855 protein-coding genes, 12 tRNA genes, 1 other RNA gene, 14 pseudogenes and 1 CRISPR repeat array (1 of these 883 running past the window's edge) are annotated in these 920,308 nt (G+C 45.9%); of the genes and pseudogenes, 428 read left to right on the top strand and 454 right to left on the bottom strand.

The window, feature by feature from the left end; translation table 11 throughout:
- From lpxA to purC, 5 genes are all read right to left on the bottom strand, one after another.
- Positions 1-251 carry the start of an acyl-ACP--UDP-N-acetylglucosamine O-acyltransferase gene (lpxA, locus tag AC3FZD_RS04705; protein ID WP_488739018.1) on the bottom strand. 553 nt of this gene lie to the left of the window's left edge, so the window shows 251 of its 804 coding nt (coding positions 1-251); it begins with the start codon at positions 249-251; its stop codon lies beyond the left edge, outside the window.
- Positions 252-297: 46 nt separating this feature from the next.
- Positions 298-792 carry a 3-hydroxyacyl-ACP dehydratase FabZ gene (gene fabZ, locus AC3FZD_RS04700; RefSeq protein ID WP_488739017.1) on the bottom strand — a complete coding sequence of 165 codons (495 nt, stop codon included), beginning with the start codon at positions 790-792 and terminating at the stop codon, positions 298-300.
- Positions 793-817: 25 nt separating this feature from the next.
- Positions 818-1,645 carry a UDP-3-O-acyl-N-acetylglucosamine deacetylase gene (gene lpxC / locus AC3FZD_RS04695; RefSeq protein ID WP_488739016.1) on the bottom strand — a complete coding sequence of 276 codons (828 nt, stop codon included), beginning with the start codon at positions 1,643-1,645 and terminating at the stop codon, positions 818-820.
- Between the two features lie 2 nt (positions 1,646-1,647).
- Positions 1,648-3,882 carry a BamA/TamA family outer membrane protein gene (locus tag AC3FZD_RS04690; protein ID WP_488740266.1) on the bottom strand — a complete coding sequence of 745 codons (2,235 nt, stop codon included), beginning with the start codon at positions 3,880-3,882 and terminating at the stop codon, positions 1,648-1,650.
- Positions 3,883-4,027: 145 nt separating this feature from the next.
- Positions 4,028-4,756 (bottom strand): phosphoribosylaminoimidazolesuccinocarboxamide synthase, encoded by a 729-nt coding sequence (gene purC, locus AC3FZD_RS04685; protein WP_488740265.1) that lies wholly within the window; start codon positions 4,754-4,756, stop codon positions 4,028-4,030.
- Between the two features lie 149 nt (positions 4,757-4,905).
- Between purC and AC3FZD_RS04680 the strand changes: the two genes are divergently transcribed.
- Positions 4,906-5,100, top strand: a complete 195-nt coding sequence (locus AC3FZD_RS04680) for a ssl0294 family protein (protein ID WP_488739015.1) — start codon at positions 4,906-4,908, stop codon at positions 5,098-5,100.
- 44 nt (positions 5,101-5,144) lie between these two features.
- Here the strand turns inward: AC3FZD_RS04680 and argC are convergent, their stop codons facing one another.
- Together argC and pcrA are read right to left on the bottom strand one after the other, a co-directional pair.
- Positions 5,145-6,206 (bottom strand): N-acetyl-gamma-glutamyl-phosphate reductase, encoded by a 1,062-nt coding sequence (gene argC, locus AC3FZD_RS04675; RefSeq protein WP_488739014.1) that lies wholly within the window; start codon positions 6,204-6,206, stop codon positions 5,145-5,147.
- A gap of 224 nt (positions 6,207-6,430) precedes the next feature.
- On the bottom strand, positions 6,431-8,821 hold the full coding sequence (pcrA, locus tag AC3FZD_RS04670) for a DNA helicase PcrA (RefSeq protein ID WP_488739013.1): 2,391 nt from the start codon (positions 8,819-8,821) through the stop codon (positions 6,431-6,433).
- A gap of 330 nt (positions 8,822-9,151) precedes the next feature.
- On the opposite strand from pcrA, the gene AC3FZD_RS04665 reads away from it, so the two are divergent.
- From AC3FZD_RS04665 to AC3FZD_RS04615, 11 genes are all read left to right on the top strand, one after another.
- Positions 9,152-9,976 (top strand): ATP-grasp domain-containing protein, encoded by an 825-nt coding sequence (locus AC3FZD_RS04665; RefSeq protein ID WP_488739012.1) that lies wholly within the window; start codon positions 9,152-9,154, stop codon positions 9,974-9,976.
- An 84-nt stretch (positions 9,977-10,060) separates the two neighbouring features.
- A complete protein-coding gene (locus AC3FZD_RS04660) occupies positions 10,061-11,245 on the top strand; it encodes a tetratricopeptide repeat protein (protein WP_488739011.1) in 1,185 nt (394 codons plus the stop codon).
- Between the two features lie 28 nt (positions 11,246-11,273).
- Positions 11,274-11,495 (top strand): type II toxin-antitoxin system VapB family antitoxin, encoded by a 222-nt coding sequence (gene vapB / locus AC3FZD_RS04655; RefSeq protein ID WP_488739010.1) that lies wholly within the window; start codon positions 11,274-11,276, stop codon positions 11,493-11,495.
- A gap of 344 nt (positions 11,496-11,839) precedes the next feature.
- Entirely contained in the window at positions 11,840-13,096 is a 1,257-nt protein-coding gene (locus tag AC3FZD_RS04650) for a serpin family protein (protein WP_488739009.1), read from the top strand.
- Positions 13,097-13,175: 79 nt separating this feature from the next.
- Positions 13,176-15,407, top strand: coding sequence for a DUF8459 domain-containing protein (locus tag AC3FZD_RS04645; RefSeq protein WP_488739008.1), 2,232 nt, complete (start codon positions 13,176-13,178; stop codon positions 15,405-15,407).
- Between the two features lie 116 nt (positions 15,408-15,523).
- Complete coding sequence (locus tag AC3FZD_RS04640) at positions 15,524-17,287, top strand: sodium:solute symporter family protein (RefSeq protein WP_488739007.1); 1,764 nt, start codon at positions 15,524-15,526, stop codon at positions 17,285-17,287.
- A gap of 93 nt (positions 17,288-17,380) precedes the next feature.
- Positions 17,381-17,845, top strand: coding sequence for a hydrogenase maturation protease (locus AC3FZD_RS04635; RefSeq protein WP_488739006.1), 465 nt, complete (start codon positions 17,381-17,383; stop codon positions 17,843-17,845).
- 85 nt (positions 17,846-17,930) lie between these two features.
- On the top strand, positions 17,931-18,272 hold the full coding sequence (gene hypA, locus AC3FZD_RS04630) for a hydrogenase maturation nickel metallochaperone HypA (RefSeq protein ID WP_488739005.1): 342 nt from the start codon (positions 17,931-17,933) through the stop codon (positions 18,270-18,272).
- 4 nt (positions 18,273-18,276) lie between these two features.
- The gene (gene hypB, locus AC3FZD_RS04625; RefSeq protein WP_488739004.1) at positions 18,277-19,068 is read left to right on the top strand and encodes a hydrogenase nickel incorporation protein HypB; all 792 of its coding nucleotides are present in this window, start codon (positions 18,277-18,279) and stop codon (positions 19,066-19,068) included.
- 50 nt (positions 19,069-19,118) lie between these two features.
- On the top strand, positions 19,119-19,733 hold the full coding sequence (locus AC3FZD_RS04620; protein WP_488739003.1) for a CP12 domain-containing protein: 615 nt from the start codon (positions 19,119-19,121) through the stop codon (positions 19,731-19,733).
- Positions 19,734-20,216: 483 nt separating this feature from the next.
- Positions 20,217-20,849 (top strand): ribonuclease HII, encoded by a 633-nt coding sequence (locus AC3FZD_RS04615; RefSeq protein ID WP_488739002.1) that lies wholly within the window; start codon positions 20,217-20,219, stop codon positions 20,847-20,849.
- Here the strand turns inward: AC3FZD_RS04615 and AC3FZD_RS04610 are convergent.
- Complete coding sequence (locus AC3FZD_RS04610) at positions 20,826-21,416, bottom strand: DUF1997 domain-containing protein (protein ID WP_488739001.1); 591 nt, start codon at positions 21,414-21,416, stop codon at positions 20,826-20,828. The genes AC3FZD_RS04615 and AC3FZD_RS04610 overlap by 24 nt on opposite strands.
- Positions 21,417-21,696: 280 nt before the next feature.
- Between AC3FZD_RS04610 and AC3FZD_RS04605 the strand changes: the two genes are divergently transcribed.
- The 4 genes from AC3FZD_RS04605 to AC3FZD_RS04590 all read left to right on the top strand — a co-directional run bounded on the left by AC3FZD_RS04605 (position 21,697) and on the right by AC3FZD_RS04590 (position 23,412).
- Complete coding sequence (locus AC3FZD_RS04605) at positions 21,697-22,458, top strand: MBL fold metallo-hydrolase (RefSeq protein WP_488739000.1); 762 nt, start codon at positions 21,697-21,699, stop codon at positions 22,456-22,458.
- Between the two features lie 156 nt (positions 22,459-22,614).
- Positions 22,615-22,704, top strand: coding sequence for a cytochrome b6-f complex subunit PetN (gene petN, locus AC3FZD_RS04600; RefSeq protein ID WP_271941349.1), 90 nt, complete (start codon positions 22,615-22,617; stop codon positions 22,702-22,704).
- A 21-nt stretch (positions 22,705-22,725) separates the two neighbouring features.
- Complete coding sequence (locus AC3FZD_RS04595) at positions 22,726-22,869, top strand: hypothetical protein (RefSeq protein WP_283753425.1); 144 nt, start codon at positions 22,726-22,728, stop codon at positions 22,867-22,869.
- A 99-nt stretch (positions 22,870-22,968) separates the two neighbouring features.
- Positions 22,969-23,412: a hypothetical protein gene (locus AC3FZD_RS04590; protein ID WP_488738999.1), complete on the top strand. Its 444-nt coding sequence runs from the start codon at positions 22,969-22,971 to the stop codon at positions 23,410-23,412.
- Positions 23,413-23,496: 84 nt separating this feature from the next.
- On the opposite strand, the gene cbiM is transcribed toward AC3FZD_RS04590, so the two are convergent.
- The 3 genes from cbiM to AC3FZD_RS04575 all read right to left on the bottom strand — a co-directional run bounded on the left by cbiM (position 23,497) and on the right by AC3FZD_RS04575 (position 25,587).
- Positions 23,497-24,141 carry a cobalt transporter CbiM gene (gene cbiM, locus AC3FZD_RS04585; protein ID WP_488738998.1) on the bottom strand — a complete coding sequence of 215 codons (645 nt, stop codon included), beginning with the start codon at positions 24,139-24,141 and terminating at the stop codon, positions 23,497-23,499.
- Positions 24,128-24,640: a carboxypeptidase-like regulatory domain-containing protein gene (locus tag AC3FZD_RS04580; protein WP_488738997.1), complete on the bottom strand. Its 513-nt coding sequence runs from the start codon at positions 24,638-24,640 to the stop codon at positions 24,128-24,130. The genes cbiM and AC3FZD_RS04580 overlap by 14 nt, the downstream gene beginning before the upstream one ends.
- A gap of 104 nt (positions 24,641-24,744) precedes the next feature.
- The gene (locus AC3FZD_RS04575) at positions 24,745-25,587 is read right to left on the bottom strand and encodes a DUF4382 domain-containing protein (RefSeq protein ID WP_488738996.1); all 843 of its coding nucleotides are present in this window, start codon (positions 25,585-25,587) and stop codon (positions 24,745-24,747) included.
- A gap of 227 nt (positions 25,588-25,814) precedes the next feature.
- On the opposite strand from AC3FZD_RS04575, the gene AC3FZD_RS04570 reads away from it, so the two are divergent.
- Positions 25,815-26,738, top strand: coding sequence for an FTR1 family iron permease (locus AC3FZD_RS04570; protein WP_488738995.1), 924 nt, complete (start codon positions 25,815-25,817; stop codon positions 26,736-26,738).
- Here AC3FZD_RS04570 and ureE read toward each other — a convergent pair.
- From ureE to AC3FZD_RS04545, 5 genes are all read right to left on the bottom strand, one after another.
- Positions 26,735-27,169: an urease accessory protein UreE gene (gene ureE, locus AC3FZD_RS04565; RefSeq protein WP_488738994.1), complete on the bottom strand. Its 435-nt coding sequence runs from the start codon at positions 27,167-27,169 to the stop codon at positions 26,735-26,737. The two genes, AC3FZD_RS04570 and ureE, sit on opposite strands and share 4 nt — an antisense overlap.
- A gap of 160 nt (positions 27,170-27,329) precedes the next feature.
- Entirely contained in the window at positions 27,330-28,712 is a 1,383-nt protein-coding gene (locus AC3FZD_RS04560; protein WP_488738993.1) for a sensor domain-containing diguanylate cyclase, read from the bottom strand.
- 48 nt (positions 28,713-28,760) lie between these two features.
- Positions 28,761-29,150: a response regulator transcription factor gene (locus AC3FZD_RS04555; protein ID WP_488738992.1), complete on the bottom strand. Its 390-nt coding sequence runs from the start codon at positions 29,148-29,150 to the stop codon at positions 28,761-28,763.
- Positions 29,143-32,139, bottom strand: coding sequence for a GAF domain-containing protein (locus tag AC3FZD_RS04550; protein ID WP_488738991.1), 2,997 nt, complete (start codon positions 32,137-32,139; stop codon positions 29,143-29,145). The genes AC3FZD_RS04555 and AC3FZD_RS04550 overlap by 8 nt, the downstream gene beginning before the upstream one ends.
- A gap of 214 nt (positions 32,140-32,353) precedes the next feature.
- Positions 32,354-34,213 (bottom strand): caspase family protein, encoded by a 1,860-nt coding sequence (locus AC3FZD_RS04545; protein ID WP_488738990.1) that lies wholly within the window; start codon positions 34,211-34,213, stop codon positions 32,354-32,356.
- Between the two features lie 219 nt (positions 34,214-34,432).
- Here AC3FZD_RS04545 and rpmF point away from each other — a divergent pair, with 219 nt between their 5' ends.
- Positions 34,433-34,603: a 50S ribosomal protein L32 gene (gene rpmF / locus AC3FZD_RS04540; protein WP_283754359.1), complete on the top strand. Its 171-nt coding sequence runs from the start codon at positions 34,433-34,435 to the stop codon at positions 34,601-34,603.
- 97 nt (positions 34,604-34,700) lie between these two features.
- Positions 34,701-35,297 carry a sulfite oxidase-like oxidoreductase gene (locus AC3FZD_RS04535; RefSeq protein WP_488738989.1) on the top strand — a complete coding sequence of 199 codons (597 nt, stop codon included), beginning with the start codon at positions 34,701-34,703 and terminating at the stop codon, positions 35,295-35,297.
- Positions 35,298-35,313: 16 nt separating this feature from the next.
- On the opposite strand, the gene AC3FZD_RS04530 is transcribed toward AC3FZD_RS04535, so the two are convergent.
- Positions 35,314-36,777: a PAS domain-containing sensor histidine kinase gene (locus AC3FZD_RS04530; protein WP_488738988.1), complete on the bottom strand. Its 1,464-nt coding sequence runs from the start codon at positions 36,775-36,777 to the stop codon at positions 35,314-35,316.
- Between the two features lie 117 nt (positions 36,778-36,894).
- Between AC3FZD_RS04530 and AC3FZD_RS04525 the strand changes: the two genes are divergently transcribed.
- Together AC3FZD_RS04525 and hflX are read left to right on the top strand one after the other, a co-directional pair.
- Complete coding sequence (locus AC3FZD_RS04525) at positions 36,895-38,001, top strand: AMIN domain-containing protein (protein WP_488738987.1); 1,107 nt, start codon at positions 36,895-36,897, stop codon at positions 37,999-38,001.
- A gap of 176 nt (positions 38,002-38,177) precedes the next feature.
- A complete protein-coding gene (gene hflX, locus AC3FZD_RS04520) occupies positions 38,178-39,866 on the top strand; it encodes a GTPase HflX (protein WP_488740264.1) in 1,689 nt (562 codons plus the stop codon).
- Positions 39,867-39,939: 73 nt separating this feature from the next.
- On the opposite strand, the gene AC3FZD_RS04515 is transcribed toward hflX, so the two are convergent.
- Entirely contained in the window at positions 39,940-40,362 is a 423-nt protein-coding gene (locus AC3FZD_RS04515) for a GPW/gp25 family protein (protein WP_488738986.1), read from the bottom strand.
- Between the two features lie 157 nt (positions 40,363-40,519).
- Here AC3FZD_RS04515 and AC3FZD_RS04510 point away from each other — a divergent pair, with 157 nt between their 5' ends.
- The 3 genes from AC3FZD_RS04510 (at position 40,520) to rsmI (ending at position 42,818) form a co-directional block, all read left to right on the top strand.
- Complete coding sequence (locus tag AC3FZD_RS04510; RefSeq protein ID WP_488738985.1) at positions 40,520-41,047, top strand: DUF1269 domain-containing protein; 528 nt, start codon at positions 40,520-40,522, stop codon at positions 41,045-41,047.
- Between the two features lie 154 nt (positions 41,048-41,201).
- Positions 41,202-41,879 (top strand): response regulator, encoded by a 678-nt coding sequence (locus AC3FZD_RS04505; protein ID WP_488738984.1) that lies wholly within the window; start codon positions 41,202-41,204, stop codon positions 41,877-41,879.
- Positions 41,880-41,972: 93 nt separating this feature from the next.
- Positions 41,973-42,818, top strand: a complete 846-nt coding sequence (rsmI, locus tag AC3FZD_RS04500) for a 16S rRNA (cytidine(1402)-2'-O)-methyltransferase (protein WP_488738983.1) — start codon at positions 41,973-41,975, stop codon at positions 42,816-42,818.
- A gap of 116 nt (positions 42,819-42,934) precedes the next feature.
- Here rsmI and AC3FZD_RS04495 read toward each other — a convergent pair whose 3' ends face one another.
- Together AC3FZD_RS04495 and AC3FZD_RS04490 are read right to left on the bottom strand one after the other, a co-directional pair.
- Positions 42,935-43,654 carry an LEVG family PEP-CTERM protein gene (locus AC3FZD_RS04495; RefSeq protein WP_488738982.1) on the bottom strand — a complete coding sequence of 240 codons (720 nt, stop codon included), beginning with the start codon at positions 43,652-43,654 and terminating at the stop codon, positions 42,935-42,937.
- Positions 43,655-44,000: 346 nt separating this feature from the next.
- A complete protein-coding gene (locus AC3FZD_RS04490; RefSeq protein ID WP_488738981.1) occupies positions 44,001-44,603 on the bottom strand; it encodes a DUF4126 domain-containing protein in 603 nt (200 codons plus the stop codon).
- Positions 44,604-44,807: 204 nt separating this feature from the next.
- Between AC3FZD_RS04490 and AC3FZD_RS04485 the strand changes: the two genes are divergently transcribed.
- From AC3FZD_RS04485 to ureG, 3 genes are read left to right on the top strand one after another with little or no spacing between them, the layout of a single operon-like run.
- Entirely contained in the window at positions 44,808-46,163 is a 1,356-nt protein-coding gene (locus AC3FZD_RS04485; RefSeq protein ID WP_488738980.1) for a hybrid sensor histidine kinase/response regulator, read from the top strand.
- Entirely contained in the window at positions 46,163-46,840 is a 678-nt protein-coding gene (locus AC3FZD_RS04480; protein ID WP_488738979.1) for an urease accessory protein UreF, read from the top strand. Before AC3FZD_RS04485 ends, AC3FZD_RS04480 begins: the two co-directional genes overlap by 1 nt.
- A 21-nt stretch (positions 46,841-46,861) precedes the next feature.
- Positions 46,862-47,455, top strand: a complete 594-nt coding sequence (gene ureG, locus AC3FZD_RS04475; RefSeq protein ID WP_488738978.1) for an urease accessory protein UreG — start codon at positions 46,862-46,864, stop codon at positions 47,453-47,455.
- Here ureG and AC3FZD_RS04470 read toward each other — a convergent pair.
- From AC3FZD_RS04470 to thrC, 3 genes are all read right to left on the bottom strand, one after another.
- On the bottom strand, positions 47,436-48,416 hold the full coding sequence (locus AC3FZD_RS04470; RefSeq protein WP_488738977.1) for a phosphodiester glycosidase family protein: 981 nt from the start codon (positions 48,414-48,416) through the stop codon (positions 47,436-47,438). The two genes, ureG and AC3FZD_RS04470, sit on opposite strands and share 20 nt — an antisense overlap.
- Before the next feature lie 15 nt (positions 48,417-48,431).
- Positions 48,432-48,707 carry a MoaD/ThiS family protein gene (locus AC3FZD_RS04465; protein WP_488740263.1) on the bottom strand — a complete coding sequence of 92 codons (276 nt, stop codon included), beginning with the start codon at positions 48,705-48,707 and terminating at the stop codon, positions 48,432-48,434.
- Between the two features lie 78 nt (positions 48,708-48,785).
- Positions 48,786-50,090, bottom strand: a complete 1,305-nt coding sequence (gene thrC / locus AC3FZD_RS04460; protein ID WP_488738976.1) for a threonine synthase — start codon at positions 50,088-50,090, stop codon at positions 48,786-48,788.
- A gap of 196 nt (positions 50,091-50,286) precedes the next feature.
- Between thrC and AC3FZD_RS04455 the strand changes: the two genes are divergently transcribed.
- The gene (locus tag AC3FZD_RS04455; protein WP_488738975.1) at positions 50,287-51,114 is read left to right on the top strand and encodes a SirB1 family protein; all 828 of its coding nucleotides are present in this window, start codon (positions 50,287-50,289) and stop codon (positions 51,112-51,114) included.
- A 55-nt stretch (positions 51,115-51,169) separates the two neighbouring features.
- On the opposite strand, the gene AC3FZD_RS04450 is transcribed toward AC3FZD_RS04455, so the two are convergent.
- On the bottom strand, positions 51,170-51,886 hold the full coding sequence (locus AC3FZD_RS04450) for an MORN repeat-containing protein (protein WP_488738974.1): 717 nt from the start codon (positions 51,884-51,886) through the stop codon (positions 51,170-51,172).
- Positions 51,887-52,171: 285 nt separating this feature from the next.
- On the opposite strand from AC3FZD_RS04450, the gene AC3FZD_RS04445 reads away from it, so the two are divergent.
- Complete coding sequence (locus tag AC3FZD_RS04445; protein WP_488738973.1) at positions 52,172-53,683, top strand: DUF3370 domain-containing protein; 1,512 nt, start codon at positions 52,172-52,174, stop codon at positions 53,681-53,683.
- A 41-nt stretch (positions 53,684-53,724) separates the two neighbouring features.
- Here the strand turns inward: AC3FZD_RS04445 and AC3FZD_RS04440 are convergent, their stop codons facing one another.
- The 3 genes from AC3FZD_RS04440 to sat form a co-directional block, all read right to left on the bottom strand.
- Entirely contained in the window at positions 53,725-55,431 is a 1,707-nt protein-coding gene (locus tag AC3FZD_RS04440; protein ID WP_488738972.1) for a tetratricopeptide repeat protein, read from the bottom strand.
- Positions 55,432-55,517: 86 nt separating this feature from the next.
- Entirely contained in the window at positions 55,518-57,830 is a 2,313-nt protein-coding gene (locus AC3FZD_RS04435; protein ID WP_488738971.1) for a caspase family protein, read from the bottom strand.
- Positions 57,831-58,020: 190 nt separating this feature from the next.
- A complete protein-coding gene (sat, locus tag AC3FZD_RS04430; protein ID WP_488738970.1) occupies positions 58,021-59,193 on the bottom strand; it encodes a sulfate adenylyltransferase in 1,173 nt (390 codons plus the stop codon).
- A 249-nt stretch (positions 59,194-59,442) separates the two neighbouring features.
- On the opposite strand from sat, the gene AC3FZD_RS04425 reads away from it, so the two are divergent.
- The gene (locus tag AC3FZD_RS04425; RefSeq protein ID WP_488738969.1) at positions 59,443-61,263 is read left to right on the top strand and encodes an aspartate kinase; all 1,821 of its coding nucleotides are present in this window, start codon (positions 59,443-59,445) and stop codon (positions 61,261-61,263) included.
- Between the two features lie 495 nt (positions 61,264-61,758).
- Here the strand turns inward: AC3FZD_RS04425 and gatB are convergent, their stop codons facing one another.
- The 3 genes from gatB to hemC form a co-directional block, all read right to left on the bottom strand.
- Complete coding sequence (gatB, locus tag AC3FZD_RS04420; RefSeq protein ID WP_488738968.1) at positions 61,759-63,243, bottom strand: Asp-tRNA(Asn)/Glu-tRNA(Gln) amidotransferase subunit GatB; 1,485 nt, start codon at positions 63,241-63,243, stop codon at positions 61,759-61,761.
- A 124-nt stretch (positions 63,244-63,367) separates the two neighbouring features.
- A complete protein-coding gene (locus AC3FZD_RS04415; RefSeq protein WP_488738967.1) occupies positions 63,368-63,949 on the bottom strand; it encodes a thioredoxin family protein in 582 nt (193 codons plus the stop codon).
- A 61-nt stretch (positions 63,950-64,010) separates the two neighbouring features.
- The gene (gene hemC, locus AC3FZD_RS04410) at positions 64,011-64,979 is read right to left on the bottom strand and encodes a hydroxymethylbilane synthase (protein ID WP_488738966.1); all 969 of its coding nucleotides are present in this window, start codon (positions 64,977-64,979) and stop codon (positions 64,011-64,013) included.
- 144 nt (positions 64,980-65,123) lie between these two features.
- On the opposite strand from hemC, the gene ndk reads away from it, so the two are divergent.
- Positions 65,124-65,573 (top strand): nucleoside-diphosphate kinase, encoded by a 450-nt coding sequence (ndk, locus tag AC3FZD_RS04405; protein ID WP_488738965.1) that lies wholly within the window; start codon positions 65,124-65,126, stop codon positions 65,571-65,573.
- A 224-nt stretch (positions 65,574-65,797) separates the two neighbouring features.
- On the opposite strand, the gene AC3FZD_RS04400 is transcribed toward ndk, so the two are convergent.
- From AC3FZD_RS04400 to AC3FZD_RS04385, 4 genes are all read right to left on the bottom strand, one after another.
- Positions 65,798-67,015 (bottom strand): cation:proton antiporter domain-containing protein, encoded by a 1,218-nt coding sequence (locus AC3FZD_RS04400; RefSeq protein ID WP_488738964.1) that lies wholly within the window; start codon positions 67,013-67,015, stop codon positions 65,798-65,800.
- Positions 67,016-67,040: 25 nt separating this feature from the next.
- A complete protein-coding gene (locus AC3FZD_RS04395) occupies positions 67,041-70,277 on the bottom strand; it encodes an ATP-binding protein (RefSeq protein ID WP_488738963.1) in 3,237 nt (1,078 codons plus the stop codon).
- Positions 70,278-70,408: 131 nt separating this feature from the next.
- The gene (gene thyD / locus AC3FZD_RS04390; protein ID WP_488738962.1) at positions 70,409-71,317 is read right to left on the bottom strand and encodes a thylakoid membrane protein ThyD; all 909 of its coding nucleotides are present in this window, start codon (positions 71,315-71,317) and stop codon (positions 70,409-70,411) included.
- Between the two features lie 542 nt (positions 71,318-71,859).
- Positions 71,860-74,067 (bottom strand): S-layer homology domain-containing protein, encoded by a 2,208-nt coding sequence (locus tag AC3FZD_RS04385; RefSeq protein WP_488738961.1) that lies wholly within the window; start codon positions 74,065-74,067, stop codon positions 71,860-71,862.
- A 163-nt stretch (positions 74,068-74,230) separates the two neighbouring features.
- On the opposite strand from AC3FZD_RS04385, the gene AC3FZD_RS04380 reads away from it, so the two are divergent.
- The 3 genes from AC3FZD_RS04380 (at position 74,231) to AC3FZD_RS04370 (ending at position 75,640) form a co-directional block, all read left to right on the top strand.
- Positions 74,231-74,545: a hypothetical protein gene (locus tag AC3FZD_RS04380; RefSeq protein ID WP_488738960.1), complete on the top strand. Its 315-nt coding sequence runs from the start codon at positions 74,231-74,233 to the stop codon at positions 74,543-74,545.
- 103 nt (positions 74,546-74,648) lie between these two features.
- Entirely contained in the window at positions 74,649-75,041 is a 393-nt protein-coding gene (locus AC3FZD_RS04375) for a YtxH domain-containing protein (protein WP_488738959.1), read from the top strand.
- A 98-nt stretch (positions 75,042-75,139) separates the two neighbouring features.
- Entirely contained in the window at positions 75,140-75,640 is a 501-nt protein-coding gene (locus tag AC3FZD_RS04370) for a hypothetical protein (RefSeq protein ID WP_488738958.1), read from the top strand.
- A 13-nt stretch (positions 75,641-75,653) separates the two neighbouring features.
- On the opposite strand, the gene AC3FZD_RS04365 is transcribed toward AC3FZD_RS04370, so the two are convergent.
- The 6 genes from AC3FZD_RS04365 to AC3FZD_RS04340 form a co-directional block, all read right to left on the bottom strand.
- Positions 75,654-76,277: a chorismate lyase gene (locus tag AC3FZD_RS04365; protein ID WP_488740262.1), complete on the bottom strand. Its 624-nt coding sequence runs from the start codon at positions 76,275-76,277 to the stop codon at positions 75,654-75,656.
- 79 nt (positions 76,278-76,356) lie between these two features.
- Positions 76,357-77,631 (bottom strand): hypothetical protein, encoded by a 1,275-nt coding sequence (locus AC3FZD_RS04360; protein WP_488738957.1) that lies wholly within the window; start codon positions 77,629-77,631, stop codon positions 76,357-76,359.
- 254 nt (positions 77,632-77,885) lie between these two features.
- The gene (locus AC3FZD_RS04355; RefSeq protein ID WP_488738956.1) at positions 77,886-78,248 is read right to left on the bottom strand and encodes a DUF5615 family PIN-like protein; all 363 of its coding nucleotides are present in this window, start codon (positions 78,246-78,248) and stop codon (positions 77,886-77,888) included.
- Positions 78,245-78,529 carry a DUF433 domain-containing protein gene (locus AC3FZD_RS04350; protein WP_488738955.1) on the bottom strand — a complete coding sequence of 95 codons (285 nt, stop codon included), beginning with the start codon at positions 78,527-78,529 and terminating at the stop codon, positions 78,245-78,247. Before AC3FZD_RS04350 ends, AC3FZD_RS04355 begins: the two co-directional genes overlap by 4 nt.
- A 57-nt stretch (positions 78,530-78,586) precedes the next feature.
- The gene (locus AC3FZD_RS04345; RefSeq protein WP_488738954.1) at positions 78,587-78,790 is read right to left on the bottom strand and encodes a DUF433 domain-containing protein; all 204 of its coding nucleotides are present in this window, start codon (positions 78,788-78,790) and stop codon (positions 78,587-78,589) included.
- A 75-nt stretch (positions 78,791-78,865) separates the two neighbouring features.
- Positions 78,866-79,876 (bottom strand): hypothetical protein, encoded by a 1,011-nt coding sequence (locus AC3FZD_RS04340; protein WP_488738953.1) that lies wholly within the window; start codon positions 79,874-79,876, stop codon positions 78,866-78,868.
- Positions 79,877-80,226: 350 nt separating this feature from the next.
- Here AC3FZD_RS04340 and AC3FZD_RS04335 point away from each other — a divergent pair, with 350 nt between their 5' ends.
- Both AC3FZD_RS04335 and ybiA read left to right on the top strand, forming a co-directional pair.
- Positions 80,227-80,793 (top strand): cysteine hydrolase family protein, encoded by a 567-nt coding sequence (locus tag AC3FZD_RS04335; RefSeq protein WP_488738952.1) that lies wholly within the window; start codon positions 80,227-80,229, stop codon positions 80,791-80,793.
- 60 nt (positions 80,794-80,853) lie between these two features.
- Positions 80,854-81,495, top strand: coding sequence for a riboflavin biosynthesis intermediates N-glycosidase (gene ybiA, locus AC3FZD_RS04330; protein ID WP_488738951.1), 642 nt, complete (start codon positions 80,854-80,856; stop codon positions 81,493-81,495).
- 113 nt (positions 81,496-81,608) lie between these two features.
- Here the strand turns inward: ybiA and AC3FZD_RS04325 are convergent, their stop codons facing one another.
- From AC3FZD_RS04325 to AC3FZD_RS04290, 8 genes are all read right to left on the bottom strand, one after another.
- A complete protein-coding gene (locus AC3FZD_RS04325; protein ID WP_488738950.1) occupies positions 81,609-82,079 on the bottom strand; it encodes a PIN domain-containing protein in 471 nt (156 codons plus the stop codon).
- Between the two features lie 5 nt (positions 82,080-82,084).
- A complete protein-coding gene (locus tag AC3FZD_RS04320) occupies positions 82,085-82,396 on the bottom strand; it encodes a hypothetical protein (protein ID WP_488738949.1) in 312 nt (103 codons plus the stop codon).
- Positions 82,397-82,602: 206 nt separating this feature from the next.
- Positions 82,603-82,779 carry a hypothetical protein gene (locus AC3FZD_RS04315; RefSeq protein WP_488738948.1) on the bottom strand — a complete coding sequence of 59 codons (177 nt, stop codon included), beginning with the start codon at positions 82,777-82,779 and terminating at the stop codon, positions 82,603-82,605.
- A 526-nt stretch (positions 82,780-83,305) separates the two neighbouring features.
- Positions 83,306-84,745: a vWA domain-containing protein gene (locus AC3FZD_RS04310; protein ID WP_488738947.1), complete on the bottom strand. Its 1,440-nt coding sequence runs from the start codon at positions 84,743-84,745 to the stop codon at positions 83,306-83,308.
- A 389-nt stretch (positions 84,746-85,134) separates the two neighbouring features.
- Positions 85,135-85,206 (bottom strand) — tRNA-Leu (locus tag AC3FZD_RS04305).
- A gap of 140 nt (positions 85,207-85,346) precedes the next feature.
- A tRNA-Glu gene (locus AC3FZD_RS04300) sits at positions 85,347-85,421 on the bottom strand.
- 213 nt (positions 85,422-85,634) lie between these two features.
- Positions 85,635-85,871, bottom strand: a complete 237-nt coding sequence (locus tag AC3FZD_RS04295; RefSeq protein WP_488738946.1) for a hypothetical protein — start codon at positions 85,869-85,871, stop codon at positions 85,635-85,637.
- Between the two features lie 147 nt (positions 85,872-86,018).
- On the bottom strand, positions 86,019-86,219 hold the full coding sequence (locus AC3FZD_RS04290) for a hypothetical protein (protein ID WP_488738945.1): 201 nt from the start codon (positions 86,217-86,219) through the stop codon (positions 86,019-86,021).
- 675 nt (positions 86,220-86,894) lie between these two features.
- On the opposite strand from AC3FZD_RS04290, the gene gatA reads away from it, so the two are divergent.
- Together gatA and AC3FZD_RS04280 are read left to right on the top strand one after the other, a co-directional pair.
- Positions 86,895-88,352, top strand: a complete 1,458-nt coding sequence (gatA, locus tag AC3FZD_RS04285) for an Asp-tRNA(Asn)/Glu-tRNA(Gln) amidotransferase subunit GatA (protein WP_488738944.1) — start codon at positions 86,895-86,897, stop codon at positions 88,350-88,352.
- Positions 88,353-88,448: 96 nt separating this feature from the next.
- Positions 88,449-89,342 carry an alpha/beta hydrolase gene (locus AC3FZD_RS04280; RefSeq protein WP_488738943.1) on the top strand — a complete coding sequence of 298 codons (894 nt, stop codon included), beginning with the start codon at positions 88,449-88,451 and terminating at the stop codon, positions 89,340-89,342.
- A gap of 204 nt (positions 89,343-89,546) precedes the next feature.
- Here AC3FZD_RS04280 and AC3FZD_RS04275 read toward each other — a convergent pair whose 3' ends face one another.
- From AC3FZD_RS04275 to AC3FZD_RS04260, 4 genes are all read right to left on the bottom strand, one after another.
- Positions 89,547-90,893, bottom strand: coding sequence for a flippase (locus AC3FZD_RS04275; protein WP_488738942.1), 1,347 nt, complete (start codon positions 90,891-90,893; stop codon positions 89,547-89,549).
- A 158-nt stretch (positions 90,894-91,051) separates the two neighbouring features.
- Positions 91,052-94,726 carry an amino acid adenylation domain-containing protein gene (locus AC3FZD_RS04270; RefSeq protein ID WP_488738941.1) on the bottom strand — a complete coding sequence of 1,225 codons (3,675 nt, stop codon included), beginning with the start codon at positions 94,724-94,726 and terminating at the stop codon, positions 91,052-91,054.
- Between the two features lie 127 nt (positions 94,727-94,853).
- Positions 94,854-95,288: a type II toxin-antitoxin system VapC family toxin gene (locus AC3FZD_RS04265; RefSeq protein WP_488738940.1), complete on the bottom strand. Its 435-nt coding sequence runs from the start codon at positions 95,286-95,288 to the stop codon at positions 94,854-94,856.
- Entirely contained in the window at positions 95,285-95,548 is a 264-nt protein-coding gene (locus AC3FZD_RS04260) for a hypothetical protein (RefSeq protein ID WP_488738939.1), read from the bottom strand. Before AC3FZD_RS04260 ends, AC3FZD_RS04265 begins: the two co-directional genes overlap by 4 nt.
- Positions 95,549-95,679: 131 nt before the next feature.
- Between AC3FZD_RS04260 and AC3FZD_RS04255 the strand changes: the two genes are divergently transcribed.
- Positions 95,680-99,393 carry a DNA polymerase III subunit alpha gene (locus AC3FZD_RS04255; RefSeq protein ID WP_488738938.1) on the top strand — a complete coding sequence of 1,238 codons (3,714 nt, stop codon included), beginning with the start codon at positions 95,680-95,682 and terminating at the stop codon, positions 99,391-99,393.
- Positions 99,394-99,493: 100 nt separating this feature from the next.
- Here the strand turns inward: AC3FZD_RS04255 and AC3FZD_RS04250 are convergent, their stop codons facing one another.
- From AC3FZD_RS04250 to AC3FZD_RS04230, 5 genes are all read right to left on the bottom strand, one after another.
- Complete coding sequence (locus AC3FZD_RS04250) at positions 99,494-99,793, bottom strand: DUF3593 domain-containing protein (RefSeq protein ID WP_488738937.1); 300 nt, start codon at positions 99,791-99,793, stop codon at positions 99,494-99,496.
- A 40-nt stretch (positions 99,794-99,833) separates the two neighbouring features.
- The gene (locus tag AC3FZD_RS04245; protein WP_488738936.1) at positions 99,834-100,136 is read right to left on the bottom strand and encodes a DUF2499 domain-containing protein; all 303 of its coding nucleotides are present in this window, start codon (positions 100,134-100,136) and stop codon (positions 99,834-99,836) included.
- 127 nt (positions 100,137-100,263) lie between these two features.
- On the bottom strand, positions 100,264-101,439 hold the full coding sequence (locus AC3FZD_RS04240) for a GTPase family protein (protein WP_488738935.1): 1,176 nt from the start codon (positions 101,437-101,439) through the stop codon (positions 100,264-100,266).
- 2 nt (positions 101,440-101,441) lie between these two features.
- A complete protein-coding gene (locus AC3FZD_RS04235) occupies positions 101,442-102,518 on the bottom strand; it encodes an anthranilate phosphoribosyltransferase family protein (protein ID WP_488738934.1) in 1,077 nt (358 codons plus the stop codon).
- A 14-nt stretch (positions 102,519-102,532) separates the two neighbouring features.
- Positions 102,533-103,480: a LysR family transcriptional regulator gene (locus AC3FZD_RS04230; RefSeq protein ID WP_488738933.1), complete on the bottom strand. Its 948-nt coding sequence runs from the start codon at positions 103,478-103,480 to the stop codon at positions 102,533-102,535.
- 191 nt (positions 103,481-103,671) lie between these two features.
- Between AC3FZD_RS04230 and AC3FZD_RS04225 the strand changes: the two genes are divergently transcribed.
- Complete coding sequence (locus AC3FZD_RS04225) at positions 103,672-104,595, top strand: histone deacetylase family protein (RefSeq protein ID WP_488738932.1); 924 nt, start codon at positions 103,672-103,674, stop codon at positions 104,593-104,595.
- Positions 104,596-104,605: 10 nt separating this feature from the next.
- Here AC3FZD_RS04225 and AC3FZD_RS04220 read toward each other — a convergent pair whose 3' ends face one another.
- Complete coding sequence (locus AC3FZD_RS04220) at positions 104,606-104,863, bottom strand: hypothetical protein (RefSeq protein WP_488738931.1); 258 nt, start codon at positions 104,861-104,863, stop codon at positions 104,606-104,608.
- A gap of 124 nt (positions 104,864-104,987) precedes the next feature.
- Here AC3FZD_RS04220 and AC3FZD_RS04215 point away from each other — a divergent pair, with 124 nt between their 5' ends.
- On the top strand, positions 104,988-105,557 hold the full coding sequence (locus AC3FZD_RS04215; protein ID WP_488738930.1) for a DUF2854 domain-containing protein: 570 nt from the start codon (positions 104,988-104,990) through the stop codon (positions 105,555-105,557).
- A gap of 7 nt (positions 105,558-105,564) precedes the next feature.
- Here AC3FZD_RS04215 and AC3FZD_RS04210 read toward each other — a convergent pair whose 3' ends face one another.
- Positions 105,565-105,825: a CRR7 family NDH-1 assembly protein gene (locus AC3FZD_RS04210; protein WP_488738929.1), complete on the bottom strand. Its 261-nt coding sequence runs from the start codon at positions 105,823-105,825 to the stop codon at positions 105,565-105,567.
- A gap of 283 nt (positions 105,826-106,108) precedes the next feature.
- On the opposite strand from AC3FZD_RS04210, the gene sir reads away from it, so the two are divergent.
- On the top strand, positions 106,109-108,049 hold the full coding sequence (sir, locus tag AC3FZD_RS04205; RefSeq protein ID WP_488738928.1) for a sulfite reductase, ferredoxin dependent: 1,941 nt from the start codon (positions 106,109-106,111) through the stop codon (positions 108,047-108,049).
- A 93-nt stretch (positions 108,050-108,142) separates the two neighbouring features.
- On the opposite strand, the gene AC3FZD_RS04200 is transcribed toward sir, so the two are convergent.
- The 5 genes from AC3FZD_RS04200 to AC3FZD_RS04180 are packed head-to-tail and all read right to left on the bottom strand — an operon-like array spanning position 108,143 to position 112,704.
- Entirely contained in the window at positions 108,143-108,946 is an 804-nt protein-coding gene (locus tag AC3FZD_RS04200) for a hypothetical protein (RefSeq protein WP_488738927.1), read from the bottom strand.
- A gap of 50 nt (positions 108,947-108,996) precedes the next feature.
- A complete protein-coding gene (locus AC3FZD_RS04195) occupies positions 108,997-109,899 on the bottom strand; it encodes a serine hydrolase (RefSeq protein WP_488738926.1) in 903 nt (300 codons plus the stop codon).
- Between the two features lie 57 nt (positions 109,900-109,956).
- Positions 109,957-110,586 carry a Uma2 family endonuclease gene (locus tag AC3FZD_RS04190; RefSeq protein WP_488738925.1) on the bottom strand — a complete coding sequence of 210 codons (630 nt, stop codon included), beginning with the start codon at positions 110,584-110,586 and terminating at the stop codon, positions 109,957-109,959.
- Between the two features lie 34 nt (positions 110,587-110,620).
- Positions 110,621-111,865 carry an O-antigen ligase family protein gene (locus AC3FZD_RS04185; RefSeq protein WP_488738924.1) on the bottom strand — a complete coding sequence of 415 codons (1,245 nt, stop codon included), beginning with the start codon at positions 111,863-111,865 and terminating at the stop codon, positions 110,621-110,623.
- Positions 111,862-112,704: a YaaW family protein gene (locus AC3FZD_RS04180; protein WP_488740261.1), complete on the bottom strand. Its 843-nt coding sequence runs from the start codon at positions 112,702-112,704 to the stop codon at positions 111,862-111,864. Before AC3FZD_RS04180 ends, AC3FZD_RS04185 begins: the two co-directional genes overlap by 4 nt.
- A gap of 37 nt (positions 112,705-112,741) precedes the next feature.
- Between AC3FZD_RS04180 and AC3FZD_RS04175 the strand changes: the two genes are divergently transcribed.
- The gene (locus tag AC3FZD_RS04175) at positions 112,742-112,882 is read left to right on the top strand and encodes a hypothetical protein (RefSeq protein ID WP_488738923.1); all 141 of its coding nucleotides are present in this window, start codon (positions 112,742-112,744) and stop codon (positions 112,880-112,882) included.
- A 155-nt stretch (positions 112,883-113,037) separates the two neighbouring features.
- On the opposite strand, the gene AC3FZD_RS04170 is transcribed toward AC3FZD_RS04175, so the two are convergent.
- On the bottom strand, positions 113,038-114,840 hold the full coding sequence (locus AC3FZD_RS04170) for a M3 family oligoendopeptidase (protein WP_488738922.1): 1,803 nt from the start codon (positions 114,838-114,840) through the stop codon (positions 113,038-113,040).
- A 108-nt stretch (positions 114,841-114,948) separates the two neighbouring features.
- On the opposite strand from AC3FZD_RS04170, the gene AC3FZD_RS04165 reads away from it, so the two are divergent.
- On the top strand, positions 114,949-115,344 hold the full coding sequence (locus AC3FZD_RS04165; protein ID WP_488738921.1) for a pre-16S rRNA-processing nuclease YqgF: 396 nt from the start codon (positions 114,949-114,951) through the stop codon (positions 115,342-115,344).
- Positions 115,345-115,461: 117 nt separating this feature from the next.
- Here AC3FZD_RS04165 and AC3FZD_RS04160 read toward each other — a convergent pair whose 3' ends face one another.
- From AC3FZD_RS04160 to AC3FZD_RS04130, 7 genes are all read right to left on the bottom strand, one after another.
- Positions 115,462-115,653: a hypothetical protein gene (locus AC3FZD_RS04160; RefSeq protein ID WP_488738920.1), complete on the bottom strand. Its 192-nt coding sequence runs from the start codon at positions 115,651-115,653 to the stop codon at positions 115,462-115,464.
- Positions 115,654-116,160: 507 nt separating this feature from the next.
- On the bottom strand, positions 116,161-116,991 hold the full coding sequence (locus tag AC3FZD_RS04155; RefSeq protein ID WP_488738919.1) for a pentapeptide repeat-containing protein: 831 nt from the start codon (positions 116,989-116,991) through the stop codon (positions 116,161-116,163).
- Positions 116,992-117,094: 103 nt separating this feature from the next.
- Entirely contained in the window at positions 117,095-118,927 is a 1,833-nt protein-coding gene (ilvB, locus tag AC3FZD_RS04150) for a biosynthetic-type acetolactate synthase large subunit (RefSeq protein WP_488738918.1), read from the bottom strand.
- Positions 118,928-119,210: 283 nt separating this feature from the next.
- On the bottom strand, positions 119,211-119,630 hold the full coding sequence (locus AC3FZD_RS04145; RefSeq protein WP_488738917.1) for a DUF2996 domain-containing protein: 420 nt from the start codon (positions 119,628-119,630) through the stop codon (positions 119,211-119,213).
- Between the two features lie 95 nt (positions 119,631-119,725).
- Entirely contained in the window at positions 119,726-120,283 is a 558-nt protein-coding gene (locus AC3FZD_RS04140; RefSeq protein WP_488738916.1) for an HD domain-containing protein, read from the bottom strand.
- 119 nt (positions 120,284-120,402) lie between these two features.
- Entirely contained in the window at positions 120,403-121,539 is a 1,137-nt protein-coding gene (locus tag AC3FZD_RS04135) for a DUF58 domain-containing protein (protein WP_488738915.1), read from the bottom strand.
- Positions 121,540-121,625: 86 nt separating this feature from the next.
- Positions 121,626-122,621 (bottom strand): S1C family serine protease, encoded by a 996-nt coding sequence (locus AC3FZD_RS04130; RefSeq protein WP_488738914.1) that lies wholly within the window; start codon positions 122,619-122,621, stop codon positions 121,626-121,628.
- A gap of 227 nt (positions 122,622-122,848) precedes the next feature.
- On the opposite strand from AC3FZD_RS04130, the gene AC3FZD_RS04125 reads away from it, so the two are divergent.
- Positions 122,849-123,802, top strand: a complete 954-nt coding sequence (locus tag AC3FZD_RS04125; RefSeq protein ID WP_488738913.1) for an ABC transporter permease — start codon at positions 122,849-122,851, stop codon at positions 123,800-123,802.
- A gap of 6 nt (positions 123,803-123,808) precedes the next feature.
- Here the strand turns inward: AC3FZD_RS04125 and AC3FZD_RS04120 are convergent, their stop codons facing one another.
- The gene (locus AC3FZD_RS04120) at positions 123,809-125,296 is read right to left on the bottom strand and encodes a hypothetical protein (RefSeq protein WP_488738912.1); all 1,488 of its coding nucleotides are present in this window, start codon (positions 125,294-125,296) and stop codon (positions 123,809-123,811) included.
- 131 nt (positions 125,297-125,427) lie between these two features.
- A complete protein-coding gene (era, locus tag AC3FZD_RS04115; RefSeq protein ID WP_488738911.1) occupies positions 125,428-126,405 on the bottom strand; it encodes a GTPase Era in 978 nt (325 codons plus the stop codon).
- 146 nt (positions 126,406-126,551) lie between these two features.
- Here era and AC3FZD_RS04110 point away from each other — a divergent pair, with 146 nt between their 5' ends.
- Complete coding sequence (locus AC3FZD_RS04110; RefSeq protein ID WP_488738910.1) at positions 126,552-127,628, top strand: ATP-dependent 6-phosphofructokinase; 1,077 nt, start codon at positions 126,552-126,554, stop codon at positions 127,626-127,628.
- A gap of 55 nt (positions 127,629-127,683) precedes the next feature.
- On the opposite strand, the gene fabG is transcribed toward AC3FZD_RS04110, so the two are convergent.
- A complete protein-coding gene (gene fabG / locus AC3FZD_RS04105; RefSeq protein WP_488738909.1) occupies positions 127,684-128,430 on the bottom strand; it encodes a 3-oxoacyl-[acyl-carrier-protein] reductase in 747 nt (248 codons plus the stop codon).
- A gap of 124 nt (positions 128,431-128,554) precedes the next feature.
- Between fabG and trxA (AC3FZD_RS04100) the strand changes: the two genes are divergently transcribed.
- The 5 genes from trxA (AC3FZD_RS04100) to AC3FZD_RS04080 all read left to right on the top strand — a co-directional run bounded on the left by trxA (AC3FZD_RS04100) (position 128,555) and on the right by AC3FZD_RS04080 (position 132,867).
- Positions 128,555-128,872 carry a thioredoxin gene (gene trxA / locus AC3FZD_RS04100; RefSeq protein WP_488738908.1) on the top strand — a complete coding sequence of 106 codons (318 nt, stop codon included), beginning with the start codon at positions 128,555-128,557 and terminating at the stop codon, positions 128,870-128,872.
- A gap of 104 nt (positions 128,873-128,976) precedes the next feature.
- Positions 128,977-129,047 (top strand) — tRNA-Gly (locus tag AC3FZD_RS04095).
- A gap of 347 nt (positions 129,048-129,394) precedes the next feature.
- Positions 129,395-130,897 (top strand): efflux RND transporter periplasmic adaptor subunit, encoded by a 1,503-nt coding sequence (locus AC3FZD_RS04090; protein ID WP_488738907.1) that lies wholly within the window; start codon positions 129,395-129,397, stop codon positions 130,895-130,897.
- 5 nt (positions 130,898-130,902) lie between these two features.
- A complete protein-coding gene (locus AC3FZD_RS04085) occupies positions 130,903-132,120 on the top strand; it encodes an ABC transporter permease (protein ID WP_488738906.1) in 1,218 nt (405 codons plus the stop codon).
- Positions 132,121-132,138: 18 nt separating this feature from the next.
- The gene (locus tag AC3FZD_RS04080; protein WP_488738905.1) at positions 132,139-132,867 is read left to right on the top strand and encodes an ABC transporter ATP-binding protein; all 729 of its coding nucleotides are present in this window, start codon (positions 132,139-132,141) and stop codon (positions 132,865-132,867) included.
- Between the two features lie 30 nt (positions 132,868-132,897).
- On the opposite strand, the gene lepA is transcribed toward AC3FZD_RS04080, so the two are convergent.
- Positions 132,898-134,709, bottom strand: coding sequence for a translation elongation factor 4 (gene lepA / locus AC3FZD_RS04075; protein WP_488738904.1), 1,812 nt, complete (start codon positions 134,707-134,709; stop codon positions 132,898-132,900).
- A 412-nt stretch (positions 134,710-135,121) separates the two neighbouring features.
- Between lepA and AC3FZD_RS04070 the strand changes: the two genes are divergently transcribed.
- On the top strand, positions 135,122-135,352 hold the full coding sequence (locus AC3FZD_RS04070; protein WP_488738903.1) for a hypothetical protein: 231 nt from the start codon (positions 135,122-135,124) through the stop codon (positions 135,350-135,352).
- 284 nt (positions 135,353-135,636) lie between these two features.
- Entirely contained in the window at positions 135,637-137,379 is a 1,743-nt protein-coding gene (locus AC3FZD_RS04065; RefSeq protein WP_488738902.1) for a sensor histidine kinase, read from the top strand.
- Here AC3FZD_RS04065 and AC3FZD_RS04060 read toward each other — a convergent pair.
- Positions 137,369-138,172 carry an alpha/beta fold hydrolase gene (locus AC3FZD_RS04060; protein WP_488738901.1) on the bottom strand — a complete coding sequence of 268 codons (804 nt, stop codon included), beginning with the start codon at positions 138,170-138,172 and terminating at the stop codon, positions 137,369-137,371. The genes AC3FZD_RS04065 and AC3FZD_RS04060 overlap by 11 nt on opposite strands.
- 357 nt (positions 138,173-138,529) lie before the next feature.
- Between AC3FZD_RS04060 and metG the strand changes: the two genes are divergently transcribed.
- The 3 genes from metG to lptC all read left to right on the top strand — a co-directional run bounded on the left by metG (position 138,530) and on the right by lptC (position 142,056).
- Positions 138,530-140,128 (top strand): methionine--tRNA ligase, encoded by a 1,599-nt coding sequence (gene metG, locus AC3FZD_RS04055; RefSeq protein WP_488738900.1) that lies wholly within the window; start codon positions 138,530-138,532, stop codon positions 140,126-140,128.
- A gap of 83 nt (positions 140,129-140,211) precedes the next feature.
- Positions 140,212-140,826: a LabA-like NYN domain-containing protein gene (locus AC3FZD_RS04050; protein WP_488740260.1), complete on the top strand. Its 615-nt coding sequence runs from the start codon at positions 140,212-140,214 to the stop codon at positions 140,824-140,826.
- A gap of 15 nt (positions 140,827-140,841) precedes the next feature.
- On the top strand, positions 140,842-142,056 hold the full coding sequence (lptC, locus tag AC3FZD_RS04045) for an LPS export ABC transporter periplasmic protein LptC (RefSeq protein ID WP_488738899.1): 1,215 nt from the start codon (positions 140,842-140,844) through the stop codon (positions 142,054-142,056).
- A gap of 179 nt (positions 142,057-142,235) precedes the next feature.
- On the opposite strand, the gene AC3FZD_RS04040 is transcribed toward lptC, so the two are convergent.
- Positions 142,236-143,033, bottom strand: coding sequence for a class I SAM-dependent methyltransferase (locus AC3FZD_RS04040; protein ID WP_488738898.1), 798 nt, complete (start codon positions 143,031-143,033; stop codon positions 142,236-142,238).
- 20 nt (positions 143,034-143,053) lie between these two features.
- Between AC3FZD_RS04040 and AC3FZD_RS04035 the strand changes: the two genes are divergently transcribed.
- The gene (locus AC3FZD_RS04035; RefSeq protein ID WP_488738897.1) at positions 143,054-144,298 is read left to right on the top strand and encodes a glycosyltransferase family 4 protein; all 1,245 of its coding nucleotides are present in this window, start codon (positions 143,054-143,056) and stop codon (positions 144,296-144,298) included.
- A 36-nt stretch (positions 144,299-144,334) separates the two neighbouring features.
- Here the strand turns inward: AC3FZD_RS04035 and AC3FZD_RS04030 are convergent, their stop codons facing one another.
- A complete protein-coding gene (locus AC3FZD_RS04030) occupies positions 144,335-144,568 on the bottom strand; it encodes a hypothetical protein (RefSeq protein ID WP_488738896.1) in 234 nt (77 codons plus the stop codon).
- 228 nt (positions 144,569-144,796) lie between these two features.
- Between AC3FZD_RS04030 and AC3FZD_RS04025 the strand changes: the two genes are divergently transcribed.
- From AC3FZD_RS04025 to AC3FZD_RS04000, 6 genes are all read left to right on the top strand, one after another.
- Positions 144,797-145,465, top strand: coding sequence for a DUF1449 domain-containing protein (locus AC3FZD_RS04025; protein WP_488738895.1), 669 nt, complete (start codon positions 144,797-144,799; stop codon positions 145,463-145,465).
- A 93-nt stretch (positions 145,466-145,558) separates the two neighbouring features.
- Positions 145,559-147,427 carry a flotillin family protein gene (locus AC3FZD_RS04020; protein WP_488738894.1) on the top strand — a complete coding sequence of 623 codons (1,869 nt, stop codon included), beginning with the start codon at positions 145,559-145,561 and terminating at the stop codon, positions 147,425-147,427.
- A 111-nt stretch (positions 147,428-147,538) separates the two neighbouring features.
- On the top strand, positions 147,539-148,702 hold the full coding sequence (locus AC3FZD_RS04015; RefSeq protein ID WP_488738893.1) for a GuaB3 family IMP dehydrogenase-related protein: 1,164 nt from the start codon (positions 147,539-147,541) through the stop codon (positions 148,700-148,702).
- Between the two features lie 236 nt (positions 148,703-148,938).
- Positions 148,939-149,295 (top strand): thioredoxin, encoded by a 357-nt coding sequence (gene trxA, locus AC3FZD_RS04010; protein WP_488738892.1) that lies wholly within the window; start codon positions 148,939-148,941, stop codon positions 149,293-149,295.
- Positions 149,296-149,542: 247 nt separating this feature from the next.
- Entirely contained in the window at positions 149,543-150,604 is a 1,062-nt protein-coding gene (locus AC3FZD_RS04005) for an LOG family protein (RefSeq protein ID WP_488738891.1), read from the top strand.
- A gap of 133 nt (positions 150,605-150,737) precedes the next feature.
- Positions 150,738-153,422 (top strand): DEAD/DEAH box helicase, encoded by a 2,685-nt coding sequence (locus AC3FZD_RS04000; RefSeq protein WP_488738890.1) that lies wholly within the window; start codon positions 150,738-150,740, stop codon positions 153,420-153,422.
- Between the two features lie 24 nt (positions 153,423-153,446).
- On the opposite strand, the gene AC3FZD_RS03995 is transcribed toward AC3FZD_RS04000, so the two are convergent.
- The 4 genes from AC3FZD_RS03995 to AC3FZD_RS03980 all read right to left on the bottom strand — a co-directional run bounded on the left by AC3FZD_RS03995 (position 153,447) and on the right by AC3FZD_RS03980 (position 157,523).
- Complete coding sequence (locus AC3FZD_RS03995; protein WP_488738889.1) at positions 153,447-154,535, bottom strand: SDR family NAD(P)-dependent oxidoreductase; 1,089 nt, start codon at positions 154,533-154,535, stop codon at positions 153,447-153,449.
- Between the two features lie 49 nt (positions 154,536-154,584).
- Entirely contained in the window at positions 154,585-156,192 is a 1,608-nt protein-coding gene (guaA, locus tag AC3FZD_RS03990; RefSeq protein ID WP_488738888.1) for a glutamine-hydrolyzing GMP synthase, read from the bottom strand.
- A gap of 133 nt (positions 156,193-156,325) precedes the next feature.
- Entirely contained in the window at positions 156,326-157,420 is a 1,095-nt protein-coding gene (cbiD, locus tag AC3FZD_RS03985; RefSeq protein ID WP_488738887.1) for a cobalt-precorrin-5B (C(1))-methyltransferase CbiD, read from the bottom strand.
- A gap of 30 nt (positions 157,421-157,450) precedes the next feature.
- A tRNA-Arg gene (locus AC3FZD_RS03980) sits at positions 157,451-157,523 on the bottom strand.
- A gap of 143 nt (positions 157,524-157,666) precedes the next feature.
- Here AC3FZD_RS03980 and purH point away from each other — a divergent pair.
- From purH to AC3FZD_RS03965, 3 genes are all read left to right on the top strand, one after another.
- On the top strand, positions 157,667-159,205 hold the full coding sequence (gene purH, locus AC3FZD_RS03975; RefSeq protein ID WP_488738886.1) for a bifunctional phosphoribosylaminoimidazolecarboxamide formyltransferase/IMP cyclohydrolase: 1,539 nt from the start codon (positions 157,667-157,669) through the stop codon (positions 159,203-159,205).
- A 99-nt stretch (positions 159,206-159,304) separates the two neighbouring features.
- The gene (locus AC3FZD_RS03970) at positions 159,305-160,048 is read left to right on the top strand and encodes a Uma2 family endonuclease (RefSeq protein ID WP_488738885.1); all 744 of its coding nucleotides are present in this window, start codon (positions 159,305-159,307) and stop codon (positions 160,046-160,048) included.
- Between the two features lie 58 nt (positions 160,049-160,106).
- A complete protein-coding gene (locus AC3FZD_RS03965; RefSeq protein WP_488738884.1) occupies positions 160,107-160,784 on the top strand; it encodes a Uma2 family endonuclease in 678 nt (225 codons plus the stop codon).
- A gap of 43 nt (positions 160,785-160,827) precedes the next feature.
- Here the strand turns inward: AC3FZD_RS03965 and AC3FZD_RS03960 are convergent, their stop codons facing one another.
- The gene (locus AC3FZD_RS03960) at positions 160,828-161,307 is read right to left on the bottom strand and encodes a helix-turn-helix domain-containing protein (RefSeq protein WP_488738883.1); all 480 of its coding nucleotides are present in this window, start codon (positions 161,305-161,307) and stop codon (positions 160,828-160,830) included.
- A 188-nt stretch (positions 161,308-161,495) separates the two neighbouring features.
- On the opposite strand from AC3FZD_RS03960, the gene AC3FZD_RS03955 reads away from it, so the two are divergent.
- From AC3FZD_RS03955 to AC3FZD_RS03945, 3 genes are read left to right on the top strand one after another with little or no spacing between them, the layout of a single operon-like run.
- Complete coding sequence (locus AC3FZD_RS03955) at positions 161,496-162,155, top strand: vWA domain-containing protein (protein WP_488738882.1); 660 nt, start codon at positions 161,496-161,498, stop codon at positions 162,153-162,155.
- 21 nt (positions 162,156-162,176) lie between these two features.
- On the top strand, positions 162,177-163,553 hold the full coding sequence (locus tag AC3FZD_RS03950) for a PP2C family serine/threonine-protein phosphatase (RefSeq protein WP_488738881.1): 1,377 nt from the start codon (positions 162,177-162,179) through the stop codon (positions 163,551-163,553).
- 4 nt (positions 163,554-163,557) lie between these two features.
- The gene (locus AC3FZD_RS03945) at positions 163,558-165,303 is read left to right on the top strand and encodes a protein kinase domain-containing protein (RefSeq protein ID WP_488738880.1); all 1,746 of its coding nucleotides are present in this window, start codon (positions 163,558-163,560) and stop codon (positions 165,301-165,303) included.
- Between the two features lie 53 nt (positions 165,304-165,356).
- Here the strand turns inward: AC3FZD_RS03945 and AC3FZD_RS03940 are convergent, their stop codons facing one another.
- Both AC3FZD_RS03940 and AC3FZD_RS03935 read right to left on the bottom strand, forming a co-directional pair.
- Positions 165,357-165,611 carry a hypothetical protein gene (locus AC3FZD_RS03940; RefSeq protein WP_488738879.1) on the bottom strand — a complete coding sequence of 85 codons (255 nt, stop codon included), beginning with the start codon at positions 165,609-165,611 and terminating at the stop codon, positions 165,357-165,359.
- Positions 165,612-165,614: 3 nt separating this feature from the next.
- Entirely contained in the window at positions 165,615-165,809 is a 195-nt protein-coding gene (locus AC3FZD_RS03935; RefSeq protein WP_488738878.1) for a hypothetical protein, read from the bottom strand.
- Between the two features lie 185 nt (positions 165,810-165,994).
- Here AC3FZD_RS03935 and uvrA point away from each other — a divergent pair, with 185 nt between their 5' ends.
- On the top strand, positions 165,995-168,835 hold the full coding sequence (uvrA, locus tag AC3FZD_RS03930; protein ID WP_488738877.1) for an excinuclease ABC subunit UvrA: 2,841 nt from the start codon (positions 165,995-165,997) through the stop codon (positions 168,833-168,835).
- Between the two features lie 16 nt (positions 168,836-168,851).
- On the opposite strand, the gene AC3FZD_RS03925 is transcribed toward uvrA, so the two are convergent.
- From AC3FZD_RS03925 to AC3FZD_RS03915, 3 genes are all read right to left on the bottom strand, one after another.
- The gene (locus AC3FZD_RS03925; protein WP_488738876.1) at positions 168,852-168,962 is read right to left on the bottom strand and encodes a DUF2283 domain-containing protein; all 111 of its coding nucleotides are present in this window, start codon (positions 168,960-168,962) and stop codon (positions 168,852-168,854) included.
- 155 nt (positions 168,963-169,117) lie between these two features.
- Positions 169,118-169,453, bottom strand: coding sequence for a rhodanese-like domain-containing protein (locus AC3FZD_RS03920; protein WP_488738875.1), 336 nt, complete (start codon positions 169,451-169,453; stop codon positions 169,118-169,120).
- 26 nt (positions 169,454-169,479) lie between these two features.
- Complete coding sequence (locus AC3FZD_RS03915) at positions 169,480-169,986, bottom strand: hypothetical protein (RefSeq protein ID WP_488738874.1); 507 nt, start codon at positions 169,984-169,986, stop codon at positions 169,480-169,482.
- Positions 169,987-170,026: 40 nt separating this feature from the next.
- On the opposite strand from AC3FZD_RS03915, the gene AC3FZD_RS03910 reads away from it, so the two are divergent.
- The 4 genes from AC3FZD_RS03910 (at position 170,027) to AC3FZD_RS03895 (ending at position 176,741) form a co-directional block, all read left to right on the top strand.
- Complete coding sequence (locus AC3FZD_RS03910) at positions 170,027-170,737, top strand: DUF8619 family protein (protein WP_488738873.1); 711 nt, start codon at positions 170,027-170,029, stop codon at positions 170,735-170,737.
- 223 nt (positions 170,738-170,960) lie between these two features.
- A complete protein-coding gene (gene chlP, locus AC3FZD_RS03905) occupies positions 170,961-172,181 on the top strand; it encodes a geranylgeranyl reductase (RefSeq protein WP_488738872.1) in 1,221 nt (406 codons plus the stop codon).
- 320 nt (positions 172,182-172,501) lie between these two features.
- Positions 172,502-173,581, top strand: a complete 1,080-nt coding sequence (locus tag AC3FZD_RS03900) for a 2OG-Fe(II) oxygenase (protein WP_488738871.1) — start codon at positions 172,502-172,504, stop codon at positions 173,579-173,581.
- 268 nt (positions 173,582-173,849) lie between these two features.
- Entirely contained in the window at positions 173,850-176,741 is a 2,892-nt protein-coding gene (locus tag AC3FZD_RS03895; protein ID WP_488738870.1) for a CHAT domain-containing protein, read from the top strand.
- 8 nt (positions 176,742-176,749) lie between these two features.
- Here the strand turns inward: AC3FZD_RS03895 and kaiC are convergent, their stop codons facing one another.
- The 3 genes from kaiC to AC3FZD_RS03880 all read right to left on the bottom strand — a co-directional run bounded on the left by kaiC (position 176,750) and on the right by AC3FZD_RS03880 (position 179,687).
- Positions 176,750-178,324: a circadian clock protein KaiC gene (gene kaiC, locus AC3FZD_RS03890; RefSeq protein ID WP_488738869.1), complete on the bottom strand. Its 1,575-nt coding sequence runs from the start codon at positions 178,322-178,324 to the stop codon at positions 176,750-176,752.
- A gap of 72 nt (positions 178,325-178,396) precedes the next feature.
- A complete protein-coding gene (kaiB, locus tag AC3FZD_RS03885) occupies positions 178,397-178,711 on the bottom strand; it encodes a circadian clock protein KaiB (RefSeq protein ID WP_488738868.1) in 315 nt (104 codons plus the stop codon).
- 61 nt (positions 178,712-178,772) lie between these two features.
- A complete protein-coding gene (locus tag AC3FZD_RS03880; protein WP_488738867.1) occupies positions 178,773-179,687 on the bottom strand; it encodes a circadian clock protein KaiA in 915 nt (304 codons plus the stop codon).
- Positions 179,688-179,969: 282 nt separating this feature from the next.
- Here AC3FZD_RS03880 and AC3FZD_RS03875 point away from each other — a divergent pair, with 282 nt between their 5' ends.
- Positions 179,970-181,724, top strand: a complete 1,755-nt coding sequence (locus AC3FZD_RS03875) for a sensor histidine kinase (protein WP_488738866.1) — start codon at positions 179,970-179,972, stop codon at positions 181,722-181,724.
- A 69-nt stretch (positions 181,725-181,793) separates the two neighbouring features.
- Here AC3FZD_RS03875 and AC3FZD_RS03870 read toward each other — a convergent pair whose 3' ends face one another.
- The 3 genes from AC3FZD_RS03870 to AC3FZD_RS03860 all read right to left on the bottom strand — a co-directional run bounded on the left by AC3FZD_RS03870 (position 181,794) and on the right by AC3FZD_RS03860 (position 183,676).
- Entirely contained in the window at positions 181,794-182,474 is a 681-nt protein-coding gene (locus AC3FZD_RS03870) for a Uma2 family endonuclease (RefSeq protein ID WP_488738865.1), read from the bottom strand.
- A gap of 80 nt (positions 182,475-182,554) precedes the next feature.
- Entirely contained in the window at positions 182,555-183,277 is a 723-nt protein-coding gene (locus tag AC3FZD_RS03865; RefSeq protein ID WP_488738864.1) for a Uma2 family endonuclease, read from the bottom strand.
- A 99-nt stretch (positions 183,278-183,376) separates the two neighbouring features.
- Positions 183,377-183,676: a hypothetical protein gene (locus AC3FZD_RS03860; protein WP_488738863.1), complete on the bottom strand. Its 300-nt coding sequence runs from the start codon at positions 183,674-183,676 to the stop codon at positions 183,377-183,379.
- A gap of 125 nt (positions 183,677-183,801) precedes the next feature.
- Here AC3FZD_RS03860 and AC3FZD_RS03855 point away from each other — a divergent pair, with 125 nt between their 5' ends.
- The 3 genes from AC3FZD_RS03855 to gltX are packed head-to-tail and all read left to right on the top strand — an operon-like array spanning position 183,802 to position 187,258.
- Entirely contained in the window at positions 183,802-185,301 is a 1,500-nt protein-coding gene (locus AC3FZD_RS03855; protein ID WP_488738862.1) for an AAA family ATPase, read from the top strand.
- A gap of 28 nt (positions 185,302-185,329) precedes the next feature.
- The gene (locus AC3FZD_RS03850; RefSeq protein WP_488738861.1) at positions 185,330-185,764 is read left to right on the top strand and encodes an SH3 domain-containing protein; all 435 of its coding nucleotides are present in this window, start codon (positions 185,330-185,332) and stop codon (positions 185,762-185,764) included.
- A gap of 54 nt (positions 185,765-185,818) precedes the next feature.
- Positions 185,819-187,258, top strand: a complete 1,440-nt coding sequence (gltX, locus tag AC3FZD_RS03845) for a glutamate--tRNA ligase (protein ID WP_488738860.1) — start codon at positions 185,819-185,821, stop codon at positions 187,256-187,258.
- 1 nt (position 187,259) lies between these two features.
- Here the strand turns inward: gltX and AC3FZD_RS03840 are convergent, their stop codons facing one another.
- Positions 187,260-188,522: a GGDEF domain-containing protein gene (locus AC3FZD_RS03840; protein ID WP_488738859.1), complete on the bottom strand. Its 1,263-nt coding sequence runs from the start codon at positions 188,520-188,522 to the stop codon at positions 187,260-187,262.
- Between the two features lie 293 nt (positions 188,523-188,815).
- Between AC3FZD_RS03840 and AC3FZD_RS03835 the strand changes: the two genes are divergently transcribed.
- From AC3FZD_RS03835 to AC3FZD_RS03790, 10 genes and pseudogenes are all read left to right on the top strand, one after another.
- A complete protein-coding gene (locus AC3FZD_RS03835; protein WP_488738858.1) occupies positions 188,816-190,261 on the top strand; it encodes an FkbM family methyltransferase in 1,446 nt (481 codons plus the stop codon).
- 135 nt (positions 190,262-190,396) lie between these two features.
- Positions 190,397-191,011 carry a Uma2 family endonuclease gene (locus AC3FZD_RS03830; RefSeq protein ID WP_488738857.1) on the top strand — a complete coding sequence of 205 codons (615 nt, stop codon included), beginning with the start codon at positions 190,397-190,399 and terminating at the stop codon, positions 191,009-191,011.
- 127 nt (positions 191,012-191,138) lie between these two features.
- Positions 191,139-191,867: a cytochrome c biogenesis protein CcdA gene (locus AC3FZD_RS03825; protein ID WP_488738856.1), complete on the top strand. Its 729-nt coding sequence runs from the start codon at positions 191,139-191,141 to the stop codon at positions 191,865-191,867.
- Positions 191,868-191,986: 119 nt separating this feature from the next.
- Positions 191,987-192,310, top strand: coding sequence for a DUF433 domain-containing protein (locus tag AC3FZD_RS03820; protein ID WP_488738855.1), 324 nt, complete (start codon positions 191,987-191,989; stop codon positions 192,308-192,310).
- Positions 192,303-192,638 carry a DUF5615 family PIN-like protein gene (locus AC3FZD_RS03815; protein ID WP_488738854.1) on the top strand — a complete coding sequence of 112 codons (336 nt, stop codon included), beginning with the start codon at positions 192,303-192,305 and terminating at the stop codon, positions 192,636-192,638. The genes AC3FZD_RS03820 and AC3FZD_RS03815 overlap by 8 nt, the downstream gene beginning before the upstream one ends.
- Before the next feature lies 1 nt (position 192,639).
- A pseudogene (locus AC3FZD_RS03810) lies at positions 192,640-192,855 on the top strand (cytochrome c biogenesis protein CcdA); the annotation flags it as partial.
- Positions 192,856-192,862: 7 nt separating this feature from the next.
- Positions 192,863-194,233: a cytochrome c biogenesis protein gene (locus AC3FZD_RS03805; RefSeq protein WP_488738853.1), complete on the top strand. Its 1,371-nt coding sequence runs from the start codon at positions 192,863-192,865 to the stop codon at positions 194,231-194,233.
- Positions 194,234-194,481: 248 nt separating this feature from the next.
- Complete coding sequence (locus tag AC3FZD_RS03800; protein ID WP_488738852.1) at positions 194,482-195,621, top strand: hypothetical protein; 1,140 nt, start codon at positions 194,482-194,484, stop codon at positions 195,619-195,621.
- Positions 195,622-195,733: 112 nt separating this feature from the next.
- The gene (locus tag AC3FZD_RS03795; protein ID WP_488738851.1) at positions 195,734-196,306 is read left to right on the top strand and encodes a TIGR04376 family protein; all 573 of its coding nucleotides are present in this window, start codon (positions 195,734-195,736) and stop codon (positions 196,304-196,306) included.
- Positions 196,307-196,351: 45 nt separating this feature from the next.
- Positions 196,352-197,080, top strand: coding sequence for a Uma2 family endonuclease (locus AC3FZD_RS03790; protein WP_488738850.1), 729 nt, complete (start codon positions 196,352-196,354; stop codon positions 197,078-197,080).
- 165 nt (positions 197,081-197,245) lie between these two features.
- On the opposite strand, the gene AC3FZD_RS03785 is transcribed toward AC3FZD_RS03790, so the two are convergent.
- From AC3FZD_RS03785 to AC3FZD_RS03765, 5 genes are all read right to left on the bottom strand, one after another.
- A complete protein-coding gene (locus AC3FZD_RS03785) occupies positions 197,246-199,570 on the bottom strand; it encodes a phosphodiester glycosidase family protein (protein WP_488738849.1) in 2,325 nt (774 codons plus the stop codon).
- Between the two features lie 130 nt (positions 199,571-199,700).
- Positions 199,701-201,257, bottom strand: a complete 1,557-nt coding sequence (locus AC3FZD_RS03780; RefSeq protein ID WP_488738848.1) for an NAD(P)H-hydrate dehydratase — start codon at positions 201,255-201,257, stop codon at positions 199,701-199,703.
- 96 nt (positions 201,258-201,353) lie between these two features.
- Positions 201,354-202,322, bottom strand: a complete 969-nt coding sequence (locus AC3FZD_RS03775) for a glutathione S-transferase family protein (protein ID WP_488738847.1) — start codon at positions 202,320-202,322, stop codon at positions 201,354-201,356.
- A 49-nt stretch (positions 202,323-202,371) separates the two neighbouring features.
- Entirely contained in the window at positions 202,372-202,581 is a 210-nt protein-coding gene (locus tag AC3FZD_RS03770) for a hypothetical protein (RefSeq protein WP_488738846.1), read from the bottom strand.
- 20 nt (positions 202,582-202,601) lie between these two features.
- Positions 202,602-203,264 carry an SPOR domain-containing protein gene (locus tag AC3FZD_RS03765; RefSeq protein ID WP_488738845.1) on the bottom strand — a complete coding sequence of 221 codons (663 nt, stop codon included), beginning with the start codon at positions 203,262-203,264 and terminating at the stop codon, positions 202,602-202,604.
- Positions 203,265-203,441: 177 nt separating this feature from the next.
- Between AC3FZD_RS03765 and mnmA the strand changes: the two genes are divergently transcribed.
- The gene (gene mnmA / locus AC3FZD_RS03760) at positions 203,442-204,503 is read left to right on the top strand and encodes a tRNA 2-thiouridine(34) synthase MnmA (RefSeq protein ID WP_488738844.1); all 1,062 of its coding nucleotides are present in this window, start codon (positions 203,442-203,444) and stop codon (positions 204,501-204,503) included.
- 12 nt (positions 204,504-204,515) lie between these two features.
- A complete protein-coding gene (locus tag AC3FZD_RS03755; RefSeq protein WP_488738843.1) occupies positions 204,516-204,872 on the top strand; it encodes a phage holin family protein in 357 nt (118 codons plus the stop codon).
- Positions 204,873-204,976: 104 nt separating this feature from the next.
- Here AC3FZD_RS03755 and AC3FZD_RS03750 read toward each other — a convergent pair whose 3' ends face one another.
- Positions 204,977-205,231, bottom strand: a complete 255-nt coding sequence (locus tag AC3FZD_RS03750) for a 2TM domain-containing protein (RefSeq protein WP_283761612.1) — start codon at positions 205,229-205,231, stop codon at positions 204,977-204,979.
- 110 nt (positions 205,232-205,341) lie between these two features.
- Between AC3FZD_RS03750 and remA the strand changes: the two genes are divergently transcribed.
- Together remA and gmk are read left to right on the top strand one after the other, a co-directional pair.
- Positions 205,342-205,599, top strand: coding sequence for an extracellular matrix/biofilm regulator RemA (gene remA / locus AC3FZD_RS03745; RefSeq protein WP_488738842.1), 258 nt, complete (start codon positions 205,342-205,344; stop codon positions 205,597-205,599).
- Positions 205,600-205,634: 35 nt separating this feature from the next.
- A complete protein-coding gene (gmk, locus tag AC3FZD_RS03740; protein WP_488738841.1) occupies positions 205,635-206,225 on the top strand; it encodes a guanylate kinase in 591 nt (196 codons plus the stop codon).
- Between the two features lie 24 nt (positions 206,226-206,249).
- Here the strand turns inward: gmk and moaC are convergent, their stop codons facing one another.
- The gene (gene moaC, locus AC3FZD_RS03735; RefSeq protein ID WP_488738840.1) at positions 206,250-206,759 is read right to left on the bottom strand and encodes a cyclic pyranopterin monophosphate synthase MoaC; all 510 of its coding nucleotides are present in this window, start codon (positions 206,757-206,759) and stop codon (positions 206,250-206,252) included.
- 39 nt (positions 206,760-206,798) lie between these two features.
- Here moaC and AC3FZD_RS03730 point away from each other — a divergent pair.
- Positions 206,799-206,872 (top strand) — tRNA-Arg (locus tag AC3FZD_RS03730).
- 22 nt (positions 206,873-206,894) lie between these two features.
- On the opposite strand, the gene AC3FZD_RS03725 is transcribed toward AC3FZD_RS03730, so the two are convergent.
- The 11 genes from AC3FZD_RS03725 to AC3FZD_RS03675 all read right to left on the bottom strand — a co-directional run bounded on the left by AC3FZD_RS03725 (position 206,895) and on the right by AC3FZD_RS03675 (position 220,484).
- Complete coding sequence (locus tag AC3FZD_RS03725; protein WP_488738839.1) at positions 206,895-207,698, bottom strand: SAM hydrolase/SAM-dependent halogenase family protein; 804 nt, start codon at positions 207,696-207,698, stop codon at positions 206,895-206,897.
- A complete protein-coding gene (truB, locus tag AC3FZD_RS03720) occupies positions 207,699-208,592 on the bottom strand; it encodes a tRNA pseudouridine(55) synthase TruB (RefSeq protein ID WP_488738838.1) in 894 nt (297 codons plus the stop codon). It lies immediately after the preceding gene.
- Positions 208,593-208,827: 235 nt separating this feature from the next.
- Positions 208,828-209,811 (bottom strand): helix-turn-helix domain-containing protein, encoded by a 984-nt coding sequence (locus tag AC3FZD_RS03715; RefSeq protein ID WP_488738837.1) that lies wholly within the window; start codon positions 209,809-209,811, stop codon positions 208,828-208,830.
- 211 nt (positions 209,812-210,022) lie between these two features.
- Positions 210,023-210,199: a hypothetical protein gene (locus AC3FZD_RS03710; RefSeq protein ID WP_488738836.1), complete on the bottom strand. Its 177-nt coding sequence runs from the start codon at positions 210,197-210,199 to the stop codon at positions 210,023-210,025.
- A 174-nt stretch (positions 210,200-210,373) separates the two neighbouring features.
- The gene (locus tag AC3FZD_RS03705; RefSeq protein ID WP_488738835.1) at positions 210,374-211,504 is read right to left on the bottom strand and encodes a vWA domain-containing protein; all 1,131 of its coding nucleotides are present in this window, start codon (positions 211,502-211,504) and stop codon (positions 210,374-210,376) included.
- 12 nt (positions 211,505-211,516) lie between these two features.
- Positions 211,517-212,518: an ATP-binding protein gene (locus tag AC3FZD_RS03700; protein WP_488738834.1), complete on the bottom strand. Its 1,002-nt coding sequence runs from the start codon at positions 212,516-212,518 to the stop codon at positions 211,517-211,519.
- A 24-nt stretch (positions 212,519-212,542) separates the two neighbouring features.
- Complete coding sequence (locus tag AC3FZD_RS03695; RefSeq protein ID WP_488738833.1) at positions 212,543-213,859, bottom strand: HEAT repeat domain-containing protein; 1,317 nt, start codon at positions 213,857-213,859, stop codon at positions 212,543-212,545.
- Between the two features lie 27 nt (positions 213,860-213,886).
- On the bottom strand, positions 213,887-214,804 hold the full coding sequence (locus tag AC3FZD_RS03690) for a variant leucine-rich repeat-containing protein (protein WP_488738832.1): 918 nt from the start codon (positions 214,802-214,804) through the stop codon (positions 213,887-213,889).
- 27 nt (positions 214,805-214,831) lie between these two features.
- Positions 214,832-216,190 (bottom strand): hypothetical protein, encoded by a 1,359-nt coding sequence (locus tag AC3FZD_RS03685; protein WP_488738831.1) that lies wholly within the window; start codon positions 216,188-216,190, stop codon positions 214,832-214,834.
- Entirely contained in the window at positions 216,147-218,621 is a 2,475-nt protein-coding gene (locus AC3FZD_RS03680) for an AAA-like domain-containing protein (protein WP_488738830.1), read from the bottom strand. The genes AC3FZD_RS03685 and AC3FZD_RS03680 overlap by 44 nt, the downstream gene beginning before the upstream one ends.
- A 33-nt stretch (positions 218,622-218,654) precedes the next feature.
- On the bottom strand, positions 218,655-220,484 hold the full coding sequence (locus tag AC3FZD_RS03675) for an AAA-like domain-containing protein (RefSeq protein ID WP_488738829.1): 1,830 nt from the start codon (positions 220,482-220,484) through the stop codon (positions 218,655-218,657).
- A 469-nt stretch (positions 220,485-220,953) separates the two neighbouring features.
- Here AC3FZD_RS03675 and AC3FZD_RS03670 point away from each other — a divergent pair, with 469 nt between their 5' ends.
- Positions 220,954-221,448, top strand: a complete 495-nt coding sequence (locus AC3FZD_RS03670; protein WP_488738828.1) for a rhodanese-like domain-containing protein — start codon at positions 220,954-220,956, stop codon at positions 221,446-221,448.
- Positions 221,449-221,566: 118 nt separating this feature from the next.
- Here AC3FZD_RS03670 and AC3FZD_RS03665 read toward each other — a convergent pair whose 3' ends face one another.
- Both AC3FZD_RS03665 and AC3FZD_RS03660 read right to left on the bottom strand, forming a co-directional pair.
- Entirely contained in the window at positions 221,567-222,265 is a 699-nt protein-coding gene (locus AC3FZD_RS03665; protein ID WP_488738827.1) for a PEP-CTERM sorting domain-containing protein, read from the bottom strand.
- A 515-nt stretch (positions 222,266-222,780) separates the two neighbouring features.
- Positions 222,781-223,296, bottom strand: a complete 516-nt coding sequence (locus tag AC3FZD_RS03660; protein ID WP_488738826.1) for a hypothetical protein — start codon at positions 223,294-223,296, stop codon at positions 222,781-222,783.
- Positions 223,297-223,669: 373 nt separating this feature from the next.
- Between AC3FZD_RS03660 and uvrB the strand changes: the two genes are divergently transcribed.
- From uvrB to AC3FZD_RS03645, 3 genes are all read left to right on the top strand, one after another.
- Positions 223,670-225,649 (top strand): excinuclease ABC subunit UvrB, encoded by a 1,980-nt coding sequence (gene uvrB / locus AC3FZD_RS03655; protein WP_488738825.1) that lies wholly within the window; start codon positions 223,670-223,672, stop codon positions 225,647-225,649.
- A 124-nt stretch (positions 225,650-225,773) separates the two neighbouring features.
- A complete protein-coding gene (locus AC3FZD_RS03650) occupies positions 225,774-226,028 on the top strand; it encodes a 2-oxoisovalerate dehydrogenase (protein ID WP_488738824.1) in 255 nt (84 codons plus the stop codon).
- A gap of 338 nt (positions 226,029-226,366) precedes the next feature.
- The gene (locus AC3FZD_RS03645) at positions 226,367-228,628 is read left to right on the top strand and encodes a S8 family serine peptidase (RefSeq protein ID WP_488738823.1); all 2,262 of its coding nucleotides are present in this window, start codon (positions 226,367-226,369) and stop codon (positions 228,626-228,628) included.
- 37 nt (positions 228,629-228,665) lie between these two features.
- Here the strand turns inward: AC3FZD_RS03645 and AC3FZD_RS03640 are convergent, their stop codons facing one another.
- The 6 genes from AC3FZD_RS03640 to AC3FZD_RS03615 all read right to left on the bottom strand — a co-directional run bounded on the left by AC3FZD_RS03640 (position 228,666) and on the right by AC3FZD_RS03615 (position 236,125).
- Complete coding sequence (locus tag AC3FZD_RS03640) at positions 228,666-231,767, bottom strand: nSTAND1 domain-containing NTPase (RefSeq protein WP_488738822.1); 3,102 nt, start codon at positions 231,765-231,767, stop codon at positions 228,666-228,668.
- Between the two features lie 52 nt (positions 231,768-231,819).
- Entirely contained in the window at positions 231,820-232,731 is a 912-nt protein-coding gene (locus AC3FZD_RS03635) for a hypothetical protein (RefSeq protein WP_488738821.1), read from the bottom strand.
- A gap of 155 nt (positions 232,732-232,886) precedes the next feature.
- Complete coding sequence (locus AC3FZD_RS03630; protein ID WP_488738820.1) at positions 232,887-234,458, bottom strand: glycoside hydrolase family 3 N-terminal domain-containing protein; 1,572 nt, start codon at positions 234,456-234,458, stop codon at positions 232,887-232,889.
- A gap of 17 nt (positions 234,459-234,475) precedes the next feature.
- Positions 234,476-234,880, bottom strand: coding sequence for a 30S ribosome-binding factor RbfA (gene rbfA, locus AC3FZD_RS03625; protein ID WP_488738819.1), 405 nt, complete (start codon positions 234,878-234,880; stop codon positions 234,476-234,478).
- A 47-nt stretch (positions 234,881-234,927) separates the two neighbouring features.
- Positions 234,928-235,131 carry a DUF751 family protein gene (locus AC3FZD_RS03620; RefSeq protein ID WP_488738818.1) on the bottom strand — a complete coding sequence of 68 codons (204 nt, stop codon included), beginning with the start codon at positions 235,129-235,131 and terminating at the stop codon, positions 234,928-234,930.
- 79 nt (positions 235,132-235,210) lie between these two features.
- Positions 235,211-236,125, bottom strand: coding sequence for a metallophosphoesterase family protein (locus AC3FZD_RS03615; RefSeq protein ID WP_488738817.1), 915 nt, complete (start codon positions 236,123-236,125; stop codon positions 235,211-235,213).
- Positions 236,126-236,268: 143 nt separating this feature from the next.
- Here AC3FZD_RS03615 and leuB point away from each other — a divergent pair, with 143 nt between their 5' ends.
- From leuB to AC3FZD_RS03600, 3 genes are all read left to right on the top strand, one after another.
- On the top strand, positions 236,269-237,363 hold the full coding sequence (leuB, locus tag AC3FZD_RS03610) for a 3-isopropylmalate dehydrogenase (protein WP_488738816.1): 1,095 nt from the start codon (positions 236,269-236,271) through the stop codon (positions 237,361-237,363).
- A 161-nt stretch (positions 237,364-237,524) separates the two neighbouring features.
- Complete coding sequence (locus AC3FZD_RS03605) at positions 237,525-238,250, top strand: Uma2 family endonuclease (protein ID WP_488738815.1); 726 nt, start codon at positions 237,525-237,527, stop codon at positions 238,248-238,250.
- Between the two features lie 134 nt (positions 238,251-238,384).
- The gene (locus AC3FZD_RS03600; RefSeq protein WP_488738814.1) at positions 238,385-240,154 is read left to right on the top strand and encodes an N-acetylmuramoyl-L-alanine amidase; all 1,770 of its coding nucleotides are present in this window, start codon (positions 238,385-238,387) and stop codon (positions 240,152-240,154) included.
- Between the two features lie 194 nt (positions 240,155-240,348).
- Here the strand turns inward: AC3FZD_RS03600 and AC3FZD_RS03595 are convergent, their stop codons facing one another.
- On the bottom strand, positions 240,349-241,140 hold the full coding sequence (locus AC3FZD_RS03595) for a DUF4058 family protein (RefSeq protein WP_488738813.1): 792 nt from the start codon (positions 241,138-241,140) through the stop codon (positions 240,349-240,351).
- A 305-nt stretch (positions 241,141-241,445) separates the two neighbouring features.
- On the opposite strand from AC3FZD_RS03595, the gene AC3FZD_RS03590 reads away from it, so the two are divergent.
- Positions 241,446-241,697, top strand: coding sequence for a hypothetical protein (locus AC3FZD_RS03590; RefSeq protein WP_283763205.1), 252 nt, complete (start codon positions 241,446-241,448; stop codon positions 241,695-241,697).
- Positions 241,672-242,031 carry a type II toxin-antitoxin system PemK/MazF family toxin gene (locus AC3FZD_RS03585; RefSeq protein ID WP_488738812.1) on the top strand — a complete coding sequence of 120 codons (360 nt, stop codon included), beginning with the start codon at positions 241,672-241,674 and terminating at the stop codon, positions 242,029-242,031. The genes AC3FZD_RS03590 and AC3FZD_RS03585 overlap by 26 nt, the downstream gene beginning before the upstream one ends.
- 198 nt (positions 242,032-242,229) lie before the next feature.
- Here the strand turns inward: AC3FZD_RS03585 and AC3FZD_RS03580 are convergent, their stop codons facing one another.
- A complete protein-coding gene (locus AC3FZD_RS03580) occupies positions 242,230-244,113 on the bottom strand; it encodes an AAA-like domain-containing protein (protein ID WP_488738811.1) in 1,884 nt (627 codons plus the stop codon).
- Positions 244,114-244,117: 4 nt separating this feature from the next.
- Positions 244,118-245,386 (bottom strand): AAA-like domain-containing protein, encoded by a 1,269-nt coding sequence (locus AC3FZD_RS03575; protein WP_488738810.1) that lies wholly within the window; start codon positions 245,384-245,386, stop codon positions 244,118-244,120.
- A gap of 471 nt (positions 245,387-245,857) precedes the next feature.
- On the opposite strand from AC3FZD_RS03575, the gene AC3FZD_RS03570 reads away from it, so the two are divergent.
- Positions 245,858-246,007, top strand: a complete 150-nt coding sequence (locus tag AC3FZD_RS03570; RefSeq protein ID WP_488738809.1) for a hypothetical protein — start codon at positions 245,858-245,860, stop codon at positions 246,005-246,007.
- Positions 246,008-246,091: 84 nt separating this feature from the next.
- Entirely contained in the window at positions 246,092-246,445 is a 354-nt protein-coding gene (locus AC3FZD_RS03565) for a hypothetical protein (protein ID WP_488738808.1), read from the top strand.
- A gap of 116 nt (positions 246,446-246,561) precedes the next feature.
- Here AC3FZD_RS03565 and AC3FZD_RS03560 read toward each other — a convergent pair.
- From AC3FZD_RS03560 to AC3FZD_RS03550, 3 genes and pseudogenes are all read right to left on the bottom strand, one after another.
- Positions 246,562-246,822 (bottom strand): annotated as a pseudogene (locus tag AC3FZD_RS03560) (PIN domain-containing protein); the annotation flags it as partial.
- Positions 246,819-247,067 carry a UPF0175 family protein gene (locus AC3FZD_RS03555; RefSeq protein ID WP_283763211.1) on the bottom strand — a complete coding sequence of 83 codons (249 nt, stop codon included), beginning with the start codon at positions 247,065-247,067 and terminating at the stop codon, positions 246,819-246,821. The gene AC3FZD_RS03555 and the pseudogene AC3FZD_RS03560, both read right to left, overlap by 4 nt.
- A complete protein-coding gene (locus AC3FZD_RS03550; protein ID WP_488738807.1) occupies positions 247,064-247,363 on the bottom strand; it encodes a DUF2281 domain-containing protein in 300 nt (99 codons plus the stop codon). Before AC3FZD_RS03550 ends, AC3FZD_RS03555 begins: the two co-directional genes overlap by 4 nt.
- 51 nt (positions 247,364-247,414) lie before the next feature.
- Here AC3FZD_RS03550 and AC3FZD_RS03545 point away from each other — a divergent pair, with 51 nt between their 5' ends.
- The 3 genes from AC3FZD_RS03545 to AC3FZD_RS03535 all read left to right on the top strand — a co-directional run bounded on the left by AC3FZD_RS03545 (position 247,415) and on the right by AC3FZD_RS03535 (position 250,146).
- The gene (locus AC3FZD_RS03545) at positions 247,415-247,621 is read left to right on the top strand and encodes a hypothetical protein (RefSeq protein WP_488738806.1); all 207 of its coding nucleotides are present in this window, start codon (positions 247,415-247,417) and stop codon (positions 247,619-247,621) included.
- Positions 247,622-247,666: 45 nt separating this feature from the next.
- On the top strand, positions 247,667-248,821 hold the full coding sequence (locus tag AC3FZD_RS03540; RefSeq protein ID WP_488738805.1) for a UDP-sulfoquinovose synthase: 1,155 nt from the start codon (positions 247,667-247,669) through the stop codon (positions 248,819-248,821).
- Positions 248,822-249,015: 194 nt separating this feature from the next.
- Complete coding sequence (locus tag AC3FZD_RS03535) at positions 249,016-250,146, top strand: glycosyltransferase (protein ID WP_488738804.1); 1,131 nt, start codon at positions 249,016-249,018, stop codon at positions 250,144-250,146.
- 324 nt (positions 250,147-250,470) lie between these two features.
- On the opposite strand, the gene AC3FZD_RS03530 is transcribed toward AC3FZD_RS03535, so the two are convergent.
- The 5 genes from AC3FZD_RS03530 to lysA form a co-directional block, all read right to left on the bottom strand.
- Entirely contained in the window at positions 250,471-251,952 is a 1,482-nt protein-coding gene (locus AC3FZD_RS03530; protein ID WP_488738803.1) for a M16 family metallopeptidase, read from the bottom strand.
- Positions 251,953-252,126: 174 nt separating this feature from the next.
- Positions 252,127-253,704, bottom strand: a complete 1,578-nt coding sequence (locus AC3FZD_RS03525; protein WP_488738802.1) for a M16 family metallopeptidase — start codon at positions 253,702-253,704, stop codon at positions 252,127-252,129.
- Between the two features lie 59 nt (positions 253,705-253,763).
- Positions 253,764-254,528, bottom strand: a complete 765-nt coding sequence (gene uppS / locus AC3FZD_RS03520) for an undecaprenyl pyrophosphate synthase (RefSeq protein ID WP_488738801.1) — start codon at positions 254,526-254,528, stop codon at positions 253,764-253,766.
- A complete protein-coding gene (gene cdaA / locus AC3FZD_RS03515) occupies positions 254,525-255,448 on the bottom strand; it encodes a diadenylate cyclase CdaA (RefSeq protein ID WP_488738800.1) in 924 nt (307 codons plus the stop codon). Before cdaA ends, uppS begins: the two co-directional genes overlap by 4 nt.
- Positions 255,449-255,731: 283 nt before the next feature.
- On the bottom strand, positions 255,732-257,138 hold the full coding sequence (gene lysA, locus AC3FZD_RS03510) for a diaminopimelate decarboxylase (RefSeq protein ID WP_488738799.1): 1,407 nt from the start codon (positions 257,136-257,138) through the stop codon (positions 255,732-255,734).
- A 155-nt stretch (positions 257,139-257,293) separates the two neighbouring features.
- On the opposite strand from lysA, the gene rimI reads away from it, so the two are divergent.
- Positions 257,294-257,824, top strand: a complete 531-nt coding sequence (gene rimI, locus AC3FZD_RS03505) for a ribosomal protein S18-alanine N-acetyltransferase (protein ID WP_488738798.1) — start codon at positions 257,294-257,296, stop codon at positions 257,822-257,824.
- 99 nt (positions 257,825-257,923) lie between these two features.
- Here rimI and ftsH3 read toward each other — a convergent pair whose 3' ends face one another.
- Positions 257,924-259,762, bottom strand: a complete 1,839-nt coding sequence (gene ftsH3, locus AC3FZD_RS03500; protein ID WP_488738797.1) for an ATP-dependent zinc metalloprotease FtsH3 — start codon at positions 259,760-259,762, stop codon at positions 257,924-257,926.
- A gap of 273 nt (positions 259,763-260,035) precedes the next feature.
- Here ftsH3 and AC3FZD_RS03495 point away from each other — a divergent pair, with 273 nt between their 5' ends.
- The 3 genes from AC3FZD_RS03495 to cbiE all read left to right on the top strand — a co-directional run bounded on the left by AC3FZD_RS03495 (position 260,036) and on the right by cbiE (position 267,354).
- Positions 260,036-265,318 carry a SpoIIE family protein phosphatase gene (locus AC3FZD_RS03495; protein WP_488738796.1) on the top strand — a complete coding sequence of 1,761 codons (5,283 nt, stop codon included), beginning with the start codon at positions 260,036-260,038 and terminating at the stop codon, positions 265,316-265,318.
- The gene (locus AC3FZD_RS03490; protein ID WP_488738795.1) at positions 265,315-265,920 is read left to right on the top strand and encodes a cobalt-precorrin-8X methylmutase; all 606 of its coding nucleotides are present in this window, start codon (positions 265,315-265,317) and stop codon (positions 265,918-265,920) included. The genes AC3FZD_RS03495 and AC3FZD_RS03490 overlap by 4 nt, the downstream gene beginning before the upstream one ends.
- 174 nt (positions 265,921-266,094) lie before the next feature.
- Positions 266,095-267,354: a precorrin-6y C5,15-methyltransferase (decarboxylating) subunit CbiE gene (cbiE, locus tag AC3FZD_RS03485; protein ID WP_488738794.1), complete on the top strand. Its 1,260-nt coding sequence runs from the start codon at positions 266,095-266,097 to the stop codon at positions 267,352-267,354.
- On the opposite strand, the gene AC3FZD_RS03480 is transcribed toward cbiE, so the two are convergent.
- A complete protein-coding gene (locus AC3FZD_RS03480; protein ID WP_488738793.1) occupies positions 267,331-268,215 on the bottom strand; it encodes a CPBP family intramembrane glutamic endopeptidase in 885 nt (294 codons plus the stop codon). The genes cbiE and AC3FZD_RS03480 overlap by 24 nt on opposite strands.
- A gap of 31 nt (positions 268,216-268,246) precedes the next feature.
- Positions 268,247-268,660, bottom strand: coding sequence for an AbrB family transcriptional regulator (locus AC3FZD_RS03475; RefSeq protein ID WP_488738792.1), 414 nt, complete (start codon positions 268,658-268,660; stop codon positions 268,247-268,249).
- A gap of 466 nt (positions 268,661-269,126) precedes the next feature.
- Here AC3FZD_RS03475 and AC3FZD_RS03470 point away from each other — a divergent pair, with 466 nt between their 5' ends.
- Positions 269,127-270,107, top strand: coding sequence for a succinate dehydrogenase/fumarate reductase iron-sulfur subunit (locus AC3FZD_RS03470; protein WP_488738791.1), 981 nt, complete (start codon positions 269,127-269,129; stop codon positions 270,105-270,107).
- A gap of 19 nt (positions 270,108-270,126) precedes the next feature.
- Complete coding sequence (locus AC3FZD_RS03465; RefSeq protein WP_488738790.1) at positions 270,127-270,387, top strand: chlorophyll a/b-binding protein; 261 nt, start codon at positions 270,127-270,129, stop codon at positions 270,385-270,387.
- A gap of 114 nt (positions 270,388-270,501) precedes the next feature.
- Here the strand turns inward: AC3FZD_RS03465 and AC3FZD_RS03460 are convergent, their stop codons facing one another.
- The 5 genes from AC3FZD_RS03460 to AC3FZD_RS03440 all read right to left on the bottom strand — a co-directional run bounded on the left by AC3FZD_RS03460 (position 270,502) and on the right by AC3FZD_RS03440 (position 274,483).
- Entirely contained in the window at positions 270,502-271,020 is a 519-nt protein-coding gene (locus AC3FZD_RS03460; protein ID WP_488738789.1) for a TolB family protein, read from the bottom strand.
- Positions 271,021-271,167: 147 nt separating this feature from the next.
- Positions 271,168-271,701: a TolB family protein gene (locus tag AC3FZD_RS03455; protein WP_488738788.1), complete on the bottom strand. Its 534-nt coding sequence runs from the start codon at positions 271,699-271,701 to the stop codon at positions 271,168-271,170.
- Positions 271,702-271,715: 14 nt separating this feature from the next.
- Positions 271,716-272,564 carry a Ycf66 family protein gene (locus AC3FZD_RS03450; RefSeq protein WP_488738787.1) on the bottom strand — a complete coding sequence of 283 codons (849 nt, stop codon included), beginning with the start codon at positions 272,562-272,564 and terminating at the stop codon, positions 271,716-271,718.
- 448 nt (positions 272,565-273,012) lie between these two features.
- Complete coding sequence (psbX, locus tag AC3FZD_RS03445; protein ID WP_488738786.1) at positions 273,013-273,132, bottom strand: photosystem II reaction center protein PsbX; 120 nt, start codon at positions 273,130-273,132, stop codon at positions 273,013-273,015.
- 88 nt (positions 273,133-273,220) lie between these two features.
- Positions 273,221-274,483: a PQQ-dependent sugar dehydrogenase gene (locus AC3FZD_RS03440; protein ID WP_488738785.1), complete on the bottom strand. Its 1,263-nt coding sequence runs from the start codon at positions 274,481-274,483 to the stop codon at positions 273,221-273,223.
- Positions 274,484-274,602: 119 nt separating this feature from the next.
- Here AC3FZD_RS03440 and AC3FZD_RS03435 point away from each other — a divergent pair, with 119 nt between their 5' ends.
- From AC3FZD_RS03435 to AC3FZD_RS03360, 16 genes are all read left to right on the top strand, one after another.
- Positions 274,603-274,887, top strand: coding sequence for a YggT family protein (locus AC3FZD_RS03435; RefSeq protein ID WP_488738784.1), 285 nt, complete (start codon positions 274,603-274,605; stop codon positions 274,885-274,887).
- 44 nt (positions 274,888-274,931) lie between these two features.
- Positions 274,932-275,786, top strand: coding sequence for an alpha/beta hydrolase (locus tag AC3FZD_RS03430; protein ID WP_488738783.1), 855 nt, complete (start codon positions 274,932-274,934; stop codon positions 275,784-275,786).
- Positions 275,787-275,840: 54 nt separating this feature from the next.
- Positions 275,841-277,160, top strand: coding sequence for an adenylosuccinate synthase (locus tag AC3FZD_RS03425; protein ID WP_488738782.1), 1,320 nt, complete (start codon positions 275,841-275,843; stop codon positions 277,158-277,160).
- 100 nt (positions 277,161-277,260) lie between these two features.
- Positions 277,261-277,854, top strand: coding sequence for a 50S ribosomal protein L25/general stress protein Ctc (locus AC3FZD_RS03420; protein ID WP_488738781.1), 594 nt, complete (start codon positions 277,261-277,263; stop codon positions 277,852-277,854).
- 98 nt (positions 277,855-277,952) lie between these two features.
- Positions 277,953-278,957, top strand: coding sequence for an adenosine kinase (locus AC3FZD_RS03415; protein WP_488738780.1), 1,005 nt, complete (start codon positions 277,953-277,955; stop codon positions 278,955-278,957).
- Positions 278,958-279,131: 174 nt separating this feature from the next.
- A complete protein-coding gene (locus AC3FZD_RS03410) occupies positions 279,132-280,544 on the top strand; it encodes a cytochrome ubiquinol oxidase subunit I (protein ID WP_488738779.1) in 1,413 nt (470 codons plus the stop codon).
- 168 nt (positions 280,545-280,712) lie between these two features.
- Positions 280,713-281,705, top strand: coding sequence for a hormogonium polysaccharide biosynthesis glycosyltransferase HpsE (gene hpsE, locus AC3FZD_RS03405; RefSeq protein ID WP_488738778.1), 993 nt, complete (start codon positions 280,713-280,715; stop codon positions 281,703-281,705).
- A 2-nt stretch (positions 281,706-281,707) separates the two neighbouring features.
- Positions 281,708-282,649: a glycosyltransferase family 2 protein gene (locus AC3FZD_RS03400; protein ID WP_488738777.1), complete on the top strand. Its 942-nt coding sequence runs from the start codon at positions 281,708-281,710 to the stop codon at positions 282,647-282,649.
- Positions 282,650-282,660: 11 nt separating this feature from the next.
- Positions 282,661-283,623 (top strand): phytanoyl-CoA dioxygenase family protein, encoded by a 963-nt coding sequence (locus AC3FZD_RS03395; protein ID WP_488738776.1) that lies wholly within the window; start codon positions 282,661-282,663, stop codon positions 283,621-283,623.
- 28 nt (positions 283,624-283,651) lie between these two features.
- The gene (locus AC3FZD_RS03390; RefSeq protein ID WP_488738775.1) at positions 283,652-284,149 is read left to right on the top strand and encodes a hypothetical protein; all 498 of its coding nucleotides are present in this window, start codon (positions 283,652-283,654) and stop codon (positions 284,147-284,149) included.
- Positions 284,150-284,253: 104 nt separating this feature from the next.
- Positions 284,254-285,357, top strand: coding sequence for a Kelch repeat-containing protein (locus AC3FZD_RS03385; protein WP_488738774.1), 1,104 nt, complete (start codon positions 284,254-284,256; stop codon positions 285,355-285,357).
- Between the two features lie 103 nt (positions 285,358-285,460).
- Positions 285,461-286,564, top strand: coding sequence for a glycosyltransferase (locus AC3FZD_RS03380; protein ID WP_488738773.1), 1,104 nt, complete (start codon positions 285,461-285,463; stop codon positions 286,562-286,564).
- Between the two features lie 74 nt (positions 286,565-286,638).
- Positions 286,639-287,652: a cytochrome d ubiquinol oxidase subunit II gene (gene cydB, locus AC3FZD_RS03375; RefSeq protein ID WP_488738772.1), complete on the top strand. Its 1,014-nt coding sequence runs from the start codon at positions 286,639-286,641 to the stop codon at positions 287,650-287,652.
- Between the two features lie 217 nt (positions 287,653-287,869).
- Complete coding sequence (gene rpsB, locus AC3FZD_RS03370; protein WP_488738771.1) at positions 287,870-288,652, top strand: 30S ribosomal protein S2; 783 nt, start codon at positions 287,870-287,872, stop codon at positions 288,650-288,652.
- Positions 288,653-288,731: 79 nt separating this feature from the next.
- A complete protein-coding gene (gene tsf, locus AC3FZD_RS03365) occupies positions 288,732-289,391 on the top strand; it encodes a translation elongation factor Ts (protein ID WP_488738770.1) in 660 nt (219 codons plus the stop codon).
- A 136-nt stretch (positions 289,392-289,527) separates the two neighbouring features.
- On the top strand, positions 289,528-290,559 hold the full coding sequence (locus AC3FZD_RS03360) for a hypothetical protein (RefSeq protein WP_488738769.1): 1,032 nt from the start codon (positions 289,528-289,530) through the stop codon (positions 290,557-290,559).
- A 49-nt stretch (positions 290,560-290,608) separates the two neighbouring features.
- On the opposite strand, the gene bchI is transcribed toward AC3FZD_RS03360, so the two are convergent.
- The gene (bchI, locus tag AC3FZD_RS03355; protein WP_488738768.1) at positions 290,609-291,718 is read right to left on the bottom strand and encodes a magnesium chelatase ATPase subunit I; all 1,110 of its coding nucleotides are present in this window, start codon (positions 291,716-291,718) and stop codon (positions 290,609-290,611) included.
- A gap of 184 nt (positions 291,719-291,902) precedes the next feature.
- Between bchI and AC3FZD_RS03350 the strand changes: the two genes are divergently transcribed.
- From AC3FZD_RS03350 to AC3FZD_RS03340, 3 genes are read left to right on the top strand one after another with little or no spacing between them, the layout of a single operon-like run.
- Positions 291,903-292,145, top strand: coding sequence for a hypothetical protein (locus tag AC3FZD_RS03350; protein ID WP_488738767.1), 243 nt, complete (start codon positions 291,903-291,905; stop codon positions 292,143-292,145).
- Complete coding sequence (locus tag AC3FZD_RS03345; protein ID WP_488738766.1) at positions 292,133-292,573, top strand: type II toxin-antitoxin system VapC family toxin; 441 nt, start codon at positions 292,133-292,135, stop codon at positions 292,571-292,573. The genes AC3FZD_RS03350 and AC3FZD_RS03345 overlap by 13 nt, the downstream gene beginning before the upstream one ends.
- Before the next feature lie 38 nt (positions 292,574-292,611).
- Entirely contained in the window at positions 292,612-294,411 is a 1,800-nt protein-coding gene (locus AC3FZD_RS03340) for a DNA polymerase III subunit gamma/tau (RefSeq protein WP_488738765.1), read from the top strand.
- Between the two features lie 11 nt (positions 294,412-294,422).
- On the opposite strand, the gene AC3FZD_RS03335 is transcribed toward AC3FZD_RS03340, so the two are convergent.
- On the bottom strand, positions 294,423-294,971 hold the full coding sequence (locus AC3FZD_RS03335) for an NUDIX hydrolase (protein ID WP_488738764.1): 549 nt from the start codon (positions 294,969-294,971) through the stop codon (positions 294,423-294,425).
- A gap of 89 nt (positions 294,972-295,060) precedes the next feature.
- On the opposite strand from AC3FZD_RS03335, the gene AC3FZD_RS03330 reads away from it, so the two are divergent.
- Both AC3FZD_RS03330 and AC3FZD_RS03325 read left to right on the top strand, forming a co-directional pair.
- On the top strand, positions 295,061-295,408 hold the full coding sequence (locus AC3FZD_RS03330; RefSeq protein WP_488738763.1) for a DUF6464 family protein: 348 nt from the start codon (positions 295,061-295,063) through the stop codon (positions 295,406-295,408).
- Entirely contained in the window at positions 295,405-296,640 is a 1,236-nt protein-coding gene (locus AC3FZD_RS03325) for an MFS transporter (protein ID WP_488738762.1), read from the top strand. Before AC3FZD_RS03330 ends, AC3FZD_RS03325 begins: the two co-directional genes overlap by 4 nt.
- A 30-nt stretch (positions 296,641-296,670) precedes the next feature.
- Here the strand turns inward: AC3FZD_RS03325 and AC3FZD_RS03320 are convergent, their stop codons facing one another.
- A complete protein-coding gene (locus AC3FZD_RS03320; protein WP_488738761.1) occupies positions 296,671-297,282 on the bottom strand; it encodes a TetR/AcrR family transcriptional regulator in 612 nt (203 codons plus the stop codon).
- Positions 297,283-297,408: 126 nt separating this feature from the next.
- The gene (locus AC3FZD_RS03315; RefSeq protein ID WP_488738760.1) at positions 297,409-297,726 is read right to left on the bottom strand and encodes a DUF3067 family protein; all 318 of its coding nucleotides are present in this window, start codon (positions 297,724-297,726) and stop codon (positions 297,409-297,411) included.
- A 177-nt stretch (positions 297,727-297,903) separates the two neighbouring features.
- Between AC3FZD_RS03315 and petC the strand changes: the two genes are divergently transcribed.
- On the top strand, positions 297,904-298,443 hold the full coding sequence (gene petC / locus AC3FZD_RS03310) for a cytochrome b6-f complex iron-sulfur subunit (RefSeq protein WP_488738759.1): 540 nt from the start codon (positions 297,904-297,906) through the stop codon (positions 298,441-298,443).
- Positions 298,444-298,502: 59 nt separating this feature from the next.
- Positions 298,503-299,471 carry a cytochrome f gene (gene petA, locus AC3FZD_RS03305; RefSeq protein ID WP_488738758.1) on the top strand — a complete coding sequence of 323 codons (969 nt, stop codon included), beginning with the start codon at positions 298,503-298,505 and terminating at the stop codon, positions 299,469-299,471.
- A 65-nt stretch (positions 299,472-299,536) separates the two neighbouring features.
- On the opposite strand, the gene AC3FZD_RS03300 is transcribed toward petA, so the two are convergent.
- Positions 299,537-299,755, bottom strand: coding sequence for a hypothetical protein (locus AC3FZD_RS03300; RefSeq protein WP_488738757.1), 219 nt, complete (start codon positions 299,753-299,755; stop codon positions 299,537-299,539).
- Between the two features lie 64 nt (positions 299,756-299,819).
- Here AC3FZD_RS03300 and AC3FZD_RS03295 point away from each other — a divergent pair, with 64 nt between their 5' ends.
- The 5 genes from AC3FZD_RS03295 (at position 299,820) to AC3FZD_RS03275 (ending at position 304,301) form a co-directional block, all read left to right on the top strand.
- Positions 299,820-300,854: a FecCD family ABC transporter permease gene (locus AC3FZD_RS03295; RefSeq protein ID WP_488740259.1), complete on the top strand. Its 1,035-nt coding sequence runs from the start codon at positions 299,820-299,822 to the stop codon at positions 300,852-300,854.
- A gap of 1 nt (position 300,855) precedes the next feature.
- A complete protein-coding gene (locus tag AC3FZD_RS03290; RefSeq protein ID WP_488738756.1) occupies positions 300,856-301,653 on the top strand; it encodes an ABC transporter ATP-binding protein in 798 nt (265 codons plus the stop codon).
- 18 nt (positions 301,654-301,671) lie between these two features.
- Positions 301,672-302,547 carry an ABC transporter substrate-binding protein gene (locus tag AC3FZD_RS03285; protein WP_488738755.1) on the top strand — a complete coding sequence of 292 codons (876 nt, stop codon included), beginning with the start codon at positions 301,672-301,674 and terminating at the stop codon, positions 302,545-302,547.
- A 161-nt stretch (positions 302,548-302,708) separates the two neighbouring features.
- Positions 302,709-303,332, top strand: coding sequence for a hypothetical protein (locus tag AC3FZD_RS03280; RefSeq protein WP_488738754.1), 624 nt, complete (start codon positions 302,709-302,711; stop codon positions 303,330-303,332).
- A gap of 24 nt (positions 303,333-303,356) precedes the next feature.
- Complete coding sequence (locus AC3FZD_RS03275; RefSeq protein WP_488738753.1) at positions 303,357-304,301, top strand: nucleotidyl transferase AbiEii/AbiGii toxin family protein; 945 nt, start codon at positions 303,357-303,359, stop codon at positions 304,299-304,301.
- A 35-nt stretch (positions 304,302-304,336) separates the two neighbouring features.
- Here AC3FZD_RS03275 and AC3FZD_RS03270 read toward each other — a convergent pair whose 3' ends face one another.
- The 6 genes from AC3FZD_RS03270 to AC3FZD_RS03245 all read right to left on the bottom strand — a co-directional run bounded on the left by AC3FZD_RS03270 (position 304,337) and on the right by AC3FZD_RS03245 (position 314,038).
- The gene (locus tag AC3FZD_RS03270; RefSeq protein WP_488738752.1) at positions 304,337-304,672 is read right to left on the bottom strand and encodes a HepT-like ribonuclease domain-containing protein; all 336 of its coding nucleotides are present in this window, start codon (positions 304,670-304,672) and stop codon (positions 304,337-304,339) included.
- Positions 304,635-304,988, bottom strand: coding sequence for a nucleotidyltransferase family protein (locus AC3FZD_RS03265; protein ID WP_488738751.1), 354 nt, complete (start codon positions 304,986-304,988; stop codon positions 304,635-304,637). Before AC3FZD_RS03265 ends, AC3FZD_RS03270 begins: the two co-directional genes overlap by 38 nt.
- 278 nt (positions 304,989-305,266) lie before the next feature.
- Entirely contained in the window at positions 305,267-310,390 is a 5,124-nt protein-coding gene (locus AC3FZD_RS03260; protein ID WP_488738750.1) for an nSTAND1 domain-containing NTPase, read from the bottom strand.
- Entirely contained in the window at positions 310,348-311,751 is a 1,404-nt protein-coding gene (locus AC3FZD_RS03255) for a P-loop NTPase fold protein (RefSeq protein WP_488738749.1), read from the bottom strand. The genes AC3FZD_RS03260 and AC3FZD_RS03255 overlap by 43 nt, the downstream gene beginning before the upstream one ends.
- A 115-nt stretch (positions 311,752-311,866) precedes the next feature.
- The gene (locus tag AC3FZD_RS03250) at positions 311,867-312,076 is read right to left on the bottom strand and encodes a hypothetical protein (protein WP_488738748.1); all 210 of its coding nucleotides are present in this window, start codon (positions 312,074-312,076) and stop codon (positions 311,867-311,869) included.
- 261 nt (positions 312,077-312,337) lie between these two features.
- The gene (locus AC3FZD_RS03245; RefSeq protein WP_488738747.1) at positions 312,338-314,038 is read right to left on the bottom strand and encodes an ATP-binding protein; all 1,701 of its coding nucleotides are present in this window, start codon (positions 314,036-314,038) and stop codon (positions 312,338-312,340) included.
- A 295-nt stretch (positions 314,039-314,333) separates the two neighbouring features.
- On the opposite strand from AC3FZD_RS03245, the gene AC3FZD_RS03240 reads away from it, so the two are divergent.
- Positions 314,334-315,389 (top strand): sensor histidine kinase, encoded by a 1,056-nt coding sequence (locus AC3FZD_RS03240; protein WP_488738746.1) that lies wholly within the window; start codon positions 314,334-314,336, stop codon positions 315,387-315,389.
- 48 nt (positions 315,390-315,437) lie between these two features.
- Positions 315,438-317,111 (top strand): ABC1 kinase family protein, encoded by a 1,674-nt coding sequence (locus AC3FZD_RS03235; protein ID WP_488738745.1) that lies wholly within the window; start codon positions 315,438-315,440, stop codon positions 317,109-317,111.
- Positions 317,112-317,170: 59 nt separating this feature from the next.
- On the opposite strand, the gene AC3FZD_RS03230 is transcribed toward AC3FZD_RS03235, so the two are convergent.
- The 8 genes from AC3FZD_RS03230 to AC3FZD_RS03195 form a co-directional block, all read right to left on the bottom strand.
- Positions 317,171-317,243: transfer RNA gene (locus tag AC3FZD_RS03230), tRNA-Glu, on the bottom strand.
- 109 nt (positions 317,244-317,352) lie between these two features.
- A complete protein-coding gene (locus tag AC3FZD_RS03225; RefSeq protein WP_488738744.1) occupies positions 317,353-318,399 on the bottom strand; it encodes a glucokinase in 1,047 nt (348 codons plus the stop codon).
- Position 318,400: 1 nt separating this feature from the next.
- Complete coding sequence (locus tag AC3FZD_RS03220; RefSeq protein WP_488738743.1) at positions 318,401-319,048, bottom strand: histidine phosphatase family protein; 648 nt, start codon at positions 319,046-319,048, stop codon at positions 318,401-318,403.
- A gap of 106 nt (positions 319,049-319,154) precedes the next feature.
- Positions 319,155-320,357 carry a RuBisCO small subunit-like domain-containing protein gene (locus tag AC3FZD_RS03215; protein ID WP_488738742.1) on the bottom strand — a complete coding sequence of 401 codons (1,203 nt, stop codon included), beginning with the start codon at positions 320,355-320,357 and terminating at the stop codon, positions 319,155-319,157.
- 120 nt (positions 320,358-320,477) lie between these two features.
- A complete protein-coding gene (locus AC3FZD_RS03210) occupies positions 320,478-321,320 on the bottom strand; it encodes a hypothetical protein (protein WP_488738741.1) in 843 nt (280 codons plus the stop codon).
- A 231-nt stretch (positions 321,321-321,551) separates the two neighbouring features.
- On the bottom strand, positions 321,552-321,893 hold the full coding sequence (locus AC3FZD_RS03205) for a ribulose bisphosphate carboxylase small subunit (protein WP_488738740.1): 342 nt from the start codon (positions 321,891-321,893) through the stop codon (positions 321,552-321,554).
- Between the two features lie 54 nt (positions 321,894-321,947).
- Complete coding sequence (gene rcbX, locus AC3FZD_RS03200; protein ID WP_488738739.1) at positions 321,948-322,334, bottom strand: RuBisCO chaperone RbcX; 387 nt, start codon at positions 322,332-322,334, stop codon at positions 321,948-321,950.
- Positions 322,335-322,459: 125 nt separating this feature from the next.
- Positions 322,460-323,890: a form I ribulose bisphosphate carboxylase large subunit gene (locus tag AC3FZD_RS03195; RefSeq protein WP_488738738.1), complete on the bottom strand. Its 1,431-nt coding sequence runs from the start codon at positions 323,888-323,890 to the stop codon at positions 322,460-322,462.
- 482 nt (positions 323,891-324,372) lie between these two features.
- Here AC3FZD_RS03195 and gcvT point away from each other — a divergent pair, with 482 nt between their 5' ends.
- Positions 324,373-325,470, top strand: a complete 1,098-nt coding sequence (gene gcvT / locus AC3FZD_RS03190) for a glycine cleavage system aminomethyltransferase GcvT (RefSeq protein WP_488738737.1) — start codon at positions 324,373-324,375, stop codon at positions 325,468-325,470.
- Positions 325,471-325,555: 85 nt separating this feature from the next.
- Here gcvT and AC3FZD_RS03185 read toward each other — a convergent pair whose 3' ends face one another.
- On the bottom strand, positions 325,556-326,728 hold the full coding sequence (locus tag AC3FZD_RS03185) for an RNA-guided endonuclease InsQ/TnpB family protein (RefSeq protein ID WP_488738736.1): 1,173 nt from the start codon (positions 326,726-326,728) through the stop codon (positions 325,556-325,558).
- A 108-nt stretch (positions 326,729-326,836) separates the two neighbouring features.
- Here AC3FZD_RS03185 and AC3FZD_RS03180 point away from each other — a divergent pair, with 108 nt between their 5' ends.
- Positions 326,837-328,261 (top strand): GTP-binding protein, encoded by a 1,425-nt coding sequence (locus AC3FZD_RS03180; RefSeq protein WP_488738735.1) that lies wholly within the window; start codon positions 326,837-326,839, stop codon positions 328,259-328,261.
- A 102-nt stretch (positions 328,262-328,363) separates the two neighbouring features.
- Here the strand turns inward: AC3FZD_RS03180 and AC3FZD_RS03175 are convergent, their stop codons facing one another.
- From AC3FZD_RS03175 to AC3FZD_RS03140, 8 genes are all read right to left on the bottom strand, one after another.
- A complete protein-coding gene (locus AC3FZD_RS03175; protein WP_488738734.1) occupies positions 328,364-328,858 on the bottom strand; it encodes a DUF4079 domain-containing protein in 495 nt (164 codons plus the stop codon).
- A gap of 57 nt (positions 328,859-328,915) precedes the next feature.
- Positions 328,916-329,389, bottom strand: a complete 474-nt coding sequence (locus AC3FZD_RS03170; RefSeq protein WP_488738733.1) for a hypothetical protein — start codon at positions 329,387-329,389, stop codon at positions 328,916-328,918.
- A gap of 55 nt (positions 329,390-329,444) precedes the next feature.
- Positions 329,445-330,425: a protein-methionine-sulfoxide reductase catalytic subunit MsrP gene (gene msrP, locus AC3FZD_RS03165; protein ID WP_488738732.1), complete on the bottom strand. Its 981-nt coding sequence runs from the start codon at positions 330,423-330,425 to the stop codon at positions 329,445-329,447.
- A 99-nt stretch (positions 330,426-330,524) separates the two neighbouring features.
- The gene (sbcD, locus tag AC3FZD_RS03160; RefSeq protein WP_488738731.1) at positions 330,525-331,754 is read right to left on the bottom strand and encodes an exonuclease subunit SbcD; all 1,230 of its coding nucleotides are present in this window, start codon (positions 331,752-331,754) and stop codon (positions 330,525-330,527) included.
- A gap of 124 nt (positions 331,755-331,878) precedes the next feature.
- A complete protein-coding gene (locus AC3FZD_RS03155) occupies positions 331,879-332,136 on the bottom strand; it encodes a hypothetical protein (protein ID WP_488738730.1) in 258 nt (85 codons plus the stop codon).
- A 69-nt stretch (positions 332,137-332,205) separates the two neighbouring features.
- Complete coding sequence (locus AC3FZD_RS03150) at positions 332,206-334,020, bottom strand: FAD-dependent oxidoreductase (protein WP_488738729.1); 1,815 nt, start codon at positions 334,018-334,020, stop codon at positions 332,206-332,208.
- 360 nt (positions 334,021-334,380) lie between these two features.
- Positions 334,381-335,352 (bottom strand): Rpn family recombination-promoting nuclease/putative transposase, encoded by a 972-nt coding sequence (locus tag AC3FZD_RS03145; RefSeq protein WP_488738728.1) that lies wholly within the window; start codon positions 335,350-335,352, stop codon positions 334,381-334,383.
- A 25-nt stretch (positions 335,353-335,377) separates the two neighbouring features.
- A complete protein-coding gene (locus AC3FZD_RS03140) occupies positions 335,378-335,761 on the bottom strand; it encodes a hypothetical protein (protein WP_488738727.1) in 384 nt (127 codons plus the stop codon).
- A gap of 196 nt (positions 335,762-335,957) precedes the next feature.
- On the opposite strand from AC3FZD_RS03140, the gene AC3FZD_RS03135 reads away from it, so the two are divergent.
- From AC3FZD_RS03135 to AC3FZD_RS03090, 10 genes are all read left to right on the top strand, one after another.
- Positions 335,958-336,305, top strand: coding sequence for a slr0373 family blue light stress response protein (locus AC3FZD_RS03135; protein ID WP_488738726.1), 348 nt, complete (start codon positions 335,958-335,960; stop codon positions 336,303-336,305).
- A 144-nt stretch (positions 336,306-336,449) separates the two neighbouring features.
- Complete coding sequence (gene ycf46, locus AC3FZD_RS03130; protein WP_488740258.1) at positions 336,450-337,955, top strand: stress-responsive protein Ycf46; 1,506 nt, start codon at positions 336,450-336,452, stop codon at positions 337,953-337,955.
- A 155-nt stretch (positions 337,956-338,110) separates the two neighbouring features.
- The gene (locus tag AC3FZD_RS03125) at positions 338,111-338,464 is read left to right on the top strand and encodes a DUF1257 domain-containing protein (RefSeq protein ID WP_271944967.1); all 354 of its coding nucleotides are present in this window, start codon (positions 338,111-338,113) and stop codon (positions 338,462-338,464) included.
- Between the two features lie 65 nt (positions 338,465-338,529).
- Complete coding sequence (locus tag AC3FZD_RS03120) at positions 338,530-339,015, top strand: Uma2 family endonuclease (protein ID WP_488738725.1); 486 nt, start codon at positions 338,530-338,532, stop codon at positions 339,013-339,015.
- A 243-nt stretch (positions 339,016-339,258) separates the two neighbouring features.
- Positions 339,259-343,104, top strand: coding sequence for a S8 family serine peptidase (locus tag AC3FZD_RS03115; RefSeq protein WP_488738724.1), 3,846 nt, complete (start codon positions 339,259-339,261; stop codon positions 343,102-343,104).
- 186 nt (positions 343,105-343,290) lie between these two features.
- Positions 343,291-343,584: a hypothetical protein gene (locus AC3FZD_RS03110; RefSeq protein WP_488738723.1), complete on the top strand. Its 294-nt coding sequence runs from the start codon at positions 343,291-343,293 to the stop codon at positions 343,582-343,584.
- Between the two features lie 183 nt (positions 343,585-343,767).
- Complete coding sequence (locus tag AC3FZD_RS03105; RefSeq protein WP_488738722.1) at positions 343,768-344,742, top strand: vWA domain-containing protein; 975 nt, start codon at positions 343,768-343,770, stop codon at positions 344,740-344,742.
- A gap of 392 nt (positions 344,743-345,134) precedes the next feature.
- Positions 345,135-345,989, top strand: a complete 855-nt coding sequence (locus AC3FZD_RS03100) for a 3'(2'),5'-bisphosphate nucleotidase CysQ family protein (RefSeq protein ID WP_488738721.1) — start codon at positions 345,135-345,137, stop codon at positions 345,987-345,989.
- Between the two features lie 78 nt (positions 345,990-346,067).
- Positions 346,068-347,558 (top strand): glycolate oxidase subunit GlcD, encoded by a 1,491-nt coding sequence (gene glcD, locus AC3FZD_RS03095; RefSeq protein ID WP_488740257.1) that lies wholly within the window; start codon positions 346,068-346,070, stop codon positions 347,556-347,558.
- Positions 347,559-347,616: 58 nt separating this feature from the next.
- Positions 347,617-349,497, top strand: coding sequence for a sensor histidine kinase (locus tag AC3FZD_RS03090; protein WP_488738720.1), 1,881 nt, complete (start codon positions 347,617-347,619; stop codon positions 349,495-349,497).
- 187 nt (positions 349,498-349,684) lie between these two features.
- Here the strand turns inward: AC3FZD_RS03090 and AC3FZD_RS03085 are convergent, their stop codons facing one another.
- From AC3FZD_RS03085 to lpdA, 12 genes are all read right to left on the bottom strand, one after another.
- The gene (locus tag AC3FZD_RS03085; RefSeq protein WP_488738719.1) at positions 349,685-349,915 is read right to left on the bottom strand and encodes a DUF7219 family protein; all 231 of its coding nucleotides are present in this window, start codon (positions 349,913-349,915) and stop codon (positions 349,685-349,687) included.
- A 32-nt stretch (positions 349,916-349,947) separates the two neighbouring features.
- Positions 349,948-350,145 (bottom strand): hypothetical protein, encoded by a 198-nt coding sequence (locus AC3FZD_RS03080; RefSeq protein ID WP_488738718.1) that lies wholly within the window; start codon positions 350,143-350,145, stop codon positions 349,948-349,950.
- A 134-nt stretch (positions 350,146-350,279) separates the two neighbouring features.
- Positions 350,280-350,519 carry a DUF5340 domain-containing protein gene (locus AC3FZD_RS03075; protein ID WP_488738717.1) on the bottom strand — a complete coding sequence of 80 codons (240 nt, stop codon included), beginning with the start codon at positions 350,517-350,519 and terminating at the stop codon, positions 350,280-350,282.
- Positions 350,520-350,664: 145 nt separating this feature from the next.
- Entirely contained in the window at positions 350,665-354,156 is a 3,492-nt protein-coding gene (locus AC3FZD_RS03070) for a DEAD/DEAH box helicase family protein (protein ID WP_488738716.1), read from the bottom strand.
- 3 nt (positions 354,157-354,159) lie between these two features.
- Complete coding sequence (locus AC3FZD_RS03065; RefSeq protein ID WP_488738715.1) at positions 354,160-354,492, bottom strand: XisI protein; 333 nt, start codon at positions 354,490-354,492, stop codon at positions 354,160-354,162.
- On the bottom strand, positions 354,480-354,896 hold the full coding sequence (locus AC3FZD_RS03060; RefSeq protein WP_488738714.1) for an element excision factor XisH family protein: 417 nt from the start codon (positions 354,894-354,896) through the stop codon (positions 354,480-354,482). The genes AC3FZD_RS03065 and AC3FZD_RS03060 overlap by 13 nt, the downstream gene beginning before the upstream one ends.
- A gap of 216 nt (positions 354,897-355,112) precedes the next feature.
- On the bottom strand, positions 355,113-355,310 hold the full coding sequence (locus AC3FZD_RS03055; protein WP_488738713.1) for a hypothetical protein: 198 nt from the start codon (positions 355,308-355,310) through the stop codon (positions 355,113-355,115).
- A gap of 122 nt (positions 355,311-355,432) precedes the next feature.
- On the bottom strand, positions 355,433-356,014 hold the full coding sequence (locus AC3FZD_RS03050; protein ID WP_488738712.1) for an RICIN domain-containing protein: 582 nt from the start codon (positions 356,012-356,014) through the stop codon (positions 355,433-355,435).
- A 115-nt stretch (positions 356,015-356,129) separates the two neighbouring features.
- Positions 356,130-356,699 (bottom strand): hypothetical protein, encoded by a 570-nt coding sequence (locus AC3FZD_RS03045; RefSeq protein ID WP_488738711.1) that lies wholly within the window; start codon positions 356,697-356,699, stop codon positions 356,130-356,132.
- A 131-nt stretch (positions 356,700-356,830) separates the two neighbouring features.
- Positions 356,831-357,730, bottom strand: a complete 900-nt coding sequence (trpC, locus tag AC3FZD_RS03040; protein ID WP_488738710.1) for an indole-3-glycerol phosphate synthase TrpC — start codon at positions 357,728-357,730, stop codon at positions 356,831-356,833.
- Positions 357,731-357,800: 70 nt separating this feature from the next.
- Positions 357,801-360,875 (bottom strand): ATP-binding protein, encoded by a 3,075-nt coding sequence (locus tag AC3FZD_RS03035; RefSeq protein WP_488738709.1) that lies wholly within the window; start codon positions 360,873-360,875, stop codon positions 357,801-357,803.
- 188 nt (positions 360,876-361,063) lie between these two features.
- Entirely contained in the window at positions 361,064-362,488 is a 1,425-nt protein-coding gene (gene lpdA / locus AC3FZD_RS03030; protein ID WP_488738708.1) for a dihydrolipoyl dehydrogenase, read from the bottom strand.
- 146 nt (positions 362,489-362,634) lie between these two features.
- On the opposite strand from lpdA, the gene AC3FZD_RS03025 reads away from it, so the two are divergent.
- Complete coding sequence (locus tag AC3FZD_RS03025; protein ID WP_488738707.1) at positions 362,635-362,874, top strand: hypothetical protein; 240 nt, start codon at positions 362,635-362,637, stop codon at positions 362,872-362,874.
- Between the two features lie 97 nt (positions 362,875-362,971).
- On the opposite strand, the gene AC3FZD_RS03020 is transcribed toward AC3FZD_RS03025, so the two are convergent.
- Positions 362,972-364,117 (bottom strand): RNA-guided endonuclease InsQ/TnpB family protein, encoded by a 1,146-nt coding sequence (locus tag AC3FZD_RS03020; protein ID WP_488738706.1) that lies wholly within the window; start codon positions 364,115-364,117, stop codon positions 362,972-362,974.
- 212 nt (positions 364,118-364,329) lie between these two features.
- Between AC3FZD_RS03020 and AC3FZD_RS03015 the strand changes: the two genes are divergently transcribed.
- The gene (locus tag AC3FZD_RS03015; protein ID WP_488738705.1) at positions 364,330-365,097 is read left to right on the top strand and encodes a Uma2 family endonuclease; all 768 of its coding nucleotides are present in this window, start codon (positions 364,330-364,332) and stop codon (positions 365,095-365,097) included.
- A 129-nt stretch (positions 365,098-365,226) separates the two neighbouring features.
- On the top strand, positions 365,227-366,354 hold the full coding sequence (gene queC / locus AC3FZD_RS03010) for a 7-cyano-7-deazaguanine synthase QueC (protein ID WP_488738704.1): 1,128 nt from the start codon (positions 365,227-365,229) through the stop codon (positions 366,352-366,354).
- An 18-nt stretch (positions 366,355-366,372) separates the two neighbouring features.
- On the opposite strand, the gene AC3FZD_RS03005 is transcribed toward queC, so the two are convergent.
- The gene (locus AC3FZD_RS03005) at positions 366,373-367,809 is read right to left on the bottom strand and encodes an aminotransferase-like domain-containing protein (protein WP_488738703.1); all 1,437 of its coding nucleotides are present in this window, start codon (positions 367,807-367,809) and stop codon (positions 366,373-366,375) included.
- 164 nt (positions 367,810-367,973) lie between these two features.
- Here AC3FZD_RS03005 and AC3FZD_RS03000 point away from each other — a divergent pair, with 164 nt between their 5' ends.
- Positions 367,974-368,267 (top strand): hypothetical protein, encoded by a 294-nt coding sequence (locus AC3FZD_RS03000; protein ID WP_488738702.1) that lies wholly within the window; start codon positions 367,974-367,976, stop codon positions 368,265-368,267.
- Positions 368,268-368,294: 27 nt separating this feature from the next.
- Here the strand turns inward: AC3FZD_RS03000 and proB are convergent, their stop codons facing one another.
- The 7 genes from proB to AC3FZD_RS02965 form a co-directional block, all read right to left on the bottom strand.
- Entirely contained in the window at positions 368,295-369,401 is a 1,107-nt protein-coding gene (proB, locus tag AC3FZD_RS02995; protein ID WP_488738701.1) for a glutamate 5-kinase, read from the bottom strand.
- Positions 369,402-369,625: 224 nt separating this feature from the next.
- A complete protein-coding gene (locus AC3FZD_RS02990) occupies positions 369,626-370,174 on the bottom strand; it encodes a YqeG family HAD IIIA-type phosphatase (RefSeq protein WP_488738700.1) in 549 nt (182 codons plus the stop codon).
- Between the two features lie 26 nt (positions 370,175-370,200).
- Positions 370,201-371,277 carry an endolytic transglycosylase MltG gene (mltG, locus tag AC3FZD_RS02985; protein ID WP_488738699.1) on the bottom strand — a complete coding sequence of 359 codons (1,077 nt, stop codon included), beginning with the start codon at positions 371,275-371,277 and terminating at the stop codon, positions 370,201-370,203.
- Between the two features lie 88 nt (positions 371,278-371,365).
- Positions 371,366-371,917, bottom strand: a complete 552-nt coding sequence (locus tag AC3FZD_RS02980; protein WP_488738698.1) for a DUF3727 domain-containing protein — start codon at positions 371,915-371,917, stop codon at positions 371,366-371,368.
- Positions 371,918-372,025: 108 nt separating this feature from the next.
- Positions 372,026-372,439 (bottom strand): Holliday junction resolvase RuvX, encoded by a 414-nt coding sequence (ruvX, locus tag AC3FZD_RS02975; RefSeq protein ID WP_488738697.1) that lies wholly within the window; start codon positions 372,437-372,439, stop codon positions 372,026-372,028.
- Entirely contained in the window at positions 372,436-373,677 is a 1,242-nt protein-coding gene (locus AC3FZD_RS02970; protein WP_488738696.1) for a GNAT family N-acetyltransferase, read from the bottom strand. Before AC3FZD_RS02970 ends, ruvX begins: the two co-directional genes overlap by 4 nt.
- A 48-nt stretch (positions 373,678-373,725) precedes the next feature.
- A complete protein-coding gene (locus tag AC3FZD_RS02965; RefSeq protein WP_488738695.1) occupies positions 373,726-374,919 on the bottom strand; it encodes a F420-0:Gamma-glutamyl ligase in 1,194 nt (397 codons plus the stop codon).
- A 137-nt stretch (positions 374,920-375,056) separates the two neighbouring features.
- On the opposite strand from AC3FZD_RS02965, the gene cruF reads away from it, so the two are divergent.
- The 12 genes from cruF (at position 375,057) to shc (ending at position 390,064) form a co-directional block, all read left to right on the top strand.
- Entirely contained in the window at positions 375,057-375,977 is a 921-nt protein-coding gene (cruF, locus tag AC3FZD_RS02960) for a gamma-carotene 1'-hydroxylase CruF (protein WP_488738694.1), read from the top strand.
- A 23-nt stretch (positions 375,978-376,000) separates the two neighbouring features.
- Positions 376,001-377,173 carry a 2'-O-glycosyltransferase CruG gene (cruG, locus tag AC3FZD_RS02955; protein ID WP_488738693.1) on the top strand — a complete coding sequence of 391 codons (1,173 nt, stop codon included), beginning with the start codon at positions 376,001-376,003 and terminating at the stop codon, positions 377,171-377,173.
- A gap of 128 nt (positions 377,174-377,301) precedes the next feature.
- Positions 377,302-379,722, top strand: a complete 2,421-nt coding sequence (locus tag AC3FZD_RS02950) for an endonuclease MutS2 (RefSeq protein ID WP_488738692.1) — start codon at positions 377,302-377,304, stop codon at positions 379,720-379,722.
- Positions 379,723-379,955: 233 nt separating this feature from the next.
- Positions 379,956-380,186: a hypothetical protein gene (locus tag AC3FZD_RS02945; protein ID WP_488738691.1), complete on the top strand. Its 231-nt coding sequence runs from the start codon at positions 379,956-379,958 to the stop codon at positions 380,184-380,186.
- Positions 380,186-380,587 (top strand): type II toxin-antitoxin system VapC family toxin, encoded by a 402-nt coding sequence (locus AC3FZD_RS02940; protein WP_488738690.1) that lies wholly within the window; start codon positions 380,186-380,188, stop codon positions 380,585-380,587. Before AC3FZD_RS02945 ends, AC3FZD_RS02940 begins: the two co-directional genes overlap by 1 nt.
- A 447-nt stretch (positions 380,588-381,034) precedes the next feature.
- A complete protein-coding gene (locus tag AC3FZD_RS02935) occupies positions 381,035-383,317 on the top strand; it encodes a ribonucleoside-diphosphate reductase subunit alpha (RefSeq protein WP_488738689.1) in 2,283 nt (760 codons plus the stop codon).
- Positions 383,318-383,464: 147 nt separating this feature from the next.
- A complete protein-coding gene (locus AC3FZD_RS02930) occupies positions 383,465-384,499 on the top strand; it encodes a ribonucleotide-diphosphate reductase subunit beta (protein ID WP_488740256.1) in 1,035 nt (344 codons plus the stop codon).
- Between the two features lie 363 nt (positions 384,500-384,862).
- Positions 384,863-385,312: an REP-associated tyrosine transposase gene (locus tag AC3FZD_RS02925; RefSeq protein ID WP_488740255.1), complete on the top strand. Its 450-nt coding sequence runs from the start codon at positions 384,863-384,865 to the stop codon at positions 385,310-385,312.
- A gap of 179 nt (positions 385,313-385,491) precedes the next feature.
- Positions 385,492-387,252 (top strand): pyruvate kinase, encoded by a 1,761-nt coding sequence (gene pyk, locus AC3FZD_RS02920; RefSeq protein ID WP_488740254.1) that lies wholly within the window; start codon positions 385,492-385,494, stop codon positions 387,250-387,252.
- 69 nt (positions 387,253-387,321) lie between these two features.
- On the top strand, positions 387,322-387,735 hold the full coding sequence (locus tag AC3FZD_RS02915) for an element excision factor XisH family protein (RefSeq protein ID WP_488738688.1): 414 nt from the start codon (positions 387,322-387,324) through the stop codon (positions 387,733-387,735).
- Complete coding sequence (locus AC3FZD_RS02910) at positions 387,723-388,073, top strand: XisI protein (RefSeq protein ID WP_488738687.1); 351 nt, start codon at positions 387,723-387,725, stop codon at positions 388,071-388,073. The genes AC3FZD_RS02915 and AC3FZD_RS02910 overlap by 13 nt, the downstream gene beginning before the upstream one ends.
- Positions 388,074-388,099: 26 nt before the next feature.
- A complete protein-coding gene (gene shc, locus AC3FZD_RS02905; protein ID WP_488738686.1) occupies positions 388,100-390,064 on the top strand; it encodes a squalene--hopene cyclase in 1,965 nt (654 codons plus the stop codon).
- Positions 390,065-390,078: 14 nt separating this feature from the next.
- On the opposite strand, the gene AC3FZD_RS02900 is transcribed toward shc, so the two are convergent.
- Positions 390,079-390,504, bottom strand: a complete 426-nt coding sequence (locus AC3FZD_RS02900; protein ID WP_488740253.1) for a DUF29 domain-containing protein — start codon at positions 390,502-390,504, stop codon at positions 390,079-390,081.
- Positions 390,505-390,680: 176 nt separating this feature from the next.
- Here AC3FZD_RS02900 and AC3FZD_RS02895 point away from each other — a divergent pair, with 176 nt between their 5' ends.
- Entirely contained in the window at positions 390,681-391,343 is a 663-nt protein-coding gene (locus tag AC3FZD_RS02895; RefSeq protein WP_488738685.1) for a DUF47 domain-containing protein, read from the top strand.
- A gap of 34 nt (positions 391,344-391,377) precedes the next feature.
- Complete coding sequence (locus tag AC3FZD_RS02890; protein ID WP_488738684.1) at positions 391,378-392,865, top strand: inorganic phosphate transporter; 1,488 nt, start codon at positions 391,378-391,380, stop codon at positions 392,863-392,865.
- A 232-nt stretch (positions 392,866-393,097) separates the two neighbouring features.
- Here AC3FZD_RS02890 and AC3FZD_RS02885 read toward each other — a convergent pair whose 3' ends face one another.
- The 3 genes from AC3FZD_RS02885 to ctpB form a co-directional block, all read right to left on the bottom strand.
- Positions 393,098-393,466, bottom strand: a complete 369-nt coding sequence (locus AC3FZD_RS02885) for a clan AA aspartic protease (RefSeq protein WP_488738683.1) — start codon at positions 393,464-393,466, stop codon at positions 393,098-393,100.
- Positions 393,463-393,738, bottom strand: a complete 276-nt coding sequence (locus AC3FZD_RS02880) for a hypothetical protein (RefSeq protein ID WP_488738682.1) — start codon at positions 393,736-393,738, stop codon at positions 393,463-393,465. The genes AC3FZD_RS02885 and AC3FZD_RS02880 overlap by 4 nt, the downstream gene beginning before the upstream one ends.
- A 161-nt stretch (positions 393,739-393,899) precedes the next feature.
- Positions 393,900-395,204 carry a carboxyl-terminal processing protease CtpB gene (gene ctpB, locus AC3FZD_RS02875; RefSeq protein ID WP_488738681.1) on the bottom strand — a complete coding sequence of 435 codons (1,305 nt, stop codon included), beginning with the start codon at positions 395,202-395,204 and terminating at the stop codon, positions 393,900-393,902.
- 290 nt (positions 395,205-395,494) lie between these two features.
- Here ctpB and AC3FZD_RS02870 point away from each other — a divergent pair, with 290 nt between their 5' ends.
- The 7 genes from AC3FZD_RS02870 (at position 395,495) to AC3FZD_RS02840 (ending at position 401,370) form a co-directional block, all read left to right on the top strand.
- The gene (locus tag AC3FZD_RS02870) at positions 395,495-396,199 is read left to right on the top strand and encodes a YdcF family protein (protein ID WP_488738680.1); all 705 of its coding nucleotides are present in this window, start codon (positions 395,495-395,497) and stop codon (positions 396,197-396,199) included.
- Between the two features lie 50 nt (positions 396,200-396,249).
- Positions 396,250-396,870, top strand: coding sequence for a restriction endonuclease subunit R (locus AC3FZD_RS02865; RefSeq protein ID WP_488740252.1), 621 nt, complete (start codon positions 396,250-396,252; stop codon positions 396,868-396,870).
- A gap of 152 nt (positions 396,871-397,022) precedes the next feature.
- Positions 397,023-397,349 carry a DUF6825 family protein gene (locus tag AC3FZD_RS02860; RefSeq protein WP_488738679.1) on the top strand — a complete coding sequence of 109 codons (327 nt, stop codon included), beginning with the start codon at positions 397,023-397,025 and terminating at the stop codon, positions 397,347-397,349.
- Positions 397,350-397,443: 94 nt separating this feature from the next.
- Complete coding sequence (locus AC3FZD_RS02855) at positions 397,444-399,129, top strand: AarF/UbiB family protein (protein WP_488740251.1); 1,686 nt, start codon at positions 397,444-397,446, stop codon at positions 399,127-399,129.
- An 86-nt stretch (positions 399,130-399,215) separates the two neighbouring features.
- A complete protein-coding gene (locus AC3FZD_RS02850) occupies positions 399,216-399,968 on the top strand; it encodes a PP2C family protein-serine/threonine phosphatase (RefSeq protein ID WP_488738678.1) in 753 nt (250 codons plus the stop codon).
- Positions 399,969-400,190: 222 nt separating this feature from the next.
- Positions 400,191-400,370 (top strand): NblA/ycf18 family protein, encoded by a 180-nt coding sequence (locus tag AC3FZD_RS02845; RefSeq protein WP_283768097.1) that lies wholly within the window; start codon positions 400,191-400,193, stop codon positions 400,368-400,370.
- Between the two features lie 121 nt (positions 400,371-400,491).
- Positions 400,492-401,370, top strand: coding sequence for a universal stress protein (locus tag AC3FZD_RS02840; RefSeq protein ID WP_488738677.1), 879 nt, complete (start codon positions 400,492-400,494; stop codon positions 401,368-401,370).
- A 10-nt stretch (positions 401,371-401,380) separates the two neighbouring features.
- On the opposite strand, the gene AC3FZD_RS02835 is transcribed toward AC3FZD_RS02840, so the two are convergent.
- The 6 genes from AC3FZD_RS02835 to AC3FZD_RS02810 form a co-directional block, all read right to left on the bottom strand.
- A complete protein-coding gene (locus tag AC3FZD_RS02835) occupies positions 401,381-403,021 on the bottom strand; it encodes a serine/threonine protein kinase (protein ID WP_488738676.1) in 1,641 nt (546 codons plus the stop codon).
- A gap of 228 nt (positions 403,022-403,249) precedes the next feature.
- Positions 403,250-403,699, bottom strand: a complete 450-nt coding sequence (locus AC3FZD_RS02830) for a hypothetical protein (RefSeq protein WP_488738675.1) — start codon at positions 403,697-403,699, stop codon at positions 403,250-403,252.
- Between the two features lie 73 nt (positions 403,700-403,772).
- Positions 403,773-404,927, bottom strand: coding sequence for an anhydro-N-acetylmuramic acid kinase (locus AC3FZD_RS02825; protein WP_488738674.1), 1,155 nt, complete (start codon positions 404,925-404,927; stop codon positions 403,773-403,775).
- 25 nt (positions 404,928-404,952) lie between these two features.
- A complete protein-coding gene (locus AC3FZD_RS02820; RefSeq protein ID WP_488738673.1) occupies positions 404,953-405,651 on the bottom strand; it encodes a potassium channel family protein in 699 nt (232 codons plus the stop codon).
- Between the two features lie 203 nt (positions 405,652-405,854).
- A complete protein-coding gene (locus tag AC3FZD_RS02815; protein ID WP_488738672.1) occupies positions 405,855-406,571 on the bottom strand; it encodes a circadian clock KaiB family protein in 717 nt (238 codons plus the stop codon).
- A 15-nt stretch (positions 406,572-406,586) separates the two neighbouring features.
- A complete protein-coding gene (locus AC3FZD_RS02810) occupies positions 406,587-407,867 on the bottom strand; it encodes a type IV pilus twitching motility protein PilT (RefSeq protein WP_488738671.1) in 1,281 nt (426 codons plus the stop codon).
- A 235-nt stretch (positions 407,868-408,102) separates the two neighbouring features.
- Here AC3FZD_RS02810 and wecB point away from each other — a divergent pair, with 235 nt between their 5' ends.
- A complete protein-coding gene (gene wecB, locus AC3FZD_RS02805; RefSeq protein WP_488738670.1) occupies positions 408,103-409,215 on the top strand; it encodes a non-hydrolyzing UDP-N-acetylglucosamine 2-epimerase in 1,113 nt (370 codons plus the stop codon).
- On the opposite strand, the gene AC3FZD_RS02800 is transcribed toward wecB, so the two are convergent.
- The 8 genes from AC3FZD_RS02800 to AC3FZD_RS02765 all read right to left on the bottom strand — a co-directional run bounded on the left by AC3FZD_RS02800 (position 409,212) and on the right by AC3FZD_RS02765 (position 416,168).
- A complete protein-coding gene (locus AC3FZD_RS02800) occupies positions 409,212-412,142 on the bottom strand; it encodes an EAL domain-containing protein (RefSeq protein ID WP_488738669.1) in 2,931 nt (976 codons plus the stop codon). The genes wecB and AC3FZD_RS02800 overlap by 4 nt on opposite strands.
- A 44-nt stretch (positions 412,143-412,186) precedes the next feature.
- Positions 412,187-412,774 (bottom strand): CPBP family intramembrane glutamic endopeptidase, encoded by a 588-nt coding sequence (locus AC3FZD_RS02795; RefSeq protein ID WP_488738668.1) that lies wholly within the window; start codon positions 412,772-412,774, stop codon positions 412,187-412,189.
- Between the two features lie 37 nt (positions 412,775-412,811).
- A complete protein-coding gene (locus tag AC3FZD_RS02790; RefSeq protein WP_488738667.1) occupies positions 412,812-413,873 on the bottom strand; it encodes a DUF3326 domain-containing protein in 1,062 nt (353 codons plus the stop codon).
- Positions 413,870-414,046, bottom strand: coding sequence for a DUF8621 family protein (locus tag AC3FZD_RS02785; RefSeq protein ID WP_488738666.1), 177 nt, complete (start codon positions 414,044-414,046; stop codon positions 413,870-413,872). The genes AC3FZD_RS02790 and AC3FZD_RS02785 overlap by 4 nt, the downstream gene beginning before the upstream one ends.
- Before the next feature lie 50 nt (positions 414,047-414,096).
- Positions 414,097-414,423, bottom strand: coding sequence for a 2Fe-2S iron-sulfur cluster-binding protein (locus tag AC3FZD_RS02780; RefSeq protein ID WP_488738665.1), 327 nt, complete (start codon positions 414,421-414,423; stop codon positions 414,097-414,099).
- A gap of 113 nt (positions 414,424-414,536) precedes the next feature.
- Positions 414,537-414,720: non-coding RNA, 6S RNA (ssrS, locus tag AC3FZD_RS02775), on the bottom strand.
- Between the two features lie 55 nt (positions 414,721-414,775).
- Complete coding sequence (locus tag AC3FZD_RS02770) at positions 414,776-415,909, bottom strand: 5-(carboxyamino)imidazole ribonucleotide synthase (RefSeq protein ID WP_488738664.1); 1,134 nt, start codon at positions 415,907-415,909, stop codon at positions 414,776-414,778.
- Positions 415,910-416,036: 127 nt separating this feature from the next.
- Positions 416,037-416,168 carry a hypothetical protein gene (locus AC3FZD_RS02765; protein ID WP_488738663.1) on the bottom strand — a complete coding sequence of 44 codons (132 nt, stop codon included), beginning with the start codon at positions 416,166-416,168 and terminating at the stop codon, positions 416,037-416,039.
- A 206-nt stretch (positions 416,169-416,374) separates the two neighbouring features.
- On the opposite strand from AC3FZD_RS02765, the gene AC3FZD_RS02760 reads away from it, so the two are divergent.
- Positions 416,375-417,946 (top strand): DUF1565 domain-containing protein, encoded by a 1,572-nt coding sequence (locus AC3FZD_RS02760; protein WP_488738662.1) that lies wholly within the window; start codon positions 416,375-416,377, stop codon positions 417,944-417,946.
- 57 nt (positions 417,947-418,003) lie between these two features.
- Positions 418,004-418,951 carry a CDF family Co(II)/Ni(II) efflux transporter DmeF gene (gene dmeF, locus AC3FZD_RS02755; protein ID WP_488738661.1) on the top strand — a complete coding sequence of 316 codons (948 nt, stop codon included), beginning with the start codon at positions 418,004-418,006 and terminating at the stop codon, positions 418,949-418,951.
- Positions 418,952-418,968: 17 nt separating this feature from the next.
- On the opposite strand, the gene AC3FZD_RS02750 is transcribed toward dmeF, so the two are convergent.
- The 6 genes from AC3FZD_RS02750 to AC3FZD_RS02725 form a co-directional block, all read right to left on the bottom strand.
- Positions 418,969-419,193, bottom strand: a complete 225-nt coding sequence (locus AC3FZD_RS02750; protein ID WP_488738660.1) for a 2-oxoglutarate and iron-dependent oxygenase domain-containing protein — start codon at positions 419,191-419,193, stop codon at positions 418,969-418,971.
- Positions 419,175-419,411: a hypothetical protein gene (locus tag AC3FZD_RS02745; protein WP_488738659.1), complete on the bottom strand. Its 237-nt coding sequence runs from the start codon at positions 419,409-419,411 to the stop codon at positions 419,175-419,177. Before AC3FZD_RS02745 ends, AC3FZD_RS02750 begins: the two co-directional genes overlap by 19 nt.
- Before the next feature lie 125 nt (positions 419,412-419,536).
- Complete coding sequence (locus AC3FZD_RS02740) at positions 419,537-419,887, bottom strand: carboxymuconolactone decarboxylase family protein (protein WP_488738658.1); 351 nt, start codon at positions 419,885-419,887, stop codon at positions 419,537-419,539.
- 141 nt (positions 419,888-420,028) lie between these two features.
- Positions 420,029-420,205, bottom strand: coding sequence for a hypothetical protein (locus tag AC3FZD_RS02735; RefSeq protein WP_488738657.1), 177 nt, complete (start codon positions 420,203-420,205; stop codon positions 420,029-420,031).
- Between the two features lie 41 nt (positions 420,206-420,246).
- The gene (locus AC3FZD_RS02730; RefSeq protein ID WP_488738656.1) at positions 420,247-421,542 is read right to left on the bottom strand and encodes a D-alanyl-D-alanine carboxypeptidase; all 1,296 of its coding nucleotides are present in this window, start codon (positions 421,540-421,542) and stop codon (positions 420,247-420,249) included.
- A gap of 342 nt (positions 421,543-421,884) precedes the next feature.
- Positions 421,885-422,103 carry a hypothetical protein gene (locus AC3FZD_RS02725; RefSeq protein ID WP_488738655.1) on the bottom strand — a complete coding sequence of 73 codons (219 nt, stop codon included), beginning with the start codon at positions 422,101-422,103 and terminating at the stop codon, positions 421,885-421,887.
- A gap of 72 nt (positions 422,104-422,175) precedes the next feature.
- Between AC3FZD_RS02725 and AC3FZD_RS02720 the strand changes: the two genes are divergently transcribed.
- The 3 genes from AC3FZD_RS02720 (at position 422,176) to AC3FZD_RS02710 (ending at position 424,441) form a co-directional block, all read left to right on the top strand.
- Positions 422,176-422,697: a Ycf51 family protein gene (locus AC3FZD_RS02720; protein WP_488738654.1), complete on the top strand. Its 522-nt coding sequence runs from the start codon at positions 422,176-422,178 to the stop codon at positions 422,695-422,697.
- Positions 422,698-422,712: 15 nt separating this feature from the next.
- The gene (locus AC3FZD_RS02715) at positions 422,713-423,846 is read left to right on the top strand and encodes an iron-containing alcohol dehydrogenase family protein (protein ID WP_488738653.1); all 1,134 of its coding nucleotides are present in this window, start codon (positions 422,713-422,715) and stop codon (positions 423,844-423,846) included.
- A gap of 106 nt (positions 423,847-423,952) precedes the next feature.
- On the top strand, positions 423,953-424,441 hold the full coding sequence (locus tag AC3FZD_RS02710; RefSeq protein ID WP_488738652.1) for a tellurite resistance TerB family protein: 489 nt from the start codon (positions 423,953-423,955) through the stop codon (positions 424,439-424,441).
- 84 nt (positions 424,442-424,525) lie between these two features.
- Here AC3FZD_RS02710 and AC3FZD_RS02705 read toward each other — a convergent pair whose 3' ends face one another.
- The 8 genes from AC3FZD_RS02705 to AC3FZD_RS02670 form a co-directional block, all read right to left on the bottom strand.
- The gene (locus AC3FZD_RS02705; protein ID WP_488736318.1) at positions 424,526-425,395 is read right to left on the bottom strand and encodes an IS630 family transposase; all 870 of its coding nucleotides are present in this window, start codon (positions 425,393-425,395) and stop codon (positions 424,526-424,528) included.
- Between the two features lie 176 nt (positions 425,396-425,571).
- Positions 425,572-428,064, bottom strand: coding sequence for a glycogen/starch/alpha-glucan phosphorylase (locus tag AC3FZD_RS02700; protein ID WP_488738651.1), 2,493 nt, complete (start codon positions 428,062-428,064; stop codon positions 425,572-425,574).
- A gap of 142 nt (positions 428,065-428,206) precedes the next feature.
- Complete coding sequence (locus tag AC3FZD_RS02695; RefSeq protein ID WP_488738650.1) at positions 428,207-428,671, bottom strand: pentapeptide repeat-containing protein; 465 nt, start codon at positions 428,669-428,671, stop codon at positions 428,207-428,209.
- Positions 428,672-428,926: 255 nt separating this feature from the next.
- Complete coding sequence (locus AC3FZD_RS02690; protein ID WP_488738649.1) at positions 428,927-429,295, bottom strand: DUF5615 family PIN-like protein; 369 nt, start codon at positions 429,293-429,295, stop codon at positions 428,927-428,929.
- Positions 429,292-429,585 carry a DUF433 domain-containing protein gene (locus tag AC3FZD_RS02685; protein WP_488738648.1) on the bottom strand — a complete coding sequence of 98 codons (294 nt, stop codon included), beginning with the start codon at positions 429,583-429,585 and terminating at the stop codon, positions 429,292-429,294. The genes AC3FZD_RS02690 and AC3FZD_RS02685 overlap by 4 nt, the downstream gene beginning before the upstream one ends.
- Before the next feature lie 79 nt (positions 429,586-429,664).
- Positions 429,665-430,372, bottom strand: a complete 708-nt coding sequence (gene rnc, locus AC3FZD_RS02680) for a ribonuclease III (RefSeq protein ID WP_488738647.1) — start codon at positions 430,370-430,372, stop codon at positions 429,665-429,667.
- 198 nt (positions 430,373-430,570) lie between these two features.
- The gene (locus tag AC3FZD_RS02675; protein WP_488738646.1) at positions 430,571-430,855 is read right to left on the bottom strand and encodes a hypothetical protein; all 285 of its coding nucleotides are present in this window, start codon (positions 430,853-430,855) and stop codon (positions 430,571-430,573) included.
- Positions 430,856-430,953: 98 nt separating this feature from the next.
- On the bottom strand, positions 430,954-432,156 hold the full coding sequence (locus tag AC3FZD_RS02670) for an HhoA/HhoB/HtrA family serine endopeptidase (RefSeq protein ID WP_488738645.1): 1,203 nt from the start codon (positions 432,154-432,156) through the stop codon (positions 430,954-430,956).
- A 209-nt stretch (positions 432,157-432,365) separates the two neighbouring features.
- On the opposite strand from AC3FZD_RS02670, the gene gpmI reads away from it, so the two are divergent.
- From gpmI to AC3FZD_RS02655, 3 genes are read left to right on the top strand one after another with little or no spacing between them, the layout of a single operon-like run.
- Positions 432,366-433,964, top strand: coding sequence for a 2,3-bisphosphoglycerate-independent phosphoglycerate mutase (gpmI, locus tag AC3FZD_RS02665; protein WP_488738644.1), 1,599 nt, complete (start codon positions 432,366-432,368; stop codon positions 433,962-433,964).
- Between the two features lie 47 nt (positions 433,965-434,011).
- Positions 434,012-434,251: a preprotein translocase subunit SecG gene (gene secG, locus AC3FZD_RS02660; protein WP_283752900.1), complete on the top strand. Its 240-nt coding sequence runs from the start codon at positions 434,012-434,014 to the stop codon at positions 434,249-434,251.
- 4 nt (positions 434,252-434,255) lie between these two features.
- A complete protein-coding gene (locus AC3FZD_RS02655; protein WP_488738643.1) occupies positions 434,256-435,164 on the top strand; it encodes a peptidase in 909 nt (302 codons plus the stop codon).
- Between the two features lies 1 nt (position 435,165).
- Here the strand turns inward: AC3FZD_RS02655 and AC3FZD_RS02650 are convergent, their stop codons facing one another.
- Positions 435,166-435,600 carry an NINE protein gene (locus AC3FZD_RS02650; protein WP_488738642.1) on the bottom strand — a complete coding sequence of 145 codons (435 nt, stop codon included), beginning with the start codon at positions 435,598-435,600 and terminating at the stop codon, positions 435,166-435,168.
- Positions 435,601-435,793: 193 nt separating this feature from the next.
- On the opposite strand from AC3FZD_RS02650, the gene AC3FZD_RS02645 reads away from it, so the two are divergent.
- Entirely contained in the window at positions 435,794-436,117 is a 324-nt protein-coding gene (locus tag AC3FZD_RS02645; RefSeq protein WP_488738641.1) for a DUF1825 family protein, read from the top strand.
- Between the two features lie 15 nt (positions 436,118-436,132).
- On the opposite strand, the gene AC3FZD_RS02640 is transcribed toward AC3FZD_RS02645, so the two are convergent.
- On the bottom strand, positions 436,133-438,061 hold the full coding sequence (locus tag AC3FZD_RS02640; protein WP_488738640.1) for a transglycosylase domain-containing protein: 1,929 nt from the start codon (positions 438,059-438,061) through the stop codon (positions 436,133-436,135).
- Between the two features lie 172 nt (positions 438,062-438,233).
- On the opposite strand from AC3FZD_RS02640, the gene tyrS reads away from it, so the two are divergent.
- The 3 genes from tyrS to AC3FZD_RS02625 are packed head-to-tail and all read left to right on the top strand — an operon-like array spanning position 438,234 to position 440,668.
- Positions 438,234-439,436, top strand: coding sequence for a tyrosine--tRNA ligase (gene tyrS / locus AC3FZD_RS02635; protein WP_488738639.1), 1,203 nt, complete (start codon positions 438,234-438,236; stop codon positions 439,434-439,436).
- Positions 439,437-439,448: 12 nt separating this feature from the next.
- Positions 439,449-440,162 carry an orotidine-5'-phosphate decarboxylase gene (gene pyrF / locus AC3FZD_RS02630; RefSeq protein ID WP_488738638.1) on the top strand — a complete coding sequence of 238 codons (714 nt, stop codon included), beginning with the start codon at positions 439,449-439,451 and terminating at the stop codon, positions 440,160-440,162.
- Between the two features lie 5 nt (positions 440,163-440,167).
- Positions 440,168-440,668: a hypothetical protein gene (locus AC3FZD_RS02625; RefSeq protein WP_488738637.1), complete on the top strand. Its 501-nt coding sequence runs from the start codon at positions 440,168-440,170 to the stop codon at positions 440,666-440,668.
- A gap of 58 nt (positions 440,669-440,726) precedes the next feature.
- On the opposite strand, the gene AC3FZD_RS02620 is transcribed toward AC3FZD_RS02625, so the two are convergent.
- From AC3FZD_RS02620 to AC3FZD_RS02560, 13 genes are all read right to left on the bottom strand, one after another.
- Positions 440,727-442,154 carry a sensor histidine kinase gene (locus AC3FZD_RS02620; protein ID WP_488738636.1) on the bottom strand — a complete coding sequence of 476 codons (1,428 nt, stop codon included), beginning with the start codon at positions 442,152-442,154 and terminating at the stop codon, positions 440,727-440,729.
- Between the two features lie 82 nt (positions 442,155-442,236).
- A CRISPR array of direct repeats spans positions 442,237-443,313; the repeat unit is 37 nt; unit sequence GTTTCAATCCCTAATAGGGATTTAGGTTGATTTAAAC.
- 228 nt (positions 443,314-443,541) lie between these two features.
- Positions 443,542-443,814 (bottom strand): CRISPR-associated endonuclease Cas2, encoded by a 273-nt coding sequence (gene cas2, locus AC3FZD_RS02615; RefSeq protein WP_488738635.1) that lies wholly within the window; start codon positions 443,812-443,814, stop codon positions 443,542-443,544.
- Positions 443,815-443,947: 133 nt separating this feature from the next.
- Positions 443,948-445,000: a type I-D CRISPR-associated endonuclease Cas1d gene (gene cas1d / locus AC3FZD_RS02610; RefSeq protein WP_488738634.1), complete on the bottom strand. Its 1,053-nt coding sequence runs from the start codon at positions 444,998-445,000 to the stop codon at positions 443,948-443,950.
- Between the two features lie 277 nt (positions 445,001-445,277).
- Positions 445,278-445,865 (bottom strand): CRISPR-associated protein Cas4, encoded by a 588-nt coding sequence (gene cas4, locus AC3FZD_RS02605; RefSeq protein WP_488738633.1) that lies wholly within the window; start codon positions 445,863-445,865, stop codon positions 445,278-445,280.
- A gap of 29 nt (positions 445,866-445,894) precedes the next feature.
- Entirely contained in the window at positions 445,895-446,704 is an 810-nt protein-coding gene (gene cas6 / locus AC3FZD_RS02600) for a CRISPR-associated endoribonuclease Cas6 (protein WP_488738632.1), read from the bottom strand.
- A 34-nt stretch (positions 446,705-446,738) separates the two neighbouring features.
- Positions 446,739-446,867 (bottom strand): hypothetical protein, encoded by a 129-nt coding sequence (locus AC3FZD_RS02595; protein WP_488738631.1) that lies wholly within the window; start codon positions 446,865-446,867, stop codon positions 446,739-446,741.
- 192 nt (positions 446,868-447,059) lie between these two features.
- Positions 447,060-447,770, bottom strand: a complete 711-nt coding sequence (gene cas5d / locus AC3FZD_RS02590) for a type I-D CRISPR-associated protein Cas5/Csc1 (protein ID WP_488738630.1) — start codon at positions 447,768-447,770, stop codon at positions 447,060-447,062.
- A gap of 5 nt (positions 447,771-447,775) precedes the next feature.
- Complete coding sequence (gene cas7d / locus AC3FZD_RS02585) at positions 447,776-448,786, bottom strand: type I-D CRISPR-associated protein Cas7/Csc2 (RefSeq protein ID WP_488738629.1); 1,011 nt, start codon at positions 448,784-448,786, stop codon at positions 447,776-447,778.
- Between the two features lie 104 nt (positions 448,787-448,890).
- The gene (cas10d, locus tag AC3FZD_RS02580) at positions 448,891-452,286 is read right to left on the bottom strand and encodes a type I-D CRISPR-associated protein Cas10d/Csc3 (RefSeq protein WP_488738628.1); all 3,396 of its coding nucleotides are present in this window, start codon (positions 452,284-452,286) and stop codon (positions 448,891-448,893) included.
- Positions 452,279-452,722: a type VII toxin-antitoxin system HepT family RNase toxin gene (hepT, locus tag AC3FZD_RS02575; protein WP_488738627.1), complete on the bottom strand. Its 444-nt coding sequence runs from the start codon at positions 452,720-452,722 to the stop codon at positions 452,279-452,281. Before hepT ends, cas10d begins: the two co-directional genes overlap by 8 nt.
- Before the next feature lie 136 nt (positions 452,723-452,858).
- The gene (locus AC3FZD_RS02570; protein WP_488738626.1) at positions 452,859-453,254 is read right to left on the bottom strand and encodes a hypothetical protein; all 396 of its coding nucleotides are present in this window, start codon (positions 453,252-453,254) and stop codon (positions 452,859-452,861) included.
- The gene (gene cas3, locus AC3FZD_RS02565; RefSeq protein WP_488738625.1) at positions 453,242-455,419 is read right to left on the bottom strand and encodes a type I-D CRISPR-associated helicase Cas3'; all 2,178 of its coding nucleotides are present in this window, start codon (positions 455,417-455,419) and stop codon (positions 453,242-453,244) included. The genes AC3FZD_RS02570 and cas3 overlap by 13 nt, the downstream gene beginning before the upstream one ends.
- 90 nt (positions 455,420-455,509) lie before the next feature.
- Complete coding sequence (locus AC3FZD_RS02560) at positions 455,510-455,704, bottom strand: hypothetical protein (protein WP_488738624.1); 195 nt, start codon at positions 455,702-455,704, stop codon at positions 455,510-455,512.
- A 91-nt stretch (positions 455,705-455,795) separates the two neighbouring features.
- Here AC3FZD_RS02560 and AC3FZD_RS02555 point away from each other — a divergent pair, with 91 nt between their 5' ends.
- Positions 455,796-456,677: a WYL domain-containing protein gene (locus AC3FZD_RS02555; RefSeq protein WP_488738623.1), complete on the top strand. Its 882-nt coding sequence runs from the start codon at positions 455,796-455,798 to the stop codon at positions 456,675-456,677.
- A 143-nt stretch (positions 456,678-456,820) separates the two neighbouring features.
- Here the strand turns inward: AC3FZD_RS02555 and AC3FZD_RS02550 are convergent, their stop codons facing one another.
- The 4 genes from AC3FZD_RS02550 to AC3FZD_RS02535 all read right to left on the bottom strand — a co-directional run bounded on the left by AC3FZD_RS02550 (position 456,821) and on the right by AC3FZD_RS02535 (position 461,082).
- Positions 456,821-459,028: a calcium-binding protein gene (locus AC3FZD_RS02550; protein ID WP_488738622.1), complete on the bottom strand. Its 2,208-nt coding sequence runs from the start codon at positions 459,026-459,028 to the stop codon at positions 456,821-456,823.
- Between the two features lie 161 nt (positions 459,029-459,189).
- Positions 459,190-460,206: a type III secretion system chaperone family protein gene (locus AC3FZD_RS02545; protein WP_488738621.1), complete on the bottom strand. Its 1,017-nt coding sequence runs from the start codon at positions 460,204-460,206 to the stop codon at positions 459,190-459,192.
- 38 nt (positions 460,207-460,244) lie between these two features.
- Entirely contained in the window at positions 460,245-460,577 is a 333-nt protein-coding gene (locus tag AC3FZD_RS02540) for a (2Fe-2S) ferredoxin domain-containing protein (RefSeq protein WP_488738620.1), read from the bottom strand.
- Positions 460,578-460,602: 25 nt separating this feature from the next.
- Positions 460,603-461,082, bottom strand: a complete 480-nt coding sequence (locus AC3FZD_RS02535) for a hypothetical protein (protein WP_488738619.1) — start codon at positions 461,080-461,082, stop codon at positions 460,603-460,605.
- A 132-nt stretch (positions 461,083-461,214) separates the two neighbouring features.
- Here AC3FZD_RS02535 and aroA point away from each other — a divergent pair, with 132 nt between their 5' ends.
- Positions 461,215-462,564 carry a 3-phosphoshikimate 1-carboxyvinyltransferase gene (gene aroA / locus AC3FZD_RS02530; protein WP_488738618.1) on the top strand — a complete coding sequence of 450 codons (1,350 nt, stop codon included), beginning with the start codon at positions 461,215-461,217 and terminating at the stop codon, positions 462,562-462,564.
- 200 nt (positions 462,565-462,764) lie between these two features.
- On the top strand, positions 462,765-466,223 hold the full coding sequence (locus tag AC3FZD_RS02525) for a PAS domain S-box protein (protein WP_488738617.1): 3,459 nt from the start codon (positions 462,765-462,767) through the stop codon (positions 466,221-466,223).
- Positions 466,224-466,289: 66 nt separating this feature from the next.
- Here the strand turns inward: AC3FZD_RS02525 and AC3FZD_RS02520 are convergent, their stop codons facing one another.
- The 3 genes from AC3FZD_RS02520 to AC3FZD_RS02510 all read right to left on the bottom strand — a co-directional run bounded on the left by AC3FZD_RS02520 (position 466,290) and on the right by AC3FZD_RS02510 (position 468,020).
- Positions 466,290-466,670, bottom strand: a complete 381-nt coding sequence (locus AC3FZD_RS02520) for a histidine kinase (protein ID WP_488738616.1) — start codon at positions 466,668-466,670, stop codon at positions 466,290-466,292.
- Positions 466,671-466,723: 53 nt separating this feature from the next.
- Positions 466,724-467,149: a thiol-disulfide oxidoreductase DCC family protein gene (locus AC3FZD_RS02515; RefSeq protein ID WP_488738615.1), complete on the bottom strand. Its 426-nt coding sequence runs from the start codon at positions 467,147-467,149 to the stop codon at positions 466,724-466,726.
- Positions 467,150-467,303: 154 nt separating this feature from the next.
- Entirely contained in the window at positions 467,304-468,020 is a 717-nt protein-coding gene (locus AC3FZD_RS02510) for a Crp/Fnr family transcriptional regulator (RefSeq protein WP_283752128.1), read from the bottom strand.
- Positions 468,021-468,216: 196 nt separating this feature from the next.
- On the opposite strand from AC3FZD_RS02510, the gene AC3FZD_RS02505 reads away from it, so the two are divergent.
- Both AC3FZD_RS02505 and AC3FZD_RS02500 read left to right on the top strand, forming a co-directional pair.
- On the top strand, positions 468,217-468,927 hold the full coding sequence (locus tag AC3FZD_RS02505; protein ID WP_488738614.1) for an NnrU family protein: 711 nt from the start codon (positions 468,217-468,219) through the stop codon (positions 468,925-468,927).
- 118 nt (positions 468,928-469,045) lie between these two features.
- Complete coding sequence (locus AC3FZD_RS02500) at positions 469,046-469,417, top strand: thioredoxin family protein (protein ID WP_488738613.1); 372 nt, start codon at positions 469,046-469,048, stop codon at positions 469,415-469,417.
- A 99-nt stretch (positions 469,418-469,516) separates the two neighbouring features.
- Here the strand turns inward: AC3FZD_RS02500 and AC3FZD_RS02495 are convergent.
- A pseudogene (locus AC3FZD_RS02495) lies at positions 469,517-469,684 on the bottom strand (type II toxin-antitoxin system HicB family antitoxin); the annotation flags it as partial.
- 45 nt (positions 469,685-469,729) lie between these two features.
- Positions 469,730-470,365: a hypothetical protein gene (locus tag AC3FZD_RS02490; RefSeq protein ID WP_488738612.1), complete on the bottom strand. Its 636-nt coding sequence runs from the start codon at positions 470,363-470,365 to the stop codon at positions 469,730-469,732.
- Between the two features lie 147 nt (positions 470,366-470,512).
- On the opposite strand from AC3FZD_RS02490, the gene purL reads away from it, so the two are divergent.
- Entirely contained in the window at positions 470,513-472,831 is a 2,319-nt protein-coding gene (gene purL, locus AC3FZD_RS02485; RefSeq protein ID WP_488738611.1) for a phosphoribosylformylglycinamidine synthase subunit PurL, read from the top strand.
- A 177-nt stretch (positions 472,832-473,008) separates the two neighbouring features.
- Positions 473,009-474,460: an amidophosphoribosyltransferase gene (gene purF, locus AC3FZD_RS02480; protein WP_488738610.1), complete on the top strand. Its 1,452-nt coding sequence runs from the start codon at positions 473,009-473,011 to the stop codon at positions 474,458-474,460.
- A 49-nt stretch (positions 474,461-474,509) separates the two neighbouring features.
- On the opposite strand, the gene AC3FZD_RS02475 is transcribed toward purF, so the two are convergent.
- From AC3FZD_RS02475 to AC3FZD_RS02460, 4 genes and pseudogenes are all read right to left on the bottom strand, one after another.
- Positions 474,510-475,316 (bottom strand): SWIM zinc finger family protein, encoded by an 807-nt coding sequence (locus AC3FZD_RS02475; protein ID WP_488738609.1) that lies wholly within the window; start codon positions 475,314-475,316, stop codon positions 474,510-474,512.
- Positions 475,317-475,328: 12 nt separating this feature from the next.
- Positions 475,329-475,511, bottom strand: a pseudogene (locus tag AC3FZD_RS02470) (HNH endonuclease); the annotation flags it as partial.
- Positions 475,508-475,891 carry a hypothetical protein gene (locus tag AC3FZD_RS02465; protein ID WP_283761958.1) on the bottom strand — a complete coding sequence of 128 codons (384 nt, stop codon included), beginning with the start codon at positions 475,889-475,891 and terminating at the stop codon, positions 475,508-475,510. The pseudogene AC3FZD_RS02470 and the gene AC3FZD_RS02465, both read right to left, overlap by 4 nt.
- Before the next feature lie 60 nt (positions 475,892-475,951).
- The gene (locus tag AC3FZD_RS02460; protein ID WP_488738608.1) at positions 475,952-477,364 is read right to left on the bottom strand and encodes a helix-turn-helix domain-containing protein; all 1,413 of its coding nucleotides are present in this window, start codon (positions 477,362-477,364) and stop codon (positions 475,952-475,954) included.
- A gap of 197 nt (positions 477,365-477,561) precedes the next feature.
- On the opposite strand from AC3FZD_RS02460, the gene AC3FZD_RS02455 reads away from it, so the two are divergent.
- Together AC3FZD_RS02455 and AC3FZD_RS02450 are read left to right on the top strand one after the other, a co-directional pair.
- Complete coding sequence (locus AC3FZD_RS02455) at positions 477,562-479,481, top strand: dynamin family protein (RefSeq protein WP_488738607.1); 1,920 nt, start codon at positions 477,562-477,564, stop codon at positions 479,479-479,481.
- A gap of 77 nt (positions 479,482-479,558) precedes the next feature.
- Entirely contained in the window at positions 479,559-481,502 is a 1,944-nt protein-coding gene (locus tag AC3FZD_RS02450) for a dynamin family protein (protein ID WP_488738606.1), read from the top strand.
- Here the strand turns inward: AC3FZD_RS02450 and AC3FZD_RS02445 are convergent.
- Positions 481,432-482,301 carry an IS630 family transposase gene (locus tag AC3FZD_RS02445; RefSeq protein ID WP_488736318.1) on the bottom strand — a complete coding sequence of 290 codons (870 nt, stop codon included), beginning with the start codon at positions 482,299-482,301 and terminating at the stop codon, positions 481,432-481,434. The genes AC3FZD_RS02450 and AC3FZD_RS02445 overlap by 71 nt on opposite strands.
- Before the next feature lie 80 nt (positions 482,302-482,381).
- Between AC3FZD_RS02445 and AC3FZD_RS02440 the strand changes: the two genes are divergently transcribed.
- On the top strand, positions 482,382-482,510 hold the full coding sequence (locus tag AC3FZD_RS02440) for a hypothetical protein (RefSeq protein ID WP_488738605.1): 129 nt from the start codon (positions 482,382-482,384) through the stop codon (positions 482,508-482,510).
- A 136-nt stretch (positions 482,511-482,646) separates the two neighbouring features.
- Here AC3FZD_RS02440 and AC3FZD_RS02435 read toward each other — a convergent pair whose 3' ends face one another.
- From AC3FZD_RS02435 to AC3FZD_RS02405, 7 genes and pseudogenes are all read right to left on the bottom strand, one after another.
- Complete coding sequence (locus tag AC3FZD_RS02435; protein WP_488738604.1) at positions 482,647-483,042, bottom strand: ACP S-malonyltransferase; 396 nt, start codon at positions 483,040-483,042, stop codon at positions 482,647-482,649.
- Positions 483,039-483,413, bottom strand: a complete 375-nt coding sequence (locus AC3FZD_RS02430) for a DUF433 domain-containing protein (protein ID WP_488738603.1) — start codon at positions 483,411-483,413, stop codon at positions 483,039-483,041. Before AC3FZD_RS02430 ends, AC3FZD_RS02435 begins: the two co-directional genes overlap by 4 nt.
- 55 nt (positions 483,414-483,468) lie before the next feature.
- A pseudogene (locus tag AC3FZD_RS02425) lies at positions 483,469-483,654 on the bottom strand (element excision factor XisI family protein); the annotation flags it as partial.
- Positions 483,655-483,671: 17 nt separating this feature from the next.
- The gene (locus tag AC3FZD_RS02420) at positions 483,672-483,962 is read right to left on the bottom strand and encodes an element excision factor XisI family protein (protein ID WP_488738602.1); all 291 of its coding nucleotides are present in this window, start codon (positions 483,960-483,962) and stop codon (positions 483,672-483,674) included.
- Between the two features lie 65 nt (positions 483,963-484,027).
- Complete coding sequence (locus AC3FZD_RS02415; RefSeq protein WP_283752404.1) at positions 484,028-484,360, bottom strand: XisI protein; 333 nt, start codon at positions 484,358-484,360, stop codon at positions 484,028-484,030.
- Positions 484,348-484,764 carry an element excision factor XisH family protein gene (locus AC3FZD_RS02410; RefSeq protein WP_488738601.1) on the bottom strand — a complete coding sequence of 139 codons (417 nt, stop codon included), beginning with the start codon at positions 484,762-484,764 and terminating at the stop codon, positions 484,348-484,350. Before AC3FZD_RS02410 ends, AC3FZD_RS02415 begins: the two co-directional genes overlap by 13 nt.
- 26 nt (positions 484,765-484,790) lie before the next feature.
- A complete protein-coding gene (locus AC3FZD_RS02405; RefSeq protein ID WP_488738600.1) occupies positions 484,791-488,030 on the bottom strand; it encodes a DEAD/DEAH box helicase in 3,240 nt (1,079 codons plus the stop codon).
- Between the two features lie 201 nt (positions 488,031-488,231).
- Here AC3FZD_RS02405 and AC3FZD_RS02400 point away from each other — a divergent pair, with 201 nt between their 5' ends.
- Positions 488,232-489,476: an EAL domain-containing protein gene (locus AC3FZD_RS02400; protein WP_488738599.1), complete on the top strand. Its 1,245-nt coding sequence runs from the start codon at positions 488,232-488,234 to the stop codon at positions 489,474-489,476.
- Between the two features lie 228 nt (positions 489,477-489,704).
- Entirely contained in the window at positions 489,705-491,198 is a 1,494-nt protein-coding gene (locus AC3FZD_RS02395; RefSeq protein ID WP_488740427.1) for an ammonium transporter, read from the top strand.
- A 37-nt stretch (positions 491,199-491,235) separates the two neighbouring features.
- On the opposite strand, the gene AC3FZD_RS02390 is transcribed toward AC3FZD_RS02395, so the two are convergent.
- Together AC3FZD_RS02390 and sufR are read right to left on the bottom strand one after the other, a co-directional pair.
- Positions 491,236-491,616, bottom strand: coding sequence for a hypothetical protein (locus AC3FZD_RS02390; protein WP_488738598.1), 381 nt, complete (start codon positions 491,614-491,616; stop codon positions 491,236-491,238).
- Between the two features lie 60 nt (positions 491,617-491,676).
- Positions 491,677-492,372: an iron-sulfur cluster biosynthesis transcriptional regulator SufR gene (gene sufR / locus AC3FZD_RS02385; protein WP_488738597.1), complete on the bottom strand. Its 696-nt coding sequence runs from the start codon at positions 492,370-492,372 to the stop codon at positions 491,677-491,679.
- 166 nt (positions 492,373-492,538) lie between these two features.
- Here sufR and AC3FZD_RS02380 point away from each other — a divergent pair, with 166 nt between their 5' ends.
- The 8 genes from AC3FZD_RS02380 to AC3FZD_RS02345 all read left to right on the top strand — a co-directional run bounded on the left by AC3FZD_RS02380 (position 492,539) and on the right by AC3FZD_RS02345 (position 502,442).
- Positions 492,539-492,910, top strand: coding sequence for a ferredoxin-thioredoxin reductase catalytic domain-containing protein (locus AC3FZD_RS02380; protein WP_488738596.1), 372 nt, complete (start codon positions 492,539-492,541; stop codon positions 492,908-492,910).
- Between the two features lie 56 nt (positions 492,911-492,966).
- Positions 492,967-494,403: a Fe-S cluster assembly protein SufB gene (gene sufB / locus AC3FZD_RS02375; protein ID WP_488738595.1), complete on the top strand. Its 1,437-nt coding sequence runs from the start codon at positions 492,967-492,969 to the stop codon at positions 494,401-494,403.
- Positions 494,404-494,405: 2 nt separating this feature from the next.
- Positions 494,406-495,173, top strand: a complete 768-nt coding sequence (gene sufC, locus AC3FZD_RS02370) for a Fe-S cluster assembly ATPase SufC (protein ID WP_488738594.1) — start codon at positions 494,406-494,408, stop codon at positions 495,171-495,173.
- Position 495,174: 1 nt separating this feature from the next.
- Entirely contained in the window at positions 495,175-496,533 is a 1,359-nt protein-coding gene (gene sufD, locus AC3FZD_RS02365; protein WP_488738593.1) for a Fe-S cluster assembly protein SufD, read from the top strand.
- A gap of 212 nt (positions 496,534-496,745) precedes the next feature.
- The gene (locus AC3FZD_RS02360; RefSeq protein ID WP_488740426.1) at positions 496,746-498,002 is read left to right on the top strand and encodes a SufS family cysteine desulfurase; all 1,257 of its coding nucleotides are present in this window, start codon (positions 496,746-496,748) and stop codon (positions 498,000-498,002) included.
- 336 nt (positions 498,003-498,338) lie between these two features.
- Positions 498,339-498,845 carry a methylmalonic aciduria and homocystinuria type D protein gene (locus tag AC3FZD_RS02355; RefSeq protein WP_488738592.1) on the top strand — a complete coding sequence of 169 codons (507 nt, stop codon included), beginning with the start codon at positions 498,339-498,341 and terminating at the stop codon, positions 498,843-498,845.
- Positions 498,846-498,916: 71 nt separating this feature from the next.
- Positions 498,917-502,153, top strand: coding sequence for an ATP-binding protein (locus tag AC3FZD_RS02350; RefSeq protein WP_488738591.1), 3,237 nt, complete (start codon positions 498,917-498,919; stop codon positions 502,151-502,153).
- Positions 502,154-502,163: 10 nt separating this feature from the next.
- Positions 502,164-502,442, top strand: a complete 279-nt coding sequence (locus tag AC3FZD_RS02345) for a TIGR02450 family Trp-rich protein (RefSeq protein ID WP_488738590.1) — start codon at positions 502,164-502,166, stop codon at positions 502,440-502,442.
- Here AC3FZD_RS02345 and AC3FZD_RS02340 read toward each other — a convergent pair.
- Positions 502,426-503,082 (bottom strand): TIGR04282 family arsenosugar biosynthesis glycosyltransferase, encoded by a 657-nt coding sequence (locus tag AC3FZD_RS02340; protein WP_488738589.1) that lies wholly within the window; start codon positions 503,080-503,082, stop codon positions 502,426-502,428. The genes AC3FZD_RS02345 and AC3FZD_RS02340 overlap by 17 nt on opposite strands.
- A gap of 25 nt (positions 503,083-503,107) precedes the next feature.
- Here AC3FZD_RS02340 and pgl point away from each other — a divergent pair, with 25 nt between their 5' ends.
- The 4 genes from pgl to AC3FZD_RS02320 all read left to right on the top strand — a co-directional run bounded on the left by pgl (position 503,108) and on the right by AC3FZD_RS02320 (position 505,724).
- Positions 503,108-503,881, top strand: coding sequence for a 6-phosphogluconolactonase (pgl, locus tag AC3FZD_RS02335; protein ID WP_488738588.1), 774 nt, complete (start codon positions 503,108-503,110; stop codon positions 503,879-503,881).
- A gap of 42 nt (positions 503,882-503,923) precedes the next feature.
- Positions 503,924-504,607: a double zinc ribbon and FHA domain-containing protein gene (locus AC3FZD_RS02330; protein ID WP_488738587.1), complete on the top strand. Its 684-nt coding sequence runs from the start codon at positions 503,924-503,926 to the stop codon at positions 504,605-504,607.
- Positions 504,608-504,683: 76 nt separating this feature from the next.
- Complete coding sequence (locus AC3FZD_RS02325; protein ID WP_488738586.1) at positions 504,684-505,091, top strand: FHA domain-containing protein; 408 nt, start codon at positions 504,684-504,686, stop codon at positions 505,089-505,091.
- 204 nt (positions 505,092-505,295) lie between these two features.
- Entirely contained in the window at positions 505,296-505,724 is a 429-nt protein-coding gene (locus AC3FZD_RS02320) for an FHA domain-containing protein (protein ID WP_488738585.1), read from the top strand.
- An 89-nt stretch (positions 505,725-505,813) separates the two neighbouring features.
- Here the strand turns inward: AC3FZD_RS02320 and pgeF are convergent, their stop codons facing one another.
- Complete coding sequence (gene pgeF / locus AC3FZD_RS02315; RefSeq protein ID WP_488738584.1) at positions 505,814-506,587, bottom strand: peptidoglycan editing factor PgeF; 774 nt, start codon at positions 506,585-506,587, stop codon at positions 505,814-505,816.
- A 37-nt stretch (positions 506,588-506,624) separates the two neighbouring features.
- On the opposite strand from pgeF, the gene AC3FZD_RS02310 reads away from it, so the two are divergent.
- Together AC3FZD_RS02310 and AC3FZD_RS02305 are read left to right on the top strand one after the other, a co-directional pair.
- Entirely contained in the window at positions 506,625-507,416 is a 792-nt protein-coding gene (locus AC3FZD_RS02310) for a biotin--[acetyl-CoA-carboxylase] ligase (protein WP_488738583.1), read from the top strand.
- 108 nt (positions 507,417-507,524) lie between these two features.
- Positions 507,525-508,817, top strand: a complete 1,293-nt coding sequence (locus AC3FZD_RS02305) for a M23 family metallopeptidase (RefSeq protein WP_488738582.1) — start codon at positions 507,525-507,527, stop codon at positions 508,815-508,817.
- A gap of 82 nt (positions 508,818-508,899) precedes the next feature.
- Here AC3FZD_RS02305 and AC3FZD_RS02300 read toward each other — a convergent pair whose 3' ends face one another.
- Positions 508,900-509,580, bottom strand: coding sequence for a riboflavin synthase (locus tag AC3FZD_RS02300; protein WP_488738581.1), 681 nt, complete (start codon positions 509,578-509,580; stop codon positions 508,900-508,902).
- 230 nt (positions 509,581-509,810) lie between these two features.
- On the opposite strand from AC3FZD_RS02300, the gene AC3FZD_RS02295 reads away from it, so the two are divergent.
- Positions 509,811-510,317, top strand: coding sequence for a bifunctional nuclease family protein (locus AC3FZD_RS02295; RefSeq protein ID WP_488738580.1), 507 nt, complete (start codon positions 509,811-509,813; stop codon positions 510,315-510,317).
- Positions 510,318-510,325: 8 nt separating this feature from the next.
- Positions 510,326-511,444 (top strand): aldo/keto reductase, encoded by a 1,119-nt coding sequence (locus tag AC3FZD_RS02290; RefSeq protein WP_488738579.1) that lies wholly within the window; start codon positions 510,326-510,328, stop codon positions 511,442-511,444.
- A 96-nt stretch (positions 511,445-511,540) separates the two neighbouring features.
- Here AC3FZD_RS02290 and AC3FZD_RS02285 read toward each other — a convergent pair whose 3' ends face one another.
- The 3 genes from AC3FZD_RS02285 to AC3FZD_RS02275 form a co-directional block, all read right to left on the bottom strand.
- Positions 511,541-513,595, bottom strand: coding sequence for a cation:proton antiporter domain-containing protein (locus tag AC3FZD_RS02285; RefSeq protein WP_488738578.1), 2,055 nt, complete (start codon positions 513,593-513,595; stop codon positions 511,541-511,543).
- A gap of 153 nt (positions 513,596-513,748) precedes the next feature.
- Positions 513,749-514,828, bottom strand: coding sequence for a class II fructose-bisphosphate aldolase (gene fba / locus AC3FZD_RS02280; RefSeq protein WP_488738577.1), 1,080 nt, complete (start codon positions 514,826-514,828; stop codon positions 513,749-513,751).
- A gap of 133 nt (positions 514,829-514,961) precedes the next feature.
- Positions 514,962-515,402: a hypothetical protein gene (locus AC3FZD_RS02275; RefSeq protein ID WP_488738576.1), complete on the bottom strand. Its 441-nt coding sequence runs from the start codon at positions 515,400-515,402 to the stop codon at positions 514,962-514,964.
- A gap of 308 nt (positions 515,403-515,710) precedes the next feature.
- Between AC3FZD_RS02275 and AC3FZD_RS02270 the strand changes: the two genes are divergently transcribed.
- The 11 genes and pseudogenes from AC3FZD_RS02270 to AC3FZD_RS02220 all read left to right on the top strand — a co-directional run bounded on the left by AC3FZD_RS02270 (position 515,711) and on the right by AC3FZD_RS02220 (position 522,336).
- Complete coding sequence (locus AC3FZD_RS02270) at positions 515,711-516,334, top strand: hypothetical protein (protein ID WP_488738575.1); 624 nt, start codon at positions 515,711-515,713, stop codon at positions 516,332-516,334.
- A gap of 69 nt (positions 516,335-516,403) precedes the next feature.
- On the top strand, positions 516,404-517,129 hold the full coding sequence (locus tag AC3FZD_RS02265; RefSeq protein ID WP_488738574.1) for a hypothetical protein: 726 nt from the start codon (positions 516,404-516,406) through the stop codon (positions 517,127-517,129).
- A gap of 15 nt (positions 517,130-517,144) precedes the next feature.
- Positions 517,145-518,230, top strand: coding sequence for an AAA family ATPase (locus AC3FZD_RS02260; RefSeq protein ID WP_488738573.1), 1,086 nt, complete (start codon positions 517,145-517,147; stop codon positions 518,228-518,230).
- A 49-nt stretch (positions 518,231-518,279) separates the two neighbouring features.
- Entirely contained in the window at positions 518,280-518,900 is a 621-nt protein-coding gene (locus AC3FZD_RS02255; RefSeq protein ID WP_488738572.1) for a Uma2 family endonuclease, read from the top strand.
- A 21-nt stretch (positions 518,901-518,921) separates the two neighbouring features.
- A complete protein-coding gene (locus AC3FZD_RS02250) occupies positions 518,922-520,199 on the top strand; it encodes a DUF2201 family putative metallopeptidase (RefSeq protein WP_488738571.1) in 1,278 nt (425 codons plus the stop codon).
- Positions 520,200-520,283: 84 nt separating this feature from the next.
- Positions 520,284-520,545 (top strand): annotated as a pseudogene (locus AC3FZD_RS02245) (BrnT family toxin).
- 2 nt (positions 520,546-520,547) lie between these two features.
- Complete coding sequence (locus AC3FZD_RS02240) at positions 520,548-520,790, top strand: BrnA antitoxin family protein (protein ID WP_488738570.1); 243 nt, start codon at positions 520,548-520,550, stop codon at positions 520,788-520,790.
- A 240-nt stretch (positions 520,791-521,030) separates the two neighbouring features.
- On the top strand, positions 521,031-521,282 hold the full coding sequence (locus AC3FZD_RS02235; RefSeq protein WP_488738569.1) for a ribbon-helix-helix domain-containing protein: 252 nt from the start codon (positions 521,031-521,033) through the stop codon (positions 521,280-521,282).
- The gene (locus AC3FZD_RS02230; RefSeq protein WP_488738568.1) at positions 521,282-521,575 is read left to right on the top strand and encodes a type II toxin-antitoxin system RelE/ParE family toxin; all 294 of its coding nucleotides are present in this window, start codon (positions 521,282-521,284) and stop codon (positions 521,573-521,575) included. Before AC3FZD_RS02235 ends, AC3FZD_RS02230 begins: the two co-directional genes overlap by 1 nt.
- A 16-nt stretch (positions 521,576-521,591) precedes the next feature.
- Positions 521,592-521,717, top strand: coding sequence for a hypothetical protein (locus AC3FZD_RS02225; protein ID WP_488738567.1), 126 nt, complete (start codon positions 521,592-521,594; stop codon positions 521,715-521,717).
- A 22-nt stretch (positions 521,718-521,739) separates the two neighbouring features.
- Positions 521,740-522,336 carry a Uma2 family endonuclease gene (locus AC3FZD_RS02220; protein WP_488738566.1) on the top strand — a complete coding sequence of 199 codons (597 nt, stop codon included), beginning with the start codon at positions 521,740-521,742 and terminating at the stop codon, positions 522,334-522,336.
- 119 nt (positions 522,337-522,455) lie between these two features.
- Here AC3FZD_RS02220 and hemJ read toward each other — a convergent pair whose 3' ends face one another.
- Positions 522,456-523,046 (bottom strand): protoporphyrinogen oxidase HemJ, encoded by a 591-nt coding sequence (gene hemJ / locus AC3FZD_RS02215; protein ID WP_488738565.1) that lies wholly within the window; start codon positions 523,044-523,046, stop codon positions 522,456-522,458.
- Positions 523,047-523,262: 216 nt separating this feature from the next.
- On the opposite strand from hemJ, the gene AC3FZD_RS02210 reads away from it, so the two are divergent.
- A complete protein-coding gene (locus AC3FZD_RS02210; RefSeq protein ID WP_488738564.1) occupies positions 523,263-523,829 on the top strand; it encodes a nucleoside monophosphate kinase in 567 nt (188 codons plus the stop codon).
- Positions 523,830-523,837: 8 nt separating this feature from the next.
- Entirely contained in the window at positions 523,838-524,554 is a 717-nt protein-coding gene (gene rph / locus AC3FZD_RS02205; RefSeq protein WP_488738563.1) for a ribonuclease PH, read from the top strand.
- A gap of 26 nt (positions 524,555-524,580) precedes the next feature.
- On the opposite strand, the gene pyk (AC3FZD_RS02200) is transcribed toward rph, so the two are convergent.
- Positions 524,581-526,005, bottom strand: coding sequence for a pyruvate kinase (pyk, locus tag AC3FZD_RS02200; RefSeq protein WP_488738562.1), 1,425 nt, complete (start codon positions 526,003-526,005; stop codon positions 524,581-524,583).
- 195 nt (positions 526,006-526,200) lie between these two features.
- Here pyk (AC3FZD_RS02200) and rdgB point away from each other — a divergent pair, with 195 nt between their 5' ends.
- Positions 526,201-526,776: an RdgB/HAM1 family non-canonical purine NTP pyrophosphatase gene (rdgB, locus tag AC3FZD_RS02195; RefSeq protein WP_488738561.1), complete on the top strand. Its 576-nt coding sequence runs from the start codon at positions 526,201-526,203 to the stop codon at positions 526,774-526,776.
- A gap of 341 nt (positions 526,777-527,117) precedes the next feature.
- On the opposite strand, the gene AC3FZD_RS02190 is transcribed toward rdgB, so the two are convergent.
- Together AC3FZD_RS02190 and AC3FZD_RS02185 are read right to left on the bottom strand one after the other, a co-directional pair.
- Positions 527,118-527,456: a P-II family nitrogen regulator gene (locus tag AC3FZD_RS02190; RefSeq protein ID WP_488738560.1), complete on the bottom strand. Its 339-nt coding sequence runs from the start codon at positions 527,454-527,456 to the stop codon at positions 527,118-527,120.
- A gap of 102 nt (positions 527,457-527,558) precedes the next feature.
- The gene (locus AC3FZD_RS02185; RefSeq protein ID WP_488738559.1) at positions 527,559-528,197 is read right to left on the bottom strand and encodes a hypothetical protein; all 639 of its coding nucleotides are present in this window, start codon (positions 528,195-528,197) and stop codon (positions 527,559-527,561) included.
- A 137-nt stretch (positions 528,198-528,334) separates the two neighbouring features.
- Between AC3FZD_RS02185 and AC3FZD_RS02180 the strand changes: the two genes are divergently transcribed.
- Complete coding sequence (locus tag AC3FZD_RS02180) at positions 528,335-528,790, top strand: regulatory protein RecX (protein ID WP_488738558.1); 456 nt, start codon at positions 528,335-528,337, stop codon at positions 528,788-528,790.
- Positions 528,791-528,888: 98 nt separating this feature from the next.
- Here AC3FZD_RS02180 and AC3FZD_RS02175 read toward each other — a convergent pair whose 3' ends face one another.
- A complete protein-coding gene (locus AC3FZD_RS02175; protein ID WP_488738557.1) occupies positions 528,889-529,260 on the bottom strand; it encodes a SpoIIAA family protein in 372 nt (123 codons plus the stop codon).
- A 122-nt stretch (positions 529,261-529,382) separates the two neighbouring features.
- Positions 529,383-530,933: an NAD(P)H-quinone oxidoreductase subunit N gene (locus tag AC3FZD_RS02170; RefSeq protein WP_488738556.1), complete on the bottom strand. Its 1,551-nt coding sequence runs from the start codon at positions 530,931-530,933 to the stop codon at positions 529,383-529,385.
- A 153-nt stretch (positions 530,934-531,086) separates the two neighbouring features.
- On the opposite strand from AC3FZD_RS02170, the pseudogene AC3FZD_RS02165 reads away from it, so the two are divergent.
- Positions 531,087-531,524: pseudogene (locus tag AC3FZD_RS02165) on the top strand (Uma2 family endonuclease); the annotation flags it as partial.
- A gap of 269 nt (positions 531,525-531,793) precedes the next feature.
- On the opposite strand, the gene AC3FZD_RS02160 reads toward AC3FZD_RS02165, so the two are convergent.
- The 9 genes from AC3FZD_RS02160 to fabI all read right to left on the bottom strand — a co-directional run bounded on the left by AC3FZD_RS02160 (position 531,794) and on the right by fabI (position 537,005).
- Positions 531,794-532,399 (bottom strand): Uma2 family endonuclease, encoded by a 606-nt coding sequence (locus tag AC3FZD_RS02160; RefSeq protein WP_488738555.1) that lies wholly within the window; start codon positions 532,397-532,399, stop codon positions 531,794-531,796.
- On the bottom strand, positions 532,396-532,983 hold the full coding sequence (locus tag AC3FZD_RS02155; RefSeq protein ID WP_488738554.1) for a Uma2 family endonuclease: 588 nt from the start codon (positions 532,981-532,983) through the stop codon (positions 532,396-532,398). The genes AC3FZD_RS02160 and AC3FZD_RS02155 overlap by 4 nt, the downstream gene beginning before the upstream one ends.
- A gap of 132 nt (positions 532,984-533,115) precedes the next feature.
- Complete coding sequence (gene petG / locus AC3FZD_RS02150) at positions 533,116-533,226, bottom strand: cytochrome b6-f complex subunit V (protein WP_283752269.1); 111 nt, start codon at positions 533,224-533,226, stop codon at positions 533,116-533,118.
- Positions 533,227-533,279: 53 nt separating this feature from the next.
- Entirely contained in the window at positions 533,280-534,443 is a 1,164-nt protein-coding gene (mltA, locus tag AC3FZD_RS02145; RefSeq protein WP_488738553.1) for a murein transglycosylase A, read from the bottom strand.
- An 8-nt stretch (positions 534,444-534,451) separates the two neighbouring features.
- Positions 534,452-534,715: a hypothetical protein gene (locus AC3FZD_RS02140; protein WP_488738552.1), complete on the bottom strand. Its 264-nt coding sequence runs from the start codon at positions 534,713-534,715 to the stop codon at positions 534,452-534,454.
- A 94-nt stretch (positions 534,716-534,809) separates the two neighbouring features.
- Positions 534,810-535,403, bottom strand: a complete 594-nt coding sequence (hisB, locus tag AC3FZD_RS02135; RefSeq protein ID WP_488738551.1) for an imidazoleglycerol-phosphate dehydratase HisB — start codon at positions 535,401-535,403, stop codon at positions 534,810-534,812.
- A gap of 77 nt (positions 535,404-535,480) precedes the next feature.
- Positions 535,481-535,774 carry a type II toxin-antitoxin system RelE/ParE family toxin gene (locus tag AC3FZD_RS02130; protein WP_488738550.1) on the bottom strand — a complete coding sequence of 98 codons (294 nt, stop codon included), beginning with the start codon at positions 535,772-535,774 and terminating at the stop codon, positions 535,481-535,483.
- Positions 535,771-536,061, bottom strand: a complete 291-nt coding sequence (locus tag AC3FZD_RS02125; RefSeq protein WP_488738549.1) for a type II toxin-antitoxin system ParD family antitoxin — start codon at positions 536,059-536,061, stop codon at positions 535,771-535,773. Before AC3FZD_RS02125 ends, AC3FZD_RS02130 begins: the two co-directional genes overlap by 4 nt.
- A gap of 167 nt (positions 536,062-536,228) precedes the next feature.
- Complete coding sequence (gene fabI / locus AC3FZD_RS02120) at positions 536,229-537,005, bottom strand: enoyl-ACP reductase FabI (RefSeq protein ID WP_488738548.1); 777 nt, start codon at positions 537,003-537,005, stop codon at positions 536,229-536,231.
- A gap of 340 nt (positions 537,006-537,345) precedes the next feature.
- Here fabI and ntcA point away from each other — a divergent pair, with 340 nt between their 5' ends.
- On the top strand, positions 537,346-538,017 hold the full coding sequence (ntcA, locus tag AC3FZD_RS02115; protein ID WP_488738547.1) for a global nitrogen regulator NtcA: 672 nt from the start codon (positions 537,346-537,348) through the stop codon (positions 538,015-538,017).
- 94 nt (positions 538,018-538,111) lie between these two features.
- Entirely contained in the window at positions 538,112-539,578 is a 1,467-nt protein-coding gene (locus AC3FZD_RS02110) for a DUF3084 domain-containing protein (RefSeq protein WP_488738546.1), read from the top strand.
- A 270-nt stretch (positions 539,579-539,848) separates the two neighbouring features.
- Here AC3FZD_RS02110 and AC3FZD_RS02105 read toward each other — a convergent pair whose 3' ends face one another.
- Entirely contained in the window at positions 539,849-540,790 is a 942-nt protein-coding gene (locus AC3FZD_RS02105; RefSeq protein WP_488738545.1) for a hypothetical protein, read from the bottom strand.
- Positions 540,791-540,901: 111 nt separating this feature from the next.
- Here AC3FZD_RS02105 and AC3FZD_RS02100 point away from each other — a divergent pair, with 111 nt between their 5' ends.
- The 6 genes from AC3FZD_RS02100 (at position 540,902) to prmC (ending at position 547,790) form a co-directional block, all read left to right on the top strand.
- Positions 540,902-541,933 (top strand): cysteine hydrolase family protein, encoded by a 1,032-nt coding sequence (locus AC3FZD_RS02100; RefSeq protein WP_488738544.1) that lies wholly within the window; start codon positions 540,902-540,904, stop codon positions 541,931-541,933.
- 369 nt (positions 541,934-542,302) lie between these two features.
- Positions 542,303-542,740: an Hsp20/alpha crystallin family protein gene (locus tag AC3FZD_RS02095; protein ID WP_488738543.1), complete on the top strand. Its 438-nt coding sequence runs from the start codon at positions 542,303-542,305 to the stop codon at positions 542,738-542,740.
- Positions 542,741-543,054: 314 nt separating this feature from the next.
- Positions 543,055-544,896, top strand: coding sequence for a hypothetical protein (locus AC3FZD_RS02090; protein ID WP_488738542.1), 1,842 nt, complete (start codon positions 543,055-543,057; stop codon positions 544,894-544,896).
- A 159-nt stretch (positions 544,897-545,055) separates the two neighbouring features.
- Positions 545,056-545,973: a heterocyst differentiation master regulator HetR gene (hetR, locus tag AC3FZD_RS02085; protein ID WP_488738541.1), complete on the top strand. Its 918-nt coding sequence runs from the start codon at positions 545,056-545,058 to the stop codon at positions 545,971-545,973.
- Between the two features lie 131 nt (positions 545,974-546,104).
- A complete protein-coding gene (locus AC3FZD_RS02080) occupies positions 546,105-546,899 on the top strand; it encodes a Tic22 family protein (protein WP_488738540.1) in 795 nt (264 codons plus the stop codon).
- Between the two features lie 15 nt (positions 546,900-546,914).
- Positions 546,915-547,790, top strand: coding sequence for a peptide chain release factor N(5)-glutamine methyltransferase (prmC, locus tag AC3FZD_RS02075; protein ID WP_488738539.1), 876 nt, complete (start codon positions 546,915-546,917; stop codon positions 547,788-547,790).
- A gap of 87 nt (positions 547,791-547,877) precedes the next feature.
- Here the strand turns inward: prmC and AC3FZD_RS02070 are convergent.
- A tRNA-Leu gene (locus AC3FZD_RS02070) sits at positions 547,878-547,958 on the bottom strand.
- 139 nt (positions 547,959-548,097) lie between these two features.
- On the opposite strand from AC3FZD_RS02070, the gene accC reads away from it, so the two are divergent.
- Entirely contained in the window at positions 548,098-549,441 is a 1,344-nt protein-coding gene (accC, locus tag AC3FZD_RS02065) for an acetyl-CoA carboxylase biotin carboxylase subunit (RefSeq protein WP_488738538.1), read from the top strand.
- A 96-nt stretch (positions 549,442-549,537) separates the two neighbouring features.
- Here the strand turns inward: accC and AC3FZD_RS02060 are convergent, their stop codons facing one another.
- On the bottom strand, positions 549,538-551,175 hold the full coding sequence (locus AC3FZD_RS02060; protein ID WP_488738537.1) for a tetratricopeptide repeat protein: 1,638 nt from the start codon (positions 551,173-551,175) through the stop codon (positions 549,538-549,540).
- A gap of 225 nt (positions 551,176-551,400) precedes the next feature.
- On the opposite strand from AC3FZD_RS02060, the gene AC3FZD_RS02055 reads away from it, so the two are divergent.
- Positions 551,401-552,537, top strand: a complete 1,137-nt coding sequence (locus tag AC3FZD_RS02055; RefSeq protein ID WP_488738536.1) for a pentapeptide repeat-containing protein — start codon at positions 551,401-551,403, stop codon at positions 552,535-552,537.
- Between the two features lie 86 nt (positions 552,538-552,623).
- Here AC3FZD_RS02055 and AC3FZD_RS02050 read toward each other — a convergent pair whose 3' ends face one another.
- A complete protein-coding gene (locus AC3FZD_RS02050) occupies positions 552,624-553,553 on the bottom strand; it encodes a glycosyltransferase family 2 protein (RefSeq protein ID WP_488738535.1) in 930 nt (309 codons plus the stop codon).
- A 196-nt stretch (positions 553,554-553,749) separates the two neighbouring features.
- On the opposite strand from AC3FZD_RS02050, the gene AC3FZD_RS02045 reads away from it, so the two are divergent.
- The 3 genes from AC3FZD_RS02045 to AC3FZD_RS02035 all read left to right on the top strand — a co-directional run bounded on the left by AC3FZD_RS02045 (position 553,750) and on the right by AC3FZD_RS02035 (position 556,473).
- Positions 553,750-554,952 carry an argininosuccinate synthase gene (locus tag AC3FZD_RS02045; protein ID WP_488738534.1) on the top strand — a complete coding sequence of 401 codons (1,203 nt, stop codon included), beginning with the start codon at positions 553,750-553,752 and terminating at the stop codon, positions 554,950-554,952.
- Between the two features lie 145 nt (positions 554,953-555,097).
- Entirely contained in the window at positions 555,098-556,357 is a 1,260-nt protein-coding gene (locus AC3FZD_RS02040; RefSeq protein WP_488738533.1) for a lipid-A-disaccharide synthase-related protein, read from the top strand.
- A 43-nt stretch (positions 556,358-556,400) separates the two neighbouring features.
- A tRNA-His gene (locus AC3FZD_RS02035) sits at positions 556,401-556,473 on the top strand.
- A gap of 53 nt (positions 556,474-556,526) precedes the next feature.
- On the opposite strand, the gene AC3FZD_RS02030 is transcribed toward AC3FZD_RS02035, so the two are convergent.
- The gene (locus AC3FZD_RS02030) at positions 556,527-557,618 is read right to left on the bottom strand and encodes a metallophosphoesterase family protein (protein WP_488738532.1); all 1,092 of its coding nucleotides are present in this window, start codon (positions 557,616-557,618) and stop codon (positions 556,527-556,529) included.
- 258 nt (positions 557,619-557,876) lie between these two features.
- On the opposite strand from AC3FZD_RS02030, the gene AC3FZD_RS02025 reads away from it, so the two are divergent.
- Together AC3FZD_RS02025 and AC3FZD_RS02020 are read left to right on the top strand one after the other, a co-directional pair.
- A complete protein-coding gene (locus AC3FZD_RS02025; protein WP_488740425.1) occupies positions 557,877-558,887 on the top strand; it encodes an adenosine deaminase in 1,011 nt (336 codons plus the stop codon).
- A 254-nt stretch (positions 558,888-559,141) separates the two neighbouring features.
- On the top strand, positions 559,142-559,981 hold the full coding sequence (locus tag AC3FZD_RS02020; protein WP_488738531.1) for a Uma2 family endonuclease: 840 nt from the start codon (positions 559,142-559,144) through the stop codon (positions 559,979-559,981).
- Here the strand turns inward: AC3FZD_RS02020 and AC3FZD_RS02015 are convergent.
- From AC3FZD_RS02015 to AC3FZD_RS02005, 3 genes are read right to left on the bottom strand one after another with little or no spacing between them, the layout of a single operon-like run.
- A complete protein-coding gene (locus AC3FZD_RS02015; protein ID WP_488738530.1) occupies positions 559,978-560,967 on the bottom strand; it encodes a permease in 990 nt (329 codons plus the stop codon). The genes AC3FZD_RS02020 and AC3FZD_RS02015 overlap by 4 nt on opposite strands.
- A gap of 15 nt (positions 560,968-560,982) precedes the next feature.
- Positions 560,983-561,225: a thioredoxin family protein gene (locus AC3FZD_RS02010; RefSeq protein WP_488738529.1), complete on the bottom strand. Its 243-nt coding sequence runs from the start codon at positions 561,223-561,225 to the stop codon at positions 560,983-560,985.
- A complete protein-coding gene (locus AC3FZD_RS02005) occupies positions 561,218-561,658 on the bottom strand; it encodes a MerR family DNA-binding protein (RefSeq protein WP_488738528.1) in 441 nt (146 codons plus the stop codon). Before AC3FZD_RS02005 ends, AC3FZD_RS02010 begins: the two co-directional genes overlap by 8 nt.
- A gap of 151 nt (positions 561,659-561,809) precedes the next feature.
- On the opposite strand from AC3FZD_RS02005, the gene AC3FZD_RS02000 reads away from it, so the two are divergent.
- The 3 genes from AC3FZD_RS02000 (at position 561,810) to mfd (ending at position 566,983) form a co-directional block, all read left to right on the top strand.
- Positions 561,810-562,478 (top strand): cytochrome b/b6 domain-containing protein, encoded by a 669-nt coding sequence (locus AC3FZD_RS02000; RefSeq protein ID WP_488738527.1) that lies wholly within the window; start codon positions 561,810-561,812, stop codon positions 562,476-562,478.
- Positions 562,479-562,754: 276 nt separating this feature from the next.
- Positions 562,755-563,324, top strand: coding sequence for a hypothetical protein (locus AC3FZD_RS01995; RefSeq protein WP_488738526.1), 570 nt, complete (start codon positions 562,755-562,757; stop codon positions 563,322-563,324).
- 185 nt (positions 563,325-563,509) lie between these two features.
- Positions 563,510-566,983, top strand: coding sequence for a transcription-repair coupling factor (gene mfd, locus AC3FZD_RS01990; protein WP_488738525.1), 3,474 nt, complete (start codon positions 563,510-563,512; stop codon positions 566,981-566,983).
- A 56-nt stretch (positions 566,984-567,039) separates the two neighbouring features.
- Here mfd and fmt read toward each other — a convergent pair whose 3' ends face one another.
- Entirely contained in the window at positions 567,040-568,035 is a 996-nt protein-coding gene (gene fmt / locus AC3FZD_RS01985) for a methionyl-tRNA formyltransferase (RefSeq protein ID WP_488738524.1), read from the bottom strand.
- Positions 568,036-568,202: 167 nt separating this feature from the next.
- Here fmt and AC3FZD_RS01980 point away from each other — a divergent pair, with 167 nt between their 5' ends.
- Together AC3FZD_RS01980 and AC3FZD_RS01975 are read left to right on the top strand one after the other, a co-directional pair.
- Positions 568,203-568,934, top strand: coding sequence for an alpha/beta hydrolase-fold protein (locus tag AC3FZD_RS01980; protein ID WP_488738523.1), 732 nt, complete (start codon positions 568,203-568,205; stop codon positions 568,932-568,934).
- Positions 568,935-569,173: 239 nt separating this feature from the next.
- The gene (locus AC3FZD_RS01975) at positions 569,174-569,332 is read left to right on the top strand and encodes a hypothetical protein (RefSeq protein ID WP_488738522.1); all 159 of its coding nucleotides are present in this window, start codon (positions 569,174-569,176) and stop codon (positions 569,330-569,332) included.
- 41 nt (positions 569,333-569,373) lie between these two features.
- On the opposite strand, the gene AC3FZD_RS01970 is transcribed toward AC3FZD_RS01975, so the two are convergent.
- From AC3FZD_RS01970 to AC3FZD_RS01960, 3 genes are read right to left on the bottom strand one after another with little or no spacing between them, the layout of a single operon-like run.
- Complete coding sequence (locus AC3FZD_RS01970; protein ID WP_488738521.1) at positions 569,374-569,949, bottom strand: Uma2 family endonuclease; 576 nt, start codon at positions 569,947-569,949, stop codon at positions 569,374-569,376.
- 35 nt (positions 569,950-569,984) lie between these two features.
- A complete protein-coding gene (locus AC3FZD_RS01965; protein WP_488738520.1) occupies positions 569,985-570,560 on the bottom strand; it encodes a Uma2 family endonuclease in 576 nt (191 codons plus the stop codon).
- A gap of 39 nt (positions 570,561-570,599) precedes the next feature.
- On the bottom strand, positions 570,600-571,085 hold the full coding sequence (locus tag AC3FZD_RS01960) for a DUF937 domain-containing protein (protein WP_488738519.1): 486 nt from the start codon (positions 571,083-571,085) through the stop codon (positions 570,600-570,602).
- A 157-nt stretch (positions 571,086-571,242) separates the two neighbouring features.
- On the opposite strand from AC3FZD_RS01960, the gene AC3FZD_RS01955 reads away from it, so the two are divergent.
- Positions 571,243-572,904, top strand: a complete 1,662-nt coding sequence (locus AC3FZD_RS01955) for a YcjF family protein (RefSeq protein ID WP_488738518.1) — start codon at positions 571,243-571,245, stop codon at positions 572,902-572,904.
- Between the two features lie 67 nt (positions 572,905-572,971).
- The gene (locus AC3FZD_RS01950; RefSeq protein ID WP_488738517.1) at positions 572,972-573,532 is read left to right on the top strand and encodes a Uma2 family endonuclease; all 561 of its coding nucleotides are present in this window, start codon (positions 572,972-572,974) and stop codon (positions 573,530-573,532) included.
- Here AC3FZD_RS01950 and AC3FZD_RS01945 read toward each other — a convergent pair.
- Positions 573,510-574,136, bottom strand: a complete 627-nt coding sequence (locus AC3FZD_RS01945) for a TetR/AcrR family transcriptional regulator (protein ID WP_488738516.1) — start codon at positions 574,134-574,136, stop codon at positions 573,510-573,512. The two genes, AC3FZD_RS01950 and AC3FZD_RS01945, sit on opposite strands and share 23 nt — an antisense overlap.
- A gap of 104 nt (positions 574,137-574,240) precedes the next feature.
- On the opposite strand from AC3FZD_RS01945, the gene AC3FZD_RS01940 reads away from it, so the two are divergent.
- The 7 genes from AC3FZD_RS01940 to AC3FZD_RS01910 all read left to right on the top strand — a co-directional run bounded on the left by AC3FZD_RS01940 (position 574,241) and on the right by AC3FZD_RS01910 (position 580,414).
- Positions 574,241-575,533, top strand: a complete 1,293-nt coding sequence (locus tag AC3FZD_RS01940; RefSeq protein WP_488738515.1) for an HlyD family secretion protein — start codon at positions 574,241-574,243, stop codon at positions 575,531-575,533.
- A 50-nt stretch (positions 575,534-575,583) separates the two neighbouring features.
- Positions 575,584-575,982: a four helix bundle protein gene (locus AC3FZD_RS01935; protein ID WP_488738514.1), complete on the top strand. Its 399-nt coding sequence runs from the start codon at positions 575,584-575,586 to the stop codon at positions 575,980-575,982.
- 151 nt (positions 575,983-576,133) lie between these two features.
- Positions 576,134-577,312, top strand: a complete 1,179-nt coding sequence (gene devC / locus AC3FZD_RS01930; protein WP_488738513.1) for an ABC transporter permease DevC — start codon at positions 576,134-576,136, stop codon at positions 577,310-577,312.
- A 303-nt stretch (positions 577,313-577,615) separates the two neighbouring features.
- Positions 577,616-578,329: a DevA family ABC transporter ATP-binding protein gene (locus tag AC3FZD_RS01925; RefSeq protein ID WP_488738512.1), complete on the top strand. Its 714-nt coding sequence runs from the start codon at positions 577,616-577,618 to the stop codon at positions 578,327-578,329.
- 66 nt (positions 578,330-578,395) lie between these two features.
- Entirely contained in the window at positions 578,396-578,860 is a 465-nt protein-coding gene (locus AC3FZD_RS01920) for a DUF29 domain-containing protein (RefSeq protein ID WP_488738511.1), read from the top strand.
- 259 nt (positions 578,861-579,119) lie between these two features.
- Complete coding sequence (locus AC3FZD_RS01915) at positions 579,120-580,055, top strand: ribonuclease Z (RefSeq protein ID WP_488738510.1); 936 nt, start codon at positions 579,120-579,122, stop codon at positions 580,053-580,055.
- A 137-nt stretch (positions 580,056-580,192) separates the two neighbouring features.
- Complete coding sequence (locus AC3FZD_RS01910) at positions 580,193-580,414, top strand: DUF4327 family protein (RefSeq protein WP_488738509.1); 222 nt, start codon at positions 580,193-580,195, stop codon at positions 580,412-580,414.
- An 88-nt stretch (positions 580,415-580,502) separates the two neighbouring features.
- Here the strand turns inward: AC3FZD_RS01910 and glgA are convergent, their stop codons facing one another.
- The 3 genes from glgA to AC3FZD_RS01895 form a co-directional block, all read right to left on the bottom strand.
- Complete coding sequence (glgA, locus tag AC3FZD_RS01905; protein WP_488738508.1) at positions 580,503-581,975, bottom strand: glycogen synthase GlgA; 1,473 nt, start codon at positions 581,973-581,975, stop codon at positions 580,503-580,505.
- 164 nt (positions 581,976-582,139) lie between these two features.
- A complete protein-coding gene (gene recA / locus AC3FZD_RS01900) occupies positions 582,140-583,261 on the bottom strand; it encodes a recombinase RecA (protein ID WP_488738507.1) in 1,122 nt (373 codons plus the stop codon).
- A gap of 127 nt (positions 583,262-583,388) precedes the next feature.
- Positions 583,389-584,570, bottom strand: coding sequence for an aldo/keto reductase (locus AC3FZD_RS01895; protein WP_488738506.1), 1,182 nt, complete (start codon positions 584,568-584,570; stop codon positions 583,389-583,391).
- A 272-nt stretch (positions 584,571-584,842) separates the two neighbouring features.
- Here AC3FZD_RS01895 and AC3FZD_RS01890 point away from each other — a divergent pair, with 272 nt between their 5' ends.
- Together AC3FZD_RS01890 and AC3FZD_RS01885 are read left to right on the top strand one after the other, a co-directional pair.
- A complete protein-coding gene (locus AC3FZD_RS01890) occupies positions 584,843-585,886 on the top strand; it encodes a DUF2325 domain-containing protein (protein WP_488738505.1) in 1,044 nt (347 codons plus the stop codon).
- Positions 585,887-586,062: 176 nt separating this feature from the next.
- The gene (locus AC3FZD_RS01885; RefSeq protein WP_488738504.1) at positions 586,063-588,228 is read left to right on the top strand and encodes a WD40 repeat domain-containing protein; all 2,166 of its coding nucleotides are present in this window, start codon (positions 586,063-586,065) and stop codon (positions 588,226-588,228) included.
- A 75-nt stretch (positions 588,229-588,303) separates the two neighbouring features.
- Here AC3FZD_RS01885 and hpf read toward each other — a convergent pair whose 3' ends face one another.
- Complete coding sequence (hpf, locus tag AC3FZD_RS01880) at positions 588,304-588,948, bottom strand: ribosome hibernation-promoting factor, HPF/YfiA family (protein WP_488738503.1); 645 nt, start codon at positions 588,946-588,948, stop codon at positions 588,304-588,306.
- Positions 588,949-589,220: 272 nt separating this feature from the next.
- On the opposite strand from hpf, the pseudogene lipB reads away from it, so the two are divergent.
- A pseudogene (gene lipB, locus AC3FZD_RS01875) lies at positions 589,221-589,880 on the top strand (lipoyl(octanoyl) transferase LipB); the annotation flags it as partial.
- 79 nt (positions 589,881-589,959) lie between these two features.
- Here the strand turns inward: lipB and AC3FZD_RS01870 are convergent.
- Together AC3FZD_RS01870 and cobS are read right to left on the bottom strand one after the other, a co-directional pair.
- Entirely contained in the window at positions 589,960-590,436 is a 477-nt protein-coding gene (locus AC3FZD_RS01870) for a single-stranded DNA-binding protein (RefSeq protein WP_488738502.1), read from the bottom strand.
- 64 nt (positions 590,437-590,500) lie between these two features.
- On the bottom strand, positions 590,501-591,259 hold the full coding sequence (cobS, locus tag AC3FZD_RS01865; protein ID WP_488738501.1) for an adenosylcobinamide-GDP ribazoletransferase: 759 nt from the start codon (positions 591,257-591,259) through the stop codon (positions 590,501-590,503).
- A gap of 320 nt (positions 591,260-591,579) precedes the next feature.
- On the opposite strand from cobS, the gene AC3FZD_RS01860 reads away from it, so the two are divergent.
- Positions 591,580-592,035, top strand: coding sequence for a hypothetical protein (locus AC3FZD_RS01860; protein WP_488738500.1), 456 nt, complete (start codon positions 591,580-591,582; stop codon positions 592,033-592,035).
- Between the two features lie 10 nt (positions 592,036-592,045).
- Here the strand turns inward: AC3FZD_RS01860 and AC3FZD_RS01855 are convergent, their stop codons facing one another.
- Positions 592,046-593,167: a mechanosensitive ion channel family protein gene (locus AC3FZD_RS01855; RefSeq protein ID WP_488738499.1), complete on the bottom strand. Its 1,122-nt coding sequence runs from the start codon at positions 593,165-593,167 to the stop codon at positions 592,046-592,048.
- A gap of 9 nt (positions 593,168-593,176) precedes the next feature.
- Positions 593,177-594,277 carry a mechanosensitive ion channel family protein gene (locus AC3FZD_RS01850; protein ID WP_488738498.1) on the bottom strand — a complete coding sequence of 367 codons (1,101 nt, stop codon included), beginning with the start codon at positions 594,275-594,277 and terminating at the stop codon, positions 593,177-593,179.
- 353 nt (positions 594,278-594,630) lie between these two features.
- Here AC3FZD_RS01850 and AC3FZD_RS01845 point away from each other — a divergent pair, with 353 nt between their 5' ends.
- From AC3FZD_RS01845 to AC3FZD_RS01810, 8 genes are all read left to right on the top strand, one after another.
- A complete protein-coding gene (locus AC3FZD_RS01845) occupies positions 594,631-596,943 on the top strand; it encodes a WD40/YVTN/BNR-like repeat-containing protein (protein ID WP_488738497.1) in 2,313 nt (770 codons plus the stop codon).
- Between the two features lie 22 nt (positions 596,944-596,965).
- Complete coding sequence (locus tag AC3FZD_RS01840; RefSeq protein WP_488738496.1) at positions 596,966-597,913, top strand: glycosyltransferase family 2 protein; 948 nt, start codon at positions 596,966-596,968, stop codon at positions 597,911-597,913.
- Positions 597,914-597,922: 9 nt separating this feature from the next.
- A complete protein-coding gene (locus tag AC3FZD_RS01835) occupies positions 597,923-599,470 on the top strand; it encodes a glycosyltransferase family 39 protein (RefSeq protein ID WP_488738495.1) in 1,548 nt (515 codons plus the stop codon).
- Between the two features lie 82 nt (positions 599,471-599,552).
- Positions 599,553-601,499, top strand: coding sequence for an ArnT family glycosyltransferase (locus tag AC3FZD_RS01830; protein ID WP_488738494.1), 1,947 nt, complete (start codon positions 599,553-599,555; stop codon positions 601,497-601,499).
- Between the two features lie 26 nt (positions 601,500-601,525).
- The gene (locus tag AC3FZD_RS01825; RefSeq protein WP_488738493.1) at positions 601,526-603,121 is read left to right on the top strand and encodes a hypothetical protein; all 1,596 of its coding nucleotides are present in this window, start codon (positions 601,526-601,528) and stop codon (positions 603,119-603,121) included.
- Position 603,122: 1 nt separating this feature from the next.
- Positions 603,123-604,076, top strand: coding sequence for a lysylphosphatidylglycerol synthase transmembrane domain-containing protein (locus AC3FZD_RS01820; RefSeq protein ID WP_488738492.1), 954 nt, complete (start codon positions 603,123-603,125; stop codon positions 604,074-604,076).
- Positions 604,077-604,095: 19 nt separating this feature from the next.
- A complete protein-coding gene (mnmE, locus tag AC3FZD_RS01815; protein WP_488738491.1) occupies positions 604,096-605,478 on the top strand; it encodes a tRNA uridine-5-carboxymethylaminomethyl(34) synthesis GTPase MnmE in 1,383 nt (460 codons plus the stop codon).
- 119 nt (positions 605,479-605,597) lie between these two features.
- Entirely contained in the window at positions 605,598-605,936 is a 339-nt protein-coding gene (locus tag AC3FZD_RS01810; protein WP_283751975.1) for a hypothetical protein, read from the top strand.
- Between the two features lie 7 nt (positions 605,937-605,943).
- On the opposite strand, the gene AC3FZD_RS01805 is transcribed toward AC3FZD_RS01810, so the two are convergent.
- Together AC3FZD_RS01805 and AC3FZD_RS01800 are read right to left on the bottom strand one after the other, a co-directional pair.
- On the bottom strand, positions 605,944-607,383 hold the full coding sequence (locus tag AC3FZD_RS01805) for a 2-succinylbenzoate--CoA ligase (RefSeq protein ID WP_488738490.1): 1,440 nt from the start codon (positions 607,381-607,383) through the stop codon (positions 605,944-605,946).
- Positions 607,370-607,930 carry a 3'-5' exonuclease gene (locus AC3FZD_RS01800; RefSeq protein ID WP_488738489.1) on the bottom strand — a complete coding sequence of 187 codons (561 nt, stop codon included), beginning with the start codon at positions 607,928-607,930 and terminating at the stop codon, positions 607,370-607,372. Before AC3FZD_RS01800 ends, AC3FZD_RS01805 begins: the two co-directional genes overlap by 14 nt.
- A gap of 36 nt (positions 607,931-607,966) precedes the next feature.
- Here AC3FZD_RS01800 and AC3FZD_RS01795 point away from each other — a divergent pair, with 36 nt between their 5' ends.
- The 3 genes from AC3FZD_RS01795 (at position 607,967) to AC3FZD_RS01785 (ending at position 610,540) form a co-directional block, all read left to right on the top strand.
- On the top strand, positions 607,967-608,398 hold the full coding sequence (locus AC3FZD_RS01795; protein ID WP_488738488.1) for a DUF29 domain-containing protein: 432 nt from the start codon (positions 607,967-607,969) through the stop codon (positions 608,396-608,398).
- Positions 608,399-608,442: 44 nt separating this feature from the next.
- Positions 608,443-609,000, top strand: coding sequence for a chromophore lyase CpcT/CpeT (locus tag AC3FZD_RS01790; protein ID WP_488738487.1), 558 nt, complete (start codon positions 608,443-608,445; stop codon positions 608,998-609,000).
- 76 nt (positions 609,001-609,076) lie between these two features.
- Positions 609,077-610,540, top strand: coding sequence for a hypothetical protein (locus AC3FZD_RS01785; protein ID WP_488738486.1), 1,464 nt, complete (start codon positions 609,077-609,079; stop codon positions 610,538-610,540).
- 65 nt (positions 610,541-610,605) lie between these two features.
- Here AC3FZD_RS01785 and AC3FZD_RS01780 read toward each other — a convergent pair whose 3' ends face one another.
- Positions 610,606-610,758, bottom strand: coding sequence for a VapC50 family PIN domain-containing toxin (locus AC3FZD_RS01780; RefSeq protein WP_488738485.1), 153 nt, complete (start codon positions 610,756-610,758; stop codon positions 610,606-610,608).
- 12 nt (positions 610,759-610,770) lie between these two features.
- Here AC3FZD_RS01780 and AC3FZD_RS01775 point away from each other — a divergent pair, with 12 nt between their 5' ends.
- On the top strand, positions 610,771-611,646 hold the full coding sequence (locus AC3FZD_RS01775; RefSeq protein WP_488738484.1) for an HNH endonuclease family protein: 876 nt from the start codon (positions 610,771-610,773) through the stop codon (positions 611,644-611,646).
- Between the two features lie 61 nt (positions 611,647-611,707).
- Here the strand turns inward: AC3FZD_RS01775 and AC3FZD_RS01770 are convergent.
- A pseudogene (locus AC3FZD_RS01770) lies at positions 611,708-612,255 on the bottom strand (REP-associated tyrosine transposase).
- A 206-nt stretch (positions 612,256-612,461) separates the two neighbouring features.
- Positions 612,462-613,646 (bottom strand): elongation factor Tu, encoded by a 1,185-nt coding sequence (gene tuf, locus AC3FZD_RS01765; RefSeq protein WP_488738483.1) that lies wholly within the window; start codon positions 613,644-613,646, stop codon positions 612,462-612,464.
- Between the two features lie 156 nt (positions 613,647-613,802).
- Here tuf (AC3FZD_RS01765) and AC3FZD_RS01760 point away from each other — a divergent pair, with 156 nt between their 5' ends.
- The 3 genes from AC3FZD_RS01760 to AC3FZD_RS01750 all read left to right on the top strand — a co-directional run bounded on the left by AC3FZD_RS01760 (position 613,803) and on the right by AC3FZD_RS01750 (position 615,661).
- Complete coding sequence (locus tag AC3FZD_RS01760) at positions 613,803-614,231, top strand: IS630 transposase-related protein (RefSeq protein ID WP_488738482.1); 429 nt, start codon at positions 613,803-613,805, stop codon at positions 614,229-614,231.
- A complete protein-coding gene (locus tag AC3FZD_RS01755) occupies positions 614,116-614,673 on the top strand; it encodes an IS630 family transposase (protein ID WP_488738481.1) in 558 nt (185 codons plus the stop codon). The genes AC3FZD_RS01760 and AC3FZD_RS01755 overlap by 116 nt, the downstream gene beginning before the upstream one ends.
- 328 nt (positions 614,674-615,001) lie before the next feature.
- Positions 615,002-615,661: an ankyrin repeat domain-containing protein gene (locus AC3FZD_RS01750; RefSeq protein WP_488738480.1), complete on the top strand. Its 660-nt coding sequence runs from the start codon at positions 615,002-615,004 to the stop codon at positions 615,659-615,661.
- 240 nt (positions 615,662-615,901) lie between these two features.
- On the opposite strand, the gene bioU is transcribed toward AC3FZD_RS01750, so the two are convergent.
- A complete protein-coding gene (gene bioU, locus AC3FZD_RS01745) occupies positions 615,902-616,906 on the bottom strand; it encodes a (S)-8-amino-7-oxononanoate synthase BioU (protein WP_488738479.1) in 1,005 nt (334 codons plus the stop codon).
- A 301-nt stretch (positions 616,907-617,207) separates the two neighbouring features.
- On the opposite strand from bioU, the gene AC3FZD_RS01740 reads away from it, so the two are divergent.
- The 4 genes from AC3FZD_RS01740 (at position 617,208) to AC3FZD_RS01725 (ending at position 619,293) form a co-directional block, all read left to right on the top strand.
- Complete coding sequence (locus AC3FZD_RS01740; RefSeq protein ID WP_283751968.1) at positions 617,208-617,417, top strand: DUF2997 domain-containing protein; 210 nt, start codon at positions 617,208-617,210, stop codon at positions 617,415-617,417.
- A gap of 46 nt (positions 617,418-617,463) precedes the next feature.
- A complete protein-coding gene (locus tag AC3FZD_RS01735; protein WP_488738478.1) occupies positions 617,464-617,850 on the top strand; it encodes a DUF1257 domain-containing protein in 387 nt (128 codons plus the stop codon).
- On the top strand, positions 617,850-618,296 hold the full coding sequence (locus AC3FZD_RS01730; RefSeq protein ID WP_488738477.1) for a ferredoxin: 447 nt from the start codon (positions 617,850-617,852) through the stop codon (positions 618,294-618,296). Before AC3FZD_RS01735 ends, AC3FZD_RS01730 begins: the two co-directional genes overlap by 1 nt.
- 136 nt (positions 618,297-618,432) lie before the next feature.
- Positions 618,433-619,293, top strand: coding sequence for a hypothetical protein (locus tag AC3FZD_RS01725; protein ID WP_488738476.1), 861 nt, complete (start codon positions 618,433-618,435; stop codon positions 619,291-619,293).
- A 258-nt stretch (positions 619,294-619,551) separates the two neighbouring features.
- Here the strand turns inward: AC3FZD_RS01725 and AC3FZD_RS01720 are convergent, their stop codons facing one another.
- The 6 genes from AC3FZD_RS01720 to AC3FZD_RS01695 form a co-directional block, all read right to left on the bottom strand.
- Positions 619,552-621,864 carry a protein kinase domain-containing protein gene (locus AC3FZD_RS01720; protein WP_488738475.1) on the bottom strand — a complete coding sequence of 771 codons (2,313 nt, stop codon included), beginning with the start codon at positions 621,862-621,864 and terminating at the stop codon, positions 619,552-619,554.
- A 35-nt stretch (positions 621,865-621,899) separates the two neighbouring features.
- Positions 621,900-622,742 (bottom strand): PP2C family serine/threonine-protein phosphatase, encoded by an 843-nt coding sequence (locus AC3FZD_RS01715; protein WP_488738474.1) that lies wholly within the window; start codon positions 622,740-622,742, stop codon positions 621,900-621,902.
- Between the two features lie 203 nt (positions 622,743-622,945).
- Positions 622,946-623,350: a hypothetical protein gene (locus tag AC3FZD_RS01710; protein WP_488738473.1), complete on the bottom strand. Its 405-nt coding sequence runs from the start codon at positions 623,348-623,350 to the stop codon at positions 622,946-622,948.
- Between the two features lie 138 nt (positions 623,351-623,488).
- On the bottom strand, positions 623,489-624,469 hold the full coding sequence (gene secF, locus AC3FZD_RS01705) for a protein translocase subunit SecF (protein ID WP_488738472.1): 981 nt from the start codon (positions 624,467-624,469) through the stop codon (positions 623,489-623,491).
- A 3-nt stretch (positions 624,470-624,472) separates the two neighbouring features.
- Positions 624,473-625,879, bottom strand: coding sequence for a protein translocase subunit SecD (gene secD, locus AC3FZD_RS01700; protein WP_488738471.1), 1,407 nt, complete (start codon positions 625,877-625,879; stop codon positions 624,473-624,475).
- A gap of 170 nt (positions 625,880-626,049) precedes the next feature.
- Entirely contained in the window at positions 626,050-627,033 is a 984-nt protein-coding gene (locus AC3FZD_RS01695; RefSeq protein ID WP_488738470.1) for an alpha-ketoacid dehydrogenase subunit beta, read from the bottom strand.
- A 212-nt stretch (positions 627,034-627,245) separates the two neighbouring features.
- On the opposite strand from AC3FZD_RS01695, the gene AC3FZD_RS01690 reads away from it, so the two are divergent.
- Positions 627,246-628,103, top strand: coding sequence for a Uma2 family endonuclease (locus tag AC3FZD_RS01690; protein ID WP_488738469.1), 858 nt, complete (start codon positions 627,246-627,248; stop codon positions 628,101-628,103).
- Positions 628,104-628,203: 100 nt separating this feature from the next.
- Here AC3FZD_RS01690 and AC3FZD_RS01685 read toward each other — a convergent pair whose 3' ends face one another.
- Positions 628,204-629,052 (bottom strand): tetratricopeptide repeat protein, encoded by an 849-nt coding sequence (locus AC3FZD_RS01685; protein ID WP_488738468.1) that lies wholly within the window; start codon positions 629,050-629,052, stop codon positions 628,204-628,206.
- A 116-nt stretch (positions 629,053-629,168) separates the two neighbouring features.
- On the opposite strand from AC3FZD_RS01685, the gene AC3FZD_RS01680 reads away from it, so the two are divergent.
- The 4 genes from AC3FZD_RS01680 to AC3FZD_RS01665 are packed head-to-tail and all read left to right on the top strand — an operon-like array spanning position 629,169 to position 630,680.
- Entirely contained in the window at positions 629,169-629,582 is a 414-nt protein-coding gene (locus tag AC3FZD_RS01680; RefSeq protein WP_488738467.1) for an element excision factor XisH family protein, read from the top strand.
- Entirely contained in the window at positions 629,570-629,905 is a 336-nt protein-coding gene (locus tag AC3FZD_RS01675; protein WP_488738466.1) for a XisI protein, read from the top strand. The genes AC3FZD_RS01680 and AC3FZD_RS01675 overlap by 13 nt, the downstream gene beginning before the upstream one ends.
- A 32-nt stretch (positions 629,906-629,937) precedes the next feature.
- Positions 629,938-630,357 carry an element excision factor XisH family protein gene (locus tag AC3FZD_RS01670; protein WP_488738465.1) on the top strand — a complete coding sequence of 140 codons (420 nt, stop codon included), beginning with the start codon at positions 629,938-629,940 and terminating at the stop codon, positions 630,355-630,357.
- On the top strand, positions 630,345-630,680 hold the full coding sequence (locus AC3FZD_RS01665) for a XisI protein (protein ID WP_488738464.1): 336 nt from the start codon (positions 630,345-630,347) through the stop codon (positions 630,678-630,680). The genes AC3FZD_RS01670 and AC3FZD_RS01665 overlap by 13 nt, the downstream gene beginning before the upstream one ends.
- Before the next feature lie 162 nt (positions 630,681-630,842).
- Here AC3FZD_RS01665 and ruvB read toward each other — a convergent pair whose 3' ends face one another.
- Positions 630,843-631,955 (bottom strand): Holliday junction branch migration DNA helicase RuvB, encoded by a 1,113-nt coding sequence (ruvB, locus tag AC3FZD_RS01660; RefSeq protein WP_488738463.1) that lies wholly within the window; start codon positions 631,953-631,955, stop codon positions 630,843-630,845.
- Between the two features lie 185 nt (positions 631,956-632,140).
- On the opposite strand from ruvB, the gene AC3FZD_RS01655 reads away from it, so the two are divergent.
- A complete protein-coding gene (locus AC3FZD_RS01655) occupies positions 632,141-632,677 on the top strand; it encodes a hypothetical protein (RefSeq protein ID WP_488738462.1) in 537 nt (178 codons plus the stop codon).
- A gap of 78 nt (positions 632,678-632,755) precedes the next feature.
- Here the strand turns inward: AC3FZD_RS01655 and AC3FZD_RS01650 are convergent, their stop codons facing one another.
- Positions 632,756-634,003: an FAD-dependent hydroxylase gene (locus AC3FZD_RS01650; RefSeq protein ID WP_488738461.1), complete on the bottom strand. Its 1,248-nt coding sequence runs from the start codon at positions 634,001-634,003 to the stop codon at positions 632,756-632,758.
- A gap of 97 nt (positions 634,004-634,100) precedes the next feature.
- Positions 634,101-634,352, bottom strand: a complete 252-nt coding sequence (locus AC3FZD_RS01645) for a glutaredoxin family protein (RefSeq protein ID WP_488740424.1) — start codon at positions 634,350-634,352, stop codon at positions 634,101-634,103.
- 131 nt (positions 634,353-634,483) lie between these two features.
- Between AC3FZD_RS01645 and AC3FZD_RS01640 the strand changes: the two genes are divergently transcribed.
- Positions 634,484-635,221, top strand: coding sequence for a phosphoadenylyl-sulfate reductase (locus AC3FZD_RS01640; RefSeq protein ID WP_488738460.1), 738 nt, complete (start codon positions 634,484-634,486; stop codon positions 635,219-635,221).
- Between the two features lie 50 nt (positions 635,222-635,271).
- On the opposite strand, the gene AC3FZD_RS01635 is transcribed toward AC3FZD_RS01640, so the two are convergent.
- Both AC3FZD_RS01635 and AC3FZD_RS01630 read right to left on the bottom strand, forming a co-directional pair.
- On the bottom strand, positions 635,272-635,940 hold the full coding sequence (locus AC3FZD_RS01635) for a hypothetical protein (RefSeq protein WP_488738459.1): 669 nt from the start codon (positions 635,938-635,940) through the stop codon (positions 635,272-635,274).
- Positions 635,941-635,960: 20 nt separating this feature from the next.
- Positions 635,961-637,043, bottom strand: a complete 1,083-nt coding sequence (locus AC3FZD_RS01630; protein ID WP_488738458.1) for a peptidoglycan-binding protein — start codon at positions 637,041-637,043, stop codon at positions 635,961-635,963.
- 228 nt (positions 637,044-637,271) lie between these two features.
- Here AC3FZD_RS01630 and AC3FZD_RS01625 point away from each other — a divergent pair, with 228 nt between their 5' ends.
- The 3 genes from AC3FZD_RS01625 to AC3FZD_RS01615 all read left to right on the top strand — a co-directional run bounded on the left by AC3FZD_RS01625 (position 637,272) and on the right by AC3FZD_RS01615 (position 639,566).
- Positions 637,272-637,562 (top strand): nucleotidyltransferase family protein, encoded by a 291-nt coding sequence (locus tag AC3FZD_RS01625; RefSeq protein ID WP_488738457.1) that lies wholly within the window; start codon positions 637,272-637,274, stop codon positions 637,560-637,562.
- Positions 637,552-637,758, top strand: coding sequence for a HepT-like ribonuclease domain-containing protein (locus AC3FZD_RS01620; RefSeq protein ID WP_488738456.1), 207 nt, complete (start codon positions 637,552-637,554; stop codon positions 637,756-637,758). Before AC3FZD_RS01625 ends, AC3FZD_RS01620 begins: the two co-directional genes overlap by 11 nt.
- A gap of 62 nt (positions 637,759-637,820) precedes the next feature.
- On the top strand, positions 637,821-639,566 hold the full coding sequence (locus tag AC3FZD_RS01615; protein ID WP_488738455.1) for an ABC transporter ATP-binding protein: 1,746 nt from the start codon (positions 637,821-637,823) through the stop codon (positions 639,564-639,566).
- A 141-nt stretch (positions 639,567-639,707) separates the two neighbouring features.
- Here the strand turns inward: AC3FZD_RS01615 and AC3FZD_RS01610 are convergent, their stop codons facing one another.
- Complete coding sequence (locus AC3FZD_RS01610) at positions 639,708-641,618, bottom strand: tetratricopeptide repeat protein (protein WP_488738454.1); 1,911 nt, start codon at positions 641,616-641,618, stop codon at positions 639,708-639,710.
- A gap of 158 nt (positions 641,619-641,776) precedes the next feature.
- On the opposite strand from AC3FZD_RS01610, the gene AC3FZD_RS01605 reads away from it, so the two are divergent.
- From AC3FZD_RS01605 to AC3FZD_RS01595, 3 genes are all read left to right on the top strand, one after another.
- A complete protein-coding gene (locus tag AC3FZD_RS01605) occupies positions 641,777-643,135 on the top strand; it encodes an FAD-binding oxidoreductase (protein WP_488738453.1) in 1,359 nt (452 codons plus the stop codon).
- A gap of 124 nt (positions 643,136-643,259) precedes the next feature.
- A complete protein-coding gene (locus tag AC3FZD_RS01600) occupies positions 643,260-644,288 on the top strand; it encodes an ABC transporter substrate-binding protein (protein WP_488738452.1) in 1,029 nt (342 codons plus the stop codon).
- Positions 644,289-644,303: 15 nt separating this feature from the next.
- Complete coding sequence (locus AC3FZD_RS01595) at positions 644,304-645,980, top strand: sensor histidine kinase (protein ID WP_488738451.1); 1,677 nt, start codon at positions 644,304-644,306, stop codon at positions 645,978-645,980.
- Here AC3FZD_RS01595 and AC3FZD_RS01590 read toward each other — a convergent pair.
- Together AC3FZD_RS01590 and rpsF are read right to left on the bottom strand one after the other, a co-directional pair.
- Complete coding sequence (locus AC3FZD_RS01590) at positions 645,974-647,698, bottom strand: ABC-ATPase domain-containing protein (RefSeq protein WP_488738450.1); 1,725 nt, start codon at positions 647,696-647,698, stop codon at positions 645,974-645,976. The two genes, AC3FZD_RS01595 and AC3FZD_RS01590, sit on opposite strands and share 7 nt — an antisense overlap.
- Before the next feature lie 195 nt (positions 647,699-647,893).
- A complete protein-coding gene (gene rpsF, locus AC3FZD_RS01585; RefSeq protein ID WP_488738449.1) occupies positions 647,894-648,232 on the bottom strand; it encodes a 30S ribosomal protein S6 in 339 nt (112 codons plus the stop codon).
- A gap of 230 nt (positions 648,233-648,462) precedes the next feature.
- On the opposite strand from rpsF, the gene AC3FZD_RS01580 reads away from it, so the two are divergent.
- Positions 648,463-649,251, top strand: a complete 789-nt coding sequence (locus AC3FZD_RS01580) for a fumarylacetoacetate hydrolase family protein (protein ID WP_488738448.1) — start codon at positions 648,463-648,465, stop codon at positions 649,249-649,251.
- On the opposite strand, the gene AC3FZD_RS01575 is transcribed toward AC3FZD_RS01580, so the two are convergent.
- The 3 genes from AC3FZD_RS01575 to AC3FZD_RS01565 form a co-directional block, all read right to left on the bottom strand.
- Positions 649,248-649,727: a Tic20 family protein gene (locus AC3FZD_RS01575; protein WP_488738447.1), complete on the bottom strand. Its 480-nt coding sequence runs from the start codon at positions 649,725-649,727 to the stop codon at positions 649,248-649,250. The genes AC3FZD_RS01580 and AC3FZD_RS01575 overlap by 4 nt on opposite strands.
- Before the next feature lie 94 nt (positions 649,728-649,821).
- The gene (locus AC3FZD_RS01570; protein WP_488738446.1) at positions 649,822-650,019 is read right to left on the bottom strand and encodes a hypothetical protein; all 198 of its coding nucleotides are present in this window, start codon (positions 650,017-650,019) and stop codon (positions 649,822-649,824) included.
- A 172-nt stretch (positions 650,020-650,191) separates the two neighbouring features.
- Positions 650,192-651,109: a CoB--CoM heterodisulfide reductase iron-sulfur subunit B family protein gene (locus AC3FZD_RS01565; protein ID WP_488738445.1), complete on the bottom strand. Its 918-nt coding sequence runs from the start codon at positions 651,107-651,109 to the stop codon at positions 650,192-650,194.
- Between the two features lie 277 nt (positions 651,110-651,386).
- Between AC3FZD_RS01565 and acpP the strand changes: the two genes are divergently transcribed.
- From acpP to AC3FZD_RS01530, 7 genes are all read left to right on the top strand, one after another.
- Complete coding sequence (gene acpP, locus AC3FZD_RS01560) at positions 651,387-651,632, top strand: acyl carrier protein (RefSeq protein ID WP_488738444.1); 246 nt, start codon at positions 651,387-651,389, stop codon at positions 651,630-651,632.
- Between the two features lie 109 nt (positions 651,633-651,741).
- Positions 651,742-653,001 carry a beta-ketoacyl-ACP synthase II gene (gene fabF, locus AC3FZD_RS01555; RefSeq protein ID WP_488738443.1) on the top strand — a complete coding sequence of 420 codons (1,260 nt, stop codon included), beginning with the start codon at positions 651,742-651,744 and terminating at the stop codon, positions 652,999-653,001.
- 142 nt (positions 653,002-653,143) lie between these two features.
- Complete coding sequence (gene tkt / locus AC3FZD_RS01550; RefSeq protein WP_488738442.1) at positions 653,144-655,144, top strand: transketolase; 2,001 nt, start codon at positions 653,144-653,146, stop codon at positions 655,142-655,144.
- A 124-nt stretch (positions 655,145-655,268) separates the two neighbouring features.
- The gene (locus AC3FZD_RS01545; protein ID WP_488738441.1) at positions 655,269-655,451 is read left to right on the top strand and encodes a hypothetical protein; all 183 of its coding nucleotides are present in this window, start codon (positions 655,269-655,271) and stop codon (positions 655,449-655,451) included.
- 381 nt (positions 655,452-655,832) lie between these two features.
- Positions 655,833-656,504, top strand: coding sequence for an Npun_F0813 family protein (locus tag AC3FZD_RS01540; protein WP_488738440.1), 672 nt, complete (start codon positions 655,833-655,835; stop codon positions 656,502-656,504).
- A 129-nt stretch (positions 656,505-656,633) separates the two neighbouring features.
- A complete protein-coding gene (locus AC3FZD_RS01535; RefSeq protein WP_488738439.1) occupies positions 656,634-657,572 on the top strand; it encodes an SPOR domain-containing protein in 939 nt (312 codons plus the stop codon).
- Positions 657,573-657,698: 126 nt separating this feature from the next.
- Entirely contained in the window at positions 657,699-658,634 is a 936-nt protein-coding gene (locus AC3FZD_RS01530; protein WP_488738438.1) for a transposase, read from the top strand.
- A 6-nt stretch (positions 658,635-658,640) separates the two neighbouring features.
- Here AC3FZD_RS01530 and AC3FZD_RS01525 read toward each other — a convergent pair whose 3' ends face one another.
- Positions 658,641-658,898 (bottom strand): LapA family protein, encoded by a 258-nt coding sequence (locus AC3FZD_RS01525; protein WP_488738437.1) that lies wholly within the window; start codon positions 658,896-658,898, stop codon positions 658,641-658,643.
- A 178-nt stretch (positions 658,899-659,076) separates the two neighbouring features.
- Here AC3FZD_RS01525 and AC3FZD_RS01520 point away from each other — a divergent pair, with 178 nt between their 5' ends.
- Both AC3FZD_RS01520 and AC3FZD_RS01515 read left to right on the top strand, forming a co-directional pair.
- On the top strand, positions 659,077-659,289 hold the full coding sequence (locus tag AC3FZD_RS01520; RefSeq protein ID WP_488738436.1) for a DUF2839 domain-containing protein: 213 nt from the start codon (positions 659,077-659,079) through the stop codon (positions 659,287-659,289).
- A 153-nt stretch (positions 659,290-659,442) separates the two neighbouring features.
- Positions 659,443-659,826 (top strand): DUF1815 family protein, encoded by a 384-nt coding sequence (locus tag AC3FZD_RS01515; protein WP_488738435.1) that lies wholly within the window; start codon positions 659,443-659,445, stop codon positions 659,824-659,826.
- A gap of 115 nt (positions 659,827-659,941) precedes the next feature.
- Here AC3FZD_RS01515 and ligA read toward each other — a convergent pair whose 3' ends face one another.
- Positions 659,942-661,972, bottom strand: coding sequence for an NAD-dependent DNA ligase LigA (gene ligA, locus AC3FZD_RS01510; protein ID WP_488738434.1), 2,031 nt, complete (start codon positions 661,970-661,972; stop codon positions 659,942-659,944).
- A 97-nt stretch (positions 661,973-662,069) separates the two neighbouring features.
- Complete coding sequence (locus tag AC3FZD_RS01505) at positions 662,070-663,674, bottom strand: hypothetical protein (RefSeq protein WP_488738433.1); 1,605 nt, start codon at positions 663,672-663,674, stop codon at positions 662,070-662,072.
- A gap of 305 nt (positions 663,675-663,979) precedes the next feature.
- Between AC3FZD_RS01505 and AC3FZD_RS01500 the strand changes: the two genes are divergently transcribed.
- The gene (locus AC3FZD_RS01500; RefSeq protein WP_488738432.1) at positions 663,980-664,180 is read left to right on the top strand and encodes a hypothetical protein; all 201 of its coding nucleotides are present in this window, start codon (positions 663,980-663,982) and stop codon (positions 664,178-664,180) included.
- Between the two features lie 129 nt (positions 664,181-664,309).
- Complete coding sequence (locus AC3FZD_RS01495; protein ID WP_488738431.1) at positions 664,310-665,545, top strand: MFS transporter; 1,236 nt, start codon at positions 664,310-664,312, stop codon at positions 665,543-665,545.
- Here AC3FZD_RS01495 and AC3FZD_RS01490 read toward each other — a convergent pair.
- Positions 665,501-666,940: a diguanylate cyclase domain-containing protein gene (locus AC3FZD_RS01490; RefSeq protein WP_488738430.1), complete on the bottom strand. Its 1,440-nt coding sequence runs from the start codon at positions 666,938-666,940 to the stop codon at positions 665,501-665,503. The two genes, AC3FZD_RS01495 and AC3FZD_RS01490, sit on opposite strands and share 45 nt — an antisense overlap.
- An 83-nt stretch (positions 666,941-667,023) precedes the next feature.
- Between AC3FZD_RS01490 and AC3FZD_RS01485 the strand changes: the two genes are divergently transcribed.
- The 6 genes from AC3FZD_RS01485 (at position 667,024) to AC3FZD_RS01460 (ending at position 676,110) form a co-directional block, all read left to right on the top strand.
- Entirely contained in the window at positions 667,024-668,415 is a 1,392-nt protein-coding gene (locus AC3FZD_RS01485; protein ID WP_488738429.1) for a hypothetical protein, read from the top strand.
- A gap of 79 nt (positions 668,416-668,494) precedes the next feature.
- Complete coding sequence (locus AC3FZD_RS01480; RefSeq protein WP_488738428.1) at positions 668,495-668,986, top strand: Cif family virulence factor; 492 nt, start codon at positions 668,495-668,497, stop codon at positions 668,984-668,986.
- 52 nt (positions 668,987-669,038) lie between these two features.
- Positions 669,039-669,944, top strand: a complete 906-nt coding sequence (locus tag AC3FZD_RS01475; RefSeq protein ID WP_488738427.1) for a 2OG-Fe(II) oxygenase — start codon at positions 669,039-669,041, stop codon at positions 669,942-669,944.
- 179 nt (positions 669,945-670,123) lie between these two features.
- Positions 670,124-674,536 (top strand): CHAT domain-containing protein, encoded by a 4,413-nt coding sequence (locus AC3FZD_RS01470; protein ID WP_488738426.1) that lies wholly within the window; start codon positions 670,124-670,126, stop codon positions 674,534-674,536.
- An 85-nt stretch (positions 674,537-674,621) separates the two neighbouring features.
- Complete coding sequence (locus AC3FZD_RS01465) at positions 674,622-675,173, top strand: hypothetical protein (RefSeq protein ID WP_488738425.1); 552 nt, start codon at positions 674,622-674,624, stop codon at positions 675,171-675,173.
- A 67-nt stretch (positions 675,174-675,240) separates the two neighbouring features.
- Positions 675,241-676,110, top strand: a complete 870-nt coding sequence (locus AC3FZD_RS01460; RefSeq protein ID WP_488736318.1) for an IS630 family transposase — start codon at positions 675,241-675,243, stop codon at positions 676,108-676,110.
- Positions 676,111-676,187: 77 nt separating this feature from the next.
- Here the strand turns inward: AC3FZD_RS01460 and AC3FZD_RS01455 are convergent, their stop codons facing one another.
- Positions 676,188-679,022 carry a two-partner secretion domain-containing protein gene (locus AC3FZD_RS01455; protein ID WP_488738424.1) on the bottom strand — a complete coding sequence of 945 codons (2,835 nt, stop codon included), beginning with the start codon at positions 679,020-679,022 and terminating at the stop codon, positions 676,188-676,190.
- Between the two features lie 119 nt (positions 679,023-679,141).
- On the opposite strand from AC3FZD_RS01455, the gene AC3FZD_RS01450 reads away from it, so the two are divergent.
- From AC3FZD_RS01450 to leuC, 8 genes are all read left to right on the top strand, one after another.
- Positions 679,142-679,477, top strand: coding sequence for a XisI protein (locus AC3FZD_RS01450; protein WP_488738423.1), 336 nt, complete (start codon positions 679,142-679,144; stop codon positions 679,475-679,477).
- 72 nt (positions 679,478-679,549) lie between these two features.
- Positions 679,550-680,287 (top strand): hypothetical protein, encoded by a 738-nt coding sequence (locus tag AC3FZD_RS01445; RefSeq protein WP_488738422.1) that lies wholly within the window; start codon positions 679,550-679,552, stop codon positions 680,285-680,287.
- A 67-nt stretch (positions 680,288-680,354) separates the two neighbouring features.
- Entirely contained in the window at positions 680,355-681,215 is an 861-nt protein-coding gene (locus AC3FZD_RS01440) for a class I SAM-dependent methyltransferase (RefSeq protein WP_488738421.1), read from the top strand.
- Between the two features lie 6 nt (positions 681,216-681,221).
- Complete coding sequence (locus AC3FZD_RS01435) at positions 681,222-681,950, top strand: HAD family hydrolase (RefSeq protein WP_488738420.1); 729 nt, start codon at positions 681,222-681,224, stop codon at positions 681,948-681,950.
- 18 nt (positions 681,951-681,968) lie between these two features.
- A tRNA-Ala gene (locus AC3FZD_RS01430) sits at positions 681,969-682,041 on the top strand.
- Between the two features lie 99 nt (positions 682,042-682,140).
- Complete coding sequence (locus tag AC3FZD_RS01425; RefSeq protein WP_488738419.1) at positions 682,141-682,791, top strand: DUF2301 domain-containing membrane protein; 651 nt, start codon at positions 682,141-682,143, stop codon at positions 682,789-682,791.
- 91 nt (positions 682,792-682,882) lie between these two features.
- Positions 682,883-683,584, top strand: a complete 702-nt coding sequence (locus AC3FZD_RS01420) for a hypothetical protein (RefSeq protein ID WP_488738418.1) — start codon at positions 682,883-682,885, stop codon at positions 683,582-683,584.
- A gap of 215 nt (positions 683,585-683,799) precedes the next feature.
- The gene (leuC, locus tag AC3FZD_RS01415) at positions 683,800-685,203 is read left to right on the top strand and encodes a 3-isopropylmalate dehydratase large subunit (RefSeq protein ID WP_488738417.1); all 1,404 of its coding nucleotides are present in this window, start codon (positions 683,800-683,802) and stop codon (positions 685,201-685,203) included.
- A gap of 61 nt (positions 685,204-685,264) precedes the next feature.
- On the opposite strand, the gene AC3FZD_RS01410 is transcribed toward leuC, so the two are convergent.
- Positions 685,265-685,780 (bottom strand): ureidoglycolate lyase, encoded by a 516-nt coding sequence (locus AC3FZD_RS01410; protein ID WP_488738416.1) that lies wholly within the window; start codon positions 685,778-685,780, stop codon positions 685,265-685,267.
- A 121-nt stretch (positions 685,781-685,901) separates the two neighbouring features.
- Here AC3FZD_RS01410 and AC3FZD_RS01405 point away from each other — a divergent pair, with 121 nt between their 5' ends.
- Positions 685,902-687,164 (top strand): GTP cyclohydrolase II, encoded by a 1,263-nt coding sequence (locus AC3FZD_RS01405; protein WP_488738415.1) that lies wholly within the window; start codon positions 685,902-685,904, stop codon positions 687,162-687,164.
- A gap of 113 nt (positions 687,165-687,277) precedes the next feature.
- On the opposite strand, the gene AC3FZD_RS01400 is transcribed toward AC3FZD_RS01405, so the two are convergent.
- The 3 genes from AC3FZD_RS01400 to AC3FZD_RS01390 all read right to left on the bottom strand — a co-directional run bounded on the left by AC3FZD_RS01400 (position 687,278) and on the right by AC3FZD_RS01390 (position 689,284).
- Positions 687,278-687,697, bottom strand: a complete 420-nt coding sequence (locus tag AC3FZD_RS01400) for a peptidylprolyl isomerase (protein ID WP_488738414.1) — start codon at positions 687,695-687,697, stop codon at positions 687,278-687,280.
- A gap of 433 nt (positions 687,698-688,130) precedes the next feature.
- Complete coding sequence (locus AC3FZD_RS01395; RefSeq protein ID WP_488738413.1) at positions 688,131-688,952, bottom strand: class I SAM-dependent methyltransferase; 822 nt, start codon at positions 688,950-688,952, stop codon at positions 688,131-688,133.
- A gap of 80 nt (positions 688,953-689,032) precedes the next feature.
- On the bottom strand, positions 689,033-689,284 hold the full coding sequence (locus AC3FZD_RS01390) for an RNA recognition motif domain-containing protein (protein WP_488738412.1): 252 nt from the start codon (positions 689,282-689,284) through the stop codon (positions 689,033-689,035).
- 204 nt (positions 689,285-689,488) lie between these two features.
- On the opposite strand from AC3FZD_RS01390, the pseudogene AC3FZD_RS01385 reads away from it, so the two are divergent.
- Positions 689,489-689,611 (top strand): annotated as a pseudogene (locus AC3FZD_RS01385) (porphobilinogen synthase); the annotation flags it as partial.
- 88 nt (positions 689,612-689,699) lie between these two features.
- Positions 689,700-690,257 (top strand): hypothetical protein, encoded by a 558-nt coding sequence (locus AC3FZD_RS01380; RefSeq protein WP_488738411.1) that lies wholly within the window; start codon positions 689,700-689,702, stop codon positions 690,255-690,257.
- A 236-nt stretch (positions 690,258-690,493) separates the two neighbouring features.
- Here the strand turns inward: AC3FZD_RS01380 and AC3FZD_RS01375 are convergent, their stop codons facing one another.
- Together AC3FZD_RS01375 and AC3FZD_RS01370 are read right to left on the bottom strand one after the other, a co-directional pair.
- Complete coding sequence (locus AC3FZD_RS01375) at positions 690,494-691,459, bottom strand: type II secretion system F family protein (RefSeq protein WP_488738410.1); 966 nt, start codon at positions 691,457-691,459, stop codon at positions 690,494-690,496.
- A gap of 4 nt (positions 691,460-691,463) precedes the next feature.
- Positions 691,464-692,357 (bottom strand): AEC family transporter, encoded by an 894-nt coding sequence (locus AC3FZD_RS01370; RefSeq protein ID WP_488738409.1) that lies wholly within the window; start codon positions 692,355-692,357, stop codon positions 691,464-691,466.
- 92 nt (positions 692,358-692,449) lie between these two features.
- On the opposite strand from AC3FZD_RS01370, the gene AC3FZD_RS01365 reads away from it, so the two are divergent.
- Entirely contained in the window at positions 692,450-692,779 is a 330-nt protein-coding gene (locus AC3FZD_RS01365) for a hypothetical protein (protein ID WP_488738408.1), read from the top strand.
- On the top strand, positions 692,779-693,180 hold the full coding sequence (locus tag AC3FZD_RS01360; RefSeq protein WP_488738407.1) for a type II toxin-antitoxin system VapC family toxin: 402 nt from the start codon (positions 692,779-692,781) through the stop codon (positions 693,178-693,180). Before AC3FZD_RS01365 ends, AC3FZD_RS01360 begins: the two co-directional genes overlap by 1 nt.
- A 42-nt stretch (positions 693,181-693,222) precedes the next feature.
- Here the strand turns inward: AC3FZD_RS01360 and AC3FZD_RS01355 are convergent, their stop codons facing one another.
- From AC3FZD_RS01355 to purM, 5 genes are all read right to left on the bottom strand, one after another.
- Positions 693,223-694,578 carry a MurL-like N-terminal domain-containing gene (locus tag AC3FZD_RS01355; RefSeq protein ID WP_488738406.1) on the bottom strand — a complete coding sequence of 452 codons (1,356 nt, stop codon included), beginning with the start codon at positions 694,576-694,578 and terminating at the stop codon, positions 693,223-693,225.
- A gap of 3 nt (positions 694,579-694,581) precedes the next feature.
- Positions 694,582-695,085 carry a DUF427 domain-containing protein gene (locus AC3FZD_RS01350; RefSeq protein WP_488738405.1) on the bottom strand — a complete coding sequence of 168 codons (504 nt, stop codon included), beginning with the start codon at positions 695,083-695,085 and terminating at the stop codon, positions 694,582-694,584.
- Positions 695,086-695,218: 133 nt separating this feature from the next.
- Positions 695,219-696,538, bottom strand: coding sequence for a 5-histidylcysteine sulfoxide synthase (ovoA, locus tag AC3FZD_RS01345; RefSeq protein WP_488738404.1), 1,320 nt, complete (start codon positions 696,536-696,538; stop codon positions 695,219-695,221).
- Between the two features lie 20 nt (positions 696,539-696,558).
- Positions 696,559-697,560: an L-histidine N(alpha)-methyltransferase gene (egtD, locus tag AC3FZD_RS01340; RefSeq protein WP_488738403.1), complete on the bottom strand. Its 1,002-nt coding sequence runs from the start codon at positions 697,558-697,560 to the stop codon at positions 696,559-696,561.
- A 77-nt stretch (positions 697,561-697,637) separates the two neighbouring features.
- Entirely contained in the window at positions 697,638-698,660 is a 1,023-nt protein-coding gene (gene purM, locus AC3FZD_RS01335) for a phosphoribosylformylglycinamidine cyclo-ligase (protein ID WP_488740423.1), read from the bottom strand.
- Positions 698,661-699,026: 366 nt separating this feature from the next.
- On the opposite strand from purM, the gene AC3FZD_RS01330 reads away from it, so the two are divergent.
- The 3 genes from AC3FZD_RS01330 (at position 699,027) to AC3FZD_RS01320 (ending at position 702,292) form a co-directional block, all read left to right on the top strand.
- Positions 699,027-700,088 (top strand): septal ring lytic transglycosylase RlpA family protein, encoded by a 1,062-nt coding sequence (locus tag AC3FZD_RS01330; RefSeq protein ID WP_488738402.1) that lies wholly within the window; start codon positions 699,027-699,029, stop codon positions 700,086-700,088.
- A gap of 42 nt (positions 700,089-700,130) precedes the next feature.
- Complete coding sequence (gene panC / locus AC3FZD_RS01325) at positions 700,131-701,768, top strand: pantoate--beta-alanine ligase (protein WP_488738401.1); 1,638 nt, start codon at positions 700,131-700,133, stop codon at positions 701,766-701,768.
- A gap of 134 nt (positions 701,769-701,902) precedes the next feature.
- Positions 701,903-702,292, top strand: a complete 390-nt coding sequence (locus AC3FZD_RS01320) for a hypothetical protein (RefSeq protein ID WP_488738400.1) — start codon at positions 701,903-701,905, stop codon at positions 702,290-702,292.
- A 27-nt stretch (positions 702,293-702,319) separates the two neighbouring features.
- Here AC3FZD_RS01320 and AC3FZD_RS01315 read toward each other — a convergent pair whose 3' ends face one another.
- The 3 genes from AC3FZD_RS01315 to gltB form a co-directional block, all read right to left on the bottom strand.
- On the bottom strand, positions 702,320-702,730 hold the full coding sequence (locus tag AC3FZD_RS01315) for a DUF1622 domain-containing protein (protein ID WP_488738399.1): 411 nt from the start codon (positions 702,728-702,730) through the stop codon (positions 702,320-702,322).
- A 3-nt stretch (positions 702,731-702,733) separates the two neighbouring features.
- Positions 702,734-703,612 (bottom strand): bile acid:sodium symporter family protein, encoded by an 879-nt coding sequence (locus AC3FZD_RS01310; RefSeq protein WP_488738398.1) that lies wholly within the window; start codon positions 703,610-703,612, stop codon positions 702,734-702,736.
- A gap of 208 nt (positions 703,613-703,820) precedes the next feature.
- Entirely contained in the window at positions 703,821-708,455 is a 4,635-nt protein-coding gene (gene gltB, locus AC3FZD_RS01305) for a glutamate synthase large subunit (RefSeq protein WP_488738397.1), read from the bottom strand.
- A 749-nt stretch (positions 708,456-709,204) separates the two neighbouring features.
- On the opposite strand from gltB, the gene AC3FZD_RS01300 reads away from it, so the two are divergent.
- The 9 genes from AC3FZD_RS01300 (at position 709,205) to AC3FZD_RS01260 (ending at position 717,979) form a co-directional block, all read left to right on the top strand.
- Positions 709,205-711,055: a phosphodiester glycosidase family protein gene (locus tag AC3FZD_RS01300; RefSeq protein WP_488738396.1), complete on the top strand. Its 1,851-nt coding sequence runs from the start codon at positions 709,205-709,207 to the stop codon at positions 711,053-711,055.
- 162 nt (positions 711,056-711,217) lie between these two features.
- Entirely contained in the window at positions 711,218-711,658 is a 441-nt protein-coding gene (locus AC3FZD_RS01295; RefSeq protein WP_488738395.1) for a phosphomannose isomerase type II C-terminal cupin domain, read from the top strand.
- 37 nt (positions 711,659-711,695) lie between these two features.
- Complete coding sequence (locus AC3FZD_RS01290; RefSeq protein ID WP_488738394.1) at positions 711,696-712,022, top strand: HesB/IscA family protein; 327 nt, start codon at positions 711,696-711,698, stop codon at positions 712,020-712,022.
- Between the two features lie 120 nt (positions 712,023-712,142).
- A complete protein-coding gene (gene rpsL, locus AC3FZD_RS01285; protein WP_488738393.1) occupies positions 712,143-712,517 on the top strand; it encodes a 30S ribosomal protein S12 in 375 nt (124 codons plus the stop codon).
- A 118-nt stretch (positions 712,518-712,635) separates the two neighbouring features.
- Complete coding sequence (gene rpsG, locus AC3FZD_RS01280) at positions 712,636-713,106, top strand: 30S ribosomal protein S7 (RefSeq protein WP_488738392.1); 471 nt, start codon at positions 712,636-712,638, stop codon at positions 713,104-713,106.
- Positions 713,107-713,294: 188 nt separating this feature from the next.
- Entirely contained in the window at positions 713,295-715,370 is a 2,076-nt protein-coding gene (gene fusA / locus AC3FZD_RS01275; protein ID WP_488738391.1) for an elongation factor G, read from the top strand.
- A gap of 149 nt (positions 715,371-715,519) precedes the next feature.
- Positions 715,520-716,749 (top strand): elongation factor Tu, encoded by a 1,230-nt coding sequence (gene tuf, locus AC3FZD_RS01270; protein ID WP_488738390.1) that lies wholly within the window; start codon positions 715,520-715,522, stop codon positions 716,747-716,749.
- Between the two features lie 118 nt (positions 716,750-716,867).
- A complete protein-coding gene (gene rpsJ / locus AC3FZD_RS01265) occupies positions 716,868-717,185 on the top strand; it encodes a 30S ribosomal protein S10 (RefSeq protein ID WP_271936222.1) in 318 nt (105 codons plus the stop codon).
- A gap of 149 nt (positions 717,186-717,334) precedes the next feature.
- The gene (locus tag AC3FZD_RS01260) at positions 717,335-717,979 is read left to right on the top strand and encodes an LON peptidase substrate-binding domain-containing protein (protein ID WP_488738389.1); all 645 of its coding nucleotides are present in this window, start codon (positions 717,335-717,337) and stop codon (positions 717,977-717,979) included.
- 38 nt (positions 717,980-718,017) lie between these two features.
- Here the strand turns inward: AC3FZD_RS01260 and pheA are convergent, their stop codons facing one another.
- On the bottom strand, positions 718,018-718,875 hold the full coding sequence (gene pheA / locus AC3FZD_RS01255; RefSeq protein ID WP_488740422.1) for a prephenate dehydratase: 858 nt from the start codon (positions 718,873-718,875) through the stop codon (positions 718,018-718,020).
- Positions 718,876-718,917: 42 nt separating this feature from the next.
- On the bottom strand, positions 718,918-720,789 hold the full coding sequence (locus tag AC3FZD_RS01250; protein WP_488738388.1) for a hypothetical protein: 1,872 nt from the start codon (positions 720,787-720,789) through the stop codon (positions 718,918-718,920).
- Between the two features lie 132 nt (positions 720,790-720,921).
- On the opposite strand from AC3FZD_RS01250, the gene trpD reads away from it, so the two are divergent.
- Together trpD and AC3FZD_RS01240 are read left to right on the top strand one after the other, a co-directional pair.
- Entirely contained in the window at positions 720,922-721,992 is a 1,071-nt protein-coding gene (gene trpD / locus AC3FZD_RS01245) for an anthranilate phosphoribosyltransferase (protein ID WP_488738387.1), read from the top strand.
- Between the two features lie 132 nt (positions 721,993-722,124).
- A complete protein-coding gene (locus AC3FZD_RS01240; RefSeq protein ID WP_488740421.1) occupies positions 722,125-722,970 on the top strand; it encodes a thiazole synthase in 846 nt (281 codons plus the stop codon).
- A gap of 200 nt (positions 722,971-723,170) precedes the next feature.
- Here the strand turns inward: AC3FZD_RS01240 and AC3FZD_RS01235 are convergent, their stop codons facing one another.
- Complete coding sequence (locus tag AC3FZD_RS01235) at positions 723,171-723,341, bottom strand: hypothetical protein (RefSeq protein WP_488738386.1); 171 nt, start codon at positions 723,339-723,341, stop codon at positions 723,171-723,173.
- Between the two features lie 76 nt (positions 723,342-723,417).
- Here AC3FZD_RS01235 and AC3FZD_RS01230 point away from each other — a divergent pair, with 76 nt between their 5' ends.
- The 6 genes from AC3FZD_RS01230 to AC3FZD_RS01205 all read left to right on the top strand — a co-directional run bounded on the left by AC3FZD_RS01230 (position 723,418) and on the right by AC3FZD_RS01205 (position 729,076).
- Complete coding sequence (locus tag AC3FZD_RS01230; protein ID WP_488738385.1) at positions 723,418-723,675, top strand: pentapeptide repeat-containing protein; 258 nt, start codon at positions 723,418-723,420, stop codon at positions 723,673-723,675.
- A 420-nt stretch (positions 723,676-724,095) separates the two neighbouring features.
- The gene (locus tag AC3FZD_RS01225) at positions 724,096-724,557 is read left to right on the top strand and encodes a type II toxin-antitoxin system VapC family toxin (RefSeq protein WP_488738384.1); all 462 of its coding nucleotides are present in this window, start codon (positions 724,096-724,098) and stop codon (positions 724,555-724,557) included.
- A gap of 4 nt (positions 724,558-724,561) precedes the next feature.
- Positions 724,562-724,777 (top strand): hypothetical protein, encoded by a 216-nt coding sequence (locus tag AC3FZD_RS01220; protein WP_488738383.1) that lies wholly within the window; start codon positions 724,562-724,564, stop codon positions 724,775-724,777.
- A 156-nt stretch (positions 724,778-724,933) separates the two neighbouring features.
- Positions 724,934-725,434: a hypothetical protein gene (locus tag AC3FZD_RS01215; RefSeq protein WP_488738382.1), complete on the top strand. Its 501-nt coding sequence runs from the start codon at positions 724,934-724,936 to the stop codon at positions 725,432-725,434.
- Between the two features lie 66 nt (positions 725,435-725,500).
- Positions 725,501-728,068, top strand: a complete 2,568-nt coding sequence (locus tag AC3FZD_RS01210; RefSeq protein WP_488738381.1) for a CHAT domain-containing protein — start codon at positions 725,501-725,503, stop codon at positions 728,066-728,068.
- Between the two features lie 192 nt (positions 728,069-728,260).
- Positions 728,261-729,076 (top strand): pentapeptide repeat-containing protein, encoded by an 816-nt coding sequence (locus AC3FZD_RS01205; RefSeq protein WP_488738380.1) that lies wholly within the window; start codon positions 728,261-728,263, stop codon positions 729,074-729,076.
- Here the strand turns inward: AC3FZD_RS01205 and AC3FZD_RS01200 are convergent.
- Positions 729,073-731,139, bottom strand: coding sequence for a prolyl oligopeptidase family serine peptidase (locus AC3FZD_RS01200; protein ID WP_488738379.1), 2,067 nt, complete (start codon positions 731,137-731,139; stop codon positions 729,073-729,075). The two genes, AC3FZD_RS01205 and AC3FZD_RS01200, sit on opposite strands and share 4 nt — an antisense overlap.
- A gap of 260 nt (positions 731,140-731,399) precedes the next feature.
- On the opposite strand from AC3FZD_RS01200, the gene AC3FZD_RS01195 reads away from it, so the two are divergent.
- The 5 genes from AC3FZD_RS01195 (at position 731,400) to AC3FZD_RS01175 (ending at position 734,294) form a co-directional block, all read left to right on the top strand.
- Positions 731,400-731,705, top strand: coding sequence for a hypothetical protein (locus AC3FZD_RS01195; protein WP_488738378.1), 306 nt, complete (start codon positions 731,400-731,402; stop codon positions 731,703-731,705).
- Positions 731,706-731,894: 189 nt separating this feature from the next.
- Positions 731,895-732,083 (top strand): hypothetical protein, encoded by a 189-nt coding sequence (locus AC3FZD_RS01190; RefSeq protein WP_488738377.1) that lies wholly within the window; start codon positions 731,895-731,897, stop codon positions 732,081-732,083.
- 77 nt (positions 732,084-732,160) lie between these two features.
- Positions 732,161-732,724: a peptide deformylase gene (gene def, locus AC3FZD_RS01185; protein ID WP_488738376.1), complete on the top strand. Its 564-nt coding sequence runs from the start codon at positions 732,161-732,163 to the stop codon at positions 732,722-732,724.
- Positions 732,725-732,733: 9 nt separating this feature from the next.
- A complete protein-coding gene (locus AC3FZD_RS01180) occupies positions 732,734-732,937 on the top strand; it encodes a hypothetical protein (protein ID WP_488738375.1) in 204 nt (67 codons plus the stop codon).
- Between the two features lie 28 nt (positions 732,938-732,965).
- A complete protein-coding gene (locus AC3FZD_RS01175) occupies positions 732,966-734,294 on the top strand; it encodes a PrsW family glutamic-type intramembrane protease (RefSeq protein WP_488738374.1) in 1,329 nt (442 codons plus the stop codon).
- Here AC3FZD_RS01175 and AC3FZD_RS01170 read toward each other — a convergent pair.
- The 4 genes from AC3FZD_RS01170 to AC3FZD_RS01155 form a co-directional block, all read right to left on the bottom strand.
- Complete coding sequence (locus AC3FZD_RS01170; RefSeq protein WP_488738373.1) at positions 734,287-734,919, bottom strand: hypothetical protein; 633 nt, start codon at positions 734,917-734,919, stop codon at positions 734,287-734,289. The two genes, AC3FZD_RS01175 and AC3FZD_RS01170, sit on opposite strands and share 8 nt — an antisense overlap.
- A gap of 100 nt (positions 734,920-735,019) precedes the next feature.
- Positions 735,020-735,265 carry a 2Fe-2S iron-sulfur cluster-binding protein gene (locus AC3FZD_RS01165; protein WP_488738372.1) on the bottom strand — a complete coding sequence of 82 codons (246 nt, stop codon included), beginning with the start codon at positions 735,263-735,265 and terminating at the stop codon, positions 735,020-735,022.
- Positions 735,266-735,295: 30 nt separating this feature from the next.
- Positions 735,296-736,768 (bottom strand): cobyric acid synthase CobQ, encoded by a 1,473-nt coding sequence (gene cobQ, locus AC3FZD_RS01160; RefSeq protein ID WP_488738371.1) that lies wholly within the window; start codon positions 736,766-736,768, stop codon positions 735,296-735,298.
- Positions 736,769-736,818: 50 nt separating this feature from the next.
- The gene (locus AC3FZD_RS01155) at positions 736,819-737,226 is read right to left on the bottom strand and encodes an Npun_F0494 family protein (protein ID WP_488738370.1); all 408 of its coding nucleotides are present in this window, start codon (positions 737,224-737,226) and stop codon (positions 736,819-736,821) included.
- Positions 737,227-737,413: 187 nt separating this feature from the next.
- On the opposite strand from AC3FZD_RS01155, the gene AC3FZD_RS01150 reads away from it, so the two are divergent.
- Entirely contained in the window at positions 737,414-737,857 is a 444-nt protein-coding gene (locus AC3FZD_RS01150; RefSeq protein ID WP_488738369.1) for a peroxiredoxin, read from the top strand.
- Between the two features lie 119 nt (positions 737,858-737,976).
- Positions 737,977-738,993, top strand: a complete 1,017-nt coding sequence (gene obgE, locus AC3FZD_RS01145) for a GTPase ObgE (protein WP_488738368.1) — start codon at positions 737,977-737,979, stop codon at positions 738,991-738,993.
- Between the two features lie 27 nt (positions 738,994-739,020).
- Here obgE and AC3FZD_RS01140 read toward each other — a convergent pair whose 3' ends face one another.
- On the bottom strand, positions 739,021-739,752 hold the full coding sequence (locus tag AC3FZD_RS01140) for a glutathione peroxidase (protein WP_488738367.1): 732 nt from the start codon (positions 739,750-739,752) through the stop codon (positions 739,021-739,023).
- A gap of 182 nt (positions 739,753-739,934) precedes the next feature.
- Here AC3FZD_RS01140 and aspS point away from each other — a divergent pair, with 182 nt between their 5' ends.
- From aspS to AC3FZD_RS01125, 3 genes are read left to right on the top strand one after another with little or no spacing between them, the layout of a single operon-like run.
- Positions 739,935-741,731 carry an aspartate--tRNA ligase gene (aspS, locus tag AC3FZD_RS01135; RefSeq protein ID WP_488738366.1) on the top strand — a complete coding sequence of 599 codons (1,797 nt, stop codon included), beginning with the start codon at positions 739,935-739,937 and terminating at the stop codon, positions 741,729-741,731.
- A gap of 15 nt (positions 741,732-741,746) precedes the next feature.
- Entirely contained in the window at positions 741,747-743,603 is a 1,857-nt protein-coding gene (cobJ, locus tag AC3FZD_RS01130) for a precorrin-3B C(17)-methyltransferase (protein ID WP_488738365.1), read from the top strand.
- 27 nt (positions 743,604-743,630) lie between these two features.
- Positions 743,631-744,584: a D-2-hydroxyacid dehydrogenase gene (locus tag AC3FZD_RS01125; protein WP_488738364.1), complete on the top strand. Its 954-nt coding sequence runs from the start codon at positions 743,631-743,633 to the stop codon at positions 744,582-744,584.
- 18 nt (positions 744,585-744,602) lie between these two features.
- Here AC3FZD_RS01125 and AC3FZD_RS01120 read toward each other — a convergent pair.
- The 3 genes from AC3FZD_RS01120 to AC3FZD_RS01110 form a co-directional block, all read right to left on the bottom strand.
- Positions 744,603-744,676 (bottom strand) — tRNA-Arg (locus tag AC3FZD_RS01120).
- A gap of 41 nt (positions 744,677-744,717) precedes the next feature.
- The gene (lysS, locus tag AC3FZD_RS01115; protein ID WP_488738363.1) at positions 744,718-746,292 is read right to left on the bottom strand and encodes a lysine--tRNA ligase; all 1,575 of its coding nucleotides are present in this window, start codon (positions 746,290-746,292) and stop codon (positions 744,718-744,720) included.
- 95 nt (positions 746,293-746,387) lie between these two features.
- A complete protein-coding gene (locus tag AC3FZD_RS01110; protein ID WP_488738362.1) occupies positions 746,388-747,671 on the bottom strand; it encodes a GAF domain-containing sensor histidine kinase in 1,284 nt (427 codons plus the stop codon).
- Between the two features lie 283 nt (positions 747,672-747,954).
- Here AC3FZD_RS01110 and AC3FZD_RS01105 point away from each other — a divergent pair, with 283 nt between their 5' ends.
- The gene (locus AC3FZD_RS01105; RefSeq protein WP_488738361.1) at positions 747,955-748,284 is read left to right on the top strand and encodes a DUF3155 domain-containing protein; all 330 of its coding nucleotides are present in this window, start codon (positions 747,955-747,957) and stop codon (positions 748,282-748,284) included.
- A 91-nt stretch (positions 748,285-748,375) separates the two neighbouring features.
- Here AC3FZD_RS01105 and AC3FZD_RS01100 read toward each other — a convergent pair whose 3' ends face one another.
- Complete coding sequence (locus AC3FZD_RS01100) at positions 748,376-748,915, bottom strand: cofactor assembly of complex C subunit B (protein ID WP_488738360.1); 540 nt, start codon at positions 748,913-748,915, stop codon at positions 748,376-748,378.
- Positions 748,916-748,964: 49 nt separating this feature from the next.
- On the opposite strand from AC3FZD_RS01100, the gene thiL reads away from it, so the two are divergent.
- The gene (gene thiL, locus AC3FZD_RS01095; protein ID WP_488738359.1) at positions 748,965-749,987 is read left to right on the top strand and encodes a thiamine-phosphate kinase; all 1,023 of its coding nucleotides are present in this window, start codon (positions 748,965-748,967) and stop codon (positions 749,985-749,987) included.
- Between the two features lie 10 nt (positions 749,988-749,997).
- Here the strand turns inward: thiL and AC3FZD_RS01090 are convergent, their stop codons facing one another.
- Positions 749,998-751,014: a type I glyceraldehyde-3-phosphate dehydrogenase gene (locus AC3FZD_RS01090; protein WP_488738358.1), complete on the bottom strand. Its 1,017-nt coding sequence runs from the start codon at positions 751,012-751,014 to the stop codon at positions 749,998-750,000.
- Positions 751,015-751,197: 183 nt separating this feature from the next.
- Positions 751,198-751,365: a hypothetical protein gene (locus tag AC3FZD_RS01085; RefSeq protein ID WP_488738357.1), complete on the bottom strand. Its 168-nt coding sequence runs from the start codon at positions 751,363-751,365 to the stop codon at positions 751,198-751,200.
- Positions 751,366-751,665: 300 nt separating this feature from the next.
- Between AC3FZD_RS01085 and murC the strand changes: the two genes are divergently transcribed.
- From murC to AC3FZD_RS01065, 4 genes are all read left to right on the top strand, one after another.
- The gene (murC, locus tag AC3FZD_RS01080; protein ID WP_488738356.1) at positions 751,666-753,117 is read left to right on the top strand and encodes a UDP-N-acetylmuramate--L-alanine ligase; all 1,452 of its coding nucleotides are present in this window, start codon (positions 751,666-751,668) and stop codon (positions 753,115-753,117) included.
- A gap of 55 nt (positions 753,118-753,172) precedes the next feature.
- Complete coding sequence (gene murB / locus AC3FZD_RS01075; RefSeq protein ID WP_488738355.1) at positions 753,173-754,156, top strand: UDP-N-acetylmuramate dehydrogenase; 984 nt, start codon at positions 753,173-753,175, stop codon at positions 754,154-754,156.
- Between the two features lie 127 nt (positions 754,157-754,283).
- A complete protein-coding gene (locus AC3FZD_RS01070) occupies positions 754,284-754,631 on the top strand; it encodes a YbaB/EbfC family nucleoid-associated protein (RefSeq protein ID WP_488738354.1) in 348 nt (115 codons plus the stop codon).
- 90 nt (positions 754,632-754,721) lie between these two features.
- Complete coding sequence (locus tag AC3FZD_RS01065; protein ID WP_488738353.1) at positions 754,722-755,198, top strand: low molecular weight protein-tyrosine-phosphatase; 477 nt, start codon at positions 754,722-754,724, stop codon at positions 755,196-755,198.
- A gap of 97 nt (positions 755,199-755,295) precedes the next feature.
- Here AC3FZD_RS01065 and AC3FZD_RS01060 read toward each other — a convergent pair whose 3' ends face one another.
- The 3 genes from AC3FZD_RS01060 to AC3FZD_RS01050 form a co-directional block, all read right to left on the bottom strand.
- Positions 755,296-756,288 carry a peptidoglycan-binding domain-containing protein gene (locus AC3FZD_RS01060; protein ID WP_488738352.1) on the bottom strand — a complete coding sequence of 331 codons (993 nt, stop codon included), beginning with the start codon at positions 756,286-756,288 and terminating at the stop codon, positions 755,296-755,298.
- Positions 756,289-756,382: 94 nt separating this feature from the next.
- Positions 756,383-757,084, bottom strand: a complete 702-nt coding sequence (locus tag AC3FZD_RS01055; RefSeq protein WP_488738351.1) for a peptidoglycan-binding domain-containing protein — start codon at positions 757,082-757,084, stop codon at positions 756,383-756,385.
- Between the two features lie 18 nt (positions 757,085-757,102).
- Positions 757,103-757,276, bottom strand: coding sequence for a hypothetical protein (locus AC3FZD_RS01050; protein ID WP_488738350.1), 174 nt, complete (start codon positions 757,274-757,276; stop codon positions 757,103-757,105).
- A gap of 421 nt (positions 757,277-757,697) precedes the next feature.
- On the opposite strand from AC3FZD_RS01050, the gene AC3FZD_RS01045 reads away from it, so the two are divergent.
- Entirely contained in the window at positions 757,698-757,913 is a 216-nt protein-coding gene (locus AC3FZD_RS01045; RefSeq protein ID WP_488738349.1) for a hypothetical protein, read from the top strand.
- A gap of 172 nt (positions 757,914-758,085) precedes the next feature.
- Here the strand turns inward: AC3FZD_RS01045 and AC3FZD_RS01040 are convergent, their stop codons facing one another.
- From AC3FZD_RS01040 to AC3FZD_RS01030, 3 genes are all read right to left on the bottom strand, one after another.
- Positions 758,086-758,586 (bottom strand): DUF3465 domain-containing protein, encoded by a 501-nt coding sequence (locus AC3FZD_RS01040; protein WP_488738348.1) that lies wholly within the window; start codon positions 758,584-758,586, stop codon positions 758,086-758,088.
- 69 nt (positions 758,587-758,655) lie between these two features.
- Entirely contained in the window at positions 758,656-760,344 is a 1,689-nt protein-coding gene (locus AC3FZD_RS01035; RefSeq protein ID WP_488738347.1) for a serine hydrolase, read from the bottom strand.
- Positions 760,345-760,573: 229 nt separating this feature from the next.
- Positions 760,574-761,335, bottom strand: coding sequence for an RNA methyltransferase (locus tag AC3FZD_RS01030; protein WP_488738346.1), 762 nt, complete (start codon positions 761,333-761,335; stop codon positions 760,574-760,576).
- 90 nt (positions 761,336-761,425) lie between these two features.
- Here AC3FZD_RS01030 and AC3FZD_RS01025 point away from each other — a divergent pair, with 90 nt between their 5' ends.
- The 3 genes from AC3FZD_RS01025 to AC3FZD_RS01015 all read left to right on the top strand — a co-directional run bounded on the left by AC3FZD_RS01025 (position 761,426) and on the right by AC3FZD_RS01015 (position 763,377).
- On the top strand, positions 761,426-761,581 hold the full coding sequence (locus AC3FZD_RS01025) for a DUF2256 domain-containing protein (RefSeq protein ID WP_488738345.1): 156 nt from the start codon (positions 761,426-761,428) through the stop codon (positions 761,579-761,581).
- A 79-nt stretch (positions 761,582-761,660) separates the two neighbouring features.
- A complete protein-coding gene (locus tag AC3FZD_RS01020) occupies positions 761,661-762,590 on the top strand; it encodes an isoaspartyl peptidase/L-asparaginase (RefSeq protein ID WP_488738344.1) in 930 nt (309 codons plus the stop codon).
- A gap of 148 nt (positions 762,591-762,738) precedes the next feature.
- Entirely contained in the window at positions 762,739-763,377 is a 639-nt protein-coding gene (locus AC3FZD_RS01015) for a Uma2 family endonuclease (protein ID WP_488738343.1), read from the top strand.
- Positions 763,378-763,449: 72 nt separating this feature from the next.
- Here AC3FZD_RS01015 and AC3FZD_RS01010 read toward each other — a convergent pair whose 3' ends face one another.
- Both AC3FZD_RS01010 and AC3FZD_RS01005 read right to left on the bottom strand, forming a co-directional pair.
- Positions 763,450-765,504 (bottom strand): BsuBI/PstI family type II restriction endonuclease, encoded by a 2,055-nt coding sequence (locus AC3FZD_RS01010; RefSeq protein WP_488738342.1) that lies wholly within the window; start codon positions 765,502-765,504, stop codon positions 763,450-763,452.
- Between the two features lie 31 nt (positions 765,505-765,535).
- The gene (locus AC3FZD_RS01005) at positions 765,536-766,450 is read right to left on the bottom strand and encodes an alpha/beta fold hydrolase (RefSeq protein ID WP_488738341.1); all 915 of its coding nucleotides are present in this window, start codon (positions 766,448-766,450) and stop codon (positions 765,536-765,538) included.
- A 256-nt stretch (positions 766,451-766,706) separates the two neighbouring features.
- Here AC3FZD_RS01005 and AC3FZD_RS01000 point away from each other — a divergent pair, with 256 nt between their 5' ends.
- A complete protein-coding gene (locus AC3FZD_RS01000) occupies positions 766,707-768,674 on the top strand; it encodes a PP2C family protein-serine/threonine phosphatase (RefSeq protein ID WP_488738340.1) in 1,968 nt (655 codons plus the stop codon).
- A 118-nt stretch (positions 768,675-768,792) separates the two neighbouring features.
- Positions 768,793-770,517, top strand: a complete 1,725-nt coding sequence (locus AC3FZD_RS00995; protein ID WP_488738339.1) for a CHAT domain-containing protein — start codon at positions 768,793-768,795, stop codon at positions 770,515-770,517.
- Between the two features lie 44 nt (positions 770,518-770,561).
- On the opposite strand, the gene AC3FZD_RS00990 is transcribed toward AC3FZD_RS00995, so the two are convergent.
- From AC3FZD_RS00990 to AC3FZD_RS00975, 4 genes and pseudogenes are all read right to left on the bottom strand, one after another.
- Complete coding sequence (locus tag AC3FZD_RS00990; RefSeq protein WP_488738338.1) at positions 770,562-770,798, bottom strand: DUF433 domain-containing protein; 237 nt, start codon at positions 770,796-770,798, stop codon at positions 770,562-770,564.
- 215 nt (positions 770,799-771,013) lie between these two features.
- Positions 771,014-771,202, bottom strand: a pseudogene (locus AC3FZD_RS00985) (DUF2283 domain-containing protein); the annotation flags it as partial.
- Positions 771,203-771,258: 56 nt separating this feature from the next.
- Complete coding sequence (locus AC3FZD_RS00980) at positions 771,259-776,040, bottom strand: nSTAND1 domain-containing NTPase (protein WP_488738337.1); 4,782 nt, start codon at positions 776,038-776,040, stop codon at positions 771,259-771,261.
- Positions 776,041-776,814: 774 nt separating this feature from the next.
- Positions 776,815-777,762, bottom strand: a complete 948-nt coding sequence (locus tag AC3FZD_RS00975; RefSeq protein ID WP_488738336.1) for a helix-turn-helix domain-containing protein — start codon at positions 777,760-777,762, stop codon at positions 776,815-776,817.
- A 163-nt stretch (positions 777,763-777,925) separates the two neighbouring features.
- Here AC3FZD_RS00975 and AC3FZD_RS00970 point away from each other — a divergent pair, with 163 nt between their 5' ends.
- Both AC3FZD_RS00970 and AC3FZD_RS00965 read left to right on the top strand, forming a co-directional pair.
- Positions 777,926-778,309: a hypothetical protein gene (locus tag AC3FZD_RS00970; RefSeq protein ID WP_488738335.1), complete on the top strand. Its 384-nt coding sequence runs from the start codon at positions 777,926-777,928 to the stop codon at positions 778,307-778,309.
- Between the two features lie 88 nt (positions 778,310-778,397).
- Positions 778,398-778,571 (top strand): hypothetical protein, encoded by a 174-nt coding sequence (locus AC3FZD_RS00965; RefSeq protein WP_488738334.1) that lies wholly within the window; start codon positions 778,398-778,400, stop codon positions 778,569-778,571.
- A 70-nt stretch (positions 778,572-778,641) separates the two neighbouring features.
- On the opposite strand, the gene AC3FZD_RS00960 is transcribed toward AC3FZD_RS00965, so the two are convergent.
- Together AC3FZD_RS00960 and AC3FZD_RS00955 are read right to left on the bottom strand one after the other, a co-directional pair.
- Positions 778,642-779,538: a hypothetical protein gene (locus tag AC3FZD_RS00960; protein ID WP_488738333.1), complete on the bottom strand. Its 897-nt coding sequence runs from the start codon at positions 779,536-779,538 to the stop codon at positions 778,642-778,644.
- 109 nt (positions 779,539-779,647) lie between these two features.
- Entirely contained in the window at positions 779,648-781,198 is a 1,551-nt protein-coding gene (locus AC3FZD_RS00955) for a SagB/ThcOx family dehydrogenase (protein ID WP_488738332.1), read from the bottom strand.
- Positions 781,199-781,396: 198 nt separating this feature from the next.
- On the opposite strand from AC3FZD_RS00955, the gene AC3FZD_RS00950 reads away from it, so the two are divergent.
- Positions 781,397-781,957, top strand: coding sequence for a pentapeptide repeat-containing protein (locus AC3FZD_RS00950; protein WP_488738331.1), 561 nt, complete (start codon positions 781,397-781,399; stop codon positions 781,955-781,957).
- Positions 781,958-782,066: 109 nt separating this feature from the next.
- Positions 782,067-783,467, top strand: a complete 1,401-nt coding sequence (locus AC3FZD_RS00945; protein ID WP_488738330.1) for an NACHT domain-containing protein — start codon at positions 782,067-782,069, stop codon at positions 783,465-783,467.
- A gap of 27 nt (positions 783,468-783,494) precedes the next feature.
- Here the strand turns inward: AC3FZD_RS00945 and AC3FZD_RS00940 are convergent, their stop codons facing one another.
- The 7 genes from AC3FZD_RS00940 to AC3FZD_RS00910 all read right to left on the bottom strand — a co-directional run bounded on the left by AC3FZD_RS00940 (position 783,495) and on the right by AC3FZD_RS00910 (position 790,856).
- Complete coding sequence (locus AC3FZD_RS00940) at positions 783,495-783,848, bottom strand: hypothetical protein (RefSeq protein ID WP_488738329.1); 354 nt, start codon at positions 783,846-783,848, stop codon at positions 783,495-783,497.
- A complete protein-coding gene (locus tag AC3FZD_RS00935; protein ID WP_488738328.1) occupies positions 783,845-784,354 on the bottom strand; it encodes a hypothetical protein in 510 nt (169 codons plus the stop codon). The genes AC3FZD_RS00940 and AC3FZD_RS00935 overlap by 4 nt, the downstream gene beginning before the upstream one ends.
- A gap of 3 nt (positions 784,355-784,357) precedes the next feature.
- The gene (locus AC3FZD_RS00930; RefSeq protein ID WP_488738327.1) at positions 784,358-786,625 is read right to left on the bottom strand and encodes a GumC family protein; all 2,268 of its coding nucleotides are present in this window, start codon (positions 786,623-786,625) and stop codon (positions 784,358-784,360) included.
- 74 nt (positions 786,626-786,699) lie between these two features.
- Positions 786,700-788,040, bottom strand: a complete 1,341-nt coding sequence (locus tag AC3FZD_RS00925) for a polysaccharide biosynthesis/export family protein (RefSeq protein ID WP_488738326.1) — start codon at positions 788,038-788,040, stop codon at positions 786,700-786,702.
- Between the two features lie 7 nt (positions 788,041-788,047).
- On the bottom strand, positions 788,048-788,776 hold the full coding sequence (locus tag AC3FZD_RS00920) for a cyanoexosortase B system-associated protein (RefSeq protein ID WP_488738325.1): 729 nt from the start codon (positions 788,774-788,776) through the stop codon (positions 788,048-788,050).
- On the bottom strand, positions 788,769-789,686 hold the full coding sequence (gene crtB, locus AC3FZD_RS00915) for a cyanoexosortase B (RefSeq protein WP_488738324.1): 918 nt from the start codon (positions 789,684-789,686) through the stop codon (positions 788,769-788,771). The genes AC3FZD_RS00920 and crtB overlap by 8 nt, the downstream gene beginning before the upstream one ends.
- Positions 789,687-789,713: 27 nt before the next feature.
- Entirely contained in the window at positions 789,714-790,856 is a 1,143-nt protein-coding gene (locus AC3FZD_RS00910) for a DegT/DnrJ/EryC1/StrS family aminotransferase (RefSeq protein ID WP_488738323.1), read from the bottom strand.
- 120 nt (positions 790,857-790,976) lie between these two features.
- On the opposite strand from AC3FZD_RS00910, the gene AC3FZD_RS00905 reads away from it, so the two are divergent.
- Positions 790,977-791,342, top strand: coding sequence for a Dethiobiotin synthetase (locus AC3FZD_RS00905; RefSeq protein WP_488738322.1), 366 nt, complete (start codon positions 790,977-790,979; stop codon positions 791,340-791,342).
- A gap of 749 nt (positions 791,343-792,091) precedes the next feature.
- Positions 792,092-793,288: a homospermidine biosynthesis protein gene (locus AC3FZD_RS00900; RefSeq protein ID WP_488738321.1), complete on the top strand. Its 1,197-nt coding sequence runs from the start codon at positions 792,092-792,094 to the stop codon at positions 793,286-793,288.
- Between the two features lie 118 nt (positions 793,289-793,406).
- Here AC3FZD_RS00900 and AC3FZD_RS00895 read toward each other — a convergent pair whose 3' ends face one another.
- The 10 genes and pseudogenes from AC3FZD_RS00895 to AC3FZD_RS00850 all read right to left on the bottom strand — a co-directional run bounded on the left by AC3FZD_RS00895 (position 793,407) and on the right by AC3FZD_RS00850 (position 807,088).
- A complete protein-coding gene (locus AC3FZD_RS00895; RefSeq protein WP_488738320.1) occupies positions 793,407-797,846 on the bottom strand; it encodes a hypothetical protein in 4,440 nt (1,479 codons plus the stop codon).
- Between the two features lie 129 nt (positions 797,847-797,975).
- Positions 797,976-799,139: a DNA double-strand break repair nuclease NurA gene (locus AC3FZD_RS00890; RefSeq protein WP_488738319.1), complete on the bottom strand. Its 1,164-nt coding sequence runs from the start codon at positions 799,137-799,139 to the stop codon at positions 797,976-797,978.
- Between the two features lies 1 nt (position 799,140).
- Positions 799,141-799,485, bottom strand: a complete 345-nt coding sequence (locus AC3FZD_RS00885) for a transposase family protein (protein WP_488738318.1) — start codon at positions 799,483-799,485, stop codon at positions 799,141-799,143.
- 843 nt (positions 799,486-800,328) lie between these two features.
- Positions 800,329-801,516, bottom strand: coding sequence for an S-layer homology domain-containing protein (locus tag AC3FZD_RS00880; RefSeq protein ID WP_488738317.1), 1,188 nt, complete (start codon positions 801,514-801,516; stop codon positions 800,329-800,331).
- 85 nt (positions 801,517-801,601) lie between these two features.
- A pseudogene (locus AC3FZD_RS00875) lies at positions 801,602-802,387 on the bottom strand (Bpu10I family restriction endonuclease).
- A 118-nt stretch (positions 802,388-802,505) separates the two neighbouring features.
- On the bottom strand, positions 802,506-803,735 hold the full coding sequence (locus AC3FZD_RS00870; RefSeq protein ID WP_488738316.1) for a DNA methyltransferase: 1,230 nt from the start codon (positions 803,733-803,735) through the stop codon (positions 802,506-802,508).
- Positions 803,736-804,034: 299 nt separating this feature from the next.
- Entirely contained in the window at positions 804,035-804,898 is an 864-nt protein-coding gene (locus tag AC3FZD_RS00865) for an Rpn family recombination-promoting nuclease/putative transposase (protein ID WP_488738315.1), read from the bottom strand.
- Positions 804,899-804,946: 48 nt separating this feature from the next.
- Positions 804,947-805,366, bottom strand: coding sequence for a secondary thiamine-phosphate synthase enzyme YjbQ (locus tag AC3FZD_RS00860; protein WP_488738314.1), 420 nt, complete (start codon positions 805,364-805,366; stop codon positions 804,947-804,949).
- 23 nt (positions 805,367-805,389) lie between these two features.
- The gene (locus AC3FZD_RS00855) at positions 805,390-806,475 is read right to left on the bottom strand and encodes a glycosyl transferase (RefSeq protein ID WP_488738313.1); all 1,086 of its coding nucleotides are present in this window, start codon (positions 806,473-806,475) and stop codon (positions 805,390-805,392) included.
- A gap of 124 nt (positions 806,476-806,599) precedes the next feature.
- Positions 806,600-807,088: a universal stress protein gene (locus tag AC3FZD_RS00850; protein WP_488738312.1), complete on the bottom strand. Its 489-nt coding sequence runs from the start codon at positions 807,086-807,088 to the stop codon at positions 806,600-806,602.
- A 139-nt stretch (positions 807,089-807,227) separates the two neighbouring features.
- On the opposite strand from AC3FZD_RS00850, the gene AC3FZD_RS00845 reads away from it, so the two are divergent.
- Positions 807,228-808,217: a GUN4 domain-containing protein gene (locus tag AC3FZD_RS00845; protein ID WP_488738311.1), complete on the top strand. Its 990-nt coding sequence runs from the start codon at positions 807,228-807,230 to the stop codon at positions 808,215-808,217.
- A 10-nt stretch (positions 808,218-808,227) separates the two neighbouring features.
- Positions 808,228-808,881, top strand: a complete 654-nt coding sequence (locus AC3FZD_RS00840) for a Uma2 family endonuclease (protein WP_488738310.1) — start codon at positions 808,228-808,230, stop codon at positions 808,879-808,881.
- A 65-nt stretch (positions 808,882-808,946) separates the two neighbouring features.
- On the opposite strand, the gene AC3FZD_RS00835 is transcribed toward AC3FZD_RS00840, so the two are convergent.
- The 6 genes from AC3FZD_RS00835 to pedR form a co-directional block, all read right to left on the bottom strand.
- Complete coding sequence (locus AC3FZD_RS00835) at positions 808,947-809,735, bottom strand: radical SAM protein (protein ID WP_488738309.1); 789 nt, start codon at positions 809,733-809,735, stop codon at positions 808,947-808,949.
- Positions 809,736-809,875: 140 nt separating this feature from the next.
- Positions 809,876-810,682 (bottom strand): hypothetical protein, encoded by an 807-nt coding sequence (locus AC3FZD_RS00830; RefSeq protein ID WP_488738308.1) that lies wholly within the window; start codon positions 810,680-810,682, stop codon positions 809,876-809,878.
- A gap of 146 nt (positions 810,683-810,828) precedes the next feature.
- Positions 810,829-812,238: a hypothetical protein gene (locus AC3FZD_RS00825; RefSeq protein ID WP_488738307.1), complete on the bottom strand. Its 1,410-nt coding sequence runs from the start codon at positions 812,236-812,238 to the stop codon at positions 810,829-810,831.
- A 126-nt stretch (positions 812,239-812,364) separates the two neighbouring features.
- Positions 812,365-813,639, bottom strand: coding sequence for a histidine--tRNA ligase (hisS, locus tag AC3FZD_RS00820; protein WP_488738306.1), 1,275 nt, complete (start codon positions 813,637-813,639; stop codon positions 812,365-812,367).
- Positions 813,639-813,959, bottom strand: coding sequence for a hypothetical protein (locus AC3FZD_RS00815; RefSeq protein WP_488738305.1), 321 nt, complete (start codon positions 813,957-813,959; stop codon positions 813,639-813,641). Before AC3FZD_RS00815 ends, hisS begins: the two co-directional genes overlap by 1 nt.
- A complete protein-coding gene (gene pedR / locus AC3FZD_RS00810) occupies positions 813,960-814,238 on the bottom strand; it encodes a photosynthetic electron transport-dependent transcriptional regulator PedR (protein ID WP_488738304.1) in 279 nt (92 codons plus the stop codon).
- Between the two features lie 264 nt (positions 814,239-814,502).
- On the opposite strand from pedR, the gene AC3FZD_RS00805 reads away from it, so the two are divergent.
- Complete coding sequence (locus AC3FZD_RS00805) at positions 814,503-815,498, top strand: carbohydrate kinase family protein (protein WP_488738303.1); 996 nt, start codon at positions 814,503-814,505, stop codon at positions 815,496-815,498.
- On the opposite strand, the gene AC3FZD_RS00800 is transcribed toward AC3FZD_RS00805, so the two are convergent.
- Positions 815,486-815,656, bottom strand: coding sequence for a hypothetical protein (locus AC3FZD_RS00800; RefSeq protein WP_488738302.1), 171 nt, complete (start codon positions 815,654-815,656; stop codon positions 815,486-815,488). The two genes, AC3FZD_RS00805 and AC3FZD_RS00800, sit on opposite strands and share 13 nt — an antisense overlap.
- Before the next feature lie 228 nt (positions 815,657-815,884).
- Between AC3FZD_RS00800 and AC3FZD_RS00795 the strand changes: the two genes are divergently transcribed.
- The 6 genes from AC3FZD_RS00795 to AC3FZD_RS00770 all read left to right on the top strand — a co-directional run bounded on the left by AC3FZD_RS00795 (position 815,885) and on the right by AC3FZD_RS00770 (position 821,632).
- The gene (locus AC3FZD_RS00795) at positions 815,885-816,628 is read left to right on the top strand and encodes a hypothetical protein (protein ID WP_488738301.1); all 744 of its coding nucleotides are present in this window, start codon (positions 815,885-815,887) and stop codon (positions 816,626-816,628) included.
- Between the two features lie 75 nt (positions 816,629-816,703).
- Positions 816,704-818,329: a trypsin-like peptidase domain-containing protein gene (locus tag AC3FZD_RS00790; protein WP_488738300.1), complete on the top strand. Its 1,626-nt coding sequence runs from the start codon at positions 816,704-816,706 to the stop codon at positions 818,327-818,329.
- A 47-nt stretch (positions 818,330-818,376) separates the two neighbouring features.
- A complete protein-coding gene (locus AC3FZD_RS00785) occupies positions 818,377-819,120 on the top strand; it encodes a DUF554 domain-containing protein (protein ID WP_488738299.1) in 744 nt (247 codons plus the stop codon).
- Positions 819,121-819,168: 48 nt separating this feature from the next.
- A complete protein-coding gene (gene grrA / locus AC3FZD_RS00780; RefSeq protein ID WP_488738298.1) occupies positions 819,169-819,531 on the top strand; it encodes a GrrA/OscA1 family cyclophane-containing rSAM-modified RiPP in 363 nt (120 codons plus the stop codon).
- 55 nt (positions 819,532-819,586) lie between these two features.
- Positions 819,587-820,786, top strand: a complete 1,200-nt coding sequence (grrM, locus tag AC3FZD_RS00775) for a cyclophane-forming radical SAM/SPASM peptide maturase GrrM/OscB (RefSeq protein ID WP_488738297.1) — start codon at positions 819,587-819,589, stop codon at positions 820,784-820,786.
- 87 nt (positions 820,787-820,873) lie between these two features.
- Positions 820,874-821,632, top strand: coding sequence for a class I SAM-dependent methyltransferase (locus AC3FZD_RS00770; protein ID WP_488738296.1), 759 nt, complete (start codon positions 820,874-820,876; stop codon positions 821,630-821,632).
- Between the two features lie 79 nt (positions 821,633-821,711).
- Here the strand turns inward: AC3FZD_RS00770 and AC3FZD_RS00765 are convergent, their stop codons facing one another.
- Positions 821,712-822,746 (bottom strand): YdcF family protein, encoded by a 1,035-nt coding sequence (locus tag AC3FZD_RS00765; RefSeq protein ID WP_488738295.1) that lies wholly within the window; start codon positions 822,744-822,746, stop codon positions 821,712-821,714.
- Between the two features lie 269 nt (positions 822,747-823,015).
- Here AC3FZD_RS00765 and AC3FZD_RS00760 point away from each other — a divergent pair, with 269 nt between their 5' ends.
- On the top strand, positions 823,016-824,212 hold the full coding sequence (locus AC3FZD_RS00760) for a pentapeptide repeat-containing protein (RefSeq protein ID WP_488738294.1): 1,197 nt from the start codon (positions 823,016-823,018) through the stop codon (positions 824,210-824,212).
- 58 nt (positions 824,213-824,270) lie between these two features.
- Here AC3FZD_RS00760 and mtnA read toward each other — a convergent pair whose 3' ends face one another.
- From mtnA to AC3FZD_RS00710, 10 genes are all read right to left on the bottom strand, one after another.
- Positions 824,271-825,326 carry an S-methyl-5-thioribose-1-phosphate isomerase gene (gene mtnA, locus AC3FZD_RS00755; RefSeq protein ID WP_488738293.1) on the bottom strand — a complete coding sequence of 352 codons (1,056 nt, stop codon included), beginning with the start codon at positions 825,324-825,326 and terminating at the stop codon, positions 824,271-824,273.
- A 122-nt stretch (positions 825,327-825,448) separates the two neighbouring features.
- Positions 825,449-826,057, bottom strand: a complete 609-nt coding sequence (gene rpsD, locus AC3FZD_RS00750; protein WP_488738292.1) for a 30S ribosomal protein S4 — start codon at positions 826,055-826,057, stop codon at positions 825,449-825,451.
- A gap of 98 nt (positions 826,058-826,155) precedes the next feature.
- Positions 826,156-827,829 (bottom strand): alpha/beta hydrolase, encoded by a 1,674-nt coding sequence (locus tag AC3FZD_RS00745; protein ID WP_488738291.1) that lies wholly within the window; start codon positions 827,827-827,829, stop codon positions 826,156-826,158.
- A gap of 78 nt (positions 827,830-827,907) precedes the next feature.
- Complete coding sequence (locus AC3FZD_RS00740; protein ID WP_488738290.1) at positions 827,908-829,344, bottom strand: carotenoid oxygenase family protein; 1,437 nt, start codon at positions 829,342-829,344, stop codon at positions 827,908-827,910.
- 41 nt (positions 829,345-829,385) lie between these two features.
- On the bottom strand, positions 829,386-831,524 hold the full coding sequence (glyS, locus tag AC3FZD_RS00735; RefSeq protein ID WP_488740420.1) for a glycine--tRNA ligase subunit beta: 2,139 nt from the start codon (positions 831,522-831,524) through the stop codon (positions 829,386-829,388).
- Positions 831,525-831,568: 44 nt separating this feature from the next.
- A complete protein-coding gene (locus AC3FZD_RS00730) occupies positions 831,569-832,432 on the bottom strand; it encodes a DMT family transporter (RefSeq protein ID WP_488738289.1) in 864 nt (287 codons plus the stop codon).
- A complete protein-coding gene (locus tag AC3FZD_RS00725) occupies positions 832,429-833,931 on the bottom strand; it encodes an adenylate/guanylate cyclase domain-containing protein (RefSeq protein WP_488738288.1) in 1,503 nt (500 codons plus the stop codon). The genes AC3FZD_RS00730 and AC3FZD_RS00725 overlap by 4 nt, the downstream gene beginning before the upstream one ends.
- Positions 833,932-834,034: 103 nt before the next feature.
- Positions 834,035-837,493 (bottom strand): PAS domain S-box protein, encoded by a 3,459-nt coding sequence (locus AC3FZD_RS00720; RefSeq protein ID WP_488738287.1) that lies wholly within the window; start codon positions 837,491-837,493, stop codon positions 834,035-834,037.
- Between the two features lie 232 nt (positions 837,494-837,725).
- A complete protein-coding gene (locus tag AC3FZD_RS00715) occupies positions 837,726-837,851 on the bottom strand; it encodes a hypothetical protein (RefSeq protein ID WP_488738286.1) in 126 nt (41 codons plus the stop codon).
- A 177-nt stretch (positions 837,852-838,028) separates the two neighbouring features.
- The gene (locus tag AC3FZD_RS00710) at positions 838,029-838,868 is read right to left on the bottom strand and encodes an ADP-ribosylglycohydrolase family protein (protein WP_488738285.1); all 840 of its coding nucleotides are present in this window, start codon (positions 838,866-838,868) and stop codon (positions 838,029-838,031) included.
- Between the two features lie 127 nt (positions 838,869-838,995).
- Between AC3FZD_RS00710 and AC3FZD_RS00705 the strand changes: the two genes are divergently transcribed.
- Together AC3FZD_RS00705 and AC3FZD_RS00700 are read left to right on the top strand one after the other, a co-directional pair.
- Complete coding sequence (locus AC3FZD_RS00705; protein WP_488738284.1) at positions 838,996-839,577, top strand: FHA domain-containing protein; 582 nt, start codon at positions 838,996-838,998, stop codon at positions 839,575-839,577.
- Complete coding sequence (locus AC3FZD_RS00700) at positions 839,570-841,453, top strand: mechanosensitive ion channel domain-containing protein (RefSeq protein WP_488738283.1); 1,884 nt, start codon at positions 839,570-839,572, stop codon at positions 841,451-841,453. Before AC3FZD_RS00705 ends, AC3FZD_RS00700 begins: the two co-directional genes overlap by 8 nt.
- A 24-nt stretch (positions 841,454-841,477) precedes the next feature.
- Here the strand turns inward: AC3FZD_RS00700 and AC3FZD_RS00695 are convergent, their stop codons facing one another.
- Both AC3FZD_RS00695 and crtR read right to left on the bottom strand, forming a co-directional pair.
- Entirely contained in the window at positions 841,478-842,239 is a 762-nt protein-coding gene (locus AC3FZD_RS00695; protein ID WP_488738282.1) for a GUN4 domain-containing protein, read from the bottom strand.
- A gap of 113 nt (positions 842,240-842,352) precedes the next feature.
- A complete protein-coding gene (gene crtR, locus AC3FZD_RS00690) occupies positions 842,353-843,252 on the bottom strand; it encodes a beta-carotene hydroxylase (protein WP_488740419.1) in 900 nt (299 codons plus the stop codon).
- Positions 843,253-843,421: 169 nt separating this feature from the next.
- Between crtR and AC3FZD_RS00685 the strand changes: the two genes are divergently transcribed.
- From AC3FZD_RS00685 to AC3FZD_RS00665, 5 genes are all read left to right on the top strand, one after another.
- Positions 843,422-844,624 (top strand): hypothetical protein, encoded by a 1,203-nt coding sequence (locus tag AC3FZD_RS00685; protein ID WP_488738281.1) that lies wholly within the window; start codon positions 843,422-843,424, stop codon positions 844,622-844,624.
- 13 nt (positions 844,625-844,637) lie between these two features.
- Positions 844,638-844,823, top strand: coding sequence for a hypothetical protein (locus AC3FZD_RS00680; RefSeq protein WP_488740429.1), 186 nt, complete (start codon positions 844,638-844,640; stop codon positions 844,821-844,823).
- An 83-nt stretch (positions 844,824-844,906) separates the two neighbouring features.
- Complete coding sequence (locus tag AC3FZD_RS00675) at positions 844,907-845,092, top strand: hypothetical protein (protein WP_488738280.1); 186 nt, start codon at positions 844,907-844,909, stop codon at positions 845,090-845,092.
- Positions 845,093-845,193: 101 nt separating this feature from the next.
- On the top strand, positions 845,194-846,348 hold the full coding sequence (locus AC3FZD_RS00670; RefSeq protein WP_488738279.1) for an ABC transporter permease: 1,155 nt from the start codon (positions 845,194-845,196) through the stop codon (positions 846,346-846,348).
- A gap of 85 nt (positions 846,349-846,433) precedes the next feature.
- A tRNA-Leu gene (locus tag AC3FZD_RS00665) sits at positions 846,434-846,517 on the top strand.
- A gap of 9 nt (positions 846,518-846,526) precedes the next feature.
- Here the strand turns inward: AC3FZD_RS00665 and AC3FZD_RS00660 are convergent.
- The 6 genes from AC3FZD_RS00660 to AC3FZD_RS00635 form a co-directional block, all read right to left on the bottom strand.
- On the bottom strand, positions 846,527-847,459 hold the full coding sequence (locus tag AC3FZD_RS00660; protein WP_488738278.1) for an NAD-dependent epimerase/dehydratase family protein: 933 nt from the start codon (positions 847,457-847,459) through the stop codon (positions 846,527-846,529).
- A 116-nt stretch (positions 847,460-847,575) separates the two neighbouring features.
- Positions 847,576-850,278, bottom strand: a complete 2,703-nt coding sequence (locus tag AC3FZD_RS00655; RefSeq protein WP_488738277.1) for an EAL domain-containing protein — start codon at positions 850,276-850,278, stop codon at positions 847,576-847,578.
- A 519-nt stretch (positions 850,279-850,797) separates the two neighbouring features.
- Entirely contained in the window at positions 850,798-851,841 is a 1,044-nt protein-coding gene (locus tag AC3FZD_RS00650; RefSeq protein ID WP_488738276.1) for an S-layer homology domain-containing protein, read from the bottom strand.
- Positions 851,842-851,856: 15 nt separating this feature from the next.
- Complete coding sequence (locus AC3FZD_RS00645; protein WP_488738275.1) at positions 851,857-853,509, bottom strand: EAL domain-containing protein; 1,653 nt, start codon at positions 853,507-853,509, stop codon at positions 851,857-851,859.
- 273 nt (positions 853,510-853,782) lie between these two features.
- Positions 853,783-854,127 (bottom strand): hypothetical protein, encoded by a 345-nt coding sequence (locus tag AC3FZD_RS00640; protein WP_488738274.1) that lies wholly within the window; start codon positions 854,125-854,127, stop codon positions 853,783-853,785.
- 33 nt (positions 854,128-854,160) lie between these two features.
- Positions 854,161-854,955 (bottom strand): ABC transporter ATP-binding protein, encoded by a 795-nt coding sequence (locus tag AC3FZD_RS00635; protein ID WP_488740418.1) that lies wholly within the window; start codon positions 854,953-854,955, stop codon positions 854,161-854,163.
- Positions 854,956-855,019: 64 nt separating this feature from the next.
- On the opposite strand from AC3FZD_RS00635, the gene AC3FZD_RS00630 reads away from it, so the two are divergent.
- Positions 855,020-856,171: a hypothetical protein gene (locus AC3FZD_RS00630; protein WP_488738273.1), complete on the top strand. Its 1,152-nt coding sequence runs from the start codon at positions 855,020-855,022 to the stop codon at positions 856,169-856,171.
- A gap of 27 nt (positions 856,172-856,198) precedes the next feature.
- Complete coding sequence (locus AC3FZD_RS00625) at positions 856,199-856,495, top strand: hypothetical protein (RefSeq protein ID WP_488738272.1); 297 nt, start codon at positions 856,199-856,201, stop codon at positions 856,493-856,495.
- A gap of 19 nt (positions 856,496-856,514) precedes the next feature.
- On the opposite strand, the gene AC3FZD_RS00620 is transcribed toward AC3FZD_RS00625, so the two are convergent.
- The 4 genes from AC3FZD_RS00620 to AC3FZD_RS00605 all read right to left on the bottom strand — a co-directional run bounded on the left by AC3FZD_RS00620 (position 856,515) and on the right by AC3FZD_RS00605 (position 859,743).
- The gene (locus AC3FZD_RS00620) at positions 856,515-856,862 is read right to left on the bottom strand and encodes a hypothetical protein (protein WP_488738271.1); all 348 of its coding nucleotides are present in this window, start codon (positions 856,860-856,862) and stop codon (positions 856,515-856,517) included.
- Between the two features lie 57 nt (positions 856,863-856,919).
- Positions 856,920-858,452, bottom strand: coding sequence for a C-3',4' desaturase CrtD (gene crtD / locus AC3FZD_RS00615; RefSeq protein ID WP_488738270.1), 1,533 nt, complete (start codon positions 858,450-858,452; stop codon positions 856,920-856,922).
- Positions 858,453-858,645: 193 nt separating this feature from the next.
- Positions 858,646-858,828, bottom strand: coding sequence for a hypothetical protein (locus tag AC3FZD_RS00610; protein ID WP_488738269.1), 183 nt, complete (start codon positions 858,826-858,828; stop codon positions 858,646-858,648).
- 93 nt (positions 858,829-858,921) lie between these two features.
- Positions 858,922-859,743, bottom strand: a complete 822-nt coding sequence (locus AC3FZD_RS00605; protein ID WP_488738268.1) for a hypothetical protein — start codon at positions 859,741-859,743, stop codon at positions 858,922-858,924.
- Between the two features lie 129 nt (positions 859,744-859,872).
- Here AC3FZD_RS00605 and AC3FZD_RS00600 point away from each other — a divergent pair, with 129 nt between their 5' ends.
- From AC3FZD_RS00600 to AC3FZD_RS00570, 7 genes are all read left to right on the top strand, one after another.
- On the top strand, positions 859,873-860,043 hold the full coding sequence (locus AC3FZD_RS00600; RefSeq protein ID WP_488738267.1) for a type II toxin-antitoxin system HicB family antitoxin: 171 nt from the start codon (positions 859,873-859,875) through the stop codon (positions 860,041-860,043).
- A gap of 20 nt (positions 860,044-860,063) precedes the next feature.
- Positions 860,064-860,294, top strand: coding sequence for a DUF433 domain-containing protein (locus AC3FZD_RS00595; RefSeq protein WP_488738266.1), 231 nt, complete (start codon positions 860,064-860,066; stop codon positions 860,292-860,294).
- Positions 860,291-860,656 (top strand): DUF5615 family PIN-like protein, encoded by a 366-nt coding sequence (locus tag AC3FZD_RS00590; RefSeq protein ID WP_283761812.1) that lies wholly within the window; start codon positions 860,291-860,293, stop codon positions 860,654-860,656. The genes AC3FZD_RS00595 and AC3FZD_RS00590 overlap by 4 nt, the downstream gene beginning before the upstream one ends.
- A gap of 49 nt (positions 860,657-860,705) precedes the next feature.
- Positions 860,706-861,611, top strand: a complete 906-nt coding sequence (locus AC3FZD_RS00585; protein ID WP_488738265.1) for a Dam family site-specific DNA-(adenine-N6)-methyltransferase — start codon at positions 860,706-860,708, stop codon at positions 861,609-861,611.
- 4 nt (positions 861,612-861,615) lie between these two features.
- Positions 861,616-862,014, top strand: a complete 399-nt coding sequence (locus AC3FZD_RS00580; protein ID WP_488738264.1) for a hypothetical protein — start codon at positions 861,616-861,618, stop codon at positions 862,012-862,014.
- Positions 862,015-862,095: 81 nt separating this feature from the next.
- Positions 862,096-863,421 (top strand): M16 family metallopeptidase, encoded by a 1,326-nt coding sequence (locus tag AC3FZD_RS00575; protein ID WP_488738263.1) that lies wholly within the window; start codon positions 862,096-862,098, stop codon positions 863,419-863,421.
- 73 nt (positions 863,422-863,494) lie between these two features.
- Entirely contained in the window at positions 863,495-864,391 is an 897-nt protein-coding gene (locus AC3FZD_RS00570) for a fructosamine kinase family protein (RefSeq protein ID WP_488738262.1), read from the top strand.
- Between the two features lie 78 nt (positions 864,392-864,469).
- Here AC3FZD_RS00570 and AC3FZD_RS00565 read toward each other — a convergent pair whose 3' ends face one another.
- A complete protein-coding gene (locus AC3FZD_RS00565) occupies positions 864,470-866,503 on the bottom strand; it encodes an ATP-binding protein (RefSeq protein WP_488738261.1) in 2,034 nt (677 codons plus the stop codon).
- 176 nt (positions 866,504-866,679) lie between these two features.
- On the opposite strand from AC3FZD_RS00565, the gene AC3FZD_RS00560 reads away from it, so the two are divergent.
- From AC3FZD_RS00560 to AC3FZD_RS00545, 4 genes are all read left to right on the top strand, one after another.
- Positions 866,680-867,300: a regulator of G-protein signaling domain-containing protein gene (locus tag AC3FZD_RS00560; protein ID WP_488738260.1), complete on the top strand. Its 621-nt coding sequence runs from the start codon at positions 866,680-866,682 to the stop codon at positions 867,298-867,300.
- Between the two features lie 122 nt (positions 867,301-867,422).
- Positions 867,423-867,887: an LptA/OstA family protein gene (locus AC3FZD_RS00555; protein WP_488738259.1), complete on the top strand. Its 465-nt coding sequence runs from the start codon at positions 867,423-867,425 to the stop codon at positions 867,885-867,887.
- A 98-nt stretch (positions 867,888-867,985) separates the two neighbouring features.
- Positions 867,986-868,714, top strand: a complete 729-nt coding sequence (lptB, locus tag AC3FZD_RS00550) for an LPS export ABC transporter ATP-binding protein (RefSeq protein WP_488738258.1) — start codon at positions 867,986-867,988, stop codon at positions 868,712-868,714.
- A 33-nt stretch (positions 868,715-868,747) separates the two neighbouring features.
- Positions 868,748-869,929 carry an LptF/LptG family permease gene (locus tag AC3FZD_RS00545; protein ID WP_488738257.1) on the top strand — a complete coding sequence of 394 codons (1,182 nt, stop codon included), beginning with the start codon at positions 868,748-868,750 and terminating at the stop codon, positions 869,927-869,929.
- Between the two features lie 104 nt (positions 869,930-870,033).
- Here the strand turns inward: AC3FZD_RS00545 and AC3FZD_RS00540 are convergent, their stop codons facing one another.
- The 4 genes from AC3FZD_RS00540 to AC3FZD_RS00525 form a co-directional block, all read right to left on the bottom strand.
- Positions 870,034-871,425, bottom strand: a complete 1,392-nt coding sequence (locus tag AC3FZD_RS00540; protein ID WP_488738256.1) for a hypothetical protein — start codon at positions 871,423-871,425, stop codon at positions 870,034-870,036.
- 130 nt (positions 871,426-871,555) lie between these two features.
- On the bottom strand, positions 871,556-872,854 hold the full coding sequence (locus AC3FZD_RS00535) for a DMT family transporter (RefSeq protein WP_488738255.1): 1,299 nt from the start codon (positions 872,852-872,854) through the stop codon (positions 871,556-871,558).
- A gap of 201 nt (positions 872,855-873,055) precedes the next feature.
- Positions 873,056-874,279, bottom strand: coding sequence for an inorganic phosphate transporter (locus AC3FZD_RS00530; RefSeq protein ID WP_488738254.1), 1,224 nt, complete (start codon positions 874,277-874,279; stop codon positions 873,056-873,058).
- Positions 874,280-874,289: 10 nt separating this feature from the next.
- Positions 874,290-874,841 carry a Uma2 family endonuclease gene (locus AC3FZD_RS00525; RefSeq protein WP_488738253.1) on the bottom strand — a complete coding sequence of 184 codons (552 nt, stop codon included), beginning with the start codon at positions 874,839-874,841 and terminating at the stop codon, positions 874,290-874,292.
- 117 nt (positions 874,842-874,958) lie between these two features.
- Between AC3FZD_RS00525 and ruvC the strand changes: the two genes are divergently transcribed.
- Both ruvC and AC3FZD_RS00515 read left to right on the top strand, forming a co-directional pair.
- The gene (gene ruvC / locus AC3FZD_RS00520) at positions 874,959-875,459 is read left to right on the top strand and encodes a crossover junction endodeoxyribonuclease RuvC (protein ID WP_488740417.1); all 501 of its coding nucleotides are present in this window, start codon (positions 874,959-874,961) and stop codon (positions 875,457-875,459) included.
- 41 nt (positions 875,460-875,500) lie between these two features.
- Positions 875,501-876,226 carry a C40 family peptidase gene (locus tag AC3FZD_RS00515; RefSeq protein WP_488738252.1) on the top strand — a complete coding sequence of 242 codons (726 nt, stop codon included), beginning with the start codon at positions 875,501-875,503 and terminating at the stop codon, positions 876,224-876,226.
- Here the strand turns inward: AC3FZD_RS00515 and AC3FZD_RS00510 are convergent.
- From AC3FZD_RS00510 to AC3FZD_RS00465, 10 genes and pseudogenes are all read right to left on the bottom strand, one after another.
- Positions 876,223-876,849 (bottom strand): GDYXXLXY domain-containing protein, encoded by a 627-nt coding sequence (locus tag AC3FZD_RS00510; RefSeq protein WP_488738251.1) that lies wholly within the window; start codon positions 876,847-876,849, stop codon positions 876,223-876,225. The two genes, AC3FZD_RS00515 and AC3FZD_RS00510, sit on opposite strands and share 4 nt — an antisense overlap.
- A gap of 155 nt (positions 876,850-877,004) precedes the next feature.
- The gene (locus AC3FZD_RS00505) at positions 877,005-878,378 is read right to left on the bottom strand and encodes a DUF2157 domain-containing protein (RefSeq protein WP_488738250.1); all 1,374 of its coding nucleotides are present in this window, start codon (positions 878,376-878,378) and stop codon (positions 877,005-877,007) included.
- Between the two features lie 31 nt (positions 878,379-878,409).
- On the bottom strand, positions 878,410-879,054 hold the full coding sequence (locus AC3FZD_RS00500) for a F0F1 ATP synthase subunit B family protein (RefSeq protein ID WP_488738249.1): 645 nt from the start codon (positions 879,052-879,054) through the stop codon (positions 878,410-878,412).
- Positions 879,027-879,527 (bottom strand): pantetheine-phosphate adenylyltransferase, encoded by a 501-nt coding sequence (gene coaD / locus AC3FZD_RS00495; protein WP_488738248.1) that lies wholly within the window; start codon positions 879,525-879,527, stop codon positions 879,027-879,029. Before coaD ends, AC3FZD_RS00500 begins: the two co-directional genes overlap by 28 nt.
- Positions 879,512-879,697, bottom strand: coding sequence for a hypothetical protein (locus AC3FZD_RS00490; protein ID WP_488738247.1), 186 nt, complete (start codon positions 879,695-879,697; stop codon positions 879,512-879,514). The genes coaD and AC3FZD_RS00490 overlap by 16 nt, the downstream gene beginning before the upstream one ends.
- Before the next feature lie 57 nt (positions 879,698-879,754).
- A complete protein-coding gene (locus AC3FZD_RS00485) occupies positions 879,755-880,807 on the bottom strand; it encodes an ABC transporter ATP-binding protein (RefSeq protein WP_488738246.1) in 1,053 nt (350 codons plus the stop codon).
- Between the two features lie 301 nt (positions 880,808-881,108).
- Complete coding sequence (sigC, locus tag AC3FZD_RS00480; protein WP_488738245.1) at positions 881,109-882,371, bottom strand: RNA polymerase sigma factor SigC; 1,263 nt, start codon at positions 882,369-882,371, stop codon at positions 881,109-881,111.
- A 184-nt stretch (positions 882,372-882,555) separates the two neighbouring features.
- Positions 882,556-882,684, bottom strand: a complete 129-nt coding sequence (locus tag AC3FZD_RS00475) for a hypothetical protein (protein WP_488738244.1) — start codon at positions 882,682-882,684, stop codon at positions 882,556-882,558.
- 286 nt (positions 882,685-882,970) lie between these two features.
- The gene (locus AC3FZD_RS00470) at positions 882,971-883,924 is read right to left on the bottom strand and encodes an NAD(P)H-dependent glycerol-3-phosphate dehydrogenase (RefSeq protein ID WP_488738243.1); all 954 of its coding nucleotides are present in this window, start codon (positions 883,922-883,924) and stop codon (positions 882,971-882,973) included.
- A 74-nt stretch (positions 883,925-883,998) separates the two neighbouring features.
- Positions 883,999-884,106: pseudogene (locus AC3FZD_RS00465) on the bottom strand (Uma2 family endonuclease); the annotation flags it as partial.
- 125 nt (positions 884,107-884,231) lie between these two features.
- Between AC3FZD_RS00465 and AC3FZD_RS00460 the strand changes: the two are divergent.
- The 5 genes from AC3FZD_RS00460 (at position 884,232) to AC3FZD_RS00440 (ending at position 896,552) form a co-directional block, all read left to right on the top strand.
- Entirely contained in the window at positions 884,232-885,416 is a 1,185-nt protein-coding gene (locus AC3FZD_RS00460; RefSeq protein WP_488740416.1) for a M20 family metallopeptidase, read from the top strand.
- A 170-nt stretch (positions 885,417-885,586) separates the two neighbouring features.
- On the top strand, positions 885,587-888,349 hold the full coding sequence (locus tag AC3FZD_RS00455) for an adenylate/guanylate cyclase domain-containing protein (RefSeq protein WP_488738242.1): 2,763 nt from the start codon (positions 885,587-885,589) through the stop codon (positions 888,347-888,349).
- Between the two features lie 116 nt (positions 888,350-888,465).
- Complete coding sequence (locus AC3FZD_RS00450; RefSeq protein ID WP_488738241.1) at positions 888,466-891,297, top strand: hybrid sensor histidine kinase/response regulator; 2,832 nt, start codon at positions 888,466-888,468, stop codon at positions 891,295-891,297.
- A gap of 208 nt (positions 891,298-891,505) precedes the next feature.
- A complete protein-coding gene (locus AC3FZD_RS00445) occupies positions 891,506-894,700 on the top strand; it encodes a hybrid sensor histidine kinase/response regulator (RefSeq protein WP_488738240.1) in 3,195 nt (1,064 codons plus the stop codon).
- Positions 894,693-896,552, top strand: coding sequence for a two-component system response regulator (locus AC3FZD_RS00440; RefSeq protein ID WP_488738239.1), 1,860 nt, complete (start codon positions 894,693-894,695; stop codon positions 896,550-896,552). Before AC3FZD_RS00445 ends, AC3FZD_RS00440 begins: the two co-directional genes overlap by 8 nt.
- Before the next feature lie 73 nt (positions 896,553-896,625).
- On the opposite strand, the gene AC3FZD_RS00435 is transcribed toward AC3FZD_RS00440, so the two are convergent.
- Positions 896,626-897,699, bottom strand: coding sequence for a RuBisCO accumulation factor 1 (locus AC3FZD_RS00435; protein WP_488738238.1), 1,074 nt, complete (start codon positions 897,697-897,699; stop codon positions 896,626-896,628).
- A gap of 137 nt (positions 897,700-897,836) precedes the next feature.
- Here AC3FZD_RS00435 and AC3FZD_RS00430 point away from each other — a divergent pair.
- A tRNA-Ala gene (locus AC3FZD_RS00430) sits at positions 897,837-897,909 on the top strand.
- A gap of 88 nt (positions 897,910-897,997) precedes the next feature.
- On the opposite strand, the gene AC3FZD_RS00425 is transcribed toward AC3FZD_RS00430, so the two are convergent.
- The 3 genes from AC3FZD_RS00425 to AC3FZD_RS00415 form a co-directional block, all read right to left on the bottom strand.
- Positions 897,998-901,177, bottom strand: coding sequence for a COG1470 family protein (locus tag AC3FZD_RS00425; protein ID WP_488738237.1), 3,180 nt, complete (start codon positions 901,175-901,177; stop codon positions 897,998-898,000).
- Between the two features lie 99 nt (positions 901,178-901,276).
- On the bottom strand, positions 901,277-902,275 hold the full coding sequence (locus AC3FZD_RS00420; RefSeq protein WP_488738236.1) for a hypothetical protein: 999 nt from the start codon (positions 902,273-902,275) through the stop codon (positions 901,277-901,279).
- Positions 902,276-902,321: 46 nt separating this feature from the next.
- On the bottom strand, positions 902,322-904,532 hold the full coding sequence (locus AC3FZD_RS00415; RefSeq protein ID WP_488738235.1) for a hypothetical protein: 2,211 nt from the start codon (positions 904,530-904,532) through the stop codon (positions 902,322-902,324).
- Between the two features lie 179 nt (positions 904,533-904,711).
- Between AC3FZD_RS00415 and AC3FZD_RS00410 the strand changes: the two genes are divergently transcribed.
- Positions 904,712-905,248, top strand: coding sequence for a Uma2 family endonuclease (locus AC3FZD_RS00410; RefSeq protein WP_488738234.1), 537 nt, complete (start codon positions 904,712-904,714; stop codon positions 905,246-905,248).
- 118 nt (positions 905,249-905,366) lie between these two features.
- Entirely contained in the window at positions 905,367-906,926 is a 1,560-nt protein-coding gene (radA, locus tag AC3FZD_RS00405; RefSeq protein ID WP_488738233.1) for a DNA repair protein RadA, read from the top strand.
- Here the strand turns inward: radA and brnA are convergent, their stop codons facing one another.
- The 3 genes from brnA to AC3FZD_RS00390 all read right to left on the bottom strand — a co-directional run bounded on the left by brnA (position 906,927) and on the right by AC3FZD_RS00390 (position 908,677).
- Entirely contained in the window at positions 906,927-907,154 is a 228-nt protein-coding gene (brnA, locus tag AC3FZD_RS00400) for a type II toxin-antitoxin system BrnA family antitoxin (protein ID WP_488738232.1), read from the bottom strand.
- The gene (locus AC3FZD_RS00395; RefSeq protein ID WP_488740415.1) at positions 907,144-907,404 is read right to left on the bottom strand and encodes a BrnT family toxin; all 261 of its coding nucleotides are present in this window, start codon (positions 907,402-907,404) and stop codon (positions 907,144-907,146) included. The genes brnA and AC3FZD_RS00395 overlap by 11 nt, the downstream gene beginning before the upstream one ends.
- A gap of 340 nt (positions 907,405-907,744) precedes the next feature.
- On the bottom strand, positions 907,745-908,677 hold the full coding sequence (locus AC3FZD_RS00390; RefSeq protein ID WP_488738231.1) for a ParA family protein: 933 nt from the start codon (positions 908,675-908,677) through the stop codon (positions 907,745-907,747).
- Positions 908,678-908,971: 294 nt separating this feature from the next.
- Between AC3FZD_RS00390 and AC3FZD_RS00385 the strand changes: the two genes are divergently transcribed.
- Both AC3FZD_RS00385 and AC3FZD_RS00380 read left to right on the top strand, forming a co-directional pair.
- Positions 908,972-909,568: a DUF3177 family protein gene (locus tag AC3FZD_RS00385; protein ID WP_488740414.1), complete on the top strand. Its 597-nt coding sequence runs from the start codon at positions 908,972-908,974 to the stop codon at positions 909,566-909,568.
- Positions 909,569-909,592: 24 nt separating this feature from the next.
- Entirely contained in the window at positions 909,593-909,883 is a 291-nt protein-coding gene (locus AC3FZD_RS00380) for a DUF7734 family protein (RefSeq protein ID WP_488738230.1), read from the top strand.
- 6 nt (positions 909,884-909,889) lie between these two features.
- Here AC3FZD_RS00380 and mutY read toward each other — a convergent pair whose 3' ends face one another.
- The 7 genes and pseudogenes from mutY to AC3FZD_RS00345 form a co-directional block, all read right to left on the bottom strand.
- Positions 909,890-911,023: an A/G-specific adenine glycosylase gene (gene mutY, locus AC3FZD_RS00375; protein ID WP_488738229.1), complete on the bottom strand. Its 1,134-nt coding sequence runs from the start codon at positions 911,021-911,023 to the stop codon at positions 909,890-909,892.
- 34 nt (positions 911,024-911,057) lie between these two features.
- Positions 911,058-911,399: a DUF760 domain-containing protein gene (locus AC3FZD_RS00370; protein WP_488738228.1), complete on the bottom strand. Its 342-nt coding sequence runs from the start codon at positions 911,397-911,399 to the stop codon at positions 911,058-911,060.
- Positions 911,400-911,598: 199 nt separating this feature from the next.
- The gene (gene folB, locus AC3FZD_RS00365; RefSeq protein WP_488738227.1) at positions 911,599-911,985 is read right to left on the bottom strand and encodes a dihydroneopterin aldolase; all 387 of its coding nucleotides are present in this window, start codon (positions 911,983-911,985) and stop codon (positions 911,599-911,601) included.
- Between the two features lie 121 nt (positions 911,986-912,106).
- Positions 912,107-912,325 (bottom strand): annotated as a pseudogene (locus tag AC3FZD_RS00360) (XisI protein); the annotation flags it as partial.
- Entirely contained in the window at positions 912,310-912,564 is a 255-nt protein-coding gene (locus AC3FZD_RS00355) for an element excision factor XisH family protein (RefSeq protein ID WP_488738226.1), read from the bottom strand. The gene AC3FZD_RS00355 and the pseudogene AC3FZD_RS00360, both read right to left, overlap by 16 nt.
- Positions 912,509-912,664, bottom strand: coding sequence for an element excision factor XisH family protein (locus AC3FZD_RS00350; protein WP_488738225.1), 156 nt, complete (start codon positions 912,662-912,664; stop codon positions 912,509-912,511). The genes AC3FZD_RS00355 and AC3FZD_RS00350 overlap by 56 nt, the downstream gene beginning before the upstream one ends.
- Before the next feature lie 46 nt (positions 912,665-912,710).
- Positions 912,711-913,625, bottom strand: coding sequence for a M28 family peptidase (locus AC3FZD_RS00345; protein WP_488738224.1), 915 nt, complete (start codon positions 913,623-913,625; stop codon positions 912,711-912,713).
- A 166-nt stretch (positions 913,626-913,791) separates the two neighbouring features.
- On the opposite strand from AC3FZD_RS00345, the gene AC3FZD_RS00340 reads away from it, so the two are divergent.
- Positions 913,792-915,468 (top strand): M14 family metallopeptidase, encoded by a 1,677-nt coding sequence (locus tag AC3FZD_RS00340; protein WP_488738223.1) that lies wholly within the window; start codon positions 913,792-913,794, stop codon positions 915,466-915,468.
- A gap of 80 nt (positions 915,469-915,548) precedes the next feature.
- Entirely contained in the window at positions 915,549-915,812 is a 264-nt protein-coding gene (locus tag AC3FZD_RS00335; RefSeq protein ID WP_488738222.1) for a hypothetical protein, read from the top strand.
- Between the two features lie 132 nt (positions 915,813-915,944).
- On the opposite strand, the gene AC3FZD_RS00330 is transcribed toward AC3FZD_RS00335, so the two are convergent.
- Positions 915,945-916,454 (bottom strand): phycobiliprotein lyase, encoded by a 510-nt coding sequence (locus AC3FZD_RS00330; RefSeq protein ID WP_488738221.1) that lies wholly within the window; start codon positions 916,452-916,454, stop codon positions 915,945-915,947.
- Between the two features lie 39 nt (positions 916,455-916,493).
- Between AC3FZD_RS00330 and AC3FZD_RS00325 the strand changes: the two genes are divergently transcribed.
- The 3 genes from AC3FZD_RS00325 (at position 916,494) to AC3FZD_RS00315 (ending at position 918,817) form a co-directional block, all read left to right on the top strand.
- Entirely contained in the window at positions 916,494-916,637 is a 144-nt protein-coding gene (locus tag AC3FZD_RS00325; protein WP_488738220.1) for a hypothetical protein, read from the top strand.
- 89 nt (positions 916,638-916,726) lie between these two features.
- Entirely contained in the window at positions 916,727-917,785 is a 1,059-nt protein-coding gene (gene hemE / locus AC3FZD_RS00320) for a uroporphyrinogen decarboxylase (protein ID WP_488738219.1), read from the top strand.
- Between the two features lie 9 nt (positions 917,786-917,794).
- Entirely contained in the window at positions 917,795-918,817 is a 1,023-nt protein-coding gene (locus tag AC3FZD_RS00315) for an NAD-dependent epimerase/dehydratase family protein (protein WP_488738218.1), read from the top strand.
- Positions 918,818-918,823: 6 nt separating this feature from the next.
- Here the strand turns inward: AC3FZD_RS00315 and AC3FZD_RS00310 are convergent, their stop codons facing one another.
- The 3 genes from AC3FZD_RS00310 to AC3FZD_RS00300 form a co-directional block, all read right to left on the bottom strand.
- Positions 918,824-919,399 carry a Uma2 family endonuclease gene (locus AC3FZD_RS00310; protein WP_488738217.1) on the bottom strand — a complete coding sequence of 192 codons (576 nt, stop codon included), beginning with the start codon at positions 919,397-919,399 and terminating at the stop codon, positions 918,824-918,826.
- 165 nt (positions 919,400-919,564) lie between these two features.
- Positions 919,565-919,981 (bottom strand): ExbD/TolR family protein, encoded by a 417-nt coding sequence (locus AC3FZD_RS00305; protein ID WP_488738216.1) that lies wholly within the window; start codon positions 919,979-919,981, stop codon positions 919,565-919,567.
- A gap of 51 nt (positions 919,982-920,032) precedes the next feature.
- Positions 920,033-920,248: a hypothetical protein gene (locus AC3FZD_RS00300; protein WP_488738215.1), complete on the bottom strand. Its 216-nt coding sequence runs from the start codon at positions 920,246-920,248 to the stop codon at positions 920,033-920,035.
- Between the last annotated feature and the right edge of the window lie 60 nt (positions 920,249-920,308).

The following is a 920,308-nucleotide window of genomic DNA, read 5'->3' as shown; positions in this document are numbered from 1 at the left end:
CCAATTCTGACCCAAGTTTGGGCCCCATCATATTTGAGATCTTGGGGAGCCAAGCCAATAGCCGCTCCCGTGAAAATTTCATTTCTTTCTCCAATCTCCGTCCATCCGTCTAACACCACATGGGGGCCGATGGTTGTATTTGCCCCAATGGTCACATTTTCTCCAATTACGGCATAGGGGCCAACGCTCACCGTTGGATGAACCTTAGCACCACTTTTGATGACAGCCGTTGGATGAATTAGGGTGGTCATATCTCCCCCATTCTGTTTAATCTTGTCTCTAAAAACCAATAATTAATTACTCTTGACTGAGAATAGAAAATTTAAGTTCTCCTTCTACGGCCAAATCACCATTGACTTCTATTTTGCCTTGCATTACTGCAAATCCGGCTTTTAGGCGAGTTTTCGTAATTTCTGCCGTAATGATTAGCTGGTCTCCGGGAACGACAGGACGGCGGAACTTGACCCTATCGATACCCGCAAAGGCAAATAATCCCGCCGGAAAATCTGGCATTTGCACCACCACAATCCCCCCGACTTGGGCGATGGCTTCGACCATTAATACCCCTGGCATAATGGCACGGCCGGGAAAATGCCCTTGAAATTGGGGTTCATTGAACGTGACATTTTTCAGTCCCACGGCCCGCTTACCCGGCTCATAGGCAATAATCCGATCAACTAGAGCGAAGGGATAGCGATGGGGAATGAGTTGATGAATCTCTTCCACGCTAAAAACGATGTTTGTCGGATCGAGAGCCAAGGTTTCTGGGCTGGTTTGGGTTTCTGTGGACATGGGTTTAGACAATCAACAATAGGAATTAAATCAGTTGGGCAATTTTCCTCGCCAGTTGCACATGAAGATGATGGCTGGCCTTGAATGCCAGATAGTGAGCTACAGGGAGAACTCCTAATAAACTCAGGTCGCCCACCAGGTCTAAGAGTTTATGACGGGCGGGTTCATTGGCAAATCGTAAGGGGGGATTGAGCCAACCTTCAGGGCCGCAAACGAGAGCATTATCCAGACTACCACCTTTAATTAACCCCTGCGCCCGTAAGGTTTCAATTTGGGGGGCCAGGCCAAAGGTACGAGCGGGGGCGATGGTGGTGCTGAAGGGTTGGCGATCGGGTTGCCAACTGTGCCATTGTTGACCGATCGCCTCCAAGTCGAACTCGATGCCATAGGTAAAGCGCAGTTGGGGGGCAGGAATGGCGGCGACAAAGGCATCTTTATCGGTAATAGAAATCGGTTCGCTTAAGGTTTTCTCCGATACTGGCAAATGTCCGGCTTCTTGTTGATGGGCGCGAATGATATCGACCCAAGGGAGGGCTGAACCGTCGAGTAGGGGGACTTCGGGGCCGTCGATCTCGATCCGGGCATCAGTGATGCCTAGGGAAAACAGGGAGGCGAGAAGGTGTTCGACGGTACGGACGCTGGCCTCACCGACCGCGAGTTCTGTGGAGAGGAGGGTGGATTTTACGGCTTCGATCTGGGCGGGAATGGTGGGTTGATCGGGCAGATCGACGCGCACAAAGTAGCGTCCGCTTCCGGGTTGGGCGGGTAGAACTTTGACTTGGGTTTCGAGGCCACTATGCAGACCGATACCGGATTGGGTAAAGGGTTGGGTTAGGGGAGTTGCGATCGCCATGATTAAAATTTTTCTCCAATCCCAAAGTGGACTCGGCTACTGCCATCGGTGGTAAATCCGTAGTCAACACGGATGGGGCCTAGGGGGGTGTTGATGCGGACTCCAACGCCTGCGGCTGCTCCTGAGCCAGGCAATCCCCTGCGTCCGGAGGGGTCACCAATTACGGCACTACCCGATCCGAGGTTGCTGGCGGCATCAATAAATAATACGCCTCCAAACAGTTTGGCGACGGGGAAGCGATATTCTACAGTTCCTTCGAGGAAGTAGCGACCACTGCCTAGATCTCCTTCTGCAAAGCCTCTAACTGACTCTAGACCGCCAAGAATGAAGGCTTCATAGGGGGGAAGGTCTCCCAAGGTTGCACCCCCTTCAATTTGAAAGGCTAGGGTTTGGGAGCCTTCATTGAAGTTAGTGAATTTAACGGGGACATAGAAGGTATGACTGCCCCGCAGACGGCTCATGACGACGCTGGTTAAGGGAATGGACTGCTCGATACTGAAGCGGGTGACTGAGCCACTGGTGGGTTGGGCTGGGTTGTTGCGGCGATCGCGAACCATGCCAAACTGGAGCATGAGCAGGTCATCAACGCCGGTATTATGGAAGGCTAGACGTTCCCCTTCATCGTCTCTAGCGGTGAGTTCATTATCGGCATCGCGGATTGAAACATGCTGGTATTGTAAGCCTAGGGAGCCTATCCAATCGGGTTTTAGGGGGTCTTCGCCCAAAGGACGGGAAAAGCGAATGCCTGCACCGGTACGCAGAACGCGGGGGCGATCGCCATTTTCTAAGCGGATCGGGTTCTCATCCCCATCATAAACCAGGGAGATCGATCGCCGTCTAAATCCATTCATGGTATAAGCTGTACGGTTCGGATCTCCGCCAATCCACGGGTCGCTAAAGCTAACATCGAACAAGAAGTCACGGGTTCCAAGTTGCACTTCTGTACGCAGGGTCTGGTTTTTGCCCCCAAAGTTCGTTTCTTGATAACTTAAAGAACCAAATAGACCACTAGCAGAACTAATACCACCTCCTGCGGCGATCGATCCCGTATTTTGTTCCTGTACATTCAGCACTACCACTACTTTAGTGGGATCGGTTCCCGGATTTAATGTCACATTCACATCCTGGAAAATACCCAAGCCATACACTCGCTGTAAATCGGCTTGAATCCTATCCCGATTAAAAATATCTCCCGGTTGTAAACTCAATTGCCGAGTAACAACATACTCCCGTGTTTTTCCCCTCACTGGAGTTCCATCTTCTTCTGTATCCTGTCCCTCTCGATTCAGATAAACAATCTCAATTCCTTCAATTACCCCTTCAGGAATCACTAGGGTAACTGTACCCTCTTCACTCACATCGGGAGTGTCTACTACCTGTGCCAAAATGTAGCCATTTTCTTGATACCAAGTGTTCAAATCTTGAATGCTCACTTGGAAGCGGCGCAGATTCAGGATTTTGCCATATTGATCTCCAAAAATTCGATCAATCGCCTCCTGGGGAACAACGGAAGGAATATCTGTTCCTGGATTAGCATTAATCCTAACTTGTCTTAAAACTGGATTAGGCTCTACTTCAAATGTAACGCGAACACCTAATGGGGTATCCTCCGGAGTAGCTCGCACATTAGCAAAGAATCCCGTAGCAAAAATAGAATCAATATCTTCTTGCAGTCGAGAACGGGTAGTGGTGCGTCCAGCTTGGGTACTAATGACCTCAAATACTCGATTTCTTAAGTCTCCCTCTACTCCCAGAACAACTACTTCTGCTACCAATACTCTCGGTTCTGTTGGCGATGAGTCATTATTTTGGCTCACTTGAGCGGTTAGGGATGCTGGTAGCGCATTTTCTTGTACGGCTGAAAAAGGAGTAAATGCGAGTTGCTGGGATTTTTCCTCTAACGGTTGGGGTTGGGGAAGTGGGGTAAAGGCTAAGGTTTGTTGCTCCGTTAATACATTTTCTTTGACTTCAGAAAAAGGAGTAAATGCGAGTTGTTGAGATTTTCCCTCTAACGGTTGGGGTTGAGGAAGTGGGGTAAAGGCTAAGGTTTGTTGCTCCGTTAATACATTTTCTTTGACTTCAGAAAAAGGCGTAAATGCCAGTTTTTCTCCTAAAGATTTAGAAGAAGGGTCTACTGTTTCCGCAGTAGGGTTTAAAACTTGACCTTGGACAGAATCAACCAAACCGAGAGTTGCCGAAGTGGTTAATAAGGTCAACCAGATAGGAGACAAGCGCATTGTTTTCACGTTCCGTAAACTTCCACACACCACATTGAACAGTTGGCTTGGCTGTTGAATCGGTTATTAGGATTGGAGAAATCCTACGACTCCAGCCAGAATACCTCAATCAACCCCTTAACTTAACACTTCTGAAGAGGTATTTTCATTTTCCCTTGCCTAAAACTCTCTCTAGCACTTGCTCATAGGCAGATTCAACATTGCCTAAATCCTGACGAAAGCGGTCTTTATCTAGGATACGCGCTTGGGGGTCAGTTTCGTCCTGTTTCCATAAACGACAGGTGTCTGGGCTAATTTCGTCGGCGAGGAGGATATGGTCTTGGCGATCGCGCCCAAATTCCAGCTTAAAATCAACTAGGATAATGCCGCACTCCTGGAAAAAGGCGCTGAGGTGACGATTGATGTCCAGGGACATTTGGCGGATATGGTCGAGTTCTTCCGGTGTAGCGAGGTTGAGGAGCAGGAGGCGATCGCGAGTTAGCAAAGGATCGCCTAAACTATCATTTTTATAGCAATATTCTACCAGAGGCGGATCGATTTCGGTTCCTAGAGCTAAACCGGTTTGTTTGCAGAGACTCCCGGCAGCACGGTTACGCACGATGACCTCAATGGGCACAATTGTTACCGCCCTTACCCGCATTTCCCGCTCTGAAGGGCAGTCAATATAGTGGGTGGGGATACCCTGAGCTTCCAGCATTTGGAATAAATGACTGGAGATCGCACAATTAATCTGTCCCTTACCGGTAATGGTTCCCCGTTTTTGAGCATTGAACGCCGTAGCATCATCCTTGAAATAGGAGAGTAGGACATCAGGATCTTCCGTTTGGTAAACGATTTTGGCTTTCCCTTCGTACAGTTGCGTCTTTTGTGACATAAAGCGTTGAGAATTCATAACCTATTAGCCTTAACCATACCTCTTTTTGGGGTAGTGATTAGCGAATTAGTTAAGGTGGGAATTTGTAAATTTTGGTAAACCACACGCTACAATCCCAATAGCACCATACAGCCTATTCTTCTTGAACCATGTTCGATCAATTTATGCCTATTTTTCAAGAACTTACCCAACAACCCGTAGCCTTTTTCGGGGGATTCTGTTCTGGGGTGTTACGGCTCAATTTATCAGAAGATCCGATTAAAACCTGGCTTGATCGACAAATCAGCGCCCCAGAAACCGATACTCATTCCTCTTCTGGCCCGCAATCGATTGAAATTGATTAAGTTCATCTGGGGGAAGGGCTGCTATTGCCTCTCCCCCATATGGGTTAGGGATAAAAGGCTAATTGGGGTAAACCCAAGGTTTCGTCCCAACCCTTGATCAGATTCAGACATTGAATAGCTTGGCCAGCTTGCCCCTTAATGAGGTTATCAATGGCTGACATCACAATCACTCGATTGGTACGCGCATCCACTTCTAAGCCGAGGTAGCAGAGGTTGGTTCCACAAGCCCACTTGGTTTGGGGATAGATGCCATTGGGTAAGACCCGCACCCAAGGGGAATTTTGATAGAAGACACTATAAATGGTGCGTAAGTCTTCCCGGACTAAACCGGGGTCGCGCAGGGTAGCATAAACTGTGGCTAAGATCCCGCGTACCATGGGAATCAGATGGGGGGTAAATTGCACTTTGACTTCATGGCTGGCTAAATCGCTACAGACTTGTTCGAGTTCGGGGGTATGTCGGTGACGGGTTACCCCATAGGCTGAGAAGGAGCTATCGGCTTCTGCTAAGAGGAGATTAATTTTACCTTGTCTTCCCCCTCCGGATGTTCCGGATTTGGCATCAACAATGAGGGTATCGGGTTCGATTAATCCTTGTTTGAGTAAGGGGGCGATCGCTAGTAAACTGCTAGTGGTGTAACATCCCGGACAAGCGATGAGATTGGTATGGGGAATGCGATCGCGGTAAATTTCCGGTAATCCATACACTGCCTTCGAGAGTACCTCATCATCAGCCCGGTCTTCGCTGCCATACCAAGCTTTATAAACCTCCATATCGGTTAACCGATAATCTGCCGACAGATCCAGAACCAAACAGCCTCTTTCGAGCAATTGGGGAGCCATTTTGCAGGCTAACCCATTCGGTAATCCTAAAAATACGACCTCACAGCGAGAGGCAATCTTATCAATATCAATAGATTCAACCGTAAGATTAACCTGATGGGCTAAATGGGGGTAAATATCCCCATAGGATTTACCCGCGCTACTGTCGCCTCCTAAATAAACCAAATCCAGTTTTGGATGTTCGCATAACATCCGCACCAGTTGCACGCCTCCATAGCCAGAAGCGCCCACGATACCAACGGTGACTTGCCCATTATCTCCCATGATGTGACCCTTAGTGAAATGTAGAGTTTACGTGATTAGAGTTTAGATCCGAATTCAGGGTTCTAGGTAAGGGAACCCTGAAGGTTTAAAGGTTGGCTGCATTGTAGTACCAAAACGGACATTCAATTAAAAATTAAAAATTAAAAATTAAAAATATTTTTTTATACATTTTGTCCCAGTGTTGCCTCTAGGGGTTAATCTAGCCTAGCTCGGAACACAAATGACTATAATTTTTGTAAAGGAACCACTTTAGGGTTGATAATTTTGCGCCCGAAACCCGTGAATTGAACAGCGACTGATTGCTGTTCTCCCTTCCCGAATACATGGGTAATTTGTCCGACACCAAAGCTACGGTGTAGGACGCGATCGCCGACTTGCCAACCTTGATTTTTTTCGGCGTTATTTTTTACCTTACTTGTACTCTTAGATTCGTTGTTCTTCACTGGCTTACTGATGGTTTTTGCAGAAGGTTTTTCAGGCTCTAGACTGGGGGCATTGACTCTAGATTGATAGGTATGACTGCCCCTTAATAACTCACGGGGTAGCTCGGCTAAAAATTGGGAAGGAGTCGCGGGTTCTCGGTTGCCCCATAACCGTCTTTCTTGGGCATGGGTTAAAAAGAGTTGCTCCTGGGCGCGGGTAATGCCCACATAACATAAGCGCCGTTCTTCTTCTAGAGCTGCGGGATCATCTATGCTGCGAAAATTGGGAAATAAACCCTCTTCTAAACCCACTAAAAAGACAATGGGAAATTCTAGTCCTTTGGCGGCATGAAGCGTCATTAAGGTGACTGCATTTTCCCCTTCTTCCAGATTATCTAAGTCGGATTGCAAGGGGGCATAATTGAGATAGCTGGAGAGATGGGTATCGCCCGTTTCTTCCTCATATTGGGTAATGGCGCTAAAGAGTTCTTGTAGGTTTTGTAAGCGATTTTCCGATTCATCTGTTCCCTGGTATTTGAGATCTTTGAGATATTCGGAGTCGGTTAAAATACCTTGGGCAATGGTCGAAGCTGTTTCAGTTTCTACACGAGATTGCCAACGGTCGATGAGGTTATAAAAGCTCATCACTGCTTTGGTTGAGCGTCCTGCTAAGGTTCGTACAGAGGTTTCATCGCTGATGATTTCCCATAGGGGAATACCGAGTTCTGCTGATGCGCTTAAGAGTCGATCTAAGGTGGATTTGCCAATGCCGCGACGGGGAACATTAATAACTCGCAATAAGCTGACGGTATCGGCTGGGTTGATCAATAAGCGCAGATAACAAATGGCATCCTTGATTTCTTTGCGATCGTAAAATTTTAAGCCTCCTACTATCCGATATTTGATATTTTGCCGCACCAACACATCCTCAAAGGCACGGGACTGGGCATTGGTGCGATACAAAATGGCAAAACTGCCCCAATTGACATCTGGATTCTTTTGTTCGAGTTGACGAATCTGACGAATGACAAATTCTGCCTCCTCGACTTCATTATCGGCTTGGTAGCAGGTAATGGGAACTCCTGAATCACGAGTGGGACGTAACACCTTATCAATCCGCTCCTTATTGTTTTGAATCAAGTGATTCGCTGCTTGTAGGATATTTTCTCGCGAGCGATAATTTTCTTCTAATTTAATCATAGTTTGGCTGTTGCGATCCGGCAAACCATCGCCAAAATCTTTTTGAAAATCCATCAAAATGGTAAAATCAGCCATGCGGAAGCTATAAATGGATTGATCGGCATCTCCGACGACAAAAATAGAGCGATTTTGCCAATCTTTATCGTTAAGGCTCTGGACTCCACCGGTAGATAACAAGCGAATGAGATCGTATTGGGTACGATTGGTATCCTGATACTCATCAACTAAAATGTGATGAAAGCGGTTATGCCAGTAGGCTAGAACCTGCTCATTTTGTCGCAGTAATCTGACGGGAACTAAAATTAAGTCATCAAAATCGAGAGCGTTATTTTCGGCTAACCGCTTCTGATACATTTCATAAACTTCAGCAATCACCCGTCCCCGATAGTTGGGTTGTTCTCTGTGGAAGTCTTGGGGTGATAAGCCTTGATTCTTGGCATTACTAATGGCGTAACGAACGGATTTATGGTTAAACTTTTTGTCATCTAGATTTAAGTCTTTGGTGACAATTTCTTTGACCAGGCTTTGCACGTCTGATTCATCAAAGATAGAAAACTGTTTATCCCATCGTCTGCCGGTTTCATCTTGGTATTTATCGATGTCGTAGCGTAAAATTCGAGCGCAGGAAGCGTGGAATGTCCCGACCCATAGGGGTTTAATATACTCTTGATAGATGCGCGATCGCAACCGCATCTGTTCCGCTTCCCCCAAATCCTCCCAATCGCGCCCCGTAGAACTGCGAGCCAACTGCTCGGCAAACAGGCGCTCAATGCGCTCTTTCATTTCCCGCGCGGCTTTATTGGTAAAAGTTACCGCCAGAATCTGTTCTGGATTCACCCGATGCCGTAAAATTAAATGGGCAATCCGATAGGTGAGGGCACGAGTTTTCCCCGAACCTGCACCGGCAACCACCAACATCGGGCCACACACATGCTCAACCGCCTTTCGTTGCGAAGGATTGAGAACACTGAGAAAATCTGAGGTTTGGGTCATGGTCGAAACAAGGCTGAGTCTACGGCAAACGAAAGATGACATTATAACATTACTGGTGATACTTAGGGAAATTCAAAATAAATAGAGTTTTCATCTTCTCTAAAAACGAAGTTCATGATTAAAGGGGATTTATTCAGGAGTAGGGCTGTTGAGTTTAAATCAAAAATCCCTCTAATTCGACCTTAAAAATTTCAGGATCGGACTATTTTCAAAATTTATCCCTTGTGCTATCATCTACTTTGGCATTCAAGAATGAACGGATATCTAGACCATCTCAGATTATCCTGGTCTTTCTCTGCTCCTTCACATTCCTACTTTTAAGCGGCCCTAATGTTCACCAATATTCGCCTTTTATTGGAAGCTTGCAAGTCTTTAAACCTGGATTATGAGATGGTTCACCCTAATCGAAATGTAATCCAAGTTAATCTCGATAAACCTTATTTGTTTGTCAATGGATTTACTCCCCTGTTAACGGGGTCGATGATGAAAATTGTTAAAGATAAAGATTATACTTATCATCTCCTCAAAGATCGGGTGGCGATGCCGAGAACGTCTGCCTATGTCGATCCCCAGGTTTCCACTTATAAAAACTATGCTATCTGTAAAAGTATTCCGGAAATTAGAGCAGATATTGAAGATCGTTTCACCTTACCCACCATTGTGAAAAAAAATACGGGATCTTGTGGAATGAATGTCTTTCTCTGTCAGGAATCTAGTCAGATTGAAGCCTCTTTATACCACATTTTCAATCGCAACAATAAAGATTATGACTATGTTGCCCTAGCCCAGGAAGCGATCCAGATTGATACAGAATATCGGGCTATTTTTCTCAATCAAGGTTTGATATTGCTGTATGAGAAAAATATTAAAAATGCTATTTTTACGGGCAATTTAAGTCCTTTGCATTGGGAAGGCGCTCAAGCCATTTATATCCAGGATCGAGATCTAATGAGCCAAATGGAAGATTTTATCAAACCTGTTTTTGAGCGATTGCCAATTAACTATGGAGGATTTGATATTGCGCGAGATAAGTCAGGGAAGTTATGGTTAATCGAAATTAATTCAAATCCTAATTATGGGATCTTTATTCGCGATAATTCAGAGCAGTTAGTGGTTGAGGTGTTTGAGAAGCTTTTAAAGTCTCTGATGGCTTAGTAAGGAGAGGAAGGGGCATGAGCGGTGGAAATTCTCAGAGAATGGATTAATCTGGTAGCAGCTCTGTAGGAATTAAGATTACTGATGCTAGATTGGCGAAAATTATGGCGAAGTCTCCTGGCTCGTTTATCTCAATGGTGGCGTAAGTTATGGCAAAGGTTAGGGGGAAATGAGGTTGCTGATTTTAGTGCCCCTGAAGGCCTTCCCCTGAGCTATACTCACTATGAATTTTTGTTTAATGAGCTTCTGGAAGGGGTGAGTGAACAAGGATGGCAAGAGGGAGAAATTCGGGGTTTTCTCAGACAATGGGAAGAGCGTGCGACTGAGGGGGAATGGTTAGGATGGTTAGAGCGCTTTGGTGAGCGGGTGTTGGGGTCTCGATCGCCGAATTTGGAGTTAGGGCGACGGATGGTGAGGTTGGGGGAGGTTTACCGGGAAGCTTTGGGGCAACTTGCGGGTGAGATTGGTTCGGCGCTTTTGGAAAGACCGAGGGAACCGGAACCGGAAGGGGTGGAAGAAGCGCCAGTGGTGGAGGAAAAACCGGTCATTGTTCCGCCTCCAGTCATTGAGAAAAAGCCTATTGTTAAACCTCCCAAGCAGAAGGTAGAGCCTCCAAAACGTCCTCAACCGGCGGTCAAATCTCCTGAATCGAGTCTAGAGTTGCCGTCTTTGAATAGTTTGTCGGGGGTGTTGCGTTTGTTGCAATTACGACCGCAGATGGCACAACAGTTGGCGCAACAGATGGGAATTGAGAGGAGTAATCCGGAGGAGGTGTTACAGGAGTTACAGGTTAGGGCGCTGATGAAGTCGAGTGTGAAGCAGGAGCAACAGGGGAATTTACGGGGGGCGATCGCCTCTGTGGATCGGGCCCTGAGTTTGAATGCTCAGTCGGCGATCGTCTGGGGCATGAAGGGGGATTTGTTATTTAAGTTACAGAAGTTTGAACAGGCGATCGCCGCCTACGATCGCGCCATCACCATTGATCCGAACGATGAACAAACCTGGTATAACCGGGGAATGGCTCAGTTTCAGTTACAACAGTTTGAATTAGCCTTAAGCAGTTTTGAGCAGGCGCTAAATTTAGAACCAAGTTTCTATGCAGCTTGGAAAAATAAGGCGATTTCCCTGCTGAATTTAGGACGGGATGGGGAAGCTCTGGAAGTATGCGATCGGGCTTTGGAAATGGAACCGGACGATCCTGTTTTGCACACCTGTCGAGAAAAGGCCCAGAAAAGTTTAGAGCATGGGGATAAAATGGGTAATGGGTAGTTAATATAGGAAATTAGGAGTAGCCCAAATGACCATCGAATCCGATATTATTAAAAATATTGAAAACCTCCCTCAATCGGTTAAGCAAGCCGTCTTGCTGTACACTGAGTTTTTGGCTCATCAGTATGGCAATCCATCTAGTCCAGAAACTAAGACTAATAAACGGGGTGGACTGGGTATTTGGAAAGATCAGATTTGGATTGCAGATGACTTTAATGAACCCCTTGAAGATTTTGCTGAGTATATGTAGCCATGAAAATCTTAATAGATACTAATATTTTAATTTGGTATCTTCAAAGTAATAGTCAACTCAGCTTGCTGGCTAAAGGAATTCTTGAGGATACAGATAATCAGCTCTACTAATGTTGATTGCTCAAGCAATCAATTATTCCCTAGTTATCATCACTGCTGATTCAGCCTTTGATCTGTATCCAATTCAGCGTCTATCGGCATAGATCGGCACAAAATTAGGGCGATCGCCCTAAAAATCTCCATCTACTCCCATCGGTTACAGAAAGGGTAACACCTCATCCATCCGCAAAACCCTGTGACATGCTCAGAAATATAGATCCCTAATTCTGGAAGCTCAAGATAATGACTGCACTAACACTAAAAAAGCTCGGTATGATGATGACAACCGGTTTAGTCCTCTTGGGGTTGTGGGGATGTTTTCGGCCGACAACTCCAGGGGCGATTGCCTCTCTACCCATTGTCACTCAACCCAATGCTGCTGTGAATCCCCAATTAACCGATGCTCATACCCGCTTTAGCTTCAAGCTATGGCAGCAACTTTTAGCACAAGAAAAAAACCAAAATATCTTTATTTCTCCTGCGAGTGTGGCGATCGCCCTCACCATGACCTACAATGGCGCATCAGGAGACACTCAAACCGCCATGGCTAATGCCTTAGAACTCCAAGGCATGAGCTTAACTGACATTAATCAAGCTTACGCCAATCTCAAACAGCACTTAGAAAATACCGATAACTCCATTCAGCTCAAATTAGCCAATTCTCTTTGGGGCAGAAATGACATTAACTTTAAACCCGATTTCTTACAACAAACCAAAACCTATTATGATGCCAACCTCCAATCCTTAGATTTTACCGATCCGGCTGCTCCTAAGCGTATCAATGATTGGGTGAAGCAGCAAACCCAAGGTAAAATCACCCAAATGGTCGATCAAATTAATCCCAACGATCTCCTCTTCCTCATTAATGCCACCTATTTTAAGGGACAATGGCAAAACGAATTTAATCCTAATCTCACCCAAGAGCGTCCGTTTCATCTCCCCAATGGACAACAAAAACAACATCCGATGATGTTCCAAACCGGGAGTTATTATTACCTCGAAAACGAGCAATTTCAAGCCATACGCTTACCCTATGGTAATGGCCGGTTTAGTCTCTATGTCTTTTTGCCCCAACCTGAGCAAAATTTATCCCAATTTTATGCCCAACTCAACAGTAACACTTGGCAAACTTGGCTCGGTCAATTTCAAGAACAAGAGGGTTCAATTACCCTGCCTAAATTTAAACTAGAATATGGAGTAGAACTCAAACCCGTTTTATCTGCATTAGGCATGGATCTAGCCTTTAGTCAACAGGCTGATTTTTCTGGAATTAGTGATAGTTCTGCCAAGATCGATCAAGTCAAGCATAAAACCTTTGTCGAAGTCAACGAAAAAGGCACAGAAGCGGCTGCTTCCACCTCCGTTGGCATTGTCGCTACCTCAATTCGTCCGCCATCCAATCCCTTTACCATGGTGGTCGATCGTCCCTTTTTCTGTGCTATTTACGACCATGAAACCCAAACTCCTTTGTTCTTGGGATCAATGGTTAATCCTGAATAATCCCCTATGATGTTCTAGACCCTTGGGGAAAAAGACTATAAACTGAACTGAGAAAATCAGGAATCAGGAGTAGGGACAGATGGTGGGACTTCGCCCTAGGGCCGATTTAAACAAATGTCACAGAAGAGCGATCGCCAAACTGCTGTCGATCGCAGTATGGGCTTTAATGGCAGTGGGATTAACCCTCTGCTTACCCGGATGGAGCCAAACCCCACCGAAGGCTACGGTAGCAGCAAGGGCCCCCATTGTCTTAGATGGTTATGAATTGTTTGAGGTGGAAGCTTCGGGCAACTTTAGCGCTCAGGAAAGAGCCACCCAAGTTAATCAATTATTACAGGAAAAATTGGATGGGGCGATCGCCTCTGATACCCCGCCTGAAGTCACTATTGTTGAGAATGATAGTCAAGTTAGTTTACAAGTGAATAACCGTCACCTGATAACGGTGACTCAAGGGGATATGATGCCAGGGCAACCTTCCCTAGAACAAGCTCAATTTTGGCAATACCAGATTCAACAAGCCCTGCAACGCGCTCGCCGGGAAAGAACCCCCATTTATAGAGCTTGGGCGATTAAAATGGCCGCCATCGCCACGGGGGTAGCCCTGGTTCTGCAAAGTCTGTGGTTTTGGTTCCAGCGACGCTTACGACGGCAAAAAATACAGGATGGGAAACTAATTAAGACTTCCTGGAAAATCTTAGCTCTGATCCTGTTGCAAGTCGCCACCTGGATTATCTTTATCTCTTATGTAACCAACCTTTTTCCCCTCAGTCGTCGTTGGTTATATCGCACCTATATTCTGTTAAGAGATCTGTTTTCTGCCCAAATTTTTACGATCGGAGAACGGGGTTTATCCCTAAATAATTTACTGTTAATTGGGATAATGGCGATCGCCTTAATCTTCCTGACTAACTCCTTTACCCAAGTTCTGAAGGCAAAAATTGTCCCCCTAGTGGGAGTCGATCGCCACTCCCAACAGGCGATCGCTTTCTTCATTCGCTATGGTCTCCTATTTATTGGATTTCTGCTAATTCTCACCCTCAGTGGGGTAGACTTTAGCTCCTTGGCGATCGTGATTAGTGTCCTCGGTGTGGGCATCGGGTTCGGTCTACAAAATATTGTCAAAGACTTTATTAGCGGTCTAATTATGATCTTTGAGAGGCCCATCCAAGTCGGGGAACTGGTGCAGGTGGGAGACTTTCAAGGCCTGGTGCAACGGATCGGCCCCAGAGTAACTGAAATCACCACCATTGACCGCATTACCATCATGGTTCCTAACTCCCGCTTTATTGAAGGAGAAGTACAAAATTGGAATCGTACCGGTTTAACTCGTCTCAAAGTGTATGTGGATGTCGCTTATGGTTCGGATATACAACGGGTTCATAATATCCTGCTGGCCGTTGCCCAACTTCCCCACCCGGAAATTCTCCGCCATCCCCCACCGAAAGCCCAATTTAGAGGTTTTGGAGAGAATGCCCTGAGTTTTCGCATCGTGGTCTTTATTCGAGACCCCTTAAAACAACCGAAGGTCAAGACCCATTTACTCCATCATATGGCTCTATATTTACAAGAGTATGGGATTCAAATTCCCTTTCCGCAACGGGATTTACATCTTAAACTGCCTGGACTCGAACAAGTCACCGATGCTTGGTTAAAACAACAGGGGCGAGAGAATTGGCAACCGCCCCCGATGCCCATCCCCGAACCGCCTCCAATTCAGCCCGAATATGATTGGGAGGATATCATTCAACGAATGCGAGGCCCGGAAGGGGTTTCTATTCGCGATCGTCGCTATGGTTTAAAAGTCTTTTCTCACTGCTTTATTGGTTCTGAAGCCGTAGATTGGTTAACGAAGCATGAACAAGCCACCCGTCCGGAAGCGGTAATCATGGGACAAATGATGCTGGATATGGGAATTTTTCATCATGTTTTAGATGAGCATGAATTTGAAGATGGCCCCCTTTTCTATCGCTTTTATGCGGATGAAACCCCTTCAGATGAAGCGCAATATTCTCCTCCTTCACCCACGGGCGATCGCGTAAGCGATGCGGAGCATTATCGCGTAAGCGATGCGGAGCATTATCGCGTAAGCGATGCGGAGCATTATCGCGTAAGCGATGCGGAGCATTATCGCGTAAGCGATGCGGAGCATTATCGCGTAAGCGATGCGGAGCATTATCGCGTAAGCGATGCGGAGCATTATCGCGTAAGCGATGCGGAGCATTATCGCGTCAAAGAAACGGAGTTTTATCGCCCCGATGAACGGGGAATCGAAAAAAATACAGAGACCGATTCTACTTTTACTGAGGATTAGCCCTTTCTCCGAGGTAGTAGCCCTCAATCCATACCCATTTTAAATTTTTTCGGCTGTCGCCGACATGAAAATTTTTAATTGATATAAGATAGGAGCGCCGCTATCGCCAGAGGTCTATGGTTCTAATTGATTGGTTAATTGTTCTCTTGTATTTGATCTTAACGTTAGGGTTGGGGTTATATCTATCGGGGAAAGCCTCGGAAGGACTAGAAGCGTTTTTTGTCTCTGGGCGATCGCTCCCTTGGTGGCTCTCCGGAACCAGTATGGCAGCGACGACGTTTTCCATTGATACTCCCCTCTACATTGCCGGAGTTGTTGCCAGTCGCGGTATTGCCGGAAACTGGGAATGGTGGAGTTTTGGCATTGCCCATGTGGTGATGATTTATATCTTTGCCCGCATGTGGCGCAGATCGGGGGTGGTAACAGATGCCCAGTTAACGGAGATTCGCTACGGGGGATCGATGGCAGCAGTTTTACGGGCAGTGAAGGCCTTTTTATTTGCGGTTCCGATTAATTGTATCGGCATTGGCTACGCCATGCTCGCCATGGTAAAGGTGATTGATGCCCTGGAATTGTGGCAAAGTTTGGGCATAGAACCAGGAGAAAATCTTAAACTTTGGAGTGTGGTAGGGGTCAGTTTATTTGTCTTATTTTATGCGGGAGTTTCTGGACTGTGGGGCGTAGTAGCGACGGATTTTTTCCAGTTTTTTCTCGGATTATTGGGGGCAATTATTGTCGCTATTATTGCGGTAAGTCATGTGGGTGGCATTCATGAGCTAATCCCCCTAGTGCAAGAACGAACGGATATGGATATTCTATCCTTTCTTCCCCTGAAGGGTGAAACCGCTAGTCTGAGTTTAAGTACTTTTGGGGCCTATTTGTTGATTCAGTGGTGGGCGTTTCGGCGCAGTGATGGTGGTGGCGAATTTATCCAACGGTTGTTAGCCTCGAAGGATGAAGCGGAAGCGGAAAAAGCCGCCTGGTTTTTTAATATTTTGCATTATGTGGTGCGGACTTGGCCCTGGATTTTAGTGGCGCTGGTGGCGCTGGTGATTTATCCCAACCTCGAAGATCCAGAGCTGGGCTATCCGAAATTAATGTTAGATTTCTTGCCTCCAGCGATGTTGGGGTTGGTGGTGGCTTCTCTGCTGGCAGCGTTTATGAGTACGGTTTCGACCTCGATTAATTGGGGGGCATCTTATTTAACCAATGATTTATATTTACGCTTTTTCCGGCCTGAGTCTACTCAGTCGGAGTTGGTGCTAGTCGGTCGTGTTTCTTCGATCCTGGTGACGGTTTTAGGGGCGATCGCCGCTTTTTATAGCCAAGATGTGGCAACGGTGTTTCGGTTGGTGATTGCGATCGGTACAGGGCCGGGATTAGTCCTGATTCTACGCTGGTTTTGGTGGCGCATCAATGCTGCCGCCGAATTAGCCTCCATGGTGGGGGGATTTATCGTGGGATTAACCACCAGTGTTGTGCCTATATTAACCATTGAAGATTTTGGCTTGCGCTTACTGGTGACGGCTGGTATTAGCAGCGTTTGCTGGGTAACGGCTATGCTCCTCACTCCCCCAGAGTCCGATCGCACCCTAGATGAATTCTATCGGTTAGTGCGTCCCGGCGGCCCCGGATGGCGCAGAGCGCGATCGCGTACAGGATTACAACCCGCACAAAGCCTGCCCCAAGATTTACTTAAAGTCACCGCAGCCAGCTTGCTCCTATTCGGCTCTATGTTTGCTGTAGGCGGCTTTTTACTCTTGAATTCGACGGTGGGTTGGACAAGCTTAATTATCGCCGTTGCTGGCGCGATGATGCTGCGCCAGGTAAGTCAATTCAGGATTGCTCCCATGGCTCGACCGGGGTTAGACGATGAATAATCCCCGCACTAATCATTAATTTAAAGTTAAGTTCCCTATCGGTAGATAGAATTCTAGGGTATCAAGAAAACCAGCAAGATTTGGGATATATGAATGATTTGCCCGTCCCCCCATCCTTCACCTACAGTTCTCGTTATCGGCTATGGTAACCCCTTGCGGGGGGATGATGGTATTGGGCAAACGGTAGCAACAGGGGTAGAAGATTGGGAATTAGTAGAGGTGCGATCGCGAGCAGTTCACCAGCTTATGCCAGAATTAGCACAAGAATTATCGGAAGTGAACTTAGCGATCTTCGTCGATGCGGCTCTATCGGGAGACGAAGTAACCCTATCTAAACTTGAGCCTGCACCGGAACAGGGGTTACCCTGGGGACATTCTCTCAGTCCCTCCCGCTTACTGGCTCTCTGTCAATGGCTGTATCAAACTGTGCCTCAATCCTGGCTCGTGAGTGTTCCTGGCGTTGATTTTTCTGACAGCGATCTCCTCTCCCCCATTGCCCAAGAGCGCGTTACCATTGCCCTCAACCACATCACCCACTTACTCAAATCATCCCCATAACCCGACTCCCCCATTCCCCCATTCCCCCATCCCCCTATCCCCCCATCCCCCCATCCCCCTATCCCCCCATCCCCCCATCCCCACTATGCACGAAGTCAGCATCATGGAACAAACCCTAGAAATTGCCCTCAACCATGCTCAAAACCAGGGAGCAAGCCAAATTCATCGGATTAAACTCAACGTTGGGGAACTCTCCGGTGTCGTTCCCGAAGCTTTAAAGTTTGCGTTTGATGTAGTCATTCAAAATACCATTGCCCAGAGTGCTACACTAGAGGTCGAAACCATACCGGTTGAATGTTACTGTTCCCATTGTCAGGAAAACTTCTATCCCAGTGACATCATTCATATCTGTCCCCACTGTGGACAACTGAGCCGGGACGTTCGTCAAGGGAAAGAATTAGAGTTAGCATCCTTGGAGGTTTCTTAAATCCATGTGTACCGATTGTGGTTGTGCTGTAACCCCTGGAAAAGTTGAGATTCATAGCCATTCCCATGAGCCTCATAATCATGTCCACGATCATCACCATCATCACGGCGATCGTGACCATACCCATACCCTACCGGTTCATCAAGCCATTTTAGCTAAAAACGACCGCCTCGCCGAACGGAACCGGGGCTATTTTTTAGCCAAAGGGCTGTTGGTTTTGAATGTGCTTTCTTCTCCTGGTTCTGGTAAAACTACCCTGATTCAACGCACCCTATTCGATCTTGGAGAACGGCTACCCGCAGGGGTAATTGTGGGCGATTTAGCCACCGATAATGATGCTCAAAGACTACGGGAAACGGGCGCACCTGTCGTGCAAATTACCACGGGCAGTATCTGCCATTTAGAAGCGGATATGATTGCCCAGGCGATTGCCGAAATACCCCTTGACAAATTACAGCTTTTGATCATAGAAAATGTCGGTAATTTAGTCTGTCCCGCAGCCTACGATCTGGGCGAAAACTTGCGCGTAGCTATGCTTTCCACCACAGAAGGCGAAGATAAACCCCTCAAATATCCCACCCTGTTTAAGAGTGCCGATGTCATTTTGCTCAACAAAACTGACCTTGCTGAAGTCGTCGGATTCGATCGGGAAGTTGCCCTGAAAAATATTCAGCAAGTCGCCCCCCAAGCGCAGATTATTGAAGTCTCTGCCCGCAGTGGTTTTGGTCTTGAACAGTGGTATGGTTATTTAGAGGAACAATTCAACAAAATTGCTCCCCAATTGGTACATCCGTAACCTTCAATCTTAACCGGATTATAAACTGAGACTTGAAAGAGGAAAAAACCATGTTAAAAGCATCAGATATCATGACCACAGAAGTGGTGATGATTGGCGGTTTAGCCACCGTAGCAGAAGCGGTTAAACTCATGCGAGAAAAAAAAATTCGCTCCCTGATCGTTAAACGCCGTCATGACCAAGACAGCTACGGAATTCTAACGGAAAGTGACGTAGTTTATAAAGTCACTGCCTATGGAACTGACCCCAAAACGGTGCGGGTTTATGAGATTATGACCAAACCCTGTGTGGCGATCAATCCTAATTTAGGCGTTGAATATGTGGCCCGGTTATTTGCCAATTTAGGACTGCATCGTGCCCCCGTGATTAGTGGCGAAGTCTTGGGTATTATTTCCATTACTGATATTCTCAATCGCGGTGATTTCTTGGAAAAACCGAAAGCACTTACCCTACAAGAAGAAATCGACAAGGCGATTAAAGAAGCGCGGCAAATTTGTCAAGAGAAAGGCCCCAACTCTCGTGAATGTGCAGTAGCTTGGGATATCGTCGAAGAGCTAGAAGCAGAATCGGCTCACCAGCAAGCTAAGAAGATCACTAAAACCAAGTTTGAAGAATACTGTGAAGAATTCCCCGATGCTCTAGAAGCGCGGATGTACGACACCTAAAGCTTGGGTGAGGGATCATCTCCCTAGGTAACCTCAACGTATAGGTTGGGTGGCAACAGAAAACCTAACCTATACAAGAGAGGTACATTAATGACTGTTTTTAACGATAGCTAAAATGGCTCAAAGCGCGGCCCAATCTGTGATTTGTTCCCCCTATCTCCCCATCCCCCCATCACAGCGCAAAGCGCTGTAACAATTTACAGCGCTTCGCGCCCTCCGTGGGGGAATGGGGGAATAGGGGAGTGGGGGGAGTGAACAACAGACTCAATTTAGCTTTGGGCTATTCTGGCTATCGTTAAAAACCGCTATTTACAGCAGTTTTCGCTGCTATGGGGTACATTTTGATCCCCCTAAATCCCCCTTAAAAAGGGGGACTTTCTGATTCCCCCCCTTTTTAAGGGGGGTTGGGGGGATCTTTCTCGGCTGTACCTCATTACCGCGTAAAGTGCTGTATGTACCGCATAGCAGAGGAAATTGCTATAAGTGGAAACATTTAAGGATTTGAGGTTAGATCGGGTCATTCGAGTGGCAGGTGTGGATGAGGTGGGCCGGGGTTCGCTCTTTGGCCCGGTGGTGGCTGCGGCTGTTATCGTATCACCGGAGGGGGCCCGTCGATTGCAAGATTTGGGGGTACGAGATAGTAAGACATTGAGCCACCGACAACGGCAGAAGTTATTGGGGATGATTGAAGAATGGGCGATTGATTGTCAATTGGGTATGGCCTCGGTGGCGGAAATCGATCGGTTGAATATTTTACAGGCATCGTTGTTAGCCATGAAGCGGGCGGTGCTAAAATTGGGAGAGCTTCCCCAGGTGTGTTTGGTGGATGGCACTTATCCGATTCCTCAGTTGGAAATGGTTCAGAGGACGGTGGTTAAGGGCGATCGGACGGAGGTAGCGATCGCCGCCGCCAGCATCGTCGCCAAGGTTTGGCGAGATGAATTGATTACTCGCTTAGATCCGTTGTTTCCCCAGTACGATCTGAGGACGAATAAAGGTTATGGAACGAAGAAACACCGTGAGGCGATCGCCGAGTTGGGTCTCTCTTGTCTCCATCGGCGATCGTTTAAACTCAAGTCAATTCAGAATGGATTAAGCCTGATGGGGATTAACTAAAGCCTCTAGATTGCCCTCATTAGCTACCTGAGTATTTTGGCTCTTTTGTACCCAGTGGCGATAATCCCAGAGCAGTTGGTGCATCAAACGCTGTTTAATCGTTAAAAGGACACTGCGGAGTAATCCATTGCCCGTATTTTCTAGAAGATAGGAGGGAGTCAGATTTAAGGGAGGGGGCAATTCTACCTGTACGACTAAGTTAGCTTTGCCGTGAAGAATGGTGCGATCGCCCTGCTGTTGGGGGCAAAGTTGCCCTTTTAAATCCAGATGAAAGCGTTGATTAATATATTCAATGCCTCGAATATCACAGCCCACCGACTGCAATTTTACATTTCCGTGAGGATCTGCCCAAACTTTCAGATCTACCGTAGGCTGGAAAGTAAACATCATAAAAGTCAAGGGGCGCATTTTCAGCCGAAAGATTTCATCACTCAAGTGTTCAATTTGACTTTCGGCGGTTAAGGCATTGACTAGGCGTTTGGGTTGCCGTAGGTAATGCTGGATAGGAATAGGTTCGGCAGGAACATTGAGGTTAACGGATTGAGTGGCACTAAATTGGGTGGTCATGGATTAGCTGTTAATCTATTCATGTAAATTTATTTTACAAAATTCTCAGGATTCTAGCCGGTCACTAGAGCGGAAAAAACAACTCACTACTCGATACAGAGGAATCTTGGAACTATAAATGCCGGATTTGAGTTCCAGATATCATACCCTGTCCTGTATGAATAATCGATCTTTAGTTGTTAATTTTTGTTGACTAAGCTCAATAATTTTAACGATCGCCGATTAGCCCCAACATTTCCTCATCTAGAATAAAAACAAAGATTAACAAGCCATCATCCCTATGTATCTCACCTATCTTGATAGCAACTCTTGGTTACTCGAACTGGGAGGGCAAAAAATCCTCATTGACCCTTGGTTAGTCGGCCCCCTAGTATTTGGTAATCTGCCCTGGTTATTTAAAGGATATCGTCCCCAAGACCGGGCTATTCCAGAAACCATTGATTTAGTGGTTCTCTCTCAAGGATTGGAAGATCATGCCCATCCCCAGACCCTGAAACAATTGAATAAAAATTTACCGGTTGTCGGCTCCCCCAATGCGGCCAAAGTGGTTAAAGCGTTCGGCTATACCGATATCCATTCCCTAGAGCATGGGCAAACCTATCGCCTCAATGAGCAGGTAGAAATTGAGGCCGTTCCCGGTTCCCCCATCGGCCCTACCCTGGTGGAAAATGGCTATATCTTCAAGGAACTCTCTAGCGGCAAAACGGTTTATTATGAACCCCATGGTTACCACTCGCCGACGCTGAAGGAAAAGAGACCGATTGATGTGATTATTACGCCTATGATCGATCTGGGTTTACCGCTAGTTGGCCCCATTATCAAGGGAACCGAAAGCGCCCTAAAAGTGGCAGAATGGGTTAAGCCTCAAGTGATGTTACCCACGGCTGCCGGTGGCGATGTCAAGTTTGAAGGCTTGTTGATTTCTTTACTCAGAGCGGAAGGAACTGTAGAAGAATTTCAGCAAAAGCTATTGGCTCAAGGCTTAAGCACCCAAGCCCTCTCGCCCACTCCTGGAGAGCGCTTAGAGGTCGTTTTGAATTAAGCTTGGGGGATGGGGGGATAGGGAGATGGGGGGATAGGGAGACATTAATAACTGTCTATTGTCTATTGTCTATTACCTATTCCCATTCCCTATTCCCCATTCCCCATTCCCTTGTATGATAAACAATGGAGTAATACTGTTGTTTTAAGATTAACTATGGACATTCTCTCTTTAGGTTGGGTTTCCTTACTGGTGATTTTCACCTTCTCTATCTCTATGGTCGTTTGGGCAAGAAACGGTTTCTAACTAACATCTGAGGGAACGCTCATGGAATCTCCACTTTTCGCCAGTCTCGTCTGGGCAGCTTTTGCCCTGTTAGTCTTGGTAACAGGCGGAGTAGTTTATCTTACCTTAGTAGACTGGAACGATCGCCGCAAGCGACAAAAGGAAGAGCGCGAAAATCGCTCTTAAATCTTAATCATGGGGTTAATAGTGGTATTGGGTGATGGGGTAAGACTCCTTAACCCGATGCCCTATTGCCGATCCTAGGTTCCCTAAATGTAAACAGCAATGAAAGACTCTGATACGATTATCTTAAAAGCCTTCTTATTTGCGATTAGTGAGTGTGCAGAAGAGTTACCCTTAAGTCTTAAGTTTGGGATTCATCAAGCGATCAAAGACTGGGATAATGGAGATACAAAAGCCCTAGTTGCTCTAGAAGAATTGCTCTATAACTATGACGAAATTCTGACCCTCTATCAACAAGCTTGTGTAACGCTTCAGCAAAAACGGGTTAAACCCGACTTGGAGGAAGAATCAAAGGAAGAGGAGAAAGCAGAGGTAGATAAAGAGATAGTTTCACCTCCCCAACCTTTACCCAACTTAAAAACGGTTGGCTTTAGCATTTTACGCGCTGAAGATCCCCAAGGAGCAGCGAAACGAAAATTAGAAGAGTATGATGCTTCTCCAGAGTGGTATTTAGAGTTGATCCTCGATGCGGTAATTAGTGAATAAAAATATAGCCCTTTGATGGGAGATGGTGTTTGTAGGGGCAAAAATGTTTTCGCCCCTACAAATCCTGTCTCAGGGTGAATCAACTCAACTATAATGCTTGATCAATTCGGGTTTTACCCGGTCTAAAAAGAGGACGACCATAGCGGTAAAAAGTCCTTCTAAAACGACTAAGGGCATATGAGCTAAGATTAATGCCCATAAAGAGGCTTGTTCTAGGTTTTGGTTAAGGTCAGTGGGCAAGGTGAATAAGACGGTGGTTAAGAAAAGGGTGGCGGATAGAGCGATGGCAGTGCTACCCGCGAGAAAGCCAAAGCATCCTGTCCAAAGTCGATTTTTCAATCTGAATGTGAGCCGGGAACGAAAAATAGATCCGGCAAGTAAGGCGGGAATTCCCATGATTAGGGCGTTAATTCCTAGGGTGGATAATCCTCCATGTTGAAACATGACGGCTTGAAAGAATAATCCGATGATAATGGCGGGAAAGGCGTAATAGCCTAAGATGGCTCCAAGTAATCCATTGAGGACTAAATGAACGCTGGCAGGGGGGATGGGAATGTGAAGGGAGGAGGAGACAAAAAAAGCGGCGGTGAGTAAGGAGGCTTTGGGAATTTGGGTTTGGTGGCGATCGCTCCTTTCAATCTGTTTCAAAGACCACATTAGGACTCCTCCACTGACTGCATATCCCGCAATGACGACTTGTGGAGGAAGCATACCATCAGGAATGTGCATTCGACTTACTCCGATTACTGCGTGAGAAAAATAACGCTGTACCCACAAATCCCCAGAGGATTGAAGCCAGCATCGTAGCTCTTTGGAGAGAGGTATAGCCCCCTAAACTGCCAGAGGCGATCGCACTGACAGCATAGGAGCCAGGGTTTTGGGCGGTTGAGCTGCCATTTACTGAGGCTCCAGGGCTGGCAATATGAAAGATCTGACCATGACCAGCCTTACGAATTCTCACTGTCCAAGTCCCCATTTGATCCGGTTCAGGGACAAAAATAAACTCCCCTTGGGCATCCGATACCCCTTGCATCCAAGGGGTTGCCGGATCGTCAGGAGCATAGATTGTCACTTGGGCGTTATCCATGGGTTCTCCAGAATCATAGGTGGCTTGCACTTGGATCGCGGAGACTTGATGATGCTGAATATGCACCCCATGGGCGATCGCTTTTTGGGACAGAGGCAAAAAGGAAGCTATCCCTAACAGGATCAAGATTTTCCGTCTCATAGAATAATGCTCGTGTAACTTGGATAAGTGAAGATAATGGAATTAACGTCTCAAAATCAGCATAGTCAATGCTCCGTGCTAAACCCGGCTTTTTGAAGAGTAACTTAAGGTTTTGCAGCCATAGGGCTAGATTGATGACAATGGCCTTCACCAACATGGCCGAGGGAGTTCAGCGCTGTATCAAAACGTTGTACCTCTTCGGGACTGAGTTGCGATCGCCACATCGACTCATCCACCTCCACTGTGCCATTTTTAGCCAATTTCGCCAACGGCTCAAAACCCAAAGCACCCACATTAATTTCATCTTCAGCCGGGGCACTACCATCCCCAAAAATGTGATCCAAATGGAATGTAGCCTCTAAATAACCCAACTCATCTGCACTCACAATTCCCTTTCTTTGATCTCCCACAAATTCGCCGCAGCTATAGGCATATTCTCGATCCACACTCACCTTAAAATTAATCGTTTGCTCCCCTTTTTTCGCCACACCATCCATGAGTAGAGTATGACCTTGGGCTGGCCCTTCCGCCGCCGGAACCATTTGCCAAGAAAGGGCATTATAAACCCCCGCCGGTACATCCTCAAGTTGAGCCACTAAAATCGGTTCCGCATCCGCCTCTCCTGCCGCTAAATCTACCATTTGGGGAGAACTCAAATCCAGGGTAGTCTTCGCCTGCATTTCTTCATCCACTTCTGCATTAAATGGCGGATCAGTCTGATAAGCCCTGACTTGGCCTAAACTCACATAGACATGATTAAATTCAATTTGCCAACCATCTTTAGAGGTAAATCCTTGACGGACAAAATCTTCACCATTAGCCTGAAAGCTGAGGCTTCCGGTACTTTCTCCATCGGTTTCTGTTGGGGGTGCAGGACTTTGACACCCCATCAGACTACTCGCGACTAAAAAAGCCGTCATCCAGATCTGCAAACGTTGATTGATCATAGCTTTTTTTAACTGGACATCCGTTTCTAGTCAATCGAATCTCTCTAGAAAATACAATGCCCCCTATGGGGATAAAAAAGATGGCTCATGAAGAATAAAATAGCTTTAAAGCCTATGGTATCAAGGGTTTAGTCACTCTGTTAAAAAATGATGATCTTTTTTCAGGGTGAAAAAAATTCCTCCAGAATCTGATATAATTTCCTTAAATGTTTTCAGTCATCATCGCTATGAATTGGACAGCCGCCCTACCCCCCTTTTTTGTCACCCTCCGGGAAGGATTTGAAGCCGCTTTAGTCGTAGGCTTAATTCTGGCCTGTTTATATAAGGCGAAACAAACCCATTTAAACCCCTGGGTGTATGGGGGAATTGCTTTGGGTTTAATCGGTAGCGTGGTGGTGGGGCTGTTGTTAACCTGGGGAATAGAGGGCTTAAGTGTGGCTTATCCCCAGTATGAAAAGGTGATTAAACCCCTATTAGAAGGCGTATTTGGCACAATAGCGATTGGGATGCTCAGTTGGATGTTATTGTGGATGACCCAACAATCGCGATCGCTCAAAATGGAGATCGAAACCTCCCTTTCCCATGCCTTGGTTCAAGATGCAGGTGCAGGATGGGCCGTATTTACCCTCGTCTTAATCGCCGTTCTCCGAGAAGGATTTGAAACGATCGTTTTCCTGCTTTCCTATTTTCAACAAGGATTAGTCCCTTGGTTCGGGGGAGCCGTGGGTTTGAGTGTGGCGATCGCATTGGGTATCCTCATTTTTCAAGGGGGAATTCAAATCAATATCCGCCTCTTTTTTCAAATCATGGGACTTCTTTTACTCCTGATTATTGGCGGCTTATTACTCTCTGCCCTGGCCAATTATGACACTGCCCTTAATCGCTGGGTTGACCTCCATCCTCAAGCTCAATTCCTCTGTTTCCATCTCTCCGACTCCTCCTGTATTCTCGGCCCCAAGGTTTGGGATACCTCCGCTATTTTACCCGATCGCCAATTTCCCGGCATCCTCCTCAAAGCCCTCTTCGGATATCGACAATACCTCTATGTCGTACAAGCTGTCGCTTATTTAATGTTTATCACCCTCATGGGCGGACTCTATTTTCGCACTCTTAATCACACCTCCAGAAAAACCCTCCCATTAAGCCCTTAATGATGATACGCTCCCGGTTCAGGTTGAAACGGTGCTATCTTTTCCGTCACCTCTACTCCCAATTGCTCCAACATCGTCCGCAGCACCCCATCCACTTCTAACCGTAAATACTCTGGGGTAATTTCTACCGGAATATGACGATTTCCCAGATGATAGGCTGCTCGGAGCAGATCGATCTCCCTTTCCGAGGTCACCTCTAACACCGGTTCCGGTTTAGCCACCACTTGTACAATGATATCGGCGATCGCCGTTTGCAACAGATCCCCATCCTGGAGAACCGTCCCCCTCGGTAATCGTAACTCAACCCTCATCCCCTCTGAAGTTTGTCCTTGGTATCGACTGCGGGTTCGTTCCCAAGCCGTTAACGGGAGAGTAAAGGCAATCCGGGGATGATCTAAACGTAAACAGCGCTCAGTCAGAGTAATTGTCATAGGATGGGGAATAGGGTAGATGAACTGCCAGTAGCCACCTGATAGAGTAAGCATTGAAACAGGTGAAAATTTCACTGATCGACTAAAGTTAGTTTAACAGATGCTTTCTTGAGCAAAGGTGGCATGAGTAACTGTCTATTGCCCCATCTCTCTATCCCCATTAAAATCGAGGAAGACCATCATTGTGTGGAGTTTCCGGTTGACGGTAGGGGGAATCGATCGCTCTAAACTCCCGAAAAATGATGCGATCGCGACCCTGTTTTTTCGCATCGTACAAAGCTTGATCCGCAATTTCAAACAACTCTTCTCCTGCTATTTCATGAGTCGGAATAGTTGAGGAAAATCCCATACTCATCGTGATAAATGGACTCACCAAAGAAGCTTGATGCTCAAGGGATAATTGACGGATATTGCATTGGATTTCTTGGGCAACGATCCAAGCCCCCGATGCTTGAGTATTGGGCAGCAACACCACAAACTCCTCTCCCCCATATCGAGCCACTAAATCAGCCGGTCTTTTTAAGGCTTTTCTAATCGTTTCAGCTATTTTTTGTAAGCATTCATCTCCCATTTGATGTCCATAGGTATCGTTATAGCGCTTAAAATAATCCACATCACAGATAATCATAGATAAGGGAGCTTTCTCCCTCGCCAGTCGATACCATTCCCGCTTAAAGGTTTCTTGTAAACATCGACGGTTAGCCACTTGGGTTAAGCCATCTAAATTAGCCAGTTGATTTAATTCTTGGTTCACCCGTTCTAATTCAGCCGTTCTTTCAGCCACTTTTCGTTCTAAAGTATAGGAATAGTCCCGGAGTTGCTCATAAAACAGGGCATTCTGAATTGAGGCAGCAGCTTGGGATGCCAGGGCGCTAAATAACTTAAGATCTTGAGCCGTATATTCTACGGGGCGATCGCTACTAATTTGAATCACCCCTAATTTCCCCGTTTGCGTCATTAACGGACAACACATCATAGACCTAATTTCAAAATCTTGATCAATAAAGCGAGAGTCCAAGGTCACTTGATTCACAATTTCTGCTTTTCCCGAATTAAAAACATGGCCATAAATACCAACATTTGGAGTAATCAACTTCCCTAAAAATACTTCATTTTGCTCCCTATTAGGATAAAAAGTTTGTAGAGCTTTTTCATGGGAATTGTAAATCATCACAACGAAGGCATTACCCGGTATTTGTTTGAGAGCCTCATTGGCTACCAGCTTGATCACTTCATTGACATGCAAACAGGTAGACATTTTAGAAGAAATATCATATAAAAAATTTAATTCTTCGTATTTATCTAAAGCGTCAACTGCTAAAACTTTCTTATTAACTTCTGTTTCAATTAAGGCGATCATTAACTGAGTAATAGGATGATTGATATCTCGGCTCACAACCCAACCTAAAGTTCGATCTTCTACAACAATTTCATATCCTTGATTATCGGCAAGCGTGAGATCTCCCAAAATAGGGATTTTATCTTCATCTAAAATCCCTATCTGATGATCGTCATTAATGAGGTTCTGAATTATTTTTTTCATCCTCGGCTTGACGATGACTTTCTTAAAATTTAGATTGATCATTCAACTTTACTCATTTAGAAATCCAAGAATTTCCCTTGATTTAGCCAGCACCTCTTTGGGACGAAATGGTTTAGTCATATATAAATCAGCTCCCACAGCTATGCCTGTTTTTTTATCAAATTCTTGACCTTTGGCGGTCAACATAATAATATAGATATTATCAAAATTAGAGTTTTGCTTAACTTGGGCACAAACTTCTAACCCATTCATTTTCGGCATCATTACATCCAAAAAAACTAAATCGGGATGTTCTTGTATAATCAGATCCCAAGCCTCTTTTCCATTTTTAGCCGTTAGTAAAATCACACCATCTTCATCTTCCAGCTTTTCCAGCGCTTGTTCCATCAAAATAAGGATGTTCGGTTCATCATCAACAATTAAAACTTTTTTAGTCATTGAATTCCTCTATGTGTGTTCTAACAATTTTCGGATCGAGGGGAAGTAAACAAGAAAATTTACTTCCTTGATTCAGGGCACTTTCAACCCAAATTTTACCTCCATGATATTCAATAATTTGTTTACAAATGGCTAATCCCAATCCGGTTCCTTTCGGCTTGTTAGTTAAAATATCCCCCACTTGCTTAAACCGATCAAATACAGTATCTTGATGTTCTGGAGCAATTCCTATACCGGTATCAATGATGGAAATTAGCAAGTGATTCTCCACCACTTTAGCTTCACAAGTAATCGTTCCTTGTTCCGTGAATTTTACGGCATTAGAGATGAGATTAATCACCACTTGAATGAGGCGATCGGTATCTACTTCAATGATCGGTAAATTGGGATCAATTTTTTTAATCAATTGTAAATTATTACCTTCAATTAAAGAAGAAGTAACAGAAATTGCTCGCTCTAAAATGACTTGTGGCTCAACCGCTTGAATATTCCAATCGACTCGCCCAGACTCCATTTTTGCGATATCTAAAACATCATTGATTAAGTAAGTTAATCGTTCAGCTTCGGCGATAATAATCTCAATATTACTACTAACAGCTAGAACCGCACGCTTGACTTTTCTATTTTCCTGGGATGTGACTGGAAAAATAATCTCCTCTAGCTTTTCCTGAATCATTTCTGCAAACCCCAAAACCGAAGTTAAAGGCGTTCTTAATTCATGGGAAACTGTATTCAAGAAATCGGTTTTCATCCGATCGACTTCCCGTTCAACTGTAACATCTCGAATGAGAATAACTGAACCCATACATTGATCTCCTTCTGTTTCCTCTCCTTCTTTAATAATACTGGTTGCCAAAGCTTGGCCTTCCCGATTATTTCCTAACTTCACATCAAGGGTGATAATTTCCTGACTGCGATGTTGAATACTTTGAATTAAATCATCTAACTCTGGGGAAAAAATCGTCCAAATTTTCTGACCTTTGAGTTGCCATGGTTCTAAATTAAACATGGATAAAAAAGCAGGATTAAATCGGGTTACTCTGCCTTGGGTATCAGTGACTAATAAGCCATCAGCTAAATTATCAACAATGGCATTTAAATCAGCGAGGGTTGTTCGGAGTTCAATGGATCGCTTTTGCGCCTGATAGAGCAGTTCTGCTTGTTGTAGAGCCACGCCTAATTGAACGGCTATTTTATGAGTAAATTCAATTTCTTTGGGTTGCCAAGTCCGGGCTTCCGAACATTGATGAATACAGAGCAGACCCCATAACTGTTCACCTTTAACTAGGGGTAAAACTAAATTCGCACGAATTTGAAATTCTCTTAAAATATCAAAATAGCAAGGGGATAAATTTGCTGCATAAATATCAGAAATCGCTTGAATTTTACCCTGTCTATAATGAATGGCATGATGGTAACTAAAACAATAATCATGAACTTTTTTAGTTAAGGTGGATTCAAATCTGGGTAAGACATCTTCAGAAACAAATTCTCCTTGATTACAATGGGATTGCTGATCGAACTCAAAAATAGCCACGCGATCGGCATTGAGCAGTTGTCGCACTTCTGTTGCAGCAGTTTGAAAAATGGTCTCTAAGTCTAGGGTGCGGCGAATTTTATCAATGACTTGAGCGATCGCCCGCTCCCGTTCTGCTTCTTCGGCTAACTCATCGGCTCGTTGCTTTAACTGTGCTTCTAGGGTACTTTGCAACTCGCTAGAGCGCTGTTGGGTTTGGGCTAAGAGTTGGGCTTGCTGAATGGCGACTCCTAATTGGGAACTAATTTGAATTAAGAAATTAATTTCAATCTCTTGCCAATCTCTCGATTCTGAGTTTTGAAAGGTTGCTAATAAGCCCCATAAGCGCTGGTGTTGATAAATAGCGACAATAGCATAGGCTCTGGCTTGATAGGATTCTAAGGCCTCAATGTAACAGGGGGAAAAATTACTGGCATAAATATCGGCACAAACGCGAAATAATTGCCCTTGCTGAAAGAGTTGTCCTTGGGTTTCCTGTAAATGGGTATCAGTGATGGCCAAATCTTGTAGCGTTTTGAGGCTACATTCACTAATATTCATATTTAAATTGGAATTTTCTTGTTGCCAAAGAATTAAGGATTTCCAAGTGGGATCGACGGAATCCACTACAAATTCCCCGCTCCAATCTTCGTTAAAGCGATAAATGACGACTCGATCCGCTTTGAGGAGTTGACGGACTTCATCGGTGGTGGTGCGAAAAATGGTATTGAGATCGAGGGATTGACGGATTTTGGTAATGACTGCGGCGATCGCCTGTTCCCGTTCTACAGCCTGAGCCACCGCTTGAGCTAACTGCTCAGACTGTTGTTTTTGCACGGCTAAGACTTCAGCCTGTTGCAAAGCAACCCCTAAATGAACGGCAATATGGGAGACAAATTCCATTTCTTGGGGTTGCCAACATCGAGGAGTTAGGCAGTGATGAATACACAGCAATCCCCATAATCTCTCTCCCTTGAGGAGGGGAACGACTAAATTAGCTCGGACTTGGAATTTGGCTAAGATTTCAATATGACAAGGATTTAAATTTTGTGCATAAATATCATTGCAAACCCAAATGCGCCCTTCTTGATAATATTGGGCATAGAGATCGCCAAAACAGTGGTCTTCAATCCGAGCCGCTAAAGTGGAAGGGAAAGGAGGTAAAACATCCTCAGAGACAAATTCCCCCCATTGATAATCAGAGTTCTCACCAAACTGATACATCCCCACCCGATCCGCATTCAACAGTTGGCGCACTTCTCTAGCGGTGGATTGGAAAATCGTCTCCACATCCAGAGATTGGCGAATACGAGTAATCACAGCTAAGAGGGCTTGTTCTTGGGCAACTTGAATGGGTTTGGGCTGACTTTGGGTTTGTTTTTCAAGTTCCCATACCCGCGCTCTGAGGCGTTCAATTTCCTCTTGAAGGGCAGTATATTCACTGGCTTTAACCACAATATACTCATCGGACATGGGATTTACACAGCAGGGAAAGTGATAGGAATTGCGTTGAATGGTAGCTTGGCCAGTATAAAAGATGGGAAGGTAAAGTGGGCGTAAAGAAGTTTAAACCTTTTGCTTCTTTTTCCTGGCAATGGCTATTTTCTTATCTTCCCAACAATAAGGGATACAACCGGTATGTTGTATCCCTTTACAATTGTTAATTTTTGCGAGGCGAGAGCAAAAGTTATAAGCGAGTCTGCCAGATGGCGATCGCCTTTTGAGCTTCTGCATAAGCAGCCGTATTTTCCGGAACCAACTGGGCAGCAGCGATCGCTGCTGCTGGGCCATTACTGGCTAACCGACGGTAGGCAATCTTGAGAATTTCACTACTCCATTGGTTGGCTAATTGTTGGGCTTGGCTATATCGGGGTTGATCGGCTCCAATGCTCTTCACCTGGGCGATCGCCTGATTATAAGAAGAGGCTTGATTAGGTCTAATCTTACTGCTGGCTTGTTGAATCACCGCTTGATTGGCTTGAGATTGACCGGCCTGTTGTTGCCAAGTCGCAATTGAACTTTGAGCTGACGCATAAGCCGATACTTCCGGGGGTACAAGCTGGGCAGCAGAGATCGCCCCCTCAAATTGCCCCTGAGCCGCCCGACCCATGGCAATATCCATAATCGCCTGACTCCATAGCTCAATTTTGCCTTGAGCCTCTGCATAGGCGGGATTATCAGCCGAAATTTTTCGCGCTTCTTCAATCGCCTTCACATAAACTGAGGCTTGCTGAGATCCCAATACCTTCGTTACCTCCGTCAAGCTGGGAGGATTCGCTGGCTTAGGCTGGGGAGCAGGTGGGGTTACATTCGCCGGAGCTTGGGGAACCGGTTGCGGAGCAGGGGCTGGAGGAGCCGCTTCCGGAGCAGGAGCCACAGGGGCTGGAGAAGCCGCTTCCGGAGCAGGGGCAGGAATCACCACCACTTCCGAAGGACTTGGAGCAGCCGTTGGAGCTGGCGATCCTGCCACTGGCTCAGTCACCGCCGGGGTTGGTTGTCCTTCCACGGTGGTTAACGCATTGCGATTGCGTAAAAATACTCCCCCAATTAAAATCAGAGCAATACCCCCCCAAGCCAGAATCAGTAATCGCCAAAATTGTGCATCTTCTTCATTGGACTTGGGGTCTTGAGATTGGGTTTTTTTGTCAGGTTCCATAGGCTTACTACGAATATCTGTTGAGGTTTTCTGGGCAACAGGGCTTGGCTGAGGAACGCCCCCAGAACCGGAAGGAACACTTAATGGTTCGGCGGCACTGGAGGACTGAGAAAGGGTTTCCTCTGTTTCGGGTTCCTCAATCGGTAAAATCACCCGATGCACTCGGCCGGGAGGATTTACCACCATCAAGGCTTGTTGGTTGGGTCGATTATGTTGATCGCTCAATTCCATTAGCCGACGGTGCAGATAATGATCTAAACTCGCTAATGTACTGCATTGACCCGATCGCAATCCTTCCAGCAAAGCAGCCGTAAATAACCCTTGTCGTAATTCTAAGGTCTCTTGGGAAAATTGACCCGGTTGACAAGAAAGAAGGGTCGAAATTTCTAGTTCTCTGGCTAAATTAGCGGTTTGATTGCCTAAGAGTCCCCCAACTTGCAAACTCGATGGCCGATTCATATCTAACACCACCAAGAGATTTTGCGTCGGTAAATGGGCAAGAGAATTGAATAACCAAGCCATAGAGATGCCTGTGGTGGTGACTTGATTGGGATCGCTCTCAATGGGCATCAGATAGTCTTGACCATCGACACTAGACCCATAACCACTAAAGAAAAGCCAGAGGTGATCTTCTGGATCAAGCTGGAATTGGGGATGGTTTCCCCGACAAATTTTGTCGATCCATCCTTCTATTGTAGGGCGATCGGGGTATGTCGATTCACCCTGAATAGACTGAGAAACTTCACTCAAGAGTAAGCATTGATCCAGGGATAATCCAGCTTGATACGTCCAAAAATCAGAAAATGCCTGGGCATCTTGTTGGGCATAGCTTAACGGCTGGAAATGCTGATACTGATTAATGCCAATGGCGATCGCCCTAGTTTTTCCCATAACCCACTCCTAAAATATATCTATGCCTTGATCGTTAGTATCTTTGAATTTGTCTTTAATGTATCGGGTATTGTCCTTGGTCACAAGAGGATGGGGAGATGGGAAAGATGGGCCGGATGGGGAGAAATGACTGATTCCCTCTTGCTTTTTGCCTCTTCCCTTCTGTATAATTGAAAGGTTGTGGAAAAATTGCCCTCTCCAAAGAGACTCTGACATCCTATGGCTGTTCCAAAGAAGAAAACCTCTAAAACCAAACGCAATCAACGTCGCGCTGTCTGGAAACGCAAAGCAGCACTACAAGCCCAGAAAGCTATGTCTCTGGGTAAGTCCATCCTTACCGGACGATCCAATTTTGTTTATCCTTCTGATGAGGATGAAGAAGAAGAATAAATTGCCCATCAACCCTGGGGAAAGGTCTGAGAATGGGTGGCATCTGGTCACCCATTCTTGATTATGATAGAAACGAAAACCCTCAAAGTTTTGTTGTATGGCAATTGGCAAGTTTTTTCACAAACCCGATCCATCTTTAGAAGATCGCACCCCACCAGGACAACACCTCAGTAAAGGATTTCCTGTCCTCACTTATGGGGAAACACCTGACGTTACTGCCGATAGCTGGCAATTAAAGGTATGGGGATTGGCCAAAGAAACAACTTTTACCTTCTCTGACTTGATGGCCATGCCCCAGCATGACTTTACTAAAGATTTTCACTGTGTTACCCACTGGTCAAAACTGGATGTACAGTGGCGTGGGGTTCGAGTCACAGATTTGATGCAACAGGTAGACCTGAATCCTAAAGCGACCCACATCATGCAACACGCTTATGGAGGATATACCACAAATCTCACTCTGGAAGATTTTTTAAAAGAAGATAACTTCTTTGCACACAGGCTCTTTGGTGAACCCCTACCCCCAGATCATGGGGGGCCAGTTCGCTTAGTGATTCCCCATCTATACGCCTGGAAAAGCACTAAATGGATTAATGGCTTAGAATTTCTCGATCGCGAAGAACTAGGATTTTGGGAGCGCAACGGCTATCACCGCCGGGGAGAACCCTGGGCACAAGAGCGATACAGTGGATAATGGGTTGAGTCAACGACTATTTAACTGCCAAATCAATAATAAATGCGGTTCCCTGACCGAGTTGAGATTCACATCTCAACTGTCCATTATGGCGTTCAGCGATAATTTGTTGGCTCAAGGATAGTCCCAGTCCTGTGCCTTTGCCTAGGGGCTTGGTGGTAAAGTAGGTATTAAACACTTGCTCCTGAATCTCTGGAGTCATTCCCATGCCATTATCAGTGATGCGAATTTCTACCGAGTCAGCAGAGAGTAAGCGAGTCGAGATCTGAATCTGGGGATTTTCTGTAGCATAATTCTCTTGTTCGAGTTTTTCCTCGATCGCATCGATAGCATTACTTAACAAGTTCATGAAAACTTGATTCAGTTGTCCCCCATATCCCAGAACTTGGGGAATATCGCCATAGTTTTTTTGCACGACGATCTCCGGTTGATTGCCCTTGGCTTTCAAGCGATTATGTAAAATCATCAAGGTACTCTCCAAACCTTCATGAAGATCTACCGGTTGCAGGGTTTGATCGTCAGTGCGGGAAAAATGGCGTAGACTTCTGACCAGTTGCTGAATGCGGTTGGCTCCCACTTCCATCGATGTCAGCACTTGGGGTAAATCTTCCACTAAAAACTCCACATCCATCGTCTCTTGAGCCTCTTCAATTTCAGCGACTGGTTCGGGATAGTGGGTTTGATAGAGTTCGACTAAGGCTAACAAATCTTGAGTATAGGCGATCGCATGGGTCAGATTTCCACAGACAAAGCTCACCGGATTATTAATTTCATGGGCTACTCCCGCCACCAACTGCCCCAAGGAAGACATTTTTTCCTGTTGTACCAATTGACTTTGAGCCAGTTGTACTTGATCTAAAGCTTGTTGCAGTGCTTCTGACTGTTGACGATAGGAAGCCTCTGATGCTTTGAGGGCTAATTCTGCTTGTTTGCGATCGGTAATATCCTGAACCATGCCTTCATAATAGAGCAGGATTCCCGCCGAATTCTGCACTTCCCTAGCCGTTTCCGAAATCCAAATCACTTGGCCATTCCGTCGGCGAATTTGGGATTCAAAACCCCGTACCCGTCCCTGTTGCTTTAAGGTTCCTACAAACTCCTGCCAGCGATTTGTATCCAGATAGAAATTACCCAACTTAATCCCTTCACTCTTGAGAGTTTCTACACTAGAATAACCATAAATCTCAGCTAGAGCAGGATTTGCACTAATTAACTTACCTTCTGGAGTGCATTGAAACATACCCTCCATGGCATTTTCAAACATTGAGCGATATTTTTCTTCGGCTTGATCTAAAGCAATTTCCACTTGTCTCCGTTTGGCGACTTCATCGGCTAACTCTAAGTTAACTTGGGCCAACTGCTGAGTGCGTTTCACCAATCTTTGATGAACATTGGGGGTTACATGGGGGCCAACGGCCTCAGAGAAATTCATCCGTCGAATATAAGTATGGGTTGTCGAATCCTGTTCATACAAGTACATAGCATTGTTTCCCCCCTAGGATTACGCAGCTCTATTTATTAGTATCTAAGAATTCATGAAATCTTGATGTGATAATACTGTTGTCAACTTGTGATTTTTTCCCTGAAAAAGTGTGATATGAATTACAGACTATTCAAAAAGTTTAGAATAGCAGCCTGGGACTCTCAATCCCAGATCCAGGCTAATCTGTTGGGCTTACTTGGCGCAATTGCCTTATCCTGCCTAGGTTTTCCCGCCTTTGCTGCCGAATTAAGACAATGGCAATACGATCCGATTAAAACCGAATTAGAGTTAACCCTTCAAGGGGAGATCACCCCCCACTACTTCATTTTAGAGAATCCCCTGAGAATTATTTTAGAATTACCAGATACGCAAATTCAAGAGCCGGTGGAGCATTTTTTTTACTCAGGATCGATTCAGAAAATTTCCTTAGAGCGTTTGAGTTCTGAGAAAACAAGGTTGATTTTAGTTCTGTCTCCTGGAGTGACGTTAGCTCCAGAATTAGTGGCGATCGCATCCTATCCCACATCTGACGGACTATCCAGAACCGTGATTCGTCCTTTAATCACCAACTCCAGCTCAACATCAGCCCTAAATCTGCCCCCAGCTACGTTTGAACCGCCAGCTAATCAGCCCCTAGTGTCTGTTCCTCCCCTCTTTCGCCGTCAGTCTCCAGCCCAAACCCCAGACACTCAAGAACCGACTCCTGGGGCATCAGCCGCTTCCCTGATCACCCAACCGGCATCCATAGAAACCACCCCCGATTTAGTCGGTATGAGAAGGCCCTCCCCACCCCCCGAACCTAGCCCGGATATCCCCCCCATTCGTTCTACAGTAATTCCGGTGATCGAATTTGGACAAGAACTGCCCCCCTCTAATACCAGGATGAGAATGGCCCAGACCCCTAGCTCCGCTCTGCCTCGTGGAACGGTTTTAAAATTGCGCTATCCAGGGCCAGAGAGCCTAGTTCTCACTCCCGGTATTCCTCTACAAGAAGTGTTAATTGTTCATGAAGCGATCCCAGATTGGTCAGGAGATTTACTGATTCCAGTGGGAACGCGGGTGATTGGACAATTTGAAACCCAAGGGCAACACATTCGCTTTCAAGCCATAACCCTGGTTCTCGGAGGCGATCGCACCTTCCCCCTTCAAGGACAATCCGATCCCCTCACTTCTCCCATTGTTCAACCGGGACAGGTGATTGAGGTTCGTTTAGGGGGATAGGGAGATGGGGGGATGGGGAGATGGGGGAATGGGGGGATGGGGGGATGGGGAGATGGGGAGATGGGGAGTGCGAGCATCTTGCTGGCTATGAACTGCCAACTTCATACTACAATTGTGCTATACCTTTTGGGGTAATATCTATATAATCTTGTGCAACAGCTTAGGGAGGTCAGCCTATCGATACCATCTACGGCAACATTCAAGGATTAAAGCCGAGTCAACTCAAACAACTGCAACGGCTGTATCATCAACGACTACCGGGCGATCGCCTAACTACATCCGAATTTGCCCAGCGCGTTGCTGCCATCAGTTCTGAAATTAATCAACCCGTCTGTAGCTACATTAACCGTCGCGGCCAAGTCATTCGCGTGGGGGTTGGGAGTCCCCACCAAACCCAGATCCCCCCTCTAGAACTCCCCCGCTATGGCATGGAGCGACTGAGCGGTATTCGCTGTATTGCCACCCAGCTCAAGCAAACTCCGCCCAATAAATCATCCCTGACAGCCATGGCTTTGCAACGGTTGGATGCCCTAGCCGTCTTAACCCTCAGTGGTGGGGGTTCCTATCGCAGTGGGAAAGGGGCGACGGGATATGTGAAATCAGCCTATCTCGCCCATTTAATTGCCGATCCCCAAATGAATTGGATTCTTTCTCCTCCCGTGAGTTTGGAGCAATTGACCGATTCTGATTTTCTGGACTTGGTGGAAGGGCTAGAAAGTGAATTTCGCAAAGAAGCGGTTGCCCAAGCGGTTGATTCGGAGCAAGACCGGGTGTTATTGGTGGGTTTACAAGTGGATCGAGTGACTCCAGACCGCTTTTTAGAAGGGTTGCAAGAGTTAGCGCGGTTGGTGGAAACGGCTGGCGGTATGGTTTTGGAGACTATGCAGCAGAAGCGATCGCAGCCCCATCCACAAACGGTTGTCGGTAAGGGTAAGGTTTCGGACATTGCCTTAACTGCCCAAACCCTGGGGGCAAACTTGGTGGTGTTTGACCGGGATTTATCCCCGGCTCAGGTGCGAAATTTGGAAACCCAAATCGGCATTCGGGTTTTAGACCGCACTGAGATCATTTTGGATATTTTTGCTCAACGGGCCCAGTCTCGCGCTGGTAAGCTTCAGGTAGAGTTGGCCCAACTGGAGTATATGCTGCCTCGGTTAACCGGGCGCGGTGAAATGATGTCCCGGTTGGGGGGAGGTATTGGGACGAGAGGGCCGGGGGAAACGAAGTTAGAAACGGAGCGGCGGGTGATTTCCCGGCGCTTGTCTCGATTGCAGCGAGAGGTGAATGAGTTGCAAGCTCATCGAGGCCGGTTGCGTCATCAACGGCAACATCGGGAAATTCCGGCGATCGCCATTGTCGGCTATACGAATGCCGGTAAATCTACTTTGCTCAATACCCTAACCAATGCCGAAGTTTATACTGCTGACCAATTGTTCGCCACCCTTGATGCCACCACCCGTCGCTTAGTCGTTCCCCATGGGGTGACTGGAGACCCCCAAACGATTCTGGTGACAGATACGGTGGGATTTATCCATGAGTTGCCCCCACCCCTGGTGGATGCCTTCCGGGCGACTTTAGAGGAAGTAACCGAAGCTGATGCCCTGTTACATTTGGTCGATCTCTCCCATCCTGCTTGGCAGCAACAAGTGGAGTCAGTGACTTCTCTATTATCCGATCTGGCGATCGAGCCTTGTCCCAATTTAATGGTGTTTAATAAAATCGATCGGGTCGATGGCGATACCCTAGCCCTAGCCCAAGAAGATTATCCCCAAGCCCTGTTTATCTCAGCCAGCCAGCGTTTCGGACTGGAAACCCTGCGCCACAAGCTCGGTCAACTGGTGTATTATGCAGCCCATCAGAGCTAGGTAGAGGTCAAGGTTCTGGGAGCGATCGAACAACGTCATGCACTACTGTTGATATGAGAAAATGAATTGAAAATCAGCCTTCTTGGGACTTAAGATAAAACGGGAACACCATACTGCGGCGATCGTGACTGGCCCGAATTTCGTATTGAATGATTAAATCCACTCGCCCTTCTTCTTGACGAGGAAGGGTTAAAACTTGCCGCACAATAATTCGCGGTTCCCACTGTTCTAGAGCTTCTTGCACCCAAATTCGCATCAGAGTTAAGGTCTCTTGGTTCATTGGTGCAAAGGCTAATTCTGATAAGCGACAGCCAAAGTTAGGGCGATAGACTCTCTCTCCTAGGTCAGTCATCAGAATAATGACCATGGACTCGCGAATATTGAGATCTTCGGCACTCAGGGCTAAACTGCCTTGGCGAGTTATCTGTAAGGGAAAGGAAACCCCTTGACCGACAAAGGGACGGCGCTGTTTAGATAAGGGCGATGAATTGACCATGATTTATAGGCTTTTTCCTGGTAATGAGTAATGCTAAGGCGATCGGGACATTAATATTCTATAATAGAGAATCAATAGGTCAAAGTTCTCTCTGAAAAAGTGAGACCGATTAGCCTAAATTTTGAAGGATTGTGGAAACTTAAGCAAGGGGCTTTCTATGAGTAGTGAATTAGTTGTCTTAGCGTTTGATAATGAAGCAGATGCTTATGCCATGCGAGATAAACTGGCTCAATTACAAAAGGAATATCTAATTGAGCTAGGAGATGCTGCTATTGTTAAACGCGATGCTAAGGGTAAAGTCAAAATTGACCAAGCCGTTGATTTGGTGACGGCTGGTGCATTAGGTGGCGCATTTTGGGGGATGTTAATTGGACTGTTGTTTTTTGTCCCTTGGTTTGGGGCGGCTGTTGGAGCCATTACGGGTGCTTTGAGTGGGAAAGCAACGGATTATGGGGTGGATGATAATTTTATTAAAGAAGTGGGCCAAACGATTGAACCGGGTCATGCGGCACTATTTCTGCTGATTCAGAAATGGACAGAAGATAAAGTGATGGAGCAGTTGAGTCAATTTAATGCGAAAGTTTTGCGGACTTCTTTATCTAAAGAAGATGAAGAAAAACTGGCTAAAGCATTCTCGAAAGAACAAAAAGAACAAGCGATCAGTGCCTTAGAAAAAGAAGAGTAATCTGAAGGATTGGAGGGTTTGCTGATTCTTAACTGATACTGAATAAATTGAAGATGAATAGGGGGGGTTGGGTTAGGGCCCGATCTCCCTAAATTCCTAGGGTGATGCCAAAATTGGTTACAATAGAAAAATTAACCCTATGGATGAAAATTATATGTCAGCAAAATTGTTATTGGTGGATGATGAGCCGGGACTGCGGGAAGCGGTGCAAGCTTATCTCGAAGATTCAGGGTTTACGGTGGAAGTAGCGAATAATGCTATTGAAGGTTGGGAAAAAGCGCAACAAATTGTGCCGGATTTGGTGATTTCTGATATTATGATGCCGCAAGTGGATGGTTATCAGTTCTTGAAGCAGTTGCGGGAAGACGACCGGTTTAAGGCTTTACCTGTAGTATTTTTAACGGCTAAGGGCATGACTTCCGATCGCATTCAAGGCTATCAAGCGGGATGTGATGCCTATTTACCAAAACCCTTCGATCCCGAAGAATTAGAAGTAATCGTCAAAAATTTGCTCGAACGGCGGGCAGCAGCGAGTAATTCAACGGAATTGGATGATATTAAGCAACAATTGAATCAAATTCAGGGCATCCTGCAACAAGGGCATACGGTATCGACTCAAATCAGCCCGATTCAAATTGATTTTACCCCTAGAGAGCAAAGTGTTTTGAACTTAGTCACGGAAGGCTTGATGAATAAGGAAATTGCTCGCCGGTTAGATACGAGTGTACGAAATGTGGAAAAATATGTGAGCCGGTTGTTTGTAAAAACGGGAACGAATAGCCGCACGGAGTTAGTCCGGTTTGCGATCGAGCATGGATTAAATCAGTCTTAAGGGGAATGGGGGAATGGAGAAATGGGGGAATGACCCATTACCAGCCCCTAGCGCTCTAATTTTTAATTTTGCATTTTTAATTTTTAATTGATAATGACGTTATATATAGTAGCAACACCCATCGGCAATTTAGAGGATATGACGTTTCGGGCGGTCAAAGTTTTGCAGTCTGTAGAGGCGATCGCTGCTGAAGATACTCGTCATACGGGTAAGCTGTTGCAACATTTCCAAATTCAGACGCGGCAAATGAGCTGCTATGAACATAATCAACAGCAGCGTATTCCGGAACTGTTGGCGCTGATGCAACAGGGAAAGGCGATCGCCTTAGTCAGTGATGCGGGTATTCCCGGTATTTCCGATCCAGGGTATGAATTGATTCAAGCCACATTAGAAGCAGGACTCGATGTGATTCCTATTCCTGGAGCAAATGCGGCGTTAACGGCTCTGTCTGCTTCGGGTTTGGGGAGCGATCGCTTCTGTTTTGAGGGATTTTTACCCCCCAAAGGGAAAACCCGTCAACAGCGTTTAGAGATGCTCAAAACCGAAACCCGTACTGTAATTCTCTATGAAGCTCCCCACCGGTTGTCAACCACCCTGCAAGATTTAAGCGCTACCTGTGGAGCAGAGCGGAAAATCACTATTGCTCGCGAATTAACTAAACTCTACGAACAGTTTTGGCGAGGAAGTTTAAAGGAAGCGATAGACTATTATCAAGAGCATCATCCCAAAGGAGAGTTTACTCTGGTTTTAGCGGGTGCAGATATTGAGCATGTAGCGCTGTCTGACACTGCACTGAAAGCCGAGTTAGCTGATTTATTACAACAAGGATGGTCGCGATCGCAAGCCAGCCGCCACTTAGCGCAACTCTCCAATGTTCCCAAACGGCAATTGTACCAAATGGCCTTAGAACTGCCCGATGCGATCGATTCTTCCCCATAATCAATAAATCTTTAATTAAATACTATCCCCTAAATCCATATCAAGATTCAGGGGATAGAAAAAACTAGGTAAAAAGTGGACAGGCAACAATAGACTCCTTGTTTGATCGTTGAATTTTAAGCGGAGCGTTTGCGTAAGCCAAAAGCACTTAAGGCAGCAACCACACCTAAACCCAAAACACTAGCTGGCTCAGGGACGGAAGTAGCCATACGGAAGTTAACACCATCACCCGTGTTTTCCTTACCATTGAAGATAGTCCAATCGTCATAGCCTAACTTTAGAGTAATCGAGCTGACATCATAAAAAGTTTTGCTCTGAATATTACCATTGGGCCCTTTTGTGATGTAGTCAGGACTGGCTAAATCGACACCATTAATGGCCAGAATACCTGTTTCGTTGTTGCGCTCACTATCAAAGAAATCAACAAACAATTCCGACAAGGTTTTAGTGAAGGTAAATTTAAAAGTTCCGACTTCTAGTTGTCCGTTTTCTTCGTCTGTATCCACTGGGCGATACCAGAAACCACTGGAGTTGGTTCCCCCATCGACTGATGCGAAGCTGACGGTATCGGTTCCATCCGTGTAAGTATTTGCCCCACCTGTGACATCATCAACGAACAGACGGCTCTTCGCTCCTGTGGTTGAGTCTGTTAGGCTTTCAATGCTGGAAATTAAGTCAGGAAGAGAAATACAAGTTTCTAAGCAACCCAAGCCCACATCGAGTTCGCCTTCTTCTTGAGGAACCAGGGTTCCCGCAAATGCCGAAGATCCAAGCAGGGTAATGGCTAGAGTAGCTGTGGTTGCACTGATAGTAAATTGACTGAAGTGGTTAGCCATATCTGTAATCTCCTAGAATGTTCAAAGACTGGTTTGATATTGAATCTACTCCTATCTTAGGCCAAGAGAGCTATAGATTAGGTGAAGAAAGTAAGAAGATTACGAGTTTCTATGTAAAGATTTGATGAAAAGGGGAACGGCTGTCCGATAAAGCTTGTGTAAAAATCCTTAATTTTCTTCACTAAAATAGGGGTGACTTTCTAGAACACACGGAAAGCTTATCAGTGCTTTTACGGTGTACCCTAATCGCCGGAAGGTCTCTATCCTTTACAGAGTAAAGGTTGTAGGATTTGAACATTTGTTAACAGTGATTTTACTCTAATTAAAAAAAAATAGGCTAGATTAATTAATCGGGGTTACTTTTATGGCGACGGGGATGGGTCGCACGATCGCCGGGTTTTGCCTGTTCTACATACCAACGATACCACTCCTTAGAGCTACGAATGGCTAACCATAATAACAACAAAGCGATCAGTCCCCCTTGTTGGGGAGCATCAAAGGCGAATAAGACTAAAAATACACAGAGCAAATCTTGCAGGAAAATTGCCCATAGGGGAAGTCCTCGAAGACGATAGAACCATCCCGCTTGTACCAGTTGTAGAACGAGAGCTAAGATTCCGCCGACTCCACCAACGATCCAAATCATCCAGGGGGGTTGTTCGAGGGCAGTTTGGGCGATCGCCATTCCCATGATCGTTCCTACCACAGGACTAAACGCCACCTGAAGCAATTGCTGCACTCGTTGACCCAAAAGTTTCTTAGGTGCAACCAATTCAAACAATGACCAACTGACTAAGACCGCCAACACAACTTGGGGAGGAATTAAAGATAGAATAGGGACGCGAGACCATAGGGAGTCGCCATGTAATAGACCAATCACTAACAGGGGTAGCGCAATTCTGAGTCCAGCCGATGCAGAAGCTGAGAGGGCTGCTAAAAGCTCAACCATAATTTATCCACTTGTACAATCGATGAAGTATCAATGGTGGGGCATCCCATATTTGGATCGGAACAGAGACCAACATGGTGATATAGATCGCACCTGGAGTCCCTTCAGATGCTCCTCATCAGCCAGCACTCCCCCTCTATATTCAAGCTTGCCGATAGGGAACTCCTAAAGTTAGTCTAACAAAAGAGATTGGAGAAATAACCTATGGAGATCGAGACGGCGAAACAAGACTTAATCTTAATTGTCGATGATAATCCGACAAATATCAAAGTCCTCTTTAGCTTTTTAAAAGAATCAGGGTTTAAAGTCTTGGTGGCGAAGGATGGGGAAAGTACCTTAGAAAAGCTCAAGGAAATCACCCCAGATTTGATCTTATTAGATGTGATGATGCCAGGGATTGATGGATTTGAGACCTGTCGTCGGATTAAAGAGTCTCCCCAAACCCAGGAGATTCCGGTGATTTTTATGACGGCCTTATCCGATACGGTTGATAAAGTTAAAGGTTTGAAGATTGGCGCGGTAGACTATATCACTAAGCCCTTTCAACAAGATGAAGTGTTAGCTCGGATGAATATTCATCTTCAGTTACAAAACTTAACCCGCAAATTTAAAATTCAAAATGAACAGTTGAAAAGCTTAACAGAACAATTAGAGCAACGGGTCGAAGAGCGCACAGCTCAGTTATCGGAATCTCTACAGCAACTTCAACAAGCTCAAATTCAACTGATTCAAAGTGAAAAAATGTCCAGTTTAGGGGAGTTGGTGGCTGGGGTTGCCCATGAAATCAATAATCCGGTGGGATTTATTGCGGGAAATATTAGTATGGCGATGGAATATACTGAAGATATTTTCGATCATTTGAAGTTATATCAAAAACAGTTTACCGATCCGGGAGATGAAATTGCCGAACATGCAGAAGATATTGAATTAGATTATTTGATGGAAGATTTGCCCAATATGCTCTCTTCTATGGAATCAGGGATTGAACGAATTCGCAATATTAGTTTATCCCTGCGAAATTTTTCTCGGTCAGATAGTAATACTTGTACGGATTTGGATATCCATGAAGGATTGGAAAGTACATTAATGATTTTGAGGCATCGGTTAAAGGCAAACGATCAACGACCGGAAATTAAGGTGAATAAAAATTATGGAGATTTGCCCATTGTTAATTGCTATGCTGGCCCCTTAAATCAGGTGTTTATGAATCTTTTAGCGAATGCTATTGATGCCCTAGATGAGGAAAATGAGAAGGAACATAAAAGTTATGATTATTTGAGAGATCATCCCAATGAAATTACCTTAACAACTAAGGCGCTCAGTGGGGGGAAGGTGGAAGTTAAGATTGCCGATAATGGGCCGGGAATTCCGGAGGATACAATTAAGGATATTTTCAGCCCCTTTGTGACGACGAAACCGGTAGGAAAAGGGACGGGTTTAGGGTTATCAATTAGTCATTCTATTGTGGTGGAAAAACACCAGGGTTTTCTAGGGTGCAATTCGGAGTTAGGGAAGGGTACGGAGTTTGTGATTCAAGTGCCGGTTAAACAGGCTGATTAATGATGGATGATTGTGTTTTGCTATCCTTACTACAACTGGCGAGTCCTACTTTACCGGTAGGTGCTTACAGTTATTCGGAAGGCTTAGAAACTTTAGTAGAGGAGGGAAAAATTAGGGATGAATTGTCTTTAGAGGGTTGGTTAAGGGATGGCTTACGGTTAGGTTCTATTCGGATTGAAGGGGCGGTTTTGATCCGGGGTTGGGAGGCGATGGAAAAAGGCGATCGCCAAGCTCTATGCTATTGGAATCATTGGGTTTTGGCGATGCGAGAAACGGAAGAGTTACGGCAACAAACGGTGCAAATGGGACGATCTCTGGGTCTACTCCTGCAAAGTTTGGAACCGGATCTTGGGCCAATCCTACAGGAATTGGGGCCAGAATGGAGTTATCCCCTAGTATTTGCGATCGCCGCCCAACATTGGCAAATTTCTCCCCCAGATGCACTCTTAGCCTATCTACAAAGCTGGATTTCTAACCTGATCACGGCTGGAGTAAAACTGATTCCCCTGGGTCAAACTACGGGCCAAAAACTGCTGTTTCGGCTTCATCCCCATATTAGGGCGATCGTTCCTGAAATTCTAGCTCTAGAGGATGATAACCTTTATAGTTGTAACTGGGGCTTTGCCCTCTGCTGCATGGCCCATGAAACCCAATATACTCGACTCTTTAGAAGCTAAAAGAATAGCTCTGGTTTGCTTATGACTCAATTGCGTGTGGGAGTAGCTGGCCCGGTTGGATCGGGAAAAACGGCTTTAGTTAATTTACTGTGTCAAACCCTACGAGACCAATATCAAATTGCTGTAGTAACTAATGATATCTATACCCAAGAAGATGCCCAGTTTTTGGTGCGATCAGGTGCTTTATCTAGCGATCGCATCGTTGGTGTAGAAACGGGAGGCTGTCCCCATACGGCGATCAGAGAAGATGCTTCCATTAATTTAGTGGCGATCGAGCAACTAGAACAAAAATTTAATTATTTAGATCTGCTCTTTGTTGAAAGTGGCGGTGATAATTTAGCCGCTACCTTTAGCCCCGAATTAGTCGATATTACCCTTTATGTGATTGATGTAGCTGCTGGAGATAAAATCCCCCGCAAAGGCGGCCCAGGAATTACCAAATCCGATTTATTAGTGATTAACAAAATCGACCTCGCGCCCTTAGTCGGCGCAGATCTTCAGGTCATGGAACGGGATGCCAAAAAAATGCGCGGCGATCAACCCTTTATCTTTACCAATCTGAAAAATAATACCGGACTAGCAGAAGTCATTCAGTTTATTGAGCGCTATTTGTAATCCCTATTCCAAAGCCCAAATGATTACCCACCGGTCGTTGACGCAGGGGGATGCGGGTATGAATGGGTGCATTGAGAACCCTAAGATCTGGATCGGCCACCACCAAAGTGGTCGATCCTCCGCCATCTAAATTTAACGCCGTATCTACCCCCAATTCCACAAACAGCGCTTGTAATTCAGGTAAAGATACTCCCTCACTATAAAAGGGTTGACGGCCATCTACGACCAGAATAAACACTTGCATTCCCGATGCATCCAACCCGATCGCCGTCCGAGGATAGGGATCATCATAAAATGTTCCTGAACTTAAGGGAACTGCTTTCCCCTCCCAAATTAAAATAGTGCCTCCAGAAATACCCTCTTCGGTTTCTGGAGGACAAGCATAGCTACCGGAAATCACTGCGCGACCTGAAGAGAGGAAACAGAGAACCGGCCAACCTCCATTGACTGGGGAATATTCGATCTCATTGGCGATCGCCTGGCCCGAAATTGCCACGCGATCGCCCGATTCGGGGTAAACTTGCCAAGGGGACTTCACCTCAAACGGATAGAAAAAGCTGCCATTGATCGCCAACTGTACCCCAAATTCTCGCACAAACTCCGAAGTCGTGCGAGCGCTAATTTCCATACCATCAGCCTGTGGATCGCCCGGAGTTACCAAGGGTGGCATCTGGGCAATATTGAAGTCAATTTTGACCTGATGAATCACCAAAGGACGAGGGTTTGAGCGAATCAAACGGCTATAGGTCACCCCCGGAAACAGTTCCTGAAATTGGGGCGTGCGAGCCGGACGTGAGAGTAATAAAATCCCATAAATTCCCCCAGGAATTCCCAGGAGCAATCCAACGGCAATTAACCCAATTTTCCCCAGCCTTTTATAAAACCGTTTACCCATGACTATAAAAAACCACAGCTTCAAAAGCTGCGGCCCAATGGAGTTGAGTTCATGCAAATCTGTCATCAGAAAGAAGACAACCTAACCGCCAGCTACTGCGGGGACAATACTCACTTCATCCCCATCGCTCAGGGTAGTTTTTGTATTATCTAAGAAGCGAATATCTTCTTCTTTCACATAAATATTCAGGAAGCGGCGAACTTTTCCCGACTCATCGCAGATTCGGTTTTTAATCCCTGGGTACTTTGTTTCCAAAGCATCGATGAGTTCAGCAACTGTGACGGCTTCTACTTCTACCGTTGCCTCATTATTGGTGTATTTTTGTAGGGGAGTAGGAATTAAAACTTTAATCATGATTGCAGTATTTCTCTCTTTTAGACTGGGGAAGATAGGGGAAAAGGTTCCCCCGTTCCGGATTATAGTTGGACTAAACTTTTAGACCAAAACTTGTTGCCATTCTAGGCGATCGAGGGTGCGCGCCCGCTCCATGGCTCTCTCAAAGCTATCCAGGTTTGCCTCAATGGTGAGGGGTTCACCCACATACCCTTGAACCGCTTCTTGAGTTTTCAAGCCGTTGCCGGTAATGTAGGCGACGGTGGTTTCATCGGGATCAATTTTACCCGCTTCGACCAATTTTTTGAGAACGGCGATTGTGGTTCCGCCTGCGGTTTCGGTGAAGATCCCTTCAGTTTCTGCCAGGAGTTTAATCCCTTGAATCACTTCCGCATCATTAACGGATTCAATGTTACCGTTGGTTTTGCGGGCTAAATCGAGGGCATAAACTCCATCAGCAGGGTTACCAATGGCGATGGATTTGGCGATGGTGTTGGGTTTGACGGGGGCGATAAAGTCCCGTCCTTCCCGGAATGCGGAGGCGATGGGAGAGCAACCTTCCGCTTGAGCGCCACTGAAGCGCACGGCTTTATCTTCGACTAAGCCGACCTTGATGAATTCTTGGAAGCCTTTGTAAATTTTAGTGTATAGGGAGCCGGAAGCTAGAGGGGCAACCACATGATCGGGGAGTTGCCAACCGAGTTGTTCAGCGACTTCATAACCTAGGGTTTTGGAGCCTTCGGAGTAGTAGGGACGCAGGTTAATGTTGACGAATCCCCAGCCGTAAGTGTTGGCAACTTCGCTACAGAGGCGATTGACTTGATCGTAGTTGCCTTTGACGGCCATGAGGGTGGGATTGTAGATAAGGGTTCCCAATACTTTACCGGCTTCGAGGTCGGCGGGGATGAATACGCAACAGTCTAAGCCAGCATGGGCGGCGATCGCCGCAGTAGAATTAGCTAAGTTACCCGTACTCGCACAAGACACCGTAGAAAACCCTAATTCCCTTGCTCTCGACAGGGCAACCGATACCACCCGGTCTTTAAAGCTCAGGGTGGGCATATTCACCGCATCATTTTTAATATAAAGATTCTTTAGACCCAACTGCCGCGCCAACCGGTTCGCCTTCAGAAGAGGAGTCATACCCGTACCCACATCAATCACGTTATCACTCAGCAGAGGAAGGAACTGACGATAACGCCAAATGGAGTTAGGGCCCGCTTCAATGGTTTTACGGGTCACTTGCTGGCGCAAACGGTCGTAGTTATAACTGACCTCTAAGGGGCCAAAGCACTCTTCACACACATGCTTGGCTTCGAGTTCATAAGTTGCGCCGCACTCTTTACAGACTAGCTTTTCGCAGGCAGCCTGGGAACTCCGGTTTAGGGTTTCGGTGGTAAGGGTCATAACTTCGTCTTCCTCTCTGTTTAACGTGGGATTTCTGATCCTCGATTTGCATCCTATCATGGGGGTCAAGGCTCGTCAAACAATCCCGACTTTTTTAGTCGGGATTGATAAAATCCTCAATTATCAAGCTTTTCAGCCAATCGACTGACGCAAGTATGCCAAACTAGAGGAAAATGGAAAAAATAAATTTTAGATTATGGATTTTCCCAGAGCCAGACAACAGTTTTATCAAGAAATACAGCAGCCAAAAGCCTCTATCTCCCTAGCCAAGGCAGCGCTTTACATTGCGGCTGAAGACTATCCTGAACTCGATCCGGCTGAATACCTGCAACAACTCGATCGCATGGCAAAGGAGATCCAAGCCGAGCTACCGAAGGGGCGTTATCCCCTACGGATCATCCAAACCATCAATGGCTATCTCTATGAGCAGCTAGGCTTTCGGGGCAATACAGAAGACTATTACGATCCGCGCAATAGCTTCTTAAATGAAGTCCTCAACCGACGCACCGGTATCCCCATCACCCTGGCTTTAGTCTATTTAGAGCTTGCCCAACGGTTAGAATTTCCCATGGTGGGAGTCGGAATGCCCGGTCATTTTTTGATTCGTCCTGATTTTGAAGATGCGGGGATTTTTGTTGATGCCTTTCATCAAGGAGACATCCTATTTCCGGAAGACTGTGCTAAACGGTTATCCCAGATTTATGGACAACCCATTGATTGGCGACCAGAATTTCTAGCCCCTGTCAGTCCACGCCAATTTTTAGCCCGAATGCTGACGAACTTGAAAGTAATTTATCTGCAAAATCATCAAATCGATCGAGCCTTAGCTGCCATTGAACGCATTTTATTGTTATTTCCCCAAGCTCCCATGGAATTGCGAGATCGCGGTTTAATCTCCTATGAATTAGGAAACTGGAGTTTAGCCACCCAAGACTTAGAAGACTATTTGCGCTATCTCCCCCAAGCCCAAGATGGATTGATGATTCGGCAAATTTTAGCCAAAATGGAAGCCGGTCAGGGATAATTGAGTCCCATTCATCCCAACTCAAAAAACATCCCAAACTACCGATCTAGAAATCCTACTTTTTCAAGACTCCCGCTTCCCAATTGCCCTCTAACCTCGTGCCATTAGTATAAGTAAATACGCCCTGTCCCTGTTTCATGCCGTTGCGAAAATTGCCCTCATAACGATTTCCACTGGGAAAAATACAAGTGCCAAAGCCATTCAATTGCCCATCTTGAAACGCGCCACTACACTGAGTGCCATTGGCAAAATTGAGGGCCCCGCGACCATCCGGGCGACCATTACGAAAGGCTCCTTGATAGCGATCGCCATTTCCATAGACACAAACCCCTGTGCCATTCAACTGTTGATCCTGAATGGTTCCTTGACAGCGCGTTCGGGTATTCAAAACAATCGCCCCTTGGCCCTGACGCTGGCCATTCTGAAACTGTCCTTCATAGCGATATCCTCCGGGAAACGAGCAAACCCCATTCCCCTGCAAAAGACCATTACGGAATGTCCCTTGACATTGAACCCCATTGCGAAAACTCAGGGTTCCTTGACCCTGAAAGACACCCTCCACCAATTGTCCTTGATAGCGAGTGCCACTGGGAAGGGTACAAATCCCTTCCCCCGTTAAAGATTCATCACTAAAATTCCCTCGACAGAGAGAATTGGGGTTAGCTTGTGCAGGGAGGCTAAACCCACCGATAGCGGTCACCGTTGCTGCAATCAAGGCGATCGCCCATCCGTGAGGAACCTCTAGTTTGGGTTGTTCTCGCATCCGTTTCATTGCCCTTTATCCCACGATCTGGTCTTAATGTTCAAACTTCTCTATCATATAGGGTTGAAGTTGATCCGGTTTAATGGGAAAAAATTCCATTAATGGTCGTTCTAAACTTCCCCGATCCCAATCCAGATCCTAGGGAGTAATGTAGAGCGCTTGGCGCTGGTAATCGGTACTCGATAGTCTGATCCCCCATTAGGGCGATCGTCAGCCAATCGAGTCAACCCTTGTAAACCTTAGACCATCAACCCTTCTGCTGGAGTTATCGTTAATTCATTCTACCGCAACCCCATGCTGCCATTAGTTTCTGTTTTGATTTTCTCCCAAATTCCCATTCCCCCTGCTCAACCCACTCCCATACCGATCAATCCTGCCCCTCAAGCCACTCCTCGGCCCACCCCTCAACCCAGCCCGAAACCGACTCCACCTCCCCTCCCCCCTCCAGAGCGCCTAAGTCCTCTTGAACAAATTCCCCAACTCGATCTCTTGCCACAATTTGAATTTTTACAACCGACAGAAATCCGTCCCCTATCGGGGCAACTGGATCAAATTCCGGTCTTTAACAGCAATAGTCCCGAACTGGTGAAAACTGAGGGAATTCTCTTATCCACTTTTCCGAAACAGGGAATGCGCTACCCTCAAGCTCATCTGGATTATCCCTTAGAGGGCAGATTTGATATTTTTGCCCATCATATTTCCCGCGCCCGCACTGAAGAGGAACTTCGCTCATTTTTTCAAGGAATTTTAGTCTATAACCCCAGCAATAAACCGGTTACCCTAAGAGTATTGCAAGGGGCGAGTTATTTAACTCGCCCGGATGCCATTTTTATCGATTTACCAGAAATTCTTGATAATCGCTTAGGAACCATCTTTTCTGGCCCTGGAAGTCGGGCTGTAGGGGATGTTTTGCGGGGTCGCAAACAAGGGACTTGGCCCGATGTGATGGTGATTCAGCCGGGAGAAGTGCAGCAACTGATGAATCTCCCTATTCCAGCAGGAACGGTGCTTCCCACTTCCAATGGTCGCTCTACTTTATTGCGGGTACAGACAGATGGCCCGGTTTATGTGGCTAATTTAGCCATACTGTCCCCGAAAAACCCGGATGGTACGGAGCGAGTCCCCACATTGCAGGAATGGCAGAATTTATTGGTGAATGGGACTCTATCAGGGCCGAGGGATTTACGACCGACACCCATTGACAATAAAACAACGGGTTTTCCCGCTCAGTTTATTTATGGTCGTGTAGCTGGTATTTCCCAGGGTTCACAATGGACAACTACGTTAACGGATAATCCCCAGTCCCCAGATTTAACCATTCCTAAAGCGGGACGGGCGATCGCCTATGGATTGAGTTTACTCCATCGCGGTCGCTTGGGTACAGGGCAAATTCAAAGCGCTCCCATGTTAGCCCGCTATCCGGATACGGCCTATTTTGGTCATGGCAACTATGGAGTTGAATATAATTTAACTTTGCCTTTGTATAACAATACGCAGAAATCCCAAAGGGTTACAATTTCTTTGCAAACCCCCTTAAAAGATGATGGTACGCAAGGGTTGTTAATGTTTTTAGAGCCTCCAGAAGAGCGGATCTTTTTCCGGGGAACCGTGCGAATTGTACATCGGAATTCCCAGGGACAAGAGACAGAACGCTATGTGCATCTCGTCCAACAGCGAGGACAACGGGGAGAAGCCTTATTAGAGTTAACCCTAGCTCCGGGCGATCGCCAACAGGTGCAGGTCGATCTCATTTATCCCCCCGATGCTACCCCTCCCCAAGTGTTAACCATCAAAACGGAAAATTGATCGAATTGTGCAAACATATTCTGCTTTTTAAGCCAATCCGCTTAAGAAGCAGAACCAGCAACTTTTAATTCTCCTGCCATGATCCGTTTAAACACTTGATGATTGCGAACCGATTCTAAGTCCGCATCATTTTGAGCCAATTCTCGATATACGGGATTAATTTTAATGGCTCGATGCAAACTAATCAGGGAGGATTTTTGATCGCCCATCAAAGCATAACAATAGGCTTTATTGTAATGGGCATTGGCATGATCGGGCTTACACTTTAAGGCTTCATCCAGACTCGATAAGGCTTCTTTATAGCGTTTGAGTTTACCGAGGGTATAGCCTCGGTTATCCCAAGCCTCATATTTATCTGGTTGTAAGCGTAGGGCTTGTTCGTAGGAGGAAATCGCCTCATCAAAACGGTCTAATTTTTCTAAGGCATTACCCCGGTTATTCCAATAATCGGCTTTATTTCCTTCTAATTCGATCGCTCGATCGTAGGCTTGTAGGGCTTCTTCATACCGTTTTAACTCGTAAAGCACATAGCCTTTGGCATACCAAACTTCCGGATTATTCCCTTGCAAACTCAGCACCTGATTATAGGAATCTAAAGCCGGTTCATAGCGCCGCAGTTGGGCTAAAGAATTCCCGCGCTGTTGCCAAAGTAAGGGATCGTCGGCTCGATATTGAATCGCCTTATCATAGGCAGAAACCGCTTCTTCATAGCGCTGAAGTTTCACCAAGACATTGGCTAAATTCATCCAGATCAGGGGGTCAGATTGTTTATAAGCAACCGCTTTTTGATAGGATTCTAGAGATTGCTCGTATTGTTGTAATTTGGCCAGAGTTCCGCCGCGATTATTCCAGGCTTCTGGGAAATTCTCCCGTAATTTTAAGGCCCGATCGTAGGATGCGATCGCCTCTTGATGGCGATTGAGTTTGGCTAATGCACCGCCGCGATTATTCCAGGCTTCGGGAAAATTGGTTTGATGGGCGATCGCCTGATCGTACAAGGTAATAGCTTCATGATAACGACCTTGCAAAAACTGAGTATCCCCTTGCCTAAGATACTCATTGGCCGCCTTAGAATAGGATGGAGGGGGTGGGGGTTGGATTCCGACCCCATTTGTGCCATTCGTACCATTCGTAGCATTTGTAGCATTCGTACCATTTGCATCATTTGCACCATTGCTATTTTGCACTGCATTGGCTGCTTCCGTTAACCGAGGCAAAACTTCTGCCAACTTCTGATAGACTTCATCTTTAGCTTTTTCCGTCTCAGCCGCAATACCCTTTAACTGAGAAACGGCTTCTGACTTGGCTTGATTAATTTGTTGTTCTGCTAATAATTCCTTTTCCTCGATCGCCTCTAACACCGTTTCAGCCGATCCAATCGTCTGCTTCAATGAAGATACCGCATCCTGTTGAAAGCTGGCCAACTCTTGTTTATGCAGTTCTGTTTGTTGCTTTAACCGTTGCAGTTGTAGCCAAAATCCAATAGTTACCAGGGCAAAAAACAACGCCAAAAAAGCCACAAACAAGGCATTCATGGAGATCATGGTGCTAAATAGGGTCGCCTCCACTTCATCCGAGATCGCCTCCCGCACCTCTGGATCTAGCCTTCCTCCTTGTGCGATAAGCTGTTCTTCCTGTAAGGGTTCCACCTCTTGAGCGGCTGAAGGTTCAACCCCCGCTAAATTGGCTACTCCTCCCGTAGACCACAGGAGGGTAGAGAGGATTAATGCCATCTGATTGTTGATCATACGATTGAGTGCCCGTGCAAAACCTGCAAGATTTCTCCAAATTATCCCATTTTCAGTTCAATTGGCGAGTTCATTTGAATACACTCCTAGATTACCCGGTAAATAAAGCTTAAAGAACACCAAGCTTTAACCGAAAACGCATAACTATCGGGTTTAATCCATTCTGGGGCAATATCGGCACTACTGGCCTGGTGTAGGTCTTCTAAAACCGCTTTGGCTGTGGCTCCCGGATTTTTTACTGTGCCGGATAAGCCCTTCGATCCCCCAGAAGATTCGTCTAACTTTAAGGTCTTAGCGGTTTGTGTAAAGGGAGCCACACTAAAGATAATTTGGGTTTGGGCTAATCCTTCTCCACAACAGACAGTCCATTCTACGGGGGCGATCGCCTCTGGTAGAAAAATACTGGTTCCGGGGGGAATCACTAACTGCTGATTTTCTATGGCAACTTTTGGCTCCGTCTGCTCTCCAGAACTGGGGCTGGCCGTTTTAGGAGATAAGGAGACTTTAGAGGGGTGAAAGACCTTCAGGGTTCCAGAGCGATCTAAGCCAAATAACATCACATATAAGGGGCGATCCTCCTGATTATGGAGACGATAACCGATGCGAGAGCCAATCTCTAGATTGAGCAAGGAGGGGAGTTTAGCCGTCGAAGTTCGGGGAAGGGGCGATCGCCCCGGTTCCTGTCGAGCCAGAATTTGCTGTTCGGGGTGCAGTTTCTCTAAAGTGGCTCGTACTGCTAAATGGGACGATCCGCCATTAAGGGTTAACTGTAAGAGTTTCATTGCCCAAAGACTATCGAGGATGGGGGTTAACCGCCGAATGGCTGTTTTCACCGCTTCATCGGTGTCTCCCATGGTATGGGGAATTAACTCTAGTCCAGGGGAAAAGAGGCCATAGCTATTGTGTAGATTAACAGCTGGGGATATATGGGCATTAATTCCCTTACTAAACACACAATTCACCCCTTGGCTTGACTCTCCTAAGACCAAGGTAGAGATATTGGGAATCCCTGAAAAAGCACTGGTGGCATCGACTCGTTCGATGCGTTCTAAATCTTGGCAAATGCCTACCACCAAGTTTAGGGAACGGGAGAGACAGCGCACCCATTCCTGAATCAGGTCTCCTTCTTTGAGATGCAGGTCAGGGTTATTACTAGGGAGAGCTGCCGCTTTTCCTTTTAAACCTTCCAAGGAACGCAGTTCAATTAGGGGAGTTGATGCGGATGGGGAAGTGAGGGTAAATAGGGAATGGGGCTGATAGTCATTGAGGACTTCTGGAGGCAGTCCACCGAGCCATAGGGTTAAGGTTTTGCCCTCTTCGGCGATCGCCTGGATCGCCCCTTCCGCCACCTGCCGATCGCTCAGTTGCTCCTGAATCACTGTTTGGGGGTTTTCCTGGCTTTTGGCCCCGCTTAAATAGAGTTGTTCGCGATCGCCCGCCAGATTTTGCACCTGATTCGAGATTGTCGCTAAACTCACCGGTAAACGAGTGCCCACAGTAGCTAACCACAGATGCTGAGTCAGCCAATAGGTTAACAGTCCCGCATTAAACCCATTCCATTGACTCTCAAAAGCCTGTTCCCCACGCACCACACTCGCAGTGGGCAGTATCCCCGGTTCTATGGGCCGCTGAATGGGGGTAGCCGCAGAAATCACTACACCGGGTAACTGTCCGAACCGACGTTGTACCCTGAGTTGTTCGGCATCGGCGTTGAGAGTCTCCCGCAGTTGTTCTTGCAGCGCTTGCACTTCTGGGGTTAGTTCAATGGTGTTACTTTGCCAGCTCTCTTGCAAACTTGGATAGGAACGTCCCCGTAAAGTCGCCCACTGTTGTTGTTCCATGGGAGCATAACTGGTATCAAGAATCGTCACGACTTGGGTCGTTTTCAGAGATTTGAGCAACAGTTGTAGGGTCGATTCTAGCAGATCGTTAATGGGTCTTCCAGAGGCTTGTAAGGCATTGCCATCAATGGGAACTAAGGTACTTTGCAACTCCACTGGATTTTCTCCGGTCTGCACATAGCGACCATAGCCGCTAAAGTGGAAGACGACTAAATCATCGGCACGAGCTTGGCCAATTAGATGATCGATAAAGGCTGATTCAATTTTCTCACGGGTGGCTTGCTCATTGGTGAGGGTTAAGACATCACGGGGACTAAATCCTAGGCGATGGACTAACAGTTCCCGTTGTAGTTCCACATCGGTTAAGCATCCTCTTAGTTTGAGGTTTTCTGAGAGAGGATATTGATTAATGCCCACCAACAGGGCTAACTTGCGAGAGGTGGGTTTGGCGATCGCCGCTAGAGCGCGATCGCTCCACTGCCATAAACTGGCTTCACTTATGCCTAATGTGGCTAAGGCTAACCCTGCCTGCTGTAGAAATTCCCGCCGCTTCATCATCTGCCATCAGCTCTCTGCTCTCCGCTATTAGCCTATCAGCTTTTCAGCTCTTTTCGTCGATTGTCGGCGATCGGTAATGAGTAATCAGCAATCGTTTTAAATCTGTAGTTTTGGAGACTGTTTTTTCCTAAAGCACCAGCCCATCAGGTGGGCACTGCCCACCTAACCAATACCGACTTGTACAACCTCTCTAGTGCTGAATCTGCATCGCTTTAGCTAACTCTGCTGCCACTTCTGGGCGGGAAAATTCTGGCGGAGGAAGTTGACCAGACCGTAACATTTCCCGTACTTTAGTCCCCGATAAATGAATCCGGTCTTCAGGCTTACTGGGACTGGTTTTGGCCGTCGCCATCCCTCCCGTTAACTTGCAATAAAAGGCATGTTCAAATTTCATTGGCACAATGCCCAATTCTGACGGTTCAAACTCATCAAAAATATATTGGGCATCATAGGTTCCATAATAGTCTCCGACTCCCGCATGATCGCGACCCACAATGAAGTGAGTACAGCCATAATTTTTCCGCAAAATCGCATGAAAAATTGCTTCTCTAGGGCCAGCGTAGCGCATAGCCGCAGGATTAATCGCTAAAATGACCCGATCCTGGGGATAATATTTTTCCAGCAGAATTTCATAGCATCGCATCCTCACATCTGCCGGAATATCATCACTTTTGGTTGCTCCTACTAGGGGATGCAGCAATAGACCATCAACCGTTTCCATGGCACATTTTTGAATATATTCATGGGCCCGATGGACGGGGTTACGGGTTTGGAATCCGACAATAGTTTTCCAGCCTTTTTCCTTAAATGCGGCTCTGGTGTCAGCCGGGTCAATTTGATATTTGGGGAACAGGGGATGGGGGTCTCGTTGCAACAGCCAAATGGGGCCAGCTAAATTCACTTCTCCTTGTTCATAAACTACTTTTACCCCTGGATGTTTTTCGTCGTCTGTACGATAAACATTTTTGACTTCATGGGTTTTGTTATATTGATATTTCTGGGTTAATTCCAAAATCCCCACAAAGCGGCCATCCGGGTCATCTAAACGTACCCAAGATCCTTCTTTTAAGGGGTTGGCAACCTCTTCAGTTACCGATAGAGTGATGGGAATGGCCCAAGGCAGTCCATTTTGCAGATGCATGTCTGTAACTACGATTTCATAGTCTTTTTGTTCCATGAAACCGGTTAGGGGACTAAATCCACCGATGGCGATTAATACTAGGTCTGAAAAGGCTCTTTCATCTAGTTGTACCCTGGGAAGGGTATCTGCTTTTTGTAAATATTCTTGCTTTTCTTCTGGGGTAACCACTCGGTTGATGAGGTGACCGCCATGGGGAGGAATGCCGTCAGGATGAATAGTCATAAGATAAGGCGATAACTTGGAAAATTCAATAATGTTGTGCCCCATTCATCGTACCAAGTTTTGGGACGCGATCGGGAAATCGATTTCAATTAAAAATTAAAAATTAAAAATTAAAAATTAAAACGTTGTTGGGGGGGCGATCGCCGAGGGATCTGGTACATTAGGTAAGCTAACCGCTCATCATTGGGTAAAATGCACCCTTAGTCTGATGGCAATCAGGTTTGTAAGCATGGCAGGGGAATAAAACATATGGCCTTAATCGTACAAAAATATGGTGGCACTTCCGTAGGTACAGTCGATCGCATCCAAGCGGTTGCAGACCGAGTACATAGGACGGTAAAAGCCGGTAATTCCGTGGTAGTGGTCGTTTCGGCTATGGGTAAAACTACGGATGGATTAGTTAAACTCGCCTCAGAAATTTCCGCGAACCCCTGCCGCCGAGAAATGGATATGTTACTCTCAACCGGCGAGCAGGTATCGATCGCCCTCCTCAGTATGGCCCTCAAAGAAATCGGACAACCGGCCATCTCCTTGACTGGCGCTCAAGTGGGGATCGTCACAGAAAGCAATCAGCACACCCGCGCCCGTATTCTTCGCATTCATCCCCAACGGATCGAGCGCCATCTGGGGGAAGGGCAAGTCGTGATTGTGGCGGGTTTTCAAGGTATTGCCGTTTCTGAAGATACGGAGGGTGAAATCCCAGATGTAGAAATTACCACTTTAGGAAGGGGTGGATCGGATACCTCGGCCGTAGCCTTAGCCGCCGCCCTGAAGGCGAATGTTTGTGAAATTTATACTGATGTTCCGGGTATTTTAACGGCTGACCCCCGCCTGATTCCCGATGCCCAATTGATGAGCGAAATTACCAGCGATGAAATGCTAGAATTAGCCAGTTTGGGCGCGAAGGTGTTGCATCCGAGGGCAGTGGAAATTGCCCGCAACTACGGCATTCCCTTAGTCGTTAAATCCAGTTGGACGGAAGATCCGGGAACAAAAGTTACCTCTCCCAAACCCTTCCCGCGCCCTTTAGAAGGCTTAGAGCTGGTGCGCCCGGTGGATGCGGTAGAGTTTGACACCGATCAAGCCAAAGTATCTCTATTGCGCGTTCCCGATCACCCAGGGGTAGCTGCCCAATTATTCAGCGAAATTGGCGACCAGAATTTAGACGTGGATCTGATTATCCAATCTATTCATGAAGGGCAAACCAATGACATCGCCTTTACCGTCACTACTGACTCCCTCAAACGAGCGGAAGCCGTTGCTAATGCCATTTTACCGGTTCTTTCCCAGGGGTCGAGCCTCAACAGTGCCGAGGTGATGGTAGAAGATAATATCGCCAAAATTAGTATCGCCGGTGCGGGGATGATTGGCCGACCGGGGGTGGCAGCGCAAATGTTTACCGCCCTATCGACAGGGGGGGTGAATATTCTCATGATCTCAACCTCTGAAGTTAAGGTCAGTTGTGTGGTAGAAGCCGCAGATTGCGATCGCGCCGTCGCCATCCTCTGTCAAACCTTTGACGTACCCGTACAGACGGCCAAGGCGATCGTCCCCAGCAAGCAACCCCCCATCCGAGGTGTCGCCTTAGACCTCAAACAAGCTCGGTTAGCCTTGCGCCATGTCCCCGATCGCCCAGGGACAGCCGCCCAGTTATTCCAACGGTTAGCAGAACATAACATTAGCGTTGATATGATTATCCAATCCCAACGCTGTCGGGTGATTAATGGCATTTATACCCGCGATATTGCCTTCACTGTCGCCCAAGCTGATGCCCAAGCTGCTCGCAGCCTGTTAGAGAAACTAGCATCAGAATGGGGATCGCCAGAAGTCGTCGTCGATGAGGCGATCGCCAAAGTTAGCGCTGTTGGTACGGGAATGATTAATAATCCGGGTGTTGCGGCGATGATGTTTGCCGCCCTCTCCAAAGAAGGGATCAATATTCAGATGATTGCTACCTCAGAAATTAAAGTCAGTTGCGTCGTTGATCGAGATTCCGGCGTAAAAGCCTTACAAGCCATTCATGCTGCTTTTGGTCTCGCTGGTAGCCAGAAAATTACGGTTCCCGCCTAGGATCTCGGCAGCGCTTTGCCCTCTGGGTGGGGGAATGGGGGAATGGGGGAATGGGGGAGCATCTTGCTCCCTGGATTTTTAATTAGGGTATTTAAGCCGATTTGAGATGAGGAATGAGCAAGAACATCGCTCTATTGCTCCATAGCCAAAAAAAATAAGGAGAGCCATAGGACTCTCCCTACCATCAGGGTGCATCTACTTACCATATTATTACATAACAGGGGTGTGGGGTGTAACCCCTTTTTGTGATGTTTTGATGAAAAAAATGGGGTTTTTTACGCCCCATTTTTGTGCCAAAATTCCGTAATTTTTCTACTTTAATCGATGCAACGGACGAGCCAATGAATTAATTATTAAAGTACCTTTCCGGGTTATCTTGGATGATTCCGCCAATTTTACGGGAAAGTATGGAGAACTCGGCGGCAGACTTCAGTGTAAATACTGAAAAAACACCGGATCGGAGATCTCGACAGTAATATCAAGGAATGATAAAGCTTAACCATCTAACTGCTTGGCTAACAGTTGGTTGGTTAACTTGGGATCGGCTCGACCGTCGGTTTTCTTCATCATTTGCCCCACAAAGAAGCCTTTGAGCTTAGTTTTACCATTGCGGTACTGTTCGAGTTCCTTGGGATGAGCCGCCAGAACTTCGGCAATCATAGCGTTCAGGGTTTCGGGATCGGAAATTTGGGTCAACCCCTTGCTTGCCACTAATTTTTCCGGCGATCCGCCTTGGGTGATTAATTCCGGGAGCAAATCCTTGGCAATTTTCGAGCTAATGGTTTCGGCTTCAATGAGCTGAATTAACTCGGCTAAGGCTTCGGGAGTGAGGGCGATGTCGGTGATTTTCACTTTTTCGGCATTGAGATAAGCGGCAATATCGCCCATAATCCAGTTGGTGGCTAGTTTAGCGGTTCCTCCAGCAGCTAGGGTTTGCTCGAAAAAGGCCGCCACCGTGCTATCATCGGTGATCACGCGAGCGTCATAGGAAGATAGGCCGAACTCAGTTTCATAGCGATCGCGTTTTTGAGCTGGTAGTTCGGGCAATTGTCCCGCCCATTCTTGCAGTTGATCCGCAGAAACCTCAATGGGGGGTAAGTCGGGTTCGGGAAAATAACGATAGTCGCTCGATCCTTCTTTGCTCCGCATACTCACCGTGCGTTGCGCTCCTTCTTCCCACAGGCGAGTTTCTTGGAAAATGGGTTCTCCCGCTTCAATGGCTTCAATTTGCCGTTCAATTTCGTAATCAATGGCTTTTTGAATGGCGCTAAAGGAGTTCATATTCTTAATTTCCACCTTTACGCCAAATTCTTTTTGCCCGACGGGACGGACGGAAATATTGACATCACAGCGTAGCGATCCTTCTTGCATGTTGCCATCGCTCACTCCCAAATAGCGCATAATGCGGCGCAATTCTTGGGCGTATTCGGCTGCTTCTTCGCCAGAGCGCAGATCGGGTTCGGAGACAATTTCAATTAGAGGAACGCCAGCGCGATTGTAGTCTACTAGGGAGAAGGTAGAACCGGAGAGGCGATCGCTACCGCCATGGACTAATTTTCCTGCATCCTCTTCCATATGTAAGCGAGTAATGCCGATTTTTTTCCGTCTCGGTTTGCCCTCTTTATCCGCTAACTCAATTTCTAGCCACCCCTGCTCGGCAATGGGCAGATCGTACTGAGAAATCTGATAATTTTTGGGTAGATCGGGGTAAAAATATTGTTTGCGATCGAATTTGCTGTATTTGGCGATCGTGCAGTTCAGGGCTAAACCGGCTTTTACGGCATATTCTAAAACCTTCTGATTCAAAACCGGCAACACTCCGGGTAAACCCAAGCAAATGGGATCGATATTCGTGTTCGGTGTTGCACCAAAGGCTGTGGAGGAATAGGAGAAAATTTTGGTTTCGGTACTCAATTGACAATGAGTTTCTAAACCAATAATCGCTTCATACTCGGTTTTTGCAGGTGCAGCAGTGGCCATAGGTGAAGTCTTCTTGTAATTTCAGGTTAAGTTCTATTATCGCTTATCCGTCTACGGATTGAAATTGCACTCAAGTTCATCCTGGGGATGGCCAGGAGGAACAGGGGGTTGGCTCTCCGTCTGCCTAGCGGTAATAAGGGGGTTCATTGCCTGGTTTCCATTTAATGTTACAACCAAGACTGGGCTTTTGTTCGGAATTTACGGTTTTTCCGGCTAAGGTGGAGGCGATCGCCTGGCGCAAATCTCTACCGGTTACGGGAATATTGATACTGGGGCGAGAATCATCGAGTTGACCTCGGTACACGAGGTGGCGATCGCCATCAAAGAGGAAGAAATCCGGAGTACAAGCTGCTGTATAACTTTTTGCCACTTCCTGAGTTTCATCGTAGCAAAGGGGGAAGGTAAAGCCTAGTTCTTGAGCCATTTGTTTTAACTTTTCCGGGGAATCATCGGGATATTTCACCGCATCATTGGCACTAATCGCCACAATTCCTAAATCCGTATTGTGATAGTCTTTTCCTAGGCTTGACAGTTGCTCTTGAATATGCTTAACAAATGGACAATGTTGACAAATAAACATGACCACAAGGGCTTGTTTCTGGGCAAAACTCTCTAAAGAAATTATTGCTCCAGAGACCACATCTGGGAGTTGAAAGTCGGGCGCTAGAGTGCCTAACGCCAACATAGTTGATTCGGTTCTCGCCATAGGGATTAAATGTAAAAAGTCAGTTTAAATCCCTCTCTCAGGGGAGAGGGCGCTACCGGTTTTAACTGCGGTTAACTTGGGCAAGAATTTCAGCGAGAATTTCCCCTGCACCGCGTCCCCGTAACTCTTGGGCGAGATTAATCCCCAGTTGTTCGGCTTCTTGGCAACTGCCGGTAATTTGGTCACGGATCAAGCGCTGACCGTCTAAACTGGCTACCATACCTACTAATGTAAGGCGATCGCCTTCAATGGAGGTATTCACCCCGATGGGCACTTGACAGCCCCCTTCTAAGCTCCGCAGAAAAGCCCGTTCAGCCAAACAGCGATAGAGGGTGGCCTCATGTTGGATGACTTGAATAATATCCAAAATTTCCGTATCTCCCTCGCGGCACTCGATACCCAATGCCCCTTGGCCCACGGCATGGAGAGAAATATCAGAGGGAATCTCTTGTTGAATGCGATCGCTCATTTCCAAGCGTTTTAACCCTGCTGCTGCTAGAATCAGGGCATCATATTCCCCATCATCCAACTTCTTGAGCCGAGTATTCAAATTGCCTCGCACATCCTTAAACGCCAGCTTCGGGAAATGATGGCGCAATTGGGCTAAACGTCGCAAGGAAGATGTACCCACCACCGCACCATCCGGGAGGGTTTCCAAATTCTTATCCCCATACTTAGCATTCACCACCAATGCATCAGCCGGGTTTTCCCGTTCAGTCACACAACCGAGAACCAAGCCTTCCGGTAAATTAGTGGGTAAATCCTTGAGCGAATGCACAGCCAAATCCGTTTGTTTAGCCAGCATTCCCACTTCCAGTTCCTTAGTAAACAACCCCTTATCGCCAATCTTGGCCAGGGGAACATCTAAGATTTTATCCCCTTGGGTACTCATGGTTTCAAGTTCAAACTGGGTATCGGGGTAGTGGGCCTGGAGTTGAGCTTGCACCCATTCGCTTTGAACCAGAGCGAGTTGGCTTTTACGGGAACCCAGGCGTACAGTTCGGGTTGGGGTTGTAGCAGAGGAGGTCATTAATGATCGTTTTTTTGCAGATAGACTCACTCGATCTAGATTACCAGGGAATGGAGATGGAGAGATCGGAGGATGGGCAATAGACCATGACGGATAGACAAAGGATGAGATAATTGGAAGCGCTGATCTAAAAAGGAGATAACTTTGGAACGTACTTTTATCGCCATTAAACCTGACGGTGTGCAACGGGGATTAGTGGGCAACATCATCACTCGCTTTGAAAGTAAGGGTTTTAAGTTAGTCGGCTTAAAGTTGATGAATGTCAGTCGAGAGCTGGCAGAGCAGCACTATGATGTGCATAAGGAACGGCCCTTTTTCCCTAGCTTAGTAGAGTTTATTATTTCCAGCCCAGTAGTTGCTATGGTTTGGGAAGGGGAAGGAGTTGTGGCATCGGCCCGGAAAATTATTGGTGCAACCAATCCCTTAAGTGCGGAACCGGGAACCATTCGTGGTGATTTAGGGGTGAGTGTGGGACGCAATCTCATCCATGGTTCAGATGCCATTGAAACCGCTCAACGGGAAATTGCCTTATGGTTTAAGGAGGAAGAATTAGCGGTTTGGGAACCGAGTATGACTTCTTGGTTATACGAGTAGTCCCGCGACTGTACGAAAATGATGCTTTAGGTTTTTGGGCGTGCTACCGGACAAACGTCTTGCTCCCTAGACAAACGTCTTGCTCCCTAGAAAGAACAAGCGAGCCATACCTAGAAAAAACAACTAGCGAGCAAGATGCTCGCACTCCTTCTATCTGTTGATATTACTGGAGTGGGAGCGTCTCGCTCCCCATCTCCCCATCCCCCCATCTCCCCATCCCTGTATTACGGTTTACTCAGGAGTTTGGGGCCGCTCCACTGAATACCAATCGCCCCTAGGGGTGCTGTGATAATGATACTCAAAACGGCGATCGCTAAAATCGTTTGTCCGGTTGTTTCCGTCATTGAGGTCATTTTACCGTCATAAAACAAACTCAATGGTACTGCCCCAATCGCCGCTTGCACCGTAGCTTTAGGCCAATAAGCAATCATACAAAAGATCTTTTCCTTCGTGTTTAAATGGCACTTGAGTAAGGAAAGCCAAACCCCCACACTGCGAGCGATTAAACCCAAAAATAGGATCGATACACCCATTCCCAACACTTCGATACTGATTTGATTTACATTTACTTGCGTGCCAATATACACAAATAATAGAATTTCTGCTAATACCCAAACCTTACCAAACTTAGCTGCCAGGCGATGGGCGAGAGTATCATATTTTTCTAGGATAACAAACCCGATCGCCATAATTCCCAACAAACCGGCGATCGGGATTAAGCTTTTCACCGCATCGAGTTCCGTAAACTCATAAAACAAAACCGCAATCATCGTCAAGATAATCACCTTTTTTGTATCTCGGATATGATAACGCTTAAAGAACCCAACTAAACCAAACCCAATCCCCACTCCGATTGCTACCCCGACAAAAATTCCCAGGGGAACGCTCACCAATATATGGGTAACATTCAAGGATTCCCCCGTCGCTAAACCCACAAAAACCCCAAAAAGAGTAATCGCAAATACATCATCCGCCGATGCACCAGCCAACACTAAAGTAGGAATTTCCTTATGTTTTCCCCAACCTGCATCCTTGAGTTCTAGCATTGAGGGAACAACCACTGCTGGGGAAACTGCTGCTAAAATAAATCCCAGCATTCCCCCTTCAATCAACGTCAAATTTAAGAGAAAATGGGAGAGTAATAAAATCACTGTTCCCTCAATAATTCCGGGAATGAAACTCAGACGAATAGCTGGCCCCCCAATCGTATTTAAAGTGGCTCGATTAATGCCTAAACCAGCACGAATGAGAATCACAATTAACGCCACTGTCTTAAACTCTTTCAACAGCTCTAAAACAGGCTCATTGACCCAATTGAGAAAGCTTGGCCCAATCATTAATCCAGTCGTCACTAGCCCCAGTAACCCAGGCATTTTGATCTGGATAAACAAATAATACAAGATCAGGGCGATCAGGATAATCAAGGCGAATTGAAGTAACATCAATGAATTCCTTTTTTGATTTTCATCATTTTGACTCAGAATTCTTGTTTTTTTCAATCCAGTCCAGGATTTTTTCAAACTCAAAATCATCGATCAAAACCTGCAAAAACCGAGAGAGTTTCTCATGCTCAGGGCCTAATCGATCAATCACTTCATCCATTTCGTCAGGCATTCCCATTACCACCGCATTTTCTAATTTTTCCAGCCATTGATTCGAGATATTTTCTAGATCGGTTTCATTCAAATAGTCTAGATCATAGGCAGGTATTTCTACTTTTTCCTGATAAGTAAATTCCAGACCCAGATATTTTTCTAACACTTGGCTAATCTCAACTGTCCTAAACGGTTTAGAGATGATCCGATCGCAGCCAGCCGCAAGAACAGATTCTCTCTGATGATCGAAGGCACTAGCCGTGAGAGCAATAATCACAGGATTGGGATTTTGAACGGTTTTTTTAATCACCTTTGTGGCTTCTTCTCCGCTCATATTCGGCATCCGCATATCCATAAAAATAAGATGGGGTTTCCAGCTTTTCCAGATCTGGATGGCTTCTTTCCCATCTTGAGCTTCCTGCACTTCAAATCCCCACTCTTTCAAGATAGAAACTAATAGGAGTCGATTAGTTTCATTATCATCCGTGACTAAAATACGGAAGTTGGTTTGATCGGCGGCTAACCCCATCACCTGGCTAGAGGATGAGATATAAGAGCTGGCAGTATTTGCTGTTTCTTGGATATCGAGTTCAAATTGAAATTGAGTGCCCTTATCCAGCTCACTTTTCACTCTTAAAGTTGAGCCAAGCATCTCTACAAACTTCTGACTGAGCGTTAAACCTAAACCCGTTCCTTCGCCACTATGACGACCGCTTTGAGTTTGCACAAAGGGTTGAAAAACCTGTTCGAGTTCTTCCGAGGCTATACCGACTCCGGTATCGATAACGGTGAATTGGATCTGTTGATTGGAGAGTTTTTTCACGGTCAAACTGACCGAGCCTACAGAAGTAAACTTAATGGCATTATTCAGGAGATTAATCAGGACTTGTTGCAGTTTAACTCGATCGGTTTCAATCCTGTTGGGGAGATCGGAATCTACCTCGACTTCTAGTTTTAAATCTTTGGCTTTAGCTTTCAAGTCAAACATCGTCTGGATCTCTTCAACAAGGTGATGAAGATTAAAATAGGTTAGGTCTAGAGATAAGCGACCCGCCTCAATTTTAGAAAAATCGAGAATTTGATTAATTAAACTGAGTAAATAGGTTCCACTTTGGTTAATCAGTTGCAGATAGTGCCGGTCTTGTTTGCTCAGGTGAGGACTATTTTGTAAGAGGGCAGGATAACCGAGAATAGCGTTGAGAGGGGTACGCAATTCATGGCTCATGTTGGCGATAAATTCGCTTTTGGCTTGGTTGGCTTTTTCGGCTCTTTGTTTGGCGTTTTCTAGCTCGGTATTGGCTTGATAGAGTTCTCTGGTGCGATCTCTAACTTGTTTTTCTAGGATTTGGTTATAGTTGGTCACTAGGGCTTCGGCTTGTTTGCGATCGCTAATTTCTTGAAAGACATTAATGGCATAAATCACTTCTCCCTCTAGGTTGCGGATGGGAGCAGTGTTGACTTCTAGGGAAATAGTTAACCCATCTCTTCTGAGTTCTAGGTCATCAGCATAGGCATTTTCGCCCTGGATAGCCCGCATGAGAGGCAGTTGGTCTAAAGGGTAGAGGGTTGAAGTTCCGGCTCGATACACCTGATAAGCTTGATTGATTTCTTTAAGGGGACTTCCTGGCATCTGTCCCCGTAAAATTTCTTTGCCTTTGGGGTTTATTAAAATCAGTTTTCCTTGAGGATCAAACACCGCTACACCCAAAGGCAAGCTGTTAATAATGAGAGTGAGTTCATGTTCTTTTTCAGCAATGGTTTGGAAGGAATATTTCAGTTGTTGCTGCATTTGACTAAAGCTATCGGTCAAGTGATGCACTACACCAATACCCACGATCGCCACTGAGCTATCCAGATTACCAGAAGCAATTTCTTGGCTACTGTTTTGCAAACTCACTAGAGGATAGATGATCCAATGGGCAGTAACTAAACCGAAGCCGACGGATAGAACTAGAGCTAAAATACATAAGCCAATCGTTCGGTAAGTATTAGCTTGAATCTGGCCCATAAATTCAGCTTCAGGAACAATCATCCCCACCTGCCAACCCCTAGGCAATTGAGAAATAAATAGATTGCCTTGAATCTGCTTTTGCTGCTCGGAAATGGCCAATTCTTCCAGGTAAAATCTATACTTTTGTGGGGTTTCTCCGGATGGAGTAACGGTTAACTGACGATAGATGGAATGGCTAGAGTTTTTTGGACTATCCTGGGCTAAATTGGCTCCCACAGCCGCAATAATTGGATCGTTACTTTCCCTGGGAGTGATGCGTTTAAAGATTGGCTTGGGTTCGGATGCGGTGGTATCTAGGTTGACTTGAAAGGGGGGATCGGGGGTGGAGCTGGCGATCAGTCGTCCTTGGTTGTCCATGATCAGAATCCGACACCCTGGACAAATGGGTAGAGATTGGAGAAATTGTTGCAGTCCGTTTAGGCTTAAGTTGACGGAAAATATGCCCTTGAGTTGTTGATTCTGATGGTAAAAGGGAGCATAAGCATTAATCGCTAGTACCGGATCTTCTCCAATCTGAAAGGGTTCTGTCCAACCGGGGGTGCGATCGCGCTCTGCTGCTTGATACCAGGGGCGCTCCTGGACGGGAAAGGGAGATAATACTTCTAGATTTTCCTGGCGATCGCCTGCTTTACTCACAAAATCAACAATAAACTCATTCAATTTCTTGGGGTTAGAATAGCCCAATTCAATCCTTCCCGGTTGAACTGTACTCCGGTGAACCACACGAAACTGTCCCTCTGGCAACCCTAACATTAACGTGGTGACTGAGGGAAATTGTTGTAATTGCCCTAAGAAATATTGCACCACCTCGTCTAAGTTATCAAGATTGAGTTGATTGTGTTCGACTGCATCAATATTAATCTGGTTAATTCGGTATAGATTAGAGAGTTCACTTAAGAGATAGAGCTGAACTTTGGAGGCTCGATCTTCCATTAACTGTTGAGCCAGATGATCGACACTCTTTTGGGCGCTCCGATAGGATAAATAACCCACTAACCCCACCGTGACCCCCAATTGAGCAACAAACGGTACAATCAAAACCGCTCGTAAAGGAAGCCGTTGCAGCAATTGAGACCAGCGATGAGACTGGGAGACCATAGACTAACGGGAAAAACGATACCATTAAGGCAGATCGCCAAGCAGGTTAACTTCGACGGAGCTGCATGTAGAAAGTTAACCTGTGTTGCTCTCTGCAATTGGTTTGATTATCTTATCATTTCATGACTATATTATTTCAGTAGTTTTTCTAAAGCGGCTTTCAGGGTAGGGGATTTAAACTCAAACCCAGCCTCTAGCGTTTTTTGGGGTATAACCTTTTGCCCTTCTAAAACCACTTTTGCCCCATCTCCTAAGAGAGCATCTAAGACAAAACTGGGTACGGGGAGCCAATTGGGTCGATTCAGGATACTTCCCAGGGTCGAGGCCAGGTCATTCATGCGGACTGGGTTAGGTGCAGTAGCATTAAATGTGCCTTGCATTTGCGGTTGACGCAGGGCAAAACAGATTAACGCGACTAAATCGTTGATATCTATCCAAGAGAACCACTGTTGACCGCTACCAATGGGGCCACCGGCAAACATCTTGAAGGGAGGGATCATTTTGGCAACTGCTCCCCCATTGCCCACTACAATACCAAATCGCAAGATCGCACATCTGACCCCATACTGGCTGACGGCTTGGGCGCTCTGTTCCCATTCCACACACAATTGAGCCAGAAAATCATTTCCAGCCGGGGAGGTTTCATCAAATTCAGCCGTTTCACTGGTTCCGTAATAGCCAATAGCCGAAGTATTCACTAATACTTGAGGCTTAGGGTCAACTGCACCAATGGCTTCGACCAATTTTTGCGTTCCCAGAATCCGACTCTGGCGCAAAATTTGCTTGCGCTCGGCTGTCCATCGTTCTTCAGCAATGGGTGCGCCTGCTAAATTGACGACTCCATCACATCCAGCAATTTGATCTTGCCACGGGCCCCCCGTGGTCACCGAATACCCCACGATTTCTACTCCAGAGGGCCAGATGCGTTTGGCTTTATCGGGATGGCGAGTCAAAACTAAAACTTGCTCGTTTTCCGCTATCAGCCGTTGGACTAGGGCTAGTCCTATAAATCCGGTTGCTCCTGTTACTGCTATTTTCATGGGATTTAAAGACACAATTAATAAACTTTCACAATTGTTTAGTTTAGCTATTGTAAGCCCATGAGGGTAATTATTGAAGGCATGAAGACAATAAACATCATTAAAAATGCGTAATTTTCAGGGTTCTGATGAGCTGATGGCTGGGCAAAACTGCCCCAAAGGTGGAGATGAATTTTAAAAAAAAGAAAAAGTTAACCCAAGTTGAAAAACCGTAAAATATCGGAAGACAAGAGGGAATCTATCGCTTAAAATAGGTATTATTCAATCAATATTACTGAACTGATGGCAGGTTCTAGTAGAGGAGTGAAATTTAAAAAATCTACCGATTCGGGGAAGCTAACTTTATGAACTCTACACTTAACATTCATCCAATATCAGTTATATGTTTATTAACCGTTATTGCTGGTCTGTGTGTGCTTATTCCGATTAATCCACCAGCAGTAGAGGCTAATTCTTCTTCAACTCCCCTCAGTTATTTATCTTTTGGCCGGTGATGGGGATGGGGGAACTATTCCTGTTCCCCATTCCCTATGCCCCATTCCCTAGGTAGATGCGACCTGACTTGAGGTAATGGCGCTTACCTGTCCAGCATCCACAAGGGCTTGATAAATCATGGCTGCGGTTTCGGCACGGGTGGCTTCGTCATTGGGTCGCAAGCGGTTGACGTTGGGATAATTGATCACTAAGAGCTTTTGCAAGGCTTTGGCGATCGCCCCTTGTGCATAGCTGGGAATCTGATCCCGGTCTTCAAACACACTCAACAGGCTAGAATCGGCCACACCCAAATCTAAACCATTTACCAGGGAAACCAACACATCCGATCGCTTCACATTAGCACTGGGATTAAACGTATCGGCAGAAACACCGGATAAAAAGCCTGCTCGATAAGCCTGTTGAATGGCATTAGCTGCCCAAAAATCTGCCGGTACATCCTTAAAATTCACGGCATCCCGTTTAGGTTGGGGATTAAACACTTTGACCAATAAAGCGGCATATTGGGCACGATTAATGGAACTATCGGGCCGGAATGTGCCATCTTGGAAGCCGCTAATTAAATCCTGTTCTAATAACCCGGTAACAAAAGGCTGGGCCCAGTGGCCGACTAAATCGGTAAAGGAATCGGTGGTATTAGAGGATGTGCCAGTGCCGGGAACAATATAGCGAGAATTAATTGGATTGGCTTGTCCGGTGGCGACTAAGGATTGATAGAGAATAGCGGCCATTTCTGCACGGGTAATATCTCGTCGAGGATTGAGTAATCCTAGATCGGGATAGTTGACAATCATGCCTTTAACGGTTGCTGTGGTGATTTTGGTGGTGGCATAACTGGGAATAGTGGTGCGATCGCGGAATACAAACAAGGCGCTACTATCACCACCGGTTAATTCTAAGCCACTAATTAAGGCCACGATCGCCTCTGTGCGGGTTAAATTGCGACTGGGGCGAAATGTACCATCGGGATAACCTGATAAAAAGCCCATTTGGGAACTTTTGGCGATCGCTGCTGCACCCCAAAACCGGCTGGAAATATCCAAAAACGCGATCGCCGGACGCTTCAAGGGCAAATTAAACGCTTTCGCCAACAGAGCCGCATACTCTGCACGGGTGAGATTATTATTGGGGCGGAATGTACCATCCGGAAATCCACTAATAATCCCTTTACTGACTAAAGTTTCAATAAAATCTTGTGCCCAATGGCCTGCTACATCACGCAATTGTACTGGGGTTGGGGTTGGTGTAGGGGTTGGTGTTGGCGTAGGTGTTGGCGCGGGTGTGGGGGTTGGCGCGGGCGTTGGTGTGGGGGTTGGGGTTGGGGTTGGTGTGGGGGTTGGGGTTGGCGTTGGTGTGGGGGGAGGTGCAGGAGTTGGGGGTGGGGTAATCACATCACTGGCAATAAATTCAATTAACCCTTTCACCCGATTCGGATTGAGTTGATTGCCCGCAGAAATTAAGGTCGTTGTGGTAGCATTTTGCAGATCGTATTCCCCATTCCCTTGAAAGATATTACCGCCGGGATCTTGGGCGCTGCCCAAATCAGGAGCCGATTGGGAAATGACGGTTAAACCATCTTCTGTATTATTTTCAAGCACATTTTGCCGTAAAACTGGACGAGAGCGATTAGAAGTCACAATTCCCGCCCGATTATTACTGAGGCGATTACTAATAATCAGGGGTGCAGCATCATCACTAACGGCAATTCCATACCCTGTTTGGTCGCAGACATTACCGCGAATTTCCCCTTTGGAATTTTTGGCCATGGAAATGCCATTAGCATCATTCAATTGGAACACATTCCCCTCAATTAAGGGATTAGCGCTACCTGTAGCAAAAACTCCTTCGCGTTTGGAGCGAGTAAAGGTATTATTAGCAATAATTGGGGCAGCCGATTCAATCCAAACAGCCGTTCCACGGGTAAGAGGATTGGTTACGGTTACTCCTCGTAATTGGGAATTGGTGTTGAGTCTGAGGGTAATATTTTGTCCAGCAAAGGTGGGGCTAAGATAACTGCCTCCTCCATCAATGGTAATACCTTGTCCTTTATTGCTTTCATTGCCTAAAATGGCTACACCAGAAGGAACTGTAAGGGGAAAGACTTCGCCACTGGTCGTATTATAAGTGCCTGCCGCTAGTTGAATGGTGGTTCCAGAGGGCACATTTTGCAGAGCGCGACTAATGGTTTTGAACGGAGTGCTAGACGCACCAGAGTTGCTATCATTACCCGTTGCCGGATTGACATAGAGGATGCTCATAGGTGTCAGGTTAAAGAGTACAGTTAATGGAGTACAGACTATCGATTCAGGGATAGTCTAGGGTGAATATGGCCATTCTACAGGGGCGATCGCCCTTTGGGGTTGGCGAGCGACAATCTGGTAACGAGTGGATAAATGTGAAGGATCTCAATTTAAATTCAACATGGTGACTACGGTTATTTGTCTCAATTTACTAATTTCTGCGTTTTGTTTGTGGTTGGCTTGGCGCATTGGGCGATTGAGGAAGCGATTAGCCCGCATTGCTGATGTGTTGATTATGGCAGAAAAGCGTACTGATCGCGTTCTCTTCCATGCTTCGGAGCGAATTATCCGAGGACAACGGGGAACTCGATGGGTGCGAGATCGTTATGCTCTGTTGGCTCAACAATGGGCCCAGGTAGAACAAGTTTTATCTATTTTAAGTTTAGTTTTGGGAATTTGGCGCAGACGCTCTAGACATCAGCGCCAGGTTAGGTAAGATATGGGGTAAGAAATAGGCGGACTTGGGTTTTTATCCCAGGTTATGCATATTAATGGCTGGGTTGTTTGCGGTGTAGTCTGACGAGGATACTGGCAAGGATATGTCTAATAATCAATCGGGACGGTTTATTGGGGGTTTGTTGTTGGGTACAGCAGTGGGAGTGGTGACGGGTATTTTGATCGCTCCCCGCAGTGGACAACAAACTCGGAAGATTTTGAAAAAGTCGGTTGCTGCACTGCCTGATTTAGCGGAGGATATTTCTACGAGTGTTCAATTTCAGGCCGATCGCCTGGGAGCATCGACGAAAGATGGCTGGGAGGATACCCTGACTCGACTGCGGGAAGCGATTGCTGCGGGAGTGGAAGCTGGGTTGCGCGAGCAAGATATGGGGAAAGCTTCTGCTCGTCCTTTGCAAAAGGAAGCGAAGGCGATCGATCCGGATGCCGATCCACCTTTTACTCAGGAGTTTAATGGATCGGAAACAGCAACTTAAGAGAAGACTCTCTGAATTGATCTTCGGCAATCCCATTCCACAGGTAAACTGAAGATAATGCTCTTACGCCCTCCTTTGACCCAACGTCTCTTTTATTTGTGATCGACCCCCTATTTTGGTTAGGATTATCTATTCTCTTGGTAGCGGTTAGTTTAACTGCCGTGTTAGTTGTTGCAGTGCCAGCCGTTAAGGAGTTGGCGAGAGCGGCTCGCTCGGCGGAAAAGTTGTTTGATACCTTGAGCCGAGAACTTCCCCCTACCCTGGAATCGATCCGTTTGACGGGTATGGAAATTAGCGATCTAACGGATGATGTGTCTGAGGGGGTTCAACGAGCCTCGAAAGTAGCAAAACAACTCGATCGGGGCATAGAAACGGCTCGCGAACAAGCGAAAGGGGTACAAGTGACGACAAAGAGTGTGTTTACGGGTCTGAAAGTGGCCTGGAAACAATTCAAACAACCCTCGAAAAAGGGAGAGGCGATCGCTTCTTCCGATCCCCCCTCCCTTTCTGCAAGCGAAAATCAACGCCATGGTAGCACTCGACGCAAACTTCCCCGGCGATCGGATTCTCCCCTCATCCCCACCGAAAAGGATCGTTAAAGGCGATCGTCTCCTACATTTGCATAAACCCGTCCCCACAAGCCGTTGGCCCCAAATACTGAATCAAATAGGGTGAAAATACTTCATAAATTAATGTAAATGGCCGTCCATGATGCCAAAATAGATAATGACGACCCCAAAATGGCCCCGGTTGCTCAAAGGCTTCCTCTAAGGCTGGGGAATGGCCATAATACAAGCCTTGAATGTCCCGATATAACTCGGTTCGCAATCGAGCTAAACTGGCCCAAATCGGTAAAGAACGGTTTTGTAAATAGTCATCTACATGGCTGGCTTCCCACCAAGAGGTGGCATAGGCTAACCGTTGTCCTGATGCAGTTCTGAGCCAAACCTGTCGCCTTAGTCTGGGGCCGGGAATTGCTGAAATTTGGGTAGGAGCATCATCGGGATTCATGCCGATGGGGGACATATCAATGACATCGACTTCCGTCGGTTCGCGGGTTAATAATTGCAAATGACGAGTCGGTGAACCATCCCCTAGTAAGAGAATTTGCCAAGCTGGAGAGAGTTGTTCGTGGGGAAGTCCGGTTTGGATGGCGGTTTCATCGCCTTGCCATAGGGGATGCAAGGGAGACCAAGCCGGGGTTACTGGGGTTAGGGTTTGAGATTGGGCAGTTATAGTCAAGGCTCTTCACATAACTTAACGTTTCCTCAGTTTTATGATAGCGCTATCGGTTGGTAAAGGGGTCAAGATCTCTTCAATGATTAAGAATCTCCTGCCAAGTGAGATTGATTTGCTGGCGATTTCTGACCAGTTGTTCTGGAGTTCTGTCGCGCATCATCCCTTGCACTATGGCTACACTATCTTTAATCAGAAACTGCCATTGAGTGACGTTCACCGCTAGGGGATTTCCAGCATAGGTAAACACTTTTAAGCCATTGCCACTAACGGCGATCGCTCGCGAGAGGAGTAACATTTTATTCAGCTTCAGGTTGGCTTGAATCTTCTGAATTTGTCCATAAGCCCTAGAAGGGTTTAATTGAGAGGGTTCTGGCTCTAGAGTGGACAAATAATGATAGCTGCGAATGACTAGCTCGATGGTTGCCACGGGTATAGAAAGAGTGAGTAGATGGCGCAAATCATAGCCATTGACATACATCCAGTTGGCTGTTTGGGCGATCGTCATATTATTAGGGCCAATCGAGCCAAATTGCAAGAGCTGAGTAAATCCCCATCCCGGAATCGGAATTCCCATGGATGTACACATATCGGAAACAATATGACCCAACCAAATTAAGGGAGCAAAAATTTTATTTTCCTCGGCCATACTCCAAGTTTTAATAATTTTCAGATTTCCTTGGGCATCAAACGCGGTCAGGGAACCATTTAAGATATCAAATGTGCCAAAAATTAAGCCGAATAAAGGATCGTGACCTAAACTCAGCAAGCGATGGGTTTTAGGACTTAATCCAGGAATATCTGAGGAAATACTTTTATCATAGGGAACCTTACAGACTTTTTCGCACCATTGCAAAAACGGATGCAACTTGCCCTCATCCATTCCCAAGGTTCTCAACCATCCGGTAAATTGACTGCCCTTTTGCTGATATTTGCCTAAATAATTGATCTCTTTGGGAATGGCTACTACGAAGAAATCAAGGAGTGTTGCCACTAAACCGGTTATTCCCACCACCGCATAATCGAGTTGAGAAAGAGACGGGAGTAAATCCGGTTTTTTTAACACTTCTTTTTTAACCCGCTCTTCCAGGGGAACCAGGGGATTATTGAGGAAAAATCGATCGTCCCAAGTGGCTTGTTTAACCGGGGCAGGTTTGGCAGAGTTTTGGGCTAAAATTTCATCGACAGAAACCCCTAAAAGTTGGGCAATTTCTTGGATTTCCTGCTCAATTCGATCTAAGCGTTGAGAGTCTTGCTGTTGACTCTGGCGAAGAGTTTTAAAGTCTTGATGGATTTCGGACATTTTCTGATGGGATTCAGAAAATTGATCTTTGAAGTTGAATAAGTCTGACATGGCATGGGTAATGGGTAATGGGTAACGGGTAAATCACTATAGTGAAGTGAGCTAAAAAAAATGACTAGAGTTACTAGAAAACTTAGCTTACAGCAATTTTCGCTGCTATGCGGTACATCTAGATCCCCCTGAATCCCCCTTAAAAAGGGGGACTTTCCTATTCCCCCCTTTTTAAGGGGGGCAAGGGGGGATCTTTTTTTGCTGTACCTCATTACCCCGCAAAACGCTGTAAATGCTTCAAAATAGCCATAAATTCATACAGTGTAGGTACTTAGAAACACCAGTTGATTGAGCATATTTTCAGCAGTTTTAGCTGAGATCAATTTAAGCACTCGTCGCATTTGTTCCCCAATAGAATAAGCTTGTGAAGAGATGATAATCCCAGCATGGATTCTTTCCTCAGAGATATACTGATTGTGCAACTGGCAGAAATCACCAACGTTAAAGGTATACAAAACCCGGTTTTGTTCAGTTGCCAGAATTAGCTGCTCTTCATCACTAAAGCCGATGGTTCGAGCCTCACCAACAGTGATAACGTCAATTCCTCTGGACTCTAAGGCATTTACAAATCGCTGATCCATTGAATCTTCATCAATAAACAGCCTAATTAAATTCATAGGGACTGTTGCCTCATTCCTGATAACTGCTCGTAATTCAATTTCTCAGCCATGAGGTATTCTTCAATTTCTGACTGATTAGCATGATAATAAGTTAGAGCAGCATAAACTTGTGCAAGTTTCAAATTGCCCATACGCTCAGAAATCTCTTCGGCATTAAGTCCCATTTTGTACCAAGCTGCGATACGTTGGACTGAAACTCTTGTACCTGTGATATGAGGACGACCGCCCAAAATCCCTGGCGACCTAATAATGAGTGTTCCAATATCGATGGTTTGCATAGTTAATTTCCATGCACTATGTTGCATACCGATCATAACCTAGACAGACCAGTTGCTTTACAAATTTAGAAGAGCGGCATAAATATCAGCGATTTCGAGGTCAGGATAATCTTCTAAAATCTCTGGCATTGATGCTCCTTTAGCCAACAATTCTAAAATCATGGCAACGGAAATTCTCATCCCTCGAATAATTGGCTTGCCAGCACAAATCTGGCGATCGAACGTAATTCTTGACAATAATGAATCATTCAGATCGGGCATGAACTTTTACCTCCTTACTAAGTTAGCCGATAGGATGAAACGGAATAAACCTATACCCTATCTTTAAAGGGCAGATCACAACAATTCTTGGTTACGCTGTAGCGCTCGTTTCAAGTAATCTAATGCTTCCTCTAACTTCTTGATTTTCTCCTCATTCGCTTCCTTGTTGTACATCAATTCATCCCTTTCATCTTCTAGGGCGCGAATACCTTGCCGTTGTTCTTTGATGATTTCTTGGGCTAACCGGATATCTTTCTGCACAAAAATTAGCTCTTTCATCACTACTTCTAATTTGGCGGCTTGGTTAATGGCAGTGGTGGGAGATTGGGCAAATAATGACCCCATTCCTACCCCTGTACCCGCGCCTAAAATGGCTCCACCACCGGCAATAACGGCAGCACCGCCCGCCATTCCTAAGCCTCCGGCGGCGATTGCCCCTCCACCCAAAAACGCCAATACCGAGGAAACTGCCGCCGCTCCCGACAAACCAGGGGCAACGATTGGGGCAAGAATACCGGCAATAATGGGGGTTCCCAAGGCAGCAACCGCAGCTAAAACCACTGCGCCTACTGCTCCCGTTATCCACGGATTAAACCCTCCCTTAATCCCGCTCACTGCATCCTGATAGTGAGATTGAAACCGTTTAATACATTCGGGATCGAGTTTGAGCAATTGGGCAAAGGATCTCAGTTTATCTTGTATCAGGTTTTGATCGGCAAATTTTAACCCCTTAAATTGCCCATCTCTGCTATCTCCGAAGATCGGATAATAGGGAGTAAATAGGGTCGATTCTAATAAAATTAAATAGAAGGAAAATTTATGTTCAACCTCTTGGGCTTTTTCTCTCACCTTAATTTTTAAGTCATCAAAGTTAGTGATTAATCCCAAGGTAATATCCATCGAGGGACTCACTTCTTTATGATTTTGCAAGATCGTATTCATCGAATCTCGCCATTTTTCTAACCAAGTGATTTTTAACAGCTTTTTGTTCTTCTCTCCCTCTAGCTTAATATCCGTGAGTACCAAATTGTACTGCAAGCTATACATTAGTTGGGTTTGGGAGAGGGTTAATCCAAATTCTTGCATGATCGTGGCTTAGATTGAGTGAATTACTTAGTAACTACTCTATCATGGTGCTTTAACGAACAAGTCTTAAATGTTGCAAAAAGTTACAATGTCATCAAAAACTTCCTCAGTATCTATCAACTGTCAACACTCGATTACTCTAGTGGTGGCAGGGGGTAGCCTATTGACAATGTTGGGTGTCGGTGCTTTAATCGGATGGATGACTATAGATGCTTTAGTAGCAAAGAAGCTTTTGCGGGAAGCAGTTCATCTGACTCAGGAGGGGGTGGAGACTTTGCGGTGATGGACTTGCAAGTTCCGGGTATAAGTCAAGCTGATAAGGTAGTTATCAAGTACAATCTAAGCTTTCAATGAAATACTATATTGAACCAAATGCTGCATTATTTATTGTTGATGTCCAAAATGGTTTCATCAACGAATATACGCAAGATCTGCCCATCTTAATAAGTAAGTTTTTATCTCAAGTGGAGTTTAAGACGCAGTTTTTTATAAAATTTATAAATGAAGTAAATAGCCCGTTTAGGGAGTGGATGTCTTGGGATAAAATGTCTTCACCATCAGAAACTGATATTCCCAGTATTTTAAGGGAATTAGAAATTCCCTTTTTAGTAAAGAAAAGTTATAGCCCATTTGTTAAAAACAATAATTTAATTGATCAGCTAAAAGACAATGGAATAAATGAAATTTATATTTTAGGTTTAGAGACTGATGTTTGTATTTTGAAAACAGCAGTTGATGCGTTTGAGCTAAAATTCCGTCCATTTGTTCTTGCAGAATTCTGTAGGAGCTGCTCAGGGCAAGTTGCTCATGAGACTGCCTTAAAGTTAATGCCAAAATTTATAGGGCGTAATCAAGTTATTCTGGATGTGAAAAAGCATTTTTTTGATAAATATGGGATAGTTATAAATGATCAGTAACTGGCAGTTGAAATACTTAAAGGTAAAGATGCAAAAATTTAGAAAATTTGAGGTGAAAATATGAACCAGGAAGGACAAAAAGTTGAAATTCATGAGTTGATTTCCGAAAAAAATATTGATATTAAAAATACTTCAGGTTTTGATCAAACTGAAATTTATTCTTATAAAGGCTTTACTTTTTTTGTAGACGCTAAGTCGCCTTTTTCGCAGTGGTATCTTCTGCCTTTTACTCTAAATGGCATCACATATAACTGTGCTGAACAATTTATGATGTACCAGAAAGCTCTATTGTTTGGTGATATTCAAATAGCTAAAAGCATAATGGCTGCCGAGTATCCTGAACACCAACAGAAATTAGGGAGAATGGTTCAAAACTTTGATAGTCCTACCTGGAGAAAATACTGTCAACAGATTGTTTATAGAGGAAATCAAGCCAAGTTTTTACAGCATAAACATCTATTGGATCTATTACTGAAAACTCGTGGAACTTTGCTGGTGGAGGCTTACCGTTTCGATCAAAAATGGAGCGTGGGATTGGATAAAAATGACCCTAGAATTTTTAATATCAGTCAGTGGCCAGGAAAAAATTGGATGGGGTTGATACTGACTAAGCTTAGAGAAGATTTGATACAAAAGGAAGGCGATCGCACATTTCTGGAGTCGGCCGGAAGTCTGCAATTTGTTCGGGAGTCGGACGACTAGCCAGGAAGTTGAGGATATAGTGATAAATGTGGTTAGGGAGTGGGGCTTGTAAGCATTGTTGTAGTACAGTGGGAAGGCGATCGCCTAAAGCATTAAGATGGGGAATGAGTTCGTCAGGAACTTCTAAGGTGAGAGAGATACTGATTCACAAATTCAGATGGAATTAAACATTCAAATTCTCCGGTTTCTTGGGCCAATACTTTAATCAGTTTATGATTGGCAGATATAAAACATTGAGATTGACCAGATTTAGCTGTTAAATAAACGCCAATATCTTCACGGGGGATCGTTCCCACCGCTTCAATCTCAGCATACTCTGTATCATTAATCTGAACATAACAAACTTTCAAATTTTGCCAAATCCGTCCAATAATTTCCCCACTCCAATCTTTATTTCTTAAACGTTTTGCAACTCTAGAAATTTGCTCAATTAATTCTTCAGAAATTACTACAGTAACCGAATTACTATTTCTCGATTCCCAGCCTAACCATCGAAGAATAATACCTTCAGGACTCTTGGGTTCAGTTGCTCCAATCAGATAAACATTAGTATCGAGGAAAATGACTTGAGGAATAAAACTCATATTATCTACAGTCGTTTATCTTGACGCTCTTGATAGATTTCCTGTTTAACGTCCTGAATCAGTTGGATGATTTTCTCTCTTGAATCGTAACCAGATTCTGTCAAGTCTTGCTTTAATTCTTGTTGTAATTGTTGGGATGGGATTATCGGAATGGCTTGATATTCACCAATTTCCCCCCAAAGTTGATTGGCTTCTTCCTCAGTTTCTTCAAAAACAATAATGACTCGCACTCGTTTCGGTAGAGTCTCTTGAATTGGGTCATCTAAAGATAATTGACCTGATTGATCAATTTTTCCGCTTGCTGTAATTGCTTTCATGTTACACTTTTCAATACTTTAGGGGAATTGAGATTTTTTATTGTTTTCCTAATCCTACCACGAACCTCAGAGATCTTCCCCAGCTCTGTTCGCCTCAATGAAAGGAACTTGAGGATATAGTGATACAGCAATTTTCGCTGCTATGCGGTACATCTAGATCCCCCTGAATCCCCCTTAAAAAGGGGGACTTTCCTATTCCCCCCTTTTTAAGGGGGGCAAGGGGGGATCTTTTTTTGCTGTACCTCATTACCCCGCAAAACGCTGTAAATGTGGTTAGGGAGTGGGGCTTGTAAGCATTGTTGTAGTACAGTGGGAAGGCGATCGCCTAAAGCATTGAGATGGGGAACGAGTTCGTCGGGAACTTCTAAGGTGATGGTTGCCATAAGCTCTCAAAACAATCGGTCTGGGTTTTATTGTAATATTAAGTCCGAATAATCAGTTACACTATGTGATTGCTTCATTCCACTGCGTTCCATTCGCAATCTCGACAATCTCCATAATTGTAGCGATTTCTTCCCTAATAGCATGTATAGTATGATCATCAATGTGTACACCTAGTGTAGGTTCGCTTTATGATGAATTTGCTAGAACTTCTCGACCGTTTACCTCCTTTGAAGATAAGAGTATCACCCAATCGGGCTTTGGTGATTGGTCTTTTGACCGGTTGCATAGGTTTACCCATCTATTTCAGATCGCAGACAGATTTTTTCATCCTAATTTTAGTTCAGATTTTGATCGTAGCTTTAGCAGGGACATTTACACTGCCTGGAGCCATCGCTATTTGCATCTCCTATCAAGGTCTTTATGGATATTTGAGAGCCGTAATCTCAAATAGGCGACGGGAATTAAATATTATAAAAAATTATAACGACACAGAAAAACCTCCCCAGTGAATGAGGAGGTTTTAAGTTAGTCTTGCCTTACGGGTAGAGCGGTTTCCAGAATTTCCATCAACAGCTCCAAACGAGAGGGACGAGACAATAGAGGCACTAAGTTGGGCAGAGAGTAGTAGTCCCCTTTGAAGTTAAAGGTTTCTACGGGAAACTGCTTTTTCTTCAACTGCGCTTCTACGAAATCATAGCTAGAGTTCACCCGCACAATGATTACATTGGGGAGAATCTCTAGAGCTTGACGATAGGTGTCTAAAGCATCCACAAAGTAAGGATGGCTATTTTCTCCTTCGTCAGTCACCAAGATGATTTGTTCGACCCGTTGACGGTTGCGCCGCATGGCTTCCACTGCACAACCGATACTGGTTCCACCTCCAGCGTTAATGTGCTTAAAGGCTTTTTCCCAGTCGGTGAGTTCTTTACCTTGCGCTTTGACCTCATAGGGCATGGTATCAAAAGCCCAGACAAACAAATCAGCCGTGGCAATGCCGGAAATCAAAGCAGAAAGCTGCTTACCGACTTCGATCGCCGAATGCATAGAACCAGATTTATCCACCAGCAAAGCCGTAGATTTAACAATGCTGCCCCGTTTTTTTACTTGGGTGTTGGCGATCGCCTCCAACTTCCCAACGGTTTCCGCATCCAGTTCTGTCGCATTCGATGCCACCTGCGCCTTCAGTGCCGAAACCCGATTCGCCTTTTGAGCCGCTTCGAGCTTCTCATCAATCAGCGCCTTCACCTCCGGATGATCCATCGCTCCTCGTTGTTTCAAGGAGTTCAGGTTATTAATCACCTCTTGAGGCGACATAGCATGAATCAGCGCCACCAACACCGTCGGTGTAACTTGTTTTACCGCACCAATGGCAATGGTATAGGGAATACCATGCTTCACAATCAGTTGCGCTTGCTCTGCGGGAGTCGGCGCTTTTGCCACTTGCTTGAGCGCAAACGCCAAACTATCCTCTGGCGGATTATCCTTAAACAACACCGCATTCGCCCGTTCATTGGGCTTAATGTGCAATGTAGCATACAGATGCTTCATCGCCTTGCGACCCCGCAAAGCCGCCCGGTCAAACAGTTTCGGGTTTCCTTCCCGCTTTTGCAGATAGCGAGTCACAGCCGTCCGCGCACACCGAGGCACTTTCTTTTGATATTGCTTCATGAAGTCCACCACCCGCGCCACTTGGTAAGGGGGGAACTCTTGCAACATCACAAAACCGGCGCTACGGTGTTCGGGAAGTGGGCTAGTGAGCAAAGAACCCACAAACACTTCCTTATGGTCGCGCACATCCCCATTGTGCTGATACCATACGGCCAAGTGACCGTAAAAAATCGGGTCAAGTTGTACCAAAAGGTCATGGAGTTCAGCCACTTCTTGCAATTTCCGGTGGGGAGTGGTGAGCAAGGAGTTGAGCATCTCCAAACGCAGATCTTGCTCTGCATCTTTTACATTTACCATGTTTCTCTCCTAGGGATATAAGACAAACTTTTATAGAGAATTCGTATAAAGCCCTCATCCCCCAACCCCTTCTCCCACAGGAGAAGGGGAGAGAAGTCCCTCTCCTACGGGAGAGGGATTTAGGGAGAGGGCAAGATTACCGCGCAAGTTGCGATCGCCGTTTATGCCTGCTAATATCGGCTCAGGCTCGCAGCGTACAACTCAAGTACGCACCGGTTAGCTTGGTTGAGAGTATGTAGGCGATTGAGATTAGGGCGCGGGGTCAATAAAAATTAAAAATTTTCATGTCGGCGACAGCCGAAAAAATTAAAAATGATTTGGCCATTACCCATTACCAGCGCGTAGGGCTATAAAAAAAAGGTCATTTCGCGCAAGTTCAAAAAGCTGTTTGGTCATACACGGGATTTGAACCCGCATGTGCTTGAGCCTAAATCAAGTGCCTTTTCCATTTGGCGAGTATGTAAGCTTGATGAGTGAGGGCGCGAAATGACGTTACACAGAACCCAGAAAAATCGATTACACTAATGCATAAGTTTTGTATTTTGTAACCCTGCAAAAGGGTTAGGAATAAAGGTCACACCGCGCAAGTCACAAAAAGCGTTGGGCACACATACAGGAGTTGAACCTGCTACCAATCGATTGAGAGTCGAATGCTCTACCAATGAGCTAATATGTAAGCTTTTTGAGTTAGGGCGCGGTGTGAATCTATTCCTTAAGGCTGTACCGTACAAGTCAATTCAGCTAGATTTTGTTGCTCTACCATTGAGCCACATCCGCCAAGATGAAGGGCGGATGGTAGGAATCGAACCTACACTGTCTTTTTCAGAGACATTTATGTATGCTGAACCGGTTAGGATACGGTACAGTGGGTCTCTCGAAATCTTGCCTTTTAAGGAGTGCTGAGTGCGTCCAATTGGGGCGCGATTTGTTGGGGTGTTTTTCCTTCTTGAACAAAGACCGTGAAAATAATCGCCATTAGCATCAAAACCAGTAACCCTAATGGGGGTTTATTTGATTTGATTTCATTCAAAAAACGCTCTTGGCCGCACTTGAGGCAAATATAGTGATCTGGATTTTGGGTATTGCGAACCCAAGGACAAATTTCGTTACAGTTTGGTGCTTTCATGGTTCACCTCTCTGGTTAGGGTTTGGGATTAGATTCTCCTCAAGTGCGGAGTAGGAGTAGAGCGTTAAATTTCCCCTCATCCCCCAGCCCCTTTCCCGTGGGAGAGGGATTTTCCGCAAAGCGGACATGAAAGGGAGAGGTTAAGCTTTACCCATAAACCGCTTCAGGACGGATAATAATGTCACCACTAGGGCGGCGATCGATAACATAATCATTTAAGCGATAAACTCCAACATCAAGATGCTGTGCAATTCGATCTTTGAGGACGGTATCATTCATGCTGGCGTTAATTTCTAGTTGGGTTTCGGTTATATCGTAGGAGCGTCCTTCAAAGCGAATATGTACCATCTTGACACCTCCTTTGAGAGATTATAAAAAAGAGCGACGTTCTAAAAAGTAAATGGATGTAAGTTGAGTCTTGTCGGGCAAATCTAGAGAAGGTTTACCCTTTTGATCCTTAGAGTTTGACTCCTTGGGTGGATCGCTGTTGACTGTTTTCCACAGTCGATGATATGATAGAAACACTGTTTCTAACTCCTAAACCGTTATTAACTAACCCTTAAAAAAGTTCCTCTTATTCAATTTTCTAGGTTCAACTGGGAGGGTTTGGGTGAGACACCTCTGACTTCCTTGCCCTCCACATTCACCATACTACATAACGTAATACAAGATTGTCAAGGGGGATGGCAAAACTTTTTTTGCATCGCGATATGATTTAGGTTGTAACTGTCTCTGCATAACGGTTGTAAGGAGTTTGTATTACAATCAATAGACCGGATTACCCAAGGTCAACATCCATGAATCAAACTTGGAATAGCGTTGAAAGGACTTTACGCCCCCATCTTTATCAAGAGAATACCTGGTTTGCCGACTATTGCCGTTTGCGAGTGGAGGCGATTAAAAATTAAAAATTAATGATTTTTAGCCCTTTCATTTTCCCTATCCTCCCCATTCCCCTATCCCCCCATCCCCCTATCTTGGTAGGATTTAAAACGCTCAATCGCAAATAAAGAAGGTAGAAGCATGGCATCCATCCGCGAGTTGCATCAACAGCTTGTGACTAAAAAGCGATCGGCTGTAGAATTGGCCCAAGAGGCTCTCGATCGCATCGAAACCCTAGAACCGAAGCTCCATAGTTTCTTAGCAGTGATGGGGGAACAGGCGTTAGCCCAAGCGCAAGCTGTTGATGAGAAAATAGCAGCCGGAGAAAAGATCGGGCCGTTGACGGGAATTCCGATCGCCATTAAAGATAATATGTGTACCCCTGGAGTGCCCACTACCTGTGCCTCCAAGATTCTCCAGAACTTCATCCCCCCCTATGAATCCACGGTTACCCAAAAGCTCAAGGATGCAGGAGCGGTGATTGTGGGTAAAACCAACCTGGATGAGTTCGCCATGGGTAGCTCCACAGAAACCTCTGCCTATCAACTCACTGCCAACCCTTGGGATTTAAGCCGCGTTCCGGGGGGTTCATCGGGGGGTTCGGCGGCGGCTGTAGCTGGCTTAGAATGCCCTGTAGCCCTCGGATCGGATACTGGGGGTTCGATTCGCCTTCCGGCTTCGTTTTGCGGCATTGTCGGCTTAAAACCGACCTATGGGTTAGTGTCCCGGTATGGGTTGGTGGCTTATGCTTCATCCCTGGATCAAATCGGGCCTTTTGGGCGCACCGTAGAAGATGCAGCTATTGTCTTAGAGGCGATCGCCGGTTATGATCCCAAAGACTCCACCAGTCTGAATGTGAAAATCCCCCATTATGCCGATTTACTCAAGCCTAACCTCAGATCCAAAGGGCGGTTAAGAATTGGCATCATCACCGAAACCTTTGGCGCAGGACTCGATCCGGAAGTCGATGAAGCCGTCAAAAAAGCCATTAGCCATTTACAAGATTTAGGCGCAGAAATTCAAACGGTGTCTTGTCCCAACTTCCGCTATGGCTTACCCGCCTATTACATTATCGCCCCATCCGAAGCCTCCGCCAACTTAGCCCGCTATGATGGTGTAAAATATGGATTCCGCGCCCCAGAAGGGGATAATCTGCTTTCGATGTATCAACAAACCCGCGCCCAAGGATTTGGCCCAGAAGTCAAACGGCGGATTATGATCGGAACCTATGCCCTATCTGCGGGTTATTATGATGCCTATTATCTCAAAGCCCAAAAGGTACGCACCTTAATTAAACAGGACTTTGAAAAAGCATTCGCTGCGGTTGATTTATTAGTTTCCCCCACTGCTCCCACCACCGCATTTAAGGCAGGTGAAAAAACCCAAGATCCAATTAGTATGTATCTCTCAGATTTAATGACTATTCCTGTCAATTTAGCCGGTTTGCCAGGCTTAAGCCTTCCCTGTGGATTCGATCAACAAGGACTACCCATTGGACTGCAACTGATTGGAGATGTTTTGCGGGAAGATTTGTTACTGCAAGTTGCCCATGCCTACGAGCAAACCACAAGCTGGCATTTAGAACAACCCTCTCTGTAATCCAGACAACTCCGGGGTTGGGTTCTTTTTCTTTACAATTAAGAGAACAGATAGCCACGGGGTTGCTCTTTGTTTGTTGTTATTCCCCCTAAAATCATGTTGATGGCCTTATTGCATCAAGGGTTATGGATTGTCTTGGCTGGTTTGGCGATCGCCTATGGAACCCTATGTTGGTATTTTTCGACTACCCAAACCCGGTTAATTTTTTTCCCCGTAGAAGAAATTACCCGCACCCCAGCCCATATCGGATTAAACTACGAAGAGGTTTGGGTGGAGTCCGTGGAACCGGGAGTTAAGTTACATGGCTGGTGGATTGCCAATTCTGCGAGTAACCGCGTACTGCTCTATCTCCATGGGAACTCCGATAACATTGGCGAGAATGTGTATCACTCCGGGCGATTTTACCATTTAGGGTTTTCCGTTTTCCTCTTCGATTATCGAGGATACGGACAATCTAAGGGAGAATTTCCCACGGAAAAACAGATTTATGAAGACACAGAAACCATCTGGCAATACCTGGTTAACGAGCGGGGGATAGCCCCAGAGCAGATTGTGGTGTATGGTCATTCCCTAGGGGGCGCGATCGCCATCGAATTAGCCACTAAACACCCCCAAATTTCCCATTTAATCATTGAAGGATCGTTTACTTCCCTGCGGCGTATGGGCGATTATCGCTATCCTTTACTCAACCTCTTACCCATCGATCTCTTACTGAAAAATCAGTTTAACTCCCTGTCTAAAGTGCCCCACTTAAAAATGCCCACCCTCTTTATTCATGGACTGCAAGATACTGATGTTCCCCCCTTTATGAGTGAAGAACTTTTTGCGGCTGCGCCTGAACCCAAAAAACTCTGGCTCTTTCCCCCTGGCGCTCATAGCACCGTTGCCCCCTTAGCAGGGGAAGAATACTTTAAAACCGTTCGCGAATTTGTAGAAATGCCTGCTTTTCCTGTTCCAGGATATTATCTGAGTCCCAGCAAATATAGTTGATTGGTTTGGCAATGAGACATACAGCGCTTCGCGCGGTAATGAGGTACAGTCGGAAAAGATCCCCCCAACCCCCCCTTAAAAAGGGGGGCAGTAAAAGTCCCCCTTTTTAAGGGGGATTTAGGGGGATCGAAATGTACCGCATAGCAGCGAAAACTGCTGTAATTGTAGGGGTGAGCTGCCATTTGCCCCTACAGTTTTTTGAGGTTATCGAGTCGCCGCTTTTCCAGGAAACCAAGTCGAAAAAACAGTAGGATTAACTTCTAAATTGCGAATCACGATTATCGCCAGCCAGATATTCCAAATACTGAGGGTTAAAGCAGTGGTTAAGGCGGCTCCCACAATGCCCCAGAGCGGAATAGCAACTGCATTGAGAATCAAATTCATGAAAGCAATACAACCCGAAACCAGCATTAATTGATTTTGATAGCCCGTCATCGATAATAAATTGCCCACTGAACCTGATAAAGCATTAACCAACTGTCCGATAACCAGAATTTTTAAGGCCCAATGGGCTTCGGTAAATTCGGGGCCAAAAATTGCCAGCAGGGGTTTGGCAAAAATGATTAAAATAATTCCGATGGTTATTGATGACCAGAAAATCCAAATTGTAACGGTAGAAATGACTTTTTGTAGTTCTGCTCGATCGCCTTGGGTATGGAGAATGGCAAAAGCGGGAGCAACGACAAGGTTAATGGCTTGCAAGACAAAACTCACCCAGAGGGCAGTTTTGGAAGCGGGGCTATAGATACCGACGGCAGCAGCACCAATAAAGGAACCCAACATCAAAATATCCGTTTGCACCAGCAGTTCTCGGAAGGCACGATAAAGCAGGAGGGGTAGGGAAACTTTTAACCAAGCCCTAGGGGTATAGATGGGATCGGTGGGGATGATTTCGCCATGAAATTTGAACCATACCAGACACCCTTGGAGGGCGATCGCTCCCAGCAGTGTCGCCAAAGCTACCTCAGTCATCGAGATACTGCCCAGAAAATGGCGATCGTGCCAGAGCAGAAACCCCCCAATCAGTACCAGTATTGGCCAAACGACTTTGGTGGGAGTATAAGCGAGAATAATATTTTCCGCCCCCCTAGCCATATCTTCTTGCAATAAAACTAACCCTTGCAAGGGAACCAGCCAAATACCAATCAGTAAAACCGGAGCATAAGAAAAGTGATAGTAATGGTTAACCCCAAAAATTAATCCCGTACCCAACAAACCCAAAAACAAACCCATACCTAACGTGAGTTGCCAACTCCCCAGTACCAGTCCCCGCAGAAGTCCCCACTCCTGCTTCACCCGGTATTCATTAATGAAACGAACGACAGCGCGGGGTAAACCCAGGCTTGCAGGTACAGCTAATAATAAAGACCAAGTGATCACATATTCGTAGATACCATATTCAGTTTTTCCCATCCAGCGAGCCAGAAAAACTTGAACCAGGTAAGCCAGAGTCAACCCCACAAATTGTAAAGCCAAAGCAATAACGCTACTCTTGGCGAGGGTGATAATTTTAACGCTATTTTCCGTTTGAGCCAGGGAAGTTTGAGTCATGCAAAATACGTTGTCATAATTTCTCAGTTTTCGCGTCTAAACGAATTCCACCTTAGAGGAGCAATTAATGGGGGTTGTTTTCAGGGATAAAATTGCGTGCATACATTAAGTTGATTTGATCTATTTTGGGGACTGAATTCTGCCTTTAATCGAGGGAATTATAGCACAAAATCTAAACAAAATTCTATTTGTTTAGCCAAATCTTGAACATGAGGTTCTTCAAGCATAGACCAATGATCTCCACTGACTTCATAACAATCTAAGCCCTCTTGAGCGAATTTTCGCCAGTTTGCGATAAACAAATCGGTCTTTCTTGACTGTTCTTCTTTGGCCTTAAAATAAACCACTTTCCCCGGATAAGGCTTGGCTTCATATTGGCGTTTTGCTTGGTATAAAACCTCAATCAAAGGTAAAATTGCGGGTTCTTGTGACCAAGGGGGCAGTTGACTAATAAACTTTTCTTTGCGCTGGTGTTCTTCTGCGGGAGAGAGAGGAATAAATTTTTCTTCAGGGGAGGAAGAATCTAACAAAGCTAATAAGGCAATATTTTGACCTTGTTTATGGAGTTGCTGCGCCATTTCAAAAATGACTTTTCCGCCAAAAGAATGGGCCAGCAAAAAGTAAGGCCCTTCTGGTTGCACAGACTGAATTTCTGTGAGATAATGTTCTGCCATGGCTTCAATTGTAGTTAAATAAGGTTTTTTTCCATCTAACCCTAGGGCTTGCAGAGCATAAACGGGTAAATCTGAAGGGAGATAATGGGCCAAATTCCGATAAGACAAAATATTACCACCCACCCCATGAACGCAGAATAAAGGAGGTTTCGATCCTTGGGGCTTAATGGCCACTAATGATGACCAAGTTGCTGACCATCCTTCCTGACGTAAAAGATTAGCGAGTTCCTCAATAGTCGGAGCATCAAAAAGAATAGATAGGGGTAAATTGTGGTTAAAGACTTGCTCAATTTTGGCAAATAAGCGCACGGCTAAAAGAGAATGACCGCCCAAGGCAAAAAAGTCATCTTGGATGCCGATAGGTTGAATGTCTAAAATGCTTTCCCAGATCTTGGTTAATTCTAATTCTAATTCATCACGCGGAGCAATAAAGTTGTCTTTTTGACGGGTTAATGATTGGGGAGAAGGTAGATTCCGTCGCTCTAATTTACCGTTAGGATTGCGGGGTAAACTATCTAAGAATACAAAGAAGTTTGGCAGAGCATATTCGGGCAGTTTTTGTGCGATAAAATTGCGAAGTTGTTTTTGCAGTTGATTGGATTCTGCTGGATTTAACCCATGGTGGTTAGGGGCAATATAAGCTACTAAACTATTATCTTTGGGTAAATCATCTCTGGCAATGACTACTGTTTCTTTGACCTCTGGATGCTGATTTAGAGTTGCTTCTATTCCTTCGAGTTCAACTCGAAATCCTCTAATTTTGATCCGGCGATCGCTCCTGCCAACAAACTCTAATATTCCCTCTGGCGAATAACGGGCTAAATCCCCTGTTTTATAAAGGTGAGGAATTCCTGCAAAGGGGTTAAGAATAAATTTCTTTCTGGTTAATTCTGGACGATTGAGATAACTGCATACTTGACGTTTTCCGGCCACGCAGAGTTCACCAATTTCTCCCTCCGTTACGAAATTTAATTGTTCATCGAGCAAGAAAATTTTTGTATCTTCAACAGGCTTTCCTAAAGGGACAATTCCGGTTTTATCTTGGAATTCTTCAGGAATGAGATAATAACTGACTGTTCCGGTTGTCTCGGATTGGGAATACAGATTAATCATTTGGGCATTGTGTTGCAGTTGATAATGCCAATCTTGGGGAATATTCCAAGCCAGGGGTTCTCCGGTTACTAAAATTAATCGCAAGGAATTATTCAGTAACTCAAATCTTACTTGACTTTCTATTTCTTGCAAAAAATCAATACAGAATCGCCAGATGGTTGGCACGGTATCCCAGATGGTTACTTGGGTATTTTTAATGAGTTGGAAAAGCTGTACAGGATCTTGTCGCTGTTGCCGATCGGCGATGACTAATGTTGCGCCTAGAAATAAGGGTAAAAGGGTTTGCCTGACTCCTGCTGAAAAGGCAAAAGAAGCCGTATGTAAGTATTTATCCCTTGGTTCAATTCCCAAAGGCAAGACGATGGAGCGCATATAAGACGATAAGCTATAGTGCGGAATACAAACGGCTTTGGGTTGACCTGTGGAGCCAGATGTATAGACGGCATAAGCTAGATGATTGGAGCTGACTTGATCGGCTGGGTTTTCTATATTTTGTTGGCTGATTTCTGACTGGTTTAAGTCTAGATAAATAAGCCTTATATCTGATTCAGAGGTAATTTTTTCGAGTTCTTTTCGAGTAATGACAACTGGAACTTGGGCATCTTTTAACATAAATGCTAAACGCTCTGCCGGATAGTCAGGGTCTAGGGGTAAATAACCGCTCCCTGCTTTGAGAATGGCCAGAATGGCGATCGCAAATTCGCAAGAGCGGTCTAGGCAAATGCCGATGAGAGTATTGGGTTTGAGTTGAAATTGCTTGAGATAATGGGCTAGTTGGTTGGCTTGCTGATTGAGTTCTCGATAAGTGAGCTGTCGGTGGGAGTCAACTAAGGCGATTGCTTCTGGTCTTTGTTCGACTTGCGCTTCGATTAACTGATGAAAACAGGGTTCTTCGGGATAAGATTTGGGGGCAATAAATTCAACCGGACTCTCTTGAGGTGTCTGGGTTCGACAGGGAAGTAAAACTTCTGCTTCTCCTGTGGTGGTTAGTTCTCCGAGTTGATTTGTGCCTGTAATTTTGACTTTGGCGACAATTCCCGATTCGGAGGCTGTTTTTTTAATTACTGTTCCTTCATACCAAATCGTATCCCCATATAAAACGGGAGCGATCGTTTGTACGGATAAGCGCTTGAGCTGTCCGCGATCGCCCATCCAGTTGGTTAACAAAGGAGATAGCCAAGCAAAGCGCATCACGCTATTATCAAAGGGTGCGGGCATTCCCCGTTGTTTGGCTAAGAGAAAATCTTCATGGTGCTGAGAATTTTTGATTGACCAGCCTGTTATCGGATTTTTAACCGCAGTATGAGGCGTTTTGAGAGTATCGCGATATCCTAAAGATCCTGGACGATAAGAGGGGCCAATTGCTGCTTGCCAACAAATTAAATCGCCTACAGTTAAAGGGCCGCGAATTAAGGGCGGGAGTTTGGTATTATTTTCGACATCTTCTCCCCATAATACGCGATCGCCCCTTCGATTTTCCCCATCTAAGGCTTCACGAATTACCGCCAATTCTTCCTCTGAATATTGGTAAATCGAACGATTGACTAAAAGATCGTTTTCTGTCCGTGCAGCCCAAACTAAGTTGCTTTTAGCTCGACCCACTAATTCTTGGTTTTGATTCCAGTAGCTTGTTTCTGAGAGGATACAAACTAAGGGACGATTTTGACTATCTTTAGATTCGTAAACTCCTGTTTGTTTCGCCGATGCACTTAGGGAATCTCCCACTAAAATCGGGTGAAACCATTCATATTCTAGTTCTCCAATCAAATTGGACATGGATAATTTCATTGGATATCCATGCAGAACCGGGTACAATACGGAAGTCAAGAAAGTTGGGGGTGCAACCAGATTACCATAATCACTCTTTCCAGCATATTCTAGATCGAGCCATAGGGGGTTATCGTCGCTAATTCCATACGCAAAATGTCTGATGGCTTGTGGTGTAACTTCTGTATTCCAGGGTTCTCTTTCTTGAATAACTTTTCCTGTTAGCAACTGAGATTTTTCTATGAACTCGTTAAGTGGACTCTCTATGATTTGACTCATTTTTTGCTTTTGTGTTATCAATTTACTTTAGGCTATTATAGTTTATACTAAAATTGCTTTTTTCTCAATTTCTCTTTAAGGTGACAAAACTCAAGCTGATTTTTATTCCAATTGAGATCCAATCTGTTCAACTTATTCCATCAACCAGAACAATATGAGCAAACTGACTTTGAACCTGATTAAAAAGTCGTTTATCTCCTGTATAAAACTGGGCTTGATAGTGTTCAGACAAGGCAAGATAATGGGCATCATAAGCAGCCGGAAGATTAAACTGTTTGGCTAATTCAACGGCTTTGCAGTGCAATTGCCGATTGCCTTTGAGACTAATCCTCAAATTAAACACATCTTCTAAAGCCATTTGCACTTCATCTTCTTCTAGTTGTCCAGCTTTTCCCATTCGATAAATAGCATTCGTTATTTCATAATAAAAGAGTGTGGGTGCGATAATTTTTTGGTCAGCTACTTGCCATTTTTCCCAAAGCACAATCCAGGGGTCACTCTGAGACTTGCTATTCACTAGACGCACGGCAAAATTAGCATCTATGCAAATGTAATCTGTCATGGTTTCATCTTCTGTTCAAGTGAACAGGCTTCAAAAAGTTCTTGACTTCGTTCTTCTCGCATTTGATGAAATACTTGATCAATAGAATCAGAAAATGTATCTCCTTGCCGTTCCCAAATGGCTTTACTGCGTTTAAGTATTCGCTCTTTAGTCACCTGCCAATTGCGCTTATAGTCTATTTTTTCATGCAGGAAATTCTGCTCTTCTGGGGTAAGTGCATCAATGAGTTGGATAATGGAATCCACTAATTTTGTATTCATGGTTAACTCTCTTGTTTCTACCCAGCAATCCTTAAATTATACCATTTATCTTTAAGGTGACAAGACTCAAGCCGATTTTGAGAATGGTACGATATAATAACTCTCATTGTTGCTTCATGGCAGACTAGATTATGTCTTTCGTAGGATTACATATTCACACCGACTATAGCTTACTCGATGGTGCATCTCAAATTGCCCAACTGGTGAGCAAAGCGCAGGAATTGCAAATGCCCGCGATCGCCATTACGGATCATGGGGTAATGTATGGAGCGATCGAGTTAATTAAAGCCTGTCGTAGCCTCCCAGTCAAACCCATTATTGGTAATGAAATGTATATCATTAATGGGGATATTGAAACCAAATATAAGAAAATCAAGAAATATCACCAATTAGTTTTAACAAAAAACACACAAGGCTACAAGAACTTAGTCAAATTAACTACAATATCTAATTTACAAGGAATTCAAGGTAAAGGAATTTTTGCCCGTCCTTGCATCAATAAAGAACTCCTAGAAAAATATCACGAAGGGCTGATTTTAACCAGTGGCTGTTTAGGCAGCGAAATCCCCCAATTAATCCTCATGGGAGACCGGGAAAAAGCACGAGAAGTTGCCAAATGGTATCAGAATTTATTCCAGGATGATTATTATCTAGAAATTCAAGACCATGGCTCCCAAGAAGACCGAATTGTGAATGTAGAATTGATGAAAATTGGTCAAGAATTGGGGATTAAACTGGTCGCTACCAATGATTCCCACTTTATTTCCTGCTATGATACCGAAGCTCATGACGCTTTGTTGTGCATCAATACTGCGAGTTTAATTACGGATGAGAAGCGGATGCGCTATAGCGGGACGGAGTATCTAAAAACGGCTGAAGAAATGGCATTATTATTCCGGGATCATCTTCCGGATGAGGTGATTCAAGAGGCAATCGCCAATACCCTAGAAGTTGCGTCAAAAGTCGAACACTATCAGGGAATTCTTGGAGAACCCCGCATCCCAGATTATCCCATCCCCAAAGATCATACCCCAGATACCTATGTAGAAAAACAGGCTTGGGATGGACTTTTAGAGCGCTTAGAACTTAAAAGTCGAGATGAACTCAAACCCGCTTATAAAGAGCGACTCGAATATGAACTCAAAATGCTCCAACGCATGGGATTTTCCACCTATTTTCTAGTGGTTTGGGACTATATTAAATTTGCTAGAGATCATAACATTCCCGTGGGGCCAGGTCGCGGATCGGCGGCCGGTTCATTAGTTGCCTATGCCTTAAGAATTACTAACATTGATCCCGTTCACCATGGACTTTTATTCGAGCGATTTTTGAATCCAGAACGGAAATCTATGCCGGATATTGATACCGACTTTTGCATTGAACGCCGGGATCAAGTCATTGAGTATGTAACAGAAAAATATGGTAAAGAACGGGTTGCTCAGATTATTACCTTTAACCGCATGACCTCAAAAGCAGTGCTTAAAGATGTGGCACGAGTTCTCAATATTCCCTATGCAGAAGCGGATCAAATGGCAAAAATGATTCCTGTTTCTAGGGGGAAACCAACAAAATTAAAAATCATGGTTTCCGATCAAACTCCTGCACCAGAATTCAAGCAAAGATATGATACAGAAGACCATGTTCGACGCTGGATAGATATGGCCATGAGAATTGAAGGAACTAACAAAACCTTTGGCGTTCATGCTGCTGGGGTGGTCATTTCTAAAGAACCGTTAGATGAAATTGTCCCCTTACAAAAGAATAATGATGGAGCTGTAATTACTCAATATTCCATGGAAGATATTGAGTCTTTAGGATTGCTGAAAATGGACTTTTTGGGATTGAAAAATTTGACTACTATTCAAAAGGCGTTGGAATATATAGAACGAGATTATGACCGAAAAATTGATCCCTATGATATACCGGCTGAAGAACGCAGAGCGCAAGAAACTTATCTGCGGATCAAAAAATTACCCGAAGATGTCGATAAAACCTATAAAGTGCTGGAAAAAGGAGATTTAGAAGGTATTTTTCAATTGGAATCTTCAGGGATGCGGCAAGTGGTTCGAGAGCTGAAACCCTCTTGTATTGAAGATATTTCTTCCATTCTCGCCCTCTATCGACCGGGGCCCCTGGATGCGGGTCTAATTCCCAAGTTTATTAACCGCAAACATGGGACAGAAAAAATTGTCTATGAACATGAAATGTTAGAACCCATCTTGAATGAAACTTATGCGGTTTTGGTCTATCAAGAACAGATCATGAAAGTGGCTCAGGATTTAGCCGGTTACTCCCTAGGAGAAGCGGACTTACTGCGCCGCGCTATGGGGAAAAAGAAGATGTCAGAAATGCAAAAGCATCGCAATATTTTCATCGATGGAGCTGCCAAAAATGGTATTGATAAAACTATTGCTGAAAATTTGTTCGATCAGATGGTGTTGTTTGCAGAATATTGCTTTAATAAATCCCACTCCACAGCCTATGCGTATGTTACCTACCAAACCGCTTATCTAAAAGCGAATTATCCAGTCGAATATATGGCGGCATTGCTGACTTCTAATAGTGGCGATCAGGATAAAGTTGGTAAATATATTGCCAATTGTCGAGAGATGGGGATATCGATTGAACCGCCAGATATTAATCGATCGGGAGTAGAATTTACACCGACTAAAAAGGGAAGCATTTTATTTGGCTTATCGGCGGTAAAAAATTTAGGACAAGGGGCGATTGATGGTATTTTAAGAGCTAGAGAGGAAGGGGAGTTTAAGGCATTGGCTGATTTGTGCGATCGCGTGGATTTACGAACAGTCAATAACCGCGCCTTAGAGTCTTTAATTAAATGCGGTGCATTTGATAGTTTTGATCCCAATCGCGCCCAACTTTTAGCCGATTTAGAAAAGATTGTCCCTTGGGCCCATAGTCGGGCGAAAGATCGCGAAAGTGGGCCCAATTTATTTGATATGTTGGGGAATACTCCCTTTAGCAGTCAAAACACCAATAGTCGTGCCCATGAAGTTGCCCCTAAAGCTGCTCCAGTGCCAGAAATTACGTTAGCGGACAAGCTGCAAATGGAGAAGGAATTATTGGGTTTTTATGTCTCTGAACATCCCCTAAATTCTGTGGCTAAATTGGCTCAAATGTTAGAGCCAAAACCGATTACTTTAGCTGAATTAGAAGAAGCAAGTAGTCGCAAACCGGTTAAAGTCGTGGTTATGATTACGGAGATTAAGGAAATTACCACGAAGTCAGGTAAGCTAATGGTGATTCTGAATTTAGAAGACTTGACGACGAAGAGTGAAGCTAAGGTTTGGGGAGATGATTATGAACGGGTGAAAACTAATTTGGCAACTGATGTGCCGGTGATTTTGACGGGAAAAGTTAGCCGGTGGAATGAGCAAACGCAACTGACGGTAAGCGAGGCGGAAAAGGTCGATTTAGAAGGGATACAACAGTTAGCAGTAGGTGAGCTGGAATTACCGGTTGAGCCGATAGACTCGAATGCGATAGAGCCGGAAATTCGCCAAAATCCTGCGCCCAAAGTTGGGAGTAAAGGTGCTGAAGTTCCCCAATCTTGGGTTGTGATTAGTCTTTCTTCAGAAGATGCCTCTCAACCGGTGATGCCAAATCGGCTGAAGTTGTTATTAGAGGAGTATTCTGGGCAAAGGAATACGCAAACTTATCCGGTTCTGATTGTGATTAAAGGCGATCTCTCTGAATTTTACCAAGGGGTAAAACTGCCCCGACAATGGCAAATTCAAGATCCGGATGCTCTGGTGGGACGATTGCGCCAAGAACAGGTGGCGGCTGAATTTAAACCGTTAGAGCTGGAAAACTTGCGGGTGTAAGATCAATTAAAAATTAAAAATTAAAAATTAAAAATTACAGTCGATGGGTTTTGGATTTGTAGGGTGGGCATTGCCCACCTTACCTACCCCTACAATTGATTTAACTATCAGAGACTTTTGCCAGTTGAGATTTAACGGCTTGATAAAATCCCAGCACGATTAAAATATTGGAAAGACTTAAGAAAACTTCCGCACCACCATGAAGCCAGTCCACATTGGCTAGGGCTTCATGGTAGACGACTTTGGCATAAATCCCGGCGGGAATCGTTACGCCGACAAATACTAGAGTCATATAAAAGCCAATCAGGGCTAACCGGGGCATTTGTCCAGAGCGGGTAATAAACCATAGGAATCCCAAATAGGGAAACAAGGATATTGCAAATAGGGCATCTTTAGACATGGTTATATTATGGAGGAAGAAAAGGGAGTAGGGTTGAGGTTTAAGCTTGAGATTGGGTTTGTCGCCAAAGGAGCCAACCGGCAGCACAAAGGGTACAATTGCCGATAACGGTCATGACAGCTTGTAGGGTGACAATCCATTCGAGGTTGGGATCGTTGTTGAAGAAATGCCAGGTACAGGCAGACATGGCGCTGATCAGGGCGGGAAGCATGGCGAGGGAAAACCAGAACCAACGGCGATCGCCGGTTAGTTCTCCATAACGCCAAACCAGCCAAACAGCGATAATCCACTCCATCACACTAGAAACATGAATCACCCAAGTGGGGATCGATAGTACATTCATAAATTGCCTTAATCTAAAACGCCAGACCTTATTTTACCTTGATGGGGAGATGGGGGAATGGGGGAATGGGGGAATAGGGGAACTAAAAACGACTGTCGATCAATCTATCACAGCGCAAAGCGCTGTATCACCCCTTCTGAAACCGTTCTTTTGCCCCTTGAAAGGCTTCGCGCATCACCGATTGAATTTTATTGGGATCGGGTTTTTTGCCACCGATTAAATCACCAAAATAGACACAAGCGCTTTCCCCTAGGGCAAAGGTATAAGCGGCTGCCCAAGATGCAGCGATCGCACTACCCAAACCCGGAATAAACTTGATCAACTCTCGGCCAACAGCTTGGGCTAAGAATCCACCGGCGATCGCACTGACCACCCCACCTGCCTGAGAAACGCTCAAGGTTTGGCCATAAAGTTTACCCAACACTCCCACCATTGACACTTGCAGAGCCGTCAATACAGGCATGGTAGCAAAGGGGAGGGGAACTGCTGCCACCGTTGCCGCGATCGCCGCAAACGCCCCAATATAGCGCCGTCCCACCTCTCGATAGAGACTGCCTAACTGCTTACCTACCCCCCGATCCAAAAGCTGATAAATGGCGCGAGACTCTGCCTCTGGCAGCAAATCCCCTAGGGTATCCCGCAGTCGATCGAGTCCATAAAATACAGGGGTATACCCATCTTCCTCTAGGGTAAAATCAATTAAAATCACCCGATCCGGCACTAGGGAGCGATCGCCCTTAAATCCTTCCTCAATAGCAGAAGCTGCCTGTTGTAAAGACTCGAACTCTGGAGGATAGGGCGGGTGATTCTCCACATCCCCAGGATATAGCTCATGCAAACAAGTAATCGCTAATAAACAGGGGACTTGGGGATACTTTTGACGCAGCTTTTGCACCACTTGACGCAGGCTATCGGTCGCAAAATCATTAATCTTGACCGTCAAAATTAATATCTTAGCGCCCAGGGTTTCCCCTGCCAACTCCTGGGCTAATTCCTCAATCATCCGATCCGTATCCTGCTCTACATCCCCTAACCCCACCGTATCCGTAAAAATCAGTAGGGGTAAATCCTCCGAAGGATAAGCATAGCGTTCTGTATATTGGGTATGGGGACGGAAACCTTGACCGACAATTTCCGCCGATACTCCCGTTAATCCCCGGACAATTGAACTTTTCCCCGTCTGCGGTTTGCCAATGAGTAGCGCTTCTGTTGTCGGTAATTCCGATCGCACCCGATCGAGAATTTCGGCAATTTCCTCTTCACTCACCTTAAACCACTGACTCACCCTAAACCACTTATGCATTGTTAATCATTAATGTTTTTGTGCAGATCGTCCAGGGTTTTAGCTATTTTGTCCCCACACAGGAGATCTTTAGCCATCGATAAACCTGTCTCCAAACTATCACAATAGCCACAGCGCCAGAGATAAAATCCCCCATTCCAGAGAGCAGAATTGAAGAGGGGGGTAGGTTGATGGTCTAAAATTGCTTTTAAGGAGGCGATCGCCCCTTCTTCTGAGTCTAAGCCGACATCCGATGGAGTTAAGTTATAATTTCGACAATTAATACAAAGTCTTTCTAGAGCAATTTCCCCCTCTTCAGTTGCCGAAACCTCAGCCGACTCATCCCTACTCAGCCCAAGAATAGCTGTGCGCGAAAGGGGTAAATCACAACTCCCTTCTAACCCTTTGATAGTGGTCAATTCCTCAATACCCCGGAGGGCTAATGTACGTTTAAAGAGGCTTTCTGTGGGAGGATGCACATACCCCGTCATCAGATGAACTCGCCCAGCATAGGGACACCACATCAATTCAGCCGTGGCAAACGGGGGGCGTTTACCGATTTGCTCCCGGTAAGGAATTAAACTATTCGCTTCCGGGAAATGCCCAGGCAGATAAATAAAACCTAAACCCGTTTGATTAAAAATCTCCTGAGTTCGATCCAGGGAAAGAGATTCCCAATTGACTCCTAATCCTTGCCACAGCTTAATCAGGGGAATTCCATATTTAGTCGGCATCCGAGGGCCTCCATGGAGAATGACCGGTATACCCACCGTCACCAGCATCAAGGCTGTGATTATATTTACAGGAATGAAGCGCGATCGCCCATCATAGGGAATTCCCAGAATTACAGCTTTTTCCTCTTCCTGACGGGGTTGTAATTTTGGCCCTAACTCGTCATAAGTATCCAAAATTCCCGCTAACTCTTCCGGTGTCGGTCGTCTCATCCGGTGAGCGATCATAAACGCCCCAATTTGAGCAGCAGTCGCTTCTTGGAGTAGCATTTGTCGTGCGGCTTGAGCTGATTCGGTGCGGGTAAGCAGCTTTCCCGTATGGGGGCCACTGCCTACTTTTTTTAACAGATCTCGGAATGAATCACTCATAATGTATTACCTATCTATATTCCCGTGGCGATCGCCGCTTGTCGAGTAAACTGGGGCGGAATATATTCTAGGGCTAAGGCACGGAAGTTTTCAATAGGTGGAATAGAGAGTCGGTCTTTAGTCGTAACTAACACCACTTGACGACTTAAAGGTTTTCCCCCATCCTGAATACTTGGTTGCAGAGGACGAGAAATCACCCTAGGGTCTTCACAGGCTAATCTTACAGCCGATTCCGGTAAAACCGCTAGAAATTCTCCTTGGCAAATAACGCCTCGAAAAGCATCTAAAGTATTGAGTTCTAAAACCGCTCGATATTGAAGATTATGTTTGCTGAACTGCTCATGAACCAGTCGTTGCATCCCATATCCATCCTTAAATACTACCTGCGGATAATGAGAAATGACCTCCCAAGATAAAAGGGTTTCCTGAGCTAAAGCATGATCGGCCGCCATTAATACAGCAATGGTTTCTTCAAATAGGGGATCGACCACCAACTCAGCACTGTTGGTTAAAAAGCGGTTTTGCATAATCAGCGCTAAATCTACTAAACCATCTTTAAGCACTTTTAGAGCGCGATCGCTCCCTAATGCTGTTACTCGTAACTGCACTTCTGGATAAGACCAACAAAATCGCTGTAAAACTAAGGGTAATCCATAAGAACACAGGGAAGGAATAGCCGCGACACAAAGTTCCTGTTGTTTTCCAGCCAACAGCTCCGAAACTTCCTGTTGCGCCGTTTGCCATTCTTGGCAGATCCGTCGAGCATGGGGAAGCAGCACCTCTCCTCCAACTGTCAATTTGGCGATCGAAGAACGATGAAATAAGGAAATTCCCAAATCTGCCTCTAGTCCTTGAATTTGTCGGCTAACTGTAGATTGGGTTACCCCACACTCATGGGCTGCTTGTTGAAAATTTCCTGTTTTGGCAACCGATAAAAAGGCTTGTAATTGCTCTAAACGCATAGGCTACCCAGCCTATCCCCAATGTTAAGTTATTTCAAGACCTTAGCGAACCTGGAACCAGGATTTAGTATTTAAGACTACAAATAACCCGTGAGAGGTCACAATCTTATCCATCAAGGTATACTCAACAATGGCAGATCAAGTGCTTTAGTTTTATTTTATTTTATTTTATTTTATTTTATTTCATTCCCTTGACTACACCTGTTCCCATTGTTTATCACCCAGATTATGTCGCACCTCTGCCCCCAGGTCATCGATTTCCCATGGCCAAATTTAAGCTACTCTATGAGTTACTTCTGAGCGATCGCATCATCACCCCCTCCCAAGTCCATACCCCCGAACTGCCCCCCGTAGAATGGCTGCAACTCGTCCATACCCCCGACTACATCCAAGCCTACTGCCAAGGAACCCTAGACCCCAAGGCCCAGCGACGCATCGGTTTACCCTGGAGTCGGGCCCTAGCCCAGCGCACTTGTCGGGCTGTGGGTGGCTTCATTCTCACCAGTCAACTCGCCCTTAAACATGGCCTCGCCTGTAACACCGCCGGAGGAACCCATCACGCATTCCCTGACCGAGGAACCGGCTTTTGTATCTTCAACGATTTGGCGATCGCCGCCCGCGTCCTCCAACACCTAAACTTAGCCCATAAAATCCTCATCGTAGACCTAGACGTACACCAAGGCGACGGAACCGCCTGGATATTCCGAGACGACCCCAGCGTATTCACCTTCTCCATGCACTGCGACATCAACTTTCCCAGCCACAAACCCCCCAGCGACCTCGACATCCCCCTACCCGTCGGCATGGAAGACGAACCCTACCTACAAACCCTCGCCACCTATCTCCCCGACCTCCTCAGCCAACTCAAACCCGACCTCATCCTCTACGATGCCGGAGTTGACCCCCATATCCATGATGCCCTCGGCAAACTCGCCCTCACCGACACCGGACTCTTTCGCCGAGACATGCAAGTTCTCAGCACCTGTTTAGCCGCCGGATACCCCGTCGCCTGTGTCATTGGCGGAGGATACGCCAAAGATATGTCCGCCTTAGTCTATCGCCACTCCCTCCTCCACCGTGCCGCCAGAGATGTCTATTATCACTATCGACTCTAGCCCCAAAACTTTAGCGCAAAAACGGATGGCTATTCCCATCAGCCTGCTTATTCCTAGCCGCCTCACTCATAAACCGCTTCAGAGCCTTTTCCCGATTCTTCATAAACGCCGTCCAAAACCCCGGCTGGAACTCATCCATCGTTTTCGCCAGCGCCCACACATCCACCGCTAAAATATTATAGAGCGTTTCATCTTCACGCTTAAGGGAGTTGATTTGATCGAGTAATTGACGAGTTTTGGACGAACTAAAGTCCTTATTGGTGACCATTAGAAAATCTCCCTAAAACGTTGCGACACTATCTCAATAATAATAGTTGTGGATCGTCTCTGGTGCTTGGTCGCAACCCTCCAGAAACGATAAAGTAGTCATTGATTCCTTAAATAAGACGATTATGTTACGCAAAATTTCCTTGGGCACTGTGGGTTTATACCTGGGCGGTTTCTTAACCATCGGAGGCTTTGTTGCCTATTTTACTAATCATCCCACCCTCAACTTAGCCGGATTTTTTTATGGTATTCCCCTCCTCTTAGGAGGACTAGCCCTTAAAGCCTCAGAATTAAAACCCGTACCGGTTACTCAAGAACCTTCTGTGAAAGCAGTTGCCCTGCGCGACCAACAGGGAACCTCTACCCAACTCCAGTTGTGGAAAGATGTCACTCGCTATCGCTATGGCCAAGAAGCCCATTTAGACGAGTCTCTCAAAAGTTTAGGTTTAAGTCCAACGGATGAAGAACGACCCCTATTAATTGGCATTCGAGAAATGGCTGTTGATGACCATTATGCCTTGGTTTTAGAGTTTCAGTCCCCCTTTGTCTCCTTAGAAGCTTGGCAAGAAAAACGGGAAAAAATCGGGCGCTTTTTTGGCCCTGGTTTGCGGGTCGAAGTTACCCCCCAAGACGGCGAAGAAGATTGTTTTGATGTATTCTTAATTGCCCTCGGTGAACCCGCTCCCGTTAGCTAAACCTTCCCTAGGATTTTTCTAAGCGCACCACATACCATTGTAAGAAGGTTCCCGGGCCAAGATCGAGTTCACAGGAGCTTTCCATCAGATACTTGGCCTGGTCTTCTAGAGTGGTAAATTTTTGTAAATCTCTGGGGAGTTCCTCTTGGCGCTGACTCAAACAGGCCTTAAGCTTATCGAGTAATTCGCCTTCCGTCAGAAATTGCTCTGGTTGATTGGGTTCTAAAACTACAAACCCATCAGACTGATACATCAGAGAATCAGGCATTTTAGTTCCTCGATTTAAGTGATTAATTGAAAGGACAGCCCTTGAAGCTACTCCTTTTCCTCCCTCCCCATTATAAAGGCGAGTTTAAGAAAATCTAAGCTTCTCTGAATTTGAGGGCCCACTTCCGATAAAATGGAAAGAAACCCCAATTATAGAACTGGATGTTTAGTCATTCTCACCCAAGTTAAAGAAACTTGGAGCAGATGACACCCTTCCGTTCACTTCCTAAGCGCTCTGGGGTTAGAGCCTTCGGTATTGTAGCAAAAAATTACTCATTTGTTCTATGGTTTCATCGTTGAATTCTCCCGCTACCACCTCTAAGCCGTCTAAGGTAGAAGTTCTCAAAGAAAATAGCGATTTTCTGCGAGAGCCGGTTGCTTCTGAATTATTGGAAGATACGACCCATTTTTCTGGCGATGCGATTCAAATTCTCAAGTTTCATGGCTCCTATCAACAGGATAATCGAGATAATCGCAAAAAAGGAGAAGAAAAAGATTATCAAATGATGCTCAGGACGCGCAGTCCGGGAGGCTTTATTCCTCCAGAGCTGTATTTAGCGCTGGATCGGTTATCAGAAACCTATGGAAATCATACCCTAAGAACGACGACTCGCCAAGGCTTTCAGATTCATGGAATTCTGAAGAAAAACCTAAAAACGGTGATTGCAACGATCGTTAAAAATATGGGATCTACCCTAGGGGCTTGTGGAGATTTAAATCGGAATGTAATGGCTCCGGCTGCCCCTTATAAAACCAAGCCAGAATATCAATATGCTTGGGAATATGCTAATAAGATTGCCGATTTGCTCACGCCACAAACCGGAGCCTATTACGAGATTTGGTTGGATGGGGAAAAGGTGATTAGTGGGGAGGAAGCACCGGAGGTAAAGGCAGCCCGTAATAAAAATATCAACGGCACGAATTTTACCGATCTCGAAGAGCCGATTTATGGTACGCATTATATGCCCCGTAAGTTCAAGATCTGTTTGACTGTGCCGGGGGATAATTCGGTGGATATCTTGACGCAAGATATTAGCTTGGTGGTGATGACGAATGATTCCGGAGAGTTAGAAGGGTTTAATGTTTATGCTGGGGGTGGGTTAGGGCGCACCCATAATAAGGAGGAAACCTTTGCTAGGGCGGCCGATCGCATTGGCTATGTGGATAAAGAAGATGTGTATGATTTGGTCAAGGCCATTGTGGCGACTCAGCGAGATTATGGCGATCGCCATAACCGCCGTCATGCCAGAATGAAATATCTGCTCCATGATTGGGGTGTGGACAAATTCCGCACTCAGGTAGAACACTATTTCGGTAAACCCATCTCTCCCTTCAAACCCCTACCCCCCTTTGAATATCAAGATTATTTAGGTTGGCAAGATCAGGGTGATGGCAAAAAGTTCTTTGGTTTATCCATTGAAAATGGTCGAGTCAAAGATGAGGGCAAATTTCAGCTCAAGAGCGCTCTGCGGGAAATTGTCACCCAGTTTCAGTTACCGATACGCCTTACCCCCAATCATAATCTGATTCTGTATGACATCGATCCCAAAGATCAAGGGGCGATCGCCAACATCTTCAAAAAACACGGAGTCGAAACCAATCCCCAACGGCTCGATCCCCTAGTCCGCTATTCCATGGCCTGTCCCGCACTCCCCTTATGTGGCTTGGCCGTGACCGAATCAGAACGGGCCCTACCGGGAATTCTCGCCCGTATTCGTACCCTACTCCAGAACGTCGGATTGCCCAAAGAACACTTTGTCGTCCGCATGACCGGATGTCCTAATGGTTGCGCTCGGCCCTATATTGCCGAATTAGGATTTGTCGGTCAAATGCCAGGACAGTATCAAATATGGCTTGGTGCAGACCCCAATCAAAACCGGCTCTCCGAACCCTTCCTAGATAAAGTCAAGGACGAAGATATCGAGTCCACCCTAGAGCCATTACTCGTCTATTTCAAGCAAAATCGCCTGAATAACGGCAAAGTTGAGAGTTTTGGAGATTTTTGTCATCGAGTCGGTTTTGAAGCCCTCAGAGCCTTTTCTGAGAGTTATATTCCTGGCTCAGGGTTAGTTGCTGCTGACAAAGAATCGGGTAAAGCCCGATACCGGATTGGAGTACGGGATACTGTCTATCAGCAGTTTAAGGATTTAGCCGCTCAAGAAGGCAAGTCCATGACCCAATTAGCGACAGAAGTATTAGAAGCCTACATTGCCCAAAAAGGTTGATCGACAGTTAAACACCATCATTAGATTTCTAGGGAGCGAGACGCTCCCACTCCTGGAGTGCGGGCATCTTGCCCGCTTCTCTTTGCTGCTGTATTAGCGGTCGAACAAACCCGGAAAATTATACCCAACTCCCAAAGTTAAGCCCCAATCGAGGGCCCGCACATCCCAAAAGCCTGTGTTCAACGTAGCATTAAAGGTGAAATTTTTACTAAAAGGCACATCAATGCCTGTGGTGATTAACGGCCCATGCGTGCCATTCTCCAGGTCTAAGCCAAACCCACCACCAATAAACAGGGTCACCGGCGGGCCGTAAGGTTCGCGGCTGAAAGGAATATCATAGGTAAAGGGAATAGTAATACTCGTACCATCGCCAATAATAACGGAAGGACGGAAAGAGAAGTTTTCGGTAAAGGCAAATCGAGTTAAAAATGTGCCACCAGAGTCACCGAGGGAAGATTCACCATGAAAGCCAATGGTTCCGCCTAAACCGATATAACTAAAGCCATTATAGTATTGGGAAGTTTCATAGCGCCGACGTTCAACCGAGTAGCTATTCTGACCTTCTGGAGCTTGGGCCAATTCTCCGGAAACGGCGGTTTCTCCGAGTCCTTGGGCATTGGCGCTCCCTTGTCCTGGCACTTCATAGTCAGAGATAGCTTTCACCTGCTGGGGGGAGGTGAAACGAGGGGTGGGGATAGTTTGGGTGCGTACTGTGTCGAGGGTGGCTTCAAAAGCTTCTGGACTGATCGCAGTAGGGGTTACGGGAATCTCTGGAGCCAGATAGGGCGCTTCTAGGGGTGCATACCTTTGGGTTTGGGCTGATGCGGTTTGGGGGGTAATGGCTAGAAGGGCTGCTAGGTTTACGAATAAATATAAGTTAATACGCTTTAATACCATGATGATGAATGTCACTCCTCGATCAAACAGATACTGGCTCCAGGGATATCTTAAGCCAGATTGCCCATGGCGGCTACTACTTGCTGGGAAATAAAGGGCAGTAGATGGGGATTTTGGCTTTGTTCGGTAAAAATGACCAGTAAGTAGGGCCGAAGATCGCCGATTTCAATATAGGCGCTTTCATGGCGCAGCGTTCCCATTAATGCTGATTTTGACCAGAGAGTAGCCGTTGGGGGTAGGCCTTGACCGAGAAAACCCTCTTGGTTGGGGTCAATTTTCCGGGACATCAAGGCCATCATTTGTTGAGAGGCTTTGGAGGAAACGGCTACGCCACCGATGATACTATGCAATAGGCGAGCGGTGGCGTTGGTGGTGAGGCGATTTTGGTTTTCCATTTGCGGGCCTAAAAAGAGGCGATCGCGGCCATATGCTCCATGATGCCAATTTTTTTGGTTCACATTAATGGCTTCTAATTCTAGCCATCCCAAGGACTGAAAATAGCGGTTAACAATGTTACGTTGGGATTTCCAGGTTTCAAAGGGCCCCCCGGAAAATTCCGGGCCGCTGGTGGTTCCGGTTAATACATCGAGAATTAAACTGGTGGCATCGGGGTTGCGATCGCGGATCATATCCCGAATGGCTCGTTCCAATTCCGGACTAGAAACAGCCATTCCAGTTTCTAGCCACTCATAGATAGCGACTAAATAGAAGAGGGTGACGATATGAGCGGGAGCGATCGCCTGTTTTCCCCGATATTCAAATCCCCTAACCGGGTGTTTCCAGAACTCTGCGGCCGATAGCGCTCCCCCGGTATTCACCCAAATGGGAGGGTCATATACTACCCAAGTGAGAGCGACTTGATCTTGGCTCAGATGGGGAAAAGCTGTCCAAGTATTATCGAGGATCTGATATCCCAGATGGGCTAAGTCTTTGTCTTTATGAAAGAAAGTCATGTTAATCAATTAAAAATTAAAAATTAAAAATTTTCATGTCGGCAGCAGCCGAAAAAATTAAAAATCAGTCTTGAAAATCTCCTGTGCAGATAAATTGAACTGGGGAAAATTCAGAGAAACAATGGGAGTATCTTCAGTAAAGGGAGTCATTTGATATTCCCCATCCACCAGACTACAAACAAAAAATGTCGGTTGCTTGGGGTTGCCGATCAACTTTCTCGGCCCCAAGGCTGCATAATCAACAATCCAATATTCCTCGATACCCATTTCTTCATAATCTCGAAGTTTATTGTAGTAATCATCGCGCCAATTCGTTGAAACAACTTCGACAATTAATTTGACTGAATCAGGATGTTGAATAATGGATTCGCTTTCCCACCGAGATTCCACACTCATCAACTCTTGATTCAAAACAATGATGTCCGGTTCATAACCCGATTTTTCCCGTTTGGGTTTGATAATAGACTCTCTTGGAATTGTCCAAATTCCTCCTTTACCCATCTGCCGAATCACAATCAAAAGTTGCTCAATCAAGGAACCCGTTAAATTTGAATGCTTACCCTTTGGCTTCGGCATTTCGATAATCACTCCATCATGCAATTCGTATCGGACTTCTGAGGGTTCCGGATACCAGCTTATAAATTCATCAAAACTATATAATTTTGGTTCAGCTTTGGCTTGAGTCATAGATCGCTTTTCCCTATTTCTGATTCCTTATTCCCTATTCCCTACCGGAAGTGCTATAAACTAATCCTAAAATTGACCCCAAAAGCCACCAGCCAAGGAAATTGATCCGAGAGTCAAAGAGGGGAATATCTAAGAGGTGAAAGAGAGTGATTCCGGCAAAGGCCAGCAGATAACTAAACAAGATTGCGCGTTCGGTTTGATGGGGTAAACGGGAGAGGAGAAGGGTGGCTTTGCCTAAGATCCAACCGACTAAACAGAAGAGCCAAATGGTGAGGGGAATGCCAATTTCTGCTAACAGCATTAAGGGTAAATTATGGGGATGACCAATCCAATAGTTCATCTGGGTTTCGTAGAGGGGGGAAAAACTCCGCAGTCCCCAACCGAGAAAGGGCCGTTGATGGATGAGGTCTAGGGCAAATTGCCATTGGGTCGATCGCAGTTGAGCTAGGGGACGGTCGGGAAACATTTCGTCGCTGAGTCTAGCCCAAATGTAGGGGGGGACGACAATCCGGGCCCATTGACGGGAGGGATCGATGCCAAAGGCTGACCAGAGAGTGAGTCCGCTAACGGCTATGATGGCAGCAACTAATCTGTGCCATCCCCAGTAGAGAGCGTAGGCGAAAAGGGCTAAGGTGGCGATCGCCCAACTATTGCGAGAATGGGTTAAAAATAGGGTGATGCCGTCTAAAACTGTGGTGACTCCTAAGCCGATCCAAAACCAGCGTTTTTTGGCCCGTTTTTCGAGCAATAATCCTAATGCGAGTATCCAAACGACTACCAGATAAGCGGCTAAATCATTGGCATAGGCGAATAGGGAAGAGATGCGGCCGGGGGGCATTCCCCCTGGGGCTAAGGGCCAGTCAATGACGATACCCAGCCATCGGATTGGCCCTGACCATCCCCAAAACTGTTGTCCTAAGCCGATGATAGCGACGGGGAGGGAAGAAAAGACGACCCAAGTGGCCATGGGGCGCAGATAACTGGGGGTGTTGATGGTCTCTCCAAGAAAGACCAATATGAGGATAAAGGGCAGAAAATGGGCTAAACCGAGGGCGGCATCTCCTGGGAATTCTGCCATTAAACCGGTGAAGATTAGGCCGAGAGCGAAAACGATCAGGGCTTGGGTGAGGGGACGGCGGAGGGCTTGGTCTCCTCGATGTCTTCCCACATCGAAGAGGAAAACCAGTCCCCATAATGCGCCCAAGAAGGGGCTAAGGGCAAAGGTGGCTAACCAACCTTGCAGACAAAACCAGGGTCTTTGATCCGATGCCGGGGTCATGCCATTTCCCAAGCGGTGGAACGGGTGAGCCGAATTTGGGCTAGAGCGAAGATTGTGGGGATGATGCGGGTGTAGTTGGTGGCGATTGCCCGCCAGCCGAGATCGGCGAAAAACCAGGCCCACAGGGCAGGGCCGAGGACGGCAAACAGGGTTTTGGCAGCTCCATAGCGAGCGGCATTGCTGGCCATGCCTAGGGTGGCTCTTTGCAGGACAATTTGGGATTGGATCTTGGTGGCGGCGATTGCCCCTCCCCGCACTAGGGCTTGTTTGGCTGCTTGATAGGCGGCAAAATGGAGGGCAAATTGTTGGGCGAGTTTCTGAACCACTAGGGGGCGAATCACAGAATTAACCGCTAAGGCGCATCCCCCTTTCAAAAATACGGCGATCGGGTCTTTCTGAGCCGATAAAGGTAGGGGTTCGGCAAAATTTGATTGCACAAGGGCTTTGCGGATACGCTCTTTTAAGCCCTGTTTTTGCTCGGCTGGTAGCTTTTTCCAGGAGCGACGAATCAGGTGTAAAAAGATTTCGGCTTCAAGTTCTGTGGTGGAGAGTTGCTGAGAATAGGACAGTTTGAGATATTGGCAGACTTGAATTAGCACTTGGCGATAGGTAATAGTTTGGGTTTGTCCCCGTAAGACGGTGAAGCCATCAGCCGCCAAAAATTGGAAGCGCTCTTCTATGGCATCAATCCACTGTTGGCGATTTTGACTTTGAACGGCGATCGGATCGGGGGTATAAACATAATCTAGGGGGTTTAGTTTGCGCTGAAAGAGGAGATGGGTTAACTGTTGTAACTCTTCTTCTGTGGCTAGTTCTAGGGCTGCTCTTAGTTCATCCACATTCTTTACCTCAACTGAATTGGGGGGTTGGTCAACCATGATTACTTATAGAATGTACAGTAAAGTCCCTTTGAAAACCGTTAATACTATTGGAGACTTTAAAATTCGGTTGAAGTCCGCTCTCCATTCTACCCTGCGATCGCCATCCCTAGCTGGCCCAACCTTGATGTGCGAGTAGGGCAGTCCTTCCCTTCATCACCCGCACACCAGAAGCTAAGGTACAATCAACTGCTTTATGAACCCGCCCAAACCCACCCCCACCCTACCTATTAATTCACAGCAAATCCGGTGTATGGACGCATCAAAGGTTCGCGAAAAGCTAAAACAATTAACTCAAAAACCAGATTGTAACGTTTCCTCCAACTGATCGATTAATCCTTGAACATACTCCAGAGCATGGTAAATTGTCCCTGAATCAGTCAAATCGATCCCCACATACTGCTTAAGAGCCTCAACCTGATCCACACTTCCCCCTGTGGATAATAATTCTAAATATCCAGGCACAAAATCCTTACCCACTTGTCGATACTGTTGATAGCAGGCCAAGCTAACAATATGGGAAGCCGTATATTGATAGCAATAGAAGGGTTTAAAGAAAATATGACCAATTCTCGCCCAATCATACTGATGTTCGGGCAATAAAGTAACAGCATCTCCACAAAGTTGTTTATACAACTCCATCCATTTCTGATTAACAAAATGATGATCGAAACTGCCTTCTGTGGCTTGCTCATGAATGAGCAATTCTAGCCGACTAATGGTACTCTGGCGAAACAGTAAGCTTAATTGATCTTCAAGTTGTCCGGTTAAAACAGAGAGCTTTAAAGCTGGATCGGAAGAATCAAGCAGAAAATCTAATAACAACAACTCATTAAACGTAGAAGCGACTTCAGCCATTACCATAGGCGGATTGCTGTTAAAATAACTTTGGTGGTCATCAATCCAGGCAAAATGTAAACCATGACCCATTTCATGGGCTAGGGTAAATAGGGAGTTATAATCCTCAGTATAAGAGAGCAGTAAATAACTATGTTTGCCATGACTATAGGAGCAAAAAGCGCCCCCCCGTTTGCCCGGTCTCACTTTGGCATCAACCCAATTTTTGAGAAAAAATTCTTCGGCACGACGAGCATAATTAATATCAAATTTCTCTAGGGCATTTAAGAGGATTTCCACTCCCGATTTATAGGATAAAGCAGGACTAGAATCTTGCGTCCAAGGGGCATAAATATCACAACTGCGGATGGATTCCCCTAGAGTCTTAGCCTTAAGATAGTAATAGCGTTGAAAGAGATCGTAGCGGTCAGCCATCCCAGTCATAATCGCTTGAAAGACGGGTTCAGAAACTTGATCTTCTAAGAGTTGTTTTCTGAGGGTAGAGTCATAGCCTCGCATTTTATTTTCGAGCTTATGATCTTGGGCAATACTATTGAGAATATAGCCATAGAGCAAGTTATGTTGCTCCATCACTTCCCGTAAGGACAGATAGGATTGATAACGGACTTCTGGGGAAGGATGCAAACGCAGGGCAGAAAGATCCGCTTCGGTTTCGGCCGTTTTTCCTTCTGGGGTGGTCACTGGAGTATAGTTTTGTTCGCCTAGATGTAGAGAACGGAGCTGAATAAAGGCGCTACGACCCGTTAAGTTATCTTGATTTCGGGTTTGTTCAACCGCTTCCGAAAGAGCGTAGGGGCGAAATTGAGCAATTTGTTGCAGGTAATGGCAATAAGAAACTAATACGGGAGATTTTTGCAGTTGATTTAGTTGAGATTCGGGTAATTTTTTCAGTTCTAAATCAAAAAATAGGACATCATTTTCTAGGGTGGTAACGGCTTCCATTACCCGGTCGAGGAGTTGTTTGGCGGCGCTGTTGCGGGTATCGGCGGAAAAGACTAAGCTGGGATAGGCCCAAAGGTATCCACAGGCTTGAAAGAGGGTTTCGAGTTGCTGTAAGCAGTTGAGGATTTGCTCTGGAGAGAGCTGGGAAATTTGGCCGCGATAGGTTTGACGAAAGGTGGTTGCTTGTTCTTGAAGACGATCGAGATCTTGTTGAATTTTCGGGTCGTCTAGTCCTTGATAGAGGTCGGAAAGATCCCATTCTTGGGGGGTTTCTAGTTGGTTGGTGAGTGTAGTCATAGTCAGTGAGTTGGGTTGATTCTATTTTGCTTTAGATTGTCTCATAGTCTTCGTCTGTTCCCTAGCGTACAATGAGAGGATAGGAACAAGCAGGTAGTAGAAGCATTGATGATTCTGGGCTTTGATCCGGGTAAGGATAAGTGTGGCGTTGCGGTGATGGCTGAAGATCGCCAGGTATGGGAGCATGAGGTGGTTACGTCGGATCGGGCGATCGCCACTTTAAAGCGATGGTGTGAACAGTATGGGGTTTCGGTGTTGGTGATGGGAAATCAAACGACCTCGAAAGCATGGGAAGCTAAACTGAAACCGGAGTTTGCCGACACAGTGAAAATTATTAAGGTGGATGAAAGATATTCTACTTTAGAAGCCCGCGATCGCTATTGGCTCATGTATCCTCCTCAAGGATTAACTCGTCTAGTTCCCCAAGGAATGCGCCAACCCCCCCGTCCCATTGATGATATTGTAGCGATTATCCTGATCGAACGGTATTTTGCTTCAATCTAAATGACTATAACTCTACACTTTCCCAGAAAAACGACCGACTTCAGCCGGTCATCACCAAGCGATCTAACCCCAAAATAGTGCTATCTTCCAATCAAAAAATTCTGGATATAGCTCCACCTAATTGACATTACAGGCTCCAAATCTATTACTACGCCAAATGGGTATAACATTCCCCCATTCCCAGTCACTATCAACCGATTCTTCTCGAATTAGTCTTTCCGCCCACTTAGGAGCTTCTGATTTAAATTCTCCGTCCCAGACTTCATGGGTAGAAGGAGAGGATTTCCGGGTTTTAAGGATCTTGTTCATAATTGGCTGCTCCTGTAACTCAAGTAGATGCTTACTTTTTCTCATGCAGTCGATCGATTAATCGATCGCTGATTTTAACTCTTCTGAGAAAAGCATGAGCTTTAAGACTTCGCTTATTAGCATAGTCTTTTCATTTTCTGTCTGACAAGGTTCAAGCGCCAATCTTGGCCGAATCTTTGCAATTTCATGAATTTTACGCAAAAACTTTAGAACTCACTAAAATCCACAGGAGTTTTAACAAATCTTTAAGGATTTGGGGCGCAAATTTTCTGAGTTCCTCAAGAATGATGAAGTTTCTAGATCCGTATTTTTCAGGAAACATAACTGGGGGATTCACGGGGAGTTTTTTCTGCTCTAGCCTGGCTGAACAGACGGTTATACCTCTGGCATTGGTTATTCTAGGGCTTTCTGTCCTTTAACAATCCCTAGAACTTATGGCATCCTCAAACCTTGAACTCAGCAATATCCCTGAGTTCTCAGTACCTGTGGATTATTCTGAGATACCCCTTACAACAGGAATTGCAGTAACATTGGAGCCAGTTGATTAACAATACTCATAAAGCCCCCTCCCCGTCGTCTCGTTTTTTTGCTTTCCTCGATCGCCTTTTCCGTCACTTCAATAAACTCTTGAGAGATTTGGGAGCCTTCTTGATTGCCTTGAGTTTCAAAAATAGTACGAGCTACTGTCCAATCGGCGATCGCCCCACCCCCATCTCCGAGTTGCAAGCGACTCACTCCCCGCCCCAAATAAGCAGGAGCAAAATTAGGATCGATCTGTAGGGCTAAACTATGCTTTTGCAACGCTCCTTGATGATTTCCCGCACGAGCATCCACAAACGCTAACCGATAATAATCCTCTGGACTCAGCACCCCACCCGGAAAGTCAATCACCCCATTGAGAATAGCCGTATTAATAATCGCTCCTTCAATTTGAGCATTAGCCATATTCGAGCCACTCAAATTCGCCCCAGCCAAATTCGCCCCCGTTAGGTCAGCATAGGATAAATCTACCCCAATTAAATTAGCTCCCGCTAAATTGGCTCCCGCTAAATTTGCCCGTCGCAAATTAGCCTTATATAACAGCGCTCCCGTCAGATCTGCGCCGCTCAAATTTGCGCCACTTAAATCAGCATTATCCAAATTAGCAAAACTTAAATCTGCTTCTGTTAAGTCAGCATTTTCTAACTCAGCCCTACTCAACCCTGACTCGCTCAGGTTACACATCGGGCATTGTTTAGAAGAGAGCAGTTGTCTGAGATGTTCTAAATCTTCTGCGGCTACAGGAGCCGCTAAACTGAAACCCAGAAGGACGAAAGCGGTGCAGATTGCTTTTTTCATAACCCAAATGCCATAGCCATCTGTTCTATCTTAAGGGCAGATGGGGAGATGGGGTAGGGGAATAGGGGAATGGGTAATCTCCCCATTCCCCATCCCCTATTTTTTAGAGTTTCGCGCCGCATTCGGGGCAGAACTTGTTACTGGTGACATTCTTAGCGCCACAACTGGCACAATAGAGCAACTCTAAAGGCTGTTCTTTATTCAGAGTCGGCAAGCCGATCATTTGGGCATTGCTCTTACCTGGAGCCACCATGGGATAACAGTTTTCGTTGCGGGTGACATGGGCATCGAGGATGACAGGGCCATCATAAGCCAGCATTTCGGCGATCGCCCCTTCCAACTGATCTCGGCTATCAATTCTCAGACCTTTAATGCCATAAGCATCCGCCAGTTTGACAAAATCAGGCATTCCCATTTCCATATTCGAGGCAGAATAGCGCTCACCATAGAACGTTTCCTGCCACTGGCGCACCATCCCTTGCCAACCATTATTAATAATCACCACTTTGACATTAATGCCATATTGGGCGATCGTTCCCAGTTCCTGAATATTCATCTGGATACTGGCATCTCCAGCGATACAAATCACCTGCTCATTGGGCAAAGCCACCTTAACCCCCATAGCCGCAGGCATCCCAAAGCCCATCGTTCCCAAGCCCCCACTAGAAACCCATTGGCGAGGCCCATTTTCCAGGAACTGCGCTCCCCACATCTGATGTTGACCCACATCCGTAGTATAAAACGCATTAGGGGCTTGTTGACCCACCGCATAAATCACCTCTTGGGGCGAAAGTTGCCCTTCCGGACGAGGAATAACCAAAGGATAGTCCGTGCGCCAACGATTAATCCGCTCTAGCCACAGGGTCGTTTTAGCCGGTTGTCCCGATAGACCCATTTGATGGCAGCGAGCCAGAAGATCGAGCAACACTTGACGCACATCGCCGACAATGGGCACATCTGGAGTCCGATTTTTGCCCACCTCTGCGGGGTCAATATCAATATGGATCACCTGGGCACGAGAAGCAAATTCATCCAGTTTTCCGGTTACCCGGTCATCAAAGCGGGCCCCGACAGCCAGCAACAAGTCACATTCACTCACCGCAAAGTTAGCATAGGCTGTACCATGCATTCCCAACATACCTACCGATAGGGGGTGTTTTTCATCAAAAGACCCCTTAGCCATAAACGTAGTGGTTACTGGAATTTGGAACAATTCAGCCAGTTTTTTCAGTTCAGCATGGGCCCCAGAGGCGATTGCTCCACCGCCCACATAAAGTAAGGGACGTTCTGCATTTTGGAGTAAGGCGATCGCCTGATTAATCTGCCGAGGATTACCCTTAATCGTCGGCCGATACCCCGGTAACTTAATCGTACCCGGTTCTACCGGCACATAATCACACTCTTCCGTGCCCACATCTTTCGGCACATCAATCAGAACCGGCCCCGGCCGGCCGGTACTGGCAATATGGAACGCTTCGGCCACAATCCGAGCCATATCTTGGGCCCGACGCACCACATAGGAATGTTTCACCACCGGCAGGGTAATACCATAAATATCGGTTTCTTGGAACGCATCTGTACCAATAGCGGCCCTCGTCACCTGCCCAGTAATGATCACCATAGGAATAGAGTCCATTTGAGCCGTCGCAATCCCTGTCACTAAGTTCGTTGCTCCCGGGCCAGAAGTTCCAAAACACACCCCCACTTTACCCGTGGCACGAGCATAAGCATCCGCCGCATGGGAAGCCCCTTGTTCATGTCTAACCAAGAAATGTTTCAGTTCTCCATTGGCTTCGCAGCGATACAATTCATCATAAATTGGTAGAATCGCTCCCCCTGGATAACCAAAAATGTGCTTGACTCCATGCCGTTTTAAGCTATCCATAAGGGCATATGCGCCCGTTCTTCGAGTGGCTATTACTGTTGTGGCCTGCATAGGTCGGTCTCCTTCAGCTTTCTTACCTTGTTTAGTAGTCTTTGAATTGTATCGCTTCTATTTTCCAATAATCCACACAATTTAATGCATATTTTAGAGTCTTGTTAATTCTTAAAATTAGGATTTGGGGATCGTGCGGTTTTTGGGGATTTGTCGCGATCCTGTGTCTATCAGCATTTCATGACCAGATGGGGATCGGGTGCAGCGTTGATTTGATCGATCTGGATTCACCAAGCATAAATGCTTAGAGGGGAAGATTCCCCTCATTGATGCTGACTATAGATTAATTGAGCGTCAGCCACTTTTGCCCATTCAAACGAGTGACAACCCCAAAGACCAATAGACCCAGAGTAATTTTTCGCTCGTCAATCAAGAAAGGTTCGAGGGTACTGGGTTTAGCGCCATTATGGGAATAGGAAAAAGCCCGTTGTCCACCAATGTCTTCTTTAAAAAAGTAAACATTAAATTGGTGTTGTCCATTTTTCCAGGTTCCGATCACTTGCCAACAGGGCGGTTCTTTTTCCAAACCCTGTACAGCTATTTTCGCTTGAGTAAAGTTGAGCTTCAAGTCACTAATGCCCTGTTTTTCTAGTCCCGCTTGTAGGGCAGGTAGATAATCCTGTTGAATAAACTCCGCGAAGGGCTTTTCTTCTGGGGCTGGTGGCTTTTCTTTTTTAGGCGCTGTGCTTTGTTCTTCTGCCATAGTCCGAGTCTTGAGAAAATGTACTATCTTTCCTAATCATAGGGGGGAATGGGAGAGTGGGGGAATGGGGAGATGGCCCATTACCGCACAAAGCATTATAGGTTTTGCATTTCGGCGACCACTTGGGCGAGTTCTTGGACTAGGGGAGTGTTATCTGCTTCTTGAAAGGCTTGAACTAGGGCTTGATAGTACCATAGGGTTCCGGCTTTTCCACCTTTAAATCTGTCCCAAATGCTCTCTCCGACTTGGCGATAGTCTTTGAGGATCGAACGAGCATTATAGAGTTTATCGGCAGCCGAGACAAGGCGAACGGAAGCAGAAGCTTGGGGAAGGTGGGCAAGATAGGCTTCTTTCCGTTGTCGCCAAGGGGGTTTAGGTGTCGTGTCAGCGTCAGTGCATCCTTCGACTATAGCCGTTACGGTATCTCCAAATTCTTCTCGAATGCGATCGCGGGTTTCTTTTCCCCCTTGGTCTTCTATGGCATCATGCAAGAGGGCAGAGATCGCTTCATCTTCCGTTGCACCGTATTCTAGGGCAATGCTGGCAACTCCCAGAAGATGGGCAATATAGGGAACTCCTGAACCCTTACGGATCTGGGTTTGGTGCAGTTGGTGTGCCAAAATCAAGGCTTTCTCAAACCGTTTAGAAAGCATATTTTTTAATTAACAATTAACAATTAATAATTAACAATTATCGATTTCCGCTCCCTTCGACTCCGCTCAGGGAGCGCCCTCGTCTCCATGTCTCCCCATTCCCCCATTCCCCCATTCCCTCACACAGGCTGTTGTAATTCCAACTCTAGGGGCCGATCACCCTTGATCTCTAAACCTTTAAAATCTTGTTTAATGCTGCCAGACCCCTCTTCTGGGGGCCAAAAGACCCAACGACTGCCGACAGGGAGCTGATTGAGGCGATCGCTATTTTGAGTGAGTAAAATTAAAGGTAAATTGGGTAAATTCCGCGCGGGTTCCCCAAACGTGGTTCCTGCCAAGCTTTCTAAGACCACTTGATAGCCTTGAATCAGTCCAGTATAAGCCGTCCAAAGTTTCACATTCATTTGCCGACGGGAGCCATGGAAATAGAGAGAAGCAGCCGCAATGACGGCTTGTTCAAAGGTTTCGGGATGCCAAGCCCATTCCGTATCGAGGGCAATCACCACCTCTTCACCTCCGGCCATAATCTCCAATTCTCGCACCCTTAAGTCGCCATAGCGGGCGCTGGTGCGCCAGTGAATCAACCTCAAGGAGTCTCCAACCCGATAAGGGCGTAAGGAGCGAGTTAAGCCTTCTGTGGAATTTTGGATGCCCTGATCGTCGCGCTTAAATTTAGGGTGGCTCTGGTCTTGACCGAGGTCGTCAATTAGGGGACAAGTTCGCAGAGATAGCACTTGGGGATAAACGATCGCCGTAGCAGGCGCTTCCCGGCGACGGCGACACCAAAATAAGCCCAAAGGGGCGGCTGTCCTGAGCTGTAGGCTACTCCAACGATAAATTCCTCTTTTTTGGGTCGGTTGGTCATAAATCCATTTATAGCTGCTGTAAGGGGGGATATGGGCGATCGCCGTGGTTTGGGGAGGACTGAGGACAAAGGGCAGCAGATCCTGAACTTGAAGCAGGGTTTTGGGTTGGTTCGTACAATTTTCGATGTCAAGTTCAAGGGTGAGATAATCGCCAGCACTGATGGGGCGGATGCGATGGCGATGGATCTTTAGTCCGCGTAGGGATAGCACGGGCAAAATCGCCGCCATAAATAGTAAAGCGGCGAGAATGCCACTAATCACATAGAGCCATCCCACCATGGTATTGGTGGCGGCTCCAAAGAAGAAGACCATCAGAGCGCCTAGCAACCATCCCCCATAGGCTGGATTGACCCACTTTCTCTCTAACCAATCGGCGATCGCCTCTATCACGCTCTTACTCCTAAATTATTTCCCCTTATCTTTTATAGCGCTTCTGGGGATGGGGAATGGACTGTTCCCTGTTCCCTGTTCCCCCATTAAAATTCAACCAAGACTTCGGCAATTCTGCGATTGCGTCGCACGGTGAGCAGCATGGAGCGGGGACGGGTTTCTAGGAAGCCGATGAGATCGTTGACTCCTCGCAAACGACGGTGATTAATGGCTAAGAGGCGATCGCCTGGTCGAAAGCCAATATTAGACGCTAAAGACCCCCGTTCTACCTCTAATATGGTTAAGTCTTGATCGATAGTTACCCCTAGACGGGGAGGATCGGAATTGCGATCGCCCCTACTGCTATTCTCTTCAGGAAAAGTGGGATCGCGTCGAGCCACTGAATCATTCGGAAAGCCCGGATCGCGTTGATTGCCATTCGCCACAATAAACTCTTGTGCAATTAAGGCATTAGTGGCAAAACCGATGCCGCTATTGGTTCCATCCCGACTTAAAATGGCTTTATTAACTCCGATTAGTTCCCCTCGTGAATTGAGTAAAGGGCCGCCAGAATTCCCCGGATTGAGCGCTGCATCGGTTTGTAGGTCTCCGTTTTCTGGGTCAATGCGACTGAGGATACCGGTAGTAATAGTTCCTGACAGACCAAAGGGACTACCAATAGCATAAACTTGTTGACCGACTTGTACCCCTTGGCGATCGGCGATCGGAATCGTCGGTAAGCTCTCATTGGTTTGCAGACGAACTAAGGCTAAATCATTACGGCGATCCACCGCAATCACATAACCTGGGTAACGATTGCCTTGGGATGTTCTTACCTCTACCTGTCCGCCTCTAGCTTCAGAAACCACATGCTCATTGGTTAACACTAAACCATCAGATCTGACAATACTCCCTGAACCTGAACCTCGTCCAGCCTTAATCGTCACCACTGCCGGACTGGCTTGGCGATAAACTTGAATTCGGGTTTGCTCTTCACTGCTAAATTGCGCCAGTAGCCGGTTTTCCGGTAAACTGAGGGCTGGTGCAGTGATGAATAATCCCACTGCTAGAGTGGATAGGAATAAGGTTTTTGGTTGGATCATGATTCTTTACCCAGGGTTGGCAATCCTTCATTAAGGGATGACACAAAGATAGTGCTGATGGTTTCCTGATTGTAGAATAGGCACTGGTCATCGATTACTTCAACAACCCACCTATAGTCCAGAATGCCCATCTGGAGCCAGGAATTGATTTGACAGGCTTGTAGACAATCAAGATTTGGCGATCGGGGTTTAACCTTTGTTTGTTGTTTCGTTTAATTCATGAATTAATGCTTGATTATTTATCTTCATCCTTAGTTGGTGAAATGCCAGTTTTCCTTGACCCCTTTCAACTGTATACCCTACCCTTGGGAGATTGGGTGACCCATTTTGTCGATTTCTTGGTCGATCGGTTTCGCCCTATTTTTCAACTGACTACAATTCCCTTTGCTTTTGTTCTCAATACCATCGAAGCCAGTTTACTGGCTATTCCTCCCACCTTGTTCTTAATTTTCTTAGGGTTGCTGGTATGGCAATTTTGTGGCTCTGGGATTGCTATCTATAGCCTAGTGGCTATGATAGGCATTGGTTTACTGGGAACCTGGGAGCCAGCCATAACTACCTTATCTCTAGTGATTTGTGCGGTGGCATTCTGTATCATTATTGGTCTGCCGATTGGCATCATAGCCGCCAGAAACGATCGCTTTGACTCTATTTTGCGGCCGCTTCTGGATGCGATGCAAACCTTGCCTTCGTTTGTTTATTTGGTTCCGGTTGTGATGCTCTTTGGGATTGGGGAAGTTCCGGGAGTGATTGTTACCTTGATTTTTGCTGTTCCCCCTCTGATTCGATTAACCAATTTGGGGATTCGTCAGGTGTCTAAGGAAGTGGTGGAAGCGGCGATCGCCTTTGGTTCCACTCCCAACCAAGTCCTCTGGGAAGTGCAAATTCCCCTAGCTTCACCTACGATCCTCGCTGGCGTGAATCAATCTATACTCTTAGCTCTATCTATGGTGGTGGTGGCCTCAATGATTTCTGTAGAAGGTCTCGGTCAAATGGTCTTACGAGGTATTGGCCGCCTGGATGTGGGATTAGCCACGGTTGGCGGGATCAGTATTGTCTTCGTCGCTATCTTGTTAGACCGGATCACCCAGGCTTTAGGGAAACCGAAAAAGCTTTCCTGGAAAAAGCGCGGCCCCATAGGAGTTGTATTTTCTTTTACCCAGAAACAAGCGATCCCATAAATGGCTTCAATCTGTCATTAAAACCTTGGTGGTTGATTGCCCTAACTTATTTAACCGAGACCTTAAGGTGGTACTCAAGGCGGCAAAAATACCCCATTGAGCTAAGAGGGAAAAGGCAAAGGGTAAGATTAAGGTTTGGGCAGTTTGTTCTAAGGCAAACCAACTCCCCCCAAATACAGAGAACATCCACCAACCAGGAGCAATTTCTGGGGTGATTTCTAACATCATTAGAAGCATAAAGGGGAAACATAACCCCGCGAGGAGTAAAGCTCCGCCGATCGCCGTCCGGTTTTTAGAGCGGTTGAGTAAACTTAATTGGATGATTACTCCATAAATGAGCATCAAATTTGCGGAGAGGATCAAAGATAAAATGGCCCAAGTCCGTTCCGGGTTGGATAAGCGGGCGATCGCAAAAAAGATCCAAATCGCAGTAATGATTAGCACTTGCAGCGCGATCGCACCCACAGCAGGACTCTTTTCACCCCACAGCAACTCCCGAATTAAGCCTCGATTTTCCCTAGACTGTTGATGGCGATATCTAGCCCAATCTAGACAATTTTGCCGCTCTGGAGTCACCATAAAACTGGTGAACAGAATGACTACCAAATTAAACAAGCTGAGGGAAAACAGCATGTACAATCCTTGCTCAGGGTAATCTAAGCCTACCGGCAGCGCAAACCCCAATAACCACACCTGAAGCAGTGCCACCATCCCATAGCTTTGAGATTTACTCATCCTTGTACCTAGGGGATTTTGGTAGGCTCGATTAAGAATAGAAGCAATCCAATAGGCTATCCCTACACCCGTTACCACCGTTAATCCATAGCCCACCCAAGCGGAAGACAGGGGAAACATAAACCAATACCCCTCAATATATTCGGCATTACCGAAAACATACTGCTCCAAGCCCCAATTTACCCCCATTAAATAATAAGGCATCACCATTAAACTGGTGGCACTAGCGCTACCCGCACGAGCTTGTTCCCCCATTTTATCGTTACCGATTAGGCCAACCAATAGGGCGAATGCGTAACAGACTCCACATCCTAATCCCCACAGGCTATAAAGAGCTAAAACGCTAACTAAAGAATACTCCTGTAGAGCAGCGAAAGCATGGAGGGGCAAACAGAGTAGAGTAAAAAAGTACACAATAATGGGAACGCCTAACACCTTACCCCATAAGATTTTTTCACTCTCTTGAGGACTGAAGCGAATAAAATTTAGAGTCCCTTTGTTGACCTCTTTGGCTATATCACTGGTCAATAAAAATACGCCACATATTGATAAAGTCAAAGGGATAACCCAACCCAGGGAATGAAAAATGACTGACCAGGCAAAGGTATCATCATATTCTGCTGCTATCAGGATCAGAAGACCTTGTAAAAGCACGGCTGCTCCCAAAGCTAAAAATAGGGGAGCGGGCTTGAGTCTCCCTTTTAGCTCCCTTAATAATTGGGGATTCCATTCCCCAATGCGATTAAATACTGAATCCATAGTTGAAGAAGCTCCTAAACGGTCAAAATTAATATCTTTGAACCAGTTGACGATATGCTAACACTACCGGCTACGGAAATGACCAGCATTAGATATACAAAAGTTTCCTCACTAGAGCCATCATAACCTTCTTAATCCTCTCCCACCTGATAGCCAAACTGGGACAGACGAGCGCGAGATTGTCGCCATTTCGGTCTAACTTTAACAAATAATTCCAGATAAACTTGACCTAAAATCAATTTTTGCATCTGTTCCCGTGCGGCTGTACCAATGCTTTTTAACATGGCTCCTTTTTTACCAATCAGAATCGCTTTTTGGGAGTCCCGTTCTACATTAATGGCTGCAAAAACGCGAGTGATTTGCGGAGTTTCTTCTACCCGTTCAATTTCGATCGCCACCGAATGGGGAACTTCTTGGCGAGTGAGCAGTAAAATTTGTTCGCGGATTAATTCGCCCATAATAAAGCGTTCTGGCTGGTCAGTGACCAAATCGGGGGGATAATAGTAGGGGCCAGGGTCTAGATTATCCACCAGTAGGGTTTGTAGGGAGTCTAATCCCTCACCGGTGAGGGCAGAAAATTTCAGGGTAGGCCACTGGTGAGCTTGGGCTAGTTGTGTATAGCTTCGATCGATTGCCCCAAAGTCCTCCGGTTGTTGATCTGCCTTATTGAGTCCGAGAATAATGGGCAGTTTAACCGAAGAGAGTAAATCAACAATATAGCGATCGCCCCCTCCCGCAGCAACCCCACTATCGACCACAAATAACACCACATCCACGGATTTAATCGCCAACTTGGCATTTTCCACCAACACCTTCCCCAACTCATGATGAGGTTTATGAATGCCAGGGGTATCCACAAAAATAAATTGAGCGGCTGAAGTGGTCAGAATTCCCCGCAAGCGGTTGCGTGTGGTTTGAGCTACGGGTGAAGTAATAGCAATTTTTTGTCCCACCAACTCATTCATAATTGTGGACTTGCCTACATTGGGACGGCCGATAATCCCCACAAACCCTGACTTAAAGCCAGGAGGGGGTTCGGGAATTAACGTAAAGGATGAGGCAGAAGTATCGTAGAGGGCTTCAGATTGAGGATCAAGAGAATCGGTCATGGGGGATCGTAAGTCAGGAAATAACAAAGATTAAGTCAAGTTGACATTATGGAACTTTCAGAGAATTTGAGTTTAATTTACTCCTGTAAGGGCCACTAGAGCCGCTTGGTCTTCATTCAACTCAAAAGCTACGGGAGGACAAAGTTATGGGAAAACGCATTGGTATTTTAACCAGTGGCGGGGACTGTGCAGGTCTCAATGCTGCGATTCGAGCTGTCGTCTATCATGCCACAGGAACCTATGGTTATGAAGTCTTTGGAATTTATCAAGCCACATTGGGGTTATTAGAACGTCCTCCAAAGGCGATCGAATTAAACCGAAGCAACATTCGCGGTCTACTGCTCACGGGTGGAACCATCTTAGGAACTACCAACAAGGGCGACCCCTTTGCTTATCCGATGCCTGATGGCACATTACTCGATCGCTCAGAAGAAATGATCGAAGGATACCATCAATTGGGCCTCGATGCCCTACTGGTGATCGGTGGCGATGGCTCTTTAGCCATTCTGCGAAAACTAGCCAAACAGGGCAATATGAACATTATCGGTATCCCCAAAACCATTGATAATGACATTGGCATTACCGAGCGCTCTATTGGTTTCCAAACCGCCGTTGATATTGCTACAGAAGCCCTAGACCGACTCCAATTTACCGCAGCCAGTCATAACCGAGTCTTAATTCTAGAAGTGATGGGTCGGGATGCTGGCCATATTGCCATCAGTGCCGGAATTGCTGGCGGTGCGGATGTGATCCTGATTCCTGAAATTCCCTACGACATCAATAAGGTTTGCGACCATATTATCAAGCGTCGAGATATCGGCAAAAACTATTCTTTGGTGATTATCTCGGAAGCGGTAAAAACCATTGAGGGCGGAGCAATTACTAATGTGGATGTTCTCGGACAGCGCCGCTATGGAGGCATCGGCCATTACATTGCCGATAGCATTACTTCTAAAATTGGGGCGGAAACCAGGGTAACAGTGTTAGGTCATACCCAACGGGGGGGCATTCCCGCAGCTACTGACCGTCTGGTGGCTTCTGCCTTTGGGGTAGCCGCCGTTGATTTAGTGGCTGAGGGTAAATATGATTACATGGTGACTTGGCAAAATCGGCAAGTGGTAAGCGTGCCCATTGAAGATGCGATTAAACATTACCAAACGGTTGATCCTCAAGGGACTTTAGTAAAAACAGCTAGGGGTCTGGGTATTTGTTTGGGCGATTAACCCTCAAAACAAGGGGCCCCAAGCCCCTTGCCCGATCCGCAAGACGATGAAGCGATTAGGCCATTACCATACCCCCATCTACGTTAAAGACTTGACCGGTAATGTAGGCGGCTGCGGGATCTGCGGCGAGGAAACGTACCATTCCTGCAACTTCCTCTGGTTGACCATAGCGACCGAGGGGAATAAATTTGAGAATTTCGTCGGCGGCTAGGTCTTTGGTCATGTCGGTGGCGATAAAGCCCGGAGCAACTGCATTGGCAGTTACGCCCCGACTGGCGATTTCTTTGGCGACGGTTTTGGTAAATCCAATTACCCCCGCTTTGGCGGCGCTATAGTTGGCTTGACCGGGGTTTCCCATTTGGCCGGAGACGGAGGCAATGTTGATGATCCGGCCTCGACGTTGTTTGAGCATGATTTTACTGACGGCACGAGTACAAAGAAAGACTCCGGTTAGGTTGAGGTTAATGACCGCTTGCCAGTCTTCGGGTTTCATGCGTAGCAGTAGACCATCTCTGGTAATCCCGGCGTTATTGACCAGGACATCAATCTGTCCCCATTGATCCATAACGGCTTTAACCAGGGTGTCCACGGCTTCCGCTTGGGAAACATCTGCTCCCAGGGCGATCGCCTCTCCTCCTTGGTCTTTGATTTGACTGACGACTTCTTCGGCGGCTGTGCTGGAGCTAGAGTAGTTAACCGCAACTTTCGCTCCTTCTGCGGCTAGGTCAAGGGCGATCGCCCGACCAATTCCCCTAGAGGCTCCCGTCACTAGAGCCACTCGATCTTGTAATAGATTTCCCATAAACCAGGTCTTTTGACTATTTCTTAAGTTAGGCTTAGGGCATTTTGCCTTAGAATGGGGGGAAGAGGCAATTCTTCCTCAACCCATGCCCAATTTTTAATTTTTAATTTTTAATTGATACAACATGGCCGTTAAAAAGCAATTTAAGAGTTTTCCCGACCTCCTCGCCCAATCTGATGTCCCGGTTTTGGTCGATTTCTATGCCACTTGGTGCGGCCCCTGCCAAATGATGGTTCCCATTTTGGAAAGAGTGCAAACCCAGATGGGAAAAGCGATCCAAGTGGTGAAGATTGATTCAGATAAATATCCCCAACTCGCTTCTGAGTACCAGGTAGAAGCCTTGCCAACCCTGATTCTCTTTAAGCAGGGCAAACCCGTAGATAAAATTGAAGGTGTAATTAAGGCAGAACCCCTGATTGCTCGCCTCCAGACTTTGATTTAAGTAACTCGAAGAAATTTGGCTCAAAGTCTAGCTTTTTTCTGAAAGTTGTGTTAGATTAGTGAGAGTGGGTAATTAACGGCTGATTTCGTTGTTTTCCTCAACTTGCGGGTGTAGTTTAGTGGTAAAACCATAGCCTTCCAAGCTATTGATGGGGGTTCGATTCCCCCCACCCGCTTCTTGAATATATCGATTTCCAGGCTATGGCGATTCTAAAGCATCTAGTAGATGAGGTCTGGGCTTTCGTCAAGAGTCCCCCTGCCCATAGAGTTGTTGCATTCCTATGGAGGTTAGGATTATCTTAAAAATAGCTCTATAGTATTAGAGTTATCTATAAAGAGGAATGGCCAGATCGGCATGAATCGCTTGATTGCCCATGAGTCCAGTTTAGGAAATGTCCGGCCCATATCCCCACAAGTATAGAAAATCAGTCTACCCTAAAAGCAGGGGTTAATGGCTATATCAACCCAAGTCTATCCAACTCAAAAAACTCATTTATACTGAACCTTAAGGAACATTTAAATCATGCAATTGCCGCTCATCCACCCCAAACTTGAAAAGCCTCTCCCTTGGCTGTTGGGACTGGTTGCTGTTGCCGGTATTGGCGGGACTGGGATTGTGTACCTCAACATGAGTCGATCGCCTTCTCAAGGAGAGCAGATCGCCTCCTTAACGGTTCCTGCCCAAGCGTCTACGCTCACCATTCGCATCAATGCCAGTGGGGTGGTACAACCCATGCGTCGGGTTAATGTCAGTCCCAAAGTGCAAGGGAGATTAGCCGAACTCTATGTGGAACAAGGCGATCGCGTGGAAAAAGGAGAACCGATCGCCCTAATGGAAAGGGAGGAACTTGAAGCTCAACTGCGACAAGCCACAGCCAGATTAACCCGTACTCAAGCGGAACTCGATAAGGCGATCGCCGGAAACCGTTCTGAAGACATTGCCGAAGCCCAAGCCAGACTCAGACGCGCCCAAGCCAATTTAGCCGAACTACAAGCGGGTAGCCGTCCAGAAGACATTGCTGAAGCCAGAGCCTCTCTCAACCGTGCCCAAGCTCTGGTGTCGGAAGCCCAATCTCGTTTAGACTTAGCCCAAGAACGAGCAGAACGCAATCAACGCCTAGCCGATGAGGGCGCAATTTCCAGGGATGAACTCGATCAACGACTCGACGATCAACGCCGCGCCCAAGCTTATTTAGAGCAAACCGAAGCCGGGGCGATGGAAGCTCAACGCCGCCTAGAGCGCCTGCAAAATGGCTCTAGAACAGAAGATATTGCCGAAGCCCAAGCCGCAGTCGCCGAAGCCCAAGCCGCTCTAGACCGCCTAGTGAATGGAACCCGCACCGAAGATATTGCTAAAGCAGAAGCTGACTTAGTAGAAGCAAAAGCGAATGTGCAATACTACCAAGTGCAACTCGAAGATACGGAAGTCAAAGCCCCTTTTTCCGGCTTAATTGTGCAGAAATATGCTGAACCGGGAGCCTTTGTCACTCCAGTCACTGCCGCCTCTTCCGCCGACTCAGCCACCTCTACTTCAATTGTGGCTTTGGCCCAAGGCTTGGAAGTTCTCGCCAAAGTTCCCGAAGCCGACATTAGCCAAATTTACCCCAATCAAAAAGTAGAAATTGTTGCCGATGCCTATCCCGATCGCACCTTTGAAGGTCGCGTCCATCTGATTGCTCCCGAAGCCATCAAGGAAAGGGATGTCACCCTCTTTCAAGTGCGGGTAGAAATTCAAACGGGCTTAGACTTGCTTCAGTCGGGGATGAATGTGGATATATCCTTTGTGGGGGATGAACTCACCAACGCCTTAGTCGTGCCCACTGTGGCGATTATTACCCATCAGGGACAAACTGGCGTGTTAGTGCCTGGGGATGGCGAGCTACCGAAATTTCAACCGGTCACCATTGGCCCCCTCTTGGGCAATCAAATCCAAATTTTAGACGGAATTAAACCGGGTCAACCCGTCTTTGTGGAATTACCCGACGGTAAAACCCTGGATGAAATTGTTAATCGCGAGATCGAATAGACATTATGGACATCGTAGAAAGCATCAAAATTGCCGGTAAAACTCTACTGGGTAATAAAATGCGAAGCACGTTAACCATGCTGGGGATTATTATCGGCAATTCTTCTGTCATTGCCATGATTGGCATTGGTGAAGGAACCCAAAACTATGTCACTAGCGAGGTGGGGTCGTTGGGGCCCAATGTTTTATTTGTCCTACCGGGAAATCCCAATGCTCAGAGACGAAGCATTGTCCCTCCCCAAACCTTAGTCCTAGAGGATGCTGAGGCGATTGAGCAACAAGTGCCCTCAGTAGCAGCAGTAGCTCCCATTCTAACTGTTAGGGAAACGGTGAGCTACCAGGGCAATAATGTGGCCATTTCCATTACTGGAAGTACGCCAGAATTACTAACAGTACGCAGTTTAGGTGTAGCCAATGGCCGCTTTCTGAATGAATTAGATGTTAAGCGCAGTGAAACCGTGGTTGCCATTGGATCGGAGTTAGCCAAAGGATTATTTGGAAATCGCAATCCTGTGGGGGAAACCCTACGCTTAAAATCGATTAGTTTTCGGGTTATTGGGGTGATGCAACCCAAAGGTTCATCCTTTGGGGATAACATGGATATGGCGGCCTATATTCCCCTCAGCACGATGACTAACCGAGTGAGTGGGAATACTTCCCCCTATGGGACGCAAGTGAGTTTAATTTCCATTTCCATTAAGTCGGAAGATCGCATGAATGCGGCCAAGTTCCAGATTGAAAACTTGCTCCGTTTCCGGCATAAAATTACGGATGAGGATGATTTTACGGTACGCTCCCAAAAGGAATTAATGAATATTTTAGGGAGTATCACGGGCGCTCTCACCCTGTTGCTGGCAGCAATTTCTGGAATCTCCTTACTCGTCGGTGGCATTGGTATTATGAATATTATGCTAGTTTCGGTGACCGAGCGCACCCAAGAAATCGGGTTAAGAAAGGCGATCGGAGCATCGGAACAAGATATTTTAATTCAGTTCATGATCGAAGCGATTATTTTATCGGTTATGGGTGGATTAATTGGTACAGGATTAGGCATTAGTGGCATTTGGGTGATTAGCAGCTTAACGGCTCTAGATGCAGAAGTTTCGTTAGTAGCCATTACCCTGGCTGTTGGTGTTTCTGGAACGATTGGTTTATTTTTTGGTGTATTTCCTGCCCGACAAGCGGCTAAACTTGACCCTATTGTTGCCTTGCGTAGTGCTTAAATAGAGATCGAAAAATTCATGAATCAGGAATTAGAAAAAAAAGATATTATTCGCTTAGAACATATCTCGAAAGTCTATCAGATGGGGGATGTGGAAGTTCAGGCGATCGCCGATGTCAGCTTAACGATTCAATCGGGGGAATATTGCTCGATTATGGGGCCCTCTGGCTCTGGAAAATCCACCGCCATGAATATTATTGGCTGTTTAGATCGCCCCAGCTCCGGTAAGTATTATTTGGATGGCACGGATGTGGCGCAGTTGCCGAAAAAGGAACTTGCCAGCATTCGCAACCAAAAACTGGGGTTTGTGTTTCAGCAGTTTCATTTATTGGCCCAATTAACTGCCCTAGAAAATGTGATGTTACCCATGGTTTATGCTGGAATTAAAGGCAGGGAGCGTCAAGACAGAGCCGCAGAAGCGCTGAAACAAGTGGGTTTAGAAAATCGGATGAAAAATAAACCCAATCAACTCTCTGGAGGACAACAGCAACGGGTGGCGATCGCCAGAGCTATTGTTAATCGTCCCGTTGTTTTGCTGGCAGATGAGCCAACTGGTGCTTTAGACACCAAAACCACGGAAGAAGTGATGAATATCTTTACCCAACTCAACCGTGATGGTATGACTGTAGTCATGGTTACTCATGAACCCGATGTGGCTCGATTAACTAACCGTATTATTTGGTTTAGGGATGGTGCAGTAGTTCAATCTCATTTAAGTATAGAAGACTTACAGGCTTCCCATTTATAACGAATTTGGGGGTGGGCACTATAAAATAAATCACCCATTATCCAACTTCAACACCGCCATGAATGCGGATTGGGGCACATCTACTGTACCAATGGATTTCATCCGCTTTTTACCCTTGGCTTGTTTTTGCAGCAGTTTTTTCTTCCGGGAAATATCACCGCCGTAACATTTGGCTAACACATCCTTACGCAAGGCGGGAATATGTTCGCTGGCAATGACTCGCGAACCAATGGCGGCTTGAATGGGAACCTTAAATTGATGGCGGGGAATTAATTCTTTCAGTTTTTCGGTTAATCCCCGTCCCACATAGTAAGCTTTATCCCGATGGACAATCATGGCGAGGGCATCGACGGGATCGTTGTTGATCATGATATCTAAACGGACTAGATCGTTGGGGCGATAGCCAATGAACTGATACTCCATGCTGGCATAACCGCGCGATCGCGTTTTCATCTGATCGAAAAAGTCAGTGACTACTTCCGCCAAGGGCAACTCATAAATTAATGTGGTGCGACTTTGGGTTAGATATTTCATATCCTTGAACACCCCGCGCCGGGTTTGGCACAATTCCATCAATGTGCCCACATAGGTTTCTGGGGTAATAATATCAACCTGTACATAGGGTTCTTCAATGCTTTGCCGTTCGTTGGCTGCGGGCAGAGTGCTGGGATTATCAATATTGACCACTTCTCCGGAGTTAGAGATTACTCGATAAACTACGGAAGGCGCAGTAATAATTAAGTCTAGATCGTATTCTCGCTCTAACCGTTCTTGGACAATTTCCATGTGTAGTAACCCCAGGAACCCGCAGCGAAAGCCAAAACCCATAGCGCTAGAGGTTTCTGGTTCATAGGAGAGGGCAGCATCATTGAGTTTGAGTCTCTCCAGGGCTTCACGCAATTCGGGAAACTGGTTGGCATCGGTGGGAAACATGCCGCAGAATACCATGGGGTTGGCTTCTTTATATCCGGGGAGGGGCTTGTCGGCAGGTTGAGCTTTCAGGGTGATGGTATCGCCCACCCGCGCATCTTCCACGGCTTTAATGGATGCGGCTAAATAACCCACTTCTCCAGCGTGCAGTTCCTGGACTTGCACCTGGGTGGGAGAAAGAATGCCTAATTCGTCGATGTCGTATTCTTTGCCTGTTGCCATGAGGCGGATGCGATCGCCTTTACAAACCTTACCATCCACCACCCGAAAATAGACAATAACGCCCCGATAGCTATCATAATAACTGTCAAAAATCAGCGCCCGTAGGGGCTTCTCCGTGGTATCTTCTGGGGCAGGAATACCCTTAACAATGGCGGCTAAAATCTCTGGAATACCGATCCCTTCCTTGGCTGAAGCTAAAATGGCTTGACTACAGTCTAAACCAATCACTTCTTCTATTTCTGCTCTCACCCGCTCTGGTTCCGCCCCTGGCAAGTCAATTTTATTCAGAACGGGGATAATTTCTAGGTCGTGTTCCAGTGCCAAATAGACATTCGCCAGGGTTTGCGCTTCCACACCCTGAGAAGCATCTACCACCAACAGCGCTCCCTCACAGGCAATCAGCGATCGCGACACTTCATACGAAAAATCCACATGTCCCGGAGTATCAATTAAATTTAGAACATAAGTTTCTCCATTTTTGGCCTGATAATTCATCCGAGCCGCCTGGAGCTTAATGGTAATCCCCCGCTCCCGTTCGAGATCCATGGTATCCAAGAACTGCTCCTTCATATCGCGATCGGCAACGGCTCCGGTAAACTGGAGCAGGCGATCGGCCAAGGTAGACTTACCATGATCGATATGGGCAATAATACAGAAATTACGAATATGAGAGACTTTAGCGTCGGTCATAAAGTTAAATTTGAACCTAATTGAGTGAAACGTGCAGTTAAAATGGTCGCTCCGGTTCAGACGCACTTGAGCAAACAAGCGGCCTGTAGGGTTGGCTCGGATAGTTAATATATTTTAACCTAGTCCGGGAGTTTAAGGGAATTTACCAGCCATCCTCCATTCATCATAGGATCGCGGCATGTTAAACTAAGATAAACCCTACGTGCTTTAAATGGGCCTGCTGCTGTAGTCTTGTAGACCTAACCCCTTTTTAGGTCAGACCCTACAGAATCCTTAAATGAGACTGAACAAAACAGATTCCATTAATAAGGTAAACTGTCGTTTTTTTCTTTCAGTCAGGTTGAAAAAAAGATCGAAAACAACTAGGGTAGAAACAAAAATCTGATGTATATTGAGGCTTAAACTGAAACCCATGAATGATCCTACTCTTTCTTCCGAACGTAAACTCGATAAAGTCGAAATTTCCATCGCCTTAGATGCGGAATTACTCGAACAAATTCAGCACTTAACCAATGACCCTTCGAGAATTATTGAAACAGCAATTCGTCAATGGCTCAGAGGTTCAAGCCAACGAGATGATGAACTCACCCGCACTCTGATCAAAAGCCCTCCCCTGCCTCCAAGGGGTGAATGGAACGACTAAAACTGAAATCTCCCCAGAGATCCAGGCGATCTCCAGGAGATTTTAAACTCTGAAGATCCCCAATAGACTTTTGGTCTCTTCTGTTACTCCCCTCCTGCTCAGATGCCAGGCCTGTGAACATCATCAGGCTCAATCCAGGCCATTCCATCCCCAAAGCTGACTAGAGAGCTTCAAGAGTCTACAACCGGACAGAAGTCATCAATCGGTTAGTCCTCAATCTGGAAAATCTGAGCTACTCTAGGTTAGAGGTCAAATGTCTCTTAAAAATTCACCGACACCAACTCATGAATGCTTCTTCCCATGCATCCATTTCCACCCTAAATGACACCAGCCTTTCTAACCCTTTAGAGAGGGGAAATGCCAAACCGTCAATTCTGTTAGGGTTAGGGGCTGAATTAAGCTTTATTCATAATACTTCTGGTGAGTACCTAGCTTTTAATTGGACTCAAGCAGAACGCTATGATTTAGCCTCTGAAAAATTAGTCGGGGAATTGATGGAAAAGACCCTTTATCCTATCCCTATCGATCCCTATTTGGATCGAGTGCGTCAAGTCTTGGAAAATCAATTGCCGGAACGTTTTAGCTATCCCTTTCGCTATGGGGAATATTACTTACTCTTCGATTTGGTCGTCACTCCAGTGCTAACTTCTCCTTTGAAAGCCAATCAAGTGTTAGTGCTGGGGAGACTGCTGTCGAGCGCTGTGGGATCTCAATCCTTTGCCAGTAGTCCAGATGTGCTAAAGCAGGGAGAAAACAGAACTACCGATCATTATCAGACTCTGCTGACGCGAGTCACCCGTAAAATCAGACGAACTCTGGATCTCGAAACGATTTGGAAGCAGACGGTGGAAGGGTTAGGTATTGCCTTAAATCTAGAAAGCTGTGCGATCGCCCAAAAATGCCTAGAGAGCCAAAATCTGAAAATCGTTGCCCACTATAGCCATCAAGGGAGTGGATCGCAAGTGGGAAGCTTGATCTCCTTAGAGGAAAATTCCCCCTTGATGGGAGCCTTATCGAGTCTAGAACCTTTAGCTTGGGTAGAACAGGAGGGTAAGGAGTCCTCAGAGTCTCGGTTAGCGGTAGCCACCTGCTATCAGGATCAACCCAATGGATTACTGATGTTATCACCTCCCGTGCGCTCGGATGACGATCAACCCTATTTGTGGTCACCGGACGAGATCGAGTTGGTGAGGGAGTTGGCGGATCAGGTGGGAACGGCGATCGCCCATGCGACACTCTACCAAGAACTAGAATTAGCCAGAGAACAAGCCGAAGAAGCTTCACGACTTAAAAGTGAATTTTTAGCCAATACCTCCCATGAACTGAGAACCCCCCTCAATGGCATGATTGGCTTTCTCAAGCTGATCCTCGATGGTATGGCTGACGATCCAGAAGAGCAACTCGAATGGGTTCAAGAAGCCCATAAGTCCGCCTTACATCTTCTAAACTTAATTAATGATGTGTTGGATCTGGCCCGAATTGAAGCCGGAAAAATGCAGATTGAGCTAAGTCCAGTGAATTTGGATGAACTCTTAACCAACTTAGAAAACTTTACTCGACCGCAGGCGGAAACCAAAGGGTTAAGTTATGAAGTCAGCCGCACCCTAACCCGCGATGAAGTGATGATTACAGGGAATTATCAGCGCCTGTTACAGGTGATGTTAAATTTGGTGGGTAATGCCATTAAATTTACTCATGAAGGGGGAATTACGATTACGGCTGAAGTAATCGCCAAGAAATTTCATGTGGGCGATCGCGACTATCCCGGCTTTGTCAAGGTGAGTGTAGCCGATACCGGTATCGGTGTTCCCTTAGAGAAGCAAGAACAATTGTTTCAGAACTTTTCCCAAATTGATGGATCGCGTACCCGTCAATATGGAGGAACGGGCTTAGGATTAGCCATTTCTCAGCGCTTAATTGAGGCCATGGGCGGTGAAGTGAACTTCTTTAGTATGGGAGAAGGCCTCGGCTCGACGGTCACTTTTACAGCTCCCCTGGGACAATTACCGGTAATTGTTAAGGAGTAACTTCTGTGGGAGAGTTGGCTCGAATCCATCCGCGATCGCAGAGAATAGTGAAGAGACTGATGGACTCTTCTAATAAGCAGGCATGACCGCTATAGGGTAAATAAACGATTTGAGCATCCCGAAGCTGTTGTTGCAAGTAGCGGGCTTCAGAGATGGACGGTAATAAACGATCGCTGCCACTGGCTAAAATTAGGGTCGGTTGCCCGATCCCCTGTAGATCTTGGGGAGGGAGAGTAAACTGCCTAAGCAGAGATAACCGCCAAGCCGAGGTATCAGCAGGCACATCACAAAGGGCAGACCAGAGAGCCTGGCGATCTTCAGGAGCGATGCGAGGCAAGGCAGCCAGTAACAAATAAACAGCAACACTGCCCAAATTATAGAGGGGATCGGGAATCCAAGGCACAATCGACTCCCCCAAAGTCATCCAAGGACGACGGTGAAAAGAAGAAGCAGGATTGACCAAAATTAAGCGAGAAATTAATTCCGGTGCTTTCAGAACCGTTTTCAGGGCTAAACAGCCCCCAAATGACTCCCCACATAAATAAACCCGGCGGTTGACTTTGGAGACCAATTGAGCTTGAATAAACTCGATGAGGCGATCGCTCAACCCCTCCCAATCCAGGCGATTATCTGGCGGAATCCTCATGGCTCGCACCTCAAAATCCCTTTGCAACCCTTGTGCCTGACGAGCAAACAACGATCCCCAACCATCCATACCGGGCAGGAAAACCCATAGATCCGCCTGGGGACGCACAGCAGTTAACTGGAGAAAATGAGGGTAAAGGTCAGACATAGGAGAAAATCAAAAGATAGCCTTGGGTATTCAAGATCGACAACCATTGCACCGATCCCAAAAACAAAATTAACTCATCCTAATTATAGATAATGCTTTTTTATCTGTTTTTGGGCATTGCCTCGGACATTTCCGATTCTGCCATCCCTTTAAGCCTTAAAGAGCAATCGACTCAGTTTCTCTAAAGTCTGTTATCTTAGTCTCACCTCAAATCGATAGGCAATCAAGACAAACTTGAGCAACTAAGGCTACAATCAGAATTAATTCCCCTTATCGATCGATTGAGTAAAATCCATAAGACAACCTAACGGGTTGATTTGACAAAGCAGGTCATTAAAAACGCTAATCATATTTTCTATGAACTCTAACTATCCAGCAAAAAAAACCTTTACCATTACAACTCCTCTATACTACGTCAATGACTTGCCCCATATCGGCAGCGCCTATACCACCATTGCCGCAGATGTTTTAGCCCGCTACTGGAGACTTCGCGGAGAAGAAGTCTTGATGATTACGGGTACAGATGAACATGGCTTAAAAATCCAGCGCACGGCTCAGGAGCGGGGGAAAGACCCCCAGGCCCATTGTGATGAAATTGTCCAGGGGTTTCAAACCCTCTGGCAGAAGCTCAACATTCAGTATGATCGCTTTAGTCGAACCACGGCGACAAACCATCATCACATTGTGCAAGAATTCTTCCAGCGAGTTTGGGACAATGGGGACATTTATCAAGGGGTGCAAAAAGGATGGTATTGCGTTTCCTGTGAAGAATTTAAAGAAGAACGAGACCTGCTTGAGGATCGCCGTTGTCCTATTCATCCCAACAAATCCACAGAATGGCGGGACGAAAATAACTATTTCTTCCGCTTGTCTAAATATCAAGACCCGTTAGAATCCTTCTATAGTGAGAATCCAGACTTCATTCAACCGGAAAGTCGCCGTAATGAAGTCCTTAGCTTTGTGGCTCGTGGGCTGCAAGATTTTTCCATCTCGCGAGTTAACCTAGATTGGGGGTTTCCTGTGCCGACAGATGTCAAACACACCCTTTATGTGTGGTTCGATGCCCTATTAGGGTATATCACCGCCTTACTCGATCCCGAAGATACACCCAGTTTAGAGAATGCTCTCGCCCGGTGGTGGCCGATTCAAACCCATCTAATTGGTAAAGATATTCTGCGCTTCCACACGGTCTATTGGCCAGCAATGCTGATGTCTGCGGGTCTCCCTTTGCCAGGACGGGTGTTTGGCCATGGCTTTTTGACTAAAGATGGGATGAAAATGGGTAAAACCTTGGGAAATACGTTAAACCCCTATGAATTAGTGGATCGCTATGGGGCTGATGCGGTTCGCTACTATTTTCTGAAAGAAATTGAGTTTGGTAAGGATGGGGACTTTAATGAAACTCGATTTATTAATGTTCTTAATGCGGATCTAGCTAATGATTTAGGAAATCTGCTCAATCGGACTCTAGGGATGGTGAGAAAATATAGTCAAGGTCAAGTTCCGGCGATCGCCCCTAATGACATTCCTGATGATAATCCCCTGAAAATCCTGGGAAGTTCCTTGAAGTCAAAAGTAGATCGGCATTACAATGACCTCGCTTATTCCCAAGCTTGTGAAGCCATTCTCGGCCTTGTGCAAAGCAGTAACAAATATATTGATGAGCAAGCGCCCTGGACGTTGTATAAACAAGGAAAGCAAGAGTCCCTAGCAGAAGTTCTCTACTCGGTTCTAGAATCCGTGCGTTTAGCAGCCTATCTGCTCTCACCGATTATTCCGGGTCTTAGCACCGCCATCTATAACCAATTAGGATTTAGTGTCGATTTTAACCAGGTTAGAGACCTTGAAAACAAAATCCCCTTTGAAAGCCATGCCCAATGGGGCATATTACCCGGTCAACAAACGTTAGGTAATCCTAAACCGGTTTTCCAACGTCTAGAATTAATTGAAGCTTGAATTTGATATAATAACAAGCTTTCCTTTCTCTTTCCAAACCACCATAAAACCATAAGATTTTAAGAACTGAGGTATAAGTAATGATGTATGAATCGATGGAACAAAATCCAAGTCTATGTACTCCAGAACAAGTGCTTTCCAATCGGGGAACGGTGGCCATTTTTATTGATGGTTCTAATCTCTTCTATGCCGCCTTGCAATTGGGGATGGAGATTGATTACACCAAGTTATTGTGCCGCTTAACCAATGGTTCGCGCTTGTTACGTTCGTTTTTCTATACGGGAGTCGATCGCACCAATGAGAAGCAGCAAGGATTCTTGTTATGGATGCGTCGCAATGGCTATCGAGTGATTGCCAAGGATTTGGTGCAACTGCCCGATGGCTCGAAAAAAGCGAATTTGGATGTGGAAATTGCGGTGGATATGATGGCTTTAGTTGGCTGTTATGATACGGCAGTATTGGTCAGTGGTGATGGGGATCTCGCCTATGCGGTGGATTCAGTGAGCTATCGGGGGGTGCGGGTAGAGGTGGTGAGTTTGCGATCGATGACGAGTGATAGTTTAATTAATGTGGCCGATCGCTATATCGATCTCGAAAGCATTAAGGAAGATATCCAAAAAACACCCCGGCAAAACACCTATTCCTATCGCCCCTTATCCAGTTTAAGCCTCATGGATGAACGACAAGAAAAACGATAAGGTTGTGGGCTGTACATGGTTGATAGATCCTGGAGCATGGGCAAGAAAACCGGCGATCCCCTGAAGGTGAGGGTCAAAACCAGTTTAGGCTTGATTTTGGCGATCGCCTTATCCGCTTGTGGTGGCTCTAATGCACCCGATAAACTGGTGCAAGCGGCATCCGATGCTGAAGATTCGGATGCCATTCAATTGGTTTTTAATGATATTACCCTAGAACAAGGAGACGATCGGGGTCAGTTGTTATGGAAAGTCCATGCAAAATCGGCCACCTATAGTGAAGACCGACAAATTGCTACGGTGGAAGAACCATCAGGAGAATTGTATCAAGATGGAAAATTAGTCTATCGAGTGGAAGCTAAACGGGGAGAAGTTCACCAAGATGGCAATTTAATTTTACTCAAAGATGGAATTAAGGCGATCGCCGTTGCAGATGAAGTGGTGTTAGAAGGGAATGAACTGGAATGGCGACCCCATGCAGATGTACTGATGGTTAATAATACATTGACGGGTTCCCATCCCCAGGTGGAAGCTAAAGCCAATCAAGTTAAACTCTATAGCCGCTTGCGGCAAATGGAATTAATCGGGAATGTACAGGCAATTACTCATAAGCCCCAGTTACGGATGAACACCGAACACTTAGTGTGGCTGATGAAAGATCAGAAAGTGGTGGGATCGGTGGCGATCGAAATCAAACATTATGAAGGAGGGGAAGACAACAAGCAAAAGTTAACCGATGAACCCGAAATTCCCCCCAGTCATACGGCTTTAGCTGGAGGAAGTATGGTGGATTTAGAAAAGGAATCGGTTACCTTAATGAATCAAGTCACCTTAACCGCAGTAAATCCAGCCTTAGAAGTGCAAAGCGATTCCATGACTTGGGATTTGAAATCCCAATCTGTGGGAGCCAATCAAAAGATTACCCTAGACCATTTGGATGAACAACTGACCTTAGTGGGCGATCGCGGCTCCGTGGATTTAGCCAATCAGATTGCTTATTTAAACCAAAATGTCCGGGTAACCGGGGGAGAAAATCAGTCGGATCTATCGGCAGAAAATGTTACCTGGTTCTTTAAAAAGGAAGAGGTGGAAGCTACGGGGAATGTCACCTATCGTCAAGCGAATCCGCCGTTATTTTTGCAAGGAGCCAGAGCCTTTGGTCAGTTGCGAGATCAAAATATAACCGTCAGTAGTGGCGATCGCACCAGAGTCATTACCGAGATTATCCCTTAGCTGAGTGCTAATATCAAGCCAACCCTCGTAGTGGACTGGCAAGCTCAAAATTGTAGGTTGGGTTGAGCGAAGCGTGAAACCCAACTTTCGTCAAACTGGTGTTGGGTTTTCGGCAAAGCCGACATGAACGTTCCTCAACCCAACCTACATTCTGTACCCCCCATTCCCCCATTCCCCCATCATCGGCGGATCAAAACCGCCATCCCTTTATGCAGTTTCCGTTGCCAAGAAAAAGGCAAAGAACCGGTGAATTTTTCGATGCCATCCACTACCCCTTTGGGCAAAATTTTCAACAGATATTCTAGTTTAATATGGCCATTGGTTAAGGAATTGGTAAACAGGCGAATTTCTTCTATTTCTAAGCCTGCTTGCTTCACTAGAGGCGGAATTTCATCGGTGTGGAGCAGAAAAATATGACCATCCGAATTGGGGCTAAATTGTTGTTCTTCGTACAAAGAGGGATCGGGACAATCGGAAAACTTGGGTAAATTATGGCGAATATATTCCCCATTGGGAGTGGTCATCACAATATATCCTCCCGGCTTCACCAGTTGGGAAATTTTTTGCAGAAATTGATCGGGATGGGCTACATGCTCGATAATTTCCGTAATCAAGACCACATCAAAACAAGAATCAAACCCTAAATCAAATAAATTCCCAGGAGCATACTCAATATTGCCCTTTTCATACTTCAGTTTCACGTAATCGACTAATTCCGATCGCAGGTCATTCCAAGTCACTTGGTAGCCCAATTCTGCCAGCCATAGACTATAATTGCCCTGAGAAGCGGCCACATCTAACACCTTAGCCCCTGGTTGGGCCACTTTTTGCACCAAATCAATCACCACCTGACGACGATTCTGGTAAGCATAGGTATGACCCAGAACCCGGCGATCGCCATAAATTTCTATCTGGTCATAGTAAAATACTTCTTGCCAACTGGCGGGGGATTCTGGGGGAATTGTAATCTGCTTCATGGCTAAATTTTTCCTCGGTTATGGTAGAACGGATCGGTAGAGTCCTCGACGGTAATTATATGAAAATTCTGATGCTTTCCTCCACTTTTCCTTATCCCCCTAGTCGGTCGGGGACAGAAGTGAGGACATTTAATCTGCTTAAATATCTACAAAAAGACCATCAAGTAACTGTGGTGGCCCAGCGATCGCCCGATGTCACTGATGAAGATATTACCGGTTTGCAGGATAATGTCAGGGATCTGAAGATTTTTCCCCTGGTTGCGGATGAGCGCAAAGGGGCGATCGCCAAAGGAAAGCGCCTATTCTCCTCATTCTGGGAAGGAAAACCCCAAAATGTGATTCACCGTTACCTCAAGGATATTGAAACCCTGGTTCTCGAAGGCGTAGAGCAGGGTAAATATGATGCTATTACCTGCGAACATAGTGCCAACGCCGTTTATTTACGTCCAGAGCTTAAAAATCGGGTGGGTATGGTAGTCAATGTCCACAGTTCCATGTATTGGGGAACGAAAAATGCCATTGATACCGGAGCCTCCGAAAACCTCTGGCGCGATCGCCTTTATTTACCGGTTCTCTATCGCTACGAAAAACAGTATTCCCAAATTACTGACAAACTGGTAGTTACGACGGTTGACGATCGCAAACAACTCCAAATTTTTGCCCCTGCTGACAAAATTGAAGTGATTCCCAATGGGGTAGATCTAGAATTATTTCCTTGTCGAACCCAAGATCCGGGCGGTTATACCTTAGCCTTTGTGGGATCGATGGACTTAACTCATAACATGGATGCAGCGATCTTTTTTGCCAAGAAAGTCTTCCCCCAACTGCGTCAGCGCTATCCTCAAGTCAAGTATCGCATTATTGGCAATCGTCCAACGGCTGAGATTAAAGCCTTAGCCAACCAACCCGGTGTAGAAGTCACTGGAAGGGTTTCCTCCATGGTGGAAGCGCTCCACCAAACCACTATTTGTGTGGTGTCTTTACAAACCGGTTTTGGCATTAAAAACAAGACCCTAGAAGCCATGGCAGCAGGTGTACCGGTTGTGGGGAGCGATCGCGGTTTAGAAGGACTCGATGCTGATGGTGTTGCCTTGCGAGCCAATACGGTAAAAGAGTATATTGAAAGCATTTCCCGATTATTTGAAAACCCCGAACTCAGAGCCGAACTCTCTCAAAAGGGTCGGAAACTGATTGAAGATTGCTTCACTTGGGAACAGATGGGCAAACAATACGAACGTGCCTTAGAAAAGGCTTGCCCAAGTTGAGGGGAATGGGGAGGCGCTTGGCAGCATCAGAAAATATTAGGTGATCTGCGATCGCAGATTACAGTTACCCCTGACTGAGGGATGATCTGGCGCATAGAGGGCATCAGAAATGGTTGCAACTCTATATTCAACTGTAATGGTGGCTCCCCCATGGTCATAGGCCAAATTTTGGGGAGTAAAGGGATCGCGAGGGCTAAATAATTGCAGCAGCACGACAGAATAGGCAATCCACAAGAATAGGCCAAAGATGAACCCATTAAACTCTATCATCACTCAACTCCCTTATTCCCAGACGTTCAAGGTGATTTATGGTTCATTATAAAACTTAGGGGGCGATCGCGTTCCTGATTTATTTAACGAAATATTACGAACTCTCACCACCCAGCTCAGTTCATTGAAGTTAAAATAATCCATATATTTTCTCTAGCGTACCTGAAAAATGACTATGCTGTACTTAAACTCTATGTGCAAATCTTCTCAAGTTTCAGGTTTTTAGATATGGTCTTTGACCTTGCTAACCTCCCCTATTGGATCTTTCTCGGTTTAGGAGTTGTGCTGTTTCTGCTCGTAATTTCTTCTGGAGGTGGAGATAGTGATGGCGATGTAGACATAGATGCTGATGGAGATTTCGATACCGACCTAGATATCGAACTTGAAGCAGATGCTGATGGTGGTTTTACTGCTCTGCAAGCGTTGGGGTGGTTAGGATTAGGAAAAGCGCCCCTATTGTTATTATTAGCCATTGATTTTAGTTTGTGGGGACTTTTGGGATGGGTTCTTAACCTCCTCTTAGGACTTCCCACGGGACGGTTAGGAAATGGTGTTTTAATCATCTCCTTAATTTTCAGCCTATTGGGGGGCAGCCTCATTTCTCGACCCATTGGCAAACTATTTGCAGCATTCGGGGAAGATACCCGTGGCGATCGCCTGATCGGATGTACCGGAACCGTTGTTTCCGTCAGTCTTCCCCAACAGCCTACCACGCAAATCGGCCAAGTCGATGCGATCGATCCTGCCCATAATTTAGTCAGTATAAATGTGCAAATTCCCGATTGGGCTACTCAAATTCCTAAACATGGAGACCCGGTAATAATTATCGAATATTGTGACAGTTTTTATCTAGCCGTCGCTAAAGATAGTGTAGACCAAAAACGCTGGTTAGGCTAATTTTAGCCCTCGTGAATCTTCATACACATTTGCTGATTGTGTATCTACCTCATCTTTGCATAAAACTATCCAAGGACAAAAGGTTTATCCATTATGAAACAAACTCTTATTGAACAACCAACCCAACCCATTCTGGCTCAAAACCCCCTCCCACAAATGGGATCGGTGAGTCTGCTTTTAGTCAGTGGTTCCTTGGGATTTGTCTTTTTCCTGATTTTAGGAATTATCGCTTATACGAGCGTTTACAAAATTACCCCCAACAACGAAGCCTTTGTACGCACGGGAGGCGTATTTATTAAACAAAAACGAGTTTTTCTCAATGGAGGATGTGTGGTAATTCCTGGATTCCATGAAATTACCCGCGTGCCCTTACGAGAAATTTCTATTGATGTGGAACGCACCGGCAATTTAGCCGTGCGGACTCAAGACTATTTACGAGCCAATATGCGCGTCACCTTTTATGTGTGCGTCAGTGCCAATCAACAGGATATTATTACCGTGGCAGCTCGGTTATCTAAGGAGGGAAAAATTTCAGCCACGGATATGAAAGAAGCTTTAGAAAAACGGGCAGATGATGCCATTCGTGCAGCGGCGAAAAAGAAAAGTTTAGCTGAGATTGATTCAGACAAGTTAGGCTTTGCCGATGAAGTCTTGAACTTGATTCAGCAGGACTTTAAAAAGATCGGCTTGACCCTGAATAATATCGCCATTTCTGAGATTGAAGAAGACGATACTTATGATGAAAACAACTTCTTCGATGCTCAAGGGGTGCGACTGAGAACGGAAACGATTCAGAAATCCATTCAGCAGAAGCGGGAAGTGGAGCTAAAGACCAAAGTTTTGATTGAGCAACAAGAACTCGATGCCGAAAAACAATCCTTACGGATTGCTCAAGAGAAAGAAGAAGCCAAGCTAAATCAGAAATTAGAAGTTGAATCCATGGCGGCTCAACGGGAGCGGGAAATTCAGGAATCTAAAGACCAAGAATCGGCTAAAATCGAACGCAATAAACTCTTGCAAAATAAGGCAGTTGAAGAAGAAAAGATTCTGCAACAGTTGTCCGTTCAACAAAGCCAAATTGATGCCAATATTGCTTTAGAAGAGCGCAATAAACAGTTTAAAATTGCCCAAGCGCTGCAAAAACAAGAATCGGAGGTAGCGGAAATTAACCGTCAGAAAATGGTCGAGTCTTCCCAGCTTAAAGCCAAAATTGAGATTGCGGCTGCCGAACGGGAATCGAAGATTGCCCAACAGGAAGCGGCGATCGCCATTTTGGAAAAAGAAAAGCAACGGTTAGCCGCCGATGCCGAGCGTGCCCAAGCCGAAGCTGCCGTCATTACCGCCCAAGAAATCGAACAAGCAGAACGGGCACAACGGTTAAGCGCCATCGAAGCAGAAAAAGAAGCCCAGAAACAAAGGATCTCCGAGCAAAACGTAGTCGAAATCGATGTGTTCCGCCGCCGTCGGCAAGCCGAAATTGCCCGCCAAGCCGCCGAACTCGAAGCCGAATCTATCCGTACCCTCGCCCAAGCCAACCGGGATAAAGCCTTAGCCGAAGCAGAAGGAGAAAAAGCCTTAATTGAAGCCAAAAACACCCTTTCCGATGCCAAACTCTCTGCCCAACTGATCTCGGAAATTTGGCCCACTCTAGCGCCCCATATTCCGGAAATTGTCAAAGCCCTCGCCCCCCAACCCGGTATCTTGGGCGATACCCGCATTTATTCTTTCCCTGGAGCCAATGGCAATAGCGGCAATGGTATGGGAGATATCAATAAGCTCCTGATGTCCACCAGTGGCTTATCCTTAGTCAATGCCCTGATGGAAGAGGGAAAATTGGGCGCACTGCTACAACAAATTAGCCAAATGGTGCGTAACCCCAACCCTCCAGAAGCCTCCAGCCAACTGACGGCCAGCCAGTCCTCAGAAAAACCCTCAGCTCCAGAAAATCCTACCGCCAGTTAAACTCAACCCAGGGCAGTTCACCTGCCCCATCCCCCCCATCTCCACCCTTTTTAATTTCCGAGTGAATTTGATAGGCTATTTAAATATATTTTGGGAAACGCAAGAGAGACAGTGGATATTCAAATTGGACGGGGAAAAACAGCCCGCAGAGCTTACGGAATCGATGAAATCGCCCTAGTACCAGGTCTTCGGACGCTCGATCCGAGTCTGGCCAATACCACCCTCACCTTGGGGGGGATAGAGCGGGAAATTCCCATTATTGCTAGTGCCATGGATGGGGTTGTGGATGTGAAGACGGCTGTGGCGTTGTCTGAGTTAGGGGCAATGGGAGTGCTGAACTTAGAAGGAATTAATACTCGCTACGATGATCCTAACCCGGTCTTAGACAAAATTGCCTCAGTGGGCAAAGATGAATTTGTATCCTTGATGCAACAGTTGTATGCCCAACCCATCGATCCCGAATTAATTACCAAACGGGTCAAAGAAATCAAGGAAAAAGGAGGCATCGCGGCGGTTAGTGCCACACCAGTAGGGGCGATCAAATATGGTCAGGTGGCAGCCGAAGCGGGGGCAGACCTGTTTTTTGTGCAAGGGACTGTTGTTTCTACCGATCACCTCTCCCCGGAGTCTGTCGCGCCCTTAGACTTGGCAAAATTCTGCGAACAGATGCCGATCCCGGTGATTTTAGGCAACTGTGTCACCTATGATGTGGCTCTAAACTTAATGAGAGCGGGTGCGGCTGGGGTTTTAGTGGGTATTGGGCCGGGGGCAGCCTGTACGTCGCGGGGGGTTTTGGGGGTTGGCGTTCCTCAGCCGACGGCGATCGCCGACTGTGCCGCCGCACGAGAGACCTATTACCAAGAAACCGGCAAATATATCCCCGTGATCGCCGATGGCGGCATTATCACCGGTGGCGATATTTGTAAATGTTTAGCCTGTGGTGCAGATGGAGTGATGATCGGCTCTCCCCTCGCCAGAGCTAAAGAAGCTCCCGGCCGAGGCTATCACTGGGGTATGGCCACCCCTAGCCCCGTATTGCCCAGAGGGACAAGAATTCGGGTAGGTAGCACCGGAACCCTAGAACAAATTTTGCGCGGCCCCGCTCAGTTAGACGACGGAACCCATAATCTCCTGGGTGCGCTCAAAACCAGCATGGGAACCCTAGGCGCTCAAACCATCCGCGAAATGCAGCAAGTAGAAGTGGTGATTGCCCCATCCTTACTCACCGAAGGCAAGGTTTATCAAAAAGCCCAACAACTGGGTATGGGTAAATAGATCTAATTCTCCTCAAAGACCAGGAATCGGAGAAAGATTTCTACAATTTGTACATAATTCGGGGAAAAGTGAAATCTGTTGTTTACAATAGGGAATAGCGGAGACGCATAATGTTTCCGTTCACTCCTCACACCACACTCCGCCTGAACAGTTTGTTCGGGCGGTTTCTTATTTAAACAGGTCGGTCTGCTATGATAGAATTCCTGATGTGGAACGTAGGATAAGGATTACCCCTAATGACAGCAGCAGCCGTTACCGATAAAACATTTGAGCTGGAAGTGCTTGAAAGTGACAAGCCGGTTTTAGTTGATTTTTGGGCCCCATGGTGTGGCCCCTGCCGCATGGTTGCGCCCGTGGTTGAAGAAGTGGCGGAACAATTTGATGGACAGGTCAAAGTGGTGAAAGTTAACACGGATGAAAATCCGAATGTGGCCAGTAAGTATGGTATTCGCAGTATCCCCACTTTGATGATTTTCAAAAATGGCCAGCGTGTGGATATGGTCGTTGGTGCAGTTCCTAAAACTACTCTGGTTCAAACCTTAGAAAAGCATCTACTTGCTGGTGAGAGTGCCTCTGAAGGGGAGAAAGAGTAAGAACTCAACCCAAGACAGAATGGGTCAAATAAAGAAAACGGGCTTTTCTAAGGGGGTAGATCTTCCGAAGGGAAAAGCCCCTATCCTAGTCTTGCCCTCTGGCTCACTCCCGATCACCCTATCTAAAACCATCAGGGTCTACCAATAGACCCAATCTAGAATAGACCCAAAAACTGATTAGGTTTCTCCGGTCAGAAGCCTCAGCTAACTCTACTTACTCCTGTTTACTCACAACAGTCAATTGCGGATGACTTTATCCACTCCAGATGCTCGCGCTACACTGAAAGCGGATTTATTAGAACTTCTGGCACAATTGCCGAGTTTAGAACATGGCAAATGGGTCGAACAAGCTTTGATCGGTATCCTGCGAATTGCAGAAGAAGAAATCGACCGTTTAGACTGGAAGATTTTGACGGGTTCTCTACAGGATATGGAACGAGCCTTTGAAATCTTTTCTGCCTATCGCCATGTGCGTAAAATTAGTATTTTTGGCTCGGCTCGCTTACCGTCCGATGCTCCAGCATACCAGATTGCCCTAGAGTTTGCCCGGAAAGTAGCCCAACAGGGATTTATGGTGATGACGGGAGCTGGGGGCGGAATTATGCAAGCGGGGAATGAAGGAGCGGGTTTAGAGCAGTCTTTTGGGCTAAATATTCAGCTTCCTTTTGAACAGGGATCGAACCCTTTTGTGACTGAAGATAAGCTAGTTCAGTTTAAGTATTTCTTTACTCGCAAATTGTTTTTCTTACGAGAAACAGATGCAGTAGCCTTGTTTCCTGGAGGGTTTGGAACTCAGGATGAAGCGTTTGAGTGTTTAACGCTCTGTCAAACCGGAAAGGCGGGGCCGATGCCCTTGGTGTTGCTAGATAAACCCGGTGGTCAGTATTGGCACGGATGGGAGAAATATGTGCGGGATCATCTCTTAAGCCAAAATCTGATTAATGGAGATGATTTGAGTCTGTATACAATTACGGATCGAGTGGATGTGGCTTGTCAGGCGATCGCCCAATTTTATCGCATTTATCATTCGAGTCGCTATGTACGCCAGCAGTTTGTGATGCGTCTGAAAACGGAACTCTCGGATGCTGATGTCGAGGAACTCAATCAAGAGTTTAGCGATATCCTGATTAGCGGTAGGATTGAGAAAACGAAAGCTTTACCCGAAGAAAGGCTCAGTGATGTCCATGACTTGCCCCGATTGGTCTTACACTTTAATCAACGAGATCATGGGCGACTCTATCAAATGATTAATCGGATTAATCAAATGGGTCAACCTTCGGAGGAAGAAAACCATCCCGAACGTAAGTAGGGCAGGGAATTACAGCGTTTGAGACGGTAGATCTTCTCCTGATTTTCCCCTTCGCCGATGCCCCATTGCCTACGCCGTTAGCCAGAATACACTAAAATAGAGCCAATTAGCCTATGCTCAGAATTTTAGAACGGTGAATAGTTCTCCATCCTCTACCGACCTTGACCTGAAACAGTTGTTTTCATTTGAACTCGATGAGTTTCAACATCAGGCGATCGCCGCATTAAACGCCGATAAGTCCGTGGTGGTATGCGCTCCTACGGGATCGGGTAAAACCTTAATTGGAGAATACGCCATCTATCGCGCACTCTCACGGGGCAGACGAGTCTTCTATACTACTCCCCTAAAAGCCCTATCCAATCAAAAGTTACGTGATTTCAGTCAACTTTTTGGTGCGGAAAATGTAGGATTAGTTACAGGTGATTTATCCCTAAATCGGGAAGCTCCGGTAGTAATCATGACCACAGAAGTGTTTCGGAATATGCTCTACGGAACACCCATCGGTCAAATTGGTACATCAATCCAAGGGGTAGAGGCAGTGGTTCTCGATGAATGCCACTACATGAACGATCGCCAACGGGGAACAGTTTGGGAAGAATCAATTATTTACTCTCCCCCCCACATTCAATTAGTAGCCCTGTCAGCAACTGTCGCCAACAGCGACCAACTGACGGACTGGATCGCTCAAGTCCATGGCCCCACAGAGCTGATTTACTCAGACTTTCGCCCCGTCCCCCTGCAATATAACTTTTGCAACATTAAAGGCATCTTTCCCCTGCTGAATAAGAAAGGAAACAGCATTAATCGCCTGTTGCTCAATACCAAGTCTAAGGGCAAAAAACCCCCCAAAGTTAAACCCAAGGATCAAGTCCCTAGTTTATTATCTGTGGTGGCTCAACTGCAAGAGCGGGATATGCTACCGGCGATCTACTTTATTTTCTCCCGTAAAGGGTGCGATCGCGCCGTGGCTGAAACCGTCGGACTCTCCCTACTCACCTCCGAAGAAAAACGACAAGTAGCTGCCCACATAGAACGGGTGCTATATGAGCATCCGGAAGCCATTCGCCGCTCCCAGGTTGAATGTCTTTATCGGGGGGTAGCCGCTCACCATGCCGGGTTATTACCGGCTTGGAAGAGCCTTGTGGAAGAACTATTTCAACAGGGCTTAATCAAAGTGATGTTTGCCACAGAAACCCTGGCGGCGGGGATTAATATGCCCGCCCGAACCACCGTCATCTCCAGTTTATCCAAACGCACGGATCAGGGCCATCGTCTGCTCAACCCCAGTGAATTTCTGCAAATGGCTGGACGCGCAGGACGGAGGGGAATGGATGAACTGGGCCATTTAGTCGTGGTGGAAACCCGGTTTGAGGGAGCAAAGGAAGCGGGATATTTAGCCACCGCCGGGGCAGATCCCTTGGTGAGTCAGTTTACCCCTAGTTATGGGATGGTACTAAACCTGCTGCAAACCCATAGTTTAGAGGAAGCCAAACAACTGATCGAGCGCAGTTTTGGTCAGTATATGGCTAATTTAACCTTAATTCCCCAACAGCAGGCGATCGCCGCTCTGCAAACGGAAGAAAAGCAGATATACTCCCAACTCGCTCCCTATGGTGACCTACAAACCCTCCAGGAGTTAGCTGCTAGTTATCAGAAACTGCAAGAGCGACTGCGGGAAGCCAAACGACTGCTGAAAACCTTGCAAACCCAAGCAGAGCGGGCGCGAACCAAGGATTTAGCGGCGGCGATCGATTTTGCCGTGCAGGGAACCGTCTTAAGTCTTAAAGGCAGGTATATTACGGTTTCTGAGCCAATTTCCGCCATTTTGGTCAGAAAAGTCCCCGGCAGCGGCCAAGCGCCCTATTTGGTCTGTTTAGGAGAGGATAATCGCTGGATGGTGGCTACCTATGGGGATGTGGTGGGTTTATATGGAGATATTCCCCGCTTTAAGGTGGTTGATGGTTGGCAACTGCCCCCAGAGTTACAGTTGAAACCGGGAGAATGTCGCAGTAGCAGCCCGGAAACGGCAGCCACAGCCCGGCAAATTCCCCAGTTAGAACCCACCTTAGCCGCTCCAGAAGTGGATGAGCAACAGTTGGAAGTGGAGCAAATCACCACTGAGATTATGGAGCATCCGGTACATCAGTGGCCAGAACGGGGTCGGATTCTCAAGCAGATTTCTCGTGCTGCTAGACTAGAGATAGAAATTGGCGATCGCCTGACCAAATTCCAGCGCCTCAAATCTCGCTATTGGGAAGAATTTCTCAATTTAATTGCTATTTTGCAAGCCTTTAACGCCCTCGATCCCCAGCTCGTTCCCACCGCCCTCGGCGAATCAGCCGCTACCCTGCGGGGGGAAAATGAGTTATGGCTCGGTATCGCCCTCACCTCTGAAGTCTTTGCCCACCTAGAACCCCATCATTTAGCTGCCGCTTGTGCTGCCCTAGTGACGGAAAACCCCCGCCCTGATAGTTGGGTGAACTATAATACCTCCCAACCCGTGATTGAAAGCCTCTTAGAACTGCAAGGAATGCGTCGCCAACTCTTCCAGCAACAACGGCGCTATGATGTGGCCCTACCCATTTGGTTAGAGTATGAGTTAATCGCTTTAGTGGAACAATGGGCCCAAGAACAGGATTGGACAGAACTCTGTGAACAAACGAGTTTAGACGAGGGGGATATTGTCCGCTTGCTCCGACGGACGTTAGATTTGTTATCCCAAATTCCCCATATCCCCCATGTGTCTGATACGCTCAAGGATAATGCCCTTTGGGCGATGAAGTTACTGAATCGTTTCCCGGTTAATGAGACAGCTTAGGGATCGGATTTAAGCGAGGGCTAGTTAATAATTAGTCCAACCGCCATCGGTGGCATAAATACAGCCCGTTAGATTAGATGCATCAGGTGAGAGGAGGAAGAGGATTATAGCCGCTTGCTCCCAAACCGTGGAAGAACGCTTTTGAGAATCCGCTGCCATGAGGATACTTTGGGTTTTGAGTCCGCCCATTGATCCCCCCTGGCCAGATTCCTTCATCGCTTTCACAAACTCTCCTGCTCGTTCCACCATCGGGGTGTCAGTCGCTGCCATATTGACTGAGTTAATGCGAATGCCGTAAGGAGCGTAATCTAGGGCGGCGTTGCGAGTAATCCCGGTGACACCATGCTTGCTGGCCACGTAGGCGGGGTTTCCCGCTAACCCGGTCAAGCCTGCAATGGAACCAATGTTGACGATTGCCCCACCGCGACCCTGCTGAATCATCTGGCGTAGTTCCGCACGCATGGACTTAAAGACTCCGGTAGTATTGGTCGCTATCACTGCCTCCCAATATTCATCCGTAGCTTCGTGGATGGAATTGGGCAGTAGATGGCGTTGGCCATTAAAGTTTAAGGGTTCTGCCGGATCGCCCCCATCCATTACCCCAGCCGCATTCAGGGCCAAGTCTACACCGCCATAGACCTGAACGGCTTTGGCTACGGCGCGATCGCAAACTTCAGTGTCTACCACATTACCCACGATGGCGATCGCCGGATACCCTTCCCCTTTTATCTGGCTAATCGTTTGATTAAGCTCCTTTTCTTTGCGATCAAGGGCAACAACCGATGCCCCTTCCCGTGCCGCTCGAATCGCCGTAGCTGCACCAATTCCGGTGGCAGCTCCTGTAATCAGTAAGGTCTTGCCTTGGAAGCGATCGGCAATGAAATAAGTCGGATCGGTTGGAGTAATATCAAGCATTGGGGATTCTCCAGAAGGTTTGATGCTGGTTGTAGTGGATGAAGCGTTGTCCTGGGCTTGGGCCCGCAGGGAAGCCAGGGCAACTGTCGTCAGAAATGAGCCACTTCCTAATGCTAGGAATTGACGGCGACTGAGCAGGTGAATCACCTCTTTAACGCCTGGACGATCCAGGTTGAGGCCAGACAAATCAGGTTCCATATTTAGCTTAGGGATCGGGAGCTAGGGAATTAAGGAAAAATGGGCTATTTTATTCCCATTCAATGGTTCCGGGGGGTTTAGAGGTAATGTCATAAACCACCCGATTGACTCCTTTGACTTCATTGACAATGCGGTTAGAAATGGCTTCTAACAAATCGTAGGAAACCCTAGACCAATCGGCGGTCATGCCATCTTCACTGGTGATAAAGCGTAAGACTACAGGGTGAGCATAGGTGCGTTGGTCTCCCATGACTCCGACACTGCGAATGGGTAAAAGAACGGCGAAGGCTTGCCAAAAGTCATGGTAAATGCCTCGGTTGCGAATTTCATCGCGGACAATGAAATCAGCATCCCGGAGAATGTTCAATTTCTCAGAGGTGACTTCCCCTAAAATGCGAATGGCTAAACCGGGGCCGGGGAAGGGATGACGCTGGACAATTTCTTCGGGTAAACCGATGGAGCGTCCGAGTTTGCGGACTTCATCTTTGAAGAGTTTTCGCAGGGGTTCAATGAGTTTAAATTGGAGATCTTTGGGTAATCCTCCGACATTGTGATGGCTTTTGATTTTTACGGCCACCCGTTCGCCAGTTTTGGGGTCTACGTTGGTATCGGCCGATTCAATCACATCGGGGTAGAGGGTTCCTTGGGCGAGATAATCAAAGGGGCCGAGGCGTTTGGATTCTTCTTCAAAGACGCGGATAAATTCATGACCGATGCGTTTGCGCTTGACTTCGGGATCAGTTACGCCTTCAATGGCGTTGAGGAAGCGATCGCGAGCTTCGATATATTCCACCTGAATATGGAATTGATGGGCAAACATTTCGACTAAGGATTCGGGTTCCCCTTTTCGCATAAATCCTTGGTCGATGAACATGCAGGTGAGTTGATCCCCGATCGCCTTATGGAGTAAAAAGGCTAGGGTAGACGAATCGACTCCTCCTGATAGAGCGAGTAACACCCGTTGATCTCCGACTTTAGCGCGAATTTCCCGAATCGACTCTTCGACAAAGGCTTCTGTTGTCCAAGTGGGTTCGGCATCGCAGATATGATAAACAAAGTTGCGAATCAGGGCGATACCGCCAACCGAGTGAACTACTTCCGGGTGAAATTGCACGCCATAGAGTTTCTGTTCGTGATTGGCGATCGCCGCGCAGCGTGTATTATTCGTATGGGCAAGAATTTCAAAGCCTTCTGGCAACTCTAAACAGGAATCGGCATGACTCATCCACATGGTGTTACCATTATCCACATTGGTGAATAAATCTGTGGGGTCGTCAATAAATAGGGCCGCTTTTCCATATTCACCCCGTTCTGCTTTTTCCACCTTACCGCCCAATTGTTGCACCATCAATTGCATCCCATAGCAAACACCCAGAATGGGGATACCCATGTGGAAAATTTGCGGATCGCACTGGGGCGCTCTGGGATCGTAAACTGAATTGGGGCCACCGGAAAGAATTATGCCTTTGGGATTAATCTTTTCAATTTGTTCTACAGGGGTTCGATAGGATAGAACTTCTGAATAAACTTGAGTTTCTCGAATTCGACGGGCAATCAGTTCGGAGTATTGGGAACCAAAATCGAGGATCGCGATCATTTGGCGATCTAATCGCTGAATGGGAGTTGTTGGAGGAAAAGTTTCGGTTTGCACAGTCATAAGAAGGGGTCGATGCGATGAATAGAAGACTTGTAGGTTTTCGTAGTGCGAACTGAAGGCAAGTGCCCGCTCGTCGTAGGGGTGAATAACATTATGATCTTATTAGGGTATCACAAGATCGCTAGTCTAATCGTTAGATTTTCACACTTTGGAGAATAATCTGGCGATCGCTATCAAAGAGAACGGAGCGAACCGTTACCTGTTGCTGGGTTTGCTTGGTGATATAAGCTTGCGATCGGCAATCGATTTGGGTCACGATTTCACCATAAACTCGCTCGACCCAGTTTTCTCCTGACTCCTGTTCCCATTGGCGCAGTTTTTCTAAGCCTTCTTGCACGGTGTTAGCACTGAATAACTGGGTTAATTTTTCTCCGGGTAGACCGACCTTAGCGGCATAAGCGGTTAAGATTTCTAGACGGCCATCGGCTAGATCGTGGTGAGTATGGAAAATGCCTCCGGCTAATTTAATCAATTTGCCATGATAGCCCCATAAAACAATTTCTTTGATCTGTTGCGCTCCTGCTTCTGCTAACATGGGCCCGAGCCAATTGGCGGTTTTGACGATTTGTTGGGGATCGATACCTTTTTGTTGGGCTAAGGCTAAACCATTTTCACCTAAACAGAAGAACAGGCGGTCATATTGACGGGCTTTTTCCTGTAAAATTTGCCGAAATTGGCTTAATTGTTCGGGGGAACTCAAGGGTTGAGAAATTCCCGTAGTTCCCAACAAAGATAAGCCTTCTACAACTCCAAAGGCTTCTAAAGAAGTGCGTTTAGCTAAATTTCGCCCTTCCGGAAGCACTAAGGTGACGCGAATGTATTGATCGGGGGATAATTGCGGTTGTAGATTGTGATGGAGTAGCTTCTGAGCGTAGCGATAAATGGCGGCTTTTCCTTCATTGTCCCCTTGTTTGCCAATGCCTTCCCCCCCGACGATTTCGATCGGATCTTCAGAGTCTGTCCTTGGCACAGTTTCCACTAACGCCCAAACGGGAGTATAGCGCGTCAAATCCAGATTATCACCGGGATCGCTATGAGTGATCCCCAAGGCCATTCCAGGGCGAATTTTGGAGACTTGGGCGATCGCCACCTGGACAATTTGGGCGGGATTGATTAAATCTAGGGATACGCTCTCGATTTGATCTTCCCCCTGCAAACACTTCAGAGCGGCTACTGCTGAAGCGGCTGCAAAGACGGGTAAGGTATATCCAGGACGAGGTGAACTCAAATCTTTAGGTTGCTGATGGGGTCAAAATAACGAGCACGGAGGGATTTGAACCCCCGACACCCAGAACCGGAATCTGGTGCTCTATCCACTGAGCTACGTGCCCTTAACCTAAAGAATTATAGCACAGCTCTTGCTAAATTCAAAGCAATCCTTAACCGGCAAGAATTTTAAGGTTTAATTTCTAATTGCCCATAAATCCCTGCTGTATCCTTAAACATGGCGCATCAATCATGGAACAAGTAGATTATGGCTCCTCTCGCCCTTCTCAGCACATCGGATAAAACGGGACTGGTAGACCTGGCCCGGAGTTTAGTGGAAGAGTTTGGATTTGATTTAGTCAGTAGTGGGGGTACAGCGAAAACCCTACAAGAAGCTGGATTAGCGGTAACGAAGGTTTCTGACTATACGGGATCGCCGGAAATTCTGGGCGGCCGGGTGAAAACGCTTCATCCTCGTATTCATGGGGGAATTTTAGCGCGGCGGAATCTGGAGGGGGATCTTCAGGATTTAGCGGATAATCAGATTCGCCCGATTGATTTGGTGGTGGTGAATTTATACCCCTTTGAACAGACGATCGCCAAACCGGATGTGAGCTTAGAAGAGGCGATCGAAAATATCGATATTGGCGGCCCTACCTTGCTGCGAGCTTCGGCTAAAAATTATGCCCATTTAACCGTCCTGTGTGACCCCAGTGATTATGATGCTTATTTAACTGAACTGCGTCAACAGGGGGGGAAAGCCTCCGCAAGATTTCGGAAAGAACGGGCGATTAAAGCCTTTGCCCATACTGGGGCCTATGACCGAGCGATTACTGCTTATCTCACCCGTCAGAAGGAAGAACTTTTGCCCCCTGAATTTAGCCTATCGGGACAGAAGCGGCAAACCATGCGCTATGGCGAAAATCCCCACCAGAGCGCCGCTTGGTATCAGACGGGAACGGGGAAAGAGGGCTGGTCTGGAGCTAGACAACTACAAGGAAAGGAACTGAGCTATAACAATTTGGTGGATTTGGAAGCTGCACGGGAAATTATTACTGAGTTTACGGATAAGCCAGCCGTGGCAATTTTGAAACACACTAATCCCTGTGGTCTGGCGGTGGCGGATACTTTGGTGGAAGCTTATCAGAAGGCGTTAGCGGCGGATTCGACTTCGGCATTTGGCGGTATTGTGGCTCTGAATAAACCGATTGATGGGGCGACGGCCAAAGAATTAACCCAGATCTTCCTTGAATGTGTGGTGGCTCCGGGCTGCGATCCAGAGGCTGAGGATATTTTACACAAGAAGTCGAAGTTGCGGGTGTTGGTGTTACCGGATCTGATGCAGGGGCCCCAGGTGAAGATTAAGAGTATTGCGGGTGGGTTCTTATTGCAACAGAGCGATCGCACCATTAGCACCCCGGATCAGTGGCAAGTGGTGACGGAAAAACAACCGACTCCAGAGCAGTTAGAAGAGCTGTTCTTTGCTTGGAAGGTGGTGAAGCATGTGAAATCGAATGCGATCGTGGTGACCAAAAATCAAACTACCTGCGGGGTGGGAGCGGGTCAAATGAACCGCGTAGGAGCGGTAAAGATAGCCCTAGAACAGGCGGGAGAGAAGGCCCGTGGGGCCATACTCGGTAGTGATGCTTTCTTCCCTTTTGACGACTCGGTACGGACGGCTGCGGCGGCTGGTATTGAGGCGATCGTCCAGCCTGGGGGTAGCTTGCGCGATCAGGATTCGATCGCAGCAGCGAATGAGTTAGGGATGGTGATGGTGTTTACCGGAATGCGCCATTTTTTACATTAAGTTAACGTAAAGTTAATGAGATAGGGGGCTTAAACAATGGACTTAAGCCCCCTATCGTTATTGCTATGATCGAAGCGCCGTCCCATCCTTAGAAAACCCATGATACTCCAGTATAATCCTAGCGATCGCCTACCCTCGGCTAAAGACCTCCCCGACTCTGATGAGACTCCCGTGGATAACGAACTACAAGATTTAATTCCTGGCCTGCTCAAAGCTATGCTTGCACTCATTTGGCCAGAACGAATGGATTGGTTTTTTGGAGTCGATATGGGAATTTATCACCATCCTAAGAAACCTCCTATTGTCCCCGATGGCTTTCTGAGTATGGGAGTGCCTCGAATTATTGACTCCAATTTACGCCTATCCTATGTCCTCTGGGAAGAACAAAAACCGCCGACTTTCGTGTTAGAAGTAGTGTCTGAAACAGCACGCAAAGAATATAGCAAAAAGAAAGCAGACTATGCCGGACTTGGAGTTTTATATTATGCCATTTATAACCCTTTACGGAAAAGGCTGCCTAGGCTAGAAGTCTATCAATTGCAAGGAGAAGAATATCAAGATCTCCAAGGAGAACCGTTCTGGTTGCCAGAACTTAATTTAGGACTCGGTAGAGCGGAAGGAACTTATCAAGGAATCACTAGAGAATGGTTGTATTGGTACAATGAGCAAGGCGAGCGTTATTTAACTCCAGAGGAGCAATTGTTATCAGCCAAGGAAGAAATTCTGCAAGCTCAAAGGCAAACTTTAGAAGCCCAGCAGCAGGCTCGTGAAGCTCAGGAGAAAGTGGCAGAGTTGGCTGAAAAACTGAGGGAATTGGGAATTGATCCGAGTAGCTTGGGTTAGGGAATAAAAACCCATACTATTGCTACAATCAAAATGTCATTTTCTAGCTTGAAAACCTATGATCCTCTACTATAATCCTAAAGCTGACCTCCCTTCGGCGAAAGACCTCCCCGACTCTGACGATACTCCTGTGGATAACGAACTACAAGATTTAATTCCTGGCCTGCTCAAAGCCATTCTCGCATTAATTTGGTCAGAGCGGATGGATTGGTTTTTTGGAGTCGATATGGGAATTTATCACCATCCTGAGAAACCCGCTATTGTCCCCGATGGCTTTCTGAGCATCGGAGTACCTCGAATAATTGACTCCAATTTACGCCTATCCTATGTCCTGTGGGAAGAACAAAAATCGCCTACTTTCGTGTTAGAAATAGTGTCTGAAACAGCACGCAAAGAATATAGCAAAAAGAAAGAAGATTATGCCGAACTTGGAGTCTTATATTATGCCATTTATAACCCTTTACGGAAACGGAAGCCTAGACTAGAAGTCTATCAATTGCAAGGAGAAGAATATCAAGATCTCCAAGGAGAACCGTTCTGGTTGCCAGAACTTAATTTAGGACTCGGTAGAGCGGAAGGAACCTATCAAGGAATCACTAGAGAATGGTTGTATTGGTATAATGAGCAAGGAGAGCGTTATTTAACTCCAGAGGAGCAATTGTTATCAGCAAGGCAACAGATAGCACAATTGACCGAAAAACTGAGGGAATTGGGAATCGATCCGAGTAGCTTGTAGGAGAGGCGATCGCTCCAGCAGATTATCCGAATTTTGTATAAAATTACCCTTCATAGCCATTCCAGTCTTGTGTAGTCACTTCTACTTCTCCAACTCTGGGAATGGTTAAATTAAACTGAAAAACGATCTGCTTATTTTCAATAGTAATATTTCTTATATCTATAAAACTTTTATCTGGCAAAAGTTCATCAGGCGAAACGGAGCGTTCTGACTTATTTTTATACCCTGACTCTTCTAACCATTCTGTAACATTTCTCCAATTCTCGACCTGAGAATTACTTTTGCCCACCAGACTTTTCACGTAAACATACAGAGTCCTACATACCTCACTTTCCACACCTTTGACACTTTTGTGCAGTTGTTGCGCCACTTCTGCGGGAGAAAAGCCACACAGCAAACCCCGTAAATGTAACTTTTCCACCGGAGTTAACCGTTTTCCCTTAGCCGATGCCAAGTCAGTATACAACGTCTCCAAGTCCCATTCCTTCGCAGCTTCAGCAAACTGCCCGTTACTTGATGGCATATGACACCTAGTTTTAAAAAAATTTACATAGCCAAATTATAGCTCAATTTACAGCTTTCGCTATGTCATGGCTGAGATTAGCTGGTTTACGCTTATAGAAAAGCCTGAAACTGCCTACCCTAGTTGAGTTAGCGACTGCTTAACCCAACCAACACAAATGTAAAATTTGAGCTTAGTAAGGAAAAAAAATGATAGAACTCGAATTTGCTGACAATCCAGAACCTCGCTGTCCCGTTGTTTTGCTTTTGGATACCTCTAGTTCCATGTCAGGTGCAGCGATTACAGAACTCAATGCTGGTGTAGCTACATTCCAACAGGAAGTACAGCGAGATCCAACAGCATCTCTCCGCGTGGAAGTGGCTATCATTACCTTTGCTGATGATGCACAACTTGTGCAAGATTTTGTGACTCTCGACCAGTTTAATCCACCTCAACTACGAGCCAATGGTTTAACCGCAATGGGTCAAGCAATAGAATTAGCCCTCAATCAAGTCGAACGCCGTAAACTAGAATACAAAAACAACTCAATCCAATACTACCAACCCTGGATATTTTTAATCACAGATGGTGAACCTAATGATAGTTGGCAAAATGCTGCACAACGAGTTAAACAAGCTGATGCCGATCGCAAAGTGAGCTTTTTCGCGATCGGTGTCCAGGGAGCAAACATTAATACTCTCAGACAAATTGCTCCAGCCAATACTCCTCCCCTCATGCTTGATGGCTTGAAGTTTACAGACCTCTTCCGTTGGCTCTCTGATTCCATGAAACGAGTCTCTAGTAGCAAGGTCGGTAGCGGACAGCTTTCTCTACCTCCGGTCAGTGGTTGGGCACAAGTTAACACTTAAAAGTGAGGTTCAATGTCAATTATGCAATGGCAAGCTGTGGGCTGTAGCGAAATAGGGACGAAACACATCCAAAAAGGAATTCCTTGTCAAGATTATGGAAACTATCGAATTTTATCTAGTGGTACAGTAATCATTGGTGCTGTTTCTGATGGCTTAGGAAGTGCTTCCCGCTCAGAATTAGGCTCTAAAAAAGCGGTTGAAATAGCCTTGGTGCAACTCTCTAAAGTTGCGTTAGAGTTAACATCTAACAACCGGCCACCAGAGCAAGGAAGTGCCAGAAAAATGTTTCAAGATCTGGTCATTATCGTTCAGCAGGAGCTTGAAAGGCTGGCTCATCAGCAAAACTGTTTGGTTGATGAGTTAGCTTGTACATTGCTTGCATTTATCGCTACACCGACTTGGCTGGCTGCTATGCAAGTTGGTGATGGCTCAATCGTAGTACGTCCCTATTCTCCAAGCAACACTGATGAAGAGTATGAGCTTCTATTTAGACCAGATAAAAGTGGATATGTCAATGAATTAACACCCGTAACGGAATCTTGTGCTATCGAGGAGATGCAAACAGATGTCCGATCCAACCAATACAAATTCATTTGTGCAGCAACTGATGGAGTAGAAAATATTGCCTTACTTAAACGTGACAACTGGAAGCCTTATCCAGGTTTTTTTAGCCCTCTCGAACAATGTATGTTCTCAGAGAGAAGTTTACCTCAAAAACAAGATGCAATACGTGCCACTCTAAATACAAATAAGCTCAATCAAAAAACAGATGATGATAAAACATTGCTTTTATGTATTTATGGCAATAGCCCTTCTACTGAAACACGAAAACAAATTCAAGAAACACTAACTAAAGACAGTTATAGAAATGAAACTAGATCGCCAGAAACTCAATTTACCAAAGAATTATCAAAGTTAATAGCAAGCGATCTGAAAAATAAGGGTATTAGTTATGATGTTAAATTATCTACTAAATCTACTAAAACTCCATACACAAAAATAGGTATTTTTCTTGAATCAAATCAGTCACCAATAGATGGGAGATTGATCAAGATAATCGAGGAGTCTATTGATGGATATAAAAAGCAAGTTATGTCGATTAAAAAAATTGAAGTTTACGAGTTGGATAAGCACGATATAAATAAGTCAAAAGTTCTTGAAACATTTAGCATCAAAAATGTATTAAAAAAGGATCTCATAAGAACTTCATGTATCGCTGCAACAATTGCATTATTAATGACATTAATTTCCATTATTTTGATTAATGATTCAATTTTAGCTAATCTACATTTGACTGCAAAGCTAGATATAGGAATTGCTAGAAAAGTTGTTACCTTATTTTTAGTGAATCTTTGTGTATTTACATTCATTATAGTTCCTATTTTTAGGAGTAATTAAAGTAATGCGTGTCTTAAAATGTCAAAAAAATGGCGAAACAATTGAATTAATTAAAGAGATCGCATCGGCTGGAGAAGGAATTATTTGGAAAACCAACAAGCCAGGTTTTTTGGCAAAGGAATATAAAAAAAGTATAAATTCAGAGCAAATACAAAAATTGAATGTCATGGTAGACAATCCACCATCGACCCAGTTGCAAGGTCATGTTGCTATCGCATGGCCACAATGTGTGCTTGAAAATGAATCTAGGAAACCAGTTGGTTTTCTGATGCCGGAAATAAAGAATTCTATGACTTTAATAGAGGTGTATAATCCTAAACTTAGAAACAAAAGAGCATCAGGATTTAACTGGCATTATCTTCATATTACAGCTTATAATATTGCAAATATCGTTTATGAACTTCACAAGAAAAACTATGTTATATGTGATATAAAGCCTCACAATCTTTTGGTTAATGATAGAGCGCAAGCTTCGATCATTGATACCGATTCTTTTCAAATTACCGATCCAAAAACGTTGAATATTTATCGCAGTTCTATGGGATCAGGGGAATTTACACCTCCTGAAATGTTTAATGTTGACTTTAAGAAAGTAGATCGCTCTGAAATTCAAGACCGTTTTGGGTTAGCCGTGATTATTTGGCAATTGCTTTTTGGTTCCCACCCATTTTTAGGACAATGGCGGGGAACTGGTGACCATCCTGATATTGATACATTAATTCATGGTGGGCACTGGGTTTATGGTAAAAATTCTAAACTAGCCCCATCTTCATTTTCAATGCCTCTCAGCATTGTTCATCCTGAAATCAAAAGACTTTTTCATAAATGCTTTGATGATGGTCATCAACAGCCCTATGCTCGACCAACCGCAGAAGATTGGAAAAATGCTTTAACGTTAGGAATTCAAGAGTTAACTGACTGCTCAGTTGAAATTAATCACAAGTATAGTAAAACCTATGGTAAATGTTATTGGTGCGAAAGAAAAAATACGCTAAACGGCTATGACGTATTTACTAGCTTGGGAAAACCGCCACCACCACCACCGCCACCACCACCGCCACCGCCACCACCACCGCCACCACAACCAGCTAAACCTATTGGGATAAAAACCTTAGCTGTTCTTGGAGTGATTTCAACCTTAACTACAACTGTTCTGGGTTTCTTCTCTTATTACCAGTATCAGCAACTACAGGAACTTGAACAACAGATTGAGCGGAAGCTTCAAGAAGAGAAGTTGAATTTAAGTCCACTTTTACCTGAAAACACAGCATTACCCTCTAGTGAATATTCTAGATTAGATCGAGTTAAGCTGAAGTTTGGAGAAATTAAAACACGAGTATCTTGGGAATTTGATAATTTTAGAAATATGACAAAAGATGAAAAGTCTTTTGTTTACATAGCGAATCAAAATTTAATCAATCACTTAGAGCAGGAACAGTCTTCACTTTCTGGGGAAATATCCACTTTAGAATATCGAGTCCAACAGCTACAAGAACAATTGCAAGATAGAGACGAAGAGATTGAAAATTTAAAAGAGGACAATCAAGATCTCAAAAATAAAGTAAGATATGGCGAACAACGAATTGAGAGCTTAAGTAAACAAAACAAAAATCTTAGGGAAGAAAAAAGTGGATTAAGCAATCAATTAGAACGCTTGGAAAGAAGAATTAATGACTTAGAGGATAAATCAGAGGATACAAATTCCCCAAGGTTTGATTGGGAAGCTATTAGAAACTTAGAATCTAAGTAGCAAAATTTGCTAAAAAACTGAGGGAATTGGGAATTGATCCGAGTAGCTTGGATTCATGACCACTCATTCTCTCGCAAATTTCTTAGCCAACTCCTATTTCCTAATTCTTGGCGATCGCGTGAGCGATGCGGAGCATTATCGCGCCACATGCCAATAAACTCATCATCTGTGAGATCAGCATTCAGTGATGAAGAAGTAGATTCAGCATCTTTATACTTCTCTTTCAAAGACTCTATCAGCCTGATGACTTGAGTTTGTGCTTCAGGAGGGAGAGCTAAAAAATCACTTAGAAACTCTTGATGTTGCATTGTTTATCCTCGATCTATCTCATTTACTAACTCTAACCGTCTGTCATGCTTTTTATCTGATAAATCTACAATTTCTCGACCACTTTCTGCTTGCTGCTTTTGCAAATCAGCAAAGATCGCTTTTAGGTCGTGATTGAATAGGGCAGAATACTCTTGACGAATTCTGTGGATTTCCTCAACAATTGGATCTTGATACATATAGTTCTTCTAATTAAGATTAATTAAGATATGGTAGATGGTTGTAGGGGCGAACGGCCGTTCGCCCCTACTTAGATGTTAGCCTAATTTTCAGATAAAAAGAGAATGGGGTACGCTCAAAAGTTAGCCGTCATGTCCAAGCACGCTACAATACTCAATACCTCAAATGTAGTCCTACATTGCCCATGACCGAAGACAAGACCATCCGCATCCGAGGAGCAAGACAGCATAACCTCAAGAATATCGACCTGGAATTACCGCGCGATCGCCTCATTGTCTTTACTGGGGTGTCCGGATCGGGGAAATCCTCCCTCGCTTTTGATACCATCTTTGCTGAAGGTCAACGGCGCTATGTAGAGTCCTTAAGTGCCTATGCGCGGCAATTTTTGGGTCAGGTGGATAAACCTGATGTCGATAGCATTGAGGGGCTAAGTCCAGCCATTTCTATTGACCAGAAATCCACCTCCCATAACCCCCGCTCTACGGTGGGGACAGTGACCGAAATTTATGACTATTTGCGCTTGTGGTTTGGTCGTGCGGGAGAACCCCATTGTCCCATTTGCGATCGCTCCATCGCTCCCCAAACCATCGATCAAATGTGCGATCGCATCCTAGAACTTCCCAACCATACCCGCTTCCAAATTCTCGCTCCTGTCATACGCGGCAAAAAAGGAACCCATAAAAAGCTCCTCTCTAGTTTAGCTTCCCAAGGATTTGTGCGCGTACGAATTAATGGCGAAGTCCAAGAAATTTCCGATCATATTGAACTAGAAAAAAACCATAAACATGACATCGAAATCGTCATCGATCGCCTCATCATCAAACCCGGATTACAAGAGCGCCTAACCGACTCCTTAAGCACCGCCCTCCACCACGGAGAAGGGATGGCCATGATTGAAATTATCAGCGATACAGACCCCGAAACCCTCCTCTTTTCCGAAAACTTTGCCTGTCCCGAACATGGCGCACTCATGGAAGAATTATCCCCCCGATTATTCTCCTTTAACTCTCCCTATGGCGCTTGTCCCGACTGTCACGGGTTAGGGAGTCATCGCCAATTTTCCCCAGCGCTGCTCATTCCCGATCCAGAAGCTCCCCTATTGCGGGCGATCGCTCCCTGGGCAGAAAAAGAAAACACCTACTATTTATCCTTGCTCGACAGTGTGGGAGAAGCCTACCATTTTGAATTAACCACACCCTGGAAAAAACTCACCCCCGAACAACAAGAAATCATCCTCCATGGCACAACCGAAGAAATCTATCTCGAACCCCAATCCGACTATCGCCAAGTCTCCGGTTATCATGCCCGATTTAAAGGAGTCATTCCCATTTTAGATCGCATTTACCATGAAACCGGCTCCGACTTACAAAAACAGAAACTCGAACCCTATCTAATCGATAAAACCTGTAGCACTTGCCAAGGAAAGCGCCTAAAACCAGAAGCCTTATCCGTCCGTTTAGGACAATATCACATCCACGATTTAACCGAAATTTCTATCTCTGATTGTTTAGGCAAAATCAAGCAACTGCAACTATCCGAGCGCCAAGCCAAAATCGGCGAACTCGCCCTCAAAGAAATTCAAGCCAGACTACAATTTTTAATCGATGTTGGCTTAGACTATCTCACCCTAGACCGTCCGGCAATGACCTTATCTGGAGGAGAAGCGCAACGCATCCGGTTAGCAACCCAAATAGGAGCCGGTTTAACCGGAGTTTTATATGTCTTAGATGAACCCAGTATTGGCTTACATCAACGGGACAATTCTCGCCTCCTGCAAACCTTAACCAAATTGCGCGATTTAGGCAATACATTAATTGTCGTTGAACATGATGAAGAAACCATCCGCAGCGCCGATCATTTGGTAGATATTGGCCCCGGTGCGGGAGTTCATGGAGGTACAATTGTAGCTCAAGGAACCCTAGCGCAATTGCTGGATAATGAGTTATCTGTGACGGGTGCTTATTTGTCCGGAAAGCAAACCATTGAAACGCCCAAAAAACGCCGCGAAGGAAATGGGCGATCGCTCACCCTTAAAAATGCCCACAAAAACAATCTCAAGCATATAAATCTAGAAATTCCATTAGGCAAATTGGTCAGCATTACCGGAGTTTCTGGTTCCGGAAAATCTACCCTAATTAATGACCTCCTTTATCCCGCACTCCAACATCATTTAACCCGAAATATTGCCTTTCCCCAAGAATTAGAAGAAATTACCGGACTCGATGCCATTGATAAAGTCATTGTCATCGATCAATCTCCCATTGGACGCACCCCAAGATCAAATCCTGCTACCTATACCAGTGTTTTTGATTCCATTCGCGCCATTTTTGCCGAAACCATCGAAGCTAAAGCTAGAGGATATAAACCCGGACGCTTTTCTTTTAATGTCAAAGGAGGACGCTGTGAAGCTTGCGGGGGACAAGGGGTAAATGTGATTGAAATGAATTTTTTACCCGATGTTTATGTGCAGTGCGAAGTCTGTAAAGGCGCTAGATATAACCGGGAAACTCTACAAGTGAAATATAAAGGATATTCCATTGCCGATGTTTTGAATATGACCGTTTCTGAAGCCTTAGAAGTGTTTCAAAATATCCCTAAAGCCGTTAGCCGTTTGCAAACTTTAGTTGATGTCGGATTAGGTTATATTCATCTCGGACAACCTGCCCCCACCCTCTCTGGAGGAGAAGCGCAACGGGTGAAGTTAGCCACGGAATTATCCCGCAGAGCCACAGGAAAAACCCTTTATTTAATCGATGAACCCACCACTGGACTCTCGTTTTATGATGTCCATCAATTGCTGAATATTTTACAGCGTTTGGTAGATAAGGGCAATTCTATTATTGTGATTGAACATAATTTAGATGTGATTCGCTGCTCCGATTGGATTATTGACTTAGGCCCAGAAGGAGGCGATAAAGGAGGTGAGGTTGTAGTCATGGGAGAGCCGGAAAAGGTCGCCCAACATGCTCACTCTTATACGGGGTTTTATTTGCGAGAAGTGCTAGATCCTAGGAAGAATCAATAACCCAGATAGCTCTCAGTTAATGATGTACTAATTTTTGATTAGATTTCACTTGCACTTCTTCTACACTGGGAATATCTTTAAGTTTAATATACAGTGAATCAGTTTCTGGATAGTAATCAAGCTTCATGGATAATTAGACTTCTTTTGTAATCGTTTACCCAAATTTCGGTCAAAAAAAGCATTGTTGAATTTAATCGCTTATGCTCCTGCCCACCCTAAAAATTACTCATTTTTAATTTTTTCGGCTGTCGCCGACATGAAAATTTTTAATTTTTAATTGATCTAATAGCGGGGAATGGAACGATCGACTAAATAAGCATAGGCATCAATGCCGCCAGATAGGTTTTTCAGATCGGTAAATCCTTGATTCATGAGCCAGTGACACATATGTTGCGATCGCATTCCATGATGACACATAACGACGGTGGGCTTATCTTTGTCAAACCGAGCATGAATGGACTCTGACCATTCCTGAAACTGGCTTAAGGGTAAGACTTCAAAGCCTTCAACTTTAGCAATATTAACTTCTTCTGGTTCGCGCACATCAATCAATTGCCAATTGGCTCGTTCTTGGGCGCTCAGGTTGGCTAATTTTTCTACACTAAATTCTTCAATCATCAGAAGGAGGTATCTTGAATAATAACTTAACTTTTTTCGTCGGAAGACTCTCGGACTTGCCGTCGATTGGGGTAAATTTCATCCCCAATGATATCAGAAAATAAAGCAATACGCTCAGAAAGTTTTTGTTGGACTTGTTGTGCTTCTTCTGCTGACTCAAAGGGGGAAGATGGCCGAGAAAAAGAGGCAGAACGTTTGGCTTGTGATGCCTCTTTTTCGGCTTGCCATTGTTTAAGGCGTTGCTGGGAAACCTGCTGATGGTTTTTCATATACTGAGACCAGAATCCAGAGTTAAGTTCGTCCATGGTACGGACAATTGACCAGAACTCCATTAACATTAAGTTATGGAGCATTTGATCGTTGCGCTTCAAAACCCGGATAGCTTCTGCAATCTGGCGGTCAAAATCCCGTTGGGAGTCTGAAGACTCATTCTCTCGACTCGATCCCATTGCCCACATCACTCCCTGATACTTGGCATTATCATAGATCAGAATCCGATCGCCGTGCAGTAGGAATACGCAACAATATGGCAAGATAGGGAAAATGCTGGTAACTGGACAAGCTCGATACTCTATGCTTATTCCCTTAAATCGCAGCCGGTTTGAACAACTGATTCCTTTAATTGGAACAGGGAATCAATACAAATTCTGTTGGGGCAAGTTTTCCGATCTCATCAGACGCTTACTGGCCTCAGTTTTAGGCGCTCTGGTCATCTTCTTTGGTCGGCTCTCTGCTTTGGGAGAGAGTTTTGAGTTATTCTTCTTTCTGATTGGAATTACGATTGGAACTTATTGGCTGTGGGGGCCGATTTTCTGGGCGAGTCGCCGCAATGCCCAATACCGCAAATTCCCCTATAGCGGATTCTGGCGCGGGGAAGTCTTAGATGTATTTGTCACCGATGAATTAGTCAGTACAGAAGAAACGGTAAATAATCGTGGGGAGTTGGTGATTGTTGAAAACCGCGAACGGCGTTTAAATCTGGATTTAGGTGATGAAACTGGCTTTGAAACTCGTTTTCAAGTCCCTATCCGTCGCCAATACCGCGCTATTGATGTGGGTATGATTGCGGAAATGGTGGTGATCTCCAGTCAACCCGACTTAAGCCGGATTAACCGCATTTCTGATGTTTATCTGCCCCAGATTAACCTATGGGTGAGTGATTACCCTTATCTACGCCGCGATGTTTTCTTGGAGGTGAGCCAAACCCTACGCCGAGAGTCTATGCGCTCAGAACCGCGTCCCATGCGCCGTCGGCCCATTCCTCAAGAGCGGTATCAGGAGTAATTGAAGTAATGAGCGGGGAAATGGGGGAATACCCGCTCGCCTTATCCCCGTGTCTTCCGATCTTAGGTATGGATTTATGTTAACTATAACTGTCCTCACTAAGTTCGTATCATTGTGTTAAACTCTGTTGCAGTTTAGTTACATTACCCCCAAACGGGCCCAGAACATTCCCAGAAAGTGATAGGATTCGAGTCGTGTTGTGTAACGATTGTGGAGAAAACCTTTGGGTATAAGGGTTGCTGTAGTTGGATCGGGGCCAGCAGGTTCAAGCGCTGCTGAGACCCTAGCAAAGGCAGGGATTGAAACTTATCTGTTTGAGCGTAAGCTAGACAACGCTAAACCCTGCGGTGGAGCCATTCCCCTCTGTATGGTAAGTGAATTTGACTTACCCCCCCAGATTATTGACCGGCGCGTGAGAAAGATGAAAATGATCTCACCGTCGAACAGAGAAGTTGATATTAATTTAGACCGGGACGACGAATATATTGGGATGTGTCGCCGGGAAGTGCTAGATGGCTTTATGCGCGATCGCGCGGCCGAACTGGGCGCTATCTTAATTAATGGAACAGTCCAGAAACTGGAAATTCCCACCAATAATACCGATCCGTACACCCTGCACTATAGTGACCATTCTCAGGGAGGTACGGTTGGAGTAGCCAAAACCCTCCAGGTTGATGTCGTTATTGGTGCAGATGGGGCGAACTCCAAAGTCGCTAAAGCCATTAAAGCAGGAGACTATAATTATGCGATCGCCTTCCAAGAACGCATCCGTCTCCCTGACCATCTGATGAACTACTACGACGACCTGGCAGAAATGTATGTCGGCAACGATGTATCGCCAGACTTCTACGCTTGGGTATTCCCCAAATACGACCATGTGGCCGTAGGTACGGGAACCATGAAAGTTAACCAAGCCCAAATTAAACAACTCCAAGCCGGAATTCGCGCCCGTGCAGCCAAGCGCTTGCTTGGAGGTCAAATTATTAAAGTAGAAGCCCACCCCATCCCCGAACATCCCCGTCCCCATCGGGTACGTGGTCGGGTCGCTCTAGTCGGTGATGCAGCCGGAACCGTAACCAAGTCTTCTGGAGAAGGGATCTACTTTGCGGCTAAATCCGGTCGCATGTGTGCAGAGGCGATCGTCGAGTTTTCTAGCAATGGCCAACGCATTCCCACGGAAGATGACCTCAAGGTTTACATCAAACGCTGGGATAAGAAATATGGCCTCACCTACAAGGTACTCGATATCCTACAACAGGTCTTCTATCGTACCGATGCCACCCGCGAAGCCTTTGTAGAAATGTGTTCTGACAAAGATGTACAAAAGCTCACCTTTGACAGCTACTTGTATAAAACGGTCGTTCCCGCGAATCCTTTAGTGCAAATGAAGATTACCGCGAAAACCATTGGTAGCTTGCTCCGGGGTAATGCTTTAGCTCCGTAATTTTAATAGAAGCTCCCCTCTTTTCCCTAGAGAAAGAAGGGAGCTTCTCAACCCTCGATTCTCTTCAATTCCCTTGAGATTATCCCTACAAACCTTCAAATAAAACCAATCTCTCCCCAAAAGGTTGCCATCACATAAATGGGAAGTCTATCATAGGCGGTAGACTTCTTGTAGAATTCATAGAATACCTTCATTTCTATTATTATGTGTACAGCAGAAACCCTTTCAGTTACTCTCTCAGTGTGAGAGAGAGCCTAAGAATGAAGGATTGATTCTATTGACACAAGAGGTATATTGTAAAATTAGCAATAACCAGAAGGATGTTTCTTTGCACAGGAGAACCTGCACCTTGGTTTACAGCCGCTTCTGTAACCAATCCTAGATATCATTTTCAATCCGTAGGTGGACGCTATATCGTCCTCTGCTTTTTTGGATCTGCTGGCAATCCAGTCAGTCAAAAAATCCTCCAAGATCTAGCACCTTATCGCCAAATGTTTGATGATGAGTCCTGTTGCTTTTTTGGCGTGAGCATCGATCCTGAAGATCAGCGTCAATCTCGCTTACAACAACAAATACCAGGCATTCGGTTCTTGTGGGACTTTAATCAAGAGGTGAGTAAGCAATTTAAATTAGTGGAGGAAGACGGAACTTATCAATTATGCACCTATATTTTGGATGAGCGGTTACGGGTACTGATTGCCCTCCCCTTTGGGAACGAACCGGAGCATCACGTCTCCCAAGTCATCTCTATTCTCTCACAAGTACCACCGATCGCCCCTCCTGTCATGGCTGCCGTGCAAGCCCCGATTTTAGTAGTGCCTCGGATTTTTGAGGCTAAACTTTGTCAAGCTCTGATTGCTTATTACAATCAGCATGGAGGAGAAGAGTCAGGGTTTATGCGAGAGCAAGATGGACGGACTATTCCTGTCTACGATCATAATTTTAAGCGTCGTCACGATCGCGAAATTGCTGATGAAGGCTTACGAAAAGCCGCCATGTTTCGGATTCACGATCGTTTAGCTCCAGAAATTCATAAAGCCTTTCAGTTTCGAGTGACACGAATAGAGCGGCACATCGTAGCTTGCTATGAAAGCGAAACTCAGGGATTTTTCCGTCCCCATCGAGATAATACCACGAAAGGGACGGCTCATCGTCGATTCGCAGTATCTCTGAATCTAAATACCGGAGAATACGAAGGAGGCTATCTGAGATTTCCGGAGTTTGGTCGGCAAACCTACACAGCACCGGCTGGAGGAGCGGTAGTGTTTTCTTGTTCATTATTGCATGAAGCGACTCCCGTGACTGCTGGAACTCGATATGCGTACTTGCCTTTCTTGTATGATGATGCAGCAGCTAAAATTCGAGAGATGAATCGACAATTTATTGAACAAGCAGGCTGATGCGGTGATGGTAAATACTCAATGGTTAACTTTCTACTGTTTACTCTCTACTAGCTACTGTACAAGTTGAAAAGGTACTAAACCTTATGCGGGTTATCTATTGATCTAATCCTCCCTCGTGCAAAGGGGGGATTTTTTAAGGAAAAGCGCCTATCGGCTAACGTAGAGACTCTAGGCGTGGCGATATCCTGCCCACCCTAGAATGATTTAGAATAGTGGCAACCGTGCGATCGCGGCTCAGAGCGATCGGTAGTCAGGATAGGGTGGAGTGAGTAAACGCATCGTTTTCAAAATTGGCTCTGGGGATTTTGAACGGGGCTTTCCCGTGACACTGCAACTGGGGGAAGAAGGACGAACCCCACAGCTTGAGTTGACCCGATTTTTAGATGCAGCCCCCCATTTACCCCACCTCTATCAGGAGTGGGTGAGAGCTTACCATCGCTTGGGGGGGTTAGATCCTCGGATTCGGATTCCTACCCTAGCCGTCACCCATTTAGCCATTCCAGAAGCGCAAACCCAATGTCAAGAAGCAGCAGAAAACCTGCGATCGCACTTCAACCAATGGCTACGTCAACCCAATATGCTCGATTTACGCGAAGCCATCCTCGAAACCTTAGATCGCCACACCTCGGTACGCCTAATCGTCCAAACTCAAGATTTTATTCTCCAGAGACTCCCTTGGACAGTTTGGGACTTTTGGCAGCGCTATCCCAAAGCCGAAATTGCCCTCAGTTTACTCGATTATCAAGGCATCAAACCCGAACTCACTCTTCAGGGAAAAGTCAATATTTTAGCCGTATTTGGCGAAGATCGCGGCTTAAATTTAGCCTCCGATCGACAGAGTTTAGACCGCCTCCCCAATGCCCAGATTACTTATCTAGAACGCCCCACTTTTTCCCAACTCCACGATCTCCTCTGGTCTCAACCCTGGGATATCTTCTTTTTTGCCGGCCATAGTTCCAGTGAATCAGGAGGACAGTTTCAACTCAATCCCCAAGAAACTTTAAGCTTAGACCAATTAAAATATGCCTTAAATCGCAGCATCGATCGCAGCTTAAAATTAGCCATTTTCAACTCCTGCGATGGTTTAGGACTCGCCCAACAGTTAGCCGCTCTCAATTTACCCCAAATGATCGTCATGCGGGAGCAAGTCCCTGATCGCATCGCTCACGAATTTCTACAGCATTTCTTGTATCACTTCTCCCAAGAAACCCCCCTATACGAGTCCGTAAGATTAGCTAGGGAAAAACTACAAGGTTTAGAGGATCGATTCCCTTGTGCCACCTGGTTACCCGTCATTTTCCAAAATCCCGCTTATTTGCCCCTTGTGTGGAACAAAACCGAAGTCGAGCTAACACCTGAATCAAGTTTAAGTCGCTCAGAACTTCGCAATCGTCAAATTTTACTCAATAAAGTTAATCTCTATTGGGTAAAAGGAGTTTTAGAAGCCTCTCTCCATGGACAGGTTTTACTCGAATTGGGCATAGAAGAGCGTTATGATGCGATCGCCCATCCCTGGGGGTTAGTTTGGCAAAACACCGAGCAAATGCAACCCGTTCCCGTAACTCACCGTTGCGCGATCGAAAAATTTGACGCTTTAGGTATGGGGCGATCGCTCCTTATTTTAGGCGAACCCGGCTCCGGAAAAACCACCACCCTCCTAGAACTGGCTCGACAACTCATTCATCGAGCCAATCAAGATCCCCATCATCCCATCCCAGTCGTCTTTAACTTATCCTCTTGGCTAGGCGAAAAACAACCCATTTTAGACTGGCTCATCCAAGAATTCTACACCAAATATCAAATCCCCAAAGACATCAGTCAACAGTGGATCAATGACTCTGCCCTCCTCCTCCTACTCGATGGCTTAGATGAAGTCGCTACCAACAACCATCAAGCCTGTATCACCGCCTTAAATCAATTTATGCAACACCATAGCACCCTAGAAATCGTCATTTGTAGTCGCCGCAAAGACTACGATCGACTTGCCGAAAAACTGCGCGTCTTAGCCGCCATTTACCTCCAACCCCTAACCCAGGATAGCATTGAACAGTATTTACAATTTTGTGGCTCAGATTTATCAGGATTACGGCAAGCCATCCAAAACGATACCATCTTACAAGAATTATCCCAATCTCCCCTCATGCTCAACATCATGGCTCTAGCCTATCAAGGCATGAGCTATAGCGATTTTCCCCGATCGACCAAAGAACAGTACCATACCCATTTATTTAATGCCTATATTGAGCGCATGTTTAACCGAAAAATCGGTGAACACTTATATACAAAACATCAAACCAAAACCTGGTTAATTAACCTTGCCCAATGGATGGTCAAAGACTCTCAAACCGTCTTTTTAATCGAGCGAATGCAACCGAGTTGCTTAAAGAAAAAATCTGAAAAACTCACCTATTGCAGTTTAATTGCCCTAATTGGCGGAGTTTTAAGTGCTTTAGGAATTGGCTGTAGCGTCGGCCATATTGCCGGGAGTCGCATCGGACTACTCTCTGGCTCAATTTTAGGCATCGCGGGAGGAGTAGCAGGTGGAATTATTTTTATGTGGGTTTTACCCCGAATTGAACCCGTAGAAAAAATGAAATGGTCTTGGCGTAAAATGCGGATCAATCTAATTCCAGGATTGCGGGTAGGATTAATTGCGGGTGGATTTTATGCTTTAAGCGTAGCCTTAGTCTTTAATGTCATTTATGGCTTAAATATGGACGTTAAAGAGCTATTGATTTTTTGGATTTCCGGTTTGAATTTAGGCGTAATGTTTATCTTATTAAGGGGCTTAACTGGAGGAGATATCGATACTCACACCATACCCAATCAAGGGATCTGGTTAAGCGCTCGTAATGCTTCCCTATTTGCCACTCTAGGAATCCTAACCTTAATGGTGTTAGCCAAAATTGTCGGCCATCCCACTTTATTTGGTGCAATCGCCGGTTTATTAATCGGTCTATTTTCTCCTGGCAGCATTGCCTGCTTACAACACTTTACCCTGCGAGTTGTCCTTTATTATTCAGGAAAAACACCTTGGAATTATGCTCGCTTCCTCGATTACACAACCCGTCTTATTTTTATCCAAAAAGTAGGCGGTGGCTATATTTTCATCCACCGCCTATTACTCGAACACTTTGCCCAACTTTCTCTCAAATAAACTTAGCTTTATAAAGTATCGTCTTCATCCTTATTTTGAACTCCACGCACAATCCGAGAAAGTTCACTTTTTTCATTCACAGAAATTCGACTGGGTGAACCACTAATAATTCCTTCATAGTTCCGGAAAGAATCCTTAATTTCTGCCCCATGTTCTGTAATCGCATATTCACGAATACCCTTATCATGCCACGATCCACGCATTTTGAAAACGTTGATCGCTCGTGACATTTCCCCTCGAATCTCCACATATTGCAACATTAAAATCGTATCCGTAATCGTCGAAATATGGGATTCTGTAATCGAATGAGAACCCATAAATTGATCCGTAGTATTGGTGAAAAAACCCGTAATTTCTTCCTGTTTCGCATATCCCGTCACCCCAATCACAAATTGGCGGAAAGCGTTATTACTCACCCCTCGCGCCAAGGCAGAAAGGGAATCAATGGCAATTCGAGAGGGCTTAAATTCGGTAATTTTCGATTTAATTAACTGTAAATGATCTTCTAATCCTGCTGACTCTGGATAAGCACAAAGAATTTTCAGCAGACCTTGATTTTCCAACTCTTCAAAATCAATGCCCCAAGAATTCGCATTTCGGAACAGTTGCGCCCTAGATTCTTCATAGGCAAACAAAATCGCCCGCTCTGAATTCTTACAGGCATTTTCTATAAACTTACTCACCAATAACGTTTTACCCGTTCCCGTTGCTCCAGTGGCTAAAATAATCGAATCTTTGAAAAATCCACCCCCACACATCTCGTCTAAAGTCTTCACCCCAGAAGATACCCTAACATTAGAAGAGCGTTGAGTCAGCCGCATCGCACCCAACGGAAAGATATTAATCCCATTATCAGTAATGGTAAAAGGATATTCTCCTTTCATGTGGGTAGTTCCCCGAAGTTTGAGAATTTCTACCGTTCGTCTTCGTCTTTCTCCTTCTAAAGCATTGCGAACAATCACCACATTATCAGAAACAAATTCTTCCACCCCAAAACGAGCGACTGGCCCATATTCTTCTTCCCGCTCTGTAGTCATCACAGTGGTGACACCCAACTGCTTCAATCTGGCCACCAGGCGAAAAATTTCCCGACGCACAACAGAAGCAGCATCATATTGTTGAAAGACTGCCGTTACGGAATCAATAGAGACGCGCTTGGCTTTATATTTACGAATAGCATATTGCAGCCGTTCAATGAGGGCAGAAAGGTCAAAATTGCCAACAATATCTTGTCCTTCTGGGTCTGGAGAAGCATCTAAGATGAAGAGTTTCCCCTCATCTATGAGTTGTTGTAAGTCCCAACCAAAACTAGCAGAGTTTTGAATAATATCTGTAGGCGATTCTTCAAAAGTTACAAATATTCCTGGCTCATTAAAATAGGTAATGCCATTATACAAAAATTGAGTGGTCAGCATGGTTTTACCCGTCCCTGATGTCCCACTCACCAGGGTACTGCGACCTTGGGGGAGGCCTCCATGACTAATATCATCAAAGCCTTCAATCAGGGTTCTAATTTTTGTAATTCCAGTGAGTTTTTTATGGGGAGTTTTTTCTGGTTCGCTAACTTGCTCAAATGTACTCATAGGTTCTATGGCTCTATATTAAAAAAATAAAAGGGATGATGAGAGACTCGAATAGCCTCGATCATTGCTATTTTAAGCCATACTTTCATCATCGCGCAGTTCATCATATAATAGATCGAGTCCAATCAGCACTTTTTCCCGATCCGAGAGGTCTCCAATAATTTTACGAACGGGAGGAGGAAGGATTTTAGCCAAGGTGGGAGTGGCGAGAATTTTGTCTTCTTCAGCCAGTTGAGGATTTTTGAGGACATCAATTACTTTGAGGGCATAAACGCCTTGAAATTCTTGTTCTAGAATATCATTTAGGGTTTTTAATGCTCGCACTGAGTTAGGAGTGTTTCCGGCAACATATAGTTTGAGAATGTAGGTTTTTTTTAGGGGACTCATGGTTGTTCTGTGTCAATGGGTTCTAGATACTGTTGTCATTCAGGACTATGAATTAACAAGATTAGGATTCGCGAGGAATTGAACGACGATACATTTCACATAAGTGGGCAATAGTATCGATCAAGGTTAAACGATAGTCAAGTAAGATTTCTTCACTTCGTCCTTCTAGCTGTAATTGTTTGGAAAATTTTTCCATTAGTTCCATGTGAATTTCAACGATTTGAGACACAGAAATATCGGCAAAAAAAGCAATGTTTACAAAGTCATCAATTTTGGAATTGATGGCTTCATCATCAGAGAAGTAACTAAGGATTATATCTTGATAATCTTCTTTTAAGCTCTCCAGTAAATCTTGTTGTTTTTCATGAGATAAACGACGGAAAAAGTTTTTGGGGTCTCGTTTGTAATACACGCCGAGATATCCTAGTCGTTCTTTGAGTTTTTCCGCTAAACGCCGTTGCTGACGTTTAAGGGAGTGTTGAATGGCGATCGCATCGATCCCATTTCCCTGATGGGTGCTGGTTCCTTTTTGCGTGGTTGATAATTCCAGAAATTTAGCGATCGCCTGATTAATGACTGAGGGCACTTTTTGGAGTTCATTGGCCGCGACTTCCAACACCGCATCATGGTATAATCTCCTTATACCTGTCAAATCGAGCGGCGCTGAAGTTCCCATCTCTTCTTGATTCCCTGAAGGAACTTCGAGAGGTTGAGGAATTTCAATAGATTGCCCGATCGCCACTAGGGGTAAATAGGTTTTTTGTTGCCGCAGTTTACCTAAGAGTTCTAGAATCTCAGGTATCCGTTCCACCACCAAACAGTCAATTTGCTGCTTGTGCTGATCGACATATTCGATTAACTCACCTTCAGAAAATAAACGAGTACAAGCATGGCGAGTGTCTTCTAGGCATCGTTCCAGGGAATCGCCAAGAGAGAGAGCGCGGACAAAGATACAGATAGACAGTTGAGATGGCACGCCAAGGTGTTAAAAGAAACTACAGGGATCGGCTCCGCCGACAGGAGAAAGTATGGGTTGAATAACCGAGGAAATTGTTTTACCAGTCTTTACATCAATGTAAACATTCTAGACTTAATTGTAAATAAATTGTTATGTTTCTGGAAATTTCTCCAGTTTGCTTACAAGTATCTCTCGCTAAGTGCTGGCCAACGATCCAGATTTTAGGTTAGGGAGTCCTTAGCGATCTCAGGCTAAACTGAAGCCACCGGGTGTTGCTGACATTGGGGTTACCTAAACTTCATGAACTCTCCTTTGCTCCAAGCTTTTACTTCTCCAGTAGTGGTTTGCCCACAAACCACTCCGCTCCAAAAGGCCTTAAGGCTATGGAGTCTAACCGACCAAGAACGTCTCGTAGTCATAGATCCGGCCCAATTTCCCATCGCCTGTATTCAGTTTTCCCGGTGGTTACCCTATTGGCTACAACCGGAATCCCAAGGGATTCAGTCTTCCTCTTTATTAAAGATCAATCCCCAATTGTACCAAATTGGAGAACCCATTTTAGAAACGATTGTCTGTTTTTCCAGCGATCTAGATTTCGCCGAACTCCAGCAACAACTCAAAGAGTGTAACCCGGCGATCGCCTGTCATTATGCCCTAATTAACCCAGAAAGAGAATTTGTCGGATTATTGGATAATCAACGGTTGCTCCAGTATTCCTTAGAGCAAAAAGCCTCCCCTCATCCAGGGTCTAGGGAATTGCAAGAGGGACAAATCTTCTGGCAAAACCAACTTAGTCTTAATTCTCCTCCCTTCTCCCCCCCTTCTCCCCACTCTTACTCATCCCCGTCAGACCCAATCGGGAATCCATCCCCGCGATCCCCAGGATCTCCAGTAGACTGGCAACTTGAATCTCTCTTGACTCGCATCACCCAACTGGTCAAGGAAAACCAAACGAAAGACCAGATCTTAGCCTATATTAGCCATGCCCTAAAAACACCGATCACTTCAATTTTAGGCCTATCCAACCTCCTGTCCCATCCCCATCACTCCCTCAGCGATGCTCGGCAAAAGCAATACTTAGGTTTGATCCATCAAGGAGGAAAACAACTGAGGATCGTCATTGATGATATGGTGACTTGGACACAGCTCGAACTCGGAGAAATCCTGTTAAACCCATCCCTCATTAACCTATCTGAGTTCTGCGATCGCACCCTAACCACCTTTCAAGAACTGGTGCAAGACCGGCCCCAACCCCCCTACCTCAAAGTCATACGAGATCCCCATCTCACCGATGTGATGGCCGATGAATTTTGGCTGCGACAAATGATTCATCGGCTCCTCTCCTATAACCTATGGGCAATGAACCGCGACCAATCCGGTTCTCTCCAACTAGAAATCCAATCTCAAGGGGGATTTTGGATAAGCTTTCGGTTAACCAACCCTTACTTAAGCGCCCCGGTCAATCTTACCCCTTGGATCTCCTCCTCCAGTCACCCCACTTGGGAATTAGGATTAGCCATTGTCAGTCAACTTTGCCAACTCCATGGCGGGGATCTGATGTGTTCCGTCACAGAAAACCAAGGTACAGAATTTACCTTGCTCTTACCCTCCGAACTCCTCCATCAACCCTCGGGAACCGAAATTAACTCCTCTGTACCGAAAAAATTAACTCTTTTATGTTTATCTCCCGGTACGCCCCAACAAGGAACCTATCAAGAATGGGTGCGAGGATGCCACTCTTTAAAAGGTCAAGATTGTCGCCTTCTGGAAGCTGATGACCTAGATCAGGCGGAAATCTTAGCCAGGGTGTGGAAACCCCATGTTTTGGTCTTTAATGATGCGGGTTTAGACGATATTCAGGATTACTTAATGGCTCTGCGGCGATCGGAATCCCTATGTTATTTACCCCTAGTCGCCCTCAGTCAGGAAACTACCGAAATGGCCAATCAAATTCCTGGATTGTTGGTCTTTCCTTGTTTGGTTTCTCCAGATTCTGACTTGGCCATTTCTACCCTATTACAAGTGATTATGATAGCCGCGAGTCAGGGAGAGTGAACGCGCCCTGAGTGGAGTCGAAGGTAAAGTAGGCAATCCCTACTGATAGATTTGATGTGTAAGCCCTGACTACAAAGAATCTGGATCGATATTTAACTGTCGCAATTTCTCCCGTAGCTGTTGTAAATCGGATTTGGCGCGATCGCGCTCTTGCACCACATCCTCATAGGTTCCAAACGCTTCCCCACTCGGCGTAAATAACTGCAAATCTTGCGAGCTGGTACTAAAACTCACCTGCAATAACGGACTTCTCCAACCCTCCATTTGCGCAATTTCTGTTAGTCTCCCCCCACTTCTGAGCCATCCTTGCAGTTGATTCTTTTTCGGATTGTAGACATAATATTCTTCCACACCATAATAGTCGTAGAACTCGAACTTATCCTCCATTTCTCCTTTACTATTACTCGCCGAAAGAATCTCAAATACCACTTGAGGCCCTATATTTCCTTCTTCCCATTGTTTATAAGAGCCTCTATCTTTTTTCTCCACTCCAAAAACAACCATCACATCTGGTGCTTGCCTGAAATTCAAACTCTCTTCAGCTATAGTTAACCTCCCTGCTTCTCTGGGATACCACAACAAATCCCCCGCCACAAATACATCTTCTCGCTCTTTGAACAGAGCCGACAATCCTCCAACAATAGTTGTAATTAAACGAAATTGAACCGTATTATCCGCCATCGGTTTGCCATCACTGTCTGGGTAGAGTCGAGCTTCAACTTGTGATTGAGACAGCAATTCTTGTACCATCTTTTTCTACCTGAATACTGAATCGAGTTTGCATTCTTGTTTTGAGGATAGCATAGCTGATGCGATCGCCCAGAGTGAAACTACAAAGAATCCGGATCGATATTTAACTGTCGTAATTTCTCCCGTAGCTGTTGTAAATCGGATTTGGCGCGATCGCGCTCTAATTCAGCACTATTAGCTCTTTGTCGTTGGCGATCGCGCTCTTGCACCACATCCTCATAGGTTCCAAACGCTTCCCCACTCGGCGTAAATAACTGCAAATCTTGCGAGCTGGTACTAAAACTCACCTGCAATAACGGACTTCTCCAACCCTCCATTTGAGCAATTTCTGTTAGTCTCCCCCCACTTCTGAGCCATCCTTGCAGTTGATTCTTTTTCGGATTGTAGACATAATATTCTTCCACACCATAATAGTCGTAGAACTCGAACTTATCCTCCATTTCTCCTTTACTATTACTCGCCGAAAGAATCTCAAATACCACTTGAGGCCCTATATTTCCTTCTTCCCATTGTTTATAAGAGCCTCTATCTTTTTTCTCCACTCCAAAAACAACCATCACATCTGGTGCTTGCCTGAAATTCAAACTCTCTTCAGCTATAGTTAACCTCCCTGCTTCTCTGGGATACCACAACAAATCTCCCGCCACAAATACATCTTCTCGCTCTTTGAACAGAGCCGACAATCCTCCAACAATAGTTGTAATTAAACGAAATTGAACCGTATTATCCGCCATCGGCTTGCCATCACTGTCTGGGTAGAGTCGAGCTTCAACTTGCGATTGAGACAGCAATTCTTGTACCATCTTTTTCTACCTGAGTGTTTGCACTGCTGCTTTGAGGATAACATACAGCGCTTTGCGCCCTCTGTGGGGGAATGGGGGGAGCGAATAACAGATGACTCATTACTCAAAGATTTCCTTGACTCCTGAACCAGTAGCTTCTTGAATTAAAGCTTCAGCGCGATCGGGTTCTTGATAGAGTAACTCCAGAAACGGCCAAGGTTCCATCCCCACCAACCGAGCATAAAACTCGACTTCGCCCATGATTCTGGCTTCGGACTGGCGCAAATACATACTCAGACAATGATGGGCCTGATTTTCCGGTTGGCGTTGAGTACGGAAAAAGGCTAAGGCGTTTAATAAGCGGTCTTCATAGGGCGCAAGGGGTCTAATGTTCATGCTTTGGGAAGTACGTTGAGTCATAAGATCTCATCATTAACCATTACAGCGCTTTGCGTGCGCTAGGGGCTAGGAATAGGTAAGGGGAGTCTATACTATAAATTTACGATCTTGTAACTGAGTATCCTATACCCGCCAACTTTTCGTCCATGAGTTTTAAGGAAGAATTTGAACTACTGCTGCGATCGCGCTATCCCATCATCTACATCCCGACTGCTGAAGAAGAACGGGTAGAGAAGGCGATCGCCGAAACTGCCCAAGATCTCGGCAGTCGAGGAGTCTATATCTGGGATTTCGTCGAGGGTTATCAGGGCAATCCCAATGATAGCGGTATCGGTCGTCGCAATCCCCTCCAAGCCTTAGAATTCGTCCAGAAAGTCCCCCCCACAGCCGCCGGAATCTTTGTCCTCCGCGATTTTCATCGCTTTTTAGAAGATATTTCGATTTCCCGCAAACTGAGAAATCTAGCCCGGAGTCTCAAATCAGAAGCCAAAAACCTGGTGATCCTCTCTCCAGAAATTATCATCCCCACCGACTTAAGAGAAGTGATTACCGTCCTAGATTTTCCCTTACCCCAGAGTTCAGAAATTCGGGAAGAAGTGAGCCGGTTATTAGCTGGGTTAGGACAAGCCATCGATCGCGAATTCCTAGAAGAAATAGTTCGGTGTTCCCAAGGTTTGTCCCTAGAGCGCATTCGCCGGGTATTGGGAAAGGCGATCGCCACCCATGGCCAACTGCGCCCCGAAGATGTAGAACTGATTTTAGAAGAAAAACGGCAAACCATTCGCCAAACCCAAATCCTAGACTTTTATCCCGCTCAAGAACAAATCTCCGACATTGGCGGCTTAGAAAACCTCAAAGATTGGCTCCTGCGTCGCGGCGGAGCCTTTTCTGAACAAGCCAGAGCCTATGGACTGCCTCATCCCCGTGGCTTGCTGCTGGTGGGCATTCAGGGAACCGGAAAATCCCTCACCGCCAAGGCGATCGCCCACCATTGGCATCTGCCCCTCCTGCGTCTAGATGTGGGGCGACTGTTTGCCGGACTGGTGGGAGAATCGGAATCCAGAACCCGGCAAATGATTCAACTGGCTGAAGCCCTCGCTCCTTGTATTTTGTGGATTGACGAAATCGACAAAGCCTTTAGCGGCATGGGATCGCGGGGAGATGCAGGCACAACCAACCGGGTATTTGGAACCTTTGTCACCTGGTTAGGCGAAAAAACCTCACCAGTTTTTGTCGTTGCCACCGCCAACAATATCCAAAGCTTACCCCCAGAACTGTTACGCAAAGGGCGATTTGACGAAATATTCTTTGTGGGACTGCCCAGCCAAGAAGAACGACAAGCCATTTTTGCCGTTCATCTTGAGCGGTTGCGTCCCCAAAGTCTGAGAAACTACGACTTAAAACGCCTCGCCTATGAAACTCCCGATTTTTCCGGCGCAGAAATTGAACAAATGATCGTCGAAGCCATGCACATTGGCTTTAGTCAAAACCGGGATTTTACCACCGATGATATCCTAGAGGCAGCCAGTCAGATTGTTCCCTTAGCTCGGACTGCCCAAGAACAAATTGAATTGTTACAATCTTGGGCAGCCTCTGGAAAAGCTCGGCTTGCCTCTCGTTCAAATGGCTTAACTCCTCCCTTGTAGTCCCTATGGTTTTTCTATCTCGATCCTTATGGTTAGCAGACTAATTTCTGGATTATTTCAAGTCATCTTTGGGGTGATGTTGGCGATCGCCCTGATGTTAGTGGGTGGATTAGCCACCGCCCGTTATTTTATGGGCAAATTGACAGCAGCCCCTCCTAAACCCGAATTTCCAAAGGTGGAAGAGCCAAAACCGGCTACTTCTGCCGCCCCCTCAACTCCGGCTCAACCTCAAAAGCCAAAAGAACCAGAACTTCCCGAAGGAGCCTACAAGGCGAGAGTCACTTGGGCTGATGGTCTCATGCTGCGGGATGCCCCTACCTATGAAGCCAAATCCATTGGGGGGGTTGGCTATAACGAAACTTTGTATGTGATTGGAGAGAGCGACGATAAGGCATGGCAAAAAGTCCGGGTTGGCTCTCAAGATGCCTGGGTGAAAGGGGGTAATGTGGAGAAGGTAGATTAGCTATTGCTTAACGGTTAGAATCAAACATGCGTTGTATCGAAACAGTAAACTTTTGTGAGCGTCAGAGTTAGAATCGCACCGAGTCCCACTGGAAATCTCCATATTGGCACAGCCAGAACGGCTGTATTTAACTGGTTGTTTGCCCGCCATCTGGGAGGGCAGTTTATTCTCAGGATTGAAGACACAGATCTAGAGCGATCGCGCCCTGAATACACTGATAATATCCTCGAAGGCCTGACTTGGCTAGGCTTAACCTGGGATGAAGGCCCCTTTTATCAGTCCCAAAGGCTCGATCTCTATAAACAAGCCGTGCAAACCCTGCTCGATGGGGGATTAGCCTATCGCTGCTATTGCACGCCTGAAGAACTCGATGACATGCGAGCCAAGCAGAAAGCCGCCGGTCTGGCTCCCCGCTATGATAACCGCCATCGTCATCTCACGGCACAAGAACAAGCCGCCTTTGAAGCCGAAGGGCGCAAACCCGTGATTCGGTTTAAGATCGATGATGATCGCACCATTGCCTGGAAAGATTTAGTCCGCGGAACGGTCAGTTGGAAAGCTGGCGACTTAGGCGGTGATATGGTGGTAGCTCGTGCTGCTGAAGCCGGAGGAGTTGGACAACCCCTCTATAATTTAGCCGTAGTCGTGGATGATATGGACATGGCCATCACCCATGTGATTCGCGGCGAAGACCATATCGCCAACACCGCCAAACAGATTTTACTCTACGAAGCCTTGGGGGGACAGGTTCCCGAATTTGCCCACACTCCCCTAATTCTCAATCAAGAAGGGCGCAAACTCTCTAAGCGCGATGGGGTAACTTCGATTTCTGACTTCCGTCAGATGGGTTATATTGCCCCCGCTCTAGCCAATTATATGACCCTGTTGGGTTGGACTCCCCCGGATGCAACCCAGGAACTCTTTACCCTCGATGAAGCCGCCAAAACCTTTAGCTTCGATCGCGTCAATCAAGCCGGTGCTAAATTTGATTGGGATAAACTCAACTGGATTAACAGCCAATATCTCCATCATCTGCCCGTCGATCAATTGACGGATTTGATTGTGCCCTTCTGGAAAGATGCTGGTTATGATGTAGACTCCCAAGAGCGTTCCTGGTTAGAACAACTCGTTGCCTTAATCGGCCCCAGTTTAAGCCGGTTGTCAGATGCGGTAGAATTAGGCAAAATGTTCTTTACTCCAGAAAGCAGCTCTTCGGATGAAGCACGGGAGCAACTGCAACAGGAAGGGGTCAAAGAGATCCTAGAATCCCTTTTAACGGCGATTGCGGGCGCACCAGTGACAGAAGACACTCTCAAAGAAGCGATTAAAACCGTCACCAAAGAGAAAAAGGTGAAAAAAGGCTTAGTTATGCGGAGTTTACGGGCTGCGTTAACGGGTGAAGTCCATGGCCCTGACTTGATCCAATCTTGGTTACTCTGGAATCAAAAAGGACAAGATGGCGATCGCATCAAACGAGCGATCCAAACTCTATAATCTAGGGTTCAAAAGAGTGGTTATCAAACGGCCCGGATGGATAATCATCTAAATCCACCTTAGTATCGAGCTTCAACCCTTGGGGAGTTTTAACAATAATATTATCGCCTCCCAAGGCTTGAGCTTCTGCTAAGGCTTCTCCAGCAGTAACAATTAAAGTCACTTCAGAATCATCATTACGAGGCACTACACTACTGACTCCTAAACTGACCGTAATATAGGGACTGATGGGGGAGTTGGGATGGACTAACTTGAGACTACTAACTTCTGAGTGAATATAGGTCGCTACTTGCATCGCTCCTTCCACATTGGTTTGGGGTAATAAAATAGCAAACATTTCCCCCCGATACCGAGCCACCATATCGGCTGGTCGTTTGACCACAGAGCCAATCGCCTCGGCGATCGTTTTTAAACATTCATTACTGGTTTGGGAGCCATAGCTATAAACATAGGGCTTAAAATAATCCACGCGACAGACAATGAGGGAGAGGGGTTTTAAGTCCCGCTTCATCCGTCGCCATTCTTGCTCGATATATTCATTAAAGCGGCGGCGGTTGGGGAGTTGGGTGAGGCGATCGAAAAGGGTAAGATTTTTAACTTGTTTATTAACGGTTTCCAGTTCTTGACGAGTAGACCACTCTAGCAAAGAAAGCCGTTCATATTGATAAATCATGAAATAACAAGCAATGCCAATCATGGCTAAAAACAGAAAGGATTCTACCACAATCTCATGGGATAAATCACTCGGAGGCAAACCCAAGATCCAGTGATTGAGGCAAAAATAGGCAATAACAACACTTTGAGAAATAACATGAACCCGCCAAAATACAGGAATAGCGGTAGCTTGCATCACAAACATAACCAGCCAAAGTTCTGGGTTAAATTCAGAGGCTCCGGCAGCCGTTCCTAGAATCTGGGGTAACAGGGTTACTGACCAGGATAGTCCTAGAAAGAGAAGACTGGGATGGCGACGACCAAATTGGGTTTTTTGTAATCCCCAACAGCCTAAGAGCGCAAAGAGGGTGGTAATGCGAGCGCCCAGCAGTTGACTAGCAAATTGTTCACCATAAAGGATAGCTTCAAACAAAGCTAAGGCAAAAACTCCACCAAGGGTCATCCAAATGGTTGGCTGAAGACGAGATAAGATAAGGAAGTTTCGCCATTCGGGTTCGATGCGTGAGTGCTTTTCCCCAGATTTTTTTACGTCTTCCGAGGAGGTTGAGTCCGAGCGAGCTGATGGTTTTGGCTTAGATCCCTGATTCATGGTTATAGGCTATTCGATCGCCATTTCCGCAAGGAAAGGTCTAATCGGTGTTTCGATAGTTTACATTAAGCTAGGTTCCCAGGTATAGGCTAGATTGGCTCAGTTGATGCACCCCCAATCTCTAACAGGATGGGTGATGGGTTGGCTGGGTGATTAAGGCCGAGCCAATTCCCTGGTTTTGCTATACCTGTGTTTTGAAGGTTTCCCTAGAGCATTCGATCATAGCTTACAATTTTAGCTGAAAGGTTGTTCTCTCTGGCGATTTTGAGAACGGGATGTGTTTGGGTTTCAGTATGGTGAATATTAATCAACAATTTCAACAGGCCTATCAGTACCAGCGAGAAGGGAATTTAGAAGCTGCTCGTAGCGGATATGAAGGGGTTTTAGAACTTGACCCCCAACATATTAGTAGTCTGGTGAATTTGGGGGTTTTGTATAAGAAACGGGGTGATTATCAACAGGCGGCGCGGTTCTATCACCAGGTGTTGCAACAAAAGCCCAATCATGTGGCTGCCCATTATAATTTAGCCTTGATCTATGAGCTAAAGGGGCGGTTATCGGAGGCGGTGCGTCATTATAGCCATGGGTTGCTATTCCAACCGACTGATGAAAATTTACGGCAACGTCTTCAGAAGGCATTAGTTGCTCTAGGATGTTTTCAGAGCGATCGCCCCTTATATGAGCAAGCCCTACATCAGGTTTCTCTGAGTTTGTCTTCTTTTAAGGAACTCATTGAGTTTCTGCGTCAGCAGGAGTGCCTAGAGGTGGCGATCGCTCTTTTGGAGGCGGCGATCGAGCAATATCCTGATCGGCCAGGACTCTATGCTCTGCTCGGTGGTATTTATAACCAAATGGGTAACTATACGGAGTCGATGAAGGCTTTTCAGCAGGCGATCGCCCTCTCTCCCCAAGATCCCCATTATATCCAGTCTTTAGGCATCACTTTTGCCAAACAAGAGCAGTGGCAAACCGCGAGATCCTATCTACAACAAGCTCTGAGTCTTGCCCCTCATTTGCGTAAAACCCAGCGATGGCTCAATTTTGTCAATCTAGTCTGTGGCGATCGCCCTCAAGTTGAGTTTATCAGCCACTATCAAACGATTCAATTTCAGATTACGGGTAAAAATCTAGATGTGGAATTAACCCAGGTGAACGATCGCCAGTTCTATGAACAGTCAGAACTCGATTTTATCCATCAGACGTTGAAGCGGCGATCGGTTATTGTCGATGTGGGCGCAAATTCCGGTAACCACCTGGTTTATTTTGCCAAAATATTAGGAGCAGAAACTGTCATTCCCATCGAATTTCAACCCGATATTATTGCCGCCCTCAAAACCAATATTGCTCTGAATCAGATTACCAATGTAGACCTCTCTAAATTAGGCTATGCTGTCGGTAAAACTCCCGGTCGCGCCCAACTGCAAAACCATCCCACCGGCGATCTCTGTTTAACCGAACTCAAAGAAGATCCCAGGGGAACCTTAGAAGTTTTGCCCCTCGATCGGCTCATTACCTCTAGGGTCGATTTCATTAAAATAGATGTGCAAGGATTAGAAATTGAAGTGTTAGAAGGAGCTGAAGGGCTGTTGCGGCAATTTCAACCCGATGGACTGATTGAAGTCACCAAAAGAAATCAACCCCTGTTTTTGAGTTTTCTAGAGCGGATCAATTATCAAATTATTAAAGAGTTTCGAGAATGGAATTATAGCAACTTTTATATTCAGTCTAGGGTTCAGTAAGATTGACATAAAGCACTTTGCGCTCTCTGTGGCGGATATTCAAACCCCGATTCTTTAATTGAAGTTAGGGAAAAATTGGCGATCGGCTAAAATAGATCAATTTCTAGCCCATTTCTATGATACTAAGAGGTGAAGATGGTACAGACCCCAACCGTACCGGAAACGGAAACCCTATTACTAGAGTTACCCAAAACTCTAAAGCTCTATGTTACCCAAGAACAGTTTGAAATTCTAGCGGCCAGTAATCGAGAATTACAACTAGAAAGAACAGCAAACGGAGAATTAATTGTGAATCCACCAACCGGTTGGGAAACTGGAGAACAAAATAGCAGTATTTCTGGCGAGTTGTATCTATGGTGGCGCAATGCAGGCGAACCGGGGAAAGTGTTTGACTCATCGACTGGATTTATTTTACCCAATGGCGCGAATCTCTCTCCTGATGCATCTTGGGTGAGTCAAGAGCGTTGGGATACACTCAATGAGGAACAAAAGAGAATGTTTGCCCAGATTTGTCCTGATTTTGTGGTGGAATTAAGATCGCACTCAGATACCATAAAATCCCTGCGAGAAAAAATGCAAGAGTATATGGATAATGGAGCCAGATTGGGTTGGCTAATTAATCCGAAAACTAGAAAAGTAGAAGTATATCGAGTCGGTTTAGAGGTGGAAATATTGCCAAATCCAACTGAGTTATCCGGTGAGGCAGTTTTACCCGGTTTCGTTTTAGAGCTTCGTCGGGTGTGGGATTAGGGCGATCGCATTAGGGAAGCGGAGTTTTATCGCGCCCATGCCCCATCCTGTACAATAGGGGGAAACGTTGACCCTTTTTAACTTTTAATTTTTTCGGCTGTCTCCGACCTGAAAATTTTTAATGGATATGCTCGAAACCCAGCTCTATCACCTGCAACAGTTTGCCGATCGCCTCGTTGATACCCAACTCGCGGATCTCAACCCTGTGAGTATTGGTCTTATTTTTATCGCCGGACTACTGACAAGCTTAACCCCCTGTATGCTCTCCATGTTGCCCCTAACCGTGGCATACATCGGCGGCTACGAAACCGAAAACCGCCTACAATCAGCCATTCAATCCCTATGGTTTGCAGCCGGTTTAGCCACTACCCTCGCCCTCCTAGGCATCGTCGCCGCCCTGGTGGGTCAAGTCTATGGACAAATTGGTATCGGATTACCCATTATTGTCAGTATTATCGCTATCCTTATGGGACTCAATCTCCTGGAAGCCTTGCCCCTGCAATTGCCCGCTTCTGGGGGCATGGATTGGATTTCGCCCAACTTCCCTAACAGTCTTCGCTCCTACCTCATTGGCTTAACCTTTGGCTTAGTCGCCTCCCCCTGTAGCACCCCCGTACTCGCCACGCTGCTGGCTTGGATTTCCAGCACCCAAAACCCAATCCTCGGTAGCGGTTTACTCCTCGCCTATACTGCGGGCTATGTTTCCCCCCTGGTACTCGCGGGAACCTTCACCGCTTCGATTAAAAAACTTTTAGCCCTGCGGCAATGGTCGGGATGGATTACTCCGACCAGTGGCGTGTTATTAGTAGGATTTGGGGTGATTTCCCTCCTGTCTCGTCTTGTGCCCATTAGTTAGTTAAGCGCATTATCATAGAAAAATGAGATTACCCGATACTTTGATTGATGACCCAGACTTGAAATAATATAAAATAGTCGTGCTTGCTGATACAACTAACCTAACTCAACTTTCAAATTATGGATGCTGCCGTTTTAACAGAAACCGAACATATTGAAATTACCCCTGGGGTACTTGGTGGTAAACCACGCATTGCCGGTCACCGCATTTCTGTTGCCTACATTGCCGAAATGTATTTGAAGACGGGGGTTTCCATAGAAGAAATTGCCACCAAGTATGATTTACAATTTGCTGCTGTTCATGCAGCTATGACTTATTATTACGATCATCGAGAAGAAATCGATCGTCAAACAGCAGAAAGTCACAAGCTTGTAGAAGAATTAAAGCGAAATAGTCCGCCGTCTCCATTAGAAGATAAATTAAGAGCAATTAGAGGTGAGTAAGTCAATTCGTTTTCATTTAGATGAACATATTGATCCGAGTATTGCCCGTGGTTTGCGTCGTTATGGAATAGATGTGACAACAACTATTGAGGCTGGGTTGCGAACTCAAAGTGATGAATCACATCTAGTCTTTATTTGTCAAGAGCAGCGTGTGATTGTCACTCATGATGACGATTTTTTGATTATAGCAAGTCAGACCACGGATTATCCAGGAATTGTCTATTGCCCACCTAATTCTCGTTCTATCGGTGAAATTATTCGTAGCTTAGTCTTAATTTATGAAGTCTATGAACCAGAAGAAATGAGAGGAAGAATTGAATATATTTAAATTAGTCATTATTATCGCCATCCTCATGGGACTCAATCTCCTGGAAGCCTTACCCCTGCAACTACCCGCTTCCGGAAGCATGGATTGGATTTCCGCTTCGATTAAAAAACTTTTAGCCCTGCGGCAATGGTCGGGATGGATTACTCCGACCAGTGGCGTGTTATTAGTAGGATTTGGGGTGATTTCCCTCCTGTCTCGTCTTGTCCCGATAAGTTAATGTGCCGATGACTTCTAATCAAAATGCTTCTACTCCCCTCCCCTTCCACCCCCTGCAATGGTGGAAAAAACAGGTGCTACCCACCTTAGCCGATTTACGGTTAGCCATTATCCTACTATTAGCGATCGCCCTCTTCAGCATTTCCGGTACAGTCATAGAACAGGGGCAATCTCTCGAATTTTACCAAGCCAACTACCCCGAAGACCCCGCCCTATTCGGCTTCCTCTCCTGGAAAGTCCTGTTAATCATTGGCTTAGATCATGTCTATAGCACCTGGTGGTTTTTAGCCCTGCTCGTTCTCTTCGGCTCAAGTTTAACCGCTTGCACCTTTACCCGGCAACTGCCCACCCTCAAAGCAGCGAACCGTTGGAGCTACTACAAAACCCCACAACAATTTGAAAAACTCGCCCTTAGTACCCAGTTAAATCAAGGCTCTAACGATCGCCTAGAACCGATCCTAAAACAATATGGGTATCGCGTCTTTCGAGAAGGCGAAACCCTATACGCTCGCAAAGGCATCATGGGCAGAATTGGCCCCATTATCGTTCATGCCAGTATGCTAATTATCCTAGCTGGATCGATTTTAGGCTCTATGACCGGATTCATGGCCCAAGAAATGATTCCCAGTGGCGATACCTTCCAAATTAAAAATATCATCGAAGCCGGGCCCTTCGCCCAATCCCAAGTCCCCCAAGATTGGTCAGTGCGCGTGAATCGCTTTTGGATTGACTATAGTCCAGAAGGCAGAATTGAACAATTTTATTCCGATTTATCCGTCTTAGATAACCAGGGAGAAGAAGTCAAACGGGAAGAAATCCATGTCAATCAGCCCCTGCGCTATCGCGGTGTCACCTTGTATCAGGCGGATTGGGCGATCGCAGCCGTTAAAGTCAGAGTTAATAATTCTCCCATCTTCCAGATTCCCATGGCCCAACTCCCCATAGAAACCGAGGGCAGAATCTGGGGAACCTGGATACCCACCAAACCCGATCTGAGCCAAGGAGTCGCCTTAGTCACCAAGGATTTACAGGGTACTTTAGTCGTTTATGATAATCAAGGACAACTGATAGGAACCTTGCGTCAAGGGATGGACATTGAAGTAAATGGCGTGACGCTAAAAGTCCTAGAAGTCATTGGCAGCACTGGATTACAGATCAAAGCCGACCCTGGTATTCCCGTAGTTTATACCGGATTTGGGCTATTGATGATCGCCGTCGTGATGAGTTATTTTTCCCACTCGCAAATCTGGGCGTTGCAAAATGGCGATCGCTTTTATCTAGGGGGGAAAACTAACCGCGCTCAAGTCACCTTTGAGCAAGAAGTGCTGAAAATCCTTGACCAAGTTCAGGATGATTCCCCATCACCGGCTAAAACCTAGAAGAGAATGGAAAAATTTTTCCCATTCTTCCGGATTCAGAAACCCCAAATAGGGATAGTGGTATGGTAGATGCACCCTGATGATTCCCCTTGGCTTCCCCGCTAAGGGGGTTTTTTTTGCCCGGAAGGGGAGAAGACTCGATGGTTTGGATTTGTCATTTCTGATTGAGATTGGCATCATGTTAAAGTGATGGCATAAATAAAATCATTGCTACCCATCGAGCCAAAATATTGAGCGAACCCCCTGTTATGGATCAGGATGTTTACAAACACGATCGAGAGTCTGATTTGAATTCTGATTTGAATACAGATTCTATCCATATGGCTTCTTGGTCAATGGAACAAGAAGTTAATGGGTTGATGGATGATTTGTTTGAAGATATTGACCGGGTGTTAGATCGGGGGGGCACTTTGCCGAAGGAACCCGTGCAACCGGAGTTGGTGTCTCTCAAACCCCTGGATATTCCTTCAATGAAGCTGCCCCAGGCGATCGCCGAAAGTTTGGCTCAGATCTCCCCAGAATTAGCCAGTCTAACCGGTATAGCTCAGACGGCTAATCCGAGCCATAGGCTGACGACAGTAGAGCAGAGGGAGATCGCTTCCCCCACTTCAGAAACCTCAGAAATAGAATCAGCAACATTCGGAGTGGATTTACAACCTACGGTATTACCCGAAGAAGAGCTATTTCCCGTGGCTGCTCCTGCACCAAGGGTTCAACCTTGGTGGGATCGGTTGCTGTTAGTGGGGGTGGGAGCGGCGATCGCCATTCCCCTAGGTTGGTGGATATCCAGCACCCAGACTGGGCAAGGAATACGCCAACAGTTTGCCCAGTTTTTACCCTCTAGTCAACCCAGTCCAGAACCCATGGCTCCCGTGGATGTGCCCTCCACCGCTTTAGCGGATGAAGAGTTTGCCAATTATATGCAACGGGCTTTGAAGTTGAAGGATGAGTTAAGCGAAAATCAGGGGACTGAACCAGAGAGTTCCTCGGAAACTCCCTTACCAGAAAGCACTCCATCTACGCCGACTCAGGTTTTGGAGCGGGTTTATATTCCCGTTTATCAACCGACTCCTGCTCCTGTCGCTTCCCCAGAAGTAGTGGCTGCCTCACCGAGTGCGATGGAGGATGGGGTTGCGCCCTCTCCCCTACCGTCTCCCACGACACCGAATGTAGCCAATAATCCCCCAAGCAATTTGATGTTGACGGGAATTTTGGAATTGGGCGATCGCTCGGCTGCTTTATTTGAAATTAATGGCATGTCTCGCCGGTTTCAGGTGGGAGAAACGATTGGTTCGAGTGGATGGATGTTAGTGGATATTGTCAACCAAGAGGCGATCGTTCGCCGTAATGGCGAGGTGCGATCGGTTTTTGTTGGTCAGAAATTTTAACCCTTACCCTAGGGGCAGGTTAATCTAAAACTGGGTGCAAATACCAGAAAATGAGTACATCTGCTCCTAAAATTAGGATGAGAGTGACATCAGCAGAGGAGGATCGGAAACCGTGGGTATTTTTGATGATGTGAGTCGCTTTTTAGAAGATCGGTTGGATGAATTTCTCAAAAATCATCCCCAATTAGAGTTATCGATTTTAGAAGATCAACTCCATGAACAACAGGAAGATACCCTGCGCTTAATTGTCGATTTACAGCGTCAGGAAAAACAAGCCCAAGAGGAAATTATGGCAACGGCTCAAGAGATTCAGCGTTGGCATACTTGGGTACAAAAGGCAACGGCAAAAGGGCGCATGGATTTAGCCCAAGCCGCCCAAGAACGAGAAAATACCCTATTGCATAAAGGCAATCAATTATGGGGAAAAATGCAAGGCTGTAAACAGAGAATTGTCAAGGCGAAAGAGTTATATCAGGAGATTAAGAAACGGAAGGAAGAAGTTCATGCTAGGGTGATAAAAATGGAAGCTGAAGCGAGTGCAAGTGAAAAAGCGACCTATTCTCCCCCCGGTTGGAATCAGGGCTATAGTCGCATTGGTAGTAGTCCCGATCTTTTAGAAGAAGAGTTTCGCCGTTGGGAAGCGGATCAGGAGTTGCAGGATTTGAAGGATAAAATGAACAATTGACAATGAACAATAAACCCTTAATAATTATCGGTATTCAGGTAGATAATGATGGTACGAGAATTACTCCCTCAATCACAAGTTTCCGCTCGGCTCTACCCAGAAAGTGATGGTAAACCGATGGCGGATAATACGATTCAATTTCGTTTAATTACCACTATTGTTGGAGGATTATCAGCTCTGTTCCAAGAGCGAGAAGATGTTTTTGTGACTGGGGATTTGTTGTGGTATCCCAGAGAAGCAGGAATGTTAACTGTAGCTGAAGAAAATTTACCCTTCTGCCAAGCACCAGATATTATGGTGGTTGTTGGAGTCGAAAAAAAAGATAGAGGCTCCTATAAGCAATGGGAAGAAGGAAATATCGCGCCTCAAGTGGCAATGGAGATTATCTCACCGAGTAATAGCCAAGGAGAAATGGAGGATAAGTTTCGGTTTTACGATTATTATGGTGTGCAAGAATACTATGTTTACAATCCGAAACGGAATCAATTGCAAGGATGGTTGAGAAGTCAGGGGAGTTTAACCGAAATTGCTCAAATGGAGGGTTGGAGAAGTCCTTTGTTACAGGTAAGTTTTAGTACACTCTCAGAAGAGTTGCAGGTTTTTACGCCGAGTGGGGAAGCGTTCGCAACTTATGCGGATGTCGTGCGAGAGCGCGATTGCGAGCGCCAAGAAAAGGAGTTCCAGCGAGAGCGAGCAGACAGTGCCGAATCTAATTTACAACAGCTACGGGAGAAACTGCGACAGTTAAATATCGATCCCGATTCTCTATTGTAGGGGCGATCGCCACTTATAGCAATTTCCTCTGCTATGCGGTACATAAATAGCGGTTTTTAACGATAGCCAGAATAGCCCAAAGCTAAATTGAGTCTGTTGTTCACTCCCCCCACTCCCCCATTCCCCCATTCCCCCACGGAGGGCGCGAAGCGCTGTATCTAAACTTTAGCTGAAAATGCCTAAACCGTTATGTACTCTAGCCGCCGTTGATGGGGGACGGTTAATCATTTGCCCACCTAGCATTAAACTGGTAGAACTACCGCCATCTAAATTTAAGGCATGAATGGCTCCAAGTTTCTGCATGAGTTGGGCAGTTTCGGTTAAACTGGCTCCTAATCCTCCGATGCGGTTATGGATGGTGACGAGCAGAAATTCACCGGATTTGGTAATTCCGAAAACACTGCGAATGGCAGATTGTTGGGCAAAGGCACGACTAAATCCTTCTGCTTCGGCATCGAGGAGAATTTGTTGATTTTTGATCAGTAAAGGGCCGCCGCCGATAATATGGGGAAAGGTGTTAAAGTTAGGGGGATTGGTTTTACTTTCTAGGGTTATGGTTGTGCCGGGCATGAGGCTGGTTTTGGCACTGGAGAGCGATCGCAACACCAGTAAATACCCTGTATCTGGAATATCAGCGACTTCAGTATTTTCTAGGTGGCGAGAGACTTTATTATTCTCAACTACGATCAGAATTTCTCCGGCAGTTAAAGGCTTATAAGTCTTTCCCCATTGGCGAGTATAGCGAGAAATGCCGCCTTGAACATAGCCACTGTTGAGAACAACTAAGGGAAAGCGGGCCCCAGTTGATGTAGTAATTGATTCTGCTAAAGTGAGGCGATCGATCGCATAACCCCCTTGATTATCCCAGGCGATCGCCCCCCGATTCAAGATGGGGCCAGAATACCATTTTCCTTGCCAACGAATCGCGCCCAAGGGTAATAGGTTATTGCGGTTAAAAAAGCCCGCATTAATGGCGGCGAGAGTTCGACAAAATTCTCCCATTTTTAATAATGGGGTTGTGCCTTCCATAGTATCGGCATAAGTCCAAATCGGCTCTAAATTCAGTTTTGGCGTTGGATTGGGAGATAGGGTTAAGGAAGTGACTGGAAATCGATCGGAGCCTAATGATACATATTCCTCTTTCCAGCGTAATCCGGGCAACCAAGTAATATTTCGATTGCGGGGAATATCGGGGCGAATTTCTAGAATTAAGCTATAGGGATTGGTTTGGGTAATGGCTTTTACTGAAAGTCCGGGGGGTAAGTTGCCTTGAATTAAAAGATGCTGAGAATTAGCGGTGAGGGTGGGGCGCAAGGGTTGGGAAGCATCAGCCATTACTTCTCCTTCGTTTACTTCTTCGGAAGAAGGTTGATTTGTTTCCGGGATGACGGTTGAGGGATTTTGATAGTTGTCTAAAATCGTTTGGGAAATGGCCGCATCTAGGGTAACTTGCCAATCAAATGTATCTTGTCGGAGTTGATAGGGAGTGGGTTGGGTGAGGTTAATTTTTAGACGTAATCCGATCGCCTGCTCCCCATTCAAAATTCTCTGGGTTTGTATCCCGGTGACATTCGTCATTGGCTTAGTCATCACCAATGTATCCCCATTAACCACCAGGGTAAAAGACTGCTGTTTGCGCCAGTCGGTAATATCCAGATGACGATAATGGTGATGACGTTGGGCGGGGAGAGTAATGGGAGGAGAATACCATTGAGTCGGTTGTTGGCTGGGGTTTTCCGTGTTGAGTAAGTCAATTCCCATACTCTGCATTAACCCAGCATCGGCGATCGCCGTTCGCGCCCATACCCCATCACTCCACTGATTCCAGGTGGCTGTATAGGTTTTGCCATTGACCAAAATCTGGGTTCCTTCCCCAATTGGCCCAGGCGGAAACACTTTTAAGATAAAGTCTGAGGCAATGGGTTCAGCTTTACCCAACCGCACTAAAGCTTGATAGAAAAAGGCCGCCACTTCTGCACGAGTTGCATCCCGGTTAGGCTGGAAAATTGCTAGATCGGGATAATTCACCACTAGGTTAGCGCGGGTGGCTAAGTGCAGGGCATCCCGCCCATATTGGGGCACACTCGAAGCATCTTGATAAATTTCTTCTAGGGGTGCAAGAGGTTGGGTTTGATCTACGAGGGTATGAACCCGCAACCCACTAACTAAGGAGACGATAATCTGAATGCGGGTAATGTTAGATTGGGGACGAAATTGATTACCCGGAAAGCCAGAAATAAAGTTAGTTTCGTAAGCCCAAATAATGGCTGGGGTTGCCCAAAAATTGGCTCCAACGTCGATAAATGGGGTATAGGGTCTTTTTTTGGGTTGTTGTAGGGCAGCTTGCAATATGACGGCATATTCTGCGCGAGTCATGGGGTGATCGGGGCGAAATGTTCCGTCCGGGAATCCATTGACGATGCGGCGATCGCGCAATGCTTGGATAAAGGGAAAAGCCCAATGATTGAGGGTGTCGGGAAAGGAAGCCATTTGGGAGGGTAACTTACCCAGTTTCTACGACTTTCTAGGATAACATTGAAACGGTTCAAGAATCTTTTCCCCCATTCCCCCATTCCCCCATTCCCCCATTCCCCCATTCCCCCATTCCCCCATTCCCCCACTACACCAAGAAGCGCTGTACAACAGGGACTAAGTATGTCGTCAGGTGCAAGGCATCTACGCCTAAAGGGGTGCGCTGTTGAGCGGCTAAAATTCCTGCTTGGGCGTGCCACCAGGTAGCCGTCTGGATGGCAATTTCTGGGGGAAGTTGGGCAACGAGTCCCCCTAAAAGACCGGTGAGGACATCGCCACTGCCCCCTCTGGCAAGGGCTGGGGTGCTTTCGGGGTTGAGGTATACGGTTCCGGTGGGGCTGCTAATGGCAGTTCTTGCTCCTTTGAGGAGAACGATCGCCCCGGTTTGTTGACTGGCTGTGCGAACGGCTTGGATGCGGTCTCCATGGGGGTTAATTTCGGGAAATAGGCGCTTGAATTCTCCAGCATGAGGGGTGAGGAGGGTAGGAGCCGATCGCCCCTTGAGGAGGGAAATACCGAGGCTGGCGAGGATATTTAGACCATCGGCATCGAGGATCAGGGGTTTAGGAACCTGGAGAAGCGGGGAAAGAATGGAGGCGGCCGATCGCGTAATTCCCGGCCCGCAGGCGATCGCCTGATACTTGTCCCAGTTTAGTGCATCGGGGAGTTGGGCGATCGCGCCGGTGTCGGTTTCCGGACAAGCAATAATCAGCGCTTCCGGGAGCTGGGGGACAAGCAGGGGTTTTAAGCTTTTGGGAACGGCGATCGACAGCATCCCCACGCCAGAGGCGCGGGCCCCTAAACCAGTTAAAATGGCACTGCCTGCATATTCTTCAGAACCGCATACCAACAAGAGATGACCGGCCTTATATTTATGGGAGAGTAGAGGACGGGGAAGGGGGAGAGCGGCGATCGCCCGTTTCTCAGTAATGCGATAACATCGACAAGATTCAGCTAAAACCGCCTCAATATCCCCTAACGGAATCCCAAAATCAATTAACTCCACCTTCCCCAAATACTCAAGCGCCCCATCTTGCAAACAAGCCGCTTTCCAGAGTCCCAAACAAAACGTATAATCGGCACGAATCGCACAGCCGAGAACTTCTCCCGTATCCGTATGGATGCCAGAGGGCAGATCGATACTAAAAACCAACTTTTCAGATTGATTAATCCGATCGATCTGCTCCGCCAACTCTCCCGAAATGTAGCGCTCTAAGCCAAATCCAAACAAGCCATCAATCAGAATATCGCAACTTTGCAGCAATTCCCCTAAATTCAGCCAAGGAATCCCCAAACTTTTTCCATACTGGGCATGAGCTTCAGTCAATTCTTTTAACTGAGCTAACGGTTGTGTAACAGCGACTGGGTAGCCTTGTAAATACAATTCCCTAGCAATTACCAAGGCATCCCCACCATTATGACCCGGCCCCACAATTACCCCAACTTTAGCTGAGGTTAACCCCAATGTTTCCCATTCGTCCATCATCCGGCGAGCCACTAAACCCGCCACTTTTTCCATCAGCGCTGCTACTGGCATACCTGCTGCAAACAGGCGATTTTCAATGGCTCGCATTTGTGCCGCAGTGACGACTATTTCAGAAAGTTGAGTTCGGCGATCGAGTTTTTGCAATGTTAGTGTTTCCATTGAACAACTTCCTCAGTTATGTCATCTCCCCATTCCCCCATTCCCCCATTCCCCCATTCCCCCATTCCCCCATTCCCCCATTCCCCCATTCCCCCACTAATGCATTAACACATTGCGATCGTAAGCAGCGCCAAAATCCAAAATCGGCCCTTTAGGGACAATTTGGGTCGGATTAATATCCGTATGGCTGCGATAATAATGGCGCTTAATATGGTCAAAGTTACAGGTGTCTGCTACTCCGGGCACTTGATACAGTTCTTTTAGATAGCTCCATAAATTCGGATAATCGCTAATATGATGGAGATTGCACTTAAAATGACCATAATAGACCATATCAAAGCGGATCAGGGTCGTAAATAAACACCAATCCGCTTGAGTGATGCGATCGCCACATAAATAAGGTTGTTGTTCTAACACCTGATCCCAATGCTCTAAAGCATCAAATAAGTCAGTTAACCCTTGTTCATAGGCTTCTTGCGTTGTCGCAAAGCCAGCTCGATAGACTCCATTATTAATGGGTTGATAAATCGTATCAATCGTTCCATCAATAATATTGCGTAATTCTTCTGGATAAAAAGTAACTTGACGTTCCGCAAATCGATCGAACTCTGTATCCAACATGCGGATAATTTCCCGCGATTCATTATTAACAATAGTTCCGGTTTTCTTGTCCCATAAAACCGGAATCGTCACTCGACCGCTATAATTAGGATCTGCTTTTAAATAAATTTGCCAGAGATAGTCAGCCTGATTCACTGTATCCGGAATACAGCCGGGAGCATCAGAAAACTGCCAACCATTTTGATCAATCTCCGGATCGACCACCGATAAACTAATAGCTGATTCTAGTCCTTTTAGTTTTCTGATAATTACTGTGCGATGGGCCCAAGGACAAGCCCAAGAAATATAGAGATGATATCGTCCAGTTTCTGCCTTAAATCCACTGAAACCATCGGCAGTAATTTCATTTCTAAAGGTTGTTTGGGGACGAACGAAATTTCCTTCTCGATCGGATTGTTGCCTTCGAGAAACCCATTGACCATCGACTAATAATCCTAAACCCATAATATATATTCCTTGTAATTGAATGACACCCTGAGCAATAAAGATGGGTTTAACCTTCAGTCATTTTGAGGATAAACACAAGAGAAACAAATAGCATTAATCCAAACCAAACCAGTAATACTGTATTAAAGGTGGTGTGGAAATAACTACAAGCAAACAAGACCAGAAAAAAGAGAACAACGGCAATAACTAGGTAAGTAACAACTTGTCCTAAGCAACCTTGAACTGATCCAGAAAAGTCATCATCTGGGGGTCTCATAGGCAGAAGCAAAATAGGTTTTAACGACCAAAATAAACACGAGCATTGGTTAACCCTGAGTTTTGTAAAAATGACATCATTTCTGTGGCTTCGCTGCGGTTAGCATAAGGGCCAACAGAAACATGCATTCCCCGACGAGAGCGTTTAGCCACAACATTAACGGTATTGGGAATGATTTGGCGCACGCGATTAGCTATTAGAGTAGCATTCTCTGGAGAGCTAGGAATGACAACATAATAGCCTCTATCTAGGGCTACGCTAGGGCTAGTATTGATGGGATTTGTGGGGGGGATTGAGGGAGGTGCGGGATAAGTTGGGCCACCAGCTAGGGTTTCCCCTTGTAGGTTAACAACTTCGGCCAAGATGCCGCGCGATCGCAACTCGGACAACCTTTCCTGAGCATGAGACTCCCACTGAAAAGCCCCAGCCTGAATCACTATCCGGCCGCCGCTTTGGGTGACAAAAGCATCGGGTACAACCCGTTGCACTTGTTCTAATAAGAGGGGAGAATTACCATTAATTATAACCTTATAGGGATAGGCACTTACAGGTAAATAGGGTGGATTGAAGTTACCGGGAATATCGGGTATGGCATTACTCGGAGGAGGAGGGGGAAAGTTAATCGGTTGTTGCTGAATCACCGGTGGAGGTAAAATGAAGTCTTGGGCCTGACTGCTAGGCATGACCATTAATCCTAATCCCAAAGTCCCCAGCCGGATTGCCCAATTAAGTCTTGAATGGTGTTTTTGGTCGTTCATAGTGTCTTAAAAATTCAGATCCTCCCGATAAACAAGGGAGATGTTACTTTAGAAGGGTACACAAAAATAATGATTTTGTTCACAGTTAGCTGAGTGACCACCATGAAAAAGGTTGTCGTCGGACTCTCCGGAGGGGTAGATAGTTCTACTGCCGCAGCAGTTCTCCGTCATCAAGGATACGATATTGTGGGATTAACCCTTTGGTTGATGAAGGGGAAGGGACAGTGCTGCTCGGAAGGTATGGTGGATGCGGCGAAGATTTGCGAACAGCTTGGAGTTCCCCACCATATTGTTGATACTCGCGATTTGTTTGAAGAGAATATTATTGATTATTTGGTGTCGGGGTATCAGGAAGGAATTACGCCTCTACCCTGTTCCCAGTGTAATCGGGCGGTGAAGTTTGGGCCGATGATTAACTATGCTAAATCGGAGCTGGGGATTGATTATATTGCTACGGGCCATTATGCGCGAATTGCGTTTGATGAGGAGTCGGGACGCTATCAGCTTCTGAAGGCGATCGATCTGCAAAAAGATCAATCTTATTTTTTGTACGATCTGTCCCAAGAAATTTTGGCTTCTACGTTGTTTCCCTTGGGAGAAACGCCGAAAACGGAAACTCGTCGCCTAGCGGCTGAGTTTAATTTGACGACGGCAGAAAAGCCGGAAAGTCAAGATTTATGCTTGGTTGAAGCTCATGGCTCGATGCAGTCGTTTTTGGATCAGTATATTAACCAGAAGACGGGGGATATTGTTGACCAAGGGGGTAAGGTTTTAGGACAGCATCAAGGGATTCATCATTATACAATTGGCCAACGGCGCGGGTTAGGAGTGGCTTATTCGGAGCCTTTGTATGTGGTGGATCTTGACCCGGTGATGAATCGGGTGATTGTGGGAACTCGTGAGAGTGCGGCCGATCCGGAGTGTACGGTGAGTCGGGTAAATTGGGTGTCTATTGCGCCACCAGATAGTCCGATTCGGGCTGAGGTTCGCATTCGCTATCGCTCGCAACCGGTTCCGGTGACGGTGGTTCCTCTACCAGAAAATCGGGTGCATTTGCGCTTTGATGAGCCTCAGTTTGGGGTAACACCCGGCCAAGGGGCGGTTTGGTATGAAGGCGATCGCCTCCTGGGAGGTGGTATTATTGAACGCAAGTTCAAACTTTAGAGGTTTGAGATCGTGATTAACTTTTTTCTCACTTGGGCTTTAGCGGCGATCGCCCTGGCGATCACTGCCTATATTGTCCCCGGTTTGACGATCGCCAGTTGGCAAGCAGCGGCCGTCGGAGCCATTGTCATGGGGTTAGTGAATGCTGTTGTTAAACCCATTTTGACCCTTCTCACGTTGCCGTTAACCATTCTCACTTTAGGCTTGTTCTTATTGGTGGTTAACGCCATTTCCCTGTCTCTGGTGGGCTATTTTACCCCTGGATTTACGGTATCTGGGTTCTTTCCGGCTATATTTGGCTCAATTGTCTTATCCCTGGTTTCCTGGTCAATTGAGCAGGTTACGGGGAAGGAAGTCAGTAATGATTAAGGTTTAAGTTGATGTTTGCCCTCTCCCTATATCCCTCTCCTACTCCGAGAGGGACTTTTTCCCCCTTCTCCCACGGGAGCAGGGGGTAGGGGGATGAGGGGAATTTATTTGGGACTAGAAGAGGGGGAGTAGTCGGCGATCGCAAAAATAAAAATACCATGGATCGCCAGCAGAGCCAACCAGCCTAGACTAAACCAAGTGAGCCATAGGAGAGTATCGGGCTTAATTTGATGCACAAACCAGAGTCCGGAGTTGATTGCCAAATAGATTGCTACATGGAGAGCAAAGTTCATCCGGTCATCTAAGCGGCGATAGTCTGGATCTCTACGGTCGGGTTTTCGAGGCCAACGGGGAGGCATAGGCGATAAAAATAGAGCAGTTAGATCGGCGCGTAGCGCTATAAATAAATGTATAATAAACCGAATCATTAATCAATAAGCTCCCCATCCCTCCATCCCCCCATTCCCCTATGGTTCAACTGATTAATATTGGATTTGGTAATATTATTAATGCCAATCGAGTAGTTGCGATCGTTGCTCCAGAGTCAGCACCGATTAAACGAACAATTAGCGAATGTCGCGATCGCCAACAATTAATCGATGCCACCTATGGTAGACGCACCCGTGCTGTGATAATTATGGATTCAGGCCATGTTGTCCTCTCTGCCATTCAACCAGAAACAGTTTCCCAGAGGTTTATGATCCAAAAGGGTAACCGGGAACCTTGAGGAACCAGAGGATAACACTCAGTAATGGATTGGGAATGATACAAGCGGTTGGGACGGGAAAATTAGTGGTGATTACGGGCCCGAGTGGGGTGGGTAAGGGGACTTTGGTGCGATCGCTCCTTGATCGCCATCCAGAGATCTATCTGTCGGTTTCCATGACCACTCGTTCTCCTCGGCCGGGAGAAGTCGAGGGTAAAGATTATTTTTTTGTCACTCTAGAAAAGTTTCAAGACTTAATTGCTGGGGATCAACTTTTAGAATGGGCCCAATTTGCCGGTAATTATTATGGCACACCTCGCGAAAGGGTCGAGGAGAAAGTTAAAGAAGGAACCCTAGTTTTATTGGAAATTGAATTAGAAGGCGCTCGCCAGATTCGCGCCTCCTTTCCTGGAGCTATGAGACTGTTTATTTTGCCCCCCTCGATGTCTGAATTAGAACGCAGATTACGCGATCGCCAAAGTGAATCCCCAGAAGCCATTACCCGTCGCCTCAACCGCGCCATCATTGAAATTGCCGCCGCCCATGAGTTTGACGTGCAAATTGTCAATGATGACTTCGATCGAGCCTTAGCAGAAGTTGAATCGGTCTTATTTCCCAATCTACCAGAATTAAGTCTGCCCTCTTAACTGACATTAAACTTGATCTATAGTTCATTGTTCATTGTTATTAGCCCGATAGTCGCCAGATTTACCGCCCGTTTTTTCGATTAAATGGATCGATTCGATGGCGATCGCCTTATCCAGAGCTTTAGCCATATCATATAGAGTCAGCGCAGCAATAGAAACCGCCGTTAATGCTTCCATTTCCACCCCCGTTTCAGCCGTGGTTTTGACGGTGGCCATAATTTGATAACCGGGTAACTGGCGATCGGGTTTAATCTCCACTGCAATCTTTTGCAAGGGTAGGGGATGACAGAGGGGAATTAACTGGGCGGTTTGTTTGGCAGCCATAATTCCTGCCAGTTTAGCCGTGGCGATAATGTCCCCTTTGGGGGCATTCCCGGCTAGAATCGCTTCTAACGTTGCCGGTTGCATTCGCACTTGTCCACCGGCGATCGCCATCCGCACAGTAGCCTGTTTTTCTGAAACGTCCACCATCTGCACTTCTCCGGACTCATTGACATGGCTTAATCCGGAATTAGAACAATTTTCTTGTGTCATAAGCAATCCATGTGCTATATTAGTTTTCTAGACAGTTAAGGGCTTGTAGCTCAGTGGACTAGAGCACGTGGCTACGGACCACGGTGTCGGGGGTTCGAATCCCTCCTAGCCCGTCTAACTTAAACCCCCATCGGCTCACTCGGTGTAGATTAGCAGTTGAACTGGATCGCCCCAAGTGAGCTTTAATTTTTTTTCAGCATTACCGCAGTTAACGGCAATTTCCACCCAGCCATGACTCCCGATCAGGGCGATTGCCTCTCCGATGGGTAGATCGCTATAGGTTTGAGTGCCGACAATGATTTCTTCGTTTAAAATCACTGACCAGGGCACATTATGGACGACTTCTGCGGGAATAGTGGTGACTAGGTTACCAAAATGGTCAATAGATTGGATAACTCCTCGAATATACTGTTTGTCTTGGGTATAGGAGGGAATGGGGAGATCGACCAAGGTATCGGGATCGAGGGGATCGCCTAACTGCTCGATCGCCACTCCATTGGCTAAATGAGCGCCCGCAGGTGCAAAAATATCCCGGCCGTGGAAGGTGGCACTGGGATGGGGCGATCGCCAATACTGAGGATTGGTTAATTCTACCGCTTTGACAATCGGATATTGGCTGAGAATGCCGCTAAATATGCCATTATCGGGCCCGACTAAAAACCCTTGGGGCAGTTCTAGGGCGATCGCCCGGCGATCGGTTCCCACTCCTGGATCGACTACAGCTACATGCACCGTATACTGGGGAAAATAGGGATAGGCATTCATGAGTGCAAACCGAGCAGCCGCTAAATTTTGCCTGGGTAGATTATGGGTCAGATCGATAATGGTAATCTGGGGATTAATTTGGGCGATCGCCCCTTTCATCACCCCCACATAGGGATCTTGCAGACCAAAGTCCGTTAATAAGGTCAGGATTCTGGGTATATCTACTTGATTCATTTAACTAGAAAAGACAACTTTTGGTGCTAACACCCACTCTAGACCAGTTTGCTCAAGTTCTCCCATACCGAGAAATTCCCCCGTTGGGGAACTGACGCGCATTGCTCCACCAGATAAGGCTTCACCAGTGATGGACAAGGGTTGACCATGAAACCAGGAGCTAACTTGGGAGGTAGAAAGGATAGACTCTGGCAGATGACTTAAGGCAACATGGCCAGAAATGGGGGTAAAGGTTTGCTGCTCGACTTGGGTTTCTAGCTCCTCTAAAGTAATACTTTGGTCTAACGTAAATCCACTGCTTTGGGTGCGGGTGAGGTGGGCTAAAGTTGCACCGGTGTTGAGGCGATCGCCTAAGTCGCGGGCGATCGCTCGAATATAAGTGCCCGGCCCGCAAGCAATGACCACATCCAGCTCCGGAAAATCTCCCGGCCGCCAATCTAAAATCTGGAGATCGTACACTTCCACCATTCGCGCTGGCACTTGCACCACTTCCCCCTGTCTCGCAATTTTATACAAGCGCTTTCCCCCCACCTGAATCGCGCTATAAATGGGGGGAATTTGTTCAATTTTGCCCCGAAATTGACCTATAACCAACTGAATCGACTCTAAGTTTAAATCAGGAACCGGTTGACTTTTAACGATCTCTCCTTGCAAATCATCCGTTTCTGTTCGCACTCCAAAGCGAATAGTTGCCTTATAGGCCTTACTCTGCGGTAAAAACTGCAACAGACGAGTGGCTTTCCCTAGGGCGATCGGCAGCACTCCAACCGCCGCCGGGTCTAGGGTTCCAGCATGACCCACCCGCTTAGTCCGTAACAAACGACGCACCCGCGCCACACAATCATGGGAAGTGTAACCGGGGGGTTTATTCAGGTTGAGAAATCCAAACGTCATTTAGAGGGATTAGAATCTTGCTAGTCTTGTATCATATAAATCAATTTTTGTCAAGGCAGTAGGGTGTGTTAGCGAAGCACAGGACATCCATCCTCTATATTATCGAAATTGTTGCGTAAGTATAAAAAAAAGAGTGGGAGCGTCTCGCTCCCTAGCTAGAATGGGGGGATGGGGGATGGGGGGATGGGGAAAGACAGCGAGCAAGATGCTCGCACTACAGGCTTTCCCTCTTTGACTATTGCAGATCGCTTACCCCTTCAGGAGAAGGAATATCAGAGTTAGAGAGAGACTCGGCAGCATAGGACTTTTGCCCAGATTCAGAAATGGAGAATTCTGGCGCTTCTGGGGGGGCTTCTTGGGCTGCCCCAGAGGGTGCATCCCCGTATAACCAAGCCAGTCCCCCCACTGCACCAGCCATTAATGCGGTATAGCCTAAATAAAGATGGGCGGGTTGTAAGTAAAATCCTTTACTTTTTGGGGTGGCAAGGGAAGACCAGGAGGGAATAACGGAATGGGTGACATCGGGTTCTGGAAGGCTAGAGAGCAGATGCTGACTGTCTAAACCGAGGACAATACTAAGACGACGGACAAAACCATGGAGGTAAACTTCTTCCGGGAGATTCTCGAAATCTCCAGCTTCTAAGGCTTTGAGTTCATGGATGGGGATACGGGTTAAAGCATGGAGTTGATCGAGGGAAAGACTTCGCCCCAAACGCGCTTTTTGTAATTGTTCGCCAATTTTTTGCCAACCGGTTTCCCGTTCCTGTTGCGTTTTCTGTTGTGCCAACTGCACCTTAGAGAGTTTCTGAGGACGGGGTGGACGGGTTTGAGTCGATGATCCTAAACCTGAATTTACAGTAACTCTCTTTTGGGAACTCGTTCTATGGGTGGTGGTACTGGGTTTAGCGCTACTCTTGGGAGTGGTTACTGGGGCAATCGCCGTTAAGGGATGTTGTACTTCACCAGATTGGTGCTGATATTGATCGACAAAGTGTTGCAAGGCGATCTGAATCGCTTCTCGTCCCATCGCCTTAATCAACATTTGCATTCCCTCTGCCCCCTCTCCTAACTGACTTTGGAGACTCTCCAGGGTGCGGCGATAAACCTGAGAATGGTGGAGTTGCGCTTCCATCTGACTGAGGATCTGGCGCAACTCTTTGGGGGAAAGTCCCAAAATGGCACAAGCTTGAACACTTAAAGATTGAGGGCTATTGGTCATGATCTGCTATCTCCGTACACTGATCCCACCCATAGGAATATGGGTAAATTAGGGGAATTTCTCCTTACTTATTCCTAATTTTTCAGCCATCTCCGGATACAGAATTATCCAGTCAGCAGAACGGAACACGCAATATGGAGACATAGAGATCGCGGTCTGGCGAGCAGGAGAAGATGCAGTATGTTTAACCCCTCTTGCCCTGCCCACCTGCTCAAGCTTGGGGATGTCCCTCCTGATGACTCATTTGCCAGCATCGCTCCAGAAGGGTTAATTGATAGCGATACCAAAAGTGCTGGGGACTCCAAACCAGGGGAGACTCTGGGTTAAACAGGGGTTGTTGAAGATAAGCCCATAGGGGGAGCCAAAAGGTGTAATAGTTAAACTTCATGGTTATCTAAACGGTTAAGATGGTGAGATGTACAATTAGAGTCCACCGCGATCGCAGGGGAGTCAGGATTGAGCCGTTATATCCCTTCCTTTTTCCACTGTGCCAAACTCTTCAGCCAGCGTGCTAGAATGTTGCATTCTTTGACAAAAATTGACATTTAACTTAAAACTCCACTCATTCAGTCGATAGCAGGCGAACGGCTTCCCCAAATGGAAAGTGATTTAAATCCAAGCCTCCTGGGGTCACCACCCACAAAACGGGATAGTCGGGAGCGGGTTCGGGAAAGTTCCCGTAACCATCGGTCAGATAGACGCAGAGGCGGCTATCTTGCCAATTTCCCTGGTCTTTAATCTTCTCGAAAAAGGGCACAAAAGAGGTTCCGCCACCGCCAACGGGTTTGGGCAATGGGGCTGCTTTGTCTAGGGTATAGGGGCCGTAAACGTCAGCATCGGCATAATATAATTCACATTTGAGATGGGGATACGATCCGAGAATTCCCTTGATTTCACTCATGAATAGGCTGAGTTCTTCACCGCCAATGGAGCCACTGGTGTCAACTGCGATAAATACATGCACCGTTTCTCCCTCTAGGGTTTCTAAGTATAGACCGCGACCGATAAAACGGCGATCGAAGCCTTGAAAATCGGTCGGAGTTTTTACGAGATAGCGCCAAAGATGCGATCGCCAATTTAACTGCGCTTCCTTCAGGCTATCCCATTCCCGCGAAAAACCGGCTGGAAGCTTGCCTGCGTTTTGGGTTTGGGCGATCGTCATCGCCTTATGCATCGCTGCTTGCCAATAGGTCTCTAACGTCGTTTTCTGGTCTTGGGATAAAGTCCCTGAACCGTCTGGATCTAACAAATCTTGATCAGATAACGTATAACATTTAGCCTCTTTCCATAACAGCTCATACACCTCTTCCACACTCAAATGCTCTAGATCGAAATCCCTAATATGTCCTGATGGCAAATCCATACTCGCTTGTTGAGCGACGATCCCATTCACCACAATATCTGCCGCAATATTCCATACCAGAGGTTCCCGCGAACCCCGACGAATCACATGGCGCAAAGCAGCATGAAGCACTTCATGCAATAGCACCCCATCCATTTGTGGAACCGGTAAACTGCGAAAAAAATCAGCATTCAAGAAAATATCCTTACCATTCGTCGCTGCTGTAGGCACAGTTTCCCTAACTGAGATATTCGTAAACAAAGCTAGAGTCGCAAAAAACGGAGACTTCATCCGCAACCGCAACAAACACCCACTGACGAGTCGTTCAATATCGGGAGGCATATTCATCATTCAAACCTGGTTTTAAGCTGCAATTAACCCTTGAAAATCCTTGAGAAAATCCTTTAAGCGCTCATCCTGCTGCACCATTTGTGCCAGAGCGCCAATTTGCCCTTTAATTCGCATTTGCCGAAACAAGTCCACCGAAAACAGTTGTACCCATTCAGCCGTCGTCACATCCGAGAGCCAACTAAACGCCTTGTAGCCTTGATCGGCATTTTTTGCACGCAAGGCCAATCCAATCGTGGTAGCATAGCGCACCGAGGGTTCTTGAGGAAAGGGAATGGTATCGCCCTCACCCTTGAGAATCTGAGCCAGATCCGGTAAATCTTTATAAAGTTGAATATAGGACTGAAATTCAGCCATCGTTTCTAAACCCACTGCCGCACTAATATCCAGACCCGCTTTATGGAGCGCAGAAGCCATCACCCAAGACCGAGGAGAAGGCCAAGCGGGTTGTTGGGGATCGGGTTTATGCAATAGGGTGGTGCGAAAGGAGAGAAACGCCAGAATTTGTTCGTGGACTTTAGCCGTTAGAGCATAGGCTTTAAAGCTGTCAAAATCGGGTTCTACAGAGAGATGTAAAAAGCGGTTGGCTAAGGGAGAGGGCATATCAAATACGGAAGCGCGGTCTTCTTTGCGGTTCCCCGCAGCCCAGATAAACCAGTCTGGGGGCACTGTATAGGAACCCACTTGGCGGTCTAAAATCAGTTGCTGGGCCATCCCTTGCATGGCAGGGGGAGCCATATTCAGCTCATCGAGAAAGAGAATGCCTCGCCCAGAACGGGGTAAAAATTCGGGAGGATACCATTTAGAGATTCCCGCTTCGGCAACGGGTAATCCTCTCAGGTCAGTGGGTGCTAACTGGGACAGACGCACATCTACAAAATCCATTTTATGGTGACGGGCTAGTTGGGCGACAATGCTGGATTTACCGATACCTGGCGGCCCCCAAATCATGGTACTGATTTTGAGGTTATGGGTAATCAGGCGATGGAGATAGGTTTTGAGTTCGGTAGGAGTCATGGGAGTGGGTTGATATCTGTGTTTCTATAGGGTGGAGAGTCTCTGCTGTGCCGCATGACGAACATCGGGTTCTGGATCGCCTGCCAGTTTCTGGAGTAAGGGTTTGGGTAGGTTCGGATGAGCTGCTAAGACCCAGCGCACGCTAGAATCGGGGTCTTCGCTGAGTTGGGCTAAAATCGGTTCTGGACAATGGGGATAACCGGCTAAGTACCAACGCACTTGAAAATGAGGAGAGTGGGCGATCGCCGTTAATACGGATTTTGGCAGTTGAGGACGTTGCACTAGAGCTAAAACCACTGCACATTCGTGATCGCGTGCTAGTTTTTCTAATGTAGATGGGGGTGTATTGGGATTTTCAGCAACTGCAACTTTGATCGAATCATAGTAATCTTGGGCTAATTTTTCTAAAGTGGCAACTGGGGTTTTGGGATTTTTAGCGACTTCTAATCTGATCGAATCCTCGGGATTTTGAGCTAATTGTTTCAGTAAAGAATTGACTAAGGGGGACGGAGTGCGAGTATTTTTAGCGACTTCTAATCTGATCTTAGCATAGTAATCTTGGGCTAATTTTTCTAAAGTAGCAACTGTGATTTTGGGATTTTTAGCGACTTCTAATCTGATCGAAGTATCGGAATCTTGAGCTAGTTTTTCTAATGTAGCAACTGTGATTTTGGGATTTTTAGCAACTGCAACTTTGATCGAAGTATCGGAATCTTGAGCTAGTTTTTCTAATGTAGCAACTGTGATTTTGGGATTTTTAGCAACTGCAACTTTGATCGAAGTATCGGAATCTTGAGCTAGTTTTTCTAATGTAGCAACTGTGATTTTGGGATTTTTAGCAACTGCAACTTTGATCGAAGTATCGGAATCTTGAGCTAGTTTTTCTAATGTAGAGGGGGGTGTATTGGGATTTTTCGCTACTTTTTCTCGAATCCAATAGTCCCCATCAGTAGCCATGAGTTCCAAGATGGTAATGGCAGTATCTGGGTCTTCGGCAATAGACCCTTTGATGTGGCCAGAGATTTGGTCAAGGGCATTTTGTAGATAAGGACAATAGCTCTCTAGGGTACACAGACTAAGTTGGGTTTGTAGAGAAAGATCGGCGATAAAATTGGGGTTTTCTAGACTTAAGAGAGAGAACACCGGATTATTCAGGAGTCGCTCTGGAAATTTTACACCTAGTTCAAAGAGGACATCGGTGGGGGTATTGGGATTTGAGGTTACCAGAGCGCGAACTTTGGGATCGCGATGGGAGGCAAGCGATCGCAGAACTTCAGGGTCAGTATTTGGATCGTTAGCCTGTTCATGCTGATTGCTATAGGTAGAGTTTTCTAATTCCATAATCGAATTACCGTAAATCTAGAGTTTCTATAGGGTGGAGAGTCTCTGCTGTGCCGCATGACGAACATCGGGTTCTGGATCGCCTGCCAGTTTCTGAAGTAAGGGTTTGGGTAAGTCAGGATGAGCTACTAAGACCCAGCGCACGCTAAAATCGGGGTCTTCGCTAAGTTGCGCTAAAATCGGTTCTGGACAATGGGGATAACCGGCTAAGTACCAACGCACTTGAAAATGAGGAGAGTGGGCGATCTCCGTTAATACCGACTCTGGTAATTCAGGACGTTGCAATAGAGCTAAAACCACTGCACATTCGCGTTCTAGTTTTTTTAATGTAGATGGGGGTGTATTGGGATTTTCAGCAACTGCAACTTTGATCGAATCATAGTAATCTTGAGCTAGTTTTTCTAAAATAGCAACTGGGGTTTTGAGATTTTTAGCAACTGCAACTTTGGCTTTGATCGAAATCTTGGAATCTTGAGCTAGTTTTTCTAAAGTAGAGGGGGGTGTATTGGGATTTTTCGCTACTTGTTCTCGAACGAAATCACTCCCATCAGTGGCCATCAGTTCCAAGATGGTAATGGCAGTATCTGGGTTTTCGGCAATAGACCCTTTGATGTGGTGGCTAGAGATTTGGTCAAGGGCATTTTGCAGATAAGGACAATAGCTCTCTAGGGTACACAGACTAAGTTGGGTTTGTAGAGAAAGATCGGCGATAAAATGGGGATTTTCTAGACTTAAGAGAGAGAACACCGGATTATTCAGGAGTCGCTCTGGAAAGGCTACACCCAGTTCAAAAAGGACATCGGTGGGGGTATTGGGATTTGAGGCTACCAGAGCGCGAACTTTGGGATCGTCATGGGAGGCAAGCGATCGCAGAACTTTAGGGTCAGTATTTGGATCGTTAGCCCGTTCATATTCAGTTGTATAGATAGAGTTTTCTAATTCCATAATCGAATTACCGTAAATCTAGAGTTTCTATAGGGTGGAGAGTCTCTGCTGTGCCGCATGACGAACATCGGGTTCTGGATCGCCTGCCAGTTTCTGGAGTAAGGGTTTGGGTAAGTCAGGATGAGCTACTAAGACCCAGCGCACGCTAAAATCGGGGTCTTCGCTAAGTTGGGCTAAAATCGGTTCTGGACAATGGGGATAACCAGCTAAGTACCAACGCACTTGAAAATGAGGAGAGTGGGCGATCTCCGTTAATACCGACTCTGGTAATTCAGGACGTTGCAATAGAGCTAAAACCACTGCACATTCGCGTTCTAGTTTTTTTAATGTAGATGGGGGTGTATTGGGATTTTCAGCAACTGCAACTTTGATCGAATCATAGTAATCTTGAGGGAATTTTTCTAATGAAGATGGGGGTGCATTGGGATTTTCAGCAACTGCAACTTTGATCGAATCCTCGGCATCTTGAGCCAGTTTTTCTAATGTAGAGGGGGGTGTATTGGGATTTCTGGCGACTGCAACTTTGATCGAATCACCGGAATATTGATCGACTTTTTCTAATGAAGATAGGGGTACATTGGGATTTTCAGCAAATGTCAATCTCATCAAATCATCGGCATCTTGAAGCAGTTCCAAGAGTTCCAAGATCGAACTCTCGGCACCTTGAGCCAGTTTTTCTAATGTAGATGGGGGTGTATTGGGATTTCTGGCGACTGCAACTTTGATCGGATGAATACAATCCTCGGCACCTTGAGCCAGTTTTTCTAATGTAGATGGGGGTGTATTGGGATTTCTGGCGACTGCAAATTTGATCGAATCCATAAAATCCTCGGCATCTTGAGCTAGTTTTTCTAAAGTAGAGGGGGGTGTATTGGGATTTTTCGCTACTTGTTCTCGAACGAAATCACTCCCATCAGTGGCCATCAGTTCCAAGATGGTAATGGCAGTATCTGGGTTTTCGGCAATAGACCCTTTGATGTGTCCAGAGATTTGGTCAAGGGCATTTTGTAGATAAGGACAATAGCTCTCTAGGGTAGACAGACTAAGTTGGGTGTGTAGAGAAAGATCGGCGATAAAATGGGGATTTTCTAGACTTAAGAGAGAGAACACCGGATTATTCAGGAGTCGCTCTGGAAAGGCTACACCTAGTTCAAAAAGGACATTGATAGGGGTATTGGGATTCGAGGTTACCAGAGCGCGAACCATGGGATCGTCATGGGAGGCAAGCGATCGCAAAACTTTAGGGTCAGTATTTGGATCGTTAGCCCGTTCACATTCAGTTGTATAGAAGATAGAGTTTTGCAATTCCATTAATTCCATAATCCAATCACCAAAAATAGAGCTATTTAAGATAGGTTTGAATCGACGAAACATCCAGAGTTTCATTGTTGATCACCAACGCAACATTGATGTTTTCTAAGAAATTAACAAACCATTGAATTTGATCGATAGGCTTAGACTCATAATAATTAAACCATTGAAATAATTGCTCCCCTAAATTCGATTGACTTTGACCTGAAATAAGCACAATTTTTAGTAATAATGCGCTGGTTTTTAACTCTCCTAAATTAGCAATCAAATTAACAAAAATGTAATGATTAGGATCGTCAGGACTTTCGATCAGAAATTTCAACAAATTCTCGCAAGTTTGATTAAGCAAAAGAGAGTTAAATCCTTGATGATCTTGTTCTGGCAATAAGCTTTTAAGTTTATGTCTTAACTTAAAATCAAAATGTTGAGAGTGAATATCAGAATCAATTGCGGCAGTAATATAATTATAGAACTGCTCTTTAAATTCCTGATAAGATCTCACAGTTTCCGTATGCTCTAAAAACTTTCTGGCTAGATCTTTATAACTCGAATTTCCCTCGACTTTACCCGTAAACTGTTTAATCGCCAAATACAGATCTTGATCGCTCAGTAGAGTCGGGTTAGCAAAAGGTTGTTGACTGTTAAAACCCGATATTTTTTTAATTAAATAGGTCGCATACTGGGAAAGATTAAGTTCAAACTCCCATTGTCTTTCAGCTTGAATTTCTTGCAGAAGTTGCTGATGTTCTCTAGAACTATTGGATGCCACTAGGGAATATCGATAGAGATAGGGATAGCGATAAATTTGTGTTTTAAGCGGAGAAGTTAAAATCGGAGAAGATTGAGAATTAGCCTTAGATTTGTTTTGAATTAATATTCGCAAAACCTGATAATCTTCACTTTCTTCAAATTCTTTCACTGTGGCATGAATGATCGGCTCTACAAAAAGTTTTTCGATCATTTTATATTCATGGCTTTCACAAAAACTTGCCACTTTTTTTCTGAGTTCATCGACATATTTAGGTGGGGGAGAAGAATGGGAATACTGATTTTGATTATTGAACAGAGCAATTAAACCGACAATAGCAATTTTAGAAGAAGCGCGAATTTGCCAGTGATTAATCAGAATATAAAAGCAGCGATTTAATATTTTGTTAAATTGACTTTGCTCAGGAACTTGAATAATCAATCGTCGTAGAACCCCACTAATCTCGATATCTGGATATCCAATGACTTCAATAAATAACTTATGAACTCTTTGAATCATCATAGATGGAGATTCTTGTTGTACCCAATACAGCAGATGATCGTAAAGTTTCTGTTCATCGGATAACTGTTGATTTTTCCATAAATTAATTGATGATTTTTCAGGACTATATCCCAGGCAATTTTTAAGCCATTTTATACTAAATGTGTTGGCATAAATTTTATTGTAAACCTTGATAACTGGACGAGCATAGTAATGTCCAAAAGGGACTTTAACCACCAAACCACTCAATCTTAATTCTGTTTGCTCTGGACTTTCTTCTGATGGGATTTCTCCTTGGTTTAAGATTTGCGAATACAATTCTAATAAGGATTTCCGATTGGGACTTTCTAAGAGGCGATCGCGAATCGATCTCAGGTGTTCGGGTTCATCTTGAGCTTCCCAATTCTGCAAAATCTTTGTATGAACCAATTGATTCACCCTATTTTGCTCTTGATTTAGGGCAATAAATTCTTCACCGTTGGCGACTAAATGGCACAGTTTTTGTGTCAAAAAAGGCTTTCCACCTGTCCAATCTAAAATGGATTTCAAAACTTTTTTAGGATCTCTACTTTTCATGACTAAGCCTTCTGTTAATCCTAAGCAATCTTGAAATTGAAATCCTGTTAATTGAATTTCTCGACCAATATCAAAGGGGCTAAAATTAGGATTAGAACTCAGTTCTGACGGACTAGCTACACCTAACAATACCCAAGTTAACCGTTGATATTCTGGATGATTTTGACGGTGTTTGTAGCAAGAGCGAATTAATCCAAAAAAATCATAAACTGGAAATTTCAAACCTAATACACTATCAATTTCATCTACAAAAATAACGACATTGTGGGGAATCTGACGTAGGATTACTTCAGTTAACAATAAACGTAGGCGCTCGACAGGAGAAGAAGAGAGACGATCTCGCCACCATTTTGCCAGGTTAATGCAATTGCCTAAATTAAAACTACTCAAGACAGAATAAGCAAAGGCAGCATACCATTCTTCAGCAGTAATATGACGGCTAAAAATAGCGGTTAAATCAACGACTCCACAAACAATGCCGCGATTTTTTAATAATTCAATGGTGCGGACTCGTAAAGAAGATTTACCCATTTGTCGAGAGTTAAGAACATAGCAAAATTCTCCAGCTAGAACTCCACGGAATAAATCTGCATCAGCTTGACGTATCACATAAGTAGGCGAATGAAGCGGTAAGCTACCGCCAAATTGATATTCATACATTTTAGTAAATATATTCTTCATGATCCCCGTAGATGCTTGCCTGAAATAAAAGAATTAAGATAATTGTACTCGGAAATATTGACGATATAAATTACATCTGGGCACAACTTGATGCCCCTGTAAATCAATCAATCCCATACTATGTAGCTTAAAAGCGAGGATAGATTCAAGCTGTACGGCTTGGGTACTATCGACCACTTTTTTTAAGGCTTCTTTTAAGAGAGAATGGTAATGTAGATTCCATAAATGTCGCCTTAAATGATCGCTATATAAACCCCCATCGGTTGCAGCCGTTTCGAGGACGATTTTTAAGGTCATTTCATGGCGAGCAATATGGTAAAGTGCTAATCGGACTAAATAGGGGTGTCCCCCCACCATGGACATGAGTTGATTGACTTCGGAAATTGTCCAATCTAAGCCATGGCGATGGGCGAGTTCTAGGATTTTGTCGGGGGGGAATTCGGGCAGTTCAATGGGTAAGCCGACATTAAAGGGGGATTGGTTGATGCTCATAGGAACGTAAACTTCTGTGGAATGAACGACGACTAAGCGTAGTTTTTTCCAGATTTCGCGGTTTTTTCCTTCTTCATGCCAAGCTCTCAGGAGGCTAAAAAAGTCGGAGGCAATGTCGGGAAAGGAGAAAACGACATCGACTTCATCTAAGCCTAAAACGAGGGGATGTTGACAGTGGGGAAGGATATAGTTTTCAAAGTAGGATTTGCAGGCAACTTTGGCTCCAAAAATGCTATCCCAATAGTCTTCAAAGTTGACGGGGAGGTTGATTTGGAGGCTGATATTGGCGCAAAACCACTTGAGGAAGGGTTCTAACTCGGTGAAGACTTTGCTATCGGCAAGTTGAAAGCTGAGGGGGACGGTGGCGTAGCCAATGGTGGAGGCATGGTGTAGGATGCGAGCCATGAGGGAGGTTTTGCCCATTTGTCGGGGCGCTTTGATGCGAATTAAGGCTCCGGGTTTTTCGATCGCCTCATAACATCGAGTTTCTATTCGGGGCCGTTCGATGTAAAATGCGGAGGCCAGCTCGACTTGTCCTCTGGGAATTTCCGGTTCGGCAATGGGTTGGGGCGGAGCTTTGGGTAGGATGGCGTAGGGGTTATGGGCAGAGTGTGCAGGAGGAGAGACAACTTTCATCTGCTGGCGATCGCCCTCAGCTAATAGTTGCAATAAGCTTTTAATTAATCTGGGGGTATCTTCTAGCGATCGCCATTTTAACCTGGGTAAGTCCTGTAAATATCCCCGCAAGTCATGGTTGAGCAGGCTAAAGGAATTGTTGATTTCTAAGGGAATAATATGGGGCAATCCCTGCTGACGAGACTCTTGTAAGGACTTGACAATTCGCACCTCTTCTGTAATCATTTCACTAACGGCAGACAAGGGCGAAAGCAACAGCAACAACTCCTCACAGGTATTCAGTTCTCGGTAAATCTGTTGCAACCCATTTTTAGCCATCCGCAAACAGTTATCCGCTAAAGTGATGGTATAACCGGAGTTTCTTAGAGTTTCGTAGAGTTGGGAAATTAGGCTTAAAGGCGGATCGGTAGGACTTTGATAGTAACTCAGGAGAATATGATGCTTCTGGGGTTGGTTTTCCCGGTTAGTTTTCAGGGCTTCTCCAATTAACTCTGGACGGTATTTGGCAATCAGGGCAATTAATTCCCCGCGACGAGAATATCCCGCTTCTTGGGGATCGACGGTTCCCAAAAAAGCATCACAAATATGTTGGATATGTTTGCGTACCGTTACCGGTTGAATATAAAGCTGCTCGGCGATCGCCGTATCCTCTTCCCCCGCTAAGACTTTCAGTAGCACTTCTTGTCGCCTAGGGGTAAGGTTAGCAAAGGCTTGGATAAACTGAATCTGGTTCATCAAATTACACCAGGAAACAACAGATAGAGGGGGAGACGGCGGCTCAAACTGAACCAGAGTCTTCTTCTTCTATTCTTTATTAATATGCTTAGAACTGCCACTGGGGTAAATTGTGTATGGAATCACCACATGGGCTAACAATAGGTTAAGATTCTCACGTTTGTGAATCTTGCTTACACAGAATCCCCCAGTCCCCCTAACGTCAGCCATAGTAGAAGCATCAGAGTCATCATTGTCCTGTTTGGTCTAACCTTCGGGTTTGCCTATCCTTGAGATGAATCTTTATGAGTTGCTTGAACCTAGGGTGAGTTGAGATTTCGGATAAAACTCAACTCCTCAGAGATAGTAAGGCTTTGAGGATCTCTGCTCCTTTGATGCTAAGTCGTGTTCCAAACTGGTGTGCAGGCTACTTGATTGCAGTCTGCACTATTTTTTTTAAAGTGCTATGCCCTGGTGAGAGTAACTCCTTATGTATGTCTTACTGCCTTATACTGGAGATCGAATTTATCCATTATCCTTTATGCAAGCAAAACGCTGGATTTTAACTCTATCTGGTTTATACTTAACTGCCGCGATCGCCGGTTGTGCCCTTCCCGGAAATACCCAAGAGGCGATCGCCGAAATGAGCGTCACTCAAGTGAGGCAACTGGTTGCTGAAACACCGGGAACCTTAACCCAAAAAGCCCTATTTATCGATGTCCGCACCCCTCAAGAATACGCCCAAGATCGTATTGGAGAAAGTCCCCTAATTCCTATGGCAGAAATCGAATCAGGAGAAGGGATAGATAAAATTCGCCAATTAGCTGGCGATCGCCTCGTCATCCTCTATTGCTTCTCCGGATTTCGCTCCGGTAAAGCCCAACAAATCCTCGAAAAAGCCGGTATTCAAGCCATTAGCCTAGAAGGAGGCATTCAAGCTTGGCGTAAAACCATCCCCCCAACCACCGAAGCCAACCTCTTTTAAACCCGAAAAATAGGGGGCGATCTTCACCCCCTAACCCGATTACCAAGTTTTTAATCCAAGCATTCAACGCATCTAAAACTAAGTGAGAGTCATCTTCAGAAGTCAACTACCCAAAACCTTACTGATTGCCTTTCTTCTTCATCCCCAACATACCCGCAGCCAGCAAACCTAAAGCAGCAGCAGCACTGGGTTCAGGAATTTCATTGGGGGGATTGTATTCTTCTTCTCCATTGAATGTCCACAAACTAGCGTGGGATAAGCCTCTACCCTGACCATTATTTTGGTTCACCGCTACACCAAGGGTGTCAAAAGTTCCTTCAATTTTACCACTGGCTAACTGTTCTTGGGTAATGGTGAAGTTCTCGAACAGGTAAACACTGTATCCACCTCCAGATGCTTCATTACCTGCTTTGAAGCTTACTGCAAAAGTTGCGGTTAAATCATCTCCGAACAAAGCAGAGAGATTGTTATTAATAGACCAAGTACCGCTTGCCAAATTATTCTGTGCTGCAAAGTCAAACTGTCCAGCTTCTCCATCAGACTTACCGCTTAAAGACCAGTCGCTGCTTAAATCATCGAACAAGCCCCCATTGAGGTCGCTGAGTAAAGTGCCAGTCGCTCCTGTATCATTCCCACCAAATTGACCTTCACAAGCACTGTACTTGATGCCAGCGAGGGTAATGTTTGATGCACTACAGAGTAGAGGCTCTGCTGGTTCTGTTTCTTGAGGTTTAGCCTGAGCATTAACAGCAGAGAAGCCAACGAAGGTGGCAGCGAGTAATGTAGAACCCATTAGGGTAGAGATAGCAGATTTCATTATAGGTACTCCTAGAACTTAGAACAGGCTTTAGAAAAGTGTCTTTCGCTTGCCTTGGCGTTTCCTTATGTTTCCATCATAGGCAACCTATAGAGGAACGTCTACAGAAAAAACCGCATTTTACCAACTCTTCATCCTAGAAAGCTTTTTTGTGATTTTGGGGTTAATTTTTGGTGCTTTCCGGGCCTCTTTCTGGGCTGAAACTGCTGTTATCTAGGGAATCTGGGTCAAATATTCATGGTTTTTACGGAGTTTATCGCCCATATCTTGGGGTTGAGCATCATATCCACTGGTGTAGCCAGAGTCATAATTTACGAGTTTCTACGGACAAAGAAAAACTAATATTCGTATTTATGCTTAATTATTGAGGCAGTTGAGGCGATTCAGAAATAAAATTACGCAAATTTACTTATAAAACCCCAAATATCACCCTGAATATACAGAAAAACCTGGGCAGTACAACTGGCTCAGGTTTTTGCTTATGGACTTAGAGAGGGCTGACAATCGGAAAATCTTTAGTCAAGATATCCCATTAAATCAGGCCCATCAATACTATTATCAGCAACCGGACGATTGCCCATGACAGTAACACTTTGGCTAATTTTTAAGTCCGTGATAGACACGGGACGATTTCCAGAGGTAGCAAAAGTTTCCTTAATCTTAATACCACTAGAAGTAACTGGGCGAGTGCCAGCAGAGGATAGGGTACTGGTCACTTGTAGATGACTGGCTTCAATGGGGCGATTCCCTGGAAGGGGACCGGTTGTGAGCGTATTGCTGATTTTCAGATCCGTTGTGCCTATCGGACGGTTACCCGGTAAAGGGGAAAAGCGGGTGGGTTGCTCGCTAATTGCTGCTGTTGCTTCTGGCTTGGAGCCAAGTTTTAGGGGTTGAGTCATGGGGGTTGTTTCCTTGTCTTGAGATGTCACAGTTTTGGGGGACTCGGCGGCACTTGATAGGGCCGAATCGGAGGATTGGTTTGGGGTTGCACTGCTACTGGTGGTTGTACCGTTATTTGTTTTATCACTCATAACCCATTGCCTTTTTACCGCTCACAGAGTTTGTTCATAGCATTTTCAAACGAGATGCCCTCTCCCTAAATCTCTCTCCCACGGGAGAGGGACTTATTCTCCCCTTCTCCCGTGGGAGAAGCGCCGCCCTGCTTGTCCTGAGCGAAGCCGAAGGGAGCGTAGCCGAAAGGGGCAGGGGGATGAGGGTAAGATCTTGCGGGTTCACGGAATCAATTGAAAACACTGTCTATAGGGGCAAATGATAGACTTCTGAAACCTTAAAAAAAGTTTAAACACCTTTTAGTTTACGGAAAACTGTGCAAAAACACAAAATCTGTAAATAAATGTAATCATGGATTAAGTTTGTTCTTTTGGTTTCTTATCGGTATCGTTGATGGACGGATTTGAGCTGGATGCGCCGTTTGAGCCAACGGGAGATCAGCCAGGGGCGATCGCCCAATTAACCCAAACCCTTAAGGGCGGACATTGCTATCAAACTCTTTTGGGTGCTACGGGAACGGGAAAAACTTATACCATTGCCCAGGCGATCGCCAAACTGGGTAAACCCACTTTGGTTTTGGCCCACAACAAAACCCTGGCGGCGCAACTTTGCCATGAATTGCGTCAGTTTTTTCCCCACAATCCTGTAGAATATTTTATCAGTTATTACGATTATTATCAACCAGAAGCCTATCTTCCTCTCAGCGATACCTACATTGAAAAAAGCGCCGCCATCAATGCAGAAATTGACATGCTGCGCCATTCGGCAACTCGGTCTTTATTTGAGCATCGATATGTAATTGTTGTCGCTTCTATTAGCTGCATTTATGGGTTGGGAATGCCCGCCGAATATCTGAAAGCGGCTATTTCCCTGGAAAAAGGACAAGAAATCGATCAGCGTCAACTGTTGCGAGAACTAGCCACGATTCAATATACCCGTAATGATACTCAACTCAGTCGCGGAAACTTTCGCGTAAAAGGGGATATTCTGGAAATCACCCCAGCCTATGAAGACCGGATTATTCGGGTTGAGTTTTTCGGAGATGAAATCGATCGCATCTATTATATCGATCCCACCAGTGGAAATGCTTTAGAATCCTGCCACCGTCTGAATATTTATCCTGCTCGCCACTTTGTTACCCCTAAAGAGCAAGTCGAAATGGCTTGCGAACAAATTAGACGGGAATTAAAAGAGCGCGTAGAAGAGCTAGAAAAAGCGGGAAAATTAGTAGAAGCCCAACGCTTAGATCAGCGTACCCGCTACGATATAGAATTGTTACAGGAAGTGGGCTATTGTAATGGGGTGGAAAACTATTCCCGCTATTTAGCCAATCGCCAACCGGGAGAACCCCCAGAATGTTTAGTGGATTATTTCCCCCAAGATTGGCTACTGGTGATTGATGAATCCCATGTGACTGTACCCCAATTACGGGCAATGTATAACGGCGATCGCGCTCGGAAAACGGTGTTAATCGATCATGGATTTCGCTTACCCAGTGCGGCTGATAATCGTCCCCTAAAAGCAGAAGAATTTTGGCAAAAAGTGAATCAATGTGTGTTTGTTTCGGCAACTCCTGGAGATTGGGAATTAGAAGTATCAGCAGACCGCATCATTGAGCAGATTATCAGACCAACAGGAGTGATCGACCCAGAAGTTTTAGTTCGTCCCACTGAAGGACAAATTGATGATTTACTCGGTGAAATTAAACAGAGAGTTAAGCGCCAAGAACGGGTTTTAGTGACGACATTAACTAAGCGCATGGCTGAGGATTTGACCACCTATTTACAAGAGAGAGGGATTCAGGTGCGCTATCTGCATTCTGAGATTCAATCCATTGAACGGATTGAAATTTTGCAGGATTTACGTGAGGGTAAATTTGATGTTTTGATTGGGGTGAATTTATTGCGGGAAGGGTTGGATCTACCAGAAGTTTCCCTAGTGGCGATTTTAGATGCGGATAAAGAGGGCTTTTTACGTGCCTATCGTTCCTTGATTCAAACCATTGGTCGGGCAGCCCGTCACGTAAATGGACAAGCAATTTTATACGCCGATCGCCTGACGGATAGTATGGCAAAGGCGATCGCCGAAACTGAACGTCGGCGCGGCATTCAAATGGCTCACAATCGACTCCATGGCATTACCCCCAAACCGATCAAAAAATCTGCCGAAAACAGCATCCTGGCGTTTCTAGACCTCTCTCGTCGCCTAAATGCCCAGGGGGTACACCCCAGCCCAGAAGAAGTGCCATTAGCAGAGATTCCGGAGTTAATTGGGCAACTCGAAACCGAGATGAAACGCGCTGCTCAGAACTTAGAGTTTGAAAAAGCAGCTCAATTGCGCGATCGCATTAAGTCCTTACAAATTAATAATTAATAATTTTCATGTCAGCGACAGCCGAAACAATTAACAATTAATATTGTTGTAGTTGTAGAGGATAAAGCATGGTAAAATTTGTAATCAAATTAATTATAGTACAATCTTTTCAGGAGTAAATCCAATGACAGAAATTATTTTTTGGGTCGAAAACGATCCTGAAGGGGGTTATGTCGCTAAGGCGATCGGTGAACCTATCTTTACTCAAGCAAACAGCCTTCCAGAACTCCGACAAATGGTAAAAGATTCCGTTGAGTGTCATTACCCGGATGAAGCTACTCGTCCAAAAATGATTCGTTTACATAACCCAATCATAGCCCAATTAAAATTGGTACTCTCAGTGCAATTTTACGAGATATTGAAACTCATTTCGATCTAACTCGTGATGACCTAATTAACCAACTCTTCTCTTAAAGAATGGCTAGTAGACAGGAATAATGAGAGGATATTCTGATTTATCGCATAAAATATAGCAATTTCCTCTGCTATGCGGTACATAAATAGCGGTTTTTAACGATAGCCAGAATAGCCCAAAGCTAAATTGAGTCTGTTGTTCACTCCCCCCACTCCCCCATTCCCCCATTCCCCCACGGAGGGCGCGAAGCGCTGTATTTATAAATCCAAGGCTATTCATAAGTTAAATTTTATTAACGGTTTCTAGTCTATCTAAGCAGGTAAGTTAAAATCGTGTTCTTCAAGAGTAGGCAAGAGAACTCGATGTACCGATACACGACAGAGTTACCACCAAAAGTCTATGCAGAAGCCGTTCTCATTTCGGCAACGGGATCATCTCTGTTATCCTCTCCCACCTTGGTGACCAGTCAAAATCTCTCTGAGTTTGATGCTGACCCGCGTTTACTCAAAGAAACGGAAAATCGTCTGCGAAAAGCAAAATTTGAAGTCTTATCCGTGGGTCGCTCCTCCATTAGTATTGCCGGGCCGCCAGAATTATACGAGCAAGAATTTAATACCCGTCTGAGAGCATTTGAGCGCCGGGTTAACAAAGAGTTTGGGGATTTTGCTGTAGGGACTTATCTGGACTCTTTGGACAATAAACCCCAAGGCGAAATAGATATATCTAAAAGTAATTGGACGAATCATCTGGCAGGCATTGCCCTAAATGAACCGATTTATTATGCCATTCGCCCCAATATTCCGGCAGAGTTTCCCCCTTTTACTGACCAATCCCGTTATCTTTATGCACCAGACAATATTGCCAAGGGGTTAAAGAGCGATCGCCTGCATCAGCTCGGAATTACCGGCCGGGGGGTAAAAGTGGTGATGGTAGACTCCGGTTGGTATCGCCATCCCTTTTTTCAAAGCAATCAATATCAAGGAAAGGTAGTCTTAGCTCCCGGTTCATTGGAACCCGAAAAAGACGATCACGGCCATGGAACGGGAGAGTCAGCCAACTTATTTGCCATTGCGCCAGAGGTAGACTTTACCATGGTTAAGGCAGATGTGGCGCTGTATAAGCGGCCTTCACGGAATCTGAATTCTGTTGCGGCATTGCGAGCGGCGATCGCCCTAAAACCCGATATCATTTCCTGTAGTTGGGGCATCCACCAAAGCAGCCCCACCCTATCTCCTTATAACAAAGTCTTAGCCAGCTTAGTTGCCGATGCCGTAAATCAAGGCATCGTCGTCATTTTCGCTGCGGGTAACGGTCATTGGGGATTTCCCGCCCAACATCCAGAAGTCATTGCTGCTGGAGGGGTTTACATGCCCCTCGATGAGTCTCGTCAGAACCAACTCGAAGCCAGTAGCTATAGCAGTGGCTTTATCAGTCCCGTCTATCCAGGGCGCACCGTTCCCGATGTTTGCGGTTTAGTCGGTCATCTTCCCCACGGCGAGTACATTATGTTGCCCATTCCACCGGGGTGTCAAGCGGATGATGAATATGCCAAACAAGGAGATGGCACAAGTCCTAATGATGGCTGGGCTGCCTTTAGTGGCACATCGGCCGCCGCTCCCCAATTAGCTGGAATTTGTGCTTTAATTAAACAAATTGCTCCCAATTTATCTCCAGCAGAAATTAAAAAGATTTTGGAAAAAACGGCCACTGATGTTACTTTGGAATCAAAGGCCGATCCAAGATATCAGGTTGGTATTGGCCATGACATCCACACTGGATATGGTTTAGCCAACGCCTGGGAAGCCGTTCAAGCAATTAAACCAGATGTAACGGCAGATCCTCCACCCATCGCTTCCCCCGCTTCTAACCCCTCTGTGATTGACGAGGCGGTTGGACTTGAACCCTCAAGTGTTACCTTATTTTCATCTACTCCTGAACCCACTGTATCGAACCCTATTTTATCGAAGAGGAAACCTAAAATGTCTGCTAATTATCCCAAGCTTAGAGAAAAGTTAGACGAGATTCGCAATGAATTTGATGCCATCATCAAGCGCAAGATTGAAGCAAACGAAATTGAAGAAGTCCAGCTTTCCTTGTTGGAGGATCATTTTAGTCCGCGATCGCCGAGAACTGATGGCATTCTAGCCTTGGTTGCTTGTGTAAAAGAAGTCGATCGAGATAAAGACAGTAAAATTGTTGCAGACGACATTCGTCAAATGATTGACCAAACCATTCAGTCTAAAGGCTGGATGAATAAAGAGTTGAAAGATCGATTAGAGCAAAATACCGATTTTGCAAACGGATTAGGGAATATCCTGGAAGCACAATCTGAAGCTGAAATTATCGAAAAACATATTTATGCAGCCAAAAGCTTGCTGAAAGTGAAAGAATACCAAAAGCTGGCAACGCGAGTTCTCATTGCAGCAATGAATTCTGGAAATGCAAAAATTTCTGAAATGGCGACTGAAGCTTTAGGAGAATTTGAGTCTTGCTCTTGCGATCGTGAATTGCCGAGTTATAGTGGGTCTGAGACTGAACGGTTTGGCTGCGCGTGCACGGCAGAAAAATATGACGGAGGAACAACATTAACGTACAAGGGGCAATCATGCAACGTACCCATCTAACCTGGCTGCTAGAGAGCTACAGTCGTTCTTCTTTTTTTTACCTCCTGAAAAGGCAAGAGTTGCCCATGCCCATATTTCCAGATACGTTTGAATCTTGGCAATCTCTTTTAAAATCTATCCCAATCTCTAGAGGTAGTTTTGAGCAACAAATTTTAATACTTCCTGAACTTATTTTTTCGTTGATTTTATCCCTATTTGCTAACTTCGATAAATCAGAATTAATAAAAATTATACCCTCAAGTTCCTGGGTATTGAAGGATGTTTTTTCTAGTGTAACGCCTCTAAAAACTGCCCCGTTTAACTTAGCATTCTCAAAGTCTGCTTGATCGAGAAATGAATTTGTAAATGTAGAGTTGGATAAATCAATTCCTGACAAATCCTGGTTACAAAGACTCATGTTTGATAAATACAATCTTTCTCCAAAATTAGACCAGAATAAGTATCTAAGAAGAAAACTGCTCAAAAATTTTGGAGGGCAAGACTCTTTCTGAGCAGCAGTCTCAAACCTATAAGATGCCCACTTTCTAATTCCCAAATTTACCATACTCATGATTAGGATAAGTCCTACTGAGAATGCTATGAATTGAATCGGAATACTTTTGAAGGTATCAATACGCTGTTTCTTTTGACTCGCCTTAATAAACTCTTTAACCAACTCAGATAACTCGACTTCTGGATGGTCAGATTGCATAAACTCCTTAGCATCTCTTAACCGCCGATCTTGCAGCAGATAACCCTTATTTCTGCCTTGAGTTTCCCATTCCTTAGCCTCAGCCTCAATTTTCCGTGCGGTTCTCATTGCTTCCCGACTTTCCTCAATCCATTCCCTGAGTTGAGACCAATTCCGAATTAGGGCTTCATGGATAACTTCCACGGTTTCTTGATTGTTGGTATCGCTGGTGACCACTAAGCGATCATCAGCTAATTGCTTGACAAAAGGCCAATTCGATACTCCGATTTCCGCTTGCGTCACCTGTCTGCGGGTGTCTCCGGTTCCTTCTCCGAGATTGACTAACTTCAGAAAAATCCGTTGGGCTGCTTTTCTTTCTTCTGGAGTCAACTTGCTGAAAATGCGATCGGCATGACGAGTTAAAGCGCCCTGAACTTTGCCGATTTCTTGATAAGCTTGATGGGTAATTTTCTGTCCTTTGCGTCGCTTCCATAGTTCGGTAAGGGCAAATTCTAGTAAGGGTAAATTTCCCGGTTCATCTTCCACATCATCAAGAATGGTTTCCACTAAACCCAGTTCAAAGGTTACCCCTAGTTTTTGTGCCGGTTTCTCAATGACATCACGCAGTTCCGTCTGATTCATCGCCCCCAACTTTATGTCATCTTTCAGCACTTGAGCAAAGGAGGCATAGGACAAGGCATTGCCCAAGAAATCAGCCCGCATCGTCAGCACCAACACTAAAGAGGAATCGGCACTAGGGGTATAGATATTGTCAATCAAAATATCGAGAAATTGATGGCGAACTTTTGGGTCGGTACAAAGGGTATAGAGTTCTTCAAATTGGTCGGCAATTAAGAGGAGGCGATCGCCAGGATAATGGCGTTGAATGGTCGTAATCACATCCGATAGCAACACCTCGCCACTGCGGAGAAGATCCGCCAAAGTATTCCCCTGCTTCAGTTGTTCGGTTTCATCCGCATCAGGCACATACAGAGGAACTAGGGCCGTAGCCAGAGCATAAAAGGGATCGGGAATGTCCTGTTTATCCTTTTTGCGAATCACACCAGGGCGAAAATAGGTAAACTGCCAAGATCCTTCCCCTTGCAGTTTCGGCACTAACCCCGCAAACACCACGGAAGATTTGCCACTTCCCGACGCACCCAACAGGGGAATAAAATTGCGCGTTCGAGTAGCTTGATAGAGTTCCTCAATAAAGGACTCGCGACCGAAAAAGTATTCTGCATCCTTGGGGCCAAAGTGAAATAATCCTCGATAGGGACAGGGTAAATTATCCGTTTCTGTGGCGATCGGGTTAGCTTCCCGGTTATAGTTGTAGATTGTTGCGGCCAGTTCCCTCTGATGCTCAAACAAATACCCATCTTGCACCCGCATGAAAATCACGGGAATGGCGAAGTCGCGCTTGTGATATTGAGTGGGGCCGAGGGCGATCGCCCGTCGTCCATATTGAGCCGCAATATCCACCGGATTGTACAAGGCTAACTGTTCGTAAAAACGCCGAGCAAATCGAGTCGCTGTGCTATTACTCACCTCATATTGCATAGCCACCACAACAGGAATATTCTGCTCCACCAAACTCGAAGCCACTCCCACAAAAGCCTGGGATGCCGATAACTGCCCCGTTTCGCAAGCTTGCAGCATCACCACACCGGGACGATGTTGATTAAACAGTTCGCTAAAATCATCCCCATCTACCCACTTAGCCTCATCAAAGTCTGGATCGACCAAGGCAATTTGCCCCGCTTGGCGATCGCCCTGTAACCGTCCGTGACCAATAAAGTGAAAAATATGCGGTTTGTGGCATAAAACGCGATCGATCGCCTCCAGATTCGCCGAATTCACCACCGGCAAAAGTTCCACTTGTTCCGATTTTTCCCTCACCAATTGCTCCAACTCCATTTGCACTTTTTCATAAGCCACAGGAGGCAAATCAGAGGGAGCAGAAATCACCAAAGCAATCTTCAGTTTTTCCTCCGCCTTTAACTGGATCGCTGGTGCAGGAATCCATTGGGAACGGCGACGGGAAAACGCCAACTCCGGCACAGTTCCCATCCAGATTGTGCCTAAATGGGCTTTTTTCGGCAAACACAAAAACTCCCAAGGCAGTGCTGCCACTTGGGGCATTTTTCTCTCATCAATATCTAATTCTACCCGCAGCAGTTGCTGCTCTTGCTGCACAACTTGATGGTAAAAATTGACAAAATCCTGGCGCAGCACATCATCAAACAGAATCTCAAATAAAACCTCGCCCAGTTGCCGCGTTTTCCCCGCATCATTGAGGCTATTCTCACAAGCCAGCTCCCATAAAGGAGTCAGTTCTGCTAATTTCTCGTAGTAGCGAAAAACGCCAGAAGGTTGTCCTAACTCCTGATGTTGCGGACTCCACTTTTCCACCTGTACCCGTTCATCGTTGGCCACTCGAATGCGATAGGTGTAGTAAGTTTTCATCATCGCTAATCCTTGTCCTTGATTAAACCAATTATAACCAATGACTCTTAAATGATCAGTCAGTAAGTTTGGGTAACTCTAACTCCCATTCTTCCGCATCCCCACGAGCAAAGCGATGAGCTTGTTGATTCTTTTGTCGCAATAAGTCTTTGAAATGATCTGACAAATCAGCAAATACATCTCGAATATCCGCCGTTAACCAATTCAGATCGGGTTCAGCCCATACCGTCCCTTTTAAGGTAATTGATTCTGTTCCTTTGGGAACTTTAAAAACGATCGCAAATTTCGCTGTCCCCATTTTCTGTAACTCATTATCATTAATTTGCCAATAGCAGGTAGAATCCCCTTCACCATGGGTTATAATTTCCGCATGACCCCATTCATAGCGATAATCGGGAACAGCTAAAAAGGCTTTTAAATCATTCTTGTTACCCACACTCGCTTTGAGTTCCGCAGGTAGGGATTCTATCGGAGCAAAATCACTGCTATCAACTCCCACTTGCCAATCTAAATCCCCATTTAAACCCACATCCATCCCCACACCACCACTGATGACCGATCGCCATTTTTGGGTCGGAAATAGGCTTTGTACAATGGGTTCTTGACTTCCTTTCGGGCCAAAATCCAGCTCACAAGTCAAGCGCCAAAATTTAGCCGCCCGTTCAGGACGCAAATTAACTGTTAGGGTCATAGAATAAAAGTTAAACTGAGTCTGCATCTGTTGCTTGTAGAGATTACTCAGTTCAGTGCCACTATGGTTAAACGTCTCTTGAGTCAGATGAATTAGGCGATCGCGGGGATTACCAAAACTAACCTGAGATTGGCGTAACCGCTCTATTGCATCCGCTCCAATCCCCAATTTTTGCCCACCGGCAAGGGTTCCTTCCCACTTTTGCACCTCTGCAAACAGTTCGGATAAAAGCGCCTCAGTTTCTGGTAAATTAGGAGTGCATGGCTTCTCAGTCATTTATATTACCTCCGATCCACATTTTAGATCAAATTCAGATACAGCCGGAAAAACCCCTGTCTCTGCCCAGGGATGGTTTCTCCTGTTGATACAGGTTTTAGTAACTACATTAACAAGGCGATCGCCCGAAGGAAGCGATCGGTAAAGAGGAACGTTCAAAACCCTAGGGTTTTCAGGGCGATCGCCTGAGCATCCGGCATTTGTCCGTAACTAAACACATAAGGCACATGATGGGGCAGTTGAGGACGCAGCACCTCCAGGATATAGGGACTGCCATAAATCACCAAGGCTTGCAAATTATCCGTTTTGAGTAAGGCTTCAAACCAGGCGATCGCCGTTTCATTCAACGTGGAACTGCCCCGAAAGGGATGACCCCGAACGAATAATTGTAACAAAGTTGGCTCTTGACCTGGGCTGGGTGAACTGGGGGTATGACGGTCTACTAGCTTAAACTGATATCCCTGAGATTCGGGGATAGCAATTGCGGGCGCTGGTTTAGCCAATACGGAACAATCTAAGGCATCATCGACTACAATTAAATTACAACCCCCTGGGGGATTGAAGGGTAGACTACCGCCAGTTTCCTGGGCATCCCGAAGAATAGATTGCACCACTTGGCGAGTTTCTGGGGTTGCCAGATCTTGGGAGAATTGCGGATGATCGGGTCTCTTTTTAACTTTTTGTTTGGCTTGAAAAATTCGCTCTACGGAGGCTTGGATGTTCTCTGGGGGGATGGTTCCGGCTTTGACGGCGGCACAGACGGCGGCGATCGCCCCTGGAGGATCTTGGGGCATCAAGAGGATATCTGCACCAGCTTGTACCGCTAAAACGGCGGCTTCGTTGCTGCCATAATGCTTGGCGATCGCTCCCATCACCAGAGCATCGGTGACAATTAAGCCCGTAAATCCCAACTCTTGCCGCAATTTCTGGGTGAGGATTTTGGCCGATAATGTGGCTGGGTACTGCTCATCCCAAGCAGGAATCAGCAGATGGGCGCTCATAATGCTATCGACTCCAGAGGCGATCGCCCCCTGAAACGGCGGTAGCTCAATTTCCCCTAACCTCGCTGCTGAGTGGGGAAGCACCGGCAACTCCAGATGGGAATCTACGGCTGTATCCCCATGGCCGGGAAAATGTTTAGCCGTGGTTAAAATCGGATAGGGTTTAGCGCCCTCAATATAAGCAGCCGTTAACTGACTCACCCGTTGCGGTGTTTCCCCAAATGCCCGCACATTAATCACGGGATTTTGAGCATTATTATTGACATCAACTACCGGTGCATAGAGCCAATTCAAACCGATCGCCACCGCTTCTTTCGCCGTCATTTCCCCCATCTGTTGGCCATAGTGGCGAGCAGCTTGGGGGGATTTTTCGGCGATCGCCCCCAGAGCCATAGGGGGCGGGAAATGGGTCGCTCCACTAAAGCGTTGTCCCACCCCTTCCTCCACATCTGCCCCCACCAAGAGGGGAAAAGTCGCCCAACTTTGCATCGTATTAATGCGATCGTGGAGTTCTGCCGCACTGCCACCAACGAGGATAACGCCCCCCACACCCCACTGGGCAATCCAACTTTTCAGGGTATGATTAGGCGGTTCCCAGTCCGGATAACGGATTTGATGATCAAACAAATAACCACTTGCTCGAATCACCACCATTTGGGCAACCTGTTGCTCTAAGGACAGAGAAACGGGATCGGGCAGAAGAGAAGCATGGGTTGGATCTAACATCGCTCTAAACCACAGCTTTACTCATTCTCTTCAGCAGAGACAATATTTTCCGAGTCTTCCTGGGGGGGATGCTCGTGGGAAATTTGGTTAATCAGATGCAACAGGCGATCGCCTCTTTCCAAAGATTTATCTTCTAAAAATACCACCTCTGGAGTCCGCCGTAACTGCATCCGATGGCCCAGTTCGTAACGAACAAAGGAAGTTGCAGACTGTAAGCCTTCCATCGTTTCCGCTTTGGCTTCTTCCGTCCCGTAAATACTGACGAAGATTTTAGCATGTTGCAGATCTCCAGAGACATCCACATCCGTAACACTGACCATACCCGCCCCTACTCGGTCATCTTTAATGTCATGAAGCAACATTTGGCCGACTTCGCGCTTAATTTGGGAGGACACGCGAGACACACGACGACTGTTAGCCATAAGACTTCCTCCACACTTTAGGGTAATTAGGGGTTATCTTCTCTAGTTCACACCGGAGATAATCCTAGCATAGCCCGTAATGTCAGGGTTAGGAAAACCAAGCTGGAAACCAAGAGTCCTAAAGTGGCGATCGCCGTTACCGGACTCTTAAACAGGGGCTGGATGGCTTTGAACAGAAAGAAGAAAATGCCAAGGGTAAAGGTAATCAAGTACCGAGGATACCGCGATACGTTCTGAAAGAAGTCTCCCATGGGATTAGTTAAATTGCCAAAATTGTACAGGTCTCTGGCTATTCTACCGTTGAGAGGGAACACTCACCATCCCCTCTTTCTAGGAAACCGCAACCACACCCCGATCGAAAACTTGACGATCAGTTCCGATACCCTGGATAATCAGGCGATCCTCATAGACCGTATGGGCGGCAAAACTCAGACGAGAAGCACAATAGGCCGTCCATTCTGAATGTCCCACATCCCGCACTCCTGCCCCTGCTCCACAAATCAGGTAAGTTGTGCCATTAATAGCATACGTGCGTTCATAGACATGCTCATGGCCATTGATATACAATTGCACCCCATATTTTTCAAACAAAGGCGTGAGGATGGTAATCAAATTCTTATTTACGCCATAGTGGGCAGAAGAATAGATTTGGTGATGGCCAAACACAATTTTCCAGAGTGCATCTGATTGTTTTAATTCTTCCTCTAACCAAGCCAGTTGGTTGACCCAATCCGCATTAGAGTTCGTATCTAAAGCCCAGAATTGCACCTTACCCCGACGGAAGCTATAGTAACGTTTTCCTCCCATATTGAACAGAGGATATTGGGTTTGAGGCACACCATTATCCGTGCGAATATCATGATTTCCTAAACAGGCATAAAAGGGAATTTCTTTTTCCAGTAGGGGTTTATAGGGGTCTTCAAAAACCGCTTTGATTTTCTCAATTTCGCCATTATTGTAAATATTATCACCGGCTAAAACGACCAATTCGCAGGGAAATTCTTGGGTATACTCAGTCATCGCTGAGGCCACTGCATATTGACCCTGGGCCCCGGTTCCCGTATCGGCAACCGAGAAAAATCGCAACAGGGGCGTTCCATCGGGAGTATTAGGGGGTACGTTATTTTGGGTGATCCCTATTTCTAAGGGAGGTTGAGAGCGATTAAATACAATTTTTTTCCCTATGACCCATCCTAGGGCAATTCCGGTTCCCCAACGCAGCAGTTCACGACGTTTAATATTCATTAGGGTTTGGGTTAATTGACGATCGGTCAGACTTAGACAGTATAGCTTAACTTTCCTCTGTACTAAAGAGTCAACAATTATATTATGGATTAGCGCTATATTTAAATGTTGCAAACATTCTGCAAAAATAAATTCATAAGGTTATGACTGAGCATTACCGAATTACACTCCTTCCAGGGGATGGCATTGGGCCGGAAATTATGGCTGTGATGGTGGATGTCTTAAAGACGATCGCCCCGAAGTTTGATTTAGAGTTTAGCTTTCAAGAAGCCCTCATCGGTGGAGCGGCGATCGATGCTACCGGTAGCCCCCTCCCGGAAGAAACCCTCAACACCTGTCGTCAAAGTGATGCGGTTTTGCTGGCAGCCATTGGGGGTTATAAATGGGATAATTTGCCCCGTCATCAACGACCGGAAACGGGGTTATTAGGGTTGCGATCGGGGTTGGGATTATTTGCCAATCTACGACCAGCAACCATTTTACCCCAACTGATTGATGCCTCGACCCTAAAACGGGAAGTGGTGGAAGGCGTTGATATTATGGTCGTGCGAGAATTGACCGGTGGGGTCTATTTTGGCGAACCCAAAGGTATTTTTGAGACCGAAACCGGACAAAAACGGGGCGTGAATACGATGGCTTATACGGAAGGGGAAATCGATCGCATCGCCAAAGTTGCCTTTGAAACAGCTCAGAAGCGCAACGGTCAACTCTGTTCAGTGGATAAAGCCAATGTGTTAGAAGTATCGCAACTCTGGCGCGATCGCGTCACAGCCATGGCTTCCGAGTATCCCGATGTCCAACTCTCCCATCTCTATGTCGATAACGCTGCCATGCAACTGGTGAGAGCGCCCAAACAATTTGATACGATTGTCACCGGTAACCTCTTTGGGGATATTCTCTCCGATGCCGCCGCCATGTTAACGGGGAGTATTGGCATGTTACCCTCAGCCAGTTTAGGCGCATCAGGGCCCGGAGTCTTTGAACCGGTTCATGGATCAGCCCCCGATATCGCGGGACAAGACAAGGCTAACCCCCTCGCCCAAGTTCTCAGTGGAGCGATGATGTTACGCTATGCATTTAATCAACCCCAAGCGGCTCAGGCGATCGAAGATGCGGTACAAACCGTTTTGAATCAAGGTTATCGCACGGGCGATATTATGTCTGAAGGACAACAATTAGTTGGATGTCGGGAAATGGGAGAAGCCTTGCTCAGAGCGCTGAATTCAATTAACAATTAATAATTGACCATCGGGCGATCGGCGGAAGGGGGCGGGTTTACCTCATTGATGGTGGGTTTCCTAAATTTGGGTAAAACCCGCCCCTACAACATTGCTGACGTGGGGCAACCCAAAAATATGATAAAATAATCAACACTGACGCTTCCCGGTATCCAATCATCATGTTAGCCACTTCTTCAGCCTACAAAATTACTTGGGAAAAACTACCAGACCACTTTGAACTCCCCGACGATCCCGTGGATAATATTCATCAACCTGCCCTAGCGGCTGCTCTCACTGAGAGCTTAGACCAAGCGGGAAAATTACCCGGAACTGCCCTAACGCCTACCAACTATGGGATCTGTGCCACCGTCAATGGCAAAATGGTCGTTAAAGCACCCGATTGGGCCTATATTCCCCAGCTCCGGGTTGAACGTCGAGAAGTGATTCGCAGTTATACGCCAAATCTACAAGGAGATCTGCCGGTTCTTGTCCTAGAATTTTTATCGGATACTGACGGGGGGGAATATTCGATCAAAGCCACCTATCCCCCAGGCAAGTATTTCTATTACGAGCAAATCTTGCAAGTGCCCAATTACGGCATTTTTGACCCGAAAACGGGAGAATTAGAATTCTATTGTTTAGGCAACCAGCAACGCTACGCTATCAAATCGCCGAATTCAGAAGGGCGATTTTGGATACCGGAAATGGGTTTATATCTGGGAGTTTGGCAAGGGTGTCGAGAAAATCTAGAGAGCTATTGGCTACGCTGGTGGGATGAACAGGGTAATCTCTTGCTGTGGGGTAAAGAGAAAGTGGAGCAAGAGCGATCGCGAGCTGATGCGGAACGACAACGAGCCGATCGCCTAGCCGCCCAATTGCGAGCCGCAGGCATTGAGATCAATTAAAAATTAAAAATTAAAAACTAAAAATTGACCATCGGGCGATCGCCGAAAGGGGGCGGGTTTACATTATTGATGGTGGGTTTCCCAATTTTGGGTAAAACTTGCCCCTACACCAACTGCTATTTCCATAAAATGCCGTGAAATTTCCTTTATCTTCTATCCTCGTTCTCAGTGCAGTGGAGATCGCCGCTCCTGCTTATAGCGACTCTGACATCTATATCGCCTATCCCCCCGATCGCCATGAAACCACCGCCGATCGCATCTTCCTCATTGGCACAGCTCCCGTTGGCGGAGAAGTCAAAGTCAATGGTCAAGTCATTTCCCGCTCCCCTGGAGGTCATTTTGCCCCCAGTTTTCCCCTAGACAGGGGAAAAAATACCTTCACCCTGCGCCATGGCAACCAAGAAAAGCAGATTACCATTATCCGTAACGCTGCCCTTCCCCCCGCTCCTATCGGCCTCAACTTCGCCGAAGGATCGCTCGCTCCCCAAGTCAACATCGCCAAACCCCCCGGAGAACAAGTTTGTTTTTCCGCCATTGCCCCTAATAAAGCCACCGTCACCGTTACCCTAGGGCAACAAACCCTACCCCTAACCCCCCTCTCCTCCCTTCCCGAACTCCCCCCCAACTCTGCTGTCCTCACCGAAGACAACCAACCCACAAGCCTCGAAAGCACCACCTATAAAGGCTGTGCCACCCTTCCCCTCACCTCAGAAGCGCAAAATTTGGGCAAACCCCAATTTACGCTTACTCTGAACGGCCAAACCCTCAGCCAAAGCGCCCCAGGAGAAATATCCATCCTCTCCCCCGTAGAATTTCAAATTGCTGAAGTCACCGCCGAAAATGGAGTCGCTCGCACTGGCCCTAGTACGGACTATTCTCGCTTAACCCCCCTTCCCAAAGGAACCCGCGCCCAAATTACCGCCGAAGAGGGGGAATGGCTCAGATTAGACTATGGCGCATGGATCAAGCGAGAAGAAACACGGGTATTTTCTAGTGCCGCCCCTCCCGTTTCCCTCATTCGCAGTATTCGAGGTCGTCAAATTCCTGGATGGACGGAAATTGTCTTTCCCCTACAAGTTCCCGTTCCCGTTAGCATTCAGCAGCGTCAAGACACTATAACCTTGAGTTTGTACAATACCACCGCCCAAACCGATACCATTTATCTCAACGATGACCCCCTGATTAAGCGCCTAGATTGGGAACAGGTTTCACCGACGCGCATCGACTATACTTTTGCCCTCAAAGCCGAGCAGCAATGGGGCTACAAGCTGCGTTACGAGGGGACAACTTTAATTTTGTCGTTACGCCATCCTCCCCAGGCTTCTCGGTCATCCTCGCAACCTTTACAGGGGATGAGAATTTTGCTCGATCCCGGCCATGGAAGTGAGAATGATTTGGGCGCAAAAGGGCCAAACGGCTATCCAGAAAAAGATGTGAATTTGGTGGTCTCGAAGCTGCTGCGGGAGGCTTTGCAGAAACGAGGAGCAACGGTTTTGATGACTCGTGAAGGGGATGACGATCTTTGGCCCCACGAACGGGTGGCGATCATTGAAGCGCAAGAACCGGATTTAGCCTTGAGTATTCATTATAATGCCTTACCCGATGCCGGAGATGCGGAGAATACGGCGGGGGTGGGGATGTTTTGGTATCATCCCCAGAGCCATGATTTAGCGATGTTTTTACATCAGTATTTGGTGGATAAACTCCAGCGTCCTTCCTATGGGGTGTTTTGGAATAACTTGGCTCTGACTCGGCCGGCGATCGCCCCTTCTGTCCTATTAGAATTAGGATTCATGATTAATCCCCTAGAATTCGAGTGGATTGTCGATCCTCAGTCCCAACAAGAACTCGCCAACACTCTCGCTGATGCCATTGTGGTTTGGGTGAGTCAAAGTCAACAGTGAGATTACCTGGTGAGGGCGGGTTTACAAAATTGATTTGTTGGTGTCCTAGATATTGGTAAAACCCGCCCCTACGAATCAATCAAGAATTCCCCATTCTTGTAGGGGCAGGTTTAACGATATCTCCCATTTCCTATCCATAACTTTTGTAAACCTGCCCCCACAAAACCCAATTTTTAATTTTTAATTTTTAGTTTTTAATTGATATCAGATAGGAGCATATTCACCCAAGCGGCAGCTTTCCTAGAAAGTGCAGGAACAGTGGCTCGATTATAATCAATTCGGAAGTGATAACCGCCACGGTCATAAACCCCATCTAAAATGGGCTTTAGATCGAAGACTAAGGACTGATCTCCACCCTGCAACGGTAACTCAACCTTGGGAATAGCGTCCGGCAAATTGAAGGCATAGAGTTGGGCATGGGGCCTGTTATCCCAACGACTCACCAAAATCCGATAGTCTTTAAACTGAGTTACCCCTTGCATCGGCATCGGTTTTCCCCCTCGGAGTAAATCAATCTCGACTAAGTGGGTAGCACTGGTCAAAATGCTCTGACGCTTACGCAGATAGGATTCTTTCCCCTCTCCCGCTCGTTTGTTCTTGGGTGAGAGTAGCTCAATTACGGTTACCACCCGTCCCGTTTTGGTCTCCCGAATTTCTAAATACCGCTCTTCTACCTCCTCTGCCAATGCTACCGTCACCGTTTGCGCTTCATCGGGTTTCGACAATGTTGCCGTTGAGGTTGGGTTTTGTTCTAATTCCTGTGCAGATTTCACCTCTGGAGCGATAACCGAAACATCGGGAATACCAATGAGGAGGCTATCTTCTGGGGTACTCAAATAAACACGCTTTTCTATGGCCACATAATAGTTCGGCAGTAAGGTTGGTGCAATATTATCTGCAATAGCAACAATCAAACGGCTATGCACTTCAGACCAGAGGTCTGGATGCTCCAGATAGGGATTCATTCCAGGAAATGGGGAAGCCATGGGAATTTTATGTTATTTCTTAACTTATGATAAACGGCGCGATGCCCCATGCAAATGATCCAAGGTTGAGCGTTGGGATTGCCCTCAACTGAGTGTTTTGTCTTGATTATAGTCTCGGAATTGGGCGTTAGCAGAGCTTTCCGTAGGAATCGCCTGAATTTATGGTTGGGGGGCGGGTTCAGGACATTGATTTGTTAGTTTCCTAGATATTGGTAAAACCCGCCCCTACAAAATTAATTAACGAAATCATGCGAGCAGTTGGAATGGTATACTTTTCCTAAGATTTGCAGTTTTGAGAAGAGGCAATGGTTAGTCAGGTTAAAGGGATTTATCACCAGGGATGGATAGAACTGATTGAACCGCCTGATGATTGGGTGGAAGGGAGTTCGGTTGTGGTGACGTTTGTAGGCTCCAATGAGATTAACTTAGAGGCTCAGGGAATCACTCAGGAGGAAGCAGGACGTTTACGAGAAAGTCTAGCCTCATTTGCAGAAGATTGGGAGAGTCCAGAAATGAGTGTTTATGACAACTATGACGCAGCCAAAACCAACGGTTAGCCGGGGTGATGTGGCCTTAGTGCTTTTCCCCAATTCTAATCTGACTTCTGCTAAAACTAGACCGGCTTTAATCGTGCAAGCCGATCATTTACAAACGGGGTTATCACAGATTATTGTGGCTATGGTGACTAGCCAAATGTTTCGAGCGGGTCATCCGAGTCGGGTGACTGTTTTACTCAATTCTCCTGTAGGAGGGCAGTCGGGTTTACTCACTGATTCAGTGATTATGACGGATAATTTAGCAACCATATCTCTGGCTGCGGTTTATCGCGTGATTGGTTCGATACCGACATCAGAGATTGATATAGCATTGAGGCATACACTGGGATTGTAAAGAGAGAAAACTGACCGATATAAAATCAAAAGCATGATTCCCCATTCTTGTAGGGGCAGGTTTAACCATATCCCCCATTTCCCATCGATAACTTCTGTAAACCTGCCCCTACCTCTACCGAAATGGTGAGGGCGGGTTCAGGACATTGATTTATGTGTGTCCTAATTGTTGGTGAACCCGCCCCTACTTTTTACCCTTTTACTGATTTACTGAGATCAAATTCACATATTTTTGATACCAATCCGAATGACGCTCTTTCACCCATTTCGGGATCGACTCTAAGCCATCAGGATCATCACCTAATTGACGATTGAAGGGATCAAGGATATCATCGATTTCTTTAACGAGATCAAAGATAAAGATATTGCAAGGATTTCCATCTTTATCTTTATTTGCTTTCCTCACATTAAAATCCAGATCCAAGAAATCTTCAACAACATTATTAACATCTTCTCCCATCCCTAACAAGAGAACTTTTAACTCAGTTTCATCAGTCAACTCTTTACAAGTTTTTTGTAGTAAAGCAGCAAACTCTTCTCGGTCATCGAGCATCCCATCTGTATAGATAATGATAAATGCTTTTTTCCCTTCTCGACGACTACCCTCTTTCCAAGTATTTAAACAGGCTTCTAGAGTTGGTACAACATAAGTATTACCATTAGGAAAATTTTCTTCAAAAATATTACTACCTAACTTGTTGGGTGGAATTTTGAATTTACGTCCTACTCGTTCTCGACTGAACAGGTATAGAGTGACATATTCACAAATTTTCTTCCCTCCTCCTTGGTCTTTGAGAAGCAAGTCGATATCACCTTGTAAGGCTTCTGGCATCAGTTCCCACCGACTTTTCTGTTTTCCTCTGTCTTTTGTAGTCATCGATGAGCTTTGATCGACTAAGATGAATACTTCACGGTTTAACATAGGATTCTCCTTTTCCCCTGAGATGAAATTTGAGATAAAATTCTGCGTTTCCTCTACCCATATATCATTAAACACCTTTTGATACAGCCGGTTGGAAACATTAATATAATTTTCAGATTTGGCTGCCAAACCTGATACAATCAGATTGATTTGCTCTTCACGACCTCCATCAAAGTAAATTTCATTTGCTGATGTTAACAATTGTTTATATAACTCTAGAGCGCGGATTCGCTCCTCAAGCGCAGTATAGCCTGTTCTGAGCCATCGTTCAATTTCCTGGAAATGGGACAGGGGGTCATGTCTACGCCAGTTATTAATCAGTTTTTTTGCAAGCAAGTCTTGCAGCGCTGTAGGGATATCTTCATCTCCGGTAATGTTCAGTTCTTCAATACAGAGATTACAAACTACCTGAGTTAAAAATGGCTTACCCCCTGTCCAGATGAGAATTTCTTGAAATAGCCGTTCAGGATCGCAATTTAATCCTGCTAATCCTTGAATTAAGGCGCTACAGTCCCCCTCATCTAACCGTCCTAATTCAATCCCTTTAGCTGTGTTGAACGCCACAGCCGGATCGGTGAGAATGTCTGTAGGTTTAGCCACACCTAAAAGCACAAACTTAACGGACTTCAAGGTTTCCTCTTGTCCTAACGCTCTGAGCAAACCCAGAAAACTATTTTGCAGCTTCCAAGAAATTAGACTCTGGATTTCATCCAAGAAAATGATCAGCTTTTCCGTCCCTTTGTCCCGCAGATACTGCATCAGATATTTGAGAGATTCTCGAAATTGTAAAGCGGAAGGATAATTTGCCATCTCTTGCGAACGCTGCTCGATATTTTGATTCAGCATTCGAGCTTCAGGTGCGTGAAATGTAGCCGTTATCTCCCAGAGTAAACTTTGGCAAAGGAAAGCTTCATTAACGGTTGAACCAAACCCTTGTAAATTCATCGTCACGCAGTGATAACCATCGCCTTGTAATTGGTCGGCAATCCGAATCATTAAGGAGGTTTTCCCAGACTGTCGTGCGGCGAGAATATAACAACATTGTTGCGTCGTCTCTTGGGTTAAAAATTTATAGAGTGCCCAGTCAGCAAGACGCTGAATGTAGGTTGATGCTTCTAAGGATAACGCTCCTCCTTTTGCACCTTGAAAGTATTGCTTCATTTCCTTAATCCTCATGATTAACCAGTGGATGTTCTTGGAAATATTCCTGATACAGCCTGCAACGCACCTGATATTGACCATTTTCAAGTTTAATTAATCCAGCTTTTTCCAGTTGAAACTTAGCAAATTCATTCACACAGGTTTGCTCTTGCAGGATTCGATCGAAGCATTGAGCGAGATTGGGGTGGTCTTGCAGTAATTTAAGTTTCTTTTGCAAATGCCCAATTAAGGGGCTATCCGGTTGTTTGACTTTGGCTAAAAACTCATTGAGATTGAGTCCTTCTCGTTTAATATGATAAAAAGCATGATTGAGTAACTCTGGATATCCCCCTAGCCAGTCTTTGAGTTGAAGGACTTCCTGTTTTCTCCACCTCAGATCGTATTTTTTAGCTAGAGATTCTATTTGACTATCATTGAATTCATGAAGCTCTAAAGGCAAGCCTACATTGTCCAAAGGACTGCCAGATAACTCATACTGGGCATACGGTTCGCTACTGTAAGCCAGCAATAAATGAGGAAATACCAACTGCTGATCGCGACGATTTTTCTTCATGTGCTGCTCATGCCATGAGCGCAGGAGTTGAAGAAATGGCGATTGAATAGGCTCTAGCCCGATGACTCTATCAACTCCGTCAATAATTAGGGTTTTAGGATCGGTAACTTTAGAAAAAACAAAAGATTCTAAGTAGTCTGTGCAACGAATGCCTACAGCGATTTTCTTTTGCCAAAATCCATCTAAATCATCTGATTTACATTTAAATGCTTGAGTGACTGTATAGGTAAAATTATATAAAAATGTATCCAAATCTTGAAAAACTGTATCCTCAAGATTGGATAAATCGACACGGGCAACTTGATGATTTTTCTCAGTGGATAGCCATTCCTCTATTCGCATTAAGACACTCGATTTACCTAATCCCTGAGCGCCTTTCATTCGTAATAATAATCGATTGTCATCTTGAAGACTTTGAAACTCTTTCTGAATTCTATCTTGTATGTTTCGCCGCACATAAAGACGAGAATTAACGGAGACAACCCCAGTTAACAAAGAGATAGGATGATCTTCCTGTATCTTCGCCCTCAAGGGATGATTCTCTGCCACCATCTCAGGGCAATGTTGTATAAATAGACTCAGTAGCTTGCCTTGCTTTTCTCCCTTGCCTCCGATCTGGAAATGCTTGTACACCTCCGACAAGTGCTTTCTTACTGTTCCGTCAGCTAGATGCTTGGCTTGAGCAATATCTTTGGCTGTCTGTCCACCTAAGAAGCTCATAAGGATCTCGTAACGCTCTGGTGCTGAGTCCTTGAGCGTTTGGAGTCGTTGGTTAAATTGACTTTTGTCCACCTGTTCTATTCACCCCAGGTTGCTGATGAGATTATCCGATCAGTATAGATTACTTAAATCAACCTGACCCTATATATAATCAAAACACTCTTTTTAAGAAGAATCAGTTTTTTCGATACGCATCATAAAGTAAGTCATACAAATGCGTAGCCAATAGTGTAGTATGCATACTACGTTTCTTGTGATGAGTAACTTTCTTTACTTGGATTAAATTATTGGGTTACTATTTAGAAAACCACTACTGAAGAGTAAAGAAGGCGGGGGATGGCAAGCCAGACACCCCACCACTATTAGGTAAATTACTCTCATAATAGCGAAGAATTAGCTGGAAAAGTCAAAAAGTATTTTCCAATAATTTCGCTGAGTGGTTTTTGTCCATCGCTATGAGGCCAGAAACCGATGAAACTTGTTATGACGGTCATTCTGCTGTCAACTGTATTTACCTTCACTCCCTTCGTGAAAACCACTACTGAGACTGCCCAGAGTGGATTGATCTTAGGCAAAACCGAACATTCCGATCCAATCGTTCCGCCTAATGCTTCTGCATGAACACCGAAGGAGGGGTAAAGCCTGCTCCTCTTTTCCTTCAATCGTCTTACTAAAATGTGTCGCCTGAAACAGGAGTAAAGTATCATGAAGTTCTCGTGGTTAAATATCCGGCTTGCCTTCATTATTCCAAGGCAAAAGCTAAGACAGGCTAAACCTTTAGTCGAAGCATTGACCTTTCTTTCTACTGGTTTTACCATTGCTCAACAAAAACCGATTCAATGCGATCAGTGTATTGGTGGTTGGAAGAGCCAACGGGGTGGTTTATGTATCGAGCCAGTTTTGGTGGTTTATGCCTATACCAATTCTACCAAGCTGCTAGAGAGCCTTCCCTTTATCTTGGCAAAAGCACAGGAGTTTTTGCTCATCAGTGGTGAAGACTGTCTCGCCATGGAATTGAAAATGCCTCATATGGAGATGATGTGCTTGATGTATAGCTGACTAACCAAAAACCTAGGAGTTCTGTATACCAGGACTCCTATCGGTTTTAGAATAACTGCTTATAGGGGCGATCGCGCAACAATAGCGATCGCCCTTTAGCATTGCCCTCTCTTTGTGGCGATCGCCTCAGATTCCCCAGCATCTAGCCTAACCTCATATTGCAGATGGTTAACTTGCTCCTGGTTCACAACAGAGCGAACCTGAAACCAAGAAACCGTTTGAACTTCAAGGGTTCCGGGAACCGGGGGATCGATATCTGCCAGTTCCCGATATACGGCTTCTGGAATAATGATGGGACTGTAGAGTTGAGGTAACAAGTCTAAATGGGCGATCGCTGCCAAATTCGTTATTACTGAAGTATCGCTAACAACAATCACAAGCGCCCCAACTCCCGCAGATTTCTGACATCCAACTCAAAATCCTCCACATCATAGGAATAAAGAGGAATCTGGCGCTGCTCTAGAAGCTGACGGAACTGATGCAGTGACAAATTAGCCAACTGAGCTGCATAACCTACCGTCAAGCGTCCGCTTTCAAACAAATACAACGCAATTTCCTGACGAAACTCATCAGGAGTCAGTCGAGAAGCTTGCAGGATTTCATCAGAAATAACAATACTCATCCGACTAACTCCACATTGTAATCAATCGTGCCAAACAACTCAACAATCTTCAGTTGTCTTTGACGTTGGATATACTCATCCTCAATCCTTTCCTCGTCCCATTCGACATCTGCTAAAATCCCTCTTAAACCCGTTAACGTTCCCGGTTTAATAGGCTGACTTTCTCCAGAATCCGGGTCAGTTGACAACAGAAAATCAACATAGTCTAAAACCTTCGACTGTAAAGACTGAGGCAATAATTGCAATCGTTCCAGGATTTGCTTGCTGATGGTATTCTCGGATGGTATTCCTGCCATGGGTCTCTCCTAAGTCAACGGATTAATACTATGGTAAACTGAAAAACTCATATGGCGATATCCCTGTGGCGATTTTCAGAGCGATCGCCCCTAGCAACCCCAATCAACACCCATTCTTCCCACACCATTCCCTATTCCCTAGCGCGCAGCGCACAACCAACGCCTCCCCTTGACATCCCAGGCACGGTCTATGATGATCGAGAAACGGCCGATAGCAATATTTCTTTAAGAAATGTGTCACAGGGGACACAAACCTGATACATTGACCGAGTATCGATAAATGATTTTGAATCGAGTTACGTTATGAAAGTCCTGGTTATTGGTGGTGACGGCTATTGTGGGTGGGCTACCGCACTCTATCTGTCTGACCATGGTTATGAAGTAGGGATTCTGGATAATCTCGTGCGCCGTCATTGGGATCAACAACTCTGTGTTGAGACCCTGACACCGATCGCACCTATTCAGCAACGGTTACGCAAATGGCATGAATTAACCGGCAAAAAGATCGATCTGTTTATTGGCGATATCAATGATTATGATTTCTTGATTCGCTCTTTGCGTCAATTTGAACCAGAGGCGATCATCCATTTTGGGGAACAGCGCTCGGCTCCGTTCTCCATGATCGATCGCGAACATGCGGTCATGACTCAAACCAATAATGTGGTTGGCAACTTGAATCTTTTATTTGCCATGAAAGAAGAGTTCCCGAACACCCATTTGGTCAAATTGGGAACTATGGGTGAATATGGAACTCCCAATATCGATATTGAAGAAGGCTATATTGAGATTGAGCATAATGGCCGTAAAGATACCCTTCCCTATCCGAAACAACCGGGAAGTTTCTATCATCTTTCTAAGGTTCATGATAGCCACAATATCCATTTTGCCTGCAAGATTTGGGGTCTGCGAGCCACAGACCTAAACCAAGGGGTGGTTTATGGGGTGCATACAGACCAAACCAGACGAGATGAAATGCTCATCAACCGTCTCGATTATGATGGGGTGTTTGGAACAGCCCTTAACCGCTTCTGTATTCAAGCGGCGATCGGCCATCCCCTCACCGTTTATGGTAAAGGGGGACAAACCAGAGGCTTTTTAGATATTCGCGATACGGTGCGCTGTATTGAAATTGCGATTAACAATCCGGCAAAGTCTGGTGAATTCCGCGTGTTTAACCAGTTCACTGAAATGTTTAGCATCAGTGATTTAGCTGTGATGGTGGAAAAAGCCGGTCGCCACCTGGGATTAAATGTGGAAATTAACCATTTAGATAATCCTCGTGTGGAATTGGAAGAACATTATTTTAATGCTAAAAACACCAAACTCAAAGACCTGGGCTTAGAACCGCACAATTTGGAAGAATCCCTTCTCGATTCTTTGATTAATGTGGCCCAACAATACAAAGACCGGGTAGATGAGAGTCAGATTCTTCCCAAAGTATCTTGGCGACGGAATTAGTTTTGTGACCGATTATTTCAGTCGCCAGTTACCCGATGGATAGTTTTTCAATGTCCGGTTGAGATCGATTCCCTCTCCCGTAGGAGAGGGATTTTCCCCAAAGGGACATGAAAGGGAGGGGGAAAGAATCCCATGAAAATGCTATATAACGGGTGACTGTTTTTTATTTATTACTTTAAGGATTGCGATTTTTTATGAGAATTGCTCTGTTTACAGAAACATTTCTACCAAAGATTGACGGGATTGTTACTCGTCTAACCCAAACCGTGGATCATCTCCAACGGTTGGGAGATCGCGTGTTGATCGTTTGTCCGGAAGGGGGACTGACAGAATATAAAGGAGCGAAAATTTATGGGGTATCGGGAATGCCTCTGCCTTGGTATCCTGAATTGAAAATGGCGTTTCCGCGACCGGCAATTGGGGAGGCGATCGCCAAATTTAATCCCGATCTCATCCATGTGGCTAATCCCGCAATCCTCGGTTTAGCAGGACTCTATTATGGCAAAAAGTTGGAAATTCCCCTGGTGGCTTCCTACCATACCCATCTGCCCCAATACCTACAGCATTATGGGTTCGGTATGTTAGAACCCCTGTTATGGGAGTTGCTCAAAGGGGCCCATAACCAAGCGGATCTCAACCTCTGTACCTCTAGTGTGATGGTACAAGAACTCATCAACCATGAGATTGAACGGGTGGATTTATGGCAGCGTGGGGTAGATACAGAGTTATTCCATCCCAGTTTAGCCTCTAGAGAAATGCGCGATCGCCTCTCCCAAGGCCATCCCGACAGTCCCCTCCTCCTCTATGTCGGACGCTTAGGCGCAGAAAAAGAAATCGATCGCATCAAACCCGTTCTCGAAAGCATCCCCGGTGCGAGGTTAGCCCTCGTGGGAGATGGCCCCAACCGTGCCGTTTTAGAAGAACATTTTGCCGGGACTCCCAGCCATTTCGTCGGCTATCTGCGCGGTCAAGCCCTAGCCTCTGCCTTCGCTTCCGCCGATGCCTTCATCTTCCCCTCCAGCACCGAAACCCTAGGACTGGTTCTCCTCGAAGCCATGGCTGCGGGTTGTCCCGTTGTCGCTGCGGGAACCGGCGGCATCATTGATATTGTCACCGATGGCGTAAACGGCTACCTTTTCGATCCCACCGATCCCCAGGGTGCGATTACTGCCACCCAGAAACTCCTTGATAACCGATCCGAGCGCGAAACTCTGCGCCAAAATGCCCGCCAAGAAGCCGAACGCTGGGGTTGGAGTGCCGCCACTAGCCAACTGCGCCGCTATTATCAAGCCGTTATGAGTAGCCGACAACTCCTAGCGGCTTAGTCTGTTGGGGTATGAATTAGTACGACCTCCGGTGATACAGCGCTTTGCGCCCTCTGTGGGGGAATGGGGGAATGGGGGGAGTAAACAACAGACTCAATAAGGGCGAGTGAGGTATTCTAGCGATCTATAAAACTGCCATTAATGTACCTCACAACGCAAGAAAACTGCTGTATCAAATCCGGTTCATGGGTGAAAAAGCGGGCAAGATGCCCGCACTCCCTCAATTCTTTGATATGACTGGAGTGGGAGCATCTTGCTCCCCCATTCCCCCATTCCCCCAATACAGCGCGAAGCGCTATATCAGTGGCAGCAAAACCTGCTGTATTAACTTTGTCCAGGAATCGTAACATCGATCGCCGTCACTCGACCATCCCCACTTAAGGCGCTCAATGGTGGATCGATCTCGTCTTGATTTCCCACCACTAGAGTCACCATCTCTTCCGGTTTCAGATACTCCTGAGCCACCCGTTGCACATCTTCAATGGTTGTTTCTTCTACACCCCGTTGATATTGGAAAATAAAATCTTTTGGATACCCATAATAGGTATAGCGCATCAAGCGAGAAAGGGTTTGTGAGGGTTGTTGGAAATTAAATACAAAGGAATTAAGTACCGCATCCTGAGCCATCCCTAGTTCTTGGGTTGTAATTGGGTTTTCAATGATGCGATCGAACTGTTGGCGCAAGGCTCTAATAAAGGGAACCGTCGTCTCTGAACGAGTTGAACCACCAGCAATTAACATCCCTGGATAATCATAACGAGGACTCCAAACCCCATAAACCGAATAAGCTAACCCTTGACGAGATCGCACCTCATTAAACAAACGTCCTCCAAACCCATTGAGAACCTCATTCATCACAGACAGGGCAAAATAGTCAGGATTATCAAATTGTCCCCCCAAATGGCCCATCAGTATATTACTCTGAGTCAGTTGGGGTTGATTAACCACAAAAACTCCCCCTTTTTGAGCTTGGGAAACCTTGGGTAAGGGAGGCAGCTTAAAATTAGGATTGGGTTGCCAATCTCCAAAGATCGCTTCTAACTTTTCTCGCATTTGGGCGGGATCGAAATCTCCCACCAAACCCAACATCATATTATTGGGGACAAAATACTGTTGATAGAAGTCAATTAAATCCTGCCGTTGAATTGCCTCTAGGGTGTCATATTCCACTGTCCGAGCATAGGGATTTTGTTGGCCATAAATTAACTTTTGAAATTCCCGACTGGCGATATTATCCGGGCTATCATTGCGACGGGCAATACTGCCTTGTACTTGGGTTTTGGCTAACTGCAATTGCTGCTCGTCAAAAGCGGGTTGGCGCAAGACTTGGGCAAAGAGTCTTAACACTTCATCCGTATCTGGGGTGAGGGCGCTAAACTGGGCTGTAGCGGCTGAGGTATCGATGGAGGTTTCAATAGAAGCGGCTCGATCTTCGAGGAATTGGTTCAGTTCATCGGGTGAATAGGTTTGGGTTCCACCGCTACGCATCACGGTTCCCACTAAGCCAGCTAACCCGACTTTTTCTTGGGGTTCGAGGCGATCGCCCGTATGGAACATGGCGATTCCCGTCACCAAGGGTAAATCCCGGTCTTCCATTAAAAAGACCTCAATCCCATTGTTCAGGGTGAATTCGGTATATTCTGGAACTTTTACCTCCGGGAGGGGAGGAAAGGTGAGCTGGTTATAAGGCTTGGTCTGAGCGGCAACGGCTGATTCATGCCATTGAATAGTTAGGGCTAAACTTAGCACCATTAAAGCCAGCCACAGCCCCCGAACTATCTTTTTGATCACTCGTCTTACTTGCATGATTTTTTGGATAATGGGTAATAGGTATTGCTTGCGTTCTACAGTAGATCTCGATCCCCCTAAATCCCCCTTAAAAAGGGGGACTTTCACTGCCCCCTTTATCTAAGGGGGGTTGGGGGGATCTTTGCCTAACTGTACTTTTTGAAGAAAGTGAAGCGCTGTCAGTAATCAATGTTAATTACTTGCGGTTAATAATCGCCCAATGGTGCGATTTTCTGGGGTAAAGGTTGCCTTTGCCACCCGTTGGATATCTTGGGGAGTGACTGCTTCAATGGCTTCAATTTCCTGAAATAAATTGCGCCAAGATCCGGTTTTGGCTTCATAGTCTGCTAATAAATTGGCTAAACCCGAATTGGAGTCTAATGTACCGAGTAAACTGGCTTTGGCTTGGGTTTTCACCCGATTTAATTCGGCTTCGCTTACGGGTTCAGTTTTCATCCGTTCAATTTCCACCGCTAAAGCTTCTGCCACCTGATCTACTGTACTTCCGGGAGCTGTTAAACTGTAGAACAGCATTAAATTGGGGTATTTATCTCCAGGAAAACCACTAAATCCGGCCGCAGAGAGGGAAACTTGTTTCTCTTCGACTAAGGATTTATAGAGGCGAGCGGTGCGCCCATCACTGAGAATGGCTCCCATTAAATCATAGATGGCATGATCGGGGTGATTTCCGGCTGGCCGGTGATAGCCTTCAAGATACATGGGTTGGGTGGGTAATTCTAGGGTGACTTCCCGCGTTTCGGTTTGTGGGGGTTCCACGGGCATATTCACCTTGGGAATGGGGCGATCGCGAAAGCGACCAAAATAGGTTTGGGCTAGTTTTTTGACTTCTGAGGTGTTAACATCACCGACGATCGCCACAATCAGATTATGGGAGACATAATAGCTCTCGAAGAAGTCTTTGACATCTTGCCGTCTCAGGTTGCGTAAGTCTTCTTCATAGCCAATCACGGGTTGACGATAGGGATGGACTTTGAAGGCGGCATCTTGGAAGGCTTCAATCATTTTGCCGATGGGGGAGTTATCAGTACGCATCCGTCGCTCTTCCAGGATCACTTCTTTTTCTTGGTAAAATTCTCGAAATACGGGGTCGAGGAAGCGATCGGATTCTAGGGACATCCACAACTCTAGTTTGTTGGATGGCAGGCTAAAAAAGTAACGAGTTTCATCTGTGGAAGTGGTGGCATTCAATCCCACTCCTCCAAATTGCTCGACAATTTTGCCAAATTCATTTTGTTTGATATATTGGGAGGCTTGTTTGTTGACGCGATCGAATTCGGCTTGCAGTTGTTCGGCTTTTTCCTCTTCTCCATTAGCTTTAGCGGCTTGAAGAAGATCGAAGAGGCGATCGAGTTCATCCATTAAGGGTTTTTCGGCTTCATAGTCCTTTGTCCCGATCGCCGTTGTTCCCTTAAAGGCTAAGTGTTCCAAGTAATGGGCTACACCGGTTTTCCCTACGGGTTCATTGGCTCCGCCGACATCTGCATAGAGCATGAAGGAGACTACCGGGGCTTGATGGCGTTCTAGGACAATGAATTTGATGCCATTATCAAGAGTAAATGTTTTAACTTGTTTTTCAACTTTATCTAAGTAAGGTTGAAGGGAGAACTCGCTCGAATCTTGGATTAAGGCGATCGCCGGTTGTACCCCCAGACAACCCATGCACAACAATACACTCAGCAGGATCGCTCCTAGCTTCTTGAGATTCAAGGGGATCAATCTCCCCGGATCAGTTAACCAGATCTTGTTCATAAGGATAGAATCAGAAATATACCCAATTTTTTCAGTATAGGTGAACCAACATCATCGGATTAAGACTTAACTTTACCAAAGCGGCGATCGCGCTTTTGGAACTCCCACAGGGCCCGATGCATTTCCGCTCGGTCAAAGTCGGGCCAGAGAGTATCTGTAATATAAATTTCCGCATAGGCCAACTGCCACAACAAAAAATTACTAATTCGCATTTCCCCACTGGTGCGAATCAACAGATCCGGATCGCCAATATTCACCGTATATAGATGGCGCTCAAACAAGGCTTGATCGATATCTTCAGGGTTTAAATTTCCCTGCTGCACCTGTACGGCTAAAGCTTGACAGGCTTCTACAATTTCCTGCCGTCCTCCATAATTGGTGGCTACGGTCAACCGCATACCTTGATTTCCCGCAGTTGCCGTCCTAGACTTCTCAATCTGTTGTTGGACTGAGGGGGGGAGATCATGGAGTCCACCCATAAAATCCAAGCGAATTTTCCTCTCCATCAGTTCGGGTAATTCTCGTTGTAGGAGATACTCTAGTAAGGTCATAATTACCTTGACTTCTTGGGCAGGACGCTTCCAATTTTCAGTGGAAAATGAATAAAGGGTGAGGGCTTGGATACCCCAATCATCACAACAGCGCACCAACTCCCTAACGGTATCCCCTCCACGATTGTGTCCCATAATTCTAGGGAGTCCTCGCTGTTGGGCCCACCGACCATTACCATCCATAATTACTGCAACATGACGAGGAAGCTTTTGGGAATCGAGGTCACTAGGGAGAGTCTTCAAAGTATTGTCAATAATTTGCTTTGCAGTCATTTTTTCTTGTGAGAATCAGAAGAAGGTAAACGGAGTAGGCGGGCAACCATGGCTGCGCCTTGAGAATTGATTTGGCGGCCCAAATTTCGCAAATCGGGGGCGACAGCCTCCCGTTCTACTGATTGAGAGAATTTGGCTTCCAGGAGTTCCTTTAGTTTACTGCTGGTTAAGGGACGATTCAGGAGACCCCGCTCGGCCAGAGAAATAGAGCCGGTTTCTTCAGAAACGACGACGCACAGACAGTTTTCTACCCGGTCAGTAATGCCCATGGCGGCTCGGTGACGAGTGCCCAGTTTACGGGAAGCAGTGCGGTCTGATAGAGGTAAAATTACTCCGGCAGCAATAATGCGAGACATGCGAATCCAAACGGCTCCATCATGTAACAGGGTACTGGTTTGGAAAATAGTTTGTAATAACTCCTTCGAGACTTCTGCATTTAACCTTACACCAGGAACTGAAAAATCGCGTTCATCAATGGGCCCGGTGGTTTCTAAAATCAGCAGTGCCCCGGTTCGATTTTGAGAGAGGTCTTTAACGGCATCGACTATTTCATCAATCACGCTATCGGCTTTGGGGGGAGGTTCAGAAGGGGGAAGAAATAAATCAATGATTTGTCCTTGGCCCAATTGTTCTAGAAATCGACGAAACTCGGACTGCAAAATGACAGCCATGGCTACGGCAGAACCGATGACTAACTTGTTTAACACAAAACTCAGTAGAGTTAAGTTGATTACTGAACTGATGGCGGTGGCCAGCATGAGAAGAATGAATCCTCGCACCATCCACAAGGTTCGACGTTCACCAATAATCATCAAGACCATGTAGGTCAAGATGAGAACAAAGATGAAGTCAACTGTATGCAGCAGTGCTTTTTGAGTATCAGTTAAGTTGAATAACCATTGTGTTAAAAAATCTCCCATAGCTCAAGAGTGTTTCCGGTTGCGCTGGTGTTCGCTATAGCGCTGGGCGCTGGTCATGGGTAATCGGAGGTGAGAAACTAACTTTATTGGTCAAGAGATTTCAGTCATTGTCCATCAGCTTAATTTACTCATACTTAAGCAGGTATGGCACGCTTACACCATTAGATACTCGATAGGGGCCGACAAGCGATGATCTTGGGGGTTGGTTAAACCCGCACCTACAGGGGGCTGGGGACAGAGTTAATCAGTTAATCTGACCCCAGTTTCAAGTCTTCTGTAGCTGCTAAGAGATGGCTTTGAGGCGATCGGGAAGACGATCGCATTTTACCAAGTCTTGGTAGGTTTCCCGTTCGATAATCACTTGTCCTTGACCGTCTCTGACTAAGACAGCGGCCGGTCGGGTGATGCGGTTATAGTTGGAAGCCATACTATAGTTGTATGCTCCCGTGGCTAAAATGGCGATCGCCTCTCCGGGTTGCAAGGGGGGAATTTGGGCTTGTTGGATCAGGATATCACCGGATTCACAATGTTTACCGGCAACGGTTACGGTTTCTGTACAGGGTTGGCTCATGCGATCGACGGCAACAGCCCGATAGAGGGCTTGATAGGTAATTGGGCGGGCATTGTCGGACATGCCCCCATCGACGGCGATATAGGTTCGCCCATCGGGAATGGCTTTACGGGAGCCGACGGTGTAAGCGGTGATACAGGATGAGCCGACTAGGGAGCGTCCGGGTTCACAGATGATATGGGGGGGAGCTATTTGGGCGCGATCGCAAGCGGCTACCATGGCACTACAGACTTGTTTTACCCAAGCTTCGATGGAGGGGGGATCGTCGGTTTCAGTATAGCGAATGCCTAAGCCACCCCCCACATTTAAAATAGAGGGAGATAAGCCCATACTCTTAGCTTTCAAGAACCATTGCACCATGACACCGGGCAGATCTTGATGGGGTTGAAGCTCAAAAATTTGCGAGCCAATATGGGCATGGAATCCTTGGAAATTGAGGCTCGGTTGTTGGGCAATCTCTTCAAGAACGGCTTCGATTTGATTGGGATCGAAGCCAAATTTACTGTCAATATGTCCGGTGCGAATATATTCATGGGTATGGCATTCAATCCCTGGGGTAATCCGAATCAGGATAGAGAGGGTTTTGCCTCGATCTTGACTAAGTTGGGCTAGGGTTTGCAGTTCTAACCAGTTATCCACCACCACATTACAGTCCACTTCTAGGCTTTCTGCTAGTTCGGTAGCGGATTTGTTATTGCCATGGAAGTAAATCTGATGGGCTGGAACTCCGGCTTGTAGGGCAGTGTAGAGTTCTCCACCGGAGGCGACATCAATGCCTAATCCTTCTGAGGAGGCGATCGCACAAATGGCTAAACAATTCCATGCTTTCGAGGCATATAGAACCGTAGCTTCTCCCGGATAATAGCGCTTAAAGGCTTCTCGATATTGGCGACAGGCAGCCCGTAAGCTCTCTTCATCGAGGATATAGAGGGGAGAGCCATAAGTTTTGACTAATTCAGAAACAGCTATACCCCCGATGGTTAAGCGATCGTCGCTGTTGACTTGAGCGGTTAGGGGCAGTAAGTATTGATTGGGAGAGCGATCGCCTACCGGATCTTCTCCAGCGGAAAGATAATCTGTGCCACGGGGTGGGGTAATACGGGAGGGTGTGGATACCATAATTTCAGGAAAGCAAGTTCGTGATTCATTATTAATGGGTTCTATACTCTATTGTCCATGGTGAACTGCAAATCACCAAGAGTTAAAATCATTCTGGTTTAAGATACCCCATCCCCCTATCTCCCCATTCCCCCATTTCCCCATTCCCCATCCCTATGAACCCATCTGTTACTCTACCCTTTATCCTCCATGCGATCGCCCCAGAACACCTAAACGCCATTCTCGCCCTCGATCGCCTCTGTTTTGGACAATTATGGAGTTTAGACACTTATCAACGGGAACTCGATAGCCCGAATAGTGAGTTGTTGGGGATCAGTTGGAATCAGGAATTGGTGGGATTTGGCTGTTATTGGGCGATCGTTGAAGAAGCTCATCTGACGATTTTAGCGATTCATCCTCAGTATCAAAATCGAGGATTAGGGCAATTTTTGCTCTGTGCTTTATTAGACTCTGCCCGCAAACGGGGCTTAGAACGGGCAACCCTAGAAGTGAAAGCCTCTAACCACAATGCCCTAGGACTCTATCAAAAATTGGGTTTTCTCACGGCGGGACGACGACGCAATTATTATCAAGAAACGGGAGAAGATGCCCTTGTTTTATGGCTTAATCATTTACAATTTTCCCCGTTTCCAGATCGGTTAATGGGGTGGCAACAGCAAGCCCAAGAAAAATGGAAGAATGGCTGAATAATCGCAAAAAATAGCAAAAAATAGGGGCGAAAAATTTTTCGCCCCTACTCTGTTCTTTGCTATCGATCCCTCATGGGAGGGGTATTGGACTCAAAGTTAGGCGATCGCCGCCATTTTCACTTCATTATTAGCCAATAACTCTTGCAGTTCATCAGCATCGACGGTTTCCCGTTCCACCAGCATTTGAGCCAACTGGTCAAGGACAGAGCGATTATTGACTAAAACCGTCTTAGCTCGGCGATAGGCCTGATCGACCAGATTTCGCACCTCATCATCAATTGCTGCTGCGGTTTCTTCCGAGAAATCCCGCTCTGCGGCAATATCCCGACCCAGGAACATATTCCCTTGCTGACGACCTAATGCAACCGGGCCGAGGCGATCGCTCATCCCAAACCGAGTCACCATTTGCCGAGCTACCCGCGCTACCTGTTGCAAATCATTCGATGCACCCGTAGTTACTTCTTCCTCACCAAAGACAATCTCTTCAGCCAGTCGTCCACCCAGAGCCACCGCCATCTGATTTTGCAGATAAGAACGGCTGTATAATCCCGAATCCATCCGGTCTTCACTCGGTGTAAACCAAGTCAAACCACCCGCACGACCGCGAGGAATAATACTAATTTTCTGCACCGGGTCATAATCGGGCATCAAAGCGCCCACCAAAGCATGGCCCGCTTCATGATAAGCCACCAACTGCTTGCGTTTTTCGCTCATCACCCGGTCTTTCTTCTCCGGCCCAGCCAGAACCCGGTCAATAGCATCATTGACTTCATCCATAGAGATCTCAGTCAGATTGCGACGAGCTGCCAGAATAGCCGCTTCATTCAACAAATTAGACAAATCTGCACCGGTAAATCCAGGAGTCCGACGGGCAATTTTTTCCAAATCCACATCCGCAGACAGGGTTTTACCACGGGAGTGAACATTGAGAATTTCCAAGCGTCCGGCATAGTCGGGACGGTCTACCACTACTTGACGGTCAAAGCGGCCGGGACGCATCAAGGCGGCATCCAGGACATCAGGACGGTTGGTTGCCGCAATAATGATAATGCCCGTATTGCCTTCAAACCCATCCATTTCTGTCAGCAATTGGTTTAAGGTTTGTTCCCGCTCATCATTACCCCCACCGAGACCTGCACCCCGTTGACGACCTACGGCATCAATTTCATCGATAAAGACGATACAAGGAGCATTCGCTTTGGCTTGTTCAAACAAATCCCGCACGCGAGAAGCACCAACCCCCACAAACATTTCTACAAACTCAGAGCCGGAGATAGAGAAAAAGGGAACCCCTGCTTCACCCGCAACGGCTTTAGCCAGTAGCGTTTTACCGGTTCCAGGAGGGCCAACCAGTAGCACACCTTTAGGGATCTTAGCGCCCACGGCTGTGAAGCGATCGGCATTTTTCAAGAAGTCTACGACCTCAGTTAACTCTAATTTGGCCTGTTCAATCCCGGCTACATCCCCAAAAGTCACTTGGGTTTGCGGTTCCATTTGCACTCTAGCTTTAGACTTGCCAAAGTTCATGGCCTGAGATCCGGGGCCATTTTGGGCCCGTCTGAGGAGGAAGAAAACTCCAACCACGAGCAAAATGGGGATGAACAGACTACTTAAGGCCCGCACCCAAGCCCCATCATCACTAGGGGGTAAAACTGAGATATCAACATTATTTTCAGTCAGAATGTTGAGTAAGTCTGGATCGTTGGGAAGGTTAACCAGAATTTTATCGCCATTTTCTGCGGTCACTAGCGCTCTGGTGCGGTCAGCACTGAGATTTACCCGCTCTACCTGTCCCGTTTCTACTTCATCAATCAGTTGACTGTAAGGCCAGGTTTGGGTGGGTTGGGGTTGTTGGTCAAACAACGCAGTTCCCAAAGCAATGACGACGATCGCCAGTAAAGCATACAGTCCCGCATTTCTCCATCGTTTGTTCACGCCGCTTTGATCCTCCTATGGTGTTCTAGGCTATTAGGACGGTTTTTGGATTCGATTATTAATCTTATATTAACTAATATTACGAAACTGTGACCGATCTGCACAAGAATCCAGACAGGCTGTCCCTTCTAGGGAGTATAGGTGCTTCCCATAAGGGGGCGATCAGTGTGGAAAACCCTACCCCGATCCGAACGCTAAGGATTTTAACCCCCTCTTTTTAACTCTCAGAATAACAGTGATAAAATGAGCTAAAATTTTTGAGAACTCAAAACTATGCTCTTTGTATCCGGCTATAGGACTTTCAACTTACTCTACGAAAGCAGCAACTCAGAAGTCTATCGAGCCATCCGAGAAACTGACGAGCAACCCGTCATTCTCAAACTCCTAAAAGAAGACTATCCTACTCCCTCAGAACTCAGACGCTACAAACAAGAATATCAGCTTACTTATTCCCTAGACCAACCAGGAATTATCAAAGCCTATGACCTGCAACCCTATAAAAATAGCCTAGTCATCATCCTCGAAGATTTCGGGGGACAATCCTTAAAAATCTGGAAAGAAAATCACCCAGACTTTAACCTCCATCAACATCTATCCCTATTCATCCAAATCGCCGACAGTCTCGGACAACTTCACTCAGCCAATATTATCCACAAAGACATTAATCCCGCTAACATCGTCTTCAACCCCCAAACCCAACAACTGAAAATTATCGACCTCGGAATATCCACCCAACTGAGTAAAGAAAATCCTCGCCTCAAAAACCCCACCATCCTTGAAGGAACCCTCCCCTACATCTCCCCGGAACAAACCGGGAGAATGAACCGTTCCCTCGACTATCGCACCGACTTTTATTCCCTGGGTGTATCCTTCTTTGAACTGCTCACTAACCAGCTCCCCTTTACCACCCAAGACGACCTCGAATTAGTCCATTGTCACATTGCCAAAGAACCCCCCTTAGCTAGTCAAATCAATCCCCAAATTCCCCCCATCCTCTCCGAAATCATCAGCAAACTGATGGCCAAAAATGCTGAAGAGCGATACCAAAGTGCCTGGGGATTAAAAGCCGATCTAGAAACCTGCCTAGCTCAACTGGAAAACCAGGGAAAAATAGACCCCTTTATCCTAGGAACTCAAGACCTATCAGATAAATTTCAAATTCCCCAAAAACTCTACGGCAGACAAAAAGAAATTGAGCAGTTATTAAGCACTTTTGAGCAAGTAGACCAACAGAGTCAAATGATGCTAGTGGCAGGATATTCAGGCATCGGTAAATCGGCTCTAGTGCAAGAAATCTATAAACCCATTACCCAAAGAAAAGGCTACTTTATCTCTGGTAAGTTTGACCAATTTCAGCGCAATATTCCCTACTCTGCTATTGTGGCTTCTTTCAAAGAATTTGTGCAGCAATTGCTGGCGGAAAGTTCAGAAAGCTTGGAGCAATGGAAGATTAAGTTTTTGCAAGCTTTCGGTGTCAATGGACAAGTTATCATTGATGTAATCCCGGAAATTGAACTGATTATCGGCCCCCAACCCCCTATAGATGAACTGGGGCCAACAGAAGCTCAAAATCGGTTTAATTTGGTCTTTCAAAAATTTATTCGCTCCTGTTGTAATCCCGAACATCCCCTAGTCATATTTCTGGATGATCTTCAGTGGACGGATGGAGCAACCTTAAAGTTAATTGAATTGATTATGACCGATAAAGACTTGAAGCATTTATTTCTGATTGGCGCTTATCGCGATAATGAAGTCAATGTAAATCATCCTTTTATTATTCTGGTCAATAAGCTCAAAGAAAAAGAAATTGTTATCGATGAAATAATATTACAAAATCTAGGCATAAATGATGTTAATGATTTGACTGAAGATACGGTAATACAGTCCAATGAGAAAGTCAAGTCTTTGGCGGGACTTATTGTCAAAAAAACAGAAGGAAATCCTTTTTTTGTCAATCAATTTTTAAATAATTTATATACTGAAAATTTAATTAAATTTGACCACAAGAATCAACTATGGAAATGGAATTTACAGCAAATAGAATCTCAAAATATAACGGATAATGTCGTCGAATTGATGATTGAAAAGTTAAGAAAACTGCCGATCAGTACCCAGGAAATTTTAAAGCTGGCAGCTTCTATTGGTGCAAATTTTGATTTGACTACATTATCGATTGTATCCGAAGATTCTGCTAGGACAGTATTTAATCACTTAATTCCGGCAATTCAATCGGGTTTGGTTCTATCTTTATCAGAATTAGATCAAGAACTTTTAATTCAAGAGTATAGATTTTTGCACGATCGAGTGCAACAGGGAGCTTACGCTTTAATTCCTGAAGAGGATAGAGCCTCAATTCACCTAAAAATTGGCCAACTTTTACTCAAGAGTAGCTCTGAAGAAGACCAAGCAGAAAAAATATTTGATATTGTTGGTCATTTGAATATTGGTTTTGATAGACTCGCTAATACTGAAGAAAAAAACCAAGTTACTCGGTTGAATCTTGAGGCGGGTAAAAAGGCAAAATTATCAGCAGCTTATGCCGGTTCATTAGAATATCTGAAAGCTGGAATCGATCAATTAAGTGATAACAGTTGGGAGAGGGATTATGAAGTAACTTTTGAATTATATAAGGAACGCTGTGAAGTTGAATATTTGAATTATAATTTTGATGAATCTAAAAGATGGGCTGATATTACGTTGTCAAAAACGCATTCGATTTTAGATAGATGTGAAATATATAGGGTTTTGTGCTTACAGAATACCCTCTTGGCTAAGTATCAAGAAGCCTTCGATCGAGCAAGATCGGGATTGGAATTATTAGGGGTTTATTTTCCAGATCCCAATGCTGATTTACCTGAATTACAAGCTTGTCTTGATATTGAGATGGAGAATATAAGAATTAATTTGGCAGATCGTAAAGTTGCTGATATAAAAGAGTCGAAAGAGTGCATAGATGCAGAAAAGAAAATGGGAATGAAGTTACTTTGTCATGCTGCACCACCTATGTTTTTTTCTAATCAGAATATGTGGTATATCGTAGTAACAAAGTTGGTGCAACTGTCCCTAAAGTATGGTTTAGTTGTTGAATCGATATTTGGTTTTTCTACCTATGCTATGTTTCTAGCTGCTGTTAAACAAGAATATGCACAATCCTATGAATTTGGGATGTTAGCAATTGCTCTAAGTGAGCGATTTCATCATCCTGGATTTAAATGTCAAGCCCTTCATTTATTTTCTACTTATGTAAATGAGTGGAATCAACACTTGAAATATGGGGATTTACTCAATGATGATGCGTTTGCGGCTGGTTTAGAATCGGGTGATTTACCGTTTGCTGGATATACGGTAATGATGAGTGGCTATAACTTATTCTATCAAGGTAAGCCCCTTGAAGAGATGGAAGAAAAAATCCAAAAATATCTCTTGTTTACAGAGCAAAGTGGTAATCAAGTGGCGACTGATTTGTTATGGGCGGCTCATTTGGTGATTCTTAACTTAAGAGGCTTAACTTTAGATATTGATTCATTTGATGATGGAGAGGAGACTGAAGAAAAATATATTAATAATTGTCTTCAATATCAAAGTTATATGGGTCTTTGTTATTATTATATACTCAAATCTCAAGCTCTTTATTTGTATGATAAGCCCGATCGTGGACTTGAGTTTTTGTCAGAGGCAGAAAAGTTATTACCATTCATCTCTATCAGTATTGGAGTGGCTCAACATAACTTTTATCATTCGTTGACGCTTTTACGTTTATATCCTGATTCCGATCTAAATTGCCAACGGGAATGGATGGAAAAAGTACAAAATAACCAAGTGAGAATGAAAAAGTGGGCTGACAATTGTCCGGACAATTTTTTACATAAATATCTCTTGGTGGAAGCTGAAGTGGCTAAGGTTTTAGACAATAGATTAGAAGCGATAGAGTTATATGACCGTGCAATCGAAGCTGCCCATGAAAATAATTATATTCAAGAAGAGAGTTTAGCCCATGAATTGGCTGCTGAGTTTTACTTGAAATTCAAGAAACCTAAATTTGCTCAACTTTATGTACAACAAGCTTATTATGGATACCGGGTTTGGGGAGCAAACGCTAAAATACAGCAATTAGATCAACTCTATCCAGAGTTATCAACTCTATCACTTACTTTGCAAAAAAGTAGTGTTTCTGTTACAAAATGGTCTACAAGTAATAAGTCTGGTTTGTCCTTGGATTTATCGACTGTCCTCAAAGCAAATCAAGCGATTTCTGGGGAAATTGTCTTAGAAAAGCTGTTAATTGCTCTGATGAAGATTATTATGCAAAATGCCGGAGCGCAGAGTGGATATTTACTGATGGCAGATCGAGATCGGTTAACGATTGAAGCATCCCAGACTCTAGATACTGATGAAATTCAGGTATTACAAGCAATTCCTGTAGAACAAAATGCTCAAATAGCTCAGAGTCTGATTAATTATGTGGTGCGGACTCAGGAAAGTATTGTTATCAGCGATGCCAGTAATACGGGAAGTTTTATCAACGATCCTTATATTCAAGAGTATCAACCGAAATCAATTCTCTGTGTTCCTCTAATTAATCAAGGAAAGTTAATTAGTATTGTCTATCTAGAAAATAATCTGACGGTGGGTGCGTTTACGGAGAATCGAGTAGAGATGATTAAGCTGTTGTCGGGACAAGCGGCGATCGCCCTCGAAAATGCGTATTTGTATCAAAACTTAGAACAAAAAGTACAACAGCGTACCGCAGAACTGGCATTAGCCAATCAGGAAATTGGCATCTTAAATGAAAAGCTCAAGGCAGAGAATATCCGGTTAAGCTCGGAGTTAGATGTAGCCAAAAAACTTCAGCAGATGGTACTGCCGAAAGCAGAAGAGTTAGAGAATATTACTGATTTAGAAATTGCCGGATATATGGAACCCGCAGATGAGGTAGGGGGAGACTATTATGATGTTCTCAAGGATGGAGATCGTCTCAAAATAGGCATTGGGGATGTGACAGGACATGGGTTAGAAAGTGGAGTATTGATGCTGATGGCTCAAACAGCAATTCGCACGCTGCAAAAGGCGGATGAAACCGATCCAGTCAGGTTTCTAGATTTGCTCAATCAGACGCTATATGACAATTTACAACGGATGAAGTGTGATAAAAATATGACGTTGGCAATTTTGGATTATCACCAGGGGAGGGTGCAACTGAGCGGTCAACATGAGGATGCGATCGTGGTTCGTTCTCATGGGGAAATAGAGTTAATTGATACGACAGATTTGGGTTTTCCGATTGGATTAGATGACCAAATTGCAGATTTTATTCATCAACACTCTATTGATTTAAATCCTGAAGATGTGATGGTATTGTATACGGATGGGATTACAGAAGCGGAAAATCGGGAGAAGAATCAATATGGATTAGAGCGTTTATGTCGGGTGGTGCAGGAACATCGGCAAAAATCAGCCCATGAGATTCGGGAGAGGGCGATCGCAGATGTGCGAGAATTTATTGGCGACCATAAGGTGTTTGATGATATTACTTTGGTGGTTTTGAAGCAACGATGAACAAATTTGAACATCCGATCGCCCTGGAAAGTTTTGCACAGATCGATCGCGAAATTGGCCCCCATAGTTTAAATGACCAGGAATATGCGATCGCCCGTCGCATTATCCATAGCACCGCCGACTTCGAGTTTAAAGACTTGCTCTGCTTTAGTCCAACCGCCATTGAGTCGGGTATCGATGCCCTGCGCCAACAATATCCCATCATTACCGATGTCTCCATGGTACACATGGGAATTCGCAATTTAGTCAGCCAAACCTTTAATAACCCTCTCTGGGTGGCAGTCGAAGCAGCCCCCGAAGCAGAACCGGGAAAAACCCGCACAGAGACCGGAATGCTCTATTTAGCCCGTCAGTTTCCCAATGCCATTTTTGTCATTGGAAACGCACCCACGGCTCTATTAGCCCTGTGTGAGGAGATCGAACAAGGTAGGGTGCAGCCTGCCCTAGTGATTGGCGCTCCTGTGGGGTTTGTGTCAGTGGTGGAATCCAAATCTCGTTTAGCACAGTTGGCGGTTCCCCAAATTATCGTTAAGGGGCGCAAGGGCGGCTCGCCCGTGGCGGCAGCCATTGTCAATGCTTTGATCCATCTATCGCAAACCTAAATGAGTTATTTAACGATTGCCCCTCATCCCCCTACCCCCTTCTCCCATAGGCGCTGCCCTGAGCGAAGTCGAAGGGAGAAGGGGGAAAGTCCCTCTCCCACGGGAGAGGGATATAGGGAGAGGGCATTTCCGATTGCACAACTCATTTAGACTAGCTATAGCTTAGGAGCAGTGATGCATCCAATTAATGTAGTAGGTATTGGCTTAGAGGGTGCGGCTGGACTGTCGGGTACAGTACAAGAGATCGTCGATCGCGCCACACTATTAGTCGGGAGCGATCGCCACTTAGCCTATTTTCCCCAACATCCAGCCCAGCGCCTCACCTTAAATGACCTCTCCCAAACCCTACACCAGGTCAAAGAGCGTCTCAGTTCAGAAAGCATCGCCATCTTGGTTTCTGGTGACCCCCTATTTTTTGGCCTAGGACGACTCCTGCTGACCTATTTTTCCCCAGAGCAGTTATGCTTTCATCCCCATGTCAGTTCAGTACAACTCGCCTTTAGTCGGGTGAAAGTCCCTTGGCAAGAAGCGACAATGGTTAGTATCCATGGTCGAGAGTTCGATCAATTAGTGACTGCCCTACAAAAAGGCGCTTCTCCCATCGCCGTGTTAACCGATCCCCTCCATGCACCAGGGGAGATCGCCCGTTTACTCTTGAATCTAGATTTACCTACCCATTATGAGTTTTGGGTGTGCGAAAACCTAGGGGGAACCGATGAGCTAATCCAAAACCTATCCCCCCAAGACGCGCTGATGCGGACATTTGCCCCCCTGAATATTGTCATCTTGGTACAAAAAACTGAAAATGAATCAGTGGATAAGGAGAATCTACCCGCTCTCGGTATCCCCGATCGCCAATTTCACAGTTTCAGCGATCGACCCGGTTTGATCACCAAACGAGAAATTCGTCTGCTCATCCTGGGAGAACTGGGGCTACAACCGAAGCAAACCATCTGGGATATCGGCGCAGGAACCGGTTCAGTTTCCATCGAAATCGGCCGCTTAGTCCCCACTGCCCACATTTATGCCATCGAAAAAACGGCGGCCGGAATTCAACTGATTCAAAAGAATGCCCGGCGCTTTGGGGTCTCCAATGTCATCTCCATTCAAGGCAAAGCACCGGATATTCTCCGCCAAATTCCTGCCCCTCATCGGGTATTTATTGGCGGCATTGGGGAGGATTTGCAGGGAATTTTAGCCTGTTGTTTAGCAACCTTGTTACCCGGAGGCAAAATCGTCATGGCCCTGGCCACCTTAGAGCATTGGCAAGAGGCGATCGCCTGGATTTATCGCCATCAAATCACCTATCGGGTGCTACAAGTTCAGATTTCCCGCTCCCTTCCTGTGGGCCGCTTTACCCGTTTTGCCCCCCTCAATCCCGTGGTTCTCTTGACCATTGAACCCTTTAACTCAACCTCCAAAATGACCGATTAATCCCAGAATTAAACCCGCGATTCCCAGGACTAAAATACCCACCAGGCCGCTCAAGGGTTGTCCATCTAAACCTCTGACCCATTGGGGCCAAGTAGAGTCCGGTTTTGGCTCCAAAATTTGGGTCGTATCTAAACTGATTAACCCCCAGATCCAACCCCCATGAAGTCCCCAAGCTAATCCCAAACTCCCTCCATCAACCCAACGGGCCAGGACTAAAATTAAGCCCATCAGGGCCAGGCCAGGCAGTTGGATCAAACTGCCCTTAAAATCCCAAATCAGATGGGAAAGGGCAAAAATTAAACTGGAAAGAATAGCTGCCCACACCCCACCCATATCCCCTTGCAGTTCGGTGAGTAAAAATCCCCGAAATACGGCTTCTTCGATACCACTGATCCACAAACTCAGAGCCAAAATTGACCCAACAATCGGCACTAAAGAGGAGGTAATCGCTTCGGTTTTCCACACCAAGCTTCCCCAAGCCACTTGTAAGCCATAGGCGATCGATAAAGTCAAAATACCCAAAGCCAGACCTGCCATTAACGAGAAGAAAATCGGCAGATCCAAACTCAGACCATAGTCAGAAATGGGTCGCTCTTCAATCCAAACCACTGCCCCTAATAGTAGGGGAACCAAAAGGTATAGGGGCATCAGTAAGGACAGTTTTTGTGGGGGGGTTAAGGGTTGGGGAGGATGCCATTGTAGATGACGAGCCACAGGAATGGCGATCGGTAACCACAGGATGACCCACAGGGTAAAAAAAGCTAGACTGTTGAGAATTCCTGAACTGGGGTGAACCGGAAATGACCACCTATAAAAAGATAGAGAAAACAGAACCCCCGATCCAGACGCAGATCTTCTCATACTCAGTCTTTCATCTGGACTTTGGCTAGGCTTAATCCGGCTCAGATCCATTTTTATCATCACCATCCACTTGAATCAAGTGAATGTGTTTATAGCCCAATTTAATCTCAAATTCATCCCCTTTCTTTAGCCCCATGGCTTCCGTATAGGTAGAACCAATTACAATTTGGCCATTTTTATGGACACTCACCCGGTAGGTCGGTTCCCGTCCCCGGCCATCCTTCGATTTACCCGGATCGAGATCGATCCCCTTCGCTGCTAATACGGCATCATAGAATTCAGCTAAATTTACCCGGATATCGTCTCCCTCTTTTTTCGGGGCATTATAGTAGCCACAATATTTCGCCCTTTCTCGACGGGATAGACGGGAGAGTTCATTCACTTTTTGAAGCAGAGCTTTCCCGGTTAAGGGTGCTTCTGGAAGTTGTAAATCCTTTTCGCTCATTTGAATACCTTAATTTTAGGTGGGCTTGAACAACACAGACAAAAATTTAGAGCTATAACTGTACCACCCTGAAGAAAATTGCTTCAGAGTTGCTGAGATTCACTCTTGGATTGGTCTGGGTCAGGTTTTTCCTGACAGACTTAACAAGTATATTACACAATTATAGTGAAATTTTGAATTTTTTTCGTTTTTTTTCAGAGGCTTGGTAAAGAATCCGTTTACTCTTTCTTGAACCTGTTAGGATCGGGCGGCCTATCCCCGTTGGACAAGGAGGAAAAAGCCGGGTTCAATTATAAGAAGATCGAGTAAAACCGCAGTCGGATTAAATGGGTTCCCGCCCAATCAAGAGCAGTTGATCGCCAGGGTAGCCCTAAATTGCCCTCTCAATCTGTAGGTGAATCAGAACCCGTGAGGAACGGTAGAATGATAGGGTCGCCTTGACATCCTCAATCAAACCTCTAAAGTCATGGAAGTTGTTTTTCAGATTATTCGCCAAGAGCAAAAGATAGCACCCAGGGTTGAACGCTACACTTTGGATGTCGATCCGAGTGAAACGATCTTAAGTTGCCTCAACCGGATTAAGTGGGAACTCGATGGTACTCTCGCCTTCCGCAAAAATTGCCGCAATACTATCTGTGGAAGCTGTGGAATGCGAATTAATGGGCGTTCGGCTCTCGCTTGTAAAGAAAATGTGGCTGGGGAACTCCAAGCTCAAGCCGAGGGTTCTGCTACCATTACCATTGCTCCTTTAGGCAATTTCCCGGTGATTAAGGATTTGGTGGTGGATATGCAATCGTTTTGGGATAACTTAGAAAAGGTCGATCCCTATGTGAGTACAGCCTCAAGATCCCTGCCGGAACGGGAGTTTCTCCAATCCCCTGAAGTGCGATCGCAACTGGAGAAAAGCGGTAACTGTATTCTCTGTGGCGCTTGCTATTCTGAATGTAATGCGGTGGCAGTCAACCCCGATTTTGTGGGCCCCCATGCCCTGGCTAAGGCCTATCGCATGGTGGCCGATACCCGTGATAGTCAAACTTCAGAGCGATTAGATCAATATAATGATGCCACCAGTGGCGTTTGGGCCTGCACCCGTTGTCTCTATTGCGATACGGTTTGCCCCATGGAGGTGAACCCTTTAGAGCAAATTAGTAAAATTAAAGGGGAAATTCTCGATCGCCATACCGCCCAATCTAGCCGCCCCATTCGCCATCGTAAGGTTCTGGTGGATATGGTTAAAGATGGCGGTTGGGTGGATGAGCGACAATTTGCGCTTAAAGTAGTTGGTAATACTTTTCGAGATATTAAAGGCCTGTTAAGCCTTGCCCCCGTGGGCTTACGATTGTTAGCACGCAGTAAATTTCCCTTTACCTTTGAGCCTTCAGAAGGTACATCTGAAGTGCGATCGCTGATTGAAGCGGTTCAAAACCTAGAATCCTCAACAGATTAACCCCTTTTGGAGATCCCTTATGAATTCTGATGAAATGTCTGAATCTACCCCTGAATTCACCTTTGAATCTACCCCTGAATTCACCTTTGAATCTACCCTCGAACCAACTCCCACTCCAGAATCTCCTAAACCAGAGTCTAACCCCTCCGAACCTTCCTTTGGCTGGACAACCTATGCCGAACAACTCAACGGCCGCTTTGCCATGATTGGTATCATTCTCCTCCTGATTTTAGAATTTTTCAGTCGGCAAACGTTCTTTGAATGGATTGGCTGGCAGTAACGTGGAGGGATAGGGGAGTAGGGAGATAGGGTGACTAGAAACCGGGTTTCTTCGAGAATCTCGGATAGGAGCCAAACTGGCTAGAAACCCGGTTTCTCCCCATTCCCCCATTCCTTACTCAATCCTCTCTCCCAAACGGTTATAGACGAAAATATCCCATTGCCCCTTGGCATTGGCTTCAAAGACGATGAGAGAGCCATCGGCATTTAACCTCGGATTCTGAACTTGAGTATTTAAATTACCGGTAATATTGCGTAATTGTCTTAGAGAGCGATCGTAGAGATAAATATCGGTTTCGCCCTGACGGTTACCGGCAAACACGATATAGCGACCATCTATCGAGATATCGGCATGGGAAGCAATCATATCTAAGGAATTGAGACCGGGCAAATCCACTAAGCGGCGCTCGACTAAATCATACAGATAAATATCCTGACTGAAGCCGCGATCGGAGGCAAACACTAGATAGCGACCGGCTACATGAGGGTCTGATTCACTATAGGCGCTATTGAGGCTTTTACCATTAGGATCGTAGGGTTCGGCCAGCACTTGCGGATAGCTACACCCCATCAAGTTAGTTAAAACCACCAGCATAGAGAACCCAAAAATACTGGCTCCTTTCTTCTTGCCCATCACCTATTACTCATGACTTACAGCAGTTTTCGCGGTTATGTGGTACATTAATTTCAGTTCTTAAAGATAGCCACAATAGTTCAAAGCCAGATTGAGTCGGTTGTTCACTCCCCCCCATTCCCCCACAGAGGGCGCAAAGCGCTGTAATTATACCGGCCCATCGGGAATATCTAATTCGATATTCGGGCCGCGATCGATCACTTCAATATCCCATTGACCTCGACGATCGGTTTCAAAGACTACATAACGGCCATCTGGGCTAATACTGGGATTGCGTACCCAACCCGGATAGGCCAAGGTTAGCGCTTCCTGTCGTTTCGTGACCCGATCGTAAAGAATAATCTCCGGTTTGCCGCGAATACTACTCAGGTAGACAATGTAGCGGGCATTGTGGCTAATACTAGGAGATTCGATGATGGCGTTGGGTTGATTCAGACGAGGGAGTGGGATAAATTGACGTTGACTGAGATGATAGAGGTAAATTTGCTGGCGGCGATCGCGGTTGGACACAAACGCCACATACTGACCACTGCCACTGACCGCCGGTTGTTCATCCCGATAGCGACTATTAATTGCCTGGGGGCCCAGGGGAACCTCTACCCGGTTACATCCCCCCAGAAAAATGACCCAGACTCCTAAACTCAGCAGGATGACCTGGCTTAACCGAGAGCCACCGGCCATAGTTAACTCACTCCCTAATAGTCAAAATTCCCCGGTTGATCGTTGGGGCGATCGCTACTTAAATCATCAAGTGGCTCAAAATCCACATAATCTTCCCTTGGCGGTTCCGGTTCTCGGCGATCGCGATACCCCGCATTATCGCTCTCTGGAGGTTGCGGACGACGGCTTTCAGATGGGGGACGGGACTCTCGCGACTCTGGAGAGGAACCATAGAAGCGATCATCATCATCCATCGGCCCATAAGGGTCTTCATACCCAGTTGACCGATAACTCGACTTTTCCCAATCCTCAGACCCTCGATTGGGGGTTGGGGAAGGACGGCGCGGGGGTCTGCTTCCTGAGCTAGAAGCAGGGGCTGAAGGCCGAGAACTACTGCGTCGGCGGCTCGATGAAGAGCGTCGGGGATAATCCTCCTCATAGCGATCGCCTTGAGTATAGCGGTCTTCCTTCGTGCCAATCATCCGTCGGGGGCGTGGTTCTTCCTCCGGCTCTAACCGATCTAGGCGAGGATCGTAATTATCATACCCATCATAAGTATATGCCCGGCTCACCGGTCGATCCTCATCCACAATTGGAGTATTTTGCTTCGCCCGTGAGGTCGCCAAGCCCCTCAAGCGAATACTTTCCACTGCAAAAAAAATCGCCGATCCCGTCAACAGAAACTGACCAAAAGTTAAGATCGGATCGAGTCGCCATCCTTGAAAAAATAAAATTCCACCACTGAGAACGGCCACTGCCATGAAAAAAATATCATGATCCCGTGCTAATTCTGGGCGAACCGACCGGAGAAAATACAACCCAGCGCCGGCCCCAAACAGGACAACGCCCAACATTGCCCCTGGGTTGAGTCCAATATTGACCATGACTTGCCTACTCCACGAAACTGAACGATAGCGCTGTGCGCTGGTAATGGATGATCACTAACACTAATCGGTAAACGGTAGGGGCGGTTAAGCCTGAGCTTCGTGGGGAAGACCAGAGGAGTGGTTAACCCGCCCCTACTTGTCCACGGCTTACGCAATTGTAGATGACATCAATCCAGTTTTGACCCTTGCTGAATCAGGATTTCTGATGTACTCCCTTCAAAAATTTTACCGCTAATCCTTGAGACTCAGTGATATCAAGTCCGATTCAATTTGATCCCTCTAAATCTCCCCTTCTACTGCACTTAGGGCAAGCCTTAGAAAGGGAGATTTTTGCCAATGCCCCTTCTTAAAAAAGGGTGGGGGATCGTCATGTATCCAGTAAGATTTCCCTGTGCTGTATGCAAACCAGCCCAAGGATTTGCGGCTTAAAATCGGCTCTGATTCCTTAAGAGCGCTGGATTTTGTCCCGTTGACTAATAAAAATTAAAGCAACGGTTGCTGGAATGATGACAATTGCGCCACCCCAGACTAAGCTCCACAAAAAATTGGCTAAAGAAGGAGTCATAGATCCTCACGCAAGATTACTAAAAGATTTACATTTCGTCTAATTCTAACAGCAATGAGTTTACATGAGACAGAAAACAGAACCGGCTCTAGCGGTTAACCGGCTCTAGGCGGATGAGCTGGCCGTTTGGTGCATCCGTCAGCACATAGAGCATCCCATCGGGACTTTCTCGGATATCCCGTACTCGCTGACCGATCGCGATCGACTCCTGATTTAAAACCTTGCCCGACTCGTCTAGCTCGATACGGCGAATATCTTGAGATACCAAACCTCCAGCAAACAGATTGCCTTGCCATTGGGAAAAGCGCGTCCCCGCATAAACAGCCAAGCCAGAGGGAGCAATGGAGGGAGTCCAGATTACTTTAGGGTCTATCATCCCCGGTAGGGAAGTTTCTGGAGAAATCAGCCCGCCCGAATATTCCCGACTGTGGGTGGCTACTGGCCAGCCATAGTTTTTACCGGCTTCCACCCAATTGACTTCATCCCCTCCGCGAGCGCCATGCTCCGTCGCCCAAACCCGGTTGGCGATCGCCTCAAACGCTAATCCTTGGATATTACGATGGCCATAGCTCCAAACTTCTGGCGCTGCCTCAGCATCATTGACAAAAGGGTTATCTGCTGGAATTGAACCATCGTCATTGATGCGGATAATCTTGCCCAGATGACTGCCGAGATTTTGGGCTTGTTGGCGGATGAATTGCCCCTCAAGTTCTATAGGAGGATTGCCCCCATCGCCAATGGACGCTAACAGCGTACCGTCGGGCAACCAGAGGAGACGGGAGCCGAAATGCTGTCCTCTGGATTTGGTTGGGGATACTTCAAAAATGACTTGCCAATTGCTCAGGGAGCTGCCATCAAAGGTGGCTCGCGCGATCCGAGTTCGGTTCTCTGAAGGAGTTCCATGAGCATAGGTGAAGTAAACCAGGCGGTTGTCTACAAAGTCTGGATGCAGGGCAATATCGAGGAGTCCCCCTTGGCTCTGGGCAAAAACTTCGGGGACTCCAGGAATCGGTGTGGGATCGAGGACACCCTCTCGGACAATACGCAATCGTCCTGATCGCTCGGTAATCAGAATGGAACCCTCTGGCAGCCAAGTGAAACCCCAGGGATGTTCTAGGTTTTCTACCACTGTGATCCTCTTAAACTCTGGATTGCCAGTAGATGCCATTTCTGATGGGGCTGGGGTATCGGTGGCGGATTCCTCCATGGGGATTGCAGTTGGAGCTTCTGATTGCACTTGCGTCGTACATCCCGTTATGCCTAAGAAGGCGATCGCCGATCCAATCGCAAGGAGATTGCAGGCTTTTGTGATTGTAGGAAGTTTTCGATTTCGAGCGATTGGAAACATCATGATCTTCCGCGAAATGGTTACTGGGTCGGAAGGATGGCTTAATTTTTCTTCAGTCTAGCGCAACGCCACAGTTGTACAATTCAATTAGATGTCACACCATAAGGGATAAAGCAAAGCCGATGACTACCCTGAGCCTAATCATTTTAATCTTAGGAATCACCCTGGCAATCATGACTTTTTTGTTCATTTTCCGGATTGTTCTCACCTGGTATCCTCAAGTCAATCTTAATAGTTTTCCCTTTAATGTCGTCGCTTGGCCGACGGAACCCTTTTTAAGTCCCTTACGCCAAGTCGTTCCCCCCCTAGGCGGTGTTGATATTACTCCTATTATCTGGGTGGGGATTTGTTCTTTGATTCGAGAATTGCTCATTGGCCAACAAGGGTTGTTGAAAATGATGCTCTAAGCGAGAGATCTCCCTTGAATGTCCGCTTTTAATTTTTACTGAATATGACAATTCTCTTTCGGAATGCACGAATTAAGCTCTCTGCTGGAATGCTATTTTGGCGAGAAGTGGGTCAGGGAACCCCGATTATTTTTTTACATGGCTCCTGGGATGAGGGGGGGCAATGGGTGGGGGTGATGGAGCGGTTGGGGGCAGATTATCAGTGTTTTGCTCCCGATTTACTGGGATTTTCGGAGTCGGATCGGCCCAATGTTCATTATTCAGTGAATTTGCAGATAGAGTGCTTACAGGAATATTTCCAAGCTCTGAAATTAGACTCGGTTTATCTGGTGGGCCATTCCTTGGGGGGATGGATTGCGACGCGCTATGGTTTGGCCCATCCAGAACAGGTGAAAGGCTTGATTTTATTGGCTCCGGAAGGGGTGGATGTACCGGAGTTAAAAGACCGATGGAAACCAGCGTCTTGGTTGGTGGGGCCGAAATCTTTTTGGGTGCAGTTACTGAAGGTGGTGTTACCTGTGGCTCGATGGATAGGGAAGGGGAAACCGATAGAGGCGCTGTTAGAGCGGCGATCGCATTTTCTGCAATTTTTCCCCGCTTGTCAGATGCTGTTTTTACGCAGAGCTAAGGAAATTCAGGCAGAATATGTCCAGGATGAGTTGCCTACTCTCAAGGTTCCGAGTTTACTGCTATCGGGTTTATCGAGCCATAGCGATCGCCCGGAAATTGACCGGCTTAACCAAGTTTATAGCCAGGGAGTGCCCAATCTAAAAGAACAAACCTTACCTACGGGAGATCCAGATTGGCCGCGCAGTCATCCGGATGCGGTAGCCCAAGCGATTCGCGACTTCATTGAGGCGATCGAAACTGATCAAAAACCATCCAAGGGCTTGACATAAAAAAATGAAATCCATAATAATAGTAGATTGTGCGATCGCTTGAGAGAAAGACCCTTGGCTAACGTTATCGTAATAGGTGCCCAGTGGGGCGATGAAGGAAAAGGAAAAATCACTGATTTACTCAGTAAATCAGCCGATGTTGTCGTCCGCTATCAAGGCGGAGTCAATGCTGGACACACGGTGGTTGTCCAGGGTCAAACCTTCAAGCTGCACCTGATTCCCTCTGGGATACTCTACCCGGATACCGCTTGTATCATTGGGGGGGGAACGGTGATCGACCCCAAGGTACTGATTGGAGAAATCGATCAACTCCATCAGCTCAATGTCTCCACAAAACAGTTGATGATTTCCGAAACGGCCCACATCACCATGCCTTACCATCGGCTCATCGATGAAGCTTCAGAAGAAAAACGGGGAGAACACAAGATTGGAACGACTAAACGCGGTATCGGCCCCACCTACAGCGATAAGTCAGAACGGACGGGTATTCGGATTGTTGACCTGATGCAACCGGATATTCTCCGCAAACAACTGCAATGGACGGTTGAATACAAAAATGCTCTGATCGAAAAACTCTATGATTTGCCTCCCCTAGACCCCAAATCTGTCATTGAGGAATACTTAGAATACGCCGAACGGTTGCGCCCCTATGTGGTGGATAGTTCCCTGAAAATCTATGAGGCGATTAAAAAACGCCATAATATTCTCTTTGAAGGGGCCCAAGGAACTCTCCTAGATTTAGACCATGGAACCTATCCCTATGTGACTTCCTCTAACCCCATTGCAGGCGGAGCCTGTGTGGGGGCTGGGGTTGGCCCTACCATGATTGACCGGGTGATTGGGGTGGCGAAAGCCTATACTACCCGTGTGGGAGAGGGCCCCTTCCCCACAGAACTTAAAGATGCAGTTGGGGAAGAATTAGGGGATGTGGGGGCTGAATTTGGCACAACTACGGGTCGCCCTCGGCGCTGTGGTTGGTTTGATGCGGTGATTGGTCGGTATGCGGTGCGGATTAATGGACTCGATTGTTTGGCGATTACCAAACTCGATGTTCTGGATAATCTGGATGAAATTAAGGTCTGTGTGGCCTATGATATTGAGGGCCAACGGTGCGAAAATTTTCCCACCAGCTCCCGGATTTTTGCCAAGTGTAAACCGATCTATGAAACGCTGCCAGGGTGGAAACAACCAACGGCTGAATGTCGTACTTTGGAGGATTTGCCAAAAGCTGCCTTAGATTATCTTAAATTTCTAGCAGAACTGATGGATGTGCCGATCGCTATTGTTTCGATAGGAGCAAGTCGCGATCGCACGATCATCGTTGAAGACCCCATCCACGGGCCCAAACGGGCCTTACCAAAAGATTGGGTTTAGAGCAACGTCCTTCTAGGACGGCTGGCAACTAACTGCCCGGCCCAGATCTGAGCCGGGCAACCGTTCAACCTGAGTTAAAATCAACACTGAAACAGAGATTATGGAACTTACTATTGAGTGTCACCAAAGAGAAGCGGGAACTAAACCCAGAGCCTTGCGCCGTTCTGGATTTACCCCGGCTAATTTATATGGCCATAAGGGCAATGAATCGATTTCTTTGACCGTGGATGATAAGACGGTACAAAATCTGCTCAAAAGTGCTGTGGTCAACAATACCCTGATTAATATTAATATCCCGGAACTCTCTTGGAGTGGTAAGGTTCTATTGCGGGAAGTGCAACGCCACCCCTGGAAAGGTTTTCCTTATCACCTGAGTTTCTTTTCGATTGCTTCTCAAAAGAGCGTGGAAGTGGATGTACGCTTGAATTTTGTGGGAGAGGCAATTGGGGTGAAACAATCGGGTGGCTTGCTTGATTCTCCCATTAGTGAAGTGCGGGTTCAATGTCCTCCCAATAGAATTCCGGAAGCTATTGATGTGGATGTGAGCGATCTGCCGGTTGGAGGATCTTTAGCAGTTAAAGATCTAAATGTGCCTGAAGGGGTCAAGATTATGGCCGAACCCAAGCAACTGGTGGTTACTGTTTTGGCTTCTAGGGTGACTCGGAAAATGGCAGAAGAAGATAGTAAAGGTTAGAGAGTGTTTTCTGACACTAGCCTTTTGGGGGCGGATTTCGGTTCGCCCTTTTTTTGCGTTATTCCCTGTTCATAAATATCAATCATGGAGGATCGAGAATGAGCATGAGTCATCAATTGGATGTTTTTGGTGTTGGTAATGCGTTGGTCGATGTGTTGGCTTTTGTGGATGACTCGTTTATTGCTGAACGGTCTTTGGAACGTGGGGTGATGACTCTGGTAGATGCCGAAGCTCAGGGTAAAATTCTGGGGGGACTCCAGGGCGATGACTTGAAATTAAGGTCTGGAGGTTCTGCGGCTAATACGATGATCGCGATCGCTCAAAGTGGAGGTACAGGATTTTACACGGGTAAAGTGGCGGCAGATACTAATGGCCAGTTTTACGCCCAAGATATGAAAGCGGCTGGGATTGAGTTTGAAGTGGCTCCTTCACCCCCAGAAAACGGCCCCACGGGTACTTGTGTGGTGTTGACTACCCCAGATGCAGAGCGCACCCTATGTACGAATTTGGGGGTTTCTAGCACTCTTGCTCCCAGTGATATTGATGTGGAGAAGCTCAAACGCTGTCAATATAGCTATGTGGAGGGTTATCTCTGGACAGGGGACGATCCGCGAAAAGCGAGTATTGAGACCATGGAGCAGTCTAAGCGCCATGGGGTGAAGGTGTCTTTTACGCTTTCCGATCCGTTTTTGTTGCACAGTTTCCGCGATGATTTCCGCCAAGTGGTGACGGACTATTGTGATGTGCTGTTTTGTAATGCGGATGAAGTTCGTCAGTTTTTAGACCTGGAAGACTTGGAGGCTTGCGCCCGAAAAGTCGGAGAAATGGTCGATCTGGCCTTTATTACGGATAGTAAGAAAGGGTGCTTAGTGGTACAAGATAAACAGATCATTACGGTGGAAGGATTTCCGGTTAAGCCTCTAGATACGGTGGGTGCAGGGGATGCTTTTGCTGGTGGTGCGTTGTATGGACTTACTCATGGCTATAGTGCGCCGCAAGCGGCTCGGTGGGGGAATTATCTGGGATCGGCGATCGTACAGATTCAAGGGCCTCGGTTGGAAAAAGCACCTGTGGAACAGATGGCCGCTATTCTCGGATCTTAACTGAAGGGGCTGGCTATTTCCCCTCTTTTGGAATCGTCCCAAACAGAGGGGTATGCAAGGGGCGATCGCCAAAATCTGTAAACTTTCTTAAATTATCTCATTCAACCCTTGCCTAAATTACGAACTATCCGTTAAACCAAAAGAGCAAAACTTACATCATATGCAGAACAGTCCATGGATTGGCTCTCAGACCCAGTAACGCTCTCGCGCATTCAATTTGCTTTAACGGCAATTTTTCATATGCTTTGGCCCGTCCTCACTACAGGAATGGGCATTTTTTTAGTGATTCTCGAAGGACTCTGGCTGAAAACCGGCAATCCAGACTATTATCGTCATTGCCGATTTTGGGCTAAGATTTATGTCCTCAACTTCGGTATTGGTGTGGCTTCTGGACTGCCGATGGCCTTTCAGTTTGGCATGAACTGGGCCCCTTTTTCGGAAGCGGTGGGGGACTTTTTTGGTACAGTCCTCGGTTTTGAGGGAACGATGGCTTTTATGCTCGAAGCCAGTTTCCTGGGTATTATGCTGTTTGGTTGGGAGAGAGTTCCCCCAGTGATTCACTACATCGCTACGATTTTGGTGGCCTTTGGGGCGAATTTATCCACATTCTGGATTTTATCGGCCAATTCTTGGTTGCAAACTCCCGCAGGGGGTGAGTTTATTGATGGCAAGTTTGTGGTGCATGACTTTTTTGCAGCTATTGCTAACCCGTTTATGGTTAACAGTTTCCTGCATATGTTTTTCGCTACTTTGGAAACTTCCCTGTTTGTGATTGGGGGGATTAGCGCTTGGTATCTGATTAATGGCCGTAATGTGGGCTTTTTTAGCAAATCTCTGAAAATTATTTTAGCTGTGGCGATCGCTGTTGCTCCCCTACAAATCTTCATGGGTCACCTGAGCGCTGAACAAGTGTATCACTATCAGCCTACTAAACTTGCTGCCATGGAAGGTCAATGGGAAACTATTCCCGCCGGGGAAATGGCTGGATGGAGTCTAGTCGCTATTCCCAATGGAGAAACTGAAAGTAATGATTGGGAAATCAAAGTTCCCTATGCTCTCGGTTATCTCCTAGAGATGAAACCCAAACTCTCTGAACCGGTTTATGGACTCAAAGAATGGGCCTATGAAGACCGTCCCCATATGGTGGGATTAGTTTATTACTCTTTCCGTATTATGATTGCGATCGGCCTATTTTTAGCCGCTTTAGCCGCAGTCACCCTCCTACAATGGCTCCGAGGACAACTTTCAGAAGCCAAAATCACCGCTCAAAAATGGCTTTTACGAGCCTGGATTTTTGCCGCTCCCTTGGGCTATCTGGCCGTAGAAACGGGCTGGATTGTGCGCTGTGTAGGACGACAACCCTGGACAGTTTATGGGCAAATTCGCACCGTAGATGCTGCCTCTAACCTCCCTCCTGGAGAAATTTTGACTTCTTTGGTGGGAATTACCAGCATTTACATCTTTTTCCTGGGATCTGCGCTGTATTTTGGCAGTCGCATTATTCGCAAAGGGCCAAACTTAGAGATTCCTTTACCTAGCAATGCTCAAAGTCGAAGCTCTGAACCCTCACCGGTAACGAGTAATTAGCCCATTTTAAGAGCAATCCTTAAAAGCGATCGATTTCAGCTATTAATTTGACAGAAAATTCAGGAAAATCCTCAGTTTTTCTGTCAAATTATGACTATTCTATTGACAAAAAACTAGACAAACGTTATGATTTTGCGAAATATTAATTAGAAAAAAAATATAGAATGAATGGGTAACCCAGAGTTTAGTGTAGCGATTAGAACCTATAATGCGGAGAAATATCTCCCTCTCATTCTAGAAAGGTTGCGATCGCAAATCAACACAGAAAACATTTGCTGGGAAATTGTCATCGTTGATAACAACAGCACAGACAATACAGCCAAAATCATTCAAGAATATCAGTCAAACTGGCCCGAATCATACTCCCTAAAATATTATCTTGAACCCCGACAAGGAGCCAGTTATGCCCGGCAAAGAGCCATGCAAGAGGCCCAAAGTCCCCTAGTCGGATTTTTAGATGATGATAATTTTCCCTCTCCCGACTGGGTAGCTAATGCCTACGCTTTTGGAGTTGCCCATCCAAAAGCAGGAGCTTACAGTGGTGTCGTTCAGGGCATTTATGATGTAGACCCCCCACACAACTTTCACAGAATAGCCTCTTGTTTAGCAATCATAGAATGGACTGCCGAAGAACCCTTTTGTTTTAACTCACAAGATCCCCTGAAAAGAGGACTCTTACCCCCTGGAGCAGGTCTAGTGATCAGAAAACAAGCTTGGGTAGAAAATGTAAAAGACAACTTAGAATTGAAAGGCCCAGTCAAGGGGTCTTTAATGGCCAAAGGAGAAGATTTAGAAGCCCTTTGGTATATTAGAAAAGCAGGTTGGGAAATCTGGTTTAATCCCCAAATGCGGATTTACCATCAAATTCCTAAATATCGTTTGGAAAAAGAATACTTAATGAAATTATTACGGGGAGTTGGCTTAAGTCGTCATGTGACCCGAATGTTGGGACATCAACCCTGGCAAAGACCATTAGTTATTCCCTTATATATGGCCAACGACTTGCGTAAAGCTATCCGTCACCGTCTTAAATATGGAAAAGAGTTAGAAACCGATATTGTAGCCGCTAGTGAAATGGAAATGTATTGGGGGAGTCTCGAAAGTCATTTGAAAGCTTTAGGGGAATTTTTGAACTGGGAAAAAGCTAATAAAAATGATTGATTATGAAATCAGAAGAGATCTTAGTTAGTATAATTATTAATAACTATAATTACGGCAGTTTTTTGAGAGAAGCAATAGAGAGTGCCTTGGCTCAAACTTACTCGAATACTGAAGTGATAGTTGTTGATGACGGTTCCACCGATAACTCGCGAGAGATTATTAGCAGTTATGGAGCCAAAGTCATCCCCGTATTCAAAGAAAATGGAGGCCAAGCATCAGCTTTCAATGCCGGTTTTTTAGCCAGTAACGGACAAATCATTTGCTTCCTTGATGCCGATGATTATTATGGGGCAGAAAAAATCACTAAAATTCTTGAAGTTTTCGATAAATACCCGGAAGCAGGTTGGATTTTTCACGATTTAGAGGATGTAGACGCTAACGGTTTACCCTTGAAAGAAAAACGAAAACGTCGCATCAATGAATTTCGATTCATCGATCTGCGCGAAGTGGTATTGAAGGGGAAAAAGCTAACTTATTGCTTTACAGCCACAAGCGGTTTGTGCTTTAAAAGGAATATTATCGAGCAAATATTGCCCATGCCTGAGCAGTTTTTTATTTCTAGCGATTCTTTTGTTAGGTTTGTAGCAATTTATTTATCTCCTGGGGTACTTTCTCCAGATAGACTTGCAGTTCATCGCTGTCATGGTAATAATTTATATGCCTTTAGAAAAGATTTAGGAGTTGAGAGAGCTAAGTTAGGAATTAAATCAGCATATTATCTCAAACATGAGTTTCCTGAAATTCAAAAATTTGCGGATAATCACTTTGTTTCTTCTTTCGTTCAACTGATAATTGCGACGGACTCCAAGGAATCCTTCGATCTCCCTGAAACTCAACTATATTTTAAAGAAAATTCAATCTTGACTTACCAGTTAAAATTATGGTTCAAAGTGGGTTGGATTTATCTTAAAAACAAAATCAGACAACTCCTAAAGAGTAATTAAAAAAAAGCCTTATGATTTTCAAGCGATCGCCCAAAACAAAGTTCAAAAATATACTCCCAGATTTTGCACAATATTTGGTTAATAATCAAATGTTAGAAAAAAACTTTTTTTATCCAAGATATGAGCAGTATCTCAAAGATTTTGAAAACCAGTTACCTCCCCTCAAGTCCAATGATGCTAAGATTGTGAAAGACCTAAGACAACATGGAATTTCTGTTACTTCTTTGTCAGAACTAGAAATACAGAACACCACTGATTTGACGATAGCAGCCAACCAAATCCTCGAAGAGCTAGAAGAGATTGCTAAAAAACAGAACATTCATTTTGCCGTTACATCCAATTTTCAAAAGCTGGTTAAATATCCCGCTCTATTTGAGTGGGGTCTTGAAGAAAGATTAATCAGTATTGCTGCCAATTACATTGGTTTGCCTATTGCCTATGACACTTTTATGTGTAATTTCAGTACCAATAATGGCAAAGAAACAGCAACAAGACTTTGGCATTTAGATAACGAAGACCGCAAAATGCTGAAAATAATTATTTACTTTAATGATGTTGATGATGAAGGCGGCCCCTTTCAATATATGCACCCAGAAGTTTCTGCACTACTGTTGAAAAAAGTTAAAAATAAATATAGATTTTTTTGTCATCAAGAAGTAGAAGATTTAATCCCTAAATCTGAACAAAATTGGTTGACAACTTATACCGGGCCGTCGGGAACTGTAATTATTGTCGATACGGCTCGTTCCTATCATCGTGGCAAACCTCCGACAAAATGTCCCCGCCGTGCAGTTAGTTTTGGCTATTTAAGCCGTCGTCCCCATCAACCTTTTCGTGCTGGTAGAAATCTGTTATCAAGGGAAGAATTATCTCAACTAACAGTAGGACTTTCTGAAGAAAAACAAGCTTGCGCGACTTGGCAAGATTCCCTTCCTGCTCTAGCGCGGTGGATTCCTAAATATTCATATGTTTAAATTTTTGTAAAAAAGAGGTCAATTAATTATGTCTATTGTCCGCGATGTAGCTACTTCTGTTTTTTCCTATATGTATGCCCGCAGTCTCAAAAAACAACATCAATATAAATCAAAAAAAGCTCAAATTAGAAACGATGTTATCCATTTTGAAATAGATGAGAAGGTCGGTTTGGAGGTATATTGGAAAAATCTTCAAGTAGCAAAAGGTCCGTCGCTAATATTTCATGCTTTTGGTTATGAAATTTTGAGATTTGATACCTATATTAACGGACAAGCTCACTGTCATATTCAGCTTGTAGAATGCAAAAAAAAATGTAAGTCCCGTTTGCTTTTGCCAGAAAAAACAGTTGAAGAGCAAATAGATCGCGCAATTTTTGAACTAGAAAACAATCTCTATTACTGGTTGCAACGCCATCCCGATCGCCAAATTCAGAGTTTGCAAATTGACCAAAATCGATTAAAGATAGGTACGGAAAAAGCTAAGGAAAAAATGCTGGAATTTGCAGAAAAATTAAAGTTGGGGTAAATTAAAGATGACTAACAAAAATCCACACCTATATCAAATCTTAGAAAATAATTGATTTTAAAATCGCTCAAGATTTCTATTAACAGTATTGAAATAAAAAAATCATGGTCTCAATCACACAAAGACTCGAAAACTGGACGTTACCTCATCAATTATGGAAAACAAGCGCTCCGCTTCCCACTCCACTGTTAGAAAGTGCAACAACAGTTATTAACAACCAACTCTATGTTTTTGGCGGTTTTACCTTTGGGTGGCAAGCAACCAAAGATGTATTTGTCTATAATCTCGAAGCCAACCAATGGACTAAATTGGGTGAAATGCCGACTGCTGTAACTCATGTTAATGCTGCTCTAGATGGGTCGCGAGTGTGGTTCGCTGGCGGATTTGTAGGCAATCATCCAGGCTGGATAACCGATGTAGTTTGGCGATATGATGCGATCGCCGATTCCTGGAAAAAAGGTATCCCACTACCTCAACCCCGCGCGGGTGGTGGTCTCCAGATTATCGATGGGAAACTGCACTATTTTGGTGGTTTTGCAGCAGACCGAGATACCACTTGTGGAGAACATTGGTTATTCCCGCTAGAGGGGGGAACCGAGTGGGTGGAAAAAGCGCCTCTGCCAAACCCACGCGGTCATGTTTCTAGCATTGCCATTGATGACAGAATCTATGCTATTGGCGGTCAGCATCGCCACGATACTAATCCAGTTGATGTGGATTCGGTTCATGTTTACAATCCCCTAAAAGATACTTGGTTGGAATTGGCCAGTTTGCCGGAACCCAGGTCTCATTTTGAACCCTCAACTTTTGGAGTCGATCATTACATCATTATTATTGGGGGCCGCAACAATCAAAATCCCCACTTATTAAGTGAAAAGCTCAAAGATCTATTTGCCCATGAAAATGACAAACTCATTGATGATTTTCCCCTACAAGTTTTTCTCGCATTGAAGCATTCGATCAAAGGTTCCAAGTATTATACAGATTTGCTGCCTAAAATTACTGTCTATGACATAAAACTAGATAGTTGGCTCGAACTGGCATCCTTACCCACTAATCTTTATGCCTGTGTTGCTAATGCAATAGGCAAATGGTTGGTTGTGACTGGAGGCGGTAGAAATAGACATAAAAACTTCCAGAGTAGAACTTTACTTAATCCAAGTTTGATAGATATGATTAAGACCAAACGGAGATTTTCCGACAGTTAGGGATGAATTAATGGTTAACATGGAACCCAAAAAAACGGTAATCATCTATCGCGACCAACTCATTCCCTATTCGGAAACGTTCATCCCCGCACAAGTCGAAAATTTGTCATCCTATCAAGGTTTCTACGTCGGCAGCTCGCGCTTCCCCACTGCTCAGTCAATGCTGCCCCAGGAGAGAACCATTGTTCTCGGTGACTTGGCATCTCCTCCCGGTTTCTGGAAAACAGCCTATAAATTAACGGGTTTCATCCACCCGCGCTGGCTCAAACCTTTACAAGATTTATCTCCTCGTTTAATTCACGCTCATTTCGGTTTGGATGGAGTTTTAGCTTTGCCCCTGGCACGAAAATTAAATCTCCCGCTAATCGTCACTTTTCATGGGTATTATGCCACCGCAGAAATAGAAATTAATCCATCTAAAAGTTTATACGAAAATACTAGAGACTTTGTGAAAAATAGAGGTCAATTTTATCGAGAATTATATTTTAAAAATCGCGATCACATCTTTCAACAAGCGGACATTTTTATCGCAGTTTCAGAGTTTATTCGCTCTCAACTTATCGAAAAAGGATGCCCCCCAGAAAAAATAGCAGTGAACTATATTGGCATAAATATTCATCGATTTAGCCCTAATACCGAATGCAAACGAGAACCGATAGTATTATTTGTCGGCAGGTTGATAGAAAAGAAAGGATGCGAATATTTAATTCGAGCAATGGTAGAGGTTCAAAAGCGTATGCCTGATGTGGAATTGGTGATTATTGGTGATGGTGTTCTTAGAGCTTCTCTAGAAGATCTAGCCAGCCAATTATTAAAGTGCTATCGTTTTCTGGGAGTACAGTCCTCTGAAATAGTGAAAAATTGGATGCAAAAGGCTTCAGTATTAGCAGCTCCGAGCCTAACGACTTCCCAAGGAGAATCTGAAGGGTTACCGATGACAATTCTAGAAGCAATGGCGATGAAATTACCAGTAGTGAGTTCTGAACATGCCGGAATTCCAGAAGCAATTGTTCATGGAAAGAATGGATTTTTGATTTCAGAAAAAGATACCCCTACACTGACGAACTACCTCTTAGAACTGCTTCTTAATCCTCTACTGCAAAAGCAATTTTCAGAAGCTGGTCGCCGGGTTGTTGAGCAAAAATTTGACCAGCAAAACAATATTGGCGAATTGGAAAGAATTTATGGAAGGTTGGCGTTATCATGACTGATAGCAGGTTATGGGTATAGTATGGAACCGTTTCCTGTGTTAACTTGTTTTACCCTATCCACTCTGAACTTATGGAATCTCTAGAATATTTTCTGCCTCAACTGTGGTTTTTCATTCTGGGACTGTTTCTGTTCCTCTATGTCCTGTTAGATGGCTTCGATCTCGGTGTGGGTATTCTTTCGATCACTTCATCTTCCGAAGAAAAGCGATCGCTCCTGATGACCAGTTTAGGTAATGTCTGGGATGCTAACGAAACCTGGTTAGTTCTCATGGGTGGCTCCCTCTTTGGAGCCTTTCCCCTCGCCTATGGAACCGTCCTCAACGCCCTCTATCTGCCCGCAGTGATCATGGTAGTGGGTTTGCTGTTCCGGGCCGTTTCCTTTGAATTTCGGGAAAATTCAGAAAGCAAATGGTTCTGGAATTATGCCTTTGGTATCGGTAGTTTCCTCGCTGCCCTCGGCCAAGGATTTGCCCTAGGGACAGTGTTTGAAGGCATTGCTGTGGATGAAGCCGGCCATTTTATCGGCGGCCCTTTTGACTGGTTAACCTGGCGATCCATCTTAGTCGCCTTAACCCTCATTCAAGCCTATGTTTTAATTGGCTCCACCTATCTGATCATGAAAACCACAGGAGAATTGCAACAAACTCACTTCAAAACCGCTAAAATTGCCACCCTTAGTACCTTTGTCGGCGCACTCTTTATCACCATTAGCACGCCCATCTTCTATAATTCTGTACGCTCTCGGCTCTTTGAAGCTCCTCAAATTTACCTGTTCTCCCTGATTCCACTCTGTTGTATTTTGCTAGTTTTTCTCCTTTACCGTAGCCTGAAAAATCAACAGGAGTTCTCCCCATTTTTATGGACGGTATTGCTCTTCTTTACCTCTTTCCTCGGCTTAGGATTCTTGATTTTCCCCTACATTATCCCCCCTAGTATTACCATTTATCAAGCATCATCAGATACCAGTTCTCTGGTCTTTATGATCATCTTTGTGGGCTTCCTGATTCCCATCCTCTTAGCCTACACCCTTTACAACTACGTGGTCTTTAGAGGGAAAATCACCACAGAATCTTACGGAGAATAATCAGTAAAGATTTTACTCCGGGACAGAGGAAGAGGAACGCACAGACGCTGCCCCTTCCCCTGTCCCTAAAATTTTGATCTTTTCCTGGCAAAAACACGCCAATTGTGCTTTAATAGTAAGGTTGTCTCAACACGCACATCTAGGCGGTTCGGGTGTTTCCCTTGTGGAAATCAATCCACCTAGATGGAGGATAAACCCGAAAGGAGAATAAAAATCTATGCCCGTTGTTTCCCTCGCTCAGTTATTAGAATCTGGAGTTCATTTCGGACACCAAACCCGTCGCTGGAATCCCAAGATGTCCCAGTACATCTACACCTCCCGCAACGGCGTACATATCATTGATCTGGTGCAAACCGCCCAGAAAATTGAAGAAGCCTATCAGTACATGCGTACCATGTCTGAGCAAGGCAGAAAAGTCTTATTTGTGGGAACCAAGCGGCAAGCGGCTGGAATTATTGCCCAAGAAGCCTCTCGTTGTGGTGCATACTATATCAATCAGCGCTGGTTGGGGGGAATGCTCACCAACTGGGCAACGATCAAAAATCGGGTAGAACGCCTAAAAGAACTTGAACGCATGGAAAATACTGGAGCGTTGGACTTGCGTCCGAAAAAAGAAGCTTCTGTATTGCGTCGGGAAATGGGTAAACTGCAAAAATACCTCGGCGGCATTAAAACCATGCGTAAAGTTCCCGATATCGTCGTGGTGATTGACCAACGGCGGGAGTATAACGCGGTTCAGGAGTGCCTGAAGCTCAATATCCCAATTGTAGCTCTGCTGGATACGAACTGCGATCCGGATACGGTGGATTATCCCATTCCAGCTAATGATGATGCCATTCGCTCTATTAAGCTGATTGTGGGTAAATTGGCAGATGCCATTTATGAAGGTCATCATGGTGAAGTGTATGTAGATGACTCGGATGATTATGCGGATGCGGAAGAAGACTTCGATGATGAAGATTTTGACGAGGATGAAGAGGAGGAGGAGAGCGAAGGCTAGAGATCTCCTTCAAGCCTTATCATAAAAGAGTAATCGGCCGTGCGTAAGCACTTTGGTGTAATCAAGAATCTGAATTAACATGGCAGAAATTTCAGCAAAACTGGTTAAAGAGCTACGGGAAAAAACGGGCGCTGGCATGATGGATTGCAAAAAAGCGCTCAAAGAAACCGATGGCGATATCGAGAAAGCCTCAGAATGGCTGCGTCAAAAGGGTATTGCCTCGGCAGGTAAAAAGTCCTCTCGCGTAGCGGCTGAGGGTTTGGTAGATAGTTATATCCATACTGGAGGTCGAATTGGGGTTCTGGTAGAAGTCAACTGTGAAACGGATTTTGTGGCTCGTGGGGAAGCTTTCCAAAGCTTGGTTCGCGATATTGCTATGCAAATTGCTGCTTGTCCGAATGTTGAGTATATCAGTGTAGACCAAATTCCGGCAGAGATAGCCGAGAAAGAAAAAGCGATTGAGATGGGACGGGATGATTTAGGCAATAAACCCGATAACATCAAGGAAAAAATCGTGGCTGGACGGATTGAAAAGCGCCTGAAGGAGCTAACTTTACTCGATCAAGTGTATATTAAGGATCAGACGAAGACGGTCGCCGAATTGGTGAAAGAAAAGATCGCTCAGTTAGGCGAGAATATTCAGATTCGTCGCTTTGCTCGATTTGTTTTGGGTGAAGGCATTGAGAAGGCAGAAAGCAACTTTGCTGAAGAAGTAGCTGCACAAGTGGCTGGTCAATAAGGGGTTTGAGGGTGGCTTAGGCCTCCCTACCCCGTTGGCTAGTCGTGAAGGCTGGCTTAGTTAGGGGCGTAATCAGTGCGCTCCTTTGCTATCTCAAGGTTTAATCTGTCGAAAACCCTAGAGTAAATGTGGAATTATGGCTAGACCCCTACAGCGAATCGAACGGGAGATCGAGGAGTTGGAAAGTGCGATCGCCTCTTTAGCAGAAGAATTTTATCAAATTTATGGCAACTACACCCAACATTTAGGGCAAGCGGTGCGCCAGCAGTTGATTTTAGCCAGTTATCAAATTTGTACCCAAGGATATCCTCATGAGTTTCTGGAACTGTCGTTAACGGGAAGACAACAGTTACAAGAAGCCATTAAAGATTTAGCTCAACGAGCAGAAGCAGAAGTTCGGGAAATGGTCACTCGCCCCCTAGAAGCGACTCTTGCTCTACCTTCAGAAGAAGAGGAAGAAGACACAGAAGATGCTCAGACCCAATGTTTACCCTTAAGGCGGGTGGAATCTGAGGAAGGCCAGCCGTTGATGAAGAACCCGGAAGCCTTAGCCCAATGGCAGCAAAACCTAGAAAAGCAGATCTTCAGGCGCTTAGAATCCTTCTCCCATGAAGTGAATCAGCTCTTGAGAAAAGCTAATATTTTTACTGAAGATGTACCGGAACCCTTGCTCGAATTGGCTAAACAAACCATGGGCGCTCAAGAGATGATCTCGCCGACTTTACCGAATATTTTAAATTTAGTCATTGAAGCAGAAACTTTCCTCAATCCTAGGAGAAAAGGAGACTTTAAGAGTCAAATTGAACTCTCTGAACGGTTACTCAAACAACATCAAGATGCGATTGCGCCGGTGATTATTGGCTTGCAGAAGGGAGATTTTGATGAAGATGAAGATGAGGATGAGGATGAGGATGGGGATGGGGATGAGGATCGCGATCCGATCGCCATTTTCCCCTTTTCTCTGCCTCTAAAGATCATGCTGATTAATCTGCGTCTATCGGATATCGAGTTTAGTGATGCTAGGGTGACGAGCTGCCGCAATCAAATTAGACATTTACAAGATCGCCTGCGCTCCAGGGGACAAGATTATCAGCGCAAACAAAAAGAATATGCGATCGCCCAAGCCGAAGCCGCCTGGCGATCGAGTTGGATTGAGGAGAGGGAATAGGTTGGGGGAATGGGGAGATGGGGCGAAAAATTTTTCGCCCCTACAACCTTTATGCTTCCGGTTCGGCTAACCCAAACACCCGGCAAAAGACCTTCTGCACCTTATATCCAGAATCAATAGACTCTAGGGGATCTTTCCGTAGACGGTGACGCAGACAGAGGGTAACCACTTTTTGAATATCCTCTACAGTAGCTTCCGTGCGTCCCTCAAACGCGGCCAACGCTTTAGCGGCGCGGTTAGTGACAATATCGCCACGCAAACCATCCACATCTAATTCCGAACAAACTTGGGAAATTTGCACCCGCAATTCATAATCAATGGTAACCGAAGAGAGACGCTCCCTAGCTTGTACCAATCTTTGTTGCAGAGCTTCCTGTTCAGTTTGACAGCGCTGTAAAAACTCCCTGGGATTACCATCAAAAGCAGAGCGCTCTTCCACAATTTTCACCCGTAGGGCTGGATCTTTAACGGTGCGAATTTCCGCGTGCATTCCAAACCGGTCTAGTAACTGGGGTCTGAGTTCCCCTTCTTCTGGGTTTCCCGAACCCACAAGGACAAACCGGGCTGGGTGACGGATGGAAATTCCTTCCCGCTCTACGGTATTCCAGCCACTGGCGGCAGAGTCAAGCAAGACATCGACTAAATGATCGTCGAGAAGGTTAACTTCATCTACATAGAGAATGCCCCGGTTGGCTTTCGCCAGTAGACCCGGTTCAAAGGCTTTCACCCCTTCCGAGAGCGCTTTTTCAATATCAATGGTTCCACATACTCGGTCTTCCGTCGCTCCCAGGGGTAGATCCACCATCATCACTTTGCGGCGGGCAATGGGAAGGGTTTCTTGGTGGTTTACTCGTTGTCTGACTTCATCACTCATCAATTCTTGATCGTGGGGATCACTGTTAAAGGGGTCGTCCGCAACGATTTCGATTTCGGGTAATAAATCTGCTAAGGCGCGGATAGTGGTAGATTTACCTGTACCGCGATCGCCCATAATCATCACTCCCCCAATTTTCGGGTCAATCACATTGAGCAGTAGGGCAAGTTTCATCTCTTCCTGTCCCACAATAGCAGTAAAGGGGAACACCGGACGGCTCTGCTGCACAGGAGATAAGGGGGTTTGAGGGGTTGAGTTCTGCTCAGGGGCGAGGACTGAATTCATAGGGTTACTTAGTCTATAGGTTCATTGGATCGCATCAGGAGGGCATAAACCCCCCTACTTATCTTCCCTGAAAAGGGCGCGGTTTTGAAGAGGATGGCAAAACTCAGGGCGATCTGCCGATCGCTGGAGGATTACGATAGAGTAGTTTTGACGCTCTATGGTGTACCCAGCCATGAATCCCCCTATGATGCAGTCTGCGCTTCGGATCACCACTAAGGTTTTGCCGGGCGATAAAGTGGAAATTCAGGTTCCCCCTGGTTCTGAAGGTCAAGAGGTGGAAGTTTTTGTCGTGTTTCCTCCTCCTGCTTTGGTCAACCGGTCTTCATTTGTGGCGTTTATCGAAGAATTACAGAATCAGCATCCTAAGCGTTCGGTGGAAGAAATTAATCATGATTTGATGATGGAAAGGAACTCATGGGACAGTTAAATCTGGATGTTTACCAACGAGTTTACCTAGATACGGCAATTGTCATTTATGTTGTTGAGTCTCATGTTTCTTATTCTGCTCGCCTACAACCCCTTTGGCACAAGTTTCAAGCTGGTGATATTGAATTAGTTACCAGTCAACTGACATTAATGGAAACTTTAGTGAAACCGATCAAAGAAAATAATCAGACGTTAGTTGGTAATTATAGAACTTTCCTAGAAGGGACGGGAATTGAATTGGTTGCTATTGATAAAAAAATTATCCTCAATGCTAGTCAATTGAGAGCTACTACCGCGTTAAAAACACCTGATGCAATTCATGCAGCAACTGCTATCTCTGTTCATTGTGATTTGTTTTTAACGAATGACCGTGCATTTGAAAATTTTCCAGGATTATCTTCGGTCGTGATTCTTGATGATATTATTTAATGCTCAATGAAGAAAAGTCCCACTATCGATGATTGGCCGTGACTTACGAACCGCTCCATCATAAATATCGACCGCAAACCTTTGCCCAGTTGGTGGGACAGGAGGCGATCGCCCAAACCCTCTCGAATGCGCTAAACCGGAATAAGATCGCCCCTGCATACCTGTTTACCGGGCCGAGGGGAACAGGGAAAACGTCGAGTGCGCGGATTTTAGCTAAGTCTCTCAATTGTATGCGGGCTGGGGGGCCGACGGCGACTCCCTGCGGTGAATGTGATATTTGTGTGTCCATTACCAAGGGGTCATCCTTGGATGTGATGGAACTCGATGCTGCCAGTCATACGGGGGTGGATAATATTCGGGAAATTATTGAGCGATCGCAGTTTTCCCCCGTGCAATGTCGGTATAAAGTCTATGTGATTGATGAGTGTCACATGCTGAGTACGGCGGCGTTTAATTCCTTGCTGAAAACCTTAGAAGAACCGCCCGATCGCGTTGTCTTTGTCCTCGCGACCACCGATCCGCAACGGGTGTTACCCACGATTATTTCCCGATGTCAACGGTTTGATTTTCGCCGTATTCCCCTGGAGTCCATGGTTAATCATTTAACTCATATCGCCAGTAAAGAGGCGATCGCCATTACCAACGAAGCCATCGCCCTTGTGGCGCAAATTTCCCAAGGAGGACTCCGAGATGCCGAAAGTTTACTCGATCAACTCAGTTTATTAGTCGGTTCCGATGACTTAACCGAAGTAGGATCGGAACAAGTTTGGGACTTAGTGGGATCGGTTCCAGAGCGCGATTTACTCCAATTATTACAAGCCATTAGCCAACAGAATCCTTCCCAAATTCTCGACCTAGCCAAACATATCTTAGATCGGGGACGAGAACCCCTAACCCTACTGCATAACTTAACTACATTTTACCGCGACCTACTCATTGCTAAAACCGCACCTAAGCGACAAGATTTAGTTGCTCTCACCGCTTCCACTTGGAAACAATTAATCGATCTATCTCAACACTTCAGTTTACCACAAATTTTAGCCGCTCAAACCCATCTGCAAGAGAGCGAAACTCAACTCAAAAATACCACTCAACCGCGCCTTTGGTTAGAAGTCACTCTTTTAGGTTTACTCTCAGCTCACCAGCCCCCAGTACAAGCCCCTCCTGCACCCGTAGTTAATACTCCTGCTCCTACCCCCAGCCTTTCACCTGCTCCTAAACCCGCCATTTCTCCACCACCACAACCGGTTGAACCCCCCAAATCTAATCCTCAACCCACGCAACAAATCCAAAACCCTGAACCGGTTACTCCAGTTAATACGGACAACCTAGATCGAGTTTGGCAAACAGTGATTGATAACTTAGAATTGCCCGGCACTAAAATTTTAATTTCCAAGCATTGCGTTTTATTGAAATTACAAGATAGTGCAGCTCAGATTGGGATTAATAAAAAAGGAGCAAAAAAATTAGTTGAAGGCGTTCAGCCTCAACTACAAGAAGCCTTCAAAAAAACCTTTAATCATCCCTTTAACTTGAAGTTTGAGCTTCTGGATGGCACAGAAAAAAAAATCCCTCTGAATCCATTAGCCCAAAAACCAGAGATTGAGCAAGCATCAGTTACTCAGCGATCGCCCGTACCTGTATCTGCACCCAGTTTAGAACAGGAAAAACAGCGAGAAAAACAGAAAGTAAGAGAAGCTGCCCAACAATTCGCCCACTTTTTTCAAGGAGAGATTATTGATCTTCCCGAAAAAGTCTCTTTACCCGAACCCGAAGCTTCATCTGCTGACTCTTCCTATTTAGAATCAGAAAATGAAGAGGATGAACTTGATTTTTAGTCAATCGATTGTCAGGCTAATATTCTAAGTGCTAAAACTAAAGCAGCAATCGTTCCCGAAACACAGAGATCGCCGCTAAAGACATAATTCATAACTTCAGCAATTGGAATAAAGACTAATTCAATCTCTTCTGTAATATCTAGGTTTTGCTCGCAAACTCGATCGATATTTTGGGCTAAAAATACATGAATTCCATTGGTATCTTTCGGAGGATTATCATAGAGAACCCCTAAAAATGTCCAATCCTGACTCTGATAACCCGTTTCTTCTTCCAACTCGCGTCTGGCTGCAACTTCGGCTGATTCTTCTGGCAGTTTAAAATGACCAGCCGGTAATTCCAGTAATACTTTTTCTACCCCATGGCGATATTGATGGACAAATAGTATATTGCCGTCTGAGGTAACAGGAACAATCATAGCAACTTCTGGACGAATGCTAACAAAATAATCATCAATAATGGTTTGGTTGGGAAGTTGCACCGTATCTTGGCGCACCTGACACCAAGGATGGTTAAAGGCTAGATGGGAGTATAGGATTTTCCAGGGTTGCGGGGAGGACATGGGAAATGGGGGAATGGGGAGATAGGGGGATAGGGGGATCTTACAAAGGTAAGTTATGATTGTTCACACCACCGAGCAGTTCTTTGACCGTGAACCTAGATCTGATTTTAGTCTTCTTTGTGGGCATGATTCCACCGACCTTATCCTTATGGATGATGCGTAAGGTCGAACTCCAGTGTCAACAGCGACATGAACGCATTATACAAGCCTATCGCGACCAACCCTTACACTCTCCAAGGGAGCGTTTATTCCATGATGGGCAGTCTTCCTTGGCTCCGGGAACTGGGATAGATACAATTATTGGCGATATTACTTGCCAATATAACGCGCGATCGCCCTATCTGAGATGTGCCATTAACCCCCATGGCCCTTGTCAAGACTGTTCCCATTATCAACCCACCCAAAAAGACCAGGACTTTCGAGGGTCTAAATCTTGAATCGGAGTCGGTTTTTACCTGCACTCCCCCAACCGGTTTGGATTTTAGCCGCAGGTCGTCTACTCTCCCAAATTGGTATTGGGTTTACCCTGTTTTATGCCCCCATTTTCTTTGTCAATCAAGTGGGACTTTCCGCCACTCAGGTCGGCTTGGGCTTAGGAAGTAGTGCCTTTTCTGGCATTCTAGGACGGTTTCTAGGGGGCAATTTCACGGATTCTCCCCAATGGGGTCGCCGCCAAACCCTCTTGTTATCAGCTCTAATTTCGGCTTTTGCGGATGTCGTTTTAGCCCTAATTATCGATTTTCCCACCCTGGTTTTGGGTAATTTGTTGATGGGTTTAGGCAGTGGATTATACTGGCCGGCAACGGAGACCGTCGTGGCCGATGTCACGACTTTAGAACAGCGCAATGAAGCCTTTGCCCTCACTCGACTAGCCGATAGTTTGGGCTTGGGATTTGGGGTACTTTTAGGGGGGTTATTACTTCAAATGGGCTTAAATTTTCGCTGGCTATTTGTGATGGATGGGTTATCTTTTCTGGCGTTTTTTGCTCTGATTTATACCGCCATTAAGGAAACCCGGCCCCAAAACAGCAAGCCACGACCCCAACAGGGTTCTAATTGGGGGATAGCATTGGGCGATCGCCAGTTACAAAAGTTTGCGATCGTTAATATTCTCTTTACGATCTATGTTTCCCAACTGCAAAGCACCTTACCCCTCTATTTCAGCAACTTTTTAGCCTCTGGTGGCTTTTCTCCCGCCCTCATTAGCAGCCTGTTTACCGGGCAAATTGCCTTTTTAGCCCTCTGTCAGTTACCCATTGCTCGCACCTTAAACCATTGGAGTCGTCCCCAAGGATTAATGCTATCCCTATCCTTTTGGAGCGCGAGTTTTGTTCTAGTCTGGATGACCGGTGGAGTCAATCAAGGGGCATTATTTTGGGCAATGAGTGCCTTAGCAGGGGTAGCCGTTGCTACAGCCCTCTATACCCCTTCCGCTTCTGGACTGGTGGTCGATTTAGCTCCAGAAGACTTACGAGGAACCTATTTAGCCATTAATGCCCAATGTTGGGCCATTGGTTATTTGATCGGCCCCCCTTTGGGAGGATGGGTATTAGACCAGTCTCGGATGATTGTAGATGGATTTTGGCTGGCGATCGCCTTCACGACGATCCTGGGTATCCAGATTTTACGATCCCTTGAAAATAAGTCATCAGTCATCAGTCATCAGTAACAGGAGATCCCCCCATCTCCCCATTCTCCCCTACTTCATCAACACACCATGGAGAAAAATATCCGCCATTCCTTCCGCCATTTCGCGCATGGACTGGGGAGAAGCTTGCGGTTCCATAATCGTTGTATCGCTAAATCCAGCAATTACAAACATGCCTAAAAACACCTGGGCGACAATTTTAGGATTCATCTGGCGATAAACCCCCCGATCCATCGCCGTTTGAAAGAAAGCTTCAGCCACATCCGTCATTTTATCAATCACATCGGCTTGAATGCGATCGCGCAACTCCGGATGAAACTGAGCCTCCATAAAACAGACTCTCATGCGATCCCCATTGCGATGCAAACTCATCATCCGTCGTCGCATCACCTGGGCAATATCGCGATAACTGCCCATTTCGCTTAACTCCGTGAGCAAATCCGTTAAAATATCAATCCAGCCTTGGGTGGCAATTTCCAACAAAATCGCCTTCTTATTACTAAAATGCCGAAATAGAGTCCCTTCCGCCACCCCCGCCGCTTGAGCTAGATCCCTAGTCGTTGTGCCATCATAGCCTTTGCGAGCAAATAGATGTTGGGCGGCTTCCAAAATGCGAGTGCGGGTTTGGGTTTCTGGTTTTGGCGTAGGAGTTGTTATGGTCATCTTCTTAAAGTCAGGTTAATATAACTCTCTTACCCTGTTGTATTGTGATTTAGGATGCCTTAGAGCAATTAATCCGTAAAACTTCACACAACCTTACAAAAGTTCTCTAAAAGGTCGAGCAACCGATCAAGAGTCCTCTAAAATCCATTCAGAAGAGCGATCGCCTAAATCTAAGATCAACGTCAAGGCTTTACCCAAACGGGGGCGATCGCTGGTTTGTTCAATATAAGACCGCAATTGCTCCGTAGCGCCCCAGTCTTGCAAATAGAGGGCAATACGGCTCAGATGAGCCAGATACTCCTGGGCAGACCAAGGGAACGAGGCTTGTTCCAAATATTTCCACATAATTTGCACCAAGATTTTCCCCTGGCTTCTCCGGATTTGCACATCGTAAGAACGCCCCCATTTATTCCGTAACAATTGTTGTAACTCTTCTCCGGTCATTCTTCTGCTCCCGATCCTCAAGCTGCAAAATTATGCAAAACTCACCGCTAAGGGGTGTTAAAAAATGTAATAATGCTCTCATATAGCGTTTTCAAATGAGAAACCGACATGGTGTAGGGGCGAATGGCCGTTCGCCCCTACAATATACCGTTAGTGAATCGATTAACAAAACAACTGATGACACAAGTTTCTGGATCGGCAGATGTCCCCAGCATGGGACGGCGGCAATTTATGAACCTCTTAACCTTTGGTTCCGCAACCGGAGTCGCTCTAGGCGCTCTTTATCCGGTTGTCAACTATTTTATTCCTCCCTCCAGTGGCGGTACTGGAGGCGGGACAACAGCTAAGGACGCGGCGGGTAATGATGTCATTGCCAGTGAGTATTTAGCCAGTCATCCCGCAGGCGATCGCTCCCTCGTTCAAGGACTCAAAGGAGACCCCACCTATTTAGTCGTCCAACAAGACAAAACCTTAGCCAGCTACGGACTCAACGCAGTATGTACCCACTTGGGTTGTGTTGTCCCTTGGAATCAGAGTGAAAACAAGTTTATCTGCCCTTGTCATGGTTCCCAGTACAATGCTGAAGGTAAAGTCGTTCGCGGGCCAGCTCCCCTATCTTTGGCTCTTGCTCATGCTGATGTCACTGACGATAAAGTGGTTCTGAGCAACTGGGAAGAAACCGACTTCCGCACCAATGAAGATCCCTGGTGGACTTAAACCCCTCTTTCCTGTCCATAAGCGCTGAATTTATAAAGTCTAAATCCTGTTCATAACTGATGAAATACTGTTCTGTCTTAGCAACCTGGCGCAGGTTGGCCTTAGTGGCGATCGCAGCTATATCTATCTTTGTAGCCTCCGATCTCATTAACCCCCAACCCGCAGCAGCCTACCCCTTTTGGGCCCAAGAAACCGCTCCCAATACTCCCCGTGAAGCCACCGGCCGCATCGTCTGCGCCAACTGTCACCTAGGAGCCAAACCTACCGAAGTCGAAGTTCCCCACTCTGTCCTCCCCGACACCGTATTCAAAGCAGTTGTCAAAATTCCCTACGACACCAGCGTACAGCAAGTCTTAGGAGATGGCAGTAAAGGCGGTCTCAATGTCGGTGCAGTCTTAATGCTGCCCGAAGGATTTAAAATTGCGCCTGAAGATCGGCTCTCTGAAGAACTCAAAGAAGAAACCGAAGGCCTTTATTATCAAACCTACACCGCAGACCAAGAAAATGTGATTTTGATTGGCCCCATTCCCGGTGATGACCATCAAGAAATTGTCTTCCCCGTTCTCTCTCCTGATCCCAAAACCGATAGTTCCATTAACTATGGTAAATTTGCCATTCATGTGGGAGGAAACCGGGGTCGCGGTCAAGTTTACCCCGCCGGAGATAATACCAACAATACCGTTGTTCCTGCTTCTGTCGCTGGAAAGATCGCCAGCATTACTGAACTCGAATATGGCGGCTATGAAGTCACTATTCAACCGGCCGATGGAGAAGCTGTAGTTAACAGTATTCCGGCTGGCCCCGAATTAATGGTTTCTGAAGGCGACGAAGTAGCAGCCGGACAACCCTTAACTAATAATCCCAATGTGGGTGGTTTTGGCCAAATTGATACGGAAATTGTTCTCCAAGATGCCAGCCGTATTCAAGCCATGATTGCTTTCTTGGTGCTGATTATGATCACTCAAATCTTCCTCGTTCTGAAGAAGAAACAAATCGAGAAAGTCCAAGCAGCCGAAATGAATTTCTAAATCCTCTATCTGGAGATCATTTCACCAGGTAGAAACCGAGATTCTTGAACAAGAATCTCGGTTTTTTATATGCGATTAAAGACTAACTTCAAAGGAGATATAATCAGTTCACAACGAGCAGCTTCTGATGAAAAAATATCAATATTCTCTTTATTGAACTGAAATTCTTCGATCAAAACTTCAGGTACATCTATATCAAGAGTCGATATAAATGAGCCTTCAGTATATCGAATGTTGTATGCCTTTTGAACTTCAGCAATGGTTTTGAATTGACTAAATGGCATGGTTATTCCTCTGGATGATAAGACTTTCCTGTATAATAAAGAGTCGGTCATTTTATACAAATTGATGGGTTCCTCTCCAATCAAAATTTCTCAGCCACCTCCTAAACCCTTCTCTAATCATCGCATCAGCTCTGCGGCTGTTCTCGTGACTCTGGGATTGGTTGTGGTGATTGCCTTGTCCCTTTCCCAGGGAAGCGTCAATATGAGTCAATCTGAACTATGGCAGGCGATTTTACATCAAGGAAGTACGGTCAACCAGGTGATTGTCTGGGATTTGCGCCTACCTCGTGTCATCGCTGCTCTGGTGGTGGGTTCAGCCCTGGGTACATCTGGGGCGCTGATGCAGGGAATGCTTCGCAATGGTTTAGCCAGCCCTTTTCTGCTGGGGATTTCAGCCGGGGCGGGATTGGTTGCTGTGGCTATGCTCAGTCTAGGATTTCTGCAATTGTGGGTTCCCCTGGGCGCTTGGCTGGGAGCCATGGGTACGACTCTTTTTGTTTATTTGCTGGCTCGCCAAGGCTCCACCCTTTCTGTAGAACGGCTGATTCTTGGTGGTGTAGCTGTCAGTGCTTTATTTGGAGCCATTCAGTCTGCCTTGCTCCTCACGACAGAGGATGGACGAGTGCAAGCAGCTCTGACTTGGTTGGTGGGCAGTTTAAATGGTCGAGGATGGCAAGAAGTGACGATCGCCGGGCCCTATATTTTCCTGGCGTTGGCGATTGCCTGTTTCCTCTCCTCCTGGATTAATTTGCTCAATCTCGGCGATGATTTATCCATCGGATTAGGGATTTCTCCCTTACGCGCCCGCTCCCTAATTGGCATGACGGCAGCTCTTCTGGCGGCGGGAGCCGTGAGTATTGCCGGTTTAATCGGCTTTGTGGGGCTGATTGTGCCCCATGGTGTACGCTTGCTCGTCGGCACAGATTATCGGGCGGTGATTCCTTTCTCTGCATTGGGGGGCGCACTGGTTCTCGCCTTCGCTGACTTGCTTTCTCGCCTTGGTTCCGTAGAATTGCCCGTCGGCATTGTTACCGCTTTCTTGGGTTCTCCGGTCTTTATCTGGCTCCTCTATCGTCGCTCAAGTCTAGGAGGGGTATAGGATGCCCCTCGAAGCTCAACATCTCTCAGGAGGCTATGGCAAAACCCCGATTGTCCAAGGTATCCATTTAGCCTTGCAACCAGGGGAATGGTTAAGTTTGTTGGGGGCAAATGGTTCGGGAAAATCGACCCTTTTGCGCTTGATGAGCCGTATCCTTGAGCCTCAACAGGGCGTGGTATTACTCGATGGAAAAGTTATCCATCGTCAACCGATTCAAGAGGTCGCCCGCCAACTGGCAATTTTACCGCAACAGCAGACGATTCCCCCCGGTTTAACTGTGGAGCAATTGGTCAGTTTAGGACGCGCTCCCTATCAAAACTGGTGGGAATGGGAACTTAATGGGGAGGGAAAGCAGAAAGTAGAAGAAGCGATGGAGGAAACTGGCGTAATTCAATTTCGCGATCGCCTGGTTACTCAACTGTCTGGAGGAGAAAAACAACGAGTATTTTTAGCTTTGGCTTTGGCTCAAAATCCCAAAGTTCTCTTGCTCGATGAACCAACAACTTATCTAGACATCCATTTTCAGCTTCAATTGCTGGATTTACTCAAATATCTCAATCAAAAGCAACAATTATCGATTATTACCGTGTTGCATGATATTAACTTAGCCGCTCGATATAGCGATCGCCTAGCCCTCTTACGTCAGGGTCAGCTTTTTAGTCTGGGGGATGCTCAAGCCATTCTTACCCCGGAAAATATGGCAGCCGTTTTTGATGTCGAAGTCTTAGTTTTAGACACTCCAGTAGGGATTCAAATCTGCCCCCTTTCCGATCGCCTCCCGTTAACCGAAAACCCTTAACTCCTAGCAAGATAAACCATGATTCAGCGCTTAAAACAGACTCTCATTGTGGGCATTTGTTTAATGCTCTTCGCCTGTTCTGTCCCCCCTCAAGATGATCTTTTTCAAGGTAATATCTCAGACTCCAAACCCACTGTAGAACGGGTGGTTGCCCTCTCTTCTTTAACGGCTGACCTAACTGAGCATCTCTCTAGGGACAAGCTGGTGGGCATTCCCGGTAGCAGTTTATTCAAAGATGATGAAAGATTTGCCGAATTGCCCCAAGTCAGCAGCGATCGCACCCCTCCCAATTTAGAGAAAATTGTGGCCCTCAAACCGGATTTAGTCCTGGGAGCGAGGGGTTTTCACGATCAGGCTGCTCAACGTTTAGAGGAATTGGGCATTAATACCCTTTTAGTTGAGGTGAATAGCTGGTCATCCCTGACTCAAATTACAGAGGATTTAGCCCTGCGTCTCGGAGCCAATCCCCAAGGTTTATTACAAGAGTATCAAGCTTGTTTAAACCAAGCACCCAGTCAGAGCAAATCTCTCTTGGTTTTAGTCAGTCGTCAGCCCATTTTATCTCCCAATAAAGACAGTTGGGCGGGGGATTTTTTGCAACAGTTTAAGGCTGAAAATTTGGCGGCTGATGAACAGGGAGATAGCCCCATTGGGGGTTATGTTACTCTATCAGCAGAAACGATTTTACAGGAAAATCCGGAAATCATTTTAATTGTCGATCCAGGGCAACAAGGCATTCTAGAACAGTTTCAAAAGGATGCTTTCTGGAGTAATCTGCAAGCGAGTACAAACGATCGCATATATACCATCGATTATTATGGTTTGGTCAATCCCGGCAGTGTGGGGAAAATTCGGGAAGCGTGCGATCGCCTCAGTGAAATTTTAACTCAGTGAATTCGCTGATCGGAGAATCTGATCAAATCCTTCTCTTTTCCCATTCAATGAAGTAGCAGAATATTTTGTAATACAAATGTAAGCCATTTCCCATTTTTGTAGTACAATAGAAGGTAATGGCTTCGCCTGTCTCCCAAAAAACGATCGCCTAATTACCATTCATGCAGTTTACTGGGCCATTTGAAACTCATATTACCGTTAGTGTCAAGGACTTAGAAGAGGTTGAGAAACTGCGCCAATGGAGCGCCTCTAAAGGTCTCAAATGTCTTCATATCCTGTTAGATCGAGGGGTTACCCCATCTCAACCCATGTTAACCCAATGGGGAGAGGGCACGTTGACCGGTGAACTCGATCGGGTACAAGATCTGTGTCAGGTGTTACAAGCAGAGGGGTTTTCCGTTGTTCGCATTAAGACGGAGGTGGCAGCCGATTGTCCGAGTGTTCCCCAGTGTACTACTGAAGCGGTTAATCACACAGATCATCAGTATTTTGAGCATCACATTAAACTGTTGCTTCAACCCCTAGCGCCTCTGAAGCCATTGATAGAAAGGGTTGAACCCTATTGTGCCCATCTTTCACGTAATGCGTTGAAGACGCGCCAGGATAGTTATCAGGAGCGATTTGTTACTCAACGGTGTCGGGGAGTGGGTCGTCAGGAAGCAGAGGAACAACTGAAGCACCTGTTGCAGGCGATCGCCGATTTAAACATCCCTATTCTCGATATTGAACAGGAATTTGTCGTTTACGATAGCAATTTTCAACTCGATCGCGATTGGATTTACTGAATTTTAGACCCTGTTGGAGAATCTATGAATATTTACCCAAACACCTATCCTACTAACACCGAAACCGAAAATACTATTCAACAGCCCAAGGTCTTTGATCCTGCCTTGGTACAGTTTCGGAATGCTTACCGTTTAGGCGACCCTATTTTTGCCGATCCAGCCCTTAAAGATCAATGGTTCAAAGCGCGTCTAGAAGTGATGAATCATCTGTTGGTTTGGATGAGTCATTCTCGTTGGCATCAACATTTAGTGCTGCGTGGTAGTCTTTTGCTCAAAGCCTGGCTAGAAGAAGTCGCGAGGGAACCGGGAGATATGGATTTTGTATTTAGACCGGACACTATCAGCCCTGAAGATCGTCTAGCTAAAGACCTATTTGATGAGTTAATTCAAATGGTTTCAGAGCATCCTAAAACTGAGTTAGCAACGATTCAAGTTGACCAAATTCGTCGGGATGAAATTTGGACATATGACCGGGTAGAAGGGCGACGGATTGTTTTTCCTTGGACAGTGGAAAATTTGCCTGGGGGAGTCGTACAAATGGATGTGACATTTCGGGAAACGCTTTTAGATGAACCCATCCCAACTTCTCTTTCCTTGATCGAAGGCGATCAGGCTCTAGTTTGGTCAGCCACTCCCGCACTATCCTTAGCATGGAAGTTACTGTGGCTAGAAACTGACCGTTATCCCCAAGGTAAAGACTTGTATGATGCGGTTTTGCTGGCGGAACGAACTACATTACCCTTTGATTTGCTCTATCAGGTGTTGCGATCGAGTCCTGACTGGCAAGACTTTGCCAAGCTTCAACGGGTTGACTGGGAAGCGGGTTTTCCGTTACTGATGGACACTTATGATTTAGATTGGGAGAATTTTACCGCAGAATATCCTTGGATCGAAGGGAACGCAACGGATTGGCTGGTGAGACTTTCTCAAGCTTTAGCGCCGACGTTTGCGGATGTCAACCTGGCTTGAATATAGCATGGTCTACTCCAGATGATCTTGTACGGTCATGGATTGGGTAAAAGAGGTTTAATATTTTGGAGGACTTCAGGTATGTCTATTTGGGTTACACTCCACACTTGCTGAATGTTAATCTGTCGATAATCGTGGACACACTTATCACGCATTCCAGCAATTTGTTTCCAGGGAATGTGGGGATTTTGCTCGCGAATTTCAGAAGATAATTGTTTGACAGCTTCACCCATAATCGTGATATGGTAAAGGACAGCACTTTGGGTTTTTAGATCCGTGGCAAAGCTAGATTCATCCATCCCTTCAACAAAGACTAAAATATCTCTACCAAATTTATTGAGATCGAGCAGATAAGACCGATCGCGATTCATAGATTACCTCAGCAGTATTTAAGATTTCTTCTCGGCGCAGCCAGTTGAAGTCATTTTTTACAGTGTCTTTTTCTACTAAGTCAACCTTCCGGTGGAGCCACTCTTCCAGGGTTTGTTCAAGTCCAACAAAACCCAGCAGACTCAGACTACAATCTGGAGAGAACGTCACCAGTATATCAATATCACTATCAGGGCGAAAGTCATCACGCAGAATCGAACCAAATAAAGCCAGTTCAATAATTTGTGAGTTTTGGCAAAATTCCGCTAGTTGTTCGGGAGTGATACCTAGACGTTGATAGAGGGTTTTAATCTTCATATCGCTGGTACTGGTATAGAGAAACTCATCAGTCTATTCGTTAATGTTGGGTTACCAAATTAAATTATACTATTAACTGCATAATTTTGTTGAGTATCTGTAGGGGCGGGTTTCAAACCCGCCCCTACAGATATGTCTCACTTAAATACCCTAACTAAAAATCTAGGGAGCAAGATGCTCCCACTCCAGTAATATCAAAGCATTGAGGGAGTGCGGGCATCTTGCCCGCTTGTCTTTTCCACTTAACCGGATTGACTATAGTATCGCCAGACCCCCCTTCAATCGCACACAGACAGCTTTTCTTCTTGACCCGTGGGATTATTCTGCAAATATCCTTGTAACCATTGACACCCGGTTCTGAGCAACTCGTCAAGTTCCAACTGCTCTAAATGCCATAGGGTAACCCGTCCATCTCCACCCACAGAAATCAGGGTTTTGCCATCGGGGGTGAAACTGAGTCCATTAATGGAACGATGGGAATTTGCCGTCAGCACATGCAGTAAGGTTCCGTCTTTGCGCCACAGGCGAATGGTGTTATGGCTGGCGGATGCTAATTGTTCTCCATCTGGGCTAAACACAACACTGGTGACCGTGTTTCCTTCATGTTCTAGGGGTTCGCTTAAAAGTTGCCCTTGGCGGTTCCAGAGTTTGACCCGGCTATCATAACTAGCGGTGGCGATCGCCTGGCCATCAGGAGCAAAAGTTACCCCCCAAACTCCCGCTCGATGGCGCAGAGTGCCCACCTGAGTGCCATCCGTGCGCCATAATTTTACCCGTCCCTCATCGCTGGCAGCAGCCACGAGTTGACCATCGGGGCTAAAACTGACCCAATTAATAGCAGAACTATCCGTAACCAAGGTTTTTAATAATGTGCCATCTCTGCGCCATAACTTCACCGTATAATCCTTACTCCCAGAAGCAATCTTTTTACCATCAGGACTCACACTCACACTGAGAACAACATCCCGATGACCCTGCAAAGTCTGCAAAAGCTCCCCTTTCAGGTTCCAAACCTTCACTTGGCGATCGTCCCCTGCGGTGATTAACTGTTGACTATCTGGGGTAAAAGCAACTCCCCAAACCTGTCCCTGATGACCCTTCCAGGACTTTAGCACCGTCCCATCTGGCTGCCATAACCCAATCCTACCATTATCGCCGATAGTGGCAATTTTCCTCCCATCTGCACTCACACTCACCCCATTGAGAGACCCATCCCCCTCCCAAACCTCCATCAGAGCATTATTCAAACGCCACACCTTCACCGACTTATCCAAACTGGCCGAAACAATGCGACTCCCATCTGGACTAAACCCCACCTTCGGAACCCAATGACTATGACCCATTAACGTTTTTTGCAAACTCCCATCCAACCCGCTCCAAATCTTAATCGTCTTATCCTTACTTGCCGTCACAAACTGTTGACCATCGGCGCTAAAACGCACATCTAAAACTGTATCATCATGGGCTTCAATTTTACTAATCAACCCCTCCTCAGTCCAAAAACTTACCGTTCCTTTTCTCTGACCCATTTTCTCTCCAATTACCTGACCCGCAACCGCTAAAAATCCCCTGGGCGACCAACTCATAGCATAAACTTCTTGCTCAGTTATAAATGTTTTTACAAGGGTTCCATCCAAGCGCCAAAACCTGATTTTACGGTCTAAACTTGCCGTTGCCACCAACTGACCATCGGCAGAAAAAACCACACTTAAAACTGATGAATCATGGGATAGAGTCGCCACCTCTGAGCCATCTTTATGCCAGAGTTTCACCGTTTTATCACGGCTCGCAGAAGCAATTAAAGGATTCTCCAAGTCGGAATTAACCGCGAGGTCAATAATTTGGTCTGTATGGCCCTTTAATTCCACATATTCTATCTGATCTAAGTTCGCTACCTTACTTAAATCAGGAAACTTGCCTAAATTCCACAATTTAATCGTATGATCCCAACTACCAGAAGCTAACCAACCCTCTGGCAGAAATACCAAACTCGTAATAATATCACTATGACCCGGAATTGTAAAACAGGGTTTTCCTTGCTCATCCCAGATGCGAATGGTGCGGTCTTCTCCTGCGGTAGCAATTAATTTTCCATCGAGGCTAAAGGTAGCTGCATAAACCCCATCTTTATGGCTCTCTAAGCGATTCTCCTCACTAATTTTATAAACCGCATAGGATAAAGTTTTCTCAATTGTCTCGGACACAGATTTAGGCACAAATGGCGTAATTTTAATTTGCTCTCCCGCTTTAATTCCAGTGGTTAATCCTTCAATTTCCTTATTTAATCCCACTAAAGCTTCAGAAGATGTGCCCAAGGTTTTAATCTGATTAATCACTCCATTCCAGGAAAATCCTGTTAACCCCACGATAAAAAAACTCGCCCCAACCAACAGGGAATTCAAAATAAACTTGCGCTGTTTCTCGCTCTTTTTATGTTTCGCTTTCGCTTGCGCCAATGCCGTTAATAATATTTTTTCTTGGCGTAAATTTTCCAGGACAATTTTTCCTTTATACAATCGCTCTTTTTCTTGGTCTATCGATTCTGATTCGGAAACAGAATGATCCGAATCTGGAATATAATCTTCTAAGTCCTGTTGTACTGCCTTATAGCGCTCTTCAGCTATTTGAGAAATCAGAAAATTTTCATCCCGTAAAGCCTCAATTTCTTTCTGGTTTTCTGCATTTTGTTTCTGAAGTTGCGATCGCTCCTGATTAATCAGCTTTTTCTTCTGGGTTTGGATAAATTCAACCAAATAATCATGAATTAACTGATAGCGGGGTTCGGGTTGTTCGGGAATGGGATAAATCAAACCCGAACCACAGAAAATATCTAAAATTAATTTTAAGTTTTCCGCAGAAAGATCGGAACCCATTTGAGTTAAAATTTCCGACTTAGTTTTTAAGGGACGATTTTCTTCTTCATCCGTAAATGTATAAACCACTTTTCGCGCGTGATACTCATTTTTTTCACCACAATCTTTAATAACTGATTCTAAAAAGTTCTCGACTAATTTATGCTTAGGCCCGACTTGATGATATTGCTCTAGAGTAGTAATATTAAGCTCTTGAAGCTGAGAACCGACAATTTGTAATTCAATCGGTCTAACTTCATTGGTTCCCCCAGATAAATCATTAACTAAAGCCTTAATTAAGTCATCATCGAGTTCAAACTGAGTGTTACGAGTCAAACTTTTAATCACTTCAAAGGTATGCGCTTTGGAGAAGTTGCCTAATGCATACCGATTACTTTTATCCAATAAATTACAACCGATCGTCTCTAGGGATAAATTCTGTTCAATTTCTAACAGGTGATGTAAATAATCCTCTCGAATGGAAAGAATTATTTTTAGCCCAGATTGATGCAGACATTCCCCTAAAAATCGATAAAATGCTTGTCGCTTTTCAGGTTCAGTACAGACAAAGAAAAATTCTTCAAATTGGTCAAAAATCAGTACGGTTAATCCACTTTGATCTGCAATTTTGTCAAAGGTTTGTAGATAGAATTTTGGAGTATAATTCGAGAGTTCAGGAAGGCTGAATTGAAAGTATTTCAAGGATTCATTTAAAGCTTTCCCCAAAGTAATCATCCAATCCGAATATACGCGCATCACCACAGGTAGGGGAATTTGATCGCCTAGGGTTTTTCGATGCAAAGTAGGAACTAATCCCGCACTAACCATCGAACTTTTACCGACTCCAGAAGGCCCATGAATAACGGTTACTTTATAATCTGAACGACTAATCCGATACAGGAGATTTTGCACATCTTTTTGACGGTTAGAGGTAGAGATAGCTTCAGCGACTCCTCCCACCTCTGCATCGGTTTCTATCTGATTAGAAAAGAGGGGATTGAACGCTTGTTGAGCAGGTCTTAATTGGGATGCACCGACAAAGGGACGTAATCCATACTGAGATTGGACTGCACGCTGTTCTTGTTTGAGTAAAAAGGCTTCTTGATAACACTGTTCGTGGAAATAGAGCGATCGCACTCCTTTTAGTAAGCGTAAATACCGATGTGGATCGTGGCGAGAATTGCTTTCTTTAATCGCTATTTTTAGCTTCTCTTTTGCTTCTTTTAACCTCTGATTGGCTCCTTCATACTGCTTTAGATGGCGCAAACATCGAACTAATTGTAATTGAAACAACTGAGACCAAAGGAGAGGGTATAATCCCTGGGGTAAAGGGGTGAAAGCATTGCTTTCAGTGGGGTCTACTCCTGAATCTAAGATAGCTAAACACTGCTCGAATCGCTGGCAGGCCGTTTGCCATTCTCCCTGTTCTAGGGCTAACTTACCTAAAAAACCATAATCGAGAGCCAATTGCACCGGCAACCCATACTGCTGATGTAAATCTAGGGAGGTTTGCGTAAACTCTAAAAGGGTTTCCCAGGCTTGTAAATGTTGCAGTACATCACTGACTTGTCCCGTAATTTGTGCCATTAAATCTTGCCGTCCAGCGTCTTGAAAGCACTGTATAGCTTGATGAAAATAATACCAAGATTGTTCCCATAACCCTTGCTGTTCTTGGTTTTGTTGCGCCGGATAAAAATAACAGAGTCCCAGATAAAACAACAGTAAACCTTGATGCTCTAAATTGGGGCTAGAGGATAAATGTTGTTCATAATTTAAAGCGGTTTGATAATAGCCGATCGCCGCTTCAATCTCACCTTGCATCAGTCGGTCATGGCCTAAAAGAATGGCTACCCTTGCTTCTAAGTCTGGATCAAAATCGGTTTCTCGGCGCTCTAGGGTTGAGAGGGCAAATTCTAACTCTTCTCGATTTTGACCGCATCCTCCCCGTTTGCGAGAAATAAATGAGAGGGGAAACGTGAGCAGTTGTTTCCGCTCGCGACTTAAGAGATTTTCGAGTAAGGTTTGGGATTTTTGGAGAATGAGGGTTGAGAGCGCTGGGGTGGTGAGATCGAAGGAGATGGGATTAGCGGCGAAATTGGCAAAATCGGGGGCAAGCTGCAAAAATTGATATAAGAGGCGATCGTTAACCCATAAGACTAAGGGACAATTAAGCAGTTTGCGAAATTCATCCCGGATGACGTTGGTAGAAATTAAGATATCTTCTAAGTTAATGACAGATTCTAGACCTAAAACCAATAGTGCAGAGGGTTGGTTTTCAGTCAGGAGAAAATCGGCTTTAACGCTCCGATAGAGATGGGTGACATCGGGGGATAATTGCAAGCATCTAAACGAGGGAAAATCTGGAGATCGCTCCTTTAAAACCTCAGATAACCGCTTTAATAGATACTCTCGCAGTTGACCATAGTTACAGCGTACCAAAATTAAGGAAAACTGACCTTGAGACAGGGTAATGGCTCGCGCCAACTGCTTCAAGGCCCGTTCATTCTCTATGAAGTCGCAATCTTCCCAGAATTGTTCTGTACTAACCATTGCTTGAATTTTTGATGCTCGCATAAAGCGGGATTGAGTGCAAACCAAGACCCTTCTGAATCTCGATATTCAAACACAAACATACTGCGTAATAGGGTCAAGTATTCTAGGTCTCCCTGGACGCTTTGGTGATTGACTACACGATACAAGAGTTCCCATTCTTCATCTTTAATGGAGGTGGTTAAATAATCTCGACGGTCTCGAATCACTGCTTCTAGTATATCGCGGGAAAAGGGCGGGTCTTCCTGTTGCAAACAACTAAAGAGCATTCCGAGTAGGTTTCGCAGGTGACCCCCACTGACTTGACAGAGCCGGTCTAAGGTATCGGAGTGGTCAAAAAGTTCTAAAATATGAGCCTGCTGTTGGTCTAGGGTTTGGTCTGGAAAGGCACGGGTTAAGACCATCTGCTGCAAAAGTTCCATTCCCTGGGCAAAGGGTTCTCCGGTGCGAGTTTTGACGGGAACCATGGGTAAGACTTTGGGGGTAATTCCTCCTCCCAGACGATTTTTCAGGGTTTCGCATTCACTGGAAAAAATCAGGGAGAGGGGAATGGTATAGACCAGATGGCAGTTGAGTTGACGCAGTTGCACCCCTCGGTCAATAAAGAGGTATTCAGGTAAGAGTCGTCCGGTGGGCCCAGCTTGATTATGTACTCGGTCGAGGTTATCGACAATGACGACTAATCCTTTTTTTCCCTGACGTTTGAGTTGTTCAGTGGCTACTTGTAGGAGTTCTTGGTTAATGGCTTCTAAAATACTGGCGGTGCGGGGTTCGAGATAGTTGCGAAGACGATGGCGCAGTTTTTGACTTTCTCTGGTTTTGGCGGTGATTTTGGCGATACCGAGAGGAAGGGAGAATTCTATTTCGCCACTACTGTTGGCGCTGAGGTCTCCGACTCCGGGAATGGAGGCTTCGGCATTGAGGTCTATGGGAGTTTGGAGAAAGTCTACGGCATCTTTGAGCAGGGTTTTGAAGGTGCGCGGTTGCACTTCGATGGAGCGCTGCTGTAGGTGTTCGCTGACTTGGCGGGCGATCGCCAATAAAATATCGGTAATGTCAATATCGCCCATATCCAGGTCTTCTGAGGACTCAAAGTAGACGACCTCAAAGTTTTCTTGCTCTAGCAAGGCCTTTAAGCGCAAGAGTTCGGTGGATTTTCCGCAGCCAATATGGCCGGTGAACAGTTGGCAGGTAGGGCGATCGGGGGATAGGGTAATAATGGTACGACCCAAGGCTTTGACTATTTTTCCCCCCCGTACAGAGGAGAAGTCAATATAATAACGGCGGTTGTCTGGATCGCCTAAGTCTAAGGGTGCGGATGGATTACAGGCTTGGTAAAATTGCCCTAAATTTAAACTCATAGCTTATGTGGGTGGGGGATAGGGGGATAGGGGGATAGGGGGATAGGGGAATTGCCTGTTTCCTATTCCCGATTACCCCAATTTTTAATTTTTAATTTTTAATTTTTAATTGATACTAGCATCCTAACCAGGTACAATCTCCCCGGCCGCCTCGTTGATCTCTGGCTTCTGGGTTGACTAAGGGTTGGATCAAATTTGGGTGACTCTGGTCTAAAGTCGAAAAGGAGTCTAGGCGTTGTTCAGATAAGAGGCGATCGCCATCAAGAGAGTTCATCCCTAAACAGAATAAGATCGCGATCGGTACAATACTACGATTGTTCCACATGATAACCTTCTCCTTCACCCCATTGATCGGGGCAACTCAATAGAAACTCAGCTACAGTCTGACGACTGATTCACTATTCATCCCATCCTCACAGAGTTCAGGAAGACCTGGTGCAGGTGTTGTTCCTATAGATTTTAAGACGATCAATCGGGTGTAAAAGTTCATGCTCTGTCAGGATTCTGGTTTTGGCAAATACCCAATAAATCCCCAAGTCTCTTGTTTAATATCGACGGGAGAAACCCTAAAACCGATCGCCAAACCTTAATCAATACTACGACCATTGAAGACTTGGGGCGCTTCTCGTTTGGCAGGAGGGGCACTGCTGGCTTGCCGTTGTTGCTGTTGATCTTTTTGAAAGTAATGTTGCCACAGTTCGGGGGCATTGAGGGTATCACCCCCATGACGGGTGAGCCGTTGACGGATGCGACAGAGGACAGGAGTATTGACACAAGCTCCAGCAATGATGGCTTGACCTTTGGTGAGGGCGGGAAGCTCATTAAGCAGGTCTCGGCCGGCTGCTTCGACTCCATGTTTGAGACTATCTTGATCTACAGGGTTGATGATGCGGAGCAAAAATTGGCTCATGCATTGGGAGAGGACATCGGAATCAAGTTTACCTGGGCGTTGGGTGATCAGGCCGACTCCGAGTCCAAATTTGCGCCCTTCGCTGAGGATGGTTCGCAGCATGGCTTTACACCGGGAGGGTTCGTGAGCGGGGGCGAAGCGATGAGCTTCTTCGAGGAGAATAAAGACGGGGAAGGGAAGATAGTTGTCATCGTCGGGAAGCAGCTTTTGTTTTTGGGTGTTCATCCGCGCTTGATAGGTTTGGCGCAAAAGGGCGGCACAGATGACTTGTTGTTCTTCTTGGGGGATTTCGTTCATTTGTAGAACGGTGACTTGCCCCGGTTCAAAGAGGTTTTGGGGGGTGAGGTGTTTGTAGGCGTGGAAATGGGGCGATCGCTCTAACCGTTCGAGTTTCCATTCTAGAGCAGGGGCTGAACTGCCGACTTTTTCGTTCCCTTCCTCGTCGGTTTGGCGATCGGCTTCATAGACGGCGGCAATGAGATCTTGCACATCCCAGCGATATTCGGAGTTTTTGTGTCTTTTGAGGATGTTAAAGGCTTTGCTGAGGATGGACTGTTGGCGATCGCTCATGGTGGGCAATAACATCAAAATGTCATAGTAGTCCAAGGACGACAAGCGGATATGCACGTCTTCTGGTAGCAGAATTTTCACCTTGGGACTATAGCCATCTTCACCGCGAAAGGCCCCATGGCCTTGTAAGTCGGCTAGGGTTCCATACTCTCCGTGGGGGTCGAAAATTAAGACTGGGGCGCGGTTGTGGGGCGCAAGAAATTCTTCAATCAGTACCCCAGCCGTATAGGATTTTCCCGAACCCGTGCCCGCAAGAATGGCTAGGTGAGTGCTGACTAATTCTTTCACATCTAAAACCACGGGCACATTGCCACCGGGACGCAGCAGAATCGACCCCATGTGGGCGCTACCGACTTCTCCTGGTTGTTTGCGGTTGATTACGGACTGCAAAAGAGAGTCATCCGCCAACATCACCTTCGCTCCCGGATCGGGGGACTGGCGAGGGTTAAGAAATCCTAAATTTGGGTGAAAATACCCAACTACCTCCACCGTGACTTCGTACAATTCCGGATTTTTATCCGTAAATCCCACTAAAGCGGCGATCGCCTCTGGACTGGTTTCTGGATCGGCAAAGATGCGATCGGGCAAGTGATCGATTAGACTTATACTTACTATCTTACCGAGGATTTGCTGATTTTCATTACCTGAAATCAACGAATAATAAACCAATTCGCCGATTTTGACTTGGCGATTATTCGTTGTAATAAATACATATTGATTCCCCGTTTCACCTGGGCCTTTGACCGTGCCAATAATTTCAGTCGCAGCGTTGGATTGGGATTGTACAGACGATTGTCTACCGATCATAGTCTACCCTGAATTAATTCATTAAGAAAACATTAAAAAAACAACTGGATTGGGGGACTATTTCTAGTACGTTGCTTGTCGTTTAGAGAAAGTTTGCGGAATTTTCGGATTTCTTTAGGTAGGACATTATTGTACCCTGTAATTGGGGTTGATTGATTAAGTAACCTAACCCAAATAGATTAAAAGATTGGAGTGAGTTTCAAGCTGTTTATGTTAACGATTTGGGCATCTCCTTCAAGCCAAAGACTTTTAGTTTTTTCAATCCATTATTAATCCATGTGGGGGTACAAAAAATATGTTATTTAATGGACTAAATGGCGGTATAAATACGGACAGAAATTGTACCCTAAAGATTGATAAAGCTAATTATAGCCTACCCTACACTCTAGAATCTCGTGATGCTTGCACTCCAGCGTGGAATTCTACTATGGAAAATCTGAATTTAGACCGGGCACTTTCATTACCAGAAAGTGCGTGTTTTGCAGTCAGTGCTGCTCCAGCCACTGTAGCGCCAACACCCCAAACCCTGCGCCAATTCCAAGTTTTAGTTGCCGAGCGCACGGCCCAATTAGAATTGAGCTTGAAAGTACAGGCTAAACTCTATGAACAAACCCGCCGTCAAGTAGAAGAGCTGCGCCATCTGAATGAACTCAAGGATGAATTCTTAAGCACCATTAGCCATGAACTGCGGACTCCTTTAACCAGTATGTGCTTGGCGATCCGGATGTTGCGCCAACCAGGAATTTCAGCCGATCGCCAACAAAAATATCTGGAAATTTTAGAGAGTCAATGTCAACAAGAAATCCATCTGATCAATGACTTACTAGCCCTGCAAGAATTGGAACAGCAGACGGTGGAGACTCAACATCAAGCTTTAGATCTGCAAGAGTTGATGGAGCAAGTCACAGCCCGTTTTGAGAGCCAATGGAGTCATAAACACTTAACCCTGAACCTAGAGATCGCGCCAGAAGCCACAAGCCTAGAAACTGAACCAGAGAGTATCAAGCGCATTCTAGCAGAGTTACTCACCAATGCGGGCAAATTCTCGGATGCCGATAGTCAGGTTAAGATTGCCGTCCAACCCTATCATGGAGAAGGGATAGAAGGGGTACAAGTGGCGATCGCCAATCAAGGTATGGGTATTGGGGAACATGAATTAGACGAAATTTTCCACAAATTCCGTCGCGGAACCGGAGTCACTGAGCGGGCGATCGCCGGAACCGGTTTAGGCCTAGCCCTCGTCAAGGCTTTAGTGGAACAATTAGGAGGAACCATCACCGTCAACAGTGAACCCATTAACTCTGGCTCATCCTGGGAAACCTGTTTTACCCTCATCCTCCCCCAGAGTTAATGCTAGGCTGTGATAGCGGTTGTGAATGTTAACGGGTCAGCCCCCAGAATGCTCAAAATTAGTCAACCTCGCTCTCGACGCTGGCAAAACCTTACTTATTCTCCAGTTATCCGCCAAATTCAAGTTTTTTTGGCGGCCATTCGCTTCATCACTCTATTACTCTGGGATCGCTGGCGTGGAGGCCCCTCTTCTGCTCTCAAACGCAAACGAGCTAGGGGTTTGGTAGAAACCTTACTGAGGTTGGGCCCCACCTTTATTAAAATTGGTCAGTCTCTCTCCACCAGAGCCGATCTACTACCCGTCGAATATGTAGAAGCCCTAGAACAACTGCAAGATCGAGTTCCTGCTTTTAACACTCAAACGGCGATCGCCATTATCGAGCTGGAACTCGGTGCATCCGTAGGCGCGATCTTCCGTGACTTCGATCCCCTTCCCCTCGCTGCTGCAAGTTTAGGCCAAGTCCATCGCGCCACCCTCCACACTCAAGAAGAAGTGGTGATCAAAGTCCAACGTCCCGGACTCAAAGCCTTATTCGATGTCGATGCTAAAGCCATCTATCGAGCCATCCAAGTCACCGAATTCCTCTTCCCTTGGACGCGCAAATATGAACTGCGAACCATCTATCATGAATTCTTCCGCATTCTCTATCAAGAAATTGACTACAAACAAGAAGGCTTAAATGCAGACCGCTTTCGGCAAAACTTTGCCAAAGACCCTAAAATTATCGTCCCTCGGATCTATTGGCGCTACACTACCCACAAAGTCCTAACCATCGAATATTTACCCGGCATTAAAGTCGATAACCGTGAAGCCCTGATCGCCTGCGGTCTCGATCCTCAGAAAATCAACCAAATTGGCATTTGTTGCTATCTCAAGCAGCTACTTTTAGATGGTTTTTTCCAAGCTGATCCCCATCCCGGTAATTTAGCCGTTACCTCCAAAGGACAACTGATTTTCTATGACTTTGGCATGATGGGGGAAATTCAATCTTTGGCCAAAGACCAGATGATCCGCAATTTTTTTGCGGTCTTACGCAAGGATACCGACGAAGTAGTAGAGACCTTGATCGATATGGGGTTAATTGAACCCATGGCTGATATGACTCCTGTGCGTCGTTTGATTGCATTTTTGTTGGATCGGTTTACAGAACGACCGGTGAATTTTCGCGAGTTTACCTTAATTAAAGATGAACTCTATGCCATGTTTGAGCAGCAACCTTTTCGTTTACCCGCAGAGATGACGTTTGTGTTAAAGGCTCTCACGACTTTAGATGGCATTGCCCGTATTTTAGATCCAGAATATAATTTCGCTGCCTCTTCTCAACCGTTTATTCGGGAAGTGACTGCGGGGAAAGGGACGGGATATTTAGTGGGGGAAACTCTACGACAGGTGAAGTTGTGGGTGCAGTCCCCCTTTGAAAAATCCAAGGTTACGGATGAATTCTTGGCACAGTTAGGAAAACGGATGGAGACTGGAGGCTTGACGTTTTCTGTCAAAGCAAAAGAGAGCGATCGCCTCTTGGAGTCTCTGAGCTTAGGACTACAAAGCCTACTCTATCTCTGTGGCGCTGGCTTTACCTTGATTTCTAGCACCATTCTGTTTGTGGGCCAATTTTCGGGATGGGCGATCGCCCTCCTGTGCGGATCAGGTTTATTTCTCCTCTTCTGTCTGCGATCGCTCTTTCGCCTCTCCCTCCGCAACCGTCTTAACCGTATTTCTTAGCTGAGGATGGGTTTTTAAAAAAATTATAGGGGCAGGTTTTAAACCTACCCCTACAGCTATACCCCCAAGGGAATTCGAATCCCTGTCGCCTCCGTGAAAGGGAGGTGTCCTAGGCCTCTAGACGATGGGGGCTTGTTTTATTCACCTTAATCATCATAACTAAGGTCTTTTAAGCTGTCAACCCCCTGGGAAAATTTTTTTTAAGAGTGGGAGGGGAGGATGGGGGAGGATGAGCTACTCATTACTCATTCTTAGCCGCACAGAGGGCAGCGCCGATCAAGCCCACTTCTTGATTGGTAATAATATAGATGGGAATCTTTTGGAGAAGTCTGGACATACGCCCCTTATTCAGGAATGCCTGTAAAAAGCGTCCATCGGTCATCAGAGGCAGGTTTTTGGCCGCCACACCTCCAGCAATATACAGTCCTCCATAGGGGAGTAACTTCAGGGCTAGATTTCCCGCTTCTGCGCCATAGGTCTCCATAAAGATATTCATAGTTTCTTCACTGAGGCGATCGCTCTTTTGTTGAGCCGAGCGAGAAATCACAGCAGCCGGATCGACTGTGGCCTCGGTATTTTCGCGACCGATCTGGGACTTCCAGATTTTAAACACCTGTATTAATTCTGGAGATTCTTCAGCCCATTGGCGATCGCGCAAAAACTGGTAAATGGCCACAATTCCCATACCAGAAACTACCCGCTCCACCGAGACTCGATCCCACTGATATTTATCTCGCAAATAGTGCAATAAATCAGATTCTAGGAGCGTGCGAGGTGCAAAATCCACATGCCCCCCTTCCGAGGAAAATACCTGATACTCTCCCTGAGCATCTGGAAGCAAAAAGCCTTGTCCTAAACCGGTTCCTGCACCAATGACGGCCATCGGAGCTTGGGGGTGCGCTCCGGCTTCCTGTAAACAATACAGATCCTGCTCGCCGAGTCCCAAAATCCCATAACCCACGGCCGCAAAGTCATTAATTAGGGTCACTTGTTGCAGATGTAACTCTTCTTCTAAGCGATCGCCCTGGAGATGCCAAATGAGATTGGTTAATTTCGCTTCATTCTGCTCCACCGGGCCGGCGATCGCAAAACAAGCTCGTTCTGGATCTCCCTGATCTTGTCCTTCTTCCTGCAAGAACTGATGGACAATGGGAACGAGATCCCCAAACTCCTGACTCGGATAACTCTGCTGGGCCAAAACCCGCAACGGTTCCCCTGGTGAGGTTTTTTCCACCAGTCTGAGGATCGTTTTCGTTCCCCCAATATCTCCTGCTAATAGTACAGTCATCTTAATTAAACCGAATTCGACTTTCACGAGAACTTAAATGGGAAGTATCCCCATTTAACTCCATGATGAAGCGATCGCCATCCTTCACCACCTTCACCAGAGCGCACAAGGACGCATTCACATCCGTTCCCTTCACCCCATCCACCAGTCCCATCGCCATCCCCAACACCGACGCACCATGGCCGACCAAGAGCAAATCCTCATCAGGAAACCGCTCTACTAAAGTGCGGATAGTTTGTCGGGCACGGGCGAAACATTGGGACTCAGTTTCAGGATAACCCGGTACTCCCTCAATGGGAACCTCTGGATCGATATGGGGAAACTCGGCCGCCAATTCTGACAATGACCGAATTTCGGGCATTTGGGTCATCCACTCTGGATTTAACCACTCTCCCAACCCCCAATGCAAGCGCAGGGGTAAATTCAGCACTTCCGCCACCCCATGGGCCGTTTGCACCGTTCGCAGAAAGGGGGAAGCAAAAATCCGGCTGATTCCTTCTGATTTTAGGCGATCGGCCAACTCCTGCACTTGCACTAAACCATCATCAGATAAGGGCGGATCGTAACGGCGATCGGCCGTATTAAACCACTCCGGATTCACAAAATCCAAGCGGTTAGCATGTCGTGCAATCCAAATTGTTTGAGCCATATCGCCAGATTCAATCCTTAGTCAACTTCAAAAAATAATGGTAGCCATTCAATCAATTCATCAAAGGTTGTTAATTTGGGTAATACTTGAATCACAAAAAACTCCTTTAAGGTTTTTGAATCAGGATTTCCAGGATGCGCTGTTTGCGTTGGCGGTCGATCGCAATTAACCGGATATACTCTTGGGGATGCTCTTCTAAAATACTCCTCAATTGGAACAGTGCCTCTTGCACGCTTTGAGCGGATATGGGGCGAGCATTTTGCCACGATCCCGTCCGAAATCTGCGAGAATCAGCTATTTCTACACCTAAACTATAGCCCCCCTCTAGAATCTGTTGCACTTGTTGGGTCATCTCTGAGGGGAGATTAACAGGGGGAGAACTTGGGGGTAACTCCTCTGTCACTCTGGGAGAGGGTGCTGTTTTCGATTGGGGATTGGGTTGATAAGTTTGGGATAATTTCAGCCGGTTAATATGGTGCTGCTGTTCTTGCAATTGTTCTGCCATTTGCAGCAGTTGGTCTAAACTCCAGGTTTGGCTGGGAAATTCGGGGGGTTTTTCTTTGCTATTAACTAATCGTTTGCCAATTTTGTCATAGCCGATGGTTTCGAGCAGGTGTAAAATTTGGTCATCATACAGGCGCGATCGCAGTACGGCAAAGAAATCAATCGGTTGTTCGGGAAAGCGATCGATCAACTGTTCAATGGTTGCACTCGGAAGATTATCCGGAGCAAAGATACCACTGACAATACCACCTTTATCTTGGCGATCGGGTTCCCAATAGAATTTTTCCATCCGTCCATCCCGAATGAGGGGAGCATAGAGCGTGGAAAAGTCATTTCCCGTAACAATAATGGGGACGCGGTGTAGGGGGGTGGGATCGTAGCTTCCGGGAAGTTGCACATCCGTGGGCCGATCAGCAATATTCATTAATGTGCCATGCACCAATTGCGTATTCACCGTATATTGGGTACGCTCATCTAAACGACCTGCCCCCGCATCCAAATCGTTAATCATTAATATCGTCATTTTCCCCCGCACCTTAATTAATTCAGCCGCTTCCCGATAGCGCAACCGAATTAACCGAGACGGATCTCCCGCATCCGGACTTTCCAATTCTCCCGCAGACATATGGACAACTTCCACGCCCATCTTCTCAAAGATTAATTCACATTGAAACGTTTTCCCTTCTCCCTTGCGGCCATGAATTCCTAAAATCAGGGGAACCGGCACTTGAGGTAAATCTAAGAAATTCTTGGTGATATGGATGGCAACTTTATTGAGAAATCGAGGCGCAATATAATAAGTCATACAGATTCTGATGCCATCTATCCGATACAGTGACTGAACTTGATATTATTATAACTCAAACTTCTCTGGTTCCCCTAAAAGTCCCCCAATTTATCGCGGGATTTTCCGCCTTGAATAATGTCAACTTGACTGAGCAGAAATCAGGGATATTTTTGCCCATACAGTATCATAATCATCATTAAGTCTCACCGTTGTCACTTCTTCAACCGCCAGTGTAGAATTAGGAGGAACAATGCCCTTAATGCTTGCCAACTTTGTCCCTTTATCCCTTAAGTTAATTGAATTAATCGTTTCAATATTAGTCTGAGGTTGAGGAACATTATCTTGCTTAATTGTTTTAGTTTTATCCTCCTCTAAAGTTTGACTTCCAGACCTAACTTTACCTAGATAGATCCATCCCTGTACATTAGATTGCTCTTCTGTTAGTTTCTGTAAAAGTTCTTTCTCAGGACTATTCGCTATTTCTGCTATATCATAGGATTCACTCACCGGATTCTGTGCTGTTTGTATACTACTGAGCTTATCGAGAATATAACCTTTAAATTCATCAGTCACTGAATCATCATCAAGGATTAATCCTGATATCGTTTGAGTCAGCTCTGTATTCTGACTCGATATAGGAATCGTGAACAAAATCCGTTTTTCATTATCGTCTTCAGCTAAATTATAAAGACTCACCAAAGCAATTTTAGCCTTAGTTTGGTCTGCTCCAGCCAGGTTTTCTAATTGTGCCTGGATTAACTCAACAAACTTTTGAACCCTTTGATTTTCTTGCGCTTGTTCTTCAAGTTTCGTCTGGATTTCTGCTGAATTTCTTGCTGCTATAGTCGCTTGCCATGAGGTATAAGCACCAAAAATGGCCACGATGACACTCACCCCAATCTGTAATTGTTCTAACAATACTTTCTTGTTTCCAGATGGAGGGCTGCGATCGTTGCCTTGCATTGGCTTTGGCTCACTCATAACATCACTTCTGATTTATGCAGTCCATTTACTGCTATTATAGCCAGCACAACTTTCTGCGATCAACAAAGGAGGGGCAAGTAACCTTACCCCTCCCCATACCTTGACTTATTTACTAAGTATAGAAGCACGCCTTGAGGTATGAGCTATCTTTCGATAATGGACAAAGACTGATTTGTTTTGATCCTCCCATTACCCGTTACCCATTACCAGTGCGTAGCACTATATAACTTAGTAACGACGGATATTAGTGTTAGGTTTGTGAACAATGAAGCTCAGAACTTGACACTGTTTAATATTGTCAAATCCCATCACCCGAACATAGCTTTCACGATATTCAGCGCGACAAGCATCAATTTCAGCCATCACTTCATTAACGGTTTTAGCATGGAACAGGGGCAGTTTCCACAGCGTCCAGTAGTGCATTTCCGGGCTGGAATCTTCACTAAATTCCACACCAGCAATATAGCCTTGATCCAAAATATACTGGATTTGCATCTTGATCTGGGCATCAGTCAGAGGAGGCAGATAAGAAAGCGTTTCGTAACGGCGCTCTTTAGGTAAAGTTTGCATGGTTTTTTAAGCAGTTGTGTCTAGAATATTGGACTCGAAGTAATCCAGCAATCCTCAATCTGAATCGGCTGGGGATTGGGTATCGGAAGAAGAATCAGGGATATTAAGTCGTGTTACCCGTTCAAGATATTGACGGCGATGTTCCATATTGCTCTGTTGAATATTACTGCGAACCATTTCCGGTAAAAACTCAGTAACTTCTTGGGCCAAATGTTCTCGTACCGTCATCACCCGGAAGGCCATTTCTGGTTTGGCTTGGAATAGTTCATCTAGATAGGCTTCCCCATCCTGAATTTTCCCCGTTGAGGAAAATCCACTCAGCCAAATCGCTTCACCGGGATTGGTTTCTCTTAACTGGTTCGTAACTACTTTCACCGCTTGATAAGTGAGATAACTTGCCATTACACGGCTAGTAGCTTTGGCAACATTTTTAATATCCATGTCCTGATCTCGGCCGCTAAGATGAAAGAATCTCCGATTTTAGAGGGAGACTAGGGGCAAGATTGTAATTAACAACACTCTTGCCTCTTCTTCCTCTTAACGGATGCTCTAACTCTGGACAGAGATTAGAGGGTATCCATGGCCTCGAACTCGAACTTGATTTCTTTCCACAGTTCGCAAGCAACGGCCAATTCAGGAGACCATTTACAAGCTTCGCGGATGACATCTCCACCTTCGCGGAAGAGGTTACGACCTTCGTTACGAGCTTGGATACAAGCTTCCAGAGCCACACGGTTAGCGGTTGCACCAGGAGCATTACCCCAGGGGTGACCCAAGGTTCCACCACCGAACTGTAAGCAGGAGTCGTCACCAAAGATTTCTACCAGAGCTGGCATGTGCCATACGTGAATACCACCGGAAGCAACGGGCATTACCCCAGGCATAGAAGCCCAATCTTGGGTGAAGTAGATCCCGCGTTGACGGTCTTGTTCAATATGGTCTTCGCGCATGAGGTCAACGAAGCCCATGGTGATCCCTTTTTCACCTTCGAGTTTACCTACAACGGTTCCAGAGTGCAGGTGGTCACCACCAGACATCCGTAAACATTTGGCGAGAACACGGAAGTGAATACCATGGTTTTTCTGACGGTCAATTACGGCGTGCATCGCACGGTGAATGTGCAGCAGTACGCCGTTGTCACGACACCATCTAGCAAGAGTGGTGTTAGCGGTGAATCCTCCGGTGAGGTAGTCATGCATGATGATGGGAGTGCCGATTTCTTTGGCGAATTCGGCCCGTTGCATCATTTGTTCTACGGTAGGAGCGGTTACGTTTAAGTAGTGACCTTTAATTTCACCGGTTTCCGCTTGGGCTTTTTCAATCGCTTCTTGAACGAACAGGAAGCGGTCTCTCCAGCGCATGAAGGGCTGAGAGTTGATGTTTTCGTCGTCTTTGGTGAAGTCTAGACCGCCGCGCAGACATTCATATACGGCACGACCGTAGTTTTTAGCGGATAAACCGAGTTTGGGTTTGATGGTACAACCGAGCAGGGGACGACCATATTTGTTGAGTTTGTCCCGTTCTACGGTGATTCCGTGGGGAGGGCCTTGGAAGGTTTTCAGATAGGCGATGGGAATCCGCATATCTTCTAAACGCAGGGCACGCAGAGCTTTGAAACCAAATACGTTACCTACAATGGAGGTCAACATATTGGTGACAGAGCCTTCTTCAAACAGATCTAGAGGATAAGCTACATAACAAATGTATTGGTTATCTTCTCCAGGAACCGCTTCAATATCGTAGCAACGACCTTTGTAGCGATCGAGATCGGTTAACAGGTCAGTCCATACTGTTGTCCAGGTTCCGGTGGAGGATTCCGCAGCTACCGCAGCGCCTGCTTCTTCGGGAGGAACGCCCGGTTGGGGGGTCATCCGGAATGCAGCCAGAACATCGGTATCTTTCGGTGTGTAATCTGGTGTGTAGTAGGTTAGCTTATAATCCTTTACACCAGCTTGATACCCAGATTTAGACTGGGCTTGGGTTTGAGCGTAAGACATGAAATCCCTTCCTAAAAACTAGCACTTAATACGTTTTGTGCCGATTGGCTAGATGTTTAAGAATATATCAAGATTCGGGCCTTTTTTTGTTCACTTCTACTTGTTTTGCAAATAATCCTTACTTATGTTTACAGGGATTATTAAGCTTTATCACAATCATCTTGACAAAAATCTACATTTATTAAGAAAATATAAAGCTTTATTTTTCAGATTCGGGTTGGCGATCGCCAATAAACCCAACCCACCCAAGGCTCGATGAGTAAATATCCTTATTTTTTCTTCTCAGACAACGCAATATAACGTTATCTTTCCCAAGAGGAAGACTAAAGAAAAATGTTACGATATGGTCATTATTTTTGACAAAATATAACTTTCATGATGGCCATGGCGATCGCCCCTGTACTTAGCCTAACCTGCTGAACGGCTTCTAGCATGGGGGATCTTTTGCTATAGTGCCTGTAGGATCATTGAGACATTAACTTATGGCTTTACTTCATACTCCACTGTTTGACTCGTGCGTAAAACAGAAGGCAAAAATGACTGAATTTTCCGGTTGGGAAATGCCAGTGCAATTTTCAGGAATCAAACAAGAACATGAAGCCGTCAGAACCCAAGTCGGAATGTTTGACATCTCCCATATGGGCAAATTCTTCCTCAGTGGCCCTTCAGTCATTGCTTGTTTACAAACCCTTGTACCCTCAGATCTAGCTCGTCTGCAACCGGGTCAGGCTCAATATACGGTACTCCTGAATCCAGAGGGAGGCATTATTGACGATATTATCGTCTATCTGCAAAGCCAAGAGAGCAACGGAGAGGAAAAAGTAGCCATTATTGTCAATGCTGCCACCTGTGAGGGCGATCGCCAATGGATCGAAAAACACCTCGATCGCGATAAAATCCAATTCGACGATCGAACCCCCCATCAAGCCCTCATTGCTCTGCAAGGCCCCAAAGCCATTGCCACCCTACAAACCCTAGTCGAAACAGACCTCTCATCCATTCCCCGCTTCGGTCACATCACCCTTTCCCTCCTCGGTAGCTCCGCCTTCGTCGCTCGCACCGGCTACACGGGCGAAGATGGAGTAGAAATGATGCTCAACCCAGACACAGCCCTACAACTCTGGGATACCCTCCTCCAAGCAGGCGTTACTCCCTGCGGTTTGGGAGCCAGAGATACCCTACGCTTAGAAGCCGCCTTAGCCCTCTATGGTCAAGATATTGACTCAACCACCACCCCCCTAGAAGCCGGTTTAAAATGGTTAGTCCACCTCAACACTAAAGGTGACTTTATCGGTCGCTCCGTCTTAGAAGAGCAGCAAGCTCATGGAGTCTCTAACCGCTTAGTGGGACTGCAAGGAGAAGGTCGCCATATTGCCCGTCATGGCTATCCCCTTTTAGTCGGAGGAGAAGTCGTTTCTGAAGTCACCAGTGGAACCCTTTCCCCCACCCTCGGTTATCCTATTGCCATGGCTTACTTACCCAAAAAATGGGCCAAAATTGGCCAAGAAGTAGAGGTAGAAATTCGCGGCAAACACTATCCGATGAAAGTGGTGAAAAAACCCTTTTATCGGGCTGAGTAAATTCAATGAAACCGTTATCATTGCCCATCATCTTAACCCATCCTTGACATCCTCACCGGGCTGAAGCCACCGTGATTCCTAAATCTCACAATTTAGGTTTCTGCTTCATAGCAGTTGCCTTCACAGATTTACTCTGCTCTGGTCTTACACTCGCTCCACAGACTGACACCGCAAGTCCTGCGGCCAAGATATTACAACTGGCATTTATATCGCGATCTAAATGTATGCCACACTTAGGACATTCCCATTGCCGAATATTTAACGGCATCTTTTCAACCACATGCCCGCAATTACTACAACGCTTAGAACTAGGAAACCACCTATCTATTTCAATATAGTTTCTGCCATACCATCGGCATTTGTATTCCAATTGTCGAGTCAGTTCTCCCCAACTTGCGTCTGATATTGCTTGTGCCAGCTTTCTATTTTTGACCATATTCTTAACAGCTAAGTCCTCAACCACTATCGTTTGGTTTTCGCGCACCAGTTGAGTGGTTAGCTTATGTAAATGGTCAGTTCGGGTATCGGTGATTTTCTGGTGAACTCTAGCCAGTTTTACTCTGGCTTTGTATCTATTGTGAGAGCCTTTCTGTTTTCTTGATAAGCTTTTTTGAAGTCTCCTTAACTTACGGTAGTGTTTTTTTAAGGGTTTGGGGTTAGCTATTTTATCTCCCTCACTGGTTGTTAACAGGCTGCTAATTCCTAAGTCAATACCTACTGCTTTATCGTTAGCAGGTAAAGGTTTAATGATGGGGTCATCAAATCTAATGGAAATATGCCAACGTCCTGACGGATGGAGTTTTACGGTTACAGAACTTGGGAGACAACCGGATGGGATCTGACGAGACCAACGAATGGCTAATGGTTCTTTACATTTGGCTAAATAGATTTTACCGTCTTTGAACTTGAATGCTGATTTAGTAAATTCCGCACTACCTCCTTGGTGTTTTTTCTTGAAATTGGGATACTTAGCACGCTTGGCAAAAAAGTTGGTAAATGCGGTTTGTAGGTGTCTTAATCCTTGTTGTAAGGGGACACAACTTACCTCATTTAAGAAATCTAACTCTTCTTGTTTTTTCCAGTTGGTCAACATTGAAGAGGTTTGAGCGTAATCGATTTTTTCTTGTCGTTGATACCAAGCCTGAGTTCTTTCATGGAGCGCTTTGTTGTAAACTAATCTTACACAACCCAAAGTTCGCCGCAATAGCGACTCTTGCTCTAAGGTTGGGTAAAATCGGTAGTTAAATGCTCTTTCCATGTGTGAGTCAAAGGATTTTTCACAGGGTAGCACCTAAGATGTAATTGTGGTAGCCTATGGTTAGTAAAGCCGCCCTGGAAGGGCGGGGTTTCAGACCCAATTTTTCTGATGAGTGACACAGATTTTGAGCAACAGCTCGAACAAACTCTCCTTAGCTTTGCTGATATTCAAGCAGAATTAAACTATAAGCAGGCTACGGATTCCTTACAATCCTTGGTCAGGAATTTGGATTTGAGTGACTCAGAACGGTCGGGACTAGAAGCAGAAATTGAAGATTTACAAGGAATGCTCGATAAGTTAGAACAAAGTCGAGTACAAATTGCCGTCTTTGGTTTGGTGGGACGGGGAAAATCTTCGGTTCTGAATGCGCTGTTGGGGAATCCAGTGTTTGAAACGGGCCCCACCCATGGGGTCACTCGTGCCATCCATGGAGCGTCTTGGCAAGTGGGTTATCAACAGGAGTCAGAGTTAGTCCGGGTGACCATTGGGAGACAAGGACAGGCCCAGATTCAGTTGATGGATACGCCAGGAATTGATGAGGTGAATGGCCAGCAACGAGCGCAGCTTGCTCACCAGGTGGCGAAACAGTCGGATTTAATTTTGTTTGTGATTGCTGGGGATATGACCCAGGTAGAATATGAGGCTTTGTCTTTGTTGCGAACGGAGAGTAAGCCGATTTTGTTGGTGTTTAATAAGATCGATCAATATCCGGATACGGATCGGATGATGATTTATGAAAAAATTCGCGATGAACGGGTGAAGGAGTTGTTATCCCCAGAGGAAATTGTGATGGCGGCCGCTTGTCCCTTGGTTCCGGAAGGGGTGCGTCGGCCCGATGGCAGTTTGGGGGTGAAGTTGGTGCGGGGAGAACCGCAGGTGGAGGATTTGAAGCTGAAAATCTTGGATCTGCTCGATCGCGAGGGCAAGTCTTTAGTGGCTTTAAATACAATGCTTTACGCGGATACAGTCAATGAGCGTTTAGTTAAGCGCAAGATGGAGATTCGCGAGGGGAAGGGGAATCAAATTATCTGGAATTTTGTTAAAGTCAAGGGATTGGCGATCGCCCTGAATCCAGTGACGGCGATCGATTTACTCAGTGCAGCCGTCATTGATGTAGTGATGATCCTGAAGTTATCCCAACTCTATGGTATCCCCATGACTCAACAGGGGGCGTTGAATTTACTGCAAAAAATTGCGATCGCCATGGGAGGAATCAGCGCCGGAGAATTATTCGCTAATCTGGGACTCAGTAGCCTAAAGGGTTTGCTCGGTTTAGCCACTCCTATAACCGCAGGGGCGGCGATTGGGCCCTATCTCTCTGTAGCCATCAGTCAAGCAACCATTTCTGCCCTATCCTCCTACGGCATGGGCCAAGTCACCAAAGAATATTTAGCCAATGGCGCATCCTGGGGCCCCGACGGGCCAAAAGCCGTAGTTAGCCGCATTTTATCCGGTCTAGATGAGACTTCCATCTTAAACCGGATTAAAGATGAATTATGGACAAAATTACAGGGCCATCAAAGCTTGATATAAAGTTTTAGGCCATCTCTGACATCAACCTTCTATCGTAATCGAACAACTAGAGAAGGACAGAGGAGAAACAAACCATCCCCCTGCCCTCTCTACTCAACTCGCTTAAATCGATAAGCCCAAGTTCAGGCCTAAAAAGGCATGAATAAACAACAACGCCAACGCTGCCGTACCCAAATAAGCATGAAGGGTACGCAAGGAAGGTTTATTATCTCCCCCAAACTTGGTAATCGAAATTGCGCCATTAAGACCCAACATCACTAAGACAATGGAACCCGTCCAAAAATGGGGACTTTCCAGAATCGGTTGTCCTTGCATCACCAGAGATAACACCCCTCCGGTATATCCGAGTCCTAAGAATAGGGTCAAAAATGGGGCCAGCTTGCGGTGATTAAGCATATTTTGAGTCTTCACCTCTTCATCGGTAGCACTACGTCCGCGCCATCCGACAATGCCCACAAAACTGCCCAACACAAAAACAACAATGCCCATCATCAGGGGATGCCCCCAATGGGTGATGGGTTCAGGAATACCCAAACCGGCGAAATAATCGGCAATAGGGTTAACAATCGGTTGCAGAAGGTCTCTAATGGTGTCCATGGAGTAATCCGAGTAATGATTTGAGTCAAGTAGTTTGCTATTTCCAGACTTTGGAATCTAAAAGTCTGTCGGGTTGTTGCGGAAGTCTTGATAAGACTCCAATACTTCCTTAGTGTAAACAGCAATGTCCCCTTGGTTGTACAAATTGGGATTACCCGATACCCACCAAGCTGCTGTTCTGCGGATGGCAAGCGCTTCATTTTCAGCACTGGCGGCATATTCTTCCGCCAGAACATCCCCGACAATACAGACTAACACTGCTCTGGTTTGCTCCAGATTAGCCGCAAATAGTTCTGGGCTGACAGTCTCTCCCAGACACCATTGAGACCATCGGGTAATGTTATTGGGCCGAATTTTCCACGGGCCATATAGGGGTTCTGCGGTTTGCCCTTGGGGGGCGGATAGTCGCAGAGCTTCCACTAGGGCTATCACTTTATCGCGAGGTAGCTGCGCTAAAGCAGGCAACGCCCACAGGACTAGGCTGGCGATGATGGCCCCTAGTCCTTTCACTCTCCAATATTTAGTTTTCACTCCTCGTCACCTTTTAAGGGTTAAGTTTGATGCTCACACTCTTTAAAGCATAGGCTTAACCATATAAATGAGCTACCCATTCCCCATAACCGTTATAGGGTAAGGTCGGTTGTCTGGGCCAGGTGAACGGTGACCCTTCACTAATCACCCGCTCTGTGGCTTGAGACCATCGGGGATGGGGCTTGTCTGGATTCACATTGGCTTCAAAATCATATTCATTGGCATCAATGGTATTCCAAAATGTGGCAGGCTGAGTATCAATAAATTCAATTTTGACAATAGATTTTGCTCCTTTAAATCCATATTTCCAAGGAATGACTTGGCGAATGGGAGCGCCGTGCTGTTTGGGTAAATCTTTGCCATAAATTCCGATCGCGAAAAAGGCTAATTCATTAGCCATTTCCTCAATTCGCAAGCCTTCGGTATAGGGCCAGGGAATATTAGAAAAGGGACTCCAGGAGGGGCCGGTACTGATTTCCTTATCGTACCAGGAAGTAAAGCGGACAAATTTAGCCTCGGTGGTGGGTTCCACCGCTTCGATCAGTTTACGCATGGGGAACCCCAACCAGGGCACAACCATAGCCCAAGCTTCCACACAGCGAAACCGATATACTCGCTCTTCTAGGTCAAATTTATGGCGTAAATCATCGATATCATAGGTTTGGGGATTTTTCACTAATCCTCCTACCTCAACTTTCCAGTTTTCCGTGGGCAAAGCTTGAGCAGCTTGCTGAATAGATTTGGTGGTTCCAAATTCGTAAAAGTTATTATATTGGGAAGAAAGGGATTGGGGCGTAATTTGCAAATCTCCCTGGGGAAATTCTGGATTTTGAATAATCGCCTCTGGGGTTTGATAAGGAGAGAGGGTAGAATTTGATTCACCGGTTTTACTACAAGCGGTTAAGGGGAGTAGACTGGCGGTGATTCCCACTCCCATCAACCCCTTGAGCAATTGCCGACGATTCATGAATACGGACTCTGGGGTGATCTGGGGATTGGGTATATCCCAGATTTGGGGAACTTTGATTAAGGTCATGACAATTGGTAAATACTCCAAGCAATATCTAGTTATATTAACGTATGTATTATGACTGAGAAACCCGATTTCTTAAAGAAACCGGGTTTCTTACCACCTCTAAGAATCTAAAAAATTGCCCGCACTCAATAACTCTTGTGCCGCTTCTAGCATCTGTGGGGCTAACTCTTGTAAATCTTCGCGATTGTCTAAATAGGCTTGTAGCGCTGATAGGGGATCTATTTCTTGTCCTTGGCCTAATTCTGGCAGTCGAGTTCGGGAAAGGTGACTGACTAATTCGGGTTGAATAGTATAACTATGAGCCACTTCTAGCCGTTCATGGAGTTGCTGGGAATCGATCCGGTCTAATTGCTCGGAGCGAATTTGATAAATTAAGCGCACAACGGCATCTTTAATGGATGATTTTTCTAGGGTATGTAGGAGTTTTTCTTGGGGATCTTCTGACTGAGTGAGATCGACAGTTAGGGTCTTAAATGCCCGTACAGATAAGGGATGAAATTCTACATTTGCCTGTCCTTTTTCTACTTCCACCAGCACATAACCCTTTTGTTCTTTCTCTTCGCTAAAATCTACCCGTTCAATGCTACCGGGATAGACAACTGGGGGATGCTGGCATAAAATTTGATGTTTGTGGACATGACCAAGAGCCACATAATCAAAACAGGGACGGGCGAGGATGGATAAGGGAATGGTAAACCCTTTGCCAACGGCTAAAAATCGTTCTGCACCATAGTGGGCATTATCGACCATCACATGGGCTAAAAGAATAGTGGGAATATCCGGATTAAGGCGACGAATTTGGGCTTCGAGGGCAGTTCGTAAACGGTCGATTAATTGATGATTAATGTCTGAAAGAGATAATTCTTGGGTTTCCGGACGAGTGAATAAACTTGAACGGGTTAACCAGGGTAAGGTAATGACTTGTATGGGCCCGTGGGGGGTGCTAATCTGATGCCAGGCTAGGCGATCGCCCACAATAAAGCCTGGAACCCCTAGAGTCTGGTAAATCGATAAACTTGCTCCCCCCTTCCCTTGGGCATGTTGATCGTGATTTCCCACCAATAACACTGTAGGAATATTGGCCTCCACCAAACGGTAAAATTGCCGCGCAAACCCTTGACTGACGTAGGGAGGAGGAGTCGCATCCGGGAATGCATCGCCACCAAATAAGACTAAATCCACTGGCTCGGCGATCGCGCGATCGATACATTGGGACAAGCTCCTGATAAAATCCTCCAAGCGGGTATTTAACCCCGTTTCCGGATTCACCCGTCCATGACTTAATCCACTGCCCAAATGAATATCCGATAAATGTAAAACCTTAATCATCCTGCCCTCCATAGTCATAAAAATATCCCCAATAAAGTTTAATTATCAGGGATGATCAAATCTAACAGAGATTGTCATGACTTTAGAGGTTCAGGACTAGAAAATAGTCATCCTTACTCAACGGTTAACTGGTTTGACTAGAATCAATTCGCCCACTGCCTCGACGAGCTATTTCAGTCGCATCAAAGGATTGGGATGAAGGGCAACCATTTTCACAGCGTCCGCTACCGCGATGATCTTCAGCATAAGTACCAGATAGACTAGACTGGGAAGCAACACTGGCACTCGTTTGTAGGTTAACCCAACCTATTGAACCAATCACCAAGGACAAGAACAGAAAACGATTAATTTTAATGGAGTTGTTGGTACGCATGGGAAACATCTGTCTCGAAGTAACTGTTCTACTTCTCATCGGTTTCCCTGGTTCATCCGGATAAACGATCAGAGTTTATCAACTAAAAACGTCCGTAATTTCTTCCACAATTATCCAACCTCCAGCTAAGTTAATACGTCCCCGCAGGCGAACCCGTTTTTGATGGTCTAGCTTCTGTAAAGCCTCATTGACTAGGGGTTCAGTGGTAATCAGTCGCCAAGTGCTTCCCCCCCATTCAACAGGGCTGTTGACCTCAAATTGATAGCTTTGTTCCTCCAAGCGCTTAAAAAGTCCTGATACTTCTAACCCCTCAGTACAAGTTCTTCCTAAGTGAGCTAGGGAAAAGGGCGCATAGCCGCTTTTGGGATAATCCTTTCCATAATCTAAATAATGGAATTGCCATTTTTGCCAATCTGGGGAGCGATGGGTGAGATTAAAACAGGGAATGACTGCCGCTGGGGCGCTTGTATCGGTTAATAGGGCTGATTGTAAAACTCCTACTGGTAAACTATGGGGGTCTTCCTGACGTTGAATACAGAGCGCTGCTGCCATTCCTGCGGCTTGACCGATATTCATCACCACCGGTTGTAAGCGGGTGGCTCCATTGGCAATATGGGAGACAGAAATATTCTTTTCGCAGACGAGAAATCCGGTCATTTCCTCTGGAATTAAACAGCCATAGGGAATGGTAAACGGAGTTCCCGTCCATCGTCCCCCCCAGCGTAGAGATTTGGGAGCAAGGGGAAAGGAGACTTCTGGATAATGATGGTCGTTGGGATAGTTGCCGATAACAATACTATTAATCTTTCCTGTTTCATCTCTGGGTAATTGGGCCACATTTCCGTCTGGTTGGGGCAAAATGTCCTGTTCTCGCAGGGTAATTTGTCCTTTGAGTCGGCGACTTTCCCGAAAATAGGGGTAAAGGGCGATGCCTTGTTGGAATTGGGGAAGGAGTGCAGAGCGGGGGGAGGTGATGGAGTCGAGGATGGGAAATTGATTAACCGCTAACCCATAGCGCTGTCCGAGTTGGCTTTGAATGGTGCGCCCAAAGTTGAGACTATGTTCTAGGGCTTCTTGTAAGAGGATAAATTGGTCTTGGGGCGATCGCACCAGGCGATTAAGATTAATGCCATAGTCATTGCCCTTAATGGGCCAGTTAATCATCATTTTGCCATTGGGTAAACGGCCATAGCTTAAAAATTTCTCTACCCCATGGTTTTCCCATGCACCCGCAAACGCTGATTCATCCACAGAACCGGGAATTTCTGGCGCGTTGACTCCTTCCCCATAATCTTGCAGATGAATTACCCAAGTGGGCGCTTGTACGGGATACTTTTGGGTGAGTTCATTGGCTTCTTTTGGGGCGCTCGGTTCCCCCCATTCGGCTTGCATCTCCCATCCCCAACGATGGGGAATATCGGCTAAAGCAAGTAAATCTCCGAGTTCGGTTCCATCTAGGGTAAGAGTGGCGTTTACCCGCAAGTTTTGAAAGCGAACCCCGGTAACGCGGTTACCCTTTCGATACACTTCTAAGGGGGTTTGTCCCCAAATCCAGTCTAGGTTCGGCAGCGCGTCTACCCAGTCCTGGAATATTTGCGCCCCTATCTGGGGAGTAAATCCAAATAAGCTGACCCAATTATGGTCTAATCCTCCGGGTTGTTTCTGGGTTAATTCTTGCACAAATGCCCCCCACATTCCCGTTTGAAAAGCGGCTAACTCGCTCCCATCGGGGGCGGATACTCCGGCTGCGGTTAACATGCCCCCTAACCAGGGAAATTCACTGACGAGCAGGGTTTTTACGCCCCTGCGAGCGGCTTGAATGGCGGCGCAGGTTCCCCCGGTTCCCCCACCGACAACGAGGATGTCTACGGTGCGTTCTTCTATTTGGTTCATAGCTTGCCTCAGAGTTCGATACTCTGGGCATTATGGCAAGAAAGGGCTTCGCTTTGGTCAAGTAGGGGGGCCGTTTCCCTTCGGGACATGAAACGCCCCTACAAGGTTTTTGGTTCGATCGGCTTGCCATTACTCCAGCGATCGCCTCTGACTCAACCAACGGGATAAATCCTCTACACTCGTACAATCCAAAATCGCCAGTACGCTATGTTGGGTTTTCCGCAAAGCGGACATGAATGTTCCTCAACCCAACCTACATCTGTTAACATTTAACCAGGAGATTGAAGAGATGGAGAGATAATCATGAGTTTGGTGATTTCAGACGATAGAACCTACAAGATTTTGGGTTTGATTAAGTTATCACTCCATCGATCGCCTCTGACTCAACCAACGGGATAAATCCTCTATACTCGTCCAATCGAGGATCGCCATTCCTAGCTCATCCAAATCATCTAAAGACAATTGTTGCATCTGGGCTATGGTAGCTTCAGGCACTTCTCCAAACCGTCGCTGAAGTTGACGCAAAATCACCCCTAATGCTGCTTCCAATTGCCCTTGGGCACGTCCCTGCTGAAGTCCCTGCTGAAGTCCTTGCTGAAGTCCCTCTTCTAATCCTTCTGCCCTTGCTTGTACGACATAACCCTGCTGGTCAAGTATCCACCGTTCCTTTCGCTCTAACTCTTCCAGTTCCTTCGGACTCAAATTGGCTCGATTGGCGATTCCCAAGGCTTTGCCGATTTCTGGCACTTCTTCGAGAGAACTGGGAATCATCTGTAAATTGGGCGCTTCTTTCATAAAGTAAATCCATTTTTCTGTGAGCGTTTGTAGTTCTTCCAGGGATTTCTTAAATTTTCGTAGTTCCACAAAGATCAGTTCGATCTGTTTGTCAGGAGAGTCCAATGAGGGTAAACTTTTCTCTTTTAAACCAAAGTGGGTAATAATCGGTTCTACCTCCGGAAATAGGGGAAAATCAGCGATCGTTAGAGCAATGACGGGTTGCAGTCCCACGTAAGGTTTGCCAATGATGAGTTGATTGGCATAGGTTTTAGCCCAGTTATACAAGACTCGCTTTTTGAATGCGGGGACATTCAGCACTTGCATTTCAATCAGGACAGTTGTACCGTTGCCTAAGACGGCTTTCACATCCAGATAGCTATCTTTTTGGATACTTGTATCACCCTGATTATAGGGATCGATAATTTCTAAGTCGCTAATTTCTGGGTTACCCGCATAAATGAGGGCATTTAAGAAGCTGATCAGGATATCTTTACTTCCTTGGGAGCCAAAAATACGCTTGAAGGCGAAATCAGTTTTAGGACTAATAAATTCCATAATTTTTTCCTTTGTTTATCTCTACCTATTTGACGGGAATGGTGTATTCCCTGGCGATCTGTTCAAATAGGGAATAATACTGGGCAAATTCTGAACTGGGCGATCGCCCCTCCCAAACATAATAGACTTGATGGCTATAAATTCTCAGGGTTAACCGGCTGGTGGTCGTCTCTAGGGTAGGCGTTAACACGGCTTTGATTCCCTGGTTGGTGACGAAGTTTGGCCCATTCTCTAAACCCAGGGGTTCGACCTGAGACTGGGCAAACCCCTGGATCTGAATCTCTGGGCGATCGGGATGACTAAAAATTTGCCCGTCTAGGTTTTCCGGTGGGGGTTGCGCTTGCCATTGGTGAGGATAGGGAAAGGTAAATCCATAGCGGGGATTTTGATAAATTTTCCAGTTGCTCAATGGGGGATTAGCCGAGCAAGCAGAGAGTGAAACACAGACACACAAAGGGATGAGCGCCTTTAACGTCTGCTTCCATAATGCTGAATTTGTAAAGTAATGTAACAATGTTGCCGTCATACAGTCTTTACGTCTTGACAGCTAATGGTAGAATCGATAAGGTAATAAGCATAGCCGGATAGGACGACTCCAGAGCTATATGCAAGACAAGCAAAAAGTTACGCTGTACATTCCCCCAGAACTCCATCGTCGGCTAAAAATACAAGCGGCGGTCGATTTAGAACCGATGTCAGCCATTGTAGAACGAGCAGTTTCATTCTACCTGGAACACCCAGAGGTAGTGGAAAATATAAACGATTCCCACGGGAAAACGTATCAAATCCATACCTGTCCAGAATGTAAAAGTTCAGTCGTTATCAGTGATGGAGAGCTGGTCTCTCTTAAGAATCAGCCCACTGTGCTGTCTGAAGAGGCACTGCCAATTGAGAGGGTGTCAAGTATTAACCGCACTTCTCAATCAGGCGAGGAAGAATTGGTTCCGTGCTAAACATTGTCGGATCGTATCCGATAGGAACGGCCGGACTAATCCGATTTTAAGCTAAATATCCAAACCTTGGTTTATGAGTTTAGTCTCGGTCAGGTTAGTCTAGCCGCAACCGGTATTCCCACTGTTGCAAGTAGGTCGATGGCTATGCGAGAGCAGCTTAGTATTCTGATTAAAGCTCAATATCCCCTAATCTACCTCGTAACCTCTGAGGAAGAGAGGGCAGAGCAATCGATAGCAAATCTTGCACAAGGCAAGTCTCCAAAACGACTCTACGTTTGGACAGTAACCCGTGGAATGGTTGAGTACGGAGAACCTCGCAGCGTAACCCAGCACAATACGTTGTCACCGGAAGCGGCGATTGAATGGGTAATTCGCCAACCTCCCAAAGAAGGCGCGATCTATATATTTAAGGACTTGCATCCCTTCTATAATTCAGCAACAATCGTGCGGTGGTTACGCGATGCGATCGCCAACTTTAAGGGAACCCAGAAGACCATTATCTTAATGTCTCCTGTGCAAGAAATTCCCATTGAACTGGAAAAAGAAGTGATTGTCCTTGACTTTGCCCTCCCAGATCTGGAGGCTCTCAATCAAGTCTTATCTACCCAACTCGGTTCCAATCGGATTAAGACCAATGTGCGAGAAAAACTCCTGAAAGCTGCCCTAGGCTTAACCCTAGATGAAGCGGAAAAGGTTTATCGCAAAGCTCAAGTGACAGCCGGTCGATTAACGGAATCTGAGGTAGAGATCGTTCTATCTGAGAAAAAACAGTTAATTCGCCGTAATGGTATTTTAGAATACATTGAAGAAGACGAAACTCTTGATGCAGTCGGGGGCTTAGAGGAACTCAAAGCATGGCTTAAACAGCGCTCTAATGCATTTACTGAACGCGCTCGGCAATACGGATTACCCCAACCCAAAGGAATGCTCATTTTAGGGGTTCCAGGCTGTGGAAAATCCTTAATTGCCAAAACCACCTCTCGCCTCTGGGGACTCCCCCTACTGCGCTTAGATATGGGTCGAGTCTACGATGGTTCTATGGTCGGTCGTTCAGAAGCGAACCTCCGAAATGCCCTAAAAACGGCTGAGTCGATTTCCCCCGCTATCTTGTTCATTGATGAACTCGACAAAGCCTTTGCAGGAGGAACCGGTTCTGCTGATTCTGATGGCGGAACCTCTAGCCGGATCTTCGGCTCTTTCCTCACCTGGATGCAAGAAAAAACCTCTCCAGTATTTGTGATGGCAACAGCTAACCGTGTAGAGCGCTTACCGGGCGAATTCTTGCGTAAAGGTCGGTTTGATGAAATCTTCTTCGTTGACTTACCCAATGAACAAGAGCGTAAAGATATTTTCACGATTCACCTAGAAAAACGCCGTCGAGATATTTCCCGCTTCGATATCGAGCAACTCTCGAAGGTCTGCGATGGTTTTTCTGGAGCTGAAATTGAGCAGGCCCTGATTGCAGCGATGTATGAAGCCTTTGCCCAGGATCGGGAGTTTACCCAACTGGACATCATTGCTGCCGTTAAAGCCACGTTGCCCCTGTCTAAGACGATGCAAGAACAGGTAACGGCCCTGAGAGATTGGGCCAGACAACGGGCTAGACCTGCGGCTGCTTCGGTTGCTGAGTATCAGCGACTGGAGTTCTAACAGACTTTCTCTCCTGCTCCCAACAGGAGGAAAGACTAGCGTATCCCTCGCTAGTTCATCCAACGTCGGCGATCGCCATCAACGATCGAAGGCATAGTTTCAATCCATAAGTTGTCGTTTCTCTCAAACACCGTTTTCTTAGGAGGAAATCTCAAATGTCTCATTTTAGCACCCTGCGTACCAAAATCACCGACGCTGAAATCCTCAAGTCTTCCTTACGTGACCTGGGCATCTCTGTTAAGAGTGAAGCTAATGTGCGCGGATACAACGGCCAACAGGTTCGTGCTGATATTGTTGCTGTTCTCGAAGGGGAGTATGACCTCGGCTGGTCTCGCAATGCGGATGGTTCTTTCGACCTGATCGCTGACCTCTGGGGTGTGGCTAAGAAGCACAACCAGACCGAGTTGATCAACTCCATCAATCAAAAATATGCAGTCAACAAGACCCTCAGCGAAGTCAAGCGTCCTGGTCTGCAAAACGCGAACGTGAAATTGGTCGTACAAAAGTAGTTTCTCTAGCGCGTTTCCAAGTTAACGGGTTAACCAGCATTAGGTTACCCCGTTTTTTTATACCCTTGGGCTTAGGGACTGGAAACCATGGGGCGATCGCAAAATTTTTAGAACGGGTTTTTGATGATGAAAGTCGTAGAATCGGACAGAATTGGACAGCACAACGGTTTGCCGTGGGAGTTCGTTCTCCTCGTGGGGGAAGATGGGATACCTCGCGCATTCCAGATGTAACGGTCTTACCCCTAGAACAGTGGGAAGACTTAGCCAACCGAGAAGCAGTGATTGAATTAGATGAACCTCCCCCTATTTTGGTCGTAGAAGTGGTGATTCCTTCGACTCAAACAACTGATTATCAACAGAAGCGGTCAGAATATGCAGTATTAGGAGTTCAGGAATATTGGGTCGTCGATCCCATGGGGGCAAAAGTTACAATTTTTACTCTAGTTTCCGGTTTTTATGATGAAGCCATCTTTCACGGAGATGAGGTTATACAATCAAGTATTTTTACTAATTTGAGCTTAAGTGCGAATCAAGTTTTATCAGTGAGGTAAGTTACTGTATCGCTTATAGCTTGGAAACCTTCACAACTTAATGGATGAGCAAAATTAGACTAAAACCCCTGATTCAAAAGGAATTGGGGGTTTGACTTGTGTGGGCGCTTTTTTGGGCAATTATAAAGTTTTATTACAAAAATCTCGATTTTGCATAAAATCGCCCTCGAAAACCCAAGGAAGTGATAGAAGCCTTCGTTACTTCTGCTCAATTATCCCTTGTGCATTGCTGAGGATTAACTCATGTTTTTAATCAACTGGTTTGATAAACCATCGCCCAAAACCACTAAACCCCAGAACTCTCAAACCTTTATTCTCGAACCCATCCTTACCCCCAGTGGCATCGTGGATGGATTCGACGAAACACCCGATCCCCTTCCGATGGACGATTTCGAGGTTCCTGATGCAGATGCGCCAGAAGTTGATGATGCACCAGACGTTGATGATACACAACCGGATACCACTGCGAGTGATGAGTCTATTGTGGCTCCAGACGAAGTAGAGACGGTAGAAACGCCTGAAACAACAGATAATCTGATTTCAGATGCAGAAATTGAAGAGATTGAGTTTATTACTGAAAGTCAGGGTGAAGGGTCTTTCTCTCCTACCGCAGAAGACATTGAATCAGAAATTGATGGTTCTTCAGAGAGCGTAGTCGCGCAAGCCTTAAGCGACGAGCCAAATGCTGAACTCACCCTCGATAAGGCCGATCCGGAGATTGAAGGGGATGACACTACGGGTGAGGCTCTCACCCTTGCCGATCAGGCAGATGAGGTCGTTGAAGCCTCAGAAGATACCGGTTTAGTCACGGATGGGGCGATCGCCGATAACTCCGATGAAGTTGTTTCTGCGGACTCTCAAGAGGCGATCGCCAATGAGGACATTGAAGCCTTAGACGAAGCACCCGTCGATCTGGTTACCCAAGAGCAATCGTCAGCCCCGACAGGCATCTTCACCGTTGGCGAAACTGGCAAAATTGAAATCGAGTACCTCTTTGACGGCGGAAAATATCAGGGAGAAGTCGCCTTCTTCAGCTTAGAAGGCATGGAGGATTTAGACTCAGATCAGTTTATCCAAACTGCCGCAGAGCGTGCCCTGAGTGACTCTGAGATGGGTCATATCGTCATTTCTGACAAAACAGAAGGCGCGAAATTCGAGGGCGCTATGGGCGAAAAGAACTGGAATCAAGGGGAATTTTCTGGCGTGAAAACCGTGCAGATGCGCCCTGGGGATACCTTTGGCATCATGCTTGTTCCCAACAAAACTGTACAACAAGTCTTTGATAATCCCAGTATCGGTGGTTCCGGTCGTCCCTTATTCTCTCTGTCTACCGCTAATCCTGATGATGGCTTCCATGTAGGACAAATTGCCGATGTTACCGGCGATGGCAATACGTTTGTGATGGAAGATATCCGCATGGATGGCAAGAGTGACTATGATTACAATGACATTATTTTCCGCATCAAGGGTGCAACGGGCGATGCGGTGGATCTCGATGATGTCATTGATGCAGACAACGACTGGCGGGAAACCGAGTTAGGGCAAGAGATTCTCGATTATGTTACCGAGGATAATCCAATTCTCGATCCTGTGCTTCAACCCGCAGTTGAAACCATCACCGATGAAATCAACACCGAACTCGTTCCCGAACTCGAAGAAGTTCTCAGCCAGTTGCAGGACGAGTTAGCCGAAATTACCGCTAACCCCGATATCGTTAATGACAACCCATCGGCTGACGCACCCACGGAACAGGAACAAGATGACCTCATTGCTAAACTCAATGGGGAACTCGAAGCCGCTTTTGCTGACCTAACCAACGATAAGTTTGCGGATGTTGATGCTCTGGCGGGTAAATTTGAATTCGACTCAAAAAACCAACCCCTCGTGGGAGTCATCGACACCGGATTTGCCGAAATCAACCCCGACATTGACGACACTCGGATTACCCTGGGTACGGATTACATTGATGGCGACGATAATCCCTTATTAGCCGAAGGGGAAGGAGATGACCACGGGACAAAAGTCTTAGAAGTCATTGCGGCAACTCAAAATAACAGCGTCGGTATTGACGGCGTTAACGATGATGCTCCCTTATGGTTAGGGCGTGCCGTGGGTTCTGGTAAATGGGCCGATTCTCTGGTGGAATTTGTCGATGCAGCCAAAGCATCCGAGCAACCTAACGCTGTCGTTAACCTCAGCTTTGATTTAACCCAAGAAAACCCCGATGGCTCTATTACCACGCGCACGGAATTTACCGAAAGGGAAATTGAAGCCCTGAAATATGCTCGCGATAACAATGTCTTAATTGTGGCCGCAGCCGGGAACCAAGGGGAAGCCGTCATGTCTGCCCTCGGACAAGCGTCTGAGACTTTCGACAACATTATTACCGTTGGTGCAGCCGATGAAGCCGCAGAACGGGCGGACTATTCCAGCTATGGTAAGGGTTTGGATATTCTTGCCTATGGAGCGAGACCGGATGATCCGACTACCCTGACGAGCAATCCTGAAGTGGATGTCTTTGCTGGCTTAACTGAAGAGGAGGTGGAGTTAGTTCGGGTTCTGATGCAGCAGTCGGAAAATTCTGGGGTGGAGAATACCAGCACTGTGCCTGCGGTTGCTCCTGTGCCAGAGAATGGGGCGGCTACTAATCCTACCGCTAGTCCCACTCCTGTTGTTTCTGTTCCAGAACCGGCTACAAACACTACTGGCGGTGAAACAAGTATTCTGCCCTTGTTGAGTGAGAACTTCAGTGGTGAGAATCTGGGGACAGGGGAAACGGTTACTCTTGACCTGGATAATTCTGGGGACAGGGGAAATCGTCTCTTATCTCCAGAGGAAGAAAATAAAGCTTTGGCTGCTACCCAAAAAATGTTGGCTCAAGTTTTGGCTTCCCTGGAAGATGCGGATGGCGGGGATACAGAATTGGGGCAACCGGCTATTTTGGGAACTTCCATTGCCACAGCGAAAGTGACGGGGGCAGCATCGCAAGTTTGGGCGGCAAATCCTGATTTGAATGCGGCTCAAGTTAAGGCGATTCTTAAGGAAACGGCGATCGATTTGCACACTCCCGGTTGGGATAGCGAAACGGGAGCGGGTTTGCTCAATTTGGGGCTGGCAGTGCAAGCTGGATTGTTGACTCAAGGCAAGGCCTATACTTTTGAGGATACAGAGCTTCTCTCGACTCTGGAAACTCTCAATGGTTCGAGCTACGCTGGAGAACGCCCAGCCTTCTTCAAGAAAGCCTGGAATTGGGTTAAGAAGACTGTCAGCAAAGTCGTTGGCTTTGTCAAAAATGTCATTGTTCCTGTGATCAAGACAGTGGTGAGTGTTGTCCAGAAGGTTAGCAGTTTCATCGCCAAAGCGGTTCCCATTCTGCAAAAAGTGGGCAACTTTATCACTAAGACGCTGATTCCTAAATTCCTCTGCTTGCCCATTTTAGGCAAGATTGGTGTGGTTTTGGGCGGTATTGCTCTGGTTGGCGCGGCCATTGGGGGTGCAGTGTTGTGGTTTAAGAATAAGAGTCAGCAACCTGCTCCTACTCCTACTCCCGGCCCTGCTCCGATTCCCCAGCAAATTTTGGATCTAGAGGCAGCTTGGAAACTGCTGACTCCTGCCCAACAAAACGACATCGGCCCGGCCCTGAAAAATGGGATCGATCCTAAGTTTACACCTCTGTTTGATGGCAGCGACCCAGATAGAATTATTCCTTTACTAGAAACCATCAGTGGTTTGACTCAAGATCAGCGAGACCAGCTTAGTGGTTACTTTCTTAAGGGTGCTTCAGGTGATGAGAGAACTTTCTTTGATGGCTCAGAATCAGGAAATCCTTTTGTTCCGGCTACCGTTAAAGCTGCTTGGAATAGCTTGACAACTGACCAGAAAAACGTACTGCAACCGGTGATGCTCAACGGAGTTAGGAGTCCCTATGGTCGTCCTCTGTTTGATAATAGTGCGGAAGGTCAGCAAGTGATTAAAGTTCTGAATACCTTGGGCAGTCAGAACTTGAATAATAACCAGCGCAGTTTAATGGTGAGTTTCATGCTGAATCCGGGGGGTATTCCTCCAGAATACGAGCCTCGGTTCACGTGACTGACGACGCTGGCCCATCAAATTGCTGCGAAAGAATCGGAAATCCAGCAACTTCAATGGACGATCCAGAGCTTAACAGCACAAACGAATCAGATCAATACGCTGGCTAACCATTACGAAGGTCTGCGACAACAGTACCAGAGTCAAGCCAATTACTGGAATGGCCAAATCCGCACTTGGGGATTAGTGGGCTATCAATGGCAATCCTATCAGTATAAATCTGGGAAACGCTGGCGAACGGGTTGGCGACAAGTCCCGGTTTATGGATGGATTCATAGTCCCCAAGCGGAAGCGAATCGTAATGCGATGCAACAAGCGGCGAATACGGCAGCCCAAATGCGGGATGCGGTTCGGCAGCAGGGACAACCTCAAGTGGGGAATAACCAAGCACAAATTGCTCTGTTGCAACAGCGTATTGCGACGGTACAGCAGGAGTTACAAGTGTTGAGACAACAGCAAGCGGCTGGCGGTTCTCCGTAGTTGCAATTCAGCATCACCTGTAGGGGCGAGGGGCCCCTCGCCCCTACAGCAATTCGATCGAGTATGAACTTTTATTACAAAACAAGGAGTTTGGCATAAAAATACCCCCTAAAAACTGAGAACCCTATAGAGGCTTCTATGGCTTCTACTCAATTCTGTATCTAGTATTACGAGGATAAACCGATGAAAATGTTTTCTCACCACCTGAATCTGCTGTACCTAAATGCGTTAGGGTCTATTGTTGGGGCATTAGCGTTGATAATGGCGATCGCTCCCTCTGCTTTCGCTGCCAAATTTGCTGACTTCGTGTTTATCGTTGATGAGTCCGGTTCCATGTCTGGTGAACATAGTTGGCTCGGACAAACCATTGGAAATTTAGAAACCGCTTTGCAAGCTAAAGGGGTTGGTACAAGATCTCAGCAAAATCGCTATGGTTTAGTGGGTTTTGGTAATGGCTGGTCTTCATCATGGTTAGGTCGTGGTATTCCTGTGGGAGGTGGCTTATTTGGCAGTGCTGCTCAGTTTCAAGATGCAACTCACTCTCTGGTTACCAATGGTGGTTTTGAAGATGGCTATTCGGCGATTCACTATGCCTTAAATAACTACTCCTTCCGCCAAGGAGCTGCGGTCAATTTTGTCTTAGTCACGGATGAAGACCGGGATAATGGTAATTCTGCCCTGAATTTTGACAATACTTTGATCGCCTTGCAAGATAAAAATGCATTGCTCAACGTTGTTGTTAACCATCGCATGATAGGAAATAACGGTGAATTTGCTATTGGTGCTGATGTCAATGGCAATACTTTTTTTGGTGATAGAAATGGAGGGTTTACGACAACACAATCAACTCTGATTTCTAGTTCGAGTTTTGGCACGACTAAACGGGATTACGTCGATTTAGCTTGGGCGACGGGAGACTCTACTATTAGTGGGGCAGCTTGGGATTTAAATCTGCTTCGTTCTGGGGGAACTACAGCTAAATCTTTTAGTGCAGCTTTTGTGGAAATTAAAGCCACAGAAGCCCTCCAACAAACTCAAATCCCCGAACCTTCGTCTGTATTAGGATTAGGTGGATTGATGTTTAGTGCTTTTATTGCCAACAAAATGCAGATAAAACGCAAACGGCAACAAAACTCCCTAGAATCCACTGGCAGTTGAGAAAAAATGCGCGATGCCCTCGGGTGTATAATGCCGGGGTTGGGGGCGATACAGCAGTTTCCTGGCTCTGTGCGGTACATAAATGGCGGTTTTTAAAGATAGCCAGAATAGCTCATTCATGTCCGCTTGCTCAAAGCTAGATTGAGTCTGTTGTTCACTCCCCCCATTCCCCCATTCCCCCACAGAGGGCGCGAAACGCTGTAATTCCACCTATCCCTGAGGCGATCGCCTTCTTGACCTACTTCTACTCTCTCCTGATGATTATCCAGCTTGAAGAGATCTTTACTGGTCAGTCCGGGAACTTGTTCTACAAAAGTAGTTTCTCTAGCGCGTTTCCAAGTTAACGGGTTAACCTAATGCTGGTTACCCCGTTTTTTTATGTCGAGAAAGCTATGGATCGGATTGCCTCTGAGTTTAATCCTAAAATTACTCAGGTCTTACAAGAGTGTGGTCAACAAATTGAGTTACTCAGCCAGTCTTTTGAGGTGGATCAAAAAGGGCCGGGCGATTATGTCACCAATGTCGATCGCTATTTAGACCGGAAACTGTCTCAAGTTTTTGGGGGCATGTTTCCCCAAGATGGCATTATTACGGAGGAAAATGAGCAATCCAGGGGTTTATTCCATCAAGGATATGAACAGTTATGGTGTATTGACCCCTTAGATGGTACAGAAAGCTTAGTCAATGGCCGTCAAGATTATGCCGTAATGGTGGGACTGCTGCGGGATTATCAACCGATCGCCGGTTGGATTTATTCCCCCGCACGGGCAAGATTATATTATGGCGGCCAGGATTGGGGGTTGTTTGAAATCCGGGGTCAAGAACTGCCCAAAGCCATCATTCCCCAAATGCCTGCCCCTCCTTCTCGGTCATTCTGTCCCGTGCAAATTGGCTATCAAGACCGCAAAACCTATGGCCAAGCTATAACTCGATTTATTCCCCAAATTCAGTTTAATTCTTTAGGGAGTTTTGGCTTGAAGGTGTTAGAGGTGATTTTTGGCCGGGTCGGTTTGTATTTCTATTTTAATCGTCGGGTGAAACTCTGGGATACCGTCGGCCCGATCGCCTTAGCTCACAAAGCCGGATTAATTTGTTGCGATCTCGATGGCCAACCTCTGGAGTTTAGTCCCAATGCCATTCATCCAGATACCCTAGCCCACGAGCAAATGATCGTTATTGGTTGGCCAGACTATATTGATTCCCTCTTACCCGGATTACAGAAAGCCGTGTATTCCATTCAAAGTTAATCTCTGGACTCTCGATCTTGGCCAATGATGGAGATCTTGCGTAAAGTAGAAAGAGTCACCTCTTTTTCCCCGATCGCCATGCTCAGTTCTCCGCCCCAAACCGACCGCACGACCTCCGATTGGAAACGTATTATTCGAGACTTTGAACAAGTCCTTGGCCGGAAAGGGGTTATCCAGCGCAAGGAAGAACTGCTCACCTATGAATGTGATGGCTTAACCAGTTATCGGGTGCGGCCCAAATTGGTGTTACTGCCACGGAATACCCAAGAAGTGGCAGAAACGGTTAAATTATGCGATCGCTACCAACTGCCCTGGGTAGCGCGGGGTGCAGGAACAGGACTCTCTGGTGGCGCTCTCCCCGTCGAAAATGGGGTCTTGATTTCCACCGCCTTTATGCGCCAGATCCTCGATATTGACCTGGAAAACCAACAGGTCATTGTCCAACCGGCTGTCATTAATAACTGGGTCACCCAAGCCGTAAGCGGTGCAGGGTTCTATTATGCCCCCGATCCCTCCAGTCAAATTATTTGCTCCATTGGTGGTAATGTGGCGGAAAACTCAGGCGGCGTTCATTGTTTTAAGTATGGAGTCACCACCAACCATGTTTTAGGCTTAAAACTCGTCCTTCCCGATGGCTCAATTGTTGATGTGGGCGGAGAAGTCCTAGAAATGCCCGGATATGACCTGACGGGATTATTTGTGGGTTCAGAAGGAACCCTAGGGATTGCTACAGAAATTCGATTGCGGATTATTAAACAAGCTGAAGCCATTCAAGTTTTGTTGGCTGATTTTACCAGTGTAGAAGCCGCCGGTGCTGCCGTTTCCGATATCGTTAGTGCGGGCATTGTGCCGGCCGGTATGGAAATGATGGATAATTTTAGTATTAACGCCGTTGAAGATGTAGTCGCCACCAATTGTTATCCTAGAGATGCTGTTGCCATTCTCTTAGTCGAAGTGGATGGACTAGAAGTAGAAGTAGCGGAAAATGCCCAGCGCATTGCCCAAATTTGCCGCCAAAATGGAGCTAGAGATATCAAGACTGCCACCGATCCAGAAGAGCGTTTACGATTATGGAAAGGTCGTAAAGCAGCGTTTGCGGCTGTGGGCAAGATTAAACCCAATTATTATGTCCAAGATGGGGTGATCCCCCGGACTCAACTCCCCTATGTATTAAGAGAAATTGAGAAACTGAGCAAAAAATATGGCTATCCCGTGGCCAATGTGTTTCATGCGGGAGATGGGAATCTTCATCCCTTGTTACTCTATGATAACTCGATTCCCGGCTCTTTAGAAACAGTGGAGAAATTAGGGGGAGAAATTTTGAAAATCTGCGTAAAAGTTGGGGGCAGTATTTCTGGAGAGCATGGGATTGGAGCGGATAAACTCTGTTATATGGATCGGATGTTTACCCCGATAGATTTGGAAACGATGCAATGGGTAAGATCGGTGTTCAATCCCCAAGGGTTAGCTAATCCCGGTAAGTTGTTTCCTACACCTAAGAGTTGTGGAGAAGCCGCTCAAGTGCAAGCAAAATTAGTGAATGAGAATACAGGAGTAGATTTATTTTAAGTCTACAATCAATCTATGGGTACTCCTCCCTTAACCTTTATCGCTGGCGATTCTTGCTATGTGGCAACTGATCCGCTCTAAGATGCAATTATCTGCATTGAGTAAACATCGTATTTTCATTTCGGCGATCGTCGGCATGACCATAGTGAGTTCTGGCATTGTTGGTTATTACACTTATTACAAAGCCTATAATGCTCTGCTCAAGAAACTTCAGAATAACGCCCTGCAAGATGTAAAAGATGGGGTGCAAGCGGTCGATCAATGGATTGGCAAGCGCAAGACTGAAGCCGAAACGATCGCCAATAGTCCCACCACTCGTTCATTAGATTGGCAGCAAATTCAGCCTTATTTCATCCAAGAAGCCCAAAGAATTGACCCGTTCAATATCATCGTCTTTCTGGATAGTCAAGGAAGATATTATACCAGTGAAGGCAAGAGTGGTGATGCCAAAGATCGCCTGTACTGGCAGCGAGCGATGGAAGGAGAGGTGAATGTCTCCGATCCTCTGATTTCACGCTCTACAGGTTTATCGCAGATTGTGATTGCTGCTCCTATTACTCCGGATGCCCCCTTAGATAATCAGCCCAAAGGGGCGATCGCTGCCCCTGTGCCACTCGAACGTTTAGTACAAGTGATCGACCAGTTATCTTATGGGCCGGGAAGTTATGGATTTATGCTTGATTCCCAGGGGGTTCCCCTTGTACCTCGCGATCTAGAAATATTTCAATTTGAATCCAATGAGCCTACCTCCTTACTCAATAGTAAAGATCCAGTGTTAAGGCAGTTAGCAGAACACATGATTAACGGCCAACAGGGAATAGGTTTAGTCCGTTGGTTAGGTCAAGATTACTATCTTGCCTATGTTCCCCTCGAAGAAGCGAATTTTTCTATTGCTTTAGTCATCCCTCGCCAGAATATTGACCAAGATCTGCGACCTTTAAACATTCTGGCATTAATGATCTTCTGTTTAGTTCTCCTAATGCTATTTGTAGTCTGGAGAGCGCAAGATTGGGAACAAAAATATCTGCGTCAAGCTAAAGAAAGATCGGATCAAACAGCGCGTGAATTAACTGAAGCATTAGGGGAACTACAACGCACGCAAGCCCAGTTAATACAAACGGAAAAAATGTCCTCTCTGGGTCAGTTAGTTGCTGGAGTTGCCCACGAATTTAATAATCCTGTTAACTTTATTCATGGCAATTTAGTTTACGCCCGCCAATATTTTAATGACTTAACAGAGTTGATTAAAGCCTATCAAGATTATGTGCCTAATCCCCCTGAAGAAATCACCCAAAAGTTAGAGGAAACGGATTGGGAATTTTTAGAATCCGATCTGCACAAATTATTGAATTCTATGCAGTCGGGGACTGAGCGAGTGCGACAATTAGTTAAAGGATTACGGACATTTTCGAGTTTAGATGAAGAAGGTCGTAAACCGATTAGTCTCAATGAGCATTTAGACTTGACTCTGAGTATTCTGGCTAGTCGATTATATTTAAACTCGAATTGTCAAGAAATTAAAGTTATTCGTAATTATGCAAATTTACCTTTATTTGAATGCTATCCTGGTCTTTTAAATCAAGTTTTTCTTAATATTTTGAGTAATGCTATTGATGCTATAGATGAAGCCTCTCAACAGGGTAAATGGTCGGAGAAAAGTCTGGAGCAACCCCAAATTGAGATCGCTACTCGTGTGCTAAAACCAGGTTGCATTGAAGTGGGAATCAAAGATAATGGAACGGGGATTCCTGAAGCGATTCGAGATCGAATTTTTGACCCATTTTTTACAACTAAGGTAGTCGGGAAAGGTACAGGACTAGGTTTGGCCACCAGTTATCAAATTGTCGTGAATAAGCATAAAGGGGTTTTGGATTATCATTCGACCTTAAATCAAGGCAGTGAGTTTTATCTTCAGTTACCTTATGGTGAGATATCGTGAATTCGATGCAACCATGAAACAATCATATGTTGTATCTGATCTTAACCGAATCGACTGTACCTCATAAAAGCGGAAATTTCTGTATGAGAAAACCGGATATGCTGTAGATATCCGGTTCCCATAATACCAGTATTTCATTGGTTAACCAATCCTGTTTTAGGGGAAATAAGAAACAATAGAAACAGACTTAAGCTGAGTCTTTAATATCTAATCCTTGACGGATATGGTTGAATTCTTCCCACAAGTTTTTGACGCGGTGGTAGGATTCAAGAGGGGTGATTTTCCCATTGGTTTCTAAGGCGCTGATGATGCTTACTTTTTGGGCAAATTCTTGCAAATTGGCATTAAACAGCAGACGATCTGGGGTGAGTTTGCCATGGTAGGGACTCCGGGGATATAAAAATTGTTCTTTCATCATTAGACTCCTTTAGGGGTATGAATCAATGTTTTTTATGGAGGTTGGGGATCGATCACTTCAAATTCTGATTCTTCTAGAGATAACAGCAGAGGTTCATCGGGGTCTTCTATGGGATTTTGAATCAGTTGCACAATCCACCGTCCTTTGTCTTCTTCGGCTTTGAGATATCCTAATGCACCGGCTGCATAATCTGGATAGAGAACCTGCACTAAAGTTCCTGGTTTTAACATGGATGGACGGTTGAGTTTGACAATGATTGACCCCTTAACCTCATTTTAACCTAATCACTGATAAGAAGGCCGATCCGGATCACAATGGGTCAGGAGCAAGAAGTAAGCCATAACCTATTACCGATGACTAGAGTTTAGCGGTTTTTTGGGCTATCCTCGTTTAAAGACCAACGATACTCTACGGGGAAGTTGGAGCGTTCGCAACTTTGTTCGAGTTGACGCTGTTGGGCGAGGGCTTTACGCAAGGTGGCAATGAGTTGGTGAACTTGTTCTCGCTGAACAGATTGGCCTTCAACGGCTACCCAAGTTTGACGCTCTAAGAGTTGGAGGAGTAGTTCATAGTGAACATGAGAGGGAACCGGGATAGGCTGCATAGTTGAGTTGATTGAGGGAAAGGGGTTGATGTAATTGGGAAGAATGCCCAAACCTATTGGTTATTGTAGTTGATGTTAGTGGCGCACCCAACCGATCTACCAATGCCATATGTTTACAATTCCACGTTATATAAGTACATTTCGCTTACTTTCCAATCATATACAACGTCTCGATCCAGATCTTGAGTTCTTGTTCAGCCCGGTTTTTATCGGTTAACTCTTGTTCCTGGTGGGCAATGTAGGTGTTCCGAAAGTCGTTGATGCGGGTGACAGTTTCTAGAACTTTGCGTCCACCCTGAAACCGCAACTGAGTTTGTAAGACTTCAAACACACCACCAATTGTTGTGGTGTCATTGAGAGCATAGTCTAAACACGATCGCAGCAAGCCAATCAGCGACAAGCCATTATTGAACACTAACGTCCGTTTCAGATTTTGTGCCAGTTTGCGGTAATAGTCCTCTGATTTACGGTCTACGCCGCCCAGATAGGGAGCAAACCAAGCTTTTTGTTCCTCTACAGTGACGGGCATCTCTGGTTGTAGTCGCCGCACTAGAAAGCCTTTCGCCACTTCATCGATCGAACCCAGAAGGGAGGTAAAAACGGGAGCATAATTCATCCCTGCTTTATTTTCAAAGAAGCGATAGAGCATCACCGCTTGATCGGCAGCACGGCGATAGCGAGACGGCAACGCATTGAGAATCGCTGGATCGATCAGGCTATCCACAGGGGAGGCTTCTTCATCCACTTGCCCCAAATTTACAAACAGCGGCAAGTCTTGAAACTCCTCAGATTGGAGCAGGTTTTGCAGAGCGGGGGCACAGGCGCGGGCAAGTTCGGCAACGGTATCGCCTGCCATGCGTTCAAATACGCCTTGGGGAACGTAGAGATAGTGCCATTGAATGCCCTCACCCCCAGCCCCTCTCCCAAGTTGGGAGAGGGGAGAAACAGCCTCTTGTCCCCCTTCTCCCGTTCTGGGAGAAGGGGTTAGGGGATGAGGGCTAGAAGCAGCTTCACACCAGGCGATCGCCGCTTTTGCCTTCAATGGTACATCCCGATCTTCCCGTCCTTTGGTTTCGATCAGGTAGTAGTGACCATCAATCGTGCGGACAAAGAAATCGGGAGTATAGAAGGCAAGGCGATCGCCATTGGCTAGATAGTCCACCCGCAAGCACTGTGATCCGGCATTTTTGGCAAAGGCAGCCACATCGGGGGCGCGATCGCAGAACTTGGCCACGGCCACTTCTAATTCACGATTGCACGTCACCAGGTTAAATAGAGTCTTTTCTGCTTCCAGAGCGGGACGGCGTTCGCTCAGGGTGACTTGAAAGGGTTTCCAGGCATTGAGAGACTTGGATGGTTCAACGATCGCTCGTTCTTCGGTAGTGGTGGTGCGGCTGCGAATCAGGGGGACAAATACCGCCCGTAGGTGTTCCCCCACATCAGAATCGGCTAACCGAGCCACTAGAGCCGGATCAAACAGAGTAGTTTTCTGCTCAAATAGGATTGCTTCTAGGAAGGTCTGAATTAGGGGAGCGAGGATGGGATGCAGTCCCCGCAGTTTGCAAATGGTTTCCAGTTGTTTGACATAGTAGGAAACCGCGCCAATGCCTGATGCCAGTAGCGGTAGATTGAGTTGCAGTTTCTCCACCACTTCATCCGTAAACAGGTGTCGCCCTTCGTATTGAATTTCACGATCGCCCTGTTTGCCTAATGGTAAGGGTTGGTAGGGCTTAAACGCTTTTTTCACATCCTGAATCGTCAAGCCTTCCAGCTTGGGCACAATCCGAAAACCAGCGGACAGGGTGGGGATCTGGATATTCAGGGCATTCACATCTTTGTGAACTTCATCGGGGAAGATCGAAATGGTCGTGACGGGAACGCGATCGAGTTCTACAATTTCAATCGGCAGTCCTTCCTGCGCCAATTCCTGAGCATATAAACTGGTAAAGGCGGGATGTTCGATAACCGTCACCAGTTCATTGGCTTGACCGGGGGGAGTCATGCGGCGCAAGCCCCGTCCTAGGGTTTGTTCGGGCAGAATGTTGGCTTTAGAACTGTAGGGACGCAAAGGCACGATCGTTGTCACGTTTCGCACGTCCCAGCCTTCCCGCAGCATCAGCACCGAGACAATGCAGAAATAGGGACTGGCGTTACTATCCAGTTCGCGGCTGAGTTTTCGCAATGCCTTCAGGTCGTCATCGCTGATGGCTTTTTCGTCTTCCACGAATTCATACCGCGCCTCTTTGCCGCGTCCCACCTTCTTCAGCTTGCCTTTGAGGTTGGTGTGCAGGTTGATGGTTTTACCGTTGAGTTGCTCGAATAACGGATCGGTGTTGAAGCGTTGGGTGATTTGATTGGCGGCTTCGGTGTCATCGCACATGATGAACAATAGGGGCTTTTTGCCACTGGCTTGCCACTCATCTCGGCTGGCTTTCCAGCGCTCGTAGCCTAAAAGTAAATGCTGTTCCCAGCGATAGGCGGCGTTGTCGTCGGCTTGCTCCACTAGCTTGCGGCTGGCTTGCCCAATCAACGGGGTTTTGACAATCCCGGCATCGACCGCTTCCCCTAGAGGCGTATCGCAAACGATATGTTTAAATAGCAATCCCTTGTTGTCTTTGGGTGTGGCAGAGAAATCCAGTTGTGCCACCAGTTTGCAACCGCTCCGAGACAGGATGGTTTCGTGCAAACTTCGGATCGCTTCGTTCCAGGCAGAGCCAGAGTCCCAGACGTGGTGGGCTTCGTCGTTCAACACCATGACGCGGCGGTGGGCGGTGATTCTATCCCGCAGGGCGGCTCCGGTATCCAATGCTCTGGTTTTGGACACCACTGGCCCCATCCAGGCATAATTATCGTCCTCAGCATTCTTTTTGCGTTTGGCAGTGTTGTAGAGGCGATGAATATTGGTGAGGTAGAGTGTGCCGCCCGTAGCGGCTCCACTGGCTTCATCTTGCAGCACCACCGATAAATTCCAGTCACCGCGCCATTCCGGGGGAATGAGGGGGTCTTCGTCAAACACACGCCCATTGCCAAAGTCGTCTTTGAGGCGCTCATACACGGTGAGGTTAGGAGCGATCACCACAAAATGCCGTGCCATTTCGGAGTCGGATTCCCGCAAAGCGTGGAAATAGCTCCAGACGATGCACAGGCTCATCACCTTGGTTTTGCCTGCCCCGGTGGCCAGTTTGAAAGCGTAGCGGCTCCAGGCATCTTCATCTTCCGTGATGCCCAATGCCTGCAATTCTGCATTCGTGCCACCAAATTCGGCGATGATTTGCGACAAGCACTCAATCCGCCGTACTTCCTTGAGATAAATCAGGGTTTCCACTGCCTCTCGCTGGCAGAAGTAGTACCGAAACTCAAATTCTTTCTCATCCGGCGTGATTTTGCGATGGGCGCGGTTAAACCAGTGATTGAGCAGTTGAATCGTGGTGTCGCTGGCTCCGATGTAAAAGGCTTCTCGCCACTCTCGCACGGCTGCCCGTAGGTTATTCACTACCTCAATTGGGGAGGCTCTACGTCCCTGTTTCACCACAGCCGGATCGCCAGATTTTTCTGCCCGGATGCGATGGGCGTTGGGTTCTTGCCAGGGGGCAAACAGGGGTTCGAGAATGCTGGGATTGAGAGGGGTTGAGGTCATGGGTTAGGCAGTTGCATAATCAGAATGTTCGCGCATTAGAGGATGGTGGAAGCCCACCACAATTTCTTTTTTGGAGATGCCCATTTCCTCAAGGTCTTTGTCCAGTTCAACGTCTGTTGTATTTTCTTGAACCCAGATTTTGTTGTCCTTAATGTCAAAATGGAACATCGGATAGTAAATTCTTTGATCGCCAACCCAACCTGCTTTGAGAAGCAGGTAATGATCGTTTTCTGAATCAAAAATGATTTGATTTTCAACGCCGTTTTCTTGCCAAAGCTGAGAATAATGATTGAGAAAATCACGAATACATTGACGATAGTGATTTAGCCTATCCATGATTGAATCTCCTGGTTTGATAAGTTGTAGATGAGCAATTTCGCGGGATATTCGTTCAAAACGTCTTGGATCAGAACCTCTCTAAAAAAAGTGTTGTAGATGGGCGTAGGGACTGCCAGATAAAGCGTGCGATCGGGGTCTTCACGGGCGAGGGCAATTTTGTAGCAGAGGTATTGCCCAAAAGCTGCGTAAAAGTCTGTAATTTTGGAAGCATTGATAAATCCTTTGATTTCAACGGCTATTTTTTGCTGCTCCTTTTCAGCCCCAATCAAGTTTTCTAGACCCAAGTCAACGTGGATACCAATTTTGCCAATACGGAAGGAGAGTGGATCATGGGAAACAACCCAGCCTGCTTGGGTGAGTGCTTCTTTCACCCAGTCGTGATAGATGTCCTTGGCTGGCATAACTACACCTCCACTTCTACTGTAATGGATGTATCACAGCCGAAGGTATCGACAACTTTAACACAGGCGGTGTATTTGCCGGGTTTCGGATAGGTGTAGCCCGCATCGCTGATGGTTTTGAGCGATCGATCTTTTCGTGTCCGATAGTCTTGCCAGTCGTGAAAGAAAGGCTTGCCCGGTTGCCAGTTGAAATCTACTGCCCAGAAGTCGATAAAGTCAAAGCCACTTTTGATGGCGCGTTCTCGGATGGCTTCCAGTTCTTTGGTGGGGACTTCGGCGAGGGAGGGCAGGAATTGGGTAAGTTTGATGTCTACGGTCTAGGTTGGCGATGACTTCTTGGGCAGGAATACGCACAGTCCGTAACCCCAAGGATCGCAAGTAAGCGTCCCGGTTAGTGTCATGGGCGATCTCCATAAGATAGAACACTTTTGCAAACTAACGACCAAGCTCACCGGCGGCAGATAACACTGAACTCAACCCCAATAGCTTTCAACCGTCCGCTGCATTTGAATTGTTATGGTGCGATCACCTTACTTTTAGTTTGTAAAGCTCCATTGCTGATCGGTTGCAGAGTTGTTATCCGGATTGGTTCCAGAGAGTTCGCAGTCCCATAGTTGCAGTACTGCACCATTACTTCGACCTGGCGCACCTGCCACATCAATACATTTGCCAGATAAGGAATTTCTGATAAATCCACTGTCTGTCACTGTCCATTTCTGATCTGTTGTTGAACCATTATCAACATTGGTTCCAGAGAGTTCGCAGTCCCATAGTTGCAGTACTGCACCATTACTTCGACCTGGCGCACCTGCTACATCAATACATTTGCCAGATAAGGAATTTCTAATAAAACCATCTCGTGTGAATGTCCATTTTTGATCAGTTGTAGAGTTGTTGTCCGGATTGGTTCCAGAGAGTTCGCAGTCCCATAGTTGCAGTACTGCACCATTACTTCGACCTGGCGCACCTGCCACGTCAATACATTTGCCAGATAGCGAGTTATTGATAAAACTTCCAGAACTTTGTGCGTCGCTAGGCTTCTTGTCAAGAACTAGAAAAGATAAGACACCCAGAAGCGTGATAACTGAACTGGATAACAATTTAGTAGTCAATTTCATGAAGGATTTCCTTTGGGCTTCAACTTAATCCCAAATACAATAGGAAAAGTTTAACATACAGTTTCACTTATGGTCATACGATTAACCCATAGATTTGAATTGCTCATGGAGAAAATCACAAAATATATAAATAGTTTTTATATCTGAGGACTTTCAAGATCGAGCCATGTTCTAAATTAGACAGGTGATCGGGCAAGGAAGGCATTATAATACTGTATACATTAGTATTTGATTCTTGGGATATCTTAAACTCAATACACCAATCTTGATCAGAGTCTTGTTTCACGCTAAAGACCCAACCATCAACTACCTCACCTCCATGTTCAATGATGTCAGAGGCTCTGTGTTTTGCCCATAGTCTTTCAATCCATTTGAACAGAACAGGATTGAAGAAAACTGAAAGCAAATTTAGTGCTGCTAAACCGCCAATTGCAAATCCAGAAAATTGGATTAGTCTAGCAATCTGAGGTAAACCCCAGATGTTTATTACCCTTGCCAATTCAATAAATCCCGGAACTAAAATAAATGGAATGAAGGTTATGCCAACCAACCATGAAAGTGGCATTTGAAAAGCTCTGTAAGCACCATCTACAATCATTAGGCATTCTGGCAAATGGGACTCCCCACAAATGAATGTTTGATTTTGAGGGTAGAACAGTGTAAATGAATTAAATTTATTAGTCATACACTCTATTTTGGAGATTGTTTGGAAAAGTACGCCGAAGTCATGATGACTCAACGACTTGAGGATACTTTACCCCAGGTTAGCGGGGGAGATAAGGGCGGCATGGGCAAAATCAGGCTTTGAGCGCGATCTTATTTTTGGATCGAGAGGTCTGGAAAGAGGGCGGCGATCGCCTCTGCTGGGTTGTCTTGTTTGACTAATGATTCTCCAATGAGGACGGCTTGAGCGCCTACGGAGGCGACATATTGCAAATCAGCAGGGGTATGAAGTCCGGATTCACTGACCAGGAGAATATCGCGATTTTGCAGTTGTTGGCGGCGAGCATTATAGAGGGTTTCTGTTGTTTTTAAGTCTACGGTAAAATCTTCTAAGTTGCGGTTATTAACGCCAATCAGTTGTACGGAGTCTAAGGCTAATACCCGGTCAAGTTCTTCCAAAGAATGAACTTCTATTAAGGCTGTCATGCCTAGGCTGTGAATAATTTTGCTAAAGTATTTTAGGTCTTGGTCAGAGAGGATGGCGGCAATCAACAAGACGGCATCGGCTCCATGTACTCTCGCTTGATAGATTTGGTAGGGATAAATAATAAATTCTTTGCACAGTAGGGGTAAGTCAACGGTAGCGCGAACTTTGGCTAAATTTTCAAAGCTGCCTTGGAAAAATTTGGGGTCTGTTAATACGGATAAACAACTGGCTCCTCCTTGTTGATAGGATTGGGCGATCGCCACTGGATCAAAGTTTTCCCGGATCACGCCTTTCGAGGGTGATGCTTTTTTAACTTCTGCAATGACTGCTGGTTGAGTTTTTCCCTGACGCAGTGCAGCGAGAAAATCTTGAGCTGGAGCAACGCTTTCGATGCGTCGTTTCAAGTCGCTTAAAGACACCTTTTCCCGTTCTGCTTGTACTTCAGTTTCCTTATGCCAGACAATTTTTTCCAGAATATTGCGGGGTTCACTACCGGGTACGCTCACTTGATATTGCAGGTGGCTGATGGAAAAGGTGGGACTAGGGGGACGACGACGAATTTGCATGGAGAGGATTAAAGAAAAAAGACCATAAACCCATAGTGTTGCACAGATCCTAGGAGCCTTGTCAAGGGGTCTAAGTTTCTCGGCATTCGAGCAATTTAACGATTCCATTCTCATCAAAGTTCATGGCTAAGGCGAGTAGGCGATCGCTAAATGTAGCATACTGGGGTTGGGCAGTTTTCAGTCGTTGCGCTTCTGCTTCTATCACTTCTATATCTCCAATTTTTACCGCCTGATAGATGTTCTCTAATTCTTCAGCTTTTGGAAAGATCATCAAGTTCTCTGGATTAGCCAAATTTTCTAGTATTGGTTGTTCATAAATCCATTGTAGATGGAGATACTTCTGTAATACAGTGAAGATTTTTTCCATATCTACCGGTTTCTCCAGAAAATCATTACAGCCTGCCGCGATCGCCAAACTTTGATCGGCCAGTGATACACTGGCACTAGCAGCGATAATCGGCAACGCTTGGGAATAAGACTCTCGAACACTCCTTGCAAAGACATATCCATCCATCTCTGGCATCACAATATCAGTAATCACCAAATCCGGTTGTTCCTGTTCTACCTGTTCTAATCCTTCTCGTCCATTAGAAGCTTCCACTATCTTAAACCCTAATGGCGTTAAGACTTCCGAAACCACCATGCGATTCACTTCATGATCGTCAACAACAAGAATTGTTTTGGCTTCTCCCGTATATCCGATAATTTTCCCTTCTGATAAATGAGCCGCAGAGCTTACCCATTCTGAGGAAATGGGAAAATCCACCTCAAACCAGAAGGTAGTCCCCATTCCCAAGGTACTTTTCACCTGAATTTCACTACCCATCATTTGAGCAATTTGATGACAAATGGCTAACCCTAAACCCGTTCCTTCTGAGCGCCGAGAAGTTGATCCCACTTGCTCAAAGGGTAAAAATATTTTTGCCATTTGTTCTGGGGTCATTCCCACACCTGTATCTTGGATAGTAAAGCGAATCTTGGCGGAATTAGACGCTGTTCCTTTTTCCCTAGTAATCGCAAATATTACACTGCCTCGATCTGTAAATTTAATCCCATTTCCTAACAGATTTAGCAACAATTGTCGCAAACGTTTTTCATCAGCTTTAACGCCTGTTGGCAAGCTTTCATCTGCTCGAAACTGGAGCGTAATTCCTTTATTTTCTGCTCGCACTCGTGCAATTTCTGAAACGCCCACTAAAAAGGAGGGAAAATGTAAATATTTGGGGAATAATTCCATTTTCCGGGCTTCAATTTTAGCCAAATCAAGGATATCATTAATCAGGGTTAACAGATGGGAACCTGCTTGTTCGATTACATCTACTCCCTTACGATGTTGATTGAGATCTTGGCTGCGATGCATAATCTGAGCGTAACCGAGGATACCATTAAGGGGAGTGCGTAATTCATGGCTCATATTGGCCAAAAATTCACTTTTCGCTTGGTTCGCGAGATCGGCTATTTCCTTAGCCCTCTGTAATTCGAGTTCAGCCTGTTTGCGATCGCTAATATCGGTATGAGAACCCACCATTCGCAGAGGTTGACCGATGCTGTCTCGTTCTACGACTTTAGCACGGGATAAAATCCAAACATCATGACCCTGTTTATGGTGCATCCGAAATTCCACATTAAATGTTTCTATTCTTCCCTCTAAATGGTCTTGAATGGCTTTTTTTGTCTCCTGTAAATCCTCTGGATGCACTAAGTTTTCCCAGGAAGAAAAATTATTAGTGATTTCAGACTCTTCATACCCTAACATCTTTTTCCAACGAGGCGAAAAATAAACCTTATTTAAGGCAATATGCCAATCCCAAATTCCGTCATTCACACTTTCATTCACCAATTCTAACCGTTCTTGACTTAAGCGTAAGGCTTCTGTCCTCTCTTGTACTCGTTGCTCTAGGCTATCAAAAGCTTCTTTTAATTGAACAGCCATTTGATTAAAGGTTTGGGATAAAGTGTTTAATTCGGCAATTTTTCCACCCTTAACTTGTTGAGATAAATCGCCTTTAGCCATAGCTTTTGACGATTCGACTAGATGTAAAATGGGTTGTGAAATCCAACGGGATGTATAAATTCCTGACAGGGTTGCAAATCCTAATGCAGCCAGACAAAGCCAAATAGTTGTGTGGGTATTGGCATGGATTTGGGCCATAAAATCTGACTCTGGGACTACAATCACAATTAACCAATCTAATCCCCATTGATCTTGGTAGGGAAGTACCTCTAAAAACTGTTTGATCTCTTCAATTTTGAAGCTTAGTTGTTCTTCTTGATAAATTTTAGATAAATCACCAAAACGTCGAATAATAAAGTCAGTGGTTTGTTGAGTGAGTATATCTTGACTCTCTGTAGCAATCAGTCGCTGTAACTGCTGTTCTCCAGGAGGAGTAATAAAGGGTTTTTCTTCAGTTGAAGTAGCGACTAAAAGTCCAGATCGTTCTAAAATAAAAGCCTGTCCAGACTGACCGATTTTCAATTGACTGAGAAATTTATTAATATCCAATAAAATCAGATCTGTACCAATGACTCCCTTAAATTGATTCTCTTGATCATAAATGGGGGTTCCAATGGTTAGGGCTAAACGAGGATGGCTGACGTAAGTATAAATATCACTCCAAGTTGAGTTGTTTTGAGTGGCTGGAGGCAGATACCAAGGACGATGACGGGGATTGTAGTCTGGGCTAACACGCAATAATTTTTGGGTTAGGTTCCCGCGATCGTCGGTTGCATAAGTGTGCATATCATAACCGGTTAAACCATCGGTAATTTCTACATTAAAGCCCCCTTCATCCAGCCGTTCTAGTCCATAAAATTCGCCTTCTTCATTGCCAGCTTGGATATACCCGACATTAGGAAAGAGATGCATTTGCTTTAAGAAATAGGGTTCCATGCTGCGAGGATTATCTAGATCCAGGTAACCTAACTCTATGGCATCCAAAATATTTTGATTGACTAAATAAGGAGTGTGTAAATAACTCTTCAGGTGTTGTTGAATGCGATCGCCAGTTTCTTGCTGTAACTGAGTGACTAAATTTTCTACGGTTTTTTGGCCATTGCGTAACGATAGCCATCCTATTAATCCCACTACCGCAGAAATTTGTAGGATAAAGGGAACAATTAAAACTAAGCGCAAATTGAATTTCATATTTACCTCCTGTATAACTGGAGGACTTGCGATCGCTTTTAGTTTAATGAGTATAGGTTAAGTCTTGATTATGGCGTAATAGAGCCTGGTATAATGTACTGTAATATACTTTTTATAGAGTTGAAGTAGGGGCGAAAAATTTTTCGCCCCTACACTCATGTCTCACTGTTAATCAAATTCACTAAACTTTAACCGATCGCCCGTTTGTAAGCTTCATCCAGAACTTCGGAGAGGGTAGGATGGGTATGGACTAAATGGGCGAGGGTGTGGACAGATTCCCGTTTGGCGATCGCCGCCGATGCTTCATGGATCAAATCTGCCGCATGGGGGCCGATAATATGAACACCGAGAACTTCCCCATTATCCTTACGGTAGATGACCTTAGCCATACCTTCGGTCTCTCCTTCGGCGATCGCCTTAGAATTCCCCTTAAAATAAGACCGTACTGTAGCCACTTCAAACCCTTCCGTTGCTCCCAGTTCCTTCGCTTGCGGCTCACTCAACCCCACATAACTAATCTCTGGATGAGTAAACGCCGCCGCCGGAATCGAGCGATAATCCATAGTGCGCGGACGACCACACATATTTTCCACCGCCACAATACCTTGAGCCGAAGCCGCATGGGCCAACATCATCTTACCCGTCGCATCCCCAATCGCCCAAAGATGGGGAACTTTTTCTTCCCCTGACAACACCGCCATCGTATCATCAACCGGAATAAAACCGCGCCGATCCAACTCTACCCCCACCGACTCTAAACCCATATTCTTCGCCGTAGGAATGCGCCCCGTTGCCACCAAACAAGCATCAACTTCTAAAACCTCTTTAATTTCCTTCGTTTTCGCATCCGCCAACTCAATCACCACCGGAGATCCCGGCGTAATTTTCATCGCCAACATCCCCACACGAGTTTCAATATCACGAGGAGCAATCAAAACCCGTTGCGCTTGTTTGGCAATATCCGGATCGAACGTCGGCATCAACTTATCCAACGCCTCAATCAGCGTCACCTCGCAACCTAGCGCCGTATAAACATCCGTAAACTCTAAACCAATATAGCCGCTACCAATCACCGCAATCCAGGGGGGGAGAGACTCTAGACGCACCGAATGGTCGCTCGTAAACACCGTTTTACCATCAATTTGAATCCCTGGAGGCACAAAGGGAATCGAACCCGGAGCCAAAATAATATCCTTAGCCGTAAACGTCTTCAAATCTCCCTCATTTTCCACCGTCACCTTTTGAGGAGCAGCCACCTTACCCCAACCGCGCAGAATATCCACATTCAGGCGTTTCAGACTATTGGTGAGGTCAGATTGGATTTTATCGACTAAATTATTAGCATGATCGGCGATCGCCTGACGCTCAAAACTCACACCTCCCACTTGAATCCCCAAATCCTTCAAATGATCTGCATCCTGCAACTCTCGCACCCGTCCAGAAGCCGCCAACAGAGCCTTAGAAGGAATGCATCCCCGGTTCACACAGGTTCCTCCCATCTCTGCTGTTTCCACAATCGCCGTTTTTAGCCCACAACTCACAGCATGGAGAGCTGCCCCATGTCCCCCGACTCCAGCACCAATAACGATCAAATCGTAATCAAACTCGCTCATCTTTCCCTCCAGCTTCTGTAATTCACTAACTCGTTTGACCTTAGATTTTACAACGGTTCGGGGTTCAGACGATGGAGTGAGTTATAACAGAAGAAAGACTTAACTATAGTGGCATCAACGGAACTTAGCGTATCCTTTTTATCCTTATGAATCAAAATCCCCAAGACCCCCACACCCATGCCCAACAACAATTTCAGCACTCCCTCCATCAATTGGGAGAAACCCTGAAAACGGGCAAAATTCCCCAATCTTCTGCCCAGAAGTTAGATCCTTTCAGTTCCCATCAATTTCAAGAACCAGAAGCCATTGACGAAGCCACTCTAGAGGAGGCAGCAGAAGACATTGAACAATTTATGAGCCAATTATCTTCAGAAGATCAACCGTAAACTCACCGTTCGGAAAAACTTAGACAAACTACGACAAACCTCAACTAAGCTGTACATAATCTGATGTTTCCTTCCTGCTTCGCTGTGCCCGCCATGCCTAAGCATTGCGTTGTTTTGACACTCCACAGGCTGACACGGGAGAACTTCCCGCCCTTCGGCTTCGCTCAGGGCAAGCCTTCGACAAGTTTATGGCAGCGTTTAAATCACGATCTAAAAATAAGCCGCAAGATGGACAAACAAACGTCCTATCTTTGAGTTTTAAGTCTTTCTTGATTTCTCCACAATCTGAACAAGTTTTAGAAGAAGGGAAAAATCTATCTACGACTGTTAACTTGCTGCCATACCACTGACATTTATACTCTAGTTGCCGCCTAAACTCATAAAAACCACCATCTGCTACCGCTTGGGCTAACCGATGGTTTTTGAGCATCCCGCTCACGTTTAAGTCTTCTATCACTACTTCGCTGTGGTTTTTAGCTAAGTAAGACGTTAACTTATGAGTTGCATCTTTGCGAATGCAACCGACTCGATAGTGAGCTTTGGCTAAACGCTTGATTGCTTTTTTGCGGTTGTTGGAACCTTTCGTTTTACGGCTGACGCTTCTATTGAGTGAGGCTAATTTCTTCTTAGCACTCCGATAAGCATAAACAGTAGGAAAAACGACTCCATTCGACAATGTGGCTAGAGTCTTTACTCCTAAATCTACACCCACAATGCCTTGAGGATGGTCAATTTTTTCTGGTTCCACAGCCACCTTGTAGGAAATCAACCATTTATCAGCATGACGACTAATCGTTACGTTGCTACTCGATTTTACTAGGATAGGAGGTAAATGCTTTTCATAGGTCTTTACCCACCCAATGCGAGGCAACCTGATTTGATTCCCTCTGATTTTAATGTTTCCTTCTAAGTAAAAGCTGTCATTCCTCCCCTTTTTCTTGAATCTAGGAAACCCACGTCCTTTAACAGTAAAGAAGTTCTTAAATGCACTATCTAAATCCCTTAATGCTTGTTGGGGAGCGCATTTTGAAACTTCGTAGTACCATTGGCATTCAGATTTTACCTCCGCTACTAAACGCTTATGTAAGGTGACTGCACTAGGGCGCTTTTCACCTTTTTCTTTAGCTTCTACACAGATCGCTAGTCCCCAATTATAGGCGTGACGAGCTACTCCTGCATGTTTAGCCATTAAGGTGCGTTGCTTGTTGTTGAGGTTAAGTTCTGTTTTGAATGATTTCACCACAAAAATTGTTGGCGACTTCCTTTGGTTGTTGTACTATCTATTTATTCTACGGCATGTAGTCTGGCCTTAACACGCCTTCGTGTTCTGCTGCTTCCGATATTCGGGCATAACTTAGACCTATTATCTTTATATCGCTCTATATGTCTAACTTTATCCAATATTGTACAATTTTATAACCACTGCCTGCCAACCCCTTAAACTCCCAGCCAACCATGAAGCCAACCTCCCTAAAAAGTCCCCTGATCTATCCTGAACCCGATGGAGCGCCCATGGCTGAAAGCGATCCTGCCCGCGACTACCTCGTTTATGGGGTAGAATCCCTGAAATTCTACTTCCAAAATCGTTCGGATGTTTACGTTTCTGGCAATCTCTGGCTCTCCTACGAACAGGGTGTCCCTGATGCAGTGATTTGTCCCGATGTATTCGTAGTCTTTGGAGTGGAAAATCGCCCCCGTAGAAGTTATCGCGTCTGGGAGGAAAATAACCGTTATCCCGATTGGGTTTTAGAAGTGACTTCCATGAGTACCCGACATAAGGATGAGCGCGATAAACCCACGACTTATGCTCAAATGGGAGTTATGGAATATTTCCAGTATGACCCTAGTGGAGATTATTTACAGCCTCGTTTGCGAGGACGGCGGTTAGTCAATGGAGCGTATCAATTATTAACGCTAAATGAGTTAGACGATGGTACGTTATCGGTTTTTTCTCAGGTTTTAGGGTTGGAGATGCGAGTGTTACCGGATGGTAAATTGCGTTTTTTTGACCGGGAGAGAGGGGAGTATTTACGCAGTCCAGATGAGTCGGAGCGCGATCGCCTTTACGAACGCCAACGAGCCGAACAAGAATTCCAACGGGCTGAACAAGCAGAACTGGCTTTAGAGGAGGAACGTAAACGCGCTGAACAAGCAGAAGCCCAATTACAACAATTGCGTCAACATCTGCTAGAGCAAGGCATAGATCCCTCTACACTGGAATAAGTTAAACCGGGATAGACCGATCGGATCGGCGATCCCTGATTTACAATACAATTAACCCCATTGTCCATTGTTAATTGCTAATTGTTAATTGTTCATTGTTAATTGTCCATTGTTAATTGTTAATTTTTCATGGCTCAAACCCAAGCTCTAGTCATCCTTTCCGGCGGACAAGATTCAACAACCTGTGCTGCATTGGCTACCCAACAATTCGATCGCACTCATGGAGTAACGTTCGACTATCAACAGCGTCACCGGATTGAGTTAGAAAGCGCTCAGGCAGTGGCTAAAAAGCTGGGATTGGCAAGTCATGAAATCGTCTCAGTGGGGCCAATTTTGAAGAGTACGAGTCCTTTGGTGAGCCAAACCCCTTTGGCGGAGTATGAGAGCGCCGAGGCGCTGCCAGGGGGCATTGAGGCGACATTTATTCCGGGACGTAATATTTTATTCTTGACCTTGGCGGCGAATCGAGCAGCCCGTCTGGGGATTCGCGACATAGTGTTAGGCGTGTGCGAGACCGATTTTGCAGGGTATTGGGATTGTCGCCAGAGTTTTATTGATGCCATGGGTATAGCGTTGGGTGAGGGGATGTACGGAGATGGTGGAGCCTATCGGATTCATACCCCCTTGATGAATTTGACGAAAGCGGAGTCAGTAAAGTTAGCTCAGGAGGTATTAGGTGATCGCTTTGAGTCGGTGATGGAGTTAACCCATACCTGCTATGCGGGGGTGAAGGGGGGATGCGGTAAGTGCCATGCCTGTATCTTAAGAGACCGAGGGTTTCAGGAAGCGGGGGTAGATGACCCGATTTGGAAATATCGGGGGGCTGTAGTACAGGAATCAGAAGATGATACTTATGGCGATCGCGCCATTGAAGAAGCTGCCCATAGTCCCCTAGAAATTTGGCCTAACCCTTCCCCGAATCATGATTATGTGATTCATGTGGAACATCCGGAGTTTACCGCCCTTTGTCCGCGATCGGGCTATCCCGATTTTGGCACAATTGTATTCGATTATTTTCCTCATCAATCCGTTTTAGAACTGAAAGCATTTAAGCTGTATATCAACAGTTTTCGGCAACAAAGAATCAGCCATGAAACCGTAGTTAATCAGGTTGCCGATCGCCTAATGGCAGAAGTCAAACCCAAAGCACTACGAATTATCGGCGATTTTACCAGGCGCGGGGGCGTGAAAACCGTAATTACCGCTTATCGGGGAGAAAACATGAGCTTTCCCAATTATCAACCCAATCTGCTTTAGGGGTAAATTGAACACTCATCACCTATGTTCCTTAATCAAGCGTCCTAACGTTTCCATGGCTTGTTCAATTTTCGGTGACCAAGGTAAACCACAATTGAGTCGGAAACAATTGCCATAACTGGCGGACGGAGAAAACATAATTCCCGGAGAAATACTGATTTTATGTTGGCACGCTCTGTGGAAAAGCTCCATAGTATCAAAATGGGGAGCCAGTTCAACCCAGAGGACATGACCCCCTATGGGACGGGTGACTTTGGTCTCTTCCGGGAAATAGTTACAAATAGCTTGAATCATTTGCAACATTTGCTGTTCATAGGCGCGGCGCAGGTTTCGTACATGACGGTCATATCCACCATTGGCTAAAAAGGCGGCGATCGCCAGTTGAGAGCCTGGAGAGGTACTCATATTTACTGCCATCTTCAGCCGCTCAACTTTGGCTTGATAGCGGCCGGGAATGGCCCAACCCACCCGCAACCCTGGGGAGAGAACCTTACTATAGGAGGCACAGTACAAAACTAAACCCTCTCGATCGAAGGCTTTGATGGCTTTGGGGCGATCGCCATTAAACGACAAATCCCCATAAACATCATCCTCAATTAGGGGAATTTGATACCGAGCCAGCAATTCCACTAGCTCTTGCTTTTTCTCATTGCTCATACAAGTGCCCAAGGGATTACTAAAATTAGAGACTAGGGCACAAGCGCTGATTTGTTTGAGCTTCAGAGCTGTTTCTAGGGCATCTAAACAAATCCCTTCCCTGGGATGGGTGGGCAGTTCCAAAGCTTGTAAATGCAGCGTAGATAAGCTCTCCAGTAATCCATAATAGGACGGAGAGGCGATCGCCACCGTATCCCCCGGTTTTGTCGTCGCTCGTAAGGATAAATAGACCGCTTCCGTTGCTCCATGGGTGGCCACAATTTCATCGGGAGTCACTGCACAGTCTGCATCGAGTAACCGTCGGGCGATCGCCCGACGAAATTCCAGACACCCCGGAGGTGGGGTATAACTATGGGCTAAAGTCGGATCTTGGCGCATCACCTGACTCATCAGACGGTTCAAGGTAGATAGGGGTAATAACTCCATTCCCGGTACAGCAGCCCCCAGTTGGATGATTTCTGGATCGCGCACCATAGAATTCACCTTACAGACGAGGGAAGTATCCACCCGACAAGCCTTTTGCGCTGGAGAAGAGCGATCGGGTTCCGGAGGAGATTTTAAGGAGCGGACAAAATAGCCAGATTGGGGTTTCGCTCCAATGATTCCCCGGTCTTCTAAGAGGCGATAGGCTTCTAGGGCAGTGGAAATACTCACCGACATTTGTTGATGCACTTTTCGCACCGAGGGCAGGCGATCGCCCGGTTGTAGGGTTCCTTCCACAATTAAGATCTGAATGCGGTTAGCCACCTGTTCATATAAGTTTGCGCCTTCCGTTTGCTCAATGGGTCGTAAGTGCATAATGCTCCAGTACAGTTCTACATTTTATTCACCATAACAGTTTTTCAAACTAAAACTGTTATGGTTACAATTTAGCTTAATTGCATCTGTTTTTTTCTTCGCTCTTCCTCCACACTAGAGATATAGCAGCACACTGCTATTTGTAGGCGTTGAGGACACGATCCATGAAAAGCACCAGTAGTGTCTCCGAAATCACGAGAGGATCGGAGTTACATTTAACCGATCTCAAAAGCTTATCTCGGTTTCCCCATTCTTTCCTTGCCAGCGATCGCCTCCAGAAGCTTTGGAACTATCTGGTGGCCGTTTGGTGGTACAGCGAAGAACCCCGCATTACCCAGAAAAAAGATACAAACGGCAATTGGATCTATCGCGTTTACGATCCCATCGCTCACCAACACTTTAGGTTTGACTCCGAGCAAGAAGTCCGAGTGTGGTTAGAAAAGCGGTACTACCAATAATGATTAATGATGGGTAATGCGTTTTCTTTACAGCAACACCAAATTATCCCGATGAACCACCGTATCCGAGCCTTCATATCCCAAAAGCTCAGTAATTTCATCGGAACGGTGGCCCTTAATTAAATCCAATTCATCACTGCCATAATTGATGATTCCGCGAGCGACTTCCTTACCCTCTAGATCGCAAAGGATCACTGCATCTGATGCATGAAAGCGGCCCATTACCCCAGAAATTCCCACCGCTAATAAAGATTTTCCGCGATCGCAAATCGCCTTAACTGCCCCCGGATCGAGAATCACTTTACCAGAGGGAATCAAGCCATTAGCAATCCAGCGTTTACGAGCATTCAGGGTTCGGGGAGCAGGATGGAATTGCGTCCCAATTTCTTCCCCCTTTAAGATCTGGGGAATTTGATTGGGATAGCGTCCTCCCATAATCACCATCCGTACTCCCGCATTGATGGCAATGCGAGCAGCAGAAATTTTCGTACTCATCCCTCCCGTTCCCCAAGTGGATGCATTACCGACTTCTACTTCGGTTAAGTCTTCCAAGTTGCGAACATGGGAAATGGGTTGAGCATCAGGAACCAGATGGGGATCGGCAGAATAGAGTTTATCCACATCTGTCAGCAAAAATAGCCAATCAGCTTCTACCAAACTGGAAACCAGAGCGGCAAGGGTATCATTATCGCCGAATTTAAGCCTTAGTTCCTCTGTGGCTACCGTGTCGTTTTCATTGACAATGGGGATCACCCCCAGATCTAGGAGTTCTTGAAAAGCATCATAGGCATTGAGATAGGAAACCCTCGATTCTAGATCTCGGCGCGTCAGTAGCACTTGGGCGATGGGTTGATTGAAGGTATTGAAGAGGTCATCATAAATCCGCATTAAGCGCCCTTGACCCACCGCCGCAACTGCCTGTTTCAGGGCAATATCACGGGGGCGCTTTTTCAAGCCTAACCGCGAACACCCCACCCCCACAGCCCCCGAAGAAACCAGAATCACCCGATGGCCTTGGCGACGCAGTTGGCTGAGGACTTCCACCAATAGAGCTAAGGTAGACAGGGCCAAGTTGCCGGTTTCTGGATCGGTGAGGCTAGACGTACCAATTTTAATGACAAGGGTCAGGGCCATGGAAAATGCAACCGAAAATGAAAAAATACCAGAGTGAGAGGATCAGACAGTGCAAAGCGCTAGTTTCTCTATCGTGAGAACCAGCGCTTCAGCAGGGTAAAATATTTACAGGGATTTATCTTTAGGGTCTTTATATTGGCTGACCCCATTTGAACTAATTTTAATAATTGCATCAATTTGTTGATGATCCCCGATTCGTAATCTTTTCTTTATATTTCGTTTTTTCAGGTTTTATCAAGATTCGTAAAATTTTGTGTTGAAGGCGTTAAGCGAGCGCCCAACATCTGAGACAACCACACCTCAAAGGATCGAATGTCAAAAGGTCGATGGCCTTGGCGGGGATCAACCATAGGTTCCACCAGAATTGTAAACATTCCTAAACGATTGCCTGCTAAGACATCGGTGAACAGGCGATCGCCCACCATCGCCACATGGTCAATGGGTAAACCCATATTTTCCACGGCCTGGCGCAGTTTTCGCCGGGAAGGTTTCGCCGCTCCCATCATAAAGGGTAAGTCCAAACACTCAGCGATCGCCCGAATTCTGATCCAATTTAGGTTATTACTCACAAGCCAAATCGAAACCAGAGGCTTAATCTGGGCGATCCACTTTTTCAGCTCCTCAGAAGCGATCGGTGAATTTATCGGCACAAGGGTATCATCCACATCCAGAATCAATCCTTTGAGATCGTGCAATCGCAACAAATCGGGGGTTAAATCTAAAATAGGGCCACCGAGAACCAGATCTGGTTGGAGGAGAAGATTAGAAGACATAAGAAAAAAATTAGACCCATTTTGGGCTAACGTTGTTGGGCAATTTGGTTAATCGCTCGATTATGTTCATCCAGGGTACGACTAAAAATATGCGTCCCATCATAGCGAGCCACAAAATACAGATACTCTGTTGTTTCCGGATAGAGCGTAGCTTCTAGACTCGCTTTACCGGGACTGGCGATCGCAGTTGGAGGTAACCCCGGATTTAAATAGGTATTATAAGGGTTCGGCGTATTCACATCCTTTAGCGTCAAAGGTTTATCAGGAGTTTGCTTAATCCCCAAACCATATTCCACCGTCGGATCAGCGCCCAAAGTCATCCCCTTTTGCAGTCGATTATGGAATACCCCCGAAATCAAAGCCCGTTCTTGAGCGACTACCGATTCCTTTTCCACAATACTCGCCAAAGTGACCCACTCCAAAAGGCTCAAATCTGTTTGACCTTGAGCCTCTCGATAGAGAGGTAAAGCCACCTGTTCAAATTGGCTTAACATTTGTCGAACCACCCGATCTGCCGTCAAACTCTCTCCAGAAATCTGATAAGTATCCGGAAACAAAAAACCCTCCAACTTCGCCACAGAAGGTAACCAAGGATAATCTTGGGCCGAAATCCCATTCACCGCCTCTAAAAACGCTTGGGACGTAAACCATCCTTGAGCTTCAAAATACGCCCCCATTTGGGCCAAAGTCCAGCCCTCTGGAATCGTATAAGTCGCTTGTACCACTGTCCCAGAGCGAATCTGAGTCGCAATTTCTGGTAAAGACTGAGTGGGGGATAACTGATAAGTTCCCGCTTGGAAATAGCCTGCTAACTCTGGTTTAACTTTAGCCTGTACCCTGAGCCATTTCGTCCAAATATTCCAGGCTTGTTCTGAACGAATCAGATTAAGAGCCGCTAAATCCGAACCAATTTGCTCTCCCGAAGTTCCCAGGGCAATTTCCACTAACACTTGATGCTCGGTCACCTCAGCATTTGCAGGCATCACAGGACTAATTGCCCAACTCCACCACCGCCATCCTTGCCATCCAGAGAAGCCAACAACGACGGGAAAGAGAATCAGATAAAAGAACCACTTGGTGATTCGTGAATTGCCGGTTGTCATGACTGATGAAATCTCGCCTGGTTTTCTACTGCTGCACCCTGGGTAGTTTCCCGATCTCCCCCACTAGGGATAATTGAGTTCTAAGACTCTAATCCAAGAGCTGTTCCTCTAGGTTCTTTTCAATCTCTGGTAATAAATGTTCTATTTTCTTCAGTTCACTCTCGGAAAGCTCTTTAGCTTTCCCCGGTTCTTCCTGCCTACCGAGCAAAAAAAGCGGGTCTAAAGGGGTAGAAATTTCATACTCATCGTCTCCAAAATAGAAGCTGGCTAATAACTGAAACGATTCCATATCAGAATCAATATCTTCATCATCCTCCTCTTCCTCTAAATCAGGAATATCCCCTTCTACCGTGAGAGTAATTCCGGTGCGTTTGAGCTTCAGATTTTGTTCAGATAAAACCGCTTTGGCTAGATCAAAGAGTTCATCGACCAAAGAGTCATCTTCTACCGGAACCAGTTCTTCCTCATCTCCAGCACTTTGCCAGACAAAAATCTCGACTGGGGTATCCTTGGGCAATAAAACAAAATAGTTTTCGCGGTCATGGGTAAAGGAATATTCAATTGTGCATTCTAATTCCTTTCCCTCGGTATCCCTTAATAATACGGTCAGGGGATCATTCTCCATTGCTTCTTGATCCATGAGGGTTACTTCCTATTTCCCAAGATGATCTTGGGCCCACACTTCGACCTCTCATCATATCTTAGATCAATTAAAAATTAAAAATTAAAAATTAAAAATCGGTCTGGCTTAGGCGCGATCGTCGAGCCAGCGCTGTAAAATTAAGGCGGCAGCTTGGGCATCAATTAAGCCTCTATTGCGAGAGGGGGAGCGTTTTCGGGAGACCAGGATTTCTGTTGCTTCTAGGGAGGTGTAGCGCTCATCGACATACTCAACGGGTAATTTTAGGGTTTTTTGCAGGCGATCCGTATAGGTTTGGACTTGTTGAGCTTGAGTGCCGAGTTGGCCATCCATCAGATAGGGCAAGCCGACGATTAAAATACTGACTTCCCGTTCAGCAATAATTGGCTCTAGAATCGCTACATCTGTCTCAAAAGACTCACGATAGATAGTGGTTAGGGGAGTGGCAAGTAATCCAAGGCGATCGCATCCTGCCACCCCAATCCGCTTATGACCGATATCCAAACCCAGGGCTGAAATCATCGATCCACCGATGAACTGTTGTCTCCAGTCCCCTCTCCTTCAACCTTACCATTAGCCTCTTTGCCGCCAGGAGAGAGGTCTTCGGCCTTCTCATCCAGACTCAAAGAATGGAGAATTGACATCCGTCCGGGAATTGGTTTTCCGGCTGGTTGCAAACCTTGGAGCATATCCGAGAGTTGTAGACCTTCGAGAGAAACCAACTTCGACTCGCGCAATTTATGCCAAACCGATCGCGACATCATCAAAGTATGGCCAATCCGACTTGCGCCAATTTGCTGTAAATACTCCTCCCGTTCCGGTTGATAATCTGCCGAAGCCAGATGTAAAGGTTGGGGGAGAAACTCCTGGGTAATGCGAGCCATTTGGGCCATCAATTCCGGATAAAGCCAAGTATAGGCGGGATGAACGGTCAACTCAGCTTGATGGCAGCCCCCACCCTGGCGCTGTAAGTGCAACTGAAAATAGCCGATCGCCGCTTGTCGTTGGGTTTCAAACACATACCCACTCACGACCTCAGTTTTTGTCCACCATTGCTTAATTCCCTCCATCACCGATTGCAACAAGGGAGTCTTAAAGTCTTCCACATGGCGGTCAAACACTTGGCGCACAAAGGGAGGCATGGCGACCGTATCGAGTTGATAGAGCGGCCCTGCGTCCGCATTACTCACCGGTAATAGGTTAGGTAAATCTGGCTCCCGTTGGGCTAACTGGGTTAACTTTTCCGGAGCGATCGCCCAATAGGTCATTTGGGCCAAAGGCTGAAACCCATTTTGGCGATACAGAGCAATATCATCCGCTTCATTGACATCCACTTCCAACAACCAAGTTCTCGCTTCCCGCACTGCCTGCATACAATAGCGCAGCAGCAGGGAACCAATTCCCGCTCGCGAGACCCCCGGTCTCACCCCCACCCGATCCACCCGCCAGGTACTGCGGGTGCGGTTAAAGGGAGAAATTTGGATCGCCCCTACCACTTGCCCGTCCGTACTCTCGGAGCTATGGCGCTGCTGGGCCACATGGAGAGATAGCTTATAGCGCCAGGGATTGGGAAATAGACTCAAGAGTTTCAACACTCCAAACCACTGGCGAATCTCCTGCCCCGAATAGGGTCGATCCTTACCCATGAGCGGTGATGAAGCCCTAGTATCAAGCAAAGCTTCCACCACATCTAGGTCTCGATGTTGCAAACTCCGAATTTCCGTCTGTTTTTCTAAATTTTGGGGAGACGCTGGCATCATAGGATCTTCTCTCAATCGACAGGGGCAATGGTAAACCGGTAAAGACAATTAACCCTGGGGTCGAATCAGAACAATCGGGGTTTGTTCATCCCCATTACCGGCTGGGTTACTTCTGAGGGCTTGGGTGAGCAACTCCATGGATAAACCTGGGGTCGCTGCTAATATTTTAACGGCTTTCAAGTCATTGACATCGACGATCGCCGCCGATAATCCAGTTTTTTCCTTAATTTTGGCCACCACCTCTTCGGGTTTATCGGGCCCCAGGACAATAAATTGATCGAAGGGGGGCAAGGTTCCGGTCACATCATCAATTAACCGTGCTTGCTCTCCCGCGAGTTGGTAAAACACACCCGGTTTACGCAAGATTGCTTTGGCTAAAGCGCCCACCACAAAAGCAAATACCACCCGTACCGGCCCCACGATATCCACCAAGGTCTGCATTCCGCAAGCGGTGGCCAAACTCGATGTCGGCAAGAAATAATAGCAAATTCGTTTGGCGACCCATCCCGGTTTTACCGTCGTCGGATGGCGCAGCCGACCTTGCATTAAGGCGATCGGCGTTTCCCCAATGGTGACGATATCCCCCGGTTGAGCATGGGGCAAAACATACCGCTCCACCACCGCCACCGGATCGTCTTGAGTCGTTAAAATATGGGTCGGAATCGGAAACACCTGAGCCACCTCTGCATCCCGTGGTGGCGGTAACTCCGACGGATCGGGATATTGGAGGGCATGAACCCAATGACCCGTTTTCGGAATCCGTCCTTCTGGCCCATAAGTAATATAATGAACTTTAACCCAAGCCGTTTTGATCTGATCGAGATTCGGCCCTGTGATATCAATCCTCAGTTTAAACCGAGTCTGTTTACCCACTTTGACAATATAGGCAAACCAATAATCATCTGCTCGGCTGGGAGCATCCGGATGTAGGGGAACCAAACGAGTTTTCCAGCTTACTCCCTCCAAAGACCCCTGACTGAGCAGTTCCACCTCAACTGAAACCTCTGGAACCATAATTTCCAAGGTCGAGGTTTCATTCACTAAAACCCCTTCTCCCACCAACTGATAGTGATCGGCTGATAAAAATTCCCCTTGGCAATGTTCAAACTTCAGGGCCAGTTGATTCCCCGGACGACCTCGATACTGACTCTCCATCGCCCAGAGAAGGAGGAGGCCTGCACCTCCTAGACCGATACCAATACTTTCTGCAATCACAACGGAACCTAACCCAATGCTGATCATTTGTCTCGATTCACTATACCTGAATGGCTTCATTTTCGATCGCAATCCAAGCTGTCCAGCCTACGGGCTGAGTTGAATTTTATGGGACTTCTGTTTACATTACTTAATAGATTCATATAAATCGGATGCCAAACCCTATGAAGCCGCTTGAGATTGCCCAACGATTCTGCTTAATGGGCCATATTGCTACCATGCCTTTTGGCTGGTTGGGCCTGCTCTTCATTCTCCCCAACCCAGAGATTATCGTTAACTTACCTCCCATCGGCCAAACCTTGTTTCGGGTGAGTATGTCCGGAGGAGGAGTCGTTAATATTTTACTAGGAGCAGCAGCCGTTGCCCTCTATGCTTATCGGACTTTGGGACTGCGCCGTTGGCTAGGATTTATGGTTCCGGCGGTGTGTTTGTCCCTGAGCAGTGAACTGATGGGAACCAGTACCGGTTTTCCCTTTGGAGAGTATGGCTATTTAAATGGATTGGGTTATAAAATTGCGGGTTTAGTGCCCTTTACGATTCCCCTGTCTTGGTTTTATGTAGGATTGGTTTCCTATCTGATTGCCTTGGGTGGTTTGCAAGTGGCCCAAAACCGAACGGTGATTAAACAAGGGGCGGCCATTGCTCTAGGTGCTATCCTGCTTACCGCTTGGGATTTTGTTCTCGATCCGGCCATGAGTCAAACGATTATCCATTTTTGGGAATGGGGACAAGAAGGGCCGTTCTTTGGAATGCCTTATCAAAATTTTCTGGGTTGGTTAGCGACAGGAGCGCTGTTTATGAGTGTGGGAACTTGGATTTGGGGTGAGGAACTGCCCCAGGTGAGTCGCCCGCAGTTAGGGTTCCCCTTAGTGGTATATTTGAGTAACTTTGCTTATGCAGCAGTGTTGAGTGGATTTAGTGGATTTACAACTCCGGTGCTTTTGGGTATCCTCATGGCTGTGATTCCAGCGTTGGTGTTGTGGTGGATAACGCCAGGGGAAGTGCAGGAGTCAGAAGGGTTTAATCCTCCTATTGCCGATCGCCAGAGGGTGACACCGGCCGCAGTTAATGGGGTTGCTAAGTAAACATTCAGTAGAGGGAGAAGGCTATGGATGGGGGCCAGATATTAACTTGGGGATTAATGGTGATGCAAATTCCGGCGATCGCCATTCTCTTGTTTCGCCTGGTTAAAGGCCCTTTCCGCCATGCTCCCATTCAACCGCAATCTGCCGATCCTCAGATGCTGGGAACGGTGAGTGTGGTAGTTCCAACTCTGAATGAGCGCGATCGCCTCTTGCCCTGTTTAGAGGGCTTAACGCGCCAGAGCTACGAAGTGCGCGAGGTGTTGGTGGTGGATAGTCATTCCACCGATGGCACAGGGGACTTAGTGTTACAAACCGCTAGTAAAGACCCCCGGTTTCGCTTAATTTATGATGAACCTCTGCCTGGGGATTGGGTAGGACGACCTTGGGCACTACATACGGGATTTTTGCACAGTTCCCCTAAAAGTGAGTGGATTTTGGGCATTGATGCCGATACTGTGCCCCATCCGGGATTGGTGGCAGGTTTGATTAAAATTGCCCAAAAAGAGGAGTATGATTTAGTTTCTCTCTCCCCTCGGTTTATCCTGGAATATCCGGGGGAATGTTGGCTGCAACCAGCCCTGTTGATGACGCTGGTGTATCGATTTGGCCCCACGGGAACCGTTGAGAGTGCCGATCGCATCATGGCGAATGGGCAATGTTTTTTAATCCGCAGACGGGTGTTAGAAGAGCTAGAGGGCTATACAACCGCGAAATCTTCCTTTTGTGATGATGTTACCTTAGCCCGCATCGCCGCTCAACGGGGGTTTAAGGTAGCCTTTTGGGATGGCGCTCCGGTGCTGAAGGTGCGGATGTATGAGGGAGCATGGCAAACTTGGCAGGAGTGGGGGCGATCGCTAGATTTGAAGGATGCGACTTCCCCTAGGCAACTCTGGACTGATTTGTGGTTTCTCTTCGCCGTGCAAGGTTTGCCTCTAGCTGTGGTAATTTTAGGCACGATCGGTGCATTTCCATCTGGAGCAATTGCTGAGATTCTGATTAATCTGAATTGGGCTGTATTGCTGATTCGGTTTGCCCTAGGATTGGCGATATTTCCCTCCTATGATTTATCAAAGGCTCGGTTTTCTTTTCTCTTCTGGTTGTCTCCATTCGCCGATCCGTTAGGGTTTCTTCGCATTGTGTTATCGAGTTTTCAAACTTCGATTCAATGGCGTGGGAGAATTTACGGTAAAAGATGAACCGGGAGGAAAGGCGGTTAGATCCCTCACCCCCAACTCCCTTTCCCGTGGAAGAGGGGGCGATAGTGGGAGGATCGTGGCAAAAGTCGATACAATAAGGAGTGTGGCGTTAAATCGATAAAATACGAGTGATCCAAGACGAAACCCTAGAGCTGTTAGAATGGTCGCGGTTATGTGAGCATTTATCAACGTTTGCTGCGACGAAAATGGGGGCGATCGCCGCCCAGAATTTGCCGATCCCCGAAACTCAGGCGGAAAGTTTAACCCTATTGGCACAAACTGAGGAAGTGTATACCCTGGAGCAAACCCTCACTACAGAGCTACCGTTTGGGGGTATTCGGGATATTCGTACTATTGTTAAACGAGCGACACTCAAAGGGGTACTGTATGGGGATGAACTGCTGGATGTGGCGAGTACATTGGCGGGAATGCGGCGACTGCGACGGTTTATTGAGGAGCAGGATGATGTGCCGATTTTGCTGGAGTTGATTAGCAGTATCCGGACTTATCCGGAATTGGAACAGGAGATTAATTACTGTATTGATGAACAGGGAAGGGTTGCCGATCGCGCTAGTGTGAAGCTCGGTAATCTACGCCGTCAGTTGAAAAATCAGCGCGATCGCATCACGCAAACCCTGCAAAACTTGCTGCAACGGAAATCCCACGCGATTCAGGAGAATTTGATTACGCAACGGGGCGATCGTTATGTGCTGCCGGTGAAAGCCAATCATAAGGAAACCATCCCCGGTATCGTTCATGACTCCTCTGCAAGCGGGGCAACTCTGTATATTGAACCCCATGCGATCGTTTCCCTGGGGAATGATTTGCGACAGTTGCAAAAGGAGGAAAGTAAGGAAGAAGAAGCTATTTGTCGCGCTCTGACGGAGAAAGTGGCGGAGGTTTACGAAGATTTAGAGCATTTAGTCAAAATTGCGACCATTCTTGATTTAGCCACAGCTAAAGCCAGATATAGTTATTGGTTACAAGCAAACCGACCCCGATTCGTTGAATTCACGGAAAATATTACCCTGCGGCAACTGCGCCATCCCTTACTCGTATGGCAACAGCGCCACGAACAGGGGCAAGAAGTCGTTCCGGTGACGGTGTGTATTGAACCGCCGATCCGAGTAGTGGCAATTACGGGGCCAAATACGGGGGGTAAAACGGTAACGTTGAAAACCTTGGCACTGGCGGCACTGATGGCAAAGGTGGGGTTATTTGTGCCCGCACGGGAACCGGTGGAATTGCCTTGGTTTAGCCAGATTTTAGCCGATATTGGCGATGAACAGTCCCTAGAGCAAAGTTTATCGACGTTTTCGGGGCATATTCGCCGCATTTGTCGGATTTTGGACTGTGTTGCTCGTTGTAGGGGAGAAAAATCTTTCGCCCCTACATTGGTGTTATTGGATGAGGTGGGTGCGGGAACCGATCCCTCGGAAGGAACGGGTTTGGCGATCGCCCTCTTAAAACATCTCGCCACCAACGCCCAACTTACCATTGCCACCACCCACTTCGGGGAACTCAAAGCCCTCAAGTATGACGATGAGCGGTTTGAGAATGCTTCGGTGGAGTTTGACGAGGTATCCTTACAACCCACCTATCGCCTGCTGTGGGGCATTCCGGGGCGCTCTAATGCCCTTGCCATTGCCCGCCGTTTGGGGTTAAATCCAGAAGTGATTGAAGAGGCGCAACAGTGGATAGGCACGGATTCAGAAGAGGTGAATCAGGCGATCGCCGGTTTAGAAGCCGAGCGTCGTCGTCAGGAGAGCCAAGTTAAGGAAACCTCTAGCTTACTGTCAGAAACGGAACGACTGCATCAAGAAGTTGCACTCAAAGCGCAGCAACTGAAAGAGCGGGAGCAGCAGTTACGCCAACAACAGGAAATCGAGATCCAAAAGGCAATTTCTCAAGCCAAAAAAGAAGTCGCCACAGCCATCAAACGCCTACAACAAGGCACAGCCCAAGATACCCATAAAGCCACCCAAGAACTCGATCGCATTGCCGAGCAATATCTCCCCTCTAAAGTCAATCCTCCCAAACCCAAACCCGGTTATAAACCGCAAGTCGGCGAACGGGTACGCATCCCCAGTTTAGGACAAACCGGAGAAGTGCTACAAATTGATGCAGATGGGCAAGAATTAACCGTGCGGTTTGGGTTAATGAAAATGACCGTAGGATTAGCGGAAATTGAATCCTTAGACGGCAAAAAAGCCGAAGTTCCCACGAAGGAACCGAGCAAAAAAGCAGTTGCAGAAAAAGACAAAACAGCTCCTCATACAACGACTGCTCCAGTGATCCAAACCTCTCACAATACCTTAGACATCCGAGGCTTGCGCGTGGTGACGGCTGAAGCTGAACTCGATCAAGGGATTACTAAAGCCTACAATGCTAATTGTACCAATGTCTGGATTATTCACGGCAAAGGCACGGGTAAATTAAGAGAAGGAGTCCATGAATTTCTGAGGAGTCATCCCCAAGTGGAGCGCTTTGAATTAGCGGATCAAAAAAGTGGCGGCACTGGCGTAACCATTGCCTATTTAGTCGGTTAATTTGTTCTCGGTAGGGGCGGGTTATATCAATTAAAAATTAAAAATTAAAAATTAAAAATGTGTATGGGTTGGGCGGGTTTATAAAGGTTATTGGTGGGGTTGGTAAATGGTGGAAAAACCCGCCCCTACCCCATTTCCATACCCAATCTGGCGAAGAAACCCGGTTTCTATACAGCCGCCAGAAGCCCATCATAAGTTACAATCCTTAATCATCTCCCCTATCTCTCACTGCAATGACCTTAGAACAAGTCTTCAACTTAGCCAAACAACTTTCTCTGATCGACAAAGTACGCTTAATCGAAAAGATTGTGCCTGAAATTGAGCGCGAAGTTGCTCAAACCAGCGTAACTCCCCGACGCTCTTTATGGGGGATCTGTCGCAATTTAGGAAAAGCACCTTCCGCAGAAGACATTGATAACGCTCGTTTAGAAGCCTGGAGTCGCTTTCCCAGAGAGGATATTTAATGCTTCAGGCAATTGTGGATACCCATGCGGTGATTTGGTATATTTTTGCCGATTCTCGTCTGTCCAACATCGCTCGAATGACCATAGAACAAGCAGCGACTGATGGTCATCAGGTGGGCTTTTCCTCCATTACCTTAGCTGAAATTATTTATTTAAGTGAAAAAAGGCGAATTTCATCATTGACGCTGAATCAATTGCTTGCAGAAGTCGATCGCCCCAATTCTGTATTAATGGAAGTTCCTTTTAATTGCCACATTGCTCAAACCATGCAAAGCATCGATCGCGCTCAAGTCCCCGATCTTCCCGATCGCATGATTGCTGCTACAGCACTCTACCATAATGTACCGCTTATCAGCCGCGATCGTAAAATTCAATTGTCTACTATCAGTACAATCTGGTAACTGGCACTCAAAGCGCAGCAACTGAAAGAGCGGGAGCAGCAGCTACGCCAACAACAGGAAATCAAGATCCAAAAGGCAATTTCTCAAGCCAAAAAAGAAGTCGCCCAAGCCATCAAACGGCTCCAACAGTGTATGGGTTGGGCGGGTTTATAAAGGTTATTGGTGGGGTTTCTAAATGGTTGGTGAACCCGCCCCTACATAAAATCCCGTAGGGGCGGGTTATACCCAAATCTCGGACACTCATAAATCAATGAGGTAAACCCGCCCCCACACCACCACCCAAGAACTCGCTGGTGGGACAGAGAACAATGGATTAACGTCGCCCATTAAATATGCCATATATAGCGCAAAATTAAAAAAATGTCAAACTTTTTCACTAGATGTGGAAAATGGAGTACATTAAGATCTCATCACTTCATTGATGTGAATGTAGTACCTTCCTCCCTTATGATGCAACCTTCATGTCCGATCGCGGAAACTCTCCCCATAACAGCCCATACGCCCCACACAACCCCTATTTATGTGATTAAGCGAGATGGCACTCGTGCTGCCCTAGATGTCACCAAGATTCGTGCTGTTGTAGAGTGGGCATGTGTGGGAACCCAGGCAAGCCCTATCCCTCTAGAAGCAGGGTTAACGACTCGTCTACGCAATGGGGTAACCACCAGAGAAATCCAGGAAAACCTGATTAACTGTAGCTTAGAGTTGTGTAGCCCCACAGAACCGGATTGGCGCTATGTCGCTGGAAGGCTCCATATTTGGTCACTGTGGAAAGATACCCTAACCAACCGTGGCTACCAATATAGCAACTATCCGAAAACCGTGGCTCGTAAGGTAGCAGCCAATGAGTATGACGAACGGATCTTAACCTATTCCCCTGATGAATTAGAAATCGCGGGGAGTTGGATTAATCCGGATTGGGATACGGATTATGATTACGCTGGGGCAACCTTGCTAACCAAACGGTATTTACTTGCAGATGAATTACCCCAAGAAGCTTATCTAACTTGCGCCCTACTGCTTGCGTCGGTGGAAGAACCGCAAAACCGTTTGAAGTGGGCGAAAAAATTCTATGAGGCGATCGCCCAACGGAAAATTTCCTTAGCGACTCCCATCCTCGCCAACCTGCGAATCCCTGGGGGTTCCCTCTCCAGTTGCTTCATTACCGCCATGGATGACAGCCTAGAGAGCATTTACGAAACCTTAACCGATACTGCCCGCATTTCCAAAAATGGCGGCGGTGTAGGCGTAAATGTGAGCCGCATTCGGGCAACGGGATCTTGGGTGATGGGTAAACCCAATGCTTCTGGGGGAGTTGTGCCCTGGATTAAACTGCTCAATGATACGGCGATCGCCGTTAACCAGGGTGGAAGACGCGCAGGAGCAGTCACTGTCAGCCTCGATATCTGGCATTTGGATATCCTAGAATTCCTGGAAATGCAAACCGAAAACGGGGATCAACGGCGCAAAGCCTATGATATTTTCCCCCAATTGGTGATTGCGGACGAATTCATGAGACGGGTAGTCGCCAAAGAAGATTGGACATTAGTCGATCCCTATGAAATTAAAACCAAACTGGGCATTGACTTACCCACTCTCTGGGGTAAAGACTTCGAGAAAGCTTATCAAAAAATTGAAGCTGAAGTTGGCCATACTCTAATCTTGTATAACCGGATTAATGCCAGGGAACTGTTTAAGATGATCATGCGTACCCAGGTAGAAACGGGTATGCCCTATCTGGCATTCAAAGATACGATTAACCGTGCCAATCCTAACTCCCATAAGGGCTATATTCCTGGCGTTAATCTTTGTTGTGAATCCTTCAGTAATGTTAGTCCTGGAGAAGAGGCTCATTGTTGCAATTTAAATAGCCTCAATTTTGCCAATTTAGAAGTGGAGGAATTGCCCGACATTTGCCAAACGGCGGTACGGATGTTGGACAATACCATTGAAGTTACCCACCCCCCTTTTGCAGCGAGTAAAACCCATAATCAGAGATATCGCACGATTGGGGTAGGAGCGATGGGATTAGCAGATTGGTTAGCCAAACGCCAACTTTCCTATGAAGACTTGCCCCAAATGAGTCATTTATTTGAGGAAATGGGCTATTGGTGTACCCATGCATCTATGGAGTTGGCGAAAGAGCGCGGTGCTTATGAATGCTTTGCGGGCAGTCAGTGGAGTAAGGGGCATTTAATTGGGGCTAAACCGGTAGAGTGGTTTCAGAACAATTCCCGGCAACCGGAACGTTGGGAAAAATTGTCACAGGATATCCAAGAATATGGGATTCGTAATTCCCATATTACGGCGATCGCCCCCAATACCTCCTCCTCCCTCGTCCAAGGTTGTACTGCCAGTATTCTGCCCACCTATAGCCGTTTCTTCTACGACAAATGGGCAAAAGGAAGCGTACCCATTGCCCCCCCATTTATCACTGATTCCTTCTGGTATTACCAAGAAAACAAACACCTGGAACAGAAAAAAGTCGTTGCTGCTGTTGCCACCATTCAACAATGGATTGATACCGGCATTTCCATGGAATTGCTCTTTAATTTGAATTCGGGAGTTTACTTCCCCGAACAGCCGGAGCTAACCCTAAAAGCTAAAGATATTTTTGAAACTTTAGTCATGGCTTGGGAACAGAAATGTAAAGCCGTATACTATGTCCGTACCGTGCAACGGGACGACTTTAAGGAAGGGTTAAATGATTGTAGTTCTTGTGCTAACTAACCTCTGATTTGCCAAAAAGAAAAAAAGGAAGTAGATTATAACCTGCTTCCTTTTTTTTGCCATTGACTCTTAAACTGGACTACAAAAATCATGAATCCTACATACCCCGTTGATAATGCTCCGCATCGCATTCGCGAACGGCAAAAAATGACCGTTAACCCCATCTTTAACCCTGGGGGAAATGATGATACCGAACATCGCACCATTTGGTTTGGTGAAACCACCAATCTGATGCAACTTAATGATGTTCGTTATCCTTGGGCAGTCAGTCTTTATAAAATGATGCGTGAGAACTTCTGGATTCCCGAAAAATTGGATATCACTCAAGATGTAGTGGATTATTGGAATTTGACCCCAGAAGAAAGAAAAGCCTTTGATGGAATTTTGTCTTATTTAACGTTTTTAGATTCGGTTCAAACTTGCAATATTCCCCACTTGAAAAGTACGGTAACGGCTCCAGAAGTAAGTCTCTGTATGGCAGAACAAATTGCCCAAGAGGGAATGCATAATCAGAGTTATCAATACATGATTGAGACCATTATTCCACCAGAGAGACGGAATGAAGTGTATGATTTTTGGCGGACGGATAAAGTTCTCAAAGACCGATGTCGGTTTGTAGCGGCACTTTATCAACAGTATATTGACGATCCTACTCCAGAAAAATACTTTGTTTCTTTGGTAGCAGACTATATTTTAGAAGGGCTATATTTTTACAATGGATTCTGCTTTTTCTATAATCTAGCTTCGCGGATGTTAATGCCAGGAAGTGCGGATATTTTCAAGTTGATTAATCGAGATGAATTATCCCATGTTCGGCTCTATCAAAAAATCCTGCCAGAGGCAATGACTGTGTTTCCCCATTCGGTCGATCAAATTTATGAAATGTTCGATAAAGCGGTGCTACATGAATGCCAGTGGACAAATCATATTATCGGCAATCAAATTCTGGGGATTACGGAGGCAAGTACGGAACAGTATACCAAATACTTGGCTAATATTCGCTTAGGGGCGATCGGTTTGCCGCCGATGTATGGGGATGATAAATATAAGAAGAGTCCCTATGCTCATCTGGAGCGCTTTTCGGATACGAAGAAAGAAGGCCATACGAAGGCGAATTTCTTTGAAGCGGGAGTCACCAGTTATGTGATGTCTTCCGGGGTAACGGGTTGGGACGAAATTTAGTAATCATAGCGAGCAGGAGGTTGGATTAGCCTTTAGCGAGCAGGATGCTCGCACTCCATAATAGGATCATTAAGGGGTTGTAAACTTTAGCTTTAGCGAGCAGGATGCTCGCACTCCATAATAGGATCATTAAGGGGTTGTAAACTTTAGCTTTAGCGAGCAGGATGCTCGCACTCCATAATATAATGCTGAAATATTAGGAGTGTGAGCGTCTCGCTCACTAACGGTAATAAGAGTGAGCAAGATGCTAGATTGGCATTGGGCGAGCGGAATACTAGATTGGCATTGAGCGAGCAAGATGCTAGATTGGCATTGAGCGAGCAAGATGCTCGCACTCCAAAAAAAGATTATTTATCAATGAGAATGACATATAAAAAGCCATTACCTCAGTTGGAAATTAAAGGAGGTATTTACTTTATTACCTTCAATACTTATGAAAGATTAGAGTTGAGTGATGAAGCCCGAAAAATTGTCTTAGATGCTTGTATATTTTTTCATGACAAACGCTATTATTTGTATAGTGCTGTTGTGATGTCAGATCATGTTCATGTGCTGATCAAACCCTATACAAAATCAGAACAAGAATATTGGTCAATTGGTAGTATTATGCATAGCGTAAAAAGCTATACCGCTAACCAGGTTCCTAAAGTGATGAAACATATGGGCAAGGTTTGGCAAGATGGACGCTATGATGTATTAATCAAAAGTCGCGATCAATTTCTGAATACTTTGGACTATATCAGACAGAATCCAGTTAAAGAAAAATATGCTGACGATCCAGAAGATTACCCCTTCTTGTGGGAAAGTTTTTAATTGTGTTTCTAGAATAGTAGTGCGAGCATCTTGCTCGCTGTCACCTCTAGCTTTTGCCGGGTGGAAGGGGTGAAATCTAACGGTAGGCGAGTGGGATAAGGAATTGTTAGACTAAAATGATCCATTGGCCTAGGTTGCTCGGTACAATGAACAACGACTTCATCGTTGATAAAGACTCCATGCGATCGCAGTATTCTCCCCGTCGAACCAAGATTGTGGCTACCATTGGCCCAGCTACCAGCAGTGTAGATGTGCTTCGCCAGTTGATTTTAGCAGGAGCAACCACCCTCAGACTGAATTTTTCCCACGGCAGCCACGAAGATCATCAGCGCAATATCCGTCTGATCCGTCAAGTCTCCTTTGAACTGAATCAGCCGGTGGGCATTTTACAGGACTTACAGGGGCCGAAAATTCGCTTGGGGAAATTCGAGCAGGGATCGGTGGTGCTGAAAAAAGGCGATATGTTCACCCTGACGAGCGATCGCCTGTTAGGCACACAAGACATTAGTTTTGTCAGCTACGATCGCCTCGCCGAAGAAGTCCCCACAGGCTCTACCATTCTCCTCGATGATGGTCGAGTCGAGATGAAAGTTGAAGAGATCGATCGCAACACCAAACAACTCCACTGTCGCGTCACCGTTCCCGGAACCCTTTCCAACAACAAAGGGGTGAACTTTCCGGGGGTCTATCTCTCCATTAAAGCCTTAACCGATAAAGACCGGGTGGATCTAGCCTTTGGTTTAGATCAGGGGGTAGACTGGGTAGCCCTCTCCTTTGTCCGTAACCCCCAAGATGTCCTGGAAATTAAAGAAATTATCTCCAATGCGGGCAAACAAGTACCGGTGATCGTCAAAATCGAAAAACACGAGGCGATCGAGCAAATGGACGCTATTCTGAGCCTATCCGATGGCGTGATGGTCGCTCGCGGAGATCTGGGGGTAGAAGTGCCCGCCGAAGATGTACCCATGTTGCAAAAACGCCTGATTTCTACCGCCAACCGTCTTGGTATTCCCGTAATCACGGCGACGCAAATGCTCGATAGCATGGTCAGTTCCCCCCGCGCCACCCGTGCGGAAATTTCCGATGTTGCCAACGCTATCCTCGATGGAACCGATGCAGTAATGCTCTCCAACGAAACCGCCGTTGGTAAATTCCCCGTTGAAGCTGTTGCTACCATGGCCCGCATTGCCCAACGGATCGAAAAAGAACCCCATACCCGCAACGCAGATACCAATGGTCGCCAGTCCATTCCCAGTGCCATCTCCCAAGGGGTAAGCCGCATTGCCGAACAGCTCAATGCTGCTGCGATCATGACTCTGACGAAAACTGGGTCAACAGCACGCAATGTATCTAAATTTCGTCCGATCGCTCCCATTTTAGCCATTACCCCCCAAGTCTCGGTAGCACGGCGCTTGCAATTGGTGTGGGGAGTAGACACGCTCTTGGTTCTCGATTTACCCTCTATGAATCAGACCTTTGAAGCGGCAATTAATACGGCTCAAGAGCAGAATTTACTCCAGGAAGGAGATTTAGTGGTGATGACGGCAGGGACTTTAACGGGAGTGCCCGGTTCAACGGATTTGATTAAAGTGCAAATTGTCACGGCTGTTCTAGGCAAAGGCACGGGAATTGGCCAAGGCTTAGTCAGTGGTCGAGCCAGAATTGCCCACAATGGGTTAGAAGCTACTCATTTTCATCCGGGTGATATCTTGGTTGCTCCAGAAACGGGAGCCGATTTTATTGAAGCTATTCGCAAAGCTGGGGGCATTATTGTGGAATTGGATAGCGCCACCTCCCATGCGGCAATTATTGGCTTGCGCTTAGGCATTCCCGTAATTGTGGGTGTTCATCGAGCCACAGAGGTGATCCGTGATGGAGAGTTTGTGACGTTGGATATGGCTAGGGGTTTGGTTTATTCTGGGTCATCGAGAATGGGATGAATGTTGCACATCAAACGGTAGAATAAGTTTGCGATCGCCAAACTCAATCCTATCTGCTCTCGCAACAATATGGCCAAGGATGTTTTTCACGAACAACTTAAGACTGGATTAGAAAAAGAAGGCTGGACGGTGACTGACGATCCGTTGTTTTTGAAGTGGGGGAATACAACCACTTATATCGATCTGGCAGCAGAAAAGTTATTGATGGCCACAAAAGAAGAGAAAAAAATAGCAGTTGAGATCAAAACGTTTTCTGATATTTCTCCCATGTTTGCTTTTCATGTGGCCGTTGGACAATTTGTAAATTATCAAGTTATGCTTGAGAAACTAGAACCCGATCGCCGCCTTTACCTTGCTGTGCCCGATGTTATTTATGAAACTTTTTTTCGGTCGGAGTTTGCCCAAACTGTGATCGCCAAACAAGAAATTAATTTAATAATTTACAATCCAGAGGAGGAGATCATTGAACAATGGCTACCTTAGAACATTTACGCAGTGCAGTCATTCAAGTCTTGGAAGAGTTATATCATTACAACACTTACCGTCAAGAAAAAGATATTTTTTCAGAAATGATTTTGGATAAGGAACGAGATCATTATCTTTTGTTAGATGTAGGTTGGAAAGGAAAGCAGTATATTTACGATCCTTTTATTCATATTGACATTAAGGATGGGAAAATTTGGCTGCAACGCAATTTTACGGATGTGGATTTGGGAGAGAAGTTAACGGCAATGGGTATAAAAAAGGAGGATATTATTTTGGGTTTACATTCGCCTTTCATGCGTCAGTTTTCGGATTATGGAGCAGTTACGGTAGAATAGTTTTGCGATCGCCAAACTTAACCCCTATGTCCACCCAAACCCCAATCGGTTCCGCGCCCTCTGTTTCCCTGGAAGAGGCGATTAAAAACAGTCAAACCTATCTGCTCTCCCAACAATATCCCCAGGGGTACTGGTGGGCGGAACTCGAATCGAATGTTACCATTACCGCAGAGATGGTGATGTTGCATAAAATTTGGGGAACCGATAAAACTCGACCCCTAGAGAAAACGGAAGCTTATCTGCGATCGCAACAACGAGACCATGGCGGCTGGGAACTGTATTATGGGGATGGGGGCGACCTGAGTACCTCCATCGAAGCCTACATGGCGCTCAGATTGCTTGGTGTGCCTGCATCTGACCCTGCTTTGCAAAAAGCCAAAACCCTGATTCGGCAAAAGGGAGGCATCAGCAAAAGCCGCATTTTTACCAAAATTCATCTCGCCCTTTTGGGGTGCTATGACTGGCGCGGTGTGCCCTCCATTCCCCCTTGGATTATGCTCTTGCCCAATGACTTTGGGTTTAATATCTATGAACTCTCCAGTTGGGCGAGAAGCAGCACCGTTCCTCTGATTATTGTATGCGATCGCCGCCCCATCTATCGCCTCAGCCCCAACTTCAACCTTAATGAACTCTACAGCGAAGGCATCCATAACGTCCGCTACGAATTGCCCCAAAACCAAGACTGGACAGATATCTTTGTCTGGTTTGACCAAGGTTTTAAACTCGCTGAAAATCTAGATTGGGTTCCCTTTCGGCAAGAAGGACTCCAAGCAGCAGAGCGCTGGATATTAGAGCGCCAAGAACCCAGTGGAGACTGGGGTGGCATTATTCCCGCCATGCTCAACTCCCTGCTCGCCCTCCATGCTCTAGGGTACAATGTCCGCGACCCCTTCGTACAAAGAGGATTAGCCGCCGTAGACCGCTTTTGCATCGAAACCGAAGACACCTATCGCACCCAAGCCTGCGTTTCCCCCGTTTGGGATACCCTGTGGGTATTACGCGCCCTGGTAGAATCGGGATTAGCCCCCAACCATCCCGCCCTCGTCAAAGGGGGAGAATGGCTCCTCGATAAACAAGTTTTAGCCTATGGAGATTGGGCCGTTAAAAACAAAGTCGGTAAACCCGGTGGTTGGTCATTCGAGTTTGACAACCAATTCTATCCCGATATCGACGATGCGGCCGCTGCCGTCATGAGTTTAATCGAGTTAGAGTTACCCGACGAAGAAAAAAAATGGGCTGCGATCGCCCGTTGTGTAGACTGGATCATGACCATGCAATGTCAGGCTGGAGGATGGGCAGCCTTTGACCTCGATAACAATCAAGATTGGTTAAATAGTCTCCCCTACGCAGACCTCAAAGCCATGATTGACCCCAACACCGCCGACGTTACCGCCAGAGTCCTCGAAATGCTCGGCCAATTAAAACCTCATTCTAAGCAACTATCAACACTGTTCACTGAGCGGAGCCGAAGTGAACAGTGTCGCAGAGCATTAACCTATCTCCAAAAAGAGCAAGAACCCGAAGGCCCTTGGTTTGGTCGTTGGGGCGTAAACTACATTTATGGAACCAGTGGCGTACTCTGTGCCCTCGCCCTCATCGCTCCAGATAGCCATAAAACCCAAATCGAAAAAGCCACCAACTGGCTCATCTCCTGCCAAAACGCCGATGGCGGATGGGGGGAAACCTGCCGCAGTTATCATAACCCCAACTTAAAAGGCATCGGTACTAGCACCCCCTCCCAAACCGCTTGGGCCTTAATCGGATTATTAGCCGCCGGAGAAGCCACCGGAACCTTTCCCTGGCAGAATTTGGAATGGGGAATCAACTATTTACTCTCCTGCCAACTCCCCAATGGCTCATGGGAAGAAGCCGAATTTACCGCAACCGGTTTCCCCGGACACTTCTATATCAAATACCACTTTTACGCCCAATACTTTCCCCTGATTGCCCTCAGCCGATATCACCAATCAATCATTAAACCTCAAGAATAACCAAGTATTAAGGGTTAATTGATTTCAGGAAACCCATCCATTTTAATCTGTTCAATAGAATAGGGGCATGTTTCTGGAAACTCCCAATCCAAAATACCCGTTTCATTCGCAGCATCCGCTCTAGCATCTTCATAAACTTTCGATAGATCTTGCCAATATCGCTTTAAGCTAGGTGTATCTCTGAGATAACGTTTCAGATTATTTCGTTCTCTTTTAATAGTAATTTCCCAAGAGCGAGAACGTTTTTCTGGTTGGTATTCCCATTTCAAAAGATGCTGAATAATTAAGCGAATAGACGATAAAAACCGATCGCGCTCTCGTTTGCTCAAGTCTTCAATCTCTACTAACAGATTCTCCCAATCCACTTCACCATAGCGCTCTTGCTGAATCAGAGCGACCTGTTGTTCCACCCATTGGATAATATCGGTTTCATAGAGCATATTCTGGAAACTGCGATCGCAGTAATGGGTAATGTCAGGGGTCGCCTTAAGCCAACCCACCCACGATCATACCAAAATATCGGGTATCTAAACCTGAATTGAGCAGATTGTGCAAGAATAATTCCCAAGCTTAATCAACTTTTTGACTGCTCTAGAAGAGTAAAATTTTAGCCGCTATGAATCACTCCTCACTCCCCCTATTTGGTAAAACCAAATTCATCGAAAATCAACTCAATGAATTTTTCGATCGCCTCTCAGAAGGAGGAATGTACTTTGAGATGGGTATGGTACTATACCTAGAGACCGAAGCCCTGACCCCAGGCTGTGAGGAAAAAATGCAACAAATTAACCAAGTAAAACATCGCTGTAATAACTTGCGCCGGGAAATTGAAGCCGAACTCTACACCGAAATGCTCATTCCCGATGCACGGGGAGATGTATTAAGCTTGCTCGAAGCCTTGTATTATTTAATTGGCTTAATTGGGGATAATTTCCAAAATTTAATAATTGAAGAACCGATTATTCCTACTCCCTATCATACTGATTTCAAGCAGTTAGTTTCCATGGCCGTTCAATGTTTAGAAACCATTGTTCTCACCTCTCGCGCTTTTTTCCGCGACCCCAGAACCGTCCGCGACTATGCCTATAAAGTGCGAGTTTATGAAGCAGAAGCCGATCAAATTTCCTTTCGCCTCAAACGGGAAATTTTTCGCTCCGTTTTACCTTTGGCCCATAAAACTCAATTGCGAGATGTCATTGATGTGATTGATGAATTAGCCGATGCATCCGAAGATGTGGCGGATAAATTATCTATTTATGCCATTAAACGAGCATTATAGTATTCCCCCATCCCCCCACTCCCCCATTATCATCATGGATATTATTACCGCTTTTATCTTCCTCTCCAGTGGACTATTTTTAGGATGGTCTCTCGGTGCTAATGATGCTGCGAATGTCTTTGGGACTGCCGTCGGTAGTCGCATGATTCGCTTTTCCACAGCCGCCTTTTTATGCAGTGTCTTTGTGATTTTAGGGGCAGTTATTGGGGGCGCAGGGGCTGCCGGAGGACTGGGGGAACTCGGATCTTTAAATGCCTTGCCGGGAGCGTTTACGGTAGCATTATCAGCCGCTATTACTGTGTTTTGGATGACTAGGTTAGGTCTACCCGTGTCTACCTCTCAAGCGGTGGTGGGGGCGATTATGGGTTGGAATTTTTTTAGCGGCGCAATTACAGATTTAGCCGTGTTATCGAAAATTGCCCTAACTTGGGTGGCTTGTCCCATTTTAGGGGGAATATTTTCAGCAATTTTATATCGCTTGATTGTCAGTATTATTAATCAAATTAAACCCCATTTATTGCAATTGGATTTATATACCCGTTGGGGGTTGATTTTAGCGGGTATTTTTGGTTCCTATGCCTTGGGCGCGAATAATATTGGTAATGTGATGGGGGTGTTTATTCCTTCATCTCCGTTTACGGAGTTCAATCTAGGTGAGACCGTGCGAGTGAGTTCTGTGCAGCAATTATTTTTACTCGGAGGGATCGCTATTGCCGTTGGTGTCTATACCTATTCTAAAGGGGTAATGATGACGGTGGGCGGGAGTTTAATGAAGTTATCCCCCATTGCTGCTTTTGTGGTGGTGGTTGCCCATTCTTTAGTGTTATTTGTGTTTTCTTCGACGGAATTACAGCAAACATTGATTAACCTGGGGCTGCCTCCGATTCCCCTGATTCCGGTGTCGAGTTCCCAAGCGGTGATTGGTGCAGTGATTGGTATTGGGCTATTACAGGGAATGCGAGGGGTGCGGCAAATTCGCTGGCGGGTTTTAGGGGAAATTGGATCGGGTTGGGTGGCGACTCCGGCGATCGCCACTTTAATCAGTATTATCCTCCTCTTTATTGTGCAAAATGTCTTTAACCAACCCGTTTATGAGGAAATCCACTTTCGCCTCTCCCAACCCGTGTTAATGCATCTGCAAAAGCAAGGTGTGCCCACTGTCGAAATTGCTCCCTTAGAAGGTCAAACCCTGACTAAACCGGTTCATTTCCGCACAGCCTTAAGACGAGTTGCTACCTTAACCCCAGAACAAGAATCTCAGGTAATAGCAGCAGCAGAACTTTATCCCCTACAAATTACCCCAGAAGCGATTAACAAGATTGATGCTCAAGCCTTAAGTCCAGACCAACTTTTAGGGATTCAGCGCTTAACCGGTCAATCCTTTGATTATAAATGGCAATTCCAACAAGCTCTAGCAGTACAAACGACCGCCTGGCAAAAACAACCGGGAAAAAAGCAGTTAGAAGACCAATTTCTTTATCTAGAAAAACTGTTTTATAGCGCTGGGAGCGGTAATGGGTAATAGGTATTGGTAACAAGTTAAGGCTGTAGGTGAGGGGGAGGCAATAGGCAATAGGGAAAATCTGGTAACACCCCTCAATAGTGTGAACTCATTAGTTAAACTCTAGCTGTGATGAAAGTCGTTCTTGCGCTTCAGAATAAGAGTAGACCATTATATCTCCACCTCAATAACTTGAATACCCTCACGTTTTGCAATGTCAACGAGATTTGTGTACCTCACCGATCATTTTTCTTTACTTCAAGGCTGTAATCGTAACAATACCACCCTCTATTGTCTGAATCCGCAAATCATAGCCTCGCAGTAGCTGCATCCCAATTAGAGGAACAGTTTCTGACTCATTAATGTCAATTGTGCGATACTGCCCATCCCAGATTACACTAGCAATGTAAACATCAAAGATACAGGAAGCTCCATCTCCCAATGTTGCAGTATCACGACCCTTCCAAGTCATGCCCAACGCCGCAATGATGCTAGAGGGCAAGGTTAAAAAGCCGGAGAATCCGGTATCAATGACTGCATCGACCAACTGCGTTGTGGAATGGTTTTTCACGACAACCGGCAGTATCGCTTCACAACTCTGATTCACCACCCCCTGCATCATAGAGTTTCTCTCAAACTCCGTGCGCCAAAATGGTAAACCGCCCGATGTCCAATGCGGATAAACCAAGTTTGGGCATCAGGATGCTTGGCAAGAAGAAGATCGGAGGCGGTCACAATATCGTCAGCCACCTCAAACGCTCCGGTTTCTATATCAATTGCGACAATTTTCCCATGATTTCCCTCTTCTACCTGGGAGCGCACCTGAGTTTCATAAATCTCATCGCCCCGTCGTGCAAATTCTTCTTTACTGTAGCGGGGTTGTCGAACTGTCATCAGCTTAACCTCGGTTTCAACAGTGTCTCTCCATTTTACCCTGAGCAATAATGAAGCAAGGTAAGGTTGGAAAAGTAGTTTAAAGGCTGAATTAAGCTGAAGCTAGTAGGGTGCTTTAGCAACAGCGTAATGCACCCTACTAGCTGCCGTGTAGGATTCAATCAATTTTCAAACGTCGTGGCTAAGGGCTTCGGAGACAATTGAGCCACTAAAGAGGCGATCGCCTGGGTATAATGGGGATCGGAAGATGTAGCTCGTAAACGGGCATTTTGCACCAAGCGTCGTTGATCTTGTTGACTCAACTCTATCGCTACATCTGGCGTAATCCCCGTTTTACTAATATCCGTTCCTTTCGGCGTGTAATAATGGGCGATCGTCACCGCTAATCCAGAGCCATCAGAGAGAGAATGAACCGCTTGCACCAAAGCTTTTCCAAAAGTTTTCGTCCCCACAATTTTAGCCCGACGATTATCTTGGAGAGCGCCGGTCAGAATTTCGCTCGAACTGGCGGATCTTTGATCGACTAAAACCGCTAAAGGACGTTGAGTTAGGGCAGTACGATTCGCTCGCACAGACTCCCGATGACCATTGCGATCAATGGTACTCACAATCGCCCCATTTTCCAGCCACATGCGGGCAATTTCAATACTCGATTCTAATAATCCCCCTGGATTCCCCCGCAAATCTAAGACAAATGCATCTACTTTTTGATGCTCTAAATCTTTAATCGAGCGCTCCATTTGCTCGGCTGCATGGGAACTAAACTCATCTAAACGAATATACCCCACCCGCAAAGAACCCTCTTGTTTCACTTCAGAATTCACAGAAGGAACTTCTACTGTTGCTCGCACTAACTCTAACTCAAAGGGCCCCCATCCCGGTCGGGTGACTTGTAGTTTAACTTTACTACCCACATCTCCTCGAATCAGTTCACTAGCTGCTTGTATGGACATACCCTCTGTAGAGCGACCATCAATGGCTAAAATGATATCCCCAGGAAGAATTCCCGCTTTGAAGGCAGGAGAGTTGTCATAGGGTTTAATCACGGTCAATCGGCGGGTTTGGGGATGAATTTCTAAGGAAATACCGACTCCGGATAATTCTCCAGAGGTTTGCTCGGTGAGTTGCTTAAACTGGTTGGGGTCAAGAAAACGGGTATAGGGGTCATTGAGCTGTTCTAAGGCAGCACGAATCGCTTTATAGGCTTGGTCTGGACTGGTATATTGGCGATCTAGGAGTTCCTGTCGCATGTTTAACCAGTCTACTTGATTAAAATTGGGGTCAACATACTCACGGTTTACAATTTGCCAGGCTTCATCCACAATTGCTTTGGGACTATCCTGTAGGGCTGCACGGACTGATTGACACCAGGCTGTACCAAGTAAAGATAAGGTTGCTGTGGTGGTAACTGTGCCCGTAAGCAACGCAATCTGAAGCGGTTTTAAACAATTTTTATACCAGTTCATTGGGATTAGCCGCGATCGAGGTTAGAGAGTGAGCTGTCCTAGTCTATCTTGATCTTCAGTTTTACCCATCAACCGATCCAGTGGGCAGGAATACTCGGTCGATCGAAGAATGCAAAATGCTTAAGGAGAACACTTTGATTCTACTTCAAGACAAATAACTCACTTTCCCTATTGTGTGACACTTTTCTCCAATTGCGACTAGGGAACATAACATAACTTTACATCGGCTCAGGAAAATGGCGATCGCCTATACTCAAATCCCATCCCTAGCCAATGTTATGGAGGTAGTCATGAAGATTTGGCCACGACTTAGTTCTCCTGTAGTGCGTCGTTGGTGGCACTTGGGTACTTGGGTACTCCTTAGCCTAATGATAATTGTTGGGATTAGGTGGGCGATCGCCACCTCCCAACAACTCTCTGCGGCTTCCCAATCCCCCCTCGATGCTTATTTAATGTTAGGAGGAAGTATTCGTCGAGAAGTACATATCACCCAAGTCGCTAAAGATCATCCTAATATTCCCATTTTAATCTCCCAAGGGGCAGACGATCCTTGTATTGTTCGCCTCTTTGAAGTTAATGCTGCCCCTCAAGATCGAATCTGGTTAGAACGTTGTGCCAATTCCACTTTTGAGAATTTTTACTATACTTTACCCATTCTTAAACAATGGGGCGTTCATCATCTGCAAATGATTACCTCTGCTCGTCATCTCCCCCGCGCCCAATGGTTAGGACAAATCATCCTCGGCAGTCATGGCATTTGGATGGAGACTTATACCGTCAAAGAAAAAGGAATTCCTGGCAATACCGAATCAGGATTAAAAACCACATTAGATGTCATTCGTAGCTTCATTTGGGCAGGAATTAGCCAATTTTATCAACCCACCTGTGACCAATTTTATCGTCTCGTCGATTCTAATTTACAAGAGTGGATAGACAAAGGATATGACTGCGAAGATCAATGGGATTTACGCCCTATTTTCAAGGATATGCCTTAAGTTAAGATAGGCAAGGTTAGAATCAGGATAAACACTTAGCAATCTATATGATGACTGAAGCCTTATCCGCACAAACGATCACTCTCAGAGACCTGATCGATCGCTTTGGCTTAACTTTAACCGAAGATGAAAACTTTTTCCCCGAATGGCAAGAAAATCTACCCGATATTTCTGCGAGCGATCGCCAACTTCTCGATAAAGTCAAAGCCGGTTACATTAACCTCCTCAACTATCCCCCCTTACTCGAAAATGTCGTTAGAATGGCGATTTTAGACCCCATCCTATTCATCGGCGACTTCTATATCTCCCCCTTCTATGTCAAAAGCGAAGAACCCATAGAGATTAGCGCCGAAGATGATGGCGTAATCATCAAGGGTCGAATTGATACCTTAATTTTGAGAGAAAAATTTTGGATCGTGGCGATCGAATCCAAAAAAGCCGCCTTTTCCATTGAAGAAGCGCTCCCCCAGATCCTCGTCTATATGCTCGCCAGTCCTCACCCCGAACGACCCTGTTTTGGTATGATTGCCACAGGAGGCAGCTTTATTTTTATCAAGCTTGTCCGGGGCGAACTCAACCGCTATGCCTTATCAAAAGGATTCTTGGTTCGCAACCCTGGGAATGAATTATACGAAGTATTACGGATCTTAAAGCGGTTAAGCCAGTTATAAGCCCTCGGTAATGGGGGATGGGGACAGGGCCAATTCCCCACTCCCCCATTCCCCCATTCCCCAACCTGACAATTCTGCCCATTCTTCTGTATTCTGAAAGGAACCAACGTTATTATAATTTTTGTAAACAAACTTGAATTGAGAATCCTTCCATGAGTAACAGCCCACTCCATGCCTTCTTTGTCGGTCGCGCCCTATCCGAGGCGATCGCCGAAGAAGTCGAATATACCCTAACTCACGCCCTCAGCAACTTCGGCAAAGCAGATGCAGAACAACAAGAGAGGCTGAAAAACTTCCCGCAAATGGTCTTAGACCGAGCCGCAGCAGCAGAATCTGCCGCCCGCACCGGCAATCCTGCCCCCACCCCTGGACAACCCAATACCCCTACCCGTGACCTGCAAGAAATCCTAGATGATTTGCGGGCCGAAATTGCCCAACTGCGTTCCGAACTGCAAAAATATCGTTCCCGTTCCACCTAAAACCCAACCCATCAATCGCCCACTGATGACTTCTGTATCTGCGCTCTCTGACCTATCCGACAACCCATCAGCCCTTTCTCCTTCCTCCAGTGCCATGGAACAAAGCTATAGCAGCAAATCCTATCGCTGGAATCGCCCCAAATATTCCCGAAACCGTCGTTTTCTGGATATCTGGAGTTTCTTCTGGCTCTTCTTAGGCTCTCTATGGCTCAATAGTAAAGCCTGGAGTTATCGCGGCGGTATGACCGAGGAAAAAACCCAAAAAAGACGGCGACAACAAGCTATTTGGATTCGGGATACCTTCCTCGATCTAGGGCCCACTTTTATTAAACTGGGGCAACTCTTCTCCACCCGTGCGGACTTATTCCCCCTTGAATATGTAGAAGAACTCTCAAAACTCCAAGACCGCGTACCGGCCTTTAGCTATGAAAAAGCCGAAAGCATTATCCGTGAAGACCTAGGCAAGTCGGTTCAAGACCTCTACCGTAGTTTTGACCCTATCCCCATGGCTGCTGCCAGTTTAGGCCAGGTTCACCGGGCCCAACTCCATAGCGGTGAAGAAGTGGTCGTTAAAGTGCAGCGCCCTGGTTTGCGGCAACTCTTTACCATCGATTTAGAGATTCTCAAGGGGATTGCTCGCTATTTCCAAAATCATCCCGACTGGGGAAAGGGCCGGGACTGGCTTGGCATCTATGAGGAATGTTGCCGCATCTTGTGGGAAGAAATTGACTATCTCAATGAAGGGCGTAATGCAGATACTTTTCGGCGCAACTTCCGCCAAGAAAATTGGGTGAAAGTGCCTAGAGTTTATTGGCGCTATACTTCTCCCCGTGTCTTAACCCTTGAATATGCTCCGGGGATTAAAATTAGTCAGTATGAAGCCCTAGAAGCAGCCGGACTAGACCGGAAACAGTTGGCTCATTTGGGGGCTAAAGCCTATTTAATGCAAATTCTCTATAGTGGTTTTTTTCATGCTGACCCCCATCCCGGTAATATTGCTGTCAGCCCGGATGGATCGCTGATTTTTTATGATTTTGGCATGATGGGCCAAATTCAGGCGGTTACTCGTGAAAAACTGTTAGATACGTTTTTTGGCATTGCCCAAAAAGATGGGAATCGGGTGATGAAGTCTTTGATTGCCTTGGGCGCACTGGCTCCCACGGGGGATACAGGGCCGGTGAGGCGATCGATCCAATATATGTTAGATCATTTTATGGATCAGCCTTTTGAAACCCAGTCAGTTAGTCAAATTAGTGACGATCTCTATGAGATTGCCTACGATCAACCCTTCCGGTTCCCAGCTACGTTTACGTTCGTGATGCGAGCTTTTTCTACCTTGGAAGGGGTAGGTAAAGGTCTTGACCCAGAGTTTAATTTTATGGAAGTAGCTAGACCCTTTGCAACAGAGCTTATGAATAGTGGAAATGGATCGCCAGGAAATGATTTGTTGGGCGAACTCAGTCGCCAAGCGACTCAGATGAGTAATACGGCTTTGGGATTGCCCCGTCGTTTAGAGGAGGCCCTCGATAAGTTGGAGCAGGGGGATATTCGCCTGCGGGTGAGAGCTACGGAGAGCGATCGCATCCTCAGACGTATCAGTAGTATGAGTTTGGTGAATACCTATGGTATTTTAATTAGCGGCTTGACGATTGCGGCGGCCATTTTGGTCAGTGCGAATAAACTAGGATTAGCCGTAGGGGTAGCAGTATTGGCGATCGCCTTGGCGATTATGTTATTCCGTCTGCTGCGGCGCATTAATCGTTTTGATCGACTCCCTTAGTCTAAAATCCCCCGCCAGGGGTTACAATCAGAGGGGAGAAATCTCTTCATACCCATCCCTTACTTACTGTTGTGGTCAGCAAACTTATGAAACGCATCTTCACGGGTCTAACTGATACGGGGCGAGTCCGTTCTGTCAACCAAGATGCCTTCTACAATGACCCGGAAGGTCGATTTTTTATTGTTGCTGATGGTATGGGTGGCCATGCTGGCGGTGAAGAAGCCAGTCAGTTGGCGACCAAAACCATTAAGGAGTATTTGTTAGCCCATTGGGACTCCGATAAGTCTTCCGATCGCTTGTTGAAGGCGGCCCTCTTAAAAGCCAATGATGCCATTATTCAAGACCAGCGCCAACATCCCGAACGCTCGGATATGGGAACTACAGCCGTAGTTCTCCTGTTTCGTAGATCCCTAGAGCAGGAGAGGGAAGAACCTTGGGTAGCTCATATTGGTGACTCCCGTCTCTATAGACTGAGAGGCCATAATCTACAACAGATGACTCTGGATCATACTTGGGTCGCTAAAGCTATGGCTTCAGGAGTTCTCGACCCCGAACAGGGACGGACTCATCCCTGGAGGCATGTGTTATCCCAGTGTTTAGGACGGGAAGATACTCAAGATGAGGATATCGATGTAGATTGGATCGAGTTACAAGGGGGCGATCGCCTCCTGCTCTGTAGCGATGGTTTAACCGAAGAACTCCCCGATGGAACCATCGCCTCTACCCTCAAATCCATTCGTGCCTGCGACTTGGCGGGACAAAAATTAATTGAACAGGCAAAAGAAAAAGGCGGACGGGACAATATTACGGTCACTATTGTTGTCCTCGAAGGCGAGTAGGGATTAATTCCCCCATCCCCCATCCTCCCCCATCCCTAGACGAAAAACTAGGGATTTGTTCATCATGAGCATTTTTACAGGGGTGAACTTGCTAAAACATCATCAAGGCAGAAACCAATGTGGGCAATCTGTCAAATATTTGTTATATTTCGTAATATGAAGCAGAAGTAGAACACTTCTCGCTCTTCTTAGTCCTACTGAATCTAAATTGAGGAGTCTTCAATGAACGAACCCATGCAACTCTCCCTAGAACAACAATTTAGTCTTCGGTCTTTCCAAACCCAAGTCGAAAAGATGAGTCGCGAGCAAGCTCAAGAATTCCTCGTCAAACTCTATGAACAAATGATGTTGCGAGAAACCATGTATCAGCAATTTATCAAACATGAGTGGGGTTTAGATTAAGCAGAACTTATCGTATCTATTCAGAAGTAGAAGCTCAAGATTTGTTCGTTTTTAGGTCTAACTCCCTCTTGAGAGTGTTAGGGTAAGGGTAGATTCACACCTCGGTATTACACTTACCCCTATGTTCAAGCGTGCTTTAATCTCGACGGATTTATCTGATGGGTTATATCGTCTTGTCAACTCAGTGCCAGCTCTAGCTCAAAGTGGTTTAGAGCAAATTGTATTTACCCATTGTGTTGCCTTAGAAGGAATCATTCCTAAAGCAGATAATGAAAAGATTGAATGGGCAAAATCCCGCTTATCTGTGTTGCGGCCGAATATTCCTGATAGCCTAGAAATTAAGGGTGAAGTTGTTCCTTCAGTAAAACCCCATGAAACAATTCTAGATGTAGCCAAAAAACACAATTCTGATTTGATTATCATGGGAGCCAATATTCATACTCTCATGGATGAACAAGTTTTTGGTAGTACCAGTCACAGTTTAGCTGAACATACGGATATTCCGATCATGATTTTGCGTCCCCAACTGGTTTCAACCTATACCTCTGAAGAATTAGATCTGCGGTGTCGTTATCTATTTCGGTATTTAATGCTCACCTATGATGGCAGTCCGAGCGCTCAATACTTGTTGCAACGAGTCAAAGACTATGCCAAAAATCGGCCAGAAAACTCTCTACAAAAGCTGCTACTCGTCTGGGTTGTGGATGAAGGGAGTCGGCGAGAATATAAAGATGTGAATTATGAATTGGAAAAAGCGCACACTGAGCTGGAAAAAGTAAAGAAAGACTTATCGAGTCTCAATTTAGAAGTGGAGCTTGAAGTGCGCCAGGGAGAAATTATTCCTCAAATTTTTGAGTCGGCTTTAATACATGATATTAGTGCGATCGCCGTTTCCTCCAATCGTAAAAATCCCATCTTAGAGTGGTCATCACCCAGTGTGAGTAGCCAAATCTTGCGTCGGAGTTGGCATCCGATTATTTACTTCTCTCCTAAACACTAACCCGTAAACCCTAAAAGGAAGAATCTGGAACTCCAGCTTCCAACTTCATCATAATTTGGGGTTGGAGTTTCTCAAACTCTTTTTGCAGTAGTTCCTTACTACGGGTGGGTTGACCCCCAGCCAGAGAGTCACTGCTACTCGCCCAATCTTGTAGTCTTTGCCGTTGGGAATAGTTAACATCAATATTAATGACATCAGCACAACGGCCGGGTTCTTCTAAGGCAAAAAACAATAAGCAGTAATGCCCTGTATGGGCTAATAGATTAGCTAAACGTTTACCCTTATTACTTTTGAGATCCATATAATATCTCAACCATCTGGGCCCCTGTTTGGGGTCGTATAAAACGGTGAGCCACAAAATCATGGGATGGGGAGAAACAGAATACAAGAAATTTTTATAGGTTTTATTGTAAAGTCGGCTAATTTGTCGCTTTTCAATTTCCTGTTTTTTGAGCATTGCCCATAAGGTAACCACGGATTCTTTAGTCTTGGTTTGCAAGACTTGGGGAAAGACAATTTGAGCTAGGGGTTTACCTTTTGGCCAAGTTTGTTCCCAACAGATCATATCAATGGCAGGTGTGGCCTCAATCACTTGCAATTTTCCGGGATCTTTTCTAGGGCTACGGTTAGGAGAAACTTGGGTTGGAGAGGAGGGTTTAACGGAGGCAGAAGAATCGACAGGGGTAGAAGAGGCTTTTTGAGCGGATTGGGAGGTAGGGGAGGGTTGCCTGCCATTTTCGGTAGGCTTTGGGGAGCTGTGGAGATTTTTGTGATCTTTTTCTAACTGTTCTAGGGTTTGGACGATTTCTCGCGCACTCTGGGGTCGTTCTTTGGGTTGTTTGGCTAAACACCGGAAAACTAAACTTTTCAGCTCTGAAGGGAGTTTGAGGTAAGGGGAAACGGATTCAAAGGAGCGGGGGGGTTGGAAGTGATGAGTTTTATACCAAGCCCCGAAAGTATGGGTTTCTGCGGTGAGGGGCATATGGCCGGTGAGCATTTGGAACATCATCACCCCTAAGCTGTAGAGGTCGGAACTGCTGGTGAGTTCTTTGCCTTCCATTTGTTCGGGGGAGGAATAGGCTAAAGTTCCCATAAAACAGTTGGTTTGTCCGGCTGTTTCTTCTTGGAGCAGTTTGGCAATGCCAAAATCAAGAATTTTCACCAGTTCTCCAAAACTGGGATCTTGGCTGACGAGGATATTACTGGGTTTGATGTCTCGATGGACGATGGGAACGGTTTTGCCGTCTTTTTGAATGCCTTCGTGGGCGCATTGTAAGCCGAGGGCAATTTGTCGGGCTAGACTTAAGAAGCGTTCTAGCTTGATGTTTTCTTCGCGGATGACATCGCTGAGGCTGTCTCCTTGGAGATATTCCATGACATAAAAGGGGATTTCGTCGGTTACGCCATAGTCCATGACGCGGACAATGTGGAGGCTATGTTGTCCGAGGAGGGCGCAGGTGGTGGCTTCTCGCTCGAAGCGATCGCGCATTTTTTTATTCAGTAAGGCTTGGGATAAAAATTTAACCGCTACCAAGACTCCGCCTACTCTTGCATCCTTGGCTAGGTAGACTTTCCCCATTGCTCCCTTACCCAGGAGTTCGACAAGCTCATAGCGATTAAATAGAACACGGCCAATATTGGGGTCACTCATTAGACGTTACACCGGAATACTCGAATGAAATCGAATTATTTAGTATAGTCGAGGACGGTATCGGTAAGGAGAGCAAATGCACCTCATCCAAATTCTGCTGATCCTATCGGGTTTTACCGTCTACTCTAAATTCATGGGCTGATTCAGAGTGTTGCTTGGATAGTTAAGGGTTTCCAAGATTTCCACCTTTACTTTCAATTGTAGCTTGAGTTCGCAAAGGTTCTTTGATTAGCTTTCGGTTTGCCTTTCTAGTCGAGCTTCCATGGCGCTGGTTAGGTAATGTCCTGCCATGACTGCACTGGAGAGATGATAGGTGTCGTAGTCAATGCGATAGAGGGTTTCAAAGCTACTGCGCCGTTCTTTGTCTCCGAGAACCCAATAGCGCTGAATGATGGAGTCGGGAGCTACCCAACCTTCTCCTTCGACTTTTCCCAGGACGCTGTGTTGAAGGACAAAGGTATATTGGCGTTCGCCACTGTCGAGGCGGCCTTTATACTGAAAGGAGATGGGGGAGCGATCGCTGTCGGTAAAGGTGAGCTTCATAACCATGGTAAACCAGTTATCATGAGACCACCGCACTAAGGTTGCCCCTCGGATGGCGATCGGCAGGCCATCTTTTTCTAGCCAGTTTCCTTCGAGTGTCCAGCGTCCGGGTTCCATTAAGAATGTATGAGCCACTTCGATCGCCTCTAAATCCTTGTCTCAGATCGTTTCTAGTCTTAAGCAACACTGCTTATGATCCTGCGAGCGATCATAACATTGTTGTCCGATTGGTTCCAACCGGGTGCAACTGTCCCAAAATTTGCCAAGAGTTGGCTCCTGTAACTTGGGGTAGATTACCAGGAATACCGAGATGATGCCAATAGCCGAGGACGGCAAAGGCGATCGCCTCTTTAAACTCGGCATTTAAGCCCATTTCCTCTGTGGTGAGGACTGCTATGGGATTGAGGTGGTGTTGAATGCGGTCTTTCAGGTACAGATTACGGCTTCCTCCCCCACACAGTAGCACGCGATCGGGCATCTGGGGAAGAAATTGGCGATAGTTTTGCACGACTGAAACGGCGGTAAACTCTGTTAGGGTGGCGAGGAGATCGGTATCGGAGAGATGGTAAGCTTGGCTCTGTTGCCAACAGCGCTGCCAGAATTCTAGGCCAAAGTATTCGCGGCCGGTGGATTTAGGGGGCGGTTGCTGAAAATAGGGGTCTTCCATCCACTGGTTGACTAAGGGTTGGCAGGGGGTTCCTTTGGCGGCCCAAGCGCCTTGATGATCGTAGCGTTGAGCGCCCTGGGTTAACTGTTCCACGGCTAAGTCTAGGAGGCTATTTCCCGGGCCGGTATCCCATCCCCGCACTTGGTCTAGGTGTTGATGGCTGTTGGCGGGAAGATAGGTTAGATTGCCAATTCCGCCTAGATTTTGGATACATTGGCTGTGGGTGGGATGGCTGAGGAGACAGGCATCTACGGGGGGGACAAGGGGGGCCCCATGGCCACCGGCAGCGATATCGGCCTGGCGAAAATTACTGATGGTGGGGATACGGGTATTGTAGGCGATCGCCTCTCCCCGTCCCAGTTGCAGGCTATAACCGAGTCCTCCACTGGGGGGACGATGGAAGACGGTTTGCCCGTGGGAGGCAATCAGTTGAGCTGGGGGATGGCTCTGCTGTATCTTGAGGGCTGCTTGGCTAAAGGCTTGGGCAATCCGGTCATCAAGGGTGGCAAGTTGGGGAAGGGAGAGGGCTGCGCCAGAGGCGATCGCCAAAATTTCCTGTTGCAATTTCTCCGGATAAGTATAGGTTTCCCCTGCCACTAAATCCACCTTTAAATCATATCCCTCCCCTGAAATCTCCACCAGCGCCGTATCAATTCCATCTGCTGATGTCCCACTAATTAAACCAATAATATACATGATTTTTCTACTGCCTTTTAAGTTCCTAAATTGGCAACCGATTAATCGCCTTATTTTGGCCAATCAACACCATTGAATCCCCCTTTTCCATCCGTTGATTGGCTTTGGGATTCACCTCTAACTTATTCCCCTGATGATTAATTGCGATTACCGTCAATCCATACTCATTTCTTAACTCTAACTCTAAAAGAGTTTTCCCCGCGAACTCTTCCGGAACCAACAATTCCACTATGCTATTATCTGGATCGAGTTCTACCCGCTCCAAGATGTTCGGTTTTGTCAAAGAAATAGCCAAATTACAGCCCATCTCATATTCCGGAAAAACCACCCAATCCGCTCCTACCTTATTAAGCAGTTTCTCATGAATTTTAGAAGAAGCTTTAGCAACCACAAATTTCACACCAGCCTCTTTCAAATTCAACGTGGCAATTACACTTTCTTCTACATAATTGCCGATGCTCACGATTACGGTATCAAATTCAAACACCCCTGCCTGTTTAAGTGCCACGGGATCAGTCGCATCCAAGGACAAAACATGGGTAGCAATTTGACTATTGATTACCTGATGCACTTGCTGTTCGCTTGAATCAATTCCCATAACTTCATACCCCATATTATACAGGGTTCCACAAACCGCTCGCCCAAACCGTCCTAACCCAATAACGGCAAACTGTTGATTATTTTGACGCAGGCGACGAAACCACCCGAAAGACTCTTTTTTCACTGCACGATATCCCCTGAGTAAATATGGGTACTCTAGATTCCAAGTTTAATGTATAATGCTAAAAACTTTAAATTAATAGTGTACCTCATAGCCGACCTTTTGATATCCCTGAGATCTAAAGCACTATGAACAGGCAGTTCAGGATAATGTATTTATGCTTGTCTATAAAACTCTAAAAAACTGAAAAGTGCTGTATCAATGTTCTAATGAATTAAGCGAATGAGTTGTTCTTGATGTTCAATTTCTCCCACTAAGCGACGCATGGGTTGGGGCCAAACCCGGAGCAAGGTAGGAGTGGCTAATACTTGGTCTTGTTCAGCGCGATCGGGATGTTTGAGAATATCAATCACTTTCAAAGTGTAGGGTTGAGAAAGGCTTTTTTCTAAAAATGAATGCACTTTTTGTAAAAGACGCTCGGTAGTGTTGTGATTTCCAGAGACAAATAAGCGAAAGATGTAGCCATGGGGGTTGAATTCTTCTAAGGATAAATCGGGTGGAGTCTCTTCTAGGGAGCGGTTTTGCACTCGCACTACCCAGTCGTGATCTTCCCAAAGTTGAGGAAATTGCTCATAGTAGGAGGCGATCGCCATGGGATCGCACAATTCAGGGGCTACAGATGCGGGTTTCCACTCTACCTCTAGGCCAAATAGGGCATTTAACAGAGGAGCATAATGAAAGACTAGGGGATAAGCTTCGGCGACACAATGGATCTGTTGGGTTTGAGGATCGAGCCACCGATCCAGGGTTGCCGTATAACAAGGGACTAAAAAATGAGGGGTAGCACCGAGATCCAAGAGGCTTTGTAATTTAGCGCATAGATCGATATGCCATCGATTCTGCTTACTCGGATCGATACAGTAAACGATGTCCCCCCCAGGTGTAAATAAGGCGATCGCCTTAAATGGCTCAGAACCAACCATGTCTCTCAATCTGACTTAGATCCGACCTCGGAGGAATTGAGCCATTTCATTGGGTGTAGGCGATTTCTCTAGGGCCGTTTCTTCCGTGATTCGCCCCTCTTGATAGAGATTATACAGAGCCTTATTCATAGTCGTCATCCCTTCAAACTCTGACCGGAGCATGATTTGGGTAATGGACTCCAGGTCATTTTTGATCACATATTCCTTGACCGCATCCGTCGCGATCATGATGTCATGGAATGCCGCCCGCTTACCATCTGTTGTTTTACACAGACCTTGAGCAATAATCGCCACTAAGGACTCCGACAAAGAAACCCGCAAGGCGGGCTGTTCTGCCGGGGGAAACATCCCCATAATCCGCTCAATGGTTTTAACTGCACTATTGGTGTGCAAGGTTCCCATGACTAAGTGACCGGTAGAAGCCGCTTTCAGAGCAATACCCATAGTATCTTTATCCCGGATTTCCCCCACCAGCATCAAATCCGGGTCTTCCCGGAGAGCCGCTTTCAGGGCATTCTGAAATTCGCGGGTATGGCGGCCGACTTCCCGGTGTTTCACCAAAGATTTCTGACTCACATGGACAAATTCTACCGGGTCTTCAATCGTGATAATATGGTAAGCCATATTTTTATTGATGTAGTCAATCATAGCCGCCATCGTGGTAGATTTCCCAGAACCCGTGGGCCCCGTCACCAGAATCAGTCCTTTGTGATAGTGACAGATATCCTTGAATACTTCTGGGGATTTCAACTGTTCCATCGACAAAATAGTTGAGGGAATCAAGCGCAAAACCATAGCCGGCCCGGCCAAGGAATCGAAGACATTAATCCGAATTCGCACAAAGCCAAAATCAAACGCACCGTCAAAATCTAGGTGGCCTTGGAATTGACGAATTTCTTCATCCGTCATACATTCTCGCAGCCAGCTCATGAATGTATTCAGGTCAGTTTTGGGATATTCCAAACCGGTAATCTCACCCCGTTTGCGAAACCGGGGAATCTCATTGACTCCTAAGTGAAGGTCAGATACCCCTTCTTCATTGGCTCGTTTGACTAATTCTTCGAGGGTGGGATTGCCAGGACTGGGCCCAGATTTGGGAGTCGAGCGCTTGGCGGCTGCGGCTTTAGGGGCGGCTCCTGGAGGGGGCGCGGCCTTCGCCTTGGCTGCCTGTGGATTCATAGGCATGGTTCGGGCCGACATTTGTTGGGTCGCTCCATCAGAGGCGGCTGTGCGCGGTGGAGGCGCTGGGGGACGAGGGGGAGGAGAGGGAGGAGTTTTCTGGGGGGATTGGGTCATAACCAAGTCCTGTTGAATACATCAAAAGTATAGGAAAATTATAGAGCTTCGGACATCGGCGATCGATGCATCAAAATATTAAGGTGTAAGATGGCATCCAAGGGGGTGTGGTCTGAAGAACTGTTGAACTCATTGTACTCTTTAATTTTTAGGTTTACCGTCATTATGGGTCAGCCCAAGGGAGACCAGCTCATTTCCATTGTACCCCCCTTTTTCTGTTCTGTCTGTATAAAATATGTCTAAAAATTGGCGAATTGGGATTATTGTGGGCACTCGTCCAGAGGCCATTAAGTTAGCGCCTGTGATTGGGCAATTTCGCTCGGCCCCAGAGTTGGACACTCAAGTGATTTTAACCGGTCAACATCAAGAGATGGTGGCCCAGGTGATGGAATTGTTTGGGCTGAGGGCCGACCATGATTTGGAGATTATGCAGCCGAAACAAACCCTTACGGATATTACTTGTCGTAGTTTGCAGGGTTTAGAGGCTCTGTTTGTAAAGTTGGGATTAGATTTGGTGATGGTACAGGGAGACACAACGACGGCTTTTGCGGCTACGTTAGCGGCATTTTACCAAAAAATTCCCGTTGCCCATGTGGAGGCTGGATTACGCACAGACCAGCTTTGGAATCCCTATCCAGAGGAGGCGAATCGGCGGTTAATTTCCCAGTTGGCGAGTTTACATTTTGCCCCCACAGCCTTAGCGGTGGAGAATTTACACCGATCTGGAGTAGTGGGGGAGATTTATCAGACGGGAAATACGGTGATTGATGCCCTTTTGAAGGTGGCTGAATCTCAGAGTGGGTGTGAAATTGGGGGGTTAGACTGGTCTAGATATCGGGTGTTATTGGCGACGGTGCATCGGCGGGAAAATTGGGGAGAGCCGCTAGAGGCGATCGCCAAGGGATTTCTAGAAATTTTAGACCAATTTCCCGATACGGCCCTAGTTTTGCCTTTACACCGTAATCCCACAGTACGCGAACCCCTCCAGCGAATGCTCGGCAACCGCGATCGCATCTTTTTAACGGAACCCTTAGATTATGCCCAATTAGTCGGGGCGATCGCCGCCTGTCACTTCGTCTTAACCGACTCTGGTGGACTTCAGGAAGAAGCCCCCTCATTAGGCAAACCCGTCTTAGTGCTGAGGGAGACGACCGAGCGTCCAGAGGCGATCGTCGCCGGAACCGCCCGCTTAGTCGGCACAGAGTCCCACTCTATCTTCAACGCTGCCTCCGAACTCCTCTCTCAACCCGACCTCTATCAGCGTATGGCAACCGCCATCAACCCCTTCGGAGATGGCCATGCATCAGAACGCATCCTAGAGGAAGTCAGGAAATTCCTCAAACCTTAGAAAACCGGATTTCGCTCTAACAGTTCCCTCGCCGCCTCCTGCTCCAAGGGTTTCGCAAACAGATACCCTTGTCCATAATCACACCCCAATTCCTTCAGCTTCTGCTGTTGTTCCACCGTTTCCACCCCCTCAGCCACCACTCGCATCGACAAACTATGGCCTAAATTTACAATCGATTTCACCAACTCCCAATCTTTTTCCACCTGAGAATGTAAAGGAATAAAAGATCGATCGATCTTCAGAGTATCAATCGGAAACAACTGGAGGCGACTTAAACTCGAATGACCCGTACCAAAATCATCAATACAAAGATTAACACCTAACTCTTGCAGTTGGCATAATTGACGCACCACCGAGTCCATATTTTCCATCATCAGCCCCTCCGTAATTTCCACTTGGAAATAGCTTGGTGCTAATTGGTAGCGCTGCAAAGATTGAATAATAATATCGACTAAACCGGCTTGGGCAAACTGGCGACCCGCCACATTCACATTCACATAAATTGGCTCTAATAATAACCCCTCCTCTTGCCACTGCTTAATTTGTCTACAGGCTTCATCAATCACCCACTCTCCTATAGCTACAATTAAACCCGTAACTTCCGCCAAAGGAATAAACTTACCGGGACTAATCACCTGATTTTCCTGTGTTTTCCAGCGAATCAACGATTCAAATCCACTGATTTTTCCAGTAGTTAAAGCAATAATCGGTTGATAGTATAAACAAAACTCCTGCCGCTCGATTGCCCGGCGTAAATCCATTTCTAATTGAAATTGACATTCATCCACCGAACGCATGGTACTATCAAACAATTGATGATGATTTTTCCCCTTGCGTTTAGCATGATAAATGGCCGTATCTGCATCTTTGAGTAAACGTTCCGCATCCTCATAGACCAAACCGGTAGAAGCATGATGAGATAAAACAATGCCTATACTGGCGCTCATAAACACTTCATGACCTTGCACCCAAAACGGCTCATGGGCTAGGGCCTCTTCCATGGTATCGGCTAAGTCCATAATTTCCTCGTAATTCTGGATTTCTGGAATCAGTACGGCAAAATCATCACCATTTAATCGAGCCACAATCCCACAATTTGCCACATAGGTTTCTAACCTTCTAGCCACACTAATTAACAGTTGATCGCCCACAAAATGACCTAAGCTATCATTAATGATTTTAAACCGATTTAAGTCAATCATTAAAATCGTGAAGAAATGGCCCGGTTTTTGTCGAACTTGAGTTAAATACCCTTCTATTTTCTCCATCAAAGCTGAACGATTTAACAAACCGGTTAATGGATCATGAAAAGCATGGTATTCTAGAATATCTTGAGCTTTCTTGCGCTCGGTAATATCTTCAATCGTCCCTTCTAAGTATAACAAATGACCGTGATTGTTTCGCACCGCATGACAATTTTCAGAAATCCAGATTTGGCTTCGATCCGAGCGATAAATTTGATATTCAAATCCTAAAATTTCTCCCTTTTCTTCAATTAGGGCGATCAACCTATCTCGCTGTTCTGGTTCAACGTAAATCTGGGCTTTGATATTATTAATCTTTTGCATGATATCTTCAGGTGAAGCATAGCCTAGAATTTTAGCAAAAGCAGGATTAACATTAATAAATTTTCCGTCTAATGTGGTTTGAAAAATACCCTCAATGGCATTTTCAAAGATACTATGATATTTCTTTTCCGCTTTGATTAGAGCTTCTTCAGTTTCCTTTAGTTCTGTAATATCTGTGCCTGTTCCCATCAACTGAACGGCTTCTTTTTGGTCATCTTTTTGCACTGTTCCCCGCAGCAGAAACCAGCGAGTATGTCCATTTTTATGAATTAATCTTTGGGTTATTTCATAGGTTTTTATTTCTGCGCTTATCGCCTTGTTGATTTGTTGGACAAAGTTTATTTTATCTTCATTATGAATTTGTTCTGACCAATCTTTTACATGGGTTATATGATCTTCATTTGCATATCCCAATAATTGCTGTAAACTGGCATCTAACTTAAATTTATTTTCGAGAAAATCCCATTCCCAAATACCAACCCTTCCCGCTTGAGTTGCCAATTCATAGCGCTTTTGACTTTTTTGTAGAGCTTCTAAAATGGTTTGACGCTCAGTAATATCTAAGCTGATCGATTGCGTGCCGATAATCTCCCCATGGGCATTGTGTATGGGAGTTTTAATCACATGAAAATACTGGGGGCGATCCCTAGGAGTAAAATACTGAGCATCAACGAGATCTAATATTTTTCCTGTTTCTTGAACCCATTGATCTTGGTCAATAATTTTTTGTGCTAACTGGGGAGGATAAAGTTGATCTAAGGATTTACCGATCGCCTCATTGCTTTCCTCTCCTATGGTTCTCAAAAAGGCTTGATTAGTGAAGGTTAATTTGCCTTCGCGATCCACTCGATAGATAATTTGGGGTAAAAGATCGGCTAGGGATTGATAATAAACATGGCTTTCCCGCAGGAGTTCTTGAAGGAGGAGATTAAAGCTGGTGAGTCGATCTAAACTTTTATCTAAGGAATTTTGAGTGGTTTGCAGTTTACCGAGCAGTAGTTTCTTTTGATCTTGGCTATGACCGATGAAAAAGGCGATACTAAGGGCTAGAAATCCAGATAAACTGAATTCTAGGGGGGTATGGGGAAAAAAAGAGCGATCGCCAGGAACGAGAAGGTAATAGATTAGAGTTAAATTGACCAAACCTGCACTGGCTAACCCGACGCGCAATCCTCCCCAATAGGAAAGCATCACCAAGGCAATCAGGAGAAGGATTAAGGGATGAATCTGCTGTAAAATTGGAGTGTTGGTGCTATCTAAAGGGGTGAATACTAACGCAGACAACAACAAGCAACTCCATAAACCCAAAGCTGACAAAGTTACCCTAATCTGATGCAAGTTGTATAGGCGTGGTTTCACCTGAGCCTCCTAGCTGAATTGAAAAAGCCGGAGTAAATGGAGGGTTAAGCGCTTAGGTTAGGATTGCCCATTTTCCAGGTGAAACTAGAGACTAGATTCGTGAGAATATGGGCTAAAATCGGAACCAGCAAGTTACCTGTGGTTAAAGCGCTATATCCTAGGGCGAGTCCGACTAAGGTAGCCCAAACGACATAAGGCCATTGATTGCTACCACTTAAGTGTAAAACTCCGAAACAGAGGCTTGATAAGATCAAACCAGTAAAGTTTAATCCTAGGGCAGGGAGCATCACCCCTCGAAAGAGAAATTCTTCGCTTAAACCCGGTAGTAAGCCTAGCCAGACGATATCGGGATAGGTTAAGGGTTTGAGGACAAGGCCGAGATAAACATCGGCACTTTGACGATAGGCGGGCCAGATGCTATACACTAGGGCACTAGCGGCGGTAATCCCTAAGCCAAGAACAACACCGATCGCCAGTTTATCGACTTGCCATTGGGCGCGAAGGTGCGTAATTGAACCCAGGGTTAACCACACTTCAGCGACAGTTAGTAAAATAATAGCAGTGACTCCCATGGCAATGAGAATTTGCGATCGCGTCATCGGTTCTAAGTCTGGATTTTGTTGGTCAGTCACGGCGTTTTAGGTGCAGAAAGGTCAATTTCGGGGTCGTTTATTCTTTCCCCGATAAAGGCAATAGGTTTGGCCCAAGAGAGTCTAGACTTACCCCAGAGCGATGAGCAACTAAGACTCCCAAGGCTTCTAAATAAGAGTTTACTCGCACTACTGGAATTTTGAGTAGCTCTGGAGGCGATCGCATCTCGGTTTTATTCTCATTTACAGCAATAATGCAAGTCGAGGTTTGACTTAACTTTAAGATAGCACTCCCACCGCAGGCCGTTGCGGGAATCACCACTGCATCCACTTGATCCGCCCAAATATCCGTCGGTTGGGGACGATAGGGCGCTAGGGGAGTCAGCAGTTGGGGGGCACGACTTAAGCCGACTAAAACGCAAGGTAAAAAGGTATAGCCGAGTTCTTCGGCAGCAGAACGGGGGGAGAGCTTGGGGTTAAGGGGTAGGGGTTGCAGGGCAGGGGCATGGGCACAGGGGATGCCAAAGGTACGAACGACGAGATGGGAGATAATGGCTTCGACACCAGCAATGGGGTCTACCCCTTGTCCTTGTCTATAGTTTTGCAGAGCTTCGCTCTCGGTGTCGTCGGGAAATCTGGCGACTACGGCGAGAGCCTCTGCTCCTTGTCGATCGATTAATTCCTGAGCTGCACGCAGCAAGCTCTCCGGGTTGCCCAGGGTTCCCCAACTAGCCTGACTTTCTCCTTGAGTTAAACTTACCTCTAGGGGGGCATCGGTGATGACATACCCAGTGATATTTAATCCCAGGGTTGCCCGTGCTGCATCGGCCACTTGGTGATGGCGAGTGCGTAAGTCTGGCTCGATCGCCCGGTCGAGAATTAACCCAATACGGTTACTTTTGACTGGGCGCAGTCCCCAGTGTTGACTGGCAAACCGATCTAGGGCATAGCCTTCCACATACAAGCTATTGGGAATATTCCAGTAGAGGGATGCGCCATTGAGAACATTGGGATGGGAAATGAGGCGATCGCTAATGGAGGCGATCGCCTTCGCCACCGGTAAGGCATCCCCCGCATAGCCCCCAATGGCTGCACCAATACCTGTGGGAACGATTAAGACAACCGTATAAGGGCGATTCACGCTTGCTCGATCACCACCGCTTCCACTGTCACCTTCTGCTGTGCTTCATCCACCGCAGTCACTGCCCAACGCAAGGGTTCGCCCCGCTTTTCCAGTTCTGCTTCAATTTCTTGATGCAGTTGGTTCGGTGTTGCTTGTAAATCAATTTCGGCTGTAATAAAGTGAGTCGTCATTTATGTATTCTCCAGGGAAGAGGGATATAGGCAGAGGGCATTTCCAAGCACTACGATTTTACAAACTGTTTGTTATACACTTCATCCTCTTTTTCCGTCTCTAACTTAATATTCGATTGAGGATAAGCGGAACACAGCAGAGCATATCCTTCCTGGCGCAACTCAGGACTCAAACCCATGGCATCATTTTCATCACCATAGCGCACCGCTCCTTCCGTCAGCAATACGGCGCAGGTTTCACAGACTCCGGCTAAACAAGACTGGGGTAAATCTAGACCCTTTTCATTCGCGACTTCTAGAATTTTCCGGTCTTCAGGAACTTCAATCGTATAGGTTGTTCCTTGGTGATTAATTTCAACAGTAAAAGTTTTTGTCATAGGGCTTGCAGTAGAGAAAAACACGAATGCGCCTCTTTTGGGCGCGTCCTCGATTTTATCATTACTCAAGCAGCTTGTGGCGATTATATTTTGACCCCAATTTTTTCTGGGTGAGATAGACCGCAACGCCGTCTTGCCTCAGCTTTTGACCTGGGGTTACCAGGTGGGTACTGAAGTCCGGGCATTCGTTTCCGAGTGCTGGCTCGGTTTACTGCTGCTAGGATCTTTTTCAGTTCCCTTATAAGTCAAGCATAGATCATAAAACGTTATTGGCAGTCACCAACGCCGCAGCCTATCTTGATCGGTATTGTAAGTCAATTTTCGATTCTGGGCTAGGGGGGATTAGATATTTTTATCCCGGATACCAAATCGATTCAATTTTCTGGGCGATCGCCACCAACGCCTCCCGTTTTGTGCTATCCGTACAGACGGTAACATGGCCTAACTTGCGTCCCGGTCTCACTTCCGGCTTACCATACCAATGCACATGAGTTCCCGGCAGTTGGGCTAACCGCTCCCGCTTCTCTAAATAGTCGCTCTCAGAGTCTTCATACCCCAATAAATTCACCATCACCGCGCCCCCACACTTCAAACTGGGATCGCCCACCGGTAAATCAGCCACCGCTCGCAGATGTTGGGCAAACTGGGAAGTCTGACAAGCATCTAAGCTAAAATGACCGGAATTATGGGTACGCGGTGCAATTTCATTCACCAAAACTTGCCCATCAGAGGTTAGGAAAAACTCAATCCCCAAAATGCCAATGACCTCTAGCTCATTGAGTAACTTCTGGGCAATTTCTGTGACGTTTTGCTGCACCTTTTCCCCTACTTCAGCCGGAACCAACACCCACCGGCACACCTGATTAATCTGTTGACTTTCCACCACCGGATACACCACCACCTCTCCAGAAGAAAATCGCGCCGCCATCACTGCCAACTCTCGCTCGAAGGGCACGAATTCTTCTAATAAAACGGGCACATCGGCAAAAGTTTTTGCCCCTTGGTTTAACTCTTCTCGATCTTTTAAAATTAAGGTTCCTTGCCCATCATATCCCTGTCTTCGGGTCTTCAAAACCACAGGAAAAGACAAATTTTCTGGTAAATGATGCCAATCTACACTCTGAAACCAGGGAACCGGAATTCCTAAATCTTGCAGAAAACAGCGCTGATCGTATTTATCTAATAATGGTTTGAGGGCAGATAAACGAGGACGAAAACAGACTCCAGATTGCTCTAGAAAAGAGAGGGCCTCTAGATCGATAAACTCATTCTCAAAGGTAATGACATCACAGCGCTGTGCTAACCGTTCTGTAGTGGTTGCATCGGCGATCGCCCCAAAAATGACCTCCGAAGCTCTAGAGACCGCAGGATCGCTCGATTTCGGGGTTTGTATCATCAATTCTAGACCCAATGCTTCAGCTTCCAGAGCCATCATCCAAGCCAACTGTCCCCCCCCGATCGCCCCCACGCGAGTTTTCTGTCCCATGCTTACCCCTCCTTAAGTGGATCTCAATTCTATCCTTTATGCTAGAGAACTCGATATTGCTAAAGCTAAACGCATTTTGGGAGTTGATCGATCCTGAACCGTTAAAAAACTGGTTTACTCATTGTTGTTACTGTTCCTCATAACAGCGCAAAGCGCTGTATGTTTCAGTCCTTCTGAGGAAGCTTTGATGGTTGGCATACTTGAGTCTCCAAATAAAATTAGCGATCGCCCCCACGCGAGTTTTCTGTCCCTGTTTCATAATTCCCTATTTTGAATCACCCAATCTCCCATCCTACCCATATTTTCCCCACTCCCCCATCTCCCACTCCCCCCTGATGGGAACCCGATCGCCGCGTAAGCATTCAGAAATGCCTATCCCCTAAATCTATACTCCCATAGACTTAGGTGATACCATAATCTGCAACTCTTAACTATCCTCATCCCCTTACCACCAGAGAGGTTCCCTTGAACAGAACAATCCTTAAGTCCAGTACCGTTCTATTCACCCTACTGAGTCTCAGTTTGAGTGCGGCAACTTCCCCCAAACCCGTGATAGCTTCTGAGTATACCGCTCAACTCGCCCTAGAAGTCTCCACCGAACGACCCACCCTATGGGTGAACCCCCAAACGGGCAACGATCGATCGGGAAACGGCACAGCACAAGCACCCTATCGCACCTTAACCTATGCCTTACGCATGGCTGCACCCAACAGCGTGATTCAACTGGCTCCAGGAACCTATACTGAGCAAACCGGAGAAGTTTTTCCCATTCAACTCAAACGCGATGTCATCATTGTTGGGAACCCCGATAATAAAGGACAAAACGTCATTATCCAAGGGGGAGGACGCTTTATCAGTCCCACCTTTGCCCGGCAAAATATTACCCTCCTCGGAGCCAATGATGCCGCTCTAGCAGGCGTAACCGTAACCAACCCCAACGATCGCGGTTATGGCTTATGGATAGAATCGAGTTCCTTAGTTGTCGCCGATAACACCTTTACCGGCAATGTCCATGATGGCATCTCCATCACCGGTAGGAGTGGCTCCGTCATTCGCAGTAACCACTTTACCCGCAATGGAGCCAACGGCATCACCATCTATGGCACATCCAATCCCGAAGTCCGGGATAATGTCTTTGATAATACCGGATTCGGCATCAATATTAATCAGAATGCCAAGCCATTAATTGTTAACAATCAAATTATTAATAACCGTGATGGCGTAGTGGTACAAGCCAAAGCCACCCCCATTTTACGACAAAATCGCATTGAAAATAATCAGCGCAATGGATTAGTCGCGATCTCCGAATCCCAACCCAATCTCGGTACAGCCAACGAACCCGGTAATAATCAGTTCCGCAACAATGGTGAATATGACATTAATACTGAAGGTGCTAAAAACATCATTCCTGTCTACGGCAATCAACTGATTACCCGCCGGATTGTCGGCAGTCTCGACTTTCAAGGCACAACAGCCCTGATCCAATCTGCCCCAGAAACTCCCCGTCCCCTCTCCCCACCCTCTCGCACCCTACCCCCGACTCGTCCCGTTACCCCTCCTCCAAGCAACAATTCCCCCTCCCGCACTCCAGTTCCCATCCCCGTACCCCCTCCCCAGTCGAGTACCCCCCTTCCTGCCCCCCCTCGGAGTACCCCCCTTCCTGCACCTAATCGCAGTTCCTCCGTTACTTCCCAAGTGCCTAGCTTAGAACCCCTGCCCGTTCCCAATATCGATATTCCCTTGGGAGATAACAGCTATGCTAGTCGCATTCCCAACAGACCCAGTATGCCCGGCAGCCCTCCCCCTCCTCCTAATAGCGTTGGTTCCGCCTTGGGCTTGCGCTATCGAGTGATTGTCTATACAGCATCAACCCAAGAACAAAACCGGGTTAAATCTCTGGTTCCTGATGCCTTCCGCAGTTCTTACCAAGGGCGATCGGTAACTCAAGTTGGCGCATTTCCTACCCTAGAAGAAGCCCAAACCCGGCTAGAGTTAGTCCGCAATGCGGGACTACGAGCTGAACTGGTAGACTATTAAGTTAAGTCAATCAGTCAAAACTCCCCCATCTCCCCATCCCTCTATCCCCCATCCCCCATGCATATTCACAACCTAGAAGAATGGCAGCATTCCCATAATTTCTTAGCTGATCGCCATGGAGCTGAACAAAAAACCCGCATCGTGATCGCTCTGACTGCTGTCACTATGATCGCTGAGATTGTCGCGGGTACGATCTTTGGTTCCATGGCTCTACTCGCCGATGGCTGGCATATGGCGACCCATATTGCAGCCTTTGGGATTACTCTATTTGCCTATCAATATGCTCGCCATCATGCCAATGACCCCAAATATACGTTTGGCACGGGTAAAGTTAGCACCCTAGGAGGCTTTGCCAGTGCCGTCGCTCTGGCAGTGGTGGCTTGTGTAATGGTGGTGGAGTCCATCGGTCGTTTGTTACAACCGGAAGCCATTCAGTTTAATGAGGCGATTATTGTGGCGGTGGTTGGTTTGGTGGTGAATTGGGTTAGCGCTCTGTTATTAGAGGATCATGATCACGATCATCATCATGAGGATCATCATCATGAGGATCATAATCTTCGCGCTGCCTATTTCCATGTCTTAGCTGATGCTTTAACCTCGATTTTGGCCATTTTTGCCCTGTTCGCGGGTAAGTTTCTGGGCTGGATCTGGATGGATGCAGCCATGGGCATGATTGGAGCCATGGTGATTAGCAAATGGTCTTATAATCTCTTGCGAGAAACGAGCGCCCTATTGCTAGATGGGGCGATCGATAAACAAACTAAGCTGGATATTATTAATCGCATTGAAGAGGATGCCGATAATCGGGTCGTTGACTTGCATGTTTGGCATCTCACTGAAGAGCATTTAGCGGCAACGATTTCCCTGGTTACCCACTATCCCCAAGAACCGGAGTATTACAAAACGCTCCTTGCTTCCATTTCTTCCCTGTCCCATGTGTTAGTTGAAGTCCATCCCTGTGAAGGACAACCTTGTGTGGATCTGAAAAAAGATCGATCCCAATAAGGGGTATAAATTACTAATCATACAGCGCTTTGCGCCCTGTAGTGTAAGATTTTACCATACATAGGACTGTAGCCTCTACAGGTTTTAGGCTCAACGGTTTGTTTCTCTTGACTGTAGGCTTTTTTAGTTTCTTCGGGTAACTGGAAAAAGTTGCGGGAAGCATCAATGGTTTTCTGGACTAATTCGGGGGAGATCCCATGATCTTTGAGCTTTTCTAACGAGATTATGGGTAATGTATCCATGAAGATTTCTCCTGATTTTTCTCAAGTTCCGATCGCGATCGGATTGCGTAACTACGATCGATTTTTATTCTTTTATTGATACACTGCGATCGCCCACCCAAAACATCCATAATCGGCTCTACCCCTAATCCTGGCCCCTCTGGAGCCACCGTTTTACCCCCTTGACCGCGAAGGTAAAAATGCAGGTGATTGGGGCCATTATGCGTAAACTTCTTCATTTGGATTTTGCCTTGTTGAAGTCCCAAAAGCCTTTTGACCCCAATTACACGATCGCCTTCCCGATCGCCACCCCTTGACATCCAAGACAGTATCTACATATAATCGCCTTGATCTGAATTAATCTTTAGGATTTTTCTGCCATAAACTGGTCATAAGCCATCAAGGCCTCTGCGCCATAAACTGTTGATGGCCCGCCCCCCATCAGTTGACAAACACCGATCATCTCTACCAGTTCTTCACGAGTAACTCCAGCTTTGATGCAAGCTTCGGTGTGATGGGCAATACAACCATCACATCGGGCCGCAATACCGAGAGCAAGGGCAATCAATTCTTTGATTTTAGGAGAGAGCGCTCCTTCTTTCATGGTTGTAGCCTTAATTAAAGCTCCAAAAGCTTTCATGGTTTCTGGCTCTTGTGCCCCCAGTTTTTTGCTCCCCTCCATAAAGTTTTTGCCAATTTCGGGATAGTTTTTCATTACATTATCTCCTGGAAATTTTCCTCTAGATCATTGAAGGGTTCAATGATGATTCAATTATGATTATAGTACAATACTACTGTTTAGTTATTAAGTTTTTACCAAATTTATACTCTATCTACAGCTCTGGAGTGTCCCCCCTCACAATTGGGGTTTAATCTGATGCTGGGGAATTTCTGGAGCCGTTTTACTCTCTTTTAACCGATAGCCTTGTTGTTGTAGGTCTTTGACAAAATCCGTAGTCTCTAAAGGTGTAGACTCCGGCTGAGGGGTTTGGGGTTGATGACGTTGATGTTTGAGTTTAGCTTTGCGTCCCATAGAATCTGCCCTATTTTGCTCAAGAGAGCCTGAGTGCTATTTTACCAAAGAATTTGATGACGGGAAAAGTCCCCAAGCGTGCGTAGGGATGAAGCCAGTTGGGTTTGGGGTTGTATGGTTTCGGGGGGATTGCTGACTCCGCCCCAATGGTAGGCGAGGGTATGCAATAATTCATCCTGTTGGATGCGAAAGCCTTCAATATCCCAGCCTTGGTTCATGATACTAAACCAGACTAAACCGCGATCGCGGGTAAAAATCACCCCAGCCAAGTTACTGACGGTTGATAGTGTACCCGTTTTAACTATAGTGTATTGAGGCGGATGGCGATCGCTAATCGTGCCCCCATCATAACCGACCACTGGAAAAACATTAGCAATACTGAGATGATAAAGCTGTAAATACCGTTGAATCGCCATCAGTAATAAAACAGAACAACGGGGAGACATGCGGTTATCAACCCCCAATCCCGATCCATTGATCAGTTGTATTTCATTGGAGGGGATACCGGCAAAACCAGCGGCCAATTCCTCCATGCGACGATCTCCTCCTAAAGATTCAGCTAGGGTTTCCGCTAAAGCATTGTGACTATGGACATTCATCCGTCTGAGGATTTCCACTAGAGCTAGGGACTGGTGACGTAACAAAGGAGTCAACTGACCTGGAGAAGCTTGAACAAGAATGGAACCGGCGATCGCCACTTGGGGGCGTGGTAAATTATGGGGTAAACTGCGATACTGATTTTCCAGATGGCGATCCCAGAGATTGGCATTAATGCTGCGATAGAACTTTGCGCCCACTGTGGCTGGATCGGTTTCATAGTTCATCCACAGGGGGCCAGTAATAATTAAATCTCCGGTGACTTGAGTAATTCCTAATTCATTAAGCTGTTGACCGATCGCGATTGCCTCTTGCCACACCAACATCGGATCGGAACCCCCAATGATGACTAAATCTCCTGCAACTACCCCATTGTTAAGTTCACCGGCGATCGCCACTTGGGTCGTAAACTGATGATAGGGGCCCCACTGCTTCAGAGCTGCTAACGTGGTTGCTACCTTAGTTAAGGATGCACCAGAAAAGAGCTTTGTCCCCTGATGGTCGAATAAAACTGACTCTCCTGATTGTAGCCAAACACCGTGATAGCTTTGGCCGGGGCTTTTTTGACTCCAACTATTCAAATAAGGATTAATCAGACTGGCTAGATTAACCCTGGGATCTCGATGGAGAACCCAGCGAGAGGTATTTTGTTGCCAGGTAACCGGGATTTGCAACACATCGTTTAATCCCGCTTGGTCTAACCATAAGGCTAGGGGAATTGCGCTTAACCATTCCAACACTCTGCGATCTCCCTTTGAGAAAAATCTCTAAAGTTTGCTAGGGTTAAATACACCCCGGCTCCCTCTTGAGGACGGCCTAAATGACTTATCATAAATCTTAACCAAATGTAATTTAAGATAACATTGCTATGCCCACAACCGCAGATTTTTTACAGGCTTCTGAGTGGTTGGCGATCGCCACCGCAGTCAGTATTGCCTTTTTTACTATCCTTAATCTCAACTTTCCTTGAATTTAGGACAAACCTCAAATGCTAACTGAGATCCATAAAAACACACATCAAACTCGGTCAAAAAATTGGTTCGTCCTAAAAGAATCGGAATATTAAACGATATCGCCGACCATTAAGCATTTTGCACTTTTTCTACTTCCATTTCCAGTAATTGCATCAGTTCTACTGCACCGGTATTACCCGTATGCACCCCAGTCATAATTGCCTCAGTGTCATTTTCCCAACTTAAGCCCTCTTCCTTGGCGAGTTCCATCGCTAAGAACTGTATTATTTTCAACTGCTCTAAGCGAGATAGCTGTTGTAATTGTTCTAATAATTCAGAACGTAACATAAAAAGCCCTCATTTTTAATGGATTTGACTTATGATAAGTTTTGGCTAAACATAACTTAAGATAACATTGCTATGCCCACAACCGCAGATTTTTTACAAGCTTCTGAGTGGTTGGCGATCGCCACCGCAGTCAGTATTGCCTTTACCCTTCTTTGCTTTGTCTTTAAGTGGGGGTTTCGCTTCCGCTTTGTCGGGGTGAGTTCATTTATGGCGGTACTGACTGCGGGCCTGTTTTCCTTGAGCTTGGTTCCCTTTACCCGAACAGTTGTTCCTGGATCGGTGCATTATTCCCTGGTGTTCGATAATGGGGCAACCCATACCGTGATTGCCGTATCGCCCCAAATTACAGAATCGGAATTAGAAGCGACCCTAAAACAAGCAGCGCTTAATCTATTTTCCTATGGGAGACCGTCAACCGATGGCGATCGCCTAACGGTTTTGGCCCGCACCATTATTCACCCTGACCCCAAAGTATCAGAGGCGATATATTTAGGCAAAGCCCAACAATCCCCTTATCAGGGAGGCGATCGAGAAATTACGGTGGAGATTAACCGAGAAAACCTACAACAGCTTCAGACTCTGAACCCTTCTTAATCAGGAGATGCATACATGATCCAATCAACCCCATCAACCTCTGAATATCACCCCATCACTGCCGTTGCCAGTTCTATCACCATTCAGGTAGGGCCAGCGCGGGCAATCCGGGGATCGCAGAGTTTAGATCGCAGTGGTAGGGAGTTGGCCGCTTTGGGTCAGCGTCCCTTGGTCATTGGGGGCGATCGCTCTTTGAGCATAATTCAACCGCGCCTCTTTCGAGTTCTCGAAGAGCAAGGCTTGACCCCACAAACCGCTTCCTATCTGCCTGACTGTAGCGAAACTTCCCTAGAAACCCTCCGCCAAGCGGTAGGGGATCATCAAGCCGATTTTATTATTGGTGTGGGTGGGGGTAAAGCCCTGGATACGGCCAAACTAATTGCCCATCAATGCCATTTGGCGATCTCCACCATCCCCACTTCCGGCGCAACCTGTGCCGCTTGGACTGCCCTCTCCAATGTCTATTCTAATCAAGGGGCATTTCTCTATGATGTGGCCCTAGATCGCTGTCCCGATCTGCTCATCCTGGACTACGATCTGATTCTCACCGCTCCCAAGCGCACCTTAGTGGCAGGAATTGGGGATGCGATCGCCAAATGGTATGAAGCCTCAGTCAGTAGCGGTCATTGCGAACAAACCTTAATTATCGCTGCTGTCCAACAGGCTAGAGTCCTGCGCGACATCCTCTTGCAACATTCAGTAGAAGCCCTGCAAAACCCTGGCAGTGACACCTGGCAACAAATTGTTGATGCTTGTGTATTGATGGCTGGAGTGACCGGAGGATTAGGGGGCGCTCAATGCCGCACTGTCGCGGCCCATGCGGTGCATAATGGCTTAACCCATATTGGCACAACCCATAAAACCCTCCATGGGGAAAAAGTCGCCTATGGGATTTTGGTACAACTGCGCTTAGAGGAAATGATTCAAAATAATCATTTGGCACTCTCTGCTCGTCAACAGTTGATTAAGTTTTACGATCAAATTGGCTTACCCAAAACCTTAGAAGATTTAGGTTTAGCGGAAGTGACCTTAGCTCAATTGCGACAATCCGCCGCCATCGCCTGTGCTGAATCTTCGGATATTCATCATCTTCCCTTTGCCGTAAATCCAGATCAACTCGTAGCAGCCATGGTTTCTACCCTAAATTAAAAAGCGCTTTTGTCTGGTCGGGTAATGGGTAATCGTCAATTGCCTATTGCCTGCGAACCATGCTACCGTGGAAAATTAAAACTCATCACCCCCTCTAGGAGAAAATATGGCTCTGCAACCCCCACCCCCTCCTCCCATTACACCCCGTCAGATGAATGTATTGCGTGTGGTTACAGCCATGGCTTGGTCTGATGGGGAGTTAGCCACGGAAGAAGTGGATATCATGCTCGATCGCTTTAGTGAGTTGTTTGCGCCTGGAGACTCGACGCAACAGCAGGAACTCAAGCAAGAATTACGGGATTATATGATGCAAAATATCCCCCTAGAAGAGTTAATTCCTAAGTTAGAAACGGTGGAAGATCGCAAAATTGCCTTGAAATTGGGGTATGAAGTGATTGCTTCTAGTGCCCGCACCCCTGATGAAGATTGGATTAATGCAGAGGAGGAGGAAGCCTATAAAAAGTTGGTAAAATTAGTGGATTTACCTGCGGAAGAAGCCACGACTATTGCCCAGGAAGCCGCCGCAGAGATAGGGAAAGACCAAACGATGGTGGAAACCCTGACTCAGGAATTGGCTAAGTTTTTTAAGGCATAAATCTATAGAATTGTGGCAGAAGAGGGATGATTTTTAATTTCTCTTCTGCTCGACTAGAAGTTATAGCGCTTCGCGCTGGTCTATTTACAAATACTGGAATGCTGCGTCTGCTGCTTTATGAATATTATAGTCATGAAGAGGCAACTCTTTTCTAATTGCTGTCTTTACTTTTTGCCACCAATGTTCAATTGGGTTTAAGTCAGGAGAGTAGGTAGGCAAAAACAGCAATTCACATCCCGCTTTTTCAATTAGTTCTCTAATTTTACGGGAGTTATGGAAAGGAGCATTATCCATAATAATTACCTGACCTTTTTCCACCTCTGGCAATAAACATTTTTCCAACCAAGTCTCGATCACCTTGGCTGTGCAATATCCTTGATATACCATCGGAGCCAAGATTTTTCCGTCACATAAAGCGCCGATAATACTTAATCTATCTTGGCGTTTTCCGGGTCGCATACTATATAATCTTTCCCCTTTTTGACTCCATCCATAAGGATAGCTTTCATTATTATTTATCCCGCTTTCGTCCATGTAGATTACCTGTTTTGATCTATATTGAGCTAGTTTACGCCTAAACTCAGACCGTTCCTCCTCACATCTTTCCTGATAACCATAAGTTTTTTTTTTACGAGTGTAACCCATTTTTTTTAACCCTCTACTAATTGTATGATGACTGACATCACCCCATAATTTGGCTAATTCTTTTTGAGTTTTGTCAGGGTTAGCATCGACAAATTCTTTGAACTTTTCCCAGTCTTTAATCCCACAAGGTTGAGCTGGAGGTCTGCCTTTTTTAGGAACTGTCGAACCGGTTTTTTCTTTGGTTTCTTTCCATCTATAAAGGGTTGGGCGGCTAATTTTCAGTGCCCGACTCACTTGGCTGATTGGTACACCATTTCCTATCAGCTCCAAGGCCCGTATTCGGATTTTTTGACTATAAGCACTTGCCATCGCGAGTAGACCTGCTCGAAAGTTGTACATTCTCTATTCTAACTTGTAACTAGACGAGGGCGAAGCGCTATATATAGCTAGTCTAAATGAGTTGTGCAAGGGAAAATGTCCTCGATACTGTACTCCGTTACAGCGCTTTGCGCTGTAACTCGTTGAGGTTTGCTCTAGCAAGTCGGTTAAGAAGGATAAACTGGCTGAATGTGCCAAATATCTCTAGCATATTCGGCGATCGCGCGATCGCTGGAAAATTTACCCATCCTAGCCGTATTCAAAATCGATTGTTTTGTCCAGTTTGTCCGGTTTTGATAGGCATCACTAACTCGCTCTTGACACTGGATATAATCAGCATAGTCAGCCAAGAGTAAATATTCATCCCGTTCCCATAAAGAATCAACAATGGGGTGAAATAACTGCGGATTTTCCGGTGAAAACTCTCCGTTAGCAATGCCATCGATCGCGGCTTTCAGTTCCCGATTCTGACGATAATAAGATTTAGGATGATACCCCTTCACTTTGAGTGCTTGCGCTTCCGATGCCGTTAAACCAAACAGGAAAAAATTCTCCTCACCCACTTCTTCCCGGATTTCAATATTTGCCCCATCTAATGTGCCAATAGTGACCGCACCATTGAGGGCAAATTTCATATTTCCTGTCCCGGATGCCTCCTTTCCGGCCATGGAAATCTGCTCTGAGAGATCGGCAGCCGGGTAAATTTTTTGTCCCAAGGAAACGGAATATCCAGCGAGAAATACGACTTTTAGGCGATCGCCCACATCTGGATCGGGATTCACCACCCGCGCCACCGCATTAATCAACTGAATCACCATTTTTGCCATAAAGTAGCCTGGAGCCGCTTTCCCGGCGAAAATAAATGTCCTAGGGACAAGATTTAACCCAGGATTCCCCTTAATCCGATGATACAAGGTGATAATATGCAGTACACTCAAAAGTTGACGCTTATACTCATGCATCCGCTTCACTTGAATATCGAACAAAGAACCTGGATTGACTTCTAAATCATTAAACAACAAAATATGCTCGGCCAAAGCCACCTTATGCCCATATTTAATCTGTTGCCATTCCTGTTGAAACTTAGGATCGTCAGCATAGGCTTCTAATCCTCGCAATTGATCTAAATTCGTAATCCAACCTTGACCAATTTTGGAGCTGATTAAGCCAGACAACTGGGGATTACTCAACAGCAACCAACGCCTTGGCGTAATGCCATTGGTTTTATTCTGAATTTTTTGCGGCCAATAGTCATGAAAATCATGTAAAACCTGAGCCTTTAACAAATCTGTATGCAGTTGAGCCACCCCATTAATGCAGTGAGAACCCACACAAGCTAAATGGGCCATTCTAATTTTTTTCTCTGGATATTCCTGGACTAAGGACATGCGCGATAACCGGTCTAAATCTCCAGGATATCGAGAACGAACTTCATTCAGAAATCGCTGATTGATTTCATAAATGATTTCTAAATGCCTGGGGAGCAATGATTCAAATAAACTCACCGGCCAAGTTTCCAGAGCTTCCGAAAGTAGGGTATGATTGGTATAGGCAAAAACATGCTTAGTAATGTACCAAGATCGATTCCAGCCCAAGTGATATTCATCTATTAATAACCGCATTAACTCCGCTACACCAATGGAAGGATGGGTATCATTAAGCTGAATAGCTACTTTTTCATGGAAGCGATCGAAGTTGTCATATTGCCGTCTGTAGCGATTAATAATATCTTGTAGAGAACAACTGACAAAGAAATATTGCTGCTCTAGCCGTAACTTTTTCCCCTGAGAGGTATTATCATTGGGATAGAGGACTTTAGAAATATTTTCTGAGAAAATTTTATCGGCTACTGCTCCTACATAATCCCCGCGATCGAAATCAGCAAAATTAAGTTCTTCTGTGGCATGGGCCCGCCATAATCTTAACCGATTAACGGTCTGATTTTGATAGCCAGGGACAGGAGTATCATAGGGGGTTCCGGTGACTTCGCGATCCCCTATCCACCGGATCTGCATTTGCCCAGATTCATCTTGAGAAAACTCGGTATATCCGCCAAATTTTACCCGCACACTCGCTTCTGGCCGGCACACTTCCCAAGGGTTTCCATAGCGCAACCATTTATCGGGACGCTCGACTTGCACCCCATTGATAATCAGTTGATCGAAAATGCCAAATTCATAGCGGATGCCATACCCCATAGCGGGTAAACTTAAGGTGGCCAAAGAATCTAGAAAACAAGCGGCCAAGCGACCTAAACCGCCATTTCCTAAACCGGGTTCTGCTTCTAACACCACCAAATCTTGCAGATTTAATCCCAACTGCTCTAAGGCTGCTACCATGTCCTCATAAATGCCTAAATTAAGTAAATTATTACTCAGTTGACAACCCATGAGGAACTCAGCAGAGAGATAATAGATGGTTTTGGCCTGATGTTCTCGATAGCGATGGGTGGTATTGAGGCGATGATCTAGGAGGCGATCGCGCACTGTATACGCCAGAGCCATATAATAATCATAGGGAGTCGCTAGATTCAGCGTTTTCCCTTGAAGACAATGCAGATTACGGATAAAATCCTGTTTTAAGGCTTCCACCTGACTTGCCTGACTGCCAGAATCTCCTTTCATCACATCATTATCTTGAGAAAAAAATTGGCTTGACATAATCTGATTTTAATCCCGAATAACGATTACATAAATTTCAAGTGTAGATGCCAGAAAATACCCTTATCTTTAATCATGCTGTGCTTAATTTCTTCCTCTGCATAAAAGTTAACAAGGGGTCTCTAACCCCTTGCTTTATCTCTTAAGAATGTTGGACTCCATCTGGCATAACAGCTTTACTCAAATCGGTTTTATCCAATTTTGCTGTATCGAATTGGGCATTGGTTAAGTTAGCCCGACATAAACTGGCCAGACTCAAATCAGCATAGCTTAAATTGGCATCAGTTAAATCTGCTCCACTTAAATCTGCTCCACTTAAATCTGCTCCACTTAAATCTGCACCTCGGAGATCTGCGCCAATGAGTTCAGCTTCACTCAGATTAATTCCACTCAAATTAGCACAATACAAATTAGCTCGAATTAATCGAGCGCGGAACAAATCAGCCCCCACCAGATTAATCCGAAATAGATTAGCGGCAAATAGATCCGCTCGCAATAAGCGAACCCCTGGTAAATTGGCGCTACTCAATTCAGCTCGAAACAGGTCAACGTCCTTAAAATAGCGTTCCCCGGAGCTATAGCGGTCTAGAAATTCATTAACATCCATAGAGACGTTCAGGTTTTAACATGAACACAATCTCTATTGTCCCAACTGAAGGGGACAACCGTCACCTATCTAGGCGGTTTTTCGTAACAATTTGTTATATATAGACGGTTACAAACCCGTTTTCTGACAGAAACCGGGTTTCTGGGTTGTGGGTATTACCGATTTTTAATCGATCTAACCCTCTACATGCTGCAAGGCATCTTCAGCCGCTTTTTTCTCGGCAAAAGTAGGGGAGGCACTGCCCACCCTACCAATTTACTCCCGGATATAGGAACTTAAGAAAATTAATTGATTGATCATATCTTCCGCAGATTTTAGAGCAATTAGCTTGAGTAAACCCCTGAGTTGTTCGCCAATTGAATAACGCTGTTGAGGTACTAGAATAATACCGCTATGGCTTCTTCCTTCTGCTACGAAACTACTATGTAGCTGATGAAAATCTCCCATATTAAAGCTATAAATAACACGCTGCTGCTGGGTTGACAAAATCAGTTGCGCCTCATCAGAGAAACTGAGTCGATTGACATCAGCGACGGTTATGACATCTACACCAGAATTCCGTAAAGCTTGCACTAATCCATCTTGAAGTGCATCTTCATCAAGATATAGACGAACTTTACTCATAGGACTTGATTATTCTGGTATTCCCTTTCTAGGCGATCGCACTCTTCATAATAGACTTTAATATCCCTATCAATACGCCCTTGATTAGCATAATAGTAGGCTAAAGCAGCATAAACCTGTGCCGGTGTTAAATTTATTCTTTGTGCCAGAATCTCTTCCGGTTTCATTCCTGCTTGGAAATCAATAACAATATTTTGAACGGTAACGCGAGTGCCTGCAATTCGTGGCAGGTTACCACAAGTTTCAGGAGTTTGTACAATTAATGTACCAATATCAGTTGTTACTTGCATGGTTTTTTTTGGGGTTATCTTTCAAGGGACGTTAGAAAACGGGTTTATGGGTTGTGGGTATTACCGATTTTTAATCGATCTAACCCTCTACATGCTGCAAGGCATCTTCAGCCGCTTTTTTCTCTGCTTCTTTTTTGCGACGGCCTTTACCTTCGCCATACTTTTTGCCCTTTACCCAAACTTCAACACAAAAGACTTTTTCATGGTCTTCGCCCCATTCCTTAACTACTTTATAGTCTGGGGTTTGCTGATACTCTTTCAATGCCCATTGCTGAAGTTTTCCTTTGCTATCAATTAAACTTGGAGGATGTTCAGCGTCGGATGAGTCCATCAAGTCATCGGCAATTTGGGTAAATAAACGAGTTACAAACTTACGCACTTTCAGGATGCCTGTATCTAAATAGTAGGCCCCAATAATTGCTTCTAGGGTATCACTGAGTAAGGCGGGATTGTTTTGGGCGTTGTTTTGAATTGCTCCTTTGCCTAAACGCATGAGTTTACCCACGCCTAATTCTTCTGCTAATCTTGCAAGTTGTTGTTCATCGACTAATTTAGAGCGCAATCGGGTCATTTGAGCTTCGGTAATATGTGCCGAACTGCCATAACGCTTATAAATCAGTTCACTGACTAAAAACCCTAAAACTGCATCGCCCAAAAACTCTAATCCTTCGTTATCTTCTTGGATATCGGCATGTTCATTGGTATAGGAGCGATGGGTTAAAGCACGAAGCCAAAGGGCTTCATCTGTTAAAGTTGGCAGTTCTATCGGTTTAGCAGGACGAGGCATAAAAACGATCTCAGAGTTTAGTAAGGATGAATCAAGATCCAACCCAGGGAATCCAATCAAAAATTGGGCTACCCAACCTAGATTAGCATTCAGGTTTGGCTGCCTCAAGTTGAGACAAAAACGCATGTTATTATATCATTATTCGAGGGTCTTTGTCAATTTTAAAGACTGATTTGTATGGGGTGGGATTCTGGGTTACTATTGCACAACCCAGCAGGTTAAAGAGTCAGTCAAGTTATCCCACTCGGTTTCCGAAATCAAGCCGCGATCGCAAAACTCAGCTAAGATCTGCCCCAGACTGCTCCAAGCAATCCGGCGATCGATGCGCTCATAAGTGTCCTGAAGAGCAGAAAAGGGATCGGAATAAATTCCGACTAAACCACCAATTCCAGAATAATGACCCTCTGGACTAATAACATCCACTTGCCAATATTGATCTTCTAAAAACAATTGAATAATCCAACCTTTATAATAGTCAATCATTAGCCTTTCTCTTGAGGAAAATATCATAAATTGTTGACATTTATCTCCTACTCAAAGGGCACTCTTCTATCCGGAACGCTCCAGGGTATAGGGATATTTTAAGGTTGAGAGTGGGGCAGCGATCCAGGGCGAATAGAAATGTCAATTTTTTTGCCTCCTCGATTTACCCCTAAAACCATTAATTCACCGACGGTAGACTGTTCTACCAGGGCTTGCACTTCTGTGGCATTCTTAACCAAAATTCCATCGACACTGAGAATAATATCTCCCGGTTGTAGCTGGGAATTTTCAGCAGGAGAATTTTGTACAATTCCCGTAATAATAACGCCCTCATTGAGGGTATCGGCGATGGGGAATTGCTGCTGTTGTAATAAGGCTTTCGTCGCAGGGGTTAAATCCACCATTTGAATACCTAAAAAGGGATGTTCTGCTATACCACTTGTAAACAATTGATCGGCAACCCGTAGGGCTGTTTCAATGGGAATAGCAAAGCCTAACCCTTGAGCATCGGCACGAATAGCGGTATTAATCCCAATCACCTGTCCCTGCTCATTCAATAAGGGGCCTCCGGAATTGCCCGGATTAATGGCGGCATCCGTTTGAATAAAACGCACACGCTTATCGGGAATACCGACTTGAGCGCTCGATCGCCCCGTGGCGCTAATAATCCCAGCCGTTACCGTATTATCTAAGCCTAACGGATTACCAATGGCGATCGCCCATTGTCCGGCGACTAGCGCCTCAGTGCCACCGATTTCTACCACGGGTAACCCCTGAGCCTCAATTTTGATCGCCGCAATATCCGTCACCGAATCTCTACCCAAAACCACCCCTTCAAACCTGCGCCCATCCCGGAGAGTAATCTCTACCACATCTGCCCCTTCCACCACATGGGCATTCGTCACCAACTGTCCTTGGGCACTTAAAATCACTCCCGAACCCGTGCCCCGCTCCAACCGTTCGGGGGCAGAAGGAAGATCTTCACCAAAGAACCGATCTAACAGGGGATTGCGAAAGGGGGGAGAAATCTGAGATTTCACCCGTCGAGTTGCATCAATTCTTACCACAGCCGGCCCTACTTTCTCCACGGCTCTAGCAATAAAATTAGTATGGAGCGGCTCCCGTGATTCAGGCATCACTGAAGGTTCAGGCAATGGGGGCAAAACCACAGGAAGCACAGAAGGGCGAGTAGAATTCAAAAGCTGATGGTTTTCCAGATATTGGCTTCCTAGCCAACCCACACTACCCCCCAGGGTAAAAACCCCCAGATAAACGATCCCCCGTCTAACCAATAAGCTCATAGTCTTTTACCCACCCAGAACATTTATGATGACTGTGAACAATAGAAGCCCAAAGATGGATCTCCTCTACGATCAATACCTTAGATTAATTCCCTTAATTTTACACTGCCATTTTCCCTTGACTGTTCCTCACCCAGGAATTTAAGCGGCAGGTTTTTCTCTCTAGTGGTATGATCGAGCCAGAAATTCAGCAAAAGGGTGAATAGGTTATGACAAAAGCACCGATATCTCCTGTGGTGCTAGTCATTTTAGATGGCTGGGGTTACCGTGAAGCCACCGACGGAAACGCCATTGCCGTCGCGAAAACACCCATAATGGATAGCCTACAGGCAGCTTACCCCAATACTTTAATTCAAACCTCTGGCAAAGCTGTCGGGTTACCTCAAGGACAAATGGGTAACTCAGAAGTGGGTCATATGAACATTGGCGCAGGCCGAATTGTGAAACAGGAATTGCTTCGCATTAGCGATGCAGTCGAAGACGGTTCTTTACAAGAGAACCCGGTTTTACAAGAAGTCTGTCGGCAAGTTAAATCCCGCTCTAGTAAACTCCATTTGATTGGACTTTGCTCGGACGGAGGCGTTCATTCCCACATAGACCATCTATTGGGTTTACTAAAACTAGCCAAAGCACAGGAGATTGAACAAGTCTGTATTCACGCCATTACCGATGGTCGCGATACCTATCCTACGGATGGGGTCAAAAATCTGGAAAAACTGCAAGCCGAAATTAACGGCTTAGGAATTGGGAAAATTGTTACCTTGATGGGTCGCTATTATGCGATGGATCGGGATCATCGCTGGGATCGGGTACAAAAAGCCTATCAGGTTCTAATAGACAATAGGATTACGGCTCAAGGGGATGCTATTTCTCTGTTAAAGGCTTCCTATGGGCAAGAAGTGACAGATGAGTTTGTGCTTCCTGTCCGTTGCGCTGAGGGTGCAGTAGAAGCGGGAGATGGGATCATCTTTTTTAATTTCCGTCCCGATCGCTCTCGTCAGCTGACCCAAGCCTTTGTCGATCCCAAGTTTGATGGCTTTGAGCGATCGCCCATCGATTCCCTGTCCTTTGTCACCTTTACGCAATATGACTCCCATCTGCCGGTGTCGGTGGCCTTTGAACCCCAAGACCTCAATAATATTTTGGCAGAGGTTTTGGCCGAGCAAGGACTGCGACAGTTTCGCACCGCAGAAACGGAAAAATATGCCCATGTGACCTATTTCTTTAATGGGGGACTCGAAGAGCCGGTAGCAGGAGAAGACCGGGAGCTAATCCCCTCTCCCCAGGTTCCCACCTATGACCAACAGCCGAGCATGTCTGCGGAAGCGGTGACGGAAACGGCGATCGCCGCCATCGAAGAACAAGTCTATTCTATGGTGGTGATTAATTATGCTAATCCAGATATGGTGGGTCATACGGGAGTGATGGATGCAGCCATTCAAGCCATTGAAACGGTGGATGAATGCTTAGGTCACCTGATCGAGGCGATCGGTAAAGTCGGAGGAACCACCATTATTATTGCTGACCATGGCAATGCCGAACTCATGTACGATGAGAAGGGGAATCCTTGGACAGCCCATACGACGAACCCCGTACCCTTTATCCTGGTTGAAGGAGAAAAGCGTAAAATTCCCGGCCATGGTAATCATGTCGTCTTAAGACCTGATGGCTGTTTAGCCGATATTGCCCCTACCATTCTGGAAATTCTCCAAATTCCTCAACCCAAGGAAATGACAGGAAAATCGATGTTCGAGCAACCTGCCTATGAAGTGCAACCCAATCGATCGCCGGTTTCCCTGTCTCGGTAAACTCCGACTTCTAACTTGATGATTGTTCATTCCCTTTCTATAACCCTATGACCGTTGTCAGCATCCTACAAATTGTCTGGGCCATCTCAGCCTTTAGTTTGGTGGTCTTAATTCTTCTCCATAGTCCCAAAGGAGATGGTATTGGCGGTATTGGTGGCCAAGCCCAATTGTTTACCAGTGCTAAAAGTGCTGAAACAACCTTAAACCGGACAACCTGGGCTTTGACTGTTCTTTTTCTGGGCTTAACTGTGGTGTTAAGTGCTGGATGGTTAGAACCGGTTGGTTAAGCCCATGGCTCTTTGGTGGGTGACGAGAGGTTTAAAGCTTCCCGGTTTATCCTTGAGAACTGTTCTGGGTAAGAAAAGGCTCCCCATACCTCGACTGCGGTCGATAGCTACTGCTTCTGCGATCGCCACCATTGTGTTGGCGGTCTTTTCTTGTGTGGTTAGTGTCGCTCTACCCCCTAAAAACCAGTGGCCGGAACCTGAAGTTCATCCTCTTCCCCCCACTTTAGAACAATGGCAAGCTCCTGAAGACTCTGGAGATTATTTTGAGTCGATTAAGCTCCTGAATGTAGGGTATTTAATTTGGTCTGACTTCCCCGTAGAAGTGTATCTGGATGTTGATTCTCCAGATCCCCGTTGGCTGGAAGCGGTTACCCAAGCCATTCAGGACTGGCAAGCCTATTTGCCCCTGAAAATGAGCGATCGCCCCGATCTAGCCCAGATTATCATTCACCGGCAGCGCCCCCCCCTAAAACTGGGGCCCAATGGAGAATTGGGACGAGTGCGATCGGCTACTACTGAATATCAACTCTATGTTGGCTCTTCCCCCCATCAGCCAGAGCCAGACTATCTACTCCATCGCTGTCACATCTTCCTCACCCCAGACCAAACCCCAGACTATACCCTCGCTACCGCTCGTCATGAACTCGGCCATGCGATCGGCATTTGGGGGCACTCTCCCGAACCCACCGATGCTCTCTATTTTTCTCAAGTACCCTATCCTCCCCCCATCTCTGCCCGCGATGTCAACACCTTGAAGCGCATCTATCAACAACCGACTCGCCTGGGTTGGCCCATAAACTCAGAACACTCTCAGGAATGGGAAAATCAGACCATCTTGCCCACTCTTCCCCCTTTACCAACCCTTCCCCCTCTGCCCAAACTGCCTAAACTGCCTAAACTGCCTAAACTTTAGCTTAAGCAATTTTATTTAACAGTTGACGGCGTTTTTGTTCAAACTCATACTCCGTAATTAATCCCTCTTGGCGTAAAGCTTCCAACTGACGCAAGGCCTCAGCGACTGACTCCACCTGCTCGGCGATCGGGCCAGTTGGTGCAGGATTTGCTTTTGGCCAAAATCTTGACCAATCCACTTGGGGAATTTTCAGCTCTGAAATTACCGGAACTGGCCCCGGATAATTCGCCTTAAATTCCTCATCATCCTGTACCAAATACCACACAGCCTCAATCACGCTGGCCACATGGGGAATCGGAGTCCAAGACAGCAACAAATAGACCATCCCCCATAAAGGCTGACCTAAATAAAATTTATGCAATCCGGCGATCGGGATCAACACCCCAGAAAACGCCAAAATCATCCCTACTTTTCGATTCTTTTCCTTATTCACCACCCCTAAAAGTCCATCCTAATCTGCTCATACTTAAATAATAGCCCCATTCCTCCATCTCCCCATCTCCCCATCCCCCTATCTCCCAAATACGGGAAACCGAATTTTACTCCAATCTCTGACTCCATTAGAATAAAACCAGTGCATCATCATCATGCGCCCCATTGAAAATTAGTCAACCTATCCAAAAAAAGCCATGGGATTTTTTGATTCAGAAATCGTTCAACAAGAAGCCAAGCAACTCTTTGAGGATTACCAATCCCTAATCAAACTTGGCAGTGACTATGGCAAATTTGATCGAGAGGGAAAAAAGCTGTTCATCGAACAGATGGAATCCTTAATGGATCGATATAAAGTATTTATGAAACGTTTTGAACTCTCCGAAGACTTCATGGCTCAAATGACCGTTGAACAGCTCAAAACCCAGTTAGGCCAATTTGGAGTTACCCCACAACAAATGTTTGACCAGATGAATTTCACCCTAGAGCGGATGAAATCCGAATTGGAAAAACAATCCTAAATCCCAACTGTCCTCCTATGGCTGGGGAGGGGGAAATTCGCTCGGAGAAGGGAATTTCTCCACCGGTTCGTTGGCCAAAGCTTGTCGCATAAAGTTTTGCCAAATGGGAGCCACAAAGCCACCTCCTGTTGCTCCACCTCCCAGAGGAGAATAATCATCATTCCCCACCCAAACCGCTACAGAGAGTTGGGGGACATAACCCACGAACCAAATATCCCGTTCCGAAGAAGTCGTTCCGGTTTTACCGGCTGCTGGCCGACCAATTTGGGCTGCTACACCCGTTCCCCGTTCCACAACACCCTGTAAGGCACTATTGAGAGAAGCTACCGCCCAAGGATCGAGAATCAGCTTAGGTTTGGGCGTGTTATCCAATAAAACATTCCCATGGCTATCAACAACCTGGGCAATAAATGTCGGTTGGGAATGCCAACCATTATTGGCAAAGGTGGCAAACGCTCCAGCCATCTCTAGAGGGGTTAAATCTACTGATCCTAGAGGTAGGGAAATTACCGGATCGATGGGACTTTTAATGCCTAGATTACGGACAACCTCCACCACCTTATTCAAACCCACTTCCTGGCCAATTTTAATGGCAGGGATGTTCAAAGACACTTCCAGCGCTCTGCGTAAACTTACCGGCCCAGAAAAACTCCCCCCATAGTTACGGGGAGAATAATAGCCATCACCATCGCGATAGCTTACTGGTGAGTCATTCACCACTGAATCTGGGCTATACTTGCCACTGGCAAAAGCCGCATAGTAAACAAAAGGTTTAAATGCTGAACCGGGTTGTCGTTGGGCTTGAACAGCTCGGTTATATTGACTGGTTTCATAATCAAAGCCTCCCACCATAGCTTTAACAAAGTGGGTTCGGGGATCGACTGCGACTAGAGCCAATTGTCCATTATCGTAATCGTAATAAAGACCTTGGCTATAGAGCCGACTATGCCAATCTTTAACCGTTTGCTCGGCAAGGCGTTGGAGCTTCAGGTCAATGGTAGTTTGAATTCGCAAACCCCCTTTAACCACCATATCCCGACCAAAGCGGTCTGAGAGTTCTTGGATCACCGCCTCGGTCAAATAGGGCACTTTACTTTGACCAAAAGAAGTGATCTGACCTACCAATAGGGGTTGCTCTTTCGCTTCCTTCTCTTCTTCGGCCGTAATCCAATTCAATTCTCGCATCCGACCCAAAACGATCGCCTGCTGTTGCTTGGCTAACTTATAATCCACAAATGGACTCAAACTCTCTGGCGCTTGAATCAAACCCGCCATCATTGCCGATTCAGCCAAATTCAGATCCGCAGCAGACTTAGCAAAATAACTCTGGGCGGCTGTCTCCACTCCATAGGTATTATGGCCCCAGTACACCTGATTTAAATACAGCTCTAGAACTTCATCTTTGGTTAGAATTTGCTCCAAGCGCATGGCCAAAACCGCTTCAGCAACCTTCCGACTAAATTGCCGCTCTGGAGACAGAAACAGGTTTTTCACCAACTGCATAGTAATCGTTGATGCACCCTCGCTAATTCCTCCCTTTTCAATATTGGCTAACAGTGCCCGACCCACACTACTGGGATTAATCCCATTGTGGAGATAAAAGTGGGAATCTTCGATCGCCAATACTGCCAATTTCAACTGGGGCGAAATCCGCTCTAGGGGGACAACTTCCCGGTTAGCCTCATCATGGATACGGGTAAGCAGTTCACCATTAATATCGTAGATATAACTGGTCTCTGTGGGCATATAGCTTCTGAGACTGCGGACATCGGGCAGATTGCGAAAACTTAAGGCTAAACCCACCAGTCCTCCAGCAAAGATGGAACTAGCGAGCATCATCACTCCCAAAATCGTACCGCCTGCCACTTTGCCCACACCTTGGACAAACTGAAGGCTAGGAGTAATAGATTTCAATGGCTTAGGACTGATAGTATTAGACGACACGATGATTTAACTTCCTCAGCTCGAACAAATGGATAGGGATAAGAACCAGACTTGGAGTCTTAGAGATGGATGAATGGGGACTGACCCATAGTTTAACCTTTACTTGCCATAAGTGTTAACAGGTATTACAGAGATTGGCAAAATATTGATGTATTATAGATTTTCTAATCCCATGACAAGTATTAACTCAGCCTGGAATTGGCTACATCGCGGTGTTAGCGAAATTTTCCCCGATCGCCCGGATAGCAACGATCCTGACGAAAACCTACAACGGTGTATTGAGCGTTCCGGACGACCCTTGAGGGTGAAATTGGGGATCGATCCCACGGGAACTGATTTACATTTGGGCCATAGTATTGCCGTGCGGAAACTGCGAGCCTTTCAAGATGCTGGCCATACGGCTGTTTTGATTATTGGGGATTTTACGGCTCAAATTGGCGATCCTACTGGAAAATCTGAGGTTCGCCGTCAACTGACAGCCGAACAGGTAAAGAAAAATGCCCAAACCTATCTGGATCAACTGCGCCCGATTCTGGATTTTGGTACTCCCGGACGCTTAGAAATTCGCTATAACTCGGAGTGGTTAGCCCAATTGAATTTAAAAGAAATTCTGGGCTTGTTGGCTACGATGACGGTGGGTCAAATGTTAGCCAAAGAGGGATTTGCGGAGCGCTATAGCCAAGAAAATCCCATTTATCTGCATGAGTTTCTGTATCCCTTGATGCAAGGGTATGATTCTGTGGCGGTGAAGGCTGATGTGGAGTTGGGGGGAACTGACCAGAAGTTTAATATTGCTGTGGGTCGAGATTTACAGCGCCATTTTGGGCTGAAGCCCCAGTTTGGTTTACTCGTGCCGATTTTGCTGGGGACGGATGGAGGACAGAAAATGTCGAAGTCTTTGGGTAATTATGTGGGGCTGTGGGAAAATGCGGTGACGATGTATTCTAAGTTGGAGAAAACCCCGGATGGGATTATTCGGGACTATGTGGAGTTGCTGACTGATTGGGTTTGGGAGGAGTTACCGGAAAATCCCAGGGAGCGACAAAAGCTGTTAGCTCTGGATGTGGTGACTCAGTATAAGGGTAAGGAGGCTGCTTTGGAGGCGCAAAAAGCGGCTTTGAGTCAAGGGGAAGCGGGGAGTATTCCTGAGTTTAGCTTGAAGAATGTGGAGTTTCCGGCCAAGTTATTTTATGTTGTCAGTGCGGCTGGATTATGCGGTGGGTCTTCGGAGGCGAGACGTTTGATCCAAGGGGGCGGGGTAAAATTAGCGGGGGAAAAGGTGAGCGACCCTAATTTGGTGTTTGAGGGGGCTGATGATATGGCTGGAAAGGTGTTGCAGGTAGGTAAGAATAAGTTTGTGCGGTTGGTGAAGTAAGGGGGAGAAACGATGAAGAAGGGAGACCGGATTATTGTAGCGTTGGATGTTTCTAGTGGGGAAGAGGCGATCGCCCTTTTGGATCGATTGCCGGATGTGCAGTTTTGGAAAGTGGGTCTAGAGTTGTTTGTCAGCACTGGCCCCAGTATTTTAGAGGAACTCAAACAACGGCAAAAGCGTATTTTTCTGGATCTCAAGTTCCATGATATCCCCAATACTATGGCGGGAGCTTGTCGAGCGGCGGGACGCTATGGGGTGGACTTGCTGACTGTCCATGGAGTAGCCGGGCGAACGGCTTTGCAGCGTGCCCTAGCAGCTTCTAGAGCAGGGGCGGAATCGGCGGGATTACCCCCCCCAAATTTGTTGGCGATTACCTTGCTCACGAGCCTAAATTCGCGGGATTTAGCGTTTGATCTGAAAGTGCCGGTGGAGTTGCCCGAATATACTTTACAGATGGCTCTCCTTGCCCAGGAGTCGGGCATTCAGGGGGCGGTCTGTTCTCCCCAGGAAGCGGCCCAACTGCGGCGCGTCTGTGGGGAGGAGTTTCTGTTGGTTTGTCCGGGGGTGCGCCCGACTTGGGCGGAGGGAGGAGACCAGCGCCGGGTGATGACTCCCCAAGAGGCGCTCCAAGGGGGGGCGAGTTATTTGGTGATTGGCCGACCGATTATAGCGGCGGATGATCCCCAGGGGGCTTGGAACCGGATTAATGATGAGCTTGCAGGTTAAATCGGATGCTGTGGCTCTGGGAAGTGCCCCTCGGACAGCCTTGGGTTGTGTATGAGGGTTTAGAGGCTGAGGTGGCTGCAAGGGGAAGGTGTGGGGAGAATTTTGAGGGCTTGATTGAGGAGATGGTGCAGGATTTTACGGGTTATGCTAATCGGGCGATTCAGCGCGATCGCGATTTGATTAAGCCTTATCCTATACCTTCAGTGATTACGGTGGGAAAGCCTGACTTTGAGCCTTTGCCTCTACCTTTTGGGGAAGAGGTTCCGGAAAATTCCCGCCAGGTGTTTCTCACTTCTTTGGAGCGTACTTATGAGGGACTGAGAATTATCGATCGAGAGGTTTATTATTGGCTATTTTTGACTGAGACTGAGGGGGGATGGGAGTTGGTTTTACTGTTGTCTGCGGTGACGGATGGGGAGCGGTTGGTTCGTTTACCAGAGAGTCGAGAAGGGGCGATTGCTGAAGCGGTTCGGATTTGGCTGCGGGATTATCAGTTTAGTCGTTGAAACCGGAAACTGGGTTTGTTGCAACTGTTTGTGTTCTCTGTGGCTCTGTGGTAAACGATTAACCATGAATGGGTAAGCTAATTGTAAAAATACTCCCTTCTCCCAATTTGGAAACGACGGTAACGCGCCCTCCCATGCCTTCGATTAGGGTTTTGACAATGGATAAGCCTAAGCCGGTTCCGCCGGTGGAGCGGGTGCGAGCGTCGTCAATGCGATAGAAGCGCTCGAAGATGCGGGCTTGATGGGCTAGGGGGATGCCTTCTGAGCGATCGCACACTTGCAAGCAGATGCGATCGCTCTGTTTTTCGAGTTTGAGGGTAATGAGGGTGTCGGGGTGGGAGTATTTGACGGCGTTATCGATGAGGTTAAGTAGGACTTGTTTTAGGCGGTTGCGATCGCCTTTAATTTGTATTGGCTGATGTCCTAAATGCAGTTCGAGGGTACGACTGCTGTACTGTTGTGCCATGTCTGCTACTTCTAAAATTAGGTTAGTTAGGCATAGAGGTTCGAGTTCAAAGTGCGTTTGTCCATTATCGGCGCGGGCAAGTTCGAGTAAGTTTTGTAAGAGTTGAATGGTGCGATCGGCTTCTGCGGCTGCGGTTTCTAGGGCTTCCCGTTGGGCTTCGGTGAGGTTGTTTCCTCGTCTGAGGGTGCTTTGAAGGTAGCCATGAACGATGGTTAAGGGGGTGCGTAATTCATGGGAAACGTTGCTGACAAATTGCCGTTGATTTTCCCAAGATTCAGAGAGTCGCGAGAGCATCAGATCTAGGGTTTTGGCTAATTCTTGTAGCTCGGAGGGGGCAGGATCTAAGTTTAAGGAGACTTCGCCTAAGTCTTGGGCTGATATTTTGACGGCATAGGCGCTGATTTTACGGAGGGGATCGAGCGATCGCCGAATATAGATTGCCATCGCGATCGCCATTGCCATTAGGGCTAACAGGCTTACTCCGATCAAGTTTCTGAGCATTTCTAGGAGCATTTGTTGCTCTGAGGTGATATCTTGAGCTACATAGATTTTGCCGAGGGTTTGCTGATTGATTGTTAAGGGGCCAGCACAGAGGACGAAATAGCGCCCTTGATAGGGGTAGACTTCCGGTTGAATGGGAGCATTGCTAATGTTGAGGAGGTCGGCGTTTTGGGGATATGGCGATCGTTGGAAATTGGGCGATCGGGCGATGATTTCACCCTCTGAAGATTGAATCCATAAAAAAATGGTTTCTGCGCTCACATCTTCAATCACCATTTCTAGGGCTTCACGCTGGCTAAACCGTTGACTATAAATTTCGATATCGTTAGGCAAGCGTTGAGCAATATAGCGGATATTTTGTTTATGGGTTAAGAGCAATTGTTGCTGCATTTTTAACCCGGTGGCAATAGCGACCGATCCGAGTCCAATACCGGAGACGATCGCCAATCCCAGGGTTAGGCGAAACTGTAGCGAGTTGAGTTTAGCCTTAAATCTCTGCCCTAATGTTTTAATCAACATGCTTTAATGTTTGTCGGTGAGTTGCTTTCAACCACCCAGATTAAGTGGCGATCCTGAGAAAACCCTGATAATGCTCTGAGGGGTTTCAATCCCTAATAGGGATTTAGGTTGATTTAAACACTAAACTAGGGGGGATTTTTAATGCTTAAAGGAGAGTTTCAATCCCTAATAGGGATTTAGGTTGATTTAAACAACTTATCCACGTTCTCTTCAATATCTTTGTAGCCGTTTCAATCCCTAATAGGGATTTAGGTTGATTTAAACATATTGTCCCTATCGCTCTGTCTGGAAAATCTGGAGTGTTTCAATCCCTAATAGGGATTTAGGTTGATTTAAACCAGACTCATGCTTTACGCCATTTGGCTAACCACCATGGCAGTTTCAATCCCTAATAGGGATTTAGGTTGATTTAAACATAGCATCCTATGCCGGTGTATAGTCCGGAGAATCGGTTTCAATCCCTAATAGGGATTTAGGTTGATTTAAACAGCAAACCATGGGGGTGTTGTTTTCCCTGCTCTAAGTTGGGAGTTTCAATCCCTAATAGGGATTTAGGTTGATTTAAACTTACGCTTAACTGGTGAAAACCTCATCTCTGAAATGTTTCAATCCCTAATAGGGATTTAGGTTGATTTAAACTGTCCGATTAGAGATTTCATCTGGGTTATCGAGCTGGTTTCAATCCCTAATAGGGATTTAGGTTGATTTAAACATGAGCAATGCCGCCAATAATAATGGCGCGCAACTGGCGTTTCAATCCCTAATAGGGATTTAGGTTGATTTAAACATATCCCCCATATTGGGGGATAAAAGCACCCCATTGTTTCAATCCCTAATAGGGATTTAGGTTGATTTAAACGTCTGTCATGTTCCAATCGAAATGCCACAACTGTTGGTTTCAATCCCTAATAGGGATTTAGGTTGATTTAAACAAGAGGTCGAAAAGCCTACTCAGGTTGCAATCCGTGAGTTTCAATCCCTAATAGGGATTTAGGTTGATTTAAACATACCTCGGTCGATCGTGCGAAACCACGTACCGAAGTTTCAATCCCTAATAGGGATTTAGGTTGATTTAAACGCAAGTCCATGCTCCTGGGTGCTGGATTTTATCTGATCTAAAAGGTTTCAATCCCTAATAGGGATTTAGGTTGATTTAAACCGCAGGCTCCTGAGACCCTTACCCTATTTAGTTTTCAAGGTACATTTCCGACGCACACCCCTGATCATAGCTCACCCGCGGCCAAAAAGCAAGCAGAAATCCCTGAAACCCTTACCCTGTATAGTCCGACGCTACCTTTAAAATCAAAATCGCTGTAAAGCAGACTGAGCAAGCAATACAGCGATTTTAGACTCAAGGGCGATTTCCACACCCCCCTAGCGTCGGATTTTAGGCAAAAAAGATCGACTCGTCGCGGGGCATTTCGCCACCGATACGCTCTACTTTACCTTGGCAACAGGCGCAGAGGAAGTAAAAGCGAATGCTATCCGTATCAGATTTAATCACCTTACTCAATCGCTGACGCAGTTTAGCATACTGAGTCGGTGTAAGATCACACTCGAAAACCGAATACTGCATCCATTGCCCGTAAGACTTGAGAATCTTGTGGATGCGGGTACGGCGCTTGTCTTCCGGGATGTCGTAGCTGATGACAATAAACATAGGTGGGATGATTGCATTTAAACTATCTGTTTTAACCCAATCGATAGGGTGTTCAGAAACCCGGTTTCTTCAAGAAACCAGGTTTCTAGTCGTTTTCCAACTCATCCGATTTAACCCAATCGATAGGGTGGAGTTATTGCAGGACTAGGGGAGGATATTGTTCCGTTTCGCCCATCAGGTATTTGCCCAGAAGACGAGCTTGAATTTCAAAAGCTTCTTGGTAGGTGCATTGGGTTTTCATCACCGGGTGTTTGAAAGAGGACTGTTTTTTCTCTTGATAACAGCGCAAAAAAGTTTTCAGCGCTTCCGGAGTGAGAGAAGTTTCCTTACTGATAGGTTGTTGGGTGAAGTCGCTGGGGTTGAGAACTTTACGGTTAAGGGCTTCGAGAACCATACTATCGACAACTAAGGGACGAAATTCTTCCATCAGGTCGAGAGCAAGGGCAGGACGGCCGTAGTGTTTGACATGGAGATAGCCCAAATAGGGGTCAAAGCCGACAATATTTACAGCGCTTTGGATGTCATGGCGCAGGAGAGCGTAACCGAGACTGAGTAAGGAGTTCACAGGGTCGGTAGGGGGACGGCGGTTGCGGGTAGTGAAGGTAAAGTCCGGGTTTTGGATGAGTGAGTTAAAGCACCGGAAGTAGACAGCACTTCCCGCCCCTTCGAGTCCGCGCAGGGAGTTGATGACTTCGGTAGTAGCGTTTCCTTTCCTTCGGACATGAACGGACATGAAAGCGAAACTTTCCGAAGAAATCGCCCCTATAATACCTTTCAACTGTTCAATCTCTCCACTGAGATCCATACCCGCCCGTCGCCCCCTGCGCTGTAAGCTGATGCGGTAGTTTTTCAGTTTTCCCCGCACAAAAGCTTGCACCAGATGAATAGCTTGGGGCGTATTCCCATCAGCCGCCCATTGATGTTGGCGCAAAAAGATATTTTTCCTCAGTTCCGGTTCTAAACAGCCCCGATATTTTCCAGTAGGAGTAAGGAAGGTAAAGGCAATGCGGCGGTCGAGGAGTTCTTGAAGCAGAGCAGGGGAAAAGTTGACAGCTCCAAAAGCGACAACTCCATCTACTTTAATCAGAGGAACGTCGGCAATTTTTTGTTTGTCAAGTTTCACATGAATGCGTTCATCTACTTTACCGATAAAGGCGTTTTCTTGGGTAACATAAAGGGTTCCCATGGTGGTTTCTCCGTTGTATTGATGTGGGTTTGAGGTGGGGGATGCCCTCTCCCTAAATCCCTCTCCCACGGGAGAGGGACTTACAGCAGTGTTCGCGCTTTATGCCCTACGTTTCGATCCCCCTAAATCCCCCTTGAAAAGGGGGACTTTTACTGCGAAAAATAATCCAGGCAACACACGAACTCCAGGCCCTAAATCCCCCTTGGAAAGGGGGACTTTTACTGCCCCCCTTTTTAAGGGGGGTTGGGGGGATCAAGACTAACTTCAACAAACGCTATTAACCCACTTCTTGATAGGTTTTGATTTTTTTGGTGGCTTGGGGCAAACAGGCGGTGTAGAGGCTACATCCACGGCATTTGGGGCTATATTCAGACTGGGGTATGAGGTCTCCTGAAAATAGCTTTTGAATGGCAGCGATCGCCGCGATCGCCCCTTGCCGCAAAGTATCATCAATGCTCACAGGATGCCGTTGGTGAGATTGGGCATAATAGACAAAGCCTTCAGTCACCGCAGTACCCGTCATTTCTTCCAGACACAGGGCTTGAGCGCAGACTTGCAGGGCATCATTTTCATAGTCTCCAACTTTCCCCCGCTTATACTCAACGGGATAAAGTTGGCCATTTTGCGCTTCAATTAAATCCGATTTGCCAATCAAGTTATACTGCTCTGATTTGAGCCAAATCGATCGAACTTGCCAGGTATCATCGCGCATTTCTTGACTGAGGGTATGAACGCGATCGTGGAGTGTTGTTCCTTCAATCGTATAGGCATTATCTTCAAATTCTCCAGTACAAAACATCCGCCAACAGCGATGGGGACAATAGGCATATTGATTGAGGGCAGAAATAGGAACTTCAGTGTTCATGGTAATTGTTAATTGTTCATTGTTAATTGTTAATTGATCCGTCTTGCCATGCCCATTCCCATAGTGGTTTTGCGTCCAATTCCGCAGTAGAGGGCATAATTAGCCAGGGTGTTAAGGTGTTTGAGTGTGGTAGGGGTGGCATCACCGAGAAGTCGAAATGTAATTTCGCCAATGGAGCCAATAAACTTACTCCGTTTATCAGTAACGATCGCCGTTTGGATATCGAAAAAACTGGGAAATACGGTATCTAGAATGAGTTCGGGAATTTCAATACCGCTATATTTATTCCACCGTTGGCGCAAACTAGCGAAGAAGCGATCGCCACTCGGTAGCGCCGTATCATATTTGCCTTGGCGGAAAGCCATGGGGGTAGCCATGCAGAAGCGAAAGGTATTATCTGTCGCTGAGGCTTCCTCATAGAGCTGGCTGTAGGAACAGGAGTTCGCCCAGGGATGAGTAGACTGGGGAGTAGCGAGGATACTGGTAATAATCAGATCCGCAGGGCCCAAATGCCAAGGTTTATCCCGGTTAAGGTGGAGCCACAGTTGGGTAAGTTCTCCGAAGAGGGCATCATCAAGCAGGGAGATCCGCCACCAGCAGGGAGTTTCAGCAGGGATAGCTTGCTGATGTTCGCACTGTAGGATTTTGAAGTGGCGACGGGTTTGCAGGGGGGAGAGGGTAAAAGATTTATCTGCTTGGGAGTCATGGAGGCGATCGCCTAGGGTGCGATCGACGGAGCTAACCAAGCTAAGAAACAGTGCGTGTAAATGCCGTCCGCTCAGGTATCCGACGGGAATAGGGGAGAGGGGAGTGAGGTTGAGAACGAGGCTATAGGGCATGTCAATTAAGAATTAAAAATTAACAATTAACAATTTAGGGTTTTTGTGTAGCTAGATAGGTTTGGATGGGATGGAGGAGGATGCCGAGGATTTTGTTGATGGGGTTCAAGATCTTCAAGAAGGCGATAAAAGTGTAAGATAAATTGGGGTCTAAAGTTGACATAATTTGATGATTTTAACTTAGGAAATAAGAGTGCAAACTAACAGAGGCAATAGAGGAGTGCGAGCATCTTGCTCGCTTGTTGTACTCTTTAACCAAACTTGATGTTAGCTGTGTCAAGACAATAGACAAAGTTAGAGAGAGCTAGTCAATCATGTATGATTCACATTGTCCCAACTAGCTCTCTAAATCTTCCTATGGTGCAAATTGGTATGCCATACCAGCAGGGAGCTTAAGATTCTCAGTATCAATCTGATAGTAAGAACCGCGCAAGCGCACATTCCGAATCAAACTCACTGGAGGCATGTTAATCACATCATAGCTGATAACTTGGTGGGAAAACATAACATCCAAAGGATTAAGAGGATGGGAATAAACAAACTCTTGTTCGGAAGTAGAAGCTTTCACCTCTTGCACATTTGTACAGATGACTTCTGCCTTACTTAACCACTTACCCAAACGAATCCAGCGAGGGAGCTGGATTTGTTTTTGTGTCACGACAAAACATTCAAACCGACTCTCTGGCGCAACTTCTTTGTTACGTCCAAAACTGGGCCAGTTTTTCGCTGTTTTTTCCATCTCCACATGATAGTGATTATTAGCATATTTCCAAGTCGTGAGGACAGTTTGATAATGGACTGCCCTAGCAGGAGTCACATAAATTCCCTGTTGATTCAAAGGGGTAAGATGTTCCTCATACTGGGGGACTTGATTGCGGCAAAAGTAACGATAGGTTTCTGCTTCATCAACCGTCGTTGCATATTGCGGATTATCCACCAATCCCAAAGCATAACAGAGGGCATAATTGTGAATAATGGGTTCAGTCTCATACAGTCTCCCGATTTCACGGGTTGCAAAATAGAGACTATCCTGAAGTTCCAGTTGCAGGTGATAAATAAAAGCCATAATCGTTAGGATTTTGCAGGATCAAGTTTCTTGCCTTTGATATGAGCTGAAGCATAGGTCTTGGCTTCACCATCTGCGGTTCTTAGCAATTCTTTTAACTTCTCCTCATTACCAATAATCTCCTTGACTTCCGTTAATAAGGGCACAAAGGTATCGCCAATATAATCGTGATGTATCAGATATTCTTCTCTCATTAAATTAACCATGGTTGTTTGCGCCACTTCAATCACATCATCCTCATTCAAGGGATCATATCCACCCAGCTTATCCCCTGCTTTCAACCCATCATAAATTGCCTGAGTCCAGCGCAAATTACTGGTAATTTCTCCATCAGCAAAAACCACACCAATACAGTGATTCCGAACCCGTCCCGTGCGAGTCGTTTGCGCTCCATAGTGGCGGGTGCGTAAAATGTTATTGAAGACATAGAGAAAACCGGCTTCTGTGGGATCTTTTAGGGTGACAATGCTGGGGAAAAAGACCTGGGGTTTAATGTGATCCTGTTGGTTAATTCGACTGGTGACTTTACCAACTTCACTTTTATCTTCTCCCTTAGAAGCCATGGTTCCATTTTCATAGGGAGCATTGAGGGTAAAAGATTCATGGGATTCGGCAAAATCGGTAATGGAAAAAGCCGTATCAACCACAACTTTTGATTTCTCCGAACCAGAATCACCGATCGCAAATCCATAGATAATACAGTCGGGGTTGTCCATAGCAAATTTAACATTGTATTCGCATTCCTCAGCCGTCATCAATCCATAGTTCCGCAGGAGTTCCCGTCCCACCAAACGCTCTGGGGTAGATTGTTTGCGCTTGAACATGGCAAGGCGACTAATGGGGGTTTTGTCTTGGATTCCGGCACGGACTCGTGATTTATTTAACTCGCCATCAGTTTGAAACAGGGGATAGGATTCGGTGACGCGGATGGTGAGAAAGTGGGCATATTTTCCCATGGGTTTATAGGGAATAGCATCATGGAAAAATTTAGCATCGACAGTGGTTAGAAAAGACATAGTTTTCGTCTCCTGATATAGGTGTAAATGGGTGGGTTTGGGCGGGTTTGGGCGGGTTTAGAAAATTTTATGTTCGATCTCAAAGTCGATCGTTAAACCCGCCCCTACGAGTCTTCTTTGTTTTCTTGATATTGTTGATTTTCTTTGTCATCTTCGAGACGATAAAGGAATTCGCAAGTATCGCGAATGAGGTTGATTTGTCGTCCGGCTAAACGGGCGCGATCGCCACAAAAAGATTTCTCGAAAACTTCGACGACAAAATATTGGGCAAACTCCAATATTTTTTGCCGTTCTTCTTCTCTATTTTTGAATTGCCAACGCCCTTCAGCCGTGGAATTATGCACCCGATCCATCAGTTTACAAATCTCAGCCGCAACAGCAGCAACGAGTGTTTCACCTTGAAAAACGGTGGATTCAGCCTTGAGAATTGTTTCAGAGGCAACATCTATGGGTTTCAAGACAGCATTGGCTTTGGGATTGTATCGCTTATTGGCGCGATAGAATTGACGATAGAGTTCGGTGAGTTTTTTGGGGTGGTTTAAGGGGGATTCTTCAGACACGATTAACTCCTGATTTTCATAGGTACAATAGGGATCGAAACAGGGATAAAAAGCATAGGCATAGAGACGGATTTTCTTAATGGGAACATTCTCGATATTTTGTCGGCGTACCCATTCATTGAGTGAACGAAAAACCGTCAGAGGACTGGTTTGTAAATCCCGCGATAGTTCCGATAGTTTACCCCAGTTGGCATCATATTTTCCTTTGCCTTGTTTGGCGTTAATATCGAGGTGAATGGCATAGGCAGCAGTGAGGACTTTAAGGGGGGCAGGATAAAGTTTTGTGCCCTGCTTTTCTTTCCAGCCTTCGAGGATATAGTCGAGGCGGAAATAATCCGCTTGTACTAATGATTGGAAGGCTTGGGGGGCGCTATCGAGAAAAACGGTTTGCTCGAATTCTGCCCCATCTTTGAATGGGGGAATGGGAGATTCAGAAACAACGGTTTTGACATCTAAAATTAGGGGAAACGCAAAGGCTAACCAAGTTGGCATTACCCAGGATTCAGTATCCGTTGGATCTCGCCCTGGGGGGAGTGCCATAAAGTAGAACGTGAGGGGTTGATTTTCAGGATAGGAGAGCTTAAAGGTGCGGTCAAATTTGCGGTTCGGATCGTTTTCCGGTAAGGCTTTTTTAGTGTCTAAATCTTCCTCCATGAGAAAAACATCGGCGCGTTGGTAGTTATCCCGGCTAAAATCGGCTTGTAAGTCATCGTTGATAAAATGGTTCCGCAGACTCGTATTAAACCGAGTTTGAGCAATATTCCGGTACGCTTGATGTAAAAACTTGTTGGTTTCTGGGGTGAAGTAGTAGGTGGGATAGAAGTAGAGATAGCGATATTTGCCATCCTCAAAGCGTTTGCCAACGGCTTGGGTTTGATTCATCAAAATTTGCCTCAGCATCATTTCTGTGCCGGAAATACTGGAGATATTACGCTTGGCATTGGAGCCGCCTAACATCTGTTTATTGGTGTAGACTTGGGGCGTAAATAAAACGGCTGATTCCATTTGTTCGCTGACGCTATAGGGAGAATGGGAAATGGAGCAAATGAGCTGTTTTCCCCGTCCGTTTTTTTTCGCCAGTTGGTAATGTTCTAATTCTTTGAAAAAAATGTCAACTTTTGCTTTTTCTTGGGGCTGATTATCGGGTAACATGACTACTTGTTCTACCCATAAGCGCAGATCTTCCCAACCATCAGCTAGGGAATATTGCTCTACAATGGGATTAATCAGTTTGGCGATATGGGAAATCAGGGTTTCGCAGGTTTCTCGCACATCTTCAATACCCGGATGATGTTGGAGATATTTGGCGGCTAGAAAGTACCATTCATAGGGAACTCCTCCGGTATTTCCTTTGAGTTTTAAGGCTTTTAAGCTCTGGTTAATCTGCTGAATTTCTCGAATTTGGGGTAAGTATTGTTCCAGTTGCCAAAATTTAGCGGCTTCATGGACTAAATCCAGATCCGGGAATGGGGGCAATGTCTTATCTTGCTTGCAAGCGGCTTCAATTTTGTTAACTTGCTCGCCCCAAATCTTGCGGGTGAGAGCATCTCCGAATTCCGCGATGCGATCGCATCTGATATCATCGCTGAAGTTAAAGTCATAGTCGGCTGAGAGTACCTGTTTTTGCTGAAACTTGATTAAGTTATCGCTGCGACTTTTGGCAACGGAAGGCTTTTTATCGTGTAAAATCCGCAAGGTTGCCTTTAATGCCACTTGCATCAAGCCTGCGATATCAAAGAATTGTTCGTAATAGTCGGCATATTTCATCCCTTTACCATCGCGACTAAATCCCGTTTGTCGCAGCACTAATTCATTTCGACATAAGGCTTTGATTTTTTCTACTACCCGGTTGGGTAAGTTTTCCCTGGAAATGGGGGGCGCATTGCGACGAGCGAGGTAAATGACTCCTGTGGGAAGGTAGAGCAAGGGTTTGTAATAGTTGCCCTCTCCCCCAACCCCCTCTCCCACGGGAGAGTGGGCATTTAGAGAAGTATGAGCTTCCATTAAGGCGTTATTGACGACATTGGTTAGCACGCCTCGGTTTTCGGCGATGCTGTGATAGGTAAACTTTAGTTCTCCATCGCTGAGGCTATGAATGAGCTGTTGTAGGCGCAAAGTTTCAGCATCTTGGGGATGTTTGATGATGGAGGAAAGGGAGTCAGCTAAACAGGCAAGCTCTGCTAGGCAAATAAGAGTGCGATCGCGTAAAGTTGGCTTTAGTCCAAATTCGGAAAAATTCCAGTTGGTTCCCCATCGTCTTTGGGCATTATACGCCACACAAAGTAAATCATCAATATACTCTTGGTAACTGTTTGGATTTTCAGGATCTAAAAACCGATCTAATCCCAATTGAATGATTTTCTCGGCAATAATCTGGCGATGTTGTTCTTTTTGCAGTTTCAGGCAATCTTCCGGCACATCGGCGAACTTTTCAAAGTCATGAAGAATAAACCCGGCAATGAGTAACCGGCGCTCTGGCTCCTCAACTTCTCGGCGCACGGTGGTATTCAGTTTTTGCAGTTCCCGTTCGACTAAGTTGGCTGGAAATAAGCCATTGAGTAGATGGGTGTTCAAGGATTGATCAGCAGCATTGCGGCGATTGTATCCTTCTTCGCGCTCTTCATCGAGGCGATCGAAAAATTTACCCCCTTTAGCTGTAACTCCAATCGTATATTTGAGTAAATTGGGAAGCACATACTCGGCAAAATCAGCCATAATGCGATCGCCTGGATTTTCGGCTGTAATGGCTTGTTTGAGTAGCTTCAGCGTCAGCAGTTCAGCCCGTGGTGCGGCAATTTCGCGAGTCGTTTTGTCTAAGTCGAGATCGATTTCTTCTGATTCCCATCCCTCTTCTAGATCTTCGTCTATTTCGGGTTCAGAGACAGGATCAAATAAGGGTAGTTGTTGTATTTTTGGGTCAGATTTGCGTTTTTTAGCCACGATTGTCCTCTAGGGTGTCTAAATATTGGATAATTTGTCTTTGATATTTGGGATATTCCTGGAGAGCGAGTTGAATACACTCGTGGATTTTTACCGGATCGATTTCATCATAGAGATAGATTAATTTATGTCTTAAGTCATCCAATAAGACTAAATTTTGGGCTAAATCTAATGGGATAATATCATGTTTACTGATTTCCAGAAATGAATCACAGTTCTTTTCAGTTTGTGGTATACCTAGGCTTTTGAGCAGATATCGATTGACATCTAATCCAACTTCAAAGGTAAGCTGTAATAATCGCTCGACAGCTAATTGTGTCTGGGAATCATTCAGGTAGTCGTCTAACGCAATGAAACGGAAAGACTCCAGGTGATTAAGATAATTATTCAGAAAGCCAAGTTTTCTGGAAATAATATCGGGATCTACTTCAGTCATAAGCCTTTAGCCTTTACTGGGTAAAAAAGTTTTAATGCTTGTCAAAGATTTTAAAGTGACGCATTCGTTTGAATTAAGTATCGCTTAGGATAGGATTATAAAAGGGACTATGCTCTTATACATAGCCCCTTATAGACTATGCAGCTAACTTAACAAACTCAATAATCGTTTTATGAGATGGCTGCGGGAACAAATCCAGTTCGAGTTGTTTATACTCGACGGATGCAAGGATTTCTTCAACTTGACTTTCTTTCCAATCGACTTCAGGAGTCGATTCAGATGTATAAAGGCTCAAATCGAAGAGTTCCAGTTGTTTGTATTCCATGTAATTGAACTCCAGTTGAGTTTGGTGGGCAGGTAATCCCTCCCTAGAGCCTCTAAAGTCTCTAGGGTATATAGGGATTGAAATTTCCGATACTGTTCTCAGGCCTTTAAGCCGCCCTGTCCTCAACTGCAAGCCTTGAGGTATAACCGATAGAAGCTGGCAGTTTACTAAAATCCCTCTTAGGGATCGACCTTCTAAACTATCCATAGCTCATCTCCTTTGCTCTTTAAGGTGTATGCGAGAGTATCGATCAGGAGCGCCGATTGTCCGAAGGCAATAGAATAAGGTGCGCTAGGATCGAGCAGACTGTTGGCATCGCTGATGGGGTAAATCTGGAAGTGCATCGGCAAACGTAGGCGCGATCGCACTTCACCCACTGGAAACCGCAACACATAGCTCACCAACCCCTGACGCTTCAGACGCTGATTAATGCCATCGATCCAAGGATTTTCGGGTTGCCAAACTTCCAACCCCACCAATACCTGAACCTTCCATGCATCTGCCACCGGTTGCAGCTCTCCAGGATAAATAAACCGCCAGTTGAGGCGCTCTTCTCGATAAGCGTGCAGTTTCATAAACCCCAAGCAATACTGAAATTGTCCTTTGGGAATCACGGTATTGAGGCGATCGCTAGTTTCCTTGAGCGAATACATAAACGCCTTCTCCGTCATCACTTCCACCTCCAGGTTTGCCAAAATCCCCGGTAACTCATAGGTTTTGAACCGATCTGCCTCATGAGCTTCTGTGAGATCGTATAAACCATATTGCAAGCTACTCGAACCCCGGAAACTCGCCGCATCTTCTAATATCGGATTACCTGTTTTGCCGGATAACTCTTGCCATTCTCTTTCCCATCGTTTGCTCAAACCAAACATGGTTTTCAGTCGCGCCTTAAAAATCCTTTCGGCTGTCGTTTCAAACACTTCCGCACTTTTCTCGTAAACGGCTCTCACTGTCTTATGCTTCAACTTGCTGCACAAAACCATCGACTGCACCGCACCCCAGCGAGCATAGTAACCGCGAAAATCATTGATTTGGCGATACTTTTCAGTAATCTGCTGGTGGAAAAAGGGGCGATCGTAACTGCTTCCTGCTTCTAGTGGTGCAGTGTCTCCACAAAACAGTCGTTCAACCAAAAACTGGGGAACCAGAGCATAAGCCCTAAAGCCATCAAATTGGATATCTTCTCCATCGCGATCGTAACTTTCATGTCGCCCCAATCGTCCCAAACGCTGGATAAAATTACCCCCATCTGCTGCTTCAAAAAACAGGAAGTTAATCTTAAAGTCAACTCCTACATCAATGGTGCTAGTTCCAATTACTAAATCCGCCGAGAGAGACTGAGATTTAACTTGTTTTCCCGATAATCCGGTATTTTCACCAACCGTTAACCCATAGGGAGAGAGCAAGGTTTTAAAGAATGGAGTAAGTCGCTTGACTGCGGCAATTGAATTCAGAATAATTGCGCCCTTACTGCCTGGCTTTTCCTGAAATTGTTGGATAATTAACTCGCTATTTTCTTTCAGCCACTTCTCTGAAGAATTACCTGATGATTCCAACGGGATAAAGTTCAGCAATATTTCTCCCGTAACGCGCCGCCATCCTTGTTCTGAAAGGGCTTGTAATTGCTCTGGAGTGTCGGGAAATTGATACTTATGGTCGGCGATGGGATTGATTTCATAACAGCGAAATTCAGCCGATTCTAAACGCTCTTTGAGTTCTTTATTCGGAGTTGCAGAAAGAAACAAAAACTTCTTGCGGCGGTTAGTACAGCGAATTAAAAGTAGGGTATTGATGACGCTGGCAATTTGGGGCGCGGCAAAGACATGGAATTCATCAAAGATAAATAAGTCAAAGTTTTTATCGAGTCTTTGCCATAATTGATCGGGACTATCTTTAGCAGTGAGATATGCACCTCGATGGAGATAGTGAAAGATATCTGGGTTGGTTAAAATAATGTCCGATTGCATAATGCGAGTGGCGATCGCCCCCGATTTCTTTAAACCCTCTTGTTCTGCATACAGTTCTAACTCTGCCCCACTTAACCGCACCACACGCGGATCGTTGCGCGGTTGGAATGTGGCGATATAGTCTTGAACCTGCTTTTCTTGATCTCGCGCTAATTCATTGGTCGGGTAAAGCGCGATACAATATTCTTTACTTTGCAAACTGGATAAATAGGCGGCTAAACTCTTGCCATCTCCAGTCATTGCCGTATTAAACACTACATCAATATCAGGATCTTGTAAGGCTTTCCACGTCTCCAATTGATGCCAAGATAATCGCCACTTTTCGGGGAGTTTAATCTTGTCGATTGATTCCGTTGCTGGACAAGAATAAACAGATTTTAGGGTAATCGAATACTCATTCATGGGTTAACTGCATGGAGTAAAAATAGTCTTTGTCATCGCGTCTCCTTCATCACACTTACCATTCTACAAGGCACTGGAAGGGCATTCTTCCTACTTAATTAACCGATACTCATACTGATTCTTTTCCACATGGCGCTTATCGAACTGATACCCGCGCTGCTTCAAGCTATGCATGGTGGCTGAGAAGCGATGGCTGATTTTCTCTACGAGTTCCTCGGTGGAGTGCCATTTACCATCAGACATGAGATGTAAGAGGCATTCTCCTAACGTTTCCTTAGTATCCATATTTTTCTGTCCGTAACTGCTTGATATCTCCCATAATAGTTCTGAAAATAGAGAAAATCAATAACTACACAGAGAAAGTGTACGGACAAATATGAGTCGTAAAGGTCAATCCATAACCCTATCGGTATCCGAACGAGACAAAACCCATTTAGAGCAACTCGCTGAAGAATTCGGCATGACATGGGGAGACAAGCCGAATATTTCTAAACTGATTAAGGCGATCGCCCGGCAACAGCTCCGTATTGCTCCCAATAACGACTGGTTACCGGAGCGAATAGAACTGCTCAACCGGGTTAGAAACCTGCTGGTTGATTACGGAAAACTGCCAGAAGCCAAAGAAATTGCCAAAATATTATGCGATCGCGGCGAACTCTCGCTTCCCCTCAGACAAGAAATTGAAGCCTTTCTCCACGCTCCCATTCCCCCATGGCGACAACAAATTGAAACCTTCATCCACCGTCAAAGATCCTTTCGCCTCTCCTACCGAGATGCAGCCGATCGCCTGTGGGATTACACGATTCTCCATGCTCGGATCATACCCATTGAACAACGAGAATATCTAGTATGTCGCTGCCAAGAATCCGAAGGCAATCTAGATATCCCAGAACTCTCCCATAATTGGTGCTTGCGACTCGATCGCATTCAAGAAGCAGCCATAGTCCCCATTCAACAAACCTGGGCCCAGGACTTAGAACAGATTACCGTAGAATTGCGGCTATCTGGCGGATTAGCCTTTGCATACCGTAGTAAAAAAATGGGCGATCAATCCCTTAGTCACCTAGAAGGCGATCCCCCCACCCGACAAGTGATCCGCAACGTTTACAACACCTTCTGGTTATTGCGAGAAGTACGTGGTTATGGTCAAGACTGCGAGATTATCGCACCACAGAATCTGCGCGATCGCTTTATTGAAGATTTGAGGAAAACTGCCCAAAACTATAACCTGCTTACCCCGGATTCAGCATCTGATTGAACCTTCAGTTACAGTGCTTTGCACTGTAACTGCTCCACAAACACCCCATATTCAGCCGAAGCAATACCCTGTTGCAAGATGGGCAAGACCTCCATCATTTGGTCTTTATAGCACTATGCTTGACAAGGGAGCAAGATGTTTGCCTAAAGCACCACACTACCCGCACTCGTTCCACCCACATTAGCCGCCGTCAGCGCCGTCCCGCCAATTGTGTCACTAAAATTACCCGCCGCAGTGAGAGTACCCGTACCATTATGGAGAATCGAGAACGTCCCCCCATTCACCGCAAACGCATTATTCGTCACCGTCAAAAACGCTCCCGTTCCCAAATTCGTACCCGGACGAATCGCCAAACCATTATTACTACCCGTCACCCGGTTATCCCGAACCACAATACTACCGGCATTACTCAGCGTCGCTCCAAGCGGAGAATCTCGCAGACGAATCGCCCCATCTGTGCCCCCATTATTCGTATTAATATTTTCCAACTGGTTATTCTCAATCGTCACCGTACCTCCACCCGCTCTCACACCAGCCACTTGAATCCCTTGCTGACGAACCGTATTCAAACGATTTCCGCTAATATTTGCTGAACCAATCGTATCTAACAGGATTCCTGGAGCATCTTCCCCAGGATTACCAATATTATTCACGGCATTATTAGTAATATTAACTGTATCTACCTCATAGATAAACATCGCCCGTTTGCCATTGCCTGTAATCGTATCAAACTGATTATCTTGAACCGTCAATGTACCAAAGCCTTGAGGATTCGGCGAATTCAAGACTCGGAAAATCCCATCTTCAATCAGATTCGTAAACGTATTACTGCGGATAATCACCTCACTACCAGGGTCTCTCAAATTCATCACCGGAGTTTCCGCAACTCCATCACTGGTAAATTGGAATCCATTAATAATAATCGGCCCAGCAGAAGAACCTGCGCGGTCAAATTCTACAAACCCTCCTGCACCACCAACCACTGCTTCAGAGTTACGAGTTGCCCCCAACGGCTGATTGGCATTCGGCCCTAACAGTTGCACCGCTTTGTTAATATTAATCACCTGGCCGGGAATATACATACCCGGTAGCACTTGTACCAAGCTTCCTGTAGGTGTAACAGAGACGCGATTAATTCCATCCTGAATCTGAGCAAAGGCATTAATGCCAATAACTCCATCTCTCTCAGTCAGGGGGCCATTGCCATCAGGGTCAACCCTTGTACCATTGGCGAGAGTTGCCCAATTATCATCCACATACACCCAATCATCATCCAGAATTTTCACCTCGGCTGTATTGGGAGTGCCTACAATATAAAAGCCACTATTCGAGAGAGTAATGCTGACATCTTCAACCAGATTAGGAATATTGTTATTAATCGGCACAACCGGTAATTCCACTGTCGCTGCTCCGGCGGGAATGGTTACACTGCTGTTGAGGACTTGGTAGCGTGTGCCATTTACCGCCGTTCCCTGAACCGTATAGTTAACGGTTAGTGCTGCTTCCGTAGACCCTCCGGTACGGGTGAGGGTAAAAATACCATTGGTGGCCGGATTCCCTTCTACGGCAATATTAGTAGTCGCTTCCAAGGAAACAGTGGACGGTTGAGGGGGGGGAATAGGGGTTGGGGTAGGTGTGGGAGTTGGGGTTGGGGTTGGGGTTGGGGTTGGAGTCGGTGCAGGGATGGGATTTAAGTTGGTGGTAAAGTCTGCTTCGGTAATCTGGCTTGGATTAATTCCAGACAACACCATTAAATAGTTACTCGTTACCAGGTCTTGAATCACGGTTGTGCCGGTGAAAGACCCTGTTCCAGCCGTAATCAATAGGTGTTCAAAGGCTAAACCAGGTTCTAAACCGAGTAAATCTTGGCCATCTTCAAAATCAACGGCAATATCCGCATCCGTAATTAAGGGGCCGCCAGTAGTCGGAGGTTGTCCAAAGGTATTGCGTCGGCCCATGACAAAAATATCTTGGCCCCCATCACCGAGCAGCACATCTGCACCCAAATCTCCATGGAGAACATCATTGCCTCGGTCTCCGGATATCAGGTCATTGCCCTGACCCCCATAGAGAATATCATTGCCCTGACCGCCATAGAGGGTATCGTTATCCTGATTCCCATTCATGAAATCATCATCCTGATTGCCAATCAGGATATCGGTTCCCTGTTCTCCGAAAATGCTGTCGTTGTTCTCATTGCCGGATAATAGGTCATTGCCGAAGTTCCCGAAAATCAGGTCGCCGCCTTGCTGGGAAAATACTGTATCATTGCCAGCCAGGAGAAAAATTTGGTCGTTTGCTGGGGTTCCGACAATGAAGTTATTGCCGGGCACACCGTTGATGACTGCCATGGGTTCACGTCCTCACCCTAACCACTAGCTTATTTTATCCGAATCTTGATTGTTGTCACGGGATTTTGTTATAGCTTGGTGAGAGGGCAGTTCCACCCAACCTTCGACCGATGATATAAAAAAAAGACTATAGACTCTATTGAATTCATATTCGAGATTGTTTACAGCTCAACTCTGGCGATCGCCTCCGAGATGGAACTTCCCTCCAACACTGCCACAATTCCTGGTAAATACCGATTCATGATGGTTACATTGGCATACACCAGCGATCGCACCAAAGCCACCGAGAGGCGATCGCCCTCAACATCAATGCTCGTCTTATATCGGAGTTCACCGTCGCTCAAGTCTAACTCGAAATTGCCCAAAATCATGCCATAGTTAGCTTTTGTTAAGAATTCCGCCATTAACCCCCGATCGCCTTCTGGAACTGCAACCGGAAAAATAGAATAAAAAATAAACTGCTTTCTCACTTCATCAATGCGAGCATAACAGCGCCAACGGCCATTTTCTCCCTGAAATGCTAACTGTAAAAGTCCCGGCTCAACCTGTATAAATTCCCAATCATCTTGCTCAAAAAACGCCCGCACCACCGCCTCTAAAGAAGTCTCCTCTTCCTCCTCTGTCCACTCCTCCAACTGCCGCATTAATCGAGCAAATCCCCCCTCTTCCACCTGGGAAAATTCCGTTTCTAAACTATCTTGAACCGTATTAAACAGGGTTTCCAGGGCTTGCGCTCCCCTCTGAACCGCTTGGGTGAGTTGGGTTAAATTAGCCCGTTGCCAAAAGGTATCATAACCGACTCTCTCCCCCTCAATCTCTTGATACACCGACAGCGCCAACCATAGCTCAGATTGTAACCATTCTGGGGTTAAAATCGCCCGTAAATCATCGGCAATCGGATCGGGCACTCGATCGGGTTGTAACATCAGATCCAAGTATAGGGGGCGATCGCGCCTAAACTCCCCCCTCATTTGCCCCCGCCATCGTTTCTGCAAATTAAACAGATTCTTCTGCACAATCTGCTCATAACTTGCCCCAGCCACTGCCACCCTTAAGCGCACTTCCGGCAACCCCTCCCCAGACTTCACCTGAAGGTGTACCCCTTGCACCGGCAATGGAGTCTCATTTTCGGCATCAAAAATCATCTCTTCATTCAGTTCTAAAGTGCGATCGGTCATCGCCATTCCTCTCAATTCATGGGCCGATCAACTCACACTTACTCACCGTAATATTGATATTGTAAATGAATACGAGGGTGGAGTAATCTTTGTACCGGTTCCCCACCCTGAAGATGGGATTCAACAATCTCAGACACATTTTCAGGTTTGATCCGACAATACCAAATTTCATCTGGTAAAACCCGTACCGTTGGCCCCAGATTACACTGACCTTGACATCCTACCCCCTCAACTTTAACCCTTTCACCAGCATAAGCTTCAAAAGTAGCTAAAACCTCAGTTGCTCCTTGCCGACAACAGGACTCATGTTGACAAACCCAAACATACTGAATTTTGACTTCTTCTGGAAAATTTTCTGCATCTAAACTCATTACCCATTACCCATTACCCACACCTTTAGTGATGAATATCCAACGACAAGACATATTGACCTAAATTCAGACGTTCGCACCACAACTCATACTCAATTCTCAAATGTTCCGGTTGCGAATATCCCGTTAAAATCAGACTTCGCGTAAAATTCCGCAGGCGCATCTGTCCCACTTCATTCGCCGACTCTCCAGAGAGCCAATATCGAGATAACCCATACATCCCCTGTTCCCAGAAATGGCGATAACTCAATTTGCCATTGCCCTGCATCGTCATCACTACCCGATGGGCGGAAATCTCCAACCATAATAATCTCGGCGGCCCGGCTAAGGGAATGGTGGGGTCAATTTCCGGATTACGGTCGTAGAGTCCCGGTTCATTGAGCAACAGATGAAAGCGGTCTCGATCCTTACGGTATAGCGTAGCGGCAGTTTCCACAAAAGAATAAATGGGAAGATCCGTAGAGGAAAAACACAGACTAACGGGTTTGCGGTGGTTTTTAAGCATATCTAATGAAGAGAGAACAACAATTGACAGATCTAAGACAGGTCTAAGAAATGAACCCCTACCAGCCTGTAACACCATAAGGTATGATTGCGCTACAGAGTCTTAATTTTCACTTATTTTTAGTTTATCTCCATGACCGCCCCGATCGTTACCCTAAATTTAATTGGCCCTGATGAAGATTTGATCATTCAACCCCCAACAACTGGGGTAGCGCTACAGGGCAAGATTCAAGTCCCTGGAGATAAATCAATTTCCCATCGGGCCCTGATGTTGGGCAGTTTAGCCCAAGGAGAAACCACGATCGCCGGATTGCTCATTGGAGAAGACCCCCAGAGTACGGCCGCCTGTTTTCGCTCAATGGGCGTAAACATTACAAAACTTAACTCCGAACAGGTTCAGGTCAACGGTTTAGGACTCGGATCGCTCCAAGAGCCAATCGATATTTTAGATTGTGGCAACTCTGGAACTACAATGCGCCTGATGTTAGGAATTTTAGCTTCCCATAAAGACCGCTTTTTTAGTGTAACCGGAGATCGGTCTTTGCGATCGCGTCCCATGTCCAGAGTCATCAAACCCCTACAACAAATGGGCGCTCAAATTTGGGGACGCAAAAATCAGACCCTCGCCCCCCTAGCCGTCCAAGGAACCCAACTCCAACCCATTCATTACCATTCCCCCATTGCATCAGCCCAAGTTAAATCCTGCCTTCTCCTGGCCGGACTCATGGCCGAAGGAGAAACCACCGTTACCGAACCAGCCCTATCCAGAGACCACAGCGAACGCATGTTAGCCGCCTTTGGCGCAACGGTGAAACGAGACCCTCAAACCCATTCTGTGACCGTCGTGGGGCCAGCCCAATTATTCGGTCAATCGATTATTGTTCCTGGAGATATTAGCTCGGCAGCCTTCTGGCTAGTTGCAGGAGCCATTATTCCTGATAGCGACCTGATGATTGAAAATGTCGGCATTAATCCCACCCGCACGGGAATTTTAGAGGTATTAGAAAAAATGGGAGCGGAGATTGAATTTCTCAATCAAAGAACAGTAACCGGCGAACCCGTAGCCGATCTACGGGTCAAATCCAGCCGTTTACAAGGGTGTGAGATCGGGGGAGAGGTGATTCCCCGCCTCATTGATGAAATTCCCATCTTAGCCGTCGCGGCTGCCTTTGCCCAAGGAAAAACCGTGATTAAAGACGCGGCAGAACTGCGGGTCAAAGAAAGCGATCGCCTGGCAGTTATGGCCTCCGAACTCGGCCGCATGGGAGCCAACATCACCGAATATCCCGACGGCCTAGAAATCATCGGCGGCACACCCCTGAAAGGAGCGGAAGTAGACAGCTATACCGACCACCGGATCGCCATGAGTCTGGCGATCGCCGCCCTCAACAGCCAAGGACAAACCACCATTCATCGCGCCCAAGCCGCCGCCATCTCCTATCCCACCTTTACCCCCACCTTGGAGAAGCTGATCGGGGGTTGAGGAAGAGAGGATCGCTCAACTCTCAACTCTCCACTGACCAGCAGCCTTAAGATAGAATAAAGGATAATAACCCTAATTCATTTTCCCCTAAACCTCCGGTTAAAAAAAACTATCCCAGAGACATCCCGTATAGTGAGCTATTTTCAACCACGGGATTTTTCAGTTAAGCTCTGGGTAACCTGATGTGTCCCTACTTGCGAATGGACAGTCCAAATTCTACTCTAGAGTTATTCCAACTATTTGTTGAACAAACCCCCGCCGCTGTGGCCCTGTTCGACCAACAAATGCGTTATTTACTCACCAGCGATCGCTGGTTAAGTGATTATGATCTTAGGGATACCCCCCTAAACAACCTTACCTTCTACGACACCTTTCCCCATTGTCCAGAACAATGGAAACAAATACATACTGAATGTTTATTGGGAAACTATGAAGGGTGTGAAGAGCATTATTTTTTCGGAAAAGATGGAAAACTGCAATGGGTAGAATGGGATATTCGCCCCTGGCGTAACTCTTCTGGAGAAATTAATGGTCTGATCCTGTTCACCAAAAATATTACTAAACGTAAACGTGCAGAGGCGGCCTGGATGAAAATTGAGAATCGGTTTAACAAGCTTACAGCTAATGTCCCTGGCATTATCTGTCAACTCATTCTTAAACCCGAACACCCCATCCAATTCACTTACGTGAGTTTAGGCTGTAGTAAAATCTGCGAGATCGATCCAGACGATCTCCAGCAAAATCCCCATCTGTTTGAAGAATTAATCCATCCTGATGATCTCTCAGAATACAAAGCCTCCATCAATAGAGCCATTCAAAACCGCTCATCTTGGTCTTGGGAAGGCCGCATCATCACCACATCCGGTCAAATTAAATGGCTTGCTTGTACCACTTCCCATCCAGAACCTCAAAACGCCATAGATCGCCAATTTGTAGACGATCTCCCCTATGACCTAAGCACAAATGAACTACTTCTAGATGGTCTATTGATTGAAGTCACCGAACGCAAACAGGCAGAATTAAGTCTCCTGCAACAGGAAACCCAATTAAGGGCCCTGTTCCAAGCCATGACCGATCTGATCCTAGTCCTCGATCGAGAAGGTCATATACTAGAAGTTGCCCCAACTAAATGTAATCTATTTCCCCAAGATCGGGTAGAACTCTATGGCATGAAGCTCAACGATCTCATGCCCACCGAAACAGCCCATCGTTTATTGGCTAACCTGCGTCGCGCCTTAGAAATTCAAAAAACCATTGATGTAGAATATTCCATGACTCTAGAGGGGCAAACCTTTTGGTTAGCGGCTAAAGTCTCTCCTTTAGATCTCGATACCGTTGTTTGGGTTGCCCGTGATATTACTCGCCGCAAAGAGTCAGAAGGGAAATTAGAGCAATATCGAGATACTTTAGAAGAGCGAGTCGAACAACGAACGGCTGAACTAGAAGCCGAAGTCAGGGAGCGTCAACACATTGAACAAACCCTACGCCAGCATGTACAAATGCTGGATTTAGCCAATGATTCCATTATGATTCTCAACTTAGATGGAACCATTCAGTATTGGAATCATGGGGCCCATAAACTCTATGGTTGGACAAAAAAACAAGCCATCCATCAAAATATTCATACGCTCTTACAAACAGAATTTAGTACCCCTTTATCTACTATTCATCAGATTTTAAAAGAACAAGGATATTGGGAAGGGGAACTCCAACAAACTAAACGGGATGGCAGCTCAATCACCGTAGCGAGTCGATGGACGCTTCAGCACGATGATGAGGGCAATGCGGTAGCTATTTTAGAAATGAATAATGATATCACTTATCGCTTTGAAACCGAGATGGCTTTAAGGAAAAGTGAGGAACTCTATCGCACCTTAGCCCAGAATTTCCCCGATGGTGCAGTTGTTCTCTTTGATCTTGACCTGCGGTTTACTTTGGCAGAGGGCCGAGAATTGGGTAAATTGCGATTAGCCAAAGAAAAATTAGAAGGGGCAACGCCAAAAGAAGTGTTTCCTCAATCAGTGAGTCAGTTAATGGACTATCATTATCGAAATGCCTTGGCTGGAGAAACGGAGCATTTTGAAATTGCTTTAGGAGAAAATTTTTATTTAGTCCAAACACTGCCGGTCAGAAATGATGAAGGAGAAATTATGGCGGGTATGGCTTTGATGCAGAATATTACCCAGCGTAAGCGCTCTGAAGAAGCCATCCGTAAAAGTGAGGCTCGCTATCGGGAAATGGCTCAACGGGAGGAGTTGATTAATCGTTTAGCTTCTCAAGTCCGCAATTCTTTGGATTTGGATCGGATTTTGGAAATTGCGGTGGTAGAAATTCAGAATTTGTTGCAGGTCGATCAGTGTTTGTTTAGTTGGTATCAGTCCCAGGGAGATGAGGTAAGCCAAACCCCTGAATTTTCTCCCCATGGCTATCTGAATGTGGTTAAAGAGGCAAAAATGGAAACTTTGCCCTCTGTATTGGGGTGTTTTCCGGTAGCGCCGGACGATCCCCTATTGGATAATTTATTGAATTTAGAAATGTTGCAAGTAGATGATGCTTTAAGCCATGAGAATCAGGCCATTCACCAACTTTATGAAAGTCGAGGGTATCGGTCAATTTTATTTTTACCGATTAAAACGGCTTACGGGGAGTTGGGTTGTGTCAGTTGTGCCCATTTTGATGGGCCCCGTCGCTGGACGGAAGATGAAGTAGAATTGTTACAAACGGTGACGGATCAGTTGGCGATCGCCATTAGCCAAGCTGAACTCTATCGTCAGGCAACCCTAGCTGCCGAAAATGCCGATCGCAAAGCTAAAGAACTTGAAGAAACCCTCAGACAACTGCAACGCACCCAAGCCCAACTCATTCAAAGCGAAAAACTTTCTAGTCTCGGTCAAATGGTAGCCGGTGTTGCCCATGAAATTAATAACCCCGTCAACTTTATTTATGGTAATTTAGTTCCCGCCAGAGACTATACCGCCGATATCCTGGGATTATTAGAACTGTATCAAGAAACCTATCCCGATCCCGCAGAGCTGATTCAAGAAGAAATAGAAGCCATCGATCTAGAGTTTATCAGTGAAGATTTACCCCGACTCTTAGATTCAATGCAAGTGGGAGCCGAGCGTATTCGAGAAATTGTGCTATCTCTGCGAAATTTCTCTCGCCTTGATGAAGCAGATATGAAAAAAGTCGATCTCCATGAAGGCATTGATAGCACTTTAATGATTCTCCAAAATCGCTTAAAAGCCAAAGGCGATCGTCCAGGAGTAGAAGTGAGCAAAAATTATGGTCAGTTGCCCAAAATCTTTTGCTATCCCGGACAACTCAATCAAGTTTTTATGAATTTGCTCAGTAATGCCATTGATGCTTTAGAAGAGCATAACATTGCCGATCCCAAAATTACGATTACGACTGAATTAACTAACAATACTCAAGTGGCGATCCGACTGACTGATAATGGGCCGGGCATTTCTGAAAAAATCCGTCAACGCTTATTTGACCCATTCTTCACTACTAAACCGGTGGGCAAAGGAACCGGATTAGGACTAGCCATTAGTTATCAAATTATTGTGGAGAAACACCAAGGACAACTCACTTGTATTTCTGAAGTGGGTCATGGTGCTACGTTTGTGATTCAAATTCCGATTATTTCTGGTTAAATAGAGCGCTACAGGGGAGTAAAGGGGGAAGCTAACAAGGGGTTTGGGGCCCCTTGTCATTAATGCTTAAACTAGGGATTCTTCTGTCAAAATTTGACAGCCTTCTAACCCTAACTCCGGTTGTTGGCGATAAGTATCTAAGGGTTCCATAACAGTAACTGTAAAATTGCTTCGGACTTGATAGAGATAATCCACATGGGGATCATACTTTAAGCCGACACGCAAGTTAGAAAAATCATCTTCGCATAATTCAAAACCAAAGCGAACAATAATTTGGGCGACGAGGCATTCAGGAGTATTAACGGTTTCCCCCATGGTGTCGCGCTCTTGCGTAAAGGTATCTAAAAATCGTTGCAATTTGGGTAAAACTTTCTTAGGATTGCCATTGCGACTAGCGTAGACAATTACCGGGTTACCTTCAACGATGAAGTGACAGGAGACAGCCATAGATTTACTGCGATCTAGTGTTTAAGTCCGATCCGATCATATGCTGGTCTGGGTCATTTTGCTTGACGAGATTTGGGATTAAGGTTTGCACATTCGGGATCGATACTGCACATATGCAGGGTTTCTCGCTGGCCAAACCACTGATAGCGGTGATCACGTATTTGTTCATAAAGGCGATCGCCCACTGCTTTGAGTCCCGGTATTCCTCGATAAACTTGGATGAGACCCTCTCCCCCAGGAAGGAGACGACTGATTTCTTCGGCCGCTTCGCTACCTTGCCATCGCTTTTGGGAATTTTCTGTATCAATTAGAATCATCCCTAATTCACAGTCTTGGGGACTAATTCCCCATTGGGCTAACGCTTCTTGGTCTTGCATGGGACTATAGGTAAATCGTTGCCCTTGGTCAAACTGAGACAGCACTTGAACTAAAGAGGAGCATAGATTACAGTTGCCATCGTAAATAATTTGATATCCCATGATGCTTTAAATCTAAACTATTGGGGCGATCTGACTTAAAGATCGTAAGACTCGATCTAAAAACAATTTCCTAACCCGGAGGTGGCAAGTGGTAAAATGAGTGGGAAAAGGGTCAGGAAATTCTAGATCAAGTTGGAGATTTTTGATTTATCTCCTAACCTTCTGGGTTAGAAGGGGGAAGACAAATCAGGTTATCATCCAAAGTAATAATCAGCCCTTTCGAGCGCAACTTACCCATTAAGCGAGTAACGGTTACCCTCGTTGAGCCAATGGCGCTACCAATTTGGGCATGGGTGAGTGTCCAAGGCAAATAATAGCCCTGTTCGCAGACTTCACCATACTCTTCAATCAATAACGTTAAAAAGCCCAACAGCCGATCAATCGTGCGTCGCTGGCCCATGGTTCCCAACCATAGGAGTTTACGCTGATTTTGATAACGGAAGGCTTCCATGACTTCACGGCGAAAATGGGGCCAATTATCTAAATCATGCCAATACATCCATAAAACGGTGGTTTTATCGACATGGGCATAACTGGAAATCGTAAACGGAGATTGGGAGACAATTTCAAAGGGTTGACCTGCTCCTACAAATCCTAAGAAGGATTCATCAGGAATTTGGTTATCGGGATCGCTGTTAGCGCTCAAACGGGCGACCAAACTCGGAGTTTTAGTCGAAGCGCTAATCTGGGCACTGACGAGGCGAACGGAACCGCGTTGTACGAGATAGAGTAAGCCCGGACGGACAGGAATTTTGTCATCCTTGTTAAAGGTGCGGGTGCGATAGTGATCTTGCGCCCAGTCAATAATTCGCTGCCATGTCAGAAATGGGCGAGAGGTAGTAGATTCGGATTCTGGAGACACTGAAAACATAGGTTAGAAATTGTGAAAGAATAACAAAGACAACAGTGAATTGTTGCTAGAGTCAAGGATACCTTGTTTCTAGTAAAAAGGGTCACTGGTAGCCGGAGGCTATTGTTTCTGTTATTAGCTCTCTAGTGTATCATGAGAGTAGCAAACACTACTCTTTTATGTTAAAACTTTATCGATGTAACAAAAAGGTATGGTAATGATTGATAATTGGTCATCCAGCCACTGGGTAATGGTAGAATTACTGATTGGGTTTGCGATCGCCCATAGTGGACTGGCCAGCCTGAGACCTTGGGGAGAAAAGAAGATTGGCGCAAGGCTCTATAGAGTAGGTTTTGCCCTAGTGAGCATCCCCTTTGCCGTGGTGCTGATTATTTATTTTTTTAATCATCGCTATGACGGAATTCAATTGTGGCAAGTGCAAGGGGTTCGGGGAGTGCGATCGCTGGTTTGGGCTTTATCGGCGATCTCGTTTCTGTTTTTATATCCGGCCACATTTAATTTACTGGAAATTGCGGCGATCGCCAAACCGGAAGTTCATCTCTACGAAACTGGCATTATCCGCATCACCCGACATCCGCAAATGGTGGGTCAAGTGATCTGGTGTGTTGCCCATACCCTCTGGCTGGGCACAAGCTTTACCCTAGTCACCTCCCTAGGCTTAATTCTCCATCATCTGTTTGCCGTCTGGAATGGCGATCGCCGCATGTACAATCGCTATGGTGATGCTTTCCTCAAAGCCAAAGAGCGCACCTCAGTGATGCCCTTTTTGGCGATCGTTCAAGGTCGTCAAACCCTAGAACTGCAAGAATTTCTTCGTCCCGCCTATCTTGGCGTAATTCTATTTATTGCCCTCCTCTGGTGGGCCCATCCCTGGCTCATGCAAGCCACTCTCAAGGTTCCCATTTGAGTTGGGGATGGGGGAATGGGGAGATGGGGGATTACTCATTGCTCAATCCAATCCAAATGGGTGTAGCATGATCCCAAGAGCAAGTATAAGAAATACAGATACCAAAAACGGCATAATTATGGTGGTACAAATCAGTGAACGCGCCTTTAATCACGAAGTCCTCGATGCTCAAACTCCGGTATTAGTCAATTTTTGGGCCCCCTGGTGTGGAATTTGTCGGCTTTTAAATCCAGTTTTAAACCGCTTCCAAACTGAATGGGGACAAACCATTAAAGTGGTTTCCATTAATGCCGATCAAAGTCTCAAACTCGCCAATGCCTACCGACTGCGAACTTTACCCACAGTCATTCTGTTCCATCAAGGGCGAGTAAAAAATCGGATCGAAGGCTTCCATAGTGCAGAAGACTTATACCGACAACTTGAAGTGAGCTGTCAATCTTTGTCTGCAACCAGAGCGGGCGATCCGATTGACTTGGAAGCGAGTCGCTAATGGGAGAGATCTAGACTGGATCATCTGTTCCCTCTGAACGCCTATAAAGATATGCTCCATCATAGAGCATATCTTTTCTTGGCTGGGGTAGGGCGATCGAGTGGAGGAATGGGGGAATTCTTGTAAATAGAGGTGTGTCGCTTGTTTTAAAGATGCGATCGCCTGTTCTATGGTTTCTCCTTGATCCACTGTACCGACTTCTGGACATTCAGCAATATAAAGATCCTCTTCTTTATACACAATTACAGTCAAGTGACGACTGTTCATAATACCACCTCCTACTGCCTCTTCCCAATTCCTCCATAACTAGATCTATTTTGAGCGAACAATAATATCATTCTGAATAGCTTGTTCATCATAAACCGTTGGCTTTTTATCGGGTCTCAAGCGGCCATAGTGTAATCGACCTAAATCAAGAACTAACCTCTTAGCTTCTTGACTACTTGGGTTATCTGTTAGTGTATTTAAGGCGGTTTCATAAAGTTCTTTTGTCTCAGATTCAGGTATGCTACTTATTAAATTTATGAGAGATAAAATACGCTCTTTGATGACCTCATTTTGTAATTCCTTGAAAAGATTATCAGAGAGAACTCTAAGTGTATTATTTTTTTGGCGTTTTCCAGTAGAATTTATGCCAAAAGAGCTATCAACCCTTTGCAGGACTTCGCCTAATAGCTGCCAAGATTTAACATGAGAAGAGTTTTCTTCACACAGTTTTAGTAAGCGATCATAACACCCACCGCTAAATAAATCTTCAGACTGAATCCAAGTATTTTTTTTCCAAATTTCAATACAATGGTCATAGTCACTTGGAGAATTAGGATTTTGTTCTAGTGTATTGAGAGCATCTTCAAAGTTCTTTAATTCAATTGGCCCTTGAGTATTCGCGTTGTGACCAACCCAAAAGAAAAAGGCAACGACTACGATAATGAGGATGATCCAAAACATATAAACTTCTGATTTTTAGAAAATTGCTTTGAATTATTATATACAGAATCTAAATTGTAACACATCCCCCGATCGCCCCCTTTCTGCTGCTACACCCTTGCCCTTTTGCCTTAAAATCAGAGAGGCGCTCTCTGTTGCGAATCGATCATGGCTGCACCTTCTGACTGTCCGTTTTCCCCCCAAGAAATTGCCTCTGAGGGGCTGAAACCCTCGGAATATGAGGATATTGTTCAACGCCTCGGCAGACACCCCAACAAAGCGGAATTAGGCATGTTTGGGGTGATGTGGTCGGAGCATTGCTGCTACAAAAACTCCCGGCCGCTGTTAAGTCAGTTTCCCACCAAAGGCGATCGCATCCTGGTGGGGCCGGGAGAAAATGCCGGAGTCGTCGATCTCGGTGACGGACTGCGGTTAGCCTTTAAAATTGAGTCCCATAACCACCCCTCGGCGATCGAACCCTTCCAAGGGGCTGCCACTGGAGTTGGCGGTATCCTCCGCGACATCTTCACCATGGGCGCTCGCCCTATTGCCCTCCTCAACTCCCTGCGCTTCGGTTCTCTGGAAGATAGCCGCACCCGTCGTATTTTTACCGGAGTCGTCGATGGCATTGCCCATTATGGCAACAGTGTGGGCGTGCCCACCGTGGGCGGAGAAGTCTATTTTGACCCTGCTTATACGGGGAATCCCTTAGTCAATGTCATGGCTCTGGGATTGATGGAAACCCCACAAATCGTTAAATCGGGAGCCTCTGGCAGGGGTAACCCGGTTCTCTATGTCGGTTCTACCACCGGGCGCGATGGCATGGGAGGCGCGAGTTTTGCCAGTGCCGAACTCAGTGAAAGCTCCATGGACGATCGCCCCGCAGTGCAAGTGGGCGATCCCTTCCTGGAAAAATCCCTGATTGAAGCCTGTCTCGAAGCCTTCAAAACCGGAGCCGTCGTCGCCGCTCAGGATATGGGAGCTGCCGGAATTACCTGCTCGACTTCAGAAATGGCGGCTAAAGGTGGCGTGGGAATTGAGCTGGATCTCGATAAGATTCCCGTGCGCGAAACCGGTATGGTTCCCTATGAGTATCTCCTGTCGGAATCCCAAGAGCGGATGTTATTTGTGGCTCACAAGGGCAGGGAACAGGAACTGATCGATATTTTCCACCGTTGGGGACTGCAAGCGGTGGTTGCTGGAGAAGTGATTGATGAACCCATCGTGCGGATTCTGTTTCAAGGGGAAACGGCTGCGGAAATGATGGCTACGGCTTTGTCAGATAATACTCCCATTTACTATCGGGAATTGATGAGCGAGCCGCCGGAATATGCCCAAGCTGCCTGGAAATGGACGGAGGCTCAACTCCCCCCCTGTAGTGCTGAAGGGATTGAAATTGGGGGAGAATTTAAATCTTGGAAAGATTGCCTGCTGGATCTTTTGGATACACCCACGATCGCCTCGAAGCAGTGGGTCTATCGCCAATATGACCATCAGGTGCAGAATAATACGGTGGTTTTCCCTGGTGGCGCGGATGCGGCGATTATCCGCTTGCGCCCGGTGAATGATGGTGCTGAACCTCAACCCTTGCCTGCTGTGCAGTCGGGGGTGGCTGCTACTGTAGATTGTAACTCCCGCTATGTCTATCTCAATCCCTACGAAGGGGCAAAGGCTACGGTTGCAGAAGCGGCGCGGAATCTAAGTTGTGTGGGCGCGGAACCCATTGCTGTGACTGATAATTTGAATTTTGGCTCTCCGGAAAAACCCATTGGCTATTGGCAATTGGCACAAGCCTGTAGGGGGCTGTCGGAAGCTTGCGGGGAATTCTCCACTCCGGTGACTGGGGGGAATGTGTCTCTGTATAACGAGACGCTCGATAGTGCGGGAAATCCCCAGCCTATTTATCCGACTCCGGTGGTGGGAATGGTGGGGTTAGTGCCTGATTTGGGGCGCATTTGCGGTCAGGGATGGGGTAAGGTAGGCGATCGCATCTACTTGTTAGGTTCGGGTTCAAATCTGACCTTGGGCGCTTCCGAATATCTCGCTAGTCTGCATCACACTGTGGCAGGACAGCCGCCGAAAGTGGATTTTGACCTAGAACGTAGGGTGCAAGGGGCTTGTCGCCATGGCATTCGTCAGGGATGGATACAGTCAGCCCATGATTGTGCGGAAGGGGGGTTAGCGGTGGCTCTGGCAGAATGTTGTATTGCCGGAGGCTTAGGAGCGAAAATTGACTATACCTCTGGAGAGCAACGCCCGGATCTCAGTTGGTTTGGGGAAGGGTTAGCCCGAATTGTGGTATCCGTTGCGCCAGAGTGTCTAGAGGCTTGGGAAGCGTATCTTCAGGAACAATTGCCCCATCAATGGCGGGTTATGGGTACAGTGCAAGGTGGAGCAGCCCTGGAGATTAAGGGTATTTTAACGGCTACGGTCTCGGAAATGGGCGATCGCCATCAAAATGCTATCCCCCGCCGTCTGCATGTCTAGGGAATAGGGAACCGGTTGATTACTCCATCTCCCTATACCAATTTGTTAAGAAAACCTTAAAATGAAATTAGGTATCCAGACCTACATTCTGAAAAACAAGTTTTCTAATCTGAGCTACCCTAAATTCAGGAAAGAACACCGAAAACGTGATACCGCTTACCTATCCCCATCGAACCTATGGAGCTTGATGTTTTGAATCCCAACCCTGCTGATAAACCCCAAGAAGCCTGTGGTGTGTTTGGCCTATACGCCCCCTCCGAAGAGGTAGCCAAACTTACCTATTTTGGTCTCTATGCCCTCCAACATCGGGGACAAGAATCCGCAGGCATTGCTACTTTTAGCGATCGCCAAGTGCATTGGCATAAGGATATGGGCTTAGTCTCCCAAGTCTTTAATCAACCTACCCTCAATCGTTTGGTGGGGGAAAGTGCGGTGGGTCATGTCCGCTATTCCACAACTGGCTCTTCACGGGTGGCCAATGCCCAACCGGCGGTGGTGGACACTCGGCTAGGGTCTCTAGCTCTAGCACATAATGGAAATATTGTCAATGTAGTGGAACTGCGGGACAAATTGACCCAAGAAAATCATTGTTTCCTGACTACCACAGACTCAGAAATGATTGCTTTGGCGATCGCCACAGAAGTCGATGGGGGTAAAGATTGGTTAGAAGGGGCTATCTCCGCCTTTAAATATTGCCAAGGAGCCTATAGCCTAGTGATTGGCACACCGGATGGCATCATGGGCGTTCGCGACCCCAACGGCATCCGGCCCCTAGTTATTGGCACATTGGGACAAAACCCTTGTCGCTATGTATTGGCCTCGGAAACCTGCGCTTTGGATATTATTGGCGCAGAATACCTGCGGGATGTGGAACCGGGTGAGCTGGTTTGGATTACTGAAGAGGGGTTAGCCTCTTTCCATTGGGCCCCCAAACCTCAGCCGAAGCTCTGTATTTTTGAGATGATTTACTTCTCCCGTCCTGATAGTGTTGTGGATCAAGAGACCATCTATAGTTATCGCAAACGGTTGGGTCATTATTTGGCTAAAGAATCCTATGTAGATGCGGATTTAGTCATTGGTGTACCGGATTCTGGCATTCCGGCGGCGATCGGATTTTCGGAAGCCTCCGGTCTTCCCTTCGCTGAAGGTCTGATTAAAAACCGCTATGTTGGTCGCACGTTTATCCAACCGACTCAAGCTATGCGGGAATCAGGAATTCGCATGAAACTTAATCCCCTGAAGGATGTCCTCTTCGGTAAACGGATTATCTTGGTCGATGACTCCATTGTGCGGGGAACCACCAGTAAGAAACTGGTCAAAGCTATCCGCGACGCAGGAGCAACGGAAGTTCATATGCGAATTTCTTCTCCTCCCGTCACCCATCCCTGTTTTTATGGCATTGATACTGACAATCAAGACCAACTGATTGCTGCGACTAAATCTGTAGATGAAATTGGCCAACAAATCGGCGTAGACTCTTTAGCTTATTTGAGTTGGGAAGCCATGCATCATGCCACTGGCGACCATCAAAGTAACTTTTGTTCGGCTTGTTTCACGGGCAATTATCCGATTGCCATCCCCGAACCCCTGAAGCGGTCTAAACTGATGTTAGAAACCAGTCATTCCTAATGGTTGAGGGTGGGTTAATGCCGCACCCTCCTGGACGGTTTAGCCTTATTTAGCTTTGCGGGTAATCTCCCCGCAAAGCGGATCGGGTGGCGCTTTGGCTCACTTCTTGATATAAGCTTTTGAGGTATGCCATTAATAGTTTAGATTCGGTGTTTTTGCTTCGCTCAGTGATTATTAGACCTAGTACATCTAACACTGTTTCTGAACTCCCTGGGGGAGTAATGACTACGAGGGAGGATTCTAACTCGCGATCGTAGCGCCAGAATTGGTCTAGGGCAACTTTCGGATAGGTCAAAGGTAGGGGTTCATTTTCTGGCTTTTCTGCTGCAATTCCTCGCTGTTCGCGCAGGGCAGAGATAATGTCATCTTTACTCTTTCCGCGCAACTGAAACAGCACAAAGGGATCGGCGCTGAAGCGATCGCCCAATAAATAATACACTGCCGCGATATGTTTGCAGGGATTTGCTTTATCCGGACAACTGCATCGAGAATGGACTTCATTCAATGTAAACGGAAATAAGCTTAACCCATTAGCAGCAAATACCGATTCAATATTATCCGGCATTTCTCCTGCTAACAACTTGGCCACATAAATCGCTTTTTCCGATAAAGTTTCAATCACATGATCCCAATCTTCTGAGCTAAAGGCATCTAACCAAATTGAAAGACGATAGGGTTCATCATCACTTCCTTGCACTTCAGCTACTACTTTTTGCTCGCGAAACTGAATCGATAAAACATGCCCTTCTCTTGCATAATTTCGACCCCGTTCTAGTCGTTTCTTGAACCGATAGGAATTGAGCAAATCTAACCATTGTTGTGTCCACCATTCCCGCTCTATACCGTATGAATTCATGTTTTTCCCCTAGTTTTTATCACTGTATAAGCAAGACAAAGCTAAATTATCAGGATGGTTTTTTCCGCCATGTTTGATAGGGATAATGTGGTCTATTTCGTGAGCATAAATAGAAAAATCTTGATGAATTAGACAGTATTCACAACGTCCTTCTGCCCGTTCTGTAACCAGCTTACGCAATTGGGAACCGATCATGATTGCATCACAGAATAGGCTTTCACTTTCAGTAATAACATCAAGTGTTCCAGCTGTTCATAAGCATCTAACTCGGCGGTTTCTGATGGAGTTAGTCTATCTTCGCGATTCTTGTCTAATAAAGTCTGCAACCGCTTCTGAACTGTTAGTGAAACCTTAAAATCAGAAATTTCCATTGGGGTAGGACGCTGGAGCAGAAACTCAAGAATTTCTTGATACACAGCAGAAGATTCTGGGTGAGAATGACTTGCTGTAGATGGAGTTGATTCAGAGTATCCATGAATTTCTAACAACTGCCAGAGGAGTTCCGGAAGTTGATTCTGTAGAGGTCGGAGACGTTCAGCAAGTTCGTCAGGAATATTGAGGGTGAGTTGTGCCATAGGACATGATGATTTAATTATTGTGAACCCAGAAACCGGGTTTGTCAGCCACGCTACCGACTATTGTAGCTCAAGGCAATACTGTTGCCAGAGGGGATGGAGGACAAAGTGCGATCGCTCTGCTGCTAATTGTTTTTCCACTAATCCCCGTCTTCCTAGCGATCGCATCCCATCCCATAATTGGGATTTAGAGAACTCGCGATCGGGCAATTTTGCCACCAGATCGATCCCTCCCTCCTGACGAGCTAACCAAACCATCACTCGTTTTTCTAAGTCTGATAATCGTTCTAATTGAGTTTCTAGAATGGGTTTTAAGTCTCCTAAATATAGCTCTTCTCTTTGCCTCACCTTTTCAAGGGGGGGATCGGCTAAAAAGCGGGAAACTTGACCATCAAAAAGTTCCCGAATTGTTGCCGCAATAATCGTTAACCATACTGGATGACCTTGATACAAGTTGATTAACTCTGGCCAGCTTTCCTCGTCCACTAATTCCGCTTTTCTAAAAATTGCCTCAGCCTCAGATTGTAATCCGTTTAGATGCAAACTGCGCGTGTGTTTATGTGTCCGTTCTAATGTGTCAATTTCTCTCGGTTTTTCCCAACTCAGGAGAATGACGCAACTGTAGTGCAGTGTTCTGGCGATTTGTTTAAAAAATTGGCCATAGTCTTTATAGTCGCTTAAATATTCCCCCGCGAGTTTACCGGGTTGAAAAATACTCTGCACATCATCGAGGATGACTAAACAGCGAGTGTGGCGAAAAGTGTCAAGCAGGGTTGGTAATGGGTTCGGTTGAGAGGGGGCTAAAAAGTCTTTCAGTTCGGTTTGCAGCGTCGATAAAGTGGGGGTATGGCTGAGACTGCGCCAGATAATAGCGTCAAATTCTGTCTGGATGTCTTCGATGAGTTTGCGGGTGAGGGTGCTTTTGCCCATTTCACTCAAACCGTAGATGGTGACTAAGCGCGTCTTCTCTTTTAATATCCACTGTTTCAGCGTGGAGAGTTCGGTGGTGCGGTTGTAAAAGTCGGCGAGTTCTGGTGCGTCGGTTAAGTCGATGAGGGGTGAGGGATGTTGGGGGGTGGAGTCTGGGGAAGCTGGCGATCGGGTTTTGGGAGCTTGGATATTTTGTACTAATGGGCTATCAATGTTAACAGTATCAACTTGGTTAATAGTATTAACTTGTGAACAGTGGCTAGATGGGGAAGATTGAGAAACTCTATTTCTTTTCTCTACCTTAGAACGAAAATTATATTTCTTCAGGTCTTCTCCTAATTCTTCCCGCAGCTTATCCCATAACTTAGCGGCTTCTGTCTTAACATGAGATTCACTGCAATGAAAATCTTGAGCAATTTGAGGATATTTTTTCCCTTCCCACGAACCCCTCAATATGGCTGACTGTATAGATGTCAGATTTTTTCCCGTTTTATCCAATATCAACTGGTCAACCCATTGTAGTATATCTTCAAGATCGTTCATAACTAGATACATCTAGAAATTTCTTGTAACATACTCTACTAAATCCTACTTTGTCAACTCAATTATACCAAATCCTACTAAATTCACTCAGGATAATTCGAGAAATTATGTACCAAATACTGCTTTTTGTACTTGATTACTTTCTCAGATATAGATTAGAGTAGTACAATAGTAAATGATACTTGTTGTGGATGATCATGGATGATCATATACAATTTGCAAAAGATGTAATAGTTCGATCGCAGCTTCCCAAATCACAAAGAGGCGAATTATGTCAACTAATACAACGTATTCAGCAAAGACAGAACGATCCAAATCTGTATTTAGCAGTAATTGGAGAGTTTTCTAGCGGCAAGAGTACCTTTATCAATGCCTTACTCCGTGATAATTTACTCAAAACATCAGCTTTAGTAACAACTGCTGCTGCTACTAGACTAAGCTACGGTAAAAACATAGATGCCAAAGTACATTTTACGAATGTACCAAGTCTTATTCAGCAAAAAAACAATTCTAGATGGAGTCTTATTGCTATACTTTTGGTATTTAGTTCTATATTTCTGTTTTACTCATATATAACACTATTTTTAATTTCTTGTGGTTTCATAGTATTGTTTGTCGCATTTTTTTATCGACAGTCAGATAATCCTGAAAACGTAGTTACATCCAGAGATATCACGGCTAACGGTATAGATATTAGAGACTTTATTAACCAAGTTACATCTGAAGAAGATATAGCAAAGGAAGTTATCGAGATAAATATTAGTCATCCCGCTACTTTTCTACAAAATAATATCGTGATCATTGACCTACCTGGTACTAATGCTCCTAATACCAGACACGCACAAGTTACACGAGAAGTTGTCGAAAAAGAAGCTGATGTTGCTATTATCATAATTCCCGCTACACAGCCTTTAACTGACAGTTTAGTAGAATTTCTCATCTCTACAATACGTCCTTATCTAAATCGCTGCATATTTGTTGTCAGTCGTATGGATCAAATTCGCCAGAAAGAACATAATAAAATGTTGGCTAATGTACGAGACAGATTGGTGGATAAACTAGAAATTAATCCTTCTAGGTTGTATTCATGTTCGGCTCAAGTTGTTATGGATGATGTTGCTGCGGAGGAGCATCGAGTAAATAACCCTGTTTTTTGGATCGACCAATTCACGCAAATGCAGGTTGAAATCATAGAACGCTTAAAAGCTGAACGAAATGCCATTATCAGTGAAAATCTCCAAGGTTTATTTGGTCAACTATTTAATCAAATTAAAAGTTATTTACAATATCAATGGAATAAACACAAGGAAAAAGAATATCAAATTCAGAAGGAAACAATTCAAGATATTGAATCTTTTAAGAGTCAACAATATAGAAAGTGTATTAATATGATCGATAGAAATACTACTCGATCGGAAAATAAAATAAACGATTATGTTGATAATTTTAGAGATCGAACTAATGCTAAAGTAAAAGAGGCTATTTTTGGCGCACGTGATTGGGACGATCTTAAGTATGTTGTTAATACTAAAGTTGGAATAATTTTACGAGACCAACAAAACTTACTAAGTGATAGTATTCAAAATGAATGCCGGAATCTTTCTCGGTCTGCACAGGAAGTTGGGCAATATTTTGATAAAAAATTCACTGAAGTCTATCAGAGCTTAGAAGCACTAGGTGGGCGTGTTGAAACTAATTCGGGGTTCACAAACAGTAATATCTCAATCAATACATATTCAGTTATTTCTTCTGCACAACAACTCAATAGTTCAAATTTTGGTAATGCAATGGCGGGCTTTTTTTCTCATGTATTTCGTGGATTGCTTAATGATCGCAAGCAAAAGATTTGGAATGAAATTCGACCTAAAATTTATAACTGCTTTGCTGAAATAAAAAAACAAGTGCAACCAACTGTAAGAAAAGACGCAGACAATCTGAAGACAGCCATCAATCAGCGGATTAATGATTACATGACTCACTACAAATCTGTTGTGGATGGTATGTTGAACGAGCAAAAAATGGAATTGCAGCGGTTGACACAGTTGCAAGCGACCATTCAAGCTGACTTAGCGGAGATTGAGCGAAGGCAACTGCAAATAAAAGTCAATTTACGTTGATGTATTAAATCAGTTACCTAACTCAATCTTTCTAATCTCACTGGCTAACTCTATCTAATAGTCAAAAGGAGACTACTATGAACTCTAACGATCGACAATATCAGTTATTTCAACAAAAACGTAACGCCCTAGCTGTTTTAGTAAAGCAGCAAATAGATGTGTTACATTCTCTGGATATGAAAGAAACAGAGGCAACTATTCACCAATTGGAAGAGCGGATTGCTACAGATAATTTCAAGGTACTTGTGGTTGGTGAGTTCAAGCGGGGAAAAAGCACTTTTATTAATGCTTTGTTGCGACAAAAAGTGTTACCAGCATACTCAACCCCAACTACTGCAATCATTAATGAAGTTAAATGGGGAGATAAGCAGAAAGCGATGCTATATCACAAAAAGCCTGCTTCTGGTTCACCACGATCGCCCCAGGAAATACCTGTGGACAAAATTGAGGAGTATGTTGTTATTAAAGACTCTGGTAAAAAAGAAGGCCAAGAAAGCCCCTATGAAAAGGTGGAATTATTTTGGCCTTTAGAACTCTGTCGCAATGGTGTAGAAATTATTGATTCTCCGGGACTGAATGAAAATGAAGTGCGCCAGCAAGTCACGGTGGATTACTTGTCAAGAGTCGATGCTGTGCTTTTTGTTCTGTCTTGCGAACAACTCGGCCCGTCAATTTCCGAACAGAAGATGATCGAATTGTTGAGTAATTGCGGTCATGAGGATATCTTTTTTATCTGCAATCGCTTCAATGATATTCGTAGAGAAGAAGAGCGAGAACGAGTCAAAAAACATGGCTTATCCCAGTTTGGAAATCTAACCAAACAAGGAACCAATGGTATCTTTTTCATCACGGCTGTCGATGCCTTAGAAGGTTATTTAAATAACGACGCGAACCGGATTAAGGCTTCTGGTATAGAACTTGTAGAGCAAGCACTGGCAACGTTTTTATCTAAGGAACGAGGGCGAGTAAAAATTGTTCGTTCAGAAAAAGTTTTCCGAATGTCTATTGAGGAGTCCCGAAAAATTATTCCTCAGCGAGAAGCTATGTTGAGAACGGATTTACAAATCTTGGAAAGACGATATGCTGATGCCCAGGAGTCATTGCGACTATTGGAGAAAGAGCGTGAAAGCATAGTGAGAAGAATATCGAACTTCCGTGAGGATATTAAAGAGTTAGTTCGGGGTAAAGCTCGCCAACTTTTGGATCGAGTCGGTGACAAAGTTGATGACTGGGTGAAGGAATATACAATCCAAGAAGGTGTCAAACTATTCTCAAAAGATATTTTCAAAATGGAAGCAGCGGCGAAAAGAGTTGTTGAAGAGGTAACTCAACATCTTTCCAGCAAAGTAGAGAAGGAGTTTACCCAATGGCAACGTCAGGAGTTACAGCCCTTTTTAGGAAGCCGTTTAGACGATCTATTCAAGGAATTAGAAGACAAAGCAGGTAAGTTTTGCTCAGATTTAGATCGAGTGCGTGTTGAAGTTTCTGGAACTAAAGTATCAAAGCTAGATGTACAGGTAGAAGATACTAAAATTTCTCCTATTAATCGCATTCTTTCTGGTATTGCTGGTTTTGTATTGATGGATTATGGTTCAGCCGCCATCGGAGGGTTATTTGGTTACAAGGAAATGCTCAAAAGTCTGATTCCTCAACTGGCTACTATTGCAGTAACCATAGCTTTTGCTGGACTGAATCCTTGGATATTAATTCCAGCAATACTTGGTAGTAGTTCATTACAAGGATTGATTAAGGTTAATGGGATTAACGATAAGGTTAAGCAACAAGTCGGGAAAGAATACAACGTTCAATTGCAAGCATCAAACCAGCCCAATGAAGTAGCTAATGCGGTTGCTGCTAAGATTAAAGAAATTGAGAACGGTGTAGATAGAGGACTTGGTAGCGAGATTCAAAGTGTTCGGACTCAAGTTATAGCGCTTCGCGCTGGTCTATTTACAAATACTGGAATGCTGCGTCTGCTGCTTTATGAATATTATAGTCATGAAGAGGCAACTCTTTTCTAATTGCTGTCTTTACTTTTTGCCACCAATGTTCAATTGGGTTTAAGTCAGGAGAGTAGGTAGGCAAAAACAGCAATTCACATCCCGCTTTTTCAATTAGTTCTCTAATTTTACGGGAGTTATGGAAAGGAGCATTATCCATAATAATTACCTGACCTTTTTCCACCTCTGGCAATAAACATTTTTCCAACCAAGTCTCGATCACCTTGGCTGTGCAATATCCTTGATATACCATCGGAGCCAAGATTTTTCCGTCACATAAAGCGCCGATAATACTTAATCTATCTTGGCGTTTTCCGGGTCGCATACTATATAATCTTTCCCCTTTTTGACTCCATCCATAAGGATAGCTTTCATTATTATTTATCCCGCTTTCGTCCATGTAGATTACCTGTTTTGATCTATATTGAGCTAGTTTACGCCTAAACTCAGACCGTTCCTCCTCACATCTTTCCTGATAACCATAAGTTTTTTTTTTACGAGTGTAACCCATTTTTTTTAACCCTCTACTAATTGTATGATGACTGACATCACCCCATAATTTGGCTAATTCTTTTTGAGTTTTGTCAGGGTTAGCATCGACAAATTCTTTGAACTTTTCCCAGTCTTTAATCCCACAAGGTTGAGCTGGAGGTCTGCCTTTTTTAGGAACTGTCGAACCGGTTTTTTCTTTGGTTTCTTTCCATCTATAAAGGGTTGGGCGGCTAATTTTCAGTGCCCGACTCACTTGGCTGATTGGTACACCATTTCCTATCAGCTCCAAGGCCCGTATTCGGATTTTTTGACTATAAGCACTTGCCATCGCGAGTAGACCTGCTCGAAAGTTGTACATTCTCTATTCTAACTTGTAACTAGACGAGGGCGAAGCGCTATAACTCAATTTTGGCTGAAAAGCAAAAAGGCCAAGCTAATGTTGACCAAAAGATTCAGGAGTTAAAGTTACTCTCGGAGCAATTAAATGCTATTGATGGGGAACTGAATGAGTTGATGAGACAAGTTGCTCAGATGTAAATTATTAGTTGTCTCGACTATTGAAAGGGACTCCCCAACAGTTAGAAAAGCGTGCGATTTCGGAGCAAAAGAGAAAGGCGTGATCGCGTCACTTCTACCCAGTAGCAGAAGAACGGCGATCGCACTCAACCCAACCTTATGGGATGAAAAGCCGACTTCCACCCATATAGACATCAATATCCAGCACAATTTCCACCAGACAAACTGCACAACGATCGCGATATTGAGAGTCATTGAACAAGCGATCGGCATCACTAATCGTAATCAGCGGGAGGGATGCAGAAGTCATTTCTTCGCGCATCACTTGCTCTAAGGAATTCTTGCCTTTCATCGTGCGATTAGCTGTGAGCAAAATCATCTCATTTTCTTGTGCTAGTCGCCAAACCACGCGATCGTCGCTATTGATTGGCAATTCCATTTGTTCAAAAGTGACAAAACGAATGGGAACCAGATCGAGCCATCCTTGATTGACAATAGAACCAAAGAAAACCATGGCATGTCCATTGAGATTATGGTCGATCAAAAAAATCATGCTTTAGCCTCGCGTTTGGCTTTGGCTGCTCGCAGTTTTTCCCATGCTGCTTCGGTTCCCGGTTTCGGGGGCATGGCAGCAATTTTAGCAATCAGATCGCGATTTTTTTCTTCATAATATAGCCGCAGTTCTTCGGCTTCCTTCAGAACTTGTTGATACTCCGCTTCAACCAAAGCGCGATTTTCTTCAATGTACGTTAAAGCGCTGTTTATTTGTGCTTCTGTTAGGTCAAATAATCCCTTAATAAACTTAGGCGGATATTGAGCGGTCACATAGTCCATGATATCGTAGATCGTAATCCGTGTCCCGGCAATGGTGAGTCCTCGTTCTGTACGGATAATTCCGGTTTGTTCATTGGATGGGTTGGTCATGATTTTTTCCCGAAAATCTAGTACCTGAAGGTCAATTATATTTTAAGCCCATAAATTAAGCTGTGGCGAATTCGGTGAAATGCCGTTTGCTAGGATGATGAAACCCTAAAACAATATCATTTTGAGGAATGCCCGCAGCGAGTAAATCATCGACAATACAGAAATTCGTTACGTCTTGTTCCACCCAAACTTTGCTATCTTTAATTTTCAAATAGATAATGATATGCTGTACTAGCTTTTTACAGCATTTTTCGCGCTTTATGCGGTACATTTTGATCCCCCTAAATCCCCCTTAAAAAGGGGGACTTTCACTGCCCCCCTTTTTAAGGGGGGTTGGGGGGATCTTTGCCTCTTGTACTTCATGACAGCGCGAATGGCTGTATCGTTCCAGCCAAAGCGAAACCAAAGATATTCATCTCTGATTTCATCTAAAGCTAGACGATCGCTGAGTTCACATTGAGGATTTTTCTGGACTTGATGAATCTTCATACCATAATAGTCGGTCAATATTCGTTTGACGATCGTGCGGTAATTTTCTGCGTCAGCCATTTGACCAGTGCCTCCTTCGCTGTATCTACTACAATTAACAAAACTCGATTATCTTTAATCACTTCTTAACCCACAGCAAACCCGGTATGAGGTCTGACCTCTGGGGGATGAAATCCTAAAACAATCTTGTCCTTCGGGATACCTGCTCGTAACAAATCATCGGCGATGCCATCCTCCAACCCATCCTCATGAATCCAAATTTTATCCCCCACCACCTCCAAATGAACGATGCAAGCGTGAACCCGCTTACCATTCACATCCCCCACCGTCAACAGCACATAATTCTGATGGTCTTCTGCGATCGCCAATTTTCGTTGTAAATTCCCATGAGCATAGGGCAACTTGGCGTAATCTTCTAAAATTTCCTTGATAATGTAATAATAGTTTAGGGAATCCATCGCTCGATAACCTCCTGTTTTTTCTCAAAAATTAGCAAATTAAAACGCTGATTTCTTAATAAAATTTCTCCAATAGCTTCTTGAAAAAGAGTGTCAAATACATCTTTAGTAATAGCAAGATAAAGTATCCGGTTTGGATCGATATCCCGCATAATGTCGCCATACAAAGTATACTGACCTAACGCATTCTCCAAATCATTAACCCGTGACTTACCGATAAAACTCTTAATTTCTACCGCTATTTTCTTCTCGCCTTTTTCCGCAGAAAGCAACTTTTCTGCTCCGATATCGACAAATAAATCTCTACGCCCAATATTCAAAATATAGGGATCGTCGGTAATTGTCCACCCATCCTTAATTAAAGCATTCTTTACCGCATTGTGATAAATATCCTTAGCAGGCATCACTCCACCTCCAAACTTTATCCATCCTAGTCTTCCGACTGTTCTAATAATAACAAGTCTCGCAGTTGATTAGAGTCTAAATTGGCTAACCAATTTTCTCCCGAACCTACAGCTTGTTCAGCAAGTTCTTGCTTACTGGCAATGAGATCGTTAATCTTTTCTTCTAATGTACCTTCGCAAACGAATTTATGAACTTGTACATTCCGAGTTTGACCAATGCGAAATACTCGGTCGGTGGCTTGATTTTCTACGGCGGGATTCCACCATCGGTCAAAGTGAAAGACATGATTGGCGCGGGTTAAGTTTAAGCCGACACCGCCTGCTTTTAGGGATAAGATAAACAATTTTGGCCCTTGGGGGTCATGTTGAAAGCGGTCAATCATTTCTTCTCTTTGCGCTCTTTTTGTACTGCCGTATAAGAAGAAAACTTCAGATTTAAATTCCTCTTCTAGATAGGGTTGGAGCAATTTACCCCATTCAGCAAATTGGGTGAAAATTAAGGCCCGATCGCCAACATCAACAACTTCTTCCAACATTTCCCGCAAACGCATCAGCTTACCAGAGTTTTCCGGTTGTTTCAGCTTTTTCTTCTTTAAGAACTGCTCTGGATGATTGCAAATTTGCTTTAACTTCGTCAGCAGCGCTAACACTTCCCCATGGCGTTGAATGCCTTGCGCTTGCTCGATTTTCTCTAGGGATTCTTCCACGGATGCTTGATAGAGCTGCTTCTGTTCATCAGAGAGGGAACAAAAAACGGTCATTTCTTGTTTTTCCGGCAAATCTTCGATAATGGTGCGATCAGTTTTCAAGCGCCGCAGAATAAAGGGTTGGGAGAGCGATCGCAGGATTTGCAAGGATTGGCGATCGCCGTATTTCTCAATCGGAACCGTAAACCGGCGCTGGAAAAACTGCCGATTTCCCAAATATCCAGGATTAAGAAAGTCCATAATTGACCAGAGTTCCTGCAACCTATTCTCTACCGGCGTTCCCGTCAGCGCGATGCGAAACTCTGAAGTTAACTCGCGCACCGCTTGGGACTGTTTTGCCTCCGGATTCTTAATATTTTGAGCTTCATCTAACACCACCCCTTGCCATTCTACCGCTTGCAAGTCTTTCTGGTCTCGAAAGACTAGGGGATAGCTAGTAATCACCAGATCTTTACTCTCAACCGCTTTAAGAAATTGCTTATTTTTAAACCGCTTATCCCCATGATGTAGCACCATCTGCAAACTGGGAGCAAAGCGTTTAACTTCCCGTTGCCAATTACCTAAAACGGAGGTGGGACAAACCAATAATGTCGGTTTTTCGAGCTTTTTCTGCTGTTTCAAAAGCAACAAAAACGCCAGAAACTGGATTGTTTTTCCTAGCCCCATATCGTCGGCTAAACAGGCTCCTAAGCCCCATTGCTCCAAAAATGCCAACCACCCCACGCCCCTAGATTGATAGGGGCGCAACTGTCCGTTAAAGGTCTCTGGAGCGGCGATCGCCTCAATAGTACGCGGCTCCATCAAACGGGTCAGTAATTCCCCTAACCGCTCGGAAGCCTGAAAGTCAACCACCGGCAGCTTTTCCACCATCTGCGTATCTCCCGTACTGATGCGGAGGGCATCCTCTAGAGATAAACTCATTTGGTCTTTACGCTTAGTGAAAAACTCCTGAGCCACGCGCACATCTTGGGGGCGCAATTCCACCCATTCCCCATTAATCTGCACCAAGGGAGAATCGAGGGCTACCAATTGGTCAAACTCTTTTTTAGAAACCCGTTGTCCTCCTAACATTAATTCCCATTTAAATTGCAATAAACTTTGTAAACTTAAGCGCTCGGTTTTCTTGTGTTTGGGAGTATCGGCAACTAAACTTAATCCTAAGCGATTGGCAAAGCCTTGTTCCGGCGCGAGAGATGGGGGCAAAATTACACCTAATCCACTTTCTCGCAATCGCCCGACTCCCGTTTTTAGAAATTCATAGGCTTCTTGGGGATTGAGCCGACAAAATAGGGGTTTGGAGGTATTTAAGCTCTCTTCTAAAGGAGGAAAAATGCGCGAAGCTAATCCTAATCCGGCTAAAAAAGTTTCTTGGGGATAATGAATTGTATAGCCTTCATAGATTAGAGATTCTACAGGATTGCTCCAAATGGTATTGGCATCAACCATGCAATCAGGATTTTCGACAGATTGCAGTCCATATTCAAGTAGCCAATCTGGGCTTTTTCCTTGGGGAGGATGGAGTTTTAAGACAGTGCTAAAAGCGCTCCCTTGATGTACCTGCTGAATGGGAGCCATCCACTCAGTGAGGGTGGTTTTGAGCTTCTCGATTTCGGGAGTGGGGGAAAGGGAATTACTGCTACCCGTTAAGCCTTCTAACCATTGAGCGATCGCCCCTTTTAGATTGGGTAAGGGAGTCTCCTGCTTCTGGATCTCGCCATTGATAATTTGGCTCAAAAAGTCCCACAGCAAGGTTTTGGGAGCTGTGGGAAAATCCAGCTTGAGGCAATCCTCAGCCGGTTGATAGGTGTGACAACTGCCGGGCATGAGGCGGCTAAACTCAGTCAAGCGATGGCGATCGCTCTGACTATCGAGTAAAGGTTGCCATTGGGCGTTTAAAGAACCATCCCCCCCAGCCTTGAGGGTGGGCAAAAACTTACACCGAGCGAGTAAGTCTAAACCCCACCGGCTCATCTGAGACCAAAAGCGCAGATCGCAGCCTAACCAAGCGGGCTGAGAGTCTAACCATCCTAGGGGAAGACTCTGGAGAAAGGGCAAGGTTTGTGCAGGAGTCAGACAGAGTACCTCAATTTGCCAAGGGTGAAGACTGATACAGCCCTTGGCATTTTTACTCGGTAGATCGAGATCCCCCCAACCCTGTTTAAAAAGGGGAGCAGTAGCGAAAGTCCCCCTTTCTAAGGGGGATTGAGCCGGATCAACGTCTTCAGAAGCAGCGATCGAGTATAGGGGAGTACAGACAATAGGGGAATTTTGCTTAGATTTCGATTTCGGTGCAGACTCAGGAAACTGGAGCAGAGTCGGTAAAGCCAGTTGTATTGGGGCGATCGCCACCATCTTAAAATCGGGTAGAGCCATTTGCACCGACTCCGGGATCTGGCTCGACTGTAACCAAGTTTGCAGTTCTGTGGCACTCAGGGCAAAAGGATGGGAGGCAATAGCAAACGATGAAGGAGTGTATTCTTGGGGAGCAACTCTGCGCCAAGTTTCTGCCCAAATCACAAATTGATGTTGAGTTAACCAACTCCCATGTAAAATTGCCATGCGATCGTCGTTCTAAAGTTTGCTCAAAGTTGAGAATGATTCAGGAGCGGCTCAACTTCAGTTTCTCATAGCCGCCTAATTTTAGTAACCATATCACGACAATGACCCAATGGATCGGGTAAAAACTAAGGAGTGAGTTAAATTAGAATTAAGTGGCCAGCAAACTCATATCCAGACTTGGGGAGCATCATGATCTTTAGGGTGAAGTCAAAACTCTACGAACGGCTTCAAACTCGCCGGGTAAAGGCCGGAGACTCGATCTTCTATGAAGGCGATCGCGGAGACTTCGCCTATATTATCGAGGAAGGAGAAGTCGAAATTTGGACACAGGTCGATCATACCCGCCGGATTCTCAATCATCTTAATCCTGGCTCCATGTTCGGCGAAATTGCCTTAATTGATGGTCAACCCCGCTCTGCTTCTGCCACCGCATTAACCGATGTTAGATTAACCCTAGTCACCAAGGAACAAGTCAACCGTCGCATTCAAGATGCCGATCCCCTGTTGCGAATGTTACTGTTAATGGTCATGCGTTATTTTCGTTCAGAAACCCAAAATTTTCGATCGCGCAGTAAATCATTAGTGCCTAAGTTTTTTCTAGAGAAACTCTACCCTGACATCAATCCCCAAAAAGATCTCTCCTTTCGACTCACCGAAGCGGTAGATTTAATCCGCATGGAAAATGAGTTACGCACCGCCTTAGATGAGCAACAATTTAAGCTAGTCTATCAACCGATTATTGATCTAGAAACTCAAACCATCACGGGTTTTGAAGCCCTAATTCGCTGGCAGAGTCCCCAACGGGGATTTGTGACTCCCGATCGGTTTATTCCCTTAGCAGAATCAACTTCTTTAATTGTGCCCATTGGTCAATGGGTGATGCAGACCGGATTAGAAGCCTTAAAGAAGATTCAAAAACGGGTCAACTACCCAGTAAACATGAGCTTCAATATTGCCAGTCGCCAAATTGAAGAGCCAAATTTTCTACAATTTCTACTCGATTGTACTGATTACTACGGACTCGATTATCAGCAAGTGAAGCTAGAAATTTTAGAGCGCACCTTATTTGACAGCGAGCGGGCGATCGCCTGGGTACAACAATGTCATACTCTGGGTTTTCCTTTGATTTTGGATGATTTTGGCACAGGATACTCCAGTTTACAGTATCTGAATGAATATAATCTCAATACCCTAAAAATTGATAAGTCCTTTGTTCAAGGAATGAATGTTGAGTCCAACAATAAAAGCTGTAGTATTTGTAACGCTATTATCAACTTATCGAACACCCTGGGAATGACCGTGGTTGCAGAAGGAATAGAAACTCATGAACAGCTACAAGCTCTCAAAGCCTTTGGCTGTACTTATGGTCAAGGGTATTTCTTTTCACGACCCGTTCCCCTAGAAGAGGCGATCGCCCTCTTTGACGACCCTCGATTTCAACCTTAAACTTTTCCTAAACCAGAGTTGGGAATATTTTCGATCTAACCCTAAAGTATTGTAGTCTACAATACTTTTTCTCTGCTCTAGTCCTTCAACATAGTTAAGTTTCTGGCAAATGTCCCTTAAGTCCCGGTTCTAGAGATGCCTGTAGCAGCAATAGAGATCAAGGTTAAGAGGAAGTTAGCACAGATTAAATTCCTTAAACTTTAGGGCTTATGCCCTTATCAGGTGCGTATGGTCAAATGGAATATTCAGCCTCAGCAATCACATCTCAAGGGCTTATTGCCCCTCATCAACTGGCTAAAAGCCTTGTGTCGCCTATCTGAACCACCAGGTTCCCAACGTCAGCAAACTCGGAGATGGCTAATCGTCATCTTTTGTCTCTCCCTGGGAGTTTCCCTGGGAATCGGTTTCTGGAGTGGGCCCCTAGCCGAGCAAGCAACTGCCCAACTTAACCCTACAGAAGTCCCCCCTATTGATACTGGAGATACCGCTTGGATGCTGATGTCATCAGCTATGGTATTGTTAATGACTCCAGGTTTGGCTTTCTTCTATGGTGGCTTAGTGCGTTCTCGGAATGTACTCAACACCATGATGATGAGCCTAATTTCTTTAGCTGTGGTCGCCGTAACCTGGGTATTATGGGGCTATAGCTTGAGTTTTGCCCCGATCGCCCTTAATCCTGGGGGCGATCCGACCTTTACTGCCAATCCCTTCATCGGTAGTCTCAAATGGTTGGCTTTTAACGGGGTGGGAATCACTCCCGATCCGGTTGGCTATGCCTCTACAATCCCTCATCAGGTGTTTGCACTCTACCAAATGATGTTTGCCATCATTACCGTGGCTTTGGTATCTGGGGCGATCGCCGAACGCATGAGCTTTAAAGCCTACTTCTGGTTCCTGATCCTCTGGTCTACTTTCATTTATTGCCCACTCGCCCACTGGGTCTGGGGTAAAGGCTGGTTAGGAACCCTGGGAGCGCTAGATTTCGCTGGTGGGACAGTCGTTCACATTAGTTCAGGAGTATCAGCATTAGTTGCCGCTTGGATGCTCGGGCCCCGCAAAGACTGGCAAACTCAACCCATTTTGCCCCATAATGTTCCCTTTGTATTACTGGGTACAGGATTATTGTGGTTTGGCTGGTTTGGCTTTAATGCAGGCAGCGCCCTCGCCGCCAATGGCTTGGCAGCTACCGCTTTTACCTCCACCATGATTTCTGCGTCCGCCGCTGGTCTGGCTTGGGTTATGGCAGAATGGTTACTCCGGGGCAAACCCACAGCCATTGGTATCGCGAGTGGTTTTGTTGCCGGTTTGGTCGGTATTACCCCGGCGGCTGGTTTTGTCGGCCCCATGGCAGCCATAGGGATTGGTGTGATAACTTCTCTGTGCTGTCTAGGGGCAGTCACCATCAAAGTTAAAATTGGCTTTGATGATGCCCTCGATACTTTCCCCGTTCATGGCGTTGGGGGTACAGTAGGAGCGATCTTGACCGGAGTGTTTGCTTCTAACTCCGTTAATTCAGCTATTGAAAGTGGCCTCATTTATGGAGGTGTAAAAACCTTTGTTGCTGGGGTCATTGGCGTAGTAGCCGCCTATCTGATGGCAGCGATCGGCACATTTATCATCCTCAAAGTTCTCTCTTTCTTGATGGATCTGCGTGTCTCTGTGGAAATAGAAGATGCGGGACTCGACATTCAAGAACATGGAGAAAGTGCTTACGAAGGATAAGGGTTGGCTTGGGTCTTATCTGGTTCCCTGATTCGGTTTAAACTTGAATTTGGCGGTCTTTTTCAAACCAGGTCACAATATCCATCACCTTTAAATCCGTAACTTTAACTTGGGTTTCCTGGGCAATTTTGTTCAAGGGAACTCGGGCCGCACTCACCAGACGGGCGAAAAAATTAATAAAGCTCTCATCGAGATCAATAATCCTCTGAATATGGGTGTCGTGTTTTACCCAATGGGCGATCGCATCCTCCGCAATGGTTTCTGCGGGTTGATGGGTCTCTAAACTAATCTCTTTGAGAGCGCGACAAGCATAAATGGCTAATCGGGTGGAAAACTTATCTGGCGAGGATAATAAGGCGGAATCAACCATTATCGCTTCTTCTTCAGTGAGAAATTCTACCGGTAAACGGGAAGTCATAATCAATTAAAAATTAAAAATTAAAAATGGAAATGCGCGATCGCCCAAACTTAAGCAGATTTAAGCAGATTCCGCCCGATCCATGACCGGTGCGATTAAATAACCACAGCGATGTTCCCCATCAATAATCCAATGAGTACGTTCCACCTGACAATCCGGAAACAAATCCGAAAACATCTCCAGTTCATGGCCACACACCGTCGGAAAAGATTCGGCCACATCGGCGATCGCACAATGATGTTCGGTTAACATAAATCGGGTGACTCCATTCGGATTTTGGGCATCCGGTTCCACAGCATACCATTGAGCCATATACCCTTCTTCCTGCCGCAGCTCCACCAGCTTTTCCACCCGTTCCTCAATCGTGCCACTTCTCAGGCGATCGCGGTAAACCTCCGCTTTGCGCTGCCATTGTTTCTGTAAAATTGACCCCACTTGGTCTTTACCCACCGTTTCCGCTAAAGTATCCAGAAGAGCGACAGCAAATTCACCGTGATTATTCCCAAAGCGATCTCGTCCCTTCCGACTCAGGAAATACCAATGTTGGGGCCGTCCCATCGAAGTCTGCCCATCCTTATCTCCATGCACAACCTCATACTCAATCAACTCCTCCCCTTCCAAGTCCTTCAGATGTCGCCGAATCGCTTGGGGACTCACCCCCAACGCCTCAGCTAACCCCAAAGCCGTTGCTCGACCATCCTTAAGTAGATACTCCAGAATGGACTCTTTCGTCGAGATTTGGTGAGCGGTTCCCATGATCTTCACAAAACTTAATCACCACTAAGCGTACATTACGATCCCCAAATTGGGATTTGACAACAAACTCATTGCTAAACTACGCTAAAATCATAGTAAAGCAACAAACAAGTTGTTTAAACCCATTATACTCACTTAATTCTGTTCGTTCATTGAGAATTTGCCCATGACCCTATCATCTCAACCCCAGCAAGCCACAGAAACCAGTCTAGAAGCCATGCGGAGATTTTCCGAAAAATATGCGGAAAACACCAAAACCTACTTTTGTTCCGACCTCAGCATCACTGCTGTCGTCATCGAAGGACTCGCCAAACACAAAGACGAACTCGGCGCTCCTCTGTGTCCCTGCCGTCACTACGAAGACAAAGAAGCCGAAGCCAAAGCCGCCTACTGGAACTGCCCCTGCGTCCCCATGCGCGAGCGCAAAGAATGCCACTGTATGCTCTTCCTCACTGAAGATAACCCCTTCGTCGGCACAGAAAGAGCCATCAGCATCGATCAAATTCGAGCCACCACCAACCCCGTCGCTCAAGGCTAAAACCACCAAGGAAAATCACCCCGCCTTGTCCCCCTAGTTACTAGAGAACACCAACCATGTCTACGAGCGTTAAAACCCTAGTCAACCAACCCTACAAATACGGTTTCATCACCGACATTGAAACCGACAAAATCCCCAACGGCTTAAGCGAAGACGTAGTACGGCTGATTTCCGCCAAGAAAAACGAACCGGAATTCATGCTCAACTTCCGTCTCAAAGCCTACCGTCGATGGCTAGAAATGAAAGAACCCAACTGGCCCCATCTTCAATATCCCCCCATCGACTACCAAAACATCAGCTATTATTCTGCCCCCAAACAGCAGGACAAAAAGAAAAGCCTGGATGAAGTTGACCCCGCTCTGCTAGAAACCTTCGAGAAGCTAGGAATTCCCCTTTCCGAACAAAAACGGCTCTCCAATGTAGCTGTAGATGCCGTATTTGATAGCGTTTCCATTGCTACCACATTTCGGGAAAAACTAGCGGAAGAAGGGGTGATTTTCTGCTCCATTTCCGAAGCCGTCCATGACTATCCCGAACTGATAGAAAAATATCTCGGTAGCGTCGTTCCGGTCAGCGATAACTACTTTGCCGCTCTCAACAGTGCCGTATTTAGTGATGGTTCCTTTGTGTATATCCCCAAAAACACAAAATGTCCCATGGAACTGTCCACCTATTTTCGGATTAACAGTGGCGATACTGGACAATTTGAGCGCACCTTAATTGTAGCCGAGGAAGGGTCACAAGTTTCCTATCTGGAAGGCTGCACTGCTCCCATGTACGACACCAACCAACTACACGCAGCCGTCGTGGAATTAGTCGCCCTAGACAACGCGGATATTAAATATTCCACCGTGCAAAACTGGTACGCTGGCGACGAAAACGGCAAAGGCGGAATTTATAACTTTGTCACCAAGCGCGGACTGTGTAAAGGAGTCAATTCTAAGATTTCCTGGACTCAGGTTGAAACCGGTTCAGCTATTACTTGGAAATATCCCAGTTGCGTGTTAATTGGTGATAATTCTATTGGTGAATTTTACTCCGTTGCTCTCACCAATAATCGCCAGCAAGCCGATACCGGAACCAAGATGATTCATGTGGGCAAAAATACCCGCAGCCGGATTATTTCTAAAGGAATTTCTGCCGGAAATTCTGCCAACAGTTATCGTGGTTTAGTGAAAATAAACCCCAAAGCAGAGGGAGCAAGAAATTATTCCCAATGTGATTCTATGCTGATTGGGGATAATGCCGAAGCCAACACTTTCCCCTATATCCAAGTACAGAATAATTCTGGAAAAGTAGAGCATGAAGCCTCAACTTCCAAAATTGGAGAAGACCAGCTTTTCTACTTTTCCCAACGGGGAATTTCCGCCGAAGATGCGGTGTCAATGATGATTAGTGGTTTCTGTAAGGATGTGTTTAATCAGTTGCCCATGGAATTTGCGGTAGAAGCGGACAAATTGTTGAGTTTAAAATTAGAAGGAACAGTCGGTTAAGCATGAGTATTTTATCAGTACGCAACCTCACCGCTAATGTGGCGGGTCAATCCATTCTTAAAGGTTTAAACCTGGAAATTAAGGCGGGAGAAATCCATGCTATTATGGGGCCTAATGGTTCTGGCAAAAGTACATTTTCTAAAATTCTTGCCGGTCATCCGGCCTATGAAGTCACCGGTGGAGAGGTGATTTATAAAGGTGAAAATTTGCTCGAAATGGAGCCGGAAGACCGGGCGACTTCTGGTGTGTTTTTGGCATTCCAGTATCCCTTAGAAATTCCGGGCGTGAGCAATTTAGACTTTTTGCGTGTTGCCTATAATTCCAAGCGCAAACACCAAGGTTTGGAAGAGTTGGATACTTTTGATTTCCAAGACTTGGTAGAAGAGAAGTTAGAAGTCGTAAAAATGGATGCGGCATTTTTAGACCGCAGCGTGAATGAAGGGTTTTCTGGAGGGGAGAAAAAGCGGAATGAAATTCTGCAAATGGCGCTTCTAGAACCGACATTGGCGATTTTAGATGAAACCGATTCTGGATTGGATATTGATGCCCTAAAAATTGTAGCTAATGGGGTGAATCAATTAACCCGCCCGGATAATGCGGTATTGATGATTACTCACTATCAACGGTTGTTGAATTATATTGTCCCTGATTATGTGCATGTGATGGCGGATGGCCGAATTTTACGCACGGGCGGTAAGGAGTTAGCTTTGGAACTTGAATCTAGGGGATATGACTGGATTCTAGAGGAAGAATTGCAGGGGGTGAAGTAGGATGACGATGCTGACAATGGAATTAAACCGGGAAAGTCCCCGGTTTCAAGGGGTGCAAAAGCTCCTGCATACTCGCTTAGGGTTTGATAAACCGGAACTCGATCCGGCGCTGGTATCCTTAATTCAGGCAGTGCGGGAACATGGGGCAGCGATTGCCTCGGAACTCCAATTTCCTAGCTCTCAGGATGAAGAATGGCGGTTTACGGATATTTCGCGCCTCTTGGGTGTGGATTTCCAACCGGCAACTGTACCGAGTGAAGCCTTTATGGATATCACGCCCTTCATCCTACCAGAAGCAGAACACAGCCGCCTGGTATTCGTGAATGGCGTATATTCTGCCCAACTCTCGGATCTTTCTGGAGTAAAGATAGACTCCGTAACCCATCTATTATCGGGGGCAGTTCCGGAAGCAAAACTTAATCCCTATTTGGGCAAAAAACCCGGCAATCAAGAAGTTTTTACTGCCCTCAATAGTGCCAGTTTGACGGATGGAGCCGTGGTGTTGATACCGGAAAATCAGGTGATTGAAACGCCGATTCATGTATTGTTTTTATCTGTGGAGGATGAAAAAGCGGCGATCGCCAGTCCGCGCACTTTAATCATTGCCGCAGCCAACAGTTCAGCCACCCTAGTTGAACAGTATGTCACCATCAGCAGTTGTCCCGCCGCTCCCGGAATTACGCCCTATTTTAGTAATGCCGTTACAGAAGTTTGGTTAGAGGATAACGCCCAGATTAACCATACTCGCATTCAGCAAGAAGGACAACAAGCCATCCACATCAGCAAAACCACAATTAGTCAAAACCGCGACAGTCAATATACCCTCAATACGATTAGTCTAGGAGCCGGTTTATCCCGTCACAATATCGATGTAATCCAGCAGGGAGAAGGAACCCAAACTACTCTCAATGGCTTAACGGAAATTACCGGTAAACAATGCTCCGATACCCATAGTAGCGTTAATCATTTGTATCCCCATGGCAGCAGCAATCAACTGCATAAATGCATTGTGGATCAAAAAGCCCATGGGATTTTTAATGGTAAAGTGTTTGTGCCCAAAGCCGCTCAATTAACCAACGCCCAACAGCTCAACCGCAGTTTAATTTTGTCAGAAAAAGCAAAAGTAGACACCAAACCCCAACTCCAAATTACCGCCGATAATGTCAAATGCTCCCATGGCGCAACCGTGAGTCAATTGGAAGAAGAAGAGGTCTTTTATTTACAAAGTCGAGGCTTATCAAAAGATGCCAGTCGTCATCTGCTCATTGATGCCTTTGCCCATGATATCTTATCTCGCATTCCCCTAACTTCGTTGCAAGGTAAACTGGCTCAGTGCCTCTCCTGTCGTACTGATTTTTGATCCCCCCTAACCCCCCTTAATTTGATCCCCCCTAACCCCCCTTAGAAAGGGGGGAAATAAAAAAAGTCCTCTTTAGAAAGGGGGAAATAAAAAAAGTCCCTCTTTCTAAGGGGGGTAAATAAAAAAAGTCCCCCTTTCTAAGGGGGATTTAGGGGGATCGAGATCTCCCCATCCTTCGCCAATCCATCTCTATTCCTATTCATAACCCTATGATGACTTTTACCCAACCCAAACCCCTAGCTTCCCTGATCCGAGATGATTTTCCCATTCTGGATCAACAAGTCCATGGAAAACCCTTAGTTTATCTAGATAATGCGGCAACCTCCCAAAAACCGACCCTGGTTTTAGATACTTTACAGCACTATTATCAGCGCGATAATGCTAATGTGCATCGAGGGGTGCATTTACTCAGTTGTCGCGCCACAGAAGCCTATGAAGGCGCTAGAGATAAGGTGGCTGGGTTTGTGAATGCGCGATCGCGTAATGAAATAGTTTTCACCCGTAATGCCAGTGAAGCGGTTAATTTAGTCGCCTATGCTTGGGGATTAAATACCCTAAAACCAGGGGATGAAATCATTACTTCAGTAATGGAACATCATAGTAATTTAGTTCCTTGGCAAATGATTGCCCAGAAAACCGGCGCAGTCTTAAAGTTTGTGGAATTAACGGAGACAGAAGAGTTTGATTTTGAGCAATTTAAATCCTTGCTCAGTCCCCAAACTAAATTAGTTGCAGTTGTCCATGCTTCTAATACTTTGGGCTGTATTAATCCCGTAGCCGAGATTGCACAAGAAGCGCATAAAGTGGGCGCAAAAGTGTTAATTGATGCCTGCCAAAGTGCCCCCCATTTAAAGTTAGATGTTCAGGCACTAGATTGTGATTGGTTAGTGGCTTCTGGGCATAAAATGTGCGGCCCTACTGGCATTGGTTTTCTGTATGGAAAATTGGAGTTACTCGAAGCTATGCCACCCTTTTTAGGGGGTGGAGAAATGATTTCTGAAGTCTTTTTAGAGCGTTCCACCTATGCCGAACTGCCCCACAAATTTGAAGCGGGAACTCCTGCCATTGCCGAGGCGATCGCCCTCGGTGCAGCCGTAGATTACTTAATCAGTATTGGATTAGATAAAATTCATACTTACGAATTAGAGTTAACCGATTACTTATTTGAGCAACTCCTGCAAGTTCCTGACGTAAGGATTTACGGGCCAAAACCTAGCCAAACCAAGATTAGAGCCGCCCTCGCCACCTTTACTACTGGCGAGATTCATGTCAACGATATCTCCTCCTTGTTAGATCAAGCAGGTGTAGCGATTCGTACCGGTCACCATTGTACCCAACCCTTACACCGAATTTTAGGGGTGAATTCCACCGCGAGAGCGAGTTTGTATTTCTACAATACCTTTGCAGAAATCGATCGCTTTATTGTTGCGCTCAAAGACACTCTCGCCTTTTTCAAGAGTATTTTGTAGGATCTATAGCCTTTCTCTCTTGCATGAGGTATAGCCCTCACCCCCAACCCCCTCTCCCACGGGAGAGGGGGCTTATATTAGAGCCAATTGTCTAAAGTGAACAAAATGCCTACTGCTAATTTTGAGGCAATGAGTGATGAGGAATTGAAACGGTACTTCCTAGCCAGAGGAAGAAGATATCCAACAAGCTCTAATTTTTGCCTCTTCTTACTTATAGTTATTGCAGAATGTGAGCAGGAGTTGACAGAAGGAGCCGCAGTTACAGTTGAGCCAAGCCGTATTCGTATTCGTCGGTTACCCTTAGTATCTGATCTCTAATTTCATACTTCCTCATCTATGAACCCTTCTCAAACCCTAACGGTAACACGCAACAACCAAACCTTCAGGGTGGAAATCTCCATTCATCCCCCAAGTGCTTATGTACAAGAACATCTTCAGGAGCTATTACCCAACTGGCAAAAAGATTCAATATCAGTGATTATTTTCCTGCAACAAGCGCAGATCTCCTTAACTGAAATCTCTCCAGAAGTCGAAGCCGAAAAACAAATACTCTGGGACAATTTTATCCGATGGTCGGACTTACTGATGAACCAGTTAAGCACCTATGCCACCGATGCCTTCGATCCGCGCACCGGATATCCCCGCAGATCCAAACCTGGAACCCTTCACCATAGTGATGTCCCTGCGGTTCATGCCGCTCTAGGATATCCCATCGAAAAAAACGGCGACTGTGCTGCCATCATTCACCCCCATTGGGGAACGGCTGTTTATCCCAGCGTGATGCTCTCTACTGCTCCTGCCGATGAAATGATCAATGCCATAATTAAGCTCCATTTAAGTTAGGGAAATTTCTGATTTTTGGGGAACATCAGGATACCATCTAAAGTATCCTGCACTTCAGCTCTCTCTATCCGATGAAATACCTACCCTTCAAACCCCACTTCCCTCTGCAAGTCGTCTTAATCGTGCCGTTTCTCCTGCAAATTACGATCGCCGTTAGCTTAGTCAGTTGGCTTTCCTTTCGCAGTGCCCATCAGATGCTAGAAAATATGGTAAAACGATTAACCACTGAAATTGGCTCAGAAGTTCAACAGCGTTTATCCTCCTATTTAGAACTCCCTCAAAGGGTTAATCGGTCTCATCTGGGGGCGATCCAGTCCGGTTTGCTAGAGGTGGAAAACCTGGATCGATGGGATTATTATCTCTGGGATAAAATCCAACAAGTCCCAGAGTTAAGTTTTACCGCCATATCCAATAACCAAGGGGGCCAACGAACCGGAGAACGTCTAGCTGATGGCTCGTTAACCATTAATACCATTACTCCGAGCGATCGCCACACCTTCCGCTCCTACAACACCGACAATCAAGGAAATCGCACTACCCTAGCCCTTGAATTAGGCGATCGCGATCCCCGCCAACGACCTTGGTATTTAACCGCAGTTAAAACAGGAAAAGCCACCTGGAGCAACCCCCATGTTTCCTATCTCGAACCCGTCCTCCTCATCTCCGCCTTACAACCCATTGATATCGATAATAACGGTAGAGTTGAAGGGGTTCTTAACACCACCCTCAAACTCAGTCAACTCGGCCAATTTCTCAGCCAAATTGACCTAGGAAAAACCGGAAAAATTGTCATTCTCGATCGCCAAGGAAACCTCATTGCCAGTTCTACCCAAGAAACCCCCTTCGATCCAGAAACCAAAACTCTCCTCCCCATTACCCAGAGTCAGGATGCTCTCACGCGCCAACTAATCGCCCTTCTGCAAAACCAAGATATTACCTTAAGCAACTTCACCCGCCCCACCCTCACCCAAATTACCTTAGAAGGCGAGCATTACTTTAGTCGTATCCTTCCCTATACCGACTCCTATGGCTTAGAGTGGAGTATCCTTATTTTTCTCCCCGAATCTAACTTTACCGCCGAAATCGAGAGCTATAAACAACAAATCCTAGTCGTTTGTATGGCTGCACTAATCATTGCTGCTGGATTAGGGGTATTAGCCTCTCAGTGGATTGCTCACCCCATTTGTCAACTACGCAATGCCAGTGCCGCCTTTGCCTCCGGGAGACGGCAAAATTCCGTACAAGCTCAGGGCATACAAGAATTAGAAATTTTAGCCCAAACCTTTAATGAAATGGCGACTCAAATTGCCAATCAGCTTGATATCCTCGAACAACAAGTCGCCGAACGCACCTATCTCCTGACTCAACATAATCAAGTTTTAGCCGAACTTGCGGGCAATCCCCGCTTACACCAAGGAGACCTAAACCAAAGTTTACCTCAACTGACCGAGGCGATCGCCCAAATCCTCCAAGTTAACCGCAGCAGCATTTGGCTCATCGAACCCGAAAGCAAACTATGGCGCTGTGCCGACCTATTTATACCCCCTCTCAGAACCCACACCCAAGGAGACTTATTAGCCATCGAAAACTATCCCCACTATGCCCAAGTCCTACAAACCCAAAACGTCATTGCCATTGAAGAAGCTTGGATAGATGAGCGCACCAGCGAACTCAAAGACACCTATCTCGTTCCCTTGGGTATTCATTCCCTGCTCGAAATTCCCCTTCGCCGACATCAAACCCTAATTGGCGTAATGTGCATTGAAACCACCCAACCTCACCATTGGACTCAGGAAGAACAAAACGTCGCCCGTTCCATCGGCGATTTGGTTAACCTCGCCATTGAATCCTACCATCGCCACCAAGCCGAAATTAGCCTCAAAGCGGCTAAAGAAGCTGCTGACAAAGCCAATCAAGCCAAAAGTGAATTTTTAGCCAATATGAGCCATGAATTACGCACCCCCCTTAACGGTATCCTCGGTTACACCCAAATTCTCCAACGGATGGATGACCTCAAACCCAAACAACGGGAAGGAATCACCATTATCGAACAAGCCGGTTCCCATCTCCTCACCCTGATTAACGATATCCTCGATCTGGCCAAAATTGAAGCTGGAAAAATGGAACTGCTCCCTAGAGATATTCATTTTCCCTCTTTTATTAATGGTGTTGCCGAAGTCATTCGCATCAAAGCCGAAGAAAAAAAACTCACATTTACTTGTTTTTTTGATCCCCATTTACCCCAGAGCATATATGTTGATGATAAACGCTTACGTCAAGTTCTCCTCAATTTATTAGGCAACGCCACTAAATTTACTGATCGAGGAGAAATTTTATTTTCTGTCTTGCCTACCGGCAATCTAGCGGCTGTGTCTACAGCCACCCTACATTTTGAAATTGGTGATACCGGTGTGGGCATGACCCCCGATCAAATTCAGAGCATTTTCTTACCCTTTGAACAAGTGGGAGCCAATTCAAAGAAACATGAAGGTACAGGTTTAGGATTAGCCATTACGCGCCAAATTGTCCAAATAATGGGAGGAGAAATTGAAGTTAAAAGTCAGCCAGGTGTCGGCAGTCAATTTAGCTTTGAAATTGAGGTTCCTATTTCCCAAAATTGGGGACTCTCTTCCAGTCAAATCCAGCCAGGCAAAATTATCGGTTATCTGGGTCAGCGCCAAAAAATTCTCGTCGTTGATGATAAAATCGTCAACCGTAAAGTCATTATGGAAGTTTTATCTACTCTAGGATTTGAATTAGCCGAAGCAGAGAATGGCCAAGTAGGGTTAGAACAATACAATCGATTTCAACCGGATTTAATCATTACCGATTTAGTCATGCCAGAGTTAGATGGATTTGAAATGGTACGTCAAATTCGTCAAAGACCAGATAATCAAGTGATAATTATGGCTTCTTCAGCAAGTGTTTTAAAGCAAGATCAAGATAATAGTTTAGTCGCCGGTTGCAATGATTTTATCCCTAAACCGGTCGATCTAGAGTTTTTATTACATAAATTGAAAAAATATCTCCATCTAACCTGGATTTATGATGACGCGATCGCCAATACTCCATTGACGACCTCCGATCCCTCCGTTGAGCTAGTCTACCCTCCCCAGGTTGAATTAGAGGAATTAGTCAAGTCTGCTTCTGTAGGATACATTGATGGTATTGAAGCAGAAGTCATCCGGCTACGAGCATTAGATCCTGTATACCATCCCTTTTGCGATCGCATTATGGATTTGGTCTCTGAATTTAATGACCCAGGAATTATGGCTTTAATTTCCCAAAAGTATTCTCTATCTCTTTAAACCATAGACTATGACTAAAAAACAAAAATTCCCCTTTCTCGTTGGCTCGAAATGGACAGCCCAACAAACCACCTGGGGATGGCGACATTTTCAAGTCACTAACCGTAAAAATCAGGGAAAATTTATTTTTGCAGAAATGGTGGCTTCTTGCGATCCAAATGTCCGTTTTTGGCTCAATGCAGCCCAACTCAAAGACCGTTATCTATGGCAACCGGGATGGCAAACGCTCCAGGAGATGGGGTGTGGGGAGTACGGAGTCGGAGAAGCGGAGATTACCCATAATTTTTAATTTTTAATTGATGTAAGTCTTCTGGGCGGTCAATATCGGCGAGAACCGGTAAGAGAAAATAGGATAACTCTAGAGTATTGGCAATCTTGAGCGTTTGGGCTAACACTTCTGAAGTTCCCCAATCAATACCTTGAAATAATTCAGCAATGGGACGCGATAGACCAATTAAATAATAACCGCCATCGGCGGCTGGCCCTAGAACGATATCTTGGGAGGTTAAACGATCAAAGGCTTGGGTTAAAACTTCTGAGGTGAGACTGGGACAGTCAGTTCCAATAACCACGATACGCTCTCTTCCTTCCCTAAAGCCTCCCTCGATTGCCTTGTAGAGCCTTTCCCCTAGGTCTCCTTGTGCCTGACTGCGATAAACTAGATCAGTACCTAACCAGGTTTCCATAGCCTGAATAGTTGACCCTGTAAAATAAACCACGAGCTGTATTGCTCCTCTATGCCGATCTTGTAGCTCCCGTCCTTGGGCGATCGCCCATTCAGCCATTCTCTTGTGTAATTCGGTCGCCCCCTGAACCCCTAATGCAGGAATTAAGCGGGTTTTAGCCTTGCCCAATTCAGGATACCGAGTAAATACCAACAGTTGGCATGGGGGAGATAATGGGGAAGATAAATTAGGAAAATCGCTCACACTTACCTTTCTTTTAATTGGGAACATGACTAGAATCGTAGAAGTTTTACCCGATAAAGGCGCTCTTGTAACCCGCGCTCTCTCTTTAGTCAAAGAAAAAATAGAAGCGGCGATCGCGAAGCGGCAGAGCATCGCCTCCCAGGGTTACTTTACCATTGCCCTCGCTGGAGGCAGTACCCCCAAGCCAATCTATGAAGCTCTGAGCCAAGAAAATCTCCCCTGGGATAAGATTCACGTTTTTTGGTCAGATGAGCGCTATGTCCCCTCAGATCATCCCGATAGTAACGAAAAGATGGCTCGCCAAGCCTGGCTTAATCAGGTTCCCATACCTCCAGAAAATATCCATCCCATGCCCACCCAAGGGCAAGATCCCCAGCAGGATGCCCAAACCTACGATAATCAATTACAGGAGTTTTTTGGCTGCTCCTCTGGGGACTTTCCCTCCTTCGATCTGATTTTGTTAGGAATGGGGGATGATGGCCATACCGCTTCCCTATTTCCCCAGACTGAAGCCTTGTCAGTAAGCGATCGCCGGGTTACCGTAGGAAATAAAGATGGCCAACCCCGTCTCACCTTTACCGTTCCCTTGATTAATCACGCTCACTGTGTCGTTTTTCTAGTGGCAGGAGCTAATAAAATCCACGCTTTACACCAAGTCTTTAACCCAGATGGAGATTCTCAACAGTACCCCTCTCGTTTCATTGCTCCTAAAGGAGAACTTTGGTGGCTCTTAGATGAAGCAGCAGGAAATCAATTAAAAATTTTCATGTCGGCGACAGCCGAAAAACTTAGAAATTAAAATTTAACACTTTTAATTCCTTTCTCGTCTCCCATTAATTCTATGATTGTTTGTCCCAATTGTACTCACCAAAATCCTGATGGCGCTCAAGTCTGTGAAGCCTGTTATACAGAGCTTCCTGCTCTCACCACTTGTCCTCACTGTGGAGCAACGGTTCAACAAGATGCCACATTTTGCGGTCAATGTGGAACGGCCTTAAAATCCAGTCCCGCTCCGGATGCCTCGGAAGAAGAAGAGGTTGTAGAAATTCCTCCCTTAGTTGAACTTGACCCCCTCGTAATTCCCGATCCCATTGCTCATGCGAGTGCAGCATCATCCGGATCGGAAGTGGAAACGGAGTTAGAAGTAGTAAATAAAACTTCAGATCCCGCCAAGATTAACCGGTTAACTGAACTGCAATCGCCAACAGCCGCTCTAGTACATATTGCCAGTGGCAATCGCTTCGAGTTATCCACCGGTCTTCCCATCTTACACCTTGGAAAACCCAATGACCGGCTTCCTCCAGAAATAGATGTTTCTGGATTTGCCCATGCGGATGTGGTTTCGCGGGTTCATGCAGCCATTTACATCGATAAGGGGGATTATTATATTGAAGATCTAGGCAGTTCTAATGGAACTTATATTAATCATCTACCCCTAACTCCGGGCAATCGCCATCGCTTAAAAGCAGGCGATCGCATTACATTAGGTAAAAATGATCTGGTATCCTTTTTATTTGAACTCTGATCCCATCCAGATAATCGCTGAACTCAAAAAGCACATACTCTAGTTTCGTACTTCTCGTTATTTTCCTATTACTGATGTGATTACCCTAACCTTGTTACATCCTCTCAAAGATACCCCGATTCAGCATTGGCAATTTACACAAGAATCTGTGGTGCGGATCGGACGCTCTACGGATAATCATGTTGTTCTCTATAGTGCGGTGGTTTCCCGTCACCATGTGGAACTCCGCCTAGGAGAGGGGTCTTGGGATGTAGTAAACTTGGGCACTAATGGGACTTACCTCGATGGTCAACGGATTGAGCAAATACCCATTACCGGTGAAGTGGTAATCCGACTCGCTCGCTCTGGGCCAAAAATCCAGATTAAAACCGATTTTGAAGAGAATCAACCCTCTCCTTCTCCTCTGGATCGCAAGTCAATCGATCGATCCACGCTACCCGTTAAGGAGAGAATTAATAAACTCACTACGGCGATCGATCCCTAGAAATAGGTCAATTTTGCGTTACTGATTACATAAAAAAGACTGCTAAAAATCCAGATCGAAGTAGAGTATTTATTGGTTGAATAAATAGAAACCGCTCCCCTGAGTCAGTCGAATCGAGTTATAATGATCCTATTAATCAGTCCCTGTATTTTTCCGAGAATTGACTAGAGTTGTGCTTAATTTAAACTCCGTCAGGATAATTTTATGTCAGCGATTACTATATCTTTAATGCATCCGACCCAACCGATCGCGATGCATAGTTGGACATTTGAGCCAGATCGAGATGAACCCATTCGTATTGGTCGTTCCCATGACAATGACATTGTAGTTTATAGTTCTGTGGTCTCCCGTCATCACGCAGAGTTATGGCCAAATGAAGAGGGTTGGAGTCTCAAGGGATTTGGGGCAAATGGTACATTTGTTAATCAACAGTTGGTCACACAAGATGCCTTAGTCGATGGCATGATTATTCGTCTAGGCCATTCTGGCCCTAGATTAAGAATTCGTTTAGGCATTACCGATCCGAAGGCTAAACTGGTTAGACAAGGCGATCGTAAACCGCAGGTTGAGCCGACAGAAGCCCAAAAACATAATACATTTATTAATAACCCTCCAACGGAATCCGATCGTTAAGAGATCGATCGGAGCAACTTGCCTCTCAAGATTCCATTGAGGGCAAGTGTAATTTTTGATTTTTTCGGCTGTCGCCGACATGAAAATTTTTAATTTTTAATTGAATTCACGATCCCTGACCACTGGACTGACTTTAACCGATCGCGGCGATAGGAAAAGAAAAGATCGGGATTTTCATAGGTACAATAGGGAGCGATCGCCACTTGCTCTACACCAATTCCTAACTGTTCCAGTTGTCTGAGATTCACCTGTCGCACATCTAAGCGGATTAGCTCCGGTTCAGCATCAGGCAAAAAGACCGGGTTTTCACCCCCCAATAACCGCTCTATCCAATCTGGGGGCATCTCACCCTGGATCAGAGTTTTCCCCACCTGTTGAGCTACATCTAAACCCACCTGATACTCAACTCCAGAAATAGCAGGCCCTAGAGCAATTCGCAGATCCTCCAGTCGAGTCCCCAAAGCTTGAAAACTGGCGATCGCCTCTGGTACAATCCCTGCGGCAGTTCCCCGCCAACCCGCATGAAGCGCTGCTACTCGACCCGTCCCCAAATCTCCCATTAACACCGGCACACAATCAGCCGAACACACCCAAACCGAATCATGGACATTCTCCGATAACAAACCATCCGCTTCTGGACGCTCAACCCCGAAAACATCCACTTCTGAAGTCTTTAAAACCCGTTGCCCATGGACTTGCTTCACCCGATACACCTGGGCTTGCTCATCCAAAAAAGGCGCTAAAGATTCAGGAGTTTGGGGTGCAAACTGGCGGGTAAAAAAACCATGTTTCCAAGGATCGAGCAAGTCACAAGTCAGATAACCCAATCCCTCAGCCATCTGCCAATGCCAAAGTGGACTCATTACTGATTACTCATTACTTAATTACTTATTACTTATTATGACTCTGAATCAAGAACGAATCGAGCAAACCTGGGAACAGATTACCCAAAAACTACACCGAGAACCCCTTCCCCTGCCCCCTATCCACGGGTTTGAAACCCTAGAATCCACCAATCAAACCCTATGGCAACTGCTGAGGGAAGGGGCCCCACCCGGCACAGTGGTAATCGCCCGTCAGCAAACCTCCGGTCGAGGACAATGGGGGAGATCCTGGTCTTCTCCTGCTGGCGGTTTGTATCTCTCTTGGGCGATTGCCCCTAACCTCCCTACTGAAAAAGCTTTGTTACTCACCATCAGCAGCGCTTGGGGAATAGCGACTATCTTGCGCCAACATCAAAACCTGCCCATTCAAATCAAATGGCCCAACGACTTAATTCTTAATCAAAGAAAACTGGGCGGTATTCTCACCGAAACTCGGCTGCATCAAAACCAAATTCACCAGGCCGTCATTGGAGTGGGGATCAATTGGGAAAATCCCGTTCCTGAACCGGGAATTAGCCTCAAATCCTGGCTCAAAGAGCGATCGGTTGCCATAAATCTCACTTGCCTAGAAGACCTCTTAGCCCTAACCTTAAGGGGGTTAATCTCCGGATATGAGGCGATCGAGCAGAAAAAAGGAGCAACCCTAATCTCTGCCTACAACCAACTACTCATCCATCGGGGCCAGGCGATCGCCATCCAAGGACAACAGGGCAAAATCATAGGCATCACAGATACCGGTCAGCTCTGTATTGACCTTAACACCTCCCAACTGCTCCTCAACCCTGGTGAAATTCAATTAGGCTATTAGAACTGCTACAGAAGTCATGAAAATTATGATAAAACTTGTCAGAGACCCAATCATGGGATACAGATCAAACCCCTAATCGTGAAAACACTTAACCGACAGCCAATTCCAATGAGTACGGATAAGACCACTCCAACCCCAAATCACCAATATACTCGCACTTTCTTTTGCCTGACCTGTCACCGTTCCCTGCTGATGCAAGGACTCGGTTGGTTAGGGGCCCTGGGTTTACTCAGTGGCAGCATGGTTTGGACTCCTAAACAAGGTGCTGCCTACGAACAAGACTCCATCGATCCGGTTGCCTATGATGTGGCTCCTGAACCCGAATGGACACCCGAACCAGCCGCCTATGAGCCAGAATGGACACCCGAACCAGCCGCCTATGAGCCAGAATGGACACCCGAACCGACTGCCTATGAGCCGGAACCCATCGATGATGCTTCTGTACCGGTGGTGATAGAAACCCGTGAAGAGGCTCCCATTTCCTATTCGGCTTCCGACTTGATGCCGGAAAATACAACAGATCAAGAAAGCGCTTATATTGATACTTCTGACGATTTTGACATGGGAGCAACCGTTGCCGATCGCCAAGAGAGTGAAGTAGAGATTTCTGAGCCTTCTGAGGCTTCTGCTCCTACATCAGAATCTAATCCCTATACGGCTTCTACCCCAAGCGCCCCATCGGAGCCGATCCCCACTTGGTCTCCAGAGAATTATCAACCGACTGCCTCCAGTGAAAGCAGCCATCAAGAGTATACTTCTGCACCCCCTCCTGTACCCGTGGTGGGAGGAACCACGGCTAGTGGTCGGTCTTATTTTAATGCTCGTCAACCGATGGGCCGGCCGGGCAATGGGAATGTGAGTTTGTTGTATCCTCTGGCAATTCCGGCTCAAATTACCTCCCATTTTGGCTGGAGATTGCATCCGATCTCTGGAGATTGGAGATTACATAGCGGTACGGATATTGGAGCAGCGACAGGAACCCCTGTGTTGGCGGCTTTGGCTGGACAGGTGACGATCGCCAATTTCTTAGGCGGATATGGCTTAACCGTGGTTCTCGAACATAGCAATGGAACCCAAGAAACCCTCTATGCTCACTTATCCGAAGTATTTGTCGAACCCGGCCAAGAGGTGGCCCAGGGAGCGGTCATTGGTAATGTGGGCAGTACCGGTAATTCTACAGGCCCCCATTTGCATTTTGAGCTGCGACAACAAACGGAAGAGGGCTGGGTAGCTGTAGATGCTGGGGCCCAGTTGGAATATGCCTTAGCTCGGTTCATCCAATCTTGGGAAACTGCCTCAGCAACCCCCTATACCGGCGGCAATGCTAAGGAGTTACAACTAGTACCGATTCCAGAACTGGCCACGCAAGAATTGCCCTATGTGAACATTCGCCCAATGTAGGGACAAACACGGGGACATGAGGATAAGGAGAAACGGAGAATGGGATAATTACCCCCATCTCCCCATCCCCCTATTCCCCCATCTACCCATACCCATGTTCGCTCAAGAACTCAGCCGTAATCAGATTTTCAGGTTCTCGAATCGGCGATCGCGAAGCGGCGGAGCATCGCATTAACCCTTCTACATACTTGCCTAAAATATCCCCTTCCAGATTCACTAAATCCCCAGGATGGAGATACTGCAAATTGGTATTTTGGAACGTATGAGGAATCACAGCCACCTTAAAAGTGTGGGTTGCCCCTTGGTCTTGAGCTAGAGTCAAGCTAATGCCATTCACAGCAATACTGCCTTTAGGGACAATATAGGGGGCTAGACTGGGGGTTTGCAGGCTAAATACCATTTCCCAGGCGATCGCCGTCTGTATAATCGAGAGAACTTCCCCCAAACCATCCACATGACCCGTCACAAAATGACCCCCTAGTTTACTCCCCACTCTCAGAGAAGTTTCTAGATTGACAGGCACTTGGCCCAGAGCGCGATGGTTCAGAGTCGTGCGACTGAGGGTTTCCGGGGAAACAGCAGCGATAAAGCCCTGGGAAAGCAGGGTTTCCACTGTTAGGCATACGCCATCAACTGCTACACTATCGCCTATAGCTAAATCCGCCAAAATTAGCCGTCTCCCTTCCGGAGAACAGATAATTTGGACTTGGTAATCATTTAGAGGCGCGATCGTCCCTAGGGCTTGAATTAATCCGGTAAACACGGGTAAATTTCCGAAAAAGAGAGCTTAAGATGAGAAGGAGACAGATTACAGATTTTAGATAAACTTATGGTCTAATTAGGATAATCGATTTTAAGGTAGAGAATACTGCATGGGTTTCCTGAATCAGTTTATCCTTCAGAAAACCCCAGACAACACCAGATCTTATCTACGAGCAACGCAGCCCAAAGATAAGCGTCCCTTGCCAGAGAGTGATCTAGAGGCTTTACCCGATGATTGAAATGAGAGTTGCTGGAATTGCATTAGATGCGGGCACACGCAGCCCCATTGTTCTGTTAAAGGATACGACCGATCGCCGCGCCTTGCCTATTTATATTGGCCAAGACCAAGCTAGGGCGATCATTAATGCTCTGGAGAGGCAAAAACCCCCTCGACCCCTGACCCATGATTTGATGGTCAATGTCCTAGAAACTTGGGAGATCTCCCTGGAGCGAGTGGTCATTCACGCGCTCCATGATAATACCTTTTATGCCCTATTGACGATGCGTCAAGGGGAAGTTGTTCATGAAATCGACGCTCGACCCTCAGATGCCATTGCCCTAGCCCTGCGTACAGGGACTTCCATTTGGGTGATGGAAGAGGTGATCGCCGATGCCTCTATACCTGTAGATCAAGAGGCTGATGAAGCCGAACAGGAAGCTTTCCGCGATTTTGTGTCCAGTTTGCGACCGGAGGATTTTGCCCAACGGGGTAAAGGACGCTCGGTTAATGGAGAGTAGGGGAGCGGGTGAAGTATCGGCGCTTTGGTAAAACCCATCTGGATTTATCCGTTTTTTCCCTCGGTACAATGCGACCATTGGGATCGGAGGAAGGGTTTGGCCAGATTGTTTTACAGGCAATCTCACGAGGAATTAATCATATTGAAACGGCTAGAGGGTACGGTGCAAGTGAGGTTTATTTAGGCAGATTTTTAAGTCAGATAGACCGGGAGTCTGTTTATTTAACGACTAAATTACCACCGACTCCCGATCCGAAAGTGATGGCAGGGTGGATTGATGAGTCTTTATCCCGTTTAAGGGTAAAACGTATCGATGGTTTGGCGTTCCATGGAATTAATACTTGGGAGCATCTGGAGTGGGTGCAAGGGGAGCAAGGATGTATGCAGGCGGTGCAGGAGGCGATCGCCGAGGGTAAGCTGGATCATGTAGGATTTTCCACCCATGGTTCCCTGGAGTTAATCCAAGCTACCCTAGAGACGGGTTTATTTGAGTTTGTTAATTTACATTATTATTGGTCATTCCAACGCCATGCTCCCCTGCTGGCGATCGCCCATCAATTAGATATGGGCGTTTTTATTATCTCTCCAGCCGATAAAGGAGGACGCTTATACACTCCCCCAACCCAACTCCAAGCCTTGTGCCAACCCTTTTCACCCCTAGAATTAACCTATCGGTTTTTACTGAGCGATCCGAGAATTACCACCCTCAGCATCGGCCCCGCTACGGTAGATGAGTTAGGGCCATTCCTAGAAATGGGCGATCTTCCCCTCACAGAAACCGAACAGCAAGTTTTATCCCATCTCGAAACCCACATGAGCGATACTTTGGGGCCAACCCAATGTCATCAATGCTATCAATGCCTGCCCTGTCCCCAAGACATTAACATCCCGGAAGTGTTACGCCTACGCAATTTAGCCCTAGCCTATAATATGGTCGAATATGGACAATATCGCTATGGCATGTTTGAAAATGCCGGTCATTGGTTTCCCGGAAGCAAAGCTTCCCGATGTACTGAATGTGGCCACTGCTTACCCCGATGCCCCACCCAGCTCAACATTCCTGAACTGCTCAGGGAAACCCACCAGTTACTCCAGGGAAAACCAGGGCGCAGACTCTGGGAAGAATAACACTCTGTTAAGTAGGGGCGAGCGGCCGCTCGCCCCTACAGTTCTAATACTGGGATCTACAGGACCTTTCCCCCACGGAAAGCGCAAAGCCCTGTATTACGGGTTGCAGAATAAGATCATCGAGCAGTCGAGTCCCTGAATAATTGGAGTTGCCCAATCATTGAGGATTAATCCTTTACCTGGATGGATATCTTTAGCATTGAGGATAATTAAGTCAAAGTTTTGGGCAGTCTCCAGGATAACCGTAGCTGGATGGGTATTAACGATCGCCTCAATCCTGATCTGATGGTGTTGCTCTTCAAAGGCAAATACTAGGTGTTGGCGCAACTGTAGCTCAAATTCTCCTTGCTTCTCTGGGGGAGTGCCAGCAGAAATCAAATATTTAAGGGTAACATTGCCTTGATTAGCTGTGGCAATGGACAGAGCAAAGGCAATTAATTTAAGGGTATGGGGTGAGATATCCCAGATAAAAACCAAAATGCGACTGAGCAGCTCAGGAGCGGCTAACAGTCGCATCACTGCTACAGGAGCGTGGCTTTTTTGAAACACTTGATCGATGATATTCCCTAACAACCGGGCTTGTAAGGTCGTAATATCGCCATATCCCATTAACACGAGATCGGCTTCCTGTTCTTTGGCAGCATGACAAATGCCTAAAGCAATATCAAGATCGATACGCATTAAGGGTTGGGTTTCTACCCCTAAGTTTAAGCTGTGTTGGGCTGCTTCTTGGAGGACAGAACGCTTTTGGGATAAGCTTTCTAGAAATCGAGGATCGTTGAGCGTGCTAGAGGTTTGGGCGATCGCCAAAGGCATCACACGCCCCCCTTGCTGTTGAACCAGTAAACCCGCCATCGCCATCAGATTCGGCTCTGTGGCAGGGTTATTGACCGGGACAACGATCGCCAGAGGATGATCGGTATAAAATCGATGAGGATCTTTCTGGAGATCCTTAGATGTGGCTCGATCTCCAGAAATCATTAACTGTTTAGCAAAGCGTTCCGTTAGCACCGGGCCTAGGATCGAAGTCACCAACATCAACACAATCACACTGTTAAAAACCGGTTCAGTGAGCAGTCCCACCTGAAATCCGACTAAGGCAGCAGCTAGGGTGGCCGCTACTTGCGGTAAAGAAAGAGACCACATGGTCAAGGTTTCGATCCAAGTGTAGTGATCGACGGCTTTAACAATCCAAGCCGCCATAAATTTACTACCGATTAAAGAACCCACGATCGCGATCACTAACATCGGTTCATTTCCTAAAGTGTAGAGAAAAGTCTGAATATCAATCAGTAATCCCATACAAACAAAAAAGAAGGGAATAAACAGCACTGCACCAACAAACTCTACCTTTTCCTTAACCGGGCCATGGCCGAGAACATCACTAACTGCCAGCCCAGCTAAAAATGCCCCCACAATATTTTCAATTTGAATAATTTGAGTCCCTACCGAAGCTAAAAACAGGGCAAGAAGCACAAATAAAAATTGATTGCCTTCTTCATTTCCGGTGCGTTGAAAGTATTCCCGACCCAGCCGATCTAAACCGATGAGAACAGCCGCCGCATAGATGGCTAGGGAAACCAGTTGTAGGATTAAACCCACCCATGAAAATTGTCCTTGATGAATCGAGACACAAACCGCTAAAACCAAAAGAGCGCTAACATCCGTGAAAATGGTCGCACCTACAGTAACGGCGATCGCCGGATTTCGCACCACACCAAATTGTTGGATCAGGGGATAAGCCAACAGGGTATGGGAAGCTAAGAGCGATCCGATCAATAAGGATGCATTTAAGCCAAACCCAAAGATTTGCCCTACCAAGGTTCCAGCAATAAGCGGGACTAAAAATGTAGTCAATCCAAACTTCAGCGACCGGTTTCGAGTTTGGCGAAAAGCCGCTCGATCGATCTCTAGGCCAGCAACAAACATCAAGTAGATTTTACCAATGTCCGATAGAAGTTTGACCGTTTCTGTCTCCGGGTTCAGCAATTGCAGACCATAGGGGCCAAGAATTACGCCAGCAAGGAGCAGTCCGACAAGTCCCGGCAGTTTCAGGCGCTCCACTAGGGGAGGAACAGTTAAGCTGGCAAACAGCAACAGGGTAAATGAGGCGATTGGGTTGGCGGCAACCCAGGTTGGAAGATGCTGCATAAATGGCTGAATCGATAATGACTTTAATTATTATGTATAGGAACAGAGCAAAATCTCATCCCAACCAAAAAAGGGATGAACCCGAAGATTCATCCCCATCAATAATATCAGTGAACAGTTAGGAACAAACGAAGAGCAAATACTCAAGAAAAATTAAACAGCAGCAACTTCTTTAGTGGTTGCGTCTAATTGACCTTTGCTATATTTAACCGCATAAACATCTAAGGTTTCTTGCTTGATCTTGCTGGCATTACCGGCAGTCCAGAACTGTTGATAACGATCCAAGCAAACTTTTTTCATGTACGTGATGGAAGGCTTCATGAAGTGGCGAGGATCGAAATTAGACGGATCTTTAGCCGCCGCTTCACGAATAGCCGCCGTAATCGCCAACCGGTTGTCGGTGTCGATATTAACTTTACGCACGCCACTCTTGATCCCTTTCTGAATTTCTTCCACGGGTACACCGTAGGTTTCAGGGATGCTACCACCGTATTGGTTGATGATGGCAATCAAATCTTCAGGTACAGAAGAAGAACCATGCATTACTAAGTGGGTGTTAGGCAGACGCTTGTGGATTTCTTCAATGCGACTAATCGCTAAGATTTCACCGGTAGGTTTGCGGGTGAATTTGTACGCACCATGGCTGGTTCCAATGGCAACCGCTAAAGCGTCTACTTGAGTTTGTTCTACAAATTGAACGGCTTCATCGGGATCGGTTAATAATTGATCGTGAGAGAGTTTTCCTTCAAACCCATGACCATCTTCTTTATCACCCATTCCGGTTTCTAGAGAACCTAAGCAACCGAGTTCCCCTTCAACACTCACGCCAATGGAGTGAGCCACTTTAACGACTTCAGCCGTAACGCTAACGTTGTACTCAAAGGTGGCGGGGGTTTTTGCATCGGCTTCTAAGGAACCATCCATCATCACGCTGGTGAAACCATAGCGCATCGCGGTATAGCAGGTGTCAGGAGCATTCCCATGGTCTTGGTGCATCGCAATGGGAATATGGGGATAGGTTTCCACTGCGGCTTGAATCAGGTGACGGAGGAAGTTCTCACCGGCATATTTTCTAGCGCCACGGGAAGCTTGCAGAATGACAGGGCTATCTGCTTCATGGGCAGCTTCCATGATCGCCAGGATTTGCTCCATGTTGTTTACGTTGTACGCTGGGATGCCGTAGTTGTTTTCGGCTGCGTGATCGAGCAGAAGTCGCATGGGTACGAGAGCCATACTATACTTGTCCTCCTAAGATGGTTATGGTTATCAGCAAGTTGTCTAATGACAAATCCAGTCTTGAGACAATATTAAGATATTTTTGGGATTTTAGGAAATTAAACCGGGATCTTGCTACGATTATGAGCTTTTATGCCGTGCGTCGTTCTCCTTCTCCATTAAAGAGGGCTAAAGTTTGACGGCAAAAGTGCTTTAATTTATTTTCCATGTCGGGGTTGGGTTGGGTTTCACCCTCAAAGCGCCAATTCTCTACCGTGGAGAATCGCCATTGTTGCCCTTTGTGGCTGTATCCAGTTACCTCAATGCCGATCGCCCGATGAGCGTTGTCTAGGCGATCGTGATGAAAGCGAATCTGAATCAGTACAGAACGACTTTGGAGCGATCGACTAAAACCGGGAAAATGAAAACCCAGATCGATAGAGTCCGGATCGACCCATTCTTGGGTATCCGGGTCATTCATCCAAGGCTTCATATCCACCCGCGCATCCGGAAACTGGGATTTAAGCAGGTTGATGACGGTGGCTATTTGGCTGGCGACTTCAAAGTTTTTTGCTTGTTCAGCAGCATTCACAGGCAATCCTCCTCAATCGTGATGATGATTATTCACTCATCCTCTCCAATTTTGTTGTATCCCTAGTTACGGTAAATCTACTCAAGGTTAAGGTTTTGTAAATATTTATTAAGTTGACACAATAATCAATTGAGCGATCGATGGGTATCAACCAACGATCTTATTCACGATATTCTTTACCATGCCAAACCCTTAAAACCAGAATCCTATCTTCCGCTTCTATGTATAAATATTGTAGCGTAAGAGTCTATACTAATGGATTAATGGGACAAACACCAGTTTAAGTGAAAAGCTGCGGGAGTAAAGCAATGGTGAAACCTTCAATTCTTGACCCTGCCGCAAGTTACAGCTTTAGCCAATATGCCACTCTGCCCTTTGACACCGCCGATATCCTAGCTGAATTCGGGGTGGCTTTTCAATCTGCTTCTCTCCAACTCCCAGAGCAGCGGCCCCTAGACCCCAACCCACTGATCCAGGAGTTGACAGAAAATTTAGCGTTAGTCGATCCCACCTCAGAAATTGCTCGTCGAGAATCACTGATTTTTCCGGTGCTGAAAACCGTATGCAAGTTTATCCAGTCGCCTCTCAAGATTGAGTATTCGATCCAAGTTAGCAACCAACTGAAGGGAAATTTAGATTATTTTATTCCCACACCTCAAAACTGTGTCATTATTGAGGCTAAAAATGCCGATCTGGGGAAAGGATTTACCCAACTGGCAGTAGAACTGATTGCCCTAGATCGGTGGATTGAGGCTCCTATAGACTATCTCTACGGAGCAGTTACGACAGGAGATACCTGGAAATTTGGTCTGTTCCATCGCCAGCAAAAGTTGATTCAAAAAGATATCAATACCTATGGTGTACCCAATGATTTGGCCAAGGTTCTGGCTATTCTGTTTGGCATTACGCTGCAAACACCGGGAACGATTTAATGGCCAGCGAAAGTCGCTTAGTGCGATCGCAATATTGCCGAATTTCAGCTAAAGAAGGTCGTTAAGATTATGTCCATCACATCACGGAGTATACAAAAGCTCCTCCGGGAGAATATATCAGGGAAGAACCCTCTCACCGTTGACCTCGAAAAGGCTAAAGAGGTGGCGGAAGACTTTTTGACGCGAGTTGAGCCTCTCGCTGGCGTAGAGCGGAATGATAATTGCTACTCTTATCGACGTTCCCAAGGGGGTTCAAACGCAGACCCAACCCCCAGCAATACCCTCTGTTGTTGTCTTCTGCTCGAACAATCCAAGGAGCGCTGGTATCGAAATCAGACCCATTTACATCTGTTCGTGAGTCCGGAGCAACAGCTCTGGGTAGAGTTAGGGTATCAGCGATCGCCCGCCCCCGTTTCTGATATTAGTGAGGTAGTGTCCCTGATCCAAGCCTTTATACAGCGCGTTGAGCAGCAACAAGCCCAAGCCGCCAAGCGCCAAAAACAGAAAGACTTGAAAGTGCAAGCCATTTTAGCTCAGGTGCGTAAAATTGCCAAAGAAGATAAATTTGACTTCGCTACCGAAGTCGATACGGTTAAGCTCAAGCTGATGATTCGTCTGTCTGACCAAGACTACTTTGCAATTTTGATTCCCTTTAACCAATTCAAGGAGGTGCTACCCAAATTGCGAACCGCAATTGGAGCTATCCGTGAAACTCACAGTACAGGAGTTCGCTTTACAACTCGTATTAAGCGGCGCTATGGCTGGTCTGGCTGGATTCGTCATGAGGATTTGTAGTAAAATTAATGAATAATGATTCGTATTGATGCCCACGAACTCTATCAAGTTCTAGAACTCACTCCACCGGAGCAAAATATCCTCCTGGTGGGCAAACATGGGATTGGCAAATCAGAAATGATTAGCCATTTCTATCGTCAGCGCCAGAACCTGCCCGTGATCCCCTTCTTTTTAGGTCAGATGAGCGATCCGGGGGACTTGATTGGCTTGTTGCATAAAGACGAGAAAACGGGGCGATCGGTGTTTTTACCCCCCTACTGGTGGCCCGAATCCGATCGCCCCGTGGTACTGTTCCTCGACGAGCTGAACCGTGCCCGTCCCGAAATTTTGCAGGCGGTTCAAGACCTCACCCTCAACAAAACCTTAGCCGGTAAAGCCTTACCCCCTGGCAGTATTGTCATTGCTGCGGTGAATGGGGGAGAAGAATATCAACTGACAGAGTTAGATCCGGCTCTGGTATCGCGGTTCAATGTCTATGAGTTTGCGCCGACGGTGGAAGATTGGCTGCTCTGGGCTGCTGACCGCGATATCGATTCGCGGGTGCTGACGTTTATCCAACAGCATCCAGAGTATCTCGATGGGGATAATCCGGATGCGGATGCGGCGATCGCCACTGCTGGACTGATCAAAACCCCCGATCGCCGCGCTTGGGTGAAAGTGGCGAATTTTGTGCGAGATCATACCAAGCTAGAAGATATTCACTTCAAACTGATTGCTGGTATGGTCGGAACTCGCGCCAGTATCGCCTTCCGCCAAAGCCTAGCGACCCAAAGGGGTCTGAGTCCGGAGCAACTCTTACTGCAATTTTCTAGGTATTCTAAGCAGCTTAAAGACCTGGAAATTCAGGATTTTGCTAGTTTAAATGAACGGGTCTTACTCTGGCTCAATGCCGGCCATTGTCCTGACCATAAAGCGGAGAATGCCCGCAAGAATCTGTTGAAATATCTCCAGTATCTCGCCAAAGCCAAACAACTCGAGGCGATCGCCCATTTTTCCTCCCTGGTTCAAAGTCCTAAGTTTAGCCAGTCCATGGGTTTTATCGCTGAATCGATGGAGCTGATTGACTTCTTATCGGAGTATTTGGAGGCGATCCAGATTTGAGCCAGAAAAGCCCTCTCTTGTCTTACTCTCTTGTACTGAATAACGAATTATGATTGCAACTCTAACGACACCAATATCATTCGATGAATTTGTGGACTGGTATCCAGAAAACGCGACCTGTAAGTATGAACTACGCAATGGAGCGATCGTCAAAATGCCTTTAGCAACTGGAGAACATTCTAACGTGATCGGTTTTATGGCGAGCGAACTGCATTTTGAGATTCGGCGATCGCAATACCCTTGTCTAATTCCTGGCGATTGCTTGCTGAAAGCGATCGATGACAAGTCCGGCTACCAACCTGATATTATTGTCCTCAATAAAGCCCAACTAGCCGAGGAACCCGGTTGGCAGAAAAAATCGGTGATTACCAAGGGAGATTCTGTGCGACTGGCGATCGAGGTGGTTAGTACAAACTGGCAAGATGACTATCTCCGGAAAGTTGGCGACTACGAACTGATAGGTATCCCCGAATACTGGATTGTAGATTATCTGGGTTTAGGCGGCCGCAGGTTTATCGGCGATCCCAAACAACCGACTCTCTCGGTTTATCAACTGGTGGATGGGGAATATCAGGTAAAGCTGTTTACTGGAAATGAGAGAATTGAGTCTTTGGCGTTCCCGGAATTGCAACTGAGCGCCGCCGATATTTTTGCCGCCAAAACGGTTTAAAATGCCGTAGGTTTAATTGATATGAAGATCGCCCGTCACCGTATGGCTCGGATTGTGGAAAAGTGGCTGCTGGTTGAGCCACTGTTGTTAGCTGTCTGGACAAGTCACGCTTTGGTGTCTGAGCCACGGATTCAAACGATTCGCGTGCAACGGGGACGAATTGAGTATAATCCTGAGTTTATCGCGCAATTGAGCGATCGCCACCTGGAAGCCACCCTGCGCTTTGAAGCCCTACGGATTCTGCTCAAACACCCCTACAGTCGCCGTCAAGCGCACTCGGCGACTAGCTATGCAGCCAGCAATTTAACCCTTCAGGAATACTTGCAAACCGAGCTACCCTTTCCTAGGGCGCGGGATGTTTTTGGCGACTCCAGCTCTGACAAACAATTCTTCGAGTTCTACTACCACAAACTGCTCGATCTCGTTCCCCCCTTGTTAAGGGAGATTGGGGGGGATCGACAGTCCCTCCGTCCCCAGGGGGAAGCCTCGGTTGCGTCTGGAGCAGGCATAGGGGACGTTGAAACTGCCCTCCCATCCGGCCCTTCTGACTCTTCAACCCCAGATCTCCTAGAAGTCTATACCGACGCAAACTTGAGCGGTGTTGAAAATACCACTCAGTGGGATCGAGATGAATTATTGAGCGATCGCCTGGACGATCTGGTGAGAATGACTCAAGCTAATGACAGTTGGGGCAGCATTGGGGGCAAGTTGCGGGAACATATCTTAGCGAATCTGCACCCCAAACTGGATTATCGGGCAGTTTTACGCAAGTTTCGCACCTCGATCCTCAGCCAACAGCGCAGGCTCACCCGGATGAAGCCCAATCGCCGCTATGGGTTTGCCTACATGGGCAGTCGCCGTGAATTTAGCACCCGTTTACTCTTTGCCATTGATGTGAGCGGCTCCATGGGGACAGAGGAGCTACGGCAGGGGTTTTCAGTGGTGAATCGCTTTTTTAATTATGGCGTTCCGGCGATCGATGTCATTCAATTTGATACTGAAATTACCACGGACGTGATGACCTTCCATCGCGCCAAGCGTGAGGTGCAATTAACGGGACGAGGCGGGACGAATTTTGACCCAGTTTTGCACTATCTCGATGAACATCGGGGTTATGATGGCCTAATTATTTACACCGATGGTTATGCTCCCTGCCCCCCACCGCCCCAGAATCGTAGCACACGCATTCTGTGGTTATTTGTGAGCGAGGCCCATTACCGCAGTTTTTATCCCAATCTAGAGCATTTGGGGCTGGGGGCTTATCTCAAATGTTCTGCTAGAGAGATGCTAGTCATCTGAAGTTTTATAATTCCTCTGAAAGTTGTAAATCCTGACAATTAAGGTAGTGGGTAAGGCCCACCCTACTCGAACAAATTTACCAAAATAATGTATCAATGGGACGAAGACAAAGCAGCAGCGAATCTTCGCAAACACAAGATCGACTTTGCTGACGCAGTATCCGTTTTCTCAGACGATCGCGCAATTACAATTCTAGACGAACGATTTGAAGAAGAACGGTTTGTTACGATGGGCTTAGATGCTTTTGGTCGAGTTTTAGTGGTTGTTTACACCATGCGAGGCAATTCGGCTAATTTCTGCCCGCCAAGCCACTCGCCACGAACAACGGCAATATTTGGAGGAATAGTTATGAAAGCAGAATATGATTTTAGTCACGGAAAAAGAGGCGCAATTACCCCAACTTTACCCGGTAAAACGCGCATCACACTTCAATTAGATGAAGATGTACTCGTTTGGTTTCAAGAACAAGTCCATTTGGCCGGAGGAGGAGATTATCACACTTTAATCAATGAAGCCCTACGCCAACATATCCAGCAACATCAGGAATCTTTAGTAAAGCAGTGCCGTGACACGACTAAAATAGGACAATAGAGTTTGTTTGCGCTTGCGATCGCTGATTGCGTAGGGTGCGTTAGTAGGGGAGCAATCTATCAATAATGTTGACTTGGTGCGATCGTAGGCATTTTGTGTGGCGATCGCTTGCTATACTCCCACTAAAGACAGATAGCATTTCCTTGCCCAATACTGGCGATCGCCCCTGTATTCTTTGCTATTCGCGTTGTTTGGGCTACAATTGAATGAGTAGTTCTAAGAAAACTAAGGCAAAGATCCATGAATCTCATATTCAAGCCAGAACAAGAACGTTTAATTAAAAAGCAAATCCAACAAGGGAATTTTAAAACCATTGATGAAGTAATTGATGAAGCACTACAATTATTAGAAGAAAAGCAAAAATTCCTCTCCAAACTCAAAAGCAAGATTGCAGAAGGAACAGAACAATTAAAACGCGGTGAAGGGATTGAAGGAGAAGTAGTTATTTCTCGTTTGCGAGAAAAAGGCAAAATCTTACGAGAGCAAGGCTAATGGGTCGTTATATTATTTCTCCGGAAGCCAGTTTGAATTTAGAGGAAATCTACAACTATCTGGCAAGTTTTGAGATCGATATAGCTGATCGTTTTTTAGATCGATTTGTCGAAAAATGCGAGCTAGTCTCAGGGTTTCCCAATATGGGTAAGCCCTATGAAAATTTAGCACCGAGATTGCGCGGTTTCTTGGTTGATGATTATATTGCTTTCTATTATCCTATGGATGATGGAATTGAAATTGTTTATGTATTCAGTGGATATCGTCAATTTGAGATATTTTTTTCAGATTAAGGAGAGGTACTATCCAATGATTAATCCTAAATCTGACATTCGATTTTGTGTGGCGATCGCTTGCTATACTTCCATCAAAGACAGTGCGATCGCTAATCTGTTCCGACAACGCAATCTATTGGCTAATTTATGTCATAATTAAAGTCTAGGATAACATTCTTGTTATGACTGCGACACCGATTCAATCTTTAACTCTCGAAGCATTCCTCAAACTTCCCTATATTGAGGAATCACCAGCATGGGAATACACGCCAACAGGAGAGTCTACCGGACAAGCAAGACAAAAATCAATGCCTCAAACTCAACACAGTCGATTACAATTCAAGCTGTGCGAAGCAATTAACCAAATTAGCGAAGGTCAAGAGATTGCTTGTGCTTTTCCCGAATTACGATGCACTTTTGGAGATCGCTCTCTCGTCCCCGATATTTCCGTATTGCGTTGGAATCGGATTCCCATGACACCAGAAGGCGATCTCATCAATAATTTTAATTCATTTCCCGATTGGACGATTGAAATTCTCTCACCCGACCAATCTTCTAACCGCGTTGCCGCTAATATTTTACATTGTTTAAAACAGGGGAGTGAATTGGGGTGGTTGCTCGATCCGCGCGATCGCTCTATTCTTGTTTTTCGACCCAAACAAGAACCCGTTATTTTTGCTCGAAGCGATCGCTTACCCGTCCTAGCCGGGATCGATCTCGAAATGAGTCCCACCCAAATATTTGATTGGTTAAAAATGAAGCAGATCGGAACCCACTAAAAGATTGAGGCGATCGCTTGCTATACTTCCACGAAAGACAGTCCATGGATCGCGATTCCCTATTCCCCGTAAAAATAAGTTATTTATCTCTACGGGGTTTCGCGTAATCTAAGATGATGTTAACCGGCTGATGAAGCCGAGGTTTGTTCTTGAATACGTTCCAACATTTTCTCCTTGTCTTGGCGGCGTTTCTTCGCATAAAGTTGAATCGCAGCTACCATGGAAACAACCAGTCCAAAAATTAGCCATGTTGTTAAATCTAAAGGTAAACTCCCTTTAAAGACAGCCAAAAGAACGATAACCACTAACAATACGGTTGGCCCTTCATTTAAAGCGCGAAATTGTTGACCCGTCCAGTTGCATTCACCAGCCGCTAACCGTTTCATTATTCGTCCACAATAGAAATGATAGGCGAGTAATACAGCAACGAGAGCCAGTTTAATATGCAGCCAACCCGATTTTAAAATTTCCGGTTCTGTAAAAATCAAACCAATGGCCATGGCTACGGTAACCACCATTCCGGGCATGGTAATAATATGATAGAGGCGCTTTTCCATAATTTCGTATTGCGCCTTGAGAATGGTTTGTGCGGGTTCATCTCGTTCTGAGGCTTCAGCATGGTAAACAAAGAGACGAACTAAATAAAATAACCCGGCAAACCAGACCACAACACCAATCAGGTGGAACGCTTTAAACCAAAAATAAGCCATAAAATGTTTTCGTATCGAGCAACTCATCAAGGCGAGTTTAAAATTTCTCTTGGGTCAAGAGTACGATCGCGTAACAAAAGTTAATATAGTCTGAGGGATTAGGGAGTGCGATCGCCTCAGTTCTTCTTTTGCCTACCCTAGCCACTTGAGAGCGCAAAGTGGCTCAGGTTATTTGCTACTCTGGTCTAAAACAACGAGTTGGGAAGGAGAGAAACCTTGAGATTGGTAATTTTGGGTGGGCCAGGTTCAGGAAAAAGCACGCAAGCGAGAAGTTTGTGCGATCGCCTTCAGATTCCCTTAATTTCCATGGGGGGGATTCTCAAAAAAGCGATCGCCTTACAAACCGAATTAGGATTACAATGTCAAACTTATGTAGAACGCGGGGAATTTGTCCCCGATCCGATTTTAATTACCTTTATCCGCGATCGCCTCCTCCAAGCCGATACCAGCAGTGGATGGCTCCTCGAAGGCTATCCTAGAACCGCTTTTCAAGCCGAAGAACTCGATTTCTTACTCGATGAACTCCACCAACACCTCAACTGGGCCATCTTCCTAGACAGCTCAGAATCAGTGATGATGGAAAGACGATTAACCATGGGCGAACCTGAAGATGTACCCCACTTCATCCAACGACGGATTGAACTCTTTCAAACCCGAACCGTCCCCATTCTGGATTATTATGACAAACGTCAGCGCCTAGTCACCGTCGATGGGAATCAATCCCAAGACCGAGTGCTGGCAGAGCTACAAACTCAACTGATAGTAAACTCCAGCGAAACTTAACCTCAATTATGGCTCTACCCCGTCCCGATGGTCGTCAACCCGATCAACTCCGTCCCATCCGCTTTGAGCGTGGTTTCACCAAATTTGCTTGGGGTTCTGTACTCACCAGTTTTGGCGATACTCAAGTCTTATGTACCGTCTCCGTACAAGAGAATGTACCCAAATTTCTAGAAGGTACGGGCAAAGGATGGCTCACCGCAGAATATCGAATGCTTCCTAATGCCACCCCCCAACGTCACCCCAGGGAAGTCTTAAAATTATCAGGGCGTACCCAGGAAATTCAACGGTTAATTGGGCGCAGTTTAAGAGCCTCTTTAGATTTAGAATTATTGGGCGAGCGCACCTTAACCGTTGATGCCGATGTACTGCAAGCCGATGCCGGAACTCGCACCGCCGCCATTACCGGGGGATATGTGGCGGTTGTCGATGCGATTAACCAATTATTAACACAAGGAAAATTAACCCAGTCTCCGTTACTTCATCGAGTCGCGGCTGTATCCGTAGGACTACTGGATAATGAACCCTATTTAGACCTGTGCTACGAAGAAGATGCGATCGCCCAAGTCGATTTTAATGTCGTCATGAACGATCGCCTAGAGGCGATCGAAGTCCAAGGAACCGCCGAACACGGCAGCTTTAACCGGCAGCAACTCAACCAGATGCTAGATCGGGCTGAAATCGGGATTCAGCAGCTCCTCACCGCTCAACAGCACGCCCTCTCCTAAGAGATTGAACCAGGATTAACGACTTATTACCCCTCAATCCGGTGAATCTTAATAAAATTAGTCCCCCGAATTTTCTGTACTGGAGAACCCCCTAAAATCAAAATTTTATCCCCTGGAGCCGCCCAACCTTTAGCCAGCAGGCAAGCGTTAATTTGCTCAATTAAATTCTCCAAAGAAGCTTCAGGATTCTGCAAGAGCATGGGTTTAACTCCCCAAACCAAATTTAAACGATGATAAACGCGATCGCGAGGAGTAAAAGCCACCACCGGCGCTTTCGGACGCTCCGCCGCCGCTAGAGTCGCCGTATAACCTGTCGTCGTAAAACAAGCAATACAACCGAGATCCAGAATCTTATCAATCGTATTCAGAGCCTCACTTAAGGCATGAGTTTCATCCCGTTCTGCTGGAGGATAATTCACAAATTGGGCATTCTCTTCCGTATCGCGGGCAATTTTCACCAACATTTCCACCGCCTTTACTGGATACTCACCCACCGCAGACTCTCCTGAAAGCATCACCGCATCCGTACCATCCATAATCGCATTCGCCACATCAGACACTTCCGCACGAGTTGGCCGGGGATTATGAATCATACTCTCTAACATTTGCGTCGCCGTAATCACCGGAATGCTCTTTTGATTGCATAACTGAATAATCTGCTTTTGCAACTTAGGCACGCGCTCCGGACTCATTTCTACCCCTAAATCCCCCCGCGCAACCATCAAACCATCGCATTCCTTAACAATCTCCTCTAAATTCTCTATCGCTTGAGGCTTCTCAATTTTCGCCATCACCTGAATATGATCCGCTTCATGTTCCTTGAGAAATTCTCTCAGAGTGATAATATCCTTAGCACTACGGACAAAACTTAGAGAGACCCAATCAATCCCCTGCTCTAACCCAAAGATTAGATCCTGTTTATCTTTCTGGGTCATCGAGGGTAAACGCAAGGTTAAAGAGGGTAAATTCACCCCTTTACGATTTTTCAGTATGCCTCCTTCTATCACCTTACATTCGACCTGTTGTCCCTTGATGGCCATAACCTTAAGCTCCAATAAGCCATCATCGAGCAAAACCTGAGATCCCGGTTCAGCTTCTTCAGCTAAAAAAGGATAATCAATCGGAATCGTTGACTCTTGGCCGTTATATTCAGGTTCAGGAACCAAGATAACCGATGCTCCCGGAATGAGTTCTAGCTGACCTTCCGGAAATCGTCCTACCCGAATTTTGGGCCCTTGCAAATCTTGCAATAAGGTCACCGGAATCTCTAATTCTTCAGAGACTTGTCGCAGTCGCAAGACCACTGTGGCATGATCTTCATAACTGCCATGGGAGAAATTGAGACGAGCAACTCTCATCCCTGCTTGGACTAATTGTCGCAAAATTTCTAACTTATTACTGGCAGGGCCGATAGTAGCGACGACTTTGGTTCGAGAGAGGCTTGAGTTCATAGAGTAATAAGGAATAGATAGGATAGTCAGTAAACTGCTTCCTAGGGTAGCAGCTTAAGATTAATCTCTCTTCAAGAAAGGTTAAGAGACTTATTCATGGCTCGACCCATGACCCAGGTGAATTAGAATAATGGGTTAGAAACAGTGAAAAGTCGCGCCCTTTCCCGTTTTTAGTTCCCTATCTATAATGGTTCCATGAAATCTTTGGTCGTCGCCACGGGTAACCCCGGTAAATTAGAAGAAATCAAAGCCTATTTTGTCGGTCTAGATATTGATTTTCTGCCCAAACCCCCAGAATTGGACGTTGAAGAAACGGGGGATACCTTCGTAGAAAATGCTTGCTTAAAGGCTTCAGAAGTGGCCAAAGCAACAGGAGAATGGGCGATCGCCGATGACTCTGGACTCGCCATTGATGCGCTCAACGGCGCTCCAGGTATTTATTCTGCCCGCTATGGTGATACCGATACCGAGCGCATCGAGCGAGTTCTCAAAGAATTAGGGGATGAAGAAAATCGTCGCGCTCACTTTGTTTGTGCGATCGCCCTAGCCAATCCCTCTGGAAACATCGCTCTCAGTAGCGAAGGCATTTGTCCGGGTGAAATTCTCCATGCTCCCAGGGGTAATGCCGGATTCGGCTACGATCCCATCTTCTATCTGCCCCAATATCAACGCACCTTTGCCGAATTTACCCCAGAGATGAAACATAGCCTTTCCCATCGAGGAGAAGCCTTTAAACTCTTTTTGCCCCAATTTCAACAACTGTGGCCCTAAGATACAGCGCTTCGCGCCCTCCGTGGGGGAATGGGGGAATGGGGGAGTGGGGGGAGTGAACAACAGACTCAATTTAGCTTTGGGCTATTCTGGCTATCGTTAAAAACCGCTATTTATGTACCGCATAGCAGAGGAAATTGCTATATCGGTTAAAAATTCAAAAATCGTTGTTCCCCTAAAAGACACTAGAAGCGCTCAGAGCCTTTTCCCTGAGCGCTAGAGTGGCAACTGTGAGTTAGAAGCCATTGGATGCCTCTTGTCCTGCCTTTCAACCGCCCTCAACAGAACATGAAGTAAATCAACCCCTAACCCATGATCGCCAGATCGCTGCGGTTGCGATCTTAGATTGCCTCTTGGTTAGACTCTCCGGTTCTAATGCGAACCACGGTTTCGACAGGAGAAATGAAGATTTTTCCATCTCCAATTTCACCAGTACGGGCGGCACTAATGATCTTATCGACCACCTTATCAACCTCCGTATCTTCAACAACCACTTCTAACTTGAGTTTTTGCAGAAACTCCACCGTGTATTCAGAGCCGCGATATCGCTCAGTTTGACCCTTCTGCCGTCCGAAACCCCGGACTTCAGAAACAGTCATTCCCACGATACCGGCATTGACCAAGGCAATTTTAACTTCATCCAGTTTGAACGGACGGATAATTGCTTCAATTTTCTTCAAGGTTTTAACTCCTTCAGGGTTTGTAAATCAAATAGACTGGACTAGGACTGCATTTTACTATCACCCCTTGGCGATAGAATTTTGTTACAGACTTTACGAAATTTACTTTGGATTGCCTTGTTGAATCAAGGGGCGAACAATCAGAAAGCTGGCTGTTCCTGCCATAGCCGCAATAATAAAGATGGCGATCGCCAGGCCAACGCCATTGAGGTCAGAAGAGCGTTCTGGGGCGCTAGGATAGGGATAGGGGCGTTGTTGCTCCTCACTAAATAACGGTAAATCTTCTGGATTGGGAGGTAAATCAACCGGGCGATTGCTCTCTTCTGGTTCCGGTTGCAGTGGAGGATTTAAATCCACTCGCGACTCTGGCTTAAATTGGGGTTCTGGCGTTACCCCCTCCTTGGGAACTGGGCGAGGTGGTGAAAGGGGCACAACCGGTATACTACTTGGCTCATAGGCATGGGCAATCTGTTGTAGGCGTACCACTGAACGCACCAACTGCTCAATTTCTCCCCGTAACTGTTGATTTTGTTGAATCAGTTGTTGATTCTGTTGTTTCAGACTCTCCAGTATGACTTGCTTTTCTTTCACCTCACTGGCTAAGTCCCGATACACTGAAATCGGTACAGATGGCGAATACTGCTGAGAAGCCGCTTGGCTATCGGATCGGCTCTTCTCTGGGTCGGTTTCATAAGGCTTGGCCGGTTTTCGGGGAGGAGGTGTATAAGGTAAAGAAGTCATAAGCTTTTACCGAAGATCGTATTTGTTATTAGAGCAATAATCGGTCGGATTCGTCAAGAACTGAGTCTTAAAATGAAGTCCGGAAAAAATTCCCTGCGATCTTCATCCATCATTCCTTTCTCTAGGGTTCACCAACTATGACTTGTCAGACTTATTTTAATCTTCTCCTTTCCCGCCGGGATTATAGCGTTAAAGAACTAGAAAAGAAGGGCCAAGAAAAGGGATTTCCCTTTGAGGAAATTACGGAGGCGATCGCCCACTTGCAAAGCTTAGGCTATCAATCGGATCGTCGATTAGCCAACACCTTGATTGAAAGTGGCAAAGGTAAATATGGTAAATCCGCCATTCGTCGCAAATGCTTAAGCAAAGGGATTACCCCAGAAATCTTTGAACAAGCCTGGAATGAACAACCCGAACTCCCAGATGACTTAGCCGAAACCCAAGACTTGCAAGCTAAAGTGGCACGTAAATATAAAATTACCAATTGGGCTAACCTCGATCCTCAAACCCAAGGCAAGGTTTATCGCTATCTGCAATATCGTGGATTTAATGCTAGTGAAGTATTAGAGTATTGGCGAACGAGTCATGAGTAATTAGCCCTCACCCTGTCCCCCCATGCATGTTATACTAGATTCCAGAATAAAGGTTTGAGAGTCCTGGGGGTAACCATCCTTGGGGCTTTTTTTTACCCTCACTCAGATCCTTTTCCTTGAATCCACAGACGGGCTTGTTCTTGTTCTGACCAAGTAAAACAAGCCACTTCTAAAGCAGGAAACAAGCGACGAGCCAAAGGGAGCAAAGCCTTAATCCACTGAGCATCGCAAACTACAGCTTTTCGATCAAAGTCCTGAAAGTGATTAAAGCCAATTTTCAAATCTTCCAGCAGCGCATCTGGAGTAATCCATCCCAACTGTTTCACTTCCACATAGGCTTGTAAATGGGGAGAGTGTTGCAGTTTCTCCTCAATAGCTTGACTAATTTTATCAATATCCTCGCGCTTAATTTTTCCCTCAATACTCAGAGCAATCACTGAAGGACAATCCAAAGACATTAGGGTAATCATCAGCCGGTTCCTCCCCTGCTGGCTATCTCCTTTCAGTCTAGCAAGTTTCACCAGATCCTGAAAAACCGCCTAACTCCAGGGCTAGGCGGTTCAACTCACGCTCAATGGACTAGGGTAAAGTCCTAATCGGCAATCTCTAACTGGGCAATGGATTCAACCGCAGGGGTAGAAGCTTGCAACAGGGGAGTATTGATGACGGCATCATTGGCTAAAGTAAACAAGGGATTGGAGAAAATGCCCCCCAGGGAAGTCACTAACAGGGAGATAATTAGACCCACTTGCAGAGGGCGCAAGCCGGGAATATTCCATTGAATGGGGGGATAGTTTTCTACAGATTCCGACATTTCATGGGGTTCTTTAACCACCATCATTTTGACGACGCGGATATAGTAGTAAATGGAAATGACGCTGGTAATTAATCCGAGTAAAACCAGGCTATATAAACCGGCTTGCCAACCGGCCCAGAAGAGATAGATTTTACCAAAGAAACCGACCAGGGGAGGAATGCCACCGAGGGATAGGAGGCAAAGACTTAATCCGAGGGTGAGTAGGGGATCTTTTTGGTATAAACCGGCATATTCACTAATTTGGTCGGTTCCGGTGCGGAGGGAGAAGAGGATCACGCAGGTGAAGCCGCCGAGGTTCATGAATAGGTACACCAGGAGATAGAAAATCATGCTGGCATATCCGGCTTCAGTGCCAGCGAGGAACCCAATCATGACGAAACCCGCTTGAGCGATGGAGGAGTATGCCAAGAGCCGTTTCATACTGGTTTGGGCGAGGGCAACCACGTTTCCTAGGATGAGGCTGAAGATGGCAAGAGCGGTAAAGACAAAGTGCCATTGTTCGGAGACGGAGGGGAAAGCGGTGACGAGTAGGCGAATGGCGAGGGCAAATCCGGCGGCTTTGGAGCCGACGGAGAGAAAGGCAACGACGGGGGTAGGGGAGCCTTCATAAACATCGGGTGTCCATTGGTGGAAGGGGACAGCGGAGATTTTGAAGGCGATACCGGCGATGATGAAGACGAGGGAGATGACGAGACCAATTGCCGGACTTTGTGGATTTTGCATAAAGCTTTTGGCGATTTCCCCAAGTTGGGTTTCTCCACCGGATAAGCCATAGAGTAAGGAACTGCCATAGAGGAATACGGCTGAACTTGAGGCTCCAATTAACAGATATTTTAGGGCCGCTTCATTGGAGCGGGGGTCGCGTTTCATATATCCCGTCAGTAAATAGGAGGAGATACTGAGGGTTTCTAGGGAGACAAAGATCATCACTAATTCATCTGCTCCGGAGAGGAACATTCCTCCAATGGTGGCGGTGAGCAGAATCATGAGAAATTCGCCTAAAGCGGTTCCGGTTTCTCGGACGTAGGTGATGGACATGAGGATGGTGAGCGCCGCAGAGAGGGCGATCACGCCTCGAAAGACCATACTGAGGGCATCACTGTTAAATCCGCCAAAGAAGGCGATGGGGTTGGGGTTATCCCATTGTAGAACTAGAGCTATAACGGAGGCTAACAATCCGGCGATCGCAATATAGGGTGTCCAGTTTGAGGCGTTGCGTCCACCGATTAGGTCTGTAATCAGCACGACCAGTAAGGTTAGAATAACGATTCCCTCTGGTATTATGACTCCAGCATTAAGCTGGGCAGCAAGGTTGGTAACATCCATAGGTTATTTTGAGTTGAGCTATGCATCTGGCGACGTAACATTTTCGCATTATATAGCGATCGCGCTTCCCACCATAGGTTTATTGAGTTTAGAGCTTCTTTTAGCGCTACCATAAAAAGATTATTCTTAGTCGATTTCTCGTTATGGTACAGAATCTGTGCTGAAACCTTAACTCTGGAGCAGTTTCTGCAACAACCGGAAACTCGACCGATTCGCGAATATATGGATGGGGTGATTCTGGAAAAACCCATGCCTCAAGGAAAACAGAGTACGATTCAAACGGAGTTGGCGACAGCGATTAATACTGCTCTGAAACTGCCCAAAATTGCGCGAGCGTGGTCAGAATTGCGCTGTACTTTTGGTGGTAAATCCATTGTGCCGGATATATCGGTGGTGGTTTGGGAGCGTATTCCTCGCGATGTGGACGGGAAAATTGCCAATAGCTTTGAAATTGCTCCAGATTGGGCGATCGAAATTGTTTCTCCAGAACAAGGACAAACGGCGATCGTCAAAAAAATTCTGTGCTGCTTAGACTATGGAACACAAATGGGTTGGTTAATCGATCCGCAGGAAGAAACGATACAGCAGTTTTCGCTGCTATGCGGTACATTTCGATCCCCCTAAATCCCCCTTAAAAAGGGGGACTTTTACTGCCCCCCTTTTTAAGGGGGGGTTGGGGGGATCTTTTCCGACTGTACCTCATTACCGCGCGAAGCGCTGTATTTACTTACGCTCCCCATCAGCAACCCCAATGCTACGATGAACCGGGACAAGTCATTGCAGTTCCTTCATTTGCGTCCCCATTCCAGTTAACTATCGCTCAATTGTTTGCTTGGTTAATGGACTAAATGGCGGTTATTTCATCGAGGTAAAACATCGTCTAATCGCAACTGTAAATCGGGCAATAAAGGAGAAAAAATCGCTTCTCCTAATCGATATTGCTGTTGATTATAGTCCTCTCCATCCAATTGACACACCGTAAATGTGGGTTGCTTCGGTTTACCAATAAATGCCGTTCCCCCTAATCCCCGAAAATCCACAATCCAATATTCAGGAATTCCTAATAGTGCATATTCTTCCACTTTACGAGCATAGTCATTTTCCCAGTTAGAACTGACCACTTCTACCACCAACTTAATCGATCGACCCAAGGTAATTATGGGTTCTCTTTGCCATAGGGGTTCGCGATCTAATCGGGTTTCATCTAACACGAGAATATCCGGACGACGAGCTGTAGCGATATCGGCAAAGGGTTGAATTAAGCAGGTTCGAGGAATGAACCAGGGATGTTGAGCATTAGTAATAGCTATCCCAATTTTAACAGCTAGTTTACCACTGACCGTTTCATGGGGGCCAGTCGGTTCCATATCGATTAATTCTCCATCGGCTAATTCATAGCGAAAGTCATCACCATAGTCAGCGATGAATTGCTCAACGGTTAGGAGTTTAGTCGGAGTGTAAGTCATAATTTCGCGGCTAAAATTTGACTGGCGGTTAACTGAAGTTGTGGGAATGTGGAAGAATTGACCCATTGTTCGCCTTGAAATTCAGTTAGATTATACAATCCATGATCTAATTGACCAATGATTACTTTTTGTTCAATAGGATCGACAATCCAATATTCAGGGATATTGAGGACGCTATATTCAGATTGTTTAGAGCGATAGTCATCCATTTTTGTGGAGGGACTGACAACTTCAACAACTAACAATGGAGGCGGTTCATTGAGGTTAATCACGGCTTCTCTTTCTGCCATTTCTTCCCATTGGCTTTGAGATAAGAGGGTAATGTCAGGAATGCGGCAAGTATCCCAACGCCCCCCGCGAGGAGAGCGAACGGCAACTAAACCTGGTAGGACGGTTAAGGGTTGTTTGAATGTGGCTAAATTCTGCTCAAATTGCAGCAGTAAAAAACGAATAATCGCTCCATGTTTTCCCGTTCCTAAACTCATGGGTATTAACTCTCCATTAACCAGTTCATAGCGGGTATCTGTGCCATCGTGATAGACCAAATATTCTTCAAAGCTTAGTTTTTGGGTCGTCAGAGCCATATCAATGAACAATTAACAATGAACAATTAACAATGAACAATTAACAATGAACAATTAACAATGGGCTTGGGTTAGGGGTAGGTTGGGTGAGCGGGTTGCCTTCTCCAACCTACTGATTGCTCCTAGGGAGATCTAACCGAGTTGATTGCCTCGTTTGTACTGGAGATAAGCAGCTACAAACAAACCAGCGAGGGTAATGGGAATTAAGCCGAGTACGATACCAGAAACTAGGGGTTCTACCATGGGTTTAGGTTCTCCTTTTGAATCAGTGTGATGATAACGGTGTGCTTTCTATCCTATCGCTTCAGGAGCAGGTAATAAAGCTCTCCGTTGGAGTTGGTTAACCCAGCCCGATCGCCTGCTTCGCTTCCTGTGCCCATAAATACATCGACTCGTCCCGCTCCTTTGATGGCGCTTCCGGTATCTTGATCGAGGACAAACCGACTGACTAAAGTGGGTTCGAGCTGTCCGAGTGCATTGGGTTCGGGGAGGGGAGCATGAATGAGAGCCAGAGCGCCTGGGGGCATGATTGATTTATCGGTGGCAATGGAGCGTCCCGCAGTGACAGGGACGCTTAAATTTCCAGTTGCGGGTTGTCCCTGGGTTTCCTTAAAAAAGACAAAACTTTGATTGCGGGGTAAATATTCGTTCATCTGTTCGGGGAACTGATGGAAATAGTCGATCAGTTTGGGTAAGGTTAAGGACTCTAGGGAAAAGATGCCTGCGTTGACCAACTCTTTGCCAATGCTGGTATAGGGATGATCGGTTTTTCCCGCATATCCGATGGTCATCACTTGGCCATTGGGAAGTTGGATCTGGGCAGAACCTTGGACATGGACGAGAAAGGCTTCTAGGCGATCTCTGAGCCAGACAATTTCGGTTCCTCTCAGGGGACTTTGCCATCCTAGCCCATCTTCTCCTTCGAGTTCCTCACGGGTGGGATGGGGTTTGTCCCAGTCTTGGAAGTCTGCGGGACGAGCATAGAGGGGATAGCGATATTCGGCGGTTTGGGTGCGACTTCCGGCGTAGGTGGGTTCAAAATAGCCGGTAAATCCGACGGTTCCTTGGCCATCGTTGCCGACGGACTGATACCCGGTAAATTCGCGCTGTACAGCTCTTTGGAGTTCGGCTGCGCTGCGGGAAGATACTAGGATCTGGCGAAAGCGAATTAATGAGCGACGGACGCGATCGCGGGTGATTTCTGGATGATTTAATTTTGTGTAATCTTCGATCGCCTTGGGAGTTTGCAAATACTGCAAACTATAATCAATGGCCCTTAAGAGCGATCGTTTATCTCCAGAAGGGCCAAATAGGCGATCGTCCCAACCCAGATCCCCCTCCAATGTCTGGGTGACTTCTAGGGCATTTGTTGCAGGAGAGGGTAAGGGAATCTGCCCCCAAACTGGAGGCATTCCAGCGAGTCCGACCGTTAAAATGAGGGAGGAGAGGAGGGCTTTCATCGAGAGTCTTAATCATCCATAGGAGTTCGATCTATACTGCTGGTATACACCGGTTCCACCCGGATAGCCAGGATACTCATTGGACGAATGACCATATATTCCCCTTCTACGGTTTTCATCGGTACGCTTACAAAGTCATCGCTATCCTTTTTCTGTACCACTTCAGCCGCGTACCACTTCTGAAAGTCTTTAATAGTCGGAAAGCGTACTACTTCTCGGTGTCCACCATTCATGAGTAAATGGACGGCATATTCATCTGGAGTTCTAGCCATGATTGTAGGATTTCAAAATAACTCACCAGACACTATTATGAGATGCGATCGCACCAAAATGACGATTCGGTAATCGGTAATGGGTCGTCTTCAACTACAATACGCCCTTAGAGCTAGGAATGCTACTGGTGCGACGAGGATCGATTTCTAGGGCCATTCTCATAGCGCGGGCAAAGGCTTTGAAGGTGGCTTCAATAAGATGATGGGAGTTAATACCATCGAGTTGACGGATATGGAGGGTCATCTGGGAATGGTTGACCACAGCAACGAAGAACTCCCGTACCAGTTGGGTGTCATAGGTTCCGACTCGTTCTGTGGGAAGGATTAAACCATAGCTGAGATGGGGCCGTCCAGAAAAGTCGAGGGCCACCTGAACAAGGGCTTCATCGAGAGGGGCGATAAAATGGCCGAAGCGGACAATCCCTTTGCGATCGCCTAATGCTTTGGCTAAGGCTTGACCGAGGGTAATGCCCACATCTTCATTGGTATGATGGTCATCAATGTGCCAATCTCCCTCAGCTTCTACTTCTAGGTCAATCAGTCCATGGGATGAAATTTGATGCAGCATATGGTCAAGAAAGGGGATTCCGGTTTTGGCACTGCATTTACCCTGACCATCCAAATTTAACGATACGGTAACATCGGTTTCCCCGGTTACTCGATGAACTGAAGCCGTGCGATCGCTCATTGCTATCGTTCTCTAAATTTCTGTCTACATGGGTCAATGATACCGTTTTTTGGGCTAGATAAAGCAAATTACCTTTTCTATTCTTCCCAAACATTCTGAAAATTACGATAACCACTAATCACACGCACAATCTCAATTTCATTCTCAATTACCTGATAAAAGATGATATACCCCATCAATGGAGTTCCTCGTAATCCAGCCATTAAATGATCGTAAGAACGTCCTGAGTAAGGAAATTTCACTAATTGCTGACATTTGCGATGAAACCCTTCAACAAAGTTGTCTCCTGCATCTACGCTCTTTTCTAAAAAGTAATTAGAAATTTCTTCCAAATCTCGACTTGCTCCAACAGTAATCTTCAGATGAATCATCGATCGCGCTCTCTAGCTGATAATACCTTCTGCCTCAGTTGTGAAATTACAGTTTCTCCATCTAAGAGTTCCCCGCGTTTCGATTGCTCTAACCCTTCTGCCAGCTTTTGTCGAGTTTGTTCGAGCCATTGCCAATATTGCGGATCGTCCTCTGGTTGATCTAATGAAACTTCATCAACTAGAAGCATGAAAGCCCTGTTAAGTGCTTCTTCTAAGGAAGCATACTGTCCTTGCTCAACTAACAACGTTAACAGTTGGGTTTGTTCTTTGCTTAGGGTAATAGGCATGATTGTTAAATAGGAGAGATCGCCGAATTCTTTATTTTTTCGATTTTAGCTTTAAAACTCCTAGAGGCGATCGCTATCAAACTGTATAACCCTTTCTCCATGGGTAAGTTGGGTTCGTTGGCAAGCAAGCGCAGCGAACTCAACTTACCCATAACCATCAGCTCTGACTACATGCCCATGATTTCATATCCGGCATCCACATAAATAATCTGTCCCGTGATTCCACTGGCGAGATCGCTACAGAGAAAAGCAGCAGTATTTCCCACTTCCGTTTGCGTCACCGTGCGTCGTAGGGGAGCAATTTCTTCTACATGCTTAATCATATCCAAAATGCCGCCAACAGCCGAAGAGGCTAAAGTGCGAATGGGGCCAGAAGAAATAGCATTGACGCGAATATTTTTCGGCCCTAATTCAGCCGCTAAATAACGGACACTCATTTCTAAACCCGATTTAGCGATCCCCATGACATTATAGTTGGGGATCACTTTCACGCCTCCCAAATAACTGAGGGTGACGATAGAACCCCCTTCAGCCATACAAGACTTCGCTTGAGCGCAGAGCTGAGTCAGAGAATAGGTGCTAATTTCCATCGCCTTGAGAAAACCAGCGCGGGTGGTGTCGCTAAACTCTCCACTGAGTTCATCTTTACCCGCAAAAGCTAAGGAATGAATCAGAATATCCAGATGTCCCCATTCTTTTTTCACTGTCTCGAACATCTGGGCCACCTGCTCATCATTTTGCACATCACAGGGCAGAAATAGGCTGGGATTGAGGGGAGAGACTAACTCTTCGACTTTTTTGCGGAAGCGGTCTTTTTCATCGGGTAAATAGGTAATTCCTAAGTTAGCGCCCGCTTGATGGAGTTGTTGGGCGATTCCCCAAGCGATGGAGCGGTTATTGGCAATGCCTAAAATCAGCGCGTTTTTTCCAGTTAAATTGAGCATGATGGTTCGATCGTCAATAGAATCTTGTCTAGATATCCCGCCCCGAACCACAAAAGGTTAGGGTTGGGTATACTGGCATCATCTCATACAGACTGACTGACGGATCTCGGTTGAGGAGATTTTTTTGGGTCGAGTTTTCCCCGAATCGGCAGAGATTGGTTAAACTCATAGCCATCTATCCCAGATTAAGATGGCCCCCTTTATTGAAAAACTCCGTTAAATTTGTTTTAAGACCAGTGGTGGAAGGTGATACACTGCTCACCAGATCACTTGGTTGGAGAGCGGGATTGCTCCGCAACGCTATCGCGATCGCACAGTCACACATTAGAAGTAAGGCAATATGGTACTTAGTGATGACAGACCCCTAGCGGCTATGTTTCGCCAAATGAGTGGCGGTGGTTTTCCCCCAGTGGTGGAAAGCTTTGAGCGTGGTAAAACCATCTTCTTTCCGGGCGATCCAGCCGAGCGGGTTTATTTTCTGCTCAAAGGGGCAGTTAAGCTCTCTAGGGTTTACGAAGCGGGAGAGGAGATTACCGTAGCGCTATTGCGCGAAAATAGTGTCTTTGGGGTGTTGTCCTTGATTACGGGCCATCGCTCAGACCGGTTTTATCATGCTGTGGCGTTTACTCCGGTGGAATTGCTGTCTCTGCCGATCGATCGGGTGGAGAAGACGATTAAGCAAAATCCCGATCTGTCGATGGTGATGCTGCAAGGTCTTTCTTCTCGGATCTTACAAACGGAGATGATGATTGAGACTCTGGCCCACCGGGATATGGGATCGCGACTGGTGAGTTTTTTGTTGATTTTGTGTCGAGATTTTGGGGTTCCTTCGGAGGATGGAATTACGATCGATCTGAAACTTTCTCATCAGGCGATCGCTGAGGCGATCGGCTCTACGCGGGTGACGGTTACTCGTTTGTTGGGAGATTTACGGGGAGAAAAAATGATTTCTATTCATAAGAAGAAGATTACAGTCCATAATCCGGTGGCTTTGAGTCAACAGTTTGCTTAAATTAAACATCCATGGGAATTCTTACAGTTGGGGCGATCGCCTTTACTCTAATGGGCTAGGCTATATCTGGATCTTGGATCGTCTCTAGCTACCCATGACTATTGGTATTATTCTGATTGTCTCGATTTTGTTTTTAGGGGGTTTACTCGCGACTCTGGGCGATCGCCTAGGGACTAAGGTGGGTAAAGCCAGGTTGAGTTTATTTAATCTGCGCCCCCGACAAACGGCTGTTTTAGTCACAATTGTTACGGGAATTTTGATTTCTGGCTCAACTCTAGGCATTCTCTTTGCCATGAGTCAGCCTTTACGCCGAGGGATTTTTGAATATGATGAAACTCAGCGTAAGCTCCGTCAAGCTCGGCGAGAACTTCAGTTTACCCAAGCACAAAAAGCACAGATTGAAATTGATTTAGCTCAGGCACGAGCTGAACGAGAACTGGTACAGCAAAATTTAGATAATCTCAATGCCAGTTTGCAAACCGTTACTGCACAAAAGTTGGCAACAGAAGACAATCTCAAAAAAACCCAAGTCCAATTAAGGGCAATTCAAGGGAACTTTCAGCAAACTCAAGTCCAGTTACGAGAGATTGTGGGCAAGTTTCAACAGGCTCAAGAGCAATTGCAGAAAGTAACTGTTCAAACTCAAGATTTAAGATCGGAGTTGGAGAAATTAAGAACCGAGCGCCAAGAGTTAATTCGTCAGCGAGATGAGGTCAAGTCCCAAATTACTCAACGGGATGAAGAAATTGCTGAACGCAATGAGTTAATTGCCGAGCGCGATCGGGAAATTGAAAATCGAAATAAAGTGATTCAAGAGCGAGAATCCAAATTAAAAGAACTGGAAAATCAACAAAAATTTTTGGAGCGACAAGTCCGAATTTTTGAGCAATATTATCAAGATTACCAATATTTACGGCAAGCCAATTTAGCTTTATTGCAAGGACAAATTCTAGCTTCTGCGGTGGTCGAAGTTCTCGATCCTCAAGGGTCTGTGCAAGTGGTTAATCGGTTATTAGAGATTGCGAATCAGTTTGCTAGAGACGAGGTGAAACCAGGAACTGGAGAAATAAATGAGCAAGTGATTCAAGTGACTCCAGAGCAAGTGGAACGATTAAAAGAACAAATTTCTGATGGTCAAGAATATGCGGTGAGGTTATTATCGGCAGGTAACTATATTCGCGGGGAATCTAATGTGGAGATTTTTGTGGATGTGGCTTTAAATCAAGTGGTGTTTGAATCGGGAGAAGTGATCGCCACAGGAATAACCAATGGTGCAACCATGAGTGAAGAGGAATTAATCGAGCAAATTGAGACTTTAATTGAGTCTTGTCGTTTTCGGGCCCGTCGAGGAGGAATTTTAGAAAATCACTTACAAGTAGGGGATGGATCGCCAGAAACGTTGATGAATTTTGTGCAGAAAATTAGAGAAAATCCCACTCAAATAACGATTCAAGCGATCGCCTCGGAAACAATCTATACCGCAGACCTGCTACGGATTGATTTAGTGGCTTTCGCAGAGAATGAAGAACTATTTCGCACTTCTTCTCCAGAATCTCCGTAGAACAGAGTGCTAGTTCCTGCGATCGCGCTCAACCCCTATCTGCAATAGCACTGGCTAAAATACCCAAAATTTTATTCACATCTTTGAGATAATATTCACTGACATCAATACTCAAGATAAATATTGCTTTGCTCGAATGTAGTTAAGCCAAAATCTTGCTTTACTTTTGCTAAGGTGAATTCACGATAAGACATGATAAAATCTCATAGGGTTTAGAATGGAGCGAGTTCTAGGGTGAATCCAGAGCCGATCGCTTCAGCCCAACTCAGGTTAAAAATCGATCTTGCGTGAGGAGGCAGCGATCGCTTTCCCTTTGATAGTAGCAGCAGGGGGCGGAAGTTGCGATCGCAGCCACATTTGCACCTGATACTGAAGTCGATTGAGTAGTATTTTCCACGCTGGATCAGTGGAGGGAGCGGGAGGAAGTAGGGGTAAAGAGGGTTGATAGGGTTTGATGTAGGCGCGAATATGAATACCTGAATAAACCAGAGGATCGCTACAGTGGGGACATTCCAGACCTTCAAACATCACTCGACCTTGTTTTTGCGCTAGTTTTTCTGATCCGGTTAAATAGGCAAATAAATCTTGAGGAGGAAGGTGTTTTAGGGGACGCTTACAACTGCTACACCAAAATCGAGGATGCGATCGCAGTCGTTTCATCACTGCGGTAGAAAAAGGAATACTGATTAACCCACCGGAAATAAAAGCAGCTAACGTAGCCAAACCCGAAGGCCCCGTTATGGACTGTACCAAAATCAACACTAGAGGTAGAGCCACTAACGCCGTACACCACAGCACCACCTCCGCTAAATCCGAACTTAAAAGAACAAAACTGATAAAGGTAGCAATACAGCCGATCATCACCAAAATCGCCACCCCCACATAGGCCGCGGGAGAAACGGCAGCTACGAGTAACATTAAAGACGAGACTAAACAAAATGACCCCCAATAGACCTGTTGATAGGCTTGACTATATTTGGGTGTGCCTTTATACGGATACCAGAAAAAATCAAGCGGTTTTTGGGAACGACCCTGGGGTTTAATCAGCACTGGCACTCGACCGATGCGATAGGCTTTAAAATACATGAGTGCAGCAAGCAGAAATCCCAAACTGGTTACCAAGCTAATCATACTCAGTTGCAGGGGAATGGCGGCGATCAGGTTAGGGTAACTCTCAAGTCTGAGCAGTCCGGTTAAACTGAAATCGGTCATAGGAGGATTTAGGTTAAGAAGATCTCTGGAGGGTGTAGCTGAATTTTAGGAGAATTTGGGGATCAGTGCCAAATTTTCATCCCATTTTGCTGTTAATTTCTGAGAGGTTCGATGGTGGTTGAATATTCTATTCCGACTTTTTTTAACCCTGATAAAGTATCTGAAGTTTGGCGAGTGCCTTATCAGGAACGAGCAGAACAAGCTCGATCTTGGGCCCAAGAGCAGGGGATTTTGCCCGCTTCGGAGGATCGCCTGCGGGTTTGCCTCTTGGCGATCGATGTGCAAAATACCTTTTGTTTACCAGAGTTTGAGTTATTTGTTGGGGGTGCATCGGGAAATGGCGCGGTGGAAGATAACCAACGCTTGTGTGAGTTTATTTATCGCAATTTGGGAACCCTGACGGCGATCGCCCCTACCCTCGATACCCACACTGCCATGCAAATTTTCCATCCTCTGTTTTGGATTAATGAGGCTGGAGAGCATCCTACCCCTGCGGTAACCAACATTACCCTAGAAGCGGTTCAGCAAGGTCAGTGGAAAGCGAATCCTGCTGTAGCCCAGTCTATCATGGGCGGCGATCCACAGAGCCTACAAGCTTATGCCTTACATTATGTGCAAACTCTCAGCGATGAGGGCAAATATCCCCTCACCGTTTGGCCCTATCATTCTATGTTAGGAGGCATTGGCCATGCCTTAGTTTCCTCCGTAGAAGAGGCGATTTTTTTCCATAATTTGGTGCGTTATAGCCAAACCTTATTCGATCTCAAGGGAAGTCATCCCTTAACCGAGAATTATTCTGTATTGCGTGCAGAAGTCTTAACCGGAGTGGATGGAGAAAAAATTGCTTCTAAAAATGAGTCATTTCTCCATACCCTGTTCAGTTTCGATCGCCTAATTATTGCCGGTCAAGCCAAAAGTCATTGCGTCGCTTGGACAGTTTCTGACCTGCTAACGGAAATTTTAGCCCGCGATCCCCAATGGGCCCAAAAAGTCTATCTATTAGAAGATTGTACATCCCCCGTGGTCGTCCCTGGAGCCGTCGATTTTACAGCACAAGCCGATGCTACCTTTGCACGATTCGCTGCTGCGGGGATGCATCGAGTCCTATCTACCCAACCTGTGGAAACTTGGCCCCAGTGGTAAGTCCAAAATCCGCAGATTGGGGAAATGTGGCTCTTGTTGAGTCTCACGAACTGGGCGGACATTGCGATCGCCCTTTAGCAGAAAACCGAACTTAGGTTCTTGATTGATTTCGCTAATCTAAGAGTAAGAACAAGCAAAAACCAAGTAACTCAAGGGTTGTTTCATGCCTCTATGAGAGTTATATTATTTTCTAGAATTCTCTTGATGTTCCAGCCGATTCCTAAACTTAGGAATCGGCTTTTTTTGTTCTTCACAAAGAAGTTCGGAGACTTCCATCAACCGAGGGAGAAAAACCGAACCTGACATTTAGAAAAAGTTTGTTAGATTGAATTCATCCAAACCAGATCAGTCTTTGAGGAGGTTAACATTATGCCTTTAGTTCGTTGGGAACCTTTCCGGGAAATCGATACCCTACAACGCCAAATGAATCGCTTATTTGATGATTTAGTCCCCAAAGAAGCCCTCTATAATCAAGGAGCTTTCCTCCCGGCTGCTGAACTTCATGAAACCCCTGAAGCCTTTGAAATTAAATTAGAAGTGCCAGGCATGAAACCGGAAGACCTGGACATTCAAGTAACGGCTGAATCCGTTTCCATTTCCGGTGAACGGCGCAGCCAAACCAAAACCGAAGAAAAAGGGGTAACTCGCTCTGAGTTTCGCTATGGTCAGTTTCAACGAATCATCCCCTTGCCGAACCGCATTCAAAACAATAATGTTGAAGCAGAATATAAGGATGGTATTTTGCACTTGACCTTACCCAAAGTTGAAGAAGAACAACACAAAGTCGTCAAAGTTAAAGTCGGTTAGTTCTCTCCAAACTTTGCTTTAAATAGCTTATAGTCAATCCCCCTTTTGACCCGATCAAAAGGGGGATTTTTAATCAACTCTTTTAAGAAGCAAGATTTACTCATTCCCTTTTCATTCGGTCTAAAGGGGATGGGGGGATGGGGAGATGGGGGGATGGGGGGATGGGGAGATGGGGAGATGGGGAGATGGGGAGATGGGGGGATGGGGGGAAAAAATAACAGATTGGGTAGCGCTTTGAGCCATTTTAGCTATCGTTAAAAACAGTCATTAATGCACCTCATAGCAGAGGAAACTGCTGTAATTAGCTGAAATTTATGAAATTGCTCAAACGCTCTACCCTCACTCTCCTATTCCTCGGTTTGCTCACCGGGACTCATCCCACCCCCTCCATTGAACACCAATCCCCCGTTTCTGCTTCTGAAACATCTAACTTTGAAGCCAGAAGTTTAGCCCTACGGCAACAGATTGCCGCCCAAGACTTAGAAGAGCTAGAAACTTGGTGGCAAAAGCGAGGTATAGGTGACCCCCATAAATACCTTCTACCGGTCATCCTTGCCCGTCTATCGCTTCCTAGAGAATATAATGCCGAAACGACCTGGCAAGCCCTACAACGGCTCAATGAAGCCAAAAATAGCCTCTATCACTTCCGCAGTATTTTTGATGTTCGTATCCTGTTTCAATTTGGGGCAGATTTACTCCCAGCCTTAGAAGCGGACTATCGCAGCCAACTTGACAGCAAGCGGGTACAACAGTGGGGTGAGGGAGGAACCGAGAATCATATGTTTATGCAGCGCGTTTCCGGGTTAGCCTTAATGGATGGTAGCGATTGGCCGGTGGCTTATCCGGCAACTGAAGCCAGCAATGAGGCATGGTTGCGATCGGAAATTAACAAGTTTCTCACCATTGGCCAAGGGGAATTTCACTCATCTACCTATTATGGCTATTCGATCGCCGGATTACTCAATCTCTATGACTTTGCCCAAACCCCAGAGCGCAAAGCCTTAGCTAAAGCTGCCCTAGACTGGTTCGCCACCAACATGGCTCTACGGTTAAGTTGGGGAACCGCAGGCGGTGCAGAAAGTCGCGGATTTGACCGAGGAACCTGGGATGAGAGCGAATTAGCCGCCGTGGCTTGGGTGTGGTGGGGAGATAACCCAGAAACAGCTAAACGGATGCAATCGAGTGCCGCGAGGGTGGGACTTCCGGCCGCCTTGAGTACCTATCGCCCTCCCGAACATTTAAGGAACATTGCCCAGAAAAAAATTACCCTACCCTTTGAACTCAAAGCCAGCCATCCCGCTTACTATTCCTATCATCAAGATAATCAATTTTGGGAAACCTTCTATATCACTCCAGATTACAGTTTAGGTACATTAATTAATCCTCGTCGATCCTATCAAGTTCAAGGTACAATTAATGCTCAATATGCCACCTATAAATTAGTGGTTCGAGACCCCAAAGGCCAAAACAATGCTGTGATCTCCCTAGGGGGAACCTACCACAGTCCCATGGCTACCGGGAGTTCGCCGGGCGATCAATATTGGCAACACCAAGGAACGGTTCTCTATCAACTGAGACTCTCTCCCGAAGATCTGGCCGCTGGAGTCCCCCCCTTATCCCATCTCGTTTTACCATCGCGCTATGGGCAACCTCAACCCTATCAAGGCTGGTATATTTGGCAAATCGAAAATACTTGGTTGTTAGCCCATCCTTGGGGAGACCGTATTGAATGGCGCTCATCCGTCTCCGACAAGAGACAAGCATCAGACTATCAAGTGCTGGCGGCCCATGGCATCAATACGGCTTGGATTACTGAAATCATTTCTACTGAAGATTATCCTGACTTCAGGCAACTGACACAAGCCTTAGACCAAAGACAGCCGCAGTTAAGCCAAACCCGTTTAAGCTACCAGAGCTTACCTAAACCGAGCGAACAGGTTTTAGAGTCGGCCCAATTATCCTTAACTTATGTGCCTAAAAGGGGTAAAGGCCAAGGTACAATAAAAAATAGGGTGCAAAACTTTAATAACTGGCCAGTCCTGGACTCCCCATTAATCCAACAATCCTTAAACAAAGGCAGTTTAGAATATGAAAGTGGCGATCGCCTTTGGCAGTTGCAAAGTACACCCACGGGCCCCCGATGGCGCACGGATTAGGACATGCAGAGATTGGCCCTTCCCTATTCCCTATTCCCTATTCCTGACGATCATGAGTTAGGATAAGGGTACTTAAGCTTATCCTAACTGTGGTAAGCGCCCTGTTTTTGCTCCTCAATTCCTTCTCTCTTGTTAACCTTGCCGGATTTTAGAAGTGATATGACTAATGAAAATGATCTGATCAAACGTCTTAGTCCCAGTGCGATGGATCAGATCCTGTTATATCTAGCCTTTATTGCTATGAGGAATAGTGGCCATCGCCATGGAGCTTTCTTAGATGCTGCGGCTACTGCGGCTAAATGCGCGATTTATACTACCTATATGGAGCAGGGGCAAAACTTGCGGATGACTGGGCATCTGCACCACATTGAACCCAAGCGAGTTAAAGTCATTGTTGAAGAAGTCCGGCAAGCCCTTACTGAAGGAAAACTGCTGAAGATGTTGGGGTCTACGGAACCCCGCTATCTGATTCAATTCCCTTATGTTTGGATGGATAAATATCCTTGGCAACCGGGAAAATCTCGTGTTTTGGGTAATAATTTGGTCTTGGAAGAAAAACAAGATATTGAATCTAAACTGCCTCCCCATCTCCCCGATGCCCAAGTGATTCCCTCATTCCAGTTTATGGATCTGATTGAATATTTGCATACGCGATCGCAACAAGACTCGAGTTTTCCGGCTGACCGACAACTTCCCTTAAGTGAAGCTTTAGCTGAACATATTAAACGCCGTCTGATGTATTCGGGTACAGTCACCCGTATTGATGTCCCCTGGGGAATGCCCTACTATGCCCTCACCCGCTCCACCTATACTCCCATCGATCAGGAAGAGCGCAAATATGTCTTAGTCGAAGATACCGCCCGCTATTTCCAGATGATGCAAGAGTGGGCAGAAAGTCCGACAGAACAGAAGCCCCGCGTCATGCGTATCCTGGAAGAAATGGATATTCCCCCAGAACGGTATGAACAAGCGATGGAAGAACTCGATGAAGTAATCCGGGCTTGGGCTGACCGCTACCATGAGGAAGGGGGCAAACCGATGGTACTTCAGATGGTGTTTGGCCCCCTAGAGCCTTAGAGGTTTTGGAACTCAAAGGAAGTGGCCTAAGTCAAGAAAATAGTGTCTGTAAGCTGGCACAGAATTACGATTCCACCTAAGATTTAGGGTGGAATATCTATGTAAATGGATAAAGATTGAGGTAAAGAAGATTGATTAAATCATTGGTTCAGTGGGGAAGTCGCGTCAGTTTAATGGGAACTTTGCTGTTGAGTCCTGTGCTGGGAGTGAGTTTGATCCCCTCGGTGGCTGTTGCGATTCCGGAAGCGCAAATACAGGAAAAGTTATCTGGTATTCCAGTTTATGCGATTAGTGATGAAAATGGGGTGTTGCTTACGGTTTCAGTTCCTCGCGATCAAGAAAATCCCGATGGGGACAGAATTTCCTTAACCCGTGTGTTTATCAGTGCAGGGGATGCCGAAAGCTTTTTAGCTGAGGTGCGGCAAAAGAATCCTGAGATTCCTCAAGGGATGGATGCACGGGCAATTCCCTTAAGTGAGGTGTATAAGTTGCACCAACAATACAAGGATACTGAAGAGCCGTTGATTTTTGAGTTTCAACCCAAGGATGAACAGGTGGCACAAGCTCGCACGGTGTTACAAGAACAGGGAGAAGCTGAGTTAGCGAGTCAGTTTCGGGGTGTGCCTCTGTTTATGGCTAAAGCGGGGGAAGATCAGGGCTATTTGACGATTCAAAGTGGCGATCGCCAAGCGGTTTTGGCCTTTTTTGACCATGGAGACCTGGAGGAAGCCTTAGCAGAGTATAAAAAGCAGAATAATAATGCCAATTCCCAAGTTGCGATCCAAGTGACGACTCTAGAGCGGTTGATGGATTTGTTGATTACCGAGGACGATCCATTGCTGCAAAAGATAGAGTTAATTCCGACACCAGAATCTCGTGATTTTCTGCGGCAGGAAATGGAACGCCGCCGTCAGTCTGGAAATTAAGGCAACTCCTCAGTGATGGTTTCGGGATTAGAGTTGTTGGTGTGGCGAAAACAGGCACAACAGGAGGCGATCGCCGCGAAAATCCCCCCGTCTGAGGTGGATTGGTTGCTGCGATCGCTCTCTAGTCTCGATGCTCTCAGTTTACGCCTGGAGTTGTTTCAGTCTATTCCAGATATCCCCTTGTCTCGTCCCTGGTGGGAAATTAAGCACCTTTGGCAACAGCGAATTGAGGCTAGGGTTCCTCTCCAATATTTGATTGGTCAATTGAGTTGGCGCGATTTAAACCTCCAGGTGGCTCCTGGGGTATTAATTCCTCGCCCAGAAACAGAGCTGTTAATTGATTTAGCACTGGCTTCTAGTGTGGCTCACAGGGCTGGAGATTGGGCAGATTTGGGTACAGGAAGCGGGGCGATCGCCATCAGTTTAGCTCAAAGTTTACCTGAAGTTACCCTTCATGGGGTAGATCGCAGTTCAGAAGCCTTGGCGATCGCCCGCAGAAATGCTGCTAACTCTCCCTTTAGCGATCGAATTCAGTTTTATCAGGGCTACTGGTTTACGCCCCTAGAGCATCTCAAAGGTCAACTGGTTGCCATGGTGTCTAACCCTCCCTATATTCCTACCAGCCTAATTCACCAGTTAGAACCCGAAGTTGCCCACCATGAACCCCATCTTGCCCTTGATGGCGGCTCAGACGGCTTAGACTGTATTCGTACCCTCGTTAGGGCTGCTCCTGACTATTTGCAACCCGGAGGATTATGGCTGGTGGAAATGATGGCAGGGCAAGCCGAACCAGTGCAACGATTACTGGTTGAGAATGGCAATTACCACCCGATTGAAATCCATAAGGACTTAGCCGGGATTGAACGCTTTGCCCTGGCTTATGTCAATTAAAAATTAAAAATTAAAAATGGGGAGTAATGATACCTAATTTTAAGGGCGACAAACTTTTCGCCCCTATAAGATTGGTCATTTTATTAATGCGGATGGCGAGACTCGAACTCGCAAGGACAAGCCACACGCCCCTCAAACGTGCGCGTATACCAATTCCGCCACATCCGCTTGGAACTTGTGAGGGTCGCTCACAGTTTTTTATAGTAGCATAAGTAAACAGCGATCGCACCCATTCACAAAAAAGATCTTCCAGAAAGGCCCCCAATCCTCCTATTCTAACTGCATATATCACCGAAAAAACTGGAAGATGACCTTTTCAAAAATCCTGATTGCCAACCGAGGAGAGATTGCCCTTCGCATCCTCCGCACCTGTGAAGAACTCGGCATCGCCACCGTTGCCGTTCATTCCACCATTGACCGCCATGCCCTCCATGTACAGTTAGCCGATGAAGCCGTCTGTATTGGAGAACCCAATAGCAGCAAAAGCTATCTCAATATTCCCAACATTATTGCTGCTGCCCTCACTCGCCACGCCACTGCCATTCATCCGGGCTATGGCTTCCTGGCCGAAAATGCCAAATTTGCCGAAATTTGTGCTGACCACCAAATTACCTTTATCGGCCCCACCCCAGAAGCCATGCGAGCCATGGGGGATAAATCTACCGCTAAAGCCACCATGCAAAAGGCTAAAGTCCCTACTGTACCCGGTAGTGAGGGACTCTTAGCCAATGAACAGGAAACCCTCTCGGTTGCTCGTCAAATTGGCTATCCTGTCATGCTCAAAGCCACTGCTGGGGGAGGGGGCCGGGGGATGCGCCTGGTTCGGGATGAGAGCCAACTGATCAAGCTGTTCCGAGCCGCTCAAGGGGAAGCGGAAGCTGCCTTTGGTAATGCTGGGGTATATCTAGAAAAATTTATTGAAAATCCCCGCCATATTGAATTTCAAATTTTGGCTGACTCCTATGGTAATGTCATTCACTTAGGGGAGCGGGAATGTTCCATTCAAAGACGGCATCAAAAACTGCTAGAAGAATCCCCTAGCCCCGCCCTAACGCCCAAATTGCGGCAAAGAATGGGAGACGCTGCTATTAAAGCTGCGCGTTCAATTCACTACACGGGGGCGGGAACAATCGAGTTTTTACTCGATCAATCGGGGAATTTCTACTTCATGGAAATGAATACCCGGATTCAAGTTGAACATCCAGTTACGGAAATGGTGACCGGGCTGGATCTGATTGCTGAACAAATCCGTATTGCCCAAGGGGAAAAGTTATCTTTAAGTCAAAAAGAGGTTCAATTCAGAGGTCATGCGATCGAATGTCGGGTGAATGCTGAAGATCCCGATCATAATTTCCGTCCCCATCCGGGGCGCATTAGTGGCTATCTCGTTCCTGGGGGGCCTGGTGTGCGGTTTGATTCCCATGTCTATACGGATTACGAAATTCCCCCCTATTATGATTCCCTGATTGGTAAACTGATTGTTTGGGGGCCCGATCGAGATAGCGCTATTCGTCGCATGAGACGCGCTCTGCAAGAATGCGCGATTACCGGTGTACCGACAACCATTGGCTTTCACCAGAAAATTCTGGAAACTTCGGCTTTCTTAGAGGGAAATGTGTACACCAATTTTGTTGAACAGCACTTTGGCTAATTGGCTCAATCTCCCCATTTCTGAGGTGGGGATGGGGTAATATCAAGTCCAATTGAACAATTGTCATTGCGACGGCAGGGAAGCAATAGAATTGAGTTATTGCTTGCGGCTGAGACTTTGTAAGCCTTGGCGGGCGGTTTCTTGTTCTGGCTCTAGTTTTAGGGCTTCTTGAAAGGCTTGGGCAGCATCGGCATTCCGACCGGCTTTTTGTAAGATTACGCCTAGTGCTGCCCAGACACTGGCATTTTGGGGGGCAAGACGCACGGCTTGAGCGTAGGAATAAATGGCACTTTCGTATTGATTGAGAGAACCATAGGTTACGGCTTGATTGTACCAGCCGAGGAAGGAGGTTTCATCTAGGGCGATCGCCTGTCGAGCTGAGTCTAAAGCGCGATCGTATTCTTTTAAATACCATAATGCTACACTGCGATTAGCCCATCCATCGGCATTATCCGGCTGATAGCGTAGGGCTTGATCGTAGGCTCCTACAGATTCTACATATTTTTGCAGCGATCGCAACACTCGACCCCGATTGAGCCAAGCTTGTACATAATCCGGTTGCAGTTGCAGAGCGCGACCAATGGAGTCTAAACTTTGGTCATAGTCTTCTAAATACCAGAGCGTCACCCCTCGGTTATTCCAAGCTTCAGAAAAATCGGGACGAAATCCCACCGCGCGGTTAGCTGCGACTAATCCTTGTTCGAGTTGCCCCTGTTGAGTATAGGCGATGGTGAGTTGATTCCAAGCTGTGGCAATGCCCATTTCCCCCCAAATTCCATCTCCTTTCAGTGCCGCTTCACAGGCTTTGATGGCTTCTTCATAGCGTTGAAGCTTGTTGAACGTTTCGCATTGCCGGACAAGAGCTAAGGTAGAATCAGCTTGTAGAGCTAAGGCTTGAGTGTAGGAATTGAGCGCTTCTAAATCTTCCCCCATCTCATTTAATGCTATTCCCTGCTGAATCCAAGCCTGGAGATTTTGGGGATTATGATTTAAAGCTTGATCGTAAGCGGCGATCGCCCCTTCTGCCAAATCACTCTGATTTAAAGCCACCCCTAAATATTGCCATGCCAGGGTTTCCGACTCCGGTTGCCAATTATCATTAATATCAAGAGCAGCTTGACAAGCGCCAATGGCATCCTGATATTGTTCCAACTCCAGCAGCGCCCCACATTTATAGGTTAAAACCAGGGAAGACTCCGGTTCTAAATTCAGGGCGCGATCGTAAGAAGTGACCGCATTTTGATATTCTTGGAGGGCAACCAGAGCCAAACCGCGCTGTACCCAAGCCATGACTGGATTTTCCTGTCCCCAATTGGTATCTAAGCGCAGTGCTTCTTCACAAGCTTCTAGGGCATCTTCATAGCGCTCTAACTTCAGGAGCGCCTGACAGCGATAGGTAAATGCGCGGGAAAACTTGGGTTCTAAACGAGCAGCCGTATCTGCGGAGGCAATGGCTTCAGCATAGCGATTTTGTTGTAGTAAAATACGACTGCGATCGGCCCAAACTTGAGCATCTTTTGGTCTCATCAGCAGTGCCTGCTCGCAAGCTTCCAGCATTTTACCCCCATCTTCATCTACTGACAAACTACATAAATTCGCCCAATAGTCAAAATCTGCCAGTTGACGAAAAGGATTGAGAAATTCCAGTTGTGCATTGACTCGACTGGGAAAACCGCAAATGATTCCCAGCATTACCCCAGAAAGAGCAACCCAAAATCGTCGTTTACTGCTCACGTTCACCGAACTCCACCTAGCTGACGCTTTATGAATTTTTATCGTATTTTCCAACAAGTTTTGCCCTCATCCCCCAACCCCTTCTCCCACAGGAGAAGGGGAGAAGTCCCTCTCCCTGGGGAGAGGGATATAGGGAGAGGGCACAATTTCCTAAAACGATTTGTCCTGTTCCTCTTCATTTTTGCCCTATCTCCAACTTCTGCACAAGCTTTTAGATCTAGAGATATGGAACAACTGCGACGCACTCGCGACTGCGATCGCTGTAATCTAGAATCTGCTCCCTTACAACGGGCATTCCTTCGCGATAGTAACCTATCGGGAGCCAACTTAAAACAGGCACAACTCCAACAAGCCGATCTTCGGGGTGCATTTTTACGCCGAGCCAACCTTGAAGGAGCCAATCTCCGAGGGGCAGATTTGCGGGGGGCAGATCTCAGTTATGCTAATCTTGCCAGAGCCAATTTACGCCATGCCCGCTTAGATGAGGATACCCTAATCGACTCCAAATGGCGATTAGCTTGGGAATTAATTCATCAAGGCGCAGAAAATCGGGATTTAGCAGGAGTGGATTTATCGGGGGCAAACCTGAGCCGCACTAACTTAGAAAATGCCAATTTAGAGGGGGCAAACTTACAAGGAGCATCCTTACAAGGAGCGCGGTTAGTGGGCGCGAATTTAGAGCAAACCAATCTGCAAAATGCCAATTTATTTATTGCTGACTTAAGGAATTCTTCCCTACAAGAAACTAATCTTGAAAACACCGATAGCGTCATTGCTGATTTCCGTCGCGCGTTTTTAGATCGAGCCAATTTTAATCGCGCTAACCTGCAAGGAGCGCTGTTAAGTGAAACTGATTTAAGGAGTTCTAGCTTTGTACAAGCCAATCTCCGCAATGCCGATCTAGAGTCTGCTATTTTAGAAGGGGCAAATCTCCAAGGAGCCGATCTATTTACTGCTAATCTGAGAAATACAGAATTAGGGGAAATTATCCTGCGTAAGGTGAATTTAGCGGGAATCGATCTGCGCGATGCTAATTTTCAGAATACTCGCTTAATTCAACTCAACTTTACTGGAGCAAGGTTGAGTAATGCCAATTTTGAGAATGCCTTTATCTTGAGTTCTAGTTTCCAAGATGCAAATTTAATGGGCGCTAATTTCCGTAATGCTGAATTGCGCCATACGAGTTTCCGCAATGCCAATTTAGAAGGGGCAGATTTCCGCGATATTGTGCTGTTGAATGTGGATTTACGAGGCGCGATTTTATGGAATGTTTCAACGGAAAATATTAGACTCATAAGAACTAATTTTTGTCAAGCAATTTTACCCGATGGTAAACCCGGCTATTGTTGGCACACGCGCTAGGTAGTACATTTAAAAATTAAAAATTAAAAATTAAAAATTAAGAACAAGACTGCTCTTGAGTCTTTCAATGGCTATCAAGTCCTAATCTATTCCCTATCCGCATAAGCAGCATAAACGCCCTGGACATTGTACCAATTGAGGAAAATGCGGGCGATTTCGAGAGCCAATTGGGGTTTTCCGCGATCGATTAACCCTTGCAACAGGGGAGCCATTGTCCGCTCATTCAGCCTTCCCCCTAATGATAAAACGCCCCATAAAATTCGATGTATCCAAGTCATTTGGATCATCATTCGTACTTCCCAAGTGGGATGTTTTTTATAGAATAAAACGCCCATGCGTCCGCGCTGAATTTCTTGGTCAATCATGCGAGGAATTTGCTCTAGACTAAAGGGAGGATGCCAGTGATAACCGACGGCTTGGGGACATTTAATCAGTTTAAGTCCGAGATTTTTTAGCCGCACTCCTAATTCTAAGTCTTCCCAACCATAGAGTTGAAATTGGGTGTCAAAGAGTCCCGCTTTTTCTAACCAATGGCGGGCGATTGCCACATTCCCGGTCGCAAAATAGGCGGCCGAGAAGTCTGTGATCTTGTAGGGTTCTGAGGTCGGCTCGTCAAAATTGCAGGTATTAATCACTGCTCCATAGGTGAACAGGCGATCGCTCCTTAACTTCTCCTCTCCCTCCCGCAAGGCTTGTGCATGGCAGCTTAAGAAGGTTTCCGTCACCACCAGATCGCTATCAATAAAAATAATGATATCGCCCTGAGCCTCCTTGACCCCCAAATTCCGGGCAGCAGCCGGCCCTTGATGCTCCTGCACCAACCAACGCACATGGGGCAGTTGTTCCCGCTCTTCCTCTAACCAGGCTAAAGTGCGATCGCTCGAACCATCATCAACCACCACCACCTCATAACCCTGGATTTGGCGATCGCTCAACTGCTGATTCTCCAGCGCTCTCAAGCACTTTTGCAGAATCGGCAACCGGTTGTAGGTGGGAATCACAACAGTGAAGAACATAGACAACGAACAATGAACAATTAACAAGGAATAATGAACAATAATGCACACTCTCCACTCTAGCGCGATGATAGGGGAGATGGGGAGATGGGGAGATGGGCCATTACCCCTATCCCAAAAATGTTTAATTTTTAATTTTTAATTTTTAATTGAGCAGATACAATAGCCGGTTAGTGTTTTTAGGGTGAATAAACCTATGGGTCGTGCCAAGAAAGTTGTTTTAGCCTATTCTGGAGGGGTAGATACCTCCGTTTGTATTCCCTATCTGATGAATGAATGGGGAGTTGAAGAAGTGATTACCTTGGCGGCAGATCTGGGACAAGGGGATGAATTGGAACCCATCCGCAAAAAAGCTCTTGATTCTGGAGCGAGTGTATCCCTGGTCGCAGATGCAACAGAAACCTTTGTAAAAGAGTATGGGTTTCCCGCTATTCAAGCCAATGCCTTGTATGAAAATCGCTATCCCTTATCCACGGCTTTAGCGCGGCCATTGATTGCTAAACTGCTGGTGGAAGCAGCAGAGGAATATGGCGCAGATGCGATCGCCCATGGATGTACGGGTAAAGGCAATGACCAGGTGCGCTTTGATGTGGCCATTGGCGCACTCAACCCCAACTTGAAAATCCTCGCTCCGGCAAGGGAATGGGGTTTTTCTCGCGAACAAACCATTGAATATGGGGAAAAATGCGGCATTCCTGCGCCAGTGAAGAAGAAATCCCCCTATAGTATTGACCGTAACTTATTAGGGATGGCGATCGAAGCGGGCGTTCTGGAAGATCCCTATGCAGAGCCTCCAGAAGAGATTTATCAGATGACTAAGGCGATCGCCGACACCCCCAATGAACCGGAATATGTCGAGATTGGCTTTGAAAAAGGGGTTCCGGTTGCCCTCAATGGTCAGGCGATCGATCCGGTAGCTTTAATTACCCAACTCAATCAAATGACCGGAAACCACGGTATCGGTCGCATTGACATGATTGAAAATCGTCTGGTGGGAATTAAATCTAGGGAAATTTATGAAACCCCGGCTCTATTAGTTTTGATCCATGCTCACCGGGATTTAGAAAGCTTAACCCTCACGGCGGATGTCACCCAATATAAGCGAGGAATTGAGCAAACCTACAGTCAATTGGTCTATAACGGTCTCTGGTTCTCTCCCCTGAAAGGAGCCTTAGATGGCTTTATCGCCAATACCCAAGAGCGGGTAACCGGTACAGTACGGGTAAAACTGTTCAAAGGTTCAGCTACCATCGTCGGCCGCAAATCTGAGAATAGTCTTTATAGTCTAGATTGGGCCACTTACGGCGAAGAAGACGTATTTGACCATAAAGCGGCTGAAGGCTTTATCTATGTTTGGGGACTCCCCACCCGGTTATGGTCTCAGCAAACGAGAGGCTAGGGGAATAGGGGAATGGGGGAGTGGGGAGAAATTGCCTATTCCCTATTCCCTGTTCCCTATTCCCTGTTCCCTATTCCCTGTTCCCTGCGATATTGTAAAATCAAACCTAATTTTTAATTTTTAATTTTTAATTTTTAATTGAATCATGCGAATCCTGTGCTTGAGTAATGGCCATGGGGAAGATGCGATCGCCACTCGCATCTTACGCCAATTACAGGCAACCCCCCATCCCCCCCAATTATCTGCCCTGTCCCTGGTGGGGGAAGGAATGGCCTATCGGCCCATGGATATTCCCCTGATTGGCCCCGTGAAAACTATGCCCTCTGGGGGCTTTGTCTATAGGTCGGGTCGCCAACTTGCCAAAGATATGAAAGCGGGAATGTTGCAATTGATTTGGCAACAGTATGGAGCCATTCGCACTTGGGCAAAAGAGGGGGGCACAGTCTTGGCGGTTGGGGATATTTTGCCCCTCCTGTTGGCTTGGCTTAGTGGTTTACCCTATGCATTTGTGGCGACAGCGAAATCAGAATATTGGATTCAGGATGAAGATGGCCCCTTAAAAGCCGGTTTTGCCCAGGGTTGGTCGGGTTCCGTCTATTTGCCTTGGGAGCGGTGGTTAATGGGACGAAAACGCTGTCTGGGGGTGTTTCCTAGGGATCGGTTAACGGCTCAAACCCTGCAACAGTGGCAGCACTTGCCCGTGTTTGATTGTGGGAATCCGATGATGGATGAGTTGCTACCGACACAGCAGGAACTGGAGCCAGAGAAGAAATCTTTGGCGTTGGTGTTACTTCCCGGTTCCCGCGCTCCAGAATCCTATGAAAATTGGCAGGTGCTGTTAACTGCGGTGGGACAAGTTTTGGGCGAACCGCAACCGTTTAAGGGGTTGCATCGACCGATAACTCTGTTTGGGGCGATCGCCCCCGGATTAGGCTTAGAAACCTTCAGCCAAATCCTCGAATCCTACGGATGGCGGCGCAATCAGCCCCCCGAAGGTCTCAATCTACCCTCTCCAGAAACCCTCTGCTATACCCTCAGTAACGGCACACTCTTCTTAACCGAAAACGCCTATAACACCTGTTTACACCAAGCCCATTTTGCCCTAGCCATGGCTGGAACCGCCACCGAACAGTTTGTCGGCCTCGGTAAACCGGCTCTCACCCTCCCCGGAAAAGGCCCCCAATTTACCCCCCAATTCGCCCAAGTCCAAGCCCGACTCCTCGGCCCATCTGTGATTCAAGTCCCCAGTCCTCAAGCTGTACCCAAAACCCTGCAAGACCTCCTAGAAGACCCCGATCGCCTCCAACTCATCTATGCCAATGGACGACGGCGCATGGGCGAACCCGGCGCATCCCAAAGAATTGCCACTTGTTTCTTAGAAAAAATTGCCGCCCAGGGTGGCTAATTCTCTAAAACTGTGTTATAGTAGTCTACAGTCTAAAATTATGGCGAGCGTAGCCAAGTGGTTAAGGCAGCGGATTGTGGTTCCGCCACTCGCGGGTTCAACTCCCGTCGTTCGCCCTCTTAAAACCCTAAAGTCACCCCCTTTGCTAGACAGAAAATGTCTTGGTGACTCAAAACTCAATCACTCGATGATTATCCCCTAAGTCTGGATCGGCGCTAAAGCCCTCAAAGTAGGCTTGCAGATGTTCGGGAAAATGGGAAAATTTAAACTGGGTATCCCCTTGGGCAATATCAGCCCAAAAATAACGCAGGGAACCCACCCATTGCTGGGCTTCGGCTTCCGTTAAATTACAGGGATTTTCAGTTAACAGACGCATCATAAAGGGGTGTGATCTTTCTCCCATCCACTCCCGCGAAAATTCGCCTAAATTCTCCCAACCCGGAAGCTTTTTAATTTGATGAGAAGCGATCTTAACGGTTGTTTTTTCACTAAATTTAGAATGAATACTTAAAGTTCTGTAAGCATGGGGATAACTCACCAAAGATCCCGTCGTAATTTCGTACAAATCTCCCTGTTGGGCAATATCCTGAACATGCAAATGACCCGTAAACAGTAAATGAATCCCTGCTTCCTGTAACACTTTAATCAAACGCGGGCCATTTTGCAACATATACCTTTTTCCTAAACAATGGCTACTTTGATCCGGTAAATGTTCAATCACATTATGATGAATCATCACCAAGCGTAACGGTTCAGAGGTGGTGGCTAATATCTCCTCTAACCATTGAAACTGAGCTTCATTCAGATAACCATAGCCGAGTTGTTTACCCTCTTCGTCAAATTCATTAGAATCTAAAGCAATGAGTCGCACACCGGGCAGCAGTTCACAAGTATAATCGGTTTGTCGATACTGGCGATAACCAAATTGATGATAATAGGTGGGAAATTTAGCGCGACTAATTGAGGTTTGATTGCCCCACTGAGTGGGAATATCATGATTGCCTGGAATTACATACACTGGATAGGGTAACTGGGAGAGACGCTGTTGTAACCATTGATGATTTTCGGGTTCTCCATGCTGGGTTAAATCTCCTGGTAAGAGCAGAAAATCGAGATCCAATTGACTGATGTGATTTAGGGCTAACTCTAAAGCAGGAATACTTAATTCTACCAGATGGAAGCGTTTAGGATGATCCCAAATGGTATGGGGCAGGGCAATATGTAAATCACTGATAATGGCAAACTGAAACTTAAAGTCCATTGTTGAGGTCTAAACGATTTACAATAAAAGATTATCTGTAATTATATCATTGGGCTGTACATTGAGGGGGAGATCGGGGCGATAAATCCCATAGAAACACTCAATAAAAATCATGGATAATGCTGACAGAATTACAGACTCCTGTTCTAGGGTCGATCTGATCCAAACGCTTCGGGATGAATTTGCTAAAATAAGAAGTAGATAATATTTCTCTTTTACAGATTTTGTTTTCAGAATAAAATAGGAGCAGGGACGATGATTAGTAACTGGATTCGAGACCTACCCAAAGCGGAATTGCATATTCATATTGAGGGATCTTTGGAACCGGAATTAATGTTTGCTTTGGCCGATCGCCACCAAATGACCCTTCCCTATGATTCCATAGAAGCTGCCCATCAAGCCTATCAGTTTAAAGACCTACAATCTTTTCTGGATCTCTACTATGCCGGAGCTAATGTCCTCCGTACAGAGCAAGATTTTTATGACCTAACTTGGGCTTATCTACAACGGGCCCATCAGCAAAGCATCCGCCATACGGAAATTTTCTTTGATCCCCAAACCCATACCCAGCGAGGGATTCCTTTTGAAACGGCGATCGCCGGTATTCATCAAGCCTTGGTTGACGGGAAAACTCAACTGGGCATCAGTTCCCATGTTATTATGTGTTTTTTACGTCATTTGAGTGCTGAAGAGGCGATGAAAACTCTGGAGCAAGCTCTGCCGTTCCAAGATTGGATCGTTGGGGTGGGTTTGGATTCTTCTGAATTGGGTCATCCTCCTTCTCAGTTTACCACCGTGTTTGATAAAGCCAGATCCCAGGGTTTCTTGACGGTTGCTCATGCGGGGGAAGAAGGGCCGCCAGAATATATTTGGGAAGCGATCGAGTTACTCAAAGTTGCTCGTATCGATCATGGGGTGCGATCGCCAGAAGACCCTAAACTGATGGAGTGGCTGAAAGAGCATCAAATACCCCTCACGGTTTGTCCTCTCTCCAATGTGAAGCTTCGCGTCTTTGAAACCCTGAAGCATCATCCCCTTAAACAATTATTAGATGCAGGTTTACGGGTGACGGTTAACTCCGACGATCCGGCCTACTTTGGGGGCTATTTGCAAGAGAACTTTATGGCCATCTATGAAGCTCTAAACTTGAGTCAACAGGATTTATATCAACTGGCGAAAAACTCCTTTCTGAGTTCATTTTTATCGGATTCTGAGAAAAAAGAGGCGATCGCCGAACTGGAAAGTTATATGTATCACAACAGACGATGATCTAGGGTAATCGGAATCAGAGCGATCGCCATTTTGACTCTGTGTAGCATCACTCAATGTCTAAGTTTTCCTGTTCTAAGATGGTTTCAATACTAGATTTTAAGGGAGCTAATAGATATAGACGAAGACATAGAATTAGCTTGATTTAGATCTTGATTGTCTTTAATTATAGGGCTGATCGCCACTTCTGCCAACCTAGCTTGCCCTCAAATGCTATACTGTCTTCTATTCCCTGCGATGAGAAACCCTGACCTATGACCATCGCCCAATCATCAGAACCAAAAATTACCAGCCTTCCCGACCATACCCAACTGCCTGACTCGGATGGTACTTTTGTGAAAAACTTTCAGGAGCATCCCCAAAGTATCTTACTGACTGATTCGATTCAATCTACCCTCGATCGCCTGCACCCAGACCAAAATTATGCCATCGGTCAAGACTGTGGCATCTATTGGAGAATGACCGAACCCCCAGAAAAAGGCGCAGAATGTCCGGACTGGTTTTATGTTCCTAACGTTCCTCCTACTCTTGAGGGTAGGGTGAGGCGTTCCTATGTGTTATGGCAAGAATTTATTCCCCCTTTAATTGCCATCGAATTCGTCTCAGGAGATGGTACAGAAGAACGCGATTCCACGCCCTTATCCCAAGTGCGGAAAAAGGGGCAAAAACCGGGTAAATTTTGGGTCTATGAACAAATTATTCGCCCAGCATTTTACGCTATCTATGAAGTGGAGAAAGGGAGTGTAGAAGTCTATCATTTAATCGAAAATCACTATGAGTTAGTGGCAGCCAATGAACGAGGCCATTATCCCATTAATCCGATGGGTGTAGAGTTAGGAATTTGGCGAGGATTGTATGGCAATTTAGAATTGCCTTGGCTGCGCTGGTGGGATAGTGAGGGTAATTTGCTGTTAACTGGAGATGAACGAGCCAGAATTGAACGTCAACGAGCGGAAAGTGCTGAACTGGAGTTAGAGCAGGAACGCCAACGAGCGGAAAGTGTTGAACTGGAGTTAGAGCAGGAACGCCAACGAGCGGAAAGACTGGCTGAGTTGCTCAGATCCCACGGAATTAATCCAGAGGAACTAAGCTAAACTAACAATTGATTAAACAAGTAGCCGATGCTGATAATGCCCACGGTCATTAAAGTGATAAAAACTGCTAACAATTGAGGGCGCAGTACCTTCCGCAAAATCACAATTTCTGGTAAAGATAAAGCCGTGACTGCCATGGTGAAGGCTAACACTGTACCCAAGGGGATACCTTTATTAACTAAGGCTTCACTAATGGGCATCACCCCGGCAATATTGGCATATAGAGGCACACCGAGAATGACGGCAATCGGTACAGCAAAAGGATTATTTGCACCGGCAACTTGGCTAATCAATGAAGTGGGGGCATAGCCATGAATGGCTGCACCAATGGCAATACCAATCACTACATAAATCCAAACGGAGCTGATAATTTGACTCGACTGAAACCAGCCTTGATTAAATCTCTGCTGCCAAGTTAGATGGGAGTCTAAGTTATCTTCTAGGGGGATAGATTCATCCGCTTTTGGGAGTTGCCAAACGAAGGATTCCACCCATCTTTCTAATTTGAGTTGACCGATAATATATCCAGCCACGATCGCCAAGATTACCCCAAAGCCAATATAGAGAAGCGTTACCTTAAATCCAAACAATCCCCACAATAATACTACCGCCACTTCATTGACCATAGGGGCAGAAATGAGATAAGAAAAGGTGACTCCTAAAGGAATTCCTGCTGTCAAAAAGCCAATAAATAAGGGAACTGCCGAACAGGAACAAAAGGGGGTAACAATTCCCACCAGGGCGGCTAAAATATTGCCACTGAACTGACGTTTTCCTGCTAACCAATGGCGTACATGCTCTGGTTGTAAAAAGCTCTGAACTGTACCCACTAGAAAGCTAATGATCGTCAGTAAGGTGAGAATCTTAGGCACATCATAGAGGAAAAAACGCAAGCTCTCGCCTAGGTGGGAATCGAGGGAAATTCCTAACAGATGATTGACGATTTGACAAGCCAGCCAATCGAAGGGATAAAAGGGATCGAACATGGGTAAGATTTCCCTCTAATTTGGCAACAAGGGTTTAATTTCTTCTGCACTCATTACTTTACCTTTGGCGACGAGCTTACCATTCACCATTAAAGCTGGAGTGGATAAGACTCCTCGCTTGGCAATTTCGATCGCATCGGTAATGTGTATAACTTCTGCATCCAGACTTAGCTCGGCGATCGCCTGCTTGGCATTGGCTTCTAACTGCTGACATTTTTTACAGCCGGTTCCTAAAACTTCCACTTGAATGTTACTCATGATCTGGCTCCTGGGTAAATTGATTGATCGGTTTAGACTTGTATGCTATATCTAACACAATACACTGTCGATCCGTGACTTCTAGATTTTGGGCACAATGGTTAACCAATAGCGTTAACTGATGGTGCAGAGCTTGTAACTGTTGAATCTGCTGTTCAATCTCGTTAAGTTTCTTACATAGGCGCTCATGCACTGCTTGACAAGTGAGCGATCGCCCATCCTTAAGTGAGAGAATATCCTTAATCTCATCTAAACTCAGTCCTAAAGCTTTCACTTGCACAATAAATGCCAGCCGTTCCATATCGCTCTGACTAAACAAGCGATAGCCTGCTGGGGTGCGCTCAGGAGCAGGAATTAATCCGATCCGTTCATAAAAGTAAAGGGTTTGTGGATTAATGCCTAAAGTGCGCGATACTTCGCCGACTTGAAACATAGATCTCACTTGCTTACCAGCTCAATAGCTCTACTCTAAACCCTATAGTCGAGTATAAGGTCAAGGCCCTGAGTGGGGAGAGTAATATATAAATCCTTTGTTATCCCGTTTGCTATAGTTTAAAGCGACACAGATTAAATCCCTTTTGCTTATGCCCCGGTCTACTCCCTACCAGCCTGTTCTCCTGCGAATCTTACATGGTGGCAGTGCCCTACTGGTGATTTTGGCCCTGATTTCCGGTTTTTGGGTTTATAACACCTATGATGGGCGTTGGGGTAGCCTACCTTTACCCAACCTACCCGATATCCAAGGCATTCACGGTACAATCGCCCTTACCTTCCTGCTCTTACTTCCCCTCTTTGCCTTCTATAGCTTTCACATTGGCTATCATCGCCTCATTCAAGAGCAATCTTTTAACCCCTTAAAACAGGTGGGTAAACCCGTTTGGTGGGTGTTTATGCACCGTTTAGCCAATACCTTCATGTTGCTGGCCGCCACTTTCGCCGTCATCACCGGTAGAATGATGAAAGAAGAATGGCTTCCGGCTGGAGAAACTGACCGCCCCTGGTATGTAGCCCATTTAGTTGCATGGCTGATTGTCTTCCTGAGTTTAGCTCTACATCTGTTACTGGGCGCTAAAGTGGGTGGAGTGCCTTTACTGCGATCGATGTTGCAATTCTCCCGGCGAGATCGAGATACCCCTAAATCTTGGTTGCAAGGTCTGAGAAAAATCTCCTCTAGTCGCCTCTTACAAGGAGTGGAAATCATGGTTATAGGTGGTATTATCTTGGCTTTTTTGCTCCCCGTGCTACCCTCCTAATATCAATTAAAAATTAAAAATTAAAAATTTTCATGTCGGCGACAGCCGAAAAAATTAAAAATTTTGATCCTGCCTCTCCCGTGGGAGAAGGGGTTTGAGGTGAGGGCTATCCCTCATGTATAGCGCTTATAGTCAAAAAATCCGAATACGGGCCTTGGAAGTGAACTGAATATTAAGCTTTCTGTCATTACTGATGTGGCGACATGGTTTCTATTTCATCCCCGCGATCTTGCCCATCGTTGTTTCGATCCAATCAACTACACTCATCTACTTTCTATGAACCAAGCTGAAATGGTAGCAATCATACGTGAAATAATCGCTACTTTGAAATATCAAGAAATTATAGATTTGATTGGGCGATCGCTCCATATTTCTAGTGCAGAAACTGCACCTGAAGAGGTTTTGGAACAATGCCGCGATATGCTGCCTATCTCCACCCAATTTTATAAACCGGAATTGACAGTGCGAGAGAGAACGATCGCCCAGTATGGTATTCTCGACCTTACCTATTCTATCGATCCAACTGTACTGGTAGAGATTCAACCTGGAGGAGAATCTTTAGCTCAGGAATTAGGGCTGTTTCAGGATCGTGACTTAAGGCTGGAGGATGGGGATGATGGGGAACTAGACCTGTGGTGGGAGCTAGACCTATGGACTAATCTGACAGAAAGACAGGCTTATGTACGTCTGTTTTTAAGAATGTGGGAAGAACTGACACCTGAAGAACGAGAAAATCGCCGTCAGCATGGACTTCCTTCTCACTTTTTTGTTAATTCTTACCGTATGATTGATGCTTGCCTGGCAAATTCTAGCTGGGTTTGGTTTCAAAAGCATTTCTATGGGTAATTTGGGGATTTTTGCTTTCAAAAAAGAATGAATAGGCTTGGGTATTCCTACTAGCTCTCCAATGCCATCTAATTCAGCTACGCAATTGACTCGGATTAATTGAACATTTTTTATTACTGATCGCCAATCACCCATTCCCGGTTTAAACTAATAGATTGGACTCACATTCGGTAACTGTTGGATTTATGGCTTTTTCCTCTATCTTGCGAACCTTGCGGCGATCGCCTCTAACGCAAGAGTTGCTGACTAAACTCAAGGGCGAAAACCGCTCCTTAGCGCTTCAGGGAATTCCCCGGTTTCCCAAGGGTTTAGTGGCTTCTGCGCTCTCACAAGCGGAATCTCGCTCATTGTTGGTAGTGACAGCAACCATGGAAGAGGCAAACCGATGGACGGCGCAATTGGAAGCCATGGATTGGGATGTTGTTCTTTTTTATCCCACCACGGAAGCCTCCCCCTATGAATCCAGTCCTCCAGAACCGGAAATGGTTTGGGGACAGATGCAGGTGTTGGCGGAGTTGGTATTGGGCGATCCCGAACGTCAACGAGCCATAGTTTGTACGGAACGGGCACTACAACCCCATCTACCGCCCCTAGAAGCGTTTAAGCCTTATGCTCTGCGGTTGCGAAAGGGGGATATCTGGGAAAGTAAGACACTGGATCGGAAGTTAAGTCAATTGGGTTACGAGCGGGTAACTTCCGTGGAAACCGAGGGGCAATGGAGTCGCCGAGGAGACATTGTTGACATTTTCCCCGTGGCTTCGGAGTTGCCAGTGCGCCTGGAATGGTGGGCAACGGAGGGAGACGGGGATGCTCTGAACAAGATTAAGGAACTCGATCCAGCTACGGGGCGATCGCTCGATCCGATTACAGAAGTCATTTTAACCCCGACTGCCTTTACGCCCATCCTTGAGGAAGCGCTAACTGCTCTGGGTTTGGAGAACTTGCCGGAATTCTCCTCAGCCTATTTAGGGTTAGCATTTGACACTCCCGCTTCCCTGTGGGATTATTTACCGGAAAATACCTTAGTGGCGATCGATGAACCAACACAATGTGAGAGCCATAGCGATAATTGGGTACAACATATCCAAGAGCAGTATAAAACCCTGAAGGAGGCGGTTACTGAGCGGAGTCGAAGTATTGAAGGGGTGGGTAAATTGCCCCCCATTCATCGCCCGTTTGCCGAGTCTTTAAGCCAAGTGCAAACCTATCCCTGTCTGCACTTATCCGAATTAGCCGAAAGTAATCTATCTGGAGCGCTTAACCTCTCCAGTCGTCCGGTTCCTGTTCTTCCCCATCAGTTTGCTAAACTCGCAGAAACTCTGAGAGAAGAGAGTAAAAATAGAACATCGATCTTTGTGATTTCTGCCCAGCCGTCGCGATCGGTTTCCTTACTCCAAGAACATGATTGTGCAGCAAAATTTATACCCAATCCCAAGGATTATCAGGCGATCGCATCTCTGCAAGTTCACTATACCCCGATCGCCCTCAAATATTCCGGAGTTGCAGAGCTAGAAGGCTTTGTGCTGCCGACATTCAAGATCATGGTAGTGAGCGATCGCGAATTTTATGGGCAACATAGCCTCGCCACCCCTAGCTACATCCGCAAACGTCGCCGCGCTGCCTCCAAACAAGTCGATCCCAATACCCTCAAACCCGGCGATTATGTGGTTCACAAAAGCCATGGAGTCGGACGCTTCATGAAGTTAGAAAAGCTGACAGTGAATGACGAAACCAGAGAATATTTAGTCATTAAATATGAAGATGGTTTACTCCGCGTCGCCGCCGATCAAGTGGGATCGTTATCTCGCTTTCGCTCCACCGATGGCAAGCAGCCCACCTTACATAAATTAGCTGGAAAAACTTGGGAGAAAACCAAAAATAAAGTTCGCAAAAGTATTAAAAAACTAGCTGTAGACTTGCTCAAACTCTATGCAGCCAGAGCGCAACAAGAAGGGTTTGCCTTTCCCCCCGATTCCCCTTGGCAACAGGAGTTAGAAGACTCTTTTCCCTATCAAGCCACTCCTGATCAACTGAAGGCAACCCAGGATATTAAGCGAGATATGGAATCGCCACGCCCCATGGATAGATTGGTTTGTGGTGATGTAGGATTTGGTAAAACAGAAGTGGGAATTCGCGCCATTTTTAAGGCAGTGACGGCAGGAAAACAGGTGGCATTTTTGGCTCCAACCACCATTTTAACCCAGCAACATTATCACACCCTAAAAGAACGATTTGCCCCCTATCCCATTGAGGTAGGTTTATTAAACCGCTTTCGCACTCCCACGGAACGGAAGGAGATTCAACAACGGTTAGCCACGGGGGAATTAGATGTAGTCGTTGGCACTCAAGCTCTATTGAGCAAGGAGGTAAAATACCGAGATTTGGGCTTATTGGTGGTGGATGAGGAGCAACGGTTTGGGGTGAATCAGAAGGAGAAAATTAAGGCGCTGAAAACTCAGGTAGATGTGTTAACCCTGAGTGCAACCCCGATTCCGCGCACGCTCTATATGTCTTTGTCGGGGGTGCGAGAGATGAGTTTAATTACCACCCCACCCCCGTCCCGTCGCCCGATTAAAACCCATTTAGCGGCGTATAATTTGGAGGCAGTCCGCACGGCAATTCGTCAGGAGTTGGATCGGGGGGGACAGGTATTTTATGTGGTTCCTAGGGTTGAGGGAATTGAGGAGATCAGTACCCGGATTCGGGAAAATGTGCCAGGGGTGCGATTGGCGATCGCCCATGGACAGATGGCAGAAACGGAACTCGAAGCGACAATGCTCAGTTTTAGCAATGGGGAAGCCGATGTGCTGGTTTGTACCACCATCATTGAGTCGGGTTTGGATATTCCCCGCGTGAATACGATTCTAATTGAAGATGCCCATAAATTCGGCTTGTCGCAATTGTATCAGTTGCGCGGGCGTGTCGGTCGGGCGGGAATTCAGGCCCAGGCTTGGTTATTTTATCCCGATCGCCGCACCTTACCAGAAGCGGCTCAAAAACGTCTGCGGGCAATCCAGGAATTTACCCAGTTGGGTTCTGGGTATCAGTTGGCTATGCGCGATATGGAAATTCGCGGAGTCGGTAACCTATTGGGAGCAGAACAGTCCGGACAAATGACAGAAATTGGCTTTGATTTATACATGGAGATGCTACAAGAATCCATTCGAGAAATCCAAGGTCAGGAGATTCCCCAAGTCGATGATACCAGCATCGATCTGCCGATTACGGCGTTTATTCCCGCCGATTATATCCCCGATCTCGATCAGAAAATGCAGGCCTATCGCTCCGTAGCGGCGGCGAGTTGTGGTGATGAATTACGCTTGATTGAGCTGGAATGGGGCGATCGCTACGGAACCATTCCCCAACCCGCCCAACAACTCATCCAAGTGATGGAACTCAAACAACTCGCCAAATCCCTCGGCTTTTCACGCATTAAACCCGACGGAAAACAGCACGTCATTTTAGAAACCCCCATGGAAGAACCCGCATGGAACCTATTAAAAGAAAAACTAGATCGCCGCTTCCAGGAACGCTTTGTCTACAGTCCCAAAAAAGTCACCGTCCGAGGCTTAGGCGTGTTTAAACCCAATCAACAACTCGATCAGTTAATTAACTGGTTTACTCAAATGCAAGCCGCGTTAACAATGAACCATGAATAATTTTATCTCAAATCTAGCGGTAGGGTAGGCATTGCTCCACCCTACTCAACTTAACTTTAACTCAAAACCTCTCCCACTTCCAAGCGAGAACCATTCATAAAATCACCCCCCAATTGGGCCCGTTTTCCCGCTAATTGCACTTGACACAAAACTAAAAAACCATTGCCTGTTTTCACCACCGGCCCCAATCCTTTAGCCAGCAAAACCACTTCTCCCCCTTGAGCCTCATCTAAGGCCATATTTTGCAAAATTTGCTCCACCTTAATCAACTCTTCAGGTAATTCTAAACCCTCATTCATCAACAATGGAGCCGTTTCCATCACCTTCAAAACTCCATTCCGAAATTGAGTCACACAAGAGGGAAAAAATCCCCGTACTTGATTATGTAATTCTAGGGCGCTGCGCTGCCAATTCAAGGGATAATCGGGTTTATCAATCAAAGAGGCATAAGTGGCTAAATCATTATTCTGGGGAATGGGGGTTACTTGCTCTCGATCGAGTTTTAATAAGGTATCGATTAATAAATCTGCACCCATGGGGGCTAACCGCTCCGCTAAAGTGTGGGCATTATCCCATAAACTAATCGGAGTGACCGACTTGAGCAGCATATCTCCCGTATCCATTCCCCTATCCATGAGCATAGTAGTAATGCCCGTTTCCTTCTCCCCATGATACAAACACCACTGAATGGGAGCGGCTCCCCGATATTGGGGTAAAATTGAACCATGGACATTGACGCAACCGAGTCTCGGCATCTTCAGAATCTTGGAGGACAGAATTTGACCATAGGCAACCACCACAAACACATCAGCCTGCATTTGCTCTAATTCCTGTAAAGTAAAGGAGTCTTTCTTAATCCGTTCCGGTTGCCACAGGGGTAAATTCTCCCTCAGAGCAACGGTTTTTACGGCAGAGGGGATGGCTTTACCCCCTCGACCCCGGCGTTTATCGGGTTGTGTAACCACACCCAGCACTTGGAATTGAGGATTGGATAATAATCGCTCTAGGGTGGGGACAGCAAAAGCAGGTGTACCAAAGAAAATTACTTTCATGGGTTACGGTTCTGTATGATGTTTGAGAAACGGTTAAGGATTGGACATCTGTTACTCTATTGTTTTAAGTTACCGGAGGATCTCGTTCAAAACCCGTGTTCTAGACTTTCAATTTTGTATCCATCCTCGATCGCTCAATTCTGACTCACGCTTTCAGTTTAAACTCTATGGCTTATTGTCGTCGGTATTTCCGGTTCTATTCCCAGATTCTACAACGGGAAATGGAGGTTTTACATTTTGGGGATTCTGGCTACCCCATGCTGTTGTTTCCCTCCAGCAATGGACGTTTTTTTGATCCCGAAGACCGGGGTTTGATTGCTGCTCTGGGGCGACATTTGGATATGGGCTGGACTCAGGTGTTTTGTTTGGATACCTTGGACTGGGAAACCCTGTTAGCTCCAGGATTGACGATTCAGGAACGCCGTCAGCGCTGGTTATTGTTGGAGCGCCATTGGTATAAGGAATTTATTCCCTATGCTTGTGATGAGGCCCAAAATGATTTTTTAGTGGCGGCAGGCTGTTCTTTGGGGGCAACCCATGCGTTAAATTTGGCTCTGCGCTATCCGAATATTGTCCGTCGCTGTATTTCTATGTCGGGAACCTATGATTTAACGACGCTGCCGGGGATTGCCCAGTTGGCTGTGGAGGAGACAACGAAGGAGTTACATTTTATTAATCCAGTTGCATATATGGCTAATATGACCCGCGATCGCTGGTTAGAATTAGGAGGAGCCAATACTGACCTGAAACTGCTCACCGCTCAACACGATCACTGTCTCTCCGATTATCTGCGCTTGTGCGATATTTTTAATCGCAATGGCATCCCCCATCATCTAGAAATTTGGAATGGCGGCCATGACTGGTCAATTTGGCAGGCACAACTAGCCGCTTTTGCCTAACCCACAAACAGGAACCAGAAGATACCGAAAAACTGGGTTTCTGGTTTCCCTGCGGGTGCGCTGGAATCCATAGAGGCGATCGTTACATAACTCATTTAGGTTTGCTATAGATGGTCAATATTTAGAACAATTAGATGTGGCTTTAGCAACTATCTAAGGATTATCTGAATAAATAGGAGATACCCATGGCAGGAACACCATCCGAGAATACCATTTGCTAGAAAAGTATAAGTAGAGCAATGACGCTGAATTATAAAGATTTTGAAGATGCCATTCAGTTGGTTTGTGCATTAGAGCAGAATGTAAACATGATTGTTACTCGTAATCTTGACGATTTTTCTGATGCTGATATGAAAATTATTTCTCCTGTAGAGTTAATAGCTATTTTAGAGGGTTAAACCTACCCCCTACAAGAATTGGGAATTATTGATGATTGATATTACCAAATCAAGGCAAGATTTAAGACAAATCCCGGTAAAACCTCTTCTCCCGATAAGCTGGCAGGATTATCTAAAGTTTGTTTCTCTTGTCCCTGACGATAAATTTCAACTTGACGATTTTGGGGGTTAATGAGCCAACCTAACCGAGTGCCATTATCTATATATTCCTGCATTTTTTCTTGGAGAGGTTTTAAGGAGTCGCTGGCAGAGCGCAGCTCGATGATAAAATCAGGACAGATGGGTGGGAATTTCTCTTGCTGTTCTGCACTCAATGCTTCCCATTTGGCTAAGGGTATCCAAGAGGCATCGGGGGAAAAATTAGCTCCTTTAGGAAGCTTAAAGCAGGTGGAAGAATCAAACCCTATTCCAGTGCCGTCAATATCCGCCCAATTTGCTAGTTGTTGAGCAATTTTTAAATTGCGGTTGCCCGTTGTTCCTCCAGTAGGTGGCATAATGATTAAATCTCCTTTAGCCGTTCGCTCTAGTCGCAAGTCACGATTAGCCGCACAAAGTTGATAAAATTGTTCATCGGTAATAGAGGCAGTTTCTGGATTGTGCAAAATCAATGCTGTCATGGTTCAATCTCCTTTTGATCCTCAAAGATAGGGGTTTACCAAATCAAGGCAAGATTTAAGACAAATCCCGGTAAAACCGCTTCTCCCGATAAGCTGGTAGGATTATTTAAAGTTTGTTTCTCTTGTCCCTGACGATAAATTTCAACTTGACGATTTTGGGGGTTAATGAGCCAACCTAACCGAGTGCCATTATCTATATATTCCTGCATTTTTTCTTGGAGGGGTTTTAAGGAGTCGCTGGCAGAGCGCAGCTCGATGATAAAATCAGGACAGATGGGTGGGAATTTCTCTTGCTGTTCTGCACTCAATACTTCCCATTTGGCTAAGGGTATCCAAGAGGCATCGGGGGAAAAATTAGCTCCTTTAGGAAGCTTAAAGCAGGTGGAAGAATCAAAGACAACTCCTAATTGAGTTTGTCGATTCCATAAAGCTAAATCTAGATTAATCTCTGAGTTACGCTTTCCCGTTTCTCCTCCAGTAGGTGGCATAATGATTAAATCTCCTTTAGCTGTTCGCTCTAGTCGCAAGTCACGATTAGCCGCACAAAGTTGATAAAATTGTTCATCGGTAATAGAGGCAGTTTCTGGATTGTACAAAATCAATGCTGTCATGGTTCGATCTCCAGGATGAGGAAGCCATCACTATTAATTCTACAAATACCGGCTTGCCAACTGCATTAAATCGGCAATATCAATATCTCCATCCCCATCGGCATCGAGTAAGCGGCTCAAAACCGGATTTTTTTCTGCTTGATTGGCTCCCATTTCCACAACTTTTAGCACTAAGGGTACAGCCGTGGGTAAGACAGATTCAATGGTACTAGCTGGTAAACCGGTTTTGTCGGCGGCTACCTGAATTAAACTTTGCAGTTGGGGCAAACTAAAAAGGGCTTGTACTGCTTGGGGATTGGCCGCTAGTCCGCTATACTGGTTGACGAGATTCTGGGCTTGATCTGGCCCTTGTTCTTGCAAAGCTGACTGGGAAAATTTGGCAACGACAGAAAGCAGCGATCGCATTTGCCCTTCATCTGCTCCCGTATCATTGGATAATTGCTGCACTGTATTCACCAGTGCGCCGAGCTGCCCCAAACCGCCCTGCTCGCTAACTGCACCAACAATCTGATTCAACCATCCCATAATCCTTTCCTCCTAAACTTGTTACCCTAGATGTACTCCCCTACCCTACCAAGGAACAGGGAAGGAATACCATGTTTTAAGTTCTAAATCCTATTCTGCTTAACAAGGGGCAAATGGTTCCCCCATTCCCCCATTCCCCCATTCCCCCATTCCCTCCATGCCCCTGCCTCGCCTCCTGATTCTGATTGTCGGTATTACACTGGTCTTAGGGCTGATGCTGTGGTTCATTGATGCCCTGCGCTGGTTTTACCTGCAAATTTCCTATACGTCCCCGCTCTTGGGAACGGTGGTTTTACTTTTAATTGTTGCCCTTTTGGGGGTATTGTTGGCGGGTGTTGTCTATTATGCCTGGATGTTCCGAGGGGGAACAACAGGGAAAAGCCGCAGCCAAAGGGTGGTGAAGGTTCCTACGGAGAAAAAGGAAGCGGCAGCCGAAACCCTGAAGGCGGTAAGGCAGCAGATGGATAAGATTCAGGATCGGGTGGCGCGAGAAGCTCTGCTAGAGCGATCGCGGCAAATTGAATCGAGTCTGCATGGTCGCAATGTGCGCGTCGTTGTCTTTGGTACAGGTTCAGCCGGTAAAACTTCGGTGATTAATGGCTTGTTGGGGCAAATGGTGGGTCAAGTGGAACCTACCATCGGCACGACTCAGGAGGGGCAAACTTATCATTTACCCTTAAGAGGCTTAAATCGGGAAATCCTCATTACTGATACCCCCGGCATTCTGGAAATAGGGGAAGCGGGGAGCGATCGCGGGCAAATGGCTCGCCACTTGGCAACTCAAGCCGATTTACTGCTATTTGTGGTCGATAACGATCTACGGCAGTCCGAATATGAACCCCTGCAAGCCTTAGCCCAAATTGGCAAGCGCTCTTTGTTGGTGTTTAATAAGACCGATTTGTATACGGACGAAGACCGGGAGCGGATTTTAACTCAGTTGCGATACCGGGTACAGGGACTGATGAGCAGTGGTGATGTGTTGGCGATCGCCGCCAATCCCCAAGCCGTCGTCTTGCCCTCCGGCGATTTAGTCGTTCCAGACCCCATTATTTTACCCCTAATCCGCCGCCTAGCTGCCGTTCTCAGAGCTGAAGGCGAAGATTTGGTCGCCGATAACATTTTGATGCAAGCCAGCGCCCTAGGGGACGATGCGCGGCGGATTTTGGATACCCAACGCAAGCGCCAAGCCGATCGGACGGTGGAACAGTTCCAATGGATCGGCGCAGGGGCGATCGCCGTTACCCCCCTACCCGTCATCGATCTCCTCGCCACAGCAGCAGTCAACGCCCAAATGGTGATCGAATTGGGGCGCATCTATGGCTGCGAATTAAACATGGAACGGGGGCGAGAATTAGCCCTCTCATTAGCCAAAACCCTAACCAGTTTGGGCATCGTGGAAGGAGCGTTAAAATTAGTCACCACCGCTCTACAACTTAATGTCGCCACTTTCATCATCGGTAAAGCCATTCAAGGAGTCACCGCCGCCTATTTAACGCGCATTGCCGGGAAAAGCTTTATCGAATATTTCCGCCAGGATCAGGATTGGGGAGACGGAGGAATTACGGAAGTTGTCCAGCGTCAATTCAAACTCAACAAACGGGATGAATTTGTCAAAGCCTTCATTCAAGATGCGATCGAGCGCGTGGTTCATCCTCTGGCACAAAACGAATCTGAACAGCCTGAAGATAATGATTATACTGGCTTACCCTCCCCTTGGACTCCCCCCATCTCTAGCCTTCAAGTTCCCGAACCCCTCCCTCCTCATTTCCGTGAAGGTGATGATTGGGCTGAAGACTCAGTATCAGAACAGGATTGGTAAAATCTCTATAAACGGGAAATAGTGGCGATCGCCTCTCAACATAGAACCTATAATATTCGATAATCTCATGATCATTACTCCAACCCAACTTTCTTTAGAAGAATTTCTACAACTGCCTGAAACTCAACCGAGCAGTGAATATATTGATGGACAAATTTACGCCAAACCGATGCCAAAAGGAAGACACAGTGCGATTCAAACCAGTTTAGTTAGTGCCATTAATCAAGCAAGCACGCCCGGAAAAATTGCCCGCGCCTTTACCGAATTACGCTGTACGTTTGCTGGACGTTCCCTGGTTCCCGATATTAGTGTCTTTGCTTGGTCAAGAATTCCCTTAAATCCTCAAGGGGAAATTGAAGATTTGTTTACCTTAGCGCCGGATTGGACGATTGAAATTCTCTCGCCAGAACAACCGTCCACAAGGGTAATTGACAAAATTCTCTTTTGTTTAGATCAGGGCACAGAACTGGGTTGGTTAATCGATCCTCAAGAGCGGTTAGTGATGTCTTTTTCCCAAAAACAACAACCCCGCATTTATCAAGGGGATACGGTGCTTCCCTGTCTAGAGATTTTGCCCGATTTCCAGAGTTCTGGGCAAACCATTTTCAGTCATTTAACTTTGAATTAGTTGATAGTAGGTGTAACATGGCATCAACTAGGCGATCGCGCTCCATGGGCATGATTTCCTTACCCTGAAGCATCTCCTGCACGATCATATAGTGAACCAATGCCCCGATCCAAATGCGAGCGGTGGCTTCGGGATCGGGTAAATCTAACTCCTTAAAACTCGATAAATGGCGCGTCAGGGTTTCGATTCCTGGTTTGGCTAAGTAACGGGCGAAGGTTTGGGCTAACTCTGGAAAGCGCCCAGACTCAGCGATCATTAGGCGGATAAAGGCTTGATAGTTGCTGTCGTGGATTAGATTGTCGAGCATGGTATTGGCCATATTTTCCAGCACTTCCCGTAAGTTATGGCTGGGGAGTTGCTCAGGAGAGATAAATAAACGAGCAAATTTTTGTTGCGCTAACCGTTGCACTAAGGCTGTAAATAAGCCCTGTTTGTCCCCGAAATGACTGTATACCGTAGCTTTCGAGACTCCCGCCGTAGCTGCCACCCGATCCATGCTTGTGCCCGCGTAGCCATGGGTGAAAAATTCTTGCATGGCTCCGTTGAGAATCTGCTCGGCTTTGTCTGATAAGGGTTGGGCTTGGGTGGAGTCGGTGGACATCATGGCAATTTGCTCTAAATTGGGGATCTTCCTCTTGATTATACTACTCCGTTTAGTTTATAATCAATTCAGGCTAAACTAAACCGTTTAATCTAGGAGTTAGGATCGTGGTACGCACTGCAATGGAAACAGAATCGACAAAATCGCGGAGAGTGGCTCTATTCGCAACTACCCTTCTGGCAGTTGGGAGCATCGCTGGGTATGCCTTAGTCTCGCAAAAAAAGCTCCTTTCCCAACCCGAACCGCCTCCCGTGGTGCAAGTGCCAGAAATCAAAACCGTAACGGCTGTCGGTTGGCTCGAACCCAAGGGTGAAGTGATCCAACTTTGGGCATCTGAAGCCGCCCAAAACAGCCGAGTTGCTGAACTGCTGGTAGAAGAAGGAGACTGGGTGAATAGGGGTGATGCGATCGCCATTTTAGATAGTCGAGATCGCCTGGAAGCCGCCCTAGACAGAGCCAAAGCCCAAGTACAAGTCGCAGAAGCCGGACTAGCGCAAGTCCAAGCGGGAGCCAAAACCGGCGATATTAGCGCCGCATCTGCCCGGTTTAGCCGCACCCAAGCGGAACTCGAAGGACAAATCAGTACCCAACGGGCGGCGATCGCCACCTTAGAAGCCCAACTCCAAGGCGAAAAACAAGCCCAACAAGCCACCCTCAACCGCATCAGCGCCGAACTCAAAGACGCTCAAACTAACTGCCAACGCTACCAAACCCTACATGCGGATGGAGCCGTATCCGCCCAGGATCGCGATAGTGTCTGCCTCCAAGCTGACACCACCCAACAACGACTCCAAGAAGCACAAGCCAACCTCAACCGCATTATCACCAGTCGCACAGAACAAATCAACGAAGCGCAAGCCAACCTCAACCGCACCATCAACACCGTAGAACAACAAATTGAAGAATCCCAAGCCAGTCTCCAAGCCGTTTCCGAAGTCCGTCCCGTAGACATTCAACTCGCCCAAGCCGAACTCAGCAGCGCCCAAGCCGCCGTTCGCCAAGCCCAAGCCGACTTAGAACTTGCCTATGTCAAAGCACCTCAAGCAGGGCGAGTGATTGAAATTCACACCTATCCTGGCGAGGCGATCGATCCTGAAGGCATTGTTGAACTCGGACAAACCCAAGAAATGAGAGTCATTGCCGAAGTTTACGATAGCGATGTCGTCAAAATTCGCCCCGGACAAACCGTTAAAGTGACTAGCGATGCATTGCCTCAAGATCTAACCGGAAGTGTTGAAAAAATCGGCTTAAAAGTGAAGCAACAAAGCGCCCTAGAAATTGACCCCACTCAAAATGTTGATGCCAGAGTGGTTGAAGTGGAAATTGCGTTAGATCCAGCTTCGAGTGAGTTGGCAGCAGGATTAAGCAATTTACAAGTTTTGGTTGAAATAGAACTGTAGTGGGGATAGGGGAGTGGGGGAGTGGGGGAGTGGGGGAGTGGGGGGATTTTATGGAAGAAAATCGCAAACCATTTATTAAAACTCATGAAGATTTGGAGGTTTACCAGATGGCATTTGATGCAGCAATGAATATTTTTGAAATCTCTAAACAATTTCCAAAGGAAGAAAAATACTCATTAACTGACCAAATTAGGCGTTCTTCTCGATCGGTTTGTGCTAACTTGGCAGAAGCTTGGCGCAGAAGACGTTACCAAGGATCTTTTCTCCTGCGATTAAATGACGCTGAAGCTGAAGCCGCAGAAACACAAGTCTGGCTAAAATTTGCAGTAAAATGCCAATATCTCAATGTAGATACAGCCAGAGAACTCTACCGTCAATACAACAGAATCCTGGCTTTAATTGTTACCATGATCAACAATCCTCATAAATGGTTATTAAAAAACAAATAACTCCCCCTATTCCCCCATTCCCCCACTCCCCCATTCCCCCATTCCCCCACTCCCCCATTCCCCCATTCCCCCACTCCCCCATTCCCCCATTCCCCCACTCCCCCATCCCCCCATCCCCCCACTCCCCCATTCCCCTACCCCACCCACAATTATGTTCCGTTTCCTCAAAAACCTAGTCCGCCGAACTCCCCTCGGATTTCTCCAACTCAGCCATGATAAAACGCGCCTGTTAATCGCTATTTCTGGCATCGCCTTTGCCGATCTCTTGATTTTCATGCAACTGGGATTTCAGGCAGCACTTTATAATAGTAATACCCGGCTGCATAATGCCTTAGATGCAGATATTGTTCTGATTAGTCCCCAGGCCAAAAATTTAATTGATTTAAGTACCTTTACCCGTCGCAGATTATATCAGGCAATGGATGTGCCTGGAGTGGCAGATGCTCAACCGCTTTATGTGAATATTGCTAATTGGAAAATTCCCGGAAGTGGACGAGCCACTAAGATTTTAGTGTTAGGATTTAATCCCGATCGCCCCCCATTTAAGATCTCTGGTTTAGAGCAATACAACTCTCTCATTAAATTACCGGATACTGTCGTCTTTGACCGATCTGCACGAGGAAACTATAGCTACGCTATTAACCGGGTTTTAGCGGGTGAAACCGCTCAAACTGAGGTCGAAAATCATCAGATTCAGATTGCGGGACTGTATAAAATTGGCGCATCTTTTGCAGCCGATGGGACAATTATGACCAGCGATCGCAATTTTCTCCGCATCTTTTCCAATCGTCGGGATGTGGGAGGTGTTAATGCGGGTTTAGTTTATTTGGAACCTGGAGCCGATCTACAAACCGTTGCTAATCTCCTGAAAACCCGTTTACCCGAAGATGTACAGGTGTTAACTCATGAGGAATTTATCGCTTTTGAAAAAGACTATTGGTCAAAAAATACCGCCATTGGCTTTGTCTTTCGTATAGGGGCAGTTATGGGCTTTTTTGTCGGCTTAATTATTGTCTATCAAGTGTTGTCTACAGATGTGGCCGATCACTTGGGAGAATATGCCACATTTAAGGCTATGGGTTATCAACAAACCTATTTATTAGGCATTGTCTTTGAAGAAGCCCTGATTTTAGCCGTGGTGGGCTTTTTGCCTGGTTTGGCGGTTTCTATGGGATTGTACCGTCTCACCCGTCAGGCGACCAATTTACCCATGTATATGACCCTTTCAAGAGCCTTGTTTGTCCTGATTTTAACGATTGTCATGTGCAATTTATCGGGAGCGATCGCCACCCGGAGATTACAAGCAGCCGATCCGGCGGATTTGTTTTAGTGGGGTGGGGGAATGGGAGATGGGGAGATGGGGAGGAGTGCGAGCATCTTGCTCGCTTGTTACTCATTACCCATTACTCATTCTCATTACCCATTACTCATTACCCATTACCCATTACCCATTACCCATTACTCATTACCCATTACCCATTACCCATTACCCATTACTCATTACCCATTACTCATTACCCATTACTCATTCTCATTACTCATTCTCATTACCCATTCTCATTACCCATTACTCATTACTCATTCTTATTACCCATTCTTATTACCCATTACTCATTACCCATTACTCATTACTATGATGTCTAAATCTTCTGTAATTACCATTAACCATCTTGACCATTATTTTGGGAAAGGTCATCTACGAAAACAAATTTTATTTGATATTCAGGTAGATATTAATGCCGGTGAGATTATCATTATGACCGGGCCTTCTGGATCGGGAAAAACTACCCTATTAACTTTAGTGGGAGGATTGCGATCGGTGCAGTCGGGTAGTGTGGAAGTGCTGGGCGAAGAATTTTGTGGCGCTTCTGCCCGTAAACTGACGAGAGCAAGACGCAAACATGGCTATATTTTCCAAGCTCATAATTTGCATAAAAGTTTAACAGCGCTGCAAAATGTGCAAATGGGGTTAGAAGTGCATGGAAAATGGTCTAGTCGAGAAATGCGAGAGCGATCGGCTGCGATGTTAGAGCGGGTAGGATTAGGGGAGCATTTAAACTATTATCCCGATAATTTATCGGGGGGACAAAAGCAACGGGTGGCGATCGCCCGCGCTCTGGTTAGTCATCCTCCCCTGGTACTTGCCGATGAACCTACTGCTGCCCTTGATAGCCATTCTGGCCGTGCGGTGGTCGAGTTAATGCAAAGTTTAGCCCAGGAACAAAACTGTACCATTTTGATGGTAACCCATGATAACCGCATTTTAGATGTGGCCGATCGCATTATTCACATGGAAGATGGACGCTTGTCAGATAGCGATCGAGCGAGTATATTAGAAACGGGTTAATCGGTAATAGAAGCTTTTATAGCAGTTAGCATTAGTCTAGTTACATAAAGCGAATTCAATCAGATTATGACAACACCAACGCTTCCTAATCTAACGACACTATACGATCGGGATTATCAACTTTGGCTAGAAACAACCCTACAACAACTGCGCTCTGGAAATTTTGCTCAGGTGGATTGGCAAAATTTATTGGATGAACTCGAAAGCATGGCTAAAAGGAATAGGAGAGCTGTTAAAAGTCTGTTAACTCGACTTTGGGAACACTTACTCAAGCTCCGTTACTGGGAATCAGAACGAGAGTATAACGCCAATAAATGGAAAGCTGAAATCACTACATTTCGGCAACAGATTCGAGATGAATTACTCGATAGTCCTAGTCTCAAAGCATACCTGCCTGAATTTTTTCTGGAAACCTACCAAGATGCTAAAAGTGTAATATCCCGTTTAATGGATACATCTATCTCTTCTTTCCCAGAAGTCCCTCCTGCATCGTTAGAAGAGATTTTAGAAGACGATTGGTTTTTTGATTAATTTATCTCGCTCTTTCCCTATTGCATTTAATGCTTTAGCTCCTTAGCTCGATCGTAACAGGCGATCGCCTAAATTAAAATTAAACCCCTAAACTACACGATCTTCCTCACCCATCACATCTATTACCCAGCATGGTTGGCGTAAAGCGCCCAGGTAATCTCATTTTCTCTGATAGTCTCCTCATGTACTGTCCTGAATCCCCCTGCCCTTAGACCTCTTCCATTAAAATAGAGAACGCAGTCCCCCTTGATACCCTAGCGTGCAAATTACTTTTCTTGGAACTAGCTCCGGTGTCCCCACCCGATCGCGAAATGTTTCGGCGATCGCCCTTCGTCTGACCCAAAAATCTGAACTGTGGCTCTTTGACTGCGGAGAAGGCACTCAACATCAATTCCAACGCAGTGACCTCAAAGTAAGCCAACTTCGCCGCATCTTCATTACCCACATGCATGGCGATCACATCTTTGGCCTAATGGGTTTACTCGCCAGTTGTGGATTAGCCGGAAGCATGGAACAAATTGATATTTATGGCCCCCCCAAACTCAACGAATATCTGCAAGGATGCATCCGTTATTCCCAAACTCACTTTTCCTACCCCGTTAAGGTGCATACCGTAGAACCCGGTCTCATCTATGAAGATGCCGAATATCGCGTCATCTGCAACCCCTTGAAACACCGAGTTCCTGCCTTTGGCTATCGCGTACAAGAAAAAGACCGTCCCGGACGCTTTGATGTAGCTCGCGCTCAGTCCCTCGGCATTCCCCCCGGCCCCCTCTATGGCAAACTGAAAAAAGGAGAATGGATTACCCTACCCGACGGCCGCAAAATCCATGGTGCGAAACTCTGCGGCCCTACTCAAATGGGGAGAAGTTTTGTTTATTGCACCGATACTATCTTCTGTGAAGGAGCAGTAGACCTAGCCCAAAGTGCCGACTTGCTCGTACATGAATCCACTTTTGCCCATCAGGATGCCCAACTGGCCTACGATCGCCTCCATTCTACCTCCACCATGGCCGCTCAAGTCGCCCTAGCCGCCCAAGTCAAGCAACTGATGCTCACCCATTTTAGTCCCCGGTATGCTCCAGGTAATGCCCTACAATTGGAGGATTTATTAGCCGAAGCACGGGCAATTTTTCCGCAAACCGATATGGCCCATGATTTCCTTACCTATGAAATTACTCGTCAGGCATCTTAATCATTAAAAATAATAAAGATATCACAAAAAAAGGGCCAATATCCCTCACAATAGGAGGATGAAGCAAAAGACTAAAGTATTTATACTTAAACCGCGTTATTACAACCCTGTACCGAATAGGATAAAAGGTGTAGATTATGATGCCAACTCTGCAATACTCAATCAGCATGATTAAAGATGAAGCCCGTCACTTAGTTGATGTGGGTTCTGTTGAGAGATTACAACCGATTTACAGTTTGTGCCGTTATATTCCCAGTCGAGAATGGGAATCTGTAGAACTAGAATTAGAGCGCCACGGATATTTACTGCGCGATCGCATCATTGATTTACTGGGTAGAGAAGACTGGAAAGAAGACTAACTTTACTTGCTGTTCCTAAAGATAAACCCATAAAAAAGAGACTCTCTTGAATAGCTTGAGAGAGTCTCTTTCTTCATCCTCAAAAAAACTATAAACCCGTAGTCCCAGTAGAAGGCTTAGGTGCTGGTGCTGCTGTTTTTGTTTCTGTTTCTTCCTCTAGTTTAGGTGCAGGAGGAGGGGGTGGGGGAGCATCCGGGAAAATTTCCTCGTAGATCTTGATATACTGATCTGCGGAAAGATCCCAACTATAATTTTGGCGCATCCCTCGCTGTTGTAATTTTTTCCAATATTCCTTATATCGGAATCCTTCCAGAGCTTTAATCATACAGCTAAACAGATCCAGAGGTTCATAGCGATCGAAGCAATACCCTGTTCCTAACTCTTTCGCCGGATCATGGAAGCTCACCGTATCCACTAAGCCCCCAGTACGGCGCACAATAGGAACACAACCATAGCGCATGGCTAACATTTGGCTAATACCACAAGGCTCAAACCGAGAAGGCATTAAAAAGGCATCACATCCAGCATAAATGCGCCGAGCGAGGGCATCATTATAGAGCAACTGCACCGAAACCCGTCCCCGATAGCGGGAAGCCAACTCCCACATTTGCGTTTCATAGTAGCGATCGCCTGTTCCCAACAGCACAAACTGAGCATCCGTATACGCCATAAACCGATCCAGAATTTGCAGCGCCAGATCGATCCCCTTCTGTTCAACCAACCGGGTTACCATCCCAATTAAAAACGCGCCCTTATTCACCTCCAAGCCAATTTCTTCCTGCAAAGCAACCTTATTAGTCGGGCGTTTTTCCAACGTATCTGCATTAAAATTCTGATACAGATATCGGTCTGTTTCCGGATTATAACTCTCCGTATCAATACCATTCAAAATACCGAGACTTTTACCGCTCACATAAGAGAGCAAACCCTCTAAATTTTCCCCATATTCTGAGGTTTTAATCTGTTCTGCATAGGTGGGAGAAACCGTCGTTACCTTATTCGCAAACTGTACGGCAGCCGCCATGGTATTATGGCCTTCCATATACCAAGGACACCAAGTGATCTGGTCTAAATACCAACGCCAAGGCCCTTGATAGGCCAAATTATGAATCGTAAACACTGTATTAATATCTGGCGTTTCATGCAACCATACGGGCAACATTCCCGCGTGCCAATCATGACAATGGACAATACTCGGTCGCCAATAATTCCAAGCAAACTCCGCCGCCGCATTAGCAAATAAAGTAAACCTCCATCCTTCATCCTCTCCGAAATAAACATTTCGACCCGAAAAAGAAGGATGTCCAAACAAATAGAGCGGCACATCCGATTTAGGCAAAAAAGCCTGATAAATTTCAAAATCTTGGAACATTGCTGTTCCTTTCCAAACCGGTTCTTCAGGGATATCTATTTTATCCGGCAAAAAACCATAATAAGGCATGAAAACCCGCACATCATGACCCTTTTTTCGTAAGACTTTGGGCAGTGCGCCAACGACATCACCCATACCACCCACTTTAGCCAATGGTGCTGCTTCTGCGGCAACAAATAAAATCTTCATGTTTGCGATCACTTATGTAACATCTTGTCAAGAGGACGTGAAATAAGAGTAATTCTGAGATAGACTCACCCAATCTAGAGTACCGCAGGCGGTGACCAAAACCAATGGGGAATGGGGTAATCAGTAATTGGTGTAGGGTGGGCATTGCCCACCTTACTAACGGGCTACAGTTCTAACTCCTCCTCTTCAATCTCCACATCGAGATCGGGCAAATCATCATTATCGGTGAGTCCATCCATATCCTCCTCACTGACTTGAGCGACTGAATTAGCTGAAACTACCGCTCCCGTATCCAGTTTTTGGCGTACTTCCTTTTCTACTTCTTCAGTAAACTGGGGATTTTCTTGCATGTACTGAATGGTATTATCCCGTCCTTGGCCAATATTATTACCATCTTTACTGTACCAAGCTCCTTTTTTGGTAATTACTCCGGTTTCTTCGGCAATATCCAAAAGACAGCCCATGGAGGAGATGCCTTTACCGAAAATAATATCAAATTCGGCAATGCGGAAGGGGGGAGCCACCTTATTTTTAGCCACTTTTACTTTGGCGCGAATGCCATATTCTTCTGAACCTTTTTTCAAGGTTTGGATGCGGCGAATATCCAGACGCACGGAAGCATAGAACTTGAGGGCATTACCGCCAGTGGTGGTTTCCGGGTTGCCATAGACGACCCCAATTTTTTGCCGTAGTTGGTTGAGGAAAATGACGGTGCAGCCAGATTTGCCGATGTTGCCAGTAATTTTCCGCATGGCTTGGCTCATGAGGCGAGCTTGGGCCCCCATGGGTGCATCACCCATATCTCCTTCAATTTCCGATCGCGGCACTAGGGCAGCTACAGAGTCTATCACTACAATATCAACGGCGGCCGATCGCACCAACTGATCCACCACTTCTAGGGCCATTTCTCCGGTATCCGGTTGGGAGACGAGCAAGTTTTCAATATCCACACCCAAAACCGAGGCGTAGGTCGGATCTAGGGCATGTTCGGCATCCACAAAGGCGGCGACTCCGCCTCCTTTCTGCACTTCAGAAATGGCATGGAGGGCGAGGGTGGTTTTCCCGGAACTTTCTGGGCCATAGATTTCTATAACTCGTCCTTTGGGTAAGCCTCCTCCTAGGGCTAAATCTAGGGTGAGCGCTCCACTGGGAATGGTTTCGACTTTCATGCGCCCTGCATCACCGAGGCGCATGATTGCACCTTTGCCAAAACTGCGCTCTATTTGGGTGAGAACGGCTTTCAGGGCTTTCTGTTTATCGGAATTTTCGCTTGTTTTTCCAGCCATAGGGGTAATGTGTTGACTTAAAATTCATCATTGATTCTTATTGTAGACAATCTCACTCCCACCTTAGAGGTTGTTTTTAATTTTTAATTTTTAATTGGTCACTGAGCGGAGCCGAAGTGTTAATAGCTCATGACTGAGAGAGGCGCTTGACCTCTGCTCCACCAAGGAGCTGGTCAGCTTCTCGGAGCAGTTCGGGAATGAGATCAGCGTGGGGACTGTGGGCTAAACAGGCAGTTAAGTCAACGGAGTCTAGATCCTTAGCTTGATTGCCAGGAAACCAGTGGCTGCCATTGCCCAGGAGGTTATAGCGCATTCTGCCGTACTCGACTAAATCGTAGGCGAGGGCTAAATTTCTTAGCCAGAGAATAATAGGAATATTGATGTTTTTGGGGGTTTGTTGGGGAGTGGGCAGGCCAATATGCCAAGTTTTGTACCAAGTTTCGCCTAAAGTGGCGATCGCCGCTTCCTCTAAACGACCCAGAAGGGGGGGTAAGACTTCATCGGCCCGATCTAACAGGGGCAATACCTTCAGATGCTCCTCAAAATCACTGGGACAGGCTGCACCTAAGCTCAGGGTATGGACTTGGGAATGACTGAGACAAAACAGGTCATTAAAGACCATGGGACTCAGGGGAGCGCAGAGATCGACCAATTTTTGCGGCGGTTTGTAGAGTTGTCCCCCTTTGTCGGAGGGACTAATGATAAATACCCCCACATCATGATTGTGGGCGGCTTGAATGGCGGGCCAGTTGGTCTGATTAATGTAGTACCAATGGAGGTTTACATAGTCAAATTGACCGGTTTCAATGGCTTGGGTAATGACATCGGTGGGGCCATGGGTAGAGAAGCCAATAAAGCGAATTCTGCCCTGTTTTTGGTATTCACGGGCCACATCTAAACAGCCCCCAGGACGCAGGGTTTGATCGATGATCTCTTGAGTGTTAATCCCGTGAATGCCTAGCAGATCGATGGTCTCGAGTTGCAGGTTTTCTAAGGAGATCTCTAGGTTTTGGCGAAACTCTCCGGGATCTGGCTTGGGAGAAACCTTGGTTTGCACAATCAGGCGATCGCGGGGCAGTTTGGGTAAAATCTCACCCAATTGTAGCTCTGATGTACCATAGCCCCTAGCGGTTTCGATATGGGTAATTCCCACCTCTAGGGCATGGCGAATAATCGCTTCTAGATTTTGCTGATTCTCTGCTGGAATCTGCGATCGGGGTGTATCCTGCCACTTATATTGATAGCGCATTCCGCCACAGGAGAAGACAGGCATCAGCAGATCCGTTCTGCCAAATCGTCGATACTGCATGATTGATGGGGTTGATCGGATTCAGGGGGGTCTGGGAAAATAGGGCGATCGCCCTCATCGTGAACCACAGCTCACTTCTTTATTTCTCCATTTTACCCACTCCCCAGTCATCCTACCACCGATCCCCAAAAGACATAAAGAGTTAAGGGCAACTTACAAGTCTGACCACAATAAACGATAAGATCAACCTAATGTCCCTGTAGGATCGTCACGGCGGAGGTTGGACAGATCCGGGGTAGAACCCAGTAACGTTTACCTATCTTCAGTTCATCATGAATATGGATATCTCAGAACTCGATCATTTAGAAAACTCAGTTCAAGACTTATTATCAGCCGCCAAACTTGAACTTGAAGCGACCCGTTTAGAACAACAACGGGATGAACAAGTCAAAGCGGCTGTTGCGGAAATTGAAAAACGACTTAAACCTTTATTAGCAGATGTTGAAAACATTCTAGCTGACTTCGACCATCTCAGTTTAGGAGATAGTGTTACCAGACAAAAATTAGAAGAAAAAGCCGCAGATTTGCGCCAACAACTTGAAGAAGCCCCGATTTTAGCTGCCCAAGTTGCCGATCGCCAACTGATTCTCAATGAAGAACGGTTACTCGATGAACAATTAGCGGATCAAACCTATCGTTGGCGGCAAGAATTGAAAGCTGATTTACTCGATATGATTGCCGAACAAGAAGATTTTTATAGTGCCACCGATGCCGCCGTTGCTATTCGGCCCTATATTCAAGACCTTAAAGCCATTCAAGGATTGGAAGAAGTGGTTGAAGCCCTAATTCACCAAATTAATTTATATAGCAAAGAAGGGCCGGTTGCTCGTTTGCGAGGAAGTCACGAACAAACCCTAAATTTTATCTATGATAAAGCTATGGAAAATCGAGCTAGGGTTGAATTACCTCGCAATGTTCAGCCCAGAACTCGCCATCGGGTATCGGAAAAACAACCTAATCCCTATATGCTTTTGGAGGGAAAAGTTGTTGTATTTGGAGGTCATGATAAACTAGCAACCGCCGTCAAAAATCGCTTGCGAGCTTCTAAAGTGGACTTAAATTGGTGTACGGCTCAAGATGGCCTGCAAATGGCTCAACAAATGGAAAGTCATATTGCCAGTGCTGATTTAGTTTTAATTATTACCGGTTATGCCAGCCATGCTTTAACGGAAAAAGCCATGCAAGCCGCTCAAAATTCAGACATTACCCCAGAAATGATTAATACTACCGGTATGACCAAGGTTTTGGAAAGAATTGAGATTGCTTTAAAGTCAAAACTTTTAGCTCGTCGGTTAAATAATTCTACTCGATCTTAAGTTATGGGTAATGGGTAATGGGTTCTCTTCGCATTTGCAGCGTTTTCCTATTTCCCATTTCCTTTATTTGCTTGACCAATTGACGATTTATGTGTTTGTTTCCGCAAGCGGACATAAAAATGTTTGTTAACAAAAAAGGATCGGACTAAACTAGATGCAGGAATGGAGATCTGGCTATGTCGAATAATAAGCCAACGGTGGACAACCGCCATTGGACGGAAGTTGCTGAATCTGTGTCTATTGTCGCCTCGGTGGTGGGGGCTGGGTTTGCGGTGCTTCTGGAAAAAGTGGTTTTTGTCGCCACTCCCATGTCTTTGTCTCTGTTTCTGAATCTGATTAACCGTCAACGTCTGGCTGCACAGTATCAGCAAGATAGACAAACGGATTTGCCGCAACTGCAAGCTACTGTTTCTGGGGAAATTGAATCTTTACGCGCAGTCGTCCTTGCTCTAGGGAGTGAAATCAACCCTCGACAGTGGGAACAAGGGCTGAGTAGAGTTGAAACTAACTTAATGAGCCGTTTATCAGTTTTGGAGACCCTAGATTTTAAGATTATGGAAGAAGAGTTAGCCCAGCTTCGCAATCAGTCCAATTATGTGCTGGAATCTTTAGCCCAGATTCTACAACGGCTCGATCGCCTCCCCAATGAAGAGAGCTTACAATCTTTAGAATCCCAGTTAACTCAACTTTCTGGGGAAGTGAAAACCCTAAAGCAAGATGTAGACAGCGATTTAGCCGAACTGCGCGGTCAATATAGCCGATTGCAAGAGCATCTGGATCAAAATTTTAACGCATTTGTGCAGAATTTAAGCATCTGGAAAGAATCCGTACAAGGGCAAATCGATCGCCTGGATCTGAGTCAACTCAACACCGCATCGAGCCAACTGGAAAGCCTGGAAACTATTCTAGAACGGCTCGGTTCCCAGTCAACGGAGTTACTCAGCTCCATTGTCCAAGTCAATAAACAGTTACAATCTTTACCCGTTCCCCAAACCTCCGGTGATGTTCTCCCCAAATTAAGCCAACTGCAAACCCAACTCGATAAGCTGGCAGCAGAAATTGGGCGTTTACCTACTCAAGTGCCAACCCCAGAACCCTATACTAAAGCGGCTCTTGCCGAACTGCAAAACCAATTGAACCAACAAACGGAGCTACTGGTTCGGTTGCAAAGCCGTTTAGAGGAAGCGCCCCAACCCCCTAAACCTGATGGAGAAACACCAATTTCGGAAGTCAAGAGTTTTACCGAGCGAGCGGAAAAATGGGTCAGTCGCCTGAAGAAGGGGTTTGATGATTTTCAATCCCAGATGGATTTTGAGCCAGATCTCAGTCGTGACGATGAATGGGGGGATGAGGCGGAGTGGGATACTCCTGCACCTAGCCAATCGGCAACTCCTCAAGCTGCATCTCCAGTAGTTTCTCCTCCAGTTTTTGTCAAAAGTAAAACGGGCTGGCAATGCGTGAAAACCCTTACTCAATCGAGCGCTGTGACTTGTTTAGCCCTCAGTTTCGATGGCAGTCGGTTGGTGAGTGGGGGCTATCAGGAAATGAATTCTGTAAATTTAAGCACGTATGAAATTACGCGGCTATTTTTAGATACCGAGGATTTATCCGTCAGTTCCGTTGCTCTGAGTCGGGATGGTAAAACTCTAGCAGCAGCTACCGGAGAAATTGAAATTTGGAATTTAACGACGGGTAAACGGCTGCAACAATTGGAATGTGAGGATTGGACAACGGTGGTTGCGATTAGTGCGGATGGCAAAACTTTGGTGAGCGCGGGTTCGGAACCTTTGGAAGAGAAGAGTTCCCTAAGATTTTGGGATTTTGCTCACGGAGAGCTGATCCGCACTAATTATTATGTGGATTATGAGATTGACTCGTTAGGATTTAGCACTGATGGCAGTGTTTTGGCGATCGCCGGCCGGAACGATTATCGCGGTTTAATCCAAGTTTGGCAATTGGGAGCCGATACCCCCCAAATGACTCTAGAAGTGACCATGGCCCTTTATAGTGTAGCTCTGACACCGGATGCTCAAATGTTAGCGGGCGGATGTGGCGATCGCACCATTAAACTGTGGAATTGTAGCACGAGGGGGTTAGTGCGAACCTTTTCCGGCCATCAAGGGATTGTCTATACGGTCGGACTTAACCCGGATGGACAAATGCTAGTTAGCGGCAGTCATGACCAGACGATCAAACTCTGGAGACTAGAAACCGGTGAAGAACTGGACACCTTAGTGGGTCATCAAGGCCCTGTAACTGCTGTTGCCTTTAGTCCAGATGGGAAGACTTTAATCAGTGGTTCCCAAGATATGACCGTCAAAATCTGGCAACAAACTGGTTAACGGCAACCGGGATGGCATTTGAGGCATTAGGTCTCTTCTGCCATCGGGCCGTTATCAGGCAAACATGAACCAAAGTTAAGCACTAGAGCCTACAGTCGAATTCGCTTGAGCGGTTGAACCATTGCGACCATGGGTATGGCCATTGCCACGAGGCATGAGGACTCCATAGCCACCATGATTGCGCTCATAGATCACATTGATTTCTCCTGTATCTGCATTTCTGAACATAAAGAAATCATGGCCCACAAGCTGCAACTGTTCAAGGGCTTCTTCTACCTTCATGGGAGGCATGGCAAAATACTTGGTTCTCACCACATCTGCTGGCAGTTCCGGAGTGCCCTTAGCGATTAAATCACTAATGCCTTCCGTTTCTTCCAGAATTCCGGAGGGTTCAATCTCCGCCTTGGTTTTGTGTTTGTTATTTTGGCGCTTCTCCTTATACTTCCGCAGCCGTCGAGCAATCTTATCTGCCACTAAATCAATACTGGCATAGAGATCTTCGCTGCTCTCCTCCGACCGAATGACCGTTCCATTGGCATAAATCGTCACTTCAGCCGTCTGCTTGGGGTTTATCCGGGGATTACGAGCTACCGAAAGATTGACATCAATCTCTGTTGTCAGACTCTCAAAATGGCTGACAGCCTTTTCAACTTTTTGATTAACATAGTCACGAATTGCATCTGTTATTTCAATGTTTTTTCCCTGGATAACAAGCTTCATATAAGCTTCCTCCCATTAAACGAATTTCCCTAGGGTGGTCTTAACTCTTAGTGTACTGCTAAGAGAGACCTTCCCTTGGGGCTATAAGTTTACCCTAACATTTTGTATTCTGCTGAACACAACCATTAAAAATCTGTTGCATCCCTTGACAATTCTTGATGTTTTAACCGGATGTTTTTCTAAACTTATGTTAAAATTAACCAACTTTTGAGATGGATGGGGAGATGGGGAGATGGGGAGATGGGGGAGTGGGGGAGTGGGGGAATGGGGAGATGGAAAACATGCTTTTGAGAGGGACTCGCTGTTGTCAGGTTTGGCAACGGGGAGTTGTGCCCTATCAAGCGGCTTGGGAATGGCAACAAGAATGGGTGGCTCAACGGCGGGAGAATCCGGATTTGGACGATCTGCTGCTGTTGTTGGAACATCCCCCGGTTTATACTTTGGGACGGGGGGCAACTCTAGATTTTCTCAAATTCGATCCGCAGCATCCTCCCGCAGAACTCCATCGGGTGGAACGGGGAGGCGAAGTGACCTATCATTGTCCTGGTCAACTAGTGGGCTATCCGATTTTGAATTTAGCTTACTATCAACGGGATCTGCATTGGTATCTGCGGCAATTAGAGACGGTTTTAATGGAGACGCTTAAGGTTTATGACTTAAAAGCCGATCGCATTCCGGGTTTAACGGGGGTTTGGCTTAAGGGTTATAAAGTGGGGGCGATTGGCATTAAAGTCAGTCGTTGGATTACGATGCATGGCTTCTCCCTGAATGTCAACCCGGATCTGGAAGGGTTTAAGGCGATCGTTCCTTGTGGTATCGGCGATCGCCCCGTGGGAAGTCTTGTACAATTTCTCCCTGGTATTTCTGTCGCTGATATCCGCCAAACCTTACTCCAGATCTTTGCCCAAGTCTTTGAGGTTTCCCTGGTAGAGCGTGGGGGAATGGGGGAATGGGGGAATGGGGGATCACCAATTACCAATTACCCATTACCTATTACCCATTACCCATTACCTAAAATGGAATTTCATCGTCCTCTAAAGGTTGAATATCCGCAGGGGATGGCGCAACGGGTGCTGGAGTCGGTAGGGGAAGGGGAGCAACTGGAGCCGGAGTAGAAATGGGGGTAACATTATGGGGTATGCTGGCTGTTGCTGCTACTGCTGCTAAGGGTTGAGTGGCAACCGGTTCGCCATAGATATTATAAATCCGGGAAACCACTAACTCTGCGCGTTTTTCTTTAAATCCCTCCGGGCGATCGAATGTATTCATTCTCAGGCTACCCTGAAGAATCACCCGATCGCCTTGATGATAGCCTTCGGCAATCTCCGTGGCTAAATTTCCCCATCCCACCACCTTCAAGGTATGGGGTGGATCTTCTGCCTTGGTTGCTGCGAACTGGACTAACATCTCCGCCACTGCCGTCTCATCGGGGGTATAGCGCAGTTGAGGGTCTTGGACAATTTGGGCCATTAAAATACAACTATTCATCTAACTTGAAGAAAAATTCATCATCAGCCTAATTCTAGCGAATGTTTGTGCCTATGGGGATGGGCTAGGTTGACTGGATTAAAATCGCCCAAACTAAACCCCATGCTTCTGTCCACTCGACGACTGCGCCATAGGTATCTCCGGTATGTCCTCCGAGTTGGCGATTCAACCACCATCCAGTTGCCCAGGCGATCGCCGCCCATCCTAGTGTTAAGCTGAGAATCTGTATACCGGGTTGGGAATTGAGGGCCCATTGCACAGCACTGAAGGTCATCAGCATCAATAAAGTGGGTAAAACATCTTTATAGGATTGAATTGCTGCTTTATGAAAGGCTCCTTTTCCGGTGGGTTTCAGATAGGGATAGCGCCAAATGGCAATCAGTTGTCCGGCTCTTCCCCAGGCGGGAATGGCAAGCAAGATCCACAACATTTGTGGATCTAAGGAACTCAGAGCAGCCGTTTTGAGTAATAAAATGAGGATGCCAGAGATGGCTCCAAATGCACCGGTAACGCTATCGCTCATCACCTCTAAACGGCGATCGCCATCCGTAACACTTAAACCATCGGCCGTATCCATCGCTCCATCTAAGTGTAATCCCCCAGTGATACCAACCCAGAGGGTAACGATTACGGAACTGCGGGTTAAATTCGGCATTCCTACGGCCCATAACCCCCAATTCATCACTGCTAATGTTGTCCCGATCAGCAGTCCTACCAAAGGGGCAAACCTGGCAATCCCCGAAAACTCTAGAGGCCAAGATGCCGGTATCGGTATATGGGTGTAAAAGGCGATCGCCCCCCAGAAATCCGAGATCCATTTCATTGCCACTCCCCCCATGCTCTATGTTAATCTGCAAATAGACATCTACTCTGTTTTCTAAGTCGTTGATCTGAATCTTCCCCTTCTTTAGGGTGTGTTTGAATCAGAAACAGCGCGACTGGATTACTTCCGTTTTACTTGCGCGATCGATACTTCTAATTCGATCTAAAAATCCGTAGAATCTGGCAAGTATCCGCCAAAGACTTAGGATAGAATTGTCTCATAGGCTACTTTAATAGGCCATTCTATCTTAGGGTGCAGTCTTGGGATGTCACATCGTCAGTAGTCTTGTCGTCCTCTTTTGAAATTAGAGAGTTTTTCCCATGAATTACGATCAATTGCCTGGCAATACACGGTTACCTGCTCCTTGCATTCTCAACAGAGGCGTTATTGTGAATCCACAGGATATTCAGAAAGTGATTGGGGATCTCCACCTTGTCCGTTATCTTGAACTCTTTGATGGGCAAACCCAAGCTACTGGAGAAGCCTATATCCAAGAAGTCTTTGCTGAACCCCTGCGCTCCACTATCTTGGCTAATCATACCCTATATTTGAATATTCAAAGCTTTGATTATTTACAACTTCAGCAATCTGACAACCAAGAAACCTATTTTGATTTAGTCCAAGATAACCGTGTTCTGCGGTTAATTCCGCTCTCCAACCCTCTGCAAAATCAACCGGTTAACTCGATTAATACGGCTGCCCTAGAAGTGATGATGGCAGAAGTGTTAGCTGCTAATTTAGATGTACAAATGGATGATGACGATCCCTTAGCTTAATTACAAAGATTTAAATCGTGACTGGAGATTCTACATAAATATTGGGTTCTTGCAACGTAAATTCAATTCCAAATTCCATGAGTTTTTTGGTCACTTTCTGATTGGCGAGTTCAAGTAGGCGTTTTCTCAATTGAATGGAATTCTCATTGGAACCGAGAATAAAGAAAGTCACTCTCGCTCTGGTATTCTGGTGAGATTCTGCATCATTGAGGAGAACAATACTGGTGCTTCCTGGATCGATACCAAATAGAGAATCCGTACTTTCTTTAACCACTTGTTGTACCAAAGCTTGTTCTCGCTCTTCCAGATACCGATTAAAATCTAAGTACAGTAAGACCATGACTTTTTTACCCCTGGTTACATTTTCAATACCCAGGTTGGCTAAAGTATTGTTGGGCATAATAAATAAGGTGCTTTTAGCAGCCGTTCTAATTTTAGTAGACCTTAATCCAATCGATTCTACACGCCCATATAAACCGTCTGGTAAGCGAATATATTCCCCGGCAATAAAGGGGCGGTCTAAATATAAAACAATGGTTCCTAAGAGTTGTTCTAAGGTACTTTTTGCTGCAAATGCTACTGCGGTAGCACCAATGGAAACCCCCGCAAGTAAAGCAGTTAGAGGAATTTTTTGGCTTTGGGCAAAGGCAACAACGGCAAAAAAACCGATTAAAACATTGACAACAGTTTCAATAATTAAGATGAAATCATCGACTTCTATGCCTAATTTTCGGACAATAGAAATACCATAAATACGGACGAGTTGGCGGAAAAGACGGGAACAGAGCCAGGCTAAACTAATGGTTAGTCCTAGGGTGATAAAGGGTTGGGTGAATTGATAGAGTCCGGGGTTATTGTTAAGCCATCCTAGGGAAAAATAAATTAAAATAAAACTACCTGCTACCCGAAATTCTTTTTTTAGGGGTTCTACAAAGTCTTCATACAGACGGTTGACTTGTCCAGAGCTGGAAAAGCTACGGTTAATGACAAAGCGAACAAAGTTAGGGGTGGCTTTACCGATCAGAATCGATCCTAAGACAAATAGTAGAAAAATCAGGGGATAGGGAATCTGATATTGATCGAGTAGATTTAGGGTGGAATCGGTTAATTGAGTCCAGGTAGAAAAGTTCATAGGGGTACTTTACACGGTAATTGGAGAGTCAACATAAATATTGGGTTCTTCAATATCAAATTTAATGCCATACTCCTTGAGCTTGAGGGTAATATTTTGGCGGGCGATATCGATCATTTGTCGGCGAATTTCCATGGATGCTTTGCCGGAACCGAGGATAAATAGGGTGATTTGGGCTTGAGTTTTGGGTTCTGAGCCTGTTGTGTTGAGGGTTCTAAAGGTGACGTTGGTACTGCGGGGATTAATGCCAAAAATGTCTTGGGTACTGGCGAGAATGACTTCGCGAATTAGGGCTTGTTCTTGTTCTTCTATGATGGAATAAAAGGTGAGATAGAGTAAAGACATCACCTTTTTGGCTCCGGTGAAGTTTTCAATGTTGACTTGAGTCAGGGAGTTGTTGGGTACAATGACGAGAGTGCCTTTGCCAGAGGTGCGAATTTTGGTCGATCGCAGTCCAATGGATTCGACTCTGCCAAATGTGCCATCGGGTAAGCCGATATAATCATCGATGACAAAGGGGCGATCGAGATAAAGCACGATACCACCTAAGAACTGGCTGAGGGTGTTTTGAGCAGCAAAGGCGATGGCCAATCCGCCAACTCCTAAACTGGCTAAGAGTCCGACCACATTCACCTGATGGGTTTGGGCAAACAGGAGAATCGCCAGAATTACGATCGCGGTATTGACTGTCCATTTACTAACAATCAATAGCTCGCTATTGACTTTGCGTCCACTCTGAAAGGCAGCATCAATCAGATAGACATCAAAGAATTGTTGAAAAATGCGCGAAGCTAGAACAGTTAGGGTGATGGTGAGGCTTAAACTCAGCAGCCTTTCTCCCCAAGGATTGAGAAAATCAAACCCCCATAGGATGAGCATCAGATCGACTAGGGCTAATAGGAGAGTGATGCGGATTAATCCCTTAAATGGACTGACGATTTTTTCTAGAACTGTTGCCGTTTGACTCGGTAGTGCGGATAAGATCGCCCTTAAAATGACTCCAGGGAGGGCACGTAATCCTAGAAGGATAGAGGCGATCGCCAAGCAAAACAAGACAATACCCCACCACTGGATTGGAAAGGTTGCCAGATCGGAAGCAGTATTTTCCATAGGGAATGGGTGGAAAATGGATCGGATAATATCAGGGTTATTATATCGGGTTGCAGCCAGAAGGTGAATCATTCCCTAGGAAGAGATGCGATCGTGCCCATCCATTCGCCCCATCATACTTCATCATCCTGAAAATTAAGTATATTCAATTAGTCTAATTGTAATTAAGAATTTTAAAGATTTGTATATTTTTATTATGTTATCATTAGAATTCAAAAATCATAGAATATGCTTAAGGAGCAAATAACTGTCTCAGTATGAACAATCTCACAGCTCAGATAGTTAAAAGTCATATGCAATATTCAAGGAAAACGTGGAAATGCAGAATCAAAAAGTTTGTTAATATCTTATTCTTGGGCATTCTTTGCTTTTTAAGTCTACTTATTTACCATCATCATAACCGCGCTTTAGCTCATCGCCCCCATGATATTGTTTCCCAAGTCCGAATTTCTCCTACTTACAATCGAGATCAAACCTTATTTATCCTAGTTAGAGACAATCTATTTAAATCTACTGATGGCGGGTTTTATTGGCAAAGATTGAGCAACAATATAGATAATAAAGCAGATTTTTCTTCTTTAGATATTTCCCATCAGAATCCTAAAACATTATTGCTTTCATCTCCTCAAGATGGAATTTATAAATCTGTAGACTTAGGTCAATCTTGGTCTGCCATTAATCAAGGCATTAATTCCTTAAAGATTAGCTTGGTTGCAATTTCCCCCTATTCCGATCAAATCTTCTTAGCTGCTGGAGCAGAAAACGGACTTTACCAAACTGAAAATAGTGGAAAAAATTGGTCACAAACGCTCAAAAATTCCAGTCATATCACAGCCATAGAGTTTGCCGATGCCAATCAAATTATGATTGGAGATTCTCAAGGGAATATTTATCGTTCCCTCGATCGAGGTAAAACCTGGAATCTAGCCTTTACAGTCCAAAATAGCGGTGCGATTACAGCCTTTGAATTTCCCCCCAACTTTTCTACAAATCCAACTTTTTGGATAGGAACTCAGAAAGGAGGAATTGTTAAAACAGAAAATAATGGATTATCTTTTACAACTGCTAATGATGGGCTATCCGATTTCAACATTAGAGATATACTTCTCATCCCTAGCCAGAACAATGCGTCTACTTTGCTCGTATCAACCTGGACAGATGGATTATTTAAATCAACAGATGGCGGACAGACCTGGAATCATGATAATCAAGGAATAACTCAAGATTATCAAGCAGATACACTTGAACAACCCCATTTTAGCAACATACAAATCTCCAACAGATTTGACCAAGATCAAACTGTATTTTTAGGAGGTTTTAATGGACTGTTTAAATCAACAGATGGGGGTAATGTATGGGAGGAATTAGAAACCTTATCTCCAGGTACTATTGTCGCCATGGCAGTATCTCCAGATTATGATAATGACTCCACAATAGCAGCCGTTAGTTATGTAGGAGAAACCTATATCAGCAAAGACCAAGGAAATACCTGGTCTCCCATGAATAAAGGGTTAGAAATCCCTCGTTTTACTCGGAAATTTGAAGAAATTAGTATAAATCAAGATCCGAGAAGATTTTTTGATGTTGCTTTTTCTCCTAACTACGATCGAGATAATACCCTATTTACCAGTGTGTTATGGAGTAAATTTCTTGTCTCTAATAATAGAGGAGAATTCTGGAATCTTGTTCCCTTAAGTAAAGAGGTAAGGGGGATTGTTATCACCCCTTCTCCCAACTTTGCTAATGATAAAACGGTTTATTTAGCCAGCCAAGAAGGGATAATTTTTCGATCGACTGATGGTGGATTCAATTTCTCCATTATTGGCAAGATTAAGCGAGTATTGGGTAACGATCCCCCTTCTGTCGTCATCTCTCCCAATTTTTCATCCGATCAAACCCTCTATGCTTCTACCTCTGAGGGGATTTATAAAACCACGGATGGAGGACAAACCTGGCAACCAACGAACAATACCAATGAGATCCTAGCCAGAAATAATTATCAATTGGTTATTTCCCCTAATTATGCCAATGATAATACCCTTTTCTTAGGGACTAACCAAGGACTATTTAAAACTCAAGATGGGGGGAAAGTATGGGAACAGGTTACCAGTTCTCCTGACATTCAAAATGGATATATCGGAGGAATGAATATTTCACCCAACTATAGCCAAGACCAGACTTTAATCTTGAGTGTAAAAGGCCAAGGATTATTAAAAACAGTTGATGGTGGACAGACATTTACTCCCATTGGTAATCCCTCCCTATCCTTATCTAGGATGCATAATGTTCCCTCTGCCTATCGTTCAATTCAGTTTTCTCCTTCCTATGCAATCGATCAGACCATTTACGGTTTTGGATCGGCAGAAACAGAAATTTTCAAGTCAACCGATGGGGGTAATAGTTGGCAGACCTTGAGTATTCCTCGAACCATACCCACCTACGAATATAAGTACAATTTTTTGACGACTATCGATCTCATGATTTATGTCTATAGTAGTCAAATCAAGAAGATAATCGTCTCCTTAGCTGCCGCTTTAGTCAGTTATTTTATTTTGGGATTTCTGAAGTTAGAACAAAGATTAAAATTGCCGATTGGTAAACATGCCATGCAAATAGCTGGTTCCGGTCTTATCTTTGTGTTAGCTTTAATCATCTTTTTCACTTAAAACCTAGGTTGGAGTCATAGCCATGAAAGTAATTATTCAAATTCCCTGCTATAACGAAGAAGCAACATTAGGGCTGACCCTTTCTCAGTTACCTCGCGAAATTCCTAATATAGAGGTTGTAGAATGGCTGATTATCAATGATGGCAGCATTGACAAAACTGTAGAAGTCGCCAAAGCTTGTGGTGTCGATCATATTGTTAACTTTGATCATAATCAAGGATTAGCGAAAGGCTTTATGGCTGGGATAGAAGCCTGTCTAAAATTAGGAGCCGATATTATTGTCAATACAGATGCAGATAATCAATATTGTGCTGATGATATTCCTAAACTGATTGAACCTATCTTGAATGGTGAAGCGGAAATTGTGATTGGAGCTAGACCCATTCATGAAATTCAATACTTTTCACTCACTAAAAAAATTCTCCAAAACTTGGGAAGTTGGGTAGTCCGTGTGGCTAGTCAAACCGATATTCCTGATGCGCCGAGTGGCTTTCGAGCTATCAGTCGTTCGGCTGCTATACGCTTGAATGTATTTAATGAGTATACCTATACCTTAGAAACAATTATTGAAGCAGGACAAAAAGGAATAGCAATTTGTTCTGTACCGATAAGAACCAATGAAGAACTTCGTCCTTCTCGATTGGTTAAAAGTATTCCTCGGTACATTAAACTTTCTATTTTTACCATTATTCGCTCCTTCATGGGTTATAAACCCCTGCGATTTTTTACCCTTTTAGGTACAATTCCTTTCACTCTGGGTTTTTTGATCGGATTCCGATGGTTAATTTTGTATTTTAGTGGTAGTCCTAGATCCCATGCTCCTAGCTTAATTTTAACAGCTATACTGATTTTGATTGGCATTCAAGTTTGGATATTTGGTTTAGTGGCTGATTTGATGTCTATCAATCGCAAGTTACTGGAAGATATACAAATGAAGCTGCGTTTTATGGAAATTAATAGCAATCACTAGGAAATTGATATGAATTTTATGATGAATCAAATAAAGTTAAGATCTGATCCATTTCTGATAATTTTGAAAAATAACTTTGCTTGGATAGTCATTAGCTTTGGTGTTTTTCTCCGGGTGCATCAGTATCTTTATAACCGTTCCTTATGGTTAGATGAAGCGATGCTGTCACTTAATATTGTAAATAGGTCTTTTTTAGAACTTTTAACACCGTTAGATTTTCGCCAAAAAGCGCCCCCTTTATTTTTGATTGCAGAAAAAATATGTGTAAACTTGTTTGGTTCAAGCGAATATGCTCTTAGATTACCCTCTTTAATTTTTGGCATCTTATCAGTCATTTTATTTTATGAAGTCATCAAACGATATTCACACCCAAAAGTAATTCCATTCTTTCTAACATTTTTTGCGATTTCCAATCCTTTAATATACTATTCATCAGAAGTCAAACAATATTCTGCTGACTTAGCCGCATCTCTATGTCTATTATTGATTGTTTATCAAACACATAGGAATATTTTAAATCGGTCAAAAATTATTATTTTCGGACTCACTTATGCTGTTTTAGTATGGCTATCTTTTCCATTTATATTTGTATTAGCAGGTGCTTTTATCAGTGAGTTTTTGTTTGATGTGTTTTCTAAAGACAAGAAAAGGATATATCAAACCATTACCATCTATATAATCCCTTTGGTGAGTTTTTGTGTTTTATACTTTTTATTTATTAAAGGAGAGAATCAAGGTTTACAAAATTCTTGGGACTGGAAAGGCGGATTTGCTCCTATACCCACTCTTTCATCAATTCCGGAAACATTGCGATGGTATATCACTACGTTTAATAATATGTTTATTGCTCCAACAGGGTTTACTACACCTGGTTTAGCTGCCCTGTTATTTTTGACAGGATGTATTGGAGTGACAGTAAGTCTAAAAAGTCGATATAAGCTATATATACTTTTATTGCCCATTGGGTTAACCTTGTTTGCTTCAATGATACAAAAATATCCTTTTTCCACTTTAACTAACTATTTACATGGTCAAGGGGGAAGGTTAATTTTATTTTTAGTTCCTTTTATCTTGATCATTATGTCTGAAGGATTAGCCTATATCACTTGGGAAAATGACCAAAAAATTGCAATGTTAATAACGATCATTATTTTACTCAATCCCCTAGTAACTTCATTGCAATATTTAAAAAATCCTAGAATGATAGAAGAAGTTAGACCGGTAATCAATTATGTTCTTAATAAGCAAAAAGAGTCTGATATAATTTATTTATACTATAGAACGAAACATCAATTTAGTTACTATCAAAAACAATTGGATTTGTCGGCCAACCAGAATATAATAGAAGGAAGGGAACGCTTAAAAAATGAGTATATCGACATCCTGGAAAAATCACAAAACAATGCTAGAGTTTGGTTCGTTTTTTCTTACACACTAGAAGTTAATGAAAAAGATATAGAGTGGTTTTTAAATCAACTCAATTGTACAGCAAAAAAGGTTGAATCTATAGAAAGATATGGCTCTTCTGCCTATTTGTATGATTTCAGTCAAGGTTAAATCCATAATTATTCAATGTAACGGAGGATAACTAAAAAGTGTTGAATGCAATTATTTTATTTAGCTTTTTTGGGTCAATTGTATGATTATTTTCTTTGTAGTTCCTTTAATTTCTTTAGTTATATTAGGATTGATTTTTCAAGCTAGAAATCCGGATTGGCGCGATTCGAGTTTATCTGCTTTAGTAGCTTGGGGTGTTATTTTAACAGCCATAACTGAATTACTCAGTGTTTTAAAACTGTTGCAATTCGGATGGGTAATGCTTTTATGGCTTTTGGTGAGTTTTACCGTGATAGCTATTTATTGGCGATTTTACCGAAAACATCCTCATCTCCAGCCGCAAAAAGGATTTAATATTCCTGTATCTTCAGGGATATTATTAGGTGGTGTAGGACTAATTGCGATCGCTCTTGGGGTACTGGCGATCGCCGCAGCACCGAATCACTCGGACTCGATGGAGTATCATATGAGTCGTGTGGTTCACTGGATACAGAATGCTAGTGTGGCTCACTACCCCACCCATACCATTTTCCAACTGTATCAAAATCCCTGGTCAGAATTTGCGATTATGCACTTTCAGATTCTGACCAATAGCGATCGCTTTGCCAACCTCATTCAATGGGGAAGCATGGTGGGTAGCTTAATCGGTGTATCATCCATTGCCAAACAATTGGGTGCTTCCTTAAAAGGACAAATTCTAGCGGCTGTGTTTTGTGCTACGATTCCCATGGGAATTTTACAAGCCACCAGTACCAATAATGATTATGTAGTGGGATTCTGGCTCGTTTGTTTCGCTTACTTTACCTTGCTCACCCTGAAAACAGGGGCAACCCCAGAGAACCTATTCCGATTGGGATCGAGCTTAGGATTAGCCGTATTAACCAAAGGAACCGCCTATATTTATGCCCTCCCTTTTTGTATTTGGATCGGTTTATGGGGAATCAAAACCCTGCGCTGGAAAGCCTGGAAACCTTTTGTAATCATCACATTGCTATTTTTAGCTATTAACCTGGGTCATTATACCCGTAACTTTGCCTTATTTGCTTCTCCTCTAGGTGTTGCATCCGACGAAACCAATCAAGAGTTTAGCTGGGCTATTTTCGTCTCTGGAATAATCAGAAACTTATCCTTACATGCAGATATTGTCAGAAATTTATGGTTAGAAAAATTTATCACTCCAACTACGGGATTGACGAATAAAGTCGTAGAAATCATTCATAGCTTTTTAGGCTTAGATGTTAGCGATCCGAGAATCACCAGTCCTAAAGTAAAGGGGTTTTATGTTCCCTCTCTATCCCTCTATGAAGATACGGCTGGTAATCCCTTTCATTTATTGTTAATTATGCTATCTCTTAGCATTTTGATCATCCGAGATAGACTCAGAAAACAGCCTTATCTTATCGCTTATTCCTTCTGCCTGTTATCTGGTTTTTTACTCTTCTGTTTTCTTCTCACTTGGTCTCCTTACCGTTGCCGCCTGCATTTACCTTTGTTCATTCTCTTTTCGGCGGTGGTAGGTGTGGTTTTCTCAAAAACCTTTCATCCCAAAGTTAATTATGCTTTAGCCTTGTTACTCCTGTTCCTCTCTCACTCCTGGGTATTGAACAACTCAGTGAGACCTTTTTTAGGTGAAAATAGTATTTTCAAGACGACCAGAATTGAACAATACTTTAATACAAAACCAGATTTAAAAGCTAGGTATCTACAAGCAGTAGAAGTAGTTGAAAGTCAAAATTGCACTCAGGTGGGATTACTCTTAGAGAATATATCATTTGAATACCCCCTATGGAGAGCATTCCAGCAGAATAATCAAGCGATCGAATTTAGGCATATTGCAGTTAGCAATGAATCAGCCGTAAAAGCTGAGAGTTTACCGTACAGAAATTTTAAGCCTTGTAGCGTTATTTACGTCAATGGCAAGAAGAAAAAAGAACCCCCACAGATTAGAATAGATGGCCAACAATATCGCGAATCTTGGTCAGAAGAATCAGATCAGAAGAAAACGATTTCTGTTTTGGCAGCTCCTTAGAACTCTAAACGTTGAGTGAGAATCAGATGAGTAAAGATTTATTTGCACAAGAGGCGATCGCCCAAATTCCCAAACTGCTGACGCTCCAGGATCGGAACCCCCATAGCCCCAACTATGGCTGCTTCGATCGCAACTTCTGGCAGTATAAAATTATTGACTTTCCCAGTGGCATGGCTCAGGAGTTCGTTTGGCCCCTGGCTTTAGCCTACGATACCGAAATTCCCAGCAACCCCTTCTACCAAAAACCCATTCTCCGAGATTGGGTAGAAGCAGGTATTATTTTTGCCGCTAAAAGGAGTCATGCTGATGGTTCCTGCGATGACTATTTCCCTTACGAACGGGCAGGAGGAGCCGCCGCCTTTTCCCTGCTTGCTTGTATTGAAAGCTACACTCAATTACAGCTCAATCACCAACGGGCGATCGATTTTTTTGTCCAACGAGCCGATTGGTTGGCCCATCACCAGGAAAGCGGCCGACTGACGAACCATCAAGCCTTAATTGTATTGTGCTTAGAACTACTTGCAAGACTGCTAAAAACCGATCGCTGGCAGGAACAGAAAGAGCAACGTCTAGAACAAGTCTTATCCTGGCAAAATCCAGAAGGATGGTTTCAGGAATATGAAGGATGTGATTGTGGCTATCATACTTTAACCATTTCCTGTCTAGCTCGGATTTATGAACTCACGCCCAGTTCTCCACTCAAAGAGGCGATCGCCAAAGCCGTGACGCTGGCCAGTCATTTTATACATCCTGATGGCTCCTACGGTGGAGAATACACCAGTCGCAACACCTATAACTTCTTTCCCCATGGCTTTGAACTCGTCGGTAAATGGATACCTGAAGCCTTAAGTATTAACGATCAATTCCTCAAAGGACTAGCCAACGGTTTAGCCCCTTGTTATGCCGACGACCATATCATTGGTCATCATACCTGGAATTACTTACTCGCTTGGCGCGATTTTGTCCGCGATCGCCCCCCTACAGCCCCCCGTCCCAGCGATCGCCTCTGGTTACCCGCAGCCGGACTCTTAATCGATCGCCGTCAAGACACCGAACTCTATCTCGCGCTCAACAAAGGAGGAGTTTTCAAACTCTTTCGAGAAGGTAAACTCATCGCCTCAGATACCCAATTTTCCCTACAAATTCAAGATAATAAAAAAATCAAAAATGCCGTCGCCCATTTAGTCAGTCCAGACTACCATATTCAAGTCGATGAGCATAAAATTAAAATCGATGGCGCATTCGGTTGGGCTAAACAAAAACAAATGACTCCCCTCAACCTCATGATTTTAAGAATCGTCATGCTCACCCTAGGACGTTTCTTCCCCAACTTAATTCGCAAAACCCTACAAAAAATTCTCATTACCGGCAAAAAAACCGCCCCCTTCACCTTCTCGCGCACCTTAGAATGGCAAAACCAAGGTTGGAAAATCACCGATGAACTCTATGGCAAATCTTGGGAAAATGTCGTTTCAGCCGGAATTGGATGCGATCAAACCTCAATTTACGTCGTCATGAGTCGCACCTTCCAGATGGGACAATTGCAACCCTGGTTAAACTTAACCGATCGCATTAAATCCCTTAAACCCGGTCAAGTCCTCAAACTAGAACGAACCCTTTAAAATGAAACGATTTATTTCTATTTTTGTCAGTGTTGTTATCCTCTTCATTATTTATTCTAAAATTGACGTTCAGGGCTTGATCCAAGTCTTCCAGAACTGCGATCGCCTCTGGATGGTAACCAGCCTTGCCATGGTAATTCCCATCACCCTCGTCACCTCTTGGCGACTGCAACAACTCATGCCATCGGGAAATAGCCTCAGCTTTATCGAAGCCAACCGCCTGATTTTAGGATCTAGTGTTCTCAATATGGTATTGCCTTCCAAAATGGGAGACATTGCTAAAGCCTACTTCATGAAAGATCGAGGACATTTAAGTGGTACACTCTCCCTTTCCTTAGTCGTCTTTGAAAAAGCCTGCGACATGCTCTCCTTACTCCTATGGTGTGCCTTTGGCTTGCTCCTTTATCCTCAAAAAGATGCCTTTTTTTGGGCCATGACGATGGCGATCGCCCTAGGATTAATTTTAGGATTACTGCTGCTCGGCTCTAAAGCATTTGCAGGCTTCTTTTTTACCATCACCCTTAAAATTATTCCCCGGAAAATGAAAACCAAGCTGCAAACCCTCCAAGACTCTTGGGGCGAAATGCACGACTATTTCTGGCAAGACAAAAAACAACTTCTGCTCACTACCGCCACCTCGATCTTTCTTTGGTTTTTACATCTGTTACAGATTTGGTTATTTATCCTCACCTTAAACGCTTGGGTTCCCTTTTGGATCAATTTAGCCCTATCCCCCCTCTCCATTTTAGCCGGATTACTCCCCCTCACCTTTGCGGGCATTGGCACTCGCGATGCCGCTTTAATTTTCTTCTATCAATCCTATTTTGATGGAGCAACTGGGGCAGCCCTGGGATTGCTCTGTACTTCCCGCTATGTCTTGCCAGCACTCATTGGTTTACCCCTCCTAGGACAAATGATGGCAGCAGTGCAAAATGTAAAAAAGACTGACTCTTGAGAGGGAAGAAACTTACGAGATGTTGAATTCAGTTGCAGCCAAAAATACGATCGCCGCGATCGCCACTGCTATTGTGCCCCAAGCAGGCAGCGTCGGCATTGTGCGACTATCAGGAAGCGAAGCCTTGCAGATCGCCCAATTGCTCTTTGAAGCTCCCGGAAACCAGCCCTGGGAGAGCCATCGCATCCTTTATGGCTATATCTGCGATCCCCATACCGGGGCGATGGTGGATGAGGCTTTGTTGATGATTATGAAAGCGCCCCGCTCCTACACCCGCGAAGATGTGGTGGAATTTCACTGTCATGGGGGCATCATGGTGGTGCAACAGGTGCTGACACTCTGTTTAGAGCAAGGCGCTCGACTGGCACAACCGGGAGAGTTTACCCTCAGAGCATTTCTCAATGGGCGGATTGATTTAACCCAAGCGGAAAGTATCTCCGATCTGGTGGGAGCGCGATCGCCCCAAGCCGCAGAATTAGCCTTAGCGGGAATTCAGGGCAAGTTAGCTTCCCCCATTCGTCATCTTCGCAAAACCTGTGTTAATCTGTTGGCAGAAATTGAAGCCCGGATTGATTTTGAAGAGGATCTTCCCCCCCTAAATGAAGAGCAAATTATCAGGGAAATTAACCAAGTCTTAGACCAATTAAACACCATTTTAGCCACAGCCAATCAGGGAGAATTACTCCGCAGTGGCTTAAAAGTGGCGATCGTCGGTCGCCCGAATGTGGGAAAATCCAGCTTACTCAATGCTTGGAGTCAAAGCGATCGCGCCATTGTTACCGATCTACCCGGCACTACCCGCGATATTGTTGAAACCCAATTAGTCGTGGGCGGTATTCCCATTCAAGTATTAGATACCGCAGGCATTCGGGAAACCGGCGATCGCGTCGAGAAAATCGGCGTAGAGCGATCGCGTCAAGCCACCCAAAAAGCCGATTTGATCCTATTTACCCTCGATGTTTCTGCTGGATGGACAGCCGAAGATCGAGCCATTTACGAGCAATTGCCCCCCGAAAAAACGATCCTGATCCTCAATAAAATCGACTTAGTGGACGAGCAGCCCCCTGATTTACCAGGGAATATACTGGCGATCGTCAAAACCGCAGCCGCCCAAGGACAAGGCATTCGAGCCATTGAAGAAGCCATTCTCAGCGCCGTTAATGGGGGCAACCTGCAAGCGGCGAATCTCGATATCGCCATTAACCAACGGCAAACCGCCGCCCTCAAGAGCGCCAAAATTTCCCTAGAACAAGTGCAAACCACGATCTCCGAACAACTCCCCCTCGATTTCTGGACGATTGACTTACGGGGAGCCATTCAAGCTTTGGGCGAAGTCACTGGAGAAGAAGTCACCGAATCCGTCCTCGATCGCATCTTTAGCCGCTTTTGCATCGGTAAATAATCGTCCTTATCCCCCTATCCCCCCGCCTTTTTTTGCTAAAATATTAATAAATTGTTAAGATCATTCATGAATACCCCTGGTCAGGTTGTCACAGGGGATTGCTAGAAGGGAATTGCCCTATGACAATTGAACAATCGTTTTACCAGCAACTCCGCGATCGAGGATACTGGGATCAGACCGAGAGGTTATCGGATCGCGATTCCCAGAGTACCTTGGCGTTGGCTTGGTCAAATCCCAATTTGACTAGAGATCCTAGCACCATGTACAAGCTAGTTTGGCTTCTATCTTCAAGCAGCCGACGGAAGCGGCTCAGTCCCATTGATTTACGGATTTTAGACCGCACCGCGACGGATTTAGCGACTCAGGGTCAACTGCTACCTGCTACTAAGTCTTATGTGAAATATTTGTGGCAGCAAGTCTATACCCAAGAGTATTCTCAAGCACCTGTCCATGAATAATTAATCATTAATGATTCGGGGTTGGGGAGGGGATAAGATCGCGTAAGGCGGCTTGATTGAGTTTGCCTTGGGGAGAGCGGGGCAGTTGCGCGACTGCTACCCAAGTTTTGGGCTGCTTATAACGGCTCAGATGGGGGGCGATCGCCTCTTCCAAAGTCTCTAAAGTTACTCTATTATCCTTGGGTACATACACGGCTACAACCCGTTCGCCCCAATCGGGATCGGGAATGCCGATAACGGCTACATCTTGCACCTGTTGCGTAGACAGAATTGCCCCTTCGACTTCTTGGGGAAAGACTTTTTCCCCTCCAGTGATAATGGTCTGACTATAGCGACCAAGAATATACAGATAATTTTGGTCATCAAAATAACCGATATCATCCGTCAGAAAGGGGCGATCGCCAGGAAAAGAATGGGGAAAATAACCTAAAGCCAGAGATCTAGAGGCGATCGCCACTCGCCCCGGTTGCAGCGCCGGTAACCGGTTCCCCCGGTCATCCTCAAGGGTAATCTGAACATGGGGTAGGGGTTGCCCGCTACTCATATTGCCAGCAAAAAAGCGATCGGGTTTCAGCGTCGCCACTTGCGATGCCGTTTCCGTCATCCCATAGGTGAGCGCCACAGGAATTTTAGCCGCTTTTGCCTCTTCCAGCAATGCCGGCCAAGGGGGCGCACCCCCCAACAGCACCGCCCGAAATTGAGACAAATTAGAGCAAGACTGGGATAACAAGCGCTTCAGTTGCGTGGGAACCAGGGAAAGAAAGTAATTTTGGGGATTAAACGGCAGGGAACCGGTAAGAGACAGATAAGGCAAAAGGGCTAAAGTTCCCCCGGTGAGAAAGGTTCGCATCACTTGCATCAGTCCACTGACATGATAGAGGGGAAGGGTGCAACAGCAATGGATAGCATCAAATTCATCAGTCCCCCTTTTTAAGGGGGATATAGGGGGATCGCAAACGACTTCATCAGTCCCCCTTTTTAAGGGGGATATAGGGGGATCAAAAATCCTACATTCTGCACCATTAAAATAACTTGAAAACCCTGCCACCGAATAGCTCAAAGTTTCCCAGGTATGCATGGCAAAGCGTATCTTTCCCGACGATCCCCCCGTAGCAATCATTACCCTACCAGGAAAGGGAGGAGGGGGCGGTGCTTCTACCGGTGAGCAGGGAACCTTTCCCCAAATGAGTTGGGGTTGTACCTGTTGCCAAACTTGTTGCCATTCTCCGGTTTTCCACTGGGGGTTACCCAAAAAAACTGGGGTTTGGGTGGCAACAGCAGCCAAAAACCCGGCTAGAAATGGCACGGGTTCAGACTCATTGAGCAGGAGTCTGGGGGGTGTGGCATAGTGGCACAGATGCTCATACTTGGCCCAGAATAGGGGATAAAGGCGATCGCCCTGGAGACAAAGCAGATGAAAGGATTCGACTAAATCAGCGATCGTCATTTCGATATCCTTCGATCAAATGGGCGAGAATATGGGCAATATTCCAGGCATCATCAACCCCCCGATGGTGGGTTCCGATCAGAGGCAGATTGAGCAATTCTAAAGCTTGTGCCATCCCCACTTCTTTGGGTAAACCGTAGAAAATGGCCAGCAATGTTTTAATATTAATATGTCGAGAACTAAAGGGATAGGACACTTGACGCGCTTGGCATTGCTTCTCAAACTGAGTGCGATCATAATTGCCATAACTAGCCCAAACTCGGTTAGCCGTGCCATACTGTTTACGGAGGCGATCGCAAGCTTGCCTAAAGCTCATGCCCCCATCCACTTGCTCTTGAGTTAAAGTCGTCAAATCAGTACAGAACTCGCTGATGGTTGAAACTTCTGGCTTAACTAAAAGACTCTCCTTTTCTAAGGGTTGGCATAACCTTAAATCGAGCGTGGCAATTCCCACTTCAATAATTTCATGTTCCTGACCTGGAGGGGGTTGTTTGCGCCAACAAGTGGCTTCAATATCAATGACAATAATTTGATCGAGTTTGGGCATAATTAATCGTTTGGATCGATAGGGGGAAACTCAATTATGATTTCTAGCTTGTACGATCGAGATTATCATCAATGGCTACAAGAAACGGTAGAAGCTTTGCGAAATCGAGATTTCGATCGAATGGATTGGGATAACCTGATTGAAGAACTCGAAAGTATGGGCAAAAATGATAAACGAGCAGTCATCAGTTTACTCACGCGACTTTTAGAGCATTTACTCAAACTGAAATATTGGCAAGCCGAAAAAGAGCGCTGCGGCCATCATTGGTCAGCAGAAATTGTCAATTTTCGAGCGCAAATAGAAGCTCGTCTCGAAGATAGTCCGAGTTTGCGATCGCAGCTCCCCCTAATGTATGATAAGGCCTATTCAGTGGCCCTCAAGTCAGTCTCTAAGCTCTTTGACTTACCGGAAAATGCCCAAATCAGCTTATCCCAAGCGATCGATGAAGACTGGTTTGCTGAAGATTAGTCAACAGCTAAAATAGCCAGAAGAGAACTCACTCAACAGGCACAATGTCTTTAAGTCAACTGGCGGATGATTTATCCGGCACATGGGAAAATCGGGAACAAGCCTTAGATCAGCCCGCTTGGTATGTCCATTTAAGATTATGGCATCAACCCTTACCCTTTTTAATTGAGGGGTGTTTTGCCTTATTTGCCGAACAAGCACCCAAGGTTAATCTGAATCAACCCTATCGCCAACGGGTGATGGTGTTGCATTCAACAGCATCGCCCCAAGAATGGCAAGTAGAATATCGACAGTTCAAAGATCCGGGACGGTTTCAAGGAGCAGGAAGTAACCCGACTCAACTGGATGTCTTATCCCCATCCGATTTAATTCCTTTACCCGGTTGTTGGCTCAATGTTACTCAGCAGGAGCAAACCTTTATCGCTAAACCTCCCCCTGATGCAATCTGTACCTTTGAATATGAGGGAAAAAAGCGACAAGTGGTACTAGGTTTTGAGGTAAGTTCCGATCGTTTTAAAAGTTACGATCGCGGAGTCGATCCAGAAACCGGTCAATCTCTCTGGGGTGCAATGTTGGGGCCCTATATTTTCCAGAAAGTTTAGCCCTGATTCATCTTTTGTCAACGAGCCGATGAGAAGATAGGATAATACCTGATCTTCTCATCGGCTCGAAAACCCTATGGCTCGTTTTCTGCCAACCCGTTGGCCCTTAGTGGTGGTATTCCTGGTGGCGATTGCCACCCGATTACCCTTCCAAAGTCAAATCCTCTACGAACACGATAGCGTCAATTTTGCTTGGGCGATGGAGGAATTCGATCTAGAGCGCCATCAACCCCATGCTCCGGGTACATTTATCATCCTGATTTTATCGGCTCGTTTATTAAACCTTTGGTTCAAGGATGCCAATCAAAGTTTAGTGATGGTGAATATGATGGCCATGGCAATCGCCACCTGCGCCATTTATATTTTGGGCAACCTCTGGTTTAATCGCACTGTAGCTTGGATAGCAGCCTTGCTCATGCTATCGAGTCCCCTGATTTGGTTTTATAGCGAAGTGGGATTATCCTACACCCTAGAACTGGCTTGGGTAATTCTGATTGCCATCGCCTGCCATCATACCCGAAAGGGCGATTTCCGCGCTCTGTTGCTTTCGGCGCTCCTGCTGGGATTATCTGGGGGTATCCGTCCCAATACTCCCATTTTCCTCTTTCCCCTCTGGAGTGTGGCTGCGGGTTTAGGATGGCGCGAGAAACGTTATGGAGCAACAGAGATTATCTTAGCCTTGGGTGCAGGGGCGATCGGGGTTTTGCTTTGGGGAATTCCTCTCTTAATCCTCTCTGGGGGTTTAGATGCCTATGTGAGCGCCATTCAAACCTGGTTAGATGGCCATCTTGAAGATAGTGACAGCATACAAGAAACGATCTCCAATCTGCGGTTATGGCTCTATACTCTGGTCATGACCCTAGGGTTTGTTACTATACCTCTACTGGGGTTAGCTACTGCTCGTCGCTTCCGACTGCCTCCCCTCCCCATCCGCGACTGGCGCACCCAAGCGATTCTGCTCTGGTGCTTTCCTAGCGTCTTCTATCTTACCTTTGTCCACTTTCAGCGCCAAGGCCATAGTTATACGGTTATGCCTGTAGTGATTCTACTGGCGGCTTTAGGGCTGAATTGGTATTTACAACGAAACCGTTGGCGATCGCCCCAAACGCTCAAACTTTGGGTGGCCAGCTTTATCCTCTGTAATAGTTTACTCTTTATCTGGGGCCCCAGCCAATGGCGCACCTGGACGAGCCTCCAGGACTACGATCAATTTGTGCAACAGCGACTAGAGGTCATTGAGCAAACCTTTCCTCCCTCCAGCACCACTGTCCTCTCCAGTGGTCAATATGCGCGGTTAGTCTCTTATTATTGTCGGGACTATTTCTCTGCGGATTTAGGCATGATGCTGACTGAAGATTTGGCTCACCTCGATCCCAGAGTCAATACTTTAGTTCTATTTGATGCTAAGATTTTGGCGAATCTACCCGCAACTATTCCCATGCAAGAGATTCCCCTACCCAAAGGCGATCGGCTGCGCTATATTCAATGGCAACTCCCCCAAGACGTTCAAGTGAGCAAGAATCACCTGGTTTTAAAATGAAGTCAGGCTTACAGCGCTTTGCACTAGGCAAAAGGCAAGAGGTAATCGAAATATGAGAATTCAATTCAAAGCAATCCTTCGTACAGTCTGAGTTCTGCTACAGTCTGAGCTAGACCTTGCCTTTCGTAAGCTGAAAGTAGCTCTTCAACACTTTGGGGCGGTTTTTTCAAACTCATTCGTTGTCGTTTAGCTGCTTCTAATGCTGTGAAATTACTCACAATCAATAACCCATGTTTAATTCTTGCGCCTCAGATGCAAGTTCCTCTACTAGAGCAAAGCTGAGAGATTTAGACTCAGTGGAAGAAATTGAATCGGAGGTACAATCCTTACGGCTTTTTGAGGAGTTCTACGGTAGATTTCTCTCCCCAGAGATAGAAGAGACAGTAAGTATTCGTTGCTGTTTACAGAATATTAAAGAACTTAAAGTAACTACTTCCTACCCGCTTCTACTTCGTTTGTTCAGTGCTCGTCAAAATGAATCTCTTAGTGATGCTGACCTCGAAAAATGCCTTGGATTAATTGAGTCATTTGTTGTTCGTCGGGCTGTTTGTGGAGTACCTACAAATACTCTAAACAAACTGTTTATACAGTGGTCAAAGAACTTTCCTGATTCAGATCATGTTCAATGGTTACATCGGTCTTTATCATCAGGTAGCGGTAGCAGCAGATTCCCCAAAGACTCTGAATTTGCTACAGCCTTTACTACGCAACCACAGTATGGGCGAGGAAGTACTCGTTTTATTCTTTGTCGTCTTGAAAAATACTTTAAACACAAGGAAGCAGTTGATCTTTCAACAGCAACAATAGAACATGTTATGCCTCAAACACTTAATCAAGAATGGAAAGATGCACTAGGTTCAGAAGGAATTGACCCTAATTTAGTTAATACCTTTGGCAATTTAACTTTGACTGGCTACAACTCAGAGTTAGGAAACCTTCCGTTTTTAGAGAAGAAAACTAAACTTGAAAATACCCACATTGAGTTGAACCGATGGCTGCTTGAACAAGATAATTGGGGAGCAGCAGAGATTGAAGAACGAGCAAAAGAATTACTGGCTATGGCTAACGAAATTTGGGTAGCTCCTTTAGATTCCTCTTCCAGTTAACTTACCGTATTCAGAGCGATCGCCGATCTTGTAGGGTGCGTTGCGATGAGCAAACGCACCATCACTCCCATCGCTCATCTAGCCCAAACTCAACTGGGTATTCACCCCAATTTGGCGGATAAATCCCTTCCATAATCAATCGCTGCACACTTGAAAATTGCCATTCTGTTGACACTTGGCACAATTGATGATGCACTCGGTTGTAGTGAATATAATCACAATGTTGAGCAAAATCGGTTTCGTCTCGAATCAAATGTTCCCAAAACCGACGCTGCCACAGATTGCGATCCTTACACTTCCTGCGAGAATTTGAAACGTTCACACCAAGTTCTAACTGAGTTCCATAATGCCTCGTGACATAAGTTTTGATCAGACGCAAACGAGTGGATAAATCGCTGTCATTTTGAGGTAAAGTCCAAAGACAGTGGAAAGGATCGGGTAACAGCACAAAGGCATCAATTGCAAAAGGACCAGTTTCTCTAACCTGATTGATCGCTTTCGTAGCGCATGACGACCCATCTCACGGCACAGCCAGGGCTGGCGTTGATAGGTGACTTGGGTGATGAAGTAGGTGCCGCCTGCAATTCCAGGTCTTCGATAGTTGGACATGAGAGAATATAGCTCAAGGATTAATGCTAGGATGCCCAACAAAATGGCGCGTTTGCTGTTCAGCAACGCACCTACAAGATCAGCGATCGCTAATCGCTCTGGCTAGTACTATAGCTTTATTGTGGGGTGGTTTAGGCGGATAGAATAGAGCCTAAAACCACATCTAGTAATCCGTTGTAACCCACCAATTCAGATGTGTCGTAATACTAGGCAATCACCTTAGCCACCACACCTGCTCCCACAGTACGCCCCCCTTCACGAATGGCAAACCGTAACCCTTCATCCATCGCAATCGGTGCAACCAGTTCCACCTGCATTTGAATATTATCGCCAGGCATCACCATCTCTACCCTTTCAGGTAATTCGATAGTGCCCGTCACATCCGTTGTCCGGAAGTAGAACTGAGGTCGATAGCCCTTAAAGAACGGCGTATGTCGTCCACCTTCATTTTCCGACAGAATGTAAACTTCCGCTTCAAACTTCGTGTGGGGTGTGATTGAACCCGGCTTGGCGAGAACTTGACCGCGCTCAATGTCATCAGCCTTAATCCCCCTTAATAATGCACCAACGGCCTCACCGGCACGGCCTTCATCGAGCAGCTTACGAAACATTTCCACACTCGTACAAGTGGTTTTGGTCGTGTCTTTAATCCCAATAATTTCGACCTCGTCACCCACCCGTAAAACACCCCGCTCGATGCGCCCCGTGGCCACCGTGCCACGACCTGAAATTGAGAAAATATTTTCGATCGGCATCAACAAGGGCAGATCAACCGCACGTTCCGGCTCTGGGATGTAAGTATCTAAGGCTCCCGCCAGTTCAACAATTTTTGCTTCCCACTCGTCTTCACCGTTAAGAGCGCCGAGGGCAGAGCCTCGGATCACAGGCAGGTTATCACCGGGAAAGTCGTACTCACTGAGGAGTTGACGAATGTCCAGTTCGACTACTTCGAGCAATTCTTCGTCATCAACCATGTCACATTTGTTCATGAAGACGACGACGTAGGGCACACCCACCTGACGGGCCAAGAGAATATGCTCACGGGTTTGGGGCATGGTGCCATCGAGCGCCGAGACGACCAAGATCGCGCCGTCCATTTGTGCCGCACCCGTAATCATGTTTTTGACATAGTCAGCGTGTCCTGGGCAGTCTACGTGGGCATAATGGCGATTCGGTGTGCCATATTCCACATGGGATGTGGAGATGGTGATGCCGCGTTCACGCTCCTCTGGCGCATTATCGATCGAGTAAAAATCCCTTGCTTGCCCGCCGTATATTTTCGCAAGTGTTGTGCAAATTGCTGCGGTGAGTGTGGTTTTACCGTGGTCAACATGGCCGATAGTTCCAACGTTGACATGGGGTTTTAGGCGCTCAAATTTTTCTTTAGCCATGAATTTTCATCCTTACTCGATTAAGCAAGATCATGATTTTAATGGATGATCTCTTTTTGAAAAATATTTTATCGATTCACAGCAAATGAGCCGCGAATTATAGCAGTGAAAGGGAGAGTTAGGACATAATATAAAGATGAAGTTAGCGATCGTGAGATGATGCCATCAGCTTATAGTATAGACCTAAGACATAAAGCCGTAGGGGCCTATGATAGAGGAGAGCGTAAGAGCGATGTGTGTAAAACATTTGACATCAGTCGCAACACCTTAGACCTGTGGCTTAAACGTCGGGAGGAAAGGGGGAACGTGGCTCCTGTGACCTACCGTAGAGGGCCAAAACCGAAAATCAATGACCTGAAAGAGTTTGAAGGGTTTGCCAAAGAAAATGGACATCTAACTCAACAAGAAATGGCCCAGAAGTGGCCAAGTCGAGTAAGTAGAGTGCTGATAGGACAAGCACTTAAGAAAATTGAGTTTACGCGAAAAAAAAACATACCTGTACCAAGAGAGGAAGGAAAAAGACAGAGCAGAGTTTATAGAGAAGCTCAAAGGGTATGCCCAAGAGAGATTAGTATATGTGGATGAAGCGGGTATAGATGATACCATAGATTATCCTTACGGTTACTCTCATAAATCCCAAAGATATGTAGCAGAGAAATTAGGACATCGGCAGAAGAGAATTAGTGTGGTTAGTGGGTGGAGACAAGGAGAGATTATCGCCCCAATGATATTCGAGGGTTACTGCAACAGCCAAGTGATCTGTAAATGGGTAAAAGAGTTCTTAGTACCTGAATTAATACCGGGGCAGATGGTAGTGATAGATAATGCCAGTTTCCATCCTCAAGCAAAAATCAAGGAATTAGTGAGTCAGGCCAGATGTGAGGTGATATTTCTACCCACTTATTCCCCGGATTTGAATAAAATTGAACACTTTTGGGAGCGCTTGAAGAAAGAGGTTGGAAAACTTAAGCACAAGTGTGAGTCTCTTTATGATGCGATCATAGAAGCTTTTAAGATTCTGTCCTAACTATCCCTTTCTTTGCTATACCGTAGGGGTAATGCTGTCACCCCAGCACCAGGGGGAAGGGACTTTCACCCTTGCGGTTATTCAGTTATCAAGGTACAATGTCCTTGTCACCCGTCCCTGAGCTAGGTTTAGCTCATTTAGGATGTACGAATCGCACACAATTCGGGTGCAGCGGATTGACCGAAGCCGCTTGGGTAGGATGCAAAAATCCTGACAACCGCTGACCCGAACCGTTAGGTTGCTTTGCGTTATCTGGGAGGACAACGGTTTGAAAGCTTTCTGTGAAAAAAGAAAGTTTTATAGTTGATTTAGTTAAGGGTTTAGGGCAATGACTGCTGAATGGGACGGTATCACTAAATCAGAGGCGCTTCGGAACGATGAGGTTGTGATTCGCCATGCACTTGCAGATGCCGCAAAACAATATAACTGGAAGAAAACCCTTGAAATTCTTGATAAGCGTCCAGATTTGATCAATGTGACTCGTCCTGATGGGCGATCGCTATACACCCCTCTCCATCAATCTGCACATGGAAATGCGCCAGGAGAAGTAGTACAAAAAATGTTAGACATGGGAGCATGGCGGACGTTACAGAATGCTGATGATGAAAGAGCAGTGGATATCGCAAAGAGAAAGGGATATCAGAGCTTGGTTCATTTACTAGAGCCAGTCTACAAAACACATATTTCTCACACAACAGTTCAAAAAATTCAAACTAATTTCCACGAAATTATTCTCGGTAGAGCAGGTGATTTGGTTCAAGAATCTAGGCTGAGGCTTCCAGAGTTAGAACCGTTGCTAGAACTAGAACAACCTCGAATGTGGTTTGCAGTTCCTGGTATGTATGGTGGGTTTAGTTATTGGCTTGATGGTGAGGGGAAAAATGCAAAGTTGATTTCTGAGAGTTGGTGTCGTGTTGTTGGTGGATCAGGGCAGCGTCATGAGATTACTAGCAAAGAGGGAAAATTAGTTGATGAAGGTTTTGTTTAAACCTATGGATGTAGCCGCAACCTAATTAAACTCAGTGGAAGAGTCACCCCTCCCACTGGTCTACAAAACCGGACGTGAGACTTTCACCTCATCCGGCTCCTCAATCTTTTGGTGACTGACAATCACACCAAACCGCGATAGTCATCTGCCGTTTTAACGTATAGTTGAAGGCATTCTCAAGATCGAGGACATCAATACTTAGGCCCTACCCTTGTATCAGGTAGAGCCTAAAATTCTCGTCTAGCGGACAAATTGGGGCATCACTTCAGCCGCCGTGAAAAGTCCGTAAATACCGCGACGGTGTAAGGAAATTCCGGCTTTGAGATAGCCAAAGGCGGGGCCGCAAACATTGGCGGCCATGCTGGTTTCATCCCCTAGAGTGAAGGTATGGGTGGAGATTTTGCCTTCAAAAGTGCGTCCAGTAAGTTGGACGTTGGTGCTGAGGGGTTTTTTCGGGTTGCGGGTATCGACGACACCGCCGACAGAGACGCAAGAGCGATCGCAGATTCCGGCTAATTCCAGCATAATATCATCAGCATGTTCCATATTTTCTAACGCTAAAATGCCATTAGTTTTATCCAGCAGCGCCTCCACCTCCGCATCTGTCATCCCTCTAGCTTTCTCCACATCATAGCCAGGCATATGGGCAATATCTTCGCGAATAGTGGCGCGATAGGCTTCCCAGTTGGCAATACCCACGCCAAAAGTAATCTTACACGAGTGAATCTCGGCATAACTTTGGGCAGCCAGTGCCGCAGCCGCCGTCAGCAAGCCAGGGGTTGCACCGCATCCCGTCATGTAGGTAATTCCGGCTTGTTGCAACTCCTCTTGCAGCTCTAGCAGTTGTTCTACGGCACTGGTGCGCTTGAGCGCATCCACTAACACCCCTTGCCAACCGGAGGCGATAAACTGCCGAGCCACATCAGCCATAAAGGTATTGGGGAGATTGGGAAGCGCTAGAAAATAGCCCTCTACAACAGAAGCCTGTTGGATTAAGTCGGCAATGCTATGATCGCTCAGGGTTCCCCATGGCTCTACATATCCGACTGTATGGGACTCTCGATACACTTGAGCGCAAAGATCCCCATCTAATCCCTCTGGATGGTAAGCATAGCCCTTATGGTCAGCTACTGCCGTTAATCGCATTTCCCCTTTTGGAGCCAAAACCTTAGCAGCCGCTTGTCCCAAACCCCCAAAGCCCAACACGCCAACAGGCATCACCCCAATATTTTGCTTGTTCATCATAAGTTACACGGATTTTTGCAAAGACTGATCCTTTATTATCAACCATGGTGGGTTCCCCTTCCCTAATGAGAAAGTATTGCTAATGGTAACGATTTAGATTTAGAGGGACAGGGGCTGGAATCCCAATCTCCTCAGTTTCTTGACGCTTACGAAAACTTGCGTCAAACTGACAAATAATTGAGGATACACTTCAGGTGTGTCATAATTTTTGTTACGATTTGCATCATTATGATGCAGTTAAAAGCTAAGTTCATTCCTTTGCAGGAAAAACATAGGCTTTGTTTATCAGGGATCAACTCACATGGAAACCCTAGAGTTCATCATTTACCCGGATGGTCGGGTAATGGAAAAAGTAACTGGCATTGTTGGATCGTCCTGTGCGGAAGTGACCGCAGCCATTGAAGCTCAACTCGGTCATGTCCTCAAAGTCGAACCAACTGCTGAGTATTTTGCCCAAGTGCAACAGGAAGAGAACGTGACCACCAATCAGGCTACATTTAGCCAGTGGTAATGATTTTGTCAACTGTATTTTGTATTTTTACACCCAACAACCTGCCATGTCACACTTTAGTCAAATTAAAACTCAAATTCGCAATTTAGAGGCTCTGAAAACTGCTTTAAGCGAGTTAGAGATTGATTGGAAATCTGGCCCTAGCCCGGTGCGCGGATATCAAGGGCAAACCCATGATGCGGAAGTGGTTATTGAACAAGAGAATGGCTATGATATCGGCTTTAGCTGGAATGGCCAATCCTATCAGTTAGTTTCGGATATGCAGTTCTGGCAGCAGAATCTTTCCGTACAAGGTTTTATTAATAAGATTACTCAGCGTTACGCCTATCATACGGTGGTGCAAGAGACGGCCAAGCAAGGCTTTCAAGTAGCAGAACAGCAGAAAAATGAGGATGGTTCGATTCGCCTAGTGCTGCAACGTTGGAGTGCGTAATGGATGATTTTTATCCCCTTTTAACCGAAGATCGGGGTTTAGAACGCAGTGGACTAGAGCCTGAGTTAGGCGGTGCATGGCGGGATGAACCGGAACGGACAGGATGGGAACCCGAATTGGGGGGAGTTCTGCGCCAGAAGGGGGTTTATGTGGATGAGGTAACCTGTATTGGGTGCAAACATTGCGCCCATGTGGCCCGAAATACGTTTTATATTGAAGACGAGTATGGGCGATCGCGGGTGATTCGGCAAGATGGAGATCCCGAAGAGCTGATTCAAGAGGCGATTGATACCTGTCCCGTAGACTGTATCCACTGGGTTGATTATGCCGAACTCAAACAACTGGAAGAGGAACGAAAATATCAAGTGATGCCTGTTCCTGGTTTTCCTGTAAACCGAGGATTAATGGGATCAACCCAACGCCGATTACACCAAAATCCAGAATAAATTAACCCGAAAGGTTGTAGAGTAGGGGCGAACATCTGTTCGCCCCCTACTCTCTTTTATTGTATCAGAATTTCTGTAATTGCTGGTGAAGCCCAAAAAGCCAAGTTGATTAAGATGGAGATTATCCCCTAACCTTATGAAAATAATAGACTTTTTTTCTAAAGTAATAGACTTGATAAACTTAAATCAAATGAGATATCAAGTTCTTGAGCAAAATCGCTTCAGCCTCACCCTCAGAATTTACAGCGCCCGACTTTTTTCCAGTTGGATCTTTCCTGAAGTGATTACTTTGAGTTTTAATAGGGCAACTCACCTAGTTACCCTGAAAACTGGCAGAAAAGTGATTGAGCGTCCATTCTCTCAGACTGTTGCTTGTGAAATAGAACGGAATCAGCAAGTGTGGGAACTGGTCTTATGGCAGCAGAAAACCGATGATATGTATGGTGCGCGGTTCTTAGGTGAACGGTTGAGAATTGCCCGGGGCGGCGAACGAGGGCTTAATAAACTAAAAGCTTGTATTGAACGATTCTGGGGTGAGCATCCCTTTGCAATTATTCATAGCGGAAACTATGGAACCTGGATCGCCTATCACACAGATGATGTCCTTGAAATTCATCACGAGTCCAACCGCCAGCCACTTTTTGGCCCAAGCACGCATTTCTGTGACACGGCTTATGTGATTTCAAGAAAAAGGGGTGAGTTAAAGGTGATTCGGAATGAGTCTTTTTTTGAAGAGACGAGTAGTGGAGTCAGAGCCAAACTTAAAACCAAAAGTGAGTCCTATACTTATCGACTTCAGGATATTGAATCTTGGATGATTGAAAGGGACGATGAGGGTGATGAGTGTATTGTTTTGAAGCTGTATAACCAGCCTCCGATCGAGATTTCACCCTACCTTGACTACTTTCCAAGTTCTGATACTAAGGAAGCACAGTATGGGGGCTATGGCCCCAATAAATTTGTGATCAACAAAATTAAAGCCTTTATTGAGGGCTAGAATCTAAGGGACATTAAAAGAGAAAGGGATGCGGGTGATTCGGCAAGATGGAGATCCCGAAGATCCGTAAACAATTTAGCTGCTGAAGCATTTTTATGTATTGACCAAAGTACCTTTAGTTGTTAGTAACGACAATCATCAAACGCAACTGATTAATGCTGTCATTGATACGGGATACACAGGTTTTCTGAGTTTGCCGCGTGAAATTATTGATCTCCTAAATTTGCCTTGGAACTGATATAATTTTTTGCGCTGTATTTACTGATTATGAATTGAACCCACTTCCCAGATCTTAATGTTGCCATCAGCGCCCCCACTGACTAAAAGATCCCCTTGGGGACTAAAGGCTAGGGATAAAACTTCGCCATCATGATCTCGAAGTAAGCCGATGGCTTCTTGGGTTTCTAGATTCCAGATTTGAATGCTGCGATCGCCTCCACTACTGGCTAAAATCTTACCATCGGGACTCACCGCTAAGGCTGTCACTTCCCCCGGATGCATCAGGGTTGCTTGTACGGCTCCCGAAGACAGATCGCGGATGAAAATTTGGCTACTTTGACTGACGATAAACCGCTTATTATCGGCCATAAAGACCAAGGCTCCCACAGCCGTGTTCGTGATTTTAGGCAACATCTTATCCTGGAGATTGACTAAATTCACTTGATATAAATTCCCCGTATCTGTACCTGCAATTAAGGTTTTCTGATCGGGACTGAGGGCCAAACGGTTTACCCATCCGGTTTCCCAGGTAAAGGTGAGGCGGCGGAACCCATTATACAAGTCCCATAGTTTGACGGTGCGATCGCGGCTGCCTGTGGCTAAAATCTTATACTCACTGCTAATAGCCAAAGTCACTACCCCTTGCAAGCCATCCTGGGGTTCAATCTCCCACTGTTTGCCATTACCGAGATCCCAAATCTTCAAGCCATCATCGCTACGGCTGGCACTGGCCAAGAGTTTGCCATCGGGACTCAGGGCGATCGCACTGACGGCATAGGAGCCGCGCTGATCTTGATGAGCATTCAGGGTGCGGCTGAGGCTTCCACTGGGTAATTCCCACAGCTTGACTGTACCCTCTGTACCATTACTGGCTAAAACCTGACCCTTCGGACTCATGGCGATCGCATTAATCGGTTCTTTCTGGGACTCAATCGTATGAGCCAGCCGAATCTGCACATCCCCTTGATTGAGTTCCGTTTTCTGGGGGGAACGAAACCGGATTTCTCTGAAACTGGTTTGATTGCCATACCAAACTCCAGCCATAGCCAAACTTAAAACAAATATCCCCGCTAATAGGGGATGCAAAGACGGTTGCCGTCGATCGCGCCAAGAGGCTTGCATCACTGGAATTGTCCCTCCTCCCCTATATTGGGGATAGCCCGAATTCGAGGGCGGTAACGGCGTAAAATTAGACCATCCTGGAACCGTTGAGGGGGCATTAGACACCCGATGACTTCCCCAATGATGGGGAGGAGCAGGTTGAATGGGGATCTTCTTCCGGTTCACCGGTTTCAGGTGCAGTCCCCGTTGTACAGCGCCTTGAGAGGGAAAGGGATCGCGACCATTTAACCGTTGAGTGCGATCGCACCACGGACAGCGATCTAAATGATTGCCATAGCGATGCTGATCGTTTTTACTACAGGTTATTAACTCCTTCTCTGCCTCCTGAAGCGCCAACTGCCAGACCTTGGCATCTGGGCGCACATGGGGATTATCAAAGCCCTCCTCAAAACAGCGCCGAAACAATACTTGCAGTTTTGGATGTAACATCGTCAATGGGGGAGATACGGGCATGGGCGTGAGGGGAACCGATCGCGTCCCGTGAGGAAAGTAACCCTGGGCAATCCGTTCGGCGATCGCCGGTGGATCGCCGGGCAATTTATACACCCCAGCAAAGGGATGGGTTCCCTCCATCAACAACTGAAAAATCAACACCGCTAACCCAAAACAATCCTGTTCTGGAGTCCGATTCAAATTGCCAAACGACTGACCTTGTAGCTCTGGAGGCGTAAATTCTGGCTTACCCACCGGACAGCGATAAACCTCTTCGGTTTGCGGATGTTTCACCTGAATTGAATCCATATCCACCAGGGTAATTAAAGTCGTTTCCGTCACCAAAATATTCGACTCATTCACATCCCCAATCACATATCCCCGCTCGTGCAAACTCTTCAGAGCGCCCGCCAAATTTCGCGCAGTTCGGTGCAACCGAGAATATTCAAACCAAGGCCATTGGGTGCGGCGAGTTTTGGGATTATACAAATCAATAATCGGTCGCATTCCACTAATGCGTGGCATCAAAAAACCCACTACTTCTTGCTTCTGATTCAACAGCAAATCCTCTGGCCAAGCAAAAGAAAGATGATTTTGACTCGCTGTGGGATTATTAGGTGGATTTTCTACCATTGCCGCTAATTTAGGGCCATATTCCGGTTTCAGCTTATGGTAAACCTTGGCTACCAGGGTCTGATCTTCGCTGAGTCCGTAAACTTTAGCTTCACCACCCACCCCTAATTCTGTGGCAGCTTGTAAATCTATCCATTCTTGATTTGAGTGGCGTTGAAGCTTCATAATCGGTTTACTTTAAGACAAGGAATTTTTAATTTTTAATTTTTAATTTTTAATTGATTTAGGCTGCCTAACACCATGGTTAGATCGTCATCTGTCCGTTCTGTAATCCGGGGATGAGCGAGAAAACCCTGAAGTTCACGCTCGGCCGCTTGAGAATCTTCCATTTGATCGACAAACCGAAACAGGGGAGTAAAGAACGGAGCATGGGGTGTACCTTCTGGTAATTTTAAGGCTAATCGTTGCAGTCCATCGGAGAAGAGGGCAAAATGGGCAATTTCTCCTTCCCAAACTTTAATTTGGGCACTCTCTAAGGCATTAGCAGAAATTAAAAAGGTGGTTTCATTAGCATATTCTCCATTTTCCGGCTGAGTCAGTGCGATAAGATGACCTTGGCGATCGCCGATCACCACTGCTCCATCTCCGACTTGTGCGACTGCCACCTTCTGGGAATTAGCTACCAAAATTAACAAAGTCGTGGCTAACTGGCGCATTTCCACATCACGAGTTAAGCTTTCTGCGGCGATCGCCTTTTGAGCTTGTGCTAACACTTCCTCTAAAAGCTCTTCCCAGCAAACCTCTGAATGCTCGATCTCTAATTTATCCCACTGTCGTTTAATCTGCTCCACTGCTGTTTGTGTCGCTACCTGCGCTCCCACATCAGACAAGGAAGCAGAACCCGCTCCATCTGCTACTGCTGCTACAATCCATCCTGGCCCCAGGATATCCCAAGCATGGGCATCTTGGCAGGGTTGTCCCCGCTTCTGATGACTCGTCCCTAATACCGAACTGGCGATCGCCTGCCAACCATTCAGAGGCGATAAAATATGGTCAGGCTCTTGGGGGGTGGGGGTTTGCAGATCTCCAGACAGGGTACTCATGGTCATCGATTAGTTCAGTTTTTGTTGGATACTCACCCCCAATTCTGTCATTCCCAGGGCAGGGAAGCAATAAGTGAGTGTCGAATTATGAGTAATGAATTATGAGTAATGAGTGATGAGTAATGAGTTACAGCGCTTTGGTTGGCTATGGGGGACAGTATTGAATCCTTAAAGCCATGTACCACAACCCTATTCCCTATTCCCTATTTTCCTTCACCCTTAACCACCCAACGCCACAGGGGATGACTTTCTCCCTGTTGGCGAATGCGACAGACTTTACGCTCTAGCCCTTTCTGATAGCGCTGGGGAAAACCGAAGAGAATGTTGCGACTTTGCCAGACTAAAACGGCGGTGGTTAAACCGATACTACTGGAAAAGGAGATCGCCGCTAGGGGATGGAAATAGAAGCTATAGTACAGTCCAGACCAGGTAAAATGGTCAAATAGGAGGAATAGGGGCGATCGCATCTTCCACAGACTGGGAAACCCAAAAATCAACCACCATAAGCTCACCACCAACCACCGTCCCCCAACCAGCAACCGATGATAGCGCATCACTTGCGCCTGAAATTGGGGGTCAAGATCGATCTGAGAATCCGGGGAAGTCAATGAACAATGAACAATGAATAATAGGTAATTCGTATCGTAACTAGGAATTGGTGTAGGAGCGGGTTTACAAAGATGTTGGTGGAAAGACGAAAATATGGGTGAACCCGCCCCTATATTTTCCCCTATATTTTAGATTAACTACTCCGAGGTTGGGGTAGAGTCTAGGATTTCTCCCTCTGTAGCTGTTGCTAGGATAGCGTGGCCGGTTTTCTCGCGCCACCAAGCTAACAGGGTACTGGCGATAAAGATACTGGAATAGGCTCCGGCAATAAAACCTACAATTAGGGCTAGAGCAAAGTATTTTAGGGTTTCGCCACCAAGGAAAAAGATGGCAATCAGGGGCAAAACAGTGGTAATACTGGTGTTGAGCGATCGCATCAAGGTCTGATTTACCGCTTCATCCACCACATCATTAATATGCTTTTCCGGATAAAACTGGAGTGTTTCCCGCACCCGGTCATAAATCACCACCGTATCATTAACAGAAAATCCAATAATTGTTAGTAGAGAGACGATAAATAGGCTATCAATTTCCACTCCTGCGACTACACCCAAAATTGCAAACACTCCCATGGTGACCAATACATCATGAAAGAGAGCTACAAAGGCAAAAAAGGCATAATCGAGTTGGAAACGGAAATTGAGGTAGAGGGTAATTCCCGCAAATGCTACCAACATCGCCAGTAAACCGGAAGTAAACAACTGTTTCCCTAATGTAGGGCCAACGGTATCGATTTGGGTTTTTTCTACGTCAAATATACCGATCGCCTCTGCTAAACTCTTTTGCAGTTCTGTACGCTCCTCTACATCTAAATCCTTGGTGCGGATGGTCACCCCAGTCCGGTTTTCACCGATAATCTGGATATTGGGATTAGCAACACCCAGACGATCAGTTACTTCCCGCACTTTAGCAATCTCAATGGGGCGATCGCAATTTCCCGGTTGGGTGCAGTCAAGTTCCAGTTGCAAACGAGTTCCCCCGACAAAATCCAGACCCGGCCGTAGGGGGGCCCCAATTCCTGGAGTCATCCAAGAAACAATCATCCCTATCAATCCGGCCAGAATGACACCAGCAGAAATTGACCACCAGAGGTTACGTTGTTTAATAATGCTAATCATGGTTTACCGTTTGGGGAGCGGAGCAAGATTGGGACAAAACAGGTTCGGTTTACGCAGTCCAGGGAACTGAAGCACGTATAACATCAGGGTACGACTGCATGTCACGGCAGTAAACATACTGATCGCCACCCCAATACCTAGAGTCAGAGCAAACCCTCTGACTAAACCTGTGCCTAACCAGAATAGGGCTACACAGGAAATCACAGTGGTCAGATTACCATCAAGGATACTGGAAAAGGCGCGATAAAAGCCCGATTCTACAGAGCGATAAAGAGTTTTACCCTCTCGTAATTCTTCCCTGGTGCGCTCAAAAATTAACACATTAGCATCTACTGCCATGCCGATACTGAGGATAAAACCCGCAATTCCAGGTAGAGTCAGGGTGACTTGGAACAGCTTAAATGCTGCCAAGGTGAGGAGGGCATAGATGAGTAGGGAAATATTGGCGATCGCCCCCGGCAGTCGATAGTACACCACCATATACACCAACACCAGAAACAATCCACCCAAGCCCGCGTAGATACTCTTGCGGACACTATCTTGTCCCAAGGTCGCGCCAACCGTGCGGTTTTCCACAATTTCCACAGGCACGGGGAGAGCGCCCCCTCGCAGTTGGATCGACAAGTCATTGGCCGTTTCAGCGATAAAATTACCGGTAATTTCTGCACGCCCCCCTACAATTCCGGTTTCCGCAAATTCTACGCCCACTGTGGGGGCACTCACGAGTTGATTATCCAAGAAAATACCAATGCTGCGACCGGTTCCGGCTAAGTTTTTGGTCAGTTCAGCAAACCGATCTCCCCCCTCACCATTAAACTCAATCACCACAGCCCAGTTACCAGTTCCTTGGGGAGGACGGGGTAGGGAATCTTGGAGTTGATCTCCAGTTAAGCCCACTTTATCAAATAGGGGCGCAACCTCCTCATTCACTTTACGAATCTGCTCCTGATTTTCGGCGATCGCCTCCGCGCTCTCTTCCGGATCTTCTTCTCTCAAAAGGGACTGTTCAAACTCCAGCGTCCTCAAAATCTGATATTGGGCCGCAAACTCATCCTCCGTTCCTTGCCGTTGCTGGCGAAACTCCAACTGGGCTGTGCCACCTAATACCCGTTCCGCCTGAGCCGGATCGTTAACCCCTGGTAGTTGAATGGAAATCTGATCCTCTCCCAATGTCTGGATTATCGCCTCGGAAACCCCCAAACCATTGATCCGATTTTCCATCACTCGCTGTACTGCCTCTAGTTTTCGAGGTGTAATTTCTGGGACTTCTTCAGTAGTTTTCACTTGAATAGTCAATTGTGCCCCCCCTTGCAAATCTAAACCTAAGCGGGTTTCGATTTTCGCCAATACCGTGATCGCGGCGATCACCAGCACAATCATTAAAGCTAAAATTGTTCGTTGTTTCCCCATCGTTTAATCTTTGATAGTAAAGGGTAGGGGCGGGTTATACCCAAATCTCGAAGACCAACCATCAATCTCGTCAACCCGCCCAAAACATATAAGTAGTTAGGAGTCAGGGAGTAAAGAGTATAGGCGATCTCCCCATCCCCCCATCCCCCTATCTCCCCATCCCTAGATGCCTAAACCTGTAATGCCATCATTTGTTTAACAGCTTCTACAATCTTACCCGGTTGGACAATGGTTAGGTTTTCCAAGGTTCCATTATAGGGAGTGGGAATATCTTGGGAAGAAAGGCGTACCACCGGAGCATCGAGTTCATCAAATAATTGTTCATTAATGGAAGCCGTTAATTCTGCTCCAATGCCACCGGTTTTCATACATTCTTCCACAACGATCACCCGATGGGTTTTGCGAATAGATGCGCCAATGGTATCAAAATCTAAGGGTTTGAGAGAAATTAAATCAATGACCTCCGGATCGAATCCTTCTTGCTCTAGGGTTTTGGCCGCTTGCATGGCATGGTGACGCATCCGAGAATAGGTTAAAATAGTCACGTCTTTACCCCGACGGACAATTTCTGCTCGGTCTAAGGGGACTAAATATTCAGTTTCCGGTAAGTTTTCCTTCAGGTTATAGAGCAACACATGCTCGAAAAATAAGACGGGGTTGCCATCGCGAATGGCTGATTTCATCAGTCCTTTGGCATTATAGGGCGTGGAACAAGCAACTATTTTCAGTCCTGGAACGGCTTGGAAGTAGGCTTCTAAACGTTGGGAATGTTCTGCACCGAGTTGTTTACCCACGCCACCGGGGCCCCGGATTACCAGGGGAATGGTAAAGTTACCTCCGGAGGTATAGCGCAACATTCCGGCATTGTTAGAGATTTGGTTGAACGCGAGGAGCAAAAAGCCCATGTTCATCCCTTCAATGATGGGTCGCAGTCCAGTCATCGCAGCGCCAACCGCTAGTCCGGTGAAGCTGTTCTCAGCAATGGGAGTGTCGAGTACCCGCAGTTCTCCATATTTTTCATAGAGTCCTTTGGTGACTTTGTAGGAACCGCCATATTGACCAACATCTTCGCCGAGAACGAAGACGGAGGGATCGCGGGCCATTTCTTCGTCGATCGCTTCCCGGAGAGCATTGAAGAATAGTGTTTCTGCCATTTGCTACGATAAATAGAGTGTGGGGTTTTGTCAGACTAGCAGTTTAACAAAAAATGGGGTCTTCGCAGTCATGGCGATCGCATCTGCACTCGATTGGCTGGCAGTAGCTGGGTATTTGGCGTTTGCGTCCTTTATTATCTGGCAGGTGCTGACTCGTTCTTAATCTCTGACTTCTCATTATTACCAAAAGTTTAACGGTATCCAGAAAACCTATGACTCAAGCCGTAACTTTCCCAACTCAACTACCAAACCATATGGAATTGCCAGAGGAGGATGGCTCGGTTGTGAAAAACTTTCAAGAACACCCGCAAAGCATTATCCTTACGGACTCCATTGGCTCTGTTATGAAAAGGCTACATCCAGATGGACAATATGCGATCGGACAGGATAGCGGTATCTATTGGCGACTGACCGATCCTCCCGAACGGGGTTGTGAAGCGCCAGATTGGTTCTATGTTCCCCATGTTCCTCCGCTCCTGGATGGTGAATATCGCCGTTCCTATGTTCTCTGGCAAGAACATATTCTCCCTCTAGTGGTGCTAGAATTCGCTAGTGGCGATGGTACGGAGGAACGAGATAATACGCCTCTGGCGGTAGCCAATGGAACGGAAAAGATTAAGCCGGGGAAATTTTGGGTTTACGAACAGGTGATGCGGATTCCCTACTATGGGATTTTTTCCATGAGTGCAGGCACATTGGAGGTGTATCATTTGGAGGATATAACTTATCGTAAATTGACCCCGAACGATCGCGGCCATTATCCGATTACTCCTTTGGAAGTGGAGTTAGGGCTGTGGCAAGGGAATTACCAGAATCAGCATCAAAAGTGGTTGCGCTGGTGGGACGATCGAGGGAACTTGTTGCTCACTGGAGAAGAACGGGCTGCGGTGGCGGAAGAACGGGCAATCACTGCCGAAGTCGAACGCGATCGCGCTACAGAACGAGCGGAAAGAGCGGAGCGATCGCAGCGAGAAGCGATTTTTCGTCTTGCTAACATGGGCTTAAATTCCGAACAAATTGCCGAAGCTTTAAATTTATCTCTCGAAGAAGTCAGGGCGATCGCTCCCTAGAAAAAAGGGTAAGGTGGGCAGGAGAATCGTTGATATTATCCCACTCCTAAAACTCTTACCTTGCCCACCCTAAGATGAAAAGTATTTGCTCAAGCCTCCATTAGGAAAGATTTAAGAATTTGTCTAAGGATTCTGTAATTGCCGGAGGCCAACGGCGGATGTTTTTCACCCAATTCATATCTTTATAGCGAGAGTCTAAACCGACTGCGGCTACCCAATTACTTTCGGCTTCTCCTTGTTTCCCTTCTACCCATAAAGCAGCGCTTAAAGCGGCTCGCATGTCGGCAAATTGGGGATATTTGCGGTTCAGATTTCGCATCATTTTGATGGCTTGTTCGGTTTCCCCTGTTTCATAGGTGGCGAGGGCTTGACTGGCGAGAGCAAAGGCGAAGTTAGGCGCAAGTTCGTTACAGGTTTTATAATCGGCGATCGCCCCTTCCCAGTCTTTTAAGCCCATTTTGGCATTGCCGCGATTGTTGTATGCCTGGGCATCATCGGGGTTGATCTCCAGGATATGATTGTAATCGGCGATCGCTTCTGCATAGCGCCCTAACCCTTCTAGAGCTGCTCCGCGATTGAGATAGGGATCGGTAACCAAAGGTGCAAGGGCGATCGCTTGATTATAATCGGCGATCGCTCCCTCAAAATTCCCCTGACTCGCACGGGTAATGCCCCGATTACTCCAAGCGGCTGCACTTTCGGGATACACTTCTAAAATTTCTGTCCAATCTGCTTCTGCTGTGGCAAAATCCCCTTGATTTGCTGCTCTCAACGCTTCCTGCGCCAAGTCTTCTAAGTTGCTATCCACCGCACTAATTAACTGAGGAGTAGCACTTTCTTGATCCCAGATCTGATGGGGAAATTCCCGCACAGAGATCGCCTGAGCTGGTAAAATAATAGTGGCTACAAGAATGACGACAATTAAGAGTCCTTTCCAAAATACATTCATAAGTGCTTCTACAATTAGTTTTTTTGACTTTACTCATCACAAAATATCTGTTATTATACCTTGAAATGGGTTGATTTGTACAGACATAAAACTATCCAAACTCATGGGTGGTTCAGATGGCCAAAGATATTTATCACAAAACAGTCAAAACCGCTTTAATCAAAGATGGCTGGACAATTACAGACGACCCCCTGCGATTAAAATTTGGTGGTCGGATGACCTATGTCGATCTAGGAGCAGAAAAATTATTAGCCGCCGAAAAACAGGGAAAGCGCATTGCCATAGGAGTGAAAAGCTTTTTAAATCCTTCTCCCATCAAAGATTTAGAGCAAGCACTCGGTCAATATATTCTGTATTCCCAAGTTTTAGAAAAGCTGGAACTTAATCGGGAATTATATATCGCAATTCCTCAAAAAGTTTTTTCTGATTTTTTTACTGAAGAACTCCCGCAATTAATCATAGAACTCAATAACCTTAAAATCTTAACATTTAATCCTAAAGTTGAGGAAGTTGTCCAATGGATAAACTAGAATTTTATCGGGAAACTATTGAAAAAATCCTCAGAAGACATGCTGACATGCCTTACTCCTATGGAGAAATTGATGAGCATGTGATTATCGATCGCGATCGCAATCACTTTTTATTGTTTGATGTCGGTTGGCAGCAAGAGCGTCGCGTTCATGGTTGTATTACCCACGTTCAGATTATTGACGGTAAAATCTGGATTCAACGCGATGGGATTGAGGATGGGGTGACAGAGGAGTTACTAGAAGCGGGTGTGCCGAAATCGGATATTGTTTTAGGTTTCCAACCCCCAGAAGTTCGACCCTATACCGGTTATGGGATATCTTGATTAAGAGTTGATGCTATATCATTAAAACAAAAATGGCGAAAGACATCTATCACGAAACGGTGAAAACTGCTTTAATCAAAGATGGCTGGCAAATTACCAACGATCCACTCTCCTTAGCCGTCGGAGGCCGAACGGTTTATGTCGATCTGGGGGCAGAGAAACTGTTAGCTGCCGAAAAAGACAACCAACGAATTGCTGTAGAGGTAAAAAGTTTTATTCGTGCATCTCCTGTACAAGATTTAGAAAGTGCTTTGGGTCAATATGTGCTGTACAGAAGCTTAATGCAAGAATCACCTCTGGATCGCGATCGGAAGTTGTATTTAGCCGTTTCTGATTCAGTTTATTTTGATTTTTTTGAGGAAAAAATAGCTCAAATTGCCCTACGTGCCAATCAAGTTAAATTATTGATATTTGATCGAACATCACAGGAGATTAATCAATGGATAGAGTAAATGAATATGGTCAATTGATCCAAGAAGTTCTAGACTACTATGCCCAAATTCCCTATAGTCATGGTGACATTAAAAGCCATGTAATTGCTGATTGGACTAACCATCACTTTATGTTGGTGATTATCGGTTGGGATGGCAAATACCGCGTTCATGGTATGATTACTCATGCCCAGATTATTGATGGTAAAATCTGGATTCACCGCGATGGGATTGAAGATGGAATTACGGAAAAATTGTTGGAAGCGGGTGTGCCGAAATCGGATATTGTTTTAGGCTTTCACCCGCCAGATATTCGCCCTCATACTGGATTTGCGATCGCCTAATTTTAGGGGATACAGCACTTTGCGCGGTAATGAGGTACAGCCGAAAAAGATTCCCCCCAACCCCCCTTAAAAAGGGAGGAATAAGAAAGTCCCCCTTAAAAAGGGGGATTTAGGGGGATCAAAATCTACCCCATAGCAGCGAAAACGGCTGTAAGCCTTCACTTAATACGGTTCATCGGGATGGGTGTATCCCAAATGTTTCCAAGCCGCAGGTAAGGCAATTCGACCGCGAGAGGTGCGCTGCAAAAAGCCAATTTGCAATAGATAGGGTTCATAAACTTCTTCAATGGTTTGGGCATCTTCTCCTGTGGCAGCAGCTAGGGTTTCCAAACCGACGGGGCCGCCGCTAAAATTCTCGATCATGGCGCTTAAAATCAGACGATCTGTCCAGTCTAAGCCGCAGGGATCGACGTTGTAAAGTTCTAAAGCTTCGGCAGCGATATCTTGGGAAATTTGCCCCAATTTTTTCACTTGGGCATAGTCACGAACTCGGCGTAAAAGGCGGTTGGCAATGCGAGGAGTTCCCCGCGATCGCCGGGCGATTTCCGTTGCTCCTTCGGCGGTAATCTCGGTAGTTAAAACTTTTGCCGCTCGTTCGATAATTAAACTTAACTCGTCTAACTCATAAAAGCGCAATCTTTGCAGTAACCCGAAGCGATCGCGCAAGGGAGAAGTTAACGCCCCTACTCGCGTGGTTGCCCCAACCAGAGTAAAGGGTTTCAGGGGAATACTGCGAGTTTTTGCCGTCTTCCCTTTACCCACCGTAATATCTAAGCGGAAGTCCTCCATCGCTGGATAAAGTAACTCTTCAGCCACCCTAGAAAGGCGATGAATTTCATCTAAAAATAGGATATCTCCCGGTTGCAAACCAATCAATAAACCGACAATATCGCGGGGACGTTCTAAAGCCGGTGCGGCACTAATTTTGCAGGTTACTCCCATCTCTGAAGCTAAAATTAAAGATATGGTCGTTTTTCCTAAACCCGGCGGCCCGTAGAGCAAGAGATGATCCAAGGGTTCTTTTCTGGCTTTGGCTGCTTGAATAGAAATTTCTAATACACTTTTGAGGTCTTGTTGTCCCACATAATCCGCTAATCGATGGGGACGTAATTTTTCTTCCTGCTTGTCGGTTTCCTCAAAGCTGGCTTCTGCTTGTAAGAGGGATTCTTCCTCTTCTGGTTCCCGGTTTTTCTGCGCTGCATAGGGTTGGCGACTGGTACGCATTCGCCGCTTTTTAGGATCGGGAAAGGATGGATAGGAAGACTCAATAGCCATAATTTGGGAGTAAATGCGAAAAGACGGCAGGCAAGTGGGATCGATTAAAAGTTTTCAGGTTGGCGACAGCCGAAAAAATTAAATTTCAGGATTCCAGATAACAAACAGCAGAGTACAATGTTGATAGAGATCGCCATGGCTCGTGAGGCGATCGCCACTATTTGATGTTGATTAAGCTTGAGATCATGTCTTATCCCTCCTTAACTGTGCCAGAAAATGTCAGCTTTGAACAGGCGATCGCCCTAACGCAAACTTTTCTTGATCTTCTGGAACAGGGAGAATTAAGCGAAGGGGTCATTCAAACCACCATCAGTGAGTTAGTAAAAACCGAAAACGGAGCCAGGGGATTTTTTGTGACTTATTTGACCGATCCACGGACTTTGAGCGATCGCCCCACCCCCGCAGTCGTAAGCGGATTACAGACTTCTCCCGAAATCGTCAGTGAATTACTGGTGAAAAATATCGCCATGTCTACGGCCATGGCCATCACCCATACCCGCAACCAAAATCCAGAGATGGCGGCTAGTTCCCAACAAGTCCAAGCCCGCAGCGTCCACTTAATCAATCAACTCCAATTACCCCAAGTCAAAGATAAGGCCAAGAGCTTACAGGAGAGCGCCCAAACCGGAAGCGGAGCTTATCAAAGCTTCCTAGAGCGGTGGGGATACGATGGAGAACAAAAACAAGCCATTCAAACCGCCCTAGAAGAGTGCTTGCATTAAGCAGACTCACTCCAGGAACATCAAAAGATGAAGGGAGTGCGGGCATCTTGCCCGCTTCTTTTGTCCAATTAACCGAACTTAATTCACTTCCGGAGCGCGTCCCATTAAACCCGTCATCAATCTCAGGGAAAGAGTGCGACCAATGCCAAACTTCTGTAAGCAGAGTAACCCTAAACGGCGTATCCAGACTACAGGAAACCAGTCAGTAGAAAATGTCCGGTCTAAGAAATCCGTAAACCCTAAAATCATCCAGTTTTCAGGTTTACGCCATTGTTGATAGGCTCTAAGATTCTTGAATTGGCCAATATCTTGATGCTGACGATGACAACTTTGAATCACTTCTGCCAAAGCAGCAGCATCACGAATCCCTAAATTGAGGCCTTGTCCTCCCACCGGATGGCAACAATGGGCCGCATCTCCAGCCAAAGCCAGACGATGCTCAACGTAGCGATCGCACTGCATCAATTGTACCGGAAACACAAACCGGGGGCCCGCCAGCTCCAACCGTCCTAAAATACCCGCCGTGCGATATTCCAAGCGACGCAAAAACTCAGCCTCATCCAACTGTTGCAGAGCTTCCGCCTGTTCGTGAGGAGCCGTCCACACCACCTGTACCCGGTTTCCCGGTAAGGGTAAAACCCCCATTGGGCCGGTATACCAAAATCGTTCAAAAGCCACATTATTGTGGGGTTTTTCCGTTTTAATCGTTGTGGCAACGCAAGATTGCCAATAGCGCCATCCTTGGGTCGAAATGTTGGCGGCTTGGCGAATAGCAGATTTAGAGCCATCCGTCGCCACTACTAAGCGACTCTGAATCACTACCGGTTCCGGATGTTCGGCTGAATTCACCCAAACCTGGGCAAAATCCTCAAAATACCTGACTTCTTGCACCTGAGCTGGACATACCCACTGAATCTGAGGAGATTGATTAATCTGCCGTTGCAGGGCTGTTAAAATTACCCTATGTTCTCCCACATAGCCCAGGTGATCTGTACCTAAGTCTTCTGGGGTTAAATCCACCACCCATTGATTGGCATCCGATAACTGAATATGGTCAAATGTGACGATTTGGGGCAGAATTTCTTGCCAAACCCCTAATCGATCAAAAATCTTCCCAGAGAGCAAGGTAAGGGCATAGGCTTGGCGCTTAGAGGCGGCTTGGTCTTGGGGTTGAGCTTCTATTAAGGCAATGCTCAAGCCAGAGTTTTTTAAGGCACAAGCTAGAGTCGCTCCCACAATTCCGGCTCCCACGATGGCGATATCAGTTTTATAGGTGGGGTGAGGGTGGATAGGGGGTTGCGCTGTCAAAGGTACAGCAGTAAGCATAAGTCAGGTGAGCTTGACATTCACAAAGAGGTATTCTTCTCGTTATTGTGACGTGGCGATCGGTTTTGGGCAAGGTCGCGATCGCAATCCCCATGATCTAGCTATATTTCCCTAACAGTTTCTCCAGTTGGGCAACCGTTCCCCTGGGAGAGAAAGGGGGTAAGCGTTGAGGGGGACTGCCATCGAGAACTAAAACCGGTATTTCATATTCATAGGCCTGCCACCAAGTGTCATTGGTAGTAATATCTCGAACTTCTAACTTGAAGGCAATGTTCTGGACTTGTTGGAGCTTTTCCTGTAATCCCTCACAGAGATGGCATCCGGGTTTACTGTATAAGATTAAGTACATCATCGGCAATTTGACAAGCCATTACTCTGTGATTATCTCACTTCATGCCCAGGATAAATCAAAAATCTATGGGCACAATCTTAAGGTAAACTAAAGGATGGAGGTCACACCATAAAGGGTATTCAGTGTTCATGACCAATCTGACCGCAACTTTAGGCCAAGTTCACACCAACCTCGACTTACAGGAACTCAATCGGCGATTCAGTCATACCCATCCCTTACATATCATTGGTTGGTGCTTGCAGAACTTTCCCACGGGTTTAGTGCAAGCAAGCATTTTTAACGTCGATGATATGGTAATTACAGATATGCTGTATCGCTATCTGTGTCCAAAGCAGAAAATTCCCATACTGTTTGTCGATACGTTGTATCATTTTCCCGAAACTATAGCCTTTATATCGGAGGCTAAAGCTTGCTATGACTTAGACTTGAGACTCTATAAGATGGCGACGATGCCGACGCGCAAAGCGTTTGAAAAGTCTTACGGTCGAGAATTATGGGTGAGTGACTCAGAGCAATTTGCGACGCTTACCCGTCGAGAGCCTCTGGATCAGGGACTTAAGGAGTTAGGGGCGATTGCCTACCTCACGGGTAGACGGCGCGATCAAATGATTAGTCATTATCAGATCGAGATTCTCGAACTCGATTCTGTCGGACGGCTGAAAATCAATCCTCTAGCCTATTGGAGAGGACGGGAAGCTTGGGCTTATGTGTACGAACATGAAGTGATGTACAATCCCCTCCATGACCAAGGCTATCCCTACATTAGCGATCAGCCAACCACATCCTTAATTCCCAAACCTGTAGAAGATGAATCCCTTAAACGATGGAGAGGGAGCCATAAAACCGAATGTGGGATTCGGTTTTAATCAGCTCTATTCTCTAGGATCGCGATCGCCCTTAACCCTTCCCTTAACCATTAGGGAACTGTGGCGATCGCCGAATTTGCCATTTCCATTACTTGTTCCTTATCTGCTGCCTTCAAACCCACACTATAGTGTCCTCCATTCTGTTCCCACATCACCACAGCATCGGAACAATTAGCGCCACAGACAGACGGCACAAAATAGCCTGTAATTCCTTGAGCCAGGGTAACCGACTCTCCCCCTTCTGGAGGACTTAAGGGCCCGGTTTCACCGGAAACTTCCCCCCAACGGCAAGCATTTCCCCCGTTACAATCTGGACTAAATCCGAGTAGCACTTGATATTCAGAACCAGAAACCCCTGTGGTAATAGCATAAACTTGGGGTTGCTCTTTTTCTTCCGGCAGCCAACTGGGCAAAATTACCGGTAGCTGAGTCTGGCCCTGTAACTCGGATAAAATCGGCGTAAACACCGCATGGGGTAACTTGGCCTCAGCCGTCACAACGGGGGGAGTTGCACCCCCTGACGGTTGCTGCTCCGTCGTTGACAGGGGAGTAGAAGAGGCAGGGGGAGTGGCTGGTGGGGTTGCCTCAGAAGTAGAAGCAGGGGTTGGCGATTCAGAGGAGGCAGAAGAACGGACAACCGGGGATTCTTGACATGCACCCAGGGTGATGACCATCAAAAGAGCCATCAAATTTATAGGGGCCAACCATAGTTTATTCATAGGAAAGATCATGATAGACGCTACAGAACTCTGTAATACTCTTCGGCGATCGCCGCAATCAGTCCGGCACGATCTAAACCATTAATAATCCGCCGAGCGCCCCGAAAATCCCTCGTTGCTCCCGCAATAAAATGGCTCAAGCGATACCCCGTAAACGTGCCATCGCGCGCCCCTATCACCAGAATTTTGGCTGCAATCTCCCAGTCTTGGGCTAAAGTGGGACTGCCCACCAAATCAATCCCTAACCGTTTTGACCAGTCCGTATAGTTGCGCCGTCCCGTAATTTGTACAAATCCCCGCCCCTTATAGCGAGGCCCATCTCCATACTGAGTATTACCCAAATCCGAGCGATACTCATAAGCCCAACCGCTCGCAAACTCTTCCATCCATTGACCCAAACGGGATTCATGCTCCGCCGTAGCCAAAATATAAGCAATTTGCCCCTTATCTGTCACATTAGCTGCTTCAGCCGCCCGAATAATCAAGGGAATCGAATCCCAAGCATAAGAGCGCACATCGGGATAAGGAATCGAGTAAATCACCTTATCGAGATCGATAGACAAGACCAAATTGCCATAGGGTAAATAGGTTTCTACTTCTTGACCGGCCAACATTGACCAGGTTCTTTGCCCTGTTATCCCATCCGCCACTAAATTATTAGCTTTCTGGAATTGTTTTAGGGCTGATTCGGTACTATTACCAAATTGCCCATCAACTGGAGAATTCGCCGGTAACATCTTGGCCTTTTTCAGCAAATCTTGCAGAATTTTCACCTCATCCTGCAAATCGGTAAAGGTAATCCCATCTCCCTTGCGTAAGACGGGATAGCGCAGTTTTTTCGGGGCTGTCGTCCCTGCTGGCCCTGCCGACTCTAAAGCGGCCCAGGTATTGGGCCCGACAAAGCCATCAGCCCTTAAGCCTTTCTTGGCTTGGAATGCTTTGACGGCTTGTTCTGTCCCTGAACCAAAGAGACCATCAATCGGATCGGTAGGTTTGAGCATCCCTGCTTTTTGGAGTAAGCTTTGCAGGTATTTGACCGGTTCTTTCAGGTCGGGGTAAGAGATGCCGTCACCTTTTTGTAAAATGGGCTTGTTGCTGGTCATAATGAGTTTGGGTTGGGTGTAATTGTGATCATCCTTCAAAAATATCAGGATTCTAATTCAATTAGAAATTAAAAATTAAAAATTAAAAATTAAACTGGGGTGGGATTGAGAAAGGGTAAGATGACTCAGTAAGCATGAGTCCCATAACAGGAGGTCATTGTACCTGGTTCTTCACAAGAAGCAAAATTGCTATACTGCTCTGTAATTACGCAACTCCTATCTCGAACGATGAACAAAGAAGAGGTATTGGCCACGTTAGCCAGTCACCAAGAACAACTCGAAACCCTGGGAGTCAAGTCTCTCAAGTTGTTTGGCTCAGTCGCTAGAGATGAAGCTGGGCCGGATAGCGATATTGACTTTCTCGTAGAGTTCTCCATAAAAGCTAGCTTGTTTGATTTGTTTCGCGTACAACACTATTTAGAAGATCTGTTCGGTTGTGCGATAGACTTGGGCACAGAAGATTCCTTGAGAGAGCATTTACGGGAACCGGTTCTTAAGGAGGTTATTCGTGCCTTCTAGAGCCTGGGATCTACGGATACAAGATATTTTAGAGGCGATCGCCTGCATTCAACAAGCCACTGCGGGCATGAGTTACGAGGAGTTTGAAGATCTCGAAAGACTCACTTTACATGGTATTCTTTACAACTTTATGATTGTTGGCGAGGCGGCAACTAACGTTAATGAGAGTATCCAGTCTCGTTATCCCCAGAAGTAGTTTAACCATTACCGCCCGTAGCGCGATGTGTCACCATAGAAAAAGTCTCCAACCCTTTCCCTATGGCTCAATCGAATTTACAGAAACTCGGATCTTACCTACGCCCCCATTGGCAGCCAGCCAGCTTAGGTATTTTTGCCCTCTTAATTGTCAATGGTTTGGGGGTTTATCTACCTCTGCTGATTCGGGATGGGGTGAATAATCTGCAAGTCACCTTTAGCGTGCAGACGGTGGTTGCTACGGTGGTGTGGTTATTGCTGTTAGCCTCGATTATGTGGGGAATTCGCATGGCTTCGCGGATTTGGTTGTTTGGGGTGGGTCGTCAGGTGGAGTTTGACCTCAAACAGGCGATCTTCGGGCATTTCTTGCGCCTAGATTCGGGGTATTTTGCCACCCATACGGTGGGGGACTTGATTAACCGGGCGACCTCGGATGTGGACAGTATTCGTCGTCTGTTGGGGTTTGCGGTGTTGAGTTTGGCGAATACGCTGTTTGCCTATGTGTTGACGCTGCCGGTGATGCTATCGATTCATTTGCGCTTGAGTTTGTTGGCGATCGCCGTTTATCCTTTAATGTTATTCGCTGTCCAGATTTTCAGCAACCGACTGCGCCAGGAACAGCAGGATGTTCAGGAAGAACTTTCTCGCGTCAGCGATTTAATTCAAGAAGATATGAGTGGCATTTCTTTAATCAAGATTTATGCCCAAGAAGATAATGAACAGCAAGCTTTTCGCCAATTGAATCAGCAATTACTCGAAGCTAACCTCAAGTTAGCCCAAACCCGTAATTTTCTCTTTCCCTTAGTTGAAGCGCTGGCTTCCTTAAGTTTGCTGGTGATTCTCTGGATGGGAACTCAAGAAATTGCCAGAGGTGCGATTACTATTGGGGACTTTTTAGCCTTGCTGCTCTATGTGGAGCGCCTCGTTTTTCCCACTGCCTTACTCGGCTTCACCATCAGTGCCTACCAGCGCGGAGAAGTGAGCATTAACCGTATCGAAGAAATTTTGAAAGTGCAGCCCAAAATTAAAACTTCTCCCCAATCTCTACAGCTCAAAATTCCTCCTAAAGGTCAACTGGTTGCTCGTCATCTCAGCTATACCTATCCAGAGAGTTCTACCCCTGCTCTGAATAATATTAATTTTACCATTCATCCCGGTGAAACGATTGCCATTGTCGGCCCTATTGGTTCCGGAAAATCGACCCTAGCTAAAGTGCTACCGCGCCTATTGCCGATTGCTCAGGGTCGAGTGTTTTTGGATAGTTATGATATTACTAAGCTGAATTTAGAAGATTTGCGCGGCGCGATCGCCTTTGTTCCTCAAGATAGTTTCTTGTTTAGTACAACGATTAAAAATAATATTCGCTATGGCGATCCTCTAGCGGAACAGTCCAAGGTGGAAAGGGCGGCAACTTTAGCTCAAATTCATCCAGAAATTCTCAATTTTCCCCAATATTATGATACCATTGTGGGCGAGCGGGGGATTACTTTATCCGGTGGACAACGGCAGCGTTCTGCCCTAGCTCGTGCCTTGCTTGTTGATGCGCCCGTTTTAATTTTAGATGATTGTTTATCGAGTGTAGATAATCAAACGGCTACCGGAATTTTAAAGAATCTGTCTACAGGAACAAGGAAAAAAACGGTGGTGTTTATTTCCCATCAACTTTCAGCCGCAGCCACTGCCGATCGCATCTTGGTGATGGAACGGGGGACTATTGTGCAAATGGGACACCATCGGGAATTAATCGGGCAAGAGGGATTGTATCAAAGCCTTTGGAATCAACAACAATTTGAGGAATTATTGAAATAGCAATGATGTCTCCTTTCATGGGAACAAGGGGCGATCGGACAATCGATCTTCGTCGAGGGCAACTTGCAAAAACTCCCAAGCTTGCTGATGCTCTGAGGCATCTTCGTCATCCTCTAGCCAAGAATCTAAAAGGTAAAATTCTCAGAGTCGATTGAGAATTTCCGGTAATAAAGTTCTGGGAACTTGCGCTAGGGCGCGATTTTGAGCATCAATACCGCCCTCATTATAGAGCGATCGCACCGCTTGCAGTAAATAATTAAGCGCCGTATTCGCCATTTGCGGGTTATTTTGCCATCCCAACCAGGCTTGGATATGATGATTTAAGGATAATTCCAGGGGTTCTAAGATATCCCATTTTTGTTTAGAACCGACTTGATGGGCAGTCATGGCAAATTGATAGAGAGCCACACCGAGATTATTATGGGTAGAAACCGGATCGAAGGTGAAGGATAAGGAGCCTTGAGATGGGGTATTTTCCATGACTTCAATCACCTTCTGATAAGCTTTAATACACTCTTTTAAATACTTTTGCCTCTGTTCAATGGGTGAGTCGGGTTGATTGGCTAAATGCCAATAGGTGGTTCCTAAATTATTTTGCGTCGCTGTATAGCCACTGGGATTGCTTTCTGGGGTACGATATTGAAGCGCCAGTTGATAAGACCAAATGGCTAATTGTAAATAGTCTTTAGCATTCTGATATTGGGATAAATTCCAATAGGCAGTCCCCAAGTTATTCTGAATCATGCCATAACTGAGAGCATCGCGATCGGGATGATAATATTTGAGGGATTCTTGATAAGCAGAGATCGCCTGTTTCAAGTTTTTAGCGGGTTCTTGATGTTGCGCTAAATTCCAATAGGCGGTTCCCAGGTTATTCAGAGTCGAGGCATAGTGCTGTAAGTCTTGTTCCGAAAGTTGCTCATAGGATCGATCCATGGGTTGTCCTCGATAGCATAAGGCTGTCTGATATGCGGAGATCGCCTTTTCTAAGCTATCGATGGGGTTCTCATGGCGCGATAATTCCCCATAAGCAATGCCCAAGTTATTCTGTAGGCGAGCATAAGCTTGGGGTTGGGATTGAATCTCCGGATGAGATAAAGCTTGTTCATAGGTTTGAATGGCTTGTTTGAGCGCTTCTAATCCCTCTTCCCGGTTCGTCATTTTCCGAGATAAAATCCAGTAGAGATTGCCTAAATCATTCAGTAAATCTAAACGAGCGATCGCCCCTTCCTCTAATTCCTCCAGAGTTTCCTTTTGCGTGGCGATCGCCCCTTGCACCTCTTTAACTGTATCGGTTTTAACAGCTAAAGGACGCACTCTTTCCCCTGCTGCTGTAAGTTTCTGTTCTTGCTCCGGTGTTTCTTTCTCCTGCTTAGGTAACCCAGCTAACTCTTTTACTCGCCCATTTAACCCATTTAAACTGATCCCCCCCCGTGAAGTCGCCGGAAGGGGTTCAGCCACAAACTCAAATAACCCCGTATGACAATGCCAAAAGCGAGGAACAGACTGTTGAATCGAAAATAACCAGGGGCGAGGTATCCAGATCAGTAGATTCCAGTCCCATGCTAAATCCAGATAACGTTGGGCAATATATTCTAAATTTTGCAGAAAAGACCATTGTTGAGTAGGAGATTTTTGGGTAAGACGCTGCACCCCAAAAAACTGGAACCCAGGGGAAAACTCACGGGGACTATGGGGAGAGAGATCTAAAGGTGAAACCTTCATCCAGTCATCCTTGCGTCGTCTGGGGGGAGAACTGGGACTGGAGGGGAGAGATTGCTGGATCTCTTCATGATTAGCCGCATTATACCAGCGATCGATCTGGTGAACCAAATTCGGATCGTCCACCTCTAACTCCAGAGTCACCCATCGCCGCATCTCCGCATCTAGAGGAGTGCTATTACATCGACACTCCATCTCCAATTGATTCACCAAATATTGACAAAAATTCGGATCGTCACAAACGGCTAAAAACAGTTGACGACGGATATTTAACTTGAGTGATTCTTTTAAGTCGCGGTAGGTTTGCCAATTTTTATCTTGTAACATCATTGGAATGAGTAATAAATAATGACTACTTCCATACTCCAAGGAATTAACCCCCAATTCAGGATTTTTCCCCATTGCTTCGTCTTGATTCTGGCCAGTAGAGCCTACCCACCCGTTCAGGGGCTATGGTAGAATTAGAGGGCGATTTCTGAAGGCATAGGATGATTTCACTACAGCTCAAAAATCACTGGGATCAATTGGTGTCAGTCCTGGAGGGGATAGAGTGGACGACGCAACCAAATCAGGTGGCAAAATTATCCCAAGATTATTCTCATTTTAGCCCAATTTTACAGCCTTTACTAAGGGAAAAACGCGCTGATCTTATCGTATTTCCTCACAATGAGTCGGATGTTTTACGGGTAGTTAAGGCATGTGTTCAGTATAAAATTCCGGTTACAGTTCGAGGTGCAGGAACGGGAAATTATGGCCAATGTGTGCCTTTAGAAGGGGGAGTAGTTTTAGATTTAACAAATACGAAAAATATCCTGGAAATAGAACCGGGATGGGTGAGAGCTGAACCGGGAGTAAGGTTAGCTCAAATTAATCAGTTAGCTTCAGAAATGGGTTGGGAATTGCGCTTACTTCCTTCTACCTATCGCACGGCAACTCTGGGGGGGTTTATTGCCGGAGGGAGTGGCGGAATTGGATCTATTTTATACGGATGGTTGGGCGATCGCGGCAATGTCTTAGCCGCGAAAGTCATCACCATCGAAGCAGAACCGCAAGTGCTAGATTTACGAGGGGATGAAGTCCAAAAAGTCAATCATGCCTATGGAACCAATGGCATTATCATTGAGTTAGAGATCCCCTTAGCACCTCAATATCCCTGGGCTGAAGGTATCATTCTTTTCTCAGATTTCATGGACGCAGCAAGGTTTAGCCAAAAGTTAGGAGAATCTGATGGTTTAGTGGCTAAACTCATCAGTCTTCATGCTTGGCCCATTCCCTCCTATTTTACCCCTCTTCAACCCTATTTATTCGATCAACATCATGCAGTTTTGATCATTTTCGATCAAAATGCTATGGAACCCCTAGAAGATTTAGCAAATGAATTTCAAGGGAAAATTACTTTTCTTTCCTGTACTTCAAATAAAGTTCTCAACTTAGGAGAGTTTACCTGGAATCATACCACCCTCCATGCTCGTAGTGCTGACCCCAATTTAACCTATTTACAAAGTCGCTTTCCCTACGATCCGAAATTAGAGTTAGTACAACGGTTTTATGAGCATTATAGAGAAGAAGTGATGATGCATTTAGAAATTGTCCGCTTTCAAGGGCAAGTTTGTCCCTGTGGGTTACAGGTAGTGCGGTTTACTACTGAAGAACGGCTACAAGAAATTATGGCAGATCACCAAAATCATGGCGTTTTAATCTTTAACCCCCATACCTATATTTTAGAGGATGGGGGCAGTGGAATGATTAATCCTTTGCAAGTGAATTTTAAGAAACAAGTCGATCCCTATGGTTTGTTAAATCCGGGAAAAATGCGCGGTTGGTTGGAGCAAATGGATCGTGAATAACAATACCTTAGTAAGTCCTCATAGGGTAGGGTGACAGAGTTGAAAATATCACTCATCTTCCTGCCCATTCTACAAGCTGCTAAAATAAAAAAATTAATCTATCAGTCTGACCGGGAATCTGCTGATGTTTCAGTCATTTTCAAAAATCTATCTTAGACCGTTATGGTTTGCCCTGGCACTGTTAACTTTGACAACCAGTTTATTCTTAAAAGGGTGCAATATTAACAGCGATCGCCTCACAACAATGCAGGTAGGCACAAATACTTGGCCAGGATATGATGTCGCTCTCTATGCTCAAGACGCGGGACTCTTTGCAAAACGGGGTTTAGAGATTGAATTTTCTCGGTTTGATGTGGCTCAAGATACCATTCGCAGTTTGCTCAGTGGTAATTTAGATGCTGCCTTTGTCTCCCTCTGGGAATTAATGCAGGTAGAACCGGGAGACGATCCCCTGGTTTATCTCATGGTTACCAATATATCTTATGGTTCCGATGGATTAGTGGTGACTGAAGATATTCAATCTGTCAACGATTTAAAAGGTCAAACCATTGGGGCAAAACTAGGAACAGTGAGCCATTTAATTTTACTCGAAGCCTTAAAAAACAATGGTCTAAAGCCAGAAGATGTCAATATTCGAGACATTTCCAATCCAGTAGCCATTGAATCTATTAAGCAAGGGAACATTAAGGGAGCAGTTTTGTGGGAGCCAGATTTAAGTGAAACGGCACAAGCAATTAATGGTAGCATTCCCTTTACCACCGCAGATCTAGATAGTTTAGTCATTGATGGCTTTGTCTCTCGTGCAAGTTATGTGCAAAGTCATCCAGAAGAACTCACTCAATTTATCTTAGCTTGGTTCGATTTAATGCAGGAAGTTGAAACCCAGCCCCAAGTGGTATTTAACAGTGTTGGAGAATTATTGCAACAAAGCGGAGACTCTTTTGCTAGTGATTATTCCGGGTTGAAAAAAGGGGATATTGAGATGAATCGTCGCATGTTTGCCGCCAATGGACGGTTAGAAGAAGCCGTAGCAGAAATTGCCCAATTATTACGAGAAGATCCCCGTCATAACCGCACGATTGTGGAAAATGTGAAGATTGACCCAACACAGGTGATGTCGGCGATCGCCATTTGGGAAAAGGAACAAAAATAAAATAGCAGAGTGATAATGAAATTGTTGATTCAGGCAAACTCTAAATGGACAGTAGCTCAAAGACTTCTTAGTACATTTATTATTGCTTTTTTAACCGTAGGTTCAATCGCCTTGGTTGGAGAATATTGGTGGTTAAGGAAAAATCTGGCAGAACAGGTTGAAAGTCGGACTGAAGCTTTAGCCAAGAGCTTAATTTTTGCCGTTGAAGCCATTGTGGAAGGGAGTTATACGGTTAGTTTAAATCGAACGGTGCAAAATTATGCAACCTTACCTGCTGTTTTAGAAGTTGTGATTGTTAGCTCGAATCGCGATATTATCGCCCAGAGTAATAGCATTTTTCCCAGGAGTTTATACTATCGTTTACAACCGGAGATCGCATCATTACAAACCTCGATGAACAGGCAACAAAGTCTGAATACAGAGGTAGTTCTAAACCGAAAATCAATTCTGATTTTCATGACTCCATTTTATAGCCCTATTTTCACTTCTTCAAATGGTGCAGTGATACTATTTATCGATCGAGCAGAAATGGAAGAGCTTTCCAGACAGACTTTTGTCTTTTCTGTCCTGATTCTAATGACAGCTATGCTGGTCATTATACTGTTTTTACTATGGTCAATTCAAACCACAGTATTAAAACCTCTAAAAACAATTAATAAGGGGATAGAAGAGAGTAAAAATAATCAGAATTTTGCGATCCCTAAATCTTTGAACTGTCAAGAGTTTTTTGCTCTGGCTGAGACCTTTTCCCAAGCTTATAATCAACTCCATCAGGAAATTATGGAACGCCGACAAGCTGAAGATGAACTCAGAAAAAAGTCGGATGAACTCGAACAGCTTATTCTGGAGTTAAAGCAAACTCAAGCTCAACTGATCCAAACAGAGAAAATGTCTAGTTTAGGTCAGTTGGTTGCTGGAATTGCCCATGAAATCAATAATCCAGTTAATTTTATTGCGGGTAATCTGGTTCCGATTGAAGGCTATTTTCAGGATTTTTTACACTTATTGAATGCCTACGAAAAATACTATCCTGAGCCGGTTTCAGAACTTGAAGAATTAAGGGAAGAGTTGGAAATTGATTTTGTGCTGGAAGATATTAAAAATATCTTAAAATCGATGAAACATGGAACGGATCGCATCCGTGATATTGTTGTATCGATGCGGAATTTTTCCCGCTTGGATGAAGCAGATATGAAAGAGGCAGATATTCATCAAGGGATTGAAAGTACGCTGCTGATTTTACAACATCGGTTTAAAGAATTCCCCCATTCTGTCCCAATTGAACTGATTAAGGACTATGGTGAACTGCCTCTAATTTATTGCTATCCGAGCCAGCTAAATCAAGTGTTTATGAATTTGTTAGCGAATGCTATTGATGCTTTGAAGGAGGAAGCAGAAAAAGATAAACCGTTTCTGCCGACGATTACGATTCGCACAGAGGCTCGCTATTGTGCTAATGATTTAAAATCAGTAGTGATTTATATTGCTGATAATGGTGTGGGAATCTCAGAAGCCCATCAACAGCGATTGTTTGACCCATTTTTTACGACTAAGCCAGTGGGAGAAGGAACGGGTTTGGGTCTTTCAATTAGCTATAAAATTGTGGTTGACCACCATAAGGGTCGCTTAGTGTGTCATTCTGAACTGAACAAGGGGACAGAATTTGAGATTGAGATTCCAGTCTGTCAATAATGTTGATGATTGATAGTCTTCACGGATAAGGAGCGCAGTCGATTAAAGGCTGCTGCTAACTCAAAGGGGCGAAATTCGACTAAGTTTCCTTCCCGAAACCGGGTGAGTGCATCTAGCCCTCCTTGGTCAATATCGGCGAAAATGGCTTCTAGGGTTTCGGCTAGGGTGTGTCGGCCATCAAGATATTTTTCTTTAGCATAAACCATGGCTTCGGCGATCGCCTTTAACTGCCCGACTTCGACTAACTGCTCCACATCCGCTAAGTCAATAGAGTCTGCACCAAAGACAACTTGATTCACATCCCTGACCTTGAGCTTCACCGGTTTATGCCCCTGACTGGGGTCTACACTCGCTCCTAAAGGGATTCTGGGAGAAATTTGCCCAAAATGATCTCCGCCTTCGATTTGCCGCTCTGTGGGGTATTTTTCGGCGATCGCCTGGGCTACTTCCGTCAGGTCTTCGGGTACAAAATGATTCATAGCAATGACAGTATCTGCCACATCAAAATAATCCCCACTGCCGCCAATCACCAACAGGGTAGACACAGCATAATCGGTATAGAGTTGGCGCACCTTATCGATGAGGGGGGTAATGGGTTCGGAGGTTTTGGCAATCAAGGCTTGCATTCGCCGATCGCGGATCATAAAATTAGTAGCAGCCGTATCTTCATCGACTAAAAACAATTTCGCCCCTACCTCCAGCGCTTCCATCATATTCGCCGCTTGGGAGGTACTACCACTCGCATTAGCGGTGGAAAAGCTCTTTGTATCTAAGTTTTGCGGTAAATCCTGAATAAAGGGAGAAATATCTACCCCGGTAACCGCCCGGCCATCTTCTGCCCTAATCTTAACTGAGCGGCGATCGCTGACCACAAATTCGCGCCCATCTCCGGGAATATGATTATAAATCCCCAATTCGATTGCCTTTAATAGAGTCGATTTCCCATGGTATCCTCCCCCCACAATTAACGTCACGCCCTGGGGGATTCCCATCCCCGTAATCTTACCCCGGTTAGGAGTCTCCAGAGTTACTCGCAGGGACTCCGGAGACTTAAACGCAATCGCCCCATCTGCCAATGGCCGTTGATCGACTCCACTGCGACGGGGTAAAACCGCTCCATCGGCCACAAAGGCGACTAAGTAATTTTGGCTCAACTGCGATCGCAACGCTTCCGCATCTTCCACGGTTTCAATATGCCCTTGCAATTCCTCGGCTGACAAGTTCTCATACTTCAGGGATTGTTCCACAATTTCTGGTAAATCTTCACACAACAATTCCCCCGCTTGATAGCCCAAAATTCGCCGACCCTGGGCTGGTAAACCCACAGTAAACCGGGCTTCAATCCCCTGTTGCGTCAAAATCATCGAAGTACGAGATAATACTTCTTGACCGACCCGAATCATCTGCATCAGTCCACTATTTCCCGTCCCCCGGCGATCGCTAATTTCGTGACAAACTTGACCAAATCGACGAGTCAAATAATCACACAAAGCAATCGCCCGACTGCGATTTTCATAAGTTTGTAGGGGAAAACCCGCCACCTCATAGGAAATCAACACCCGGACTTGGCTCGGTGCAGCAAAGGGATCGCCCTGCACTCGGTCAATACAAAGCAGAAACTCTGGGAACTGATAACGACCGCGAATATCTTTATACGCTTTGTAGCTGCGATCGTTTAATTGATGGAGCAATTGACGTAAATGCAGTTGATCGGCCATGGAAATGTGAAAGCAAAAACCAGCTCTGATTGTATCACATTTTGCGCTAGTAATCGGTAATCGAATCGGGTATAGATTAACGATTCTGAGCGATCGCCAGCATTGGCTCAAGGTCAGAAACCGGGTTTCTTGTTGCTATTTCGAGATGATCTCAGACTGTCGCACAAACCCGATTTCTGGCTACTTTCCTAAACCCTACACTTCAACCGGTTCCGCTTCTGACTCAGATACTTCTTGAGTTTCTTGCTTAATCGTTAGATAGCGAATCACCTCTTCCGATAGGCGCATCGCCCGTTCTAACTGGGCAATCACCCGACCCTCTACAGTATAGTTCATCTGGATATAGATTCCTTCCCGTTGTCTGGCAATCTCATAAGCCAAACGCCGTTTACCTCGGTGTTGAGTCTCCACAATCGTACCCCCTTCATCACGAATGAGGCTTTGATACTTTTCAATCATCTGGCTCACCTGTTCATCCGTTAGATCGGGACGCAGGATATACATGGTTTCGTAAACAAAATTTCGGATCGTCATTAAAATCTCCTTATGGACAGGGCTGACTCAGCACTAGGCAATTATGCCGACTTGCTCAATCAGCAAGGACTTACTATTGTAGGATGTCAAGTTAAAATATTTGAGTCTTTGTCGCTCAGGTGATGCCTAGCTGCCAAAGCCTACAACAGTGAGATAGATGGGTTCTTAAAAATTGCAGACAAAATTTAAGACCAATTTCTGATTATACACAAAAAGTAGCAGGTAAGGTAATGGCCCAACGCTATGTCCGAGTCCAAACCATGGAAGGAAAAATCTATTATGGATTGCTCAAGCTCAACCGCGAGGTACAAGTGCTTGATGCTCCCCCTTGGTTACAGGGACAACCCACTGAGTTAATCCTAGAGGTCGATGCCTATCATTTTTTGGCCCCCTGCGCTCCCTCAAAGATTGTGGCGGTGGGAAAAAATTATGCTAATCATGCGGCAGAAATGGGAACACCTGTACCGGAGGAACCCCTGCTGTTTATGAAGCCCTCAACAGCGATTATTCCTATCGATGCTCCGATTTTGTATCCCCCCCAATCAGAACAGGTCGATTATGAGGGAGAATTAGCGGTGGTGATTGGGAATCGTTGTGTAGACTGTAGTCCAGAAGAGGCAGCCAGCAAAATCTGGGGCTATACGATCGCCAATGATGTCACCGCCAGGGATCTGCAACGTCGGGATGGCCAATGGACAAGGGCAAAAGGCTTTGATACCTTCTGTCCATTAGGGCCTTGGATTGTGCGCGAAATTAATCCAGGGGCAAGATTACAAACCTTTCTCAATGAGGAAGAGCAGCCTCGCCAATCGGCTCCCATTAGTGATATGGTCTTTTCTCCAGAGGTGTTAGTTTCCTATATTTCCCAAATTATGACCTTAATGCCTGGAGATGTGATTTTAACCGGGACTCCAGAAGGCATTGGCCCCATGCAAGTGGGCGATCGCGTTCGCGTTGAGTTAGAGGGTATTGGTTCCCTAGATAATCCGGTGATCGCCCGCTTAGGAGCCACTTCCTAACGGACTTGGGTATAGGCCGCTTCGGAAATGGTCGGGATTTCAGCATAGCGTCCCATCACCGATTGGGCGATCGCATAACCGACGGCAACTAATACCCCTAAAAAGATCGTATTGTTTAAAGTTTCTATCACTAATCCTCCCCCAAAGACGGGTTGGAGGATATAACTCATCACCAGAGAACACAGAAACAAAACGATATCCATCAGGATCGCTTGCATGGTATTGAAGCGAATAAAGTGATTGATATTCGGATTGCGAACCACTGCCATAAATAGGACAAAGAAGATAATCAGACTGGCAAAAGGAATACTACTGTAAATTTGCATCAAGGGCGATAGAGGAATCAACAGCAGCTTCAAAATTGGGAACTGCGTCATTAATGAGATTCCGAAGGGTACTCCATAGATCAGGGGCAATAGATAGGGTAAACAGGCAAAAATGCGATCGGGTACAGTGGTGGTTCCACGCCAGGTCATGGTTGAGTTCTCCTTGTGCATGAGGCAACATCATCCCATCCACCATAGCGCAAGTTTTCCCTCAACGTGAGAGCCAGATTAACCCGGTAAAAGCCTAACTAATTTGGGCGATGCGGAATCCCATTTGACACTCGTACTGATTCGCTATGTGGCGATCGCCAGTTGCTAGAGGATGACCGCAGGTCAAATGTCCCTGTCTCCAACGGGGTTGACCACTGCGATCGGCCCAGCAACAGCTTTGACAAACCGTTTTTGGTGAAATAATCCCATCGTCCATCATCATGACTAACATGACTCAATCTCCCAAAAAATTGATTTGGCGAATGCCTTTACCCTATATTGTAAGTGACTCTTAAAGTAAACAGTGCCTAACGATACAGAGCTTAATCTAAAAACCGTCCTTACTCTTACCCATAGATCATCCAGATGAACCTTTAAGGTTCAACTAGATGATTTCAGGATCGCTAAAGCAAACCCAACTTTTCTAACACCGGTTCTGTAGAGACCACATGACGCTCTAGACCCAACTTTTGGGGAGAAAGCCCCAGAGCCAAACCCACCAACTGGGGTAAATGGAGAATCGGTAGACCCAGAGGCCGATCCACAACCCGCGCCACTTCCGGTTGCCTGGAGTCTAGATTCAGATGACATAGGGGACAGGGAGTGACCAAACAATCCGCTCCAGAGGCGATCGCCTCTTGCAAATGGCCGCCTGCCATCTTAAAGGACTCCGTTGTTCCATAGCTAGAAATTGGCCAACCACAGCATTGAGTCCTACCCCGATAGTAAACCGGAGTCGCCCCCATCACCTCAAACAGGTTTTCCATAGACTGGGGATTATGGGGATTTTCCCAAGGCGTTTCCTGTCCGCGCAGCAGATAACAACCATAAAACGCCGCACACTTTAAGCCTTTGAGGGAACGACTCACCCGTTCCTGAATCGCCTCTAGACCATAATCAGCCACCAATACCCAGAGTAAATGCTTCACTTGAGTTGAACCTTGATAAGGGCTACATCCCTGCTGTTTCAGCAACCCATTCACCTGTGCCAAATACTCTGGATTCTCCTCTTGAGAGTGCTTTAACCGTTCATCCACATGGCCAATCACACCTTGACAAGTGCTGCAATGAGTCAAAAGCGGTAAATTAAGTTCTTCTGCTAAAGCAATATTCCGGGCATTTACCGTATCTTCCAACAGTTGTGAATCTTCCTTAAACGTGCCTGAACCACAACAGGAGGCTTTTTTAAGCTCCAATAACTCAATGCCTAGGGCTTGGGCGATCGCTCCGGTAGATTGGTATAACTCTCGACAAGCACCTTGGGCAACACAGCCAGGAAAATAAGCATACTTCAGGGAGGATTTTAGAGAGGATGTAACCATGGGCTGTTCTCTATTCAAACAACAAAAGACCTCTAACACTCTATCGCTCTAGCAACCGACTGGGGCAATCTTCAGGGAAAGTTAAGGTCTAACCCCATCGAGCCGTCCTCACCCCTATTCCCAAAGGCTTTACCCAGTCACCCAGAACAGCCTCCTCAAAAACAGGTGGGAAAATTACCTGCAAAGTAACCCTTTCCGATAAGATCAAAAAATGCTTAGAATAATAAGTTGCACAGTAACCCAGTTTAAGCCAATCAAGTAAGGAAGAAATTAAGCCATGTCAGATGTAACGTTCGAGAAAGTCAAAAAAATCGTTGCCGATCAACTTGGAGTAGATGCAGAGAAGATCGAACCCAAATCCACCTTTGGGGAAGACCTAGGGGCTGACTCCCTAGATACCGTAGAGCTGGTTATGGCTCTAGAAGAAGAGTTTGATATTGAAATTCCTGATGATGCTGCTGAAAAAATTACTACAGTCCAAGCAGCCGTAGACTATATCGAAAAACAAGGAACCCCTGCCTAAAATCTCAACCTTACCGATCGCTAACGAAAGTCTTTCGTCCTTTGTCCTTTGTCCAGATGGCAAGTGACGAATGGCAAATGACGAATGACGCAAGTTTTAAGAAAAACCCATGACAAATTTGGAAGCAAAACGGGTGGTTGTGACCGGACTCGGAGCAATTACCCCCATAGGAAACACTTTAAAAGACTATTGGGAAGCCCTGTTACAGGGCAAAAGTGGGATTGGCCCAATCAGTCATTTTGATGCCTCTAACCATGCCTGTCAGATCGCTGGAGAGGTGAAGGAGTTTGATCCTCACAAGTATCTGGATCGCAAAGATGCCAAACGGATGGATCGATTTGCTCAATTTGCCGTCTGTGCCAGCCAACAAACCCTGAAAGATGCTGGCTTTGAGATTAATGATTTGAATGCCCATCAAGTGGGAGTCATGATCGGCACAGGGATTGGGGGACTGAAGGTCTTAGAAGATCAACATGAAGTCTACTTGACCAAAGGGGCAAAAAAGTGTAGTCCCTTCATGATTCCGATGATGATTGCCAATATGGCCGCTGGGCTGACCAGTATTCATACAGGAGCAAAAGGGCCGAATTCTTGCACGGTAACCGCCTGTGCAGCAGGTTCCAATGCCATTGGAGATGCCTTTCGCCTGATCCAAGGCGGGTATGCCCAAGCTATGCTCTGTGGAGGCTCAGAAGCAGCAGTCACTCCCTTATCACTAGCTGGATTTTCCAGTGCGAGAGCCTTATCCACTCGCAACGATGAGCCAAGTCGCGCCTCTCGTCCGTTCGATCGAGACCGAGATGGGTTTGTCATGGGGGAAGGTTCCGGAATTCTCTTACTCGAAGAACTCGAACATGCCCTCCAGCGTCAAGCCAGAATTTATGCTGAAATCGTCGGTTATGGGATGACCTGTGATGCCTATCATATGACAGCTCCAGTTCCGGGAGGAGAAGGGGCAGCTAGGGCAATCTCTTTAGCCTTAAAAGATGCTGGAATTACCCCCGATCGAGTCAGTTATATCAATGCCCATGGAACCAGCACCCCAGCTAATGACCAAACGGAAACCCAAGCGGTGAAAACGGCATTAGGGGACAGTGCTTATCAGGTGGCCATGAGTTCAACTAAATCCATGACAGGACACTTATTGGGTGGCTCCGGGGGCATAGAAGCGGTAGCGACGGTAAAAGCCATCGCCGAAGATGAAGTCCCGCCAACTATTAACTTGGAAAACCCCGACCTAGAGAATGGCTGTGACCTCGACTATGTAGCCAACCAATCCCGGAAAATACCCGTAGAAGTGGCCCTATCCAATTCCTTTGGCTTTGGGGGTCATAATGCCACCTTGGTCTTCCGTAAATATCGTTCCTAAACCTTGCATATAACCTAAATCGATTGCCCATCGATCCCCCTAATGGGAACATGGGTGTAGAACCGGGCTAATTCCCAGCCCTTGAACTTGGAGGGCTTCTCCAAGTCCAGCCTCTGTACAACAGTATAATCAGCAAAAAACTATGGCCGTTGCAACCCAATCCATTGAACAACTCTGTATTAACTCGATCCGCTTTCTCGCTATTGATGCTGTGGAGAAAGCCCAATCGGGTCACCCTGGCTTACCGATGGGAGCTGCTCCCATGGCGTTTGTGCTGTGGGATCAATTCATGCGGTTTAATCCCAAAAATCCCAACTGGATCAACCGCGATCGCTTTGTCCTCTCGGCTGGCCATGGCTGTATGCTTCAGTATGCCCTACTATACTTGACCGGCTACGACCAAGTGACCCTAGAGAGCTTACAACAATTCCGTCAATGGGGGTCGATTACTCCCGGACACCCGGAAAACTTTGAAACTGAAGGCGTAGAAGTGACTACTGGCCCCCTGGGACAAGGGATTGCGAATGGGGTAGGCTTGGCCATGGCGGAAGCCCACTTAGCGGCAAAATTCAACAAACCCGATGCTACACTGATTGACCATTACACTTACGTGATCCTAGGGGATGGCTGTAACATGGAAGGGGTCTCCGGTGAAGCCTGTTCCTTGGCTGGACACTTAGGGCTGGGTAAACTGATTGCTCTCTATGATGATAACCACATCTCCATTGATGGCCATACGGATATCTCCTTTACAGAAGATGTGGGCAAACGATATGAAGCCTATGGTTGGCATGTGCAGCATGTGACCGAGGGCAATACGGATCTAGAGGCGATCGCCGCCGCGATTCAAGCAGCCAAAGAGGTCACCGATAAACCCTCCCTGATCAAAGTCACAACCACCATCGGTTACGGTTCCCCCAACAAAGCCGACAGCCATGATGTCCATGGGGCAGCCCTAGGAGCCGATGAAGTCCAAGCCACCCGCGACCATCTGGGTTGGTCTTATCCTCCCTTCGAGATCCCCCCTGAGCCTCTCGCTCGCTTCCGTCAGGCCATTGATAAAGGAGCCAGTGCTGAAGCCGAATGGAATCAAATCTGGGCTACCTACAAAACCAAATATCCCCAAGAAGCAGCCGAATTTGAGCGCATGACCTCCGGAACCCTACCGGAAGGCTGGGCTGATGCTCTGCCCAGTTACACCCCAGACGATGGAGCCATGGCAACCCGTAAACACAGCTATATCGTCCTCAATGCCCTAGCTCCCGTCCTGCCCGAATTAATTGGCGGTTCGGCTGACCTTGCGCCCTCCAACTTAACCCTGATGAAAGTCTCTGGAGACTTCCAAAAAGGGCAATACCACAACCGTAACCTGCGGTTTGGGGTACGGGAACATGGCATGGGAGCCATCTGTAATGCGATCGCCTTACATAAAACGGGACTCATTCCTTATGGCGCAACCTTCCTGGTGTTTACCGACTACATGCGGGCTGCCATTCGGATCTCGGCCCTTTCCCAAGCTGGAGTGATTTGGGTGATGACCCATGACTCCATTGCCCTCGGAGAAGATGGGCCCACCCACCAACCGGTAGAAACCATTGCCTCTCTGCGAGCCATTCCTAACCTGTTGGTGATGCGTCCAGCAGATGGGAATGAAGTCTCTGGAGCCTACAAAGTAGCGATCGAAAACCGCGATCGCCCCACCCTATTAGCCCTCACTCGCCAGAATCTCCCCAATCTCAAAGGTAGCGGTATTGACAAAGTGAGCAAGGGTGGATACGTGCTGTCCGACTGCGAAGGCACTCCTGACCTGATCCTGATCGGTACAGGAAGCGAAGTTTCTTTATGCGTAAAAGCAGCAGAAACCCTGAGTGCGGAAGGTAAAAAAGTGCGCGTGGTTTCTCTGCCTTGCTGGAAACTCTTTGATGAGCAAGATGCAGCCTACCGCGAATCCGTATTACCCAAAGCCGTGACCAAACGGTTAGCCGTTGAAGCAGGAACTCGCTTCGGTTGGGATCGCTATCTCGGTTCAGAAGGCGATATGGTCAGCATTGACCGCTTTGGCGTTTCCTGTCCCGGTGGTACGGCCATGAAAGAATTTGGCTTTACTGTTGAGAATGTGGTCGCTCGTGCTAAAGCTCTATAATAGAGCGAACAATAAGTTCAACCCAGTCTAACCTTAAGATCGGGAAGAAGGAAGGATCAGCTTTCTTCTTCCTGATTGTCCGATCTCTCACTCCTCCTGTTGAGCAGAAATCAGGATAAAAATAATGCAAAAAGAAACCTGGGGACTGCTCCTCAAAGTCCTATCGGCTTCCCTCCTAATCTCTTTGGCAATTAAGTATGGATTAAGTTGGCTGCCCCTGGCAGCGACATCCATAAATGCCATGGTTTTAATTCTGTTGCCCACCCTGGCCATGTTGGCCATTTTTGCCTGGCGAAGCTTTCCTTAAAATCCCCCGATTCCCCGCCAGTCCGGTGTCATTGTTCCCATTGACTTTTCAACCAAGGCTAATCCTGCCCTTGACCAGCATTAACCTTGGTTGAGCGCCCAAACCAGATTCAGGCCACTGTCCTGTTTTCGTTCTCAGACATTAGGGGCAAAATTTTGTGCTAATGAAGAATAAGCCGGTATTCTAGAGTTAGAGCGAATTATCCATGCAGATTATAATTCGTACTTAAATCTCTGTGCGATCGCTCAACCGGCAGTCAAGGCTTGGGTCTAGCTCCGGAATCAGCTAAAATCTGCCCCAGGAGGGAATCTATCTCAGACCGTCTCGCTCAACGGCCCTCGCCCATCCTCTTCCTCTGATAGGAGTCAACCAGCAGCGCCCATGTTTATTCTCAAACGGCAGGATGTTGAACTTTCCAAAGTTCAGCACCCCAGCGCAGAACAACCCATCCCCATCCTTACCTATCAGGGACAAACCTATCGCCTGCTCAAAGTATTTGAATCCCATCAAGCAGAAGAAGCGAAAGCCCTGTGGCGGGATTTGATTGATAATAAAGGGAAAGTCTCTGTATTGCTCCAAGAACCCGAACGTCACAGTGTTTGGGGTAAAATTCGCCTGGATCAATTGAGTGGGGAAGGTTCAAGCACCGATCAGGCTCTACCTTTCCTGTTCACCCAAGGGTGTTTTTTGATGGCCCAAGCCGTGGCGATCGATATTGAAGACCTTTTGGGTCCCAAACAAGCTAAGTCCTTTGAAAAAAGCCTGAGTTCAGTCTTTCGACAATGGAATTTACCCCATGCGGACTCAGAGGAAACTATTGTACAAATGATGACTATTGACCCCTTAGAAGAGGGTTTCCCGACCAGTGCTTGGAAAGAAGTCGATCTGAGTAACTTTTTGCGAGAAGTACATCGCTTAGGGAAAGAATACTTTGGTAACACCCGTTTTACGGTAGGAGCGATGGAAGTTTTAGGGGATTTATCCAATAACGATCGCCAGTCCTTTATAAAATGGCTGCAAAAATCGGGATTAGCCAAAGTCTGGCAAACCTAAAAAACTAACGCTCCCTAGGGATTAATGACCTCAATGTAACCTAAGATGATGTCAATAACCCCTCAAACCTGGTAACCTTGTGGTTTACCTCCAGCGGCTAAAACACCTGTCATTGTTCAGGGAATTTCTATGAGTAGTTCTGCCCAAAAATCATCAAAATCCATTCTAAACACCCAATCCATTATCTTAGCTGGAATTACTTGGGGAATCCTCTCTCTGCTGTTCTTTCTCCTCTTTAGCGCTAACCCCCCTGATTGGTATGCTCCCCTAACCTACATTTTGGGATTTGTCAGCAACCTAGCGGCAGCCTTCCTGTGTTTTAGAAACTGGCAAAGCCCTCAAATTGTCAGCGGTCGGAGTGTTTGGCTCGGTATCGGTCTAGGCATGTTCTTTTATTTCCTGGGCGATATCCTCTTTGGCCTGTGGGAGTTGGTGTTGAATCAAGACCCGGCAGTATCCCCAGGGGACTTCTTCTATCTGATTGCCTATTTTTGTCTGTCAGTGGGCATGTTTTTGGCAGTAACCACCCGGAGACTGAATCTAGAACCCAAACAGTGGATGATTGTGGCGGGTATTTTCCTGGCTTCAACCTTGTTAGCAGTTTGGTTATCTCAACCCACGACAGTGGAGCCAGAATTATCAGCCTCTGAACCACAGACTCAAGCGGTAGCAGCAGCTCCGGCGACAAAAACAGCAGAAGCGCCAGCATTAAACACCCCCAAATGGGTCGTGCAAGTCGAAGAGAGCCTACAACCGCTAGATTCCTTTGTGGCTTTGCTCTACACGATTTTGGATGTGTTGCTTTTGATTGCAGCCAGTACCGTATTACTGGCCTTTTGGGGTGGGAGAACTTCCCAGTCTTGGCGGATGATTGCAGCAGCAGCCCTATCTCTGTATATTGCTGATATGTGGTTTAAGTATGCATCGCGCTCCCCAAACTACGAAAGTGGTGGACTTTTGGAAATTTTCTGGATCTTTAGTCCGATTCTATTTGGCATTGGTGCAGCTTTAGAATATGACCTCTCTACCCGTTCCTCTCGCCGCAGTCGTCGGCGAGGATCGAGTTAGGGTTCGATCGATCGAGACCTTTCCTTTGGGGTCTCAGATTCGCTATGGTGGACAAAGGATCGTTTGTCCTCTGGCAAATGAATTACTCAAGGTTTCCCTTATTCTTGTCTGCGGTAAAGTAGTCTTATGTCTCCAAGAAAACTAACGGAATCAGAAAAAGTCGATATCATCAAAACCTATCGTGAGACAGCAGAGACGACTTCAACCTTGGCCACTCGCTACAGTGTTAGTAATTCTACGATTAGTCGTTTACTCAAGGCCCGTTTGCCCTCTGTAGAATATGAGAATTTGGTGCAGCAAAAACGGGCCGCTGCGGGTAAGGGGAAAATGCCGATGGCCTCGAATGAGCAGGAATCCGATCTCCCTAAAGAGTTTACCCTCCAAGTGCAACGGATTGAGCCTCCTAGTTCGGTTTTGCAGGCAAAAGCTGAAGGGGATGAACCAGAGGGTTTATCGGTGGATCGCCAACCGAAAAAAGTGCGCTTGCGTTCGACTTTAGGCAGCCCAAGCGCTAAGGGGGTAATCCATCCTTCGATACCAGGGTTGAGTCTTCTTACTTCCGATCCCGATGGGGATCAGGGGGATGAGGATGAGGATGAGTATTATGCCCAAGCGAGTACCTTACGAGAATTGCTGGGAGAAGATCTCGATGAGGAAGATCTCGATGAGGATGAGGATGAGGATGAGGATGAAGATGAGGATTATGAGAGCGATCGATTAGCTATACCTGGACGGGTTCGAGCTAAGGTGGAGGTTCTTCCCCTCTCAGAAGCGGCCTTACCCAGAATTTGTTATTTGGTGATCGATCGCGCAGCAGAGTTGATTACTCGTCCCTTGAAAGAGTTTGCACAGTTGGGACAAATTCCCTCTTCAGAGGTGGGTGAGCGGACTTTACCGGTGTTTGATAACCATCGGGTGGCCCGTCGGTTTTCTCGCCGTAGCCAGAGGGTGATTAAGGTTCCGGATAGCCGGATGTTGCCGAAAACGAGTCCCTATTTATACGCGAAGGGAATTACACGATTGTTGTTTGATGGCCAGGTCTACTCTTTGGATGATAATTAATCCCACTTAATCCCACTGTGAGTCGTCTAGATCTTCGGTTTGGGAGAAGGGGGGGCGATCGCCTCTTCCCCAAGGAAGAATCAGAAAACCAGCGAGGAGTCCGAGGGAAGCACTAAAGGCCAAGAGGATGCCTACGGGGATCTTAACGGACTCAAAGAGCAGGAATTTGAGGGAAATCGGGGTGGCATTCTGGACGGAGAGAATGGCGATCGCGCTAATCCAAAGGCTCAGAAGTAGGGTTAGACTCAGATGACGGGCTATCATAAACTAGGAAAAATTGAGGAAAAGAAGCATCTGAAGGGATTATATCCTGTCGATCGAGGGGAAATATCGCAAAACGTATCGTTTTCTATTGTTTTGTCAACACAGTAGCCTGAATCTCTAAGGACAGGCTATTATCAGGATCTAGTTTTATTTAGTTAATGGGTTACACGAATTACTTATGGGTGAAGCCAAACGCCGTAAAGCGGCTCTCGGAGAACAGTATGGCCAGGAAAAGACCATTTTGCCTTGGCTGCCAATTACTCAATCACAAGCTGATCGGTTTGTGCAGTGGACAACCATGGGGGCTTGGATTGGCATTGGGTTAATGATCGCAGTATGGGTAATCGTTCGGTTTGTTGGCCCCGGTTTTGGCTGGTGGCAAGTGAACTAATTCTCAGAGTAACCCCCTGAGTGTATCTCAGGATACAGTTGACTCCAGAAGAAGCTCTTAGGGTTGAGCGGATTCCGTGCTGAAAAATCCGATAGGATTCTTAAGAAATTATAAAACCGTCTAGAATAGTGTGGTGAGTGGAGGAAAATAAAGGTGTTTATCCGATTAGCACACCAGCATAGACAATTTGTTCGAGATTTGGTCATGAGCCTTCAGGCGTTGGCCATTGTCCTGGAGCGCCAAGGATATTTAGCTTCCTGCTATACCTGTGGCGACCAGATGAATAGCGCATCCTTTATGGTGAGCTTAGGAGATAGCCATCTGATTCGGTTTTTGGTTTCTGATTATGGGATTACCTGGACAGAAATGCGCGATGACCGAGAGTTGATGAAGCTAGAAGGTGCAGAGGCGATTTCTCAACTGCAAGAATTAGCCAATTTAGCTAAACAAAACAAACTCCCGGAAGAACCGCGATTAGGTGGTTCGCTGCCCCAAAAGCCGACACCTTCTGGAGTGAAGATTCTGCCCAGAGTGTAATTAGAAAGGGATGGGTTGAATAACTGAGAGTGCTGGTGGATGTCCCGCCAGGTTGCTTTTGGTGTAGTTAAGTAAGCATAATGGACATCAAACCCGATGGAACCACCGGGAGGCTTTATCCTTGGTTAGAGTTGAGTAACTCTAGAAGCTGGGTTTCTGTTAATTGGGTGATGTTGAGTTTCTGTGCTTTGGTTAACTTGGAGCCGGGGTTATCACCGACGACGACATAATCGGTTTTAGAGCTAACGGAATGGGTGACTTTTCCGCCTGCCCCTTCAATACGAGTTTGGGCTTGCGATCGCGTTAAACTGGGCAGTGTACCGGTAAGCACGAAGGTTTTGCCCATCAGAACATCTGGGGATGCAGAAGGGACAGGAGACGCGGATAGGGATAAGCCTAATGCTTGCAGTCGTTGGATGAGGGTTTGATTTTCCGGCAGTTGAAACCATTCAAAAATCGCGGCGCTCATTTCTGAACCAATGCCATGTACGCTTTCTAAATCGCTCTTTGTGGCTTGGGTGAGTTGTTCGACGGAGGGAAAAGCTTGGCATAAGAGTTTGGCATTGACGACTCCTACATGGCGAATGCCGATCGCATACAGGATACAATGCCAAGGGCGAGTTTTCGAGGCGGCGATCGCCTGCACCAGTTTTTGGGCAGACTTCTCACCCATACGATCTAACTTCATTAAATCATCAATGGTCAATTCATACAAGTCTGGGAGCGATCGCACTAACTGCTGCTCTACCATCTGCCCTGCCAGTTTTTCCCCCAAGCCATCGATATCTAGGGCATCCCGACCGCAGGCATGGATGAGAGTGCCGCGCAGAACGCCGGGACAAGCACTATTAATACATCGAGGAACCGCTTCTGTTGCCCGTTTCACAACCGGGGAATTACACTCAGGGCAAACAGTAGGCATCTCGTAGCGGCTGGCTCCGGGGGGGCGCAATTCCGGTAAAACTCGCACCACTTCCGGTATAATTTCCCCCGCCTTGCGAACGATCGCCGTATCGCCAATGCAGAGGTCTAATTCGGCGATCCGATCTCCATTGTGCAAAGTAGCACGTTTGACCGTTGTTCCTGCCAGTTGGATCGGTTCGAGTTCAGCTACGGGGGTTAGCGCTCCCGTCCTGCCCACTTGTACCGTTACCGATTTAACCACCGTGGGCAACTCTTCAGCCGGATATTTGAGGGCGATCGCCCATCGGGGGAATTTTTGCGTAAAGCCACAGTAAGTTTGCAACATCAAATCATTCAGTTTCACCACCACCCCATCCGTAAGATAGGGGAGTTGGTGGCGCTCCGTTTCCCAGCGCGTATAATATTGCTCTACCTGGGCTAAAGACGGGCAGAGGGTGCGGTTGGGATTCACCTTAAATCCCCAGCCAGAGAGCCATTCCAAGGCTTCCCACTGGCTTTGGGGCAAATTTGAAGTTTCCGGCAAATGCAGGGTATAGGCGAAGAAATCTAAGCGCCTAGAAGCCACAATTCGGGGGTCGAGTTGGCGTAGAGTTCCGGCTGCTGCATTGCGGGGGTTGGCAAAGGGAGGTTCGCCCGCTTCCGTGCGTTCCTGGTTCAGACGGGCAAACACTTCTAGACTCAGAAACGCCTCTCCCCGCACTTCGACGCGCTCTGGTATCGCTTCCCCAGTTAAGCGCAGGGGAATAGAGCGAATGGTTTTCACATTGGGGGTAATCTCCTCTCCAATCGTGCCATTGCCACGGGTTGCCCCGCGCACGAGTACGCCTTTTTGGTAAGTTAGGGCTAAAGCGGAGCCATCAATTTTCAGTTCGCAGATGTATTCGGGCGAGTTTTCGGAGGGAATAGAACCCGCATGACGCATCCATCGGTCTTGCCATTGGCGCAACTCGGCGAAGTTAAAGGCATTTTCCAGACTGTAGAGGGGAACATGATGCTCGACGGAGGTAAACTGCTGTGCCGGTTGGTCGCCCACGCGCTGGGTGGGACTATCGGGTACAATCAGATGGGGATATTGAGTTTCCAGGTCTTGGAGTTGGCGATAGAGGCGGTCATAAACGCTATCCTCCATAATCGGATTATCGAGAACATAATAGGCATAACTGGCTGTTTGCAACTGTTCCCGCAGCCGAGTTACTTGTTGCACAATTTCCACAGAAGCCACAACACCTTACTCCATTGAGCGATCGGGTAATCAACATTTTACAGTGCTTGCGCCGCAGAGGGGTAACGGGCGATCCTGTCCGTTTAAACCCTAGGGTTTACTGTTCTGGTGAGGGTGGGGTTTTAAGCCGATCAAGAGCATCGCCAAGGGCTTCTGCGGCCTCTTCTTGACCTTTCTTAGTATGGCGTTGAATGTCATCGCGAGTGAGGTAGCCTTGAGCCTGTTTGTGCTTATTTTTAAGAGTTTGTAGGCAATCTTGCATGGCGATCGCCTGCTCAAAGTTGAGTATCATTAATGCGGGAGTCTCAGCGTTGATGGCTTTGACGCGAAGACGGTGCTGTTTGACGACTTCAGAAATGGCAGCCGTTCCTGGAAGTTGCTGGCGCTCTATTCCGGGAACTGGTGCGCTATTGTCTAAACCTTGAGTATTAGAGGTGGTGAGAAATGTTCCGCCTTCAAATTCAGATTCTAACTCTACAGTTTTACCGCCTTTAGGAAATAAACCGATCGCCTGAAGTACCTTGACCAATCCCGGTAAAGGTATGGCGTAAATTCCAGCTACCGTGCGGCGATCGCGACTGAGCATCATCCGAATCATAATACGCGGTTGGTTTGGGTCAGCTTCCGAGATCGTCTTATCTTCAATATCTGCCAGTTTCTCAAACCCCAAACCTTCTAATTCTTTTTGGGCTTGCTCGTAAAACTTCAAATCGAGATGGGACAAATCTTGGGCATTAACCCGCACAAATTTATGGGTCTGGGAGTAGAGTTGCTCGTGATACTCCAGCAATTCTTGAGCTTTTTCAGTTACGGTAGCAGTCGCTCCATTCCCTGGCGCGATTTCCTCCACCTTCTTGCCTATAAATCGAGCAATTTTATTAGCTTCTTCCTGCATGGATTGGCGATCGGAAGAATAATCAAGAAATACAGGTTTTCCTGTTTTAGACATCAGGGTAATTGAATACAAGATTGAACCATCATCTTCTTCTGACTGCAAGCCAACCCGAAGGTCTGCAAAACCAGAAGACATGACCGTTTTTGGCGAAACCCACCAAGTATACTCAATCAAACGGAACATGCGTGTGGTGCGATCGAATTCAAATTTTCTTGGGTGCTTTATGTCAGACAGATCAGTTATGAAAATTACAGAACTTAAGCAAAATCCTAAAACAAGTATACTCAAAAGAGCCAAGCGAGTATCCTGCGAAGGAGCCAAGCGAGTATCCTGTTTAATCGTGAAACGTTCTGCTTCAGAGGTGTTAAAATTCTGGACTTGCTCCTGAATCCAGCCTGAATTTCCCACGCTACAACCCATTCGTATAGGTACAAGAGGCTTAAAGACTTGTTCGCGCCAGTTAGCCTTACCCATTAAATAGAATTCATGATAGGTAATCGTAGAACATGGACTATCTTCATCATTTGTGGGTTCTTCTCGTTGCATGTATTCGGCATGAGAGATAGAAGTAAATGAATGTTCAGGTAGAGATTTCAACCCCATCCATGCAGTTTTTTTCTGGACACAATTGATGCCATCTGCATCGTGGCGTTGACAATTCAGGCTTTCTACACCAAGGCGAGAGTAAAATCCGACTGCTATGGCTAAAGGAACGATAAGAGCAACTTTAAAAGAAAGCAATGCAATGCTGAAGGGAGATTGAGAATACCAGACCAGTTGATTGGAGGTTTCAGTGATTTTTAGCATACTCATGAAGTGGAATCTGAAAACAACTTCAGACTTATATTACTACATGGTGGTTAAGAAAAAGTTATAAGGGAACAGGCCGAAAACCCCTTGGTCTGACGCTGGGTAGGGAGATCGGGTACAATCAGGGGAGATCTCCAGAAACCCTGATGTCTTGATGCCTATCTGAAAGAAAACTTTGCGTTTTGTAACCAAAATATCGGGCGATCGTTAAGCTTCATTGCGAAAGGTTCACCCTAAAAATAAAGCCATGGTAGTCTCTATCATGTTGGTAAACCCCAAAAGCGTAACGGAAGGAGAACACCTTGAATTCACAACGGAACTTAACCCAAGACTCGTTACATCGTGAAGACTTTAGTGAGTACGTGGCCCACCTCCAACTTCATATGGCCCTACAAGCTCGCAATCTCCTCCCCAACTACAAACACGCTGCCGATAGTCGGGAACAGCTTCTTCAGCAGACTCAAGCTGATTTAGAAAAGCTGGCTTCTCGCCAAGCGGTCTAAAAGATTCCGTGATTTCCATCGTTTCCAACTCCATCTTCACTCCCAGGGCATGATTGCCCTGTTTTTTTTGTCTTCCCCAGGACTCGGTATCCATGACTATACTGAATAAAGTCGATCCTAGGGAGGTCTATGAAGGTTTTTCTCACGCTGAGTGGCAGTGAACGAAAAAGCCTGCTGTTGATGTTTGCAGCCGGTTTACTGTTTTGGTCAAGCATTGGCTCTTTGTTACCCACCTTACCGCTCTATCTGCGATCGCTAGGCATCTCCGATCAACAACTAGGCTTTGTCATGGGAGCGTTTGCCATCGGACTTTTATTCGTTCGGCCCTGGGTTGGGACGATCGCCGATCTCCATAGTCGCAAAAGAGTAATCCTCATCGGTACAGTCGTTTGCGGCCTTGCTCCCCTCGGTTATCTCTTCATTACCTCCTTTCCCTTCTTGATCATCCTGCGGAGCTTCCATGGCATTAGTCTGGCCGCCTTTACCACCGGATATATTGCCCTAGTGGCCGATATCACTCCCCCTCAAAATCGGGGTGAAGTCATTGGTTACATGAGCTTAATTAATCCGGTTGGTGTAGCCTTTGGCCCTGCTTTAGGCGGATTTGTACAGCACGCCCTTGGAGATGAGTATCTGTTTATTTTAACCAGTAGCTTCGGATTCCTCGCCTTTTTGATTATGACTCAAGTCCAAGAAGAGCGCCGAAGCCAAGATCCAAAAATGACCACTTCCTCAGTGGCGATCGAACCGGGATTATGGCGTTTGCTCCTGAGTCCCCGAATTCGGGTTTTAAGCCTGGTACTGCTCCATGCAGGTTTAGCTTTTGGAGGAATGAGTTCTTTTATTGCCCTCTTAATTTTGTCCACAGGAGTGAGCTTTAACGCCGGATGGTTTTTTACTGCTGCCGCGATCGCCAGTTTTGGTATTCGTTTAGTATCCGGGCCATTAAGCGATCGCATCGGTCGAGGGATCTTTATTACCTTCAGTATCTCTCTCTACGCAATCGCCATGTTCATCCTTACCTTTGCCCATACCCCTTGGATGTTTTTACTCTCTGGATTCTTAGAAGGAGCCGGTTTTGGCCTCTTAATCCCCACCACTTCCGCCATTATCGCCGATCGCACCTATCCCCACGAACGAGGACGCTTATTTGGTTTGTGTCTCGGAGGCTTCGATCTCGGTATCGCCCTCGCCGGGCCCATAGCGGGTATGATTGCCCAAGACTTTTCCTATCAAACTGTATTTATCTGTATCACCGTTATCCTCATCCTCGGTTTACTGGTATTCTTAACCCAATCGAGCAAAGACTTACACCATTCCCTACGCTATGCCTTGGGACGAGGACGAGATATTTATGCACTCTAGGCGATCGCGTCCCTTACCTTTAGCTTGGTATAAAGCGCGATCGGCTTGAGCAATCAGCATCTCTGGGGATTGACTCTCCCCAGGAATCAGGGCACTAATCCCCAAACTGAGAGTTACCCAAGAACTCACCTGAGAATAAGCATGATCGAGCCTGAGTTTATGGATTGCTTGGCGCAGGGTTTCCCCCACTTGTGCCGCCTGTTCTAAACTCGTATGGGGAAGAATCACCCCAAACTCTTCTCCCCCATAGCGAGCAGCCAAACTTTCGGCTGTCGGTAAATGACGAGAAAGAGTCCTAGCCACCTGAATTAAACAGCGATCGCCCGCTTGGTGGCCATAATTATCGTTATAGAGCTTAAAATAATCCACATCCGCCAAAATTAGCGCCAAAGGCTGTTGTCCCTCTTTCAAACCCTGCCATTGTTCAGCCAAATACTGATCGAAATAGCGGCGATTAGCAATTTGAGTCAAACCATCCAAATTCGCTTGATTCGTTAATTCTAAATTTGCTTTTTCTAGGGCTAGTTCAATCTGTTTACGCTTAGTAATTTCTCGCAACGTCACTGTTAACCCATCTCCAAGCTTCACCAACAAAATCTCAAACCAGCCTTCAATACCATCATGGGCATAATAGATTTCCTTTTGTATCGCTTGTGAGGTTTCAACCACCAAGATAAACTCATCCAATAACCCATCAAGTTGTAAACCCGGCAGCGCTTTCAGTAAGGATTTACCCTCTAATTTAGCCTTACCCAAGAGTTGATACGCCATAGGGTTGAGCAATAGGCAGCGAAAATCGATAATTTTTGCTTGTTCATCTCGAATCGCTTCTAGGGCGACAATGGCATCTAGGGAGCTATTTAAAATCCCCGATAATAGGGAGCGAGATTGAGCTAAAGAAGCTTCGATCGCCTTGCGCTTTTCAATTTCTGCATATAAATGCTCATTTTGCCTTTGTAGTTGCTGTTGCAGAGATCTCAGCCGGAGCTGATTTTCAATTCTCACTAAGACTTCTACACCTTCAAACGGCTTAGTAATATAATCCACTCCTCCCACCCCAAAAGCTGTTACCTTATCCAGGATTTCATCGCAGGCACTCAGGAAAATAATCGGGATCTCCTGGGTTTTCGGGTTGAGTTTCAGACGCTCACACACTTGATAGCCATTCATTTCTGGCATCATAATATCGAGTAAAATCAGACTTGGAGGAGAAGAAAGAGCTGAACGTAAGGCAAACTCACCATTACGAGCAACTCGCACTTTATAGCCTTCTTTAGATAACAGTTGGGTGAGTACACTTAAATTGGTTGAAGTGTCATCAACCACCAAGATATCAATTGGATTCGGATGATTCTGATGGCGATCCATAGCCAGTGAATAGTCGATAGTGGACATTAGATGATCGAAACTTGATTTTTCTCGTCTCATGTCCAGCATGAGAAACACCCTTTACCCTCTCAACTCTAAAACAAGACTTTATGTTTAGACTTCCTGAAGGCATTCCCAATTTACCCGATCTTACCCATGCCGACGAATTAATGCAGTTTGGCAGTTACATTTTTAATACTTTTCTGGTTTTGATGCTGGTGGTAGCAGGATTTGGCTTAGTGTTAGCCGCTTTGGGTTTTGCGCTGCGAAGTGATCGAAACCCTTCGGCTTGGACGCATAAATGGTTACAGCGCTACGATGTACTGTTGGATATTTTACAACATGGGGCGATCCTTTTGATCGCGATCGCCATTGGCTTTTTCTTTTGTACCACCTTAGCAAACCGTTATCATCATTGGGAACAAGCCAAAGTAGTTGAATCTGCCCAAATGCTAACTGGAGAACGACTCGAACAAGCTGCTCCCCAAGTGCGCTACACCATCCCCGAAACCTATCGCGTTAATCAATATGTAGATGGTAAGTATGTTGAGGTGGAACAAGTCCAAGAGGTAAACCGCTACTTGAGTTTAGAAGCTTCTCAGATTGATGTATTGCTCAATCAGGTGATGGATGTGCAAACCAATTTACCCGTGTATCAGGTTTCCTTTGATGCTCAGTATCAAGTCAGTAATCTCCTCGGAGAGAAAGAGGATTTTTTCTTTGAAATTCAACCTCCCTATGGGTATACCATCCTCCAAAATTTTCGCGTCGAGCGGGATGGACAACGGTTAGAACCCATTAATCCTGGAGATTACGGTTTTCCCTTGAGCTTAGAGTCTAAAGAAACTGCCCAATTTCGGGTCACCTATCAAGTACAAGGGTCTCCGCGATGGGTCTATAATGCTAATGGGCAATTGTTATCTAATTTTCAGTTAACGGCGATCGCCAACTTCCCTAAAGCCGATTTTGCCAGTGGCATTGTTCCCACTCAAACCCTAGAAGAAGGACAAGGAAAGCGCTTTATCTGGGTATTTGAAGATAACGTTTCTGTCCGCAATCCCTTCGGTGTATTTACCACCACTAATCCCGTAGGCAGAACCGGAGTCTTGCCCCGTCTACTGTTGCTCAGTCCGGGCTTACTCCTATGGTGGCTAGGTTTACTGTATTTATCCTTACCGATGCAACTGCGTGATGTGGCGATCGCCTGTGGTGTCTTTTTTGCCTGCATTTTCGCCCTCACCTACGCCAGTCGCATCATCCACCCAGAACTATCCTGGATACTCCTCTCCTGCATATTACTGCCCCTAGCCTGGGGATTAGGAGATAACCGTCGGGAATCTTCTGCTGCACTCATTGCCACCATTTCCGGAGCCATTTTACCCGTTTTAGGCTTACTCGTTCCCTACAGTGGGTTAACCTTAAGTTTAGCCGCCCTGCTATCTGTCACTTGGTTAGCCGTTCATCACTGGTATGGGTGGTATCGCATTCCGCCCAGAAGTTAGGAGATGGGGGGATGGGGAGATGGGGAGATGGGAAAAGAATTAGAATCAAGTAACCTTTAGTTTTCTAACTGAACTATTTATGTTTTCTCAAATCGCTTTAGTCTCGATTATTACTCTTTTCTCCCTTGAGTCCTTGCCAATCGTCCCGTCTGGAACTCAATTCATCTCCTTAAATCCCTTGCATCGGCTTGATTCATCTCACACGAAAGAGGCTGAAGATCGAGCAGAAATCCAAGCCTTGCTCGACGAAAACTTAAACGCTCTCAATGCCGAAAATGTCGAGAGATATATGAACACCATGCACCCGGATTCTCCCCAATTTGAAATCACAGAAAAAACCGTAGTCTATTCCATTGAACTTTTTGATTTAAAATATGAAATTAACGATTGGGAAATTCTTGAGATGGATGACGATACGGCTAAAATCCGTGCCAGTCAAACTACTACCAAAGTAGCTGGTGAAGGTCTATTTAGAGATAACTCTATAGTCGCAATCCATACCTTAAAAAAATATAAAGGTGAATGGAAATTTTGGACATCTGAGATTCAAACGGTAGAATTTCTGAATTAAGCCATGTCCTAGATCGAGGCAAATGTACACCTAACCATGACCTGTTCATCCCATGAGTAACCAAACATCAGCAACAATCCAAACCGTTAAAGTTACCCTCCTCTTAGCTGGAGGCCATCAGTATACCCTTTCTCTGCCGTCCAATTCTCCCATTCTGGTAGCCGTGATGAAAGTCTTAGCTTCTCAGACGGGAAATAATGGAAGCTCTGGCTCCCAATTATTTCAAATTCCCTTAAATGACGATCGCCAGGCACTCTGTTTTCCCAGCCACCAACTGATCGGGGTACTCACGGAGCCGCCCTTATATGTGCAGCAAAAAGCACAGCAAATGGCCAGCCCTGCACCCCAACCTCCAGCTCCCGTATCCAACACCATCACCTCCCGCTTCGTCCATTTAGATCACTTCCTCAGTGACGAAGAATGCGATCGCCTGCTCAAATACGTGAAAAAACGTCAAAAAGACTTCACTAGCACCACCACATCCACAGGAGAAGTAGACTATCGCTATTCCACCGTTCTCTATCACTTTCCAGAATTCTCCGAGATGATTACTGAACGGGTAAAAGGGATGATGCCAGAAATTTTACCCCAACTGGATCGTCCCCTATTTGAACCCCAGGATGTGGAAGCCCAATTAACCGCCCATAATGACGGTCATTATTTTAAGCTTCATAATGATAATGGCTCTCCCGACACCGCCACCAGAGAGCTAACCTATGTTTACTATTTCCATAATCAACCTAAAAACTTTAGTGGGGGAGAACTGCTTCTTTACGACAGTACAATCAAAAATGGCTATTATGCCAAAGCCGATACCTATCAAACGGTTGAACCCCGACACAATAGTATCGTCTTTTTCCTGAGTCGATATTTACATGAAGTGCTACCGGTGCGTTGTCCCTCAAAGAAATTTACCGATAGTCGATTTACCATTAACGGTTGGGTGAGGCGATCGTAATCTCCCTCCGTTTCGGTTATTGAAAAAATAATTATTTTTCCTTAAAACCTATGATTCTGGCAATAGAAACCCTAAAAAAAAGATGCAATTTAAGGATAGATGACGGTCAATCAAGATGGGTCTATTTTCTGCTCATCAATACCCTTGTGCCGTTCTCTATCATATTTCCCTCACCAGGATTGGCTCAATCAATTATTCCGGCTCAGGATGGGGTAGGAACTCTTGTTACTCCAGGCAATCATCAACAGTTTAATATTCAAGGTGGAACCCAGTCAGGGCAAAATCTCTTCCATAGTTTCCAACAATTTGGACTAACTCAGGGTCAAATTGCTAACTTTATGGCTCAACCGCATATCCAAAATATTTTGGGTCGTGTGGTTGGGGGCGATGCTTCCTTTGTTAACGGATTAATTCAACTGAGCAATAGTAGCGCTAATCTCTATTTAATTAATCCTGCGGGCATTCTCTTTGGGCCCAATGCCAGCTTAAATGTGCCAGCAGACTTTTATGCGACTACAGCCACTGGAATTGGATTGGGACTGGATGGATGGTTTAATGTGGTGGGTTCTAATGATTGGAGTACCTTAACCGGAGTCCCCACAGAATTTAAGTTTGACGGAGCTAATCCTGGAAGTATTGTTAATCTGGGAAATTTACAAGTTAATGAACAACAAACCCTGGGTTTAATTGCTGGCAATACCCTTAATTTAGGAACCCTATCTGCACCAGGGGGAACGATTACCATTGCTGCGGTTCCGGGGGAAAATTTAGTTCGGATTTCTCAAGAAGGCCATTTACTGAGTTTAGATCTGCCTGTGAACTCGGAAAATGAGAATCCTCAAAGCATTACTCCGGTAACGCTTCCTCAACTGTTGATGGGTAGTGGACTCAATCATGCTGAACATCTAACCGTTAATTCTCAGGGACAGGTGGTGTTAACGGGATCGGGAATTTCTTTGCCGGAGAGATCGGGAGTGGCGATCGCCTCTGGAACCCTCGATACTTCTAGTATAACCGGCGGCAAGATCGCGATTTTAGGCGATCGCATCGGCATCATCGATGCTCAGATCAACGCCTCCGGAACCCAAGGGGGCGGAACCCTCAACATCGGCGGTTCCTTCCAAGGAAAGGGCCCCCTTCCCAACAGTGAGTTTACCCTAGTGAATGAAAACAGCATCATCAATACCGATGCCCTCCTGAATGGAGATGGGGGAAACATCGTCATCTGGAGCAATGACACCACCCAATTTTTAGGTCAAATTAGCGCTAGAGGGGGGCAAAACTCTGGAAACGGTGGATTTGTGGAAATTTCTGGTTTACAGTTCCTAGACTACCAAGGAACGGTAAACACCACCGCTCCCCAAGGCAATACCGGAACCCTACTCCTCGATCCCACCAATATAGAAGTCGTTTCTGGAGGGGGAGACACCAGCAACCTGGGGGACGTAGACGAATTGAGCGATCCCAACCTCAATACCTTAGAAAGCATTACTCGCCTTAACGTCAGTGCCATTAATGATGCAAGAAGCAACGTTATCCTCCAAGCAAGAGACAGGATTACGTTTAGCGCTCCTGTGAATATCACCCTCGATTCCGTGGGACTCTCTGCTCAAGCGGGATTTCAGATTAATGTTGATGCCACGATCACGACTAATAAGGGCAATTTTACCCTCAATGCTCCCACTATCAATATCAATGCTTCCCTGAGTACAGGAGGAGGCTTGGTTTCACTGCAAGATAGCACTAGCACTGCATCAGGCAACTCTGAGATTACCATCAATCAGAGCATTAATACGAGTGGTGGGGCTATTTTACTTGGTGGCGCAACCCCCGAAGATACTCCTAATATCATTGCTAATGCTTTGCTCAATACTGGCGGAGGAGATGTGGTGGCGATTGCCGATCAAATGACCGCGAGAGGGATCATCACCAGTGGGGGAGACATTAGGGTAAGCGCTGATAGCATAAGTGCCACTGGAGACATGGCTACCAATGGAGGAGACGTTAATATCAGTGTTGATAACGCGATCGCCCTACCAAGTATTAACACTTCTAATCTCACCAGTGATGGGGGAGACGTTCAGCTACGCTCTATATTCGGCAGCATCACCACAGAAACTCTCAACACTAGCAGTAGCTCTAGTTTAGGTGGTAATGCTTCGCTAGATGCTCTTAATGATATAGAAGTCACCTGGATTAATACTGAAGGGAGAACCTTCGGCGGAAATGTTAACCTCACGACTGAGGGTTTTGTCCGTATTAGGGGAACCTTCACTGCAAGCAATGGTGAAACGGCCAGTATTTCCACCGTTGGAGATACGGGTGGCGGAACCATTACCATTACCCATGGTGGCAACGGTACAATCCCTTTTGTTGTTGGCAATGCCACCAGCAATGGTACAGCAGGGGTAATTACCAGAGGCACAGATACAGAATCAACGATCGGTATTACCAACGAGTATTTACAAAGCTATACGCAGGATAGCGATCGAATTCAAATTCTCACGACTGCAACGCCAACCCCAACGCCAACGCCAACCCCAACCCCAACCCCAACCCCAACACCAACACCAACCCCAATCCCAACCGAACCCCCTCCAGGCGATCCTACAGCTCCACCGAGTGGGACTGAGCCTCCTACCAATGGAGGGACTCAACCTCCTACTAATGGGGGGACTGAGCCTCCTCAAGATGGGGGGACTGAGCCTCCTCAAGATGGGGGGACTCAACCTCCTCAAGATGGGGGGACTCAACCTCCTCAAGATGGGGGGACTGAGCCTCCTACTAATGGGGGGACTCAACCTCCTCAAGATGGGGGGACTCAACCTCCTCAAGATGGAGGGATTCAGCCTCCAGCCGATGGAGGAACTCAGCCTCCAGCCGATGGAGGAACTCAGCCTCCAGCCGATGGAGGGACTCAGCCTCCTACTAATGGAGGGACTCAACCGCTCCCAACGGGAGATTTTGAGCAGTTTAATCCGACTAGAGAAGGTTTAGAGAATCCGACTTCCTTTAATCAGCCGTTGGCAGATTTTAGCCCAGAAAGTCCAGGGGGCGAGTTGCGCCCACTGAGTCCAGAAAGTCCAGGGGGCGAGTTGGGAGACTTCGGGGGAGAAAGTCCAGGGGGCGAATTACGCCCACCGAGTCCCGATGGCTCAGTGGGGCCAGAGGGCGATCGTCCTCCCGCACCAGAGAGGCCACCTCAAGGGGCCGAACCCTCAGAAGAGCAACCCGGCCCCAGACAACCGGGTGACCCCGGTCAAGACGCACCAGAAGCGGGGGAACCTGGCCCCAATAATCCGGATAGAATAGCACAATCGCAAAGGTTAGAAATTGCCCGCAACAGTATTGATAATCAACTGGATGCTGGGAATTTAAATGAAGCCACCTTATCTATTGATGGCTTATTCAGTGATGAATTATCGCTCTATACCGGGGAAGAATATGAAGTCGATGATAATGTGCAATCTGTAGAAAAATTCCAAGAGCGTTTAGCCGAAATTGAAAGACTGACGGGTAAAACCACAGTCATCACCTATGTATTAGCTCGCCCGAATCAATTGGATTTAATTTTGGTCACTCCCAGAGGTCAATCGATTTATAAAAGTGTTCCCAATGTTCAACGCTCTGAAGTCCTGGAAACGATCGAAAACTTTAGAAGCGAATTGACGAATCCCCGTAAACAAACTACCACCAGTTATTTGCCCTATAGCCAACAACTCTATCAATGGTTTATTGCTCCCATAGAAGAGCAATTAGAAGAGGTGGGAGCTGATGTTTTAGTCTTCAGCATGGATGCGGGCTTAAGATCGGTTCCTGTGGCTGCTTTACATGATGGAAAGCAATTCCTAATTGAAAAATACAATGTGGGCTTAATTCCTTCCGTGCTGCTCACCGATACCCGATATCAGTCCTTAAGCAATGCCCAAGTCTTAGCCTTTGGAGCCTCTGAGTTTAGCGAACAAGCGCCTTTACCTGCGGTTCCTGTAGAGATTGATACTATTACTAAGAATTTATGGATAGGAAAATCGTTCTTGAATCATGACTTTACCCTCAATAACTTGATGTCGCAACGGCAGTTTTCTCCCTCGGCGATCGTTCATTTAGCCACCCATGCTGAATTCAATCCTGGATCGCCCAAAAATTCCTATATTCAACTCTGGAATGAGCAACTGACTCTGGATAAATTAAGAACATTAGGATGGGATAATCCCCAAGTGGAACTGTTAGTTTTGAGTGCCTGTCGTACCGCAGTCGGCGATCCCTCCGCCGAGTTGGGATTTGCTGGATTAGCCGTACAAGCCGGTGTAAAAACGGCTTTAGCGAGTTTGTGGTATGTCTCCGATGAAGGCACATTAGCCCTCATGACTCAGTTCTATGATTACTTAAGAAATGCCCAACTCAAATCCGATGCTTTGCGGGAAGCGCAGCTTGCCATGCTTAGGGGAGAAGTGCGAATTGAAGGAGGACAATTACGGGCAAGTCGGGGTGGAAATGTTGTTCTTCCTGCCGTATTGGCGAATGTACCTGAGCGGTCTTTAGCTCATCCTTATTATTGGTCGGGGTTTACGATGATTGGCTCACCGTGGTAAGCGGAGGTGGTGGGTAGGGCGATCGCTAACTGCCCTACTCATTATACAATAACCAATTAGCGTATTACTTTTATCTAACTGCCCCGTGACACGCCAACCCCACGACCAATTTGCCAAGCAATACCTCAAAGAACTCCTTGAACCCCTAGGAACTGTGGAAATTAGCCAAGAAATCCCAGGGGAAACCCTCTCTATCGATCTCATTTTCGAGCCATCACCTGAACCACTAAACAACCCTCCAGCACTGGGTTTACTCGCTCAATTAGCTTCTCGGCCTTGCTTACTAGAACCCTATCGGAACTGTCCAAATAACTCAGAAATCCGCAACTGTCTTCTCAAACTTTTTTATGTTCATGCCCAGCTACAACGTCAAGCTAAACGGGAAAATCGCACACTGGATGAACAGCAATTGGCTCGATTATGGATTTTAACGCCGACGGCATCTAAGAGACTATTAAAAGAATTGGGTGCTGAAGCTGATGGAGAGTATGACTATACAGGAGTGTATCGACTAGCACAGATTAACCAAACGGGGATTATTGCCATCAACCAACTGCCAGAAATTTCAGAAACCCTATGGTTGAGGATGTTGGGGAAAGGGGGAACGCAGAAAAGAGCAATTCAGGAAGTGCTATAGCGCTTCGCCCTCGTCTAGTTACAAGTTAGAATAGAGAATGTACAACTTTCGAGCAGGTCTACTCGCGATGGCAAGTGCTTATAGTCAAAAAATCCGAATACGGGCCTTGGAGCTGATAGGAAATGGTGTACCAATCAGCCAAGTGAGTCGGGCACTGAAAATTAGCCGCCCAACCCTTTATAGATGGAAAGAAACCAAAGAAAAAACCGGTTCGACAGTTCCTAAAAAAGGCAGACCTCCAGCTCAACCTTGTGGGATTAAAGACTGGGAAAAGTTCAAAGAATTTGTCGATGCTAACCCTGACAAAACTCAAAAAGAATTAGCCAAATTATGGGGTGATGTCAGTCATCATACAATTAGTAGAGGGTTAAAAAAAATGGGTTACACTCGTAAAAAAAAAACTTATGGTTATCAGGAAAGATGTGAGGAGGAACGGTCTGAGTTTAGGCGTAAACTAGCTCAATATAGATCAAAACAGGTAATCTACATGGACGAAAGCGGGATAAATAATAATGAAAGCTATCCTTATGGATGGAGTCAAAAAGGGGAAAGATTATATAGTATGCGACCCGGAAAACGCCAAGATAGATTAAGTATTATCGGCGCTTTATGTGACGGAAAAATCTTGGCTCCGATGGTATATCAAGGATATTGCACAGCCAAGGTGATCGAGACTTGGTTGGAAAAATGTTTATTGCCAGAGGTGGAAAAAGGTCAGGTAATTATTATGGATAATGCTCCTTTCCATAACTCCCGTAAAATTAGAGAACTAATTGAAAAAGCGGGATGTGAATTGCTGTTTTTGCCTACCTACTCTCCTGACTTAAACCCAATTGAACATTGGTGGCAAAAAGTAAAGACAGCAATTAGAAAAGAGTTGCCTCTTCATGACTATAATATTCATAAAGCAGCAGACGCAGCATTCCAGTATTTGTAAATAGACCAGCGCGAAGCGCTATATTACAGCAATTCGGGGATTCTACTAACAGACTTGAATAGCTTGGTAATACACCATCATTCCCGCAGACAATCTGCATTGGGTTGTAAGGAGCGATGGGGAGTCACTTTTTCTGGCGTTGTGGTTAGAAAGATTTCTCCCTTTTCATTCATCACCCATCCGGTAGCGATGGGTAACCGAGGACGGGAGGGAGTGAGATTGCTTTCAACTGCGCTTAGGGGCTGCCCATTCTCCCTCGATGCAGGAACGGGTTGCATCATCTCCACCTCCGCAGAACCCGGATTCACCGGTTGATTGGGGGTTGGGGCTAAACCGCGTCCTTCAATGGTTAATTCCCGCTCCCCCGAACGTAACTGAGCCTCCGGGCGACAAATCGGCCGAATGCCTTCCGGTGTTTCAATTGCCTGGGGTAAATCCGCCGTATTCTGAGCCGGATCGATATCTGGCGTATTAATCTCTACCACACCGCTAAACTGGGGGCCCAATGCGGAAGTTGCCGTAATATCGCTATCTGAGGTTAACTGATTGCGAAACTCTGTTCCGTAAATCCCCTGAGCCGTAATCGTCACCCGACCGCCAAAATTCTGCTCGGCATTGGCGCTAATATCGCTATTTTCGAGAGCCGTTAATAAATCGGTGTTGATGGTAATATTACCCCCCGTAGATTCTCCGAAGGCATTCGTCACAATCTGGCTGCCCTCCCGCAAGCGGATATCCTCACCACTGAGAAAAATATTACCCTGAATACCCGAAGTCGTATTCGCCGTAATCTGTCCCCCATTTAAGCGCACTTGGGGCGCAGTAATCAGAATATCCCCTGCTCCCCCTAACGGTGCATTCGTCACAATATTACCGGCAGGGTCTCGGAGAATGCCATTCACATTAATTTCCGCCCCATGATTCACCGTCAACTGCTCCGTACCGATAATCAAATCTCCCGCATTTCCCGGCCCTTCCGTGCGTACCGTTAGCCGCGTGGGGCGACCATCAGCAGCCATGCCACTCAAATTCACCGATTCCGAAGCCGTAACCCGTAACGTTCCCCCTTGTCCCGGCCCCCGTGTCGCAGCCGTCACTTGTCCCCCATTGTCTAGGTTGAGCTGTCGAGTCAGGAGGGTGATATCTCCTGCGGGTTGCTCTCCCAGAGTGACCGCTACAATCGCACTGGGAGTTTGACCATCGGGACTGGTTCCCCTCACCTGGAGCTGTTCCCAAGCATTTATCCTCACTCGTCCCCCTACTCCTCCCCCAAAGGTTCCCGCCGAAATTTGTCCCCCATTCTCTAAGGTCAGGAACCGGGTATTAACCCGCACATCTCCTCCCCGTCCAGTTGCAGGAATGACGGGAACTAGCTCCCCATTGGGGCCGGGAATAAACCGGATAGCTGTACTAGGGTTTCCTTGGCTCTCTTCCAAGGGAATAAAATTGACCTGAGAAAAAATACCACTGGGATTATCTTGGGTTCCGCCAGAAATAAAAATACCGTCCGACGCACCAATGATTAAATTCCCTGCATTGCCGCTTCCTCTGGTGCTGGCGGAAATTTGCGCCCCACTGTCGATAGTAATCGCTCTTGCGCCAATCGTAATATCTCCAGCCGGTTGGTTGTCAATAAATGTTGCTGTAGAAATGAGCGCCCCTTCCTGTAGCCGCAATTGTCCCGTAGTGATGTTAATGCTTCCTCCTCTGCCAAATCCCAAGGTAGCAGCAAACACGCCACCGGGAAGTCCAAAGGGAGTAATTCCGGAGACATTTAAGGATTCTGGAGCGTTGAGGATAATATTTCCTCCTAATCCTGGACTTAAGCTAGAGGCGGAAATCTGCGCTCCATTGGTGATGTTAATCCGGGGTGCAGTGACGGTAATGTTACCCGCAGAACCTGGGGCGATGGTTTCGGTGAGAATGGCACTGGTGACAAAGCCTCTGGAGACTCCCCCGGTTACGGTTACAGAGTCTGTCGCGGTGACGCTAAGGTTGCCTCCGGGTTGGTTGCCTTCGGTGAGACTGAGAAAAACGGAGCCTTGAGCTAGGGTAATGTTGCGTCCGTAGGCTTGCAGGTTTCCTCCTCCCTCACCACTGGTATCGGCGGCTGAGATGCCAGAAAGGGTGATATTGCCCTGCTCAGTGAGGGAGAAGGGGGTAGCGGTGAGCTGATTTCCGTCCAGGTTGAGGTTAACGGCTCCATTTCCTCCGGCGATTAAGTCAATTCTGCCGTCTTCTGCGGTTAATGTACCACCAGCTAGGTTGAGTTCTCCACCAACTAGGGCTAGGGTTTGACCGGGTTGTACATGCAAGCCTTGAACTTCCCCGCGCGTAACAATTCCGTTCTGTGGGTTAACGCTGAGGTTATGGCCTTGGCCTTCGACGATGATGGGGGCGGGATTTGGGCTGAGATAGAGTTGGGTGGGGACGCTGACGGTGAGTAGGGGTGGGGTTTGGGAGGGGATGCTACTGAAGGATGTGCCGTCGGCGAAGTGGATACGGTTGGCGGTGGTGGCGAGGAAGGAGCCGCCGATGTTGAGGGAGGCGTTGGGGCCAAAAAGGATACCGTTGGGATTGATGAGGAATAAATTGGCGCTGCCGTTGGCGCGGATTAATCCATCGATGGTGGAGGGGTTTGCGCCGGTAATGCGGCTAAAAATGTTGGTGATGTTGGGGGCGTTGTTGAAGAAGGCTTGGGTATTTGTGGGGAGGGAGAATTGGTCGAAGCTGTGAAAGAGGTTGCTGCCTTGGGGCGTGCCGCCGTTAATGAGCCAAAGGTTGGTTTGGGGGGTGGTGACGGTGGTATTTTGGGGTAAGGTGCGATCGGGTACAATCTGGGCATGGGCTAGGGTGGGCAATAGGCCTAGGAGTAGGGGGAGACTGAGTAGGGTTTTCCAAGGTTGGGTCATGGGGATGAGTTGGGCGATCGCCAGTAAGATTGTATCGCATGTAAAACGTAAAATAGATCTAGACTCGGAGTTATCGTGCAATTGTTAGTTTTTGATGAAAGAGAGGAGGTAATTTTGCAATGGATGCAGTAGATCGATATTATTCCATTATTTATCCCCTTTTAAAAGAATACGCCGATCTACCCTATCGTTTTGGACAAGTAGAGCGGCGGTTGATTATTAGTGATGATAAAAGCCACTATTTATTCATGACTTGGGGATGGGAAAATGGTAGTCGGGTTCATGGTTGCATTGTTCATTTAGAGATTATTGGCGATAAAATTTGGATTCATGAGGATGGGTTGGAAGATGGTATTGCCGATGATTTGCTAAGACTGGGGATTCCAAAAGAGCAAATTGTGTTGGGATTTCATCCGTCAGAAGTGCGACCTTATACTGAGTTTGCAGTGGGTTGAAAGGCTGATAGGAGTGGACTGAATAGGAAGTAGCAAAATAATAGGAATGAGAGTAATGATGGTAATAATACCTTGACCAATATCTGCTGGCAATTAATATCCTCAATTTATGGAGAGCTACAGCGTCAAGCTAAACGAGAACAACGCACTCTGGATGAAGTCCAACTCCCTCAGTTATGGATTTTAACGCCTACCGTTTCTGAAAGAGTCCAAGAATACTTTGGCGCTCATCTCAAGTTAGAACGGTGGTATACGGGAATCTATCTTCTGGCTGATGGCATCAAAACCGGAATCATTGCCATTAACCAACTACCAGAAATCCCAGAAACCCTATGGTTGAGGATGTTGGGCAAAGGAGGAACCCAAAAAAGAGCCATTGAGGAAGTTTTGGCCTTGCCGCAAGACCATCCGCAACGACAGAATATCCTAGAGTTGGTTGAAATATGGCGGATTAATGTAGAAAGTAAAATAGATCTAGATCCAGAGGAAAGGGAGTTGATTATGGAATTATCACCAGCTTATATAAAATGGCGAGAAGATACCCTTCAAGAAGGGATTCGACAAGGACTTGAGCGGGGGCTTGAGCGGGGACTTGAGCGGGGACTTGAGCAAGGCGTTCAACAGGAACGACGCTTTATGGTTGAAGCCTTGTTACGGACTCGGTTTGGTGAGTTGGATGAGGCACTTTTGGGTATTATTAAGGCTTTACTGGAGTCCTCTCCCGATGAGTTTATGCCTTTGTGTTTGAATGCTTCTCGTGAAGAGTTGTTGGAGCGGTTTGGGGATTCGGGTGAGACTCAGGAAAGTTGAGGGAATGGCGATCGCCCAGTATTTGTTAAGATTTCAGAGTTGATGAAGTTTTAACTTTAACCCAATTATGACGGCACAAAAAACGCTTTGGGAAGAATACCTCAAACCGATTATCACGCTCTTCTTAGATAAGGATGCCTTGATTAAGCTGCGTCATGAAATCAATTGGGAAGCAGAAGGCGATCGCCTCTCGAACCCAAATCTCAGCTATCCCACTTACTACAGCAGTCAAAATTTTCACGGAATCAAAAATGGTTATTTAAGTATCGATGCGGCCATAACCTACGATGCTATTACTCAATATGTGGTTTTTCCTCAAGAAAAGTGGGTGAGAGAACAGCTCATTGATGCGGTGGGGGGTTATCCCAATCGCATCCTGGATCTTGGCTGTGGCACGGGATCGTCAACTTTGCTACTCAAACAAGAGTATCCCCAAGCTCAAGTGACTGGATTAGATCTCTCTCCCTATATGCTAGTGATGGCAGAACACAAAGCCAAAGAAGCCAACCTAGACATTCACTGGCAGCATGGACTGGCAGAAAAAACGCTGGCTCAAAGTGAGAGTTTTGACCTGGTAACGGCTACACTGCTGTTCCATGAAACCCCACCAGCCATTACGAAAGCCATTTTACAAGAAGCCTTCCGCCTGCTAACTCCAGGGGGGCAATGTATCATCTTAGACGGCTGCCAAAGTACCCTCAGACAAGCCACATGGATGACTAATATTTTTGAAGAACCCTATATAAAAGCCTTTGCGGCTGGGGATCTTCAGCAGTGGATGGAGCAAGCGGGTTTTGAAAAGGTGGGTGCAGAACCGATTGTCTGGCTCAATCAGGTGACAAAAGGGATGAAACCGTTACCCGATCGCCTGGAGAATTCGGTACAAGTGGATCATAATTTAAGCAATGTGTTGTCACCAGCATTTTAATCCCCGATGAGCCTTCAGGTTGTTCTGTTTGATTTTAATGGGGTGATCGTTAATGATGAACCCATACACCGGGAACTGATTAATGAGATCCTCATCTCCCAAAATCTGCCACCGAATCCGAGCGATTATAATGAATGCTGTTTAGGAAGGAGCGATCGCGCCTGCTTATTCGATTTATTACAACGTCGGGGCAGAGCTGTCAATGAGCGCTCCCTCGCTCCCCTCATCGCTCAGAAAGCGCAAGGATACCGACAAAAACTCGAAGCTCTCGACAAACTCCCCATTTTTCCCGGAGTCGAAGATCTGATCTATAAAGTACGGGTAGCTCGCTTGCGTTTAGGGTTAGTCACCGGAGCCTTGCGTTCAGAAGCGGAATGGATTCTCGAAAGAGCCAATCTGTTGCCCTATTTTGAGGTGATTGTGGCTGGAGATGAGGTGCAACAGAGCAAACCCCATCCCGAAGGCTATTTACTCGCCCTGGAGCGATTCAATCAACTCGATCCGGGTTTACACTTATCTAGCAAAAACTGCTTAGTGATTGAAGATACGCCAGTTGGAATCCTAGCGGCCAAAAATGCTGGGATGCAAGTCGTCGGAGTCGCCAATACCTACCCCTTCCATATGATCCAAAGGCAAGCCAATTGGACGGTAGATTATTTACATGAGCTAGAACTCGATCGCGTGCGAGCCGTTTTTGGTGACAGTCCCCATCTTCCCTTCACTAGGGCACAATGATAGAATAGGAGTTCTTCTGGGGAATTAGCTCAGTTGGTAGAGCGCTGCGATCGCACCGCAGAGGTCAGGGATTCGAGTTCCCTATTCTCCATACTCCTGACTCAGGAATCCAAAGGTTTACCCTCTTGCTACTGCTTTGGGTAACGGTATCATGGAACATATAGTCCAATCATTCCCGGTATCGTATCTGATGACGACCCCTATAGAACAACCCATTTATCAAGGTCAATTTGGTAGCTTTACCATTACCCCAGAAGATCGCCAAGGGGTGGTGATTTATCGCACCGGGTTAACAGTCGCCGCTCTATCCATGGCGATCGCCACTAGCCTCACCCTCTGGCCCGATCATAACCCAGACCTCCTATCCTGGCTTACCCCCCTCTATTTTCTCTTTTGTGGGGCATTAGGGGTTAGCCTGCTCACCATCCATATTTATATGGTCATCCTCCATCGCGCCTTACAATTCTTTCTGATTGTTGGTAGTATTTCAGGTCTCATCCTCACCTTCAACAGCTCCCAACCCCTGGCCCTTACGGTATATACTCAACCCTTAACCTTATTCGGTATTGGATTTACCTTTGCCGCTCTCACCGGAATTTACGTCAAAGAAGCCTTCTGTTTCAACCGTCTAGAAACCAAGTTTCTGACTCCCCTCGTTCCCCTGTTGCTGCTTGGTGTTCTCTTTGGCACTCTCCCCCTACCAGCCCAACAAATCATGTTAGCCGCCTGGAGTATCCTATTTCTGATTTTTGCGGGCCGAAAACTGATCCAACCCATTCCCCCAGATATTGGCGATAAGTCAGTTTTTGAATATCTGAAAAAGGGTCAGAGCAATGGATAATCAGGGGATCTATTTGCCCAAAATTGGGTAAGATGAGTGTCGGACACGAAGCGAGTCGGTCTGGTCAACCTACAGTCAGGGAAGATAATCTATGGTTCATCAACCTAAATCCATTCATCGCTCTACTGGAAAGCAGCAGTCAAACCGACTCAAGTTTATCCTGGAACCGATTCAAAACCATACCCTCTTGGTGTGGAGCGTTTTGGCGCTGTTGGTCATCGGTATCGGATATGAAGCCTTAAGTATTTTAATTAATCCTGGGGAAATTGAACCGGAAGAGGCGATCGTCGAGATTGAAGAAGGGGGAGAAACTCTAGAGGGTGCAGACGATAACTTTACCTTACCCTGGCTCTGGTTAGGGGCGATCGCCTTGGCATCGGGGGGAATCTTCCTGCTCTGGAAAACCCTACAAAATCCCACTGCCCATAAACGAGCAGCCCTCAACCGTCGCCAACGTCGCGGAGCCAGCCTATTATCTGAAAAACCCCAGCCCTTACGAGTCCCTCAGCGCCAACCCATCGCCCCCTTCAGTCTAGAAAACTTTAGCGCCTCAAGAGCCACCGTTGAAGCCCACAAAAAAATACCAGAAGTTACCCCGCAACCCCTGGTTCAGCCCCAAAAACCCTTTAGCTTTGACCTAAACCGTACCGCCAAACCAGTTCAAAACCCTTCCTTACAAGTCCCCAACTTTCCCAAACTTACCCCAGATATTCCCCAAGGATCGGTTCCGAAACCCGTTCGCAAGAAACCCCCCCAAGAGTATCAAGATCAAGAGATTCGCAAATCCTCTTAGGGAATCGGAGAGATGGCATGATTCAAGTCTGTTTACAGGAATTCCATCTTAATAGAAATTCCATAAACTTATGATTTTGATCCGTTACTTTTTCTTAAGGTGAATGACTATACAAGCCTCTAGAGAAAATGATAAACTCACAGCGAACCCTTTCTGAGTTTACACAGGGTTTGGGTAGACTCTAAAGCCTGAATAATTATCTTCAACCATTGACTATGAGCAAGGGCACGCTATTTGATAAAGTCTGGGAGAACCACAAGGTTCGCACACTTCCTTCTGGACAAACTCAACTGTTTATTGGACTTCATCTAATCCATGAAGTGACCAGTCCCCAAGCGTTTGCCATGCTGCGGGAGAGAAATTTACAGGTATTATTTCCCGATCGCACCGTCGCTACGGTCGATCATATTGTCCCTACAGAAAACCAGGCTCGACCCTTTGCGGATACTTTAGCCGAAGAGATGATGCAGGCCTTGGAACAGAGTGTCCAAGAACATGGGATTCGCTTCTATAATGTGGGATCGGGTAACCAGGGCATTGTCCATGTCATTGCCCCAGAACAGGGGATGACACAACCAGGAATGACGATCGCCTGTGGAGATAGCCACACCTCAACCCATGGAGCATTTGGGGCGATCGCCTTTGGGATTGGCACTAGCCAAGTGCGGGATGTTTTGGCCTCCCAAACCCTGGCTCTAGAGAAGCTCAAAGTGCGCCGGATCGAGGTCAATGGCAGCCTGCGTCCGGGGGTTTATGCCAAAGATGCGATCCTTCACATTATCCGCAAACTGGGCGTGAAAGGGGGCGTAGGCTATGCCTATGAGTATGCCGGAACAACCTTAGAACAGATGTCCATGGAAGAGCGGATGACGATCTGTAATATGTCTATTGAAGGGGGAGCCAGATGTGGCTATGTGAACCCAGATCAGATCACATTTGACTATCTAAAAGGACGGGAGTTTGCCCCCCAAGGGGAAAGTTGGGAGAAAGCGGTGCAATGGTGGGAAAGTATCCGCTCCGATGCCGATGCTGAATATGATGATGTGGTGGTTTTCAATGCCGAAGAGATTCCCCCCACAGTCACTTGGGGGATTACACCCGGTCAAGGAATAGGAGTAGATGAAGTGATTCCTACTCCAGAGAGTTTACCCGATGGCGATCGCCCCTTAGCCGAAGAAGCCTATCAATATATGAAACTCGAACCCGGAAAGGCAATCGCCGGAACCCCCATCGATGTCTGCTTCATCGGCAGTTGTACCAATGGCCGCCTCAGCGACCTGCGGGAAGCCGCTAAATTTGCCCAAGGTCATCAAGTCGCCCCCCATGTCAAAGCCTTTGTCGTTCCCGGTTCCGAAGTCGTAAAACAACAAGCCGAAGCGGAAGGCTTAGACAAAATTTTTACCGAAGCTGGGTTTGAATGGCGCAATGCCGGATGTTCCATGTGTTTAGCCATGAACCCGGATAAACTGCAAGGGGATCAAATGAGTGCTTCCTCCTCCAACCGTAACTTTAAAGGTCGTCAAGGGTCTTCCTCCGGCCGCACCTTACTGATGAGTCCCGCGATGGTGGTTGCTGCGGCCATCTCCGGCCAAGTCTCTGACGTGCGGAAACTGCTGTAAACAACGCCCCTAGGTTAGGGTGGTGTGGGCAGGACAATCAACAAGTTTACTGAAGATCTATCTACAAGTCTTGCCCTGCCGACCCTACACAGATTTCAAATTCTAGACCATAGGTTGAACTCAGATTACAGGTTTGGCGATCGGTAATATTGGTATCGCTTAATTCTAGGTTATAGAAATCGACACAATCATGGTCAATATAAGGGCCAGCGTGCCAGGTTCCGAGATGGAGTTTGACGAAGCAGTTGCCAGGAATATGAAAGGCACGGATCTGCTCTGGAGCGGGTTGGGATTTTTGACTGGGAGGGGCAACGGCTAAAAACCAATCTTTGCCTTCAAGCGCTCCTAGGCATTGAGTACAGTTTTGATGGCAGGTAATGGCGGTAAATTTGCGCCCATTTTGGTGTAAGCGCATGATATAAAATCGGGGTGTTCCGCGATCGAGGATCAGTTCGGCATCTTGGCAATTATAGGGTTTGTCATCGTCTGTAGCCCAGATAACTTGACCGTAGGGGGCGAAAGTTTCTGGGGCAATCCAGGGTGCGGGAAGGGGTTGCAGTTTGAGGGGTTGGGTCATAAAAGGAAATGGAGAATGGGGAATAGGTCGCATTGTCGCTGGACAATTTTCTGCCCCAGTCTAGGAAATCGTGACACAATACGGTATACAACTGTCAATTGTCCACTCTCCCCTGGTCTTTATGGCTGATTCAACCCGTCGTAAGTCTAAACCCATTGTCCTCACCTCCCATCCTCGCAGCAGTGGGACAAAACCGATCGCCATTGATTGGGGAAATGCCGATCCCATTGCTAGGGGGCCGGTAATTGCCACGTTAACTAATCCGGCTCACCGGAATGTGATCGGAACTCATTCAGGTTCCTATGCCATTTATCGGGCCCTAGCGGTAGCTCGTCGAGCGCTGAACCCGGAACATCGAGCCGATTTAACCAATACTGCCCCCGTGGCTGATATTGGCCCCCATCCCAGTTGGAGCGATCCCGATAAGATTGTTTCTCTAGACCCCTTTGGCGCTCGTGTGGGTGAAATTTATACCCAATTTTATGAACAGGGGGTTGATATTCGCCCGACGATCGCCATTACCCAAGCCCATATTAATATGCCTGAACTTCAGGAAGCTGTAAATCAGGGACGGTTGCAAGCTGATGGCAAGATTCTCAAGGAGGGGGGGGATTTAGTCGTAGTCAAAGCGGCGATCGAGCCGGTGTGGTATTTACCGGGAATTGCCAAACGTATTGGAGTCGAAGAAATGGATCTGCGTCAGGCCCTGTTTGAGCAGACAGGGGGCATGTTTCCAGAGTTGGTGACCCGCCCAGATTTGGTGTTATATTTACCCCCCATTGGCGGATCGACGGTGTATTTAATTGGCGATTTAAGGGCGATTTCAGATGGCGATCGCGCGATCGCCGTGCGCGTCCATGATGAGTGTAACGGTTCTGATGTTTTTGGCTCCGATATTTGCACCTGTCGCCCCTATCTCGCCCATGGCATCGAGGTCTGTATTCGCACTGCTCAGGAAGGAGGTCTAGGAGTCATTGTTTACTTCCGCAAGGAAGGTCGCGCCCTCGGTGAAGTTACGAAGTTTCTGGTCTATAATGCTCGCAAACGTCAAGAAGGAGGCGATTGCGCCAAAGCCTATTTTGAGCGCACCGAATGTGTCGCCGGAGTCCAAGATATGCGCTTTCAGGAATTTATGCCTGATGTCCTACACTGGCTAGGCTTAACCCGCATTGACCGGTTAGTATCCATGAGCAACATGAAATATGATGCCATTACCAACTCAGGAATTGAAGTCATCGAGCGCGTCCCCATTCCCCCTGAATTAATTCCCAAAGATGCCCAAGTGGAGATTACAGCCAAACGAGCAGCCGGATATTATGCACCGGAAGAAGTGCCGGATATAGAGATGCTAGAGCAAACACTAGGTCGGGGTTTGGAGGGATAGGTTGGGAATGGGGGAGATGGGGGATGGGGGGATGGCCAATTACCTATTACCCATTACCCATTACCCATTACCCATTACCCATTACCCATTACCCATTACCCATTACCCATTACCTACTCTTCGATTTTCACCGAAATAATCTTATCTCCCTTACGAATAGCATTCACCACATCCATATCTTGGGTTTGACCAAATGTGGTATGCACACCATCTAAATGGGGTTGAGGAGAATGGCAAATAAAAAACTGACTTCCTCCCGTATTTGGGCCCGCGTGAGCCATGGATAAGGTTCCAGCTAAATGCTTATTATCATTAATTTCGCACTTAATTTTGTAGCCAGGGCCGCCGGTTCCCGTTCCCAGAGGACAGCCCCCTTGAATCATAAAGTCATCAATGACCCGATGGAAAGTCAGTCCATCATAAAATCCTTTCTGGGATAATTCGACAAAGTTTTTCACCGTATTGGGAGCATCTTGATCGAACAATTCTAAGTTAATCGTCCCTTTTTCTGTTTCCATAATGGCGCGGGTCATGGCTTTTCCTTAAATAAAATTAGACAACCTTTTTAGCCTATCACAGATTGTGTTGTTCTATAGCGTGTCTCTATTATCTCTCTTCTGTCACTTTCCGAGAATTAAGATAGAATAATGTAGAAGCTCAATGGCTAAAAACGAGACACAGTAATGGATGTAGAGTTATAGAGAATTCGGAGAGTGACAGAAGAGGAATATTTAGGAGGCATCCCATAGTATTTAGCATCTCCGGTTAATACAATGCGCGTCAGTAAGTAATTTTCCCACTGACCGATAAATAAGTGAGAAATCCAAGATGTAGGACTTAAAAAGCAAGTAAGAGAATAATATTAATAACGGCAAGGATTAATGGAATTATCAACAAAAGCAGCATGATGATCCAATTGTTTACTAATTTATTCATCATGGTTTTATATCCCTAATTGATCAGGCTTTAATAAAGATTGGAAACGGCGGTGTATAGGCGAGTTCGATAAATTAATCTTACAGAACCTTGGTGATTGCAGAAATGCTGATGGAATACTGATAAGTCTGACACTAATTTTTCTAAGCCCTCTCCTCTAGATGGAGTAAAACCTTGACTTCGAGCTAAACCGACTAAACCCGCTAAATCTAGATATTGATCGAATATAAACTCATGTCGCTGAAGGTGGGTAAAATAAGGAAGCCATAATCCTTGCCAAAAGAGCTGATAGCGTATGCTCTTCAACTCTACTCTTGGTCGCCTTTGAGACTGTGGTTGCTGTTCTCGATCTTTGGATGCTGCAAAAATCAAGCGAGTGTATTCTTTAGAAACCCGATCGCCTTGATCCCAAAGACTCCATATTAATGCTAACCGCCCACCCGGTTTGAGGATACGGCGAAACTCTTGTAGACTTTTGTCAAAATCAAACCAATGGAATGCTTGAAATGAGGTAACTAAATCAACGGATGCTGTTTCTAGAGGAATTTTCTCAGCAGTTCCAGTTAGAAACTCTAGGTTTTTATGGGAAGTTGCTGCTAGTTTCATATCTTCATTAGGTTCGATCGCCATGACTCGAATACCTCGATCTGCCAACAGCCTTGCCCCTATTCCTGTTCCTGCTCCAATATCCGCAGCAATCATCTGAGTCGGAGCATCGAAACCTGACAAAATTGTGTCGATCGCTGCGGCAGGATGAATCGGGCGATACTTTTCGTAATCTTCACCCAGCTCGGAAAAATAAGTTAATGAGTTTGTTCCTAAATCTGAGGCGTTGGAGAAATTAAAACTCATATTGCTAACTACACTACAAGTTTCATTTTTAGACTATAAGTGATCTCAAGCAAATATGGGAGCGATTACGACTCCTACCATCACGATGGTCTTCTATTATTCTTAGCCTTGTTTAGTCTCAACGTACATCCCATAGCTTGAGTACCATCCCGATCTGCAATGGCGCGGTCTTCCTGTGCCTCGTCAGTCATTTCCACAAAAGCGAAACCACGAGGTTTACCTTTTGTGTCAGTAGATATTCGGATGCGCTTTATCTCGCCATATTCTTCAAAAAGGTTTTCCAAATCACTCTCTGTAATTTGACTCGACAAGTTACTCACATAAATCGTCATAGACTGCCTCCAGAATCATGAAAGTGTAGAGAATTAGATTGGGATTGACCACTCCCCGGCATCAACGTGCGGGAACCCTAATTAGGAAATCGAATTCACCATCCCAAAGTATGCCCTCCACCTCGTGGGACTGTCAATCGGGGAATCGGGCACAGATTTTGCGCCTCGGAAGATGCAGGCGATCGGTGCGCCTCTCCTGGCCTCCAGCAGGGCTGGATTGATGAACAAAAGGTGATGCTAGAAACCCTAACCAGCATGAAACGGGCAGGTGCTGATGTAATTTTGACCTATTTCGCTAAAGCAGTTGCCCTGGTGTTGCAAACTTAAGGGAGAGGAGGACTGGGCGATCGCCACTTCAATGGGTAATGGGTACATGGTAGATTAAAGCCATACTCTCTAACCATCAGGAGAAAAGATGAAACTTCGCAACGTACTCATTGGTGCTGGTGTCGCCGCCATCGGTGGGATTGGCACAAAAATGGCCGTTGATTACTTACGCAACCGGGGCCAAGAGGAACCCGCAGAAGGAGACCTCAATGATGATGCAGCAGCAGAGGCAGCAGAGAAAGCGGCTGCGGCTCAGATGGCTACATTTTCTGCACAAGAGGCAGTGATTAAATATGTCAGTGTCGAACCCAGTTCGGTACAAGGTTTTTTAGATGCTAGTTTTGGTTCTCCAGGACGCTATGTGCCCACCCGTCCTCCCAAACTGTTTGAATACCAAGACACCCAATATATGGTGATTTGGGCTTTTGATAATGAACAAGACAAAAATCAAATGTTGGCGTTTGTCTATACCGATGCTGGGCGGAAAATGATCGCCAGTGTGGGCTATACGGCTGACGCAACGGACTACAATATTACCCTTGAAAATACGCCTTTAGCGGTGGAAGTTAATGGGGAACAAATTACCTCTGGTCAAGGAGCCACCAGCGGTTCAGATGAAGTCGATCTAGTCTTGGCGGGTTCTTAAAGGTCTCTATTGAGGGGTTTGCATTTGGCCAAACCCCTTCCATAAAGAGATCCAAGGGGTTTAGGAGGTTTGGGAATGATTGGAGATCCAGATTAAGCCGCCATAGATGAGGGCTAAGTAGAGAACGGCGATCGCTAAAATTAAGGTAACCATGGTTTTGCCTCCCTGATGTGGTGAATTGGTGTTTTCCTATACTTTTATCATACCCAATTGAGTTGGTAAGATAAAGATCTAAACTAAGGATTTGTGGCATTTAAGAGGACAAACATCCCTCGAATACAGAGAATCAGCACCAAATTACTTAAGGCCAAAATACTAATTAAGCGTAAACTGCTGGCCATAAACTTTAGACCTTTCTCCAATTCTGCCTCGTAATGTTGGCCGATCTGTTGCCAAGCCAGGTCTAGTTCTCCTGTTTCTTCCCCTGTGCGAAGAAAGTCGATCGCCAGGGGAGGGAATAGGCCTTTGAGGGTATCACTCAAGGTTTGGCCTCGCCGCATTTGCCGGGTAATTCGGGCTAATTCTTGTTTGATGGCGAGATGGGGAGTCTGTTGCTGCACCCATTCTAAAGCCGTTAAGATCGGCATTCCGCAGCTTAAGGGTAGGCGCAATTGGGATAAATACCAGAGGGTATAGGCTTCAATAAAAGGGCGTACTAGGGGGAGATATCTACCGATTTTCAAGAGGGTGGGGGCGAAGTATCGAGGTAGGGAAAAAGCGAGTATCCAGAGTAAAATGGCGATCGCCGCACTCTGAAGCCAAAACAGGGGATGGAGTAAGGCGGCCATATTAGGATTCAAAATGCCTGCCACCAAGGTTAACAGACTCCACAGGGCTAGTAAGGTACTGGTACGGATAGATTGAGAATAGGTCTTCCATGTCCCTTGGGTTTGGGTCAGTTCGGCTAAAATCAGGCAAGTTTCTACTAGGGTTCCTTGGCTTTCGGCTAACCGAATAACAGATATGATCCAAGGGTCAAAGTAGGTTTGCGGTTTGCCCTCAGCCGCAGTACGAACGGTGAGAGCAGAAGCGAGATCCTGTCCGTTGCGTAAGGCGCGACTGGCCCCTTGAAGATAACATTGAAAATGGCGATCGCTCTCCCGTCCCGCTAAAGTCAACCCCTGTCTGAGACTAATACCAGACTGGAGCAGTTGGGCCAAATTCGTGAAGAATAACACTTTTTCTTGGGTCTTCAATGCCATACTCCTAAAGCATCAAGGTTGCCCAGAGGACTAACGGGAGGGTGACCAAAGACAGGGCTGTAGACAGCACCACGGTGCGAGCAGCCCAGGACGCATCCCCCCCAAATTGAGTCACTAACACCACCGTATTCACTGCCGTTGGCATTGCACTTTGCAAGATCAACACTTGCACATCCAGCACCTCTAGTCCTAAAGTTCGACCCACACTATACGCAATTGCTGGGGAGACTAGCAAACGAATGATTGCTGTAACCCCCTCATAGAGTCCTATTTTAAAGGCAGTGGTGCTTAATTGAATGCCCAGAACAATTAAAGCAATGGGAATCGCGGCACTTCCTAAGAGATCTAATCCATCATCAAGTCGTAACGGTAGCTCAATGGAGAAAACGCGCAACACCAACCCAGCAACCATTGCCCAAATCAGGGGTAATCTGATAATCAGACGCAGACTCTCTCCGAAACTTCCCCCTTGCAACAAAGCTGGGCCCGTAGAAAAAATAATTAAGGTAGACACAATCAGGCAAACAATCGCCCGATCTAAACCTCCTTCTCCTAACGCAAAGGTCGCAAACGGTAGGCCCATATTTCCCGTATTGGCAAACATCGAAGTGGCGATAAAACTTTTTTGTACTCCAGACTTGAGTTTCAGTAAGGTGCTAATTCCCAGGGATACCCCATAAATCAATACGCAAGCGATCAGATATCCTACAATCAAGCCCAGGATACTGTCAGTCGATAACTGGGTTTTATACAGACTGCTGGCAATTAAAGCCGGAGTTAAAATATAGACCGCCAATTGAGAAAGGGTTGAGCGCTCTAGAGTCAAGGTGCGACCGGCAATAATGCCAATGAAAATGATAAAAGTAACGGGGACTAAGGCAGATAAAATAACATTCATTACTCAAAGGGAAGATGGCATACAGGAATGGGTTTAGGAGATCTCGTTATACTATCTGTAGCTGCCATTCACTCACCAGGAAGGAGAAAATTATGACTCAGAGGGCTATCAATAACCATGGCATTACCCATCAAACTCAGGAAAGCCTGAGACAGCGCATCCGCCCCATTGTAGAGCATTTCCTGAAAACGGATGAGCTGTTTGCGGATTTGGAGTGCGATCGCACCCTAGATGAGGTTTTAGACGTTTTCCTGAGAAATGGCAACGAGGAAGAGCTGCAACAGATGAGCGATGAAGTCATGACTGAGAAAGTGAGGAGAATTTTAGGGACGAATAGGTTGTTTGGACTCTTGAGTGACTTAACACCAGAAGAAATCCAAGAATTTGATGCTGCTCTGCTCGATTTAAGGAAAGGTCGCTAATGGACTATTTACTCGATACCAATATTCTGAGCGCCATTCTCAAAGCCGATCCCAGACTATCCTCTAAATTCAATCAGGTTCAGCAAAAAGAGGATCGGCTTTTTATTAGTTGTATTACCTACTTTGAAGTAGAAGGAGGATTATTAGCCATTCAATCTCGAAAAAAAATGGCTATTCTAGATAACTTATGCCAAAGTGAAATTGAAATCTTGTTTTTAGACCAAATGAACATCATTCATACAGCGTCTCGCATCTATGCCGATCTCAGACGCAAAGGCACACCCATACAGTTTGCTGATATTTTAATCGCCGCCACTGCGATAGAGCATGATATAACCCTAGTCTCCCATGACTCCGATCTGTTGCGGATTGATGGATTAAAGTTAGAAGATTGGTTGTAGACTTAAGTTGGGATTCAGAATCAACTTTCTGTAACTTCTACTCTAGAATTGATCCACAATCTTCTGAAAGATTTCATCTGGAATAGAATGATCTTGAGTATAGACTTTATCATATTTTTCTTCCAGTTTTTGCCAATCGATCGAAGAATCTGATAAAACCTCCCTTTCAAACAGATCTAACGCTTTTCCAGACAAGCCTTTGGCTAAACACTGTTTCATCGCTAATCGACTTTCATCGATTTCTCCAATACACTCAAATGGAGTATGCTCTTCTAATCCTATCATTTGCCTAAAAATCATGAGTAAGTCTGGATCGTCGAATAAATTAACCCCAAAAACCCGATCTACAGCTATGGGATCAAACCTAGACATCAAGCCTAGCCAGACATAAGCACACTTAGGGCATTTTTTGCACCAGGGCTTTTTGATATTACAAGAATCAATTTTAGGCAGAAATTCTGGATAGTGACTCAGCTTCTTGAAAATGCGGAAATCATAGACTGGCTGTAAAATTCCGAAGTAAGTAAAATTCGATAATAGATGATTTTGAATAAATGTATTTAACGCCTGTTCTGCCTCCAATCCTTTTCCCCATTGATGATTGACTTCTTTACCCAATTCATCCCAGAATAAATTCCCCGTGTTAGCACTTTTTTCATGAGCTAAACTTAAGAATTTATAGCCTTCATAAAGCATAAGAGGCAAGGATTCAAAGATAGAAACCGGTGTTTCAGGAGCGGTAATTCCTGAATTTTCCGGAAAATACAAGGGAAACAGAGGGAAATCTAGAAAGTCATCAATAATGGAAATTCTATGGGTTTTAACGGGATGGGTTTCTGTGACCACTTCAGAAATTAAATTATGTTGTACATCCGCTTTGCCATAAACGCTATGAGAGTATTGCATGGTAGCAAAAGGAAGATTCGCCTCTTCCAATATTTTGATGGCTACAATGCTATCTTTTCCACCTCCACAACCTATTAAAATTGTCGAATTATCGCCTAATATTTTCCCTAGGCTTGATTCTCCTAATGGTTGTGAATAAATAATCTCAGGTTGCTGATAATCAGTCACCTGATTTTCATACCAATGCTGACCAAAAACTCCTTGGTAAATTTTCACAAATAGTTCCAAGGCTTGGATTTCTAAATAGGCTGCTATCCTAGAAATATCGTAAGTTTTCGGGAATAATGAGCATAATTTCATGCCTTCAAATAAAGCAATGTAGGCAGCTATTCTATTGATGAATTGTTCCGAGTATTTTTGTTTGAGAACAGAGAAGTAGACCCCCTGATAAAAAACCTTTGTTGAAAATTCAAATTCATCCGCACTATAGCGCACACTTAAATGGTGTTCGTGGATTTTTAAATTCTCGATTTTCAGACATTCTATCTTCATGATTTACCATCCTCTTGTCCCTGGCCCACCTTTAAAAGGGCCAACAATATCAGAAGTAATCCATCCACCATAAAACTCACCCTCTTGAGGAATTACTCGCTCATCATCGACATAACAAGCATCCATTAAACGAGCAATAAAACTATAGTAGGTTTGAAGTTCTACAAACTCAGGAGCCGGTTGAACACATCGCCAAGCAGCCTCCTTAATATATTTATCTCCAATCTGAACATCATAGTATTGGTAGATCCCTTTCCACTCGCAAAATCCTTTTTTGGGAGTTTCGATAATATACTCAGTTTTCACATCTGCGATGGGAAAATAGTAGGTCGGAGGATGACTGGTTTCTAAAACTCGTTTACCTTGGGTTGTTTCAGCTAAAACAATGCCATTACAAATGACTTTAAGATGTTTGTTGGTGTCTTGCCAAATGGCTGGTCTGGGGTAATCCCAAACCGATTCTTGACCAGGTTTTGCTGGGATAGGTTCGGGTCTGGGTAGATACATGAGAACTTTTCCTATATACTTGGGGATTGATAATAATTTGAGATTAACTCAACTCTAAAAAGAGACAATGTTCTTTTGCCTTAAAGTAATGAAGTTCGACTAATCCAATTTTCATTATATTTTAACCTCTTGATTAACCCTGAGCTAACCGAAAACCGGCATGTTGATAGAAATTACGGCGGAACCAATTCCGACAAGAAGGGGATGCATAAGCTCCTGTGCTGGCCCAAGATCCGCCTAACATAATTTTATGATCGCTATCGAAAAATGGGGCAGAATAATTTTCATATAGGGGATGGGGTTCAAATCCTGGTAAGGGATTAAATTCATCACTGAGCCATTCCCAAACGTTACCGCGAAGGTCATACAGTCCGGAGGAAGTTTCAGCATTTCTCAAGCTTCCTACAGGAGAGGGAGAGCCGAATTTTACCTGGAGGTTAAACTCTTGATTCTCTTCAGAATTTCCAACTGCAATTGTCCATTCTGCTTCACTCATCAAGCGGGTTCCTTCCCCTTTCCAGCGACAATAGGCCATAGCTTCATAATGGTTGACTTCCACAGGCCAATCTAAGGGTAAGTCTATTTGCTCAAAGAGGGTGCGATATTGGTAACTGCCATTTTTGTCGATCCAGAATTTGGGATGCTTGATGTTATTTTCTTCCTTCCAATCCCAAGATTCATTATCCCAAAACTCCGGGTTTTCATAGCCTTGATCTTTTAGAAATTGGAGGAATTCTCCATTGGTAATCAGATGCTGACTGGCGAAAAAGGGTTTTACTTCTACGGTGCGACTTCCATATTCACTATCCCAACCGTAGGTAGGGGAGTTTTCAGGTTTTCCGAGGGTAACGACTCCTCCAGAAACGGCAATCATTTTATTTTCTGGAATCGTCTGATTTGACGGTGCATATTGCCAATTTTCGGGACGTTGGAGGTGATCGACTGAGAATTGCCTGAGCAACATGGAGGAGGTTTCAAAATGAATCCGATTATGCTCCATTCCCATGATTAAAGCCCAAAGGGGATGGTTTGGGGTGATGGGAAGATTGAGGGAACAGGTTTTGATAACTTGAGTAATAGTTTCTTTGACTTTTTCTCGATAATCCCAAACGTTTTCAACTTCAGGCCAAGTGATATGTTGGGTTGCTTGTTGTAGCTCTTCGGAAGTGCTGGGATCGACTCCGATTGCAAATAAATATTCGTAGTCGGGGTTAATGTGTTGCTCTAATAATCCGACTCGAACGAGTTTGTTGATGTAGAAGACAGGGGAGTGTCCGAGGTAGAAGATGATTGGGTTTCTGAGGGGGTCGGGATTGAGGTAAAAGCTGTCATTATGGACTAGGCTTTTCATGAGAATTTCTTCTAATTCCCAGGAGTTTTGGAAGTAGTCGAGGAGGGTTTGGCGATCGCATCGATCGAGCTGTAGATTCGGCAAGGATGTCAACATATTCATAGTCTTGAAATATATAAAATTTACGCCTTTTGCGAGAGAATTAATCCAAACCACTGTTTGGGATCAGTCCAAGCAGCAACGGGTTTTAGACCTTTTTTGGCTAATTCAGCTTGCACAGTCTGTATGTTAAACTTCCGGGAGATCTCGGTTCTAATGGTTTCTCCGGCTATAAATTTAACTTGAAAATTGAGGCCTGCTAGTTCAACGGTATGAGGGTTTAAGCAGCGCAAATGCATCTCAATTTGGTTGAGTTCCTGATTATAAAAAGCCCAATGTTCAAAGTTTTGCCGCTCAAAATTGCCCCCAAAGCGCTGGTTGAGATGCTCTAGCATATTGAGGTTAAATTCAGCCGTTACCCCTTGAGCATCATTGTAAGCAGCTTCTAGGATGTCTTTGGGCTTTTGTAAATCGACACCCAAGAGGAAATACTCACCAATGTGGAGAGCGTCTAGGATATGGTCAAAAAAGCGATCGCACTCTTGAGGATTCAGATTCCCCAAACTGCTACCCAAAAAGAACACCATCCGAGAGGGTGCAGGGGTTCGTTCCAATTCAACTAAGGCTTCTTCGTAGGTTCCCACCAACCCTTGAATCTGTAAATTGGGGTATTCCTGTAGTAACTGTTGGGCACTTTCAGTAAGAATGCTACCACTGACATCAATGGGGATATAGTGCAGGGAGTCTGTTAGCGCTTGATACGCATCTAACAAGCGACGGGTTTTCGTAGAGCTTCCGCTGCCTAGCTCCACCAACTCACAAACCCCCGTCATCCGAGCAATTTCCGCAGCATACTGGTTAAGAATAGAATCTTCTGTACGGGTAGGATAATATTCGGGTTGTTCGCAAATTTGCTCGAATAATTGAGAGCCATAGCCATCGTAGAAATACTTCGGGGGTAAAGTCTTCGGATTTTCCGTTAATCCCTGGATCGCATCTTGTCCATCTAGCCCAGAGGTAAGTCGGCTAGAATGATGCAAATTTTTGATCTGTAAACGCTCTTGAATTGCTGGCAAAATAGCCACAATAAATGCTCCCTTTCTTTATTGCCTGGACATCCCTATGTAGGATATCAGCTTTTGGTATTCTGACCAAGAAAATTTTAGCGATCGCCAATTAACTCCCCTTTTCCTGCCACGACTTTACCCATCTCGAAGGCTTCAATCCCTTGAGAATTAAAGGTATTGAGGGCAAACTCCACTTGTTCGGGATCGATCAGCACCACAAAGCCAATCCCCATATTAAAGGTATTAAACATCTCTTCTTGGGCTACCGATCCGGCTTGAGCTAACCATTGGAAAATGGGCGGAATTTTCCAAGCACTCCAATTTATGGCAATGGATTGATTTTGACCTAAACAACGGGGTAAATTTTCGGGTAATCCTCCACCGGTAATATGGGCCATTCCATGAATATCCAAACCTTCAGCTATGGCAGTTAAAATGGGTTTAACATAAATTTTTGTTGGGGTGAGTAACAATTCACCCAAGGGTTTATCTAATCCTTTGGGGATCGCCTCCCAATTTAAGCCTTGAGTTTCGATAATTTTGCGAACCAAGCTAAATCCATTACTATGAACTCCCTGACTCGCTAAGGCGATCGCCACATCCCCCAAACGGACTTGGGAGCCATCTAACAGATCCTGTTTTTCCACAATACCCACACAAAAGCCTGCTAAATCATACTCGCCCACTGAGTAAAATCCCGGCATTTCCGCCGTTTCTCCCCCCAACAGGGCACATCCAGCCTCCTTACATCCCTGGGCAATCCCAAAAACCACTTGCTCTAACTGTTCTGGATTTAACTGACCCGTAGCGAGATAATCCAGAAAAAAGAGGGGTTCCGCGCCAGAAGTTAGCACATCATTGACACACATAGCCACTAAATCAATACCGATAGTATCGTGGCGATCGCAAGCTTGGGCAATCTTCAACTTCGTTCCCACGCCATCGGTTCCCGAAACCAAAACCGGCTGTGAATACCCCCCTGGCAACTGAAAGCAGCCTCCAAATCCCCCCAGACCGCCCAAAACTTCAGGGCGATAGGTACTTTCCACCCAACGGCGAATTTGGCCAACAAACGCACGACCCGCCTCAATATTCACTCCTGACTCTTGATAATCCATGATTTTCGCTTCCTCTTGACCTCTCAATTGAGGCATCTATCAAATATTCTTATCCATCGTGGGATCGCAGGGTGAATCTTAGTCTGGGCAATCCATACAGCCTATTTAGCCTTAATTTTTTGGGGATCAAGGTCTTTCCCAATCCCAAAAAATTGTGATAGCCTATCGCTGTTCAACTTAAAAACCAAATTCATAACGATTTCGATTTTTAGACTAAGACACTTAAACCCCTCCACAACTGAAGGTTATTCTACCCTCTGTTGGAGGGAAAAAAGTAGGGACAGGTCAATCCCAGGGCAACTGTAAAAGCAGATGACCTATGGGGTTTTAGACTGTCCCAATCTTGTCCTCCCAACCTAAGAGTTTATGAACCAACACCTTTGGAAAAGCTTAACCGTTTCTGCTCTGCTCCTAGCCCTAGGATCGGGGTCTTCCGGTCACGCAGAACCCAGTTACAATGCTTCTAATCCCATGCATTCTGAATTAGAAGCAAAAACCGAACCAGAACGAGATTTTACCCCAGCAACTGCTGCCCAAACCCCTGAAGCTGAGAAGAACAATACCCCAGAACTGACGATAACTCCCAGCAAAGAAAGTCAAATTGCGACTTCACAGACCCACAGAGCTTCTGTAACCAAGATTTATCCCCATACCCTCGATGGACAGGCAGCCGCCACACTGTATATTCAAAATATTCCTGTCCTCACCTTTCTCGGTGAACCCATTACCCAAGAAACAACCCAGGTAAGTGCCACCCGATCAGCTACTCCCGTAGTTATGGCCAACTTATCCAATACCGAACCCGTTCGAGAAGCGGAAGCAGTAGCGGAAAAACTATCCCAATGGGTGCGAACCCCTGAAGAGGCCCAGACGATCGCCGTAACATGGGATAAAGACTTAGAAGCCTACATCATTCGAGCCTCTGACCACATCCTAGTAACCATGGGTAAGGATGTCATCTTACCCGATACCACCAACAATTCCACCCAGGATGCCGTTCAAGCCACCAACCGCCTACGCCGTCTCCTGGGAAATGCTCCCCCCATCGAAGAAATCTACGGTAAACCCGTCACCGCTCCAAGCAAAGAACCCCATAATAATGCTGTACCCCAACAGCAATTAACCGCCGTCCAAGCCTTGAGCGGTTGGGCTTCCTGGTATGGCCCCGGATTCCATGGCAATTTAACCGCCAATGGGGAAGTCTATAATCAATATGGGTTAACGGCTGCCCATCGCAGCTTACCCTTCGGTACAATAGTGCGTGTAACCAACATGGATAACGGCCGTTCCCTAATTGTACGCATTAATGACCGCGGCCCTTATACCCGTAATCGGATTATTGACCTCTCTAAAGGAGCCGCTCAAGAACTGGGATTAATCAGTTCAGGGGTTGCCCCAGTCAGGGTTGAAGTCATGCAACAACAGTAGACTTCTAGCAGAAGCTGAAGCCATAGGCAAAACGAGGAAACTGTGCATCTGTACAAAACGATTGCTGCTCTTCAAACCGATTTACAGCAGCAATCTCCCTCTCAACTGTTGGGTTTTGTGCCCACCATGGGATCACTTCATGGGGGGCACTTACGCTTGATTGAGTTAGCACGGCAACATAACGATCGCGTGGTGGTAAGCATTTTTGTCAATCCTTTGCAATTTGGCCCCAATGAAGATTTAGCCACCTATCCCCGCAATCTAGAGCGCGATTGTGAACTCTGTCAGCAAGCTGGAGTGGATGTGGTATTTGCTCCGACTCCAGAAGCCATGGGGATTGGAGAAAGCAGTCAAACCCTGGTGATTCCGCCAGAATCCATGACTTCGGTTCTCTGCGGACAAACCCGTGGGGGCCATTTTCAGGGAGTAGCGACTATTGTCACGAAGTTATTTAATGTGGTGCGTCCCCATCGAGCCTATTTTGGCCAAAAGGATGCCCAACAGTTGGCGATTGTTCGCCAGTTGGTGAAAGATCTGAATTTGGGAATCGATATTATTGGTGTACCAACGGTGCGGGAAGCATCGGGGTTAGCCATGAGTTCTCGAAATCAGTATTTAAGAGGGCAAGAGCGCGAGCAAGCCTCAGTGTTATATCGAGGACTCAAAGCGGCTGAACAGAAGTTTAAAAACGGCGATCGCACCCGTGAAGGCTTAATCGGTGCATTTAAAGCTACGGTATCAGCCATACCAGAGATCGAACTCGAATATGTAGATTTAGTCGATCCTCAGACCCTAGCACCTTTACAGACGATCGCCTTTGAGGGATTATTAAGTATTGCTGCTAGATTGGGTTCTACTCGTTTGATTGATAATATTATCTTGCACAATCGCCGCCCCATTATCGCCATCGACGGGCCGGCCGGAGCTGGAAAATCAACCATTGCTCGCCAAGTGGCCGATAAACTGGGCCTCTTATATCTCGATACAGGAGCTATGTACCGGGCCGTCACTTGGTTAGTCCAACAAGCGGGAATTGCTTTAACGGATGAACCCGCGATCATCGAGTTAGTGAGCGAATGTCAGATTCGCTTTGATTCCTCCCCCAATTGGCCGCCCAGTCAACGGCCGTTGACCCCGATATCACCGGAAGACTCCTATCCTAGAACTGGAGGAGGAAGCGGCAAAGTGACCTATCTAGAAAAAGGGAGTTCCCACCCCTTACAAGTCTTGATTAATAATCAAAATGTCACCGAAGCCATTCGGTCTTTGGAAGTCACGGCAAATGTTTCGGCGATCGCCCGTTTAGGAGCCGTGCGCCAGAAATTAGTCGAGCAACAACGGTTATGGGGCAAACAAGGAGGACTCGTCGCTGAAGGACGGGACATCGGAACCCATGTCTTTCCCGATGCCGAGCTGAAAATTTTTCTCACCGCTTCTGTTAAAGAACGGGCAAAACGAAGACAACGAGATTATTTAGCTCAATCTGGCGCATCCCTGCCCAGCACAGAACAGTTAGAGCAGGACATCCGCCAAAGAGATTATACCGACAGTCACCGGGAAATTGCCCCCTTACAGAAAAGTCCAGAGGCGATCGAGATTATTACGGATAATCTGAGTATAGAAGAGGTGACCGATAAGATCATTTCTCTGTATGAGTCTACGGTATTGAGCCTAAATTAAGGAATTCTTAAGCAATTCTTCTTAAGTTAAACTTCCCGGATCACACTCTGTCAGGTACTGAGATCACGTACCCTTTCTCATCGGTCATGCATAGTGGAAGAGTAGCCGGGAAATTGACTAAGGAATGAATCACCGTGTTATCTTCATCTAGCTCCAATCGCCTAACCCTCACCCAGGATCTCTACCAACAAGTTCTCGATTCGATCTATCAATCCTGTGGCGAACTACTGCAAGAATGCCTCGATCGCTGTAACTTTAGTATTACTGCTGACGATCGCGGACGCAATACCTTCTTAATCATCGCCCCCAATCAAACCCTGGCCGAACAGCTAGTCTCTTACCTCAGCCAGACGCAACACTCCACAGACTCCCTATTAAAGCGCATATCCGCACAAATGATCGGCATCCATCAAACCGCCATTTGTTTTACCCCTATTACTCCATCTCACCCTTCCCGCTCTTATCAGCCGAAACCCACCCTATCTGAGTTGTTAGTCGGTCGAATTTTTCCCCATAAAATGTAAAGATAGGGATCTTCTGGATTCACCCGATCAAAAGGTCTCCTCTCCCCCTTCTCCAGATTTTAACCCAGTTTTCAGGTTTAATTTTTCCCGTAATTTCATCTCCTCCACTAATTCCTGATTCAAGAAATAATTGAGGAATGTACGGATAATCGCGATCGCCCCCAATTTTCCCAGACTGTCCCAACTCGGTGCAACCGTTGTCCCCAAAATATCCGCTCCTAACTGAAACTCTAGCGCCAAAGCTAACCAAGACCCCAACCTAATCCGCAGCAGTAAAAACGGAGTATCGCGATCTGATACTGGCATCAATTTCACAGCTAATCGCAAAGTTTGAATTAGACCCAGGAGAATACAAAAGACCGCAATCATCTCAAAAGCCAGCTTAATGATCTCAATCAAACCACCAAAGGCTTCTTCAACATAATGTATCCATTCCATGGTTCAGGTTAGTGTTTTTTGTTCTTGTTTGGCTAGTTTCTGCTGATAGAGATTGGCGTAAATCGCCCCAGCTAACGAAGAGAATAACGCATAGGTGGCGATCGCCCCTAAAATTCCCGGATCAGTAAAGTTCGCCGTAGCAATAGCCAGGGCAAGTCCCGCATTACGAGTGCTATTAGCCACAGCAATAGTCAAACGACTTTCCGGTTCCGGCCCGCCCAGGAAATGGCCAATCAGCAAACATGAGGCAGCAAACAACACCGCACCCAGAACAGACAGCACTCCTGCCGTTAGCACTTTCGGCAAAGCAACGGCCAGAACAGCCAGTAATATTCCTAGGAGTAAAAAGCTACCTATTTTAAATACCGGTTGTTTCAAATCCTCCGCCAAATCGGGGAGCCACTTGTGAAGAGCCAAACCCACCGCAATCGGAATAAATTGAGCTTGTGCCACTTGCTTAAACACAGTTGCCACATCAACCGTTACATTGGCTGGGTAGAGAGCTGAAATCCCACTCATCCAGACCGGGACAACCAGAACAGCGAATAGAGCTGTAGTAACCTGAAAGCTACCCGCCAGATCCGGCAGAGCGCGACCCTTGAGCAACTTGCGGTAAATCATCGGTGCGCCAGGACAAATGGCCATAGTCGCTAAACCCACTCGCACCGGAAAACTCATGGGAATAATTAGCCCAATGATCATCGCGGCCAAGGGAACGAAAAGGAACGAGGCTAACAAACACCGAATCAGCAGATTGGGTTTTCGCCAGAGTAGGGAGAGGTTCTTATATCCCTGGGAAAGCCCAATCGATAACATTAGAACAAATAGGGTCAGCCGAGCATAGCTGCTCAAAATCGCTTGGATATCAAGGTCAATAGACATGGTTTAGTCGAGCAAATAGGATGATTCTACACCTAGAATTAGCGATCCATCATAGCTGGCTTAGATTGGATGTTTTCGGGTAATACTTCATTCTCCGTCCGAAATTAAAAATCTAGGGAGTGAGACGCTCCCACTCCAGTCATATCAAGAGATTCTAGGAGTGCGGGCATATTGCCCGCTTCTCTTTTCCCATTAACCCGACTTGATCTTACGCCTGAACCGCCACCTTATCCACAACCGGATTATCCGTCACCTCTGGAGAATTAGCCTCCGAAGGGGGAACCACTTGCCAGAACTTGGGCAGATAGGTTTCCCAGTTCTCTAAAACCCTCTTCGCCTTCGGACTTCCGGTGCGGGAATGATGCAACTCAATCAACTCTCGCAGGGACGCACCCCCCACCTTAGAAGTCACCCGTTGGATGGTGACAATCTCGGTATTAATTTTTTCCGGGAAACGCTCATCCTCATCCAGAATATAGGCCAGTCCTCCGGTCATCCCTGCGCCCACATTGCGCCCAGTCGATCCGAGAACCACAACCACACCGCCAGTCATATACTCGCAGCAATGATCGCCCGCGCCTTCAATAACAGCTCTACCGAGGGAATTTCGCACAGCGAACCGCTCCCCAGCTTGACCGTTAGCGAACAGAATGCCGCCGGTTGCCCCATACAGACAGGTATTACCAACGATAACATTTTCCGAGGGGTCAAAGGTCGCATTTGTAGCCGGAATAATGACGATTTCGCCACCATGCATTCCTTTACCCACATAATCATTAGCATCTCCAGTCAGGTGCAGGTGCATTCCAGGGAGGTTAAATGCGCCAAAACTTTGACCAGCATTTCCAGTAAAGGCCAGGTTCAGCTCACCGGTAAAACCGCTATTGCCATAGCGACGGGCAATTTCTCCAGCAATTCGCGCCCCCACGGAGCGGTCAGTATTGACAATTTTCCAGGTTTTGCCCACTTTAGTTTGCTGCTCGATAGCCTGTTTGATCTCGGCATCGGCTAAAATTTGGTCATCCAGAACCGGGCCATTGGAGTGAACGGGGCCATGATTAAGCCAACTGCGATCGCCTCTAGTATCCGGCAGGTCATCAATCAGCGACAGCACATGGATATGGTTAGTCTTCGTTAACTTCACATCCCGCACTTGCAACAAGTCAGCCCGACCAATAATGTCATTCAAGGAACGATAGCCCAACCGAGCCAACAGTTGGCGCACTTCTTGGGCCACAAAATAGAAGAAATTGACCACATGGCCCGGAATACCAGTAAACTTCTGGCGCAGTCTCTCCTGTTGGGTTGCCACTCCCACGGGGCAATTATTGGTATGGCAGATACGAGCCATAATACAGCCTTCAGCAATCATGGCAATGGAGCCAAACCCGTATTCTTCAGCCCCCAGAAGCGCCGCCATCACCACATCCCAGCCGGTTTTGAGACCCCCATCAGCCCGGAGCAAAACGCGATCGCGCAATCCATTTTCCATCAGCATTCGATGCACTTCGGTAACACCCAACTCCCAGGGAACCCCCGCATGTTTAATCGAACTGAGGGGACTCGCACCCGTCCCCCCATCATGGCCGGAAATCTGGATAATATCGGCATTGGCTTTGGCCACTCCACAGGCAACCGTACCGATGCCCACTTCTGCCACCAATTTAACGCTCACACCCGCTTGGGGATTAATTTGGTGCAGGTCAAAGATTAACTGAGCCAAGTCCTCAATCGAATAAATATCATGGTGGGGAGGCGGAGAAATCAGGGGAACACCCGGTTTAGAGCGCCGCAGCATGGCGATATAGGGACTCACCTTTTTACCCGGAAGTTGACCCCCTTCTCCGGGTTTGGCCCCTTGGGCCATCTTAATCTCGATCTGCTGGGCACTCATCAAGTATTCGGGAGTCACCCCAAAGCGTCCCGAAGCCACCTGTTTAATAGCGCTGCTGGCTGTATCTCCAGCTTGCAGTCCTTTGAGATGGGGAAAACTGGCGCTATTGCCTTCACTATCCACATCATTCAGGATGCTATAGCGCAGGGTATCTTCGCCCCCTTCTCCAGAGTTGGACTTACCGCCAATCCGGTTCATGGCAATCGCCAAAGTTTCATGAGCTTCCCGTCCCAGAGCGCCTAGAGACATGCCCCCCGTACAGAACCGTTTGACAATGCTTTCGACGGGTTCCACTTCTTCTATGGGAATGGGTTGGGTATTGGGGCGAAACTCCAGCAAGTCCCGTAGAGCGCAAGGGGGACGCTCTTGGAGCATTTTTTGGTACAGCTCGTAATGGTCATAGCCATCGGTTCCGTTTTTCACCGCCTTATGTAATGCCTTGGACATTTCCGGGGAATTCATGTGATATTCTAAGCCGGTGCGATACTGAACAAAGCCGCGATTTTCCAGTTTTTTGCCTTGCAATTCGGGGAAGGCCTTGGCATGGAATTGTAGGGTTTCTTGTGCTAACTCATCTAGGGATAGGCCGCCTACTCTGCTCACTGTGCCCTCAAAGGCTAGATCGAGCAACTCTTCACCAATGCCGATCGCCTCAAAAATCTGGGCCCCATGATAGGACGAGAGTAGAGAAATCCCCATTTTCGATAGGATTTTCAGCAGTCCCAACTCTACGGCATGGCGGTAGTTGTCTAAGGCTTGTTCCAGGTCGATCTTGGGCAGTTTGCCGCGCTCCATGAAGCCTTGGGTGCGATCGCTCCTCCACCAATGGCGAACCGTTTCCAAAGCCAGATAGGGGCAAACGGCAGAAGCGCCATAGCCTATTAAACAGGCAAAATGATGGGTACTCCAACATTGGGCTGTATCCACCACAATAGAGGTTTCACAGCGCAGTTTATTGCGAATCAGATGGTAATGAACTGCACCGGTGGCGACCAGAGGCGGGATATAGGTTTGCTCTGGGGTCATGTTGCGATCGGTCAAAACCACGACCTTGGCCCCTTCTCGGACTGCGGCATCTACGCAATCGCACAATTGGTCAATTGCCACCTTCAGAGACTCTCCCACCGGGTAGAGGGTGGACACTTCCCGCGCTTTTAGGAGGGAATGTTCCAGGGTGGATAACTCGGCTTCACTTAAAATCGGTGTGGGGAGGCGCAGTTGGGTTGTTTTCCGGGATTGGGGATCGAGCAAATTAGGATGGTCACCTAAGCGCATTTGCAAGGACATCACCAATTTTTCCCGCAGGGGGTCAATGGGGGGGTTGGTCACCTGAGCGAAGCGCTGTTTAAAGTAGTCATACAGCACATGGGGTTTACTCGATAGCACCGCTAAGGGGATATCATCCCCCATGCAGAAGGTCGGCTCTTTCCCCGTTTCTGCCATCACTTCAACAATCATCTCCACATCTTCGGAGGTATAGCCAAAGGCGGTTTGGGATTTGAGCAGGGTTTTCTCATCCAGGTTGAGATGAGTATCCCAAGGCAGTTCGGCCAGATCGTGGGTTCCTGCTTTCAGCCATTCCCCATAGGGGTATTGACTGGCGACCTGTTGTTTGATTTCCCAGTTGTGCAACACCTGGTGGTTTTCTAGGTCAATGGCCATCATTTGTCCGGGGCCTAAGCGACCTTTTTCAACCACTTCTGATTCATCCAGGAGAATGCTACCGGTTTCTGAGGCAATTACAATGTAGCCGTCTTTGGTTAAACTGTAGCGAGCCGGGCGCAGTCCATTGCGGTCTAGGGCTGCTCCTACATAGCGGCCATCGCTAAACACCAGTAGGGCTGGCCCATCCCAGGGTTCTTGGATACCGGCGTAGTATTCGTAAAAGTCGATGATTTCGGGGTGGTCGTCGAGAGCGGGTTGATTGTGGAAGGCTTCGGGCACTAGGATCATTAAGGCTTCCATGGGGGTGCGCCCGGAGAGTACCATCAACTCGAAGACGTTATCGAGGTTAGCGGAGTCTGAGGCACTGCGGTTGGTGAGGGGCAGCAGTTCTTTGAGGCGATCGCCCCATACCGGAGATGTAAATTCAACTTCGCGAGTCCGCATCCAGTTTAAGTTACCTAACAGGGTGTTAATCTCGCCGTTGTGTCCTAACATCCGCAGGGGTTGTGCTAACGACCATCTAGGCATCGTGTTTGTACTGAATCGACGGTGAAAAATGGCATAGGAACTGGTGTAGAGTGGATTGTTCAGATCTAGGTAAAAGTCCCCCAGAATAACCGATCGCACCATTCCTTTATACAATATTTGACGAGTAGAAAAAGAAACAATATAGATCTCAACTCCGGAGCGATCGGCATCTAGATGGGTTTTCTTGCGTGTCAAATACAACAGACGCTCTAACTCCACTCCCGATAAATTAGGGGATTCTACCAGCAGTTGCTCAATTTGGGGTTCATTTTCCCTTGCTTGGGGCCCTAAAATTTCCAAGTTTACCGGCACTACCCGCCATCCAATCGCCTTTAAGCCTTCTTCTTTCAGATGTTGCTCAAATAAGGCTTTGGCTTTATTTCGGGCTGCCCCATCTTGGGGTAAAAAGACCATTGCCACCCCCATGTGGCTAGGACTCGGTAGGGTAATACCTTCTTTCTGGCTCCAGTCTTGAAATAAGTCCCAGGGAATACCAGTCATCACCCCCGCACCATCTCCAGAGTCTTGGTCAGCGCTACACCCTCCCCGATGTTCTAAGCAGGTTAACCCGGATAAGGCTTTGGTGATTAAATCATGGCTGGCGATGCCTTGGGGATGAGCAATTACACCTACTCCGCAAGCATCTCGTTCTTCCGTCAGTTGGCGTAAAACTTTCGGCTCTCGTCCTGACGTGCCCAGGTCGGAAGAGCCAGTGAGTGGGTGATGCAGTTGATCTTGATTGAAAATGTTGTCCATGGAATTCATTAAGGGTGTTTTCGGATTGGGAGTTGTTGACTTTTTGTTTTTTTTGTGCTATAAGCGCTGGTAAACTCAGCTATGCAGACATCATATTCCTATTGATCGATAGGATGTCGTATCAATTACTGCTAGATGGGGGCAGAGTTGCTGCTTTCGGTCGGGACAAGTGAATCCAGAGGGTGCTGTGGTTTGACTGGCCCCGATTTTGATGTGGATAATGATTGTATCGAATTCTAGTCAGTTCTGGCAATGGTTTCTGAACCTTGGCAACTGTGCCCCTAATCCCCATCACTACTCTAATCCTCTGCCATCATTCATTGTCGCAGACTCCAATGGTGATATTCTCCAGAATTACAAATCGATGTAGTCTATTGGCAAAAGAACTTGGAGGTAAATCCATCGCTACTACAGAAAAATTCTCTAGTAAATTCCCCTTGATAATACTTTTTCATTCCTTCAAAGGTCATTAGCTCAGACATTTTTTAGTCTATCGGATCGCAGTATTTCTGAATTAGCGTCGATAAGTTCCTCTCCTATCCCAACCCCTTTCTGGGCGATCTAGAACCGATATTGCCAGACTATTATCAACGTTTAGCTCCCTCGGAAATAATGGTAGTTCAAGGGTTAGCCAGTGAAGACAAGAGCGATATTTTTTATATCTATGCGGATAGATGTGACAACCCGATGGAGAAGATAACGATTCCAAAGGATATGATTTTTAGGTAGGGTTGTGGAGTGTACAATTGATGCTGTCATTCTTTTATGTTTCGTTATTGGGCGCTGGAATTTTTGCTAGTGCGAATGCGCTTCCGGTTAAGGCTTGTGGGGATGGGGTAACTCCAGGTTGTTCATCAACCCAATCCCCCCAACCTCCCTTAGAAAGGGCAGTTAGACAAGTCCCCCTGATTAAGCAGGATTTAGGGGGATCGATGCTTCCGAGTCAAGGGAATCAGATCATCATTAATGGTCAAACCTTACCCATTGCCTGGAAACAATGGCAAGAGAATAATCAAATCCGGATTGCCCTTAGCGATGTGGGTTTGGTGTCGGGTTTTGGCGTAGAATTGCTGAGTACCTCGAATCCTACTCTACAACCGATTCAGTGGTATAGCACTCCGGGTCAAACTCGTTGGACGCTTCCCGCTCAGGTAACCTCGACTGCGCGATATGTGGAGGTGACGGAGTGGGCGCAAGCAGGGGGATGGCAGATGATTGCCCAGGGGAATGTGTTGAGGGTAGAAACGGCTATGAGTCAGATTTTGGGGATGCGTCAGGGGAAACAGACTTGGGGCGATCGCCTCGTTATTGCTCTTAACCAAGAAACCCCTGTACAAGTCAACCATGCTCCCGGAAAGACGGTAATTACTCTGGGGGCAGTCGCCTCTCCTGCTCTTCTGAATGGCTTTGCATCCCAGGCGGGTAATGCCGTTGATAGTATCAAGTTTACCCCCCAAGCCGGAGCCACGCAAATCGAGATTAACCTGAAAACTAGGCAAGTACGCCCCCAAATTCTGACTCTGAATGCTCCCTATCGCTTGGCGATCGATTTCCGTTTAGATGCGACAATTCCCAGTAAACAAATTCAATGGGCTTCAGGTATTCAATGGCGACAAGAAACCATGAGCCTCGGATCGTCTCAATTTCCCGTCTTTTGGCTGCAAATTGACCCCCGAAATCCCCAGATCCAACTCCTTCCTATTCGCACCAATAGTCAAGGTGCAGCCGGAACTTCTCCCCTAGTGACTTTAGCCCGTCAATCTCAAGTAGCAGCAGCCATTAATGCCGGATTTTTTAATCGCAATAATCAACTGCCCTTGGGAGTTATTCGGGAGAATGGAGAATGGATTTCTGGCCCAATTCTCAACCGGGGGGCGATCGCCTGGAACCACCAAGGACAATTTCTCATCGATCGCTTAACTCTCACGGAAACTCTCACCACCCAAACCGGTCAGTATTATCCCATTCTCTACCTCAATAGTGCCTATCTTCAACCGGGATTATCCCGCTACACCAGTGCCTGGGGAACCCCCTATACCCCACTGAGCAATAATGAAACTATTTTTTCTGTAAATGGCGATCGCCTCCTCAGTCAAACCCAAGCCACCCAAGCCGGAGTTGGGCAAATTCCCATCCCTCCCCAAGGATATCTCCTCGTCCATCGCGGCCAAACTCCCCCACCCTCAATCCCCCCAGGAAGTCCCGTTCAACTGCAAAGGCGCTCATCTCCGGATCTCGCTGCCAACTATCCCTTCACCCTAGGCGCTGGCCCCCTATTAGTCAAAAATGGGCGTATTGTCCTCAATGCTGAGGGAGAAACCTTTAGCCCAGCCTTTATCCGACAACAAGCTTCTCGCAGTGCGATCGGTTTAACCCAAAACGGACAACTGATTATCGCTGCTGTCCATGACCGATCCTACGGCAATGGGCCAACCCTCACCGAAATTGCCCAAATTATGCAAAATCTCGGTGCAGTCGATGCCCTCAATTTAGATGGAGGCAGTTCCACTGGACTTTATCTAGGAGGAGAATTATTAGACCGCTCCCCCCGCAGTGCTGCCCGCATCCACAATGGTTTAGGTGTCTTTCTCCAGCCTTAATTGAAATTATCTCTCATCCCCCAACCCCCCTTCTTCCAAGGGAGAGGGCAACTAAAGATGACACTCACCGGCAAAGATTGCTATCGTTAGCTAAGGGGAACACTTCTCCCCCTTTGGATTCTGGAACCCAAGATTTCTAATCTTCCACGGAGAAAATCAATCATGGTACAAGCGACAGAACGCCCAACCGCTAATTCAGACAAAGATCGAGACTCCCTTCCTGAAACTTCTCAAGCCTCCAATGGTGTTTATGAAGTCGGAGAACGTCCTTGGGGAACCTATACGGTTTTGGAAGAAGGACAAGGTTATAAAATTAAGCGCATTGAAGTTAAACCCGGTCATCGCTTAAGTTTGCAAATGCATCACCACCGTAGCGAACATTGGATCGTGGTTTCAGGAACGGCTAAGGTGATTTGTGATGACAAAGAAATCATGGTTTACCAATACCAGTCTACCTATGTTCCCCAAGGAAATGCCCATCGTCTGGAAAATCCGGGAGTGATTCCTTTGGTGCTGATCGAAGTGCAAAATGGGGAATATCTGGGTGAAGATGATATTGTCCGCTTCCAGGATGATTATGCCCGCAGTAACGGGCCAGTATAGTAAAGTTTAAATTCTAGATGCTTTAAACAGTCCCTCAATGATTCATTTAACCCCTGCTGCTGCCACAGAATTAAAACGGTTGCAAAGCCGACATCCCCAATCCACTTCCTGGGTACGTTTTGAGGTACAGACAGGGGGATGTGCTGACTTTAGCTATGAGATTCGGTTTGACTCGGAAAAACAGGAGAGCGATCGCCAGTATGATTATGAGGCGATCGCCATCATCATCGATCCCGCCCAATTAACCTATCTCGATCGCCTCAAAGTCGATTATTCCGATGATTTGATGGGTGGAGGATTTCGCTTCCATAATCCTAATGCTGCCCGAACCTGTGGCTGTGGTCAATCCTTTAGCATTGCCTAACCCTGAAACCCAAAGTGTTCAGCTACCCAAAAGATTGACAAAAGTTGTCTGGAGTTGGTAAAGTTAAAAATTGTCGTCAAAGTTGAACCAGAGACGGTTTATAGGAAACCTCCGTACCTTATGCCAACGATCCAACAACTCATTCGTAGTGAACGTCAGAAAATAGAACGGAAAACTAAGTCTCCAGCCCTGAAAAGCTGTCCCCAGCGCCGTGGAGTCTGTACCCGTGTTTACACTACAACTCCGAAGAAACCCAATTCAGCCCTGCGTAAAGTTGCCCGTGTGCGTTTAACCTCTGGGTTTGAAGTCACTGCTTACATTCCAGGGATTGGGCATAATCTTCAAGAACACTCCGTAGTCATGATTCGCGGTGGGCGAGTCAAAGATTTGCCTGGTGTAAGATATCACATTATTCGCGGAACCTTAGATACCGCAGGTGTGAAAGATCGGCGGCAAGGACGTTCTAAATATGGAGCAAAACGTCCCAAAAAATAGTACCCTAAAACGGTTGAGTTTAAGGGATTAGAGTAAGCCGTTATAGCTTCCTGGTTCTAGTTATTTTAACGCTGATCGTTGTAGATATATACTGTCCCATTATTCAATTCTCAAACCTATGTCTCGTCGAGGAGTATCTCATCACCGTTCTGTCCCTCCAGACTCGGTACATAACAGTCGCCTGGTTAGTATGACCATTCGGCGGATCATGAAGAGTGGTAAAAAATCTATAGCCTCTCATATTTTATATGATGCTTTCAAGATTATCGAAGAGCGCACCGGTTCCGATGCCCTCACCCTATTTGAAAAAGCCGTTAAAAATGCCACCCCTTTGGTAGAGGTGAAAGCCAGACGGGTGGGTGGGGCAACCTATCAAGTGCCCATGGAAGTCCGCTCAGATCGAGGGATAAGCTTGGCCCTGCGTTGGTTGATTCGCTTTTCCAGACAACGTTCAGGTAACTCCATGGCTATGAAACTAGCAAATGAACTCATGGATGCAGCGAACGAAACCGGAAGCACCATCCGTAAGCGGGAAGAAACCCATCGCATGGCTGAAGCGAATAAAGCCTTTGCTCACTATCGTTACTAAGGCATCAGACAAACTAAAGGTCTAAATCTTTAGCTCAATAGAGAAACCCTGACCCAAGTCTAGTCTAAAAGCTTTTAGACTAGATTTCTTCAGGAACAATCATGCGTTTGTCTTAAAAAAAGTATACAATTCTAAGAGAGCAGAACAATAAACAATCCCAACTGCTTTTTAAGACCAAGGAGGTATCTGTGGCACGAAATATCCCGCTGGAGCGAATTCGCAATATCGGCATTGCTGCCCATATTGATGCGGGCAAGACAACGACAACTGAAAGAATCCTGTTCTATTCAGGCATTGTTCACAAAATAGGTGAAGTGCATGATGGGACAGCAGTGACTGACTGGATGGAACAAGAACGCGAACGCGGGATTACCATTACAGCAGCAGCCATTACTACCAGTTGGAAAGACCATCAAATTAACATTATCGACACTCCGGGTCACGTAGACTTCACCATTGAAGTTGAGCGTTCCATGCGGGTATTAGATGGTGTAATTGCTGTATTTTGTTCGGTTGGGGGAGTTCAACCTCAATCAGAAACAGTATGGCGACAAGCCGATCGCTATAAAGTGCCCCGGATTGTTTTTGTTAACAAAATGGATCGCACAGGAGCGAACTTTTTTAAGGTATACGAACAAATTAAAGATCGTCTCCGGGCGAATGCTGTCCCCATTCAAATTCCTATTGGCTCAGAGAGCAATTTTAGAGGTATTGTAGACTTGGTGCGGATGCGTGCCAAGATTTACACTAATGATCTAGGTACAGATATTGAAGAAACGGAAATTCCAGAAGATGTACTGGAACAAGCAGAAGCATATCGTACCAAGCTGATTGAATCCGTCGCTGAAACCAATGACGCTCTAACCGAAAAATACTGGGAGGGAGAAGAGTTAACGGAAGAAGAAATTCATAACGCTCTGCGTCAGGGAACCGTTAATGGAACAATTGTTCCCCTACTATGCGGTTCTGCCTTCAAGAACAAAGGAGTCCAACTGCTCCTCGATGCGGTGATTGATTACATGCCCGCCCCCATAGATGTGCTGGCGATTCAAGGAACCCTACCCAATGGCACTCCCATAGAACGCAAAGCGGATGACGATCAGCCCTTCTCAGCCCTAGCCTTCAAAATTATGGCCGATCCCTATGGTCGCTTGACCTTCACAAGGGTGTATTCAGGCGTGCTGAAGAAAGGCAGCTATATCCTGAACTCAACGAAGGGCAAAAAAGAGCGAGCATCTCGCTTGATCGTCCTCAAAGCTGATGAACGTATTGAAGTAGATGAACTGCGAGCGGGTGACTTAGGAGCAATCTTAGGTCTCAAAGACACCACCACAGGGGATACCCTCTGTGATGAGAGCGCACCAGTAATCCTGGAATCCCTCTATATTCCAGAACCCGTGATCTCCGTGGCTGTAGAGCCGAAAACCAAGCAAGACATGGAGAAGCTCTCCAAAGCCCTCCAATCCTTGTCAGAAGAAGACCCCACCTTCCGAGTCAGCGTTGACCCGGAAACGAACCAAACCGTAATTGCCGGTATGGGAGAGCTGCACTTAGAAATTCTTGTAGACCGTATGCTGCGAGAGTTCAAAGTGGAAGCGAATGTGGGTGCGCCTCAGGTGGCTTATCGCGAAACCATCCGTAAAGCCATCAAAGCTGAAGGTAAATTTATCCGCCAAAGTGGGGGTAAAGGACAATACGGCCACGTAGTCATTCAGGTTGAACCCGGAGACCCAGGTAGCGGCTTCGAGTTCATATCCAAAATTGTCGGTGGCTCTATTCCCAAGGAATATATTGGGCCAGCCGAACAGGGCATGAAAGAAGCTTGTGAGTCTGGCATCCTCGCTGGATATCCTGTAATCGATCTGAAGGCGACCTTAATCGATGGTTCATTCCATGAAGTAGACTCTTCGGAAATGGCCTTTAAGATTGCTGGCTCTATGGCCATTAAAGAAGCAGTCATGAAGGCATCTCCTGTGCTTCTAGAACCCACGATGAAGGTGGAAGTGGAAGTTCCTGAAGACTTCCTTGGAGATGTGATGGGAGACCTCAATTCCCGTCGCGGTCAGATTGAAGGGATGGGTTCTGAAGACGGGATTAGTAAAGTCTCGGCTAAGGTTCCTCTGGCAGAAATGTTTGGTTATGCCACTGATATCCGTTCTAAAACTCAAGGACGGGGGATTTTTTCGATGGAATTTAGTCATTACGATGAAGTTCCTCGGAATGTGGCAGAGGCCATTATTGCCAAGAGCAAGGGAGAGGCATAAAATCCACTAGGGCAATTAGAGTTTAGGACTCTTTCGTTCTCAACTCTAATCCCCTAGTCCCGATCAATCCCTTTACTATCCTGACTTAGGGTCAGAAAACGTTTACTTCGTCTTTTATCTAGTCAACATTAGGCACATTTAATTGAGTTATGGCACGCGAAAAATTTCAACGGACAAAACCTCACGTCAATATTGGTACGATTGGTCATGTTGACCATGGTAAAACAACCCTGACGGCAGCGATTACCATGACTTTGGCAGCAAGTGGGAAAGCCAAAGCGAAGAACTATGAAGATATTGATGCTGCGCCCGAGGAGAAGGCGCGGGGGATTACCATCAATACGGCTCATGTGGAATATGAAACTGAGGAGCGGCACTATGCCCATGTGGACTGTCCTGGACATGCTGACTATGTGAAAAATATGATCACTGGGGCAGCACAAATGGATGGTGCGATTCTGGTGGTGTCTGCGGCTGATGGCCCCATGCCTCAAACCCGTGAGCATATCCTCTTGGCTCGTCAGGTGGGTGTTCCTAACTTGGTGGTCTTCTTGAATAAGAAGGATATGGTGGATGATGAGGAATTGTTAGAGCTGGTAGAGCTGGAAGTCCGCGAACTGCTCAGTGAGTATCAGTTTGATGGAGATAATATTCCTATTGTGGCTGGTTCGGCTCTACAAGCGGTCAATACAATGAAGGAAGACCCAAAGGCTCAAAAGGGTCAGAATGAATGGATTGATGCCATTTATCAATTAATGGATGAGGTAGATAGCTATATTCCGACTCCGGAGCGGGATGTGGATAAGCCCTTCTTGATGGCAGTGGAAGATGTGTTCACGATTACCGGTCGGGGAACAGTTGCCACGGGACGGATTGAGCGGGGCAAAATCAAAGTGGGTGAAGAGGTGGAATTAGTGGGAATTAAGGATACCCGCAAGACCACAGTCACCGGTGTAGAAATGTTTAAGAAGTCTCTGGAAGAAGGGGTGGCTGGTGATAATGCGGGTCTTCTGCTTCGTGGGATACAAAAAGCTGACGTTGAGCGTGGTATGGTATTGGCTAAATCCGGTTCGATCACGCCTCATACTCAATTTGAAGCGGAAGTTTATGTGCTGAAAGAAAAGGAAGGTGGCCGCCATACGCCCTTTTTCCCGAACTATCGTCCCCAGTTCTATGTACGGACAACGGATGTAACCGGTACGATTACATCCTTTACCGCAGATGATGGTAGTGCGGCAGAAATGGTGATGCCCGGTGACCGGATTAAAATGAATGTGGAATTGATCAATGCGATCGCCATTGAACAAGGAATGCGTTTTGCAATCCGTGAAGGGGGCCGTACCATTGGTGCGGGTGTGGTCTCTAAGATCCTGAAATAGCCGGGTCTAAGTCCTCCGTTCATCTCTGTTAAACCCTTCCCCCGGCGATCGCTAAATCCCCATGGGGAAGGGTTTATGTCTCAAAATGTTCACAGAACCTTGACAACTGTAAATAATCATGGCAACTCTACAACAACAAAAAATCCGTATTCGTCTGAAAGCGTTCGATCGCCGTCTCCTGGATACCTCCTGTGAAAAAATTGTCGATACCGCTAACCGCACCAACGCTACAGCAGTTGGCCCCATTCCCTTACCCACCAAGCGCCGCATCTACTGTATCCTGCGATCGCCCCATGTGGATAAAGACTCGCGGGAGCATTTTGAAACCCGTACCCACCGTCGGATCATTGATATTTACCAACCCTCCTCTAAAACCATTGATGCTTTGATGAAACTCGATCTGCCTGCTGGTGTAGACATCGAAGTGAAGCTTTAACCTCAAAAAGTTACCCATTCCCTGGTTAAGAATTGAGTCGCCACCTCAAAGGTTAGGTTTTTACAGCCTCGAACAATGCGATAGACTAAAAAGATGTTTCTGCTATTTTTAAGGTCTTTATTGAGAGTCCCCAGAACAGGAAAATAACCATGACATCTTCTTCATCGATCGCAGTACGAGAACTTCCTCTGTTCCCCTTACCAGAAGTGGTTCTCTTTCCAGGGAGACCCCTACCCCTGCATATCTTTGAGTTCCGGTATCGGATGATGATGAATACCGTACTTCAGATGGATAGTCGCTTTGGGGTGTTAATGTGGGACCCGCTCAAAAATGAAGCCGCTTCTGTCGGTTGCTGTGCGGAAATTGTTAATTATCAACGCTTACCCGATGACCGTATGAAGATCCTTACCTTGGGACAACAACGGTTTCGGGTTTTAGAATATGTACGAGAAAAACCCTATCGCGTAGGGTTAGTGGAGTGGATCGAAGATGAACCCACGGATCGAGATCTGAGATCCTTGAGCAGGAATGTGGAACAACTGCTTAAGGATGTGGTTCACCTGTCCTCTAAATTAACGGGCCAGGAGATTGAATTACCGGATAATATTCCCAATCTTCCCATTGAGTTATCCTACTGGGTGGCGAGTAATTTATATGGGGTGGCGGCTGAACAACAAGCCCTCTTAGAAATGCAAAGCACGGCCGAACGACTGGAGCGAGAAACGGAAATTCTTACTTCTACTCGTAATCATTTGGCGGCTCGCACGGTGCTAAAGGATACGTTTAAGGAATGAGGAAGGAATACACCTCAGACCTCATAGAAAGGCGGGATCTAAATATCAGTAACGGTATAGCTGCCAAAAATTTTTAAGACTTCTGTGTACTCTTCGAGTTGTTGAAGAGTCTGTTGGATACTGGGTTCTCTAGCATCAACTTCAATATCAATAAAAAATAAGTATTCGCCTAGCGATCGCTTGGTCGGACGGGATTCGATGCGGCTTAAGTTAATCCCTTGACGGGCAAATATTTCTAGGGGTTTAACCAGTACCCCTGGAATATTGGGTAGGCTAAAGGCGATGGAGGTATGGGTTTTGGGTGGGGAGGAAAAACTGAATTTTACCTCGCTCTCTGTAGAACTGATGGCCCAAAACCGAGTGCAGTTATCTGGATAGTCGTTAATGGGATAGGCTAATAGGGGGATTTGATAGAGTTTAGCGGCTCGTTGGGAGGCGATCGCCGCGATCGGTCGATCAGGCTCAAGATATTGAATAGACTCTGTAGTGGAGTTGGTCGGAATTAATTCAACTCCCGGTAAATGTTGCTCTAACCACTCTTGACATTGGGCTAGAGCTTGGGGGTGGGAATAGACGGTTTTAATGGCCGATAAGTCACCCATCTGAGAGAGTAAACCATGATAAATAGGTAAGACATAGGCTTGTTCGATTTCTAAACCCTGCAATTGCCATAGAGTATCTAGAGTCATGGGAACGCTTCCTTCAATGGAATTTTCTACCGGAGCGATCGCCAAATGTGCCTCTTCTTTAGCCACAGCCTGTAACGTTTGGGCAATACTGGGATAGGGACGCAATTCACTGTCATATCCTTGGGATTTAAGCTGCCCACTACAGGCGATCGCGGCCGCTTCAGAATAAGTCCCTCGTGGCCCCAGATAAGCAATCATCACCATAATCTCTTCTCCTTAGACCTTCTGCCAATATAGCTTAATTAGCAATTACCTATTACGATCGGCAGGATTTAATTGGGGTTGGGGAGTAGAATTATTTCTATCCCCAATCTTTGCTCCTTCCAAAAGTTCAATCAGCAATAGATCCATCTCCTCAAATGTATAGTTTTTCTGAAGTTCTGCTTGTAATTTTAGGCGGAAATTCTCCCCTAAACGCTCCTTCAGTTGCTGTTCCAGCATATCCGGTGCTTGGGTTTGTCCCTTCAGATAAGATTTACGGGGATTAAGCGTGAGCGCCTGAATAATTTGTTGGACTAATTTCTCGGCAATTTGATCCGGCAATCGGCGCACACCGGGGATTTTTTGCACACCCTGATACCAGCCCGACTTTTGCAGAGTTTTATCCACTTCATAGCGCAAAAAAGCTTCTAAATCAGGGGAAATTTCTGGCAGCACATTACAAGCCGTCACTTCCCAAACTCTGCTAGTAATACTGCCAAAACTGCGCTGTTTTTGTGGGATATTATCTATAGTAACTTCCCCTTCCGCATTGGCATCACGAGGAGTTTTAATAAAGGCTTTCTGAATTAAACCATCACTAATTTTACTTTGCAGTTGTCCAATCCCTCGGTTGACCACCACCTGAGCCAATTCTTGACCAAAACTGGCGATAAAATTTAAACCTAAATACTTTTGTACCGGCTCCAAATCAATTAAATCTGATTGATTGAAGCGAATCACTAGAGGAATTACGCGCAAGCCAGGAATCCAAGGTTGCAGCAAAAGTAAATCATAGGAACGAGCGCCGATCGCTATACCTAAACTGATATTTTTTTCTCGATAAAATCGGCATAAAACCTTAATCAAAAAATCAATCCAGTAAATTAATAAAAAAGGAAAATCTATCAGAACAAAACGATTTGCAAATGACCCAGTTTTATCCAGATGACGATAATACATAGACTCCACAGGAAAAAAGAGTTTATCTTTCATAAACGCAAAGGAATCACGCCAAGTATTTTCCTGGAAATTATCCAAAGACAAAAATTCATCAAAGGCTCCCTTAGAGGATAAATCAGCCCACAGCAACTCTGGGGCAATAAACTGGATAATCCTAGGATCGCGAAACCAATTGAGCCGAGATCGAACCATTTCGCGATTGGCTTGATTATCTGCACTATAAATGTGATTTTTCATAATCGATTTAACTTGATTAACTTTTCCAGATTTGTTAGTCGAATTAATCGCATATTGTTCATCGATCATCTGATAAGTTAAATTTCTTAAGACTTCTAACTGCGGCTCAACCAGCCCTGAATTTGGGCCGGCAAATTCTAAAATAGCTTTGAGTTGAACTACTTCTCGCACATACTCTTGCGCTCCTCGATCCGGTTCAATGCCCTTAATAATGTCATAATCGAGAACCGGTTCATAAAGCAGCAATAGGGGGCGAATCTTGATATTAAACTCTGTCCAATGACTTTCCCAACCCCGACGGGCAATAAAATCACGACTCCAAAATTGGGCGATCGCCGCATTTAAATCGGTTAAGCCTGTACTCTCGATAATACTTTCCTGTATCTGATGCAAATGACTATCTTTACCCAATAACCGAAAGGGGGGATTCTCGACTAAAATATCAAGACTTTGGGCTTGGACTTGGGAGAGCAAAGACTGCACCTCTAAAGACTCTAAACCTTGACTGCTGATAGCCTCATTCAAACCCTCCACCAAAGCTACATAATCTTCTTGGGGGGTATTTTTCAACTCAAAAACCTTCCAATTAATCCATAAATGCTGATTGCGAGATTTGACATAGGTGACATCAAACAAAACTAAGCCCACATTGAGTAAGATAATGAGGGCGATCGCTCGTTCATACCACAGACGTAAAGGACGTAAAGACCGGCGCATAGTCATTCCAAGTTTCCCTCTAGTGATAAAATGACAAGAGATTAAGGGGTGGGTATTTTCTCCCAAAACTCAAGGTGAAGCCGCCCCGAAAACTCCACAATAATTGCATGTCCTCTATTTCCTGATACCCTTAGATTCATGGTAGATTCTGCTCCAACAACCCCCTCCGATTCTCTCAGTTGGCCCGATTTACTGCAACAACTGATGGATAAACAATCCCTCTCTCGCTTTCAAGCGATGAAACTGATGCAGGGATGGCTCAATGAAGAAATTCCCCCCGTTCTGTCTGGAGCCATTTTAACCGCCATTCAAGCCAAGGGAGTCGCCCCCACCGAATTAGCCGGGATGGCGCAAGTGCTGCAAGCTCAAGCCGCGAGTCCTTCACAAGCGCTCCTGCACACGGAGCCGGTGATTGATACCTGTGGCACAGGGGGCGATGGTGCATCCACCTTTAATATCTCGACGGCAGTGGCGTTTGTTGCCGCCGCAGCCGGGGTAAAAGTGGCAAAACACGGAAATCGGTCAGCGTCGAGTAAAGTGGGTTCTGCGGATGTTTTGGAGGCTCTGGGAGTCAACCTGAAAGCGTCCCCCGATGCTATTTCTGCCGCCTTGGGTGAGGTAGGAATTACGTTCTTGTTTGCTCCGGGTTGGCATCCGGCAATGAAGGCGGTTGTGCCGATTCGCAAAACCTTGAAAATGCGGACGGTATTTAATTTATTGGGGCCGTTGGTGAATCCCCTTAAACCCACAGGGCAGGTAATGGGAGTTTATGATGGTCAGTTAGTACCTATTGTGGCTGAAGCGATGGAGCAACTCGGCGTTCAACGAGCAATTGTTTTACATGGACGAGAAGGGTTAGATGAAGCAGGGTTAGGGGATAGAACAGATTTAGGGATCGTGGAGAAAGATAGCACAACATCAGTAGAAATTAATCCTGAAGATTTAGCGCTCTCCCCTGCGCCTATCTCCGAATTACGAGGTGGTGAAATCGAAGAAAATACAACCATCTTGCGTAATGTTCTCCAAGGAAAGGGAACCCGTGCCCAGCAAGAAGTGGTTGCCCTCAATGCCTCCTTTGCCCTGCAAGTGGGTGAAGTGACTCCTTGGGGAGAGCATCGTCAAGGCATTGATAAAGCCTTGGAAATCCTCAATAGTGGTGCAGCCTGGGATAAATTGCAGGAGTTGGTCAACTTCCTCAAAGAGGCTTAGGGGTTGCCCTCACCCCCAACCCCATCTCCCAGGGGCAAGGGGGTTTAGGTTTTAGTTAAGTAATGAGTAAATCCCCTCAATAATGGGAGAAGAAACGTTAAGCTAGACCATTGTCCAATGTCATACCCAACTATGCAAACCCTCGATCAGAGTATTTCCCAACACCAACCTGATGCTGATTTTCCAGGCGATTCCCTCTTAGAAATTGCGGGTAAAACCTTTCACTCTCGCCTGATGACTGGCACAGGCAAATATCGCTCCTTTGAAGAGATGCAACAGAGCATTGTGGCTAGTGGTTGCCAAATTGTAACTGTAGCAGTGCGTCGGGTGCAAACCAAAGCACCGGGCCATGAAGGATTAGCTGAAGCCATTGATTGGCAAAAGATTTGGATGTTACCCAATACTGCTGGATGTCAAACCGCAGAAGATGCTGTGCGGGTGGCTCGACTGGGCCGGGAAATGGCAAAATTACTGGGTCAGGAAGATAATAATTTTATCAAGTTAGAAGTGATTCCCGATCCTAAATATTTGCTGCCCGATCCGATTGGGACTTTAGAAGCGGCCGAGCAATTGGTGAAAGAAGGATTCGCGGTTTTACCCTATATTAATGCTGATCCTTTGCTGGCAAAGCGTTTGGAAGAAGCGGGTTGTGCAACGGTGATGCCTTTGGGGTCTCCGATTGGTTCCGGACAGGGGATTAGGAATGCGGCTAATATTGGCATTATTATCGAGAATGCGAATATACCGGTGGTGGTTGATGCGGGTATCGGTACGCCTTCAGAAGCGGCAACCGCGATGGAAATGGGAGCGGATGCTTTATTGATTAATACGGCGATCGCCCAATCCCAGAATCCGGCTGCTATGGCTCGTGCTTTCCGCTTGGCAACTGAGGCGGGACGACTGGCAACCGTTGCGGGTAGAATTCCTATCAAGGCCTATGCTAGTGCCAGCTCTCCCCTGACGGGTACAATCAATTAAACCTTTTAAGGTTAACCCATACCCATTAACCGGATTTGATATGACAATTAACAATTAACAATTAACAATTAAATATCAAGTCCGGTTATTCATGTCCGCGAAGCAGAGCGTCATCAATGGCTGGATGAAATGAGTATGGATGATATCCTCGCGGATATTCACCAGCGTCAAAAACAGTCTCTTTCCGATACTCAATCGGATTAAACTATAGTGCTAAACCCTAGAGAAGAAGGAAGAGAGCGATCGCCTCTACAATTAGATGCAAGTGATCGGACTTCTGTGGCGATCGCCCGCCACCCATTCAAAGGGGATAAGATATGATCGGGATCGTGGGGAATGGGGGTTTGCAGATCTCCAGAAAGGGTACTCATGGTCATCGCTTGGTTCAGTTTTGGATAGTTATCACCAATTCTGTCATTCTCAAGCCAGGGAAGCAATACGTGAGTAATGAGTACAGACTTCAGTGGAGCCAACCTCATTAGAGCCGACCTCAGTGGAGCCAACCTCAGTGGAGCCAACCTCAGTGGAGCTAACCTCAATCGAGCTAACTTTCGTACAGATAAACCATTAGGAGAAGTCTTAACCCCTGAGCAAGTTAAATCGGCTTGTTGTTGGCAAAGAGCAGAATTTAATCCGCAATTCTGGGAAGAGTTGAAGGCATCTCCTGACCCCCAAGAGCCACCTGATTGTAGTCGTTCTAGATGATTCATTTAGATATGGCTCTAGAGTTGTGTTGCGATCGAATACCATCCGTTAGAAATTAGAATCAAGCCTTTATAGAGGTGTCAACTGTGACCAATCAAGAGTTACTCAGTGAATTTTTCTCTCTACCTCCCAAAGCACAGACTCAAGTTGTAAGGCTGATAGCTTTTTTGAAGGAGAAGTACACCAACTCTGACTCTAGCTCTTCATCACTGGCTCGATGAAATGAGTATGGATGATATCCTCGCGGATATTCACCAGCGTCAAAAACAGTCTCTTTCCGATACTCAATCGGATTAAACTATAGTGCTAAATCCTAGAGAAGAAGGAAGAGAGCGATCGCCTCTACAATCAGATGCAAGTGATCGGACTTCTGTGGCGATCGCATCCACAAAATTTACTGAATTATGAGGAAGTCATCTAGTGAACTATCGCATCTATATGGATGTTTGCTGTCTGCATCGCCCTTTTGACGATCGCTCGCAACAGAGAATTCAACTTGAAACCGAGGCAATTGAGCAAATTGCCTTGGGATGTTTATCAGGGGACTTTATGTTAATCAGTAGTACAGCTATAGAGTCTGAAATTCATCAAAATCCCAACCCCAATCAGGCTGAACAAGTAATACAGTCTTTATCAATTGCCCAAGATAAGATATTAGTGACTGATAGTGTGGTTAGTCGTGCCACAGACTTAGTTGCACTAGGGTTTAAAGCTTATGATGCCTTACATATTGCTTGCGCTGAACAGGGTAATGTTGATATTTTCTTAACGACTGACGATCGCCTCATCAAAAAAGCGATAAAATACGAAGAAGTTCTCAGGGTAAAAGTTGCTAACCCTGTGATTTGGTTAATGAATGTTGAAACCTCAAGAGGCCAATAATAGTATGACTCCAGTTGAACTTGCTAGAAAAGGCTTTAAGGTATTAGTCGATAACCTGGGTTATGTGGATTCCGTAAAATTTTTGAGACTCTTTGACTCAGGCCATGGAGATTACACCGCAGAGCGTCATCAATGGCTCGATGAAATGAGTATGGATGATATCCTCGCGGATATTCACCAGCGTCAAAAACAGTCTCTTTCCGATACTCAATCGGATTAAACTATAGTGCTAAACCCTAGAGAAGAAGGAAGAGAGCGATCGCCTCTACAATTAGATAGATGATCGCGATCGCTCTCTTTGGCAGGATATCGGTTGTTTACCCCCCCATTCCCCCATTCCCCCATTCCCCCACAGAGGGCGCAAAGCCCTATAACAATGAGCTTCAAACCCTTGCCTCTCTATGGCTTCATTTTACTGGGATTCCTCACCGGAAGGCCAACCCTGGGTCAAACCCTCCCCAGCTCTCCCCTGAACCTTCCGCAAACCCTCCAGTTAACTATCAATGGAGTCAGTTCCTTCAGAAATATCAATCTTTACCATCGCCTCCTTACCCTTGATTCCCCGCAAACCTTCACCGATCCCAGTCAATTGATTACCGTGGGTTGTTCGGAAGATGAAGGTAATGTTTTTGTCGTCAAAGGACGAGGAGGATTACCGGAAGACCCGACCCAAACCTTAAGCACGGCTACCATTTGGTCAGATTTACGACCCCATTTACAGACAGAAGATCGACGCGATCGTTCTTTTCAGCCACAACCAACCCTTGTAGGAGCCAGAAGATGGATCGTGAATCAGCGCGGCAATATAGAATTAGTAGCAGATCTTCCTTCTCCTCCCGCTCAATTCGGTATACTGTCTCAGCCTTGTCCACATTAATGAGTAATGGGTAATGGGTAATGGGTAATGGGGCAACCGCAATAACTAGGAGCAAGGGAGCAAGAAATGCTATATTCGGGATACAAAAACCGTTGGGTACGCTTCTTATGGAGCGCTTTAATCGCCCTAACCGTTGCTCTGTTCGTTGGCATGGGAGTGCCAGCAGTAGGGAAGGAGCCATGGAGAGCATTCTTGGTGACTGCTGAGACGACTGATTTAATCGACCAGGGCCGTCAATGGTATCAAAAACAGGAGTATGAAGAGGCGATCGCCCTTTGGCAACAAGCTCTAACCCAATTTCAGCGTAGCAATGAAACAGCCCAACAAGCGCTCACTCTGAGTTATCTCGCCCTCGCCGATCAACATTTGGGCAACTGGGAGAGCGCTAAACAGAGCATGGATAGCGCCCTGAACCTCTTAGAGCGATTACCCTCAGAAGTTCATATTCTTGCCCAAGTTCTCAATACCCAAGGACAACTTTATTACAGTCAAGGTCAACTGGAAGCGGCTCTATCATCTTGGGAAAATGCGGAACAAGCCTATCAGCAAGCCGGAGATCCCGAAGGAGTCACCGGTAGCCAACTGAATCAAGCTTCGGTGCTGCAACGGTTAGGGTTGAATGAGCGATCGCAAGAAGTCCTCAATGCTCTGATCCAACGCTTAGAAAATCAACCCCATAGTCTCCTCAAAGTGCAAGCCTTGAGAACATTGGGGGTGAGTTTCCATCTAGCGGCACAGTGGCGAAAGGCACAAGAATTACTGGAAGTTAGCTTAACTCTGAGTCAGACGCTGAACGCTCCTTCAGAAATAGGCCAGAACTTATTGAGTCTGGGAAATCTAGCCAAAGATCGCCATCATCCAGAAGCGGCCCTAGACTATTATCAACAGGCGATCGCCACAACCCCAGACAATCTCCTGCTCCAAGTGCAAGCGAACGCCAACCTTCTGCGACTTCACCTCGAACAACAAGCCTTTGCCGACGCTCTAGAACTCATTCCCCCCTTAAAAACCGCTCTCCCCCAACTCCCCCTGAGCCACAGTAGCATTTACGCCCATCTCAATGTAGCCGAAAGCCTCTTGAGACTCTTTCGCCTGCAACCCCAACTCGACCCCACCCTCCTAGAAACAGCAACTCAACTCACCGAACTGGCCAAAGAACAGAGCATTACCCTTAAAGATCTTAGGGCACAAGCTTGGGCTACCTTGCAACTAGGTAAAATTTATGCCCAAAATCAACAACTCGACAGGGCCCTAGAACTGACTCAAGAAGCCCTATTTATGGCCCAAAAAATCAGAGCGGCTGACTTACAAGCCAGAGCCAGTTGGCAACAAGGACAACTACTGGTGCAACAAGAAGATCGAGATTCTGCCCTAATTGCCTATCGCTCGGCAGTGAATACCCTAGAGTCAATTCGGGGCGATGTAGTAGCAACAAACCCGGACATGCAATTTTCTTTTAGGGAAGATATCGATCCGGCTTATCGAGGATTAATTGGTCTGTTGTTGCAAACCCATGAAGAAAATCCGAACCGCGTGCAAGAAGCTCGTCAAACCCTAGAAGCTCTGCAACTGGCAGAATTAGATCATTTTTTCCGCGAAGCCTGTCGAGCCAATCGACCGAAACCCATTGATAAAATTGACCCGAAAGCCGCCGTTATTTATCCGATTATTTTACCCGATCGCCTGGAAGTGATTGTCACTCTGCCGGGAGATATCGAACAACACTATTCTACCCCCATTCCCCAGCCAGAATTAGAGGCCCATTTGCACCAAATGCGCCAATCTCTGCATCCTGCCTATTCCAATCAAGAACGGCTCAAACTCTATCAACAGGCTTACCATTGGCTGGTTGAACCCGCAGAAAATGCCTTAAAACAACAGAAGATTGAAACCCTAGTCTTTGTTCTCGATAGTCAGTTGCAAAATGTGCCCATGGCTGCGCTCTATGATGGAGAACACTATTTAGTAGAAAAATATGCGATCGCCCTAACGAAAAGCTTGCAACTGATCCAATCTCCTCCCTTAGAGCCAGAAAAATTACAAGCCTTGACTGCTGGACTCAGTGAAGCTCGCCAGGGATTTCGTCCCCTTCCCGGTGTCGCTGCGGAAGTGGCACAAATTGGTCATCAGATTAAAACTCGCGTGTTGCTGGATCGGACATTTACGGCGGAAGAATTGAAAAAGGCCATTCAAGAAACACCTTTTCCCATCATCCATTTAGCCACCCATGGGCAGTTTAGCTCTGATGCAGAGGGTACATTTATCTTAACTTGGGATAGTCGGATTAATGTGCGGGATCTTGACACTTTAGTGCGATCGCGATCGCAACCCTTGCAAAACCCCATCGAATTACTCGTCCTCAGTGCCTGCAAAACAGCACAAGGAGACGAGCGAGCCATTTTAGGATTAGCTGGGGTTGCCCTGCGATCTGGAGCTAGAAGTACCCTAGCCACACTCTGGGCCGTTCGAGACCAATCTACCGCCCTATTTATGGTTGACTTTTACCAACACCTGAATCAACCCGGTATGAGCAAAGCTAAAGCACTACAACAAGCTCAAATTAACCTCTTGCAGAGTAAATACCGTCATCCCATTTACTGGGCCCCCTTCGTCATGGTCGGCAATTGGCTTTAATCCCATCCTCAAACATTGATTTGTGGCTCTAATTGTATTGTAGAGAGCGATCGCATTTTATCCCCTTCTTTTTCCTCCTCTCTTCTAACACCCCATACCACTCTGGTACACAAGGAAATCTCAGAATATGATTAACAACAAGGAGAACAACCCGACGATTTCTCCTAAAACTCAACTGATGAGGAACACGACATGAAGGCTTCAGAATTATTAGAACGCTATCGCGCAGGAGAACGGAAATTTTTCCGAGTCAATTTAGCCAACGCAGACTTGCGCCAAGCCAACCTCTGCGAAATTAACCTCACCCAAGCGAATCTTGTTAAAGTGAATTTGACAGGAGCAACCCTAGGGGGAGCCACTTTTAGTCAAGCCTTTATGAATCAAGTCACCCTGACAGGAGCCAATTTAATTGGGGCAAACTTGGAAGAAACCTGTTTACATGAAGCTTTCTTGAGCGATACTAATCTCCAAGGAGCCAACTTGCAAGGCGCAAATTTGAGTGACAGCAATCTCAATGACTCGATTTTAAACCATGCTAATTTACGCGGCGCTTGTTTGAGTCGAGCTAAACTGATCAATGCTTCCATGCACCATGCCATTCTGGAATATGCTAATTTAAGCTACGCTATCCTCAATGGGGCGATGCTCCAGCAGGCAAAGTTAGGCCATAGCATCTTAGCCCAATGTACGTTAGAAAATGCTGATTTGAAACAGGCTGATCTCAGTCAGGCTAATCTGATGGGAGCCTCTCTACGTCGGGCAATTTTGCGAGAGGCGAGTTTGCGATCGAGTAATTTAATGGGGGTTTCTTTTCGTTCGGCGGATCTGCACCGAGCAACCCTCTATCGCGCTCAACTGTCTTGGACGAACTTCACTCAAGCAGATTTAAGTGAAGCAGTGTTAATGGATACCGATTTTAGCTTATCCAATCTATCGGAGGCGAATTTAGAGGGAGCATCGGTGACGGGCGCTCAGTTTCCCAAAGGTTTTGAACTTGAACCGACTTAGGCAATACCGAGAACTTGGGTGAGAAAAGCCCATTTATCGGCAATTTCTTGGATTTGTTTGCTGGTGGGTTTTCCCGCACCATGTCCTGCTTTGGTTTCAATGCGGATCAAGACTGGGGACGCTCCTTGATGGGCAGCTTGTAAGGTAGCAGCAAATTTGAAACTGTGGGAAGGAACCACGCGATCGTCGCGATCGCTAGTTGTAATTAGGGTAGCAGGATAAGTGGTTCCGGGTTTCAAGTTATGCAAGGGGGAATAGCGATAGAGCATTTCAAAGTCTTCGGGATTATCGGCACACCCATATTCATCGCACCAAGCCCAGCCAATGGTAAATTTATGGAATCGCAGCATATCGAGGACACCGACGGCAGGAAGGGCAGCACCAAATAAGTCGGGGCGTTGAGTCAGACAAGCACCAACTAATAAGCCGCCATTACTACCACCGGCGATCGCCAATTTCTGAGAACAAGTATACTTTTGTTCAATTAACCATTCCGCCCCCGCTATAAAATCATCAAACACATTTTGCTTATTATGTTTCATCCCCCCTTGATGCCAATCCTCGCCATATTCTCCCCCACCCCGTAAATTGGGAACCGCATAAACTCCCCCCAGTTCCATCCACACCAAATGACTGACAGAAAAACCAGGAGTCAGGGAAACACTAAAGCCCCCATAGCCATAGAGTAAGGTGGGATTCGAGCCATCTAGCTTAATCCCCTTCTTATGGGTAATAAATAGGGGAATTTTTGTCCCATCTTTGCTTGGATAAAAAACTTGCTTGCTTTCATACTCATCCGGATTAAAATTCACCTCTGGTTTTTGGTACAAGGTGCTTTCGCCCGTAAGAAAGTCATAGCGATAAATCCTAGTGGGGGTAGTATAGCTCGTAAAGCTATAGAAGGTTTCGGTATCTTTGGGTTTACCATTAAACCCACTCACAGAACCTAAACCAGGCAAAGTCAAGGTTTTAAGATGCTCTCCTTCTAAACTATAAAGGCTAACTTGGGAATGGGCATCTTGCATGGATTGAACCACAAATTGATGATTGAGCAGACTCACTTGGCTAATCACATCATTGGATTCGGGAATAATTTCTCGCCAATGCTCTTTTTCTGGATGGTTCAGATCGATGGCAATGACACGCCACTTGGGAGCGTGCAAATTGGTTTTAAACCAGAAGGTTGAGTCTTGATTCCCAATCAGTTGATAACTGGCTTCAAATTCAGAGATTAATTCGATAATGGGGCTGTTATCTTGACTTAAATCTTGATAAAATACCAGATTTTTGAGTTCCGTAGAACGCCAAACTCCTATCAGTAAATATTGTCCATCTTCAGTAATTTGGGGAGAAAAGCCCCACTCTTTTTGATCGGGACGCTCATAGATTAGCCGATCTTCGGACTGGAGATTACCTAGACGATGATAATAGAGTTTTTCGTAATAGTTTTGTTCTTGATATTCTTTTCCTTCTTGGGGTTCGGCGTAGCGGTTATAATAGAATCCTTGATTGTCTTTTGACCAAGTAACGCTAGAAAATTTGATCCATTTTAAGCGATCGCCCAGATCTTGTTGAGTTTCAATCTGTCTGACTTTCCATTCTTGCCAATCGGAACCCGATTGGGATAAGCCATAGGCAAGATATTCCCCATTCTCAGAAATAGCTATTCTGGAGAGGGCAATGGTTCCGTCTTCTGATAATCTGTTGGGATCGAGTAAGATTTGCGGGTCTGAATCTGGTTCTTTTCGGGAGTAGAGAACGGATTGATTTTGTAGGCCGGAATTCTTAAAATAAAAGAGGCGATCGCCTTGTTTAGAAGGAATACCATATTTCTCATAATTCCAAAGTTCTTCAAGACGCGCTCTCAGGGGTTCTCTGGTGGAAATTTGCTCTAAAAAGGCAAAGGTTACTTGATTTTGAGCTTCAACCCATGCTTGGGTTTCTGCTGATTCTAAATCTTCTAGCCATCGATAGGGATCGGATATGGATGTGCCATGGTAATCATCCACTTGATCCACTCGATGACTTTGGGGATATACAAACTCTGGAGAGAACTCAGGCATCAAAAAATACTCCATTAGAGGTGGGGAGAGCATCTATACTCAAACATCCAGATTACGGACGGTCGATCTTGATTGTATAGCAAATTTTACTTTATATCGATCATTTTATTCATTAATCGATATATAGCAACTATGCCATATAAAGAAACAAAGATAAATATAAATTCAAAAAAATATAAAAAACTCTTCCAAATCTGAGAAAATTTGATAAAATTTAACATAACAACTGTCTATACCATTCATTATTAACAGCCAAGCCCATGTCTAAAGACTTTTTCCTCTCCCCTGACGATGCCAAAACCTTTGGCGATATCGATTTCATGCGTAGAAAGCAGCGAGTCAAACACACCTATCCCAAAGGCAAGCGGCCTGCTGATGTGATCGAAGCGTCTTCTATGGAGATGCAAATCCGCACTGAAGGTCAAATCATGCGCTCCATGTCTGCGGTTCCTGAGCCTCAAGTGAGCAGTCAACCCTCAGAACCGATTCCGGTGCGTCGTGCGACCAATACCAACACGGGAAGTTTAGACTTCCTGAAAATGGCTAAGGGCATCAAGAAGAAATAAGCGGATCGTGCTTGTCGGTCTTAGATCTGTCTAAACCCTGTTCCTCTAAGAGTGCTTCACTTGATATTGGGTGAAGCACTTTTTTTTATGGCATAGTTTACCCACTACCGGCATATCGTGGCAGAGCTGAACGAGAAAGTGTCAAGTTTTGTTAAGCTAAGAGAAATCCTACCTGAATTGAAGAAAATCATGGATCTATCTACTATTCAAGAAAAAGTGACCCTCCTGGAGAGTAAACGGGAAGCCTTAGTACAGTTGCTAGAGCAACCGAATTTAGGCAGTCTGCGGTTAGATGTGAATCAAGCTTTAGAAGAAATGGATGACCTGATTGAGGAATTTAAGCAAACCTTTCCTCCTTCATCGAGCGATCGCCCCTAATCTAAGTCAAGACCAACCTTAGTTACAATAGATCAATGATGATTCACGACCTTTAGCTTCCTTAAGATACAGACCTTATGAGTTCTAGTGTTCTGGTAGAAAAGATAAAACTCGATCGCCCCCCACTCGATATCCATACCCTGGGAGATCGCGTTCTGCGGACGAATGCCAAACGGATCTCAAAAGTGGATGAGAGCATCCGCCAATTGGCTAAAGAAATGTTGCAAACCATGTATAGTGCCGATGGCATTGGTTTAGCAGCACCGCAAGTGGCGATCGCCAAACAACTGGTCGTGATTGACTGCGATCCAGAAGAGGCGGCCAACATTCCCCTCATCTTAATCAATCCCACCATTAAATCCTACGGTCGTGAAATCTGTACCTATCAAGAAGGATGCCTCAGTGTTCCCGGTGTCTATATGGATGTGCAGCGACCGGATATCATCCAAGTGAGCTACAAAGACGAGTATGGGCGACCGAAAACTCTAAAAGCTGATGGTCTCCTATCCCGTGCTATTCAGCATGAACTCGATCATCTTCAGGGAGTGATGTTTGTAGACCGGGTAGAAAATGGGATCGCCCTAAATGAAGAACTGAAAAAATTTGGCTTTTCCAGCCAAGATGTTAAACCTTACTCCTAGGAACAATTCATGGCTTTAACTCCCAAAAGTGGCTTACTCTTAGCTCTGTGCTGTATTGCGGCGATCGCCGCCACCGGCTGTATCTTTGAACTCTCCTCTGGCACACCCGACCTAGGAGTGACCACTACTAGCATTATCCTAGCGATCAGTATCCCCGTCACCGGCTGGTCTTTTTTTGCGGCCGTTCAGGATGCCAACAGCAATAATAATTAATAATAATAATTATTATTAATTATGAGTTATGAGCGGCACTGAGCCTCAAGGATTCTTAAAACCGATTCGGGGATTGGGCAAAACTCAGTCTAGTCCCCCCTATCCCCTATGGGGAACAGAAGAGATCGTTATCGGGCGCGATCCCAGTTGCCAAATTGCCCTAGATGCCCATCAACAGACTATTGTTTCCCGCAAACATGCGGTGGTTCGTCGTTCACCAACCGGTAATTGGGAAATTTGTGACCTCGGTAGTGCCAATGGAACCTATATCAATCAAGCCCTGTTAAGGGGATGCCAGATCTTAAAGGATGGCGATCGCCTTATGCTAGGCATGAAAGGGCCAGAATTTGAAGTCGAACTGCGCTCTGCACCAGTTGTACCGACTCCAACTTTTGTTTCCTCTTCTGGGAGTCCTCAACCCGTTGTTACCCAGTCCGTTACCCTCACCCAACTGTTTCCGATCTTCTCCACTGGACAAGAATTAACCCGTAAAGCTTATCTGATCCCTGCTAGTTTAACCGCCCTAGTTGCCGTGTTGCTCTTTTTCCTCAGAGTCCCAGAACTGTTTAATCTGGTTCTAGGGGGATATTTAGCGGCGATCGCCTACACTTATATCTATCAACTCTGCGGCAAACATAAACCCTGGTGGCTATTGCTCGGATCGGCTCTCTGGACGCTCCTACTCGCCATTCCCCTGGTAGAACTGCTCGCTCCCCTGTTCTATCAAGGCCTGGCAGGATGGGCAACCGGAGACCAATTATTACCCACCTTAGCCCGTCAAACCCTAGGTACAGGACTCTTAGAAGAGCTGATCAAAGCCCTACCCATTTTCCTCGTTCTGTTGTGGGGTAAATTCCGCTTGGTTTCATCTCGCCAAACCTGGGGCGTGCGAGAACCCCTCGATGGGATCTTAATCGGTACAGCCTCGGCTGTGGGGTTTACTTTAATTGAAACCCTAGGCTTGTATGTGCCCTCCCAAATTCAAAGTATTGCTGCTACTTCTGGGGGCGATATGGGACAACTGGCAGGATTACAATTATTAATCCCTCGCATTCTTGGATCGGTTTCAGGGCATTTAGCCTATAGCGGCTATTTAGGCTATTTTATCGGCTTGAGTGTTCTTAAACCTAAGCAACGATGGCAAATTCTGGCCGTGGGTTATGGGAGTGCCGCCGTATTACACGGACTCTGGAATACCACGGGAACTTTTGTTGCTTCCCAAGTGTCTCTATTCGCTGGGTTGATCTGTTTAGCGGCGATTGGTGTATTATCCTATGCCTTCCTAGCTGCGGCGATTTTGAAAGCTCGTGCCCTATCTCCGACGCGATCGCAAAATTTTGCTACTCGGATTAAATAGGCAATTCACTGAACTCATCTCGATCTCGACAGGCGATCGCATAACGGGCGACAGCTAAGGTTAACCTTGCTTTTTCTAGTTCTGAAGAGGATTCCCAATCTAGGGTACTGGCTCTTTGCACCACCCGATCTAAAGCGTTTCTTTCTTCTCCTCCCCGCATGGCATAGGCAAAGGGACGAGCTAAGACTAAAAGATCATCTATATCCCACTGGGGTAAGCTCTCTTGCACACAATGGATTAACTGATCGGCGATCGAGGATGAAGAAGCCGTTAATTGCTCTGCCTTAGATGCAATGGCAGCCAAAACCTCCTGGGGAACCATCTGACTAAACTTAGCTTCTAACCGAGATTTTAAACCCCTGGCCGATACCGAGTTAGCAGACTCCCATAACCGATCTAGACTCTGATAAAATTGACTACATCCTTCATCTAAATAATCAACTAGGTCAGGGGTGTGAGTTCCCATAGAATTCTCTATTTCTGAGAAATAACACTCTGCCTCTGAATTTAAGGGATTCCACGGATACAGCCGCTCCTGATTCAATAATAGGATTTCAATCAGCTCTATATCTATGTGATAACCCGGATAGGAAAGATCTGAATTCATCTGTAATTGATCCGTCATAACACTTAAGCAATTCGACACTTGCATCTCAATGGCACAAGTAACTACAACTTAGCCATTTACCGTTCCGTAATCTCTGCGTGAAATTGCTTCTATAGATCTACCATAACGGATCGCTCTCAAGATTAACGGTGATCCGATCAGCTCCTGCGGGAACCCCACTAATACAAGCACAAAGGGTAGAGCGTCCCACAATTTCCACTTCGCAAGCATGACAAGACCCCATTAAACACCCTGTGGGGATCGTCACCCCAGCTCGTCGAGCGACTTCTAGCAAGGGTTCTCCGACTTGAGCTTCTACCGTCACCTCATCGGGCAAAAATTGCACGGCGATCGCCTTACCCATGATTTTCTCCTGAACTGCAAACCTGATGCCTTACGACAGAAGCGGCCGAACATTCAAATGTTCCGCTACTCGATCGCTGAGAATATCTAAAATCAATTCTCGCTGTTCCCGATAATTGGGAACCCCTGTAGGCAATGCTAACAAACCTCGCTGTTTACGCAACCGATTCAACCACATCCGTCGCCAAGGGCCATTATCAAAAATGCCATGTAAATAGGTTCCCCAAACCCCTTGGTTATCGCTGACAATTCCCAATTGAGGATCGTCAAACAAACAATGTTGAGCGCCACCAGAAATTAAGCTAGTCCGTCCTTGATGAATTTCAAAACCCGTAATGGGTAATCCTTCTTGAGGATAACAGGAAGTAACCGATCGCTGACGAGCCACTTTTTTCCCTAAAATCACCGTTTGAATAGGCAACAAATCTAAACCCGGATAGCGTCCCTCTTCCCCTTCCAAGCCTTCGGGATCGGCAATAATTTTACCCAACATTTGGAAGCCACCACAAATACCCAAGAGGGTTCCACCCCCGGCCACATAATCTTTTAACTCTTGAGCCATCCCACTTTTTCGCAAAGTCATCAAATCCGAAATTGTGGTTTTTGATCCGGGAATAATCACGGCATCGGGATATCCCAAATGGTCATAGGGACTCAGATACTGAAGCTTTACACTCGGTTCAGAATCTAGGGGATCGAAATCAGTAAAATTGGCAATATGGGGTAAGCGTAGCACGGCGATCGTTAGATCGGCTGAACCCTTAGAACTCCCCCCATCTCGCTCAAGCAAACTGAGAGAGTCTTCAGCCGGAAACGCCATATCTAACCAGGGAATCACCCCTAAAACCGGAATCCCTGTATACTTTTCTAACCATTCAATGCCCGATTGCAACAGGGAGCGCTGACCGCGAAACTTATTAATTACAATTCCCTTAATTAAACTGCGCTCTTCAGGATCGAGTAACTCTAAGGTTCCCACCACATGGGCAAATGCACCACCGCGATCGATATCAACCACCAAAAGAGTGACCGCATTTAAATGTTTAGCCACCCGCATGTTGGTTAAATCTCGATGTTTGAGATTAATTTCGGCTGGCGATCCTGCCCCTTCACAGACAACTAAATCAAACTCATAGGATAACTGCTCTAGGGATTGGGTGATGGCTTCCCATCCCCGATCGAAGTAATCTTTATAGTAGTTTTCGGCGCTCACTTGGCCAACCGCTTCCCCCCGTAAAATGACTTGGGAGGTCATATTGCCTTGGGGCTTAAGTAAGATGGGATTCATGGATACTTGGGGGGGAACTCCAGCGGCCCAAGCTTGTACGGCTTGGGCGTAGCCGATTTCTCCCCCAGTCGGGGTAACATAGGCATTTAAGGCCATGTTTTGGCCCTTAAAGGGGGTTAAATGCCAACCTTGCCGCGCTAAAATCCGACACAAAGCCGTACATAAGAGGGATTTTCCTGCGTGGGAGGTTGTTCCCACTACCATAATCGCTTTCATAGGAGATTGATGTTCATCGGGCGAGTGAGTGCTAAGGTTCTTTTCCAGGGTTATCGCAGAAACCAGGGAATCAGTTGGTGAATGCGGTTATAAAGGCGATCGCCAATAGAGGGAGCAGGAAGGATTCCGGTTTGCTTTTGCCAATGTTCAATCAGTTGACGGCCTAAGGGGGTGAGGCGAAATCGGTCGGTAATGCCTTGTCCATCGACTTCGCGACGTAAAATGCCGACCTGAATTAACCAGAGTAGGGCATCTTCAGCCGCGATTTCCGTGAGGGGAGCGTGGGTATAATTGGCTCTAAATCCGGCTTGAGTGGCGATCGCCGCTAAGGGGATACTACGGATTTTCAAGTCAGTAAACAATTTGAGTTGAAAGGGAGAACAGCGTAAGGCGCGATCGGCTCGCACCCAGGTTGGACTATGCTGCTCAGGAAGGGGAGAAGAGTGAACCAAGGACATAGACACAAGTGAGGACAAAGAAAAGAGTTTAGAGGGAATAACCGGTAAAAACTCATCCACCGCTTCTTCTAATCTAGCATGGCGCTTGAGGAGATTAGGAGGCGATCGCTACCAACATCATCTAACTGCGATCGCCATATTGTAAAATTAGCAAAGGAGTTCTTAAGTTAACGAGAAAATAATCTCTATGTCTTTATCTGTCGGCACAACGGCCCCAGCATTTACCGCCAAAGATACCCAGGGTAACTTGGTTTCCCTCTCTGATTTTGCTGGCAAAACCGTGGTTCTCTACTTCTATCCCAAGGATGATACTCCCGGATGTACCAAAGAAGCCAACAGCTTTAAGGACGCTTATGGGGAATATCAAGGTAAAGAAATTGCTGTCTTAGGGGTGAGCATGGATGATGAGGAATCTCACCAGAAGTTTACTGAAAAATATGGTTTAAACTTTCCCCTCTTGGCAGATACCGATGGCGCATTGACTAAAGCTTATGATGTCGAAGGCGGCGGTTATTCCAAGCGCGTCACCTATGTGATTGATGGTTCGGGAAAAATCATCAAAGTCTACGAAGGAGCTAACCTGAATACGGCCACCCATGCCCAAGATATTTTAGCTGAACTGAACCTTTAATTGTCCTACCCTTTCTCTAGGATGATATCCTTAATATCCCTGGAGAAAAAAGAATGGGGAATGGGGAACAGGAAAAACCCCATTCCCCCTATTCCCCTATTCCCCTATTCCCATAAAATATGCAATTTATCGATCAGGTTGAAGTCCAAGTTAAAGCCGGAGATGGTGGCGATGGCTTAGTGGCCTTCCGTCGGGAAAAGTATGTGCCGGCCGGTGGCCCTTCGGGTGGCAATGGTGGAAAAGGGGGATCGGTAATCGTCCGAGCAACAGAACGATTACAAACTTTATTGGATTTTCGCTACAAACATTTATTTCGAGCCGAAAATGGTAAGCGCGGTGGCCCGAATAATCGCACGGGAGCTAATGGCGAAGATCTCGTTTTAGAAGTGCCTTGTGGAACCATCATTACCAATTTAGAAACGGGAGAATGGGTTGGGGATCTAGTGGAAAATGAACAAACTCTAGTGATTGCTCAAGGGGGAAAAGGGGGATTAGGAAATCAACATTTTTTGAGTAATCGCAATCGCGCCCCGGATTATGCCCTGCCGGGTTTAGAAGGTGAGGAAGGACGGTTTCGCTTTGAGTTAAAACTGTTAGCAGATGTGGGGATTATTGGTTTACCCAATGCCGGAAAATCGACGTTTATTTCTGTGGTTTCAGCCGCTCAACCGAAAATTGCGGATTATCCATTTACGACCTTAGTTCCTAATTTAGGCGTGGTGCGGAAACCCACGGGAGATGGAACGGTGTTTGCTGATATTCCAGGGTTAATTGAAGGAGCAGCAGAAGGGATTGGCTTGGGTCATGATTTCCTCAGACATATTGAACGGACGCGGGTATTATTGCATCTGATTGATAGTACAGAACCGGATATTTTTGCGGTCTATCATACGATTCAACAAGAGTTGGTGGCCTATGGTAGGGGATTGGAAGAGCGCCCCCAAGTGATTGGTTTAAATAAGATGGATGCGGTGGATCGCAGTCAAGATTGGCAGGCGATCGCCGCTTCTCTGCAAGAATACACAGGTTTTCCTGTATTCCTTTTATCGGCTGCCACCCAAACCGGCACTCAAGAAATCTTACAAACCATTTGGCAAATTCTAGAGCGACAACCCCATCCCCTCCTAGAAGTTTAGATGCTTCTGTAAAGATCTCTTTTCCAGCTAAGAACCGAGATAAGCAGCTAATTCTTCTGAACCGCCAATATGTTCACCATCAATGAAGACTTGAGGAACGCTGGTTTTACCCGTGATGGCTTTGAGGGAACGGGTGGTGATGGCATCAGCTAGGGTGATTTCTTCATATTCTAAGCCTTTTTCTTTGAGCAAAGATTTGGCTTTGGCGCAGAAGGGACAGCCGACTTTTGTAAACAGAGAAATCATTTTCGGCTTGGTGGCGCTGGGATTAATGTATTTGAGCATGGTTTCTGCGTCGGAAACCTCGAAAGGATCACCGGGTTTTTCCGGTTCGATGAACATTTTTTCGATGGTTTTATCTTTGACGAGCATGGAGTAACGCCAAGAGCGTTGACCAAATCCTAGGTCTTGTTTGTCTACTAACATACCCATGCCAGCGCTGAAGTCTCCGTTACCATCAGGAATGAAGGTGATTTTGTCGGCTTTTTGATCTTTCGCCCATGCATCCATAACGAAGGTGTCGTTAACGGAAACGCAGATAATGTCATCGACTCCATTGGCTTTGAAAACATCCGCCAGTTCGTTATATCCGGGAACATGGGTGGAGGAGCAGGTGGGGGTGAATGCTCCGGGAAGGGAGAAGACAATCACGGTTTTTCCGGCAAGTAGTTCATCGGTGCTGATGTCTTTCCATTCGTTGTTGACACGAGCGCGGAAGTTGACGTTAGGTACGGTTTGACCTTCTTTGTTCTGCAACATAAGGGGTTAATCTCCTGATAGGGGTCTAAAACGAACTCGTTATGAATTTATCTTTTCCTTAGCATACTCATAACGACTTCGAGTTGTCAAGGAGAAAATTTTGGATCGCCAGTACCGCCATTCTTGTTAGATAATGGGAAAGTTGTGTTAATAATGAACTCTACTGAACGCTAGGAACCACCATGCGAACCCACTATTGCGGAGAATTACAAGGAAAAAACATTGGCGAGACGGTAACCCTGTGCGGTTGGGTCGATCGCCGTCGCGATCATGGTGGTGTAATTTTTCTAGATTTGCGCGATCGCAGTGGAATCGTACAAATTGTCAGCGATCCAGACCGGACACCAGATTCCTATAAACTAGCCGAAAAGCTGCGGAATGAATACGTGGTGCAAATTGAAGGACGAGTCACCCAGAGGCCAGAAGACTCACTGAACCCCAAAATTGCCACCGGAGAAATTGAGATTTACGCTGATAACATAGAGCTGCTCAACGGCATTAACCGGCAAATGCCCTTTCAGGTATCGAGCTATGAAGAAGAGGCAGTACGGGAAGATTTGCGGCTGAAATATCGCTATTTAGACTTAAGACGCGATCGCATGAGCCATAACCTAAAGCTCCGCCATCAAGTCGTAAAAGCTATCCGTCGCTACTTAGAAGACGAACAACACTTCATGGAAGTAGAAACCCCCATTCTCACCCGCTCCACCCCAGAAGGAGCAAGGGATTACCTAGTTCCCAGTCGGGTGAATCAGGGAGAATGGTATGCCCTGCCCCAATCCCCGCAACTGTTTAAACAACTGCTGATGGTATCCGGGTTTGACCGGTATTATCAGATCGCTCGCTGCTTCCGGGATGAAGACCTCCGAGCCGATCGCCAGCCCGAATTTACCCAACTAGACATGGAAATGAGCTTCATGTCGGAAGAAGACATCATTAACCTCAATGAAGGGTTGGTTTGTCACATCTTCAAAACCATTAAAAACATCGACATTCCCCGACCCTTCCCCCGCATCACCTACCAAGAATCCATGGCTCGCTATGGATGCGATCGCCCCGACACTCGCTTTGGACTGGAATTAGTCGATGTATCCGATGTCGTCAAAGATTGCGGATTTAAAGTCTTTTCCGGCGCTGTGTCCGCCGGTGGCTCGGTTAAAATTTTACCCATACCCAACGGCAACGATCGCATCTCTAATGTAGCCATTAAACCCGGTGGAGAACTATTCAAAGAAGCCACAGAAGCCGGAGCCAAAGGACTCGCCTATATCCGCGTCCGGGAAAATGGAGAAATCGATACCATTGGCGCGATCAAAGATAACCTCAGTGCCGAACAAAAACAGGAAATCCTGCAACGCACCGGAGCTGAAGCTGGCCATTTACTCCTGTTTGGAGCTGGGGATACGGCGACAGTAAACAAAACCCTAGACCGATTGCGGCAAGTGATTGGTAAACAAATGGGATTAATAGACGAAAACCAAATTAACCTAATTTGGGTCACCGAATTCCCCATGTTTGAATGGAACCCTGACGAAAAGCGCCTGGAAGCCTTGCATCACCCCTTCACAGCCCCCAACCCAGAAGACTTAGACGACATCAAAACCGCCCGCGCTAGAGCCTACGATCTCGTCTATAACGGTAACGAAATTGGCGGAGGAAGCCTGCGGATCTACCAGCGAGAGATTCAAGAAAAAGTGTTTGAGGCGATCGGACTCTCTCCCGAAGAGAGCCATAATAAATTTGGCTTTCTCCTAGAAGCCTTTGAATATGGCACTCCTCCCCATGGGGGAATTGCCTATGGCTTAGACCGGTTGGTTATGCTGTTAGCCGGTGAAGACTCCATCCGTGATGTGATCGCCTTCCCCAAAACCCAGGGAGCGCGCTGTTTGCTCACCGATGCTCCCGCAACTGTGGATATTCGCCAGTTGAAAGAACTTGCCGTAGCTTCTACCCACAAGCCCAAGGTAAAACAGGGGTAATTAGGATATAAAACTATGGTTCAATCAGAGAATTGGCAGGTAGGGTCTTTAGTGGCGATCGCCACCACCCCCCGATCGGCGTATCGTCTGTTTGCCATCACCGAGTCCCTAGGCGCAGTGCTGGTAGTCTCTCCGGCTTGCGCTCAAGCCTTATCCGCCGACACTAGCCTGGTTTATGAAATCTATCCAGAAACATTATCGGCATACTTGCCCCAGTTGTGGGCTAACCATCAAGGGTTGATCTTTGGGTTAGCGGTGGGGGCAGTGGTGCGCTTAATTAGTCCCCTATTGAATCATAAAAGCACCGATCCGGCGGTGGTGGTGGTGGATGAAACCGGAAATCATGTGATTAGTGTCTGTGGGGGACATCAGGGAGGAGCCGATCGCCTGACGCGATTAGTAGCGACCCAATTGGGCGCAACACCCATTATTACCGGTGCTTGTGATAGCCTCAACTTACCCGCCATTGATACCTTGGGTTTGCCCTTCGGATGGAGACGAGGAAGCGGAGACTGGACAGGAGTGAGCGCGGCGATCGCCCAGCAGCATTCTGTGCAAGTGATTCAAGATGCCGGATCGACCCTGTGGCAACAGCATCTTCCTAGCGATCATCCCTTTGAATTTGAGTTAGACTCTAGCAGCGCCGGGGCCAGAGTTTGGATCAGCGCCACCCAACGCCAGTTTACTTCTAAGGGAACCTTTCCCAAGGTGCAATGGCATCCGAGAGTATTATGGGTGGGGATCGGGTGCGAAAAAGGAACCGATGAGCGGGTGATTTCCGGAGCGCTGGAGCAGGTGTTAGGAGCGGCCCATTTAGCAGAAGGGGCGATCGCCGGTATTGCCACCCTCGACCGCAAAGCCGATGAGCAGGCTCTATTGGCTCTGTGTGAAGCCAAAAACTGGCCCCTGATCCCCTTCCCAGCCGAGGAGTTAAAGGGGGTTTCCGTGCCCAATCCCTCGGCGCTGGTAGCCGAAACCGTGGGCACACCCAGCGTCGCCGAAGCCGCCGCCCTGAAAGCCGCCGGGGTCTCTGAACTGGTGGTGAGCAAACAAATCTATCGCGTTCGGGACTTAGCCGGAGCAGTGACCGTGGCGATTGCCCAATCTCCCCAAGAATACATCCCTAGAACCGGTCAACTCTGGTTAGTCGGCATGGGGCCCGGAGCGCTGCAACAAATGACCCCAGCCGCCCAAACCGCCGTCATTCAGGCCGATGCCGTCTTAGGATACGAGTTATACTTAGACCTCATTTCCCCCCTGCGCCGTCCCGGTCAAATCATTGAACACTTCCCCATTACCCAAGAGCGGCAACGGGCCGAACGAGCCATAAAATTAGCTCAATGGGGATTAACCGTAGCTATGGTCTCCTCCGGAGATTGTGGCATTTATGGCATGGCGGGATTAGTTCTAGAAGAGTTACAAAACCAGGGTTGGGATGGCCAAATTCCCGGCGTACAAGTCTTCCCCGGAATTACAGCCCTACAAGCGGCGGCGGCACGGGTAGGAGCGCCCCTCATGCATGACTTTTGCGCCATTAGTTTAAGCGACCTATTAACCCCTTGGCCGGTGATTGAAAAGCGCTTGGTAGCTGCTGCCCAGGGAGATTTTGTTACCGCCATCTATAACCCCAAATCTCAGAAGCGCACCGAAGGAATTCGGCGATTGCAAGAAATCTTCCTCCAATATCGTCATCCCCAAACCCCCGTCGCCCTAGTACGCTGTGCCTATCGAGAAAACGAGCAAATTACCCTCACCACCTTAAAAGAATTTGCCCAACTTGACATTGATATGTTAACCACCATCTTAATCGGTAATCCCACCACCCGAATCCAAGGGTCATGGATGATTACCCCTAGGGGCTATTTTCTCTAATCGATCATCAATTTTAATGGGGTATTCATGAAAATTGTTATTCTAGATGCAGCGACTCTCGGTGATGTAAACCTGAGCGGATTAGAAAAATTCGGAACAGTCGAAACCTTTGCAACCACTCAACCCGAAGAAGTCCCGAACCGAATTAAAGGGGCTGAAATCATCATCACCAATAAAGTCATCCTTAATCGCCCCATTCTAGAAACCACCAACACTCTAAAACTCATTTGTGTGGCTGCGACTGGATACAATATTATCGACATTCAATGTGCAGCCGAACGGGGAATTACCGTTACTAATGCCGTCGGTTATTCAACCGAGAGTGTGGTGGCTCATACCTTTTCCATGCTCTTTTATCTCGCCCACCATTCCCGTTATTTTGACGATTATACTCGCAGTCGCCAATGGTGTAAAAGTCCCACATTTAACCATCTGGGAGAATCCTTTTCTGAACTCGCGGGTAAACAGTGGGGCATTATTGGCATGGGAACTATTGGTCGCCAAGTCGCTGATATTGCCCAAGCCTTTGGCTGTCAGGTTTCCTATTTTTCCACCAGCGGCCAAAATAGGGAACAACCCTTTGAATGCCTGAGTTTAGAGCAACTATTGCAACAATCCCAGATTATTTCAATTCATGCCCCATTAAACGAAAAAACAGCCAATCTTATCGATACACCGCAACTTCAACAAATGTCTTCTCAAGCTATTTTGCTCAATGTCAGTCGCGGAGGAATCGTCAATGAAGCCGCTTTAGCTTTAGCCTTGGATAATGGCGAAATTGCTGCCGCAGGTTTAGATGTATTGGCAAAAGAACCTCCAGAAGAAAATAATCCTCTCTTTCAGATCCAAAACCAAGATAGACTATTCATCACTCCCCATATCGCCTGGATTTCCAGAGAATCAAGAGCGCGATTAGTCACGGAAGTAGAGCAAAATATCGCAGCATTCCTTAAGGGTGAGAGCCGAAATCGGGTGATTTAGCTGCAATTTAGGCATAAGCAGGACTGACGGGGATCGAACCCATGGCCTAGCGCTTAGGAGGCGCTCGCTCTATCCAACTGAGCTACAGTCCCATTCGCCTCCCATTATACATAATTTTAGTCCACTCAGGGCATTAGCCCAAGGCGATAACAGCCTTTAAGCGCTCTACCACAAACTTGCGGTCTAAATAGGACAATAAACCCCCTGCTTTTGGCCCCCGTTCTTTCCCCAGGAAAGATTGGTAAATGGCAGGAAACGCTACATTAGGTTGAATGGATAACTCCTTAGTGGCGGAGAAAATTAAGGTTTGTAACTCCTCTCCCTCCCAATTTTCTGCCTGTTCCAGATGCGCGACCAATTGTTTAAGATAAGCCTTTTGTTCGTCAGATAATTGACTGGCTCCTGGGGGAATATGATCCCAATAAATGACTAACTTTTCTTCTTCATCAGCATAATCTTCAAGCCATTTCTTACCAACAGCAATTCGTTTTCGGATCTCTTGCCAATCCTTATCCGTCAGGGGAGGCATCCGTTTTTGAATCTCGTCTTCAATGTCTAACCCCGGAATTTGTAGCAAGGAAATTAAGGTACTCAGATCGAAGGGTTGATAGGGTTTAATTTCACTCCCTAACTGGGCATACAAGAGGGGCATTAAGTCCTTAGATAATTCGCCATCTTCTTCAGAACTTTGCCATTCTTGATATTTGCCCATTAAGGTATCATAATCCCGGAAAAGACGAGTGGTGGTTTCATAGTTAGGCGCAAAATTAATGACTGTTTTGGGAGGCGTTCTTAACATCAAAAACCGCAGCAGTTCAGCCGGTAATAAATCTGCCATATCTCTGGCACTGGAACCGACTCCTTTGGAGGAACTCATTTTTGTACCATTGACTAGAATGAATTCATAGGGAGAATGGAAAGGAGGCTGTTTTTTCAGCACTTTGCGGCAAATGGCATTGGCTACATCACGCGATCCGCCTTTTTGAGAATGGTCTTTTCCGGCTAATTCAATGGTGACTCCTAATAGATCCCATTTAGCCACCCATTCCACTTTCCAGGGTAATTTTCCGTTGCCATCAAAGGGAGAAACCCAACCGGAATGACCGCATCCTTCTACCCAGTCGGTGCTGTCGGGTTTGCAGGTATAAAAGACTTGTTCGCCGTTATAATCGGTGACGACGGTGGTGGCAATTTTACCGCACTTTTCACAGATGACTTGGAAAGGATACCAATCATCGGGTCGTTTGGCTTTGCTGACTTGTTCGTAGGCTTGGCGAATTAAGTGGGCGTTGTTTAAGAAGGTGTCAATATAGGGGTTCAGTTGTCCGGTGCGATAGAGGTCGCGCAGATAATAAATTTGCGGTTTTACGCCTAAATAGTCAAAGACTTGCAGAAATTCATCCATGAAGTATTTAGCCCAGTCGCTGGCGGTTTCTTCTGGGGAGGGAACATTGCAGAGGGGATAGCCGAGATAGGGGTTAAATTGCTCTGGGTTGAGATAGCGCGGAACCGTATCTAGGGCATCATAATCATCGACACCATAGAGAAATTTGACGGGTTTTTGGGCATGTTTTAAGGCACGATAGATGACATCATGAATAACGACTCCCCGTAGCGATCCGACGTGAACGCGACCGGATGGGGTTTTTGAGTCGTTGACAATTGGTTCGCCCTGTGCATCTTTTGCGATCTGATCTGCCCAAAACATAATGCGTTTTTATTTATCCACAATCTTTTGATTATAATATCAATGATTTGAAAAATCTAGGTTTTGAAGGTTTTGGGTTTTAATGTCGGTCTTCGTTACGGAATGGGTAAACTCACCACAAAGGTTGTACCTTGAGTCGCTTCGGGTGGATAGGCCGCTGGACTAAATACTTTGATGCTCCCCTGCATTTGTTCGGTTAAGTCTTTGGCGATCGCCAAACCCAAACCTGTTCCATGGATCTCTCCCTGGCTCTGAACCCCGCGATAATGGCGCTTAAAGACCTCGGTAATGTCTGCTGGGGGAATCCCTGGGCCAGTGTCGCTAATGGCAATTAACAGTTGATTTTGGGCGTTGTGAGCGGTCACTTGTAGGTAAAGGGTTCCTGGTGCTGGGGTGTACTTGATCCCATTTTCCAAGAGGTTATTTAAAACTTCCGTTAGCGCGGTGGGATCGACTTCAATTAGGGGTAAATGAGGGGGAATCTGACAAGTCAGATCGAGACCTTTCTCGGCGGCGATCGCCTCAATCGAAGGTAAAAGAGAAGCTAAAATCTCTTCAATAGCGCAAGATTCAAGCTTGAGGGAGATTTCCCCCAAAGAAGGCGGAAGCTGGGCTACAGGGGAAGGGGTTGCGCTCAACAGTCGCTGTTCTGAGGGCAGATCCCCATCGAGGCGCTTACTCGGTACTTCTAGGGCATCCATTGATTGGTTAAAATAGTGCAGCAAATCCTGGAGACGGGTTGTTTCACGGAGCATATTTTCGGCGATCGCCCGATTGGGATCGGCAGCAGGCAATCGTTTCAGTAGCAGTTTCCCAAATGTTCTCAGAGCGGTTAAGGGGTTGCGGAATTGATGGAGAAAATTATGGAACAGCTCATGGCGCTTGCTTTGTAGCTCGGTCTGCTGTTGATAGCGGTGTTCAGACCATTGTCCCCGTTGATCCAGCAAACAGGCGATCGCTAGAGTATTCGTAATTTGTTGAATCTGTTCTCGCTCTAATTCATTCCATTGCCGATCCTGGCGTTGCGTGACTAAAAAGCCCATCAACATTTTTTGTTTGACGAGCGGTAGAATCAATTGATGAGATTGGGGTAATACCTCAGACTCGGCTGATTCTAGCTTAGGATCGAGGGCATCGGGCAAAGAAAGGGCGAGTCCTTGCACGGGTTCCTCATAGGGAAGAAACGCGATCTCGGCCAACTCCTTCCAATGGGTCGGCCGATCCGGGTAAGCGGCGATCGGAATCAATTGGGTAAACGACCGGTCTAAATGGTGTTCCGTTAGATAAACTGCACTTAAAGATGCTCCCAAGCATTGGGTCAGCAAGGAGATTTGCGATCGACACAGTTCAATAAATTCCGAACTGGCAGGCCTTAACATGAGGAATAGAACTTAAGCAGGGACGTTAGGAATCCACAACATTAGAGACTTCAGTCCTACTAACATGCAATTCCTTTTTTCCTATTGTAATGGCTTAGGGGTTTTCAGGGGGTTTAACCTGGGATGCCTAGCGGGGATCTCCAGAGGGATCAAGCCCCTATGATTAGAGGATTTTGTGGATTTATCTTAAGACTGATTGATTTTTTTCATATAAACCGATATAATCTGCACGTATTTTGTAACCACAACTACATCTGTCTGCTAAAAGGGGAGGTAAGGACATTTGGCTAGGAGACGTAAGCGCAAAAGCCGTCGTCGTCAGGAAGGGCGACGCATCCTCGAACAAGTTCCTCAGTATAGCATTGAAAGCGGCGAAGATAAACCCGTGACAGCAGCTCGAAAATTCATTCGTGCCCAGGGGATTATCCCACCCGCTTTATTGTTGGTCAAGCGGAACGAGCATACCACAGATCGGTATTTCTGGGCAGAAAAAGGTTTATTTGGCGCTCAATATGTTGAGGAAAACCATTTTCTGTTTCCCAGTCTCAAACATCCCGATGACCTTCAACCCTCATCCATGCTACTGGGGACTCGCGTAACTGAAGCCAAATAAGTTGATACACCTTATCCGATCGGATAGCAGCGTGTCAAGCTTCAGGTCAATCAGAGATCTGATGGGGCGGAGTTCTTGCTCGAACTCTGCCTCACTCAGAGAGGAAAGACTGCAAGGCTTTCTCGAATTCAGCCAGTTCATCTCGGTGCGCTTTAACAGCAATTAGGTTTTGGGCTGTTGGGGTGGGCGGATCTAGGGGCTGAACTTGCAGTTCCACTTGTTCGGTGCGATAAGCACCCTTCCAGTAAAACAGACCCGCACCAGGGGCAAGCAAGACTCCCATCCACAGGATCGGGGGAAAATCAGGCCAGAGGGTGGAAAAAACCAGATTAGCACAAAGAAGGCCCAGGGCAGCTAAAAAAGAGAGAAAGATGGCCAAAAACCAACTCGGTTGAACGGTTCCTTCTAGGGTAATTTTTTGGGTTTGACTCTCTAGAGCAGTAACATGATAGGCTCGACGGTCAAAATAGTCTTGCAGTTGGGGAAGCAGTTCTTCTTCGGTGGAGTTAGTCATGAACGTCATTTCTTCCGTTCGCGGTTTAACCGATGCTTTGATAAAGAAAAAGAGACCGATACACAACAGCAGGGTCAGAATCAGTAGGGGGATTAAGGCAGGATTTTCGCCGATCATGTCAGGGTTTAAACTATAGAAGACGTTTTTAGTATTTTACGACGGTCTTATGAAGGTTAAAGATATCGGGGAACAGGGGCTTTTGCAGCGTCTCTTCCGATTTTGTGCTGCCCATCGGGTGGGAGATGATGGGGCAGTGGTGGATCTAGATTCAGGATACCGCATGGTGGTAACCACAGATGTATTGGTCGATGGAGTCCATTTTAGCGATCGCACCACGCCTCCCCATGCTGTAGGATGGCGAGCAGTGGCCGCGAATTTATCGGATTTAGCGGCGATGGGGGCTTCTCCTATTGGGATCACTGTGGGGTTAAGTTTGACCGGGGAGACTGATGTGGAGTGGGTAGAGTCCCTTTATGAAGGGATGAGTGACGGTTTACAACCCTATGAGACTCCGATTATAGGGGGCGATGTGGTGCGATCGCCCGTTATTGCCCTCAGTATTACGGCTTTGGGACAAGTAGAACCCCACCATCTCTGTCAGCGCCATACCGGAAAACCAGGGGATCAGATTGTCGTTACCGGGGTTCATGGAGCCTCCCGTGCTGGATTAGAATGTTTGTTAAACCCAGAATGGTCTACTGCACTATCGCCAGGCGATCGCCAACGGTTAATTAAAGCTCATCAATATCCCCAACCCCGTCTTGATGTTTTACCTCTCCTCTGGGATTTAAATCCTCAACGAATCGCCGGAATGGATAGTAGTGATGGGTTAGCTGATGCCTTAGAGCAACTTTGCCGCGCCAGTGGCGTAGGTGCTAGGATTCATCTCCAGCAAATTCCCACTGCTCACGGCTTAACGGCTGTCCTTTCTGAAGCACAAATTCGCCATTGGGCATTATATGGGGGAGAAGATTTTGAGTTAGTGTTGTGTCTTGCTCCAGAAGTGGCTCATCCTTTGGTGGAGAAACTGGGAGAAGATGCTGCTATCATCGGAGAACTGATTTTTGGCGATCGCATTGAACTTTTAGATGATTCAGCCCCAGAAGATAAACAAAACCCCAACTCGACCTTAGATCGAAATTGGGGCTTCCAACATTTTAATTCAGTTATGGAGTCGATGAGCGATTGAGGGAATGTTTCTAGGCTTGCCAGTTCTTAGCTACCACTTCAGCCAGATCCACAACACGCTGAGAATATCCCCACTCATTGTCATACCAGGCAATCACTTTTACCATATCGCCATCCATGACCATCGTTAAGCTGGCATCCACAATAGAAGAGGCATCATGACCCCGATAGTCACAAGAAACCAAGGGGAGATCGCTGTATTCCAGAATTCCTTTCAGGGGGCCTTCAGCCGCTTCTTGCAGCACTTCGTTAACCTCTTCTACAAAGGTCTTTTTCTCCACTTGAACCACTAAATCCACAACGGATACATTGGGAGTGGGAACCCGCATCGCAATACCATTGAGTTTTCCTTTTAATTCAGGAATCACTAACGCTACTGCTTTAGCTGCTCCAGTCGAGGTAGGAACAATATTCAAAGCTGCCGCTCTAGCACGACGCACATCCCGGTGGGAAGCATCCAATAGGCGTTGGTCACCCGTATAACTATGGGTGGTCGTCATGGTTCCCTTGATAATGCCAAAGCTCTCATGGAGAACTTTAGCAAACGGAGCTAAACAGTTGGTCGTACAACTGGCATTACTAACGATTTTATAATCTTCATGCCGATACTCAGCATCGTTAACCCCAACCACAAAAGTTCCGATACCACCTCCCTTTCCAGGAGCGGTAATCAGAACTTTTTTCGCACCTGCTTCTAAATGTTTTGATGCCCCTTCTTCGGTAACAAATACACCCGTCGATTCAATAATTAAATCAACTCCCCATTCTGCCCAGGGTAAGTTTAGGGGGTTGCGATCGGAAACACATTTAACGGTTTTACCATTGACCGTTATGGAGTTTTCGTCTGCCGATATCTCTGCGCTAAATGTACCCAACATGGAGTCATATTTAAGCAAATGAGCGTTTGTTCTGGGATCGGAAGTATCATTAATACCTACAACTTCCAGGTTGCTGTTCTCTCTGCCTGCCCAGCACCGCATGAAGTTCCGTCCAATCCGACCAAAACCATTAATTGCTACTCTAATCACTTCGTCTTGCCCTCTATTTCTTCAACCAAGTATTTTTAAGCAAATGCTGAATGTTTATTTTGACCTTAACTCGACTGGCAAACGACCTATCGAGTTTAATTGCTCTACAGAACTCGCTCCCATCTTCCTGAATCTTAATGGACAGTTATTTACCGCTTGACCCCTCCCAAATTGTAGAAAAAGCTACGGCTTTGGGGTTGACCTAGCGGCGATCGCCCTCAAGGGAACAAGGAAGTCCACCTCATGATTCAGGGTTAACTTCAATGGAGCATGGCCTGGGTGAACCAGCCTCTGCTGTTTCTCCTCTAAATTCCAGAAAACTTTCCAGAATCGAGTTGGCTTCCTGAGCATAAGGAAGCATGTTCAATCTGAAGATACCATAAAAGGGAACCGAGTTCTTTACCCAATCTGGTTTAATTTCTGCTAGGGGGTCAAGAGCGCCAGGCGACAGAAGATAAAAAGTGATGAATTATATCACAAAAATCACAAAAATCAAAACCGATCTATGGTGTTGATAGACCTCGATCGGGGAAGGCAAACCGAGGAGGATTTTCATCAACCGATCTGGGGATTTTGTGGCATAGTATTGCCATGCAAGCAAATGCTGCAATATGATATCGCGTGTTATTGGTGTGGTGTGTGAGGAAAAAAATGCTAAGTCCAATAGACTTTGGCGGCAAACCCTTCCATTTTATAGGGATAGGTGGGATTGGGATGTCCGCTTTAGCGTACATATTAGCGAAACGAAATCTACCGGTGTCTGGCTCAGATATTCGTCTATCCCATATTACCGAACGCTTACAGGATTTAGGGACTCGGATTTTTGGCTCTCAAGAGGGCAAAAATTTGGAGATCTATCATCAGTTAGCCCATCCTAACCCAGAGGAAGAAAACCCAAGCTCCACAGCTTTGAAGACAGCTCACCTGCAACCGGCCCAGCATTTACCTCAAGTCATTTGCTCAACGGCCATCAACACCAATAACGCAGAATATAGAGCTGCTCTAGAATTAGGCTGTCCTATCTTTCATCGCTCAGATGTTCTCGCTGCCCTGATCCAAGACTATCGCAGTGTAGCGGTGGCCGGAACCCATGGTAAAACAACTACCAGTAGCTTAATCGGTTATCTCTTACTTAGAGCCGCGTTAGACCCCACCATTATTATTGGGGGTGAAGTCAATGCTTGGGAGGGTAATGCTCGATTTGGCCAAGGAGAATTTTTAGTAGCAGAAGCAGATGAATCTGACGGTTCTCTGGTTAAATTAGCAGCAGAAATTGGGGTAATTACCAATATAGAGTTAGATCACCCCGATCACTATCAAAGTCTCGATCAGGTGATTGAAACCTTTGAAATATTTAAGAAACAGTGTAAAACATTAGTGGGATGCATCGATTGCCCAACCGTGCGCGATCGCATTCATCCAACGATTACCTATAGTTTAGATGTAGAGTCAGGGGCAGCGTATAGCGTCGATCGGGTTGTTTATACCTCCCAAGGAACCCAAGCCAGGGTATGGGAGTGGGGCCAGGTGTTAGGAAATATCGAAATTTCCCTCTTGGGTCAGCACAATCTGAGCAACGCACTGGCGGCGATCGCCGTAGGTCGCCATTTAGGAATCGAATTTTCCACCATTCAGGAGGCCTTATCCTCCTTTGAGGGAGCCAAGCGGCGCTTTGAATACCGAGGAGAATTTAATGGCAGTATACTCATTGATGACTATGCTCACCATCCCAGTGAAATCCAAGCTACTTTAGCCGCAGCCAGCCTAAGAGCTAAAGACCAGCGCGTGATAGCTATCTTCCAACCCCACCGCTATAGTCGAACCCAAATGTTTTTGACCGAATTTGCCCAATCCTTCGGACAAGCGAATCAAGTCGTGGTAACAGATATCTATAGTGCCGGTGAAGCGAATGTAGAAGATCTTCAGGGTGAAACGGTAGCTGAAGTAATCCATGAATATCACGATTGGGTCTGCTATCAACCCACCCTCAAAGACGTTGAAGATTACTTGGTGACCACTTTAAAGCCTGGAGATTATGCTGTTTTTCTAGGAGCAGGGAACTTAAACCAAATTATTCCCAAGCTTACCTCTCGTTCAGCCTAATCCCTCACTTGCTTCCCACCCCCTCCACCTGCCCATACACCATTGATCAAAACCAATGACAATTTCCTACGATCCCCCTAGACTCAAAAGTGCTTGCGGCCTCACTCAGATTGCCTCTGAAAGCATGAAGCTTAAACCGACGGAGGTGACCAGTCAGCCCAGTATGATTCAAGCTCAGGTATCCTTAGCTGGATTAACCTCATTTCGGGTAGGTGGGCCAGCTCAATGGTATGCAGCGCCTCAAAATGAATCGGAATTACTCACCTGTCTCGCTTGGGCGAATGCCAAATCCTTGCCCATAACGGTAATTGGGGCAGGATCAAATCTGTTAATCAGTGATGAAGGATTACCTGGACTGGTAATCGGCACGCGCAATGTGAGAGGCCTAGAGTATGATGACCGCACGGCACAAGTAAAGGCCGATGCGGGGGTATCCTTGGCCTATTTAGCCCGCCAAGTGGCTCGCCGGGGGTGGTCTGGTCTGGAATGGGCGATCGGGATTCCGGGAACTGTTGGGGGCGCTGTGGTGATGAATGCTGGGGCGCACAAAAGCTGTATGGCGGATGTCCTCATGGATATTCAAGTGATATCGGGTAATGGAATTCACCAAACTTTAACCAATATAGACTTGGAATATGGTTATCGGTCTTCTATCCTCCAAGGGTCTAACTATACGGTTACTCAGGCTCGATTTCAACTAACACCGACCCACGATCCCCAAAGAGTCATAGCCACTACCAATACCCATCTTCATCAACGTCACGCTACCCAACCCTATCATCTACCCAGTTGTGGTAGTGTATTCCGCAATCCTGAACCTGAAAAAGCTGCCCGATTAATTGAAAAAGCTGGGTTAAAGGGCTATAAAATTGGGGATGCCCAGGTTTCTGAACTCCATGCTAACTTTATTCTCAACTGCGGCCATGCCAAAGCCAGTGATATTTATCAGTTGATTCACAAAGTTCAGGAACAGGTGGCTCGGCGATGGTCAATCCAATTGAGACCGGAAGTCAAAATTTTAGGGAACTTTAACCTATAATGTCAGAAACTCCAGTGAGGCTTTTGGAACCGAGCTGGAGTTTTTCAAGCAGTTTTGGTTGTGCCTGAGCCAACTGTGGGTAAAATAGCGTAGAAAAGCAGAATAACCCAAATTAGAGTAATTAGTTATGTCACAAGGAAAGGGATTTGGCTTCGGTTTAGGAAAAATGAAAGAGCTGACCGAAGCGTTTAAGAAAGCTCAACAGGTTCAAGAGGGAGCGCAAAAACTCCAAGAAGAGTTAGAGCAACTCGAAGTTGAGGGAGAAGCGGGAGGTGGACTCGTTAAAGTGGTGATGAATGGGAATCAAAATCCCCAGCGCGTCACCATTGCGCCTGAAGTTCTGGGAGAAGGGGCTGAGGTGGTCTCGGACTTGGTGACTGCGGCGATGAAGGATGCTTACAATAAGTCTACAGCGACGATGAAAGAGAAGATGGAAGCCTTGACCGAAGGCTTAAATCTGCCTGGCATGGGATAATTCTCGATCGGGGGTAATGGGTCTGGGATCGGCAAGTGAACAGATTTCCATTCCCCTATCTTGTCGTGACTCGATCAAGTTTCTAAAAGAATGCCATATAAATTGTTGTTTGTTTGTCTAGGAAATATTTGCCGATCGCCTTCTGCGGAAAATATCATGAATCATTTGATCCGCCAACGGGGTTTAGAGGCAGAAATTGTTTGTGATTCGGCGGGAACCAGTGCCTATCATATCGGTAGCCCTCCAGACCGCCGCATGACCGCCGCAGCAGCCAAACAAGGCATTGAGCTTAAGGGCAGAGCGCGTCAGTTCCAGAGGGAAGATTTTGAAGCGTTTGATTTGATCCTGGCCATGGACAAGGATAATTACTGTAATATTCTGTACCTTGACCAAGAGAATCGTTACAAAGATAAAGTGCGTTTAATGTGTGATTTCTGCACTCGTCACCCCAATTTTTCGGAAGTGCCAGACCCCTACTATGGCGGCCCGGAAGGGTTTAATCAGGTGATTGATTTGCTGATGGATGCCTGTGAGGGATTGTTAGATCAATTAAAGATTAAAGATTAAAAATTAATGAGTAGTCATCATAGAGTGGGCAGGATCTCATTGTGTCATTTCAATTCTATTACTGCTCACCCTATCTGTTTCGGTGTATATCCAGAGGTTAACGGAAATAGACAACTCTGGCATTGGTGAAGCCTTGCGATCGCAATAAAGCGGACTGACTCTCCGCTTGAGCGCGATTGTTATAGCTGCCTATATAAACATATCGTCCTCGACGATTACGGGCTGCTATGGCACTGGGATAGAAAGACTGCACCTGAGAAACCATAAGATAATTACCCGTGGGAATAACGACCACATATCCTTTAAGGGTTACCGTAATAAACGAAGGATCTCCTCCAGTTCCTGGGTTGACACCTAAAGCTTGTAGGGTTTCTGCATCCGCTACACCACTCGGCCATAAACGTCTAGAGCGCTGAAACCCGGATACCGCACGCTCTGTCTGTTCGCCGTAAGTTTCATCAATTTCTCCGAAATAAAAGCCTAAATCCGCTAATCGACTTTGTAGTAATCCAACGTCCCAACCCCGATCGCCTCGTCTTAGGGTACGATTAATCGTCCAAGATTGCTGATTATAACCCAATTGACCCGGAAGAGGATCGCCAAACATCACCTGTGATGTCGGAGAATTATAACCGGCTATTGGGGGTGGAGGGGGTAAAGTGACGAAGGGTAATTGGGCGGCTTGATTGCCAAAGGTTAAACGTTGACTCATTTCTAGTCGAGTATTGGGGCCAACATCACCATCTACCTGTAGACCCGCATAGCTTTGTAATGTTCTCACGGCTCGATCGGTAGCTTCATCAAAGTATCCGCTTATGGGACCTCGATAGTATCCCAACTGCTGTAAATCTCGTTGAAGTTGAGCCACCTCTGGGCCAGAATCTCCGGATTGTAAGGCTAGAGCAACTTGAGCTAAAGTCATAATTGCCAGGGTAATGCCTAAAGAGAGTAACCGCAGGATAAATCGACTAGAAATGGGTTTAGCCAGCCACTGTTGCCAAGATTGCTTGATCCATTTTCCTAAGATCGTTTCAGCATGGGTAGAATCTTGATAGGCTAGGGCTAGATGGAGATAGGCTAGAGAGTCCATAGAAAGTGAGGGATCTTAATCCAAATGTCCAGGTTGCCCTTATTTTAGGCTATCTTTTGGAGTAAAATAACTCGAAATTATTCAACCGAGAGACTTAACGAATATCTTCTGGACTAATGCCATACCTTTCTTGCGCTCTAGATATGGCTTCTTGGGTTTGGGGGCCTAAAATGCCATCTAGAGGGCCATCATAAAACCCTCTGGCTTTTAGGCGGCGCTGTAATTCTAAAACCTGGGGATCTGACCTTGAACTTAAGGACTGATCTACAGACGCTCTCCCTTCGAGTCGAGCTTGAGTGAGGCTGCCATAGATGCCATCTGGGGTTAAGCCTTGGGCTTGTTGATAGGCTTTTACCGCTTCTACGGTTAACTCGCCATATACCCCAGTGACTGGGCCATCATAAAATCCGGCTGCCTTTAATTGCGCTTGCAGTGTACTAACTTCTGGGCCGCGATCGCCTAATTTTAAGCTAGTTCCCCCTATTTCTCCTGAACGTAATCGACTCCAAGTTTCTTCCCCCACAATGCCATCGGGGATTAAACCTTGGTCTTGCTGAAATTGGATGACTGCATCTCTGGTGGCTTCTCGGAAGAGTCCTGTGGGCTGGAGATTGAAGTACCCCAAATTTTGCAATTGTTGCTGTAATTCCCGTACTTCTGGCCCATCTTCTCCCATCTCCAGTCCTCGGACTTCAAGGGTTACCGATCCTATAATTAGAGCGATCGTTAGTAGGGTTTGGATTAAGGGAGAACCCAAAGAGACTCGTGTCCCCCAGGGTAATATAAAGGTAAACATGGATTAAATCAGTTTCAATTAGTTCATCGCCCGATCGATTAACCAAGCACAGATGCCCGCAAATAGGGTAATGGCTAGACCTATTAGGGGATGTTGTCCTTGGCTAACGGCAAAAGAGGTGACAATACCTGCGCCAATACTACCAGTAACGATCGCTTCGAGCCAATGGGAATCAGAATGTTTATGATACATAAAGGAGCGCTTTTGGGTGAGTGCTGATGAATTTTGTGTTCTCAGGGTATCACCAGAGTTTCCTTTTGGTGCGCGATCGCCCTTAAATTGCAATCAACCTTGAAGTTTAGAGATTTTTCTTAACATTCAGAGGACATCAGGCAATAGGGGAATAGGGGGTTTTTATCCTAATTATTAATCGTTGATTTTTGAAAAAAGGTATAAAATCCATCTGATCGCTAAAAAAACTAACTGCCCAAAAGACACTTCAGGGGCGAAATTAGCCAAGAATATTGACAAAATAAGATCCAACCTTTAACCATAGAAATCAGGGTATTCCAGAACCAAGCCGTTGTTAAAACTTTAGGGTTTTGAGTCAAGAAAATACCAGTTAAATACATAGATCCGCCGCAACTCCAGATGAGGTGATGAATAAAAAATCATGGGTTGGAAAAACGATCGCGTGAAGCCAGTCGTGTGCCTACTCCCTATGATTTCCACCATAAGAAAACTCTGGAGCGCCATCTATCTCGGTTGTGCTAGTTCCTCAACCGCACAGGGAGATACCCTGGTGGTTAAACAAGAGCAACCTGAACTAATGGCCCAAAGCATCCCGCGACTCCAAGGGATGGAACGCTCTGACCTCAAGCATCGGTGATTAAAAATAGCCAAAGACCTATAGGAGATCCCCGTACAACTGGCAACTTTGCTTACCTGTTGTTAGGTTTCCCCGCAGCCGGTAGAGCAAACATAAACTGTTTCTCTACTATTAAGAATTGTATCACAACTTCAAATTAGAAGCAAGCAAATTTTCTGATTTTTCCCGGTCATTACTGGTAAACTTGGCCGTTGTGGCGAATCCATCCACCGACATGACGACCAGCCGGATCATGATGTGTCCAATGAATGACTCCACCTTGAGGATTCCACTCATATTCGCCATAAAATTCGACGCGATCGCCAACAGATAGGGAATTTACCCTCGGTGCTAAGTCAATATTATGGGCAATTAATACCGTTTGACCAGAAGGAAGTCTAACAATAAATCGTTGATGCTTGCTCCCTTGTAGATCGTCAGCAAGAACACGAATGACTTCACCGACTGCTCTAGCTTGAACATTACTTTGTTGATTCTCAAAAGCCTGTTGTAAAAGTCGGACACCCTCCTCCGTGGAAGGAGCAGAGCGGGTGGAGGAACCGGAACAGCGAGAATCCAATTCTGCTAGAGCGCCTAAGTCACTACAATCTACCGCTTGAGCCTGGGTTGACAGAGATAGGGTAAAAGTTAGTACAGTCAGTAAGATCGAGAGGAGTTGAGTTGTTTTTTTCATCCTATGTGGTCGAGAGTTGGGGAGCTAAATCTAGGATAAGATCCCACTCTCGACAACACCAGGGTAAGATTACCGATAGCGGCGAGCAGTGGCTTCGGGGAACTCAACGGGGAGTTCTTCAAATGTGCCGGGGGTAACACTGGGGGTTACGGGGGGCGCTTGCATTTGTTCGTAGGTGAGGCGGGAAATGTCACCAATGAGATCGGCTGCTCCATAATCATTATGGGGGCGTTCGACTAGGACGGAGGCAATGTATCGTTTACCACTGGGTAGATCGATGAGACCGATATCGCCTAAGAGTTTACCAATATCACCGGTTTTATGGGCAATAGAAGCTCCCGATCCTAAGCCTTGTTCGAGGAGAACGCTGGTTTCGGCTTGGCGCATAATATCAATCATGCGATCGCGGGATTTTAAGGACACGACATCTCCTTGATGAATCAAGTCCATCACCTGGGCTAACTCACGAGGGGATGTCGTATTTTTACCCTCTAAATCCGGCAACTTATCCCGCAGTAAGGTTTGCTGAAGTCCCCAACGGGTAAAGGACTGATTGACTTGGGCGATCCCACCTAATCGGTCAATAATCATATTGGTGGCTGTATTATCGCTAATGGTCATCATCCAAGTGGCGACTTCTAGGGCTGTATATTGAGTTCCTACGGGATCGTATTGCAGACTCCCCGATCCTTCAGCTCGATGTTCTTCTTTAAGGGCTAAGGTTTCATCAAGTCGAATTGTACCCCCATCTACCGCTTGAAAAAAGGCTAAGAGAATGGGGAGTTTAATGGTACTGGCAGCAGAAAAAACGGTCGTCCCCTCAATATCAACATAACTAGCAGTATCCAAATCCAAAACAAAAACTCCCGGTTTAAACTGGGGGGTTTGACTGGCTAAGGCTTGAATTTTGCTTTTCAGCTCTGGCAATTCAGTTTCTAAATGGAGAGCTTGGGGAGTCGTGAGTGAGGGATTCTGGCTAGAAAGATTTTCCCGTAATAAGGCATCTTGGGTATTACTGCCATTGGGATCGGTATTTTCAGCCGCCTGATTAGAGAGATTCTCATTGGAGGCTAACTTGAGTCCTAAAAAGGTCATACTTTCGGGATCGGAGGCGGAGAGAAGAGTTCCGGCGATCGCACAAATTCCCACACCGAGAATTAAAAATCGGGTGGCATAAACCAAGGGCGATATCGGACGGGCTTCTGGACGGTTGAGAGATCGAGACTGACGCTTGCGTACCGGTGGAGACAAGCGTACTTGATCGGGATTGGCTGGACTCTTCTGTTCTATCTTGATCCCAAGGGAACGTTTGGGATTGGAAGAGATTCGATCCGAGGTACTACTGACTGCTGAAGATAAATTCCCCTTTCTCGGAGGCATGGATTGGGGTTGCGGTTTGCCTAACTGCCAACGGGAAACTAAGGGATTAGGGTCTAGATTGCGGTCTACTTTTAAGGGGGGGATTGGCAATGCAGAGCCTGACGATAATCCGGATCGCCCTCGATTCCTTGTCTCTCTTGTCTGTTTTTTACCTTGGCTCTTGGGCTGACCACCGGGTAATATCCGATCCAAAATCGATAAAACAACGGTTGGCAAAGGCGATCGGTCTTTGCGTTTCAACCTCGGTTTCCGTTGTCTTGGCAGAGCTACAGCCCCTTGAGACTGACTCGCTCCCCTTTTCGGTAGAGGTGTTGCACCTTGAGCAGATCCGCGACGTTGAGTGCGACGCACTCCCTTTCTTTCTCCTGATTTCGCCATCAACGACTCCTTGTCACACGGATCATAAATGTAAATAAACCCACCACAATCAAAGCATCCATGGAATTGTTGCTGATTTTACTTGATTCAGACCTTGAATAGGGTTTGTTCTTTTTGCGGTCGATCGCGGTATTTCCTTGCTTTTGGGTTACCCCGATCCTCAAAAATAGCAAACCTGAATTATTCTAAGTTGTCTGTGATTGTCTTTAAACCGACTTGGGAGACTTTCTTAAGCCTCTCCTGATGAACCCTGAGATCCCGAACTGTTGGCGATCGCCCACTGCACCTGAGAAAGTATTCCCCGGAGCATCGCCACCTCTGCTTCTGTGGGATAAGCACGATTATAAAATCGTTTGAGCTTTTCCATCCGTCGGTGAGCGGTATGGGGATAAAGATAACCAATCTGCAATAAGAGAGATTCTAAATGATTGTAATAAGCTTCTAGAACCTGCCGTGAAGCCAGATCGGAGCCTCTAGAATCAAAATCCTCTGGTTGCGTTTCTAGGGTACACCGATAGAGTTCGTAGCAGCAAATGGCCACCGATTGGGCTAGATTCAGGGATGGGTAGATGGGATGACTGGGAATTTGCACAAAGCGTTGTGCTAAATTCAGTTCCTCATTGGTTAAGCCCCGATCTTCGCGCCCAAAGACTAGGGCACTTTCACCACTGAGAAGCCAAGGGAGCAAGGTATGGGGGGTTTCCAATGCTGTCGGTAACTTGATGGTGCGTCCCATGGTGGCTGCCACTTTTTGACAACCTTGTAGGGCTTCTGGTAGGGTCTCTACCACTTGGGCACAAGTCAAGATTTCCTGAGCATGAACGGCCATTTGTCTCGCTTCTGCACTGTGGCGATCGCATTGAGGATTGACTAGCACCAATTGACTTAAGCCCATATTTTTCATGATACGGGCGATCGATCCCACGTTTAGGGGGCCAGATGGCTCGACTAAAACGATTTTAATCGCTGATAGATGGGGGCGATCGTTCATCTGTTAATATAGTAGGCTAATTGGACATGCTTAGATGTTTACTACAATCCATTTTTAATTTTTAATTTTTAATTTTTAATTGATATTACCATGGCTCGCCAGCGATTAAAATCTGATCTGCCCACCAAAATCTGTCCTGTTTGTAATCGCCCCTTTACCTGGCGCAAGAAATGGGCTAAATGTTGGGATGAGGTAAAATACTGTTCTGAACGCTGTCGCCGCGATCGCCAGAACACTACGCGGTAGGATGGAGAATGGGTGGAGTGCAGGACGGAAATTTATTCCCCCATTCCCCCATTCCCCTATCCCCCTATCCCCATTACCTATGACTCAACCCAAACTCATCATTCATGGAGGTGCAGGCAGCTCCCTACAAGGCAAAGGAGGCGTTGAAGCCGTCCGCCAATCCCTGTATGAGATTCTCAAACAAGTTTATGCCAGTTTAGAAGCGGGAACACCTGCCTTAGAAGCGGTGATTCAAGGCTGCCATTTACTCGAAGACGATCCCCGTTATAATGCTGGAACTGGCTCTGTTTTGCAATCTGATGGTCAAATCCGCATGAGTGCCTCTCTGATGAATGGAGAGACGCAAACCTTCAGTGGTGTAATCAATGTTTCGCGGGTGAAAAATCCCATTAATTTAGCTAAAGTTCTGCAAGAAAAGAGCGATCGCATTCTCTCCGATTTGGGAGCCATGGAACTGGTGCGAGAACTGCAACTCCCCATTCATAATCCCTTAACCGATTTGCGCTTAAATGAGTGGTTAGAAGACCGCAAAGATAACTTTAAACGCAGTATGGCTAATGTGCTGGCTAGTCCCGCTCCTGGAACCGGAACTATTGGTGTCGTTGCTCTGGACAACCAAGGTAAAATTGCCGCCGGAACCTCCACTGGAGGCAAAGGATTTGAATATATTGGGCGCGTCAGTGATTCCGCCATGCCTGCCGGAAATTATGCCACCTCTGCTGCTGGAATTAGCTGTACTGGCATTGGTGAAGATATCATCAATGAATGTATCGCCGCTCGCATTGTCGTGCGCGTTACCGATGGCATGTCCTTAGCGGCTGCCTTTGAGAAAACCATGACCGAATCCAAAGCCAATCAACGGGATTTAGGGGCGATCGGAATTGACAAAACCGGTCAAATTGCCTGGGGAAAAACATCAGAAATTCTCCTTGCTGCTTACCACACCGGCGAACAAATTGGTGACACTCTAGAATGGACTTCATCGGATCAAGTAAGCGGCTCCATTTAGGCTAAAAAATGATGGCGCTTCATTCTAGATTGAGATTCAATGAAGCGCTATTATGAGAATAATGAATGCCATAGAATCAGGCGATTTCCTAAAACTTCACTACATAATTCCGGCATTCTGACAATCAATCCATACAAAGGTCAACCCTATGCAAGTAACTCTTGAACAATTAGTCATTCCTCCCGGTCGGCAACTTTTAATGAAAGATATTAGTTGGCAGATGTACGAAGAATTGCTAGAGGATTTGGGAGAAAAACGCGGGTCTCGAATTCATTACAGTCAAGGAATCTTAGAGATTATGGTGCCATTACCAGAACACGAAGACAATAAAGTAATTATTGGTAATCTAGTGGAGATTTTGTTAGAAGAGCTTGAGATTGAGTTCAGAAATTTAGCCTCGACGACATTTAAAAGTCAAACCATGAAACAAGGACTTGAAGCTGACCAATGTTTCTATATCGAAAATGAGGCAGCAGTTCGCGGTCAACAGCGAATAGATTTAAATATAGACCCGCCCCCAGATTTGGCCCTTGAAATTGATCTGACATCTCGGACTCGGTTAAACAATTATGAAGCCTTGGGAGTCGGTGAACTCTGGCGATTTAACGGTACAAGTTTAGAAATTAATGTACTACAAAATGGTGTTTATATTCAATCTGATGAAAGTCCTCATTTTCCTGGACTGTCTTTAACAAAAATTATTCCTGAATATCTGCAACGGAGTAAAGTTGAAGGTAGGAATAAAACCATGAAAGCATTTCGGGCTTGGGTTAGGGAGCAAATTTAGAGGAGGTTGTGTAATAGCTTGTTTTCCACTAGGCAATAATTCTTTGCGCTATGTTTGAAATTCAAGTAAAGCTTACTGCTGATAAGGGCCAAGAAACCGATCGCCATCAAAATGAATCATATGATCTGGGTTATCCGCCACCCAAACTTCAGTTTCCCAACTAATATCCTTGGCAAACTTGGCAAATGTTTTCATGCTTTCAAAGGCGCTCACATAAATCACACCTGCCGTAGAATTTCTCATGAATTCTTTGAGTTTCATATGACGCATAGAATTAATTGGGTTAGAAGAATGAACTGCTTCAATGGTAAACAGCCAGTTCCGCTCTTCCTCATAGGCGAGAATATCGGGGAGCATCTCCCGCTCTAGCGTGGAGATTCCCAAACTCAGAAGCTTGTCATTCTCAAGACATAAGATCTTTTTTTCCGTATCCCCTAAATACAGTAACTGAATTTTACCCTGAGCAAATCGAGGTAAGAACTCTTCAACTACAGCTTTTTGAATGCGGTTATGTGAGCCTGGAGAAAGTTTGATGATTTCACCGTTGGGTAAAGTGACTGGAACTTTCTGGAATTCTCGTGCTTTGCTGAGGCGATCGCCCAAAACACCCCTTTGATCTCGAAAATGGTGTAAAGCATCTTCCCAATCATCAGTATCATAAGCCTGTAACAGTCGTAGTCCATCTTGTCCAACTGCATATCCTCGCGTACCATCATTTGTATCAGCAGTCGGGTTTGCTGCGCTCTTTTCCACTAATCCAGATTTAACCCAATAAATTAAATCTTTTCGGCGCACATCATCATAAGAGGAATCGGCTATTTTTTCGCCGTAGTGTGTATTCCAAAACTTAATAATTTCTCTAGTGGTTACGGGATTAATACCACCGGTAAAATAACTTTTGGCTTCATTCCAAGGCATTTCAGGCGTTATCTGAGCCACAGCTAAAAGAGCTAATGCCAACCGTTCGCGGCGACGTTTGGTCATTTCTCTGACGGGGATACCAATGCTCTTGCCAATTTCTAAGGCTTGTTCTTTTTTCATCTCAATGGGATCTGGGTTAACCAATTTTCTCTTCTCCATATCAGAAAGGGGACTAATCTTTAAATTCCTGAGATTCACTTCAGAAGCTAGAACCTTTTTCACTTGTTGCGCTAAAGCTAAAGCCATCAAAGGAGGTACAGCATTACCGACTTGTTCGCACTGTTCATAAAAAGTGCCTTGAAATTCAAACCAATCGGGGAAACTTTGGAGTCTTGCCCCTTCTCGAACGGTAAGCATTCGACGGCGATCGCCGGGTAATCTGATCCGTAACATATCGGCCGTTGCTCCCCCTAAATTGCGACAAGTAACTGTCCTTGAGGGTCGATCTAAGTGTAAATCCCTGGGGCGAACACACCGACTTTTTGCTTCATATTCGGCAATATAGCGATCCATACTTTCGGTTAAAAACCGGCTTTCAGGATTAAGTTCTAGGGCTAATGAACCTAAAGCCATACCTGCGGTTACTGGTTGTGTGGTAAAGGGTTCGGGCCAAGACCAACCCACATAAGAAGCCACAATTACCACTCTCTGACGTTTTTGGGGAACCCCATAGTCAAGAGCATTCAAAAGTTTCACATCAACTTGATAGCCAAAGCGTTCTAATTCTGCTAGAACTTGTCTCAAATAGCTTTTATTTCGATAGAGTAAACCTCTGACATTTTCTAGAATGGCAATTTTAGGTTGTATTCGATAGACAGCATCCAGAAAGATCGGAAAACCATCTCTAATATCTCGTTTACCGCGCTGATAACCGATCTGGCTAAAGGGTTGACAAGGTGGGCCACCTATAATGATGTCTGCTTGGGCTTCTGGTAAACCCACGGATAGACAAGTTTCTACACATTGACCGGCTAAATTGATGTGATAACTGGCTACAGCGTGAGGTTTGATTTCAAACCCGTAGGTGCGAAATCCTTGGGCTTCAAATCCCAAGGCTAATCCTCCACAACCAGCAAATAAGTCTAAGACAATTGGGCCATCCGATCGCTTTTGTGGTTTCGGTAATTGATGATGGAGCCAAGATAACCAGGATTGATGATCGGCAAATGGGAAGGGGTCAAATAAATTGAGCTGATGACTATGCATAGTGGATCGAGATGATGCCAATTTGCCACTTTTAAGATGGATTTTTCACCACCCAATCGAGGATGAGGGGATTGACTAATTCTGGGGCTTCATCTTGGGGACAGTGACCGACTCCTTGGAGAGGAATAAATTGTTTAACGGCTGGAAATTCCCCTAATTTGCGTCCTTGGTCGATAGGTTCCCAGGGGTCTTCGGTTCCCCAGAGCATGAGCGCTGGACAAGGAAGGTTGGCTAAGAGGTCTTCGGGTAGGGGGCCTTGGGAATAGCGGGTAAAGGCGATAAAGACATCGGCTGCACCGGGATCGAAGGCTGGAGCTATGAGTAAATCGACTAGCTCATCGGTGACGGCTTGCGATCGCCCATAAGCTTGTTGTAAAATTTGTTTAACTACTTTGGGTTGAGCAATTTGGGCAAAAAACCAATGGCCGATCGCCTTAATCTTGAGCAGATCCTGTACCAGAGGCGCACCATAGCGCTTATAAAACGGTAAACCCTCCCGGCGGCGATCGTGGAGTAACCGTAAAGAACAATTCAGCAACACCAAAGACTTCACCCAATCTGGAGCATCAACCGCCACTTGCATCACCGCAATACAGCCAATGGAATTCCCCACCAATACCGTTGGCTCACCAATGATCTCTTGACAAAACTGGATAATTTGCTCACTCCAGGTGGCAAACGTATACTCAATCTCCTCCCCTGGAGTCGGTTTCGCCGAACCCCCAAACCCAATTAAATCTAAGGCATAACACCGACAATCTTGACCGAGAACAGGAATATTTTTACGCCAATGATCTACCGATCCGCCAAATCCATGGATCAGCAACACAGCCGGCCCCATTTGACCTCTCTGCTGATAGCGGATGGAAAATCCATGCCAGTTCCAGGTCAGATATTCCACCGGATCAGCCGGATGGTCAGCCCTTTGAGTCGCATAAATAGTCATATAATTTGGGAAAAGCTTGCAAGATCCTATAGGCAAAATATAAGTCAAACCTACTTTTCTTGTCAGCTATTTTCCTAAATACCAATTACTCAGGGTGTCTTCACTAAACTAAAATTATATCTATTTTGGTTTGCTTCTCAGGCAGTGTTCAATAGGGCGATCGGCCATTGGCGATATTCTGAACCACTAAACGTGAGCAGAACCGCAGTTGTGGAGCCATACACTGTCTTTCCATTTACAGGCGCGAGGATGTCCTATGCCAACCGAAACCGCATTCCTTAACTGTCCCCATCTCCCTTGTCAGGCAGTCAACTCAGAAGATCTTCAATATTGCCACAGTTGCGGCAGTCGGTTAATCAAACGGTATCTGTGGGCAACTTCTCCTGACTTGCGACCTTTAGCCCAAGCCTTGGACTTTCTGGAAGCGGGGAAACGGATTGGCGATCGCTATCTCTACAAAGGTAATCATATTTTCCTCGATCTCAAGCCAGGGGTTCCCCCCCCTATCCCCTCAGAAATTTCCACCTCCGTACAAACCTATCTCAAACTCTTTCCCTATCGACTCCATCTGTCTCAACCCTACGAAATCTTAACCCTGGAGCCGACTTTACCCCCCGTACTCCTGCTTGAAGGAGCGCCGATCAATCCATCCCTTTTACCCAGAGCTACCCAAGACCCCCCCCTAAGACCAATGCTCAAAGATCAATGGCAAGCCGCCTCTCCCCTGCGTCAACTCCATTGGTTATGGCAAATTGCCCATCTCTGGCAACCCTTCAAGGTTTTGGGAGTAGCCAATTCTCTACTGGATCATCACTTCTTGCGAGTTGAAGGGCCGGTTGTGCGGGTTCGAGAACTGCGGGCCGATTCCCAAAGCTCCATTGAGTTATGCCAATTAGGGCAAATGTGGTTACCTTTGGCTAAACAGGCCAATCCCCTCATCAGCCGCTTTTTAGAACATTTAGCTCAAAGCTTGAGTCAAGGACAAATCTTAGCCATAGATCGGGCGATCGCCGAACTCGATTGGGCCTTGAGTTATTGCAGTCAATCTCAAACCACCCACTTTACCTTATGTACAGCCACCGACAAGGGCCCCAGTCGCTCCCATAATGAAGATGCCTGTTATCCCGTGCAACCCCCCCCAGGGAAAACCGTTTCCTCAGAGAGTAACTCCGATCCCCTCTCAGTCATCGTCTGTGATGGCATTGGGGGTCATGCTGGGGGAGAAGTGGCTTCTCAACAGGCGATCTCCAGCATTTTAGAATCTTTAACCTCGGAAAAAATTGCCCCCCAAAAGAATCCCCCAGATCAGGTTGAGGAAATCACCGATCTACTCGATCGGCTTATTCGTCATGCTAATACAGTTATTAGCGATCGCAACGACCAAGAACATCGCCAAGAACGACAGCGCATGGGAACCACCCTAGTCATGGCGGTAGTTCCCCCTCCTGTAGATCGGGCCCATGAACTCTATATTGCCCATGTGGGAGATTCCCGGATCTATTGGGTCACCCAACATGGATGTCATCAAGTCACCTTAGATGATGATTTAGCCTCTCGCGAAGTGCGCTTAGGCTATCGCTTATATCGTGAAGCGCTGCAAAATCGGGCTGCTGGGGCCCTAGTCCAAGCCTTGGGGATGGGAGAGTCAAGCCACTTACATCCAACCGTAGGACGATTAATTTTAGATGAAGATGGTATTGTTTTGCTTTGCTCCGATGGACTCAGTGATGGCGATCGCGTAGAACATCATTGGCAAAGCCAACTCTTACCCGTTTTAGAAGGTCAATTAGATGTCGCCAGTGCCACGAGCAAATTAGTAGAGTTAGCCAATACCCTCAATGGCCATGACAATGTGACCATCGGCCTGATCCATTACCAAGTCAAGGCTAATGAAATCACCCTTGAACCCTTAACAGAATTATTTCATCCCCCTACTGAGGTTAATCGAACCTCTAAATCTTCCGCCAACGAATCCATGAAGACCCAATTGCTCACCGTAGGCACTCCTCAAACCCAACAAAGTTCAACTACAACTCCCGCAACCCAAAGAATCTCTATTCCTGGATTATTACTAGGAATCACGATCTTATTGGCTTTAGGGGGAATGATGGGGTATTTCTTCTGGCCCCTATGGAGGCAATCGTCCCCTCCCCAAACCCTTCCCCCAACACCAATCCTCAATTCCCCCAGTCCCAGTGCCAGTCCTAGTCCCACGAACCCTTAAAAATTATGGGCAAAAGGCAATAGTTGATCCCCCATCTCCCCATTCCCCCATCTATCCAAGCAATTCGATAAACTGGAAGAAATGGGATAAACTCAACCCGTGATATCAAGGCTCTTAAATGTCTGTAATTGACTGTCCTTGTCTCAGTATTGCTATTGTCCGCTTAGTTGGTTGTCCAACAGCAGATGGTAGTGGCAAATCTTATTCTCCAGAGGTCAACCCATCTGCCCATTTTGCCATTTGGGTGATTCGGGCTTCCTATCCAGGAGGATATACTCATCATGACCGCATTTGGCCCTATACTATGACGCTTACTTGGGAAGGATGGCAAGATTTATTTCAAATTCCCTCCCAACCCTCCTATTCTCTATCGATTCCTGCGGTAGAGTCTAATCTACCCAACATGGATACTTTGCCCTTTTCTCCAGAGGAAAAAGGGTCTTATAGTAGTCGTTTGATGCAACAATTGGGGATCGGTTTGTGGCAATGGGTTTTTAATGGCCCCATTGAAAGTTGTTTATCCCAAAGTCAAGGGATTGCTCTAGGACAGAATAAACCCTTACGAGTGCGCTTGGATATCCGAGACCCGGATTTAATTCCGTTACCTTGGGAAATTATGCAACAATCGGCGGGAAAACAGGCGATCTCGGTTTCTCCTACCCTGTTGTTTAGCCGCACCACCAGTGATGTCGATCCCCTTCCTCCTCAACGAACGGATCGGGAACTGAATATTTTGTTGGTCTTTGGGGCAACGGTGGGTGGGGAGACGGGGGCTTCTGAATGGTTTGAGGGTGGGGATCTGCAATTGGCAGCAGAAGCGGATACCTTGGCGAGAATTTGGGAAAATTGTAGTCATCCGGATCAAACTTTACCCAGTATCATTGCTTCGTCAGTTCCCTGTCATGTGGATACGTTGATTCAACCGGATGCAGCTCAGTTGATCGCTGCTTTGGAAACGAAGGCTTACAATATTGTCTTTTATGGGGGTCATGGTGTGCCGTCTCCGGATGGAGGGCTGTTGTATTTGCAGCCAGAAACAACTCTGAGTGGTACGGAATTTGCTAATGTTTTGCTGCGAGGCCAGGTAACGTTAGCGGTTTTGAATACTTGTTGGAGTGCTAAGGGAGATACGGATGAACAGAGTTCAGGGGATACAGCATCTCATCGCCTTTTGCCTCGCAGTAGTTTGGCAGAAGTGCTGCTCCATCATGGGATACCGGCGGTTTTGGGGATGCGGGAGGCGATCGCCGATCGGGAAGCCTTGAGTTTCATTGAAGCTTTTGCTGAAGCTTTAGCCAAGCGTTTATCCATCGATGAAGCGACGGCAGTCGCGCGTCAACGGTTAATTACACTCTATAAGTATAATCAACCAGCTTGGACGCTGCCGGTGTTATATATGCATCCCGAATTTAATGGACAATTGTTAGTCCCTGCTCCTGAAGGGATTACAGAATTACCGGATACCGCAGTCAATTTGCATCAACAAACCCGTACTATTGCCTCTTTACGTTCAGTAGAAGAAACGACACAGGTTTGGCAGATTCACGGAGGGCTGATGCGCGTAGGCAGACGGGAAGAGAATGATATTGTGATTAGCGAACGGTGGGTTTCTCAACGGCACGCGGAAATTATTCGCCGAGAACCCTTAGAGTCTAACCAGGGGAGTGCTACCTATTGGTTACGGGATTTTTCTCGGTTTGGAACTTTGGTGTTGCGATCGGGCAATTGGCAAAAAATTCATCATCAAGAAATCCCCTTAAAATCAGGGGAAAGAATTAAGTTTGGGAGTTCCCAAGGGCAAATGTTGGAGTTTGTGATTGAGGAAGCGATGGTGAATTGCTAACACTTGTGCCAGTCTGATCGGTAATTGAGCATCAACTAAAAATTTCATGATGCTAATGGATAAATACTTTTAACTTGACTCAGACGAGCCGCAAACAAGAGTACCGCTAAAATGTCCTCTTCTTCTAAATCATCATAGTCAGTCAAGATTTCTTCATGAGTCATACCGGAACTGAGCGGTTCAAGCAAGAATTGCACAGGGTAGCGTAATCCTCGGATGCAGGGTTTACCATGACAGAGGTGAGGATTGATGGAAATACGTTCTAAGAGGGATTCAGTCATGTTTTTTATGGGATGCTTGGATTGATAGTTTGAGTCTGACTCAGGTTAGTTTGGACGATACAGCGCTTCGCGCGGTAATGAGGTACAGTCGGAAAAGATCTCCCTAAATCCCCCTTAAAAAGGGGGACTTTGACTGCCCCCTTTTTTAAGGGGGGTTGGGGGGATCGAAATGTACCGCATAGCAGCGAAAACTGCTGTATCAGTATTGATGGACTGATGCTGTATTCTATGCCTTCAGGGTTGTCAATGTGTTGGGAGGCTTGCAGGATCTCGATTCCGACGACATTACCATTCTCATCGAAGTCTAGGATCATACCGGGTATTTCTTCGTCACTTTCGGTAATCATTGCTTCTTTGAGGGTGATGCGTAGGATATCAACTTGGCGATCGTATTTGATTTTCATGGGTTCCTCGTTAATCTCGATCCCGATCATTCCATCTTCCTTTTGTCTCGATCGACTTACTGACATGCGGGTAGTTTTTCCTTTTCTTCTGGATAGGTGGTGAAGTAGTCCTCTAACCACTCGCAGCCGGTTTCGATGAGTTCGTCTAGGGTTTGGTTGGGATAAATTCTGACTCGTCTTCCTCCGACGGCGATCGATTTTCCGTCGGGAGCGAATCGAACTAATCCTGAACCTTCTTCAGGAATGGTATATTTAGCCAACATCTTTCCAGCTAAATTCCAGATACTGAGTTCGTTAGGATGTCCTAAAAAAGCAATTCTCTCACCATCAGGACTGAATGCTAAGTCATTAGGAGATTGTTGGACTTTAATAGAACGAATCAGGTTACCGGAATAATCTAATAGAGTGATAGTATAATCCGAGCCAGTGATTGCAATCAGTTTATTGTCAGGACTAGGGTAGACGTTCAGAATCGTTGCTGGATGATTCCAGCTAACAACTTTTTCAGATTTTAAATCTCGTAAAAACAATGTTTTATCTACAAAAGACCATGTTAATAAATGCTTACTATTATTGCTAAATTTTCCATGACTTCCTATAATAAGGTGTTCATTCAAATCAGGTACTATAAATTCTTCACGCTCAATATCAAATTCTTGTATTTTACCCTCTCGCCAGATCTTCAATTTAGCAGTAGTTCCTACTTCTCCATGCAAAAGCTCATAAGCATCTAAAGGATTGTCAAGTTCAGCAATAGATGTTCCATCAATTTCTACAATTGAATCTCCAGCTTGCAATCCTGATGCTATTGCAGTTGAATTTTTCCAGACTTGAAGGATTTGAATAATTTTTAATGGGTTTCTAGAATACTGAATTTCTCCAAAATCATCAGCTAATAGCGTTGCCACACCTGACAATAAAAAATCTTTCTCTTTTCTAATTTTTTGAACATTATTAACATCAAAACTATTAAGCAATTTACCCGATCCATCCCATAGATAACCAATGGCATTATTTCCTGAATTATTAAGAGCAACAATGTAATTTCCGTCTGGGCTTGCTATAACTCTTTCTGGAAATTGAGACATCGATTTATCTTGTAATCTTTTGAAAATTCCTTTTTTCAAATCCCATAAATAGATTGGCCTGATCTTTGAATAGTCATCCCAATCCTGGCCAATAGTAACAATCTTCTTTCCATCATAACTGGAGCTGTAGTAATCTCGAAAAACATATCCATTATCAAATACCGAGAAAAATCGATCATATTCTCTGTCATCATCTGTACTTTCCGCTTCAGGAGTTAATGAGTGCATTACTTCACCTGTTTTAGTCAGAATATTAATATTATTTTTGAGAAATACAATAAGATTTGTACCATTGTTGGAAAGAGTGACAAAATTAAATCCATCTTCATATAAATTTAATCTTTTGAATTCGCTGACTTCCAAATCCCAAATATCTAAGACAGTGTTGCCTCCATCTGTAACCAATAAATTTTTACTATCTTTAGTGTATTGAAGATTGACTAAACTACTTTGCTTATAATCTCCTGGGAGTATAACTTCATAATTCATTGGTAGTTCGTGAAATATATTATCGGATGCGCTGATAAATTGAATTTCAGGCTCTCCAGCAATGCCAATGAGACTACCATCAGGACTATAACTTAAACCAAACCCAGATAATCTATGTATTGTAGTCTGTCTAATTAATTTCCCGGAATGAGAATTATAAGTATTGAGTAATCCAAGTCCTGGGTGTACCGTGGAGATTTGTTGGCCATCGGGACTGAAATCAATATCGCCAAGATTGGCATTCCAATTAAGTAACTCAAAAGAACTCAGGTTCGATATTTTTTCTCCAGATATATTCCAAAGTTTAGATACATATTCAGGTTGTCCAGAAGCTCCTTTATCAATACCTAACGTAGCAATACGATCCCCATCAGGACTAATTTTAATTTTTGTAATTCTAGAATCATATGCTTTAATAGTCTTGATTTTGTTGAGTGTTTCTAAGTCATATACTTCTAGAACACCCACAGCATTACCAACCATTACTTCTTTGCCATTAGGGTGGAATTTAATGCTATGTATTGTTCCCCCTGCATTACTTTCAATTTCCTTGATCAGCTTACCTGAAAAATCAACAATCTGTACTTTGAATGAGAACACATCAGCTATGGCAAGATAATTATTATTGGGACTAAATTCAACTATATCTGGATTAGGCAATAAATGATATTCATTTAGATTTTTACTAGAAATAATATCTCCATTTAAATCATAAATGTGAACTGAGTGTCCTGCATTGACTGTAGCAATATACTCCCCATTTGGACTCACAGAAACATACGGAGTTTTCTTTCCGTTTGGATCTTCCCATTCGGCAATAATCTCTCCTGCCTTATTCCAGATCATTACTTTTCCATGCACACTACTAGCGGAGATGATCTTTTGACCATCTGGAGTAAAAAATGCATAATTTATTCCAGGAATCTCATTTTTGACAAATTTATTCTTGTTTTGAATCTTAGAAGTGATTTCCTGCAAGACTAATAATGGTAGTGTTGTCGGATAACTAGCTAAATCAGGAGTATGTTTAACCAACTCCTTCAACCTCTCCCCTGATTCAATTGCTGTCATCAACGCACCCAACTGACTTTCACCCGACTCAAATTGATCTAAAGCTGCATTGGCTAAATTCTCTGTTTCCGCAATGTCGCGCTGCCATTCTGCTCGTTGCCATTGCCAAACCGCAACAATACCAGATACTGTGACGATAACTAAAGCCGTTACTAACCCTGCAATCGTTTGTCGTCTTTGTCGCTTCCGTTGCTTTTCACTCTTCTCAACAAACGCCCTCTCCGCTAACAAAATCCCCTCGCCATATTGCCGCAACCAATACAACCCATCATCCAATGCTGCACCCTGCAATAACTTTCCATCCGGGCGCTTCATCTCCTCCCGCAACCGTTCTTGCCAACGGCGAAATTTCCAATCTTCCTTAATCCAATCTTTCAGAGTTTCCCACTCTTCAATTAACACCTCATGGCTCAACTGCGCCCGTTTCTCCTTACCCTCTTTATCCGTAATCACTAACCGCGCTTGGGCAAAAATCGTCAGCAATTCCCAATCTTCATCCTGCAACTCTTGATTCGTGGCAATCTTGCGAATGGCTACTTTATTGCCTTGCTTTTCTATCGGTTGAATCAACTGCACAAAAATTCGCCGCCCCTGTTGTTTTTGCGCCTCGTCTAACTGCTCAAATACCGCATTCGCTTTATCTGTCAACGCTTGAGCAACATTGCCAATTCCCTCATAAGCCTGATAATCAATTCTCCCACCCCGTTGCCGTTGCCAAAGTTCCGTTAAGGCAAATTCCAACATCGGCAAATTATTGGCAACCGCTTGTAAATCCTCAATAATGGTATCGACTAACCCCTCAGCAAACTCCACCTCAAACACGCGAGCCGGACAAATCATCATCTCTTTTAAGTTCTGGATATCTTCTACATCATTCCCCAAAGGAAACAGCCGCTTTTCACAAGGGGTTATCTGTTTACCAAACCGGTTATCCACCTGTTCTAAAAATAAACTTTGCAACGTCATAGCGATTTTGACCTGGGAATTTCCCGCCTCTATCGCTGCCATAATCATCTCTAAAAATGCCTGACGATAGCCATCACATCGGGGACTGTACACCTCTTCCAATTGGTCAATTACCCAGAATATAGGACGCTGCTGTTGATTAATCACCTCTTGCAACTGAGCCACCACCTGCTGGGGATTCGCTTGTAATTGTTGCGCCAAATCACGCTCAAGCATCATCCGATTTTCCAGACGTTCCACCTGCTCTAAATCTGCTTCATTTTCTCGCAAACTTAATAACGCAGCCGCGAAATTTTCAAAGGGATTAGCCGCAGGATACAACGGACGCATCTTGATAATGCTATACTCTCCCCGATACCGAGGAATCAACCCGGCTAAAACGACCGAAGATTTCCCACTTCCCGATGCTCCAGTCACCAAAATTAAATCTTTTTCATTCAGCCACTGAACCCATTCACTAATGATATCATCTCTGCCAAAAAATAAATCTTGGTCTTCTTCCTGAAAACTCAATAACCCCTTATAAGGAGGAATCGTAGAAACCCCGCCCAACTCCACCCAGCGCAGGGTATCTTGAGCTGGATTTTTCATCACTACTGGCAACCAATCCGCACAGGGAAAAGAGTCTTTCAGTTCCTCAGATCCTAATATCTTTCTGCCTGCACTCACCGCAGTATCCAGAGAAAATCCAGCCGTATACTTGTCTAGAAAGGCTTGCAAAAAACGAGGCGCAACTGCCACCGGCAAAACTTCGCGCATCACAACACTTTGAGGTAGATACAATTTTTCACCATCGGCTAACTGATAGGCAACTCCCAGCCCATCACAAGCGCTAATCACCGCCAACTGCAAGCCTTTCTCAATGGCAGTTTTCAATCCATCGCGGAGTTTGTCAATCCCAATCCAATCCTTGCTATTAATCTTTATTTCACCCGTCCGTTTTCTGGTTTTTCCATGACCAGCAAAAATCAAAATATCCCAGGATTGCTGTTTTAATGCTGTCAAAAGTTCTGCTTCTGTTGGCTCTACCAAAAACGTAATCTCAGCATTTGTCCTGGCTTCAATAGATTTAATCTCCGCTTGAATCGTATCCGTTAACCTGCCATCGCCAAAAATCGCTAAAATATGAATGGCTTTCTTCTCTCCATTCAAGACGACTTGATTAACTTGCTTGAAATTAGGAGAAGCCAAAACCATCCCCACTCCAGCAAACTGCTGCAACACCTGCCACCGCTCCCAAGGCAGTCGGCGCAGTAAAATGTTCTGGGTTTGTAAAACAAATTCTAAGGGTTGATGGGGATCTAAATTCTCTTCTTTGATTTGCTCGTTAATGCGTTCAATAATGGGTTTAAAGTCTTCATAACTTAACCAGCGATTTAGTTGTTCTTCTAAAACTTGGGCGTATTTCCGACAAGCCGCAAATGCATCTTCCTGTTTCGAGGCATTGGCAATCACTCCGCGATCGCCTAAAAATATGGGATAAAAATATTCTAAGTTCCAATAAGCTGTCTGCCACTGTACATAGCTTTCCTCTAACTCCTTGTAGTGCATCAACCTGGGCAACTCTCCTTCTGCGGAAGCGATGGTTTTCCCTTGCACCTTGACTTCCATGAGGGCAATCAAACCGTCTGGGGATTTATTGAGAGTTAGTTTAATCTGTTGAGACATTTTTACCCCCTTGAATTTGGGTATTTGTTGCCCTCATCCCCCAACCCCTTCTCCCACGGGAGAAGGGGAGTAAAGTCCCTCTCCCTGGGGAGAGGGATTTAGGGAGAGGGCACAATCTTGTGGATTTACGGGTGTTGCCCTCATCCCCCAACCCCTTCTCCCACGGGAGAAGGGGAGTAAAGTCCCTCTCCCTGGGGAGAGGGATTTAGGGAGAGGGCACAATCTTGTGGATTTACGGGTGTTGCCCTCATCCCCCAACCCCTTCTCCCACGGGAGAAGGGGAGAAGTCCCTCTCCCTGGGGAGAGGGATTTAGGGAGAGGGCATCATCATTAGACGACAAATTTTTCGCTCACTATTGTATTATCGATGCCCAAACAGACGGTGAATTCTTCACCAAAGTTAGCATCAAACTCACATTGAATCCACACATCGGCAGCTCTAGCGGTCACTTCCTTAAATACCTCTCCCTCAGCAAGGATAGTCATTTTCAGGTTAACGGGCAAAAACTCGGCATCCTTGGGATAGACTTTTAAGTTAGCGATCGCCCTCTCCTCCTCTTCCTGTATCAGATTAATCAACAACACCACCTGACACTGAAGCAAGTCTACACTCAAATCGTAGAACTTCGCCCGTTGAGTGCGATCGCTCCACACCATCACCGGACGCAACTGTTCCGGTGTCAACAACTCCTCAGCCTGTTGCCAGCCTTCAGTAAATATATCCTGAAACCAATCCCTTAACCGCGTCGGTTCTTCCTCCCATTCCGGGTAAACATCCAACACCTGAAACCCAGCAATTTCCTGCAATTCACCCGCTCGAAACAACTCCTCAATGCGCCTGAGTCCTTCCAGCGAACCATCCAACACCACAATCACACTACCCGGTTTCGTTACCCGAATGGTAATCGTATGATCTCCTGATGTTTTCCGTAACCACTCTAAAAATTCATCTGCTTTAGGAAGAAACTCATCGATTGAATGATTAACCAGCAAAACCGTGCCTTCTGGTTCTCCTGCTCGATTGAATTCATCCCTATCCACAATATCGGTCAACTCTAATCCAAAAAAATTAGCGATCGCTTCAGCAGAATCTGTATAAATACGCTTTCCTTGAAAAAAACGTGAAATTGTCGATTTGTCCATATACAGCTTTTCTCCTATATATTCATAGCTAAAACGTCTAGACTCTAATTTTATTTTCTGGTCTTTAGCATCTCTCAATTGCTTTAATCCTTGAGGATTAGCCGCAATAGTTCTGGGTCTATTGTTTTGCGTCATAGCTTCAAAACCATACACATTACATTCTATTGACATCTTAAAATTACCATGCACATTTAATTCAAACAAGTGCAGTTGTTGCAGTTCGTTAAGCAACAATTGGGGCTGGCGAGCAGAGTGGGACGTGCTTTGATAAAAATATAGAGTTCAAAGGAACAATTTGATGACTGATACTCGTAACTTTAACGTCTCTCACCTTAACCTAAATAGTCTCACCCATGCCGTCAAAGAATGGTTTGAATTCCAAAACTATCAAGTTCAAGACCTGCAATTAAGCAATGGAGATAAAGTGATTCAAGCTCGTCAAGGTGGATGGCGCAATATGCTCGGACTTGCCTCCGCTCTCAACATCGTTCTTCGCCACCAAGATAACACCCTTACTGTGGAAATTGGGGCAGGAAAATGGGCTGATAAAGCCGTTGTTGGAACAGTGAGCCTGTTTGTGTTATGGCCTCTCGCCTTTACTGCTGCCTATGGTGCATGGCAACAAAACAAGCTTCCCCAACGCACGTTTAACTTCATTCAACAATATATCTATCAAGGCTAGATATATTTCACTAGAGAGTAGAAATTCTGCTTTTCTACTCTCTAGATTTGTCAATCACATATCAGTCAAGATACTGGAGGACAAACTGATGAGCATCTCTAACTCTAAAAAAGAATGCAAGCGCAAGTTTTTGATTACCCTGGGCTTTATTGTTCTGATTGAAACTCCCAAAGTTGTTGCAGCTTGGGTTACCTTAGCCGATCGGATGACCCTATTTCCAACTCAATCTGCTGAAGTTTTAAAAATTAAGCGGTTAAAGTAACCACAAGTTTAGCCTGATTTTCCACTGATATCCCTCTCCCACCGGAGAGGGATTTCTAAAAATACTATATTTAAAGTTGGCGATCGCCAAATCGCTCCAACAACTCCTCACGGGATAACTGCAAACACAAAGGCATAAACTCATCCGGAGACAATACCAACAGAGAGTCAATAATCCCCAAAAGCGCCTCATCCAACTCACCAAACCGAGTTCGTAATAAGGCTTCAACCATCAAGCGCTGTCCCCGTTCAATCCCTTGTTGCAGGGTATCTTCTCGCCATTTTAGATACGCTGGTGATAATTCCATAATTAACTCCCTCTCTTCTGGTTCAAGTTCTATTTTACTGGCTACATTAATCCGCCATATTCCCACTAGCTCTAAAATATTTCGCCGTTGAGGATCTTCTGTGGGTAGCTCCAGCACTTGTTCAATGGCTCTTTTTTGGGTTCCTCCTTTCCCCAACATCCTTAACCATAGGGTTTCTGGGATTTCTGGCAGTTGGTTAATGGCAATAATCCCCGCTCTGAGCGTTTCTGCTAAAAGATGCACCCCTGCACACCATTTTTTTAAGTCAGGACGAGCGCCTAATCCTTCTAATACTCTCTCAGAAACAGTGGGAGTTAAAATCCATAATCGAGGCAATTGCTCTTCCTCCAGAGTTCGCTGCTTCCGTTTTGCCTGACGTTGCAGTTCTGCATGGACGTGGAACAGCTTGAGAATACAGTTGCGAATTTCTGGATTACTAGGACAATTGCGATAGGGTTCTAATAAACAAGGTGTAGAAGCCAGTTGAGCGAGTAAACCCAATGCTGGAGGGTTGTTTAGCGGTTTAGGGGATGGCTCGAAGATCAAGTCAATTGAGAGAGTTTCCCCTGGAATTTCCCGGCTAATTTCGACTTCTCCCAGAGGTTCGAGCAGTTCTTTTAGATACTGCTTGGCAAATTGATCGTGGGGTTGGCGCGTCACGACAAGAGAGGGTTTGAGTAGGATTGATACTCTATTTTATTACAGTTTCGGCGATCGCCCCGCAATACCGGAGGCTGGGAAGCCTCCTGGTAATGCTATCTAACTATCGTTAACCCAAGCGTCGCGGACGACCTAGAGTAGTGATATAGATGACCGCTTCATCTACGGGAATTCCCAGCACTTCATTCACTTGATCGTCAAAAAAGCCGCCAATGCCACTGACTCCTAAGCCCAGGTGAATAGCGGCTAAATTCAGCCGTTGTCCGAGATGACCGGCATCCATATGCAGGTAACGATAAACGCGATCGCCATATTTAGCTACGGCTTTCCCTAGGTCGGCAGTATGAAAAACGATCGCGGCGGCATCTCGACCTAAATCTTGTCCTAAGCACAGATAATGCAGTTCTCGGCGAAAGTTCTTAAAGCGAATTTGCCGCAGTTCTTGCGCTCTGGGCGCATAATAATAACAGCCTTCCTCTAATCCACTCACCCCAGAAACAGCGATAAAAGTTTCTAATAAACTGAGATCGAAATAGTCAGGAGTGGGATCGAGAAACTGCTCTTGATAGTGTTGGGGTTGATAGGTAAAGTCCAACAGTGCCTGCAATTCCGCTAAGGAGAGATCAGCACCGGTATAGGAACGGGTGGAGCGACGCTGAAGAATAGTGTTTTCGAGAGAAGGGGTGTCATCAGTGGCACGAGGGGGGGTAGTGCCTAAGTCTCCGAGGTTGAGAGGACGGCTGAGAGTAGAGACTTTTAAGCAAAAGGGAAAGTTGTATTTATCCTCTAAGTCTAGGGGGGTTGGATCGGCTTTGGGGGGAGAGTGGTCAGGGATGCGGGTACTTTGATGCAGGTATTCTAAGAGTTTGCCTTCGGGAAGGGGAGGGTAGTTGGTTTGGCTCTCAGAAGGTAGGGCACTGGGAGGAGAGGGGGGCGGAATATCGGGTTTGGGGTAGGGGACTAGGGGAAGAATGGCGAGGGTTCCTTCTTTTTCGGGATCGAGATAGAGCAGTTCATTGATGCGATCGTCAGTGAATCCACCGATGAGATAGGGGCGGTATCCATACATGGCTCCGGCGAGTTCGAGATTACCTAAGAGATGGCCGCTATCGAGGCATATCCGACGGTAGGCACGGTCTTGATAGCGCCAGGAAGAGCGATAAAAGACGGCAGTTAGGGCGATCGCCACAGAGGTTTGATTGAGGGCAGGGTGGTTAAAGCAGGCTGTTTGTAGGCTCTCCCAAACCGGATTCTCCCAATAGTGTACTAGACTATGGGTTTTGCACTGATAGTTATAGAGGCCGGGTTTAAGTAGGGATGAGCCTTGGGAGATCAGATATACTTCGGCTGGATATAATCCCCCCGCAGAAGGGGAGGAACGCAAGTAGAAGGATTCACCCATGAGGGTAGGAACCCTAGCCGTAATGCCATAGCTACAGAGGAGAAACCGGGATAGATTTTGCCATTCTTGCTCTGGGGTATCCGGACTCAGGTAGGGTTTGAGGTCGATGGTATTTCCTAGTTTATACTCTTTGAAGGGAATGGGTTGATCTTCCCAGTTAAGTCCCTGGCTTTTCTGACTAATGGTTTCAGGGTCGTATTTGGTGCGTTGATGATAGTGTTGGGCGATGGAGTCGCCAGAAGAGTTGGTTTGAGACATGGGTGGTTGTTGGTGAGGTAATCTTAAACAGGGATAGAATTTATTTTACAAATCTTAAAAAAAAGTTATGAAACCTTAAGATTTTCACAGAACCAGGGTAAGTTATTTTAGCAGTTTAATAAGCATTTTTACTTATCGATTGAGGGTTCTTTAGAATCCAGCAGTAAATCATGCACTGTTTCCAAGATAACAACCAATATGGAGAAAATCAGCTCAGACGCTATACTCAAAGAATATGCACAGGGAAGACGGGATTTTGAAAGCATTGAGGCACAGCAACTGAACTTATTTGATGCTGACTTAAGAAAAATTAATTTTCAAGGGAGTAACTTAACTCAAGCTTACCTGCCCTATAGTAATTTAAGCCAAGCTAATTTAGGGTCGGTTGATTTAGAAGGGAGCCTATTGAGCGATGCTCAACTCCATGGGGTTAATTTATCTCATGCTCGGCTGCGATCGGCAAATTTGTCTAGGGCTAATCTTCGTTATGCGGACTTAAGATGTGCGGATTTATCTTATGCTAACCTGCAAAATGCAGATTTGTCCTATGCCAATCTACAGGAAGCAAATCTTTACGCGGTCAATCTTCGAGGTGCAAAACTGAAATCCGCTCAATTCCAGGGGGCCCGTTTAGAGCAGTGTGATTTATTCCGGGCAGAAAATAGCGATCTTACGGATGCTATTATTGATCGGACAACAATCCTTCCCAATGGTCATCGATCGATGGGGGATAATCAAAACTCAAATTCGGATTCTTGACGGCCGTTCAAGTGATGAAGATGATTGAGGTATTCCGGCAGGTAATTCATCTTAGACCTGGTAGGATAACTAAAACCTATCGCTGTCTTTGCGACACCTTAGTAAGATCATGACTTTTGGCGATCGCCAGCAGACTCGGATTCGACAGAAACTCCTTCTTAGGGTACGCCATGATGTTCAGGCTCAGTTGAGCCAGTCTTTACATCATCAGGTACTCACCACTTTGAGTAATGAACCGAACCCGTTAGGAGTCCGACGGCCGGGGGATATTCAGGTAAAACTGAGTGGTTCACCCACCACCCTATTAGACCCCAATACCACCCCTTTTAACCTGTTCGATCGAACGGGGGGCATTTGGGTTGTTTTGGGTAATATCGGCAGTGGTAAAACGACCACCTTATTAGAATTGGCAGATGAGGCAGTTGCTAGGGCCCAAACCTACAGTCATCAACCCATTCCCCTGCTCTTTAATTTATCCCAATGGCAGAAAAATACCTTAAATACCTGGTTAATCGATCAATGTTTTCTCCACTATGAATTACCTCGTAAATTAGCTAAAAAATGGTTTTATCAAGGTAAAATTCTGGCGATCTTAGATAATCTAGATACCCTATCTTTCGATCGTCAAAACCAAACTCTACAAGCCATTAAAGAACTTAAAAGCAATACCCAAGAGTCCCTTAATCTAATTTTAGGGTCAAGAATTGATTCCTATAAACGATGTCCCACTCGGCTGAAACTTCAGGGAGCTGTTTGGTTAAAACATCTGAATCCCAAACAAATTAAAGAGTATTTATTCCAAGCCAGAAGCCGAGAATTGTGGTATAATCTGCGCGAAGATAAGGCACTAATGGTGTTAGCTAAAACTCCTTTATTTTTAAATTTAATGACCCTAGCAGATGAAGAAATTTTAATTCATGCTTGGGCGAGAATTTCTGACTCAGAGCAACAATATCGCTATCTCTTCAATGCCTATCTGCGTCGTCTTTTAGCCCAAGAAATGCCCCAGAACCAAAGACAATGGTATCATTCCCAGGAACAGCCCAAACCGGAAGAGACCAAACATTGGTTAATTGCTTTGGCTAAATGGATGCAAAAAGAAAATCGCACCAGTTTTGAGATCTCCGAGGTGAATAGGGGTTATTTTCAAACCCTGGAACAAAACCGAGATTACCAAGTAGGACTCGGTAGTGCTATAGCTTTGTTATTTGGCATCATCTGCGGGTGCATCGCGGCTTTAGTAGAAGGATTAGGCTTAGGCTTAATGATGGGGTTAATAGTCGGTGCAGTGGTGGCGGCGATCGGGATCTTAAGTTTTAGCTTCCGCTTATTACCCAAATTCATGCTGCGGTATCGCCTCTATCGAGAGAATCTGATGCCTTGGAATTATCGGCGCTTTTTAAATTATGCGAGTAGTAAAGGCTTGATCCAAAAAATCGGCGATCGCTATCAATTTCCCCATCAACTCATTCAAGAACATTTTGCCCAAATTGAGGAATTTAAGTTGTAAGGGTTGGTGACAGTCGCCACAATTTCTTCATCCTGATTTTCCCCTTACCCAACCATAGCTTACTAGGGCAACAATCATACTGCCTAAATACACCACACCCACAAAAATTGGAATTTGACTAATCAGGGAAAATTCTTTAAACCAAATAAATGCTACCCAATAGCCAGGGAGAACATTAAACCCCCAACATAAAGAAACCAGAAAAACGGCCGCAAAACTTTCTTCAGCATTTAAATTAGAGAGGGCCCTTTGACCAAAACAGAACCGGATAAAGGGTTGCGAAAGCCAAACTATAAAATAACCGGGTAATCCTGCAAACCAAATGCCCAAAATGGCTAGGGCGACAGTAATTAACATCGATAAAATGAGGTGAGCAATCATTTACCGATCTCGTTTTGCTCCTCTTCTGAAATCTGCATTTTTCTGGACAGGCTTGGCTCTAAACTGGCGACCAGTTGCCTAACGGAGTGTAACTTGAGGGCTTCTGTTGGTTGGCTTTGGCTCAATTGTATTCCTAAAGCTAGAATGAGCCGTTCTCTGTCGCTTAACTGATGAACTCCAGGGATTTGTGTTTCCAAAGAGGATAAGACTTGTTCAAAATCGGCTTGTTCAAGTGACTGATGTTGCTCTTGTGGGCTTTTTTTAGTGGTGGCTAAACCAGCAACAAACCCCCCTAAAACCATGCCAACCCATGCCCCTGTGATACTGCCTTGTACCCAAGCAGTTGGGCCAACCCAAAGTTGACAGAGGTTTTTGAAGGGCCAAGAATAGTCTTGGCAAGTTTTCATTTGAGATTGAAATTGTAGATTTCCTCCCACAAGAAAACCGAAGCCACTGGAGGCTAGGGCGACTAGGGTACAGATGAAGATGCGCTGGCTCTGATTCATCGGTTAGGATTGGGTCGTTTTTCGCCCAGGCTTTGATGTTGGTGTTTTACCATTACCATTACCATTATGCCCGTTATGCCCATTGCGCTCGGAGGCATAACTCCCATTTTGACCATTGAGGATGGATTCAGAGTCAGTTTCGCTGAGATCGGGGGTTTCCACAATGGGGGGCGGGGGTAGGGGCCCAATGTTGAGGTCTTCGGCATTGATGACGATGCCCAATAGACTGTAGTCTTCCGATTCTTCTAGGAGGTCAATTTTATCGGCTAAATGGTCACTGATGGTATAACCGGCGCGGGTGACAAGGATTACACCGTCGGTATAGCGCTCTAAGATGAGAGGATCGTTACAGAGACTGAGGGCGGAAGCATCAACGACGACAAAATCAAATCGTTTGCGGGCATCTTCGAGCAGAAGGCGCATTTCTGCTGATTCGACGACGGCTGCTGCATATTCGTAGGGGCCAAAACTGGGGACGATGTAGAGGTTTTCAATGTTGGGAACCAGACGAATGCAGTCGCTAATTTGGCTATAGTAGCGCAGGGGTTCTAAGTGAGAATCGGGATCGGGAACGATTTTGAGGGTGTGGGCGTTGGAGGGGTTGCGTAAGTCGGCTTCGACCAAGAGGGTACGTTTTCCGGCTCTGGCGGAGGCGATCGCCAAATTATAGGCGGTGACACTTTTTCCTTCTTGGCGATCGCAACTGGTGACCAATATCACTTTGGGCTTTTCTTCTACTTGGCGCAAAGTAGAACGGAACTTTTCATAGGTATCTAAATAGGGGGAATATCTAGAAAGCATCAGTGGCACTTCTGCTCCAGAAGTATCCCACTCTTCTACCCAGGGTAAAATTCCCAAAATTTGTACTTCCCGTTCGGTGACAAAAGCTTGAATATCTTCCAGGGTTTGCATCGCATTAGCTAATACTATACCCAAGCCAAAGATGGCTCCAGCGCCCAAAATTGTACCACCGATAGCTCCAGCAGGTAGGAGCAACCAAATCGGTAAAGGGGCTGGGGGGGTAATCGTTTCCGCTAATCTGGGCGGTTGGGCAATATTCAAATTACCTACGGTTTCTGCTTCGGCGGTTTGGGCATCAATCAGTTTGGCTTGAATGGTGTCATAAAATTGTTTGGTCAATACCACCTGCTGTTCTAATCTCGCCCGTTCTGCTTGCGTATTGGGCAAGCCCGCATATTCCTGTTTCAATTCTGCGGCAATGATTTTTGCTACTGCCAATTCTTTTTCTAAGGTTTCTTTCTGAGTTTTGAGTCCTACCAATTCTTGGGCGATCGCCTGCCGAGCTGGATCGAGGCTACTATCCTTACGAATTTGCTCGCCACTTGGCAACGGAGCAGCCATACCATCTCCCCCGATCACCTCAGCCGCTCGTGCCGTTAGTAAATTATCTGCCGAGGCTAACTGTCGCTTTAACTCCACCATTTGGGGATTATCCGGCCGCAGAGTCTGACTGAGTAATAATTCTTGAGACTCTAACTCATATAACTGACCCCGCAACCGTTGAATAATCGGATCGGCACTTAAGGCTGCTGAAGCATAGGCTTGATCCGGATTCAAACCTAACTGCCGTTGTAGACTTGACATCTGGGTTCCCACCGTTTCAATTTGCAATTCTAACTGTCGCTGTTGCTGTTCATTTTGCGTAATTGAAGCGGGTAATTGAGAGCGTTTAATTTCTGCAAATTCCGTTTGGCGAATAAATAGTTCTAGCTCATTTTCTGCCTTGCGTAGCTCTTCCACCACCTTGGGTAAACGCTGATTCAAAGTTTCAATAATCGATCGCAAGCGACTGGTATTCAGAAGACGGCTTTGTTGAATCACCTCTTGCACTAACAATTCAGTAATTTGCTGACCTTGAGATTTAGTATCCCAAGTGAAAGACAGAAACAAAAGAGAAGGGGTTTTTTCATTATCCTGAATTGAAACTTTTTGTTGTAATTCCCTAGGGTTAATCTTAAGTTTCGGATGCTCTGCTACTTTTTGTAACACCTCACCGGTTAAGAGCAACTCTTGGGCATTCTTTTCCAGTTGTTGACTTTGGGCCTGGATCGCCGTTCCCGTTTCTGAAATCGTTACTGGAGGAGTAGTAATTTGCAAGACTGCTTGAAACTTATAATTGGGAAGACCTGGTGCGGGTTGAAGCACCGCAAATCCTCCACCCCCCAATGCTCCTACCATTAGGCCAATGGGAATAGCTAACCAATATTTCTCAAAGGCAAGTTTATATTTTTTGATCAGGGGTGAAGTCATGGTTCTATCCAGGCTACTTACAAAAAAATTCCCTCATTCCTACTTTAACCTAGGCCAGCTTAAAGCATAGAGATTTACGGACTAGGAGAGGGCGATGGTGCGGGCGCTGGGGATGGACTAGGAGAGGGCGCTGGGGATGGACTAGGAGAGGGCGATGGGGTAGGGGTGGCTCCTGGGGTATTTCCTGGGGTGGTTCCTGGGGTGGGAGTAGGTGTTGGAGTAGGAGCGGGAGCGGGAGATGGGTCATTATTAAGGTTCGTATCAACGGTAAAGACATCGGTGACATTATCTCGAAATTGTCGCCAAAAGAGCATGAAAGTGAGGACATCTTGGAAGGGTTGAGTAATGCGGGTGAGGGTTACGCTGAGTCTCGATAGTAGGTTGCGATTGACGACAATAATATCATTATCTAACAGGCGCACATTTTGGGAAACATCCCCTAACATGACACTGCGAGCATTAAGGATTTTGGTCACGACTCGTCCTTGTTCTTGGTCAAAGCGAATTAACCCCACTTTACTTAATTTAGTTTCTTCAAAATTAGGTGCGATCGCCGCAATTGCATCGGCAAAGGTACTGCCATTGGGTAAGGTAATTGACCCCACAGAGCTGGTTGTATAGCGCACCACATCAATATTAATTGTGGCTTGGGATAAATTGGATTCTGCCGCTAACTGATGATCGTAGTCAAGATCCTGAAAGTCAAGTTTAGGAACAATGATGACATCCCCATCTTCAATCCGTAGGTCTCGAACTCGTTGCCCATATTTGAGGGGAGTGAGCAAATCTACAGAGGCTTCTAGAACTGAACCATCGACTAAGGTTCGACGGATAATAATATTACGCAGGTCAGCCGACTGAGTAGCTCCACCAGCAAGAACCAAAGCATCAGCAACGATAGGAATAGGGGCAGCAGGTAGGGCATAGCTTCCGGGTTGAAGGATTTCACCAGTAATAATCGCTTCAACGGGTCTGCGATTGCCTAGGGTAACCAAGACATCCGGTTCAATGACAAATTGATTTAAACCGAAGCGTATTTTTTCCTCCAGTTCAGGTATCGTTAACCCTTTAACGGCTAATCGTCCCATTAAGGGGACAATAATATTGCCGTCTAAATCAATGAGAGCTTGAAAATTGAGATCGGGAAAATTGCTAACATTAACTGTAATTGAATCTCCAGGGCCTAGGCGATAAACATCAAATTCTGGAGCTGGGGCGGTGGGCAATGGGTTATCGAGTTCCAGGGTTTCCCCTCGGTTTCTCAGTCTTTCTCTTGCGTCTTCGAGGAGTTGATCGACAGAGGTGGGTTGATCAACATTAATGGGGGGTAATTGTCCCTTAGCTTGGGAAGGGAGGAACAATCCCATACCTAATGTCAAACTAATGGTTAGATTTAAATGCCGAGACTGAGCCATAGGGAATTTATTGCACAGGGGACTGACTAAAGACGGTTTCTATGAGGGTGGTTTGGATGGTTTGCACCAGAGACTGGGAAATATCTTCAACGTCTTCTAAATCTCCCAAATGTTCCATGGGAATTAGGAGGGAAACGGCTATCCAAGGAGCGCGATCGCCTCGCGTTTGGGCTAGGCGATCGGCCATAAACCAGTTCACCGGAGCCGGATCTCCCCCAGTGGGCCAAGCATACCATTGCACCAGAGCATAGGTTTGTACGGGATTCCAGCCGCGAAAAAATCGCGATCGCACTTTCACCACTTGATTAGAGTTTGTATTGATATCCCAAGTTTTGATTTGATCAGAATCCGTTTTCCAGTTACTAAAAATCTGTTGTACAAAGCCATTAACATCGATCCATTCCACCCGCGGTTGGTCTAGGTCTGAATTTTGGATCAAAAACAACAGAATTACAGGTTCTTCCCAGTCTCCCTGAAGTTGCTGATAAGACCACTGATGACCCCCCAGATTAATCTCCATCTGCTCAAGGGTTTCCCAACGGTCGAGGGTTAAGCCATTTTTGCGGACTTCTCGCAATTCTTTTAAGGCGGCAACTTTGGGGGGCGATCGCCATTCCCAAGATCCCTTCAGGTATCCTGGAATCGCACCGATGGCCACCATGACCAACAAAAATGCTAGTAATACCCATAAAGTCCAAGAGGATTTTCCTGTTTGGGGAGGGGGCCCATCATTCATCGGAGTTGAAGGATTCAAGGGTTTCATCCGTTTCTTCTAATTCTAAAGAGTCGTCACGATTGATCCAGTTCAACAGCAGCACCACTAAACCTAACATGCCTGCGGAATAGAGGTCTCCGCCCCAACTTTCATGTAACCAGTCAAACATGGGTTCATTGCCTGTGCCATGAAAATAGGTGAGTAGGGCATTGCGGATAATATTAGCCACTACACTAATGACAATCGATCCGGCTAATAAGGTAATAATTTTGCGCTTCTGGGCGATCGCACCCGTCCAGTAGAGTAGCATTAACGCTACATAGAGACTGGTAAACAGCATTTTCAAGCCCGCACAGTGGGGAGCCACTTCAACCAGTCTTCCTCCAGTGGAGAGATAAATCCCGTTAACGGTGACATCCATTCCCACAATACCAGAGAGGATAAATCCTGCCATGGTCGAAATAAAGCTTTGTAAGGGCAGAATATAAGGCTCGATTAAATAGGGAATTTCTGTTGGTGTGGCTAGGGCAACTAAAATCAGGGGAAAGGTTTGGAGTTTGAGTCCAGGCATTCCTTTTAGCCAGAGACAGACTCCAATCAACATTAGGGGAAAGGAGAGATTAACCAAATCGGGTAATCCGGTAATGTAGAACACTCCACTGAGTCCCAGGAAAACGCCGCCTAGGGGATGAAAATTGTCTGGCAGTTGGGCCCATTGCTGGCGTTTTTCCCAGAAGGTGATATAGAGAGCAAAGGGCAGGCCGATTAATCCATGACTAAAATATTCATGTTCAATACTGATACTTTTATTAATCCAGCCGTCATACCAATGGAAGAGCAAGGGCCCATAGAGAAGGATAAAGAGGGCTAGGAGGGCATAGTTCACCCAAGATTTGGGGATGGAACTGGGAAGAGTAGAGGGTTGGGTCATGGTTTCACAGGGTTGAGAGGGGTGGGTTTAAAAATTGATACATTCAGCGATCGCCTCAACGACTCGCTGAATTTGTTCTGAGGTAATCCCTGGAAACATGGGTAGGGAAAGGATTGACTCGCACAGTTGTTCGGCTTCTCGAAAGTCTCCCGCATGATAACCCAGATAGGCATAAGCGGGTTGGAGATGGCAGGGAATGGGATAGTGAATACCGGTTTGAATGTTCGCAACTTGGAGTTTTTCTTGTAGGGTATCCCGGTTGATGGCACAGTTTTCTAAGAGGCGAATCACATAGAGGTGATAAACATGGCCTAGCCCACTGTGGTTGGCGATGGGGACGACACCGGATTGGGCTAAGGGGGCGAGGAGGCGATCATATGCTTGCGCCGCTTGATTGCGCTGTTGATTCCAGGTATTTAGGTGGGGTAACTTGACATTGAGAATCGCCGCTTGAATAGTATCTAAACGGCTATTGGTTCCTAGTTCAGTGTGGTAATACTTGCGAGGCGCTCCGTAATTTCTCAGGGTTTGCAGGGTTTGGGCTACCTCTGGATCGTTCGTTAAGACGATGCCCCCATCCCCAAAAGCCCCTAGATTTTTACTGGGATAAAAACTATAGGCAGCCGCTTTGCCCACAGAACCTGCCTTATAGCCTTCTCGATGGGCGAGATGGCTCTGGGCAGCATCTTCAAAGATAAATAGGTTATGGGCTTGGGCAAAGTCTAGGAGTGCTTGAGGGGAGACCATTTGACCGTAGAGATGAACGGGGAGAATGGCTTTGGTTTTGGCGGTGACTAGCTTTTCGGCAGCTTCGAGATCGATGAGGGCACTCTGGGGGTCACAGTTGGCTAAAATGGGGGTTGCTCCTGCGTGGAGAACGCCGATGAGGGTAGCGATGAAGGTGTTGGCTGGTAAGATGATTTCGTCTCCGGGCTGGATGCCACAGGCTTTTAAGCCGAGGGCGATTGCATCGGTTCCACAAGCGACTCCAACACCATACTTGACTCCGGATCTCTCGGCAAAGGCGCTTTCAAAGTCTTTGACCGCTTGACCCATGATAAAGTCGCCTTGTCGCAGGACGGCTAACATGGCTTGATCGAACTCTGTTTTTAGGGGCTGATGTTGGATCGAGAGATCCACAAAGGGAATGGTTGCAGAGGATGGGTTCATTCGCTAAGGACAATCACAAGTTTAATCTTTTCCGAGTTTGGCATTAAGGCATAGGAAGTGGCAAATCTCTGGAGGAGTTTAGGTGTTAATCTCAAAATTTATCGTTGCGGAGAGGATTCTATGGACTATAAAACGGCCTGTGAGTTTGCGATCGCCCAAGGGTTACCTACCGGTGAAAATCCTGATGCCTTTTTGCTCCGTCTGCGAGCTGGAGAGCCACCCGTTCCCGGACAAGTCACGTCTTTATTATTGGCACTTAGTATTATTGCTGAACAATCCCAGGGGCAGCAACAATTAGATCGGCGCTTGGTTTGTGCCCTGCATCTGTTAGCCATGGACTCTCGCCAAGCCTTTATGCAACATAAACAGTCCGGTGTTATTTGGCCGCCCTTGTTAGACCCAGATCTGACCCGGATCGCGATCGCCGTGCGTAAAGTCTTTGCTCCCCAACCGGCGATCGCCCTGAAACCAGGAAAATCCGGCTGACTCCCTGTGATTGTGAAATTTACCCAGCAAAAGATTCACCAGTTGTTAACCTAATTTTGATGAAATCTTGGTAAAAATCATCAGGATCTATGGCCGTCTTATCCCTTCTCCACACTACCTAAATCATCCCTACCTAGGGATTTAGACAAGAAACTTTAAAAAATCGACAATTCTCCTTAATTTCTGCTACTATTAGATTTAGCGTCTCTAATAGGTGTGAAGAAGACAATTGAACTATCCTCCCTTGACTGGATACCCCTGGCAAGGCTTCTGGTATCTGGAAATTCAACTCAAACGTAGACGTAAGTGTGACCCTACAATCTCCTGGGTGGATGGCTGTGAACCCCCTAGTCTGATCTGACCGGTCTGTAACTATTAGGTTTGCCTTATCCTCAACTCATATGGGCAAACTGGGCCGGTCAATCAGCTAAATAAGTCCTGAAAATGGCCCCTTGGGAAAAAAAGTCCCAGGTCAGCCGATGGTTATTTAGTTGTATAGAACTTTAACTCGATAGACTTTGAAGATCCTTATAAAACCCAGGGAATGCAACCCAGAGTAATCTAGAGATTCATGGCTAGAAACTGCTTTTTGGGTCAGATTGCAATCAGAAAAAAGCCCTGGCAAGGATAATAATTTACCCTAAATTTTGGGGTTCCATTTTGTGTAGCCATTCTCGATCATTTTGATTCAATGAATTAACAGAGAACTGGTGTCCTATCAAGCAGATTAGAACATAGGAGAATCCATCATGTCCCGCTTACTCAAAAATAAAATTGCTCCCGCACCCCTACCCACAGAAATTAGTGTCGTTGACCTCATTGATGGCTACTTCACCGCCTACAATTCAGCGCGACTGCGGGAAATTTGCCACTTGCTCACCCAGAAAGTGATCCAACCGGGAGTAACAGTCGGCGTGAGTCTCTCAGGAGCCATGACTCCCGCCGGATTTGGGGTAGGGATTCTTGCCCCCTTGATGCGCCAGGGTTATATTGATTGGATGATTAGCACCGGGGCTAATTTATACCACGATCTGCATTATGGTTTGGGCATGAGCCTCTATGCAGGCAGTCCATTTTTAGATGATGTGAAATTGCGAGAAGAGGGACATATTCGGATTTATGACATTGTGTTCAATTATGATGTCCTCTTAGAAACGGATGCTTTTATCCGCCAAACCTTGAAAGCGCCAGAATTCCAAAAACGGATGGGAACGGCTGAATTTCATTATCATCTAGGGCGGTATATCTGGGAAATTGAACAGCGTTTAGGCATTGAAAATCCTTGCTTACTCTCGACTGCCTATGAATGTGGCGTTCCCATCTATACCTCTTCTCCTGGGGATAGCTCCATTGGTATGAATGTGGCAGCTTTAGCTTTAGAGGGATCGGAGTTAATGCTCGATCCAGCCATTGATGTCAATGAAACGGCTGCTATTGTCTATGGCGCTCGCAATTCGGGTATTCCTGATGTTCTGGGTAGAAGTGCTGCGTTAATGATTGGGGGTGGTTCGCCGAAAAACTTCTTGCTACAAACCCAACCGCAGATTCATGAAGTTTTAGGCTTAGAAGAGCGGGGTCATGATTATTTTATCCAGATTACGGATGCTCGCCCCGATACGGGTGGATTATCGGGAGCCACCCCTTCAGAAGCGGTGAGTTGGGGGAAAGTAGACCCGAATGAGTTGCCTAATAGTATTGTTTGCTATACCGATAGTACGATCGCCTTACCCCTGATTAGCTCCTATGTGAGTAAACAATCTGCCCCTCGCCCCCTGAAGCGGCTGTATGATCGCCGTCAGCAACTGTTAAGCCATCTGAAAGCTGATTATCAGGCGCAACAAAAGGCTCCTATCGTCCCTCAACCGAAAGTCATAAGTGCGGCTGCTCCGGTAGCAGGTGGGTTTGAAACCCGCTACTACCCTTGCGGCACTCCTATTCGTAAATAACGTCACCATTAAGAAGATTAACCTTTTCTTCACCCTAGTCCTTCTCTATTTTCTAGAGAAGGATTTTTTTGGGTGGCAGAATTCCCCCAATACAGCGCGAAGCCCTGTAATTGATCCATCAGAATTGTAAGCGAAGTTGATGTTCGGCAATTTTGAGGAATAATTGGGGGGGATCGCCAGGTTCTAAACGTCCCTCATAACTGGCATTAAAGCAGCTAAAAATGAGGGGTTCTTTGCCTGTACCTTTCATGGCCATGGTTTTGAACAATAGGGTAAAGTTGATTAAATCTACCCGCAGGCGATCGCCACTGAGGGTATCAGCAATTAACACTTGTTTTACGATCGGATTCACCTTGATCACGAGATTTTTGATCGGGAACCATAGCACCCCATGGCTAATTTGCCTCACCTCTATACCCTTGGGTAAGCCTGCAATATGAACCTCATGAGTATTTGGCTTCTTCGTGGGAGTCGTATCTAGGGATGGCTCAACAGATTCAGGTGCAGTTTCTATCTCGCTAAACTCTGGTACAAGAGGGCGGTTTTTCTGCTGGAGTTGGGGAGGAGAAGGACGTTGTTGGGGAGGAGAGGGAGGAGTTGGAGAGAGACTATCTAGGGAGATTTTCCAACTCCGGGATTTTTGCGCGAGTTCGGAGCGAATGCGGATCAGACGGTTGGTTTTACCTTTAGTGGTGTAATAGTCTTCCTGTTTTTTCTTGGTGGCTAACCAACGCGTGCGGGCAAATTGTTGGGTGCTGGTGGGATAATTCCCTTCACAGAAAGTTTGATAAAATTCTAGGGTGACTCCCAAACCGCCAATTTTTTCTAGAGCAACGCCAACTTGTTCCATTAACAGATAATTTTGCCAATCGGGTTGGCTGAGAAACTGCTCTTTAATCAAATATTCGTAGCGTTGGCGATCGGGGATGGAAAGGCGATCGGGATGGAGATTAGAATGGGCTAAGTCATAAATGATTAATGATAAAATTTGGGTCTTTTCGACTTGATCAGTTAATAGTTCGCGGGTACATCGTTCAAAAACTGCTGCTAATTCTGGCCAAGATTCCCGACGGATTAAATATTGTAGCCATAGGGGTAAAACTTGGCGTTTTTCTCTAGTATTCTCAATCTGGTCAAAACAGCGACTGAGGGCTTCTGCATCTTCTAAATACAGATAGGCCATAAAGGCATGATGGTAAGAGTTCTTGCTTTCTAAAATCGGGGCTATATAGCGTAACCAAGCGGTATCTTTGGGCGATCCTGCTTCCTGCCAAGCTTTAAATATTAAATTCTCTAAATCACTATGGATTTGTGATGGAGTGGATTGGGGACTATTAGAGGCAAGTTTCAGATATTCTAAGCCTTCAGGAAATCCGACTAATTGAGCTTTTGCTAGATAGTATTCCCGTTGTCCAGTGGCATCTACTGAGGTGAAACAATCTACCGCTTCTTGATAGGCTTTGCCGCGATAAAAACAGATAGCAGCGCTAGTTAATAGATTGGGATATCCAGCATGGGATAAGGCTTGTAAGACTTCACCTAGGCTATACCAGAGGGCGGGTTGTAAGGTTTTTTCTTCAGTTATTTCTTCAATTTTCTGTTGATAAGTTTTGATGACAGTTGTCCACTGGGGACTAAAGCGATGTTGTTCCAAAACTTGGGTTTGGTTATGGTGATAGACCTGTAGGGCTTGAGTGAGGGTTTGTATAGCTTCTGGATCAAATGCTGAGACCATGAAGTGAATTAGAGGTTGTTCGAGGCTATGACGATCGCCTAATTCTGGGCGATCGGCCACATCTTGATACCATTGATACAGATCCATCCAACAGGAGCCTTGCCAAAAACAATCCCAGGCTTGTTCTTCTTCTCCGAGTTGCCAAAATTCCGACCCAGCTTTTTGATACTGTTGTTCAAATTTGAGTGCCCAAGCTTCACAGAGATGGCCTTCTTCTAAATTACCAATAGTTTGATAATATTGTTTAGCTCGCCGTAGGAGTTTCGGATCTTGGGCATTTAAGCCTTCGGTTTGAAGGGTTAGAGCAACAGAGGGTAAGTCATCTTCTTGCAAATCTTTAGCACTTTCATCGGTTCCGGTTTGCAAAAGTTGCATCCGTTGTTGCCAATCTGACGCATTTTTTACTTTTTCCCAATAGGTTTCTACTTGGTGAGGATTGTTGATTTGATGCCATAGGGTGCGATCGCCCAAGGGAGTATCGACTACAAATAACCGCTCAATGGCGCGACTCGATGCCACATAGAGCTTATTAAAGAAGTATTCGACTTCAATGCTCAATTCTGGATGATCGGCTTCTAGAAGAATCCAGAAGCGGCTATGACAGGCTTCACCAAATTTGTACAAAATCACCCGCTTAAATTCTAGACCTTTAGCAGCGATCGCACTGAGAACATTTTTAGGTGGTTGCCCTTCACTCCATCCTTCAACGACTTCAGACAAGACTTCATCTTTTTGAATATAGGCAATTTCTCCCCCTTCTTCACAAGGGACAATAATAATCGTATTTTGGATATACTCCTTAAAAGTTTCCCTAGCTAAATTATCTTCTAAGATGAATTTTTCTGGCAATAGTTGCCCTTGTTTCCAAACTCTTTGGGGTTTAAGATCTCGGTGATTAAACAAAAGATATCGCCAGAACTGAATCAAATTATTAAACTTGACAATTGGAGCATAGGAGCGATAATTACATTCCAATTCTTGGAAATTCATTTCTAGACCCAATTGGCGCGTTGGATCGAGTTGAATTACCACTTCACTATAAAAAGCCGCCTTAAAGCTATCCCAACGAAACCCAGTAGGATTGAGAGTTTGAAACGGATCGCCCGCAAATACGAAAGGAAAATTCTCTAGGGTTTGATATCCCAGATCGTAGCGAGAAAAAATAGAGAGTCTTAAAATCAATTGCAGCTCAATTCGGGTAAAATCCTGGGATTCATCACAAAAAATGGCGGTATAGCGAGCCAAATCCAGGGGCAATTGTAAAACTTGTTTGATCAGGTCTTGATCGTCCCAATAGCCTAATTCTTCTGCTTTTCGCTGATACCAATTTTGCCAAATGATATAAATATCTTTAAACTCTTGAATCGGAACGGTTCTTTCCTTGCGAGGGACTTCAAACTCGTAGTCCTCTAAGGTCATTTCTTCCAAGCCATATCCTTTGATAAATGTGCGAATTACATGCCAACAGCGTTCTGGAGAATAGGATTGGGCAATGGGGAGGGGACAGTATTGATATAAAACTTTAAATTTATGAAAAGAGATATAGCGGTCTAAGGCATACTTTTCCGTATATTCTGGGGGTAAAAGATTGAGCAAAAAACGCTGGAAAGGTTTGAAAAAGTGCCCAATATTGGGAATGGGCGTATTATCGGTTTGTTGGGAAACAAACCGATGATGGAATTTTAATAATTTTTGTACTCGGTCTTTGGCAACTTCTAACAGGCGCTCATTGTAGGTTAAGAAGAGGGGATTGCCGGGTAACAGGCGATCGCCATAATAATAGAATTTGCGATAGCAGTAGTCGGCGAACAGATAAAAGAGCAGTGTGGATTTTCCACTCCCCGCTTGTCCGTTTAAGAACAAGGGTAGAGCATGATTTCCGGGTGTCGAGACAAAGTTTAATAAGCTCTCCTCTTCCGCAGACAGGGCTAAATTGACCTTGGGGGAACCCTCAAGAATCAACCAATCTTCATGGGCAAGTAAATAATTGGGATAGGCTCGGCGAGCTAGGGCTGTAATCGAATTGAGGTTAAAATGGCCGTTGAGGTAATTGGCGTTTTGATTATAGAGATAGGTACGCTCGCCAATGGCGGTAATATCTTCGGGCGTAGGATAATGGGAAAAGGGACAGAGTAAAAACAGAATGGATGGAGAGCGCTCGGAAGAGAGAATGCGACTAAAGAGAATGTAGCGATCGCCTTCTCCATAGAGTAACACCCCCGGCCACTGCGTCCCCTGTTCAGTCGGTTGGGGACTTTGAATGACCTCCACCAATTGGGTATACTGGGAAGCGTGCGATCGCATCGCGGCACTATTTAACTCCCCAGCCCAAATTTCACTCTCATAAACCAAAGGGCCCTGGTTTTCCCGTTTCCATCCCGGAGGTTCTAACCAGGGTAATAAATCCGGGTTTCCCTGCACCAAGGGCCGCCCCGGATGGGGAATAGACGCTAAGTTTTGTTGATTTAAGACCCAATTTTCTAATTCCCCAGGCTGAATCTGAGAATCGAGATACTGCTGGCCAAACCCTTCCCGGTCTCTGAGAAAATGCTCATAGTCCTTCGATCCGCGCTTGAGGATATCGACCAACACCAAAATATCCACACCATCCCCTAGTCTTTCCCCCTGCACCCGCACCATCCGAGCAATCAAGCGATAATTATGGTCAACCTTACGCTTGAGATAAGGATACAGGCGCTTAAAATGAGCTTGGGCTTGATCGACACTCTGAGGCAATAGTTCATCACAGAATCGATTAATGTGGCTCTGCAAATTATGCTGCTTGGCTTTCTGCTGAACTTGATCTGTGCAATAAACGTACATGAACTTAATTGGGTTCGGAGAGTGAGAATAGTTTAAATTCTAGTTGATCGTCATAGCAGTGGACAAAGGCATGATACCTGCACGCGCTGTATTGGGGGAGTGGGGGAGTGGGGGAATGGGGGAGAAATCTTAACGCCGTTGAGCTTTGCTGACCATTTTCCGGGAGAGTCGGAAGGGGATCTCTTCCTGCTCGGCCCAATCTTGGAGGATTCGGTAAAAAAGTTTACGGTCTTCACTGCGGAGGACGGTAACTTGATCGGCGGTTTCGATCGCATAAGGATAGCCGCGTCCAATAATGGCTTCTGCCCTTACCCAGTCAATCACTTGTTCGAGTAACCCTGCTTCAAAGATCCAGAGGGGGAATTCGAGGCGCACGGGGTATCCAGCATGGGTTTTGAGATAGGTAAAGGTGACTTGATTGGCTTGTTCTTGGTAGTCTTTGAGGATACCGGGACGACAGCAGCGACACAGAAGGGTGCGATCGCCCCATGCCATCAGTGGGTTGAGCAGTTGCGGATCGCTCACTCCGGAAATGGGGGGTAAGCCTAACGCCCGTTGCAGCATTTGCGTTGTATCTTCGGCAACACTGGTATCGATATAGGCAACGAGGGGGATGTGATGCTGTTGAGTGGCGCTCAATAGTTGGCGCAGGGTTTTGAGATAGCATTCATAGGTGGGGCGATCGAAGGTTTCGGCAAAACTAGCGATCAGAGAGCCATCATAAAACACCAGGCGTGAGGATTGATGGCTATGGGTTTGCATGTAGTCAATGATGCGGCGCACTTCCAATTCTAAACGGCGACGGTTCACCAGGCGATCGAGGGATTCCCCTTTTCCCAGAGCCGCAAATTGATTGGGGGTAATTAAATCAACAGCGATATCTTTTTCATACTCACCATCCCCGCGATGGAAGTTTTCAAACCAGCCAATTTGAATCACCGCGATAGGCATCGAAAAGTCCTTGCTGGGATAGATTTGGGAACCATCAACGGCAAAGGTGGGAATTCCCATGAGGCGATCGCGCACCCACTGTAAGCTTTGTTCTCGATTTTGCCAAGTCAGATTAGATTTCACGATCCAACCGCGATCTCCTCTTTCCAAGGGTTCCGCATAAATCGAATCCTGCTCATCCACTAACTCAACGGTTTTGACTCTCTCTATCACTTCCCTAGAACCATGCAAAAGCGCCTGGCGATAGGGCTTGAGTTTCTCAAAAACTTGGGACTCTAAGCCCTTAAACTCCGAGCGTTTCACTTGTAGCAAAGACCAAATTAAGGATGGATCGAGGGGCATATCAAGGAATGGGGGAGTGAGGGAATGGGGGAGTGGGGGATAGAGAGATACAGCAGTTTACGCTATGAGTGAGAGACATTGCGATCCCCCTAACTCCCCTTAAAAAGCAGCAGGGCTGTTTCATTAATAAGGTTGAGAATGAAGGAATTTTATTTTTCCCAATTCCCCAATACTTCTCCAGAGCCGCTTGATTAAATTTCGCGAATTGCCCCAGAGACCTGTATCCTAAGTAACCATGCATTAAGCCGAGAAGGACAATTAGTAGGACATTCGACATTGAGTGCCTCTTCCCTTGAGGACGGCGAAATTCTTTGACTTTCTTGAGTAATTCAATTAAATTATACATATTCTAATAGAATTTTAGCGATTGCCTGTGAGTTTACCATGCAAGCAATCGCTTTTATTTTGCCATTTCCTGCCCAGAATGAAACAGCCCTGCTTTTTTAAGGGGTTGGGGGGATCAAAGGGTATCGTATAGAGCTAGAAAATTGCTGTAATTCTGGAGAATGGTGATCGCCACTTGATGCTGTTCTCCATAGATCCTCCGGGACTTTCCAAACGCACCCTACTGGCTGTTTTGGCATAACGGTCTAGTTGAGCCGCCGTAGTCACACTTTAGCTTTTAAAGAACCAAAACGGTGACAACAAGGAAAGAAGCGAATAAGACATTAAGAATTACTTCTCTTGAACCAATGAAGTAAGAACAGCACAAGTATTGCAATGATACAACTTGCTTTCCAGAGTAAGAGCCACCAAGGTCGCCACCAAGCAAGAGTTTGGGTTTCAACCAAATCGGAACAACCAAATAATAAAAACGTGATAGCTGTCCAGCCAGATAAATTGGGTCTATAATATGACTTTCTAGCAGTTGTTCTAATACTCTTAATGAGAAAACGGATAGCGAAACCAAACCAGACTAATGCTTCGGCCAGGTTACCGTAAAAATAGATAGCTTCCAGCACATCAGGATTTGTCACTTGACTTTGGATAATGTAAATAATTTAACATAAGGATGCTGTCTGATTTGCTGCAATAAATCCTGAATGGATCATACAGGTAAAAGTCTCACATCCGGTTTTGTAGACCAGTGGGAGAGGCGACTCTTCCACTGAGTTTAATTATTAAGGGGCAGTCAAAGATTGCAGCATTTATTTTTCCTCCAACATTATTAATTGTTCATTGTTCATTGTTAATTTTTAATCGATCGCCCCTCCCCCTGTGTCCCAAAATACGTTAGAGCCGTTGCGGCTTCCAACTGTGTCACCGTTTTTTGGGGCTGAAATAGCCTGGTATAGCCAAACACGCGCCTGATGTTAGCATTATTTCCATTTTGGAAATCTGCTAAAATACTCGGTAAAACTTGGCTATTAATTTTACTCGCATCCTGAAATCCCCAAGTATCTTTGACCGCCTCTATTGTCGCTTTTGGCAATCCAGAGCGAGTATCTAACGGCACTTTCCAGCCGATTAAATTTTCCCTTGTCAGGGGAGCATCGGGACGAAATCGGGTTTCCGTTGCCTCTCCCGTCAGGCTGCTGGGAATTAACCCCGCCTCCGCTAATCCCTGAATATACTGAAAATCTGGGTCACTTTTCGGCACATCTTGAAAAACCGGCTCTGCTGTCGAAGAGGCTAACCGAATTTGTTTACCCGGATCGTCAGTATAGATTTGATTATTAGCACTCATTAACCAGCGAGCATACTCTCGACGAGTAATCATTTCATTGGCTTGAAAGGCTTCCATCGAGGGATCGCCCGTAATTCCCAGGGTAATCAATTGTTGCACTTCTGGGGAGAGAGAAGAGGGAACTTGAGCAGAACTCGGAGAGGGAGCAGGGGAAGCTGTAGGAGAAGGGGATGGGGTGGCGATCGCCATTGGCGTATCATCTATACGATAGGTCAAAGTATAAGTCGTTTGTCCAGAAGTCGGCGGAGCAAAGCTCAGAGTCAGTTGCAACCCCTCTCGACGCGCAGCAAGTTCCAGTGCATCTGAATCGCTGGTTATTTCCCAGTTATTCTCCTGTAACTGCTGCTGGTAATAGCGTCTGACGAGCGTCGTCGAGTCAGCACTAAACCAACGGGTAATCATCCCTTCTTCTCCAGACGTAAGGGGAGACACCAATTCTAGGGTAGCGTTGGCATATTGGGGAATGGCAGCAGGAAAGTTATCAGGAAGTTCAACTGTAGAAACTGGAGCAGGAGATACGGTAGCTTGGGGAGAGGGTTGGGGAGCAGGAGTTGGGGGAGTTAATTGCAATTGCGGATCGGGTGCAAGCAGTTGCTCTATACTTTGCCCTCCAGAGCTATTCGCGCAGGAAGTCAAAGGGGCGATCGCCACTAGGATCAGAAAGAAGGAAAGAGCTGGAGAACGGTTCAACACTGATTAGGGAATGGTTACGAGTTTATCGATCGAGTCTTCATGATCCCTATCTTAGCTAAACTCGGCTCCCGGTATCCAGTCGTTAAAAATAACCTTGATTGAGAACATTCTCGGTAGAGGGTTTGGTTTGATCGATCAGAGCTTGAATTTTATCGATCATTCTTTGAAACACATCAGCATAGTATTGAGATGCATCCAAAAAGTCCACATATTCCTGCCTATGAATTTGCCGTTCTGCTGGAGTTCGGTATTCTTGACGCATCGCTGAAGACATACGCTTGGTTTTGCGGACAATCAAAACATCATCAATCTGAGTGGCTAGGATGGAGACTGGAGTCATATCTAGAAACTCACAAACCAGAAAATATAACGATCCAGGAACTGCCATTTTTAAGTCGCGACTGGTAGCTACCGCCTCCTGAAACATAGTTTTATCGAGATTGGTTTTACATTCTGCACAAACATATCCAAGATAGGACTCAAGTAATTTATGATCTTGAAAATTTGAATTAAATGATGATTTTAAGTATAGCTTCTTTCCCAAGATAAAATCTTGATCTTTAGTCCTCATACTCGGTTCACCTCCTTGGCCAGGATTGCCTAGAGAGGATTAAAAACTCAGGCCAGCAAATGTATTTCTTGGCCCTAACTCAAAAGAATCATCAATTTCCCGCAAACTCCGGAAAATAACTTGTGGCAAAAACTCTTCTAGAATTGTGTTATCTAGTTTGAGCTGTCCTTTTTGTCGATATAAAAAATTTTCTGAGCTATCAAAAATTAAATCTAACTCGATAAAGCGCTTGTATCGATTCGTCACTTCCACTAATTTTTCTACTACATCCGATTGACCCCCTTCAATAGATTCCATCGCTAATATCCATTGATGATACTGTCTAATAGCTTCTTCTAACCGTTCTCGATCTGACTCAGGTAAGCGACGGTTATGCAGACAAGCAGTTAACTTAGTATAATGAGGTCGAGAAAATTCAGGCATAGATTGAAGGTGAGTGATTGATTCTCAACTCTTTTGATCGGGCGAGTAAACTTAATTTTTGGGGGTCTAAAGTTGGCGTTCTGCCAATCTGATTGACTTGATCGATAGCCTGTTCCAGTAATTTTGTGTTTTGGCAGGAGACCAAAGGGAGACTATGCTTTAAGATTTCACAGGCTATTTCTCTGGCAATTTCTTCAAGGGTTTTCTGGCTAACTTTAGAGTTGAGATTGTGAAAATTCATAATATCTTCTCTGATCGTTTTTCCGAATTTATTTTTAAACTCTCTTTTTTGTCTTAAAACTTTGTGAAAAAGTTTAGATCTTACGGCAATTTCTTCAATGATGTCAGCATTATAAAAAGGTATCCCCAGAACATTGGACTGATGTCCAACAATAAACACAATTCTAGCCTGAAATTTGGTCACTCTAGAAACTTCTCTCAAGGTATCAGCAATATCGAGACAATATTGAACCACGGTGTAGAATCGGTTCCTTCTGTTTGCTCTATTTGAACCAATTTCTGACTTAGCAATATTTAATAAATCCCATCCTAAGATTTCAGTAGATTTTCGGTAATTTTGATGATAATTAAAAACATTTATATACGGTGGAGAGGTGAGGACAAAATCAATAAAGTTGTCGGCGATCGGAAGAGAGCGAGCATCGGATAAACCCATATTGATAGGTCGATCGGAGTAAGGTAGTTTTTCGATTACATTGGCTAAATAATTAAATTTGGATTGGATGAAATCATGAGTTACTTGATGGTTGGCAACATCTAATAAAATGACCAGGGCATCAAACATTTTTAGTCTTTCTCGATCTAGTTCACTTCTAATCCCTATTAGTTTCACCTCTAAATCATCGACTTCATGATCTTCAAATATTCTAAATGGAAATTCGAGATCGATTATATTTCTGAGCTTTTTGATGAATTCATTTCTATTTTCTAAATTAATAAATTCATAAGTTCTACTCAGAATGCAAGCGGCTGGATTAATTTCAAACCCGTAAGCTTCACAGTCAAACATAGCGGTTTCTAGCAAAACTGTTCCGCTCCCGGCAAACGGATCGAGAACAATCGAGTGAGGTAAGCAATAAGCATTTAGTATTGCTTCAATAAGCTGAGGAGAAAACTGGCCGCGCCAAGCAAAGGGATTAGATCGAGTTTTAGCCAGAATATTTAGTTTTTCTTGAGAGATAGGTTCGTCAAATGCTTTCAACTGTTAACGTTCCTGAACTGGTGAGCTAAGACCTGACTGGTGAAAATAGTCTAACATATTACTTCTAATCCTATGAGTGATCGCCACTAAGATCGCAAATCCAAGCAAAATAAGGTAATCTATTTTTCATAGTTTATGCATATTCCTGACTGTTTTTGACTTAATTTTCCTTTCCGCCATTATCGGGTTGGATGAAGCCAAAACCTCTATCATCCTTCCAGGTTATGAGTTTCCCTTTATGTAAAGTAGGTTTCACGATCGTGTAGTTTAGGGGTTTAATTTTAATTTAGGCGATCGCCTCAGCGATGCCCAGCATTATCGCCCAACCAAGACACTAAATCCTCAACTCCCGTAAAATCAAGCAGCGCTTCCCCTAAATCTTCCAGAGTTTCCACCGACAAAGACTGAATCTGTGCTTCCAATTCTGGAGAAAGCACACCCACTCGTCGTGTCAAGAGACGAATGACTAAAGATGCCTCCCGTTGTACACCTTGTTGAATTCCTCGCTGAATTCCTTCGAGTAGACCTTCTTCATGAATTTCCTGATAAATGACTGACTCGCGCATCGTCTCTTTCCTCAACAGTTGTCTAATTAACTTTTTGTCAAATCTCAAACCCGCCAGCACTTGACTACAAGCGAGAACATCTGCTTGTTGTTTGCTCTCCTCGATTGTAGCAACCCGATCGGCGACTTGTTGCAGTAACTGGCGCGGTTCGCTGGTTTTCGATAGGGTGGCCAAGGGCAGTAAACCGGGAGAAGAGAGCAGTAAATTGGGGTCTTGTTCCCACAGTCGAATTACCTGATAAGGATGTCGGGTTTCTCCGTCCTGGTACTGGGAGAGCAAAACTTGCTCAGAAACCATTTCTCGTAAGAAAATCACCACTTGATGCACGGGGCAACCATACTGCCGTTTGAGTCTCACGTAGTAGTCGAGCATCCGGAAAGGAAGGGGAGGTTGGGAGTAGGGACGGGTTTCAAACTCGATGTGCAGAATTTGGTTACCCGCTTTTAAGAATGTCAGAGAGTCGGCACGGATGGGTTCTTGTATCAGTTCGGTTTTGAGGACTTCAACGGGAGTCGGTTGGGCTAGGGGAAGCAACCATTGGATGAAGGACTCTGGGAATTTTTCGGCGAGGTATTTGCAAGCGTTGTCGTAGGCCAAGGGAGTTAAAAATTGAATCTCAATTTAAGTTTACGATCTATTTTTATGCTAATTACCACTGACGTGAACAACGATCTCTCGGTGATGACTGCGACTGCGATGTTCCCATAAATAAATTCCCTGCCAAGTGCCTAAGAGTAAGTGTCCTTGGTGAATGGGAATTTGTTCTGAAGTTTTAGTTAATACGCTGCGGATATGGGCTGGCATGTCGTCAGGGCCTTCGGCATCATGGATATAGCTGATTCCATCTTCAGGAACCAGTTTGGCAAAAAAATTGGCTAAGTCGTGCAAAACATCGGGATCGGCATTTTCTTGAATGACTAAACTGGCGGAAGTATGCCTTAAAAATAGGGTACATAATCCGGTTTGAATGCCGGATTCTTTGACAACTTGTTTGACTTGAGAGGTGATGGGGGAAAAGTTTTTTCCCGTGGTTTTGATGTTGAGTTGGGTTTGATAGTCAGTCATGGTAGAATGGGAAAGCCTGATGGTTAATTGTTCAGGTTAAAATAGTTGATAATGGCTTGGGCGATCGCCTCACTGCCGTTTTTATCCAATACTACCTCTTTTCTGGGAGGGTTGATCGCTTGGTGTAAAAAGCTCCAATCGCCGCTAAAAAAGGCTTCTGGCTCAATAATTTGATGAGTGCCATAATCTTGTAAGCCTTCGATTAAAACGGATGCTTCGGCAAATCCTGCTCGTGTTAAGGATGCAATGGGCGTATTTAAACGTAGGGCTTCCGCAAATGTACTATATCCGGGTTTGGAGATGATGCGATCGCAAATCGGCATAAAATCCACGGGTCGATATTCATGTCCCCTCACTTTCATCAAATTGGGCAGATTAGGTGCTTGGGCATCGAAGGTGATAAACTGCCAATCGGGGAAGTTTTTCAGGGTATCATAGGGAATTTCTTGCAGACTTAAGCCGCCAAAGGTTAATAATATCGTCCGTTCTTGGGGAGCAGAAATCTGTAACTGTTGCCGCAACTGCTCCGGAGTCCATCGGGGAATTCCTCCGGTTAATCCCACATCAGTAATGTCTGAAAAAGCACTCATGGGTTCATGAAGAGGCAGGCGAAACAGGCGATCGCACTGACCATAAGCGGTGCTAATCCAATCGGCGATCTCCATAAATTCCCCTCCCCAAGGGCGATAAATAAAATCCCAGCCAAAATTACCCATCATCCAACAGGGAATTCCGGCACTATGGGCAATATCTACAGCCAAAGAAGGTAAATCAGCTAACACTAAATCTACCCGATTTTGGCGAATAAAATTCACTTCTCCGGCAATAATTGACCGTTCATTTTTACGAATGTATCGCAATTTTTCTAAAGTAGATTCCTTATCCATCGTCAGACTATCAGACTGAATTACTCCCACATCAAACCCCCTAGGACGGTGGATAAAGTCTGCCGGAAGATAAGATTCAATGAGCCATCGGGGAGCTGTGGTCACTAAAATCAGGAGAATTTCTGGATGTTGTTGGGCGATCGCCGCAGCCACTGAGGCCATTCTCACGGCATGACCAAAACCATGATTAGTAATGGCTAGATATACAGTAGGTCGAGACATGGAGAAATTAAAAATTAGCAATTAAAAATTAAAAATGATGACTCGTTCTATTTTAAGAGTCTAAGGGCAAGTTTAGAGGATTTTGCGCTAACTTGCCCTCAATGTGAATCAGGGAAAAGGATGTTCAAGTTGGCTCGGATAGCAAGGGTTTTTCTTGGACAACCAACACGGAACAGCCAGCCCGGTGAACGACATAATTACTGACACTTCCTAAGAGTACCTCAGTCACTCCGTGTCGTCCCCTACGTCCGACGACAATTAAATCCGCTCCCCAACTTTTAGCCAGATTGCAGATCCAACGTCCAGTATCCCCCATTTTCCATTCCCACTCGCAGGAAACCCCCACTTCTTGGGCGCGATCGCAATAGGAAGTCAGCCATTGACGAGTCTGTTCCGTTTCCTGTGCCATTTGTTCTTGCACGGCTTGGGAAAAGTTGGTTAAGGTATGACCATAGGGGCCAACATAGGTAAACAGACTGCTCTCTTCTAGGGCGAGACGGTGAAAGAGCATCATTTGAGCAGAAAACTGTTGAGCCAGAACTAACCCTTTCTCAAAAATGGTTTCTGCTTGAATGGAGCGATCGAGAGCGACTAAAATCTTTTGATAAACCATACTTCAATAATCAATTAAAAACCTTCATTTAAATCATGGCACTGTTTCAGGTACAATACCAAGCGTAAGCTACAACACTTAACGGCTCACTCCTAGAAGCAGTGGAAAGGAAGCAAGCAAAAAATTGAAGGAATGACTAATGGCTAACCCGCAACTCCGTCTGATGATCCTGGCCTTTCCCCTTACGAGTTATGTTCTGATAGGACGGATCTTATTAACACTGATCGATCTGAGCAGTCACCTGAGCGTGAAATTATGGAATTGGGCGATCGCCGATCGCCAGCAGTACCCCTATTCCCTCAAAGATGACCGAGGGTTGATTTTAGGCTTTCCCCTCACGTTTCCCTTGCTCTCTCTTCTAGCCCTCAGTTCCCTGCTCTGGTGTACCTTTTTGGTATTGTTGAAGACGGCCAAGCGTGAGAATCTATTGGAGCAGGTGCAAAAGAGAGTTGGGGATGAAGCCTTGTTGGTTATTGCTCTGCCTGCTGAGTGCGATCGCTGGTTTCAAGGACTGCTGACGGCGGTTTTTGAGGCGATCGAGGGGTGGATGGCTCCAGAAACCTCAGCCGAATTATCGGAAGCGGTTTCTGCTATACCGGCATCGGCTCCTGCGGTATCGGTTGAAGCACAAACCCCAAAACCCCAAGGAACCGTCGAGTTGTCTGCTGCTCCCGTTTATGGCACTAACCCAGATGTGCCCTTACGCTCGGAAACAGGCATTGATTATACCCGACTGCGGGATTTGTTGGCGGCTCATAAGTGGCAAGAGAGTAATAAAGAAACCCTAGATTTGATTTTGCGGGCGACTCGTCGAGAAAGTGATGGTTGGTTAGATGCCCTGAATTTAGAGGAATTAGCCTGTACTGAATTAGACACCATTAATCAGCTTTGGTTGGCCTATAGTCAGGGTCAATTTGGCTTAAGTATTCAATCTCAGATCTACGAACAGGTAGGGGGAGACTATAGTCAGTTTAGCGATCGCATTGGCTGGCGCAAAGAGAGTCAATGGACTAATCCCACTGAGTTAAACTATACAGATAATGCCCCTCAAGGCCATTTACCCTACCTGGGATCGGCGATCGCCTATTCCCTCCTGATCCATAAACTCAAAACCTGTGGTATTCAATAAATTCAGCGATATGGTTATTGCAGCACCAGAACCTCAAGCAACAGTAACACCCAAAGGCGAACAACGAGTCGTTTTTCATGGCATCACCTGGGAAAACTATTTACACATTCTCGATCAACTCCCTCAATCGAGAGGTTCTCGTCTAATCTATGATGATGGAGTTCTAGAAATCACCATGCCCTTAGAAGATCATGAATTTGCCTGGTGTTTAATTGAGCGATTTATCCTGGTTTTGGTGGAGTTATTGGATCTTCCCATTAAAACCATGGGATCGACAACCATGAATTATCCCCTGCTCAGAAAAGGAGCAGAACCGGATAGCGCCTATTATTTCCAAAATCAGCCCTTGGTGAAAGGACGCAATGTCAATTTTGCCCAAGATCCGCCCCCAGATTTAGTCGTTGAAGTAGATATTACCCACACGGATATTGCTAAGAATCAATTTTACGCCCGTTTAGGTGTGCCAGAATTTTGGCGCTTTAATGGGCAAGTGTTGCGGATTTATACTCTCAAGTCTGGGGTATATGTGGAAGTCGAGCAAAGCCCCACATTTCCCCAAGTGCCCAAGGAGTGGTTATATCAGTTTTTAGCCACAGCAAAAGAAGATGAAATCGGAGCAATGCGAGAGTTGAGAAAGCGCTGGCAGGAAGCCACCCACTCCTAGAGAGAAAAGCTTATTATTAACTTTAGGAATAGGTGGATTAAAGATTATCTTTTCTAGACTTGATCTTACCCTCGATAGCGCACGGGAATATGAGTCTCTTGTTCAATTTCTTCAGCAAAGGCTTGCAACACTTCTAGCTCCACACATTTCAACCGTCTTACCTCATAGGGACGGTCATCATAATGATTTCCCCGACCATCTAATTGCCGTTTGACGGGTTTGGGACGAGAGGGGGTATTCAGTTGAATTTCCACCGGAGATAAGGCTTTCATCATCTCGATATACTGATGGCGGGTTTCAGCATCCCAGGGAGTCAAAATCATAGTTTGTACGCCAATTTCTCCAGAATACTGTTGGCGAAAATCGAGCATTCCTTGCCACATTTGCTCTAAATTCAAGCCGTCCACGGGACGATTCACCCGATTCAGAGGTTTAGCCGCAATAGCATCTAGTTTAAGCGACAGGCGATCGCAATATCTCAAATCCCCTTGCACCTGGGGATTATCCAACAGCGTACCATTGGTCAATACCAGCGTCGGTCTTTGGGTCATTTCCTTAATGCCTTGCAAAATTTCCCCTAAATTTAAGGCTAATGTAGGTTCGCCACTCCCGCTCAGAGTCACCACATCCACATCCCAAGGAGCAAACCCCTGTAAATCTCCCAGAATCATTTCCGTCGGCACATAAATCGCCCGCTTTTGCGTCACTACCTCGATCTCTCCCAACTGACAATAGACGCAATTAAATGAACAAACCGAGGTTTGCCCAATCGGATCTATGCCCAGCGATCGCCCATAACGCCAAGAAACCACCGGCCCATACACACTCTTAAATTCCGTCGTTGTCGTTACCATTTCCTTGATCTCCATCTATGCTCAAAACAACATGCTTCCCCCTCTATTGTGACGGAAACCTGGGAATGGGGGAATGGGGGAATAGGGGAATAGGGGAATGGGGGAATTTTAGGCAAGCGGACATGAAAGGGAGAGGGAAACTAACGCTCCACCGCAGGAGGAGTAAACCGAATCTCAATCCGTCTCCGACTAGGATTATCCCGACCATCCGTCGGCGCAAAACTCCCCGAAACCCCATACAATTGAGCCGCAGAATAAGCCTTAAACTGCAATCCCATCGACTGCAAACGGGGATTACTCTCTAACACCTTCACCACCGCAACCGCACGCATCAACCCTAAATCCGCATTCGATCCCGGATTTAACCCAGAAACCGACGCACTCCCTTCTACCACAGCCTCTAAAACGCGGTCTAAATTACTCGCATTACCCGTATTTTCTTGGCCATCTGTATGACCAATCACCTCCACCACATAACCCTGATAATTTTGGGCAAAACTTTCAATTTGCGTCACCAAATCCTCTAAAATATACTTTTGGAAATCTGGCGCAAGTTCAGCACTCCCCGACGGAAAACTTCTCGATTGAGACTCGCGCAATACAATCACTGGAGGGGATTTTAACCGTTCAATTTCCCCTTGCAGCTTTTGCACCACATTCTCCCGCCGTTGCAATTGATCTTGCAGATTCGCTACCTGACCTTCTAACCCTTGTACAGCACTGGTTCTGCTATCTAACTCTAATTGCAAATTTGCCAATTTGGACTCTAATTCTTGCGATCGCGTCACATTAGCATCAGAAACAGATTTCAGAAAAAACGATTTAATTAATGCTAACAGCAAAAATAATGTTAAGATCATAAACGCATTGGACATTAAATCGGTAAACGCTGTCCAAATTTTCAGATCTTCTTCAGGGGCTAGAGAACGAGATTTACGGCGACTCATAAGATATAGTATTGGTAATTGATGGCTGAGTTAGCAATATCTTACCCTCTCCCTATATCCCTCTCCCACGGGAGAGGGACTTTCTTCCCTTCTCCTGCGGGAGAAGGGGCTGCGGGATGAGGGGAAACACTTGAAAATACATAGTTTTAATTCGATTTACTTTCTAGAGCGCGGCGCAGTCTCAGCAATTCTGTCTGAGTTTCTTTCATTTGTTTAATATTATCTTGAATAGATTCTGAAGTAGTCACATGACTCCCTAAATTTTCCAGCCCTTGACCAATAGCACGAGCCACCTGATTCAAAGCCGTCACCACTTGTTTAAGTTCCGTTTGCAAGTCATCTAAATCTTCCGCTTTCGCAATTGTGCGTCGTTGCAATTGATCCACTGCTTTAACTGCCATTTGAAAGCCCTGAGTTCCCGTTTGCAATTGAGCGATCATATTCTCAAGAGATTGTTGACTTTGTTGTTGGGTTTCAATCACTTTCAAGGAAGCAAGATGACTTTGGCTCATCTGATCGCCAAATTTAGCCAACCGTTTACTATAACTTTGTAATTCTAAGGCAGCAATTTCAATAGTTTGCACCGAAGTCGTTAAGCTATTAATCGACTGATCGAACCCGCGCTGAAGTTGTCCTAAACTAGCAGTGGCAGTGGCTAAACTTTGAGGAAAAGGACTATTTTCTAACCGTTGGGCAACAGCTAAGAATCGATCAGCAGATTGCTTAAATTCTTCTGTACTTTGGCTAATAGTTAAGGTGGACTCTGTTAAACGACTATAGACTTTTTCAGCTAGTTCTGCGGCACGGTGATTTTCCGTTGCCAACTCTTCCATTTTTTCTTTGAGGGCTAATTCTACGGAGGCGCTCACCATTTGCCCAAACCGATTTAAGAAGCCTTCAAAGGAGTGATTCATCCCTTGAATCATGCGGTCAAATCGGGTATTATTTTCTAAGGTTTGCAGATAAACGTTATCCAGATAGTCTTCGAGGGCATCAACAAATTTTGTTTTGGCGATCGCGGTATTAAACAAGCCATTGACAACCGTTAATACGGCGCTAAATAAAATAGAAACTAAGCTAGTAAAAAAGGCAATCCCCATGCCTTGTAAGGGTTTTTGTAGAGCTGCTAATAAACCATTAATATCAGTCGCATTCGTATTACTAATAGTTTCACTTAAAGCCGTTAGATTTAAAGTGATGCCGATAAATGTGCCCAGTAACCCAAGGGATAATAACAAGTTGGGTAAAATTCGCCCCAAATATTCAATTTGATCGCAGGATAAAAACAGAACTTGCTCTTGACTATAGACTTGATCGATGAGCGCTCCGGTGTTAACCTGTTCTAAGCGAGTAATCGATTCTGCATACCGTTGTTCTACATAGTCAATAATTTCTGGTTTGCGGTTGAGGGGTTGCCAGTGAATCAGTCGCCGTACTTTTTGGGAAAGAACGGTAAGATGTAAATGGAGTGCCATCCTTAAGAAAATTGCCCCTAGGGAAGGAAGAATGACTAGGGCAATGGTAAAGATGATCAGGTAGGGAGGAATTAGGGACATGGAATCAATTAAAAATTAAAAATTAAAAATTAAAAATTAGAAGCTCTCAGGATTATGGATGCTAATCCTGAGACGATTCAGAAAATGATGACGAAAATGGGTTTAATGGGGTTCCGTTGGTCGCGTTTAGGAATGCTTGTCGAGTTGTTGACGTAAATAAGGAGTGTTGCTTAATAAATCGGTTTGTTCGAGGGTTTGTTGTTCTTGGGTGGCCATCCATTTAAGTTGCACTTCTTGCTTTTCGGCTTCTTGATCGCCTAAAATCAAACAAGCGATCGCCCCACTTTTATCCCCGCGAGCCATTTGTTTCTTCAACGCTGCACCACTCAGGTCAAGCTCTACAGAAAATCCACTTTCCCGCAACCCCTGAGCCAGTTTCAAGGATTGACGCTCGGCCAGTTCGCCCCTAGAAATGAGATAAAAATCTAGGGTAGATCCTGGAATCTGAGCCAGTTTTTCCACTAAGATCATTAACCGCTCTAATCCCATAGCCCAACCCACGGCTGGGGTTTCTTTGCCGCCTAATTCAGCCACTAATCCATCATAGCGTCCGCCCCCACAAACGGTGGCTTGGGCCCCTAAATCGGACGATTGAATTTCAAAAGCAGTATGGGTATAGTAATCCAGTCCTCTAACGAGACGAGGATTGATTTGATAGTCAATTCCTAAATCCGTCAGTAAAGTTTGCACCTGTTCAAAATGATGGCGGGAGAAGTCCCCCAAATAATCTAATAAACTGGGAGCATCTTGGACAATTTCTTGGGTGCGTTTGTCCTTGCTATCCAAAATCCGTAGGGGATTACGGGTTAAACGGTCTTGAGAGTCGGCATCTAACTCTTCTTGATAGGGAGTTAGATAATCAACCAGGGCTTGACGATAGTTTAAGCGGTCTTCCCGGTTCCCCACCGAATTAAGGTCTAACTTCAGGGATTTGAGTCCCAGGGATTTTAGGATTTGGGTAGCAATGGCGATCGCCTCAGCATCTGCCCTCGGATCGGCACTGCCAATTGCCTCCAAACCCAGTTGATGAAACTGTCTCTGTCGTCCCGCTTGGGGCCGTTCGTACCGGAACATGGGCCCCATGTACCAGAGACGCTGAAGGCCTTTGGCGCTGAGACTATGCTCAATATAGGATCTCACCACTCCCGCCGTATTTTCCGGTCTCAGGGTAAGGGAGCGATCGCCGCGATCGGTAAAAGTATACATCTCCTTTCCGACCACATCCGTCGCTTCCCCAATTCCCCTAGCAAACAGTTCTGTTTGCTCAAAAATCGGCGTGCGAATCTCCCGATAGCTGGCCTGAGACAGAATTCTCCGAGCAGTAGATTCGACCCACTGCCATCTGGCCACCTCATCCGGCAGAATGTCACGGGTTCCTCGTATACCTTGCAGTTGAGCCATTAGTTTTCGTCGATTGATTTCCAGACACCATAGCGATCGCTATAGTACGCCAAGATTTGATCGATACGGGCCAAATCTTCAGCCCCCAGAGAAGCTGGGTATTCGATCCACATGCCCCCAACCTGGCTTAAATAATAATTAAACTCCGAGCTAGAGCGGGGATATAGACCCGTATTCACACCATCAATTTGACGCAAATGGGTTGCCACTTCGCGGTATACCGCCAGAGGCAACTTGGGCCAACTAATGGTTCGCTTCCTCTGGTTTACAGGCGAAGCAACGGCAGAAGCAGATTGGGGTTTCATGGGTAAAGATGACATTTATTCGTCTTCGGGTTGTGTCGGGTTAGTGGGTAGGGTACAGCAATTGACCTCATCAATGCATACTTTACCCCATTTCATTGCCCATCGAACCAACTCCACCCGATTATCGGTATTCGTCTTTTTGAGAATATTGCTAATGTGATTGTCTACCGTGCGCTTACTGATTTCCAGCTTTTCGGCAATATCTTGGTTGGCTAAACCCATGGCCACCAATTCTACCACCTGGATTTCACGGTCTGAGAGAGACATGGACTTGATTGAATCGCTAACAGTCATAGTGATGATTGATCTCGACTAATGGAAAGCATATATCCTCTAGTATATCTACTTAACTTATAACTCAATGCTATCTCTGCAATTCTAATGCTGATTTCTGGTTAAGCCGATAAATTGTTCAGCACTCAGCCAGCAAGGAAAAAATCTCCATTAGTCCGATCGCTAGAACTGGCTGACGATCCCCGCTAGAGTCTAACTTCTACTGATGATAACGACCGGGAATAGTAGTACACTGAGGGTTCTAGGCTTACGGCAAAATTTTCTATGAATACAGCTCAGGTTCTGTGCTTAGGTGAACTTTTATTCGATTGTCTGGCTGACCAAGCTGGACTTCCCTACGATCAAGTTAAGTCTTGGACTCCCTATCCAGGCGGCGCTCCTGCTAATGTGGCCTGTAGATTAGCCAAGTTGGGGACTCCATCAGCTTTTATTGGCAGTGTCGGATCGGATGAGTTGGGAGATCGCCTGGTGAGATTTCTCCAAGAACAGCAGGTGGATATCCAAGGCATTCAACGACATCCCAGCGCTCCCACCCGACAGGTTTATGTGGTTCATTCCTACAGTGGCGATCGCTACTTTGCAGGCTTCGCCGATCTGCCAACCACTGACTTTGCGGATGCCTATCTTGACGGGAGTTTACTACCCATCGACTTATTCAGAGAAGCAGAATATTTAGTTTTGGGAACCCTAGAGTTAGCTTATCCCCAAACCCAGGACGCTATCCATAAAGCTTTAGAAATTGCGAATCAATATCACCTGAAACTGGTCGTCGATGTCAATTGGCGACCAGATTTTTGGCCCGATCCTGAGCTGGCCAAACCCTTAATCTATGATTTATTAGCCCAAGTCGATTTTGTCAAACTTGACGATCAAGAAGCCCAGTTTTTATTGCAAACCATCGATCCTCTGGCGATTCGAGACCGGTTTCCGGATTTAGAAGGAGTAGTGGTGACTGCGGGGGATCGACCCATCCAGTATGCCATCGGGCAAGGTGAAGGGACTTTACCGGCTTTTTCTGTAGCAGTAAAAGATACGACAGGAGCCGGGGATGGATTTGTGGCGGGTTTAGTTCATCAACTCAATCGCTACCGCATTTCTAGCCTAGAAGATCCTCAGAAGGTTAAGGAAATTGTTACCTATGCCGCAGCCGTGGGTGCATTAACCACCCTAGAATCGGGAGCTATGGCTGCTGGGCCGACGGCTGCACAGGTGGACACCTTTCTGCAAGAACAGGGAATTACTCTGTCCTATTTGTCTTGAGACTGGTCAAGCCGAATTTTAATCCCGGATTTGAGATATTCGGCGATCGCCTCCCCTAGCTTGTCCTCTGGGGTTTTCTTCTTCTGTGGTTTCTCGATTAAGGTCTCTTGTGTCCAGAGAACAACAATAATGGCAAAAATGGCGATCGGCAAAAACATGAGATTATCTCCTCGCGAGTTCAAAAAATCCCATCCTCACTGGGATGGGATTTCAGAGCATGAAATTAGGGTCTCTATAGGAATCTCGAAAAAAAGACGACGATTTTATGCAAAATCCCGGAAATCGTTACAAAACTTATAATGGATCGGGTAATCACCCCTCTTCCCCATTGCAATTCAGCCAAGAGGCTGTATTCTGAATGCATAGCAAGATTGGGAGTTCTAGTTATGAATCGCTGCCTGTGGATAAGCTACATCAGTATTTCTTTGTTCTGGACAGTAGGTTGTAATGCACCCAACACATCCCAAGAGGGTGCTGTCATTAACTCAGAAGTGGCGGTCAGTCCCTCCCCTTCTCCCCAGGCTATCCCCAAAAAAGACGAGAGCAAAATCTTAGCCCAAATTCCCCAATTAACTCCTTCAACCTCGGCTGAGGAACGGTTAGCCCAGCTTAAAGCCAGTCAGCGCGACCCCTTCAGCCCCCTAGAAACTAACCCGATTATCACTCCGGGCGAGATTAAGGTCACCCAAGCTCCATCGACTCCCCCCCCAGAAGTGACCGTCAAGCCTAATCCAGTTCCCCCCCCAGTGAAACCCTTGCCCGTTATCCCTCCACCTCCTCCAGTTCCAGCCCCTGTGCCCCAATTGCCCAGATTACAGCCCACGCCGATACAAGAGCTACCCCAAACGATTGAAGTGGCTCAAGTGCAGCCTGTACCTACCCCTAGCCCAGTGCAACCATCGGGAGCGGAAGCCGTAAAAGTGACTGGAGTGGCGGAACTCCCGGATGGGATGCGGGCGATTGTCAAAGCTCCGGATGAACCCACTTCTCGCTATGTGGTGGCGGGAGAATCCCTATCCAACGGTAGAATACGGGTAAAACGGATTGAAATTGCCTCTAGTGGTAGTCCGATTGTGGTCTTAGAAGAAAATGGTAAAGAATTTATCAAGACTGTGAGCGATCGTCCGTAATCCCCGACCTGAAAAGTTTTAAGCTTTAGGTTTTAATTTTTAATTTTTAATTTTTAATTTTTAATTGAATTGATAATGTATACTCGCTTTCTCGCCGTTGCTCTTCTGAGTCTCACCCCTACCCTAACCCTTAGCCTTCCCAGTGTTGCCAACCCAGTCATTGACCGCATTGCTTCAGAAATCACCCTGCGGATCGAAGGCCCCCAGGGGGGCAGTGGAGTTATTTTTGCTACAGAAAACCAAGTTTACTATGCGATCACCAATGCCCATGTGGTCGATCAACCTGGAGACTATACCCTGATCACCCCGGATGGCGATCGCTATCGCGTCAGTCCTTCCCATCGGTTGCGGATGCCAGGAGAAGATATTGCTGTGCTGGCCTTTCACAGTCCAAAAACCTATCGCACCGCCGATTTCGGCGACCCGCAAGCCGTGGAAGTGGGAAACTTAGCCTATGTAGCGGGTTGGCCCCAGTCTGGGGGATCGGTTCCGCAACGAATTTTTGTGAACACGGAAGGGGAATTTATTCAACTCCTTCAGGGAGTCGATCAACGGCAACTGCCCTTAAATTATACTAATGTGGTGCGTGTGGGCATGAGTGGCGGCCCCGTCTTAAATCAACGGGGGGAAGTCATCGGTATTAATCGCTTAGTTCAGTTAGTCGAAGATACGGATCGGATAGTTGCCGCCGGGATTAAAATCGATAAAATTTTAACCTGGTGGGAAAGCGCCCAAAAACCCACGCCAACGGCAGCAGATTCCAGAGCAGTGCTAAGTGAAACCCCCGCTCCGGCACTAGAAACGGTTACTGCGGGAGGGTATCAGTTAAGCCAAACTCTGCAACGGAAAGGAGGATTTTTAGGCGCAGTGGCCACAGGAGATACTATACTGATCACGGGTCATAGTGATGGGGCGATCCTTCTCTGGAATTTAGCCACTGGAGAAGCGATCAAAACTCTCACTGATCATCAGAAAGCGATCAATACTTTAGTCATCACTGCCGATGGTAAAACCCTCATTAGTGGCAGCGAAGACCGCACCATCAAGATCTGGAATTTGCCCTCTGGAGAACTCCAAAAAAACCTCACCGGTCATCGAGATGCCGTCTCTGCTTTAGCCATAACTCCCGACAGTCAAACCCTCGTCTCTGGAGGATGGGATCAACAAATTCTCATTTGGAATCTCAACACCTATGAAACACTAGAAACCCTTCCCGGTCATCAGGGTTTAATTAGCTCCTTAGCCATTTCTGCTGATGGCAAATGGTTGATCAGTGGCTCCCAAGATACTACCATTCGAGTTTGGGAATTAACCAGTTTTAAATTAATCAATATTCTCAAAGGTCATCGTTTATCCGTTCTCGATCTAGCCCTCAGTGCCGATAGTCAAACCCTAGCCAGTGCAGGGGGAGAAGGAGAAATAAACATCTGGAATTTAGCCACAGGGAAATTACAACGAACGCTCAAAGGTCACACCGATGGCGTTTGGTCTTTAGCACTAGAAAAAGATAATCAAACCTTGATTAGTGGCAGTTGGGATAAAACCATTCGCTTTTGGAATTTTCAAACCGGTCAGTTACAATCCACGGTCAAAAAACATTCAGATTATGTCATTTCTATCGGTTTGAGTGCTAACGATCGCAGGCTCATTTCTGGAGGATTAGATAATCAGATTTTAATTTGGCAACGCCAGCCAAATTAATCAAGGGCAAAAAACTAATTTTTAATTTTTAATTTTTAATTGATCTGATGTTTGATTTTTGGGTAAAAACCAGTGGAACCTGGATTAATGTAGCAACCGTATTAGTAGGAACCGGGTTAGGGTTGCTGCTGAAAAATCAACTCCCCCAGCGCATTCAAAACACCATTACTCAAGGGATGGGATTGATTACTCTATATCTGGGGATGAGCATGGCGAGTAATCTAACTCAAGCACAAGCCGGAAACACGGATGGGGTGGTGTTAGCGGTACTTAGTTTAACCTTGGGTGGGTTGTTGGGGGAATGGTGGCAACTCGAAGAGCGACTCAATGCCATTGGTTCTCAACTCAAGCTCTGGTTCCGGGGAGGGGGACAGTTTACGGAAGGGTTTGTTACCGCTAGTTTACTCTTTTGTGTGGGGCCTTTAACCTTGGTGGGTTCCCTCAATAATGGACTAACGGGTGATGACCGTTTGATTACTCTGAAAGCAATTATGGATGGCTTAGTGTCTATTGCGCTCACTGGCAGTTATGGTATTGGCGTGGGGTTTTCCATTCTCACTATTATTGTGGTTCAAGGGGGTATTTCTTTACTTGCAGGTAGCCTGACTCAAATTTTACCCGACCCGGCCAACGACCCGCGAATTTTCTTGGTGACTGGAGTGGGGGGAATTATCATGTTAGGCTTAGGCTTGAATTTGCTCAATATCGGCAAACTGCGGATTGCGTCATTTTTGCCTGCACTGGTGTTAGCACCATTGATTTATGCCATTGCTTCTTGGTTTACCCCCTAATCTAGATAATGCTATGCTTTGAAAGCCTCTTATAGGAAGGAGTTATTGATGAAAATTACCACCAGTACGGGATTAGTCGGTTTTTTATTAGCCTTATCCACCTTAAGTTCTTCCCCAGTTCAGGCAACGGGAAGTGTATCTGATTTTTCAAGTCAATCTTCTAATCTTGAACAACGGTTAAATCGCTTAACGGAAACTTTACAAAATCGCCAGCAACAGCTAGATTTAAATCCCCAATCTGCGGAAACTGAAAATAGCAAAGATATTGCCCAATTTCGCAATGTATTCCGCAATGGTGGAAACTTTAGAAACAGTGGCGGATGGCTCAATGGGGGCAGTTTCCGTAATGGGGGGGGATGGCGTAACGGATGGCGCGATGGGGGCGGTTTTGTTAACTTCCGCAATTGGTAATCTGCGATTGGTGGAAGGTGAGTATCCGGCTTGCTTTTGAACTCTAGCGAGCCGGATGCTCGCACTACTCGTATTATTTTTGCTGCTGCCTTTTATCTCTATGTTTAATTTATCGAACTTTGGCCCCTTAGATTTAGTCATTCTGCAAACGACCTCGTTTTGTAACCTCGATTGCGATTATTGTTATTTACCCGATCGCCATCTCAAAAATCAGTTTTCCCTCGATCTGATTGAACCGGTGTTTCGCCGCATCTTCGAGAGTCCGTTTGTGGGCGTTTGCTTTACAGTTTGTTGGCACGCCGGAGAACCCCTTGCTGTGCCGATTTCCTTCTATGAAACTGCCCTTGCTCAGATTGAAGAACTGGATAAAACCTTGAATAAAACCGGATGCGAAATTGGGCAATCGGTACAAACCAATGCTACCCTAATTACTCCCGCTTGGTGTGACCTATTTAAGCGTTATAACCTGCAAGTGGGCGTGAGCATTGATGGCCCCGATTTTATCCATGATGCCCATCGGAAAACTCGCACGGGACTGGGAACCCATCACAGCACCATGCGCGGAATTCGCCACCTGCAAGAACAGGATGTGCCGTTTAATATTATCACTGTAATTACCGAAGATTCCCTCGACTATGCCGATGAAATGTTTGCCTTTTTCATGGATCATGGTCTCACAGATGTGGGCTTTAATATCGAGGAATTAGAGGGGGTAAACCAGTCCTCATCTCTCGCCAATGCGGAGGCTAGAAAGCGCTACAAGGCATTTATTCAAAGATTTTGGGATTTGACGACTCAAAGCGGTGGAGCATTCAAACTGCGGGAATTTGAGCGGATTTGTAGTTTGATTTATAATGGCGATCGCATTCCCAGAAGTGGCTTAACCACTCCCTTTGTGATTCTCAATGTCGATCATCAGGGCAATTTTTCCACCTTTGACCCAGAATTGTTAGCCATTAACACCGCAGAATACGGGGATTTTATCCTCGGTAATGTCCTCACGGATAGTTTAGAATCGGTCTGTCAGAGCGAAAAGTTTCAGCGTATCTATGGCGATATCACGGCTGGGGTCGAACTTTGCCAACAAACTTGTCAATATTATGGCATTTGTGGCGGTGGTTCTGCCAGTAACAAATATTGGGAAAATGGAACCTTTCGCTCCTCACAAACCATGGCCTGTCAATATTATGAGCAAATGATGACCGATTTAGTCGTTGAACGTTTAGAAGAGACTTTAGGATTGACTCATGTCTGATTTTCATCCTGTATTGGCCGCCCATAGAGCCAACTGGCCCCTAACCCAAACCCATTTTTAATTTTTAATTGATATTAGGATTAACCCATGTCTGATTTTCATCCCGTATTTTGGCAAGTTCACAGTGACCTTCCCAGACAAGGCCCTGGTAATTTTGAAGCTACGAAACAGGCCTTTTCTCATGTGAAGGGTTTACCCGACTCTCCCCAAATTCTAGATGTTGGCTGCGGCCCGGGACAGCAGACTGTTGATTTAATGACCCTAAGCAATGGAAATATTACTGCGGTCGATTTCTATCAACCCTATCTCGATGAGCTGAAACAAAGATTTGAGGCTCAGGGATGGGCAGAGCGCCTAAAAGTTGTCTGTGCAGATATGGCCGACTTGCCGTTTGCAGCGCAGTCTTTCGATCTGATTTGGTCAGAAGGGGCAATTTATATTATGGGGTTCGATCGCGGATTAAACAAGTGGCGATCGCTCCTCAAACCCGGAGGATACATCGCAGTCAGCGAAATCAGTTGGTTAAAACCCAATCCTCCCGCACCCGTGCAGCAATTTTGGCAAGAAGGTTACCCCCCCATGAGAACTCTAGAGGAAAATCGGGCCGCCATGGAAACGGCTGGTTATACCCTGGTTAATACCTTTACCTTACCCGAAACTGCCTGGTGGACGGACTATTACACGCCCCTAGAAAACAAAATTAATCAGCTAAAAATTGAGTATCAAAATGACTCGGAAGCCTTACAAGTTTTAGAGAACGAACAGCAAGAAATCGATCTCTATCGTGATTACAGTCAATATTTTGGCTACGTTTTTTATATTGGACAATTGACAATTAAAAATTAACAATGATTGGATGAGCAGGATGGGTGAGATTCTTAAAATCATCTACTTTTAAGCCCCCCATCCCCCCATCCCCCACTCCCTACTGAAACGGTGAGAGCCATCCGCGCAAAAAGTAGTAAATGGTGGCTAAATATTCATTGGTCACTTTGGTACTTAAAACCAGAGCGTCTGCACTGGGAATAATATCTTCTAACGTGATATTTTTCCTAACACCTTGATCCTGAATCGTAATAAAATCGGTCGGGCTAGGAATCACTTCTATCTTCAATAGAGAAAAAGTTAATTCAGCGCGAGGCATCTGTAAGGCTGAGGTTACCAGAATAATCGGAGTTTTTTCTAACCCTTGAACTTCAAGAATTTTTTTCACCTGTAGGGCAGCACGATACATATTATCCCCTTGAGAAATGGGTTGGAGGTTAGAATTATGGACTCCAAAACGCTGGAGAACATTAACAATATCTTGGGCTTCGTTAGGGGGTTCGGTGCGAGTGAGACTTTGTACCCTAGACCTACCCGTGACCATGATTTGGGGGTCTTGATTTTGGGAAACGGAGGCCCAAAATATTTCCAGGGTATGAAAAATGAGATTACCGCGATCGCTCAATTGCACATAACGATGATTTTCAGTCGTCGCTGCTTCCGTTGTATCTTGACCTAATAAAACAATAATTCGTGCTTGTTCGAGCGAGGACACCGGACAAACCGCTTGACAGTTACTATACCGTTGTTGAGTAATTCTATTTGCTTCCGCTTCCGCCTGATGAGCCAATGTATAGGCAACCACCGGCAGACTAAAAAAGACCAAAATAGCAAACCCTGCCCAGATCAAAACTTTTCCCGGTTTAACTATTTCCTTGCCTTTAAAGTGCAACATCCCCGATAAAATCAGAGTAATGGAAAGTCCAACTGGGGTGAGGGGAAAAACCAACAACCGCCAAACTTCAGCCACCACCACCGTACCCGGATCGAAAAAGGTCAAGATAATCAGGGTGAAAATTAGAATTCCCCCCAACCAGGTATAATATTTCTTCGGAATCCATTGCAGGAGAATCGCGTAAGCAATGACTGCAATCAGCAGCCAGAGCAAAAGCCGAGTGAGTAGAGAAAAGATCATACTGCGGCCAGTCTGGGTTGATGACTCATAATGAATTGGTGTTCTATCACTATGTCCTATTGGCTGCTGTCCGGACAAGGAGTTGTTCTATTTTCCTTTTTCCTTGACAATCTTCCTATCTTTTGGGAGGAAAGCAATCACAAAGACACAGAGGACACAGAGAAATTGATGAAAAGGACTCCTAGACTAAAAAGACTGAGTGGCTTAACCCCGTTATTGGGCCGCAAAGCGTGAGAGAATAACAGGTTGAATGAGTGAGAGCAAGCTTTATGTCCCAACCCCTGACTGAGAATCGATATCCAGAAGTTTTATCTCTAGAGTGGTCTGTTGTGCCCCTTTCTGAGTCTACGGGGGATGGTCAACAGTATGATTTGTATTTGAGTATAACCTGCGGTCATCGGTGGGAACCGGTAGGGAATGGCCGGCTGCAATTTAGCTTAAAGGGGGGCGAATTGGGGCTGAGGTTGAAAGGAGGGTTTTGGTGTTCAGAAGGGAGCCAGGAGCCGGATTTGAGCAGTATGGGAGCGCAGGCGATCGCCTCTGGAACCCCAGAAAACCCGGTCTGGAGTTTAACGCCGCTCAAACCAGGGCAGGTATTGACCGGCTCTATGAAGGGATGCAAGTGGGGGTGCATTCAAGCGAGTTCTAGTCAGGGAGCGCTAGAAGCGACATTTTCCCTGAAGGCGACTGATGTGCAAATTACGGGGACAGAAGGATTATGGCCCCATCAAGTCACGCCGAATCAAGTGGCGATCGCCGAGCAAAAATTAGCCCTAATGCTGCTAGAATCATCACTACAACCCTACATCAGTCGCACCCTTTGGCACTCTCAAGGAGAAGCCCAGATACAACCGCCTTATCAACCCCAGTTCAATCAAACTCCAGCCTTAGAGCTGATTACCCAAATTACCACCGCCAACACGGACAACTTCCAAGAACTGGCCCAAATTGCGGGCTTAAACCTCTCTCAAGACTTAGCTGGAGCCAAGCTCTTAGGAACCAACTTAAATGGCTTAGACTTAAGCGAAGCTAACCTTCAGCGCGTCTATCTGCGCGGAGCAGAACTCTGTGATGTAGATTTCAGTGGGGCGAACCTGCAACAAGCTCACTTTGGCGGTGCAGACTTAAGTGGCGCTTATCTGAGCGATGCTAATTTAGAAGGAGCAAACTTCCACCGCGCCAGTTTAGCCCTGGCTAACCTCAGTGGAGCGAACTTAACGGGTGCAGACTTCACTGAAGCTAACCTCAGCAATGCTAACCTCAGCGATACCCAGTTAAAAGGCGCGAACTTTACTGGAGCTGACTTAAGCGGTGCGGGTATCATCCTTTCCGATATTACCGGCGTTATTCTCGATGGAGCCAAAGTGGTGCAAACCCGATTTAAGGATAATCCAGGATTAACCCCCTCTCTGCATGATGATCTGTTGCCAAGAGGCGCTATTTTTGAGGAAGAAGAAACGGAGTAAGGCAGAGGGAAAATACCTTAAAGCTAGATTGAGTCTGTTTTTCCCTCCTCCTACTTCCCTATCCCTTCAGGGTAATCAACTCCTGGGGAGTCACTGCCCCTTTTTCCGTAATAATAGCCGCGATCAACTCCGCCGGGGTAACATCAAAAGCCGGGTTATAATACTCCACCCCTTCCGGAGTAATGCGCGTTTCTCCCACTTGAGCGACTTCTGCACTATCGCGTTCTTCAATGGGAATTTCGCCCCCATGGGCTAATTTAAAATCTACCGTAGACAAAGGAGCTGCCACATAAAAGGGAATATTATGGGCTTTAGCCGCTAGGGCAACACTATAGGTTCCAATTTTATTCGCTGCATCCCCATTAGCGCTAATCCGATCTGCCCCTACTACTACCGCATGAATCATCCCTTGTTGCATACAATGGGCCGCCATATTATCCGTAATTACCGTAACCGGAATACCTTCTTGCACGCATTCCCAAGCCGTCAGTTTGGCCCCTTGTAACCGGGGACGGGTTTCATCCGCATAAACCCGGTTTAACCTTCCCTGTTCCCAAGCACTCCGGACTACCCCCAAAGCCGTGCCATATCCGGCAGTGGCTAAAGCACCAGCGTTGCAGTGAGTGAGCAGGTTTAGACGCTCCGGTGTTTCCGGTAGTACCTTAGCCCCATATTTTCCGATCGCCTGACAAGTTTGTAGATCTTCTGCTTGAATTTCTTGAGCAGTTTGTAATAATTTACCCTGAATCTGACCCACAGAAATAGATGGATCTCTTGCTGTTTCTAGCATCCGTTCAATAGCCCAAAACAAATTGACTGCTGTGGGTCGAGTTTGTCGCAGCATGTCAGCGATTGATTCAATCTGTGCCAGAAACTCCGTAAAATTTCCGGTTTCAATTTCTCTAGCTCCCAAGGCCATGCCATAGGCCGCAGAAACCCCGATAGCGGGCGCTCCCCGGACAATCATCGTTTTGATTGCCTGTGCCATCTCAGTAGAATTTTGAATAGCAATGGTTGTATATTCTCCCGGTAAGCGAGTTTGATCGATCAGAATCACGCACTGATTTTCTTTATCCCAGCGCACAGGATAAACCGGGTTATGATTAGGAACCATGGGAATTTTCTTCACAATTGACCCATTTATAATAACGCGATTTAATTATTTTTAATTTTTAATTAAAAAGGGCGAAGATGCCTCCGCCCTTAGAATCATGATTATGCTGATTGTGGGTTCGCTTATACCAAACGAGAGTAGTATTCCACCACCAGTAGTTCATTGACTTGTAGAGCCACCCATTCCCGTTGAATGATGCCATTGACTTTGGCGGTCATTTTGGCTTTGTCAAATTCCAAGTGGCTGGGAATATTGGATAAACCGGGATATTGCAGGTTCGCTTCTACCAGTTTGCGGGAGCAATCGCGGTTTCTGACCCCAATTTCTTCTCCCTGTCTACACTGATAACTGGCAACGGTTACCGTACGACCATTCACGGTTACATGGCCATGGTTTACCAACTGGCGAGCTGCGGGGATGGTGGGAGCCATACCCAAGCGAAATACCGTATTATCTAAGCGCATTTCCAGCAATTGCAGCAGCACTTGTCCGGTAGAACCAGTAATCCGGCGGGCTTTTTTCACGTAGCGTAGAAGCTGCTTTTCACTCAAACCATAGTTAAAGCGCAGCTTTTGTTTCTCCTCTAGACGGATAGCATACTCTGACTTCTTCTTCCGAGCCTGACCATGTTGACCAGGGGGGTATGCCCGTCGAGGAGATTTACGAGTCAAACCAGGTAAGTCCCCCAAGCGCCGGGTTACCCGTAAGCGCGGGCCTCGGTATCGTGACATCGAAATTTCCTCTATTTTTATTTTTTACACAGACTTTCTATTATACTTCTCTAACTCTTCTCTGTCAATACTTAGGGTTGTGGGGTGCATAAATAAACCTACTCATTCCTCATTACTTCAAAGACGGGAATGGGTAACTCTTTTCCATAGGTTTGTTCTAATTGTTCAACCTCTAAAGAGCGAATGAGATTCAGTTGTAGGTTCTCTGCGCTGAGGGTTTGGGCATAACTAGCGCTCAGATAGGGTAAATAGGAGTCATCATCAGATAAATAGACTTTAAAGAAGGCTAGACTTAGACTTTTCATGGCATTAATTCCCACGGTATTATCTCTCGGCGTTTCTTGTGCAGATTCTGGGGTAAAGGGATTATTATTTTCCGTGGGAGCGCTGACAGAAAAATGAGTTCCTGGAATCATCAAGGCTAAATATTTGTCTGGATGTTGTAGCCAGAAAAAGGGATAAACTTGTTCGGTCACAATGGGGGTAATGATATCGTGACTACTAGCCATGAGAAATGTGGGGACATCAATGTTACTTATTTTTTCTGGGCCAAAAATAACACTACTGAGAGGATAAACAGCGATCGCCGCTTGAACGCGAGGATCATGTAACTTTTCTTCGTCCGGCTCTAAATCATTGGCGCGACATTGCAAGAGTATCGATACATTTAATATCGGGTTGTCCAGGGTACATTTTTGGCGCAGGCGTTCTCGATTTAACTCTGCTCCAGCTAAGGATAAGGCTGTCGTTGCTCCCAAAGAGTGGCCTAAAATACCCACATTTTGTACATTAATTCCCTGGGCCCAATTGACTTCTTCAGCTTGTCGTTGTTCTAATTCATCTAACAATCGTTTAATATCATAGGGCCGCTTGATGAATTCCTGGGGATAAATCTCTTGATTCAACCATCCTTCTAAAAGAGCTTGACGATAGCCTAAATTAGAGCCAATATGTTCAGGAATAGCGACCGCAAACCCATAGGAAGCTAGATATTGAGCTAAGTCAACAAAATTGCTCCGAGTCGATCCAAACCCATGAGAAATGACAATTAAAGGAGCCGGTTGGCCTTGATTTTCTGGCAAGTAAAGATCGATCTCTGAATTTATCAATTCCCGTGTTTTGAGAGTTAAAGTCTGCTCGCGAACCCTCAAAGGGCCAGATTGCAAGATATCGGGTAGGGTATCGGGAATTGGATTGGCGATCGCCTCTAAAGTCGCTTGTTCGGTAATGGTTTTGACCACTGCCTCTCGATACTGAAAAAACATCACTATCAGTTTCTTTAATTCAAAAATTATACCGGTATTAATCCGTATGCCTTCACTCGGAAAATAACGCATAATATTGACCAAGGTTAATCCTTCTGGATCGTCTGCGGCTAAAATCAAGGCAGATCTGAGGGCATAAAACCCATTTTGACGCTTTTGAGTTTGTACCAAATATCCTAAGCGTTTTAAAACCTCTTCTCCTATGGCAGTATAGGTCATCTGAGAAACTGCAACCGCATTGAAACCAAACTTCTGTTGCAGTAACCCTTGTAACTCTTTGCGATCTTCGGGTTCTAGAAATTGGGCATAAAATTGAAAATCGGGGGTAATTTCTCCGGTTTTTGCAAATGTATCTAGGGCATCAACTGATAGGGTAAACTCTAAAGGGCCATAGGTAAAATAAATGTTTTCTGCACTTTTAGCTGGTTGGGTTGACCAGGGGAATAGGGTTAAACTGAATAAACAGAATCTATAAATACTTTTGATTAAGAGTGATTTGATCTTCATAGCTAATTCCTCAACACCTTCTCATAATAGGATAAATAGCTCTTTGCAGGGTGGAACTGGCGATCGCCGCGCCCAACTTTAGCAATCGGTTTTTTGGGCAAATGTGCCATGAAATCCCATAGGAATCACACTGGGTAATCCTAAGCGACAAAGGGGGGAATCACTGAGGTGATGAGCATCATAAATCCAGACTTCGCTGCTATGGCTAGAGGAATGGTAAACCACTGTTAGCACCCAACCGCGATCGCCGGTTTCTGGATCGGGCACATAGAGGGGTTCTGTTGAGTACGATCCGATACCTGGATCGCCAATCTCTAAGGTTTGGGTTGAATTGTCCCAACGGGCAATGACATTGAGCAAATCTGTACCTAATGGGGTTCCTGGACGGTGCATAGAGAGATAGGTATAGCGGGCGGGTTTTCCGACTTCTAGGGGGGAGACGATGGGAAATTCGCTATGCTGCTCGATGAGGGGATAATGGTCAATGAGTGCGCCAGTTTTGGGGTTCAGATGCAATCGCCACAATTGACTCAACGCTTCGGTGTGAGTTTTGCCACTGGGGACTTCTCGGAGAAATTCATGGGTTTGGAAGTCCTGATAGCGGGCAAAATCAATCACCAGGTTCCCCTGTTCATCCATAAACCCATTGCTAAAGTGCCACTGGAACCAGGGAGGGGCTTCTTGTTGCTGGATTAGGGAGAGGGTTTGGCGATCGAAGATGAGAATTTGCGTCCCTTTGTCGGGTTTCCATTGTAGAGCATCAGCAAAGCTGCTTGTACCGAGTAAAATCGGCAATAAATTTAACTCAATGGGGGGAATAAAAAAGACCAAATAGGGGCCCGCAAGCACAAAATCATGGACAATGGACATCCTCTTGAGGAGATGTTGGCCCATTTGAATGATTTTACCGGTGCGATCGCTTTTATATAAACCTAACTTCGGCTTGGCTCCCGGCATTATACCAAAGTTAAAAATTTCTCCCGTCTGAGCATCCACTTTCGGGTGAGCAGAATAGGCCATTCCTGACTGTAACTGGGATAGGTCATCTTTTCCTTGAGTCTCTAATGTTTCTAAGTCTAACCGATAGGGGCGATCGCCTTCCCACAAAGCTAACAGCTTATCCGGTAAAGCCAAAACCGACGTATTCGCCGAATGTTTCGGGGACTGTCCCCATCGCTTCCACAGGGGGCCAGGAGCTGTCATGCCATAATTAGGATACAAAAATCGATCCGCCTCAGCTTCTGCACAATAGCCTTGGGTTTGCACATAGCGATAAACCCCGGTTGCTCCCTCCTCCGTAAAATGAACCGCCAGAATTGCCCCATCCCCATCAAACCAATGACCGACACGCACGCCACCTCGTTCTAGTCTTCCAGGGCCATTTCGATACAGTGTGCCTCGTAAACCTTCGGGTATTGCTCCTTCGAGAATTTCTAGGTCAGTTGGGGGAAATTCGGTAGCTGGTTGAGCAAGGGCTTGACTCCAAGCTGGATCAGATTGAGTTGGGGAAGACATAGGGGATTAACCGTAACAATAACAACTATAACTGGGGTTCTTTAATTGACGATCGCCCCAAAATCCGCCAGTACCCGCGCATGATTGCGGAGAATTCCCAGTAAATTCAACCGGTTATTTTGTATTTTTGCATCTTCAGCCATCACCAGTACGCTATCTTCGCCATCGAAGAACCGACTCACCGTCGGCGCAATTTCCGCTAAAGCAGTGACCAAATCTTGATAGTTGCGGGTTTCTTGACAGCGTTGGGTTTGGGGAACAATTTTTACCATAGCATCGTAAAAGGCTTGTTCTGAAGCTTGTTCAAACAATTCTGGGTTTACCACTCCCACCGGATCGAGTTGTTGCTTATCCAAACTGCCCTTAGCCGCTAACCTTGTGGAACGGTTGACGGTGGCGAAAATGTCGTCTAACTGGCCAGATGTGCGGATTTCTTGCAAAAATAGGGCGCGTTTGTGCAAGTCTAGCAGATCAGCTAAGGAGCGACTGGCGTATTCTGGGTCATCTTCCCCTAAAACCGCATTGACAAGATCGTAATCAATGGCTTTGTCTTCCTGGAGTTGGGTACGGATGCGTTGCAGGAAAAAGTCTTCTAGGGTGGGGACTAAATCGGGAAGATCCCTATTGGGCCAGCAGGAGGTTACACTATCAACCAAGAGTTGATGGAGATCTAGGGGTAAGTTGGCATCCCAGGTAATACTAATGATGGCATTGGCAGCGCGTCTGAGGGCAAAGGGATCGGAGGAACCGGTGGGAATCATGGCTAAACTAAAGATACTGATCAGTGTATCTAGGCGATCGCCCATGCCCACGATTTGACCGACTAGGGTTTGGGGTAAACTATCCCCAGCTCCTTTGGGTAGATAATGCTCTATAATCCCCGTAGCGACGGCTTCCGGTTCTCCACTGCAAAGGGCGTATTTTTCTCCCATCACTCCCTGCAACTCTGGGAATTCGTACACCATTTGGGTGACTAAATCGGCTTTACATAATAGGGCGGTGCGATCGCATAATTGCCTATTTTCACTGCTTAACTGGAGTTGCTCGGCCAAAACCTTAACACAAGTCCGAATGCGTTCGACTTTATCACGAATAGAGCCTAATTTTTCCTGAAAAGTAACCGTTTCTAACTTATCCAGATAACTCTCTAGGGGTTTAGCTAAATCGGCTTGATAGAAAAACCGACCATCAGCGAGTCTAGCGCGAATCACCCGCCCATTTCCCTGGGCAATCCGATCGGATTTGGCGGGGTCACCATTAGAAATGGTAATAAAATAGGGCAATAATTCTACTGAGTCTTGGGATTTAAATACGGGAAAATAGCGTTGGTGGGACTCCATCACCATGGTGCTAACTTCTGTAGGCAGTTGAAGAAAGTCATCATCAAACTTGCCAATGACTGCGGTTGGGTATTCGACTAGGTTGGTTACTTCTGCCAGTAAATCGGGAGAAATGGGTGCATATCCCCCTAATTTTTCCGCACAGGCTTGTACTTGAGTTTTGATCGTTTCTTCGCGTTTTTGGGGGTCAACTTGAATAAAAATTGACTCCATGGCTAGTAGATAGTCGGATGCTTGATTAAGGCTGACTGGTTGGGGATGGAGGACGCGATGACCGTAGGAGAGGCGATCGCCGACAATTTGGGTTGAGCCATTTTCGAGTACAATCGGCAGTACCTGCTCATCCAATAGGGCTACTAACCAACGAATGGGACGAGGAAAGCGCAACTGACCATCTCCCCACCGCATAAATCGTTTTCCCTCTAACCCAGAAATCCATTGGGGAACCCATGCTGCGAAAAGTTCAGAAAGCAAGCGTCCGGGAATTTGTTGGCGAACAAAGACAAAATCGCCCTTTTCCGTGGGTCGAATCTCGAAATCTTCTATATTTACCCCTTGTTTTTTAGCAAATCCTTCTGCTGCTTGTGTGGGTTTGCCATCTTTAAATGCTGCTTTTGCGGGGGGGCCTTTGACTTCTTCTTCTCGGTCAGGTTGTTGCAGAGGCAATCCATCAATGAGTGCAGAGAGACGACGGGGAGTACCATAGACTTCGATACTCTTGGGGGTGAGGAGTTCGTCTGCTAAATTTTGGGTGATGAGCGATCGCCACTGGTCGATAGCACTGGTGATAAAATCAGCAGGGAGTTCTTCTGTACCCACTTCTAAGAGGAATGTAGACATATTGCCGGATGTTTCGAGAGCGATAATGATGGCTATCCAAAGTTTCAGTGTACCTTGCTCTGGCTCTGATTGACCCAAAATACACCCACCAAAATCATAGCACCGGCGATCGCCACTTTCAGGGTTAAGGGTTCCTCCAACACCAGCCAACCCATGAGGGTAGCGATAATGGGCACTAAATAGAGGAAACTCGAAGCTTGGGCCGTGGGCAAGTGAGCTAAGGTATACGTCCAAGCGATATACGCAAGTGCCCCCGGAAAAATCCCCAAATAAGCCACCACTAAACCCACTTCCACCGTATCCGGGAATCGGACAAAGAAGAGAATCGGCAATGTTCCTAACCAGACGGTATAACTGGCTAATTCTAACGGAGAATAACGCTTAAAAAACGGCCGCTGAAGGACAAAATAGACGCTTTGGGAAAAAGCCGCAATTAAAATTAGTCCAGAAGAAGCAGCAAAACTCAAACCTTCTCCTTTTCCCAGCACAATCAACACCATCCCCCCTAACCCCAAAGCCATACCTAACCACCCTTGAAGGGGTAAGGATTCTTTGAGGATAACAGTCGCTAAAATTGCCGCCATACAAGGACTAGAGGCATTTAAAATGCTGGCTGTTCCTGCGGGAACGACAGTCTGCCCCCAAGATAGGAGGAAATGATAGAGGGAAACCCCTAAACATCCTTGGAGTAATAATCGTGGTAAATCTGCGGTATGGGGGAAGCGAATTTTGCTGGAAATTAAAGCAAAGAGGGCCAAAACTAAAGAAGCAATCAAAAATCTAAATGCCACTAAGTTTAGGGGAGCAATGGTTTTTACTGCATAGCGAACTCCCGGAAAAGCGGAACCCCACAGCAAGATACACAAAAGCGCACAACTCCATCCCACCCAAGAAGATTGACTCTTCATAAGTCGCTCTCACCCAGTAACCAATAGGTCGTCATTTTTCCTCGACCTCGAACATTAAATATTCCTCTTTTTTCTAAAATAAACTTGTTTTTTAATTGCTCATAGGTGGCTTCAGTGACTTGAATTTTTCCCGGAAAGCCTTGGGATTCCATCCGAGAAGCAATATTTACCGTATCTCCCCATAAATCCAGTTGCAGTTTACTGACTCCAATGACACCGGCAACCACCGGCCCCGTATTAATGCCAATCCGTAGTTCAAACGGTTGATCGTCATCGGTTTCGAGTAATTTTTCTAAGATGCGGGGACGATTGAATTTTTTGATGACTTTCTGCATGTCTAACGCGAGTTTGGCAACCCGTTCAACTGATTTTCGATCTTGTATATTTTGGTAGACGGGTAAACCTCCTACGACCATATAAGCATCACCAATGGTCTTTATTTTTTCCAGTCTATAATCGTTGGTGAGTTGATCGAATTCTGAAAAGATCTCATTTAATAAAGTCACTAGCTCCGTAGGATTGATTTTGGCTGAAAGCTCTGTGAATCCGACTAAATCAGCAAATAAAACCGTTACTTCAGGTAAATAATCGGCAATAGTATGACGATTTTTCTTGAGTTTTTCAGCAATATATTGAGGTAAGATATTTAACAGCAGTTCTTCAGAGATTCTTCTTTGTTTACGAAGTTCATCTTCGATTTGTCTTTTTTCAGTGACATTTCGTACTGTTCCTTCAAAATAAAGCAACTCTTCCTTATCATTTTTTACCTGACGCACGCTTTCAGAGATCCAAATAATATCACCATTTTTACAATAGATTTCTGATTCAAATTCTTCAACAAAATCATAAAGTTCCATGTAGGCTAAGAATTCATCACGACGCTGAGGACGAACATAAAAATTTTCATTAATATTGGTAATGGTAGCCATTAGTTCTTCTGGGGAATCATAGCCATAAAGTTGAGCTAGGGCTAAGTTCGCTTTGATAAATTGACCTTCCGCAGTGGTTTGAAACATACCATCAATGGCATGTTCAAAAATACTGCGATAATTATATTCAGCTTGTTGCCGAGCTTTTGCTTCTTGGGTAAGCATATTTTGCAGATTGAGCAGACTGAGTTGAATGTTGATTTTAGAGAGAACTTCTTGAACTTGAATGGGTTTGGTGATATAATCATTACCACCGACTTTAAAGGCTTTATTTTTATCTAAATCTCCGCTTAAGGCACTGACAAAAATAATGGGTATAGATCGATAGGTTGGATTAGATTTAATTCTTTGACAGAGTTCATAACCATCCATATCAGGCATCATAATGTCCAGCAAAATTAAATCCGGGGGTGAAAAATGGATGGCATTGAGGGCTAATTCTCCATTAATAGCTTTGCGGACGCGATACCCTTGTTCGGTGAGAATCCGAGATAAAAATCGGATATTATTCGGATTATCGTCAACGACTAAAATATCCTGAAAAGAGGGTAAACTAATATTGTCTGGCATTATCTGAAATCCCAAATCAAAATGGGGGTATAAAGGCAATAGCCAAGACCCCTGAGCTGCGATCGCCTCTTTCCCTTTATAACATTGGCATTCCGAACTCCGATCAAGATCTTTGGCCCTCGATCGCCTCTAGAGTCGTCTCCAGAATCAGATCCAGGCGGTAATGCTCGACTAAATCGGCGATCGCCTCCCTTAAGTCAGACTGATTATTAGGAATCTCTAGCAACAATTTTTGGATAAACTCTTCATCAGCTTCAAGGGTAGCTTGATACAATTGATTGACCCAATTGATGGACATTCCCATCAATTGCTCTCTACTTAGTCTCCTCTCTGTCTCATAACTGGGATGGACAACGATCTCCTGATTTTCCGGAGTTTCATAGATATACTCCACACCCAAATAATGGCTCATTTTTGCTAATAAAACAGCTTGAGTCACGGGCTTATGAATTAATTCATTACATCCGGCCGCCTCAATCAATACTTGATCTTCCTCCAATGCACTGGCTGTGAGCGCTAAAATCGGAATTGCAGCTCGGCCAGTCTTCTCCTCTTCCATCCGAATCAAGCGAGTAGCTTGATAACCATTCATAACAGGCATTTGCAAATCCATCCAGATCAAATGAGGAGCGTAATTTTCCCACAGAGTTAAGGCTACTTCCCCATTGTCTGCTTCCTGTACCTCAAAACCTAGGGGTTGAAGTTGTTTCACTAACAATCGCCGATTTTCCCACCGGTCATCGACAACTAAAATTCGATAGATGGGTTGATTGGGAGCTAAAGCAATGGGCTGTTTTTCCAGAGTTTCCTGGGGCAGGTCTTCTAGAGCAGCCCCTCGTAAGGGAAGTTGAACTCTGACTAAAGTCCCAACCCCCACCTCAGAGCAGACCTTAATCTCTCCCCCCATCAGTTGCACCAGTTGTTGACAAATCGTCAAACCCAGTCCAGTTCCTTGTCCAGATTTTACCCCAGAGCGCGTTTGTATAAAGGGTTCAAACAATAAGGGTAATTCTTCTGCTTCTATTCCTTCACCCGTATCTTGGATTTCCCAGATATACTCTTGGGTTAGAAGTTGATCCTTATTAGGAGCCGGAAAGACCCGAATGGTGACCGATCCTTCATGAGTAAATTTAACGCTATTCGATAATAAATTTATCAGAATTTGTCGCAGTTTACCCTGATCGGCGATGACCCAACTGGGAACTTTTGGATCAAAGGTCGAGGATAACCGAATGCCTTTCTGATCGGCTTTTAGTCTTAACATATCCTGCACTTCATAGAGCAAGCGATATAGATCGAAGCAGGTTTCGTCTAAACTAACCTTACCCGCTTCAATTTTAGACAAAGAGAGAATATCATTAATCAGATCTAATAAATTTTCACCACTGCGATTGATTATGTGTAAGTATTCTTGATGTTCTCCACTCAGCAAAGATTCCCGCTTGAGAATTTGGGTAAATCCGAGGATAGCATTCAGGGGGGTGCGGAGTTCATGACTCATCCGGGCAATAAATTGACTTTTGGTGTGATTGGCCATTTCCGCCGCTTGTTTGGCACTTTGTAGGGCAATTTGAGTCTGTTTCCGAGCTGTGGCATCCATACCGACACTCAAGATTCCAACCGCTTCTCCAGATTCGTTATAGAGTAAGCGATTTGTCCATTCAACCCACACGCGATCGCCATTTTTGCGTTGATTTTCATTTTCATAGGTCGCATACTGTTCTGTATGTTCTAAAATTTCGTCAATTATTGGATATAAATTCTGCCCATCTGTATCTTTGATCGGGACAATTGTACCTTTGATATTTTGACCGATAATTTCGTCTTCAGTGTAACCAAAAAAACGTTGGGCGAATTCATTGAAGAAGACAATATTTCCTTGACAATCGATTTGTAATATGATACTGTTTGCAGAATCAACTAACTGACGATATTGGGTTTCACTCTTCCGCAAAGCTAATTCAGTCTGCTTGCGTCCTTCTATTTCTTGTTGCAACAATTGATATTGTTCATCAAGGGCATCTTTGGCTAATTTAAGCTCTGTAACATCTGTTTGCACGCCAATATAATAGAGGAGTTCTTGTTGCTCGTTAAAAATGGGCGATAGGGAGAGATCATTCCAGAACACACTACCATCTTTGCGATGATTTTTGAGCGTCACTCGGCAAGATTTTTTCTCTTTTAGAGCTTGTCTTAAGAGGCTTAATCCAGGTTGATTGCGGTCTTCTCCTTGTAAAATGGTACAAGTTCGACCGAGAATTTCGGCTTTGGTATAACCGGTGAGCTTTTCAAATCCGGAATTGACATAGACAACGGGATTTCCCGGTTTAGTGGAGTCGCTAATGATAATACCATTGGTGCTGACGGCGATCGCCCTCTCCAGTAACCCTAGTTTTTTTTCTGTATCTTTTCGATAAGTAATTTCACGGGATATCCAAATAGCTGTATTGTGTTTTAGGGGAGAAATGGTCGCTACAAACCAATGTTCTTCTCCACCCATCGGCCAACAATATTCAAGGTTTTCTATGGTAGTTTTTTGATCGATAACATAGCGCGTCCAATACCGTTTAAATTCAGCAACTTGTGGCGGAATAATAGGATCGATATTTTGTTCTAAGTTAGCTTTTTTCTGCTGCAATTCCCTGAAATATCGAGTGGGTGCAACCTTTAGGCATGTTCCCTCATAGGTTAAAACCACAATGATTTCATCCATGGCTCCAAACATAGCTAAAAGCTCATTTTCAGAATTTTCCAATACTTGTTTGGAGTAACTTATTTCCGTAATATCATTAATGTTTAGTAACAAATATTTTTGCCCACCCAGTTTAATAACTTGGGCAGATATTAAGCCAATTCTTTCTTGACCTTCCTTATTTTTGAAAGTGACTTGAATATTAGAAACCTCTTTATGTCGATCGACTTCATCAAATAAAAAATTCCAGTCCTTAGAGGATAAAAGTAAATTTAGATGAGCGATCGGCTGACCAATAATTTCTTCTCGTTTATAGCCAATATAGTCTATACAATTGTTATTAACTTCTAGAATTTCTCCTCGATCGTAGCCAATTAAAAATAACAAGCTGGGACTAGAAAAGAAGATTTTATGAAATCGTTCTTCTGATAATACCCAACTGGCTTCGAGTTGTTCGATAATCGAATCCTGTTTTTGGAGCGATCGCCATAAAGCCTGGTTTTGTTTATAGGTTTTTTGATGCTGAGTATAACTAGCGGTCTTCACCCGTAGTTCAATCAAGTTGAAGGGAGCAACTAGATAATCTTTAACTCCTGCTTCAAAGAACTGCATTTTATCTACGGAAGCACCGGAGGAATTTATGGCTAAAATCGGTACATTTAAACGATGTTGAAGAGCCGTACAAATATTTAAGGCAGCAAAATGAGAAAACCCAACTTCTAAAAAGATCAAACTCGGATCGACAGCATCCACTAAGGTCAACACTTGGGAAATTTCAGTAGCCCATTTGACATCATACCCTTGTTCAACCAGAAAGGTAGAGAGCCAAGCTAAACATTCCGGTTGGGGATGGACAATAATGATATTCACGGGTGACGATGCAGGGGGATGAAGCATATTTGCAAATTCCCAAGATAATAACAGGATACTTAGATACAACCAAAAGTCTCTTGACTGTGCTGAACTCTAGAACCTAGGATCGGTTAGATTTATACTTATGATAAATGCAAAATAGGGATGGAAATTAACGATTTTAAGGTTGATCGGCATAAAGCGTGCCTAATTGCTCTGGAGTGAGTTGATCGCTGGGGAGATCGAGGACTCATTTTCCCCCTTGTAGTCCTAAGAGGCGATCGCTATAGGCTTGGACTAAATCGACAGGGCGATCGCCTCGCCACCTGTTGCTGTTGTCCTCTCGAAAGGCGATCGGCTGGCTGAAAAGCCACATCTATCTACCAGTTTAACCGGCTCTAGGGTGGCCAGTCCTTCAAGTAAGAGCGATCAAGAAAACCTCCCTCTTAAACACTGCCATAGGGAAACCTCCCGCAACCGTCCCCCAAACAATTTTCTAAAGCACTGCGACGACGGACTAAATTAAACTGTTGCTTCAGTTACCCCTTAGATCTTAGGGTTTAAAGCATAGCAATTGCCGATCTAAACGGCGCAAATAATCAATGCCATAAGCCCCTGATTCTAATCCAGAAATTAACACATCCGGTAAATCTGGCTCAATTTCTGGACTCCAAGAGGCAGCACTTAAAGCCATTGCTGCTACCGTATCCACATCTCCCGTAAAAGCAATGCAATCGTGTAATAAACCACTTAGAGAATGATTGCACATAATCGCCGTCACTGCCGCTTGCACACTCATCCACCCCTGAGATTTGACTTTTCCCGTCCAAGGGGTAGCCCAGTATCCGCTAACATGGGCTTCTAGAAATTGACCTAAATCAGCTTTTGCCCCCAATTGATAACAAAAATAATGGGCCATCAGAGCTGAGGCGATCGCCGCTCGAATGCCATCAGGAGTATTATGGGTAATCCGAGCTTGGATACGGGCATAGTCCATAACCTGTTCAATATCCGGTAAAAGACCGATGGGAGTCGCTCGCATGGCGGCTCCACTCTTGTCAGAATGCCAATTAATACCGGCTAAAAATTGCTCTCCATTTTCCACACTACAGAGATACTGATAAAATTTGCCCGCATAACCTTCCCGTTGATCCCGCTTAAAGACCCTAACAAAGGCATCAGCAAGAACTGGCTCTGTCCAGGGTTGTCCAGAAATTAAGACTTCGGCGATCGCCAGACTCATTTGGGTATCATCGGTATAAGAACCTGGTATTAGGGGATGACGGAGATTTTGAACATAGCCCCTCAAATGATTATGCGTCTCAACAAACTCTGGCTCGGCATACTCAAACCCAGCACCGTAAGCATCACCAATAGCTAATTCTAATAACATCTTCCTACTCACCTCTCCAAGGGGTTATAGTCTTCAATCGTTCAACCCGTGTTGTCAAATAGACGCTGAAACTATAGCTTAGAAGCACAGGTCATTGACCTTAAATTTCTTCTGTTGCCTTTCCCCTATGTCTGAGGAGCCATTTTTCATTCAATTAAGTTGGCAAGATCCGGAAACGGGCGATCGCCAAGACCCCGTATTTCCCTTACCAGTCGCCTTGGGCCGAGAGGAGGTCTCGATGCCCAAAACCGTAGAGAATCAGACCGTTACCCCTGTGGTACTCGACCATAAGAAAGTCTCTCGTTTCCATGCCCTGATTACTCTAGAAGGAAAGCAAATCCTCTTAACCGATCGCAGTGTTAATGGCACTCGATTACACAATCATCTCCTGCAACAGGGAACCTTACCCGTTCAGAGTCAGGATCGGATCGAAATTGGCCCCTATCAAATCACCTTAACCGTGATTAGTCAGTACGATCCTGAAGCCACAGAACCCGAAAGCACCCGCCGATCTCCCTCAAATTCTCCCACTCAAATCTCGGTCACCCCTTGGTGGTCTCAGTCCTGGATGATTGGTATTATGGGCGCTGTGATGGCCGTTGGTTTGGCGGTAGGCACTTGGGCGGTTGTGAGTTGGCTATTGGAAAAGTCTAGACCCTCTAAACCGGGTGTAGAAGAGGCTTTGAGGATGGAATGGCGCAATGATTAAATTTGGGCGGCGATCGCCATATTGGATACTGGTGAGCCTATTGGTGTGTCTCTTGACTCTAGTCCCTTACCCCAGTTGGGGGCGATCGCCCTTTAGCCCCATCGAAGAACGGGCCACCGTGCAAATCGATGGTAACGTTTTATTTGAAATTAGCGGTATTGTAGGCTTTCCTGCACCTGAAAGGGCAGAGGTGATTAACCTCAAATTGGAACAATTGCTGCAAAACTATCTCCAGGATCAGGAAAATGCGCCCCAATACAAGATCGATCCCGATAACGAGCAAGCGATTTTAAGTTTCGATCGTTCCTATTTGTTAACCGTAACTCCCCAAGATGTTCGAGGAGAAAGAACAGTAGAATCCCAAGCGCGGCGCTATGCAGCCTTGATTTTAAATGGGATTGAGACCGCCCAGTATGAGCGCACGGCTGAATATCTGCGTCAAGCGGTATTGGTAATGCTGGGGGTGCTGTTAGTGGCGATCGCCCTTCACCTAGGGGTAGATCGGGGAGTCAAGCTAGGAGAGCGTCGCCTCGGAGCTTGGGTTACCGATGGAGAATTACAGATTCAGAACTTACAAATTTCAGAAAAATTACTGCATCGGTTAATTAAGTTAGTCCGTTTTGGGCTGCTGTTTGGGTTGTGGTGGGCAGTGGGGTATTATCTCACCGATCTGTTTCCCCTATTGCGGCGATCGCGCTATTGGCTCTTCGATCTCATTCTGGAGAGTTTGATCGACCCCATTTTCACCCTGAATGAGAACAGCTATTCACTACTAGATCTGCTCACATTAATCGGATTAACCGCCGGGTTATGGATTGGGGTGCGATCGCTCACTCGCCTATTCCGAACCCGTATCCTAGCCTTTACCAGTACCGATCGAGCCGTCCAAGACGTATTAGGGGTACTGGTGCAATCCCTACTCATGTTTCTAGGTCTATTGATTATCTTACAAATTTGGGGATTAAATGTTAGCTCATTAACCATTATTGCCAGTGTACTAGGGGTAGGGATTGGGTTTGGACTCCAAAATATCGCCAATAATTTCATCAGTGGCTTGATTATCACCTTTGAGCGCCATGTGCAAGCAGGCGATTTTGTTGAAGTAGCCAATTTAATGGGGACGGTGGAACAGGTAGGCGCTCGCAGCACCCAGATTTTAACCTTAGATCAGGTTTCCATTATTGTGCCCAATTCTCGATTTTTGGAAACAGAAGTGATTAACTGGAGCCATAGTAACCCAGTGTCGCGGTTGCGATTACCCGTGGGAGTCTCCTATAATTGTGACCCGGAACAGGTTCGCCAGGTACTTATAAATACGGCCAACTCCCATACAGATGTGATGGTTGAACCCCCTCCCCAGGTGTTATTTAAGGGATTTGGAGAGAGTTCTTTAGATTTTGAGCTATTGGTATGGATTAGGGAACCTCGCGGACAGTTTAAGCTCAAAAGTGACCTCTATTTTCGCTTAGAGAAAGCCTTACGCTACTATAAGATGGAAATTCCCTATCCTCAACGGGATTTACATCTGCGATCGAGCCATTTAGACGAAATTTTACAGCATTTGCACAAGGGCGAAGACCAACCACAACCGCAGAATAATCCCCCTTTAGAGTTAACAGATACAGCATTGGAGTATCTGGTGCAGAAAATGCAAGGGGAAGAAGGGGTAGAGATTAAGGATCGATGGTATCGAGGCAATTTCTATCCCGGTGTATTTGTGGCCGCAGAAGCGGTAGATTGGTGGATGAAAGAATTGAAGCTCAAACAACCGCAATCCGTGCAGTTAGGGCAGGTGTTGTGCGATCGCCAAATCATCCATCACGCTTTTCAGGATATCCCCTTTCAAGACAATTATGAATTTTACCGCTTTTATTAGTCATGAATCATTTTGAATAAAAACCTATGGCGCTTTTGGCATAATTGAAAACAAGGTTTCTAACACCTCCTCCGGCGAATGATATCCTAAACCATAACAAGCACGGTTACGCCAGATAATCGCCGGAAGATGCCCCACCGGTGCAGAGAGAGAAAAAATTAGTTGATCCATACTTAACCATTTGGACCCAGAGCGCCAACCAATGCGATCGCAAAATGCCTCATAATGGCGATCGCACTCCTCCCAAATCCACTCCTGCACCCCAAACCCAAACCGACCCTCACTATACTCATACCACAGCCGATCTAACGTCTCTATATCCGTCCTCGGCAGTCCCTCCATCTCCTCCAGCGCCAGATCATCCCCCTCCTCATATCTCGCAAGCGCCAAAATTAACCCCCAAGTATACTCATTTGCCTCTTGCCAACTCCCCGCCGCCAGCAAATCCACCAAATGACTATAGTCCATCCCCACCTCAGACGGCCAAGGATTTAGCTCTGTAATTCCCTGTAACCCTCCTAATTGAGCCAAAACCTCATACAAAAGGTTTCTCAATTCTTCCCGCTCCTGAGCCGCTATTTCTAGCTGTTTCTTTAACCAATCCGTCTCCGTTTCCTGCTCTGGCAACAACATCGACTCCTCAATCCAAATCGAACCATTCTCCAACTGCTCCCCCATCAGCCTACCCTGCTTCCACCAGCGCCAAGCCGTCTTATAGGAAACCCCCATCTGTTGGGCATAATTCGATAATGTTATGCGCCGTTCTTCTTCCAAAACCGGACTCAAATTAGTGAGAGGATAACTTAAGTTTAGGGCAATTGGCTCTAAGCCAATTGCACTTCAAAACTCCATTCATGCAAACATTTCCAGAGTTTTTCTGAGCAAAACCGTTAGTCTAGCTAACCCTTCGATTTCCCATGACTACCGAAACGAATGCCGATGAACACATCATAAAGGAAACTCCAAAAGCTCTGTTTTTCTAGAAGTCCTAGGGTTTGGGTGCAACCTTTACGATCTAATAGAGGTTTCATCACTCCATAAGTTTTTTGGTAGTAGTACCAGGGAATAGAGGGCCAAAGATGATGAACGAGATGATAGTTTTGGCCAAAAATTAATAGATTGAGGATCGGACTCGGATAAACTCTAGCATTTTTCCACCGGGCGGTTTCATGGAAGGGGCGATGGGGAAGATAGTCAAAGAATAAGCCTAGGGCTAAACCAACAATGCCACTGGGAACGAACCAAAAATTGAGAATATAGCTCAAGAAACCCCAATGATAAGCTGCGGCAACGATCGCCACTAGAAACAAACGACTGAGGAACCATTCTAGAAGCTCATTATTTTTCCAGAGTTTGCGCCGGAAAAAGTAGATTTCGTGGTAGAAAAAGCGGGCATTAATCAGCCAGAGAGGCCCCCCTGTGGAGACAAAATGATCGGGGTCATTTTCAGGATCATTGACGTTAAGGTGATGCTCAATATGGACGCGGGTAAACACCGGAAAGGCAAAACCGAGCATGAGAGCGCTACCATGACCGAGAATGGCATTCAGCAGGCGATCGCGATGTGCAGCATTATGGGAGGCATCATGAATGATTGTTCCTGATAAATGCAATGCCAAGATACTCTCCATAAATGAGAGCCAATGGGGCCAACCTGCCCACCAATATCCCCAGACTGACAGTCCAATTAAGATCAGAGCTGCCAAGAACATAATCACATTGAGATTCAAAAAGGTCTCAGGTGGGTGAAGCAACTCTTTGGGAACGGTCAGGGGTCTTTGTCCCTCCGACACCATCATGCGATTCGGTACTCCTTCATGTAACTCGTACAAATAAGCCTTTGGGTAGTATAGAGGATGACGGGAAAATAATAAAGTTTTGTAACATCAACTCATTTAATAAATCTATGCTGCTATCCCTCGATCGCCTTTATCTTACGAAGAGAAGATCGAAACGGAATCTATGGTGATGAAGCTCCTGTTATTCCTATTGCCGAGTGTCCTCCTAACTTGGGGAAGTAGCGATCGCCTCTGGCAAGCCTATACCCTCTCTCCCACTGAGGTTTCTGCCTTAGAACCTCTCCCTACCCGGTTTTCTGGCTGGTTAGCGATGGAAGGAGGATTTCCCCAACCGGGTTTAACCCGCTTTACTCCCGCTAATTTTGGCTCTCAACGACTCAATGACCATTTGGGCTGGTATTTGCATCAGGTGGCGCTCTATGGCCCCCCCGATATTCTCATTGTCGGCAGTTCCCGTGCCCTGCAAGGGGTCGATCCCTTCGCTTTAAGGAAAGCCCTAGAAGGGGAAAACGGGGAACAGTTGAGCATTTATAATTTTGGGATCAACGGCGCAACCGCTCAAGTGGTGGATCTGTTGATTCGAGAAATTCTCACCCCCGATCAACTTCCCCGTCTCATTCTCTGGGCTGATGGGGTACGAGCTTTTAATAGTGGTCGCCCAGATCGCACTTATGAATCAATTCTTGAATCTGAAGGGTATCAACTACTGTTAGCAGGAGTCCGTCCTATGGTTCCCCTACCTTGGCCGGATGCCGAGCAGTGTTATGACTTTCCTGTACCCTTTGCCAGTTCAGAGTCATCGGTTTCCTTAATTTCTAGTGCCCTTAGTTCCCCTTGTCTTTTGCCTCCAGTTTCCCAACGCCATCAAGCTTCCATCTGGGATAAGGCCTTAGCTACCATCCAAGCTAACCGTACCTTGAGCGATTTAACCCCTTTGGGCTTTTTGCCGGTTCAGCAGGTGTTTAATCCCCAAACTTACTATAGCCAGTATCCCCGCATTGCTGGACAGTTTGATGGGGATTATAGCAAATTTTATCTTCAGGGAGAACAGGCGATCGCCCTCTCTAATTTACTCAGCTACACCCAAAGACGGCGAGTTCCCCTTGTCTTTGTTAATCTTCCTCTCACTGCCGATTATCTCGATCCAGTCCGTTTAGGCTATGAACAAGCTTTTCAGCAGGAACTTAACCAGTGGTCGGATCATCAGGGCTTCAAGGTGGTCAATCTGGTGAGCCAGGAATTAAATAGCCTAAAGAATCCTGACTATTTCGCCGATCCCAGTCATATTAATCAATGGGGGGCGATCGCTGTTGCCCACCACTTGGCCAAATATGCTAACATTCCTTGGCCAAAACCTCAATCTAGGAAGTGAGCCATGCCAGATAATGATGAATATGAGATCGAGTAGTCCAGTCTACTGGTTATTTGTATTTAGCCTTCTAGGAGCGGTTCTCCTCTGGATACTCCGAGGAATCGGGCTATTGACCTTTATTCCTGGAGGAATCATCATTTTACTGCTCTGGACGGCGATCGCCGCCGGTATCCTCCAACTAAGCCTCACCCGTTTCTAGCCTCTTGTTACAAAACTTGATGATTAGTAAGAGTTACGCTATAATTCCTCTGTGGTGTGAATAAGCATATCCTCCTAAATAAAATGAAAACTTCTTCTAATGTTGCCTTAGCTACCGAAAATAAATCTGTATCAACCTCCATTCAAGCCAAAGAATCCTGGAAAAAGATGCAGAACTTGTATCAAGCGGATCAGCAAGTGAAGTATTTACACTTAGAAGCCGAGGTAGAGTGTTTGTTGCAGCAGATTCAATTAATGGCTAGAAAATAGCTCCTTGCATCAAACCGTCTCACCCCTGTTTATACTCCTGAAGAGGCACAACGTTAGAGCTAATCAGCCATAATTAGGTAATCCTTTACCTAAGAAGAGCTATGAGTTTATCTTTACCTCATCTCATACTCCTGACCTGGACTTCCCTATGGCGAAATCCCTTGAGATCCGGTTTGACCTTGGTCGGAATATTTATGGGGGTTTTTGCTGTTGATGCAACTCTGAAAGTCCGTACCATTTCTACAGCCGTTATGGAGAGGGAATTAGCCCAACGGGAAGCTCCACGGGTTGAAATCTGGAAATGGGGTATGACTCCAGAGGATAAGGTCTTTTTCCAGGAACGGTTAACCCAAATTCAAGCGATCGCCACCAATGAATTTATCAGTTGGAATGGTTCAGTCTTCTTTGAAGACCAACAGGCTCAGGCCACTAACAGTGCTGTATCCGAAGCCTTTATCTCGACGGCCGGCCGACAACTTCAGAAGGGAAGATCGTTTACACCTACAGATTTTGCAGAATTTCGTGCGGTGGCGATCGTCGATCAGTTTTTGGTCGATCAACTCTTTGAAGACCGCAATCCGATCAATCAACGTATATATACAGAGGGCAGGCCCTACACCATTATCGGCGTAGTCGCTACCCTGCCAGCAGACGGGGAGCAGCAAGGACTGGTTTTGATTCCTTCAACCCTCTATTATGCCCTGACCGGTTCTCAGCGATTTCGGAACCTGTTGATTCGCCCCCAAAGTTTAGAACAGCTTAATCATCTAGAACAACAGGTTAAAAGTTTAGCTCAACAGAGATTTCCCCAACAACAGTTTTGGGTAGGAACCAATATAGATGAAATCTTAGAACAGCAAACAACCCTAAAATTAGCCTCCCAAGGATTAGCATTAGTGGGATTAATTGCTCTGTTCGTTGGTGGTGTGGGCATTGCTAATATTAGCATTGCCTCCGTGATGGAAAGAAGAGCAGAGATTGGACTGCGTTTAGCCATTGGGGCAACGGAGCGGGATATTTTATTTCAATTTATTCTCGAAGCCACCCTACTGAGTTGGGTAGGGGGGGTAATGGCGATCGCCACCGTTCACAGTTTAACCCTCATTGTCGTCGATCGATTTGACTTACCCTACCGCTTCGATCCCCAAGTCGCTGGATTTTCCCTCGGAGCAGCCCTAGTCGTGGGTATGGGAGCCAGTTTTTTCCCCGCCTGGCAAGCGAGTCAACTCGATCCCGTTAGAGCGTTACGCTCTTAATTAAAAATTAGCTTGACTTTAAACTTAAAATAGATAATAATAAAAGATCGGAGTGCTTAGTCAGGTTACTGAAACACTCCCAGAAGCGGAACTGGCGGAATTGGTAGACGCGCTAGATTCAGGTTCTAGTGTCCGCAAGGACTTCGGGGTTCAAGTCCCCGGTTCCGCATCCCCAGAGTTAGCGATTTAAGATTTGATCGTCGAGGGAAAAATCTACCTCTAGCTTCTCTTTTCCTTGAGCCAGATAATCGGTTTCAAAGGAATCTTTTAACCCAGATACTAGGTCATATTTAGGCTGCCAATTGAGTTCGGTTTTGGCTTTATGAATATCGGCAAAGAAATGCTGAACGCGCATAGGGAAGGCTTTGCGTTTGCCAAAGTCAAATTGTTTGGGGTCATAATGGACAATTTGGATATTTTCTACTGATTGACCACAAGCGATCGCACAAGCTTGGGCTAATCCATCAAAAGTGACATAGCGTTCCCCAGAAACATTGTAGATTTGACCGATCGCCTGAGCGTTTCCCAAAACCGCTATCATGGCTTGGGCTAAGTCATGACAATGACCCAATTGGGTAATAGCGTTACCTGTACCAGGAATGGGAAGGGGGCGATCGCGCACAATACGGTCAAAGAACCAAACTTCTAAAGGATTATAATTCAACGGGCCGTAAATATAAGTGGGGCGAATAGAGGTGAAGGGAAGCTCCTTTTCCCTCAGATATTCTTCCGTTTCAAACTTACCTTTATGGCGACTTTTCGGGTCTACAGGATCGCCTTCAATATGGGGCGGTTGTTCGGATTTTAAGTAAACTCCAGCAGAACTCATATAAACAAAGTGTTTCACTTTACCAGCGAACAAATCCGCCAGAGGTTGAGTATCGCTCAGTTCCCGGCCATTATTATCAAAAATCGCATCAAATTCCTCACCCGCAAGCTTATCTTGGATTTGGCTGGCATCCGTGCGATCGCCATGAATTTCCGTCACCCCTGCAACGGGGGCAGGTTTATTGCCTCGATTAAATAAGACAACTTCATGACCTTGGGCCACTAATAATTGGGTTAAATACACGCCAATAAACCGCGTGCCACCCATGACCAAAACTCGCATAATTTTTCCTTTTTTTTCCAGATTCTAACTTCTAGTTTATCACTATTGTCCCTCATAACAACGCCAAGTGCCATAAGAGCGAAAACCGTTGTAACCGAGCAGAGCTTCTGTATTCATTACCACTGGGGATTTTTCGCCAGCAGTGCTGTTGCTCCTGAAGCATCCATAGGGCGCGATAACCAATACCCTTGACCATAATCACAATTGAGTTTCTGAAGCAATTGAAACTGATCTCCGGTTTCAATCCCTTCGGCTACCACCGTCAATCCCAACTTATGGGCCAAAATAATAATCGTCTCAATAATCTCCCAACTTTCATGATCTAGGGCCGTTCTTTCCAAAAATGACTTATCAATTTTTAACGTATTTACGGGCAAATTATGTAGCCGAGCCAAGGAAGAATAACCCGTACCAAAATCATCAATACTCAACTGAATCCCTGCCTCTCTCAAGGTTTTCAACAACTTCAGGGCTATCTCTTCATTTTCCATCAATCCACTTTCTGTAATTTCTAACTTTAAATACCGATGATCTAAATTCATTTCATCAAGCAAAGTTTGAATCTGACTGACCAGGTTGGGATTATGTAACTGCAAACTTGATAAATTAACCACCATAGTTACATCCAATCCATGGGGAAATTTATTTTGCCACTCTCGTAACTGATAACAAGCCGTCTTTAAAATCCAATCTCCTAAATCCATAATTAAGCCGGTTTCTTCCGCCAAAGGGATAAAATCAACCGGGGAAACCATGCCTCGCGTAGGATGATACCAACGGACTAGGGCTTCAAATCCACTAATTCGACCGGTGTTAAAAGAAACAATAGGTTGATAATAAAGGCGAAAATCGCTTTGAGCTTCTAGATCCGAGACCCATTGCTCTGAGGCATAGGAAAAATGACCGGGAGAAGGATTAGAATTCCCGATCGCACCCGATAAATTTTCCTGTTCTCTGCCAGCGCGATTAATCGCTCGGCGCAGATCCAATTCCAGCTCTAATCTTTGCACTTCTGCATTGTGGAGATTTTGGTCAAAAATAGCATAATGATTGCCCTCTTTAACCTTAGCCTGATACATAGCAATTTCCGCATCCCGAAGCATACTTTCAGCCTGGGAATAGATATTCACTGAAACTCGATCGAACTCAGAATTGACAGCCGATAGAGCGACACCAATAAATGCAGTCATGGCAGATAAATTTTCTGCCAGTAAACTCATGGTGTCATCGGCCGCCCTGGAGTTGTGGACTAAACCATAGCTAATCGGTTTATGGGAGAGGGTTTGATAAATACTTTGGGCAACATCGATCGCCTGGGATGGATAGGATAAAGGTTCAAGCAAAACCGCAAACGTATCCGTATCCAGACGAGCGATCGTAAATTGAGTCGCCATAGAGGAATGCTCTGAATGAGAGGAATAAGGGGAAGTATGGGGAGATAAAAGAGGGCGAGAGGAATGCATAGAAATCGATCGCCTCAATGCTTCTTCAATGCGACCGGAGATCGCCACCTGCAACTCATTACTCAAGCGATGACCGGAATCAGCGTTAACCACCTTAGAGCGATCGATATAAATAAAAAAGACCGCAAACAAAGGCGGTTGCAATTGTCCGCGAGTTCGGGAAAGTAAACCCTCCAAGCGATCCATAAATAAGGCATAATTGGGTAGACCAGTCGCCGGGTCATAAAACGCCGACTCAAATAACTGCTTCTCCCGCTCCACCAAAATCGCCTTCATCTTCAACCGATCTTGAAGCGTCACCATAAACAACGTCAAACCCAACAACACCAGAGGAGATACCACTGGCAACAGATAATAAAAACGGAAAGCACCATAACAAACACTCAGCCATAGTCCCCCCAACCCCACCACAAGGAGTGCTTGTTTGCGAAACGACCAAAGCACGACTAGGGAACCCAAACTAATAGCTCCCCCAAAATAGAACAACTGCATCCATAGGGGATGCCAAGATGCCCCGACCTGTTGCAGTGGATTCTGGGATAATAAATTACTCACTACCGCCGCATGAAGATGAATCCCATTGGCGGAGGGATTAATATCAAATGGAGTCAGGATCGGATTAAAACCGGTGACATTAGCACCTACAATCACAATTTTGTGTTGAAATTTCTCCAGGGGGACTCGCCCTTCCATCACATCCGAGAACCTGTATTGGGGTAAATGTTGCACCGATCCGGGCCAATTAATCCATAAGGGGCCCGACTCCTTCCGATCTAATAATCGAGACTGAGAGATCAGTGCATTCGCCACCGCCACGCCAAGGGCTGGGATATGGCGCAATTGAGGCTGTAAAGTACGAGTTAAGCCGTCAGGATCTTGATTGCTCAGAACATGGCCCATCGCCACTGCCTCGGCTGCCAATTCTGGAGCTGGGTCTTTCTGATTTCCTTGCTTATCCCAAGCCACCGGCAGTGCCACGGGAACTTCACCCATAGCTTGAGCCAACTGTGCATCATCCGGGGAGGGGTCATGCATCAATATATCTAAAACGACTATCCGGGGTTGACTGGGAGCCAAACTCTGTAAAAGGGCAGCATAAATTTGGCGAGGGTGATTGGAGTTTTGTCGATTTTTCAGTGTCGTTTCATCAATGCCTACGATCACTATGTCACTATGCCAAGGCTCTTCTCCTCGCAATTGAAATAAGCCTCGATAGGCTAGTTGCTCTAGTTGATCGATCAAGCCCACTCCCTCTAGCGCGATCAAGATTAGCGCAGCAAGTGCGCCTCCAATCCAGCGTTGCCATCCCGGAGTTGAAGTCAAGTTTTTGATCGGGTAGTTTTGACGGTTCAGCATGTTTGGCTTGATTGAGAGTGGTGGATAACCCCGCTTGGCCAGGGAAGTGAGTAACCCCCTAAAGCCTGTTGGCCAGTTTCAATGGCGAAAGCCAGCTTACACAGTACCTTTATTTTGAAAGTCAGCGATGCAAGGAGACCCTTCTGTTAGATTAACGCGATTCTCTAGCAGCTCATCAGGATAAAGAGTGACTAGAGGGTTGAAAGAGGGCGTTTTCCTGATGGAATTAGTCAGAAATTTGTTGCAGTCCGATTAGGCCCGGTTCGGGTAATAGATGCTCCCTAGGGACTGTCTGTTTAGATTTATAGCAGGCCTAAATGAGTTATGTAACGATTGCCCCTCATCCCCCTACCCCCTTCTCCCACGAGAGAAGGGGGAAATGCCCTCTCGGAGTGGGAGAGGGATTTTCCGCAAGCGGACATGAAAGGGAGAGGGCATTTCCCATTGCACAACTCATTGAGACTAGCTATAGAATAGCCTGAGAATTCGGTGAGAGCGGCTCAGGAAAAGGGGAGGAATTTAAGGATTAACGAGATAGGGGGATTCCACTTCGGGCGCTTGGCCGGTTTTCACTAACCCTTGATAGATTAGGGCGGCTACTTCTGCACGGGTGGCGGGTTGGTTGGGACGCAGTTGCCCAATTTTGGGATAATTGATCGCCATCTGCTGTTGAGTGGCGATCGCCACTTTGTCTAAGGCATAATCCGCAATTTCCTCCCGATCCTCATAGAAGGCTAACATTTGATCGGTATTCACCTCTGGCACTTCCCGTAATAAGTTGGCTAAACTCACCAGCACTTCAACCCTTAAAATCGGCTCTTCTGGGCGAAAGAGATCCCCTGGATAACCCCCCATCAGTTGGGGAATGGTTGTGGCCACATATTGAATGGCGGCCTGGGCCCAAAAGTCTTGGGCTACATCTTGAAAGCGGACAAGCTTACGCACTTGGGGGAGATCGAAGGTTTTCTGGAGCAGACTGGCAAACTCGGCGCGGGTGACTGGGGTATCGGGGCGAAATGTACCATCAGGAAATCCAGAGATCAGGTTACGCTCGACTAAAGCTGCGATAAAATTCTGGGCCCAATGGTTGGCGGGAAGATCGGTAAAGGAAGTCTGCGCTGGAGAGGAGTCAGAAACGGATCTAAAGCGCATTTGTCCGGTTTCTCCATTTTGACGATAAAACAGAAACAATTGGCCATCCGGGTTAATCTGGTATGACTCGACTTGCCCTAATTTCTCTAAAAATTGGTCTTCTTGCTGGGAGAGGTTGCCACAGGCTTTGAAGGTGCGACCAAAGGGATCGGACATCATCAGGCGATCGCCTTCAATTTGGTAGTTAGAAAAATAATTGTTACATCCACCAAAGCCATTTACTTTGCCCTCTTTGAACATCAGGGTAATCGGCTCTTGGGAAAGGGGACGCTCGGTGGTATCCCCTTGAGTCCAATCGATCCATTGCCAAGAAGTGCTTTCTAGGGATGGGGAGAGCTGGGCAAGATGGAGGTTGGGGCCGGTAGTGATGACCATGAAGGTAGCAATCGGCAGGATAGGAAAGGGAGACATAGTTTTGAGCTAAGGTTAAAATCGTTGTAGTAAACGTCCTTTGAGCGATCGGAGATCGTAGGACTGTTGATATTGGATTAAATCACAGTTATAGCGCTGTAAAAACCGTTGCTGTTCCTGGGTGGCAATTCCTGTGGCGATCGCCTTCAGTTTCCAGTTATGGCATAATTCAATCATGGCTTTAATCAGGGGCTGATTTTGTTGAGGGTGTTGAATTAAGCTCTCATCAAGTTTCAAGGCATTGAGAGGTAAGGAACCTAAGTCCTTGAGAAACTGATTGCCCGGGCCTAAACCGTCAATGGTAATCGAAATGCCTCGCTGTTGCAGCGATCGCAGGGTGGCTGCCATCTGATTTTGATTCTTTGCTCCTAGTAGGGTGGTCGCTGAAAATTCTAGGTCTAGGCGAGCGGTGGGAAAACTATGGGTTTGACCGGTGCGATCGATAATACTGAGTAGGTCTTCGCTAAAAAGTTGTTCGGATACCCGCAGGGCAACACGCAGGGGCTGTTTTGTGCCCTGGATGGTTTTCACTTGTTGACAGGCTTGATCTAAAATCCATTGGTCTAACACTAAGTTTAATCCGCACACTGTGGCTAATTCAGATAATTTTTTGGCGGGCAGGCTACCCATCTGGGGATGTTCCCAGTGAAAGCTGGCAGCTACTGCGATGCATTGGTTTTTTTTGACCTCAATTCTGGGTTGGTAGCGGATTTGAAATCGGTTGGCTAACCAGCCATGGTAAAAGTCTTCTTCAAGTTTTAGGTCTCTGGTTTGGTCAAGTCCGAATAGGGGGGGAACATAGACGCGATAATGGTTACCGCCCATACTCTTGACGTTACCCAGGGCGATACTGGCTTGCCGTTGCAGTTCATCAAAGTTAGTGGCTGTGGGATAGAAACTGATGCCGATGCTGGCGGTGACGATCGCCCTATGATGGCTTATGACCACTGGTTCATTAATGGTCTCTAAAATCTGTTTGGCTCGCTCAGTGGCCAGGGTTTGATCGGCGACTGGGGATAACATTACGGCAAATTGTGCCCCGTTTCCTTTGGCGACTTGACCGCCGAGGGGTTGGATTGACTGGGTGAGTCGTTGGGCGATTGTTTTTAAGACTTCTTCTCCTTGACGATGACCGATGGCTTCTTGAATTAGCTCCAGGCGGTCTAAGCCGATTAGCATCAAGGGCACTAGGGAACGACTGAGGTTACTTTGGGCCACGGCTTGACTAAAGAAGCCTTCGGGTTGGCCAAGGGTGCTAATTTGGGGGAGGCTGGTAAGGGTATCATACTGTTCGAGTTGGGCCGAGCGCTCTAGACGAGCGGCGATCGCCTCTAATAGTTCATCGGGGGTGAAGGGTTTGATCAGATAATCATCAGCTCCTAAGTTCATCCCCACCCGCAGGTCTTGTCGTTCTCCTTTGGCTGTGAGGAAGACGAAGGGAACATTTGCTGTGGCTGGATTTTGGCGCAGGGCACTTAAGACTCCATAACCATCGAGTTCGGGCATCATGACATCGCAGAGAATCAGGTCTACTCGATGGGAGAAGGCGAGTTCTAGACCTAGGCGACCATTTTCGGCACTTAAGGTTTCAAAGTCTTCGGCTTCCAGAAAATCTACTACATTACTGATAATTTCTGGATTATCTTCAATTACAAGAATACAGGTCATGATTCAATTAAAAATTAAATTTTTTCATGTCGGCGACAGCCGAAAAAATTAAAAATGATAGCAACCGCTTAGGCGGTGAGGACTCTTTTTAATATTAACAGTGGTGTGAGCTAGTGTGGGGGAACGGGTATGAGGGTTGAGTTAAATGACCAAGCGGGAAAGGTTTTGGGTCATAACCAATCGCGTTGGTACAGTTGCCGCCTCGGAGCGATCGCCGCCGACCCATTTTTAGTTCGTCAGCATAAAACCAAAGGGGAAGTTAAAAAGATGGGGTTAACTCGGTTCGAGAAAATTATAGAGAATTTCATCGGGTTCATCTTCCATATCTTCATCGATTTCGGGGATAAAGACCGTTTCAGAAACGGGTGTTTTCTGGCTCGATGTATCCTTGAGTTGTTGTTGTCGTATGAGGCTCACTAGGGTATGCAGTTGATTGATGGTTTGCTTTAAAAGAGCGACTTCTTTTTCTAAGGCAACGAGACGATCGCCGGAATTAGCGGCAACTTCTCCTAAATAGAGGGCGATCGCCTCTTGCACTACCTCTTCTGAGGTTTTGTGGCGATCGCTGGCGATCTGGGCGATCTTCTCTTGCCAACTGGGGTTAAGGTTTAACTTCATGATGCGATTCATCGAGTTGAACAGAAATAGGGATTATCCTAATAATAAGGAATCATCGGCTAATTCTTCTCCTTTAAGCTGATTAAAGCGCTCTAAGAGATCTGCCACTTCTAATCCTTCCCGTTCTTCGCCCGCAATATCTAAAATAATTTGCCCTTCATGCAACATAATGGTGCGATCGCCCACGATCAATGCCTGACTCATACTATGGGTGACCATAATGGTGGTTAGCTGTTGCTCCCTAACGATTTTGCGGGTGAGTTGCAAGACAAAATGGGCGGTTTTAGGATCGAGAGCGGCTGTATGTTCATCCAATAATAAGACCTCTGTCGGGGCTAAGGTGGACATCAGCAGGCTGACGGCTTGGCGTTGTCCTCCGGATAATAATCCCATGCGATCGCCCAATCTGCGCTCTAATCCTAATTCTAAACTGGCTAACTGTTCCCGAAACTGGGCGCGACGACGGTTGGGAAGGGCTAAATTTAAGCCCCGAAAGGCTCCCCGTTGAACGGCTAAGGCCATATTTTCTTCTACGGTTAAATTCGCACAAGATCCTAAGAGGGGATTTTGAAATACTCTGGCGACTAATTTAGCTCGTTTTTGGGTGGGCCATAGAGTAACATTTTGACCGGCAATCTGAATGCGTCCAGAGTCCGGCAGGCGATCGCCACTAATTAAATTTAACAGCGTGGATTTTCCTGCGCCATTGGAGCCAATGACGGTGACAAACTGCCCGGCGGGAACATTGAGGGAAACCTGGCGTAGGGCGGGAGTTTCTAGAGCCGTACCGGGATTAAAGGTAACACAAGCGCGATCGATTTCAATCATGAAGAATTTTTCTGTTAAGCTTAAATTCAAGACTTAAATTTTATATCAGAGGCAAAGGGCGAGTATGTCTACTCAGCGAATACGTCGGAAGTCCTCTCAAAATCTGGGCACAAGTTCTAAAACACCTCGGTTTAGTCCCTCTCCTATTGTCTCTCGAAAACCCACGCCAATACAACCGACTGGTGATCGTCAACCCTTTGCTCAACGAACACCCAATGGGGCGAATTTTGACTTACAAACCGATCAGCCCCCTAGGGAACTTGCTCCAGATATGCAAGCTCATATCGATCGGTGGAAAAGCAACATCCCGCTTCAGTCTCCATCTGCACTGAATTTACCCATCCAGCGCTATCCCCTAGGAGACCACCATAATCTATGGTTTTCACACCCCCTTAATCGCCAATCGACTCAATCCTCAATTCAACGGGCTGATGGTGATGAAACAGATACATCTGAACCGGCTACTGCAACGCCAGCTCCGACTACGGTTGAAGATACAACGGTAACTGCACCGGTTGCCACATTAAAGCTCTGTGCGGATGTGGAAACGGCAGATCGGAGTAGATTGGGGTTAACAGACCTCGCTAAGGCCAATGTGGGTCATACTTTTTTGAAGCTCAGTTATCATAATCCCACTGATGTGCCGGATTCGATGCGTCAGCCCACCAAAAGGTTATTAAAATCACCAACGGGTTCTTCTTTTGGGTTTTATCCTCTGATTTACAGAGCCAGTACATGGACGTATGATAGCACCGCACGGATGAAGCGTTTAGAAACTCCAGGGAGTGGAACGAGTCTCGATCGCCATCATACTGGCTTTTCATTGAATCCGAAAAAATGGGTTCCTGGGCGTGTGGAAGAACCAGATGTAGCCCATGCTTCTAAGGGTGAAAAATCTTATGCGTTAACTCAGCCGGAAGTGAATGATTTGATGCAATATGTGGAAGAGAAAAAGGATGCTAAGTATAATTTATTTAAGTATAATTGCACCAATTTTGCGGTAGAAGCGGTTCAATCGATTGGTAAGTCTGCACCGAGTGGAGCGGGTCAATATGGAGAGATTATGCTTCCGAATTCCCTGTACAAGAATTTGCTGGCTTTATCTCGGTCTGGGGATACGGATGTGACGTTAGGGCCGCTAGATGATGGCGATTCCCATGATAAGAAAGGGGATAAAAAAACGGGTAAGAAAAGTTCGAGTAAGAAAACTACATAGGAAATAGGGGGAGGTTGACTTTAAGTCATGAGCGCTAAACCGATTACGTTTGAGGCGATCACTACGGTGATGGAAATGGCGATCGCGGATGTGAGCAAGAGAGCGGGAGTAAAAAACTTAAAAACCTATGTTACGGTGCGTCTGGAGCAAGTTTTCCCAGCCGATATTGCCGAAGAGGTGAAGGTGGAGACTCTTAAGTTTATTCATCCGACTCAAATAGGGGATGAGCAAATCCAGAGTGGCGATCGGGTAAAACTAACGATTATTGCTAACGATCTATCCCAACCGGATTGGTTTCGGATGACGAAAATGGTAAAAATTTGAATGTGCTATTCGGGAAGGTTCAATCATCCGTAGAATCGTTTTGCTGATTTTGTTGATTGAGCAGGATATCTAGGATACGGCGATTCTCCGTTTGCAGTCCGCGAATCTCTTCTTGGTGTTGTAGCATAATGGCATATTGCTGCCGCCTTTCTTCTCCTGCTTCTGCTAAGGCATTGGCTAAAGCTTGAAGGATACGAGCATTGCTTTCGATCAGGCGATCGTGCCTTTCAATTGCACGAGCATTACTTTCGATCAGGCGAGCATTACTTTCGATCAGGCGATCGTGCTGGCGAGCTGTATTGAGCAGATCGGATACCTGATCGGCTAAACGATCTAACCGCTCATCATTCCAGCGCTCTGGACTCATAGACATTTCTCCTTCAATCTACGTTTGAATATGAGTTCAATTTTACTTTTTTTCTGATTAGCTGGACGCGATCTCAATCTGCCGAACGACGGTTAGGGCAGAATAGGATACGCCTGCGGTTCCTTCTCCGGGATGGGTGGAGTCTCCGACGAGCCACAGGTTACGGATGGGGGTGCGGTTGGCAAAGCCGAAGGGGCCGAAGGTGGTTAGGCGTTGTCCCATACCGCCAACAATGCCGCGATCGCGCCCTGTATAATAGGCAAAGGTTCTGGGTGTAGCCGCTTCGATGTGAATAAGGGTTTCTGGGGTTAAGTGGAAATATTGACTTAAACGGGCGATCGCCGCTTCGGTAAATTGTTGCTTCAGTTGCTCATAGTCTGCACTGTTCCACCATTGCTCCGTATCCGTAAACGAAGAGGCGGTAATGGTAGTTTTTCCTTCCGGTGCGCGTCCATCTCCCGGATGACTGACGGAGACAAATAGGGAATTATTCTCGCCAATGGGGCCATGATAATCATACAGAAATTGCAGATGGGGCGGGCAATGTTGGGGAATAGCGGCTTGTTCGACTCCCAGATAAACCACAAATGCGCCACTCGGTGAGGGGACTTGCTTCAGGCGCTGACTGTAGCCATTGGCGTATATTTTCGTTGCCAGATCGTCAGACTGTAAGAGTTGTACTAAGTTATGAATGGTGATATTGGCGACTACATGATCCGCTTTTTCACGCCAGGTTTCCCCGGTTTTCAGGTTGCGGATAACCACGCCGGTAACTCGCCCTTTGTGGGTTTGGATTTGCTCGACAGTGTGGCGCATGAGCAGTTTACCGCCATCGCGCTCTAGGGATGCGACGAGGCGATCGCTCAAAACTTGCATACTTCCCTGTAAATGATACAAGCCTTGGGGTTCCTGGGAAACACCTAGAGCCGTTGCTGCATACAAGAGGGCGGTTTCCGTGGTATCGACTTGGGAGTAGAGTTTCAGTTGCATGTCGAGGAAGGTTTTTAGGCGGCGATCGCTTCCCACCCCCATCAACCTCAGTGCATCCCACACCGTCAACAGCGCAAAGGGCACAGTAACCAACGTATCGGGGCGCATCGCCTGCACCAATTGCCACAAATCCCACCAATCACGGGGAGGCAGCACCGGATCTCGCCCCTGAAACCGCCAACTGGCTTGAAATAAGGTATTCATCAACTGCCAAAAGGGTTCGCTTCCCGGAAACTGTCGCTGCCGTTCCTGTTGCCATTTCAGGGGATCTCGCCACACTGAAATGGGTTCTGTTTCCCCTGGCAAAAACACCGCACAAGCCGGATCGCAAGGTGTTGCCTCCGGTAGCGCGATCTCCAGTTCCTGAAAAATCCGATGATGAATTCCCCCCGCTTCCAACCCCGCCACCTGCGTCGCTCCCACATCAAACGTAAACCCGCGCCGCTTAAACGTCGAAGCACATCCCCCCGGCACAATCGCCTGATCCAGAATCAGCACCGAATACCCCCGACGAGCCAGGAGCGCGGCGGTAGTTAAGCCACCAATACCCGCACCAACAACGATACAGCGAGGCTGAGAGGAGGAGTGAGACTGAGCCATGATCTGAAGCAGTGAACAAGGGAACATTAACGATTGTAACGTTCCGTTAAGTTTTTCGCTGACTACGAATCCGGTTAGAGGGTACAACTAGCGGGCAAGATGCCCGCACTCCTCCAATCCTTTGATATTAATGGAGTGGGAGCGTCTCGCTCCCTAGCTCCTTCGATTTAGGAATGATACCGATGTTCTGACGTTAAGCGCCCAAGACACTCAAGAGGTTGAGGAGTTCTTGTAAAATTTGGGATGCTGCCCAAAAAAGATAGACTCCAAACAAGAAGAAAAAGCTCAATAAGCACAATCCATTTCCGGTTTCTTGGCCAATAAATAAGACTGTTCCTAGGAAAACGCCAACGATAATGTTAAAAACGATATTCATGGAGTTGATCGCTCAATAAATGACTTTTCCAACCTAACCCTTATAACAGTGAGCATTGCTAGTCTTGTTCCAGATGTGAAGTTTTGTTAAGCTTTAATGGTATGTACCACCTTGATTAGAACCTAGTTTTAAAGTTCCGTTATGCCATTCATAGCTACGCACTTTGCGACTTGCTCTACTGGCTACTTCTACAGCTTCCACAACTCTAGGAATATATTGATTGAATTCAGATTTCAAGTCTCGATCAACCAAGCTCAATAATGAACATTGCAAGAAGGAAGAAAAAGTAACTCCTGGTTTTGAGAAATGAAGGTGAGAAGTTTTGCGGCGTAGTTCTTGCTTGAATTGGTCAGACAAAGAAAATCTTCCTAGACGGTAATCGTCCAGATATTCAGTTAAAAATAGACACATATCACTCCACTTTTTTATAGAAAAAGAGCTATAATCAAGTAGTGAATCTTTAAAGTCACTATTTGCATCATCTGTCAGGGACTGAATCAGTAAATCGCATCCAGAATTTACATCAGTATTTGGAGTTACTGATTTGATCATTTGATCGACAATCAATAGACCACAACACAAACTTCCTTTTCTTGCTATATCGAGGATAGTATTAGCTATTTCAAGACGGGTATAAAGTGCGTTAAAAAGTTGCAAACGAGCATGAATTTCTCGAACAGATAAGTAAAAAAAATCTTGCTTTTGTTGAGTAATTTCTCCTCGATCAACTTTCTCTTCAAGGGGATAATACCCTTTGACTATATAGTAACCTTTCCAAGCTTCAGCCGTTAATTTATACATTTCTCGCAGTTGAAACCAGTATTTCTTCTGATCTGGAGTCATGAGATCGAGCTGATACAGTTCATCAGAAGGAAGACAACGAAGAGTATCGTAGATTTTTTGTAGATCGTTCATAAGGATTTTTATATGTGTTACTCAGTTCATGTGAGGAGGTAAATCTATCGTATCATATATTTTATTTAGATAAATGCCGTTACTATCATGGTAAAATATCCCCAAGATTAAGTTTTAGAATCAAACCCTATGAAATGGCGTGTAGTGTTAGAAGTAGATCCCCAAACCCATGATTGGGCGGTTTGGTGTCCAGAATTACCGGGTTGTGTCTCAGCCGGAGAAACAGAAGCAGAAGCGTTAGAGAATATTCGGGAGGCTATAGCCCTTTATCTAGAACCAGATAAGATTGAACTAAAATAAGGAATCAAGGAATAAGATCGATGAATCAACTTACCCGCATTACAATTAACCCAGAAGTGATGGGAGGAAAACCCTGTATTCGAGGAATGAGAGTCACGGTAGGGATGATTTTAGGTTTAATGGCAACCGGTGCTTCTCATGATGAAATTTTACAAGCTTATCCTTATCTAGAAGCTGAAGATTTGAGAGAATCTTTAGCTTATGCTGCCTGGCGTGTTGAAGAGATAGAACTTTCTTTAAGTGCCTCATGAAGATTGTGATTGATATGAATCTTTCACCCGATTGGATTGATGTTTTTGTCAAGTATGAAATTGAGGCAATACATTGGTCATCGGTGGGCAATCCAAATGCAACAGATAGAGAGATTATGCAATGGGCAAGTGACCAGGGCTATATTGTTTTTACCCATGATTTAGACTTTGGTGCATTACTGGCAATAACGCAGGACAATAAACCGAGTGTTATCCAAGTTCGCACACAAAATGTGTTACCGATTCATTTGGAAAATATCGTTATTCAAGCTATTGAGAAAAGCCGAGATTTATTGCAATCCGGAGCATTGGTAACGATTAATGAATCTAAATTAAGAATTCGTATTTTACCGTTTTCATGAATAATAACTAGCGATCGCACGGTAAAAATATCATCAGCTTTCAGATAACATGATTTCAAAACCACCCCATCTTGTTCAATATCAGGGAAGTAAAAGAACTCTAGCCAGACAGATTCTCCAGTTTTTTCCTAACACAATAGATAGATTAGTCGAGCCATTTGCGGGAACTGCGGCAATTAGTATTGCTACTGCTGCTCAAGAACGCTGCGATCGCTTTTGGTTAAACGATCTCAATCATCCTCTAATTGAATTACTCAAGCTAGTTATAGAAGATCCTGAACAAATTACAGAAACCTATACCGATTTATGGAATGAGCAGCATTCTGACTCTATTGGTCATTATTTTGAAATTAGGGAAAAATTCAACCAAACTCGCGATCCGGAACTGTTTTTATATTTACTAGGGCGCTGCGTTAAAGGTTCAGTTCGCTATAATTATCAAGGTTTATTTAATCAAAGTCCGGATAAAAGACGCAAAGGGCCACAACCGGCAACCATCAGAAAAAATATAGCTGGAATATCTGGTCTACTCAAAGGAAAATGTAACTTTACCAGTTTAGACTACCGAGAGGTCTTAAAACGAGTTCGTCCTAGAGATCTAATTTATCTCGATCCTCCCTATCAAGGGGTTTGTCATCATCGAGATCCGAGATATTTTGCTGGAATTGACTTCGATGATTTTGTGGTTGCAATTGAAGAACTGAATAACAGAAATATTCAATTCTTGATTAGTTATGATGGTCAACGGGGGAATAAAAAATTCGGTCAACTTCTCCCTAAGTATTTAGGACTTCACCGCATTGAACTTAAAACTGGTAGGTCTTCACAGTCAACTCTTTTGGGTCGAGAAGAAACGACTATAGAATCTTTGTATTTATCCCCCAATTTATCGAATCGAAGCTTTAAAGTTGCAGAGGATTCACTCGATATGCAAAAACAACTGATTTTTTCCTAATATCATGGATAGTTCCAAACAGCTACCAGAAAAATTATTACAACTCTGTAGAACCGTGACGGCTAAACGCCCTAAATCAGCAAATCGGGCTAAATCTTGGTCTTGTGAACATTGCGAAAATTGGATGCAGATCAAAGACAAATCAATTTGTCTATCCTGTTACTGGGCTTATCCAGAAAATTATGAACATATTGCCATGCAGCAGGTGAGACGGGTTGATTTGTTGTGGGAAGGGGATGAGATTGAGATTTATGAACAATTGAAGCAGAGAGCAGCAGATCGGCAAACCGATTTACCTGAATGGATCAAAGATATTCTACAACGGGAGTGCGATCGCCCCAATGCCCAGAAATCTCCCTCTCCAGCCACCCAACCCCAACCCCCCAAGGTTAACGATCCATAAAGCTCATCCCAATACACACCAGTTTTAGCAGAAGTGTTTACCATAGAAAAGGAATCTTGTACCTTGTGATACTTTTCTTCAATGACTTCAACCTTGCTTAGGTCAGCCACTCCGACACGGTGCATCGCTCCCACGGTGCGTCACCTCCAAAATGGCTTAACCATCGTCGCCGAGCAAATGCCAGTGGATGCCGTGAATTTAAGCCTGTGGCTCCCCGTCGGTTCTGCGGTAGAATCAGACTCCATCAATGGCATGGCTCACTTCCTAGAGCATATGATCTTCAAAGGAACACCTAATCTGCCCCCAGGTGAATTTGAGCGCCAGATCGAAGAACGAGGAGCCGTCACCAATGCCCTAACTAGCCAAGATTACACCCAATTCTATATCACCACTGCGCCTCAAGACTTTATGGACTTAGCCCCCCTCCAATTTGAGGTCGTCTTAAATGCGAGTATTCCCGATGAAGCCTTTGAGCGGGAACGTGCGGTGGTGATTGAAGAAATTCATCGCTCCCAAGATAATCCCCGTCGCCGAGTCTATCAAAAGGCGATGGAATTAGCCTTTGAAACGCTTCCCTATCGTCGCCCAGTTTTAGGCCCAAAAGAGACGATTGAAATCCTGAAACCAGAACAAATGCGGGACTTTCATCACCACTATTATCATCCCCAAAACTTGACTGCTGCGGTGGTGGGAAATCTCCCGGTGGATGAGTTGATCCAGATTGTGGCTGATAGTTGCACCCTTACTGCAACTGGGGAACGGTTGAAAAACACAAAAACAGTTATACCAACATTAGGGCAGTTGTCAGACACTGCCCCTTTTAATGGCTTAACTGAAGCGCCGTTTACTACGATTGAGCGCCGAGAGTCTGTTGACCCCAGTTTACAGCAAGCGCGGTTGGTGATGGTGTGGCGAGTTCCGGGTGCTTTGGCTCAGGAAAAAACCTATGCTTTTGATGTTCTGAGTTCGATCTTGTCTCAGGGACGGACTTCTCGGTTGGTGCGTCAGTTGCGGGAAGAGCGGAATTTAGTCTCTAATGTGGTGGCGGCGAATTTAACCTATCATAATCAAGGGTTGTTTTATGTGGCGGCCCAGTTGCCCACGGAGCATTTAGTAGAGGTGGAAGAGGCGATCGCCGAACAAATCGCATCCCTGAGCTATAATCTGCAAGATTCAGAGCTACAACGTATTCGTACCCAAGTGGCAAACCGGTTTATCTTCGGCACAGAAACACCGAGCGATCGCGCTAATCTGTATGGATATCATCAAGCTATGCTCCAAGATGTTAACCTGGCTCTCAATTATCCTACTTGTATCCGCTCTCTAGAAGTGGAAGATCTGCAAGGGGCTGCCCGTTCCTATCTTTCTCCAGAAGCCTATGGTATCGTCACCATAAGACCTGAATGATTAACCATTAACCATTAACCATTAACCATTAATAATTTCCCTCATTATTGATTGTTAATTATCTAACCGAGCCATGTGGAATCTAATTGCCGATCGCATTAGCGAAGTCACCCAACAACCCTTTCAAATCCAATCCCATCGCTCCGTCGGTGGCGGTTGTATCAATCAAGGGTATCAAATTCAGGGAAGTGGCGATCGCACTTCGACTACGCTCAGTGACCGTCGATATTTTGTTAAACTCAATCAGGCTGCGGACATCGAAATGTTTGCAGCCGAAGCCTTGGGTTTACAGCAAATGTACGATACCCAAACTATCCGCGTTCCAGCTCCCCTTTGTACGGGAGTTGCAGGTAACTCGGCCTACATTGTTTTGGAATGGTTAGAATTGGGCGGTGGAAAATCCCAATCTTGGCAAGAAATGGGGCGACAATTGGCGCATCTGCACAGCGCCAAACCCTCCCGCCCAGAATTTGGTTGGGATCGCAATAATACCATTGGCTCAACGCCCCAAATTAACACCTGGACAGCAGATTGGGTAGAATTTTATCGGGAACATCGATTAGGCTATCAATTCCGACTGGCGAAACGGCGAGGGGGAAATTTCCCGCAACAGAATGAATTGTTAGCCGCACTTCCCGAACTCTTGCGGGATCATCACCCCCAACCCTCTTTAGTCCATGGGGATTTATGGTCAGGAAATGCCGCTTGCTTGGAGTCTGGAGAACCGGTAATTTTCGATCCAGCTCCTTATATTGGCGATCGCGAAGTCGATTTAGCCATGACCGAATTATTTGGCGGTTTTCCGGCCTCTTTTTATCAAGGTTATCATGAAGTTTTGCCCCCCAATCCAGGCTATAGTGTCCGCAAAACTCTTTACAATCTTTATCATATTCTCAATCACTTTAATCTCTTTGGAGGCGGCTATGCATCCCAAGCCAACACCATGATCCGGCAATTAATGAATCATTAAAATTTAGTTGAGGGATTACGATAACCATCGCTCAATCATCTATTCCCCATGAGAGTTGATGTGATGATGGGCGATCGCTCACTCACCCAGATCCCAACCTTGAGTTTCTGTGCGAGTGAGGGATCGCCCAGTTTTCAAATATTCCATCTTGGTTGCTTCTAGAATATGGCTCATTTTCACCGGTTCCTGAGCATCAGCCGCCAAAAATGCCGCATTCAAAGCAATGGATTTAATATTACCTCCTGTCACATCTAATTGTCCTAAGCGCTTAAAATCCAAGCCCTCCGTCGGAGTTTGTGAGGGAAAAATACGCTGCCAAATTTGACTCCGTTCTGGCGCTTTGGGATAAGGAAAATTGACAATAAAGCGCAGGCGACGCAAAAACGCCCGATCCAAATTATCCTTAAAGTTGGTGGTTAAAATGGCTAATCCTTGATAGGCTTCCATTCTCTGCAATAGATAACTCACTTCAATATTAGCGTGGCGATCGTGGCTATCTTTCACTTCTGTGCGCGAACCAAACAGAGCATCCGCTTCATCAAACAATAAAATTCCGCCCCCTTTTTCCGCAGCATCAAAAATACGGCGTAAATTCTTCTCCGTTTCGCCGATATACTTGCTCATGACTGCACTTAAATCGATGCGAAATAAATCTAATTTTAGCTCATGAGCTAACACTTCCGCCGCCGTGGTTTTCCCCGTGCCACTGGTTCCCGCAAATAAAGCAGTTAACCCCAACCCGCGCTGATTTTTCGCCGCAAACCCCCAATTTTGATAGACAGTTGCCTGTTGGCGGACATGAATGAGAATTTGCTCCAAAATTTGTTTTTCTCGCTCTGGAAGGACAAAATCTGCCCAGGTGGTTTTCACATCAATGCGTTGCGCTAACCCTTCTAATTCCGGTCTGGCTTGCAAGCGGCAAAACTGCCAAAGTCTCTCCCCAATGACTTTAGGGGTTAAATCAAGTTGCGATCGCACGGCTGCACTCGCGCTTTCAATGGTGGCTGCGGATAAGTGAAATTGAGCCGCTAAGGATGACAGATATCGATCCACATCTTCCGGGTAATCCTGCCATGCTTTTTGCCACAGTTGCAATTGTTCCCCATATTGCAGCGCTCCCACATCAAAGGAAAGCCCAGGGGAGAGGGGCAACCGTTCATCGGTAGCAACGATAACTGGAACTTGAATAGACTGTAAAAAGGGAGAGAGTAAAGAGGCTTGGTTTTCTGCGGTTTCCGATTGATTCACTTCGATCAATAACAAGCTCGGAGCCAAGGTATACCAGCGCTGCCACCGCATCACCAACCGTTGCAGATCGACCCGATCTTTGGGGATGGCATCACTGGGCAGACGATAGAGGGGTAAGTGTAAAAACTGGCTAATTTGAGTAGCAATTTCTGCCTGAGATTCCCTCAGTGGGCCGCAGAGTTGAATCATGGGTTGAGTCCTGGAAGCTCCCTGAAAGACAGACACAACTTGATCGATAATCATCTGATAGGAGGGTTGTAAAATCGGTGCGGTCAAGGTTTGAACAGGAGTAAAGACTGCTGCAATGACCGGATCGTGATAAACTTCTCCCATTAAATAGTGCAAAATGGCTTCATCAATTTGCAAACAAGCGCGGGTAATTTCTGGACTGCTTGCAGAATGAATCAGTTGCCATTTTCGCAAGGGACGGGTTTCGGTGAAGGCATCCCAATGGGGTTGGGGAAAACAGTCTAGGCAGAGTTGAAAGGTGGGATAATTGCAGTCAGGTTTATTATGGGCGATCGCCAATAGATCGGGAAATTCTGGATTAATGGCTTGTCCCACACAACAGAGTAAAATGCTGATTTCAAATGGGGATAGACCAAAGGTTTGACTTAAGGTTTTGAGCGTGCCTAGGTTTTGCACCATTTGCTCGATCCCTTCGAGATCGGGGAGCGGATCGAGAAACTCTGCCCCCTCTTCTCCCCGGTTCTGGGCAATGTAGAGATGGAGAAAAGAGCGCATAAGGGCGATCGCCTCAATCAAAGTATCTAGGGCAGTTTCTGGGGGTTTCATGCCAGGGATTTCCAGGTTTTGAGCGTCTGTAACGGGTGGGTGGCGATCGCTCATTGGCTCAATTTTCATAGTCCAGATTGCAGTCTTCTCTGGTTTCCATCATATCTCTACACCTTTATTCTCAAGATGAATATCTGTTGAATTTACTTCATGGATCGATACACAATGGGTAAGTGCTACATCTTGGAGAATGCCTAAACTACCCCTTATACTAAAGGGTAAACCCCCCTATCTTCATCCCAATCATGAATCCTCGCCGCCGCCAAACCCAAACCCGAATTTCTGCTCGCCAGTCTCTGTTAGAAAAAAAAGCCCCCCACTTTGCTGCTCCCCCAGTGATACAACCCAAGCTACAGAGGAAAACAGAAACTGAACTACCAGAGTGGAAACCAGATAGTAGCCGCCAATCTAGTCCTCTAGAGCGACTGAGACACTCAGGGACTCTACAAGCTAAACCAGAGCTAAGGGGTAGTCAGGCGATCGTGCAACGGACATTAGAACAGGTTGAGTCCAGACTGGGCGAGGGTAAAACCATTGGCGGACTCGAAGCCTTTTGTAGAACCATAGAATTTAGCCCAGAGAATGTTGGATTTCTGCGAGCGTGCCGAGTTTGGCAGGGGTTAGGACGTGGTGCTAATCTTGCTGCTCAGACCAGAATATACAACAAATATATAGTAGGTTCTCAAACTATAAATATTAGTAGCTCCCAGCGAATAGAAATAATCAATCGTCACCGACAAAGTGTGGCTTCTGGTGTGCCCGATGTGACGATATTCGACAATGCGGAGAAAGAAATCACCAGTTTGTTGACGAGTAATGTTGTCCCCCGTTATAACAAGCAAGCAGAAGATACGAAGGTGGGTTAGGGTGATATACTGAAAACGCCTAAGTCTCGATCTCAAGCCCGAAGCCCGACGATCGCTTTCCGGTTGCAGTATCCTAGGTAAAGAAAAAGAGAGACTAACCCAACCGAGAGGACTTAGCGTTTATGAAAACCCTGCGATCGCCCCATTGGAGTCATGTAGTGGGCACATTAGCCCTCATGATTCCCCTTACTCTAGGCATCGGTCGCCTACCGGCTGCCTATTCCCAAAATAGCCAAAACCGAGCCATCACCCTGCGAGCAGACATCCAAGAAGCCAACGCCAGAACCGGTGTCCTCACCGCTAGAGGTAACGTGCAAGTCCTCTATCCTGCCCGCAATATTCAAGCCACAGCCGCCCAAGCCCAATATTTTAGCCGCGAACGGCGCATCATTCTCAGTGGTAATGTTTACGTCCTGCAAGAAGGCAATAGTTTAAGAGGAGAAACCGTCACTTATTTGATCGATGAAGGTCGATTTGTAGCCCTTCCCCAGAACCAAGGGCAACAAGTGGAAGCCATTTATATCGTGCCCGAATCCGCCGATAACCCAGGTAATCCCGATCCCCTCCCACCAACCCCCGATCTATAGCACCTAGCCTCAGCTGAAAAGACTTCAGCCAGATCTGGTATAGTTAACCCGTCACTTCTGGCATTTCTACACAATTAACCGTTGCATGGGCAAACATCATGAAGTTGGTATTGGATAACGTTCATAAATCCTATGGACAACGAATGGTGGTTAATCGCGTCTATCTCTCTGTGGCACAAGGAGAAGTCGTGGGGTTACTGGGCCCCAATGGAGCTGGAAAAACCACCACATTTTATATGGGCACGGGGTTGGAAAAGCCGACTCAAGGTAGAATTTGGCTTGGCGATCGCGATATTACTGCCCTGTCGATTTCCCAACGGGCTAAACTCGGTATTGGCTACTTGCCCCAAGAGGCGAGTATTTTTCGCTATCTCACCGTGCGCGAGAATATTTTACTGGTGTTAGAACAAACCCAAGTGCCCCGCCGGGAATGGCATTGGCGCACGGAAAAACTGCTCGAAGAATTTCGACTCTCTACCGTTGCCCATACTAAAGGGATTCAGATTTCTGGAGGAGAGCGGCGACGCACAGAGTTAGCCAGAGTTTTGGCAGCAGGGAAAGAGGGGCCCAAATTTCTGTTTTTAGACGAACCCTTCGCCGGAGTCGATCCGATCGCCGTCTCCGAAATTCAAACCCTGATCGCCAACCTGCGCGATCGCCATTTGGGCATCGTCATCACCGATCACAATGTCCGCGAAACCCTCGCCATTACTGACCGAGCCTATATCATGCGCGATGGTGAAATCCTCGCCTCTGGCAACGCCGAAGAACTCTATGAAGATCCCAGAGTGCGACAATATTATTTAGGCGACAATTTCCAACGGTGAGCCACAACCCTTAACTGTAATCCAACTGCCTCTATGACTTCTAGCGTATCCCAGGAAGACACCCAACCCCAACGTCCTAAATTTTCCCCCATCTCGGTCATGGATCGGTATCTGATCCATGAATTAGTTTCCCCCTTTCTCTTTGGACTCGGAGCCTTCACCTCCGTAGGTGTGGCGATCGGCACGGTATTCGATCTGGTTCGCAAAGTCAGTGAAGCCGGACTGCCCGTGACAATCGCCCTCAAAGTCTTCTTACTTCAACTGCCCTACTTCATCTCTTTCGCCATTCCCACCGCCCTCCTGCTGGGATGCATCATCGCCTACAGTCGCCTATCGAGCGACAGCGAACTGATCGCCCTCCGCAGTTGTGGCGTAAGCCTCTACCGTCTCCTCGTACCCACCCTCATCTTTAGCATCTGTCTCACCGGCATCACCTTCACCTTCAACGAACTCGTCGTTCCTGCGGCCAAACGAGAAGCCACCCTCACCCTAGATCGGGCGCTCAAACAAGAAACGCCCCTGCAAGAGACAATGAACATCTTTTATCCCGAATATCAGCGCAAAGAACTCGCCGATGGGAAAAAAGTCCGCGTCTTAACCCGGCTTTTCTACGCCGAATTTTTCGACGGCAAAGAAATGAAAGGCCTCACCATCCTCGACCGATCCCAATCCCAATTTAAACAAATCATCATCTCTGAAGCTGCTTCCTGGAACGCCGAGGAAAGCACCTGGGACTTCTTCAACGGCACAATCTACATCGTCGATCAATCCGGCTCCTTCAAAAACATCGTCAAATTCGATCGCCAGCAACTCAAACTTCCCCGCGCTCCCCTCGATCTCGCCTCTATAGGCACGAAATACGAAGAAATGAACATCGCCGAATCCCTCAACTACCTCGAAATCATCAAAATGAGCGGCGATGAAAAACAAATTCGCAAACTGCAAATCCGCATTCAACAGCGCTTCGCCATTCCCTTCGCCTGTATCGCCTTTGGCTTAATGGGAGCTGCCCTAGGCACTCGCCCCCAACGCACTGCCGGACGAGCCACCGGTTTTGGCCTCAGCGTTTTAATTATTTTTACTTACTATCTCCTCATGTCCATTGGCGATGCCCTCGGCTTAAGCGGCGCACTTTCCCCAGTCATCGCTGGATGGTTACCCACTGTATCCGCCTTGAGTGTCGGACTTTTCCTCCTCTGGCGAGTTGTCCATTAATTCATTTAACTCGAGGATTTTATCCCTTTTTTCAAAAGTTGACTTTTAATAATAGGATAAAAACCCCCTATCTCCCTATCCCCCCTATCCCCCCCCTTTATCTATCAGCGAACGGGTAAAACTTCGGCTTCTGGAAGGGCGGCTCGCAAGGCAGTTTTCCGTGCTTCAAATAACTCTAAAAGTTTTTCAATCACAATTTGCAGCACATCTGAGGGAAACTGGGTTAAAAAGTCAGAGCCTTTTAGTTCTCCTTTAAAAAAGGCTTTAGCCTGAATGGTGAGTTCCCGAATCTGATCGAATCCCATAGATTTAACCATAAAGGTACTCAAGGGGGAATTTTTCAGGTCATAGGATGAATCTTTTAAGCGTCCTTTTTCTAGGAGGGTGAGAACTTCTTTTTCTAGCTCATTTCCGGGTTGATGGGGATTCGCGACTGGGGGGAGCAATTCTTCTAAGACGACTCCCACGCTGCCCTCGGTACGCATTTCACCCATCATGGTAGAAATGGGGATGTTTTTACCAAATTGCAAGGATAGGGCTTCTAGGAAGGCAATGGAGAGGAGCTTTGTACCGAGATAGAGACGACCGACATCCATATTCCGTTGCGATCGCTCAATCAACAGCTTATACTCTGAAGGCTCAGGCACATTGCGAAACTCATGGAAAATGATTTCCGGTTTCAAGAAGTTCATGAAACCTTCCATTTTCTGTAAGGCGGTGCGATATTGGCTCACCGTATAGGAATTGGAGTTTTTTAGGTGATGGTTCGTTTCTGGCAATAAATTCCAGGTTCCATCCAAAAACCGAGCCGCACTTTCATAAGCAAAACTGCCCACATCACGGTTAGACATGCGTACCGAGCTATACATCGTTTCGATCATTTCTTGTTCCGTGAGTCCGGCTTGATATTTTTCGTTAACTTCCTGTAATCTTTTGTATAATACTTCACTACTATTTAACCCTTCTGGAGTTTTAGAGCGAAAGGGAATAGTGGCTTCAATACAGGCAATAATTTGCAGAATTAGACCCGGACTGAGGAAATCCTCATAGACTTTAGCAGCAACTAGGGCACTGAGAAATTCGTTTTGTCCCGTCATGGGAGACAATTTTTGTCCGGCTTGGAAGTTAAATAAATCCAAAACCATTTCAAACATCTCATCTTTGGGTAACTTCTCCCGTTCTAGGATAATTAGGTCTTCTCCTACCTGACGAATAAAGGGACTAATATAGTAACTTAAGTTGAAATTTACACTTTTATCAACTTGCACATACACCACATCGTGAAATAGGGCAGCCAAAACTTCGATCGCATCCTCATTTCCCCCAACTTCAAAAATATGCTCTGGGGTATGAAAATATCGCCAAGGCCCCGTCATCGTTTGCACAATCAGGTCAGCAATATCGGAAAGCTTACTTGGCTCAACCGCAACGTTTAACTGATCGATCGCCCAAACGAGCTTTTCTAAACATTGTTTTTGGTCATTTTCAAGACTCATGGAGACCTCTGCACCTTTCGTCGATCCAATTAGTAATTATCATTATGCACATAAGATGGGAGAGGTGGGAGGAAGCCACCGAAAATTTCACCGCTTCTCCCATCCGTAAATTCTCCTGGATTTTCCCATTTTAGGGTTTTTTGGGAGCCAACATCCGTTCTAAGCTCATCCCTAACACGCCTAGGGTAACCAAGCCTAAACCTATCCATTGCTGAGTTTTCAGGGCTTCAGCAATCAAGAATAGGCCAAATAGAGCCGTCAAGGCTGGGCCACTGGCTCCGACAATGGAGGCCAAAGCGGGCCCAGCAAAGCGAATGGCAAAGTTATTGAGTAAGTAACTGCCGAGGGTAAGAATACCCAAAATTGTCCCGCCAATCAGCAGACCCGCTTGAGTACCGGGTTGAATAACCACACCCAAACCTTCTGGTAGGGGGAACATCAGGGAAATACCTGAAAAGACAAAAATGGCGGCAAAGGAGACTAGGGTAAAGGGAATGGGGTGTAATTTCTTAGTTCCCATGCCCACTAACAGCACGTAACCGGCAAAGGTAACCCCAGAACCCACCGCAGCAGCAATACCGAGTGTATTGCCTTCAACATCACCTTGGGGCAGGGCCATGATGCCCCCAGCCGTGATCACAGCCATGGCAACAAAGCGTGAGAGGTTGGGGCGATCACCGAATAGGGCCCAGGAGGCAAACACGGTGACAATGGGATAGATGAAGAAAATGGTGATGGCAATCCCGGTGGGAATATTACCAATGGCAATATAAATAAAGACTTGGGACAAAAATAGGAAGAACCCACTGCCGACGACCTTGAGCATTTGTTCGTAATCATGGGACTCAATAAGGCGCTTCAGGTCTGACCAAACGGAAGGATAGAGAAATGTGGCCAAGATGGGAAAGGTTAACATCACCACTATTGTTCGCAAGAATAGGATCAGCAATGAATTGCCTAACCCTGGGCTAATCAACCCATCGACGGGCAATATCCCTAACACCATTCGGGGTTCGGGGGAAATTTTTAATAAAATCTTGAGGGTGACGTTGAATAAGGAAAGGACGCAAGCCGATAAAAAGGCTAGAAATAATCCTGTTACTACTTGTCCTTCTTTGGGCTGCGGGTTGGATTTGGGTGTAACTGGGGCAGGAGGATCGATCGCGTTCTCCTGGGTAAAAGGCGTAGGCGGAGTAGGGATCGGATCGAATTCGGCAGGTTGGCTCTCAATTTGCGATCGCAAACGATGGGCTAAATCTTCTAGAGTTCTAATTTCTTCTAGCAATTTAGCACTGCGATCGCCCAGGAGCTGCCCATCCTGACTCAGTTGATGGGCTAACTCTTGTAGCTTTTTCAGGTCTTGGTTGACTTTCCTTAAGGTTTCTTCGGCATTTCTCGCCTTAGAATCTCTTGAGTCCGTATTGTCCATTTGAGGTTCTCTTGAATGAGGACGGCTAGGGGTTTAAGCCACTTTCCAGATGGAATAAGGCTTAATTTTGCTTGAAACATATCGATCCCAGGGAGAGAACGGAGGATTTTTGCTAGGAATTTAACCCTTTTAATCAAGAACCCGTCACTGCACCCAGGAGTCGCACACAGGGGAAGTAATCTGTGGGCTGTTTATGCCCATTCATGTCGGCGAAGCCGAAAACAGGCGAACTATTGCCAAGATAGTAGCACTTATACTAGCAGTGAGGGGAAGGGTGATCGCCCAAACTAGGGCAATTTCTCTAAGGGTCTTGAATTCTAGAGGGGAAGAGGGCGATCGCTGCACCAGTCCGATCCCGACAACTGCACCCACCAGAGCATGGGAGGTGGAGACGGGAAAGCCAAATCGAGAGGCGAGTAAAATGGTGGTGGCTGTGGCAATTTCGGCACAAAATCCGCCACTGGGTTTGAGGGGGGTAATGTTTTCCCCGACGGTAGAAATTACGTTTTTTCCCCAAATGGCGAGTCCGAAGACGATACCCAAAGCCCCAACAACTAAACTCCAGATGGGGACTTGGAAGTTTCCAGGAATCAGAATATCACCCTCTCGAATTTGGCTAATGATGGCTAAGGGGGCAATCGCATTGCCCACATCGTTCGATCCATGGGCAAAGGCGACAAAACAGGCGCTGACGACCTGAAATTGGGCAAAAATGCTCTCTAGGGGTCGATCTTGGCCAAAGCGATACCAACTGAGAACCGTTAGGGCCAGAGTTCCTAGGGCTGCTGTACCAATCATGGCAGTATGGTTAGGAATATGGGGAATGGAGAAATGGGAAAAGAGGGTAGGTAAGACGATCGCCCCAAAGATACTGAATAAACCGGTACAAATCCAGGGAATCCATTCTTGCACTCTCAACCTGGCTTGAGGGTGGTCTAAAATCCAGGCTTTGAGGTGATGATAAAAGACCATAGCCAGGCTGCCACTGATGAGTGGGGTAATAATCCAAATGAGGGAAATACGCCCTAGGGTAGACCAATCAATGGCTTCTGGGCCGATGGCTACGCCACTGAATCCGGCGATTGCTCCCACAATGGCATGGGATGAGGAGACCGGGAGTCCGAAACTGGTGGCAATTTGTAACCACAAACCACAGGCCAGGAGTACGGAAACCATGCCTAAAAATAGAAGTTGGAGATTGGGAGCAAATTCTTCTAAATGAATTAAGTCCCTGGCTAAGGTTTGGGAGACTCGCCCCCCAAACCAGACGGCTCCTGTAAATTCCAAAATACCGGCAATGATAACGGCTTGGGTGAGGGTAATGGCTTTTGAGCCGACGGAGGTTCCCATGGAATTGGCTACATCATTCGCGCCCAAATTGCAAGCCACGTAGAAGGCGAGTAGAACAGGTAAGAGTAAATCCATTCAGCTCATCCTAAAACACGGGAGGCCAAATTTCGGCGATCGCCAGTTCCCAACCGGGTAAGAGTTCCGGAATGGTCAGGGTATCATCATTGGTGAGAACCAGAGATTCACGATTAGGACGATAAACCGTCACCGTCAAATTTTTAGGGTCAACTAAAATGCCGACTTGAGAGCCTAATTCCAGGAATTTCTCCAGTTTCTCTACCAAGGGTTTAATATTGTCTGAGGCTGACCTGACTTCTATGGCTAAATCCGGTACAATCTCAGCAAATGCACGGGGGGCTTGACGCATTTTTTGAGCCGGAACAAAGGACACATCGGGGCCGCGCAGAGTTCCATCGGGTAGGCGAAACCCGGCGGAAGAACCAGTCACTCGACCTAATTTGCGGGGGAGTACCCATATATTCAGAAAGGTGATTAAGCGAGCAATAATTTCTTCGGAAATATAATCGGATAATCCCATGATAATAATTTTACCATCAACTAATTCTGTCTGATAGTCCAGATGGGCATCAGTTAATTGGGTTTGCAGTTTTTCTAGGTCTTCAACGGTTAGAGACATAAATTAAGATCTCCATAATGAGGGGAGACAGTGAGCTGATTGTAGCAACATAGAAGGCCAGTAGAACAAGTCAGAGTAAATCCATTGAAGGTTTAGAGCAGAGAGAGATTGATGATGATCCAAAAACGGATTTTAGGGTTAGATCCAGGTTTGGCCCGTTTGGGGTTTGGTATTCTAGACTGCGAGCAATGTGAGGACACCCAAGAGGAGCGATTGAAGCCGTTGGATTTTGGGGTAATTACGACCCCCAGTTCGCAAGCGGTGGGCGATCGCCTCTGTACGCTTTATGATGACCTGCAAGCCATTGTTACCCAGTGGCAGCCGGATTTGGCGGCGATCGAAAAGCTGTTTTTCTATCGTATGGGTAATACGATTTTGGTGGCTCAAGCGCGAGGGGTGCTGCTCCTGGTTTTGGCTCAACACCAGATTCCTATGGTTGAATATACTCCCGCCCAAGTCAAGCAAACTCTGACGGGATATGGTAGGGCTGATAAGGAGGAAGTCCAAGAATCGGTAATGCTAGAGTTAGCCCTAGAAGAGATTCCTAAACCGGATGATGCGGCTGATGCTTTGGCGATCGCCCTAACCGCCTGGTTTTGCCAATTCAATGAACCATGAACAATTAACAATTAACAATTAACAATTAACAATTAACCCTTATGATCGCTCTTGAAGAACTGACCACGAACCAAGCTTATCAATTTTGTGGCCCTGTGGATTTATACAATTCTTGCGAAACTAAAGCATTGGCGACTCAGGCTACTGGCGATCGCCAGTTTCACCTCCTCGGATCTCCCCAAAATAACGCCCTTCCCATCCTCCTCTCCGAAGATGATTATCCCTGCTGGCTATCCTTAAACGACTTAGATAAAATCGATATTGCCCTAGCTCCCTATCAACCGCACCCCATCTCCCGCATCGAAATCGAAAAACGGCTCGATCGCATTATTGCCTACACCCAAGATGCCATGAATCAACCCAATCACTATCTCTGGGGAGGAACCCTTCCCCCCAATTACGATTGTTCTGGATTAATGCAAGCCGCTTTTGCCTCTGTCGGCATCTGGTTACCGAGAGACTCCTATCAACAGCATCACTTTACCCAACCCATATCCCTTGAAGAAGCCGCGCCAGGAGATCTACTATTTTTTTCCTCTGGAAAGCGCATTACCCATGTAGCCCTATATTTAGGAAATCATCAATATATTCATAGTTCGGGCAAAGATCGTGGACGCAATGGCATTGGCATCGATAGTTTATCTTCTGAATCTGATGCCATTAGCCAATATTACGCGACCCTTTTTTGCGGAGTTGGTCGAGTGATCGCCCCATACCTGAGTACGGGCAATCCAGAATCTAAATTTGCTTGTCCGCTCTATTCTTAAAATCGATAACAAGATGAGTTGATACATAAGGCAGTGGTTACCGATCGCCCTCGATGATCGACTTTAATTTCTACCACAAACGGTTGATTTTCCTGTTGTTGCGCTAAGTTAATTTCATCATTAATTTTCTGCCTTTGATCTTCTGGCATGTAATAGGTTTCCAACCCATAAACCAATTGCCCTTGATTGACTCTTCCCCTTAATGCGATTTGATTTGAGGGTAAATTGTTGGGTAAATTAGCACTCACTGAAATGGCTTTCCAAGGTTTAGGGAGTTCTCCCTGAGTCTTGGCTTGCGGTTGTTCCAAAATGAGATAAAATTCGCGACTGAGTTGGTTGGGTGTAGCAGATAACTGATCCCATCCGGGAAGACTTTGCAAGGTTTCCCAACGAGAAATATCATAACTCAGGGTTTGGGAATAACCCCGTAACAAATCATAGGGATCGACGGGTTGGGTTTGCAAAATGACGGTTTTTCCGGTAACCCTAGTGTAGAATGCCTGACCGGGAATAGCTATGACTAAACCCACCTGAATTGCCAAGGGCAGAATTAAGCGCCACCACCGTATTTGAGCGCGTTCTAGGGAGGTTTTTAGAGGTTGAAAAAAGGTAGAGGGAGACATGGGGGAATGGGGGAATGGGGGAATGGGGGAATGGGGGAATGGGGGAATGGGGGAATGGGGGAATGGGGGGAGTAAAATCAGGGCGAGTGAGGTATTCTAGCGATCTATAAAAACCGCTATTAATGTCTCACATAAAGCGCGAAAACTGCTGTATTTCAAGTGTTTTTGTGTTGTTTCTCAAACCAGAATCCGGCTGCCATTACGCCTAATCCGCAGAGGATAAAGACGATTGATTTTAATAGTAATCCTGTATCGTACTCTAACATGCGGCTGATAATTTGCCCGGTGAGTAAGACTAATCCACTCCAAAATCCTAAGCGGTTGCCCCATTTTAATCCCCGACGAATAAAGGTGATGGCGAGTAGAAAGATTTGGATGTTAATGATCAGGGGAGCAAAAATAGGTAAGGGGTAGATGAGACTATGCCAGAGGAAGAGAGCGGCAGTGATGGCGAGTAGGTTTAAGATGAGAAGACTAGCGCTCTCTAAGCGCCAGCGATCGCCAGATCGCCGAGATTGAGCCAGTTGAAACCACTGCCATAGGGTTAGCCCCACTAAGGCTAAAATATCGAGGCTTAAGTCCCATCCCCCTAGGGTTTGATCAATATTTTCCCAATTACCCCAGTCATTCCACCATCCATGGAAGGAGAACAGGTATAATTGCAGGGCAATCAGTAATAGGGCGAGTCTACGGGCAATGGGTTGAAAGGGGGGATGATCGAAGTTGCCAAAGGCGATCGCGCGATCGTCATAACTCCACAGAAAGGCGGGTAGCAAAGTTAGTCCTAATACGACTTTGACGACAACGGGAACTGTCCACACGCCGATCGCCGCCAATTGTATCCATACAGTGGGAATAAACGCCACCATCATTAAGCTAAAAATCACCCGTGAATTCCACCAACGGGCTAAAATAATGCCGACGACACCTGTAATTAAAGGGGCATGTTGCAAAACTCCGGCAACTCCGGGTAATCCCCCTGGAGTTAACCAATCCTCTAGACTCGATCCATAGGCAAGAGCCATTAATACGAGGGAAACGGAGCCTAAAAGGGTTGTTCGCAGACTAATGGCTAAACCGGTTACTCCCAATCCCCAAATTAAATAGAGTTGATAAATGGGGCCATCTAGGTGAAACATTTGGGACATTAATCCCAGGTTTGCCCCCAGGAGTAGGCTACCTAAAAGCAATAAGCCTTGGCCAAATCGATGTTGCCAGCGATCGCTAGGAAAGCGCCATAAGTAAAACCCCAGACTGTGGGATGTGATTAAACTGAGCAGTAAGAGGGTGATTTTGAGCGATCGCGGCCAGCCTTGCCAATTCGCAGCCACAAAGGTGATCGCCCCCAAGCCCAATAATACCGCCCCTAATCCCACCAACACGGCGATAAACCGGTTACTCGCAGCTTCTTCCAGGCGATCGAATTGATAGCGATCGGATAATTGGGTATAAATTTCATCAGAAATCAACCCTTCCGATTTCCAAATTCCCGCCTCTTGGCGCAGTTGACGACGAAATTTTTCGGCCATAAAACTACTTTATTTTCTCAGTTGAGTGAACTCACTGGAGCTGCTCACGGCCATTACGAACGACTCGCAACATTTCCCCTAAACGCCCTTCAAGATCCTGTAAAACCCCATCTGCATAGCGATCGGCTCCTTTTTGAATCATTTCGCACTCTTCTAGGATTTTCTGCCGTTGACTCTCTAAATCTTCTGTAGATTGCTTTTCTAGCTCCTGCAACTCAGCAAGTAAATTTTCTTTGGTCTTTTGGCACTCCTGTAGAGTTTGTTGCCAAATTACTTGCGCCTCCTGTTCCGCTTGCTGCACTAAGCTCATTTCGTCTAAAATTTCACTAGCTTGTTGTTCAGCCGCACTAATGAGATCCTGGGCATACCGTTTTGCTTTGAGCATAATTTCATCTCGGTTACTCACCAAAGTCACCGCTTGCTCAAAGACCTTGGGTAAATGAAACTGAATTAACTCAATTTGATCTAATAACTGGTCTTCATCGACAACCGTATACTTTGTCCAAGGAATCTGGGTACTCATCAAAATCATTTCCTTGAGGCGCTCTAATTCCTCTTGAATATCCACTTCTGGTTTAGCATTGAGTCCATGGGTTCCGTTGACAGAAGTTTCGCCCTGCGGTTGGGAGATGCTTTCACGTTCTGAGTTTATGGAGGAGGGGTCTTGTTGTAGCATTGATAGATATCTAGGGCAACGTGATGGGGAACTAGGTGATCGACGGAAGCGCCAAATTTGGCAATTTCTTTAACCAGACTACTACTCAGAAAGCCATATTCGGTAGACGTTGCCAAAAACACTGTTTCGATTTCGTCTAGGAGGGTTTTGTTGGTGTGGGCCATTTGGAGTTCTTTTTCAAAATCTGATACTACTCTTAGACCCCTCAATAATACTTGGGCGTGTTGCATTTTAGCATAGTTTACGGTCAGACCATCAAAACTGTCAACTTTGATGTTAGTTAAGTGTTCAGTCGCTTTTTGGATCTGACTGATGCGCTTAGAGACTGAAAATAGAGGATTTTTGTTGGGGTTAACCATGATAACCACAATAACCTGGTGGAATAAGGGACAACCTCTTTCAATAATGTCTAAGTGTCCCAAGGTTATGGGATCAAAGCTTCCTGGGTAAATGGCAGTTAAGGGTAAAGCCATAAATTGGCGATCGCATCAATAAAGGACATCAAGATTTTGACACTCTCCCCTCCCTTGGAGACGGGAATTCTTGGTTCAACGAGTCCAACAGATGAAGTAGAGCCAGAGATGTAACTATTAACCCAAAACACTACCAAACCGGTTGCTTCTGCCGATCGCAAGGCGTTCAAAATCTCAGAAACCGATTATAATCGATAACGTTTGAATAGGTTAAATTGCACATTAACTTATCTAGGGAAGATTTGCCAGGTTTTAGCCATCACTTGTAGGTTGACTTTTGCGCCGATGGGTAGGGGGTGAAGGGTATGGCTTCTCGCTTTCAGTTCCAGTCCAGATAGGGTGTGTAAAGTATAACGATGTTCGCGACCGAGAAATTGGCGATCGCCAATTTTCGCGATTCCGTTTTCATCCGGTTTGAGCTGAAGGTCTTCCTCACGAATCATTAAATCGCCCTGCTCTAAGGGGTCTGAGTTTGGTACGAAAAATGACCCGATTTCCGTATCCCATTGGGAACCATTACGACGAGCCGGGATAAAATTGGCTTGAGTAACAAATTCGGCTACAAACCGAGTTTGGGGGTTGCGGTAAATCAGCTCTGGAGGGCCAATTTGTTCGAGTTCTCCATTTTGCATCACTCCCACCCAATCACAGATAGAAAGGGCTTCTTCTTGGTCATGGGTAACAAAAATAGCTGATAAGCCACTGGCTTTGAGGATGCGGCGAATTTCGGAGCGCAGACGCACCCGTACTTGAATATCAAGGTTACTCAGGGGTTCGTCTAAGAGGATTAGGGTGGGTTCTGGTGCGAGAGCGCGAGCTAGGGCGACTCGTTGTTGTTGTCCTCCAGAGAGTTGGTGAGGATAGCGATTTTGTAGTCCTTCTAAGCTGACGAGGGCGATCGCCTCCTGAAGTCGTTTTTCCATACTCCCTTTGCTGAATCGGCGACGATGCTTTAAGCCAAAGGTAATATTTTCTGCCACGGTCAGATGGGGAAATAGGGCATAATCCTGAAACACAATGCCCACATCTCGCTTCTCTGGAGGTACGGAAAAATGCGGGGTTGCCACCTCTTGTCCCAGTAACTCAATCTTGCCCCCAACCGGTTGCTCAAATCCAGCAATCAACCTCAGTAAGGTAGTTTTACCACATCCTGAAGGCCCCACCAATCCTAAAATATCTCCTTGCTTTAAGGTGAAACTCACCTGATTGACTACAGGTACTCGCTTGGGATCGAATTGCTTGCTCACCTCTTCTAGGTTCAACACCACCAACTGTGACATGCTTTGTCCTTCAACCGTTCAATCGACTAAAACCGCTATTACACTAGCATAATTTTGGGTATCTTTTGAGAAGAGTTCTTAGTTTACTAGACCTAGACCTTCCCTGAAAGGAACAGATGACAGAGAAGAAGACACCTTACTCTTCTCTGTCGAATCTTTACTCGGAGAACACCAAGAGTTACTATAAACTTATTGAAAATTATTGTCAATATCCTGCAAAAGAAAAAGCCGGAAAGACATTTCCCGGCTGGTTCGAGATCCATTTACTGACGACCTGACCCGCTCTAAGACAGGAAGATCCTTAACTGAGGGATTCGAGATAATCCCGAACTCGGTTACGGCGTTTGGGTTGGCGTAGCTTTTGTAAGGCTTTAGCTTCAATTTGCCGCACGCGCTCGCGAGAAAGCTCTAAAGCGCGGCCAATTTCCGCCAGGGAATAGGGATGACCATCACCGAGGCCAAAACGCATTTGAATCACATCCCGTTCCCGACTGGTTAAATCAGCCATCAGATGGCGCAGGTCTTGTTGCAAGGATTCCCGCATTAAGGATTCTTCTGGAGAAATGCTGTCTGTTTCCAGAAGTTCGCCGAGTTCCGTATCTTTATCTTTACCGACTTTGGTTTCTAGGGATACGGAGCGGGGAACGCGCAACAGCACCTCTCGAATTTGGGCGGGGGTCATATCCAGCTCTACCCCTAAATCTTCAATAGTGGGGGTGCGTCCCTTATCTTGGGCAAGTTTACGTTGGGCTTTTTTGATCTTATTGAGTTTTTCCGTAATGTGGACGGGTAGGCGGATGGTGCGGCTTTGGGTGGCGATCGCCCGTGTAATCCCTTGGCGAATCCACCAGTAAGCATAGGTACTAAAGCGATAACCCTTAGTGGGGTCAAATTTTTCCACTGCCCGCTCTAGTCCCAAGGTTCCTTCTTGAACCAAATCCAGCAACTCCAAGCCCCGATTTTGGTATTTTTTAGCCACTGAGACCACCAAGCGCAAGTTGGCCTTAATCATGTGGTCTTTCGATTTAATCCCGGCTGATTGAATTTCCTCTAACTCAGTCACGGTCAATCCGGCTAATTCAGCCCAATGACGTTTTCCTTCAACTAAAGCCGATTTGAGGGCTGCCACATCTGTTTGGGAAACTTCCGCCCAGCGCTCCCAACTGGGCCGATGGCCAAGCTGGGAAGTTAGGCGATCGCGAATTTCCATTAACCGCACATACTCTCGAATGGGCCCTGTCTCTGATTCTCCAGCTTTATTTCGCAGTTCGATCAGTTGAATATGGCGCTGAACTTTTTGAGCTTCTGAAACTTCCTCATCGCGACCGAGCAAGTGGACTCTGCCAATTTCTTGGAGATACAACCGGACTAAATCCGTTGTCCGACGGTTGACTGAGGTGGACTGGTTACGGGAGGTAGACTCCATTTCCAATTCAGCCATGACCTCTGGGGAGGTCAATTCTTCTTGGGAAGGGAAGTCTTCGGAGGGTTCTAGCTCGTAGCTAGAGGGTGATGATTCATCATATTCAGGGTTTAGTCCAAAAGCAGTTACTGGCGTAGTCATCGTCTCAGTTGCTCCAAGTCATGAAAGGGAAGCAGTTACAGGGTTCCCATTCGATTAGGGTTCCCCAATGGAGTGATGAATTACAGAATCTTTAGATTATTTTTAGAAATCTATCGGCCTGTGATTTCATCAACTTAATTCAGTTTTCTGAGTTGGGATGGAGTTAACTGGACTTTCAAGTATCTCAGCCAGACTGGGGGCCAGCCTCAGAAGAGTTCAGTTTCTCTAACCACTCAGGAGTTAGGGTAAGGGATTTGTGCTTGCTGGTTTCTAACCGTTCAGCCGTTTTTATGGGTTTGCCGCCGTCAGTCAACGAGTTTTCATGTTTTTTTATTAGTGGAATCAATTCAGATGGACTATGAGATCCTGCACCCTGATTGGTTTATCTTGCTTACTGCGTATCCTATGTTTTTTGCAAGTCTACCTTAACTATAGATAGAGGTTACCTCAAGGGAAGTGACTTGGGTCAAAGGCCGCATTAATCTTTATCACTAAGTATTTTCAGATCGAAAGATGTTCACAAGTGTGAAAACCATAGCCAGATTGGGGTCGCCAGGTTGTGACCCAGGTTGTCTTTCTTCTAATTTCAGGCTCTCTAATCAGGATTCCGGCTTAATATCTCTTAACATCAGGGCATAAACAGCCTGATGGGGGCTGATTTTTCCTTGCAGCAATAAATCAACTTGGGTACAGATGGGGATAGGAATGCGATGAGTTTGGGCCAGTTGGACTAAAACCTCTGTCGTATTAATGCCTTCGGCGGTTCCTTCGAGATGGTCGAGAATTTCCCATAGGGGTTTTTCTTGGGCGAGTTGATAACCCACCTGATAGTTACGGCTCAGGGGACTATTGCAGGTGGCGAGCAGGTCTCCTAAACCGGAGAGTCCATAGAAGGTTTCGGGTTTGGCTCCCCAATGAGTGCCAATGCGGATCATTTCGGTTAAGCCCCTGGTGAGTAAGGCGGCTTTGGCGTTGGTTCCCAGGTGTAGTCCGTCACAGACTCCGGCGGCGATCGCCAATACATTTTTTAAGGTTCCTCCCAACTCGACCCCTAGGGGGTCATCGTTGGTATAGACGCGAAACCGGGAGGAGGAGAAGACCTGCTGCACCCATTGGGCGGCTTGGGGGTTTTGACTGGCAACGGTGGTGGCAGCAGGGAGACCTTGATCGATTTCTTTGGAGAGGTTGGGGCCGGCTAAAACAACGACGCTGTGGTGAGGAAAGGCTTTGTGCCAAAGTTGGGAGGGGGTAATGCGATCGCTCGGATCGAGGCCTTTGGTGACGGTGACGATGACGGTAGAAGGCTCCAGTCCACAGGCTTGCACTTGCTCAACCACCGGTTTTACCCCTTTCATGGACACAGCGCTGAGAACCAGAGAAGCACCCGCAAGGGCTTCCGGGAGGGTGAGATCGCCGCGACGAGACCAGATTTTGACTTGATGGTGGCGATCTCGGGCCAGTTGGGCTAGGGTTTGCCCCCATACTCCACCGCCAATCAGGGCGATGGAGATAGCGGGATCTGAAGAGAAAGAGGATGATCGTTGAGAAGTCATGGGTTATTTACACTAGGGTTTTCTATTGATCTATCACCCTGCCCTATCTGACCCATGAAAAGCTAGAAAATAGATTAGATACTATCAGGGTCGATGTTGAGTTCGCGCAGTTTAGCGGCTAGGCGATCGGCTCCTTCTTCCGGTGTCAAAACCAATTCACCCTCGGCGGTGAAGATCTTCAGCGCAGTAAACGGTGACTTGTCATGAAATCATCAACTTTGCCCAATAGTGAGACTTGAATTTTCTCGATCTGTTGATTTACGGTTTAACTATGGCAAATTATCTAACACCGGTTTATTCTCTCACTATGCTCTCTGAAATCCAAGACCTGACTGCTCGCATTGCTCCCCGACTGATTGAAATTCGCCGCCATCTCCATGCTCATCCCGAACTGAGCGGTCAAGAACGGCAAACAGCCGCCTATGTTGCGGGGGTGTTATCTTCGGCAGGATTGCATGTTAAAGAAGAAGTGGGCAAAACCGGGGTAATTGGCGAATTACTAGGAGCAGAAACCGGAACTGGATGTTTAGCCATCCGTACTGATATGGATGCGTTGCCGATTCATGAATCGACGGATTTAGAATTTGCCTCTCGGCAAACGGGAGTGATGCACGCCTGCGGCCATGATGTGCATACTACGTTAGGGTTAGGTACGGCGATGGTCTTATCTGAGTTGGGCATCCCCCTACCCGGTACAGTACGATTTATTTTTCAACCCGCCGAAGAAATTGCCAAAGGCGCGGGCTGGATGGTCGAGGAAGGGGTGATGGAGGATGTTCAGGCCATTTTAGGAGTTCATGTCTATCCGACTATCCCTGCTGGCTCAATTGGGGTGCGCTATGGAGCTTTGACGGCGGCGGCTGATGAAATCGAATTGACGATTATGGGAGAATCGGGCCATGGGGCGAGGCCTCATGAAGCCAAGGATGCGATTTGGATTGCGGCCCAGGTGATTACCAGTTTGCAACAAGCGATTAGTCGCACCCAAAATCCCTTGCGTCCGGTGGTGTTGTCGTTTGGTCAAATTAGTGGGGGGCGGGCCCATAATGTGATTGCCGATCGCGTACAATTAACGGGAACGGTGCGATCGCTCCATCCCGAAACCAGCGCCCAGTTACCGCAATGGATTGAAGGGATTGTTAAGAGTATTTGCGACTGTTATGGGGCGACCTATGAGTTTAGCTATCGCCGCTTGGTTCCTTCGGTGCAGAATGATATGAAAATTACCAAGTTAATCGAAAAAGCCGCTAAAGAAGCATTTGGGAGCGATCGCGTCATTAATCTGCTTGAACCCTCTCTGGGTGCTGAGGATTTTTCCCTCTATTTAGATCATGCTCCTGGTAGCATGTTTCGTTTAGGAGTCGGCCATGCCCATAAAACCAATTATCCCCTTCATCATCCCAAATTTGAAGTCGATGAGAGCGCTATTGCTGTTGGTGTCATTACCTTAGCCTATACAGCCGCCCTATACTGGCAAAAATCGTCAAGATAGTGCAGCCTGGCCGATATCAAGGAGACTGAAATGACTGGGGAGCAGCTCTGCGAGTTTTTACGGAAATTAGAAACTTAGCGATCTTAAACTCTCCTCTAGGGAGTGATGGAAGTCAGAGCGAGTCTTCTCAAGGGATGAGTATGATATGGTTAGTCCCTAGGGCAATCATTATGTCCACCAAACAACCCTTTTCTCTTCCCTTCAAAAGCCATTCAACCTTGTCTTTACGCTTTCTGTTGGTGGTTCCCTTTGTGCTGGAATTGGGTTTAGTGGTGGGATTAATTGGTTATTTGTCCTTTCGTAATGGTCAAAAATCCGTCAATCAATTGGCGACTCGTCTCAGTGGGGAAGTCACCCATCGCATCCAAGAACATCTGAAGCGCTTCGCGGATACCCCCCATTTATTTCTGAAGATGAATGAAGCGGCGATCGCCTCCCAACGTTTTGATCCTGACGACTTTGATCAGGCTATACCCTACTTTTGGCAACAAGTACAAATCCATCCCTGGGTGCGATCGCTCTATTATGGCAACACCCAAGGCGACTTTATCATGGTCAATCGCGATCCCACCCTCCGCTTGTATCGTCGCGATCGCCATAGCGCCCCAAACCGCAATATCTATCACTTAGATGCACAAGGAAACTCCACCGATCGACTGATCCGCAGTGCCGAATACGATCCCCGTACCCGGCCCTGGTATCAAGCCGCAGTCCAGGCCAAAACCGCCACTTGGTCGCCCATTTATCTCTTTTCCGCTTCCGAAGATTTGGGCATTACCCCCGTTTTACCCCTCTACGACGATCGAGGAGACCTTCAAGGGGTTTTGGGTGTAGATTATACCCTCACCCAAATTAGTCATTTTTTAGCCAGTTTAGACATTAGCGCCACCGGCGAAGCCTTTGTTATGGAGCGATCGGGTAAACTGGTGGCTACTTCTACTCCTGAATTGCCCTTTATTGAGGCTCCAGAAGGTCGTCAACGGATTAAAGCCTCTGAAAGTCAAAATCCCTTAATTGTGCAAGCTGCCAAACAGATCGCCGCTTTAGCCTCCCTAGAAGAACATCAAGAGCTGATGATGAAGTGGGAGGGAGAACGCTACTTTATTGATGTAACCACCGTTAGCGATAATCTGCAACCCTCAGAAGACTATTTAAGGGGACTCGATTGGGTGGTGGTGGTGATTATTCCTGAAGCCGATTTTATGGCCCAAATTAACGCCAATACCCGCAGCACGATCGCCCTCTGTACCGTCGCCTTAATTGGTGCTTTAGGCTTGGGTTTAGTCATCTGTCGCTGGATCTCTCGCCCCATATTCCAACTGAGTCAAGGAGTCAAGGCGATCGCGAAGGGAGAAACAGCACCCAAAATTTACGGGGGACGGATTAAAGAATTAGACCAACTTGCCCAAGGCTTTAATCAGATGGTTTATCAACTCAATATCTCTTTCCAAGCTTGGGAAGAAATGAATCAAAATTTAGAGCTTCAAGTCCAAGAGCGCACCAAGGCTTTAGAACAAGCTCAGGAGCATTTTCAAACCGCGTTTCGCTTAAGTCCTCATCCCCTCTTTATCAGTGTGATCGCCGATGGCTGTTTACTCGAAGTTAATGATAGCTTTTGTGAAATCCTCGGCTATTCCCTAGAAAACCTGCTTCACCATCGAGAAACCGAACACCAATTTTGGGTCAATCCTCAAGAGCATCAGCGCTTAGTCCAAGTCATAGAAACCCAGGGAACCCTACACCATCAGCAAGTCGAACTGAAAACCGCCTCTGGGGAAATTAAAACCATTTTGTTATCTGGGGCAAAAATCCAATGGAATCAACATCCTTGTATTCTCTATGCCGCCTATGATATCAGCGATCGCCATAGAGCCGTCTTAGCCTTACACGAACAACAGCAATATTTACGCCTCATTTTAGATAATATTCCCCAACAAGTCTTCTGGAAAGATACCGATTGTGTCTTTTTAGGCTGCAATCGGAATTGGTCAAAAGCCGCCGGATTAGACAGCCCAGAATTCATCATGGGCAAAACCGATTATGACTTATTACCAGCCCATCTGGCTGATGAATTTCGCGCTAAAGACCGAGAAATTATGGCCAGCGATACCCCCCAGCTACACATGATCGCCAAAAAAGTAAAACCCGGAAAAGACGGCGAACCCATTTGGCTTGATATTAGTAAAATTCCTATCCATGACACCAACGATCGAGTCATTGGCTTATTAGGCGTAATTGAAGATATTACCTTACGCAAAAATGCCGAAGATGCCCTACGACTTGAACAAGCCAAATCCGAACAACTGCTTTTAAATATTTTACCTCAACCCATCGCCGAACAACTCAAACAGAATGACTTCAGCCATCAGCAAGTCGGAGTCGTCATTGCCGAACAATTCCAGTCCGTCACCATCTTATTTGCCGATTTAGTCGGATTTACGCCCCTCTCTAGTCATCTGAGTGCCCATGAATTAGTTGAATTACTCAATCGCATCTTTTCTCAGTTTGACCATCTTTGCGAAAAATATAACTTAGAGAAAATTAAAACCATTGGCGATGCCTATATGGTCGCTGGAGGACTACCCCTACCCCGCCCAGATCATGCTGAGGCGATCGCCGATATGGCCCTAGAAATGCAAAGCCTTATCCGTCAGTTTCAAACTCCCTTTAATCAACCCTTCCAAATTCGGATTGGCATTAATACCGGCCCCGTTGTTGCTGGGGTCATTGGCACGCGCAAATTCATTTACGATCTTTGGGGAGATGCCGTAAATGTCGCTTCCCGGATGGAGTCTCAAGGGGAACCGGGACGAATTCAGGTGACCCATCAAACCTATGAATTGTTAAGAAACACCTACCATTTTCACGAACGGGGTAAAATAGAAGTTAAAGGCAAAGGAGAAATGTTTACTTATTGGCTGTTAGGTCAATAAACTCAGATATCCGTAAATTTTGCCTCCATAGTGATTGATCCCTATATTTTTTTTGGGTGAACGTTTTTTAATCTCCCTTTATTTTTTTTCAGTTTGTTAATTTTTTATAAACTTTTATGGCTGTTTTACATCCTCAAAATAGCTGGGATCTCAATGCCAAGATTCCCTTGAAGTTGTTGCTGATTATCCCGTTTGTCGTTCAGATGGTCATGGTAGTCAGTTTGACGGGATGGTTTTCTGTACGCTATGGCAAAAAAGCAGTTAATGAAGTAGCCACCCACTTACGCTATGAAGTCAGTCAACGGATCGATCAAAAACTCTCTGAATATCTGACCGTTCCCCATCAAGTGAATCATGTCACTCTAGATGCCGTGGAACTAGGATATTTACAGATCGAAAATTTTCCCCAATTACAAAACCATTTTCTGAAACAACTGCAACGGTTCGATCAAATTGATTCCGTATTTTTTGGTAGCCAGCAAAACGAATTTATTGGCATCTCCCGTGGAACAGATCATCAACTGCAACTGATGAGAGCGGGAAAAGAAACTGGAGGCAGTATTCAATTTCATTTACTCAACGACCAAAATCTTCCGGCTCAATTGATCAACGAAACCCCTAATTTTCCCATACACGATCGCCCCTGGTATAAAGCCGCCCTGCAAACAGAAGGAGAAGTCTGGGGCCCCATCTTTACCTACCATGCCTATCCTCGCATGGCTATCCCCGCCAGTGTCGCTATCCGGGATAGTGCAGGCAACCTGATTGGAGTCTTAGGCAATAACTTTTTTCTCAGTCAAATCAGTGAATTTCTGGCTACCCTCAAAATCGGGGAATCAGGGCAAACCTTCATTTTAGAGCGCTCTGGAGAATTAGTCGCTAGTTCTAGCTTACCCCAACCCTTTGCGATTAAAAACGGAATCGCCCAACGGATTCAGGGCAGCCAATGCAAAGATCCCATCATTCAAGCGACCACCAATCATTTATTACAATCTCTAGGCTCGTTAGAGCAAATCCAACAAGCTCAACAACTCGACTTTTATATCCAGAAAGACCATCAATTTGTACAAGTAATGCCCTATCAAGATGGCTATGGTCTGGATTGGCTGATTGTGGTCGTTGTCCCTGAATCCGACTTTATGACCCAAATAGAAGCCAATACCCGTGCCACCATCGCCTTATGTGCCATTTCCCTCATAGTAGCTATAGGTATAGGAATTCTCACCGCCGATTGGATTACCCGCCCCATTTTAAGCCTAGCAGGAGCGAGTGAAGCCATTGCCCAAGGAAAACTGGATACCCTTTCCTCCCCTGAAGTATCTCCCATGAACATAACTGGCATTCGAGAAATAGAGCAGCTCTCCAACTCCTTTAACCAAATGTCTCGACAGCTTCAAGACTCCTTAAACACTCTAGAACAGCGAGTGCAAGAGCGCACCCTGGAACTCGAACAAGCCAAACAAGCAGCAGAACAAGCCAATCAAGCCAAAAGTCAATTCCTGGCCAACATGAGCCATGAGTTCAGAACCCCCCTAAATGCCATTATCGGCTTTACCCAACTGATGTTGCGAAACAGCCATCAAAACTCTCAACAAAAGGAATACCTGAATATCATTCATCGTGCCAGCGAATACCTGCTCGGACTGATTAACGAAGTCCTGGAAATGTCGAAAATAGAAGCGGGTCATCAGCAACTGAATGTCAACGACTTTGACCTGAAACATCTGGTCGAAACCGTACAAGAATTATTTGCCCTCAAAGCCAGAGTCAAAGGGATTACCTTAGAAATCAACCTCGATCCCAATCTGCCTACCTATATTCGCACCGATGAAGGCAAACTGCGCCAAGTCCTGGTTAACCTCCTCAGCAATGCTATTAAGTTCACCTTTGAGGGTTCAGTTATTTTACGGATCAAACCCGGAAATCACCCCCATCACCTCCACTTTGAAGTGGAAGACACTGGCATTGGTGTTGAGCCAGAAGAACTCTCTAGCCTATTTATCCCCTTTGTCCAAACCCAGTCTGGGCGCAGATCTCAACAGGGAACTGGATTAGGTCTGACGGTTACTCATCAGTTTGTCCGATTGATGGGAGGGCAGATAACCGCCATCAGTCAAGGATATCAATTTACCCCAGCTTTTGCCCAAGTCAACGACCCACCCCAACCGCTCCCGGTTGCTAACTCGCCCATCGGAACCCGATTTGAATTTGAGATTACTGTTGCATTAGCAGAAAATCTTAGTATTGAGTGCAGTGATAGCTTTCAGAGGGTCATCGGCTTAGTTCCGGGTCAACCGACCTATCGCATTTTAGTAGTTGACGATCGCTGGAGCAATCGGCAACTCTTATTACAATTGCTGGGCCCTTTGGGATTTGAGGTGCAAGAGGCTGAAAATGGTCAAGAGGCGATTGAAGTCTGGGAAAATTGGCAACCCCACTTAATTTTGATGGATATGCGAATGCCTGTCTTGGATGGTTATGCGGCAACTGAGTATATTAAAAAACATCTTCATGGCCAAGCCACGGTCATTATTGCCCTGACGGCCAGCGTATTTGAGGAAGAAAAAGCCTTAGTTCTCTCTTCTGGATGCGATGATTTTGTGCGTAAACCCTTTCGCGAGTCGGTGATTTGGGAGAAAATGAAGCACTTTCTTGGGGTTAATTATCTGTATGAAACCCTGGAAGAAGTCCCCAATGTTTCTGGAGAAGCAGGGAAAATTCATCCCTTCCAATTGGCAATGATGCCCCATGCATGGCTGGAACAATTGCAGCATTTTGCGGCAGGAGCTGATGGCGAGCAAATTTTGCAGCTTCTTGAGCATCTGTCGGCAGAAGAGATGCCGTTACGTCAGAGCTTGACCACTTGCGTCAATCAGTTTCAGTTTGAACAACTGGTAGAAGTCTCTCAAGAAGCATTGCGACTCAATAATCAAGTGTCGAGAACTTAGGTAGGGGACAATGAAGCGGGGGAAGATTCAAGAGTATATAAGGCTAAAGGTGCTGGGGTGGGTTTCTAGTCTGCTGCTGATTCTAGGATTGACTGTTGCCGTGGGATGTTTGCCGGTCAAGTCATCTTCGGATGATTGCCCATTGAGCCAATTAGATGCAGGATTGGGGTGTAATCTTTGCTTAGTTATTGGTAATCTAGGCATGATTATGATCGGTGGTCTGCCGATCGCGGGTTATGGTTATCTCAGACTAAAGTGGCAGAAGCTCAAGGTTCAAGAAGAGTTATTACAGTTATTAGTGCGATATACTCCAGGAGCGATCGCCATTTTCGATCGTCAGATGCACTATCTCTATGTCTCCCAGCAATGGCTGGAGATATATAACTTACAAGAGACAGACATCATCGGCAAGTCTCACTACGCAGTTTTTCCAGAGATTCCCCAACAGTGGAAAGACATTCATCAACACTGCTTAACCGGGCATATCCAAGAGTGTGAAGAAGACCCCTTTTATCGGGCTGATGGCTCTGTTGATTGGGTCAGTTGGAAAATTCACCCTTGGTATAATTATTCTGGAGAAGTTGGGGGTATTATTCTCTTTACACAAGTGCTAACCTCCTACAAAAAAACCACAGAGCAATTGCGGGAAGTTGAAGCTCGATGGCAAACCCTGGTTAATAGTACCTCCGATGGCATGATGATTGTTGACCAGCAAGGAAAAGTCTTATTTGCTAATCCATCAGCCGAGAAAATTCTCCACAAACCTCTGTCTGAATTAATCGATTATCCCTTGGGATTACCCATGGTGGTTGGGCAAACCGCAGAAATTGAAATCACCCATGGGGGAGAGGTGTTAGGGGTGAGCGAAATTAGCGTAGCTCCAGTGCAATGGGATGGAGTAGAAGCCTTAGTGGTGTCTTTGCGGGACATTAGCGAACGGCGACAGGCTCAGTTAAGTTTATGGGAGCGCGAAGAACGATTACAGGCCATTTTCGATCAAGCTGCTGTGGGAATTGCCTTGAGCGGAACTTCAGGGCAATTGGTGCAGGTGAATCAACGGTTTTGTCAGTTGTTAGGATATAGCGAAGCTGAGTTACTTACTATGACCTTTCGCCAATTAACCCATCCAGAGGACTTGGAGATTGAGGAACTCTATATTCAAGACCTCTTAAGCAGTAATAGTCAGACCTATAACTTAGAAAAGCGCTATCTCCGTAAAGATGGGCAGGTGCAATGGGTGTATATAGCGGTGTCAATTATACGAGATTGGATAGGAGAACCCACTCAGTTAATCGGGGTCGTTTCTGATATTCAGGAGCGTAAGCAGATGGAAGTGGCACTGCAAGAGGCAACCCAGGAGAGGGAAAAGGAAATTCAACGGCAGTTGCAGCAGCAAGCGGAGACTGAGCGGGCGGTGGATATAGTAGTGGATAAAACCAGGGCATTTCTGGATGTAGATACGATTTTTACCACAGTCACTTACGAGGCCAGACAGTTATTGAAGTGCGATCGCACGGTTGTCTACCGGTTTAATTCTGATTGGAGTGGTCAATTTGTAGCCGAGTCTTTAGGGCAAGATCAGCGCTCTTTAGTGAAGCTTTCTTATGCTTATCAAGAGTTCACTGAACACCTGAGTGATTGTTTTTTAAAGATACAGATCGAGCAAAATAATGTATCCGAAAGTTATGTGGCTAATGATATTTTCTCTCGCGGATTCCCGTCCTGTTATTTGCGATTTTTTCAGCGCCATCAAATTCGGTCTTATTTAATTGCGCCCATTTTACAAGGCGATCGATTTTGGGGTTTATTGGCCGCTTATCAAACAACCAATTCCCGCTCTTGGAAGCCCTGGGAAATCAAGGCGATGGTACGCTTAGGCAAACAACTGGGAATTGCTATCAAGCAAGCAGAATCTGTTAATGAAATTGAGCAAAAATCTCAACAGATTATTCAAGCCTTACAAGCTAAAGCTGAGATGCAACAAGCCAAAGAAGCTGCCGATGCAGCCAATCAGGCTAAAAGCGAGTTTTTAGCTAATATGAGTCATGAACTACGCACCCCCTTAAATGCTATTTTGGGGTTTACTCAATTGCTCTCGCGATCGGCTATGGCTCCTGAACAAAAAGAATTTTTAAGTATTATTAATAATTCGGCGGCCCATTTGTTGTCTTTAATTAATGATATTCTAGATTTATCCAAGATAGAATCCGGTGAACTATCCATAAGCATCTATGAATTTAATTTGCATAAAATGCTGTTAGTTATCAAAAAAATGTTTAGCTTTAAAGCACATAAAAAAGGATTGAAAATGGATGTTTTTTGGGAAAATGGTGTACCAGAATGGATCGAGGGAGATGAAGGGAGATTAAGTCAAGTTTTAATCAATTTATTAAATAATGCTATTAAATTCACCCCAGAGGGTCAAGTAACCTTGAAAGTTAGTCAAGCCTCTAAGCCTAAGCGATTATGTTTTGAAGTTGAAGACACAGGGCCAGGAATTCCTCTCAAAGAAAGATATAGAATTTTTGAACCCTTTGTACAAACTAACTTAGGTCGTCAGTCAGGAGAAGGAACCGGTTTAGGATTATCCATTAGTCAGAAATTTGTACAATTAATGGGCGGGAAAATTTACGTCAGTTGTCCGAGTTCTGGAGGCGCTCGCTTTTGGTTCGATCTACCTTTTGAGGCAGTTGAGCCGACGGAAGTTTCCCCTTTACCCGGCTCTTTACCCGTCATCGGTTTGGTTCCCGGTCAACCAACCTATCGTATTCTGGTAGCTGAAGATGTATGGGAAATGCGACAATTATTAGTGAAGTTACTCAGTTCTGTTGGCTTTGAGGTGTGCGAAGCATGTAATGGACGGGAAGCAGTTGAGGTATGCGAGTCTTGGAAACCCCATTTAATTTGGATGGATATGGAAATGTCGGTGATGGATGGATCTAGTGTCATACAGGTGATTCGTCAATTCTTGGGGAATCACGGGACAATCATTATTGGTTTAACGAGTCATCCTGTTACTGATGCAGGGTGCGATCGCTCTTCTGAATGTGATGATTGGATCGTGACACCCTTCCAAGAGAGCGCTATTTTTGAGACCATAGCAAAGTATCTCGGCGTTCGTTATCTGTATGGGCCTATTGACAGTGTAACTACTGTTGCCAATATTCACTTAACTTTAGCAGATAATCTACTGGAAGGGAGCGATCTGGAAGGGGTTTCTAAAGATTGGGCGATCCAACTTTATCATTGCGCTGCGGGAGCGGATGCGGAGGGTGTAGATCAACTCTTAGCTCAATTGCCAGAAGACTATGGAACAGTAAAGAAGGCGATCGCTAGTTTAGTGGATCAGTTTTGTTTCGATCGAATTATGAAAATAGCTCAGTGTAATTTTAACCATGAATAGCCCTGGTCAAATCTCCTCTAAGGGGAATTTATTAATTGTCGATGATACGCTCAATAATTTACGTCTGTTATCCAATAGCTTGATCGAAGAAGGCTATAAAGTACGAGGGGTGACTAATGGTCAAATGGCGATTACTGCGGCTAAAACGATTCCTCCAGATTTAATTTTGTTAGATATAAAAATGCCAGATATGGATGGCTATCAAGTGTGTAAACACCTCAAGTCCGATCCGATCACTAAAGATATTCCGGTTATTTTCTTGAGTGCTTTAGATGATGTTATTGATAAAGTCAAAGCCTTTGAAGTAGGGGGCATTGATTATATCACTAAACCCTTTCATCTGGAAGAAGTGATTGCCCGCATAGAAAATCAACTAGCCCTTACCCAAGCTAAGGCAGAAATCACTAAGCTCAATAGTGAGCTAGAACACCGCGTGCAGGTGCGGACAGAGCAACTGCAAGACATGAATCAAAAATTAATTAGTGCCAATAAAAAATTAGAATCGGAAATCTCAGAGCGACAGAAAATTCAGCAAAAATTGCTCCATATGGCATCCCATGATGCCCTCACGGGACTACCAAACCGAGTCTGGTTTATGGATTGTCTGATTCAAGCTTTAGAGCGTTTTAAATCCGATCAAACCTATAAGTTTGCCATTTTATTTATGGATTGCGATCGTTTTAAGATGGTCAATGACTCTCTAGGTCATTTAGTGGGCGATCATGTGTTAATTTCCGTTGCCCGTCGTTTACAATCTTGTTTGCGATCGAGTGAGGTTTTAGCTCGGTTTGGCGGCGATGAATTTGCTATTATGATCGATCGCATCGAAGATATTCAAATTGCTATTAATCTGGCACAAAAAATTCAAAATTCTTTAACTTGGCCCTTTCATTGGAATCAACAAGAAATTTTCTTAAATGCCAGCATTGGCATTGTTTTTAGTACCCCTGACTATCAAGAGCCGGAGCAACTTTTGCGGGATGCAGATATTGCTATGTATGGGGCTAAAGGTAGCCATAAAAGCTATCAAGTTTTTGATGCTTTTATGCGTCAAAATACCCAAAAAAGATTTCAGATCGAAACCGATTTAAGATTAGCGATCGAAAATCAAGAATTTGTGCTTTACTATCAGCCCATTATTTCGATGAAAACGGGCTATATTTCTGGGTTTGAAGCCTTGATTCGTTGGCAACATCCCCAACAGGGATCTATTTCACCTGGTGCATTTATTCCCATTGCTGAAGAAACGGGATTAATTGTCCCCATTGGGCTATGGGTATTGCAAGAAGCTTGTACTCAGTTTGAGTCTTGGCACAAACAAAGCTGGATTAACCCAGATGTAAAAATGAGTGTCAATTTGTCAGTTAAACAATTTAATCAATCGACTTTGATCGATCAAATCGATCGCATTTTATTAAGGACAACATTTGACAGTAAAAACCTTAAGCTAGAGATTACTGAAAGTGCGATTATGGATAATCCAGAATTAGCTACTAATGCTCTTGAGAAGCTTAAGCAGCGCTCGATTCAGCTCAGTATTGATGATTTTGGCACGGGCTATTCTTCTTTAAGTTATTTACACCGTTTTCCGATTGATACCTTAAAAATCGATCGCTCATTTATTAGCCGTATGGGAGAGCAAGGAGAAAATGCAGAAATTGTAGAAGCGATTGTTACTTTAGCCCATCATTTAAATATTACAGTGACGGCTGAAGGTGTAGAAACCGCTTCTCAACTAGCCCAACTGTCTAAAATGGGGTGTGAAGAAGTACAAGGCTATTTTATTTCTAGGCCTTTAGATGGGGAAGCTATGGGAGAGTTATTAGCTAAAGTTCCCCATTGGCCAGTTTGATCAGGCCGATCGCCAATTAAGCGACGGGCCATGGTGCTTTTTCCTGCACCAGCATTACCGAGAAGGATGATTTTCATTCTTCAACTTGCCAGAGTTCCTTAGTAAAGTCTTCATCTAGGATGCGGTGGGGGCGCATAACTAAGACCAGTTGGCCTAAGAGGGGACGATCGGGTTCGTTTTCAGACCATTGTAGTTCGAGTTGACCGTCTATCTCCAGGAGAAAATAGCGATCGCTATCCCATTCCCGTTGATGGCGATCGACTAACATTAACACGGGTTCTGGACTCTCCGATATGGATTGGGGCAATTGGTCGCTGTTGGCTAATAGGGCAACCGGATCGCTCATCCCCCGGATCACGGCCCATCCGGGAACAGCCACAAAGGCTGATGCGCCCTCGCTACGAACCATGCCAAAGGGGTCTAGGGGTTCAATCAAGGGTACAGCCTTCCAGTCATCGAGGGTAAGGGGAAGTTGGCCGACAACGGGAATTAAGCGGGGAGATTCATCGGCCGATTCTAGACGATAAACGGGTAATCTGGGGGCCGTTTTTTGGGCCACAACGGTGAAATCTGTGAGGAGATGTTCTAGATTTTGGCGAGCTGGGGCACTGTGGGCATAACGTAGACCTTTGGCAATGAGGCGGGATCTTTCTTGAATATCTTTGTGTTCGCGGGCGCTTTTCCAGCATTGATGAGCCATGATATCGCCGGGATGCTGGGAAAAGCCCTGAGCTGGGGAACTGCGGGAGAAGTCTTTGATTGCTTTAGCTAGTTCATGGGCTTGATCGGCATCCAGGTTAAGATCTAGGCTAAATTCGGCCGCAGCTACCCGTTGGGGTTGGGTGAGAATGCGGAATTCGTAGAGGATATCTGAGCCTTTCTGATAAAAGTGCGATCGCACTTTTTCGTTGATTTCAGCTTTGGTTAAGCTGGTGTAGACTTGGGCTGCCACCATGACCTGATTTTGTTGTACGGGTTCAAATCCCGTTTCTTCAAAAATGCGATCGGGTTGATATCCCGCTTTTTGCAGTTGACTACAGGCTTGTCCCCACTCCACCCATGCCCCTTGCTTTCGGCGGAGTTGTAGGAGCAGGGCATCTGCATCGATGGGTTCTGTATGGGGAGCTGAATAGGGGGAATAACTCATGGCCGTGACTTTTCACTCAAAGATCCTGTGATTACTTTATCGCTTTCTGGGGGGCGATCGGCCCAAGATCGAGAATTTTTTTTATTGAGGCCTTGACAAAGTATCCGCGATCGGGGCATATTGATAAATGGACTTCAGGGGTTATAGCTCAGTTGGTAGAGCACCTCAATGGCATTGAGGGGGTCTCCGGTTCGAGTCCGGATAGCTCCATCCCTGATTACGCAATACATCTAGCCCTTCAGCTCAAATCGCGCTGCGGGGGCTTGTGCCGATTCTGTACCAATATTGCCCTAAATACTCAATCAAACTGTGGGGGGCGATCCGCAGGAGATAACCCATCGGGTTCTGTGGGTAACGCTTGATTCCCTGGAGGAGATGGGGAGGCCTGCGATGGGGGCGCAAGGATGGTTTCAATCACTAAGGTGCGTTGCAATTGTTGCCCGCTTCCTCCCGTGACGGTTAAGGTGAGGGTTTCTTGTCCGGGTTGGGGACTAATGGGATAAGCAAGCGTGCCGGTTAAGGGAACTGTGCCGGGTGAAGGGAGTAATTCGACACGGGTATCGGGGCCGCCAATGACTGTCCAGGCTAAATTAAGGGGGTTAGGTCTCTCGTCCGGTTGCAAAGTTACCACCACGCGCAGGGGTGCAGTTTCTCCATTGACCGTAAAGTTGGTAAGAGCTAAGGGATAGGTGCGCGGTAAGATTTGAATGACTTCTGTTTGTTGCTTATCACTGGCTTCTGATGGATTTTGTTTACTGATGATGCTGACTTCAAAGATGTATTCTCCCCCTTGACGGGCGGAAGTGGGGACATTTTGACAAATCAAGCCTCCAGCTAAGATGCAATAGGGTTGTAGGGCATTAGGGATGCCGCTATCAAACCGATAACGGCGGGCTGGAACCCTGGCAATTCCGCTCATATCCCGGCCAATGATTTGCACCTCTTGGAGTTGCTGGGCGTTTTCGATTTCCCAGGAGAGTAAAATTTCTTCCCTTTGCTCTTCGCTGTAGGTGGGTTTTCCAGGTTGTAGCTGTACAATTCGGGGTGAGGAAGGGGAAGGAGGAGGAAGTAGGGCAATGGTGGCGGTGGTTTCGGTTTGGGTGATTTCTCCAGTTCCATGCTTGGGAATTACGCCTAATTGAAGTTGATAGTTGCCACTTTGGGAGATGGGAATTGTGATATTCCGACAGCGCAGTTGATCGCCCAGATCGCAGAGGGATTTTAGGGGTTTGGGGATAGCCCCATTGAAGGAAAAACGTATTTCTGGCATGGCAATAAAGCCTTCAGATGATTTTCCTTTTAAGACGATGGCTTGGATTTGATCGGGATTGGCGATCGCCCAATCAAGTTGTATTTGTTCCCCTCTGGCGATTTCATAACTCGGCTGGGTGGGCTGAAATTCGATAATTTTGGGCGGTTCTGGCGGTTTAATTTCAATCACATCCGCAAGAGCAGTTTGGGGTTCTCCCTCAATGCGCGGATCGGGAATAACGGTGAGTTCAAAGATCATGTTGCCAAACTTGTCTACGGTTACGGGAATTCTTGCACAAACCAAGGTTTGATTGTCAAAATTGCAATATTTGCGCCACTCATCGGGGAGTCCAGATTTCAGATCGGTGCGTTGTTCTTCGCTATTGACGACTCCATCAGGATTACGCCCGATCCAACCCAATTGGGCGATCGCACTGGGATTGCTGATTTGCCAACTTAATTCGATGGTGTTGGTTGTGTTATTTCCCGTGGTAGGGGCGGGTTCACCGAGATCTTGGTTTGCAGACGATACGGCTGGTAAACCCGCCCTTACAGAACCCGGTTGTACCGCATCGGGTTGTGCCAATGTAGCCTTAAATTCGAGGATTTCCGGTAGGGGAATGGGGGAGATCGCGATGGTATTGGTTTTGGTGATCATGGGAGCAACCTGCGATCGCTTGGCAGTCACCTTTAACTCAAAGATATACTCTCCTGGTTCGCGGGCATCTGTGCGAATATTGCGACAGACTAAAGTCCGCCAAGAGCGCGTACAAAACTCCTGCAAACTTTCCGGTAATCCTCGGCTCAGATCGTAGGAAACCGGAATACTGGTAACATTACCATTGGGCGATCGCCCCAAAATCTGCAAGCTGGCAATTTGTCCAGGGTGGCGAATATCCCAATTCAGATAAATAAAATCATCATTAGCTGCTGCATAGGACGGAGAAACCGAGGTAAATTCCTCAATTCTAGGCGGTGCAGGCGGTTTAAAAAACAGCCACCACAAGGCAAAAATCAATAACCCCAACACCCCCAACCCAGCTAAAATCGCTAACAGCAATTGCCACCAAGGCCGAGCTTGCCACAGAAAAGTCCCCTCAATTCGATCCGTCGGTAAGGGCAGTTGGTAATCATCCGTCAGTTCCAGATAAAAATTAAGGGTGCGTCCCTCACCCAACAAGGGTCTGCGCCACCAGGGGCCAGGTTTTGCATCGATATCGACCTGCCATTGCGTCCCCCGATCCAATTTCAGGCGATCGGGATTTAATTCATACACACAAACCGGCCGTTCCTCATCTTCCCGCACCGTCAGGCGCAATTGGCGCAGGGTATTCCCTTCATTATTTAAGCGCAACTGAAATAGGGCAGCTTCCCGACTCACCTTACCCACTAACGTTCGCAAATCCATCCGTAAATCATACCGAGGCAAAACCTCGATATAGACCAGATCTAATAACAGCAAATCCGGGTTATTTTCCCCCATTAAGCGCAGAGTCGGTAAATAACGGCCCGCTTTGGTATCGGGGGGAAAGCGAAACTCTAGGGTAACTTCTCCTTTAGCTCCTGGGTTCAGGGCCAAATTATCAGGAATAACCACCAAACCCAACTCATTAATCCCTTCTGGATAATGGACTTCCCACCAAGACTCCGGTAAATCGGTACAAGTGAGGCGAAAGCGATCGACCCGGTTAGAGCGATTATGCACCAAAACTGTCACGATCAGGGATTGTCCCAGTTCTAGAGGGGCTGGTTTTTCGGGGGAGGTAACGGGAGTCAGGGCAAATGTGGGGTCATTGGACTGAACCGCTTCTTGAATGGGGGGCAGGACTTGGAGTGTGGCTTGGTGACGGATGGGGGTTTCTTCGGGATAATGCTTGGGTGCATCAATCACCAGCAAGTAAGTATACTGACCGGGAATCGTTTCTACGGGAATGGGGAAGGAAAACACCGCTTCGCTGCTGCTTCCCGCACTGAGGGCAAACCGTTCATAGGGGTTGGGACACCAAGTTTTAAGCACTCCTGAAGAATCATCAATAAACAGATCGATAATTGCCCCTTGAAATCCTTGATTACCAATAGTTACCCGCAATTCAAAGGTTTCCCCAGCCGAAATGACACTATCTCCTGATGGGTTGGTAATTACGCTCAGGGATTGACTGCCATTAGATCGCGAACCAGAGGAATTGCCCTGGTTGAACGGATTAAGCTGGGGATTGGATTGAGTCATTTGAATTGAAAATTAAAACTTCGACACCTTGATGAGGTTTCCTGCGGACATAAACTGCGATCGCTTCGTTCAGTTACCCAATCTCTCCCAATCATACCTCTAAGCTTCAGTCTCTTTCAGAGTTTGCATGATTCGCTCATAGAACTGGATATTTGCATTTCTATGTTCTTCAAGGATTTGCGAATTTTTAGTCACCTGGTTGGGCAAAAATTTTTTCCAATCACGAGTAGAACACCAATAGTGATTTCCATAATTGATTTCCCACTTAATCTTATTTAGAAAAGTGGTTTTGAAAGGCTGAAATTTCAGTCTACTATATTGCCATTTACTTACAGGATAAATACCAATATGATTCCTGAGCGTTAAAAATTTAGTGCTGAATGGAAAAGCTATAACCCTACGTCCTAATAACATTCCCCAGTAAGCACCATGATAAGAGCTGGTTAATATGGTTTGGCCAGATCCCAAAAAGTTTATGACATCTCTCAGATTTTCGGTGTTATGAGTCATATGAGGAAATGAGTCAACTTTTATCTTGAATTTTTCGTGAGAAAAAACTACAAACTCATGTTTTATTTCTCGATCTATATCAAATTCTTTGCTCATACAACTCACACAAGGAACCCAATCATATCCTTGATTAAAATCTCTAATTCCTACAATATTAAAAGGATCTACATAACCTGAATAATCAAACTTTTTATGAGTATCCTGAAGTTCATCAAAAAAAATCTTATTACGCGGTATCTTGAAATTAGGGTATATTTGTTGACCCGCCCCCCAGATAATCCATTGCCCTTGAATATGATTGCGTATCTCTTGAAGCTGCTGGAAGCATTTCCAAAAACTCTGAAATAATAAACCACCTCCACCAACTATTATATGATGCCGAGTGTTTGAACTCGTACTTTTTATCTGATCTAAACTAATTGATCCACCAAAACCACCTTTAGGGGTGGGAAAATCTGGATCAATAGATCGAAAATCTAGGGTTTCTACTTGCCAACCTGGAAAATCAAAATAATGAATAGGTGATGACATGAAATCTCCTACATTTTGGGGATTGATTACATAGGTGTTAATTAGTTTGTTATCCATGATTTTAGGTGTAGATTTTGATTGATAGGGGTATGTGGAAAAATCCTCAATTCCGAATCGACTGAACCCGGTAGAGTCTCACTTTGCCATCATCGCCTCCGGTGATGATTTGCAGTTGGGAGCCACTTCTATCTCTGCGAGAGGGGATTAGGGATAAGTCTACGGTATTGAGTGCTTTAGAATGGTTGGCGATAATGCTGGGCATCGCTGATGCGATCGCCTTTCCTTTAAGATATTTACTTAAGCGCTCTCCTGTGTCTCTCAGGGGCCAGAGGATCAGTTTACCGTCATCTCCCACACTAGCGAGATAAGAGCCATCAGGACTGAAGGCAATCGAGCGCACGGCTTCACCATTATGACTATCTTCCCAGCGATCGAGCAGTTCGCAACTCGGATTGGCTCCTGCTCCTAAACCGGGTTCTAAACAAGGACGTAAATTCCAAATACTCATACTGCCTTGATTATCGGCAACGGCTAAGAGAAAGGGGCGTTTTTCGGCGGTGGCTAAACTGGTAATATAGTTGTCTTGGCCGGTGGCAGTATCGGGATCGGAAATATCGATGGTTTGGGTGGAGTTGCTTTCCGTATTCCAGAGGATGAGTTGATTAAACCGACCAGCAACGGCTAAGGTTTCTGCTCTTTGACCGACAAAGGCGAGATCGGAAATGGCGAATTCAAAGGTTTGGGTTAGTTCGGGTTCATTAACATTTTCGATTTGCTCAAAGTCTGTGCCGATATACCATTTGGCTAGGAGTCCGCTACCATGGCCACTGAATAAATAGCGGGAGTCGGGGGTAAATTCGAGATCCATTACGCGGTCGTCTTTTTGATAAACGAGCGATCGCACCGGAACATCTTCATAGGATAATAAATCCCACAGTTGAATCTCGCCATTTTCTAAACCCATGGCCATTTGATTGTTATCAATGGGGCGATATTTGACGGTGCGAATGGCTTTGTCGGCTTGGGCGCGAATGTGGATAAATTCGAGTTTTTGCCCTTCAACACCCCAGTCTCTGACCTGTTGATCGACTCCACCACTTAAGAGGCGATCGCCTAATCCATTCAATTGTACGGTGGTGACTGCTCCTTGATGATGAATATAATGATACTGTCCGTGAACCAACCACCAGAATACCCAAGTCAAGCCTAAAATCAAGAATCCCTGCAACCATCGGGGAATAATGGGAAAGATTCTTAGGATTAAGGTTTGTTGGCGATTGATAATGGGAACAGCAGGTTCTGTAGGGGCGGGTTTGAAACCCGCCCCTACCTCTATCAAACGCTTCTGTACCCATCCCAACCAGGGGCGTTTTGTTTCCACCTTAAGATCGAAGATTTGGGTGTCCGTTGGGTTAAGGGTATATTCTGGAGGCAATAATTCCAGTTGCAAGCGGTTTCGGGCGCTGTTTTTTTCTTCTAGGGGTAAATCAATGGTCGTTTGACATCGTTGATTACTTTGATTAAGAAGTTCCAAGGAATACATTACTGGCTTAGATTTCCAGGAGGGAAGCCAACGCCGTTTTTGAGGAATGGCTTGCTCTGGTTCCGGGATTTCAAAGCGAATTTCACCTTGGGGAAGAATTTCAATCACCGCTTGCAGTTGGGTTGGGGGGCCATCGGGATGTGTAATTTTGATATGGGCTAAATAATCGATGCGGGCGATCGCCTCTTCAATATCCGGTACAGAACAGATTAAGCTGTAATCCATCCATTGTCCTGAAGGCAAGCTTAAGGGTGTAGGAGAACGGTTTAACCAGGAATAGGAGCTAGAGAGGGCGATCAGAGTGGTTATCTCTTTCTGACCAGGATTCAGGAGTCTGAGGGGAATGTCTAGATCGCTGTTCGGATAAGCTTTGAGGGGAGAATCAGTGAGTTCAGCCTGGATCGGCAGTTCACCGATCCCCTTTTCCACCCGCAAGCGCAGAATATGCCGTTCTTCGGTTTCCAATTCCAGGGAAAAAATACGGATCGTGAGATTAACCAAACCCACAAACCCTAAAATCGGGGTTCGGTGAATTTCCACAATAAACCGGGTTAAATCTCCGGGAGGCTTCTTGCTGCTAACTTCTGGGGAGAGGGTATACCAGGTGCGCTCATCCTGGAGAGGAACACCAGCAGCGATAATCTCTAGCTGAAAACTAGCGAAGCGATCGCCTCGGTTGAGTACCTTTACCTCAAATTGAGCCACCCCATAACCGGGTTGAAAGGTTAGCTCTTTTGTGGATAGCTCCGTACTCATCAGTTTTTCAACCATTCTCCCACCCTTACCCTCTGACCTATTCATGTCGGCGATAGCCGAAACTGAAGCTATCATAACAAGAGAGGGCTTTGCATTAGGGAATAGGTAATAGGGAATAGGTAATAGGGAACCCCTTTGATATGAGAATAAATATTATAATCAGGAGGAGTTAGTCTAAAATTTTATGTAAAAATATGCCGCAGTCGCTCGCAACACTTTCCCTGGCAGAATTCTTAACTCAACCGAATATTGAGTCTTCTCCAGCGTGGGAATTTATGGATGGGCGAGGGGTTCAAAAACCGATGCCAACTCTTTTTCATTCTCGTCTACAACGCAATTTGGTCAATACTATCAACGATCGTACCGAGCAGTTTGAAGCCATACAAGAGTTGCGCTGTATTATCCCACCTTACTCGCCCGTACCCGATATCGCTGTCATTGCAGTTGAGAGGCTTTCTGATAACGATGGGCCTTTTCATGGGGCCCCAGATTGGTTGATTGAAATTCGCTCCCCTGACCAAAGCACTTTAGACTTGCAAAATAAAATTCTCCATTGTCTCAGTAATGGAACGCAACTGGCTTGGTTGATCGATCTAAATCGCCAACAAATTTGGATCTGGGAGCAAGATAATTTACCCATCATTTATTCGGGAACTGATATTTTACCCGATCGCGGTCTGGGTCTTGAACTAAGCGTGAATCAGGTGATGGCCATGACTCAAGGAAAATAATGGTTTTCTAGTTTTGGGTAACTTGTCTCTTAACAGTTGCCTTTAGGCCTGACTCTAGATGAGGGATAAGGGCCAGATCTGCCATAATGCAAGCAAGAACACCGAACACTCATAGATTATGGCTAAATCTCGAACCCTCTACATTTGCAATCAATGTGGGGCAGAATTTTCTCAATGGTTCGGTAAATGCTCTGCTTGCAACAGTTGGGATTCTCTGATCGAACAGGCGAGCGGCCCGGTGACTCCTACAAACAACCGGTTGGGGTTGCTGAATCAGGAGTGGCGCAAAGATGGGGGGCGATCGCCGACCCAGAGCGGTCAACCTCGTGCCGCTATTACCCTGGATGCCATTTCCGATCAAGCCGTTTTACGCATGGCTTCCGGCTACTCGGAGTTAGATCGGGTACTCGGTGGTGGAATTGTGCAGGGGTCTTTAGTCCTGATTGGAGGAGAGCCAGGGATTGGGAAATCAACGCTGCTGTTGCAAATGGCTAATCAGCTCTCTCAACGTTATGCAGTGTTATATGTTTCTGCGGAAGAGTCCGGACAACAGGTGAAATTACGGGCAGCACGGTTAGGCGTGGGGGAAGAGGAAGAAGAGGAGAAACCGAAACTTAAGCATGGATTTGATGCGGTAATCGAACCGAAACGGAAGGGAAAAAAAGGGGAAAAGTTCGAGGAGTCTCCATCCCAGTTTTATCTGTTACCGGAAACGGATTTAGAGGAAATTTTGCGGGAGTTGGAAGCGCTGAAACCTCGTTTAGCGGTGATTGATAGTATTCAAACCATTTATTTTCCCTCTCTGTCCTCTGCTCCGGGTTCTGTTGCTCAGGTGCGCGAATGTACTTCGGCACTGATGCAGGTGGCGAAACGGGAAAATATTACCCTATTTATTGTCGGTCATGTGACGAAGGATGGATCTTTGGCGGGGCCGAGGGTGTTGGAGCATTTGGTGGATACGGTATTGTATTTTGAGGGCGATCGCTTTGCATCCCATCGGTTATTGCGATCGATGAAGAATCGCTTTGGTGCTACCCATGAAATCGGCGTGTTTGAAATGGTTGCCCAAGGATTGGCGGAAGTACCGAATCCTTCGGAGTTGTTTTTGGGCAACCGGGATGAGAAGGTGTCGGGAACTTGTACGATTGTCGCCTGCGAGGGAACGCGCCCGATTGTGGTGGAGCTGCAAGCGCTGGTGAGTCCCACAAGCTACGGTTCCCCCCGTCGCGCTACCACTGGGGTAGATAATAATCGGTTATTGCAGATTTTGGCGGTGTTGGAAAAGCGGGTAGGTATTCCTTTATCCAAGCTCGATACTTATGTGGCTTCGGCGGGGGGGTTAGGGGTGGAGGAACCGGCGGCAGATTTGGGGATTGCGGTAGCGGTGGTGGCTTCATTTCGCGATCGCCTCGTCGATGCTCGCACAGTGATTATTGGTGAGGTGGGTTTGGGGGGACAGGTGCGGGCGGTGTCGCAATTGGAACTGAGATTAAAGGAAGCGGCGAAGCTCGGCTTTAAACGGGCGATCGTTCCCAAAGGGCAATCTTTACCAGATTTAGGCTTAACCATTATTCCTGTGGGGCGAGTTCTCGATGCCATTGTTGCGGCTATTCCCGTACAAACTCCCTCCGAAGGTTCACCAGAAGCCGAGTTAGAATTGGACGAATTAGACCTTTAATTACAATGGTTTTTCCAGTCGTTCAGCAATCCACACTTTAATCAAAGATTGTCGAGTTATCCCCAATCGTCTCGCTTCGCGATCGAGTGCTTGAATCATCCACTCTGGAAAATCAACATTTACCCTTTTTTGCGTCAACTCACCCCGTCGTGCTTGGCTCAGATCCAGGTATTCAACAATATCTTCTTCTCCTTGGTCAAACTTTTCATCAAATGTCTTAGCTTTCATAAAGTTCTATCTCCTGTTTTCGCGAACGTCTAACTGAGATGAGGCGTATTTTGGCCTCTCTATAAGTAATAATAGCTGACCAGCATTTTCCTGCAATTTGCCCAATGACTAAAAAGCGAGGCTCATCCTCTGTGCGAGCTGAGATTTCTAACCGTTCTGGATCGTCCCAAAGTTCTTGGGCTTCTACAAAATTAATCCCGTGTTTTGATTTATTGCCCTCACTCTTGTTTTGATCGAATTCAAATTCTATTCTTTTACTAATTCATTTGCTCCTGAATTCGTTCCTCTCGCAAAGCATGGATAATATCAAGGTTATCGGTTTTTTCTCAGTTCACAACTAGCACACTTCCTTCATAGGAAACGTTAATTGGAATTAAATGACGGTATATGTAGGGGCGAAAATTTTTTCGCCCCTACACCCATGTCTCACTGTTACAGCGCTTCGCGCGGTAATGAGGTACAGTCGGAAAAGATCTCCCTAAATCCCCCTTAAAAAGGGGGACTTTGACTGCCCCCTTTTTTAAGGGGGGTTGGGGGGATCGAAATGTACCGCATAGCAGCGAAAACTGCTGTATTTGAATTAACTATACCTACAAATCCGACATTTTCACCGCAGATTGTTGTTGTTTCCGGGAAATGGTGGTATGGAGTTTCCCCAGTAATTCCTCCGTCAATTTTTGGAACGCTTTGGAGCCGTGACTATGGGGGTGGGCTAAGACTGCCGGTAAAAAATTATCAACGGATTTAGACACATTTACATCAGAGGGAATACGAGTTTTAAACAATTTTGCTTCACTATAATCTGTGCGGACTCGGTTCATTACTTGGCGATAATAGCGCCCAATAAATCCCCCAGCCATCGTGAAAACAATGCCCAACATTTCAATATCTAAGGGATATTCATCTTGATGAACTTCTCGTAATTTGACTAAACGACGCTCTAACAGTTGAATCCCAATTAAGGATAGAGGTTCTGGACGAGCTGGAAGCAGATAAAAATGGCTGGCGGTTAGGGCGCTGCGAGTTAAGAGATTATAGCCAGGGGCACAATCTAAAATGATGTAGTCATATTCATTGATGACGGGTTTTAAGATCCCATCTACCAAGACTCTCTCAAAGTGATTCCATACGGTTTCAAAACTGACTTGTTCCCGATAAACAGCTTTTTCATAGATCATTTCTGAAACTGAAAATTCATCATACATATCAATGTCCCCAGGGAGTAAATGAAGCTTGGGAACATTACAAGCGTAGGGAATGATAATATCTTGGATGGGAAAAGCAGCTTTCGCGGCTGGATTGATGGCTATTTTAACCAGTTCTCTTAAGGTGCGTTGATCTCGCCTGAGTTTGGCAAAATCGGAGGGTGACATCATACTGAGAGTGGCACTAATTTGAGTATCTAAATCGACAATCAACACCCGCTTGTCATGATATTTGGCAAGACACGCCGCTAGATTAACCGTGAGGGTGGTTTTGCCAACCCCTCCTTTCATATTGACAGTTGAAATAATATATCCCATAGGTAAGATCCAGTCAGTTTGGTGAAAAATGTCCAGAAAATGTACAGTTATGTAAGGTATGAGGGTCTCCAAGACTAGGAGTCTAGGAGGGGTGGTTCCCCATCTAGCAATTGTGCCTTTCAAATCATAAGGCCGATCTACAAGTCATGGTGCTGATATCTACTCAATTTGCATGGTATTATTGAGACTTAATATCAGTTTGTCAATGTTGGCGCTCTAAACAGGGGGCGAGAAACAGGCTTTTCTCTGGTATGGTTGAAGGTTGCTGATCTTGAAGATTGGGGGAAAGTGGGAATGGATTGGATGCGATCGCTCATTTGGATGGACTATCGGTTAGTGGCACTCATTGGCATAGGGATTCCCTTAGTGCTGCTGATTTGGTCGCTGGTTAAACAGTCTGTCTCCCTGATCCGCTTGATGGTTATTTATTGGCGGGTGGCGAGTCTGCTGATTATTTCCCTCTATTTGATGATTGGGGGAGCGCCTATTGGCTTTGTTAGTTCTATATCCGCTCGGATCTTGATTCCCCTATCCCTCTGGTTTTGGATTGACTTGAATGAGGAAATTGAGGATATGCCCCCCTCCCGCGCTCTGAAACTGGCGTTTACGGCTTGGCGCTGGGGGGTAACGGTGTTTATGGGAATTGGGGCGATCGCCCAATTGCCCTCTCTACAATGCGCTTTTTTACCCACGAAAGAATTAATCCAAAATGACTTTTGCCGATTGTGGTTAGAAGCGCCTTGGGCTTATAAACAGTTATTCCACAATGCCACCAGCGAACGCTTTTTAGGCTTTGTGGGTATCCTAGGATTGCTGATCTATGTCACTTACCTGAGTTATTTTGTCCTGATTCGTCTCGGAAAACAGGGGCGAACTGCCGTCAGCCCATAATTCTCATTACTCATTTACCCCCCTATGCTCTCTCGACGTTTAGAACAATACACCCTCAAACGTCCCCAAGAAGTGCTGTTAATTAGCGCAGAAATTGAGGAAGAAGCGGATCAAATCCTAGTATTTAAGGGCTTTTCCAGTTCTTTGATGCGATCGACTGCCTTTAACCCGGATATTCCCGTTTTGCCAGAAACGGCTAAGATTATGGGCTGCGATCGCCTGAAAAGCCCCTACACTCCCGAAAATCCCCAATATATTCAGCAGGGACTCACTTTAGACAGCCTAGAAGCCTTATTGACAGAAGCAGGGGTTTAAAGGGCGCTATCCACTGAGTTTAGGCACTCCCTGCTCCCGTAGGGCTTCAATGATTTTTAGATTGGCTTTGGGAAAGGGAAATTGATCTAAATCTGCTAAAGTAACCCAACGAATTTCTTGGCATTCTATCGCTTGAGGCGTGCCCGAACAGTAGCGACAATTATAGACATTTAAAGTTACCCGAAAATGGGTATAGGCATGGTCAATCGTAATCAGATGATCGCCCACTTCTATCTCTATGGCGAGTTCTTCTTGAATCTCTCGTTTAATACATTCTGGAAGAGTTTCACCCGGTTCTAATTTTCCTCCAGGAAATTCCCACAAACCGCCGAGTAATCCTTTGTCTAAGCGACGGTCGATCAGGAGTTGTCCTTGAGTATTCCAAATGACGGCAACACCGATGGTTTTATGAGGCCGAACAGGGGGATTTTCACGCATGGGCCAATGGGTAGGGTTTCCAGTTTGATTGGCAAGACAATGAAGACTCCAGGGACAGCGATCGCACTTTGGCACTTTAGGAGTACAAATTGTTGCTCCTAAATCCATCAGCGCTTGATTAAAATCCCTGGGATTCTCCCGATCCAGCATAGCATCCGATAATTCCCAAAGTTGTTTCTGGGATTTCCCTAGGGGAGTGGGTAGGCTGGTGAGTCTGGCTAAGATGCGTTTAACATTACCATCTAAAATGGAAATGGGTTGATTAAATGCCGCGCTGAGAATGCCCCCAGCCGTCGTGCGGCCAATACCCGGTAGACTTAAAACGGCTTCTAACTCTTGGGGAAATATGCCCTGATGCTCTTCCATAACCTGCTGGGCAGCTCGATGTAGATTTCGCGCCCGGCTATAATAACCGAGTCCTTCCCAGAGTTTTAGCACCTGTTGGAGATCAGCTTGAGCTAGGGTTTCCAGGGTGGGAAAGGCTTGTAACCAGCGATCGTAATAGGGTAAAACCGTTTTCACTTGGGTTTGTTGGAGCATGATCTCCGAAACCCAGATGGGGTAAGGGTCTTGCTCTTTTCGCCAAGGCAAGACCCGACCCGCATCATCATACCAGTACAGCAGAGTAGTTCGGAGACTTTCAAGAACCGCCGGTTCAGGGAGTCTCCAAGGAGTTTGTGGGGATTGGGGAACTGAAGACACCTGAACCTGCTGGAAACTTTACTGACAGCAAACCTTACTCGGTCTCAGCCCCATGAGATTCAGAGGCTGACCAAGTATTTTCAAAAATCATACGCTGTTCGGCATTACGCAAGAAATAGCCACTGATCATGGCGGAGGCTAAGAGACGACCGAGGTTTTCTCGGTTGGTGGTTACCGTAACCCCAAATTGTTCTGAAGGAAGATGGCCCAGAAGTCCCATGATGTTGTTTTCCATCACCTGGAAAACTTCGGAAGAGGTAGGTTTAGACAGTTGAGCCACTGTTTCCGGACTCAAGGATTGAACATAGTCCCATAGTAAGTTCTTGTCAGTGTCGCCCTGAAATAATTCAGGATTTTGATTCGACGGGTTATTCACGTTAGACCTCCGTACAGTTCACCGCGACAACTTCTAGCCTTTTAGGTTGGAGCCGCTTTTGTATTGGGGATTGAACAATAGCACAATGCTGTACTATTTTGCCAATCCTATGTGCTTATAAACTAATGTAACAGTTTCTTGGCAAAGGAGCAGGGTCTCAACTGAACTCAAGATGAGGGATCTTTTGGTTTGACTCGGTTTAAGCGAATTGGGGATTCGTTCGGGTAATGTCGATGGTGACTTGGCCGCCAAAGTCGGGTATGGGCGGTGATTTGATGACGCGCACGCCCACTTTTTGTAGAGCGGGGCGCTGGTGGGGTTGGTTTTCTAGATTCAGCAGTTCATCGGCGATCGCCGTTGCTAATTTCTCAATTAAGTCAAATTTGTTGCTACTGATAATTCCTTTCACTATCTCAACCGCTTCGCAATAATTAAACGTATCCTCAAGATTATCACTCTGCCCAGATACCGATAAATCTAACCACAGGGACAGATCTACCGTAAACCATTGTCCGAGTATTTTCTCTTCCGGTAAGTAGCCAATATATCCATAACAGCGAATATTGGAGACGTGAATACAATCCATGATTGACCTAAAAGCAGGGATAAAGAGCTTATGGGGTTGATTATCCCATTACCTGGTGTACCCTGGCAATGTAGGGTGTGTTAATAACGCACCCTACACCATATACAGCAATGGCATCAGTTTAATTTACTGCAAATTCCGTATAGGGGCGCTGGCTGGGATGGTAAAATCCCAAAACAATTTTATCTTTCGGCACACCTAAATTCAGCAAATCATTCACAATCCCATCTTCTGTACCATCTCGATGAATCCAAATCTTCCCCTCAATAATTTCCATATGCACCAGACAACCATGGACGCGCCTATTATTCTGCCATCCCAAGGTTAATAAAATATAATTCGTTCTTCAAAAATCTCTATAAATGGCATTTCAGGAATGGCAAGATACAAAGTCCGATCGTTCTCAACTTCTTCCAGGATATTGCGGTAGACAATATACTGTCCCACCGCTTTTTCCAGCTCATACATGGCAGAGCGACCCAAAAAAGTTTTGATTTCTACGGCAATTTTTTCTCCATACTTTTCAGCTGCCAGGATTTTTTTTTGCTCCCAGGTCAACGAATAAGTCTTTACCACCATATTGGAGTGTCAACGGATCGTTGGTGATTTTCCAATTATCTTTTTCTAGAGCAGCTTTAACTGTATCATGGTATAGATGGTATAGATCATGTGCAGGCATTGCCATCAATACATTCTAAGACACTCTCAAAATAACACAGAATCTTCTAATTGGCAACATCCAAAATTACCCGCTCTAACCCTGCCACAACTCGCGCTAATTTCTCATAATCAATTTTATCGGGAGTATCTTCATCGGTGTGATAGTAAGGATAGCGAAAAGGAGCCGTATCCGTAACCATTAAACCGGGATATCCTTGCTGCCAAAATGACCAATGATCTGACCATCCGATTCCGGGTAAAAGGTTAGGCAGAGCTGCACCTTGGGAGGGAAATTGGGTAGAGTTCCGAAATGAGCCAATCACTTGTTTTACCCAGTTGCCGGAATCCAGATTACCAATAAAAGCGATAAAGTTTCCTTGCAGAGGATAAAATAAATTCAAAGGTGCGGGATATTTCTGGCTTCCTGGCACATCAGAATAGTATCCCATGGTTTCTAAGCTCATCATCCCCACAATATTGTCTTGTCTCTGGGCACAAATTTTGGCATAGACTAAACTGCCCATATCTTCTGTCCAGAAAAAGGGCGGTTCTTCATTAACAAATTCCACAAATCTGAGCGTTTTCTGTTGCGGTTTTCCGGCAAATCTCCGAGCTAAGGCTAAGACGGCTGCTGCTCCAGAGCCATTATCATTGGCTCCGGGAACATTGGCAACAGAATCATAATGAGCGCCAATGACAATAATTTCTTCGGGTTTGCTTATGCCGGAAATTTCTACTTCTAAGTTATCAAATTCTTGGTCATCAACCCGATATTTATAGTGATTAACCTGATATCCTGCACGATTAAACTGAGTTTCTAAATACTGAGCCGTTTTGATGAGGCGATCATAGGCAAGATAATTATGGGGTTCAGAGGCAATTTCCTGGACATCCCTTTCTAACTCTTGTGCTAATTGCTGCTCTTCTACCGTCAGAGGTAAGAGGGCATCCTGATAGCTTTCTCCTGGCATATGTAACATGGTTTTCCATCCTCCCCAAACTATTACCATTAAAATTATACTCAAGATTAACAGTCTAATCCAAGTGGATTTGCGCTTGAATCCCCAATTGATATTTTTCTTGCTCATCTGGATGATTTACCCTAAAATAATACTATTGTACGTCTCCTCTCAACCCCTTGTCCTGATGACGATTCCGGCGTTTGATTTTAGTCACTATTTGACCTACCAAGAACTCACCGACTATTTAACCCAGATGGCTCAAGCTTATCCGAATTTGATGCAACTGGAGAGCTTGGGGAAAACGGATGAAGGGCGAGAAATTTGGTTAGCCACTTTGACGGATAAAACGACGGGAGAAGCCCTAGAAAAGCCGGGATACTGGATTGATGCCAATACCCATGCAGCAGAAGTGACGGGTTCGGCGGTGGCGTGCTATATTCTCTATCAGGCTTTAAGCCAGTATAACCAAGATTCAAGAATTAGCCATTTACTGGAAAATTATACCCTATATATTCTCCCCAGAATTGCAGTAGATGGAGCAGAAAAATATCTCCAAACACCCTATAACCTGCGTTCTAGTCCTCGTCCCTATCCGCAATCGGAACAGCAAGAGGGGTTATATCCGGAAGATGTTAATGGGGATGGATTAATTCTGAATATGCGGATTAAAGATCCCTGTGGTGCTTGGAAAGTTTCTGAGGACGATTCGCGCTTGATGATTCGTCGGCAACCGGATGAGTTTGGGGGAAGTTACTACACTCTTGTTCAGGAAGGTTTAATTCATAATTATAATGGCTATGAGTTTAAGATTGCGCCGACGTTAGAGGGATTGGATTTTAATCGTAATTATCCCTATTATTGGCAACCTGAAGGGGAGCAAAACGGAGCCGGTGATTTTCCTTTTTCTGAACCGGAAACTCGCGCAGAAGCTGAATTTTGGCGCAAGCATCGGAATATTAATGGGTTTATGACTTATCATACGTTTGGAGCGCTAATTTTACGCCCTTATAGTACCCACCCAGATGACCATTTTCCGACAGCAGATTTAGAGATTTATGAGTTGATGGGTAGAAAAGGAACGGCGTTAACGGGGTATAAGTGTATTGGCATTTATAAAGATTTTCGTTATGACCCGAAAACGGTGGTTTATGGGGCGATGGATGATTATGGGTACGATCATTGGGGATGGTTTGGGTTTACGGTGGAACTTTGGGATGCGGCAAAAGCTGCGGGTGTTGAGAAGGAGAATAATATTGAGTGGGGACGAGAACATCCAGTTGAGGATGATCTGAAGATTCTGCAATGGAATGATGAGTATTTGCAGGGTAAGGGGTTTATTGATTGGCAAGGTTTTGAACATCCGCAACTGGGAGCGGTGGAGATTGGGGGATGGGATATGAAGAGGATGTGGAAAAATGCACCAGCGAAGGCACTACCGGAAATTTGCGATCGCCACTTTCAGTTTGCCATCACTCATGCCCTGATGTCTCCCCGGTTATCGGTGGCTCGGACTCAAGTGAGTCATCAAGGGGCGGATATTTACCGTTTAACCGTGCAATGGGAAAATTTGGGCTTTTTGCCCACTTACACCAGTAAAAAAGCATTAGAGCGGCAAGCAGTGCGCCCTACGCGGGTAAAATTGGGGCTACCAGACGGGGTAACCCTGATTAGTGGGGAGAAACAGCAGGAGATTGAGCATTTAGAAGGTCGTTCTAATAAGTGGTTCAACGCATCCGCACAGGGAATGGACTATCGTACCCATCGCAGTTGGGTGGTGAAGGGAAAAAGGGGCAGTGAAGTGAGCATAGAGGCGATCGCCGAACGGGCCGGAACGGTACGAACTCAAGTCATACTAGAGTAAACTGGGTCGAAGAGGCGATCGCCCACCGAATCATTCTTAATCGTTACGATCATATTTTATGAGCGACTGGAGATACAGCCATGGGACAAGTGAAACAACAAATTTTGCAGACATTAGAAAACCTAGCAGAATCGGAACTTCAAGAACTTCTAAAGTATGCTGATTTTCTGGTATGGCGTAAAATGGAATCTCAGGAAAAGATAGAGCAGTCCCTAGAATCAGATCATCACTCTCTTGTGGAGTATGTAGACGATGTATTGGTGGTGAAAGCACAAGGAGCAACTAACATTGAGACCACATTAGCAAAAATTCGAGAAGAACGAATTCAGGAGATATTTTATTGACTCTCAACCCAAAACATTTTCTTCGGCTCGGAGAAGAGATCGCCCAATGGGTAACTGTCCCAGAGTAAACGGTTTGCCGAAACATTGACAAGCAAGGGGCCCAAAGCCCCTTATGAGCGTGCAAGTAATGAATTACGCCGGATTTCCTCCTAAACGGATTTCCGTACATAGAGACGCGAAAACCGTTTCCCCAGAAACTTGGGTAAGGCTGGTTCTGAGGCGAAAATTAGGAGAGACAAACCACATACGATCTTCGGAAATTTGCCCTTGGGATTCTACCCTTAAGATTAAAATTTCCTCTCCATCTAGCACAAAGGAACCAGGAGCAGAACCTTCAACGGAGGAGAAAAATTGACCACTTTGGGGATTTTCCCCATCACTCACCCAAACCAATAGACGCTCTCCCTTGTAGGATTGGGCAGAGGGGTCAATGGTGGCTTCCCAGCTCATGCGCGTGCCACCTAACACCCTCTCTAGACCGTGGCGATCGCAAAAATCCTTTACTTTCGGGTCATCACCGGCTAAAAATTCGATATAGAGCGTGGATTTTCCAGTCTGGGTTTGACTTGATTCTATTTGATGGGCAGTGCGCTGGGAAAACCACTTTCCCGCACTCTGTTGTAAAAATTCCGTAATATTCATTAAAACTCTCGTACTATCTCCACAAGTTGAGCGTCAGTATTGGAAAAAAGCCCAAATTCTATTTTAGAGCCACAGGAGACGATTCAAGCGATCGCATCTTATGAGATGATAGGGGAGGCAATCCGGAAGATCGCAGCCGGTTGTCTGGATGAGGAAGTCAACTGGCTGGTTCTCAATGGTTAACCCAAAGAAGCAAGGAACTGAGCTACCCGGTTTCCCTATCCCCAAAATTTGCCCTCATCTCCAGCCCTTGGCCTATAAAACCCTGAAGCATGACCCAATCAACTGAGATACCCTATCTATTACGCGCTACCCGTGGAGAAATCCTACCTCGTCCCCCCGTATGGATGATGCGGCAGGCGGGACGCTATATGCAAGTTTACCGCGACCTGCGAGATAAGTATCCGAGCTTTCGGGAGCGCTCCGAAAACCCCGAACTCTCCCTAGAAATTTCTCTGCAACCCTATCGCGCCTTTCAACCGGATGGGGTGATCCTATTTTCGGATATTCTCACCCCCCTACCCGGAATGGGGATTCCCTTTGATATCATCGAAAGTCAAGGGCCCATTATTGACCCCCCGATTCGCTCCCTAAAACAGGTAGAAGCGGTGACTCCCTTAAACCCAGAAGAATCCTTACCCTTCGTGGGTCAAGTGTTGCAGGAGCTACGCAAAGAAGTGGGCAATAATGCCGCCGTACTAGGCTTTGTGGGTTCTCCTTGGACGTTAGCCGCTTATATGATTGAAGGCAAAACCTCGAAGACCTACAGCAATATTAAGCGCATGGCCTTTAGTGAGCCAGAGATGCTACATAAACTCTTGGGTAAAGTCGCTGACTCGATCGCCACTTACGTTAAATATCAAATCAAAAATGGCGCTCAAGTCGTACAACTATTTGACTCTTGGGCCGGTAACCTCAGTCCCATTGACTATGAAGCCTTAGCCCTACCCTATCAGCAACGGGTGGTGAAGCAAGTAAAAGCTGAATATCCCGATACTCCCCTGATTCTATACATTAGCGGCAGTGCGGGGGTGTTTGACCTGATGCCTAAATCGGGAGTCGATATCATCAGTGTAGACTGGACGGTGGATATGAAGGATGCCCGATCCCGCTTACCGGAAACCATCGGAGTACAAGGGAATGTCGATCCCGGTGCGCTCTTTGGCTCTCAAGACTTTATCCGCGATCGCATGATCGACACCGTTCGCAAAGCGGGCAATACGCGCCATATCCTCAATTTGGGTCATGGAATTTTACCCGGAACGCCAGAAGAAAATGCCGAGTTTTTCTTTAAAACGGCAAAACAAATGGATCGATTGCTGGCTAACTGATTATCAATTATGACCCTAACCCCATCAACTCCGAAAAAAAAGCGGATTTTCATGACTGGTGCAAGTGGTTGCATCGGCCACTATATTGCCGAATCTCTGATTCAAAAAACCCGGCATGATTTGTTTTTGCTGGTGAGAAAACCAGAAAAAATCCAATTCGACTATCAAGCGCGATCGGGAATTACCCTATTAGAAGGCGATTTGCGTGAAATTAGTCAATATAACGATCTGTTAAGTACAGTTGATGGGGCAATTTTGGCCGCCACCGCTTGGGGTGGCCCCAGGGAAGTCTTTGATATTAATGTCGTCAAAACCATTCAACTGATTAAAGCCTTAGACCCCAATGTTTGTAACCAAGTCATTTACTTTTCTACCGCCAGCATTTTGGGTCAAGACAATAAGCTTTTACCCCAAGCGGGACAGTTAGGAACCGATTATATTCGCTCTAAGTATGACTGTTATCAGCAACTGAGCAAACTCACCAGCGCTCCCCCCATTTCTGTTATCTTTCCCACCCTAGTCTTTGGGGGAGATGAGAATAAACCCTATTCCCATCTCTCCTCTGGATTATCGGAAATTCCTAAATGGATTAACTTAGCTCGGTTTTTTAAAGCCGATGGTAGTTTCCATTTTCTCCATGCCTATGACATTGCTCAAGTGATTACCCATTTGGTCGATCATATTCTTCCCCCCGATCCTCAAGAAAATTTTGCTTTTGCCCATCATTTGGTTTTAGGCAATCCCCTCATTAGTGTCGATGATGGTATTGCCGAAATTTGTCAGTATTTTGATAAAAAAATCTATTTTCGTATTCCCCTGTCTGTGACTTTAGCTGATACCCTAATTAGTGTTTTGCGGCTGGTTGGAGTGAAAATCGAAATGGCAGCCTGGGATCGGTTTTGTATGCGCTATCGCCATTTTCGCTATCAAAACCCGGTTAGTCCAGCCACTTTGGGCTTAACCACTTATTGTCCCACCTTAAGCGATTTACTCAAAATTAGTGGCATTAAACTAGAAGCACCAGTTAAATAACTGTCCTTACTCAATTGGATTTAAGATTTGGTTGACCGTTAGGTTAAGTGCTGGAAAGTTGGGAGACAGGAGTAAGTCATTCTCACTAAATGTTCCCACTTCTGTATAGGTTTGGCCGGTGAGTTCTAAAATTAAAATGGTTTGGGTTTGAGGGTCTACAATCCAGTATTCGGGAATGCCACAATCTTGATATTGAGTTCTTTTGGCAATATAATCTCGTTCTCTTTGAATTTCCCCAGGACTGACAACTTCAATGACTAATACCGGGGGAGACATGGAAAGGCGCAGAGTATTTCTGGCCGAGAGTTGTTGAATGTGTTCTTCTTGAATAATGGTTAGGTCAGGGTAGCGGTTTTTGGGTTCACCTCTGACTTCAAGTTCTAAACCATGGCCTCGAACTCTACGATACCCCACAAATGAAGCAAATTGAATGAGTAGAAATGTGGCAATTTGAAAATTTAGACCCGATTCTGGAGGCATTTCTATCAGTTCTCCATTGAAGAGTTCATAAAGTTTTTCTGAATTGTCATTGTAGTTTAGGTAGTCTTCAAACGTTTGAAAGCGAGGGTGAGTTGTTAACATAAGTCTATGGGGGAGTGATATCAATTAAAAATTAAAAATTAAAAATTAAAAATGGGTATGGGTTGGAGATCATTGCTTCTAGCGACAAAAACCGTCACTAATGTACCAGGTAACAGAGAAAACTGCTGGATCGGCAGAGAAAGATAGGGTTATAGCTACAAAAAATTAGGGGTTCAGCTTCAATTGCTCTGTGGCGATCGCCAAGCGTATCCCTTTAATGGTTCTCAGGCGATCCATCACCTCGATCACCCGTCCATGGGCGATCGCCTCATCTGCCTTTAAAACCACTAACTCAGAGGAGTTCCCTTGCATCAACTGGACTACCCCTGCTTGCAATTGTTCTATAGAGATCATTGCGTCATTTAAAGCAATCTTTCCTTGGGCATCAATAGATACAGTAATTTGCTCCTGCTGCTGAACTTCTCCCGTTCCCGCTTGCGGTAGATTGACCGGTAAACCCTCATTACGGGTTAAAAACAGCGTCCCCATTATGAAAAACGTCAAAATGGAGAAGATTACGTCAATCATCGGCAAGATGTTGATTTGAGGCGGCAGATCCGGATCGTCATCAACTAAACGCATAAGCTTACAGTCCAGGGAAATTACTGCCCCTAGTCTATCTCATGCACTTCATTAAGCTGTCGTTTTCACCCATCCGCGCTTAATCGCATGACGCAGACGACTCATCATATCAATTTCTTCGGCCTCTAGCCTAGAGGACGAAACCGAGGATTCTAAGCGATGATACTCTTCCCAACTAATACAACCCGTGCTGTAGATTCTAGAAAACTTTTCTATTAAATCATCTTCAGGGAATAGGCTGAGGCTGGATGAATCGAAGGCACTCATGATTCTCTCTCCTGAGAACTTCTCCCTTGAAATCTAACATGGAGTTAGGGCTTTTTTAGG

Source organism: Roseofilum sp. KMC-1, from assembly GCF_057802075.1.
The sequence above is the reverse complement of the archived record's forward strand: the minus strand, read 5'-3'. Positions and strand labels throughout refer to the sequence as shown.

What these genes read in the sequence shown, in the direction of transcription:
- AC3FZD_RS02350 (WP_488738591.1), top strand. Translation starts at nt 498,917, where the DNA reads ATGAAATACCTACCCTTCAAACCCCACTTCCCTCTGCAAGTCGTCTTA.
- AC3FZD_RS02695 (WP_488738650.1), bottom strand. Translation starts at nt 428,671, where the DNA reads ATGGATGTTAATGAATTTCTAGACCGCTATAGCTCCGGGGAACGCTAT.
- AC3FZD_RS04170 (WP_488738922.1), bottom strand. Translation starts at nt 114,840, where the DNA reads ATGACTACACTCACCAACCAACTAGAAACCCCCCAAGAATGGGATCTT.
- AC3FZD_RS04265 (WP_488738940.1), bottom strand. Translation starts at nt 95,288, where the DNA reads ATGACAGATTACATTTGCATAGATGCTAATTTTGCCGTGCGTCTAGTG.
- AC3FZD_RS04005 (WP_488738891.1), top strand. Translation starts at nt 149,543, where the DNA reads ATGACTTTATCCACTCCAGATGCTCGCGCTACACTGAAAGCGGATTTA.
- AC3FZD_RS02860 (WP_488738679.1), top strand. Translation starts at nt 397,023, where the DNA reads ATGAGTAACAGCCCACTCCATGCCTTCTTTGTCGGTCGCGCCCTATCC.
- AC3FZD_RS03605 (WP_488738815.1), top strand. Translation starts at nt 237,525, where the DNA reads ATGTTAGCCACTTCTTCAGCCTACAAAATTACTTGGGAAAAACTACCA.
- AC3FZD_RS00625 (WP_488738272.1), top strand. Translation starts at nt 856,199, where the DNA reads ATGAGCGCTAAACCGATTACGTTTGAGGCGATCACTACGGTGATGGAA.
- AC3FZD_RS01825 (WP_488738493.1), top strand. Translation starts at nt 601,526, where the DNA reads ATGAGTAAAGATTTATTTGCACAAGAGGCGATCGCCCAAATTCCCAAA.
- AC3FZD_RS03855 (WP_488738862.1), top strand. Translation starts at nt 183,802, where the DNA reads ATGAGTTTTAAGGAAGAATTTGAACTACTGCTGCGATCGCGCTATCCC.
- AC3FZD_RS00935 (WP_488738328.1), bottom strand. Translation starts at nt 784,354, where the DNA reads ATGAATCAGAGCCAGCGCATCTTCATCTGTACCCTAGTCGCCCTAGCC.
- AC3FZD_RS00515 (WP_488738252.1), top strand. Translation starts at nt 875,501, where the DNA reads ATGATCGCTCTTGAAGAACTGACCACGAACCAAGCTTATCAATTTTGT.
- AC3FZD_RS01460 (WP_488736318.1), top strand. Translation starts at nt 675,241, where the DNA reads ATGGCAAGTGCTTATAGTCAAAAAATCCGAATACGGGCCTTGGAGCTG.
- AC3FZD_RS04090 (WP_488738907.1), top strand. Translation starts at nt 129,395, where the DNA reads ATGCAATTGCCGCTCATCCACCCCAAACTTGAAAAGCCTCTCCCTTGG.
- AC3FZD_RS04220 (WP_488738931.1), bottom strand. Translation starts at nt 104,863, where the DNA reads ATGGTCACCAATAAGGACTTTAGTTCGTCCAAAACTCGTCAATTACTC.
- AC3FZD_RS02835 (WP_488738676.1), bottom strand. Translation starts at nt 403,021, where the DNA reads ATGAGTGACCCCAATATTGGCCGTGTTCTATTTAATCGCTATGAGCTT.
- trpC (WP_488738710.1), bottom strand. Translation starts at nt 357,730, where the DNA reads ATGCAAATTCGTCGTCGTCCCCCTAGTCCCACCTTTTCCATCAGCCAC.
- AC3FZD_RS03635 (WP_488738821.1), bottom strand. Translation starts at nt 232,731, where the DNA reads ATGACTGAGAAGCCATGCACTCCTAATTTACCAGAAACTGAGGCGCTT.
- AC3FZD_RS03860 (WP_488738863.1), bottom strand. Translation starts at nt 183,676, where the DNA reads ATGACTCAACGTACTTCCCAAAGCATGAACATTAGACCCCTTGCGCCC.
- AC3FZD_RS03620 (WP_488738818.1), bottom strand. Translation starts at nt 235,131, where the DNA reads ATGGGAGACTTCTTTCAGAACGTATCGCGGTATCCTCGGTACTTGATT.
- rdgB (WP_488738561.1), top strand. Translation starts at nt 526,201, where the DNA reads ATGAAATCTTTGGTCGTCGCCACGGGTAACCCCGGTAAATTAGAAGAA.
- AC3FZD_RS03295 (WP_488740259.1), top strand. Translation starts at nt 299,820, where the DNA reads ATGGGTTCCTCTCCAATCAAAATTTCTCAGCCACCTCCTAAACCCTTC.
- AC3FZD_RS01890 (WP_488738505.1), top strand. Translation starts at nt 584,843, where the DNA reads ATGAATATGGATATCTCAGAACTCGATCATTTAGAAAACTCAGTTCAA.
- AC3FZD_RS02910 (WP_488738687.1), top strand. Translation starts at nt 387,723, where the DNA reads ATGGCTACCTTAGAACATTTACGCAGTGCAGTCATTCAAGTCTTGGAA.
- AC3FZD_RS01955 (WP_488738518.1), top strand. Translation starts at nt 571,243, where the DNA reads ATGCCCCTGCCTCGCCTCCTGATTCTGATTGTCGGTATTACACTGGTC.
- glgA (WP_488738508.1), bottom strand. Translation starts at nt 581,975, where the DNA reads ATGAAGATTTTATTTGTTGCCGCAGAAGCAGCACCATTGGCTAAAGTG.
- AC3FZD_RS00925 (WP_488738326.1), bottom strand. Translation starts at nt 788,040, where the DNA reads ATGGCTCAGTCTCGGCATTTAAATCTAACCATTAGTTTGACATTAGGT.
- AC3FZD_RS03830 (WP_488738857.1), top strand. Translation starts at nt 190,397, where the DNA reads ATGGTACAGACCCCAACCGTACCGGAAACGGAAACCCTATTACTAGAG.
- AC3FZD_RS04490 (WP_488738981.1), bottom strand. Translation starts at nt 44,603, where the DNA reads ATGGTTGAGCTTTTAGCAGCCCTCTCAGCTTCTGCATCGGCTGGACTC.
- AC3FZD_RS02355 (WP_488738592.1), top strand. Translation starts at nt 498,339, where the DNA reads ATGAACCCTTCTCAAACCCTAACGGTAACACGCAACAACCAAACCTTC.
- AC3FZD_RS03585 (WP_488738812.1), top strand. Translation starts at nt 241,672, where the DNA reads ATGACGCAGCCAAAACCAACGGTTAGCCGGGGTGATGTGGCCTTAGTG.
- AC3FZD_RS02825 (WP_488738674.1), bottom strand. Translation starts at nt 404,927, where the DNA reads ATGTATATTATTGGTTTAATTAGTGGGACATCAGCAGATGGAATTGAT.
- AC3FZD_RS00355 (WP_488738226.1), bottom strand. Translation starts at nt 912,564, where the DNA reads ATGGTGGTAAAGACTTATTCGTTGACCTGGGAGCAAAAAAAAATCCTG.
- tuf (WP_488738483.1), bottom strand. Translation starts at nt 613,646, where the DNA reads ATGGCTAAAGAAAAATTTGAGCGCCTAAAACCCCATGTCAACGTTGGA.
- AC3FZD_RS04160 (WP_488738920.1), bottom strand. Translation starts at nt 115,653, where the DNA reads ATGAACAAGATCCTTAAAACCCGGAAATCCTCTCCTTCTACCCATGAA.
- AC3FZD_RS04665 (WP_488739012.1), top strand. Translation starts at nt 9,152, where the DNA reads ATGTTCACCAATATTCGCCTTTTATTGGAAGCTTGCAAGTCTTTAAAC.
- AC3FZD_RS00530 (WP_488738254.1), bottom strand. Translation starts at nt 874,279, where the DNA reads ATGGATTTACTCTTACCTGTTCTACTCGCCTTCTACGTGGCTTGCAAT.
- AC3FZD_RS04415 (WP_488738967.1), bottom strand. Translation starts at nt 63,949, where the DNA reads ATGGCGAGAACCGAATCAACTATGTTGGCGTTAGGCACTCTAGCGCCC.
- AC3FZD_RS02395 (WP_488740427.1), top strand. Translation starts at nt 489,705, where the DNA reads ATGGTCAAATGGAATATTCAGCCTCAGCAATCACATCTCAAGGGCTTA.
- AC3FZD_RS04260 (WP_488738939.1), bottom strand. Translation starts at nt 95,548, where the DNA reads ATGAATACAAAATTAGTGGATTCCATTATCCAACTCATTGATGCACTT.
- AC3FZD_RS00605 (WP_488738268.1), bottom strand. Translation starts at nt 859,743, where the DNA reads ATGAACGATCTACAAAAAATCTACGATACTCTTCGTTGTCTTCCTTCT.
- AC3FZD_RS01260 (WP_488738389.1), top strand. Translation starts at nt 717,335, where the DNA reads ATGACATCTTCTTCATCGATCGCAGTACGAGAACTTCCTCTGTTCCCC.
- lpxC (WP_488739016.1), bottom strand. Translation starts at nt 1,645, where the DNA reads ATGGCGATCGCAACTCCCCTAACCCAACCCTTTACCCAATCCGGTATC.
- sbcD (WP_488738731.1), bottom strand. Translation starts at nt 331,754, where the DNA reads ATGATTAAGGTTTTACATTTATCGGATATTCATTTGGGCAGTGGATTA.
- AC3FZD_RS04680 (WP_488739015.1), top strand. Translation starts at nt 4,906, where the DNA reads ATGTTCGATCAATTTATGCCTATTTTTCAAGAACTTACCCAACAACCC.
- AC3FZD_RS00900 (WP_488738321.1), top strand. Translation starts at nt 792,092, where the DNA reads ATGTCCCGCTTACTCAAAAATAAAATTGCTCCCGCACCCCTACCCACA.
- AC3FZD_RS01020 (WP_488738344.1), top strand. Translation starts at nt 761,661, where the DNA reads ATGACTCAACCCAAACTCATCATTCATGGAGGTGCAGGCAGCTCCCTA.
- AC3FZD_RS02255 (WP_488738572.1), top strand. Translation starts at nt 518,280, where the DNA reads ATGATTGCAACTCTAACGACACCAATATCATTCGATGAATTTGTGGAC.
- glyS (WP_488740420.1), bottom strand. Translation starts at nt 831,524, where the DNA reads ATGTCTACATTCCTCTTAGAAGTGGGTACAGAAGAACTCCCTGCTGAT.
- AC3FZD_RS00715 (WP_488738286.1), bottom strand. Translation starts at nt 837,851, where the DNA reads ATGTGGCTTTTCAGCCAGCCGATCGCCTTTCGAGAGGACAACAGCAAC.
- AC3FZD_RS02250 (WP_488738571.1), top strand. Translation starts at nt 518,922, where the DNA reads ATGAAGATCGCCCGTCACCGTATGGCTCGGATTGTGGAAAAGTGGCTG.
- tyrS (WP_488738639.1), top strand. Translation starts at nt 438,234, where the DNA reads ATGACAAGTATTAACTCAGCCTGGAATTGGCTACATCGCGGTGTTAGC.
- AC3FZD_RS02180 (WP_488738558.1), top strand. Translation starts at nt 528,335, where the DNA reads ATGACTTGTCAGACTTATTTTAATCTTCTCCTTTCCCGCCGGGATTAT.
- AC3FZD_RS04530 (WP_488738988.1), bottom strand. Translation starts at nt 36,777, where the DNA reads ATGTACTTGTATGAACAGGATTCGACAACCCATACTTATATTCGACGG.
- AC3FZD_RS02465 (WP_283761958.1), bottom strand. Translation starts at nt 475,891, where the DNA reads ATGGCACAACTCACCCTCAATATTCCTGACGAACTTGCTGAACGTCTC.
- AC3FZD_RS04310 (WP_488738947.1), bottom strand. Translation starts at nt 84,745, where the DNA reads ATGGTAAATGTAAAAGATGCAGAGCAAGATCTGCGTTTGGAGATGCTC.
- AC3FZD_RS00835 (WP_488738309.1), bottom strand. Translation starts at nt 809,735, where the DNA reads ATGGTAACGACAACGACGGAATTTAAGAGTGTGTATGGGCCGGTGGTT.
- grrA (WP_488738298.1), top strand. Translation starts at nt 819,169, where the DNA reads ATGAAAATTACCACCAGTACGGGATTAGTCGGTTTTTTATTAGCCTTA.
- AC3FZD_RS04165 (WP_488738921.1), top strand. Translation starts at nt 114,949, where the DNA reads ATGATTCTGGGCTTTGATCCGGGTAAGGATAAGTGTGGCGTTGCGGTG.
- AC3FZD_RS04575 (WP_488738996.1), bottom strand. Translation starts at nt 25,587, where the DNA reads ATGATCAATCAACGTTTGCAGATCTGGATGACGGCTTTTTTAGTCGCG.
- mnmE (WP_488738491.1), top strand. Translation starts at nt 604,096, where the DNA reads ATGTTGAATTCAGTTGCAGCCAAAAATACGATCGCCGCGATCGCCACT.
- AC3FZD_RS01450 (WP_488738423.1), top strand. Translation starts at nt 679,142, where the DNA reads ATGGATGCAGTAGATCGATATTATTCCATTATTTATCCCCTTTTAAAA.
- AC3FZD_RS02140 (WP_488738552.1), bottom strand. Translation starts at nt 534,715, where the DNA reads ATGGCTAGAACTCCAGATGAATATGCCGTCCATTTACTCATGAATGGT.
- AC3FZD_RS00725 (WP_488738288.1), bottom strand. Translation starts at nt 833,931, where the DNA reads ATGCCAGACAATATTAGTTTACCCTCTTTTCAGGATATTTTAGTCGTT.
- radA (WP_488738233.1), top strand. Translation starts at nt 905,367, where the DNA reads ATGGCTAAATCTCGAACCCTCTACATTTGCAATCAATGTGGGGCAGAA.
- AC3FZD_RS01795 (WP_488738488.1), top strand. Translation starts at nt 607,967, where the DNA reads ATGATTTCTAGCTTGTACGATCGAGATTATCATCAATGGCTACAAGAA.
- AC3FZD_RS03320 (WP_488738761.1), bottom strand. Translation starts at nt 297,282, where the DNA reads ATGACCATAACAACTCCTACGCCAAAACCAGAAACCCAAACCCGCACT.
- AC3FZD_RS01610 (WP_488738454.1), bottom strand. Translation starts at nt 641,618, where the DNA reads ATGATGTTACAAGATAAAAATTGGCAAACCTACCGCGACTTAAAAGAA.
- AC3FZD_RS03350 (WP_488738767.1), top strand. Translation starts at nt 291,903, where the DNA reads ATGATGCAGTCTGCGCTTCGGATCACCACTAAGGTTTTGCCGGGCGAT.
- AC3FZD_RS04035 (WP_488738897.1), top strand. Translation starts at nt 143,054, where the DNA reads ATGGTAGAACGGATCGGTAGAGTCCTCGACGGTAATTATATGAAAATT.
- AC3FZD_RS01640 (WP_488738460.1), top strand. Translation starts at nt 634,484, where the DNA reads ATGACCAATCTGACCGCAACTTTAGGCCAAGTTCACACCAACCTCGAC.
- AC3FZD_RS01235 (WP_488738386.1), bottom strand. Translation starts at nt 723,341, where the DNA reads ATGAGTACCCTTTCTGGAGATCTGCAAACCCCCATTCCCCACGATCCC.
- AC3FZD_RS02225 (WP_488738567.1), top strand. Translation starts at nt 521,592, where the DNA reads ATGATTAATCCTAAATCTGACATTCGATTTTGTGTGGCGATCGCTTGC.
- AC3FZD_RS03345 (WP_488738766.1), top strand. Translation starts at nt 292,133, where the DNA reads ATGGGACAGTTAAATCTGGATGTTTACCAACGAGTTTACCTAGATACG.
- AC3FZD_RS02020 (WP_488738531.1), top strand. Translation starts at nt 559,142, where the DNA reads ATGACCATCGCCCAATCATCAGAACCAAAAATTACCAGCCTTCCCGAC.
- AC3FZD_RS02620 (WP_488738636.1), bottom strand. Translation starts at nt 442,154, where the DNA reads ATGTTGATTAAAACATTAGGGCAGAGATTTAAGGCTAAACTCAACTCG.
- pyk (WP_488740254.1), top strand. Translation starts at nt 385,492, where the DNA reads ATGCGATCGCAGTATTCTCCCCGTCGAACCAAGATTGTGGCTACCATT.
- purF (WP_488738610.1), top strand. Translation starts at nt 473,009, where the DNA reads ATGGAGCTTGATGTTTTGAATCCCAACCCTGCTGATAAACCCCAAGAA.
- AC3FZD_RS03225 (WP_488738744.1), bottom strand. Translation starts at nt 318,399, where the DNA reads ATGACTGTACTATTAGCAGGAGATATTGGGGGAACGAAAACGATCCTC.
- AC3FZD_RS02475 (WP_488738609.1), bottom strand. Translation starts at nt 475,316, where the DNA reads ATGAATTCATACGGTATAGAGCGGGAATGGTGGACACAACAATGGTTA.
- AC3FZD_RS04560 (WP_488738993.1), bottom strand. Translation starts at nt 28,712, where the DNA reads ATGAAAAAAATAATTCAGAACCTCATTAATGACGATCATCAGATAGGG.
- AC3FZD_RS02570 (WP_488738626.1), bottom strand. Translation starts at nt 453,254, where the DNA reads ATGGATAGTTTAGAAGGTCGATCCCTAAGAGGGATTTTAGTAAACTGC.
- AC3FZD_RS00565 (WP_488738261.1), bottom strand. Translation starts at nt 866,503, where the DNA reads ATGAAAATTGAGCCAATGAGCGATCGCCACCCACCCGTTACAGACGCT.
- AC3FZD_RS01800 (WP_488738489.1), bottom strand. Translation starts at nt 607,930, where the DNA reads ATGCCCAAACTCGATCAAATTATTGTCATTGATATTGAAGCCACTTGT.
- ntcA (WP_488738547.1), top strand. Translation starts at nt 537,346, where the DNA reads ATGGTACTTAGTGATGACAGACCCCTAGCGGCTATGTTTCGCCAAATG.
- AC3FZD_RS01240 (WP_488740421.1), top strand. Translation starts at nt 722,125, where the DNA reads ATGCAAACCCTCGATCAGAGTATTTCCCAACACCAACCTGATGCTGAT.
- AC3FZD_RS03015 (WP_488738705.1), top strand. Translation starts at nt 364,330, where the DNA reads ATGAAGCCAACCTCCCTAAAAAGTCCCCTGATCTATCCTGAACCCGAT.
- AC3FZD_RS04545 (WP_488738990.1), bottom strand. Translation starts at nt 34,213, where the DNA reads ATGGGAAAAACTAGGGCGATCGCCATTGGCATTAATCAGTATCAGCAT.
- gltB (WP_488738397.1), bottom strand. Translation starts at nt 708,455, where the DNA reads ATGGACAACATTTTCAATCAAGATCAACTGCATCACCCACTCACTGGC.
- AC3FZD_RS04355 (WP_488738956.1), bottom strand. Translation starts at nt 78,248, where the DNA reads ATGAATTTAATTAGGCTGTTTATTGATGAAGATTCAATGGATCAGCGA.
- AC3FZD_RS04125 (WP_488738913.1), top strand. Translation starts at nt 122,849, where the DNA reads ATGCTTGATTATTTATCTTCATCCTTAGTTGGTGAAATGCCAGTTTTC.
- AC3FZD_RS01945 (WP_488738516.1), bottom strand. Translation starts at nt 574,136, where the DNA reads ATGATGTCCACCGACTCCACCCAAGCCCAACCCTTATCAGACAAAGCC.
- AC3FZD_RS00600 (WP_488738267.1), top strand. Translation starts at nt 859,873, where the DNA reads ATGAAATGGCGTGTAGTGTTAGAAGTAGATCCCCAAACCCATGATTGG.
- AC3FZD_RS00990 (WP_488738338.1), bottom strand. Translation starts at nt 770,798, where the DNA reads ATGACTGAATCCCTCTTAGAACGTATTTCCATCAATCCTCACCTCTGT.
- AC3FZD_RS02980 (WP_488738698.1), bottom strand. Translation starts at nt 371,917, where the DNA reads ATGGATCAAGAAGCAATGGAGAATGATCCCCTGACCGTATTATTAAGG.
- AC3FZD_RS03395 (WP_488738776.1), top strand. Translation starts at nt 282,661, where the DNA reads ATGATTTTCAAGCGATCGCCCAAAACAAAGTTCAAAAATATACTCCCA.
- pyrF (WP_488738638.1), top strand. Translation starts at nt 439,449, where the DNA reads ATGAAGAAGGGAGACCGGATTATTGTAGCGTTGGATGTTTCTAGTGGG.
- AC3FZD_RS04130 (WP_488738914.1), bottom strand. Translation starts at nt 122,621, where the DNA reads ATGATCCAACCAAAAACCTTATTCCTATCCACTCTAGCAGTGGGATTA.
- AC3FZD_RS02305 (WP_488738582.1), top strand. Translation starts at nt 507,525, where the DNA reads ATGAGTACGGATAAGACCACTCCAACCCCAAATCACCAATATACTCGC.
- AC3FZD_RS02520 (WP_488738616.1), bottom strand. Translation starts at nt 466,670, where the DNA reads ATGGCTGTCTCCTGTCACTTCATCGTTGAAGGTAACCCGGTAATTGTC.
- AC3FZD_RS01250 (WP_488738388.1), bottom strand. Translation starts at nt 720,789, where the DNA reads ATGACTATGCGCCGGTCTTTACGTCCTTTACGTCTGTGGTATGAACGA.
- AC3FZD_RS01775 (WP_488738484.1), top strand. Translation starts at nt 610,771, where the DNA reads ATGTTTAATTCTTGCGCCTCAGATGCAAGTTCCTCTACTAGAGCAAAG.
- AC3FZD_RS01695 (WP_488738470.1), bottom strand. Translation starts at nt 627,033, where the DNA reads ATGGCAGAAACACTATTCTTCAATGCTCTCCGGGAAGCGATCGACGAA.
- AC3FZD_RS03465 (WP_488738790.1), top strand. Translation starts at nt 270,127, where the DNA reads ATGAATTCTGATGAAATGTCTGAATCTACCCCTGAATTCACCTTTGAA.
- AC3FZD_RS00740 (WP_488738290.1), bottom strand. Translation starts at nt 829,344, where the DNA reads ATGTCTTCCCCAACTCAATCTGATCCAGCTTGGAGTCAAGCCCTTGCT.
- AC3FZD_RS03115 (WP_488738724.1), top strand. Translation starts at nt 339,259, where the DNA reads ATGTTTTTAATCAACTGGTTTGATAAACCATCGCCCAAAACCACTAAA.
- AC3FZD_RS01870 (WP_488738502.1), bottom strand. Translation starts at nt 590,436, where the DNA reads ATGAATAGTTGTATTTTAATGGCCCAAATTGTCCAAGACCCTCAACTG.
- AC3FZD_RS02435 (WP_488738604.1), bottom strand. Translation starts at nt 483,042, where the DNA reads ATGATTTTTTTGATCGACCATAATCTCAATGGACATGCCATGGTTTTC.
- AC3FZD_RS03205 (WP_488738740.1), bottom strand. Translation starts at nt 321,893, where the DNA reads ATGCAAACTTTACCTAAAGAGCGCCGTTACGAAACGCTTTCTTATCTG.
- AC3FZD_RS04110 (WP_488738910.1), top strand. Translation starts at nt 126,552, where the DNA reads ATGGGAAAACGCATTGGTATTTTAACCAGTGGCGGGGACTGTGCAGGT.
- AC3FZD_RS02705 (WP_488736318.1), bottom strand. Translation starts at nt 425,395, where the DNA reads ATGGCAAGTGCTTATAGTCAAAAAATCCGAATACGGGCCTTGGAGCTG.
- AC3FZD_RS02175 (WP_488738557.1), bottom strand. Translation starts at nt 529,260, where the DNA reads ATGATTACCCTAATGTCTTTGGATTGTCCTTCAGTGATTGCTCTGAGT.
- AC3FZD_RS03065 (WP_488738715.1), bottom strand. Translation starts at nt 354,492, where the DNA reads ATGGATAGGCTAAATCACTATCGTCAATGTATTCGTGATTTTCTCAAT.
- AC3FZD_RS04030 (WP_488738896.1), bottom strand. Translation starts at nt 144,568, where the DNA reads ATGATAGAGTTTAATGGGTTCATCTTTGGCCTATTCTTGTGGATTGCC.
- AC3FZD_RS03770 (WP_488738846.1), bottom strand. Translation starts at nt 202,581, where the DNA reads ATGAGACCCCCAGATGATGACTTTTCTGGATCAGTTCAAGGTTGCTTA.
- AC3FZD_RS01590 (WP_488738450.1), bottom strand. Translation starts at nt 647,698, where the DNA reads ATGGCCGATCAACTGCATTTACGTCAATTGCTCCATCAATTAAACGAT.
- fabZ (WP_488739017.1), bottom strand. Translation starts at nt 792, where the DNA reads ATGTCCACAGAAACCCAAACCAGCCCAGAAACCTTGGCTCTCGATCCG.
- AC3FZD_RS02240 (WP_488738570.1), top strand. Translation starts at nt 520,548, where the DNA reads ATGAAAGCAGAATATGATTTTAGTCACGGAAAAAGAGGCGCAATTACC.
- AC3FZD_RS00585 (WP_488738265.1), top strand. Translation starts at nt 860,706, where the DNA reads ATGATTTCAAAACCACCCCATCTTGTTCAATATCAGGGAAGTAAAAGA.
- AC3FZD_RS04485 (WP_488738980.1), top strand. Translation starts at nt 44,808, where the DNA reads ATGGAGATCGAGACGGCGAAACAAGACTTAATCTTAATTGTCGATGAT.
- tkt (WP_488738442.1), top strand. Translation starts at nt 653,144, where the DNA reads ATGGCCGTTGCAACCCAATCCATTGAACAACTCTGTATTAACTCGATC.
- AC3FZD_RS02930 (WP_488740256.1), top strand. Translation starts at nt 383,465, where the DNA reads ATGACCGTTAACCCCATCTTTAACCCTGGGGGAAATGATGATACCGAA.
- AC3FZD_RS00975 (WP_488738336.1), bottom strand. Translation starts at nt 777,762, where the DNA reads ATGACGCAAAACAATAGACCCAGAACTATTGCGGCTAATCCTCAAGGA.
- AC3FZD_RS02815 (WP_488738672.1), bottom strand. Translation starts at nt 406,571, where the DNA reads ATGGTTGGTTCTGAGCCATTTAAGGCGATCGCCTTATTTACACCTGGG.
- shc (WP_488738686.1), top strand. Translation starts at nt 388,100, where the DNA reads ATGTCCACCCAAACCCCAATCGGTTCCGCGCCCTCTGTTTCCCTGGAA.
- AC3FZD_RS01030 (WP_488738346.1), bottom strand. Translation starts at nt 761,335, where the DNA reads ATGAACGATCGCCCCCATCTATCAGCGATTAAAATCGTTTTAGTCGAG.
- AC3FZD_RS03840 (WP_488738859.1), bottom strand. Translation starts at nt 188,522, where the DNA reads ATGAATCAGGGATCTAAGCCAAAACCATCAGCTCGCTCGGACTCAACC.
- coaD (WP_488738248.1), bottom strand. Translation starts at nt 879,527, where the DNA reads ATGGCTTTACCCTTAACTGCCATTTACCCAGGAAGCTTTGATCCCATA.
- AC3FZD_RS00380 (WP_488738230.1), top strand. Translation starts at nt 909,593, where the DNA reads ATGCTCTCTCGACGTTTAGAACAATACACCCTCAAACGTCCCCAAGAA.
- AC3FZD_RS02320 (WP_488738585.1), top strand. Translation starts at nt 505,296, where the DNA reads ATGTCAGCGATTACTATATCTTTAATGCATCCGACCCAACCGATCGCG.
- AC3FZD_RS04250 (WP_488738937.1), bottom strand. Translation starts at nt 99,793, where the DNA reads ATGTCTAAAGATGCCCTATTTGCAATATCCTTGTTTCCCTATTTGGGA.
- AC3FZD_RS00340 (WP_488738223.1), top strand. Translation starts at nt 913,792, where the DNA reads ATGACGATTCCGGCGTTTGATTTTAGTCACTATTTGACCTACCAAGAA.
- AC3FZD_RS00545 (WP_488738257.1), top strand. Translation starts at nt 868,748, where the DNA reads ATGACTTCTAGCGTATCCCAGGAAGACACCCAACCCCAACGTCCTAAA.
- AC3FZD_RS02055 (WP_488738536.1), top strand. Translation starts at nt 551,401, where the DNA reads ATGGAACAACTGCGACGCACTCGCGACTGCGATCGCTGTAATCTAGAA.
- AC3FZD_RS01070 (WP_488738354.1), top strand. Translation starts at nt 754,284, where the DNA reads ATGTCACAAGGAAAGGGATTTGGCTTCGGTTTAGGAAAAATGAAAGAG.
- AC3FZD_RS02185 (WP_488738559.1), bottom strand. Translation starts at nt 528,197, where the DNA reads ATGACTTCTTTACCTTATACACCTCCTCCCCGAAAACCGGCCAAGCCT.
- AC3FZD_RS00410 (WP_488738234.1), top strand. Translation starts at nt 904,712, where the DNA reads ATGCCGCAGTCGCTCGCAACACTTTCCCTGGCAGAATTCTTAACTCAA.
- AC3FZD_RS03615 (WP_488738817.1), bottom strand. Translation starts at nt 236,125, where the DNA reads ATGAATATTAAACGTCGTGAACTGCTGCGTTGGGGAACCGGAATTGCC.
- AC3FZD_RS03280 (WP_488738754.1), top strand. Translation starts at nt 302,709, where the DNA reads ATGCAGTTTACTGGGCCATTTGAAACTCATATTACCGTTAGTGTCAAG.
- AC3FZD_RS02510 (WP_283752128.1), bottom strand. Translation starts at nt 468,020, where the DNA reads ATGTTTTCAGTGTCTCCAGAATCCGAATCTACTACCTCTCGCCCATTT.
- AC3FZD_RS03660 (WP_488738826.1), bottom strand. Translation starts at nt 223,296, where the DNA reads ATGAGTGATAAAACAAATAACGGTACAACCACCAGTAGCAGTGCAACC.
- AC3FZD_RS01975 (WP_488738522.1), top strand. Translation starts at nt 569,174, where the DNA reads ATGACGCTGAATTATAAAGATTTTGAAGATGCCATTCAGTTGGTTTGT.
- petA (WP_488738758.1), top strand. Translation starts at nt 298,503, where the DNA reads ATGAAATACTGTTCTGTCTTAGCAACCTGGCGCAGGTTGGCCTTAGTG.
- pgeF (WP_488738584.1), bottom strand. Translation starts at nt 506,587, where the DNA reads ATGAGTCCACTTTGGCATTGGCAGATGGCTGAGGGATTGGGTTATCTG.
- AC3FZD_RS00570 (WP_488738262.1), top strand. Translation starts at nt 863,495, where the DNA reads ATGTGGAATCTAATTGCCGATCGCATTAGCGAAGTCACCCAACAACCC.
- AC3FZD_RS01110 (WP_488738362.1), bottom strand. Translation starts at nt 747,671, where the DNA reads ATGTTAAGGCCTGCCAGTTCGGAATTTATTGAACTGTGTCGATCGCAA.
- AC3FZD_RS02505 (WP_488738614.1), top strand. Translation starts at nt 468,217, where the DNA reads ATGATTGATAATTGGTCATCCAGCCACTGGGTAATGGTAGAATTACTG.
- AC3FZD_RS01965 (WP_488738520.1), bottom strand. Translation starts at nt 570,560, where the DNA reads ATGACAGCATTGATTTTGTACAATCCAGAAACTGCCTCTATTACCGAT.
- AC3FZD_RS00555 (WP_488738259.1), top strand. Translation starts at nt 867,423, where the DNA reads ATGAAAACCCTGCGATCGCCCCATTGGAGTCATGTAGTGGGCACATTA.
- AC3FZD_RS01435 (WP_488738420.1), top strand. Translation starts at nt 681,222, where the DNA reads ATGAGCCTTCAGGTTGTTCTGTTTGATTTTAATGGGGTGATCGTTAAT.
- AC3FZD_RS00965 (WP_488738334.1), top strand. Translation starts at nt 778,398, where the DNA reads ATGAGCATCTCTAACTCTAAAAAAGAATGCAAGCGCAAGTTTTTGATT.
- AC3FZD_RS01205 (WP_488738380.1), top strand. Translation starts at nt 728,261, where the DNA reads ATGAAGGCTTCAGAATTATTAGAACGCTATCGCGCAGGAGAACGGAAA.
- AC3FZD_RS02420 (WP_488738602.1), bottom strand. Translation starts at nt 483,962, where the DNA reads ATGGCTGACGCAGAAAATTACCGCACGATCGTCAAACGAATATTGACC.
- AC3FZD_RS03430 (WP_488738783.1), top strand. Translation starts at nt 274,932, where the DNA reads ATGACAATTCTCTTTCGGAATGCACGAATTAAGCTCTCTGCTGGAATG.
- hemE (WP_488738219.1), top strand. Translation starts at nt 916,727, where the DNA reads ATGACCCAATCAACTGAGATACCCTATCTATTACGCGCTACCCGTGGA.
- AC3FZD_RS02500 (WP_488738613.1), top strand. Translation starts at nt 469,046, where the DNA reads ATGGTGGTACAAATCAGTGAACGCGCCTTTAATCACGAAGTCCTCGAT.
- AC3FZD_RS03475 (WP_488738792.1), bottom strand. Translation starts at nt 268,660, where the DNA reads ATGAGCGAAAAGGATTTACAACTTCCAGAAGCACCCTTAACCGGGAAA.
- fabI (WP_488738548.1), bottom strand. Translation starts at nt 537,005, where the DNA reads ATGCTCAATTTAACTGGAAAAAACGCGCTGATTTTAGGCATTGCCAAT.
- AC3FZD_RS00455 (WP_488738242.1), top strand. Translation starts at nt 885,587, where the DNA reads ATGTCCACCAAACAACCCTTTTCTCTTCCCTTCAAAAGCCATTCAACC.
- AC3FZD_RS00830 (WP_488738308.1), bottom strand. Translation starts at nt 810,682, where the DNA reads ATGAGTCGCCGTAAATCTCGTTCTCTAGCCCCTGAAGAAGATCTGAAA.
- AC3FZD_RS00970 (WP_488738335.1), top strand. Translation starts at nt 777,926, where the DNA reads ATGACTGATACTCGTAACTTTAACGTCTCTCACCTTAACCTAAATAGT.
- AC3FZD_RS01100 (WP_488738360.1), bottom strand. Translation starts at nt 748,915, where the DNA reads ATGATCGGCGAAAATCCTGCCTTAATCCCCCTACTGATTCTGACCCTG.
- cobJ (WP_488738365.1), top strand. Translation starts at nt 741,747, where the DNA reads ATGGTTCAATCAGAGAATTGGCAGGTAGGGTCTTTAGTGGCGATCGCC.
- proB (WP_488738701.1), bottom strand. Translation starts at nt 369,401, where the DNA reads ATGGCCCTGACCCTTGTCATTAAAATTGGTACGTCTAGCCTCACCGAT.
- AC3FZD_RS02970 (WP_488738696.1), bottom strand. Translation starts at nt 373,677, where the DNA reads ATGATGCCAGCGTCTCCCCAAAATTTAGAAAAACAGACGGAAATTCGG.
- AC3FZD_RS04505 (WP_488738984.1), top strand. Translation starts at nt 41,202, where the DNA reads ATGTCAGCAAAATTGTTATTGGTGGATGATGAGCCGGGACTGCGGGAA.
- AC3FZD_RS01630 (WP_488738458.1), bottom strand. Translation starts at nt 637,043, where the DNA reads ATGACCAGCAACAAGCCCATTTTACAAAAAGGTGACGGCATCTCTTAC.
- AC3FZD_RS03005 (WP_488738703.1), bottom strand. Translation starts at nt 367,809, where the DNA reads ATGCACTTACGACCCATTGAGCAAACGGAAGGCGCAAACTTATATGAA.
- brnA (WP_488738232.1), bottom strand. Translation starts at nt 907,154, where the DNA reads ATGAAAGCTAAGACATTTGATGAAAAGTTTGACCAAGGAGAAGAAGAT.
- truB (WP_488738838.1), bottom strand. Translation starts at nt 208,592, where the DNA reads ATGACGTTTGGATTTCTCAACCTGAATAAACCCCCCGGTTACACTTCC.
- AC3FZD_RS02785 (WP_488738666.1), bottom strand. Translation starts at nt 414,046, where the DNA reads ATGACGACTCACTTTATTACAGCCGAAATTGATTTACAAGCAACACCG.
- AC3FZD_RS01690 (WP_488738469.1), top strand. Translation starts at nt 627,246, where the DNA reads ATGACTCAAGCCGTAACTTTCCCAACTCAACTACCAAACCATATGGAA.
- AC3FZD_RS04385 (WP_488738961.1), bottom strand. Translation starts at nt 74,067, where the DNA reads ATGAGCATCCTCTATGTCAATCCGGCAACGGGTAATGATAGCAACTCT.
- AC3FZD_RS00385 (WP_488740414.1), top strand. Translation starts at nt 908,972, where the DNA reads ATGGATTGGATGCGATCGCTCATTTGGATGGACTATCGGTTAGTGGCA.
- AC3FZD_RS03640 (WP_488738822.1), bottom strand. Translation starts at nt 231,767, where the DNA reads ATGATGAAAACTTACTACACCTATCGCATTCGAGTGGCCAACGATGAA.
- AC3FZD_RS01635 (WP_488738459.1), bottom strand. Translation starts at nt 635,940, where the DNA reads ATGAATAAACTATGGTTGGCCCCTATAAATTTGATGGCTCTTTTGATG.
- AC3FZD_RS01055 (WP_488738351.1), bottom strand. Translation starts at nt 757,084, where the DNA reads ATGTTTACCTTTATATTACCCTGGGGGACACGAGTCTCTTTGGGTTCT.
- AC3FZD_RS01230 (WP_488738385.1), top strand. Translation starts at nt 723,418, where the DNA reads ATGAGTACAGACTTCAGTGGAGCCAACCTCATTAGAGCCGACCTCAGT.
- AC3FZD_RS02405 (WP_488738600.1), bottom strand. Translation starts at nt 488,030, where the DNA reads ATGGCAATTTTACATGGGAGTTGGTTAACTCAACATCAATTTGTGATT.
- AC3FZD_RS04350 (WP_488738955.1), bottom strand. Translation starts at nt 78,529, where the DNA reads ATGCAAACCATCGATATTGGAACACTCATTATTAGGTCGCCAGGGATT.
- AC3FZD_RS03545 (WP_488738806.1), top strand. Translation starts at nt 247,415, where the DNA reads ATGGCGATATCCCTGTGGCGATTTTCAGAGCGATCGCCCCTAGCAACC.
- AC3FZD_RS04660 (WP_488739011.1), top strand. Translation starts at nt 10,061, where the DNA reads ATGCTAGATTGGCGAAAATTATGGCGAAGTCTCCTGGCTCGTTTATCT.
- prmC (WP_488738539.1), top strand. Translation starts at nt 546,915, where the DNA reads ATGGTTTCGGGATTAGAGTTGTTGGTGTGGCGAAAACAGGCACAACAG.
- AC3FZD_RS03215 (WP_488738742.1), bottom strand. Translation starts at nt 320,357, where the DNA reads ATGACTTATTATATTGCGCCTCGATTTCTCAATAAAGTTGCCATCCAT.
- AC3FZD_RS01035 (WP_488738347.1), bottom strand. Translation starts at nt 760,344, where the DNA reads ATGGCGAAATCAGGAGAAAGAAAGGGAGTGCGTCGCACTCAACGTCGC.
- AC3FZD_RS02235 (WP_488738569.1), top strand. Translation starts at nt 521,031, where the DNA reads ATGAATCTCATATTCAAGCCAGAACAAGAACGTTTAATTAAAAAGCAA.
- sufR (WP_488738597.1), bottom strand. Translation starts at nt 492,372, where the DNA reads ATGGGAACCGCTCACCAAATCTCGACGAAAGAGTCCATTCTGGAGTAT.
- AC3FZD_RS00525 (WP_488738253.1), bottom strand. Translation starts at nt 874,841, where the DNA reads ATGTCTCTAACCGTTGAAGACCTAGAAAAACTGCAAACCCAATTAACT.
- AC3FZD_RS04640 (WP_488739007.1), top strand. Translation starts at nt 15,524, where the DNA reads ATGGTTCTAATTGATTGGTTAATTGTTCTCTTGTATTTGATCTTAACG.
- AC3FZD_RS03145 (WP_488738728.1), bottom strand. Translation starts at nt 335,352, where the DNA reads ATGGAATTTATTAGTCCTAAAACTGATTTCGCCTTCAAGCGTATTTTT.
- AC3FZD_RS03675 (WP_488738829.1), bottom strand. Translation starts at nt 220,484, where the DNA reads ATGAACCAGATTCAGTTTATCCAAGCCTTTGCTAACCTTACCCCTAGG.
- AC3FZD_RS02925 (WP_488740255.1), top strand. Translation starts at nt 384,863, where the DNA reads ATGACATATAAAAAGCCATTACCTCAGTTGGAAATTAAAGGAGGTATT.
- AC3FZD_RS01835 (WP_488738495.1), top strand. Translation starts at nt 597,923, where the DNA reads ATGAATTTTATGATGAATCAAATAAAGTTAAGATCTGATCCATTTCTG.
- AC3FZD_RS00710 (WP_488738285.1), bottom strand. Translation starts at nt 838,868, where the DNA reads ATGTTATTAGAATTAGCTATTGGTGATGCTTACGGTGCTGGGTTTGAG.
- lysA (WP_488738799.1), bottom strand. Translation starts at nt 257,138, where the DNA reads ATGGTATCCACACCCTCCCGTATTACCCCACCCCGTGGCACAGATTAT.
- accC (WP_488738538.1), top strand. Translation starts at nt 548,098, where the DNA reads ATGACCTTTTCAAAAATCCTGATTGCCAACCGAGGAGAGATTGCCCTT.
- obgE (WP_488738368.1), top strand. Translation starts at nt 737,977, where the DNA reads ATGCAATTTATCGATCAGGTTGAAGTCCAAGTTAAAGCCGGAGATGGT.
- queC (WP_488738704.1), top strand. Translation starts at nt 365,227, where the DNA reads ATGGCTCAAACCCAAGCTCTAGTCATCCTTTCCGGCGGACAAGATTCA.
- AC3FZD_RS04060 (WP_488738901.1), bottom strand. Translation starts at nt 138,172, where the DNA reads ATGTCTGACCTTTACCCTCATTTTCTCCAGTTAACTGCTGTGCGTCCC.
- AC3FZD_RS02690 (WP_488738649.1), bottom strand. Translation starts at nt 429,295, where the DNA reads ATGAGTAAAGTTCGTCTATATCTTGATGAAGATGCACTTCAAGATGGA.
- AC3FZD_RS04280 (WP_488738943.1), top strand. Translation starts at nt 88,449, where the DNA reads ATGTTGATGGCCTTATTGCATCAAGGGTTATGGATTGTCTTGGCTGGT.
- AC3FZD_RS04185 (WP_488738924.1), bottom strand. Translation starts at nt 111,865, where the DNA reads ATGACCCCGGCATCGGATCAAAGACCCTGGTTTTGTCTGCAAGGTTGG.
- AC3FZD_RS03050 (WP_488738712.1), bottom strand. Translation starts at nt 356,014, where the DNA reads ATGAAATTGACTACTAAATTGTTATCCAGTTCAGTTATCACGCTTCTG.
- rpsL (WP_488738393.1), top strand. Translation starts at nt 712,143, where the DNA reads ATGCCAACGATCCAACAACTCATTCGTAGTGAACGTCAGAAAATAGAA.
- AC3FZD_RS00595 (WP_488738266.1), top strand. Translation starts at nt 860,064, where the DNA reads ATGAATCAACTTACCCGCATTACAATTAACCCAGAAGTGATGGGAGGA.
- AC3FZD_RS01475 (WP_488738427.1), top strand. Translation starts at nt 669,039, where the DNA reads ATGAGTAACCAAACATCAGCAACAATCCAAACCGTTAAAGTTACCCTC.
- AC3FZD_RS03750 (WP_283761612.1), bottom strand. Translation starts at nt 205,231, where the DNA reads ATGCCTCCCCGTTGGCCTCGAAAACCCGACCGTAGAGATCCAGACTAT.
- AC3FZD_RS03540 (WP_488738805.1), top strand. Translation starts at nt 247,667, where the DNA reads ATGAAAGTCCTGGTTATTGGTGGTGACGGCTATTGTGGGTGGGCTACC.
- crtD (WP_488738270.1), bottom strand. Translation starts at nt 858,452, where the DNA reads ATGGCTCAGTCTCACTCCTCCTCTCAGCCTCGCTGTATCGTTGTTGGT.
- AC3FZD_RS01980 (WP_488738523.1), top strand. Translation starts at nt 568,203, where the DNA reads ATGGCTTATTGTCGTCGGTATTTCCGGTTCTATTCCCAGATTCTACAA.
- AC3FZD_RS04190 (WP_488738925.1), bottom strand. Translation starts at nt 110,586, where the DNA reads ATGACTCAAGCCAAAGCTGAACCAAAATTATATAGTTTTGATGAATTT.
- AC3FZD_RS03185 (WP_488738736.1), bottom strand. Translation starts at nt 326,728, where the DNA reads ATGGAAAGAGCATTTAACTACCGATTTTACCCAACCTTAGAGCAAGAG.
- AC3FZD_RS00460 (WP_488740416.1), top strand. Translation starts at nt 884,232, where the DNA reads ATGCTCTCTGAAATCCAAGACCTGACTGCTCGCATTGCTCCCCGACTG.
- AC3FZD_RS02885 (WP_488738683.1), bottom strand. Translation starts at nt 393,466, where the DNA reads ATGATGCAGGGGGTGGTGAATCAGAGTTGTGAAGCGATACTGCCGGTT.
- mfd (WP_488738525.1), top strand. Translation starts at nt 563,510, where the DNA reads ATGGCTTTTTCCTCTATCTTGCGAACCTTGCGGCGATCGCCTCTAACG.
- AC3FZD_RS02900 (WP_488740253.1), bottom strand. Translation starts at nt 390,504, where the DNA reads ATGCTCTATGAAACCGATATTATCCAATGGGTGGAACAACAGGTCGCT.
- AC3FZD_RS02540 (WP_488738620.1), bottom strand. Translation starts at nt 460,577, where the DNA reads ATGAGTTTAGATGCAGAAAATTTTCCAGAAGAAGTCAAAATTCAGTAT.
- AC3FZD_RS02450 (WP_488738606.1), top strand. Translation starts at nt 479,559, where the DNA reads ATGAACTCTAACGATCGACAATATCAGTTATTTCAACAAAAACGTAAC.
- AC3FZD_RS01950 (WP_488738517.1), top strand. Translation starts at nt 572,972, where the DNA reads ATGATCATTACTCCAACCCAACTTTCTTTAGAAGAATTTCTACAACTG.
- msrP (WP_488738732.1), bottom strand. Translation starts at nt 330,425, where the DNA reads ATGACCTTAATCAAAGTTCCCCAAATCTGGGATATACCCAATCCCCAG.
- AC3FZD_RS03075 (WP_488738717.1), bottom strand. Translation starts at nt 350,519, where the DNA reads ATGCAGCCTATCCCGGTTCCCTCTCATGTTCACTATGAACTACTCCTC.
- AC3FZD_RS03800 (WP_488738852.1), top strand. Translation starts at nt 194,482, where the DNA reads ATGGATCAGGATGTTTACAAACACGATCGAGAGTCTGATTTGAATTCT.
- AC3FZD_RS01805 (WP_488738490.1), bottom strand. Translation starts at nt 607,383, where the DNA reads ATGACGATCGCTGATTTAGTCGAATCCTTTCATCTGCTTTGTCTCCAG.
- AC3FZD_RS02710 (WP_488738652.1), top strand. Translation starts at nt 423,953, where the DNA reads ATGGCTCTGCAACCCCCACCCCCTCCTCCCATTACACCCCGTCAGATG.
- vapB (WP_488739010.1), top strand. Translation starts at nt 11,274, where the DNA reads ATGACCATCGAATCCGATATTATTAAAAATATTGAAAACCTCCCTCAA.
- AC3FZD_RS01810 (WP_283751975.1), top strand. Translation starts at nt 605,598, where the DNA reads ATGACAATTGAACAATCGTTTTACCAGCAACTCCGCGATCGAGGATAC.
- AC3FZD_RS00535 (WP_488738255.1), bottom strand. Translation starts at nt 872,854, where the DNA reads ATGGACAATACGGACTCAAGAGATTCTAAGGCGAGAAATGCCGAAGAA.
- AC3FZD_RS03410 (WP_488738779.1), top strand. Translation starts at nt 279,132, where the DNA reads ATGGATTGGCTCTCAGACCCAGTAACGCTCTCGCGCATTCAATTTGCT.
- AC3FZD_RS01190 (WP_488738377.1), top strand. Translation starts at nt 731,895, where the DNA reads ATGGATCTATCTACTATTCAAGAAAAAGTGACCCTCCTGGAGAGTAAA.
- AC3FZD_RS01575 (WP_488738447.1), bottom strand. Translation starts at nt 649,727, where the DNA reads ATGACCTGGCGTGGAACCACCACTGTACCCGATCGCATTTTTGCCTGT.
- murB (WP_488738355.1), top strand. Translation starts at nt 753,173, where the DNA reads ATGACAATTTCCTACGATCCCCCTAGACTCAAAAGTGCTTGCGGCCTC.
- AC3FZD_RS01215 (WP_488738382.1), top strand. Translation starts at nt 724,934, where the DNA reads ATGAGCTTCAAACCCTTGCCTCTCTATGGCTTCATTTTACTGGGATTC.
- purM (WP_488740423.1), bottom strand. Translation starts at nt 698,660, where the DNA reads ATGGATTATCAAGAGTCAGGAGTGAATATTGAGGCGGGTCGTGCGTTT.
- AC3FZD_RS01290 (WP_488738394.1), top strand. Translation starts at nt 711,696, where the DNA reads ATGATTCATTTAACCCCTGCTGCTGCCACAGAATTAAAACGGTTGCAA.
- cydB (WP_488738772.1), top strand. Translation starts at nt 286,639, where the DNA reads ATGGAATCTCTAGAATATTTTCTGCCTCAACTGTGGTTTTTCATTCTG.
- AC3FZD_RS02990 (WP_488738700.1), bottom strand. Translation starts at nt 370,174, where the DNA reads ATGTCTTCTAATCTTCTCCTCCAACCAGATCTGGTTCTCGGTGGCCCT.
- mltG (WP_488738699.1), bottom strand. Translation starts at nt 371,277, where the DNA reads ATGACAACCGGCAATTCACGAATCACCAAGTGGTTCTTTTATCTGATT.
- AC3FZD_RS02015 (WP_488738530.1), bottom strand. Translation starts at nt 560,967, where the DNA reads ATGTTCGATCCCTTTTATCCCTTCGATTGGCTGGCTTGTCAAATCGTC.
- rpsB (WP_488738771.1), top strand. Translation starts at nt 287,870, where the DNA reads ATGCCCGTTGTTTCCCTCGCTCAGTTATTAGAATCTGGAGTTCATTTC.
- AC3FZD_RS03195 (WP_488738738.1), bottom strand. Translation starts at nt 323,890, where the DNA reads ATGTCTTACGCTCAAACCCAAGCCCAGTCTAAATCTGGGTATCAAGCT.
- cas2 (WP_488738635.1), bottom strand. Translation starts at nt 443,814, where the DNA reads ATGTTTATTGTCATCAGCTACGACATCCCGGAAGACAAGCGCCGTACC.
- AC3FZD_RS02855 (WP_488740251.1), top strand. Translation starts at nt 397,444, where the DNA reads ATGGAACAAAGCTATAGCAGCAAATCCTATCGCTGGAATCGCCCCAAA.
- cas5d (WP_488738630.1), bottom strand. Translation starts at nt 447,770, where the DNA reads ATGGCTTTTATTTATCACCTGCAACTGGAACTTCAGGATAGTCTCTAT.
- tsf (WP_488738770.1), top strand. Translation starts at nt 288,732, where the DNA reads ATGGCAGAAATTTCAGCAAAACTGGTTAAAGAGCTACGGGAAAAAACG.
- rpsD (WP_488738292.1), bottom strand. Translation starts at nt 826,057, where the DNA reads ATGTCACGATACCGAGGCCCGCGCTTACGGGTAACCCGGCGCTTGGGG.
- tuf (WP_488738390.1), top strand. Translation starts at nt 715,520, where the DNA reads ATGGCACGCGAAAAATTTCAACGGACAAAACCTCACGTCAATATTGGT.
- AC3FZD_RS04140 (WP_488738916.1), bottom strand. Translation starts at nt 120,283, where the DNA reads ATGCTTTCTAAACGGTTTGAGAAAGCCTTGATTTTGGCACACCAACTG.
- AC3FZD_RS04200 (WP_488738927.1), bottom strand. Translation starts at nt 108,946, where the DNA reads ATGGTATTAAAGCGTATTAACTTATATTTATTCGTAAACCTAGCAGCC.
- AC3FZD_RS04590 (WP_488738999.1), top strand. Translation starts at nt 22,969, where the DNA reads ATGAAAGACTCTGATACGATTATCTTAAAAGCCTTCTTATTTGCGATT.
- AC3FZD_RS01595 (WP_488738451.1), top strand. Translation starts at nt 644,304, where the DNA reads ATGAAATTGTTGATTCAGGCAAACTCTAAATGGACAGTAGCTCAAAGA.
- AC3FZD_RS02940 (WP_488738690.1), top strand. Translation starts at nt 380,186, where the DNA reads ATGCTTCAGGCAATTGTGGATACCCATGCGGTGATTTGGTATATTTTT.
- rpmF (WP_283754359.1), top strand. Translation starts at nt 34,433, where the DNA reads ATGGCTGTTCCAAAGAAGAAAACCTCTAAAACCAAACGCAATCAACGT.
- AC3FZD_RS01995 (WP_488738526.1), top strand. Translation starts at nt 562,755, where the DNA reads ATGAACCAAGCTGAAATGGTAGCAATCATACGTGAAATAATCGCTACT.
- AC3FZD_RS01760 (WP_488738482.1), top strand. Translation starts at nt 613,803, where the DNA reads ATGATGCCATCAGCTTATAGTATAGACCTAAGACATAAAGCCGTAGGG.
- dmeF (WP_488738661.1), top strand. Translation starts at nt 418,004, where the DNA reads ATGCATATTCACAACCTAGAAGAATGGCAGCATTCCCATAATTTCTTA.
- AC3FZD_RS01015 (WP_488738343.1), top strand. Translation starts at nt 762,739, where the DNA reads ATGCAAGTAACTCTTGAACAATTAGTCATTCCTCCCGGTCGGCAACTT.
- cas6 (WP_488738632.1), bottom strand. Translation starts at nt 446,704, where the DNA reads ATGCCCTATAGCCTCGTTCTCAACCTCACTCCCCTCTCCCCTATTCCC.
- AC3FZD_RS00855 (WP_488738313.1), bottom strand. Translation starts at nt 806,475, where the DNA reads ATGTCTCGACCTACTGTATATCTAGCCATTACTAATCATGGTTTTGGT.
- AC3FZD_RS03700 (WP_488738834.1), bottom strand. Translation starts at nt 212,518, where the DNA reads ATGACTCCTACCGAACTCAAAACCTATCTCCATCGCCTGATTACCCAT.
- AC3FZD_RS01715 (WP_488738474.1), bottom strand. Translation starts at nt 622,742, where the DNA reads ATGAGTACCCTGTCTGGAGATCTGCAAACCCCCACCCCCCAAGAGCCT.
- AC3FZD_RS04480 (WP_488738979.1), top strand. Translation starts at nt 46,163, where the DNA reads ATGATGGATGATTGTGTTTTGCTATCCTTACTACAACTGGCGAGTCCT.
- ureE (WP_488738994.1), bottom strand. Translation starts at nt 27,169, where the DNA reads ATGACAATTACTCTGACTGAGCGCTGTTTACGTTTAGATCATCCCCGG.
- thyD (WP_488738962.1), bottom strand. Translation starts at nt 71,317, where the DNA reads ATGAAAATAGCAGTAACAGGAGCAACCGGATTTATAGGACTAGCCCTA.
- AC3FZD_RS00905 (WP_488738322.1), top strand. Translation starts at nt 790,977, where the DNA reads ATGGACTATAAAACGGCCTGTGAGTTTGCGATCGCCCAAGGGTTACCT.
- AC3FZD_RS03765 (WP_488738845.1), bottom strand. Translation starts at nt 203,264, where the DNA reads ATGCCTAGCAGTCAGGCCCAAGACTTCATTTTACCTCCACCGGTGATT.
- petN (WP_271941349.1), top strand. Translation starts at nt 22,615, where the DNA reads ATGGACATTCTCTCTTTAGGTTGGGTTTCCTTACTGGTGATTTTCACC.
- recA (WP_488738507.1), bottom strand. Translation starts at nt 583,261, where the DNA reads ATGGCTGGAAAAACAAGCGAAAATTCCGATAAACAGAAAGCCCTGAAA.
- AC3FZD_RS04360 (WP_488738957.1), bottom strand. Translation starts at nt 77,631, where the DNA reads ATGTCAGACTTATTCAACTTCAAAGATCAATTTTCTGAATCCCATCAG.
- AC3FZD_RS03390 (WP_488738775.1), top strand. Translation starts at nt 283,652, where the DNA reads ATGTCTATTGTCCGCGATGTAGCTACTTCTGTTTTTTCCTATATGTAT.
- AC3FZD_RS03495 (WP_488738796.1), top strand. Translation starts at nt 260,036, where the DNA reads ATGCTCTTTGTATCCGGCTATAGGACTTTCAACTTACTCTACGAAAGC.
- AC3FZD_RS02040 (WP_488738533.1), top strand. Translation starts at nt 555,098, where the DNA reads ATGCGAATCCTGTGCTTGAGTAATGGCCATGGGGAAGATGCGATCGCC.
- AC3FZD_RS03035 (WP_488738709.1), bottom strand. Translation starts at nt 360,875, where the DNA reads ATGAAATTCAATTTGCGCTTAGTTTTAATTGTTCCCTTTATCCTACAA.
- AC3FZD_RS03455 (WP_488738788.1), bottom strand. Translation starts at nt 271,701, where the DNA reads ATGGCCGGTGGCTCTCGGTTAAGCCAGGTCATCCTGCTGAGTTTAGGA.
- AC3FZD_RS00630 (WP_488738273.1), top strand. Translation starts at nt 855,020, where the DNA reads ATGTCTACTCAGCGAATACGTCGGAAGTCCTCTCAAAATCTGGGCACA.
- AC3FZD_RS03315 (WP_488738760.1), bottom strand. Translation starts at nt 297,726, where the DNA reads ATGACCGGAGAAGAGTTACAACAATTGTTACGGAATAAATGGGGGCGT.
- rsmI (WP_488738983.1), top strand. Translation starts at nt 41,973, where the DNA reads ATGACGTTATATATAGTAGCAACACCCATCGGCAATTTAGAGGATATG.
- AC3FZD_RS03710 (WP_488738836.1), bottom strand. Translation starts at nt 210,199, where the DNA reads ATGAAGTTTAACTATTACACCTTTTGGCTCCCCCTATGGGCTTATCTT.
- AC3FZD_RS01740 (WP_283751968.1), top strand. Translation starts at nt 617,208, where the DNA reads ATGGAAACCCTAGAGTTCATCATTTACCCGGATGGTCGGGTAATGGAA.
- AC3FZD_RS02100 (WP_488738544.1), top strand. Translation starts at nt 540,902, where the DNA reads ATGGTGGTTGAATATTCTATTCCGACTTTTTTTAACCCTGATAAAGTA.
- AC3FZD_RS03235 (WP_488738745.1), top strand. Translation starts at nt 315,438, where the DNA reads ATGCTCAAAATTAGTCAACCTCGCTCTCGACGCTGGCAAAACCTTACT.
- aroA (WP_488738618.1), top strand. Translation starts at nt 461,215, where the DNA reads ATGACCGCCCCGATCGTTACCCTAAATTTAATTGGCCCTGATGAAGAT.
- AC3FZD_RS01750 (WP_488738480.1), top strand. Translation starts at nt 615,002, where the DNA reads ATGACTGCTGAATGGGACGGTATCACTAAATCAGAGGCGCTTCGGAAC.
- AC3FZD_RS01140 (WP_488738367.1), bottom strand. Translation starts at nt 739,752, where the DNA reads ATGTTGCAGAACAAAGAAGGTCAAACCGTACCTAACGTCAACTTCCGC.
- AC3FZD_RS01370 (WP_488738409.1), bottom strand. Translation starts at nt 692,357, where the DNA reads ATGAATGTTATTTTATCTGCCTTAGTCCCCGTTACTTTTATCATTTTC.
- AC3FZD_RS03275 (WP_488738753.1), top strand. Translation starts at nt 303,357, where the DNA reads ATGAATATTTACCCAAACACCTATCCTACTAACACCGAAACCGAAAAT.
- AC3FZD_RS01545 (WP_488738441.1), top strand. Translation starts at nt 655,269, where the DNA reads ATGCAAAAAGAAACCTGGGGACTGCTCCTCAAAGTCCTATCGGCTTCC.
- AC3FZD_RS03630 (WP_488738820.1), bottom strand. Translation starts at nt 234,458, where the DNA reads ATGTTAGATCCAACCCATGCTTCTCTTCTGCCCGATCCCGTTTCTCTG.
- AC3FZD_RS02050 (WP_488738535.1), bottom strand. Translation starts at nt 553,553, where the DNA reads ATGTTCTTCACTGTTGTGATTCCCACCTACAACCGGTTGCCGATTCTG.
- AC3FZD_RS02490 (WP_488738612.1), bottom strand. Translation starts at nt 470,365, where the DNA reads ATGTTTTGGATCATCCTCATTATCGTAGTCGTTGCCTTTTTCTTTTGG.
- AC3FZD_RS00450 (WP_488738241.1), top strand. Translation starts at nt 888,466, where the DNA reads ATGGCTGTTTTACATCCTCAAAATAGCTGGGATCTCAATGCCAAGATT.
- AC3FZD_RS04570 (WP_488738995.1), top strand. Translation starts at nt 25,815, where the DNA reads ATGAATTGGACAGCCGCCCTACCCCCCTTTTTTGTCACCCTCCGGGAA.
- AC3FZD_RS02670 (WP_488738645.1), bottom strand. Translation starts at nt 432,156, where the DNA reads ATGAGCTTATTGGTTAGACGGGGGATCGTTTATCTGGGGGTTTTTACC.
- AC3FZD_RS03960 (WP_488738883.1), bottom strand. Translation starts at nt 161,307, where the DNA reads ATGCCATCAAGTAACGGGCAGTTTGCTGAAGCTGCGAAGGAATGGGAC.
- AC3FZD_RS02765 (WP_488738663.1), bottom strand. Translation starts at nt 416,168, where the DNA reads ATGAAACAGGGACAGAAAACTCGCGTGGGGGCGATCGCTAATTTTATT.
- AC3FZD_RS02840 (WP_488738677.1), top strand. Translation starts at nt 400,492, where the DNA reads ATGTTCAAGCGTGCTTTAATCTCGACGGATTTATCTGATGGGTTATAT.
- AC3FZD_RS00770 (WP_488738296.1), top strand. Translation starts at nt 820,874, where the DNA reads ATGTCTGATTTTCATCCCGTATTTTGGCAAGTTCACAGTGACCTTCCC.
- AC3FZD_RS04070 (WP_488738903.1), top strand. Translation starts at nt 135,122, where the DNA reads ATGAATGATCCTACTCTTTCTTCCGAACGTAAACTCGATAAAGTCGAA.
- AC3FZD_RS01310 (WP_488738398.1), bottom strand. Translation starts at nt 703,612, where the DNA reads ATGTCTATTGACCTTGATATCCAAGCGATTTTGAGCAGCTATGCTCGG.
- AC3FZD_RS01220 (WP_488738383.1), top strand. Translation starts at nt 724,562, where the DNA reads ATGACTCCAGTTGAACTTGCTAGAAAAGGCTTTAAGGTATTAGTCGAT.
- AC3FZD_RS01180 (WP_488738375.1), top strand. Translation starts at nt 732,734, where the DNA reads ATGGCTTTAACTCCCAAAAGTGGCTTACTCTTAGCTCTGTGCTGTATT.
- AC3FZD_RS03460 (WP_488738789.1), bottom strand. Translation starts at nt 271,020, where the DNA reads ATGGGCAAGAAGAAAGGAGCCAGTATTTTTGGGTTCTCTATGCTGGTG.
- AC3FZD_RS04270 (WP_488738941.1), bottom strand. Translation starts at nt 94,726, where the DNA reads ATGAGTCAAATCATAGAGAGTCCACTTAACGAGTTCATAGAAAAATCT.
- AC3FZD_RS00785 (WP_488738299.1), top strand. Translation starts at nt 818,377, where the DNA reads ATGTTTGATTTTTGGGTAAAAACCAGTGGAACCTGGATTAATGTAGCA.
- AC3FZD_RS01315 (WP_488738399.1), bottom strand. Translation starts at nt 702,730, where the DNA reads ATGGAATGGATACATTATGTTGAAGAAGCCTTTGGTGGTTTGATTGAG.
- AC3FZD_RS02260 (WP_488738573.1), top strand. Translation starts at nt 517,145, where the DNA reads ATGATTCGTATTGATGCCCACGAACTCTATCAAGTTCTAGAACTCACT.
- AC3FZD_RS01650 (WP_488738461.1), bottom strand. Translation starts at nt 634,003, where the DNA reads ATGCTTACTGCTGTACCTTTGACAGCGCAACCCCCTATCCACCCTCAC.
- AC3FZD_RS02360 (WP_488740426.1), top strand. Translation starts at nt 496,746, where the DNA reads ATGACTTTTACCCAACCCAAACCCCTAGCTTCCCTGATCCGAGATGAT.
- AC3FZD_RS01065 (WP_488738353.1), top strand. Translation starts at nt 754,722, where the DNA reads ATGCCATATAAATTGTTGTTTGTTTGTCTAGGAAATATTTGCCGATCG.
- AC3FZD_RS02725 (WP_488738655.1), bottom strand. Translation starts at nt 422,103, where the DNA reads ATGTTACGTTCTGAATTATTAGAACAATTACAACAGCTATCTCGCTTA.
- crtB (WP_488738324.1), bottom strand. Translation starts at nt 789,686, where the DNA reads ATGACCCAACCCTCTACTCTTCCCAGTTCCATCCCCAAATCTTGGGTG.
- AC3FZD_RS02655 (WP_488738643.1), top strand. Translation starts at nt 434,256, where the DNA reads ATGGCTCTTTGGTGGGTGACGAGAGGTTTAAAGCTTCCCGGTTTATCC.
- AC3FZD_RS00860 (WP_488738314.1), bottom strand. Translation starts at nt 805,366, where the DNA reads ATGACTGACTATCAAACCCAACTCAACATCAAAACCACGGGAAAAAAC.
- AC3FZD_RS02045 (WP_488738534.1), top strand. Translation starts at nt 553,750, where the DNA reads ATGGGTCGTGCCAAGAAAGTTGTTTTAGCCTATTCTGGAGGGGTAGAT.
- AC3FZD_RS02845 (WP_283768097.1), top strand. Translation starts at nt 400,191, where the DNA reads ATGAACGAACCCATGCAACTCTCCCTAGAACAACAATTTAGTCTTCGG.
- rimI (WP_488738798.1), top strand. Translation starts at nt 257,294, where the DNA reads ATGAACCCATCTGTTACTCTACCCTTTATCCTCCATGCGATCGCCCCA.
- AC3FZD_RS04580 (WP_488738997.1), bottom strand. Translation starts at nt 24,640, where the DNA reads ATGAGACGGAAAATCTTGATCCTGTTAGGGATAGCTTCCTTTTTGCCT.
- AC3FZD_RS01540 (WP_488738440.1), top strand. Translation starts at nt 655,833, where the DNA reads ATGTTTATTCTCAAACGGCAGGATGTTGAACTTTCCAAAGTTCAGCAC.
- AC3FZD_RS02345 (WP_488738590.1), top strand. Translation starts at nt 502,164, where the DNA reads ATGACTAAAAAACAAAAATTCCCCTTTCTCGTTGGCTCGAAATGGACA.
- AC3FZD_RS04020 (WP_488738894.1), top strand. Translation starts at nt 145,559, where the DNA reads ATGAAACAAACTCTTATTGAACAACCAACCCAACCCATTCTGGCTCAA.
- AC3FZD_RS01655 (WP_488738462.1), top strand. Translation starts at nt 632,141, where the DNA reads ATGTCTTATCCCTCCTTAACTGTGCCAGAAAATGTCAGCTTTGAACAG.
- AC3FZD_RS00950 (WP_488738331.1), top strand. Translation starts at nt 781,397, where the DNA reads ATGGAGAAAATCAGCTCAGACGCTATACTCAAAGAATATGCACAGGGA.
- AC3FZD_RS03820 (WP_488738855.1), top strand. Translation starts at nt 191,987, where the DNA reads ATGGATGCTGCCGTTTTAACAGAAACCGAACATATTGAAATTACCCCT.
- AC3FZD_RS00895 (WP_488738320.1), bottom strand. Translation starts at nt 797,846, where the DNA reads ATGTACGTTTATTGCACAGATCAAGTTCAGCAGAAAGCCAAGCAGCAT.
- AC3FZD_RS04550 (WP_488738991.1), bottom strand. Translation starts at nt 32,139, where the DNA reads ATGTCCGATGAGTATATTGTGGTTAAAGCCAGTGAATATACTGCCCTT.
- AC3FZD_RS03085 (WP_488738719.1), bottom strand. Translation starts at nt 349,915, where the DNA reads ATGATGAAAGAACAATTTTTATATCCCCGGAGTCCCTACCATGGCAAA.
- petC (WP_488738759.1), top strand. Translation starts at nt 297,904, where the DNA reads ATGACACAAGTTTCTGGATCGGCAGATGTCCCCAGCATGGGACGGCGG.
- AC3FZD_RS00850 (WP_488738312.1), bottom strand. Translation starts at nt 807,088, where the DNA reads ATGGTTTATCAAAAGATTTTAGTCGCTCTCGATCGCTCCATTCAAGCA.
- AC3FZD_RS01010 (WP_488738342.1), bottom strand. Translation starts at nt 765,504, where the DNA reads ATGCATAGTCATCAGCTCAATTTATTTGACCCCTTCCCATTTGCCGAT.
- AC3FZD_RS01935 (WP_488738514.1), top strand. Translation starts at nt 575,584, where the DNA reads ATGGAAGAAAATCGCAAACCATTTATTAAAACTCATGAAGATTTGGAG.
- AC3FZD_RS03415 (WP_488738780.1), top strand. Translation starts at nt 277,953, where the DNA reads ATGAGCATGAGTCATCAATTGGATGTTTTTGGTGTTGGTAATGCGTTG.
- AC3FZD_RS04455 (WP_488738975.1), top strand. Translation starts at nt 50,287, where the DNA reads ATGGATTTTCCCAGAGCCAGACAACAGTTTTATCAAGAAATACAGCAG.
- AC3FZD_RS04425 (WP_488738969.1), top strand. Translation starts at nt 59,443, where the DNA reads ATGGCCTTAATCGTACAAAAATATGGTGGCACTTCCGTAGGTACAGTC.
- AC3FZD_RS01580 (WP_488738448.1), top strand. Translation starts at nt 648,463, where the DNA reads ATGGCCCAACGCTATGTCCGAGTCCAAACCATGGAAGGAAAAATCTAT.
- AC3FZD_RS00425 (WP_488738237.1), bottom strand. Translation starts at nt 901,177, where the DNA reads ATGACTCAATCCAATCCCCAGCTTAATCCGTTCAACCAGGGCAATTCC.
- def (WP_488738376.1), top strand. Translation starts at nt 732,161, where the DNA reads ATGAGTTCTAGTGTTCTGGTAGAAAAGATAAAACTCGATCGCCCCCCA.
- AC3FZD_RS00800 (WP_488738302.1), bottom strand. Translation starts at nt 815,656, where the DNA reads ATGTTTTTGCCGATCGCCATTTTTGCCATTATTGTTGTTCTCTGGACA.
- hisB (WP_488738551.1), bottom strand. Translation starts at nt 535,403, where the DNA reads ATGAGCGATCGCACGGCTTCAGTTCATCGAGTAACCGGGGAAACCGAT.
- AC3FZD_RS02550 (WP_488738622.1), bottom strand. Translation starts at nt 459,028, where the DNA reads ATGGCAGTCATCAACGGTGTGCCCGGCAATAACTTCATTGTCGGAACC.
- psbX (WP_488738786.1), bottom strand. Translation starts at nt 273,132, where the DNA reads ATGACTCCTTCTTTAGCCAATTTTTTGTGGAGCTTAGTCTGGGGTGGC.
- AC3FZD_RS04610 (WP_488739001.1), bottom strand. Translation starts at nt 21,416, where the DNA reads ATGACCACCCAATTTAGTGCCACTCAATCCGTTAACCTCAATGTTCCT.
- AC3FZD_RS03650 (WP_488738824.1), top strand. Translation starts at nt 225,774, where the DNA reads ATGACAGAAATTATTTTTTGGGTCGAAAACGATCCTGAAGGGGGTTAT.
- AC3FZD_RS02460 (WP_488738608.1), bottom strand. Translation starts at nt 477,364, where the DNA reads ATGAACGATCTTGAAGATATACTACAATGGGTTGACCAGTTGATATTG.
- AC3FZD_RS03400 (WP_488738777.1), top strand. Translation starts at nt 281,708, where the DNA reads ATGAAATCAGAAGAGATCTTAGTTAGTATAATTATTAATAACTATAAT.
- hpf (WP_488738503.1), bottom strand. Translation starts at nt 588,948, where the DNA reads ATGAAGCTTGTTATCCAGGGAAAAAACATTGAAATAACAGATGCAATT.
- AC3FZD_RS04155 (WP_488738919.1), bottom strand. Translation starts at nt 116,991, where the DNA reads ATGAAAAAAGCAATCTGCACCGCTTTCGTCCTTCTGGGTTTCAGTTTA.
- AC3FZD_RS00470 (WP_488738243.1), bottom strand. Translation starts at nt 883,924, where the DNA reads ATGACTTCTCAACGATCATCCTCTTTCTCTTCAGATCCCGCTATCTCC.
- AC3FZD_RS03100 (WP_488738721.1), top strand. Translation starts at nt 345,135, where the DNA reads ATGGATCGGATTGCCTCTGAGTTTAATCCTAAAATTACTCAGGTCTTA.
- argC (WP_488739014.1), bottom strand. Translation starts at nt 6,206, where the DNA reads ATGGGAGATAATGGGCAAGTCACCGTTGGTATCGTGGGCGCTTCTGGC.
- AC3FZD_RS04335 (WP_488738952.1), top strand. Translation starts at nt 80,227, where the DNA reads ATGAAATACTATATTGAACCAAATGCTGCATTATTTATTGTTGATGTC.
- AC3FZD_RS03925 (WP_488738876.1), bottom strand. Translation starts at nt 168,962, where the DNA reads ATGAAGCTTGATTACTATCCAGAAACTGATTCACTGTATATTAAACTT.
- AC3FZD_RS03570 (WP_488738809.1), top strand. Translation starts at nt 245,858, where the DNA reads ATGAAACTTGTTATGACGGTCATTCTGCTGTCAACTGTATTTACCTTC.
- AC3FZD_RS02090 (WP_488738542.1), top strand. Translation starts at nt 543,055, where the DNA reads ATGAAATTGCTCAAACGCTCTACCCTCACTCTCCTATTCCTCGGTTTG.
- AC3FZD_RS03105 (WP_488738722.1), top strand. Translation starts at nt 343,768, where the DNA reads ATGAAAATGTTTTCTCACCACCTGAATCTGCTGTACCTAAATGCGTTA.
- AC3FZD_RS00445 (WP_488738240.1), top strand. Translation starts at nt 891,506, where the DNA reads ATGATCGGTGGTCTGCCGATCGCGGGTTATGGTTATCTCAGACTAAAG.
- AC3FZD_RS02555 (WP_488738623.1), top strand. Translation starts at nt 455,796, where the DNA reads ATGAGTCGTAAAGGTCAATCCATAACCCTATCGGTATCCGAACGAGAC.
- AC3FZD_RS00845 (WP_488738311.1), top strand. Translation starts at nt 807,228, where the DNA reads ATGGCTAACCCGCAACTCCGTCTGATGATCCTGGCCTTTCCCCTTACG.
- sufB (WP_488738595.1), top strand. Translation starts at nt 492,967, where the DNA reads ATGTCTACGAGCGTTAAAACCCTAGTCAACCAACCCTACAAATACGGT.
- AC3FZD_RS00315 (WP_488738218.1), top strand. Translation starts at nt 917,795, where the DNA reads ATGACCCTAACCCCATCAACTCCGAAAAAAAAGCGGATTTTCATGACT.
- sufC (WP_488738594.1), top strand. Translation starts at nt 494,406, where the DNA reads ATGAGTATTTTATCAGTACGCAACCTCACCGCTAATGTGGCGGGTCAA.
- fmt (WP_488738524.1), bottom strand. Translation starts at nt 568,035, where the DNA reads ATGAAAGTAATTTTCTTTGGTACACCTGCTTTTGCTGTCCCCACCCTA.
- mtnA (WP_488738293.1), bottom strand. Translation starts at nt 825,326, where the DNA reads ATGGTTCCTAATCATAACCCGGTTTATCCTGTGCGCTGGGATAAAGAA.
- AC3FZD_RS01725 (WP_488738476.1), top strand. Translation starts at nt 618,433, where the DNA reads ATGAAAATAATAGACTTTTTTTCTAAAGTAATAGACTTGATAAACTTA.
- AC3FZD_RS01175 (WP_488738374.1), top strand. Translation starts at nt 732,966, where the DNA reads ATGAGCGGCACTGAGCCTCAAGGATTCTTAAAACCGATTCGGGGATTG.
- AC3FZD_RS03645 (WP_488738823.1), top strand. Translation starts at nt 226,367, where the DNA reads ATGTACCGATACACGACAGAGTTACCACCAAAAGTCTATGCAGAAGCC.
- AC3FZD_RS03150 (WP_488738729.1), bottom strand. Translation starts at nt 334,020, where the DNA reads ATGAACCAAATAGAAGAACGCACCGTAGACATCCTCGTTGTCGGTGGG.
- AC3FZD_RS01005 (WP_488738341.1), bottom strand. Translation starts at nt 766,450, where the DNA reads ATGACTATTTATGCGACTCAAAGGGCTGACCATCCGGCTGATCCGGTG.
- AC3FZD_RS04395 (WP_488738963.1), bottom strand. Translation starts at nt 70,277, where the DNA reads ATGGTCTCCCAGTCTCATCGCTGGTCTCAATTGCTGCAACGGCTTCCT.
- AC3FZD_RS02410 (WP_488738601.1), bottom strand. Translation starts at nt 484,764, where the DNA reads ATGCCTGCTAAGGATATTTATCACAATGCGGTAAAGAATGCTTTAATT.
- AC3FZD_RS01895 (WP_488738506.1), bottom strand. Translation starts at nt 584,570, where the DNA reads ATGCAGTATCGACGATTTGGCAGAACGGATCTGCTGATGCCTGTCTTC.
- bchI (WP_488738768.1), bottom strand. Translation starts at nt 291,718, where the DNA reads ATGAATTCAGTCCTCGCCCCTGAGCAGAACTCAACCCCTCAAACCCCC.
- uppS (WP_488738801.1), bottom strand. Translation starts at nt 254,528, where the DNA reads ATGACTGCAAAGCAAATTATTGACAATACTTTGAAGACTCTCCCTAGT.
- AC3FZD_RS03790 (WP_488738850.1), top strand. Translation starts at nt 196,352, where the DNA reads ATGATGGTACGAGAATTACTCCCTCAATCACAAGTTTCCGCTCGGCTC.
- secG (WP_283752900.1), top strand. Translation starts at nt 434,012, where the DNA reads ATGACCGTTGTCAGCATCCTACAAATTGTCTGGGCCATCTCAGCCTTT.
- AC3FZD_RS00500 (WP_488738249.1), bottom strand. Translation starts at nt 879,054, where the DNA reads ATGCTACAACAAGACCCCTCCTCCATAAACTCAGAACGTGAAAGCATC.
- AC3FZD_RS04345 (WP_488738954.1), bottom strand. Translation starts at nt 78,790, where the DNA reads ATGCCCGATCTGAATGATTCATTATTGTCAAGAATTACGTTCGATCGC.
- metG (WP_488738900.1), top strand. Translation starts at nt 138,530, where the DNA reads ATGAACTCTAACTATCCAGCAAAAAAAACCTTTACCATTACAACTCCT.
- lptC (WP_488738899.1), top strand. Translation starts at nt 140,842, where the DNA reads ATGGTTGATAGATCCTGGAGCATGGGCAAGAAAACCGGCGATCCCCTG.
- AC3FZD_RS01680 (WP_488738467.1), top strand. Translation starts at nt 629,169, where the DNA reads ATGGCCAAAGATATTTATCACAAAACAGTCAAAACCGCTTTAATCAAA.
- AC3FZD_RS01840 (WP_488738496.1), top strand. Translation starts at nt 596,966, where the DNA reads ATGAAAGTAATTATTCAAATTCCCTGCTATAACGAAGAAGCAACATTA.
- AC3FZD_RS01060 (WP_488738352.1), bottom strand. Translation starts at nt 756,288, where the DNA reads ATGGACTCTCTAGCCTATCTCCATCTAGCCCTAGCCTATCAAGATTCT.
- AC3FZD_RS00505 (WP_488738250.1), bottom strand. Translation starts at nt 878,378, where the DNA reads ATGGCCGAAAAATTTCGTCGTCAACTGCGCCAAGAGGCGGGAATTTGG.
- AC3FZD_RS03260 (WP_488738750.1), bottom strand. Translation starts at nt 310,390, where the DNA reads ATGGTTAGTACAGAACAATTCTGGGAAGATTGCGACTTCATAGAGAAT.
- AC3FZD_RS02880 (WP_488738682.1), bottom strand. Translation starts at nt 393,738, where the DNA reads ATGACAGTTCGACAACCCCGCTACAGTAAAGAAGAATTTGCACGACGG.
- AC3FZD_RS03785 (WP_488738849.1), bottom strand. Translation starts at nt 199,570, where the DNA reads ATGGCTTCCTTTCCCGACACCCTCAATCATTGGGCTTTTCCCTTTATC.
- AC3FZD_RS02715 (WP_488738653.1), top strand. Translation starts at nt 422,713, where the DNA reads ATGATCCAATCAACCCCATCAACCTCTGAATATCACCCCATCACTGCC.
- AC3FZD_RS04400 (WP_488738964.1), bottom strand. Translation starts at nt 67,015, where the DNA reads ATGTTACTTCAATTCGCCTTGATTATCCTGATCGCCCTGATCTTGTAT.
- AC3FZD_RS02125 (WP_488738549.1), bottom strand. Translation starts at nt 536,061, where the DNA reads ATGCCTATTACCCTAAGCAAAGAACAAACCCAACTGTTAACGTTGTTA.
- AC3FZD_RS02265 (WP_488738574.1), top strand. Translation starts at nt 516,404, where the DNA reads ATGTCCATCACATCACGGAGTATACAAAAGCTCCTCCGGGAGAATATA.
- AC3FZD_RS04080 (WP_488738905.1), top strand. Translation starts at nt 132,139, where the DNA reads ATGAATCAGGAATTAGAAAAAAAAGATATTATTCGCTTAGAACATATC.
- gatB (WP_488738968.1), bottom strand. Translation starts at nt 63,243, where the DNA reads ATGGCCACTGCTGCACCTGCAAAAACCGAGTATGAAGCGATTATTGGT.
- leuC (WP_488738417.1), top strand. Translation starts at nt 683,800, where the DNA reads ATGAGCAAGGGCACGCTATTTGATAAAGTCTGGGAGAACCACAAGGTT.
- mnmA (WP_488738844.1), top strand. Translation starts at nt 203,442, where the DNA reads ATGAAAAAGGTTGTCGTCGGACTCTCCGGAGGGGTAGATAGTTCTACT.
- AC3FZD_RS02220 (WP_488738566.1), top strand. Translation starts at nt 521,740, where the DNA reads ATGACTGCGACACCGATTCAATCTTTAACTCTCGAAGCATTCCTCAAA.
- AC3FZD_RS00485 (WP_488738246.1), bottom strand. Translation starts at nt 880,807, where the DNA reads ATGTCACAGTTGGTGGTGTTGAACCTAGAAGAGGTGAGCAAGCAATTC.
- AC3FZD_RS02595 (WP_488738631.1), bottom strand. Translation starts at nt 446,867, where the DNA reads ATGTCAACTTTAGACCCCAATTTATCTTACACTTTTATCGCCTTCTTG.
- AC3FZD_RS04690 (WP_488740266.1), bottom strand. Translation starts at nt 3,882, where the DNA reads ATGCGCTTGTCTCCTATCTGGTTGACCTTATTAACCACTTCGGCAACT.
- AC3FZD_RS00440 (WP_488738239.1), top strand. Translation starts at nt 894,693, where the DNA reads ATGAATAGCCCTGGTCAAATCTCCTCTAAGGGGAATTTATTAATTGTC.
- AC3FZD_RS00640 (WP_488738274.1), bottom strand. Translation starts at nt 854,127, where the DNA reads ATGAAGTTAAACCTTAACCCCAGTTGGCAAGAGAAGATCGCCCAGATC.
- AC3FZD_RS03220 (WP_488738743.1), bottom strand. Translation starts at nt 319,048, where the DNA reads ATGGCTCAAACAATTTGGATTGCACGACATGCTAACCGCTTGGATTTT.
- cas1d (WP_488738634.1), bottom strand. Translation starts at nt 445,000, where the DNA reads ATGGGAACCCTTTATGTTACCCAAGAAAACGCCTTTATCGGTAAAGTA.
- AC3FZD_RS04050 (WP_488740260.1), top strand. Translation starts at nt 140,212, where the DNA reads ATGTATGAATCGATGGAACAAAATCCAAGTCTATGTACTCCAGAACAA.
- cas4 (WP_488738633.1), bottom strand. Translation starts at nt 445,865, where the DNA reads ATGAACACTGAAGTTCCTATTTCTGCCCTCAATCAATATGCCTATTGT.
- kaiB (WP_488738868.1), bottom strand. Translation starts at nt 178,711, where the DNA reads ATGAGTCCCCTAAAAAAAACCTACATTCTCAAACTATATGTTGCCGGA.
- AC3FZD_RS03250 (WP_488738748.1), bottom strand. Translation starts at nt 312,076, where the DNA reads ATGTGGAACAATCGTAGTATTGTACCGATCGCGATCTTATTCTGTTTA.
- cbiE (WP_488738794.1), top strand. Translation starts at nt 266,095, where the DNA reads ATGCATCCAATTAATGTAGTAGGTATTGGCTTAGAGGGTGCGGCTGGA.
- AC3FZD_RS02735 (WP_488738657.1), bottom strand. Translation starts at nt 420,205, where the DNA reads ATGGGACGCAAAGCTAAACTCAAACATCAACGTCATCAACCCCAAACC.
- ureG (WP_488738978.1), top strand. Translation starts at nt 46,862, where the DNA reads ATGACTCAATTGCGTGTGGGAGTAGCTGGCCCGGTTGGATCGGGAAAA.
- AC3FZD_RS04145 (WP_488738917.1), bottom strand. Translation starts at nt 119,630, where the DNA reads ATGGCAGAAGAACAAAGCACAGCGCCTAAAAAAGAAAAGCCACCAGCC.
- AC3FZD_RS04555 (WP_488738992.1), bottom strand. Translation starts at nt 29,150, where the DNA reads ATGACTAAAAAAGTTTTAATTGTTGATGATGAACCGAACATCCTTATT.
- ctpB (WP_488738681.1), bottom strand. Translation starts at nt 395,204, where the DNA reads ATGAACTGGTATAAAAATTGTTTAAAACCGCTTCAGATTGCGTTGCTT.
- AC3FZD_RS03180 (WP_488738735.1), top strand. Translation starts at nt 326,837, where the DNA reads ATGAGTGACACAGATTTTGAGCAACAGCTCGAACAAACTCTCCTTAGC.
- glcD (WP_488740257.1), top strand. Translation starts at nt 346,068, where the DNA reads ATGCTCAGTTCTCCGCCCCAAACCGACCGCACGACCTCCGATTGGAAA.
- gpmI (WP_488738644.1), top strand. Translation starts at nt 432,366, where the DNA reads ATGACAAAAGCACCGATATCTCCTGTGGTGCTAGTCATTTTAGATGGC.
- AC3FZD_RS04595 (WP_283753425.1), top strand. Translation starts at nt 22,726, where the DNA reads ATGGAATCTCCACTTTTCGCCAGTCTCGTCTGGGCAGCTTTTGCCCTG.
- AC3FZD_RS01570 (WP_488738446.1), bottom strand. Translation starts at nt 650,019, where the DNA reads ATGTTAGTCATGATGATGGACGATGGGATTATTTCACCAAAAACGGTT.
- hemJ (WP_488738565.1), bottom strand. Translation starts at nt 523,046, where the DNA reads ATGGCTTATTTTTGGTTTAAAGCGTTCCACCTGATTGGTGTTGTGGTC.
- AC3FZD_RS01565 (WP_488738445.1), bottom strand. Translation starts at nt 651,109, where the DNA reads ATGGTTACATCCTCTCTAAAATCCTCCCTGAAGTATGCTTATTTTCCT.
- folB (WP_488738227.1), bottom strand. Translation starts at nt 911,985, where the DNA reads ATGGATTGTATTCACGTCTCCAATATTCGCTGTTATGGATATATTGGC.
- AC3FZD_RS00575 (WP_488738263.1), top strand. Translation starts at nt 862,096, where the DNA reads ATGACTTCAACCTTGCTTAGGTCAGCCACTCCGACACGGTGCATCGCT.
- AC3FZD_RS01860 (WP_488738500.1), top strand. Translation starts at nt 591,580, where the DNA reads ATGAATTACGATCAATTGCCTGGCAATACACGGTTACCTGCTCCTTGC.
- AC3FZD_RS03175 (WP_488738734.1), bottom strand. Translation starts at nt 328,858, where the DNA reads ATGGACACCATTAGAGACCTTCTGCAACCGATTGTTAACCCTATTGCC.
- AC3FZD_RS00685 (WP_488738281.1), top strand. Translation starts at nt 843,422, where the DNA reads ATGAAGCTCCTGTTATTCCTATTGCCGAGTGTCCTCCTAACTTGGGGA.
- AC3FZD_RS01505 (WP_488738433.1), bottom strand. Translation starts at nt 663,674, where the DNA reads ATGCTAAAAATCACTGAAACCTCCAATCAACTGGTCTGGTATTCTCAA.
- hepT (WP_488738627.1), bottom strand. Translation starts at nt 452,722, where the DNA reads ATGACTGAAGTAGATCCCGATATTATTTCCAGAAAACTTGGCTTTCTG.
- AC3FZD_RS03285 (WP_488738755.1), top strand. Translation starts at nt 301,672, where the DNA reads ATGATTCAGCGCTTAAAACAGACTCTCATTGTGGGCATTTGTTTAATG.
- AC3FZD_RS02935 (WP_488738689.1), top strand. Translation starts at nt 381,035, where the DNA reads ATGATGCAACCTTCATGTCCGATCGCGGAAACTCTCCCCATAACAGCC.
- AC3FZD_RS00660 (WP_488738278.1), bottom strand. Translation starts at nt 847,459, where the DNA reads ATGCGAGTTTTGGTCATGGGTGGCACGCGGTTTATTGGCGTGTATTTA.
- crtR (WP_488740419.1), bottom strand. Translation starts at nt 843,252, where the DNA reads ATGATGGTGTCGGAGGGACAAAGACCCCTGACCGTTCCCAAAGAGTTG.
- acpP (WP_488738444.1), top strand. Translation starts at nt 651,387, where the DNA reads ATGTCAGATGTAACGTTCGAGAAAGTCAAAAAAATCGTTGCCGATCAA.
- AC3FZD_RS03835 (WP_488738858.1), top strand. Translation starts at nt 188,816, where the DNA reads ATGGTGAATATTAATCAACAATTTCAACAGGCCTATCAGTACCAGCGA.
- AC3FZD_RS02330 (WP_488738587.1), top strand. Translation starts at nt 503,924, where the DNA reads ATGATTGTTTGTCCCAATTGTACTCACCAAAATCCTGATGGCGCTCAA.
- AC3FZD_RS00560 (WP_488738260.1), top strand. Translation starts at nt 866,680, where the DNA reads ATGAATCCTCGCCGCCGCCAAACCCAAACCCGAATTTCTGCTCGCCAG.
- AC3FZD_RS03685 (WP_488738831.1), bottom strand. Translation starts at nt 216,190, where the DNA reads ATGAAACTCTGGATGTTTCGTCGATTCAAACCTATCTTAAATAGCTCT.
- AC3FZD_RS03450 (WP_488738787.1), bottom strand. Translation starts at nt 272,564, where the DNA reads ATGGTCAATATTGGACTCAACCCAGGGGCAATGTTGGGCGTTGTCCTG.
- AC3FZD_RS00420 (WP_488738236.1), bottom strand. Translation starts at nt 902,275, where the DNA reads ATGGATAACAAACTAATTAACACCTATGTAATCAATCCCCAAAATGTA.
- AC3FZD_RS03690 (WP_488738832.1), bottom strand. Translation starts at nt 214,804, where the DNA reads ATGGAATTAGAAAACTCTATCTATACAACTGAATATGAACGGGCTAAC.
- cas7d (WP_488738629.1), bottom strand. Translation starts at nt 448,786, where the DNA reads ATGTCTTTTCTAACCACTGTCGATGCTAAATTTTTCCATGATGCTATT.
- AC3FZD_RS03580 (WP_488738811.1), bottom strand. Translation starts at nt 244,113, where the DNA reads ATGAAGCAATACTTTCAAGGTGCAAAAGGAGGAGCGTTATCCTTAGAA.
- AC3FZD_RS00310 (WP_488738217.1), bottom strand. Translation starts at nt 919,399, where the DNA reads ATGTTAACAACTCACCCTCGCTTTCAAACGTTTGAAGACTACCTAAAC.
- hisS (WP_488738306.1), bottom strand. Translation starts at nt 813,639, where the DNA reads ATGGCTCAACTGCAAGGTATACGAGGAACCCGTGACATTCTGCCGGAT.
- AC3FZD_RS01050 (WP_488738350.1), bottom strand. Translation starts at nt 757,276, where the DNA reads ATGTATCATAAACATTCTGATTCCCATTGGCTCGAAGCGATCGTTACT.
- rbfA (WP_488738819.1), bottom strand. Translation starts at nt 234,880, where the DNA reads ATGGCTAACAGTCGTCGTGTGTCTCGCGTGTCCTCCCAAATTAAGCGC.
- AC3FZD_RS04235 (WP_488738934.1), bottom strand. Translation starts at nt 102,518, where the DNA reads ATGAGTGATTCATTCCGAGATCTGTTAAAAAAAGTAGGCAGTGGCCCC.
- AC3FZD_RS04650 (WP_488739009.1), top strand. Translation starts at nt 11,840, where the DNA reads ATGACTGCACTAACACTAAAAAAGCTCGGTATGATGATGACAACCGGT.
- AC3FZD_RS02780 (WP_488738665.1), bottom strand. Translation starts at nt 414,423, where the DNA reads ATGACAAAAACTTTTACTGTTGAAATTAATCACCAAGGAACAACCTAT.
- AC3FZD_RS04620 (WP_488739003.1), top strand. Translation starts at nt 19,119, where the DNA reads ATGTTAAAAGCATCAGATATCATGACCACAGAAGTGGTGATGATTGGC.
- AC3FZD_RS01520 (WP_488738436.1), top strand. Translation starts at nt 659,077, where the DNA reads ATGGGTGAAGCCAAACGCCGTAAAGCGGCTCTCGGAGAACAGTATGGC.
- AC3FZD_RS01530 (WP_488738438.1), top strand. Translation starts at nt 657,699, where the DNA reads ATGTCTCCAAGAAAACTAACGGAATCAGAAAAAGTCGATATCATCAAA.
- AC3FZD_RS03125 (WP_271944967.1), top strand. Translation starts at nt 338,111, where the DNA reads ATGTCTCATTTTAGCACCCTGCGTACCAAAATCACCGACGCTGAAATC.
- AC3FZD_RS04065 (WP_488738902.1), top strand. Translation starts at nt 135,637, where the DNA reads ATGAATGCTTCTTCCCATGCATCCATTTCCACCCTAAATGACACCAGC.
- rnc (WP_488738647.1), bottom strand. Translation starts at nt 430,372, where the DNA reads ATGCCTCGTCCTGCTAAACCGATAGAACTGCCAACTTTAACAGATGAA.
- ilvB (WP_488738918.1), bottom strand. Translation starts at nt 118,927, where the DNA reads ATGCAGGCCACAACAGTAATAGCCACTCGAAGAACGGGCGCATATGCC.
- AC3FZD_RS04380 (WP_488738960.1), top strand. Translation starts at nt 74,231, where the DNA reads ATGGTGACTACGGTTATTTGTCTCAATTTACTAATTTCTGCGTTTTGT.
- AC3FZD_RS01410 (WP_488738416.1), bottom strand. Translation starts at nt 685,780, where the DNA reads ATGACCCAACCCCTCAAACTGCAACCCCTTCCCGCACCCTGGATTGCC.
- AC3FZD_RS03950 (WP_488738881.1), top strand. Translation starts at nt 162,177, where the DNA reads ATGCAATGGCAAGCTGTGGGCTGTAGCGAAATAGGGACGAAACACATC.
- trxA (WP_488738892.1), top strand. Translation starts at nt 148,939, where the DNA reads ATGACAGCAGCAGCCGTTACCGATAAAACATTTGAGCTGGAAGTGCTT.
- leuB (WP_488738816.1), top strand. Translation starts at nt 236,269, where the DNA reads ATGACTGAGCATTACCGAATTACACTCCTTCCAGGGGATGGCATTGGG.
- AC3FZD_RS01425 (WP_488738419.1), top strand. Translation starts at nt 682,141, where the DNA reads ATGACGACCCCTATAGAACAACCCATTTATCAAGGTCAATTTGGTAGC.
- AC3FZD_RS00330 (WP_488738221.1), bottom strand. Translation starts at nt 916,454, where the DNA reads ATGAATATTACGGAATTTTTACAACAGAGTGCGGGAAAGTGGTTTTCC.
- AC3FZD_RS02380 (WP_488738596.1), top strand. Translation starts at nt 492,539, where the DNA reads ATGACCCTATCATCTCAACCCCAGCAAGCCACAGAAACCAGTCTAGAA.
- AC3FZD_RS03870 (WP_488738865.1), bottom strand. Translation starts at nt 182,474, where the DNA reads ATGGTACAAGAATTGCTGTCTCAATCACAAGTTGAAGCTCGACTCTAC.
- AC3FZD_RS03575 (WP_488738810.1), bottom strand. Translation starts at nt 245,386, where the DNA reads ATGAGCTTCTTAGGTGGACAGACAGCCAAAGATATTGCTCAAGCCAAG.
- AC3FZD_RS00510 (WP_488738251.1), bottom strand. Translation starts at nt 876,849, where the DNA reads ATGTCTCCCTCTACCTTTTTTCAACCTCTAAAAACCTCCCTAGAACGC.
- AC3FZD_RS04290 (WP_488738945.1), bottom strand. Translation starts at nt 86,219, where the DNA reads ATGGTACATATTCGCTTTGAAGGACGCTCCTACGATATAACCGAAACC.
- AC3FZD_RS03490 (WP_488738795.1), top strand. Translation starts at nt 265,315, where the DNA reads ATGAACAAATTTGAACATCCGATCGCCCTGGAAAGTTTTGCACAGATC.
- AC3FZD_RS01440 (WP_488738421.1), top strand. Translation starts at nt 680,355, where the DNA reads ATGACGGCACAAAAAACGCTTTGGGAAGAATACCTCAAACCGATTATC.
- sir (WP_488738928.1), top strand. Translation starts at nt 106,109, where the DNA reads ATGGTTTCATCGTTGAATTCTCCCGCTACCACCTCTAAGCCGTCTAAG.
- AC3FZD_RS01605 (WP_488738453.1), top strand. Translation starts at nt 641,777, where the DNA reads ATGATTTCACTACAGCTCAAAAATCACTGGGATCAATTGGTGTCAGTC.
- AC3FZD_RS03935 (WP_488738878.1), bottom strand. Translation starts at nt 165,809, where the DNA reads ATGTATCAAGATCCAATTGTTGAGGAAATCCACAGAATTCGTCAAGAG.
- AC3FZD_RS02525 (WP_488738617.1), top strand. Translation starts at nt 462,765, where the DNA reads ATGGACAGTCCAAATTCTACTCTAGAGTTATTCCAACTATTTGTTGAA.
- AC3FZD_RS01000 (WP_488738340.1), top strand. Translation starts at nt 766,707, where the DNA reads ATGCCAACCGAAACCGCATTCCTTAACTGTCCCCATCTCCCTTGTCAG.
- AC3FZD_RS02010 (WP_488738529.1), bottom strand. Translation starts at nt 561,225, where the DNA reads ATGAGTAACATTCAAGTGGAAGTTTTAGGAACCGGCTGTAAAAAATGT.
- wecB (WP_488738670.1), top strand. Translation starts at nt 408,103, where the DNA reads ATGTCTAAAAATTGGCGAATTGGGATTATTGTGGGCACTCGTCCAGAG.
- bioU (WP_488738479.1), bottom strand. Translation starts at nt 616,906, where the DNA reads ATGATGAACAAGCAAAATATTGGGGTGATGCCTGTTGGCGTGTTGGGC.
- AC3FZD_RS02700 (WP_488738651.1), bottom strand. Translation starts at nt 428,064, where the DNA reads ATGTCAAGCCAATTTTTTTCTCAAGATAATGATGTGATGAAAGGAGAT.
- AC3FZD_RS02005 (WP_488738528.1), bottom strand. Translation starts at nt 561,658, where the DNA reads ATGTTTCAAGTCGGCGAAGTATCGCGCACTTTAGGCATTAATCCACAA.
- ycf46 (WP_488740258.1), top strand. Translation starts at nt 336,450, where the DNA reads ATGCGAGAGCAGCTTAGTATTCTGATTAAAGCTCAATATCCCCTAATC.
- remA (WP_488738842.1), top strand. Translation starts at nt 205,342, where the DNA reads ATGGTTCAACTGATTAATATTGGATTTGGTAATATTATTAATGCCAAT.
- AC3FZD_RS04375 (WP_488738959.1), top strand. Translation starts at nt 74,649, where the DNA reads ATGTCTAATAATCAATCGGGACGGTTTATTGGGGGTTTGTTGTTGGGT.
- AC3FZD_RS04525 (WP_488738987.1), top strand. Translation starts at nt 36,895, where the DNA reads ATGAATTACAGACTATTCAAAAAGTTTAGAATAGCAGCCTGGGACTCT.
- AC3FZD_RS02865 (WP_488740252.1), top strand. Translation starts at nt 396,250, where the DNA reads ATGACTGAAGCCTTATCCGCACAAACGATCACTCTCAGAGACCTGATC.
- pgl (WP_488738588.1), top strand. Translation starts at nt 503,108, where the DNA reads ATGACTAGAATCGTAGAAGTTTTACCCGATAAAGGCGCTCTTGTAACC.
- AC3FZD_RS03080 (WP_488738718.1), bottom strand. Translation starts at nt 350,145, where the DNA reads ATGTTAAAACCAGGAACTTTAGTGCAGGTTCTCTATCCAGATTATGCA.
- AC3FZD_RS01125 (WP_488738364.1), top strand. Translation starts at nt 743,631, where the DNA reads ATGAAAATTGTTATTCTAGATGCAGCGACTCTCGGTGATGTAAACCTG.
- moaC (WP_488738840.1), bottom strand. Translation starts at nt 206,759, where the DNA reads ATGACACAAGAAAATTGTTCTAATTCCGGATTAAGCCATGTCAATGAG.
- aspS (WP_488738366.1), top strand. Translation starts at nt 739,935, where the DNA reads ATGCGAACCCACTATTGCGGAGAATTACAAGGAAAAAACATTGGCGAG.
- AC3FZD_RS00885 (WP_488738318.1), bottom strand. Translation starts at nt 799,485, where the DNA reads ATGTATAATTTAATTGAATTACTCAAGAAAGTCAAAGAATTTCGCCGT.
- AC3FZD_RS01375 (WP_488738410.1), bottom strand. Translation starts at nt 691,459, where the DNA reads ATGGCATTGAAGACCCAAGAAAAAGTGTTATTCTTCACGAATTTGGCC.
- cas3 (WP_488738625.1), bottom strand. Translation starts at nt 455,419, where the DNA reads ATGAATGAGTATTCGATTACCCTAAAATCTGTTTATTCTTGTCCAGCA.
- AC3FZD_RS01665 (WP_488738464.1), top strand. Translation starts at nt 630,345, where the DNA reads ATGGATAGAGTAAATGAATATGGTCAATTGATCCAAGAAGTTCTAGAC.
- AC3FZD_RS04085 (WP_488738906.1), top strand. Translation starts at nt 130,903, where the DNA reads ATGGACATCGTAGAAAGCATCAAAATTGCCGGTAAAACTCTACTGGGT.
- AC3FZD_RS03825 (WP_488738856.1), top strand. Translation starts at nt 191,139, where the DNA reads ATGCTCGAAACCCAGCTCTATCACCTGCAACAGTTTGCCGATCGCCTC.
- AC3FZD_RS01735 (WP_488738478.1), top strand. Translation starts at nt 617,464, where the DNA reads ATGTCACACTTTAGTCAAATTAAAACTCAAATTCGCAATTTAGAGGCT.
- AC3FZD_RS01720 (WP_488738475.1), bottom strand. Translation starts at nt 621,864, where the DNA reads ATGAAGCTTCAACGCCACTCAAATCAAGAATGGATAGATTTACAAGCT.
- gatA (WP_488738944.1), top strand. Translation starts at nt 86,895, where the DNA reads ATGGCATCCATCCGCGAGTTGCATCAACAGCTTGTGACTAAAAAGCGA.
- AC3FZD_RS02430 (WP_488738603.1), bottom strand. Translation starts at nt 483,413, where the DNA reads ATGACCAACCCATCCAATGAACAAACCGGAATTATCCGTACAGAACGA.
- AC3FZD_RS04315 (WP_488738948.1), bottom strand. Translation starts at nt 82,779, where the DNA reads ATGGCAACCATCACCTTAGAAGTTCCCGACGAACTCGTTCCCCATCTC.
- AC3FZD_RS02685 (WP_488738648.1), bottom strand. Translation starts at nt 429,585, where the DNA reads ATGCAAGTAACAACTGATATTGGTACATTAATTGTACAAACTCCTGAA.
- AC3FZD_RS03470 (WP_488738791.1), top strand. Translation starts at nt 269,127, where the DNA reads ATGGAAGTTGTTTTTCAGATTATTCGCCAAGAGCAAAAGATAGCACCC.
- AC3FZD_RS04175 (WP_488738923.1), top strand. Translation starts at nt 112,742, where the DNA reads ATGATTACTTATAGAATGTACAGTAAAGTCCCTTTGAAAACCGTTAAT.
- AC3FZD_RS00840 (WP_488738310.1), top strand. Translation starts at nt 808,228, where the DNA reads ATGGTTATTGCAGCACCAGAACCTCAAGCAACAGTAACACCCAAAGGC.
- AC3FZD_RS00300 (WP_488738215.1), bottom strand. Translation starts at nt 920,248, where the DNA reads ATGAGTGCCTTCGATTCATCCAGCCTCAGCCTATTCCCTGAAGATGAT.
- AC3FZD_RS03300 (WP_488738757.1), bottom strand. Translation starts at nt 299,755, where the DNA reads ATGCCATTTAGTCAATTCAAAACCATTGCTGAAGTTCAAAAGGCATAC.
- ovoA (WP_488738404.1), bottom strand. Translation starts at nt 696,538, where the DNA reads ATGAATATGTTGACATCCTTGCCGAATCTACAGCTCGATCGATGCGAT.
- AC3FZD_RS02625 (WP_488738637.1), top strand. Translation starts at nt 440,168, where the DNA reads ATGCTGTGGCTCTGGGAAGTGCCCCTCGGACAGCCTTGGGTTGTGTAT.
- AC3FZD_RS04275 (WP_488738942.1), bottom strand. Translation starts at nt 90,893, where the DNA reads ATGACTCAAACTTCCCTGGCTCAAACGGAAAATAGCGTTAAAATTATC.
- AC3FZD_RS03945 (WP_488738880.1), top strand. Translation starts at nt 163,558, where the DNA reads ATGCGTGTCTTAAAATGTCAAAAAAATGGCGAAACAATTGAATTAATT.
- sigC (WP_488738245.1), bottom strand. Translation starts at nt 882,371, where the DNA reads ATGACTACGCCAGTAACTGCTTTTGGACTAAACCCTGAATATGATGAA.
- AC3FZD_RS03525 (WP_488738802.1), bottom strand. Translation starts at nt 253,704, where the DNA reads ATGAACAAGATCTGGTTAACTGATCCGGGGAGATTGATCCCCTTGAAT.
- AC3FZD_RS03565 (WP_488738808.1), top strand. Translation starts at nt 246,092, where the DNA reads ATGAAGTTCTCGTGGTTAAATATCCGGCTTGCCTTCATTATTCCAAGG.
- rph (WP_488738563.1), top strand. Translation starts at nt 523,838, where the DNA reads ATGGCTCTACCCCGTCCCGATGGTCGTCAACCCGATCAACTCCGTCCC.
- AC3FZD_RS03665 (WP_488738827.1), bottom strand. Translation starts at nt 222,265, where the DNA reads ATGAAATCTGCTATCTCTACCCTAATGGGTTCTACATTACTCGCTGCC.
- AC3FZD_RS00730 (WP_488738289.1), bottom strand. Translation starts at nt 832,432, where the DNA reads ATGAAGAGTCAATCTTCTTGGGTGGGATGGAGTTGTGCGCTTTTGTGT.
- AC3FZD_RS04025 (WP_488738895.1), top strand. Translation starts at nt 144,797, where the DNA reads ATGGTCTTTGACCTTGCTAACCTCCCCTATTGGATCTTTCTCGGTTTA.
- AC3FZD_RS02295 (WP_488738580.1), top strand. Translation starts at nt 509,811, where the DNA reads ATGATTGAAATGAGAGTTGCTGGAATTGCATTAGATGCGGGCACACGC.
- AC3FZD_RS01485 (WP_488738429.1), top strand. Translation starts at nt 667,024, where the DNA reads ATGTTTAGACTTCCTGAAGGCATTCCCAATTTACCCGATCTTACCCAT.
- AC3FZD_RS03995 (WP_488738889.1), bottom strand. Translation starts at nt 154,535, where the DNA reads ATGGAACCTGATTTGTCTGGCCTCAACCTGGATCGTCCAGGCGTTAAA.
- AC3FZD_RS00920 (WP_488738325.1), bottom strand. Translation starts at nt 788,776, where the DNA reads ATGAATGATGGGCCCCCTCCCCAAACAGGAAAATCCTCTTGGACTTTA.
- AC3FZD_RS04230 (WP_488738933.1), bottom strand. Translation starts at nt 103,480, where the DNA reads ATGCGTTTAGAGCAATTACAAGCCTTTTTATCGGTTGCCAAAACAGGA.
- AC3FZD_RS04215 (WP_488738930.1), top strand. Translation starts at nt 104,988, where the DNA reads ATGTTACGCAAAATTTCCTTGGGCACTGTGGGTTTATACCTGGGCGGT.
- AC3FZD_RS02745 (WP_488738659.1), bottom strand. Translation starts at nt 419,411, where the DNA reads ATGAAGAAGTTTACGCATAATGGCCCCAATCACCTGCATTTTTACCTT.
- AC3FZD_RS03875 (WP_488738866.1), top strand. Translation starts at nt 179,970, where the DNA reads ATGAACTCTCCTTTGCTCCAAGCTTTTACTTCTCCAGTAGTGGTTTGC.
- AC3FZD_RS02285 (WP_488738578.1), bottom strand. Translation starts at nt 513,595, where the DNA reads ATGCAGCATCTTCCAACCTGGGTTGCCGCCAACCCAATCGCCTCATTT.
- AC3FZD_RS03775 (WP_488738847.1), bottom strand. Translation starts at nt 202,322, where the DNA reads ATGGGTTTAGGATTATTAGTCGATGGTCAATGGGTTTCTCGAAGGCAA.
- AC3FZD_RS00995 (WP_488738339.1), top strand. Translation starts at nt 768,793, where the DNA reads ATGTCTGTAATTGACTGTCCTTGTCTCAGTATTGCTATTGTCCGCTTA.
- cdaA (WP_488738800.1), bottom strand. Translation starts at nt 255,448, where the DNA reads ATGGGAGATTTTTTAACACAATGGTTATTCAACTTAACTGATACTCAA.
- AC3FZD_RS01455 (WP_488738424.1), bottom strand. Translation starts at nt 679,022, where the DNA reads ATGACCCAACCTTGGAAAACCCTACTCAGTCTCCCCCTACTCCTAGGC.
- AC3FZD_RS00940 (WP_488738329.1), bottom strand. Translation starts at nt 783,848, where the DNA reads ATGATTGCTCACCTCATTTTATCGATGTTAATTACTGTCGCCCTAGCC.
- AC3FZD_RS01330 (WP_488738402.1), top strand. Translation starts at nt 699,027, where the DNA reads ATGAACCAACACCTTTGGAAAAGCTTAACCGTTTCTGCTCTGCTCCTA.
- uvrA (WP_488738877.1), top strand. Translation starts at nt 165,995, where the DNA reads ATGACCGAAGACAAGACCATCCGCATCCGAGGAGCAAGACAGCATAAC.
- AC3FZD_RS01300 (WP_488738396.1), top strand. Translation starts at nt 709,205, where the DNA reads ATGCTGTCATTCTTTTATGTTTCGTTATTGGGCGCTGGAATTTTTGCT.
- AC3FZD_RS04210 (WP_488738929.1), bottom strand. Translation starts at nt 105,825, where the DNA reads ATGCCTGATTCTCTGATGTATCAGTCTGATGGGTTTGTAGTTTTAGAA.
- AC3FZD_RS03850 (WP_488738861.1), top strand. Translation starts at nt 185,330, where the DNA reads ATGGTTAGCAGACTAATTTCTGGATTATTTCAAGTCATCTTTGGGGTG.
- AC3FZD_RS02310 (WP_488738583.1), top strand. Translation starts at nt 506,625, where the DNA reads ATGACTCTGAATCAAGAACGAATCGAGCAAACCTGGGAACAGATTACC.
- purC (WP_488740265.1), bottom strand. Translation starts at nt 4,756, where the DNA reads ATGTCACAAAAGACGCAACTGTACGAAGGGAAAGCCAAAATCGTTTAC.
- AC3FZD_RS00705 (WP_488738284.1), top strand. Translation starts at nt 838,996, where the DNA reads ATGTCTGAGGAGCCATTTTTCATTCAATTAAGTTGGCAAGATCCGGAA.
- AC3FZD_RS02870 (WP_488738680.1), top strand. Translation starts at nt 395,495, where the DNA reads ATGAAGATTTGGCCACGACTTAGTTCTCCTGTAGTGCGTCGTTGGTGG.
- AC3FZD_RS01040 (WP_488738348.1), bottom strand. Translation starts at nt 758,586, where the DNA reads ATGAAAAAAACAACTCAACTCCTCTCGATCTTACTGACTGTACTAACT.
- gmk (WP_488738841.1), top strand. Translation starts at nt 205,635, where the DNA reads ATGATACAAGCGGTTGGGACGGGAAAATTAGTGGTGATTACGGGCCCG.
- lepA (WP_488738904.1), bottom strand. Translation starts at nt 134,709, where the DNA reads ATGACCGACGCTAAAGTCTCTCATATTCGTAATTTCTGTATTATTGCC.
- AC3FZD_RS02965 (WP_488738695.1), bottom strand. Translation starts at nt 374,919, where the DNA reads ATGATCAGCATTGGGTTAGGTTCCGTTGTGATTGCAGAAAGTATTGGT.
- trxA (WP_488738908.1), top strand. Translation starts at nt 128,555, where the DNA reads ATGGCCGTTAAAAAGCAATTTAAGAGTTTTCCCGACCTCCTCGCCCAA.
- AC3FZD_RS00675 (WP_488738280.1), top strand. Translation starts at nt 844,907, where the DNA reads ATGAAAACTTCTTCTAATGTTGCCTTAGCTACCGAAAATAAATCTGTA.
- AC3FZD_RS03060 (WP_488738714.1), bottom strand. Translation starts at nt 354,896, where the DNA reads ATGCCAGCCAAGGACATCTATCACGACTGGGTGAAAGAAGCACTCACC.
- AC3FZD_RS03555 (WP_283763211.1), bottom strand. Translation starts at nt 247,067, where the DNA reads ATGAGTATTGTTATTTCTGATGAAATCCTGCAAGCTTCTCGACTGACT.
- AC3FZD_RS04245 (WP_488738936.1), bottom strand. Translation starts at nt 100,136, where the DNA reads ATGAATGTACTATCGATCCCCACTTGGGTGATTCATGTTTCTAGTGTG.
- AC3FZD_RS03955 (WP_488738882.1), top strand. Translation starts at nt 161,496, where the DNA reads ATGATAGAACTCGAATTTGCTGACAATCCAGAACCTCGCTGTCCCGTT.
- AC3FZD_RS02155 (WP_488738554.1), bottom strand. Translation starts at nt 532,983, where the DNA reads ATGGCTCTGACGACCCAAAAACTAAGCTTTGAAGAATATTTGGTCTAT.
- AC3FZD_RS04645 (WP_488739008.1), top strand. Translation starts at nt 13,176, where the DNA reads ATGGTGGGACTTCGCCCTAGGGCCGATTTAAACAAATGTCACAGAAGA.
- AC3FZD_RS01970 (WP_488738521.1), bottom strand. Translation starts at nt 569,949, where the DNA reads ATGACAGCATTGATTTTGCACAATCCAGAAACTGCCTCTATTACCGAT.
- AC3FZD_RS03245 (WP_488738747.1), bottom strand. Translation starts at nt 314,038, where the DNA reads ATGATCGGTAGACAATCGTCTGTACAATCCCAATCCAACGCTGCGACT.
- AC3FZD_RS00335 (WP_488738222.1), top strand. Translation starts at nt 915,549, where the DNA reads ATGGGACAAGTGAAACAACAAATTTTGCAGACATTAGAAAACCTAGCA.
- grrM (WP_488738297.1), top strand. Translation starts at nt 819,587, where the DNA reads ATGCTCGCACTACTCGTATTATTTTTGCTGCTGCCTTTTATCTCTATG.
- AC3FZD_RS01790 (WP_488738487.1), top strand. Translation starts at nt 608,443, where the DNA reads ATGTCTTTAAGTCAACTGGCGGATGATTTATCCGGCACATGGGAAAAT.
- AC3FZD_RS01855 (WP_488738499.1), bottom strand. Translation starts at nt 593,167, where the DNA reads ATGAACTTTTCTACCTGGACTCAATTAACCGATTCCACCCTAAATCTA.
- AC3FZD_RS00305 (WP_488738216.1), bottom strand. Translation starts at nt 919,981, where the DNA reads ATGCGTTTAGTTGATGACGATCCGGATCTGCCGCCTCAAATCAACATC.
- AC3FZD_RS03705 (WP_488738835.1), bottom strand. Translation starts at nt 211,504, where the DNA reads ATGATGAATATGCCTCCCGATATTGAACGACTCGTCAGTGGGTGTTTG.
- AC3FZD_RS01820 (WP_488738492.1), top strand. Translation starts at nt 603,123, where the DNA reads ATGAAACGATTTATTTCTATTTTTGTCAGTGTTGTTATCCTCTTCATT.
- uvrB (WP_488738825.1), top strand. Translation starts at nt 223,670, where the DNA reads ATGGACGGATTTGAGCTGGATGCGCCGTTTGAGCCAACGGGAGATCAG.
- AC3FZD_RS04120 (WP_488738912.1), bottom strand. Translation starts at nt 125,296, where the DNA reads ATGGATTCAGTATTTAATCGCATTGGGGAATGGAATCCCCAATTATTA.
- AC3FZD_RS00580 (WP_488738264.1), top strand. Translation starts at nt 861,616, where the DNA reads ATGGATAGTTCCAAACAGCTACCAGAAAAATTATTACAACTCTGTAGA.
- purH (WP_488738886.1), top strand. Translation starts at nt 157,667, where the DNA reads ATGGCTCCTCTCGCCCTTCTCAGCACATCGGATAAAACGGGACTGGTA.
- AC3FZD_RS04440 (WP_488738972.1), bottom strand. Translation starts at nt 55,431, where the DNA reads ATGATCAACAATCAGATGGCATTAATCCTCTCTACCCTCCTGTGGTCT.
- AC3FZD_RS02850 (WP_488738678.1), top strand. Translation starts at nt 399,216, where the DNA reads ATGAAACGCATCTTCACGGGTCTAACTGATACGGGGCGAGTCCGTTCT.
- AC3FZD_RS02770 (WP_488738664.1), bottom strand. Translation starts at nt 415,909, where the DNA reads ATGGGACAGAAAACTCGCGTGGGGGCGATCGGGGGGGGACAGTTGGCT.
- devC (WP_488738513.1), top strand. Translation starts at nt 576,134, where the DNA reads ATGTTCCGTTTCCTCAAAAACCTAGTCCGCCGAACTCCCCTCGGATTT.
- AC3FZD_RS01615 (WP_488738455.1), top strand. Translation starts at nt 637,821, where the DNA reads ATGGCTCAATCGAATTTACAGAAACTCGGATCTTACCTACGCCCCCAT.
- AC3FZD_RS03420 (WP_488738781.1), top strand. Translation starts at nt 277,261, where the DNA reads ATGGAACTTACTATTGAGTGTCACCAAAGAGAAGCGGGAACTAAACCC.
- AC3FZD_RS00825 (WP_488738307.1), bottom strand. Translation starts at nt 812,238, where the DNA reads ATGTCCCTAATTCCTCCCTACCTGATCATCTTTACCATTGCCCTAGTC.
- murC (WP_488738356.1), top strand. Translation starts at nt 751,666, where the DNA reads ATGCTAAGTCCAATAGACTTTGGCGGCAAACCCTTCCATTTTATAGGG.
- AC3FZD_RS04635 (WP_488739006.1), top strand. Translation starts at nt 17,381, where the DNA reads ATGATTTGCCCGTCCCCCCATCCTTCACCTACAGTTCTCGTTATCGGC.
- rpsG (WP_488738392.1), top strand. Translation starts at nt 712,636, where the DNA reads ATGTCTCGTCGAGGAGTATCTCATCACCGTTCTGTCCCTCCAGACTCG.
- pcrA (WP_488739013.1), bottom strand. Translation starts at nt 8,821, where the DNA reads ATGACCCAAACCTCAGATTTTCTCAGTGTTCTCAATCCTTCGCAACGA.
- AC3FZD_RS03970 (WP_488738885.1), top strand. Translation starts at nt 159,305, where the DNA reads ATGATACTCCAGTATAATCCTAGCGATCGCCTACCCTCGGCTAAAGAC.
- AC3FZD_RS01850 (WP_488738498.1), bottom strand. Translation starts at nt 594,277, where the DNA reads ATGGAAAATACTGCTTCCGATCTGGCAACCTTTCCAATCCAGTGGTGG.
- hetR (WP_488738541.1), top strand. Translation starts at nt 545,056, where the DNA reads ATGACTAATGAAAATGATCTGATCAAACGTCTTAGTCCCAGTGCGATG.
- AC3FZD_RS00590 (WP_283761812.1), top strand. Translation starts at nt 860,291, where the DNA reads ATGAAGATTGTGATTGATATGAATCTTTCACCCGATTGGATTGATGTT.
- AC3FZD_RS03090 (WP_488738720.1), top strand. Translation starts at nt 347,617, where the DNA reads ATGTGGCAACTGATCCGCTCTAAGATGCAATTATCTGCATTGAGTAAA.
- fabF (WP_488738443.1), top strand. Translation starts at nt 651,742, where the DNA reads ATGACAAATTTGGAAGCAAAACGGGTGGTTGTGACCGGACTCGGAGCA.
- AC3FZD_RS01910 (WP_488738509.1), top strand. Translation starts at nt 580,193, where the DNA reads ATGATGCCAACTCTGCAATACTCAATCAGCATGATTAAAGATGAAGCC.
- AC3FZD_RS03155 (WP_488738730.1), bottom strand. Translation starts at nt 332,136, where the DNA reads ATGTTTCCCATGCGTACCAACAACTCCATTAAAATTAATCGTTTTCTG.
- AC3FZD_RS02000 (WP_488738527.1), top strand. Translation starts at nt 561,810, where the DNA reads ATGCCCCGGTCTACTCCCTACCAGCCTGTTCTCCTGCGAATCTTACAT.
- secF (WP_488738472.1), bottom strand. Translation starts at nt 624,469, where the DNA reads ATGATTAGCATTATTAAACAACGTAACCTCTGGTGGTCAATTTCTGCT.
- AC3FZD_RS01480 (WP_488738428.1), top strand. Translation starts at nt 668,495, where the DNA reads ATGTTTTCTCAAATCGCTTTAGTCTCGATTATTACTCTTTTCTCCCTT.
- AC3FZD_RS03865 (WP_488738864.1), bottom strand. Translation starts at nt 183,277, where the DNA reads ATGGTACAAGAATTGCTGTCTCAATCGCAAGTTGAAGCTCGACTCTAC.
- AC3FZD_RS00415 (WP_488738235.1), bottom strand. Translation starts at nt 904,532, where the DNA reads ATGGTTGAAAAACTGATGAGTACGGAGCTATCCACAAAAGAGCTAACC.
- purL (WP_488738611.1), top strand. Translation starts at nt 470,513, where the DNA reads ATGGCTGCACCTTCTGACTGTCCGTTTTCCCCCCAAGAAATTGCCTCT.
- AC3FZD_RS02390 (WP_488738598.1), bottom strand. Translation starts at nt 491,616, where the DNA reads ATGACTTCCCGTTTACCGGTAGAATTTCTCACTGAAGAAGAAGCGATA.
- AC3FZD_RS04450 (WP_488738974.1), bottom strand. Translation starts at nt 51,886, where the DNA reads ATGAAACGGATGCGAGAACAACCCAAACTAGAGGTTCCTCACGGATGG.
- AC3FZD_RS03670 (WP_488738828.1), top strand. Translation starts at nt 220,954, where the DNA reads ATGTATGTCTTACTGCCTTATACTGGAGATCGAATTTATCCATTATCC.
- AC3FZD_RS00795 (WP_488738301.1), top strand. Translation starts at nt 815,885, where the DNA reads ATGAATCGCTGCCTGTGGATAAGCTACATCAGTATTTCTTTGTTCTGG.
- AC3FZD_RS00645 (WP_488738275.1), bottom strand. Translation starts at nt 853,509, where the DNA reads ATGACCTGTATTCTTGTAATTGAAGATAATCCAGAAATTATCAGTAAT.
- AC3FZD_RS02545 (WP_488738621.1), bottom strand. Translation starts at nt 460,206, where the DNA reads ATGACCGATCGCACTTTAGAACTGAATGAAGAGATGATTTTTGATGCC.
- AC3FZD_RS02515 (WP_488738615.1), bottom strand. Translation starts at nt 467,149, where the DNA reads ATGGGATATCAAATTATTTACGATGGCAACTGTAATCTATGCTCCTCT.
- AC3FZD_RS01380 (WP_488738411.1), top strand. Translation starts at nt 689,700, where the DNA reads ATGAAACTTCGCAACGTACTCATTGGTGCTGGTGTCGCCGCCATCGGT.
- AC3FZD_RS03435 (WP_488738784.1), top strand. Translation starts at nt 274,603, where the DNA reads ATGACTACCCTGAGCCTAATCATTTTAATCTTAGGAATCACCCTGGCA.
- AC3FZD_RS02160 (WP_488738555.1), bottom strand. Translation starts at nt 532,399, where the DNA reads ATGACTTACACTCCGACTAAACTCCTAACCGTTGAGCAATTCATCGCT.
- AC3FZD_RS03070 (WP_488738716.1), bottom strand. Translation starts at nt 354,156, where the DNA reads ATGACCTCAACCCCTCTCAATCCCAGCATTCTCGAACCCCTGTTTGCC.
- cruF (WP_488738694.1), top strand. Translation starts at nt 375,057, where the DNA reads ATGAAGCCGCTTGAGATTGCCCAACGATTCTGCTTAATGGGCCATATT.
- AC3FZD_RS00650 (WP_488738276.1), bottom strand. Translation starts at nt 851,841, where the DNA reads ATGTCTCCCTTTCCTATCCTGCCGATTGCTACCTTCATGGTCATCACT.
- fabG (WP_488738909.1), bottom strand. Translation starts at nt 128,430, where the DNA reads ATGGGAAATCTATTACAAGATCGAGTGGCTCTAGTGACGGGAGCCTCT.
- AC3FZD_RS03210 (WP_488738741.1), bottom strand. Translation starts at nt 321,320, where the DNA reads ATGAGTGAGCCAAAGCCAATGCAAGGCAACGATCGCAGCCCTCCATCT.
- AC3FZD_RS01395 (WP_488738413.1), bottom strand. Translation starts at nt 688,952, where the DNA reads ATGAGTTTTAATTTCTCCAACGCCTCAGATTTAGGAACAAACTCATTA.
- AC3FZD_RS01925 (WP_488738512.1), top strand. Translation starts at nt 577,616, where the DNA reads ATGATGTCTAAATCTTCTGTAATTACCATTAACCATCTTGACCATTAT.
- mltA (WP_488738553.1), bottom strand. Translation starts at nt 534,443, where the DNA reads ATGAAAGCCCTCCTCTCCTCCCTCATTTTAACGGTCGGACTCGCTGGA.
- AC3FZD_RS00620 (WP_488738271.1), bottom strand. Translation starts at nt 856,862, where the DNA reads ATGAGTCCAGAGCGCTGGAATGATGAGCGGTTAGATCGTTTAGCCGAT.
- AC3FZD_RS00680 (WP_488740429.1), top strand. Translation starts at nt 844,638, where the DNA reads ATGATGAATATGAGATCGAGTAGTCCAGTCTACTGGTTATTTGTATTT.
- AC3FZD_RS01390 (WP_488738412.1), bottom strand. Translation starts at nt 689,284, where the DNA reads ATGACGATTTATGTGAGTAACTTGTCGAGTCAAATTACAGAGAGTGAT.
- AC3FZD_RS02455 (WP_488738607.1), top strand. Translation starts at nt 477,562, where the DNA reads ATGGATGATCATATACAATTTGCAAAAGATGTAATAGTTCGATCGCAG.
- AC3FZD_RS00635 (WP_488740418.1), bottom strand. Translation starts at nt 854,955, where the DNA reads ATGATTGAAATCGATCGCGCTTGTGTTACCTTTAATCCCGGTACGGCT.
- AC3FZD_RS04195 (WP_488738926.1), bottom strand. Translation starts at nt 109,899, where the DNA reads ATGACTTTCTTTCATAAAGACAAAGACTTAGCCCATCTGGGATATCAG.
- AC3FZD_RS02645 (WP_488738641.1), top strand. Translation starts at nt 435,794, where the DNA reads ATGGGATTTTTTGATTCAGAAATCGTTCAACAAGAAGCCAAGCAACTC.
- AC3FZD_RS03360 (WP_488738769.1), top strand. Translation starts at nt 289,528, where the DNA reads ATGGCTAGACCCCTACAGCGAATCGAACGGGAGATCGAGGAGTTGGAA.
- AC3FZD_RS01355 (WP_488738406.1), bottom strand. Translation starts at nt 694,578, where the DNA reads ATGAAGATAGAATGTCTGAAAATCGAGAATTTAAAAATCCACGAACAC.
- AC3FZD_RS02750 (WP_488738660.1), bottom strand. Translation starts at nt 419,193, where the DNA reads ATGGATACATTACCCATAATCTCGTTAGAAAAGCTCAAAGATCATGGG.
- AC3FZD_RS01675 (WP_488738466.1), top strand. Translation starts at nt 629,570, where the DNA reads ATGGATAAACTAGAATTTTATCGGGAAACTATTGAAAAAATCCTCAGA.
- AC3FZD_RS02890 (WP_488738684.1), top strand. Translation starts at nt 391,378, where the DNA reads ATGGATATTATTACCGCTTTTATCTTCCTCTCCAGTGGACTATTTTTA.
- AC3FZD_RS03335 (WP_488738764.1), bottom strand. Translation starts at nt 294,971, where the DNA reads ATGTCCTCCCCGCAACCCTGGAAAATCCTATACTCCCATCTAGCCTTT.
- secD (WP_488738471.1), bottom strand. Translation starts at nt 625,879, where the DNA reads ATGGGGAAACAACGAACAATTTTAGCTTTAATGATTGTGCTGGTGATC.
- AC3FZD_RS03045 (WP_488738711.1), bottom strand. Translation starts at nt 356,699, where the DNA reads ATGACTAATAAATTTAATTCATTTACACTGTTCTACCCTCAAAATCAA.
- AC3FZD_RS03590 (WP_283763205.1), top strand. Translation starts at nt 241,446, where the DNA reads ATGGTTAGTCAGGTTAAAGGGATTTATCACCAGGGATGGATAGAACTG.
- AC3FZD_RS04605 (WP_488739000.1), top strand. Translation starts at nt 21,697, where the DNA reads ATGTATCTCACCTATCTTGATAGCAACTCTTGGTTACTCGAACTGGGA.
- AC3FZD_RS03290 (WP_488738756.1), top strand. Translation starts at nt 300,856, where the DNA reads ATGCCCCTCGAAGCTCAACATCTCTCAGGAGGCTATGGCAAAACCCCG.
- gcvT (WP_488738737.1), top strand. Translation starts at nt 324,373, where the DNA reads ATGGCTTTACTTCATACTCCACTGTTTGACTCGTGCGTAAAACAGAAG.
- AC3FZD_RS02105 (WP_488738545.1), bottom strand. Translation starts at nt 540,790, where the DNA reads ATGACCGATTTCAGTTTAACCGGACTGCTCAGACTTGAGAGTTACCCT.
- trpD (WP_488738387.1), top strand. Translation starts at nt 720,922, where the DNA reads ATGGTAGATTCTGCTCCAACAACCCCCTCCGATTCTCTCAGTTGGCCC.
- AC3FZD_RS03480 (WP_488738793.1), bottom strand. Translation starts at nt 268,215, where the DNA reads ATGAGAAGATCTGCGTCTGGATCGGGGGTTCTGTTTTCTCTATCTTTT.
- guaA (WP_488738888.1), bottom strand. Translation starts at nt 156,192, where the DNA reads ATGACTGTGCAAACCGAAACTTTTCCTCCAACAACTCCCATTCAGCGA.
- AC3FZD_RS00700 (WP_488738283.1), top strand. Translation starts at nt 839,570, where the DNA reads ATGATTAAATTTGGGCGGCGATCGCCATATTGGATACTGGTGAGCCTA.
- AC3FZD_RS04295 (WP_488738946.1), bottom strand. Translation starts at nt 85,871, where the DNA reads ATGAAAGCACCAAACTGTAACGAAATTTGTCCTTGGGTTCGCAATACC.
- AC3FZD_RS03680 (WP_488738830.1), bottom strand. Translation starts at nt 218,621, where the DNA reads ATGAAGAATATATTTACTAAAATGTATGAATATCAATTTGGCGGTAGC.
- fba (WP_488738577.1), bottom strand. Translation starts at nt 514,828, where the DNA reads ATGGCTCTCGTACCCATGCGACTTCTGCTCGATCACGCAGCCGAAAAC.
- AC3FZD_RS02095 (WP_488738543.1), top strand. Translation starts at nt 542,303, where the DNA reads ATGCCTTTAGTTCGTTGGGAACCTTTCCGGGAAATCGATACCCTACAA.
- cruG (WP_488738693.1), top strand. Translation starts at nt 376,001, where the DNA reads ATGGATGGGGGCCAGATATTAACTTGGGGATTAATGGTGATGCAAATT.
- era (WP_488738911.1), bottom strand. Translation starts at nt 126,405, where the DNA reads ATGACCGATTCTCTTGATCCTCAATCTGAAGCCCTCTACGATACTTCT.
- AC3FZD_RS00670 (WP_488738279.1), top strand. Translation starts at nt 845,194, where the DNA reads ATGAGTTTATCTTTACCTCATCTCATACTCCTGACCTGGACTTCCCTA.
- AC3FZD_RS01400 (WP_488738414.1), bottom strand. Translation starts at nt 687,697, where the DNA reads ATGACCCGCGCCATTATGGAAACAGAAAAAGGGACGATTAACTTAGAA.
- AC3FZD_RS01200 (WP_488738379.1), bottom strand. Translation starts at nt 731,139, where the DNA reads ATGCCTGAGTTCTCTCCAGAGTTTGTATATCCCCAAAGTCATCGAGTG.
- AC3FZD_RS01420 (WP_488738418.1), top strand. Translation starts at nt 682,883, where the DNA reads ATGGTTCATCAACCTAAATCCATTCATCGCTCTACTGGAAAGCAGCAG.
- AC3FZD_RS03055 (WP_488738713.1), bottom strand. Translation starts at nt 355,310, where the DNA reads ATGGAGATCGCCCATGACACTAACCGGGACGCTTACTTGCGATCCTTG.
- AC3FZD_RS01645 (WP_488740424.1), bottom strand. Translation starts at nt 634,352, where the DNA reads ATGTACTTAATCTTATACAGTAAACCCGGATGCCATCTCTGTGAGGGA.
- AC3FZD_RS04435 (WP_488738971.1), bottom strand. Translation starts at nt 57,830, where the DNA reads ATGATGAAGCGGCGGGAATTTCTACAGCAGGCAGGGTTAGCCTTAGCC.
- AC3FZD_RS01490 (WP_488738430.1), bottom strand. Translation starts at nt 666,940, where the DNA reads ATGTCCACTATCGACTATTCACTGGCTATGGATCGCCATCAGAATCAT.
- AC3FZD_RS01085 (WP_488738357.1), bottom strand. Translation starts at nt 751,365, where the DNA reads ATGCTCAGGAAGCCAACTCGATTCTGGAAAGTTTTCTGGAATTTAGAG.
- AC3FZD_RS03240 (WP_488738746.1), top strand. Translation starts at nt 314,334, where the DNA reads ATGTTATTTAATGGACTAAATGGCGGTATAAATACGGACAGAAATTGT.
- AC3FZD_RS02130 (WP_488738550.1), bottom strand. Translation starts at nt 535,774, where the DNA reads ATGATTCATCTGAAGATTACTGTTGGAGCAAGTCGAGATTTGGAAGAA.
- AC3FZD_RS00745 (WP_488738291.1), bottom strand. Translation starts at nt 827,829, where the DNA reads ATGAAGATCAAATCACTCTTAATCAAAAGTATTTATAGATTCTGTTTA.
- cbiM (WP_488738998.1), bottom strand. Translation starts at nt 24,141, where the DNA reads ATGCACATTCCTGATGGTATGCTTCCTCCACAAGTCGTCATTGCGGGA.
- AC3FZD_RS02560 (WP_488738624.1), bottom strand. Translation starts at nt 455,704, where the DNA reads ATGGATACTAAGGAAACGTTAGGAGAATGCCTCTTACATCTCATGTCT.
- AC3FZD_RS01350 (WP_488738405.1), bottom strand. Translation starts at nt 695,085, where the DNA reads ATGTATCTACCCAGACCCGAACCTATCCCAGCAAAACCTGGTCAAGAA.
- AC3FZD_RS03550 (WP_488738807.1), bottom strand. Translation starts at nt 247,363, where the DNA reads ATGGCAGGAATACCATCCGAGAATACCATCAGCAAGCAAATCCTGGAA.
- AC3FZD_RS02915 (WP_488738688.1), top strand. Translation starts at nt 387,322, where the DNA reads ATGGCCAAGGATGTTTTTCACGAACAACTTAAGACTGGATTAGAAAAA.
- AC3FZD_RS03695 (WP_488738833.1), bottom strand. Translation starts at nt 213,859, where the DNA reads ATGGAATTAGAAAACTCTACCTATAGCAATCAGCATGAACAGGCTAAC.
- AC3FZD_RS03270 (WP_488738752.1), bottom strand. Translation starts at nt 304,672, where the DNA reads ATGAATCGCGATCGGTCTTATCTGCTCGATCTCAATAAATTTGGTAGA.
- lpdA (WP_488738708.1), bottom strand. Translation starts at nt 362,488, where the DNA reads ATGAGCGAGTTTGATTACGATTTGATCGTTATTGGTGCTGGAGTCGGG.
- AC3FZD_RS00655 (WP_488738277.1), bottom strand. Translation starts at nt 850,278, where the DNA reads ATGCTGAACCGTCAAAACTACCCGATCAAAAACTTGACTTCAACTCCG.
- AC3FZD_RS02415 (WP_283752404.1), bottom strand. Translation starts at nt 484,360, where the DNA reads ATGGATTCCCTAAACTATTATTACATTATCAAGGAAATTTTAGAAGAT.
- AC3FZD_RS03965 (WP_488738884.1), top strand. Translation starts at nt 160,107, where the DNA reads ATGATCCTCTACTATAATCCTAAAGCTGACCTCCCTTCGGCGAAAGAC.
- AC3FZD_RS00350 (WP_488738225.1), bottom strand. Translation starts at nt 912,664, where the DNA reads ATGCCTGCACATGATCTATACCATCTATACCATGATACAGTTAAAGCT.
- AC3FZD_RS01295 (WP_488738395.1), top strand. Translation starts at nt 711,218, where the DNA reads ATGGTACAAGCGACAGAACGCCCAACCGCTAATTCAGACAAAGATCGA.
- AC3FZD_RS01165 (WP_488738372.1), bottom strand. Translation starts at nt 735,265, where the DNA reads ATGGGTAAGGCGATCGCCGTGCAATTTTTGCCCGATGAGGTGACGGTA.
- AC3FZD_RS00345 (WP_488738224.1), bottom strand. Translation starts at nt 913,625, where the DNA reads ATGTTACATATGCCAGGAGAAAGCTATCAGGATGCCCTCTTACCTCTG.
- AC3FZD_RS03940 (WP_488738879.1), bottom strand. Translation starts at nt 165,611, where the DNA reads ATGCAACATCAAGAGTTTCTAAGTGATTTTTTAGCTCTCCCTCCTGAA.
- AC3FZD_RS01170 (WP_488738373.1), bottom strand. Translation starts at nt 734,919, where the DNA reads ATGACGGATCAATTACAGATGAATTCAGATCTTTCCTATCCGGGTTAT.
- AC3FZD_RS04240 (WP_488738935.1), bottom strand. Translation starts at nt 101,439, where the DNA reads ATGCATAAGTGGTTTAGGGTGAGTCAGTGGTTTAAGGTGAGTGAAGAG.
- AC3FZD_RS01830 (WP_488738494.1), top strand. Translation starts at nt 599,553, where the DNA reads ATGATTATTTTCTTTGTAGTTCCTTTAATTTCTTTAGTTATATTAGGA.
- thiL (WP_488738359.1), top strand. Translation starts at nt 748,965, where the DNA reads ATGAAGGTTAAAGATATCGGGGAACAGGGGCTTTTGCAGCGTCTCTTC.
- AC3FZD_RS03715 (WP_488738837.1), bottom strand. Translation starts at nt 209,811, where the DNA reads ATGACCAATAGCCCTCAATCTTTAAGTGTTCAAGCTTGTGCCATTTTG.
- AC3FZD_RS00540 (WP_488738256.1), bottom strand. Translation starts at nt 871,425, where the DNA reads ATGAGTCTTGAAAATGACCAAAAACAATGTTTAGAAAAGCTCGTTTGG.
- AC3FZD_RS01920 (WP_488738511.1), top strand. Translation starts at nt 578,396, where the DNA reads ATGACAACACCAACGCTTCCTAATCTAACGACACTATACGATCGGGAT.
- AC3FZD_RS00435 (WP_488738238.1), bottom strand. Translation starts at nt 897,699, where the DNA reads ATGAGTTATTCCCCCTATTCAGCTCCCCATACAGAACCCATCGATGCA.
- AC3FZD_RS03535 (WP_488738804.1), top strand. Translation starts at nt 249,016, where the DNA reads ATGAGAATTGCTCTGTTTACAGAAACATTTCTACCAAAGATTGACGGG.
- AC3FZD_RS00765 (WP_488738295.1), bottom strand. Translation starts at nt 822,746, where the DNA reads ATGATCTTTTCTCTACTCACTCGGCTTTTGCTCTGGCTGCTGATTGCA.
- AC3FZD_RS02170 (WP_488738556.1), bottom strand. Translation starts at nt 530,933, where the DNA reads ATGGATGTTACCAACCTTGCTGCCCAGCTTAATGCTGGAGTCATAATA.
- AC3FZD_RS01365 (WP_488738408.1), top strand. Translation starts at nt 692,450, where the DNA reads ATGACTCAGAGGGCTATCAATAACCATGGCATTACCCATCAAACTCAG.
- AC3FZD_RS04320 (WP_488738949.1), bottom strand. Translation starts at nt 82,396, where the DNA reads ATGAAAGCAATTACAGCAAGCGGAAAAATTGATCAATCAGGTCAATTA.
- AC3FZD_RS02030 (WP_488738532.1), bottom strand. Translation starts at nt 557,618, where the DNA reads ATGGACTTTAAGTTTCAGTTTGCCATTATCAGTGATTTACATATTGCC.
- AC3FZD_RS03910 (WP_488738873.1), top strand. Translation starts at nt 170,027, where the DNA reads ATGCTTATTCCCTTAAATCGCAGCCGGTTTGAACAACTGATTCCTTTA.
- AC3FZD_RS04255 (WP_488738938.1), top strand. Translation starts at nt 95,680, where the DNA reads ATGTCTTTCGTAGGATTACATATTCACACCGACTATAGCTTACTCGAT.
- AC3FZD_RS01045 (WP_488738349.1), top strand. Translation starts at nt 757,698, where the DNA reads ATGGGTTGGAAAAACGATCGCGTGAAGCCAGTCGTGTGCCTACTCCCT.
- petG (WP_283752269.1), bottom strand. Translation starts at nt 533,226, where the DNA reads ATGGTAGAACCCCTAGTTTCTGGTATCGTACTCGGCTTAATTCCCATT.
- AC3FZD_RS02895 (WP_488738685.1), top strand. Translation starts at nt 390,681, where the DNA reads ATGAATCACTCCTCACTCCCCCTATTTGGTAAAACCAAATTCATCGAA.
- AC3FZD_RS01525 (WP_488738437.1), bottom strand. Translation starts at nt 658,898, where the DNA reads ATGATAGCCCGTCATCTGAGTCTAACCCTACTTCTGAGCCTTTGGATT.
- AC3FZD_RS02740 (WP_488738658.1), bottom strand. Translation starts at nt 419,887, where the DNA reads ATGAAAAACTATCCCGAAATTGGCAAAAACTTTATGGAGGGGAGCAAA.
- ruvB (WP_488738463.1), bottom strand. Translation starts at nt 631,955, where the DNA reads ATGGCTATTGAGTCTTCCTATCCATCCTTTCCCGATCCTAAAAAGCGG.
- AC3FZD_RS03000 (WP_488738702.1), top strand. Translation starts at nt 367,974, where the DNA reads ATGAAAAGCACCAGTAGTGTCTCCGAAATCACGAGAGGATCGGAGTTA.
- AC3FZD_RS04515 (WP_488738986.1), bottom strand. Translation starts at nt 40,362, where the DNA reads ATGGTCAATTCATCGCCCTTATCTAAACAGCGCCGTCCCTTTGTCGGT.
- AC3FZD_RS00945 (WP_488738330.1), top strand. Translation starts at nt 782,067, where the DNA reads ATGACTTTTGGCGATCGCCAGCAGACTCGGATTCGACAGAAACTCCTT.
- AC3FZD_RS04470 (WP_488738977.1), bottom strand. Translation starts at nt 48,416, where the DNA reads ATGACAGATTTGCATGAACTCAACTCCATTGGGCCGCAGCTTTTGAAG.
- cobS (WP_488738501.1), bottom strand. Translation starts at nt 591,259, where the DNA reads ATGAAATGGATCTCGGATTTCTGGGGGGCGATCGCCTTTTACACCCAT.
- AC3FZD_RS01155 (WP_488738370.1), bottom strand. Translation starts at nt 737,226, where the DNA reads ATGTCCTTGGTTCACTCTTCTCCCCTTCCTGAGCAGCATAGTCCAACC.
- AC3FZD_RS02720 (WP_488738654.1), top strand. Translation starts at nt 422,176, where the DNA reads ATGCCCACAACCGCAGATTTTTTACAAGCTTCTGAGTGGTTGGCGATC.
- AC3FZD_RS02270 (WP_488738575.1), top strand. Translation starts at nt 515,711, where the DNA reads ATGGTGAAACCTTCAATTCTTGACCCTGCCGCAAGTTACAGCTTTAGC.
- AC3FZD_RS03530 (WP_488738803.1), bottom strand. Translation starts at nt 251,952, where the DNA reads ATGCAAGTAAGACGAGTGATCAAAAAGATAGTTCGGGGGCTGTGGCTG.
- AC3FZD_RS01210 (WP_488738381.1), top strand. Translation starts at nt 725,501, where the DNA reads ATGCTATATTCGGGATACAAAAACCGTTGGGTACGCTTCTTATGGAGC.
- AC3FZD_RS02230 (WP_488738568.1), top strand. Translation starts at nt 521,282, where the DNA reads ATGGGTCGTTATATTATTTCTCCGGAAGCCAGTTTGAATTTAGAGGAA.
- AC3FZD_RS01730 (WP_488738477.1), top strand. Translation starts at nt 617,850, where the DNA reads ATGGATGATTTTTATCCCCTTTTAACCGAAGATCGGGGTTTAGAACGC.
- AC3FZD_RS00805 (WP_488738303.1), top strand. Translation starts at nt 814,503, where the DNA reads ATGAATACAGCTCAGGTTCTGTGCTTAGGTGAACTTTTATTCGATTGT.
- rpsJ (WP_271936222.1), top strand. Translation starts at nt 716,868, where the DNA reads ATGGCAACTCTACAACAACAAAAAATCCGTATTCGTCTGAAAGCGTTC.
- hemC (WP_488738966.1), bottom strand. Translation starts at nt 64,979, where the DNA reads ATGACCTCCTCTGCTACAACCCCAACCCGAACTGTACGCCTGGGTTCC.
- AC3FZD_RS04445 (WP_488738973.1), top strand. Translation starts at nt 52,172, where the DNA reads ATGCTGCCATTAGTTTCTGTTTTGATTTTCTCCCAAATTCCCATTCCC.
- AC3FZD_RS00930 (WP_488738327.1), bottom strand. Translation starts at nt 786,625, where the DNA reads ATGACTTCACCCCTGATCAAAAAATATAAACTTGCCTTTGAGAAATAT.
- AC3FZD_RS03595 (WP_488738813.1), bottom strand. Translation starts at nt 241,140, where the DNA reads ATGGCTTCCCCATTTCCTGGAATGAATCCCTATCTGGAGCATCCAGAC.
- AC3FZD_RS04040 (WP_488738898.1), bottom strand. Translation starts at nt 143,033, where the DNA reads ATGAAGCAGATTACAATTCCCCCAGAATCCCCCGCCAGTTGGCAAGAA.
- sufD (WP_488738593.1), top strand. Translation starts at nt 495,175, where the DNA reads ATGACGATGCTGACAATGGAATTAAACCGGGAAAGTCCCCGGTTTCAA.
- lptB (WP_488738258.1), top strand. Translation starts at nt 867,986, where the DNA reads ATGAAGTTGGTATTGGATAACGTTCATAAATCCTATGGACAACGAATG.
- AC3FZD_RS02535 (WP_488738619.1), bottom strand. Translation starts at nt 461,082, where the DNA reads ATGCTTAAAAACCACCGCAAACCCGTTAGTCTGTGTTTTTCCTCTACG.
- AC3FZD_RS01150 (WP_488738369.1), top strand. Translation starts at nt 737,414, where the DNA reads ATGTCTTTATCTGTCGGCACAACGGCCCCAGCATTTACCGCCAAAGAT.
- AC3FZD_RS01885 (WP_488738504.1), top strand. Translation starts at nt 586,063, where the DNA reads ATGTCGAATAATAAGCCAACGGTGGACAACCGCCATTGGACGGAAGTT.
- AC3FZD_RS03255 (WP_488738749.1), bottom strand. Translation starts at nt 311,751, where the DNA reads ATGAGTTTAAATTTAGGGCAATTTTACCAAGCCTGTAATCCATCCGCA.
- AC3FZD_RS03780 (WP_488738848.1), bottom strand. Translation starts at nt 201,257, where the DNA reads ATGGAAACACTAACATTGCAAAAACTCGATCGCCGAACTCAACTTTCT.
- AC3FZD_RS01785 (WP_488738486.1), top strand. Translation starts at nt 609,077, where the DNA reads ATGGCTCGTTTTCTGCCAACCCGTTGGCCCTTAGTGGTGGTATTCCTG.
- AC3FZD_RS04510 (WP_488738985.1), top strand. Translation starts at nt 40,520, where the DNA reads ATGAGTAGTGAATTAGTTGTCTTAGCGTTTGATAATGAAGCAGATGCT.
- AC3FZD_RS00910 (WP_488738323.1), bottom strand. Translation starts at nt 790,856, where the DNA reads ATGAACCCATCCTCTGCAACCATTCCCTTTGTGGATCTCTCGATCCAA.
- AC3FZD_RS00955 (WP_488738332.1), bottom strand. Translation starts at nt 781,198, where the DNA reads ATGTCTCAAACCAACTCTTCTGGCGACTCCATCGCCCAACACTATCAT.
- AC3FZD_RS03920 (WP_488738875.1), bottom strand. Translation starts at nt 169,453, where the DNA reads ATGATTGAAGAATTTAGTGTAGAAAAATTAGCCAACCTGAGCGCCCAA.
- AC3FZD_RS00610 (WP_488738269.1), bottom strand. Translation starts at nt 858,828, where the DNA reads ATGAATATCGTTTTTAACATTATCGTTGGCGTTTTCCTAGGAACAGTC.
- pedR (WP_488738304.1), bottom strand. Translation starts at nt 814,238, where the DNA reads ATGACTGTTAGCGATTCAATCAAGTCCATGTCTCTCTCAGACCGTGAA.
- AC3FZD_RS03265 (WP_488738751.1), bottom strand. Translation starts at nt 304,988, where the DNA reads ATGAAGATTAAAACCCTCTATCAACGTCTAGGTATCACTCCCGAACAA.
- AC3FZD_RS04495 (WP_488738982.1), bottom strand. Translation starts at nt 43,654, where the DNA reads ATGGCTAACCACTTCAGTCAATTTACTATCAGTGCAACCACAGCTACT.
- AC3FZD_RS01535 (WP_488738439.1), top strand. Translation starts at nt 656,634, where the DNA reads ATGAGTAGTTCTGCCCAAAAATCATCAAAATCCATTCTAAACACCCAA.
- hpsE (WP_488738778.1), top strand. Translation starts at nt 280,713, where the DNA reads ATGGGTAACCCAGAGTTTAGTGTAGCGATTAGAACCTATAATGCGGAG.
- sat (WP_488738970.1), bottom strand. Translation starts at nt 59,193, where the DNA reads ATGACTATTCATCCTGACGGCATTCCTCCCCATGGCGGTCACCTCATC.
- lysS (WP_488738363.1), bottom strand. Translation starts at nt 746,292, where the DNA reads ATGTTTTGGGCAGATCAGATCGCAAAAGATGCACAGGGCGAACCAATT.
- AC3FZD_RS00760 (WP_488738294.1), top strand. Translation starts at nt 823,016, where the DNA reads ATGTCCCAACCCCTGACTGAGAATCGATATCCAGAAGTTTTATCTCTA.
- cobQ (WP_488738371.1), bottom strand. Translation starts at nt 736,768, where the DNA reads ATGAAAGCGATTATGGTAGTGGGAACAACCTCCCACGCAGGAAAATCC.
- AC3FZD_RS02945 (WP_488738691.1), top strand. Translation starts at nt 379,956, where the DNA reads ATGACCTTAGAACAAGTCTTCAACTTAGCCAAACAACTTTCTCTGATC.
- AC3FZD_RS01025 (WP_488738345.1), top strand. Translation starts at nt 761,426, where the DNA reads ATGGCTCGCCAGCGATTAAAATCTGATCTGCCCACCAAAATCTGTCCT.
- AC3FZD_RS02445 (WP_488736318.1), bottom strand. Translation starts at nt 482,301, where the DNA reads ATGGCAAGTGCTTATAGTCAAAAAATCCGAATACGGGCCTTGGAGCTG.
- AC3FZD_RS03440 (WP_488738785.1), bottom strand. Translation starts at nt 274,483, where the DNA reads ATGATGTTTCCAATCGCTCGAAATCGAAAACTTCCTACAATCACAAAA.
- AC3FZD_RS03900 (WP_488738871.1), top strand. Translation starts at nt 172,502, where the DNA reads ATGTTTCTTTGCACAGGAGAACCTGCACCTTGGTTTACAGCCGCTTCT.
- AC3FZD_RS01625 (WP_488738457.1), top strand. Translation starts at nt 637,272, where the DNA reads ATGAACAAAGAAGAGGTATTGGCCACGTTAGCCAGTCACCAAGAACAA.
- AC3FZD_RS03025 (WP_488738707.1), top strand. Translation starts at nt 362,635, where the DNA reads ATGAATCAAAATCCCCAAGACCCCCACACCCATGCCCAACAACAATTT.
- AC3FZD_RS01360 (WP_488738407.1), top strand. Translation starts at nt 692,779, where the DNA reads ATGGACTATTTACTCGATACCAATATTCTGAGCGCCATTCTCAAAGCC.
- pyk (WP_488738562.1), bottom strand. Translation starts at nt 526,005, where the DNA reads ATGAACTCAAGCCTCTCTCGAACCAAAGTCGTCGCTACTATCGGCCCT.
- AC3FZD_RS04535 (WP_488738989.1), top strand. Translation starts at nt 34,701, where the DNA reads ATGGCAATTGGCAAGTTTTTTCACAAACCCGATCCATCTTTAGAAGAT.
- AC3FZD_RS01685 (WP_488738468.1), bottom strand. Translation starts at nt 629,052, where the DNA reads ATGAATGTATTTTGGAAAGGACTCTTAATTGTCGTCATTCTTGTAGCC.
- AC3FZD_RS01600 (WP_488738452.1), top strand. Translation starts at nt 643,260, where the DNA reads ATGTTTCAGTCATTTTCAAAAATCTATCTTAGACCGTTATGGTTTGCC.
- AC3FZD_RS01670 (WP_488738465.1), top strand. Translation starts at nt 629,938, where the DNA reads ATGGCGAAAGACATCTATCACGAAACGGTGAAAACTGCTTTAATCAAA.
- AC3FZD_RS00890 (WP_488738319.1), bottom strand. Translation starts at nt 799,139, where the DNA reads ATGCCCCTCGATCCATCCTTAATTTGGTCTTTGCTACAAGTGAAACGC.
- AC3FZD_RS03725 (WP_488738839.1), bottom strand. Translation starts at nt 207,698, where the DNA reads ATGAATCAAGTAGATATACCCAGAATCCTGACCTTATTAACGGACTTT.
- AC3FZD_RS02675 (WP_488738646.1), bottom strand. Translation starts at nt 430,855, where the DNA reads ATGATTGACTATTATAAAGGTTGGATTATTCAATTGTTTTTAGAAGAT.
- AC3FZD_RS04340 (WP_488738953.1), bottom strand. Translation starts at nt 79,876, where the DNA reads ATGCAAGAATTTGGATTAACCCTCTCCCAAACCCAACTAATGTATAGC.
- AC3FZD_RS01495 (WP_488738431.1), top strand. Translation starts at nt 664,310, where the DNA reads ATGAAGGTTTTTCTCACGCTGAGTGGCAGTGAACGAAAAAGCCTGCTG.
- rpsF (WP_488738449.1), bottom strand. Translation starts at nt 648,232, where the DNA reads ATGACGATCCGAAATTTTGTTTACGAAACCATGTATATCCTGCGTCCC.
- AC3FZD_RS00815 (WP_488738305.1), bottom strand. Translation starts at nt 813,959, where the DNA reads ATGTCATCTTTACCCATGAAACCCCAATCTGCTTCTGCCGTTGCTTCG.
- AC3FZD_RS03135 (WP_488738726.1), top strand. Translation starts at nt 335,958, where the DNA reads ATGCAAGACAAGCAAAAAGTTACGCTGTACATTCCCCCAGAACTCCAT.
- AC3FZD_RS01195 (WP_488738378.1), top strand. Translation starts at nt 731,400, where the DNA reads ATGTCTAAAGACTTTTTCCTCTCCCCTGACGATGCCAAAACCTTTGGC.
- ybiA (WP_488738951.1), top strand. Translation starts at nt 80,854, where the DNA reads ATGAACCAGGAAGGACAAAAAGTTGAAATTCATGAGTTGATTTCCGAA.
- AC3FZD_RS01960 (WP_488738519.1), bottom strand. Translation starts at nt 571,085, where the DNA reads ATGGGATGGTTGAATCAGATTGTTGGTGCAGTTAGCGAGCAGGGCGGT.
- AC3FZD_RS03385 (WP_488738774.1), top strand. Translation starts at nt 284,254, where the DNA reads ATGGTCTCAATCACACAAAGACTCGAAAACTGGACGTTACCTCATCAA.
- hypA (WP_488739005.1), top strand. Translation starts at nt 17,931, where the DNA reads ATGCACGAAGTCAGCATCATGGAACAAACCCTAGAAATTGCCCTCAAC.
- AC3FZD_RS00390 (WP_488738231.1), bottom strand. Translation starts at nt 908,677, where the DNA reads ATGGGATATATTATTTCAACTGTCAATATGAAAGGAGGGGTTGGCAAA.
- AC3FZD_RS02810 (WP_488738671.1), bottom strand. Translation starts at nt 407,867, where the DNA reads ATGACCCAATCCCCCCAGAAAACTCCTCCCTCTCCTCCCCCTCGTCCC.
- AC3FZD_RS01405 (WP_488738415.1), top strand. Translation starts at nt 685,902, where the DNA reads ATGGCTGATTCAACCCGTCGTAAGTCTAAACCCATTGTCCTCACCTCC.
- AC3FZD_RS03805 (WP_488738853.1), top strand. Translation starts at nt 192,863, where the DNA reads ATGACTTCTAATCAAAATGCTTCTACTCCCCTCCCCTTCCACCCCCTG.
- thrC (WP_488738976.1), bottom strand. Translation starts at nt 50,090, where the DNA reads ATGACCCTTACCACCGAAACCCTAAACCGGAGTTCCCAGGCTGCCTGC.
- AC3FZD_RS04325 (WP_488738950.1), bottom strand. Translation starts at nt 82,079, where the DNA reads ATGAGTTTTATTCCTCAAGTCATTTTCCTCGATACTAATGTTTATCTG.
- ruvX (WP_488738697.1), bottom strand. Translation starts at nt 372,439, where the DNA reads ATGATTTCAGCCCTGGGTTTGGATATCGGTCATAAGCGGATTGGGGTG.
- AC3FZD_RS02110 (WP_488738546.1), top strand. Translation starts at nt 538,112, where the DNA reads ATGACTATTGGTATTATTCTGATTGTCTCGATTTTGTTTTTAGGGGGT.
- kaiC (WP_488738869.1), bottom strand. Translation starts at nt 178,324, where the DNA reads ATGAGTACATTTGAGCAAGTTAGCGAACCAGAAAAAACTCCCCATAAA.
- AC3FZD_RS00790 (WP_488738300.1), top strand. Translation starts at nt 816,704, where the DNA reads ATGTATACTCGCTTTCTCGCCGTTGCTCTTCTGAGTCTCACCCCTACC.
- rcbX (WP_488738739.1), bottom strand. Translation starts at nt 322,334, where the DNA reads ATGGATATTAAAAATGTTGCCAAAGCTACTAGCCGTGTAATGGCAAGT.
- hypB (WP_488739004.1), top strand. Translation starts at nt 18,277, where the DNA reads ATGTGTACCGATTGTGGTTGTGCTGTAACCCCTGGAAAAGTTGAGATT.